The organism is Nocardia cyriacigeorgica GUH-2 (assembly GCF_000284035.1).
GTDB classification, from domain to species: Bacteria; Actinomycetota; Actinomycetes; order Mycobacteriales; family Mycobacteriaceae; genus Nocardia; species Nocardia cyriacigeorgica_B.
In genome coordinates, this window is sequence record NC_016887.1 from 1,027,469 (window position 1) to 1,945,808 (window position 918,340).

General features: G+C 68.1%; 838 protein-coding genes, 11 tRNA genes, 3 rRNA genes, 1 other RNA gene, 2 pseudogenes and 2 riboswitches (2 of these 857 cut by a window edge). Of the genes and pseudogenes, 509 read left to right on the forward strand and 346 right to left on the reverse strand.

The genetic code is table 11. The features are described 5' to 3' along the window. Positions 1-1,115, forward strand: partial view of an FHA domain-containing protein gene (locus NOCYR_RS04560; protein ID WP_014349183.1) — the 3' portion only. It extends 205 nt beyond the left edge of the window; 1,115 of the gene's 1,320 nt are visible here — the last part of the coding sequence; the start codon falls outside the window, past its left edge; the stop codon is at positions 1,113-1,115. A gap of 3 nt (positions 1,116-1,118) precedes the next feature. On the opposite strand, the gene NOCYR_RS04565 is transcribed toward NOCYR_RS04560, so the two are convergent. Next, entirely contained in the window at positions 1,119-2,564 is a 1,446-nt protein-coding gene (locus NOCYR_RS04565) for a metallopeptidase (protein ID WP_014349184.1), read from the reverse strand. Positions 2,565-2,673: 109 nt separating this feature from the next. On the opposite strand from NOCYR_RS04565, the gene NOCYR_RS04570 reads away from it, so the two are divergent. The 5 genes from NOCYR_RS04570 (at position 2,674) to glmM (ending at position 9,363) form a co-directional block, all read left to right on the forward strand. Further along, entirely contained in the window at positions 2,674-5,214 is a 2,541-nt protein-coding gene (locus NOCYR_RS04570; RefSeq protein WP_048832818.1) for an FHA domain-containing protein, read from the forward strand. Positions 5,215-5,287: 73 nt separating this feature from the next. After that, complete coding sequence (locus NOCYR_RS04575) at positions 5,288-6,703, forward strand: hypothetical protein (RefSeq protein WP_048832819.1); 1,416 nt, start codon at positions 5,288-5,290, stop codon at positions 6,701-6,703. A 146-nt stretch (positions 6,704-6,849) separates the two neighbouring features. Continuing rightward, positions 6,850-7,293, forward strand: coding sequence for a 50S ribosomal protein L13 (gene rplM, locus NOCYR_RS04580; RefSeq protein WP_048832820.1), 444 nt, complete (start codon positions 6,850-6,852; stop codon positions 7,291-7,293). After that, positions 7,290-7,805, forward strand: a complete 516-nt coding sequence (gene rpsI, locus NOCYR_RS04585) for a 30S ribosomal protein S9 (protein ID WP_014349188.1) — start codon at positions 7,290-7,292, stop codon at positions 7,803-7,805. The genes rplM and rpsI overlap by 4 nt, the downstream gene beginning before the upstream one ends. A gap of 184 nt (positions 7,806-7,989) precedes the next feature. After that, the gene (gene glmM / locus NOCYR_RS04590; RefSeq protein WP_014349189.1) at positions 7,990-9,363 is read left to right on the forward strand and encodes a phosphoglucosamine mutase; all 1,374 of its coding nucleotides are present in this window, start codon (positions 7,990-7,992) and stop codon (positions 9,361-9,363) included. Between the two features lie 12 nt (positions 9,364-9,375). Here the strand turns inward: glmM and NOCYR_RS04595 are convergent, their stop codons facing one another. Next, on the reverse strand, positions 9,376-9,855 hold the full coding sequence (locus tag NOCYR_RS04595) for a hypothetical protein (RefSeq protein ID WP_231856030.1): 480 nt from the start codon (positions 9,853-9,855) through the stop codon (positions 9,376-9,378). A gap of 96 nt (positions 9,856-9,951) precedes the next feature. Between NOCYR_RS04595 and NOCYR_RS04600 the strand changes: the two genes are divergently transcribed. After that, entirely contained in the window at positions 9,952-10,383 is a 432-nt protein-coding gene (locus NOCYR_RS04600) for a hypothetical protein (RefSeq protein ID WP_048832824.1), read from the forward strand. Beyond that, the gene (locus NOCYR_RS04605; RefSeq protein ID WP_014349192.1) at positions 10,380-10,580 is read left to right on the forward strand and encodes a DUF6186 family protein; all 201 of its coding nucleotides are present in this window, start codon (positions 10,380-10,382) and stop codon (positions 10,578-10,580) included. The genes NOCYR_RS04600 and NOCYR_RS04605 overlap by 4 nt, the downstream gene beginning before the upstream one ends. Before the next feature lie 53 nt (positions 10,581-10,633). Here NOCYR_RS04605 and NOCYR_RS04610 read toward each other — a convergent pair whose 3' ends face one another. Together NOCYR_RS04610 and NOCYR_RS04615 are read right to left on the reverse strand one after the other, a co-directional pair. Beyond that, positions 10,634-12,301 carry a serine/threonine-protein kinase gene (locus NOCYR_RS04610; protein ID WP_014349193.1) on the reverse strand — a complete coding sequence of 556 codons (1,668 nt, stop codon included), beginning with the start codon at positions 12,299-12,301 and terminating at the stop codon, positions 10,634-10,636. Between the two features lie 82 nt (positions 12,302-12,383). Then, positions 12,384-14,024 carry an ABC-F family ATP-binding cassette domain-containing protein gene (locus NOCYR_RS04615; RefSeq protein ID WP_048833911.1) on the reverse strand — a complete coding sequence of 547 codons (1,641 nt, stop codon included), beginning with the start codon at positions 14,022-14,024 and terminating at the stop codon, positions 12,384-12,386. Between the two features lie 145 nt (positions 14,025-14,169). Between NOCYR_RS04615 and NOCYR_RS04620 the strand changes: the two genes are divergently transcribed. The 12 genes from NOCYR_RS04620 (at position 14,170) to NOCYR_RS04700 (ending at position 27,523) form a co-directional block, all read left to right on the forward strand. Then, the gene (locus NOCYR_RS04620; RefSeq protein ID WP_048832826.1) at positions 14,170-14,361 is read left to right on the forward strand and encodes a PspC domain-containing protein; all 192 of its coding nucleotides are present in this window, start codon (positions 14,170-14,172) and stop codon (positions 14,359-14,361) included. Positions 14,362-14,521: 160 nt separating this feature from the next. After that, positions 14,522-14,833 (forward strand): DUF6802 family protein, encoded by a 312-nt coding sequence (locus NOCYR_RS04625; RefSeq protein ID WP_014349195.1) that lies wholly within the window; start codon positions 14,522-14,524, stop codon positions 14,831-14,833. 178 nt (positions 14,834-15,011) lie between these two features. Continuing rightward, entirely contained in the window at positions 15,012-15,329 is a 318-nt protein-coding gene (locus NOCYR_RS04630; protein ID WP_014349196.1) for a type VII secretion target, read from the forward strand. Between the two features lie 28 nt (positions 15,330-15,357). Beyond that, on the forward strand, positions 15,358-16,950 hold the full coding sequence (locus NOCYR_RS29620) for a hypothetical protein (RefSeq protein WP_158430127.1): 1,593 nt from the start codon (positions 15,358-15,360) through the stop codon (positions 16,948-16,950). Between the two features lie 34 nt (positions 16,951-16,984). After that, entirely contained in the window at positions 16,985-17,308 is a 324-nt protein-coding gene (locus NOCYR_RS04645; RefSeq protein WP_048832831.1) for a hypothetical protein, read from the forward strand. Between the two features lie 189 nt (positions 17,309-17,497). Further along, positions 17,498-17,815, forward strand: a complete 318-nt coding sequence (locus NOCYR_RS04650) for a WXG100 family type VII secretion target (protein WP_048832833.1) — start codon at positions 17,498-17,500, stop codon at positions 17,813-17,815. Next, positions 17,815-24,867: a toxin glutamine deamidase domain-containing protein gene (locus NOCYR_RS29065; protein WP_148280530.1), complete on the forward strand. Its 7,053-nt coding sequence runs from the start codon at positions 17,815-17,817 to the stop codon at positions 24,865-24,867. The genes NOCYR_RS04650 and NOCYR_RS29065 overlap by 1 nt, the downstream gene beginning before the upstream one ends. Before the next feature lie 24 nt (positions 24,868-24,891). Beyond that, positions 24,892-25,377: an SMI1/KNR4 family protein gene (locus NOCYR_RS04685; protein WP_148280531.1), complete on the forward strand. Its 486-nt coding sequence runs from the start codon at positions 24,892-24,894 to the stop codon at positions 25,375-25,377. 80 nt (positions 25,378-25,457) lie between these two features. Beyond that, positions 25,458-25,796 (forward strand): toxin-antitoxin system YwqK family antitoxin, encoded by a 339-nt coding sequence (locus NOCYR_RS04690; protein ID WP_148280532.1) that lies wholly within the window; start codon positions 25,458-25,460, stop codon positions 25,794-25,796. Positions 25,797-25,819: 23 nt separating this feature from the next. After that, positions 25,820-26,263, forward strand: coding sequence for a toxin-antitoxin system YwqK family antitoxin (locus NOCYR_RS28160; protein ID WP_193364732.1), 444 nt, complete (start codon positions 25,820-25,822; stop codon positions 26,261-26,263). Beyond that, the gene (locus NOCYR_RS04695) at positions 26,260-26,742 is read left to right on the forward strand and encodes an SMI1/KNR4 family protein (RefSeq protein WP_014349203.1); all 483 of its coding nucleotides are present in this window, start codon (positions 26,260-26,262) and stop codon (positions 26,740-26,742) included. The genes NOCYR_RS28160 and NOCYR_RS04695 overlap by 4 nt, the downstream gene beginning before the upstream one ends. Before the next feature lie 166 nt (positions 26,743-26,908). Next, positions 26,909-27,523 (forward strand): maleylpyruvate isomerase family mycothiol-dependent enzyme, encoded by a 615-nt coding sequence (locus NOCYR_RS04700; protein ID WP_048832847.1) that lies wholly within the window; start codon positions 26,909-26,911, stop codon positions 27,521-27,523. A 23-nt stretch (positions 27,524-27,546) separates the two neighbouring features. Here the strand turns inward: NOCYR_RS04700 and NOCYR_RS04705 are convergent, their stop codons facing one another. Beyond that, a complete protein-coding gene (locus tag NOCYR_RS04705) occupies positions 27,547-28,410 on the reverse strand; it encodes an alpha/beta hydrolase (RefSeq protein ID WP_048832848.1) in 864 nt (287 codons plus the stop codon). 36 nt (positions 28,411-28,446) lie between these two features. On the opposite strand from NOCYR_RS04705, the gene glmS reads away from it, so the two are divergent. Continuing rightward, complete coding sequence (gene glmS / locus NOCYR_RS04710; protein ID WP_014349206.1) at positions 28,447-30,330, forward strand: glutamine--fructose-6-phosphate transaminase (isomerizing); 1,884 nt, start codon at positions 28,447-28,449, stop codon at positions 30,328-30,330. Between the two features lie 173 nt (positions 30,331-30,503). Here the strand turns inward: glmS and NOCYR_RS04715 are convergent, their stop codons facing one another. Continuing rightward, the gene (locus NOCYR_RS04715) at positions 30,504-31,727 is read right to left on the reverse strand and encodes an MFS transporter (protein WP_014349207.1); all 1,224 of its coding nucleotides are present in this window, start codon (positions 31,725-31,727) and stop codon (positions 30,504-30,506) included. A gap of 19 nt (positions 31,728-31,746) precedes the next feature. On the opposite strand from NOCYR_RS04715, the gene NOCYR_RS04720 reads away from it, so the two are divergent. Continuing rightward, the gene (locus tag NOCYR_RS04720) at positions 31,747-32,229 is read left to right on the forward strand and encodes a MarR family winged helix-turn-helix transcriptional regulator (RefSeq protein ID WP_014349208.1); all 483 of its coding nucleotides are present in this window, start codon (positions 31,747-31,749) and stop codon (positions 32,227-32,229) included. A 3-nt stretch (positions 32,230-32,232) separates the two neighbouring features. Here NOCYR_RS04720 and NOCYR_RS04725 read toward each other — a convergent pair whose 3' ends face one another. Further along, positions 32,233-32,646 (reverse strand): plastocyanin/azurin family copper-binding protein, encoded by a 414-nt coding sequence (locus NOCYR_RS04725; RefSeq protein ID WP_048833912.1) that lies wholly within the window; start codon positions 32,644-32,646, stop codon positions 32,233-32,235. A 60-nt stretch (positions 32,647-32,706) separates the two neighbouring features. Here NOCYR_RS04725 and NOCYR_RS04730 point away from each other — a divergent pair, with 60 nt between their 5' ends. The 7 genes from NOCYR_RS04730 (at position 32,707) to tsaD (ending at position 39,333) form a co-directional block, all read left to right on the forward strand. After that, entirely contained in the window at positions 32,707-34,143 is a 1,437-nt protein-coding gene (locus NOCYR_RS04730) for an NAD(P)H-hydrate dehydratase (RefSeq protein WP_014349210.1), read from the forward strand. Positions 34,144-34,202: 59 nt separating this feature from the next. After that, entirely contained in the window at positions 34,203-35,363 is a 1,161-nt protein-coding gene (alr, locus tag NOCYR_RS04735) for an alanine racemase (protein ID WP_048832850.1), read from the forward strand. Then, positions 35,360-36,436 (forward strand): alpha/beta fold hydrolase, encoded by a 1,077-nt coding sequence (locus tag NOCYR_RS04740; protein ID WP_014349212.1) that lies wholly within the window; start codon positions 35,360-35,362, stop codon positions 36,434-36,436. The genes alr and NOCYR_RS04740 overlap by 4 nt, the downstream gene beginning before the upstream one ends. After that, complete coding sequence (gene tsaE / locus NOCYR_RS04745) at positions 36,429-36,902, forward strand: tRNA (adenosine(37)-N6)-threonylcarbamoyltransferase complex ATPase subunit type 1 TsaE (protein WP_014349213.1); 474 nt, start codon at positions 36,429-36,431, stop codon at positions 36,900-36,902. Before NOCYR_RS04740 ends, tsaE begins: the two co-directional genes overlap by 8 nt. Positions 36,903-37,052: 150 nt before the next feature. Continuing rightward, positions 37,053-37,775 carry a tRNA (adenosine(37)-N6)-threonylcarbamoyltransferase complex dimerization subunit type 1 TsaB gene (gene tsaB / locus NOCYR_RS04750; protein WP_048832851.1) on the forward strand — a complete coding sequence of 241 codons (723 nt, stop codon included), beginning with the start codon at positions 37,053-37,055 and terminating at the stop codon, positions 37,773-37,775. 2 nt (positions 37,776-37,777) lie between these two features. After that, on the forward strand, positions 37,778-38,293 hold the full coding sequence (gene rimI / locus NOCYR_RS04755; RefSeq protein ID WP_014349215.1) for a ribosomal protein S18-alanine N-acetyltransferase: 516 nt from the start codon (positions 37,778-37,780) through the stop codon (positions 38,291-38,293). Beyond that, positions 38,290-39,333: a tRNA (adenosine(37)-N6)-threonylcarbamoyltransferase complex transferase subunit TsaD gene (gene tsaD, locus NOCYR_RS04760; RefSeq protein WP_048832852.1), complete on the forward strand. Its 1,044-nt coding sequence runs from the start codon at positions 38,290-38,292 to the stop codon at positions 39,331-39,333. Before rimI ends, tsaD begins: the two co-directional genes overlap by 4 nt. A gap of 224 nt (positions 39,334-39,557) precedes the next feature. On the opposite strand, the gene NOCYR_RS04765 is transcribed toward tsaD, so the two are convergent. Next, a complete protein-coding gene (locus NOCYR_RS04765) occupies positions 39,558-41,132 on the reverse strand; it encodes an Hsp70 family protein (protein ID WP_014349217.1) in 1,575 nt (524 codons plus the stop codon). A gap of 595 nt (positions 41,133-41,727) precedes the next feature. On the opposite strand from NOCYR_RS04765, the gene groES reads away from it, so the two are divergent. Together groES and groL are read left to right on the forward strand one after the other, a co-directional pair. Continuing rightward, complete coding sequence (gene groES, locus NOCYR_RS04770) at positions 41,728-42,030, forward strand: co-chaperone GroES (protein WP_014349218.1); 303 nt, start codon at positions 41,728-41,730, stop codon at positions 42,028-42,030. A gap of 102 nt (positions 42,031-42,132) precedes the next feature. After that, on the forward strand, positions 42,133-43,740 hold the full coding sequence (gene groL / locus NOCYR_RS04775; protein ID WP_014349219.1) for a chaperonin GroEL: 1,608 nt from the start codon (positions 42,133-42,135) through the stop codon (positions 43,738-43,740). Between the two features lie 137 nt (positions 43,741-43,877). Here groL and NOCYR_RS04780 read toward each other — a convergent pair whose 3' ends face one another. The 3 genes from NOCYR_RS04780 to NOCYR_RS04790 all read right to left on the reverse strand — a co-directional run bounded on the left by NOCYR_RS04780 (position 43,878) and on the right by NOCYR_RS04790 (position 45,354). Beyond that, on the reverse strand, positions 43,878-44,129 hold the full coding sequence (locus tag NOCYR_RS04780) for an RskA family anti-sigma factor (RefSeq protein WP_014349220.1): 252 nt from the start codon (positions 44,127-44,129) through the stop codon (positions 43,878-43,880). 1 nt (position 44,130) lies between these two features. Next, the gene (locus NOCYR_RS04785; RefSeq protein ID WP_036533445.1) at positions 44,131-44,706 is read right to left on the reverse strand and encodes a sigma-70 family RNA polymerase sigma factor; all 576 of its coding nucleotides are present in this window, start codon (positions 44,704-44,706) and stop codon (positions 44,131-44,133) included. A 354-nt stretch (positions 44,707-45,060) separates the two neighbouring features. Next, positions 45,061-45,354 carry a WhiB family transcriptional regulator gene (locus tag NOCYR_RS04790; RefSeq protein ID WP_014349222.1) on the reverse strand — a complete coding sequence of 98 codons (294 nt, stop codon included), beginning with the start codon at positions 45,352-45,354 and terminating at the stop codon, positions 45,061-45,063. A gap of 686 nt (positions 45,355-46,040) precedes the next feature. Between NOCYR_RS04790 and NOCYR_RS04795 the strand changes: the two genes are divergently transcribed. From NOCYR_RS04795 to NOCYR_RS04805, 3 genes are all read left to right on the forward strand, one after another. Then, positions 46,041-46,922, forward strand: a complete 882-nt coding sequence (locus tag NOCYR_RS04795; protein ID WP_014349223.1) for a hypothetical protein — start codon at positions 46,041-46,043, stop codon at positions 46,920-46,922. Between the two features lie 166 nt (positions 46,923-47,088). Continuing rightward, positions 47,089-47,667, forward strand: coding sequence for a sigma-70 family RNA polymerase sigma factor (locus tag NOCYR_RS04800; protein ID WP_036533448.1), 579 nt, complete (start codon positions 47,089-47,091; stop codon positions 47,665-47,667). Further along, positions 47,660-48,754, forward strand: coding sequence for an anti-sigma-D factor RsdA (locus tag NOCYR_RS04805; RefSeq protein WP_014349225.1), 1,095 nt, complete (start codon positions 47,660-47,662; stop codon positions 48,752-48,754). Before NOCYR_RS04800 ends, NOCYR_RS04805 begins: the two co-directional genes overlap by 8 nt. A 212-nt stretch (positions 48,755-48,966) precedes the next feature. Here NOCYR_RS04805 and NOCYR_RS04810 read toward each other — a convergent pair whose 3' ends face one another. Beyond that, positions 48,967-49,380 (reverse strand): DUF5319 domain-containing protein, encoded by a 414-nt coding sequence (locus tag NOCYR_RS04810; RefSeq protein WP_036533470.1) that lies wholly within the window; start codon positions 49,378-49,380, stop codon positions 48,967-48,969. A 232-nt stretch (positions 49,381-49,612) separates the two neighbouring features. Here NOCYR_RS04810 and guaB point away from each other — a divergent pair, with 232 nt between their 5' ends. Further along, on the forward strand, positions 49,613-51,157 hold the full coding sequence (gene guaB / locus NOCYR_RS04815; RefSeq protein WP_081505309.1) for an IMP dehydrogenase: 1,545 nt from the start codon (positions 49,613-49,615) through the stop codon (positions 51,155-51,157). A gap of 336 nt (positions 51,158-51,493) precedes the next feature. Further along, the gene (locus NOCYR_RS04820; RefSeq protein WP_014349228.1) at positions 51,494-52,654 is read left to right on the forward strand and encodes a GuaB3 family IMP dehydrogenase-related protein; all 1,161 of its coding nucleotides are present in this window, start codon (positions 51,494-51,496) and stop codon (positions 52,652-52,654) included. A gap of 5 nt (positions 52,655-52,659) precedes the next feature. On the opposite strand, the gene NOCYR_RS04825 is transcribed toward NOCYR_RS04820, so the two are convergent. After that, positions 52,660-53,466 (reverse strand): alpha/beta fold hydrolase, encoded by an 807-nt coding sequence (locus NOCYR_RS04825; RefSeq protein ID WP_014349229.1) that lies wholly within the window; start codon positions 53,464-53,466, stop codon positions 52,660-52,662. Between the two features lie 98 nt (positions 53,467-53,564). Here NOCYR_RS04825 and guaA point away from each other — a divergent pair, with 98 nt between their 5' ends. After that, complete coding sequence (gene guaA, locus NOCYR_RS04830) at positions 53,565-55,139, forward strand: glutamine-hydrolyzing GMP synthase (RefSeq protein ID WP_014349230.1); 1,575 nt, start codon at positions 53,565-53,567, stop codon at positions 55,137-55,139. 1 nt (position 55,140) lies between these two features. On the opposite strand, the gene NOCYR_RS29625 is transcribed toward guaA, so the two are convergent. The 3 genes from NOCYR_RS29625 to NOCYR_RS04840 form a co-directional block, all read right to left on the reverse strand. Next, a complete protein-coding gene (locus NOCYR_RS29625; protein ID WP_014349231.1) occupies positions 55,141-55,296 on the reverse strand; it encodes a hypothetical protein in 156 nt (51 codons plus the stop codon). 125 nt (positions 55,297-55,421) lie between these two features. Beyond that, complete coding sequence (locus tag NOCYR_RS04835; protein WP_014349232.1) at positions 55,422-55,628, reverse strand: hypothetical protein; 207 nt, start codon at positions 55,626-55,628, stop codon at positions 55,422-55,424. Then, a complete protein-coding gene (locus tag NOCYR_RS04840) occupies positions 55,621-57,132 on the reverse strand; it encodes a PspC domain-containing protein (protein WP_014349233.1) in 1,512 nt (503 codons plus the stop codon). The genes NOCYR_RS04835 and NOCYR_RS04840 overlap by 8 nt, the downstream gene beginning before the upstream one ends. 139 nt (positions 57,133-57,271) lie before the next feature. Between NOCYR_RS04840 and NOCYR_RS04845 the strand changes: the two genes are divergently transcribed. Together NOCYR_RS04845 and NOCYR_RS04850 are read left to right on the forward strand one after the other, a co-directional pair. Then, the gene (locus tag NOCYR_RS04845) at positions 57,272-58,651 is read left to right on the forward strand and encodes a PspC domain-containing protein (RefSeq protein ID WP_081505310.1); all 1,380 of its coding nucleotides are present in this window, start codon (positions 57,272-57,274) and stop codon (positions 58,649-58,651) included. Between the two features lie 157 nt (positions 58,652-58,808). Continuing rightward, complete coding sequence (locus NOCYR_RS04850) at positions 58,809-59,444, forward strand: response regulator (RefSeq protein WP_048833915.1); 636 nt, start codon at positions 58,809-58,811, stop codon at positions 59,442-59,444. Between the two features lie 185 nt (positions 59,445-59,629). On the opposite strand, the gene NOCYR_RS04855 is transcribed toward NOCYR_RS04850, so the two are convergent. After that, positions 59,630-60,757 carry a serine/threonine-protein kinase gene (locus tag NOCYR_RS04855; protein WP_014349236.1) on the reverse strand — a complete coding sequence of 376 codons (1,128 nt, stop codon included), beginning with the start codon at positions 60,755-60,757 and terminating at the stop codon, positions 59,630-59,632. A 356-nt stretch (positions 60,758-61,113) separates the two neighbouring features. Between NOCYR_RS04855 and NOCYR_RS04860 the strand changes: the two genes are divergently transcribed. From NOCYR_RS04860 to NOCYR_RS04870, 3 genes are all read left to right on the forward strand, one after another. Beyond that, a complete protein-coding gene (locus NOCYR_RS04860) occupies positions 61,114-61,866 on the forward strand; it encodes a hypothetical protein (protein WP_014349237.1) in 753 nt (250 codons plus the stop codon). A gap of 94 nt (positions 61,867-61,960) precedes the next feature. Further along, a complete protein-coding gene (locus NOCYR_RS04865; protein ID WP_014349238.1) occupies positions 61,961-63,526 on the forward strand; it encodes a DNA polymerase Y family protein in 1,566 nt (521 codons plus the stop codon). 69 nt (positions 63,527-63,595) lie between these two features. Next, positions 63,596-64,351: an alpha/beta fold hydrolase gene (locus tag NOCYR_RS04870; protein WP_014349239.1), complete on the forward strand. Its 756-nt coding sequence runs from the start codon at positions 63,596-63,598 to the stop codon at positions 64,349-64,351. Positions 64,352-64,499: 148 nt separating this feature from the next. On the opposite strand, the gene NOCYR_RS04875 is transcribed toward NOCYR_RS04870, so the two are convergent. Next, positions 64,500-65,474: an SDR family NAD(P)-dependent oxidoreductase gene (locus NOCYR_RS04875; RefSeq protein WP_014349240.1), complete on the reverse strand. Its 975-nt coding sequence runs from the start codon at positions 65,472-65,474 to the stop codon at positions 64,500-64,502. Between the two features lie 141 nt (positions 65,475-65,615). Between NOCYR_RS04875 and NOCYR_RS04880 the strand changes: the two genes are divergently transcribed. From NOCYR_RS04880 to NOCYR_RS04895, 4 genes are read left to right on the forward strand one after another with little or no spacing between them, the layout of a single operon-like run. After that, on the forward strand, positions 65,616-66,071 hold the full coding sequence (locus NOCYR_RS04880) for a hypothetical protein (RefSeq protein WP_048832858.1): 456 nt from the start codon (positions 65,616-65,618) through the stop codon (positions 66,069-66,071). A gap of 24 nt (positions 66,072-66,095) precedes the next feature. After that, on the forward strand, positions 66,096-69,515 hold the full coding sequence (locus tag NOCYR_RS04885) for an error-prone DNA polymerase (protein WP_048832859.1): 3,420 nt from the start codon (positions 66,096-66,098) through the stop codon (positions 69,513-69,515). 44 nt (positions 69,516-69,559) lie between these two features. After that, a complete protein-coding gene (locus NOCYR_RS04890; RefSeq protein WP_081505554.1) occupies positions 69,560-70,555 on the forward strand; it encodes a DUF4349 domain-containing protein in 996 nt (331 codons plus the stop codon). After that, positions 70,515-70,742, forward strand: a complete 228-nt coding sequence (locus NOCYR_RS04895) for a DUF167 domain-containing protein (RefSeq protein ID WP_048832861.1) — start codon at positions 70,515-70,517, stop codon at positions 70,740-70,742. The genes NOCYR_RS04890 and NOCYR_RS04895 overlap by 41 nt, the downstream gene beginning before the upstream one ends. Positions 70,743-70,748: 6 nt before the next feature. On the opposite strand, the gene NOCYR_RS04900 is transcribed toward NOCYR_RS04895, so the two are convergent. Beyond that, positions 70,749-71,213 carry a tRNA (cytidine(34)-2'-O)-methyltransferase gene (locus NOCYR_RS04900; protein WP_048832865.1) on the reverse strand — a complete coding sequence of 155 codons (465 nt, stop codon included), beginning with the start codon at positions 71,211-71,213 and terminating at the stop codon, positions 70,749-70,751. A 23-nt stretch (positions 71,214-71,236) separates the two neighbouring features. Between NOCYR_RS04900 and NOCYR_RS04905 the strand changes: the two genes are divergently transcribed. Beyond that, the gene (locus NOCYR_RS04905) at positions 71,237-72,928 is read left to right on the forward strand and encodes a recombinase family protein (protein WP_014349245.1); all 1,692 of its coding nucleotides are present in this window, start codon (positions 71,237-71,239) and stop codon (positions 72,926-72,928) included. A gap of 15 nt (positions 72,929-72,943) precedes the next feature. After that, the gene (locus NOCYR_RS04910; RefSeq protein ID WP_014349246.1) at positions 72,944-73,351 is read left to right on the forward strand and encodes a hypothetical protein; all 408 of its coding nucleotides are present in this window, start codon (positions 72,944-72,946) and stop codon (positions 73,349-73,351) included. A gap of 233 nt (positions 73,352-73,584) precedes the next feature. Here NOCYR_RS04910 and NOCYR_RS04915 read toward each other — a convergent pair whose 3' ends face one another. Genes NOCYR_RS04915 through NOCYR_RS28165 form a run of 3 tightly spaced genes read right to left on the reverse strand, consistent with a single transcriptional unit; the run spans position 73,585 to position 75,255 of the window. After that, positions 73,585-74,427, reverse strand: a complete 843-nt coding sequence (locus NOCYR_RS04915) for a helix-turn-helix domain-containing protein (protein ID WP_014349247.1) — start codon at positions 74,425-74,427, stop codon at positions 73,585-73,587. After that, positions 74,424-74,945 (reverse strand): DUF6879 family protein, encoded by a 522-nt coding sequence (locus NOCYR_RS04920; protein WP_014349248.1) that lies wholly within the window; start codon positions 74,943-74,945, stop codon positions 74,424-74,426. The genes NOCYR_RS04915 and NOCYR_RS04920 overlap by 4 nt, the downstream gene beginning before the upstream one ends. Continuing rightward, positions 74,896-75,255 (reverse strand): hypothetical protein, encoded by a 360-nt coding sequence (locus tag NOCYR_RS28165; protein WP_014349249.1) that lies wholly within the window; start codon positions 75,253-75,255, stop codon positions 74,896-74,898. Before NOCYR_RS28165 ends, NOCYR_RS04920 begins: the two co-directional genes overlap by 50 nt. 275 nt (positions 75,256-75,530) lie before the next feature. Here NOCYR_RS28165 and NOCYR_RS04925 point away from each other — a divergent pair, with 275 nt between their 5' ends. The 4 genes from NOCYR_RS04925 to NOCYR_RS04930 all read left to right on the forward strand — a co-directional run bounded on the left by NOCYR_RS04925 (position 75,531) and on the right by NOCYR_RS04930 (position 79,884). Beyond that, entirely contained in the window at positions 75,531-75,773 is a 243-nt protein-coding gene (locus tag NOCYR_RS04925; RefSeq protein ID WP_048832866.1) for a hypothetical protein, read from the forward strand. A 1,083-nt stretch (positions 75,774-76,856) separates the two neighbouring features. Beyond that, the gene (locus tag NOCYR_RS30975; RefSeq protein ID WP_081505312.1) at positions 76,857-77,693 is read left to right on the forward strand and encodes a helix-turn-helix domain-containing protein; all 837 of its coding nucleotides are present in this window, start codon (positions 76,857-76,859) and stop codon (positions 77,691-77,693) included. A 935-nt stretch (positions 77,694-78,628) separates the two neighbouring features. Further along, entirely contained in the window at positions 78,629-78,973 is a 345-nt protein-coding gene (locus tag NOCYR_RS29070) for a hypothetical protein (protein ID WP_014349251.1), read from the forward strand. Between the two features lie 74 nt (positions 78,974-79,047). Continuing rightward, positions 79,048-79,884 carry a hypothetical protein gene (locus NOCYR_RS04930; RefSeq protein ID WP_014349252.1) on the forward strand — a complete coding sequence of 279 codons (837 nt, stop codon included), beginning with the start codon at positions 79,048-79,050 and terminating at the stop codon, positions 79,882-79,884. Positions 79,885-81,137: 1,253 nt separating this feature from the next. On the opposite strand, the gene NOCYR_RS04935 is transcribed toward NOCYR_RS04930, so the two are convergent. Next, entirely contained in the window at positions 81,138-81,563 is a 426-nt protein-coding gene (locus NOCYR_RS04935) for a hypothetical protein (protein ID WP_048832868.1), read from the reverse strand. A gap of 759 nt (positions 81,564-82,322) precedes the next feature. Between NOCYR_RS04935 and NOCYR_RS04940 the strand changes: the two genes are divergently transcribed. Beyond that, complete coding sequence (locus NOCYR_RS04940; protein ID WP_014349255.1) at positions 82,323-82,724, forward strand: RidA family protein; 402 nt, start codon at positions 82,323-82,325, stop codon at positions 82,722-82,724. Between the two features lie 160 nt (positions 82,725-82,884). Continuing rightward, the gene (locus NOCYR_RS04945; RefSeq protein ID WP_231856089.1) at positions 82,885-83,130 is read left to right on the forward strand and encodes a DUF3017 domain-containing protein; all 246 of its coding nucleotides are present in this window, start codon (positions 82,885-82,887) and stop codon (positions 83,128-83,130) included. A gap of 14 nt (positions 83,131-83,144) precedes the next feature. Here the strand turns inward: NOCYR_RS04945 and metX are convergent, their stop codons facing one another. Further along, on the reverse strand, positions 83,145-84,293 hold the full coding sequence (gene metX, locus NOCYR_RS04950; RefSeq protein WP_014349257.1) for a homoserine O-acetyltransferase MetX: 1,149 nt from the start codon (positions 84,291-84,293) through the stop codon (positions 83,145-83,147). Then, positions 84,290-85,615 carry a bifunctional o-acetylhomoserine/o-acetylserine sulfhydrylase gene (locus NOCYR_RS04955; protein ID WP_014349258.1) on the reverse strand — a complete coding sequence of 442 codons (1,326 nt, stop codon included), beginning with the start codon at positions 85,613-85,615 and terminating at the stop codon, positions 84,290-84,292. The genes metX and NOCYR_RS04955 overlap by 4 nt, the downstream gene beginning before the upstream one ends. Before the next feature lie 87 nt (positions 85,616-85,702). Continuing rightward, positions 85,703-85,813: riboswitch (SAM riboswitch) on the reverse strand. A gap of 291 nt (positions 85,814-86,104) precedes the next feature. Between NOCYR_RS04955 and NOCYR_RS04960 the strand changes: the two genes are divergently transcribed. The 7 genes from NOCYR_RS04960 (at position 86,105) to NOCYR_RS04990 (ending at position 93,459) form a co-directional block, all read left to right on the forward strand. After that, positions 86,105-87,322 (forward strand): NADP-dependent isocitrate dehydrogenase, encoded by a 1,218-nt coding sequence (locus NOCYR_RS04960; RefSeq protein WP_014349259.1) that lies wholly within the window; start codon positions 86,105-86,107, stop codon positions 87,320-87,322. A gap of 251 nt (positions 87,323-87,573) precedes the next feature. Next, a complete protein-coding gene (locus tag NOCYR_RS04965; RefSeq protein WP_014349260.1) occupies positions 87,574-88,218 on the forward strand; it encodes a TetR/AcrR family transcriptional regulator in 645 nt (214 codons plus the stop codon). Positions 88,219-88,636: 418 nt separating this feature from the next. Then, the gene (locus NOCYR_RS04970) at positions 88,637-89,842 is read left to right on the forward strand and encodes a lipid-transfer protein (protein WP_014349261.1); all 1,206 of its coding nucleotides are present in this window, start codon (positions 88,637-88,639) and stop codon (positions 89,840-89,842) included. A 59-nt stretch (positions 89,843-89,901) separates the two neighbouring features. Beyond that, positions 89,902-90,336, forward strand: coding sequence for an SRPBCC family protein (locus tag NOCYR_RS04975; RefSeq protein ID WP_014349262.1), 435 nt, complete (start codon positions 89,902-89,904; stop codon positions 90,334-90,336). Positions 90,337-90,350: 14 nt separating this feature from the next. Beyond that, complete coding sequence (locus NOCYR_RS04980; protein ID WP_014349263.1) at positions 90,351-91,226, forward strand: MaoC/PaaZ C-terminal domain-containing protein; 876 nt, start codon at positions 90,351-90,353, stop codon at positions 91,224-91,226. 75 nt (positions 91,227-91,301) lie between these two features. Then, on the forward strand, positions 91,302-92,171 hold the full coding sequence (locus tag NOCYR_RS04985) for an SDR family oxidoreductase (protein ID WP_014349264.1): 870 nt from the start codon (positions 91,302-91,304) through the stop codon (positions 92,169-92,171). 28 nt (positions 92,172-92,199) lie between these two features. Then, a complete protein-coding gene (locus NOCYR_RS04990) occupies positions 92,200-93,459 on the forward strand; it encodes an acyl-CoA dehydrogenase family protein (RefSeq protein ID WP_014349265.1) in 1,260 nt (419 codons plus the stop codon). A gap of 74 nt (positions 93,460-93,533) precedes the next feature. On the opposite strand, the gene NOCYR_RS30270 is transcribed toward NOCYR_RS04990, so the two are convergent. Next, positions 93,534-93,989 (reverse strand): HAD family acid phosphatase, encoded by a 456-nt coding sequence (locus NOCYR_RS30270; protein ID WP_014349266.1) that lies wholly within the window; start codon positions 93,987-93,989, stop codon positions 93,534-93,536. Between the two features lie 220 nt (positions 93,990-94,209). On the opposite strand from NOCYR_RS30270, the gene NOCYR_RS30275 reads away from it, so the two are divergent. From NOCYR_RS30275 to NOCYR_RS05010, 3 genes are all read left to right on the forward strand, one after another. Further along, complete coding sequence (locus tag NOCYR_RS30275; RefSeq protein WP_194997270.1) at positions 94,210-94,512, forward strand: hypothetical protein; 303 nt, start codon at positions 94,210-94,212, stop codon at positions 94,510-94,512. Between the two features lie 135 nt (positions 94,513-94,647). Beyond that, on the forward strand, positions 94,648-95,241 hold the full coding sequence (locus NOCYR_RS29630; RefSeq protein ID WP_014349268.1) for a hypothetical protein: 594 nt from the start codon (positions 94,648-94,650) through the stop codon (positions 95,239-95,241). Positions 95,242-95,313: 72 nt separating this feature from the next. Beyond that, positions 95,314-96,534 (forward strand): serine hydrolase, encoded by a 1,221-nt coding sequence (locus NOCYR_RS05010; RefSeq protein ID WP_048832873.1) that lies wholly within the window; start codon positions 95,314-95,316, stop codon positions 96,532-96,534. A gap of 71 nt (positions 96,535-96,605) precedes the next feature. Here the strand turns inward: NOCYR_RS05010 and NOCYR_RS05015 are convergent, their stop codons facing one another. Further along, complete coding sequence (locus NOCYR_RS05015; RefSeq protein WP_228793285.1) at positions 96,606-97,466, reverse strand: alpha/beta fold hydrolase; 861 nt, start codon at positions 97,464-97,466, stop codon at positions 96,606-96,608. Positions 97,467-97,527: 61 nt separating this feature from the next. On the opposite strand from NOCYR_RS05015, the gene NOCYR_RS05020 reads away from it, so the two are divergent. The 3 genes from NOCYR_RS05020 (at position 97,528) to NOCYR_RS05030 (ending at position 99,362) form a co-directional block, all read left to right on the forward strand. Continuing rightward, a complete protein-coding gene (locus tag NOCYR_RS05020; protein WP_014349271.1) occupies positions 97,528-98,310 on the forward strand; it encodes an exodeoxyribonuclease III in 783 nt (260 codons plus the stop codon). Positions 98,311-98,397: 87 nt separating this feature from the next. Beyond that, positions 98,398-98,886, forward strand: a complete 489-nt coding sequence (locus tag NOCYR_RS05025) for a ribonuclease domain-containing protein (protein ID WP_014349272.1) — start codon at positions 98,398-98,400, stop codon at positions 98,884-98,886. Further along, positions 98,886-99,362, forward strand: a complete 477-nt coding sequence (locus NOCYR_RS05030; protein ID WP_014349273.1) for a barstar family protein — start codon at positions 98,886-98,888, stop codon at positions 99,360-99,362. Before NOCYR_RS05025 ends, NOCYR_RS05030 begins: the two co-directional genes overlap by 1 nt. A gap of 4 nt (positions 99,363-99,366) precedes the next feature. On the opposite strand, the gene NOCYR_RS05035 is transcribed toward NOCYR_RS05030, so the two are convergent. Then, a complete protein-coding gene (locus NOCYR_RS05035; protein ID WP_231856031.1) occupies positions 99,367-100,002 on the reverse strand; it encodes a TetR/AcrR family transcriptional regulator in 636 nt (211 codons plus the stop codon). Positions 100,003-100,111: 109 nt separating this feature from the next. Here NOCYR_RS05035 and trpS point away from each other — a divergent pair, with 109 nt between their 5' ends. Together trpS and yhjD are read left to right on the forward strand one after the other, a co-directional pair. Then, positions 100,112-101,140 carry a tryptophan--tRNA ligase gene (trpS, locus tag NOCYR_RS05040; protein WP_014349275.1) on the forward strand — a complete coding sequence of 343 codons (1,029 nt, stop codon included), beginning with the start codon at positions 100,112-100,114 and terminating at the stop codon, positions 101,138-101,140. A gap of 51 nt (positions 101,141-101,191) precedes the next feature. Further along, complete coding sequence (gene yhjD / locus NOCYR_RS05045) at positions 101,192-102,214, forward strand: inner membrane protein YhjD (RefSeq protein ID WP_014349276.1); 1,023 nt, start codon at positions 101,192-101,194, stop codon at positions 102,212-102,214. A gap of 62 nt (positions 102,215-102,276) precedes the next feature. On the opposite strand, the gene NOCYR_RS05050 is transcribed toward yhjD, so the two are convergent. Continuing rightward, positions 102,277-103,572, reverse strand: coding sequence for a D-alanyl-D-alanine carboxypeptidase family protein (locus NOCYR_RS05050; RefSeq protein ID WP_148280534.1), 1,296 nt, complete (start codon positions 103,570-103,572; stop codon positions 102,277-102,279). A gap of 192 nt (positions 103,573-103,764) precedes the next feature. On the opposite strand from NOCYR_RS05050, the gene NOCYR_RS05055 reads away from it, so the two are divergent. From NOCYR_RS05055 to NOCYR_RS05065, 3 genes are read left to right on the forward strand one after another with little or no spacing between them, the layout of a single operon-like run. Next, the gene (locus NOCYR_RS05055) at positions 103,765-104,628 is read left to right on the forward strand and encodes a metal ABC transporter substrate-binding protein (protein WP_269147609.1); all 864 of its coding nucleotides are present in this window, start codon (positions 103,765-103,767) and stop codon (positions 104,626-104,628) included. After that, positions 104,625-105,362, forward strand: coding sequence for a metal ABC transporter ATP-binding protein (locus tag NOCYR_RS05060; protein ID WP_014349279.1), 738 nt, complete (start codon positions 104,625-104,627; stop codon positions 105,360-105,362). Before NOCYR_RS05055 ends, NOCYR_RS05060 begins: the two co-directional genes overlap by 4 nt. Positions 105,363-105,367: 5 nt before the next feature. Further along, complete coding sequence (locus tag NOCYR_RS05065) at positions 105,368-106,246, forward strand: metal ABC transporter permease (protein WP_048833919.1); 879 nt, start codon at positions 105,368-105,370, stop codon at positions 106,244-106,246. A gap of 154 nt (positions 106,247-106,400) precedes the next feature. Here NOCYR_RS05065 and NOCYR_RS05070 read toward each other — a convergent pair whose 3' ends face one another. Beyond that, the gene (locus NOCYR_RS05070; RefSeq protein ID WP_014349281.1) at positions 106,401-107,078 is read right to left on the reverse strand and encodes a JAB domain-containing protein; all 678 of its coding nucleotides are present in this window, start codon (positions 107,076-107,078) and stop codon (positions 106,401-106,403) included. A gap of 93 nt (positions 107,079-107,171) precedes the next feature. Further along, entirely contained in the window at positions 107,172-107,369 is a 198-nt protein-coding gene (locus NOCYR_RS05075) for a type II toxin-antitoxin system VapB family antitoxin (RefSeq protein ID WP_014349282.1), read from the reverse strand. A gap of 191 nt (positions 107,370-107,560) precedes the next feature. Here NOCYR_RS05075 and NOCYR_RS05080 point away from each other — a divergent pair, with 191 nt between their 5' ends. Then, positions 107,561-108,445: a phenylalanine 4-monooxygenase gene (locus NOCYR_RS05080; RefSeq protein WP_014349283.1), complete on the forward strand. Its 885-nt coding sequence runs from the start codon at positions 107,561-107,563 to the stop codon at positions 108,443-108,445. A gap of 133 nt (positions 108,446-108,578) precedes the next feature. Here NOCYR_RS05080 and NOCYR_RS05085 read toward each other — a convergent pair whose 3' ends face one another. Together NOCYR_RS05085 and NOCYR_RS05090 are read right to left on the reverse strand one after the other, a co-directional pair. Next, positions 108,579-109,004, reverse strand: a complete 426-nt coding sequence (locus NOCYR_RS05085; RefSeq protein ID WP_014349284.1) for a hypothetical protein — start codon at positions 109,002-109,004, stop codon at positions 108,579-108,581. Next, positions 109,001-109,417 (reverse strand): prevent-host-death protein, encoded by a 417-nt coding sequence (locus NOCYR_RS05090; RefSeq protein WP_014349285.1) that lies wholly within the window; start codon positions 109,415-109,417, stop codon positions 109,001-109,003. Before NOCYR_RS05090 ends, NOCYR_RS05085 begins: the two co-directional genes overlap by 4 nt. Between NOCYR_RS05090 and NOCYR_RS30705 the strand changes: the two genes are divergently transcribed. Continuing rightward, positions 109,416-109,538, forward strand: coding sequence for a hypothetical protein (locus NOCYR_RS30705; RefSeq protein WP_269147611.1), 123 nt, complete (start codon positions 109,416-109,418; stop codon positions 109,536-109,538). The genes NOCYR_RS05090 and NOCYR_RS30705 overlap by 2 nt on opposite strands. Positions 109,539-109,775: 237 nt before the next feature. On the opposite strand, the gene NOCYR_RS05095 is transcribed toward NOCYR_RS30705, so the two are convergent. The 6 genes from NOCYR_RS05095 to sdhC form a co-directional block, all read right to left on the reverse strand. Further along, positions 109,776-110,177, reverse strand: coding sequence for a PIN domain-containing protein (locus tag NOCYR_RS05095; RefSeq protein ID WP_014349286.1), 402 nt, complete (start codon positions 110,175-110,177; stop codon positions 109,776-109,778). Positions 110,178-110,206: 29 nt separating this feature from the next. Beyond that, positions 110,207-110,416 carry a type II toxin-antitoxin system VapB family antitoxin gene (locus tag NOCYR_RS05100; RefSeq protein ID WP_171050181.1) on the reverse strand — a complete coding sequence of 70 codons (210 nt, stop codon included), beginning with the start codon at positions 110,414-110,416 and terminating at the stop codon, positions 110,207-110,209. Between the two features lie 204 nt (positions 110,417-110,620). Further along, the gene (locus tag NOCYR_RS05105; protein WP_048832877.1) at positions 110,621-111,394 is read right to left on the reverse strand and encodes a succinate dehydrogenase iron-sulfur subunit; all 774 of its coding nucleotides are present in this window, start codon (positions 111,392-111,394) and stop codon (positions 110,621-110,623) included. Continuing rightward, on the reverse strand, positions 111,394-113,160 hold the full coding sequence (gene sdhA / locus NOCYR_RS05110; protein ID WP_014349288.1) for a succinate dehydrogenase flavoprotein subunit: 1,767 nt from the start codon (positions 113,158-113,160) through the stop codon (positions 111,394-111,396). The genes NOCYR_RS05105 and sdhA overlap by 1 nt, the downstream gene beginning before the upstream one ends. Positions 113,161-113,176: 16 nt before the next feature. Next, entirely contained in the window at positions 113,177-113,608 is a 432-nt protein-coding gene (locus tag NOCYR_RS05115) for a succinate dehydrogenase hydrophobic membrane anchor subunit (RefSeq protein WP_014349289.1), read from the reverse strand. An 86-nt stretch (positions 113,609-113,694) separates the two neighbouring features. Further along, positions 113,695-114,093 (reverse strand): succinate dehydrogenase, cytochrome b556 subunit, encoded by a 399-nt coding sequence (gene sdhC / locus NOCYR_RS05120; RefSeq protein WP_081505318.1) that lies wholly within the window; start codon positions 114,091-114,093, stop codon positions 113,695-113,697. A 311-nt stretch (positions 114,094-114,404) separates the two neighbouring features. On the opposite strand from sdhC, the gene NOCYR_RS05125 reads away from it, so the two are divergent. The 4 genes from NOCYR_RS05125 (at position 114,405) to NOCYR_RS05140 (ending at position 118,440) form a co-directional block, all read left to right on the forward strand. After that, the gene (locus NOCYR_RS05125) at positions 114,405-114,806 is read left to right on the forward strand and encodes a cytidine deaminase (protein WP_048832879.1); all 402 of its coding nucleotides are present in this window, start codon (positions 114,405-114,407) and stop codon (positions 114,804-114,806) included. A 156-nt stretch (positions 114,807-114,962) separates the two neighbouring features. After that, positions 114,963-116,249 carry a thymidine phosphorylase gene (locus NOCYR_RS05130; RefSeq protein ID WP_014349292.1) on the forward strand — a complete coding sequence of 429 codons (1,287 nt, stop codon included), beginning with the start codon at positions 114,963-114,965 and terminating at the stop codon, positions 116,247-116,249. Positions 116,250-116,468: 219 nt separating this feature from the next. Next, positions 116,469-117,566 carry an adenosine deaminase gene (locus tag NOCYR_RS05135; RefSeq protein WP_048832880.1) on the forward strand — a complete coding sequence of 366 codons (1,098 nt, stop codon included), beginning with the start codon at positions 116,469-116,471 and terminating at the stop codon, positions 117,564-117,566. A gap of 247 nt (positions 117,567-117,813) precedes the next feature. Beyond that, positions 117,814-118,440, forward strand: coding sequence for a hypothetical protein (locus NOCYR_RS05140; protein ID WP_014349294.1), 627 nt, complete (start codon positions 117,814-117,816; stop codon positions 118,438-118,440). A 22-nt stretch (positions 118,441-118,462) separates the two neighbouring features. On the opposite strand, the gene NOCYR_RS05145 is transcribed toward NOCYR_RS05140, so the two are convergent. From NOCYR_RS05145 to NOCYR_RS05165, 5 genes are all read right to left on the reverse strand, one after another. Beyond that, positions 118,463-119,707 carry a hypothetical protein gene (locus tag NOCYR_RS05145; protein ID WP_014349295.1) on the reverse strand — a complete coding sequence of 415 codons (1,245 nt, stop codon included), beginning with the start codon at positions 119,705-119,707 and terminating at the stop codon, positions 118,463-118,465. A gap of 26 nt (positions 119,708-119,733) precedes the next feature. Then, a complete protein-coding gene (locus NOCYR_RS05150) occupies positions 119,734-120,081 on the reverse strand; it encodes a YbaB/EbfC family nucleoid-associated protein (RefSeq protein ID WP_014349296.1) in 348 nt (115 codons plus the stop codon). 70 nt (positions 120,082-120,151) lie between these two features. Further along, a complete protein-coding gene (locus tag NOCYR_RS05155) occupies positions 120,152-120,499 on the reverse strand; it encodes a hypothetical protein (protein ID WP_014349297.1) in 348 nt (115 codons plus the stop codon). After that, a complete protein-coding gene (locus NOCYR_RS05160) occupies positions 120,496-121,620 on the reverse strand; it encodes a C40 family peptidase (protein WP_014349298.1) in 1,125 nt (374 codons plus the stop codon). Before NOCYR_RS05160 ends, NOCYR_RS05155 begins: the two co-directional genes overlap by 4 nt. A 4-nt stretch (positions 121,621-121,624) precedes the next feature. Continuing rightward, positions 121,625-121,942, reverse strand: coding sequence for a type VII secretion target (locus tag NOCYR_RS05165; RefSeq protein ID WP_014349299.1), 318 nt, complete (start codon positions 121,940-121,942; stop codon positions 121,625-121,627). Positions 121,943-122,088: 146 nt separating this feature from the next. On the opposite strand from NOCYR_RS05165, the gene upp reads away from it, so the two are divergent. Beyond that, a complete protein-coding gene (gene upp, locus NOCYR_RS05170; protein ID WP_048832882.1) occupies positions 122,089-122,712 on the forward strand; it encodes a uracil phosphoribosyltransferase in 624 nt (207 codons plus the stop codon). Positions 122,713-122,745: 33 nt separating this feature from the next. Here the strand turns inward: upp and NOCYR_RS05175 are convergent, their stop codons facing one another. Together NOCYR_RS05175 and NOCYR_RS05180 are read right to left on the reverse strand one after the other, a co-directional pair. Further along, complete coding sequence (locus NOCYR_RS05175; protein ID WP_014349301.1) at positions 122,746-124,254, reverse strand: phospho-sugar mutase; 1,509 nt, start codon at positions 124,252-124,254, stop codon at positions 122,746-122,748. Next, entirely contained in the window at positions 124,255-125,034 is a 780-nt protein-coding gene (locus NOCYR_RS05180) for a purine-nucleoside phosphorylase (RefSeq protein WP_014349302.1), read from the reverse strand. It abuts the gene before it with no gap. A 117-nt stretch (positions 125,035-125,151) separates the two neighbouring features. Here NOCYR_RS05180 and NOCYR_RS05185 point away from each other — a divergent pair, with 117 nt between their 5' ends. The 3 genes from NOCYR_RS05185 (at position 125,152) to NOCYR_RS05195 (ending at position 128,483) form a co-directional block, all read left to right on the forward strand. Then, the gene (locus NOCYR_RS05185) at positions 125,152-125,856 is read left to right on the forward strand and encodes an enoyl-CoA hydratase-related protein (protein WP_014349303.1); all 705 of its coding nucleotides are present in this window, start codon (positions 125,152-125,154) and stop codon (positions 125,854-125,856) included. Between the two features lie 78 nt (positions 125,857-125,934). Beyond that, positions 125,935-127,218 (forward strand): M20 family metallopeptidase, encoded by a 1,284-nt coding sequence (locus NOCYR_RS05190; RefSeq protein ID WP_014349304.1) that lies wholly within the window; start codon positions 125,935-125,937, stop codon positions 127,216-127,218. Positions 127,219-127,340: 122 nt separating this feature from the next. Beyond that, positions 127,341-128,483 carry a M20 family metallopeptidase gene (locus NOCYR_RS05195; protein ID WP_048833924.1) on the forward strand — a complete coding sequence of 381 codons (1,143 nt, stop codon included), beginning with the start codon at positions 127,341-127,343 and terminating at the stop codon, positions 128,481-128,483. 3 nt (positions 128,484-128,486) lie between these two features. Here NOCYR_RS05195 and NOCYR_RS05200 read toward each other — a convergent pair whose 3' ends face one another. After that, the gene (locus NOCYR_RS05200; RefSeq protein WP_014349306.1) at positions 128,487-128,966 is read right to left on the reverse strand and encodes a gamma-glutamylcyclotransferase; all 480 of its coding nucleotides are present in this window, start codon (positions 128,964-128,966) and stop codon (positions 128,487-128,489) included. Between the two features lie 132 nt (positions 128,967-129,098). Between NOCYR_RS05200 and NOCYR_RS05205 the strand changes: the two genes are divergently transcribed. The 5 genes from NOCYR_RS05205 (at position 129,099) to NOCYR_RS05225 (ending at position 134,598) form a co-directional block, all read left to right on the forward strand. Then, positions 129,099-130,499, forward strand: coding sequence for an NAD(P)H-quinone dehydrogenase (locus NOCYR_RS05205; RefSeq protein ID WP_014349307.1), 1,401 nt, complete (start codon positions 129,099-129,101; stop codon positions 130,497-130,499). Between the two features lie 289 nt (positions 130,500-130,788). Next, positions 130,789-131,820, forward strand: coding sequence for a hypothetical protein (locus tag NOCYR_RS05210; protein WP_048832884.1), 1,032 nt, complete (start codon positions 130,789-130,791; stop codon positions 131,818-131,820). A gap of 72 nt (positions 131,821-131,892) precedes the next feature. Next, on the forward strand, positions 131,893-132,912 hold the full coding sequence (locus NOCYR_RS05215) for a hypothetical protein (protein ID WP_014349309.1): 1,020 nt from the start codon (positions 131,893-131,895) through the stop codon (positions 132,910-132,912). Positions 132,913-133,038: 126 nt separating this feature from the next. Continuing rightward, positions 133,039-133,230, forward strand: coding sequence for a hypothetical protein (locus tag NOCYR_RS05220; protein ID WP_014349310.1), 192 nt, complete (start codon positions 133,039-133,041; stop codon positions 133,228-133,230). A 162-nt stretch (positions 133,231-133,392) separates the two neighbouring features. Continuing rightward, a complete protein-coding gene (locus tag NOCYR_RS05225) occupies positions 133,393-134,598 on the forward strand; it encodes a PLP-dependent aminotransferase family protein (RefSeq protein ID WP_014349311.1) in 1,206 nt (401 codons plus the stop codon). Between the two features lie 198 nt (positions 134,599-134,796). Here the strand turns inward: NOCYR_RS05225 and glpK are convergent, their stop codons facing one another. Further along, the gene (gene glpK / locus NOCYR_RS05230; protein ID WP_014349312.1) at positions 134,797-136,296 is read right to left on the reverse strand and encodes a glycerol kinase GlpK; all 1,500 of its coding nucleotides are present in this window, start codon (positions 136,294-136,296) and stop codon (positions 134,797-134,799) included. Between the two features lie 186 nt (positions 136,297-136,482). Here glpK and glpD point away from each other — a divergent pair, with 186 nt between their 5' ends. After that, a complete protein-coding gene (gene glpD, locus NOCYR_RS05235) occupies positions 136,483-138,216 on the forward strand; it encodes a glycerol-3-phosphate dehydrogenase (RefSeq protein ID WP_014349313.1) in 1,734 nt (577 codons plus the stop codon). 9 nt (positions 138,217-138,225) lie between these two features. On the opposite strand, the gene NOCYR_RS05240 is transcribed toward glpD, so the two are convergent. From NOCYR_RS05240 to NOCYR_RS05260, 5 genes are all read right to left on the reverse strand, one after another. Then, positions 138,226-139,059 carry an MBL fold metallo-hydrolase gene (locus NOCYR_RS05240; RefSeq protein ID WP_014349314.1) on the reverse strand — a complete coding sequence of 278 codons (834 nt, stop codon included), beginning with the start codon at positions 139,057-139,059 and terminating at the stop codon, positions 138,226-138,228. Then, complete coding sequence (locus tag NOCYR_RS05245) at positions 139,056-139,619, reverse strand: TetR/AcrR family transcriptional regulator (protein ID WP_014349315.1); 564 nt, start codon at positions 139,617-139,619, stop codon at positions 139,056-139,058. The genes NOCYR_RS05240 and NOCYR_RS05245 overlap by 4 nt, the downstream gene beginning before the upstream one ends. Before the next feature lie 33 nt (positions 139,620-139,652). Next, on the reverse strand, positions 139,653-139,847 hold the full coding sequence (locus NOCYR_RS05250; protein WP_014349316.1) for a hypothetical protein: 195 nt from the start codon (positions 139,845-139,847) through the stop codon (positions 139,653-139,655). An 88-nt stretch (positions 139,848-139,935) separates the two neighbouring features. Then, positions 139,936-140,718, reverse strand: a complete 783-nt coding sequence (locus NOCYR_RS05255) for a DNA-formamidopyrimidine glycosylase family protein (protein ID WP_014349317.1) — start codon at positions 140,716-140,718, stop codon at positions 139,936-139,938. Between the two features lie 24 nt (positions 140,719-140,742). Next, the gene (locus NOCYR_RS05260; protein WP_014349318.1) at positions 140,743-145,491 is read right to left on the reverse strand and encodes an ATP-dependent helicase; all 4,749 of its coding nucleotides are present in this window, start codon (positions 145,489-145,491) and stop codon (positions 140,743-140,745) included. Positions 145,492-145,559: 68 nt separating this feature from the next. Here NOCYR_RS05260 and NOCYR_RS05265 point away from each other — a divergent pair, with 68 nt between their 5' ends. The 3 genes from NOCYR_RS05265 (at position 145,560) to NOCYR_RS05275 (ending at position 148,072) form a co-directional block, all read left to right on the forward strand. After that, positions 145,560-146,105, forward strand: a complete 546-nt coding sequence (locus tag NOCYR_RS05265; RefSeq protein WP_014349319.1) for a histidine phosphatase family protein — start codon at positions 145,560-145,562, stop codon at positions 146,103-146,105. Between the two features lie 102 nt (positions 146,106-146,207). Then, entirely contained in the window at positions 146,208-147,155 is a 948-nt protein-coding gene (locus tag NOCYR_RS05270; protein ID WP_014349320.1) for a patatin-like phospholipase family protein, read from the forward strand. 80 nt (positions 147,156-147,235) lie between these two features. Further along, a complete protein-coding gene (locus NOCYR_RS05275; protein ID WP_014349321.1) occupies positions 147,236-148,072 on the forward strand; it encodes an SDR family oxidoreductase in 837 nt (278 codons plus the stop codon). Between the two features lie 6 nt (positions 148,073-148,078). Here the strand turns inward: NOCYR_RS05275 and NOCYR_RS05280 are convergent, their stop codons facing one another. Further along, complete coding sequence (locus tag NOCYR_RS05280; RefSeq protein ID WP_048833925.1) at positions 148,079-149,575, reverse strand: aldehyde dehydrogenase family protein; 1,497 nt, start codon at positions 149,573-149,575, stop codon at positions 148,079-148,081. Positions 149,576-149,765: 190 nt separating this feature from the next. On the opposite strand from NOCYR_RS05280, the gene NOCYR_RS05285 reads away from it, so the two are divergent. The 3 genes from NOCYR_RS05285 to NOCYR_RS05295 all read left to right on the forward strand — a co-directional run bounded on the left by NOCYR_RS05285 (position 149,766) and on the right by NOCYR_RS05295 (position 152,976). After that, positions 149,766-150,218 carry an Lrp/AsnC family transcriptional regulator gene (locus NOCYR_RS05285; RefSeq protein ID WP_014349323.1) on the forward strand — a complete coding sequence of 151 codons (453 nt, stop codon included), beginning with the start codon at positions 149,766-149,768 and terminating at the stop codon, positions 150,216-150,218. 64 nt (positions 150,219-150,282) lie between these two features. Then, positions 150,283-151,632 carry an L-lysine 6-transaminase gene (gene lat / locus NOCYR_RS05290; RefSeq protein ID WP_014349324.1) on the forward strand — a complete coding sequence of 450 codons (1,350 nt, stop codon included), beginning with the start codon at positions 150,283-150,285 and terminating at the stop codon, positions 151,630-151,632. Positions 151,633-151,707: 75 nt separating this feature from the next. Next, positions 151,708-152,976: a beta-propeller fold lactonase family protein gene (locus NOCYR_RS05295; protein WP_148280536.1), complete on the forward strand. Its 1,269-nt coding sequence runs from the start codon at positions 151,708-151,710 to the stop codon at positions 152,974-152,976. A gap of 15 nt (positions 152,977-152,991) precedes the next feature. On the opposite strand, the gene NOCYR_RS05300 is transcribed toward NOCYR_RS05295, so the two are convergent. From NOCYR_RS05300 to NOCYR_RS05315, 4 genes are all read right to left on the reverse strand, one after another. Next, positions 152,992-153,339 (reverse strand): hypothetical protein, encoded by a 348-nt coding sequence (locus NOCYR_RS05300; RefSeq protein ID WP_014349326.1) that lies wholly within the window; start codon positions 153,337-153,339, stop codon positions 152,992-152,994. Between the two features lie 295 nt (positions 153,340-153,634). Continuing rightward, the gene (locus tag NOCYR_RS05305) at positions 153,635-154,576 is read right to left on the reverse strand and encodes a patatin-like phospholipase family protein (protein ID WP_014349327.1); all 942 of its coding nucleotides are present in this window, start codon (positions 154,574-154,576) and stop codon (positions 153,635-153,637) included. 192 nt (positions 154,577-154,768) lie between these two features. Then, complete coding sequence (locus NOCYR_RS05310) at positions 154,769-156,571, reverse strand: acetyl/propionyl/methylcrotonyl-CoA carboxylase subunit alpha (protein WP_014349328.1); 1,803 nt, start codon at positions 156,569-156,571, stop codon at positions 154,769-154,771. A gap of 152 nt (positions 156,572-156,723) precedes the next feature. After that, positions 156,724-157,629 (reverse strand): sulfurtransferase, encoded by a 906-nt coding sequence (locus NOCYR_RS05315; protein WP_014349329.1) that lies wholly within the window; start codon positions 157,627-157,629, stop codon positions 156,724-156,726. Positions 157,630-157,797: 168 nt separating this feature from the next. Here NOCYR_RS05315 and NOCYR_RS05320 point away from each other — a divergent pair, with 168 nt between their 5' ends. Further along, a complete protein-coding gene (locus NOCYR_RS05320; RefSeq protein ID WP_014349330.1) occupies positions 157,798-158,547 on the forward strand; it encodes a helix-turn-helix transcriptional regulator in 750 nt (249 codons plus the stop codon). Here NOCYR_RS05320 and NOCYR_RS05325 read toward each other — a convergent pair. From NOCYR_RS05325 to NOCYR_RS05335, 3 genes are all read right to left on the reverse strand, one after another. Continuing rightward, on the reverse strand, positions 158,470-159,108 hold the full coding sequence (locus NOCYR_RS05325; RefSeq protein ID WP_014349331.1) for a nucleoside triphosphate pyrophosphatase: 639 nt from the start codon (positions 159,106-159,108) through the stop codon (positions 158,470-158,472). The two genes, NOCYR_RS05320 and NOCYR_RS05325, sit on opposite strands and share 78 nt — an antisense overlap. 28 nt (positions 159,109-159,136) lie before the next feature. Then, positions 159,137-159,469, reverse strand: a complete 333-nt coding sequence (locus NOCYR_RS05330) for an acyl-CoA carboxylase subunit epsilon (RefSeq protein WP_014349332.1) — start codon at positions 159,467-159,469, stop codon at positions 159,137-159,139. Between the two features lie 128 nt (positions 159,470-159,597). After that, positions 159,598-161,238: an acyl-CoA carboxylase subunit beta gene (locus NOCYR_RS05335; protein WP_048832888.1), complete on the reverse strand. Its 1,641-nt coding sequence runs from the start codon at positions 161,236-161,238 to the stop codon at positions 159,598-159,600. 172 nt (positions 161,239-161,410) lie between these two features. Between NOCYR_RS05335 and NOCYR_RS05340 the strand changes: the two genes are divergently transcribed. The 5 genes from NOCYR_RS05340 to NOCYR_RS05360 all read left to right on the forward strand — a co-directional run bounded on the left by NOCYR_RS05340 (position 161,411) and on the right by NOCYR_RS05360 (position 165,110). Continuing rightward, complete coding sequence (locus NOCYR_RS05340) at positions 161,411-161,614, forward strand: hypothetical protein (RefSeq protein WP_014349335.1); 204 nt, start codon at positions 161,411-161,413, stop codon at positions 161,612-161,614. A gap of 28 nt (positions 161,615-161,642) precedes the next feature. Further along, positions 161,643-162,440, forward strand: coding sequence for a biotin--[acetyl-CoA-carboxylase] ligase (locus NOCYR_RS05345; protein ID WP_048832889.1), 798 nt, complete (start codon positions 161,643-161,645; stop codon positions 162,438-162,440). A 112-nt stretch (positions 162,441-162,552) separates the two neighbouring features. Then, positions 162,553-163,080: a PH domain-containing protein gene (locus NOCYR_RS05350; protein WP_014349337.1), complete on the forward strand. Its 528-nt coding sequence runs from the start codon at positions 162,553-162,555 to the stop codon at positions 163,078-163,080. 40 nt (positions 163,081-163,120) lie between these two features. After that, positions 163,121-163,798: a response regulator transcription factor gene (locus NOCYR_RS05355; protein WP_014349338.1), complete on the forward strand. Its 678-nt coding sequence runs from the start codon at positions 163,121-163,123 to the stop codon at positions 163,796-163,798. Position 163,799: 1 nt separating this feature from the next. Continuing rightward, complete coding sequence (locus NOCYR_RS05360; RefSeq protein WP_048832890.1) at positions 163,800-165,110, forward strand: sensor histidine kinase; 1,311 nt, start codon at positions 163,800-163,802, stop codon at positions 165,108-165,110. Between the two features lie 3 nt (positions 165,111-165,113). Here the strand turns inward: NOCYR_RS05360 and NOCYR_RS05365 are convergent, their stop codons facing one another. Then, positions 165,114-165,662 (reverse strand): GtrA family protein, encoded by a 549-nt coding sequence (locus tag NOCYR_RS05365; RefSeq protein WP_014349340.1) that lies wholly within the window; start codon positions 165,660-165,662, stop codon positions 165,114-165,116. Positions 165,663-165,701: 39 nt separating this feature from the next. Here NOCYR_RS05365 and NOCYR_RS05370 point away from each other — a divergent pair, with 39 nt between their 5' ends. The 5 genes from NOCYR_RS05370 to NOCYR_RS05390 all read left to right on the forward strand — a co-directional run bounded on the left by NOCYR_RS05370 (position 165,702) and on the right by NOCYR_RS05390 (position 170,877). Next, positions 165,702-166,922, forward strand: coding sequence for a 5-(carboxyamino)imidazole ribonucleotide synthase (locus NOCYR_RS05370; protein WP_048832892.1), 1,221 nt, complete (start codon positions 165,702-165,704; stop codon positions 166,920-166,922). Continuing rightward, entirely contained in the window at positions 166,915-167,424 is a 510-nt protein-coding gene (gene purE / locus NOCYR_RS05375) for a 5-(carboxyamino)imidazole ribonucleotide mutase (RefSeq protein WP_014349342.1), read from the forward strand. Before NOCYR_RS05370 ends, purE begins: the two co-directional genes overlap by 8 nt. Before the next feature lie 32 nt (positions 167,425-167,456). After that, positions 167,457-168,140 carry a TetR family transcriptional regulator gene (locus NOCYR_RS05380; RefSeq protein WP_014349343.1) on the forward strand — a complete coding sequence of 228 codons (684 nt, stop codon included), beginning with the start codon at positions 167,457-167,459 and terminating at the stop codon, positions 168,138-168,140. Between the two features lie 157 nt (positions 168,141-168,297). Next, positions 168,298-169,458, forward strand: coding sequence for an acyl-CoA dehydrogenase (locus tag NOCYR_RS05385; RefSeq protein ID WP_014349344.1), 1,161 nt, complete (start codon positions 168,298-168,300; stop codon positions 169,456-169,458). 285 nt (positions 169,459-169,743) lie between these two features. After that, a complete protein-coding gene (locus NOCYR_RS05390; protein WP_014349345.1) occupies positions 169,744-170,877 on the forward strand; it encodes a serine hydrolase domain-containing protein in 1,134 nt (377 codons plus the stop codon). Positions 170,878-170,892: 15 nt separating this feature from the next. Here NOCYR_RS05390 and NOCYR_RS05395 read toward each other — a convergent pair whose 3' ends face one another. Together NOCYR_RS05395 and NOCYR_RS05400 are read right to left on the reverse strand one after the other, a co-directional pair. Continuing rightward, positions 170,893-171,231, reverse strand: coding sequence for a GNAT family N-acetyltransferase (locus NOCYR_RS05395; protein WP_330981627.1), 339 nt, complete (start codon positions 171,229-171,231; stop codon positions 170,893-170,895). Beyond that, a complete protein-coding gene (locus NOCYR_RS05400; protein ID WP_014349347.1) occupies positions 171,231-172,589 on the reverse strand; it encodes an FAD-binding oxidoreductase in 1,359 nt (452 codons plus the stop codon). The genes NOCYR_RS05395 and NOCYR_RS05400 overlap by 1 nt, the downstream gene beginning before the upstream one ends. Positions 172,590-172,718: 129 nt before the next feature. Here NOCYR_RS05400 and NOCYR_RS05405 point away from each other — a divergent pair, with 129 nt between their 5' ends. Beyond that, entirely contained in the window at positions 172,719-173,045 is a 327-nt protein-coding gene (locus NOCYR_RS05405; RefSeq protein ID WP_014349348.1) for a hypothetical protein, read from the forward strand. A 58-nt stretch (positions 173,046-173,103) separates the two neighbouring features. Continuing rightward, a complete protein-coding gene (locus NOCYR_RS05410; protein ID WP_052315521.1) occupies positions 173,104-173,622 on the forward strand; it encodes a GtrA family protein in 519 nt (172 codons plus the stop codon). A 4-nt stretch (positions 173,623-173,626) separates the two neighbouring features. On the opposite strand, the gene NOCYR_RS05415 is transcribed toward NOCYR_RS05410, so the two are convergent. Genes NOCYR_RS05415 through NOCYR_RS05425 form a run of 3 tightly spaced genes read right to left on the reverse strand, consistent with a single transcriptional unit; the run spans position 173,627 to position 175,606 of the window. Continuing rightward, positions 173,627-174,265, reverse strand: coding sequence for a Type 1 glutamine amidotransferase-like domain-containing protein (locus tag NOCYR_RS05415; protein WP_014349350.1), 639 nt, complete (start codon positions 174,263-174,265; stop codon positions 173,627-173,629). Between the two features lie 4 nt (positions 174,266-174,269). Further along, the gene (locus NOCYR_RS05420) at positions 174,270-175,106 is read right to left on the reverse strand and encodes a maleylpyruvate isomerase family mycothiol-dependent enzyme (RefSeq protein ID WP_014349351.1); all 837 of its coding nucleotides are present in this window, start codon (positions 175,104-175,106) and stop codon (positions 174,270-174,272) included. Beyond that, entirely contained in the window at positions 175,103-175,606 is a 504-nt protein-coding gene (locus NOCYR_RS05425; RefSeq protein ID WP_014349352.1) for an HIT family protein, read from the reverse strand. The genes NOCYR_RS05420 and NOCYR_RS05425 overlap by 4 nt, the downstream gene beginning before the upstream one ends. A 360-nt stretch (positions 175,607-175,966) precedes the next feature. On the opposite strand from NOCYR_RS05425, the gene NOCYR_RS05430 reads away from it, so the two are divergent. The 5 genes from NOCYR_RS05430 to NOCYR_RS05450 all read left to right on the forward strand — a co-directional run bounded on the left by NOCYR_RS05430 (position 175,967) and on the right by NOCYR_RS05450 (position 180,602). Further along, positions 175,967-177,085 (forward strand): Re/Si-specific NAD(P)(+) transhydrogenase subunit alpha, encoded by a 1,119-nt coding sequence (locus tag NOCYR_RS05430; RefSeq protein ID WP_048832896.1) that lies wholly within the window; start codon positions 175,967-175,969, stop codon positions 177,083-177,085. Continuing rightward, on the forward strand, positions 177,085-177,399 hold the full coding sequence (locus NOCYR_RS05435; RefSeq protein ID WP_014349354.1) for an NAD(P) transhydrogenase subunit alpha: 315 nt from the start codon (positions 177,085-177,087) through the stop codon (positions 177,397-177,399). Before NOCYR_RS05430 ends, NOCYR_RS05435 begins: the two co-directional genes overlap by 1 nt. A gap of 4 nt (positions 177,400-177,403) precedes the next feature. Next, a complete protein-coding gene (locus NOCYR_RS05440) occupies positions 177,404-178,825 on the forward strand; it encodes an NAD(P)(+) transhydrogenase (Re/Si-specific) subunit beta (protein WP_014349355.1) in 1,422 nt (473 codons plus the stop codon). A 116-nt stretch (positions 178,826-178,941) separates the two neighbouring features. Further along, on the forward strand, positions 178,942-180,087 hold the full coding sequence (locus NOCYR_RS05445) for a DUF5925 domain-containing protein (RefSeq protein WP_228793267.1): 1,146 nt from the start codon (positions 178,942-178,944) through the stop codon (positions 180,085-180,087). A gap of 53 nt (positions 180,088-180,140) precedes the next feature. Continuing rightward, a complete protein-coding gene (locus tag NOCYR_RS05450; RefSeq protein WP_014349357.1) occupies positions 180,141-180,602 on the forward strand; it encodes a nitroreductase family deazaflavin-dependent oxidoreductase in 462 nt (153 codons plus the stop codon). Here the strand turns inward: NOCYR_RS05450 and NOCYR_RS05455 are convergent. Together NOCYR_RS05455 and NOCYR_RS05460 are read right to left on the reverse strand one after the other, a co-directional pair. After that, positions 180,590-181,726, reverse strand: a pseudogene (locus tag NOCYR_RS05455) (MFS transporter). The gene NOCYR_RS05450 and the pseudogene NOCYR_RS05455 overlap by 13 nt on opposite strands. A gap of 44 nt (positions 181,727-181,770) precedes the next feature. Then, on the reverse strand, positions 181,771-182,361 hold the full coding sequence (locus tag NOCYR_RS05460) for a hypothetical protein (RefSeq protein ID WP_014349360.1): 591 nt from the start codon (positions 182,359-182,361) through the stop codon (positions 181,771-181,773). Between the two features lie 121 nt (positions 182,362-182,482). On the opposite strand from NOCYR_RS05460, the gene NOCYR_RS05465 reads away from it, so the two are divergent. Both NOCYR_RS05465 and NOCYR_RS05470 read left to right on the forward strand, forming a co-directional pair. Next, entirely contained in the window at positions 182,483-183,439 is a 957-nt protein-coding gene (locus tag NOCYR_RS05465; RefSeq protein ID WP_014349361.1) for an AraC family transcriptional regulator, read from the forward strand. Further along, complete coding sequence (locus NOCYR_RS05470) at positions 183,436-183,861, forward strand: acyl-CoA thioesterase (protein ID WP_014349362.1); 426 nt, start codon at positions 183,436-183,438, stop codon at positions 183,859-183,861. The genes NOCYR_RS05465 and NOCYR_RS05470 overlap by 4 nt, the downstream gene beginning before the upstream one ends. Here NOCYR_RS05470 and NOCYR_RS05475 read toward each other — a convergent pair whose 3' ends face one another. The 3 genes from NOCYR_RS05475 to NOCYR_RS05485 form a co-directional block, all read right to left on the reverse strand. Next, a complete protein-coding gene (locus NOCYR_RS05475; protein ID WP_048833930.1) occupies positions 183,862-184,677 on the reverse strand; it encodes an SDR family oxidoreductase in 816 nt (271 codons plus the stop codon). A gap of 81 nt (positions 184,678-184,758) precedes the next feature. Beyond that, complete coding sequence (locus NOCYR_RS05480; protein WP_014349364.1) at positions 184,759-185,253, reverse strand: Lrp/AsnC family transcriptional regulator; 495 nt, start codon at positions 185,251-185,253, stop codon at positions 184,759-184,761. Between the two features lie 115 nt (positions 185,254-185,368). Next, positions 185,369-185,587, reverse strand: coding sequence for a hypothetical protein (locus NOCYR_RS05485; RefSeq protein WP_014349365.1), 219 nt, complete (start codon positions 185,585-185,587; stop codon positions 185,369-185,371). Positions 185,588-186,113: 526 nt separating this feature from the next. Here NOCYR_RS05485 and pdhA point away from each other — a divergent pair. The 3 genes from pdhA (at position 186,114) to NOCYR_RS05500 (ending at position 189,670) form a co-directional block, all read left to right on the forward strand. After that, entirely contained in the window at positions 186,114-187,211 is a 1,098-nt protein-coding gene (gene pdhA, locus NOCYR_RS05490) for a pyruvate dehydrogenase (acetyl-transferring) E1 component subunit alpha (RefSeq protein ID WP_048833931.1), read from the forward strand. Next, positions 187,208-188,182, forward strand: coding sequence for an alpha-ketoacid dehydrogenase subunit beta (locus tag NOCYR_RS05495; RefSeq protein ID WP_014349367.1), 975 nt, complete (start codon positions 187,208-187,210; stop codon positions 188,180-188,182). Before pdhA ends, NOCYR_RS05495 begins: the two co-directional genes overlap by 4 nt. Positions 188,183-188,284: 102 nt before the next feature. Beyond that, positions 188,285-189,670 (forward strand): dihydrolipoamide acetyltransferase family protein, encoded by a 1,386-nt coding sequence (locus NOCYR_RS05500; protein WP_014349368.1) that lies wholly within the window; start codon positions 188,285-188,287, stop codon positions 189,668-189,670. Here the strand turns inward: NOCYR_RS05500 and NOCYR_RS05505 are convergent. Beyond that, the gene (locus tag NOCYR_RS05505) at positions 189,648-190,916 is read right to left on the reverse strand and encodes a benzoate/H(+) symporter BenE family transporter (protein ID WP_014349369.1); all 1,269 of its coding nucleotides are present in this window, start codon (positions 190,914-190,916) and stop codon (positions 189,648-189,650) included. The two genes, NOCYR_RS05500 and NOCYR_RS05505, sit on opposite strands and share 23 nt — an antisense overlap. Before the next feature lie 179 nt (positions 190,917-191,095). On the opposite strand from NOCYR_RS05505, the gene NOCYR_RS05510 reads away from it, so the two are divergent. The 6 genes from NOCYR_RS05510 to NOCYR_RS05535 all read left to right on the forward strand — a co-directional run bounded on the left by NOCYR_RS05510 (position 191,096) and on the right by NOCYR_RS05535 (position 196,870). Further along, complete coding sequence (locus NOCYR_RS05510; RefSeq protein WP_014349370.1) at positions 191,096-191,911, forward strand: sulfurtransferase; 816 nt, start codon at positions 191,096-191,098, stop codon at positions 191,909-191,911. Positions 191,912-192,100: 189 nt separating this feature from the next. After that, positions 192,101-192,397 (forward strand): hypothetical protein, encoded by a 297-nt coding sequence (locus NOCYR_RS05515; protein ID WP_014349371.1) that lies wholly within the window; start codon positions 192,101-192,103, stop codon positions 192,395-192,397. A 262-nt stretch (positions 192,398-192,659) separates the two neighbouring features. Next, the gene (locus tag NOCYR_RS05520) at positions 192,660-194,141 is read left to right on the forward strand and encodes a hypothetical protein (RefSeq protein WP_048832898.1); all 1,482 of its coding nucleotides are present in this window, start codon (positions 192,660-192,662) and stop codon (positions 194,139-194,141) included. A gap of 24 nt (positions 194,142-194,165) precedes the next feature. Beyond that, positions 194,166-195,059, forward strand: coding sequence for a hypothetical protein (locus tag NOCYR_RS05525; RefSeq protein ID WP_014349372.1), 894 nt, complete (start codon positions 194,166-194,168; stop codon positions 195,057-195,059). Between the two features lie 175 nt (positions 195,060-195,234). Beyond that, on the forward strand, positions 195,235-196,407 hold the full coding sequence (locus tag NOCYR_RS05530; RefSeq protein WP_048832901.1) for a helix-turn-helix domain-containing protein: 1,173 nt from the start codon (positions 195,235-195,237) through the stop codon (positions 196,405-196,407). Between the two features lie 160 nt (positions 196,408-196,567). Beyond that, complete coding sequence (locus NOCYR_RS05535; protein ID WP_048833934.1) at positions 196,568-196,870, forward strand: hypothetical protein; 303 nt, start codon at positions 196,568-196,570, stop codon at positions 196,868-196,870. 100 nt (positions 196,871-196,970) lie between these two features. Here the strand turns inward: NOCYR_RS05535 and NOCYR_RS05540 are convergent, their stop codons facing one another. Both NOCYR_RS05540 and NOCYR_RS05545 read right to left on the reverse strand, forming a co-directional pair. Further along, positions 196,971-197,648 carry an HNH endonuclease family protein gene (locus tag NOCYR_RS05540; RefSeq protein WP_048832903.1) on the reverse strand — a complete coding sequence of 226 codons (678 nt, stop codon included), beginning with the start codon at positions 197,646-197,648 and terminating at the stop codon, positions 196,971-196,973. A 309-nt stretch (positions 197,649-197,957) separates the two neighbouring features. Beyond that, positions 197,958-198,320, reverse strand: a complete 363-nt coding sequence (locus NOCYR_RS05545; protein ID WP_014349376.1) for a hypothetical protein — start codon at positions 198,318-198,320, stop codon at positions 197,958-197,960. Positions 198,321-198,562: 242 nt separating this feature from the next. Here NOCYR_RS05545 and NOCYR_RS05550 point away from each other — a divergent pair, with 242 nt between their 5' ends. After that, complete coding sequence (locus tag NOCYR_RS05550) at positions 198,563-201,376, forward strand: DEAD/DEAH box helicase (protein ID WP_014349377.1); 2,814 nt, start codon at positions 198,563-198,565, stop codon at positions 201,374-201,376. Further along, complete coding sequence (locus tag NOCYR_RS05555) at positions 201,373-202,143, forward strand: hypothetical protein (RefSeq protein WP_014349378.1); 771 nt, start codon at positions 201,373-201,375, stop codon at positions 202,141-202,143. Before NOCYR_RS05550 ends, NOCYR_RS05555 begins: the two co-directional genes overlap by 4 nt. 1 nt (position 202,144) lies before the next feature. Here the strand turns inward: NOCYR_RS05555 and NOCYR_RS05560 are convergent, their stop codons facing one another. Next, positions 202,145-203,221, reverse strand: coding sequence for an amidohydrolase family protein (locus NOCYR_RS05560; RefSeq protein WP_014349379.1), 1,077 nt, complete (start codon positions 203,219-203,221; stop codon positions 202,145-202,147). A gap of 109 nt (positions 203,222-203,330) precedes the next feature. Between NOCYR_RS05560 and NOCYR_RS05565 the strand changes: the two genes are divergently transcribed. Next, positions 203,331-204,485 (forward strand): DUF2157 domain-containing protein, encoded by a 1,155-nt coding sequence (locus NOCYR_RS05565; RefSeq protein ID WP_148280537.1) that lies wholly within the window; start codon positions 203,331-203,333, stop codon positions 204,483-204,485. Positions 204,486-204,498: 13 nt separating this feature from the next. Here NOCYR_RS05565 and NOCYR_RS05570 read toward each other — a convergent pair whose 3' ends face one another. Beyond that, positions 204,499-205,134, reverse strand: coding sequence for a TetR/AcrR family transcriptional regulator (locus NOCYR_RS05570; RefSeq protein ID WP_048832905.1), 636 nt, complete (start codon positions 205,132-205,134; stop codon positions 204,499-204,501). A gap of 108 nt (positions 205,135-205,242) precedes the next feature. Between NOCYR_RS05570 and NOCYR_RS05575 the strand changes: the two genes are divergently transcribed. The 6 genes from NOCYR_RS05575 to NOCYR_RS05600 all read left to right on the forward strand — a co-directional run bounded on the left by NOCYR_RS05575 (position 205,243) and on the right by NOCYR_RS05600 (position 211,202). After that, positions 205,243-205,644: a Dabb family protein gene (locus NOCYR_RS05575; RefSeq protein ID WP_014349382.1), complete on the forward strand. Its 402-nt coding sequence runs from the start codon at positions 205,243-205,245 to the stop codon at positions 205,642-205,644. Positions 205,645-205,768: 124 nt separating this feature from the next. Then, a complete protein-coding gene (locus NOCYR_RS05580) occupies positions 205,769-207,271 on the forward strand; it encodes a CoA-acylating methylmalonate-semialdehyde dehydrogenase (protein ID WP_014349383.1) in 1,503 nt (500 codons plus the stop codon). Positions 207,272-207,275: 4 nt separating this feature from the next. Further along, complete coding sequence (locus NOCYR_RS05585; RefSeq protein WP_014349384.1) at positions 207,276-208,433, forward strand: acyl-CoA dehydrogenase family protein; 1,158 nt, start codon at positions 207,276-207,278, stop codon at positions 208,431-208,433. Continuing rightward, positions 208,430-209,521: an enoyl-CoA hydratase/isomerase family protein gene (locus tag NOCYR_RS05590; RefSeq protein WP_014349385.1), complete on the forward strand. Its 1,092-nt coding sequence runs from the start codon at positions 208,430-208,432 to the stop codon at positions 209,519-209,521. The genes NOCYR_RS05585 and NOCYR_RS05590 overlap by 4 nt, the downstream gene beginning before the upstream one ends. Further along, positions 209,518-210,429: a 3-hydroxyisobutyrate dehydrogenase gene (gene mmsB, locus NOCYR_RS05595; RefSeq protein ID WP_269147612.1), complete on the forward strand. Its 912-nt coding sequence runs from the start codon at positions 209,518-209,520 to the stop codon at positions 210,427-210,429. Before NOCYR_RS05590 ends, mmsB (NOCYR_RS05595) begins: the two co-directional genes overlap by 4 nt. Next, the gene (locus tag NOCYR_RS05600; RefSeq protein WP_014349387.1) at positions 210,426-211,202 is read left to right on the forward strand and encodes an enoyl-CoA hydratase; all 777 of its coding nucleotides are present in this window, start codon (positions 210,426-210,428) and stop codon (positions 211,200-211,202) included. Before mmsB (NOCYR_RS05595) ends, NOCYR_RS05600 begins: the two co-directional genes overlap by 4 nt. 16 nt (positions 211,203-211,218) lie before the next feature. Here NOCYR_RS05600 and NOCYR_RS05605 read toward each other — a convergent pair whose 3' ends face one another. Together NOCYR_RS05605 and NOCYR_RS05610 are read right to left on the reverse strand one after the other, a co-directional pair. After that, the gene (locus tag NOCYR_RS05605) at positions 211,219-212,271 is read right to left on the reverse strand and encodes an Hsp70 family protein (protein ID WP_048833935.1); all 1,053 of its coding nucleotides are present in this window, start codon (positions 212,269-212,271) and stop codon (positions 211,219-211,221) included. A 169-nt stretch (positions 212,272-212,440) separates the two neighbouring features. Beyond that, a complete protein-coding gene (locus NOCYR_RS05610; RefSeq protein WP_014349389.1) occupies positions 212,441-212,989 on the reverse strand; it encodes a MarR family winged helix-turn-helix transcriptional regulator in 549 nt (182 codons plus the stop codon). A 118-nt stretch (positions 212,990-213,107) separates the two neighbouring features. On the opposite strand from NOCYR_RS05610, the gene NOCYR_RS05615 reads away from it, so the two are divergent. Then, positions 213,108-213,182, forward strand: a tRNA-Cys gene (locus NOCYR_RS05615). 65 nt (positions 213,183-213,247) lie between these two features. Here the strand turns inward: NOCYR_RS05615 and NOCYR_RS05620 are convergent. From NOCYR_RS05620 to NOCYR_RS05640, 5 genes are all read right to left on the reverse strand, one after another. After that, positions 213,248-214,669 (reverse strand): metallophosphoesterase, encoded by a 1,422-nt coding sequence (locus NOCYR_RS05620; RefSeq protein WP_014349390.1) that lies wholly within the window; start codon positions 214,667-214,669, stop codon positions 213,248-213,250. A gap of 13 nt (positions 214,670-214,682) precedes the next feature. Continuing rightward, on the reverse strand, positions 214,683-215,345 hold the full coding sequence (locus NOCYR_RS30015) for a hypothetical protein (RefSeq protein WP_014349391.1): 663 nt from the start codon (positions 215,343-215,345) through the stop codon (positions 214,683-214,685). Between the two features lie 245 nt (positions 215,346-215,590). Further along, positions 215,591-215,663: transfer RNA gene (locus NOCYR_RS05630), tRNA-Arg, on the reverse strand. Positions 215,664-215,749: 86 nt separating this feature from the next. Then, positions 215,750-216,577: a DUF305 domain-containing protein gene (locus NOCYR_RS05635; RefSeq protein WP_014349392.1), complete on the reverse strand. Its 828-nt coding sequence runs from the start codon at positions 216,575-216,577 to the stop codon at positions 215,750-215,752. Beyond that, positions 216,578-217,534, reverse strand: coding sequence for a DUF3105 domain-containing protein (locus tag NOCYR_RS05640; RefSeq protein WP_014349393.1), 957 nt, complete (start codon positions 217,532-217,534; stop codon positions 216,578-216,580). It lies immediately after the preceding gene. A 115-nt stretch (positions 217,535-217,649) separates the two neighbouring features. Between NOCYR_RS05640 and argS the strand changes: the two genes are divergently transcribed. From argS to NOCYR_RS05785, 29 genes are all read left to right on the forward strand, one after another. Beyond that, on the forward strand, positions 217,650-219,311 hold the full coding sequence (gene argS / locus NOCYR_RS05645) for an arginine--tRNA ligase (RefSeq protein ID WP_048832907.1): 1,662 nt from the start codon (positions 217,650-217,652) through the stop codon (positions 219,309-219,311). A 46-nt stretch (positions 219,312-219,357) separates the two neighbouring features. After that, positions 219,358-220,773, forward strand: a complete 1,416-nt coding sequence (gene lysA, locus NOCYR_RS05650) for a diaminopimelate decarboxylase (protein ID WP_014349395.1) — start codon at positions 219,358-219,360, stop codon at positions 220,771-220,773. A 31-nt stretch (positions 220,774-220,804) separates the two neighbouring features. Then, positions 220,805-222,175 carry a homoserine dehydrogenase gene (locus NOCYR_RS05655; RefSeq protein ID WP_014349396.1) on the forward strand — a complete coding sequence of 457 codons (1,371 nt, stop codon included), beginning with the start codon at positions 220,805-220,807 and terminating at the stop codon, positions 222,173-222,175. An 86-nt stretch (positions 222,176-222,261) separates the two neighbouring features. Continuing rightward, positions 222,262-223,323: a threonine synthase gene (gene thrC, locus NOCYR_RS05660; RefSeq protein WP_014349397.1), complete on the forward strand. Its 1,062-nt coding sequence runs from the start codon at positions 222,262-222,264 to the stop codon at positions 223,321-223,323. A gap of 25 nt (positions 223,324-223,348) precedes the next feature. After that, positions 223,349-224,311 (forward strand): homoserine kinase, encoded by a 963-nt coding sequence (gene thrB, locus NOCYR_RS05665; protein WP_048833936.1) that lies wholly within the window; start codon positions 223,349-223,351, stop codon positions 224,309-224,311. A gap of 314 nt (positions 224,312-224,625) precedes the next feature. Next, complete coding sequence (rho, locus tag NOCYR_RS05670; protein WP_048832910.1) at positions 224,626-226,650, forward strand: transcription termination factor Rho; 2,025 nt, start codon at positions 224,626-224,628, stop codon at positions 226,648-226,650. A 759-nt stretch (positions 226,651-227,409) separates the two neighbouring features. Further along, positions 227,410-227,640, forward strand: a complete 231-nt coding sequence (gene rpmE, locus NOCYR_RS05675; RefSeq protein WP_014349400.1) for a 50S ribosomal protein L31 — start codon at positions 227,410-227,412, stop codon at positions 227,638-227,640. A gap of 97 nt (positions 227,641-227,737) precedes the next feature. Then, positions 227,738-228,808: a peptide chain release factor 1 gene (gene prfA, locus NOCYR_RS05680; RefSeq protein WP_014349401.1), complete on the forward strand. Its 1,071-nt coding sequence runs from the start codon at positions 227,738-227,740 to the stop codon at positions 228,806-228,808. A gap of 119 nt (positions 228,809-228,927) precedes the next feature. Continuing rightward, the gene (gene prmC, locus NOCYR_RS05685) at positions 228,928-229,800 is read left to right on the forward strand and encodes a peptide chain release factor N(5)-glutamine methyltransferase (RefSeq protein WP_014349402.1); all 873 of its coding nucleotides are present in this window, start codon (positions 228,928-228,930) and stop codon (positions 229,798-229,800) included. Between the two features lie 128 nt (positions 229,801-229,928). Next, positions 229,929-230,594, forward strand: coding sequence for an L-threonylcarbamoyladenylate synthase (locus NOCYR_RS05690; RefSeq protein WP_014349403.1), 666 nt, complete (start codon positions 229,929-229,931; stop codon positions 230,592-230,594). Positions 230,595-230,648: 54 nt separating this feature from the next. Further along, positions 230,649-231,830: an MraY family glycosyltransferase gene (locus NOCYR_RS05695; protein WP_175587128.1), complete on the forward strand. Its 1,182-nt coding sequence runs from the start codon at positions 230,649-230,651 to the stop codon at positions 231,828-231,830. A gap of 33 nt (positions 231,831-231,863) precedes the next feature. Beyond that, a complete protein-coding gene (locus NOCYR_RS05700; protein ID WP_014349405.1) occupies positions 231,864-232,328 on the forward strand; it encodes a hypothetical protein in 465 nt (154 codons plus the stop codon). A gap of 238 nt (positions 232,329-232,566) precedes the next feature. After that, complete coding sequence (atpB, locus tag NOCYR_RS05705; protein ID WP_081505323.1) at positions 232,567-233,415, forward strand: F0F1 ATP synthase subunit A; 849 nt, start codon at positions 232,567-232,569, stop codon at positions 233,413-233,415. Between the two features lie 75 nt (positions 233,416-233,490). Beyond that, a complete protein-coding gene (locus NOCYR_RS05710) occupies positions 233,491-233,736 on the forward strand; it encodes an ATP synthase F0 subunit C (RefSeq protein ID WP_011207590.1) in 246 nt (81 codons plus the stop codon). A gap of 5 nt (positions 233,737-233,741) precedes the next feature. Next, positions 233,742-234,302: a F0F1 ATP synthase subunit B gene (locus NOCYR_RS05715; protein WP_048832914.1), complete on the forward strand. Its 561-nt coding sequence runs from the start codon at positions 233,742-233,744 to the stop codon at positions 234,300-234,302. Positions 234,303-234,321: 19 nt separating this feature from the next. After that, on the forward strand, positions 234,322-235,131 hold the full coding sequence (locus NOCYR_RS05720) for a F0F1 ATP synthase subunit delta (protein WP_014349408.1): 810 nt from the start codon (positions 234,322-234,324) through the stop codon (positions 235,129-235,131). Positions 235,132-235,181: 50 nt separating this feature from the next. Beyond that, on the forward strand, positions 235,182-236,822 hold the full coding sequence (atpA, locus tag NOCYR_RS05725; protein ID WP_014349409.1) for a F0F1 ATP synthase subunit alpha: 1,641 nt from the start codon (positions 235,182-235,184) through the stop codon (positions 236,820-236,822). A 58-nt stretch (positions 236,823-236,880) separates the two neighbouring features. Next, on the forward strand, positions 236,881-237,852 hold the full coding sequence (locus NOCYR_RS05730; protein WP_048832916.1) for a F0F1 ATP synthase subunit gamma: 972 nt from the start codon (positions 236,881-236,883) through the stop codon (positions 237,850-237,852). 25 nt (positions 237,853-237,877) lie between these two features. After that, positions 237,878-239,326: a F0F1 ATP synthase subunit beta gene (gene atpD / locus NOCYR_RS05735; protein WP_048832918.1), complete on the forward strand. Its 1,449-nt coding sequence runs from the start codon at positions 237,878-237,880 to the stop codon at positions 239,324-239,326. A 6-nt stretch (positions 239,327-239,332) separates the two neighbouring features. Next, positions 239,333-239,710: a F0F1 ATP synthase subunit epsilon gene (locus NOCYR_RS05740; RefSeq protein WP_014349412.1), complete on the forward strand. Its 378-nt coding sequence runs from the start codon at positions 239,333-239,335 to the stop codon at positions 239,708-239,710. A gap of 248 nt (positions 239,711-239,958) precedes the next feature. Further along, positions 239,959-240,381, forward strand: coding sequence for a DUF2550 domain-containing protein (locus NOCYR_RS05745; protein ID WP_048833937.1), 423 nt, complete (start codon positions 239,959-239,961; stop codon positions 240,379-240,381). Positions 240,382-240,424: 43 nt separating this feature from the next. Next, entirely contained in the window at positions 240,425-241,015 is a 591-nt protein-coding gene (locus NOCYR_RS05750) for a cob(I)yrinic acid a,c-diamide adenosyltransferase (protein WP_014349414.1), read from the forward strand. Positions 241,016-241,099: 84 nt separating this feature from the next. Further along, positions 241,100-242,359 (forward strand): UDP-N-acetylglucosamine 1-carboxyvinyltransferase, encoded by a 1,260-nt coding sequence (murA, locus tag NOCYR_RS05755; protein WP_014349415.1) that lies wholly within the window; start codon positions 241,100-241,102, stop codon positions 242,357-242,359. A gap of 518 nt (positions 242,360-242,877) precedes the next feature. Further along, a 16S ribosomal RNA gene (locus tag NOCYR_RS05760) occupies positions 242,878-244,396 on the forward strand. A 320-nt stretch (positions 244,397-244,716) separates the two neighbouring features. Beyond that, positions 244,717-247,852: ribosomal RNA gene (locus NOCYR_RS05765) — 23S ribosomal RNA — on the forward strand. Positions 247,853-248,080: 228 nt separating this feature from the next. Next, a 5S ribosomal RNA gene (gene rrf / locus NOCYR_RS05770) occupies positions 248,081-248,197 on the forward strand. The 16S, 23S and 5S rRNA genes sit together here, the layout of an rRNA operon. A gap of 441 nt (positions 248,198-248,638) precedes the next feature. Then, on the forward strand, positions 248,639-249,247 hold the full coding sequence (locus NOCYR_RS05775; protein WP_014349416.1) for a hypothetical protein: 609 nt from the start codon (positions 248,639-248,641) through the stop codon (positions 249,245-249,247). A gap of 54 nt (positions 249,248-249,301) precedes the next feature. Further along, entirely contained in the window at positions 249,302-249,976 is a 675-nt protein-coding gene (gene nucS / locus NOCYR_RS05780; protein ID WP_048832920.1) for an endonuclease NucS, read from the forward strand. Positions 249,977-249,985: 9 nt separating this feature from the next. Continuing rightward, complete coding sequence (locus NOCYR_RS05785; RefSeq protein WP_014349418.1) at positions 249,986-250,285, forward strand: hypothetical protein; 300 nt, start codon at positions 249,986-249,988, stop codon at positions 250,283-250,285. Positions 250,286-250,300: 15 nt separating this feature from the next. Here the strand turns inward: NOCYR_RS05785 and NOCYR_RS05790 are convergent, their stop codons facing one another. After that, the gene (locus NOCYR_RS05790) at positions 250,301-251,089 is read right to left on the reverse strand and encodes a helix-turn-helix domain-containing protein (protein ID WP_048833938.1); all 789 of its coding nucleotides are present in this window, start codon (positions 251,087-251,089) and stop codon (positions 250,301-250,303) included. Between the two features lie 132 nt (positions 251,090-251,221). Between NOCYR_RS05790 and NOCYR_RS05795 the strand changes: the two genes are divergently transcribed. Both NOCYR_RS05795 and NOCYR_RS05800 read left to right on the forward strand, forming a co-directional pair. Beyond that, on the forward strand, positions 251,222-251,647 hold the full coding sequence (locus NOCYR_RS05795) for a hypothetical protein (RefSeq protein ID WP_014349420.1): 426 nt from the start codon (positions 251,222-251,224) through the stop codon (positions 251,645-251,647). Beyond that, positions 251,644-252,657, forward strand: coding sequence for a zinc-dependent alcohol dehydrogenase family protein (locus NOCYR_RS05800; protein ID WP_104362014.1), 1,014 nt, complete (start codon positions 251,644-251,646; stop codon positions 252,655-252,657). The genes NOCYR_RS05795 and NOCYR_RS05800 overlap by 4 nt, the downstream gene beginning before the upstream one ends. Before the next feature lie 119 nt (positions 252,658-252,776). Here the strand turns inward: NOCYR_RS05800 and NOCYR_RS05805 are convergent, their stop codons facing one another. Continuing rightward, positions 252,777-253,784, reverse strand: coding sequence for a hypothetical protein (locus NOCYR_RS05805; RefSeq protein ID WP_048833939.1), 1,008 nt, complete (start codon positions 253,782-253,784; stop codon positions 252,777-252,779). 86 nt (positions 253,785-253,870) lie between these two features. Further along, positions 253,871-254,344 (reverse strand): methylmalonyl-CoA epimerase, encoded by a 474-nt coding sequence (gene mce, locus NOCYR_RS05810; RefSeq protein ID WP_014349423.1) that lies wholly within the window; start codon positions 254,342-254,344, stop codon positions 253,871-253,873. 137 nt (positions 254,345-254,481) lie between these two features. Between mce and NOCYR_RS05815 the strand changes: the two genes are divergently transcribed. The 3 genes from NOCYR_RS05815 to NOCYR_RS05825 all read left to right on the forward strand — a co-directional run bounded on the left by NOCYR_RS05815 (position 254,482) and on the right by NOCYR_RS05825 (position 257,127). Further along, complete coding sequence (locus NOCYR_RS05815; protein ID WP_014349424.1) at positions 254,482-255,660, forward strand: acetyl-CoA C-acetyltransferase; 1,179 nt, start codon at positions 254,482-254,484, stop codon at positions 255,658-255,660. Positions 255,661-255,848: 188 nt separating this feature from the next. After that, positions 255,849-256,220: a DUF3817 domain-containing protein gene (locus NOCYR_RS05820; RefSeq protein WP_014349425.1), complete on the forward strand. Its 372-nt coding sequence runs from the start codon at positions 255,849-255,851 to the stop codon at positions 256,218-256,220. 61 nt (positions 256,221-256,281) lie between these two features. Beyond that, complete coding sequence (locus NOCYR_RS05825; RefSeq protein WP_014349426.1) at positions 256,282-257,127, forward strand: tetratricopeptide repeat protein; 846 nt, start codon at positions 256,282-256,284, stop codon at positions 257,125-257,127. 108 nt (positions 257,128-257,235) lie between these two features. Here the strand turns inward: NOCYR_RS05825 and glgB are convergent, their stop codons facing one another. Beyond that, entirely contained in the window at positions 257,236-259,377 is a 2,142-nt protein-coding gene (gene glgB / locus NOCYR_RS05830; RefSeq protein ID WP_048833940.1) for a 1,4-alpha-glucan branching protein GlgB, read from the reverse strand. A 34-nt stretch (positions 259,378-259,411) separates the two neighbouring features. After that, positions 259,412-261,412 carry an alpha-1,4-glucan--maltose-1-phosphate maltosyltransferase gene (locus NOCYR_RS05835; protein WP_014349428.1) on the reverse strand — a complete coding sequence of 667 codons (2,001 nt, stop codon included), beginning with the start codon at positions 261,410-261,412 and terminating at the stop codon, positions 259,412-259,414. Positions 261,413-261,514: 102 nt separating this feature from the next. Between NOCYR_RS05835 and glgP the strand changes: the two genes are divergently transcribed. The 5 genes from glgP (at position 261,515) to NOCYR_RS05860 (ending at position 268,602) form a co-directional block, all read left to right on the forward strand. After that, entirely contained in the window at positions 261,515-264,082 is a 2,568-nt protein-coding gene (gene glgP, locus NOCYR_RS05840) for an alpha-glucan family phosphorylase (protein ID WP_014349429.1), read from the forward strand. Positions 264,083-264,215: 133 nt separating this feature from the next. Next, positions 264,216-265,577, forward strand: a complete 1,362-nt coding sequence (locus NOCYR_RS05845; RefSeq protein ID WP_014349430.1) for an NCS2 family permease — start codon at positions 264,216-264,218, stop codon at positions 265,575-265,577. A 110-nt stretch (positions 265,578-265,687) separates the two neighbouring features. Further along, positions 265,688-266,230 carry a DoxX family protein gene (locus NOCYR_RS05850; RefSeq protein ID WP_014349431.1) on the forward strand — a complete coding sequence of 181 codons (543 nt, stop codon included), beginning with the start codon at positions 265,688-265,690 and terminating at the stop codon, positions 266,228-266,230. Between the two features lie 204 nt (positions 266,231-266,434). Further along, positions 266,435-268,132 carry a serine/threonine-protein kinase gene (locus NOCYR_RS05855; protein WP_148280815.1) on the forward strand — a complete coding sequence of 566 codons (1,698 nt, stop codon included), beginning with the start codon at positions 266,435-266,437 and terminating at the stop codon, positions 268,130-268,132. A 71-nt stretch (positions 268,133-268,203) separates the two neighbouring features. Beyond that, entirely contained in the window at positions 268,204-268,602 is a 399-nt protein-coding gene (locus NOCYR_RS05860; RefSeq protein WP_218582947.1) for a RidA family protein, read from the forward strand. Between the two features lie 35 nt (positions 268,603-268,637). Here NOCYR_RS05860 and NOCYR_RS05865 read toward each other — a convergent pair whose 3' ends face one another. Further along, positions 268,638-269,492 (reverse strand): helix-turn-helix transcriptional regulator, encoded by an 855-nt coding sequence (locus NOCYR_RS05865; protein ID WP_014349434.1) that lies wholly within the window; start codon positions 269,490-269,492, stop codon positions 268,638-268,640. A gap of 138 nt (positions 269,493-269,630) precedes the next feature. Here NOCYR_RS05865 and NOCYR_RS05870 point away from each other — a divergent pair, with 138 nt between their 5' ends. Further along, positions 269,631-270,410, forward strand: a complete 780-nt coding sequence (locus tag NOCYR_RS05870) for an NAD(P)H-dependent oxidoreductase (RefSeq protein ID WP_014349435.1) — start codon at positions 269,631-269,633, stop codon at positions 270,408-270,410. 320 nt (positions 270,411-270,730) lie between these two features. Here NOCYR_RS05870 and NOCYR_RS05875 read toward each other — a convergent pair whose 3' ends face one another. The 3 genes from NOCYR_RS05875 to NOCYR_RS05885 all read right to left on the reverse strand — a co-directional run bounded on the left by NOCYR_RS05875 (position 270,731) and on the right by NOCYR_RS05885 (position 274,927). Then, a complete protein-coding gene (locus NOCYR_RS05875) occupies positions 270,731-272,779 on the reverse strand; it encodes an ATP-dependent DNA helicase (RefSeq protein ID WP_014349436.1) in 2,049 nt (682 codons plus the stop codon). A 198-nt stretch (positions 272,780-272,977) separates the two neighbouring features. Next, on the reverse strand, positions 272,978-273,550 hold the full coding sequence (locus NOCYR_RS05880; protein ID WP_014349437.1) for an isochorismatase family protein: 573 nt from the start codon (positions 273,548-273,550) through the stop codon (positions 272,978-272,980). A 66-nt stretch (positions 273,551-273,616) separates the two neighbouring features. Further along, positions 273,617-274,927 carry a nicotinate phosphoribosyltransferase gene (locus NOCYR_RS05885; RefSeq protein ID WP_014349438.1) on the reverse strand — a complete coding sequence of 437 codons (1,311 nt, stop codon included), beginning with the start codon at positions 274,925-274,927 and terminating at the stop codon, positions 273,617-273,619. A gap of 146 nt (positions 274,928-275,073) precedes the next feature. On the opposite strand from NOCYR_RS05885, the gene clpS reads away from it, so the two are divergent. The 14 genes from clpS to NOCYR_RS29085 all read left to right on the forward strand — a co-directional run bounded on the left by clpS (position 275,074) and on the right by NOCYR_RS29085 (position 286,111). Then, positions 275,074-275,445 (forward strand): ATP-dependent Clp protease adapter ClpS, encoded by a 372-nt coding sequence (clpS, locus tag NOCYR_RS05890; RefSeq protein ID WP_014349439.1) that lies wholly within the window; start codon positions 275,074-275,076, stop codon positions 275,443-275,445. A gap of 22 nt (positions 275,446-275,467) precedes the next feature. After that, complete coding sequence (locus NOCYR_RS05895; RefSeq protein WP_048832922.1) at positions 275,468-276,037, forward strand: DUF2017 domain-containing protein; 570 nt, start codon at positions 275,468-275,470, stop codon at positions 276,035-276,037. A gap of 310 nt (positions 276,038-276,347) precedes the next feature. Further along, complete coding sequence (locus NOCYR_RS05900; protein ID WP_014349441.1) at positions 276,348-277,409, forward strand: P1 family peptidase; 1,062 nt, start codon at positions 276,348-276,350, stop codon at positions 277,407-277,409. Positions 277,410-277,824: 415 nt separating this feature from the next. Then, positions 277,825-278,247 (forward strand): Mov34/MPN/PAD-1 family protein, encoded by a 423-nt coding sequence (locus tag NOCYR_RS05905; protein ID WP_014349442.1) that lies wholly within the window; start codon positions 277,825-277,827, stop codon positions 278,245-278,247. A gap of 39 nt (positions 278,248-278,286) precedes the next feature. Further along, complete coding sequence (locus NOCYR_RS05910) at positions 278,287-278,559, forward strand: MoaD/ThiS family protein (protein ID WP_014349443.1); 273 nt, start codon at positions 278,287-278,289, stop codon at positions 278,557-278,559. 6 nt (positions 278,560-278,565) lie between these two features. Continuing rightward, on the forward strand, positions 278,566-279,528 hold the full coding sequence (locus NOCYR_RS05915; RefSeq protein WP_014349444.1) for a PLP-dependent cysteine synthase family protein: 963 nt from the start codon (positions 278,566-278,568) through the stop codon (positions 279,526-279,528). 188 nt (positions 279,529-279,716) lie between these two features. Beyond that, a complete protein-coding gene (locus tag NOCYR_RS05920) occupies positions 279,717-280,367 on the forward strand; it encodes a rhomboid family intramembrane serine protease (protein ID WP_048833941.1) in 651 nt (216 codons plus the stop codon). Between the two features lie 356 nt (positions 280,368-280,723). Beyond that, positions 280,724-281,488, forward strand: coding sequence for a cyclic nucleotide-degrading phosphodiesterase (locus tag NOCYR_RS05925; RefSeq protein ID WP_081505326.1), 765 nt, complete (start codon positions 280,724-280,726; stop codon positions 281,486-281,488). Between the two features lie 329 nt (positions 281,489-281,817). Further along, positions 281,818-282,588, forward strand: a complete 771-nt coding sequence (rph, locus tag NOCYR_RS05930; protein WP_048832943.1) for a ribonuclease PH — start codon at positions 281,818-281,820, stop codon at positions 282,586-282,588. Beyond that, positions 282,588-283,193: an RdgB/HAM1 family non-canonical purine NTP pyrophosphatase gene (gene rdgB, locus NOCYR_RS05935; protein WP_014349448.1), complete on the forward strand. Its 606-nt coding sequence runs from the start codon at positions 282,588-282,590 to the stop codon at positions 283,191-283,193. Before rph ends, rdgB begins: the two co-directional genes overlap by 1 nt. 339 nt (positions 283,194-283,532) lie before the next feature. Continuing rightward, on the forward strand, positions 283,533-284,033 hold the full coding sequence (locus NOCYR_RS05940; protein ID WP_148280538.1) for a transcriptional regulator: 501 nt from the start codon (positions 283,533-283,535) through the stop codon (positions 284,031-284,033). A 29-nt stretch (positions 284,034-284,062) separates the two neighbouring features. Further along, the gene (locus NOCYR_RS05945) at positions 284,063-284,419 is read left to right on the forward strand and encodes a DUF3817 domain-containing protein (protein WP_048833943.1); all 357 of its coding nucleotides are present in this window, start codon (positions 284,063-284,065) and stop codon (positions 284,417-284,419) included. Between the two features lie 95 nt (positions 284,420-284,514). Continuing rightward, on the forward strand, positions 284,515-284,952 hold the full coding sequence (locus tag NOCYR_RS05950) for an SRPBCC domain-containing protein (protein WP_014349451.1): 438 nt from the start codon (positions 284,515-284,517) through the stop codon (positions 284,950-284,952). A 217-nt stretch (positions 284,953-285,169) separates the two neighbouring features. Then, on the forward strand, positions 285,170-286,111 hold the full coding sequence (locus NOCYR_RS29085; protein ID WP_148280539.1) for a hypothetical protein: 942 nt from the start codon (positions 285,170-285,172) through the stop codon (positions 286,109-286,111). Positions 286,112-286,178: 67 nt separating this feature from the next. Here the strand turns inward: NOCYR_RS29085 and NOCYR_RS05960 are convergent, their stop codons facing one another. Next, entirely contained in the window at positions 286,179-287,054 is an 876-nt protein-coding gene (locus NOCYR_RS05960; RefSeq protein WP_014349453.1) for an oxidoreductase, read from the reverse strand. 341 nt (positions 287,055-287,395) lie between these two features. Here NOCYR_RS05960 and NOCYR_RS05965 point away from each other — a divergent pair, with 341 nt between their 5' ends. Genes NOCYR_RS05965 through NOCYR_RS05975 form a run of 3 tightly spaced genes read left to right on the forward strand, consistent with a single transcriptional unit; the run spans position 287,396 to position 288,703 of the window. Next, entirely contained in the window at positions 287,396-288,274 is an 879-nt protein-coding gene (locus NOCYR_RS05965) for a helix-turn-helix domain-containing protein (RefSeq protein ID WP_081505556.1), read from the forward strand. Beyond that, positions 288,264-288,470, forward strand: coding sequence for a DUF397 domain-containing protein (locus tag NOCYR_RS05970; protein WP_048832980.1), 207 nt, complete (start codon positions 288,264-288,266; stop codon positions 288,468-288,470). Before NOCYR_RS05965 ends, NOCYR_RS05970 begins: the two co-directional genes overlap by 11 nt. Before the next feature lie 26 nt (positions 288,471-288,496). Continuing rightward, positions 288,497-288,703 (forward strand): DUF397 domain-containing protein, encoded by a 207-nt coding sequence (locus NOCYR_RS05975; RefSeq protein WP_014349455.1) that lies wholly within the window; start codon positions 288,497-288,499, stop codon positions 288,701-288,703. 181 nt (positions 288,704-288,884) lie between these two features. Here NOCYR_RS05975 and NOCYR_RS05980 read toward each other — a convergent pair whose 3' ends face one another. Both NOCYR_RS05980 and NOCYR_RS05985 read right to left on the reverse strand, forming a co-directional pair. After that, positions 288,885-289,310 (reverse strand): hypothetical protein, encoded by a 426-nt coding sequence (locus tag NOCYR_RS05980; RefSeq protein ID WP_014349456.1) that lies wholly within the window; start codon positions 289,308-289,310, stop codon positions 288,885-288,887. A 149-nt stretch (positions 289,311-289,459) separates the two neighbouring features. Continuing rightward, positions 289,460-289,900, reverse strand: a complete 441-nt coding sequence (locus NOCYR_RS05985; RefSeq protein WP_086008219.1) for a hypothetical protein — start codon at positions 289,898-289,900, stop codon at positions 289,460-289,462. Positions 289,901-290,133: 233 nt separating this feature from the next. On the opposite strand from NOCYR_RS05985, the gene NOCYR_RS05990 reads away from it, so the two are divergent. Then, a complete protein-coding gene (locus NOCYR_RS05990) occupies positions 290,134-290,820 on the forward strand; it encodes a DNA alkylation repair protein (RefSeq protein WP_014349458.1) in 687 nt (228 codons plus the stop codon). Between the two features lie 279 nt (positions 290,821-291,099). On the opposite strand, the gene NOCYR_RS05995 is transcribed toward NOCYR_RS05990, so the two are convergent. The 5 genes from NOCYR_RS05995 to NOCYR_RS06015 form a co-directional block, all read right to left on the reverse strand. Then, positions 291,100-291,882 carry an ESX secretion-associated protein EspG gene (locus NOCYR_RS05995; protein ID WP_014349459.1) on the reverse strand — a complete coding sequence of 261 codons (783 nt, stop codon included), beginning with the start codon at positions 291,880-291,882 and terminating at the stop codon, positions 291,100-291,102. Continuing rightward, the gene (locus tag NOCYR_RS06000; RefSeq protein ID WP_014349460.1) at positions 291,879-293,225 is read right to left on the reverse strand and encodes a hypothetical protein; all 1,347 of its coding nucleotides are present in this window, start codon (positions 293,223-293,225) and stop codon (positions 291,879-291,881) included. The genes NOCYR_RS05995 and NOCYR_RS06000 overlap by 4 nt, the downstream gene beginning before the upstream one ends. Then, the gene (locus NOCYR_RS06005; RefSeq protein ID WP_148280540.1) at positions 293,225-293,620 is read right to left on the reverse strand and encodes a hypothetical protein; all 396 of its coding nucleotides are present in this window, start codon (positions 293,618-293,620) and stop codon (positions 293,225-293,227) included. The genes NOCYR_RS06000 and NOCYR_RS06005 overlap by 1 nt, the downstream gene beginning before the upstream one ends. Before the next feature lie 70 nt (positions 293,621-293,690). Continuing rightward, positions 293,691-294,227 carry a DUF3558 domain-containing protein gene (locus NOCYR_RS06010; RefSeq protein ID WP_228780969.1) on the reverse strand — a complete coding sequence of 179 codons (537 nt, stop codon included), beginning with the start codon at positions 294,225-294,227 and terminating at the stop codon, positions 293,691-293,693. A gap of 239 nt (positions 294,228-294,466) precedes the next feature. Next, complete coding sequence (locus NOCYR_RS06015) at positions 294,467-295,111, reverse strand: MerR family transcriptional regulator (protein ID WP_014349463.1); 645 nt, start codon at positions 295,109-295,111, stop codon at positions 294,467-294,469. 100 nt (positions 295,112-295,211) lie between these two features. Between NOCYR_RS06015 and NOCYR_RS06020 the strand changes: the two genes are divergently transcribed. The 3 genes from NOCYR_RS06020 (at position 295,212) to NOCYR_RS06030 (ending at position 298,267) form a co-directional block, all read left to right on the forward strand. Further along, complete coding sequence (locus NOCYR_RS06020; protein ID WP_014349464.1) at positions 295,212-295,643, forward strand: hypothetical protein; 432 nt, start codon at positions 295,212-295,214, stop codon at positions 295,641-295,643. Between the two features lie 167 nt (positions 295,644-295,810). Then, on the forward strand, positions 295,811-296,983 hold the full coding sequence (locus tag NOCYR_RS06025) for an aminoglycoside phosphotransferase family protein (RefSeq protein ID WP_014349465.1): 1,173 nt from the start codon (positions 295,811-295,813) through the stop codon (positions 296,981-296,983). Positions 296,984-297,013: 30 nt separating this feature from the next. Continuing rightward, the gene (locus NOCYR_RS06030) at positions 297,014-298,267 is read left to right on the forward strand and encodes a cytochrome P450 (RefSeq protein ID WP_014349466.1); all 1,254 of its coding nucleotides are present in this window, start codon (positions 297,014-297,016) and stop codon (positions 298,265-298,267) included. Between the two features lie 11 nt (positions 298,268-298,278). Here NOCYR_RS06030 and NOCYR_RS06035 read toward each other — a convergent pair whose 3' ends face one another. Both NOCYR_RS06035 and NOCYR_RS06040 read right to left on the reverse strand, forming a co-directional pair. Next, on the reverse strand, positions 298,279-299,181 hold the full coding sequence (locus tag NOCYR_RS06035) for an SMP-30/gluconolactonase/LRE family protein (protein WP_014349467.1): 903 nt from the start codon (positions 299,179-299,181) through the stop codon (positions 298,279-298,281). Positions 299,182-299,268: 87 nt separating this feature from the next. Then, positions 299,269-299,895 carry a LysE/ArgO family amino acid transporter gene (locus tag NOCYR_RS06040; RefSeq protein ID WP_014349468.1) on the reverse strand — a complete coding sequence of 209 codons (627 nt, stop codon included), beginning with the start codon at positions 299,893-299,895 and terminating at the stop codon, positions 299,269-299,271. Between the two features lie 70 nt (positions 299,896-299,965). Here NOCYR_RS06040 and NOCYR_RS06045 point away from each other — a divergent pair, with 70 nt between their 5' ends. Then, the gene (locus NOCYR_RS06045; protein ID WP_014349469.1) at positions 299,966-300,871 is read left to right on the forward strand and encodes a LysR family transcriptional regulator ArgP; all 906 of its coding nucleotides are present in this window, start codon (positions 299,966-299,968) and stop codon (positions 300,869-300,871) included. Between the two features lie 92 nt (positions 300,872-300,963). On the opposite strand, the gene NOCYR_RS06050 is transcribed toward NOCYR_RS06045, so the two are convergent. Together NOCYR_RS06050 and NOCYR_RS06055 are read right to left on the reverse strand one after the other, a co-directional pair. Continuing rightward, complete coding sequence (locus NOCYR_RS06050) at positions 300,964-301,923, reverse strand: sigma-70 family RNA polymerase sigma factor (protein WP_014349470.1); 960 nt, start codon at positions 301,921-301,923, stop codon at positions 300,964-300,966. 253 nt (positions 301,924-302,176) lie between these two features. Further along, positions 302,177-302,467 carry a hypothetical protein gene (locus NOCYR_RS06055; protein ID WP_014349471.1) on the reverse strand — a complete coding sequence of 97 codons (291 nt, stop codon included), beginning with the start codon at positions 302,465-302,467 and terminating at the stop codon, positions 302,177-302,179. Positions 302,468-302,580: 113 nt separating this feature from the next. Here NOCYR_RS06055 and NOCYR_RS06060 point away from each other — a divergent pair, with 113 nt between their 5' ends. The 5 genes from NOCYR_RS06060 to NOCYR_RS06080 all read left to right on the forward strand — a co-directional run bounded on the left by NOCYR_RS06060 (position 302,581) and on the right by NOCYR_RS06080 (position 309,101). Next, entirely contained in the window at positions 302,581-303,225 is a 645-nt protein-coding gene (locus NOCYR_RS06060) for a TetR family transcriptional regulator (protein WP_014349472.1), read from the forward strand. A 227-nt stretch (positions 303,226-303,452) separates the two neighbouring features. After that, a complete protein-coding gene (locus NOCYR_RS06065; RefSeq protein ID WP_014349473.1) occupies positions 303,453-304,604 on the forward strand; it encodes an alpha/beta hydrolase family protein in 1,152 nt (383 codons plus the stop codon). A gap of 384 nt (positions 304,605-304,988) precedes the next feature. Next, positions 304,989-307,043 carry an MDR family MFS transporter gene (locus NOCYR_RS06070; protein WP_014349474.1) on the forward strand — a complete coding sequence of 685 codons (2,055 nt, stop codon included), beginning with the start codon at positions 304,989-304,991 and terminating at the stop codon, positions 307,041-307,043. 18 nt (positions 307,044-307,061) lie between these two features. After that, a complete protein-coding gene (locus tag NOCYR_RS06075) occupies positions 307,062-307,709 on the forward strand; it encodes a PadR family transcriptional regulator (RefSeq protein WP_014349475.1) in 648 nt (215 codons plus the stop codon). 177 nt (positions 307,710-307,886) lie between these two features. Further along, on the forward strand, positions 307,887-309,101 hold the full coding sequence (locus tag NOCYR_RS06080) for an FAD-dependent monooxygenase (protein WP_014349476.1): 1,215 nt from the start codon (positions 307,887-307,889) through the stop codon (positions 309,099-309,101). A 27-nt stretch (positions 309,102-309,128) separates the two neighbouring features. Here NOCYR_RS06080 and NOCYR_RS06085 read toward each other — a convergent pair whose 3' ends face one another. The 3 genes from NOCYR_RS06085 to NOCYR_RS06095 form a co-directional block, all read right to left on the reverse strand. Further along, positions 309,129-309,353 (reverse strand): hypothetical protein, encoded by a 225-nt coding sequence (locus NOCYR_RS06085; protein WP_148280542.1) that lies wholly within the window; start codon positions 309,351-309,353, stop codon positions 309,129-309,131. A gap of 35 nt (positions 309,354-309,388) precedes the next feature. Continuing rightward, the gene (locus NOCYR_RS06090; RefSeq protein WP_014349478.1) at positions 309,389-310,165 is read right to left on the reverse strand and encodes an HNH endonuclease family protein; all 777 of its coding nucleotides are present in this window, start codon (positions 310,163-310,165) and stop codon (positions 309,389-309,391) included. A gap of 567 nt (positions 310,166-310,732) precedes the next feature. After that, the gene (locus tag NOCYR_RS06095) at positions 310,733-311,875 is read right to left on the reverse strand and encodes a TDT family transporter (RefSeq protein WP_014349479.1); all 1,143 of its coding nucleotides are present in this window, start codon (positions 311,873-311,875) and stop codon (positions 310,733-310,735) included. Positions 311,876-311,945: 70 nt separating this feature from the next. Here NOCYR_RS06095 and NOCYR_RS06100 point away from each other — a divergent pair, with 70 nt between their 5' ends. After that, positions 311,946-312,866, forward strand: a complete 921-nt coding sequence (locus NOCYR_RS06100) for a LysR family transcriptional regulator (protein ID WP_014349480.1) — start codon at positions 311,946-311,948, stop codon at positions 312,864-312,866. Positions 312,867-313,130: 264 nt separating this feature from the next. On the opposite strand, the gene NOCYR_RS06105 is transcribed toward NOCYR_RS06100, so the two are convergent. After that, positions 313,131-313,802, reverse strand: a complete 672-nt coding sequence (locus NOCYR_RS06105; RefSeq protein WP_014349481.1) for a phosphate signaling complex PhoU family protein — start codon at positions 313,800-313,802, stop codon at positions 313,131-313,133. 617 nt (positions 313,803-314,419) lie between these two features. On the opposite strand from NOCYR_RS06105, the gene NOCYR_RS06110 reads away from it, so the two are divergent. The 9 genes from NOCYR_RS06110 (at position 314,420) to NOCYR_RS06150 (ending at position 323,709) form a co-directional block, all read left to right on the forward strand. After that, the gene (locus NOCYR_RS06110) at positions 314,420-315,145 is read left to right on the forward strand and encodes a hypothetical protein (RefSeq protein ID WP_014349482.1); all 726 of its coding nucleotides are present in this window, start codon (positions 314,420-314,422) and stop codon (positions 315,143-315,145) included. A 605-nt stretch (positions 315,146-315,750) separates the two neighbouring features. Beyond that, the gene (locus NOCYR_RS06115) at positions 315,751-316,596 is read left to right on the forward strand and encodes an MlaE family ABC transporter permease (RefSeq protein WP_014349483.1); all 846 of its coding nucleotides are present in this window, start codon (positions 315,751-315,753) and stop codon (positions 316,594-316,596) included. Further along, positions 316,597-317,463 carry an MlaE family ABC transporter permease gene (locus NOCYR_RS06120; protein ID WP_014349484.1) on the forward strand — a complete coding sequence of 289 codons (867 nt, stop codon included), beginning with the start codon at positions 316,597-316,599 and terminating at the stop codon, positions 317,461-317,463. Between the two features lie 20 nt (positions 317,464-317,483). Then, positions 317,484-318,509, forward strand: coding sequence for an MlaD family protein (locus tag NOCYR_RS06125; protein ID WP_231856093.1), 1,026 nt, complete (start codon positions 317,484-317,486; stop codon positions 318,507-318,509). Beyond that, complete coding sequence (locus NOCYR_RS06130) at positions 318,506-319,510, forward strand: MlaD family protein (protein WP_014349486.1); 1,005 nt, start codon at positions 318,506-318,508, stop codon at positions 319,508-319,510. Before NOCYR_RS06125 ends, NOCYR_RS06130 begins: the two co-directional genes overlap by 4 nt. Continuing rightward, positions 319,498-320,577, forward strand: coding sequence for an MlaD family protein (locus NOCYR_RS06135; protein ID WP_048833021.1), 1,080 nt, complete (start codon positions 319,498-319,500; stop codon positions 320,575-320,577). Before NOCYR_RS06130 ends, NOCYR_RS06135 begins: the two co-directional genes overlap by 13 nt. Continuing rightward, complete coding sequence (locus tag NOCYR_RS06140; protein WP_014349488.1) at positions 320,577-321,680, forward strand: MlaD family protein; 1,104 nt, start codon at positions 320,577-320,579, stop codon at positions 321,678-321,680. The genes NOCYR_RS06135 and NOCYR_RS06140 overlap by 1 nt, the downstream gene beginning before the upstream one ends. Continuing rightward, positions 321,677-322,756 (forward strand): MlaD family protein, encoded by a 1,080-nt coding sequence (locus NOCYR_RS06145; RefSeq protein ID WP_014349489.1) that lies wholly within the window; start codon positions 321,677-321,679, stop codon positions 322,754-322,756. Before NOCYR_RS06140 ends, NOCYR_RS06145 begins: the two co-directional genes overlap by 4 nt. Next, complete coding sequence (locus NOCYR_RS06150; protein WP_014349490.1) at positions 322,753-323,709, forward strand: MlaD family protein; 957 nt, start codon at positions 322,753-322,755, stop codon at positions 323,707-323,709. The genes NOCYR_RS06145 and NOCYR_RS06150 overlap by 4 nt, the downstream gene beginning before the upstream one ends. A gap of 66 nt (positions 323,710-323,775) precedes the next feature. Here the strand turns inward: NOCYR_RS06150 and NOCYR_RS06155 are convergent, their stop codons facing one another. Beyond that, entirely contained in the window at positions 323,776-324,156 is a 381-nt protein-coding gene (locus tag NOCYR_RS06155) for a DUF5313 family protein (RefSeq protein ID WP_014349491.1), read from the reverse strand. After that, positions 324,153-324,692 carry a MarR family winged helix-turn-helix transcriptional regulator gene (locus NOCYR_RS06160; protein ID WP_048833023.1) on the reverse strand — a complete coding sequence of 180 codons (540 nt, stop codon included), beginning with the start codon at positions 324,690-324,692 and terminating at the stop codon, positions 324,153-324,155. Before NOCYR_RS06160 ends, NOCYR_RS06155 begins: the two co-directional genes overlap by 4 nt. Positions 324,693-324,775: 83 nt before the next feature. Between NOCYR_RS06160 and NOCYR_RS06165 the strand changes: the two genes are divergently transcribed. After that, positions 324,776-325,408: a TetR/AcrR family transcriptional regulator gene (locus tag NOCYR_RS06165; RefSeq protein WP_014349493.1), complete on the forward strand. Its 633-nt coding sequence runs from the start codon at positions 324,776-324,778 to the stop codon at positions 325,406-325,408. 56 nt (positions 325,409-325,464) lie between these two features. On the opposite strand, the gene NOCYR_RS06170 is transcribed toward NOCYR_RS06165, so the two are convergent. From NOCYR_RS06170 to NOCYR_RS06235, 14 genes are all read right to left on the reverse strand, one after another. Further along, positions 325,465-325,860, reverse strand: coding sequence for a hypothetical protein (locus NOCYR_RS06170; RefSeq protein WP_014349494.1), 396 nt, complete (start codon positions 325,858-325,860; stop codon positions 325,465-325,467). Positions 325,861-325,984: 124 nt separating this feature from the next. After that, a complete protein-coding gene (locus tag NOCYR_RS06175) occupies positions 325,985-326,575 on the reverse strand; it encodes an SRPBCC family protein (RefSeq protein ID WP_014349495.1) in 591 nt (196 codons plus the stop codon). Positions 326,576-326,601: 26 nt separating this feature from the next. Further along, the gene (locus NOCYR_RS27870) at positions 326,602-327,342 is read right to left on the reverse strand and encodes a hypothetical protein (protein WP_014349496.1); all 741 of its coding nucleotides are present in this window, start codon (positions 327,340-327,342) and stop codon (positions 326,602-326,604) included. Positions 327,343-327,367: 25 nt separating this feature from the next. After that, the gene (locus NOCYR_RS06185) at positions 327,368-328,630 is read right to left on the reverse strand and encodes an MCE family protein (RefSeq protein WP_014349497.1); all 1,263 of its coding nucleotides are present in this window, start codon (positions 328,628-328,630) and stop codon (positions 327,368-327,370) included. Continuing rightward, positions 328,627-329,817: an MCE family protein gene (locus tag NOCYR_RS06190; RefSeq protein ID WP_014349498.1), complete on the reverse strand. Its 1,191-nt coding sequence runs from the start codon at positions 329,815-329,817 to the stop codon at positions 328,627-328,629. Before NOCYR_RS06190 ends, NOCYR_RS06185 begins: the two co-directional genes overlap by 4 nt. Beyond that, positions 329,814-330,908: an MCE family protein gene (locus NOCYR_RS06195; RefSeq protein ID WP_014349499.1), complete on the reverse strand. Its 1,095-nt coding sequence runs from the start codon at positions 330,906-330,908 to the stop codon at positions 329,814-329,816. Before NOCYR_RS06195 ends, NOCYR_RS06190 begins: the two co-directional genes overlap by 4 nt. Next, entirely contained in the window at positions 330,905-331,987 is a 1,083-nt protein-coding gene (locus NOCYR_RS06200) for an MCE family protein (RefSeq protein ID WP_014349500.1), read from the reverse strand. Before NOCYR_RS06200 ends, NOCYR_RS06195 begins: the two co-directional genes overlap by 4 nt. Then, positions 331,987-333,009: an MCE family protein gene (locus tag NOCYR_RS06205; RefSeq protein ID WP_048833025.1), complete on the reverse strand. Its 1,023-nt coding sequence runs from the start codon at positions 333,007-333,009 to the stop codon at positions 331,987-331,989. Before NOCYR_RS06205 ends, NOCYR_RS06200 begins: the two co-directional genes overlap by 1 nt. Before the next feature lie 90 nt (positions 333,010-333,099). Then, complete coding sequence (locus NOCYR_RS06210; protein ID WP_014349502.1) at positions 333,100-334,704, reverse strand: MlaD family protein; 1,605 nt, start codon at positions 334,702-334,704, stop codon at positions 333,100-333,102. Between the two features lie 9 nt (positions 334,705-334,713). After that, the gene (locus NOCYR_RS06215) at positions 334,714-335,565 is read right to left on the reverse strand and encodes an ABC transporter permease (RefSeq protein ID WP_014349503.1); all 852 of its coding nucleotides are present in this window, start codon (positions 335,563-335,565) and stop codon (positions 334,714-334,716) included. Between the two features lies 1 nt (position 335,566). Continuing rightward, a complete protein-coding gene (locus tag NOCYR_RS06220) occupies positions 335,567-336,421 on the reverse strand; it encodes an MlaE family ABC transporter permease (protein WP_014349504.1) in 855 nt (284 codons plus the stop codon). A gap of 167 nt (positions 336,422-336,588) precedes the next feature. Next, on the reverse strand, positions 336,589-337,380 hold the full coding sequence (locus NOCYR_RS06225; protein WP_148280543.1) for a hypothetical protein: 792 nt from the start codon (positions 337,378-337,380) through the stop codon (positions 336,589-336,591). Between the two features lie 59 nt (positions 337,381-337,439). Continuing rightward, a complete protein-coding gene (locus NOCYR_RS06230) occupies positions 337,440-338,174 on the reverse strand; it encodes a VIT1/CCC1 transporter family protein (RefSeq protein WP_014349506.1) in 735 nt (244 codons plus the stop codon). A gap of 9 nt (positions 338,175-338,183) precedes the next feature. Beyond that, entirely contained in the window at positions 338,184-339,302 is a 1,119-nt protein-coding gene (locus tag NOCYR_RS06235; RefSeq protein WP_014349507.1) for an AraC family transcriptional regulator, read from the reverse strand. Here NOCYR_RS06235 and NOCYR_RS06240 point away from each other — a divergent pair. The 3 genes from NOCYR_RS06240 to NOCYR_RS06250 all read left to right on the forward strand — a co-directional run bounded on the left by NOCYR_RS06240 (position 339,301) and on the right by NOCYR_RS06250 (position 343,124). Next, positions 339,301-340,812, forward strand: coding sequence for a flavin-containing monooxygenase (locus NOCYR_RS06240; protein WP_048833027.1), 1,512 nt, complete (start codon positions 339,301-339,303; stop codon positions 340,810-340,812). The genes NOCYR_RS06235 and NOCYR_RS06240 overlap by 2 nt on opposite strands. 194 nt (positions 340,813-341,006) lie before the next feature. Continuing rightward, a complete protein-coding gene (locus NOCYR_RS06245; RefSeq protein ID WP_014349509.1) occupies positions 341,007-341,816 on the forward strand; it encodes an SAM-dependent methyltransferase in 810 nt (269 codons plus the stop codon). A 36-nt stretch (positions 341,817-341,852) separates the two neighbouring features. Continuing rightward, positions 341,853-343,124, forward strand: coding sequence for a sensor domain-containing diguanylate cyclase (locus NOCYR_RS06250; protein ID WP_014349510.1), 1,272 nt, complete (start codon positions 341,853-341,855; stop codon positions 343,122-343,124). Between the two features lie 2 nt (positions 343,125-343,126). Here NOCYR_RS06250 and NOCYR_RS06255 read toward each other — a convergent pair whose 3' ends face one another. Then, entirely contained in the window at positions 343,127-343,828 is a 702-nt protein-coding gene (locus tag NOCYR_RS06255; RefSeq protein WP_014349511.1) for a metal-dependent hydrolase, read from the reverse strand. 561 nt (positions 343,829-344,389) lie between these two features. Here NOCYR_RS06255 and NOCYR_RS06260 point away from each other — a divergent pair. Further along, positions 344,390-344,752, forward strand: coding sequence for an Rv3235 family protein (locus tag NOCYR_RS06260; RefSeq protein ID WP_014349512.1), 363 nt, complete (start codon positions 344,390-344,392; stop codon positions 344,750-344,752). Between the two features lie 124 nt (positions 344,753-344,876). Then, positions 344,877-345,680 carry an SDR family oxidoreductase gene (locus NOCYR_RS06265; protein ID WP_048833030.1) on the forward strand — a complete coding sequence of 268 codons (804 nt, stop codon included), beginning with the start codon at positions 344,877-344,879 and terminating at the stop codon, positions 345,678-345,680. A gap of 66 nt (positions 345,681-345,746) precedes the next feature. On the opposite strand, the gene NOCYR_RS06270 is transcribed toward NOCYR_RS06265, so the two are convergent. Then, positions 345,747-347,027 (reverse strand): MFS transporter, encoded by a 1,281-nt coding sequence (locus NOCYR_RS06270; protein ID WP_148280544.1) that lies wholly within the window; start codon positions 347,025-347,027, stop codon positions 345,747-345,749. A 44-nt stretch (positions 347,028-347,071) separates the two neighbouring features. Beyond that, the gene (locus tag NOCYR_RS06275) at positions 347,072-347,542 is read right to left on the reverse strand and encodes an RrF2 family transcriptional regulator (RefSeq protein ID WP_231856032.1); all 471 of its coding nucleotides are present in this window, start codon (positions 347,540-347,542) and stop codon (positions 347,072-347,074) included. A 65-nt stretch (positions 347,543-347,607) separates the two neighbouring features. Between NOCYR_RS06275 and NOCYR_RS06280 the strand changes: the two genes are divergently transcribed. Further along, complete coding sequence (locus tag NOCYR_RS06280; protein ID WP_148280545.1) at positions 347,608-348,447, forward strand: DUF72 domain-containing protein; 840 nt, start codon at positions 347,608-347,610, stop codon at positions 348,445-348,447. Positions 348,448-348,472: 25 nt separating this feature from the next. Further along, complete coding sequence (locus NOCYR_RS29635; RefSeq protein WP_014349517.1) at positions 348,473-348,619, forward strand: hypothetical protein; 147 nt, start codon at positions 348,473-348,475, stop codon at positions 348,617-348,619. 37 nt (positions 348,620-348,656) lie between these two features. On the opposite strand, the gene NOCYR_RS06285 is transcribed toward NOCYR_RS29635, so the two are convergent. Continuing rightward, positions 348,657-350,162, reverse strand: a complete 1,506-nt coding sequence (locus NOCYR_RS06285; protein ID WP_014349518.1) for a hypothetical protein — start codon at positions 350,160-350,162, stop codon at positions 348,657-348,659. Positions 350,163-350,416: 254 nt separating this feature from the next. On the opposite strand from NOCYR_RS06285, the gene NOCYR_RS06290 reads away from it, so the two are divergent. Together NOCYR_RS06290 and ilvD are read left to right on the forward strand one after the other, a co-directional pair. Then, on the forward strand, positions 350,417-350,761 hold the full coding sequence (locus NOCYR_RS06290) for a hypothetical protein (RefSeq protein WP_014349520.1): 345 nt from the start codon (positions 350,417-350,419) through the stop codon (positions 350,759-350,761). A gap of 60 nt (positions 350,762-350,821) precedes the next feature. Continuing rightward, the gene (gene ilvD / locus NOCYR_RS06295; protein WP_048833952.1) at positions 350,822-352,537 is read left to right on the forward strand and encodes a dihydroxy-acid dehydratase; all 1,716 of its coding nucleotides are present in this window, start codon (positions 350,822-350,824) and stop codon (positions 352,535-352,537) included. 36 nt (positions 352,538-352,573) lie between these two features. On the opposite strand, the gene NOCYR_RS06300 is transcribed toward ilvD, so the two are convergent. Next, on the reverse strand, positions 352,574-353,374 hold the full coding sequence (locus NOCYR_RS06300; RefSeq protein ID WP_014349522.1) for a VOC family protein: 801 nt from the start codon (positions 353,372-353,374) through the stop codon (positions 352,574-352,576). 253 nt (positions 353,375-353,627) lie between these two features. Here NOCYR_RS06300 and NOCYR_RS06305 point away from each other — a divergent pair, with 253 nt between their 5' ends. From NOCYR_RS06305 to NOCYR_RS06325, 5 genes are all read left to right on the forward strand, one after another. After that, a complete protein-coding gene (locus NOCYR_RS06305) occupies positions 353,628-354,995 on the forward strand; it encodes an ABC1 kinase family protein (protein ID WP_048833953.1) in 1,368 nt (455 codons plus the stop codon). Between the two features lie 44 nt (positions 354,996-355,039). Further along, complete coding sequence (locus NOCYR_RS06310) at positions 355,040-355,738, forward strand: TetR/AcrR family transcriptional regulator (protein WP_014349524.1); 699 nt, start codon at positions 355,040-355,042, stop codon at positions 355,736-355,738. A gap of 175 nt (positions 355,739-355,913) precedes the next feature. Continuing rightward, the gene (locus NOCYR_RS06315) at positions 355,914-357,167 is read left to right on the forward strand and encodes a PucR family transcriptional regulator (RefSeq protein ID WP_048833033.1); all 1,254 of its coding nucleotides are present in this window, start codon (positions 355,914-355,916) and stop codon (positions 357,165-357,167) included. Between the two features lie 204 nt (positions 357,168-357,371). Beyond that, a complete protein-coding gene (locus tag NOCYR_RS06320; RefSeq protein ID WP_148280546.1) occupies positions 357,372-358,673 on the forward strand; it encodes a lipase family protein in 1,302 nt (433 codons plus the stop codon). A gap of 18 nt (positions 358,674-358,691) precedes the next feature. Continuing rightward, positions 358,692-359,501 carry a hypothetical protein gene (locus NOCYR_RS06325; RefSeq protein ID WP_014349527.1) on the forward strand — a complete coding sequence of 270 codons (810 nt, stop codon included), beginning with the start codon at positions 358,692-358,694 and terminating at the stop codon, positions 359,499-359,501. 9 nt (positions 359,502-359,510) lie between these two features. Here NOCYR_RS06325 and NOCYR_RS06330 read toward each other — a convergent pair whose 3' ends face one another. Beyond that, complete coding sequence (locus NOCYR_RS06330; RefSeq protein ID WP_014349528.1) at positions 359,511-360,170, reverse strand: TetR/AcrR family transcriptional regulator; 660 nt, start codon at positions 360,168-360,170, stop codon at positions 359,511-359,513. Between the two features lie 265 nt (positions 360,171-360,435). Between NOCYR_RS06330 and NOCYR_RS06335 the strand changes: the two genes are divergently transcribed. Beyond that, positions 360,436-362,121 (forward strand): FAD-binding dehydrogenase, encoded by a 1,686-nt coding sequence (locus NOCYR_RS06335; RefSeq protein ID WP_014349529.1) that lies wholly within the window; start codon positions 360,436-360,438, stop codon positions 362,119-362,121. A gap of 249 nt (positions 362,122-362,370) precedes the next feature. On the opposite strand, the gene NOCYR_RS06340 is transcribed toward NOCYR_RS06335, so the two are convergent. Next, positions 362,371-363,720 (reverse strand): TIGR01777 family oxidoreductase, encoded by a 1,350-nt coding sequence (locus NOCYR_RS06340; protein WP_048833039.1) that lies wholly within the window; start codon positions 363,718-363,720, stop codon positions 362,371-362,373. Positions 363,721-363,879: 159 nt separating this feature from the next. Here NOCYR_RS06340 and NOCYR_RS06345 point away from each other — a divergent pair, with 159 nt between their 5' ends. Both NOCYR_RS06345 and NOCYR_RS06350 read left to right on the forward strand, forming a co-directional pair. After that, positions 363,880-364,395 carry a DUF6764 family protein gene (locus NOCYR_RS06345; protein ID WP_014349531.1) on the forward strand — a complete coding sequence of 172 codons (516 nt, stop codon included), beginning with the start codon at positions 363,880-363,882 and terminating at the stop codon, positions 364,393-364,395. 255 nt (positions 364,396-364,650) lie between these two features. Continuing rightward, positions 364,651-365,475: an AAA family ATPase gene (locus NOCYR_RS06350; protein ID WP_014349532.1), complete on the forward strand. Its 825-nt coding sequence runs from the start codon at positions 364,651-364,653 to the stop codon at positions 365,473-365,475. A gap of 315 nt (positions 365,476-365,790) precedes the next feature. Here NOCYR_RS06350 and NOCYR_RS06355 read toward each other — a convergent pair. Then, positions 365,791-365,875, reverse strand: a tRNA-Leu gene (locus NOCYR_RS06355). Positions 365,876-366,257: 382 nt separating this feature from the next. Between NOCYR_RS06355 and NOCYR_RS06360 the strand changes: the two genes are divergently transcribed. Together NOCYR_RS06360 and NOCYR_RS06365 are read left to right on the forward strand one after the other, a co-directional pair. Beyond that, a complete protein-coding gene (locus NOCYR_RS06360) occupies positions 366,258-375,611 on the forward strand; it encodes a type I polyketide synthase (protein WP_048833040.1) in 9,354 nt (3,117 codons plus the stop codon). 11 nt (positions 375,612-375,622) lie between these two features. Further along, positions 375,623-376,060: a holo-ACP synthase gene (locus NOCYR_RS06365; protein WP_014349534.1), complete on the forward strand. Its 438-nt coding sequence runs from the start codon at positions 375,623-375,625 to the stop codon at positions 376,058-376,060. Positions 376,061-376,101: 41 nt separating this feature from the next. On the opposite strand, the gene NOCYR_RS06370 is transcribed toward NOCYR_RS06365, so the two are convergent. Then, on the reverse strand, positions 376,102-376,722 hold the full coding sequence (locus tag NOCYR_RS06370; RefSeq protein WP_370012378.1) for a TetR/AcrR family transcriptional regulator: 621 nt from the start codon (positions 376,720-376,722) through the stop codon (positions 376,102-376,104). Between the two features lie 359 nt (positions 376,723-377,081). Between NOCYR_RS06370 and NOCYR_RS06375 the strand changes: the two genes are divergently transcribed. Then, positions 377,082-378,341, forward strand: a complete 1,260-nt coding sequence (locus NOCYR_RS06375) for a hypothetical protein (protein ID WP_048833042.1) — start codon at positions 377,082-377,084, stop codon at positions 378,339-378,341. Between the two features lie 17 nt (positions 378,342-378,358). Here the strand turns inward: NOCYR_RS06375 and NOCYR_RS06380 are convergent, their stop codons facing one another. Both NOCYR_RS06380 and NOCYR_RS06385 read right to left on the reverse strand, forming a co-directional pair. Next, positions 378,359-379,147, reverse strand: coding sequence for an ABC transporter permease (locus tag NOCYR_RS06380; protein ID WP_014349537.1), 789 nt, complete (start codon positions 379,145-379,147; stop codon positions 378,359-378,361). A 27-nt stretch (positions 379,148-379,174) separates the two neighbouring features. After that, positions 379,175-380,152 carry an ATP-binding cassette domain-containing protein gene (locus tag NOCYR_RS06385; RefSeq protein ID WP_014349538.1) on the reverse strand — a complete coding sequence of 326 codons (978 nt, stop codon included), beginning with the start codon at positions 380,150-380,152 and terminating at the stop codon, positions 379,175-379,177. A 127-nt stretch (positions 380,153-380,279) separates the two neighbouring features. Between NOCYR_RS06385 and NOCYR_RS06390 the strand changes: the two genes are divergently transcribed. Next, entirely contained in the window at positions 380,280-381,011 is a 732-nt protein-coding gene (locus NOCYR_RS06390) for a TetR/AcrR family transcriptional regulator (RefSeq protein ID WP_014349539.1), read from the forward strand. An 18-nt stretch (positions 381,012-381,029) separates the two neighbouring features. Here the strand turns inward: NOCYR_RS06390 and bcp are convergent, their stop codons facing one another. Next, the gene (bcp, locus tag NOCYR_RS06395; RefSeq protein ID WP_014349540.1) at positions 381,030-381,500 is read right to left on the reverse strand and encodes a thioredoxin-dependent thiol peroxidase; all 471 of its coding nucleotides are present in this window, start codon (positions 381,498-381,500) and stop codon (positions 381,030-381,032) included. Positions 381,501-381,625: 125 nt separating this feature from the next. Here bcp and NOCYR_RS06400 point away from each other — a divergent pair, with 125 nt between their 5' ends. After that, on the forward strand, positions 381,626-381,847 hold the full coding sequence (locus NOCYR_RS06400) for a DUF3618 domain-containing protein (protein ID WP_014349541.1): 222 nt from the start codon (positions 381,626-381,628) through the stop codon (positions 381,845-381,847). Positions 381,848-381,919: 72 nt separating this feature from the next. On the opposite strand, the gene NOCYR_RS06405 is transcribed toward NOCYR_RS06400, so the two are convergent. Further along, positions 381,920-382,219 (reverse strand): excalibur calcium-binding domain-containing protein, encoded by a 300-nt coding sequence (locus tag NOCYR_RS06405; RefSeq protein WP_014349542.1) that lies wholly within the window; start codon positions 382,217-382,219, stop codon positions 381,920-381,922. Between the two features lie 290 nt (positions 382,220-382,509). On the opposite strand from NOCYR_RS06405, the gene NOCYR_RS06410 reads away from it, so the two are divergent. After that, a complete protein-coding gene (locus NOCYR_RS06410; RefSeq protein ID WP_014349543.1) occupies positions 382,510-384,630 on the forward strand; it encodes an acyltransferase family protein in 2,121 nt (706 codons plus the stop codon). A gap of 53 nt (positions 384,631-384,683) precedes the next feature. Continuing rightward, a complete protein-coding gene (locus tag NOCYR_RS06415; RefSeq protein ID WP_014349544.1) occupies positions 384,684-385,172 on the forward strand; it encodes a MarR family winged helix-turn-helix transcriptional regulator in 489 nt (162 codons plus the stop codon). 103 nt (positions 385,173-385,275) lie between these two features. On the opposite strand, the gene NOCYR_RS06420 is transcribed toward NOCYR_RS06415, so the two are convergent. The 3 genes from NOCYR_RS06420 to NOCYR_RS06430 all read right to left on the reverse strand — a co-directional run bounded on the left by NOCYR_RS06420 (position 385,276) and on the right by NOCYR_RS06430 (position 386,874). Next, positions 385,276-385,590, reverse strand: coding sequence for a hypothetical protein (locus NOCYR_RS06420; RefSeq protein ID WP_014349545.1), 315 nt, complete (start codon positions 385,588-385,590; stop codon positions 385,276-385,278). A 38-nt stretch (positions 385,591-385,628) separates the two neighbouring features. After that, the gene (locus NOCYR_RS06425) at positions 385,629-386,249 is read right to left on the reverse strand and encodes a transglycosylase SLT domain-containing protein (RefSeq protein ID WP_014349546.1); all 621 of its coding nucleotides are present in this window, start codon (positions 386,247-386,249) and stop codon (positions 385,629-385,631) included. Between the two features lie 552 nt (positions 386,250-386,801). After that, positions 386,802-386,874, reverse strand: a tRNA-Lys gene (locus tag NOCYR_RS06430). A 310-nt stretch (positions 386,875-387,184) separates the two neighbouring features. Here NOCYR_RS06430 and NOCYR_RS06435 point away from each other — a divergent pair. Beyond that, positions 387,185-388,396, forward strand: coding sequence for a L,D-transpeptidase (locus tag NOCYR_RS06435; protein WP_052315489.1), 1,212 nt, complete (start codon positions 387,185-387,187; stop codon positions 388,394-388,396). 68 nt (positions 388,397-388,464) lie between these two features. Here the strand turns inward: NOCYR_RS06435 and NOCYR_RS06440 are convergent, their stop codons facing one another. The 7 genes from NOCYR_RS06440 to orn all read right to left on the reverse strand — a co-directional run bounded on the left by NOCYR_RS06440 (position 388,465) and on the right by orn (position 396,708). Further along, positions 388,465-388,749, reverse strand: coding sequence for a hypothetical protein (locus tag NOCYR_RS06440; RefSeq protein ID WP_048833046.1), 285 nt, complete (start codon positions 388,747-388,749; stop codon positions 388,465-388,467). Between the two features lie 180 nt (positions 388,750-388,929). Further along, positions 388,930-390,420 (reverse strand): amino acid permease, encoded by a 1,491-nt coding sequence (locus tag NOCYR_RS06445; protein WP_014349548.1) that lies wholly within the window; start codon positions 390,418-390,420, stop codon positions 388,930-388,932. Between the two features lie 32 nt (positions 390,421-390,452). Next, positions 390,453-391,532: a Glu/Leu/Phe/Val family dehydrogenase gene (locus NOCYR_RS06450; RefSeq protein WP_014349549.1), complete on the reverse strand. Its 1,080-nt coding sequence runs from the start codon at positions 391,530-391,532 to the stop codon at positions 390,453-390,455. A 183-nt stretch (positions 391,533-391,715) separates the two neighbouring features. After that, positions 391,716-395,189 (reverse strand): indolepyruvate ferredoxin oxidoreductase family protein, encoded by a 3,474-nt coding sequence (locus NOCYR_RS06455; RefSeq protein WP_014349550.1) that lies wholly within the window; start codon positions 395,187-395,189, stop codon positions 391,716-391,718. Positions 395,190-395,386: 197 nt separating this feature from the next. Next, positions 395,387-395,872, reverse strand: a complete 486-nt coding sequence (locus NOCYR_RS06460) for an Lrp/AsnC family transcriptional regulator (protein WP_014349551.1) — start codon at positions 395,870-395,872, stop codon at positions 395,387-395,389. A gap of 63 nt (positions 395,873-395,935) precedes the next feature. Then, a tRNA-His gene (locus tag NOCYR_RS06465) sits at positions 395,936-396,011 on the reverse strand. Positions 396,012-396,066: 55 nt separating this feature from the next. Then, positions 396,067-396,708 (reverse strand): oligoribonuclease, encoded by a 642-nt coding sequence (orn, locus tag NOCYR_RS06470; RefSeq protein WP_048833050.1) that lies wholly within the window; start codon positions 396,706-396,708, stop codon positions 396,067-396,069. A gap of 265 nt (positions 396,709-396,973) precedes the next feature. On the opposite strand from orn, the gene NOCYR_RS06475 reads away from it, so the two are divergent. Together NOCYR_RS06475 and NOCYR_RS06480 are read left to right on the forward strand one after the other, a co-directional pair. After that, positions 396,974-398,764 carry a helicase HerA-like domain-containing protein gene (locus NOCYR_RS06475; protein WP_014349553.1) on the forward strand — a complete coding sequence of 597 codons (1,791 nt, stop codon included), beginning with the start codon at positions 396,974-396,976 and terminating at the stop codon, positions 398,762-398,764. 107 nt (positions 398,765-398,871) lie between these two features. Next, on the forward strand, positions 398,872-399,840 hold the full coding sequence (locus NOCYR_RS06480; protein ID WP_014349554.1) for a hypothetical protein: 969 nt from the start codon (positions 398,872-398,874) through the stop codon (positions 399,838-399,840). A gap of 174 nt (positions 399,841-400,014) precedes the next feature. On the opposite strand, the gene cmrA is transcribed toward NOCYR_RS06480, so the two are convergent. From cmrA to NOCYR_RS06495, 3 genes are all read right to left on the reverse strand, one after another. After that, a complete protein-coding gene (cmrA, locus tag NOCYR_RS06485; RefSeq protein ID WP_014349555.1) occupies positions 400,015-400,818 on the reverse strand; it encodes a mycolate reductase in 804 nt (267 codons plus the stop codon). A gap of 228 nt (positions 400,819-401,046) precedes the next feature. Continuing rightward, the gene (locus tag NOCYR_RS06490) at positions 401,047-403,083 is read right to left on the reverse strand and encodes an NADPH-dependent 2,4-dienoyl-CoA reductase (protein ID WP_014349556.1); all 2,037 of its coding nucleotides are present in this window, start codon (positions 403,081-403,083) and stop codon (positions 401,047-401,049) included. Between the two features lie 21 nt (positions 403,084-403,104). Then, the gene (locus NOCYR_RS06495) at positions 403,105-403,677 is read right to left on the reverse strand and encodes a PadR family transcriptional regulator (protein WP_014349557.1); all 573 of its coding nucleotides are present in this window, start codon (positions 403,675-403,677) and stop codon (positions 403,105-403,107) included. Between the two features lie 199 nt (positions 403,678-403,876). On the opposite strand from NOCYR_RS06495, the gene NOCYR_RS06500 reads away from it, so the two are divergent. After that, entirely contained in the window at positions 403,877-405,223 is a 1,347-nt protein-coding gene (locus NOCYR_RS06500) for an MFS transporter (protein ID WP_014349558.1), read from the forward strand. Positions 405,224-405,293: 70 nt separating this feature from the next. On the opposite strand, the gene NOCYR_RS06505 is transcribed toward NOCYR_RS06500, so the two are convergent. Further along, complete coding sequence (locus tag NOCYR_RS06505; RefSeq protein WP_148280547.1) at positions 405,294-405,902, reverse strand: TetR family transcriptional regulator; 609 nt, start codon at positions 405,900-405,902, stop codon at positions 405,294-405,296. 181 nt (positions 405,903-406,083) lie between these two features. Between NOCYR_RS06505 and NOCYR_RS06510 the strand changes: the two genes are divergently transcribed. From NOCYR_RS06510 to NOCYR_RS06530, 5 genes are all read left to right on the forward strand, one after another. Further along, complete coding sequence (locus NOCYR_RS06510) at positions 406,084-407,142, forward strand: ferredoxin reductase (RefSeq protein WP_014349560.1); 1,059 nt, start codon at positions 406,084-406,086, stop codon at positions 407,140-407,142. Between the two features lie 20 nt (positions 407,143-407,162). Next, on the forward strand, positions 407,163-408,347 hold the full coding sequence (locus NOCYR_RS06515; RefSeq protein ID WP_014349561.1) for a fatty acid desaturase family protein: 1,185 nt from the start codon (positions 407,163-407,165) through the stop codon (positions 408,345-408,347). Further along, the gene (locus NOCYR_RS06520; protein ID WP_014349562.1) at positions 408,348-408,689 is read left to right on the forward strand and encodes a hypothetical protein; all 342 of its coding nucleotides are present in this window, start codon (positions 408,348-408,350) and stop codon (positions 408,687-408,689) included. 213 nt (positions 408,690-408,902) lie between these two features. Then, positions 408,903-409,223: a hypothetical protein gene (locus NOCYR_RS06525; protein WP_014349563.1), complete on the forward strand. Its 321-nt coding sequence runs from the start codon at positions 408,903-408,905 to the stop codon at positions 409,221-409,223. Positions 409,224-409,401: 178 nt separating this feature from the next. Next, complete coding sequence (locus NOCYR_RS06530; protein ID WP_014349564.1) at positions 409,402-410,127, forward strand: DUF4389 domain-containing protein; 726 nt, start codon at positions 409,402-409,404, stop codon at positions 410,125-410,127. Between the two features lie 62 nt (positions 410,128-410,189). On the opposite strand, the gene NOCYR_RS06535 is transcribed toward NOCYR_RS06530, so the two are convergent. The 9 genes from NOCYR_RS06535 to NOCYR_RS06570 form a co-directional block, all read right to left on the reverse strand. Further along, a complete protein-coding gene (locus NOCYR_RS06535; protein ID WP_014349565.1) occupies positions 410,190-411,431 on the reverse strand; it encodes an MFS transporter in 1,242 nt (413 codons plus the stop codon). After that, positions 411,428-412,534: a PLP-dependent cysteine synthase family protein gene (locus NOCYR_RS06540; protein WP_081505328.1), complete on the reverse strand. Its 1,107-nt coding sequence runs from the start codon at positions 412,532-412,534 to the stop codon at positions 411,428-411,430. Before NOCYR_RS06540 ends, NOCYR_RS06535 begins: the two co-directional genes overlap by 4 nt. Positions 412,535-412,770: 236 nt before the next feature. Beyond that, on the reverse strand, positions 412,771-413,196 hold the full coding sequence (locus NOCYR_RS06545; RefSeq protein WP_148280549.1) for a hypothetical protein: 426 nt from the start codon (positions 413,194-413,196) through the stop codon (positions 412,771-412,773). Positions 413,197-413,240: 44 nt separating this feature from the next. Beyond that, on the reverse strand, positions 413,241-413,744 hold the full coding sequence (locus tag NOCYR_RS30280) for an excalibur calcium-binding domain-containing protein (RefSeq protein WP_014349568.1): 504 nt from the start codon (positions 413,742-413,744) through the stop codon (positions 413,241-413,243). 28 nt (positions 413,745-413,772) lie between these two features. Next, complete coding sequence (locus tag NOCYR_RS29640; RefSeq protein ID WP_158430130.1) at positions 413,773-413,931, reverse strand: hypothetical protein; 159 nt, start codon at positions 413,929-413,931, stop codon at positions 413,773-413,775. Between the two features lie 212 nt (positions 413,932-414,143). Further along, positions 414,144-415,130, reverse strand: a complete 987-nt coding sequence (locus NOCYR_RS06555; RefSeq protein WP_014349569.1) for an ABC transporter ATP-binding protein — start codon at positions 415,128-415,130, stop codon at positions 414,144-414,146. Continuing rightward, entirely contained in the window at positions 415,131-415,952 is an 822-nt protein-coding gene (locus NOCYR_RS06560) for an ABC transporter permease (RefSeq protein ID WP_014349570.1), read from the reverse strand. It lies immediately after the preceding gene. Further along, positions 415,945-416,766: an ABC transporter permease gene (locus tag NOCYR_RS06565; protein WP_048833055.1), complete on the reverse strand. Its 822-nt coding sequence runs from the start codon at positions 416,764-416,766 to the stop codon at positions 415,945-415,947. Before NOCYR_RS06565 ends, NOCYR_RS06560 begins: the two co-directional genes overlap by 8 nt. Before the next feature lie 96 nt (positions 416,767-416,862). Further along, positions 416,863-417,774, reverse strand: a complete 912-nt coding sequence (locus NOCYR_RS06570; protein ID WP_014349572.1) for a LysR family transcriptional regulator — start codon at positions 417,772-417,774, stop codon at positions 416,863-416,865. Positions 417,775-417,942: 168 nt separating this feature from the next. Between NOCYR_RS06570 and mmsB (NOCYR_RS06575) the strand changes: the two genes are divergently transcribed. Both mmsB (NOCYR_RS06575) and NOCYR_RS06580 read left to right on the forward strand, forming a co-directional pair. Beyond that, positions 417,943-418,836 carry a 3-hydroxyisobutyrate dehydrogenase gene (gene mmsB, locus NOCYR_RS06575; protein ID WP_014349573.1) on the forward strand — a complete coding sequence of 298 codons (894 nt, stop codon included), beginning with the start codon at positions 417,943-417,945 and terminating at the stop codon, positions 418,834-418,836. A gap of 25 nt (positions 418,837-418,861) precedes the next feature. Beyond that, complete coding sequence (locus tag NOCYR_RS06580) at positions 418,862-420,346, forward strand: CoA-acylating methylmalonate-semialdehyde dehydrogenase (protein ID WP_014349574.1); 1,485 nt, start codon at positions 418,862-418,864, stop codon at positions 420,344-420,346. A 128-nt stretch (positions 420,347-420,474) separates the two neighbouring features. Here the strand turns inward: NOCYR_RS06580 and NOCYR_RS06585 are convergent, their stop codons facing one another. Further along, positions 420,475-421,389, reverse strand: coding sequence for a sulfite exporter TauE/SafE family protein (locus NOCYR_RS06585; RefSeq protein ID WP_048833056.1), 915 nt, complete (start codon positions 421,387-421,389; stop codon positions 420,475-420,477). A 219-nt stretch (positions 421,390-421,608) separates the two neighbouring features. Continuing rightward, positions 421,609-421,685: transfer RNA gene (locus NOCYR_RS06590), tRNA-Arg, on the reverse strand. A 147-nt stretch (positions 421,686-421,832) separates the two neighbouring features. Here NOCYR_RS06590 and NOCYR_RS06595 point away from each other — a divergent pair. The 7 genes from NOCYR_RS06595 to NOCYR_RS06625 all read left to right on the forward strand — a co-directional run bounded on the left by NOCYR_RS06595 (position 421,833) and on the right by NOCYR_RS06625 (position 433,591). Then, a complete protein-coding gene (locus tag NOCYR_RS06595) occupies positions 421,833-423,872 on the forward strand; it encodes a cytochrome c oxidase assembly protein (RefSeq protein WP_014349576.1) in 2,040 nt (679 codons plus the stop codon). After that, positions 423,869-424,837: a serine/threonine dehydratase gene (locus tag NOCYR_RS06600; RefSeq protein WP_014349577.1), complete on the forward strand. Its 969-nt coding sequence runs from the start codon at positions 423,869-423,871 to the stop codon at positions 424,835-424,837. Before NOCYR_RS06595 ends, NOCYR_RS06600 begins: the two co-directional genes overlap by 4 nt. Before the next feature lie 291 nt (positions 424,838-425,128). Further along, entirely contained in the window at positions 425,129-425,644 is a 516-nt protein-coding gene (ssb, locus tag NOCYR_RS06605; protein ID WP_014349578.1) for a single-stranded DNA-binding protein, read from the forward strand. A 72-nt stretch (positions 425,645-425,716) separates the two neighbouring features. Further along, positions 425,717-427,393, forward strand: coding sequence for an energy-dependent translational throttle protein EttA (gene ettA / locus NOCYR_RS06610; RefSeq protein ID WP_014349579.1), 1,677 nt, complete (start codon positions 425,717-425,719; stop codon positions 427,391-427,393). 97 nt (positions 427,394-427,490) lie between these two features. After that, positions 427,491-432,428, forward strand: coding sequence for an NAD-glutamate dehydrogenase (locus tag NOCYR_RS06615; RefSeq protein ID WP_014349580.1), 4,938 nt, complete (start codon positions 427,491-427,493; stop codon positions 432,426-432,428). A 50-nt stretch (positions 432,429-432,478) separates the two neighbouring features. After that, positions 432,479-432,898 (forward strand): acyl-CoA thioesterase, encoded by a 420-nt coding sequence (locus NOCYR_RS06620; protein WP_048833960.1) that lies wholly within the window; start codon positions 432,479-432,481, stop codon positions 432,896-432,898. Positions 432,899-432,925: 27 nt separating this feature from the next. Continuing rightward, the gene (locus NOCYR_RS06625; RefSeq protein WP_048833058.1) at positions 432,926-433,591 is read left to right on the forward strand and encodes a hypothetical protein; all 666 of its coding nucleotides are present in this window, start codon (positions 432,926-432,928) and stop codon (positions 433,589-433,591) included. Positions 433,592-433,610: 19 nt separating this feature from the next. Here the strand turns inward: NOCYR_RS06625 and NOCYR_RS06630 are convergent, their stop codons facing one another. Continuing rightward, entirely contained in the window at positions 433,611-433,928 is a 318-nt protein-coding gene (locus NOCYR_RS06630; RefSeq protein ID WP_014349583.1) for an AzlD domain-containing protein, read from the reverse strand. After that, a complete protein-coding gene (locus tag NOCYR_RS06635; RefSeq protein WP_048833060.1) occupies positions 433,928-434,593 on the reverse strand; it encodes an AzlC family ABC transporter permease in 666 nt (221 codons plus the stop codon). The genes NOCYR_RS06630 and NOCYR_RS06635 overlap by 1 nt, the downstream gene beginning before the upstream one ends. Positions 434,594-434,747: 154 nt before the next feature. Between NOCYR_RS06635 and NOCYR_RS06640 the strand changes: the two genes are divergently transcribed. After that, complete coding sequence (locus NOCYR_RS06640) at positions 434,748-435,314, forward strand: helix-turn-helix domain-containing protein (protein WP_048833961.1); 567 nt, start codon at positions 434,748-434,750, stop codon at positions 435,312-435,314. Between the two features lie 3 nt (positions 435,315-435,317). On the opposite strand, the gene NOCYR_RS06645 is transcribed toward NOCYR_RS06640, so the two are convergent. Then, a complete protein-coding gene (locus NOCYR_RS06645) occupies positions 435,318-436,019 on the reverse strand; it encodes an HNH endonuclease (protein ID WP_228780991.1) in 702 nt (233 codons plus the stop codon). A gap of 207 nt (positions 436,020-436,226) precedes the next feature. Here NOCYR_RS06645 and NOCYR_RS06650 point away from each other — a divergent pair, with 207 nt between their 5' ends. The 5 genes from NOCYR_RS06650 to NOCYR_RS28195 all read left to right on the forward strand — a co-directional run bounded on the left by NOCYR_RS06650 (position 436,227) and on the right by NOCYR_RS28195 (position 439,651). After that, complete coding sequence (locus NOCYR_RS06650; protein WP_014349587.1) at positions 436,227-436,631, forward strand: globin; 405 nt, start codon at positions 436,227-436,229, stop codon at positions 436,629-436,631. Between the two features lie 16 nt (positions 436,632-436,647). Next, the gene (locus NOCYR_RS06655; protein WP_014349588.1) at positions 436,648-438,222 is read left to right on the forward strand and encodes a glycoside hydrolase family 13 protein; all 1,575 of its coding nucleotides are present in this window, start codon (positions 436,648-436,650) and stop codon (positions 438,220-438,222) included. A gap of 137 nt (positions 438,223-438,359) precedes the next feature. Then, positions 438,360-438,635 (forward strand): hypothetical protein, encoded by a 276-nt coding sequence (locus tag NOCYR_RS06660; RefSeq protein WP_048833062.1) that lies wholly within the window; start codon positions 438,360-438,362, stop codon positions 438,633-438,635. Then, on the forward strand, positions 438,622-439,086 hold the full coding sequence (locus NOCYR_RS06665) for a DUF5130 domain-containing protein (protein ID WP_014349590.1): 465 nt from the start codon (positions 438,622-438,624) through the stop codon (positions 439,084-439,086). The genes NOCYR_RS06660 and NOCYR_RS06665 overlap by 14 nt, the downstream gene beginning before the upstream one ends. Before the next feature lie 148 nt (positions 439,087-439,234). Further along, entirely contained in the window at positions 439,235-439,651 is a 417-nt protein-coding gene (locus tag NOCYR_RS28195; protein WP_014349591.1) for a helix-turn-helix domain-containing protein, read from the forward strand. Between the two features lie 138 nt (positions 439,652-439,789). Here the strand turns inward: NOCYR_RS28195 and NOCYR_RS06675 are convergent, their stop codons facing one another. The 3 genes from NOCYR_RS06675 to pepN form a co-directional block, all read right to left on the reverse strand. After that, positions 439,790-440,377 carry a ClpP family protease gene (locus NOCYR_RS06675; protein WP_014349592.1) on the reverse strand — a complete coding sequence of 196 codons (588 nt, stop codon included), beginning with the start codon at positions 440,375-440,377 and terminating at the stop codon, positions 439,790-439,792. After that, on the reverse strand, positions 440,374-440,976 hold the full coding sequence (locus NOCYR_RS06680) for a ClpP family protease (RefSeq protein ID WP_014349593.1): 603 nt from the start codon (positions 440,974-440,976) through the stop codon (positions 440,374-440,376). The genes NOCYR_RS06675 and NOCYR_RS06680 overlap by 4 nt, the downstream gene beginning before the upstream one ends. Positions 440,977-441,121: 145 nt before the next feature. Next, positions 441,122-443,707, reverse strand: a complete 2,586-nt coding sequence (pepN, locus tag NOCYR_RS06685; protein WP_014349594.1) for an aminopeptidase N — start codon at positions 443,705-443,707, stop codon at positions 441,122-441,124. A gap of 124 nt (positions 443,708-443,831) precedes the next feature. Between pepN and NOCYR_RS06690 the strand changes: the two genes are divergently transcribed. Next, positions 443,832-444,668: a phosphoribosylaminoimidazolesuccinocarboxamide synthase gene (locus tag NOCYR_RS06690; protein WP_014349595.1), complete on the forward strand. Its 837-nt coding sequence runs from the start codon at positions 443,832-443,834 to the stop codon at positions 444,666-444,668. A 143-nt stretch (positions 444,669-444,811) separates the two neighbouring features. Here the strand turns inward: NOCYR_RS06690 and NOCYR_RS06695 are convergent, their stop codons facing one another. From NOCYR_RS06695 to NOCYR_RS06705, 3 genes are all read right to left on the reverse strand, one after another. After that, positions 444,812-446,086, reverse strand: a complete 1,275-nt coding sequence (locus NOCYR_RS06695; protein WP_014349596.1) for an RNA polymerase sigma factor — start codon at positions 446,084-446,086, stop codon at positions 444,812-444,814. Then, a complete protein-coding gene (locus NOCYR_RS06700; protein ID WP_014349597.1) occupies positions 446,083-446,484 on the reverse strand; it encodes a YciI family protein in 402 nt (133 codons plus the stop codon). Before NOCYR_RS06700 ends, NOCYR_RS06695 begins: the two co-directional genes overlap by 4 nt. Positions 446,485-446,596: 112 nt before the next feature. Further along, a complete protein-coding gene (locus NOCYR_RS06705; protein WP_014349598.1) occupies positions 446,597-447,817 on the reverse strand; it encodes an NAD(P)/FAD-dependent oxidoreductase in 1,221 nt (406 codons plus the stop codon). 165 nt (positions 447,818-447,982) lie between these two features. Here NOCYR_RS06705 and NOCYR_RS06710 point away from each other — a divergent pair, with 165 nt between their 5' ends. Beyond that, positions 447,983-448,636: a DsbA family protein gene (locus NOCYR_RS06710; RefSeq protein ID WP_014349599.1), complete on the forward strand. Its 654-nt coding sequence runs from the start codon at positions 447,983-447,985 to the stop codon at positions 448,634-448,636. Here the strand turns inward: NOCYR_RS06710 and NOCYR_RS06715 are convergent, their stop codons facing one another. Then, positions 448,637-449,785, reverse strand: coding sequence for a M48 family metallopeptidase (locus NOCYR_RS06715; RefSeq protein WP_014349600.1), 1,149 nt, complete (start codon positions 449,783-449,785; stop codon positions 448,637-448,639). Between the two features lie 180 nt (positions 449,786-449,965). Between NOCYR_RS06715 and NOCYR_RS06720 the strand changes: the two genes are divergently transcribed. After that, positions 449,966-450,439, forward strand: coding sequence for a ribose-5-phosphate isomerase (locus NOCYR_RS06720; RefSeq protein ID WP_014349601.1), 474 nt, complete (start codon positions 449,966-449,968; stop codon positions 450,437-450,439). 18 nt (positions 450,440-450,457) lie between these two features. After that, the gene (locus tag NOCYR_RS06725) at positions 450,458-451,255 is read left to right on the forward strand and encodes an Fpg/Nei family DNA glycosylase (RefSeq protein ID WP_014349602.1); all 798 of its coding nucleotides are present in this window, start codon (positions 450,458-450,460) and stop codon (positions 451,253-451,255) included. 87 nt (positions 451,256-451,342) lie between these two features. Here the strand turns inward: NOCYR_RS06725 and NOCYR_RS06730 are convergent, their stop codons facing one another. Next, a complete protein-coding gene (locus NOCYR_RS06730; RefSeq protein WP_048833964.1) occupies positions 451,343-452,299 on the reverse strand; it encodes a GGDEF domain-containing protein in 957 nt (318 codons plus the stop codon). A gap of 405 nt (positions 452,300-452,704) precedes the next feature. On the opposite strand from NOCYR_RS06730, the gene NOCYR_RS06735 reads away from it, so the two are divergent. Both NOCYR_RS06735 and NOCYR_RS06740 read left to right on the forward strand, forming a co-directional pair. Beyond that, positions 452,705-452,775, forward strand: a tRNA-Gly gene (locus NOCYR_RS06735). 32 nt (positions 452,776-452,807) lie between these two features. Then, positions 452,808-452,884, forward strand: a tRNA-Pro gene (locus NOCYR_RS06740). 52 nt (positions 452,885-452,936) lie between these two features. On the opposite strand, the gene NOCYR_RS30710 is transcribed toward NOCYR_RS06740, so the two are convergent. Beyond that, a complete protein-coding gene (locus tag NOCYR_RS30710) occupies positions 452,937-453,653 on the reverse strand; it encodes a MerR family transcriptional regulator (RefSeq protein WP_014349604.1) in 717 nt (238 codons plus the stop codon). A gap of 275 nt (positions 453,654-453,928) precedes the next feature. Here NOCYR_RS30710 and NOCYR_RS27875 point away from each other — a divergent pair, with 275 nt between their 5' ends. The 9 genes from NOCYR_RS27875 (at position 453,929) to NOCYR_RS06790 (ending at position 464,430) form a co-directional block, all read left to right on the forward strand. Continuing rightward, entirely contained in the window at positions 453,929-454,381 is a 453-nt protein-coding gene (locus NOCYR_RS27875) for a hypothetical protein (protein WP_052315490.1), read from the forward strand. Positions 454,382-454,431: 50 nt separating this feature from the next. Then, entirely contained in the window at positions 454,432-455,325 is an 894-nt protein-coding gene (locus tag NOCYR_RS06755) for an ROK family protein (protein ID WP_014349606.1), read from the forward strand. 295 nt (positions 455,326-455,620) lie between these two features. Next, on the forward strand, positions 455,621-456,745 hold the full coding sequence (locus tag NOCYR_RS06760; RefSeq protein ID WP_048833966.1) for a GAF domain-containing protein: 1,125 nt from the start codon (positions 455,621-455,623) through the stop codon (positions 456,743-456,745). 66 nt (positions 456,746-456,811) lie between these two features. Continuing rightward, entirely contained in the window at positions 456,812-457,810 is a 999-nt protein-coding gene (locus tag NOCYR_RS06765; RefSeq protein ID WP_231856034.1) for a conjugal transfer protein, read from the forward strand. A 19-nt stretch (positions 457,811-457,829) separates the two neighbouring features. Continuing rightward, entirely contained in the window at positions 457,830-458,090 is a 261-nt protein-coding gene (locus NOCYR_RS06770; protein ID WP_014349609.1) for a hypothetical protein, read from the forward strand. Then, entirely contained in the window at positions 458,090-458,596 is a 507-nt protein-coding gene (locus tag NOCYR_RS06775) for a hypothetical protein (RefSeq protein WP_014349610.1), read from the forward strand. The genes NOCYR_RS06770 and NOCYR_RS06775 overlap by 1 nt, the downstream gene beginning before the upstream one ends. A gap of 62 nt (positions 458,597-458,658) precedes the next feature. Next, complete coding sequence (locus NOCYR_RS06780; RefSeq protein ID WP_014349611.1) at positions 458,659-461,121, forward strand: ATP-binding protein; 2,463 nt, start codon at positions 458,659-458,661, stop codon at positions 461,119-461,121. Next, entirely contained in the window at positions 461,118-463,553 is a 2,436-nt protein-coding gene (locus tag NOCYR_RS06785; RefSeq protein ID WP_148280550.1) for a hypothetical protein, read from the forward strand. Before NOCYR_RS06780 ends, NOCYR_RS06785 begins: the two co-directional genes overlap by 4 nt. A 31-nt stretch (positions 463,554-463,584) precedes the next feature. Beyond that, positions 463,585-464,430, forward strand: coding sequence for a hypothetical protein (locus tag NOCYR_RS06790; protein ID WP_014349613.1), 846 nt, complete (start codon positions 463,585-463,587; stop codon positions 464,428-464,430). A 10-nt stretch (positions 464,431-464,440) separates the two neighbouring features. On the opposite strand, the gene NOCYR_RS30295 is transcribed toward NOCYR_RS06790, so the two are convergent. Both NOCYR_RS30295 and NOCYR_RS29645 read right to left on the reverse strand, forming a co-directional pair. Continuing rightward, positions 464,441-465,409 carry a transglycosylase SLT domain-containing protein gene (locus NOCYR_RS30295; RefSeq protein ID WP_014349614.1) on the reverse strand — a complete coding sequence of 323 codons (969 nt, stop codon included), beginning with the start codon at positions 465,407-465,409 and terminating at the stop codon, positions 464,441-464,443. A gap of 263 nt (positions 465,410-465,672) precedes the next feature. After that, the gene (locus NOCYR_RS29645; protein WP_052315491.1) at positions 465,673-466,902 is read right to left on the reverse strand and encodes a DUF4226 domain-containing protein; all 1,230 of its coding nucleotides are present in this window, start codon (positions 466,900-466,902) and stop codon (positions 465,673-465,675) included. 705 nt (positions 466,903-467,607) lie between these two features. Here NOCYR_RS29645 and NOCYR_RS29100 point away from each other — a divergent pair. The 10 genes from NOCYR_RS29100 (at position 467,608) to NOCYR_RS06850 (ending at position 480,952) form a co-directional block, all read left to right on the forward strand. Further along, entirely contained in the window at positions 467,608-468,333 is a 726-nt protein-coding gene (locus NOCYR_RS29100; protein WP_148280551.1) for a hypothetical protein, read from the forward strand. Positions 468,334-468,451: 118 nt separating this feature from the next. Beyond that, positions 468,452-470,071: a hypothetical protein gene (locus tag NOCYR_RS30300; protein WP_014349617.1), complete on the forward strand. Its 1,620-nt coding sequence runs from the start codon at positions 468,452-468,454 to the stop codon at positions 470,069-470,071. Between the two features lie 31 nt (positions 470,072-470,102). Then, complete coding sequence (locus NOCYR_RS06815) at positions 470,103-471,641, forward strand: PPE domain-containing protein (RefSeq protein WP_014349618.1); 1,539 nt, start codon at positions 470,103-470,105, stop codon at positions 471,639-471,641. After that, the gene (locus NOCYR_RS06820) at positions 471,638-471,982 is read left to right on the forward strand and encodes a hypothetical protein (protein WP_014349619.1); all 345 of its coding nucleotides are present in this window, start codon (positions 471,638-471,640) and stop codon (positions 471,980-471,982) included. Before NOCYR_RS06815 ends, NOCYR_RS06820 begins: the two co-directional genes overlap by 4 nt. Beyond that, a complete protein-coding gene (locus tag NOCYR_RS06825; protein ID WP_014349620.1) occupies positions 471,979-472,722 on the forward strand; it encodes a hypothetical protein in 744 nt (247 codons plus the stop codon). Before NOCYR_RS06820 ends, NOCYR_RS06825 begins: the two co-directional genes overlap by 4 nt. After that, entirely contained in the window at positions 472,719-473,105 is a 387-nt protein-coding gene (locus NOCYR_RS06830) for a hypothetical protein (protein WP_014349621.1), read from the forward strand. Before NOCYR_RS06825 ends, NOCYR_RS06830 begins: the two co-directional genes overlap by 4 nt. Positions 473,106-473,132: 27 nt before the next feature. Further along, on the forward strand, positions 473,133-473,441 hold the full coding sequence (locus NOCYR_RS06835) for a hypothetical protein (protein WP_014349622.1): 309 nt from the start codon (positions 473,133-473,135) through the stop codon (positions 473,439-473,441). A gap of 19 nt (positions 473,442-473,460) precedes the next feature. Continuing rightward, on the forward strand, positions 473,461-476,118 hold the full coding sequence (locus tag NOCYR_RS06840; RefSeq protein ID WP_014349623.1) for a hypothetical protein: 2,658 nt from the start codon (positions 473,461-473,463) through the stop codon (positions 476,116-476,118). A gap of 72 nt (positions 476,119-476,190) precedes the next feature. Continuing rightward, positions 476,191-478,224, forward strand: coding sequence for a type VII secretion target (locus NOCYR_RS06845; RefSeq protein WP_014349624.1), 2,034 nt, complete (start codon positions 476,191-476,193; stop codon positions 478,222-478,224). Positions 478,225-478,360: 136 nt separating this feature from the next. Next, the gene (locus NOCYR_RS06850) at positions 478,361-480,952 is read left to right on the forward strand and encodes a hypothetical protein (protein WP_014349625.1); all 2,592 of its coding nucleotides are present in this window, start codon (positions 478,361-478,363) and stop codon (positions 480,950-480,952) included. Positions 480,953-481,011: 59 nt separating this feature from the next. On the opposite strand, the gene NOCYR_RS29650 is transcribed toward NOCYR_RS06850, so the two are convergent. Further along, on the reverse strand, positions 481,012-482,205 hold the full coding sequence (locus NOCYR_RS29650; protein WP_158430132.1) for a hypothetical protein: 1,194 nt from the start codon (positions 482,203-482,205) through the stop codon (positions 481,012-481,014). A 187-nt stretch (positions 482,206-482,392) separates the two neighbouring features. Here NOCYR_RS29650 and NOCYR_RS06860 point away from each other — a divergent pair, with 187 nt between their 5' ends. From NOCYR_RS06860 to NOCYR_RS06940, 17 genes are all read left to right on the forward strand, one after another. Next, on the forward strand, positions 482,393-483,373 hold the full coding sequence (locus NOCYR_RS06860) for a C40 family peptidase (protein WP_014349627.1): 981 nt from the start codon (positions 482,393-482,395) through the stop codon (positions 483,371-483,373). Positions 483,374-483,479: 106 nt separating this feature from the next. Next, positions 483,480-485,234 (forward strand): type VII secretion AAA-ATPase EccA, encoded by a 1,755-nt coding sequence (gene eccA / locus NOCYR_RS06865; protein WP_014349628.1) that lies wholly within the window; start codon positions 483,480-483,482, stop codon positions 485,232-485,234. 4 nt (positions 485,235-485,238) lie between these two features. Further along, on the forward strand, positions 485,239-486,795 hold the full coding sequence (gene eccB, locus NOCYR_RS06870) for a type VII secretion protein EccB (RefSeq protein WP_014349629.1): 1,557 nt from the start codon (positions 485,239-485,241) through the stop codon (positions 486,793-486,795). A 59-nt stretch (positions 486,796-486,854) separates the two neighbouring features. Beyond that, positions 486,855-490,808 carry a type VII secretion protein EccCa gene (eccCa, locus tag NOCYR_RS06875; protein ID WP_231856035.1) on the forward strand — a complete coding sequence of 1,318 codons (3,954 nt, stop codon included), beginning with the start codon at positions 486,855-486,857 and terminating at the stop codon, positions 490,806-490,808. Between the two features lie 92 nt (positions 490,809-490,900). After that, the gene (locus NOCYR_RS06880; protein WP_081505329.1) at positions 490,901-491,227 is read left to right on the forward strand and encodes a PE domain-containing protein; all 327 of its coding nucleotides are present in this window, start codon (positions 490,901-490,903) and stop codon (positions 491,225-491,227) included. 33 nt (positions 491,228-491,260) lie between these two features. Next, a complete protein-coding gene (locus NOCYR_RS06885; RefSeq protein ID WP_014349632.1) occupies positions 491,261-492,628 on the forward strand; it encodes a PPE domain-containing protein in 1,368 nt (455 codons plus the stop codon). Positions 492,629-492,656: 28 nt separating this feature from the next. Then, a complete protein-coding gene (locus NOCYR_RS06890; RefSeq protein WP_014349633.1) occupies positions 492,657-492,968 on the forward strand; it encodes a hypothetical protein in 312 nt (103 codons plus the stop codon). Positions 492,969-493,015: 47 nt separating this feature from the next. Continuing rightward, positions 493,016-493,330 (forward strand): hypothetical protein, encoded by a 315-nt coding sequence (locus NOCYR_RS06895; protein WP_014349634.1) that lies wholly within the window; start codon positions 493,016-493,018, stop codon positions 493,328-493,330. Between the two features lie 17 nt (positions 493,331-493,347). Beyond that, complete coding sequence (locus NOCYR_RS06900) at positions 493,348-494,223, forward strand: ESX secretion-associated protein EspG (RefSeq protein WP_014349635.1); 876 nt, start codon at positions 493,348-493,350, stop codon at positions 494,221-494,223. 34 nt (positions 494,224-494,257) lie between these two features. Next, positions 494,258-495,769: a MinD/ParA family ATP-binding protein gene (locus tag NOCYR_RS06905; RefSeq protein WP_081505330.1), complete on the forward strand. Its 1,512-nt coding sequence runs from the start codon at positions 494,258-494,260 to the stop codon at positions 495,767-495,769. Further along, a complete protein-coding gene (gene eccD / locus NOCYR_RS06910) occupies positions 495,766-497,301 on the forward strand; it encodes a type VII secretion integral membrane protein EccD (protein WP_014349637.1) in 1,536 nt (511 codons plus the stop codon). The genes NOCYR_RS06905 and eccD overlap by 4 nt, the downstream gene beginning before the upstream one ends. Further along, the gene (mycP, locus tag NOCYR_RS06915; RefSeq protein ID WP_014349638.1) at positions 497,301-498,656 is read left to right on the forward strand and encodes a type VII secretion-associated serine protease mycosin; all 1,356 of its coding nucleotides are present in this window, start codon (positions 497,301-497,303) and stop codon (positions 498,654-498,656) included. The genes eccD and mycP overlap by 1 nt, the downstream gene beginning before the upstream one ends. Further along, positions 498,653-500,365 carry a type VII secretion protein EccE gene (eccE, locus tag NOCYR_RS06920; protein ID WP_148280554.1) on the forward strand — a complete coding sequence of 571 codons (1,713 nt, stop codon included), beginning with the start codon at positions 498,653-498,655 and terminating at the stop codon, positions 500,363-500,365. Before mycP ends, eccE begins: the two co-directional genes overlap by 4 nt. 27 nt (positions 500,366-500,392) lie before the next feature. Beyond that, positions 500,393-500,728 (forward strand): helix-turn-helix domain-containing protein, encoded by a 336-nt coding sequence (locus NOCYR_RS06925; RefSeq protein ID WP_231856036.1) that lies wholly within the window; start codon positions 500,393-500,395, stop codon positions 500,726-500,728. 78 nt (positions 500,729-500,806) lie between these two features. Then, the gene (locus NOCYR_RS06930; protein ID WP_014349641.1) at positions 500,807-501,865 is read left to right on the forward strand and encodes a discoidin domain-containing protein; all 1,059 of its coding nucleotides are present in this window, start codon (positions 500,807-500,809) and stop codon (positions 501,863-501,865) included. Between the two features lie 10 nt (positions 501,866-501,875). Further along, positions 501,876-502,619: a hypothetical protein gene (locus tag NOCYR_RS06935; protein ID WP_014349642.1), complete on the forward strand. Its 744-nt coding sequence runs from the start codon at positions 501,876-501,878 to the stop codon at positions 502,617-502,619. Positions 502,620-502,768: 149 nt separating this feature from the next. Further along, entirely contained in the window at positions 502,769-507,670 is a 4,902-nt protein-coding gene (locus NOCYR_RS06940) for an NAD-glutamate dehydrogenase (protein WP_014349643.1), read from the forward strand. A 148-nt stretch (positions 507,671-507,818) separates the two neighbouring features. Here the strand turns inward: NOCYR_RS06940 and NOCYR_RS06945 are convergent, their stop codons facing one another. Next, the gene (locus NOCYR_RS06945) at positions 507,819-508,916 is read right to left on the reverse strand and encodes an SPFH domain-containing protein (RefSeq protein ID WP_014349644.1); all 1,098 of its coding nucleotides are present in this window, start codon (positions 508,914-508,916) and stop codon (positions 507,819-507,821) included. Positions 508,917-509,123: 207 nt separating this feature from the next. Here NOCYR_RS06945 and NOCYR_RS06950 point away from each other — a divergent pair, with 207 nt between their 5' ends. After that, positions 509,124-510,698 (forward strand): amino acid permease, encoded by a 1,575-nt coding sequence (locus tag NOCYR_RS06950; protein ID WP_370012284.1) that lies wholly within the window; start codon positions 509,124-509,126, stop codon positions 510,696-510,698. A gap of 128 nt (positions 510,699-510,826) precedes the next feature. Beyond that, the gene (locus NOCYR_RS06955) at positions 510,827-513,205 is read left to right on the forward strand and encodes a serine/threonine-protein kinase (protein ID WP_014349646.1); all 2,379 of its coding nucleotides are present in this window, start codon (positions 510,827-510,829) and stop codon (positions 513,203-513,205) included. A gap of 57 nt (positions 513,206-513,262) precedes the next feature. On the opposite strand, the gene NOCYR_RS06960 is transcribed toward NOCYR_RS06955, so the two are convergent. Further along, a complete protein-coding gene (locus tag NOCYR_RS06960; RefSeq protein ID WP_014349647.1) occupies positions 513,263-513,640 on the reverse strand; it encodes a DUF1707 SHOCT-like domain-containing protein in 378 nt (125 codons plus the stop codon). Positions 513,641-513,791: 151 nt separating this feature from the next. Between NOCYR_RS06960 and NOCYR_RS06965 the strand changes: the two genes are divergently transcribed. The 5 genes from NOCYR_RS06965 (at position 513,792) to NOCYR_RS06985 (ending at position 519,105) form a co-directional block, all read left to right on the forward strand. Next, positions 513,792-514,088 (forward strand): WhiB family transcriptional regulator, encoded by a 297-nt coding sequence (locus NOCYR_RS06965; RefSeq protein ID WP_014349648.1) that lies wholly within the window; start codon positions 513,792-513,794, stop codon positions 514,086-514,088. 61 nt (positions 514,089-514,149) lie between these two features. Further along, entirely contained in the window at positions 514,150-514,869 is a 720-nt protein-coding gene (locus NOCYR_RS06970) for a MerR family transcriptional regulator (protein ID WP_048833089.1), read from the forward strand. A gap of 165 nt (positions 514,870-515,034) precedes the next feature. Further along, entirely contained in the window at positions 515,035-515,847 is an 813-nt protein-coding gene (locus NOCYR_RS06975; RefSeq protein WP_148280555.1) for a hypothetical protein, read from the forward strand. A gap of 139 nt (positions 515,848-515,986) precedes the next feature. Then, a complete protein-coding gene (locus tag NOCYR_RS06980; RefSeq protein ID WP_228780995.1) occupies positions 515,987-516,565 on the forward strand; it encodes a dihydrofolate reductase family protein in 579 nt (192 codons plus the stop codon). 149 nt (positions 516,566-516,714) lie between these two features. Next, entirely contained in the window at positions 516,715-519,105 is a 2,391-nt protein-coding gene (locus NOCYR_RS06985; protein ID WP_158430134.1) for an ATP-binding protein, read from the forward strand. Positions 519,106-519,120: 15 nt separating this feature from the next. Here the strand turns inward: NOCYR_RS06985 and NOCYR_RS06990 are convergent, their stop codons facing one another. The 3 genes from NOCYR_RS06990 to NOCYR_RS07000 form a co-directional block, all read right to left on the reverse strand. Continuing rightward, positions 519,121-519,465 carry a hypothetical protein gene (locus tag NOCYR_RS06990; RefSeq protein WP_014349653.1) on the reverse strand — a complete coding sequence of 115 codons (345 nt, stop codon included), beginning with the start codon at positions 519,463-519,465 and terminating at the stop codon, positions 519,121-519,123. Positions 519,466-519,996: 531 nt separating this feature from the next. After that, positions 519,997-521,244, reverse strand: a complete 1,248-nt coding sequence (locus tag NOCYR_RS06995; RefSeq protein ID WP_014349654.1) for a serine hydrolase domain-containing protein — start codon at positions 521,242-521,244, stop codon at positions 519,997-519,999. Between the two features lie 107 nt (positions 521,245-521,351). Then, on the reverse strand, positions 521,352-523,826 hold the full coding sequence (locus NOCYR_RS07000) for a phosphoketolase (protein ID WP_014349655.1): 2,475 nt from the start codon (positions 523,824-523,826) through the stop codon (positions 521,352-521,354). A gap of 144 nt (positions 523,827-523,970) precedes the next feature. On the opposite strand from NOCYR_RS07000, the gene NOCYR_RS07005 reads away from it, so the two are divergent. The 6 genes from NOCYR_RS07005 (at position 523,971) to NOCYR_RS07030 (ending at position 529,736) form a co-directional block, all read left to right on the forward strand. After that, positions 523,971-524,552: an FKBP-type peptidyl-prolyl cis-trans isomerase gene (locus NOCYR_RS07005; RefSeq protein WP_014349656.1), complete on the forward strand. Its 582-nt coding sequence runs from the start codon at positions 523,971-523,973 to the stop codon at positions 524,550-524,552. A 145-nt stretch (positions 524,553-524,697) separates the two neighbouring features. Then, complete coding sequence (gene tig, locus NOCYR_RS07010) at positions 524,698-526,089, forward strand: trigger factor (RefSeq protein ID WP_014349657.1); 1,392 nt, start codon at positions 524,698-524,700, stop codon at positions 526,087-526,089. 183 nt (positions 526,090-526,272) lie between these two features. After that, positions 526,273-526,860 carry an ATP-dependent Clp protease proteolytic subunit gene (locus tag NOCYR_RS07015; RefSeq protein WP_048833091.1) on the forward strand — a complete coding sequence of 196 codons (588 nt, stop codon included), beginning with the start codon at positions 526,273-526,275 and terminating at the stop codon, positions 526,858-526,860. A gap of 41 nt (positions 526,861-526,901) precedes the next feature. Further along, positions 526,902-527,570, forward strand: a complete 669-nt coding sequence (locus NOCYR_RS07020) for an ATP-dependent Clp protease proteolytic subunit (protein ID WP_014349659.1) — start codon at positions 526,902-526,904, stop codon at positions 527,568-527,570. Between the two features lie 333 nt (positions 527,571-527,903). After that, positions 527,904-529,184, forward strand: a complete 1,281-nt coding sequence (gene clpX / locus NOCYR_RS07025; protein ID WP_014349660.1) for an ATP-dependent Clp protease ATP-binding subunit ClpX — start codon at positions 527,904-527,906, stop codon at positions 529,182-529,184. Between the two features lie 141 nt (positions 529,185-529,325). Further along, on the forward strand, positions 529,326-529,736 hold the full coding sequence (locus NOCYR_RS07030; protein WP_014349661.1) for an Ig-like domain repeat protein: 411 nt from the start codon (positions 529,326-529,328) through the stop codon (positions 529,734-529,736). Positions 529,737-529,771: 35 nt separating this feature from the next. Here the strand turns inward: NOCYR_RS07030 and NOCYR_RS07035 are convergent, their stop codons facing one another. Then, positions 529,772-530,155 carry a nuclear transport factor 2 family protein gene (locus NOCYR_RS07035; RefSeq protein WP_014349662.1) on the reverse strand — a complete coding sequence of 128 codons (384 nt, stop codon included), beginning with the start codon at positions 530,153-530,155 and terminating at the stop codon, positions 529,772-529,774. Positions 530,156-530,539: 384 nt separating this feature from the next. On the opposite strand from NOCYR_RS07035, the gene mihF reads away from it, so the two are divergent. Then, on the forward strand, positions 530,540-530,854 hold the full coding sequence (gene mihF / locus NOCYR_RS07040; RefSeq protein WP_014349663.1) for an integration host factor, actinobacterial type: 315 nt from the start codon (positions 530,540-530,542) through the stop codon (positions 530,852-530,854). Positions 530,855-530,949: 95 nt separating this feature from the next. Here mihF and fdhD read toward each other — a convergent pair whose 3' ends face one another. Genes fdhD through NOCYR_RS07055 form a run of 3 tightly spaced genes read right to left on the reverse strand, consistent with a single transcriptional unit; the run spans position 530,950 to position 535,315 of the window. Continuing rightward, complete coding sequence (gene fdhD, locus NOCYR_RS07045) at positions 530,950-531,789, reverse strand: formate dehydrogenase accessory sulfurtransferase FdhD (RefSeq protein ID WP_014349664.1); 840 nt, start codon at positions 531,787-531,789, stop codon at positions 530,950-530,952. Next, positions 531,786-534,080: an FdhF/YdeP family oxidoreductase gene (locus NOCYR_RS07050; protein ID WP_014349665.1), complete on the reverse strand. Its 2,295-nt coding sequence runs from the start codon at positions 534,078-534,080 to the stop codon at positions 531,786-531,788. Before NOCYR_RS07050 ends, fdhD begins: the two co-directional genes overlap by 4 nt. A gap of 56 nt (positions 534,081-534,136) precedes the next feature. Next, positions 534,137-535,315, reverse strand: a complete 1,179-nt coding sequence (locus NOCYR_RS07055; RefSeq protein ID WP_014349666.1) for an FHA domain-containing protein — start codon at positions 535,313-535,315, stop codon at positions 534,137-534,139. Positions 535,316-535,663: 348 nt separating this feature from the next. On the opposite strand from NOCYR_RS07055, the gene NOCYR_RS07060 reads away from it, so the two are divergent. Then, positions 535,664-536,179: a GNAT family N-acetyltransferase gene (locus NOCYR_RS07060; protein WP_014349667.1), complete on the forward strand. Its 516-nt coding sequence runs from the start codon at positions 535,664-535,666 to the stop codon at positions 536,177-536,179. A gap of 59 nt (positions 536,180-536,238) precedes the next feature. Here the strand turns inward: NOCYR_RS07060 and NOCYR_RS07065 are convergent, their stop codons facing one another. Then, a complete protein-coding gene (locus NOCYR_RS07065) occupies positions 536,239-537,795 on the reverse strand; it encodes a glycerol-3-phosphate dehydrogenase/oxidase (protein WP_014349668.1) in 1,557 nt (518 codons plus the stop codon). After that, positions 537,795-538,460, reverse strand: a complete 666-nt coding sequence (locus NOCYR_RS07070; protein ID WP_014349669.1) for a TetR/AcrR family transcriptional regulator — start codon at positions 538,458-538,460, stop codon at positions 537,795-537,797. The genes NOCYR_RS07065 and NOCYR_RS07070 overlap by 1 nt, the downstream gene beginning before the upstream one ends. Positions 538,461-538,631: 171 nt before the next feature. Between NOCYR_RS07070 and NOCYR_RS07075 the strand changes: the two genes are divergently transcribed. Together NOCYR_RS07075 and NOCYR_RS07080 are read left to right on the forward strand one after the other, a co-directional pair. Next, positions 538,632-540,209, forward strand: coding sequence for an FAD-binding oxidoreductase (locus tag NOCYR_RS07075; protein WP_048833972.1), 1,578 nt, complete (start codon positions 538,632-538,634; stop codon positions 540,207-540,209). Continuing rightward, a complete protein-coding gene (locus tag NOCYR_RS07080) occupies positions 540,206-541,144 on the forward strand; it encodes a diacylglycerol kinase (RefSeq protein ID WP_014349671.1) in 939 nt (312 codons plus the stop codon). The genes NOCYR_RS07075 and NOCYR_RS07080 overlap by 4 nt, the downstream gene beginning before the upstream one ends. 105 nt (positions 541,145-541,249) lie before the next feature. Here the strand turns inward: NOCYR_RS07080 and NOCYR_RS07085 are convergent, their stop codons facing one another. Next, positions 541,250-541,870, reverse strand: coding sequence for an AAA family ATPase (locus NOCYR_RS07085; protein ID WP_014349672.1), 621 nt, complete (start codon positions 541,868-541,870; stop codon positions 541,250-541,252). Between the two features lie 329 nt (positions 541,871-542,199). Between NOCYR_RS07085 and NOCYR_RS07090 the strand changes: the two genes are divergently transcribed. The 11 genes from NOCYR_RS07090 (at position 542,200) to NOCYR_RS29110 (ending at position 556,134) form a co-directional block, all read left to right on the forward strand. After that, positions 542,200-544,878, forward strand: a complete 2,679-nt coding sequence (locus tag NOCYR_RS07090) for a valine--tRNA ligase (RefSeq protein WP_048833098.1) — start codon at positions 542,200-542,202, stop codon at positions 544,876-544,878. Positions 544,879-544,985: 107 nt separating this feature from the next. Then, complete coding sequence (gene folC, locus NOCYR_RS07095) at positions 544,986-546,371, forward strand: bifunctional tetrahydrofolate synthase/dihydrofolate synthase (RefSeq protein WP_416382453.1); 1,386 nt, start codon at positions 544,986-544,988, stop codon at positions 546,369-546,371. 157 nt (positions 546,372-546,528) lie between these two features. Then, positions 546,529-546,981 carry a DUF4233 domain-containing protein gene (locus NOCYR_RS07100; protein ID WP_014349675.1) on the forward strand — a complete coding sequence of 151 codons (453 nt, stop codon included), beginning with the start codon at positions 546,529-546,531 and terminating at the stop codon, positions 546,979-546,981. Positions 546,982-547,090: 109 nt separating this feature from the next. Further along, positions 547,091-548,002: a hypothetical protein gene (locus NOCYR_RS07105; protein ID WP_014349676.1), complete on the forward strand. Its 912-nt coding sequence runs from the start codon at positions 547,091-547,093 to the stop codon at positions 548,000-548,002. 45 nt (positions 548,003-548,047) lie between these two features. Next, positions 548,048-548,464: a nucleoside-diphosphate kinase gene (ndk, locus tag NOCYR_RS07110; protein WP_036534584.1), complete on the forward strand. Its 417-nt coding sequence runs from the start codon at positions 548,048-548,050 to the stop codon at positions 548,462-548,464. Between the two features lie 391 nt (positions 548,465-548,855). Beyond that, positions 548,856-552,272, forward strand: coding sequence for a translation initiation factor IF-2 N-terminal domain-containing protein (locus NOCYR_RS07115; protein WP_014349678.1), 3,417 nt, complete (start codon positions 548,856-548,858; stop codon positions 552,270-552,272). 274 nt (positions 552,273-552,546) lie between these two features. Next, positions 552,547-552,858 carry a 50S ribosomal protein L21 gene (gene rplU, locus NOCYR_RS07120; protein WP_014349679.1) on the forward strand — a complete coding sequence of 104 codons (312 nt, stop codon included), beginning with the start codon at positions 552,547-552,549 and terminating at the stop codon, positions 552,856-552,858. A gap of 45 nt (positions 552,859-552,903) precedes the next feature. Further along, positions 552,904-553,170 (forward strand): 50S ribosomal protein L27, encoded by a 267-nt coding sequence (rpmA, locus tag NOCYR_RS07125; protein WP_014349680.1) that lies wholly within the window; start codon positions 552,904-552,906, stop codon positions 553,168-553,170. A 133-nt stretch (positions 553,171-553,303) separates the two neighbouring features. Continuing rightward, entirely contained in the window at positions 553,304-554,764 is a 1,461-nt protein-coding gene (obgE, locus tag NOCYR_RS07130) for a GTPase ObgE (RefSeq protein WP_014349681.1), read from the forward strand. 48 nt (positions 554,765-554,812) lie between these two features. Continuing rightward, a complete protein-coding gene (proB, locus tag NOCYR_RS07135; protein WP_014349682.1) occupies positions 554,813-555,946 on the forward strand; it encodes a glutamate 5-kinase in 1,134 nt (377 codons plus the stop codon). A gap of 8 nt (positions 555,947-555,954) precedes the next feature. Then, a complete protein-coding gene (locus NOCYR_RS29110; protein ID WP_148280556.1) occupies positions 555,955-556,134 on the forward strand; it encodes a hypothetical protein in 180 nt (59 codons plus the stop codon). An 82-nt stretch (positions 556,135-556,216) separates the two neighbouring features. Here the strand turns inward: NOCYR_RS29110 and NOCYR_RS07140 are convergent, their stop codons facing one another. The 4 genes from NOCYR_RS07140 to NOCYR_RS07155 all read right to left on the reverse strand — a co-directional run bounded on the left by NOCYR_RS07140 (position 556,217) and on the right by NOCYR_RS07155 (position 559,422). Beyond that, a complete protein-coding gene (locus NOCYR_RS07140; RefSeq protein ID WP_014349683.1) occupies positions 556,217-556,870 on the reverse strand; it encodes a Uma2 family endonuclease in 654 nt (217 codons plus the stop codon). Between the two features lie 73 nt (positions 556,871-556,943). Next, positions 556,944-558,278 carry a hypothetical protein gene (locus NOCYR_RS29655; RefSeq protein WP_014349684.1) on the reverse strand — a complete coding sequence of 445 codons (1,335 nt, stop codon included), beginning with the start codon at positions 558,276-558,278 and terminating at the stop codon, positions 556,944-556,946. Next, complete coding sequence (locus tag NOCYR_RS07150; protein ID WP_014349685.1) at positions 558,275-558,649, reverse strand: hypothetical protein; 375 nt, start codon at positions 558,647-558,649, stop codon at positions 558,275-558,277. Before NOCYR_RS07150 ends, NOCYR_RS29655 begins: the two co-directional genes overlap by 4 nt. Before the next feature lie 68 nt (positions 558,650-558,717). Then, positions 558,718-559,422: an ESX secretion-associated protein EspG gene (locus tag NOCYR_RS07155; protein WP_014349686.1), complete on the reverse strand. Its 705-nt coding sequence runs from the start codon at positions 559,420-559,422 to the stop codon at positions 558,718-558,720. A 253-nt stretch (positions 559,423-559,675) separates the two neighbouring features. Here NOCYR_RS07155 and NOCYR_RS07160 point away from each other — a divergent pair, with 253 nt between their 5' ends. The 8 genes from NOCYR_RS07160 to NOCYR_RS07195 are packed head-to-tail and all read left to right on the forward strand — an operon-like array spanning position 559,676 to position 570,734. Beyond that, on the forward strand, positions 559,676-562,411 hold the full coding sequence (locus NOCYR_RS07160) for a phosphoenolpyruvate synthase (RefSeq protein WP_014349687.1): 2,736 nt from the start codon (positions 559,676-559,678) through the stop codon (positions 562,409-562,411). After that, positions 562,404-565,910, forward strand: coding sequence for an AMP-binding protein (locus tag NOCYR_RS07165; protein WP_014349688.1), 3,507 nt, complete (start codon positions 562,404-562,406; stop codon positions 565,908-565,910). Before NOCYR_RS07160 ends, NOCYR_RS07165 begins: the two co-directional genes overlap by 8 nt. Then, positions 565,907-566,167, forward strand: coding sequence for an acyl carrier protein (locus NOCYR_RS07170; RefSeq protein ID WP_014349689.1), 261 nt, complete (start codon positions 565,907-565,909; stop codon positions 566,165-566,167). Before NOCYR_RS07165 ends, NOCYR_RS07170 begins: the two co-directional genes overlap by 4 nt. Beyond that, complete coding sequence (locus NOCYR_RS07175; RefSeq protein WP_014349690.1) at positions 566,164-567,255, forward strand: SDR family oxidoreductase; 1,092 nt, start codon at positions 566,164-566,166, stop codon at positions 567,253-567,255. The genes NOCYR_RS07170 and NOCYR_RS07175 overlap by 4 nt, the downstream gene beginning before the upstream one ends. Next, on the forward strand, positions 567,252-568,172 hold the full coding sequence (locus tag NOCYR_RS07180) for a nucleoside-diphosphate kinase (RefSeq protein WP_014349691.1): 921 nt from the start codon (positions 567,252-567,254) through the stop codon (positions 568,170-568,172). Before NOCYR_RS07175 ends, NOCYR_RS07180 begins: the two co-directional genes overlap by 4 nt. After that, on the forward strand, positions 568,169-569,158 hold the full coding sequence (locus NOCYR_RS07185; protein WP_014349692.1) for a ScbA/BarX family gamma-butyrolactone biosynthesis protein: 990 nt from the start codon (positions 568,169-568,171) through the stop codon (positions 569,156-569,158). The genes NOCYR_RS07180 and NOCYR_RS07185 overlap by 4 nt, the downstream gene beginning before the upstream one ends. Beyond that, positions 569,155-569,775, forward strand: a complete 621-nt coding sequence (locus tag NOCYR_RS07190; protein ID WP_014349693.1) for a nitroreductase family protein — start codon at positions 569,155-569,157, stop codon at positions 569,773-569,775. The genes NOCYR_RS07185 and NOCYR_RS07190 overlap by 4 nt, the downstream gene beginning before the upstream one ends. Next, positions 569,751-570,734 carry a hypothetical protein gene (locus NOCYR_RS07195; protein ID WP_231856037.1) on the forward strand — a complete coding sequence of 328 codons (984 nt, stop codon included), beginning with the start codon at positions 569,751-569,753 and terminating at the stop codon, positions 570,732-570,734. The genes NOCYR_RS07190 and NOCYR_RS07195 overlap by 25 nt, the downstream gene beginning before the upstream one ends. A gap of 12 nt (positions 570,735-570,746) precedes the next feature. On the opposite strand, the gene NOCYR_RS07200 is transcribed toward NOCYR_RS07195, so the two are convergent. From NOCYR_RS07200 to NOCYR_RS07220, 5 genes are all read right to left on the reverse strand, one after another. Next, entirely contained in the window at positions 570,747-571,844 is a 1,098-nt protein-coding gene (locus NOCYR_RS07200; RefSeq protein WP_014349695.1) for a methyltransferase, read from the reverse strand. A gap of 88 nt (positions 571,845-571,932) precedes the next feature. Further along, positions 571,933-572,706 (reverse strand): MerR family transcriptional regulator, encoded by a 774-nt coding sequence (locus NOCYR_RS07205; RefSeq protein WP_014349696.1) that lies wholly within the window; start codon positions 572,704-572,706, stop codon positions 571,933-571,935. A gap of 92 nt (positions 572,707-572,798) precedes the next feature. Next, positions 572,799-573,737, reverse strand: coding sequence for a D-isomer specific 2-hydroxyacid dehydrogenase family protein (locus NOCYR_RS07210; RefSeq protein WP_014349697.1), 939 nt, complete (start codon positions 573,735-573,737; stop codon positions 572,799-572,801). A gap of 98 nt (positions 573,738-573,835) precedes the next feature. Then, a complete protein-coding gene (ligD, locus tag NOCYR_RS07215; RefSeq protein ID WP_014349698.1) occupies positions 573,836-574,786 on the reverse strand; it encodes a non-homologous end-joining DNA ligase in 951 nt (316 codons plus the stop codon). A 54-nt stretch (positions 574,787-574,840) separates the two neighbouring features. After that, positions 574,841-576,973, reverse strand: coding sequence for a RecQ family ATP-dependent DNA helicase (locus NOCYR_RS07220; protein WP_419538284.1), 2,133 nt, complete (start codon positions 576,971-576,973; stop codon positions 574,841-574,843). Between the two features lie 133 nt (positions 576,974-577,106). Between NOCYR_RS07220 and NOCYR_RS07225 the strand changes: the two genes are divergently transcribed. After that, on the forward strand, positions 577,107-577,580 hold the full coding sequence (locus tag NOCYR_RS07225; protein ID WP_014349700.1) for a hypothetical protein: 474 nt from the start codon (positions 577,107-577,109) through the stop codon (positions 577,578-577,580). Positions 577,581-577,622: 42 nt separating this feature from the next. On the opposite strand, the gene NOCYR_RS07230 is transcribed toward NOCYR_RS07225, so the two are convergent. From NOCYR_RS07230 to NOCYR_RS07240, 3 genes are all read right to left on the reverse strand, one after another. After that, complete coding sequence (locus tag NOCYR_RS07230; protein WP_014349701.1) at positions 577,623-578,846, reverse strand: RtcB family protein; 1,224 nt, start codon at positions 578,844-578,846, stop codon at positions 577,623-577,625. Between the two features lie 125 nt (positions 578,847-578,971). Further along, entirely contained in the window at positions 578,972-579,841 is an 870-nt protein-coding gene (locus tag NOCYR_RS07235) for a ribokinase (protein ID WP_014349702.1), read from the reverse strand. Between the two features lie 115 nt (positions 579,842-579,956). Continuing rightward, positions 579,957-580,628: a pentapeptide repeat-containing protein gene (locus NOCYR_RS07240; RefSeq protein ID WP_231856038.1), complete on the reverse strand. Its 672-nt coding sequence runs from the start codon at positions 580,626-580,628 to the stop codon at positions 579,957-579,959. 147 nt (positions 580,629-580,775) lie between these two features. Between NOCYR_RS07240 and NOCYR_RS07245 the strand changes: the two genes are divergently transcribed. The 13 genes from NOCYR_RS07245 (at position 580,776) to holA (ending at position 597,969) form a co-directional block, all read left to right on the forward strand. Next, positions 580,776-582,041 carry a glutamate-5-semialdehyde dehydrogenase gene (locus NOCYR_RS07245; RefSeq protein ID WP_014349704.1) on the forward strand — a complete coding sequence of 422 codons (1,266 nt, stop codon included), beginning with the start codon at positions 580,776-580,778 and terminating at the stop codon, positions 582,039-582,041. A 59-nt stretch (positions 582,042-582,100) separates the two neighbouring features. Further along, positions 582,101-582,997, forward strand: coding sequence for an AAA family ATPase (locus NOCYR_RS07250; RefSeq protein WP_014349705.1), 897 nt, complete (start codon positions 582,101-582,103; stop codon positions 582,995-582,997). Then, a complete protein-coding gene (locus NOCYR_RS07255) occupies positions 582,997-584,421 on the forward strand; it encodes a vWA domain-containing protein (RefSeq protein ID WP_014349706.1) in 1,425 nt (474 codons plus the stop codon). Before NOCYR_RS07250 ends, NOCYR_RS07255 begins: the two co-directional genes overlap by 1 nt. 51 nt (positions 584,422-584,472) lie before the next feature. After that, positions 584,473-586,308 carry an HSP90 family protein gene (locus tag NOCYR_RS07260; RefSeq protein WP_014349707.1) on the forward strand — a complete coding sequence of 612 codons (1,836 nt, stop codon included), beginning with the start codon at positions 584,473-584,475 and terminating at the stop codon, positions 586,306-586,308. 1 nt (position 586,309) lies between these two features. Beyond that, positions 586,310-588,376: a hypothetical protein gene (locus NOCYR_RS07265; RefSeq protein ID WP_014349708.1), complete on the forward strand. Its 2,067-nt coding sequence runs from the start codon at positions 586,310-586,312 to the stop codon at positions 588,374-588,376. Between the two features lie 50 nt (positions 588,377-588,426). Further along, a complete protein-coding gene (gene nadD, locus NOCYR_RS07270; RefSeq protein ID WP_081505333.1) occupies positions 588,427-589,068 on the forward strand; it encodes a nicotinate-nucleotide adenylyltransferase in 642 nt (213 codons plus the stop codon). 28 nt (positions 589,069-589,096) lie between these two features. After that, the gene (rsfS, locus tag NOCYR_RS07275) at positions 589,097-589,501 is read left to right on the forward strand and encodes a ribosome silencing factor (RefSeq protein WP_014349710.1); all 405 of its coding nucleotides are present in this window, start codon (positions 589,097-589,099) and stop codon (positions 589,499-589,501) included. After that, positions 589,498-590,160, forward strand: coding sequence for a histidine phosphatase family protein (locus NOCYR_RS07280; RefSeq protein WP_014349711.1), 663 nt, complete (start codon positions 589,498-589,500; stop codon positions 590,158-590,160). Before rsfS ends, NOCYR_RS07280 begins: the two co-directional genes overlap by 4 nt. Positions 590,161-590,530: 370 nt before the next feature. Further along, on the forward strand, positions 590,531-591,397 hold the full coding sequence (octT, locus tag NOCYR_RS29125; protein WP_014349712.1) for a diglucosylglycerate octanoyltransferase: 867 nt from the start codon (positions 590,531-590,533) through the stop codon (positions 591,395-591,397). A 3-nt stretch (positions 591,398-591,400) separates the two neighbouring features. Further along, a complete protein-coding gene (locus NOCYR_RS07290) occupies positions 591,401-592,240 on the forward strand; it encodes a DegV family protein (protein WP_014349713.1) in 840 nt (279 codons plus the stop codon). Positions 592,241-592,404: 164 nt separating this feature from the next. Beyond that, positions 592,405-593,562, forward strand: coding sequence for a ComEA family DNA-binding protein (locus tag NOCYR_RS28200; RefSeq protein ID WP_419538285.1), 1,158 nt, complete (start codon positions 592,405-592,407; stop codon positions 593,560-593,562). Positions 593,563-594,163: 601 nt separating this feature from the next. After that, a complete protein-coding gene (locus NOCYR_RS07305) occupies positions 594,164-597,004 on the forward strand; it encodes a ComEC/Rec2 family competence protein (RefSeq protein ID WP_193364733.1) in 2,841 nt (946 codons plus the stop codon). Beyond that, positions 597,001-597,969 (forward strand): DNA polymerase III subunit delta, encoded by a 969-nt coding sequence (holA, locus tag NOCYR_RS07310; RefSeq protein WP_014349716.1) that lies wholly within the window; start codon positions 597,001-597,003, stop codon positions 597,967-597,969. The genes NOCYR_RS07305 and holA overlap by 4 nt, the downstream gene beginning before the upstream one ends. A gap of 39 nt (positions 597,970-598,008) precedes the next feature. Here the strand turns inward: holA and NOCYR_RS07315 are convergent, their stop codons facing one another. Together NOCYR_RS07315 and NOCYR_RS07320 are read right to left on the reverse strand one after the other, a co-directional pair. Next, positions 598,009-598,272, reverse strand: coding sequence for a DUF2798 domain-containing protein (locus NOCYR_RS07315; RefSeq protein ID WP_014349717.1), 264 nt, complete (start codon positions 598,270-598,272; stop codon positions 598,009-598,011). A gap of 138 nt (positions 598,273-598,410) precedes the next feature. Next, positions 598,411-599,475, reverse strand: coding sequence for an aldo/keto reductase (locus tag NOCYR_RS07320; protein WP_014349718.1), 1,065 nt, complete (start codon positions 599,473-599,475; stop codon positions 598,411-598,413). 123 nt (positions 599,476-599,598) lie between these two features. Between NOCYR_RS07320 and NOCYR_RS07325 the strand changes: the two genes are divergently transcribed. Then, a complete protein-coding gene (locus tag NOCYR_RS07325; RefSeq protein WP_014349719.1) occupies positions 599,599-600,549 on the forward strand; it encodes a helix-turn-helix domain-containing protein in 951 nt (316 codons plus the stop codon). Positions 600,550-600,619: 70 nt separating this feature from the next. On the opposite strand, the gene NOCYR_RS07330 is transcribed toward NOCYR_RS07325, so the two are convergent. Both NOCYR_RS07330 and rpsT read right to left on the reverse strand, forming a co-directional pair. Then, the gene (locus tag NOCYR_RS07330; protein ID WP_014349720.1) at positions 600,620-600,865 is read right to left on the reverse strand and encodes a hypothetical protein; all 246 of its coding nucleotides are present in this window, start codon (positions 600,863-600,865) and stop codon (positions 600,620-600,622) included. A gap of 117 nt (positions 600,866-600,982) precedes the next feature. Beyond that, on the reverse strand, positions 600,983-601,243 hold the full coding sequence (rpsT, locus tag NOCYR_RS07335; protein WP_014349721.1) for a 30S ribosomal protein S20: 261 nt from the start codon (positions 601,241-601,243) through the stop codon (positions 600,983-600,985). Between the two features lie 359 nt (positions 601,244-601,602). Here rpsT and NOCYR_RS07340 point away from each other — a divergent pair, with 359 nt between their 5' ends. Continuing rightward, positions 601,603-602,391, forward strand: a complete 789-nt coding sequence (locus NOCYR_RS07340) for an aquaporin (RefSeq protein WP_014349722.1) — start codon at positions 601,603-601,605, stop codon at positions 602,389-602,391. A gap of 49 nt (positions 602,392-602,440) precedes the next feature. On the opposite strand, the gene NOCYR_RS07345 is transcribed toward NOCYR_RS07340, so the two are convergent. Further along, positions 602,441-603,022: a type II toxin-antitoxin system PemK/MazF family toxin gene (locus NOCYR_RS07345; RefSeq protein WP_048833977.1), complete on the reverse strand. Its 582-nt coding sequence runs from the start codon at positions 603,020-603,022 to the stop codon at positions 602,441-602,443. 163 nt (positions 603,023-603,185) lie between these two features. On the opposite strand from NOCYR_RS07345, the gene lepA reads away from it, so the two are divergent. The 3 genes from lepA to NOCYR_RS07360 all read left to right on the forward strand — a co-directional run bounded on the left by lepA (position 603,186) and on the right by NOCYR_RS07360 (position 609,521). Next, the gene (gene lepA / locus NOCYR_RS07350) at positions 603,186-605,063 is read left to right on the forward strand and encodes a translation elongation factor 4 (protein ID WP_048833116.1); all 1,878 of its coding nucleotides are present in this window, start codon (positions 603,186-603,188) and stop codon (positions 605,061-605,063) included. 222 nt (positions 605,064-605,285) lie between these two features. Then, complete coding sequence (locus NOCYR_RS30025) at positions 605,286-607,607, forward strand: hypothetical protein (protein WP_014349725.1); 2,322 nt, start codon at positions 605,286-605,288, stop codon at positions 607,605-607,607. A gap of 108 nt (positions 607,608-607,715) precedes the next feature. After that, positions 607,716-609,521, forward strand: a complete 1,806-nt coding sequence (locus NOCYR_RS07360) for a dynamin family protein (RefSeq protein WP_014349726.1) — start codon at positions 607,716-607,718, stop codon at positions 609,519-609,521. A gap of 24 nt (positions 609,522-609,545) precedes the next feature. Here the strand turns inward: NOCYR_RS07360 and NOCYR_RS07365 are convergent, their stop codons facing one another. Further along, a complete protein-coding gene (locus NOCYR_RS07365) occupies positions 609,546-611,516 on the reverse strand; it encodes a glycoside hydrolase family 15 protein (protein ID WP_014349727.1) in 1,971 nt (656 codons plus the stop codon). Between the two features lie 81 nt (positions 611,517-611,597). Then, a complete protein-coding gene (locus NOCYR_RS07370) occupies positions 611,598-612,254 on the reverse strand; it encodes a class I SAM-dependent methyltransferase (protein ID WP_014349728.1) in 657 nt (218 codons plus the stop codon). Positions 612,255-612,349: 95 nt separating this feature from the next. On the opposite strand from NOCYR_RS07370, the gene NOCYR_RS07375 reads away from it, so the two are divergent. Beyond that, the gene (locus NOCYR_RS07375) at positions 612,350-612,628 is read left to right on the forward strand and encodes a hypothetical protein (RefSeq protein WP_048833979.1); all 279 of its coding nucleotides are present in this window, start codon (positions 612,350-612,352) and stop codon (positions 612,626-612,628) included. 66 nt (positions 612,629-612,694) lie between these two features. Here NOCYR_RS07375 and NOCYR_RS07380 read toward each other — a convergent pair whose 3' ends face one another. Continuing rightward, positions 612,695-613,762, reverse strand: coding sequence for a M48 family metallopeptidase (locus NOCYR_RS07380; RefSeq protein WP_014349730.1), 1,068 nt, complete (start codon positions 613,760-613,762; stop codon positions 612,695-612,697). Between the two features lie 69 nt (positions 613,763-613,831). Between NOCYR_RS07380 and NOCYR_RS30875 the strand changes: the two genes are divergently transcribed. The 8 genes from NOCYR_RS30875 to NOCYR_RS07415 all read left to right on the forward strand — a co-directional run bounded on the left by NOCYR_RS30875 (position 613,832) and on the right by NOCYR_RS07415 (position 622,080). After that, positions 613,832-613,921 carry an Ms4533A family Cys-rich leader peptide gene (locus NOCYR_RS30875; RefSeq protein WP_324192512.1) on the forward strand — a complete coding sequence of 30 codons (90 nt, stop codon included), beginning with the start codon at positions 613,832-613,834 and terminating at the stop codon, positions 613,919-613,921. Positions 613,922-614,088: 167 nt separating this feature from the next. Next, the gene (locus NOCYR_RS07385; RefSeq protein ID WP_014349731.1) at positions 614,089-615,135 is read left to right on the forward strand and encodes a sulfate ABC transporter substrate-binding protein; all 1,047 of its coding nucleotides are present in this window, start codon (positions 614,089-614,091) and stop codon (positions 615,133-615,135) included. A gap of 96 nt (positions 615,136-615,231) precedes the next feature. Further along, a complete protein-coding gene (gene cysT / locus NOCYR_RS07390) occupies positions 615,232-616,029 on the forward strand; it encodes a sulfate ABC transporter permease subunit CysT (RefSeq protein ID WP_228781075.1) in 798 nt (265 codons plus the stop codon). Positions 616,030-616,078: 49 nt separating this feature from the next. Further along, positions 616,079-616,885: a sulfate ABC transporter permease subunit CysW gene (gene cysW / locus NOCYR_RS07395; protein WP_014349733.1), complete on the forward strand. Its 807-nt coding sequence runs from the start codon at positions 616,079-616,081 to the stop codon at positions 616,883-616,885. A gap of 49 nt (positions 616,886-616,934) precedes the next feature. Further along, a complete protein-coding gene (locus NOCYR_RS07400) occupies positions 616,935-617,930 on the forward strand; it encodes a sulfate/molybdate ABC transporter ATP-binding protein (protein WP_014349734.1) in 996 nt (331 codons plus the stop codon). A gap of 274 nt (positions 617,931-618,204) precedes the next feature. Beyond that, positions 618,205-619,329 (forward strand): Hsp70 family protein, encoded by a 1,125-nt coding sequence (locus NOCYR_RS07405; protein WP_081505334.1) that lies wholly within the window; start codon positions 618,205-618,207, stop codon positions 619,327-619,329. Between the two features lie 145 nt (positions 619,330-619,474). Beyond that, positions 619,475-620,485 (forward strand): AurF N-oxygenase family protein, encoded by a 1,011-nt coding sequence (locus tag NOCYR_RS07410; RefSeq protein ID WP_014349736.1) that lies wholly within the window; start codon positions 619,475-619,477, stop codon positions 620,483-620,485. 8 nt (positions 620,486-620,493) lie between these two features. After that, positions 620,494-622,080, forward strand: coding sequence for an FAD-dependent oxidoreductase (locus NOCYR_RS07415; protein WP_014349737.1), 1,587 nt, complete (start codon positions 620,494-620,496; stop codon positions 622,078-622,080). A gap of 125 nt (positions 622,081-622,205) precedes the next feature. Here NOCYR_RS07415 and NOCYR_RS07420 read toward each other — a convergent pair whose 3' ends face one another. Then, positions 622,206-622,967: an SDR family NAD(P)-dependent oxidoreductase gene (locus NOCYR_RS07420; protein ID WP_014349738.1), complete on the reverse strand. Its 762-nt coding sequence runs from the start codon at positions 622,965-622,967 to the stop codon at positions 622,206-622,208. Positions 622,968-623,465: 498 nt separating this feature from the next. On the opposite strand from NOCYR_RS07420, the gene NOCYR_RS27885 reads away from it, so the two are divergent. Next, positions 623,466-625,865, forward strand: coding sequence for an Hsp70 family protein (locus NOCYR_RS27885; protein WP_148280559.1), 2,400 nt, complete (start codon positions 623,466-623,468; stop codon positions 625,863-625,865). A 156-nt stretch (positions 625,866-626,021) separates the two neighbouring features. Here NOCYR_RS27885 and NOCYR_RS07430 read toward each other — a convergent pair whose 3' ends face one another. Further along, positions 626,022-627,563, reverse strand: coding sequence for a class I adenylate-forming enzyme family protein (locus tag NOCYR_RS07430; RefSeq protein WP_014349740.1), 1,542 nt, complete (start codon positions 627,561-627,563; stop codon positions 626,022-626,024). Positions 627,564-627,607: 44 nt separating this feature from the next. Further along, the gene (locus NOCYR_RS07435) at positions 627,608-628,579 is read right to left on the reverse strand and encodes a phosphotriesterase family protein (protein ID WP_014349741.1); all 972 of its coding nucleotides are present in this window, start codon (positions 628,577-628,579) and stop codon (positions 627,608-627,610) included. Between the two features lie 171 nt (positions 628,580-628,750). On the opposite strand from NOCYR_RS07435, the gene NOCYR_RS07440 reads away from it, so the two are divergent. Continuing rightward, the gene (locus NOCYR_RS07440; protein ID WP_014349742.1) at positions 628,751-629,326 is read left to right on the forward strand and encodes a QsdR family transcriptional regulator; all 576 of its coding nucleotides are present in this window, start codon (positions 628,751-628,753) and stop codon (positions 629,324-629,326) included. A gap of 87 nt (positions 629,327-629,413) precedes the next feature. Beyond that, positions 629,414-630,217: an HAD family hydrolase gene (locus NOCYR_RS07445; protein ID WP_014349743.1), complete on the forward strand. Its 804-nt coding sequence runs from the start codon at positions 629,414-629,416 to the stop codon at positions 630,215-630,217. 15 nt (positions 630,218-630,232) lie between these two features. Here the strand turns inward: NOCYR_RS07445 and NOCYR_RS07450 are convergent, their stop codons facing one another. Continuing rightward, on the reverse strand, positions 630,233-630,652 hold the full coding sequence (locus NOCYR_RS07450; RefSeq protein ID WP_014349744.1) for a VOC family protein: 420 nt from the start codon (positions 630,650-630,652) through the stop codon (positions 630,233-630,235). 92 nt (positions 630,653-630,744) lie between these two features. Between NOCYR_RS07450 and NOCYR_RS07455 the strand changes: the two genes are divergently transcribed. Further along, the gene (locus NOCYR_RS07455; protein ID WP_014349745.1) at positions 630,745-631,698 is read left to right on the forward strand and encodes a helix-turn-helix transcriptional regulator; all 954 of its coding nucleotides are present in this window, start codon (positions 630,745-630,747) and stop codon (positions 631,696-631,698) included. Between the two features lie 238 nt (positions 631,699-631,936). On the opposite strand, the gene NOCYR_RS07460 is transcribed toward NOCYR_RS07455, so the two are convergent. From NOCYR_RS07460 to NOCYR_RS30980, 6 genes are all read right to left on the reverse strand, one after another. Further along, positions 631,937-632,794, reverse strand: a complete 858-nt coding sequence (locus NOCYR_RS07460; protein ID WP_014349746.1) for a sirohydrochlorin chelatase — start codon at positions 632,792-632,794, stop codon at positions 631,937-631,939. A gap of 2 nt (positions 632,795-632,796) precedes the next feature. Then, the gene (locus NOCYR_RS07465) at positions 632,797-634,092 is read right to left on the reverse strand and encodes a sulfate adenylyltransferase subunit 1 (RefSeq protein WP_014349747.1); all 1,296 of its coding nucleotides are present in this window, start codon (positions 634,090-634,092) and stop codon (positions 632,797-632,799) included. A gap of 1 nt (position 634,093) precedes the next feature. Continuing rightward, a complete protein-coding gene (cysD, locus tag NOCYR_RS07470) occupies positions 634,094-635,041 on the reverse strand; it encodes a sulfate adenylyltransferase subunit CysD (protein WP_175587225.1) in 948 nt (315 codons plus the stop codon). Then, positions 635,020-635,739, reverse strand: a complete 720-nt coding sequence (locus NOCYR_RS07475) for a phosphoadenylyl-sulfate reductase (RefSeq protein ID WP_014349749.1) — start codon at positions 635,737-635,739, stop codon at positions 635,020-635,022. Before NOCYR_RS07475 ends, cysD begins: the two co-directional genes overlap by 22 nt. A gap of 31 nt (positions 635,740-635,770) precedes the next feature. Next, positions 635,771-637,552 (reverse strand): nitrite/sulfite reductase, encoded by a 1,782-nt coding sequence (locus NOCYR_RS07480; RefSeq protein ID WP_014349750.1) that lies wholly within the window; start codon positions 637,550-637,552, stop codon positions 635,771-635,773. 150 nt (positions 637,553-637,702) lie between these two features. Then, complete coding sequence (locus NOCYR_RS30980) at positions 637,703-637,804, reverse strand: Ms4527A family Cys-rich leader peptide (RefSeq protein ID WP_368854416.1); 102 nt, start codon at positions 637,802-637,804, stop codon at positions 637,703-637,705. A 212-nt stretch (positions 637,805-638,016) separates the two neighbouring features. Between NOCYR_RS30980 and NOCYR_RS07485 the strand changes: the two genes are divergently transcribed. After that, the gene (locus NOCYR_RS07485; RefSeq protein WP_014349751.1) at positions 638,017-638,445 is read left to right on the forward strand and encodes an SgcJ/EcaC family oxidoreductase; all 429 of its coding nucleotides are present in this window, start codon (positions 638,017-638,019) and stop codon (positions 638,443-638,445) included. Positions 638,446-638,595: 150 nt separating this feature from the next. Here the strand turns inward: NOCYR_RS07485 and NOCYR_RS07490 are convergent, their stop codons facing one another. The 3 genes from NOCYR_RS07490 to hrcA form a co-directional block, all read right to left on the reverse strand. Further along, positions 638,596-639,339, reverse strand: a complete 744-nt coding sequence (locus tag NOCYR_RS07490) for a 16S rRNA (uracil(1498)-N(3))-methyltransferase (protein ID WP_014349752.1) — start codon at positions 639,337-639,339, stop codon at positions 638,596-638,598. Beyond that, entirely contained in the window at positions 639,340-640,494 is a 1,155-nt protein-coding gene (dnaJ, locus tag NOCYR_RS07495; protein WP_014349753.1) for a molecular chaperone DnaJ, read from the reverse strand. Positions 640,495-640,668: 174 nt separating this feature from the next. Continuing rightward, positions 640,669-641,700, reverse strand: coding sequence for a heat-inducible transcriptional repressor HrcA (hrcA, locus tag NOCYR_RS07500; RefSeq protein WP_014349754.1), 1,032 nt, complete (start codon positions 641,698-641,700; stop codon positions 640,669-640,671). Between the two features lie 242 nt (positions 641,701-641,942). Between hrcA and NOCYR_RS07505 the strand changes: the two genes are divergently transcribed. After that, positions 641,943-642,416 carry a YbaB/EbfC family nucleoid-associated protein gene (locus NOCYR_RS07505; RefSeq protein WP_014349755.1) on the forward strand — a complete coding sequence of 158 codons (474 nt, stop codon included), beginning with the start codon at positions 641,943-641,945 and terminating at the stop codon, positions 642,414-642,416. Between the two features lie 65 nt (positions 642,417-642,481). Here NOCYR_RS07505 and hemW read toward each other — a convergent pair whose 3' ends face one another. Continuing rightward, positions 642,482-643,642, reverse strand: coding sequence for a radical SAM family heme chaperone HemW (gene hemW / locus NOCYR_RS07510; RefSeq protein WP_048833983.1), 1,161 nt, complete (start codon positions 643,640-643,642; stop codon positions 642,482-642,484). A gap of 308 nt (positions 643,643-643,950) precedes the next feature. Between hemW and NOCYR_RS07515 the strand changes: the two genes are divergently transcribed. The 9 genes from NOCYR_RS07515 to NOCYR_RS07555 all read left to right on the forward strand — a co-directional run bounded on the left by NOCYR_RS07515 (position 643,951) and on the right by NOCYR_RS07555 (position 655,671). Then, the gene (locus NOCYR_RS07515) at positions 643,951-645,039 is read left to right on the forward strand and encodes a PhoH family protein (protein ID WP_048833984.1); all 1,089 of its coding nucleotides are present in this window, start codon (positions 643,951-643,953) and stop codon (positions 645,037-645,039) included. A gap of 65 nt (positions 645,040-645,104) precedes the next feature. Then, positions 645,105-645,653: an rRNA maturation RNase YbeY gene (gene ybeY, locus NOCYR_RS07520; RefSeq protein WP_014349758.1), complete on the forward strand. Its 549-nt coding sequence runs from the start codon at positions 645,105-645,107 to the stop codon at positions 645,651-645,653. Further along, positions 645,650-646,984 (forward strand): hemolysin family protein, encoded by a 1,335-nt coding sequence (locus tag NOCYR_RS07525; protein ID WP_014349759.1) that lies wholly within the window; start codon positions 645,650-645,652, stop codon positions 646,982-646,984. The genes ybeY and NOCYR_RS07525 overlap by 4 nt, the downstream gene beginning before the upstream one ends. Further along, positions 646,977-647,327, forward strand: a complete 351-nt coding sequence (locus NOCYR_RS07530) for a cytidine deaminase (RefSeq protein ID WP_014349760.1) — start codon at positions 646,977-646,979, stop codon at positions 647,325-647,327. The genes NOCYR_RS07525 and NOCYR_RS07530 overlap by 8 nt, the downstream gene beginning before the upstream one ends. Beyond that, positions 647,320-648,243 (forward strand): GTPase Era, encoded by a 924-nt coding sequence (gene era / locus NOCYR_RS07535; RefSeq protein ID WP_014349761.1) that lies wholly within the window; start codon positions 647,320-647,322, stop codon positions 648,241-648,243. Before NOCYR_RS07530 ends, era begins: the two co-directional genes overlap by 8 nt. 144 nt (positions 648,244-648,387) lie before the next feature. After that, the gene (locus NOCYR_RS27890) at positions 648,388-649,905 is read left to right on the forward strand and encodes a serine/threonine-protein kinase (protein WP_014349762.1); all 1,518 of its coding nucleotides are present in this window, start codon (positions 648,388-648,390) and stop codon (positions 649,903-649,905) included. 16 nt (positions 649,906-649,921) lie between these two features. Then, on the forward strand, positions 649,922-651,178 hold the full coding sequence (locus tag NOCYR_RS07545; RefSeq protein WP_014349763.1) for a DUF7373 family lipoprotein: 1,257 nt from the start codon (positions 649,922-649,924) through the stop codon (positions 651,176-651,178). After that, a complete protein-coding gene (locus NOCYR_RS27895; protein ID WP_014349764.1) occupies positions 651,175-652,731 on the forward strand; it encodes a serine/threonine-protein kinase in 1,557 nt (518 codons plus the stop codon). Before NOCYR_RS07545 ends, NOCYR_RS27895 begins: the two co-directional genes overlap by 4 nt. A gap of 138 nt (positions 652,732-652,869) precedes the next feature. Beyond that, positions 652,870-655,671, forward strand: a complete 2,802-nt coding sequence (locus NOCYR_RS07555) for a hypothetical protein (RefSeq protein WP_014349765.1) — start codon at positions 652,870-652,872, stop codon at positions 655,669-655,671. A gap of 7 nt (positions 655,672-655,678) precedes the next feature. Here the strand turns inward: NOCYR_RS07555 and NOCYR_RS07560 are convergent, their stop codons facing one another. Beyond that, positions 655,679-657,115: an amidase gene (locus NOCYR_RS07560; RefSeq protein WP_014349766.1), complete on the reverse strand. Its 1,437-nt coding sequence runs from the start codon at positions 657,113-657,115 to the stop codon at positions 655,679-655,681. Positions 657,116-657,268: 153 nt separating this feature from the next. On the opposite strand from NOCYR_RS07560, the gene NOCYR_RS07565 reads away from it, so the two are divergent. Then, positions 657,269-658,135 carry an alpha/beta fold hydrolase gene (locus tag NOCYR_RS07565; RefSeq protein WP_014349767.1) on the forward strand — a complete coding sequence of 289 codons (867 nt, stop codon included), beginning with the start codon at positions 657,269-657,271 and terminating at the stop codon, positions 658,133-658,135. 60 nt (positions 658,136-658,195) lie between these two features. Here the strand turns inward: NOCYR_RS07565 and NOCYR_RS07570 are convergent, their stop codons facing one another. The 3 genes from NOCYR_RS07570 to NOCYR_RS30715 all read right to left on the reverse strand — a co-directional run bounded on the left by NOCYR_RS07570 (position 658,196) and on the right by NOCYR_RS30715 (position 664,867). Beyond that, complete coding sequence (locus NOCYR_RS07570; protein WP_014349768.1) at positions 658,196-659,293, reverse strand: hypothetical protein; 1,098 nt, start codon at positions 659,291-659,293, stop codon at positions 658,196-658,198. A gap of 89 nt (positions 659,294-659,382) precedes the next feature. After that, entirely contained in the window at positions 659,383-660,192 is an 810-nt protein-coding gene (locus NOCYR_RS07575; protein ID WP_148280560.1) for a hypothetical protein, read from the reverse strand. Between the two features lie 46 nt (positions 660,193-660,238). Then, entirely contained in the window at positions 660,239-664,867 is a 4,629-nt protein-coding gene (locus NOCYR_RS30715) for an ADP-ribosyltransferase (RefSeq protein ID WP_148280561.1), read from the reverse strand. A gap of 96 nt (positions 664,868-664,963) precedes the next feature. Here NOCYR_RS30715 and NOCYR_RS29660 point away from each other — a divergent pair, with 96 nt between their 5' ends. The 5 genes from NOCYR_RS29660 (at position 664,964) to NOCYR_RS07600 (ending at position 668,205) form a co-directional block, all read left to right on the forward strand. Beyond that, a complete protein-coding gene (locus NOCYR_RS29660; RefSeq protein WP_158430136.1) occupies positions 664,964-665,137 on the forward strand; it encodes a hypothetical protein in 174 nt (57 codons plus the stop codon). Positions 665,138-665,440: 303 nt separating this feature from the next. Next, entirely contained in the window at positions 665,441-666,043 is a 603-nt protein-coding gene (locus tag NOCYR_RS07585; protein WP_148280562.1) for a TetR/AcrR family transcriptional regulator, read from the forward strand. 49 nt (positions 666,044-666,092) lie between these two features. Then, positions 666,093-666,872 carry a DNA repair protein RecO gene (recO, locus tag NOCYR_RS07590; RefSeq protein WP_014349772.1) on the forward strand — a complete coding sequence of 260 codons (780 nt, stop codon included), beginning with the start codon at positions 666,093-666,095 and terminating at the stop codon, positions 666,870-666,872. Between the two features lie 89 nt (positions 666,873-666,961). Then, positions 666,962-667,783 (forward strand): isoprenyl transferase, encoded by an 822-nt coding sequence (locus NOCYR_RS07595; RefSeq protein WP_014349773.1) that lies wholly within the window; start codon positions 666,962-666,964, stop codon positions 667,781-667,783. Then, positions 667,780-668,205: a YbjN domain-containing protein gene (locus NOCYR_RS07600; RefSeq protein ID WP_014349774.1), complete on the forward strand. Its 426-nt coding sequence runs from the start codon at positions 667,780-667,782 to the stop codon at positions 668,203-668,205. Before NOCYR_RS07595 ends, NOCYR_RS07600 begins: the two co-directional genes overlap by 4 nt. Before the next feature lie 7 nt (positions 668,206-668,212). On the opposite strand, the gene NOCYR_RS07605 is transcribed toward NOCYR_RS07600, so the two are convergent. Beyond that, positions 668,213-668,818 (reverse strand): TetR/AcrR family transcriptional regulator, encoded by a 606-nt coding sequence (locus NOCYR_RS07605; protein WP_014349775.1) that lies wholly within the window; start codon positions 668,816-668,818, stop codon positions 668,213-668,215. A gap of 101 nt (positions 668,819-668,919) precedes the next feature. On the opposite strand from NOCYR_RS07605, the gene NOCYR_RS07610 reads away from it, so the two are divergent. Further along, positions 668,920-669,894: a hypothetical protein gene (locus NOCYR_RS07610; RefSeq protein WP_014349776.1), complete on the forward strand. Its 975-nt coding sequence runs from the start codon at positions 668,920-668,922 to the stop codon at positions 669,892-669,894. A 63-nt stretch (positions 669,895-669,957) separates the two neighbouring features. Here the strand turns inward: NOCYR_RS07610 and NOCYR_RS07615 are convergent, their stop codons facing one another. Together NOCYR_RS07615 and NOCYR_RS07620 are read right to left on the reverse strand one after the other, a co-directional pair. Further along, positions 669,958-670,386, reverse strand: a complete 429-nt coding sequence (locus tag NOCYR_RS07615) for a Fur family transcriptional regulator (protein ID WP_171050154.1) — start codon at positions 670,384-670,386, stop codon at positions 669,958-669,960. 2 nt (positions 670,387-670,388) lie between these two features. Beyond that, positions 670,389-670,739: an ArsR/SmtB family transcription factor gene (locus NOCYR_RS07620; RefSeq protein ID WP_014349778.1), complete on the reverse strand. Its 351-nt coding sequence runs from the start codon at positions 670,737-670,739 to the stop codon at positions 670,389-670,391. 186 nt (positions 670,740-670,925) lie between these two features. Here NOCYR_RS07620 and NOCYR_RS07625 point away from each other — a divergent pair, with 186 nt between their 5' ends. After that, entirely contained in the window at positions 670,926-672,326 is a 1,401-nt protein-coding gene (locus NOCYR_RS07625) for a glycine--tRNA ligase (RefSeq protein ID WP_175587276.1), read from the forward strand. A gap of 56 nt (positions 672,327-672,382) precedes the next feature. Here the strand turns inward: NOCYR_RS07625 and NOCYR_RS29665 are convergent, their stop codons facing one another. Both NOCYR_RS29665 and NOCYR_RS07630 read right to left on the reverse strand, forming a co-directional pair. Continuing rightward, positions 672,383-672,523, reverse strand: a complete 141-nt coding sequence (locus tag NOCYR_RS29665) for a hypothetical protein (protein ID WP_158430138.1) — start codon at positions 672,521-672,523, stop codon at positions 672,383-672,385. Between the two features lie 158 nt (positions 672,524-672,681). Then, positions 672,682-673,290 (reverse strand): TenA family protein, encoded by a 609-nt coding sequence (locus NOCYR_RS07630; RefSeq protein WP_014349780.1) that lies wholly within the window; start codon positions 673,288-673,290, stop codon positions 672,682-672,684. A 116-nt stretch (positions 673,291-673,406) separates the two neighbouring features. On the opposite strand from NOCYR_RS07630, the gene NOCYR_RS07635 reads away from it, so the two are divergent. Next, the gene (locus tag NOCYR_RS07635; RefSeq protein ID WP_231856040.1) at positions 673,407-674,693 is read left to right on the forward strand and encodes a phthiocerol/phthiodiolone dimycocerosyl transferase family protein; all 1,287 of its coding nucleotides are present in this window, start codon (positions 673,407-673,409) and stop codon (positions 674,691-674,693) included. A 31-nt stretch (positions 674,694-674,724) separates the two neighbouring features. On the opposite strand, the gene NOCYR_RS07640 is transcribed toward NOCYR_RS07635, so the two are convergent. Then, on the reverse strand, positions 674,725-676,704 hold the full coding sequence (locus NOCYR_RS07640) for a TPM domain-containing protein (protein WP_014349782.1): 1,980 nt from the start codon (positions 676,702-676,704) through the stop codon (positions 674,725-674,727). Between the two features lie 54 nt (positions 676,705-676,758). Between NOCYR_RS07640 and NOCYR_RS30030 the strand changes: the two genes are divergently transcribed. Both NOCYR_RS30030 and NOCYR_RS07650 read left to right on the forward strand, forming a co-directional pair. Continuing rightward, complete coding sequence (locus tag NOCYR_RS30030; protein ID WP_014349783.1) at positions 676,759-677,436, forward strand: MBL fold metallo-hydrolase; 678 nt, start codon at positions 676,759-676,761, stop codon at positions 677,434-677,436. 190 nt (positions 677,437-677,626) lie between these two features. Then, complete coding sequence (locus tag NOCYR_RS07650) at positions 677,627-683,089, forward strand: carboxyl transferase domain-containing protein (RefSeq protein WP_014349784.1); 5,463 nt, start codon at positions 677,627-677,629, stop codon at positions 683,087-683,089. 262 nt (positions 683,090-683,351) lie between these two features. On the opposite strand, the gene NOCYR_RS07655 is transcribed toward NOCYR_RS07650, so the two are convergent. After that, positions 683,352-683,753, reverse strand: a complete 402-nt coding sequence (locus NOCYR_RS07655; RefSeq protein WP_014349785.1) for an ArsR/SmtB family transcription factor — start codon at positions 683,751-683,753, stop codon at positions 683,352-683,354. Then, complete coding sequence (locus NOCYR_RS07660) at positions 683,753-684,409, reverse strand: SRPBCC family protein (protein ID WP_014349786.1); 657 nt, start codon at positions 684,407-684,409, stop codon at positions 683,753-683,755. Before NOCYR_RS07660 ends, NOCYR_RS07655 begins: the two co-directional genes overlap by 1 nt. Positions 684,410-684,729: 320 nt before the next feature. Here NOCYR_RS07660 and NOCYR_RS07665 point away from each other — a divergent pair, with 320 nt between their 5' ends. After that, positions 684,730-685,515, forward strand: a complete 786-nt coding sequence (locus NOCYR_RS07665; protein WP_014349787.1) for a PRC and DUF2382 domain-containing protein — start codon at positions 684,730-684,732, stop codon at positions 685,513-685,515. Positions 685,516-685,574: 59 nt separating this feature from the next. On the opposite strand, the gene NOCYR_RS07670 is transcribed toward NOCYR_RS07665, so the two are convergent. Continuing rightward, the gene (locus NOCYR_RS07670) at positions 685,575-686,906 is read right to left on the reverse strand and encodes an alpha/beta fold hydrolase (protein ID WP_014349788.1); all 1,332 of its coding nucleotides are present in this window, start codon (positions 686,904-686,906) and stop codon (positions 685,575-685,577) included. A gap of 241 nt (positions 686,907-687,147) precedes the next feature. On the opposite strand from NOCYR_RS07670, the gene NOCYR_RS07675 reads away from it, so the two are divergent. The 4 genes from NOCYR_RS07675 to dnaG all read left to right on the forward strand — a co-directional run bounded on the left by NOCYR_RS07675 (position 687,148) and on the right by dnaG (position 691,798). Beyond that, positions 687,148-687,756: a TetR family transcriptional regulator gene (locus NOCYR_RS07675; protein ID WP_048833130.1), complete on the forward strand. Its 609-nt coding sequence runs from the start codon at positions 687,148-687,150 to the stop codon at positions 687,754-687,756. A 76-nt stretch (positions 687,757-687,832) separates the two neighbouring features. Then, positions 687,833-688,528, forward strand: a complete 696-nt coding sequence (locus NOCYR_RS07680) for a YdcF family protein (protein WP_048833132.1) — start codon at positions 687,833-687,835, stop codon at positions 688,526-688,528. Between the two features lies 1 nt (position 688,529). Then, positions 688,530-689,783, forward strand: coding sequence for a deoxyguanosinetriphosphate triphosphohydrolase (locus NOCYR_RS07685; RefSeq protein WP_014349791.1), 1,254 nt, complete (start codon positions 688,530-688,532; stop codon positions 689,781-689,783). 83 nt (positions 689,784-689,866) lie between these two features. Then, positions 689,867-691,798 (forward strand): DNA primase, encoded by a 1,932-nt coding sequence (gene dnaG, locus NOCYR_RS07690; protein WP_048833134.1) that lies wholly within the window; start codon positions 689,867-689,869, stop codon positions 691,796-691,798. A 50-nt stretch (positions 691,799-691,848) separates the two neighbouring features. Here the strand turns inward: dnaG and NOCYR_RS07695 are convergent, their stop codons facing one another. Beyond that, the gene (locus NOCYR_RS07695; RefSeq protein WP_014349793.1) at positions 691,849-692,094 is read right to left on the reverse strand and encodes a hypothetical protein; all 246 of its coding nucleotides are present in this window, start codon (positions 692,092-692,094) and stop codon (positions 691,849-691,851) included. A 198-nt stretch (positions 692,095-692,292) separates the two neighbouring features. Here NOCYR_RS07695 and NOCYR_RS07700 point away from each other — a divergent pair. Further along, positions 692,293-692,365 (forward strand) — tRNA-Asn (locus tag NOCYR_RS07700). Between the two features lie 25 nt (positions 692,366-692,390). Here NOCYR_RS07700 and NOCYR_RS07705 read toward each other — a convergent pair. Beyond that, positions 692,391-693,371 (reverse strand): tyrosine-type recombinase/integrase, encoded by a 981-nt coding sequence (locus tag NOCYR_RS07705; RefSeq protein WP_178128356.1) that lies wholly within the window; start codon positions 693,369-693,371, stop codon positions 692,391-692,393. On the opposite strand from NOCYR_RS07705, the gene NOCYR_RS07710 reads away from it, so the two are divergent. The 3 genes from NOCYR_RS07710 to NOCYR_RS07720 all read left to right on the forward strand — a co-directional run bounded on the left by NOCYR_RS07710 (position 693,288) and on the right by NOCYR_RS07720 (position 695,354). After that, on the forward strand, positions 693,288-694,112 hold the full coding sequence (locus tag NOCYR_RS07710) for an aldo/keto reductase (protein WP_197538408.1): 825 nt from the start codon (positions 693,288-693,290) through the stop codon (positions 694,110-694,112). The genes NOCYR_RS07705 and NOCYR_RS07710 overlap by 84 nt on opposite strands. Then, positions 694,105-694,821, forward strand: a complete 717-nt coding sequence (locus NOCYR_RS07715; RefSeq protein ID WP_014349795.1) for a hypothetical protein — start codon at positions 694,105-694,107, stop codon at positions 694,819-694,821. Before NOCYR_RS07710 ends, NOCYR_RS07715 begins: the two co-directional genes overlap by 8 nt. A gap of 98 nt (positions 694,822-694,919) precedes the next feature. Continuing rightward, on the forward strand, positions 694,920-695,354 hold the full coding sequence (locus NOCYR_RS07720; RefSeq protein ID WP_014349796.1) for a DUF6968 family protein: 435 nt from the start codon (positions 694,920-694,922) through the stop codon (positions 695,352-695,354). Between the two features lie 1,473 nt (positions 695,355-696,827). Here NOCYR_RS07720 and NOCYR_RS07725 read toward each other — a convergent pair. Next, entirely contained in the window at positions 696,828-697,835 is a 1,008-nt protein-coding gene (locus tag NOCYR_RS07725) for a helix-turn-helix domain-containing protein (RefSeq protein WP_048833994.1), read from the reverse strand. 131 nt (positions 697,836-697,966) lie between these two features. Between NOCYR_RS07725 and NOCYR_RS07730 the strand changes: the two genes are divergently transcribed. From NOCYR_RS07730 to NOCYR_RS07740, 3 genes are read left to right on the forward strand one after another with little or no spacing between them, the layout of a single operon-like run. Then, positions 697,967-698,287 carry a 2Fe-2S iron-sulfur cluster-binding protein gene (locus NOCYR_RS07730; protein WP_036542641.1) on the forward strand — a complete coding sequence of 107 codons (321 nt, stop codon included), beginning with the start codon at positions 697,967-697,969 and terminating at the stop codon, positions 698,285-698,287. A 23-nt stretch (positions 698,288-698,310) separates the two neighbouring features. Next, positions 698,311-699,699, forward strand: a complete 1,389-nt coding sequence (locus tag NOCYR_RS07735; RefSeq protein WP_036542643.1) for a cytochrome P450 — start codon at positions 698,311-698,313, stop codon at positions 699,697-699,699. Beyond that, positions 699,696-700,898, forward strand: coding sequence for an NAD(P)/FAD-dependent oxidoreductase (locus NOCYR_RS07740; protein WP_014349801.1), 1,203 nt, complete (start codon positions 699,696-699,698; stop codon positions 700,896-700,898). Before NOCYR_RS07735 ends, NOCYR_RS07740 begins: the two co-directional genes overlap by 4 nt. Positions 700,899-701,487: 589 nt before the next feature. Here the strand turns inward: NOCYR_RS07740 and NOCYR_RS30720 are convergent. Then, positions 701,488-701,619: a hypothetical protein gene (locus NOCYR_RS30720; protein WP_255220970.1), complete on the reverse strand. Its 132-nt coding sequence runs from the start codon at positions 701,617-701,619 to the stop codon at positions 701,488-701,490. Positions 701,620-702,457: 838 nt separating this feature from the next. On the opposite strand from NOCYR_RS30720, the gene NOCYR_RS07750 reads away from it, so the two are divergent. From NOCYR_RS07750 to NOCYR_RS28210, 10 genes are all read left to right on the forward strand, one after another. Further along, on the forward strand, positions 702,458-703,294 hold the full coding sequence (locus NOCYR_RS07750; RefSeq protein ID WP_036542646.1) for an MlaE family ABC transporter permease: 837 nt from the start codon (positions 702,458-702,460) through the stop codon (positions 703,292-703,294). Next, positions 703,295-704,161 carry an MlaE family ABC transporter permease gene (locus NOCYR_RS07755; protein WP_014349804.1) on the forward strand — a complete coding sequence of 289 codons (867 nt, stop codon included), beginning with the start codon at positions 703,295-703,297 and terminating at the stop codon, positions 704,159-704,161. A 6-nt stretch (positions 704,162-704,167) separates the two neighbouring features. After that, positions 704,168-705,217, forward strand: a complete 1,050-nt coding sequence (locus NOCYR_RS07760) for an MlaD family protein (protein ID WP_081505339.1) — start codon at positions 704,168-704,170, stop codon at positions 705,215-705,217. Beyond that, positions 705,214-706,233, forward strand: a complete 1,020-nt coding sequence (locus NOCYR_RS07765) for an MlaD family protein (protein ID WP_014349805.1) — start codon at positions 705,214-705,216, stop codon at positions 706,231-706,233. The genes NOCYR_RS07760 and NOCYR_RS07765 overlap by 4 nt, the downstream gene beginning before the upstream one ends. Before the next feature lie 65 nt (positions 706,234-706,298). After that, positions 706,299-707,261: an MlaD family protein gene (locus NOCYR_RS07770; RefSeq protein ID WP_048833144.1), complete on the forward strand. Its 963-nt coding sequence runs from the start codon at positions 706,299-706,301 to the stop codon at positions 707,259-707,261. A 2-nt stretch (positions 707,262-707,263) separates the two neighbouring features. Continuing rightward, positions 707,264-708,367, forward strand: a complete 1,104-nt coding sequence (locus NOCYR_RS07775; protein WP_127516261.1) for an MlaD family protein — start codon at positions 707,264-707,266, stop codon at positions 708,365-708,367. Between the two features lie 77 nt (positions 708,368-708,444). Beyond that, the gene (locus NOCYR_RS07780) at positions 708,445-709,449 is read left to right on the forward strand and encodes an MlaD family protein (RefSeq protein WP_148280838.1); all 1,005 of its coding nucleotides are present in this window, start codon (positions 708,445-708,447) and stop codon (positions 709,447-709,449) included. Next, on the forward strand, positions 709,446-710,402 hold the full coding sequence (locus tag NOCYR_RS07785) for an MlaD family protein (RefSeq protein ID WP_014349808.1): 957 nt from the start codon (positions 709,446-709,448) through the stop codon (positions 710,400-710,402). Before NOCYR_RS07780 ends, NOCYR_RS07785 begins: the two co-directional genes overlap by 4 nt. Positions 710,403-710,434: 32 nt before the next feature. Beyond that, on the forward strand, positions 710,435-711,070 hold the full coding sequence (locus NOCYR_RS28205) for a hypothetical protein (protein WP_178128354.1): 636 nt from the start codon (positions 710,435-710,437) through the stop codon (positions 711,068-711,070). A 105-nt stretch (positions 711,071-711,175) separates the two neighbouring features. Continuing rightward, positions 711,176-712,009: an alpha/beta fold hydrolase gene (locus NOCYR_RS28210; protein WP_158430140.1), complete on the forward strand. Its 834-nt coding sequence runs from the start codon at positions 711,176-711,178 to the stop codon at positions 712,007-712,009. Positions 712,010-712,536: 527 nt separating this feature from the next. Here the strand turns inward: NOCYR_RS28210 and NOCYR_RS28215 are convergent. From NOCYR_RS28215 to NOCYR_RS30310, 3 genes and pseudogenes are all read right to left on the reverse strand, one after another. Beyond that, positions 712,537-713,595: pseudogene (locus tag NOCYR_RS28215) on the reverse strand (integrase core domain-containing protein); the annotation flags it as partial. Between the two features lie 182 nt (positions 713,596-713,777). Next, positions 713,778-715,415: an MFS transporter gene (locus NOCYR_RS07795; protein WP_048833152.1), complete on the reverse strand. Its 1,638-nt coding sequence runs from the start codon at positions 715,413-715,415 to the stop codon at positions 713,778-713,780. Positions 715,416-715,469: 54 nt separating this feature from the next. Beyond that, positions 715,470-715,805, reverse strand: a complete 336-nt coding sequence (locus tag NOCYR_RS30310; protein ID WP_014349813.1) for a DUF4873 domain-containing protein — start codon at positions 715,803-715,805, stop codon at positions 715,470-715,472. 256 nt (positions 715,806-716,061) lie between these two features. Between NOCYR_RS30310 and NOCYR_RS07805 the strand changes: the two genes are divergently transcribed. The 5 genes from NOCYR_RS07805 (at position 716,062) to NOCYR_RS07825 (ending at position 721,626) form a co-directional block, all read left to right on the forward strand. Further along, a complete protein-coding gene (locus NOCYR_RS07805) occupies positions 716,062-717,048 on the forward strand; it encodes an AurF N-oxygenase family protein (protein WP_014349814.1) in 987 nt (328 codons plus the stop codon). Positions 717,049-717,246: 198 nt separating this feature from the next. Beyond that, the gene (locus NOCYR_RS07810; RefSeq protein ID WP_048833154.1) at positions 717,247-718,845 is read left to right on the forward strand and encodes a flavin-containing monooxygenase; all 1,599 of its coding nucleotides are present in this window, start codon (positions 717,247-717,249) and stop codon (positions 718,843-718,845) included. After that, positions 718,842-719,699, forward strand: coding sequence for an SDR family NAD(P)-dependent oxidoreductase (locus NOCYR_RS07815; protein WP_014349816.1), 858 nt, complete (start codon positions 718,842-718,844; stop codon positions 719,697-719,699). Before NOCYR_RS07810 ends, NOCYR_RS07815 begins: the two co-directional genes overlap by 4 nt. A 45-nt stretch (positions 719,700-719,744) precedes the next feature. Beyond that, the gene (locus tag NOCYR_RS07820; RefSeq protein WP_014349817.1) at positions 719,745-720,776 is read left to right on the forward strand and encodes a ferredoxin--NADP reductase; all 1,032 of its coding nucleotides are present in this window, start codon (positions 719,745-719,747) and stop codon (positions 720,774-720,776) included. Between the two features lie 106 nt (positions 720,777-720,882). Next, positions 720,883-721,626 carry a TetR/AcrR family transcriptional regulator gene (locus NOCYR_RS07825; protein WP_014349818.1) on the forward strand — a complete coding sequence of 248 codons (744 nt, stop codon included), beginning with the start codon at positions 720,883-720,885 and terminating at the stop codon, positions 721,624-721,626. A 470-nt stretch (positions 721,627-722,096) separates the two neighbouring features. Here NOCYR_RS07825 and NOCYR_RS07830 read toward each other — a convergent pair whose 3' ends face one another. Then, a complete protein-coding gene (locus NOCYR_RS07830; RefSeq protein ID WP_171048474.1) occupies positions 722,097-722,753 on the reverse strand; it encodes a TetR/AcrR family transcriptional regulator in 657 nt (218 codons plus the stop codon). A 220-nt stretch (positions 722,754-722,973) separates the two neighbouring features. On the opposite strand from NOCYR_RS07830, the gene NOCYR_RS07835 reads away from it, so the two are divergent. The 3 genes from NOCYR_RS07835 to NOCYR_RS07845 are packed head-to-tail and all read left to right on the forward strand — an operon-like array spanning position 722,974 to position 725,755. Next, entirely contained in the window at positions 722,974-723,504 is a 531-nt protein-coding gene (locus NOCYR_RS07835; protein WP_048833156.1) for a PaaI family thioesterase, read from the forward strand. 38 nt (positions 723,505-723,542) lie between these two features. Beyond that, positions 723,543-724,721: a cytochrome P450 gene (locus tag NOCYR_RS07840; RefSeq protein WP_178128353.1), complete on the forward strand. Its 1,179-nt coding sequence runs from the start codon at positions 723,543-723,545 to the stop codon at positions 724,719-724,721. Further along, a complete protein-coding gene (locus NOCYR_RS07845) occupies positions 724,715-725,755 on the forward strand; it encodes a BtrH N-terminal domain-containing protein (RefSeq protein ID WP_014349822.1) in 1,041 nt (346 codons plus the stop codon). Before NOCYR_RS07840 ends, NOCYR_RS07845 begins: the two co-directional genes overlap by 7 nt. Before the next feature lie 485 nt (positions 725,756-726,240). Here the strand turns inward: NOCYR_RS07845 and NOCYR_RS07850 are convergent, their stop codons facing one another. Further along, positions 726,241-726,921 carry a TetR/AcrR family transcriptional regulator gene (locus NOCYR_RS07850; RefSeq protein ID WP_014349823.1) on the reverse strand — a complete coding sequence of 227 codons (681 nt, stop codon included), beginning with the start codon at positions 726,919-726,921 and terminating at the stop codon, positions 726,241-726,243. Positions 726,922-727,109: 188 nt separating this feature from the next. Here NOCYR_RS07850 and NOCYR_RS07855 point away from each other — a divergent pair, with 188 nt between their 5' ends. The 3 genes from NOCYR_RS07855 to NOCYR_RS07865 are packed head-to-tail and all read left to right on the forward strand — an operon-like array spanning position 727,110 to position 729,662. Next, positions 727,110-728,615, forward strand: a complete 1,506-nt coding sequence (locus tag NOCYR_RS07855) for an MFS transporter (protein ID WP_048833996.1) — start codon at positions 727,110-727,112, stop codon at positions 728,613-728,615. 29 nt (positions 728,616-728,644) lie between these two features. Next, on the forward strand, positions 728,645-729,094 hold the full coding sequence (locus NOCYR_RS07860) for a universal stress protein (protein ID WP_014349825.1): 450 nt from the start codon (positions 728,645-728,647) through the stop codon (positions 729,092-729,094). A 25-nt stretch (positions 729,095-729,119) separates the two neighbouring features. Beyond that, positions 729,120-729,662: a PaaI family thioesterase gene (locus NOCYR_RS07865; RefSeq protein WP_014349826.1), complete on the forward strand. Its 543-nt coding sequence runs from the start codon at positions 729,120-729,122 to the stop codon at positions 729,660-729,662. 237 nt (positions 729,663-729,899) lie between these two features. On the opposite strand, the gene NOCYR_RS07870 is transcribed toward NOCYR_RS07865, so the two are convergent. The 4 genes from NOCYR_RS07870 to NOCYR_RS07885 all read right to left on the reverse strand — a co-directional run bounded on the left by NOCYR_RS07870 (position 729,900) and on the right by NOCYR_RS07885 (position 733,172). Continuing rightward, a complete protein-coding gene (locus tag NOCYR_RS07870) occupies positions 729,900-730,319 on the reverse strand; it encodes a DUF302 domain-containing protein (protein WP_014349827.1) in 420 nt (139 codons plus the stop codon). 48 nt (positions 730,320-730,367) lie between these two features. Continuing rightward, complete coding sequence (locus NOCYR_RS07875; RefSeq protein ID WP_014349828.1) at positions 730,368-730,619, reverse strand: YgaP family membrane protein; 252 nt, start codon at positions 730,617-730,619, stop codon at positions 730,368-730,370. A gap of 51 nt (positions 730,620-730,670) precedes the next feature. Beyond that, a complete protein-coding gene (locus NOCYR_RS07880; protein ID WP_014349829.1) occupies positions 730,671-730,940 on the reverse strand; it encodes a metal-sensitive transcriptional regulator in 270 nt (89 codons plus the stop codon). Positions 730,941-731,012: 72 nt separating this feature from the next. Further along, a complete protein-coding gene (locus NOCYR_RS07885; protein ID WP_014349830.1) occupies positions 731,013-733,172 on the reverse strand; it encodes an MMPL family transporter in 2,160 nt (719 codons plus the stop codon). A gap of 110 nt (positions 733,173-733,282) precedes the next feature. Between NOCYR_RS07885 and NOCYR_RS07890 the strand changes: the two genes are divergently transcribed. Further along, complete coding sequence (locus tag NOCYR_RS07890; RefSeq protein ID WP_014349831.1) at positions 733,283-733,504, forward strand: YgaP family membrane protein; 222 nt, start codon at positions 733,283-733,285, stop codon at positions 733,502-733,504. A 101-nt stretch (positions 733,505-733,605) separates the two neighbouring features. Continuing rightward, positions 733,606-734,229: a hypothetical protein gene (locus NOCYR_RS07895; protein ID WP_014349832.1), complete on the forward strand. Its 624-nt coding sequence runs from the start codon at positions 733,606-733,608 to the stop codon at positions 734,227-734,229. A 639-nt stretch (positions 734,230-734,868) separates the two neighbouring features. Here NOCYR_RS07895 and NOCYR_RS07900 read toward each other — a convergent pair. Together NOCYR_RS07900 and NOCYR_RS07905 are read right to left on the reverse strand one after the other, a co-directional pair. Next, the gene (locus tag NOCYR_RS07900) at positions 734,869-735,579 is read right to left on the reverse strand and encodes a creatininase family protein (RefSeq protein ID WP_014349833.1); all 711 of its coding nucleotides are present in this window, start codon (positions 735,577-735,579) and stop codon (positions 734,869-734,871) included. A 20-nt stretch (positions 735,580-735,599) separates the two neighbouring features. Next, complete coding sequence (locus NOCYR_RS07905) at positions 735,600-736,877, reverse strand: helix-turn-helix domain-containing protein (RefSeq protein ID WP_231856041.1); 1,278 nt, start codon at positions 736,875-736,877, stop codon at positions 735,600-735,602. Between the two features lie 354 nt (positions 736,878-737,231). Between NOCYR_RS07905 and NOCYR_RS07910 the strand changes: the two genes are divergently transcribed. Genes NOCYR_RS07910 through NOCYR_RS07925 form a run of 4 tightly spaced genes read left to right on the forward strand, consistent with a single transcriptional unit; the run spans position 737,232 to position 740,396 of the window. Then, positions 737,232-738,155, forward strand: a complete 924-nt coding sequence (locus tag NOCYR_RS07910; protein ID WP_048833159.1) for an SAM-dependent methyltransferase — start codon at positions 737,232-737,234, stop codon at positions 738,153-738,155. 33 nt (positions 738,156-738,188) lie between these two features. Next, a complete protein-coding gene (locus NOCYR_RS07915) occupies positions 738,189-739,373 on the forward strand; it encodes a cytochrome P450 (protein WP_048833160.1) in 1,185 nt (394 codons plus the stop codon). Continuing rightward, positions 739,358-740,113 carry a ferredoxin gene (locus NOCYR_RS07920; protein ID WP_014349837.1) on the forward strand — a complete coding sequence of 252 codons (756 nt, stop codon included), beginning with the start codon at positions 739,358-739,360 and terminating at the stop codon, positions 740,111-740,113. The genes NOCYR_RS07915 and NOCYR_RS07920 overlap by 16 nt, the downstream gene beginning before the upstream one ends. After that, positions 740,106-740,396, forward strand: coding sequence for a hypothetical protein (locus NOCYR_RS07925; RefSeq protein WP_048833161.1), 291 nt, complete (start codon positions 740,106-740,108; stop codon positions 740,394-740,396). Before NOCYR_RS07920 ends, NOCYR_RS07925 begins: the two co-directional genes overlap by 8 nt. 305 nt (positions 740,397-740,701) lie before the next feature. Here NOCYR_RS07925 and NOCYR_RS07930 read toward each other — a convergent pair whose 3' ends face one another. The 8 genes from NOCYR_RS07930 to NOCYR_RS07960 form a co-directional block, all read right to left on the reverse strand. Then, positions 740,702-741,103 carry a hypothetical protein gene (locus NOCYR_RS07930; RefSeq protein WP_014349838.1) on the reverse strand — a complete coding sequence of 134 codons (402 nt, stop codon included), beginning with the start codon at positions 741,101-741,103 and terminating at the stop codon, positions 740,702-740,704. After that, a complete protein-coding gene (locus NOCYR_RS07935) occupies positions 741,100-743,223 on the reverse strand; it encodes an integrase (protein WP_036542375.1) in 2,124 nt (707 codons plus the stop codon). The genes NOCYR_RS07930 and NOCYR_RS07935 overlap by 4 nt, the downstream gene beginning before the upstream one ends. Beyond that, positions 743,220-744,950: a hypothetical protein gene (locus tag NOCYR_RS07940; protein ID WP_036542370.1), complete on the reverse strand. Its 1,731-nt coding sequence runs from the start codon at positions 744,948-744,950 to the stop codon at positions 743,220-743,222. Before NOCYR_RS07940 ends, NOCYR_RS07935 begins: the two co-directional genes overlap by 4 nt. An 11-nt stretch (positions 744,951-744,961) precedes the next feature. Continuing rightward, a complete protein-coding gene (locus NOCYR_RS07945) occupies positions 744,962-746,464 on the reverse strand; it encodes a site-specific integrase (protein WP_014349841.1) in 1,503 nt (500 codons plus the stop codon). Between the two features lie 27 nt (positions 746,465-746,491). Further along, positions 746,492-747,019, reverse strand: a complete 528-nt coding sequence (locus tag NOCYR_RS29150) for a hypothetical protein (RefSeq protein WP_130915580.1) — start codon at positions 747,017-747,019, stop codon at positions 746,492-746,494. A gap of 1,231 nt (positions 747,020-748,250) precedes the next feature. Then, the gene (locus NOCYR_RS07950; protein WP_014349842.1) at positions 748,251-748,649 is read right to left on the reverse strand and encodes a hypothetical protein; all 399 of its coding nucleotides are present in this window, start codon (positions 748,647-748,649) and stop codon (positions 748,251-748,253) included. Between the two features lie 183 nt (positions 748,650-748,832). After that, positions 748,833-749,426, reverse strand: a complete 594-nt coding sequence (locus tag NOCYR_RS07955; protein ID WP_014349843.1) for a DUF1707 SHOCT-like domain-containing protein — start codon at positions 749,424-749,426, stop codon at positions 748,833-748,835. Positions 749,427-749,633: 207 nt separating this feature from the next. Next, positions 749,634-749,933, reverse strand: a complete 300-nt coding sequence (locus tag NOCYR_RS07960; protein WP_048833162.1) for a hypothetical protein — start codon at positions 749,931-749,933, stop codon at positions 749,634-749,636. Positions 749,934-750,095: 162 nt separating this feature from the next. Here NOCYR_RS07960 and NOCYR_RS07965 point away from each other — a divergent pair, with 162 nt between their 5' ends. Then, the gene (locus tag NOCYR_RS07965; RefSeq protein ID WP_048833163.1) at positions 750,096-750,836 is read left to right on the forward strand and encodes a helix-turn-helix domain-containing protein; all 741 of its coding nucleotides are present in this window, start codon (positions 750,096-750,098) and stop codon (positions 750,834-750,836) included. 4 nt (positions 750,837-750,840) lie between these two features. Beyond that, on the forward strand, positions 750,841-751,311 hold the full coding sequence (locus tag NOCYR_RS07970) for an NUDIX hydrolase (protein ID WP_014349846.1): 471 nt from the start codon (positions 750,841-750,843) through the stop codon (positions 751,309-751,311). A 60-nt stretch (positions 751,312-751,371) separates the two neighbouring features. Here the strand turns inward: NOCYR_RS07970 and NOCYR_RS07975 are convergent, their stop codons facing one another. The 3 genes from NOCYR_RS07975 to NOCYR_RS07985 all read right to left on the reverse strand — a co-directional run bounded on the left by NOCYR_RS07975 (position 751,372) and on the right by NOCYR_RS07985 (position 753,672). Further along, on the reverse strand, positions 751,372-751,785 hold the full coding sequence (locus NOCYR_RS07975) for an RNHCP domain-containing protein (RefSeq protein WP_048833999.1): 414 nt from the start codon (positions 751,783-751,785) through the stop codon (positions 751,372-751,374). An 11-nt stretch (positions 751,786-751,796) separates the two neighbouring features. After that, a complete protein-coding gene (locus NOCYR_RS07980) occupies positions 751,797-752,171 on the reverse strand; it encodes an RNHCP domain-containing protein (protein WP_048833164.1) in 375 nt (124 codons plus the stop codon). Between the two features lie 277 nt (positions 752,172-752,448). Next, the gene (locus NOCYR_RS07985) at positions 752,449-753,672 is read right to left on the reverse strand and encodes an alpha/beta hydrolase family protein (protein ID WP_148280567.1); all 1,224 of its coding nucleotides are present in this window, start codon (positions 753,670-753,672) and stop codon (positions 752,449-752,451) included. Positions 753,673-754,065: 393 nt separating this feature from the next. Here NOCYR_RS07985 and NOCYR_RS07990 point away from each other — a divergent pair, with 393 nt between their 5' ends. Further along, a complete protein-coding gene (locus NOCYR_RS07990) occupies positions 754,066-754,542 on the forward strand; it encodes a hypothetical protein (protein WP_048833166.1) in 477 nt (158 codons plus the stop codon). On the opposite strand, the gene NOCYR_RS07995 is transcribed toward NOCYR_RS07990, so the two are convergent. From NOCYR_RS07995 to NOCYR_RS08005, 3 genes are read right to left on the reverse strand one after another with little or no spacing between them, the layout of a single operon-like run. Next, complete coding sequence (locus tag NOCYR_RS07995; protein ID WP_048834000.1) at positions 754,523-755,182, reverse strand: fasciclin domain-containing protein; 660 nt, start codon at positions 755,180-755,182, stop codon at positions 754,523-754,525. The genes NOCYR_RS07990 and NOCYR_RS07995 overlap by 20 nt on opposite strands. Before the next feature lie 53 nt (positions 755,183-755,235). Beyond that, entirely contained in the window at positions 755,236-756,564 is a 1,329-nt protein-coding gene (locus NOCYR_RS08000) for a cryptochrome/photolyase family protein (protein ID WP_014349852.1), read from the reverse strand. Next, positions 756,561-757,178, reverse strand: a complete 618-nt coding sequence (locus NOCYR_RS08005; protein ID WP_048833167.1) for a lipocalin family protein — start codon at positions 757,176-757,178, stop codon at positions 756,561-756,563. Before NOCYR_RS08005 ends, NOCYR_RS08000 begins: the two co-directional genes overlap by 4 nt. Before the next feature lie 115 nt (positions 757,179-757,293). Here NOCYR_RS08005 and NOCYR_RS08010 point away from each other — a divergent pair, with 115 nt between their 5' ends. Both NOCYR_RS08010 and NOCYR_RS08015 read left to right on the forward strand, forming a co-directional pair. Further along, a complete protein-coding gene (locus NOCYR_RS08010; protein WP_014349854.1) occupies positions 757,294-758,154 on the forward strand; it encodes a MerR family transcriptional regulator in 861 nt (286 codons plus the stop codon). A gap of 113 nt (positions 758,155-758,267) precedes the next feature. Continuing rightward, positions 758,268-760,352: an MMPL family transporter gene (locus tag NOCYR_RS08015; protein WP_014349855.1), complete on the forward strand. Its 2,085-nt coding sequence runs from the start codon at positions 758,268-758,270 to the stop codon at positions 760,350-760,352. Here the strand turns inward: NOCYR_RS08015 and NOCYR_RS08020 are convergent. Further along, entirely contained in the window at positions 760,342-761,691 is a 1,350-nt protein-coding gene (locus tag NOCYR_RS08020) for a WS/DGAT/MGAT family O-acyltransferase (protein ID WP_048834002.1), read from the reverse strand. The genes NOCYR_RS08015 and NOCYR_RS08020 overlap by 11 nt on opposite strands. 42 nt (positions 761,692-761,733) lie before the next feature. Next, entirely contained in the window at positions 761,734-762,954 is a 1,221-nt protein-coding gene (locus NOCYR_RS08025; RefSeq protein ID WP_014349857.1) for a serine hydrolase domain-containing protein, read from the reverse strand. Positions 762,955-763,215: 261 nt separating this feature from the next. On the opposite strand from NOCYR_RS08025, the gene NOCYR_RS29670 reads away from it, so the two are divergent. Next, a complete protein-coding gene (locus NOCYR_RS29670; RefSeq protein ID WP_158430142.1) occupies positions 763,216-763,362 on the forward strand; it encodes a hypothetical protein in 147 nt (48 codons plus the stop codon). 147 nt (positions 763,363-763,509) lie between these two features. Next, complete coding sequence (locus tag NOCYR_RS08035) at positions 763,510-765,063, forward strand: acyl-CoA carboxylase subunit beta (protein ID WP_014349858.1); 1,554 nt, start codon at positions 763,510-763,512, stop codon at positions 765,061-765,063. Positions 765,064-765,792: 729 nt separating this feature from the next. Here NOCYR_RS08035 and NOCYR_RS08040 read toward each other — a convergent pair. Then, entirely contained in the window at positions 765,793-766,986 is a 1,194-nt protein-coding gene (locus NOCYR_RS08040; RefSeq protein WP_048833169.1) for an esterase/lipase family protein, read from the reverse strand. Positions 766,987-767,403: 417 nt separating this feature from the next. Here NOCYR_RS08040 and NOCYR_RS08045 point away from each other — a divergent pair, with 417 nt between their 5' ends. Continuing rightward, entirely contained in the window at positions 767,404-767,586 is a 183-nt protein-coding gene (locus NOCYR_RS08045) for a hypothetical protein (protein WP_014349860.1), read from the forward strand. Between the two features lie 22 nt (positions 767,587-767,608). On the opposite strand, the gene NOCYR_RS08050 is transcribed toward NOCYR_RS08045, so the two are convergent. Together NOCYR_RS08050 and NOCYR_RS08055 are read right to left on the reverse strand one after the other, a co-directional pair. Beyond that, positions 767,609-767,992, reverse strand: a complete 384-nt coding sequence (locus NOCYR_RS08050) for a hypothetical protein (RefSeq protein ID WP_014349861.1) — start codon at positions 767,990-767,992, stop codon at positions 767,609-767,611. 9 nt (positions 767,993-768,001) lie between these two features. Then, on the reverse strand, positions 768,002-769,687 hold the full coding sequence (locus NOCYR_RS08055; RefSeq protein ID WP_014349862.1) for a membrane protein: 1,686 nt from the start codon (positions 769,685-769,687) through the stop codon (positions 768,002-768,004). 347 nt (positions 769,688-770,034) lie between these two features. Between NOCYR_RS08055 and NOCYR_RS08060 the strand changes: the two genes are divergently transcribed. Beyond that, on the forward strand, positions 770,035-771,627 hold the full coding sequence (locus NOCYR_RS08060; protein ID WP_014349863.1) for an AMP-binding protein: 1,593 nt from the start codon (positions 770,035-770,037) through the stop codon (positions 771,625-771,627). Between the two features lie 76 nt (positions 771,628-771,703). Here the strand turns inward: NOCYR_RS08060 and NOCYR_RS08065 are convergent, their stop codons facing one another. The 7 genes from NOCYR_RS08065 to NOCYR_RS30725 all read right to left on the reverse strand — a co-directional run bounded on the left by NOCYR_RS08065 (position 771,704) and on the right by NOCYR_RS30725 (position 777,001). Further along, positions 771,704-772,366: a TetR/AcrR family transcriptional regulator gene (locus tag NOCYR_RS08065; protein WP_014349864.1), complete on the reverse strand. Its 663-nt coding sequence runs from the start codon at positions 772,364-772,366 to the stop codon at positions 771,704-771,706. Positions 772,367-772,375: 9 nt separating this feature from the next. Continuing rightward, positions 772,376-773,575, reverse strand: a complete 1,200-nt coding sequence (locus NOCYR_RS08070; protein ID WP_014349865.1) for a lipid-transfer protein — start codon at positions 773,573-773,575, stop codon at positions 772,376-772,378. Between the two features lie 46 nt (positions 773,576-773,621). Then, entirely contained in the window at positions 773,622-774,776 is a 1,155-nt protein-coding gene (locus NOCYR_RS08075; RefSeq protein ID WP_014349866.1) for a thiolase domain-containing protein, read from the reverse strand. Further along, positions 774,773-775,843 carry an LIPID TRANSFER PROTEIN/KETO ACYL-COA THIOLASE LTP4 gene (locus NOCYR_RS08080; RefSeq protein ID WP_014349867.1) on the reverse strand — a complete coding sequence of 357 codons (1,071 nt, stop codon included), beginning with the start codon at positions 775,841-775,843 and terminating at the stop codon, positions 774,773-774,775. The genes NOCYR_RS08075 and NOCYR_RS08080 overlap by 4 nt, the downstream gene beginning before the upstream one ends. Then, on the reverse strand, positions 775,836-776,333 hold the full coding sequence (locus NOCYR_RS08085; RefSeq protein ID WP_048833170.1) for a Zn-ribbon domain-containing OB-fold protein: 498 nt from the start codon (positions 776,331-776,333) through the stop codon (positions 775,836-775,838). Before NOCYR_RS08085 ends, NOCYR_RS08080 begins: the two co-directional genes overlap by 8 nt. Then, a complete protein-coding gene (locus tag NOCYR_RS08090) occupies positions 776,330-776,785 on the reverse strand; it encodes a DNA-binding protein (protein ID WP_048833171.1) in 456 nt (151 codons plus the stop codon). Before NOCYR_RS08090 ends, NOCYR_RS08085 begins: the two co-directional genes overlap by 4 nt. A gap of 93 nt (positions 776,786-776,878) precedes the next feature. Next, positions 776,879-777,001: a hypothetical protein gene (locus NOCYR_RS30725; protein ID WP_256666927.1), complete on the reverse strand. Its 123-nt coding sequence runs from the start codon at positions 776,999-777,001 to the stop codon at positions 776,879-776,881. Between NOCYR_RS30725 and NOCYR_RS08095 the strand changes: the two genes are divergently transcribed. Then, positions 776,994-778,532 carry an aldehyde dehydrogenase family protein gene (locus NOCYR_RS08095; protein ID WP_014349868.1) on the forward strand — a complete coding sequence of 513 codons (1,539 nt, stop codon included), beginning with the start codon at positions 776,994-776,996 and terminating at the stop codon, positions 778,530-778,532. The two genes, NOCYR_RS30725 and NOCYR_RS08095, sit on opposite strands and share 8 nt — an antisense overlap. A 13-nt stretch (positions 778,533-778,545) precedes the next feature. Here the strand turns inward: NOCYR_RS08095 and NOCYR_RS08100 are convergent, their stop codons facing one another. Further along, positions 778,546-779,286 carry a glucose 1-dehydrogenase gene (locus tag NOCYR_RS08100; RefSeq protein ID WP_014349869.1) on the reverse strand — a complete coding sequence of 247 codons (741 nt, stop codon included), beginning with the start codon at positions 779,284-779,286 and terminating at the stop codon, positions 778,546-778,548. 152 nt (positions 779,287-779,438) lie between these two features. On the opposite strand from NOCYR_RS08100, the gene NOCYR_RS08105 reads away from it, so the two are divergent. After that, positions 779,439-780,383, forward strand: coding sequence for an alpha/beta fold hydrolase (locus NOCYR_RS08105; RefSeq protein WP_231856042.1), 945 nt, complete (start codon positions 779,439-779,441; stop codon positions 780,381-780,383). A 55-nt stretch (positions 780,384-780,438) separates the two neighbouring features. Here the strand turns inward: NOCYR_RS08105 and NOCYR_RS08110 are convergent, their stop codons facing one another. After that, entirely contained in the window at positions 780,439-781,827 is a 1,389-nt protein-coding gene (locus NOCYR_RS08110) for a WS/DGAT/MGAT family O-acyltransferase (protein ID WP_014349871.1), read from the reverse strand. Between the two features lie 216 nt (positions 781,828-782,043). On the opposite strand from NOCYR_RS08110, the gene NOCYR_RS08115 reads away from it, so the two are divergent. The 3 genes from NOCYR_RS08115 to NOCYR_RS08125 are packed head-to-tail and all read left to right on the forward strand — an operon-like array spanning position 782,044 to position 785,834. Further along, on the forward strand, positions 782,044-782,946 hold the full coding sequence (locus tag NOCYR_RS08115; protein WP_014349872.1) for a metal-dependent hydrolase: 903 nt from the start codon (positions 782,044-782,046) through the stop codon (positions 782,944-782,946). Further along, entirely contained in the window at positions 782,943-784,049 is a 1,107-nt protein-coding gene (locus NOCYR_RS08120) for a PDR/VanB family oxidoreductase (RefSeq protein WP_014349873.1), read from the forward strand. The genes NOCYR_RS08115 and NOCYR_RS08120 overlap by 4 nt, the downstream gene beginning before the upstream one ends. A gap of 12 nt (positions 784,050-784,061) precedes the next feature. Further along, positions 784,062-785,834, forward strand: a complete 1,773-nt coding sequence (locus NOCYR_RS08125; RefSeq protein WP_014349874.1) for an SDR family oxidoreductase — start codon at positions 784,062-784,064, stop codon at positions 785,832-785,834. On the opposite strand, the gene NOCYR_RS08130 is transcribed toward NOCYR_RS08125, so the two are convergent. Next, positions 785,827-786,336 carry a hypothetical protein gene (locus NOCYR_RS08130; RefSeq protein WP_014349875.1) on the reverse strand — a complete coding sequence of 170 codons (510 nt, stop codon included), beginning with the start codon at positions 786,334-786,336 and terminating at the stop codon, positions 785,827-785,829. The genes NOCYR_RS08125 and NOCYR_RS08130 overlap by 8 nt on opposite strands. A 479-nt stretch (positions 786,337-786,815) precedes the next feature. Between NOCYR_RS08130 and NOCYR_RS08135 the strand changes: the two genes are divergently transcribed. Then, positions 786,816-787,826: a zinc-binding dehydrogenase gene (locus tag NOCYR_RS08135; RefSeq protein WP_014349876.1), complete on the forward strand. Its 1,011-nt coding sequence runs from the start codon at positions 786,816-786,818 to the stop codon at positions 787,824-787,826. Positions 787,827-788,043: 217 nt separating this feature from the next. Here the strand turns inward: NOCYR_RS08135 and NOCYR_RS08140 are convergent, their stop codons facing one another. Then, entirely contained in the window at positions 788,044-788,475 is a 432-nt protein-coding gene (locus tag NOCYR_RS08140; protein ID WP_048833172.1) for a nitroreductase family deazaflavin-dependent oxidoreductase, read from the reverse strand. A gap of 115 nt (positions 788,476-788,590) precedes the next feature. Between NOCYR_RS08140 and NOCYR_RS08145 the strand changes: the two genes are divergently transcribed. Together NOCYR_RS08145 and NOCYR_RS08150 are read left to right on the forward strand one after the other, a co-directional pair. Beyond that, positions 788,591-788,664 (forward strand) — tRNA-Ile (locus NOCYR_RS08145). A gap of 288 nt (positions 788,665-788,952) precedes the next feature. Next, entirely contained in the window at positions 788,953-789,255 is a 303-nt protein-coding gene (locus NOCYR_RS08150) for a hypothetical protein (RefSeq protein ID WP_014349878.1), read from the forward strand. Between the two features lie 90 nt (positions 789,256-789,345). Here NOCYR_RS08150 and NOCYR_RS08155 read toward each other — a convergent pair whose 3' ends face one another. Both NOCYR_RS08155 and NOCYR_RS08160 read right to left on the reverse strand, forming a co-directional pair. After that, entirely contained in the window at positions 789,346-789,552 is a 207-nt protein-coding gene (locus NOCYR_RS08155; protein WP_014349879.1) for a DUF397 domain-containing protein, read from the reverse strand. Next, positions 789,549-790,433: a DUF5753 domain-containing protein gene (locus tag NOCYR_RS08160; RefSeq protein ID WP_269147616.1), complete on the reverse strand. Its 885-nt coding sequence runs from the start codon at positions 790,431-790,433 to the stop codon at positions 789,549-789,551. The genes NOCYR_RS08155 and NOCYR_RS08160 overlap by 4 nt, the downstream gene beginning before the upstream one ends. Positions 790,434-790,733: 300 nt before the next feature. On the opposite strand from NOCYR_RS08160, the gene NOCYR_RS08165 reads away from it, so the two are divergent. Together NOCYR_RS08165 and NOCYR_RS08170 are read left to right on the forward strand one after the other, a co-directional pair. Continuing rightward, positions 790,734-791,045, forward strand: a complete 312-nt coding sequence (locus NOCYR_RS08165; protein WP_048833175.1) for a hypothetical protein — start codon at positions 790,734-790,736, stop codon at positions 791,043-791,045. A gap of 213 nt (positions 791,046-791,258) precedes the next feature. Then, positions 791,259-791,963, forward strand: a complete 705-nt coding sequence (locus NOCYR_RS08170) for a class I SAM-dependent methyltransferase (protein ID WP_014349882.1) — start codon at positions 791,259-791,261, stop codon at positions 791,961-791,963. Positions 791,964-792,028: 65 nt separating this feature from the next. Here NOCYR_RS08170 and NOCYR_RS08175 read toward each other — a convergent pair whose 3' ends face one another. The 5 genes from NOCYR_RS08175 to NOCYR_RS08195 all read right to left on the reverse strand — a co-directional run bounded on the left by NOCYR_RS08175 (position 792,029) and on the right by NOCYR_RS08195 (position 794,249). Further along, a complete protein-coding gene (locus NOCYR_RS08175; protein ID WP_014349883.1) occupies positions 792,029-792,289 on the reverse strand; it encodes a DUF4235 domain-containing protein in 261 nt (86 codons plus the stop codon). Continuing rightward, complete coding sequence (locus NOCYR_RS30120; protein ID WP_048833176.1) at positions 792,286-792,645, reverse strand: DUF3618 domain-containing protein; 360 nt, start codon at positions 792,643-792,645, stop codon at positions 792,286-792,288. Before NOCYR_RS30120 ends, NOCYR_RS08175 begins: the two co-directional genes overlap by 4 nt. Beyond that, a complete protein-coding gene (locus tag NOCYR_RS08185; protein ID WP_014349885.1) occupies positions 792,642-793,055 on the reverse strand; it encodes a phage holin family protein in 414 nt (137 codons plus the stop codon). The genes NOCYR_RS30120 and NOCYR_RS08185 overlap by 4 nt, the downstream gene beginning before the upstream one ends. A 32-nt stretch (positions 793,056-793,087) precedes the next feature. Next, complete coding sequence (locus tag NOCYR_RS08190; protein WP_048834004.1) at positions 793,088-793,513, reverse strand: DUF4383 domain-containing protein; 426 nt, start codon at positions 793,511-793,513, stop codon at positions 793,088-793,090. Positions 793,514-793,667: 154 nt separating this feature from the next. Then, the gene (locus NOCYR_RS08195) at positions 793,668-794,249 is read right to left on the reverse strand and encodes a TetR/AcrR family transcriptional regulator (RefSeq protein WP_014349887.1); all 582 of its coding nucleotides are present in this window, start codon (positions 794,247-794,249) and stop codon (positions 793,668-793,670) included. Positions 794,250-794,337: 88 nt separating this feature from the next. Here NOCYR_RS08195 and NOCYR_RS08200 point away from each other — a divergent pair, with 88 nt between their 5' ends. Then, positions 794,338-795,375, forward strand: a complete 1,038-nt coding sequence (locus tag NOCYR_RS08200) for a beta-ketoacyl-ACP synthase III (protein WP_014349888.1) — start codon at positions 794,338-794,340, stop codon at positions 795,373-795,375. Positions 795,376-795,434: 59 nt separating this feature from the next. Here the strand turns inward: NOCYR_RS08200 and NOCYR_RS08205 are convergent, their stop codons facing one another. Next, positions 795,435-795,800: a PepSY domain-containing protein gene (locus NOCYR_RS08205; RefSeq protein WP_014349889.1), complete on the reverse strand. Its 366-nt coding sequence runs from the start codon at positions 795,798-795,800 to the stop codon at positions 795,435-795,437. A gap of 120 nt (positions 795,801-795,920) precedes the next feature. Here NOCYR_RS08205 and NOCYR_RS08210 point away from each other — a divergent pair, with 120 nt between their 5' ends. Together NOCYR_RS08210 and NOCYR_RS08215 are read left to right on the forward strand one after the other, a co-directional pair. Further along, entirely contained in the window at positions 795,921-796,598 is a 678-nt protein-coding gene (locus NOCYR_RS08210; protein ID WP_014349890.1) for a response regulator transcription factor, read from the forward strand. Positions 796,599-796,632: 34 nt separating this feature from the next. After that, positions 796,633-798,198, forward strand: a complete 1,566-nt coding sequence (locus NOCYR_RS08215; protein ID WP_197538409.1) for a sensor histidine kinase — start codon at positions 796,633-796,635, stop codon at positions 798,196-798,198. Positions 798,199-798,205: 7 nt separating this feature from the next. On the opposite strand, the gene NOCYR_RS08220 is transcribed toward NOCYR_RS08215, so the two are convergent. Both NOCYR_RS08220 and NOCYR_RS30730 read right to left on the reverse strand, forming a co-directional pair. Beyond that, positions 798,206-799,159 (reverse strand): acyl-ACP desaturase, encoded by a 954-nt coding sequence (locus tag NOCYR_RS08220; RefSeq protein WP_048833177.1) that lies wholly within the window; start codon positions 799,157-799,159, stop codon positions 798,206-798,208. 245 nt (positions 799,160-799,404) lie between these two features. Beyond that, positions 799,405-799,776, reverse strand: a complete 372-nt coding sequence (locus tag NOCYR_RS30730) for an RNase H family protein (protein WP_370012563.1) — start codon at positions 799,774-799,776, stop codon at positions 799,405-799,407. 271 nt (positions 799,777-800,047) lie between these two features. Between NOCYR_RS30730 and NOCYR_RS08230 the strand changes: the two genes are divergently transcribed. The 3 genes from NOCYR_RS08230 to NOCYR_RS08240 all read left to right on the forward strand — a co-directional run bounded on the left by NOCYR_RS08230 (position 800,048) and on the right by NOCYR_RS08240 (position 802,190). After that, positions 800,048-800,392: a YciI family protein gene (locus NOCYR_RS08230; protein WP_014349894.1), complete on the forward strand. Its 345-nt coding sequence runs from the start codon at positions 800,048-800,050 to the stop codon at positions 800,390-800,392. Continuing rightward, positions 800,389-801,603 carry an RNA polymerase sigma factor gene (locus tag NOCYR_RS08235; RefSeq protein WP_014349895.1) on the forward strand — a complete coding sequence of 405 codons (1,215 nt, stop codon included), beginning with the start codon at positions 800,389-800,391 and terminating at the stop codon, positions 801,601-801,603. Before NOCYR_RS08230 ends, NOCYR_RS08235 begins: the two co-directional genes overlap by 4 nt. A gap of 167 nt (positions 801,604-801,770) precedes the next feature. Then, complete coding sequence (locus NOCYR_RS08240; RefSeq protein WP_014349896.1) at positions 801,771-802,190, forward strand: hypothetical protein; 420 nt, start codon at positions 801,771-801,773, stop codon at positions 802,188-802,190. A 188-nt stretch (positions 802,191-802,378) separates the two neighbouring features. Here the strand turns inward: NOCYR_RS08240 and NOCYR_RS08245 are convergent, their stop codons facing one another. The 3 genes from NOCYR_RS08245 to NOCYR_RS08255 form a co-directional block, all read right to left on the reverse strand. After that, positions 802,379-802,888, reverse strand: a complete 510-nt coding sequence (locus NOCYR_RS08245; protein WP_014349897.1) for a hypothetical protein — start codon at positions 802,886-802,888, stop codon at positions 802,379-802,381. Continuing rightward, the gene (locus NOCYR_RS27900; protein ID WP_014349898.1) at positions 802,885-804,126 is read right to left on the reverse strand and encodes a MerR family transcriptional regulator; all 1,242 of its coding nucleotides are present in this window, start codon (positions 804,124-804,126) and stop codon (positions 802,885-802,887) included. Before NOCYR_RS27900 ends, NOCYR_RS08245 begins: the two co-directional genes overlap by 4 nt. 74 nt (positions 804,127-804,200) lie before the next feature. After that, positions 804,201-804,476, reverse strand: a complete 276-nt coding sequence (locus NOCYR_RS08255) for a hypothetical protein (RefSeq protein WP_014349899.1) — start codon at positions 804,474-804,476, stop codon at positions 804,201-804,203. A 324-nt stretch (positions 804,477-804,800) separates the two neighbouring features. Between NOCYR_RS08255 and NOCYR_RS08260 the strand changes: the two genes are divergently transcribed. From NOCYR_RS08260 to NOCYR_RS08270, 3 genes are all read left to right on the forward strand, one after another. Then, positions 804,801-805,043, forward strand: a complete 243-nt coding sequence (locus NOCYR_RS08260; RefSeq protein ID WP_048834007.1) for a hypothetical protein — start codon at positions 804,801-804,803, stop codon at positions 805,041-805,043. A gap of 102 nt (positions 805,044-805,145) precedes the next feature. Further along, a complete protein-coding gene (locus NOCYR_RS08265; RefSeq protein WP_081505346.1) occupies positions 805,146-806,600 on the forward strand; it encodes a DUF1254 domain-containing protein in 1,455 nt (484 codons plus the stop codon). A 193-nt stretch (positions 806,601-806,793) separates the two neighbouring features. Continuing rightward, positions 806,794-807,525 (forward strand): TetR/AcrR family transcriptional regulator, encoded by a 732-nt coding sequence (locus tag NOCYR_RS08270; protein WP_014349902.1) that lies wholly within the window; start codon positions 806,794-806,796, stop codon positions 807,523-807,525. 5 nt (positions 807,526-807,530) lie between these two features. Here the strand turns inward: NOCYR_RS08270 and NOCYR_RS08275 are convergent, their stop codons facing one another. Next, the gene (locus tag NOCYR_RS08275) at positions 807,531-809,261 is read right to left on the reverse strand and encodes a TerD family protein (protein ID WP_081505347.1); all 1,731 of its coding nucleotides are present in this window, start codon (positions 809,259-809,261) and stop codon (positions 807,531-807,533) included. A 145-nt stretch (positions 809,262-809,406) separates the two neighbouring features. Here NOCYR_RS08275 and NOCYR_RS08280 point away from each other — a divergent pair, with 145 nt between their 5' ends. Then, positions 809,407-809,901 (forward strand): hypothetical protein, encoded by a 495-nt coding sequence (locus NOCYR_RS08280; protein WP_014349904.1) that lies wholly within the window; start codon positions 809,407-809,409, stop codon positions 809,899-809,901. Here NOCYR_RS08280 and pabB read toward each other — a convergent pair. Continuing rightward, the gene (gene pabB, locus NOCYR_RS30320) at positions 809,898-812,228 is read right to left on the reverse strand and encodes an aminodeoxychorismate synthase component I (RefSeq protein ID WP_014349905.1); all 2,331 of its coding nucleotides are present in this window, start codon (positions 812,226-812,228) and stop codon (positions 809,898-809,900) included. The genes NOCYR_RS08280 and pabB overlap by 4 nt on opposite strands. Positions 812,229-812,317: 89 nt before the next feature. Here pabB and NOCYR_RS08290 point away from each other — a divergent pair, with 89 nt between their 5' ends. The 3 genes from NOCYR_RS08290 (at position 812,318) to NOCYR_RS08300 (ending at position 815,284) form a co-directional block, all read left to right on the forward strand. Then, positions 812,318-813,373, forward strand: a complete 1,056-nt coding sequence (locus NOCYR_RS08290; protein WP_048833178.1) for a phosphotransferase family protein — start codon at positions 812,318-812,320, stop codon at positions 813,371-813,373. Positions 813,374-813,441: 68 nt separating this feature from the next. Beyond that, positions 813,442-814,014 carry a DinB family protein gene (locus NOCYR_RS08295; RefSeq protein WP_014349907.1) on the forward strand — a complete coding sequence of 191 codons (573 nt, stop codon included), beginning with the start codon at positions 813,442-813,444 and terminating at the stop codon, positions 814,012-814,014. A 139-nt stretch (positions 814,015-814,153) separates the two neighbouring features. Beyond that, positions 814,154-815,284 (forward strand): NDMA-dependent alcohol dehydrogenase, encoded by a 1,131-nt coding sequence (locus tag NOCYR_RS08300; RefSeq protein ID WP_014349908.1) that lies wholly within the window; start codon positions 814,154-814,156, stop codon positions 815,282-815,284. A gap of 72 nt (positions 815,285-815,356) precedes the next feature. On the opposite strand, the gene NOCYR_RS08305 is transcribed toward NOCYR_RS08300, so the two are convergent. Beyond that, the gene (locus tag NOCYR_RS08305; protein ID WP_014349909.1) at positions 815,357-816,550 is read right to left on the reverse strand and encodes a serine hydrolase domain-containing protein; all 1,194 of its coding nucleotides are present in this window, start codon (positions 816,548-816,550) and stop codon (positions 815,357-815,359) included. Between the two features lie 43 nt (positions 816,551-816,593). Here NOCYR_RS08305 and NOCYR_RS08310 point away from each other — a divergent pair, with 43 nt between their 5' ends. The 6 genes from NOCYR_RS08310 (at position 816,594) to NOCYR_RS08335 (ending at position 823,662) form a co-directional block, all read left to right on the forward strand. After that, positions 816,594-817,427 (forward strand): serine hydrolase domain-containing protein, encoded by an 834-nt coding sequence (locus NOCYR_RS08310; protein ID WP_014349910.1) that lies wholly within the window; start codon positions 816,594-816,596, stop codon positions 817,425-817,427. Between the two features lie 95 nt (positions 817,428-817,522). Next, the gene (locus tag NOCYR_RS08315) at positions 817,523-818,056 is read left to right on the forward strand and encodes a DUF3145 domain-containing protein (protein ID WP_048834010.1); all 534 of its coding nucleotides are present in this window, start codon (positions 817,523-817,525) and stop codon (positions 818,054-818,056) included. Positions 818,057-818,260: 204 nt separating this feature from the next. After that, entirely contained in the window at positions 818,261-819,370 is a 1,110-nt protein-coding gene (locus NOCYR_RS08320; RefSeq protein ID WP_014349912.1) for a flavin-containing monooxygenase, read from the forward strand. 63 nt (positions 819,371-819,433) lie between these two features. Then, positions 819,434-821,059, forward strand: a complete 1,626-nt coding sequence (locus NOCYR_RS08325; RefSeq protein WP_014349913.1) for a LuxR family transcriptional regulator — start codon at positions 819,434-819,436, stop codon at positions 821,057-821,059. Between the two features lie 194 nt (positions 821,060-821,253). After that, positions 821,254-822,507 carry a glycosyltransferase 87 family protein gene (locus NOCYR_RS08330; protein ID WP_148280569.1) on the forward strand — a complete coding sequence of 418 codons (1,254 nt, stop codon included), beginning with the start codon at positions 821,254-821,256 and terminating at the stop codon, positions 822,505-822,507. A gap of 243 nt (positions 822,508-822,750) precedes the next feature. Next, on the forward strand, positions 822,751-823,662 hold the full coding sequence (locus NOCYR_RS08335; RefSeq protein WP_014349915.1) for an alpha/beta hydrolase family protein: 912 nt from the start codon (positions 822,751-822,753) through the stop codon (positions 823,660-823,662). Positions 823,663-823,748: 86 nt separating this feature from the next. Here NOCYR_RS08335 and NOCYR_RS08340 read toward each other — a convergent pair whose 3' ends face one another. From NOCYR_RS08340 to NOCYR_RS08370, 7 genes are all read right to left on the reverse strand, one after another. Then, positions 823,749-824,189 (reverse strand): hypothetical protein, encoded by a 441-nt coding sequence (locus tag NOCYR_RS08340; protein WP_014349916.1) that lies wholly within the window; start codon positions 824,187-824,189, stop codon positions 823,749-823,751. 148 nt (positions 824,190-824,337) lie between these two features. Continuing rightward, complete coding sequence (locus NOCYR_RS08345) at positions 824,338-824,730, reverse strand: type II toxin-antitoxin system VapC family toxin (protein ID WP_014349917.1); 393 nt, start codon at positions 824,728-824,730, stop codon at positions 824,338-824,340. Then, positions 824,727-824,996 (reverse strand): hypothetical protein, encoded by a 270-nt coding sequence (locus NOCYR_RS08350; protein WP_014349918.1) that lies wholly within the window; start codon positions 824,994-824,996, stop codon positions 824,727-824,729. The genes NOCYR_RS08345 and NOCYR_RS08350 overlap by 4 nt, the downstream gene beginning before the upstream one ends. 36 nt (positions 824,997-825,032) lie before the next feature. Continuing rightward, a tRNA-Val gene (locus NOCYR_RS08355) sits at positions 825,033-825,104 on the reverse strand. A gap of 34 nt (positions 825,105-825,138) precedes the next feature. Next, positions 825,139-825,603 carry a peroxiredoxin gene (locus NOCYR_RS08360; RefSeq protein ID WP_014349919.1) on the reverse strand — a complete coding sequence of 155 codons (465 nt, stop codon included), beginning with the start codon at positions 825,601-825,603 and terminating at the stop codon, positions 825,139-825,141. Positions 825,604-825,681: 78 nt separating this feature from the next. Then, positions 825,682-826,104 carry a DUF3052 domain-containing protein gene (locus tag NOCYR_RS08365; RefSeq protein ID WP_014349920.1) on the reverse strand — a complete coding sequence of 141 codons (423 nt, stop codon included), beginning with the start codon at positions 826,102-826,104 and terminating at the stop codon, positions 825,682-825,684. Between the two features lie 117 nt (positions 826,105-826,221). Continuing rightward, the gene (locus NOCYR_RS08370; RefSeq protein WP_014349921.1) at positions 826,222-826,779 is read right to left on the reverse strand and encodes a hypothetical protein; all 558 of its coding nucleotides are present in this window, start codon (positions 826,777-826,779) and stop codon (positions 826,222-826,224) included. A 378-nt stretch (positions 826,780-827,157) separates the two neighbouring features. Here NOCYR_RS08370 and aceE point away from each other — a divergent pair, with 378 nt between their 5' ends. The 6 genes from aceE (at position 827,158) to NOCYR_RS08400 (ending at position 835,591) form a co-directional block, all read left to right on the forward strand. Next, complete coding sequence (gene aceE / locus NOCYR_RS08375; protein WP_014349922.1) at positions 827,158-829,953, forward strand: pyruvate dehydrogenase (acetyl-transferring), homodimeric type; 2,796 nt, start codon at positions 827,158-827,160, stop codon at positions 829,951-829,953. 44 nt (positions 829,954-829,997) lie between these two features. Then, entirely contained in the window at positions 829,998-831,299 is a 1,302-nt protein-coding gene (locus NOCYR_RS08380; protein WP_370012589.1) for a PucR family transcriptional regulator, read from the forward strand. 128 nt (positions 831,300-831,427) lie between these two features. Next, positions 831,428-832,342 (forward strand): ACP S-malonyltransferase, encoded by a 915-nt coding sequence (locus NOCYR_RS08385; protein WP_036534944.1) that lies wholly within the window; start codon positions 831,428-831,430, stop codon positions 832,340-832,342. A gap of 126 nt (positions 832,343-832,468) precedes the next feature. After that, a complete protein-coding gene (acpM, locus tag NOCYR_RS08390; RefSeq protein ID WP_014349925.1) occupies positions 832,469-832,771 on the forward strand; it encodes a meromycolate extension acyl carrier protein AcpM in 303 nt (100 codons plus the stop codon). 10 nt (positions 832,772-832,781) lie between these two features. After that, a complete protein-coding gene (locus NOCYR_RS08395) occupies positions 832,782-834,032 on the forward strand; it encodes a KasA/KasB family beta-ketoacyl-ACP synthase (protein ID WP_048833179.1) in 1,251 nt (416 codons plus the stop codon). Positions 834,033-834,157: 125 nt separating this feature from the next. Next, positions 834,158-835,591: an acyl-CoA carboxylase subunit beta gene (locus NOCYR_RS08400; RefSeq protein ID WP_014349927.1), complete on the forward strand. Its 1,434-nt coding sequence runs from the start codon at positions 834,158-834,160 to the stop codon at positions 835,589-835,591. 65 nt (positions 835,592-835,656) lie between these two features. On the opposite strand, the gene NOCYR_RS08405 is transcribed toward NOCYR_RS08400, so the two are convergent. The 3 genes from NOCYR_RS08405 to NOCYR_RS08415 form a co-directional block, all read right to left on the reverse strand. Then, positions 835,657-836,280 (reverse strand): TetR/AcrR family transcriptional regulator, encoded by a 624-nt coding sequence (locus NOCYR_RS08405; protein WP_014349928.1) that lies wholly within the window; start codon positions 836,278-836,280, stop codon positions 835,657-835,659. A 92-nt stretch (positions 836,281-836,372) separates the two neighbouring features. Next, positions 836,373-836,558 (reverse strand): hypothetical protein, encoded by a 186-nt coding sequence (locus tag NOCYR_RS08410; protein ID WP_014349929.1) that lies wholly within the window; start codon positions 836,556-836,558, stop codon positions 836,373-836,375. 168 nt (positions 836,559-836,726) lie between these two features. Continuing rightward, entirely contained in the window at positions 836,727-837,242 is a 516-nt protein-coding gene (locus NOCYR_RS08415; RefSeq protein WP_014349930.1) for a gamma carbonic anhydrase family protein, read from the reverse strand. A 190-nt stretch (positions 837,243-837,432) separates the two neighbouring features. Between NOCYR_RS08415 and ald the strand changes: the two genes are divergently transcribed. Continuing rightward, on the forward strand, positions 837,433-838,548 hold the full coding sequence (ald, locus tag NOCYR_RS08420) for an alanine dehydrogenase (protein ID WP_014349931.1): 1,116 nt from the start codon (positions 837,433-837,435) through the stop codon (positions 838,546-838,548). A 64-nt stretch (positions 838,549-838,612) separates the two neighbouring features. Here ald and sigJ read toward each other — a convergent pair whose 3' ends face one another. After that, positions 838,613-839,572 carry an RNA polymerase sigma factor SigJ gene (gene sigJ, locus NOCYR_RS08425; protein WP_014349932.1) on the reverse strand — a complete coding sequence of 320 codons (960 nt, stop codon included), beginning with the start codon at positions 839,570-839,572 and terminating at the stop codon, positions 838,613-838,615. Between the two features lie 470 nt (positions 839,573-840,042). Here sigJ and NOCYR_RS08430 point away from each other — a divergent pair, with 470 nt between their 5' ends. After that, positions 840,043-840,969: a cobalamin biosynthesis protein gene (locus NOCYR_RS08430; RefSeq protein WP_048833180.1), complete on the forward strand. Its 927-nt coding sequence runs from the start codon at positions 840,043-840,045 to the stop codon at positions 840,967-840,969. 19 nt (positions 840,970-840,988) lie between these two features. Here NOCYR_RS08430 and NOCYR_RS08435 read toward each other — a convergent pair whose 3' ends face one another. Continuing rightward, positions 840,989-841,912: an SURF1 family protein gene (locus tag NOCYR_RS08435; protein ID WP_014349934.1), complete on the reverse strand. Its 924-nt coding sequence runs from the start codon at positions 841,910-841,912 to the stop codon at positions 840,989-840,991. After that, positions 841,912-842,412: a low molecular weight protein-tyrosine-phosphatase gene (locus NOCYR_RS08440; protein ID WP_167330482.1), complete on the reverse strand. Its 501-nt coding sequence runs from the start codon at positions 842,410-842,412 to the stop codon at positions 841,912-841,914. Before NOCYR_RS08440 ends, NOCYR_RS08435 begins: the two co-directional genes overlap by 1 nt. Before the next feature lie 122 nt (positions 842,413-842,534). On the opposite strand from NOCYR_RS08440, the gene cobC reads away from it, so the two are divergent. Beyond that, on the forward strand, positions 842,535-843,575 hold the full coding sequence (gene cobC, locus NOCYR_RS08445; protein ID WP_014349936.1) for an Rv2231c family pyridoxal phosphate-dependent protein CobC: 1,041 nt from the start codon (positions 842,535-842,537) through the stop codon (positions 843,573-843,575). A gap of 137 nt (positions 843,576-843,712) precedes the next feature. Further along, positions 843,713-844,831, forward strand: coding sequence for a Nif3-like dinuclear metal center hexameric protein (locus NOCYR_RS08450; protein ID WP_014349937.1), 1,119 nt, complete (start codon positions 843,713-843,715; stop codon positions 844,829-844,831). On the opposite strand, the gene NOCYR_RS08455 is transcribed toward NOCYR_RS08450, so the two are convergent. The 4 genes from NOCYR_RS08455 to NOCYR_RS08470 all read right to left on the reverse strand — a co-directional run bounded on the left by NOCYR_RS08455 (position 844,826) and on the right by NOCYR_RS08470 (position 846,945). After that, positions 844,826-845,122 carry an MGMT family protein gene (locus tag NOCYR_RS08455; protein ID WP_048833181.1) on the reverse strand — a complete coding sequence of 99 codons (297 nt, stop codon included), beginning with the start codon at positions 845,120-845,122 and terminating at the stop codon, positions 844,826-844,828. The genes NOCYR_RS08450 and NOCYR_RS08455 overlap by 6 nt on opposite strands. Further along, positions 845,119-845,505, reverse strand: coding sequence for a DUF5313 family protein (locus NOCYR_RS08460; protein WP_231856044.1), 387 nt, complete (start codon positions 845,503-845,505; stop codon positions 845,119-845,121). Before NOCYR_RS08460 ends, NOCYR_RS08455 begins: the two co-directional genes overlap by 4 nt. Positions 845,506-845,538: 33 nt before the next feature. After that, entirely contained in the window at positions 845,539-846,114 is a 576-nt protein-coding gene (locus NOCYR_RS08465) for a dihydrofolate reductase family protein (RefSeq protein WP_014349939.1), read from the reverse strand. Positions 846,115-846,186: 72 nt separating this feature from the next. Continuing rightward, the gene (locus NOCYR_RS08470; RefSeq protein WP_014349940.1) at positions 846,187-846,945 is read right to left on the reverse strand and encodes a class I SAM-dependent methyltransferase; all 759 of its coding nucleotides are present in this window, start codon (positions 846,943-846,945) and stop codon (positions 846,187-846,189) included. Between the two features lie 141 nt (positions 846,946-847,086). Between NOCYR_RS08470 and NOCYR_RS08475 the strand changes: the two genes are divergently transcribed. The 3 genes from NOCYR_RS08475 (at position 847,087) to NOCYR_RS08485 (ending at position 851,223) form a co-directional block, all read left to right on the forward strand. After that, positions 847,087-848,334 carry a bifunctional glycosyltransferase family 2/GtrA family protein gene (locus tag NOCYR_RS08475; protein WP_014349941.1) on the forward strand — a complete coding sequence of 416 codons (1,248 nt, stop codon included), beginning with the start codon at positions 847,087-847,089 and terminating at the stop codon, positions 848,332-848,334. Further along, positions 848,331-850,382, forward strand: coding sequence for a glycosyltransferase family 39 protein (locus tag NOCYR_RS08480; RefSeq protein ID WP_014349942.1), 2,052 nt, complete (start codon positions 848,331-848,333; stop codon positions 850,380-850,382). Before NOCYR_RS08475 ends, NOCYR_RS08480 begins: the two co-directional genes overlap by 4 nt. Before the next feature lie 196 nt (positions 850,383-850,578). Then, positions 850,579-851,223 (forward strand): hypothetical protein, encoded by a 645-nt coding sequence (locus tag NOCYR_RS08485; protein WP_014349943.1) that lies wholly within the window; start codon positions 850,579-850,581, stop codon positions 851,221-851,223. Positions 851,224-851,229: 6 nt separating this feature from the next. On the opposite strand, the gene NOCYR_RS08490 is transcribed toward NOCYR_RS08485, so the two are convergent. Next, positions 851,230-851,865, reverse strand: a complete 636-nt coding sequence (locus NOCYR_RS08490; RefSeq protein WP_014349944.1) for a response regulator — start codon at positions 851,863-851,865, stop codon at positions 851,230-851,232. Next, positions 851,862-853,031: a sensor histidine kinase gene (locus tag NOCYR_RS08495; RefSeq protein ID WP_014349945.1), complete on the reverse strand. Its 1,170-nt coding sequence runs from the start codon at positions 853,029-853,031 to the stop codon at positions 851,862-851,864. The genes NOCYR_RS08490 and NOCYR_RS08495 overlap by 4 nt, the downstream gene beginning before the upstream one ends. A 165-nt stretch (positions 853,032-853,196) precedes the next feature. Here NOCYR_RS08495 and NOCYR_RS08500 point away from each other — a divergent pair, with 165 nt between their 5' ends. Beyond that, positions 853,197-853,817 (forward strand): GlcG/HbpS family heme-binding protein, encoded by a 621-nt coding sequence (locus NOCYR_RS08500; RefSeq protein ID WP_104361191.1) that lies wholly within the window; start codon positions 853,197-853,199, stop codon positions 853,815-853,817. Between the two features lie 26 nt (positions 853,818-853,843). Here the strand turns inward: NOCYR_RS08500 and NOCYR_RS28240 are convergent, their stop codons facing one another. Then, positions 853,844-856,408 (reverse strand): cytochrome P450, encoded by a 2,565-nt coding sequence (locus tag NOCYR_RS28240; RefSeq protein WP_014349947.1) that lies wholly within the window; start codon positions 856,406-856,408, stop codon positions 853,844-853,846. A gap of 50 nt (positions 856,409-856,458) precedes the next feature. Between NOCYR_RS28240 and NOCYR_RS08510 the strand changes: the two genes are divergently transcribed. The 6 genes from NOCYR_RS08510 to NOCYR_RS08535 all read left to right on the forward strand — a co-directional run bounded on the left by NOCYR_RS08510 (position 856,459) and on the right by NOCYR_RS08535 (position 870,946). Next, positions 856,459-857,733, forward strand: coding sequence for a glycosyltransferase (locus NOCYR_RS08510; RefSeq protein WP_014349948.1), 1,275 nt, complete (start codon positions 856,459-856,461; stop codon positions 857,731-857,733). Beyond that, positions 857,730-858,491, forward strand: a complete 762-nt coding sequence (locus tag NOCYR_RS08515; RefSeq protein ID WP_014349949.1) for an ABC transporter permease — start codon at positions 857,730-857,732, stop codon at positions 858,489-858,491. The genes NOCYR_RS08510 and NOCYR_RS08515 overlap by 4 nt, the downstream gene beginning before the upstream one ends. Positions 858,492-858,607: 116 nt before the next feature. After that, positions 858,608-859,345: a zinc ribbon domain-containing protein gene (locus NOCYR_RS08520; protein ID WP_014349950.1), complete on the forward strand. Its 738-nt coding sequence runs from the start codon at positions 858,608-858,610 to the stop codon at positions 859,343-859,345. 38 nt (positions 859,346-859,383) lie between these two features. Continuing rightward, a complete protein-coding gene (locus NOCYR_RS08525) occupies positions 859,384-860,736 on the forward strand; it encodes a bifunctional RNase H/acid phosphatase (RefSeq protein ID WP_081505569.1) in 1,353 nt (450 codons plus the stop codon). Between the two features lie 352 nt (positions 860,737-861,088). Continuing rightward, positions 861,089-863,563, forward strand: a complete 2,475-nt coding sequence (locus tag NOCYR_RS29675; protein ID WP_081505570.1) for an FAD-dependent monooxygenase — start codon at positions 861,089-861,091, stop codon at positions 863,561-863,563. Positions 863,564-863,734: 171 nt separating this feature from the next. Beyond that, positions 863,735-870,946 (forward strand): amino acid adenylation domain-containing protein, encoded by a 7,212-nt coding sequence (locus NOCYR_RS08535; protein ID WP_014349953.1) that lies wholly within the window; start codon positions 863,735-863,737, stop codon positions 870,944-870,946. A gap of 6 nt (positions 870,947-870,952) precedes the next feature. Here NOCYR_RS08535 and NOCYR_RS08540 read toward each other — a convergent pair whose 3' ends face one another. From NOCYR_RS08540 to NOCYR_RS08565, 6 genes are all read right to left on the reverse strand, one after another. Then, a complete protein-coding gene (locus NOCYR_RS08540) occupies positions 870,953-872,182 on the reverse strand; it encodes a molybdopterin-binding protein (protein WP_148280570.1) in 1,230 nt (409 codons plus the stop codon). Between the two features lie 193 nt (positions 872,183-872,375). Then, positions 872,376-872,969, reverse strand: coding sequence for a dihydrofolate reductase family protein (locus NOCYR_RS08545; RefSeq protein WP_014349955.1), 594 nt, complete (start codon positions 872,967-872,969; stop codon positions 872,376-872,378). A 74-nt stretch (positions 872,970-873,043) separates the two neighbouring features. Further along, positions 873,044-874,093 (reverse strand): ABC transporter ATP-binding protein, encoded by a 1,050-nt coding sequence (locus NOCYR_RS08550; RefSeq protein WP_014349956.1) that lies wholly within the window; start codon positions 874,091-874,093, stop codon positions 873,044-873,046. Further along, positions 874,090-874,902 carry a molybdate ABC transporter permease subunit gene (modB, locus tag NOCYR_RS08555; RefSeq protein WP_014349957.1) on the reverse strand — a complete coding sequence of 271 codons (813 nt, stop codon included), beginning with the start codon at positions 874,900-874,902 and terminating at the stop codon, positions 874,090-874,092. The genes NOCYR_RS08550 and modB overlap by 4 nt, the downstream gene beginning before the upstream one ends. Next, positions 874,899-875,669, reverse strand: coding sequence for a molybdate ABC transporter substrate-binding protein (gene modA, locus NOCYR_RS08560; RefSeq protein ID WP_014349958.1), 771 nt, complete (start codon positions 875,667-875,669; stop codon positions 874,899-874,901). Before modA ends, modB begins: the two co-directional genes overlap by 4 nt. Before the next feature lie 3 nt (positions 875,670-875,672). Continuing rightward, complete coding sequence (locus NOCYR_RS08565; protein ID WP_014349959.1) at positions 875,673-876,071, reverse strand: TOBE domain-containing protein; 399 nt, start codon at positions 876,069-876,071, stop codon at positions 875,673-875,675. A gap of 119 nt (positions 876,072-876,190) precedes the next feature. On the opposite strand from NOCYR_RS08565, the gene pip (NOCYR_RS08570) reads away from it, so the two are divergent. Then, on the forward strand, positions 876,191-877,165 hold the full coding sequence (gene pip, locus NOCYR_RS08570; RefSeq protein ID WP_014349960.1) for a prolyl aminopeptidase: 975 nt from the start codon (positions 876,191-876,193) through the stop codon (positions 877,163-877,165). 126 nt (positions 877,166-877,291) lie between these two features. On the opposite strand, the gene NOCYR_RS27905 is transcribed toward pip (NOCYR_RS08570), so the two are convergent. Together NOCYR_RS27905 and fabG are read right to left on the reverse strand one after the other, a co-directional pair. Continuing rightward, complete coding sequence (locus NOCYR_RS27905; protein WP_014349961.1) at positions 877,292-877,768, reverse strand: GNAT family N-acetyltransferase; 477 nt, start codon at positions 877,766-877,768, stop codon at positions 877,292-877,294. Between the two features lie 44 nt (positions 877,769-877,812). Then, complete coding sequence (fabG, locus tag NOCYR_RS08580; protein WP_014349962.1) at positions 877,813-878,565, reverse strand: 3-oxoacyl-ACP reductase FabG; 753 nt, start codon at positions 878,563-878,565, stop codon at positions 877,813-877,815. A 214-nt stretch (positions 878,566-878,779) separates the two neighbouring features. Here fabG and NOCYR_RS08585 point away from each other — a divergent pair, with 214 nt between their 5' ends. Both NOCYR_RS08585 and NOCYR_RS08590 read left to right on the forward strand, forming a co-directional pair. Then, the gene (locus tag NOCYR_RS08585) at positions 878,780-879,772 is read left to right on the forward strand and encodes an NAD(P)/FAD-dependent oxidoreductase (protein ID WP_014349963.1); all 993 of its coding nucleotides are present in this window, start codon (positions 878,780-878,782) and stop codon (positions 879,770-879,772) included. Between the two features lie 39 nt (positions 879,773-879,811). Further along, entirely contained in the window at positions 879,812-880,435 is a 624-nt protein-coding gene (locus tag NOCYR_RS08590) for a class I SAM-dependent methyltransferase (protein WP_014349964.1), read from the forward strand. Positions 880,436-880,466: 31 nt separating this feature from the next. Here NOCYR_RS08590 and NOCYR_RS08595 read toward each other — a convergent pair whose 3' ends face one another. Then, entirely contained in the window at positions 880,467-880,877 is a 411-nt protein-coding gene (locus NOCYR_RS08595; protein WP_048833185.1) for a MerR family transcriptional regulator, read from the reverse strand. Between the two features lie 49 nt (positions 880,878-880,926). Here NOCYR_RS08595 and NOCYR_RS08600 point away from each other — a divergent pair, with 49 nt between their 5' ends. Continuing rightward, positions 880,927-881,796, forward strand: coding sequence for an NAD(P)-dependent oxidoreductase (locus NOCYR_RS08600; RefSeq protein WP_014349966.1), 870 nt, complete (start codon positions 880,927-880,929; stop codon positions 881,794-881,796). A gap of 24 nt (positions 881,797-881,820) precedes the next feature. Here the strand turns inward: NOCYR_RS08600 and NOCYR_RS08605 are convergent, their stop codons facing one another. The 3 genes from NOCYR_RS08605 to NOCYR_RS08615 form a co-directional block, all read right to left on the reverse strand. Continuing rightward, complete coding sequence (locus NOCYR_RS08605; protein ID WP_048833186.1) at positions 881,821-882,225, reverse strand: nuclear transport factor 2 family protein; 405 nt, start codon at positions 882,223-882,225, stop codon at positions 881,821-881,823. A 76-nt stretch (positions 882,226-882,301) separates the two neighbouring features. Then, positions 882,302-882,820: a TrmH family RNA methyltransferase gene (locus NOCYR_RS08610; RefSeq protein WP_014349968.1), complete on the reverse strand. Its 519-nt coding sequence runs from the start codon at positions 882,818-882,820 to the stop codon at positions 882,302-882,304. A 169-nt stretch (positions 882,821-882,989) separates the two neighbouring features. After that, positions 882,990-883,877, reverse strand: coding sequence for an alpha/beta hydrolase (locus NOCYR_RS08615; RefSeq protein ID WP_014349969.1), 888 nt, complete (start codon positions 883,875-883,877; stop codon positions 882,990-882,992). A 36-nt stretch (positions 883,878-883,913) separates the two neighbouring features. Between NOCYR_RS08615 and rnpB the strand changes: the two genes are divergently transcribed. After that, positions 883,914-884,329, forward strand: an RNA gene (rnpB, locus tag NOCYR_RS28030) — RNase P RNA component class A. Positions 884,330-884,397: 68 nt separating this feature from the next. Here rnpB and NOCYR_RS29680 read toward each other — a convergent pair. Beyond that, complete coding sequence (locus NOCYR_RS29680; RefSeq protein WP_014349970.1) at positions 884,398-884,844, reverse strand: hypothetical protein; 447 nt, start codon at positions 884,842-884,844, stop codon at positions 884,398-884,400. Positions 884,845-885,243: 399 nt separating this feature from the next. Here NOCYR_RS29680 and NOCYR_RS08625 point away from each other — a divergent pair, with 399 nt between their 5' ends. Together NOCYR_RS08625 and NOCYR_RS08630 are read left to right on the forward strand one after the other, a co-directional pair. Next, positions 885,244-885,576, forward strand: coding sequence for a hypothetical protein (locus tag NOCYR_RS08625; protein WP_014349971.1), 333 nt, complete (start codon positions 885,244-885,246; stop codon positions 885,574-885,576). A gap of 17 nt (positions 885,577-885,593) precedes the next feature. After that, on the forward strand, positions 885,594-887,036 hold the full coding sequence (locus NOCYR_RS08630; protein WP_014349972.1) for an RNB domain-containing ribonuclease: 1,443 nt from the start codon (positions 885,594-885,596) through the stop codon (positions 887,034-887,036). A gap of 208 nt (positions 887,037-887,244) precedes the next feature. Here the strand turns inward: NOCYR_RS08630 and NOCYR_RS08635 are convergent, their stop codons facing one another. The 4 genes from NOCYR_RS08635 to panB form a co-directional block, all read right to left on the reverse strand. Beyond that, on the reverse strand, positions 887,245-888,123 hold the full coding sequence (locus NOCYR_RS08635) for a CHAD domain-containing protein (RefSeq protein WP_014349973.1): 879 nt from the start codon (positions 888,121-888,123) through the stop codon (positions 887,245-887,247). A gap of 3 nt (positions 888,124-888,126) precedes the next feature. Continuing rightward, a complete protein-coding gene (pip, locus tag NOCYR_RS08640; RefSeq protein ID WP_014349974.1) occupies positions 888,127-889,089 on the reverse strand; it encodes a prolyl aminopeptidase in 963 nt (320 codons plus the stop codon). Next, a complete protein-coding gene (locus NOCYR_RS08645) occupies positions 889,089-889,547 on the reverse strand; it encodes a hypothetical protein (protein ID WP_048833188.1) in 459 nt (152 codons plus the stop codon). Before NOCYR_RS08645 ends, pip (NOCYR_RS08640) begins: the two co-directional genes overlap by 1 nt. 178 nt (positions 889,548-889,725) lie before the next feature. After that, positions 889,726-890,580: a 3-methyl-2-oxobutanoate hydroxymethyltransferase gene (panB, locus tag NOCYR_RS08650; RefSeq protein WP_048833189.1), complete on the reverse strand. Its 855-nt coding sequence runs from the start codon at positions 890,578-890,580 to the stop codon at positions 889,726-889,728. A gap of 175 nt (positions 890,581-890,755) precedes the next feature. Here panB and NOCYR_RS08655 point away from each other — a divergent pair, with 175 nt between their 5' ends. From NOCYR_RS08655 to NOCYR_RS08665, 3 genes are all read left to right on the forward strand, one after another. Next, a complete protein-coding gene (locus NOCYR_RS08655; protein ID WP_048833190.1) occupies positions 890,756-892,288 on the forward strand; it encodes an alpha/beta hydrolase in 1,533 nt (510 codons plus the stop codon). Between the two features lie 85 nt (positions 892,289-892,373). Continuing rightward, a complete protein-coding gene (glnA, locus tag NOCYR_RS08660; RefSeq protein ID WP_014349978.1) occupies positions 892,374-893,711 on the forward strand; it encodes a type I glutamate--ammonia ligase in 1,338 nt (445 codons plus the stop codon). Positions 893,712-893,768: 57 nt separating this feature from the next. Beyond that, positions 893,769-896,780 carry a bifunctional [glutamine synthetase] adenylyltransferase/[glutamine synthetase]-adenylyl-L-tyrosine phosphorylase gene (locus NOCYR_RS08665; RefSeq protein WP_014349979.1) on the forward strand — a complete coding sequence of 1,004 codons (3,012 nt, stop codon included), beginning with the start codon at positions 893,769-893,771 and terminating at the stop codon, positions 896,778-896,780. Between the two features lie 27 nt (positions 896,781-896,807). Here the strand turns inward: NOCYR_RS08665 and NOCYR_RS08670 are convergent, their stop codons facing one another. Continuing rightward, the gene (locus NOCYR_RS08670) at positions 896,808-897,095 is read right to left on the reverse strand and encodes a hypothetical protein (RefSeq protein WP_014349980.1); all 288 of its coding nucleotides are present in this window, start codon (positions 897,093-897,095) and stop codon (positions 896,808-896,810) included. Between the two features lie 102 nt (positions 897,096-897,197). Here NOCYR_RS08670 and NOCYR_RS08675 point away from each other — a divergent pair, with 102 nt between their 5' ends. Together NOCYR_RS08675 and NOCYR_RS08680 are read left to right on the forward strand one after the other, a co-directional pair. After that, entirely contained in the window at positions 897,198-898,142 is a 945-nt protein-coding gene (locus NOCYR_RS08675; protein ID WP_048833191.1) for an endonuclease/exonuclease/phosphatase family protein, read from the forward strand. A gap of 154 nt (positions 898,143-898,296) precedes the next feature. Continuing rightward, positions 898,297-899,736 carry a metallopeptidase gene (locus tag NOCYR_RS08680; protein ID WP_014349982.1) on the forward strand — a complete coding sequence of 480 codons (1,440 nt, stop codon included), beginning with the start codon at positions 898,297-898,299 and terminating at the stop codon, positions 899,734-899,736. Between the two features lie 74 nt (positions 899,737-899,810). Here NOCYR_RS08680 and NOCYR_RS30735 read toward each other — a convergent pair whose 3' ends face one another. After that, a complete protein-coding gene (locus NOCYR_RS30735) occupies positions 899,811-901,190 on the reverse strand; it encodes an alpha/beta fold hydrolase (RefSeq protein ID WP_269147617.1) in 1,380 nt (459 codons plus the stop codon). Between the two features lie 31 nt (positions 901,191-901,221). Here NOCYR_RS30735 and NOCYR_RS30330 point away from each other — a divergent pair, with 31 nt between their 5' ends. Next, the gene (locus tag NOCYR_RS30330) at positions 901,222-902,316 is read left to right on the forward strand and encodes a hypothetical protein (protein ID WP_148280571.1); all 1,095 of its coding nucleotides are present in this window, start codon (positions 901,222-901,224) and stop codon (positions 902,314-902,316) included. Here the strand turns inward: NOCYR_RS30330 and NOCYR_RS08695 are convergent. Together NOCYR_RS08695 and NOCYR_RS08700 are read right to left on the reverse strand one after the other, a co-directional pair. Beyond that, on the reverse strand, positions 902,225-903,556 hold the full coding sequence (locus NOCYR_RS08695; RefSeq protein WP_014349984.1) for a M20/M25/M40 family metallo-hydrolase: 1,332 nt from the start codon (positions 903,554-903,556) through the stop codon (positions 902,225-902,227). The two genes, NOCYR_RS30330 and NOCYR_RS08695, sit on opposite strands and share 92 nt — an antisense overlap. Before the next feature lie 407 nt (positions 903,557-903,963). Beyond that, entirely contained in the window at positions 903,964-905,610 is a 1,647-nt protein-coding gene (locus tag NOCYR_RS08700) for a CocE/NonD family hydrolase (protein WP_014349985.1), read from the reverse strand. 244 nt (positions 905,611-905,854) lie between these two features. Between NOCYR_RS08700 and NOCYR_RS08705 the strand changes: the two genes are divergently transcribed. Then, entirely contained in the window at positions 905,855-906,589 is a 735-nt protein-coding gene (locus tag NOCYR_RS08705) for a DUF4191 domain-containing protein (protein ID WP_014349986.1), read from the forward strand. A 190-nt stretch (positions 906,590-906,779) separates the two neighbouring features. Here NOCYR_RS08705 and NOCYR_RS08710 read toward each other — a convergent pair whose 3' ends face one another. Next, on the reverse strand, positions 906,780-907,145 hold the full coding sequence (locus tag NOCYR_RS08710; RefSeq protein WP_148280573.1) for a YrdB family protein: 366 nt from the start codon (positions 907,143-907,145) through the stop codon (positions 906,780-906,782). Positions 907,146-907,191: 46 nt separating this feature from the next. Beyond that, positions 907,192-907,722, reverse strand: a complete 531-nt coding sequence (locus NOCYR_RS08715) for an RDD family protein (RefSeq protein WP_048834023.1) — start codon at positions 907,720-907,722, stop codon at positions 907,192-907,194. Positions 907,723-907,974: 252 nt separating this feature from the next. On the opposite strand from NOCYR_RS08715, the gene glnA (NOCYR_RS08720) reads away from it, so the two are divergent. Both glnA (NOCYR_RS08720) and NOCYR_RS08725 read left to right on the forward strand, forming a co-directional pair. Continuing rightward, the gene (gene glnA, locus NOCYR_RS08720) at positions 907,975-909,411 is read left to right on the forward strand and encodes a type I glutamate--ammonia ligase (RefSeq protein ID WP_014349989.1); all 1,437 of its coding nucleotides are present in this window, start codon (positions 907,975-907,977) and stop codon (positions 909,409-909,411) included. 292 nt (positions 909,412-909,703) lie between these two features. Next, positions 909,704-910,069: a nitroreductase family deazaflavin-dependent oxidoreductase gene (locus tag NOCYR_RS08725; protein ID WP_014349990.1), complete on the forward strand. Its 366-nt coding sequence runs from the start codon at positions 909,704-909,706 to the stop codon at positions 910,067-910,069. A 7-nt stretch (positions 910,070-910,076) separates the two neighbouring features. Here the strand turns inward: NOCYR_RS08725 and NOCYR_RS29685 are convergent, their stop codons facing one another. After that, a complete protein-coding gene (locus NOCYR_RS29685) occupies positions 910,077-910,340 on the reverse strand; it encodes a hypothetical protein (protein ID WP_014349991.1) in 264 nt (87 codons plus the stop codon). A gap of 366 nt (positions 910,341-910,706) precedes the next feature. On the opposite strand from NOCYR_RS29685, the gene NOCYR_RS08735 reads away from it, so the two are divergent. Further along, a complete protein-coding gene (locus tag NOCYR_RS08735) occupies positions 910,707-911,096 on the forward strand; it encodes a hypothetical protein (protein WP_228781015.1) in 390 nt (129 codons plus the stop codon). A gap of 119 nt (positions 911,097-911,215) precedes the next feature. On the opposite strand, the gene NOCYR_RS08740 is transcribed toward NOCYR_RS08735, so the two are convergent. Then, on the reverse strand, positions 911,216-911,788 hold the full coding sequence (locus NOCYR_RS08740; protein ID WP_014349993.1) for a TetR/AcrR family transcriptional regulator: 573 nt from the start codon (positions 911,786-911,788) through the stop codon (positions 911,216-911,218). A 107-nt stretch (positions 911,789-911,895) separates the two neighbouring features. On the opposite strand from NOCYR_RS08740, the gene NOCYR_RS08745 reads away from it, so the two are divergent. Continuing rightward, the gene (locus NOCYR_RS08745) at positions 911,896-912,570 is read left to right on the forward strand and encodes a class I SAM-dependent methyltransferase (protein WP_014349994.1); all 675 of its coding nucleotides are present in this window, start codon (positions 911,896-911,898) and stop codon (positions 912,568-912,570) included. Between the two features lie 74 nt (positions 912,571-912,644). Here NOCYR_RS08745 and NOCYR_RS08750 read toward each other — a convergent pair whose 3' ends face one another. Next, on the reverse strand, positions 912,645-913,385 hold the full coding sequence (locus NOCYR_RS08750; RefSeq protein WP_014349995.1) for an SCO6745 family protein: 741 nt from the start codon (positions 913,383-913,385) through the stop codon (positions 912,645-912,647). A 143-nt stretch (positions 913,386-913,528) separates the two neighbouring features. Here NOCYR_RS08750 and NOCYR_RS08755 point away from each other — a divergent pair, with 143 nt between their 5' ends. Genes NOCYR_RS08755 through NOCYR_RS08765 form a run of 3 tightly spaced genes read left to right on the forward strand, consistent with a single transcriptional unit; the run spans position 913,529 to position 915,497 of the window. Continuing rightward, a complete protein-coding gene (locus NOCYR_RS08755; protein WP_014349996.1) occupies positions 913,529-913,891 on the forward strand; it encodes a GntR family transcriptional regulator in 363 nt (120 codons plus the stop codon). Continuing rightward, a complete protein-coding gene (locus NOCYR_RS08760) occupies positions 913,888-914,805 on the forward strand; it encodes an ABC transporter ATP-binding protein (RefSeq protein WP_014349997.1) in 918 nt (305 codons plus the stop codon). The genes NOCYR_RS08755 and NOCYR_RS08760 overlap by 4 nt, the downstream gene beginning before the upstream one ends. After that, positions 914,805-915,497 carry a hypothetical protein gene (locus NOCYR_RS08765; protein WP_048833193.1) on the forward strand — a complete coding sequence of 231 codons (693 nt, stop codon included), beginning with the start codon at positions 914,805-914,807 and terminating at the stop codon, positions 915,495-915,497. The genes NOCYR_RS08760 and NOCYR_RS08765 overlap by 1 nt, the downstream gene beginning before the upstream one ends. Positions 915,498-915,588: 91 nt before the next feature. Here NOCYR_RS08765 and NOCYR_RS08770 read toward each other — a convergent pair whose 3' ends face one another. Beyond that, complete coding sequence (locus NOCYR_RS08770; protein ID WP_014349999.1) at positions 915,589-916,302, reverse strand: MgtC/SapB family protein; 714 nt, start codon at positions 916,300-916,302, stop codon at positions 915,589-915,591. Between the two features lie 181 nt (positions 916,303-916,483). After that, a riboswitch (M-box (ykoK) riboswitch) is annotated at positions 916,484-916,660 on the reverse strand. A gap of 126 nt (positions 916,661-916,786) precedes the next feature. Further along, on the reverse strand, positions 916,787-918,340 hold the 3' portion of the coding sequence (locus tag NOCYR_RS08775) for an elongation factor G-like protein EF-G2 (RefSeq protein WP_014350000.1). 609 nt of this gene lie beyond the right edge of the window; only the last 1,554 of its 2,163 coding nucleotides appear in the window; its start codon lies beyond the right edge, outside the window; its stop codon occupies positions 916,787-916,789.

Consider the following 918,340-nt stretch of genomic DNA (forward strand, 5'->3'; position numbering starts at 1 on the left):
CGACGCGCTGGTTGATGAAGGACGCCGAGCAGATCAGCCCGGGACGTCCGATCGACTTCGGGATCTTGTCGCCCGCCGAGAACGGTGGGGTGGCGATCTTCCTGCACGGCTCGGTGACGGCGGTGCTGGCCGGCGAGCAGATCGAGCGGTATCGCGGCAGCGACGCGGCGTTCACCGTCGACCGGGTGGCCTCGGTGCCGTCGAAGGCGGTCGCGTTGTTCGTCGACGACAACGGCGGCCGGGTGCCCGAACTGCCCTCCGAGCGCGGAATCGGCTGGCTGGTCGAAGGTATCGCCCAGGCCGACGGGGTGATCGTGTGGTCCGACGAGGTGCGCGCCCGCACGCCGCGCCGGGCCGGTACGGACAGCGCCGACGGCGGTTCCCATCGCCGCGCCGCGCCGCCGCCGCTGCCCACCGCGCGCATCGACCAGGAACGTTCGCCGGAACCCGTTGCCGCGCAATCGCCGCCGGTGGATCCGAACGTGACGCCCACGCAGGCGTCGACTTCGATGCTCGACCTGAGCGATGGCGGGCAACCGCCGGAATCGACCGAACAGCGCGCCAGCACCGATCCCTCACCACGGCCGGATCCGCAGTTGCAGCGGCGGTTGGAGGCCACCGCTCGCGCGACCACGCTCGCGGTGAAGGTCATGGGATTCAAATGCGCGCGCGCCCATCCGAGCGATCCGCGGTCGGCGTTCTGCACCGTCTGCGGAATGCCGGTCGATCAGACCCAGGCGTTGAGCGAGGTGGTGCGGCCGCCGCTGGGCATGCTGGTGCTCGATGACGGGATGACGTTCATGCTCGCCGCCGACGCCGTCATCGGCCGCGATCCGGAGCATTCCGACCAGGCCCGCCGCGGCCTGATCCCGCTCAAGATCGAGGACAACTCCGGCGGAATGTCGCGCGCGCACGCGGAGATCGTGCTGGTCAATTGGGATGTGACGCTGGTGGATCGGGGTTCGACCAACGGCACTCGCACCCGGGTGGCCGGCTATCGCGACTGGGTGCGGCTGATGCCGAATCAGCCGATGGTGCTGCTGCCGGGCACCGAGATCATGATCGGCAACCGGGTACTGCGCTTCGACCCGGCGGCGCCGCCACCGTTCGGCTGACGCTCAGGAATACCGCGACATGCAGGTGGTCTCGCCGTTGAGCACGCCGGCGCGGAAGGCGTCGACGCGAGCGAATCCGCTGGGCACGGTTTGACCTTTGATGTCGCTGGCGGCCAGGCCATCGGTGAGCAGCCCGGACACCGCTTCGTCCAGATCGCCCGCGGCCAGGGTGATATCGCCTTCCGAGGGCGGCCGGCCCGGCTCGGCGAGCTTGCCGGTGACCACGCCGGACAGGCAGGCCGAGCGCAACCCGGTCTTCGCGCCGACCAGCTGCTGACCCTGATCACGCTGCACGGCGAGCGCGTAGCGGGCGATGAAGACGACGTAACCGTTGTAATCGCCGGTCACCTTCACCGGCAGCGGATCATCCGGATCGGTATCGGAGGTGCCGCGTTCGGCCAGGCCGGGGATATCGGTGGCGATGGTGTTGCTGGCCGGGCAGTAGCTCACCGGCTCGGTGGTGGTGCCGTTGCTGCAATCGACCTGCGCGCCGTCGTAGCTGTAGGTGGGGTCGGAGTCGATCGGCAGGATCGCGGCGAGAGCCTTGGTCAGCTCGATCAGATTCTCTTTGGTGATCGGGTATTCGCCGCGGCCGGCGTCGCCTTCGAAGCTCCGCGGCAGATCGCCACGGCGCCGCTCGATCTCGTCCATGTCGATGGCCTTGCAGCCCTTGGGGCCGTCGGTGAATCCGATCTGCACCGCGGTGACCCGCTCGAAGGCCGAGCCGTGCACGCTCTCCGGATCGTCGGGGTCGGAGTCGCGGATGGCGACGGTCGCGGCGAGTACCGAATTGAGGCCGTCGGAGGTGTTGATGGTGAAGTGCTTGGACTTGCCTTCGGCGACATGGCGCATGAAGGCGCCGGCGAAGCAGTCGGCCTGCTGTTCCTTGACGATGACCGGGTCTTTGCGGCCGACGATCTTGGACATGGTCTGGATGGCGTGGCCGTATTCGTGGGCCAGCACCATGACCACCGACATCTTGCCGAAGGTCTCCTCCATGGTCGGCAGCAGCAGCGAACGGTCCCAGCCGATGGAGTTGTCCAGCCGGCAGTAGGCCGCGTTGACCAGGCGGTAGGTGGTTTCGGTGCAGAACTCGACCGAGTCGTTGCGGCTGGCCTTGGCGCTCCACGAGATCAGCTTGTCGACCGGCTCGAACTCGCCCTCGAACTCCTTGGGGTACTGCTCGGCCCAGTACTCCTGGATGTCCTCGACGGCGTTGAGGGCCAGGGTGTCCACTTCGCCGCCGTCACCGTTGCGGGCGGTGAGCTCGCTGTCGGGGACGTCGGGCCGCGGGCCGCTCGGGCCGCTGGTGGTGGGCAGACCGGCCACCTTGAACGGATCGTCGTAGATCGAGACGGCCCGCCCGTCCACGGATCGCGTGCACCCCACCAGCGTGGTGACCGCGCACAGCACGGCGATGATGACGGCGATCGCACGACGTTGCCGCATCGGTTCCTCCCCCTCGTCGGCCGGTCGGTCGGTGTTTCGGTCGCCGGAACCGGGGCATGGCGCATCGGGGGCACCGCCGATGTCCGGGTGATGGAATAGTATCCGCTGCATGTCTTCACCGGGGGCGCAGACCATCACCGTGCGCCATGATGGAACCGAACGAATTTTCGATTCGAGCCAGCAGGTCACCATGGGCCGCGCGCCGGAAGTGACGTTGTTCGTCGATAGTCCGCTGGTCTCACGGGTACACGCGATCTTGGCCTGGCAGGGGGGTGCCTGGGTGCTGCGCGACAACGGCAGCACCAACGGTGTGTTCGTCGACGCGGCCAGGCTGAGCCGCCCCGTCTCCATCGATCGGCCCACGCAGGTGCGGCTCGGTGACGCGATCACCGGGCCGTTGCTGCATCTGCTGCCCGCGGCGCCGCAAGCCCGTCCGCCGCAGCATCACTCGCAGCCGCAGCATCCGGCGCAGCCGCCGCGTCAGGGGTTACGCCCGCCGCCGGCGCCGCCGCAGCGTCCGCACTCGGGTCCGCAGTCGGGGGCGAGCCGGATCGCCGGATTCCACAGCGCGCCACCGCCCGTTCGGCCGGCCGCGCCGAACGTCAATATCAACATGACGACCAAGGCCGACACCTCGTCGCTGCCGCCGGTGCGGGCCAGGCCGTCGACCTCGCCGATCGCGCGCGCGGACCGGCTGCCCGCGGGTGGCCTGGCGATCGGCCGTACCGCCGACAACCAGATCGTCGTCAACGATCCGCTGGCCTCGCGTAAGCATGCCCGGCTGGTCGCGGGCTCCGAGGGCCTGACCATCGAGGACCTCGGCTCGGCCAACGGCACCTTCGTCAACGGTGTCCGCCAGCAGCGCACGGTGCTGCGCGAGCGCGACATAATCACCATCGGCAATGTCGACTTCGTGGTCCAGCAGGGCACCCTGGTGCACCGGCAGCGTCCGGTCGCCGAGCAGGGCCTGCATGTGCACGGGGTCGGATTCACGGTAGAGGGCAACAAGCAGCTGCTCGTCGACGTCAACCTGCAAGCCGGGCGCGGCACGCTCACCGCCCTGATCGGCCCGTCGGGTGCCGGTAAGTCGACGCTGTCGAAGCTGATCGCCGGCAATACCCAGCCATCGGGTGGTGTGGTCACCTTCGAGGGCCGCAATCTGCACGCCGAATACGAAGCGTTGCGCTCCCGTATCGGCATGGTCCCGCAGGACGATGTGCTGCACCGGCAGCTCACCGTGCGTCAGGCGCTCGGCTTCGCCGCCGAGCTGCGGCTGCCGCCCGATACCTCGAGCGCCGACCGGCAGCAGGTCATCGACGGTGTGCTCAAGGAACTTTCGCTCACCGAGCACGCCGACACCCGCGTCGACCGGCTCTCGGGTGGTCAGCGCAAGCGCGCCTCGGTGGCGCTGGAACTGCTGACCGGCCCGTCGCTGCTGATCCTGGACGAGCCCACCTCGGGTCTGGACCCGGCGCTGGACCGTCAGGTCATGGTGATGCTGCGCGAGCTGGCCGACGCCGGCCGCGTCGTCATCGTCGTCACCCACTCCGTGGCCTGCCTGGATATGTGCGATCAGGTGGTGCTGCTGGCGCCGGGCGGTAAGACGGCCTACGCGGGCAATCCCGCAGGCGTCGGCGGAGCCCTCGGGACCAGCGACTGGGCGGAGATCTTCGCCAATGTCGCGGCGAATCCGGATCAGGCGTTCGCGGCGTATCGGTCGCGCCAGGCGTTCGTGCCACCACCGCCACCACCCGCGCCGATCCGGCACGGGGCGATGGGTTCGCCACCGCAGTCGAGCGGGTGGCGGCAGTTCTCCACGCTGGTGCGGCGGCAGGTCAGATTGATTCTGGCCGACCGCGGCTATCTCGCGTTCTTGGTGATCCTGCCGTTCGTGCTGGGTGTGCTGACCTTGGTCGTTCCGGGCGAGAACGGATTCGCGCCCGGACCGCAGGTGCCGGTTCCCGGACCCAATGGCGAGCAGATCTTCGTCCATCAGGGCGGCGGTGAAACCCAGCAGCTGCTGGTCGTCCTGGTCCTCGGCGCCTGCTTCATGGGCTCGACCCTGACCGTGCGCGACCTGGTCGGCGAGCGCACCATCTTCTACCGCGAGCGCGCCGTCGGCCTGCTGCCCTCGGCCTACGCCCTGGCCAAGATCGTGGTCTTCAGCGTCGCCGCCCTATTGCAGTCGGCCGTGCTCATCGGTATCGCGCTGGCGGGTAAGAATCCGCCGGGCGCGGGAGCGTTGATACCGTCCGGCAGCCTCGAGCTCTATATCGGCGTCGCCTTCACCGCGATGTCATGTGTTGTCGTCGGATTGGCCCTGTCGACGCTGGCCAAGTCGAACGAACAGGTCATGCCGCTGCTGGTCGTGACGATCATGGTGCAGCTGGTGATGGCAGGCGGCATGATCCCGGTGACCGACCGCGTGGTGCTCGAGCAGATTTCCTGGCTGTTCCCCTCGCGCTGGGGTTACGCGGCCGCGGCGTCAACGGTCGATATCAAGACCCTGTTCGCCAACGCCCAGCCCGACAAGCTGTGGGACCACACGCCGGGTATCTGGCTGCTCAATATCGCCATGCTCCTGGTGGTGACGGCGGTGCTGTCGGTGATCACCTGGCACCGGCTACGGCTGAAGAAGTCCGCGTCATGACCGGGCCCGGCGTCGGCGGTAGCGGCCGGTCGTCCGGTGTGGCGAGCGTGTCGCGCGGACAGCAGGCACACTGATGCCTGTGACGGTGCGAGTAGGGGCAATACATCTCGGGTGGGATGTGGTGTCCGTGGCCGCAGGCGGTGGGGGCACCCCGATCCGCCCGGTCCAGGTCGAGGGAAGCTACACCACTCCCGCATATCTGCTGGCGGACGCCTCCGGCAGGCTGCATACGGCCGGGTTGGACCGGCAGCGGCCCGACCTCGGCATGGCCATCGCCGACGTGCGCGACATCCTCGGTCATCCGCAGATCGTCATCGCGGGCGCGACCTGGCCCGCCGAGCTGGTGTTCCGGGCCCGGCTGTACAACCCGCTGGCCGCGGTCGGCAAGTATCTGCGCGGTAAGCCCGACGTGGTGGCGCTGCCGTACCCGGACGGCTGGCCGGACGAGAAGGTCGACACCTACTGCGAACTGGTCGAGCAGCTCGATGTGACGGTCGAACCGCTGCCGGAATCGGTCGCGCTGTCGGGTTATGTGCGCGCGCTCGGGCTCGTCCGCCCGCCCGACCGGGCCAACCCGCGCGGCGTCGGCGCCACCGGGGTGTACTCCGACGGGCGCACCATGCTGGTGGTCGCGGTGCATGCCGACGACGAGCAGCCCACCGAATCGGTCGACGTCGCCATCGCGCCCGAGGCCACCCGCGACGCGCGATCCGCCGACGACGCCGTCATCGAGGTGATGGCCGCGGCCCGCGCGATCGGCGCCGACACCTCCACGGTGCTGCTGGCCGGCAATGTGTGCTTCAACGATCCGCTGCGGCTGGCCTTCCAGAACCATCTCGGCCACCGGCTGCACAGCGCCGACCATCCCATGCACGCCCTCGTGCTCGGCGCCGCGCACCTGGTGCTGAGCGAAAGCGAGGGTGACGAGCCCGAGCCCGGCGGCAGACCGGTCCCGTCCACGGCGCCGCCCTCACGTCCGGTGCCGCCGCAGCCGGGTCCCCAGGCCGCCCGCCCGCAGCAGCAGCCGGCGCGCCAGCAGCCGCCGGGCCCGCAGCGTCCGCCGATGCAGCAGGGCCCGATGCCGCCGAACGCCCAGGTACGGGACCGGCCGGCGATGACCGGGGAGCACGGGCGGCACAGCGCCGAGACGGCCGCGAGCCGGTTCACGCGTCCACCGGAGGCGGGCAAGGTGTGGGACAAGATGAAGGGCAATCTGTACGGCGCCCAGGCGGCGGCCGGTGCGGTCGCGCTGGCGGCCTTTGCGATGTCGGGCCAGGCGGGGGCGGCCGAGCTGGAGGCGGTCGACACCCGCTCGATCCAGGTGGCCTGCTCGCTCACTCCCGAAGCGGTCCTGGAACCGCCCTCGGGCATCGCCGCGGTGCGCGCTCCCGCGCAGGTCGAATGCGGGCAGCCGGGCGTGAACACCCTGCGCTATCTGGTGCCGGGTCCGCCGGGAGCGGTCGACTTCGGGCCACCGCTGGAGATCTGAGCCTGGCGGTTTCGTCGCGGCCATACCCGACTGGTATCGTGGCCAGCTGGTGTGTGGCATGCCGAGGCCCGGGTCTCAACCGGCCGCCGGGAACCACCTCGACCGCACACCTGGCCGGCAGCACCGACGACAGACAGGGAAGCACTGTGCCTACGTACAGCCCGAAGGCGGGTGACGTGACCCGTAAGTGGTACGTCATCGACGCCACTGACGTAGTGCTCGGCCGTCTTGCCGTTCAGGCAGCGAATCTGCTGCGTGGCAAGCACAAGCCGACCTACGCTCCGCACGTCGATGGTGGCGATTTCGTCATCATCATCAACGCTGACAAGGTTGCCATCAGCGGCAACAAGAAGCAGGACAAGCTCATCCACCACCACTCCGGGCATCCGGGCGGCCTCAAGTCGCGCACTGTCGGTCAGGTGCTGGAGTCGCGGCCCGATCGTCTCGTGGAGAAGGCCGTCAAGGGCATGATCCCGAAGAACAAGCTCGGTAACGCGATCGCGGGCAAGCTGAAGGTCTACGCGGGCCCGAACCACCCGCACGCCGCCCAGCAGCCCGTTCCGTTCGAGATCAAGCAGGTGTCCCAGTGACCGCTCCCGAGGAATTCAACGAGGAATACACCGTCGAGGACACCACCGTCGAGGTGGTCGAGGACGGTGCCGGTTACGAAGAGGCCGGCTACGACTCCGAGGCGACCTACAGCCCGGTCGTCATCGACCGTCCGGTGCAGACCGTCGGCCGCCGTAAGGAAGCCGTCGTCCGCGTCCGGCTGCTGCCGGGCACCGGTAACTTCGTGCTCAACGGCCGCACCATCGAGGACTACTTCCCGAACAAGGTGCACCAGCAGCTGGTGAAGTCCCCGCTGGTCACCGTCGAGCGCACCGAGAGCTTCGACGTGCACGCCCGCCTGGTCGGCGGCGGCCCGTCGGGTCAGGCCGGTGCGCTGCGCCTGGCCATCGCCCGTGCGCTGATCGAGGTCACCCCCGAGGATCGTCCCGCCCTCAAGCGGGCCGGCTTCCTGACCCGTGACCCGCGCGCCACCGAGCGTAAGAAGTACGGTCTGAAGAAGGCCCGTAAGGCGCCGCAGTACTCGAAGCGCTGATTTTCGCATCGTCGACTGTCCGCTTCCGGCACCGTGCTGGTGCCGGAAGCGGTACGGTCGGCGCGGCACCTGTACGAGAGCAGGCTTCCAGCATCGCTGGGCGCCTGCTCTCGTGCTGTATGGAAGTGCTGCGTTCGTGGGGCGGTCGTGGACGCGGCAGGATGCATCGATCGAGGGACGAGGTATGGGACGTCTGTTCGGCACCGATGGGGTTCGCGGACTCGCCAACGAGTCGTTGACGCCGGAGCTGGCGCTGCGCGTGTCCGGCGCGGCGGCGCAGATTCTGAGTCGGGGTAAGAAGCGCGCGCTGGCCGTCGTCGGCCGGGATCCGCGGGCCAGCGGGGAGATGCTGGAGGCCGCGGTCACCGCGGGGCTCACCGCGGCCGGGGTCGATGTGCTGTCGGTCGGTGTGCTACCGACGCCCGCCGTCGCCTATCTCACCGGCTTGTACGACGCGTGTCTCGGCGTGATGATCTCCGCCTCGCACAATCCCATGCCCGACAACGGGATCAAGATCTTCGCCGCGGGCGGGCGCAAACTCGACGACGCCATCGAGGACAAGATCGAAGCCCTGATGGACGAGCCTGCGGTGCGGCCCACCGGCGCCGGCATCGGCCGGGTACTGAGCTCGGCGGGGGTGAGCGATCACGGGCTCGTACTTCCCGAGCAGTACAGCGTCGCCGGCACGCACGAACGGTATGTCGAGCATCTGGTGGAGGCCACCGGACACGAGCTCAACGGTCTGACCGTCGTCGTGGACTGCGCACACGGCGCCGCCTCCGAGGTGGGGCCGGCCGCGTACCGGGAAGCGGGCGCCGACGTCATCGCCATCAATGCCGAACCCGACGGCCTCAACATCAACGACGGCTGCGGCTCCACCCATCTCGATCAGGTGCGTCGCGCGGTCCGCGAACACGGCGCCGACCTGGGCCTGGCCCATGACGGCGACGCCGACCGCTGCCTGGCCGTCGACGCCGCGGGCAACGTCGTCGACGGTGACGCCATCCTCGCGATCCTCGCCTTGGCCATGCGTGATGCCGGTGAGCTCGCCGAGGACACCCTCGTCGCCACCGTCATGAGCAACCTCGGCCTGCATATCGCCATGCGCGAGGCCGGAATCACCGTGCGCACCACCGCCGTCGGCGACCGCTACGTGCTCGAAGAGCTGCGCCGCGGCCACTTCACCCTCGGCGGCGAACAGTCCGGCCACGTGGTGTTCCCGGCCCACGGCACCACCGGCGACGGCATCCTCACCGGCCTGAAACTGATGGCCCGCATGGCCGCCACCGGGCGCACGCTCGCAGACCTGGCGTCGGTGTTGCAGACCGTGCCGCAGATCCTGGTGAACGTTCCGGTCAGCGACAAGGCCGCCGTGATGGCGGCACCCGACGTCCTCGACGCCGTCGCCGAAGCCGAACGCACCCTCGCCGACTCCGGCCGGGTCCTGTTGCGCCCCAGCGGAACCGAGCAGCTCATCCGGGTGATGGTCGAAGCCACCGACCTGACGCGCGCCGAACAACTGGCCGACGATCTCGCCAAACGAGTCGCGGCCGTCTGAGCTTTCGGACGGTCAGAACTGGCCGGCCAGGAATCCGGTGAACAGCACCAGGAAACCGCCGATCTCGCCGGCGATCAGGGCGAACATCGACAACCGCATGCTCAGGTCGATGTCGCCACGGAACTGATTGGTGGTGTCACGCCGGTATCCGTGCCAGGCGTAGGTGGCGATGGCGCCGGCGAAGAACGCGAGCACGACCGCGTCGGCCGCCAGATTTACTGCCGTCGGCCAGGCGCTGAGCTCGGTGAACACCGCCAGGACCAGCCCCGCGAAGGCGTACATCAGCGCCGCCCGGTGCGCGATATCGACGTAGATGTGCGCGGCGCCGTCGGGCGAGGTGCGGATGCCGTGGTACTTCCACGTGCCCAGGATCAGGGCCGACAGGAAGATGATGCCGGTGGCGAGGAGCGTCAGGCGCGTGTCGAGACCCAACGCGAACTCCGCCGCCCCGTCGTGCGCAAGGACTCGCTGTAGACCGTCGGTACCACTCACGCACTCAACCTAGCGGTCGGTTCGCGCAGGTGACCCGGCGCCCGCGCGATCGGCTTCGACACCCGATGAACCGGGCACAGCCGTATCCTGCGACGTATGGCCGCTGAGCGTTCATCCGCTCGACCCCCGACCCTCGGGCACTACGCGCTGCTCGCCTGCCTGATCGTCGTGGCCTTCCTCGGCACGCTGACGTCGCCGTTTCACCCGTCCTCGGCCGCGCTGGTCGTCGCTGTCGGCGTCGCGGCGCTGGTCGTCGCGGTGCTTCGGCTCTCACGTTCTGTGCCGGAGCCGAGCCCGGCAGCTAGTGATGCGGCACTGCGCAGGGGAGTCGTGGTCTGGTCCACACTGCTCCTCGCGCTGCTCGCCTGGCAGGGCTATGCCTATGTGCGGCAACCAGATAGGTCCATCGCCCACTACGACTACCCGACACTGTCGACCCTGCTGGACCCACTGCTCGAACAGGGGCCGGGACGGTTCGCGGGCTGGCTGGCTTGGCTCGCCGCCGGATATTGGCTGCTGCGGCGATGAGCGAAAGAGCCATCATCATCACCGGTTTCGCGATCCTCGCCGGCATCGCGCTCACCCTCACCCTCGTCGCCCACCTCCGCCGCGACACCCTCGCCCCACTGGGCACGGTGATCGCCCTGGCCCTCCGCACCCGAACCGCACGCCTGATCATGCTTCCGGTGTGGGTTTGGCTCGGCTGGCACTTCCTGGCTCGTTGAGGCGTCTCGGCCGGACCGCATGCCAGGACCTCGACCGGGTGCATGGTGTGCACTCAGTCGAGCGGCAGGGTCTTCCACCAATCGAGCAGCTGATCCATCGACGGGTCGTTGCTCGCGCCAAGGCCATAGGAGTAAACCAGCAGGTTCTCGCGCTTCGGGTCGTTCGGGAAGATCGTCGCGATTCGCGGAGAAGAAGTGGGTTCGGAGCCCGCCTTGACGTTGGAGTACTGCCTGCCGTTGTTGTTGAGGTCCTGTTCGACGGGATTCGCCCCGAGGCCTTGGATGACCTGCTGCACCTCGGATGCCGACTTGTACCGGAAGACGCGCATCTGCGGCCAGCGGATGATGTCTTCCGGGATCATGTAGCTGCCGGCGTAATAGCAATCCCAGTAGGCGGTTGGTTCACCCATGTCTGGAGCGGCGCCGTGGATGAAGGTCCAGTGGAGCCTGCTGCGGTCGTTCATCACGGTGGCGCTGCAACCCATGTCGCCGAAACCGCGGCCCTGCGCCCAGGTCTGTCCTGCCGGAACCTCACCTGGTGGGAGCAAACTCGGGAAGGCGAGTCGCATTTCCTCGATCTCACGCTGGGGCGGAGTGGAATCCCGGTTGGCGATCGCCACCCACGTTCCGATGCCGGCGACAACAGCGATGATGAGCATCATGCTGAGACCGATCCACAACCCGACGTAGGAACGGCGGCGTGGACGCATTGGGGGATAGCCGAATGGAGGCGGCGGGATCGGACCCTGCTGCGGCGGGCGGCCATGGACGTGCTGCGAGAAGCTCGCATGCCCGGGGCCGACGGGCGGAACACCGGGCATCGACGGCGCTGAGACATGTGGGGCAGCTGCCTGGGCCACAGGCGCGTGTGGTGCCGACGCGAACTGCGGGCCGTCGCCGGCCAATGCCCGCCGCGCCGCCTCCGCGAACTCCGAACAGGAGGCGAACCGGTCCGCGGGACGCTTCGCCATCGCGCGGGCCAGCACGGCATCCAGGGACGGGGGTAATCCGGCGCGAGCCGTGGACACCGGCGGTGGCTGCCGTTGCAGGTGCCCCTGGATGACCGTCGCCGGATGCGTGGACTCGTACGGCGCCGAGCCGGCCAGCAGCCAGTACAGCGTGCATGCCAGCGAGTACTGGTCCGACCGGCCGTCCATGTCCGCCCCGGTCAGCTGTTCCGGCGACGCGTAGGCGAGAGTGGCTGTGAATGTGCCGGTTTGGGTGAGGCGGTTGGCTTCGTCGGCGATGCGGGCGATGCCGAAGTCGGTGAGGAAGACCCGTTCCTGGCCGTTGCCGCCGTTGGCGAGCAGGATGTTCGCGGGCTTGACGTCGCGGTGCAGAACGCCTCGGCTGTGGGCGAAGTCGAGCGCTTTGGCGGTTTCGGCGACGATCTGGACCGCGCGCTGCGGGGGTAGCGCGTGCGGGTCGACGGTCGCCGCGTCGACGCCGTCGACGTAATGCATCGAGATCCACAGCCTGCCGTCGTCGGCGCCGCGGTCGTAGACGGTGACGATATTGGGGTGGTCGAGCTGCGCGACCAGGTCGGCCTCGCGCTCGAACCGGGCTCGAAGTTCCTTGTCGGAGAAAAGTTCCTCGTTCAGCAGCTTCAGCGCGATCCGGCGCGGCAAGCGAGGGTGCCGGGCCAGATATACCGCGCCCATCCCGCCTCGCCCGAGTTGCCGGTCGATCGTGTAGCCGGCGAAGACTTCACCCTCGCGCATCCAGCTCGCCTTCCCCCGTCCGATCGGTCAACCGGGTCGATACTAGGACGTGGGTCATCAGTCGGCAGCTCGGGTCGCCGGCTCACTGCTCCGACAACTGCCCGTCGGCCAGGTGCCAGCGGCGGGTCGCGCGGACCGAGTCGAGCATGCGGCGGTCGTGGGTGACCAGTAGCAGGGTGCCGGTGAAGGAGTCGATGGCCTGCTCGAGTTGTTCGATGGCGGGCAGGTCGAGGTGGTTGGTGGGTTCGTCCAGGACGAGCAGGTTGACGCCGCGCGCTTGGAGCAGCGCCAGGGCGGCTCGGGTGCGTTCGCCGGGGGACAGGGTTGCGCAGGGGCGTTGGACGTGCGGGCCGCGGAGGCCGAATTTGGCGAGGAGGGTGCGGACGTCGGCGTCGGGCCAGTCGGGCATTTCGCTGCCGAAGGTGTGGGCGAGGGTGGAATCGCCGCGGAAGAGGCCGCGGGCCTGGTCCACTTCGCCGATCTCGACGCCCGAACCGAGCGCGGCGGTTCCACTGTCCGGCAGCAACTTTCCGAGCAATAGCGCGATCAGTGTGGACTTGCCCGCGCCGTTCGCGCCGGTCAGCACGATGCGGTCGGCCCAATCGATCTGGGTGGTGATGGGGCCGAGCCGGAAATCTCCGCGGTGCACCATCGCTTCCGACAGGGTGGCGACGACCGATCCGCTGCGGGGTGCGGCGGCGATCGTCATCCGCAGCTCCCACTCCTTGCGCGGCTCCTCGACCACCTCGAGTCGTTCGATCCGGCGCTGCGTCTGCCGGGCCTTGGCGGCCTGCTTCTCGGTGGACTCCGCGCGCATCTTGCGTCCGGCTTTATCGGAATCGACGCGGGATTTGCGGCGGGCATTGCGGACGCCGTGTTCGAGCCAATTGCGCTGCATCTGGGCCCGCGCTTCGAGATTCGCCTTGGTGTCGGCGAATTCCTCGTAGGCTTCGCGGGCATGCTTGCGGGCGATTTCGCGTTCGGCGAGATACGACTCGTAACCGCCGTCGTATACGTCGACTCGTTGCTGTGGCAGATCCAGCTCGACAATCCGATTCACCGTGCGGGCCAGGAATTCTCGATCGTGGCTGATCACCATGAGCGGAACGCGGACGCCGGTCACGAACTGCTCCAGACGCGCCAAACCGTCCAGGTCGAGATCGTTGGTCGGTTCGTCCAACAGGAGAATGTCGAAGCGCGACAACAGGACCGAGGCCAGGCCTGCACGCGCGGCCTGCCCGCCGGACAAGCCCGTCATCGGGGTATCGAGGCCATTGGGCATGCTGTCGGCCAGGCCCAGCTCGTCCGCGATTTCCAGTGCGCGCTGGTCCAGGTCGGCGCCGCCGAGGGCGAGCCAGTGCTCGAGGGCGGGCGAGTATTCGTCGTCACCGCCGTCGGCCAGGCGTTCCGCTGCGGCGTCCATCGCCTGCTGCGCTGCGCTCACCCCGGTTCTGCGGCCCAGGAATTCGAGCACTGTTTCGCCGGGGATGCGCTCGGGTTCCTGTGCGAGATAGCCGATCGTCGCGTCCGGCGGGCTGAGCGTGATGGAGCCGTTCGGCGCGCGCCGGTCGGCGAGCATGCGCAGCAACGTCGACTTGCCTGCGCCGTTCACGCCGACCAGGCCGATCACATCGCCCGGCGCGAGCGTCAGGTCCAGGCCGCTGAACAGGGTGCGTTCGCCGTGCTCGGCGGACAGGCCGCGCGCGTGCAGAGTGGTGCTCACCTGCACGAGTGTGCCGTGTGTCGGTGGACACCCTGAGTCCGGGCCCCGCGGAAATCAGGGTGCGGATCAGTACCCGGACCGATGCCGGCCCGGCCGGATTCGCGGACAGTGGATGGGGAAGCGATCGAGACCGAGGAGAGTTCCCATGACCGCACCCGCACGCCGTTTCACCCGCTCCACCAGCGACAAGTGGATCGCCGGAGTCTGCGGCGGCATCGCCGAATACTTCGGATGGAACGCCAACATCGTCCGCCTGGCCTTCGTGCTGTCCTGCCTGCTGCCCGGACCGCAGTTCCTGCTCTACCTGGTGCTGTGGATCATCATCCCGAAGAAGTAGGCACCGACCTCCTGAGCTTCCCGAACGGCGGCCGCGCGGCTCATCGCGCGGCCGCCGCCTTATGCGCACTCGACGGCGACCACACCCGGATGCCAGGATGTACAGGTCCGCCATTCGGCTGGTGACCGCGCCCCACACGAGCCCCGTTTCAGGAGGAGCCATGATCAGCTCGGGTGAATTCCCCGGCCTGGATATGCCCGACATCGACGCTTCCTCGTCCCTGGACGGCCTAGGCGCCGTCGAACTCAACAGCCCCACCCAGGACATCAACGGCGACGGCATCCTCGACACCATCACCACCACCGACGACGACGGTATGCACGTCTGGACCGACACCGACCTCGACGGCTACGCCGACCACGTCACCGTCGTGGAGGACGACGGGGACTACGCGGCGTGGGAGTACCACCGGAATCCGGATGGGTCGGGGGAGTGGAGGAAGACCGATGAGGGGCGGTTGGGGGAGAAGTAAGGGGTCGGGCGAGATGCGATGCTCCTACACCGCATCTGGCCTGGGCACCGACCCACAGTCGCCAATCCCGAATTCGATGGAACCGCACCGGAGCACCGAGCGTCTAAGGAAGTAGAGTGGCGCCCTGCGTTCGGGCCGGGCGCCGGGGATCGCGCAGACGGGCGAAGGAGGGAACCTCATGGCTGGTGATAGCGTCACAGTCGACGTTGATGCGTTGCGAACAATCGCGTCGAACTTGAAGGGTTCAGCGGGAGTTGTGGGCAACAAGGTCACCGACCTCGAAGCGAATACCTTCGGAGCTGGTCAGGCCGGTCAGATATATGGGACCGAAGGCAAGAAGGTCGGAGACGCGCTCGGCCGACTCACCACCTGGCTGAAGAACTGGCAAGGCGCGATCGAGAAGTCCGGTACGACGATGTCAACCAATGCGGACACCTACAGCAGGACCGACGATGATAACGTCAAGAAAATAAAGGCTGCCGGAGTGCAGTTGTGATTCTTCGAGTACGGGGGTAGCGGATTCTATGGGGCACAATTATAAGGCTTCAGATTCTGACTCGGTCGACACGATGCTCGATAATGGAGCAACTGGACTTCAGTATTTCGAACATTATCTTCCTCGTTACGAATCGGCTAGGGCTAAGCTGCAAATCGGCGATGATCTGCCGGAATATGGCGCACTGTGTGTCTTGTATGACAATGAGCGGAAGATGGATCTGGGTGCGCTGACTGCGGCATACAACGCATTGGTCAAGGTTTCGGCCGGTGTTGATGCAGAACTTCAAACGCAACGTAAGCAGTTGAGTGCACTCTCATCGGTGTGGCAGGGCGATGCGGCCGACGCCGCAGGTGCGTTGTTGGCGGATCAGGTTCGTCGCGCGGAAGACGACCGCGAGGACGTTACGACGGTCACGACGACATTCAAGGCTTCCATTGATTTGATACGTAATTGTGTCAAGAACAAAGCTGAGACAGTTTCGAACTATTGGCATCCGACAGAGCCTGACATCGATGGCGCGAGCAGGAAGAATATCGACGTTCTTATAAACTATGCCTGGCAGCATGCATTGGTGTTGCGAGGGGAATCGCCGTACAGCGTGCTGAGTGGGATGCCCTACAATGAAGAGAATTCGCGAAAGTCCTATGAATGGGTTCGAGACACATTCATGCGCGATGTCAAAACGACCGTTGACGACTTCAAGAAAATGTGCACGGACGCGGAGACTAAAATTCGCGATGCGTATAACGCACTGGCCGACGAATTGTCCCGACTCGATACCTCGGCGTACCCTGCCCCAGCCGAAAAACCGGATGGCCCGAGCCCAAGTCCGAGCCCGAGCCCAAGTCCGAGCCCGAGCCCAAGTCCGAGCCCTAGTCCCAGCCCCAGCCCGAGCACTACGGATGACGACGACACTGATGATGAGTCGCCCCTCGAATCGGCCATCAGCGGGCTGGCATCTCTTGCTGACATAGCTACTGAACTGTCGCCACTGATCACAACCGCGGCGTCGGCGATCGGGGATGGCCTGAGTTCGCTAGCTGGTGCGATCACCGAAGGGGTCGATGGTGTGTTGCAGCAGTTGCAAACAAGCGCGTCGGGCCTGGTGGACGCCGATGGCGACGGCATTCCCGACAACGACAAGGACGGGGACGGAAAGCCGGACGAAGATAAGGGTCTCGACCTCGCAGGTAAACAGGTCAAGCTCGAGATGGGACCGGATGGCCAGATGAAAATGGTGGTCACGGAGCCGGACGGCACGACCACGGATTACAAGGTCGAACTCAACGAGCAGGGTATGCCCGTCGTTGTCGGTGAGGAGAACAAGACCGACGGCGAGAAGCCGGAGGGGGAAGAAGGCGAGAGCTCCGAGGAGACTCCGGGCCAGTCGGGCTCTATGCCACGCGGCGTACCTGGTGGTGGTAAACGCGAAGAGGACGGCGAGCACAAGCCGCAGGATTATCCGCAACCCGAGGGTGAAGGCATCGATCCTGGGTTCGTACCCGAGCCTGTTCCGGTACCGGAGCAGGTGCCGCCTGCCCAGCCGGTGCCGGCCGAGCCCGTGCCGCCCCAGCCGTTCGACACCGGTGCCGAACTTTCAGAGGCAGGCCCGCTGTGATGTATCCACGCCCCTGGATGGAGGTTGAACAGCAATGAGTCGCGCGCGCGATCTCGAACAGCAGATGTATGAAAACGATCAGCTGGCTCGGCGCCTTCAGGAAGACATCGAAGAACGTCGGCGAAGCACAGGAGGGGCGTCGGCTCTGATCGTCGAAATCGAGCGAGCCGAGGCCGAGCACGAGGAGAAGCTTCGTGCAGAAGCAGAGGAACGAGCGCGCCTCGAGGAAGAAGCCCGAGAGCAGCGGGAAGCTATCGCTCGGTCGATGGCGGCACGTCGCGCCAACGATGCCGTCGCGCCTATCGACGAGGACGACGAGGAGGCGCAGTACTACCAACGGAAGAGCTGGTTGGTTTAGCTGCCACTCTTGCGCTGTGGCGTGATGAATGGCGCGTCCGAGGTGCAGGGCCACACATCGGCGTGGCGGTGAAATGTGCGCCGACTCTCGCCGACGCATGGGCATGTTAGGTTGCGGGCTGCTGTGATGCCTGTTGATGGTTGCGGTTGCTACGGTCGGCGATCGCTGTGACGAATTTGGGAGGGATCGTTGACCGGCAACTTGAAAGCTGATCCGGATGCGTTGCGCGCCACCGCACCTCGTTTCCGTTCTGTCGGCGACGGTGTGGCGACGGCTGCGCAGCGTTTGCGGGCGGTGATCGAGGCCGAGGGCGCTTGCTGGGGTGGGGATGAGATCGGCAAGGCTTTCGGTGACGGGTACACGCCGGGAGCCACGGAGGGGCAAGAGGCCATTCAGGGGTTGAGCGCGGTGTTCACTCGTATGGGCGATAACGTCGTCGTGGTCGCCGATTCCTTGCAAGCTCAGGATGAGGCCATCTCCAGCGGGATCAACGCGGCAGCCACCTGATGGGTATCGAGATACCCGAGTCTCTGCAATGGGTGGCCAAGTACGTCGTCGGGGCGGGTGACTGGCCCGAGGGTGATGAAACCGCGATGCGTCGGGTCGCCACAGCGTGGAGCGACATGGCTGCGGCGCTCGAAGACAGCGGTGACGACGCGCAGGCGGTCATGCGGGCGGCGCTCACTGCGATCGACCAAGGTCAGACCCATGACGCGATGGCCGCGTATTGGGACAAGGTGGCGGGCAACGATGAAAGCGCGTTGCCGAAGCTGATCGAGTACTGCAACTCGCTCAGTGATTCCCTCGACGAGTCGGCGCTGGATATCGAGCACACCAAGATGGTGATCATCGCGTCGATGGTCGTCCTCGCGGCTGAACTCGCGGTAGCCATTGCGACTGCCTGGACCGGTGTCGGCGCGGCAGCCGGGGCCGCGGCGAAGGTGGCGACACAGATCGGGATCCGGATGGCGATCCGAACCCTGATCAAGAAGATCATTGCGAATGTGACCGCGCGGGCTGCGGCGCGAGCGGCCATGAAGGGCGCGGCCTTCGGAGTTCTCGAGGGGGTGGGCACCGAACTTGCGCCGCACCTGATCCAAATGGCCAAGGGCGACCGGACGGGCCTGGACGAGCAGGACGTGGACGCGCTGTGGAACAGCGCGAAATCCGGCGCGGTCGGTGGTGCGGTCGGCGCGGGTCTGGGAACCGGCGGGCTGGGCGGCCCGCTGGCGAACCGGGCGGGTTCCACGGTTGGGAAGTTGGCGGCGGACCTGGGTGTCGAAAGCGCCGCCCGTGTTGCCGGAAACGTCGCAGGGACGCTCGCTACCGGCGGCGAGCTGACATTGGAAACATTCACCTCGGGCGCCGCGGGTAGTGCACTCGAGCACGGTGCTGGGGCGGCGGGCGCCAAATTGGGCAGCAGCACCAGCAGTTTGTCGCTGCAAGGTCTCGGGGATGGTCCGGAGTTGCCCGGCGGTGATGGTTCATCGAATCCGTCGTCGAGCCCGGATGATTCGCCCAGCACTCAACCCGCCAGTACCGACGATTCGGCGACCTCGCAACCCAATGACGAGGATTCGGTCGGCGCGCAAGCGAAGACCGGCGGCGATACGCCTGCGGCGCAACCGAACAGCGGCGACGATACGCCTGCTGCCCAATCGAACAGCGGCGACGAAACGCCCGCTGGCCAACCGAATAGCGCCGACGACTCGGCGAGCACCCAGCCCGCCAGCGCCGAACCCGGGACCGATCGACCTCCCGGTGCGGATGCGAGTCCGGGGACGAGCATGCCGGACACCGACCAGTCCGCCAGTTCGGCTCCGCAATCTCAGGTTTCGCCCGAATCCTCGCCTCCTGTCGACTCCGGTAACGGCGATGGGCCGATGCCGTCGCGAGGTGAACAGACTTCACCATCGAACAGCGCCACCGACGCGGCGAACACACCGATTGCCGAGACCGGTCCCGCCACGCAGCAGAACACGAACCCCAGTCCGGAAACGACAACCGATCCGGGCTCGCGTGTCGATCCAGAGTCCGCGCCCAGCCGACCGAGCACCGAGCCAGAGGGGCAGGCCGCCGCGGACAGTTCGCCGCCGGATTCTTCCCGGCCCGAGCCGGCCACCCCCGGCGAGTCGAATCCACACAACGGTCGAACCGAACCCAGCGGCGAAGAGACCGCTCCGGATTCGAGCCGCACGCCTCCCCAGCCGCAACCGGACGCGCCACTGTCGGCCGATCCCGAGGGTCAGCAGACAAGGAATCCGGACACGCCACCCTCGCCCGATAGGGACCCGGACACCGACTCCGGGCCGCAGCAAGCAAGCTCGCAGCCGTCGGTCGGCGCTGGATCGTCCATGCCGGGCACACCCCGCACAACCACCGGCGGCGAAAACTCTGCCTCCGCGGCAACTGTCGATCCCGGCCCCACGTCGACCGCGGCGGCTACCGTCACGCTCCCCCCGAACGCCGCGACGGCAGGCGGAATCAGCGGTACCAATTCTCCCGCCGGCGTCACTCCGGACGCGAACCAGCGCGCGACTCCCACAACGGAACCCAGTGCCGGGACCACACCGGGCAACACCGCCACGCCGCCACGCGGGCCGGCTGATACACGGACCCCGGGGCAACCACGTTCGAGCGATCCTCGTCAGTCGCGCGATAGCAGGCCGGATCCGGATAGTCGGGGCGCCGACCCCGTCCGTATACCTCCCCGGCCCACCGAGGCTGCGGGCCTGTTCTCCCGGTCGCGGCGGCCTCGAGCGCCACTCGACGACTCGTGGGGGATACCCGCGAATCAGTCCGCCGACGACGCGGTTCGTGACTCCGCGCCGCGTATCGCCCCAGTGACCGAGCGGCCGTATTACGCGAATCCCCGATTCTCCGATCCTGAGGCGGCACAGCGGTACGCTCGCGAAAATCGTGGTCATCTTCACGAGGCCATGGATATCCGAGGGCGGACGATCAACCATCCGGAAATCGCGCGGTTGTCGCTCGAAGAGATCGCGATCATTCGGCACAACCAGTTCATGAGCTTGAACGAGCACGTCAATCGTGCGACCAGGGATGGTGATCTCCAGGCGCTCGAGGAGTACGACACGCAAATTCGTGCACTGGTCGGTGCTTACAACAGGCTGCCGGATTACAAGGGGGTCGTTCGGCGAGGGCTCACTATTACCGATCCGGCGAAGTTGGCTCTGTTCAACAGTGAGTATGTGGCCGGAAACTTCGTGGTCGACTCGGGATTTGCCTCGTCGGACAAAGTTGCGTCCATCGGCGGGAACTTCGAGCTCATCATCGAATCCCGCCACGGGAAGGATATCTCGTGGGCGACCGGTCAACAGAATGAGGTGGTTTTTCCACCCGGGCATAAATTCTATGTCGCCAGCCGTGAGCTTGGGGAAGACGGAATAACTTACATCAAGCTAATCGATCTAGGGAGAGAGAGTAATGCCGATGACGCCCGAAGAGTACAAGAAGATTATGGACGAGTCTCTGAAGAAAGATCCGCCGAAAACTCCCGAGGAACGGGCATGGTGGGACAACTTCTTCGCGGAGGAGAAGAAGCGTCCGCGACGCCAAGCCACCCCGGAACAAGAGAAGATCTGGCAGGCCTGGGGCGAATCGGAGGTACGGAGGATCGCGCGGGAGAAGGGAGTCGACCTGGATTAGCACCGGATCACCTACCCGGAGAACCGGTTTCAGCGGCGTCACCGGATTTCCGTGCGCCCGGACCTGATACGCAGGCGCCGCTGTGGGCGCACCAGGATCCGAACTACCACCGGAACGCAACCCGGTTGCCGGATTGGTGGCCGCGCCCGAACAGCACCACGACTCAGGAACCTCCCGTCCCCCAGCTGTCGACCACGCATGCGCCGGAATCACTCCCACCACCCACGCGTGCGCCGCAGTCGCAACCCCAGCAACCGTCGTGGTTGGCCCCGTCTCAGCCATCGGCTCAACCCGATGGCCAGATCCCGAATCGACAGGGTTCGTATCCGGTCGACGGCCGTTCGTTCGTCGATCCGAATTCGCCGGCGCCGCACCACAGGAGTGCGCTGGACCGGCCGCTACACCAGAATCCGCAGCAAGCCGGTCCGCAATCGGCGAGCCCTCATTCACCATTGCACCAATCGAATCCGTCGCGGGAGCTCTCGCCCGATAGTCCTCGGCAAGTTCCGCATCGGCAGGCGCCCGCGCTGAACGCGGCACCTCCGTCCAACGGGGGACAGATGCCGCTACCGCAGACGCCATCCATCGGGCAGCGGCCGCCGATCGGACAAGTGCCGGCTAACGGGCACATGCCGCCGAACCGGCAGTCGCCGCCTGACAGGCACATGCCGCCGAACCGGCAGGCGCCGGCCGACGGGCACACGCCGCCGAACCGACAGGCTCCGCCGGACGGCCGCACACCAGCGAACCGGCAGGCGCCACTCGACGGGCACATCCCGCCGAACCGCCAGGCCCCTTCCGACGGACACATGCCGCCGAACCGGCAGACGCCACCAGACGGCCGTATGCCGGCAAACCGTCAGGCGCCACCGAACGGTTACGTACCGACGTTCCAACAGGCACCACCGAATGGATACGTACCGACCACCCGGCAGGCGCCACCGCATCGGCACGTACCGGCCAACCGGCAGGCGCCGCCCAACGGACACATACCGCCGAACGGGCGCACGCCGCGATCGGAAAACCCAGCACGACCGGCCGATCCGTCGCATCACGCAACGCGTGCACCTTCGGCGTCGACTCCGACACCGCACAACTTCCGCACGGGCGATATCGCGGAACCCGCAACGCCCCAGTCGAACAGGTCTGCGGATCCGCGTTTCCATGCGCCGGAGACCCGCTCGGCCGCACCGAATACACCGCCGGCTCCCGCCCAGCACCAGGCGCCGAGCAACAACGTGCGGCAGGCTCCGCCTCAGCCGGATTCGGCGCCGACTTCACGCGACGGCCAACTTCGACCTCCGCCATCGAATACTTCGCCGACGACGGCGCCGCGAACGCCGTCTCACGAGGGGGCGGCACCGCGACGAGAGACTGTTGACAACCAGTCGCGCTCCGACAGCCCACCGCCACAGCACGCGCCTGTCCGAACCGACCCGCCCGCGCCACGTACCACGGATCCGACCAGGGCATTCCGCGAGAGTTACCGACAACGGACTCCGGAAGGCGGCCGGGTAACCCCAGTGTCACCGTCGGCACGACCGGATTCGGCACCCGCGTACCGCGTGCGGCGTTTCGTCGGCGATCGGTCAGGCCAGTCGTTCACGGTTGCCTCGATTCGTGTCCACGTCAGCGCGGGTCCGCACATCCGGCCCGAGACTGTGGCCCGTCTGATGGAGTCGGTGCAGGTCACGACGGATCGCTCGTTCAACGGCGGCCACCGGCTCGTCGGTGGCGACTGGTTCCTCGTCGACGTGGAATTCACCAACGATCCTGTGGCCGCGGATCTGCGCGTGACGGTCGATACCGATACGCGTAATCCGAACACCTGGCATCCGGATGCGAGCCCGGAAAACCTCGCGGATCAGCTACGCGAGCAGCTCGGTCTTCGCCCCGCGGAACCAGGCGAGTCGTCGCTGAGCACCGACGACCTCCGGACGATCAGCAACGATCTGACTTCGGCGGAAACCGCAAGCCGCTTCGACGACCCCTCGTCAGGTCGCCCGATCGGCGAGCGCCATCTCGGCCCGGTCGAGGACCCCGGATATCAAGCAGCCGTCGAGGACGCCCTGCGCGAGGGCAACAGCTTCCGGGTCGGCGCCGACCCGCGGACCAACCCCTACGGGCAGTTGATCAACGACGGCGGCACCACCGTCCCCGGTCGTAACAACAACTGTGTCGACTGCGCGATGTCGGCGCTGTCCGCGTTCTTCGGTCGTCCTCAGGTGTCGGCACCGCGCTGGCCGGATCGGCTGCCCAATGGCGAGATCGATGTGGCCTCCGGTGAGCAGAATGGTCTTGAACGCGCCGCCAGGTGGCTCGGCCAAGATCTCCAGACCGACGCCGGCAGCGGGCGGCCCATACCCGATCAGTTCCGCGCCCTGCACGACCGGATCGCGGCGCTCGGGCCTGGTGCGGCAGCGCTCGTGGTCAACCAGTGGCATGCCCGCGACCCCGACACGGGACAACTCCAATACCACCCCGACGGAACCCCCGTACTCGATGGCAACCACGCATCGGTCATCGTCTACCCGCCCGGCGCGGATGGCCCGGTGTGGTGGGATCCGCAGTCCGGTAGGACTTCTGATCACCCGCCGGCCGACGTGATCGCCGATTCCGCTGGTCTGTGGTTCACACCGATTCCACCTGACTCAGGAGCAGCAGATGCCCCAACCACTCGAGACCAAGGATCAAGTCGCGAGCCATCTCGCCCAGATCTTCGATCCGAGCCGGGAATACCGGATCTACCGGATCGAGCACGGATGGGTGTGCTCACCGATCCCGACCACTCAGGAAACGGCAACGGGCCGCGACATCGGCCTCACGAAGCTAGTGGTCGACGGCCAGACCGGGACAGTGATCCAGTACCCGAGCTGGTCGACCCGGATGGTCGAGACGGACTACACCGAAGCACGCAGGACGGGCCGGCCGCCCCAGGGCGCGCAGGTGTACCCGAAGCAGTGGCAGGTGAGTCTCGAACGGATACGGGAGAACGCCGTGGAGATCGAGTACCGGCTCACGACGACGTCGCGAACCCAACCTCCGCAGCACAGCGAGGGCCCACTGGTGATCAACAAGCAGTCCCTCGAACACCGTCCGACCGGAACGATGCAGGCAATGGCGGTGTCCCGCGCGAAGTGGCGCAGCGAGCTGGACGGGACGTGGCCGGAGCGGGAGATGTTCGAGGTGTAGAGGGCGGGGCGTCGGCAGCGGCTGGTGCCGGGAGGTACCAAGACAGTGACCTATCAAGACCTCAACGGGAGTCTGGCCGGGTGATATCGGCCGACTCGTCGCCCGTCGGCCACGAAGCGTCTCTACCTTCGAGCTCGAACCAGCCGTTGGGCTTCGCCGACTCGGTCCACCCTCCGAACCATCCGACGACGCGACGAGTGGATGTCGATGATCCGTCCATCAGGCGTCTGGTCGATATACACCGGGAGGCCCGTCGAGGTGCAAAGGTTGGGTGGAGGCGAATGGGCGGTGCTATCGAGTTCAACATCGGTGACCGGAATGGCATCTTCGCGGGGTTCAGCGGTGAAAGTAATGTCGCCACGAACGCCCCGGTTGGTACGAAGCTCCCACCAATCGCCCCGCCGGCGACGACGAACGCGGTCGTTCCCGCCCCACCCCCGGAGCGGGGGTTCAAGAGCAACGATGCCGAGAACAACCTCCTCGAGCATTTGCACAGCCTGCTTCAGGAGTCTTACCCTCTGGGCTCGGACGGCACGAGCTCAGTGTTCGGCCGAATGACGTTGTTCTCGGAGCAAACACCGTGCGACTCTTGTGGTCCAACAATCGAACGTTTCCAGCAGATGTATCCGAACGTGGAGATCGACGTAGTATTCGTCACGCCATATCCTCCAGTCGCCAGGAACCGACCGACTCTCTGATCTATCTCGATCGAAAGGATGTACATGAGCTTCATGGATGACCTGGCCAATCCGCTGATCGAGCAAGGACTGGTGGATCCCCGCGCTGTCCAGGGTTGTAGCGATGCCGAGATTACGGCATTGATGCAAGCTCAGGGCGTGACGTCGGTGCCGCATGCTTATTACGAATTTCTTCGATTCGGCGGGAGGAATCCGTACTGGCTCACTCATTCTGGCGAATGGGACTACGACTGGCTGATCGAGGCCAAGGATCTGGCCCGCGAAATAGTGGAGGACGACAATCGGGACTTCGCCGATTTTGAAGGGTCATTTGTTTTCCAGACCCACCAAGGATACATGTTCTACTACTTTCGTCCCGCGGACCTGATGTCGCGGGACCCGCACTTCTGGATCTACAAGGAAACGCGTCAACCAGAGGATAGCGGGATGGTCTTCACTGAGTGGCTTCGTGAGCTCGCTGATTCTCTACCCACTGCAATTGCAGTCCGGAAACGTCTCGGCATCGAGTGACCAGGCGAGGCGCCGCCTGGCAACGTATCCGTAGCTGCGTGCAACCTCTGTGTGCTTTGCGCGAGGGCGCCGAGTCGGCGATGAAGCGGATAGATCTCAACATCGACGAGACTGATTCGGGTGATGACCTCCGGCTTATGTACAACGGAGAGCCATTCACCGGTGAAGCGGTCGAGGCGGTAGGTGATCAGCTGTTGTCCCAAGAGTTCTATGTCGACGGGATAGCTCATGGAACTACCCGAGAATGGTGGCCAAACGGCCAGTTGAAGATGGAAGGGCAAGTACGTCACGGGCTGGAGTATGGCGTATTTCGCAGGTGGCATGAGAACGGGCAACTGGCAGCAGAAAATCGCTTCGATGATTACGGTAAGCTGCACACTGTTCATAGATGGGACGAGAATGGGGCCCAGATTGATTGACTACGCAGCTTCATAGAGGGCGGATGAAGCGCATCGATCTGAACGTTGATGAGGTTACGACGGGCGACGATCTTCGGCTGGAGTACGAGGGCGAACCGTTCACGGGTGAAGTGGTCGAAACGGTCGCCGGAATGATGATTTCGCAAGAGTTCTATGTCGATGGGATAAACGATGGGCCGACCCGGGAGTGGTGGGGAGACGGAGTATTGAAATCAGAAGGGACGACTCGGCGAGGTCGTCCTACCGGGCTATATCGCGATTGGCATTCCAATGGTCGGCTGGCGTGCGAGAGGGTATTCGATGAGCGTGGACGGCTCACCGAGGTCCGCACATGGGATGAGAAATGGACGCCCGACGAGTGCATGAAAACTGGTCGCCCCCATGTGGAGTGCTCGGGTTGCCCGCATGACCCCGGCACGGACAAGGCATCTCCTTGCTCGCAGTTTGAAAGACAGGCCATGATATGAGCTTCGTTGCCGACCTTGTCGCAGATTTGCGTCGGAAGGGCTTAACTGGTCCGGCGCAAGTAAAAGGTTGCACTGCAGAGGAGATCAATGCTCTCATGGAAGCGCAAGGTGTTACTTCTCTTCCGGAGTCATACCGTGAATTCCTCGAGTGTATGGGCAAGGATCCGTACTGGCTTTCGCAAATGGGTGAGTGGGATTACGACTGGCTGCTCGAATCCAAGAGCCTGGCCCGCGAAGTCGTCGTAGAGGACTACGCTGGGGACTTTGATGGGCTGGAAGACATCTTCGTATTTCAAACGCATCAGGGCTACATGTTCTATTTTTTCCGTGGCGAGAACCTGAAAGATCCTGATCCTAGGTTCTACATCTTCGACGGGAGTCGACCCATCCGCCTCAGTGACTCCACGTTCAACCGATGGCTATCGGGGCTAGCGAGGTACCTGCCCACCGAGCTCGAGATGCGGAACCGCAACCGTTGAACGGGGATGGATTGCCGCGCTTCGATGAACATGAGCCCTGATGCATGCCGGAAATCGCCGGCTTGTTGCGCCGCTCGAGCGCACCGGGCGCCGGCTGCCTCGATTGGCTGATCCCTGTCGGCACACGCAGGTCCGAGTGCGGTCGTGTAGATGTAATGCTGTTCGTATGAGCGACATCTGGCCGATCGTCCATGCCGAGCGCGTGGCGCTGATCGATGATCTTGCCGAACTCGCCGACGACCTGTGGGAGCGCCCCTCATTGTGTGGTGGTTGGACTGTGCACGATGTCGCCGCGCACTTGATCAATAACGCGAAGGCCACTCGCCTCGGGATTGTGCGCGACATGGTCCGCGCACGTTTCGACTTCGCTCGCATGACCGCACAAGGTGTCGAACGTGAGCGCGGTGCGACGCCCCGTGAAACGCTCGCTCGACTTCGCAAAGTAGCGACTCTTACATCGACACCGCCGGCGCCCCTTGACAGTCGTCTGGTCGAAGAGGTCGTCCATGGCGAGGACATCCGGCGTCCGTTGGGCATCAAACGCGAATACTCGGCAGAGGCGGTCGTCAGGTCGCTGCGATATCAGGCGCACACCCCGGTCTCCCTCGGAGGTGCAAAGCAACTTGTCAGCGCGGTCCGGTTGTGCGCCACCGACGAAGCCGTCTTTATCGGTGATGGGCCCGAGATCAGCGGACCGGCGCTGTCGCTGCTCTTGGCGATATCGGGACGCAAGGTCGCCCTGAGCGACCTCACCGGGCCGGGGCTGCGTGTGCTGGACTAAACGAGCACCGATCGCGCATCGCCCTACTTCCGCACCAACGCCACCAACTGGCCCAACTTCGCTGGGCTCGGCTTGTCGATCGGGGCCTCGTCGGCGTGGGGGTCGACCAAGTGGGTGTGGGGGATCGAGGTTTCGGGGTTGGCGAAGGGGGCGTAGGTTTTGTCGCCTTGGACGGTGGCGAGTAGGTAGCCGGTGAGTAGGGCTCGGGTGGCTCGGGCGGTTTTGTGTTCGTGTTTGCCTGCGCCGAGCAGGGTCATCAGGCGGCGGCCTTCGGGGAGGCCGTCGGCGGAGGCTTTGTCGATGGTGCGCAGGAGCATGGGGCCGCCCCACGCCGCGGCCAGGGGGATGGCGTTGGAGTTGGTGGAGCGCAGGTCGGTGGCGCCGGCGAGGATGAGGGCGGGGGTGTCGATGTCGGCGGCGATGGATTCGGCGGCGGGGGCGGTGGGGGCCGGGAAGAGGGCGGCTACCGCGGCTACGCGGCGTTGGGCGGCGGCGATGACGGCGGCGCCCGCGCCCATGGCGTGGCCGGCCAGGACCAGCTTGTCGGGGTGGACGCTGATCGCGCCGTCACCGAGGCGCACGCCGGCGCAGATGTCGAGGGTGGTGAGCAGGTCGGTGGCCAGGCCCAGATGTGACGGGATGGGGCCGCGTTCGGTATCGGGGGCGGCGGCGACGAAACCCCAGGACGCCAGGTGCTCGAGCAGCGACCGGTAGTTGTCGGAGCCGGCCAGCCAGCCGTGGCCGAACGCCACCGCGGGTAGGTTGCGGCCCGATTCGGGGGTGTACACGACGCCGGGCTGGCCCGCGATGGCCAAGTTGCCGCGCAGCACCCGGTGCGGGCCGCGGCTGGTCAGGATGCTCAGGAGGGATTTCACAGACGCCGACACGACGTGAACGTTATCCGATAAGTACTCTGGTGAGCCATGTGCGGAATCGTGGGGTACGTCGGGTACCGGGATGCTCTCGGCGTCGTCGTCGACGCGTTGCGCCGCATGGAGTATCGCGGATACGACTCGGCGGGCGTCGCGATCCTCGACGGAGCGGGCGCCATCGCGGTGGAACGCAAGGCCGGACGCCTCGCGAATCTGGAGGCTGAGCTGGGCGAAGCCGGTGCGGGCGCGTTCGCGGGCAGCACCGGCATGGGGCACACCCGCTGGGCCACGCACGGTGCGCCGACCGACCGCAACGCCCACCCGCATCGCGATGCGGCGGGGTCGATCGCCGTGGTGCACAACGGCATCATCGAGAATTTCGCGCCGCTGCGTCGCGAACTCGAGGACGCCGGAGTGGAGCTGCGCAGCGATACCGACACCGAGGTCGCGGTGCATCTGGTGGCGCGCGCCTATGCCGAGGGGCCGACGGCGGGTGATTTCGAGGCGAGCGCGCTGGCCGTGCTGCGCCGCCTGGAGGGCGCGTTCACGCTGGTCTTCACCCATGCCGATCATCCGGACAAGATCATCGCCGCGCGTCGTTCGACCCCGCTGGTGGTGGGTGTGGGCCGCGGCGAGATGTTCATCGCCTCGGATGTGACCGCCTTCATCGAGCACACCCGCGAGGCCGTCGAACTCGGCCAGGACCAGGCCGTGGTGATCACCGCCGACAGCTACCGGGTCACCGACTTCGCCGGTAACGACGCCGGTTCGCGCACCCGGCCGTTCACCATCGACTGGGATCTGGCCGCCGCCGAAAAGGGCGGGCACGACTACTTCATGCTCAAGGAGATCGAGGAGCAGCCGGCCGCGGTCGCCGAAACCCTGATGGGGCATTTCGACACCGGCCACGGCGGGTCCGGGCGCATCGTGCTGGACGAGCAGCGCCTCGCCGATCAGGAACTGCGCGACGTCGACAAGGTGTTCGTCGTGGCCTGTGGCAGCGCCTACCACTCGGGACTGCTGGCCAAGTACGCGATCGAACACTGGACCCGCTTGCCCGTCGAGGTGGAGCTGGCCAGCGAGTTCCGCTACCGCGACCCGGTGCTGGACCGCTCCACGCTGGTGGTGGCGATCTCGCAGTCCGGCGAGACCGCCGACACGCTGGAAGCGGTGCGCCACGCCAAGGAGCAGAAGGCGCGCGTGCTCGCGATCTGCAATACCAACGGCGCGCAGATTCCTCGCGAATCCGACGCGGTGCTCTACACCCGGGCCGGGCCGGAGATCGGCGTCGCGTCGACCAAGGCCTTCCTGGCGCAGGTGACGGCCAATTACCTGGTCGGGCTGGCCTTGGCGCAGGCGCGCGGCACCAAGTACCCCGACGAGGTGGCGCGCGAGTTCGCCGAGCTGGAGGCGATGCCGAAGCTGGTCGCGCGGGTGCTGGAGACGGCGCCGCAGGTGCGGTCGATCGCGCGGGAGCTGGCGAAGGTGCCGACGGTGCTGTTCCTCGGCCGCCACGTCGGCTACCCGGTGGCGCTCGAGGGTGCGCTCAAGCTCAAGGAACTGGCGTACATGCACGCGGAGGGTTTCGCCGCCGGCGAGCTCAAGCACGGCCCGATCGCGCTGATCGAGGACGGGCTGCCGGTGATCGTGGTGATGCCCTCGCCGAAGGGGCGCGCGGTGCTGCACTCGAAGCTGCTGAGCAATATCCGCGAGATCCAGGCGCGGGGCGCGCGCACGATCGTCATCGCTGAGGAGGGCGACGACACCGTGCGCCCGTTCGCCGACGACCTCATCGAGATCCCGTCCGCGCCGACGCTGTTCCAGCCGCTGCTGTCGACGATCCCGCTGCAGATCTTCGCCGCCGAGGTGGCGCAGGCGCGCGGCTACGACGTCGACAAGCCGCGCAACCTGGCGAAATCGGTCACGGTCGAATAGGTCGCCCAGCGACAGACAACGACCCGGACCGATAGCGGTCCGGGTCGTTGTCGGTTCCGCACCCGAACCCCCTGGCGTCGAGAGCTACATGGCTGCGGCATCGCGCGAGTAGACCTCTCGCTCATGTAACTCTCGCGCGGAGACGGGTGGGGGAGTACGGGCTGGGGGGCGTGTTAGGGGGTCGGTGCCATTGCCTTGCCGTCGATCGGGGACGGGTCGGCGGTGCCCGGCTCGACGCGGTTCGACGTCGTCGCGGCGCCACGTTCCAACCTGGCCGACACGACGGCCAACCCCAGCGCGCTCGCGGCGAGCAGCGCGCCCACCCAGTTGGGCGCGGTGTACCCGAGCCCGGCCGAGATGACGAGGCCGCCGAGCCATGCCGCCAGCGCGTTGCCCAGGTTGAACGCGCCGATATTGATGGCAGACGCCAGAGTGGCCGCGCTGGCCGCCTGGTCGAGGACGCGCTTCTGCAGGGGTGGGACGGTGGCGAATCCGAGTGCGCCGATCAGCACGACGGTGACGGCGGCGAGCGGCTTGCTGTGCGCGGTGACGGTGAACAGCGCCAGTACCGCGGCGAGCAGGCCGAGCGCGAGGTAGAGCATCGGCATCAGATGACGGTCGGCGTAGCGGCCGCCGATCAGGTTGCCGGCGAACATGCCGAGGCCGAACAGCACCAGCAGCCAGGTCACCGAGCTGTCGGCGTATCCGGCGACGTCGGTCATCATCGGCGCGAGGTAGGTGATGGCGGCGAAGACGCCACCGAAGCCGAGCACGGTCATCGCCATGGCGAGCAGGACCTGCGGGTTGGCCAGTGCGGAGAATTCCGCGCGCAGCCGGGCATCCCGCGGCGCCGGCTGATCGGGGATCAGCGCGGCGACGCCGATCAGTCCGATCACGCCGATCACGGCGACCAGCGCGAAGGTGAGGCGCCAGCCGAACTGCTGCCCGAGCAGGGTGCCCAGCGGGACGCCGACGACGGTCGCGGCGGTGAGTCCGGTGAACATGATGGCGATGGCGCCGGCCTTGCGATCGGCGGCGACCAGGCTGCCCGCGACCACCGCGCCGATGCCGAAGAACGCGCCGTGCGCCAGGGAGGCGATAATCCGCCCGGTCAGCATGAGCGCGAAGCTCGGTGCCACCGCCGACAGCAGGTTTCCGGCGATCAGCAGCAGCAATGAGCCCAGCAGCATGCGTTTGCGGGAGACGCGGGTGCCGAGCCCGGTCATCACCGGCGCGCCCGCGACGACGCCGAGCGCGTAGCCGGTGACCAGCAGGCCCGCCGTGGGGATGGACACCGTGTAATCGGCCGCGATGTCGGGCAGCAGCCCCACCACGACGAATTCGGTTGTGCCGATGGCGAACGCCCCGAGGGTCAGGGCGAGCAGGGCAAGCGGCATGGAACGGGAAGGACCATCCATGACCGCCGATGCCGCTCTGACCGGCCTCGCCGATGGCTGGTACGCGCTGTCGCTGCTGCACGACCGGATCGAGGCGCATATCGAACGCGCCCTGCAGAACGGGCACGACCTCAGCGTGCGCGAGTACTCGCTGCTGGTGGTGTTGTCCCGGCAGCACGACGGGCCCGGCGGGCATCTGCGGATGAATCAGGTCGCCGAGGCGGTCGTGTTGAGCCAGAGCGCGACGACCCGGCTGGTGTCGCGCCTGGAGGATCGCGGGCTGTTGCAGCGGTATCTGTGCCCGGACGATCGGCGCGGCATCTACACCGACGTCACTGTGTCCGGACTCGAACTACTCGACCGGGCCCGCCCGACCCATGACGCGGCGTTGACCAGCGCACTCCAGCAGGCCGCCGCGAATCCCGAACTGGCGCCGCTGGTCTCGGCGGTGGAGGCGTTGAACGCGGGCAGTCCGCGCACCCGCGAATATCGTCCGGTGTGAGGGCTACTGCACAGTGATGGTGCCGCGCATCTCCGGATGGATCGGGCACAGGTACCGGTACGACCCAGCGGTGGTGAAGGTGTGGCTCCACTCGCCCTCGGTGAACAGCGGGCTGTTGATGCCCATCGCCTTGTCGCCGATGCCCTGCACGCCGTGCACGACGTCGTCGTCGAACTTCCAGGTGACGGTGTCGCCGACGGAGATGGTGAGGTCGGCGGGGGAGAAGGTCATATCGTCGACCTCGACCACGAAGGTCTGCGCCTGCCCGTCCGCCGCGGGAGCCGAGGTGGGTGCGGAAGTGGCGGTGGTCGTCGCCTCTGCCGGTGACTCGTCGTCGGAACCGCATCCGGACAGTAGCGCCGCTGCGAGGACGAATCCGGCGGCGAGGACGGTGGCGTGACGACGCGGCGTAGGCATGATGATCAAGCGTAGTCTGCGGAGGTCACGGCCCGAGCAACCAGTGGAGGTGCGTGTCCGATGTGTTCGCAACGGGGCTATTACTCGGTCGACGCGGTCCGGGAGGCCGAGGCGGAGCTGTTCACCAGGGTCGCGGCCGGGGTGCCGATGCGGCGGGCGGCGTACGGGCTGGCGAACGTCGTCGCCGGCGAATTGCGGGCCCGCACCGGCGGTGTCGCCGGACGGTCGGTGACGTTGCTGGTCGGCTCGGGCGATAACGGCGGGGACGCGCTGTGGGCGGGGTCCTTCCTGCGCCGGCGCGGTGTTTCGGTCGACGCGGTGCTGTTGAATCCGGACCGCGCGCACGCGGAAGGTCTTGCGGCGCTGCGGAAAGCCGGGGGCCGGGTGCGGGCGGAGGTCGGTCGGCCGGACCTGGTGATCGATGGGATCGTCGGCATTTCCGGGCGCGGGTCGTTGCGGCCGGAGGCGGCGGAGATCGTCTCGCGCATTGAAGCGCCGATCGTCGCGGCGGATCTGCCGAGCGGTGTCGATCCCGATAACGGCGCGGTCGACGGCCCGGCGGTGCGGGCGCAGGTGACCGTCGCCTTCGGTGCCTGCAAACCGGTGCATGCGCTGGCGGCTGATCGGTGCGGGCGAATCGAGTTGGTGCCCATCGGATTACAGCTGCCCGAACCCGGCCTCGCGGCCCTCGAACCGAGCGAGATCGGAGCACGGTGGCCGGTGCCGGGCGCCACCGACGACAAGTACAGCCAGGGCGTCACGGGTGTCTGTGCCGGTAGCGCGGCGTATCCGGGTGCGGCGGTGCTGTGCACGGGCGGGGCGGTGGCGGCGACCTCCGGCATGGTCCGTTACGCGGGCAGCGGCGCGGACCAGGTGCTGGCCCAGTTCCCGGAGGTCATCGCCGCCCGCAATATCGCCTCGACCGGCCGGGTCCAGGCCTGGGTGTTCGGTCCCGGTTCGGGCACCGACGACGGCGCGTGGGCCCGGATGGCGCAGATCCTGTCCACCGATCTTCCGGTGGTGATCGACGCCGACGGCCTGACGCTGCTCGCCGAGCATCCCGCCATGGTCCGCGACCGCACCGCGCCCACGGTGCTCACCCCGCATGCCGGCGAGTTCGCGCGCCTCACCGGGGAGTCGCTCGGCGTCGACCGGGTGACGGCGGTGCGGGAACTGGCCGAATCGTGGGGTGCGACGGTGCTGCTCAAGGGGCGCGCCACGCTGGTCGCCGAACCCGGCAAGCCGGTGCTGGTGAACGAGGCGGGCGGTTCGTGGGCCGCGACGGCGGGTGCCGGCGATGTGTTGTCCGGTGTGATCGGATCGCTGCTCGCCGCGGGCCGCGAACCCGGCTGGTCGGCTGCCGCGGCCGCCCGAGCCCACGCCCTGGCCGCCAACCTCGCCGCCGCCGAGGGCCCGGCCGCCGCGCCCATCTCCGCGACCCCACTGCTGAATCACCTGCGGCCCGCGATTCGCACGCTGCGCGCCCTGGCTTCGTGATATCCGGCGGGTTCGGCTCCGTGCCGATGCTGCACGCCCAGGGTGGTCGCTCGCCCCCGATGACCGGGTTGGTGGCAGGATCGGAAACCGTGAATGCGCAAGTCGAGACGGTCGTCGATCTGGATGCCATCGCTCATAACGTGCGGATCCTGCGGGAACACGCGGGTGACGCGGCGGTGATGATCGTGGTGAAGGCCGACGGCTACAACCACGGCGCGGTCGAGGTCGGGCGGGCCGCGCTGGCGGCGGGTGCGGCGGAACTCGGCGTCACCACGATCAGCGAAGCGGTGCAACTGCGCGAGGCCGGGATCACCGCGCCGATCCTGACCTGGCTCAACAACTCCGATGCCGATTACGGGGCCGGCATCGCCGCCGACATCGAGATCGGCGTGTCCTCGCTGACGCAGCTACGCGGCGTCGAGGCGGCGGCCCGGCGGCTCGGGCGCACCGCCACGCTGACGCTCAAGGTCGACACCGGCCTCAACCGCAACGGCGTCTCGGTCACCGAATACCGCGACGTCCTCACGGCGCTGCGCGGCCTCGTCGACGAGCAGGTGGTGCGCTTCCGCGCGATCTTCTCGCACCTGGCGCACGCCGACGAACCGCATCATCCGATCATCGACGTCCAGCGCGACCGCTTCGTCGAGGCCATCGCCGTCGCCAAGGAATACGGCCTGGAGCCGGAGATCACCCACCTGGCCAATTCGGCCGCCACGCTGACCCGTCCCGATCTCGCCTTCGACATGGTGCGCCCGGGCATCGCGGTCTACGGCCTGTCCCCGGTGCCCGAGCTCGGCGATTTCGGCCTGCGCCCGGCCATGACCTTCCAGGCCGAGGTCTCGCTGGTCAAACGGGTCGCCGCCGGTGAGGGCGTGTCCTACGGGCACGAGTGGATCGCCCCGCACGACACCACCGTCGCGCTCATCCCGGCCGGATACGCCGACGGTGTCTGGCGCCGGCTCGGCGGACGTTTCGACGTCTGGGTGCGCGGCGCGCGGCGGCCCAGCATCGGGCGGGTGTGCATGGATCAGCTGGTCATCGACCTCGGCGAGAACCTCGACGGCGTCACCGAGGGCGATACCGCGGTCCTGTTCGGCACCGGCGAAGGCGGCCAACCGCACGCGCAGGAATGGGCCGATCTGCTCGAGACCATCCACTACGAGGTGGTGTGCGCACCCCGCGGCCGCGCGGTGCGCCGATTCCGAGGCGGGCCGCAGTGAGCAAACGCCGGGTGACCGTCCTGCGCGGCGGTATGGCCACCGCGGGCCTGGTCGCGGCCATGGCCGGGGTGCACGCACTCCGGCGCGCGGGGGCCAAGGTGCTGGTGCCGGTGGCCCGCGATCCGTACCGCGGCGAGGACTTCTCGCTGATCGACTCCGACCGGGCCGGGGAGGTCCGCGCCGATGACGGTGTCGTGCTGGCGACCCGCGAATGCGGTCCCGCCGACGCCCCCGTCACCGTCGTCTTCGTGCACGGCTTCTGCAACACCATGGAGTCGTTCCACTTCCAGCGCCGTCACCTCGAACAGCGCTGGGGTCCGCAGGTGCGGATGGTGCTGTTCGATCTGCGCGGGCACGGACGCTCGGGCGCTCCGGAAGCCCAGCGCTGCACCGTCCGCCAGCTCGGGCGCGACCTGGTGCGCGTCATCGAGGCGAAGGCGCCGGACGGGCCGCTGGTGCTGGTCGGGCATTCGCTCGGCGGGATGGCGGTCCTGGCCGCGGCGGCCCAATACCGGGCGCTGTTCGAGCAGCGGGTTGCGGGCGTCGCCCTGCTGTCGACGGCGGCGGCCGAGGTGGCCAGCGCCGGGCTCGGCCAGCTGTTGCGCAATCCGACCCTCGACGGGTTCCGGATGGCGGTGCACACCGCGCCGGCGCTGGTGCAGACCGGCCGGATGACGGCCAAGCATGTGATCGCGCCGATCCTGCACGTGAGCTCGTTCCACGGTCCGGTGAGCCCGACGTTGTCGCGGTTCGCCACGCTGATGATCGACCGCACCCCGGTCGAGACGATCGTCAAATTCCTGAAAGCGATCGAATTGCACGACGAATCGGCCGCGCTGCCGGTGCTCGCCGATATCCCGGTGCTGATCATGGGCGGTAAACACGATCTGGTGATCCCGTTCCGCAACTCCCGGGCGCTGGCGCGTGAACTGCCGGAGGCCGAACTGGTCGAGCTGCCGGAGGCGGCGCATATGCCGCAGCTGCAGTTCGCCGATCTGGTCGACGCCGCCCTGGACCGGCTGCTGCTGCGCGCCGGCGTCGTCACCGGCACACCGGAGGTGACCGGTGACTGAACACCAGCGCACCCTGCCCACCGTCGCCGACACCGAAGCGCTCGGCCGGGAACTGGCCGCCGGCCTCGTCGCGGGCGATCTCGTCGTGCTCGACGGACCGCTCGGCGCCGGCAAGACCGCGTTGACCCGGGGCATCGCCGCCGGGCTCGGCGTGCAGGGCCGGGTCAGCTCGCCGACGTTCATCATCGCCCGCAGGCACCGCGCGGGCGATCGCCGTGGCGCGGCCCCGGTGGCGCTGGTGCACGTGGACGCCTACCGCCTCGGCGGCGGGCTCGACGAGCTCGACGCCCTCGACCTGGACACCGACCTGCACGATGCGGTGGTCGTCGTGGAATGGGGTGGCGGTGTCGTGGAGCACCTCACCGACCGTCATCTGCGGGTGCGGCTGACCCGCGAACCGGAATCAGAGGTGCGGGTCGCGACCTGGGAGTGGATCGAACGCCAGGTCGACCCGGCGGCGGGCTAGCGGCCCACTTGCGCCACGCTCGAACGCCTGCGCGGCTTCGGCAACGCTGTGACGTGGGCAACCTCCGGCGGTGCGAGCGCACGCGGCTGCGCGCCGCGACCCTCAGGGCTGCGCGACGCGTGGGGACCAACCGGTATCGTTGGGCCAATCATGCTTGTACTTGCTGTCGACACCGCGACGCCCGCCGTTACAGCGGGATTGGTGGAATTGGAGCAGTCCGCGGCCGGTGCCCAGGCACCGGCCGACGTGCGCACCATCGCCGTCCGGGTGCGGGTCGACGCCCGCGCCCACGCCGAGGTGCTCACCCCGCAGATCCTCGAATGCCTCAGCGAGGCAGGGCGATCCAGGACCGATATCGCGGCCGTCGTGGTCGGTGTCGGGCCCGGGCCGTTCACCGGATTACGGGTCGGCATGGCCACCGCGGCCGCCTTCGGTGACGCCCTCGGCATCCCGGTGTACGGCGTGTGCAGCCTCGACGCCATCGCCGCCGACGGCGCCCGCGACCTCGCCCCCGGGGCCGAACTGCTGGTGGTGACCGATGCCCGCCGCCGCGAGGTGTACTCGGCGCGCTACCGCGAAGACCTGCCGTGGGCCCAAGGCGGCATCGGCCGCCGCGTCGCGGGCCCCGATGTGGGCAAGCCAGGGGATCTGGATACCGAGCAGGCCACCGTCGTCGCCGGGTCGGCCTCCCACGTCGACCTGTTCGACCTACCGGTGCTACCGGTGGAGACGCCGTCACCGGCCGGGCTGGTGCGGGTCGCGGCGCCGGCCGTGCTGGCACGAGCGGTGCCCGAACCGCTGGTCCCGCTGTATCTGCGCAGGCCCGACGCGGTGGAGCAGAGCTACCGCACCCTCGACCGGACGGGGGCGTAGTCGTGGGTATCCGCATCGAACCGATGACCGTCGCCGATATCGACCGCTGCGTGGAACTCGAGCAGTTGCTGTTCCCCGAGGACGACCCCTGGCATGCGGTGTCGTTCCGGTCCGAGCTCGCGGCCGGGCACAACCGCTACATCACCGCCCGCGACGACGACGGCCGGATGGTCGGCTACGCCGGGATCGCGCTGCTCGGTGATACCGAACACCCCGAGGCCGAGGTGCACACCATCGGCGTCGACCCGCAATGCCATCGCGCGGGCATCGGGACCAAACTGCTCGAAGCCCTGCTCGCCGAGGCGGGCGTGCGCGGCGGGCCGGTATTCCTCGAGGTCCGCACCGACAACGCCCCGGCCATCGCGCTCTACGCCAAGCACGGCTTCCACATCATCGGGCTGCGCAAGAACTACTACCACCCCAGCGGCGCCGACGCCTACACCATGCGCAGGCCTGCGCTGTCGCCGGAGAGCGCGCAGTGGGGCGAGGCGAATCGACCGGACGAGGTGCTGTCGTGATCGTCATGGGTATCGAGAGCTCCTGCGACGAAACCGGTGTCGGCATCGTCCGCCGCCACCCGGACGGCACGTGTGAGCTGCTGGCCGACGAGGTCGCCTCGAGCGTCGACCAGCACGCCCGCTTCGGCGGTGTGGTGCCCGAGATCGCTTCGCGCGCGCATCTGGAGGCCATCGTGCCCGCCATGCGGCGCGCGCTGTCGAGCGCGGGCATCGTCGCCCCGGACGCGCTCGCGGTCACCATCGGCCCCGGCCTGGCCGGTGCGCTGCTGGTCGGTGTCGCCGCCGCCAAGGCCTACGCCGCGGCCTGGGATGTGCCGTTCTACGCGCTCAACCACCTCGGCGGGCATGTCGCGGTGGACACCCTCGAGCACGGGCCGATGCCGCCGTGTGTGGCGCTGCTGGTCTCGGGCGGGCATACCCATCTGCTGCACGTCACCGATCTGGCCGAGCCGATCGTCGAGCTGGGCAGCACCGTCGACGACGCGGCGGGCGAGGCGTTCGACAAGGTCGCGCGGTTGCTCGGTCTCGGCTTCCCCGGTGGCCCCGCGCTGGACGCGGCCGCTACCTCGGGTGACCCGAAAGCCATCGCGTTCCCGCGCGGGATGACCGGCCCGCGCGATCCGCGCTATGACTTCTCGTTCTCCGGCTTGAAGACCGCGGTGGCCCGCTATGTCGAGGCCGCCCAGCGTGACGGGGTGGCGGCCGCGGATCTGCCGATCCCGGATATCGCGGCCTCGTTCCAGGAGGCGGTCGCCGATGTGCTCACCATGAAGGCGGTGCGCGCGGCGCAGGACGTCGGCGTGGGCACGCTGGTGCTCGGCGGTGGCGCCACCGCCAATTCGCGGATCCGGTCGCTGGCCGAAGAGCGTTGCGCGGCAGCCGGTTTGGAGCTGCGGGTGCCGAAGCCGCGGCTGTGCACCGATAACGGTGTGATGATCGCGGCGCTGGGCGCCCATGTGATCGCGGGTGGCGCGCAGCCGTCGCCGTTGACGGTGGCGACCGACCCGGGGCTGCCGGTGTCGGTCAGTCAGATTTCCTGAGCCAGAACTGCCGGGCCTCGGCCGCCGATGTGCGCGCGGGCTCGACCGCGGTCTGCCCGGTGCCGGTTGGCCGGCGATCCTGAGCTTTGCAACCGCTGGACCCCGGGCGCTGGGTGCGGACGGAGGCACCGGCCATGGTGCATCGGGGCGCGATCTGGCGTCGACGCGGGATGCTCGATCTGTCGACTCGTGGGGACTTCGGGTGGCGGCAGGAGCGCCGCTGCTCAGTCCGTCGGCTTGATCGGCTCGCCCTCCGATGAGCCCGTGCCGGCCCGAGGGAGCGGCACGCGGCCTTGCGCCGGTGCCTGAGCCGGTGGGCCGCTCGGCCGCACCGTCGTCGGCGCGGCGCCGGGGGTCGGCGTGCCGGTGGTCGTCGGCTCGGAGTCTTCAGCGCCCTCGCGCCCGGTGTCCGGCGCCGCCCCGGAACCCGACGGCGGCGTGGTGGTGGGCGGGAACAACGGGCCAAGCAGCTCGGGCAGCTCCGGGAAGGGGATCGGCGGCAGATTCGGGTCGGGCCGCAGCGTCGGCTGTGACGACGACGTACGCGGCGTGGTCGGCGCGACGCCGGTGGTGCTCGGCACCTCATCGGGACTGGTGCTCGGCGCGATCGTGGTGCCGGTGGGTCCGGTGGGGACCTGGCGCTCGCCGCCGGTGGTGGCGCTGCCGGGGATGGCCGGCGGATACGACGTCATCGTAGGCGGCAGTTCGGTGCTGCTGGTGGTGCCCGCGGGGGAGACCTCCTCGCCGGAGGTCGGGGCGAGCGCCTTCACGCCGTAGCCGATGACCAGCCCGACCACGACGATGGCGCCGGCCAGCGTGCCGACGACCTTGGTGAAGGTGCCCACCGGCGCGTCCGAGGCCAGCGCGGCGACGGTTCCGGCGGCGGGCTGGGTCTCGTCGGCGACCAGCGCGGCGCCCTTGGCGATGACCGCGTCCGGATCGGGCACCGTGAGCACCGGGATATCGAGCTCGTGGTGCAGCGTCTCCACCACGGCGGGCATATTGGCGCCGCCGCCGATCACACAGACCGCTTCCGGCCGCTCGGGTGCGCGCCCGAAGGTGACCGCGGTGAACGCGGCCAGTTCGCGCAGCTGATCGGCGATCAATTCCTCGAAGTCGGTGCGGGTGAGCTTGAGCGGACGCCCGGCCACATGGTCGATGGTGACCGCGGGCGCGATGGACAGATGTTCCTTGGCGGCGCGGCCCCGGTTGGTGAGCATGGTGCGATTGGGCCGGGTGCCGCGGCGGGCGTAGTGCGCGTCGACCAGATGGTGGTAGATCAGTTCGTCGATGGCATTGCCGCTGACGGTGGTGGTGCGCGCCGAATGCAGCACGGTGCCGTCGGCCTGGGTGGCGACGGTGACGGTGACGCCGGACGCGCCGACGTCGACCAGCGCGACGGTGCGGTACCGGTCGACGAGGCCGGTGTGCCGCAGGTAGGCCAGCGCGGCGGTGGCCTCGGGTACCAGCTGGAGTTCGTGTTGTTTGCCGGTGGCCGAGCGGATGGCCTGGGCCTGGGCCTTGCTGCGGTAGGCCACCGCGACGGCGGTGGGCGGACGGCTCAGCGCCGCATCGAGATCGAAGGCCTTGGTGCCCGCGTAACCCGTATCGTGCGGATGGGTCGTCGGCAGCTGAGTGGTCATCAGCTCGATCGACGAGGCGACCAGATCGCCGAGATCGGAATGGGCGTCGGCCGACACCACCCGGTAGTCGAAGCTCTGGGCCCCGTTTCCGGCGGTGGCGACGAGCGCCGAGCACACCACCTCGTTCCCGGCGGAGATACCGAGGGATGTTCGCATGTTCACCTCCCTTCGAGCGGATGGTCCGGTGTCGGGCGACCATCTCGAATGGACTCCCGGCGCACCGCGTGGATGACGATCGAACCGGGTTCGCTATCCGGGCCGTCTCGTTGCCGGGTGGGCGCGGGGACGGTCGTGGATCGGGTGTTGCTTGGCTCTACTGTGCAGCTGGCCGGATCGTTCGTGACGGCCGGTGGTGCGCTGCGGACGCCGGTTCGTGATGAACCCGGCGGCCACCCAGCGACCGTCGTCCATACTGTCACAATCCGTTATCCGAACGTTACAGATTTTGTGAAGTAATGGGAAGCCCTCGGAGCTGGGGGCGTGCCGAATGTATAGATCGGCCCTGCGCTGCGGCGATGCCCCCGACGACGATCCGGCGAATTGGCACCGCCCGGCCTTGAGCGCTGGCACTCTCGTGTATAGAGTGCTAGTGGCGCTGTGTGATGTGTGTGCCAGTGCCAGTTCGACTACTGAGCAGGTCCCGGCACCCGCGACGACGGGGCCGTGCGCAGGCGTCGGCATCGTGACCGAACCGATGGTCCGGGACAACAGTCCCGGACGACCGTTATCCCCTGAAAGTGGAGGGCTCAACGTGGCGAGCGTGAACATCAAGCCGCTCGAGGACAAGATCCTCGTCCAGGCCAACGAGGCCGAGACGACGACGGCCTCCGGCCTGGTCATCCCGGACACTGCGAAGGAAAAGCCGCAGGAGGGCACCGTTGTCGCCGTCGGCCCCGGCCGGTGGGACGAGGATGGCGAGAAGCGCATCCCGCTGGATGTCCAGGAGGGCGACACCGTCATCTACAGCAAGTACGGCGGCACCGAGATCAAGTACCAGGGTGAGGAATACCTGATCCTGTCCGCGCGCGACGTGCTGGCTGTCGTCAGCAAGTAGGTCATCGCTGCGCATGGCGTTCCGCCCCGGTGTCGTCGTGACCCGGGGCGGAGTGCGTTCCGCGCACTGTGACAGCGCACCGAAACACAGGAGCGAACACATATGGCAAAGCAGATCGAGTTCGACGAGAAGGCTCGCCGGGCTCTCGAGCGCGGTGTCGACAAGCTCGCCGACGCGGTCAAGGTGACCCTCGGCCCGCGCGGCCGGCACGTCGTGCTCGCCAAGGCGTTCGGTGGCCCGACCGTGACCAACGACGGTGTCACCATCGCGCGCGACATCGATCTCGAGGACCCGTTCGAGAACCTCGGCGCCCAGCTGGTCAAGAGCGTCGCCACCAAGACCAACGACGTCGCCGGTGACGGCACCACCACCGCCACCGTGCTGGCCCAGGCCCTGGTGCGCGGCGGACTGAAGAACATCGCCGCCGGTGCCAACCCGATCGCGATCGGCTCCGGCATCGCCAAGGCCGCCGACGCGGTCTCCGAGGCGCTGCTGGCGCAGGCCACCCCGGTCTCCGGCGAGCAGGCCATCGCGCAGGTCGCCACCGTCTCCTCGCGCGACGAGGAGATCGGCGAGATGGTTGGCAAGGCGCTGACCACCGTCGGCAAGGACGGCGTGGTCACCGTCGAGGAGTCCTCGACCTTGCAGACCGAGCTCGTGGTCACCGAGGGTGTGCAGTTCGACAAGGGCTACCTCTCGCCCTACTTCGTCACCGACACCGACACCCAGCAGGCCTCCTTCGAGGACGCCTACGTCCTGCTGCACCGGGAGAAGATCAGCTCGCTGCCCGATTTCCTGCCGCTGCTGGAGAAGATCGCCGAATCCGGCAAGCCGGTGCTGATCATCGCCGAAGACGTCGAGGGCGAGGCGCTGTCCACCCTGGTGGTCAACGCCATCCGCAAGACGATCAAGGCGGTCGCGGTCAAGGCGCCGTTCTTCGGTGACCGCCGCAAGGCCTTCCTCGACGACCTCGCCGTCGTCACCGCGGGCACCGTGGTCAACCCCGACCTCGGCATCAACCTGCGTGAGGCCGGTCTCGAGGTGCTCGGCAAGGCGCGTCGCGTCGTCGTCACCAAGGACGACACCACCATCATCGACGGTGCGGGCACGGCCGAGGACATCGCGGCCCGCGGCGCCCAGCTGCGTCGCGAGATCGAGGCGACCGACTCCGATTGGGATCGGGAGAAGCTGGAAGAGCGGCTGGCCAAGCTGGCCGGCGGCGTCGCGGTGATCAAGGTCGGCGCGGCCACCGAAACCGCCCTCAAGGAGCGCAAGTACCGGGTCGAGGACGCGGTCAGCGCGGCCAAGGCGGCGGTCGAGGAGGGCATCGTCCCCGGCGGCGGTACCGCGCTGGTGCAGGCGAGCACCAAGCTGGTCGAGCTGCGCGATTCGCTGTCCGGCGACGAGGCGGTCGGCATCGAGGTGGTGCGCCAGGCGCTGCGCGCGCCGCTGTTCTGGATCGCCACCAACGCCGGCGTCGACGGCTCGGTCGTGGTCAGCAAGGTCGCCGAGGGCAAGGAAGGCTTCAACGCCGCCACCCTCAGCTACGGCGATCTGCTCACCGACGGCGTCGTCGATCCGGTGAAGGTGACCCGTTCGGCGGTGATCAACGCCGCGTCCGTGGCGCGGATGGTGCTCACCACCGAAAGCGCGATCGTCGACAAGCCGGCCGACGAGGCCGACGATCACGGGCACGGCCACAGCCACTGATCCGGCTGACGCCTTAAAGGTGATCGAGCGGACCGTTCATGTTCCCCGCGGACGTGAACGGTCCGTTCGTTTTCGGCCGTTCGGGGTCGGGACGCGGGAAACCGCAACAGAATCCGGGGCGGAACCCGGAGCAGAAGTCAGGAAGCGACCGGCGGCTGCTCCGCGGCGATCGCGGTGAGCAGCCGCCCGCGCAGCGCCGCCGGCGGCTGAACAGCCGTCGCGGCGGCGAGCGCTGAGAGAGCCTCCCTGGTGAGGTGCACCTCGGTGATGAACTCGGCACGCCGAGCGGGGTCTTCACTGTCGAGCAGTTCTTGTACCGCTTGATGGTCTTCGTCGTCGATCGATCCGAGCGCGACGGTGTGCGCGAGATCGATCTGGCGTTCGTTCATCTCACGTCACCCCCAAACTTTTCTTCAGTCGTGTCAATCCGTCCCGAATTCGGGACTTAACGGTCGGTAACCCTACGCCCAGATGGCTGGCCACCTCGGCGTAGGTTCGCCCGCCGTAGTAGGCGAGCGAGATGGCCTCCCGTTGAGTTTCGGTGAGCGCACCGAGACTGTCCAGGACGGCCTGTTGTTCGAATTTACGCTCGACCTCCTCGGTGACCTCGTCGAAGTCGTTGCCGAGAACCCGTATCCCGTAAGCGACTTCGCGCTGGGTATGGGCCTGCTCGGCGCGCACCCGGTCGACGGCGCGGCGATGTGCCAGCGTCATCAGCCAAGTCGCGGCCGACCCCTTGTCCGGATCGAAACTCGCCGCCGTTCGCCAGACCTGGAGGTAGACCTCTTGTGCGGTCTCCTCCGCATAGCCCGGATCATGGAGGACGCGCAACACCAGACCGTAGACGCGCGCACACGTACGGTCGTAGAGCTCGGCGAACGCTTCCTGGTCGGACTGGCCACACCGATGTAAAAGCGCGGCGAGTTCGATGCTTTCAGCTGCGCGTGCCGAGACCGCAGATTCCACGCTGAGTGGAAAGGCTTCTCCACGGAACGAGTCGCCCTCTGCGGCCGGCGGCCGCGTTGTCACAACGCTCCATTCTGTGTCATCGGTCACTACCGTAGCGTGCCGCTATGGGATCCGCGCGGTAGGGGGCCTGTGAAACAGCGTGCGTTCGACGCCGACAGGCGAACCCGGTGGTGACCGGCGGCCTGACGGACGTTGTCGTGCGTGCGAGTCGAACAACCGTGTGCCGGCGCGCGACTCGACCGATAGTGCTGTCAGCAGTTGTTGCTAGGGATTCGGCGCCCTGCGCGATGCGGATGGGATGGATTCACAATCCGTCGCGAACGCCGGCGCGCGAGCGTGACCAGCGGCGACTCAGACCGCCATCCGGCGCCGGTTGCGCCGGGCATGCATCTCCCGCTCGGTCTCGGACATGCCGCCCCAGATGCCGTAGGGCTCGCTGACTTTGAGGGCGTGGGTGCGGCACTGCATCAGCACCGGGCAGCTGTGGCAGATCTCCTTGGCGCGCATCTCGCGCGCGGTCCGGGCGCGGCCGCGCTCGCCGTCGGGATGGAAGAACACCGCGGAGTCCACGCCGCGGCAGGATCCGCGCATCTGCCAATCCCAGACATCGGCGTTCGGTCCGGGAAGGTGGGTGGGCATGGGCATGTGTGAACTCCTCGTGGTGCGAGCTCGTCGACGTTGTCGAGCAGGTGGTCTGCAACTACTCCCGGCGCGGATATCGGTCCGGCCGAGCACATTCCGGCCACGGTGCGGCGTGTGTCGTCCGAGAGCCCGCCAATGATGGTCGCTGCAATTTCGCGCGGCGCCGTCCGTGGCGATGAGTTACGTTAGGTCCCGGCGCGAATTTCCGTCAATAGTTCGGCGCAGCGGTTTCGCAAATGTTCAGCGGCCAAATTTAACCTTCTCACTGTCTACTTTTAACGTTGCTTCCGGCGATAATGGCCGGTTGGCCTCAACGGCTGTGTGCCGACGTGTCTTCGGTGCCCGGGGATCCATGCAGGTGGAGGCCGCCTTCGGTGCTCGGGTCAGATAGTCGAGCGGTCCTCGGTCACCCGGCGTTGCGGACGCGCTGCGCCGGCCATGGTGAACCGGACAGGGTGAGATGGCGTTAACGGGGCGCGCGGGTTAATTGCGCGAAACGCATATGAATTCGCGGGGTGCATGCCCGCCGATTGCCGGGGCGAGTTTTACCTGATGGAAACATGACGCGTACCGACGCATTCGTTGTCCCGTATGTATCGCGGGCAAAAGAAAAGCTGAACGGTTGCTCGCGGGCCGTGCTGCCTCGCCGGATGCGGTGGTCGCGGTGCGCGGCGGGATAGAGTGCGGCCGTGTTCGTCCCGGTTCCCCGCCCAGACCCGCGCGCTGCGCTGCTCGCCGAGGCCGCCTTCGGTGCTCGTCCCGGTATGGCAGCTACCGAGTTGCCGGCCGCCCGCGACGCCCGCGAGGCCTGGCTGCGCGCGGTGGCCCTCGGCGGTCAGGGCCGCTACGCCGCCGCCCGCACACAACTGCGCGAGCTGACCGGCCACCGCGTCGATCCGGTGCTCGCGGCCCTCGCCGCCGCGACCCGCGGCTCACTGTTGCGTCAACTCGGCTGGCATGCGGTCGCCGCCCGGCACGACGGTGCGGCGGCGGCGCTGGTCCTGCCGGGGCGGACGCACGCCCATATCCAGGAGGATGCGCCCGACCGAATCGACGCCGCCTGCGATGCGCTGACCGGGCTGGCCGCCGACGCGCTCGGCACCTGGCGCACCGACCTGGCCACCGATCTGCTCGTCCGGGTGCGCGCGCTACTCGGCGCCGACGCCGAGGCGCCCGGCCCGCGGCGATTGCGGCTCGCGATCCGATTGCGCTGGGTCAGCGCCGAGACCGCACTCGCCGCCGGGCGCTCGGCCGAAGCCCTACCGCACGCCGAGGCCGCGCTGGCCCTCGCCGAGCAGGGGCAGTCGGTGCGGCATCAGGTGAAATCGCGACTGCTGGTGGCCGCCGCGACGGCAGCGAACGGGTCGGGTGCGCGCGCGAGCGAACTCGCCGAGACCGTCGCCGCCGACTGCCGCGAACACGGGCTGCTGCCGCTGCGCTGGGCCTGCGCCATGTTGCGTTCCGGAGTAGCGGCAGGTGACATCGATCGCACTGCGGCACAGCGGGAGGCGGCCGAATGCGCGGCCGCCATCGAACGCCTAGGCGGGCGCTTCCGTCCGGCCGCCGGGTAGCGAAGATCGTTGTGCTGCCGGATCGGCCCCGGTCGGCGGCCGGTTGACGACGCAGTTGCCCGGTTCGGCAACGGGTGTCGCTATTGTTAGATCCGTTCCGCTACACCCGCGGAAGCATCGGCCGATACCGGCCGTGCCACTTGTAACGCCAGGAAAATCTCTGACGATGACGCACACGGGCGAAGAGTTGGACCTCGCCGTCGCTGCCGCTGCGCAGGGCGACAGATCCGCTCTAGCTCAGGTACTGGAGTTGATCCGCCCGCTGGTGATGCGTTATTGCCGCGCACGGATCGGAGCTGCGGAGCGTGGATCGCTGTCCGCGGACGACGTTGCGCAGGAGGTCTGTCTGGCGGTCATGACAGCCCTGCCCAGGTATCAAGACCAGGGCAGGCCGTTCATGGCCTTCGTTTACGGAATCGCTTCGCACAAGGTCGCCGACGCTCATCGCAACGCCTCACGTAACAAGGCGGAGGCGATGGCCGAAGTACCAGATGTCATATCCACCGACCACGGGCCCGAGCAGCGAGCTCTCGAATCGGAAACGAGCAGGCAGATGAACCGTTTGCTTGCCACGCTTCCGGAAAAGCATCGAGAGATCCTGATCCTGCGCTTGGTCATGGGTTTGTCGGCAGAAGAAACCGCGACCGCCGTGGGCAGTACGGCGGGAGCTATACGAGTCGCCCAGCACCGGGCACTCGCGAAATTGAAGTCACAAGTGGCGAGGGCAGGTGAAATGTATGGCTAGGGATGGCGGGCGCGGTCGGGGTGACTGGAGGGCGCGACGTGGATCGCGGGACAGCGGTCCCTACGCCGAGGGGTCCTCTGGCGACAACGCTCCGGTCGACATCGCGGCGGTACGCCGCGATGACGCGCTGATCGATGCCATCGCCAGCGACGGGCCGGTCCAGACCGACAGCACCGAAGAGTTCCAGCTGGCGGCTTTGCTGGCCGACTGGCGGGCAGAGATCGTCGCACCACCGATTCCGGACGCACCGGATCTCGACACGGTGGTCGCGGCGGTCAATCAGGAGATCGGCGCGCGCCAGGCGCGTGTCGGTGCCAAGGCGGGCGGCCGGCTGCGGCTGGTGCGTCCGATCGCGGGTACCGCGGCTGCCTTGGCGCTGGTGTTCGGCGGTATGACGGCCTTTTCCTATAACGCCGAGCCCGGTGATCCGCTGTGGCGGGTCAAGGAAGTGGTGTTCAGCGAGCAGGCCCAGTCGACCGTGGTGCAACGCGCCGACGACGATTTGGCCGCGGCGCAGGAGCTGATCGAGCAGGGCAACCCCGAGCGGGCCCGAGCTCGGTTGGCGCAGGCGTCGACCAATGCGACGCAGGTCGACGATCCGGCCAAGCGCGGCGATCTGATGGAACGCTGGCAGCAGCTGCTGAACGAGTTGCGCAAGGTGTCGCCGGAGGCGGCCGCGCAGCTGGAGCAGACCACGCGTCCCGGTAGCACCACCACGACACCCAGTGAGCAGACGCGTCCCGGTCCCGAGACCACGCGTCCGGGCGGTGTCGGTGGCGACAGCGGCAGCACCGCGCCCACGATCATGGGCGTGGATCCGACGGTGTCGGGTACCAAGCCGCCGGTGACCACCGCGCCGGACACGACCGCACCGACCGTTCCGCCGACGACCGATCCGCAAGACACCGGCACCCCGCCGACTGTCGAGCCGACCACGCCGCCGGACACCACGCAGCCGCCGGTGACGCCGACCACGGTGTCGCAGTCGACGATCATCGAGCCGCCGGTGATCACCACCGTCCCGCCGGTGACGCCGCCGGCCGGTGGTACCGGATCGCCGGGCACAGGTGGATCGACCACGGGCTGACCCCGAGCGGGTCGGCCTGTGGTCAGCACAAGCTGAGCGGGAACAAAGACGGGTGAAACCGATCGTCGAAAGACGGTCGGTGTTTTTGTGCCCGGGATTGTTCCAGGCGGTGGGAAGGTGCGTGAGATGACGCACATCATGATCTCGCCCACGCGTGGCGTGTTCGCGTGGCGGACCGAAGGGCCGGACCGGTTACGGCCGGGGAGACCGTCTCAGCTGTCGAAACCGTCGAAGCCGTCGCCGTGGAACGCCTCGTTCATCGAAGCGTCGGCGTAGCCCCGGCAGTAATCCCAGGTGACGTAGGCCTCGGGCGTCGGATCATAGGCCGGCTCGTGCGGGCGGACCGTGCCGTCGACCAGTAGCTGGAGCAGGTTGGCGCGCAGCATGTCCCAGTCGTGGTAGTGATCCTGCCGGCAATCCTCGCAGCTCACGACCAGGCCACGGATACCGCGATGGCCCAGTAGCGCTTCGTACACCGCGAGATCGGCGAGATCCTCCTCGACCGCGAGGCGCTCATGAGGATCCAGCGGTTCGCCCGGCTCGATGGCATCGAGCGCGGCCGACGGGTCGGAGGGGTCTCCGGCGAATGGATCCGGCGGCAAGCCAGGTGGTAGATGGTCACGCACATCCCCACGGTACGCAGAACAGGGCGGTCTGCGCCAGCTATGCGCGCCGTCAGTTTCGCCGACGGCCTCACTCGAGGCGTGTTCCACCGGACAGATACCATAGGTGAAACCCGCCGACGTGTACCCGACGCCCGTCGGCGGTGTCAGATCCGCACAGTCCATCCCATGAAACAGTCCGCACGGCCGGTCCGGCCCTCGCGGCACTGTCGACGTCCAGGAGGGGTCGATCCGAATGAGTAATCCCGTAACGGGCGAACGAAGCGCTGTCCGCCCTCATACGGGTGGTGACGATCCGAACAAGATCGCCATGCTCGGCCTCACGTTCGACGATGTGCTGCTGCTGCCCGCGGCGTCGGATCTCATTCCCAGTTCGGTCGAGACCTCGAGCCAGCTGACCAGGGAGATCCGGCTGCGGACGCCGCTGTGCAGCTCGGCCATGGACACCGTCACCGAGGCCAGGATGGCGATCGCGATGGCGCGCGCGGGCGGCATGGGCGTGCTGCACCGCAATCTGTCGGTGGCCGATCAGGCGAGCCAGGTGGAGACGGTCAAGCGCTCCGAGGCCGGCATGGTGACCGACCCGGTGACCTGTCGTCCCACCGACACGCTGGCCGAGGTCGACGCGATGTGCGCGCGTTTCCGCATCTCCGGCCTGCCCGTGGTGGACGAGACCGGCGCGCTGGTCGGCATCATCACCAACCGCGATATGCGCTTCGAGGTCGATCAGGACCGGCGCGTGGCCGATGTGATGACCAAGGCCCCGCTGATCACCGCCCAGGAGGGCGTCACGGCCGAGGCCGCGCTCGGCCTGCTGCGCAGGCACAAGATCGAGAAGCTGCCGATTGTCGACGGTGAGGGCAGGCTGCGCGGCCTGATCACCGTGAAGGACTTCGTCAAGACCGATCAGTACCCGAACGCCACCAAGGACCGCGACGGCCGCCTGCTGGTCGGTGCCGCGGTGGGTGTCGGCGAGGATGCCTGGTCGCGGGCGATGACGCTGGCCGACGCCGGCGTCGACGTGCTGGTGGTCGACACCGCGCACGGCCATCAGGCGCAGGTGCTGCAGATGGTCACCAAGGTCAAGGCCGAGGTCGGCGACCGTATCCAGGTGGTGGGCGGCAATATCGCCACCCGCGCCGGTGCGCAGGCGCTGGTCGAGGCGGGCGCGGACGCGGTCAAGGTCGGTGTCGGCCCGGGCTCGATCTGCACCACCCGGGTGGTCGCCGGTGTCGGCGCTCCGCAGATCACCGCCATCCTGGAGGCCGTCGCGGCGTGCAAGCCGGCCGGCGTTCCGGTCATCGCCGACGGTGGCATCCAGTTCTCCGGCGATATCGCCAAGGCCATCGCCGCGGGCGCGTCCACGGTGATGCTGGGCTCGCTGCTGGCGGGTACCGCCGAATCGCCCGGTGAGCTGATCCTGGTCGGCGGCAAGCAGTTCAAGAGCTACCGCGGCATGGGTTCGCTGGGCGCCATGCAGGGCCGCGGCCAGGCCAAGTCGTTCTCCAAGGACCGCTACTTCCAGGACGACGTGCTCGCCGAGGACAAGCTGGTCCCCGAGGGCATCGAGGGACGGGTGCCCTTCCGCGGCCCGGTCAACCAGGTCATCCACCAGCTTGTCGGTGGTCTGCGGGCGGCCATGGGCTACACCGGTTCCCAGTCCGTCGCCGAACTCCAGGAAGCGCAGTTCGTGCAGATCACCGCGGCCGGCCTGAAGGAAAGCCACCCGCACGACATCACCATGACGGTGGAGGCGCCGAACTACACCGGTCGCGGCTGATCCTGACTGGTCGTGCCTGCGGGTACGACCAGCGCCCGCACCGTTCGGCGCGGCACGGGAACTGAGTTCCACCGGGTCGTACCGGCATGCCCTCGCCCGTCGGCGGTGGCGCGGTGGGTATCGTTCGGTATCGGTGGCAACACAGCTGTGCCGTCGCCACCACAGACAACATCAGCCCGTGGCCTGCCCACGGACGCGAGCTTGCGATGCCACCGTGCCGCAAGTCCAGACAACGGAGGGGCGACCTCGAGGAGCCCCGTTAGCGGCCACGGAAACACGAGACACAGGGGGCCGCGAACACGCCGCGCCAGCGGCAATTAGACACAGGAGCAAGCAGTGCGCGACATGGTCGAGATCGGGATGGGCCGCACGGCCCGCCGTACCTATGAGCTGGACGATATCGATATCGTCCCCTCGCGCCGCACCCGCTCGGCCAAGCAGGTGTCGCTGGCCTGGCAGCTGGATGCCTACCGGTTCGAGATCCCGTTCCTGACCCATCCCACCGATGCGCTGGTCTCACCGGAGTTCGCCATCGAACTCGGCCGGCTCGGCGGTCTGGGCGTCATCAACGGTGAGGGACTGTGGGCGCGGCACGCGGATGTGTCGGCCAAGATCGATCAGCTGCTCGACCTGGTCGCCAAGGGCGGCTACGAGCGGGCCATCGCGTTCTTGCAGGAGCTGCACGCCGCACCGATGCAGCCGGATCTGCTGGCGGCGGCGGTGGCGCAGGTGCGCGCGGCCGGTGTGACGACGGCGGTGCGGGTGAGCCCGCAGAACGCGCAGGCGCTGACCCCGGCGCTGGTGCAGGCCGGTATCGACCTGCTCGTGGTGCACGGCACGATCATCTCCGCCGAGCACGTGGGCGACGGTGAGCCGCTGAACCTCAAGACCTTCATCGCCGAGCTGGATGTGCCGGTGGTGGCCGGTGGGGTGAGCGATCACCGCACCGCGCTGCATCTGATGCGCACCGGCGCGGCCGGCGTCATCGTCGGCTACGGCTCCTACCCGGGCGCCACCACCACCGGCGAGGTGCTGGGTATCGGGGTGCCGATGGCGACCGCGATCGCCGACGCCGCCGCGGCCCGCCGCGACTACCTGGACGAGACCGGCGGCCGCTACGTGCACGTGATCGCCGACGGCGATATCGCGGCCTCGGGCCAGCTGGCGAAGGCGATCGCGTGCGGTGCGGACGCGGCCATGATCGGGGTGCCGCTGGCGGCGGCCGCCGAGGCGCCGGGTCGCGGCTGGTACTGGCCGTCGGCGGCGGCGCATCCGTCGGTGCCGCGCGGTTCGCTGCTGCACGTGGATGACCCGTGGGAGCTGGGTGACGTCGGCGAGGATTCGGTGCGGCCGAGCCTGGAGCGGGTGCTGTTCGGACCCTCCGACGATCCGTTCGGTTCGCTCAACCTGGTCGGCGGGTTGCGCCGGTCGATGGCGAAGGCCGGGTACTCGGACCTGAAGGAGTTCCAGAAGGTCGGGCTCAGCGTCCGCGCCTAGGACGCTCAGCGCCCGCGGACGGCGGTGCTGACGGCGCGGCCGCGCAGGAACTGCCGGATCGCGTGATTGACCGGATCCGGATGGGTCATCGTCACCGCCAGGCGCGCGCCGTCGATCTCCACGAACGTCGATCCCGGGATGGACTCGGCGAGCAGTTTGCCGCGTTCGCGGGCGATGCCGCTGTGGCTGGCGTGCACGACCAGCGCCGGGCAGGTGATCTCCGCGAGCCGGTCCAGTACCGAATCGCGGCCGAGCAGGCAGCCCGCGGCCACCTCGATGCGGTGGCGGTCGTGGGTGAGCCAGCGTTCGGTCCACACCGTGCGGTGCCGGTCGTGATCGCCGATGAGCCAGTGCGCCAGGCGTTGCACCGCGCGCGGGCGGGAGCCGTCGTCGTACCACTCGGCCAGGAAACGTTGCGTGGCCGTGGACTGTTCGGGTGTCGGGCCGTGCGCTTCGGTACTGATCAGGATCAGCGCCGACACCCGTTCCGGCGCGATGAGCGCGGTGCGCAGCGCGGTGAACCCGCCTTGGGCGGTGCCGCCGACCACGGCGCGTTCGGCGCCGAGATGGTCCAGCACGGTGAGCGCGTCGCGGGCGGCGGTCCAGTAGGTGAAGGGCAGGCCCTGGTCTCGGGTGCGGCCGTGCCCGCGCGCGTCCCAGGTGACGACGCGGAACTCCGGGGCCAGCGCATCCATCTGTTCGGCGAACATGGTGCGGTCCATGAAGAATTCGTGTGCCAATAGCACCAGTGGGCCGTTGCCGCCCGTGTCCTCGTAATGGATGTCGGCATCGATCGCACGGGCGAATGGCACGCCGTCGAGGATAGTCAGCCGCGCGGGGGTGCGTCGGGCGATTGGGCGGGGCGCGGGCTGCGGTCGGAGCGGGGACGGCCGAGCTCTAAACTGATCGGGTGGCAGATTCGCAGAGACCCGTCCTCGTCGTCGACTTCGGTGCGCAGTACGCGCAGCTGATCGCCCGTCGAGTCCGTGAGGCGAGTGTCTACTCCGAGGTGATCCCGCATACCGCCTCGGTCGAGGAGATCGCCGAGAAGCAGCCGCTGGCGGTCATCCTGTCCGGCGGCCCGTCGAGCGTGTACGCCGAGGGCGCCCCGCAGCTGGACGCGCGGCTGTTCGACCTCGAAGTGCCGGTGTTCGGCATCTGCTACGGCTTCCAGGCGATGGCCCAGGCCCTCGGCGGCACCGTCGCCCATACCGGCACCCGCGAATACGGCCGCACCGAACTCAATATCGACGGCGGTGTGCTGCACGGTGGTCTGCCCACCATCCAGCCGGTGTGGATGAGCCATGGTGACGCCGTTACCGACGCGCCCGCCGGTTTCGAGGTCACCGGCACCACCGCCGGTGCCCCGGTGGCCGCGTTCGAGGATCCGGCCCGCCGGCTGGCCGGTGTGCAGTACCACCCGGAGGTGCTGCATTCCCCGCACGGCCAGCAAGTGCTCAGCCGCTTCCTGCACGAGATCGCCGGCATCCCGGCCACCTGGACCCCGGCCAATATCGCCGAATCGCTGATCGAGCGGGTGCGTGAGCAGGTCGGTGACGGGCACGCCATCTGCGGTCTGTCCGGCGGCGTGGACAGCGCCGTCGCGGGTGCGCTGGTGCAGCGTGCCATCGGCGACAAGCTCACCTGCGTGTTCGTCGACCACGGCCTGTTGCGCTCGGGTGAGCGCGAGCAGGTGCAGCAGGATTTCGTCGCCGCGACCGGCGCCCGGCTGGTGACCGTCGACGCGGTGGACCAGTTCCTCGGCGAACTGAAGGGCGTCACCGACCCGGAGGAGAAGCGCAAGATCATCGGCCGCGAGTTCATCCGGTCCTTCGAGGACGCGGTCTCCGAAGTCGTCGGCGAGCAGACCAGCGGCGACGGCGTCGCCCCGAAGGTCGAGTTCCTGGTGCAGGGCACGCTGTACCCGGACGTGGTGGAGTCCGGCGGCGGCGCGGGCACCGCCAATATCAAGTCCCACCACAATGTCGGCGGCCTGCCCGAGGACCTGGAATTCGAGCTGGTCGAACCGCTGCGGCTGCTGTTCAAGGACGAGGTGCGCGCGGTCGGCCGTGAGCTGGGCCTGCCCGAGGAGATCATCAACCGGCAGCCGTTCCCCGGCCCGGGCCTGGCCATCCGCATCGTCGGCGAGGTCACCGAGGACCGGCTGAACACCCTGCGCCAGGCCGACGCCATCGCCCGCGAGGAACTCACCGCGGCCGGGCTGGACGGCCAGATCTGGCAGTGCCCGGTGGTGCTGCTGGCCGACGTCCGCAGCGTCGGCGTGCAGGGCGACGGCCGCACCTACGGTCATCCGATCGTGTTGCGCCCGGTGTCGAGCGAGGACGCGATGACCGCGGACTGGACCCGGCTGCCCTATGACGTGCTCGAGCGCATCTCCACCCGGATCACCAACGAGGTGGCCGAGGTCAACCGCGTGGTGCTGGATGTGACCAGCAAGCCGCCGGGCACCATCGAGTGGGAGTGAGTCAGCCGATCCGGTAGGGCCGGGCCAGGCCGAGGATGATGCGGCCGAGCGGGACGCCGGCGGCCGAGGCGGCGGGCGCGGGCTCGGCCGGATCTTCCTCCGGCGCGATCCGCGGCTGGTCGCGCTGGTCGGGACGCTCGGAACTGTGCTGCGACATCGGATCTCCTGTCGGTCGAATCGGGTTGCCGCGGCGGGGTTTTCGATCGAACCGCGGTGGGTGGATCCGGGTTGTTGGACGCGAACAGCCCGCCGGGGCGGGCGGGCCATTCGGATTCAGTTGTCCTATCGGCGTTTACGAGGCGAGACCACGAGCAGCAGGCCGACGACGATGGCCGTCACGACCACGATCCAGCCGATCGAGATCACGCCGGTGGCCGGCCACGACGCCGGCCCGATCAGGGCCCAGACACTCAATGCCACGGCCAGCAGTCCGACGATCAGCAGCGAGAACGACGGCCCGCGCTGGGTCCGGGTCTGGTTGTCAGCCATGGCGCACCTCCGCACTTCCCGCTCGCACATCGATGTTCAGATCGAGCACTGGGGCGTCACCGCCGGGCCCGAGCAGACCTTCCGGGCATTGCGCCTCGCCCATCCGCACCGTGCAGTCGGCGCGGACGTTCATATTCTCCGGCACCAGCACGATCGCCTCGCCCATTTGCACCGACACGTCGACGGTGCGGTTCTCGGTGAGCGCCAGTTCGCGCAGGTCCAGCGTCCCCGAACCCATGGTGACGTGGTAATCCGGTTTCAGGTCGCCGGTCGCCGTCGGGGTCCAGGTCTGCTCGCCCATGGTGGCGCCGTCGAAGTCGATCGGCCCGATCATCGAGGCCAGCACCACGAACCCGGCCAGCGGCGCGGTCACCACCAGCAGGCCGTAGCCGCGGCGCAGGAAGGCGCCGAGGATCAGGCCGAGGCCGATCACGCCGAGCGCTACCGCGGCGATCCGGCCCGGCGTCATCCACTCGACCCCCGACGCGGCCGCCGCACCGGCGCCGGCCGCCGCGAGGATGGCCAGGCCCAGCACCACCGGTGTCAGGCGGGAACGCGGCTTCTTCGGTTCCGGGGCGACCACGGTGCGCGCGGGGGAGGGCTCGGGCAGATCCCAGGCCAGGGGTGCCACGCCGAGCGGGTCCCAGGAGGGTGGGGTCTGATTGGTGATACGCAGGGTGCTCGGCTCGGGATGGGCAGCCTTGGTGAGCTGCGGTTTTGCTGATTCGGCGCCGGTGCCGCGCTGATCGTCCGGGGACGCGGAGCTGTCGGCCGCTTCGGAGCCACCGGTGGGGAGCACCTCGGTGCGCTGTGTGCTCGGGAGGACTTCGGTGGGGCGGTCGGTATTCAGCACTTCGGTCCTGTTCTCCTCGGACTGCGCGTCGGTGTCCTTGTCGAACAGCACCGGCTGGTCCGGGACGTACTGGTCGGGCAGCTTCGTGTACGGCGTGTACGGGCCGTAGCTGGGCGTGGGGAACGGGGGACGGCCGGTCCACAGCGGTGCGGCCGCAGCGAATGCGGTGCCCGGGTACCCGGTGCCGGTGAGTGCGTCACCGAATTCGGGGGCGGGCGGCTGCGGGGTGCGCAGGTACAGCATCCACCAGCCGGCCAGCATGAACGCCAGCCCGATCACCCCGGACCCGCCCATCCCGACGCCGATCGGCCCCACCGCGCTCACCGCGATGGCCAGCGCCACGATCAACACGATGGTCTTGGTCTGCGACTGCGAACTGTGCCCCTTGCCGACCAGCGACTCCGCCGCCGACGTCTCGTCACCCTCGGCACTGCACAACAGCCAGGCCGCCAGATACAACACGATCCCGGCACCCCCGAAGATCGTCGACACCACGAACGCCACCCGCACCAGCACCGGATCGACGTTGTACCGATGACCGAACCCGGCGGCCACGCCCGCGACCGGCCCGCGCCGCGGCAACCGCACCGGCCGCGTCCGCCACATCTGCTGAAGCTGCTCACCGAAGCTCGTCTTGGTCATGCACTCCATGGTCGAGCTCACCCACCGCCCCGCGCATCGGGGTTCACCCTGAAAATCCTCCTGAACCGCACGGACGCGAATAGCTACCGCCGAACTCAGGGTGTTTCCCGATGGCTGGGTGTCGGTGGGGCGTGCCAGTATCGGGAGTATGTATCCGTCTGTTCCGGCGTTCGACTCGCGGGGGTTCGAGGCTGCTCGTGGGGTGGGCGAGGCCGGGGAACAGGTGCGGGGGCGGTTGGTGCGGCGGTCGGGGGGCCGGATCGTCGGTGGGGTGGCCGGCGGGATCGCCGATCATCTCGGGGTCGACGTGTTCAAGGTGCGGATGGCGTTCGTGTTGCTGTCCGCGCTGGCGGGGGCGGGGATCGTCGCGTACGCGATGCTGTGGATCTTCACCCCGGGCGGGGCCGACGAGGTACGGCCGTCGGGGCAGGAGCGGCGGCAGGCGATCGGGCTCGCGCTGCTCGGGTTCGGGTTGTCGGTGGCGATGTCGGCGCTGTTCAGCGGGACGGCGGCGCGGATCATCGTGCCGTTGATCGCGGTCGCGGTGGGTGCGGCGCTGGTGTGGCGCGAATACGACGCCGACGGTCCGCGGTCGCTGCTCGGCCTGCCGGCGAAACCCACCATGGTCACCTGGTCACGCATCGTCGCGGGCATCACCTTGATCGTGGCCGGCCTGGCGGTGGTGGTGCTGGCCGGAATCGATATCGGCTCGCTCGGCTCGGCGCTGCTGGCGGTGGCGGTCACACTGCTCGGCGCCGGGCTGCTGTCGGTGCCGCTGTGGCTGCGGATGATGCGGGCGTTGAACGCCGAACGCGCCGCCCGCATCCGCAACGAGGAACGCGAGGAGATCGCCTCGCACCTGCACGATTCGGTCTTGCAGACGCTGGCGCTGATCCAGCGTCAGGCCGACGATCCGCATGAGGTGGTCCGGCTGGCCCGCAGCCAGGAACGCGAACTGCGCCGCTGGCTGTTCGAGGATTCCGTGCCCGCGCAGTCGAGCCTGGCCGCCGCGCTACGCACCATCGCCGGTGAGGTGGAGGATCAGCACGGGGTGAAGGTGACGCCGGTGACCGTCGGCGATGTGTCGATGGATATCGCCGACACCGGGTCCGGCCTGCCCAAGGAACATTTCACCGCCGTGCTCGGCGCCGCCAGGGAGGCGTTGGTCAATGCCGCCAAACACGCCGACGTGCCCGTCATCGATTTGTTCGCCGAGACCGAACCGCACCAGGTGAGTGTGTTCGTGCGCGATCGCGGCGTGGGTTTCGATGTCGACGCGGTGCCCGCGGATCGTCAGGGACTCGCCAAATCCATTCGCGGACGGGTGGAACGGCGCGGCGGGCAGGTGGAGATCGTGTCCCGGTCCGGTCGCGGCACCGAGGTGCGGATCATCATGCCGCGCACCGATTCCGGCGGCGACAGCGAATCCGAGGCAGCCGATGCCGCACCGGCGGGACCCGCCGAGGCGGACATCGCGCACACGCTGACGCAGCCGAGTGAGCACGCGGTCGGCGTCGACCGGCACTGACGTTCGGATGCGGTTGCGCATCGGCCGCCGCCGGCAGCGCTCGATGACGAACCCGGTCGCGACGCGGCCGTTGTGGTACCGATGGAACTGTCCCGGGCGACCGGGACGCAGTGATGACGGCGGACAGGGCTGTCTCGTGAAGGAGAAGTAGGTGGCGGTGAAGGTCTTTCTCGTCGACGATCACGCCGTGTTCCGTTCCGGGGTGCGCGCGGAGCTGAGCCGGGAAACCGATATGGAGGTGGTCGGCGAGGCCGGTGGGGTGGCCGAGGCGGTGGCCGGGATCAACCGCACCCGCCCCGATGTGGTGCTGCTGGACGTGCACATGCCCGACGGTGGCGGGGTCGCGGTGCTGTCCGGGATCGACGACGGCCCGGTGTGCCTGGCGCTGAGTGTGTCGGACGCCGCCGAGGACGTCATCGCGGTGATCCGGGCGGGCGCGCGCGGCTACGTCACCAAGACCATCTCCGGCGCCGAACTGGCCGACGGTATCCGCAGGGTGGCGGGCGGCGACGCGGTCTTCAGCCCTCGGCTGGCCGGTTTCGTACTCGACTCCTTCACCGGTAAATCCCCGGCGCCGGAACCGCCGCTGGATCCGGAACTGGATTCGCTCACCCCGCGCGAACTCGAGGTACTGCGGCTACTCGCCCGCGGCTACACCTACCGCGAAATCGCCGAAACCCTGTTCATCTCGGTGAAGACGGTGGAGACCCACGCCTCCAACGTGCTGCGCAAGACCCAGCAGTCCAATCGGAACGCGCTCACCCGCTGGGCCCACCGCAGGCGGATCGATTAATTTTTGCGGCGCCTGCGGCACCGCGGTTCGCGGCCCCTGGATGTCTCGCGTCTCCGCTACCGCTGCTTGCCTTCGGCGTGCGCAGCGGCAGCGGAGCCACGAGACGGGCCGCGAACTCGGATGCTCGGTCTCGCTTCGCTCGAAAGCTGCTGTGTGACCCGCCGTTGCAATTGGCTCGGTGGCGACTACAGCACCGCGACGATGACGGCGATGATGATGACGAGTCCGATCAGCATCCCGATCGCGATGGCCAGTGGCGCGTTGCTCGGCTGCGGCAACTTCTTGGTGCCCAACTGGGGCTGAGGTGCCGCGGCAGGAGCCGGCTGCGGCTGAGTGCGGCGGGGCAGCGGCGTGGACAGCGGGCTGCGCAGGCCGGAGGCCGAATTGCGAGCCGCCCACGCCGGGATGGTGCCGTCCTCGGTGCGCACCGGGGCGCCGATGATGTAGGGCGCGGTGCCGGGACCGAAAGCGGCGGTGAGAATTTCATCCCGGGCTTCGGCCATGGTCGGTCGACGCTGCGGTGCGGGCTCCATCATGTGCAGCAGCGCCTGGGTGAGCACCCCGCTGCGGCTGGGTGGAATGATCTGCGCCATGGCCGCGCGCTCGACGATGGCGTCGCTGTCGTCGTCGAAGCCGAACGGCGGCTGCCCCTCGATGGCGGTGTAGAGGGTGGCGCCGAGGGAGAACACATCGCTGGCCTCGGTGGGCCGGGCGCCGCGGGCCACTTCCGGCGGCAGGTAGGCGGGGGTGCCGGTGATGACGCCGTCGGGTTCGTCGGCGGATTCGCCCGCACCGCGCGAGATGCCGAAGTCGCTGAGCTTGGCCATCCCGACGCCGGGCCCGCGGTCGGCGACGAGGATATTGCCCGGTTTGATATCGCGGTGCACGATGCCCGCGGCGTGGGCGGCGGCCAGTGCGTCGGCGACCTGCGCGCCGATCTGGGCTACTTCGATCGGCGGCAGCGTATCGACCAGCCCGAGTGCCTTGGCCACGCTGCGCGAGGGTAGGTGCTCCATCACCAGCCAGGGCTCACCGGCCTCGAGCACCACGTCGTAGACCGCGATGGCGTGTTCATGGGAGAGCTTGGCCGCGACCCGGCCCTCGTGGATGATCTGCTCGCGGATGCGGTTGGCCTCGTCCTCGTCGAGCCCCGCGGTGGACAGCACCTGCTTGATGGCGACGTCGCGGTTGAGCAGCCGGTCGGTCGCGAGCCAGACCGCGCCCATACCGCCGCCACCGAGTTTCGATTGCAGGCGGTAGCGGCCGGCCACCAGATAATCCGGGCCGACGATGGGGCGGGGACGATCGATCATGGTGCCGAGACTAGCCGAATTCCGTGGTAGCTGGCCGGATTCGGACCGGGAGTTCGCGGTCGTGACGGTGGTCACGGCGGGCCTGGCGTGTCGGCTCTCGGGCCGTGCTCGACGGATCTCAGGGGTGGGTTTCCACCAGGGATCATTCGAACGTATATTCGAGACGGATCGATAGCTGGATCGGTGCTGAGTCGTCGAGGAACCGGGGTTCTTCGGCGGGTGGGCGCCGCGAGGTGCGCGTGTCGCGATGATCGCCGGGCCGGGCGAAGCCGAGTCGGCCGAGCCCGGGCGGTGCGTCGGGCGGGTTCCGGTGCGTTCGGCCGGAGCGGAGTCCCTGCGTGGAGGTAGGTGAGGTGATGGGTTCGCAGTCGCGGGAACCGGGGCGTGCACGCGCGCAGGAGTTGGCGGAGCTGCGGCGCAAGATGGCGGCGGTGCCGGGGCGGGGCGAATCCGCGGCCACCCGTATGCCCACCTCGGAGGGGGTGCGCAGGCCCGCGTTGCCGGTGCCGCTCGCGCTGGCCGAACTCCTGCCCGACGGCGGTCTGGTCAAGGGGTCGGTGGTGGCGTATTCGGGCGCGGGATCGCTGCTGGCCGGCTTGCTGGCCGCGGTCACCGCCGGCGGCGGGCACGCGGCGGTGGTGGGCATGCCGAAGCTCGGTCTGCTCGCGGCGGCGGAGATGGGGGCGCAGCTGGGGCGGATCGCCGTCGTCGCCGATCCGGGCCCGGACATGCTGGAGGTGGCCGCGGTGTTGCTCGACGGACTCGATCTCGTCCTGCTCGACCTCGGTGGCATCGCCGTCGCGCCGGCCCGGGCCAAGGTGATCGCCGCGCGTGCCCGGAACAAGGGCGCCGTGCTGGTCGTCACCGGCGGCCGCTGGCCCGCCCCGTCGTTGCGGCTGGGCACCCGGGTAGTGGGCTATACCGGGCTCGGCCTGGGCCGCGGCAGGCTCGATTCGATCTCCCTCGACGTCGAGGTGGCGGGCCGGGCCTCGCCGCCGCGCACCGGCGGTATCACGCTGCGGCAGCACGACGGACGGATGGAATGGACCAGCCGCGAAACCCGCGCGGCCACAGAGGAACCCGGCGACGTGCGGGACGCTGCCTCATGAAGGCCGCCGGGCGGGCCACGCGCCGATGGCTGCCGCGCAGGGCCACGGTGGCGTCGTCGCGGAACGAGCACGCGGCCCGGGACGGTGATCCACCATGACCCGCCCCGCCCGGGTCCTCGCGGTGTGGTGCCCGGATTGGCCCGCGGTCGCGGCGGCGGCACTGGGGAAGGTGCCCGCCAGCCGGCCGGTCGCGGTGTTGTCGGCCAACAAGGTGGTGGCGTGTTCGGCCACCGCCCGGGCCGACGGGGTGCGGCGCGGGCTGCGTCGACGCGAGGCGCAGGCGCGCTGCCCGGAACTGTTCATCGCCCAGGCCGATCCGGACCGGGACGCGCGGCTGTTCGAACCGGTGGTGGCCGCCGTCGACGCCGCCGTCCCCGGTGTGGAGGTGCTGCGGCCGGGACTGCTGATCCTCGGCGTGCGCGGTGCGGCGCGGTTCTTCGGCTCCGAGGAAGCCGCGGCCGAACGGCTGGTCGACGTGGTGGCCGCGGCCGGGGCCGAAGCGCAGATCGGGATCGCCGACGAGCTGTCCACCGCGGTGCTCGCCGCGCGCCGCGACACCATCGTGGCGCCGGGCGCGGGCGCGGATTTCCTCGCGCCGCTGCCGATCGGTGAGCTGGCCGTCGAACCGGCGCTGGTCGCGCCCGAACGCCTCGAGCTGGTGGATCTGCTGCATCGGCTCGGGTTGCGGCGCGTCGGCGATTTCGCCGCGCTCACCCCGGCCCAGGTCGCCTCCCGCTTCGGCGCCGACGCGATCGCGGCGCACCGCTGCGCCCGCGCCCTGCCCGAACGTCCGCCGTCCGCACGCACACCGCCGCGCGATCTGACGGTGGAGCTGCACTGCGATCCGCCGATCGACCGCGTCGACGCCGCCGCCTTCGCCGGGCGCATGCTCGCCACCCGCGCCCATGCCGCGTTCTCGGCCGCGGCGGTGGCCTGCACCCGGCTCGCGGTCTTCGCCGAGACCGCCGCCGGTGAACAGCTCACCCGCATCTGGCGGTGCGCGGAACCGCTGACCGCCGACGGCGTCGCCGACCGGGTGCGCTGGCAGCTGGACGGCTGGCTCACCCACCGCGACACCGGCGGCTCCGGGCCCACCGCACCGATCACGCTGTTGCGCCTGGAACCGGTCGAGGTGATCCCGGCGGCCGCGCTCCAGCTCGGCCTGTGGGGCGACGCGGGCGGCACCGACGAACGGGCGATGCGCGCCCTGGTGCGGGTGCAGGGCCTGCTCGGCGGCGCGGCGGTGCAGGTCGGTGTGCTCAGCGGCGGACGCGGCCCGGCGGAGCGGATCACCATGGTCGCGCTCGGCGACGAACAGGTGCCCGCCGCCGATCCCGCGCTGCCGTGGCCGGGTCGGCTGCCCGAACCGGCGCCCGCGGTGCTCATGATGAACCGGCCGCGGGTGGAGTTGGAATCGGCCGGTGGCGCCCCGGTCTACGTCACCGAGCGCGGGTTGTTCAGCGCGACACCGGCCCGCCTGCGCTGGGGCAGCAAACACTGGGAGCTGACGGCGTGGGCGGGGCCCTGGCCGATGGACGAACTGTGGTGGTCCACCGGGTCCGCGCCCAGCGCCCGCGTGCAGGTCGAACTCCCCGGTCCGCACAGCCTGCTGCTCATCATCCGCGACGGTCACTGGCATGTGGAGGGCCTCTACGAATGAGCCCGCGCGCTCGTCGTGTGTGCCAGATCATCGACTTCGCGCAGGTGATCGCCGGTACCCTCGACAATCGTGGATCTGACGACGGCCAGGGTCGCGCTGGGCGATGTGCTGATCGCCTACCGGGACTCCGGGGCGGTCGCGGTCGATGACGTCCCGGTGGTGCTGGTGCACGGGATGGGCGGCGACGGCCACACCTGGGATCGGTTCGCGCGCGAGCTCGTGCGGGCCGGGCGCCGGGTCATCATTCCCGATCTGCGCGGCCACGGCCGCAGCGCGCATACCGAGTCGTACCTGTTCGGCGAGTTCGGCGCCGACGTCCTCGCCCTGTGCGAATACCTCGGGCTGGAGCAGGTGGATCTGGTCGGGCATTCGCTCGGCGGCTACGCGGTGTCCTGTGTGGCGCAGGAGCGGCCGGGTCTGGTCCGTCGCCTGGTGATGGAGGAATGCCCGCTGCCGCTGCGCTCCGGCACCGAGGAACTGACGTTGACGCGCCGGTTCCCGACCCTGCCCGAACTGTGGCACGCCACCTCCAGCCTGGTGCGTCATCCGCGCGCGGTGCTGGCCTTCGACCGCTCGATGACGCGTACCGCGCTCGAACAGTTCCGCAAACCGCATCCGGAATGGTGGGAGCGGCTCGCCGGGATCAGCGCGCCGACGCTGGTGCTGCGCGGCGGCCCCGGCGGCATGGTCGATCCGGGCAAACTCGAGGTCATGCGCACCTCGATCCCGGACTGCTCGGTCACCGCCTTCACCTGCGGGCACAGCATCCACCGCGACCGCTACCGCGAATTCGCCGCCGCCGTCCTGCCTTTCCTCGGGCACTGAGAACTTTCTTCGGGCACTGAGAACCGAGGCGACTACGCGAGCGAGTCCTCGGGACGGCGGCACGGGTAGGGCTTGCCGCATCCCGCTCGAGTCCTCGGCCGAGCGAGTTGCCGGTGGCTTTCGACCGTGCGTGTTCCGTGCGGCAGGTTCACCAGTGCGTGCCGGGGACCCAGCGGGCGGCGCGGCGTAGCGCGGCCCCGGTGACCTTGCGGGCGGCCGAGCGGGGGCGGGGTTCATGCGGCGGGGCGAGGGTGGCGGCGGGCTCGGTGGTGTCGTCGGCTTCGCCACGGGCGGCGGGGGAGTCGGGGAGCGCGCGGTAGTAGCGGTGCAGGATGCGGTCGCGCAGCTTGGGGGTGATGATGCCGCCGTATTCGGCCAGCGTGCCGAGCGGGACGTCGATGCGCTTGGGGCGTTCGCTGAGCGCGCGGACGATGGTGGCGGCGGCCCATTCCGGTGATTCGGCCGGCCCTTGATCGCCGCTCGGGGTGATCATCGGGGTGCGCACCAGCGGCATGTGGATGGTGGTGAAGGTGACGCCGTCGGCCAGCGTCTCCACCGCGGCCACCTCGGCGAACTTGTCCAGCGCCGCCTTGCTGGCCAGATAGGCCGCGAACCGCGGCGTGGCCACCTGCACGCCCGCGCTGCTGATATTGACGATGTGGCCGAACTTGCGCTCGCGCATCTGCGGTAGCAGCGCCAGCGTCATCCGCAGGGCGCCGAAGTAGTTGACGGCCATGGTGCGTTCGAAATCGTGCAGCCGGTCGGTGGAGCGGTGGATGGCGCGACGGATGGACCGGCCGGCATTGTTGACCAGCATGTCGACGTGGCCGTGTTCGTCGAGGATCGCCTTGACCGCCTGATCCACCGACTCGGAATCGGTGACGTCGCACTGGTATCCGTACGCGCTGCCACCCGCGGCGCGGATCTCCTCGACCACGGCCGCGAGTTCCTCGCCACGGCGGGCGAGCAGGAACACCACCGCACCCTTGTCGGCCACAGCGATGGCGGCGGCCCGGCCGATGCCGGAGGAGGCGCCGGTGATCACTACGTGGCGGCCGGTGAGGTCACGGTTGCGCTGATTGCGCCGGATCTCCTCGCGGGCGGCGTCGTCGGCTGAGGTCATCGCTGCTCCTTTGCAGGTCTCGGCACCGAACTTACTCTCAAGTAAGTTCGGTGCCAAGTGGTTTATATCACAGCTGGAGAACATCGGTGGCGCAGGTTCGAACACTCGAAATTATTCGAACATATGTGCGATACTCATGACATGACGGACGATCGGATGGCGGATATCTATGCCGCGGTGCGGCTCGGCGGCGTTGACCAGCAGGCGGCGCGGGGCGCGCTACACAGACTGTGGGAGGAGCTCGGCGAACACGGTGATCCGTTGCATCGCTGCGTGATCGCGCATCATCTGGCCGATGTGGTGGAGACGGCCGAGGAGGCGCTGCTGTGGGATCAGCGGGCGCTGGCGGCGGTGTTCGCGCCGGGCAGTCCGCTCGATGAGGGCATGCGCGGGTTCCTGCCCTCGCTGTATCTGAATCTGGCCGACAGCCACCGCCGCGTCGGCGATTTCGACTCCGCCCGTATGCAATTGGCGCTGGCCAAGGGGCACCTCGAGGTCCTCGCCAACGATGCCTACGGCCAGGTGATCCGCACCGGGCTCGATCATGTGGCCGGTGCGCTCGACGCCGGCTCCACCGAGCGGCTCAAGGCGAGCTGAATCCGGTGAGCTGGAGGCCACGCCATGGGCTGGAGTAATGGGCCACCGAGTTGGTCGGAGCTGGAGCGGGTGCTGTCCGGGCGGCCGGGCAGGCACGATCCCGACTCGATGTATCCGGGCGACGGCGGCGACAGCCCGGCGTGGTCGCGTAAGCGCGGTGAATATCTCGCCGACGGCGACGTCCGCCCCCTGGGCCCGGTCGTGCCCTATGCCGAACTGCACGCACATTCGGCCTACAGCTTCCTCGACGGCGCGAGCCATCCCGAGGAACTGGTCGAGGAGGCGGCCCGCCTCGGCCTGGAAGCCGTCGCGCTCACCGATCACAACGGCCTCTATGGGGTGGTCCGCTTCTTCGAGGCGGCCCGGGAATGGGATATCGCCACCGTCTACGGCGCCGAATTGACCCTCACCGCAACCGGATCCGGCCCCGACTCGGCGCCACGCACCGGCGAACCCGATCCGCCGGGAACGCACCTGCTGGTACTGGCCCGAGGGCAGGAGGGGTATAGGCGGTTGTCGCGGGAGATCGCGGCGGCCCATATGGCGGCGGGGGAGAAGGGGATTCTGCGCTACGACCTGGACACCCTCACCGCGGCGGCCGGCGGGCACTGGCAGATCCTCACCGGATGCCGGAAGGGACAGCTGCGGCAGGCGCTGGAACAGGATCTGCGGGCGGGTGAGCAGCCGGTGCGCGCCGAGGCGGCGCTGCGCGATCTGGTCGACCGGTTCGGCGCCGAGCGGGTGAGCGTGGAACTCACCCATCACGGGCTGCCCGCCGACGACGAACGCAACGCCCACCTCCGCGCGCTGGCCGAACGGCTCGGGCTGCCCGTCGTCGCCACCACCGGCGCGCATTTCGCCTCCCCGGCCCAGCGTCATCGGGCCATGGCGCTGGCCGCGATCCGGTCCAGGAGCAGCCTCGACGAGATGGCCGGCTGGCTGGCCCCCACCGGCGGCGCGCATCTGCGGTCGGGTGCGGAAATGGCGCGCTTGTTCGCTGACTGCCCGCAGGCCATCGGCAATGCGGTCCAGCTCGCCCGCGAATGCGCCTTCGACCTGAAATTGATCGCGCCGGAACTACCGCCGTTCCCGGTGCCGGAGGGCCACGACGAGAATTCCTGGCTGCGTCATCTCACGCTGAAGGGAGCCGCCGAACGCTACGGGTCGCCGCAGGAGCATCCCGCCGCCTACCGGCAGATCGAGCACGAACTCGCGGTGATCACCGGGATGAAGTTCCCCGGCTACTTCCTGGTGGTGCACGACATCGTCATGTTCTGCAAGAACAACGGCATCCTGTGCCAGGGCCGGGGCTCGGCCGCCAATTCGGCCGTCTGCTACGCCATCGGCATCACCAATGTCGATCCGGTGCGCAACAACCTGCTGTTCGAACGGTTCCTTTCGCCCGCACGCGACGGCCCGCCCGATATCGATATCGATATCGAATCCGATCGCCGGGAAGAAGCGATCCAGCACGTCTACAACGCCTACGGCCGCGAATATGCCGCCCAGGTGGCGAATGTGATCACCTACCGCGGTAAATCGGCGGTCCGCGATGCCGCCCGCGCGCTCGGTTTCTCGACCGGCCAGCAGGATGCGTGGAGCAAACAGGTGAGCCGCTGGACCGGTGTCGGCGCCGAAACCGGCACCGACATCCCGGAGCAGGTGCTGGAACTGGCCGCCGATATCGAGGGCCTGCCCCGGCATCTCGGCATCCATTCCGGTGGCATGGTGATCTGCGATCGCCCCATCGCCGATGTGTGCCCGGTGGAATGGGCGCGCATGCCCGGGCGCAGCGTATTGCAGTGGGACAAGGACGATTGCGCCGCCGCCGGGCTGGTGAAATTCGACCTGCTCGGCCTCGGCATGCTCTCCGCGCTGCACTACATGATCGATCTGGTGCGTGAGCACGAAGGCGTCACGGTCGAACTGCACAAGCTCGACCTTGCCGAAACCGCCGTGTACGACATGCTGTCGCGGGCCGATTCGATCGGGGTGTTCCAGGTTGAGTCGCGCGCCCAGATGGCGACATTGCCGCGGCTGAAACCGCGCGAGTTCTACGACCTGGTGGTCGAGGTGGCGTTGATCCGGCCCGGCCCGATCCAGGGCGGTTCGGTGCACCCGTATATTCGCCGCCGCAACAAGCAAGAGAAGTGGGATTACGACCATCCCTCGCTGAAAAAGACTCTGAAACGTACCTATGGTGTACCGCTGTTCCAGGAACAGCTCATGCAGATAGCCGTCGACGTCGCCGGTTTCACCGCGGCCGAAGCCGATCAATTGCGTCGCGCCATGGGTTCCAAGCGCTCACCCGAACGCATGGAGCGGCTCAAGGCGCGGCTCTACCAGGGCATGCGCGATCTGCACGGCATCACCGGCGAGGTTGCCGACCGCATCTACGAGAAGCTGTACGCCTTCGCGAATTTCGGTTTCCCGGAAAGCCATTCGCAGAGTTTCGCGGCGCTGGTGTTCTATTCGGCGTGGTTCAAACTGCATCATCCGGCCGCTTTCTGCGCCGGTCTGTTGCGCGCCCAGCCGATGGGTTTCTATTCACCGCAATCGCTGGTGGCCGACGCTCGCAGGCACGGTGTGGTGGTGCACGGCCCGGACATCAACGCCAGCCGTGCCGAACCCACGCTCGAACAGCGCGGCACCCAGGTGCGGCTCGGCCTGGCGGCGGTGCGGTTCATCGGTGACGAACTCGCCGCGAAGATCGTCGCCGCCCGCGAGGAGAGCGGACCCTACACGTCGCTGCTCGATCTGACCGGGCGCGTGGAACTCACTGTCCGCCAAGCGGAATCGCTGTCCACCGCGGGTGCGCTGGACAGCATCACCTCCGCGGCCTCGGCGCAGACGCCACCCCGGATGCCGGAGGCCTCGGCGGCCCCGAACCCATCGCCGAGTGCCGGGCAACCCGGCGCACGCAGCAGCCTGCGACGCACCGCGCTGTGGGCGGCCGGCGCCGCGGCCGGTGAGCGACCGGATCGCCTACCCGGCATGGTCGCTGCCACCGCCGCTCCCTCGCTTCCGGGAATGAGCGCATTGGAACTGGCCGCCGCCGACGTCTGGGCTACCGGCATCTCGCCCGATAGCTATCCCACCGAGTTCCTCCGCGCCGAACTCGATGCGATGGGCGTGATCCCGGCCGACCGGTTGCTGTCGGTGCCCGACGGTTCCCGGGTCCTGGTGGGCGGCGCCGTCACCCACCGGCAGCGCCCGGCCACTGCCGCCGGTGTTACCTTCCTGAACCTGGAAGACGAGACCGGCATGGTCAATATCGTCTGCTCGGTCGGCTTGTGGACCCGCCACCGCAGGCTCGCCCAAACCGCACGCGCCCTGATCATTCGCGGCCGGATCCAGAACGCCGAAGGCGCGGTGAGTGTGTACGCCGAGCATCTCCAGCAGCTGGATCTGCGGATGGCCGGTAAGTCGCGTGACTTCCGGTGAACGAGAACCGTGTCGCGGCCGGTACGAGCCGCTACGCTGCGACCATGCGCAAGCTTGCGGTGTTGCTGATCGCCCTGCTCGGCCTGGCCCTGCTCGTCGGCGGCTGCGGCGATGACGACGACGAGTCGGCCACCAGCGGCCGCGCGCCCACCGTCGCCGATATGCCCGGCCCTGCCGCGACACCCGGCTTCCGCGAACAGGCGCCGAGCCGGGAACAGGACACCGGCGGCGAGGTGAACGCCGACCGCAAGGAAGTGATCACCGGCCAGATCGAGATCGTCTCCGCCGATCCCATCGATGCCGCGGGCAAGGTCACCGACCAGGTCACCGCCTTGCAGGGCCGGGTCGACAGTCGCACCGAACGTCCCGGCACCGACGACAACGTCCCCAGCGCCCGGCTCACCGTCCGGATTCCGGCCGAGCACACCGAGGACTTCATCGCCGGGCTCGGCGATATCGGCGAGGTCACCGAGGTGAGCACCAACCGCGATGACGTCACCATGCAGTGGCAGGATCTCGACGCCCGGATCAAGGCGCTGCAAGCCTCGGTCGACCGGCTGCGCGTGCTGATGTCCGAGGCCACCAATACCGCCGACCTGCTCGCCGCCGAACAGGCGCTGTCGAGCCGGCAGGCCGAACTCGACAGCCTCACCGGACAGAAGCGCCTGCTCGACGATCAGATCGCGCTGTCCACGCTGACCATCGAGATCTCCAGTACCCGTACCGAACCCGAGGAAGGCCCGACCAACTTCTGGGACGGCATCGTCTCCGGCTGGAACTCGCTGGTCGACTGGTTGAAGGATGCGGTGGTCTTCCTCGGCAAGGCGCTGCCGTGGGCCGGCTTCGTCGTGGTGATCGGCGCGGTGGTGTGGGCGATCGTGCGGCTGATGCGCAGGCCCCGCCGCGCGAAGGCCGCCACCCCCGCGGCGCCCGCGCGTGAGCCCGTGCCGTCCGCAGCCGGCGAGTCCGCCAAACCCACTGCCGCAACAGGAGAATCGCGTGCCGACGGTGCGGGCGACGATCACACCGAACAGCCGTAAGGGCCCACTGGTCGAAATCCTCGACGACGGCACCATGCGGCTGTATGTCCGCGCGCCCGCCGTCGAGGGCAAGGCCAACAAGGCCGCGATCGAGCTGCTCGCCGCCCATTACGGCGTGCCCAAGAGCGCCGTCCGCCTCACCGCGGGCGCGACCTCGCGCTTCAAGCGTTTCGAGATCGACGCCTGAGCGCGCTCACACCGCGTCGGGAAACCCGTGCTGGCGCCACGCCTCATAGACCGCGACCGCAGCCGAATTCGACAGGTTCATCGACCGTCGCCCCGGCAGCATCGGGATCCGCACCAGGTCGGTGATATACGGATCGGCGAGCACCTCGGCGGGCAACCCCGTCGGCTCGGTCCCGAACAGCAACACATCACCGGCCTGATACCGCACATCGGTGAATCGCGTCGTCGCCTGCGTGGTGAACGCGTACACCCGTTCCGGCCGGATCGCTTCCCACGCCGCCGCCAGATCCGCGTGCACCGTCACTGAGGCGAGATCGTGGTAATCCAACCCCGCCCGCCGCAACTTCGGCTCCGACAGATCGAACCCCAGCGGCTCGATCAAATGCAGCTCACACCCCGTCCCCGCCGCCAGCCGAATCGCATTCCCGGTATTGGGCGGGATGCACGGCTCATGGAACATCAGCTTTAGCACAACAGCTAGGTATCCTCTCGATTATGTCCTCTACCAGCGAGAAGCTTCGCGTACTTGGCAGGCTACGCCTGTCCCGGTCCACCGAGGAATCAACCTCGATTGACCGCCAGCGCGAGACTATCCAGCAGTGGGCCGACGCTCACGGGCATACGGTCGTTGGTTGGGCCGAGGACGTAGACGTATCCGGCTCTATCGACCCGTTCGAGACACCTCAGCTCGGGCCGTGGCTGAACGACCGGCCGCATGAGTGGGATGTCCTCGCAGCATGGAAGCTGGACCGGCTCGGCAGGAACGCTATCCAGCTCAGCAGGCTATTCGGCTGGGTGATGGAGCACGACAAGACCCTGGTTTCTTGCTCCGAGTCCATCGACCTGAGCACCTGGGCCGGCCGGATGCTGGCGAACGTCATCGCCGGTCTGGCCGAGGGGGAACTAGAGGCGATCCGGGAGCGCCAGCGCGGATCCCGTCACAAGCTCAGGAACTCGGCTCGCTGGGGAGGTGGCAAACCGCCGTTCGGGTACATCGCCGTGAAGAACCCACAGGGTGAGGGGTGGGCGTTAGAGGTCGACCCTGTGGCCTCGAAGCTGATCCGCCGAATAGTCGACGACACCATAGCCGGGAAGCCATCGACCCAGATTGCGGCCGAACTGAACCGTGAGGGGTACCTGACTCCTTCCCAGTACTACCGGGCGCGGAGCGCTGGCTACTCGACGTTGCTTCGGTCGGAACTGCCAGCGGATCTGGATGTGAACCCGAAGCAGGAGCCGGGCAAGGTTCGCCGTCGCAAAGTCCGAACTGAGAACCCGTGGACTCAGACCCCTATTCGCAACATGCTCCGAAGCGACGCGATACGCGGGTACGTCCACCACAAGGGCGAACTAGTCCGTGACGATGACGGTATGCCGATCCAGCTAGCCGAGCCGCTGGTAACGCTGGATGAGTGGGAGTTGATCCAATCGACATTGGATCGTCGGCGCGACACCAACCGAGCGAAACGCCGGGTCAAGCTGAGTCCACTCGCTGGCGTAGCGGTCTGCCTCGGGTGCGGCTACACGCTCCACCACACCCGGAAGGTTGCCAGAGGGATCGAGTATCGGTACTACCGCTGCGAGAACAAGGACATCAGCGATATCCGGGCCGACTTTCTAGAGGATCTGGTGGGGGAACTGGTCGTAGACGAGATCGGGGATGTCGAAATCCTGGAACGGGTCTGGGTGCCTGGCGATTCGAGGGAGACAGAACTACGAGAGGCTATCGCGGCCGTAGACGATCTGGTTCGAGCCCTCAGCGGTGCCACGTCGTCGACCGTGCGGGACCGGATCCAGAAACAAATCAGTGCCTTGGACGCGAAGATTTCCGAGCTGGAGGCCACGCCAGCGCGTGAATCTCGATGGGAGTACAAGCCGACCGGCGGCGTCTACCGAGACGTGTGGGAGTCGTCGGACCTGGCAGGTAGGCGAGAACTTCTCCGGCGCTCAGGGATCACAGTGGCAGTGAGTCTCACCGGCATCGACGGTAAGCGGTCTGGGGACAACTCCGGCACCTTCGAGTACCGCGTGGACTTCCCCGCTGAGCTGATGGCGAACCTTGGTCACCCGAAAGACGACGAGCAGCTATGGAAGAAGATCAGCGGCTCGTTTATCCCCGTGTTCGAGCGCCGATCAGCCGCCGACATCGTCAGGACCGAAGCAACACCGTCGCGTGACGGTGCTTAAGAGAAGGGCAATCCAATGGAACTGGAGCTTGCGGTATCCAATCGGCTGTACGCGGTCGGCGGACCGGATCGGATCGAGGTCTACAGGTCCCCGGTGGTCAAGGACCGACACGATGTGTACCGGCCGGTGGCCGATTACATCCAGCGTCACGGCCTGGTCCTTGCGGCCAGCGACGTGCACGAAGACGATTCCATGTTCTTCGGTGAAGCTGCCTACTCGATCTACACCCAGACCCGGCCCGGAGCGCCGGCCGAGCACACCGGCAGCATGAGCATGTACATGGCCGCTCTCAGGTGCGGAATGAGCTTCGACGAGTACTTCGCTGTCCTGGTCGAAGACGGGATGATTCTGGAGCACCCGAACGGGGGTTACATTCCGTCACCGCATCCGAGCGTTGTCCCCAGGTACCCGGCGGCGCAATGACTATCACCTTGACCTCATTCGCCGGTGATGCGTTCCCGGCATTGATCGACCTGGAGCCGGACGGCGCTTTGTCGATCCTCACCGAGGACCGGAAAGGGTGTGGATCAGCTCATATAGCCGCCGCATATAACCACTTCGGCGGCCCGGCTATGAAAGAGCTGGAACACCGATACACCAGCGCTACCGGATACCCCCGAGTTCTCACAGTGTGGCGAGAGCTATAGCGGGCTGCTCTAAGGTTTGTGTGACCTACGGTCTATCTCTGCCCGGATCAGCCTTCGGGCATCCTCACCGGTGACAGCCTGCCGGGCCAGCGTCTCGAACGCTCGGGCGTACAACGCAATCTCTCGGGGCTGGGTGATCGTCAGCTCTGCCGTGATGGCCTCCACCATCACCATGCGGTCATCGAACATGACGAAGTTGGTTGCGGGGGTGAGCCATTCAGCACCGGCGGGGACTATCCCGAACAGCATCCGGGGCAGGCCGATAACGGCTAGGAGCCGGTCCAACTGGCCGGCCATGACCCCATCGTTCCCCACGGTCGTAGCCAACGACTGTTCGGTGATCAGGATATGGAACCGGTGATCACCGTGGTACAGGACTTTTTGCTGTTCAAGCCGTTTCGAGACGCCTTGGTCTACGTCGTTGGGTACCCGGTAGAACTCGGTCACCCGGCGTAGCACGGCTGCGGCGTAATCCGCTGTTTGCAGCATCCCCGGAATCAGCACCGGTTCATAGATCCGCATAACCTTGGTCTGCTCGGCCAACGTCACCGACTGTTGCTGTCGGCGCTTGGTGCCAGCGTGTAGCAGCCGCTTGAATTCGAGGTACGCCGATTCGATATTTCGGACCGTTGCAACGAGGTCGGGTAGCTGGCTTTCGGTGCCGGTGTGAGTGCAGTACGCGTGTAGTTGCGCCTCGGTCGGGGTTCGGTTCCCGGTCTCGATCTTGGACACCAAGGACTCGTGCCAGCCCGCCAATGCGGCGAGCTGGCGACCTGTGAGTCCGGCATCCTTCCTGATCTCGCGTAAGCGCTGTCCGAGCGCTTGACGCTGTTCGTGAACCGAGTTGGTCACAGCGTGGAGTGAGCGAACTCGGCGTAAGGCGTAGCAATCTCCCAAAGTCGCTGTCGGACGCTGCGGCAGCGGTCAACCGTGTGCGGGTCGTCGGTTACACCGACACCGATGGCCCGGCCGGAGCCGTCAACGAGGTTGTAGGCGACCACCGAGTCATCGAACAGCCACCAGTCATCCGAGGGGACATCACCGGCCCGGTGCCGAGCCAGATACCGAATGTCCTCCCCGGCGTGCTGGTTCTCCGGTGTGATCGACAACAGCCAACGGTGATAGTCGGTCAAAGGCACCGTGACGACACGGACCCGTGAGACTGCTATGCCCTTGCTGGTGGCGTCCCGCATAAGGTCCAGCCACGGCCGGAACCATTCGTAGTCGTCATCGTCGTGACCGTCCAAGAACCGCTCGAGTTGCGGGTCTTCTTCGGCTACGTCGTACGCGTCCTTGGTCTCGAGATGGAACGCCGAGCGCTCAGCTTGCCGGAACAGATCCAGAAACGCTTCGCCTTGCAGCAGCCGCACCGTAGAACTCCCTTGCTCGCTTCGGCACCTCGATAGCCGTTTCGTCGTCGGCTAGGTCGAGTTGCCCCAGTACATCCGGCTCGGTGATCGGCCGGCCCGAGACCGTGAACGTACCTCGCCCGGTGTCGGTCAACTCTGCCCCGATGAACGTATCGGGCTCAGCGAACCCGAGCAGCAGGTGAGGTATCTCGATTGTGCCGGTTTCGCCGGTCTCCCAGCCTTGGACCAGGTACGTGTCCTGGTCGGTGGCGTACAACGTCGGGCAATGGCCGCCACCTGATCCACCTTTGCCGAGGAACTTTAAGCGCATGATCCTTGCTCCCGTCTAGGAGTGTGACCGTGTGTGACACCCCCGTGGTCAATGGTGCCGCATTCAAACCGGCTGTATGCCCCGTACAGCGAAGTTCTGTCAAGTTCCGTCAAGTTAGTAGCAGCAGAGGTTCCGGGCTCCCTAACGTCGGTTCTCAGGCCGCCGTGCCGGGTGTGAGAGGTCCCCGGCACGGTGCGCTTGCCAACAGAGCCACCGAGAGAGGGCGAGTTATGCCGCATTACTTGGTTCGGTCGCATTGCTGTGGTGCGGGTTGGATGGTCGTGGTTCCGTGCATCGGCACGCAGACGTACGTCACGGACAAGCGCGACATCGAGCCGACCGCGCGGCGGCTACTGGCGCAGATGACGGGATTCGCGCCGGAACAGATTCACCTGGACTTGACTGCTGGTCGGGTAGTCGACAACGCCGAAGAGCTTGCAGCAGCCCGAAGCTGTAGCGACGCTCGGGCATTCACCCCGGCCGAACATGCCGCTTGGCTGGCCCGGAATACGCACTAGCCCTCATCGTCGGTTCGTGACCGGGCCTAGGCCCTCTAGTGAAGTACATCACAATCTAGTCAGGTTCTTGAAAAATCACCCCTACTTATATAGTGAGGGAGGGAGCGACAGCGACCGACCGAACGCTAGAGTCCTCGCAGAGGACGATGAACTAGAAGGACCCTGTAGGGCTTGAGGTGCTCCCCAGAGTCGTAGACTCTTACCGCTTCTCTAGTTACTCTGATCACAAAAATGGTAACATTCCGGCATACGTGAGCGTGTCGATTGAAGAATCGCCCCTATCTATTTAGTGAGGGGTAAAACTGTCCCCGTATGTAGTTGGTGGGAATCGAAGACTCCTAATTCAGTTACCTCGCCCACATCAGGTGTCGAAGCCTCGAAGATGGAACCTACCTACATAGTGAGGGCCTAGCGGCCGAACCGGCTGCCCTATCGTGAAGTACGTCACAATCTAGGGAGAAGCTAGAGAAATAGAACGTATATATAGAGTGAGGGAGAGAAGCGACCGAACGCTAGAGTCCTCCACACGCCCGGCGTCATCTCGACGGCCGGGCTTTTTTATGCACTCGAACCATGATGTCATCAGGAGGTGAGATGAACCAGGATAGGTGGTGCCCGAACGGACACCGGATACGGACGGCAAGTGACCGTGATACGCAAGGGTATTGCCGGATGTGCCGCCGGGCGGACACCGCCCGTAAGCAGAAACAAGCGCGTGCAGCGCTGCGAATCATTACAGCGTTGAGGGACCGCCGGGAACCGGACCCCGCTGATTTCGATCAGATCGGATGATTTGATTCGCGTCAACCCTGGTTGGCCGTCGAGGCCCTGGACGCCAGGTAGACGAACGAGAACCTATAACCGCATACCGAAGTAACCCCCGAGTCCTAGCGATCCGCTACGGGCTCATTCTTATGTCTGGAGAACCTTGCGTGAGTCACAAGATCCAAGTTCTTAGTTCCCGCGACGGGAAGATCCTGTATCGGATCGGTACAACGACTAATTCGAAGACGCTGATATTCAACCGCGCGGAACTCTCCGCGCTGGTGTCCGATATCCATACTGTGCTTGGAGGCACTGAAAATGACCGAAAAGACCCCTAAGTTTTCCAAGCTCGCTTGGTTGAAGAACCTCGCCGGCGCAGACCTCACCGATGGCGAGTACCGAGTTCTCGTCACGATCTTCAACTACTCGGACGGGTCCGGTCGGAGGTCCTACGCGGGGCAATCCCGACTGTCGGAGGATACCGGGAAGAGCGACCGGCAGATCCGTCGCATAATCCCGGAGCTGATCCGTAAAGGATGGCTCACCGAGGTCCGTAAGGGTAGCGGCCGATCCGGCATGGCATCGGAGTTCCAACTCAGAACACCGGACATCGACGGTAAGAATACCGGACATCTAGGGTATGAATACCGGACATTTGAGGTCGAAATACCGGACACACATGTCCGCCCATCAGATCCTAATCAGATCCAAATAACAGATCCTAAGAACAAGAGGGGGTCTAATGACCCCTCCGATGGATACCACGCGAGGGGTACAAGAGAAGAAGTCTCCAACCTAACCCCTTCGGGGGTCGGACCCTTCCCCGTAGTGACCCGTGAAACTGGAAGTCCGATAGGCTCGTCCGGCGAGCCGTCCGAACCATCCCCGTTGGAGGTCCCGACTATGGGTAATACATCAGGCTCGTCGGCTCGGCCATGCGGAGCCTCCCCGTATGCGTCGTGCAAGAAGGATCCGTTCGTGGATGACCACGAATGCTCTACACATGATGCCGACTCATCGAGAGTCACCGACGATTATTCGACGCGTGAGGGCTACCGCTCTCCATCGCGGCATCGATCCAAGTGCTTCAGTTCCTCGTGCCGTGATTCCGATTGCGACGTTCACGGAGGATTCTCGAACATCGTGCCATTCTAAGCCCTTGGAATAACTAGGGGTGGGTAACTAGACCAAACAGAGCCGTTAGGCCCGTAGCTTTAACGCTGGGGGCCTTTTTTCATGCCCGGAGGGCGAATGACGTATTTCGAGAAGTATCGACGGAAGCCGACAGCTACTGATGAGGAACGCGAACGATTCGAGTTCTGGTTTTATAGCGAGCCTCATCAGCGGTATATCACCGCTGTCCGTGAGCGGGGCGGTACTCCGCTTGACGACCCCGAAGAAGCATTCGGGCTATTCCGTCGCAGATGGACTAGGCCGGATCCGCCGGCCGGGCCTGGTCTACACGTTGATCCGAGAAAGGCGGCGCGGTGAGGGGTCAAGAGTTGACAGTTTTTCTCGCTGTCGGCAACGGGCGTAGACCGACGTTCAGTATTTACGACCGGTGCCGAAAGATCCGGATTTCGGTGAGTCCTGAGCAGTTCCGGGAGTTCCTGGACCTTGCTGAAGAGAAGTATTCGAAGTTCGAAGAATGGAAGATCAAGCGCGATGCAACACAAACCGAACGGTGAGGTGACGGTCCGGCGGGACCTTGAGTATCCCGACCGTATCGAACTTATCAAATACTCGACATCCGGGAAGGTGATTCGGATGTACCTGAGCATCCCAGAGTTTCGGACATTGCTCGTGAAGTCGCTGGAATTCATCGAAAAAGAAGGGTTATGACAATCGTCTATTGGTCTGGTAACCGGAACCGAGATGACTTCGGTGAGGCTCTACAGCTTGTAGCGAGACGACGCAGGAAAGGCGACGCCTTAGGTGATGAAGGCGTGGTATCCGAAGCTACAAGACGGCGCGCGGATGACATCCAGTCGGCGCTAGCGCCTTTACTCGAAGGCTTGGATCAAGCCCAGGACATCAAAGATATGTCGCGTGAGCCGTCACGTGACAGTTACTAGGAAGTGTGAACCCCGATGAATAACCGCGCTCGCTCTCTCAAAGAGAGCTTGGAAAGCCTACTCAATTCCGATTCGCGTGAGGTCCGCAAGGTCGAGGAGACTACGCGGGTATCTCGTAAAAACCTCAGGCAAGCGCTGCTCGATGAGTTGTCCGATGCTGGATGCGAGACGAAGAACCACACGCATTCCAAGGATCGCGTGGTAGTTGATCCTGCTGTGGAAAATCTCCTGAACCTTGCCGCAAAGATCGAGCGTGAGCGAGAGATGGAGGCCCAGCAGGGTGTCGGGGACGCCTTGACCATGCGCCCTGCCGGTGATTCAGGATCCCTGAACTCCAGTTTTAAATACTTGGAGGGTTAGAACCTCCGAATATCCATTAATTCGGGGCTGCCAACAATGGCGGCCCTTTGTTGTATCTAGAGAAAGAATCAACCGTGTACGAATTTCACGACGCTTACCAGGATCACACCAGCCGTGCCCGACTCGTGGCAGCCAACGGCGGTTCCCTGTCGAAGAAGTGGCTTCAGATCGATGCCAACTACGACGCTTACAAATATCGCCAGGTCAGCTACGTCCATGACCTGACTCAGGCGGTCATCAATGGCGAGCCGGAATCCCGGTTGAATGACCTGCACACCTTGGCTATCGCCACTGCCGTGGGCAGCCAGCAGGGTACGCACACATGGCAGGTCGCTGGTACTGCTGAGAGCCTAATCGACCAGCAGGTTAAGCAGCAGGTCACTGCCGCTCTGGTGCAGGAGTACAACAAGACCAGCGCAGAGAACTTCAAGGCGGTCGGTGCTCACCTCGGTCTCAATCTCCAGCAGTTCCGTGCACTGGCCGAGCAGATCGATCCTGATGCCGACCCGTCCACGCTGGTCGGTAAGCCGATGGAGATTCAAACAGCGTGGATGAAGGCTGGCGACCTGGTCGCTGAGATTGAGGCCGGGTTCAACGCTTTCCGTGCCGCTGCCGCCCTCGAGGGGCGTGTGCTGACGACGCTCGATCAGTGTGTGGGTTTGGTGTGCCCAACTACAGGTACGGGTGCCGAACGTCGAGCGCTGTGGGAGGCATGGGATTCCAAGGGGCGTGGTGGTAAGTGGTCTGCCTTGCTCAAGGCGGGTATCGAGGTCAAGCCGATCAGCTCGGTGCGTGAGTACAAGGCGTATGCGCGGCCTACCGAGGTGAATAAGACCGAGCGCGTCAATGGCGGATGGCGACAGACCTGGGTCGATTCCGAAGACGCTGAGATTCAGATCGTCAAGTGGTGACCATCCAGGCGTGATTCGGGCCGGAGGTTTCTGCCCTCCTCCGGCCTCTGGGGTGGGTGGGGTACCCCTCGGCGGGGTGCCTGACGCTCTCTTGGCATACCGTCAAAAATACCCCCGTCCCGTATATATCGACCGTAGAGCAAAAGCCCTGGTCAGAACCTTGGCGTGCGTGGCCTTCTTTCGGCCCTGGACCGGGCCAAATTCGCTAGTTATCGAATCGTTACCTTGATTGGAGAGGCCGTTCATGGCTGTCAGATCGTCCGGAGATATTCGCCGCAGGCGCAGGGACTTGGACCGGCGGGACTACCGCCGGGCCGCTGCCCGGCTTCGGCAACAGAACAATGCGTGTTGGATCTGCGGAGAGGATATCGACCTGGACCTTCCGTACACCGACGCCCGGAGTTTCACCGCTGATCACGTCGCCCCGGTGAGCCTGGGGGGTCACCGGCTCGGCGAACTCCGTGCCGCCCATCGGGGCTGTAACGCTCGCCGGGGCAACCGAGTAGTGCGGGTGCCTATGCACAACCACGAGCCGGGTGAAGGCCCGGAACGGTGGGGTGGCCGGCAAGGTTTGCCGTTATCCCGGAACTGGTGGGGCGCACCCACTGATCGATTCGACGCAAGCGGGTATCCGCGTGGCTGATTTCCCATCAGGGCTGGTGCGGGGTGAGGGGGATATCCCTCCACGGGACCTGTACGCAGTGTTCAAAGACGGCGGATTCACAGGATAACGAATCGCTGGCTGAGGCGATCGAGATTTCTTGGCATGGACCGTTCCCGACTACGGATCTGGGGCCTGCCGAGTGGTCCGAGATGTATCGGAAGGCTCGTTCGTTCGTGCGTATCGAAACCCCACCAGGCGAAGGTGATCTTTACCGTGGTTGTAACCCGGAATTCAAGCGAGGTATGTCTTGGACTAGTGAGTTCAGGGTCGCTGAAAAATATGCGCGGACTCATGCCATGCGTACCGGTGAGGGTCAAGTTTACTCCACGCCAATGATTACCAGGCACGATGTGTTGGGTTTCTATGACGATAAACAAGAATTTGTACTGAATCCGCGCGGGTTGATTATTTCCCCGGTAGATATGCCGATTACGGGCGGCGTCCCGCCGTCCATGTCGAAGTGGTGGGTATCCCGAAACCCGTGGTAGATGCTAGCTAGATGTTGCGCGGGCGGACCGATGCCCGCAGGGAGGGCGGTTGGGCTGGATCCCGTGAACCACGAGTGCCCAGGCACCAGGTGAACTAGCCCTCAGGCGAAGAGGTTCTTGCGCGCACTGACGAGAGCCTCTCGCGCCGTAGAGAACGCGAGCGGGTCGGAGCTATACTCCGGCCCTCCGGAAGTGTCATTGGTGACTGCTGAGACCGCCTCGGCGGCCTCGTTCATGCCATAGAGCTCCAGCATGGCTGCGATGTTGTCAAGGTGTTCGAACGCCGCATCCTCAAGCTGCGCCACATCTGCCGCCTCTGGCGATGGGGAGACCCACCTCTTCAAATACGCGTTCTCGAAGTCGTTCAGGGCTGCAAGCGCGGACGCGAGTACTTCCAGCGCCGCTTTCCGATGCTCCCCTCGTCGCTGCTCGCGAATGTTCAGCAGCACGCCCCGATACGCAACGGCCGCTGCCGTAAGGGCGAGAAGGCCAGCGATGAGGGTTGCCCACGGCTGAGTAAGAGTCACGCCGCGACGATATCGGCGGGGTACGACAGGTTCGACGACAACGGATTTCGCCTCACTCGAGATTCGGCCTGGGTTCTGGTACGTTCGCCTACACAAGTCAGCCCCGGCCGGTGCGCCAACACCTTCCGGGGCCTGGGCGAGGAACTGAGGTAAGCAGTCCGACGCCGTGAGCGGGAGTTTAGTGCCCGCTTCACGTATTCGGCTATTCAGCCACTCTCTCCCTACCTTGGCGCTGTGTGCCCGTAGCGACCATTACGGGTAGACCGGCTTACCCCCGGTGCCGTCGCCCGTCAGAGGGGCTACAGCACTTATCCGATGACACAGAGCCGTACGTTAAGGCGGACTCGGAGTATCCCGGCGTGGTTGCCGGGCGGATCGGTGGGCGGCATCCAGGTTCCCTGTGCTCTGCGCTCTCCGGCCGGGCTCTGTGCAGTATCCCAGTCCCGGGGCACCGAGTAATCCCCGTGTGCCCGTGCGTACCAAGCAACCGAAGCGACCAACCGACCGGCGTGGCTCCTCGGCGTTAAGGGCGTTCCCGTGCCTTGCGGTACCGGGGTACCCCTGCGCTGCCCTTCGCTTCCCGCTCTCCCAGCGTAGGAGTTGGAGGACCTTTATCTATCTGTTGTGCGGAGCATGATGTTAGACTCATGGAACATCAGTCGGAACACGCCAACCATTCTGGGTGGGCCCGTCGAGACCCGATCACCCGGGTGGTGCGACGGCGAGAGCTTGTCGGTGGGGCCGGATACAGTGCGCCGCATGGTCAGCACATCGCACAATCCGGCGGGGGCGCAGCCGCCCGCACCAGGCTTCGCGCACGCCACGGCGGCCAAGGGCAGCACGATCATCCATCTGTCCGGGCAGGTCGGCGTCGATGAGTCGGGTGTGGTCGCCGAGGGGCTGGCGGCGCAGACGGCGCAGGCGTTGATCAATCTCGGCAAGGCGCTCGAGGCGGCGGGCGGGTCGGCGGCCGACCTGGTGAGCGTGCGGTTCTATGTGGTCGATTGGGATCCGTCGAAGTTCGAGGCGCTCGGGGCCGGTGGGGCGGCGGCGCGCGAGCACTACGCCTTCCCGGAGACCGCGGTGACGCTGGTCGGGGTCGCGGCGTTGTTCACTCCCGAGCACCTGATCGAGGTCGAGGGGGTCGCGGTCGTCGCCTAGGAAGCGGCCGACGGGGTGGTCGAAAGCCCTTGCGATGTCCAGCGCTCGCCGCAAGCGGCAGGTCTGCAACAATCGACGCGTGACCGATGCCGACACACCGACCGCCGAACGACGGCCCGGCGACAGTTGGGCGACGCAGTTCTTCCGCTGTCATCTGCCGATGGTGATCGTGGCGCTGGTCATCGTGGTGGCGATCGTGTTCGTGGCCTCGGAACGCTGGCGCCGCGGTGCGCTGTTCTTCGGCGGTGCGACGCTGCTGGCCGCGGCCTTCCGGCTGTGCCTGCCCACGGCGCGGGTCGGGTTGCTGGCGGTGCGTAGCAAGCCGTTCGACGTCGGCGCGCTGACGCTGCTCGGCAGCTCGATCGTGTTGATCGCGGCCACCATCAACACCCTCGGCGTCAGCTAGACTCCGCGGCGAGCTCAGCGCGCGTTGCGGGCCAGGTTCATGGTCTGGATCAGCAGCTTCGACACCGCCGCGGCCTCGGTGAGGAACCCGTCGTGCCCATCGCGGGAGTGCACGACCTCGAGCCCCTGACAGCCGGGCAGCCCGTCGGCCAGCTCCTGCTGGGTGTGGAGCGGGTACAGCCGATCGGAATCGACCCCACCGACCACGCACGGCACCGGCGTACTGGCCAGCGCCGCGGCGATACCGCCGCGTCCGCGCCCGACATCGTGCCGGTTCATGGCCTCGCTGAGCAGCACATAGGTCGCCGGATCGAAACGCTTGCACAGCTTTTCGGCCTGGTACTCCAGGTAGCTCTGCACCGCGTACCGGCCGCCGCGCCACGGATCCTCATCGCCCTGCGGCCGGTTCTCGAACCGGTGGTCCAGCTCGGCCTCGGTGCGGTAGCTCAGATGCGCGATGCGCCGGGCGATGCCCATCCCGGTGGTCGGCGCGCGACCGGTGTCGTGATAGTCGCCGCCCTGCCAGTCCGGGTCGGCCTGGATGGCCGCGATCTGAGTGGTCTGGGTGCCGATCTGATCGGCGGTCGCGCGGGCGCCCACCGCGAGCACCAGCGCCGACGCGACCCGCTCGGGCGCGCCGATCATCCACTCCAGCACCCGCATGCCGCCCATCGACCCGCCGACCACGGCGGCCAGCCGCTCGACGCCGAGCCGGTCCAACAGCGCGGCCTCGGCGGTCACCTGGTCACGGATGGAGATCTCCGGGAACCGTGAACCCCACGGCTTGCCGTCCGGCGCCGGCGAGGACGGCCCGGTGCTGCCCTTACAGCCGCCGAGCACGTTCGTCGCCACGATGCACCACTCGTCGGTGTCCAGCGGCGCGCCGGGCCCGACCATGCCCTCCCACCAGCCGGGCTGCGGGTGGATCTCGTCGGGCCCGCCGACCACGTGGGAATCGCCGGTGAGGGCGTGCTCCACCAGCACCACGTTGTCCAGGCCGGGCGACAACTCACCCCAGCGCTGCACGGCCAGGTGCACGTCGGGGACGGTCGCGCCGTTCTCCAGCGCGATATCCCCGACGGCGATGATGCCGAGGCGCCCGTCCGGCGGCGGCAACTCGGCCGCCGTCAGGCGGGGGCTGCTGTGGTCGGCGCTCACGGTCACGTCGCCGCCGCCGTCAGTCCGGCCCGCAGGTCGGTGAGGATGTCGTCGATTCCTTCGATGCCGACGGCGAGGCGGACGAGTCCGGGGGTGACGCCTGCGGCGAGTTGTTGTTCGGGGGTGAGTTGGGAGTGGGTGGTGGAGGCGGGGTGGATGACCAGCGACCGCACGTCGCCGATGTTGGCGACGTGGGAGTGCAGGGTCAGCGCGTCGACGAATTTCTTGCCGGCGTCGACCCCTCCGGCCAGTTCGAACGACACGATCGCCCCGACGCCTTTGGGGGCGAGTTGGCGGCCGCGTTCGTACCAGGGTGAGGAGGGTAGTCCGGCGTAGGCGACCGATTCCACCTGCGGCTGTTCGGTGAGGAACTGGGCGACAGCGACCGCGTTGGTGACGTGGCGTTCGATGCGCAGGCTCAGGGTTTCGATGCCTTGGGCGATGAGGAAGGCGTTGAACGGTGAGATGGCCGAGCCGAGGTCGCGCAGGAGTTGGACGCGGGCTTTCAACGCGTAGGCGGGGGCGCCGAGGTCGGCGAAGACCGCGCCGTGATAGCTGGGATCCGGGGTGGTGAACCCGGGGAAGCGGGACTGACCGTTGGTGTCGGTGGTGGTCCAGTCGAAGGTGCCGCCGTCGACGATCACCCCGGCGACCGCGGCGCCGTGGCCGCCGAGGTATTTGGTGGCCGAGTGCACCACGATGTCGGCACCGTGCGCGAGGGGCTGGATGAGGTAGGGGGTGGCGACGGTGTTGTCCACGATCAACGGCACCCCGGCCGCGTGCGCGACCGCGGCGATGCCGGGGATGTCGAAGACCACGCTGCTCGGGTTGGCGATGGTCTCGCCGAAGAAGGCCTTGGTGTTGGGCCGCACGGCGGCCTTCCACTGCTCCAGATCGTCGGGGTCGTCCACGAACGACACCTCGATGCCGAGCTTGGGCAGGCTGTAGCGGAACAGGTTGTAGGTGCCGCCGTACAGGTGCGGGCTGGACACGATGTGATCGCCCGCACCGGCCAGGTTGAGAATCGCGAAGGTCTCCGCGGCCTGCCCCGACGCCACCAGCAGCGCCGCGACACCGCCCTCGAGGGCGGCGATGCGCTGCTCCACCGCGTCCTGGGTGGGGTTCATGATCCGGGTGTAGATATTGCCGGGCTCGGCCAACCCGAACAACGCCGCCGCATGATCGGTATCGCGGAACGCGTAAGAGGTCGTCTGATAGATCGGCAGTGCACGGGCACCGGTGCCGGCGTCGGGGACCTGACCCGCGTGGATCTGCTTGGTCTCGAACGACCAGGAAGCGGTGGGATCGGGCGTGGTGGTGTCGGTCAAGGAAGGCTCCAGAAGGTGTTCGCCGGGATTACGGGGTTATCTGTGCGCAAGCGACAAACGACAACAACACATCTCGGTGACCTCCTACGTGCGCGCTTGCTTCCGGCTCTCGGAAGCCCGGTCCTCACCCGGAGCACCCCACCGCTGCAGGAGGGTTGCCGTCCAGCTAGCCGGGGCTTTGCACTGGCTCTCATGACCTGACCGACATCGTAACCGGCGGGCCCGCGCGACCCGAACCCCGCCTTCCCATGTCCGGGATCGGAAGGGGGTGACCTGCGGCGGAATCGGTGGCGGACCGTAATCCGCCTCACACCCTGCCCTACCCGCGCGGTGAGATAGCCACCAGCAGTACGCTTGTCTTGTTTGCACCAGACGTCTCGCGGACAACACGAGGCGTATACGTTGTCTGTTGAACAGCTGGGGTCCGCTCACAAGCGTGTTCGCCTGGCCGTGCAATGAGGGCACCATCCTAGGAGGACACGAAGATCCATGTCCAAGATCAAGGTTGAAGGCACCGTCGTAGAACTCGACGGCGACGAGATGACCCGGATCATCTGGCAGTTCATCAAGGACAAGCTGATCCACCCGTACCTCGATGTGAACCTCGAGTATTACGACCTCGGCATCGAGTACCGCGACAAGACCGACGACCAGGTCACGGTCGACGCCGCCAACGCCATCAAGAAGCACGGCGTCGGCGTGAAGTGTGCCACCATCACCCCCGACGAGGCCCGGGTCGAGGAATTCGGTCTCAAGAAGATGTGGCGGTCGCCCAACGGCACCATCCGCAACATTCTCGGCGGCACGATCTTCCGCGCGCCGATCATCATCTCCAACGTTCCGCGCCTGGTGCCCGGCTGGACCAAGCCGATCATCATCGGCCGTCACGCCTTCGGTGACCAGTACCGCGCCACCGACTTCAAGGTGTTCCAGGGCGGCACCGTCACCCTGACCTTCACCCCCGACGACGGCAGCGAGCCGATCGTGCACGAGGTCGTGAAGATGCCCGAGGACGGCGGCGTCGTCATGGGTATGTACAACTTCAAGAAGTCGATCGAGGATTTCGCGCGCGCGTCGTTCAACTACGGGCTGCAGCAGAACTACCCGGTCTACATGTCGACGAAGAACACCATCCTGAAGGCCTACGACGGCATGTTCAAGGACACCTTCCAGGAGATCTTCGACGCCGAGTTCAAGAGCCAGTTCGACGCGGCGGGCCTGACCTACGAGCACCGCCTCATCGACGACATGGTGGCCTCCTCGATGAAGTGGGAGGGTGGCTACGTCTGGGCCTGCAAGAACTACGACGGCGACGTGCAGTCCGACACGGTGGCGCAGGGCTTCGGTTCGCTGGGCCTGATGACCTCGGTGCTGCTGACCCCGGACGGCCAGACCTGTGAGGCCGAGGCCGCGCACGGCACCGTCACCCGGCACTACCGCCAGCACCAGCAGGGCAAGCCGACCTCGACCAACCCGATCGCGTCGATTTTCGCCTGGACCCGCGGCCTCGAGCACCGCGGCAAGCTGGACAACACCCCCGAGGTGATCGGTTTCGCGCAGACCCTCGAAGACGTGGTCATCAAGACCGTCGAGGGTGGTCAGATGACCAAGGACCTCGCGCTGCTCGTCGGCGGTGACCAGGGCTACCTGACCACCGAGGAATTCCTGGCGGCGCTGGACGCCAACCTGGCGCGCGCCCTCCGCTGAGCCGATCCGCTCGGCCACGACCACTGCCGGCCGTGTGCCGCCCCACCGAGGCGCCGCGGCCGGCGGACAAGGGTCATGCTGGACAAACGGGCACCCCGCACATCATGCGGGGTGCCCGACGTGTATCCGGCAGCAGCGCATCCGGATTCTCGATGAGTGTGTTCCGGGGCTGAGCACGGCGGCGGCGCGAACCGCATCTCGTGGCCGCCTCTTGAACATACCGACCTGCATGTAAAGGTAGAATCTGCCGAATGGCCAGAACCGCACTCTCCAAGCCCGCGCGCCGCACTCAGGAGCAGCGCAGTAGTGAGATGCGGGTGCGGCTGCTCGACGCCACCATCGACTGCCTGGTCGAGTACGGCTACGCGGGGACGACGACGCCGCGGGTCGCCGAACGCGCCGGCGTCACCCGTGGTGCGCAGGTGCACCACTTCGGGTCCAAGAACGACCTGGTGGTGGCGGCCATCAGTCACCTCGCGCAGCGCCGGGCCGAGACCGCCATGCGCGATATGGGCCGGGTGGAGAACGTCGACGATCCGGTCGACGCCGCCCTGGAATTCCTCTGGGAGCTGCACCAGGGTCCGCTGTTCATCGCCACCGTCGAGCTGTGGGTGGCCGGGCGCACCGATCCGGTGCTGGCGGCTGCGATGGAGAAGGTAGAGCCGTTCGTCAACAACGCGGTCCTGCTCGCGGTGGCGCGATTCGTCCCGGATGAGGTGCGGCGCAAGGACGCCCGCGATTTCGTCTATACCGCGATGGACGCCCTGCGCGGCATCCTGATCTCGAACTTCATCGACCCCGATCCCGACCGGGCGCGCCGGCGCTGGGGTCGCGCCTGCGCACATCTGCGCACGATCGCGGCGGCGGCCCTCACACCGGCGGTTTCCCCGGAGTAGCGCCTCGTGCAGCCGATCGGCTCGGCGCCCGGTTCAGCGGGGTAACCGAGTCGCCGCAGTGCTCGCGTCCGCCGCCGGCCGATGAGTTCCGGCTGGGTCCCGCCTGCCGTGTCCTCGGTGGCCTGTCTTCGGAGTTGAACTCGAGTGCCGCCGCCGCGAGCTGCGTCCCGCGCATTCCTCCGCACCGGCATGTCAACGGCCCGGTGAGCGCGGCCGGCCATCGTGCGGCAAGTTGATGGGAATGTTCGCACCCTGCGCTCTACCGGTGGCGATCTGCCTTCCCTGGATAGATCTGCGCGCATCCCTTGCGGCCTTACATACACGCTTGTATGTTTGTTTGTGGCTGAACCGCGCGGCTGGCGCGGTTACCTGTGAGCGGCTTACGAGAACTTCGGAGTCGCACAAGCTGAGGAGTTCGATGGCGAACAAGGTCTACGTCGTCGGTGTCGGGATGACGAAGTTCGAAAAGCCCGGCCGGCGCAAGAACGAAGACGGCAGCGACTGGGACTACCCGGATATGGCGCGCGAGTCGGGCACCAAGGCCCTCGCCGATGCCGGAATCGACTACCGCGAAGTGGAACAGGCCTACGTCGGCTACGTCTACGGTGAGTCGACCTCCGGCCAGCGCGCGGTCTACGAGCTGGGCATGACCGGTATCCCGGTGGTCAATGTCAACAACAACTGCTCCACCGGTTCCACCGCGCTCTACCTTGCGGCGCAGGCGATTCGGGGCGGCTTGGCCGAGTGCACGCTGGCGCTCGGTTTCGAGCGGATGAAGCCGGGCTCGCTGGAATCCACCTGGGACGACCGCGAGCAGCCCATGGGCAAGCACATTCTGGCGCTGGCCGAGATCTCCGAGGTGCTGTTCCCGGTGGCGCCGTGGATGTTCGGCGCGGCCGGTCGCGAACATATGAAGCAGTACGGCACCACGCCGGAGCATTTCGCCAAGATCGGCTACAAGAACCACAAGCACTCGGTGAACAATCCGTACTCGCAGTTCCAGGACGAGTACACGATGGACGACATCCTCGGCGCGCGGATGATCTACGACCCGCTCACCAAGCTCCAGTGCTCGCCCACCTCCGACGGCTCCGGCGCGGTGATCCTGGCCAGCGAGGCGTTCGTGGACTCGCACGATCTGGCCGGACAGGCCGTGGAGATCGTCGGGCAGGCCATGACCACCGACTTCGCCTCCACCTTCGACGGCACCGCCAAGAACATCATCGGCTACGACATGAACGTGCAGGCCGCCCGCCAGGTCTACGACCAGGCCGGCCTCGGCCCGGAGGACTTCCAGGTCATCGAGCTGCACGACTGCTTCTCCGCCAATGAGCTGCTGCTCTACGAGGCGCTGGGCCTGTGCGGTGAGGGCGAGGCGGCCAAGCTGCTCGACGCCGACCAGACCACCTATGGCGGCAAGTGGGTCGTCAACCCGTCCGGCGGCCTGATCTCCAAGGGCCACCCGCTGGGCGCGACCGGCCTGGCGCAGTGTTCGGAGCTCACCTGGCAGCTGCGCGGCACCGCCGACAAGCGTCAGGTCGAGGGCGTCACCGCCGCCTTGCAGCACAACATCGGTCTCGGCGGCGCCGCCGTCGTCACCGCCTACCAGCGCGCCGTGCGCTGATCCGACCACCCGAATTCCGCCGCGACACCGCGGAACCGTACTCGACGAGGAGCACGACCATGGGTCATATCGACGCCACCAAGAACCTCAACGCCGCCCCGGACGCCGTCTGGGCCGTTGTCTCCGACACCTCCACCTGGGACAAGTGGTTCACCATCCACGAGCGCTGGATGGAGGAGCCGCCCGCCACCCTGACCGCGGGCGCCAAACTGGTCGCCAAGATCTTCATGCTCGGCATGGCCAACAAGATCGAATGGGTGGTCGAGAGCGTCGACGCCCCCAACAAGCTGGTGCTCAGCGGCACCGGCATGGCCGGGGTGAAGGTGCGCTTCTCCTTCGAGATCCAGCCGGAAGGTGCAGGCAGCAAGTTCTCCGTCGACGGTGATTTCGAGGGTGCGCTGATCAAGGGCGCGCTCGGCAAGGCGGTCGAGAAGGACGGCGCCAAGCAGCTGGACAAGACCCTCGAGCAGCTCGACGCGCTGGCGTCGGCCTGAACGCGGACGCGCGCATGACGACCGGAACAGCGGGCACCAGCGTCGAATTCGACGATTCGGGCCTGAACGTCTGGAGCGACGAGGAGCGTTTCGAGGTCACCGCGGAGCGCATCGCCGAATACGCGGCCGCGACCAACGACCCGATCCCGGCGCATCTGGCGGGCGAGGTGGCCTCGCCGGTCTTCGGCATCGTCCCGGTCTTCGAGGCCATGATGATGCCGGTGATCGACGTGGTGCCGATGGACATCTTCGGCCGGGTGGTGCACGGGGAGCAGGACTTCCACTTCCACCGCCCCATCCGTCCCGGCGACAAGCTGGTCTCGCGGGCCAAGGCCATCGGCTACGAGGGCCGCGAGAACGGGACCACGATCACCATTCTCATCGAATGCCGCACCGAGGACGGGGAACTGGTCAACGAGCAGTACCTGACCGCGTTCTTCCGCAATATCGATGTCGGCACCAAGGTCGGCGAGCAGGCGCCGGCGCACAAGTTCGATCCGGCGCTGGCCGAGCAGCCGCCGCTGGCGACGGTCGCCCACCATGTGGACGACGACCAGACCTACCGGTACGCGCCCGCGTCCGGTGATCCGGTCCCGCTGCACCTCGACGAGCAGGTCGCCAAGGACGCCGGCCTGCCCGGCATCATCGCGCACGGGTTGTGCACCATGGCGATGTCGTCGTGGGGTGTGCTCACCGCCGTCGCCGGTTCGGATGTGCATCGGCTGAAGCGGTTCGCGGTGCGGTTTTCCAAGATGGTGTTCCCCGGCGACGATCTGGAGACCCAGATCTGGCGGGTCGGTGCCGAGGACGGCGCCACCACCTACGCCTTCCGGACCGCGCGCGGTGCGGACCTGGTACTCACCGACGGACTCGCCGTCGTCACCGACTGATTCCCACGCCGTGGCGGCGGACCGGACCGGCTGCCGCCACGGCGTTTTCCCTGAGCTGTGAAGGAGTTTCGACACATGGGTGCACTCGAAGGACGGGTCGCCGTCATCACCGGCGCGGGCCGGGGGATCGGCCGCGAACACGCGCTGCTGTTCGCCGCCGAAGGTGCCGCGGTGGTCGTCAACGATCTCGGCGGCAGCAATGCCGGCGAGGGATCCGACGCCGGCCCCGCCCAGGAGGTGGTCGACGAGATCGTGGCCGCCGGCGGGCGCGCGGTGGCCAATACCGCCAACGTCGCCACCTGGGACGGTGCCAAGCAGCTGGTCGATCAGGCCATCACCGAATTCGGCAAGCTCGACATCGTCGTCAACAATGCGGGCATCCTGCGCGACGGCTTCATCGCGGGCCTGGAGGAATCCCAGTGGGACGCCGTCATCGCGGTGCACCTCAAGGGCCACGCCGCCGTCCTGCATCACGCCGCCGCGCACTGGAAGCAGCAGAGCAAGGACGGTAACCAGCCCAACGCCGCGGTGATCAACACCGCCTCGGCCTCCGGCGTCACCATCCCCAACCCCGGCCAGGCCAACTACGGTGCCGCCAAGGCAGGCATCGCGGCGCTCACCCTGGTCGCCGCCGACGAACTCGAGCGCTACGGCGTGCGCGTCAATGCCATCGCGCCGATGGCCCGTACCCGGCTCACCCTCGCCACCCCCGGCATGGGCGCGATCTTCGCCGCCGAGGTCGAAGAAGGCGAGTTCGACGCGTTCAGCCCGGCCAACATCTCCCCGCTGGTGGCCTACCTGGCCTCGGAGAAGTGCCCGCTCACCGGCAAGGTTTTCGCAGTCCAGGGCGGCGCCATCTCGGAGCTGGCAGGCTGGCATGACGTGAAGACCATCGAGGCCGACGGGCCGTGGCTGATCGACGATATCGCCGCCCGCCTGCCTTGAGCGCAGCACCGAGCACAGGAGAACAACGATGTTCGAATGGTCCGAGACCGACGAGATGATCCGCGAGGCGGTGCGGACCTTCATCGACAAGGAAGTCCGCCCGCACCTCGACGCCCTCGACAGCGGTGAGATGCCGCCGTATCCGATCCTGCGGAAGTTGTTCGCCGACTTCGGCATCGAAGCGATGGGCGCCGAGGCGGTGGCCAAGATGCTGGCCAAACAGCGCAAACGGGAGGAAGCGCTGGCGGCGGGGGAGGAGCTGCCGGAGAAGAAGTCCGCGGTCGGTTCGAGCCCGTTCGCCGGCCAGGAATCGCTGATGGCGGTGCTGATCGGGGAGCTGTCCGGGGTGTGCATGGGTCTGGTGACGGCGCTGGGCGTCAGCATCGGGCTCGGCGCCACCACCATCATGTCGCGCGGCACGCTGGCGCAGAAGGAGCGCTGGCTGGCCGACATCGTCACCTTGAAGAAGGTGGCGTCGTGGGCGATCACCGAGCCGGATTCCGGTTCCGACGCCTTCGGCGGCATGAAGACCTACGTCAAGCGCGACGGCGAGGACTACATCCTCAACGGCCAGAAAACCTTCATCACCAACGGTCCCTACGCCGACGTGATGATCGTCTACGCCAAGCTCGACGAGGGTGACGCCGGCGTCGACAAGCGCGACCGCAAGGTGCTGACCTTCGTGCTCGACAAGGGCATGGAGGGCCTCACCCAGGGCAAACCGTTCAAGAAGATGGGCCTGCACTCCTCGCCCACCGGTGAGCTGTTCTTCGACAACGTGCGGGTGGGCCGGGACCGGCTGCTGGGCGAGACCGAGGAACACAAGGGCGGCGACGGCCGCGATAGCGCACGGTCGAGCTTCACGGCCGAACGCGTGGGCGTGGCGTTCATGGCGCTGGGCATCATCAACGAATGCCATCGGCTGTGCATCGACTACGCCAAGAATCGCAAGCTGTGGGGCCAGGAGATCGGTCGCTTCCAGCTGGTGCAGCTCAAGCTGGCCAAGATGGAAGTCGCGCGGATCAATGTGCAGAACATGGTGTTCAGCGTGCTAGAACGCGGCCGGGCCGGTAAGCCGCCGACGCTGGCCGAGGCGTCGGCGATGAAGCTCTACGCCTCCGAGGCGGCCACCGAGGTGGCGATGGAGGCGGTGCAGCTGTTCGGCGGGAACGGGTACATGACCGAATACCGGGTCGAGCAGCTGGCCCGCGATGCCAAGTCGCTGATGATCTATGCGGGCAGCAATGAGATTCAGGTGACCCACGTGGCCAAGGGGCTGCTGGCTTAGCGGCAGTGACGTGCGAACGCCGCCCACCGAACAGGGTGGGCGGCGTTCTGCTGTCTAGCGAGCCGCGGTCTGCCTCAGCTGAGGGCGCCGTTGTAGTCCGGGAGTTTGAACGTCAGCTCGGCGTGCCCGCCCGCGAGATCCGACGCGCTGTTGCCGATATTCGCGACGATCGTGTACCCGTCGGATTCGATGTCGATGCGGGCGCCGGTCTTGTACTGCTCGAGGCCCGTCGAACCGGCCGAGAGCGTGGTGAGCGGGCTGCCGTAGAGGCCGTCGACCGGGTAGCCGACGCTGGTCAGGTTGTGCTGGGTGTAGCCGTTCACCAGCTCGGGGCGGCCGGTCACGAAGATGATCGCCGCGCCCTGGCCCTTCGCCCAGGTCGCCAGCCGCAGCATCGGATCGATGGCCGGGATGATGATGCCCGGGTGGTACTGGGTTTCCAGCGACGTGTTGTCGATATCGAGCACGATGGCGGGGCGGGTGGCGCCGGGCAGGCGTTGCGCCAGTGCGGTGCGGGCCTGATCGACCACCGTCTGGACCTCGGCGATCCAGTCCGCGTACGACGGGAGGCCGGAGCTGGAACCGGCGGTGGGGTCGGAATCGCTGGAATCCGTGCGGGATTCGGAGTCGCGCGAGCGGGAATTGGGTGTCCGCGAGCGGTTTTCGTCGTCGGTTCGTGACGAGGAACCGGTGTCGTCGTCGGAGCGTGAGGACGAGCCGGTGTCCCTATCCGAGCGCGAGGATGAACCGGTGTCATCGTCCGACGACGATCCCGAATCGCTGGAACCCGACGCCGAACCTGATTTACCCGAGCCCGACGAGGACCCGGATTTCCCTGAGCCCGAAGACGATCCGGACTTCGCCGATCCCGACGCGGACCCGGACTTCGCCGACCCCGACGCCGAACCGGATTTCGCGGACCCGGACGCCGAACCGGTCTCGCCGGGGAGAATCGACGAACCGGTATCGGCCAGTGCAGGCAGCGGAGCGATGAGGGTGACGGCGACGCCGAGAGCAACGCCTGCGATGGAGCGCTTCATGTCCGGACGGTAACGCCCGGAAACTATGAATCGCTGGCGTTTCACAATCCCGAGACGAGCCCGTGATCTGTTGGGCCGGTCCTGAATCGCTCGGTGTCGCGCCCCTTGGCTACGCTGATGTGCCGGATTCGAGTTCAAGGGGGGCGTCATGCGGGTGCGATCACCGCGGAAGTTCTGGTCCATCGCCACTGTCACGGCGGCAGCACTGGTCCTCGCCGGATGTGAAGGCGACGAAGGCATTCCCGCCGCTTCGCCGACAACCACCTCGGCGGCCCCCACCACGACCACCACGGTCGCCGAACCCGCCCGTCCGGACATCGCCAGCCTGCCCACCTGCGATGCGATCGCCGACCGGCTCGGGCGCCCGGCCCTGACCGACGCCACCCAAATCGACCATGACCCGGGTGGATACAACAACCGTGGCGTCTACCGGGTCTGCACCTGGAAGTCGGGCACTGTGGACGTGGAGGCCGGCGTCCTGCGTTACCCCACGGAGCCGCTGGTCGACGCGAGTTTCACCAATCTGATGATGCTGTGCCCCGGCGAACCCGCGCCGCCGATCGGGAGCGCGCAGCGGGCGGCCACCTGCGAATCCACGCGCAAGCCGGAATGCGGGGTCTTCCTGGATCAGGGCACGGCCTTCATCGACGTGTCGTGGGGTCGTGATCCTGCCGCAGATCCGTCGGCCTGCCAGGCCGACGTGATCGCGCTCGCCACCGCCGCCTCCGAGCTCGTCGGCTGAGCCCGCGGCATTCTTGGGGCGCTCTCAGCGCAGCTCAGGGGGCTATCAGGGTGGGCCGTTAAGCTCGGGCGAATGACGGCAGCACCAGGCACGTTGATCGCAGTCACGGACGATCTGGACGCGGTGACCACCCGCGGCCCCGAGGACGAACCCGCCGCGGCCGGGCTGGTGCGCGGGGACGTCGAGCGGGTGTGGGCCTCGGTGCAGGACTGGTATCGGCTGGGGACCACGCCGGCCATTCAGGTCTGCGTGCGGCGTCGCGGTGCGATCGTGCTGAACCGGACCATCGGCCACGGCTGGGGCAACGCCCCCGAGGACGGCCCCGACGCCGAAAAGATCCTCGCCACACCGGATTCCCCGTTCTGCGGGTTCTCCACCGCCAAAGGTGTGGCCGCGACGCTGATGTTCATGCTCATCGAGCAGGGCGCGTTCGGCGTGAACGACCGGGTGTGCGAATACATTCCGGAATTCGCGGCCAACGGCAAGGAATCGATCACCATCGGCGATGTGCTGTCGCATTCGGCCGGCGTGCCGTTCATGACACCGCCGTACAAGGCCGTCGACGTGGTGGTCGACGAGGAACTCGCCGTGCAGGCGCTCGCCGATCTGGTGCCCAGCTGGCGGCCCGGCCGCTTCCGCGTCTATCACGCGCTGACCAGCGGTTTGATCCAACGTCTGCTGGTGCGCCGGGCCACCGGCAAGCCGATGCGCGAACACCTCGCCGAGCAGGTCCTCGATCCGCTGGGCTTCCGGTGGACCAACTTCGGGGTGCGCCCCGAGGACGTCGACAAGGTCGTGCCGAGTGTGAAAACCGGACCCGGTCCGTCGCGGATCGCGAAGTTCCTGGCGCGCAAGGCGCTCGGCGGCGGCATGGGCGGTGCGGTGTCGAAGGAGGCGAACGCGGCCTTCCTCACCGCCGAACTACCGTCGGGCAACCTGGTGACCACCGCCTACGAGCTGTCCCGGTTCTACGAAATCCTCGCCCGCGGCGGCGAACTCGACGGTGTGCGGATCATCGAACCCACCACCCTGCGCGACGCCGTCCGCCCCGCCCACCGCATGCCCGGCGCCGCAGGCCGAGTTTCGTGCGCCGGCTTCGAATTGGGCGCCCGCCGCTCCAAATTCGGTCGCGACACCCAGCAACACTTCGGCCGCAGCGGCCTGACCACCCAATACGGCTGGGCCGACCCCGCCCGCTCCCTCTCCGGCGCCATCCTCACCAGCGGCAAAGCCACCACCGACACCACCCGCCCCTGGCACCTCGTCGCCCAGATCTCCGACCTCACGAGCTAGCCGGGCTGCCGAGAGTCACATGAGCGAGGGGTCGACTCGCGAAACGCCTCAGCCATGTGACTCTCGCCGGCTCAGACCGCGCGCAGGTGGCTGCGGCTGGCGTAAATGTGTTCGGCGATGAGGGTGGCGATGCGGTCGGGGGCTTCGAGCATGGGGACGTGGCCGACGCCGTTGACGATGATGCGGTCGGCGGAAGCGGGGAGTTGGCGCAGGTAGCGGCGGGCGTAGACGCGGTTGGGGATGATGCGGTCGGTTTCGGCCAGCAGCAGGCGGACCGGGGTGGTCAGCGTCGAGACGTCGTCCATGGCCGAGGCGCGCAGGCTGCCGAGGATCATCGGCACCATGGCCGGGCAGTGCAGGGCGGCGGTGATCATGGCGGCGAGGTCGGCGCGCGGCACCGCGGTGACGTTCTTGCTCAGCAATACCCCGACGGCCAGTTGGATGAGCCGATTGTGCGCCGGGAAACCGCCCAGCCGCTTACCGAGCTGCACCAGCGGAATCAGCGAAGCGAACTTCAGGCCCACCCGGATCTGGGTGAACGAGGGGGAATCCCAGCCGCCGGCCGGTGCGATCGCGGTGAGCGTGCGGGCCCGGCCGCGGCGTGCCAACTCGAAACCCACCCACGCGCCCAGCGAATTACCGGCGATATGGCAGGTGCGCCAACCGAGTTCATCCAGCTGCGCCTCGATCTGATCGGCGAAATCGCGGAAACCCAATCGGCCACCGGGGTATTCGGGGCCGCCCCAGTGCCCGAGGAAGGCGGGCGCGAACACTTCGCAGTTGGACGACAATCGGGCCGCGACCTGCTCCCAGCAGTGCGGGGAGAGCATGAATCCGTGCAGCAGCAGGACCGGGTCACCGGACCCGACATGCAGCGCCTTGACGGGCACGAGTGCGGAAGTGGACGTGGAGGTGCCTGACGTCATCGTCATCACCCCTTCCTGGCGCAATGGTCCTTGGGGAGGTCGATGTTGTGCATTGTACGGTCGTCGGGTGCCCCAGATCATCTCGACAGTGAACGTCAACGGCGTGCGCGCTGCCGCGGGTAAAGGCCTGCTCGCCTGGCTCGCGGCCACCGAGGCCGACATCATCTGTCTGCAAGAGACCCGCGCGACCGACGAGCAGGTCGCGGCCGCGCTGGCGCCCGCACTCGACCAGGGCTGGCAGCTCGCGCACGCCGAGCCCGGCGCCAAGGGCCGGGCCGGGGTCGGCGTGCTGTCGCGACGGGCGCCGCGCGCGGTGCGCACCGCGATCACCCCGGACAGCGAATTCGCCGCGACCGGCCGGTTCATCGAGGTCGAATTCGATGAGGTCACCGTGGCCAGCGTGTATGTGCATACCGGCGAGGCGGGCACCGAGCGGCAGGAGGAGAAGTACCGGTTCCTGGGCGAGATCGCGGCCCATCTGCGCACGAAGACGGGCAACTATGTGATCGCCGGTGACTGGAATATCGCCCACACCGAACGCGACATCAAGAACTGGAAGGGCAACCTGAAGAACGCCGGCTTCCTGCCCGAAGAACGCGCCTGGATCGATGCCCAGCTGGCCGCGGGCTACGTCGACGTGGTGCGCGCGCTGCATCCCGAAGGCGACGGCCCCTACAGCTGGTGGTCCTACCGCGGCCGCGCCTTCGACAACGACGCCGGGTGGCGCATCGATTACCAGCTCGTCACCCCCGACCTGGCCGAACGCGCCAAGCAGGCGATCGTGGAACGCGCCGACGCCTACGACCAGCGCTGGTCCGACCACGCGCCCGTCACCGTCCAGTACCGGTGACCGCGACCGCCCGCTGACCTTTCGCCGCCGGCCCGGGCTGCGGCGAGCCACGAATGTGCACAGGCTGTACCGACGAAAGCAGGAGTTGTGAAAGCGAAGGTCCTCCGGATCCTGTCCGTGCTGGGCGCGGTGGTGGTCGCCGTGGTGGTCGCACTACTGACCACCCAGGGCGATGACGACAAGAGCGCGAGTACCTCGACCACCTCGGCCAAGGCCGCCGCCACCAGCGCGGCCACCCCGGACGGCATGCCGCGCGGCACCGGATCCACCGCGCCGGTGGTGTCCAAGGCACCCGGCGTCCCCGACCGCGCCTACGCGACCCTGCGCGAGATCGACGCCGGACGCTGGCCCGGCTCGGCCAACTCGCCCGGCACCAAGGGCGGCGACCGGTTCTACAACCGCGGCGGCGATCTGCCCGCCAAGGATGCGAACGGCAAGGCGATCACGTATCAGGAATGGGACGTCAACCCCAAGCAGCCCGGCCGATCTCGCGACGCCGAACGCATCGTCACCGGCAGCGACGGTTCGGCCTGGTATACCGGTGACCACTACGAAACGTTCACGAGGATGCGCTGATGACCATCGCGTTATCGCAGTTCCTGGCTCCGCAGCTGGCGCCGGCGCCGTCGGTGCGCGGATCCGCGCCGGTGTTCGGTGCCCTCGATGTGGGGGCGCCGGAGTTCAGCGGCGTCCGGTATCAGGCGCCGTCGGGGTATCGGGTGCGGGAGTTGCGCGGTAAGAAGATGCGCACCGTGGCCGGCGTGCTGGACGAGTTCGCCGCCGCCCTGCAATTCCCGTACTACTTCGGCGCCAACAAGGACGCCTTCGACGACTGCCTGCGCGATCTCGACGACTACCTCGGTTCGGCCGAAGGGTACGTGGTGGTGATCCGTGACGCCGATCAGCTGCTCGCCGACGCACCGCAGGAGCGGGCCTGGCTGGCCGAGGCGTTGAGCGAGACCGCCGACTATTGGTGGCAGCGCGAGATTGTGTTCCGGGTGGTCGTGCAGGGCGCGACGGAAGGACTGCCGAGCATCGGCCTGCATCTGTGAGCCGTCAGCCCAGGCGGTTCGCCAGGTCCTCGCCGAGCAGTACGAACACGTCGGTGGTGTGCTCGATCAACTCGTCGCGGCTGATCGGCAGATCACCGCGCAGCCAGCCGGTGAGCGTCTGGATCAACCCGCCCACCAGGTAGGTGGCGCGGAAATCGATCACCGGATCCGGTTGCGGATCGGTGATGCCGTAGAACTCGACGCCCTCGGTGGCGACCAGCCGCGCGAACACCCGCACCGTCTCGGTGGTGCGGGCCCGCAGCTCCGGCGTCGCCATGCCCGCCACCAACGCCACCTCCGCCTTGCGCGGATCGTCGGTGAGCAGGTGGATACCCGCGGTGATCGCGGCCTGCGCCTTGGACCGGGTGTCGGCGGGCGCGGCGTGCAGGGCCGCGACGATCACCGTCGCCAGCTCCTCGGAGATACCGTCGATCAGTGCGGTCAGCACCGCCTCGCGACTGTCGAAACTCTCGTAGTAGTAGCGCTCGTTGAGCCCGGCCCGGTTGCACAGACCGGAGACAGTGAGCTTGGCCAGGCCCTGGGTGCCAATGATCTCGAGCGCGGCCTCCAGCAGCGCCGCACGCCGCTGCGCCCGGCGCTCGTCCGCGGAGATTCCGCCGTAGGTCCGCTGCGCAGTCACGGATTCGATCATAGGGCGAGGCGGTCACGGCGGGATTCGGGTCGCGGCGGTGCCGGGCCGGGCCGAAACTGGTTCGATCCGGCCGACGACGGCATGCGAAGATCGGGGCATGTCCAGTCCTGCTTCCAGCCCGGTCGCCGCCGGTGAACGCAAACAGCGGGTCCTGTCCGGGATCCAGCCCACCAGCTCCTCGTTCCATCTCGGGAACTACCTCGGTGCGTTGCAGTACTGGGTGACCATGCAGGACGATTACGACGCGCTCTACTTCATCCCGAACATGCACGCCATCACGGTGCCGCAGGACCCGAAGGAGCTGCGCACCCGCACGCGCCGGGCGGTGGCCCAGCTGCTGGCCATCGGCATCGACCCGGCCCGCTCCACGCTGTTCGTGCAGAGCCAGGTGCCCGAGCACGCCGAACTCACCTGGGTGCTGAGCTGCCTCACCGGTTTCGGCGAGGCCAGCCGGATGACCCAGTTCAAGGACAAGTCGGTCAAACAGGGCGCGGAGAACGCGACCGTCGGCCTGTTCACCTATCCGGTGCTGATGGCCGCCGACATCCTGCTCTACCGGCCGCACCAGGTGCCGGTCGGCGAGGATCAGCGCCAGCATCTCGAGCTGACCCGGAACCTGGCCCAGCGCTTCAACACTCGGTTCAAGAAGACCTTCGTGGTACCCGAGGCGCATATCGTCAAGGGCACCGCCAAGATCTACGACCTGCAGGATCCGACCGCGAAGATGAGCAAGTCGGCCGCCTCCGACGCCGGCCTGATCAACCTGCTCGACGATCCGAAGGTGACGGCCAAGAAGATCCGGTCCGCGGTCACCGACACCGAGCGCGAGATCCGCTACGACCCCGAGGCCAAGCCCGGTGTCAGCAATCTGCTGGTGATCCTCGGCTCGCTCACCGAGACCCCGATCGTCACGTTGGAAAAGGATTACGCGGGCAAGGGCTACGGCGATCTGAAATCCGACGTCGCCGACGCGCTGGTCGAATTTGTCACGCCGTTGCAGGCGAAGGTGGAAGAGTATCTCGCGGATCAGGGCGAACTCGACCGCATCCTCGCCAAGGGTGCCGAACGGGCGCGGGAGATCGCCGGCAACACCCTCGCACAGGTCTACGAGCGAGTGGGTTTCTGACCCGCTCGACTCGTTTACGCCGACTGCGGGGTCCGTCTGAGGGGCTGACAGGTGCAGTTGATCGACAACGTCAAAGCGGCGCTTTCCCGGCAGGTCGCGGCGCGGCCATGGCTCGACCATCTGGTGCGCGCCGCGGGGCGGTATCAGAGCCAGCGCGGTGACTACTTCGCCGCGGGCATCACCTATTTCACGGTGCTGTCGCTGTTTCCGCTGCTCATGGTGGCCTTCGCGGCCGCCGGTTTCGTGCTGGCCGGTAATCCGGAGCTGCTCGACGAGATCGAGCAGCGGGTGGTCGAGAACATTCCCGGCGAGCTGGGCACCCAGCTCAACGACCTCATCGACCAGGCCATCAGATCCCGCACCGCGGTCGGCGTCATCGGCCTGCTGACCGGTCTCTACACCGGTCTGGGCTGGATGGCGAACCTGCGCGCCGCGCTGACCGAGCAGTGGGAGCAGAAGACCGAGGACGGCAACTGGATCGTCACCAAGATCAACGATCTGGGTGCGCTGATCGGCCTGGCCTTGGCCTTCGTGGTGTCGCTGGGCCTGTCCGGTCTGGCCTCCAGTGGGCTGGGCGCGCAATTGCTCGAGCTGGTGGGGCTACGTGATGTGCCGGGTGCGCGGTTCGTGCTGTGGCTGCTGTCGACGCTGCTCGCGCTCCTCGCCTCCTGGGCCGTGTTCGCCTGGATGATCGCGCGGCTGCCGCGCGAGAAAGTGACCCTGGCCAGCGCGGCCAAGGCAGCGGCCCTGGCGGCGGTGGCGTTCGAGGTGTTCAAGATGATCGCCTCGATCTACCTGCAATCGGTGATGAGCAGCCCGGCGGGCGCGGCCTTCGGCTCGGTGATCGGTCTGATGGTGTTCAGCTACATCACCTACCGGATCGTGCTGTTCGCGACCGCGTGGGCCGCAACCGCCGCCGAGAACGAGCCCGAAGCCGAGGTGCCGGTGCCCGGGCCTGCGGTGATCCGGCCGCGGATGCAGGATGCGGGGCGGTTCGGTAGTGGGGCGACGTATTTCGGCGCCGGTGCGGTTGCCGCGCTGGGACTTTCGCTGTTGCGGCGGCGTCGGCACTAGGCGCGGCGGTATCGCTCAGCGAGCTCGGCCATGGCGCCGGTGGTAGTCGGTAGGGCGAAAGCTCAGCGGCGCTTGGTGATTCGACGGGCACCGGCGAGCAACACCAGCACCATGATCGCGCCGCCGACGACCAGCACCCACCGCAGATCATCGCGGTCCGGGCCGCCACCCGCCGATTGCGCCAGATGCCCGACCTCCGAACCTTGCGGCGGCGCGGCCAGCGCGACACCCGTCGGCGCGGTCTCGGTGTCCGGTCCGGGCAGATTGCCCACCGAATCGCCTGGGCCGAGCGCGAATCCGTAATCCAGCAGCCGCGCCGCCTGCTCCCATGGCCGGATCGGCAGCACATCGGCCTTGAGCAGCGTGACGATCAACCGGCGGCCATCGCGTTCGGCCGCCGCCACGAAGGTCTGCCTGGCGTCGTCGGTGAAGCCGGTCTTGCCGCCGAGCGCGCCCTCGTAGTTGTAGAGCAGATGGTTGTCGTTGCCGACCGGGAAACCGGGATGGTCCTTGTCGCCGGGGATGCGCGGATCGGCCGGATAGCCGGGGAAATCGATCTGCTCGGTGTGGATCAGCTCGGCGAACAGCGGGATCGTCATCGCCTCGCGGAACAGCAGCGACAGGTCGTAGGCCGAGGTGCTCATGCCGGGCCCGTCCAACCCCGACGGCGTCGCGGCGCGGGTGTCGAGCGCGTGCAGCGATTTCGCCAGCTCGTTCATCTTGGCCACCGCGGCGTCGTCACCGCCCAGCTGCGCGGCGATCGAATGCGCGGCGTCATTGCCCGACGCCATGATCAGCGCCTGCATCAGCTGACGGTTGCTGTAGCGCCCACCAGGGCCGATGCCGACCCGGGTGCCGTCCACGTCGGCGTCGGCCTGCGTGCCGGTGACCACGGTGTCCAGATCCAGCGTCCGCAGCGCCACCGTCGCCAGCAGCACCTTGATCGTGCTGGCCGGCCGATACCGCCCGTGCGGATCCTTCGCGGCCAGCACCTCGCCGGTGTCCATATCCGACACCATCCACGACGTCGCCGAGATCTCGGCAGGCACCGGCGGCGCCCCCGCGGGCACCACCACCCCGCACTCACCCATCCGCTTCCCGCCGATCGGCGGATCCGGCACCGGCAACGGCTTCGGCGTCGGCTGCCCCGGCTCCGGCACCTCCGACAAATCGATCGGCGGCGGCGGCAAGGTTCGCTGCGCGCAGTTGTCGGTATTCGGCGTGGTGAACGGTGTCGTCGTCGGCCCGGTGGTCCCCGTGGGCTCGGCCCCCGCGGGCCCGCCGGCCACCACCACACCCACCGTCAGCATTGCCGCTACCGCCACCCCGGCCCGGCGGCGAAGTTCCCGCATGTTCATCGCGGGTGAGCCTAGCGGGCGCGGGGGGATTCGCCGTGCCTGGCGGGTGCGCCGTCGGGTTGCCCACTTCCCCCGAACTTGAAGTTTCGGCTACCCGAACATTACTATTTGGTAGTGGAGAGAGTTAGTACCTGGCGTGGTTTTCGTGGTCTGGCGGGGATCAGGGCATTGGTCGCGGCCTGTGCGGTGGCAGTGGGGGCTACCGGGTGCGGTGCGATCGAGGCCGATGACGGGAAGCCGACGGTACTGACGACCTTCACCGTGCTCGCCGATATCGCGGCGAACGTGGCGGGCGAACATCTGACCGTCGAGTCGATCACCAAGCCGGGGGCCGAGGTACACGGTTACGAGCCGACGCCGGGCGATATCAAGAAAGCCGCCAAGGCGGATCTGATCCTCGACAACGGGATGAACCTGGAAGCATGGTTCGGGCAGTTCGTCGAGGACTCCGAGGCCGCGCACGTGACCGTCAGTGACGGTGTCGCGCCGATGAGCATCACCGAGGACGCCTACCAGGGCAAGCCCAATCCACACGCCTGGATGTCGCCGCTGAACGTGCGCACCTACGTCGACAATATGGTCACCGCGTTCAGTGAACTCGACCCCGGCCACGCCGCCGACTTCCGCGCCAACGGCGACAAGTACAAGGCCGAGCTGCAGCGGGTCAACGACGAGCTCGTGGCCGAGTTGAGTGTGCTGCCCCAGCACCAGCGGGCCCTGGTCACCTGCGAGGGCGCGTTCTCCTACCTCGCCCGTGACGCCGGCCTCACCGAGAAATACATCTGGCCGGTCAACGCCGAACAACAGGCCACACCGCAGCAGATCACCTCGGCGATCGAATTCGTCCGCGCCAACCAGGTGCCCGCGGTGTTCTGCGAATCGACCGTCTCCGACGCGCCGATGCGCCGCGTCGTCGAGGCCACCGGCGCCAGCTTCGGCGGCGTGCTGTACGTGGACTCGCTGTCCGCACCGGACGGCCCGGTCCCGACCTATCTCGAGCTCATCCGCCACGACGCCGACCTGATCGGCGCGGCACTGACCGGGAGCAAGCCATGAGCGATCAACCAGCGATCGAGGTCCGCGACGTCACCGTCCATTACGGTTCGGTGCTCGCGCTCGACGCCGTCGACCTGACCGTCGAATCCGGACGGGTGTGCGGGCTCATCGGCATGAACGGCTCCGGTAAATCGACGCTGTTCAAGACGATCATGGGGCTGGTCACCCCCGACCGCGGCACCGTACGGATCGGTGGCGGCACACCGGCTGCGGCCCGGAAGGCAGGGGTGGTCGGCTATGTACCGCAGAGCGAGGACGTCGACTGGTCGTTCCCGCTGTCGGTACGCGATGTGGTGACCACCGGCCGCTACGGACGGATGGGATTCACCCGCCGGGCCCGGCGCAGCGATCGCGACGCGGTCGACCATGCGCTCGAGCGGGTCGAACTCACCGATCTCGCCGACCGGCAGATCGGCCAGCTGTCCGGCGGCCAGCGCAAACGCGCGTTCGTCGCTCGCGGGATCGCCCAGGGCGCCACCGCGCTGCTGCTGGACGAACCTTTCGCCGGCGTCGACAAGCGGTCCGAAGCCACCATCACCGGGCTACTGCGGGAACTGGCGGCCGACGGGGCGACGGTGCTGGTGTCGACGCACGACCTGCATGCCTTGCCCGGGCTCGCCGACGAAGCGGTGCTGCTCATGCGCAAGGTCTTGATGCACGGCGACCCGGATGAGGCGCTGCGCCCCGAAAGCCTCGCCCTCGCTTTCGGTCTCGACGTCATGGGGCAACGGTGAGCACGATGAACCTGATCGATTTCTTCGTGGACCCGCTGCGCTACGAGTTCATGGTGCGTGCGCTGGCGACCAGCGTCATCGCGGCCGTGGTGTGCGCGGTGCTGTCGTGCTGGCTGGTGCTGATCGGCTGGTCGCTGATGGGTGATGCGGTCTCGCACGCGGTGCTGCCCGGCGTGGTGCTGGCCTATATCGTCGGAGCGCCATTCGCGGTGGGTGCGGTGATCTTCGGGTTCCTCGCGGTGGCTTTGATCGGGGTGGTGCGCGACACCAGCCGAGTCAAAGAAGACGCCGCCATCGGCATCGTGTTCACCACGTTGTTCGCGTTCGGCCTGGTGCTGGTGTCGGTGACGCCGAGCCAAACCGACCTCAATCACATCATTTTCGGCAATCTGCTCGGCGTGAGCCGTTCGGATCTGGTGCAGATCGCCATCCTGGCCGCGATCGTATTCGCCGCGCTGGTTCTCAAACGCCGCGACTTCACCCTCTACGCCTTCGACCCCACGCACGCGCACGCCATCGGGATGAGCCCGCGGCTGCTCGGCGCCGCCCTGCTCGGCCTGCTCGCGTTGACGTCGGTGGTGGCGTTGCAGGCCGTCGGAGTGATCCTGGTGGTCGCGATGCTGATCATTCCGGGTGCGACGGCGTATCTGCTGACCGATCGTTTCGGGCGCATGCTCGTCATCGCCCCGGCGATCTCGGCGGCGTGTGCCGTGATCGGGCTGTACCTGAGCTTCCACCTCGATACCGCCTCGGGCGGAATGATCGTGGTCACCCAGGGCGTCGCGTTCGCGGCGGTGTACCTGTTCGCCCCGCGCCACGGAGTGATCGGGGCTCGAATCGCCGCGGCGCGACGGAAAGCGGCCGGAGTCACGGTCGCTCCGTAACCGGCGCGGACCTGCGCGGTACCGCAGTATCTCTGCACCGAGCCGCCGCGCCACGGCACCGAGCCGCGACATTGCCGCGCCGAGTCGCCGCCTTGCTGCGCTGAGTCCGCGTGATGGTGCGCCGAACCGACGCTCGATCCTGTTCGGCGCCATCTCACACCGCCGCAAGCGCAGGCGCACTACGCCATTGCTCACCCGCGACGACCACATGATCGAGGAACCGCAGCCCGACGGTGCGCGCGGCCTCGACCAGCAGGGTGGTGGCGCGGCGGTCGTCGATGCTGGGCGAGGGATCTCCGGACGGATGATTGTGTGCGAGAGCGAAAGCGCGTCCGTCGTGGCGCAGCACCGTATTCAAGATCTCCCGCACCGGGACCGCCACCTGATCGATCGCGCCTTCGGCCACGAATACTGGCTGGCGCAAGCGGTTACGTGCGTCGCAGACCAGCACCAGTAGCCGTTCCACCCGGGCGCCGGCGAACAGCGGCTGCGCGATTCGAGCGACATCGGCGGCGCCACGCAGGCAGGTGGCGGACGTAGTTCCCTGCCGGGCCCGATTGGCCAGGTGGAAGGCAGCGATGATCGAGGCGGCCTTCGCGGCGCCGACGCCCGAGCGCATGGCCAGTTCCTCCGGGCGCGCGACCGCCAGTCCGGCGAGGCCGCCGTGCTCGGCCAGCAGTTCGGCCGCCATTTCCAGCGCGCTTTCCCCGCGCCTGCCGTTGCGTAACAACAGGGCGAGCAGTTCTCCGTCGGTGAGGGCGGCCGGTCCGAGCGCGGCCAGCCGCTCACGCGGACGCTGACCTGTGGGCAGGTGGGCGATCGGGACCGACATCATTCCCCCTTGGTGCGGCGACGTCACCGGATGTTGGACGTTCCCGCATCATGCCAGTGCCCACCGACAGGTTTCGGGCCCGCGCGCGGCGGCCTATCGGTCGACGACGACCAGTTCCGCTTCCGAACGCCGCGCACCGGAGGCCAGCTTCTCCAGGTGTCGCAGCTGCCGCTCATGCACCACAATGCGGCGCAGCGCTTCGTTGATGGTTGCCGCGCTGGTCGAGGTGCCCATGATGGCACCCGCCGCGGCGAGCAGTTTCTGGTCGAGATCGATCCGCACGGTCCGCATGCGTCCTCCTTCTTACATTCGCCATCTTGCGCCATGAACCGCGGGAATGTGCGGTGAATGGCGCCGCCGAGACGGCGCACACTCGGTGCGCAACGTCTGCATCTGCTGTGTGAGAGCACGAAATGTAGACAGTTTGCACAGGTGAGCGTGTGTTCGTTGTCAGTGTGCCGTGGCGGTGCTTGCATCGAAGTATGTTCACCGAAGCACAGCTCTATTCGCCGGTCACCCGCACCGGTGACGGTGACGTGACGGTGCATCTGAGCGACGAGCACCCCGGCGTGCACGACCCCGAGTACCGGGCCCGGCGCAATGCCATCGCCGCGCTCGCGCTCGACTACCAGCTCGGCGGCCCCGTGCCGCGCATCGAGTACACCGACGACGAGCAGCGGGTCTGGCAGATCGTGTCCGCCGAACTCGCTCGCAAACACCGCGCCTACGCCTGCACCGAGGTCCTCGAGGCGGCGTCGCGGCTGGCCCTGCCCACCGACCGTATCCCGCAGCTGGACGAGGTATCGGCAGCACTGCGACCTTTGACCGGATTCCGCTATGTGCCGGCCGCGGGCCTGGTGCCGCTGCGCGAGTTCTTCGGCTCCTTCGCCGACCGGATCTTCCACGCCACCCAATACATCCGCCACCACTCGGCGCCGCTCTACACCCCCGAACCCGACGCCATTCACGAGGTGATCGGCCACGCCAACCAGATCGCCAGCCCCCGATTCGCCGCCATCTACGAAACCGTCGGTGCCGCCGTCGCCCGCTTGGAAACCCAGGAAGCGCTGAAGTTCCTCGCCGACGTCTTCTGGTTCTCGATGGAGTTCGGCGTCGTCCGGGAGCACGGCGAAATCCGTTGCTACGGCGCCGGCCTGCTCTCCTCCTACGGCGAGATCGAAGAGTTCCGCCAGGCCGAGCTCCGCCCACTCGACATCGCCGCCATGGGCACCGCCACCTACGACATCACCCACTACCAGCCGATCCTCTACTGCGCCGAGTCGATCAGCGAGATCGAGGATGTGGTCGGCGGGTTCTTCGCGGAGATGGACGACGAGACGCCGATGCGGCTGGCGACCGCTCGCTGACCGCGTCCCCGATCTCGGCAACGCGCTCGCCGGATAACCTTGACTGCCTATGCCGCCTCGACGCCCGTTATAACGGTGGACCGCGGTCTCACCACCTCGGCCGAAGTAGCGTATTGGCAGACGATGACGCGCATCAATCGCCCTGTGTCCAGAATTGCTGAAGCCTGGCAATCGCGGTGGCTTTGTTCATGCCGGCGACCTCGGATTCGCTGAGGCCGACACGATGAATCAGCAGGTGTACCAGGTCGATCGGCAAGGATTCGGTTGGTTTTTCGGGTAGGCCGCGGGTCGGCGGCGTGCCGTCCAGGACACATCGCCAGAACTCGTCCTCGGTGACGGCGAGTTGGTCCCTGAGGATGTGCGACCAGATCGACGGGCCGTATCCGGTGCGGTCGACCGGATGCGAAATTCGCGTGCGGAGGATGCGGCCGTCGGTGAGGGTGAGTTCGTAGGTGACGTGGTGGGTGCCGGTCCGGCCGCGAGCATCGCGTACCCGTGTCCAGCTTTCGAGTTCGCAGAATTGCTCATGCCGTTTGCGGGTCGGTTCCGGCCCGGTCATTCGCGCGCTCCGACCAGCCAATCGCGAAGCTGGGCATCGGTGCTGAGGCTGACCAGCTGTACCAGGCCCCAGTTCTCGCGGTGGTTGGGTGCATTGCGGAGTCGGTCCTGCCAGTCTTCGGCATACTCGCGGAGCGCGAGGACGGTCTCATCGATGGCCTCGTCGAGCGTGGCGCCGTCGGCGGCGATCGGCAGCCCCGGCAGGAACACTGACCATCCATTGTTCTCGGAAACCACTTCGGCGGACGAGGGGCACAGCATCGCCAGCGCATAGCGAAGACGTTCCGCGTCCACCACGGCGGCGTAGTCGGTGTCGCGCCGAACGGTCGCGACACGACCCTCACTGGCTGCGTCCAATAGGTCCTTCAGATGGCTGCGAGCCTCGGTGTAGCTGTCGTAGTGCACGGCGGACATGGTCACCTCTCGATCCGATGGTGACATCTTCGCTCGCGATCAGAAGTACGTCAAGTACGTCGAGTACTCGCGACGCCCGCTGGTGAGTGCGGTGATCATCATTGATCAGGCCAAGTTGTGAATCATTAAGTGCAGCAACGGTTTCGATTGGAGAATCGTCCTCCTGGGCGCCGCCCGGTCGATACCATCGTCGGTTGGGCGAGGTAATGAATCACCTCAGGCGCCTGCTGCGGGTTGTCGCTACGTTCTTCGACAAGATCAGTCCGTGGGGGATGCCGTGGCCGCTGGCATTCGCATTGGTGTTTCCTCTGGTCATGGCCTGCTAGCGGTGTGCAACGGATGCGTCGCGAGCGTCAGCTCAGTCGATACTGCCCTGCGGAACAACCCAGATATGGGGTTGTCGAGTGACGGCGGCAATGTGCTCGAAGTCTTGGTCGTAGTGGACGAGTACCGCTCCGTGGAACTCCGCAACCGCAGCGGTCAGGAGATCGACGATTCCCGCCGCGCGGTGGTGTCCGGTGCGGGCCATGAGCAGCTGCACCTCACGTGCGCGCTCGGTGATGGCCTCGTTGATCGAAAGGTTCTGGTACAGCGCGCGGCGCCGCTGCGCGATGTTGTGCAGATCTGCCAGATTCCGGCCCGAGTATCCGGCCTCCAGATCCACGGTGACACAGGTGGCGGCCGCACGGTCGGCGACCAGCGCAGCGATCACGGATCGTACCGATTCGTGCTTGATTCGCGCGGCAGCGGAGGTGTCCACCAAGTGGAGTCGAAGCGGAACCGCAGTCCTCAACGGCGAGCCTGCCGCATGATCTCCCGGTCATCGATATCGGGTCCGACTCCGAAGCCGTATGGATCGTTCAGCACGGCTTCGATTCGCCGTCCGCGCTCGGCAACGAACCGCAGCGCTGCGTTGACCGTCTCCTTCTTCGTCGTTGTGCCGAGCTCTCGGGCGGCGCGCTCCAGGGCATCGTCATCTACATCGATCATGGTTTTCATGGATCCCACGATATGTCTCCAGATGTTGTAGCAGATATATCGTTAGATATCCGAGACCCTGTGGGCTGCGGATGGGGTCCGGTTTCCGCAGGGTGCGGCGCCGCTCGGGAGGCGGAATACCCAGCGAACGGCGAAGGCCGCCTTCCCGGTCGGGGAAGGCGGCCTTCGTGAATCTTCCAGCGGATCCGGTGGGATCCGAAAACCTCAGCGCGCGAACAGTAGTGCCCGCTTGACTTCCTGGATGGCCTTGGTGACCTCGATGCCGCGGGGGCAGGCGTCGGTGCAGTTGAAGGTGGTGCGGCAGCGCCAGACGCCTTCGACGTCGTTGAGGATGTCGAGGCGTTCGCGGGCGCCTTCGTCGCGGCTGTCGAAGATGAAGCGGTGGGCGTTCACGATCGCGGCCGGGCCGAAGTAGCTGCCGTCGCTCCAGTACACGGGGCAGGAGGTGGTGCAGCAGGCGCACAGGATGCACTTGGTGGTGTCGTCGAACCGGGCGCGGTCGGCCTGGCTCTGGATACGTTCCTTGGTGGGCTCGTTACCCGAGGTGATCAGGTACGGCTTCACGGCGCGGAAGGCGTCGAAGAACGGCTCCATGTCGACGACGAGGTCCTTCTCCACGGGCAGGCCGCGGATGGGCTCGACGCTGACGGTGATGGACTTGCCGTTCTTGGGCAGCATGTCCTTCATCAGCACCTTGCAGGCCAGCCGGTTCACACCGTTGATCCGCATGGCGTCGGAACCGCACACACCGTGGGCGCAGGAACGCCGGAAGGTGAGGGTGCCGTCCAGGTAGGACTTGATGTAGATGAGCACGTTCAGGAAGCGGTCGGTCGGCAGGACCGGCACCTGGAACGACTCCCAGTGCGCGCCCTTGTCGTCCTCCGGGTTGAACCGGGCCACCTTCACGGTGATCATGACCGAGCCCTCGGGAACGGGAGCCGGCTTCTGCGAAGAGGGTGCTTCGGCAACAGCAGTCATCAGTACTTACGCTCCATCGGCTCGTAACGGGTCTGCACCACCGGCTTGAAGTCGAGGCGGATATCGGACAGCAGGTCCGTGCCCTCCTTGTAGGCCATGGTGTGGCGCATGAAGTTCACGTCGTCGCGATCCGGGTAGTCCTCGCGGGCGTGACCGCCGCGCGATTCCTTGCGGTTGAGCGCGCCGACGACGGTGACCTCTGCCAGCTCCAGCAGGAAGCCCAGCTCCACGGCCTCGAGCAGATCGCTGTTGTAGCGCTTGCCCTTGTCCTGCACCGTGATCCGCGAATACCGCTCCTTGAGCGCGTGGATATCGGTGAGGGCCTGCTTGAGCGTGTCCTCGGTGCGGAACACCGACGCGTTGTTGTCCATCGACCGCTGCAGTTCGGTGCGGATGTCGGCCACGCGCTCGTTGCCGTGGTCGGACAGGATCAGCGCCAGCCAGTCCTGCACCATCTGCGCCGGGTTCTCCGGCATGTCGACGAACTCGGTGCGCTCGGCGTACTCCGCGGCGGCGATGCCGGCGCGACGGCCGAAGACGTTGATGTCGAGCAGCGAGTTGGTGCCGAGACGGTTGGCGCCGTGCACCGACACGCAGGCGCATTCGCCGGCGGCGTAGAGGCCGGGAACGATGTCGGTGTTGTTGCGCAGCACCTCGCCGCGGATCCGGGTCGGGATACCGCCCATCACGTAGTGGCAGGTCGGGAACACCGGCACCAGTTCCTTCACCGGGTCCACACCGAGGTAGGTGCGGGAGAACTCGGTGATGTCGGGCAGCTTCTCCTCGAGCACGTCCTCGCCGAGGTGGGTCACGTCGATGTAGACGTAATCCTTGTTCGGTCCGGCGCCACGGCCTTCGAGCACCTCGAGCACCATCGAGCGGGCGACGATGTCGCGGGGCGCGAGGTCCTTGATGGTGGGGGCATAGCGTTCCATGAAGCGCTCGCCGTCGGCGTTGCGCAGGATGCCGCCCTCACCGCGGACCGCCTCGGAGATGAGGATGCCCAGGCCGGCCAGGCCTGTCGGGTGGAACTGGTGGAATTCCATGTCCTCGAGCGGCAGGCCCTTGCGGAACACGATGGCCATACCGTCACCGGTCAGCGTGTGCGCGTTCGAGGTGGTCTTGTACATCCGGCCCGAGCCGCCGGTGGCGAACACGATCGACTTGGCGTGGAAGACGTGCAGGTCGCCGGTGGCGAGCTCGTAGGCGACGATGCCGGTGGCGACCGGACCGCGCTCGGTCTCGGTGAGCACCAGGTCGAGGGCGTAGAACTCGTTGAAGAACTCGACGTCGTGCTTGACGCAGTTCTGGTACAGCGTCTGCAGGATCATGTGACCGGTGCGGTCGGCGGCGTAGCAGGCTCGGCGGACCGGGGCCTTACCGTGATCGCGGGTGTGGCCACCGAAGCGGCGCTGGTCGATCTTGCCCTCGGGGGTGCGGTTGAACGGCAGACCCATCTTCTCCAGGTCGAGCACCGCGTCGATGGCCTCCTTGGCCATGATCTCGGCGGCGTCCTGGTCGACGATGTAGTCACCACCCTTGACGGTGTCGAAGGTGTGCCACTCCCAGTTGTCCTCTTCGACGTTGGCCAGCGCCGCGCACATGCCGCCCTGCGCCGCGCCGGTGTGGCTGCGGGTGGGGTACAGCTTGGTCAGCACCGCGGTGCGCGCCCGGGGCCCGGCCTCGATCGCCGCACGCATACCCGCGCCACCGGCGCCGACGATGACGACGTCGTAGCGGTGCTCCTGAATCCGGGATTCACTCATCGGAGGTGGCCTGTTCCTAACTGATGTTGGGGTCGAAGGTGAAGATGACGTAGGTGCCGACGCCCATGACCAGGATCATCGACAGCACCAGCAGCGTGTTCAGCCAGAAGCGGGTCGAGTCCTTGCGGGAGTAGTCCGCGATCACGGTGCGCAGCCCGTTGCCGCCGTGCAGCTGGGCCAGCCACAGCATGGCCAGGTCCCAGATCTGCCAGAACGGGCTGGACCAGCGGCCGGCCACGAACGCGAAGTTCAGTCGCTTCACGCCGCCGTCGAGCAGCAGCATGATCGACATGTGGCCGATCACGAGCACGATCAGGGCCAGGCCGGAGAAGCGCATGAACAGCCACGCGTACTTCTCGAAGTTGCTGTTGGCGCGAGCGCGCGGGGAGCGGGGCAGATCCAGGCTCGCCGGGCGGTCGTAAGACTTGCCGAGTACAGGTGCGCTCATGCCAGTACCTCGCTGGCGCTCGGCACCGACATGACCGCAATGGCGGCTGTGTTCATGATTCGCTCGCTTCGCTCACTCATGGGTTATCAGTGCTCCGTGAACAGTAGGTAGAACATCCGACCGACAGCGGGCACGAGTAGCACGACCAGCAGGCCGAGGATGCCCCAGAGCATCTGGCGCTGGTAGCGCGGGCCCTTGGACCAGAAGTCCACCAGGATCACTCGCACACCGTTGAGCGCGTGGAACAGTACGCAGAAGACCAGGCCCATCTCCATGAGCGCGACGATCGGGGTCTTGTAGGTCTCGATCGCGTCGTCGTAGGTGGCGGGACTGACGCGCACCAGGGCGGTGTCCAGGACGTGCACGAAGAGGAAGAAAAAGACGGTCACGCCGGTGATCCGGTGCAGCGCCCAGGACCACATTCCGGGGTCGCCTCGGTACAGCGTCTTCCGCTTCGGCTGAGCCGGAGCTTCTATCGTGGTCATAGAGTGCGGTGCCTCCAACGTCGTTGATGGACCCGGTCGCAGATCCGACGCCGGCGCTTCGAGCCGGAAATCCGGTGCAAACCAGCTCGCGGCCACCAGGAGTTTTATCGCTTGTGGCTGCGCTCCGGCCCGCCGCCGGGAACCTGAACCGATCTGTTGTGGACTCTAATCCTCTCCGAATCGCGGAACTAATTCGGAGTGCCGCGCGTTGCGCGCATTTCCGGTAGGTTAGGGTTACCTTCCCCGGTGGGTGAGGGGTTGTGCGGTGGTCCGTCCATGCCCTGGTGCGGCCGGTTCGAGGGGAGTCGGGGATGTCCGAAATCGACTGGAAACTCCTGCGTGACAAAGCGATTGGAGTAATGCGCAACGCGTATGCCCCGTACTCGCGGTTTCCGGTCGGTGCGGCAGCTCTCTGTGCCGACGGCCGAATTGTGAGCGGTTGCAATGTGGAAAATGTCTCATACGGTCTGGGCCTTTGTGCCGAATGTGTACTCGTCGGTAACTTTCAAAGCGGCGGTGGGGGCCGCTTGCTGGCCGTATCGGTGAGCGATTCTCGCGGCGAAATCCTGATGCCGTGCGGGCGTTGCCGTCAGGTGCTCTACGAGTTCGGCGGGGCGCAGCTACTGGTGGATCATCCGAAGGGGCCGGTGCGGTTGGGGACGTTGCTGCCGGATGCGTTCGGGCCGGAGGATCTGGACGCCGGGCAGCGCTGATCGGCCGGATCCGGCTCCGTGTGGACACCCTGTAACCGGGAACGGGACACGCTGCCCGGCGACGTCAACCGCTTCGTGCAGCCGTCGCGCGGGTGAACCCGGGCCGAGACCGGTTTCGCGCGGCACGCCCGGACACCTGCTGCGAGACTGACGGGCGTGACGGCACTGGACGCGGTATCCATCATCACCACCAAACGCGACGGCGGGCAGCTGTCGGATGCGCAGATCGACTGGGTGATCGACGCCTTCACCCGGGGCGAGGTGGCCGATGAGCAGATGTCGGCGCTGGCCATGGCGGTCCTGCTGCGCGGCATGACCCGGCGGGAGACGGCACGCTGGACCGCGGCGATGATCGCCTCCGGGCAGCGGATGGACTTCACCGACCTGCCGCGCCCGACCGTCGACAAACATTCCACCGGCGGCGTCGGCGACAAGATCACCCTGCCGCTGGCACCGCTGGTCGCGGCCTGCGGTGCCGCGGTGCCGCAGCTGTCCGGGCGCGGGCTCGGCCACACCGGCGGCACGCTCGACAAGCTCGAATCCATCCCCGGCTGGCAGGCCGATCTCACCGTGCCCCGGATGCGCGAGATCCTCGCCGACCCGGCTGCGGGCGCGGTGGTGTGCGCGGCCGGCGCGGACCTGGCGCCCGCGGACAAACGCCTCTACGCACTGCGCGACGTCACCGGAACCGTCGAATCCATTCCGCTGATCGCGAGCTCGATCATGAGCAAGAAGATCGCGGAAGGCACCGGCGGGCTGGTGCTGGACGTGAAGGTCGGCGCGGGCGCGTTCATGAAGAGCGCCGAGGACGCGCGGGAGCTGGCGACCACCATGGTCGAGCTGGGGCAGGACGCCGGCGTGCGTACCGTCGCGCTGCTGACCGGGATGGACACCCCGCTCGGCCGCACCGCGGGCAATGCCCTCGAAGTGGCCGAGGCCGTGGAGGTGCTGGCCGGTGGCGGTCCCGCCGATGTCGTGGAGCTGACTCTCGCACTCGCTCGGGAGATGGTCGCGCTCGCCGGGATCGACGCCGACCCCGAGCAAGCCCTGGCCGACGGCCGCGCCATGGACCACTGGAAGGCGATGATCCGCGCCCAGGGCGGCGATCCGGACGCGCCGCTGCCGCGGGCCAGGCACACCGAGGTCGTGCGTGCGGATACCGACGGCGTGCTGACCCGCCTCGATGCGATGGGTGTCGGCCTCGCCGCTTGGCGTCTGGGTGCGGGCCGCGCGCGGCAAGGCGCGCCAGTGCAGGCGGGGGCGGGCGTGCAGATCCATGCTCGCCCCGGCGATACGGTGCGCGCCGGGAGTCCCTTGTTCACCTTGCATACGGATACGCCCGAGAGTTTCCCCGGGGCGCTCGCAGCGGTCACCGGGGCGGTGACGATCGGCGCCGAGCAGGGCGCGATCTCGGCGCCGTTGATTCTCGATCGCATTGGGTGACGGGGTGGCGGTGTTCGCGGGGCCGTTCGGTGAGCCCTGCGCGGAGCCGGCCGCGGGCGCGGCGCAGTTGCAGTCATCGCGTCGGGTGACGGTGCGGCGGTCTTCGCGGGGCACATCTCGACGAGTCCGGGGGAGCCGGAGTCGGGCGCTCCCGCAACGAGATCGCCGCCACGCATCGACTCCGCTGCCGATTCGGCGCGCTGCGGCTACCGTCAGGACATGACTGGACCGATGCCCCTGACTCTTGCCTCGATCCGCCAAGCGCCCAAGGCGTTGCTGCACGACCATCTCGACGGTGGTCTGCGCCCCGCCACGGTGCTCGAACTGGCCGCCGACTGCGGCTACGACCAGCTACCGGCCGATAACGCCGACGCGCTGGCCACCTGGTTCCGCGAGGCCGCCGACAGCGGTTCGCTGGAACGCTATCTGGAGACCTTCACCCACACCGTCGCCGTGATGCAGACCCCGGAGGGGTTGCGCCGGGTCGCCCGCGAATGTGTGGAGGATCTGGCCGCCGACGGCGTCGTCTACGCGGAGGTGCGGTTCGCGCCCGAACAGCATCTGGAGGCCGGACTGTCGCTCGACGAGGTGGTCGAGCACACCCTGGCCGGTTTCCGCGAGGGCATGGCGGCGGCCGAGGCAGCGGGCACGCCGATCGTGGCGATCTGCCTGCTGACGGCGATGCGGCACGCGGCCCGCTCGCGCGAGATCGCGGAGCTGGCCGTGCGGTTCCGCGATCAGGGCGTCGGCGGATTCGATATCGCGGGCGCCGAGGCCGGCTACCCGCCCACCCGGCACCTCGACGCGTTCGAATACCTGCGCGTCAACCACGCCCACTTCACCATCCACGCGGGCGAAGCGTTCGGCCTGCCGTCCATCCACGAGGCGCTGGCGTTCTGCGGCTGCGATCGACTCGGCCACGGCGTGCGCATCACCGACGACATCCATGTCCCCGGCGCGGTCGAAGACGCCCGGCTCGGTCTGGTCGCCAATTATGTGCGCGATATGCGCATCCCTCTCGAGCTGTGCCCGTCGTCGAATGTGCAGACCGGCGCGGTGCCCTCGCTGGATAAGCATCCGTTCGACCTGCTGGCCCGGCTGCGCTTCCGCGTCACCGTCAATACCGACAACCGGCTGATGAGCGACACCACCATGAGCGCGGAGATGCTGAAGCTGGTCGAGACTTTCGGCTACGGCTGGAGCGATCTGGAACGTTTCACCATCAATGCGATGAAGTCGGCGTTCATCCCGTTCCCGGAGCGGCTGCGCATCATCGACGACATCATCAAGCCGGGGTATGCGGTGCTGCTGGGATAGGGCCGGGAGCCGGGCGCGGCGACAGCCGGCCTGCTCCGCAGCACCCACGGATGCGCACGCGCCGGACCGGATGCGACAACTCCGCGCGTCTGGACGATGGCCGGTCGCCGGGAGCGAACCGAACGGCGTCACGAGCAACGGTTAGTTTGAGTTCGTGACAGAATTGCGGATATCTCCCCGGTTCAATGGTCCTTCCGGCTCCGGCAACGGCGGTTATGTGGCCGGTCTGGTCGCACACCACGCTGGGATGCCGGCCCAGGAAGAGAGCGGAACGGCGCTGGTGGCCTCGGCCGAATCGGCGCCGGTCCGGGTTATGCTGCGCGCGCCCGCGCCGCTCGATGTGCCGTTGGCGATGCGGGCGGGCGGGCTGTACGACGGCGAGACCGTCATCGCCGAAGCCGCGGCCGGCGCGTTCGAGCGTGCGGTACCGGAGGCGGTGTCCTTCGACGACGCCGACACCGCTGCTGCCGCCTACCAGAACGACAGTGAGATGTTCCGGTACTGCTTCGTCTGCGGGACCGCCCGCACCGATGGTCTGGGGCTCGCGCCGGGCGAGGTCCGGCCGGGCGTGGTCGCCGCACCGTGGGTACCCGACGAGTCGCTCCGTATCGATCCGACGCTGCTGTGGGCCGCGATGGATTGTCCCGGCGGGTGGGCGCTGCCGGAGATGCTGGAGCGTCCCGCCCTGCTCGGATCGATGACGGCGAGCGTGTTCGCGCTGCCCGAGGTGGGGGAGAAGTGTGTCGTCGTCGGCGCCGAGCAGGGTGAACAGGGGCGCAAATCGTATGCCTCCACCGCCGTCTACGGTGCCGACAGGCGTCTGCTCGGGCGGGCCGAGCAGATCTGGATCCGGCTGAACCGGGCATCGCACTGACGCCCGGCCCGGCCGGACCGGGTCACTGCGGGTTGAGCCGGGACTCGAAGTTGCGTTCCAGCTCCCGCCAGGCCTGCGCCTCGGCGGTGAACGGCGGGTTCGGCGCCATCCGGGACGGGTCCGGGTTCAGCAGGTAGGAGACGTACCAGCCGAGCGGGGTGGACTGGGCCAGGCCCTGCTCCACCGCATCGTCGTCGGCGTAGTCGGCGGCATCGGTGAACAGTTCGACGGCCAGGTCGAGCTGTTCGATATCGACCGATTCGGGCCCGTCGCCGAGATCCTCGGCCAGGCCGGGCAGCACGTAGACGTTCTCGTCGGTGACCTCGACCTCGAGCGATCCGTCGACGGCCGCGGTCTGCACCTCACCGAAGGTGGAGACCCGGGCCAGATCGTGTTCGTGATCGTCGGCCAGGTAGCGCGCCAGCGCGCGCTCGGAACCGAAGACCGTGATGGTGCCCTTGCTGCCGAGGAAGATCGGCTCGTCGTCGAGGTAGCAGCGCAGCGTGAAGTAGGTGCCCTCGCCGGTGACGATCTTGATCGGGTCGATGCCGACCTCGTTCCAGAACGATTCGTCCTCGTCCTCGTCCTCGTTGTCCTCGGTGAGGTCTACCGGCTCGTAATCGTTGTCGCTGTCGGCCGCGTCGTCGGCCTCGACGACGTTCTCCTCGGCGGCCAGCAGTTCGGCCTCGGCCACCGCAACCGCCTCGGCGTCCACATCGGGGGTCTGCACCACCGAGTCGATGGCGTCGACCACGGCGTCCCAGTCCTTGGCGATGGCGGCGCCGATCTGATCCCAGAGTTCCTCACCGTCGCGGCCCAGGAAGGCATTGATGCCGCTGGGCAGCGCGCCGAGCACCGGATGCGAGCCGAAGAACTTGGTCACCACCTCCAGCTCGCACACCTCGCCGATATTGCGCACCATGGCGAGGGTGTCCTCGAGTTCGGCGACGATCTCGGCATCCGGATCGCCCGCGACCAGCTCGGGAACCCCGATGAGGTCGAAGGTGAAGTTGTCCTCCGGCTCCAGCTCCACCGCCGACAACCCGGCCACGACCTTCCAGGCCGGATGGTCGACCAGATCGTTGTCGGTATCGGTCCGGATGAACGCCGCTAGCTCGGCGACCGACTCGAAACCGTAGAGGGCGTCCTCGTGGCCGAGGAACGCCTCCCACTCGTCGTCACCGTCACGCCAGCGCGGTGCCCACAGGGTGACGAGATCGCCGTCGGTCAGACCGAGCTCGATCGGGACGATGTCTCCAGAAGCCATGTGCCGAAGCCTATCGAGCTTCTGGCTCAGGCACTATCCGGGCTGGCCCCAACGGTGCCCGTGGCGGTCGGCGACTCGGGCGCGAACGACTCGTTCAGTGCGGCAACGACGTTCGAACGCTGCCCGCCTGCGTCTTCGGCGGCCTGCCGGCAGGCCCAGATGATGAGCTGGGCGACCTCGGCGGGCGGCAGCGACGTGACGGTCTCCGCCAGCGACAACGCGACCAGCGCGCCGTCGCTGTTCACCTCGGCGCTGACCATGCCGTCCTCGGTGGTGAACCGCCCGCGCACCTGCTTGAGGCCGTACAGCGCCGCCTCGAGCGCCTCGAGCTTCGCCGTGGCCCCGGCGACCAGGGCATCCATTTCCGCACTCATGCTGCGTCCTCTCGGTGTTCGCAGGCGCACTCCGTGGTTACGCGCGCTGCCTCCTCCGTGCGCTGACTGCTCACACCGGCCTCATCCAGCTCGTCTGTCCCGTGTCGGCGTCATCGATGCGATCCAGCTCGTCCACCGCCTGCTGGCGCGTGGGCAGGCCGAGCCGGTCGAGGATGTCGTCGGGCATGCCCGATTCGGCGAGTACCTCGCGGCGGCGGGCCTTGGCGGCGACGGTCGAGCGCTGGGTGAGGCGCAGGATCTCCGCGGCGAGAGCCTGTGCGCCGTAACGGTATTCGCTGCGCTCGAACTTGATCTCCACCGGCATCCCCTGGTCGGTGGCCCGGACCGAGATGGTGCCGGATCGGTTACTGCTGGCCGCCACGGTGACGTTGGGGATGGCGGGCTGCTGTTCGCTCATTCGGTAGGCCTGTAGAAGCCGTAGAACTCCATGTCCAAGTTCTCCGTTCGGATAGCGCTGATGGAGACCGGGTCACCGGCCTCGACGAGTTGACCGTTGCCGACGACCATGGCGACGTGGCCGTCCCAGACCGCCAGGTCGCCCGGCATGAGGTCGCCTGGCGACACCTGGGTGTGTCCGATGTGCTGTTCCTGGGCCAGTCGCGGCAGTTCGACGCCGGCCTCGCCGTAGGCGTACTTCGTCAGGCCACTGCAATCGATGCCCGCGCCGGGGGTGTTGCCGCCCCACACGTAGGGCGTGCCTACCGCGCCGATCGCGGCCTTGACCGCCGTGGCGGCCTTTTCGTTGGGGGCCTCCACCTGGCTGCCGTCGGGCAGGGTGATCATCACGCCCTCGCCGGTGGCCTTGCCGCTGGTGGTGGTGCCGGAGCCGGACTTCGACGCCGAGCTGGTAGCGGTGCGGCTGCCGGAGCTGCTGCTGCGCGAGCCCGAGCTGGTGGACGAGGATCCCATCACCGTGCTGAGCACCGAGCCCGCGGTGCCCATGACACCCGAGGCCATCGAACCGAGGCCGGAGGTGGCGGCACTGATCGGCGCGGCCACGCTGGCGGGCGCGGTGGACGGGGGCGGGGCCAGCTGCTGCATCGACGCGGTGTGCGTGGACAGCTCGTTCTGTACCCGGCCGACCACGCCGAGCGCCTGGCCGAGATGGTCGATGGCCGAACCGACGAGCATGCTCAGCCCGACCGGTGTGCCCAGCGTGGGGCCCGCGGCCACGGCCGTGTCGACGAAGGACTGCGCGATGGCGGTGAGGTCTTTCTGCCCGGTCTCGACCTCGGCCGCGGCCTGCCCGACCACCGTCGACATCTCGTTGCCGCGGTCGGAGATGGTGGCGGCGCTGGTCTGCACACGCAGGGCCTTGGAGGTCGCCGCGTCGGCGCCCTTGCCGTCCCACACATTGTTCATCTGATTGATGCTGTTGCGGCCCAGCTCGTGCACCTGGTCGATCGCGGTGGAGGTGGTGCGCAGCGCATCGCCGGGACCACCGACGGGAAGCACACCGGTACCGAAACTGGCGAGCAGATCGAAGATCGGTTTCGCCAGCACATTGATGTCGATCACCGGCTCACCCTTCGGCGGACGTGGTCCGCAGCGAGTCGGCGATATCGGTGTCGGTGCTGTCGTAGTTGGCGGCCGCACCCACCGCGGCGGTGCTCATGCTCGACACCACGGCCGACAACTGGCCGATCGCGGCGACATGGCCTGCGTGCGTGGCGGCGTAGGCGGCCATGAAATCACCGCCGATCAGACCGAAGATCGGGCCGAGTAGCGCGGGGCCCGCACCCGCGGCGCCCGCTCCCGCCGCCGCGAGCTCGCCCGCCATCACCCCGGCGGTGGCACCGTACGCGGCGATGCCCTCGGTATCCGCTGAGATCCTCTTCATCAGAGCTTCCCCCATCGTCTTCGTTTCCGGGCAGAGTATGTCATCTACCTGATTCGACGCAGCGATCCGCCGATCGGTTCCAGATCGTCGGAAAAAGTTTTCGGCGACTACGGCGGCGAACCGTGTCTCGACTTTATCGTTCCTTCATGCGTACGCACACTGTGGATCACCCGCTCGCCGCGGTTCTGCTGACCGTTCTGCGGGACGAGCGCACCCCCAACTCGGCGTTTCGTTCGGCGTTGCGCGACTTGACGGGCCTGCTGATCTATGAGGCGCTGCGCGACGCGCCGTTGAGCCGTTTCGACATCAACACGCCGATCACCGTCACTCAGGGGGCGCGCTTGGCGCAGCCGCCACTGCTGGTGCCGGTCTTGCGGGCCGGGCTCGGAATGGTCGATGCCGCTGCGGCACTCATTCCGGACGCACGGGTCGGTTTCGTCGGCATCGCCCGCGACGAGAGCACCCATCAGCCGGTGCCGTACCTGGAATCGCTGCCCGCCGACCTGTCCGGGATGCCGGTGTTCGTGCTGGATCCGATGCTGGCCACCGGTGGTTCCATGCGGCACACCCTGGAATTGCTCGCCGAACGCGGCGCCACCGACATCACCGCGCTGTGTGTGGTCTCGGCGCCGGAAGGGGTTGCGCTGCTGGAGAGTTCCGGGCTACCGGTGCAGCTGATCACGGCGGCCATCGATACCGGGCTCAATGCCGACGCCTACATCGTTCCCGGACTCGGCGATGCGGGTGACCGGCAGTTCGGGCCGCGCTGAGCGACTGCCCTGGACGATGCGGGCCCCCTGCGCTCACGATGAGCGGCCGAGTCCCTCACAGTACGAGCGCAGTTCACGCAACTGTTGTGCGGCAACCGTTCTCGCCTCGTCGAGCGCATCCGGCCCGGCCACCGGCCGCACGACTTCGAGATAGCACTTGAGTTTGGGTTCGGTCCCGGACGGGCGGGTCACCACCCGCGCCGATTCGCCCTCGAAGATCAGTGCGTCGGTGCGCATCCGGCCGCGCACGGTGCTCAGGTCGGTGACCCGTACGGCCATCCCGGCGATGACGTCCGGCGGCGTCGCGCGCAATCGCGCCAGCAGCGCCGCCGCGCTCGCCTGATCGGCCAGCCGCAACGAGACCTGATCGCCCGCGTGCACGCCGAATTCGACCGCGTAGGCGTCGAGTTCGTCGATCAGGGTCCGTCCGGCCGCTTTCAGCCGGGCCACCAGGTCCGCGGCCAGCACCGCCGCGGAGATGCCGTCCTTGTCGCGCACCGCGGCCGGGTCGGCGCAGTGGCCGATGGCCTCCTCGTAGGCGTAGACCAGGCCCTCGCCCGCGCGGGCCAGCCATTTGAAACCGGTCAGCGTCTCGGCGTAGCGGGCGCCGCGCGCGGGCGCGAGCCGCGACAGCAGCCGTGAGGAGACGATCGTCGTCGCGACCAGGGAATCGGCAGGCGCCGTGCCGAGCACGTAATCGGCCAGCAGCACACCGGTTTCGTCGCCGCGCAGCATCCGGAACCTGCCGTCCGGGCCGGGCACGCCGACGGCACACCGGTCGGCATCGGGATCGAGTGCGATGGCGAGATCGGAATCCACCCGTTCGGCGAGGGCGAGCAGTAGGTCGGTGGCGCCCGGCTCCTCGGGGTTCGGGAAGGCGACGGTCGGGAAGTCCGGATCGGGTTCGAACTGCTCGTCCACCACGTGCACATCGGTGAATCCGGCCGCGGCCAGGGCGGTCCGGGCGGTTTCGCCACCGACGCCGTGCAGTGGGGTGAGCGCGATCCGGATCTCCGCACGTTCACCCGGCCCGCCGATCAGCTTCGGCAGCGCGGTCACCCGGTCCAGGTAGCGCTGGACGAGCTCAGCGCCGGACGGTTCGACCGGTGTGCGCGCGATCGGCTCGGTCACCGCCTCGATCCGTGCTTCGATCTCGGTGTCGGCGGGCGCCAGCAGTTGGGCGCCGCCGTCGAGATAGACCTTGTAGCCGTTGTCGGTGGCCGGATTGTGCGAGGCGGTGATCTGGACCCCGGCCACCGCGCCCAGCTCGCGCACGGCGAAGGCGGTCACCGGGGTGGGCAGCGGTTCGGGCAGCAGCGTCACCGGGAAACCGGCGGCGGCGAAGATCTCCGCGGTTGCGGTGGCGAACTCGGCCGAACCGTGCCGGGCGTCGCGGCCGACGACCACGCGGCCACCGCCGAGACAACGCTCGCGCAGCCAGTCCGCGATGCCCGCCGTCGCCCGGCTCACCGTGGTCACGTTCATCCCGTCGGGGCCCTCGCGCAGTGGCCCGCGCAGCCCGGCCGTCCCGAAGCGCAGCATCTACAGCTGCTCCAGCACGCCGCGCAGCAGCTTGCCCAGCCGCGGCGCCGCCGCCCGGCCCTCGGCCAGCACCTCGGCATGCGAGAGCGCCTCGCCGGTGACGCCTGCGGCCAGATTGGTGACCAGGGAGATGCCGAGCAGCCTGGCGTCGAGGGCCCGGCACGCGATGGCCTCGAGCACGGTGGACATGCCGACCAGATCGGCGCCCATCGTGGCCAGCATCTTGATCTCGGCGGGAGTCTCGTACTGCGGCCCGTGCAGGCCGGCGTACACACCCTCGGTCAGCGACGGATCCACCCGCTTGGCCAGCTCGCGCAGCTGCGGGTCCCAGGCGTCGACCATGTTCACGAACGTCGCGCCGGACAGCGGGGTGCGGCCGGTGAGATTGATGTGATCGCTGATCAGCACTGGTTCGCCGACGTGCAGACCGGGCCGGATCCCGCCGGCGGCATTGGTGAGCAGCACGGTCTGCGCGCCCGCGGCGACGGCGGCGCGCACCGGGCGCACCACGTCGTCGGGGGCGTGGCCCTCGTACAGATGCTGGCGGCCCATGAGCACCAGCACCGGGGTGTCGCCGACCGGAATCGAATGCACCATGCCCACGTGCCCCAGCGCGGTGGGCACGGCGATACCGGGCAATTCCGCCATCGACACCGAGGCAGTGGGCGTTCCGATCTCGGCGACGGCGTCCTGCCAGCCCGATCCGAGCACCACCGCGACGGGGTGGCGCGGCACTCCGGTCTGTTCCGCGATCGCCGCGGCAGCCTGTTCGGCAAGCATGACGGCAACTGTATCGGCCCGCGCCCGGCTGGGCCGGTCCGATGAGGTGACCGAACCCACCCGGGGTCTTGCTACCCGTGAGTAGGACCAGGCCGCCGGTACCGATACGCTGCACGCATGCCGTATCTGGAACGTGATGGGGATGTGTTCGTGCTCTACCTCGGCAACGAGGGACAGACCGACAGCGAGAACCGCTTCCACCCGGACTGGATCGCCGAGATCCACGCCCACCTCGACACCGTCGAGGCGTCCGAGGGTCCCGCCGCACTGGTCACCACCGCCACCGGCAAGTTCTTCAGCAACGGCCTCGACACCGACTGGCTGTTCGGCAACCTCGATCAGATGCACGGCTACCTCGACCGCGTGCATTCGATCTACACCCGGCTGCTGACCTTCCCGATGGCGACCGTCGCCGCCATCAACGGCCACGCCTTCGGCGCCGGCGCCATGCTCGCCACCTCGCACGACTTCCGGCTGATGCGCGCCGACCGCGGCTTCTACAGCCTGCCCGAGGTGCACCTGGGCATGCCGTTCACCATCGGCATGAACGCCCTGCTCACCGAGCGGCTCACCAACCAGGTCGCGGTCAAGGCGATGACGACCGGGCATCGCTTCCCGGCCGACGAGGCCATCGCCGCGGGCATCGTCGACGGTAAGGCCGATGCCGACGCGCTGGTGGCCGCGGCGGTCGCGCAGGCGGCAGCGCTGACCGGTAACCGCAAGCCGAACCTGCCGGTGATCAAGCGCGCCCTGCACGCCAACGCGCTGGCCGGGCTCGCCGTGCCGACCACCCCGGAGAACCTGGCGTTCGCCGCCGGATAATCGCGCGGGCCCGCTGCCGCCACGCCACGGCCATGGCGGCCTGCGAACCGGTCGGTGCTCAGTGCGACACTGAATGCCATGTCACCCCCGCGCAGCGGCCGGTCCGACCAGCGCAGCGCCGATCCGATTCGGCGCGGCGAGGCTGCCACGCGTCACGGTGACGGGCAAGCGCGCCCGGACACCACCCTCGTGCGCGCGGCCGACGCGGCCATCGCCGCCGCCCGCGATGAGCTGATCGGGCTGTCCCATTCGATCCACGCCGAACCGGAACTGGCCTTCGAGGAGAATCGCAGCGTCGCCAAGGTGATCGCGCCGCTGGCCGCGCGCGGATTCGAGATCGAGACCGGCGTAGCCGGCCTGCCCACCGCGTTCCGCGCCAGCTACGGCAGCGGGGAACTCACCGTCGGGCTGTGCGCCGAATACGATGCGCTGCCCGAGATCGGGCACGCCTGCGGGCACAACATCATCGCCGCGAGTACCACCGGCGCGGCGCTGGGCCTGGCCGAGGTGGCCGACGCGCTCGGCATCACCGTCGTCGTGCTCGGCACGCCGGCCGAGGAGAGCGGCGGCGGCAAGATCCTGATGCTCGAACGCGGCGCCTTCGACGACATCGCGATGGCGATGATGGCCCACCCCGGCCCCTACGACATCGTCGGCGCCCGCTCGCTCGCGCTGGCCGACCTGTCGGTGGTGTTCCACGGCCGCGAAGCGCACGCCAGCGCCGCACCGGAACAGGGCCGCAACGCCGGCGACGCGGTCACTGTGGCGCAGGTCGCCATCGGCCTGCTGCGCCAGCACCTGCGGCCCGGCCAGCAACTGCACGGTATAGTCGGCGACGGTGGCGTAGCCCCCAACATCGTGCCCGGACGTGCGGAACTGCTGTACTACCTACGCGCAGCCGACTCCACATCCCTCGGCGAACTGATGCGGCGAGCATCCGATTGCTTCGAGGCGGGCGCCCTCGCGACCGGCTGCACCCACGACATACGGACGCTTGCGCCCACCTATACCGAGCTCACCCCCGATCCGGCACTACTGTCTGCCTATCGAGAGCAGATCGCCGGCCTGGGACGGACGCCGATCGCGCCGGAGCTCGAAGCGCAGCGTCCGCTCGGGAGCACGGACATGGGCAACGTCACCAACGTCATCCCGGGGATACACCCGGTCATCGGGATCGATGCCGATGGTGCGGTGACGCATCAGCCCGGTTTCGCCGCGGCCAGCGTCAACGCCTCGGCCGACCGAGCGGTGATCGACGCGGCGACGGCGCTGGCGCGTACCGCGATCGCGGTTGCCGGCGATGCACTACACAGGGACAGGTTGTTGCAACGGCTCGTTCAGCGACAGGAGGACATTCGGTGAGTAGCCCGGCGGCGCGAGCGACAGGGCCGGAAGAGGCGGCGCGCGTAAGCACGGAGGTACCCGTGACCACCAAGGCCACCGGGGGCGCCGCCCTATCGAACGCAGCGCGCACCGGCCAGGACGTGGTGGACGCCTGGCTGGCCGAGCACACCGTCGATCTGATCCAGTGGCGCCGCCACATCCACGCCAACCCGGAGCTGTCGCGCACCGAGTTCGGCACCACCGAATTCGTCGCCACCTGGCTCACCAAGGCCGGTCTGACCCCGCGCGTGCTGCCCGGCGGCACCGGCGTCATCTGCGATATCGGCCCGGAGACCCCGCGCATCGCATTGCGCGCCGATATGGACGCCCTGCCGATGCAGGAGTTCACCGGCCTGAGCTTCGCCTCCACCGTCCCCGGTGTCTCGCACGCGTGCGGTCACGACGCGCACACCACCATCCTGCTGGGTACCGCGCTGGCGCTGGCCGAGGCAGAGCTGCCGGTCGGCGTGCGGCTGGTGTTCCAGCCGGCCGAAGAGGTGATGCCGGGCGGTGCGCTCGATGTCGTCGCCGCCGGCGCGATGGAGGGCGTGGACCGGATCTTCGCGCTGCACTGCGATCCGCGGCTCGAGGTGGGCCGGGTCGGCGTGCGGGTGGGCGCGATCACCTCGGCCGCCGACACCGTCGAGCTGGTGCTGGATTCGCCCGGCGGGCACACCTCGCGTCCGCATCTGACCAGTGACCTGGTCTACGCCATCGGCACCGTGATCACCGGGCTGCCCGGCCTGCTCAGCCGCCGCATCGATCCGCGCACCAGCACCGTGATGGTGTGGGGTGCGGTCAGCGCGGGCAAGGCACCCAACGCCATCCCGCAGACCGGCATGCTCACCGGCACCGTGCGCACCGGCGATCACGCCACCTGGTCCCTGCTGGAGCCGATGGTGCATGAGATCGTCGACGGCCTGCTGGCGCCCACCGGCGTGCGCTATCAGCTCAACTACCGCCGCGGCGTGCCGCCGGTGGTCAACGACGAGCACTCCACCCGGATGTTCGAGCAGGCCATCCGCGCCGTCGGCCCCGACGCGCTGGCCGACACCCCGCAATCCGGCGGCGGCGAAGACTTCTCCTGGTACCTCGAGGAGGTCCCGGGTGCGATGGCGCGGCTGGGCGTGTGGTCCGGCGAGGGCGATCAGCTCGACCTGCACCAGCCCACCTTCGACATCGACGAACGAGCGCTGGCCGTGGGTGTGCGGGTGCTGAGCAATATCGTGTTGCAGGCCGGCTGAGACTCAGGCCGAGAAGTTCCCCGGGCCGACGTTGCGGCTGTTGCGGGTGCGCAGGGCGTGCACGTACTCCTCGGGTGCGCCCGCCTTCTCCGCGGCGTCGGCCATCACGCCGAGGTAGCGCGCCGACGGCAGCCCGCCCTCATAGGCGTCGAGGACGTACAGCCAAGCCAGGATGGGTTCGGTGCCGCTGCCCGGATTCGGGGTGACGCGCAGCCGGATCTTGCGGTGGATACCGAAATCCGAGCCCTCCCAGCGGTCCAGGCGCTGCTCGTCCTCGGGGGAGACGTCGTAGAGCACGACGAACACCCGGGAACCGGGTTCCTCGACGACGGTGGCGAGCGGGCCTTCCCAGCCGATGTCGTCACCACTGAAGGTGAGGCGCCAGCCCTCCAGCCACCCCGTCCCGAACATCGGGGAGTGCGGACAGCGCTCGAGCATCTGGGACGAGTCCATGTTGGACCCGTAAGCGGCGTAGATCGGCACGAGGAAAGGGTAACCGGTAACGGATTTGCCGTGCTCGCGGCGCGGCCTACCGCCCCCACCGCGGCCGGGCGCGGCCGGATAACGTTGACGAGAACCGGAGATCCCGGTCCAACTGCTCGAGCGGAGGTATCCATGACCCGCATTGCGATCATCGGTGGCGGACCGGCCGGATACGAGGCCGCGTTGGTGGCCGCGCAGCACGGCGCCGAGGTCACGCTGATCGATTCCGACGGTATCGGCGGCGCCTGTGTGCTGTGGGATTGCGTGCCGTCGAAGACCTTCATCGCCTCGACCGGGGTGCGCACCGATCTGCGCCGCGCCCGCGATCTCGGCATCACCCTGGACCCGAGCCAGGCCACCGTCTCGCTGCCCGAGGTGCATTCCCGCGTCAAGGCGCTCGCCCTGGCTCAGTCCTCCGACATCCGCTCGAAATTGCAGACCGTCGGGGTGACGGTGCTGGCCGGGCGCGGGCAGTTGATCGATGGGGGTGCCGGCCTGGCCGCGCACCGGGTGCTCGCCACCCTCGCCGACGGCTCCGAGCAGGTCATCGAGGCCGAGGTCGTGTTGATCGCGACCGGCGCCAGCCCGCGGGTGCTGCCCGGCGCCGAACCCGACGGCGAGCGCATCCTGAACTGGCGTCAGCTCTACGACCTGACCGAACTGCCGGAGACCCTGGTGGTGGTCGGTTCGGGCGTCACCGGCGCCGAATTCGTCTCCGCCTACACCGAAATGGGCGTGCGGGTGAAGCTGGTGTCCAGCCGCGACCGGGTGCTGCCCGGCGAGGACGCCGACGCCGCGCTGGTGCTCGAGGACGCCTTGGCCGAGCGCGGTGTGGAACTGGTCAAGCACGCTCGCGCCGACGCCGTCGAGCGCACCGCCGACGGCATCGTGGTCAAGCTCGCCGACGGCCGCACCGTCTCCGGCTCGCACGCGCTGATGACCGTCGGCTCCACACCCAACACCGACGACCTCGGGCTGGAGCGTGTCGGCATCGAGCTCGACCGCGGATACCTGCGCGTCGACCGGGTCTCGCGCACCTCGGTGCCCGGCATCTACGCCGCGGGCGACTGCACCGGCCTGCTGCCGCTGGCTTCCGTGGCCGCCATGCAGGGACGCATCGCGATGTACCACGCGCTCGGCGAGGGCGTGAACCCGATCCGGCTCAAGACCGTTGCCTCCGCGGTATTCACGCGGCCGGAGATCGCGACCGTCGGCGTCAGCCAGACCGCCATCGACAACGGCGAGGTCCCGGCGCGCACGGTGATGCTGCCGCTGAACACCAATCCGCGCGCGAAGATGTCGGGGCTGCGGCGCGGCTTCGTCAAGATCTTCTGCCGTCCGGCCACCGGCGTGGTCATCGGCGGTGTCGTGGTGGCCCCGATCGCCTCCGAGCTGATCCTGCCGATCGCCCTTGCGGTACAGAACAATCTGACCGTCACCGACCTGGCGCAGACCTTCTCGGTGTATCCCTCACTGACCGGTTCGGTGACCGAGGCCGCGCGCCAGCTCATGCGCCACGACGATTTGGACTGAGCCGGGCGGTTCGCCCAGCGTGACGAGTGTTCCTGTGAGTGGGTAGGTTTCGTCACGTTGCCTGGGCGGGCCAGTTATGGTTCACTTCCGGCAGAGATGCGATCGATGGGTGGTCGTGTGGTTTGGTGTCGGGGGGATTTCCTTTCCTGACGCGAACGGCGGGCAGCCTGGGCTGTTGGCAGTCCGAGCGTCTCACCAAAGACAGCTGAGTGTGGTCGGTGCGACCGCACCCGGGAAAGGGATTGGGCGAAAAGTGAAACATCGTAAGCCGAGTCGGGCGCAGCGAGCGATGGCGAGTACTTCGTTGCCGCTGGCCACCGCGGCGGCCGTAGCCACTCTGTTCGCATCGCCGGCGGGGGCCGTTCCGAACGATCAGCCTGAAGCCCCGGCGCCGACGCAGGACGAGTCGCCGAGCCAGCCGGGTACCACGCAGCCGGAGCAGTCGCAGTCGCCGACGCAGCCGGGCGTCACCGATCCGGCCAAGCCGGAGAACCCGCAGGGCAACGCCACGCCGAGCCAGCCGGGTGTCACCACCCCGAACACCGACAACGACCAGAAGGACCCGAAGCTGGCCGCGCCGCGGCAGCCGGGTGTCACCGCGCCGCGCGTCGCGCCGCTGCCGGTGCCCGGTCAGAGCGGTCCGGTGCAGCCGGTCGTGGTGCCGGACCAGAAGCCGGGCGAGACCGACCCGAACCGTCCGGGCGTCATCGACCCGCGCACCGAGGGTGTCGTCACCCCCGAGGACGGCTCCGAGGCGCAGCCGGCCATCGATGGCGAGACCGCCGAGGCCATCCAGCCCGGCACCGAGTCGGAGACCCAGACCCTGGTGCAGCCGAGCTGGGAGGCCCCGCGCATCGAGGCCGCGCCCGCCGCGCCGGTCGTCGAGATGACGGGTCCGCACGCCGAGGTCGGCGCCACCATCGACGGTGGTTCGCTGCTGCCCGGCCACCTGGCCAACACCCACCACTTCACCAACGAGGCCGGCTACGTCGGCACCATCGGCTACAGCACGCCGACCGGTCGTGGTGACGCTGGCATCGCGTGGGAGTTCCTGGACGAGAACCACATCAAGGTGAACACCTTCACCGGTGGTGCGGGCCTGGCCGACAACAAGTTCGAGACCGTCCTCGACACCACCCAGCTCAATGCCGCCAAGGCCACCGTCGAGCAGTGGATCGCCCAGCAGCCGGGCGGCGCCGCCGCGCTCGAGGCCGCCGCGCAGGTTAAACTGCCGACTATCGTGCAACCGGGTGACATGGCCCCGCAGACGATCAATGTCGCTGGCGTCACCACCCAGTGGGGTGGTTCACTCCAGTACTGATATGTGCTGAATGGGCGTTGGGGCGGTCGTTCGCGGCCGCCCCACACGTGTGTTCCGGGGAAAGGATTGGGTGTGTCCGGCGACGGCGACAGCAAGGACAGCGGGTCCGGGGGATCGGACTTCGGCCCACCGGTAGGGGACTTCGGGCCACCGGTCGGCGGCGACTTCGGACCGCCGGTCGGCGCTTTCGGACCGCCCACCACCGGCGGACCCGGCTGGACCCCCGAACCCGCACCCGAGAAGCCCGGCCTGACCTGGCGTCCGGCCGGCGAGCCCGCGCCGGAGCCGCCCGCGAGCGTGCCGCCCCCGCCCGCGCAGTACCGGGCCCCGGACAGCACCACATTCCCGGACAATCCGCCGCGGCCGCCGCGCCCGGAACCCGCCGACGCCGGCGAGGACCGCACCGTCCGGATCTCCACCGACGACGACAGCAGCTGGTGGAATCAGCCGACCAAGTCCGGTGAGCCGCCGGCTCCTCCCGCCGAACCCGCCTCCGAGCCGGGCCTGTCCTGGGCCGATGACCCGATCGCCAAGCGACTGACCCCGCAATCGGTGACCGAGGCGCTGGCGCGTCCGGCCAAGCGGAAGCGGCCGCTCGGGCCGATCATCGCCGGGTCGGCTGCCGTGGTGGCCGTGCTGGTGGCGCTCACCGTGGTGATCATCATGATGACCGGCGACGATAGCGATGCCGAGACCGCGCAGGCGCCGACGACCGCCGCGGCGTTGAGCTGCCCGGCGAGCGAGGACGGCAATGTCACCGTCGGCAACGGGCCGGGCGATACTGCGAGCGGGGCCGGGGCCATTCTGGGGTATCAGCATGCGTTCTACTCCGCGCGTGATGGTGCGAAGGCCCGGAGCTTTGCGGCCGCGGACGCGAATGTGCTGCCTGCCGCTGATCTGCAAAAGGTCATCGATGAGGAGATCCCGAAGGGTACGACGTACTGCCTGCGCATCACCGAGCGGCAGCCGAACGTCTTCGACGTCGACCTGACCGATCACCGCCCCGACGGTCAAACGTTCGTGTACCGGCAGACCGTGCAGACCATCGACCAGAACGGCAAGCATCTGATCTTCGCCATCCTGGATCGCTGACCCGATCCCCCCACCCAGCTGCGATAGGAAATCGCTACCGCCCCAAGGGATTTCGTTCGAACGGGCTATTGCCGCGCCCGATGTCGTCGGGTACTGTTCGAGCTGACTCTAGGGAGGGAGTATTCAATGAAGAAATTCGCTGCTGGTCTCGTGCTCACGATCGGTGTGGTGGGGGTCGGTCCCGCGTTGGCGCCGTCCATCGCGGTTGCCGGTCCGTGCCAGCCGGGCGTCAGCAAGGACTGCCGGGACACCAAGAAGCGGCCGCCGTGCCAGCCTGGTGTCACCAAGGATTGCAAGGTCGCCACTCCGCGGCGGTAATCCGCGAACTAGTGAACGGCCCCATTCCGATGTCGGGATGGGGCCGTTTCGTTTTCTCTGCATCCCGAATGGTGTCTCAAATCATGGGATGACTATTTCACATCATGGTCGGCGGTATGCGACAGTGGAGCAGGCGCACCTCGCGTAATGTCTGGAGGTTCCATGTCGCAGCACCTTCCGCCGCTGGCCGGCCGCCTGACCGGCCTGACCAGCTCGGCCATCCGTGACCTGCTCAAACTCACCGCGCGCGCGGAGATCATCAGCCTCGCCGGTGGTCTGCCCGACGCCGCGCTGATGCCGGGTGAGCGGATCGCGGTAGCCGCCGACGCCGCGCTGCGCCAGGACGCCGCCCTGCAATACACCGAGTCGCCCGGCTGGGGTCCGCTGCGCGCGGTGCTCGCCGAACGGGAAAGCGCCCGGCTGGGCCGCGCCGTCCCAGTGGACGAGGTGTTCGTCACGCATGGTTCGCAGCAGGCGCTGTCGCTGCTGTCGGAGGTGCTGCTCGATCCCGGCGTGCTCGTCGTGGTGGAGGATCCGGCCTACGTCGGCGCGCTCCAAGTGTTCCGAGCGGCGGGCGCCCGGATCGTCGCGCTGCCGATGGACGGCGAGGGCATGCGGATGGATCTGCTGGGCGAACTGCTCGCCGGTGGTGAGCGCCCCGCCGTGGTCCACACCGTGAGCAACTTCCACAATCCGGGCGGGGTGACCATGAGCCCCGCGCGCCGGCAGGAACTGGCCGCGCTGGCGCAGCGCTACGGCTTCTGGGTAATCGAGGACGATCCCTACGGCGAGCTGTGGTTCGACCGGCCCGCGCCCGCCCCCGTCGCGACCTACGCGCCGAACGTGATCCGGCTGTCGAGCGCGTCCAAGATCCTCGCCCCGACGCTGCGGGTGGGCTGGATGGTCGCGCCGAACGCGGTGTGCCGGGCGGTCGAGCTGCTCAAACAGGGCGCCGACCTGTGCGGTTCGGCCCTGACCCAGCAGATCGCCGCCGATCTGCTCGGCGACACCGACTGGCTCACCACCCACATCGACACCGTGCGCGCCGCCTACGCCGAACGCGCGGGCGCCCTCGTCGGCGCGCTGCGCGAGCGCTTCGGGTCCAGGCTGACCTGCACCGACGCCGCCGGCGGCATGTTCGTCTGGGCCGACTTCACCGACGGCACCGACACCGGGACCCTGCTGGCGCACGCTCTCGACGCCGGCGTCGCCTACGTCCCCGGCCAGGCGTTCTCGGTGAGCACGCCCTATCCGCATTCGCTGCGCATGTGCTTCACCACCGGCGCACCGGACGCACTCGCCGAAGCGGTGGACCGGCTCGACCGCGCGGTCGCCGCGCAGGGTCAGGGTGCGGTCGCCCAGCGTTAGGGCGGCTCGCGCAGCATTCGGGCGCAGCGGGTAAGGGCCTCGCCGCGCAGGGGTCAGGGTGCGCAGCGCGAGGATGTCGCCGCGCAGCATCGGAACGCGACTGCCCAGCGTCGGGGCGCACAGCGCGAGGGCCTCACCGCAGAGGGGCATCGCCAGGGGTGCGGCCGCGCAGCGTCAGCGGCCGCCCCACCGTCCGCTTCAGCCGACCCAGTTGTAAGTGCGTTCGACCGCTTTGTTCCAGGCGTCGAGCCTGGCCTGCCGATCGTCGTCGCTCATCGTCGGCTCCCAGGTTTTGTCCGCCGCCCAGTTGTCCTGGATATCGTCGGTGCCTGCCCAGTAGCCGACTGCGAGGCCCGCGGCATAGGCGGCGCCGAGGGCGGTGGTCTCGTTGACGACCGGGCGCACCACCGGCACCCCGAGGATGTCGGCCTGGAACTGCATGAGCAGTTCGTTGTTCACCATTCCGCCGTCGACCTTCAAGGTGGTCAATTCCAGTCGCAGCTGCTGGGATTCGGCGTCCGCGCGCATGGCATCGGTCACCTCGCGGGTCTGGAACGCGGTGGATTCCAGGACCGCCCTGGCCAAGTGGGCCTTGTTGACGAATCGAGTCAGCCCGGCGATGACGCCGCGCGCGTCCGGCCGCCAGCGCGGGGCGAACAAACCGGAGAACGCGGGCACGATGTAGGCGCCGCCGTTGTCGTCGACGCTGCGCGCGAGCGGTTCGATCTCGGCGGCCGAGGAGATGATGCCGAGGTTGTCGCGCAACCATTGCACGAGTGAGCCGGTGACGGCGATCGAGCCTTCGAGCGCGTAGACCGGGGCCTGTTCGCCGAGGCGGTAGCAGACGGTGGTGAGCAGTCCGTGCTTGCTGAACACCGGGGTGGTGCCGGTATTGAGCAGCATGAAATTGCCGGTGCCGTAGGTGTTCTTGGCGTCGCCGGGCGACAGGCAGGCCTGCCCGAAGGTGGCGGCCTGCTGGTCGCCGAGGATGCCGGCCACCGGAACCCCGGCCAGCGGGCCCGCGGTGATCTCCGCGTACACCTCCGAGGAGCTGCGGATCTGCGGCAGCATCGCGGTAGGGATGCCGAATTCGGCGCAGATCTGGCCGTCCCATTGCAGGGTGCGCAGGTCCATCAGCATGGTGCGCGAGGCATTGGTGACGTCGGTCAGGTGCTGTCCGGTGAGATTCCACAGCACCCAGCTGTCGACGGTGCCGAAGCACAGATCGCCGGCCTCGGCGCGCTCGCGGGCGCCGTCGACGTTGTCGAGGATCCAGCGCAGCTTCGGACCGGCGAAATAGGTCGACAGCGGCAGACCGGTGCGGTCCTGATACCTGGTACGCCCGACCTCGCCGGCCAGTTCGGTGCACAGCGCTTCGGTGCGGGTGTCTTGCCAGACGATGGCGTTGTGGATCGGCTTGCCGGTGCTGCGGTCCCAGACCACGGTGGTTTCGCGCTGATTGGTCACGCCCACCGCGGCGATATCGGCGGCGGTGATCCCGGTGGCCGTCAGTGCTTCGCCGAGCACCTGTTCGGTGTTGTGCCAGATCGCCTCGGCGTCGTGTTCGACCCATCCCGGCCGCGGGAACAGCTGTTCGTGCTCGCGTTGCGCGATGCCCGCGACGCGCCCCGAGCGGTCGAAAACGATGCACCGACTCGACGTCGTTCCTTGATCGATGGCGGCCACATAGCGTCGCATTGGAGCAGGTTACCGGAACCGGCGGCCGGTCACGGCCCGCTCGCGGCATCCAGGACCGCAGGCGCGCAAGGGCGTCGCACGCGGGCGAGGAGGGTGCGGCGATAGGGTGTAGCGGAAGCTCGAACGCGCCCGATCACAGACCATAACGTCGACCTCCGACGCTTGCGTCGGTTGGAGGAGCCGAGCATGACCAAGAAGCCCGATTCGCAGTTCCTCGGTCCGCAGCAGCGGCTGGACGCCTGGTCCCGGCTGGGTAAGGACCACTTCGACGTGGTTGTCGTCGGTGGCGGTGTGGTGGGCGCGGGCATCGCCCTCGATGCCGCGACCCGCGGGCTGCGGGTGGCGCTGGTGGAGGCGCGCGATCTGGCGTCCGGGACGTCGAGCCGGTCGTCGAAGATGTTCCACGGCGGGCTGCGGTATCTGGAGCAGCTCGAGTTCGGGCTGGTCCGGGAGGCGCTGGCCGAACGTGAGCTATCGATGTCGACGCTGGCGCCGCATCTGGTCAAGCCGCTGCGGTTCCTCTACCCGCTCACCCACCGGGTCTGGGAGCGGCCTTACGTCGCGTCGGGGCTGCTGCTCTACGACACCATGGGTGGCGCGAAATCGGTTCCCGGGCAACGGCATCTGAGCAGGCACGGCGCGCTGCGGCTGGCGCCGGGCTTGCGCCGCGATTCGATGATCGGCGGAATCAGCTACTACGACACCGTCGTCGACGATGCCCGCCACACCATGACCGTGGCCCGCACCGCCGCCCACTACGGTGCGGTGATTCGCACCTCGACGCAGGTGGTCGGCTTTCTGCGGGAGGCCGACCGGGTGGTCGGGGTGAAGCTGCGCGACAGCGAGGACGGACGCACCACCGAGACCCGCGCGCATGTGGTGATCAACGCGACCGGCGTCTGGACCGATGAGATCCAGGCGCTGTCGCATCAGCGCGGGCGCTTCCATGTGCGGGCGTCCAAGGGCGTGCACATCGTGGTGCCGCGCGACCGGATCGTCAGCGACGCGGCGATCATTCTGCGCACCGCGACGTCGGTGTTGTTCGTGATTCCCTGGGGCAGCCACTGGATCATCGGCACCACCGACACCGACTGGAATCTGGACCTGGCGCATCCGGCGGCGACCAAGGCCGATATCGATTACCTGCTCGAGCACGTCAATCGGGTGCTGGTCACCCCGCTCACCCACGACGACATCGACGGTGTGTACGCCGGACTGCGGCCACTGCTGGCCGGGGAGAGCGACGAGACCTCCAAGCTCTCCCGCGAGCATGCCGTAGCCCGGATCGCGCCCGGCCTGGTGGCCATCGCGGGCGGCAAATACACCACCTATCGGGTGATGGCCTACGACGCCGTCGACGAGGCGGCCCAGGACATTCCGGCCCGGGTCTCGCCCTCGATCACCGAGAAGGTGCCGCTGCTCGGCGCCGACGGTTACTTCGCGCTGGTCAATCAGACCGTGCAGCTGGCCGAGGCCTACGGCGTGCATCCGTATCGGATCAAGCATCTGCTCGACCGCTACGGCTCGCTCATCGACGAGGTGATGGCCATGGCCGAAGGCAAACCCGAACTGCTGCAACCGCTGACCGACGCACCGTCCTACCTCCAGGTGGAGGTGGTTTACGCGGCCGCCGCCGAGGGCGCGCTGCACCTGGACGACATCCTGGCCCGGCGCACCCGCATCTCCATCGAGTACTCCCATCGCGGCGCGGACTGCGCCGAGCAGGTCGCCCGGCTGGTCGCGCCGGTGCTCGGCTGGGACGATGACGACGTCGACCGGGAGGTGGGCCTGTATCTGGCCCGGGTCGACGCCGAAATCCGTTCCCAGGCCGAGCCCGACGACGAATGCGCCGACGCCTTGCGGGTGGCCGCACCGGAGCCACGGCCGGAGATCCTGGAGCCGGTTCCGCTGGATCGGTGAGTGTCCGGATCAGACTGCCGCGGCCTGAAGTGCGCGCAGTTCACCGGCGTGATGGGCGCTGAAGGTGCGGACCTCGTCGCCGTGGCCGGCGACCAGCTCGCGCAGCCGCTGCTGGTTGTCGATGCGGGCCTGGGCGATGGTCTGCACCGAGCGCTCGAAGAGGGTGATGCCGAGCGGCTGAGACGGTCGCGCCGAATCGAGAATGCCGGGATGGAAATACGAGTCGCCGGCACTGAGTAGCCAGCCGTTGCCGGTATCGATGGCGACACCCGCGTGGCCACGGGTGTGGCCGGCCAGCGGGACCAGCAGGATCTCCGGCGGGACGCCGGGCAGCTCGCGTACCGCCTCGAAGCCGAACCACGGCTCGCCGAATTCGCCGTGCACCTCCCACTTCGGGCCGTGCGCGAACTGGATATCGCGGTAGCGGAAGCGTTCGCGCGGACCGTGTTTGCCCTCGAGGGCCCGCATCTCCTCGGCGTAGACGTGCACCCGCGCCTGCGGGAAGTCGGCCAGACCGCCGGCGTGGTCGAGGTCGAGATGGGTCAGCACGATATCGCGCACGTCCTCACGCCGGTATCCGAGCCGCTCGATCTGCCCGACCGCGGTGGATGCGAGGTCGAGGACGGGGTTGGTCAGCTGCAGAAATTCGCGGCCGAGCCATTCGTTCGGGCGGCGCACCGCTTGTTCGCCGATGCCGGTTTCCACCAGCAGCAGGCCTCGGTCGTGCTCGATGAGCACGCAGTGGCAGACCATCTCGCCGCGGTGCAGCAGGCCGCCGGAGCCGGTCAGTAGGCGGCCGCCGAGGGGCCGCATGGTTCCGCCGTCGAGGTGATGGATTTTCATCGGGACAACTCCTGCTCGAGAAGGGTGCGAAGGTGGTCGGCGACCGCGCGCAGGGGCGCGATATCGCGGCGGGTCTTGGCCAGTAGCAGCGCGCCTTCGACCATGGCGAGCGCGATGGTTGACAGGTGTTCGGTGCGTTCGGCGGCGACGCCCTTGGCGCGCAGGTACTGCGCGAGGGTTTCCCGCCAGGATTCGAAGCCGTCGGCACAGGCGGTGCGGATCGGTTCGCTGCCGGCTGCGTCCAGCGCCACCGAGGCCAGCGGGCAGGCGCGTTCGTAACCGGATTCGGTGAGGTTGGTGACCAGCAGGTCGATCACGGCATCGATATCGCCGTGCGCGAGCGCCGCGGCCAGAGCGTCGTTCAGTTGCCTGCTCGCCTGGGCGAGTGCTTCGGCGGCGAGTTGTTCCTTGCCGCCGGGGAAGTGGAAATACAGCGAGCCCTTGGGCGCTCCGCCCGCGGTGACCAGCTGGTTGAGCCCAGTGGCGTGGTAGCCCTGGGTGTGGAACAGGTCGGCGGCGGCGTCGATGAAACGCTGCCGGGAGTCCGTGCGTGCAGTCACGAGAGTGACGGTACGCGAACTATGACGACCGGTCTAGTGGGAGATCGAGAATCGTTCGATCTGTGGTGTGGGTGGGGCGGGAGCCGGTGGTGCGATCGGAGTGCTGGCGGGGCCACTGGCATGCAGCAGGAGATAGCTGAACAGGACTGTCGCCAGGATGGCGAGCACGGTGGTCAGCACGCGGCCGGCGATGGCGGCCAGGCGCTGCCGCGTCGTCGGTGCCCGCATGAATGCTCGCTTTCGATCGGTCGGCGAAATCGACTACTGCCGACCATGTCGTGCGAACTCGTTGAAACATTAGCAATTGAATGGCAAATCACATGGCGGGCGCGGGCTGGCAGCGCGGGCAGAAGTAGATGCCGCGCTCGCGCCGCGAGACCCGGTCCGACGCCGGTGCGGTCTCGCCGAGTAGATCCACCACGATCGTGGTGCCACACCGCTGGCAGGGCATCCGATTCCGGCCGTAGACCAGCGGACGCCGCGGCGGTTGCTCGGCAGCCGTGGTGAGCACCCGGTGCGCTTCGTTGACCAGGGCGAGCAGGTCCGGCACGGCCGCGACCGGGGTGGCCGGATGCACCCGGCGCAGGAAGCACACCTCGCTGCGGTAGATATTGCCGATGCCGGCCAGATTGCGCTGATCGAGCAGTGCGATGCCGATGGGTTCGTCCGGATGGCGTGACAGCCGCTCGACCGCAACGGCCGGATCCCAGTTCGGGCCGAGCAGGTCCGGCCCGAGATGCTCGATCGCGCGCTGCTCCTCGGCTCGGCGCAGGACCTCCACCAGACCGAGGGAGAAGCCGACCGCCTCGACCTCGTCGGTGGCCAGCACCAGCCGCGCCGCCACCCGCGGTTTGGTCCAGCGCTGCCCGCAGTGGAACACCCGCCAGCTGCCCTCCATCTTCAGGTGGGTGTGGATGCTGACGGTGTCGGTGCGGATGAACAGGTGCTTGCCGTAGCTGCCGACGCTGTCCACGGCCTGTCCGCGCAGGTCGACCGTGGCATAGCGGGGCACGCGGAAGTCGCTGCGGGTCAATACCTGTCCGGCCAGTGCGGCGCGCAGTCGTTGCGCGGTGCGGTAGACGGTGTCACCTTCGGGCATCGCCCGCTCCGGTGGCCGGGGACCTCACGGGCGTCCTCGTAGCCGCAGGCCGCGCGGCGTGGCGGCGAAACCGGCGTCGGTGAGGAAGGTGGCGAAGGTGTTGCCGTGCACCGATTCACCGTCGACCCGGTCGATCACCAGCGAGTCGACCCGGCGTTCGTGCACCAGGGCAGCCAGCGCGTGCGTCGCCTGCTGCCGGGCGGCCGGATCCTCGGTGAAGGTGAGCAGCGTCTTGCCGCCGCGTTCCAGGTACAGCACCAGATCGCCGTCGACCAGCACGACCAGCGCGCCTGCCTTGCGGCCGGGCCGGTGCCCGGATTCGCCGTCGCCCTTGGGCCACGGTAGCGCCGCGCCGTAGGGGTTGGCCGGATCGCAGGCGGCCAGGGCGAGCGCCGCGCTCTCGACTCGGTTGCCGCCGCGATCGGTGTCGAAGGAGCGCAGCCGGTCGACCACGTCGGTGGTGGAGAACTGGGCGCCGCCGAGCGAGTCGATGAAATAGCCACGACGGCACCGGCCACGGTCCTCGAACTCGGTGAGCACCCGGTACATCAGCGCGAAACCGCCCGGCACGCCTTCGCCCTGCACCGAGCCCCTGGTCAGGACGCCGTAGCGCTCCAGGAGCAGGTCGGCGGTGGCATGGGCGCGGATCGTGTTGTCGGACAGCCGGTCCGGCAGCAGCGACCAGCGGCCCGCGACCGTCGGCGGGCCCGAGCGGGTCGGTAGTGATTGGCGCGGGAGGTAGGCCCGGCCGCGCGGGGTGCGGCGGGGGGAACGGTGCGCGGTGGGGGTTCTGGTGGAGCCGGCCAGGCGCGCGCGGACCGGAGCGAAGGTGTCGCCGGAGACGAGACCGGCCCACACCAGCTCCCACAGGGCGTCGGCGACGGCCGCGTCGTCGAGCAGGCCGGTGGAGTCGGAGAGCTGGCGGAAGAAGTAGGCGCCGCCGCCGTGCAGTGCCGGCGGGACGCGCATGACGCCCGGCTGGTCGAGCGGTTTCGGTGCTGCCCCTGGTTCAGCGGCGTCGAGGTCTACTGGCGCGGGGACGCCGGGCGTCCATGCCGGCAGCTGGGCGCCCAGCGCGGTGAGCAGGCGCAGGTGGGTTTCGGTGAGTTCGATGTCATCGGCCGGCGGCAGGGTGATCGGGGCCTGGTCGGCCAGGTGCAGTGCGATCCAGCCGTCCTTGGCGTTGATGGCGCCGTGGCCGGACCAGCGCACCTCGCCAGTGGCCATGAGTTCGTCCAGCATGGCGGCGGAGTAGTCGCGTACTCGGGCGGGCAGCACCAGCGACTCCAGCGCGGACGCCGGAATCGGCACGCCCGCAAGCTGTTCCACCACCGCCGCCACGCCGTCGATGCCGCGCAGCTCACCGGTGCCCAGATGCTGCCAGGCCGGCAGGAAGCGGCCGAAGGTGGCGGTGGAGACCGGTTCCACCTCATGCCGTGCGGCGGCCAGACTGCGGCGGCGCAGGCGGCGCAGCACCTGCGCATCGCACCATTCCGAACCCGATGCGGCGGGCGTGAATTCGCCCTCGACCACGCGTTTCTCGGCCGCCAGCCGATGCAGCGCGCCCGCGGCGACCGCGGTGCCGAGACCGAACCGGGAGGCCACCGCTTCGACCCCGAACGGGCCGTGCGTGCGGGCATAACGCGCCACGAGGTCACCGAGCGGGTCGGCGACGGGCTCGATGAACGCCGCCGGGGTGCCGATGGGCAGCGGGACGCCGAGCGCATCACGCAGCCGGGCGGCGTCCTCCACGGGCGCCCACCAGGTGCGGCCTGCGAAGGAGACCTCCAAGGCGCGCCGGGCCTGCACCAGCTCGGCGAACCACGGCGTGGGGTCTTCGCGGCAGCGGTCGGCGGCCTCGGCGGCGGTGAGCGGGCCGAGTAGTCGCAGCAGATCGGCCAGGCCCTCGGCGTCGCGGGCCAGGCGTTCGGGGGTGAGCCGTTGCAGCTCGCGTTCGGTCTGCTCGATGACGGCGGCGTCGAGCAGTTCCCGCAGCTCCACCCGGCCGAGCAGTTCCGCCAGCAGGCTCGAATCCAGCGACAACGCCGCCGCCCGCCGTTCGGCCAGCGGGCTGTCGCCGTCGTACATGAACTGGCCGATGTAGTCGAACAGCAAGGCGTTGGCGAACGGTGACGGCGTCGCGGTTTCCACCTCGATCAACCGCACCTGCCGCCGCGCCACCCGGCCGAGCAGCTCGCTCAGCGCGGGCAGATCGTAGACATCGCGCAGGCATTCGCGCACCGTCTCCAACAGGATCGGGAAATCCGGGAACTTGCGCGCCACATCCAGCAGCTGCGCCGAGCGCTGACGCTGCTGCCACAGCGGCGCTCGTTTGCCGGGATCGCGGCGCGGCAGCAGCAGGGCGCGGGCGGCGCACTCCCGGAACCGGGATGCGAACAGCGCCGAGCCGCCGACCTGTTCGGTGACGATCTCGTCGATCTCATCGGGTTCGAAGGCGAACAATTCGGCGCCGGGCGGATCGTCGGTGGTATCGGGCAGCCGCACCACGATGCCGTCGTCGGAGGCGTTCGGCGCGGCGTCGACCCCGAATCGTTCCCGCAGCCGCGCGCCGACCGCCAGCGCCCACGGCGCGTGCACCGGCAGCCCGTAGGGGGAGTGCAGTACCAGCCGCCAGTCGCCGAGCTCGTCGCGGAACCGTTCCACGATCAGCGTGCGATCGGTCGGCAGACGGCCGGTCGCGGCGCGTTGATCATCCAGCAGCGCAACCAGATTGGTGGTGGCGTTCGTGTCCAAGCCTGCTGCGCCGACCAGCTCGGCGAGGCCGTCGCTCGTCTGAACAGGGGATGCCGTGTCCTGAGCGCGCGAGTCCGCTTCGCCTCGCGCGCCTGATCGAGCCCCGCTCTTACCGGCCGTGCCATCCGAATCGGTGCGCTCGGATCGAGTACCGCGACTACCTCCGCCCGGCCGCGCACGCTCGGATTCCTGTCCCGCCCGCCGGATGAATTCCCCCAGCGCCGCGCCCAATTCGGCGGGCCGCCCGAGACCGTCGCCATGCCAGAACGGCAAACGTCCAGGCAACCCGAACGCCGGCGTCACCAGCACCCGGTCGAAGGTGATCTCCTCGATCCGCCAGCTGGTCGCACCGAGCGCGAAGACATCGCCCACCCGCGATTCGTAGACCATCTCCTCGTCCAGTTCGCCGACGCGAGAGGCCTTTTCGCCCACCATGTACACCGCGAACATGCCGCGATCGGGAATGGCGCCGCCGGAGGTCACCGCCAGCCGCTGGGCGCCGGGCCGGCCGGTCAGCGTGCCCGCGTCGCGATCCCACACCACCCGCGGTCGCAGTTCGGCGAATTCGTCGGACGGATACCGCCCGGACAGCAGGTCGAGCACCGACTCGTAGGCCGAACGCGGCAGCGACGCATAGCTTCCGGTACTGCGGACCACCTCGAACCAGGCGTCGACGTCGACCGGTTCGAGCGCGCACACCGCGACCGTCTGCTGGGCCAGGATGTCGAGCGGATGCGCCGGAATCTGGATGGCCTCGATCTGGCCGGTGGTCATGCGCTGGGCGGCGACCGCGCAATGGATGACGTCGGTGCGGTGCTTGGGAAACAGCACCCCGCGCGAGATCTCGCCGACCTGATGCCCGGCCCGGCCGATCCGTTGCAGCCCGCTGGCCACCGATGGCGGCGCCTCCACCTGGACTACCAGGTCCACCGCGCCCATATCGATGCCGAGTTCGAGGCTGCTGGTGGCGACCACACAGCGCAGCCGCCCGCTCTTGAGATCGTCTTCGATCAGCGCCCGCTGTTCCTTGCTGACCGAGCCGTGATGCGCGCGCGCCAGCAGCGGCGCCGCGCCGTGCACCACCTCGGTGGACGCGCCCAACTGCGCGGGCGGCGCATGCTCGGTCTCGACCGGATCGCCCGCGCGTTCGGCGAAGGTCTCGTTCAGCCGGGCGGTGAGCCGTTCGGCCAGTCTGCGCGAATTGGCGAACACGATCGACGACCGGTGCGCCAGCACCAGATCCACGATCGCCTCGTCCACATGGGGCCAGATCGATCCGGGCTGCTCCGATTCGCCGGGCTCGGTCATATCCGCGATCGGCACCCGCACCGACAGATCGAAGGTCTTCGGCGCGGGCGGGGAGACGATGGTCAGCGGTGCGCTGCCGACCAGGAAGCGACCCACCTCCTCGGGCGGGCGCACGGTGGCCGACAAGCCGATCCGCTGCACCGGGCGTTCGGTGAGCAGGTCGAGCCGGGCCAGCGACAACGCCAGATGCGAGCCGCGTTTGGAGCCGGCGATGGCGTGCACTTCGTCCACGATCACCGTGCGCACCGTCCGCAGCGTCTCCCGGGCGGCCGAGGTGAGCATGAGAAACAGCGATTCCGGCGTGGTGATGAGAATGTCCGGCGGGGTGCGCTGCATGGACCGGCGTTCGCTCGCGCTGGTGTCACCGGAGCGCACGCCGACACTGATGTGCGGCGGATCGAGCCCGAGCCGTTTCGCGGTCTGGGTGATGCCGACCAGCGGAGCGCGCAGATTGCGTTCCACGTCGACGGCGAGGGCCTTCAACGGCGAGACGTACAGCACCGTGGTGCCCGGCTCGTCCGATTTCTCGCCGCTCGCGAGCCGGTCGATGGCCCACAGGAACGCCGACAGCGTCTTGCCCGACCCGGTCGGCGCGATGACCAGCGTGTGTTCTCCCGCCGCGATGGCACGCCACGCACCGAGCTGGGCGTCGGTCGGCGCGGGGAAAGCGCCGTCGAACCACTCCCGGGTCGCGGTGGAGAACTCGGTCATGAGATCAGTGTGCACCCGGGCACCGACACGAACGCCGCGACCAGCGCCGTCACCCGTATCGTCGGGCTGTGCCCGGCGTGCTGAAACTCGACCTGATCGGCCACGGCATCACCGAGGCCGTGCGCCGCGCCCGCTTCCCCGACGACGAACCGCTCACGGAAGCCGGTCGCAACGCCCTCGGCCCGTACCGCCCACCCACCGGCGCGCAGGTACTCATCGCCCCCGAACGCCGTGCCCTCGACACCGCGCAGGCGCTGGGACTGTCCGGGCGGACGGAACCGGCCCTGCGCGATCTCGACGCCGGCGACTGGCGGGGTCGCGAACTCGCCGCGCTCGCACCCGACGAGGCACACGCCTGGCTCACGAACCCCGAGTTCCGCGGGCACGGCGGGGAGTCGATCAGCGATGTCGTCGACCGGGTCCGCGGCTGGCTGCTCGCTGTCGCCGACGGTGGCCGATCCACGGTCGCCATCACGCACCCGGTGGTCATCCGGGCCGCGCTGCTGGTGGCCCTCGAGGCCCCGGCCGCGTCGTTCTGGCGGCTCGACGTGGCCCCGGGACAGCCGGTCCGGCTGCATCACCGTGGCGCCTGGACGCTGCGATTGGGCCACTGAACTGCGCGTTCACCCATAGGGGCGGCGGTGGCGAGTACCAATTCGGCCATGGTCTGCCGGACGTCTCGTGGATCGGGTCGGCGCCCGCTAGTGTCTGAGAACATGAGTAACAACAACAGGCCACAACGCCGTGGCCTGGCCATCGGCTGCGGTGGCACGCTGGGGTTCGCCTGGATCGTGGCCGCGCTCGACTCGGTGAGTGCGGCGCTGGACTGGGATCCGCGCACCGCCGACGTCATGATCGGCACCTCGGCCGGCGCCGAGATGGTCACCATGCTCGGCAGCGGCATCGGCGTGGACGAACTGGTATCGATGCAGCGTGAGACCACCACGCACCCGGTGCTGGCAGCCCATCTGCGCGACGAACCCGACCGCTTCCCACCGCTGCCGCGCCTGCGCTGGCAGCCGTCGCGCCTCGCGCTGCGCGGCCCGGCCTCCGGGCAGCGCCTGCTGACCGCCGGTAGCACCCTGCTCCCGGTCGGCGGCGGTGACGCGAGCTGGTTACAGCGCCTCGCCGACGGCCTGGCCGACGAGCGGAATTGGGTGTCACATCCGGCTGCCTGGCTGGTGGGCATGGACGCGGCCACCGGCGAGCGCGTCCCGTTCGGCGCTCCCCACGCGCCCGCCGCCGCACTCGGGGCGGCCCTGTGCGCTTCCTGGGCGATTCCCGGCTGGTTCCCGCCGGTGACGATCGACGGCCGCCGCTTCGTCGACGGCGGCGCAGGCTCCACTGCCTCGGTGGACCTGCTCGCCGGGCAGCAGCTGGACGAGGTGATCGTGCTCGCCCCGATGGCCTCGGTCGAGCCCGTCCGCGCCGCCGGTCTCGGGCATCTGCTCGAACGTCAACTGCGCGACCGGATGAGCGCACAACTCGCCATCGAGATCGAGACCCTGCGGGCCGCGGGTACCCGGGTGCTGGCGCTCGGCGCGACCGCCGAGGACCTCGCGGTGATGGGCCCCAACTTCATGGACGGCAGGCGTCGCCGCTCCACCTTCGAGCACAGTCTGCGCAGCACCCGCCGCGCGCTCGAGCACGCCGCGCTGGTCTGAGCCGACACCCCGGGAGGCCCGTGCGGCGCCTCCCCACCGACCCGGGCGCAGCGCCCGACAGAACTTCGAGGAGCACGACAATGGGAATTCTCGGCCACGGATACCCCGGTATCGACCTCGCCGACGCGACCGTGCTGATCACCGGCGCCGGGCGCGGCATCGGCCAGGCCACCGCGGAACTGTTCGCCACCAAGGGATCCGACGTGGTGATCGCCGATGTGGACCTGCCCGCGGCCGAGGCGGCGGCGGCCTCGATCGGCGCGCGCGCCGTCGGCCTCGATGTGCGGTCGCGGGCCGGCTGGGACGCCGTCGTCGCCGAGATCGGTGCGGTGGACATCCTGGTCAACAACGCGGGCGTGATGCCGGCCGGCGCCTTCCTCGACGAACCCGACGAGGTCGGCCACGCCACCATGGACATCAACGTCTGGGGCCTGATCCACGGCATGCGCGCGGTCGTGCCCGGCATGATCGAGCGCGGGCGCGGCCATGTGGTCAATGTGGCCTCGCTGGCGGGCAAGGTCCCCGTGCCGGGTCTGGCGGTGTACAACGCCAGCAAGTTCGCCGCCGTCGGGCTCTCGGCCGCCACCCGGCTGGAATTCGCCGAACACGGTGTCAGCGTGAGCGCGGTGCTGCCGTCGGCGGTGCGGACCCGCCTGTCCTCGGGCCTGACCCTCGGCCGCGGCATGCCGACCGTCGACCCCGCCGACGTGGCCGCCGCGATCGTGGCGACCTGCCGCACCCGCCGCGCCGAAGTCGCCGTACCCAACTACCTCGGCCCGATCGATATCGCACTCGCGGCGGCACCGGAGCGCGCGGTCCGCTTGGTGCGCAACCTCTTCGACGGCAACCGCGCCCTGCATCCGGCCGACGAGCGGACCCGAGCGGCCTACGAGGAGCAGGTGCGTTCGATCACCTGAGCGGGCTCAGCCGAATTCGATGCCCTGCGCCAGCGGCAGGTCATCGGAGTAGTTGACGGTATTGGTGGCGCGGCGCATATAGGCCTTCCAGGCATCGGACCCGGATTCGCGCCCGCCACCGGTCTGCTTCTCCCCGCCGAACGCGCCACCGATCTCCGCGCCGGAGGTGCCGATATTGACATTGGCGATGCCGCAGTCGGAGCCGTCGGCGGCCAGGAACCGTTCGGCCTCGCGCTGATCGGTGGTGAACACCGACGACGAAAGCCCTTGCGGCACCGCGTTGTGCAGCTCGATGGCGGTGTCGAAATCGTGGTAGGTCAGCACGTACAGGATCGGTGCGAAGGTCTCCTCGCGCACGATCGCCGTCTGCGCGGGCATCCGGATGATCGCCGGCTGCACGTAGTAGGCGTCGTCGCCGAAGCCGTCCACTCTCTCACCGCCGCAGATCAATTCGCCGCCATCGGCCAGCGCGCGGTCGATGGCTGTCGTCATCGCCGCATAGCCGCGCCGGTCGATCAGCGGGCCGACCAGCACGCCGGGTTCGAGCGGATTGCCTACGCGCAGTTGCAGATACGCGCTCTCCAACCGATCCAGCAGCGGTCCCGCGACGTCGGCGTGCACGATCAGCCGCCGCAAGGTGGTGCAACGTTGGCCCGCGGTGCCCGCCGCCGCGAAGACGATGCCGCGCGCGGCCAGCTCCAGATCCGCCGACTCGGTCACGATGGCGGCATTGTTGCCGCCGAGTTCCAGCAGGCAACGCCCCAGCCGGGCCGCCACCCGCGGCGCGACCGTGCGGCCCATCCGCACCGAACCCGTCGCGCTCAGCAACGCCACCCGCTCGTCGTCGACGAGCCGTTCCCCGGCCTCGGCGCCGCCCAGGATCAGTTGATGGATCTGCGGATCGGCGCCGGCGTCGGCCGCGGCCCGGCGCAGCAGCGTATGGCAGGCCAGCCCGGTCAACGGCGTGGTCTCCGAGGGCTTCCACACCACCGTGTCGCCGCACACCAGCGCGATCGCGGTATTCCAGGCCCACACCGCGACCGGGAAGTTGAACGCCGAGATCACCCCGACCACGCCCAGCGGATGCCAGGTCTCCATCAGCCGGTGCCCGGGCCGCTCCGACGGCATCGTCCGACCGTAGAGCTGCCGCGACAACCCGACGGCGAACTCGCAGACATCGATCATCTCCTGCACCTCGCCCACCGCCTCGGCGCCGATCTTGCCCGCCTCCAGCGTCACCAGCTCGCCCAGCTGCTCCTTGTGCGCGCGCAACAGTTCGGCCAGCCTGCGCACCACCGCCGCGCGCACCGGGGCGGGCACCGTGCGCCAACTCTGAAACGCGGTGGCGGCCCGATCGATCGCCGCGCCGACGTCATCGGGGGAGTCCGGACGCAGGGTGGCCAGCTGCCCGCCGGTGATCGGGGTGCGGGCCACCAGGGTGCCGGGCGGGGGAAGTTCGGCGCCGAGCGCGTCGAGCAATGCCTCGGCGCGGGCCGGCAGCATCCGGGTGGAGTGCTCCCCGACGAGATGAGGCTTCCGGTGCTCGGGTCCGCTGGGCTTGCGGTGCTCCGCTTCGGTGGTCATCTGGTCCTCCGCTTCGACGTCGGTGGCCGGACCTTATGGGGTGCCGGTCGCGGAATGAACGATTACAAGTTTTCTGCGCGGGCCGCGTTGGCTGCGTTAGCCTTCGCTGATGGCGGAAACACCGGCAAAGCCCGTTCTCGACGATATCGATCGGCTACTGATTCGCGAGCTGATGGCCGACGGCCGGGCCACCCTGTCGAACCTGGCCGAAAAGGCCAGCCTGTCGGTGTCGGCGGTGCAATCGCGGGTGCGCAGGCTGGAAGCACGCGGCGTGATCCGCGGCTACTCCGCGAAGGTCGATCCCGAGGCGCTGGGACATCTGCTGTCGGCATTCGTCGCGATCACTCCTCTCGACCCGTCCCAACCCGACGACGCGCCCGCATTGTTGCAGCAGATCCCGGGTATCGAGGCCTGCCACTCGGTGGCCGGCGACGAGAGTTACGTGCTGCTGGTGCGGGTGGCCTCGCCCCGGCATCTCGAGCAGCTGCTCCAGGAGATCCGGGCGACCGCCAATGTCCGGACGCGAAGCACCATCATCTTGCAGACATTCTACGACAGGTAGCCTTTGACCGGAGTTTCTCCGTTTCGTTGTAGAGATTTCGCTAAATCTTTCGTACCCTGCGGATGTGACCATCGAACTGGAGCGCACCCGCTCGGATGGTGACGAGGAATCGGTCACCACCGCATCCCGAGTACACGAGATCTTGTCGGCGAGCATCCTCGCCGATGGCTTCGAGCTGGTTCTGGACCTGCGCCGATCGCAGGGCCGCCACCTCGTCGACGAACGCGACGGCACCGTCTACCTGGACATGTTCGGCTTCTTCGCCTCCAACGCCCTCGGCATGAATCATCCGGCGCTCGCCGGTGACGAGGCGTTCGTCGCGGAATTGGCCACCGCCGCACTCAACAAGCCCAGCAACTCCGACATCTACACCGTCGCCATGGCCCGCTTCGTGCAGACCTTCGTGCGGGTGCTCGGCGATCCCCGGCTGCCGCACCTGTTCTTCATCGACGGCGGCGGCCTCGCCGTGGAGAACGCGCTCAAGGTGGCCTTCGACTGGAAGAGCAGGCACAACGAAAGCCACGGCCGGTCACCGCGTCTGGGCACCCAGGTGATGCACCTGACCGGCGCCTTCCACGGCCGCACCGGCTACACGCTGTCGCTGACCAACACCGATCCGGTCAAAACCGCCCGCTTCCCGGTCTTCGAGTGGCCGCGCATCGACGCGCCGTACCTGGGTGAGGGACGCGATATCGCGGCCGCGGAACAGCTGGCACTCGACCAGGCGGCCCGCGCCTTCGCCGAGAACCCGCACGATATCGCGTGTTTCATCGCCGAACCGATCCAGGGCGAGGGCGGCGACCGCCATCTGCGCCCGGAATTCCTCGCCGCCATGCAGCAGCTGTGCCACGACAACGACGCGCTGTTCGTGCTCGACGAGGTGCAGACCGGCGTCGGGATGACCGGAACGACCTGGGCCTACCAGCAATTGGGGTTGACACCGGACGTGGTGGCCTTCGGCAAGAAGACCCAGGTCTGCGGCGTGATGGCGGGCGGGCGCGTCGACGAGGTGAGCGACAACGTGTTCGCGGTGAGTTCCCGGTTGAATTCGACCTGGGGCGGCAATCTCACCGATATGGTGCGCACTCGACGCATCCTCGAGGTGATCGAACGCGATGGCCTCGTCGACCGGGCCCGGCTGCTCGGGGTGCATCTGCTGGACGGGCTCACCGAGCTGGCGCAGCGGCATCCCACCGTCACCGAACCGCGCGGCCGTGGGCTGATGTGCGCGATCACCCTGCCCGACACCCGCTTCCGCGACGACGTGCTCACCCAGCTGCGCGAACGCGAGCATGTGCTGCTGCTCGGCACCGGCGAGCGAGGCATCCGATTCCGTCCGCCGCTGACGGTCACCACCGAAGAACTCGACGCCGCGGTGACCGCGCTGGACCGGGTGCTCACCGATCTGCCCTGAGCGCTCACCGCGGTTTCCCGCCGTTACGGCGCGGACAGCTGCGCTACCGGGTGGCTATCCCTATGCTTCGCAGCCATGTCCTCCCGTCAGCACCACATTTCAGCGCCGGTATCCGGCGTGCGCGGTCAGTGTTCGGAGGCTGCGACGCGGAACCTGCGGCGACGCCGGGCCTCGCTGGTCGCCTCGCTAGCGGTGGTCGCGGCCGTCGCCGGCTGCACCACCAGCGAGGCCGGCTCGGTCCAGCACACCGACAGTGCCACCGGAACCACCACCTCCGCGCCGCCACCACCCCATCTGGCGAACCTGCTACCCGGCATGCCGCCGCCGCTGTCGGAGACCGACGTGTACGCGGCCAACCGGGAACTCGATCCCTCGGTCGCCGATCACCGTCCGCTCGTCTACGTGCCCAACAGCGAATCCAACACCGTCACCGTCATCGACCAGGCCACCTTCCAGGTGGTCGACACCTTCTCCTCGGGCGGGCAGGAACCCCAGCACGTGGTCCCGTCCTACGACATGCAGACCCTCTACGCCACCAATGATCTGCCCATCGGCGGCGGCAGCCTGCTGCCCATCGACCCGCGTACCGGTAAGCCGGGCGAGCCGATTCCGGTGCGCGACCCGTACAACATGTACTACACCCCGGACGGTAAGTTCGCCCTGGTCGTGGCCGAGGCGGACAAGTCGCTCGACTTCTACGATCCGAAGACCTGGCAGAAGGTGCACGGCGTCCCGGTACCCGACTGCGCGGGCGTCGACCATATGGACTTCACCGCCGACGGCCGCTTCGCCCTGGCCAGCTGCGAATTCATCGGGCGGATGCTGGTTTTCGACGTCGCCGAACGCAAGCCGATCAGGACCATCGATCTGCCCGGCGGACGCTCCGGCAAACCGCAGGACGTGAAGCTCTCACCGGACGGCAAGCAGTTCTTCGTCGCCGATATGGTGGCCAACGGCATCTACGTCTTCGACGCTCTCACCTTCGAGAACACCGGTTTCGTGCCGACGGGCCATGGTGCGCACGGGCTCTACATCACCCGCGACTCCAAGCAGATGATCATCACCAACCGGCACGAGGGCAGCATCTCGGTGTGGGACTTCGCCGAGGACAAGCTGGTGCACAAGTGGTATCTGCCAGGCGGCGGCAGCCCCGATATGGGCAATATCTCCGCCGACGGCCGCGTCTTCTGGGTGTCGGGCCGCCACCACGGCGAGGTCTACGCCATCGACATCATCGACTGGAAACTCCTGGCCCGCATACCCGTCGGGAAGGGCGCGCACGGGCTGACGGTGTGGCCACAGCCGGGGCGGTACTCCACCGGGCATACCGGGGTCATGCGCTGACGCCGGCGCGCCGGGTCAGTCCGCTCGGCGCGGGGTGAGCCCGAGTGCGCCCTCGGTGAATCGCAGGACCGCCGTCATCCCGGCCTCCAGAGCCTCGTCATAGCCCGGCCGGGACCAGCCGGCGATCTCGGCGGAATGGCCCTCGCCGGGCGTGACGCCGACCTCGGCGACGAGTTCGGCGGTCGTCGGTTCGCACACCGCCCAGGAGTAATGGGTTTCCTCGTCCCACTGGGCGGTGCGGCGGGCCACGTAGCCGGGATCGGTGATGCCGCCCTCGGCCAGGGCCGGACGGTCGTCGATGCGGTCGTCGGCGCGCAGGGCGCGCAGGTACCAGGAGCCCGCGTTGATCTCGATCGGTTCCATCAGCTCTCCTCGGTCTCGGGTGCCCGGCGGTGCGTCGGCCATGGTCCGCGCCAACGCGGCCGCCCGCCGGTGCAAGGTTAGTCGCGCGACTCGGCCGGCGATTGCTCGGCAGCCGCGCCGTCGGATGCGCTACCGCTGGACCGCGCGACTCGGCCGGCTGCGGCTCGCCAAGCCACTGGCGCTTTCGGCTACCGCTCGGCGAAATGGTGCATGTCCGGGCCGGGAATGCGCATCCGATCGACGCGACTGTGCCGCGAGGCGCTCTCAGCGGACCCTTCGATGCGCGGCCGGCAGGTCAGCTGCGGTCGCGCGGTGCGACGACCTCGCCCAGCGCGTCGTGTGCCGCCCGCCGCCCGATCTCCAGCGCCCGCGCCAGCAGATCCGTATCCCGGGCCGCGCTGTCGACGGCGGGCGAACCCGCGGGCGGATGAATCTGCAGAACGGCGTCGCCGAGACCGGCCAAAACCCGGTCTTCCACCGACTGCTGCTGCGGACGCTCCAACCAGGCCCGGTACGCACCGGGCGCGCGGACCCGCAGATAGGAACCGCCGACCACCGAATGCACCCGTGACGCGGGTGGGCGTCGCTCGTCCACCCGACGGGTCCGCAGCACCAGCGCATGCGTCGCACCCGACCGCAGCGCGGTGCGGATCGGCACGGTTTCGGCGAGCCCGCCGTCGAGGTACTGCCCATCGCCGAGGGCGACCGGCGGCCCGGCCAGGATCGGCAGCCCCGCCGAGGCTCGCAGCGCGGTCATGAGGGTGCGCTTGTCCACGATGTGCCGGTTCAGGTCGACCGCGAGCCCGGTGCGCACATCGGTGGCCACCGGATGGAAGGTGGTGGGATTGGCCAGGATCGCCGGGAAATCCATCGGCTCGATCCCGTCGTAGACCTGATGCACCAGATACCGCAGATCGAAGGCCGGGCGCCCGCGCAACAGCCGGGCGGGATCGATCGCGCGGCGCATGATCGCCGGATCGGTCCACGACCGCATCCCCGGCTCGGCCCGCCCGCACAGCAACCAGGCGCCATTGATCGCGCCGGCCGACGTGCCGTACACGGCGTCGAACACCGCCGACAATCCCAGCTGCTCGAGCCCGTGCACCATGCCGCTGGAATACACCCCGCGGCTACCCCCGCCCTCCACGACGAGCACCAGCCGATGCCCATCGGCGCGGCTACCGGACTCGACGCGGCCACGAATGACCTCCGCGACGGCGGGAACAGAGCTGGTCACGCGACCACAATACTGTGTCTTTTGGCCGCGGGCCGCGAACGGGGCTCCTCGAGGTCGCCCCTCCGGCGTGTTCGCGGCAGTTGCGTTCCCGTGTTGTCGCCGGCCTTCGCGGCGGCACCTGGATGTGAGACGGGCCGCGAACGGGGGATTTGCCCTCGTTCGCGGCCCGTTTGTCTCTGGACCGGCCGGTTCCTACTTGATCTCGGCCAGCACGGTGCCCTGGGTGATGGCGGCGCCGGCTTCCACGGCCAGACCGGTGACCACACCGGCCTTGTGCGCGTTGACCGGGTTCTCCATCTTCATGGCCTCGAGCACCACGATCAGGTCGCCGGCCTCGACGGTCTGGCCTTCCTCGACCGCGACCTTGACGACGGTGCCCTGCATCGGCGCGGTGACCGAGTCACCCGACGCCGCGCCGCCGCCCGCGCCGCCACGCTTGCGCGGCTTGGGCTTCTTGCGGATCACACCGGCGCCGTTGCCGCCCGCGCCCGCGGCACCCGCGCCGACGGTGAAGTTGCCGGGCAGCGAGACCTCGACGCGACGGCCGCCGACCTCCACGACCACCTTCTGGCGCGGGCCTTCCTCGTCCTCATCCAGCGGCGCGCCACCGGTGTAGGGCTCGATGGTGTTGTTCCACTCGTTCTCGATCCACTTGGTGTAGACGTCGAACTTCTCGCCGTCACCGATGAACGCCGGATCCTCGACGATCGCGCGGTGGAACGGGATGACGGTGGCCAGTCCCTCGACGTGGAACTCGGCCAGCGCGCGCCGTGCCCGCTCCAGCGCCTGGGTGCGGTTCTCGCCGGTGACGATCAGCTTGGCCAGCATGGAGTCGAACTGGCCGCCGATCACGCTGCCTGCCACCACGCCGGAGTCCACGCGCACGCCCGGGCCGGTGGGCTCGGAGTAGGCGGTGACCGGGCCGGGGGCCGGCAGGAAGCCGCGGCCGGCGTCCTCACCGTTGATCCGGAACTCGAAGGAGTGGCCCCGCGGAGTCGGGTCTTCCTTGATCGACAGTTCCTCGCCGTTGGCGATGCGGAACTGCTGGCGCACCAGGTCGATGCCCGAGGTCTCCTCGGTGACCGGGTGTTCGACCTGCAGGCGGGTGTTCACCTCGAGGAACGACACGGTCTCGCCCTGGACCAGGTACTCGACGGTGCCTGCACCGTAGTAGTGGGCCTCGCGGCAGATCCGCTTGGCGGACTCGTGGATCTTGGCGCGCACCTCGTCGGACAGGAACGGCGCGGGCGCCTCCTCGACCAGCTTCTGGAACCGGCGCTGCAACGAGCAGTCGCGGGTACCGGCGACCACCACGTTGCCGTGCTTGTCGGCGATGACCTGCGCCTCGACGTGGCGGGCCTTGTCCAGGTACTGCTCGACGAAGCATTCACCGCGACCGAAGGCGGCGACCGCCTCGCGGGTGGCCGATTCGAACAGCTCCGGGATCTCTTCGATGGTGTGGGCGACCTTCATGCCGCGGCCACCGCCACCGAAAGCGGCCTTGATGGCCACCGGGACGCCGTACTTCTTGGCGAACTCGACGACCTCGTCGGCGTTCTTGACCGGATCCTTGGTGCCCGCGGCCATCGGCGCGTTCGCGCGTTCGGCGATGTGGCGGGCGGTGACCTTGTCGCCGAGGTCGCGGATGGACTGCGGCGACGGGCCGATCCAGATCAGCCCGGCGTCGATGACGGCCTGGGCGAAGTCGGCGTTCTCGGAAAGGAAGCCGTAACCGGGGTGGATGGCATCGGCCCCGGACTTAGCGGCGGCGTCGAGGATCTTGTCGAACACCAGGTACGACTCTGCCGACGTCTGTCCACCGAGGGCGAAGGCCTCATCGGCGAGCTTGACGAACGGGGCATCGGCATCGGGTTCGGCGTACACCGCGACGCTGCCGATACCGGCATCCTTGGCCGCCCGGATCACGCGCACGGCGATCTCGCCTCGGTTAGCTACGAGTACCTTCGTGATCTGCGCGCTGGCATGGCTGGGCACTGAGCCTCCTGTGCAATCTTCTCTGTAGTCGCCCCTGGGTCGACAATTTACGTCTGGGGCGAGTGTAGGCAGTCTGCCAACAGACGCCGAACTCGGATAGTCCTACCGAAGAGTAGGTCGTGGATCACATATGGGCCCGGGCGGGGTATGTGTTACCTGGTCCGCGCTCGGCGTCCGGCACCGGCCGGTGCGCTGCCCGGCTCACTTCCGCGCGCGATCGGCATGCGCACCGAGTTGCCCCATTCGGTCCAGGATCCATCGTAGTTGCGCACCGAGTCGAAGCCGAGCAGGTACTTCAGCACGAACCAGGTGTGGCTGGAACGCTCGCCGACCCTGCTGTAGACGATCAGGGCGTCTTCGGCGGTGAGATCGCCGTAGAGGGAGTCGAGATCGGCGCGGGGACGGAAGCGGCCATCGGAGTTGAGGGCCTCGGTCCAGGGGATGTTCACCGCGGTCGGGATGTGGCCGCCGCGCAGGGCGAGATCGTCGGGTGCGGCGAGCGCCTCCCCGGTGTATTCCTCCGGCGAGCGCACATCCACCAGCGGTTTGCCCAGATGGCTGAGCACCTCCGAGCGGAAGGCGCGATCGGTGCTGTCGTCGCGGCGCACGGCGGGGTAGTGGCTCTCGGTCAGGCGCGGCGGCTCGAAGGTGGTGTCGCGTTCCTCGCCGATCCAGGCCTCGCGGCCGCCGTCGAGCAGCCGGACGTCCTCGTGGCCGAACAGGGTGAGCACCCAGAGGGTGTGGGCGGCCTGCGCGTTGCCGCGATCGCCGTAGACGACCACGGTGTCCTCGCGTTCGATGCCCTTGGCGCGCATGAGTTCGGTGAACCTGGGGCCGTCGATGTAGTCGCGGGTCACCGGATCGTTGAGGTCACCGCGCCAGTCGATCTTGGTGGCGCCGGGCACATGCCCGATGTCATAGAGCAGGATGTCTTCGTTCGATTCGATGATCTTGAGCCCGGGAGCGCCGATGTTTGCCGACAGCCATTCCGTGGTTACTAGTCGTTGTGGGTGTGCGTAGGCACCGAAGGCGGGAGTGGGGTCCGGGGCGACGGGCACGTCAGGGATCCTTCACACGAGGTAGGCGGCGGTAGGGCGGTATCGGAGTCGCACAGTGCATGGTATGTGTGACGCGAAGATGAATCTCGTTTCAGATCACAAATCGGCTGATTGGGCGAATAAATCGCACGAGCATCCGATAAAGTCTCCCGGGAGGAGGGGTGAGCTATGTCCGATTCGTGGCCGCGGCGGCGACTGCTCGCGATCCTACGTGGCGCCAGTGAGCCTCTCGACGCCCAGGAGCTGGCCAAGATCACCGGACAGCACGTCACCACGGTCCGATTTCATCTCGATGTCCTCACCCGGGAATCGCTGGTTCGCCAGTTTCAGCAGCCGCCACGCGGTCGTGGCCGCCCGCGGATCGGTTACCGCGCCGTCCAGCGAACGGTCGGCTATCAGGAATTGGCGCAGGTGCTCGCCGATCAGCTCGGCCCGGACCCGCGCCGTCGCGCCGAAGCCGCGGTGGCGGCCGGCCGCGCCTGGGGTGCGCGCCTGGACGTGGTCGAGCAGCCCGCCGAATCGCTCGGCGAGGCCAAGGATCTGGCCATGTCGCTGATGTCGGAGCTCGGCTTCGCCCCCGAACGCGATCCGGCCGGCGATACCGACGAGAAGGTCACCATCCGGCTGACCGCCTGCCCGCTGCGCGAATTGGCCCGCACGCATTCCGAGGTGGTCTGCGGCGTGCATCAGGGGCTGCTGCAGGAAGTGCTGGACCGCAACGGCGCCCGCGACCGGGTGGCGGTCAGCCTCGATCCGTTCGTCGAGGCCGAGGTGTGCGAACTGCGCCTGGCCCTGCTCGCGGTGGGCGAACCCTACAACGAGGGGCCGCGCCCGGCTCCGTCAGTTCTGGGCCGGATGACGCCACAGGTCCGCGACGCCGACCCCGACATCGTCGAGCAACCTGCGCAGCAGTGGTAGGCCGATGCCGATCACGCTCGACGGATCGCCGTCGATGCGGTCGACGAACCAGCCGCCGAGCCCGTCGAGGGTGAACGCACCGGCCACCTGCAAGGGCTCACCGGTGGCGATATAGGCGTCCAGCGCCTCGGGTTCGGGTTTGGCGAAATGAATCGTGGTGGAGCTGCAATCCACCGCTTCGGCCGTCACGGCGCCGTCCAGCAGGCGCAGTACGCAGTGCCCGGTGATGAGTTCGGCGCTGCGCCCGGCCATCGCGTTCCAGCGCGCCCGCGCCACCTCGGGGGTATGCGGTTTGCCCTGCAGCGTGCCGTCGATCAACAGCATGGAATCGCAGCCGACCACCACACAGTCGGCGGCGTACTCGGGGACGGCCGCGGCGATCGTCGCGGCCTTGGCCTTGGCCAGTTCGACCACCACCTGCTGTGGTGGGGTGTCCGCGGGCAGTGCCGCGGCAATGGCGTCCTCGTCCACCTCCGAGACCCGGACGACGGGCTCGATCCCGGCGGACCGCAGCACGGTACGCCGGGCAGGGGACGCTGACGCGAGGACCATTTCGGTCACGGAGAGTTCCCCTCCCGGCGTCGTCGGCTCAGCGCAGGTGTGACAGCTGGGGGAACGCGTACGGCGAGAACGGCGAGGTACCACGGTGCATCATGGTGGGCCTGCCCCAGAAATCGCTCGGTCCCGGCGGGCCCGCCGGCGCCGCACTGCTCGCCGCCGCGCTCAGCACGCACACCAGCGCCGCGATCTCCTCATCGGTGGGCGCACCCTTCTCGATGATCAGGAAGGGCTTGTCGCCCGCGACCGCAGCCAGGGCAGCGTCGACGTCGGTGCCGACCGCCGCGGCGTCATCGGTGAGCGAGTCGACCGCGAGGTCGAGTTCGGCGGCGGTCAGCACTTCTTCATCTGCCACGATTGTCACGGTGCCAGATCCTCTCTCTTGCCTTGGCCGGACGGGGGTCGTGTCCGGTCAAGAGACGCAATCATCGTCGGATTCACTCATTGCATCACTGCAACCAGTGTGCGCGGCTCAACGAGGGTATCGCTGATTCACAGCGGAATGTTGCCGTGTTTCTTCGGCGGCAGGGTCACCATCTTGCGTTCGAGCAGTCGCAGCGCGGACACGATCTGACCGCGGGTGTGCGACGGCGGGATGACCGCGTCGACGTAACCGCGCTCGGCGGCGACGTAGGGGTTGACCAAGGTGTCCTCGTACTCGTTCTGCAGTTCGAGCCGCAGCGCATCGACGTCGGCGCCCTCTTTGGCGGCCTCGGCCAGCTGCTTGCGGTAGACGAATCCGACGGCCCCGGAAGCACCCATCACGGCGATCTGCGCGGTGGGCCAGGCGAGGTTCACATCGGCACCCATGTGCTTGGAACCCATGACGTCGTAGGCGCCGCCGTAGGCCTTGCGAGTGATGATCGTGATTTTGCCCACAGTGGCCTCACCGTAGGCGTAGAGCAGCTTCGCGCCGCGCCGGATGATGCCGTTGTATTCCTGTCCGGTGCCGGGCAGGAAGCCGGGAACATCGACCAGGGTGATGATCGGGACGTTGAACGCGTCGCAGGTGCGCACGAAGCGCGCGGCCTTCTCCGAGGCGTCGATGTCGAGGCAGCCGGCGAACTGCGTGGGCTGGTTGGCGACGATGCCGACGCTGCGGCCGTCGACCCGGCCGAAGCCGACGATGATGTTCATCGCGCGCTCGGCCTGCACCTCGAGGAATTCGTCGTCGTCGAGCAGGCGACGGATGACCTCGTGCATGTCGTAGGGCTGGTTCGGCGAATCCGGGATCAGCGTGTCGAGCTCGAGGTCTTCTTCGGTGAGCGAGTCCTCGATGGCGCCGTCGATCGGATCGGTGGCCGGGAAGCGCGGAGCTTCGGCGCGATTGTTGCTGGGCAGGTAGGACAGCAGATCCTTGACGTAGTCGAGGGCGTCCTGCTCGCCGGAGGCGACGTAGTGCGCGACACCGGACTTGGTCATGTGCGTGTTGGCGCCACCCAGCTCTTCCATGGTGACTTCCTCACCGGTGACCGTTTTGATGACGTCCGGGCCGGTGACGAACATCTGGCTGGTCTGGTCGACCATCACCACGAAGTCGGTGAGCGCGGGGGAGTACACGTGACCGCCGGCGGCCGGGCCCATGATCAGCGAGATCTGCGGGATGACGCCGGAGGCCTGGATGTTGCGGTGGAAGATCTCGCCGTAGAGGCCGAGCGAGACCACACCCTCCTGAATGCGCGCGCCGGCGCCTTCGTTGATGCCGATCAGCGGGCGGCCGGTCTTCAGCGCCAGGTCCATGACCTTGACGATCTTCTCGCCGTACACCTCGCCGAGGCTGCCACCGAAGACGGTGACGTCCTGGCTGAAGATGCACACGTCGCGGCCGTCGATGGTGCCGTAACCGGTGACGACGCCGTCACCGAGCGGGCGGTTGTTCTCCAAGCCGAAGTTCACGCTGCGGTGGCGCGCCAGGGCGTCCAGCTCGACGAAGGAGCCCTCGTCGAGCAGGGCCAGGATGCGTTCGCGGGCGGTCATCTTGCCCTTGGCGTGCACCTTGTCGACTGCGGCCTCACCCATCGGGTGCTTGGCTTCTTCCAGTCGATTCCGCAGGTCAGCCAGCTTGCCGGCGGTGGTGTGGATATCTGGGGCACCCGCCGGACCCGGCGTAGGCTGCTGCTGGACACTCGTCATGGGTTCGGAGTGTAACCAGTGCCAGTACCGCCTGTTAACCCAGGAAGGGCTACCGGTCAGTAAAAAACCGCAGGTGGGCACGGGGGTGGGGCGAAAAATCGGTTTCTTTCCCAATGGGCGCCGCAATACCCTGTGAGCATTCATTTTTCGAGCTCAGGGGAGGAGAGCGAGCATGTGGGAGTGGAGCAGAACGGTGGCCGAACACGCGTCCGCCGCGGCGTTCACCCAACCGGTCGCGGAGCCGGAACCGACGTTCACCGAAGTGGCGGCGACGGCAGAATCCGGATTCACCGCGGAGGCTGCCGAGGGGGAGATCGGGGGCGTGTCCGCGATGCGACGGGCGGCGCGTCCGGGCGAATACGATCTCGCGGGGTAGCTGCGCCGACGGCGAGTAGCCTGCGCATGTGCACAGGCCACCGTTGGATGCAGAGCAGTTGCGGCGCGATATCGCCGGCGACGACCAGTTGTCGTTCTATCGCGAGATCGAGGTGGTGGAGACGACCGGATCCACCAACGCCGATCTGATCGCCCGGGCGGCCGACCCGGATCTCGACCGCGTCGCTTTGCTTGCCGAGGCGCAGGAACAGGGGCGCGGCAGGCATGCCCGGGTGTGGGTGAGCCCGCCGCGCGCGCAGATAGCGTTGTCGGTGCTGGTGCGGCTGCCGGGGATCGATCCATCCGCCCTCGGCTGGCTACCCCTGTTGACGGGAGTCGCGGTGGTGGACGCGCTGCGAGAGACGGCCTCGGTGCCCGCCACCCTCAAGTGGCCCAATGACGTCTTGATCGAGGGCCGCAAGGTGGCGGGCATCCTCGCCGAGGTCGCGGCGAGCGGGGCCGAACCAGCGGTGGTGGTCGGCATCGGGCTGAATGTGAGCCTCGCCGAGGACGAATTGCCCGTCCCGCATGCCACCTCGCTGACGCTGGCCGGTGCGGCCGTCACCGACCGCACCGCGCTGGCCCGTTCGATCCTCACCGAATTCGCCCGCCGGATGGACGCCTGGCGCGAAGAGGGTTGGGCCGTCCCGCATCTGGCGGCCGCCTACCGCGAGCGGTGCGCGACGCTCGGTGCCCGGGTGCGCGCCGCGCTGCCCGGTGGGAAGACGCTCACCGGGGTGGCCACCGATGTCGACGACGCGGGCCGGCTACTGATCGGCGATCAGGCGGTCTCGGCCGGCGACGTCACCCATCTGCGTCCGGAATAACGCGATCCGGCCGCTGAACTCGTTGCGGTCGAGCGAGTTCCACCCCACAGCCCGTCTCGACACCCCGCCGGACGCCGATCGTTTCGCCGGTCCGAGCGGTAGGGTTCGGCACATGGGTTATCCGGAGGACGTCCTGGCGCCCGACGAAGAGCTGATACTGCATCGCCATCCGCATTGGAAGATGCTGTTCTGGCCCGTCGTCACGTTGATCGTCGCCACCGCGGTGGCCGGCTTCGCCGGTGGGGTGGCCTACCGCAACACCGAGACGCCCGGCCGATCGATCCTGCTGCTGGTGATCTTCCTGGTCTGGCTGTTCCTCGTGATCTGGCGCTGTGTCGTGCCGCTGATCAGCTGGAAGTCGACACATTTCATCATCACCCAGCGGCGCGTGCTGGTGCGTCAGGGCGTGATCACCCACACCGGTATCGACATCCCGATGAGCCGCATCTCCAGCGTCCAGTTCCGACACGGGCTGTTCGACCGCCTGCTCGGCACCGGCACGCTGATCATCGGCTCCTCCTCGGAGGAACCGCTCGAATACGACGACATCCCGGCGGTGCAGCAGGTGCACGCGCTGCTCTACCACCAGGTGTTCGAGGTCGAGCGCGGCCACCGTGACGATCTGCACGGCTACCGGTGAGCGCCGCGCCCGTCGCCGCGCCGGTCCGTAATCTTGCTCTATGACCGCTGTACTGCTGGCCGAGGACGATGAGGCCATCGCCGCGCCGCTCTCGCGCGCGCTGGGCCGGGAGGGCTACTCGGTCACCGTCGAACGCTTCGGCCCGGCGGTGCTGCGCCGCGCGCTCGAGGGCAACCACGATCTGCTGATCCTCGATCTCGGGCTGCCCGGCATGGACGGGCTCGAGGTGTGCCGTCAGGTGCGCGCGCGGGGCGCCGACCTGGCCGTGCTGATGTTGACCGCGCGCACCGACGAGGTCGATTTCGTGGTCGGGCTCGACGCGGGCGCCGACGACTATGTGGGCAAACCGTTCCGGCTGGCCGAACTGCTGGCCCGGGTGCGAGCGCTGTTGCGGCGCAGCGGAATCGGTGACGATTCGGTCGAGGTCGGCGGTATCCGGCTGGAGCCGGCGGCGCGGCGGGTGCTGGTCAACGGCGTCGAGGTGGGCCTGGCCAACAAGGAGTACGAGCTGCTCAAGGTGCTCATCGACCGGGCCGGCCAGGTGGTGTCGCGGGACACGATCCTGCGTGAGGTGTGGGGCGATGCCGAGCTGCGCGGCTCCAAGACCCTCGATATGCACATGTCCTGGCTGCGCCGCAAGATCGGCGACGAGGGCCCGATGGCCGAGCGGCGCATCGTCACCGTGCGCGGTGTCGGCTTCCGGCTGAACACCGACTGACGTGCGGCGCCGGATTCTGCGGTCGATGCTGACCGTGCTCATGCTCACCACGGTCGCGCTCGGCGTACCGCTGACCTACACCGCGTGGCTGTGGGTCGAAGACATCACCCGCAACGATCTGCAGAACCGGCTCGAGCGGATCGCGGTGGAGGTGATCGCCCAGGAACGCGAGGACGGCCGGGTGCACGACGGCCTCGACCTGCGCACGGTGCGTCCGCTGGTGCCCGACGACGGCAAGCTCACCATCATCTATCCGGCGCCGCACGACAACGCCTCGCAGGTCGATATCGGCCCGGAGCGGGTGCAGGATCCGCTGCTGGAATCGCTGTCGATGGGGGCGTCGGGGTCGTTGCGGCTGGAGGTGCCGTCGGCGCCGATGCATGCCAGGCAGCGTCAGGCCGTCGCGGTGGTCGGGCTGGCCGTGCTGGCCTCGCTCAGCGCCGCAGTGGCGGTGGCGGTGGTGACCGCGCGCCGGGTCGCCGATCCGCTGCGCGATGTGGCGGCCCGCGCGGCCCGGCTGGCCATGGGCGATTTCCGCCCCGATCCGCGCAGGCATGGCATCGCCGAACTGGACCGGGTCTCCGATGTGCTGGATTCGGCGACCGTGGAGATCGCCGGGCGGCTGCAACGTGAGCACGCGCTGGTGGCCGACGTCTCCCATCAGCTGCGCAGCCGCCTGACCGCCGTGCGGTTGCGCCTGGACGAGTTGTCGGCCCACCACGATCCGGATGTGGTGCACGAGGCCGAGGAGGCGATGGCGCAGGTCGACCGGCTCACCGAGGCCATCGATGATCTGGTGCGCGCCTCCCGCGACGAGGACGCCACCGACCGCGACCCGGTGCCGGTGATGGACGAGCTGCGCGGCATCGTCGCCGAATGGAACCACCCCTTCACCGAGGCCGGGCGCACACTGCAATTGATCGGCGACGAGCAGTTACGCGCCCCGATCACCGGTTCCCGGTTGCGCGAAGCGGTCGCGGTGCTGATCGACAACGCGCTGATGCACGGCGGCGGCACCTGCACGGTGTCGGTGCGCACGGTGCGCCCGGGCGGGGATCGGGAGCCGCTGGTGTGTGTGGAGATCGCCGACGAGGGCGACGGTGTCAGCGATGAGCTGGCCCCGCACATCTTCGATCGGGGCTTCTCCGGCGCCGGCTCGACCGGTGTGGGGCTGGCGCTGGCGCGGGCGTTGATCGAGGCCGACGGCGGGCGGCTGGAGCTGCAGCGCCGCAGGCCGGCATTGTTCGCGGTGTTCCTGGGAGCGCCGACGGTGGCGCGTCAGGCCAATGGAGTAGTGGGCGAACCGAGGTAGGACTCAGCCCTGGTGACCGAGCCGGCGCTCTTCCTCGACGAGTTCTTCGAACTCTTCCATGATCTGTTCCATCTCATCGGGGAACACCCAGCGCCGCATGGCCCAGAAGCGGAACGCCATCTGCAGCAGGTTGCCGATGATGTAGGCGCTGACGAAGTCGGCGATGTTCTCCACCAGGAAGCTGACATCGGGCTGGCGCAGGTGGAACACATAGCTGGAGATCCACAGCGGGACGAAGCTCAGCACCACGCCCACGCCGCTGACGCCGAAGAACAACAGCGCCTCATGATGACGCTCACGTCCGCCGCGGTTCTTGAACGACCATTCCCGGTTCAGGATGTAGGAGGCGATCACCGCGATCACACCCGCGATGATCTTCGCGGTGACCGGCTTCTCGGCCAGTACCGTCCACTTCAAGGCGTAGAAGATGCCGCTGTCGATGACGAATGTGGTCGCGCCGACGATCGCGAACTTGATCAGCTCACGGTGGCGATACGCGATCTCCTGCGCAGGCTTGGGAAGGACGCTGACCACGTCGTCGACGAATGACACAAGGCCCGAGTGTACCGGTAGCGGTCATTCGCACCGGACATGACAGTATTGACCGACGTGAGCGCACGTTCCTTCGATCCTTCGGCAATGCCGACCGTCACCATGATCGGCGGTGGCCAGCTCGCGCGCATGACGCACCAGGCCGCCATCGCATTGGGCCAGCGCCTGCGGGTTCTCGCCGAGCAGCCCGGCGATCCGGCCGCGCAGGTCAGCCCCGACGTCGTCCTCGGTAGCCACACCGACCTGGCCGCGCTGCGGGCCGCCGCCGTCGGCTCGCACGCGCTGACCTTCGATCACGAGCATGTGCCGACCGAGCACCTCGAGACGCTGGTCGCCGAGGGCGTGAACGTCCAGCCGCCGCCGTCGGCGCTGCTCTACGCCCAGGACAAGCTGGCCATGCGCACCAAGCTGTCGAGTATGGGGCTGCCGGTGCCGGCGTTCGTGGAGGTCACCGAGCCCGCTGATGCGCTGAAGTTCGGCGCCGAACAGGGCTGGCCGATCGTCATCAAGGCGGTGCGCGGCGGCTACGACGGGCGCGGGGTGTGGATGCCCGCTGACGCCGCCGAGGCCGAGCGGATCGTCACCGACCAGCTCGCGCACGGGGTGCGGCTGCTGGCCGAGGCCCGGGTGGACCTGAAGCGTGAGCTGTCGGCGATGGTGGCGCGCTCGCCGTTCGGGCAGGCCGCGACGTGGCCGGTGGTGGAGACCGTGCAGCGCAAGGGTCAGTGCGCGGTCGTCATCGCGCCGGCTCCGGAGCTGCCGGAGCAGATCGGCGCCGAGGCCGAGACCATGGCGCTCGCGCTGGCCAGCGAACTCGGTGTGGTCGGCGCGATGGCGGTGGAGCTGTTCGAGACCCACGACGGCACGCTGCTGATCAACGAGCTGGCCATGCGTCCGCACAATTCCGGGCACTGGGGCATGGACGGCGCCCGCACCGGTCAATTCGAACAGCATCTGCGCGCGGTGCTCGACTACCCGCTCGGCGACACCAGCCCGCTGGCGCCGGTCACGGTGATGGCGAATATCCTCGGCGCGCCCGAGGCACCCGCCATGTCGATGGACGAGCGGCTGCATCACTTGTTCGCCCGGATGCCGGATGCGAAGGTGCACCTGTATGGCAAGGGGGAGCGCCCGGATCGCAAGATCGGGCATGTGAACGTGCTGGGTGACGATGTCGCCACGGTGCGGGAGAAGGCCGAGTGGGCGGCGCATTGGATGTCGCACGCCGTATGGACCGACGGATGGGATCCGCATGAGTGAGCAGCAGGGCCCGGCAGTCGGCCTGATCATGGGCAGCGACTCCGACTGGCCGACCATGGAGGCCGCCGCCGAGGCGCTGGCCGAGTTCGGGATCCGCTTCGAGGTCGGCGTGGTGTCGGCGCACCGCACCCCGCAGCGCATGCTCGACTACGCCCGCGACGCGGCCGGGCGCGGCATCAAGGTCATCATCGCCGGGGCGGGCGGTGCCGCGCACCTGCCCGGCATGGTCGCCTCGGCGACACCGCTGCCGGTGATCGGCGTCCCGGTCCCGCTGAAATATCTCGACGGCATGGACTCGCTGCTGTCCATCGTGCAGATGCCCGCCGGTGTCCCGGTCGCCACCGTCTCCATCGGCGGTGCCCGTAACGCCGGCCTGCTCGCCGCCCGCATCCTCGCCGCCCACGACCCGGCCCTGCTCGAGCGCATGCGGCAGTTCCAGGCCGGACTCGAGCAGATGGTGCTGGACAAGGACGAGGCGCTGCGCCGCAAGCTGCTCGGCTGAGCACTCGGCCCGGTCCTCGATACGGTGAAACGATGACGACCGACGAGACGGCGCGGGTCACAGCGGGAGACGACACCGTTCGGTTCCGCTTGGCCGTAGTGGATGTGGCCCTGCGATTGTTCGCCGAACAGGGGTATGAGTCGACGTCGGTGGATGCGATCGCCGAGGCGGCGGGTATCTCGCGGCGCACGTTCTTCCGGCAGTTCCGGTCCAAGGAAGATGTGATCTTCGCCGATCACGAGGCGCAGCTGGCGGCGGCGGGGGAGTACCTGGCGGCCAGCGACGAGGACCCGTGGGACGCGGTGTGCTCGGCGGTGGTCGGCGTGTTCGAGCGGTTCACGCAGTGGCGGGATATCGCCGCGCGCCGGTATCGGGTGGTGCGGCGGGTGCCCGCGTTGCGGGAGCGCGAGATCGTGACGGTGTTCCGGTACGAGCGGTTGTTCACCGATTTCCTGCGCGAACGGCTGCCGGAGGCCTCGGATCTGGCGCGGGTGCAGTTCACCGCCGCGGTCACCGCGACGCACAACTATCTGTTGCGGCGCATGGTGCGCGGGGAATCCGATGCCGGCGCGGCCGATCTGCGGGTCGAGCTGGCCGCGATTCCGCGCGGTGCGCAGCGGCCGGGGTCCGACGAGCTGGTGCTCGCGGTGTTCCCGCGCGATCTGCCGCCGCGCCGGGTCGCCGATCTGCTCGAACGCCGTCTCGGTAATCTGTGACCAGCCACACAGCTGATTCTGACACTCAGTGCCACGCGGTACCTCCCGGTCGCGCGAGTTCGGCGCGTATACTCGGCAACGACGTGGCACTGAGTGCCGGACCAATCTGTGTGTCTGGAAAGGACCGCAGCTTTTCACACGACCAGGAGCGTGCCCGATGGCGGGAAACCCCGATTTCGACCTGTTCAAGCTCGAGGACTTCCACGATGAGCTGCGTGCGGCCATCCGCGGCCTGGCCGAGAAGGAGATCGCGCCGCACGCCAAGGACGTCGACGGCAACGCCCGCTTCCCCGAAGAGGCGCTGAGCGCGCTCAACGCGGCCGGCTTCAACGCCGTGCACGTGCCCGAGGCCTACGGTGGCCAGGGCGCGGACTCGGTCGCCACCTGCATCGTCATCGAAGAGGTCGCCCGCGTCTGCGGTTCCTCCTCGCTGATCCCCGCGGTCAACAAGCTCGGCACCATGGGCCTGATCCTCAACGGCTCCGAGGAGCTGAAGCAGAAGGTGCTGCCCGACATCGTCAACGGTGAGATGGCCTCCTACGCGCTGTCCGAGCGTGAGGCCGGCTCCGACGCGGCGAGCATGCGCACCCGCGCCAAGCAGGACGGCGACGACTGGGTCATCAACGGCTCCAAGTGCTGGATCACCAACGGCGGCAAGTCGTCCTGGTACACCGTGATGGCCGTGACCGACGCCGACAAGGGCGCCAACGGCATCTCGGCGTTCATGGTGCACAAGGACGACGAAGGCTTCGTCGTCGGCCCGCTCGAGCACAAGCTGGGCATCAAGGGTTCGCCCACCGCCGAGCTCTACTTCGAGAACTGTCGCGTTCCCGGCGACCGGATGATCGGCGCGCCGGGCACCGGTTTCAAGACCGCGCTGCAGACCCTCGACCACACCCGTCCCACCATCGGCGCGCAGGCCGTCGGCCTGGCCCAGGGCGCGCTGGACGCGGCCATCGCCTACACCAAGGACCGCAAGCAGTTCGGTAAGGCCATCGCCGACTTCCAGAACACCCAGTTCATGCTGGCCGACATGGCGATGAAGGTGGAAGCGGCCCGCCTGATGGTCTACACCTCGGCCGCCCGCGCCGAGCGTGGCGAGCAGAACCTCGGCTTCATCTCCGCCGCGGCCAAGTGCTTCGCCTCCGATGTGGCCATGGAAGTCACCACCAACGCCGTCCAGCTCTTCGGCGGCGCCGGCTACACCACCGACTTCCCGGTGGAGCGGATGATGCGCGACGCGAAGATCACCCAGATCTACGAGGGCACCAACCAGATCCAGCGCCTGGTCATGAGCCGCGCCCTGCTCAAGGGCTGAGTACCGCCGGCCGAGTGGCCGGTAGCGCTCGACGGGAAAGCCCCGTGCGATCGGACCACATCGGTTCGATCGCACGGGGCTTTCCTTCCGTATAGCCGTATATGCGCCCATCGGTCGCTGCCCACCCGTCGCCCGGCTCGCCCTGCGCGCCCCGGATACGATGAGCGCGGCGCTCTCGGCCGTTGTGAACGCCGGTCTCGCCGATGGAACCGATAGCGAGGACCGTTCATGAACGAGCCGGCACCACAGCCGTCACGCAGACGTCGATACCTACTCCGGGCGGCTGTGGGTTTCGCGGCAACGCTGGTGCTGCTGATCGCCGCCGCGTTCGGCGCCACGGCCATCATGTCGCTGCCCTCCCCGCCGACACTGGCGCAGCTGATGTTCGCACCGCCCTCGACTCAGGGTGAGTTGTTCGCCTCGCGCACCGTTCCCGCTTCGCCGAATCCGCGGCCGCTGCCGAAAGCCGAAGCGCCGCTGCCGGATACGGTGCCGTGGAAGGGTGCGCAGATCTCGGTGGCCGAGTTCCTCGACACCACGAAGACCAACTCGTTCGTGGTGCTGCGCGACGGGGCGATGATCCACGAGTGGTACCGCGACGGCGTCGGACCGGCCACGACACAGTCGTCCTGGTCGGTGGCCAAATCGGTGGTGTCGCTGCTGATCGGCCGGGCCATCGCCGCCGGGCAGATGAGCGAGGACGACCGGCTGGTGGACCTGCTGCCCGAACTCGCCACCGGCGGCGACTACGACAAGGTCACCATCGGCGATCTACTCGATATGAGTTCGGGCATCGACGTTTCGGAGAACTACAACAAGTGGGCGCCGTTCACCGGCACCGCCCGCATGTACCTGACCACCGATCTGGCCGAGTTCGTCGACGGGCACCGCACGCTGATCTTCCCGCCGGGCAGCACCGGCGATTACCGCAGCGTCGACACCCAGCTGCTGGGCATGGCGCTGGCGCGGGTCACCGGCACCTCGCTGAGTGAACTGCTGGCGCGCGATATCTGGGCGCCGATAGGCGGGGTGGACGACGCGCTGTGGAATCTCGATCGCGAGGGCGGCCAGGAGAAGGCCTTCTGCTGCCTGAATGCCACCGCCCGCGATTTCGCCAAGATCGGGCAGCTGGTCGCCGACGGCGGCCGGGTGGGCGACCAGCAGATCGTGCCGCCGGCCTGGATCGAGCGCATCAGCACGCCGTCACCGCATCGGGTCTCCGATGAGGGGTACTCGGCGCAGTGGTGGCATCCGGACGGCGGCGACGGCGCCGACCTGTCGGCGGTCGGCGTCTACGGGCAGTACATCTGGGTCGATCCGCCCAGCGGCACCGTCATCGTCAAGCTCAGCGATTACGGCACCTCGCAGGACGAGACGGAGACCTTCGAGGTTTTCCGCACCATCGCCCGCGCGGGCTGAACCGGCGGCCGCCGCTCAGCTCACCAGATCGGCGTACTCCGGATGCGAGCCGATGTACTGGTCCACGTACCAGCAGGTAGGGACCACGGAGAAGCCGTGCTCGCGGGAGTCGGCGAGCGCGTATTCGACCACCTGGGCGGCCACGCCGCGGCCACGGAATTCCGGGAAGGTCATGGTGTGGTGGAAGTCGCGGACCCTGGCGTCCTCGCGTTCGGAGTAATCGGCGTAGCCGGCGAGGGTGTCGTCGATGTAGATCTCGAAACGGGTATCGGCGACATTGTGTTCGAGCCTGGTGGTCATATCGGGGTGGAACTCCTTCTCCGGCCCGGTTGTTCCGGATGCGGTCGATTCGATCACAGGATGGCGCCGGGATTGAGGATGCCGTGCGGATCCAGCGCGTCCTTGATGCGGGCGGTCAGCGCCATCACGTCGGGGCCGAGCTGATCGGGCAGCCAGGCCTTCTTGAGCCTGCCGACGCCGTGCTCACCGGTGATGGTGCCGCCGAGGGCGATGGCCAGATCCATGATCTCGCCGAAGGCCCGGTGCGCGCGTTCGGTCATATCCGGATCGGTGGGGTCGTGCACGATCAGCGGATGGGTGTTGCCGTCGCCGGCGTGCGCGATCACCGAGACGATCACGTCGTTGCGTTCGGCGATCTCGGCGATGCCATTGACCAGATCACCCAGCCGCGGCAGCGCCACGCCGACGTCTTCGAGCAGCAGCGGCCCCAGCCGTTCGACTGCGGGAATCGCGAACCGCCGTGCCGCGGTGAAGGCCTCACCTTCCTCGGGGTCCTCGGTGTGGAAGACCTCGGTGGCGCCGGCCTTCTCGCAGGCGGCGACCATGAGCTCGGCCTCGTGCGCGGCAAACGCACCCGGTGCGTCGGACCGCGCGACCAGCAGCGCGGCGGCCTGACGATCCAGGCCCATCCGCATCTCGTCCTCCACCGCGTTGATCGCGACGGTGTCCATGAACTCGAGCATGGCCGGGCGCAGCACGCCGGTGATGGCCAGGATCGCCTCGGTCGCGGCGGTGAGCGTGCCGAAGGAGGCGACCACGGTGCTCTGCGGGGGCTGGGCGGGCAGCAGGCGCAGAGTGAGTTCGGTGATGACGCCGAGCGTGCCTTCGCTGCCGACGAACAGCTTCGTCAGCGACAGGCCCGCCGAATCCTTCAGCCGCGGCCCGCCCAGCCGCACCGGCGTGCCGTCGGCGAGCACGACCTCCATGCCGAGCACGTAATCGGTCGTGACGCCGTACTTCACACAGCACAGCCCGCCCGCGTTGGTCGCGGCATTGCCGCCGATCGAGCACATCTCGAACGACGACGGATCCGGCGGATACCACAGGCCGTGCTCGGCGACGGCCCGCTTGACCTCGGCATTGAGCAGTCCGGGCTGCACCACCGCGGTCCGGGTGACCGGGTCGACGCTGATCGCGCGCATGCGTTCGGTGCTCAGCACGATCCCGCCGTCCACCGCGGTCGCCCCGCCGGACAGTCCCGAGCCCGCCCCGCGCGGCACCACCGGCACCCGCCGGTCATGCGCCCAGCGCAGCGTGGCCGCGACATCGGCGGTGCTGCTCGCCCGGACCACGGCCAGCGGGGTGCCCGCCTCGGGGTCACGGGCCCAGTCGTGGCGGTAGCCGTCGAGCACATCGGGGTCGGTGACCACCGCGCCGTCGGGGAGGGAGTCGATCAGATCGTGCAGGTCCACCTCGATAACACTAGGGCCATCGCCGCGAGCGCAAGCCACCGAATGTGCTGTCGCGGGTCGAGTGGCCATGGCGCGGGCCCGGGGGAGACAATGCAACGGTCGGGGTTCATGCACTGGTCGGGCGGAGGGATGGCGTTGAAGCAAGTCGAACCGCAGAATTGCCGGGAGCTGGTGGCCGCGATGTTCTCCGCCGAGTTCGTCGACGGCGGCGTCGATCCGGCGGCGCTGCGCCGCGTGCACGCGGGTGAGCACCGCGAATGGGCGACGGCCCTGGACCGGTCCGGGATGTTCGGCACCGAGACGGTGGCCGCGGTGACCGCGCAGTGGCGCGCGGACCCGCGGGTGCTGCTCGAGGCGCTGCTCACCGAGGCCGACGACGTCACCCGCCGCCGCTGCCTCGCGGCCTGGTCGGCCCTGGACGACGGCGCTTCCGGAACCCGCGCTCGCATGGCCTGACCTGCGCGTTTGCTCGGTGATCATCTGGGCGAAACCTGCCGCTGGCACGCTGGCCGCCGTGCATGATCTGGCCGCCGCCACCGACACCCTGGCCGAGCGTTTCACGCGCCTGTGCGAGTCCGTGGTGACGCGGCTGCCGTGGGGGCTGGACCGGATCGTCGCGCCCACCTTGCTCGGCTTCGCGCTGATCAACAGCTTCACCTTCGGCGTGGACCTGGTGCTGCTCACCACCCTGCACAGCGGGTTCGGCCTGCCGCTGTGGCTGTCGGTGACGGTGGGCTATGTGTGCGCGTTCGGGCTGGCGTTCCTGCTCAACCGCACCTTCAACTTCCACTCGCACGCCCCGATCGGCCGGCAAGCCGTGGTGTACGCGGTGGTCGTGCTGATCAACTATCTGGCCTTCATCCTCGGGGTGAGCACCGGGCTGGCCGAACTCGGTGTGGAGTACCACCTGTCCCGGTTGGTCGCGGGCGCCTGCGAGGCGGTCTATATGTACAGCGCGATGCGGTGGGTGGTTTTTCGCCGGCGCGCGGAGCCGGTGTCCGACGCGGCGGGAGCCGGCGGGCAGGTGCGCTAAAGGGTCAGTCGAGTACTGTCACCGACTCCCCATCGACGACGACCACATCGTCATCGGTGAGTGCCCAGTGCGCGATGCCCGCGGCCCGGTAGGCAGCCGCCAAACGGTTGCCGTCGCCGTCGGGGTCGGTGGCGGAATCGATGTGCGGCACGATCGGCCGGTCGATCAAACCCAAGCCGTCCCAACGCGGTTCGATTCCACAGGCGGGCAGCACCTCGGTCGGGTCGTCGGCGGTTTCGAGTCCGTGGAGATCGGGCGCCAGCACACACGCGCCCGCGCTGTAGCCCGCGTACACCAGCGCATCGGCGGCGAGCAGTTCCGGTATGACGAGATCGGCTCCGCTGCGGGCGAATTGGGCGCGCAGCACGAAGGTGTTGCCGCCGCGCACCCAGAGCATTCCGAACTCCGCCAGCCGCGCGGCCAACCGCTCGGACCGGCCGGCGTACTCGCGCAGATCCACTTCCTCGGCCGCATACCCCAACCGGCGCAGGGGAATAATATCGCTGGTGATCGCCGCCGCGCGGGCCGCGGGCCAGGCGTCGCAGGCATTGCCGATCACCGCGACCCGGCCCGGCCCGCCCATGAGCGCGGCGAGCCGGTCGGCGTGCGCGCCGAAACGGTAGGAGGCCAGGAACAGCCGCATAGGGTCAGAGGGTGAAGGCGAGGGTGCGCACCAGTCGCCGGCCCAATTCGTCGTCGCCGGCGAAGCCGATCTCGCCCATGCGGGAATCGGCGGTGACGCGGCCGCCGCCGAGGCGCACCATCAGGCCCGAATCCATCGTGATGGTCGTGGTGGCAGGGCCGTCGAGGGCGTCGACATAGCGGGCGCGGCCCTCGACCGCGATGTGGATCGTGCGCGCGAGCGGGCCGGTCAATTCGAAGGTGATCCGCGAACCTTCCGGCGCCTTACCGACTTTGGCGATCACCCGCGGCACCGTCTGCGCGAATTCCTCGAACGCCAGTTCACCGCGCCGCCCGCCCTCGTCGACGCGCACACCGAGCGCGTCGGCGATATCGAGTTCGTGCATCCAGCAGTCGAACAGCCGCACCCGCATGAAGCGGCCGTAGCTCACCGGACCGATCGGCGAGGGGGTCTGTGCCTGCCACTGCGTCTCGTCCATCGACGCCAGCGCCTTGCGCCTGCGCTCGGTGACGTCGCGGAACCGTTGCAGCAGAGCGGATCCGGTGAGCGGGCGCAGCCGCTGGACCCAGATCTCGTTCATCACCGCGACTTCGTTGCGCACGTGCGGCAGCGAATGCACGTCGACCTCGGGCTGCGAGCGATCGCGCGCCGGCGGCTTCTCACCGAGCAGAAACGACTCGGTGCCCACCACATGGGCCACCACATCGAAGACGGTCCAGCCCGGCAGATTCGTCGGCGTGCGCCACACATGCTCTTCCAGGCCGTCGACGAGGGTGGCGATCGCCTCCCACTGCTCCGGCAGCAATGCGGTGAGCTCGGCCTGATTCGGCGTGTCGGTCATCGTGGTGCGGGTCCTTCCCCCGTGCTGGTCTGATCGGTATCGAGTTCGGCTGCGGCCGAGGTGGTTTCGGGCGCAGGATCGAGGGCGTCGAGGCCGGTGCGGATCGCGGCGGCGGTGGAGGCGGCGTCGTGCGGGCGGCGCAGCAGGAAACCGGCGGCGAAGCGCAGCTTGTCGCCATGCTTGCGCGGGACCACGTGCAGGTGCACATGCGGCACCGTCTGGAAGGCCGCGGTGCCGTCGTTGAGGATGAGGTTGGCGCCGTCGGCGGCCAGCCCGCCACGCCGGATCGCCAGCGCCAGCTTGTGCCCGGCGCGGAACAATGCGGCGCCGGTGTCGGGATCGAGGTCCTCGAGTTCGGTGGCATGCCGCTTCGGGACGATCAGGGTGTGGCCGCGCGCGATCGGACGGATGTCGAGAAACGCGCACAGGGTGTCGTCCTCGTACACCTTGGTCGCCGGAGCTTCACCCGCCACGATGCGGCAGAAGACGCAGTCGTTCACACGGCGACCATACGGCGTACGAGTGGCGTGGGACACCCCGCGGCCTGTTCCCGGCGTGATGCCCGTCACTGAATGGGTCGGTCGCGGCCATCGGACCGGCGAACCTACCTCCAGGTGGGTAACCCACCCGGACGTACGCTCTTGTGCCGTTTGTCCTGCTCAGTCACGATCTGACTCCGAAAGGGCAACCTAACCCGGGCGTGGCGTGTGTGACGGGACTCTCAGCTAAGCTCACCGCGGGCCGGGTACAGTTGCCAGGATTTGGTGGAACTTACTCTTCGGTAACTTCGTTCGGCCGTCGTTTCAGCGGCGCTGAGTCGTTCGGTAGAGCTAAGCCAGCACGAGAAGGAAGTCTGACAGGTGGAGACAACGCAAAACGTGGGCGAGGAGTCCCCGCGCGGAGCGCGTGTCGGAGTCGTTCGCGAAACCGGCTCGGGCGAACGACGTGTCGCATTGGTACCCAAGATCATTCCGGCCCTGGCGAAACAGGGTGTGCAGGTGGTCGTGGAATCCGGTGCCGGACTCGGCGCGCTCATTCCCGACGAGGCCTACACCGAGGCCGGTGCGACCATCGGCGATCCGTGGTCGGCCGAGGTCGTGGTCAAGGTGGCCCCGCCCAGCGATGCCGAAGTGGCCAAGCTGTCGTCCGGGCAGACGCTGATCGGGTTCCTGGCCCCGCGCAACGCCGACAACCAGATCGGCGCGCTGAAGTCGGCCGGCGTGCAAGCCTTTGCCGTCGAGGCGATTCCGCGCATCTCGCGCGCGCAGGTGATGGACGCGCTGTCCTCGCAGGCCAACGTGGCCGGCTACAAGGCCGTGCTGCTGGCGGCCTCGGAGTCGACCCGCTTCTTCCCGATGCTCACCACCGCCGCAGGCACCGTGAAGCCCGCGACCGTCCTCGTGCTGGGCGTGGGTGTGGCCGGTCTGCAGGCGCTGGCCACGGCCAAGCGCCTGGGCGGGCGCACCACCGGATACGACGTGCGGCCCGAGGTCGCCGATCAGGTGCGCTCGGTCGGTTCGCAGTGGCTCGATCTCGGTATCGACGCCGCCGGTGAGGGCGGCTACGCCCGTGAGCTCACCGACGAGGAGAAGGCCAAGCAGCAGCAGGCCCTCGAAGACGCCATCAAGGGCTTCGACGTCGTCATCACCACCGCGCTGGTGCCCGGACGCCCGGCGCCGCGCCTGGTCACCGCCGCCGCCGTGGAGGGCATGAAGCCCGGCAGCGTGATCGTCGACCTGGCCGGTGAGACCGGCGGCAACTGCGAGCTGACCGAACCCGGCCAGACCGTGGTCAAGCACGGGGTCACCATCTGCTCGCCGCTGAACCTGCCCGCGACCATGCCCGAGCACGCCAGCGAGCTGTACTCGAAGAACATCGCGGCGCTGCTGGAGCTGATGCTGGTCGACGGCAAGATCGCCCCCGATTTCGACGACCAGGTGCTCGCCGATTCCTGCGTGACGCGCGAGGTGGAGAACTGATGTACACCGAACTGCTTGCCAATATCGCGATCCTGGTGCTGTCCGGCTTCGTCGGATTCGCGGTCATCTCCAAAGTGCCCAATACCCTGCACACCCCGCTGATGTCGGGCACCAACGCCATCCACGGCATCGTGGTGCTCGGCGCGCTGGTGACGCTGGGCAAGGTCGAGGACCCGTCGGTGCTGATGCAGGTGATCCTGTTCGTCGCCGTGGTCTTCGGAACCCTGAACGTCATCGGTGGTTTCGTGGTCACCGACCGCATGCTCGGCATGTTCAAGGGCAAGAAGCCGGCCGCGCAGAAGGCGAGCGAGTAAACCGATGGACAACCTGGTCAACATTCTCTATATCGTCGCGTTCTCGCTGTTCATCTACGGTCTGATGGGCCTGACCGGCCCGAAGACCGCGGTGCGCGGCAACTGGATCGCCGCGGCCGGTATGGCCATCGCGGTGATCGCGACGCTGATCGCGGTGCGTGACACCGGCAACTGGATCCTCATCATCGCCGGCCTCGTGGTCGGTGTGGTGCTCGGCGTTCCGCCGGCCAAGTTCACCAAGATGACCGAGATGCCGCAGCTGGTGGCGGCGTTCAACGGTGTCGGCGGTGGCACGGTCGCGCTGATCGCGTGGGCGGAGTTCCTCGACACCACCGGCTTCTCGAACTTCAAGCACGGTGAAGAGCCGACCGTGCACATCGTGATCGGTTCGCTGTTCGCGGCGATCATCGGTTCGATCTCGTTCTGGGGTTCGCTGATCGCGTTCGGCAAGCTGCAGGAGATCCTGCCCGGCCGCCCGATCGGTCTGGGCAAGCTGCAGCAACCGCTGAACCTGCTGCTGCTGGTCGGCTCGATCGCCGCCGCGGCGTTCATCGGCATCAAGGCGGCCGACGGTGGTGCCTCGCAGCTGTGGATGATCGCGGTGCTCGTGCTCGCCGGCATCCTCGGCCTGATGGTCGTGCTGCCCATCGGCGGCGCCGATATGCCCGTGGTGATCTCGTTGCTCAACGCCCTCACCGGCCTGTCCGCCGCGGCGGCCGGCCTGGCGCTGAACAACACCGCCATGATCGTGGCGGGCATGATCGTCGGCGCGTCCGGCACCATCCTCACCAACCTGATGGCCAAGGCGATGAACCGGTCCATCCCGGCCATCGTGGCCGGCGGGTTCGGTGGCGGCGGTGGCGCCGCGGCCGGTGCCGGTGGCGGTGAGGCCAAGCAGGCCAAGGCCACCTCGGCCGCCGACGCCGCGATCCAGATGGCCTACGCCAACCAGGTCATCGTGGTGCCCGGCTACGGTATGGCCGTCGCGCAGGCCCAGCACGCGGTCAAGGAGATGGCCGAGCTGCTGGAGAAGAAGGGTGTCGAGGTCAAGTACGCCATTCATCCGGTCGCGGGTCGTATGCCCGGCCACATGAACGTGCTGCTGGCCGAGGCGGAGGTGTCCTACGACGCGATGAAGGAAATGGACGACGTCAACGGCGAATTCGCCCGCACCGACGTCGCCCTGGTCATCGGCGCCAACGACGTCACCAACCCGGCCGCCCGCGAGGACTCCTCGAGCCCCATCTACGGCATGCCGGTGCTCAACGTCGACCAGGCCAAGAGCGTCATCGTGCTCAAGCGCTCGATGAACTCCGGCTTCGCCGGCATCGACAACCCGCTGTTCTACGCCGATCACACCTCCATGCTGTTCGGCGACGCCAAGAAGTCCGTCGGTGCGGTCACCGAGGAACTGAAGGCGCTGTAATCCACGCGGTCTCTGCGCGAAACGGCCCGTCGTCCGATGCGGACGGCGGGCCGTCGCGTTGTCCGTGAACCGATATTCGCTGGACGTTACCCGTTCCGGCGCGAAGCATGGTGGCGATGTTCGAACACAGTGAAGCTCTGCGGCTGGTCGGATCTCCGGAGGCGTCCGCGGATGCCACCGGCGGGCTCGACTGGTCGGTCCGGCTCGATTCCTACTATTCCGCGCGCGACGTCCTCGATGTGCTCGCCCTGACGCCGTTCGCGCGCGGCGCGCTGCCCTGCTATCGGAAGGTGCATCTGGAGAAGGTGCGCCCGCAGGCCCTGCTGCGCCCGGCCGGGTCGACGGTCTCGCGGATGATCAACGAGGGCGGCAGCGTGTCGGTGCTGGTGCACGGCGACGGCTGGACCCTGCGGTCGGATCGCTGGGAGGACCGCAGCGGCGTCGTCGAGGTGGTCGCGGTCGACGACGAGCTGGCCGAACGGATCATGGCCGAGGCCACCCACGAGGCGGTGGACGAGACCATCGCCGACGATGTGGTCAAGATGGGTTTCTGGCATCTCGACGAACACCAGGGACCGCGCCGTCGGGTGCTCGACATCTCGACCCCGGCCTGGGCCGATATCCGCGGCAACTACTCCGCGCCGGTCGCGGCCACCCTGGATCGGCTGATGGCGGTGGGAGCGGCCGATATCCGCGGCCGGCTGTTGCTGCTGCACGGCGCGCCCGGCACCGGCAAGACCACCGCGTTGCGCGCGCTCGCGCGATCCTGGGGTCCGTGGTGTCAGGCCGACTGCGTGCTCGACCCGGAGGTGCTGTTCTCCCAGCCCGGCTATCTGATGTCGGCGGCCATGGGGGCCGACGGTGGTGAGCAGGGCGCCGGGCGCTGGCGGCTGCTGGTGCTCGAGGACTGCGATGAGCTGATCCGAGCCGAGGCGAAAGAGTCGGCGGGCCAGGGCCTTTCCCGGCTGCTGAACCTCACCGACGGCATGCTCGGCCAGGGCCGGGATGTGCTGATCGCGATCACCACCAACGAGGACCTGTCGCGTTTGCACCCCGCCGTCACCCGTCCGGGCCGGTGCCTGGCCCAGCTCGAGGTCGGCCGCCTCAGCTATGCCGAATCCCGCACGTGGCTGGGCGAACACGCCGAGCGCGTCGAGGTCCCGCCCAGCGGCGCGACGCTCGCGGAACTGATCGCGTTGCGGGATGGTACCGATCAGATCGTGACGGCGGCGAAAACGCCCGAATCGGGGATGTACCTGTAGATAGAGGGTGGCCCCACCACGACTGGGTCAATGACGCTGTTACCGTCGTCGGCATGCCGAGTGTCGGAGCGAAACTGTTGCGGACGCGGTGGTTCGTGCGGGCGCCCATCTGGGTGTTCCGGGCGCGCCTGGGATTCCTGTTCGGGGGCCGGTTGCTGCTGCTGGAACATCGCGGCCGCAAATCCGGGCAGGTGCGCTACGTGGTGCTGGAGACGGTGGACCGGCCCGACGCCGATACCGTCGTCATCGCCTCCGGCTTCGGCCCCACCTCGCAGTGGTATCGCAATCTGCTGGCCGAACCGCACTGCCGGGTGAGCGTCGGGTGGCGCCACCGCGCGCCCGCCGTGGCGCGCATGCTCGATATCGAAGAGACCGCCGCCGTGCTGGCCGGCTACCGCGTCCGGCATCCCAAGGCCTACCAGGAACTCGGTGGCATCATCGAGGAGGCCACCGGGCAGGGCATCGACACCGTGCCGATGGTCGAGCTGTCGATGCGGGTTGATCATCCCGGCTGAGGTGCGACGACACCGGCGAACACCCCGCACAGCACCACGATCGCCAGCGGCACCACGAACGTGGCGGTGAGCGGGACCAGCGCGGTCAGCCACCCGATCACCGCGGGGCCCGCGAGCAGTCCCACATAACCGATGCTGAACACCCGCGACATATCCGTGGCGGCATTGCCGGAGCCGAGATTGCCCGCGGCGGTGAAGATCTGCGGGATGCCACCGGCCAACCCGAGTCCGCACAACGCCCAGCCGAGCAGGGTGAGTGGCACCCATGGCGACAGCAGGATGAGCAGCAACCCGAGCGCGGCGAGCAGCGAACCGTAGCGCACCACCGCCACCCGGCCGAACGCACCGCTGACCCGGTCGGCGGTGAAACGGCCGAGCGTCATGGTGACCGAGAACGCGCCGAAAGCCAGGGCGGCCGTGGACTCGTCGGTCTCCAGGTGCTCGCGCATCTGCAGCGTGCTCCAGTCATTGGCCACACCCTCGGTGAGCAGCAGCCCGAACGCCAGCGCCGCCAGCGCCCACACCTTGCGCGACCCGCCGCGGCCGGCGGGCTCGGCGCTCTCGTGCTGCGGTGCGGCATGCGGCAACAGCCGGGGCAGACAGGCCAGCACGATGATCACACCGGCGCCCGCCGCCAGCGACATCGTCAGCCACGGCGACCAGCCCAATCGCAAGGTGAGCGCACCGACCAGCGCCCCGAGCAGCCCGCCACCGGAGAACAGCGCATGGAAGGCCTACATGATCGGGCGCCGATACTCCCGCTCCACATGCACCGCTTGGGTATTCATCGACACGTCGAGTGCGCCGTTGCCGAATCCGAACGCCGACAGCGCGATCGCCAGCGTCACCGGCCCGGTCGCCAGGCCGGGACCGATCACGCACACCGACGCCGTCAACCCGGCCACGCCGACCAGCGCCCGGCTGCCGAAGCGGTCGGCGAGCGGCCCGGCCAGCCGCATGCCCACGATTCCGGCGCCCGCCATCAGCAGGATGAACATGCCGAGAGTGGAATGGGCGATGCCGGTGCGCTCGGTGATCGCCGGAATATGCACCACCCACATGGCGAGCAGGAACCCGTTGAGCCCGAAGACGGTGAACACCGCCGCCCGGCCGATCCGCACCATCGGGTCGATTGTCGAGGCACCCACCGCGTCGACGGTACCGCCGCTCACCGGCCCGGACGAGCCGGATCGCCGCCGGCCGCTGCGACCGGGCGCTCGGCGATGCGCATCGCCCAGACGCGGAATTCGCCGAGGTCACCGAGCCCGTCGCGGAGCTCCTGCGGCACGAACGGGGCGGCGACGGCCGCCTGGAACAGGTCGCACAACCCGAGGTGCACCCACTCCCAGACCTTGCTGTTGTACGCCTCGACCACCGGACCGACGCGCGCCCGGATGCTCGCGACCTCGGCGGCGGGTATCCCGGCCCGTTCCAGCCGGGTGATGGTCGCGCGCTGGTCGGACTCGGCGAACTGGGTGTCCAGATACGGTTCCAGCAGGTCGGACCATACGTCGACGCGATTGACATGCGGGATCGCGTTCCGCGCGCAGAACGCGCGGAGCTCATCGCGCTGGGTGGCGGAGATGAACAGCGTGATCCCGGCGCGGGTGCGGATCTCGGGCGGTATGGCGGCCGGGTCGACGTCGCGGATCTCGGTCGCGGCGACCTCGCGCCCATCCGGCGGTAGATCGGCGGCCGAGAGATGCTCGCTGCCGAAGCACACACTCTCGCCGGTGAATACGACCTCGATTGCCCTCATGAACGCCCCCTTTCGTTGCCGTCCATACTGGCACGCACCACCGACAGGATCAGGGATTCGCGGCCCGCACCTAGTCGTTTATCCGGTTCGCCGTCGACCTGCCGCGTCGTACAGTTGGGGAATGGACGCGTTGGCCGGTCTGCTCGAAGGTCCCCGGGCTCGCGGCGCCTTCCTGATGCGATCGGTGCTGCAACCGCCGTGGTCGCTGCGCATCGAGGACGAGGCACCGCTGACGGTGCTCGCCATGATCCGCGGCGGCGCCTGGATCATCACCGATGACGACCCGGCGGGCCGCCGGACCAGCGCCGGTGACGTCGTGGTGTTCAGCGGCGGGCGCCCCTATGTCGTCGCCGACGATCCGTCCACCGAACCGCAGATCATCATCAAACCCGGCCAGGTGACGATGACGCCCGACGGTGAGATCCTCTGCGAGACCCTGAGTCTGGGCGTGCGCGAATGGGGCACCGACCCCCATGGCGAGACCATGATGGTGACCGGGACCTACGAATCGGCCGGTGCGGTGAGCCAGGGGCTGCTGCGCGCGCTGCCGCCGGTCGTCGTGCTGCCGGATGGCGAATGCGATACCCGGCTGCTCGAGCTGCTGGTCGACGAGATGTCCAAGGATCAGCCCGCCCAGGGCGCGGTACTGGACCGGCTGCTCGATCTGCTGCTGATCGCGGCCCTGCGCGCCTGGTTCGCCCGCAACGACGCCCCCGCCTGGTATCACGCCTACGACGATCCGCTGGTCGGCAAGGCCCTGCGGTTGTTGCAGCACAATCCGGCGCACGGCTGGACGGTGGCGAGCCTGGCCTCGGCGGTCGGGGTGTCGCGGGCGGCGCTGGCCCGCCGGTTCACCGATCTGGTGGGGGAGCCGCCGATGGCCTTCCTCACCGAATGGCGGCTGGCGCTGGCCGCCGACCTGCTCCAGGACTCCGATGCCACCATCGAGTCCATCGCCCGTCAGGTGGGCTACGGCAGCGCGTTCGCGCTGAGTTCGGCGTTCAAACGGCAGTTCGGGGTGAGCCCGCGCGACCACCGCCGGGGCGCGGCACCGGCGCCGGTATCGTCGGCCGGGTGACGCAGCAGCAGTATCCGGTGCTCTGGCCGGTGCCCACCCGGTGGGCCGACAACGACCACTACGGTCACGTCAACAACGTGACCTACTACTCGTACTTCGACACCGCGGTCAACGCGTGGTTGATGCACGCCACCGGCACCGATATCCGCGATCTGCCCGCCCTCGGTGTGGTGGCGCAGACCTCGTGCCAGTACCTCGGCTCGATCAGCTTCCCGGACCAGCTCCAGGTCGGCCTGCGGATCTCCCGGCTTGGCCGCTCCAGCATCACCTACGATCTGGCGATCTTCCGTGACGCCGACGGCGAAATGGAACTGGCCGCCACCGGCAACTTCGTGCACGTCTACGTGGACTCCGAGACCCGCAAGCCGGTGGAGATTCCCGAGGTCATCCGCACCGCCGCGGCCCAGCTCGTCACGGACTGATCAGGCCGTCGAATACCGCAGGGCCGCCTGGAACCGGCGCATGCCGTCGAGCCAGCGGTCGTAATCGCTGCCCTTGTAGCGGTACATCTTCAGCACCTCCGGATGCGGGAGGATGAGGAAGGTCTCGGCCTCGATACCGGCGACGACGGTGTCGGCGACCTGCTCAGGGGTGAGTACCGCACCGGCCGTGGTCACCGCCTTGATCGCCAGTTCCGCGGCGTCGGCGTTCTCCGGCGGCATCATCCCGCCGTGCAGCAGTTGGGTGTCGACCCCCATCGGGCACAGGCAGCTGACCCGAATGCCCTTGTCGCCGTAGGTCACCGACAACCATTCGGCGAAGCCGACCGCCGCGTGCTTGGACACCGAATACGGCGCCGACCCGATCTGGGTGAGCAGTCCCGCCGCCGACGCGGTGGTCACGAAGTATCCGCTGCCGCGTTCCAGCCATCCCGGCACGAGCTGGCGCGCCGCACGCACATGCGCGAGCACATTGACCTCGAGCGCGGCCGTCCACTGCGCATCGGTGCTGTCCAGGCCGGGGCCGCCGCCGATGCCTGCATTGGCGAAGAACAGGTCGACCGGACCGAATTCGGCCTCGGCGCGTTCGATGAGCGTGGCGATCACCGCGTCGTCGGCGACATCACCACCCACCGCGATCGCCGCGGCGCCCAGCGAATCCGCGACTTTCCGCGCCGCATCGGCATCGAGATCCGCGACCACGACGCGTGCCCCGCCTGTCACCAGCCGCCGCGCCAGCGCCGCCCCGATCCCTGCTCCGCCTCCGGTGACGATGGCGACTGTGCCCGAAATATCCATGCCCGCACGATAGCCGTCGTCCGGGTCCGGCTTCGGGCGGTCACGCAACGGGCAGCAAGCCGCCGGCTCTTCGGTGTTCGATCAGCCGGATTCGGCGATGCGCTCCAACAGCGGCGATATCCGCGGGCCGACCAATTCCCGCATCACCAGAGCCATATTGGTGCGCTCCACACCCGGGATCTTCAGGATGCGCCCGGTGATGCGGTAGAGATCATCGGCGTCGCGAGCCACCACCCGCACGGTGAGATCGGTGGCGCCGGTCATCCCGCACACCTCGGTGACCTCGGGGACTTCCGCGAGTTCATCGACCACGGGATCGAGTTTGTGCTGGTCGACGACCACCGCGACGAATGCTGCCAGCGGATAGCCGAGCGCCCGCGCCTCCACCCGCCGCTCGAAACTGGCGAGCACGCCATTGGCCTCCCAGCGCGCCAGCCGCGCCTGCACCGTATTGCGTGACAACCCCAGCCGCGCGGCCAGCTCGACGCCGGTCGCCCGCGGGTTGTCCACCAGCTCCAGCAGCAACCGCGCGTCGGTGGCGTCGACGGCGGGATCGGCGAGCTCTCGACCGGTCATATATCGCATGATGGCACGCCCGGGTCGCCCGCAGGGGTGATCAGCGCACCCGGCGGCCATCATGCGACCGGCACGGGCGGAATGCTCCGCCCGTGCCATCGACTAGGGGATAGGCCTAGGTGCAGTGGATCGACGAGCCGCACATCAGGCGATCGATCAGCGAAAGCACTGCGCTACCCGACGACGCCCCACCCGGTGCGGGCTCACCCGGTGCGACCACGGGGGTGACCATCGGGGTGACGGGCAGCGGCTCGGCGAGAGCCGGGCCCGCGGCGAGAACGGTGCCGAGAGCCAGTGCCGCGACGCCTGCGCCGAGCAGCTTGGGGAACGACATGATGAATCCTTTGTTCGGTGCGATGAGAGGGACCCGGTCGCGGATCGGACCGAGCCGTGCGGCATCGCCAGAGCCGGCATCTCGACGGCGACGCGGGGCGCGGACGGCCGAATGTGCCCTTCTGCTAACAGGTTTGGCCGGGCCGCGCGGCCCACGGAGACTATCGGGGCGCCTGCCGGGCCGTTACAGCCGCAATTCCGGCGGTGTGTGGTCGGCAGGCCCGGGTCGCCCGCTCCCGTCTTGTACGAGAGACGCGCGAGCCGGTGCACGACTACACCGAACCTGCGCGGTCGTCGGCCCGCCCACCGGCTCTGCTCGGCGGCCGGTTTCTGCGTCGTAGCAGGGGCGATGCACGCGACGCCGGGTAGTTGATCTGTCACAACGTGCAATATGACCGGGGAGTCACCCCTGGAATCGAGCATTCTGCTCAGTTTCGTGTCGCTCGCTTGCGCACATCGCCGGATCGTGGATGCTGTGTGATACAGGACACAATCCTGACTCCGACGTGCAGGAGGCGGTGAAGGAGATGCTCGGTAAACCCAGCTATCCGGTACAACTGATCCAGCCCGACGGCCGGCGCGTCCTCGACCGGGAACATGCCGCGGTGGTCGCCGATATCGGGCCCGACAAGCTGCGCGATCTCTACGAAGACCTGGTGGTGACCCGTCGCATCGACACCGAGGCCACGGCCTTACAGCGGCAGGGGCAGCTCGGGCTGTGGGCGCCGTTGCTCGGCCAGGAGGCCGCGCAGGTGGGTTCGGCGCGTGCCCTGCACCCCGACGACTACGTGTTCTGTAGCTACCGGGAGGCGGCTGTCGCCTATTGCCGCGGCGTCGATCCGGCTCAGCTGACCCGGATGTGGCGCGGTGTCGCCCATTCCTGCTGGGATCCCGATGTCATCAAGACGACCAATCCGGCCATCGTGGTCGGCGCGCAGGGCCTGCACGCCACGGGTTACGCCTACGCCGCGCATCTGGAAGGCGCCGATATCGCCACCATCGCCTATTTCGGCGACGGCGCCACCAGTCAGGGCGATATCGCCGAGGCACTGGGATTCGCGGCGAGCTGGAGCGCGCCGGTGGTGTTCTTCTGCCAGAACAACCACTGGGCGATCAGCGAACCGGTCCGGTTGCAGAGCGCCACCCCCATCGCCCAGCGCGCCCTCGGCTACGGCATCCCCTCGGTACAGGTCGACGGCAACGATGTGCTGGCCGTGCTCGCCGTCACCCGGCAGGCGCTGGCCCGTGCGCACGCCGGCGGCGGCCCGTCGTTCATCGAGGCGATCACCTACCGGATGGGCCCGCACACCACCGCCGACGATCCGACCCGCTACCGCTCCGACGCCGAAACCGAGGAGTGGAAGAAGCGCGACCCGATCGATCGGGTGCACCGGCTGCTCGGCCGGGAGAATCTGCTGGACGAGCAGTTCGAGCAGCGGGTCCGCGACAGGGCCGACGAGATCGCCTCCGTGGTCCGCACCGCGACCATCACGATGCCCGATCCCGACCCGATGGAGCTGTTCGAGCACGTCTACAGCACCGAGCATCCGCTGATCGCCGAACAACGGCGCGCGTACGCACAGCACCTGGCCGCCCACGCGTCAACGGAAGGAGTCCCGTCATGATCACCACCTTCGCCGCCGCACTCAATACCGGTCTGCGCCGGGCACTGGAGGACGACCCGAAGGTGCTGCTCATGGGCGAGGACATCGGCCGCCTCGGCGGGGTGTTCCGGGTGACCGACACCCTGCAGAAGGATTTCGGCAACAACCGCGTCATCGATGCGCCGCTGGCCGAATCCGGCATCATCGGCACCGCGTTCGGCATGGCGCTGCGCGGATTCCGTCCGGTGTGTGAGATCCAATTCGACGGTTTCGTCTATCCGGCCTTCGACCAGATCGTGTCCCAGGTGGCCAAGATCCACTATCGCACCCAGGGAAAGGTGAAGGCGCCGATCACCATTCGCATTCCGTTCGGCGGCGGCATCGGTTCGGTCGAGCATCATTCCGAATCGCCGGAGGCCTATTTCGCGCACACCGCCGGTCTGCGGGTGATGACGCCGAGCAACCCGGCCGACGCGTATGTGATGATCCGCCAGGCGATCGCGCTCGACGATCCGGTGATCTTCTTCGAACCCAAGCGCCGCTACTGGGACAAGGCCGACGTCGATTTCGACGCCCCCGCCGAGCTCGCCCCGGATCGCGCCCGGGTCTGCGGCGAGGGCACCGACGCCACCCTCGTCGCCTATGGCGGCACCGTCGCCACCGCGCTGGGGGCTGCGAAAATAGCCGCCGAGGAAGGGCATTCGCTCGAGGTGATCGATCTGCGCAGCCTCTCACCGATCGACTTCGACACCGTCGAAGAGTCGGTGGCCAAGACCGGACGGCTGATCGTGGTGCACGAGGCGCCGGTCTTCGCCGGGCTCGGCGCGGAAATCGCGGCGCGGATCACCGAACGCTGCTTCTATCACCTGGAGGCGCCGGTGCTGCGCGTCGGCGGCTTCGATATCCCGTATCCGCCTGCCAAACTCGAAAAGCACCATCTGCCCGACCCGGATCGCATTCTCGCGGCCGTGGATCGCTCGCTGGCCGCGTGACGTGATTGCGCCTCGACGGCCTGCCGCACCACGCGGACGTCGTCGGGGCGGCACAATCGCAGACAGCCAGCGACCAGCTCGATCGAGACCGAGGTGCCTTTCGTGAACGAACCGCGTGCCGACGACCCGAACCAGGTGCTGGAATTCCGGCTGCCCGATCTGGGGGAGGGCCTGACCGACGCCGAACTGCAATCGTGGTCGGTGGCCGTCGGCGACGCCGTCGAGCTGAATCAGACCATCGCCGAGGTGGAGACGGCCAAGGCGGTGGTGGCGTTGCCGTCACCGTTCGCGGGCACGGTGGTGGAACTGCTGGTCGAGCCGGGGGCGACGGTGCCGGTCGGCGCGCCGCTGATCCGGGTGCGGACCACGGCGCCCGCCACACCGGAGGCGCCCGTCGTCACGGCGGATTCCGCGCCCGCGAAGCCCGCTGAGCCGGAGCGCACGTCGGTGCTGGTCGGATACGGCCCGGAAGGGGAGGCGGTGTCGCGGCGACGCCGCCCCGCCGAGCCGGTCAACGCCGCCCATCCGCAGAGCTCGGCGGCGAACGGGAAACAGTCGACCGCTGCCCGCGCCGCAGCAACCCCCGCAGCCCGGAAACTGGCCAAAGAGCTGGGCATCGACCTGTGGTACGTCGCGGGTTCCGGCCCGCAGGGCGCGGTCACCGTCGACGACGTCCGTTCGGCGGTCCCGGTCTCCTCGCCGCGGGTCCGCGCCGCCGAGCCCGCCGCAGCGCCCGCCACGACCGAGACTCCGGCGGGAGCCGAATCCGGCGTCGTGCGTCCGCCCGCCCGCGAAGAGCGCACCCCCATCAGCGGGGTCCGCAAACGCACCGCCGCCGCCATGGTCGCCAGCGCGCGCACCATCCCGCAGGCCGGTGCCTCGATCACGGTGGACTGCACGGCGAGCATGGAACTGCTCGACCATCTGCGCACCACCGCGCCGTTCACCGGATTGACGCTGACCCCGCTGGCACTGGTGGCGAAATCGGTGCTGGCCGCGCTGGCGGAATTCCCGGGCCTGAACGCCTATTGGGACGAGGCGAATCAGGAGATCGTCACCAAGCACTACGTCAATCTCGGGATCGCGGTGGCCACCGACCGCGGCCTGCTGGTACCCAATATCAAGGACGCGCACGCGTTGAGCCTGCGCGATCTGTGCCGGGAGATCGGCTGGCTGGTCGATGTCGCCCGCGCGGGCAATGCCGCGCCCACCGACCTGCGCGGCGGTACCTTCACCATCTCCAATGTCGGCGTCTTCGGCGTCGACGCCGGTATGCCGCTGGTCAATCCGGGGGAGGCGGCGATCCTGTGCCTCGGCGCGATCACCAAGCGCCCCTGGGTGGTGCGCGATGAGCTCGCCATTCGCTGGGTCACCACGCTGACGCTCAGTTTCGACCACCGCATGATCGACGGCGAACAGGCCGCGCGGTTCCTGGCGACCACGGCCGGGTTGCTGGAGGATCCGCTCACTCTGCTGAGCCGTTTGTAGCCTGCTCGGTCGCCGGGCGTGCGGTTCGGCGGCGCAAGGTGTAGCGCACGATCAGACCCGCGATCACCGCCCAGAACGCCGAGCCGATACCGAGGAAAGCGATCCCGGACGCGGCGACCAGGAACGTGACCACGCCTGCCTCCCGATCCTGTTCCGAGGCCAGCGCAGCCGCCAGCGCCGCGGCGAGGGTGGGCAGCAAGGCCAGTCCCGCAACGGTTTCCAGGGTTCCCGCCGGAGCGACGGCGATGACGTTGACCAGTGCGGCCGAACCGAGCCCGAGCAGGAGATAGCTCGCACCCGCGGTGCAGCCGGCGATCCAGCGGCGCCGCGGATCCGGATGGGCGGCCGGTGCGGCGGACAGGGCCGCGCTGATGGCGGCGAGATTGATCGCGTGGCCACCGGCGGGCGCACCGGCGACGGTGCCGAGTCCGGTCACCGTCATCGCGGCACGCCAGGGCACGCGGTAGTCGAACGAGCACAGGACGGCGACGCCGGGGATGTTCTGCGACGCCATGGTCACGACATAGAGCGGCACCGCGATGCTGATCATGGCCTGCCAACTCCACTGCGGCACAGTCAGTTCGACCGACGGTACCATGGCGGCGAGATCGAGGTGCTTGTGCCCGGCGACGATGCCGACGCCCACCCCGACCGCGGCCGCGCCGAACGCCGCGAGCACCGCCCAGCGCGCGGCGACGCGACGCATGATCAGCCATACCGCGATCACCGGCACCACCACCGCCGGGCTGGTCTGCACCGCCCGCACCGGCGCCAGGCACAGCGATATCAGCACGCCTGCCAGCATGGCCTGCGCGATCTCCATCGGGATCGCGGCGACCAGGTCGGCGAGTCGCCGCGACAGTCCGGTGGCCACGATCAGTACACCGGTCGCCACGAACGCGCCGACGGCCGCGGCCCAGCCGCCCGCCACCACTCCGGTGCCTGCGAGCAGCGCAGCACCGGGCGTGGACCAGGCCAGGGTGATCGGCATCCGGAACCGGTAACTCAGCACCAACATGCCGACGGCCTGGGCGAGGCAGAGCGCGAGCAGCCCCGACGCGGCTTGTGCGGGAGTGGCGCCGACCGCCGTCAGGCCGCTGAGCACCACGGCGAACGAGCTGGTGAAGCCGACCAGCGCGGTGATCACGCCCGCGCCGATCGGCTGGGTGATGTCGCGTGCGCCGGATGAACTCGTGGCGGGGTCGGTGGTCGGCGGCGCGGCGGTGGACGGCGATTTCTGCGACATTGTGGCGATATTGCGCCGGTCCGGGCGTGCTGTCCCGAGCCAGTCGATGAGAACTGGCCTGAAATCGTGCTCGCGTGCGTTCGGCCGGCTTTTTCCGGGTCACCGCACGAGAGCGCGGACCTGGCCGTACGCTGGGAGGCGACGGGCTCGACGAGGCGGGATCTGAACGAGGAGCTGGGGTGCGGCCGGTACTCATTTCGGCGGACGAACTGCGGGACGCGTTGTCGGACAATCGAGTACGGCTACTCGATGTCCGCTGGGCGCTGGGCGATCCGGACGGCCCGCAACACTATCTGGACGGGCATATTCCCGGCGCGGTCTTCGTCGACCTGGAGACCGAACTCGCCGCGCCGCCCTCACCCGCGCGCGGCAGGCATCCGCTGCCCGATATCGGTCAGCTGGAGAAATGCGCCCGCAGCTGGGGCGTGTGCACCGGCGACACCGTCGTCGTCTACGACGCGACCGGCGGTATGGCGGCCGCCCGCGCCTGGTGGCTGCTGCGCTGGGCGGGAGTGGCCGATGTGCGCATCCTCGACGGCGGCCTGCCCGCCTGGACCGCGACCGGCGCCGAGCTGGCCACCGGCGCCGAGCCCGACCCCGCCGACGGGGACGTCGAGCTGAGTCCGAACCATCTGCCCGTCATCGATGCCGACACCGCCGCCCGCTGGCCGGGTGCGCTGCTCGATGCGCGGGCCGGCGAACGTTTCCGCGGCGAACAGGAGCCGATCGACCCCCGCGCCGGTCATATCCCGGGCGCCATCAGCGCACCCACCGCCGAGAACCTCACCGCCGACGGCCACTTCCGCAGCCCCGATGAACTGCGCAAACGTTTCGCCGACTGCGCTGGCCCGGTCGCGGTCTACTGCGGTTCGGGCGTCACCGCCGCCCACCAGATCGCGGCGCTCGCCGTCGCTGGTATCGATGCCGCGCTGTATCCGGGGTCGTGGTCGCAGTGGTCGAACGACCCGAAACGAGTGGTCGCCACCGGGGAGTGAGCGCTGCCGGAAACCGGTGGTGGCGCTTCCAAAAGCTCGCTGGCCGTTGCACCCCTTCGCCGGTTTGTGATGCGATTGCCGACCACGATGCGGCGATGAGGAAAATACCTCGATCTGCTATTCGATCACCGACCTAACACAGCCGACGGGCGAAGGGTCGATTGCCCGTCGAAAGCAAGGGGGGCGATCATGTCGGTCAAGGTTGATCCAGATGCGCTACGTGCCTGGGCACAATGGTTGGACGGGCTATCCGATTCCATAGAGCAGATGGCTGCGGACGTGACCGTCGGGTTCGGCGCGTCGATTCCAGGGACAGACCTACCCAGCACCCTCAACGACACTCGCGAGCGGATCAAGAACACGTTGAGTTCGTTCGCGTCGCGGCCTGCGGAAATGGCTGAGATCGCTCGGGGAAACGGGGATAACTACGAGATCACCGACGACAGTTTCGCGGCCAAGCTTCAGGGCATGGGTGGCCTGTCGTGACGGAGCGTGGCCTACGCATTTCGGAGGTCAACGGCTGGGAACTCGACAAGCTCGGACTCGACGCCACATCGCTCGGTCGACTGGTGACCAAGTTGGAGGGCGCGTTGCAGTCGATGTTGATCGAGCAAGACGACCTTGCTGAGTCATGGAATGGACCCGGCGCGAGTGCCGCTGCGGATCGGGTGGTCAACGAGAAGACCGCGGGTAGCCACATCTGCGCAAAGATCGACGACATCAAGGATCTATTGGCGGGTTGGCAGTCATGGCCGAAGCCGGACGTTACACCACCGAAATGCTGCAATCGCTCCAGCACGCCAAGGGCGTCGCGGACAGCGTGCAGACCCGGTTGACGACGCTCAACTCCGAGCTGTCCACGCTCATGATCCAAGAAGCTCCTTCGAAGGCCATCCGCACCAGCGGACTTGTCCCCGGCCTGCCGCCGGACACCACTATTCCTGCCGACCTCGGACCGCTTGGAACGGTTCAAAGCTTGCAGGAAGGTATCCCAGTCACGTACACGTCTCCGGACGGTAAAACGACCACGATCACCCCGAATCCCGACGGGACACGGACGGTCGCGCAGTCATTCACGGGTCCAGACGGATCAACGACCACAACGACCAGCGTCAACGGCGCGCCGCCGACAACGACCGTGACTACTACCCGGCCGGATGGATCGGGGATCGTCGATAGCACGATCACCGGGCCGGATGGGAAAACGCAACGTGTTCAGACCGTCCCCAAGGGACAAGGGAAATCCACCACCTATGCCGTTAATCCGGATGGATCTCTCGGCGCACAGTTATCCGAGTCGTATCCGGCCCCTAACGGGGGTGTGATTACCGACGCACCCGGCCCGAACGGTGAGCTCGACCGGCAATGGGTTCGGCCGGATGGTTTCAGGGCGTTCGAGCAGTACGTTGTCGGGCCGGATGGGCAACAACACCTGGCCGGAACCTCGAACTCCGCTGGGATGAACTCCGTGATGAACCCTGATGGCACGATCAAGACGACTTTCGCCGATGGACGTACGGCTCAGACCGGCCAGCTTGCCGATGGCCGGATCGTCACTCAGTTCGAAGACGGGTCTGTTCTCGGATACGACCCGGAGAAGTCTGTACCGGGGACACCGAAGCAATCGACGTGGGATGTCGTGAAAACCTGGACCGGGGGCCAATGGGACGGCCTGTACTCGTCGACCGTGGGCACGGTTGACGCGCATCCCGTCGCGACCGGCGTTGGTCTGGGTGCGAGTGCGGTCAGCGAGTGGACCGCCCGGGCCGGGGGAACGATGGCCGAGGACGCAGCAGTTGCGGCAGGTAGATCGGCGGAATTCTCGGCACGCGCCATCGACATGCTCGATTCTGGCACACCGGGTGCTGGGCGGGCGATGGTCGATTCGATGGACGCCGCAGCCGATGCCGCGTCGAGGGCGTCGACTGCCGACATCCTGAAGAACACCGGGAAGTACGGCGGGTGGGCCGCAACGGCCGGTATCAACTCGTACATCAACTGGGACGACTGGGCGCACAACGGAAAACCGGGGGACGAGGCGATCGCGAATGCGGTCGGTGGTACGGCGGGCGGGATCGCTGGTGGCTGGGCGGGCGCCGCGGCGGGTGCGGCCCTTTGCGCTCCCACGGGACCAATCGGCTCCGCCTTTTGCGCCGGCGTCGGCGCAGCGTTGGGTGGATTTGTCATCGGGTCAGCCGGCGCGTATGCCGTCGAGCAGCCGTTCAAGTAGTCCAATCACCCCAGGAGGATCCTCTTGTCCGAGAATGAGAATGGTGTCGCGACGCCATTACTTCCTTGGCCGACCGGCTGGGGTAAGCCACGGCCGAGAGGCCCGCTTGTTTTCGCCGCAGGACTGTTCACCATTGGCGCGCTGATATCCATTCCGTACACAATCGACGCCGTATCGGAAGGCAACGATCTGCGGGCGTTCTACGGTGGTGCGATCGGGCTGGTCGGCATTACAACCGTCGCCGTGATCTTGCCCATCCTTCGAGTCCGTCGCACGCGGATGCCTCGGGATGTCGAAGTCGGTGAGCAAGACGACGGACTGTCGACTCTTCGAATCTACTATGTGACCTACTGGCGGCGGGCACTGACAGCTTGGCTGGCTGTGGGCGCGGCGTTTCTCGTGATCCGCGGACTGATGTTCATTTTCAGTATCTCGAGTGACACGACCAGCTCAGGTCGATCTGCCGTCGCGGGTGGGGGTCTTCTGGTCGTACTCATTGCATTGGCGTTGGCTGTCGCCGTCGGGCTTCATCTGTACTCCTCGCGCAATCGGCGAGGGCTTGTCACGTTGACGCGAGATGGAGTATCCCTTCGTTTCGGCGGAACCGTGAGTTCGGTCGGTTGGGACGACATCGGCGATGTCATCCCGTGCATTGCCAACAACGCCCACACTGTGCGGATAGTGCCCGCACAAGGGAAGAAGATCGATGTCACCAGCGGCAAGAGTCTGATCGACCGTCTGCAAGCAGGTCTGCTCGAACGCAGGATCGATATTCCTGTGTGGGTCCTCGGCATGGATCCGGCTTTCTTTTTCCACACCGTCCGCTTCTATTGGCAACACCCCGAGTCCCGAGACGAGCTGAGTACGGATGCGGTCATCGAGCGGATGCGAAGGGGCGACGTCGCCGTTGATGTGTGACGACGGACCTGCCCTAGTTATTGGGGCGAACGCGCCGGACATCGGTCGGACAAACCGCTGACGCGGGTGAGCAGGTAGCCGCCGGTTCTGAGTACCAGGGCGCCGAGGATCAGCGCCGCGGCCACACCTCCGGGACTCCAGTGCGCAATATCGGTGACAGCCTTAGCCTGGAGTGATGGATCTGGGGCAACGGCTGCGATCGGTTCGGAAGCGGCGCGGGTTCAATCAGCGCGAGCTAGCAGATATCTCGGGTGTCTCGTTGTCTTTGATCCGGAAACTCGAACAAGGAGACCGGTCGACCGCGCGGCTGGAGACAGTGCGCAAACTCGCTGTCGCATTGCGTGTTCGCACGTCCACATTGCAGGACGGACCGGCTGATGCCGAACATGCAGACCCTGATACAGCGGATCTGTGGGAGCCGGTCCGGCGTGCCCTGTCGGGGCCGAGCTGCGCGCCGAGTGATGAGGATGATCATCCGACCAACGCCGGAGTGCAGGCGGGCTACGAGGCGTTGATGCCGATGATCGATGCACATCGTTATCGCGACATCGCCGCGCTGCTGCCGCCGTTGCTGCGCGACGCCGAGATGCTCGGTGATCACGAAGGCAGGGCGATCCGGGCCCGGTTGCTCAGTCTCACCGGCTGGATGCTCACTCAGAATCGGCAGTTCGACATCGCTGCTATGACGTTGGATCAAGCCATCGACACCGCTCCTGAGCGCGGGATCGCGGTCGGCGCGGTGAATGTCGCAGTATGGTCACATCTGCGGCAGGGCGATCTGACGGCCGCGCGCGATCTTGCCGTGCGCTGGGCCGACGACATCGAACCCCGATTCTCACGTGCGACGGCATCACAACTCGCGCTGTGGGGTCGGCTGTGGCTCTACGTCGCCAATGTCGAGGTGCGGGACAACTCGCCGGGCACGACCGATGACGCCTTGAGGCTTGCACGATCGGCGGCGGTGCGAATCGGTCGCGAGGTGCTGTACGACCCGAATCCGAACCGGCTGTTCGGTCCGATCACTGTCGCACAGATCACCGGCGAGTGTGCGGTGATCGCCGAGCAGCCGACCACAACACTCGACATCGCGGAGCGGCTACCCGTCGCTGTCCTGTCACCGACGGCGGCGGGGAGATTGCGTCATCGGTTGGATGTGGCGAACGCGCACACACAGTTGCGGCAGTTCGGCGAAGCGGTGCAGACGCTGCGAGAAGTCCGCTCGGCTGCGCCGGAATGGCTCGTCCAGCAGCGTTACGCGCGGGACATACTCGGCCGGATAGTTCGGGAACGACGCACTCTCACTCCGGAAATGCGGGATCTCGCCGACTCGGTTCGACTCGACTACTGAGAATGTGAATCTCGATCCCTACGTGACACTTTCGTCGGACGCAGCCTCGATGTGCCACAGACCTGTACTGCTCTTGCGGTGAGACTCGGTTCGACCTAACCGCCAGGTGCCCGACAGCCCGGGCGGTGGGGTGAACCCAACCGCAGAGCAGGGGGTCGGAGTGAATGAACCGATAGCGCTCGGATGGATCGACCACGACGTGAGCGTCGCAATTGGGTGGGATCGAGCGCAGATGCGACGGCTCGCACGGCGTCTCGGGTACCAGCTCGTCTGGCCGGATGAGCGCTCGATGCTGCCGGTGGCCGACCAGGCTCGCGACGCGGGGGCCGACGCAGTGATCCTGCCTACCCCGGATCACCTGGGCCCGTTGGAGTTGAACCGCGTGATGAACGTCGCTGACGTGGAGACGGTCATCCCTCGGTTGTCCTTTGCCCGATGGAGCATTCGGCAGACGTCGCGGTGAACGGGTGGACGACGGCAGGATGGATCGTTGCGACCGGGATACCCATACTGGTGATCGCCTGGACGATCTGGTGGCCAGGCGAGTAGTTGCGCCCGGCGTCTCAGGTCGGGCAGGTGACGGCGATCGACCGCAGCGCCGCGTGGTCGGCGGCGGTGATCGGCAGGTCGTAGCGAATGGCCACGGTCAGATATTTGCCGGCGTAGAAGCAGTGGCCCGGGCGAGATGGTGGCAGCCATTCTCCCGGTGTGCTGTCGCCCTTGGCCTGGTTGGCGGCGCGGGTGGTGGCCTGCAGGTTGTAGTCGATGTCGTTGGCGAAGCCGACGCGGCGCTCGAGTGGCCATGCGGCGGCACCCATGTCCCAGGCGGCGGCCAGCGGGTAGACGTGGTCGATCGGTACGTCCTTGGCGTCGGATTTGCTGAACGTCACCCGGGTGCCGGTGTACGGATCGGCCAGCGTACCGGCGACCACCACGCAGTCGCGGGTGCCCGGCCGATAGGCGACGCCGGTGAGCTGGCGGGCCAGCACATTGTTGCGGGTATCGCAGCCGTCGTGCCCGCCCGTTCCCTCGTAATCGTCGGACCAGGCGGGCCCGAACACGCAGGACTCGCCGTCCCGGCAGCCGCGTTCGTAGCCGCCCGGATGCGGCCGCGTCTGGACCACCCGAACGGTCGCGAGCAATCGCTCGACCTCGGCGCGGGGCGGACTGCCCGGAGCGGGCGTCGTCGGCTGAGCGCAGCCACTGACCAGGCACAACGCGGCGAGCAGCACACCAACCACGGGCGTCGCGCCGCGCCGTGCACACGGGAATCGAGTGCGCCGCGTCCGGAGCAGGAGGGTGCCGACGCCATGATCCGCGCACAGCTCGCCCGCACCCGAAATTCGCTGACGCACCCCGCCGGCGCGGCGCCGGCGCGCCGCCCATCTCCATAGCGCCGACCACGCCGCTACCGCAGCACCGACGGCTCGGGCCGAATACGGCCCGGGCACCGGTGCTGTCGAGACCTGCTGTCGCTTCCCCACCCGCATGGAGAAGTTGTACCGGTACCCACCGACAGACAGCGGCATCCGGTGCGGGCAGGGCGGGACTTACAGCCAGGCGCGGGCCAGCAGCTCGTCGGCGGTGTCCTGGACGCCGTGCGGCGGGAAACGGGTCGCGGCCAAGGTGCTGCTGTGGGTGCCGTCGTGGCCGATCACCCAGGAGCCGCCGCGGTCTTCGCATTCGGCGATCTTGGCGAAGGTGGTGAGCAGGAAGGTGATCGCGTCGTGCGGGTCGGCGGTGTGCGCCAGCCGCTGCGATTCACCCGGACGGGACAGATCCAGCCAGACGCCGGATTCGCCGTCCAGCCGCATCCCGACGATGCAGTGGGTGTTGACGAAGGTGAATTTGCGCCGTTCCCAGGGTGTGGTCGGCGTGTAGCTCTGCTCGAGAACCTGGAGCAGAATCGTCATGCTGCTGCCCTCCGCTGTGTATGCCGCCGTTGTGTGTGAGTGACCGCGCTGTCATGCTGCGGGCGTCTGGTGGACGCCGCTGCCTGGTTGTCGAAAGACTCCGCTACCGCGCCTGCCGAGCGTCTGAAACTCCGCGGTGACCAGCGGATACGCCAAGTATCGTCCGCGTGGGCCGATAAATCCAGAGCCGGCCGGCGCGACCGCGGCGCCGCGGTGTCGGTGCCGGGTGCTTTGATGAGGCCATGCTGCACGGTCTGTGGTCGCCGGGATCCGGGCTGCTGCTGTGGCGCCCGCCCGGCCACGGCGCGGGCCCCGATGCCGGCGCCGCGAAGGCCGTGCCCGGCTTGCTGGGCGATGTCGTGCGCACCGCGAAATTCCGGCATCGCGCGCAGGTGCTGCTCGCCGGCGACGGCGGATTCCGCACCGAACGGGTGCCCGCGCACGCCCTGGCGCCCGATGCCGCCGCGGCGGCCCTGCGGCAACGCCTGCCCGCTACGGCCGTGGCGGGTGATCTGCGGTTTCTCGCTCATGTCGCCCTGGGCATCGAGCGCTGGGTGCGGGCCGGGCGGGTGGTGCCGGAGCTGCGTCGCGACGATGGGCAATGGTGGGCGCGCTGGCGGCTGGTCGGCGGAGCGGGGCAGCGGGCCTGGCTGGCCGAACTCGCGTCCGCGATGCCCGCGGCACTCCGCGTGGCCGGTGAGCCGGCCGCCGTGCTCGACGACATGGTCACCGAACTCACCGATCCCCTTGTCCGCGAACTGATTCCGCCGCACGACTGCCCGCATCCGCTGGCGCACGGGCTCACCGCCGACGTCCCGGTGGAGGCGGGCAGTCATCAGGCCGCGCAGATGCTGGACCGCTGGCGCCAGAGCCTCGCCGCCGACGAACCCGAACTGGTGCTGCGGCTGCTCGAACCCGACGCCGATGACACCGACGAGGTGGCACTGTGGCGGCTCGAGGTCTGCCTGCGCGTCGACGGTCAGGCGCCCACTCCTGTTCCGCTGCACGGTGATCCGCAGTTGGTGCGGGCCGCGGTGGAACGGCTGGGCGAAGCGCAGCGCGCCTATCCGCGGTTGCGCGATCTGCCCGGCGATCCGCGCACCATGGACCTGCTGCTGCCCACCGAAGTGGTGGTCGATCTGGTCGCGCACGGTGTGCACGCGTTGCAGGAGGCCGGCATCCGGCTGCTGTTGCCGCGAGCCTGGACGGTCAGCACCCCGACCATGCGGCTGCAGGTGAACAGCGCGGTGCCCGCGGCCGAGAGCACCGTCGGGCTGCCCGGGCTGGTGTCCTACCGCTGGGAACTCGCCCTCGGCGACACCGTGCTCAGCCGCGACGAGATGCAGCGGCTGATCCACGCGAAATCGGATCTGGTGCAGTTGCGCGGGGAGTGGGTGCAGGCCGACCACAAGGTGCTGTCGGCCGCCGCGAAGTACGTCGCGCTGCATACCGAGGACGCCGAGGTCACCCTGGCCGACATGATCGGCGAGATCGCCGCGACCCGCGTCGACCAGGTGCCGGTCACCGAGGTCAGCGCCACCGGCTGGGCCGCCGAACTGTTCGACCCGTCGGCCGCAGGCGAACCGGTGCCCGCGCCGATCGGGTTGAAGGCGCAGCTGCGGCCGTATCAGGAGCGCGGCCTGTCCTGGCTGGCGGCGATGAGCCGGATGGGTCTCGGCGCGATCCTCGCCGACGATATGGGTCTCGGCAAGACGATCCAGGTCTTGGCGCTGCTGCTGCACGAACGCGCCGGCGAGCGGCCGGTCGGCCCGACGCTGCTGGTGTGCCCGATGTCGGTGGTCGGCAACTGGCAGCGCGAAGCCGAGCGATTCGCCCCCGACCTGCGCGTGCTCGTCCATCACGGCGCCGGGCGCGCCAAGGGCGAGCAGCTGTGGTCCGCCATCGCCGACGCCGATCTGGTGCTCACCACCTATGCCCTGATGGCCCGCGATATCGCGGATCTGGCCGCCCGCGACTGGGAACGGGTGGTGCTCGATGAGGCTCAGCACATCAAGAACTCGGGCACCAGGCAGGCACGGGCCGCCCGCGCGCTGCCGGCCAGGCACCGGCTGGCGCTGACCGGAACACCGGTGGAGAACCGGCTCGAGGAGCTGCGCTCGATCCTGGATTTCACCATGCCGAAACTGCTCGGCAGCGCGCAGACCTTCCGAGCCCGATTCGCCGTGCCGATCGAACGCGAACGCGACGAGAACGCCATCACCCGGCTGCGCACCATCACCGCGCCGTTCGTGCTGCGCCGGGTGAAGACCGATCCGAGCGTGATCTCCGATCTGCCCGACAAACTGGAGATGACGGTGCGCGCCAACCTGACTATCGAGCAGGCCGCGCTCTACCAGGCCGTCGTCGACGACATGCTGAACAAACTCCGCGACGCCAAGGGCATGGCCCGCAAGGGGGCGGTGCTCGGCGCGCTGACCAGGCTCAAACAGGTCTGCAACCATCCCGCGCACTACCTCGGTGACGGCTCGCCGGTGCTGCGCCGGGGCGGGCACCGTTCCGGCAAGCTGGCCTTGGTGGAGGACGTGCTGGACGCGGTGCTCGCCGACGGTGAGAAGGCGCTGCTGTTCACCCAGTTCCGGGAGTTCGGCGACCTGATCGCGCCGTATCTGGCCGAACGATTCGGCACCAGGATTCCGTTCCTGCACGGTGGGGTCGCCAAAGAGCGCCGCGACACCATGGTGGCCGAATTCCAGGCCCCCGACGGTCCGCCGCTGATGATGTTGTCGCTCAAGGCCGGTGGCACCGGCCTCAACCTGACCGCCGCCAATCATGTCGTGCACCTGGACCGTTGGTGGAACCCGGCGGTGGAGAACCAGGCCACCGACCGCGCCTACCGGATCGGCCAGCAGCGTGCGGTCCAGGTGCGCAAGCTGGTATGCGTCGACACCATCGAAGAACGCATCGACGAAATGATCAGCGGCAAACGGCAACTGGCCGATCTCGCGGTCGGTTCCGGGGAGAACTGGATCACCGAGTTGAGCACCGACGAGCTGCGCGAGCTGTTCACCCTCGGCGCGGAGGCGGTGGGCGAATGAGCCCGCGCGTCGATTATCGCGAGTTCGGGCCGCGCCGGCCGGTGTCCGGGGGTGTCGAAGCCCGCAGCAGGCGTGGAGCTTTCGCGCGCACCGCGTGGGGCAGGGCGTTCATCGAGGCGGTCGAGCGGATGGCCGAACCGGGGCGGCTCGCACGCGGGCGCAGCTATGCGCGCTCCGGCCAGGTGGTGAGCTATCGGATCGAGCGCGGCGCAGTCGTCGGCGAGGTGCAGGGCAGTCAGCCGCGCCCGTTCACTGCCACCTGTACGGTTCGGCCACTGCGCGCCGAGGAGGTCGAACTGCTGGTCGAGCAGATCCGCTCGGCGCCGGGCATGCTTGCCCAGATCGCCTCCGGCGCGCTGCCGGCAGCGCTGTCACCGCATCTGCTCCCGGAGACCGCGGCGGACCTGGATTTCGGCTGCACCTGCCCCGATCCGGGCTGGCCGTGCAAACATGTCGCGGCGCTGTGCTACCTGCTCGCCGAACGGCTCGATGAGTATCCACGCGATCTGCTCACGCTGCGCGGACTGTCGCTGGACACCCTCGTCGGCGGGGTCGAACGCGGCGGCGGGCCCGGCGGTGACACCGATCCCTACGGCGAAGAGCTTGAGCTGCCCGCCCTGCCGACACCTCAATTCCAGTCCGCACCAGACGATCTGGATCCGACCCTGCTGCGCCGTGCGCTGCGCATGCTGGCCGAAGACGAGACCATCGCGGCCAGCGGTCTGCGCACGCTGACCGCGTGGTACGACGAGCTGCGCCGGGCCTGACTCAGGATTCGTCGATGCGGTAGACGCGCTGGGCATTCGCACGGAACACCTGGTCCAGGCAGTCCGTGTCGCCGACGTGATCGGTGAGCACCGCCGCCACCGCCTGCGCGCTGCCGGCAATGGTGGTGATCGGCTTGTCCACCGGGAAATTGGAGCCCCACACCAGCCGTTCGACCCCGAAACAGTCCACCGCGTGCCGCAGCATCGGGCCGATCCGCTCGATCAGCTCGGGGACCGGCGTCGCGCTGCCGCGCGGCGGCACCGGATGCCCGAGAATCGGCATCATCAGACCGCTGACCTTGGCCACCACATTCGGCTGGGCCGCCACGGCCGCGATGTCGTCACGCCAGCGCACGAACAGCTCGCGCCGGTGACCGGGGTTGTAACCGGTGTGCTTGCCGACCGCGCCGAAGATCCCCGCCGGGGTGCCGAGATGATTCAGCACGATGGTGACCTCAGGATATCGGGCCGCCAGCGCGGCGACATCGGGCAGCTGATGCGAATACACCCATGCTTCGAACGACAACTCCCGCCGCGCGAGTTCGGCGAACCCTTCGAGGAAGGCGTTCGCGGTGAGATCGCCCGGGGTGTTGGTGAACGAACGCACGTCCGGGTCTGGATGATGGGCGACCATGGTGCGGATGCCACGCAGCAGCGATGAGGCCGAGGCATGCGCATCCATCAGTTCGGCGAAGCCCGGCGCGGCCGGATCGGCACTGGCGATGATCGCGCCCAGGCGCGGGGTGTCGATGCCGAACGGCAGGCTCGCCACCCAGCGGGTCTCATCCGCCTTGGCCAGCGGGCCGGCGCCGGTCCATTCGACCTCGATATGGGCGATGGTGCGGACCTTCAGCCCGGCGGTGTCGTTGCGGTAGTTCGCGGGCAGATACGGATGCATATACGGCGTCGGATCGCCGACGAACTCGCGGTCGCGGCGCGGCGCCACCTTCATCGCGACCCCGATCGGCACCGGCAGATACCGGAACAGCCGGGCCAGGCCGCTGAAATCCCGCGGCGTCGACAGCGGATCCCACTGGTGGATATGCGCGTCGATGATGGGAATGTCGGTGAGATCCATGATGTCCGTCCCGTCCGCCGTTCACCCGGTCCGGGCGATTGTCACACGCGAGCCGCGCCCGCATCCGGAGTACCGCCGAAACCGCGGGCGGGTCGGAGATACTGGCCGCGTGGTCGACGACAACAGTGGGGCATCGGGGGCGTTTCCCGATGCCGGCGCGGCCCCCGGTCCCGGCGCGGCGGGTCCCGGCGCGAGCTACGACCCTGGCGCGGGCACCGGGCCCGGCAGTAGCGCATCCGGGCCGGCTGATCTCGGCGCAGCGACCTTGCGCGGTCGGGGTACACGGCGTCAGGCCGCGGCCCTGCGCGATCTGGTCGATACTGGTGTGCTGACCGAGGACCAGCGGGACGCGGTCCTCGCGGCGCTGGCCGAACCGGACGCGCGCCCGTCGCGAGCGAAGGTGCTCGCCGAAATCGCGGCCTACACCGGCGCCGGTTTGCTGCTCGCGGGGATCTCGCTGGTACTGGCCGCCTCCTGGGAAGACCTGGCGCGAACCGGCCGCGTCGTCGTTCTGGCGCTGATCACCGTGGTGGTGGCGATGATCGGGGTGGCTGTCGCAGGTGGTCCGGCGGGCCTGTTCCCGTCGACCCGTGGCCGGGGCCGGACAGGCGACCGCATCCGGATACCCGCGTCCCGCACCCGGCTCGCCGCGGTGCTGTTCGCGCTCACCGCCGCCCTGGTCGCCGGCACCGTCGGCACCGCGATCGAGGACGGCAACACCGATTCGGCGTGGGTCTATGCCTGCATCACGGGCCTGATCGCGGCGGTGATCGGCTATCTGGCGCTGCCGTCGCTGCTCGGGATCCTCGTCTGCGCGGTGCTCAGCGCCGCCGTCGTCTCCGGTGTGATCACCGATTTCGCCGGTCTGCGCGAGGGCTGGCCCGGGTTCGGCATCCTGCTGCTCGGCCTCGGCTGGGCCCTGCTCACCCGATTCGGTGCCTTCGAGGAACGCTGGGCCGGCTATCTGGTCGCGGTACTGTTCGCCATCTACGGCGCCCAGTCCAGCGGCGACTACGAGTCCATGGTGCTGGCCTACTGGCTCACCGCCCTGGTCGCCCTGCTCTGCTTCACCGGCTACCTGACCGACCGCTCCTGGGTCCTCGTCCTCGGCGGCGCCGTCGCCCTCGCCCTCGCCGCGGCCGAGGCGGTCTGGGACTGGACCGACGGCTCCGTCGGCGCCGCGGGCGCAGTGCTGATCCTCGGCGCGCTGGTGCTCGGCGCCGGCGGCTATTTGCTCACCCGCGCCGGGCACTCATCCGGATAGAGCCACGCAGCGGCTACCCGTCCTCGGGTGCATAGGCCCGCAGGAAGGTCTCGACCGCCGCGTCCGCGATATCGCGCAGAGTGGGGTCCGGGACTGCCTGGGTACCGAGTCTGCTGTGCCGTTCGAGCGGCCCGGTGAGCAGGGCGAGTAGCTGCTCGGCCGCGCGTTCCGGATCGGCGTGGCGCAGCCGGCCGTCGAGCATGTACCGGGCCAGCCGGTCGGCCAGTGCCTCGGCCAATTGCTGTGGCACCCGCTCCAGGATCTCGTCGGCCAGTTCGGGAAACGAGACGAGCTGCGCGTGGGTCAGTCGATGTAGTGCCGTGGCTCGGGCTCCCGCGCATACCGTGACCAGGCGATATGCTGCGTCGCCGAGCGCGGGGCCGGGTTGCGAACGCGAGTCGCGTAACGGTTCCAGCGCGGCCGAGCACTCTGCCGCGACCGTATCCGCCGCGGCGCGCATCGCCTCCCGCAGCAAAGTCGGCTTATCGGTGAGGTGGTTGTACACGGTCGGCTTGGCCACCCCGGCCTCGTCCGCGATTTCCTGCACGCACGCCTGGTCGTAGCCGCGGCGGGCGAAGACCTCGAAAGCCACGTCGAGGATCGCCTGGCGTTTGTCGATGCGTCCGCGACTGGTCGTAGCTGGAGTCACGAGGCGAGCTTATCGGCACATCGACCTGACTTGAACTTGCGGGTTCATTTGTTTGACTGTACTAGTTGGTGCTGTCTTTTGAACCAGCAAGTTCAATCTGGAGGACTCATGATCGTGCACCTACTGCGCTTCGCATTCCGCGACGACGTCACCGAGCAGCAGAAAGACCTGGTGCTGGCGACGATGCGACGCACCGCGTCGGTGAATTCGGTCGAATTCGCCTGCGTCGGACAGGATCTCGGTGATCCGTCAGCGGGCTTCACACATTCGTACTGCGTCGGCCTCGCCGATCTGGCCGCGCTCGAGCGCTACATGCACGATCCGGTGCACCTGGCCGGAGATCCGGTGATCATCCCGTATCTGGCGAAGGTGGCCATCGGCCCGGATCTGTCCGATGATCCCGATCCGGAGCTCAACGCTCGGATCATGGCGTTGCATCAGCGCAAGGTTCAGATGTATCCCGAGTGGGATCGGCTCATGTCGACGATTCCGGAGGTGCGCATCGGCTGACTCTGGTGCAACGAAGTGGGTGGGTGTACCATTTTGCTTGGACGTCCAACTATTGGACGACCGTAAACCTGCGCATGCGCCGCATGCTGCCGCTGTTCAACACCACCCTGAGGACAGGATTCGCATGGTTCGTGAACTCACCCACTTCATCGGCGGACAGCAGGTCCCCGGCACCTCCGGCCGCTTCGGTGATGTGTTCGATCCCAATGTCGGGCAGGTGCAGGCCAGGGTTCCGCTGGCGAGCACCTCCGAGGTGCAGGCGGCGATCGCCAACGCTGCCGCCGCGCAGCCGGAATGGGCCGCGTTCAACCCGCAGAAGCGGGCGCGCGTGCTGATGAAATTCCTGACGCTGGTGCAGGACGAGATGGACTCGCTGGCGGCGCTGTTGTCGAGCGAGCACGGCAAGACCCTCGCCGACGCCAAGGGCGATATCCAGCGCGGGCTCGAGGTCATCGAGTTCTCGACCGGCATCCCGCACCTGCTCAAGGGCGAGTACACCGAGAGCGCGGGCACCGGCATCGACGTCTACTCGATGCGGCAGCCGCTCGGCGTGGTCGCCGGCATCACTCCGTTCAACTTCCCGGCCATGATCCCGCTGTGGAAGGCCGGACCGGCGCTGGCCTGCGGTAATGCCTTCGTGCTCAAGCCGTCCGAGCGTGACCCCTCGGTCCCGCTGCGGCTGGCCGAGTTGTTCCTCGAGGCCGGGCTGCCCGCCGGCGTGTTCAATGTCGTCAACGGCGACAAGGAAGCCGTCGACGCGATCCTGCACGACCCGCGCATCCAGGCCGTCGGCTTCGTCGGCTCCACTCCGATCGCGCAGTACATCTACGAGACCGCCACCGCCAACGGCAAGCGCGCCCAGTGCTTCGGCGGCGCCAAGAACCACGCCATCGTGATGCCCGACGCCGACCTCGACGACGTCGCCGATCAGCTCATCGGCGCCGGTTACGGTTCGGCCGGCGAGCGCTGCATGGCCATCTCGGTGGCCGTGCCGGTGGGGGAGGAGACCGCCGACCGGCTGGTCGCCAAGCTCACCGAGCGGGTGCACAAGCTCAATGTCGGCCGCTCCGACGATCCCGGCGTCGACTTCGGCCCGTTGGTCGGCAGCGACGGCGTGGACCGGGTGAAGAACTACATCCAGATCGGCGTCGACGAGGGCGCCGAACTGGTGGTGGACGGGCGCAACCTCACCGTCGACGGCGCCGAGGACGGCTATTTCGTCGGCGCGACCCTGTTCGACAAGGTCACTCCCGAGATGCGCATCTACACCGAGGAGATCTTCGGTCCGGTGCTCAGCGTGGTGCGCGCGCACGATTACGAAGAGGGTCTGCGTCTGGCCAGCGAGCACGAATTCGGCAACGGCGTCGCCATCTTCACCCGTGACGGCGACACCGCGCGCGATTTCGCGGCCCGCGTCCAGGTCGGCATGGTCGGCATCAACGTCCCGATCCCGGTGCCCATCGCTTACCACACCTTCGGTGGCTGGAAGCGGTCCGGTTTCGGCGATCTGAACCAGCACGGCCCGGATTCCATCCGCTTCTACACCAAGACCAAGACCGTCACCCAGCGCTGGCCGAAGGGTCTGAAGGAGAACGCGGACCACTTCGTCATCCCGACGATGGACTGAGGCGATGTTCACCCTGAACGACGACGAACGCGCGATTCGCGAGACCGCACGCGATTTCGCCGACGAATTCCTGGCCCCGCACGCGCTCGAATGGGACGAGCACATGCACTTCCCGATCGAGGTGCTGCGTAAATCCGGTTCGGTCGGCCTCGGCGGCATCTATGTCGCCGAGGACGTGGGCGGTTCGGCGCTGCGCCGGCTGGACGCGGTGCGCATCTTCGAGGAGCTGGCCACCGGCTGCCCGGCGGTCGCCGCCTATATCTCCATCCACAACATGGCCGCGTGGATGATCGACGCCTACGGTGACGACGCCCAGCGTTTCCGCTGGCTGCCGGGCATGACCTCGATGGAGATCCTCGGCAGTTACGCCCTCACCGAACCGGGTGTCGGCTCGGACGCGGCGGCGTTGACCACCAAGGCGGTCCGTGACGGCGACGACTACATCCTCAACGGCGCCAAGCAGTTCATCTCCGGTGCCGGCGCCAACGACGTGTACGTGATGATGGTGCGCACCGGAGACGAAGGGCCGCGCGGCATTTCGGCGCTCATCGTGCCCGCCGACACTCCCGGTCTCACCGTCGGCCCGAACGAGAAGAAGATGGGCTGGAAGGCGCAGCCGACCCGGCAGGTGATCCTCACCGACGCCCGCGTCCCGGTCGCCAACCGGCTCGGCGCCGAGGGCGACGGCTTCCGGATCGCCATGAACGGGCTCAATGGCGGCAGGCTCAATATCGCGGCCTGCTCGATCGGCGGCGCGCAGGCGGCGCTGGACAAGACCGTCCCGTACCTGGCGCAGCGGCAGGCCTTCGGCGCACCGCTGCTGAAGAACCAGGCCTTGCAGTTCGACCTGGCCGATATGCGCACGCAGTTGGAGGCCGCGCGCACCCTGCTGTGGCGGGCGGCCGACGCCCTCGACGCCGATGCCGACGACAAGGTCGAGTTGTGCGCGATGGCCAAGCGTTTCGCCACCGACGCCGGATTCGAGGTCGCCAACAAGGCCCTGCAACTGCACGGCGGCTACGGTTACCTCGCCGAGTACGGTCTGGAGAAAATCGTCCGGGATCTGCGGGTACATCAGATCCTCGAGGGCACCAACGAAATCATGCGGGTGGTCGTCGCCCGGTCGATGACCTCGGCCGCCCGCGGGGCAGGAGCAGCATGAGTGAACCCGAAGTCCTGATCGAGACCCGCGACGGGCTCGGCGTCATCACGCTGAACCGGCCCAAGGCGATCAACGCGCTCAATCACCCGATGGTGCGCACCATCACCGACGCGCTGCGCGCCTGGGCCGAGGACCCGCAGATCCGCACCGTGGTGCTCACCGGTGCGGGCGAGCGCGGCCTGTGCGCGGGCGGCGATATCGTCGCCATCCACGACGACGCCAAGCGCGCCCAGCAGGATCCGGACGCCTCGGCCACCGGCGCGGAATCCGCCTCGGGCCAGTTCTGGCGCGACGAGTACATCCTCAACGCGCTGATCGGGCGCTACCCCAAGCCGTATGTGGCGGTGATGGACGGCATCGTCATGGGCGGCGGTGTGGGTTTGTCCGGACATGCCGGGCACCGGATCGTCACCGAGCGGTCCATGATCGGCATGCCCGAGGTCGGTATCGGGTTCGTGCCCGATGTCGGCGGCACCTATCTGCTGGCCCGCACCCCCGGCGAGCTCGGCACCCATGTGGCGCTCACCACCGCCCGGATGCGCGCCGGTGACGCCATCGCCGCCGGTTTCGCCGACTATTACATTCCCTCCGAGCACATTCCGGCGCTGCTGGACACGCTGCGCAGCGAGACCGCCGATATCGCCATCGCCAAATTCGCCACCGCCGCACCGGAATCGGAGCTGCTGGCCCAGCGGTCCTGGATCGACGCCTGCTACAGCGCCGATACGGTCGAAGAGATCGTGGACCGCCTGCGCGCCAACGGCCCCGAGGCACAGGCAGCGGCCACCGAACTGCTGTCGAAATCGCCGGTGTCGCTGAAGGTCACGCTGCGTTCGCTGCGTTCCGCACGGCGCGCGCAGTCGCTGGAGACGGTGCTGAACGAGGAATACCGCGTCTCGATCGCCACGCTCGGATCCCACGACCTGGTCGAGGGCATTCGCGCGCAGGTCATCGACAAGGATCGCAACCCGCAATGGTCGCCGGCCACTCTGGACGCGGTGACCGACGAGCAGGTCGCGACCTATTTCACCGAATTGGGTGGCCACGAACTGGGTTTGACCGCCCCGAGCCCGGAGGGACAGCAGTGAACGAGCCTGCCCGCAAGACGATCGGTTTTCTCGGCCTCGGCCACATGGGTGCGCCGATGGCCGCCAATCTGGTGCGCGCCGGCTACGATGTGCACGCCTTCGACCCGATGCCCGCAGCCCAGGAGACCGCGCGCGAGGCGGGGATCCGGCTGGTCGAATCGGGTGTTGCGGCCGCCGTCGACCGCGACATCGTGATCACCATGCTGACCAACGGCAAACTGGTCCGCGACGTCTACGGCGAGCTGGTGCCGGCCGCGCGGCCGGGCACGCTGTTCATCGACTGCTCCACCATCGACGTCGCCGATGCCAAGGCGGCCGCCGAGATGGCGGTCGCGGCCGGGCATCGCGCCCTGGACGCACCCGTCTCCGGTGGGGTGGCCGGTGCCGCCGCGGGCACGCTGACCTTCATGGTCGGCGGCGCGGAGGCCGATTTCGCCGAGGCGCTGCCGGTGCTGGACGTGATGGGCGGCAAGGTGGTGCACTGCGGCGCGAACGGCGTCGGCCAGGTCGCCAAGATCTGCAACAACATGCTGCTCGGCATCTCCATGATCGGCCTGTCCGAGGCGCTGGTGCTGGGGGAGAAGCTGGGGCTGAGCCATCAGTCGTTCTTCGATGTGGTGTCCAAGGCCTCCGGTCAGAGCTGGGCGCTCACCAGCTACTGCCCGGTTCCGGGCCCGGTACCCAGCAGTCCGGCCAACAACGACTACGAGCCGGGTTTCGCCACCGCGTTGATGAACAAGGACCTCGGTCTGGCCGCGAATGCGCTGCGCACCAACGGTGTCGATGGTCAGCTCGGGCTGCTGGCCGCGCAGATCTACGAGCGGTTCAACCAGTCGGCGGGCGGCAAGGACTTCTCCGCTATCGTCACCGACATCCGTAACCGATCCGAGCAAGAGGGTGCACAGTGAGCGAATTCGAGACCATTCTGCTGGAGCGCAAGGGCCGGGTCGGCCTGATCACGCTGAACCGGCCGAAGGCGCTGAACGCGCTGAACGCGCAGGTCCTCGATGACGTCATCGCCGCACTCGACGAGCTGGAAAACGACAACGAGATCGGTGCCGTCGTCATCACCGGTTCGGAGAAGGCCTTCGCCGCGGGTGCCGACATCAAGGAGATGCAGCCCCAGTCGTACATGGACATGTTCATGAACGACTTCTTCGCGCGCTGGGACCGCCTGGCCAACTTCCGCAAGCCCACCATCGCGGCCGTCGCCGGTTACGCGCTCGGCGGCGGCTGTGAACTGGCGATGATCTGCGACATCCTGATCGCCGCCGACACCGCCAAGTTCGGGCAGCCCGAGATCAAGCTGGGCGTCATCCCCGGCATCGGCGGCTCGCAGCGGCTGACCCGCGCCATCGGCAAGGCCAAGGCCATGGATCTGGTGCTCACCGGACGCAATATGGATGTCGAGGAGGCTGAACGCGCCGGGCTGGTCTCGCGGATCGTGCCCGCCGCCGAACTGCTCGACACCGCGCTCGAGGTGGCCGACACCATCGCCTCGATGTCGCTGCCGGTGGCCATGATCGCCAAGGAAGCGGTGAACCGGTCCTTCGAAACCACTCTGGCCGAGGGCCTGCGGTTCGAACGCCGGGTCTTCCACTCGCTGTTCGCCATCGAAGATCAGAAGGAAGGCATGTCCGCCTTCGTGGAGAAGCGGCAGGCGAAGTTCACCAACCGCTGAGTCGCGCGGGCGGCGTTCAGCGTTCGGAGCTGGACGGAATGCCCGCGATCTCCGTCGGCGCGGTACCCCCGCCGGGGTGCCGCGCCGATTCGCCGTTCACGGTCAGCAGTCCCGCGATGGTGGCGCCCAGCCCGGCCGTCACCGCCAGCGCCGCGACCAGTTTGCGACGACCGACCGGGCCGCCGGCCAGGCTCGCCGACAGCGCGCGGTGACGTAGTCGCGGCACCTTGATCTCGGCCGCGCGGCGTTCGGCCGCCAGCAGCACCGCACCGCGCGCCGAGACGTATTCGGGTTCGGGGTCGTAGACGATCGGCATCCCGACCAGCGCCTCGAGTTCGTCCCGGATGGTCGGGTTGCGGGTACAACCACCCAGCAGCACCAGCGCGTCCGGCCGCACCCCGGTCTCCTCGCTGAGCTGGCGGACGAACGAGGCCGAATGATGGATGCCGGCCGCGCACAATTCGGCCAGATCGCTGCGGGTGACCACCGCCCGTTCGTCGGTGCCCGGATCCATCGCGGTCACCACCCGCGCACTGCTGAGCGCCTCGCGATGCTTGCGGATGGTCGGCTTGTCGGTGAGCACACCGCCGCGGGCCAGCTGCCAGCGCAGCAGGGCGTCGTAGCCGTCACCGCCGAGCACGGTGCTGCGCCGGGAGGCCAGTACGGCGTCGGTGCGGCAGTCGATATGGGTGATGGTGAGCCCGGAACTGCCCAGGTCGTAGAGGATCGCGGTGCCCGCGTCGGGCAGTGCGCCGGTGAAGCGCAGGTAGCGCAGCTGGGCCAGCGGCTCGTCGACGACGGTGAGTTCGTGACCGCCCGCCGCGGTCCGGATGCTGTCGGCGTGCAGTGAGCACCGGCAGGTCACTGCGATCCGGGTGATCAGCTCGTCGCGCCGCGCGGCGGCCATCCGCATCCTGCGGATGGCCTCGAACACCGCCTCTTCGATCCCCGCACCGGCGCGCCGCGGAACCTGGCATCGGTCGATGGGATCCAGATGGGGTTGGTCGGAGTGGGTGAGCACAGCGCGCGCACCACAGGCACCCGCCGACACCCCGAGGACCAGCACCATGCGGTCCATGGTGGACCACCGGCGCGGCCTTGCCAAGGCGAACGGGCGCGAAATTCGCTACTTGGATGCCGGAACGTTACCCAGCGGACGTCTCGGAGGAGTAATGGACGGTACGGTTTTCGTCGTTTGTGCTACTTGGGCGATTCGCGCGGTTTGTCGTTGTGCGGGTTCACGAATCGGTGGCGTTCCAGCGGGCCGGTTCGTCGCCGGTGTCGAAGTCGCCCGCGGTGTGCCGGAATTCCGCCAGGATCTGCAGCAGGGTGCGCAGCCGGTCGGGCGGCAGCCCGGTACGGGCGAACACCTCGCGATTGAGTCGTTCGGTGGCCTTGGCCACCACTTCTCTTCCCGCGTCGGTGATTTCGATCAGGGTGGCGCGGCGGTCGCTGGGATGCGGTACCCGCACCACCAATCCGGCCGCCTCCAGCCGGTCGACGGTATTGGTGACGCTGGTCGGATGCACCTGCAAGCGGGCGCTGGCCTTGGCCATCGGCAGCGCCCCGGTCTTGCTGAAACTGAGCAGCATGAGCAGCTCGTACCGGGAGAAGGTCAACCCGGTGGGTTTCAACGCCTCGTCCACCCGCGACATCACGATCTGCTGCGCCCGCACCAGCGACGTCACCGCGGCCATGCCGTCGGCCACCGCGCCCCAGCCGTGGCCCACCCATTGCCGGTGGGCCTCCTGGATCGGGTCGAGCGGAAGCGGACGTGACCTGGACATGGACCCGATCATTCCATGTGCCCGCCGCCGGGCCGTCGACCCGCGACCCGCGCCTTGCAATCACGCTGATCGCAACCCTGGGCGCGCCGGTCCCGCCTCGGCACTATCTACAGGTGAGGCGGGCGTGGCTGAGTGGTTCAGGCAACGGTCTGCAAAGCCGTTCACGCGGGTTCGATTCCCGCCGCTCGCTCCAGGCCCGGGTGCGTCGCCCGGCGTCTCGTCCGGTTCCGTCACCGCCGGGCGAGGCGCCGGACGGCGTCAGCGCAGGCCCGAGAAATCACGCGCTACAACGTGATTGCGGTCGGCGAAGGTGCCGAGTGTGTAGTCGGGGAACAGGCCGAAATATTCGCCGCGGGTCATGGTGCTCCAGCGGCGGGCGTGCTCGGTGCGGGTCTTGTAGAAGTTCAGCATGTACCCGCCCTCGTAGATCCGCACCAGGCTGTAGCCGCCCGGATACTCCTTCACCGCCGCCACCTCGAGGAATTCGACCGCGCAGGCCGCGTCCGGGCGGGTGCGCCGGTTGCGGTGGGTATGGCCGCTGTGGTGCAGGAACACTCCCGGCGCGCGCTCGTACAGCGCTTGCAGTTCGGCGCTGTCACGCCGGTTCAGTACGAACCCGGGGCCCGCGGTGTTGGTGAGCCCCGATTCCACGGTGACGGGGTGATGGCCGAACACCAGCGTCGGACGGTCGGGGTCCGCGCGCAGGATCTCGCGCACGTGGTCCAGTTGCGGGCGTTCGATCGTGCCGCCGGAACCGTCGAGTTCGCTGGTCTCGAGGCCGAGCAGGCGCAGTCCGCCGAGATCCTGCTCCACCAGCTGCTGCCGGGGGCCGAATTCCTGTGCCCAGCAATCGAAATGGGTCCCGCTGCCGGGCACCGCCGGGCACGCCCGATAATCGTCGCCGACGTGCGGGCGATCGTGATTGCCGCGCACCGCGAGATAGTCGGCGCCCGCTGTGCCCCATGCGTCGAGGTGCGCCCGCACCCCATGGGTCTCGGCGGGGGTGGCCTCGCTGGTGAGATCTCCGGCCAGCAGCAGCATCCCGGCATCGCGGTCGGGGCGGCGCAGATCGTCGAGCAGCGCCGTCAGCATGACCTCCGGATACGGCGGCAACCCCGGCTCCTGCCGGAAACCGGGCGGCAGATCGCCGACGACGAGCCCGCTGACCTCCTCGCCGTAGTGCACGTCATTGGCCAGCGCCACCGTGCGCAGCAGCCGGCCCGGGGGCGGGACCAGCGTGCTGAATTCGCCCAGCAGCTCGGGACTGTCGGGTAGATGCGTGATCAGATGCGGTGCGGGGACCGCCCGCACACCCTGCGACCAGGCTTCGAATCGGTAGCGCCGGCCCGGCTCCAGGCCGTCGACCTGCGCGTAGTGAAACGGTGTCCGGGTCTGGGCGGCCCACACCGGGACCGGTGCGCGCGGACTGTCGGCGGGAATCAGCCGGACCTCGCCGTCGGTGGCCACCGGCACCAGCCGCCCGGCCGCGTCCGGTGCGCGCGTGGTCCAGGTCAGGATGGCCGACCGATCGGTGACGGTGACGACCTCGAGATCGCCGGCGAGGATCGGATTCGGCTGGGCCGCAACCGAGCCGGGCCACACCGCGCCCATGACGGGCAGCAGTGCGGCCAGGCCGAGGGCGCCCAGAACCCTCCGGCGCGAGGGTCCGCAGCAGCTCACGCGCGGCGGTGGCTCAGTTGTCGTCCGAGCAGATCTTCCACTTGCCGTCTTCCTTGGCAAGGGTTTCGTCGGAGGTGTTCTCCGGTTCGCTGGCGTCCTCACCCGGCATGGTGATGCTGAACTTGCCGGTGACCTTCGCCGTGGCCTTGTCGCCGGTGATGACGACATTGTCGACCTTGTCGATATCGATCGAGAAGGACGCCTTGTCCATCATGTCCTTCTCGCTCTGCGAGGCCTTGTCGAACTCGGCCCGGTCGGCCGCGCACGACAGCTCGGCGGCGGCGATGATGCCGTCGCTTTCCATCGTGTCGTAGAACTCGCGGATCGCGTTCTCGACCTGCTTCTCATCCGAGGCCAGCGGCGTCTTGCCCTGCATGGTCATCACTACGCCGGTGGTGATGCCACCGACCACGACCAGTGCGAGTACCACGAGGCCGATGATCAGGCCGGTCTTCTTCTTCGGCGGCTGCTGGGCCGGGTATCCGCCCGGCTGCTGGAATCCACCCGGCGGCGGGTACTGGCCCGGCTGCTGCCCGTACTGCGGCTGCTGGCCGTACGGCGGGGGCTGCTGCCCGTACGGCTGCTGGCCGTGCGGTGGCTGCTGGCCGTAGGGCGGCTGCTGCCCGTAGGGAGGCTGCTGCCCGTGCGGCGGCTGTCCTGCTGGTGGGTAAGTCATCGTGGTTCGTCCTCCGTTTCCCCCGGGTGTGTCTGGAACAGTACGACACCTGGTAACCGCTGTCCGTGTCCGGCTCGATGAGCCTAGGGACGGATCGGCGGCGGCCCCGCCAGCTCTGGGAAACGCCGACCTCCCCTGTGCACAAGGGTATTCGTGCCCACCGACAGATGCGAGGCCACCCCGGAGGGCGACCACGAGTAAGGCCCCCGACCTGCGCTGTGCTGGTCGGGGGCCTTACTCCGCTGTGCCCTCGGCAGGAATCGAACCTGCGGCCTTCTGCTCCGGAGGCAGACGCTCTATCCCCTGAGCTACGAGGGCGGGGATCGGGCCGGTCGGGGCCGGGAGGGCCGTCCGATCGGGCGGGCAAAGCGTATCGCATCCGTCGGCCGTGTGCCAAAAGCGGTTCAGTTCAGCGGCAGGGGTGCGGCGCCGCGGGCGGCGAGCATTCCCGTCATCAGCTGGGATTCGCCCTGCTGGGTCTGATCCATATTGCCGGCCAGGGTCCGCACGGCCGCGGTCTCGGCGTAGGTGGCCGCGTACTGGATCATCGGCAGCCCGCCCTGGTGGTGGCGCAGCATCAATTGCAGGAACAGCACATCGCCGGCGACACCTTCGGCCTGACGCAGGGCGGACAGCTCCTCGGGGGTCGCCATGCCCGGCATTTCGCGCACGGGGCCCTCGGAGTCATGGCCCGAGCCTGCGCCGTGGCCGCCGGAATGATCGTGGCCGCTGCCGTGCTCGGTCATCCAGCCCATGTAGCCGTCGACGCCGCGCGCGGGTGCACCCCACAGTTGCAGCCAGCCCTGCATCCGCCCGACCTGATTCTGCTGGGTGGTGAGGATGTCGTAGGCCAGCCGGCGCACGTCCTGATCGGTGGACCGGATGAGCGCGACGCCGGCCATCTCCACCGCCTGCGCGTGATGGGCCGACATGTCCTGACTGAACCCGATGTCGACCGCGCTCGGTGACGGCCCGGAATCGCCGTCCAGCGGCTGCCGGGCCAGCACGCCGATGGCGAAACCGAGCACCATCGCCCCGATGACGCCGAGCACCAGCAACGCGGTGCGCTGGCGCCGGAACTGACCGGAGAACCCGGAGTCGCCGCCCCGCTCGTCGTCGGTCCCGGCCTCCGGTTCGCTGCCTCCGGCAACGACGCCGGATTCGTCAGCGGCGACGGATGACCGGTCGGCAGCGTTCTCCTCGGAGTCCTTCGGCAGGTCCGTCGATCCCATCTACTGACCCGCGCCCGGCTGCGCACCCTGTGGAGCGGGCGGAACCGGCGCACCACCGGGCACCGGAGCGCCACCTGGCACCGGCACACCACCCGGCATACCCGGCAGACCACCCGGCAGTCCGGGAACGCCCGGGACGCCCGGCAGCCCACCGGGCATACCGCCGAGCTCGGTCGGGTCCGGCGTGATGCCGCCACCGTCCATCGGCACCGCGTCATCGCCCGGGGGAGTGGGGTCGAACGGCGGCGGGTTCTCGGTGTCGAAGGCGATCGTCGAGCAGTCCGCGCCGACCTCCGGGTAGGCGTAGGAGTTCAGCCGCAGGGCGGTGATGAACTGGCGCACGCGCTTGTCGTCGGGGTTGTCCAGCTTGAGCTGATGACCCCACGATTGCAGCGCGACCGGCGAATCCTGGCCGGGGTAGGGCGACATCATTGTGTACTGCTCGCCCTTGACCTTGCTCGCCAGCGTCTCGATGCCGGCGGCGTCGACCTTGTCCGGGTTGTAGGTGATCCACACCGCGCCGTGCTCGAGCGAGTGCACCGCGTTCTCCACCCGGATCGGCTTGTCGTAGACGATGCCGGTGCACGTGGCCCAGGAGCTGTCGTGCGGTCCGCCGAAGGGCGGGCTCTGGTCGTAGGCCACCCGCTGGTTCGGCTGGATGTGCAGGCCGGCCGGGTAGTCCTTCTTCACCACGCCGTCGATGGCGAGGGAGGGGTCCTGGTTGTCCTCGCTGGGGGTGAACTTCTCCAGTTCGGCCGCCTGCTGGTACTTCGGGACCAGGTTGTAGGCCAGGGCGCCGATCAGCGCGATGATCACGGCGGCCGCTCCGATGGCCAGCCAGGGAATCTGGCGCTGACGTGTACCTTTACCCTTGCCGCTGCCCTTTTTCCGGCCGGGCGCCGCCTTTCCCGCGGCCTTCACGGCCTTGGCCGAAGTGGCGCTGGTCTTGCTCGGCATCGCTGATCGTGCTCTTTCGACGTGGTGGACGGTCGTGTGCGCGGTGCCCGCGTGACCGCGAACACCTGGTGCCCACTCGTGGTGCACACCTGCCCAGACCATAGGATAGAGACTCGTGACTCCAGCTGACCTTGCAGATCTCCTTCACGCGACCGCGGCGAAGGTGCTTGTCGAACGTGGACTGGACCCGGCGGTCCTGCCCGACGAGGTCACCGTGGAGCGTCCCCGTAATCCGGAACACGGCGACTATGCCACGAATCTGGCCATGCGTGTCGCCAAGAAGGCCGGAACCAACCCGCGCGATCTGGCCACCTGGCTCGCCGAGGCGCTCGACGCCACCGACGCCGTCGCCGCGGCCGAGGTCGCCGGTCCGGGCTTCCTCAACATCCGCCTCGCCGCTTCCGCGCAGGGTGCGATCCTCGAGCAGGTGCGCAAGGCCGGTGCGGCCTACGGCACCGCCGACACCCTCGCCGGCACCAAGATCAACCTCGAGTTCGTCTCCGCCAACCCCACCGGTCCGGTGCACCTGGGTGGTACCCGGTGGGCCGCCGTCGGTGACGCGCTCGGCCGCATCCTGGCCGCGCAGGGCGCCGATGTGGTGCGCGAGTACTACTTCAACGATCACGGCGCCCAGATCGACCGGTTCGCCGAATCCCTGGTCGCGGCCGCGACCGGCGCCCCGACCCCGGAGAAGGGCTACGCCGGCGCCTACATCGGCGAGATCGCGGACAAGATCGTCGCCGACCATCCCGGCGTGCTCGATATCGAGCCCGAACTGCGGCTCGAGCGGTTCCGCGCCGAGGGTGTGGAGCTGATGTTCGCCCACATCAAGAAGACGCTGCACGATTTCGGCACCGACTTCGACGTCTACTTCAACGAGAGCTCACTGTTCGCCTCCGGCGCGGTGGACGAGGCGGTCAACACCCTCAAGAACTCCGGCGACCTGTACGAAAAGGACGGCGCCTGGTGGATCGCCAGCTCCGAGTACGGCGACGACCAGGACCGCGTCGTCATCAAGAGCGACGGCAATGCCGCCTACATCGCCGGTGACATCGCCTACTTGCAGAACAAGCGCGCCCGCGGCTTCGATCTGTGCATCTACATGCTCGGCGCCGACCACCACGGCTACATCGGCCGGTTGAAGGCCGCCGCCGCCGCGTTCGGCGACGATCCGGCCACCGTCGAGGTGCTCATCGGCCAGATGGTGAACCTGCTGCGCGACGGCGTCGCGGTGCGGATGAGCAAGCGCGCGGGCACCGTCGTCACCCTCGACGACCTGGTGGAGGCCATCGGCGTCGACGCCGCGCGCTATTCGCTGGTGCGCAGCTCGGTGAATTCGAGCCTGGACATCGACCTGGATCTGTGGACCAAGCAGGACAGCGTCAACCCGGTCTACTACGTGCAGTACGCGCACGCCCGGGCCGCCTCGATCGGCCGCAATGCCGCCGAATTCCCCGAGTACGCCACCGTCGAGCCCGACTTCTCGCTGCTCACCGCCGAGGAGGAGGGCGCGCTCATCCGCACCATCGGCGAATTCCCCCGGGTGGTGGCCAGTGCCGCGAGCCTGCGCGAACCCCATCGGATCGCCCGCTACCTGGAAGAACTGGCCGGGGCCTACCACCCGTTCCAGACCAACAAGTCCCTGCGCGTACTGCCGCTGGGCGACGAACCGGTCTCGCCGACCAACGTCGCCCGCCTCGCCTTGGTAAACGCCACCAAGCAGGTGCTGGCCAATGGCCTTGCCCTGCTCGGCGTCTCCGCACCGGAGCGCATGTGAGCACGCAGCACCAGGTATCGACCGCACCGGCCATGGAGGAAAACACGTGAGCGCCCATCCTGCCGGTCCCCGGCACGCCGAAATCCCGCACGCCCCGAATCTGCCGGAGCGCCCGACCGACCCCAAGCAGCTCATCGAGCTGCCCGCGCATGTGTGGCCGCGTAACGCCACCCGCGGTGAGGACGGCGTGGTGCGCCTGGCCGGAATCCCGGTGACCGAACTCGCGGCCGAATTCGGTACGCCGCTGTTCGTCATCGACGAGGACGATTTCCGTTCCCGCTGCCGCGACATGGTGCGCGCTTTCGGTCCGAACGCCCGCGTGCACTACGCCTCCAAAGCGTTCCTGTGTGGCGAGATCGCGCGCTGGATTCGCGACGAAGGACTGTCGCTGGACGTCTGCTCCGGCGGTGAACTCGCGGTAGCGCTCAACGGCGGCTTCCCGGCCGAGCGAATCGCCTTGCACGGCAACAACAAATCCGTTGCCGAGCTGGAGAAGGCGGTCGAGGTCGGCGTCGGCCATGTGGTGGTGGACTCGCTGATCGAGATCGAACGGCTCGAGGCCGTCGCCGGCCGGGCCGGTGTGGTGCAGGACGTGCTGGTTCGCGTCACGGTCGGCGTGGAAGCCCATACCCACGAATACATTTCGACCGCGCACGAGGACCAGAAGTTCGGCTTCTCCATCGCCGGCGGCGACGCCATGGAAGCGCTGGCACGGGTGTTCGCCGCCGACAACCTGCGCCTGGTCGGCCTGCACAGTCATATCGGTTCGCAGATCTTCGAGATCGACGGTTTCGAGATCGCCGCGCGCCGCATGCTCGGCCTGCTGCGCGATGCCGTCGACAGGTTCGGCGCCGAGCGCACCGCGCAGATCTCCATCCTGGATCTCGGTGGTGGCCTTGGCATTTCATACCTGGAGGCCGACAACCCGCCGCCGCTGGACGAGTTCGCCGCCAACCTGCGCAAGCTGGTCGCGCAGGAGGCCGAGCGGGCCGGGCTGCCCGAACCGGTCATCGCGGTGGAGCCCGGACGGGCGATCGCCGGGCCAGGCACGGTCACCCTCTACGAGGTGGGCACCGTCAAGGACGTCTCGCTCGACGGCGGCCTGCGCCGCCGCTACGTCAGCGTGGACGGCGGGATGAGCGACAACATCCGCCCCGCGCTGTATCAGGCCGACTACGACTGCCGCCTGGTCTCGCGGGCCTCCGACGCCGCGCCGGTGGTCGCTCGTGTGGTCGGAAAGCATTGCGAGAGCGGCGATATCGTCATCCGCGACACCTGGATGCAGGCCGACGCCGGTCCGGGCGATCTGGTGGCGGTGGCGGCGACCGGCGCGTACTGCTATTCGATGTCGAGCCGGTACAACATGCTGACCCGGCCCGCTGTGGTCGCCGTCCGCGATGGACAGGCCCGGCTGCTGCTGCGCCGCGAAACCGTCGCGGACCTGATCGGACTCGAGGTCTGATGTACGACGTGATGAGCGAGGTGGAACCGACATGACCGAGGCAAATGCGGCTGTGGCCGCGAAGAACGGCACCTGGGGTAACGAGCGGCCGATCGGGGTGGCGGTGCTCGGCATGGGCAATGTCGGCACCGAGGTCGTGCGAATCCTCCGGGACCACGCCGATGATCTGCGGTCGCGGGTCGGTGCTCCGGTCGTGCTGCGCGGTGTCGCCGTGCGCGACCTGGACCGCGATCGTGGCGTTCCGGCCGAACTGCTGACCACCGACGCCGAAGCGCTCGTCGCGCGCGCCGATGTCGATCTGGTCGTCGAGGTCATGGGCGGCATCGATCCCGCCCGCGGCCTGATCCTGGCCGCCTTGAACGCCGGCAAGTCGGTGATCTCGGCGAACAAGGCGCTGCTGGCCGATTACACCGGCGAACTCGCCGCCGCCGCCGAACGCAGCCGGGCCGACCTCTACTTCGAGGCCGCTGTCGCCGGCGCCATCCCGGTGGTGCGCCCGCTGATCCAGTCGCTGTCCGGCGACCGGGTGAACAAGGTGGTCGGCATCGTCAACGGCACCACCAACTTCATCCTCTCCGCGATGGACGAGACCGGCGCCGACTACCACGACACCCTCGCCGAGGCGACCCGCCTCGGTTACGCCGAGGCCGACCCCACCGCCGACGTCGAGGGCTTCGACGCCGCCGCCAAGGCCGCGATCCTGGCCTCGCTGGCCTTCCACACCCGGGTCACCGCCGCCGACGTCTACCGCGAGGGCATCTCCAAGATCACCTCCGAGGACCTGGAGACGGCCTCCGCGGTCGGCTGCACGGTGAAGCTGCTCGCCATCTGCGAGCGCGTCCCGGCCGGTCCCGGCGAACCCGGACCCGACGAGGGCGGCAAGGAGCGGGTCTCGGTGCGCGTCTACCCGGCGCTCATCCCACGCGAACACCCGCTGGCCGCGGTCAACGGCGCGTTCAACGCGGTGGTCGTCGAGGCCGAGAACGCCGGCCGGCTGATGTTCTACGGTCAGGGCGCCGGTGGCGCGCCCACCGCGTCGGCCGTGCTCGGTGATCTGGTGATGGCCGCCCGCAACAAGTTCTACGGTGGCCGCGCGCCCGGTGAATCGGTTTATGCTGAGCTGCCGATCGCGCCGATCGGCGATACTCCCACCCGTTACCACGTGAACCTCCAGGTCGCCGACCGCGCCGGCGTGCTGCAAGCGGTCGCGGGCGAGTTCGCCGACCATGGGGTGAGCATCTCGACCGTGCGCCAGGAAGGCCACGGCGAGGGCGCGCGCCTGGTCGTCGTCACCCACCATGCGACGGAGTCGGCCCTCGCGGATACTGTGTCCGCGCTGGCGGAATTGCCGTCCGTCACCTCCGTGACCAGCGTTTTGAGATTGGAAGGCACCGAAGAATGACGACAGCATCGCGAAGCGATTCGGTGAGGGGCGGTGGCCGGGCGACGGGTGGGCGTTCGACAGCCGGAGTCGCCCACCAGACCGGAGTGCACTCCCGGTGGCCGGGCCTGATCACGGCCTACCGCGATCGGCTCGCCGTCGGTGCCGACTGGGAGCCGGTCACCCTCTTCGAGGGCGGCACCCCGCTGGTGCCCGCGACGCATCTGTCCGAGCTGACCGGTTGCGAGGTCTACCTCAAGGTCGAGGGCCTGAACCCGACCGGTTCGTTCAAGGACCGCGGTATGACCATGGCCATCACCGATGCCAAGTACCGCGGCCAGAAGGCCGTGCTGTGCGCCTCCACCGGTAACACCTCGGCCTCGGCGGCGGCCTACGCCACCCGCGCCGGGATGAGCTGCGCGGTGCTGATCCCCGAGGGCAAGATCGCGATGGGCAAGCTGGCCCAGGCCGTCATGCTCGGCGCGAAGGTCATCCAGGTGCAGGGCAACTTCGACGACTGTCTGGAGCTGGCCCGCAAGGTGACCTCCGAGTTCCCGGAGATCGGGCTGGTCAACTCGGTGAACCCGGCCCGCATCGAAGGCCAGAAGACGGCCTCGTTCGAGATCTGCGATGTGCTGGGCAAGGCGCCGGATGTGCACGTGCTTCCGGTCGGTAATGCCGGCAACATCACCGCCTACTGGCGCGGTTACCGCGAATACCAGGCCGACGGCGTCACCAGCTCGCTGCCGCGCATGCTCGGCGTGCAGGCCGCCGGTGCGGCCCCGCTGGTCAACGGTGCCCCGGTGAAGGACCCGGAGACCATCGCCACCGCCATCCGGATCGGCGCCCCGGCCTCGTGGAACAGCGCGGTCGAGGCCAAGGAGCAGTCCGGTGGCGCCTTCCGCGCGGCCACCGACGAGGAGATCCTGGCGGCCTACCGGCTGGTCGCAGCGACCGAGGGCGTGTTCGTCGAACCCGCGTCGGCGGCCAGCGTCGCCGGTCTGCTCGCCGCCCGCAAGGAGGGCTGGCTCGATTCCGGGCTCACCGTGGTGTGCACCGTTACCGGCAACGGGCTCAAGGACCCCGATACCGCGCTGCTGGGAATGCCGCAGGTCCAGGCGATTCCGGTGGACCCGGTCGCGGTCGCCGCCGAACTCGAGCTGGCCTGAGTTGACCGCGCGCGAGAGCCAGGTGATGACCAGGACGCTGCCCGCCGGATTGTCGGTGACCGCGCGGGTTCCGGCGTCCAGCGCCAACCTGGGCCCCGGATTCGATTCGCTCGGTATGGCATTGGGCATCTACGACGAGATCGAGGTGCGCACCACCTCGACCGGTCTCACCATCCGGGTGGAGGGTGAGGGCGCCGACGACGTGCCTTGGGGCCCTTCGCATCTGGTGGTCCGCGCGATCGAGCGCGGCCTGGAGTCGGCCGGGGTCTGGGCCGACGGCCTCGATGTGGTGTGCCGCAACGCGATTCCGCATTCGCGTGGGCTGGGCTCGTCGGCCTCGGCGGTCGTCGGTGGACTGGCCGCCGGTAGCGGTCTCGCGGCGAAGTTCGATCCCGAGCTGCGCATCGACGACGACCGGCTGGTGCAGCTGGCCTCGGAATTCGAAGGGCACCCCGACAATGCCGCGGCCAGCGTGCTCGGCGGCATCGTGGTGTCCTGGTCGGAAACCGACCGCCCCGCCGACGCCGGCCCCGACGGTGCCCCGGTCGACCACCACAATCGCGCCTACCGCGCGGTCCGGTTGACTCCGCATCCGGCGCTGCGCCCGGTGGTGCTGATCCCGGAGGACCGCTCCTCCACCGCGCACACCCGTGGCTTGCTGCCCGAGGTGGTCCCGCACGGTGATGCGGCGTTCAATGTCAGCCGGGCGGCGCTGGCCGTGGTGGCGCTGACCGAGCGTCCGGACCTGCTCATGCCCGCCACCGCCGACCGTCTGCACCAGGCCCAGCGCGCACCCGCACTGCCGCTGACCACCGCCTGGATCGCCCGGTTGCGGGCCGCGGGCATCGCCGCGACGGTGTCCGGCGCCGGCCCGACGATTCTGGCCCTGACCACCGCGGATTTCCCGGCCGAGCTGCGCGAACAGGCCCTGGCCGATGGCCTGCGGGTGGTCGAGCCGGGACTCGCCGAGGGCGTCGGCGTGCACTGACGGCGAGTCCACCTTGCCGAGCCTCACAGTTGCCAGCTATCCTGGGCAAGTCCGTACATCGTGCGCGTCAGACGCCGGTGCTTCATCAGGGCAATCGCTCCAGCAGGCTCCAGGCTCGAGCCTCCAGGCCATGGGGGTGTTGCGGAGCTGCGCAACTGGAATGATCTCTCCCACCTTTTTCATGATCGGTGGCGAAGCCTCCGACTCCGACGGAGCAGGCGATACGGCTACACATCCGAGCCCGGCACAGCGACCGGACTGCGGAACGAACCCTCGACACAGCAGACGGCCTTCGAGGGAAGGAAAGGATCTCCGTGACAGATACGGACCTGCTCGCGACACCCGGGGTGGATTCCAACCCGCAGGCCTCGGGAGACCGCGATAGTGACTCCGGACAGATTTCGAAGATGAGCGAACACACCGACGTCGCACGATCGGGGCTGACTGGAATGTTGTTGCCGCAGTTGCGCGCACTCGCGGGGGAGCTCGGTATCCGAGGGACCTCCGGTATGCGCAAGGGCGATCTGATCGCCGCCATCAAGGAAAATCAGGCAGGCAAGGCGGCGTCCGCGGACAAGCCGGCGCGCGCTTCGGCCAAGTCCGCCACCAAGACCGAGGCGAAGAACGCCGCGACCCGCGCCGAGCAGCCGACGCTGGACGTCGCGCCCGCGCAGGAACCCGCCGCGCAGAACACCGCGCCCGCCAAGGATTCGCAGCCCGCCGCGGCCCCGCAGGCCCCGGCCGGCGACGCCGCCAAGGACGCGCGCGCCAAGTCTTCCGAGAAGAATTCCGCCGACAACGCCGACGCCGCGGCGCCCGCCGCCGAGAACTCCGACGAGTCCGGTCGTGAGCAGGGCCAGCGCGGTCGCGGCAGGCAGCGTCGTGGCCGCGACCAGGCGCGCGGCAACGACCAGGCGCGCGGCAACGCCGGTGGTACCGACACCGCCACCGAGACCCGCACCGACGAGGCCAAGCCGGAGGGCGACGGCGGCGAACGTCGTCGTGACCGTGGCCAGCAGCAGGGCCAGTCCGGTGACCGCGGCCAGAACGCCGGCGGACGCGGCGACAACCGCGGCGGCGACGACGAGGAAGGCGGGCGCGGACGGCGCGGACGCCGGTTCCGTGAGCGCCGGCGCAGCCGCGACCGCGATGGTGGCGGCGGCGAGGCGCGCGAGCTCGAGATCCGCGAGGACGACGTCCTGCAGCCGGTCGCCGGCATCCTCGACGTGCTCGACAACTACGCGTTCGTGCGCACCTCCGGCTACCTGGCCGGCCCGAACGACGTGTACGTCTCGATGAACCTGGTCCGCAAGAACGGCCTGCGCCGCGGTGACGCGATCACCGGTGCGGTGCGCGCCCCGCGTGACGGTGAGCAGTCGAATCAGCGGCAGAAGTTCGATCCGCTGGTCCGTTTGGACACCGTCAACGGCGGTGATGTCGAGGCGGCCAAGCGTCGGCCCGACTTCAACAAGCTCACCCCGCTGTACCCGAACCAGCGGCTGCGCCTGGAAACTCAGCCCAACAAGCTGACCACCCGGGTCATCGACCTGATCATGCCGATCGGTAAGGGCCAGCGCGCGCTGATCGTGTCCCCGCCCAAGGCCGGTAAGACCACGATCATGCAGGACATCGCCAACGCGATCGCGGTCAACAACCCCGAGTGCTACCTGATGGTGGTGCTGGTCGACGAGCGGCCCGAAGAGGTCACCGATATGCAGCGTTCGGTCAAGGGTGAGGTCATCGCCTCCACCTTCGACCGTCCGCCGGCCGATCACACCTCGGTCGCCGAGCTCGCCATCGAGCGGGCCAAGCGCCTGGTGGAGATGGGCAAGGATGTCGTCGTGCTGCTCGACTCGATCACCCGATTGGGCCGCGCCTACAACAACTCCTCGCCGGCTTCGGGCCGAATCCTTTCCGGTGGTGTGGATTCCACCGCGCTGTACCCGCCCAAGCGGTTCCTCGGCGCGGCCCGCAACATCGAGAACGGCGGCTCGCTGACGATCATCGCCACCGCCATGGTGGAGACCGGTTCGACCGGTGACACGGTGATCTTCGAGGAGTTCAAGGGCACCGGTAACGCCGAGCTCAAGCTGGACCGCAAGATCGCCGAGCGGCGGGTGTTCCCGGCGGTCGACGTCGCGCCGTCCGGTACCCGTAAGGACGAACTACTGCTGAGCCCAGACGAGGCCGCGGTGCTGCACAAGCTGCGTCGCGTGCTGTCCGGCCTGGACTCGCATCAGGCGATCGACCTGCTCATCGATCGTTTGAAGAAGAGCAAGAACAACCTGGAGTTCCTCATGCAGGTCTCCAAGACCGCGCCGGGTGCGCTCGACGAATGAGTCGACCGACCGCCGCGCGGCGATGAGCACGGCCTCGAGGGCTCCACTGCGGTGGGGCCCTCGAGCCGTTTGCGGGGCCGCGCGTGGGGTTCGGATCGCGGCGGGGGAGAAGAACACGAGGCCGATGGCGGCGGCACCCGCGATCAGGAAGGCGAGAATCAGCGCGGCGCCGTCGAACGAGGAGCGTCGCGCGGTTGCCGTGAGGGCGGTGTCGGATGCTGGTGCGGGCTGTCGTTGCTGGTCCACGGGGTGGACCGGGGCCTGGATCTCCGTCGTGAAACCCGATGCCGAGGGCAGGTCCGGTCCCGCCGACGACGACGGAGAGTCCATACCACCCGGCGCGGCGAACCATCCCGCCGCGACAGCCACGACCAGTGCGACCAGCACCGCGAAGGCCACACGGTTGTTCATCCGGCTGTTCAAAGGATTCTCCTTTCCATGTCTCGGCACGCCGACGTGCATCGGATTCCAACACTATGAACGGAGCTGTTCGTATTCTTGAGTAGCCGACTACCCGACTTCAGGGTTCCTCGAGTGCGGCCGGTGCGCGTCCCCCCAGTTCCTGGGGCGATAGCGAAGGGGGATTACTCGCCGGGGAACAACCGGGCTCGCGGGGGCGTTCGTACACGTGTCGGTGCATCTGGCATACTGGATCGCCGTGCGTCCGCGCTGTTCGCGGACAATCCCGCCTAGTCGGCTCCGGTTCACGTTCGACGCTGTCCGCGCGAGCGACCCGGCGCCATTTTCGAGAGGACACCCATGAAGGCAGGAATCCACCCGACCTACGTCGACACCACCGTCGTCTGCGGTTGCGGCAATACGTTCCAGACCCGGTCCACCAAGGAATCCGGGCACATCACCGTCGAGGTCTGCTCGCAGTGCCACCCGTTCTACACCGGCAAGCAGAAGATCCTGGACACCGGCGGCCGCGTGGCCCGCTTCGAGGCCCGCTACGGCAAGCGCGCCGAGAAGAAGGCCGACTCCAAGTAGCTTCCTCGCCGACGCCCGGTCCTGCCCCGCAGGCCCGGGCGTCGGTGTTTTCTCGGCCCGACCACCGATACCGAACACGCACGAGAGGAAGCCGACCGTGACCCAGCCGTCCGCGATCGACGACATCCTGGCCGAGTACGCGGGCTTGGAGACCCAGCTCGCCGATCCGGCGCTGCACAACGACGCGGGTGCGGCCCGCCGCGTCGGTAAGCGGTTCGCCGAGCTCGCGCCGGTGATGTCGACCTACCGCAAGCTCAGCGCCGCCCGCGACGATCTGGCCGCCGCCCGCGAGCTGGCCGCCGACGACGCGGCCTTCGCCGCCGAAGTGCCCGAGCTGGAGCAGCAGGTGAGCGAGCTGGAACAGGCGTTGACCGACCTGCTGGCCCCGCGCGACCCGCACGACGGCGACGACGTGGTGCTCGAGGTCAAGTCCGGTGAAGGCGGCGAGGAGTCCGCACTGTTCGCCGCGGACCTGGCGCGCATGTACGTGCGCTACGCCGAACGGCACGGCTGGAAGGTCGAGATCCTCGATGCCACCTACTCCGACCTGGGTGGATACAAGGAAGCCACGCTGTCGATCAAGAGCCGCGACGCCGCCCGCGACGGCGTCTGGTCGCGGTTCAAGTTCGAGGGCGGCGTGCACCGGGTGCAGCGGGTGCCGGTGACCGAATCGCAGGGCCGGGTGCACACCTCCGCGGCCGGCGTGCTGATCTACCCCGAGCCCGACGAGGTCGAGCAGGTGCAGATCGACGAAACCGATCTGCGCATCGACGTCTACCGCTCTTCCGGTAAGGGCGGCCAGGGCGTCAACACCACCGACTCCGCCGTTCGCATCACCCATCTGCCCTCCGGCATCGTGGTGACCTGCCAGAACGAGCGGTCCCAGTTGCAGAACAAGGCCCGCGCCATGCAGGTGCTGGCCGCACGACTGCAAGCGCTGGCCGAGGAGCAGGCCGAACAGGAGGCCGCGGCCGGCCGCGCCAGCCAGATCCGCACCGTGGACCGCTCCGAGCGCATCCGCACCTACAACTTCCCGGAGAACCGCATCGCCGACCACCGCATCGGCTTCAAGGCACACAACCTGGACGCGGTGCTCGACGGCGATATGGACGCCCTGCTCGACGCGCTCGGCAAGGCCGACCGCGAAGCCCGCATGGCCGCGGAGTGATGGGCAGGTGCTTGCCCGGCATGATCGGCGAGCGCCAGGCGGGCCACGGTGACCACGCAGGGTGATCCGGTGCGGCGAAGAGTTCCCGCCATGACCCGTCATCGGGCAGAGTCGAGGCCATGACCCGCACACCGTTGCGGCCCGTGCTCGCCGAGGCCGTCGAAACGCTGCAGGCCGCGGGCGTGCCGAGCCCGCGCGCGGACGCCGAACAGCTGGCCGCCCATGTCCTCGGCGTCCCGCGTTCCCGGCTGCTGCTCGCTCCGCTGCTCACGCCCGAACAGCTCGCCGGCCTGCACGAGCTGGTGCGGCGGCGAGCGCAGCGAATCCCGTTGCAGCACTTGATCGGCCACGCCTCGATGGGCCGGATCGACCTCGAGGTCGGCCCCGGCGTCTTCATCCCGCGCCCGGAGACCGAGCTGGTGTTCGCGTGGGCGCTGGCCCACCTCGAGGCCGTGCGTCACGATCACCCGCCCGTCGTGGTGGATCTCTGCACGGGTTCGGGCGCGCTCGCGCTCGCCATCGCGCACGCCCGCCCCGACGCAGACGTGCGCGCGGTCGAACTCGATCCGGACGCCCTGACGTGGGCCCGGCACAACGCCGACCTGCGGATCGCGGCCGGCGACACCCCGATCACCCTCTACGCCGACGACGCCACCGACCCCGCGCTGCTCACCGAGCTGAACGGCCGGGCCGACATCGTGGTGTCCAATCCGCCCTACATCCCCGTCGGCGCCGAACTCGACCCCGAGGTCGCCGACCACGATCCGCACCGGGCCCTGTTCGGCGGCGCCGACGGCCTCGACGTCATCCGCGGGCTGATACCGACCGTCGCCCGTCTGCTGCGCCCCGGCGGCGGCACCGCCATCGAACACGACGACTCCAATGGCTCTCAGCTGGCGGCTCTGCTCGCCGAAACCGGCGCGTTCACCGAGATCACCGAGCATTCCGATCTGGCGGGTAAACCACGGTTCGTGGCCGCGGTACGCACCTGACCCTGATCCGCGTCGGTGCCGGGTTTACCAGGTATCCAGGGGTCCTGGTTTGCCCGTGGCGCGTGGCGAATTCGCGTTCTACCCGGGGGCCGACGGCGCCGCGACGCCCGCGTGACAGGATGGGGCCCGTGAGTACCGTCTACGACTGCGCGGATCCCGACTCGCGCGCCGCCGGACTGTCCGCCGCGACCAGCGCCCTGAAGTCCGGGCGGCTCGTCGTCATGCCCACCGACACGCTCTACGGCATAGCCGCCGACGCGTTCGACAGTCAGGCGGTGGCCGAGCTGCTCGCCGCCAAACGACGTGGGCGCGATATGCCGGTGCCGGTGCTCGTCGGTTCCTGGCACACCATCGACGGCCTGGTGTTCTCGGTGCGTCCGCAGGCCCGCGACCTGATCCAGGCGTTCTGGCCCGGCGGGCTGAGTCTGGTTGTGCAGCAGGCGCCTTCGCTGGCCTGGGACCTCGGCGACACCAGGGGCACGGTGATGCTGCGGATGCCGCTGCATCCGGTCGCGCTGGAGTTGCTGCGCGGCGTCGGCCCGCTGGCGGTGTCGAGCGCCAACGTCTCCGGACAGCCGCCCGCCACCACCGCCGCCGAAGCGCGTGCCCAGCTGGGCGAGCACGTCGGGGTGTACCTCGACGGCGGGCCCGCCGAGCACGCGATCGCCTCGACCATCGTCGATCTGACCGCCGATCAGCCGCGCATCCTGCGCGAGGGCGCGGTCTCGATCGCCGATATCGCCGAGGTGCTCGGGATGGCGCCCGAGGCGCTGTCGGGCCCCGCTACCCGGTGACCGGATGATCGATCGGATGAGCGGGCGGTATCGCGAGTGATCGCGGTACACGCATTGGGAAGTTCCGGTGCCGTCGTCCCGCTGCGCGAGCTGCTGCTGGTGCTGCTGGTTTCCACCGTGGTGACCTTCCTGGCCACCGGCGGGATCCGGGTGCTGGCCATCGGTTTCGGCGCCGTCGCGGTCCCGCGCGAACGCGATGTGCACGTCAAGCCGATCCCGCGGATGGGCGGGGTCGGCATGTACCTGGGCGTGGTCGCCGCGGTGCTGTTCGCCCATCAGCTGCCCGCGCTGCGCCGTGGCTTCGACTACCGGCCCGATATCGCCGCGGTGCTGGTCGCGGCGACGATCATCGTCGCGGTCGGCATCGTCGACGACCGCTGGGGTCTGGACGCGCTCACCAAATTCGCGGGTCAGGTCACCGCCGCGGGCGTGATGGCGGTGATGGGGCTCAGCTGGTACGTCATCTACAACCCGTTCAACAACGAGACCGTGGTGCTGGACGGCTTGCAGAGCGCCCTGGTGACGGTCGCGGTCGCGGTGACGCTGATCAACGCGATGAACTTCGTCGACGGCCTCGACGGCCTGGCCGCGGGCCTGGGCCTGATCTCCTCGATCGCGGTCTTCGCCTTCTCGGTGGGTCTGCTCACCGAACAGGGCGGTTCGGTCGATACCTACCCGCCGGCGCTGCTGGCCGCCGCGCTGGCCGGCGCCTGCCTCGGCTTCCTGCCGCACAATTTCTCACCGGCCCGGATCTTCATGGGCGATTCCGGCTCGATGCTGATCGGGCTGGTGCTGGCCGCGGTCTCGACCAGCGCGTCCGGGCGCATCCCGCTCACCGGCTACGGTCCGCGCGACATCGTCGGCCTGCTCTCGCCGCTGCTGCTGGTCGGCGCGGTGATGTTCATCCCGGTGCTCGACCTGCTGCTGGCCATCGTGCGCCGGGTGCGCGCCGGCGTCAGCTTCTCCACCCCGGACAAAATGCACCTGCATCACCGGCTGCTCCAGATCGGTCATTCGCAGCGGCGTGTGGTCCTGCTCATCTATTTGTGGGTCGGTGTGCTGGCCTTCGGCGCGGTCGGCACCTCCCTGATGGACCGGCGCGTCGTGGTGCTGCTGATGGCGGGCGGACTGGTGTTCGCCCTGGTCGCGACGGCGGTTCCGGGGCTGCGCCGCGAACGCGCGGCCGCCGCCGAACACGCCGAGCATCCCGGCGAGCCGCCCGAGGCCGCCGGATGAGGGCATCGGCGCAGGACAACCGGCACGGGTAGAGTGCGGCTCGTGAGTTCGACACCGTACACAGACCCCGGCCCCGACGCTCCGCTACGCGCCGCGCTGCGCTACGGCCTGGTCGGGCTGGTCGTGCTGACCGTGCTCGCAGTGGCGATCGCGGGTGCGGTCTCGGGCGTCGCCGGCGTCTGGGGCGCGCTGCTGGGCGCAGCGATCGGCGGCGGGTTCATCCTGACCACCGCCGCGGTGGTGCTCTTCGGCGCGAAACTGCCCCCGACCACGGCCGGACTGGTGATGCTGGTCAGCTGGGCGGGCAAGCTGCTGGTGGCCATGGTGGTGATCGCGATCTTGAATCAATTCGATTTCTACGACCGCGTCGCGCTGTTCCTCACCGTCATCGGAGCGCTGGTCATCGTGCTCGGCGCGGAGACGTACGGCGTTCTGCGACAGAAGGTTCCGTACGTGACGGTGCCCGATCGCGACGCTGGTCCAGGTACCGATCGGTAACAAATCGCACCCAGCTACACGCTGTCGTAGATAACTTGGTAAAGTCTTGGTAAGCAAGCGACCAGCGGGGGGATCACCACGATCCCGCCAGGTGACGCTATGCTACTGCCGTGCCGGGCTCCGTTCCGGTTCTGCATGTCGACGATGTCGCCGACACACGTACAGACGCCCGAGCGGGAATGCCGCGCAGCTGCTGACGAACTTCGAGCCGACCTGAGTCGACCCACATTGATCGTCAATGTCCGATCGAACCGCGGGAACGACCGAACCCGCGGCCCGAACACGGGAGAGAACGCTGAGCGTCACCACTTTGGCCGCGGAATTTCACGCGCCATCGCTAACCGACTTTTTCCCTCCGGCGGTGCTGTTCGAGGGAACGCCGTTCGAACTCGATCGCTTGATGCTCATTCGCATCCTGATGTCGGCGGTCCTGATCGGCCTCATGGCACTGGCCTTCCGTTCGCCCCGCATCGTTCCGCGCGGCTTGCAGAATGTCGCCGAGATCGGTCTGGTCTTCGTCAAAGAGCAGATCTGCGAAGAGGTCCTCGGTAAGGAAACCGGCCGCAAGTATTTCCCGCTGATCGCGACGATCTTCTTCACGGTTCTTTTCCTGAATTTCTCCAGCATCGTCCCGTTCTTGAATATCTCCTCGAACGCGCGGATCGGTATGCCGCTGGTGCTGGCCGTCATCGCCTACATCGCGTTCAACTACGTCGGCATCAAGAAGTACGGCTTCTTCAAGTACATGCGCAGCAGCATCGTGGTGCCGAACGTGCCGCCCGCGCTGCATGTGCTGCTGATTCCGATCGAATTCGTCTCGACCTTCATCCTGCGTCCGTTCACGCTGACCGTCCGACTCATGGCCAACATGCTGGCCGGTCACATCATGCTGGTGCTGTTCTTCAGCTCCACCTGGTTCTTCCTGTTCGACGCCGCGAACTGGATGAAGGTGTTCTCGCCGTTCTCGCTGCTGGCGGGAATCGGGTTCACGATGTTCGAGATGTTGGTCATCTTCCTGCAGGCCTATGTGTTTGCACTGCTGACCGCCGTGTACATCGGCCTGGCCGAGCACGCAGATTCCCACTGACCGCACTACAAATCACTGGAGACCTGCTACACCACGCCGACCGGCGGGTGAGCAACAGAAAGGGAAAGAAGACTCATGAGCCTCTCGTACCTGGCCCAGGAAGCTGCCAACGAGTCGACGCTGAAGGGCCTCGGCGCCGTCGGCTACGGCCTGGCCGCCATCGGCCCGGGCATCGGCGTCGGCATCGTCGTCGGTAAGGCGATCGAGGGTATCGCCCGCCAGCCCGAGCTGCAGGGCACCATCCGTACCAACATGTTCCTCGGTATCGCGTTCACCGAGGCGCTGGCCCTGATCGGCCTCGTCGCCGGCTTCATCTTCTGATTCCGATGAACGCGATTTCTTTGCTCGCAGAGGAGAGTTCGGAGGACATCAATCCTCTGATCCCCGAAACGTACGACATCGTCTGGTCGATCGTCTGTGTCGCGGTTATCGCGGTGCTGTTCTACAAGTTCGTCGTCCCGCGCCTGACCAAGGTGCTCGACGAGCGCAGCGAGAAGATCGAAGGCGGTATCGCCAAGGCCGAGGCCGCGCAGGAAGAGGCACAGCAGACGCTGGCGCAGTACCAGCAGCAGCTGGCCGACGCCCGCCTCGAGGCCGCGCGCATCCGTGAGGACGCGCGCACCCAGGGCCAGCAGATCCTGGCGCAGATGCGCACGGAGGCCCAGGCCGAAAGCGACCGGATCGTGGCCGCGGGCCACGCCCAGCTGGAAGCCCAGCGCCAGCAGATCCTCACCGAACTGCGCTCCGAGGTCGGCCGCACCGCGGTGGACTTGGCCGAGAAGGTCATCGGACAGTCGGTTTCGGACGAGGCCAAGCAGGCGGCGTCGATCGAGAAGTTCCTCAGCGAACTCGACGACACCGACGCCGGCATCGGGGTCGGAAGGTAACGACGCGAAAGTGAGAAGCATGTACGCAGCGAGCCGCGAGGCCAGCTCCCGTTCGCGGGAGGCGCTTCGGGCCGCTCTGACCGGAAGCGACAGTGTTGCCGCGACGACGGGCTCGGAACTGTTCGCCGTTGTCGCCGTGCTGGACAGCCAGCGTTCGCTGCGTGTTGCGCTCGCGGACGTGTCGGTGCCCGGTTCGGCGCGTGCCGAACTGAGCGAGCGGGTCTTCGGCGGCAAGGTCAGCCCCGCCACCTTGGCGGTGCTGACCACCGCGGTGGCCCAGGACTGGTCCCGCACCGCCGACCTGGTCGACACCCTCGAGTTGCTCGGCCAGGAGGCACTGCTGGAGTCGGCCGCCGACAGCGGCCGGCTCGACGCGGTCGAGGACGAGCTGTTCCGGCTCGGCCGGATCATCGCCGACAACCCCGACCTGGAGCAGGCTCTGTCGGATCGCGCGAAGCCGGCCTCGGCGCGGCGTGACCTGATCACCCGCCTGCTGACCGGCAAGGCCGAGCCCATCACCGTCACGCTCGCCGAGCAGACGGTGATCCGGCAGCAGACCGGCCTCGGCGCGGCCTTCGACGAGTTGTCCGACCTGGCAGCGTCGCGACGCGACCAGATCGTCGCGCACGTGCGGGCCGCGATCGCCCTGACGCCGCAGCAGAAGGAGCGGCTGGCCGCTTCGTTGCAGCGCATCTACGGCAAGCCGGTCACGGTGCACGTGCAGGTCGACGCGAGTCTGCTGAGCGGGCTCGTCGTGCGCGTCGGTGACGACGTGATCGACGGCAGCGCCGTGGGCCGACTGGAGCGGCTGCGCCGCGAACTGGCGTAACCCGCCACACCCCCCGACATTCGAGACCAGACAGCGAGAGCAGGAAGAACATGGCGGAGCTGACGATCTCCTCCGACGAGATCCGTAGCGCGATCGAGAGCTACACCCAGAGCTACACCCCCGAGACCTCCATCGAAGAAGTCGGTGTGGTCACCGATACCAGTGACGGCATCGCGCACGTCTCCGGCCTGCCCTCGGCAATGGCCAACGAGCTGCTCGAGTTCCCGGGCGGCGTGCTCGGTGTGGCGCTGAACCTCGAGGACCGCGAGATCGGTGCGGTCATCCTCGGCGAGTTCGCCGATATCGAAGAGGGCCAGCAGGTCCGCCGCACCGGCGACGTGCTCTCGGTCCCGGTCGGCGACAAGTTCCTCGGCCGCGTGGTCAACCCGCTCGGTCAGCCGATCGACGGCCTCGGTGAGATCGAGGCCGACGAGCGCCGTGTGCTCGAGCTGCAGGCCGCGACCGTGCTGGAGCGCCAGCCGGTCGAGGAGCCGATGGCCACCGGCATCACCGCCATCGACGCCCTGACCGCGATCGGCCGTGGCCAGCGTCAGCTGGTCATCGGTGACCGCAAGACCGGCAAGACCGCGGTCTGCATCGACGCGATCCTGAACCAGAAGGCGAACTGGGAGTCCGGCGACCCCAAGAAGCAGATGCGCTGCATCTACGTCGCCATCGGCCAGAAGGGTTCCACCATCGCGGGCGTGAAGGCCGCGCTGGAGGAGCACGGCGCGATGGAGTACACCACCATCGTCGCGGCCCCGGCCTCCGACTCCGCCGGCTTCAAGTGGCTGGCCCCCTACACCGGCTCGGCCATCGGCCAGCACTGGATGTACCAGGGCAAGCACGTGCTGATCGTGTTCGACGACCTGACCAAGCAGGCCGAGGCCTACCGCGCCATCTCGCTGCTGCTGCGTCGCCCGCCGGGCCGCGAGGCCTACCCCGGTGACGTCTTCTACCTGCACTCGCGTCTGCTGGAGCGTTGCGCGAAGCTGTCCGACGAGATGGGTGCGGGTTCGATGACCGGTCTGCCGATCATCGAGACCAAGGCCAACGACGTCTCGGCGTTCATCCCGACCAACGTCATCTCCATCACCGACGGCCAGGTCTTCCTCGAGTCCGACCTGTTCAACAAGGGTGTCCGCCCGGCGATCAACGTCGGTACCTCGGTCTCCCGTGTCGGTGGCGCCGCCCAGACCAAGGCCATGAAGAAGGTCGCCGGTTCGCTGCGTCTGGAAATGGCGCAGTACCGCGAGCTGGAGGCGTTCTCCGCCTTCGCCTCCGACCTGGACGCGGCCTCGCTGGCTCAGCTCGAGCGCGGTGCCCGCTGGGTCGAGCTGCTCAAGCAGGACCAGTACTCCCCGGTCGCGGTCGAGGATCAGATCGTCTCGATCTACCTGGTCGACGCCGGCTACTACGACTCGGTTCCGGTCGCCGACATCCGCCGCTTCAACAGCGAGCTGCTCGAGGACCTGCACCGCAGCGTCCCCGAGGCCTTCGACGCGCTGCAGGGTGGCGCCAAGCCGCTCGACGGCGACGCGGCCGAGCAGATCAAGGCGGCCACCGACAAGTTCAAGCAGGGCTTCCTCGCTTCCGACGGCAGCCGTGTGGTGAACGAGGCCGCCGCCGGCGAGCTGGACCACGAAGAGGTCGAGTCGCTGTCGGTCACCCGCAAGCACGTCGAGAAGTAAGTCGGGCGACGACCAATGCGTTATTCGATTCTTCTGGCGAATGAAGGGAGTGTGACCGATGGCAAGTTTGCGTGAATTGCGCTCCCGCATTCGTGGTGTGAATTCGATCAAGAAGATCACCAAGGCCCAGGAGCTGATCGCGACCTCGCGCATCTCCAAGGCCCAGGCCAGGGTCGCGGCCGCCAAGCCATACGCGGAGGAGATCACCAAGGTCCTCGGCGAGCTGGCGAGCGCGTCGAAGAACCTGTCGCATCCGTTGCTGACCGAGCGTGCCAACGCACGCCGGGCCGCGGTGCTGGTGATCACCAGTGACAGCGGCATGTGTGGTGGCTACAACTCGAACGTGCTCAAGCGCGCCGAGGAACTGATGACCACCCTGCGCGGCGAGGGCAAGGAGCCGGTGCTGTACGTGATGGGCAACAAGGGCCTCACGTACTACACCTTCCGCAACCGCCCGTTCGTGTCGGCCTGGACCGGCTTCTCGCAGCAGCCGAAGTACACCGATGCTTCGGCGGCCTGCCGCCACCTGGTCGACGCCTTCATGGCGGGCGCCGACGGTACCGTGCCGCATCCCAACGGGACCGGCGATATCTCGGGTGTCGACGAACTGCACATCGTGTACACGCGTTTCGTGTCGATGTTGACCCAGACCCCTGAGGTGCGCCGGCTGGCGCCGATCCAGGTGAGCTTCGTCGACGAGAACTTCGACATGGGCGAGGACTCGTTCAGCGATTCGGCCACCGCCGAACCGCAGGCGCAGTACGAATTCGAGCCCGACGCCGATGTGCTGCTGGCGGCCCTGCTGCCGAAGTACGTCAATACGCGTATCTACGCGTCGTTGCTCGAGGCAGCGGCATCCGAGTCCGCGGCTCGGCGCACCGCAATGAAGGCGGCCACCGATAACGCCAACGAATTGGCCAGCGTGCTGCAGCGCGAAGCCAACTCGGTGCGTCAGGCCCAGATCACGCAGGAAATCAGCGAAATCGTCGGCGGCGTGAACGCGCTGGCGTCGAGCTCGGACCGCGACTAAAAGCGCAGGAAGAGAACCAATCCAAATGACCGCAGCTGTCACACAAGACAACTCGAGCCGGACCGGCGCTGCTGTAGGCCGCGTCATCCGGGTCATCGGCCCCGTCGTGGACGTCGAGTTCCCGCGTGGTGCCATCCCCGAGCTGTTCAACGCTCTGCACGCCGAGATCACCCTGTCCTCGGTGGCCAAGACCCTGACCCTCGAGGTCGCCCAGCACCTCGGTGACAACATCGTGCGCACCATCTCGATGCAGCCCACCGACGGCCTGGTCCGTGGCGCCGACGTCACCGACACCGGCAAGCCGATCTCGGTGCCGGTCGGCGACGTCGTCAAGGGGCACGTGTTCAACGCCCTCGGTGACTGCCTCGACAGCCCGGGCCTGGGCCGCGACGGCGAGAACTGGGGCATCCACCGCAAGCCGCCGAGCTTCGACCAGCTCGAGGGTAAGACCGAGATCCTGGAGACCGGTGTCAAGGTCCTCGACCTGCTGACCCCGTACGTCAAGGGCGGCAAGATCGGTCTGTTCGGTGGTGCCGGTGTCGGTAAGACCGTTCTGATCCAGGAGATGATCACCCGTATCGCGCGTGAGTTCTCCGGTACGTCGGTGTTCGCCGGCGTCGGTGAGCGCACCCGTGAGGGCACCGACCTGCGCCTGGAAATGGAAGAGATGGGCGTCCTCCAGGACACCGCCCTGGTCTTCGGCCAGATGGACGAGCCGCCGGGCACCCGTATGCGCGTCGCCCTCTCGGCCCTGACCATGGCCGAGTACTTCCGCGACGTGCAGCACCAGGACGTGCTGCTGTTCATCGACAACATCTTCCGGTTCACCCAGGCCGGTTCCGAGGTCTCGACCCTGCTGGGTCGTATGCCTTCCGCCGTGGGTTACCAGCCGACGCTGGCCGACGAGATGGGTGAGCTCCAGGAGCGCATCACCTCGACCCGTGGTCGTTCGATCACCTCGCTGCAGGCGATCTACGTTCCCGCCGACGACTACACCGACCCGGCGCCGGCGACCACCTTCGCCCACCTGGACGCGACGACCGAGCTTTCCCGCCCGATCTCGCAGAAGGGCATCTACCCGGCCGTCGACCCGCTGACCTCGACCTCTCGTATTCTCGAGGCCTCGATCGTCGGTGAGCGGCACTTCGCGGTGGCCAACGAGGTCAAGCGCATCCTGCAGAAGTACAAGGAACTGCAGGACATCATCGCCATCCTCGGTATGGACGAGCTCTCCGAAGAGGACAAGGTCCTCGTCGGCCGCGCCCGTCGCCTGGAGAAGTTCCTGGGTCAGAACTTCATCGTCGCCGAGAAGTTCACCGGTCAGCCCGGTTCGGTGGTTCCGCTGGAGCAGACCATCGACGACTTCGACCGCGTGTGCAAGGGCGAGTTCGACCACTACCCGGAGCAGGCGTTCAACTCCTGCGGTGGTCTCGACGACGTCGAGGCGGCCGCCAAGAAGATCGCCGGAAAGTAGTCACCGATGGCCGATATGTCAGTTGATCTCGTCGCCGTCGAACGGCTGCTCTGGTCCGGCCGGGCGTCGTTCGTCAGCGCGCAGACCACCGAAGGCCAGATCGGCATCATGGCAGGCCATGAGCCGCTGCTCGGCCAGCTGGTCGAGGGCGGCACGGTGACCATCGTCGATACCGACGGTCAGCGCATCGTCGCGGCGGTGCACGGCGGGTTCTTCTCGGTCACCGCCGACTCGGTCCGGGTGCTGGCCGAGTCCGCCGAGTTCGCCGGCGAGGTCGATATCGAAGCGGCCCGCCGGGTGCTCGCCGAAGCGACGGCTTCCGACGAAGACAAGCGGGTGGCGCAGGGCCGGGTGCGCGCGGTCGAGCAGAACGCGCACGCCTGACGCCCGGACGCGGTGAGCGTCCAAGCGGCACAACACAATCGAATACAACACTGCCGGTGGCGATCTCGCCGCCGGCAGTGTCGTTTCGGTGGCCGCAGCGGCCGATCGGGTGACGGGGGCGATATGTTCGCCGACAAGCCCGCCCCGTTTGTAAACTCGAGTCCGTGATTGAATGACCGGGTTCGGTCGACCGGGGTGGGGGTTCGATCGTTCCGTGAACGAAGGGATGGACGGCATTGCAGACCGGGATGGTTCTTCTGATCATTCTGGTATGCCTGCTGGTCGCCCTCGCCCTGGCCTCCACCTATCGCCTGGTGATGTTGCGCCGCGGCGGCACGGCCGCGATCCTGCGGGTACTCCCGGCCCGCGGCGGTGAGCGCTGGCGGCACGGCCTGATCCGCTACGACGGCGACCGGCTGGTGTTCTTCAAGCTGTCGAGCCTCAAGCTCGGTCCGGATTCGGTGATCCACCGGCGCGGTATCGAGGTCGGCGAGCGGCGCGGCCCGCGCGGCGACGAGTACGACATCATGACCGATGAGATCGCGGTAATCGCGGTCTCGGATAAACAAGGCAGCTACGAGTTGGCGCTGGACCGCGGCTCGCTGGCTGCCTTTTTGTCATGGGTGGAGTCGCGGCCTTCCGATCGCGCGCGCCGGCTGCGCGGGCATTGACAGCGCTCGCCGGGTGCGGCGGGCCAGCGTTTAAGGTGGTCGTGTGAGTGTGCACCTGACCCGGATCTACACCCGGACCGGGGATGACGGGACCACCGGGCTGAGCGATTTCTCCCGCGTGGCCAAGACCGATCCGCGGTTGATCGCCTACGCCGACTGCGATGAGGCCAACGCCGCGATCGGCGTCGCCCTCGCGGTGGGGGAGCCGCCGACGCGGATCCGGGAGGTGCTGCGTCAGGTGCAGAACGATCTGTTCGACGCGGGCGCGGATCTGTCCACGCCGATCGTCGAGGCGCCGAAATATCCGCCGCTGCGCATCACCCAGCCCTATATCGACCGGCTGGAATCCTGGTGCGACGAGTTCAACGAGGGCCTGGCCCCGCTCAACTCCTTCATCCTGCCCGGCGGCACCCCGCTGGCCGCGCAGTTGCATGTGGCCCGCACCGTGGTCCGCCGCGCCGAGCGCTCGGCCTGGGCGGCGGTCGAGGCCCACCCCGACGACACCGGTACGCTGCCCGCTCGGTACCTGAATCGGCTGTCGGACCTGTTGTTCATCCTCGGCCGGGTGGCCAATCCCGGTGGCGATGTGCTGTGGCAGCCCGGTGGGGGCGCCGAGTCCGCGGAAAGCGACTAGTTCACTGCTCGGTGGCCGATCGCCGGGAGCCGGTAGAGCATTATCCTTGCACTCAGTGGTGCGCCGAAGACGCGGAGAGGCGGCATGGAACGTTTTCTGGTAACTGGCGGCAATCGGCTCGTCGGTGAGGTCGCGGTCGGGGGCGCCAAGAACAGCGTCCTCAAGTTGATGGCCGCGGCCCTGCTGGCCGAGGGCACCACAACCATCACCAACTGCCCCGACATCCTCGACGTCCCGTTGATGGCGGACGTGCTGCGTGGCCTGGGCTGCGATGTGACGATCGAGGGGTCGGTCGTCACCATCGACACCCCCGCCGAACCGAAGTATCACGCCGATTTCCCGGCCGTCACCCAGTTCCGTGCCTCGGTCTGTGTGCTCGGGCCGCTGATGGCGCGGTGCAAGCGCGCGGTCGTCGCGCTGCCCGGCGGCGATGCGATCGGCTCCCGGCCGCTGGATATGCATCAGGCCGGTCTGCGCCTGCTCGGCGCTACCAGCGAGATCGAGCACGGATGCGTGGTGGCCCGCGCCGACGAGCTCCAGGGCGCCCGGATCCGGCTCGACTTCCCGTCCGTCGGTGCCACCGAGAACATCCTCATGGCCGCGGTGCTGGCCGAGGGGGAGACCGTCATCGACAATGCCGCGCGCGAGCCGGACATCGTCGACCTGTGCAACATGCTGGTGCAGATGGGTGCCCGGATCAGCGGCGCGGGCACCTCGGTGCTCACCATCGAGGGCGTCGAGCGGCTCTCGCCCACCACCCACCGGGTGATCGGCGACCGCATCGTCGCGGCCACCTGGGGCATCGCCGCGGCGATGACCATGGGCGATGTGCGCGTCACCGGGGTGAACCCGAAGCATCTGTCGCTGGTGCTGGACAAACTGCGGTCGGCCGGCGCCCGGATCTCCTTCGAACCCGAGGGTTTCCGTGTCGTGCAGCCGGAGCGTCCGCGTGCGGTGAACTTCTCCACCCTGCCGTTCCCCGGTTTCCCCACCGACCTGCAGCCCATGGCGATCGGCCTCGCGGCCATCTCCGACGGCACCTCGATGATCACCGAGAACATCTTCGAAGCGCGATTCCGCTTCGTGGAGGAGATGATCCGGCTGGGCGCCGACGCCCGCACCGACGGCCATCACGCGGTCGTCCGCGGAATCCCGCGGTTGTCCAGTGCGCCGGTGTGGTCCTCCGACATCCGCGCCGGCGCCGGACTGGTGCTGGCCGGTCTGGTCGCCGACGGTACGACCGAGGTGCACGACGTCTTCCATATCGACCGCGGTTATCCGAATTTCGTCGAGCAGCTCCAGGCGCTGGGCGGTCAAGTGGTGCGGGTCGGCGCAGCGGAATGACCGGCTCCAGATCGTCGGTCGGGCAACGGAAGCGGGAACGGTGCGCGAAACCGCGCTGAAAACCCTTTCTGACCAGGCGATTTGACATTGCAAATAGAGCAACGTAACTTTATCCAAGTCAGAGCGACACGGACACCGACCCGGGGCCCAGGAGCTGAGCGGAAACGCTGAGCGTGCGGCCAGGGAAACGAGGTAGGACGAGGAGCGCCTGACGATCACACTGGCTGGACCGAGTACCCCGATTTGCTTCGGGTGAGTGGTCGAGCTAAGCTGTAAAAGTTGCCTCACGGAAGCTCCAGCAAGATTCTGGTGTGGATGTGTGTGCGTGTGTTCTTTGAGAACTCAATAGTGTGTCGATGAATGTCAGTGCCAATATTTTATTGGTTCCGGCCCCTCATACCCCCGTGTGTTGTGGGTCGGACATTTAGTCAGCAAACATTTTTGCTGGCGTTTTGTTTGCTAGGTTTTCGGACTCTAGTGAGATATTTCTGATTCACCTTCGGGTGTTTCGAGAGTCTTCAACGGAGAGTTTGATCCTGGCTCAGGACGAACGCTGGCGGCGTGCTTAACACATGCAAGTCGAGCGGTAAGGCCCTTCGGGGTACACGAGCGGCGAACGGGTGAGTAACACGTGGGTGATCTGCCTCGCACTCTGGGATAAGCCTGGGAAACTGGGTCTAATACCGGATATGACCTTACATCGCATGGTGTTTGGTGGAAAGATTTATCGGTGCGAGATGGGCCCGCGGCCTATCAGCTTGTTGGTGGGGTAATGGCCTACCAAGGCGACGACGGGTAGCCGGCCTGAGAGGGCGACCGGCCACACTGGGACTGAGACACGGCCCAGACTCCTACGGGAGGCAGCAGTGGGGAATATTGCACAATGGGCGAAAGCCTGATGCAGCGACGCCGCGTGAGGGATGACGGCCTTCGGGTTGTAAACCTCTTTCGACAGGGACGAAGCGCAAGTGACGGTACCTGTAGAAGAAGCACCGGCCAACTACGTGCCAGCAGCCGCGGTAATACGTAGGGTGCGAGCGTTGTCCGGAATTACTGGGCGTAAAGAGCTTGTAGGCGGCTTGTCGCGTCGATCGTGAAAACTTGGGGCTCAACCCCAAGCTTGCGGTCGATACGGGCAGGCTTGAGTACTTCAGGGGAGACTGGAATTCCTGGTGTAGCGGTGAAATGCGCAGATATCAGGAGGAACACCGGTGGCGAAGGCGGGTCTCTGGGAAGTAACTGACGCTGAGAAGCGAAAGCGTGGGTAGCGAACAGGATTAGATACCCTGGTAGTCCACGCCGTAAACGGTGGGTACTAGGTGTGGGTTTCCTTCCACGGGATCCGTGCCGTAGCTAACGCATTAAGTACCCCGCCTGGGGAGTACGGCCGCAAGGCTAAAACTCAAAGGAATTGACGGGGGCCCGCACAAGCGGCGGAGCATGTGGATTAATTCGATGCAACGCGAAGAACCTTACCTGGGTTTGACATACACCGGAAACCTGCAGAGATGTAGGCCCCCTTGTGGTCGGTGTACAGGTGGTGCATGGCTGTCGTCAGCTCGTGTCGTGAGATGTTGGGTTAAGTCCCGCAACGAGCGCAACCCTTATCTTATGTTGCCAGCGCGTAATGGCGGGGACTCGTGAGAGACTGCCGGGGTCAACTCGGAGGAAGGTGGGGACGACGTCAAGTCATCATGCCCCTTATGTCCAGGGCTTCACACATGCTACAATGGCCGGTACAGAGGGCTGCGATACCGTGAGGTGGAGCGAATCCCTTAAAGCCGGTCTCAGTTCGGATCGGGGTCTGCAACTCGACCCCGTGAAGTTGGAGTCGCTAGTAATCGCAGATCAGCAACGCTGCGGTGAATACGTTCCCGGGCCTTGTACACACCGCCCGTCACGTCATGAAAGTCGGTAACACCCGAAGCCGGTGGCCTAACCCCTTGTGGGAGGGAGCCGTCGAAGGTGGGATCGGCGATTGGGACGAAGTCGTAACAAGGTAGCCGTACCGGAAGGTGCGGCTGGATCACCTCCTTTCTAAGGAGCACATCTCCACGACGCTTCACACAGGTGAATGTGGTTGTGGCAGAGACCGTTTAGTTCCCAATCGTGGAACTGCGGAAGCTCATGGGTGGAACGCTGACAACCTCCTCGCATCAACGCTCGATCCCCTGTGGTCGGCGGTGAGGATATATCGACACACTGTTGGGTCCTGAAAGAACAGACGTTCTTTCCAGGCAAAAAACGACGAAATCTTCTTCGCGGACATACCGCAGAGGTTCTCTGGCTGGTGCCGCAGTAGTGAGAAGGTTTTGTGTGTTGTTTGAGAACTGCACAGTGGACGCGAGCATCTTTGTTAGTAAGTGTGTAAGAGCGTACGGTGGATGCCTTGGCACCAGGAGCCGATGAAGGACGTAGGAGGCTGCGATAAGCCTCGGGGAGCTGTCAACCGAGCTGAGATCCGAGGATGTCCGAATGGGGAAACCCAGCACGAGTGATGTCGTGTTACCCGCGCCTGAATGTATAGGGCGTGTGGAGGGAACGTGGGGAAGTGAAACATCTCAGTACCCACAGGAAGAGAAAACAATAGTGATTCCGTGAGTAGTGGCGAGCGAAAGCGGAAGAGGCTAAACCGTGTAGATGTGATAGCCGGCAGGCGTTGTCTATGCGGGGTTGTGGGGCTCATTTTCTCGTTACTGCCGTGGCGAGCAACAGTCAGAAAAGTTCGTGTTAGCTGAATTGGTCTGGGACGGCCAACCATAGACGGTGAGAGTCCGGTAAGCGAAAACACGTGCTCTGTTGTAGTGAGTTCCCGAGTAGCAGCGGGCCCGTGAAATCTGCTGTGAATCTGCCGGGACCACCCGGTAAGCCTGAATACTCCCTGGTGACCGATAGCGGACTAGTACCGTGAGGGAAAGGTGAAAAGTACCCCGGGAGGGGAGTGAAATAGTACCTGAAACCGTGCGCTTACAATCCGTCAGAGCCTTCGAGCAGCTTGCTGCTGGGGGTGATGGCGTGCCTTTTGAAGAATGAGCCTGCGAGTTAGTGGCATGTGGCGAGGTTAACCCGTGGTGGGGTAGCCGTAGCGAAAGCGAGTCCGAATAGGGCGTTTGAGTCGCGTGTTCTAGACCCGAAGCGGAGTGATCTACCCATGGCCAGGGTGAAGCGACGGTAAGACGTCGTGGAGGCCCGAACCCACTTAGGTTGAAAACTGAGGGGATGAGCTGTGGGTAGGGGTGAAAGGCCAATCAAACTCCGTGATAGCTGGTTCTCCCCGAAATGCATTTAGGTGCAGCGTCACGTGTTTCACGCCGGAGGTAGAGCTACTGGATGGCCTAGGGGGCCCACAAGCTTACCGAAGTCAGCCAAACTCCGAATGCCGGTGTGTGAGAGCGTGGCAGTGAGACTGCGGGGGATAAGCTTCGTAGTCGAGAGGGAAACAGCCCAGATCGCCGGCTAAGGCCCCTAAGCGTGTACTAAGTGGAAAAGGATGTGGAGTCGCGAAGACAACCAGGAGGTTGGCTTAGAAGCAGCCACCCTTGAAAGAGTGCGTAATAGCTCACTGGTCAAGTGATTCTGCGCCGACAATGTAGCGGGGCTCAAGTACACCGCCGAAGCCGCGGCACTCCAACATGACATCCATCATCTCCTGCGGGGGATGGTGCAGTGGTTGGGGTGGGTAGGGGAGCGTCGTACAGCCAGGGAAGCAGCGGTGTGAACCAGTTGTGGAGGCTGTGCGAGTGAGAATGCAGGCATGAGTAGCGAAAGACGAGTGAGAAACTCGTCCGCCGAATGACCAAGGGTTCCTGGGCCAGGTTAATCCGCCCAGGGTGAGTCGGGACCTAAGGCGAGGCCGACAGGCGTAGTCGATGGACAACGGGTTGATATTCCCGTACCCGTGTATCCGCGCCCATGCTGAATCAGTGGTACTAACCATCCAAATCCGGACGGATTCTCTTCGGAGAACCTGAAGGGGCTGCATGGGACCTTCGCTGGTAGTAGGCAAGCGATGGGGTGACGCAGGAAGGTAGCTGGGCCAGTCAGTGGTTGTACTGGTGTAAGCCTGTAGGGCGTTGTGTAGGCAAATCCGCACAACATATGGCCTGAGAGGTGATGCGTAGCCGATTGAGGCGAATTCAGTGATCCTATGCTGCCGAGAAAAGCCTCTAGTGAGTTGGTACACGGCCCGTACCCCAAACCGACACAGGTGGTCAGGTAGAGAATACTGAGGCGATCGAGAGAACTGTGGTTAAGGAACTCGGCAAAATGCCCCCGTAACTTCGGGAGAAGGGGGACCACGCCTGGTGACCGGATTTACTCCGTGAGCTGGGGGTGGTCGCAGAGACCAGAGAGAAGCGACTGTTTACTAAAAACACAGGTCCGTGCGAAGTCGTAAGACGATGTATACGGACTGACGCCTGCCCGGTGCCGGAAGGTTAAGAGGACCGGTTAGCGACCTTCGGGTTGCGAAGCTGAGAATTTAAGCCCCGGTAAACGGCGGTGGTAACTATAACCATCCTAAGGTAGCGAAATTCCTTGTCGGGTAAGTTCCGACCTGCACGAATGGCGTAACGACTTCTCTGCTGTCTCAACCACAGACTCGGCGAAATTGCATTACGAGTAAAGATGCTCGTTACGCGCGGCAGGACGAAAAGACCCCGGGACCTTCACTATAGCTTGGTATTGGTGTTCGGTACGGTTTGTGTAGGATAGGTGGGAGACTGTGAAGCGGGCACGCCAGTGTTCGTGGAGTCGTCGTTGAAATACCACTCTGATCGTATTGGACCTCTAACCTCGGACCATGATCTGGTTCAGGGACAGTGCCTGGTGGGTAGTTTAACTGGGGCGGTTGCCTCCCAAAATGTAACGGAGGCGCCCAAAGGTTCCCTCAGCCTGGTTGGCAATCAGGTGTCGAGTGCAAGTGCACAAGGGAGCTTGACTGTGAGACAGACATGTCGAGCAGGGACGAAAGTCGGGACTAGTGATCCGGCACCGGCATGTGGAAGCGGTGTCGCTCAACGGATAAAAGGTACCCCGGGGATAACAGGCTGATCTTCCCCAAGAGTCCATATCGACGGGATGGTTTGGCACCTCGATGTCGGCTCGTCGCATCCTGGGGCTGGAGTAGGTCCCAAGGGTTGGGCTGTTCGCCCATTAAAGCGGCACGCGAGCTGGGTTTAGAACGTCGTGAGACAGTTCGGTCTCTATCCGCCGCGCGCGTCAGAAACTTGAGGAAGGCTGTCCCTAGTACGAGAGGACCGGGACGGACGAACCTCTGGTGTGCCAGTTGTCCTGCCAAGGGCACTGCTGGTTGGCTACGTTCGGAAGGGATAACCGCTGAAAGCATCTAAGCGGGAAGCCTGTTCCAAGATGAGGTTTCTCACCCACTCGATGGGTTAAGGCCCCCTACAGACCATGGGGTTGATAGGCCAGAACTGGAAGCCCGGTAACGGGTGGAGGTGACTGGTACTAATAGGCCGAGGACTTACCAACAAAGAAGCTACGCGTCCACTGTGCAGTATCTGAAACAACACACGAACCGTGTGATCCAGGTGAAAGGGGCTGCGCCCCTTTCAAACCCCGAGGGATCGGGGTTGGGTTTCCCGGGGGCGATGCCCCCGAACCCCCCGGGAGGAGAGAGGTTTTCTCTCCGGATCGGGTGCTCGAGGGCCAGGCCCTCGAAAACCCTTGGTCCGTCACGGTGTGACAGTTTCATAGAGTTACGGCGGCTATAGCGGTGGGGAAACGCCCGGTCCCATTCCGAACCCGGAAGCTAAGGCCACCTGCGCCGATGGTACTGCACTCGACAGGGTGTGGGAGAGTAGGACACCGCCGGAACATCCTTTCGCGAAAGCCCCCGACCACGGTCGGGGGCTTTCGTCGTTTTCGTGGTTTATCGATAGGGTTGCGGGGCCAGCGAATTCGAGCCGGCTCGAGCAAGGGGGATTCGTGTCGAACCCGTATGACGGTAGTAAGAATGGGCGTCCGATCGGACTGTCGAAGGAACCGCCGGCGAGTCCGGCCGATGCCGGTTCCGGGCAGCAGCCGAATCAGCCGGGGAGCGATCCGGGTGCGACGGTCGTTGTGAATCCGGCACCTGGCGTGAATCATCCGCCTGCCGCGCCCGCATATGGACACCCATCGCCGCCGTACGGCGTTCCGCCTGCGGCCCCGGGTGCCGGGTACCCTGCCGTCCCGCCGGTGGCGCCGTATGCGGCTGCGCCGTACGGATATTCGGCTCCGCCGCCGGTCCACTCGGCACCGCCGCCGGGGTATGGGATGGCGCCCGGATACGCTCCGAGCCGCACGCCGAAGTGGTTGATCATCTCGGCGATCGGTGTGGTCGTCGTGCTGGGTGGAGCGCTGATCGGGCTGCGCCTGTTTGTATCGTCCATGGCTGCCGAGTCGGAGGATTCCGGGCCGCTGGCGTATCCTGCGGTCGGCACCTGCATCGACCATCACGGCGGTGATGTCATGCACGAGGCCATCCCAGCGCTGGACTGTGCGAATCCTGCTGCGACGAAGAAGATCGTGGCGTCGGAGATCGTCACCGACACCGATCGGGAGGTCCAGTGCACCGACATCCAGAGCCTGATCATCACGACCGGCAAGCATCACGGTGACATCGTCACCGCACATTCGTGCGCCGCGCCCAACGTGATCATCGGACACTGCTACCAGGCATCGATCCGTGATTACACCTATGACCCGGCGTGCACCGACGGTTCCGCGCGGTTCGACCGCATTGTCCGTGGAGTGCAGGACACCGAGGTCTGTGAGACGCCCACCGAGGACGCCGGACGCCGGATGGACATGATCCTGATCGGCAAGTTCCACTTCGTCCACAAGGAAGAGAACGCGACCTACTGCTTCGCGCTGCCGAACTGACCGGGCACCGAGCCCGTTCGATCGGCACCGAGCGCGCCCCCTACACTCGTCCCGGTGCGCCTCGTGATTGCTCGCTGTCAGGTCGACTACGTCGGTCGGCTCACCGCTCATCTGCCGATGGCCAAGAGGCTGTTGCTGATGAAGGCGGACGGGTCGGTGCTGGTGCATTCGGACGGCGGGTCCTACAAGCCGTTGAACTGGATGAGTCCGCCGTGCTGGATGGAGGAGCGCAACGGCGACGGGGCGGCTGCGCTGTGGGTGGTCACCAACAAGGCCGGCGAGGAGCTGCGGATCACCGTCGAGGAGATCGAGCACGATTCCAAGCATGAGCTCGGGGTGGACCCCGGTCTGGTGAAAGACGGTGTGGAGGCTCATCTTCAGGAGCTGCTGGCCGAGCACGTGCAGACCCTCGGCCCCGGTTACACGCTGATCCGGCGCGAGTACATGACGGCGATCGGACCGGTGGATCTGCTGTGCCGCGACGCCGACGGCGCGACGGTCGCGGTGGAGATCAAGCGGCGCGGGGAGATCGACGGCGTCGAACAGCTCACCCGCTACCTCGAACTGCTCAACCGAGATCCGCTGCTGGCTCCGGTCGCGGGGGTGTTCGCGGCGCAACAGATCAAGCCGCAGGCCCGCACGCTCGCCGAGGACCGTGGAATCCGATGCCTGACGCTGGATTACGATGCCCTGCGCGGCACGGAGAGCAACGAGTTCCGGCTCTTCTAAGCTGGAACCATGCCTCGCCGTAAACCGCGTCCAGCGCGCCGGACGGATGCGCCGTCCGAGCGCCCGCTGGGCGATGTGTTCGGGCGTACCGAACCCGGGCCCGGCGACGAGATGTACGTGGTGCGCACCATCCCTGGTACGCGCGCGGTGAAGACGTATCGGTGTCCGGGGTGCGACCACGAGATCATGCCCGGTGTCGCGCATATCGTCGCGTGGCCGGCCTATGGCGGCGAGGACGACCGCAGGCACTGGCATCGCGGCTGCTGGAACGGCAGGCGGACGCGAGGCATCACGCGGCGCTGGTCCTGAAGCGACCGATCGCGCTCAACGCCGTGCCGCGCGCAGACGCAGGATGTGCGCGGTCTGCTCGTCGGCGGGCAGGAAGGCCTCGAGCTGGAGTTCGGCGACGGTGACGTCGGTGGCGGTGGCGAACGAGGTGAGCGTGGTGATCAGGCGCAGCTCGCCATCCACGCTGCGCAGGTGCAGTGGGACGGCGAAGCCGAGATGGCCGGGGCCGGGGGTGGCGGCGGGCAGGTAGCCCGACAGTTCCGTGATCAGGGCCTCGACAGCGGGGTCGGGGGTGCGGGCCGCGCGGCTGCGCAAGGAGTCGACGATATGCCTGCCCCATTCCGGCAGGTTGATGACGCGGGGTGCGACGCCGTCGGGGTGCAGGGCCAACCGCAGGACATTGATCGGTGCGCGTAGCAGGTGGTCGGCGACGCCCTCGGTGAACAGGTCGAACGCGGCGTTGGCGGTGACCAGCTCGCCGCGTGGGCGTGCGACGAGCGCCGGGTAGGGCAGGTGCCCATCGAGGACCGCGGCCAGCGCCTCGCGGATCGGCGCCAACTCGGGTGCGGCCAGATCGCTTTCCGGGAACACCGGCGCGAAACCTGCGGACAGCAGCAGGTTGTTGCGATCCCGCAGGGGCAGCTCGAGGGATTCGGCAAGGCGGACGACCATGGTGCGGCCCGGCTGGGACCGCCCCTGCTCGAGGAAGCTCACGTAGCGCTGACTCGTCTCGGCGCGAATCGCCAGTTCGAGCTGGCTGACCCGGCGCAGCGTGCGCCAATGCCGCAATTGGGGGCCGAATGCGGCGGTCTGCGCGGTAGTCATGGTGCGAGTCAACCCGGTGCGGGCACCGCGCGCCATTCCCGCCAGGGTATGAATCGAGGTGCGCGAACGCGGGCGGTGTCATTCCCCGCGGGGAATCGCGGTACGGCGTTCGCCTCGGCAGAGTTTGCCGCCATGAGCACCGATGACATCGCTACCCGTTATGTAGCCCTCTGGAACGAAGCCGAGCCCACCGCTCGCCGAACCCGGATCGAAGAGCTGTTCGCCGTCGACGGCATGCAGGTCCTGGTCGACCCCCCGGCCGAAGCCCGCAAGGCCGCTGCCGAACTGGCGATCCCCGCGCCACCGCTCGGCGTGCACGGCTACGACGCGCTCGACCGCCGGGTCACTCGAGCGTATGAAATGTTCCTCGCCAGCGGCGAATACGTCTTCGCCGCGGCCGGACCCGCTGTCGAACTGCCGGCGAACACCGTCGGCGTCGCCTGGACGATGAACCGCCGCGACGACGGTACGCCCCAGGGCGGTGGTTTCGATCTGCTCGCACTCGATGCCGACGGCCGGATCGTCTCCGATCACCAGTTCATCGAGGGGTCGCGGTGAATGCCCTGGCCTATCGGGCGGATCCGCGGCACGGCCTCACCGTAGGCGCCCAGCGGCGGCCTGAACCCGGCCCACACCAAGTGGTCGTCCGGGTCCGCGCGGCCTCGCTGAACCGGCGTGACCTGATGCTGCTCGACAGCACCTATCCGCTGCCGCTCACGCCGGACACCATTCCGTTGTGCGACGGCGTCGGTGAGGTGATCGCGCTGGGCGAAGGTGTCACCCGCGCCGCGCTCGGTGATCGGGTCACCGCGAGCTACTTCGTGCATTGGGTCGACGGGCCGCAGACTCCGGCGCTGGCGGCCGAACAGTACGGCGCCAACCGCGATGGCTTCCTCGCCACGTACGCGACGGTGGAAGAGGATTCGGTCGTGCACGTGCCCGAGCATTTGACCGACGCCGAGGCGGCCACGCTGAGCTGCGCAGGTCTGGTGGCCTGGTCGGCGCTCACCACTGCGGCGCCGGTGGTTCCGGGCGATCGGGTCCTCACGGTCGGCAGCGGCGCGGTCGCGCTGTTCACGATCCAGTTCGCGAAGATTCTGGGCGCCGAGGTCATCGCAATCACCTCGAATCCGGCCAAGGCACAGCGACTGCGTGCACTCGGGGCGGACACGGTGCTCGACCGGAACGTCACGCCGGCCTGGGGCGAGGCCGTACTCGCCATGACCGGCGGGCACGGTGTCGAGCACATTGTCGACGCCGTCGGGCTGCCGACTCTGGAGCAGTCGGTTCGGGCCGGCGCCTACAACGCGACGGTGACGATGATCGGCGCGATGATGCCGGAACCGGGAACCAGGCTGCCGGTCAACCCCTTCGGTTCGTCATACCTGTCGATACGACGGATCGCAGTGGGCAGCCGGGCCGACTTCGAGGCGATGAATCGTACGATCACCGAGCACCGGCTGCGTCCGGTGATCGACCGTGAGTTCGGTTTCGACGAGGCTGCGGCCGCCTACGACCACCTGCGTTCGGGCGCGGCGTTCGGCAAGGTGGTGGTCGCGGTGGGTTGAGCAGTCAGCACATCGCCCCCGCCCGGGGCCGACCAGGCCACACATACGAGGAAGGCCGCCCCCATGGGGGCGGCCTTCGGTGCTGATGGTGTTCTGTCGCCGCGCGGGCCCGAAATCAGTTAGTTGCTGATCTCGGCGTTCTCACGCTCTTCGTCGACCACGTCGTCTTCTTCGTTCGTGACCTCGGGGATGGCCTTGGTGCGCGAACCCGTGACGGACTTGGTGTTGTTGCCGCTGATCGACTTGCGCTGCTGGTCGGGCACACCGTCGAGCAGTTCGCTCTCCCGGTTGACCGCGGCCAGCATCGCCGGAACCGAATCCAGCTGGCCACGGATGCCGAGCAGCTGGGCGAGCACCCGCCCGCGCAGCACGCGCATCTCTTCGGCCAGTTCCTTGGCGTGCGCGATCTTGCGCTCGCTGGTCTGGGTGGCGGAGGTGATGAGGCGGTTGGCCTCGTCGGTGGCGTCCTTGATCCGCTGCGCGGCCTCGGCGCGGCTGGTGGCCTCGAGCTCTTCCATGGCGCGGGTGAGCTTGGTGCGGCGCTCGGCCATGGTGACTTCGAAGTCCTGCTGGGTGGCCTTGCGCTTGGCCTCGGCCTCCTTGCCGATGCGGTCGGCTTCGGCCTGGGCGGCTTCGATGATCTTGGCTGCTTCGGTGCGCGCGTTCGCCAGCGTTTGCTCGAACTCGATTTCGAGCGCTTCGCGCTTTTCCTTGGTCTCGGCGAGCAGCGACTCGTACTTGCCACGCATCTCGGTGGCCTGCTGCTCGGCGATCGACACCATTTCCGCGGCCTCGGCCTGCGCCAGGGCGCGGACCTCGGACGCCTCGTCGGAGGCCAGTCGCAGCATGCGAGAAATACGGTCGCTCATGCCTTCCGCGGTGGTCGGCGGCACGGACAGCCGGTCGACCTCCTTGCGGAGCTCATCGATCTCGTCGCGCGCGTCCTCGAGCTGGCTCGCAAGGTTACGAGCCTGCGCGGCGGCCGCGTCACGATCGGTAGCGGTGACCCTCAGTTCGGCATCGAAGCGGTCGAAATAGTTACGCACCTCGTCTTGCGCATAACCCTTGCGCACAACGGTGAAGGGCAGTGCAACGAAGCGATTGCGATCGGACTCAGGTGACGACATGGCCAACAAACTACAGCCTGATCCGGGTGCATGGTGAGTCGACTGCGAATGTCATCGCAACGAGATCTTCCCGCCCGATCTTGGTACTAGTGCGTAACATTCGGGTTCGGCTCCACCAACTCCACCAGCACACCACCAGCATCCTTCGGATGCACGAAATTGATGCTGGACCCGGCGGTTCCGGCGCGCGGGGCGTCGTAGAGCAAACGCAGGCCGCGGCTGCGCAGATGTGCGGAAACCGCCTCGATATCGGTGACCCGGTAGGCCAGCTGCTGCAGGCCGGGACCGCTGCGCTCGATGAACTTGGCGATGGTGGAGGTCTCGTCCAGCGGGGCCAGCAACTGCAAGGCAGTCGCGTCGTCGGCGGCCGCCGGGCACGACAGCATGGCCTCCTGCACGCCCTGTGCCTCGTTGACCTCGCGGTGGGTTTCCACCATGCCGAGATTGGTGGTGTACCAGGCGACGGCGGCGTCGAGGTCGGGCACCGCGATGCCGACGTGGTCGACGGCGACCACGTAGTCCGCGGGGATGAATTCGTTCGAGTCGGTTGCAGTGCTCACGCTTCGAACGTAGCGCGTACCTGCGCGGGGCCGTCGCGGCCGGACCCGCTACCGTTGAGTACGAGGCTGTCGGCGCCGCTCGCGCGCGGGCAGACGCTGATCCACGAATGCAGTGAACTGAGAAGGCGAGGCTCGTCGTGACCAACTCCGTGATCGTGTCCGGTGCGCGTACCCCGGTCGGCCGCCTGCTCGGCGGGTTGAAGGGCTTCAGCGGGTCGGATCTCGGCGGTTTCGCCATCAAGGCGGCGCTGGAGAAGGCCGGTGTGCGTGGTGACCAGGTCGACTACGTGATCATGGGACAGGTGCTCACCGCGGGTGCGGGCCAGATCCCGGCCCGGCAGGCGGCCGTCGCCGGCGGCATCCCGATGGATGTGCCCGCGCTGACGCTGAACAAGGTGTGCCTGTCCGGCATCAACGCCATCGCGCTGGCCGATCAGCTGATCCGGGCCGGCGAGTACGAGATCGTCGTCGCCGGTGGCCAGGAGTCGATGAGCCAGGCGCCGCATCTGCTGGAGAAGAGCCGCGAGGGCTTCAAGTACGGCGATGTGACCCTGCGCGACCACATGGCCTTCGACGGACTGCACGACATCTTCACCGACCAGGCGATGGGTGCGCTCACCGAAACCCGCAACGACGCCGACACGATCAGCCGCGAGGACCAGGACGCGTTCGCGGCGGCCTCGCACCAGCGCGCGGCCGCGGCCTGGAAGAACGGCGTGTTCGACGACGAGGTCGTCCCGGTGGCGGTGCCGCAGCGCAAGGGCGATCCGATCATGATCACCGAGGACGAGGGCATCCGCGCCGACACCACCGCCGAATCGCTGGCCAAGCTGCGCCCGGCGTTCCGCAAGGACGGCACCATCACCGCCGGTTCGGCCTCGCAGATCTCCGACGGCGCCGCCGCGGTCGTGGTGATGAGCAAGACCAAGGCCGAGGAGCTGGGGCTGAGCTGGATCGCCGAGATCGGCGCCGCGGGCGTGGTGGCCGGTCCGGATTCGACCTTGCAGGATCAGCCCGCCAACGCCATCGCCAAGGCGTGCGCCAAGCAGGGCATCGAGCCGTCGGAGCTGGATCTGGTGGAGATCAACGAGGCGTTCGCCGCGGTCGGTATCGCCTCCACCCGCAAGCTGGGCATCGATCCGGAGAAGGTGAACGTCAACGGTGGCGCCATCGCCATCGGTCACCCGCTGGGCATGTCCGGTGCGCGCATCGTGCTGCACCTGGCGCTGGAGCTGAAGCGCCGCGGTGGTGGCGTGGGTGCGGCCGCGCTGTGCGGTGGCGGTGGTCAGGGTGACGCGCTGATCATCAAGGTGTAGTTCGTCCGGATGCGCCGGCGTGCCCGAGGGTGCGCCGGCGCTGTTCGATTACGGGCCTCGAAGCCGCGTGTCCGTTCTGTGCGTACCTCCGCATTCGCTCCGGCCATGCGCGGTCTATGGGCGGACTGCGTCCGGCAGCATCGTTTGTGACCGGTTCAACTACGACCCGTCGTAGTGCATGCGGCACAATGGGGGCCATGGGTTCTTACGATCTGCGTACCGTCGCGGGCAGGTTCCGGTTCTTCGCCATCCTCGAGGCGGTGTCGTGGGCCGGCCTGCTGATCGGCATGGCGTTCAAGTACATCCCCGACCCGGGCAACGAGATCGGCGTGAAGATCTTCGGCCCGGTGCACGGCGGCATCTTCATCCTGTTCGTGCTGAGCGCGCTGCTGGCCTCGCGTGAGCTGAACTGGAACTGGAAGACCACCGTGCTGGCGCTGGCCTCCAGCATTCCGCCGTTCTGCACGGTGATCTTCGAGATCTGGGCGGTGCGCACCGGCAAGCTCGAGCAGACCGGCGCTGCGAGCGACGCCCCGGCACCCGCACGCGTCTCTTCGTGACAAACTGGACGTCGTGACTCGACCATCCGCTCGTCGTCCTTCGCCAGCCGTCGCCGCCGCCATGTCCGGTGCGGTGGATCTGTCCAGCCTGAAGCAGCCGCCCGCGGGTGCGGGCCCCGAAGGCGGATACGCGGTGACCGAGGCCGACTTCGAAACCAAGGTGCTTCGGCGTTCGACCCAGGTGCCGGTGGTGGTGGCGCTGTATTCGCAGCGCAGCCCCGGCAGCGTCGAATTGGTGCAGCTGCTGGAGCGGCTGGCCGGTGACGGCGATGGCAGCTGGGACCTGGCGACCGTCGAGGCCGAGAGCAATATGCGGATCGTGCAGGCGTTCGGGGTGCAGGGCATCCCGACGGTGATCGCGGTCGCCGGCGGGCAGCCGCTGGCCGATTTCCAGGGTGTGCAGCCGGAGCCGCAGGTGCGCCAGTGGCTGGCCGCCGTGGTGGACGCGGTCGCGGGCAAGCTGGAAGGCGGCCCGGCCGGGCAGCCCCAGCCCGCCGAGGACCCGCGCTTCGCGACCGCCGAAGCCCTGCTGGAGCAGGGTGATCTGGCCGGTGCGGAATCGGCGTACGAGTCGATTCTGGCGGCCGAGCCGAACAACGCCGAGGCCAAGGCCGCGGTGCGGCAGGTCCGCTTCCTGGCTCGCGCCCAGCAGCTGCCGGATTCGGTGATCGCCACCGCCGACGCCGACCCGGGCAATGTCGACGCCCAGCTCGACGCCGCCGACATCGAACTGTTCCACCAGCGCCCGGAGGCGGCCTTCGATCGGCTGATCGGCGTCGTCAAGCGGACCGCGGGCGACGACCGCACCAAGGTCCGCACCCGGCTGCTGGAGTTGTTCGAGCTGTTCGACCAAGCCGAACCGTTCGTGGTGGCGGCGCGTCGCAAGCTGGCGGCCGCGCTGTACTGAGCGCGATCGGTCCGCCGCTGCGGCGGAGAGCCGTGAACGGCACAAGCGACTCGAACGCCCGCACTCCTGGTGGAGTGCGGGCGTTTTTTGTTTCGGTGCCGTCGTCGGCTACGAGGAATCCGCCGCCAGCCACACCGCACTCGACGGCGCCAACGCCAGTACCGCCGACGCCGGTCGCCCGTGCCACGGCTGCTCATCCGCCACGACCGCGCCGAGGTTCCCCATCCCGGACCCGCCGTATTCGACGGCGTCGGTATTGAGGATCTCGGTCCAGCGGCCGGCGGTGGGCAGGCCGATGCGGTACTTGTCGTACGCCGAGCCGGAGAAGTTGTAGACGCAGGCGATGACGGAGCCGTCGCTGCCGTAGCGCAGGAAAGCCAGCACATTGTGCTCGCGGTCGTCGGCTTCGATCCAGGAATGCCCGCCTGGGGTGGTGTCCTGCGACCAGAGCGCCGGACGGGCCCGGTAGACGGCGTTGAGGTCGCGCACGACCCGCTGCACGCCCTGGTGCAGCGGGTTGTCCAGCTCATGCCAGTCCAGCCCGCGATCGTGTGACCATTCCCGGAACTGACCGAACTCCTGGCCCATGAACAGCAGTTGTTTACCGGGGTGGGCCCACATGTAGGCCAGCAGGGCGCGCACGCCTGCGGCTTTGGCGTAATCGTCGCCGGGCATCCGCGTCCACAGCGTGCCCTTGCCGTGCACCACTTCGTCGTGGCTGATCGGCAGCACGTAGTTCTCGCTCCAGGCGTACATCAGCGAGAAGGTGATCTCGTTGTGGTGCCAGGACCGGTGGATCGGGTCGCGCCCCAGGTAGCCCAGGGTGTCGTGCATCCAGCCCATATTCCATTTCATGGAGAACCCGAGCCCGCCGACCTCGGTGGCGCGGGTGACGCCGGGCCAGGTGGTGGATTCCTCGGCGATGGTGAGCACGCCCGGGTGTTCGCTGTGGATGCGGTCGTTGAGTTCGGTGAGGAAGTCGACGGCCTCGAGGTTTTCCCGGCCGCCGTGCACATTGGGTTCCCATTCGCCGTCGGGGCGGGAGTAGTCGAGGTAGAGCATGGAGGCGACGGCGTCGACCCGCAGGCCGTCGATGTGGAATTCCTCGATCCAGTAGCGGGCGTTGGCGATGAGGAAGTTGCGGACCTCGTTGCGGCCGAAGTCGAAGACGTAGGTGCCCCAGTCGGGTTGTTCGCCGCGGCGCGGGTCGGGGTGTTCGTAGAGCGGGGTGCCGTCGAAGCGGGCCAGTGCCCATTCGTCGCGCGGGAAATGCGCGGGCACCCAGTCGAGCAGCACGCCGATGCCCTGGCCGTGCAGATGGTCGACGAAGGCGCGGAAGTCGTCGGGTGTGCCGAAGCGCGAGGTGGGCGCGTAGTACGAGGTGACCTGATAGCCCCAGGATCCGCCGAAGGGATGTTCGGCGACGGGCAGCAGTTCGATATGGGTGAAGCCGGCCGCCCGCACGTATTCGGCCAGCTGCCGGGCGAGTTCGCGGTAGCCGAGACCGGGCCGCCAGGAGCCGAGGTGCACTTCGTAGACGCTCAGCGGTGCCCGGGCCGGTTCGGTGGTGGTGCGGTCGGCGAGCCAGGCGTCGTCGGTCCACACGTGCTGCGATTCGGTGATCACCGACGCCGTCGCGGGTGGGACCTCGGTGGCGAAGGCGAATGGGTCGGCGTGGTCGACGATGCGTCCGTCCGCGCCGTGCACCCGGTATTTGTATCGGGTCCCGGGCCCGACGCCGGGCACGAACACCTCCCAGACACCGGAGCTGCCCAGCGACCGCAGGGGTGTGCCGGCCCCGCTCCAGCCGTCGAAATCGCCCATCACGCTGACGCCGCGCGCGTTGGGCGCCCACACCGCGAACGAGGTGCCGTGGACCTCACCGTCGAGGGTGGTGTAGCGGCGTGGATGCGCGCCGAGCACCTCCCACAGCCGCTGGTGGTTGCCTTCGCCGATCAGGTGCAGGTCGAGTTCGCCGAGGGTCGGCAGGAACCGGTAGCCGTCGGCCCCGATGACGGTCTGCCCGCCCGGATAGGTGGTGACGATCCGGTAGTCCATCAGCTCCGGATACGGCAGCACACCGGCGAACACGCCGTGGCCGAGCGAATCGAGCCGGTGCTCCTCGTCGCCGACGCGCGCGGTCACGGTGTCGGCGTGCGGGCGCAGGACCCGGACGACGGTGCCGTCCGGGTGCGGGTGGGCACCGAGGACGGTGTGCGGGTCGGGGTGGGTGCCCGCCGCGAGCAGCATCAGGTCGCGGCGCTTCACCGCCGGGCCCCGCTCATCAGAAGCTCCTGCGGTAGGCCAGTTCGGTGCGCGCAGCCTGCGGGATCGGCGGTAGCGCGAGGATGTGCGCGACGGCCCTGGTGGGGTCCAGCCGCACGTAGTTGGTCTGCGCCCAGTGGTATTCCTCGCCGCTGACCTCGTCGTAGACCACCGGGTGGTCGTGCCATTCGCGGCCGATGGCGGGCAGGTCCAGCGAGAGCATGCCCTGTTCGGCGGCGAACGGGTTGAGGTTCACCACAACGAGGACGGCGTCGCCGGTGGCCGGATCGAATTTCGAGTACGCGAGCAGGGCGTCGTTGTCGACGTGGTGGAAGTGCAGGCAGCGCAGCTGACGCAGCGCGGGATGGGCGCGGCGGATCTCGTTGAGCCTGGTCAGCCAGGGTTCCAGTGATTCGCCGCGGGCCAGCGCCTCGGCGAAGGGGCGCGGGCGCAGCTCGTACTTCTCCGAATCCAGGTACTCCTCGCTACCCGGGCGCACCGCCTGGTGCTCGAACAGTTCGAAACCGGAGTACACGCCCCAGGTGGGGGCGAGGGTGGCGGCGAGGGCGGCGCGGATGGCGAACATGCCCGGCCCGCCGTGTTGCAGGCTCTCGTGCAGGATGTCGGGGGTGTTGACGAAGAGGTTGGGGCGGGCCTCGTCGGCCTTGGCGGCTAATTCCAGGCCGAATTCGGTGAGCTCCCATTTGTTCACCCGCCAGGTGAAATAGGTGTAGGACTGGCTGAATCCGCGGCGCGCCAGCCCGTACAGCCGGGCCGGCCGGGTGAACGCCTCGGACAGGAACACCACATCGGGGTCGGTGCGCCGGACCGTGGTGATCAGCCACTCCCAGAAGTCGGCCGGTTTGGTGTGCGGGTTGTCGACGCGGAAGATCTTCACGCCCAACCCGATCCAATGCCGCACCACGCGCAGCACTTCGGCGTAGAGGCCGTCGGGGTCGTTGTCGAAGTCGACCGGGTAGATGTCCTGGTATTTCTTCGGCGGATTCTCCGCGTAGGCGATGGTGCCGTCGGGCAGCGTGGTGAACCACTCCGGGTGCTCGCGGACCCACGGGTGGTCCGGGGCGCATTGCAGCGCCAGGTCGAGCGCCACTTCGAGGCCGAGCCGTTCGGCGGCGGCGACGAACTCGGCGAAATCGTCCTCGGTGCCCAGCTCCGGATGGATGCTGTCGTGCCCGCCCGCCGCCGAACCGATGGCCCACGGCGAGCCGACATCGCCGGGCTCGGCGGTCAGCGAGTTGTTGCGGCCCTTGCGGTTGACCTCGCCGATGGGGTGGATCGGCGGCAGGTAGACCACGTCGAAACCCATGCCGGCGATGCGCGGCAGGTCCTTGGCGGCGGTGGCGAAGCTGCCGTGCACGGGCTTGCCGTCGGCGTCGCGGCCGCCGGTGGAGCGGGGGAAGAATTCGTACCATGCGCCGTAGAGCGCGCGCTGCCGCTCGACCAGCACGGTGTGCTGCGGGCCGCGGGTCACCAGGTCGCGCAACGGCGTCACGCGCAGGATCTCGGCGACCTCGTCGGTGAACGCGGGCGCCACCCGGGCCGGTAGCTGGTCATCGCTGCGCAGTGCGGCGGCGACCGCGCGCAACCGCTCGAACTGCTTCTTCGGCACCGCCTGGGCGGCCCGATCGAAGAGGCGGGCGCCCGTTTCCAGATCGTTGGCCAGGTCGGCAGCGCTCTGGCCGACCGCCAGTTTCGCCTCCACCGCGGCGCGCCAGGTGGCGATCGGATCGCGCCAGCCCTCGATGCGGAAGGTCCAGGTGCCCGGGGCGTTCGGGGTGAAAGTGGCGTTGAAGACGTCGGGTTCGTAGTCCGGCGTCATCCGGATGCGGGTGGTGCGGGAGGAGCCGGGTCCGCGCACCGCGAGCGTGGCGGCGACGGCCGCGTGTCCTTCACTCCACACCACCGCGCGCACCGGGAACACCTCGCCGACGACGGCCTTGGCGGGCCGGCCTCCGGGGATGAACGGGGCAGTGTCATCGATAGCGATGCGGCCGGTCACGTTCCCAACCGTACCGGTCGGCGGCGCGATCGACGTGATGAGCGCCCATGCGCCGATCCGGCCGGTCTACCCGGGCTGACATTGTTGGGTAGGGTTCGGCTGGTGAAGGCACTGCGTCGGTTCACAGTCCGCGCCCATCTGCCCGAGCGTCTGTCGGCGCTGGGTGAATTGTCGACGAATCTGCGCTGGTCATGGCATGGTCCGACGCAGGATCTGTTCGCCGAGCTCGACCCGGCGCGCTGGCTCGAGGTCGGCCACGACCCGGTGCGGATGCTGGGCGAGGTACCCGCCGAACGGCTCGACGAGCTGGCCGCCGATCCCGGCTACACCGCCCGGGTGGATGCCGCGGCCGCGGATCTGCGCGAGTACCTGCAGACCCCGGGCTGGTTCCAGCGGCGCGGGACCGAGGTGCGCGGGGTGGCGTATTTCTCGATGGAGTTCGGCGTCACCGAGGTCTTGCCGAACTACTCCGGCGGCCTCGGCATCCTCGCGGGCGATCACCTCAAGGCCGCCTCCGATCTGGGTCTGCCGCTCATCGGGGTAGGGCTGCTGTATCGCTCGGGATACTTCCGGCAGTCGCTGACCGCCGACGGCTGGCAGGCCGAGCACTACCCGGCGCTGGATCCGCAGGGTCTGCCGCTGCGACTGCTGACCGTCGACGGCTCGCCGGTGCTGATCCACGTGGGCATGCCCGATCGCCGGGTGTTGCGGGCCCGGGTGTGGATCGCACAGGTCGGGCGGGTGCCGCTGCTGCTGCTGGATTCCGATATCGCCGACAACGATCCGGAGCTGCGCGCGGTCACCGACCGGCTCTACGGCGGCGATCAGGACCATCGCATCAAACAGGAGATCCTGGCCGGCATCGGTGGTGTGCGCGCGGTGCGTGCGTTCACCCGCGCCGAGGGACTGCCCGATCCGGACGTGTTCCATATGAACGAGGGCCACGCCGGTTTCCTCGGGCTCGAGCGGATCCGCGAATACGTCGCGGCCGGATTGGATTTCGACGCGGCGCTGGCGGCGGTGCGGGCCGGCACCGTGTTCACCACCCATACGCCGGTGCCCGCGGGTATCGACCGGTTCCCGATGCCGATGGTGCGCAGGTATTTCGGTGGCCCGCACGGGGAAGCCGAATCGGCGTTGCTGCCCGGGTTGTCGGTGGATCGCATCGTCGGGTTGGGGCGTGAGTCGGATCCGTCGGTGTTCAACATGGCGCATATGGGTCTGCGGCTGGCGCAGCGCGCGAACGGGGTGTCGCAGCTGCACGGCGAGGTCAGCCGGGAGATGTTCGCCGCGCTGTGGCCCGGATTCGATGCCGCGGAGGTGCCGATCGGCTCGATCACCAATGGCGTGCACGCGCCCACCTGGGCGGCGCGCGAGTGGATCGACAAGGCCCGCGAGCGGATCGGTGCCGAGCTGGTGGAGGAGGCGCGCGGCTGGGAGAAGCTGTGTGACGTCGACGCCGCCGAACTCTGGTCGACCCGCAATACCCTGCGCGCCACCCTGGTCGACGAGGTGCGCCGCCGGCTGCGGGTGTCGTGGTTGCAGCGCGGGGCGGCCGAGGCCGAATTGGGCTGGATCGACGGCGTATTCGATCCCGAGGTACTGACCGTCGGATTCGCCCGCCGCGTGCCCACCTACAAGCGGCTGACGCTGATGCTGCGCGACCCCGACCGCCTGCGTTCGCTGCTGCTCGATCCGGACCGGCCGGTGCAGCTGGTCGTCGCCGGAAAGAGCCACCCCGCCGACGACGGCGGCAAGGCGCTCATCCAGCAGGTGGTGCGGTTCGCCGACGATCCCGAGGTGCGCCACCGCATCGTCTTCCTGCCCGACTACGACATGTCGATGGCCCGATACCTGTACTGGGGCTGCGATGTGTGGTTGAACAATCCGCTGCGCCCGCTCGAGGCCTGCGGTACCTCCGGGATGAAGTCGGCGCTCAACGGCGGGCTCAACCTGTCCATCCGGGACGGCTGGTGGGACGAGATGTACGACGGGGAGAACGGCTGGGTCATCCCCACCGCCGACGGCATCCGCGACGAGCACCGCCGCGACGACCTCGAGGCCGCCGCCCTCTACGAATTGTTCGAACGCTCGGTGGCCCCGCGCTTCTACGACCGCGACGAGACCGGGATGCCGGTGCGCTGGGTGGAGATGGTGCGCCACACCCTCCAGACCCTGGGCCCGAAGGTGCTGGCCTCGCGGATGGTGCGCGATTACGCGCTGGAGTACTACGCGCCCGCCGCGGCCGCCGGCCGTCGCGCGGTCGCCGATGATTTCGCCGGTGCCCGCGCCGTGGCCGAATACCGGCGGCGAGTGGAGTCGGCGTGGCCGTCGGTGCGGGTGGTGCAGGTCGACAGCGCGGGCCTGCCGGACACGCCGATCATCGGCGCGCCGCTGTCGTTGACGGCGCGGATCGATCTCGGTGGGCTGGCCCCGGAGGACGTCACGGTGCAGGCGGTGCTCGGGCGGGTCTCGCCGGCCGACGACCTGTCCGATGTCACCACCATGCCGATGAAGCACACCGGTTCCGACTCCGGTCTCGAGCTGTTCGAGATCGAAACGCCGGTGTCGCTGTCGGGGGCGGTGGGCTACACGGTGCGGGTGCTGCCACACAGCGAGCTGCTGGCCTCTGATGCCGAGTTGGGGTTGGTCGCCGCACCCAGCGCGTGAGGCTCGGCGGCTCGGTCCGGCGGACTCCGGGTCGCGCATATCACTGTTTCAGGTGCCTGACCAGGCTTGTTGGTCCAGTATCGGATAACGTCTCGGAGCACCCCGCTCATTCGTTCCCGACTGGAGTACCTCCATGGCCATCGACGTGCTGACCCGAACCCGGGGTCATATCGATAACTATTTCGGTGTCAGCTCGAACGGCTCGACCGTCAAACGGGAGCTGATGGCGGGCACCGTCACGTTCCTGGCCATGTCGTATGTGCTGGCGGTGAACCCGTCGGTGCTCGGCGACCACGGCGTCCTCGGTGAGCTGGGCATTCCCACCCAGGCGGTATTCACCGCGACGGCGGTGGCGGCGGTGTTCGGCACGCTGGTGATGGGGTTGTGGGCCAAGTATCCGGTCGCGCTGGCGCCGGGCATGGGCCTCAACGCGTTCTTCGCCTATTCGGTGGTGCTCGGGATGGGGATTCCGTGGCAGGTGGCGTTGTCGGGGACGTTCCTGTCGGGTGTCATCTTCTTCATTCTCGCGGTGACCAAGATTCGCGAACGCATCCTGAACGCGATTCCGATGCAGATGAAGCTCGCGGTCGGGGCGGGTATCGGCATGTTCGTGGCGTTCCTCGGGTTGAAGAACGCAGGCATCGTGGTCGCCAACGAGGCCACCTTCGTCGCGCTCGGTGATTTCACCAAGGGCACCACCCTGCTCGCGCTGTTCGGTCTGGTGGTCACGGTGGTGTTCGTGGTGCTCGGCTGGCACGGCGCGGTGCTCTACGGCATCGTGCTGACCACCATCGTCGGCATGATCAGCGGGCTGGTGGATCTGCCCGATGGCATCGCCGCGCTGCCGCGCGGGCTGGACGAGACCTTCGGCCAGGCGATCATCCATCTGCCCGATGCCTTCACCGGTCAGATGATCGTCGTGGTGCTGACCATGCTGTTCGTCGATTTCTTCGATGCCTCCGGCACTCTCATCGGCGTCGCGAACCAGGCCGGGCTGCTGGACAAGGACGGCAAGCTGCCGCGCGCGGCCAGTGCGCTGGCCGCCGATTCGGTGGGCACCACGGCCGGCGCGATCATCGGCACCTCCACCACCACGGCCTATGTGGAGTCGACCGCGGGCGTGTCCGCGGGTGGGCGCACCGGGCTGACGGCGGTGGCGACGGCGGGCTGGTTCGCGGTGGCGATGTTCTGTTTCCCGGTGTTCGAGGTGGTCGCGAAGTCCGGTGCGGTCTCGTCGGCGGCGCTGATCGTCGTCGGGGTGCTGATGGCGCGTTCGCTCGGTGAGATCGATTGGCAGCGGCTCGAGTTCGCGGTGCCCGCGTTCATCACGATCATCATGATGCCGCTGACCTATTCGATCGCGAACGGCCTGGCCATGGGCATGCTGTTCTATCCGGTGGTGATGGTCGCCAAGGGCAAGATCAAAGAGGTCCACCCGGCCATGTGGGCGCTGATGGTGATTTTCCTCGGATACTTCTTCTTCCTCGCGGAATAGGTTCTCCGGTCGCGTGGTTGGTGTGTCCAGTGAAACAATCGGACCGTAGTCCGCTTGCTTTGCGAAGCTAACGGGTTCGATCAGACCGCACGATGATGAGGACACCACCTATGACCACCAACTCGACGCTCGAGCGTCTGAACGTCACCACTCGCTACGACAACGTCTCTTCCGATATCGGTCTGCTGGTGCTGCGGGTCGTCTTCGGCGGCCTGCTCGCCGCCCACGGCGCCCAGAAGCTGTTCGGCTGGTTCGACGGCCCCGGCCTGTCGGCCAACAACGCGAACTTCGAGGCCATGGGCTACAACCCGGGTGATCTGTTCGGCACCCTGGCCGGGCTGAGCGAATTCTTCGGCGGTCTGCTGTTGCTGCTGGGCCTGTTCACCCCGCTGGCCGCGGCGGTCGTGCTCGGCACCATGATCAACGTCATCCACGTGATGTGGGGCGGCGGCATGTTGGACGCGGCCGCCGGCTACGAGATGGGCCTGCTGTTCGCGACCGTCGCGGTGGCCGTGGCCTTCACCGGACCGGGCCGGTTCTCGCTCGATCACGGGCGCGCCTGGTACCGCGCCGGTTTCGCGTGGGGCGTCGGTGCGGTGGCGCTGGCCGTCGCGACCGGTGTGCTGACGCTGATCCTCAAGGGTCTGCTGTAACCGAGGTTTTCGATGCGGCGCGGTGAGGCGATCACCGCGCCGCATCGGCGTTTGCGGGGAGGGCGCGAGCAGGCGGGCGGGCCGCGAGGTGGCCCGACCGATAGGATCGGCGTGCTCGACAGATCGGACTAGGAGGGGCCGCACGTGCAACCGGGTTCGGTCTTCGCCGGATATCAGATCGAACGCCGGCTCGGCCGCGGCGGGATGGGATCGGTCTACCTCGCCAAACATCCGCGCCTGCCCCGGCGCACCGCGCTCAAGCTGCTGAATCCGGACCTGTTCGACGACAAGGAAACCCGGGCTCGATTCGAGCGCGAAGCCGATCTCGCCGCCCAGCTCGACCATCCGAACATCGTCACCGTCTACGACCGCGGCGTCGAGGACGCGCAGCTGTGGATCTCGATGCAGTACATCGACGGCGTCGATGCCGCGTCGCTGGACCCGAATACGCTGCCGGTGCTGCGCGCGGTGCAGATCATCGCCGATACCGCGCAGGCCCTGGATTTCGCGCACAGCATGGGGGTGCTGCACCGGGACGTGAAACCGGCCAACATCCTGCTCTCCAGCGCGCACACCGGGCCCGAACGGGTCTACCTCACAGACTTCGGCATCGCCCGGCTCCGTGACGACGGCGGTCACCTCACCCAGACCGGTTCGTTCACCGCCACCATCGCCTACGCCTCGCCCGAACAGCTCACCGGCGCCCCGCTCGATCACCGCACCGATCAGTATTCGCTGGCGTGCAGCCTGTTCTGGATGCTGACGGGCACCGCGCCGTTCTCCTCGCCGCATCCGGTGGCCGTCATCCAGGGTCATCTGCAGCATCCGCCGCCGGCATTGAGCAGCGTCCGGCATGGTTTGCCAGTGGCGCTCGATGCGGTGATGGCGCGGGCGCTGGCCAAGCGGCCGGGGGAAAGATTCGGTAGCTGTGCCGAATTCGCGGACGCGGTGCGGGCGGCGCTGGGTGGTGGGGTGCACCCTTCGGCGTCCGGGCGGGCGGCCGGTGGGTATTCGTCGGGGGCGCACGCGTATCCGTCGGGTTCGCCTGCGTATCCGTCAGGGCCCCACGCGTATCCGTCGGGACCGCTCGCACATTCGTCGGGATCGCTCGCGCACCCGTCGGCTCCGCATCGGGCGGCGTCGGGGCCGCATGTGCGGGCGGCCGGAGCGATGCAGGCGCCGATGGCGACCGGGCACGGGCAGCCGATCGTGGCGCAACCGTCAGCGCGGCCTGTCGGGGCGGGCGGGCGGCCGGGTGGACCGCCCGGTTCGCCGAGGTCACAGCCGTTGTCGCAGCCAGCAGGTGCCGCGACGAATGCGGTACCGCAGGGGCGGTCGGTCGCGGCGCGCTCACGCAAGGGTTTGCTGATCGGGTTGTCGGTGGCGGCGGTGGTCGTCGCGCTGGTTGCTGCCGTTGTCGTCGCGAACCTCCCCGGGGATAAGGGCCCCACCGCGATCGAGGCGATCAGCGAGGAGTTCCCGAACCTGGTGCCCGGCACCGATCTCGGCATCGGGTTCAACGGCCACACCTGCATGTCCCAGGACCCTTCCCAGGGGCGAGAGCTGTGGAAAGGGCAGAACGCCGACGGACCCGATTTCGGCGAATGGGCCGGTGCCTGGCACTGCTACGACGGCCGCACCGACTACTACCTGCTGAAATATGGGTCAGGACAAGACGTTCGGCAGGTGCTCGACGCGATGCGGCCGATGGACATCACCAGCGACGTCAACGGCTCGGTGATCTACGAGAACTATCACCTCGCGGGCAAAGACCCCAAGGAACACGCCATGGTGACCGGCTTCCCGATCGCCGACCGCGAGGAATACCTGCTCTACACCGCCGGGAAATTCAAGACCCCGGAGGAGTTCATGGACTGGTGGAAGGCACTGCCGCTGGCCTGATCGGGCCCGGTGTCACACTCGCCGGCGCTGCGTCGTCATCTCCACGTCGACCGACATTGACCAAGGAGACGATGGTGAGCATCGAGATCAGCAACCCCGACGGCCTGCACGACCCGACCGGATTCGGCTACAGCCATGTCGCGCGAGTGCGCGGCGAACTGGTTTTCATTGCCGGCCAATACGATTCCGACGCCGACGGCCACACCACCAGCGAGGATTTCGGCGATCAGGTCGACCGCGCGTTCGCCAACCTCGGCATCGCCCTGCGTTCGGTGGGCCTGGACTACGCCGACGTCGCCCAATTGCGCACCCACATCGTCGACCACGACCTGCCCAAACTGGCGGTGCTCGGGGAGAAGATCGCCGAAATCTGGGGCAAGCAGCCACCCACCCAGACGCTAACCGGCGTCGCAGCCCTCGCTCTGCCGGGCATGCTCTTCGAGGTAGATGCGGTCGCAGTGCGCGAATAGTGGATCGCCGCGCGAGAGTCACATCAGCGAGGACGCTACTCGGGCGATGCCTCGGTGATGTGACTCTCGGCGACGGCGTCGGCGGCGGGGGCGCCGAGGCCCGCGAGTAGACGCAGCCCGTCTTCGGTCGGGCTGTTCGGTTCGGCGGACAGCACCAGCAGTTCCATGCCCGATTCGTCGGGGAGCGCGAAGTTCTCCTGGTGCAGTTCGAGCAGGCCGACCAGCGGGTGGTGGTAGGCCTTGCGGCCGTGGGTGCGGGCGCGGACGTCGGCGCGGGCCCAGAGTTTGCGGAAACGTTCGCTGCCCATGGCGAGTTCGCCGATGAGCGAGGCCAGGCGCGGGTCGTCGGGGTATTTGCCTGCGGCCAGGCGCAGGTGACCGACGGCGTCGAGGGTGCAGGTCTCCCAGTCCGCGTACAGGCCGCGGTGCTCCTCTTCCAGGAAGATGTGCCGGGCGGTGTTCAGGCCCGCCAGCGGTCGTCCGTAGAGCAATTCCGCGAGGCGGTTGCCCGCGAGCACGTCGAGGCGATGGTCCATGATCAGCGCGGGCGCGTCGGCGACCAGGTCGAGCACCCGCAACAGCTCCGGTCGCAGCCGGGCCGCGGGCACCTTCGCGCGGCGGCGGCGCTGGCGTGCGAGCCGGTAGAGATGTTCGCGTTCGGTCTCGTCCAGGCCGAGGACGCGGGCGAGCGCGTCGAGGATCTGCTCGGAGGGCTGGGTGGCGCGGCCCTGTTCGAGGCGCACGTAGTAGTCGACGCTGACCCCGGACAGATGCGCGACCTCTTCGCGCCGCAACCCGACGACGCGGCGGCGGCGATCGGTGGGGATGCCGACGTCCGCCGGGTCGACCCGGGAACGCCGGGTCCGCAAGAAGCCGGCCAGATCATCCATGGCCCCAGTATGGCCGCGGCCGCGCTCGCGAAGGTGGTCCTGCCGATACCAGGAAGTCCCGTCCGACGGACGCGCTGCCCCTGAATGCCGAGCGTCGAGGCGCCCAGGATCGAACCCATCCGATCCGAAGGAGTTCTCATGAAGACGCTGATCGTCCACGCCCACCCAGAGCCGGCATCGCTCAACAGCGCGCTCAAGGACCTCGCGGTGACCACGCTGGAAACGGCCGGGCACGAAGTGCGGGTGAGCGATCTGTACGCGATGAACTGGAAACCGGCCGTCGATGCCGCCGACTACGGCTCCGCCGCCTCGACCCCGCTGCGAGTCGCCCGCGATTCCGGCCGGGCCTTCGAAACCGGCGCCCTCACCCCCGACGTGCGCGCCGAACAGGACAAACTGCTGTGGGCCGACACGATCATCTTCCAATTCCCGCTGTGGTGGTACTCGATGCCCGCGATCCTCAAAGGCTGGGTCGACCGGGTGTTCACCTACCGCTTCGCCTACGGCGTCGGCGAGCACAGCGACACCAAATACGGCGAACGCTACGGCGAAGGCACCCTCGCCGGCCGCCGAGCGCTGCTGTCGGTCACCATCGGCGGCCCGGAATCCTCCTATGGCCCACGCGGAATCAACGGGCCGATCGACGACCTGCTGTTTCCGATCCAGCACGGCATCCTCTACTACCCGGGCATCCAGGTCCTGCCGCCCTTCGTGGTCTACGGCGCCAATCGCCTGACCAGCGATGCCTACGCCGACGCCGCCAAGGCATGGGAGCAGCGCCTGCTCACCTTGGAATCAACCGACCCGATTCCCTTCCGCCCCCAGAACTTCGGCGACTACGAACTGCCGTCGCTGCAACTGAAGCCCGGACTGGAACCAGCTGGTCGCACCGGGTTCGGCCTGCACGTGCGGGGCTGACCCCGGCAGGCGCAGCCGACCCTGCGGGTGTCGGGCGGGCGTGTGGCTGATCCGTTGAACGCGTGGAGGCTCCGGCACGTGTGCGGCTGATCCCGCGGAGGTGCAGCTGATCGGGCGAGTATGCGGCTGACCCGGTGGGTGTGCGTGTGATCCGGCGCGTGCGGCTGATCGGGCACCGGGCGCAGCCGATCGGGTGGGTGTTCGGCCGGATCGGTGGGGTGCCATCCGGTGGGTGCGCAGCTGTCCGGTGGGCGCGCGGCTCTCCGGCCTGCTGGTCCTTGCGCGGCGGTGCACCAAGTCGCCGGCACCGAGCGGCGGCCTCAGACCTTGGCGGCCGCTGTGAGCCGTTGCAACGCCTTGGTGACGACCTCGGGATCGCTGGTCTCCCAGTACGGCGGCAGCGACGCGCGCAGGTAGCCGCCGTAGCGGGCGGTGGCGAGGCGGGGGTCGAGGATGGCGACCACGCCGCGGTCGTCGACGCTGCGCAGCAGGCGGCCGGTGCCCTGGGCCAGTAGGAGGGCGGCGTGGCTGGCGGCGACGGACATGAAGCCGTTGCCGCCGCGCGATTCGACCGCGCGCTGCCGTGCGGTGAGCAGCGGGTCGTCGGGGCGGGGGAACGGAATGCGGTCCAGGATCACCAGACTCAGCGAGGGGCCTGGCACGTCGACGCCCTGCCACAGCGACAGGGTGCCGAACAGCGAGGTCTCGGGGTCGTCGGCGAACTTGCGGACCAGCGCGCCGGTGGAATCCTCGCCCTGGCACAGCACAGGCGTGTCCAGGCGGTTGCGCAAGACCTCGGTGGCGGCCTTGGCGGCACGCATCGACGAGAACAGGCCGAGGGTGCGCCCACCGGCCGCGGTGATCAGCCGTTCGATCTCGTCGAGGTAGGCGGGGGACAGGCCGTCGCGGCCGGGTGCGGGCAGATGTTTGGCGACGTAGAGGATGCCGGATTTCGCATGGTCGAACGGGGAACCGACATCGAGGGAGCTCCAGCGCACCGTCTCGGTATCCGACGGCGCTTCGGCGCCGTTGGCGGTGGCGGTATCGGTGCGTCCCGACGACTGCGCGGGCAGCCCCCAGGTGATCGCGAGGCCATCGAACGAACCGCCGATCTGCAGCGTCGCCGAGGTCAGCACCACCGTGGACGCGCCGAACAGCCGGCTGCGCAGCAGCCCGCCCACCGACAGCGGCGCCATCCGCAGGGTGCGGCGGGTGACGCCGCGCAGTTCGTCGGCGGCCAGCCAGACCACATCGCGGCGGGCCGCCGGATCGGGTTCGTCGAAGGTGCTGAGCGCGCGCACCGCGGCGTCGTGTACCTCCTCGACGGCGGCGACGGCGCGGGTGCGGGCGGCGGCGGTATCGGCATCGCCCTGCGGGGTGCTGCTGCCCTGCGGGGCGAGCGCGGTATGCGCGTTCCACGCGGCGTCGCGGACCAGCGCGAGCACGGGCGCGATCCCGTCGGGCAGCGCGTCCCAGCGCGCCGCGGGCAGATCGTCGAGGGCGGCGTGCAGCGCGTCGCCCGCGGCTTCGAGCCGGTCCACCTCTTGTTCATCGATGAGCTTGGCGCAGCGCCGGGCGGCGGCGGTGATCGCGAGGGCCGACAGTTCGGCGGTGGCGACGCCGGTGACCCGGTCGACCAGTTCGTGCGCCTCGTCGACGACGACCACATCGTGTTCGGGCAGCACCTGGATGCCGCTGATCGCGTCGATGGCGAGCAGGGCGTGATTGGTGACGACGATATCGGCCTGCGCGGATTCGGCCCTGGCCTTTTCGGCGAAGCAATCCTGGCCGAACGGGCAGCGCGTCTTGCCCAGGCATTCCCGCGACGACACGCTGACCTGCCGCCACGCCCGGTCGGACACGCCGGGGGCGAGTTCGTCGCGGTCGCCGGTCTCGGTGTCGGAGGCCCATTCGTTGAGCCGCTGCACCTCCCGGCCCAGCCGCGACACCGCGAACGCGTCGAACAGTTCGGCCTCGGCCGGCTCGTCCGGGATCGCGCTGTTGATCTTGTTCAGGCACAGATAGTTGTTGCGGCCCTTGAGGATCGCGAACTGCGGGGTGCGGCCGAGGGGCTTGGTGAGCGCGTCGGCGAGGCGGGGCAGATCGCGATCGACCAGCTGACGTTGCAGCGCGATCGTCGCCGTGGACACCACCACCGTGCGCCCGGTGCGCACCGCGTGCCGCAGGCTCGGCACCAGGTAGGCCAGCGATTTCCCGGTGCCCGTGCCGGCCTGCACCGCCAGGTGTTCCTTGGTGTCGATGGCGTGATCGACCGCGGCGGCCATGGCCACCTGACCGGGCCGTTCCTTGCCGCCGAGCGCGGTGACGGCAGCGGACAACAGGGCCGGGACGGGCGGAAGTTCGGGCACCCCGGCAGCCTACTGCGCGGCACCGACAAGCCGTGCCCGGTCGGCGCGCGCACGCCCGGTTTGGCGATTACCCGCCGATAACGCGGCCGATGCCGATCCGGCGGTCGGCGCTGCGACGTACATGCGCTCGGCTGCGCGGCCGCCCGGCCGGCCGAGTACCGGTGTCACACTGCATCGTGCGATGCGGCTCGAGCTGGATCAGCCGTCCAGCGCGCCCTCGAGCTCCACGCCCGCCGCGCGCAGCTGCGCGAGCGCCTTCTCGGTGGTCTCCGGCGCGACCGCCGCGGTGAGCCCGAGCAGCACACGGGTGTCGAATCCCGACGCCGCAGCGTCCATGGCCGTGGCCCGCACGCAGTGGTCGGTGGCGATCCCGACGACGTCCACCGTGTCGATATCGCGCGCTTTCAGCCAGTCGGCCAGCGCCGTGCCGTCCTCGGCAGCGCCCTCGAATCCCGAGTACGCGGCCGCATAGGCGCCCTTGGAGAACACTTCCTGCACCGGCGTGGTGTCGAAGTTCGGATGGAACTCCGCGCCCGCCGTGCCGACCCGGCAGTGCGGCGGCCAGCTGTCCACGAAATCGGGCTGCTCGGAGAAGTGCGCGCCGGGATCGATGTGGAAATCGCGGGTCGCCACCACCGCCGCGTACTCGTCGGCGTGGTCGCGCGCGTGCGCGCTGATCCGCTCGGCCACTCGTGCTCCGCCAGCGACGGCCAGCGAACCGCCCTCGCAGAAGTCGTTCTGCACGTCCACGATCACCAGTGCTCGACCCATATAACAATTCTGCCCTCGCGTGGATCGGCAGGCACCTCCACGGCCCGTGCGCCCTTGATGTGCCGGTCAGGCGAGGAAGGTAGTCGGGATGGCCGGGTCACCCGCGGACAGTTTGAGACCTTCCCACGGCAGCGAGACCAGCCCCTGGGCGACGAGGTCGCGGCTTTCGGTCAGGCTCGGCTGGTCGAGGACCTTGCCCTGACGGACCAGCGGCACCAGCAACTCGCGCATCTCGAACCCGTTCGCCGACGGACGCTCGCCCGCCGCCGGGTAGACGATCTCCTCGACGATCGTGCCGGTGCGCCGCGCCAGCCGCACCGCCCGCTTGGTGCCACCGCGCGACTCCTTGTGACTGCTGCGTTTGGCCACCGGCACGCCGTCGACCTCGACCAGCTTGTAGACCATCCCGGCGGTTGGCGCGCCGGAGCCGGTGACCAATGATGTGCCGACGCCGTAGACGTCGACCGGCTCGGCGCGCAGGGCGGCGATCGCGTACTCGTCGAGATCACCGGAGACGACGATGCGGGTCTTGGTGGCGCCGAGTTCGTCGAGTTGATCGCGCACCTGCCGGGCCAGCACGCCCAGGTCGCCCGAGTCGATGCGCACCCCGCCGAGTTCCGGTCCGGCGATCTCGATGGCGGTGGCCACGCCCTTGGTGATGTCGAAGGTGTCGACGAGCAGGGTGGTGCCGATGCCGAGCGCGTCGATCTGGCTGCGGAACGCGGCGGCCTCGTGCGCGCCGTCGGCGCCGCTGTGCAGCAGGGTGAACGCGTGCGCGCTGGTACCGGCGCCGGGGACGCCGAAGCGGCGCACCGCTTCCAGGTTCGAGGTGGCGTCGAATCCGGCCAGGTAGGCGGCGCGGGCGCTGGCGGGTGCGGCCAGCTCATGGGTGCGCCGCGACCCCATCTCGATCATCCGCCGCCGCGCCGCCGCACTCACCATGCGCGCGGCCGCCGAGGCGATGGCGCTGTCGTGATTGAGGATCGACAGCGCGAGGGTTTCCAGCAGCACGCATTCGGCGAAGCTGCCGCGCACCGACAGGATCGGCGAGCCGGGAAAATACAGTTCGCCTTCGGCGTAGCCGTCGATATCGCCGGTGAAGCGGAAATCGCGCAGCCATTCGACGGTCTCGCGGTCCAGGAATCCGGAGACGATCTCGAGCTCGGGTTCACCGAAACGGAACTCGCCCAGCGCCTCGAGCAGCCGCCCCGTCCCCGCGACGACGCCGTAGCGGCGCCCGTGCGGCAATCGCCGGGCGAACAATTCGAAGGTGCATTGCCGGTGCGCGGAACCGTCGGCCAGCGCGGCGGCGAGCATGGTCAGTTCGTACTGATCGGTCAGCAGGGCGGTGCTGGTGACCTCATCGCGGCGATCCACGCTGCCACTGTAATGGCAATACCGCCGCGACCTGGGCGAACCGAATCGGCATGATAAGGCAGGCGAGCCCCGTATCACGGCCGAAACGGCGAATTCGATCATGCTCGGGTGTTGTGTATCCGGTCGCTAGTCGTACCCTTGACGTTATGGCCTTGTGCAATACAGCACCCCGCTATCGGACGGACGCGGCCCCGGCCGGCGCCGTCGCGGTCGCCGCGAACGCGACGCTGTCGGCACAGGCGACGCCCGAGGCGGTGGAATACACCGAGATCCTGGAGGCGGAAGATCGGCCGTGGGTCACGGTCGTCTGGGACGACCCGGTCAACCTCATGCACTACGTGACCTACATCTTCCAGAAGCTGTTCGGCTACAGCAAAGCCAAGGCGACCGAGTTGATGCTCAAGGTGCACAACGAGGGCAAGGCGGTCGTATCGTCCGGCTCGCGGGACAAAATGGAACAAGACGTCCGCCGGCTACACGCCGCGGGCCTGTGGGCGACCATGCAGCGGGACGACTGATCCGGACGGCTACCGTAGCGACGTGCGAAAGTGGAGCCGGAAGAATTCGCTGAGCGGTCTGAAACTGCGATCCGAAATGGACGCCCGGGAAGCCGGCGTGCTGCGTTCGCTGGTCGGTGCGGTCTCCGGATTGCTCACCGAGCGCGCGTCCTCGGCCCCCGACGACGACCTGGCCGCCCTCACCGGCCTGCGCACCGGTAACGCCGCCCCGCCCGATGACCCCCGCCTGCTGCGGCTGCTGCCCGACTTCCATCGCAGCGAACCCGGTTCCCCCGACGCCGACCGCGCCGACCTCAACAGCGCCCTGCGCAGCCTGCACGAACCCGAGATCATCGACGCCAAACTCGCCGCAGGCGCCGTCGTCCTGGAAACCTGCCCCTCCGACGGCGGCCGCATCATCATCACCCCCGAACAGGCCGACGCCTGGCTCACCGCCCTCACCGACGTCCGCCTGGCCCTCGGCGCCGTCCTCGGCATCGACGCCGACACCCCCGAACAATTCGACCCCGACGACCCCCGCGCCCCGCACCTGGACGTCTACCACTGGCTGACCTGGATGCAGGATTCGCTGCTGCAGGCGCTCGCGCCCTAGACCGGTGCGAACTCACATTCGCTCGGTCGGTCTCGAACCCCGAACCCGCTGATCAAGTGTCAGCTGCGGTCCACAGCTCGACGGCGTCCGTCGAGAAGGCCGCTCACGACACCTTCCCCGCGGCCGCCCACACTCCAGCGGAACCAGGCTGACAGCGCGCGAATGTCGCGGTCGCCAGCACGGAAGTGGGGACCCCGGCTGTCAGCGCGTGTATGCCGCGGCCGCCCGCGCACAGGCGGGACCCGAGCTGTCAGCACGTCTACGCCGCGGGCGGTAGCGTCGCCTCCAGGACCGGCGACAAGGAGTTCTCGTGAATGCGGTGGCGGGCGCGCGTAATTCATTGACCGATGTGCCGGGCGTGCTGGTGGGGCATCACCATATCCTCGATGACGACGCCACCGTCGGTTCCGGTGCGGCGACCGGGTGCACGGTGATCCGGGTACCGGGCGGGGCAGTGGCGGCGGTGGATGTGCGCGGCGGTGGACCGGGCACAAGGGAAACCGATGTGCTGGATCCGCTGAACACGGTGCGGCGGGCGGATGCGGTGCTGCTCACCGGCGGCAGCGCGTACGGGCTTGCGGCCGCCGACGGGGTGATGCGGTGGCACGAGGAGAACGGCGCCGGAATTCCGATGGATCCGGCCGACCCGAGCCGGGTGGTGCCGATCGTTCCCGGCGCTGTGATCTTCGATCTTCCGGTGGGGGACTGGAACATTCGGCCCACCGCTGAGTTCGGCTATCGCGCCGCCGCCGAGGCAGCTGTCGACTTCGAGCGCGGCACCGTCGGCGCGGGAGTCGGCGCGCGAGCGGGCGCCATCAAAGGCGGGATCGGCAGCGCGAGCATTGTCCTCGGTGACGGCCCCGCCGCCGGGATGACGGTGGCCGCCTTGATGGTCGCCAACCCGGTCGGCTCGGTGTTCGATCCGCGCACCGGCCTGCTCTGGGGTGCGGGCACCGACGGCCCGGAACGCTTCGGCCTCACCCCCGCCACCCCCGAACAACTCGCCGTCGCCAACGCCCTCCCGGTCAAGGGCACCATCCTCAACACCACCATCGGCGTCGTCGCCACCGACGCCCCGCTGGACACCCTCGCCGCCCGCCGCCTGGCCACCACCGCCCACGACGGCCTGGCCCGCGCCATCCGCCCGGCGCATTCCCCGCTCGACGGCGACACCATCTTCGCCCTCGCCACCGGCACCGCCACCGCCCCGGAACCCCCGCCGCTACCCCCGGCTTTCCCCACCGACCTGCTGCTCATCGACCAGCTGTGCACCGCCGCCGCGGTCTGCGTCGAACGCGCCATCGTCGACGCCATCCTCTCGGCCCGCTCGATCGCGGGCATCTCCGCATACCGCGAGCTGTTCCCGGGCTGACCTGCCTCCGCTGCCAGTTGTCTCGCCGGTGGTGCCTGCACGCGCATGTCGTCGATCCCGACTGCCGCCGCGCGGATCGGCCCACCCGCGAACGCCGGCCCGATTTAGGGACTACCCGGCTGAATCGTCTCCGCTGCCGCTGCCGCTACCCGCCTGGGCCGCTCTGCGCACCGGCACCGGCCCGGTACACCGTCGTCCCGCGCTGCTGCTGTCGGCCCCCGCGCCGCTGTTGTTCCGGGTGCGGGGCCCGCCGCCCGTCACCGAAACCTGCCCCGCGGATCCCGCCGCCGATCCCCGCTGGTCACGGCCCCGTCAGGAGCCAGATGCACCCTGCCCGGAATACCCGAATATCCTCACTCGTTGACGGCTGTGTCAGGTCGGTGACGGCTGTGCGGATAGGCGGAAGGGTTCGATTGTGCTCGTGATCAGGGCCGACCTCGTCGACGAGATGGTGGCGCATGCGCGCGCCGACCACCCCGACGAGGCCTGCGGCATCATTGCCGGTCCGGAGGGCTCCGATCGCCCGGAACGTTTCGTGGCGATGATCAACGCCGAGCGCTCACCCACCTTCTACCGCTTCGATTCGGCCGAGCAGCTGAAGGTGTGGCGCGCCATGGACGACGCCGACGAGGTGCCGGTGGTGATCTACCACTCCCACACCGCCACCGAGGCCTACCCGAGCCGCACCGACATCTCCTACGCCTCCGAACCGGACGCCCACTACGTGCTGATCTCCACCCGCGATCCGGAGCGGCACGAGCTGCGCAGCTACCGGATCCTGGACGGCGAGGTCACCGAGGAGCCGGTGAAGATCGTCGACAGCTACGAAACCAACTGACCACCAACGATATTCGTTAGTAACCCGAGGAGTTCCCCGATGCCGGTAACCGTGTCCATCCCGACCATCATGCGCCCGTTGACCGGGGGTGAGAAGCGGGTCGAGGCCGAGGGCGCCACGCTGGCGGCACTGATCGAGAACCTGGACGCCAACTTCTCCGGGCTCAAGGAGCGGCTGCTCAAGGACGGCAAGCTCAACCGCTACGTCAACATCTACGTCGACGACGAGGACGTGCGCTTCGCCGGCGGTCTCGAGGCCGAGGTCCCCGAGGGCGCGAGCGTCACCATCCTGCCCGCCGTCGCCGGAGGCTAGTCCCTAGTGGCGCGCTACGAATCGCTGATCGCGACCCTCGGCAACACCCCGCTGGTCGGTTTGCGCAACCTGTCCCCGCAGTGGGAGGGCGAGCATCCGGTGCGGTTGTGGGCCAAGCTCGAGGATCGCAACCCCACCGGGTCGATCAAGGATCGCCCGGCCTTGCGCATGATCGAACAGGCCGAGCGTGACGGTCTGCTGACGCCCGGCTGCACCATTCTGGAGCCGACCAGCGGCAATACCGGGATCTCGCTCGCCATGGCGGCCAAGCTCAAGGGCTATCAGCTGGTGTGCGTGATGCCGGAGAACACTTCGGTGGAGCGGCGTCAGCTGCTCACCATGTTCGGCGCGCGGATCATCGATTCACCGGCGGCCGGCGGCTCCAACCAGGCCGTCGCCATGGCCAAGCAGATCGCCGCCGACAACCCCGACTGGGTGATGCTCTACCAGTACGGCAATCCGGCCAACGCGCTTGCCCACTACGAGACCACCGGCCCGGAAATCCTCGCCGACCTCCCTGAGATCACCCATTTCGTGGCCGGTCTCGGCACCACCGGCACGCTCATGGGCACCGGCCGTTTCCTGCGCGAGAAGGTGCCGAACATCGAGATCGTCGCGGCCGAACCGCGCTACGGCGAGCTGGTATACGGCCTGCGCAATATCGACGAGGGTTTCATCCCCGAGCTCTACGACGAGTCGGTGCTGACCACCCGCTTCTCCGTCGGCCCCTACGACGCGGTGCGCCGCACCCGGGAACTCGTGCTCGAGGAGGGCATCTTCGCCGGCATCTCCACCGGCGCCATCCTGCATGCCGCGCTCGGTGTCGCGCGGAAGGCCGTCAAGGCCGGTACCCGGGCCGATATCGCGTTCGTGGTGGCCGACGGCGGCTGGAAATACCTGTCCACCGGCGCCTACGACGGCACGCTGGAAGAGGCCGAGGAACGCCTCGACGGCCAGCTCTGGGCATGAGGTCGCCGGTACCCTCGAAGGTGCGTTCGGCGGTGTCGCGCCGCCGACGGACCGCGTAGCCGGCGCCGGGCATCGCTCCGGCGCCGAGCGAGGAGGTGATGGCGGTGACCGGTGGTGGTACCGGAATCGGGGCCTCGTTCGATCCCGAGCGGATCGCGGCGCTGCGCGCCCAGCAGACACGTCCACCGATGCCCGGCGCCGCACCGCCACGGCCGCCGGCTAAGCCCGGCCGCTTCGGCGCGGTGTGGGCTCAGGCCGCCATGATCGTCGTCGGCTTCACGGCGTCGCTGTATGTGATCGAAGGTTTCGACGCCGTCTCCAGCGTCGACCTGGATCAGGCCGGTATCGAACCACGTCAGCTCGACGGACTCACCGGCATCCTCTACGCCCCGGTCCTGCACGGCGGCTGGGCGCATTTGATCAGCAATACCCTGCCCGTCCTGGTGCTCGGGTTCCTCGCCCTGGTGTCCGGCATCGGCCGCGGGCTCGCGGCGACGGCGATCATCTGGGTGGTCGCGGGCGTCGGCACCTGGCTCACCGGCGGATCGGGCACGGTGCATCTGGGCGCGTCGGCGCTGGTGTTCGGCTGGCTGACGTTCATCATCCTGCGCGGCTGGTTCGGCAGGCACGTCGGCCAGATCGTCATCGGATTGATCGTGTTCGCGGTATACGGGTCGCTGCTGTGGGGTGTGCTGCCGGGGCCGCCGGGCATCTCCTGGCAGGGACATCTGTTCGGCGCGGTCGGTGGTGTGCTCGCGGCCTGGATGCTGTCGGGGGATGAGCGCAATCGTCGGCGTGCGGTGCCGCCGGGTGCGGGTGTGCCGTCGGGATTGCGCTGACGTAGCAATCGTCCAGCCGTGCTGAGTGCTGCTCGTCCGCCCGGGCGTCAGTCGATTCGGCGTGCGCTGCCGACCGGTGCGCCGCAGGCGGCCTGCATGCGCCGGCCGCTGTGTTCGGCCCCGGCCTCCTCGAGGGTGCCGGTGCGGCCAGGTCGGCTGCGGAACCTCTTGGCACCCTCACCCTTTCGGCTGGATGGGGTGGACAGTGCGCTCGCTGGGTACTCTCTGGTGATGAACGTCCACACCGTCGTGCGGCGCAGACCGGTCTCGTCGCGAGTTTCCGGTCCCAGCGGTTGCGGCCCGGCTTTTTGGGGGATCGGCTCTTGAGCGAGAATTCGTCGTGGCAGCATGGTGGGATGCGCCTTACCGTCCTCGGGTGCTCGGGCAGTGTGTCCGGCCCGGACTCCCCAGCGTCGGGGTACCTGCTCACCGGCCCGGATATGCAGCCGGTCGTCATCGATTTCGGTCCCGGCGTGCTGGGCGCGTTGCAGCGCTACGCCAACCCGGGCGACGTGTCGATCTTCCTCACCCACCTGCACGCCGACCACTGCCTGGACCTGCCGGGTCTGCTGGTCTGGCGCCGCTATCACCCGACCCCGCCCGTCGGCCGAGCCATCGTGCGCGGCCCGTCGGACACCTCGCTGCGCATCGGCAACGCCTCGGCCGAGGTCGGCGGCGAATGCGACGACTGGTCCGACGTGATCGACATGCGGCCCTGGGCCGAGGGCGAGGCGGTCGAGTTCGGTCCCGGCCACACTGTCACCGCGCGCCGGATGTTCCACCCGCCGGAGTCCTACGGCCTGCGCATCGTCACCGCCGCCGGGCGCACCTTCGTCTACACCGGCGACACCGCCATGTGCGACCAGGTGCAGGAACTCGCCCAGGGCGCCGACATCCTGATGGCGGAAGCCTCCTGGACCCACGATCCCGCCAATCGTCCTCCCGGCATTCACCTTTCGGGCACCGAGGCGGGCCGGATCGCGGCCGAGGCGGGCGTCAAGGAGCTGCTGCTCACCCACATTCCGCCGTGGACTTCCCGCGAAGACGTGATCGCCGAAGCCAAGGCCGAGTTCACCGGACCCGTGCACGCGGTCGCGCCGGGGGAGACCTTCGACCTCTGAGTTCAGTCCGCGCCCGGCAGCCGGGCAGGGCGATGGGGATCAGCCCTGGTCCGGTATCGCCGACTCCGCCCATCGACTGCCCCGGCCTCGTGATTCGGCGAGGTCGGCGGGCCATCACGGCCTGATGGTGTTCGGCGCGGCCGACGGGGACGTCGGCTCGGATCTGTACGCACGGGTTGTCGCCATCCGGTCATCTGCGGTTCGCAGGCCGTAGCGCTACGGTCTGGTCGACTACCGGACCTCGCCCGGGCCGGCTCTCGTGACCACTCAGTGAGACGCGCTCACGCCCCCGCCGACTCGGTAGTACCCGACCCCATTACGCTGACCCCGTGTCGAGACGAGCCGATGGCAGGGCGGACGATGAGCTCCGCGAGGTACGGATCACCCGTGGATTCACCACGCATCCAGCCGGTTCGGTGCTGGTGGAGTTCGGTCAGACGCGGGTGATGTGCACCGCGAGCGTCACCGAGGGCGTGCCGGCGTGGCGGCGCGATACCGGACTGGGCTGGCTCACCGCCGAATACGCCATGCTGCCCGCTGCCACCCACACCCGCAGCGGCCGGGAGTCGGTGAAGGGCAAGATCGGCGGCCGCACCCAGGAGATCAGCCGCCTGATCGGGCGTTCGCTGCGCGCCTGCATCGACCTGGCCGCCATCGGCGAGAACACCATCGCCATCGACTGTGATGTGCTGCAAGCCGACGGCGGTACCCGCACCGCCGCGATCACCGGTGCGTATGTCGCGCTCTCCGACGCCGTCACCTATCTGGCGGCCGCGGGCAAGCTGGCCGACCCGCAGCCGATCTCCTGCGCTATCGCCGCGGTGAGCGTCGGCGTGGTCGACGGCCGGGTGCGTCTGGATCTGCCGTATGAGGAGGATTCGCGCGCCGAGGTGGACATGAACGTGGTCGCCACCGACACCGGCACGCTCGTCGAGGTGCAGGGCACCGGTGAGGGCGCCACCTTCCCGCGCTCCACCCTGGACAAGCTGCTCGATTCCGCGCTCGCCGGTTGCGAGCAGCTGTTCGCCATCCAGAAGGAAGCGCTCGCGCTGCCGTACCCGGGTGTGCTGCCCGAGCCGGCCGAACCGAAGAAGAAGTGATGGGCCGGGTCCTCGTCGCCAGTCGCAATGCCAAGAAGCTGAACGAGCTGCGCCGCATTCTCGATGAGGCCGGAGTGGCGGGGCTGGAGATCGTCGGCCTCGATGACGTCCCCGCCTACGACGAAGCCCCCGAAACCGGCGCGACATTCGAGGAGAACGCCCTGGCCAAGGCCCGCGACGGCGCCGCGGCCACCGGCCTGCCGTGCGTCGCCGACGATTCCGGCCTAGAGGTCGACGCCCTCAACGGCATGCCCGGCGTGCTCTCGGCCCGCTGGTCCGGCCGCCACGGCGACGACACCGCCAACAACGCGCTGCTGCTCGCTCAGCTCGGCGACGTCCCCGACGAGCGCCGCGGCGCCCGCTTCGTCTCCACCTGCGCGCTCGTGGTCCCCGGCGGCGAGGAGATCGTGGTGCGCGGCGAATGGCCCGGCTCGATCGGCCGCGAGCCGGTCGGCGACGGCGGCTTCGGCTACGACCCGCTGTTCATCCCCGAAGGCGGAGCGACCACCGCCGCCCAGCTGACGCCCGCCGAAAAGGACGCCATCTCCCACCGCAGCCGCGCATTGAAGCAGCTGCTGCCTGCGCTCAAAGCTCTGGCCGGCTGAACGCTCGGGGCCGTGCGTTGACGAGCGTGGTGCCTGCTTCACTGCTTTGGTCGGTTGAACGCTGGGGTGGTGTGTTGACGAGGTTGGTGCCTGCGTTCCACTGCTTTGGTCGGTTGAATGCTCGGGCGGTGCGTTGACCACGCTGCTGCCCGCGCTCAACGCGTTGGTCGGCTGGATGCTCGGGGTCGGGCGTTGCCGCGGCCGCTCCCTGTACTCCCGCCCTCGTCGGCTGAAGGCTCCCGCCCGGGGAGCCGCCGGCGCGTGCGGGAGGTGGATCGGGCGCGTGAGAGCGCCCACCTACTCCTACGGCCGCTGTAGTAGACGGGTACCGTGGTAGGCGTGTCCGCTCCTTCCGGCCGTTCGGCGCAGCATCGCCCCCGGCATAATCGGCCCGCGCTGATCGCGCTGGTGGTTGTGGCCGCGGTGGCGTGTCTGGCGCTCGGCTGGTGGCAGTGGGAGCGGTTCGAGTCGTCCAGCGGCACCGGCCAGAACCTGGGGTATGCGCTGCAATGGCCGCTGTTCGCGGCGTTCGCGGTGTTCGCGTATTTCCGGTTCGTCCGGTTGGAGAGCGAAGCCGAAGAGGAGCAGGCCGCGCCCGCTGAAGCCGCACCGAAACCGGCGAAGGCGAAAAAGGCCGCGCCGCGGGAGATCCCGGCGGGCATCCTGCCCGAGCGGCCGACGGCCCGGGTCGATCGGCCGAAAGCCGGGCCCGAGCGGGGCAGCGATCCCGCGCTGGCCGAATACAACAAATACCTGGCGCAATTGCACGCCGACGATATCGGTGAACAGGTCCGCGCCGCGGGCCTCGACACCAGCGACACCGAGAGGAGCGCCGGTTGAGCGCCAGCGACAACTCCACCGACACCACGCTGACCCACGGCGCCACCCCCGCCACCCCTGCCAAGGCCTCCGCCGACACCGGCAAGATCAAGAACGCCCTGCTGCGCTACCGGGTGCTGGCCTGGACCACCGGTCTGTGGCTGCTGCTGCTCACCGCCGAGATGATCGCCCAGTACGGCTTCGGCGTCGACACCCCGCGCTGGATCGCCGTCGTGCACGGGTGGGTGTACTTCATCTACCTGATCTTCACCGCCGACCTCGCGGTCAAGGTGCGCTGGCCCGCCGGCCGGACCGTCGGCACCCTGCTCGCCGGCACCATCCCGCTGCTGTCGTTCTTCGTCGAGCACCGCAACGCCCAGCAGGTCAAGCGCGATTTCGGCGTCTGACGCCTTTCTGCAAGATTCCTCCCCGCTCGCGCCCTACGGTCGAAGTATCGAGCGCGTCCTACGGTCGAGGTATCGAGCGAGAGGAGTTGAGAGCGATGACCGGCTTCACCGCCAGGGTCGAGATCGACATCGATGCCTCGCCGCAGCAGGTGTGGGCGACCCTGACCGACCCGGAACAGATCCGCGATTTCATGTTCGGCGCCGAGGTGCGCACCGACTGGAAGGTGGGCAGCCCCATCGTCTGGCAGGGCGAGTACCAGAACCGCGCCTACACCGACAAGGGCGAGATCCTGGCCGCCGACCCCGGCCGACTGCTGAAACTGACCCACTACAGCCCGCTGTCCGGCCAACCCGACACCCCGGCGAACTACCACACCCTCACCTACGAACTGACCGGCGACACCACCACCCACCTGACCCTCACCCAGGACAACAACGCCGACGAGCAGGAAGCAGCCCACTCCCGCAGCATGTGGGAGACCCACCTACGCGGGATCAAGGCAGCCGCCGAGGCAGCACCGGCCTCCCGATAGTCGGGCCACCGACCAGCCGAGCGGCCACCGTCCAGCCCCCACTGCCTCCTCGCTCGGCTATCGCACAAGTTGTGGCGAGTTCGCGAAGGTTAGGACTTGTGCGAACTAGCAATAACCTGTGCGATTCCCAACCCAGACTTGTCCACAGGTGGGGGAGTTGTTCACAGGGGCGGGGTGGACGAAAGCGGCGGGGGCTTTCAGGCGGCACCATCGGGGGGTGGCCATACCCGACCCGATCTCACGCAGGCTCGCCCTGCAAGAGGGAGTCGCCCCCCATGAACTGCGTGGCGAGAGGTGGCAGCGGGTATGCCGCGGACACTATCTGCCTGCGCACAGGGTCGGTGAGCTCAGCGCGACCGACCGTCATTTGGTAGCGGCCAGGGCTGCCCTCGACAGGCTGAGCTCTGGAGCAGTAATCAGCCACGTCTCGGCGGCGCTCGCCCACGATCTGCCGGTGTGGCGCTTGCCGATCCAGAAGGTGCACGTGACTCGCAATCGTGCCAGCGGTGCTCGCATCGCTGAGCGACTCATTGTGCACGCAGCACACCTCGAACAGGGCGATGTGGTGCAGGTCGATGGGCTGCCAGTCACCTCTGTTGCCCGCACGGTCGTGGACCTTGCGAGATCTGTGCCTTTCGCGGAGGCGGTTGTGGTCGGCGACGCGGCGCTGCACACTGGCCGGACCACCTCAGCGGAACTCGCCGAGCTGATGTCGCGTACCCGCAGCGGCAGAGGGCTTCCCGCTGCTCGTCGGGTGGTGCGCTTCCTCGACGGCCGATCCGAGAGTCCCGGCGAATCGCTGAGTCGCGTCGTGATGGCCCAGGCGGGTTTGCCCATGCCGGAGTTGCAGGCGACAGTTCTCGACGATCTAGCCCGATTCGTCGCCCGCGTCGACTTCCTGTTTCCGGATCGCGGCATTGTCGGGGAATTCGACGGCATGGTGAAGTACCGCAAGACTGCTCGGGCGCCCGAGTCGGTGGTGATCGCCGAGAAGAAGCGCGAAGACGCGCTGCGCGCACTGGGCTGGATGGTGGTGCGCTGGACCTGGCCGGAACTGGACCGGCCGCGCCGCTGGCTTGCGGCGCTCGAGCGCACCAACCACGTTGCCAGAACCGGAACATGGCATCCCGCTGGAGCTGCGGTACGTCGCAGGCGCTGACCACTGCGAACAGCGGCATCCGGGTCAGGCGGGCCGCAGTGACTTGCTGGCCCGACCTGGTGCGGCCCTAGAACTTGTAGGTGATGCCGGTGAAGCGTTCGGATTCTTCCCAGAGGCGGCGTTGGAGGTCGCGATTCTTGGAGAGCTTGGTCGACGGGGAGGGCTCGACCGGGCCCTGGGACTGGAAGAGGCGGGTGGGGCCCCAGTAGGTGTTGGGGTCGGCGTCGGGTTCGGTGGCGGCGAACAGGGTCGAGTGGGCGGCCTTGGCGGGCGGGTGGCCGATGAGGCGGATGAAGGGTTTGCTGATGCGGTCGAGCGGGGTCTCGGTGCGGGCGAACAGGTCGGTGGCCGACACGCCGGGGTGGACCGCGTAGGACCGCTTGGACGAGCCGGCCTCCTCGAGGCGGTGCTGGAGTTCGCGGGCGAACATGAGGTTGGCCAGCTTGGACTGGGCGTAGGCGAGATTGCGCTGGTAGCGGCGGTTTTCGTAGTTCAGGTCGTCGATCCAGAGCTTCGGGGTCTGCTTGTGCGCGATGCTGGCCAGCGACACCACCCGGTCGCGAATGCGGTCGAGCACCAGGCCGGTGAGGGCGAAGTGACCCAGGTGGTTGACGCCGAACTGGGTTTCGAAACCGTCCTTGGTGCGCGAGAACGGCACGTTCATCAGGCCGGCGTTATTGATGAGGACATCGAATTCGCCGCAGTTGCCGGCGAATTCGCGCACCGAGGACAGGTCGGCCAGATCGAGCGGCGCGACCTTCACATCGCCGTCGATACGGTCGGCGATCTCTTGGGCCTTGGCCGTATTCCGGCAGGCCATGACCACCGTCGCGCCCTTGCTCGCCAGCACCTTCGTGGTTTCGACACCGAGGCCGCCATTGGCTCCGGTGACGACGAAGGTGCGCCCGGTCTGATCGGATATCTGCTCAGGTTTCCACGCCATGCACCGACCTTACTCCTGGGTAAGTTCCCTGTGAAGTGTGTCTCGGACGCTGATCGTTCACAGTGCGCTCCTCGGCCCGGTATGGAGCATCGGAGACCGGGGCGATACGGATCGCCACCCAGCGCGGCCGCCATGGCCGATACCGGATGCGCCGCCACGGCAGGGGCGTGGTGACGGCGGGCCCGGACTCCGATGCCGGAAGCGAGGAAACCAGGCCACAATGGGTGCCGACCTGCGATGATAGGCAGATCGCACCGATGTTCGCGTTTTCCCTGTGCCGCGTCCAGGATTGGGCCACAATGTGTGCTCGGCAGGGGTGCCATTCGCAGGAGGGGATCACTATGCCCACATCGGGCAACACGGTGCCACGACGTCAACTGGGTAAGCACCTGCGCGAAATGCGCCAGGCGGCGGGCTTGAGCATCGCCGAAGCCGCGCGGCAGATCGGGCGCGGGGCCGGGACGGTACAAAGGTTGGAGACGGGGCATCCCGGGAAGATTCACATCCCGGACATCGTGGGGTTGTGCGAGCTGTATGACGAGGTGGAGCAGCAGGATGCGCTGCTGGGGCTGGCGAAGGAGGCCGACGAGGAGCCGAGGAACGGCGGATGGTGGCATGAGTTCGGGGAGCTGATTCCGGCGGACTTCGAGCTGTATGTGGGGATGGAGGCGATCGCGACCAGCTTGATGGTGTACCGACCGGACATGGTCAGTGGGCTGTTCCAAACTGCCGGGTATTCAATGGCTTTGGAACGGGCATATGCTCCGGGCGATTCGCTCGAAGAGCTGGAGCGACGAGTTCGTCGGCGGATGGGGCGGCAGAAGATCTTCAAGCGCAAGCGAAACCCGGTCTCGGTGACCCTGATACTGGACGAAGCTGTGCTCCATCGAGCAGTCGGTGGTCGAAAGACGATGGCAGCCCAACTTCGCCATCTCGCTGACATGCCGCCGAACGTCGTCGTTCGAGTGCTGCCATTCGGGTGCGGGATGCCGACCGGCAAGGCCCCAGGTCCGTTCACAGTGCTTGACTTCGCCGCCCCAACAAATGAGCCGACGACGGTATACGTCGAGTCCTACACGGCCAACTTGTACTACGACAGGCCTGATTCTGTTGACCGTTATCGACGGGCCTTCACCATGATGCAGGCAGTAGCGTTGGATCCGGTCGGCAGTAAGTGCCTACTGCGAACGAGGGCGAAGGAGTACGAGCGTGAGCGTTGAGCAGAGGACGGCCAAGTGGTTCAAGTCCAGTCGCAGCGTGGGAGATAGCGACTGCGTCGAGGTTGCACACCTGGAACGTGACAGGGTGGGAGTCCGCGATTCGAAGAATCCCTCCGGCCCGGCCCTGGTGTTCGCGCCATCGGCGTGGGACTCGTTCATCACCCAGGCACGTTCCGGCGTGTTCGACCACGGCTGATTCGCTGAATCTGATTGGAGCACAGCATGGGCAGCGGAGTAGACGGCGCGCGGTGGTTCAAATCGAGTCGCAGCGTCGGAGGGAACGACTGCGTCGAGGTCGCGCACCTCGGTCAGGGCTGTATCGGGGTCCGTGATTCGAAGAATCCCACCGGCCCGGCCCTGGTCTTCACTCCCGCCGAGTGGGCCTCATTCCTGACCCACACCCGCGCCGGGCATTTCGACCACCACTGATCGACACCGCACCGGCCAGACGGCCTGACCCAATGAGACGGCCCGTGCCTCAGCCTGTTTCGGGCTGACGCACGGGCGCTCATATTTCCACGCGGTCTGCGCGGACGGTCATCGGCCGGGGTGACCGGCCTGATCAGCGAGCGCTCAGGGGTAGTTCGCGCCCGCCAACCGGACTGTCCGCTCACCCGCAGTGGCTCGGTCCCGGCGAGTTCCAACTGACCGATCTGCCGCTGGTGCTCGTCGCGGCGCCGCCCCAGCCGATGCACTTGCCGGGAGCATCGACCTTCACCGGGCCAGCGTAATGAGTGAACATGCCGGCATCCACCTGCGCGGGGCCGCTCGATCCCCAGATTCCGAGTGAGACTCCCGTACTGGTCCTGGTGCCGACCCCCTGCGTCTTCCAGGTGACCGCGCAGTTCGTCCTGCCGTTGTAGAGCAGGTACATGGTGGCGAGGCCGCCCAGGTCGTGGGTGTCGATGACTCGGTATCCGCTGCCGCAGACCGAGGCCGGGGTCGCTGCGTTTGCTGGGGCGACCATGGCCAGCGATCCGGTGAGGATCGCCGCGACGGCAGGGCCCAGCCTCGCGCCGCTTTTCAGCACTGGCATGTGTTCGTACTTTCTGAGGAGATCGACCGCCGAATACCGGTCGGTGATCGTTGGTCGATGGATTTCCCGGCCGTGCCCTGCGTCCGTCCGCGTTGTCAAGGCTGCGTGTCCGGTGTGATCGAGGGGGCCGGCCGATCGTTGTGCGGGGCTCAGCCGCAGTGGCTCGGACCCGGCGAATCCCAATGGATCCCGCCCCCGTTCACGATGTCGCCGGGCCGGAGTGCGCTACCGCCCCACGCGATGCATTTGCCGGGGGCATCCACTTTCACTGGACCGGCGTAATACGCGTAGTGATCGTAGTCCTGCCTATGGCTGCTGGGCTGGCCCCAGATTGCGACCATAGCCCTCGTGGGTGTCTTCGTGCCGACGTAGGCGTTCTTCCACGTCACGACACAATTGGTGCGGCCGTTGTAGAGCAGGTAGATGGTGGCGAGACTGCCCAGATCGTGGGTGTCGATGACTCGGTAGCTACCGCCGCCACACACGGAGGCCGGCGTTGCGGCGTTCGCGGGGGCGGCCATGGTCAGTGATCCAGCGAGGATTGCCGCGACGGCAAGGCCCAACCTGGCTCCGTGTTCGAACACGCGCATCTTTGTAGTTTTCCTTCCGAGAAACAATCGAGCGATCACGGCACCGGATGGCGGTCGGTGACCGTCCGCCGATACGTGATCCGTCAAGAATCCTCCACCGCAGTCCGGTGAGAAGCTTCCCGATGCTGGGAAATTGCTGGTTGCCCAGGGGCGTGGCCGCGGCGATGCGGTCGAACAGTTCCGTCTGCCGTCGTAGCCTGAAACCCTCAGATGCTGGACAGGAGGATTGCGCCGTGGCCGAGACGACGTCGACCGAGACGACGGTGTCGCAGGTGCTGGCCGAGCTGGCCGCCCTCGACGACCCGAAGATGCGCGCGGTGAACGAGAAGCACGGTGACGATCACGGCGTGAACCTCACCAAGCTGCGTGCGGTCGCCAAGCGGTTGAAGACCCAGCAGGACCTCGCCCGCGATCTCTGGGCCACCGGCGACACCGCCGCCCGCCTGCTGGCCTTGCTGATCTGCCGCCCGAAGGCCTTCGAGCGTGATGAGCTGGACGCCATGATGCGCCAGGCCCGCGCGCCGAAGGTGCAGGACTGGCTGGTGAACTACGTGGTGAAGAAGAACCCGCACGCCGAAGACCTGCGCCGCGCCTGGTTCGCCGACCCGGACCCGCTGGTCGCCGGCGCCGGCTGGGCGCTCACCGCCGAACGCGTGGTGAAGAACCCCGAAGGACTCGACCTCACCGAACTGCTCGACATCATCGAAGCGCAGATGAAAGATGCCCCCGACCGCCTCCAATGGGCGATGAACACCTGCCTGGCCCAAATCGGCATCACCCACCCCGACCACCGTGCCCGCGCGCTGGACATCGGCGAACGGCTCGAAGTCCTGAAGGACTACCCGACCTCCCCGGGCTGCACATCCCCATACGCCCCCATCTGGATCAACGAAATGGTCAGGCGCCAGCAGGCGAAGTAAGGGAGGCCGGCCACGTTCACATCGCCGCCGCGGGGCAACCCCCGGCGGACTCGAAGACGTAGGCCCGCCCCCCATCGGCGGTGTGGCCGCCGGATCAGCGCAAGCGCCATCGATCCCCAGCCGGGCAATCCAAAGCCGCCCGTGGCCGACGACGGCACGGTGACGATCACCGACTACGGCATCTCCCCGACGCCACCAAGGAGCGCGGAGTACCGCGACGAGGGGTACATGAGGCTGTTGATCGCGGCGTGTCGCCGGTTTCCTGTACCCCTCGTCGGCTCACCACGCGGGGGCGGTGGCGCGGCGGGTGGTGTCGATGGTGTGCTGGAGGGCGCGGACGATTTCCTCGGGTGGGGCCGGGGCGAGGGTGAATTCGTCGTGGGGGTGGTGTTGGAGGAGATAGCGGCCGTCGTTGGGCTGGTAGTCCATCCAGGTGAAACCGCGGACATCCGGGGTGGGGCGGCCGTCGATCGCGCCGCCGGCGTAGACACCGACCTCGCCGAGGCTCGAGCGCGGGCGGCGCACGATGCGGTTGATCTTCTCGGTGAGCGACAGGCGCGTCGGATGTTTGGCGTACTCCACCCGGCTCACATCGGAGCCACGGGCGCGCAGCCCTTCGTACTTACCGCCCGCGCACTTGGGTAGATGCGCCACCACCTGGCCGGCCAGGGCCTGCGCGGGAAGCATCGACAAGACGACATCGCGGCCGTAAGCCTGTGTGGGGCCGGGAAATTGAACCGCCAGCGCGGCCGCCTGTCCGACGATGCCCGCGTGAATCCGCACGACCTGCCGGAAATCCTGGCCGAAGAAGCCGTGCACCTCCACCCGCACCTCCGGTTCGAGCAGCGTCGAAATCGCCCGGTGCAGACGCTGATCGGCAATAGCGGCGAGTCGCTGCGCGGCCTCCTTGCGCATCCGCTGATAGTCGTCGTAGGGGACCGGTTCGTCGGGAACACGGCGCTCCGGCTCCCACTTGATCGGATACGGCAACCGGTCACGGCCGAACGCGTTCACCGCCAGGGTGAACATCAAACCATCCATCCGCCAACGTGACTCGCTCATCCGCCGATCACTCCACCCGGTGGCAACGCCGGCGGCTGACTGCCGAGCAGCTCATCGCCGTGGTCGTAGATCAAATAGTCGGGCGTCTTGTGCTCGTCGTCGTCCTCGCCCTTGCCGCCGCCACGTCCGGCGGGCATGCCCATGCCCGGCATCCCCATCCGGCCATTACGCCCGGAACCCGCGCCCGCGCCCGTCGACGCGGCCGCCCTACCCTGCGTGCCCGCACCGCCACCGGGCAGGCTGCGACCCGCGCCCGGCGTCGACGGCACACCGCTGCCGCCGAGACCGCCACCGGAACCCAGACCGCCGGTGCCCACTCCGCCCGGCAGCCCGGAGGTACCGCGCGGAAGATCCGAGGTCGGGAGCTGGGTGCCCGCCGGAGTTGTCGAGGCAGGCGTGGTGGAGGCCGGGGTGGTGGACTGCGGAGTCGTATCGTCCGAGGTGTCGTCGGTGGGATTCGACTCTTCGCCGTTGCTGGTGTTCTCCTCGCCGCCGCCGTTCTCGCCCCCGCCGCCGCCACCACCGCCGCCACCGCCCGGCGGCCAGACCGAGTTGCCGGGAGGATAGACCGGGGGTTTCCAGCCCTCCTTGTCGTCGACGGGGTTCTTGGGTTTGGGGAGATTCGGCGTATGGCCGTCGACGTCTTCCGCGCCCGGGCGGTAATACTTGGTCATCACGAACCGGGCGTTTTCCTGCGCCTCGGTGGCCCGGTATTCAGGGCCTTTGATGACGCTCTGGAACGGTAGGGCGTTGATGACTTTGTCGCCGACGGTGGTGTCGTCGGGTTTGCCGACGGAGTTCTTGGCTTGGGCCAGATGGCCTTCCATTAGGTCTAGGCCGTGGGCGATCATCTGGAAACAGGCTGCGATCGTTGTGAACGAGGTTGCGAAAGCGCGCGTGCCTTCGATCGCGGCGGTGCCGGATTGGCCGTTCCAGTGAGCGGTGATGTCGGCCTCGACGCCTTTGGAGAAGACTTCGATCGCATCGCGAGCGTCCTTGGTGAGGTTGCGCCAACCGTCGGCCTTCGTGTTGATCGCGGCGGGATCTACGTCTTTTACCGCGTCGTAGATCTCCTGATGTGACATCGTTTCGAAGGGGTCTTTTACGGTGATGGCTCGACCAGCGAACTGATCACTACCGTACTCACCGAGTAGGCCGGTCCACTCGGTATCGACTATCGCTCGGTCGGCATCCCACTTCGCCTTCTCATCGTTGGCTCGCTGCTGATCATCGCGCTTGTTCTGGTCGGCTTCGCCGAGACCTAGGGCCTCACCGATCTCTTGGCCTGCCCGATTGGCGATGTGGCCAACCTGGTCCACCCACTCGGGAAAGTCGAGTCCCATTACTGCGCCCCTGCCTGTCCGAGTGCGCCAGCTGTCGACTGGTCTGTTTCCTCGATGCGGCGGACGGCGAGCGAGTAGGTCTCGCTCATGAGCGTGACGATCTCGATGCTCTCCTTCAGCCGGTTCTGGGCCGAGTCCTCGTCTGTGACCGCTTTGGCGGCGAACTTCCCTCTCAGCGCTTCGGCCGACTTCAAGGTGCCGAAGCCTGCCACATGCTCGAGTTGCTTGGTGTCCCCAACCATCTTGCGCAGTTCCGTCAGCAACGTTTCTGCGCGGCCCTTCAGTGCGTTCCCGATTTCCGGGTCCATGCGCAATTCGCCGTTTTCGGCCTGGGTTTTCAACGTTTTCCAGTGGCTCAGCAATCCGGGCATCTCAGAATTGCCAGGTGTCGTCACAGTTTCCCTCCCAACGCTTTCTGTAGACGGGCCAACCTGTTCTTGCTCGCGAGGAGGTTCACAGCCACCATCACTTGGGCAGGTAAGGCTCGAGCTCGGTGGCGTGTCGAACTGCCACACTGCACGGCGGTGATTCCGGCATCGATTCTTCCTCGCCATAGAGCCAGCTGACCGACACTTCGAGCGTCCCCTTTTCCCACGGAAGGTTCACCCAGCAGGTCGAGCGCTCCTCGTCCGATTTCTCGCCGTACGTCAGGCCGGAGCGTGGGCCGATCTGAACGTCTTTCAGACCAGTCAAGTTGGTGTTCGCCCGGGCGTCTGCCTGCGTGTATGTCGAAGACCCGACGTACAGGAGGTAGGGACCCTCGGTTGAATCCCAGCGGCAAATCCGGTAGGTCACATCCCCTGTCGGTGCATCCGTGACCGCCTCCTTCGAGGCCGGGTCCACCTTGGTCGCCGTCAACGCCTCATCCGGCAGCTCAGTGCACGGATTCCACTGGACGGTCTGTTCACGCGTCGATTCACTCGCCCCCTGCGCCGCCGGCTCCCCATCCACCGACGTCGAGCACCCGGCGACCAGCCCGACTACGGCGATTCCGCCCAGCATCGCGCGGACCGCGACCCCTCGGTGTGCACTACTCGCGGTACGCATACCCCTCCTGCTTTCGGTGCGAAAAGACCGACACTGAATAGGACGCACCATACCGGCATCCGGTTCCACCCGATCTTTCGTCCAGGACGCGGGCCCCCGGCACCCACGTCGGTCACCCGCATGTGTCCCGGCCCAGCTCCCGATCCCTCGCCGAGAGCTACATGAGCGAGGCATTCGTCGAGAGCGCCCCTCGCTCATGTAGCTCTCGGCGCCTCGAGTTGGTCCGCGAGGCGCTGGGCGGTGAGTTCGGCGTGGGTGATGCGGCGCAGGGCGGCGAGGATGGGTTCGTAGAGGACGGTGCCGAGGACGGCGTATTCGATGGCGGCGGCGGGGGAGTCGAGGGGCATGCGGTCGATTTCGTAGGCGGCGATGGCGGTGATGTGGGGGGCGTAGGCGCGTAGGCGGTCGTCGGTCATGGGCAGGCCTGCGGCTTCGGCGTCGGCGAGGGCCTGTTCGAGTTGGGCGGCGGCGGGGAGGTCGGCGGGGAGGTCGGCGGGGAGTGGCCGGCCGAGGGCGGCGAAAGCGGCTCGGGCGCGCGGCAATTCGGTGTCGGTGCCCGGCTCGGGTGACGGCGGGAGTGCGGAGGTGGCGGCGCCGAGGGCAGTGAGCAGGGATTCCTCAGGCGCATCGATCAGGCCGACGATCGTTTTGATCTTCGCCAGCGATAACCCGTGTCCGGACAGGGCTTTCACCAGGGCGATGCGCTTGATGTGCGATTCGCCGTATTCGGCGCGGGTGGCGCTGGTGGCGCGGCCGGGCATGAGCAGGCCTTCGCGCAGGTAGTACTTGATCGTCGGCACCGGCACTCCGGTGCGGGCCGCCAGCTCCGACATCAGCATCGCGTCTGCTCCTCCTCAATTCGCCCTTGACATTGGATAGTCTAACTATCCATTATTGGGTAGTTGTACTATCCAATTGAATCAACGCCAGGAAGCAGTCATGGATACCTCGCTGATCTCGCCGTTCATGAGCATCGTGCTCGGGGCGACCATCCTCTCTGTGGTCACCATCGCCTTCGGCGGCACCTTCCTCCTGCGCGTCTTCACCGGCGCCCACGACACCAACGACCTGCAGAAATCCTTCTTCCGCGCCGGCCACGCCCACGCCGGGGTGCTGGTCATGCTCGGCCTGTTGCTCGCCGTCCTCGGCAACGCAACGGGTGCGAGCACCGGCTGGGCCGACGGCGGCGCGATCGCCGTGCTGGTCGCCGCCATCCTGATGCCGCTCGGCTTCTTCCTCTCGGTGCTCGGCCGGGACCCGCAGCGGCCGAACCGGATGATCATCAGCGTCTGGCTGGGTGCCACGCTGCTGGTGGCCGGGCTGCTGGTGTCGGGAATCGCGACGCTCGTCGCCGGGATCGATAGGTTCTGAGGGGGTGCGCATCCGCCGATCCGAGACCCACAACAAACAGGGCGGTCAGTCTTAATACATTGTCATTCAATATTTTTCGTTCGCCTCGCGTACTGTCGTCCGGGCCAGTGCATTCGAAGCAGGCCGCTCGTACCAGTTCGTCATGATTCGGAAATCGAGGCAAGCGAATGAACCACAAGCTATGGCTGCTCGGGCGATCGGTCGCGGTGGGCGGGCATATCTTGCGGGAGAAGGTCTTCCGGCCGAAGGCGCGAACCATCGACGACGTTCCGGTCTCCGGGGAGACGATCACACCGGCCTGGCTCACCGCGGTGCTGTGCCGCGATGTCCCCGGCGCGGAGGTCGTCTCCTGCGGGACGTCCAATGGCAGCAGCGGCACCTCGACCCGAGTCGCGATCGAGGTCGAATACAACGAGGCGGGCCAGCAGGCGGGGCTGCCGACGGCGCTGTTCGCGAAGACGACCACCGCCTTCAGCCAGCGCATCCTGCTCGGCGGCGGCAAGATGATCACCGGCGAGACCCGGTTCTTCCGTGACTTCCGGCCCGAGGTCGAAATGGAGGCGCCGGTCGGATACTGGGGCGCCGCCGACGAATCATCCTGGCGTTCCATCGCCTTGATGGAGGACATCGCCAGCACCCGCGGTGCGGTGTTCGTCGAGGCGACCACCTCGGTGAGCAAGTCCCAGATGGAGGATCTGGTGCGCAATCTCGCGCGCCTGCACGGCACCTTCTGGGAACATCCCTCGATCGCCGTCCTCAACACCCCGAGCTACATGCTCCAGGCCTATCTCGCCGCGATTGATATGAAGAAGCGCTGCGCGATCGGGCTGGAACGGGCCGAGGCGGTGATTCCCGAATCGCTGCGCGGACAGAGCGAACGGTTGTGGGCGGGCGTCGAGCGGGCGATCGAGCTGGCCACCGACGACCTTCCGCCGACGCTGCTGCACGGTGATCCGCATATCGGACAGACCTACGTCACCGGTGACGGCCGGATGGGGTTCGTCGACTGGCAGGTCGTGATGCGGGGCGGCTGGGCACACGATTTCGCCTACACCGTGAACTCCGGATGCGAGCCGCAGGACCGGCGGGCATGGGATCGCCACCTGCTCGAGGCCTATCTGGACGAACTCGCCGAGGTCCGCGGATCGGCGCCGTCATTCGACGATGCCTGGCTGGCCTACCGGCAGCAGTCCATGTTCGCTTACGCGGCATGGGCTTTCACCATCGGGCGGGCTGCCTACCAGCCGAAGATGCAGTCCGTCGACACATGTTTGACCCTGCTGGAACGCATTACCACCGCATTGGACGATCACGACTCGTTGGATGCCCTCGGCGTCTGACCGACAATTCGAACAGTCTGGAGTTCCCGCGTGACTACCTCCACCCCTTGGGCGCAGGTCACCTCGTGCCCGGTGGCCCACGGATCGCCCACGCTCACCCTCGGTCCGCGCGTCTCGCTGCATTCGCCCGAATTCGCCGACGATCCGCACCGGCACTACAGCGAAATGCGCAGGCGCTACGGGTCGTTGGCGCCGGTCGAGCTGGCACCTGACGTCCCGGCCACCCTGGTGATCGGCTACAGCACCGCGGTGCGCATCCTCAACGATCCCGAGCATTTTCCCGCCGACCCGCGGGCATGGCAGAAGAACGTCCCGGCCGACTGCCCGATTCTGCCGCTGCTGGAATGGCGGCCGATGGCGAGCCGGAGCTCGGGCGCCGATTTCGTGCGCTACCGCCAGGCCATCACCGCAGGCATCGACAACGTCGATCTGTATGCGCTCAACGGCGTCGTGGAGAACATCGCTGTTCCGCTGATCAACACGTTCTGCGCCGACGGGGAAGCCGATCTGATCCGCCAGTATGTCTTTCCGCTGGTCTTCGAAGTGGTCAATTTCCTGCTCGGCTGCCCCGCCGAGATCGGTCAGCGGGTGGCGGCGGGAACGGCGGCGCTGCTCGAAGGGGTCGACGCCGAGAAGGGCAATCAGCTGCTCGGTGAGGCCCTGATGCAACTGGTGACCTTCAAACGCGCCGAACCCGGCAACGACATCACCTCCGCGCTGCTGCAACACGAATCCGCGCTCGACGATGTGGAGGTGTCGCACCACGTCTCCCAGGTGTACGGCACCGGAATCGAATTCCAGCTCAACCTGATCGCGAACACCCTGCTGCTGGTGCTCAGTGACGAGCGCTTCGGCGGCAGCGTGCTCGGCGGGAACCTGTCCTCGCGTGACGCCCTGGACGAAGTGCTGTTCAACGACCCGCCGCTGGCGAATCTGCTGATCACCTATCCGCGTCAGCCGATCCTGATCGACGAGGTCTGGCTGCCCGCGCATCAGCCCGTCGTCATCAGCATGGCCGCCTGCAACAACGACCCCGCCGTGCGCAATGGCGAACTGCTCGGCAACCGCGCCCACCTGGTCTGGGGCGTCGGCCCGCACGCCTGCCCCGCCCAATCCCTGGCCTACCTGATCGCCCAAGACGCCATCGACCAACTCCTCGACGCCCTCCCCGACCTACGCCTCAACCTCCCCGACGGCACCCCCACCTGGCGCCCCGGCCCCTTCCACCGGGCGCTGGCCGAACTTCCGGTCACCTTCCCGCCGGCAGCCCCGCTCACCATCTAGGGGCCGCCCGGCTATCGCACCGGAGCCAGGTCGACGCCGGCCGGCGGGCGGATGCGGCGCAGAGATCCGTCGAAAAGGGTTGCGTAGAGCGCCCATCCGGGTCCGTCCGGGGCGATCCGGACCGAGCTCGGACCGGTCCAGCCGCTGGACAGACCGGCCGCAATGACGCAGCTCGCGCCGGTTTCCGGGTCCACGCGATAGATAGAGCCTTCGATGTGGGCGGCTACGTAGAGCAACCCCGCCGCCGACATGGTCAGATCGTCGACGCCGGGAAATACGCCAGGGATCCGGGTGATGACCGACCAGCGCTCGGGCGAATCCAATGGGACACGGACGATTTCGCCGGTGAACAGGTCGTCGGTGAAGACGGCCTTGCGGTCCGGGGACAACGCTAGGCCCTCGGAACGTGGCACTGCCGACCAATTCGGCACAGCCTCGCGGGAGTCGACCCTGTATCGGGTGAGCCCCTTGGACGGCGCGCCGATATCGGTGCCGACCCAGGTGGTGAGCAGATCGCCGCCGGGTAGGCGCAGCAGGCCGTGCCCGTCGAGCGCGGCGAGTTCGGTGACGTCGCCGCTCGCGGTATCCAGCTGCCAGAGTTTGCCGTCGCCGCGTGTGATGTAGAACAGATTCCCGCCCGACAGCTGTAGGCCGCCCGGCGCCGGTAACCCCGTCAGCACCGGGCTGACCTTGCCGTCGGCATCGATGTGGGAAATGTCCGAACTCCCGGACACGTAGAACCCGCCCCGTCCGTCGGGCTCGAGATTCTCCAGCTCACCCAGGCCCTCGGCCACGGTCTCGACCTGCCAGCCGGCACATCCGGCGCCGGCCTCGGCCTGCGCGGGCGCTGCCGCAACTCCTACGGCCACAAGCGCTGCGCTGAACAACGATACGAGTTCGGCCAGTTTCCCCATGGCCGAAAGCCTACGTCGACCGACCGGAGCGGGCCTGGATGCCGTGATGCACGGCTGCCGTTGGAACCTCGCCGTGCGGCACGCGGTTCACAGCGCGCGGACCACCAGGGCCGTGCCCATGGTGAGCATGGTGGCGGCGACGAGGGTGTCGAGGAGGCGCCAGGCGGTGGGGCGGGACAGGACGGGGGCGAGGAGGCGGGCGCCGTAGCCGAGGGTGGTGAACCAGGTGAGGCTGGCGAGCATGGCGCCGAGGCCGAAAATCCAGCGCAGCGAACCGCGGTGGGTGGCGACGGTGCCGAGCAGCAGCACGGTGTCGATGTAGGCGTGTGGGTTGAGCCAGGTCATGGCCAGGCAGGTGAGCACTACCTTGCGGAGGGTGCCTGCGGAGCCGGATGCGCTGGTCAGGGCGTGGTCCGCGGGCGGTCGCAGCGCGCGGCGGGCGGCCAGGGCGCCGTAGCAGATCAGGAAGGCCCCGCCCGCCAGCTCCACGACGGTGAGCGCGGCAGGCCAGGCGGTGATCACCGAACCGAACCCGGCCACGCCCAGAGCGATGAGCAGCGCGTCGGAGATCGCGCTGATCGCGACCACCACCGGCACGGCGTGCCCGCGCGCGCCCTGACGCAGGACGAAAGCGTTCTGCGCGCCGATGGCCACGATCAGGGACAGGCCCGCACCGAATCCGGCGAGCGCCGCCGGGAAGATTCCGCTGTTCACGTCACCCGACGCTAGGAACCTTGACGGAATCAGTACAGCTAAAGTTTCTTAACTATCATTAGCGATCGTGATGACGGAGCTGCCGTTCGATCAGGTGCGCACGCTGCTCGCGGTCGTCGACGAGGGCACCTTCGATGCCGCGGCGGCCGCCCTGCACGTGACGCCGTCGGCGGTGAGCCAGCGCATCAAGGCGCTCGAACAACGCACCGGGCGGGTGCTGCTTACCCGCACCAAGCCCGCGCAGCCGACCGAATCCGGGCAGGTGATCGTCAAATTCGCGCGCCAGGTCGTCGCGTTGCAGCGAGATACGCAGCGGGAGTTGGGGATCGGTGACGAATCGGGTCCGGCGCGGCTGTCCATCGCCGTGAACGGCGACTCGCTGGCCACCTGGTTTCTGCCCGCCCTGACCCGGGTCCCGCAGGATCCGCCGATCTGCTTCGAACTGCACCGCGAGGACGAATCGCATTCGGCGACCCTGCTGCGAGAGGGGCAGGTGATGGCGGCGGTGACGTCGTCGGCCGAACCGGTGACCGGATGCACCGCGCGACTGCTGGGCCTGGCACGGTACCTGCCGGTGGCGAACCCGGACTTCGTCGCCCGGCATTTCGGCTCCGGGACGCTACGCCGCCACCTGCCCGAGGCGCCCGTCATCGTCTACGACCGGCGCGACGAACTCCAGGACCGCTACGTCCGCACCATCACCGCCGGTGAGGCGGCTGCCAGCGATGTGCGTCACTACATACCCACCTCGCAAGGGTTCTGCGACGCCGTCGTGGCGGGGCTCGGCTGGGGCCTGATTCCCGAACAGCAAGCCGTGCCGCTGCTGCGATCGGGCGCGTTGGTGGAGCTCGGCCGTCGCAAGTGGGTGGACGTGCCGTTGTACTGGCAGCAGTGGAAGCTGGACGTTCCCGCTCTCGCGCTCGTCGCGGAAACCGTTGCGCGAGCGGCGAAGGAGGCGCTGCATCAGCGGCGCTGAGGTGGTGTTTCGCCGGCTATTCATGATCATGCTGAACGCCCGGTTCGGCAGTAGCGCGAGCCTGCCGGCGATCGTCTGCGCGCCGCGCAGCGCTATCCGAGCATTCCCGCCATCACCTTGGCCCGGCCGGGTGTGCGCAGCTTCGACAAACCCTTCGCCTCGATCTGGCGCGCACGCTCGCGCGAAACACCGAGGGCGGCACCGATATCGGCGAGGGAGCGGGGTTCGGCGTGGTCGAGGCCGTAGCGGAGGGTGAGGACTTCGGCTTCGCGGTCGGACAGAGCGCCGAGCATGGCGCGCAGCTGGGTGGCGATGGTGGCGGCGGTGGCGAGTTCGTCGGGGCCGGGGGCGGTGTCGGGGATGAGTGCGCCGTATTCGGTGGCGTCCTCGCCGATAGGGGTGTGCAGGGAGATCGGGTCGCGGGCCTGCTGAAGTAGTTCGGTCACTTGGGATTCGGTCATCTCCAGGTCGGCGGCGATCTCGGCAGCCGTGGCGTCGCGGCCGAGCTGCTGGGACAGGGTGCGCTGGGTGCGGATCACCCGGTTGAGCACGTCCACCACGTGCACCGGGATGCGGATGGTTCGGCCCTGATCGGCCAGGGCGCGGCCGATGGCCTGGCGGATCCACCAGGTGGCGTAGGTGGACAGTTTGAGCCCGCGCCGGTGATCGAATTTCTCGATCGCCCGGATCAGGCCGAAGGTGCCTTCCTGCACCAGATCCAGCAGCGACATGCCGGTGTTGGTCGGATAACGCCTGGCAATTGAGACGACCAGGCGCAGGTTGGCCTGGATCATGTGCTCCTTGGCTCGCGCACCGTCGGCTACCGTGCGGCGAAGTGCGCGGCGCTCGGCAGGCGGGAGCCCACCGGCTTCGTCCAGCCGTTGCCGGGCGAGGACACCGGCCGCGATCCGCTCGGCCAGCGCTACTTCCTCTTCCGCGCTGAGCAGTGGTGTGCGGCCGATGGCGCGCAGGTAGTCGCGGATCGGGTCGTCGCTGACGGTGCCGAGGGTGGGGGAGGCGGTGCGGCGGGCGGGGAGGCATCGGGTGGTCAAAGGATTCCTCTCGAAAGTCGGGAGTGCGGGCGGCATCGGAGGCTGACCGTGGATCACCTACTGCGCGTGAGGGCTCGCGGTCATGGGTGCGCTCAGCGGAGCTGGTGGCGCGGTAGCTGAGCGGGCGATACCGGACCGGTCGTGATGGTGGCGATCGCAGGCCGCGTGACCGGATTCGCGATGGCGGGTGCACAGCGAAGCAGGGCTGGTGATGGCGCCTGCAAGACATGAAAGTCCGCAGGCGCCACCGATGTCAGCGCCCCGGAATCCGCAGCGGGCGATGCGGCGCGGCCCGGAACTGCTGGCTGCGGGCGACGCTGCGCTCATCCCGAGCCTTGCGTCGGCGTCCGGTGATCGGGAAACCGGTGTCGGTGCGGCGCGTGCGCGGGGTGGTTGCGGGGACGGGTGGCTGGGTGCTCGCGGTGATCATCTGCTCGATCGCGGCATCGAACGCGGACTGCGGGCTGCACTTCTCGGCCAAGGTGACTGCTCCGTTTCGGTCGGTGGTGGCGGGGCGGGCGGTGCTGTCGGGGCCGTGAGTCATGCGCGTTCTCCTTCGACTGTCGGCGCCGCCGTGGCGACGCGAGAACAAATTTAGGGCAGACCCAAAAATATGTCAAGCATAAATTTATGACGAGTTCAGGTAGTGTGGTTCGCATGACCGCACAGACCGCCGAACCGCAGGGCCTTCGCGCCAAGAAAAAGCAGCAGACCAGGGAAAACATCTCGCACCAGGCCACCTTGCTGTTCCTCGAACGCGGTTTCGACAAGGTGACGATCGCCGACGTCGCCGCGGCCGCCCAGGTCGCCAAGATGACGGTGACCAACTACTTCCCCCGCAAGGAAGACCTCGCGCTGGACCTGGGGGAGGTGTTCGTCGATCAGCTCGCCCGCACCGTCCGCGAGCGCGAACCAGGCGAATCCGCGCTGGCGGCATTGCGCCGCGCCTATCTCACCGCCGCCGCCGAACAGGACCCGGTCGTCGGCTTCTCCGGCCCCGCCTTCGCCGAAATGATCGCTGCGAGCCCCGCCCTGGTCGCCCGGTTACGTGAATTCCATGAAGACCGCGAAGCCGCCCTCGCCCGCACGCTCGCCGAGGAAACCGGCGTCGGCCCCGACGACATCACCCCGCGCATCGCCGCCGCCCAACTCGGCGGCGTGCACCGCGTGCTCTTCGACGAAACCATGCGCCGCACCCTTGCCCGCCAGTCCAACGACGAGATCGCCGCCGCGCTCACGGGCTACATCACGGTCGCCTTCGACGCGCTCGAACCCGGCCTCGGAACCTATGCCGTGCGCTGATCGCCGGCGCGGCCGGTAGCCGCACGCTGTGAATCGTCGTGTCATGCCGTTGCCGGTAGCCCGGCGCGCGCCGCGGCACCCGCTATCCGGCGGCCCATCGGGTGTGCCCACAGCGCCGGCCGGCATGGTGACCTCTCCATGCTGATCATCTGTGCGGCAACCATGTTGGTGCTATGGTCCGTTCGGGCAACCGGTGTTAATTGCCGTCGGGCCCAGGGGGAGTGTTGTTGCGTCGGTTCGCCGTCATCGTTCTGACCGCCGTCGCGGTGCTGTCCGCGAACGTCGCCGCCGCGGAACCGCTCGGCGTGACCGTGCTTCCGCAGCCCGGCGGTGAATCGCCGGTCGGCACAACGGTTCTGCATCTGGTCGACCACGCGCGCCCCGACCCGTTCGAACCGGATCGCCCGCGCGAGTTGATGGTCTCGGTGTTCTATCCGGCGGCGAAGGTCGACGGGCATCCGCGTGCGCATTACGTCTCGACTGAGCTGATGCCGTCGCTGGAACAGCGATTCGGCGTCGAATTGCCTGGGTTGCACACCAATTCGTACACCGGGGCGCCGGTCGCGTACGGCGCGCATCCGGTGGTCCTGTACAGCCCGGGAGCCGGCGTCACCCGGCTGCTCGGCACCGGGTTGGCCGAGGATCTGGCCAGCCGCGGGTACGTGGTGGTGACCATCGACCACACCTATGAGGCGCCCGCGGTGGAGTTCCCGGGCGGCCGCATCGTCGCCTGGGAGCCGGCGGCACAGTTCGATACCGCGCTGCGGCAGAAGTACGTCGACGCACGCCTGCCCGACGTGCGCTTCGTGCTCGACTCGCTGGAACGGCTGGCACGGGGCACGAATCCGGACGCCGGGCAGCGGACACTGCCCGCGGGGCTCGACCGCGGGATCGACCTGGACCGCATCGGCATGGCCGGTCATTCGTCCGGCGGGTACGTCGCGGTCGAATCCATGCACCTGGATCGCCGCATCGACGCCGCGGTGAACCTGGACGGGCAGATCGGCGTCGACGCGGCGTTCGGGAAGTCCGTCACCGAAGGCGTCGACCGTCCCGTCCTGGTGATGACGAGCGCGCAGGCCGAGCAGGTCGGCGACGCCCATCCCTCCCTGGACGAGTTCTGGCGCACCTCCACCGGCTGGAAACGCCAGCTGACCATGCGCGATTCGGCGCACTACGACTTCACCGACTTCCCCCTCATCGTGCCCACACCCGCCCGCGACGCCGCGAAGACCTACATCGGTCCCATCGCCGCCGACCGCGCGTCCGCCCTGACCCGCACCTACGTCGCCGCGATGTTCGACAAGTTCCTGCGTGATCGCAAGGACACCGCGCTGGACCGGACGCCTACAGAACCCGAGATCGTCGTCGTCCGCTGACCGGCGCATGCCGGGCCGATGAACTCGGGTAGCCGGACACCGCTGACAACACCCGCATCACCCAGGGCGGACCGCCCGCATCTTGTCGTTCACTTGGCACCGGGGACAAGCACCGGATTCGGTGCCGAACGGTTGCTGCGCCGGTCGCGATGCTTCGCGCCGTCTGTGCGGCAGACGTTCTGGGTAAGGCGGCGCCGTGACTTCGCTCTGGTCCGACCACGCGAGTCGGTCTCGGTAGCGGGCCGCAGTCGAAGAACGGCAGGCGGCTGAAGGCGACGTAGCTGTGATTCGCTGCCGTGTCGCTGCCTTCCGGAGGATGGGAGCGCGGACCATACTGGGCCGATGAGCGGTGCGGTGGCAGTCGCTGAACGACCACCTGAGCCGATGAGCCGGGCGAAGACCAATGTGGTGTTCGGGACCATCGTGCTGGGGATGTTGATGGCTGCGCTGGATCAAACCATCGTGTCCACGGCATTGCCGACGATCGTGGCCGATCTGGGTGGGGCCGGGCATATGGCGTGGGTGGTCACGTCGTATCTGCTGGCCGAGGCGGTGGCTACGGCGCTGGCGGGCAAGTTGGGTGATCTGTTCGGGCGGAAGTTGATCTTCCAGCTCAGTGCGCTGATCTTCATCGTTGGGTCGATGGTGGCGGGGCTCGCGAACGGGATGCTGCTGCTGATCATCGCCCGCGCGATTCAGGGGGTCGGGGCCGGCGGGCTGATGGTCACCTCGATGGCGTTGATCGCCGACATCATTCCGCTGCGCGAACGCGGCAAGTATCAGGGTGCGCTCGGCGCGGTCTTCGGCGTCACCACCGTCATCGGGCCAACGCTGGGCGGCCTGTTCACCGACCACGCGAGCTGGCGGTGGTGCTTCTACGTCAACGTGCCGCTGGCGATCCTGATGATCGCGCTGGCCGCGCGCACCATCCCGCATGTCAAGGCGATGGCCAAGCCGATCATCGACTACGCGGGCATCGGCCTGGTGGCGCTGGGTGTGTCGAGCCTGATCCTCGGTTTGGAATGGGGCGGAACCGAATACCCGTGGGGTTCGGCGCAGATCATCGGCCTGTTCGTGGCGGCGGCGGTGCTGTTGACGGCGTTCGTGTGGGTGGAGCTGCGGGCGCAGGAACCGATGCTGCCGATGGGGTTGTTCCGCAGCCAGGTGTACACGGTGTGCTCGATCCTGAGCTTCATCGTCGGGTTCGCGATGCTCGGTTCGATGACGTATCTGCCCGCCTACCTGCAATACGTCGACGGAGTATCGGCCACCGCGTCGGGTGTGCGCACGCTGCCGCTGGTCTTCGGCCTGTTCGCCACCTCGATCTTGTCCGGCCAAGTGGTCGGCAAGACCGGCCGATATCGCTGGTTCCCGATCGCGGGCACGGCGGTGATGGCCATCGGGCTGTTCCTGATGTCGACGATGGGCCGCAACACCAGCATCTGGCTGGAGTCGCTGTACATGCTGATTCTCGGTCTCGGCATCGGCCTGGCCATGCAGGTGCTGACGATCGTCGTGCAGAACACCGTCCCGTACGCGCAGCTGGGTACCGCGACCTCCGGCGTCACCTTCTTCCGCACCCTCGGCAGCGCGTTCGGCACCGCCGTCTTCGGCACCCTCTACACCAACAAGCTCGATCCCGAACTCGCCGGCGCGCTCACCGAGGTGCGGGTGGTGCCGCCCGAAGTGGCTGCCAATCCGGAAGCGCTGCGCGCGCTACCGCCGGAGCAGGCCGATCCGATCATCGACGCCTACGCCGCCGCCATCGACCACGTGTTCCTGTGGGTGGTTCCCGTGGCGTTGGCCGGTTTCGTCGTCGCCTGGTTCCTGAAGGAAGTGCCGCTGCGCGACAGCGCCCGCGCCGATGCGAGCGATGTGGGTGAGGGCTTCTCGGTGCCGGATTCGGCCGACCGGGTGGTGCTGCTGGAACGCGCCATCGCCGCGACCATGCGGTCCGCGCGCGCCGAAGGCCCGATCGGCCCGGTCATCCTCGCCGACGCAGGCACCGAACTCAGCCGAGGTCAGGCCTGGGCGCTCGGGCAGGTCTACCTGCACAACCGGATTCGCGGACAGGCCACCATCGAGTCGATCGCGCGGGTGCACCGGCTGCCCGACGAGGTGATCGCACCGGTCTTCGCCGAGGTCCGCGACGCCGGCTACCTCACCCAGGATGGCCCGCTGCTCACCGTCACCCCGGCCGGCCAGGCGCAGATCGACCGCATCAAGGCGGCGTGGCGGCGCTGGCTGGACGTGCGCCTCGACGACTGGGACATCACCGATCCCGCCGACCGGATGCTGCTCGACCAGGCGCTGGAGAGCATCGCGACCAAACTGCTCGACTTCAGGACGTGCGGGAACTCGTCCCGGCGCATTGATCGGCCCTGCATCGAGACACCACCGACCCTTGCCAGCCCGATACTCGCTCACGTATATTCGTAGACGAGTAAGGAGGTGTGCATGGCGACCAAACGCAAGGTCGGCAATCTGCTGGCGTTGGCGGTGCTCTCGGTGATCATCGAACGCCCCATGCACCGCTACGAGATCGCCTCCACGCTGCGCGACCGCGGCAAAGACCGCGATATGGACATCAAATGGGGTTCGCTCTACACGGTCGTGCAGAACATGGCCAAGGCCGGATTCCTCGAGGTCGTCGGCAGTGAACGTGAAGGCGCGCGGCCCGAGCGGGTGATCTACCGGATCACCGACGCCGGCCGCGCCGAACTGATCGACTGGACCCGCGAACTGATCGCCGAACCGCAGCCCGAGCAGCGGCAATACGTGGCCGGACTGTCGATTCTGGCCGCGCTGCCGCCCGACGAGGTGATCGACCTGCTCGGCCGTCGCGTCGAGGTCCTGGACGAGCAGATCGCGACTGTGCGCGCGGAATTCGAGGCCGCCGCCGGAACACTGCCCCGATTGTTCATGGTCGAGACCGAATACGGCCTGGCCATGCTGGAAGCCGAACGGGCGTGGACCGCGGCGTTCCGCGACGAACTGGTATCCGGGAAGTTCCCGGGCTTGGACGGCTGGCGCACCTGGCACGCCGAAGGCATGAACCAGGCCCAGGCCGGCGATCTCATGGAAGGGGGGACCGCGCAGCAGTAGCAATACCGAGACCGAGTCCGGCGGAGGTGCTCCCAACACCGCCGCCGAACTCGGGGAACCGTCTCGGACCGTGCCCGCATTCGCACACCCGGCCAGAGTTTGGCAACCACAGGATAACCGGGTGGGTGATCGGTCGCGCGGTTCGCCGTACGCACACGACCCCATCAGGAGTTACCCATGTCCCCGATTCGTTCCGCGCTGGTCATCGGCGGTGGTATCGCAGGCCCGGTGGCCGCTACCGCCTTGCGCAAGGCGGGTATCGATGCCCGCGTCTACGAGGCTTATCCCGGGCCGTCGTTCAATATCGGCAGCGGGCTCGCGCTCGCGCCCAACGGTCTCGCGGCCCTCGACGTCATCGGTGCCGGTGACCGCGTCCGGGCGATCGCGGTGCCGATCCCGAAGATGAACCTGTCGGTCGGCGGCAAGCGGATGGCGGTGCCGACGCTGCCGGATGTGGAGCCGATGCAGGTCGTCGACCGCAGCGAACTGCATCGGGTGCTGCACGAGCATGCGTTCGAGGCGGGCGTGCCGATCGAATACGACAAGCGACTGGCCTCCGTCGACGAGCACGCCGACGGCATCACCGCGCACTTCACCGACGGCAGTACCGCCACCGCCGACGTCCTCATCGGCGCCGACGGCATCCGCTCCACCGTGCGCGGATTGATCGACCCGCACGCGCCGGGCCCGGAATACACCGGCATGCTCGGCTTCGGCGCGCTCACCGAATGCGCCATCGACACCCCGCCCGAGACGATGGTTTTCGCGTTCGGCACACGCGCGTACTACCTCTACTGGCCCGAGGGCGAGGGCACCATCGCGTGGGGCGCCAACCTGCCGCACAAGCAGTATCTGTCGCTCACCGATGCTCGCGCGATCCCGGCCGAGCACTGGCTGAAGATCCTGCGCGACACCTACGCCGACGACACCCCAGGCGGCCAACTGGCCCGCGCCACCACCGCCGAGCAGTTGCAGATCACCGGCGCGCTGCACATCATGCCGCCGGTCCCGCACTGGTATCGCGGGCGGATGGTGCTGGTCGGCGACTCCGTGCACGCACCGTCCAACAGCTCGGGACAGGGGGCGTCGCTGGCGGTGGAGAGTGCCATCCAATTGGCGCGCTGCCTGCGCGATCTCGCCGATCCCAGCGAGGCTTTCGCCGCCTACGAGTCGCTGCGCCGGCCGCGGGTGGAGGGCGTCGCGGCGCGGGCGGCGAAGATCAACCGGTCCAAGACGCCGGGGCCGATCGCGGGCCGGATCATGCGGGCGGTGATGCCGGTGATGATGAAACTGCTGAAAGGGCAACAGAAGACGATGGGCATCGAGCAGCGGTATGTGATCGATTGGGACGCACCCGTGGGCGCGGAACTGCGGTCGGTGGCGGTGCGCTGAGGTAGATCCGGTGGGCGGGTGCGGTGCTCACGCCTCGAACGGGATCGTGTTGCCCGCCGCGTCACGGGCACCGATCCCGGCCTCGATCGCGGTGACCAACTCGGCGACCGAACTCCAGGTGCGCGGGGGTTCGGCGTCGAGGTTGCCGATGGTGTACCAGGTGTCGGTATCGCGGTAACGCACCAAGCCCTTACCGGATTCGTCGACGGTGACGTCGAGCTTGCCGGATACCGTGCCTTCCTCTTCGGTCATCACGGCAGCCGCGGCGGTGAGCTCGATGATGTCGGCTATCGGAATTCTCCTCGCTTGACGCAATCGTCGACGGCGGTGCGGAGGGCCTTCTGTTCGTCGGGATCGACGGTAAGGCCGTACTTTACCTTGATCTTGACGTAGTGATCGATATAGCCACACCGGAAAGTGCCCGGTGGGAGGTAGTGCGCGGCGTCCTGATCGCCCTTGGAGCGGTTGGCCGACGGGTCGGAGGCGATGAGGTTGCCGGCGTCGTTGGCGATGCGGCGGCGGGTGGATTCGTCGAGTTTGTCCGCACCCGAACGCCAGGCCTCGGCGAGCGGGACGATGTGCTCGGCGTCGACGGAGGCCGGATCGGTCATCCACTTGTACGGCTTCAGTTGCCCGGTCTTGCGGTCGGTGAACCCGTACTGATCGCGCCAGCCGCCGTCGGCGCCGATGGTCAGGTCGCAGGTCTTCGGGTCGAGGGTGACCGCGCCGGTGGCGTCGCGCAGCATCATCACCTCGCGGGTGGTGCATTTGGCGTACTGGGCGAATTCGGGTCCGAAGCCGTGTTCGGGCTTGTTGGTATCCCAGTGCGGGAACTTCTCCCGGCTGTAGCCGTTCATCGAACCCTCGGTCGATACCGCGAGGCGGCCGAGCAGTTCGCTGACGTCGCGCCCGGACGTGATTGCCGCGCCGGCGGAACCGGCGCCACGCTTGGCGAACAGGTCGTCGACATAGCCGTAGCCGACGATGGCCAGCGCGATCAGGCAGACGGCGGCCGCGATGATCGTGCGGGTGCGCCCGGAGGTGCGTGCGAGCAGATCGTTCACCGCGCGACCTCGATACGGACGGAGGAACCGATCTGGAGTGCGGTGAAACTCAACTGACTTCCTTGCCCTACGCCCGAAAATTACCGGGCGTCAAGCTACCCGGTGCCCCGTGCCGTCGAAGGCAGTGACACCTATGAGATTACGCACAACCGTGGACCATCCCCGGACCGGCGTGCCGGCGCCGGGCCGGGGATGGCGTGCCACGGGCGAATTCGATCACCGCCCGCGCGACTGAGGGGCGACCGGTTGTCCAGACCGGCCGCGGCCACGACACCTCGAGGCTGATGAGGGGGTAGTCCCGGGGTGTCGTGTCGCACGAGCGCGAACTCGTCGTGACGTTCGCGGTCCGGGAGCGACCCAGACCAAGCTTTCATCTACGTAATCGGATAGTAGATGTCCGATTTCGTCTCTGCAAACACCGTACCCACTTCCCATGATTGGGAGTTTTGTCCAAGTCCTCGCCGGACGATCTACGGTGCGGGTACGGAAATGGTGGGCAGGCTGGGTGTTCGCCGGTTCACAATCCGGACGGCAATCCGGTGAGCTGGGGTTTTGTGGTGGGCACGATCACACCGGTGCGGGCGCGGGCGGGCGCAGCAGTGAACCGTCGCGGACACCGAGCACGGTGCGCGGCGCGACCGTCCACCACGCCACCGCCAGCAGCAGGTACAACCCCACCGCCGCGACGGCGAACAACTCGGCGCCGGTGTGTGCGAACAGGGCGGTGCTGCCGGTGACGCAGGTGCCCAGCGGGAAGGTGAAACCCCACCAGGTGAGCGAGAAGCCGAGCGCGCCCGCCCGGACGGTGCGTGCGGTGACCGCGAGCGCCAACGTCAGCCACAGCATGGCGAAACCCCAGGTGGCGATGCCGAAAATGGTGGCGGCCAAGACCAATCCGGCGGCCTGGGCGGGCGGCGCGACGGCCGGTGCGGCGTCGGCCATCGCGCCCGCGGCGGTCACCGACTGGCCGAGCGGGCCGAGCACGATCCACAGCGTGGGCACCAGCCCGGCGGCGGGCGCGCCGAAATGCATGAGCCGCGACCAGATCATGGTGGTGGTGAGCAGCGCGGCGATCAGGCTCAGGCCGAACATGGCGCCGCAGCAGACCAGCAACGTCAACCGGGCCTGGCCGGGAGGAGTGTGCGGGAGCAACAGGACGCCGGTGGCGGCGGAAACCATCGGCGCCACCACGGGCATGAGCCAGCCGCCGAACGCCGCATCGGGCGCGCCGGCCGGGGTGCGGGTGATCATCCGGTACGGCACGGCGACGGCGGTGGCCAGGCCGAGGGCGGTGCCGAGCGGCCACAACACCCAGTCCATGGCCAGCGCCGCGGTCTCGCCGATGACGTCCTTGCCCAGCAGCATCGCGCCCGCGCCGACCGTCAGCAGGGCCATCGGTGGTGCGCCGGAGAAGTGGGCGAGTACGGGATGCTCGCGTTCGGCCCGGACCTGTCCGCGGTGCCGGATCATCCGCACCGCCCAGGCCACGCCGAGCGCGGCCAGCAGCAGCGTCGCCAGCATCCAGACGCCGGTGGCCGCCGCGCGCTGCCCAGGCAACTGGAGCGGCAGGGTGGCGGCGGCATTGGCGAGGATGCCGGTGCCCATCACGATCGCGAACCAGTTGAGCCCGACGTGCGCGAGTGCGCCGGTGCGCGCGGACGCGGTGCGGCGGACGACGGAGACGGGCCGGTGGGTCGCGGTGAGGGTCATGAACCCAGGCTCGCGTGCGGGCCGCGCGGCGGGTAGGCGTCATCGGCCTATGGGTACATAGAATGGTTCTATGCCTTTGTCGCCGCGGGTGCCCGACCTCGCCGCGCTCGACCTGCTGTTGTCGGTGGTCGAGCTCGGCAGCCTCGGCCGGGCCGCGCAGGCGCACGGGATCAGTCAGCCGTCGGCGTCCTCGCGGATCCGCACGCTGGAGAAGCTGGTGGGCGTGCCGGTGCTGGAACGCACCACCCTCGGTTCACGGCCCACCCGCGCCGGTGCCCTGATCGTGGAATGGGCCCGCGCCGTCATCGACGCCGCCGGCCAGCTCGACGCCGGCATCGACACCCTGCGCGCCGAACGCGACTCCCGGCTGCGCGTCGCCGCCAGCCAGACCATCGCCGAATACCTGTTCCCAGGCTGGCTCACCACCCTGCGCACCGCGGCCGCCGACCTCACCATCGCGCTCGAATCCGGCAACTCGGTGGAGGTGGCGCAGGCGGTGCTCGACGGGCGCGCGGCCATCGGGTTCATCGAGAGCCGACAGAGTTTCGCCGGGCTGGACAGCCGGGTGGTGGGCAAGGACCGGCTGGTCGTGGTGGTGGCGCCGGGGCATCGGTGGGCGCGGCGCGGGACGGTGGGCGTCGACGAATTGGCCGAAACGCCGCTGCTGCAACGGGAAACCGGGTCGGGGACGCGGAACTGGTTCGAACATGCGCTGGCCCGGCGACGTCCGGGGGTGCAGCCCGCTGTGGCGTTGGAGTTGTCGTCGACCACGGCGATCAAAACGGCCGTCGCCGCGGGAGTCGGGCCTGCCGTGCTCAGCTCGCTAGCGGTGGCGGCCGAGGTCGCCGCGGGCACACTGGTGGCGCCCGCGGTGACGGGGCTCGACCTAGAGCGGGTGCTGCGTGCGGTGTGGCCTGCGGGGACGCGCCCGATTGGACCGGCGGGTGAGCTGTTCGCGATCGCGCGGCGGTCGGGCGCTGCGGGGCGGTAAGTGGCCGGTCGAGTGTGCGGGTGGTGGCACGGTGGGTGGCCTGTCGGGCGTGCGGGCTGCGGCGCGGTGGGTGGCTTGTCGGGTGTGCGGGTGGTGGGGCGGTAGGTGGCCCGTCGGGCGTGCTGATGCTGGGTGATTCGGCCGATACGGCGTGGCGGGTGGGCATGTAGTCGGCCGGAAGGTCCGGCAGGCTCGGGCGGCTTCGATGCCCACTCACCGGGGGCCGACTGGGTGGTCGGCCCCGCTTCGAGGGTGCTGGTGCGTTCAGTCCCGTTCTTCCTCGATGGGCTGGGCGGTGGGTGGGACGCCGGTGTCGAGGAAGCGGATCAGGCGTTCGATGCGGGCGGTGTGGTCGACGCAGCGTTCCAGGTGATGGCCGAGCAGGGCGAGTTCGATTGCGGTATCGGTGCTTCCGGTCCAGGCGGGGGCGCTGAGGGCGGAATGGAGCTGATGGTTGAGCTCTTCCATGCTGTCGGCCGGCTCTTCGGCGGGCTCCTCGGCCGACTGCTGACCGGCGGCGACCGAGCGCAGGGCGTGTGCGGTCGCGCGGGAGGCGCGCCTGCCCATCTCGGCGAGCAGCGCCACGATCGGCTCGGGCGCGACCGGATCGGGGCTGCTCTTGTACACCTGATCGGCCACCCGGCTGGTGAGCCAGCCGATCCGGGACAGCTCACCGGCGATCTGGATGGCGGTCACCACATGGCGCAGATCGCGCGCGACCGGCGCCTGTAGCGCGAGCAGCACCACCGTTCGCTCCTCGCAGGCCGCGTACATGGCCTGTAGGCGCTCGTCGAGCGCGAAAACCTCGTAGGCCGCGGTGAGGTCGGCCTCGACGAGCGCATCGGTGACGCGCTCGGCGGCATCGTGGGTGAGTCGGCACATCTGCGTCAACTCATCGGTCAACGCGACGAGCTCATTGGTGAACTGGGTCCGCACGCGCCAAATTGTCGCCTATGTGTAGCCCGCCGGTCGATTGATCGCGTGATCTTCGTTGCCGCGACGTTTCGAGATACACTGCCGCCCCCGGCGAATCCGGGGCCCGCTGCCCACCCGATCCGCACGTGCCGGCGCCGATCCGGCCAAGTCAGACGGTATTCCCAGCAGTGCAGGCACCATAAACTGCGGTAATGGCGGGCCCAAACCCCTGGCAGGCCAAGGCTGCCCGAGACACCGGCGAATCCGCGTCCGCACACGGCTCCGGCCGGCCGGCCACACCGGGATCCGCTGGGTCCGGCCACGGTGGGATCTTCGGAGTAGGTTCCGCTGAGGGTGTCGCGGTGTCGGGGGAATTCGTCGGCGCGGGAGCGGTTGAACCGAGCCCGGCGCGCGCAGGTGCGCACAAGCGTGCCGGAGTCGAAACCGTAGCGAGCGCGGCCGCCGGGTCAGGTGAGAAGCCTGGTGAAGGCGCCCAAACCCAGTCGGTATCGACGGAAGTGTCGCACGACTCTGCCGACAGTGCGGCCGCCGCAACGAAGACCGCCAGGGATCCGAAGAGACGGCGCGCCGAAGCCGTACGGGCCCGCGCGGCAGCGGTACGCGGGGTAGGGACTCCGTTGCGTGGGCACTGGGGGTATCTGGTGGCGGCGGTGGGGGCGTTCATCACGCTGGTGCTGATGACGCGGCCGTGGCTGGTGGCTACGGGGGCGAACGGGTCGGTGGAGTCCACGGCGTTCGGGCGCATCGATGTGTCGACCAAATACCTGACGGTGTGGTCGAAGTCGGCGCCGAAGACGCCGCAGATCAGCGGGCTGTGGGCGTTCGCGACGGCAGCGGTCATCGTGCTGACGATCTGCCTGGCGGTGCTCTATTTCCGCATGCGCTCGGAGTATTTCGCCCGGCTGGTGGCCGGATCGTCGGTGGCCGTCGCGGTGCTGGTGCTGTTCACCATGCTGTATCTCGACAGCAAAGGCGCCGAACTGAAGGCGCTGACCGCACGCAAATACGACCTCGGCGGCCAGGTCGGGCAGTTCCTGAGCTGGGTCAAGGGCAACGGCAAGTTCATCCTGCCCGGCGCGAGCCAAGGCCAGTACGTGGCAACCTCACGATTCACCCCCTCGGCCGTCGCCGCCGCCACCATCGCGGTGATCTCCGCCCTCGCCGCGGTCACCCAATGGCTCCTCGCCCGCGGCGTCGAACCGGGCAGCCTGATCGCGAAAGTCTCGGCCCTGCGCGCCAGATGGGCCGCCGCCGCCGAACTTGCCGGAAGACAAGCGGGTTCCGACGCGAAGCCGGCCGCCGGTGCCACGAGCGCCGATCGCACTACCGACGCGGACAACTAGAAGCCGTGCCCGCCGGTACGTTCCGGCGCAGCGGGAGAAGGTGGTCGGCTCGAACCCTTCTCCCAGCGCTGCCCTTACCGCAGAAGCGCTCGGGGCCCCACACATCGAGCGCTCCAGCAAACTCGGCGAAATAGTCGGTTCGCCGGCAGGTTGCCGGAGTCGCGTGCTCCGGACTCGGCGTCCGAACCGATCCCCCTTCTGTCGCACCAGCATCACCGGTGTGCCCTGGCACTCGCTCACGGCGGTAATCGGTCAAGCGTGCTTGTTGTGGGAGCCGACGGCCTCCCGGCGCAACCAGGCGAACCGTTCTGAACTGGGCAAACAACCTGCCAGGAGTAGGCCTCGGGTCCCTCTGTCCGGGCACCGAGCCGACCACTCCACAGGCGATGGTGACCTATAACACCAACCCTCTCGCGTGATGTCGAAATCGGTTTCTTTGTGTTCACCGTCACCCCCCTGTCAATTTGTATGTCACCTCTCGTAACGATTAGCTTCCTGAGGGTTGGCATCGACGCCGAAAGCAGAGAGTGCGCCATGAAACCCGAAACACGCTGCCGCCCGCGCGGGTGCTATCGCATCGCGAGCGCGGCGCGAGGACTTCGCTGATGACGCTGGATACCCGTAAGCCGCCGAGCGATTCGGCCGTCGCCATCGTGCGCAAGAACTTCTCCGGCACGATCGTGTCGTCGCTGCGGACCTTCGGCCGCGCGGTCGGGATGGCGCAGGAATCGGTGACCGGCGCGGCCGGCGACATCGCGCGCGGCAAGTTCCAATGGCAGGAGACGCTGGTCCAGGCCTGGCGGCTGATCACCGTCACCGCCATTCCGGCGATCCTGATGGCCATCCCGTTCGGTGTGATCGTGTCGGTGCAGGTCGGCAACCTGATCCACACCCTGGGCGCGGATACCCTGCTCGGCGCGACCGGCGGGCTCGGCGTGATCAAGCAGGGCGCGCCGATGGCGACCGGCTTCCTACTCGGCGGTGCGGGTGCGGCGGCGATCGCGGCCGATCTGGGTGCGCGCACCATCCGTGAGGAGATCGACGCGCTCAACACCATGGGCATCAGCCCGATCCACCGCCTGGTCATTCCGCGCATGGTCGCGATGCTGATCGTGGCGCCGCTGCTGAATGTGCTGATCATCTTCGTCGGCGTGCTCGCGGGCTATCTGGTGGCGGTCGGCGGCCAGGGGGTGACGCCCGGTTCGTACTGGGCGACCTTCGGTTCGTTCACCACCGTCGCCGATGTGTGGGTCTCCCTGCTGAAAGCGTTGATCTTCGGCTTCCTGGTGGTCGTCATCGCCTGCCAGCGCGGGCTGGAAGCCAAGGGCGGTCCGCGCGGTGTGGCCGACGCGGTGAACGCCGCGGTGGTGCTGTCGGTGGTGTCGATCGTGATCGTGAACCTGGCGATGTCGCAGATCAGCGCGATGTTCATGCCGACGAGGCTGGTCTAGATGTCGACGTCGTCCTATGTCCCGAAGGGGCTCGGCTGGGCCGCGCGCTACGTCCGTCGCGGCAGCCGGGTGCTGCGCGGTGTCGAATCGCTGGGTTTCGTCGCGGTGTTCGTCTGGCAGGTGCTCTCGTCGGTGCCGCTGACGTTGCGCCGCTACCGCCAGGAGACGATGCGCGCGATCACCGATATGACCTGGGGCCGCGGCTCGGTCATCGTCGGTGGTGGCACGGTGCCGATGATGATCGTGCTCGGCCTGGTGATGGGCGCCTCGGTCGGCGTGGAATCGTTCGCGATCCTGGACATGCTGGGCATGGGCCCGGTCACCGGCATCGTGTCGGCCTTCGCCTCCACCCGTGAGCTGGCGCCGATCGCCGCGGCCATCGGGTTCGCCGCGCAGGCGGGCTGCCGGATGACGGCCGAGATCGGCTCGATGCGCATCTCCGAGGAGATCGACGCCATCGAGGCGCTGGGCCTGCGGTCGGTGCCGTTCGTGGTCACCACCCGCGTCATCGCCGGTGCCATCGCGATCGTGCCGACCTTCCTGATCGCGCTGATCCTGAGCTACCTGGCCTGCCGTGGCCTGCTGACGATGGTGCACAGCCAGTCGGCCGGCGTCTACGACCACTACTTCTTCCAGTTCGTGTCCGGGTTCGACGTGATCGCCGCGGTGATCAAGGTGGCGATCTTCGGCACCGTGGTGATCTTGGTGCACAGCTACTACGGGTTCTTCGCCACCGGCGGCCCGGAGGGCGTGGGTATCGCCTCCGGTCGCGCGGTGCGGGCCAGCTTCGTGGCGATCATCGCGATCGACATGGTGCTGTCCATCGCCCTGTGGGGCTTCAACGCGGCGATCAGTTTCACGGGGTAGGACAGATGCCGAAATACGGAATGCCCGGAGTGGCAGCGGATCGAACGCGTGCGATGACGGTGGGTGCGGTCATCGTCGGCGTGGTCGTCGCGGTGCTGCTGGCCACCGTCTGCTATCGCGCACTGCGCTCCGAGGACGGGCTGCGCATCGCCTTGCAGACCGAACAGATCGGTGACGGCGTCATCGCGGGCACCCAGGTGCGCGTGGACGGTGTGCTGGTCGGTGAGGTCGCCGAGATCGCACCCGCCGAGCGCGGCACCCAGCGCATCACCCTCGAACTCGACGAGTCCCGGCTGTCCGGGCTCGACGACAGCCTGAAGGTCGACTACGCCCCGGCCAACCTGTTCGGCGTCAGCGAACTCGAATTGCTGCCCGGTTCCGGCGGTTCCCCGCTGCGCGCCGACATGGTGATCGACCTGACCGGCGACCGCGCCGCCGACGTCTACGACGCCACCATGGGCAGCCTGCTGCGCGGTATGTCGCAGGTGGGCGCGACGGTGTTCACCCCGCAGATGGCCACCGTCATCGCGCAGGCCGCCGCCGATGTGGAGGCGTTCACTCCGCTGGCGCAGGCGCTGATCGCGGCCGCGCGCACCGTCGCCGACAACCAGTCCATGCCGTCCTCGGAGCTGGTCGGCCGCCTCGGCGGCGCCTTCGACGGCGGCGGCAAGTTCGCCGGCGCCACCATCGAGGTGATCGATCAGATCGTCGAGATCGATGTGCTGAACACCGATCGCGAGAAGCTCGATGCCGGGGTGGCCGCGCTGACCGGGCAGATCCTGCCCGCGCTGGCCACCACTCTCACCGAGGCCGGTCAGCTCTCCGGCTACACCGACATGCTCGCGCCGATGCTCACGGTGCTGGCGCGCACGGTGTCGACCCCGCAGCAGTCGGCGGCCGAGCTGCGCGCCCTGCTGACCCGGCTCGGTGCGGCCATGAAGGACACCCCGGAGGGCCCGGTGCTCGATCTGGAGCTGGAGTTGCGTGGGGTGCCCGGTATCGCGGTGCCGCTGCTCGGACTGCCGGCCAAGGGAGGTGTCCGATGACGGTGCGTGGTGCGGCCTGGCGGCTGACGGTGTTCGCCGCGGTCATGGTGGCGATCCTGCTGGTGGTGATCACGGCCATCAAACGGCCGGTCGGCGGTGACACCGAAGCGCACAGCGCCTTGTTCACCGACGCCAACGGCCTCAAGGTCGGCGATGACGTGCGCATGTACGGCGTGCAGGTCGGCAAGGTCGAGGGCATCGAGCTCGACGGCTATCAGGCCGAGGTGCGCCTGACGGTCAAGACCTCCACCCCGATCTACGACAACAGCGTGCTGGCCATCCGCTACCAGAACCTCACCGGCCAGCGCTATATCGACCTGCAACAGCAGCCGAACCCGGGCAACCGGCTGCCCGACGGCGCGCGCATCGGCACCGACATGACGCTGCCGTCCTTCGATGTGACCAGCCTGTTCAACGGCCTGAAGCCGGTGCTGGCCACCATGTCCCCGGAGGCGATCAACCAGTTCACCGAGAGCATGCTCGCGGTGATCGAAGGCGACGGCGCGGGCCTGGGGCCGGCGCTCGACGCCATCGGCAAGTTCAGCGAGCACGTCGGCAACCGGCAGGAAGTGATCGCCACGCTGGTCGGCAACATGTCCGATCTGGCCGACCGGGTCGGCGGCCGGGTGCATCATCTGGTGCCGCTGCTGGCGCGGCTGTCCGACATCTTCGAGGCGCTGCGCACCAACGTCGGTGGGCTGGCCGAATTCGCCATGACCGCGCCCTCGGTGCTCGGTCCGATCGACCGCCTGCTCGACGCGCTCGGCCTGACCACCGACGGCAGCACCGACGTGGACGCGATGATCCGGTCCCTGTTCCCGGATCCGCAGGAAGCGGTCGAGGTGTTCGGCAGGCTGCCCGGCCTGCTCGCCGCGGTCGACAACGCCCTGCCGCGCACCGTCGCGGGCTGGAAGCCCGAGTGCAGCAAAGGACAAGCCGAACTGCCCGAGCCGGTGCAGGTGCTCATCGGCGGACAGAAGGTCGCGATATGCAACGCGTGAAACTGCCCGGCCTCAACCGGATCCGCCGCGTGTTCAGCGGCGACACCCCGATCATGGACGAGCCCACCCGGCTGCGGAAAGAGTTGCGGCTGGGCATCATCGGCGCCGTCGCGCTGGTGATCGCGGCCGTCGCCGCGGCTGTGGTGTACGTGGTGCCGTTCGGCAAGACCACCTACACCGCCGAACTCAGCGAAGCGCAGTCGGTGAAGGCAGGCGACGACGTGCGGCTGGCCGGGATCTCGGTGGGCACGGTGGAATCGCTGGAGCTGAAACCGGATCGGGTGCTCATGCGCTTCACCGTCGACTCGGAAGTGTTCGTCGGCGATCAGACCTCGCTCGACATCCGCATGCTCACCATCGTCGGCGGCCACTACGTCGCGCTGTTCCCGGCCGGCGACCAGCCGCTGGGCGACCAGCCGATTCCCGCCGAACGCGTGCGCCTGCCCTACAGCCTGATCGAAACCTTCCAGGACGCCACTGCGCCCTTGCAGGCTACCGACGGCGACACCCTGCGCCGCAATCTGGCTTCCATCGAGACCTCCATCGACGGCGCCCCCGACACTCTGCGCACCACGCTGGACACTCTCGGCCAGTACCTCGACGCCATCGAACGTCAGCGCACCCAGGTGTCCAACGCGATCGCGGTGGCCGATGAGTACGTGACCATGTACGACGGCGCGAAAGCCGATCTCGGCCGGTTGATGGACAACGTCAACCTGATGGAGACGGTGCTGATCGACAAGCGCGCCGAGTTGAAGGCGGCGGTCGGACTGCTGTCGTCGGTGGTGCAGCGACTGGCCACACTGGCTCCGGCCTGGGACGACACCCTGAAGCCGAAGGCCCAGCAGCTCGCCGACGCGCTGCCGCGACTGCAAGAGCTCGGCACCCAGCTCGAGCCGCTGATCACCGCCGTGCAGGGGCTCGGCGACCGGATGGGTGGGCTGGTGATCCCAGACGGTCCCGTGACGATCGACCGCTCCGGCGAAACCGTCACCGCGCCACCGGGGCTGGATCCCGGTGCGGCGCTCGGCCCGATCTGCGTTCCGGTGCCCGGGAAGGTGTGCTGATGGTGAAGCGGATTCTCGGCTCGCAGGCGTTCATGTCGATCGCCGGCGCGCTGGCCCTCGCGCTGCTCGCCGTGGTGGGCTATGTGATCGCCTTCGATCCGATCAAGGAAACGCGGTCCTACTGCGCGATCATGCCCGACAGCGTGGGCCTGTACGAGGGCAACAAGGTCTCGATGCGCGGGATCGACGTCGGCACCGTCACCGGCATCCGGCCCGAAGGTGCGGCCGTGCGGGTCGATTTCGACGTCGACGCCCAATACCCCGTCTACGCCGACGCCTCGGCGACCACGCTCTCCGACAGCGTCGTCGCCGACCGCGAACTCGCGGTGCTGGCCAGCGGCAAGACCACCGACGAGTGGGATGCCGGGCAGTGCATCACCAAAACCCTGACACCCAAGAGCCTCACCGAAACGATCACCGCGCTGGCGGCGTTGTCCGAGGAGATCGGCGGCACCGAGCAGACCCGGCCCGAGGCGCTGTCGGGCGGCTTGGCAGCACTGGATTCGGCCACCGCCGGCACCGGCGCCCAGATCAACAACCTGATCATGCGGCTGGGCTCGACGCTGAAATCCCCGGACGCCGATATCGGCCATCTCGCGGGCATCTTCGACGCGTTCTCCTCGGTGTCGCAGAAGGTCAGCACGCACTGGGGCGATCTGAAGACCATGCTCACCCGGCTGGCGCCGGTGCTCGACCAGGCCAGCAACGATCTGCTGGTGCCGGGCGCGGCCCTGTTCGACGGGCTGCGCGAGCTGCTGCCCGTGCTCAACGACCTGACCACCATCCTGGCCGACCCGCTGATGGGCACCCTCGACGGTCTGGTGCCGCTGGTGAAGATGTTGCGCGCCAACGTCGGATCGCTGCGCGACATCGTCCTCATGGCACCCGCGCTGACCTCGGCATTCCGCTCGGTGACCGATCCGGCGACGGGTGCGCCCGGCCTGGTCTACGCCCCGCCGAAGGTCGCCATCGCCCAGCGTGACGCCGAGCAGGTCTGCGCCGCCATCAATGCCGTCGCGCCCGGTCGTTGCGCCGGCGCGGGCAACGGCATGGTCGATGTCCAACTCGTTCAGCTGGTGCTGGGATTGGCAGGTACGCGATGACCAGGCTGCTCGGTAGGCGGGTGCGCACTGCCGCGATCGCGGTGGCGTCGGCGACAGCGCTGTTCGCCGGTGGCTGCGCGTTCGACCCGGCCCAGGTTCCGGTGCCCGGCACGTCGGTGTCCGGCTCCACCTACAAGGTCAGCATCGAGTTCGAGAACGTGCTGAATCTGCCCGCGCGGGCCAAGGTGATCGCCAACGGCGCCCAGGTCGGGACGGTGGATTCGGTGCGGGTGGTGCCCGCGGCCGAGGCGCCCGAGGGCCGCGGCGGGTACGTGGTGGTCGACATCGAGGTCTCCGATGACGTGCGCCTGCCCGACACCACCATCGCCGAACTGCGGCAGAACACCGTCCTCGGCGATATCCACATCGCGCTCACCACCCCGCCCGACGGGTTCGACTCGCTGCTGCCGCGCGGCGGCACCATCACCCTCGACCACACCAAACCGCCGGTGCAGCTCGAGGACACGATGGCCGCGATGGCGGTGTTCGTGCAGGGCGGTGCGGTCGGCCAGTTGCAGGACATCATCAACCGGTTCAATTCGGTGCTGCCGCAGGATCCGATGGAAACCCAGCGCATCACCCAGGTGATCGCCGGCGATGTGGTCGACCTGGCCGCCAATCTCGATCAGGTGGACCGGCTGCTCTACGGCCTGGAAACCAATTCGAGTGTGCTGCACAAGATCCAGCCCGAGCTGGACAACATTCTGCGCCCGGAGTCGGTGCAGCAGATGACCGATGCCACCGCCTCCATCAGCGGCGTCACCGATATCTTCGGCGCGCTCGCGCCGGTCGGTGCGTCGATGACCTGGCTGACGCCGCTGCTGCAGGCCGGTGACGCGGCCGCGCTGGCGTTCGCGCCGCTGGCCACCGGCGCGCCGCTGAACACCGCGTCGCCGTCGAATCTGGCGCTGCTCACCGCCCTGTTGCGGGACAAGATCATTCCGTTCGTGGAGCGCGGTGCGAAGGTGAACATCGCCGATGTTCAGGTGACTCCGGCGGGCGGTGCCCCGATTTCGGCCGACGATCAGGTCGACCGGATCATCCAGACCCTGCGCATGATCGGAGCCATCCGATGAAGATCGGCCCGCTGGCTTCCCTCGGCGGCATCGCCGCCATCACCGTGCTCGGCGCGAGCTATCTGACTTTCGGTGTGGTGCAGGTCGATCCGTTCGCCGATTACACCGAGGCGTCGATGGTGCTGAAGAACTCCGGTGGGCTTGGCGTGGGTTCGCCGATCCTGCTCACCGGCATCGAGGTCGGCCGGGTGACCTCGGTGGACCGCACCGCCGCCGGTGTGGAGGTGGGGTTGCGCGTCGGCGCCGAGCACAAGGTGCCCACAGACAGCATCGTCACCATCGAGCATCTGTCCGCGCTCGGTGAACCGTATGTGCAGTTCCGGCCGAAAACCGGTGCGGGACCGTACCTCGAAGACGGGCAGCGGCTGCAATCGCAGGACGTGCGCACCCCGCTGTCGATCCCCGAGGCGGCGCGGATGGTGACGAATACGATGAACCAGCTCGATCCCGAGGTGGTCGGTTCGCTGGCCGAGACGATGAGCGTCGCGCTGAACGGCACCGACAAGGTGATGCCCGAACTCACCCGCGCCGCCGACCTGCTCGCATCGACCATCATCTCCCGCGAACCGCAGATCGCCCAGCTGCTCAACGATTTCGAAACCGTCTCCCAGGACATCGACTGGGCCGGCCCCGCCACCGCGGCCGCCGCACCCGAGTTCGCCGAATTCGCGCAGCGCCTCGACGAATTGGTCGAATCGGTGGGCCGGCTGATCCAGACCGGCAATGCCCCCGAGATGTACCTCGAGGGCAACGGCCTGGTGCCCTTCCTGCAACGCCTCACCGAGTGGGTTCGGCAGGTTGGACCGGAACTGGCCTCGCTGCTCCCCGGCCTGCAACCGCTGGCCGACGCCGTCACCACCACCGGCCCGCAGGTGGATCTCTCGGCGTTGATCACCCAGGCGCTCGAATCCACCACCGACGACGCCGTCAAGGTGCGGGTCACCGTCAAATAGGCCGCCGAGAGCCACATGAGCGTGGGCTCTACTCGGGAAATGCCTCGCTCATGTGACGCTCGACGCTCAGTGCGGGTGCTGGGCGGCGTAGCGGGCGCGTTCCTTGGCGCGGCGGTCGGCGCGTTCGGGGTTTTCCAGGTCGGCGGGCAGCCCGTGCTTGGCCAGACGGTGCGCGCGGTTCATCGGCATGAAGGCCACCGTGTAGAACAGCGCGAGCAGCAGGGCCAGCAACACCATGGATCCGCGCAACCACAGTTCGCCCGGGAAGAACAGGAAGACCGCGAACAGCGGGACGAACGGCACCAGCCCACGCAACACATGCCGTGGGAAGGCGTACTTGCCGGTGAGATCGTTGCGGACCCAGTCGCGCATGGAATCCGGCAGCCGGCGCCCGCAGGCGTAGCCGAGCCACTGGATCGGATTCGGGCGACGGCGTTCGCGGCTCATGGGCGCGCTCCTTCGGTGTGGTCGCGCTCGGCGAGCGCGGTGGGTGGCGAGTCCGGTGCGGGCTCGGGCTCGGTGAGCACCGATCGGCGCGCGGCCTGGTTCACCCGGGTCAGCACGGTGTGCAGTTCCTCCAGGTCGGCCAGGCTCACGCCCAGTCGCTGCACCACCGCGGGCGGGATGGCCTCGGCCTGCTTGCGCAGCGCGCGGCCTTGCTCGGTCAGGTCGATCACCAGGTTGCGTTCGTCGCGCGGATCGCGTTGGCGGGTGATCAGCCCGGCGCTGTGCAGCCGCTTGAGCAGCGGCGACAGGGTGGGGGAGTCGAGCTGGATGGCCTCGGCGATTTCCTTGACCGACATCGGCGCCGAACCCCACAGTGCCAGCATCACCAGATATTGCGGGTGGGTGAGGCCCATCGGTTCCAGCAGCGGGCGGTAGACCGCGAGCACCGCTCGGTTGGCCACCGCGAGCGCGAAGCACACCTGACGATCGAGGCGCAGCGGATCATCGATCTCCATCTGCGTCGGCTGTCCGTTCATGCCCACCACGTTAGCGCATTAATAGTTAGTGCGTGAAGTAATAGTGACCGACATCCTGTTCGCCCTGTGGTCTGATAGGGGACATGGGCACGGCAGGTACGAAAGGTGTCCCGCGCGCGGAGCGGGAGCGGCAGATCCTCGACGCCGCGACCGAGGAATTCGGCCGCCACGGCTACGCCGGTACCTCGCTGGCGGCGGTGGCCGCCCGGTCCGGGGTCTCCAAGCCCATGGTGCTGGCGTACTTCGCCTCCAAAGACGGGCTGTACTCGGCTTGCGTGCGCCGCGCCGGCGACAACCTGACCACCCACATCGAAGCCGCGATGGCCGACGACGCCCCGGGCCTGCAACTGCCCGCGCACGTGCTCACCGCGATCTTCACCGCCCTGGAACCACGGCCCAACGACTGGCACCTGATCTGGGATCGCGGACTACCCGAGGACGGGGAGGCGCTGGCGGAGGCGACCACGGTGCGTCAGCGCCTGGCCGAGCTGGCGACGCGCGGTGCGGCGGTGGTCGGCGAGGCCGGCGAGCAGGCCGTCGACGCCGACGACCTGGCCGTGCTCACCGAGGTGTGGACCGGGATGGTCGGCTCGGTGGTGCGGTGGTGGCTGCGGCATCCGGAGCAGTCGGCGGCACAGATGGCCGCCCGCTCGCTGCGCATCGTGGGTCTGATCGCCGATGCGGGTGCCCGGGATCGGCAGCGGGCGACGTCCTGACCGGTACCGCAGTACGGCCCGTGCCGCTTGCCGACCGGGCTCGGGGGGAGCCGTCCTCAGCCGGGGACGCGGCGACTGGCCGCAGTCCCTCGTCGCCGTCGCGCCCGGGCCAGGAGCCACAGGCCCATGCCCGCCGCACCCGCCGCGAGGAGCAGCAGCGCGCAGCCCTCGATGAGCAGGGCGGCCCATCGGGGCACCCAGAGGTCCAGAATCTCGACGCCGGCGGCGAGGAGTAGATAGCCGGCGCAGGCCAGCATGATGGTGGCGGCGCCCAGGGCGAGGGCGCCGAGGAGGGCGATCTGCAGGCGGTCCAGTAGGTCGGCGCGGAGGGCGAGTGCCTTGCGCCGCAACCACTTCCACAGGGTGATCAGTGTTCGGTAGCTGCTGGTCAGCAAGCTGTCGGGGTGTGGGTCCGTCGAGCCGGTCCGCGGTCCGGTGATGGTTTCGGTCATCCGTTCGCTCCCGTTCCGCGGCTTGCGGTAGTGCCCTCAGCGGTGTGGGGATCGTGTCGGTGCGAGTGAGCCGGACGTCGTTCGGCTCCGGGATCATCCTCGATCCGGATGACGAGGCCGCGGTTCATGCCGACACCCGCGTGGACAATCGGCCCAGCGCGAAGCGGGCGAACGGGCGGACGAACGGGGCGGCCCAGCTCGCCGGCAGGAACGCGAAGATGGCGGGGCGGCCGCCGACGGTCCACGACACTTCGGTGCCACCGTTCGCGGTCGGCGCGAGCCGGAAATCCTGCCGGTAGGTAAGCACCGCCAGCGGCACCGAGGTACGGATGCCGGCGACCGTCAGCCTGCGCCCCGGCTCGGCGTGGGTGACCTGTTCGACCGAGGCGAACAGCAGGGCGTCGAGGGTCCGGAGAGCGCCGATACCTCGATCGGTGCCCTGGTAGCGGATGCCGTTGATCAGCGGGAACCAGGAGAACGCGCCTGCGGTCAGGGCGTCGTAGACGCGGTCGGGTGGTGCGTCGAACCAGCAGACCGCCGTCATCTCGAAGGTCGGGCGGCGCGCAAGCAGCGTACGCAGCACAGTCTCGGATTCCGGTTCTGCTCTGGTGGACAACAGCTTTCGCGCTCTCGCCCGCAGAACTACCAGCGCGATGAGGCCGGCGATGGCGCCGAGGACGACGAGCACGGCCACGATGATCACGAGTTGTTTCATGATTTGTCTCCCTCGATGGATGGCGCTCACTGCGGCAGCAGCGGCGAGCTGACTTCGCTGACCAGCCACGACCCCTCCACGTTCTGCATGGACAAGGTGACCGCGAGCTGCCCTTCCCGCGGCTGCCCATTCGTGCCGACGCTGCTGATCGACTGCCCGATGACGACCACCGCCCGGGCACTGTGCTCATCTCCGGATTCGATGGCGCACTGCACCTCACCCGGCTTCGACACCACCTGCCCCTGCACCAGCACCTCGCGCAGATCCTTGCTGGTAGCGTCGAATTCCTGCTTCCAATCCCCGGTCGCACCGTCGAGCACCGCGGCGAAGTAGGTGTCCAGATTCTGCGCGTTGTAATCGGCCAGCACCGGCGCGTACTCACACGCCGCCAGCCGCGCCGCCTCGGTAGCGTCCGCGCGCGACTGGACCTGCTCGGCACGCACCGCGAAGTACGCTGCCGCGCCCAGCGCGCCGATCAGGACGGCGGCGCAGGCCGCCCAAGCTATTCGAGTGCGGCGTGCAGAGCTTCGCGTGCCCGCGGAATTGCTCGTGCGCTTGCCAGGCTTGCCACTGTCAGGGGCGTCGTCGTCGCGGGTTGCGCCGGCGGCTTCGTCGGTGCTGCTGTCGATGGCGTGGGTGGTGTCGGCCGTACGCGTGGGCGCGCCGGTCGCCAGGGACGGAGCGGAGTCGGAAGCCATGACGGCGCGCCTCTCAGCCTGCAGCGCCGGTTCGTCTGACCGGCTGGATTTCGGGTCGGTGGTGCTCATCAGAACTCCTGGGTCGGGGTGCGGTTCACTTGGCGGGCAGCGGGATCGAGAGTTCGTCGCCGCGGACGCCCGGTGGGGGACCGGCACCGTTGTCGGGCAGGTTCGGGCGGGGAGCGTTGGCGGAGCCGCGGATCTGGATCTCCGGGCGGGTGGTGACGCAGTAGTTGTAGAGGCGGACGCGGCCGTCGGAGACCTGGGTCGGCGAGACCGGGATGGTGTCGTATTCGCAGGTGGGGCGCGGCCAGATATCGGTGAGGGTGTGGAAAGCGTTGTCGTGGGCGGGGATTGCCATGGCGGCGGAGCCGAGCCGGATCGCCGGGAACAGCGCTCGCATGGCCGGTGTGCGCAGGCGGGCGGCGCGGGTGATGGCGACGAAGTTGGTCACCAGGTCGGTGATCGGGTCGGTGGTCTCGGCGATGACGCCGCCGAGGGTGGCCAGCTGGCCCGGCCCCAGGTCGAGCAGGCGCCGCACCTCCTGGTCGGCGGCGGTCAACTGGTCGAACAGCACCCCCGAGCCGCGCACCAGGGTGCCGAGATCGGGCTGGGCGTGCGAGGTGGTTTCGGCGATCACGCTGAGGTTCCGGATGAGCTGGGTGGTCTGCGGCAGCAGGCCGGTGAGCCCGGCCATGGCCTGGCTGATGCCCGCGATGACGTTGCGCAACCGGTCGGGCCCGCCGGCCAGCGCCTTGTCCAGTTCGTCCACGATGACGGTGAGGCGCTGCGGATTCAGCCCGGAGATCAGCCCGCTGGTATTGGCCAGGAACGATTCGATCGTCACCGGCGTCGTCACCCGCGCCGCGTCGATGACCGAACCGTCGGCGAGGTAGGGGCCCTCACCGGTGCTGGGCCGCAGGTCCAGGTACTGCTCACCGGCTGCGGACAGCCGCTGGACGGCGGCCGTGGTGTCCAGCGAAATCCGCGTCCCCGCCTCGATCTCGGCAACAGCGACCACGCCGGTATCGGCCAGCTCCACCGACCGCACCGTGCCCACCCGCACCCCGCGCAGCGTCACGTCGTTGTCGGCCAGCAGCCCACCCGACACCGGCAGCATCACCGTCACCCGATAGGTCTCGCGCAGCGGGTTGAACCGCACGATATCCACCGCGATATAGCCGGACCCGAGCAACAGCATCGCCACCAGGCCGATCGAGGCGACCACCGTCACCCGCGCCGCCAGCCACGTCGCCACCCGCACCAGCACGCTCGCGCCACGCTCGAGCCACCGATCCGCCAGGCGCAGTGCCGCATCGAGCATCCGCAGCAGCGGGTAGACCAGGCGTCGCTTCATCGGTGACCGCCCTGCAAACGTTCCTGGACCCGGGCCAGCACCTGCGCCAGACTTCCGACGAAGGCGGCCGGATCGCTGCCGTCGGGCAACCGGCTACCCCTCGGATCGGTGAGCGCGCCGAGGCTCAGATACGAGATCCGCGCACCCACCGCTAGCGCGGTGCCCTCGGTGGTCGCCTGCAGCGACGGGTAGAGGGTGTGCAGGCCGTCGAGGGTGCCGGCCAGGTTGTCGCCCATCCGGGTGAACCCGCCCATCAACTGCTGCACGCTGTCGAACAGGCTGCGGAACTGCTCGCCGGTGGTGGTGGTGAAATCGCCGAGCGCGGCCATGGTGACCGACACCTTCGCGGTGAGGTCGACGATGGCCTGATTGTTCTCCGCGATCACCCCGATCAGCGGCGGGAATTGCTCCGCGGCCGCGCCCAATTCGGCCTTGCGGGCATTGAGCACGGCGGTGAGCCCGGTGAGCCCGTGCAGCACACTGTCGATCTGGCCGGTGCGCTGATTCAAGGCGTCCAGCGTCGCGGTCAGTTCGGTGAGCAGATGCGCCAGTTGCGGACCGCGCCCTCCGATCATCGAGTTCATCTCGCTGGTGATCCGGGCGACCTGATTGAGCGCGCCGCCGTCGAGCAGCATGGACATCGACATCATCAACTGCTCCACCGACGCACCGGCCGAGGTGTGCGCGCGGTCGATGGTGTCGCCGTCGGTGAGCAGCGCGGCATCCGGGCGTTTCTCGGGCAGGGTGAGGCCGATGAAGATATCGCCGAGCGGTGTGGCCTGGCGCAGTTCGGCGCGGGTGCCCTCGGGCAGCTGGATCTCGCTGCTGATTTCCAACTCCACCTCCGCGCGGAAATCGAGCGTGTCGATCTCGGTGACCACGCCGACGTCGGTGCCGCCGATCTTGACCCGCGCGCGTTCGGGCAGATTGAGGGCATCGTCGAACACCGCGTGCAGGGTGTAGCTCGGCGCGTCCACGCCGGGTTGCGGGAGTGGGAGGTTGTCGATGGTGACCGCGCAGCCGCCGAGGGTGAGCGCCGTGACCGCCGCGCCGGTCATCGCGGTGAGACGCATGCCAACGGCGCCCATCCGGGCGATGCGTATGCCCGCGTTGGTCATCCGGGCGATGCGTATGCCCACGCCGGCTCGTGCTGAGGCGCCGGCGCGGAGGCCGGACATCGCGCTCATTTCGTCAACCCCAGCAGTGCGGCGGTCAGCCCGAAGTCGGGCCCGAAATCCGCGAGCCGCCCGGTGCGGCACCCATCCGAGCGCAGTTGCACCCGCTCGCAGAACAACGCCAGTGCCTCGTTGTCCAGCAGCGACTTGTCGGTGAGCAGATGCAGCCGCAGCGCCCGATGCTCCGGGCTCATCGCGGCGGCGAAATTCTGGAAGAACAGCGGCCCCACATCGACGATCTCGGTCAGCCCCCGCGCGTGCGCGCGCATCTGCGCGGTGATGGTGGTGAGCCGGTGCAGCGCCGCCGTCAGCGGTGCACGGTTCTCCGCGACGACGGCGCTGGTATTGGTGACGAAGTCGTTGAGCTGGGTGAGCACCGCCTGCAAGCCGGGTGCCTGATCGCTCATCAGCGTCACCAGTTCGGTGAGCCGGGCGCTGAAATCGCGGACGGTCCGGTCGTTCTCGGCGACGATCTGGGTGATGTCGTTGAGCCGGACGATGGTGTTGGAGATCTGGTCCTTGTTGGCGAGGGTCACCTCGAATGCCGACGACAGCGCGTTGAGGGTTTCGCGGATCTTGTCGCCATTGCCGTCCAGCATCGGGAACAGCACCCGGCTGGCCATCGGCCCCTCGGTGGAGCTGCCCTTCAGCACCTCGCCGAGTTGTTCGAAATTGCGCAGGATCCGATCGAGTTCGACGGGAGTCCTGGTGCGGGCCAGCGGAATGTGCGCTCCGTCGGCCAGAGCGGGCGCGTCGGCGGTGGTGGCGGGGGTGAGTTCGATGTGCCGATTGGTGATCAGCTGGGGTGAGATCAGCGCTGCCCTGGTGTCGGCCGGCAGCCCCACATCGTCGATGGTCATGCGCACCTCCACGAAGGCGCCCTTGGCCTCGATCTCGTCGACCCGGCCGATCGGCAGACCCAGCACCGAGACCTCGTTGCCGACATACAGCCCGGCGACATTCTCGAAATCGGCGCTGATGTGCAGCAGGTTGCCGCGCAGGCGGTCCGGTAGCGAGGTCAGACTGTGTGGCAGCGCCGAGCAGCCGGCGGCGAATACCGCGACCACAGCGAGTACGGCGAGACGAATGGTGTTGCGGTTCATCGGCACTCCTGTACCGCGTGTGCCAGGCACAGCCAGTTGTCGGGGAACACCCATGGCAGATAGACCTCGCCGTAGGGTCCGTTGCCGAAGGCATTGTTGAACTGCCGCAACGCCACCGGCATCACCTGATAGAGGGCGTCGAGGTTGCCGCGGTTCTTCTGCAGGCCCTCGGACATGGTGTTCAGGTTCTGGATGAGCGGGCCCAGCTGGCCGTTGTTCTGCACACCCATGTCCTGCAAGGTTTTCGAGACGGCGGCGATATTGTCGAGCAGCCCGCGAATCAATTCCTGCCGCCGCGCCACCGCGTCACCGATGGCTTGGCCGTGGGTGAGCAGCATGAGCACGCCGTTCTGGTTGTCGGCCACCAGTTGCGCGACGGCGTCCATATTCTTCAGCAGGCCGTCCACCTCGGCGCGGCGATCCGCGATCACTCCGGCCAGCACACCCACACTGTCGAGTGCCTGCGCGGTGAGTTCGGGGGAATCACCCATCTGCTGGTGCACCGCCTCGAGCGCGGCCCGCAGTTTGTCCGGATCGAGGCGTTCGATGTGCTCGAAGGAGTTCTCGTAGGCCGGATCATCGATGACCTTGGACAGGTTGTACGGGACGGTGGTGCGGTCGAGCGGAATCAGCTCGCCGGGCAGGCCGCTGCCGGTGCCGGGGTTCAGCTCGACATGCATCTTGCCGAGGATCGTCGACATCTTGATCGCCGCACCCGCGTCGGGGCCGAGGGTGAGATCGTCGCGGACCGACAGCTCCACCACGATCCGGTCGCGCCGCAGGTGGGCGGCCTTCACCGTGCCGACTTCGATCCCGGCGACGTCCACGCTGTCACCCGGACGCAACCCCGCGGCCTGAGCGAACTCCGCGCGCACCGTCCGGTGCCCGATCCCGGCCTGGGTGAGCAGCGTCGAACCGGCCAGCAACGCGAGCACCGCCACACCGGCCGCCAGGCCCAGCCACCAGTGCCGGTTCTGCGAATAACTCGGGATGGCGGCCCACATCTGCGGCATGGTCGGCAGCCCGAACCGCACGAGCACCCGGTTGACCAGCCCGAAGCGTCCCAAGAACTTCTCCATCACCGGCACACCTCCGTATGCGCGTTCCCGCCGACCTGCGAGAACACGCCCTGCGGGAACAGCACGCCCCACAGCGACACATCGAGCCCGCAGACATAGGAATTGATGTAGGTCCCGTTGCCGCTGATCCTGGCCAGACCGGCCAGCACGTCGGGCAGCTCGACAGCCGCGCGATCGAGCCGGGCTCCGTTGGACAGCAGCAGATTCACCCCGGCGGTCGCATCCAGCTGCGCCTGCGCCATCCCCGGCGCCACCTGGCCGATCAGTTCGGTGAGCTCGGCGGTGGAATCCGCGACCTGGGTGACCGCGCCCTTCAAGGTCTCGCCCTGCTCGTACAGGCCGGTGACCAGCGCCCGCGACTGGGTGATCAGCGTTTCCAGCTCATGGCTGCGATGGGCCAGTCCCGCGATGACGCCGCTGAGGTTGGTGATGACCGCGCCCAGGATCTCGTCGCGCTCACCGAAGGTGCTCGCCAGACTCGCCGCCCGGGTGATCAGCGCCGACAGCGACACCCCGTCACCCTGCAAGGCCTGCACCATCGTCTCCGACAGCGAATTCACCTCGTCCGGTTGCAACATGCTGAACAACGGCTCGAACCCGGCCAGCAGGGTGGAGACGTCGAAGGAGGATTCGGTGCGCTCCAACGGAATCTCGGCACCGGCTGTCAGCCGCACGCCTTCGCCCTCACCCGGCGCCAGCGCGATATAGCGCTGACCGATCAGATTCTGATACCTGATCAGGGCTTTGGTTGTGGTGTAGAGCTTCTGCCGGGACTGCACCGAGAACTCCACGCGCGCCTTGCGCTGCGGGTCCAGCTCGATGGCATCGACCCGGCCCACCCGGACCCCGGCCATGCGCACGTCGTCGCCGACGCGCAGGCCGAGTACGTCGGTGAATGTCGCGGAGTAGCCGGTGGTCTCGCCGGACACCGAGCGTTGCAGGGTGGACCAGATCGTGTATGTCGCACCCAGCGCCAGCGTCACGAAGATGGCGAGGCCGACTATTGCTCTGCGGGAATTCATGGTTCGTCTCCCTGGCGGACTCGAAGTGGATCGCACGCGGCGCGGGGGAGTGCACCGCTGGTGCCGATCGCTGCGCTCGAGAACTGCACGTCAACGTCCTCCGTCCGGCACGGTCGCCGAGGTCTCCCGGACGGTGAGCGAACCGCCGGCGAGGATCGGGCCGAGCAGCATGAGCTGCGCGGCATTCGGTTCGCCGCCGACCAGGGCGGCGACGGCGGCACGGCCGCGCAGGGGCGGGTTGGTGCCGGATGGCGGATGCTGCCCGAGGGTCGCGGCACCGTCGGCAGGGAAGGTTCCCGGGGCCGGCGAAGTGCCCTGGGCCTCTGGAGCGGCGGCCGGAGCGGGTTTTCCTGGAAGCGCTGCGGCCGGACGAGGAGTCGCGGGAGGCGCACTGTCGGGTAGCGCAGAGCCGGGCGCGGCTTCCTGCGGCGGCGCAACGGCCGCGCCCGGGACCGGCATAGGCAACGCGGGCAAGCCTGGGAAGAGCGGAAATCCGGGGATACCCGGTAACTGCGGCATCGCTGGAATCCCAGGCACCCCATGCGCGCCCGGTGCGGATGGCGCGGGCCCCGCAGCATCGAGATGGCGCGGAACCATGCTGGGCGGAAACTGCTGTGGCGGCGCGGTATTCGGCACGGTCCCATCGCCGCACCGCGGCCCCGCCAGCTCCCCATAGCGCGGGCAATCCCGCGCCGTGTACTGCTGGAACGGCGTGAACGTGACGTCGATGGCCCAGCTCATCTGCTCGCTCGGGCCCCAGTTGAAGACCGTGGCGAGCTTGCCGAGCGCCGCATTGAGGTTGGCCACCGACACCGGGAGGGCGTCCGGGTCGGCGGCGAGAGCGCCGAAGGTGTCGTCGAGTCCGGCGACCAATTCCTTACCGGCGTCCGGGTTGCGGGCGAACAGGGCGTTGGTGGCGTCGATGGCGCTGCTCGCGCCGGTGAGCAGGGCGACGACGCCGGCGCGCCGTTCGGTGATGGTGCGCGCCGAGGTCACCGATTCGGCCAGCACGTCGATCAATTCGGGTGCCGAGGCGCCGATGGCGCTGGTCGCGGCACCGAGATCGCCGAGCAGGTCACCGATTTCGGGGATCGCGCGAACTTGGGTGGTCCAGAGGTCGAGGCGTTCGATGGTCGAGCCCGGTACCCGGGCGGCGGGGTCGAGCGCGTCGGCGAGGGTGCCGAGCACCCGGCCGAGCTTTTCGGGCTGGATGTGGTCGAGCACGGTCCGCAGGGTGGTGAGGGTGGTCTGGAGTTCGGTGGTGGCGCGGCTGGTGTCCTGCTCGATGGTCGCGCCGGCCCGCAGGCCGAGCGGTGCCGTACCGTTGTCGACCAGCTCGACGGCGGTGACACCGAAGATGTTGGAAGGCACCACCCGCGCGGTGACGCTGCCCGGTATCGCCTCGGCGGCCTCGGGCAGCAGGTCGATCTCCACCCGCTGACGCTCACCCTTCGCGACGATGTCCACCCCGGCGACCGAGCCGACGAGCATCCCGCGGAACTTCACATCCGCCCGTTCCGGCAGCCCGTCCCCGCTGCTGGTCAGCAGCGCGACGACCGGCACCCGATCGTCGAACGCGCCGGTGTAGCGCAGACCGAGCAGCGCAACCCCCGTGACGATGACGACCGCCATGGCCACCCCGCCCAAGCCCAGCGCGCGGTTCGACGGCCCGCGCCCACTCGGATCGATGATCATCGCCTGCCCCTACCCGGAAATCCGCAGACCCGGGTCGATCCCCCAGACCGCCAGTGTCAACAGCAGATTCGCGAAGACGACCACGATGATGGTGGTCTTGATGGCCTTTCCGGCCGCGACGCCGACGCCCTCCGGCCCGCCCGAGGCGACGAACCCGTAGTAGCACTGGATGAACGTCGCCAGCAGCACGAAAACCACCACCTTCAGCACCGAATACGCGATGTCCACCGGGTTGAGGAACTGGTGGAAGTAGTGATCGAAGGTGCCGAGGGTGGTGCCGCCGAGGAACAGGATCGACAGTTTCGTGGTGAGGTAGGCGATGGCCAGGCCGATGCTGTAGAGCGGAACGATCGCCACCAGCGCCGCCAGCATTCTGGTGCTGATCAGGTAGGGAAGCGGCCGGATCGCGATGGATTCGAGCGCGTCGATTTCCTCCGAGATCCGCATCGAACCGAGCTGCGCGGTGCACCGGCAGCCGGCCTGCGCGGCGAAGGCCAGCGTGGCCAGCAGCGGAGCCAGTTCCCTGGTGGTGGCGAAGCCGGATACCGCACCGGTCAGCGGCGTCATGGTGAGCAGCTCGAGTGCGGTATGCGATTCCATCCCGACGGTGATGCCGCCGAACCCGCACAGGATCAGCACCACACCCGCCGTGCCACCGCCCACCACCAGGGAACCGTTTCCCCAGGTCACGTCGGTGATAAGGCGGAGTAGTTCCTTGCGGTAGTGGCGCAGCACGAACGGCATCGCGGCGATCGACTGCACCAGCACCAGCCCGATGTGGCCGAGTCGCACACTCGTGTGCGCGGGCCCGGCGACCAGGGCGCGGGCGGGACGCAGCAGCGGCGGTGTGTAGGAACTCATCTCAGAGCACCTTCGCCGGGAACAGCGTGTTGTAGATCTGCGTGATGACGATATTGGTGGCGAACAGCACGATCGCCGAGGTGACCACCGCCGAGTTCACCGCATTCGCGACCCCGGCCGGACCGCCCTTGGCATTGAGCCCGGTATCGCAGGCGATGATCGCGGTGAGCGCGCCGAAGATCGCGGCCTTCACGATCGCGACGGCGAGATCGGCGGCCACCGCGAACGAGGCGAACGTGCTGACATAGGACCCGGGGGTCCCGGCCTGGATGTAGACGTTGAACACATATCCGGTGGCGAACCCGACGAAGACGACGAATCCGCACAGCAGCATGCTGATCAGCACCGCCGCCAGCAGTCGCGGCGCCACCAACCGCCGCACCGGGTCGACCCCCATCACCCGCATCGCATCGATTTCCTCGCGAATCGTGCGCGAGCCCAGGTCGGCGCACATGGCCGAACCGACCGCGCCCGCGATCATCAGCGACGCCACCAGCGGCGCACCCTGCCGGATGATGCCGAGCCCGTTCACCGCCCCGATGAAGGTGGTCGCGCCGACCTGGCTGACCAGCGACCCCACCTGAATCGACACCACCACCGCGATGGGAATCGCGATGAGCAGCGTCGGCGCGGCCGACACATTGGCCATGAACGCGGCTTGCTGCAGGAACTCCCGGCCCGGAAACCGCCGTCGGACAAGCGAAGTGCACAACTCGGCGAAGGCGCGGCCGGTCATGGTGACCTGACGTCCGGCGGTCTCCACCGACTTCTGTGGATGGTCGCGCCAGTAGTCGAGTCCGAACCTGATCGCTCGTTGCCGATCGGTTGGATCGGCGATGGCTCCAGTGCTGGTCATATAGCCGCCTTTGGCTGGATAGAGCGCGTTCAACCCCCCCGCGCATCGCCAACGTTCCTACGCAGGCGAAGCGAATTGTCTGAGACAGTAACAATCGCCCGGGTGACCCGCTAGCCCTTTCGCGGAATTTCTCAGACGCCGGGCCGAACGAACCCGGCGAAGGGGCCTCAGAAGTCGAGGTCGGGGATGTCGATGTCCAGCACCGACTGAGTCAGCGCATCGAGTTCGTTCATGGCCGCGCCGATATCGAGCGCTTCGAGTCCGTCGACCTCGGCGCGCAGTTCTTCGAGTTCGGCCAGCAGGGCGGCGGCCTCGTCGGTGACGGGAGCGTCGCCGGCCGGTGGATCGCAGGGCTGCCACGAGATGGCCTCATGCCACCAGGAATCGTGACGAGCCCAGGACCAGGTGACCTTGCGGGCGAGCCGGGCGTCATCGGTGAGCAGGCGGAAATGCTCGCCGGCAGTGTGGTGGGTCAGTTCCAGAATGTCGTCGGGCAACTGTCTGATATGGAGCTGGGTGTCGCGATCATGGGCCAGCGTCAGCGCGGGGCCGTCGATATCGCGCGTGTTCGGGATCAGCAGATCCACCAACGGTTCGGTCACCGTAGGGAAGCTGTGCGGTCCGGCTTTGACAGGAACGCGCGCGGCGGTGCGCGGATGATGCAGGCGGCGGGCGTCGACTTCGAACACGGCCAGATCGCGAGTCGCGGTCAGCCGCAATGCGGTACACAACCCGGTGAGGTGATCGCCGGACTCGACCTCGAGCAACAACCCGCGTCCATCCGGCGGCCGCACGACCGACAGCGGCCCCGCCTGCCGCCGCAACTGCGCGACGACGATCCCGACCACCGGCAGCGGCGCGGTGGGCTCCGAATGTTCCAGGATCGCCCGGTACTGCCCGAAAGCCTGTTCCGGCGAACCTGTTCCGGCGGCGGGCAAAACGGCGAACACTGAACTCACCCGCCCAGTACAGCACCGACCGGCCGCCCGCGCCCGCGCATGCCGCGGAAATCTGGATCTCAGAGCCCGGAAACGTCGGCGAGCTGCCCGATGCCATAGGTGATCGCCATCGCCAGCGCCCCGCCGACCACCACCCGCACCACCGCCCGGCCGCGACGGCTGCCGCCGAGCCGGGCGCTGATCGAACCGGTGAGCGCCAGCGCGACGACCACGGCCGCGAACGTCACCGGAATGCGGAGATCGTTGGGCGGCAGCAGTATTGCCAGAAGCGGCAGGAGCGCGCCGATGGTGAAGGCGACGGCGGAGGAAAACGCCGCATGCCACGGGTTGGTGAGTTCGCGGGGATTCAAACCCAGTTCGGCTTCCGCGTGCGCGGTGAACGCGTCGTGCGCGGTGAGTTCCTCGGCCACCCGGCGCGCGGTGTCCGGTGTCAAGCCCTTGGCTCGATAGATCGCGGTCAACTCGGCGAGTTCGGATTCCGGTTCGTCCCGCAATTCCCGGCGTTCCTTGGCCAGCAGTGCCCGCTCGGAATCGCGCTGGGTGCTCACCGAGACGTATTCGCCGACCGCCATCGAGATCGCCCCCGCGGTCAATCCGGCGATCCCGGCGGTGGCGATCGTGCTGGTGGCGGTATTCGCGGCGGCGACACCGACCACGAGGCCGGCCGTCGAGACGATGCCGTCGTTCGCGCCGAGGACGCCGGCCCGCAACCAGTTCAGCCGCGTCGCCAGGGTTTCGGTGTGCGGCTCGCCGGGGTGCTGTGCCGCGCCGTCGAGCTCGCTCGATGCGTCCATAGCCGCAGCCTATGTCAATGCGGTCGCCGGCACGGACGTCTGCTCACGGGCGAGCGCGGGGTCTTTGCGGATCGCGGTCGGTGGGTGCCCCCACCAGCGGCGACAGCAGCGGGTCAGGGTGGCCTGTTCGGTGAGGCCGACGAGGGAAGCGATCTGGCTCATCGCGATATCGGTGGTGGTGAGGTAGCGGCGGGTTTCGCTGCGGCGTACGTCGTCGAGGACGGCGGCGAAGGTGGTGCCTTCGGCGCTGAGGCGGCGTTGCAGCGTGCGCGGATGCATCGTCAACAGCCCGGCCACCACGCCGATTTCGGGTGGGGTGGTGCCGAGCAGCTGTTTGACGGCGGCGCGCACGGTCGGCACCGCCGAGCTGCCGGTCGCCGCGGTCTGCTGGGCCAGGAATTCCATGGCCAGCCGGTGCAGGTTCTCGTCGCCGCCGCTGAGCTGACGCGCGGCGAGACTGCTCGGCACCCGCAGCAGCGCGTCGCGGCGCCCGGCCCGCACCGGCGCGCCGAAGAACTCCTCGTACACCGACAGCGGTGCGGGCGGCCGGTACGGCAGCTCCACCGAACGCAGGCCGTAGCGGTCGCCGATCAACCGCTGGATGGTGCGGTGCACGAAGGCGAGCCCGAGATCGGTGCCCTGGATCGGGATCGCCGCCGCGGCCCGCACCCCGTAGCGCAAGGCCGCTACGCCGCGATCGCCGTACGGGTCGGGCTCGAGCACCAGGCTCAGCGAGCGGGCGTGCACGAACAGATACCGGGAACTGCATTCGAGCACGTCGGCCAGGGCGGGGGAGCTGCGGATGGCCAGCGCCAGCGGGCCGAGCATGGCCAGATCCTGCCGCGCCGACATGCGTAGCCCGAGGTCGGGGCAATCCAGCCGGTGCGCGGCCAGCTCGAGCACCGCCGACACCGCCTGGTCCGGGACCAGCATGTCGTCGGTGTCCAGGGCCGCCACCGGCAGCCCGCAGGCGATGGCGAACTCCTCGGCATCGCCGCCCAGCTCGGCGACCGTGGCCCGGAAACCACGCAGACCAGCGGAGCGAATCACCGACATGTCGCCCAGAATCAAATACTTGTCGTGTGAAGTCAAGTGGCGGCCGCCGCCGACCCGCACACTGGACACCATGACCGAGACCGTTGTTGCTCCGGAACACCTCGATGTGGTGATCGTCGGCGCCGGCCTGTCCGGCATCGGCGCCGCCTACCGGTTGCAGACCGAATGCCCCGGCAAGTCCTACGCCGTGCTCGAGGCCCGCGACGCCATGGGTGGAACCTGGGATCTGTTCCGCTACCCGGGCATCCGCTCCGATTCGGACATGTTCACTCTCGGCTACCCGTTCAAGCCGTGGCGCGATGCCAAGTCGATCGCCGACGGTCCCTCGATCCTGCGCTACATCACCGAGACCGCCGCCGAGAACGACATCGACCGCAAGATCCGCTATCGCACCAAGGTGCTCGGTGCGGAATGGTCCAGCGCGACCGCGCGCTGGACGCTCACCCTCGAGCACCGCGACGAGCACGGCGCCGTCGAACACCGCGAGCTGACCTGCGAGTTCCTCTACGCCTGTGCCGGCTACTACAACTACGACCACGGGCACGCGCCGGAATTCCCCGGCATCGACGATTTCACCGGCACCGTGGTGCACCCGCAGTTCTGGCCGGAGGACCTCGACTACACCGGCAAGCGCGTGGTCGTCATCGGCAGCGGCGCCACCGCGGTGACCCTGGTGCCGTCGATGGCCGAGCAGGCCGAACTGGTCACCATGCTGCAACGCTCACCCACCTGGATCAGCCCGGTACCCGGCCGCGACAAGGTGGCCGACCGGATCCGGGCCACGCTGCCGCCGAACCTCGCGCATCGACTGATCCGTACCAAGAACATCCTGTTCAACGTCGGTTTCTACCAGTACTGCCGCCGTCGTCCAGAAGCCGCCCGCAAACTGCTGACCGGCCTGACCACCCGCATCCTGAAGGACGACAAGGCCGTCGCCGAACACTTCACGCCCAGCTACAACCCGTGGGATCAGCGGCTGTGCGCGGCGCCGGACGCCGACTTCTTCAAGGCCATCCGCAAGGGCAAGGCCGAGGTCGTCACCGACCGGATCGACACCTTCGTCCCCGAGGGCATCCGGCTCGAGTCGGGCCGCACCCTGCCTGCCGACATCGTCATCACCGCCACCGGGCTGCAACTGCTCGCCTTCGGCGGCATCACGCCGGTGGTGGACGGACGCCGGGTGGAGTTGTCCGAGCAGTTCGTCTGGCAGGGCGCGATGCTCACCGGCGTGCCGAACTTCGCCGTCTGCATCGGCTACACCAATGCCTCCTGGACCCTGCGCGCCGATCTGACCTCGCGGCTGGTCTGCAAGGTCATCAACCACATGGACCGCAACGGCTACGCGGCCGTCGAACCGCGCCCGGACGGCCGGCTCGACGAACGTCCGCTGCTGGATCTGGCATCCGGCTACATCCAGCGCTCCATCGGCGACTTCCCGCGCCAGGGTGACCGGCATCCGTGGAAGGTGCGGCAGAACTATCTGCTCGACTCCGCCACCACGATGCGCACCGATCTCGGCAAGACCCTCGCACCGACGCCGCGTTCGGCGGTGCGGACGCCCGTCGCGTCGTCCGCGCGCTGATCCAGCTGCTGTCGTGCCGATGAATTGCGGACCAGCGCACGGTAATTGAATCCGCAAGGATCCGGGCCGCAGCGCAGTTGTCGGTGGCCCGGGCTATCATTCGCTTGGTTCGTTCGGGGTGAACGGGCACACAGGCCGTGACGCGTTCGGCGCGGGCGGGGGCCGAATGCGATCGTCGAGGCAGAGGGGTATCGATGGACAGGCCGGCGTGGGCGCCCGAGGGCGTGGATATGCAGCAGGCGAGCCCGGCGCGGATGTACGACGCCCTACTCGGCGGCTCGCACAACTTCGAGGTCGACCGGCGCGCGGCCGAGATGGGCACCAAGCTGGTGCCCGACCTACCGCGGCTGGCCTTGAGCAACCGGGCATTCCTGCGCCGGGCGGTGCGCTATCTCGTCGAGGCCGGCGTCACCCAGTTCCTCGACATCGGCTCCGGCATCCCGACGGCCGGCAATGTGCACGAGATCGCCAGGGAACTCGATCCGAGCTGCCGGGTGCTCTACGTCGATATCGACCCGGTCGCCGTCGCGCATTCGCGCGCCATCCTCGGTGATACCGAGCAGGCCGCGGCCATCGAAGGTGATCTGCGCAAACCCGCCGATCTGCTGGCCGCCGTCCGTGCGACCGGCCTCATCGACTTCGACCGTCCCGTCGGGGTGCTGCTGGTGGCGGTGCTGCACCTGGTCGCCGATGTCGACGACCCGGCGGGCAAGGTCGCCGAACTACGCGCCGCCGTCCCGGCCGGCAGCTACGTCGCGATCTCGCATCTGACCTCGGCGCTACGGCCCGAAGACGCCGCCCAGCTGGGTGCCTCGGCGGCCAACGACAACCGGGTGGGTATCCACTTCCGCTCCCGCGAAGCCATCGAGGCTATGTTCGAAGGATGGGACCTGGTCGAGCCGGGTGTGGTGGAGCTGCCTGCCTGGCGGCCCGAATCCGAGCGCGATCAGCACGAGGCACCGGGCCGCTCGCTCGGTTTGGCGGGGCTCGCGCGCAAGGCCTGAACCAGGGCGGCAGGGGATCGGGCAGGGGGTGTGAGCGTGGGTGCGGATGAGCTCGCGGTGGTGTGGGCCGATGCGCTCGACGGCGCGGTGGCGCCGACGCTCAACCGCGCCCGGATCGAAGAACTACTGGCCGAACTGGCCGGCCGGCTGGTCGCCGCGCTGCGCGCGCAGGTCGAACCGCAGGCGATGTGCGACACGGCCGCGGCGCTCGTCGCGGCGAACTATCGCGATCCGCAGGTGGTCGGGCGCACCATCCCGGTGATCTTCGGCGCCATGGCCGAGCACGCGGCCCGGGATGCGGGCCTCGACCTGGACACGGTGCGCGAGCGTGCCGTGCTGGTCGCGGCCGAATTCGCCACCGGCTTCACCGCCGCCTTGCGCTCGGCCGCCCTGACCGAACAGGAAGCCACCCTGGCCGCGGCGCTCGGCGCCGCGCAGACGGCCGAATCCCGGCGGGAGCTGTCCGAGGCGCGCTTCGCGGCAGTATTCGCCGGGGCCTCGGTGGGCATCGGCACCGTAGACATCAACGGCCGGGTGCTGGATGTGAACGCGGCGCTCGCCGAGATGCTGGGACTGTCGGCGGAATCCATGCCGGGGCGTCCGGTGGCCGAGCTGGTGGGCGAGGCCAATATCGGGCAGGCCTACGCGCAGATGAAACAACTGCTGGCCGGCACCATCGACCGGTTCCGGTTGGAAACCGATCACCTGCGCAGCGACGGCACCATCGCGTGCCTTGACCTGTCGATGTCGGCGGTGCGCGATCACACCGGGCAGGTGCGCTTCCTGATCGGGGTCGCGGTCGACGTCACCGATCGCAAGATGCTCGCCGATCAACTCTGGTACGACGCCAACCACGACGGGCTCACCGGCCTGCCCAATCGCGGCCTGTTCTTCGACCGGCTCGCCTGCGCCACCCCGCCGGTCGGGGTCTGCTATCTGGACCTGGACGGGTTCAAGGAGGTCAACGACGAATGGGGGCACACCGTCGGCGACCAGGTGTTGCGCGTTGTCGGCGAACGCCTCCAGGAGGGAGTGGCGGCGGTCGGGGGGCTCGCGGCGCGGATCGGTGGCGACGAGTTCATCGTCATGGTGGAGCAGTGCACCGGCGAAGATCAGCTCACCGCATTGCGGGTGGATCTGCTGGCCGCGTTGACGCGCCCGATGATGATCGGCGACCGGCCCATCACCATCGGCGCCAGCATCGGCACCGTCTACCTCGAGGAACCGCCCGAGGCCGTGGACGAAACCATGCACGCGGCCGACACCGCCATGTACCGGAACAAGCCGTCACGCTCGCGCGCGCAGTAGGTTCACGGCACGGTGTGCACGTAGAGCAGGCCGATCGTGGCCAGCGTCATCGCGGGCGTCAGCAGCCAGGTCTCGATCTTGTTGCCCGTGCGCGAGATGAGTGGGATTCCGATCCGGGTGCCCAGTGGCCACAACAGCGGACAGCCCTTGTCGGTGAGACAGTCACCGAGCACGTGGATCAGCGCGCCGAGACCGATCGCGAACGGTAACCACGGCGGAACATCGGGCAGCCAGCGCACCATGAGCAGAGTCCCGCCACCGGCCAGGAGTACGCATGGCCCATAGGCTTTGAGCGAATCACCGGACGGGCACAGATGCAGGGCGCGTGCGCCGAGCGCCAGCATGAAGAAGATCAACCCGAAGGTGAAGTATTTGCCCCACACCTGCTGCCCGGCCCAGGTGCCCCAGCCCGCCAGCAGCACGAACAAGAAACTGTGCGTGCCGTGCCGGTGCCCACCCGACACCACGGAAACGCCCTGGGAGAGCAGGTGACTCACCGGCCCGAGCGAATGCGAGATGGTGCCCTTCGGATGGTCGATATCGGGCAGCAGCGCCGCACCCGCGGTGATGATCGTGCCGAGCACCAGCTCCATCGCACTCACCCGCACCGGACCCTGCACCAACTCCAGGACGGTGACCGGCGCCATGGTCGCAGTAGCCGCGAAGGCCAGTGCCCCGCTGGTGGCATGCGAGTGCCCGAGCATTCTGTGCTGTTCCCCCCAACCGGTGGACCGTCATGTGCCCGAACAACTTAACAACAGCCACCGACAACTCGGTTTCCGCTCGTCTACCTGCGGTTGCTGCTCGATACGAGGATCTATGGTGCGTGGTCGAGGCAGGAAACGCCCGGCGGAAACGGACTCGCCGTAACGACGGTGCGAGCGAATCCGGAACCGCCCGAAGCCTGTTCCGTCCGATCTTCTTCGGGCATGCTGATGGCAGCTGATCGCGCTGCGCGATCGGAGATCAGGGGGATGCGGGGGATGGAAGAACAACGGCCATGGCTCACGCCGATCCCACGCTACGAACCGCCGGCTTATCCGTACGTGCCGGACAGGTCGTATGTCTTGGGGCGTGGTGGGGCCGATGCTGTCGTGTCGAAGGCAAGGGCCGGAGCGCAGGCCTCGCATGCGCGAGCTCGGACGGTTGAGGGCGGGACGTCCGTGGAGTCCTTGGTGCACGGGCCCAGCAGCTCATGTTCTGCGCGCCTGGATCTGCGAAACTCAGCGGCCGCACGCACCGCTCCCGCAGGTGTGCGTCGGGCGGTGCGTCGCGCGTGCTCCTCGCGTGCCGATACCGACGATCACCGGCGGGCGCGCGAATTCGCCTGGCAGATGGTGCGGATCGTGTTGGAGGTCGTCGATGGCCGGCGGCCGGTCGCGCAGCTCGCCGCACGCGCCGATCCGGTCGTCGTCGCGGTCGTGCGGACGCTGCGCGCTGCCGACTCCGCGCCCGGCCGTTCGCTCGGCGCCGGGGTTCCGTCGCGGTTGCGGGTCATGATGGTCGACGGCCGCGCGGCCGAGTTCTGTGCGACCTACACGCGCGGCGATCAGACCTTCGCGATGGCGGGCCGCCTCGTCCGCGATCGCCGGAGCGGCTGGCGGGTGCAGGTCTTGCGATTGCTGTGAGAGTGGTCATCGGCGCTGCCGGGAGCGCTTTCGCGGCACCGACACATCCGATACATTCCTGAATCGAACGGCGCGTGATGCGCAATCGGCCGGTGTGTCCCGGCGAACGAGGATCGAGGCGAGCATGACGAAGACCGCAGTGGTGACCGGCGCATCGTCGGGTATCGGACGCGCGACGGCGAAGTTGCTGGCCGAGCGCGGCTACCGGGTGATCGGCACCAGCCGCAACCCCGCAACCATCGCCGAGGAGGCCCGGATCGCGGGTGTGGAGTACCGGGCGTTGGATCTGACCGATCCCGACTCGATCGAAGCGTTCGGCGCCGAGCTCGGCCCCGTCGACGTGCTGGTGAACAATGCGGGGGAGAGCCAGTCCGGCCCGATCGAAGAACTGCCAAGGGACGCGATCGAGCGCCTGTTCCAGGTCAACGTCTTCGGCCAGGTCCGGCTGGCCCAGCTGGTGCTGCCGGGCATGCGGTCGCGCGGGTACGGGCGCATCGTCATGGTGGGGTCGATGCTGGCGAGTTTCCCGCTCGCCTACCGCTCCTCGTACGTGGCGGCCAAGGCGGCGATCAAGGGTTTCGCCGACGCGGCCCGGCTGGAAACCTCCCCGTTCGGCGTCTGGATCACCACCGTCGAGCCGGGCTCGATCAGCACCGGCATCGGCGAACGCCGCACCAAATACATCGCCGACGATTCGCCCTACCTGGCCGACTTCCACACCATGATCGACCGCCTCGACCGCAATGAACGCGCCGGCATCCCACCGGAACAGGTGGCGGCCCTGATCCAGCGCGCCATCGAAGCCGACAAGCCGAAGCCTCTCTACGCCACCGGAAGCCGAGCCCCGCTCGTCTTCACCCTCCGCCGCCTGCTGCCCGCCACACTGATCGAGAAGACCGTCGCCCGCGCCCACGGCCTGCGCCGCTGATTCCGCGGCCCGGCCGGTCCAGCGCTGCCATGGTCCGCGGGGACCGGCAGGTTCAGGCTGTCTCCGTCAACGGCGCATGCCACTGCTGACCAGCAGAAAAGTCAACGCCCCCACGGCAATCGCCGCGCCGAGTCCGAAAATGGTGCCGTCGGGCGCCGTCACCGCAGCACCGCCGAGCACCGTGCCGAGTCCGATTCCGGCATAGATCGCGGACGCGTTGAGCGACACCACCAGTGGCGCCTCGCCTGGCGCGGCGTCGATCAATCGGTGCTGCTGGGCCGGCGTCTGGCACCAGGTGCCGGCGCCCCATAGCAGCACCAGTACTCCGACGAGCCCGGGCGCGTGGTGCCCCGACGCCGCGCTCCATGCCAGCGCCGCCAGGGCAACGGCCATGCTCGTGTACCCGGCCGCCAGCACGCGCGCCGGTCCCCAGCGGTCGGTGGCGTAACCCGAGGCCACGTTGCCCGCCACCGCACCGGCGCCGTAGAGGAACAGCATCAGCGTCAGCGCGTGCTCCGCAACCCCGACGCTCGCCAGCGCGGGCACCGTGTACGCATACGCCACATAGCCGGCCGCCATGCCGACCACCGTCACCGGCAGGATCGTCGCGACCGCCGGTCTCGCCAGCACCGCCAACCGAGTCCGCAGCGGAACCGGCGGATTCCCCGGCAGCGACGGCAGCAGCCGCAGCAGCCACACCGCCACCAGCACACACAACCCCGCGACGATCCCCAGCGCCGCCCGCCAATTCAGCCACTGCACAGCCACATTCCCCAGCGGCATCCCGAGCGCAGTGGCGACCGTCAACCCGCCCACCACGATCGCCAACGCCCGAGCCCGCAACGGCGGCCGCACCAGCGCCGCACTCACCGCCCCCGCGTTCGGCGTGTACACCGCCGCCCCGAGCGCCGCCACCACCCGCGCGCCCAACAGAAGCCCGATCCCCGGCGCCACCGCCGACCCGAGATTCGCCACCGCGAGCACCAGCAACGCCGCCACCAGCAATGTCCGCCGCGGAACTCGCGCCGTCACCGTCGCCAGCACCGGCGCCGCCACCGCATACGCGACCGCGAACACCGTGATCGACAGCCCGGCCGTCGCCGTCGACACCGACAACGATTCCGCCATCTCCGGCAGAAACCCGGCCACCACGAACGCATCGGTACCGACAGCGAACGTCCCGAGCCCGAGCATCCACACGGCCCCGAGCCCACCGCCCCCACCCGGTTCACCCGTACCGACCCCACCGGTGTCGGGTCCACCCCTGCCGTAGTGGTCGGCGTTGGATCGGCTGGTGAATCCGGGTCCGGAACCTGAACCGGCTTCTTTTATCGGGATATTCGGCATCCCCATTCTCCTTACGCGTACACCGCCACGGAAGACGGTGAAATCTAAGTCATCTGCGCATACGTGCGCCGGGTCCACTCGACGGTGCTGTCGGGTGTCTGCGCCATCAGGTCGGCAATGGTGGTGGCGGCGAGTTCGCGTCGCCAGGCCAGTTCGGCCTTGCGCATCGCGGTGGCGATGCCGCAGGGGCGGGTGAAGCGAGATGGCGGGGCCGTGGTGCCGACGCCCTCGCGGCGGATTTCGGTGCAGCGGAAGGCTTCGTCGGGTCCTTCGATCGCGCTCACCACATCCATCAGGGTGATCCGCTCGGGTCGGCGCGCCAGTTCGAAGCCGCCGCGCGCGCCGGGGACCGAGGTGAGGATCTGCGCGCGCGCCAGGTCTTGGAGGCGCTTCTTCAGATACTGCTGTGGCAGGTCGAACCATTGCGCGAGGCGGGTGGTGGGGATCGGCCCCTGGTCCTCGAGCCAGGCAATGGTCAGGCAGCAGTGGATGCCCCATTCGACGCCTTCGCCCATCCGCATGAAGAGGATACTACATGTACCGATTAAGGGGTGTCGGATCGGTGCGCTAGCGTCGGGGCATGCGGCTTCATGTGGGATGTGCGATGTGGCAGCATCCGCAGTGGCAGCAGCGTCAGCTGCCGCCGGGGGAGCGGCTGGGATGGTATGCCGGCCGCTGCAATGCCGTCGAGGGCAACACCACCTTCTATGCCGTCCCGTCCCGCCAGACCGTGCAGACCTGGGCGGCGCAGACCGATCCCGAGTTCCGCTTCGTCGCCAAACTGCCCCGCACCATCACCCACGACCGCAGGCTGCACGGCGCGGACGCCGAACTGCGCACCTTCCTCGACGCCATCGAACCACTCGGCCCGCGCACCCACGCCCTGTGGATCCAGCTACCCGGCTCGTTCGGTCCCACCGATCTCGGCGTGCTCGCCGCCTTCCTGCGCGGGCTGCCGCCGGGCTACCGCGTCGCGGTCGAGGTCCGCCACAGCGCCTTCTTCACCGACGAGGCCCCGGCGCGGCAGCTGGAACGGGTGCTGGCCCGTGTCGACGCGGAGTGGATACCCTTCGACACCACCACGCTGTTCGCCCAACCTCCGGCCAGCGACGGCGAACGTGAAGCCTGGGGCAAGAAGCCGCGATTGCCGCGTCGCCTGCGCGCCCTCACCGAGTACCCGATCGTCCGCTACCACGGTCGCGACGCGCTCGAACCCACCATCGCCGGCTGGCAGCCGTGGGTCACCACCGTCGCCCAGTGGTTGCGGGAAGGCCGCTCGCCCACGGTGTTCCTGCACACCCCGGACAACGCCGCCGCTCCGGACCTGGCGCGCCGCTTCCATGAGGAAGTACGCGCCCAGGTCCCGCAACTCGAACCGCTACCGGAGCCGGCTGCGGTCGAACCGATGACGCTGTTCTGACCGGTTCGCCGCTCTAGAGATTTACATGCCAGCGGCGGCGGCCTATTTGGTCGCCTCGGCGGGTTCGGTGCGGATGGAGCAGGCGCGGCCGGGCCGGACCGTGCGGTTGAGCGCGCTCAGCGGCGGTGCGGTCGACGGCCCGGAGCAAGTCCGCGATCCTGGTTCCCGCTGAGAATTCCGACCTGCGTGGGGAGCAGCGCACCGGCAGTCTAGGTGCGCCCCGCACCCCGGAACGACAGCGCGTGATCGCCGTAATCGGTCAGCGGCCGCGACTCCACCGCCTGCCGAATCCCGCTGGCGGGCAACTGCGTCAGCTTCGCGAACATCGGCGTATTGCCGAATGCCGCCCGCACCTGCGTCTCCGAGGCGTAATCGGCCCCGTAGTCGGCGAGCACCCCGAAGTTCAACGGCGCCAGCGGCGTATCCAGCGGCGTCGGTTCGGCGGGCCGCCCGAGCGCGGCGTACTGGGTCGGCGCACCCTGCTCGTACCAGCACAATTCGTAGGACAGCTGCTCCACCGTGGTCACGCTGACCACCGGCCAGCGCTGGGACAGCCGTAGCGCCAGCGGATGCCTGCCCACCGGCGCGATCTCCCAGTTCAGGCTCTGCACCGCGACCCAGCTGCCCGACAACCGTTCGATCAGCACCAGGTCATCGCCGAGGGCGGTGGCGGTGTTCAGTTCGGGATCCGGTGTGCTCCAATGCGTCCGGTCCACGCCCTGGAAGGCGGAGATCGCGACGGGCTCGGCACCGTCGGCCGCATACGCCGCGATGACGGCGGCCCGGATCTGCGCGACCGCATCGGCTGCCGAACACCGCACCGCCAGCGCGCCGAACGAGGTGGCGATATCCACCGGCTTGGATGGCGGATCCGGCAGCGCGCCCGCCGCCAGCGGCTTCAAACCGACCAGCGCCAGATTCCAGTTGATCTCCTCGATGGTGGAGAGATCGCCGGCGCTCTGATACAGGATCTGCTGCTGGGTCAGCCGGCCCGCGCGTTCCAGCGTCGGACAGTCCAGCTTCTTCAACGCGGTGAGAGTCTTGCTGGTGAAACCGATGTCGCCGATCTTGGTCTCGCGCATGGTCGCCGTCATCGCCGGTGAGGTGAGCGCGGCGTAGCGCTCGCGATACATCGCGACGGCCTGTTTGCGCTGCCTGCCCACCATCAGCGTGCGCAGCAGCGTGTTCAGGCTGGCCAGGTACTTGCTCGACTGGTCGGGGTCGGCCGCGAACAGTCGCGCCCGGATCCGCACCGCCTCCTCGGTGGCCGCCACCGCCGCGCCGGGATCTAGACGGCACAGCCACACACCGCATTTCGACAATCCGTCCGCGCACACGCCCGCGGCATTGGGGTGGGTCGAGGCGACCTGCCGGTAGGCATTGCAGGCATCGCGGATGGTGGCGGTGGCCAGTTCCCGATGCCCGATCGCGCGTGCGGCCTGTTCGAGAATGCGCAACGCGTCTTGAACCTGCCCGGCGAACTGGGCCGAGACGTGACCGCTGGTGAGCCAGCGCAGGCGGATCAGCACCGCCTCTTGGGCGGGTTCGAGTGCGGCGGCGGAGCGGTCGCGCGCGGTGGGATCGTTCTTGGTAGCGGCCAGCGCCGTGGCCAGCTCGCACAGCGACGTCGCCAATTGCAGTTCGGATTCGGCCGAACGGTCCATGGCGGCACGTCGATCCGTGGCCACCCGGCGCTCGACGGCGCTCAGATCCATCGCGATCCCAACTCCCGCATCACCTTCCGCATCCGGTCGCCTATCGGCCGGCTCGGGTGATCGGGCCGAGTCTGCCACAGATCCGAGGTGGGCAGCACCCGGATGCGCGGGCGCACATCGGCAATATGAAACCTGTTGAACGTGCCGTTGTTTAACGGTACATTAATTGACGATCAGCACCGTGTGTCCCGCCCTCCCGGGACCGCGACCAGGCATCGCCGAAGCAGGCGCTGCGATCCGAACCAGGAGTTCCGATGAACCGAACCACCGCCCTCGCCCGCACCCGCCGCGGCCTCGCGCGTGCGGCCGCCGTCGCCGCGATCGCCCTGGCGCCCGCCGCCGTGATGGTGGCGCCCGCCGTCGCCGAGCCGCTCATGCTCGAGCCGATCGAATCCGCCGAGCCCGCGCCGGATGCCTCCGCCGACGCCGTGTACTACGGCTACGGCTACGGGGGCTACGGCGGGTATGGATACGGCTACCCGGGCTACGGCGGCTACGGCTATGGCTATGGCGGTTACGGCGGGTACAGCTACCCGAACTACGGCGGTTACTACCTGTGGCCGGTGATCGTGCTCCCGCCCACCGGTAGCGCCTACTGACCGGCAGCCTCGCCCGCGATCGGCGTGGATCGCCGCCGGAATCGGGGCCGGGCGAGGATGATGACGAACGTGGCCGACCATACCGAGCAACCCGATATCAAACCCCGTAGCCGCGACGTCACCGACGGCGTGGAGAAAACCGCCGCGCGCGGCATGCTGCGCGCGGTCGGCATGGACGACGACGACTTCGCCAAGCCGCAGATCGGCGTGGCGTCGTCGTGGAACGAGATCACCCCGTGCAATCTGTCCCTGGACCGGCTGGCCCAGGGCTGCAAGGACGGAGTGTTCGCCGCCGGCGGCTTTCCGATGCAGTTCGGCACCATCTCGGTGTCCGACGGCATCTCCATGGGACACGAGGGCATGCACTTCTCGCTGGTCTCGCGGGAAGTGATCGCCGACAGCGTCGAAACGGTGATGCAGGCCGAGCGCCTCGACGGTTCGGTCCTGCTCGCCGGCTGCGACAAGTCCTTGCCCGGGATGATGATGGCGGCGGCCCGGCTGAACCTGGCCAGCGTCTTCCTCTACGCCGGCTCGATCCTGCCGGGTATCGCGAAGCTGTCCGACGGCAGCGAACGCGAGGTCACCATCATCGACGCGTTCGAGGCCGTCGGCGCGTGCTCGCGCGGGTTGATGAGCCGCGCGGACGTCGACGCCATCGAACGCGCGATCTGTCCCGGCGAGGGTGCCTGCGGTGGCATGTACACCGCCAACACCATGGCCAGCGCCGCCGAAGCGCTCGGTATGTCCTTGCCCGGCAGCGCCGCCCCGCCCGCGACCGACCGCCGCCGCGACGGTTACGCCCGCCGCAGCGGCCAGGCCGTGGTCGAGTTGATCCGGCGCGGCATCACCACCTCCGACATCCTCACCAAGGAGGCCTTCGAGAACGCGATCGCCGTCGTCATGGCGTTCGGCGGTTCGACCAACGCGGTGCTGCACCTGCTGGCCATCGCGCATGAGGCGAACGTCGATCTGACGCTCGAGGATTTCGCGAAGGTGGGCCGCCGGGTGCCGCACCTGGCCGACGTCAAACCGTTCGGCAGGCACGTGATGACCGACGTCGACCGCATCGGCGGCGTGCCGGTGATGATGAAGGCGCTGCTGGATGCCGGTCTGCTGCACGGCGACTGCCTCACCGTCACCGGCCGCACCGTTGCCGAGAACCTGGCCACGATCGCGCCGCCGGACCCGGACGGCAAGGTGGTGCGAGCACTGGCCGAACCGATCCACCCGACCGGCGGCATCACCATCCTCGGCGGATCGCTGGCCCCCGGCGGCGCCGTGGTCAAGTCGGCGGGCTTCGATTCCGATGTCTTCCTCGGCACCGCCCGGGTCTTCGACCGCGAGCGGGCGGCGATGGACGCCCTCGAGGACGGCACCATCACCGCGGGCGATGTGGTCGTCATCCGCTACGAAGGCCCGAAGGGCGGACCGGGCATGCGCGAAATGCTGGCCATCACCGCCGCCATCAAGGGCGCAGGCCTGGGCAAGGACGTGCTGCTGCTGACCGACGGCCGGTTCTCCGGCGGCACCACAGGCCTTTGCGTCGGCCACGTCGCACCGGAAGCGGTCGACGCCGGGCCGATCGCCTTCGTCCGCGACGGCGACCAGATCCGCCTCGACGTCGCCGCCGGCACCCTCGACCTGCTGGTCGACGAGCAGGAAATGGCCCGCAGGCGCGAGGGCTGGGCGCCGCTGCCGCCGCGCTACACCCGTGGGGTGCTGGCGAAATACTCGAAGCTGGTGGGATCTGCGTCGTTCGGCGCGGTCTGCGACTGAGGCGCGCGGACGCCACACGCGTCTGCGCCCTCAGAGCTAGGCCCCGGTCGGCGGCGCGCCCACGGTTGTCGTCGGATCGATGACGGCGAACGTCTCACCCTGCGGCGCCCGCACCACACCTTGGCGTCCGAACGGGCTGTCACCAGGTCCGCTGACCACCCGTGCGCCGAGTTCGGTCGCGCGGGTGAGGGCGGTGTCGGTGTCGTCGACCTGGAACCAGGTCAGCCAGTAGGCGGAGCTGTCGCCGGAGCGGGCGTCGTTGATGCCGCCGAGCGGATGGTCGCTGCCGGCGGAGCCGAAGGTCGAGTAGACGAGGTTCTCGCCGTCGCCGATCTCGGTGTATTGCCAGCCGAAGACCTCCGCGTAGAACTGCTGGGCCCGCCGGTAATCGCCGGTGTGCAGCTCGTTCCAGCAGTAGGCGCCGTGCTCGTTGTAGATCCCGGCTCCGAGATGGGCCTCGGCCTGCCAGACGCCGAACACGCCGCCGGTCGGGTCCGCGGCGATGCACATGCGGCCGACATCCAGCACATCGAACGGCGGCATCATCACCGTCCCACCCGCCGCGCCGATCCGGGCCGCCACGGCGTCGGCGTCGTCGGCGGCCAGATACGTGGTCCACACCGACGGCATCGGCATACCCGCCGGCTTGGGCCCGATCCCCGCCGCCGGCCGCCCGTTGCGCAGCGCGATCAGGTAGCCCCCGGCGTGCTGGGGACTGTCGCCGATCTCCCAGCCGAACAGATCGGCATAGAACGAGCGAGCGCGAGCCACATCGTCGACTTGGCAGTCCACCCAGCACGGCGTGCCCTCCGGCCAGGCCTTGTCGCGGGTTGGCATCAGCAGAACCTCCCTGGCAGTCGAGTCGGAAGACCGACCGTCCGAACCCGGTCGGCACCCGCCCAGTCAACCACCGCACGGCGCCCCTGGACAGGGCCCGCGGCATTGTTCATCCGCTGCGGGTGAGCCGAACGGGCGCTGTTCCGGGCGCAGTGATCGAGCACAGATTTCGCTCAGGTGGTCGACAAGATCAGCCGGGCCGGGAGAGGATCGTGACGCGCGTCATACGGCGCGGGCCGAGGAGGTGGAGATGGTGGCCGGTCGCGTGCCGAAGAGTCGTTTCGCGCGGGGGAGCAGGCTCGGCCGGCTGGCGGCGGGGCAGGCCGTGCGCGGGGTCGGCACCCGGCTGTCGATGGTGGGGCGCACCGAAGAAGCGCGGCAGGTGCTGGCCGAACGGTCGGCGCTGCAAACCGCGCAGCAGATCGTCACCGTGCTGGGCGGGATGAAGGGCGCGGCGATGAAGCTGGGCCAGATGCTGTCGGTGCTCGATATCGACATGGTCCCGGAGTCGCATCGCGAACTGTTCCGGGTCAAGCTCGCCGAGCTGCGCGATCAGGCGCCCGCGGTGTCGTTCGCGCAGATGCGCAAGGTCATCGAGGACGATCTCGGCCCACTGTCACGCGCCTTCGCCGATTTCGACGAGACGCCGATGGCCGCGGCCTCCATCGGCCAGGTATACCGGGCCCGCCTGCACGACGGTCGCGCGGTGGCGGTCAAGGTGCAATATCCGGGCGTGGACGAGGCGATCGCCGCCGATATGCGCAATCTGGAGTTCTTCTCCAAAATGTGGAAATCCATCCTGCCCAGTGCCGCCGACGCCGCGGTGCTCGAGGAGATCACCCGCAACCTGGAACGCGAACTGGACTATCCGCGCGAGGCCCGCACCCAGCATCGGGTGGCCGAGCGCTATCGCGGCCATCCCTTCATCGTGGTGCCCGACAGCGTCGAAGAACTGTGCGGGCGCCACGTGCTGGTGACCGAGCTGGTGGAAGGCAGGCAGTTCCAGCAGATCCGGGAATTACCCGAGGCCGACCGCGACCGGATCGGCGAACTCATCTACCGTTTCTACGTCAGCTCGCTGTTCGCCGACCACGAATTCTGCGGCGACCCGCATCCGGGCAACATTCTGCTCGCCGACGACGGCCGGGTCGGTTTCGTCGATTTCGGGCTCTACAACCGGATGGACCCGGTGCACGCCGACTTCGAGCGCGCCTGTCTGCGCTTCGCCGGCGAACACCGTGCCGAGGAGCTCTACGAGGCCTGGGTGGGGCGCGGCATCATCGATCCGGCCGCGGGGGTGAGCCCGCAGGAATGCCTGGAATACGTCTGGGCCGCGGCGGGCTGGCATCTGCTCGACGAGCGCATCACCATCACGCCCGAATTGGCCACGGGAGCCGTGGTGCTCGCCGTCGACCCGCGCGCTTCGGAGTTCCGCGGCATGCGGCATCAGCTGCTGCCGCCCGAGCATGTGTTTTCCCGCCGGGCCGACCTGTTCACCTATGCCGCGCTCGGACAGCTGGGCTCGACCAACAACTGGCATCGCATCGCCCGCGAGTGGCTCTATGACGAACCGCCGGTCACCGAGATCGGAATTGCCACGGCGGCCTGGCGTAATCGCTAAAGTGAGCATCAACTCATCTTCAGCGAGAACGGCAGGGGAGCGCCATGCCCTCGAAGACAGTCGGTCAGCGTCGACGGCCCAGCCAGGAACGGGCCAAGGCGACCAGGGAGCACATTCTCGATACCGCGGCGCGGTTGTTCGGTGAGCGCGGTATCGCCAACACCTCCACCAACCGGATCGCCCAAGAGGCGGGACTGAGCATCGGCACGGTCTACCGCTACTTCTCCGACCGCACCGTCATCGTGGAGGAGTTGCTCGGCCGGCTGCTCGAGGACATCGAAAGACGTTTCACCCAAAGGGTTTTCGATCTGAAGGAGACCGCGATCGAGGACCTGACCATCGGCGTGCTCGAGGTGATCACCGAGGAATTGGTGGCCAATGCCGAACTCGTGCGCGCACTGGTCGCCGGGGTCCAGTTCTACAACAGCGGCATCCCCGAATTCGAACCGCGACTGCGGCTGCTGGTCAAGGTGCTGCTGATCCAAGTGCTCGGTCCCGGCGACGATCACGAGTACGACGTGATGACCTTCGTGGTGCTCAACACCGGTTTCGCTGCCGTACTGCGCGCTTCAGCCCTGGAAGTGGGAATCGAGGAACGCCAGGAGGCGATCGCGATGACCGCGCGCATGCTCGGCGCCTGGTTCGAGACCGAGGCGGTCGCACGGGGGCTTCGCGATTCCCGCTTCACCGGGCTCGGTGAGAAGTCCCGCCGCCGGCCCGTCGCGGCCGGTCGCAAAAAGTGAGCGGTTGCCCAGGTATCGCTCCGTTCGGCCGCCCGTTTTCTGCGATATCTCGGACATAATGCCTGGTAGATGTGGATCTATCCGGTGCCGTGCAAGTTGTGCAAAGAGGAGTGGAAGGTGAGCGCGCGCTCGCATTAGTGTTCGTTGCGTAGTACAGGTGACGAGGAGGTCACACGTGACGATCGAGAACGCGATTCGCCCCGGATGCCAGACCCCTGGACGGTCCATCTCACCGCCCGTGCGTGATGTCCGCCGGTTGTCGCGCCGGTTGGTGGACCATCTGGCCGGCTCGGTACCGCCGTTCACCACCCTGAAGGCCGAGGTGATGGCCGGGGATGTGGCGGCCCTGGTCCGGGTCTGTGTGGAGTGGTCCATCCAGCGGATGAACGGCGAGGACCACCCCGTGCCCACCGAGCGCATCAATGCCGCTGCGGCCAAGTGGGCCAAGGACGGCGTGCCCATCGATGCGGTGTTGCACGCCGTGCACGCGGGTTTCAAAGCCGGCCTCGACCTGCTGTTCGCGCGCACGGAGCCGACCGGCAGCGGCGATATCGTCGACGGCGCCGGTGCCGCACTGGAATTGCTGAACCTCATCACCTCGACGGTGAGCAAGGCCTACGTCCGTGAGCACCGCGCCGGCGTCGCCGAGCATCACACCGCGGTGCACACCCTGACCTCCGCGCTGCTCGGCGGCCATGCCACCTCGAAGATGGCGCGCGAGTGCGGAATTCAGATCGCGGCCGAGTACTTCGTGCTCGCGGTGTCGCTGCCCTCGCATCCGGACGAGAGTCATCCGCGCCTGGACCCGCACGTCGTGGCGCGTCGCAAGCTGCGCCGGGTGCAGGCCGCGCTGGCCGATCAGTTCGGCGATACCGCGCTGTCGCTGCTGTCGGTCGACGGTGGCACCATCCTGGTCCCGGCCACCGCGTGCGCCGAATCCGAGCTCGACGAGATGGTGCGCAAGCTGTCGGAGGCCGCGCTCGTGCCGATCCGCGCCACCGTGCTCACCGCCGCCGCCGATGACGTCGCCTCGGCCGCCGACCGCGCGCACGATCTGCTCGACACCGTGCACCAGCTCGGCCGTGGCCCCGGCCTGTACCGGTTCGCCGAGCTGGCGCTGCACTATCAGCTCACCCGCCCGGGTATCGGCCGCGATATCCTGCACGCCCGCCTGGCGCCGCTGGACGATCACCCCGAGCTGATGGAGACGCTGCGGGTGTTCTTCGCGATGGATCTCAACCGGCAACGCACCGCGCGGATCCTGCATGTGCACCCGAATACCGTCGACTACCGACTGCGCCGCATCGGTCAGCTGACCGGTGTGGATCTCTCGCCGACCGAGGGCCTGTGGTACCTGCGCTCGGCGCTGATCGCGCGCGTCAACGGTCCGCGGCCGGATGCGGCGGTCGACGCTCGCCAGCTGGCCTGAACCTGCCGGACACGCTGTCCCGCGCCGCTCCACCGCGCGGCGCAGCGGTGCCCTCGCCCGCGGTCGCTCCTTTCTGGTGCCGGTGGTACCTACCGGCGGACCCCGCGACTATCCTCTGTATCCGATTCACGATGTATCAGCTCTCGATGCTGTATCCGCTTTCGCGATGTCATTGGCTCTCCCAATCGTCGGAAGGATCGAATCGTGAGGAGTCGAGCACGTGGCTTGACCGCGGCATTGGCCTGCTCCCTCGCTCTCGTCGGCGGCGCGCTCTGCGCCCCGCAGGTCGTGGCCCAGCCGGCGACCGGGATCGCCGGCGCCGAGTTCTATATCCCGCCCGCCCCGCTGCCCGGTGGCCCGGGGACCATCGTGCGCGCCGAGCCGTCGCACCTGGCGTTGTCGATGGGTGCGATGCCGGCGTCGGCGACTCGGGTGATGTACACCAGCAGCGACACCCATGGCGCTGCGGCCGCGGCGGTGGGTACGGTCCTGATGCCGGCGATGCCGTGGACCGGACCGGGACCGCGGCCGCTGGTTGCCTACGCGGGTGGCACTAAGGGGCAGGGTGATCAGTGCGCGCCCTCGAAACTGCTCGCCCAGTTCATCCATTTCGAGCCGCCGGTCAACCTGATCTTCGAGTACGACGTGGTCGCGTTGTATTCGCTGCTGTCGCGTGGCATGGCGGTGGTGATCACCGATTATCAAGGGCTCGGCACGCCGGCCGTGCACGGCTTCCTCAACCGGAAAGAGCAGGCCCACGCGGTGCTCGACTCCGCGCGAGCGGCGTTGCGGCTGCCCGGCACCGGTCTCGGCCCGGATTCGCCGGTGCTGCTCTATGGCTATTCCCAGGGCGGTATGGCCGCTGCCGGTGCCGCCGAACTGCATCCGAGCTATGCCCCGGATCTCAATGTGCGCGGCGCCTACGTCGGCGCACCGGTGGTCGATGACCGCGCCTTCATCGCCCACAACGACGGACGGGCCGCCGCAGCACCCACCCACGCCTGGATCCTCAACGGGATGGCCGCGGCGTATCCGGAGGTGCGTTCGGCCTTGGACGCCGAGCTCAACGACACCGGCAAGGCCATCCTGCGGGATTCGGAAAGCAAGTGCGCCATGCCCGTCGGAATGGCGCAAAACCATCCGAATACCGCGCAGTGGACCAGCAGCGGTCAGCCGCTGGCCGCGGTGATCGACCGGAATCCCGCGTTGCGGGCGGCGTTCGCCGAACAACGCGTCGGTTCGCTCACCCCGTCGGCCCCGGTGCTCATCGCCGCGGCCCACAACGATGAGGGTGCGCCGTTCCCGCCGATTCACGCCACCGCGGCCGACTGGTGCGGTGGCGGGGCGGCGGTGCAGTTGGAGGCCAATGCCTCGATTCCCCCGATAACCGGTGTCGCGGGCACCCATGTGCTGGCGTTCTTCCCGGCACTGGATTCCTCGCAGCAGTGGATCACCGATCGGCTCGCGGGTAGGCCGGCACCGTCGAATTGCGGTGCGCTGCCCTAGATCTGAGGATCCGGGCCGGTGGCCGTCGCGACCTCCGGTCCGCTCCGGGATCTACCCGCGCAACGTTCGCTACTGATGGCCATCCGTTCTACCCCCGGCAAGCTGTGTTCGCCGAGGGTTCTCACGAAGGAGTCCGCGATCAGCCAGAACCGCAAATCCGGCAACCGCACCGGTACGCGCGGACGTGCGCCGATCGGTCGCCCGCACATCGTGGTCGATCGAATCGAAATCGTCACCGTGCACGGGACGCTCGGTCTGCGCTTCTCCGACACCGCGGGCGAACCGTTCTCGATCGTCCTGCCCGCGGATTTCGCCGCCAATGCGCTCGGCCCGCTGCGCTCGGCCATCCTGGAAGCCGAGGAAGCCTATTGGACGCTGGTGCCTGCGCTCGTGCGTTCGTTCGGTACCGACGAACCACGCGCCGTCGCCGAGCACATGGCCGCCTGGCATCGGGACCAAGGCTGGGATCGCGTCATCGATGTTGCGACCGCCGAGGACCCCGCACCGATCACCCTGCTCACCCACGCCGGTCACGTGGGCGTCTGCGCCGATCCGCCGTACACCGACGCGCCCCTGCTGGCCATCTTCGACCCGCTCCAATTGCGCCGTGTCGAGCCCGGCATCGTCTCGGCCCTGGGCCAGGCCTTACGAGAACAAGGCACGCGGCATTGGAGCCAACGGGTTCGCGCCGCCCGCCGCGACATCGACAGCCGTCGGTGGATCATCCCCGGCGACTATCGCGATCCCGCCCCCGACGCCGCCGCGGCCCACATGCGGGACCGCTACGTCGAATACCTGCGCCGTTCGCCGGTCAACCCGGGAGTGTGAGCGCGGCCGTCACTGCTCGCGGGTGTAGGACATGATCACCCGCAGCACCAGGTCGACCCGCAGCTCCTGGGCCTCGGCGCTGTCGGGCTCCATCAGCACCTGCACCGTCGTCCCGTCGTGCACCGCGATCAACGCGCGTCCCAAGGCCTTCGGGTCGGTGACCGTGCGGCCGATCCGGTTCAGCAGGGTCTGCACCACCGGCATCAGCGCGGCGATGATCGCCTCCTCCCGCGCGACCATCCGGTCCCGCAGTTCCGGATTGCGCAGGGCGTGCGCGGTCACCTCCAGGCTGATCCGCTGCCACTTGTCATCCAGCGGGACCGCGCGCAGGAAATGCTCGACCACCTCGCGCACCTCGCGAACGTCGGTGCCCGGATCCTCGCGCAGCATCGCCGTCACATCGCTGAGCAGCTGCGCCGACTGCTGCTCCCACATCGCCAGGAAAAGCTCGTCCATGGAGGTGAACTGGGAATAGAACGCGCCGCGGGTGTAGCCCGCGCGTTCGCAGATGTGGTCGGGTTTGGTGCGGCCGAAGCCCTGTTCGGCGAAGACCTCGTAGGCCGCGTCGAGCAAGCGCTGGCGAGTTTCGGCGCGCCGCTTGGTCACTCGGCGGCCGGTGGCGCGCTGTCCGTTCGTCGCTGTCGCGGCGACCTCTTCCGAAGGTGGCACGGCGTGTCCTCTCTGTCCGAGCGTGATCTTATCCAATGCATTGGATGCAGATGTGAATCTGATGCGATAACGTATCCCCCGTGTATTCATCGAGCGTCGCGGCACCGATCGTCGGTCGGGCCGAGGCGCGGTGCGGGGAGTCGAGTGGGGGCGAGAAGGTCGGCGATTGTGCCCGCTCGGGCACTGCGAGGTGCTTAGGTTGGAACGCAGGCGATGGGCGGCCCAGTAACCGCCGGCCGTCGGTGCGACGATGCGAAGGAACAACATGACACAGAACAGTCCTGACTCGGCGTTCGACGCCGAAGTGATCGTGGTCGGTGCGGGGCTGGCCGGATTGGTCGCGACCTATGAGCTGGTCCAGGCCGGTCGGCGGGTGCTGGTGCTGGACCAGGAGAACCGCAACAACCTCGGTGGTCAGGCGTTCTGGTCATTGGGTGGACTGTTCTTCGTCGACAGCCCCGAACAGCGCCGCCTCGGTATCAAGGATTCCTATGAGCTCGCGCTGCAGGACTGGATGGGGTCGGCCGGCTTCGACCGCGACGACGAGGACCACTGGGCGCGGCAGTGGGCGCGCGAATACGTCCGCTTCGCCGCCACCGAAAAGCGCGACTACCTGCGTGCGCTCGGGCTGCGGGTGACACCGCTGGTCGGCTGGGCCGAACGTGGCGGCGCCACCGCCGACGGCCACGGCAACTCCGTGCCCCGCTTCCACCTCACCTGGGGTACCGGACCCGAGGTCGTACGGGTATTCGCAGAACCCGTGCTGGATGGCGAACGAAAAGGGCTGGTGCGCTTCGCATTCCGGCATCGCGTTGATGAGTTGGTCGTCGAGGACGGCGCCGTCACCGGTGTTCGGGGCAGCGTGCTCGAGCCGACCGACCTCGAACGCGGCAAGGCCTCGTCGCGGACCGTGGTGGGCGAGTTCGACTTCCGCGCAAAAGCGGTGGTCGTCACCTCCGGCGGGATCGGGCACAACCACGAGCTGATCCGCAAGAACTGGCCCGCCGATCGGCTGGGGCCGTGCCCGAAGACGATGATCTCCGGCGTGCCCGCCCATGTGGACGGCCGCATGCTCGGCATCAGTGAGGCCGCGGGCGGCGCCATCGTCAACCGGGACCGGATGTGGCACTACACCGAGGGCATCATCAACTGGGACCCCATCTGGCCCGACCACGCCATCCGGATCATCCCCGGACCGTCGTCGCTGTGGTTCGACGCCAACGGAAAACGCCTGCCCGCACCGTGTTTCCCCGGGTTCGACACCAACACCACCATGAAGGCGATCCTGGCCACCGGCCACGACTACTCCTGGTTCGTGCTCACCCAGTCGATCATCGAGAAGGAGTTCGCGCTCTCGGGTTCGGAGCAGAATCCCGATATCACCGGCAAGGACATGAAACTCACCCTCAAGAGCCGGGTGGCCAAGGGCGCGCCGGGCCCGGTCGAGGCGTTCAAACAGCACGGTGCCGATTTCGTCGTCGCCGATACCCTGCGCGAACTCGTCGACGGGATGAACAAGATCGCTCGCGGCCCGCAACTGGACTACGACGACCTGGAACGCCAGATCGTGGCCCGCGACCGCGAAGTGGCCAACAAGTTCTCCAAAGACGCGCAGATGATGGCGATCACCAACGCCCGCCAGTACTTCGGCGACAAGGCCGGCCGCGTCGCCAAACCGCATCGCATCCTCGACCCGGCGGCGGGCCCGTTGATCGCAGTCCGGCTCAACATCCTCACCCGCAAGACCCTCGGCGGCTTGCAGACCGACCTGAAATCGCGGGTCATGCGCCCCGACGGCGAACCGCTGCCCGGCCTCTACGCCGCCGGTGAGGTCGCCGGCTTCGGCGGTGGCGGGGTGCACGGATACAACGCGCTCGAGGGCACATTCCTCGGTGGGTGCATCTTCTCCGGCCGTGCGGCCGGTCGCGCGATTGCGGCCGAATTGGGTTGAGGCATGCCGCTCCGCTTGCCGGCTGGTGGTGCGGCCGGCGGAGCTCGACAAGGGGGTGCAGTGCGGTGATAGTTGCTCCGGTCGCGAGCCCACGCCCGCACCGCCTCGTCGTCGGTGAGCCGCAGCCCGATACCGGTGCGGTGGCGCGCACCTGCAGGGCAGGCCGTTGTAGCCGACGGGTCGAGTATCGAGGAGCCGGCGGGGCCGATCCGGTGGCGGTCACCGTGGACGGGCGCATCGATCACGGGGTCAATGGCTTCGGCCCAGCACGTGACGCAAAGCCGATTCCAGATCGGGTGTCCGGAACGGATGTTCGGCGCGAAGCAGTAGCTGCGGCGTGACGCGCTGGCTCGCCGCCGCGAGTTCGTGCGCACCCTCCCGGCCGAGGAGCAGCGCGGGTCCGAAATCCGGTACCGGTACCGGCGTCGGGCGACCCAGCACTCGGCCGAGGGTGCGGGTGAATTCCGCATTGCGCACGGGCTCGGGTGCGACGGCGTTCACCGGTCCGCGCAGTGCGCCGTCCCACAGTGCGCGGTGGTAGATATCGATCAGATCGTCGATGCCGATCCACGACATCCATTGGCGCCCATCCCCGATCCGTCCACCCAGTCCGGTCGCGAACAGCGGCCGCACCAGTCGGAGGGTGCCGCCGCGCGGTGATTGGACGATGCCGGTCCGCACGGTTACCATGCGGGTGATTCCGGTGGCGGCCGCTGCGGCGGCGTCCTCCCACTCGGCGACGACGTCGGCCAGGAAGCCGTCTCCGCGCGGGCTGGTTTCGGTGAGGACCTCGTCGCCGCGGTCGCTGCCGTAGTAGCCGATCGCGGAGGCGCACACGAACGTGGGCACGCCGGCGGCGGCACTGAGTTCGGCCAGGGCGCGAGTAGGGGCGACGCGGCTGTCCCGGATCGAGCGTTTGTGCTCCACGGTGAATCGACCCGCGATCGATGCACCCGCCAGATGAATGACGGCATCCACGCCGGCGAGTAGATCCTCGTCCGGACGGTCTGGGTTCCATCGCCGTTCATCCGGGCCATGGGGCTCTCGGCGCACCAGGCGAACGACCGTGTGCCCGCCCGCGCTGAGGAAGGCCGTCAGTGCGGACCCGATCAACCCCGACGAGCCGGTTACCGCGATCGTCGACGGACCCAACCCGTGTGCCGCCGCCCGGGCGTGCGCGGCAAGATCGTGGGTCAACTGCCGGTACCGATAGGCGAACATCGGCCGCAGCATCGCGGCAGGAAGCCAGCTATCCACGCGGTCGATCACGCGGGTATGGGTGGGATCGACCTCGGCGAATTCATGGGTGTGCCGCCAGGGCAGCGCGGTGGCCAGGGGAACCGAGGCCACCCCGTCGCGCGAGATCCGATCCGCGAACCGCGCCGGCGGATCGTAGGCCTCGGGTTGATGCCGGGCGATCCACCGCAGTCCGCCGGGTAGAGCGAGCACCGCTCGCCCGTCCGCGAGCGAGCAGGTCTCCTCGACCAGCCGCACCGGCTGCCACGGCGGAGCCAGGCGGGCGAACGCCCCGGGCCTCGCGAACCACGCGAAGACTTCGGATCGAGGAACCGCGACCACAGCCGAACACTCGATGCTCATCCCTCGAATCTACGCACTCGATCGCCACAATGCATCGTTTATGCATCGATTTGCCGGTACCGTGAGGAGTGACCGGACGGCTACCTCGGTCGCTCGTCCGGCTGAACAGACACCCCGGCCGTCGCGGATGCCACGGTCGACAAACCGAAGGAGACTTCGATGAGCAACCGTCTGCCGGTGCGCGCCCTCTTCGCCGCAGCCGCCGGAACTGCCGCCCTGACCACCGCCGCCCTGACCACCGCCGCCCTGATCGCCGCACCCACCGCCGCCGCACAATCGATGGCCTCCTGCCCGGTCCCCGGCGCAGGCGCGGTCTCCGTCGACGCCGCCTCCGGAAGCTGCGCAGCCCGCAGCACCGACGGCGCCGCAGCCGCCGCCTACGGCGTGGGCGGCACCGCCACCGCCGACGCGGGCTCGACCAGCCTGTCGCTGGCCATCGCCCAGAATGGCGGCACCGCCATGTCGAGCTCCCAGTTCCTCTCCGGCCCAGCCGCCATCGCCCTCGGCCCCGGCGCCACCGTCACCACCTACGGCGTGCGCCCCGGCCTGTCGATCGGCATCGCCGGCCCCGGCGCCACTGTCGCCGTCACCGGCACCACCACCCCCACCTGCACCGGCGGCTTCGGCTTCGCCGGCGATTTCCAAACCTTCCAGGGGTGCCTATCGATGGGATGAGCGGAAAGGGATCGGCTACCAACGCTTCGCCGAGCCTGCCCGCGACCAAGCCTGTGGGGAGGGCCTCGGATTCAGCCGGTGTGAACAGCAATGCGGGTTCAGCCGCTGCGGCCACCGCTACCCGGCGCTGTGGCCGCAGCGCGACGCTCGATGTCGTCGTTGGCAGCCTCCGGGAACCGCGAAAGCCTGCGAGTTTGAGCCAACTCAACGTCGTTTGAGCTAAGCGCACTACGTCCGAACAGTCTCTTCCTGTCTGTGGCCGCGGCCAAGGGCCACACCCGGCTCACTGAGGTTTATCGCTGGTTTCAGTTCGGACTGGCGGGCGCCGACGACTCCGATTTCGAGCCGCGCCTGCATTTCCCCCTGCATCTGAGTCAGGGGGCCAAGGGCCACGAGGTCGACGCGCGTGCGGTGAATGCGATGCTGGCGTATGCCGATCTGGGGGCTTCGGCGGTCAAGGCGACAAAGATCGACGATGACGAAGCGTCCGAATTCACCCGCATGCGGAAGGCGATCCGGGAAGCGGTCGGCGACAAGGTCGTTTTGTCGACCCCCGCGTTCAAAGATGTGCGGGTCGTCCACCACGTCGGCGATCGAGTCTTCGAGCTGCCCTTGCAAGACGAATCCAGTGGCACGCAGACGTGGATCGGCCTCGCGGGACTCGTGGTCACCGCCCTTGGTCACGGCGCTGTTCTGTGTATCGACGAACTGGACGCGCGGCTGCATCCGCAGCTTGTCGACACTTTCGTCGGGATGTTCATGTCCCCGACTCTGAATCATCGTGGAGCACAGTTGATCTGTAGCACCCATGACGTATCACTCATCGGCAGGCATGCCAAGACCGAGATTTCTCGCGATCAGATCTGGCTTACCGAGAAGGATGCCGCGACCCTTGCTACGGCGGCTACTGTCTCACACACAAGAAGGTCCGCTACGCCGAATTACAGGGCCCGATATCCCGCGGCGCGCCGGCATGCCACAACACTCTGCCTGCCGGACGTCGATGGAATCGCCACCAACCCCTGGACGAATATCCACGAACTTGTCGACCGTGTTCGCACGAACTACAGCGATCTCTGAACTCCTCGGGCCGGTCTCTCGCGGCTCGCGCGCTGGGCTACCGCGTCGTCTCGAGATGGTGAGTGGTAGCCGACCATGATCCGCGCGGGTGCCGGAACCGTCCGGTCTGGTCGACCGGTCAGCGCGCATGCATTCTGCTTTGCCGCGATCGGGGCGGCGATGCCTGGGCGGTAGCCGCGGGCCCTGCTGCACTCGACAAGCTGGTTCGCTCACCGTCTGATTCCCAGGACTGAGAATGGATCGTCGCTGGTCGATGCGGCGTCTGCGTAGCCTGAAAGACCTGCGGACCGCCCGGGGGTGCGGGCCGGATTCCTGTGGTGCGCGAGGGGGGACTTGAACCCCCACGTCCGTGGACACCAGAACCTAAATCTGGCGCGTCTGCCAATTTCGCCACTCGCGCTGATGGTACGACCGTGCAAACTCTACCGGTCTCGGCGCGGATCGCGAAGCGTTGGATGGGCGTGGCGTACTCGCGAGTAACCCCACCAGCGATTATAACGATTAAGTAACGGCCAATATGAGGGGGACTCATGTTTCGTCAAGGGAAACAATGGGGGGACCTGCGGGTTCAAACATGAGGAGGAGTCATGTTTCTGAAGGTTCTGGTACTGACGTACAGAAATACTGGGCGGTAGCCGAGCGGCCGCGGAGCAAACGTGAGGGTTCCCTCATGATTTTGTGCGATCCTCGCCATATCAGGGCCTGTTGGGTGAGGAGTGCGCGCACGAGGACGTGCGGCATCCCCGGACGGCACGTCGCCACGAGAAGGAAGTCGAAGCGTCTTGACGATCAACGAGAGCACCACGGCCGGGACCGGATTTCGCGCACACACGGGTAGGGGCGAAGCCGACGGAACGCGATCGCCCTTGCTGGATCGTCTGCTGAACGGGGCGCCGTACGCGCTGGCGTTCGGCGGTCAGGGGGCCCAGTGGCTGGGCGAGCTGGAGGAGATCGGCCGCGACGCGGCACTGGAACCGGAGCTCACCGCGCTGGTGAACGAGGCCGCGGCGCTGCTCGAGCCCGTTGCCGAGCAGTTGCTGGTGGTGCGGCCGATGGGCTTCGACCCGATCGGCTGGATGCTGGAAGACGAGCTGGTCGACGCCGATCAGGGCGAGACCTCCGCGGCGCCGTCGGAGCAGGTGCTGCGCTCGGCCACCGTGTCGATGCCCGGTGTGATGCTGAGCCAGCTTGCCGCACTGCGCGCGCTGCGGTTGCAGGGCCTCGACCCGGCCGAGCACGCGCCGATGGCGATCATCGGCCATTCGCAGGGCCGGCTGGCCGCCTCGGCGGTGGAAGCGGGCGGCGCGCGTGATGCCGAACTGCTCGCCATCGCCCAATTGATCGGCGCCGCAGCGGGTCTGGTGGCTCGCCGGCGCGGGCTGATGCCGGTGGGGCAGCGTTCGCCGATGGTGGCGGTGTCCAATGTCGATCCCGACGAGCTGCGCGCGGTTGTGGCCGAGGTGTCCGAGGGCGTCGATCCGGCGATCGCCGCTGTGGTCTCGATTCGCAACGGGCGCAGGCGCGCCGTGCTGTCGGGCACGCCCGCGCAGCTGGAGCGGGTGCGGCTGCGGTGCCAGCAGATCCATGCCGAGCAGACTCGTGAGCGCGAGGCGAAGGTGCGCGGCGGTGCGGTGTTCGCGCCCGTCTTCGAGGACGTCGACGTCGACGTCGCCTTCCACCACCCGGCGCTGGCCGACACCGTCGAGCTGGTCGCCGGCTGGGCCGGCCAATGCGGGCTGGACACCGAGCTGGCGGGCCGGCTGGCCAAGGAGATCCTGGTCGATCCGATCGACTGGGTCGCCACCGTCGACGCCGTGGTGTCCGAGGGCGCGCAATGGATTCTGGACCTGGGCCCGGGCGATCTGCTGTCGCGGGTGACCGGTGGCTCGCTGAAGGGCACCGGCGTCGGCATCGTCGCGGTCGCCACCCGCGCGGGCCAGCGCAGCCTGCTGACGCCGGGCGCCGCGCCCGAGGTGGCGGCGCCGTGGTCGGCGTACGCGCCGAAGCCGGTGCGGCTGCCCAACGGCCGCATCGTGGTCGAGACCGCCTTCACCCGGCTGACCGGCCGCTCGCCGATCCTGCTCGCGGGCATGACCCCGACCACGGTGGACGCCAAGATCGTCGCGGCCGCCGCCAATGCCGGCCACTGGGCCGAGCTGGCCGGCGGTGGCCAGGTCACCGAGCAGATCTTCACCGACCGCGTCGCGGAACTGAAGACGCTGTTGCAGCCGGGCCGTTCGGTGCAGTTCAACTCGCTGTTCCTGGATCCGTACCTGTGGAAGTTGCAGCTGGGCGGAAAGCGGTTGGTGCAGAAGGCTCGCGCGGCGGGCGCTCCGTTCGACGGTGTCGTGGTCACCGCCGGTATCCCGGAGCTCGAGGAAGCCGTCGCGCTGGTCGAGGAACTGACCGAGGCCGGGATCACCCATGTGGCGTTCAAGCCGGGCACCGTCGCGCAGATCCGCGCGGTGCTGCGGATCGCCGACGAGATCCCCGGCTACCCGGTGATCATGCACATCGAGGGCGGCCGCGCCGGTGGGCACCACTCCTGGGAAGACCTCGACGATCTGCTGCTCGAGACCTACGCCGAGCTGCGCGCCCGCGACAATGTCTTAGTCTGCGTCGGCGGCGGTATCGGCACCCCGGAGCGGGCCACCGAATACCTGACCGGTACCTGGTCGCAGCCGCACGGCTACCCGGTGATGCCGCTGGACGGCGTGCTGGTCGGCACCGCCGCCATGGCGACCCTGGAGGCCACCACGGCCCCCGAGGTCAAGCAGATGCTGGTCGACACCCCCGGCACCCCGGACTGGGTCGGCGCGGGCACCGCCACCGGCGGCATGGCCTCGGGCCGCAGCCAGCTCGGCGCCGATATCCACGAGATCGACAACGCCGCCTCGCGCACCGGCCGCCTGCTCGACGAGGTCGCCGGTGACGCCGACGCCGTGGCCGCGCGCCGGGACGAGATCATCGCCGCGCTCGACGCCACCGCCAAGCCGTACTTCGGCGATCTGGCCACCATGACCTACATCGAATGGCTGGAACGCTACGTCGAACTCGCCGTCGGCCTGGACCGGCGCAAGGACTTCGACTGCGGCAGCGACCTCGGCGACGCCATCCTGGAAGCCACCCGTTCGGTGTGGCTGGACATCACCTGGCGTGACCGTTTCGCGGAAATGGTGCGCCGCACCGAATCCCGGCTCAACCCCGCCGACCGCGGCGAGATCCCGACGCTGTTCTCCGACGACGATCTCGAGCGTCCGGTCGCGGCGCTGTGCGAGCTGCGCAAGCAGTACCCGGCCGTCGCCGAGACCCTGCTGCACCCGGCGGACGTGCCGTTCTTCATCTCACTGTGCAAGACCCCGGGCAAGCCGGTGAACTTCGTCCCGGTGGTCGACGCCGATGTGCGGCGCTGGTGGCGCTCGGATTCGCTGTGGCAGGCCCACGATCCGCGCTACTCGGCCGATCAGGTGTGCATCATCCCCGGCACCGTTGCCGTCGCGGGCATCACCCGGGTCGACGAGCCGGTGGGTGAGCTGCTCGACCGCTTCGAACAGGACACCGCGTACTCGCTGGTGCGCGCCGGTGTGGTCCCGGCGGCGGTGGACGCGCGCCGCACGGCGTCGGTCACCTCGGGTCCGATCGATGTGGTGCTGGCCGCGCCGGATGTCGAATGGTCCGGGCGCACCACCGTCAACCCGGTGCACCGGCTCGGCGATCTGGCCGAGTGGACCATCGACGGCCAGGGTGCGGTGCATCCGCCGACCGGCGCCACGCTGGTCGAGACCACCGGCCCGGTGGCCGAGCACAACTACGTCGAGCTCACGGTTCCGCTGTACGCGGGCAATGTGGTCCGGATCCGGATCACCGTGCCTGCCTCGGTGTACAACGGCGGCGCGCCGGTGATCACCGCCGATGACGCCGACGCTGCCATGTCCGCGCTGCTCGCGGTCGCCGCGGGGCAGTCGCTGCCCGAGGTCAAGGGCCGTGTCGCGCACGTCAACCTGGCCTGGACCCCCGATCTGATCGCCGACCACGCCGGCGTCACCGGGTCGGGCCTGCCCGCCGACCTCAGCACGCTCGGCCGCACCGTGCCCGATGTGCTGGTCGGCGCCTGCTGGCCCGCCGTCTTCGCGGTGCTCGGCGCAACCCGCACCGACGCCGCCGAATCGGTGATCGAGGGCATGCTCGATTTGGTGCACCTCGATCACCAGATCGAGCTGGTGCGCGAATTGCCCGGCGTCACCAGCATTCTGGTGGTGCGCGCGGAATCGACCTCGGTGCTCGACACCGATATGGGCCGCGTCGTGGAGGTCAAGGTCACCGTCGGCGAGATGCGCGATCAGGGCCTCGAGGTGGTGCCGCTGGCCGAGCTCACCGAACGCTTCGCCATCCGCGGCCGCAACGGCTCCGGCGAGCTGACCGATCCGCCGCGCGCGGCGGGCACGCTGTCCGAGCAGGCCACCGACACCCCGCGTCGTCGTCGCCGCGACGTCACCATCGTCGCGCCGCGCACCATGGCCGCGTTCGCCGCCGTCTCCGGCGATCACAACCCCATCCACACCAGCGAGGCCGCCGCCAAGCTGGCCGGGCTCGGCAGCCCGATCGTGCACGGTATGTGGCTGTCGGCCGCCGCCCAGCACGCGGTGTCGGCTGTTGATCCGCAGAGTTCGGTGCCCGCCCGCACGCTGACGGCCTGGACCACCCGATTCCTCGGCATGGTTCGCCCCGGCGCGGAGATCGACGTGCGCGTCGAGCGCGTCGCGGTGGACCAGGGCAGCGAGGTCGTCGAGGTGTCCTGCCGCACCGGTGGCGATCTGGTGATGACCGCCACCGGCCGCACCGCCGCACCGAAGACCGTCTACGCCTTCCCGGGCCAGGGCATCCAGCGCAAGGGCATGGGCCTGGATGCGCGCTCGCGGTCCAAGGCGGCCAAGGAGATCTGGGATCGTGCCGACAAGCACACCCGCGCCGCGCTCGGCTTCTCCATTCTCGCCGTGGTCCGGGACAACCCGACCTACCTGAAGGCGCGCGGCGTCGAGCACCGGCACCCGGACGGCGTGCTGCACCTGACCCAGTTCACCCAGGTCGCCATGGCCACTCTCGGTGTGGCGCAGGTGGCCGAACTGCGCGAGGCCGGCGCGTTCGTCGAAGGCGCCTACCTGGCCGGGCACTCGGTCGGTGAGTACAACGCGCTCGCCGCGGTGGCCGGAGTGCTGCCGCTGGAGGCGGTGCTCGAGGTGGTGTTCCAGCGCGGTTCGGCGATGCACGAGCTGGTGCCGCGTGATGCCAAGGGCCGCAGCAACTACCGGATGGCCGCGATCCGGCCCTCGCAGTTCGGGCTGCCGGACGACGAAGTCATCGGATTCGTCTCCGGCCTGTCGGAGCAGACCGGGGAGTTCCTCGAGGTCGTCAACCTGAACCTGCGCGGCTCGCAGTACGCGATCGCGGGCACGGTGGCCGGGCTCGAGCACCTGGAGGCCGAGATCGACCGGCGCCGCGCCGAATTCGGTGGCAAGCGCGCGTTCATCCTGGTGCCCGGCATCGACGTGCCGTTCCACTCGACCGTGCTGCGTGAGGGTGTGCCGGAGTTCCGGCACAAGCTCGAGCAGCTGCTGCCGGCGAACCTGCACCCGGAGGTCCTGGTCGGGCGCTACATCCCGAACCTGGTGCCCAAGCCGTTCTCGCTGGAGCGCGAGTTCATCGCCGAGATCGCCGATCTGGTGCCGTCGGAGCCGCTGGCCGCGGTGCTGGCCGATTTCGACTCCTGGTCGCAGCGGCCCACCGAACTGTGCCGGGTGGTACTGATCGAACTGCTGGCCTGGCAGTTCGCCAGCCCGGTGCGCTGGATCGAGACCCAGGACCTGCTGTTCACCGATACCGCGCACGGCGGGCTCGGCGTGGAGCGGTTCGTGGAGATCGGTCTCGGCGCGACGCCGACGGTGGCCAACCTCGCCAGCCAGACCCTGAAGCTGCCGGCGTTCGGCACCACCACCGTCGAGGTGCTCAATATCGAGCGCGAGGCGGGCATCGTGTACGCCACCGATACCGACCCGGCGCCGGTCGACGAGCCCGACGAGGCTCCCGCCGAAACCGCCGCCGCCGCTCCGGCTCCCGCCGCGGCCCCGGCTCCGGCTGCCGCACCGGCCGCCTCGGGTGGTCCGCGTCCGGACGACATCGCCTTCACCGCCGCCGACGCCACCCGCGTGCTCATCGCGCTGTGGACCAAGCTGCGCATCGACCAGATCGGCCCGGTCGACACCATCGAAGGACTGTGCGACGGCGTCTCCTCCCGCCGTAACCAGCTGCTGGTCGACCTCGGTGCGGAGCTCTCGCTCGGTGCCATCGACGGTGCCGCGGACGCCGATATGGGCGCTCTGTCGGCCACCGTCGACCGGCTGGCCCGCACCTACAAGCCGTTCGGCTCCGTGCTGACCGACGCCATCGGCGATCACCTGCGCAAGGTGTTCGGCCCCTCCGGCAAGCGGCCCGCCGCGATCGCCGAGCGGGTCAAGAAGGTGTGGGAACTCGGTGACGGCTGGGCCAGCCACGTCACCGCCGAGGTCTCGCTCGGCACCCGCGAGGGCGCCAGCGTGCGCGGCGGTGATCTGGGCGGGCTCGTCTCCGGCGCCCTGTCCGACGCGGCCTCGGTCGATGCCGCCATCGACGCCGCCGTGCAGGCCGTCGCCGCGCGTCGCGGAATCTCGGTGGCGCTGCCCGCCACCGGCGGTGGTGGCGGTGCGACGGTCGACGCCGCCGCGCTCGGCGAATTCACCGAGCAGATCACCGGCCGCGACGGCGTGCTGGCCTCGGCCGCGCGCCTGGTGCTCGAGCAGCTGGGCCTCAGCGAGGAGGTCTCCGCGCCGGAGGCCACCGAGGACGGCCTGGTGGATCTGGTCTCGGCCGAACTGGGTTCGGACTGGCCGCGCCTGGTCGCGCCCGCCTTCGATGCCCGCAAGGCGGTACTGATCGACGACCGCTGGGCCACCGCGCGCGAGGATCTGGCCCGGCTGTGGCTGGCCGACGACGCCGAGACCGCCAAGCAGTCGGTGGACGGGTTCACCGGTGCCGGCGAGGCTGTTGCCGCCCAGGCGAAGTGGTGGCGGCAGCGCGCCATGCACGAGGCGCGTTCGGTGCTGGCCGGCCACTACGAGCGGATCGCCACGGCCGCGTTGAGCACCGAGGAGCCGGGACTGTGGTCGGCCGACGTCGCCGTGATCACCGGTGCCAGTAAGGGTTCCATCGCCGCCGCGATCACCGGGCGCCTGCTCGGTGGCGGCGCGACGGTCGTGGTCACCACCTCCGGCCTCGACGACAACCGGCTCGGCTTCTACCGCGAGCTCTACCGCGCCAACGCCCGCAACGGTGCCGCCCTGTGGGTGGTGCCCGCGAACATGGCCTCCTACACCGATATCGACGCGCTGATCGAATGGGTCGGCACCGAGCAGGTGCAGACCGCGGGTGGCGCCAAGATCAAGGTCAAGGACGCGCTCACCCCGACGTTGCTGTTCCCGTTCGCGGCGCCGCGCGTCGCGGGCGATCTCTCCGACGCCGGTGCCCGCGCCGAAATGGAGATGCGGGTACTGCTGTGGTCGGTGGAGCGGTTGATCGGCGGGCTGTCCAAGCTCGGCGCCGACCACGACGTCGACGCGAAACTGCATGTGGTGCTGCCGGGTTCGCCCAACCGCGGCCTGTTCGGTGGTGACGGCGCCTACGGTGAGGCCAAGGCCGCCCTCGACGCCGTGGTCGCCAAGTGGCGGGCCGAGAAGTCGTGGTCGAGCCGGGTCACCCTGGTGCACGCGCTGATCGGCTGGGTCCGCGGCACCGGCCTGATGGGCCACAACGATCCGATGGTCGAGGCGGTCGAGCAGGCGGGCGTGCAGACCTGGTCCACCGGGGAGATGGCCGATGAACTGCTCAAATGGGCCACCGCACGGGCCCGGGCGGTCACCGCGACCGCACCGCAGCAGATCGACCTGACCGGCGGCCTGGCCGGCGCCAAGCTCGACCTGCCCGCACTGGCCAAGCAGGCCATGGAGGCCGAGCAGGCCGCCGCGCAGGACGCGGATGCCGAACAGTCGCAGCTGATTCCCGCCCTGCCGGCCCCGCCCACGCTGACCTCCGCGCTGCCGGTGCCCGAATGGGGCCCGGTGACCGCCGATCTCAGCGATATGGTCGTCATCGTCGGCGCGGGCGAGCTCGGACCCTACGGTTCGGCGCGCACCCGCTTCGAGATGGAGGTCTCCGACGAGCTGTCGGCGGCCGGCGTGCTGGAACTGGCCTGGACCACTGGCATGGTGACCTGGGAGAACGAGCCCAAGCCCGGCTGGTACGACACCGAAACCGGTGAGTACGTGCCCGAATCCGAGCTGGCCGGCAAGTACCACGACGCCGTGGTCGAGCGCTGCGGTATCCGCCGCTACGAAGACGACGGCGCCATGATCGACAACACCAGCCCGCTGATGACCTCGGTGTTCCTCGATCAGGACCTGTCGTTCACCGTCGGCAGCGAGGCCGAGGCCCGCGCCTTCCACGCCGCCGACCCCGAGCACACGGTGATCACCCCGGTCGCCGAGTCCGGCGACTGGACCGTGACTCGCAAGGCCGGCACCGAGATCCGGGTGCCGCGCAAGGCGAAGCTTTCGCGCACCGTCGGTGGCCAGATCCCCACCGGCTGGGATCCGACGGTTTGGGGCATCTCCGCCGATATGGCGTCCTCGGTGGACCGGGTGGCGCTGTGGAACATCGCCTGCACCGTCGATGCGTTCGTCGGCTCCGGGTTCAGCCCGGCCGAGCTGATGAGCTGGGTGCACCCGAGCCTGGTGGCCAACACCCAGGGCACCGGCATGGGCGGCATGTCCTCGATGCGCTCGCTCTACGTCGACAACCTGCTCGGCGAGCCGCGCCCGAACGACATCCTGCAGGAAGCGCTGCCGAACGTGGCGCTGGCGCATGTGGTGCAGTCCTACGTCGGCAGCTACGGCGCGATGGTGCACCCGGTGGCGGCGTGCGCGACCGCGGCGGTGTCGGTGGAAGAAGGTGTCGACAAGATCAAGCTCGGCAAGGCCGAGGTGGTCGTGGCCGGCGGCTTCGACGATCTGGGTATCGAGGGCATCGTCGGTTTCGGCGACATGTCGGCCACCGCGGATTCGGCGGCCATGAGCGCCAAGGGCATCAGCGACCGCTACTTCTCCCGCGCCAACGACCGCCGCCGCGGCGGGTTCGTGGAATCGCAGGGTGGTGGCACGGTGCTGCTGGCCCGCGGTGACATCGCGGTCGAGCTCGGCCTGCCGGTGCTCGGTGTGGTGGCCTACGCGCAGTCCTTCGCCGACGGCGTGCACACCTCCATCCCGGCGCCCGGACTCGGCGCGCTGGGTGCGGGCCGCGGCGGGCGGGAATCCCGGTTCGCCGCCGAACTGCGCAAGCTCGGCGTGGGCGCCGACGACATCGCGGTGATCTCCAAGCACGACACCTCCACCGCGGCCAACGACCCGAACGAATCGGAACTGCACGAACGCCTCGCCGAGGCGATCGGGCGCTCCGACGGCGCGCCGCTGTTCGTCATCTCGCAGAAGAGCCTGACCGGGCACGCCAAGGGCGGTGCGGCCGCGTTCCAGCTGATCGGCCTGTGCCAGGTGCTGGAAAACGGTGTGGTGCCGCCGAACCGGAGCCTGGACTGCGTCGACGAGAAGATGCGCGAATACCCGCATCTGGTGTGGGTGCGCGAGGCGCTGCGCTTCGGCGAACGGTTCCCGCTCAAGGCGGGCCTGGTGACCTCGCTGGGCTTCGGCCACGTGTCGGGTCTGCTCGCGGTGGTGCATCCGGAGGCGTTCATCCAGGCGATCGACCCGGACCGGCGCGAGGACTACCAGCGCCGGGCGCAGCAGCGTCAGCTCGCCGGACGTCAGCGGTTCGTGGAGGCCATGTGCGGTGGCGCCCCGCTCTACGAGCGGCCGGCCGACCGACGGCTCGGCGGCGACGGCACTCCCGCGGCGCAGGTGCGCGGGCTGGAGGCGGGCGTGCTGCTGTCCGGCGAGGCCAGGCTCGGCGCGGACGGGGTGTACCGGATCGGTGGACGTGGTTGTGAGACCGGGCAACTCGTCGACGGTTCCGGCACCGCGGGGCGCGCCACACCGTAGGCTGCGCCACTGTGACCATCCTCGGAATCGGCTTGGACCTGGTAACCATCTCCGAGTTCGCCGAACAGCTGCAACGGTCCGGGACGACCATGCTCAGGGAGAGCTTCACCGCCGGTGAGCGACGTTACTGCCAGAGCAAAGGCACCGACCCGGCCCGCAGCTACGCGGCGCGATGGGCGGCGAAGGAGGCGGTGCTCAAAGCCTGGGCATCGTCTCGCTTCGCGCGCCGCCCGCAGATCGGGGACAACCCGTATCCACTGATCGAGGTGGTCAACGACGCCTGGGGCAGGCCGAGTATCAAGCTGCACGGCCTGGCCGCGGAATTCCTGCCTCGGGCGCGGGTGCACCTGTCGCTGACCCATGACGGCGATACCGCCGCGGCGATGGTGGTGCTGGAGGATCCGGGTGAACTGGCCGACCTGATCGAGGGCCGGGTGCCCGAGAGCTGATCGCTACGAGGCAATCGGCGACGCGGTCCGCGGTTGCCGGCTCAGGTCTTGCTGGCCGTGCGCGATTCCTTCTCGGCGACCAGCAGATAGGCCACCATCAGCCGCTTGAGTTCGGCGACGGCGTCGGCGTGGCTCTGCTCGTCCTGCACCGAGAAATTCAGCATCGAATACACCACGTGCACCAGGACCTCGGCCATCATCGTGCGCCGGGCCCGGGGAGTGCGCGGGGTCAGCGGGCGCAGCATCTGCGAGACGACCTCGGCGAACTCCTTCTCGTGGATAGCGCCGGTGGCCCGGGTGGACGGCGTGGACTGCATCGCCAGCCACACCTCGCGGCGCGACGGGTCGGTCATCCACAGCCTGGCCATGTGATCGACGAACTGGTTCATATGGCGCAACCAGTCCAGTGACGGCACCTCGCCGTGGAAGTCGGCCAGCTCCTGGGAAACCGCGACCAGGTCTTGCCGATTCAACTCGCAGACGATGACGTACTTGTTGGCGAAGAACTGATACAGCGTGCCGATCGGCACCTCGGCGCGCGCCGCCACCTCTTCGCAGGTGAACGATTCGAACCCGACCTCGACCAGCAGTTCGCGCGAGGCCTGCAACAGCGCGTCGAACTTGCGTTTGCTGCGTTCCTGGGTGGGCCGCTTGCGCGGCATCAGCTCCTGCGGATCGTCCTGGAGATCCAACGCAGGGTCCAGGCGTCGTTTCGACCTGGTCTCCGTGCGCGTTTCCACACGTCCAGGCTAGCGGTAGCGCGCGGTCCGCGGCACACGGCCGCTACTCCCGGTACCTGAAACTGTCATTTATCACCACCCATCCGCATCGGCCGTGGTATCGAACACATACCAAGGGCACGTGCCTCCGGCGGGTGTTCAGGGCAGGGATCCAGGGGAAATGCAGGGAAATCTCTCCAGGCTCATGGGTTTCGATGCGTCCGTGAGCCGGTAGCGGCACAGGGAAGGCGTGAACTGTGGTAGCTCGCTCCGATCAGGCTCCATCCGTGATAACCCTCGGCGTGTCCACCGAACGTGGTGCGATACACGCGGTGGCCCTCGGCGACGAGGGAACGAAACTGTCCGAACGGGTGCTGCTGCACCGGGTGGCCACCACCGAGGGCGACGGGAAGGCCGAGCTGGCCGAGACCGTGGCTCGGGCGCTGGACCGCATCGCCGCCGAGATCGGCTCCGCGGGCGAGATCGCCGGGGTCGCGGTGGCCTACCGGGATGCCGCCGAGCGCCGCGCGATCGTCACCCGGCTCGCGTCCGGGCCGTGGCGCAGCGCCTCGCTGGTCTCCACCAAATCCGCGCATCTGAGCGTGGCCGGGGCGATGACCTGGCTCAACGAATTCGACAACCTGCTGATCTGCGAAGTGGTCCCCGGCTATCAGGCATTCACCCTGGTCGACCAGGCCCGCAGCCGAGTGCTGGCGGCCACCGGGCATTCGGGTGCCGCGGTCACCATGGAGACCATGCGGGCTGCGGTCGCGGTGGCCCGCGATCAACTCGACGCCGCCGAGGTCCGGCCCGACGCGGTGGTGCTGATCGGCTCGAGTGCCGACCAGCCCGCCGTCACCGGTGCGGTCGCCGGATTCGGCGCACCGGTGATCCCGTGCATGATCGCCGGCCCCGCGCCCGCCATCGGCGCCGCGCTGTTCGCCATGGACGATCTGATCGACACCGTGGTCCCGATCGAGCAGGCGCGCCGCCAGCGCGGTGGTGGAGTGGCGCTGGTCGCCGCGGCCGGTGTGCTGGCCAGTGGTCTGGCAGGCGGCGGGGTGTATCTGCTGGCCCAGCAGAACCGGCACTCCGGGCCCGCCGCCACCGACGCGATGTCGGCGGCGAACTCGCACACCGTCGGCGCCGACGGCACCGATCGCGTCCGCCCGGGCGCCCCCGACCAGCCACCGCACGCACCCGCTCGCGCGCCGGAACCCATGGCGTTCCAGCCGGGTTCGGCCACCGGCGTCCCGGAAACCGAGAGCCTGCACACCACGCCCCGCCCGCAGTACGCGGCATCGCACTGGGGTTCGTGGCCCGAGCCCGAGCGCGGGATTCCGCTGGTGCCTGCGGAACCGGAAACCGCGCCCGCGGCCTGGGATCCGAGCCGCAACTCCGTCGTGCCCGAGCCGCAGGTGAAGGTCGGCGAGCCACACGGGTTCCTGTTCCCCGGTGAATCGCCGCCCCCGCCCGCTTTCACCGCCGAGTCCTACGCCTGGTGGACCGAGCATGTGCGCATGCTCGCCCAGTGGGCCGCCGAACAGGTGTTGCCCAGCTGATCGGCGGCCGCGCGCGGTTAGTTCATGGTGCGGCGCCGCAACAGCACTCGCGCCGCGCAATAGCCGGCCAGCGCGATGAGGGTGCACCAGCCGATCGCCAGCGCCGCGCTGTTGCCGATCGGGGTGCCCATCAGCAGCCCGCGCATCGTCTCGATCACCGGCGTCACGGGCTGGTGTTCGGCGAACGGATGCAACCAGGTCGGCATCGACTCGGTCGGCACGAAAGCGCTGCTCACGTACGGCAGGAACATGAACACGAAGGTGAAGCCGTTGGCGGCCTCCGGATTGCGGGCCAGCAGACCCAGCGCCGCCGCGACCCAGGACAGAGCCAGCACGAACATCGCGATCACCGCGATGGCGCCCAGCCAGCGCAGCGGATCGGTGGTGGGCCGGAACCCCAGCGCCACCGCGACACCGATGACGATGCCCGTCGTGATCAGATTCCGGATCACGCTCTCGGCCACATGCCCGGTGAGCACGGCCGACCGCGCGATATCCATCGTGCGGAACCGGTCGATGATGCCGTTGTGCATATCGGTGGCCAGCGCGGGCGCGGTCATCGCGGCCCCGAAACCGGCGCACAGCAGGATGATTCCGGGCACCACGTAGTCGATGTAGGCGCCTGCGCCGAACTCGATCGCTCCGCCGAACACGTAGACGAACATCAGCAGGATCACCACGGGCAGCGCGATCGTCATGATCATGGTGTCCGGACTGCGCAGGGTATGGCGCAGATTGCGGTCCAGCATGGTGCCGGAATCGGCGGCGGCGCGCAGCGTACGCGCAGCGGGGGACAAGGTGGTCATTCTCAACTCGATTCGGTGTGCGCGCTGTCAGGCGGCGGTGTCGACACGGGTGGAGTGGCCGGTCAAGGCGAAGAAGACATCGTCGAGATCCGGAAGGTGCACCGTCAGCTGATCGACGGTGATGTCGAGTTCGTCGAAGCGATACAGCAGCCGCTTCACATCGCCGGCGTTGCCGTCGGAGGGAACCTGCAGCGTCAGCTGGTCGACGTCGGCCAGTGCGTGGTTGCCCGCGGCGACCACCCGGTCATCGAGGGCGTGGACGGCGGCGCTGAGCTGGTCGCGGTCGGCGAAGCGCAGCCGGATATGCCCACCGGGGGCCAGCTGTTTGAGTTCCTCGGGAGTGCCGTCGGCGACCAGTTTGCCGCCGTCGAGCACGGCGACGCGGTCGGCGAGCTGATTGGCCTCCTCCAGATATTGCGTGGTCAGGAAGACGGTGGTGCCGTCGGCGGCGAGCTGCTGGATCACCTGCCACAGATCGCGTCGACTGCGCGGATCCAGGCCGGTGGTCGGTTCGTCGAGGAACAGGATGCGCGGCTCGCCCATCAGGCTCATGGCCAGATCGAGGCGGCGGCGCATGCCGCCGGAATAGGTGCCCGCGCGACGGTCCGCGGCCTCGGTCAGATCGAAACGCTCCAGCAGTTCGGCGGTGCGGCGGCGGGTTTCGGTGCGGCCTAGATGCAGAAGTTTGCCGGTGAGGCGCAGGTTCTCCACCCCGGTCAGCACCTCGTCCACCGCCGAGTACTGGCCGGTGACGCCGATGAGCCGGCGCACGATCGCGGGCTCGTCGACGACGTCGTGCCCGAAGACCGCGGCCCGGCCCTGATCCGGTGTGCTCAGCGTGGCGAGGATGCGCACCATCGTCGTCTTGCCGGCGCCGTTGGGGCCGAGCAGCGAAAACACCGTTCCGGCAGCGATATCCAGGTCGATGCCGTCGAGCACCACATGATCGCCGAACGCTTTGGCGAGGCGATCGAGGGAGAGGGCGGGCAGGGGAGGGGAACTCATGAGGGATCTCCGATCGAAACTGTTTATGATCTAAACTGAGTTTATAGAGTAAACAGTTATCGGGCACAAGGGAAGGGCGGACGGGTCGCGGATAGAGTCGACGCGAGCGAAGGAGGATGCGCAGACGATGACGTCCGGTACAGGCGCGCTACCGAAGGCCGTGGCGCTGATGTGGGGGCTCGAACAACCGGGCGGGCGTGGGCCCAAACGCGGGCTCAGCCTCGAGCAGATCATCGAGGCCGCCATCGCGATCGGCGATGCCGAGGGGTTCGCGGCGCTGTCGATGAACCGCGTCGCCCGCGAACTCGGGTTCACGGCGATGTCGCTGTACCGCTATGTCGACAGTAAGGCGACCCTGATGGAGATGATGCTCGATCACGTCATCGGGCTGCCGCCGGAGATCGAGCCCGGCACCTCCTGGCGGGCGGGCCTGGCGCAGTGGGCGCGCAGCGAATACGAGGTGCTGGGCAGGCACACCTGGGCGCTGGACATTTCGTTCGGCGGCTCACCGCCGCTCGGCCCGAACAATATGGCCTGGCTCGAGGCCGGTCTCGGCACCTTGCGCGAGGTGCCGGTGCCGGACGCGGTCAAGCTCAAGCTCGTGATGAACCTGTCGTTGTATGTGATCGGGCGCCGCCGCGCGGCCCGCGATATCGCCCCGAGCCTCGAGTCCGAGGCCGACTTCACCGAACCGCTGCGGCAGCTACTCGATCCGCAGCAGTTCCCGGCGCTGCTGTCGGCGCTGACCAACCACGCCTTCGACGACGATGACATCGATTGGGAACAAGGCGATTTCGAGTTCGGCATGGAGCGGCTGCTCGACGGCTACGAATGCTTCCTCAACGCCTACGGCAGCTGATCACACCGGCAGCTCACCTCACACCGACAGATCCCGGCGCAGCTTGGCCACATGACCGGTGGCGCGCACGTTGTACTGGGCCACCTCGATCTTGCCTTCCTCGTCGACCAGGAACGTCGAGCGGATGACGCCGGTGACCTTCTTGCCGTACATCATCTTCTCGCCGAACGCGCCCCACGCGGTGAGCACGGCACGGTCCGGGTCCGACAGCAGCGGGAAGTTCAGGCCCTCGTTGTCGCGGAACTTGGCCAGCTTGGCCGGCTTGTCGGGGGAGATGCCGATGACGTCGATGCCCGCGCCGGACAGCTCGCCGAGGTTGTCGCGGAAATCGCAGGCCTGCTTGGTGCAGCCGGGCGTGCTCGCGGCCGGGTAGAAGTACACGATCACCTTGCGGCCGCGGTAATCGGCGAGGGAGACGTCGGTGCCGTCGGCGTCGGGGAGGGTGAATTCGGGGGCGGGATCGCCGGGGGAGAGACGGTTGTCGGTCATCACCGAACCGTAACCGAAGGCGGTGACAGCGAGCGCGGATACACTCGTCGGCGAGCCCTGGACCGGCCCGTGCACGACGACCGGTCGGGCCCGCGAACCCGGCAATTGTCTACAGGAGGCGCCAAGTGGCAAGGGATACCGAGCGGATCGAGCAGGAGATCGAGGCCGCGCGGACGCGACTGGCCAGCACGCTGGACGAGATCGCGGTGCGGGCCGATCCGCAGCGGATCGCCGACGACACCAAGCAGCTGGTGGTGGCCAAGGTCAACGAGCCCAAGGTGAAGTACACCCTGATCGGTGCCGGTGTGCTGCTGGCCGGGCTGGTGCTGGTCAAGATCTTCCGCTGAACGCGGCGGGCCCACACAGACGAACACCCGGTCGGCAGCAGCCGCACCGGGTGTTCGTCTGTGTGGAGCGTGTCAGACCGTCGGGCACGCGAATCCGTCACCATCGGGGTCCAGGTGCGGGCCGAAACCGGGTTCGCCACGGAAGATCGGCGCCCGGCCGGCGGCCTTGACGTCCTCGCAGTTGGCGAAGGCGCCACCGGCCGAGCCGGTCTGCGAGGTTCCGGCCGAGCCGGTGGCCGCCGAACCGGTGTCGACGGCGGACGAACCGGTGCCTGCGGAACCGGAGGGAGCGGGGACGGCCAGCGCGGTGGGCGCCGCGAGGAGGGTCAGTCCCGCGGCGGCGACGCTGACGGTGAGCCGGCGAACGTTCATGTATTCCTCTATGTTCTGCTGCGGTGGATTGGCGCTGGAGAGTCCGAACGCCGCATCCACTGTTGTGACGACCCACGCACTTGTCAACCGGATGACTCCCATATGCCGGTGCCGACCGGGGATCCGCAGCCGCGACCAGGGGCGGGACACGCGCGTGGCGGGGTTCGGTGAATTCCGGTGAAACGGCCGGTTGTGATAGGGATTCAGCTATGTCCGTTGAGTGCCTACCGCCGCGCGCGATCATCGCGCGCCCGGTGCGCGGGCGAGTGAGCTAAACCGGGAGAGGGCAGTTGGTACGGATCAGCGAGGGCTCGGCGGTCGCCACGGCGGCCGCCGATTCGGTGCCGGGAACGACGAAATCCGCCGACTATCGCCTGGATCTGGACGGCCTGCGCGGCGTAGCGATCGCCCTGGTCGTCGTGTTCCACGTCTGGTTCGGCAAGGTCTCCGGCGGCGTCGACGTCTTCCTGGTGCTGTCGGGCTTCTTCTTCACCGGCATGCTGCTGCGCCGCGCCGAGGGTGCGGACGGTATCGGCCTGTGGCAGACCTTCCGGCGCACCGCCCGGCGCTTGCTGCCCGCGTTGTTCGTGGTGCTCGCGCTGGTCGTGGTGATGACGGTGGCCGACCATCCCTATACCCAGTGGGGAGATATGTCGGGCCAGACCGTGGCCTCGGCGCTGTATTACCAGAACTGGTACCTGGCCACCGCCGCCGCCGACTATCTGGCGGCCGATCCGTCGGTGAGCCCGCTGCAACATCTGTGGTCGATGGCGGTGCAGGGCCAGTTCTATATCGCGATCACGCTGTTGCTGGCCGCGGTGGCGTGGGCGTGCCGGCGCACCGGGCGTCGCGCCACGATCCGGCCCGCGGTGGGGGCGCTGGCCGTGGTGCTCGGCATCGCGTCCTTCATCTACGCTGCCGTGCGCTCGACCTCGTATCAGGAGTGGATCTACTACGACAGCGGCGCCCGGGCTTGGGAGCTGCTGGTCGGCGCCCTGCTCGCCGTGGTCGTGCCGTTGCTTCGGGTGCCGGAGCGACTGTGGGCGAAGCTGGGTCTGTCGCTGCTCGCGGCCGCCGGCCTGCTGGCCGTGCTGACCTGCGGCATCCTGTTCGACGGCGCCCGCCAGTTCCCGGGACCGGCGGCCCTGTTCCCGGTGGGTGCCGCGGTCGCGTTGATCCTCGCCGGTGTGCGGACCGAGTCGGGCTGGAAGCCCGCGGTGTCGCGGCTGCTGGCCACCCGCCCGATGGTCGAACTCGGGGCCGTCGCCTATGCCTTGTATCTGTGGCATTGGCCGCTGCTCATCTACTACCTGATCCGGGCGGACACCACCGAGGTCACGCTGACCGCCGGGCTGATGATCATCGGGTTGTCGCTGCTGCTGGCGGTGCTGACGAACCGGTTGATCGAAGAGCCGCTGCGGTTGCGCTCGGCGGGCTCGATCAGCTCGCCGGTGTGGTTGCGCCGCGGTGCGGCGGTCGCGGTCACCGTCATCGGCGCGATGGTGCTCGGTGTGTCAGGGTTCTGGCAGGGCGTGCTGATCACCAACCCGGCCCGGCCGATCGGCGCGCTCGATCCGGTGCAGTATCCGGGTGCGGAGGCGCTGCTGGCCGGAGCCACCGTCCCGCCGGCCCGAGTGCGGCCCTCGGTTCTGGAGGCCCCCGGCGATGTGCCCGCCTCCACCATCGATGGCTGTATCTCCGACTGGTTCACCACCGAGATCACCACCTGTACCTACGGCGACCCGGCCGGCACCCGCACCATGGCCGTGGTCGGCAATTCACACGCCGAACACTGGCTGCCCGCGCTCGACGCGCTCGGCCGCACGCACGGGGTGAAGGTCGTCGTGCTGCTCAAGATGGGTTGCCCGCTCAATATCCGCGAAGACGCCAAGTACCGCGGCCTCGACATTCCGGATTGCCGCGACTGGTCGCGGGCGGTGATCGATCGGCTCGGCACCGATCGGCCCGACTGGGTGTTCACCACCGCGACCGAACCGCAATGGCCGATCGGCGGCGACAAGACCCCGGACGAGTTCGTGGAGGTGTGGTCGGCGATGGCCGAGCGCGACCTGAACGTCCTGGCCATCCGCGACACCCCGTGGTTGCGCAATGAGAAGGGCACCCGGTACCGGGCCGTCGACTGCTTGGCCGCCGGCGGCAATGCCGAGAGCTGCGGCATCGCGCGCAGCGAGGCGCTGTCTCCGGTGAACCCGGCCGTGGAGCCCGCCGCCGCGTTCCCCAATGTGCATCTGCTCGATCTCAGCGATGCGGTCTGCGGTCCCGAGGTGTGCCGGGTGGTGATCGGCAACGTGCTCGTCTATCACGATGAGCACCACATGACCGCCAGCTACGTCCGCACCATCACTCCCGAACTGGAGCGGCAGATCGGTGCGACCACCGGCTGGTGGTGAGCGGCCCGCCGGGTTTGGTGGCTATGTCAACCAACGGGGCCTAGCATCGAGTCGTGACGCGATGGCTCGACGACGACGAACAGGCCACCTGGCAGGCCTACATCCTGCTGCGTCAGCGCATGGACGCGGCGATCACCGCCGGACTGGCGGCCGACGGGCTGTCGATGGCCGACTACGAGCTGCTGGTCCCGCTCTCCGCGGCGCCGGACGGCTGCCTGCGGGCCAAGGAGCTGGCGGCGCGGGTGTGCTGGGAGAAGAGCCGGCTGTCCAAACATCTGGCACGGATGGCCACGCGCGGGCTGGTCGAACGGGAACCGGCGGCCGAGGACGCGCGCGGGGTGCTGGTCCGGCTGACGCCGAAAGGGCGCGCGCAGCTCGAGCACGCCGCGCCCCATCATGTGGCGCTGGTGCGGGAGATGTTCATCGACGGGATCACCGATGCCGAGGCCAAGGCGCTGCGGACGTTGTCGGCGCGGGTGGCGGCTCGATCAGAGGGCTCGGGCCCTGCGAAGGCGACGGCCGCCGGTGTCGGGACTGCCTGATCGGTGTCAGTGAGGGCTGATCGGTGTCAGCGAGGGCCGATCGGTGTCAGCGAGGGCCGACGGCGGCGGGGCCGATCGAGCGCCCGGCCGTGCGGTCCGAGAATCACGACCACGGTGTGATCGGCGGTTTCACCCAGAGCAGTTTCTCGTCGAGATGCGCCCGGGTGGCCGCCGGATGTTCCGGATGACGCGCGGCCCAGGCGTCCTTCTCATCCAGCAGCCGCGCCACCGACTGCCAGGTCTCGTCGGTACTCGGCGGATTGGTCCGCGCAGCGCGGGCAAGCTTGCGCCGGAGCGCGGCGGGCATCGCCAGTAGTTCGGCGCCGGTGATACCGCGTTCCCAGACGAAGCCGGCCAGGCGCCGCGCCTTCTCGGCGCGGCTCCTGGCCGCTGCGTCGGAGTGGGCGTAATCGGCCATGGCGCAGTGTACGTCGGGCCGGTGACGCCGGATTCGGGTCAGTACGCGCTGTTGACGTTGTCCATCGAGCCGTAGCGGTGGGCCGCGTAGTTGCAGGCGGCCACGATGTTGGACACCGGGTTCCAGATGTCGAACGGGGTGCCTTCGACGTGGTAGGCGGCGAAGGTGGGGTCGATCACCTGGAGCAGGCCCTTGGACGGGATGCCCGCGGCGGCGTTGGAGTCCCACAGGTTGATCGCCTGGGGGTTGCCGGTGGACTCGCGCATGATGTTGCGCATGATGCCGTCGTAGGAGCCGGGGATGCCCTTGGCGGCCATGATGTCGAGGGCCTCGCGGATCCAGCCGTCGAGGTTGTTCGGGTACACCGGCGGCGCGGGCGCGGGTGCCGGAATCGGCTCCGGTGCGGGCGCGGGGGCCGGGGCGGGCGCAGGCGCGGGGATGGCCTCGGCCACCGGCTGATCGGCCGGCTTGTCGGCGACCGGCTGGGCCTGCGCGGGCTGCTGCTCGGAGACCATCGCGATGCGCTCCGGCACGCTGTCATCGGCGACCGATACCGCCGAGGATGCGGCGACGGCGACGATTCCGGCCGCGGCAACGGCGAAGGCGAATCCCTCACGCAGCGAGCGGCGGGGGATGTTGGAAAGGCGTCGGTCAGGCATGCGAAATCGGTTCCTTGATCGTTTCAGGTTTCGATCCGGCCACATCGGGGCAGCACGGATCCACGGCGGCGGCTCTCTGCGCGCACGCCGGAACAGGGCTGTGTGCTGTTGTTGTGGGGTTGTGTTGTGTGACGGGAACACTCAGCGGTTCCCGATCACCCGACGCGTGGATCTCAAGCGGTTGCCGGGAATTCCTGTCCCGGCCCGCCGCGTCGCGCGGAACTCCACTCGGGTGGAGCGTCGGCCCTTGCTTCGACCTGATTGCAGAATGGTCACGGAAGGTTAACGGAAGGTGAACAGATCCCTAAGCGGAGGCGATGTTGACCTTGAAACCCTCGAGTGAACGGCTTCGATCCCGGACCTATGCAGGGAGTTTGTCAATAAACCTCTTGTGCTTCAGTTCACACAAGTTTTCAACTTCTGGTCTGTTTTTCGGCCGGGAAAGTGACATTCCCGTGACCTTCGCGGTGTATTCGCGCGTGAGCGCGAACACAATCGCGGAAACGAGAAAGGCCCCGGCGTCGTGTGCCGCCGGGGCCTTTCTTGTTACTGTGCGCCATCAGGGACTCGAACCCCGAACCCGCTGATTAAGAGTCAGCTGCTCTGCCAATTGAGCTAATGGCGCGTGCTCCGTGTTCCGGTGCGGGACAGACATTAACAGGCCGTGGCACAGAAAGTGAAATCGATACCCCGGACAGGGGTGTGGCCTTCGTCGCTGTGCCCGTAACGGGTTGTGGTTCGAGGGGGATCTACCCGGTGAGACTCGCCGGGGCGAGCCGGTCATCACGTTGGGAACCGCCTGCCGGGCTGGCAGAATGTCAGGACGTGGTCTCGACCGGTCCCGCCCGGCGCGGTGGGTTGAGCTCGGTGGGTAGTCGGTGGGATCCGAAGCCGTCGGTGCGGGCTGTTGCACCGGGACTTGAAACGGGGTTGAGATGCGCATTGGTCGAGGTCGACATCGGTCGACGTGGAAACTCGCAGGACCGCTGGTCCTGCTCGCGGTCGTGGCGTTGGCATTGCCGTCGTGCTCGTCGTCGCAGGCGACGGACGCGTCGGTGCCCATCGACCGCAATCCCATCACCGAGTTGATCAAGCCGAAGCTGCTCGCGCCGGTCAAGGATGGCGATGTCGGTGTGTCGCCGGCCGCGCCGTTGACGTTCCAGGTCGAGGACGGCAAGTTCACCAACGTGTCGTTGCTCACGCCCGAGCAGCAGCCGGTCAGCGGCGCGCTCGCCGCCGACGGCCGCTCGTGGGCGACCACCGAACCGCTCGGTTACGGCCGCACCTATCAGTTGGTCGCGGAGGCGGTCGGGCTCGGCGGTGCGACCACCACCACGATGAGCTTCACCACCACCTCGCCGGACAACAAGACCAAGCCCTATCTCATCCCCGGTGAGGGCGAGGTCGTCGGTATCGGCCAGCCGGTGGCGATCCAGTTCGACGAGAACATCCCCGACCGCAAGGCCGCCCAGGAGGCCATCAAGATCACCACCGAGCCCGCGGTGGAGGGTGCCTTCTACTGGGTGAACAATCGCGAAGTGCGTTGGCGGCCGGAGCATTTCTGGGCGCCGGGCACCAAGGTCACCATCGACGTCAACGTCTACGGCAAGAACCTGGGTGACGGCCTCTACGGTGCCGATGACATCCATTCCTACTTCACCATCGGCGACGCGGTGATCTTCACCGCCGATGACGCCACCAAGCAGGTCACGGTCACCAGGAACGGCGAGGTGATCCGGACCATGCCGACCTCGATGGGTAAGGACAGCACGCCCACCGACAACGGCATCTACATCGTGGCCGACAAGCACCGCGAGATCATCATGGACTCCTCCACCTACGGTGTGGCGGTGAACTCGCCCGACGGGTATCGCACGCCGGTCGATTTCGCGACGCGGATCTCCTACAGCGGCATCTTCTTCCATTCCGCGCCGTGGTCGGTGGGGCAGCAGGGCTATTCGAACACCAGTCACGGCTGCCTGAATCTGAGCCCGGAGAACGCGCGCTGGGTATTCGAGAACGCCAAGCGCGGTGACATCACCATCGTCAAGAACACCGTCGGCGGCACGCTGTCAGGGGTAGACGGCCTCGGTGACTGGAATATCCCGTGGTCGGAGTGGAAGGCGGGCAACGCCGACGTCGGCTGAGCCGACCAGAAAATGCACGAGCGGGCGCCGGTGAATCCGGCGCCCGCTCGCTTCGTTTCTGGGTTCGATCAGGGCAGCATGCCGCACCCGAGGTGGGCGGTGCCCGCCATGGCCGCGGCACTGCCGGTGGCCGCGCACAGCAGTTTCTCGCCGCCGAGCAGCAGTCGATCGAGGTTGGGCAGCCCGGCCGAGCCGGTGCCCGAGGATCCGGTGGTGGCCAGACCGCCGGCCGAGCCGCTGCTGGCCGAACCGGAGTCGGGCATGTCCGGCAGCCCGACCCCCGCCGCGGCGGTCCCGGCGGATCCGGTGACGAGGGTGGCGCCGATGAAGGCTGCGATTACCGCGGAACGCATCAGGAGATGTTGTCTTTCTCGTCGAACGGGCGCGCCACGGTGGCTGCCCTCAGCGCAGTCTACGGACCCGTACTGAGATGCACCACACATTCGGACCACGATCGTTTCACACCTCACATCCGCGGGTCCGGACATGCGTGGGCCCCCGGTCCGCGGTGAACCGGGGGCCCGCGTCATCGCTTACTGCACCGGGGTGAGGCTCTTGTCCTCCGGCGCCGGCTCGCGGCGCAGCAACGAATGGGACCGGCTGTAGGTGAAGTAGACGACCGTGCCGAGGGCCATCCAGACCACGAACCGCAGCCAGGTCTCGATCGACAGATTGAGCATCAGCCACAGGCAGGCCAGCGCGGCCAGGATCGGCAGCACCGGCACGAACGGGACCCGGAAACCGCGCGGCAGATCCGGGCGGGTGCGGCGCAGGATCAGCACGCCCACCGACACCAGCACGAAGGCGACCAGGGTGCCGATATTGACCATCTCCTCGAGCGTGCCGAAGTCGACGAACCCGGCCAGCAGCGCGCAGACCACGCCGACGAGGACGGTCAACCGCACCGGCGTGCCCTTGCGACCGGTCTGGGCCAGGCTGCGCGGCAGCAGCCCGTCGCGCGACATGGCGAACAGCACCCGGGTCTGGCCCAGATACATCACCATGACCACCGTCGAGAGCCCGGCCAGCGCGCCGATGGCGATGATGTTCTTCACCCACGTGGCCCCGTTGAGGGCGAAAGCCGTTGCCAGGGTGGCATTCCCGTCGGCGAGCTGGGTGTAGGAGACCATGCCGGTGAGCACCAGCGACACCGCGACGTAGAGCACGGTCACGATGGCCAGCGAACCGAAGATGCCGCGCGGGACATCACGCTGCGGATTGCGGGTCTCCTCGGCCGTGGTGGCGACGACGTCGAAACCGATGAAGGCGAAGAACACCAGGCTGGCCGCGGCCAGCAGGCCGTACCAGCCGTAGCTGGTGCCGCCGGAGCCGGTGAGGAAGGCGAACAGCGACTGGCGCACGCCCTCGGCCTTCTCCGAAGGTTCCGACGGTGGCACGTACGGCGTTCGGTTGGACGGCTTGAAGTAGGTCGCGCCCACCACCAGCACCAGGGCGATCACGCCGAGCTTGATCGCCACGGCGATGGCCGAGACCCGCGAGGACAGCTTGGTCCCGGTGGCCAGCAGCACGCCGACGATCGCGATGATCAGCACCGCGCCCCAGTCGAAGTGCACCGATCCGATCTGCACCACCGGTGCGCTGGACCCGAGCACTTCGCCGAGGTACTGCGACCAGCCCTTGGCCACCACCGAGACCGCCAGCGCGAATTCCAGGATCAGGTCCCAGCCGATGATCCAGGCGATGACCTCGCCGAAGGTCGCGTAGGCGTAGGTGTAGGCGCTGCCGGCCACCGGAACCGTCGAGGCGAATTCGGCGTAGCACAGCGCCGTCAGCCCGCACGCGATCGCCGCAAAGACGAACGCGAGCGAGACCGAGGGCCCGGCCACCGTGCCCGCCGTGCGCGCGGTGAGGGTGAAGATGCCGGCGCCGATGACGACCGCCACACCGAAGATGGTGAGGTCCTTGGCCGTCAGGTCCTTGCGCAGTTTCGAATCCGGTTCGTCGGTATCCCGGATCGACTGTTCCACCGATTTGGTGCGGAACATTCCGCTCGCGATCGCCATTGCAGGTCTCCTCTCTGAGTCCGCCGGCGCCGTCAGAGCGACCGCGGGATGGCGTCGAGGCGGCGTTCGGCGAACCGGTTGGCGGCCGCGCCGGTGCCGATGCCCTCGGCCCGGGCGGTGGCGATGATGTCGCGGCACCGGTCGAAAATGCCCGCTACCTCGAACTCCACCTCGGCCGGTGCGGCGGCCCGCAGCTCGCCGGCGACCTGGATGAGCCCGCCGGCGTTGGCGACGAAATCGGGCACCCAGGTGATACCGCGCTCGGCGAGCAGCTCTTCCACGCCCGGCTCGGCCAGCTGATTGTTGGCGGCGCCGCAGATGAGCTTCGCTTCGATATCGGCGGCGCTGGTGGGCGTCAGGGTGGCGCCGAGGGCGCAGGGTGCGTAGACGTCGACGGGTGCGGTCGAGACCGCGCCGAGCAGCCGCACCGCGGGGTGCTCGTCCGCGACCCGCTGCATGGCCGCCTGGTTCACATCGGCGACGCAGACCTCCGCGCCGTCGGCGAGCAGCAGCGCGATGAGTTCGCGCCCGACCTTGCCCGCACCCTCGACGCCGACCGTGCGGCCCGCGAGGGTCGGTGCGCCCCAGACGGATTCGGCGCCGGCGCGCATCGAGTGGAAGACGCCGAGCGCGGTCAGCCGGGCGCTGTCGCCGGAGCCGCCGGCCGCGACGCTGCGTCCGGTGACGTGGCGGGTGTGGCGGCCGATGACGTCGAGATCGTCGGTGTTGGTCCCGACATCGCCCGCGGTGATGTAGCGCCCGCCGAGGGTGTCGACGAACCGCGCGTAGGCCGCCAGCAGCGCCTCGCTCTTGTCGGTGGCCGGGTCGCCGATGATGACGGCCTTACCGCCGCCCAGGTGCACACCGGCAGCCGCCGCCTTGTAGGTCATGCCCCACGACAGCCGCAGCACGTCCTGCAACGCCGCGGATTCGTCGGCGTACGGGTAGAAGCGGGTGCCGCCGAGGGCGGGGCCGAGCGCGGTCGAATGGATCGCGATGATCGCCTTCAGGCCGGTATTGTCGTCCTCGCAGAACACCACCTGCTCGTGGCGGCGGGCGCTGAGCTCATGCGAGCGGCCGAAGACTCCTGCATCGGTGTGCAGAACTGTCACTGTCGATTCCTTTCCTGGGCGCCGGGCAGCGGTGCCGGTGGGCTGGGAGCTGCCGCGGCTGGGTGGTTCGCCGCGGGTGTGCGGCGGATTTCTGTTGTCGCTGTGTTGTGAGCGGCCGGTAGCCGTGGCTTCCCGCACCGTGTGCGGCACAGGGCCCGTGCGGGTTTCGCGCGGTAGGCCGGCTCAGTGCTCGATGCCGAGTTCGCGCAGTCCGGCCCAGTACAGCTCGACGTTGCCGAGCTTCACGTCCTCATATCCGCGGACGACATCGGGCAGTTCGGCGGCCTTCGTCGCGGTGTCGTAGGACTCGCCGGTCAAGCCGTCGGCGAGGCGGCACACCATATCGGTGTAGTGGGCGAGCAACCGGCGCTCGACCTTGCGGACGTGCGCGTAGCCGAACGGATCGAACTTGGTGCCGCGCAGTACCTTGCCCTTGGCCAGCACCTTGAGCACCCCATGCGATTTCGGTCCGAACCCGATCTTCTTGCGCCGTCCCATGGCCCGCAGCACCGGCGGATGCAGCTTGTAGGTGAGTTTGTCCCCGCCCGGCACCTGGGCCTGCACCTCGGCCAGGAACGCCGGGTCCACCAGCAACCGCGCCACCTCGTACTCGTCCTTGTAGGCGGTGAACTTATAGAGCCCGCGCGCCACGGCCGCGCTGAAGTCGGTGCGCTCGGTGACCGCGCGCTCGGCCGACCACACGCGCTCCACGGTCGCAACGTATCGCCGCGCCACAGTGGCGTTCTGGTAGCCGACCAGTTCGGCCGCGCGCCGCTCGACGAGCCGTCGCACCTCGCCGTCGATCGTGGTGTGCGCCAGCAGATCCGCCGGGACCGGCGGCGGGGTGCGCCGCGGCTGCCCCTCATGTACAGCCGCGGCGAACGCCGCCGGATCGGCGATGGCGGCGCGACCCCATCGGAAGGCGGCGATATTGCTGTCCACCGCCACACCGTTGATCCCGATGGCCTCTTCGATCGCCGCGGCAGGCAGCCGCAGACCACCGCTCTGCACGGCCGCACCGACGATCAGGAAATTGGCCGCCGCGGTATTGCCGAACAGTGTCTGGGCGGCGGCCAGCGCGTCGAAGTGCCGCAGCGAGTGCGATACCGCGTCCAGCCGGTCGAGCAGCAGGCCGGTGCCGGGGTAGCCGACCGACTTGTCGTAGACCATGTCGCCGGTCGGGGTCTGGCTGGTCGAGGCGACCGCGATGGTGCTCGCCGCATCGCCGTACTGGAGGTAGCGCGGGTCGGTCGCGGTGAGCAGGTCGATGGCCATGATGCAGTCGGCGCTGCCCGGGGTGAGCCGGTTGGACGGTTCCAGCGCCGAAGCGGAGAACCGCAGATGCGACACGACCGGGCCGGCCTTCTGGCTCAAACCGATCTGATCGAGGCTTTCCACCTCGTAGCCCGCGCGCAGGGCCGCGGTCGCGAGCACCTGGTTCACGGTGACGATTCCGGTGCCGCCGATGCCGGCGATTAGCACGTTCTGCGTGCCCGACGGCGCGCCGAGACCCGGATCGGGCACCGCGGGCGGCTCGGCGGCCTTCGGCGCTTTCCGGCTCTTCTTCTGTGGTGTGAGCTCGACGGTCACGAACGACGGGCAGTCGCCGTCCAGGCAGCTGTAATCGGTATTGCAGGAGGTCTGATCGATGCGGGTCTTGCGGCCGAACTCGGTCTCCACCGGCTGCACCGACAGGCAGTTGGACTTGGTGCCGCAATCGCCGCAACCCTCGCAGACCGCCTCGTTGATCACCACGCGGGTGTTGCGCACCGGCAGCGCACCGCGTTTGCGCTGCCTGCGGGCATCGGCGGCGCAGTGCTGGTCGTAGATCAGCACCGTGACGCCCTTGATCTCGCGCAGCATTTTCTGCGCCTCGTCGAGCCGGTCGCGATGCCACAGCAGCGTGCCCTTGGCCAGGTCCTTCTTCTTGTGCCGCTGCGGCTCGTCGGCGCAGATGATGATCTTCTTGACGCCCTCCACGGTCAGTTTGTGGGTCAGCTGCGCGACGGTCAGGATGCCCTCGACGTCCTGGGCGCCGGTCATCGCGACGACCTCGTTGTAGAGCAGCTTGTAGGTGATGTTCACCCCGGCCGCCACACACGCCTGCACGGCGAGCTGGCCGGAGTGGAAGAAGGTGCCGTCGCCGATGTTCTGGAACAGATGCGGCACGTCGGTGAACGGCGCCTGGCCGATCCACTGGCTGCCCTCACCACCCATCTGGGTCAATCCGGTGACGGCGCTGTCGCTGCGGCCGGACATGGTGACCAGGGTGTGGCAGCCGATGCCGCCGCCACCGATCGAGCCCTCGGGCAGCGCGGTGGAGCGATTGTGCGGGCAGCCGCTACAGAAGTACGGCGTCCGCTTGGCGGAGAGCACTTCCAGCGAAAGCGGCGGCGGCGCGGCCCTTTTCAGCTCGACCCGATCGCGCAGCACCCGGCGCAGCGGGCCGAGCAGGCGGCCCGCGGTGAGCTCACCGTCGACCGGCATGAGCCGGGCACCGCGCTCGTCCTGCTTGCCCAGGATCCGCGGGGCATCCGCGGTGCCGTAGAGGATTTCGCGGATCTGCGTCTCGATGAACGCCGTCTTGTCCTCGACCACCACCAGTTGGTCGAGGCCACGCGCGAACTCGGTGACCACGCCCGCCCCGATCGGGTAGGGCATACCGATCCGCAGCAGCCGGATACCGGCGCGGTGCATGGCGGCCTCGTCGACGCCGAGGTCCAGCAGCGCCTGGCGGACCGCGTCGAAGGTGGTGCCGGTCGCGGCGATGCCGATCCGGGCGTCGGCCGGATTCACCTCGATGACGTCGAGATCATTGGCCGCGCCATAGGCCCGGACCATCGCCCAGCGCGGGCCGTACAGATCGGCCTCGGCCAGCACGCTGTCGGTCGGGGCCGCCATCGGCCGCTGCCGGTAGGTGAAAGGCTTGCCCTCCCAGCGCACCTCGGGCACGACGATCGGCCGGTCGGCGACCGAGGCGTCCACCGTCCAGGCGCCGTCGGCGACGTCGGCCACGATCTTCATCGCCACGACACAACCCGAGGCCCGCGACAGCGCCACGCCCTGCATGCCCATGGTGATGATTTCCTCGGCATTGCGCGGGAACAGCACCGGCACGCCCAGCGCGGCCAGCGAGCGCTCGCTCACCGCGGGCACCGTCGAGGATTTCGAGGCCGGATCGTCGCCCACCAGCAGCAGCACGCCACCGCGCGGGTTGACCCCGTACATATTGGCGTGCCGGATGGCGTCGGTGGCGCGGTCCACGCCCGGTCCCTTGCCGTACCAGACCCCGACGACGCCGTCATGGGTCGCACGGCCCGCGGGCAGGTCCGCCTGGCTGCCCCACACCGAGGTCGCGGCCAGCTCTTCGTTGAGCCCGGGCACGAAGGTGATGTCGTGTTCGGCGAGCACCTCCGGCATGCCGGACAGCATCTTGTCCACCCCGCCCAGCGGGCTGCCCTGATAACCGGAGACGAACGTCGCGACCCGGCGCCCGGCCCGGATATCGCGCACATGCTGTTCGACCAGCAGCCGCGCGATGGCCTGGACGCCGGTGAGCAGGACCGGGCCGGCCCCGGAGCGGTAGCGGTCGGCGAGGTCGTACGGCGCGGTCGGCTCGGCCTGCGGCACACAGGTCGGACAGGCAACGGTCGTCATGACACCTCACCACTCTTTCCACAACCCAGATCGTGAGCTGCAAACGAAGGGACTTGCGTTCGGTGCAGCGAAATGTGCCGTGGATGGGTGATCTGTGTCAACAGTCGGCAGAAAGGTTGATCAATCTGCTCAAAAGTGATCTGGAGCACTCCGGCGTGTGCGTCAGTCTGCTCGAGCCGGGGGAGATCTGGGTCACATCAGGACGTGGGCGGGTTCTCGGTCAGGTGCTCGACGATCGGCAGGCACCGGTACTGGATCGGGGTGGCCAGCGCGAGCATGGTCTCGGTGTGTTTGACGCCAGGGATGGCATGCACCCGCTGGATGATCTCGAGCAGGTCCTGCTGGGTGCGGGCGGCGATGCGCACCAGCAGGTCGGCCCGTCCGGTCGTCGCGTGCACCTCGAGCACATGCGGGAAGGCACGCAACGCCTCGACGATGGCGTCCATCTTGTTCTGGTCGAGTTCGATGCCAAGGAACGCGTGCACGGCGAACCCGACGGCCTGTAAGTCCACGTCGGGCGGGTATCCGCGCACCGCGCCGGAGGATTCGAGCCGCTTCATCCTGGCCTGGACGGTGTTGCGGGCAATGCCCAGCCGCTGAGCGAGTTCGAGAATCGGCGCGCGCGGATCGGCCGCCAGCTCGGCCAGCAGCGCGGAGTCGAGGGCATCGATCTTGATGGCCATGACGCATTCTCGCACGGTGAAAAAAGTTCGGGCCCGGGAGAATTCTCCCGGGCCCGAACCTCGTGGGGTGAGTGACGGGACTCGAACCCGCGACAGCCAGGATCACAACCTGGTGCTCTACCAACTGAACTACACTCACCATCGCCGGTGCGATACCGGCGCGGTCGATAGTAGCGCGTCAACCCCTCTTGGAGCTAATCGGTTACCGGCGCGTCGCTGACCTGGGGGTTTTCCTGCTCACCCATGACCTCGGCGGCCACCGCGGCGATCTCCGCGGTCGACGGGCCGGGCGCGGGCACGAACGCGGTGCGGCGGTAGTACTCGAGCTCGCGGATGGATTCCTTGATATCGGCCAGCGCGCGATGGGTCAGGCCCTTCTCCGGCTGGCCGAAGTAGATCCTCGGGTACCAGCGCCTGCACAGCTCCTTGATCGAGCTGACGTCGATCATCCGGTAGTGCAGGTGGCTGTCGAGGGCGGGCATATCGCGCGCGATGAAGGCGCGGTCGGTGGCGATCGAGTTGCCGGCCAGCGGCACCGTGCCGGGGGTGGGGGCGAACTGGCGGATGTAGTCGAGCACCTGCTGCTCGGCCTCTTCCAGGGTGACCGCGGAGCGGCGCACCTCATCGGTGAGGCCGGAGCGGGCGTGCATGTCGGCGACCACCGGCGGCATGGCGGCCAAGGCCTCGTCATCGGCGTGGATGACGATGTCGACGCCGTCGCCGAGGATATTGAGGTCGCTGTCGGTCACGAGTGCGGCCACCTCGATCAGCTTGTCGCTGTCCAGGCGCAGCCCGGTCATCTCGCAATCCATCCACACCACTAATTTGTCGGACACTCGCCATACCCTAGTCAGCGCGGAACCGGGCGTGTCCGATTACCTCACTTCGCCTGTGCGCGCCGGATCCGGCGATACGCTGTTGGCCAAGCACGTCGGCCCGGCTCGCCCGCGACGACGTGCCGCTCGGAAGTCCGGTTAGGCGTTCGATACTGCGGGAAAGCCGCAGGCGAAGTACCCGCCCTCGCGGAGCTCCCGGAGTCGCGGTCGGCACCGCCGCGAGCCTCCGCCGGCGGGTGTTCGGCTCGACACAGGAGGACCTGCGATGACCAGCCCACAGGAGAAGGCCGCGGCCGCGCGAAAGGCAGCCGAGGAAGCCGCGCGCGTGGCAGCGGAGGCGGCGGCCGCGGCGGAGGCCGCCGAAGCCGAAGCGGCCGCGGCCGAGTCGGGCGGTTCCGGGGGTGCCACGGCCGAGTCGGATACCGCGACAGCCGGATCCGATGGTGGCGGCGGTGCGTCGGGTGAGGCGGCTGGATCAGCTGCCGAGCCCGGCACTACGGCAGTCGACTCCGGCGGCACGGCGACCAGCGGCGGCTCGCCGGCCGCGCAGGAGATCGCCGCCGGATACGCGGTCGAGGGCGTGGCGCTCGAACTGGGCACCGTGATCGTCGACGGCACGGTCGATCCGTCTGCCCGGGTGCGGATTCCGTTGCGCACGATGAACCGGCACGGGCTGGTGGCCGGCGCGACCGGCACCGGTAAGACGAAAACGTTGCAGGGCATCGCCGAACAGCTGTCCCGGGCGGGCGTGCCGGTGGTGCTGGCCGATGTGAAGGGCGATCTGTCGGGCCTGTCGCGGCCGGGGGAGCAGAACGAGAAGCTGGCGCAGCGCGCGGTCGAGACCGCCGCCACCGACTGGGCGCCGACCGGATTCCCGACCGAATTCGTCTCCCTCGGCACCGGCGGTCTCGGGGTGCCGATCCGCGCGACCATCACCTCGTTCGGCCCGATCCTGCTCAGCAAGGTGCTCGGGCTCAACGAAACCCAGGAGTCCACCCTCGGGCTGATCTTCCACTGGGCCGACAAACAAGGCCTCGGCCTGCTCGACCTGAAGGATCTGCGCGCGGTGATCCAGCACCTCACCAGTCCGGAAGGGAAGGCGGATCTGCAAGGCATCGGCGGGGTTTCGGCCTCGACGGCCGGGGTGATCCTGCGGGCGCTGGTGAACCTGGAGGCCGACGGCGGCGACACCTTCTTCGGCGAGCCCGAACTCGACCCCGCCGACCTGCTGCGCACCGAGGGCGATCAGGGCGTGATCACGCTGTTCGAACTCGGCGCGCAGGCCGCGCGCCCGGCGATGTTCTCCACCTTCCTGATGTGGGTGCTCGCCGATCTGTTCCAGACCTTGCCCGAGGTCGGTGACGTGGACAAACCCGAGCTCGTCTTCATCTTCGACGAGGCGCATCTGCTGTTCGCCGACGCGTCGAAGGCCTTCCTGGATCAGGTGGAACAGACCGTCAAGCTGATCCGCTCCAAGGGCGTGGGTGTGTTCTTCTGCACCCAGTTGCCCACCGATATCCCGAACGCGGTGCTGTCGCAGCTGGGCGCACGCGTGCAGCACGCACTGCGCGCGTTCACCCCCGACGATCAGAAGGCGCTGTCGAAGACGGTGCGCACCTACCCGAAGACCGACACCTACGACCTGGAGCAGGCCCTCACCTCCCTCGGTATCGGCGAGGCGATCGTGACGGTGCTGTCCGAGCGTGGCGCGCCGACGCCGGTGGCCTGGACCAGGATTCAGCCGCCGCGTTCGCTGATGGACACCATCGGCGCCGACGCCATCAAATCCCGCGCGCTGGCCAGCGCCCTGCACGGCAAATACGGCCAGACCGTCGACCGGGAATCGGCCTACGAGATGCTCGCCGCCAACGTCGCGGCGGCCGAACCGGAGGCCGAGCCGCAGCCGGTGCCCGGACGGTCGCCGAGCGCGGAGGAGGATTCGGCCGCCGAACGGATCATGAAGAATCCGGCGGTCAAGAGCTTCCTGCGCTCGGCGGCCACGGTCGCCGGACGCGAGATCACCCGCACCCTGTTCGGCACCCGGAAACGGCGCTGAGGGCCGGTCGCGACCGAGTAACCGCTGGTCGCCGGCCCATTTGCGCGGCGATTGCTCCTGCGGCAGACTCGTGAGCCCGGGACCGATTCGGGAGGACCGACGTGAGGATGTTCCGCGCGCTCGCGCTCACCGCCTTCGCGCTCATCCCTGTCGTCGGTTGCGGAGCCGAGGCGAACGAGGCGGCCGACCCGGCGCCGGCGTCACCGTTTCCGTCGCCGGTGATCCCCGCGCCACCGCCGCAGTTCTGGTCGACCCCCGCCACCACCCCGCAGCAGCACGCCACCGTCGCGCAGGCCACCCGGCAGATCGATGTGTGCTCGTTGCTGCCGCGCGATGTCCTCGACGATCTCGGCAGCGTGGACAGTGTCACGGTCGGGCTCGACTCGTGCCGCGCGATCCTCGGCGCCTCGGGTGCGACGGGCACGCTCACCTGGCACGCGACACTGCTACCCGAGCTGGCCCCGGGCCATGGCACCAACAAACACCTCGGTGACGTGAACGTACTGCTGGTGCCCGACCGCCCCGACGGGCCGCCCGGTTCCTGCGGCGCCACCGTCCGCTTCCCGGCCGGTGCCGCGTTCTATCTCGGCGCGACCACACCCGGACAGGACCCGTGCGCGGTTGCCGACCGGCTGCTGCCCGGCATGATCGACCGCTGGCGGCAGTCACCGCCGCAGGGCACCTCGCGCGACACCGAGCCCTCGGTACTGCTGGGCGCCGACCCGTGCGCGGTGCGCGCGAAGCTGCCCGGCACCACCGACACCGATCAGCGGCGGCTCACCCAATGCCTGTTCGGCTACCGCAACGAGACCGTCACCGTCAGCTACGAGTACCGCGATCCCGCCCACGTCGCGGCGAACAGCACGATGGAGCAGATCGGCGACCGTCCGGTGCACCGCTGGGCCTCGCTCTACGACAGCCGCATTCCCATCCTGACTGCCGTCGTCGGTCCCGAATTACCGCCCGGCAGTACGGTATTCGGCCCGCGTGTGCCGGTCGTCGAAGTCTCCGCTACCACCTATGAGGTGACCAGGGAAGTGATGGAGCAGGTGCTCGCCTTGTTCCCGTCGCGGTAATCGGCGCGCCACCGGAGCGCCCGGCGGCCGTATCGTCGCCGTAGCGCAGCACGTCAGCTCCGCGCGAGAGGGCTCTTTCTCCCAGCAGGTGCAGATGCGGGCGCACACGCTGGGGAGGCGGCACCCGTGCCGGGCAATTCACCGCCGACTCCGACCCCGTTCGGACCGCGGTGATCAGCCGCCGAGCTTCTTGTAGAACGCTCCCGCGACCGGCGCGGTGACCGCACGGGGCCCGTACTGCCCGGCCACGCTCATGCCCTTCGAGATCAGGCCCGGCACGATTCGCATCTTGTTGCGGGCCAGCGCGTCGATGGAGACCTTGGCGGTGTACTCGGAGGACACCCACATGAAGTCGGGGACCATGCGGTCGACGATGGAGGCTTCCGACGGATCGGGCGTCTCGGTGCGGACCGGGCCGGGCGCCAGCAGCGTCACATGGACGCCGGTGCCCTTCAGTTCGCCGCGCAGCGATTCGGAGAAGGTATTGGCGAAGGCCTTGCTCGCGGCGTAGGTGGCGTTGTTCGGGATCGGCATATTGCCGGCCGCCGAGCCGCTGATCAGGATGCCGCCCGCGCCGCGCTCGATCATGCCGGGCAGCACGGCCAGGCTCAGGTCGTGCACCGCGACGGCATTGAGTTCGAGCTGGTCGCGCTCATAGGCGGGATCGAGTTCGGCGACCGGGCCGAAGGTCGCGATGCCCGCGTTGTTGCACAGGATGGCGATATCGCGCGCCGACAGTTCCTCCACCAGCGGCGCCCGCTGCTCCCGGTCGGCCAGGTCGACCGCGCGCACCTCGGCGGTGATGCCGTGCGCGAGGGTCAGCCGGTGCGCCAGCTCTTCGAGAATGTCCCCGCGCCGGGCCACCAGGATCAGCGAGTACCCGCGCATGGCCAGCTCGGCGGCCAGCGCGGTTCCGATCCCGGACGACGCTCCGGTGACGACGGCACGGTTATCGGCAGTGGGGGAAGGCAAGCTCACGCCAAGAGCGTAAGCGACTCGGGCCGGCCACGTACCGCTGGCCGGATCGCAACCGCGGTGGGTGCTCGCCGCGATGTAGCGCCTCGAGTTGGCGGTGCCTGCCGCACGGAGGCCGGGCCCTCCTCGCGGCGATCCAGTGTCCGGAACCCAGCCGCATCGTCGCTCGGAGGTGGGTAAACACACTCGCCCGGCTGTGGCGCGGTATGTCGGCTCACCAGCCGGGCCGAGTCAGAGCCGGGCCGCCAGGCGGGTGCCCTGATCGATCGCGCGCTTGGCGTCGAGCTCGGCCGCGAGTTCGGCGCCGCCGATCAGGTGAAGGTTCACCCCCGCCGCGCGCAGCTCGTCTTCCAGGTCGCGCACCGATTCCTGACCGGCGCAGATGACGACGTTGTCGACCGGGATCAGCCGCGGCCGCTCGCGCTTCTCGCCGAAGCTGATGTGCAGCCCGTTGTCGTCGATGCGTTCGTAGTTGACCCCGCCGATCTGCTCGACGCCCTTGGCCTTCAGCGCCGCCCGGTGCACCCACCCGGAGGTCTTGCCCAGGCTCTTGCCGAACGAGCCCGACTTGCGTTGCAGCAGCACTACATCCCGGGCGGCGGGGGAGGGTACGGGGGTGGCGAGCTGTCCGCGCACCTGTTCGTCGACCGAGTCGACGCCCCACTCCTGCTTCCATTCGTCCAGTTTCAGCGTGGGATGGCCTTCGACGGTGAGGAATTCGCTGACGTCGTAGCCGATACCGCCGGCGCCGATCACCGCGACCCGCTTGCCGACCGGCTTCTCCTCCCGCACGAGCTCGGCGTAGGTGAGCACCATCGGATGGTCGATGCCGGGGATGTTCGGGATGCGCGGGCGCACGCCGGTGGCCAGCACCACCTCGTCGTAGCGGCCCTCGATGAGTTCGGTCGCGGTGGCGCGCTTGCCGAGGTGCAGGGTGACGCCGGTGAGTTCGATCTTGCGGGTGAAATACCGGATGGATTCGTCGAACTCTTCCTTGCCGGGGATGCGGCGAGCGATGTCGAACTGGCCGCCGATCTTGTCGTCGGCCTCGAACAGGTCCACCCGATGCCCCCGCTCGGCCAGGTTCACCGCCGCCGACAGCCCGGCAGGCCCGGCGCCGACCACCGCGATGCGCTTGCTGCGCCGGGTGGGCAGCAGCTTCAGCTCGGTTTCGTGCCCGGCGCGCGGGTTGAGCAGGCAGGACACAGTCTTGTGCTGGAAGGCGTGGTCGAGGCAGGCCTGATTGCAGGCGATGCAGGTGTTGATCTCGTCGACCCGGTTCTGCGCGGCCTTGTTCACCCACTCCGGATCCGACAGGAACGGGCGCGCCAGCGACACCAGCTGCGCGTCACCGCGGGTGAGGATCTCCTCGGCGATCTCGGGCATATTGATCCGGTTCGACGCGCACACCGGGATGTTCACCTTCGAGGTGATCTTGGCGGTGAATTCGACGAAGGCCGCGCGCGGCACCGAGGTCACGATCGTCGGCACGCGGGCCTCGTGCCAGCCGATATCGGTATTGAGGATGCTGACGCCCGCCGCTTCCAGTTCCTGTGCCAGCGCGACGATCTCGTCGAAGGTCTGCCCCTTCTCCACCAGCTCGGCCATCGACAGCCGGAACACGATGATGAAGTCCGCGCCCACGGCGGCGCGGGTACGGCGCACGATCTCGACGGGCAGCCGCCGCCGGTTCTCCGCGCTGCCACCCCATTTGTCGGTGCGCTTGTTGGTGCGCGGGGCGAGGAACTGGTTGATGAAATAGCCTTCACCACCCATGATCTCGACGCCGTCGTAGCCGGCGAGTTTCGCTAGCCGGGCGCAGCGGACGTAGTCGTCGATGGTCTGCTCGACGCCCTTGGCCGAGAGCTTGCGCGGCCGGAACGGGTTGATCGGCGCCTTGATCGAGGAGGCCGAAACGCTGCCGGGCATATAGGAGTACCGGCCCGCGTGCAGGATCTGCAAGGCGATCTTGGCGCCCTCGGCGTGCACCGCGCGGGTGATGGTGCGATGGCGGTAGGCCTCGGTCTTGTTGGTGAGTTTGGCACCGAAGGGCAGCAGCCAGCCGGTGCGGTTGGGGGCGTAGCCGCCGGTGATGATGAGCCCGACCCCGCCGCGCGCGCGTTCGGCGAAATAGGCGGCCAGGCGGTTGGTGTCCCAGGCTCGATCCTCGAGACCGGTGTGCATCGACCCCATGATCACGCGATTGCGCAGCGTGGTGTGGCCGAGGTCGAGGGGTTCGAACAGGTGGGGGTAGCTGGTCGATCGCACGATCGGGCTCGCTTTCTTACCTCAGTCCGCGCCCGGGGCTGACGGGCGCGATGGCGGAGTGTTCGGTCGCAGCGCTTGCAGGACCTCGTCGCACCATTCGGCGGACCCGAGCTCCTTGCGGATGCCCGCGCGGAGCACCAGGTACTGGTGCAGCCCGGCGCCGGTGAGCTGATCCGGCGCCGGGAAGTCTCGTTTTTCGATGAGCCGGTACAGCTCGAGCTGCCGCAGGTGTTCGTCGCGGCGCCGGGTGACCTCGGTGAGCAGCGCGTCCAGATCGCCGTAGGCGGCCGCGCGCACCTTGACGAAGAATTCACTGCGCTCGCGTTCGGGTTCGGTGGGTTCGGCGATCCAGCGCGCCAGTTCCGCGCGACCGGCCTCGCTCACCGAGTAGACCTTCTTGTCCGGCCTGCCCTCCTGGACCACCGATTCGCTGTGCAGCCAGCCGGATTCCTCCATGCGGCGCAGCACCCGATAGATCTGCTGATGGGTGGCGCTCCAGAAATAGCCGATCGACTTGTCGAACCGCCGGGCCAGTTCGTATCCGGAACCGGCGCGTTCGGTCAGTGAGACCAGCAGGGCATGCTCGAGAGCCATGCCACACAGGGTATCTGAGACCGCAAGTACTATGCAACTGGGTGCATAGCGAGAAATCGGGTGTCGTGCGGCCGGTATGGGCAGAGCCGATTGCTGCCGGCTCGTCGCGCCGTCCCGGCGGGGGTTACCGCCGGCATCGGAATCGCGCGGCGCGCCTGAAGCCGGGCTACCGCGGTCCCGCTCGAGTAGGGTTCGCGGTATGAGCGAGGTCGACGTGCGCGGTGCGGCCGGAACCGGGCGCGGCCAGGTGGTGGCGTGGGGGCTGTGGGACTGGGGATCGGCCGCTTTCAACGCCGTCATCTTGACCTTCGTGTTCTCGGTGTATCTGACCGACAGCGTGGGCGACGATCTGCCGGGCGGGATCTCGGCCAGCGCGTGGCTGGGCTGGGCGCTCGGTATCGCCGGGCTGGTGGTCGCGCTCACCGCGCCGATCAGCGGACAGCGCTTCGACGCGACGGCCAACCGCAAACGGTCCCTCGGCGTGCTCACCGCGCTGACGGTCGCCGCGATGGGCGCGATGTTCTTCGTCCACGACGACTACCGCGATCTGTGGCTGGGACTGGTGCTGCTCGGCTTCGGCTCGGCCTGTTTCGAGCTGGCCAACGTGCCCTACAACGCCATGCTGCGCCAGGTATCCACCCCGTCCACGGTGGGCCGGGTCTCCGGATTCGGCTGGGCCATGGGCTATTTCGGCGGCATCTTCCTGCTGCTGATCTGCTACCTCGGCTTCATTGCCGGCGACGGCGACCGGCGCGGGCTGTTCGGCATCCCCACCGATGACGGCCTCAATATCCGGCTGGTCGCGGTGCTGGCCGCGGTGTGGTTCGCGACGTTCGCGCTGCCGGTGTTGTTCGCCGTGCCCGAAGTGGTGCGCACCGGCGCCGACCCCGGCGCGGCGAGCGCCGGATTGCTCGGCTCCTACCGGGTGCTGTGGCGCGACCTGCGTGAGCTGTGGATCGACGACCGGCGCACCGTCGGATTCCTGTTGGCCAGCGCCATCTTCCGCGACGGCCTGGCGGGGGTGTTCACCTTCGGCGCGGTGCTGGCGGTCGGTGTGTACGGCTTCGCCGATGACGATGTGCTGCTGTTCGGCATCGCCGCCAATGTGGTCGCGGCGCTGGGCGCGGTCGTCGCGGGACGTTTCGACGACCGGGTCGGCCCGAAGCGGGTGATCGTGGTGTCGCTGGTGTCGATGCTGATCTGCGGCACCGCGCTGCTGGTGGTCTCCGGTCCGGTCATGTTCTGGGTGTTCGGCCTGCTGCTGACAGTGTTCGTCGGACCGGCCCAATCCTCGGCCCGCTCGTTCCTGGCCCGGCTCGCGCCCGCGGGACGGGAAGGCCAGCTGTTCGGCCTCTACACCACCACCGGCCGGGCGGTGTCGTTCCTGGCGCCGATGCTGTTCGGCTTCTTCGCCTGGGCCTTCGCCACCGACCGCGCGGGCATTGTGGGCCTGCTCGTGGTGCTCGCGCTCGGGCTACTCGCCCTGCTCGCCGTTCCCGGGCCGGACCCGGTGCGGGAATCCGCGGGTTTCGCCGAGGACAAATGACCCGGGCGGATGCCCGTCGAGAGGGCGCGTGCCGGGACTCTGCCCGCCCCGATCCAGAAGGCAGGCCCGGCTACGGCTTCCAGACGCCCATGCCCAGCGCGATGAGCCGGACCTGGTACACCGTGCGGTCGATGGTGCCCTGCTGATCGCGGGGCGCGGCGGCGACGTAATCGGCGATGCCGTCGGCCACGGTGGACACGATCAGGTCCGCCGCCAGCTCGAGATCCTCCGACGACCACGAATCCAGCGCGCTGATCCGGGAGAAGTCGACCACCAGTTCGCGCACGATCAACTGCATCTCCGTGGCGATCGCCCGGCGCAGGGTGGCCGAGCCGCCCCGGCGTTCCCGGGTCAGGAAACCGAACAGCTCGCGCTTCTCGGCCACCTGATCGAAGACGAAGCGCACCGTTTCCGACAGCTGCGGGTCCGGCCTGCGGCGCACCTGCCGCAGTGCCAGGCGCAGGGCCTTGACGCCCTCGTCGACGAGGGTGGCGCCCAGATCGTCCAGTGAGGCGAAATGCCGGTAGAACGCCGTGGGCACGATGCCGGCCGAGCGCGCGATCTCACGCAGGCTGAGCGCGGCGAACCCGCGCTCCGCGGCCAGGGCAAGCGTCCCGTCCAGCAGCGCCTGTCGAGTGCGTTCTTTGCGCTCGACTCGGGTTTCCGCCTGTTCGCTCATCACGGTGAGCATACATCCGTTCACCATGTGCTCTTTCTCCAGATGTAGTTCGCGTCACACCAGCTGCTGGTTGACATCCGTCCCCGGTCATCAGTCACACTATTGAGTGTACAGACGTACACCGAAATTTGTCTCGGGCTCGACTGCCGAGTGTGACCAACGACAGGCACGGAGAAACCGCATGGTGGATCTCATCAATCTGGTGCAGACCCTGACCACACCGCATCCGCTCGACCGCTATCTGGAGCTGGTGCGCCCGATGCTCACCGCCCGGGATATGCGGGCGGAGATCGTGCGGGTGGACCGTTCGGTGCCCGGTACGGTCTCGCTGTCACTGCGGCCGACGCGTCAGTGGGCCGGCTTCCGGGCCGGCCAGTTCGTGCAGATCGGCGTCGTCATCGACGGGGTGCGCCACACCCGCTGCTATTCACCGGTGAATTCGCAGCACCAGCGCGACCGTCGCATCGACCTGACCATCCGGGTGCATCCGGAAGGCCTGGTGTCGCGCTATCTGCACCGCGCCGCCGAGCCGGGGCTGGTCGTCGATCTGGCACCCGCCTCGGGTGTGTTCCATCTACCCGACGAGCGCCCCGACCGGGTACTGCTGATCAGTGGCGGCAGCGGCATCACGCCGGTGCTGTCGATGCTGCGCACCCTCACCGAAGAGGGCTACACCGGTCCGGTGGTGTTCCTGCATTACGCCCGTTCGCCGGAATACGTGCCGCACCGCGCGGAACTGGACGCCATCGCCGCCGCCAATCCGAATGTCAGCGTGCAGATGCGGTACCCGGAGCTGGACGGCAGTGCGTTCGACTACGACGAACTGGAGCGGACCGCACCGTGGTTCGCCGACGCGCATACTTACCTGTGCGGTCCGGCGCCGCTGATGGATTCGGTGCGCCGGGTGTTCGACGCCGAACAGCTCGGCGACCGCCTGCACACCGAGGAATTCACCGTCTCGGTGGCACCGGTCGACGCCGCCGACGCGCACGGCACCATCACCTTCTCCGCCAGTGGCGTCAGCGCCGACGACACCGGCGAGAGCCTGCTCGAACAGGCCGAGGCGGCCGGGCTGAACCCGGAATACGGCTGCCGGATGGGGATCTGCTTCTCCTGCACCGCCGTCCGGCGCACCGGCTGCACCCGCAACCTGCGCACCGGTGAGACCGACGCCGATCCCGATCAGCCCATCCAACTCTGCGTCAGCGCCGCCGTCGGCGACGTCGACATCGACATCTGACAACTGAAGGGGAGCAACCGATGACCATTCTGACCGAGACCAAGGACGGCCCGCTCGTCCTCACCCCGGAGCAGGTCGAGGAGATCGGCCGCGCGCTCGATGAGCTGCGCGATCGCGTCGTCGCCGACCTCGGTGAGCGCGACCGCGAATACATCTACTCGATCATCAAGGCACAGCGCGGTTTCGAGGTCGCCGGCCGCGGCCTGATGTATCTGGGCTTCCTGCCGCCGTTCTGGCTGGCCGGTGTCGCCGCGCTCGGTGTGTCGAAGATCCTCGACAACATGGAGATCGGCCACAACGTCATGCACGGCCAGTACGACTGGATGCGTGAACAGGGCCTCAATTCCCGGGTGTTCGAATGGGATACGGTCTGCCCGGCCGATCAGTGGAAGCATTCGCACAACTACATGCACCACACCTACACCAACATCCACGGGCGCGACCGCGACATCGGCTACGGCATCCTGCGCATCGACGAGGATCAGAAGTGGAATCCGTACTACCTGGGCAACCCGCTGTACGCGTTCCTGCTGATGGTCTTCTTCGAGTGGGGCGTGATGCTGCACGACCTGGAGGCCGACAACATCATCCAGGGCAAGCGCAAGTGGTCGGATCTGAAGCCGCTGATCAAGGGGCAGCTGCGCAAGTCCGGCCGGCAGGTGCTCAAGGACTACATCATCTTCCCGGCGCTGACCGGGCCGCTGTTCGTCAGCACACTGGCGGGCAACTTCACCGCGAACCTGGTCCGCAACCTGTGGGCGTACTCGATCATCTTCTGCGGACACTTCCCCTCGGGCGTACAGACGTTCACCGAGGAAGAGACCGAGTTCGAGACCCGCGGTGAGTGGTACGTGCGCCAGATGCTCGGCTCGGCCAACATCACCGGCGGCAAACTGTTCCACATCATGTCCGGCAACCTGTCGCACCAGATCGAGCACCATCTGTTCCCGGACCTGCCCGCCAACCGGTACCCGGAGATCGCGCCCGAGGTGAAGGCGCTGTGCGAGAAATACGGCCTGCCGTACAACACCGGGCCGCTCGGCAAGCAGATCGCTTCGGTGTGGGCGAAGATTTTCCAGCTGGCATTGCCGCCGCAACTGCTCGAATCCCGTTTCGCCGCCCTGCTGCCCGCTGCACTACGGAAGCGAAAGGCCCCCGGTGTTATCGTGATGCGACAGCGGAAGGCTACCGAAGTGGGCGTGTAAATGATCGGGAAATTCGAAGCCAACAAGGATCTGATCCAGGAATTGACGTCCTCCGGCGCCCGGCATGTCGGCAATATCGCCACCATCATCACCGGCACCGTCCAGGAGGTCACCCGGGAGATCGGTGAGTGGATCACCGACGCGATCGAAATGAACGAGGCGGCGGCCGCGGCCAAGCGCGACGCCGCCGCCGAGCCGGTCGCGGCCGGCGCCGGCGACGAGCTCGACCCCGAGCCGGCTCCGGTCGAGCGCGACCTCGATCCGCGGTTCACTCCGGACGCCGCCCCGGCAAGCTACGTCGAGGCCGAGATCGTCGATCCGGAGACCGACAGCCCGCGCTAGCCGCGGGCCGCCGACCACCATCGCGGCGAACCCCGTGGATGGCAGCGCCGGCGCCGAGGAGTCCGACTGGGACGGACAATCCCTCGGCGCCGGTGCGATCCACCCGGTGCCGCTCACGTGCGCACGCCGTCGCCGCGGCGACCGGCGTATCCCCGGCAACTGCCCGCGCGTAGTGCCTGCGTACCGCATCCCGATGGGCTAGCCTCGGAGTTTGTGCCCGCCTACGTGTCCTCGCCCGAGTTGACATTCGGCTTCATGTTCGCGCTGGAAGACCCCGAGCGAATCGCCGAGGTCATCCGCGATCTCATGCTCCGCCACACGGTGTCGGTGTTCCGGCTGGCCCGGCTGTCCGACGACGCGGGCCCGCCGCAGCGTTATGTCGTGAACTGGTCGTCGATCCCGCAGATCACCATCACCACCAGCGCGCCCGAACCCGATGTGCTGCGCGAGGATCGCATCATGCTGGTCAATGCCTTCCTCGGCGAGGACGGCGACATCAGCCTCTACTCTGCGCACGGCGAAGCGCCACACTGACACCGGAATTTCCGGCCCGGAAAAGCCTGCGACACCAGCGTCGTTCACCCGGCGAACGATTTGTTGGCGTGTCGGTACCGCAACGTTGTCGCGGTCGACGCCGTGGTGGGACACAATCACCACATATCGGCCCGCGTGCCGTCCCGCTCTCCGCCCAGTGGTGAAGGAGTGTCGAAACATGCAACCCGGCAATACCGAGAATACCGGCGTACCCGCGACATCCGGCTATCCGGTCTACGTGCGCGGCGATCTCGACCCGGCGCTGTCGCGGTGGATGTGGCTGGTGAAGTGGATTCTCGCCATTCCGCACTACATCGTGTTGTTCTTCTTGCACATCGCCTACGCGATCGTCACGATCATCGCTTTCTTCGCGATTCTGTTCACCGGCAAGTATCCGCGGGCGCTGTTCGAATTCAATGTCGGTGTGATGCGGTGGTCGTGGCGGGTCTCGTTCTATGCGTGGGGTGTGCTCGGAACCGACAAGTACCCGCCGTTCTCGCTCGATTCGAAGCCGGACTACCCGGCCGATGTGGTGGTCGACTACCCCGAACGCCTGCATCGCGGCCTGGTGCTGGTGAAGTGGTGGTTGCTGGCGATCCCGCACTATCTGCTGGTCGGCGCCATGGTCAGCGGCACCTGGTGGCCGATGGGCTGGGACGACGAGGACTGGTCGGGCGCCTACGCGCCGCCGCTGCTCGGCCTGCTGGTGCTGATCGCGGTCATCGCGTTGCTGTTCACCGCGCGCTACCCGGGCGGCCTGTTCGACTTCGTCGTCGGCATCCAGCGCTGGGCGTTGCGTGTACAGGCGTACTCCTCGCTCATGCGGGACGAGTACCCGCCGTTCCGGCTCGATCAGGGTGCCCGGGAGCCCGGAATGCCGGGCGGCCCGAGCGCCATGCAATAGGCACCGCTGCGGACGTGGGTGGTGTGCGCCGGTGGACCCGGTGCACACCACCCACTGCTGTGTCAGCCCACGGGAACCGGGGCGTCCAGCCGCCCGGCGCGGGCGAGCAGGGCCAGCCCTCCTGTGGAGACCGCCCCGATCGCGATCAGGCCGGCCCAGGCCAGTGAGCTGACGCCGGCCGCCCGCGCCGCGTCCAGGATGGTTCCGGTGCCCAGATTGCCGAGCAGGATGCCGACGCCGACGATGGTGTTGTACAGCCCGTAATGGGTGGCCACCAGCCGGTCACCGCACAGCGCCACCACCGTGTCCATCTCGAACGGGAACACCGCCGCCGCGCCGACCCCGAGCACCGCCGCAGTCGCCAGCATGGCCGCGATCGCCACCGGTGTGCCGAGCGCGGTACCCGGCACCAGCAGCAACGGCACGAACGCGGCCGCCAGGATGCCCATGCCCAGCACCAGGCTGTGCGGCCGGCCCCAGCGTGCGGCGAACCAGCGAGTGATGCGCAGCTGACCCGCGATGGCGATCAGCCCCGACACCACGAACACCGCCGTCATCAGCGTGGTCGCGGCCTCGGCGCCCACCACCCGGTTGGCCTGCATCGGTAGCGCCAGATACACCTGGAACGACAGCACATAGCAGCCGATCATGGCCGCGGAGAACAGCAGGAACGGCCGGTTGGCCAGCACGACTCGCCAGTCGTCGAGCACCGAGGCCGACTTCTTCTCCGCCTCGTGCTGCGGCAGTGCGCGCAACTGGGCGATGGTCAGCAGCGCGAACACCACGGCCGATCCGGCGGCGGTGGCACGGAAATCGAAGGCCATCAAGGCCAATCCGACCACCGGGCCGAACAGGATCCCGGCCTGGTAGAAGATGTTGAACATGGCGAAGGCCTCGACCCGGCGATCGGCGGAGTCCACCGCCAGATAGGCCCGGACGGCCGGGTTGAACAGCGCGCCCGCGAATCCGGTCGCGGCCGAGGCGATGAGCAGCGCGGGCAGCGAATCGGCGAAGGCCAGCAGGGCGAATCCGCCGGTGCGCAACAGACATCCGGCCACGATCAGCGGCTTGTAGCCGAGCCGGTCGGCCAGCGTGCCGCCGACCAGGAACATGCCCTGCTGGCTGAAGTTGCGGATACCGAGCACCAGCCCCACCGCCCACGCCGCCAGCCCCAGCGGCCCCGCCATATAGCCGGCCAGATACGGCATCAGCATGAAGAAGCCGGTGTTGATGGCGAACTGATTGATCATCAGCATCCGGCTCGGCTTGCTGAAGCTGCGGTAGGTGGTGATGAACTCGGTCACCGGGTGGTCTCCTGGATGGTCGAGGCAGTGGTGTCGTGCGGGCTCGTCGCGGAGTGGGCGCCGGTAGACGCCGGACCGGGGCGGTGGCGCCCACGCGGATCGACCACGGTGGTGCATCGCGTCCAGCTGGTGACCACGGCGTCGTCCGGATGGGCGATGGTGGCCGGTTCGTCCGGGATCGCGACATCGAGCAGCCCGTGGTCGCGGCAGTAGTCGTCGTTGTAGACGGTGTCGAAATAGCGCAGTGGACCGTCCGGGAACACCGCGGCGATGCGCACATCGGGTTCGCTGATGCGGGCCAGCCACCCGGCCACCAGCGCGACCGCACCGACACTCCAGCCGCCGCTGGCATGGTGGGTGGCGGTCAGTGCCCGGCACGCCCACACTGCTTCCGCCGGTGCGACCCAATGGATTTCGTCGAAGGCGGCGTAATCGACGTTGTCCGGATGGATGCTGGAACCGAGCCCGCGCATCAGCCGTTGACCTGCGGGCTGGCCGAAAATGGTGGAGGCAACCGTATCGACCCCGACGAGTCGCAGATCCGGGAAGTACTCGCGAAGTACCCGCGCCACCCCGGCGGAGTGGCCGCCGGTGCCCACCGAGCAGACCAGCACGTCGACGCGGCCCAGCTGCGCCACCAGTTCCAGCGCCAGCGAACGGTAGGCGTCGCGGTTGTCGGGATTGCGGTACTGATCCGGGCACCAGGCCGCCGGATCCTCGGCCAGCAGCTCGGCGACTCGATCGCGGCGGGCCTGCTGCCAGCCGCCGACCGGATGTGCCCGGTCGACCAGTTCCACCCGCGCGCCGTAAGCGGCGAGCATATGACGCATCAGCGGCTCCAGGCCCGGATCGGTGACGAGGGTGACCGGATGCCCGTGCACCATCCCGGCCAACGCGAGTCCGAGACCGAGGGTGCCGCTGGTGGATTCGATGATCGGGGCGCCGGGCGCGAGTTCGCCGCGCGCGCAGGCGCGTTCGACCATGTGCAAGGCGGTGCGGTCTTTCATGCCGCCCGGATTGGCGCCTTCGAGTTTCGCCCAGAAGCCGCGGCCGGATGGCGCGAGCGGTTCGGTGATCCACAGGACGGGGGTGTTGCCCACCATCGTGGCCGGTCGGAGGCAGCGGTTCGCCGTCGTCAGCAGGGCGGCGGGGCTGAGGGTGTCGGGGTGGGCGCGGGTCGTCGCCGCGCCCACCAGGGCAGGGGACAGGGCAGCACTGTGCAGGGCAGAAGACATCGTGAACAGTCGATTCTGTGCGGTCGCTGGTCGCAGCGAACAGGTGTGAGTGCGGAAAGCACGAACACCGGCCGGCCCGGCAGCATCGGCCTGACGCTGACCGATCAGTTCCTGGCGATACAGAATCGAGTGAGCAGTTCCCGGCCGCTCGGCGCGAGCGGACCGGGCGAGGGCGGCGCCCGCACCCCGGGTACGAGCGCCGCGGCGAGTGAGCACGCGAAGGTCAGCAGGGTGGCGAGCACCAGCAGGTCGAACAGGCCGGCACCGCTGCGCGGCATCGTCGCGAGGACGACGTCGCCGGGCAGATGCCGGTCCGGATCAGCGGCATGCGGGTGCGGGATCGCCAGCGCGCGCACCGCCTCGGGTGACGCGATACCCGGATCGGTGGATTCGATATGCGGATGCACGAGCGCCGGAGCGTGCGCCGGGAACACATGGCATTCCGGCAGCGACATCGCGATCGACCAGATGGCGAACAGGAACGCGACGACCATCCGGATACCCGGGGTACGTATCGCGTCGGTGCTCACGTCTGCCGATAGTACAACCCCTCGGCAGGTGGTCGCCGAGCTCGCTAGCGGCGGCTGGAACCGGAGCGACTGCCGGACCCGGAGCGACTGCCCGACCCGGAACCGGAGCCCGACTTGCTGCTCGAGCCCGAGCCTCCGCTGGTGGTGTGTTTCGGCGACTGCGTGGTGCGCGGATGGGACGACCCGCCCGAGGCGGTGCCGCCGGGTGCGACCGTCGGGGTGGGCGCGGACTGGGTGGCCGCACCCGGCACCACCCGCTTGGTGGTCGAGGTACCGGCCGGCCGATCGGCACAGGCGACGCCGTCGTTCTTGCCGTCGAGCTGATCGAGCTGGGTCGTGTAGCCCGGCGAGCCCTTGCGCAGCGGCGCCTTGCCGGCATCCCAGACCTGGGTGCAGTTCTGGAACGGCTGCGCGCTGGTGGTGGCCGCCGAATGCGAGGAACTCGACGAGCGGCGCTTCTTACCGGAGCCGCAGCCACTCATCGTCAGCACCAGGACGGCGGCGAGCAATGCGCCGAGTATCACGAGCACAGGCCGGGACTTGACCATGATCGGGCTCCCCCCAAAGGTTTTCGGATCAGGCGAACGTCAGCCAGTATTTACGACGAGTGCGCCGTCGGCAATATCGGCCCCGCAACGAGCTCGCCCGGTGTTCGTCGCGGGCGGTGTGCACGCCGAGTGCAATGCCGATCAGCAACGCGATCATCATCGCCGCGAGCAGCGCTATCGTCGTCATCGTTCACCCTCATGACCGGACGGGCCCGACAATCCGATGTCGCACCGGATGGAGTCGATGGCAGGTCCGAGCTGCGGCGCGGTGGGGGCCGCGCCGGTTTGTGTCGCCGGCGCGGCGGCCGCGCCAGGCATGTCACCGGTTCATCCACCCGGCGACAACCGGTGTTACGTGTCGCCGCCCGCGTGTCGCCCGGCGTTCCGTGCGGCCGCCGATCAGCGGGCCGACTGGTAGATCCGGCGCACGATGTCCTCGATCTCGGGTTCCTCGATGGACAGATCCCGCACCTCCGCGCGCGCCGAGACGGCGGCGAGCAGCGATGCGGCGGTGGTGGTTTCGGCATCGAAGGCCAGCCGCTGCCGCACCCCGCCGCCTTCGCTGGACACCAGGGTGGCGCCCGGCAGATCGCTCAGATCCGGTGTAGCTTCGGCGAGGTCGACCACCAGGACCCGGCGCGCGCCGACGGTCGCGCCGAGCCCGGCCAGCGTGCCGTCGTAGACCAGCTTGCCGTGATCGACGACCAGCACCCGGTCGCAGAGGCGTTCGATATCGCCCATGTCATGGGTCGTCAGCAGCAGGGTGGTGCCGCGCTGGGTGCGCTCATCGCGCAGGAATTCCCGCAACCGCTGCTTGGACAGCACATCGAGTCCGATGGTCGGCTCGTCCAGGATCACCAGGTCGGGGGAGTGCAGTAGCGCCGCCGCGACCTCCGCGCGCATCCGCTGGCCCAGCGACAGCTGACGCACGGGTGTGTCGAGGGTGTCGCTCATCTCCAGCTGTTCGACCAGCTCGTGCGTGCGTTTGCGGGCGATCTCGGTATCGAGCCGGTGGATCGCCGACAGAATCGAAAACGATTCGCGCAGCGGCAGATCCCACCACAGCTGCGAGCGCTGCCCGAACACCACCCCGACCCGGCTCGCGAGTTGCCTGCGCTGGCGTACCGGCTCGAGCCCGCAGGTGCGCACCTGCCCGGAGGTCGGTACCAGGATGCCGGTCAGCATCTTGATGGTGGTGGACTTGCCGGCGCCGTTCGCGCCGATATAGCCGACGGCGGCGCCGCGCTCGACCCGGAAACTCATCCGGTCGACCGCGGTGAGTACCTCGCGCCGCCTGCGCCAGCGGTCGCCGTCCTTGCGCCGCAGTACGAATTGCCTTGTCAGATTCTCGATCTCAATGATCGGTTCCATCGTCATGTCGTCCATCTAGCCGCCACCTCCCTGGTAGTGCCTGGTGCCGAGCCGCCACATCCCGAGTGCGATCAGCCAGACCCACAGCGCCGCCAGCGGCGTCAGCCACGCCAGCCACGCGGGCAGGAACGCCGGCCCGGGCACCCCGAGCAGGGCGATGGTCGGCAGGTAGGCCGTGAACGCGACCGGAATGGCGAAGCCGAACAGCAGCCGCAGCGGTACCGGGAACACCGACGCGGGCTGGGTCGCGGCGAATACACCGCCGTAGGTGAAGCTGTTGGTGAGTTCGGAGCCGTCGATCAGGTAGAACTGGCAGCCCGCAGCGCAGACGAACAAGCCGCCGAACAGCGCGATGGAGCTGATCAGCGCCGTCACCAGCAGCAGGACCGCGCCGAGCGACCAGTCGATGTCGTTGCGGGTCAACCCGGCGATGAGCACCGCGACCGACACGATCGCGCGGGCGAAGCGGCGCAGCGCGATATCGCCGGTGATCAGTTGCAGCAATAACGGTTGCGGGCGCAGGTGATAGATGTCGAGGGTGCCGAGCCGGATCAGCGTCGGCAGCTGGTCGAGATGTCCGAACAGCACTTGGGCCAGCGCGAACCCGGTATTGCTCAGTCCGAACAGCAGCAGCGCGCCGTTCAGGTCGAGCCCGCCGAGCACCCGCCCACTGCCGAAAATCACCCACACCTCGGCGAATTCGGCCAGCCCGAGCAGCAGCGAGCCGAACAGATCACTGGCGAAGGACAGCCGATAGCTGCGTTGCGCGTCGAGGCGTGAGCGCAGGACCGCTCGATACGGGGTGAGCCAGGTGCCTGCCGCGGTTCGGTCAACCACCTTGCACCTCGAGCCTGCGTCGTCCGGCCCGCAACAGCACCTGGCCGAGTGCGCCGATCACCACCACCCAGAAGAACTGCACTCCGACCACTTGGAGCGCGTCGAGGCCGACGACCCGGCCCGACAGTACGTCGACCGGCGCTTGCAGGATCGACGGAAAGGGCGTGGCGTTCGCGATGGCGCGCAGCCAGTCCGGAAACGCGTGAATCGGGACCGCCAGACCGGCCAGGAACACCCCGCAGGTCCGGTGCAGAATCTCGATGCCGCGCGTCTCCACCACCCAGAATCCGATAGTCGTCACCGCGAACAGGCACAGGAACGACACCGTGACCGCCAGCACCACACTGATCAGCCCCAGCAGATAGGGCCCCGGCGTCGTCGGCATCGCCACGCCGAAGGTGAGGGTGCCGACCAGGATGCTCGGCACACCACGCGGCAGCAGGGTGCAGGCCGCGCGACCCAGGTCCGCGGCGAGGTAGCCCAGTTGCACGTCGACCGGGCGCAGGAAGTCGATCGCGATGTCACCGTCGCGGACGCGTTCGCGCAATTCGAGGTTCGGGCCCATGAATTGCACCGCGCCGAGTAGACCCTGCGAAATCCACACGTAGGCGCCGATGCTGTCGGCGTCGTAGGCGCCGAAACTGCCCGCCGCTCCCACCGCGGCCACCATCACCGCGGCGCGCACGAACCCGAACACACAGTTGGTGAACAACCCCGCGAACATGGCCAGTTTGTACTGCCATTGCCTGCGGAAACCGGCCACCGCGAGATACCAGTACACCGCGGCCGACCTGCGCAGATCGAGCGCAGACATGAGCACAGCAGACCCCCTCCCGATGCCGAGACACAAGCGTATGACTTTACCCGCCATACGGGTTCGACGGAAGGTGGTTGGTGCTCGAACAGCGGATCAGCCGGGGCGCCCGCGCAATTCGGCCGATCGTGACTCGACCTCGGCGCGCAGTGCGGTGAGTACCGCGCGAACGGCATTGCTGCGCAACGATTCCTCGCGCGCCACCGACCAATACGAGATCTCCGGATTGAACTCCGCGCGCAACAGCCGCCGCAGTTCGGGTCGCTCGTCGGCCAGATACACCGGCAGAATCCCGATGCCCGCGCCCGCGACCGTGGCTTCGACGTGAGCGAAGACGCTGGTCGAGCGCAGGCTGGTGGCCGGCTGTGGCAGCAGCTTGGCGGCCAGATCCAATTCGTCGACCTGCAGCGCGGATTCGATGTAGTAGATCAAGCGGTGATCGGCGAGGTCGGCGAGCGAGGCGGGGCTGCCGTGGCGGGACAGGTAGGTGTCGCTGGCGTAGAGGCCCAGGTAGTAGTCGGTCAGGAAACGCGCGATGGCCCGGTGCACATCCGGGCGGCCCGCGACGATCTCCAGATCGACTCCCGACCGGTTCTGGCGCACCCGCCGGGTCGCGCTGATCAGCTCCACCGACAGCCGCGGATGGCGTTCTTGCAGCCGCGCCAGCGCCGGCACCGCGAACCGCACCGCGAAACCATCCGAGGCCGCGATCCGCACCAGCCCGCTCACGCCGTCGCGCACCGCTTGGGCCGGGGTGGCCAGCTGCTGCAACGAGCGCTCGATCTCCTCGGCCACGACCAAGGCGCCACGACCCAATTCGGTGAGTTCCCAGCCGCCCGATCCGCGCACCAGCACCCGCCCGCCCATGGCCTTCTCCAAGGCGGCGATGCGGCGCGAGGCGGTGGTCGAGTTCACGCCGAGCGCGTCGGCGGCCGCGGAGAATTTGCCCAGCCGCGCCACGGCCAGCATGACCAGCAGATCATCGGGGTTGGGCTGGCCCGCGGCCATGTTTCGTCGCTCTGCCGTCACCCGACGATCTCACCACGAAGGCTGCAAATTTGCAGCACATTGCTGCAAAAGTAGGCCAAGAACTGCATTGATATCCATGCGGGGCGTCCCATAGCGTGGCCTGCATCACTTCGTACTTGCCAATCGACATCAGGATGGAGCTCGACGATGGCAACAATCGCGTGGATCGGCCTCGGCCATATGGGCCAGCCCATGACGGCGAATCTGGTGGCCAAGGGGCACACCGTCCACGGTTTCGACCTGAACGCCGACGCACTCGCCGCCGCGGCGGCCACGGGTGTGAAGCCGTGTGAGTCGATCGCCGAGGCGGTGCGTGGGGTGGACGCGGTGTTCACCATGCTGCCCAAGGGTGAGAACGTACGCGCGGTGTACGAGGGTCCCGATGGGGTGCTCGCGCAGGCGGATTCGTCGGCCTTGCTGGTGGACAGCTCCACCATCGATATCGACACCGCGGCCGCCCTGCACGAGATGGCGCGCGAACGGGGTTTCCGATTCGTCGACGCTCCCGTCTCCGGCGGCATCAGCGGCGCCGCCGCCGCGACGCTCACCTTCATGCTCGGCGGCGAGCCGGATGCGGTGGACGCCGCCGCCGAACTCGTCGAGCCGATGAGCCGCAACATCATCCGCACCGGCGGCGCCACCTCCGGTCAGGCCGCCAAGATCTGCAACAACATGATGCTGCTGATCAATCTGGCCGGCTGCGCCGAAGGTGCGGTGCTGGCCCAGCGCCTCGGGCTGGACCCGCAGGTGTTCTGGAATGTCGCCTCGGTGTCGTCGGCGGATTCGTGGGCGCTGCGCACCTGGTATCCGGTGCCGGGGATCGTCGAAACCTCCGCCGCCAACAACGGTTTCGATCCGACCTTCGCCGCCAGCCTGGCCAACAAGGACATCGGCCTGGCGCTGCGCGCGGGCGAATCCACCGGCACCCCGCTGCCGACGGCGAGCATCGTCGCAGGCCAACTCCAAGACCTCGTCGACAGCGGCCTCGGTGACCGCGACTGCGCGCTGATCATCAAGCACATCGACGACTCCATCGCCTGAGCTCCCGACCCGAAAGACACAGACAATGAACCGCATTCCGCATTACCTCAACGGCAAACGCATCGACACCGGCGTCCGCACCGGGCCGGTCTTCGACCCCGCCACCGGCGCACAGACCGCCGAGGTGGTCTTCGCCTCCGCCGCGGAGGTCGCCGATGCCGTCCAGATCGCCAAGAACGCCCTGCCGGGCTGGCGCGCCACCAGCCTCATCAAACGCTCGGATGTGTTCTTCCGGTTGCGTCACCTGATCGGCGAACGGCGCGAGGAACTGGCCCGGATCATCTCGGCCGAGCACGGCAAGACCGTCGCCGACGCAATGGGCGAGATCGCCCGCGGGGTGGAGAACGTCGAATTCGTCGCCGGGCTCACCCATCTGCTCAAGGGTGACTACTCCGAGCAGGTGGCCGGTGGGGTCGACGTGCATCAGGTGAAGCAGCCGGTCGGTGTGGTCGCCTGCATCACCCCGTTCAACTTCCCGGCGATGGTGCCGCTGTGGATGGTGGCCTCGGCCATCGCCTGCGGCAACACCGTCATCCTCAAGCCGAGCGAGAAGGACCCGTCGGCGGCGGTGTTCATCGCCGAACTGTTCAGCGAGGCGGGCCTGCCCGACGGCGTGCTGAATGTGGTGCACGGCGACAAGGAAGCCGTCGACGCGCTCATCGACGACAGTGACGTCGCCGCGGTCAGTTTCGTCGGCTCCACACCCATCGCCGAGGCCATCTACCGCCGCGCCTCCGATCAGGGCAAGCGCGTGCAAGCCCTGGGCGGGGCGAAGAACCACATGGTGGTCATGCCCGACGCCGACCTCGACGCCGCCGCCGACGCGGCCGTCTCCGCCGCCTACGGTTCCGCCGGTGAGCGCTGCATGGCGGTCTCGGTGCTGGTCGCGGTCGGTGAGGTCGCCGATCCGCTGATCGACAAGATCGGCGACCGGGTGCGGGCCCTGCGCATCGGACCGGGATCGGACCCGGCTTCGGAGATGGGTCCGCTGATCACCCGCGAGGCCAGGGACCGGGTCGCCTCCTATGTGGCCGGTGCGGCCGCAGAGGGCGCGAAGGTGGTGGTCGACGGACGTCAGCAGGTGTTCGACTCCGACGGATTCTTCATCGGCGTCAGCCTCATCGACGAGGTCCGGCCCGGCATGAAGGTCTACGACGACGAGATCTTCGGCCCGGTGCTCGCGGTGGTCCGCGTCGGCAGCTACCAGGAGGCCGTCGACCTGGTCAACGACAACTACTACGGCAACGGCGTCGCCATCTTCACCCGCGACGGCAAATCGGCCCGGCAGTTCGAGTTCGACGTGGAGGTCGGCATGGTCGGCGTCAACGTCCCGATCCCGGTCCCGATCGGCGCCTACTCGTTCGGCGGCTGGAAGAAGTCGCTGTTCGGCGACACCCACATCTACGGGCCCGAAAGCATCCACTTCTACACCCGCAGCAAGGTCGTCACCACCCGCTGGCCGGAGCCGTCGGAAAGCCAGGTCAACCTGGGCTTCCCCACCAACTCCTGACCGGAACACGCGGCACCCTTCCGCGGGGGAGGGTGCCGCGTCCTCCCCGGGGCAGACTGCACGGCGGCGGGCCGGTCGGCCGCACGTCCGCTGGTTCGCCACGGAGGGCCGGCGGGTTCGGCGTCGCGTCACAAACGCTGCGCTGCGGGCTCGTCGGCCGCACTCTCCGCCGGTTCGCCACGCTGGGCGCGCAGCTGGGCGAACGAGTAGGCGACGGCTCCCGCCCAGATCACCCCGACGATGGCGTAGACCACCCACCGTGCGCCCGCACCCGCATCGATCCAGTCACTGCGCAGCAGTGTGCGGATATTGGTCAGCACGATGAGTCCGCCGACCGCCGAACCCAGCACCCGCGGCGGCACGTGCCGGACCAGCCAGGCCGCGATCGGCGCGGCGATCAGCCCGCCGGCCAGCAGCGCCAGCGTCCAGCCGAGGTTCACCCCGGCCGAACCGAGCCCGACCAAGAAGCCCACGCTCGCGGCCACGGCGACCAGGAACTCACTGGTATCGATCGAACCGATCACCTTGCGTGGTTCCATCCGTCCGCTGGCCAGGATGGCGGGCGTGCCGACCGGGCCCCAGCCGCCGCCACCGGTCGCGTCCAGGAAGCCGGCGACCAGGCCGAGTGGGGTGAGGAAGCGTTTGCGCAACGGCTTGCCGAGGTTGGTGCGCGGCAGATCGAGCAGCGTGAACCGCCCGAGCAGATAGACCCCGAGCCCCAGCAGGATCAGCGCCATCACCGGTTTGGCCAGATCGGTGGACAGGCTGGACAACACCGTCGCCCCGATGAAGGCCCCCAGCGCACCGGGAATACCGATCCTGGCCACCACCCGCCAGTCCACATTGCCGAACTTCCAGTGCGCCACACCCGATGCGAGCGTGGTACCGATCTCGGCCAGATGCACCGTGGCCGACGCCGCCGCAGGATTGGTACCGAACGCCAACAGCAACGTCGTCGACGTGACGCCATAGGCCATCCCGAGACTGCCGTCCACCAGCTGTGCGGCCAACCCGGCGAAAGCCAGGAGAATAACTGTGCGCATTCCGGACAAGTTAGACATCCAGACCAGCTCTGCCGAGCCCTACGATCACCACGATTCCAACTAGTGCATAGACCGGTTGTGTGCGCTGCGGCTGGTCGGATCAGCTGGCTGAGCGGCAGCGCGGGTGCCGAACGGTTCCGGCGAAATCCCTAGGTGTTTGGGCCGGCTTCGGTGCGGGTATTAACCGCGGTGACCCGCAACACGCAGGTCACCGCGGACTGGCGCCCCCGGCAGGAATCGAACCTGCGACCTAGGGATTAGAAGGCCCTTGCTCTATCCAACTGAGCTACGGAGGCAGTGGGTTCCACCATGGCCGACTTCGGCCGTGCTGTCCAGCGGAAAAGTATAGCGACCGTCCAGCTTTGCCGAGGGGCGGCGCGGTCGTGCGATGGGGATGCCGGGCCGGGCACGCCGGGTCGGCGCTGCCGACTACCCTCAGTCGTATGTCGTCACCGCAGGGCCCGTCCGCCGAAACCGACGTCGAGCTCGCTCGGCCGGGTTCGGCGACGACCTTCGCGGCGCTGGGTGTGCTGGCCGGTGCGATCACCGCGGTGGTAGCCGCACTGGTGGTCGGTTTGTCGGCCGCCGAGGCGCTGACGCTGCTCGGTATTCCCGATCCCGGACCGCTGACCACCTACGGTATGCCTGCGGTGCGCGCGCTGTCGGATCTGTTCGCCGCGCTGACGGTCGGCTCGCTGCTGTTCGCCGCGTTCCTCATCCCGCCGCAATCGAGTGGCCTGCTCGACGTCGGTGGCTATCGCGCGGTGCGCCGGGCCTCGAATATGGCGTTGGCCTGGGCGTGTTGCGCCGCGCTGCTGGTTCCGCTGACGGTGTCCGACACGACCGGGCGCCCTGTGCGGGAGGTGCTCGCGCCGACAGATCTGTGGGGTGCGATCGATCAGGTCGCGCTCGCGGGCGCGTGGCGCACGACGGTGATCTTCGCGTTGATCGTCGCGGTCGGTTGCCGGCTGGCGCTGCGCTGGGGCTGGACGCCGGTGCTGTTCGGCGCCGCCATCGCCACCATGATGCCGCTGGCGTTCACCGGCCATTCGTCGTCGGGCGGGTCACATGACGTGGCCACCAACAGTCTGATCCTGCATCTGATCTCGGCGGCGATCTGGGTGGGCGGACTGTTCGCGGTGCTCGCGCACGCACTGCGTGACGGTACCCACACCGATATCGCCGCCCGCCGGTTCTCCGGGATCGCGACCGTGGCGTTCGTCGTCATCGCGGCCAGCGGCGTCATCAATTCCTGGGTGCGGGTCCCGCTGGACGAGCTGTTCACCAGCACCTACGGCCGGCTGGTGCTGGCCAAGGCCGCCGCGCTCATAGTGCTCGGCGTGTTCGGCTACTTCCAGCGGCGCGCGGCGCTTCCGGCGCTGGCCGCCGATCCGAAGGACCGCTCGGCGCTGATCCGCTTCGCCGCGGTCGAGGTGCTGATCTTCGCCGCGACCATCGGCCTGGCCGCCGGGCTGGGCCGCACGCCGCCACCGCCGCCGCGTACGGTGCCGACTCCGGTGGAGGTGGAACTCGGCTATGAACTGGCCGGACCGCCCACGGTGGCGCGACTGCTGTTCGACTGGCGCTTCGATCTGATCTTCGGAACCATCGCGATCGTGCTCGCGGTGCTGTATCTGCTCGGAGTGCGCCGGCTGCACACACGCGGCGACGCCTGGCCGATCGGACGCACGATTGCCTGGCTGTCGGGCTGCGTCATCCTGCTGTTCACGACCTCCTCGGGCGTCGGCCGGTACATGCCCGCCATGTTCAGCGTGCACATGGGCGCGCATATGGCGCTGTCGATGCTGGTGCCGATCCTGCTGGCACTCGGCGGCGCGGTGACCCTCGCGCTGCGCGCGCTGCCGCCCGCCGGTCGCGGCGGAGTGCCGGGACCGCGCGAATGGATCCTGGCTGCGGTGCACAACCCGGTGTCGCGGGCGCTGACCCAGCCGGTGGTGGCCTCGGTCATCTTCGTCGGCGGTTTCTACGCCCTCTACTTGGGTGGCATCTTCGACAACTTCGTCGACTCGCACGCCGCCCACTTGTTGATGAACCTGCACTTCCTGTTGAGCGGCTACCTCTTCTACTGGGTGGTGATCGGCATCGATCCCAAGCCCCGGCAGGTGCAACCGCTGACCAAACTGGGCATGGTGTTCGGTTCCTTGCCGTTCCACGCCTTCTTCGGTGTCGCCCTGATGAGCACCACCACCGTGCTCGGCGGCTGGTTCTATCGCAGCCTCGGCCTGGACTGGAACACCGATTTGCTCGGCGACCAGCGCACCGGCGGCAGCCTGGCCTGGGCCAGCGGCGAGGTGCCGCTGGTGGTGGTGATGCTGGCGCTGCTGATCCAGTGGTCGCGCAGCGATCAGCGACTGGCCCAGCGCACCGACCGGGCGGCCGAACGCGATCACGACGCGGAGCTTGCCGCGCACAACGCCATGTTCGCCGAACTCGCCCAACGCGACCGGGCGGTGCGCAAATGACCGGCCAGAAGACCTCCTCGCCGCGGCAACGACCCGTTTCCCGGGTGTATCGCTCCGACGTGCGCGCGGCCCGCAGGCGGCTGGCCGGACGGATCCGCCGCACCCCGGTCTTCCACACTTCCGTCTCCGGCCCGGACGGACCGGTGCCGGTCACCCTCAAATTGGAGCACCTGCAACACGGCGGCACCTTCAAGGCGCGGGGCAGTTTCAACGCGCTGCTGGAATCGGGCGAGCACACCGACCACGTCGTCATCGCCTCCGGTGGCAATGCCGGGATCGCCGCGGCGCTCGCGGCCGCCGCGCTGGGCAAGACGTGCACGGTGGTGGTTCCGGAGTCGGCACCGCATACCAAGGTCGCGGCCATGTGGTCCTATGGCGCAGAGGTGCTGTGGCACGGCACCACCTACGCCGAGGCCTACGACTACGCGACCGAACTCGCGGTCGAACGCCAGGCTCTGCAACTGCATGCCTACGACCTGCCCGCCGTCGTCTCCGGCGCCGGTGTGGTCGGGCTCGAGATCGAAGAACAGGTCCGTGGCCGTCCGCCGGTCCTGGTCGCGGTGGGTGGCGGCGGGCTGGTCGCCGGTATCGCCGCGGCACTCGGCCGCAGGCAGCGCGTGATCGGGGTGGAGCCGGAAGGGGTGCCGACGCTGCACGCGGCGGTGACGGCCCGGCGACCGGTCGAGGTCGAGGTGTCGAGCATCGCGGCCGACGCACTCGGCGCCTCCCGGATCGGCGATATCGCCTTCGACATCGTGCGCCGCTACGACGTGGGATCGGTGCTGGTCAGCGATGACGCCATCGCCGATGCACGGGAGTACCTGTGGCGGGAGTTCCGGATGGTGGTCGGGCTGGCCGGGGCGACCGCGCTGGCCGCGATCCGCAGCGGGGCGTATGTGCCGGCGCCGGGGGAGCGGCCGGTCGTGGTGCTCTGCGGGGCGAATACCGATCTGACCACGTTCTAGGGCGAGCCAGGCACTGTCGTAAGGCGGTGCCGTGTGGTTGCGGCCCCGAGGTTGCGGGCGCGGTCCTTGTGCTCGTGCGGAACATCGGTTGTTCACAGCAGCCGGAGTTATCCACACCCGGCGATTTCCGGCTGTCGTCGATGCCGATTCCCGCGCATGCTGGTGGCGTTGCTCGTGGTGGTCGATGACCGTCGCAGGTGTCGGTGGTCGAGTCCGTCGCCCTGCACCGCCGCAGCGACACACGACCGGCGCAGCGCCGGTCGTCCGGGGCGCCGACGAAGGGGTGGACAGATGTACGAGACGTTTTCGACCGTGGTGGGGACCGTGGCCACCCAGCCGGTCACCCGCGAACTGCCGGGCGGTGAGCAGGTGCTGACCTTCCGGATGGCCAGCACCTCCCGCAGACTCGACCGCGATTCGGGCGACTGGGTCGACAGCGGCACCTTGTTCCTGACGGTGAGCTGTTGGCGCAAGCTGGTCGCGGGGGTGCAGGCCTCGATCGGGCGGGGCGATCCGATCATCGCGCACGGTCAGCTGCGGACCAATGAATACCGCACCCGCGACGGCGTCGACCGGCGCGATCTGGAGATGCGGGCCAGCGCGATCGGCCCGGATCTGTCCAGGTGCACGGCGGTGGTGCGGCGCAGGCACCAGGCCGCGCATGCCGAGGAGCCCGGGATGGGGAATACTGCTGGGCACTCAGGCGCTGATGGTCGAGAGCATGGGGGCGACGGGCAGCAGGTGGCCGCGGAGATCTCCGCGCAGGCACCGCCCCGGACTCCCGACCACGAACCCGTCGGCGCCTGAGGCGCATGCGCGCCGAGCGCGGGCGCTGGCTCTGCTTCGATCCGACATTCCTCGCACCGATAGGCTTTGCTCATGGCTGAGTTCATCTACCAAATGAAGAAGGTTCGTAAGGCGCACGGCGACAAGGTCGTGCTCGACGATGTCACCTTGAACTTCCTTCCCGGCGCCAAGATCGGTGTCGTCGGCCCGAACGGCGCCGGTAAATCCAGCGTGCTGAAGATCATGGCCGGACTGGACCAGCCGAACAACGGCGACGCGTTCCTCGCCCCCGGCGCGACGGTCGGCATCCTCCAGCAGGAACCGCCGCTCAACGAGGAGAAGACGGTCCGCGGCAACGTCGAGGAAGGCCTCGGCGAGGTCAAGGTCAAGCTCGACCGGTTCAACGAGATCGCCGAGCTGATGGCCACCGACTACTCCGACGAGCTCATGGAAGAGATGGGCAAGCTCCAGGAGTACCTCGACCATGCCGACGCCTGGGATATCGACTCCCAGCTGGAACAGGCCATGGACGCGCTGCGCTGCCCGCCGCCGGACGAGCCGGTCACCAATCTCTCCGGTGGTGAGCGCCGCCGCGTCGCGCTGTGCAAGCTGCTGCTGAGCAAGCCCGACCTGCTGCTGCTGGACGAGCCGACCAACCACCTCGACGCCGAGAGCGTGCTCTGGCTCGAACAGCACCTGGCCTCCTACCAGGGCGCCGTGCTGGCCGTCACCCACGACCGGTACTTCCTCGACAACGTCGCGCAGTGGATCCTCGAGCTCGACCGCGGCCGCGCCTACCCGTACGAAGGCAACTACTCCACCTACCTGGAGAAGAAGGCCCAGCGTCTGGAGGTGCAGGGCAAGAAGGACCAGAAGCTGCAAAAGCGCCTCAAGGACGAGCTCGCCTGGGTGCGTTCCGGTGCCAAGGCGCGCCAGGCCAAGAACAAGGCGCGTCTGGGCCGCTACGAGGAGATGGCGGCCGAGGCCGAGAAGCACCGCAAGTTGGACTTCGAGGAGATCCAGATCCCGGCCGGGCCGCGCCTGGGCAATGTGGTGGTCGAGGTCGAGCACCTGGACAAGGGATTCGGCGATCGCCAGCTGATCAAGGACCTGTCGTTCACCCTGCCGCGTAACGGCATCGTCGGCGTCATCGGACCCAACGGCGTCGGTAAGACCACGCTGTTCAAGACCATCGTCGGGCTCGAGCAGCCCGACAGCGGTGAGGTGAAGGTCGGCGAGACGGTCAAGCTGAGCTACGTCGACCAGAACCGCGCGGGCATCGACCCGAAGAAGAACGTCTGGCAGGTCGTCTCCGACGGGCTCGACTTCATCGAGGTCGGCAACCAGGAGATGCCCTCGCGCGCCTACGTCAGCGCGTTCGGCTTCAAGGGCCCCGACCAGCAGAAGCCGGCGGGCGTGCTCTCCGGTGGCGAGCGCAACCGCCTGAACCTGGCGCTCACCCTCAAGCAGGGCGGCAACCTGATCCTGCTCGACGAGCCGACCAACGACCTCGACGTCGAGACGCTGGGCTCGCTGGAGAACGCGCTCGAGCAGTTCCCCGGCTGCGCCGTGGTCATCTCCCACGACCGGTGGTTCCTCGACCGCACCTGCACCCACATCCTGGCCTGGGAAGGCGACGCCGACAACGAGGCCAAGTGGTTCTGGTTCGAGGGCAACTTCGAGGCGTACGAGGCGAACAAGATCGAGCGGCTCGGTCCGGAGGCCGCGCGGCCGCATCGCGTCACCCACCGGAAGCTGACTCGCGGGTAACCGCAAAGCTTTTGCCCACCGGTCCCGGGTGCGGGACTAGTGTCGAGACCGGCGTCACTTTGTTGCGGAACCGAATCCGAGGGAGTTGGCGAAAAAAATGACGGTCTCGTCGGAATTGTCCAGTGCGGCGTGGGTCGCGGGGTTGCCGCAGCCGTTGCGCGGCGACCTCGCTGCTCTGGAAGAGGCGTACTTCCGGCACGTCGACGCGGGCGATGTGGCCTGTGCGATCACCGGGATCACCCAGATCTTCCGCAGGCATCTGGAACTGGCGATGACACGCAGTCCGGGCCGGGCCCTCGTGCGGGTGTATCACCCCGATGACGGGTCCGGTCTCGGCTCCGCCGTTCAGGTGGTTACCGACGATATGCCGCTGCTGGTGGAGTCGATCACCTCCTCGCTGAGCCGGATGGGGGTCAGCGTCAGCGAGGTGATCCATCCGATCTTCGAGGTCGAACGCGCCGCCGACGGCCGGCTGATCGACGCCAAACCGCATGAGGTCGACGCGAATGGCGGTACCGGGCTGCGGGAGAGCTGGATGCATCTGCAACTGCATCCCTCCACCAGCCGGGCGGTCCTCGACCGGGTCGAGGCCGCCATGCCGGTGGTGGTCGACGACGTGCGCCAGGTCATCGGCGATACCGCCGCGATCCGGGCGGCGCAGAGCACCCTGGCCGACGAGCTCGATCGGGCGGCCGCCGCCGGCACGGCCCCGTTTCCGGCCGTCGACCTGACCGATTGCGCAAACCTGTTGCGCTGGTTGGCCAGTGGGCATTTCACCGTGCTCGGCTACGCCCGCTACCGCAAGTCCTCCGAGGCGAGCGCCGGCCAGGACGTCGTGCCGGATTCGTGCCTGGGCGTGCTGCGTCCGGGCGTCGGCACCGATTTCGAGGTGCCGGTCATCACCGCCGATGAGCAGCCGCTGCTCATGCTCACCCAGGGTCTGGTTCCCGCCACGGTGCATCGGTCGGTGTACCCGTATTTCGTCGGCGTCGCCGATCTCGACGCCGCGGGCGAAATAGCCGGCCAGCATCTGTTCATCGGTGTCTTCACCGTCACCGCCGTGCACGAGAACGTGCTCGATATCCCGGTGATCTCGCGCCGGGTGCGCTCGGTGATCGAGGACAGCGGGTTCGATCTGGACTCGTTCTCCGGGCAGGGAATGCTCGAGGTCATCCAGTCGTTCCCGCGCACCGAACTGTTCTCTTCCGATACCGAGACGCTGCGCCGCACCGCCACCGCGGTATTGAACGTGAGCCTGCGCAGGCAGGTGCGCTTGTTCATGCGGGCCGACGGTTTCGGCCGATTCGTCGCCTGCATGGTGTACCTGCCGCGGGATCGCTACACCACCGCGGTGCGGTTGGAGATGCAGGAGATCCTGGTCCGCGAGCTGGGCGGCGTCTCGATCGACTATTCCGCGCGGGTGAGCGAAAGTGAGCTCGCCAGCGTCTATTTCACCGTGCGGATGCCTGAGGCCGAGGCAGGCAGGCAGGGCGAGCTGCCCGCGGAGGCGGATACCTCCGAAGAGAACCGGGTGCGCATCCAGCGTCTGCTCGATGCGGCCAGCCACACCTGGGACGACCACCTCGACGATGCGGTCAGCACTTCGACGGTGCTCGACCCCGGCGTGGTCGACCGCTATGCCGACGCGTTCCCCGAGGGCTACAAGCAGGACTTCGAGCCCGCGCGGGCACTGGCCGATATCGCGCGCCTGGAACACCTCACCGAAGGCGATATCGACCAGCACCTGTATCGCCAGCCCGATGCCGCACCGGGTTCGTGGCGGTTCAGCCTCTACATCGGCGGCACCGGCGTCTCGCTGAGTCAGGTGCTGCCCGTCCTGCAAAGCCTCGGTGTGGAGGTGGTGGACGAACGGCCGTATCAGATCCAGCTGGACACCGCGACCGGCGAGCCCGGCGGCGAGCGCTGGATCTACGACTTCGGCCTGCTGGCCCGGCCGGAGCTGCTGCGCAGTGCGCTCGATGAGGACCTGGACGCCGAACTGCTGGAATCCGCCGCCCGCACCGACGCACTCGATGCCAAGGCCGGCGGTCTGCGCGCGCGTTTCGTGGAAGCCTTCGCCGCGGTCTGGTACGGCCGTGCCGAAGCCGACGGGCTGAACGAACTGGTGCTGCGCGCCCGGATGCCGTGGCGCGAAGTGGCCATCCTGCGCACCTACGCCCGGTACCTGCAACAGGCGGGATTCCCGTACAGCCAGACCAATATCGCGCGCGTGCTGCTCAACTACCCGGAGGCCTCGCGGCTGTTCACCGAACTGTTCGCGGCCCGGTTCGATCCGGACACCTGCTCCACCGAACGGGCCGCGGAGCTGGAGTCACAGGTCCGCGCCCGGATCGACCAGGTGGTGAGCCTGGATGCCGACCGCATCCTGCGTGCCATCCTCGGCCTGATCTCGGCCACCCTGCGCACCAACTACTACGTCACCGACGGCGATGGCCAGGCTCGCGACTTCATCTCGATGAAGGTCGAGCCCCGCGAGATCGCCGAATTGCCCAAGCCCCGCCCGCAATTCGAGATCTTCGTGTATTCGCCGCGGGTGGAGGGTGTGCACTTGCGGTTCGGTGCGGTGGCGCGTGGTGGTTTGCGGTGGTCGGATCGGTTGGAGGATTTCCGGACCGAGATTCTGGGTTTGGTGAAGGCTCAGGCGGTCAAGAACGCGGTGATCGTGCCGGTCGGCGCCAAGGGTGGTTTCGTGGTGAAGCAGCCGCCCGCGGCGACGGGTGATCCCGGTGCGGATCGTCAGGCGATGATGGCCGAGGGTGTGCGCTGCTACCGGACGTTCATCTCCGGCCTGCTCGACGTCACCGACAACGTGGACCTGGCGACCGGGGCGGTCGTACCGCCGGCGCGAGTGGTGCGCCGCGACGGCGACGACACCTACCTCGTCGTCGCCGCCGACAAGGGCACAGCCACCTTCTCCGACGTGGCCAACGACGTAGCCAAGAGCTACGGCTTCTGGCTGGGCGACGCCTTCGCCTCCGGTGGTTCGGCGGGCTACGACCACAAGGCCATGGGCATTACCGCCAAGGGGGCCTGGGAAAGCGTGAAACGCCATTTCCAGGAGATGGGGATCGATACGCAGGCCGAGGATTTCACGGTGGTGGGTATCGGTGATATGTCCGGTGATGTGTTCGGTAATGGGATGTTGTTGTCCGAGCACATTCGGTTGGTGGCGGCGTTCGATCATCGGCATATTTTCTTGGATCCGAATCCGGATGCGGTGTCGTCGTTTGCCGAGCGTCGGCGGATGTTCGAGTTGCCGCGTTCGTCGTGGGCCGATTACGACAAGTCGCTGATCAGCGAGGGCGGCGGTGTCTGGGACCGCACAGTGAAATCGGTGCCGATCAGCCCGCAGGCCCGGCAGGCGCTCGGGCTGGCCGACGAGGTGACCGCGCTGTCGCCGCCGGAGCTGGTGCGCGCCATCCTGCTCGCGCCCGTGCAACTGCTGTGGAACGGCGGGATCGGCACCTACATCAAGGCGAGCACCGAATCCAATGCCGAGGTGGGCGACAAGTCCAACGATGCGGTCCGCGTCAATGGAAATCAGTTGCGGGTCAACGTGATCGGTGAGGGCGGCAACCTCGGCGCCACCGCGCTCGGCCGTATCGAGTTCTGCCGCCACGGCGGCAAGATGAACACCGACGCTCTCGACAACTCCGCGGGCGTGGACTGCTCCGACCACGAGGTCAATATCAAGGTGCTGCTCGACGGCGTGGTGAGCGCCGGCCTGCTGCCGCAGTCCGAACGCAACCCGTTGCTGGCCTCGATGACCGACGAGGTCGCGCGGATGGTATTGCGCGACAACGTCTCCCAGAACTTCCTGATGGGCTTGTCGCGTTCGGACGCACCGCGCATGCTGAACGTGCACCGCCGGGTGATCGAAGATCTGGAATCGCGTCGCGGCCTCGACCGCGAACTCGAGGCACTGCCCTCGGAGCCGGAGATCAAGCGCAGGCACGAGGAGGGCACCGGTCTGGCGTCTCCGGAGCTGGCAAACCTGATGGCGCACGTGAAGCTCGCGCTCAAGGGCGACCTGCTCGACTCGGACCTGCCGGATATGGCCTACTTCGCGACCCGGCTGCCCGAATACTTCCCGACGCCGCTGCGTGGCCGGTTCGGCACCGCGATCAAGCGGCATCGGCTGCGCCGGGAAATCCTCACCACCATGATCGTCAACGAGGTGGTCGACTACGGCGGAATCACCTACGCCCACCGGCTCAACGAAGAGGTCGGCGCCAGCGCCAGCGATGCGGTGCGAGCGTTCACCGCGGTCACCGAGATCTTCGGATTGCACGACATCTGGGCCAGGATCCGCGCCGCCGACACCTCGGTCGCGATCTGCGACGAGCTGGAACTGGAAACCAAACGCACCCTGGACCGTGCCTCGCGCTGGCTGCTCACCAACCGCCCGCAGCCCATCGCGGTGGGCGCCGAGGTCAATCGCTACAGCCGGGGTGTGCGGGAACTCGCACCCAAGGTGCCCGGCTGGCTGCGCGGCCACCATGTGACGTCGCTGACCGATCAGAGCGCCGAACTGATCGCCCGCGGGGCGCCCACAGATCTGGCGACCGAGGTCTACGGGCTGCTGAATCTGTTCCCGCTGCTCGATGTGATCGATATCGCCGACATCACCGACCGCACCGGCGACGAGGTGGGTTCGCTGTACTACGCGCTCAACGAGCACCTGAAGATCGATTGGCTGCTCGAGGCCGTCAGCCACCTGGAACGCGGCGATCGCTGGCATGCGCTGGCCCGGCTCGCGCTGCGCGACGACATGTACAGCTCGCTGCGTTCACTCACCCTCGATGTGCTCTCCGGCGGCGACCCGGAAGAGACGGCGGACGAAAAGATTGCATACTGGGAGTCGAAGAACCAGTCTCGGCTCGGGCGTGCCCGGGCCGCGCTGTCGGAGTTGTTCGAGTCCGGTACCCACGATCTGGCCACGCTGTCGGTCGCCGCGCGGCAGGTGCGCAGCATGGTGAGTGGGGCGGGCACCCAGTCGGAGGTATCACGGTGACGAGTGTCGGATCGCTGAACGGCAATCCGAAGGCGCAGGGCACGCTGGTCCTGCCCAAGCGCTTCCATGCCAAGGTCGACATCCGATGGTCGGATATGGACGCGTTCCAGCACGTCAACCACGCTCGGATGGTGACGCTGCTGGAGGAGGCGCGCATCCCGTGGCTGTTCGAGGACGACCGTCCCACCGCCGCCCTGCGCCAGGGCTGTGTGCTGGCCGACCTGCATGTCCGCTACCGCGGGCAGCTGCGCCACGAGGACACCCCGCTCGATATCGCCATGTGGATCGAACAGCTGCGCGCGGTCGACTTCACCGTCGCCTACGAGGTGCGCGCCGCCGGTGCCGCACCCGACTCCCCGCCCGCGGTGATCGCATCCACCCAGCTCGCCGCCTTCGACATGGACACCCAGCGCCTGCGCAGGCTGACCGAGGACGAGCGCGACTACCTCGCGCAGTGGATGAGTGAGTGATCCGCGCCCGGTGATCGTCGCGCTGTGATGACCGAACAACGAGTGCTGTACGTCGGCGATCCGGCCGAACGGGAGAACCTGGCCACCTTCTTGGGTCGGGCCCTGCGGCTGGATCAGGCCGCGGTGGTGCGGCTGCGCCGTCGCGATGAGCGACTGGTGTCGGCGTGGGTGGCCACCGGATTCGAGGCGCTCGCGGTGCGGACGGTGGTGGCCGAGTTGGGCGTCGACGACGTCACCGTCGGTGCCGATCTGGTGCTGGCCGGGCTGGCTTCGGGCAGTCCGATCGACCTCGGCTACTCGATGGATTCGGCCTGGCGGGGCGCGCTGCCACCGGTCACCGGCTTCTCCCACGTCGACGACGTGCCCGCCCGCACCCTCGTCGAACTCGCCGAACAGGGCGCCGATCTGGCTAAAGAGCACGGATCCGGCCACGGCCCGCCCGCCGCCCTGCTGGACCAGACGGTGCTCACCGTGTCCGGTGCTGCCGTGCAGGTTCAGGTGCCCATGCGCGTCGTCTTCGCGCTCACCGCCATGGATTTCATCCCGCACTCCGGCGACCGAGCCGATTCGCGCCGTATCCCGCCCGATGAGATCGTTCGGGTCCGCTCCAGCAATACCTGGCTGCGCCTGGACGCCCGCTACGGTTCGGTCGCCCGCCGGCTCGGCGGAGGTCTGCCGCTCACACCGCGCTGAGTGGTCGGCACCGCCCCACTCAGCCGACGCCGATCGCCCGCAACACCGCCGTCGTCGCCGCGGCCGCGACGATGACGATCAGTAGTGGGCACTTGCGCCACGCCAGCACCCCGCCGACCGCCACACCGGCGGGCAGAGCCCATCCGAAATCGTCGCCGAACGGCAGCGCGGTGGTGGCCACCAAGGCCGCCAGCAGGATCACGGCCGCGATCTCGAGCAGCCGGGCCGCACGCGGCGGGAACCGGACCCGGTTACGCAACGCCGGGCCGGCCCAGCGGAACAGGTAGGTGCCGACGGCCATAGTGAGCATGGCCGGAACCAGCAGCGGCGACCCCATCACAGCGCTTCCATCGCGAAGATAAGCCCGGCCAGCGCGATCAGCGCCGGCAGCCCCGCCGGCACGAACGGTGTTGTGGCAACGGCCAATCCGGCGCCCGCACCCGCCGCTCGCAGGGTGGCCCGATCGCGCAGGGCCGGCAGGATCAGGGCGAGCAGGACGGCGGGAAAGACGGCATCCAGCCCGAACGCGGCCGTATCGGGCACAACGCTGCCGATGCCGGCTCCGGCCAGCGCGCCGAGCGGCCAGCACACCGCGATGCCGATCCCGCCCAGCCAGTAGGCCGCGCGCCGCCGCGCCAGGTCGCCCGGCGCCAGCGCGAACGCCACGCTCTCGTCCACCATCAGATGCACGCCGAGTAGCCGCCGGATTCCGGTGCCGAACACATCCGGCATCGACAACCCATAGGGCAGATGCCTGGCGTTGACCAGCAGCCCGGCCGAGGCTGCCGCAAGGGGACCGCCGCCCGCGGCGAGGATGCCGAAGAACAGGAACTCCGAACCGCCCGCCAAGACCGTCGAGGCCAGCAGCACCGGCATCCACATCGGGAATCCGGAGCCGACCACCGCCGCGCCGTAGGAGACCCCGATCATCGTGACCGCCACACAGGTCGCCGCGATACTGGACAGCGTGTCCCGATCGAGTGTTCGCCATATCGAACGCATGTTGTTTATAGTGAACACATCGGGTGGGTCCCGTCAACGCGATAAGCGGCACCGGGATGCGTGGCCGCCGTCGGCTCGCGAGCCGGACTGCCTGGCGGGGCTCGTCGCCTTGGTGATGTGGTGCCGAGCGAGCAACGGCGACGAGGAGTAGGTGATGTCAGCAGAGGAGCCGGCGGTGGCGCCGAAGGCGGTGATCGCCGCATCGCTACGCCGGGAACGCGGGCGCGCGGGACTGTCGCTCACCGAGGTCGCTGCCCGCGCGGGGATCGCCAAATCCACGCTGTCGCAACTGGAATCGGGATCCGGTAATCCCAGTCTGGAAACGCTGTGGGCGCTGTGCGTCGCGCTGGATATGCCGTTTTCACGGTTGCTGGATCCACCGCGGCCGAGTGTGCGGGTGATCCGCGCGGGGGAGGGGCCGGTGGTCGCCGCGGAGCGATCGGAATACCGTGCCACCCTGCTCGCCGCCGGACCGGCCGATGCCCGGCGTGACCTGTATCGAATAACCGCCGAGCCCGGTGAACCGCGGCGATCCGAACCGCATACGCGCGGATCGGTCGAGCACATCCTGCTCGGCGCCGGACGCGCTCGCGCCGGGCTCACCGATGCACCGGAAGAACTGCGGCCCGGCGACTACCTCAGTTATCCGGGAGACCTTCCGCACCTGTTCGAAGCGCTGGAACCGGGCACCTGGGCGATGCTGGTCGTCGAATATCGCTGACCGCTACGCGGCCCCCTCGCCCAGATACTGCAGCCACACCGGGTCCAACTCGGTGACCGTCGACAGCAATCGCCAGTGCGGCCCCTTCGGCGACACCAGTGGGGCGCGCAGCGTCCAGCCCAGCTCGCTGAGCAGTTTGTCGGCCTTGCGGTGGTTGCACGGTGCGCAGCTGGCCACGCAGTTCTCCCAGCTGTGCTCACCGCCCCGGCTGCGGGGGACGACGTGGTCGATGGTCTCGGCTTTGCCGCCGCAGTAGCCGCAGCGGTAGCGGTCGCGCTGCATGAGCGCGGCACGGGTCATCGGAACGCGGGCCCGGTAGGGGACGCGGACGTAGGTGCGCAGGCGGATCACCGACGGAATGGCCAGCGAGGATCCGGCCGAATGCACGATCGGGCCTTCCGGATCGTGGTGCACGGTGTCGGCTTTATCGCAGATGAGCAGAACCACGGCGCGACGCGCGGACAGCGCGGTCAGCGGCTCGTAGGTGGCATTGAGGAGCAGGACGCGGCGTTTGAGCCAGTTGTTGGTGGGAGTCGGCAGTGGTGTCGGCGCGGAATCGACGCGATGACCGTCGCGGTGCGCCCCGGAATGATGATCGGACAACAAGTGCAGCGGAGTAGCCCCCGACCCACGGTTGTGGACGTCGGCGGGCTGGAGTTGTCGGTGCGCCCTCGCCTCCTGTGATCGGGCGTGTCGCTGCTTCATGTCGACCCCAATTTCTGCGTTCCAAGATCATGTGGTATCTCGCCGGAGACTGCCACCAAGTTGACCACGGAATGCGGGCCGGTGCACGGTGATTTAACACAATGTCGGGTTAACTGTGGCTGAAGAGCCATCGGGCCGCGATGTGCGCGAGCAGGCCGGTGCGCGGGCACAATGGAGCGCGGCGCATCCAGCGAATCGAGAGGGTCTATGACTTCGGGCGAGCACACAGCGACGTCGTTCTACGAGGCGGTCGGCGGCGAGGAAACCTTCCGCCGGATCGTGGCCGCGTTCTACCGCGAGGTGGCCGCCGACGAGGTGCTGCGCCCGCTGTACCCCGAGGAGGATCTGGGTCCTGCCGAACGCCGGTTGCGGATGTTCCTCGAGCAGTACTGGGGCGGCCCGCGCACCTACAGCGACGAGCGCGGGCACCCACGGTTGCGGATGCGGCATATGCCGTTCAAGATCGGTCCGGTGGAGCGCGACGCCTGGCTGCGCTGTATGCGGATCGGGGTGGCCGAGATCGAGCCGGAGGTGCTCGACGACGAACACCGCAAGGCGCTGCTCGACTATCTGGAGATGGCCGCGAACTCGCTGATGAACGCGGCCTGGTGAGCCTGGCGGGGTGGGTATGAACGCAGCGTCCGGGCCGTGGTGGGAGACCGCGGTCTTCTATCAGGTCTATCCGCGTTCCTTCGCCGATTCCGACGGCGACGGCGTCGGCGATCTCGGTGGGCTGCGCGCCCGGCTGGACTATCTGGAGCGCCTCGGGGTGGACGCGCTGTGGATCTGCCCGGTGATGCGGTCACCGATGGCCGACGGCGGCTACGACGTCGCCGATCCCCGCGATATCGACCCGCTGTTCGGCTGTATGCCGGCCTTCGATGCCCTGATCGAGGCCGCGCACGCCCGCGATATCAAGATCACCATGGACCTGGTGCCCAATCACACCAGCGACGCTCACCCCTGGTTTCGCGCCGCGCTGGCCGCCGCACCCGGTAGCCCCGAACGCGGTCGCTACATCTTCCGCGACGGGCGCGGCCCGGACGGCGCGTTGCCGCCCAACAACTGGCCGAGCATCTTCGGCGGCCCGGCCTGGACCCGGGTCGTGGAGGCCGACGGCAGGCCGGGCCAGTGGTATCTGCATCTGTTCGCCGCCGAGCAACCCGACCTGAACTGGGACAATCCCGAGGTCGCGGCCGATTTCGAGCAGACCCTGCGGTTCTGGCTGGACCGCGGTGTGGACGGCTTCCGCATCGATGTTGCGCATGGCATGGCCAAACCAGAGGGCCTGCCGGACATGGAGCGCGTCGATACCCGGATGCTGATCCACGACGACAGCGATCCCCGCTTCAACAACCCCGGAGTGCACGACATCCACCGCCGCATCCGCCGGGTACTCGACGACTATCCGCACGCGGTGTCGATCGGCGAGGTGTGGGTCGACGACAATGTGCGCTTCGGTGAATACGTCCGCCCCGACGAGCTGCATCTGGCCTTCAACTTCCGCCTGGCCGAAACCCCGTTCGACGCCGACGCCATCCGTCACGCCGTGGAGAACTCCCTGCTCGCGGTGGCCCCGGTCGGCGCGACCCCCACCTGGACGTTGTCGAATCACGACATCGAGCGCGAGGTCACCCGCTACGGCGGCGGCGACCTCGGCCTGGCCCGGGCTCGCGCGATGATCCTGGTCGAGCTCGCGTTGCCCGGCGCGGTGTTCATCTACAACGGCGCCGAACTGGGCCTGCCCAACGTCGACGATCTGCCCGACGAGGTGTTGCAGGACCCGGTCTGGGAACGCACCGGGCACACCGAACGCGGCCGCGACGGATGCCGGGTCCCGATTCCGTGGGAGGGCTCCGCGCCGCCGTTCGGATTCACCACCGGGGCGCGGTCGTGGTTGCCGATTCCGGCCCCGTGGGCCGAGCTGACGGTGGCCGCTCAGCTCGATCGCAGCGGGTCGACCGTCGAGCTGTACCGCGACGCCATCGAGCTGCGGCACAAGCGGCCGGAGTTCGACGGGGCCGGGCTGGAATGGTTGCCCGCCCCGGCGGGTGTGCTGATGTTCCGACGGCCCGGCGGACTGATCTGCGTACTCAACAGCTCGGCCGCCGCCATCGAGCTACCCGCGGGCGAGGCGATCCTCGTCAGCGCACCGCTCGCCGACGGAATGCTGCCGCCGGATTCGGCCGCGTGGCTGGTCTGAAACTGCCCGATCGTGCAGCTCATGCCAGGTCGAACGGGTTTCGGCGAACGTACGCGAGGCTCGGCGAAACCCCTGGTCGAGGCGCAAAACCCTTACCGATCGATGAACTACTACAGAGCATCGTCTACCTTTGAGCTGTGAGCATTCTCGAGACAGTGCTGATCTTCGTCGGCATCCCGCTGGTGATCTACGGCGTGATCGCCGGATTGTCGTTTCTCGGTAAGCCGCTGCCCGGCGAGAAGCCGGTCCACTACGACCTGAGCAAGAAGTGGACCTCCGAGCCGGTGCTGTGGAGTGCGACCGACGAGGTGACCGTGTACGGGCACCACATTGCTGAATCGCATGGTCACCATGCGGCTATCGAAACCGCGGACGCGGAGCTGATCGGAGGCAGGGCAAGTGGCAGGTTCTAAGTGGCCCGCGGTGGTCGAATCCGAACTACCGCACGGATACGCCCTGATGAGCAGTGGACGGGTGTCCGGCGTGCACGAGGCCGGTGACGTCTTCAAGGAAGCTCCCTTCAGCAATGAAGAGCGCCTGATCATGGACAACGTGCTCACCGAGGCGACTCGCGCCACCAAGGTGCGGTTCAACGTCTTCATCGGCGATCTGGGTGCCGACCCGTCCGCCGGTGCCGACACCATCTTCCCGGCGACCCCGGAGGCGAACCGGTCGGTGCTCATCGCCGTCTCGCCCAACGACCGCGCCGTCGAGGTGCGTTCGGGCAAGGACGTCGCCGATCGCGCCAACGACCGCGTCTGCCAGCTCGGCGTCACCGCAGCCCTGAGCTCGATGCGTCAGGGGCAGCTCATCGACGGTCTGGTCTCGGCCGTGCGCGTGATGGCCGCCGCCATCGGCCGCTGAGCCGACACGTCCACGCACCCCCGCCGCACCCGGCGCCGCTGTCGACGCGGCGCGCCGGGATGCGGCGGGGGTGCGGGCTTTCTCCGGGAGTTGTCCGCCGAGAGCGTAATTCGGCGACCGAGCGCCGAGGCGGCGGTACGCTCCGGCTATGAGCGAGCATCCGAGGCTGCACTCGATTCCCGGTGGACGCGAGGACCGATCCGCGCCACCGCGCCCGGATGCCGAACCGCTGTGGCGCGAGGTGCTCGGCACCCGGCTGCGCGCGCTGCGGCAGGAGCAGCAGGAGACCCTCGCCGAGACCGCGGGGCGGGCCGGAGTCTCCCCGCAGTACCTGTCCGAGATCGAGCGCGGCCGCAAGGAACCCTCCAGCGAGATGATCGCCGCCCTGGCCGGCGCGCTCGGTACCTCCTTGGCCGAACTGGCCGGCGAGGTCGCGGAGACGTTGGGTCGCCGCCGTGCCCTGCGCCCAGTCGGGGGAGCGGGCCACACCCGGGCCGGAAACGAAACCGCCACCCCGAGCGCCGGGGCCGCCACGACGGGCGGGATCGTGTTGCTCGCTGCCTGAGCTCGCGGGGTCGCTCGCCGCTCGACCGCGCCCATTCGCAGCCTGACGTGCGGCCCCGCGCCTCGGTCGTGCTCGCGGCTGGACCACGCCCGGTCGCGGGCCGACTCGCGCTCCGGGCCGTCGCGCCCGGCTACTCGCTCATCGGGCGTTCAGTACCTGATCCACCAGCCCGTAATCCACCGCAGCCGCGGCCGTGAACACTCGGTCGCGGTCGGTGTCGCGGCGCAGGGTCTCGGCGGGCCGGCCGGTGTGCTGGGACAGGATGGATTCGATCTCGGCGCGCATCCGGACCAGCTCGTCGGCTTGCAGGATCAGATCGGGAATGGCGCCTTGACCGCGGGCGGCGGGCTGGTGTAGCACCACTCGGGCGTGCGGCAGCATCGAACGCCGGCCCGATTCGCCGGCGGCCAGCAGGACGGCGCCGACGGCGATGGCCTGGCCGACGCAGGTGGTCGCGACGGGGGCCTTGATGAACCGCATGGTGTCGTACACCGCGAGCATCGCGGGCAGCTCGCCACCCTCGCAGTTGATGTAGAGGTTGATCTCCTGTTCCGGGTTCTCCGACTCGAGGTGCAGCAGTTGCGCGATCAGCGCGTTGGCTACCCCCGAATCGATCGGCGTGCCCAGATAGACGATGCGTTCGGCCAGCAGATGCGAGTAGACGTCCATGATCCGCTCGCCACCGGGCTGGCGGGCGATCACATTGGGAATGGTGTAGGAGGTCATGAGATTCCGATCTTCTGGCGCTGCGGAACCACCTGGCCGAACGAGTCGACGATGTGGTCGATGAAGCCGTACTCCTTGGCCTGGGCGGCGGTGAACCAGCGGTCGTGCAGCGAATCCTCGTAGATCCGCTCGTAGGGCCGGCCGGTGTCGGCGGCGATGAGCCCGAGCACGGTCTCCACGGTGTGGCGCAGATCGTCGGCCTGCACCTCGACCTCCACGGCGCTGCCACCGATTCCGGCCGAACCCTGATGCATCAGGATCCGCGCGTGCGGGAGCGCGAAACGCCGTCCAGGATCACCGGCTGAGAGCAGGAACTGCCCGGCGCTGCACGCCAATCCGAGCGCGAGGGTGGAGATCTCGCAGGGGACCAGCCGCATCACGTCGCGAATGGCGAGCATCGCGGGTACCGAGCCGCCGGGGGAGTGGATCCACAGCGAGATCCCGGCGTCGGGATCCTCTGCCGCCAGGGTGAGCATCTGCGTCATCAGCAGCGTGCCGTTGTCGTCGTCGAGGCCACCGTCGAGGACGAGGATGCGCCTGCCGAAAAGTTGTTCGCGGGCCCGCCAGCTGAACAGCGGAGCCTTGTCGTCGTGTGCCATGACTCCACCGTGCCCGCCACCGAGGCGAAAAATCTCGCCACGCTGCCCTGGGCAGATCTGCTCACAGCAGCGCGGCCAGGAAGACGCGAAACAGGCCCGGATCCAAGGGGATCCGGGCCTGTGCCGAGGCCGATGGGCCGGCGACCTACTGCGCGTCGAAGGCGCGGGCGCGCAGCGAGCGTTCGATGCCCGCCTTGCCCTCGCTCACCAGGCGCGCCAGCGCGGGCGGGCGGTCCTCGGAGAGGAACTTGTCGGCGCTGGCCACCGCGGCCTCGCTGATCTCCCAGGACGGGTAGAGCCCGATGACGACGGTCTGGGCGACCTCGCTGGAACGGCGCTCCCAGACGTCGGGGATCTCGGCGAAGTACCGCTCGACGAACGATGACAGCAGCTCACCCTGACCGGCGGGCGCGAACCCGTTGACGATCGAGCGCGCGGTGATGTTGGGCACCGAATCGTCGCCCATCACCGTGGACCAGGCCTGCTCCTTGACCTCGGCGATGGGCCGGGCGGTCGCGGCCGCGGCGGCCTGCCGCTTGCCTGCGGCGGTCTGGTCGTTGGCCAGTTCGGCGTCGATGGTCGGGGTGTCCACGCCGTCGGCGTCGATCTCGCCGGCGGCCGCGAGCGCCGTCACGATGCGCCAGCGCAGATCGGTGTCGACAACCAGGCCGGGCAGGCCCACCGTGGCCGGGTCGGCGTCGAGCAACTCGCGCAGCACCTCGGTGTGCCAGGCCGACAGCTTCGCGCCGGTCAGCGCGTTGACGAAGGCGAGCTGATGATCCGAACCCGGCTCGGCCTCGCGGGCCAGTTCCAGCAGGCGGTTGGCGAAGCCGGGCCAGCCGGTCTCGGCCGCCCAAGCCGGGTCGGCGTAGCTGCTGAGCGTGGTGTTGGCCTGCATGAGCAGCCGCTGCACCACGCCGATCTCCGATTCCGCGCCCACCCCGCGCTGCACCAGCGCCACGAAATCGCGGGCCCGCAGCTCGGCCTGCCGGGTCATCTCCCAGGCCGCCGACCAGGCCAGCGTGCGTGGCAGCGGTTCGGCGATATCGGCGATGCGGTTGATCAGCACGTCGAGCGAGTCGGCGTCCAGGCGGATCGAGCAGTAGGTCAGGTCGTCATCGTTGACCAGCACGAACTTGCCGCGCGGCACCCCGACCAGCTCCGGGACCTCGGTGCGCTCTGTGGCGTCGAGGTCGAGTTCGACGCGGTGGGTGCGGACGAGCTTGCCGTCGGCGTCGTCGTCGTAGACGCCCACCGCGAGGCGGTGCACCCGCTGTTCACCCGCGCCCGGAGCCGCGCCTTCCTGAATCACGGTGAAGGAGCTGAACTTTCCGTCGGCGTCGACCTCGAAGTCGGGCCGCAGGATATTGAGACCGGTGGTCTTGAGCCACTGCGCACCCCAGGTGGACAGATCACGGCCGGACGACTTCTCCAGCGCGGCGAGCAGATCATCGAAGGTGGCATTGCCGTAGGCGTGCTCGGCGAAGTAGTCGCGCAGACCGGCCAGGAACGGCTCCAGCCCCACATAGGCCACCAGCTGCTTGAGCACGCTCGCGCCCTTGGCGTAGGTGATGCCGTCGAAGTTGACCTCCACCGCGGCCAAGTCCGGGATATCGGCGGCGATGGGGTGGGTGGAGGGCAGCTGGTCCTGGCGGTAGGCCCAGGACTTCTCCACGTTCGCGAACGTGGTCCAGGCGCTGGTGTATTCGGTGGCCTCGGCCTGGCACAGCACCGAGGCGAAGGTGGCGAACGATTCGTTGAGCCACAGATCGTCCCACCACTTCATGGTGACCAGATCGCCGAACCACATATGCGCCATCTCGTGCAGCACGGTCTCGGCGCGACGCTCATAGGAGGCGCGGGTGACCTTGGACCGGAAGACGTAATCCTCCAGGAAGGTCACCGCGCCGGCGTTCTCCATCGCGCCCGCATTGAACTCCGGCACGAACAGCTGGTCGTACTTGCCGAAGGCGTAGGGCACGCCGAAGTTGCGGTGGTAGAAGCCGAAGCCCTGCTTGGTCTCGGTGAACAGCCGGTCGGCGTCCATGTACTCGGCCAGCGAGGCACGGCAGTAGATGCCCAGCGGAATGGTGCCGTGCTCGTCGGAGTATTCATCGGTCCACTGCGCGTACGGGCCCGCGATGAGCGCGACCAGGTAGGTGCTCATCTTCGGGGTGGTGGCGAAGAGGTGGTTGGCCGGGTCGGCGGCAATGATGGCGTCGACCGGCGCGCCGTTGGAGATCACCTTCCAGCCGCTCGGCGCCGTCACGCTCAGGGTGAAGGTCGCCTTGAGGTCGGGCTGGTCGAAGCAGGCGAACATGCGCTTGGCGTCGGCGGTCTCGAACTGCGAGTACAGGTAGACCGCGTCGTCGGCGGGGTCGACGAACCGGTGCAGGCCCTCGCCGGTGTGCGAGTACTCGCAATCGGCCTCGACCACGAGCTCATTGGTGGCGGCGAGATCGGTCAGCGTGATGCCGGTGGACTCGTCATAGCCGGAGACGTCGATCGGCTTGCCGTTCAGCACCGCCGAGCGCACTCCGCGCGCCACGATGTCGATGAAGGTGGACGCGCCGGGCGTCGCAGTGAAGGCGACCGTGCTGCGGGAGAAGAAGGTCTGCTCGCCCGGGTTGCCCGACCCGTCGGTCAGATCGAGTTCGATGCGGTAGTTGTCGACCGAGACGGTCGCGGCGCGCTCGATCGCCTGTTCGCGGGTGAGGTTCGGTGCGGACATCGGACTCCTTCATGGTCGAAGAACAGATACGGGCACGGCGTTTCCCACAATGCCACGTCGGTAAGGTTGCCCGCGCGGGAGTAATTCCGCATCGACAACCATCGACCACGATCGGAGCGACGTCGTGAAGCATGTGCACGCCGGGAAGGTGCGCGACCTGTACGAGGACGGCGACACCCTGCTGCTCGTCGCCTCCGACCGGGTGTCGGTCTACGACGTGGTGCTGCCGACGCCGATCCCGGACAAGGGCTCCCTGCTGACCCAGCTGTCGAACTGGTGGTTCGAATTCTTCGCCGACGTGCCCAATCACGTGCTGTCCACCACCGATGTGCCTGCCGAGTTCGGTGCGCGCGCGATCCGGGTGAAGCCGCTGCGGATGGTCCAGGTGGAATGCATCGCCCGCGGTTACCTCACCGGATCCGGTCTGAAGGAGTACCAGCAGAGCGGCACCGTCTCCGGAATCGCGCTGCCGCCGGGGCTGCGGGACGGCGACCGGCTGCCCGAACCGATCTTCACCCCGTCCACCAAGGCCGCCGAGGGCCACGATATGGCGATCTCCTTCGCCGACGTGGTCGACCAGGAAGGCCGCGAGGTGGCCGAGCGGCTGCGGGATCTCACCCTGGACATCTACTCGCGTGGCGCCGCGCATGCCGCCGAACGTGGGGTGATCGTGGCCGACACCAAGCTCGAGTTCGGCTGGGACGGCGACACCCTGACCCTGGGTGATGAGGTCCTCACCTCCGACTCCTCCCGCTTCTGGCCCGCCGACGAATGGGAACCCGGCCGCCCGCAGCGCTCCTTCGACAAGCAGTTCGTCCGCGACTGGTCCACCTCCACCGGCTGGGACAAGGAACCGCCCGGCCCGGAGATCCCCGCCGACATCGTCGAGGCCACCCGCAAGAAGTACAGGGAGGCCTACGAGCTCATCACCGGCAAGACCTGGGCGGGGTCGCCCGCCTGAGCGGAGCTTGCGTCATGGCCGGGAAGTTCGCGTCGACGTCATCGACAGCCGGAAACCTCAGCCGCGACGAGGCGCCCTCGGTAGCGGAGCCTCGGAACCTGTTTCCAGGCGTCGCTGTTGCCGGGCGGGGTAGAACTCGCGCGTCATGAGTCCCGCGGCGCTGTCGGTGCGGGATGTTCTGCACCGGCTTCCCGCGCCGTACGGGAACGCAGGCGCGCGGCCCGGATCATCAGGTAGTCGCGCTCGGCAGTATTCGTCGTGCGCTGCGCGGCCGCGGTGTAGTGGCTGATCGCGGCGTCGATATCGCCCGCCATCTCATGCAGGTGCCCGCGCACGGCGGCGAGCCGGTGGCTGTCGGCGAGCGCGTCGGCGACGGTGCCGGTGACCGCGAGGCCCACGGCCGGCCCGTCCACCATGGCGGTGGCCACCGCGCGATTCAACGTCACCATGGGATTGGGCGCGATGCGTTCGAGCAGCCGATACAGCGCCAGCACCCGCTCCCAGTCGGTGGTCTCGGTGGTGGCGGCCTGCGCGTGCAGCGCCGCGATCGCCGCCTGGATCTGAAAGGGCCCGGTCAGGTCGTGGTCCAGGGTCGCCGTGGTCAGGCGGATGCCCTCGGTGATCGCGGCGCGGTCCCAGCGGCGGCGATCCTGTTCGGGTAGCGGAATCAGTTCGCCATGTGGGCCGGTTCTGGCATCGCGGCGGGCGTCGGTCAGCAGCATGAGGGCGAGCAGGCCGCCCACCTCTGGATCGCCGGGCAGGATCCGGTGCACCGCGCGGGTCAGCCGGATCGCCTCAGCGGACAGGTCCGCGCGCCGCAGCCGGTCACCGCTCATCGCGGTGTGGCCCTCGGTGAAAATCAGGTACAGCACATGCAGCACCGCGTCGAGGCGTTCGCGCCATTCGACGTCGCCGGGGGTGGCGAACGGGCGGTCCAAGGCGGCCAGCCGCTTCTTGGCGCGGGTGATCCGCTGCGCCATGGTCGCCTCCGGCAGCAGGAACGCTCGCGCGATCTCCGCGGTGCTGAGCCCGCCGACGGCGCGCAACGTCAGGGCGATCGCGGACGCCGGCGGCAGCACCGGATGACAGCACAGGAACAACAGCATCAGCGAGTCGTCCTGGGCCGCAACCGCATCGGTCGGTTCGGGTTCGCGCAGGGCGACGACGGTTTCTCGATTGCGGCGGGCGACCTCGGCACGCACGGCGTCGGCCATCCGCCGCTGCGCCACCTGGATCAGCCAGCCGCGCGGATTATCCGGCGTGCCCTCGGCCGGCCACTGAGTGACGGCGGCCAGCAAGGCCTCCTGTAAGGCGTCCTCGGCCGTGCTGAAATCGCCGAACCGGCGCACCAGCGCGGCGAGGACCTGGGGCGCGAGCTCACGCAGCAGGTCCTCGGTCGCGCGGTCGTCGGCGATCACGAATCGGCGGACGGTGCGCTCATCACCGGGCGCACCTCGATGTACTCCCCGATGGGGGCGCCGCCGGGGCCCGGCGCGGCCGAGGCCTCCGCGGCGATCTCGAGCGCGCGTTCCGGGCTGTCCACGTCGACGATCCAATACCCGGCCAGGAACTCCTTGGTCTCCGGGAACGGGCCATCGGTGACGACCGGCGCGGTGCGGCCGTCGGAGCTGACGATCCGGGCTTGGTCGGGCCCGGCCAGCCCCTGGGCGCTGACGAGCTCGCCAGCCGCGGCCAGCTTCTCGCTCAGCGCCCGCTGGAAATCGATATGTGCCTGGATGTCCTCCGGTGCCCACTCGGTGATCGGGGTATCGCAGTGGGCGGCGGGTCCGTAGGTCTTGATCAGGATGTACTTCATCTCGGGCTCCTCGTTCTCAGTGCGTCCGGCGACGCTCTCGTGATCAGGTCGGAGCCCGGCCGGGCGATTCGACACAGTTCCGCACGCAGATATGTGGTGTGCATCACAACAATCAGATGGGGATCGAGGTGTCGGCCAGCCGGTCGGCATCCACCGGTTCGCCCGCCAGGATCAATTGCTTGATGCGATCGGTGACATCCCAGACGTTGACGTTCATCCCGGCGAGGACCCGGTTGTCCGCATCCAGCCAGAACGCGACGAACTCGCGGGCGGCCAGATCCCCGCGCACCACCACCCGCTCGTACTCGCCCGGCGCGACGTAGCCCGTGTACTCCATGCCGAGGTCGTATTGATCGGTGAAGAAGTACGGCAGCCGGTCGTAGACCGCGTCCTTGCCGAGCATGGTCGCCGCCGCGACCGCAGGCTGATTCAGTGCGTTGGCCCAGTGCTCCACCCGGATCCGGCGGCCGAGCAGCGGATGTTCCTGTTCGGCGATATCGCCCACCGCGACGATATCGGGATCGCTGGTGGCCAGGCTCGCGTCCACCAGCACGCCGTTGTTGACGGCGAGACCGGCGTCGGCCGCGAGTTCGATATTCGGCCGGGCGCCCACCGCGATCAGCACCGCGTCCGCCTCGACGACGCTCCCGTCGCCCAGTCGCACACCCGTGGCCATCCCGTCCCGGGTGACGATCTCGGCGACCTGCGCACCGAAACGCAGGTCCACCCCGTGCGCGCGATGCAGGTCGGCGAACACCCCACCCATCTCCGGTCCGAGCGCATTGAGCAGGGGCCCCTCGGCGGCCTCGACGATCGTCACCTCGACGTCGGCCTCGCGCGCGGCGGCGGCCACCTCGAGCCCGATCCAGCCCGCGCCGATGATGGCCAGCCGCCGGGCACTGCGCAACAGTTCGATCAGCGTGTTCGAATCGTCGACGGTGCGCAGGGTGTACACCTTCTCCGCGTCCGCCCCGGGGATGGGCAGCGTGCGGGGCGTGGCGCCGGTGGCCAGGGCCAGCTTGTCGTAGGGGAGGGTGGAACCGTCGGGCAGCGCGATCGTCTTGGCGGCCCGGTCGATCGCGGTGACGGCGGTGCCGAGGCGTAGGTCCACATGATGGTCGCGGTACCACGGCTTGTCCTCGACGGTGAACTCGTCGAAGGCCTTCTTACCCGCCAGGTACTCCTTCGACAGCGGCGGCCGCTCGTAGGGCAGCTGCTCCTCGTCGGTCAGCAGGGTGATGGCCCCGTCGAAGTCGTTGTCGCGCAAAGCTTGTGCGACCTTGGCGCCGGCGAGACCGCCACCGACGACGACGAAATGCTGGGCAGAGGTCATAGTGGACTCCTAATCGCCAGGCGAATCGAGCTCCTCGACGCTCAGCTTAGGTGCGCACGCCACGCCGATTCGGTGAATGCGGGAACGAATCGGGCCGGGCGATGGTTTGTCGATAAGACAGCGGCCACGCCGCTGCGTCCGAGTCTGCGATCGAGAGGAATCGACGTGAGCAATACCGCCGGAGACGCCAAGGGCAAAGATGTCGCCGACTTCTGGTTCGACCCGCTGTGTCCCTGGTGCTGGATCACCTCACGGTGGATCCTCGAGGTCGAGAAGGTGCGCGATATCGAGGCGCGCTTCCACGTCATGAGCCTGGCCGTGCTGAACGAGGGCCGCGACCTGCCGCCGCAATACCAGGAACTCATGGACAACGGCTGGGGCCCGGTCCGGGTGGCTATCGCCGCCGCGCGGGAACACGGCGACAAGGTGCTGGCCCCGCTCTACACCGCCATGGGCACCCGGATCCACGATCGCAGGGCCGAATACGAGCGCGAGACCACCGCCGAGACCCTCGCGGCCGTCATCGCCGACGCACTCGCCGAGACCGGCCTGCCCGCCGAGCTGGCCGAGGCCGCGACCAGCACCGACTACGACGCGGAGCTGCGCGAAAGCCATCACGCCGGTATGGACAAGGTCGGCAAGGACGTCGGCACCCCCACCATCCACGTCAACGGTGTGGCCTTCTTCGGCCCAGTGCTCTCGCGCATCCCGCGCGGTGAGGACGCCGGCAAGGTCTGGGACGGTGTCGTCGCTCTGGCGTCATACCCGCACTTCTTCGAACTCAAGCGCACCCGCACCGAGGACCCGGTCTTCGACTGATCAGGCGACCGGCTTCGGCGGCAGGCTCGGCACCTCGCCGTACGGGCCGTATGGATGCTGACCCGGCGGGAACTGCGGGGGAGCGCTCGGGCGCCAGAACAGGCGGCCGTGCCTGCTGCGATCGCGCAGCGCCCACATCCGCCAGGTCAGCACCGGGTGCGTGGACAGCGCGTTGACGATCCAGACGAAGAAGCCCTTCTCCTGAGCGGCGCGGTCGGCCATCTCGTCGAAGCCGACCATGGTGTTCATGTATTTGCCCGCGGCGAGGGTGCCCATCGCGGCGCGGGCGCCCTCGTGCCGGTTGCAGAAGCCGTGGTTGTCGGCGGTGTATTCCTGCGAGCGGATCAGCGAGCTGCCGATGATCGGCAGGAACGGCACCAGGAACATGCCGAGTTGGCGCCAGTACGAGGTGTGCCCGGCCGCGATATGCCCGACCTCGTGGCCGATGATGAACGCCAGCGCGTCCGGTTCGCGGGCCGCGCCGCCGATTTCGAACAGGTCGCTGTAGACCACCACGAACCGCCGGAATCCGTGCCCGGAGGCGAAGGCGTTGATCTGGCCGTTGCCCAGCACCACATAGGCATCCGGCGCCTTGGCCATGCCGAAACGCGCCGCCGCCTCCTGCACCATCCGGTAACCCTCCGGGAACTGGCTCGGCGACATCTTCACGCCATTGACCCGCTGGGTCGCGTAGTTCACGCCGCGGCCGAACCAGATCAGGATCGGCGCGAAGACCAGCGCCAGGATGTATTCGTTCACATTGCCGAACACCAGCAGCAGCGCCGCGAACAGATACGCCAGCGCGGTCAGCGCCACCACCACGATGAGCAGCGGGATCTCCCACAGATGCCGAGCGGGCATGCCGAACGGTGACAGCCCGCGCGGTTGCCGGGCCGGTGGCACCGCGGGCGGCACCGGCGCCGACCCATACGCCGGATACCCGCCGGTGGGGTAGCCGGGGTAGGGCAGCCCCGGATACGGCGCCGACGGATACGCCGACGGCGAGGTGGACGGCGGTGGCTGCGGAACGTCGCTCGACTCGGAACCGGACGACGACCCCTGCGGCGCGTTCTTGCGCAACAACTCTGGCTGCCCCCCGGACTGATCGGCCTGCGGACGCTGCGGCGGCTGAGGATCGATCGGTTGCATGGTCGCCCACTCTATTCAGTCCGGCACCGCCGAGTCGGGCCGCCGAGGGCGGTCCGGGCCCGAGTGTGGCAACCGCCACACTCCGCCCAGAAGCAGCTCTGTGGAAGCGGGCAGTGGCCTCGCACCGCCCCGGTCAGCACCCTCGACGGAGACCCGTCGCGCCGCGGATAGGATTCCCCCATGCGCGTATACCTTGGTGCCGACCATGCCGGTTTCGAACTGAAGAATCACGTCAAGGCCCATCTGGAGCAGGCGGGCCACGAGGTCGTCGACTGCGGCGCCCTCGAATACGACGCGCTCGACGATTACCCCGCCTTCTGCATCGAGGCCGCGCGCCGCACCGTCGCCGATCCGGGCAGCCTGGGGCTGGTCTTCGGCGGCAGCGGCAACGGCGAGCAGATCGCCGCCAACAAGGTCCCCGGCGCCCGCTGCGCACTGGCCTGGAGCGTCGAGACCGCCAAGCTGGCCCGCGAGCACAACAACGCCCAGCTCATCGGCATCGGCGGCCGCATGCATTCCACCGAGGAGGCGCTGGCCATCGTCGACGCGTTCATCAGCACCCCGTGGTCGGAGGAAGCGCGCCACCAGCGCCGCATCGACATCCTCGCCGAGTACGAGAAGACCGGCGTCGCGCCGGCGCTGCCCGGCCAGTAGGACCGGCTGTATTCGACCGTGCCGGAGGGTCATACGCTGCACCGCCTGGCGAGGCTGCATCAGCGGCGGCTGGCAGGCGGTGTGGTGCGGGTATCGAGCCCACAGGGCAAATTCGCCGACGGCGCCGCCCGGGTGGACCGGCAGGTCCTGGTGCGCTCCGAGGCGTGGGGCAAACATCTACTGCACCACTACGAATCCGGGCTGGTCGTGCACGTGCATCTCGGGTTGTACGGCAGCTTCACCGAATCGGCGATCCCGATGGGGGAGCCGGTCGGGCAGGTCCGGATGCGGCTGGCCGGTGCGGATTTCGGCACGGACCTGCGCGGGCCGACCGCCTGTGAGGTGTTGACGGCTCCCGAGGTCGGTGCGCTCGTCGACCGGCTCGGTCCCGATCCGCTGCGCCGCGGCGCCGATCCCGACCGTGCCTGGCGGCGGATTCATCGTTCCCGCAGGCCGATCGGGTCACTGCTGATGGACCAGCAGGTCATCGCCGGGGTCGGCAACGTCTACCGGGCCGAGGTCCTCTATCGCCACGGCATCGCACCGCAGCGACCGGGCACCGCCCTCGCACTCGACGAGTGGGAAGCGCTGTGGGCCGACCTGGTGCAGCTCATGCGGGTGGGCGTGCGCCGCGGCAAGATGCACGTGGTGCGGCCCGAACACGATCACGGCGAACCGTCCTATGCGCCGGACCGCCCGCGCACCTACGTCTATCGCCGCGCGGGCGCGCCCTGCCGGATCTGCGGTACCCCGGTAGCTCATTCGGTGCTGGAGGGGCGAAACCTCTTCTGGTGTCCGGCATGTCAGCCGAAATAACCGACGCGGAGCCTACCGACCGAGCCGGCTGCGGCCGCGCCGATTCACTCCGCGTGTCGCATGATTCGCGGGTGTCGTGTCGGCCTTTCAACCGGCGACGGCCGCCCCGATGCCCTCCTCGTCGGCGTCGGCGAGCGCGAAGCGGCGCCCGCCCGCGGTCTTGGCCGAGTACATCGCCCGGTCCGCCCGGCGCAGCAGATCGGTGAAATCGCAGGGACTGCCCGGCGGTGAATACGCCGTGCCCACGCTCGCCGACACCGGCACCGGACCCGCCGACGACCACACCGGATCACGCAGCGCGGCCACGATCCGATGGGCGAGATCGCCGAGGTTGTTGCGCGGCGGGTTGGTGGCCAGCACGAATTCGTCGCCGCCGTAGCGGCAGATGACGGTATCGGGCGGGCACACCTCACGCAGCCGGTTGGCCAGATCGACCAGCACCTCGTCGCCCACGGCATGGCCGTAGCCGTCGTTGATCTGCTTGAAGCGGTCCAGATCGATCAGCAGCAGCCCGATTCCGCGCGTCGGGTCCGCGGCCATCAACCGCACCCGATCTTGCAGCAGCGTGCGATTGGCTAGGTCGGTCAGCGCGTCGTGGGTGGCCTCGTGACGCAGCCGGTGCTGGAGCGCGGCGATCTCCTGCACCCGCACCGAGACCGCCGCCGAGATGTGCTGTTCCTGCTGGGCCAGCGCACGTTCCTGCAGCGCCTGGGCATAGCTGTCGATGGCCTGGCTGGCCACGAACGGCCACCGGGTCGCGGCCAGCGATCCGGGCGGGCCCGCCCGGAAACCGAGCAGCGTCCGAGTCGCCTGCGCCAGCATGCGAATTCGTTCCAACGGCGCCTCGGCCAGCCGCGCACCGAGGGATCGGGCTTCGAGCACTGGAAATGGTTCGGATCGGGCCAGTTCGAGCAAGCGCTCGATGATCTCGATCAGAACAGGTTCCAGCTGTTGTGGGGCCGCCTCGACACCGGGCTCGGCGCATACCGTGCGCGCCCAAGCTCGTGCGGTCGCGGCGACCGGCGGTCGCTGTTCAGCCGGCATGGCGCTCACCGGACACAGGTGACGACTCCGCGCGGGCTCCCCGATCCGAGCCCGACACCGGCGTCGCACCGGTCGTTCTCACTGCTACGCGGATGGTCCACCTCGTCGGGTGCACGCTCACCGCCCCCTTTCCAGATACCCCCGTCCGGCAAAAAGGATCCTAGCAAGCCGATCGGCCTCGAAAAACGCCGTTCTGCAACGAGTTCTCGGTGCTGAACGCTGGGCGATCGGGTATGTGATCGCTGTGCCCGCGAAAGTGTTACACAACAATTCGGGTTAGCTCGAAAATCGCCGGGAGACCGGCCGCGCGCTGGGGCGGGGGGCTGATTGGCGTTACCGGACGCGAGTTCGGTACAGTCGCTCATGCACACGACATCGTGGCGATCCCATCGATGTCGTATGCCTGCGGGTGTAGTTCAATGGTAGAACCTCAGCCTTCCAAGCTGATGGTGCGGGTTCGATTCCCGTCACCCGCTCACACGCAATATGCTCGCCCCTGGCGAGGCCTCGGGGTGTAGCGCAGCTTGGTAGCGCATCCGCTTTGGGAGCGGAGGGTCGCAGGTTCAAATCCTGTCACCCCGACCATCGAAAAAAAAGCCCCTGACCAGTGCGGCCAGGGGCTTTCTGCGGTCTGCGATCAGACGCCGTCGGTGGCCATCGGCGCGGGCAGCTCGGCATGCCGGGCGAAGGCCTGATCGATGAGTTCGGAGGCGGCCCTGGTGGCGATGAGGCGGGCGATGGCGAGGTCGGTCTCGAGCTTGGTGCGGTCCTTGGGGGTGCGGGCGGACTGCTCATAGCTCTGGCCGGCCAGCAGGTAGAAGACCTCCGAGGCGTACCGGTCGGCGATCCGGTCGCAATCGGCGCGCAGCCGCTCGACGAACTGGAAGGTCGCGTCCACCGCGAGGCCGGCGTCGCTGAGCCGGGTGGCCAGATCGCAGCAGCGCGGGTTGGTCACTCGGTAGGCGTCGAGCGGATCGTCGCTGGCGGCCAGCGCCTGCTTCACGTAATCCGGCAGCTCGGGTTGTGCCTCGCGTTCGGGCTGCTCCTCGGCCTGACGAGGAGTCGCCGACGGCTCAGCGGCCGGCTGATCGGCGACCCCGAGCACGTCGGCCAGGCCGTCGCCGCGATCCCAGGCATCGAGCAGTTCGCGGATGCCGTTGAGCTTCATGCCGCGCCCGAGTAGCCGGCTGATGGTCTGCAGCCGGTTCAAGTGGTCGGACCCGTAGTAGCCGATCCGTCCCCGTACATCGGGTGACGGCAAGAGCCCCCGTTCGTGGTACACGCGCACGCTGCGCACGGTGGTATCGGCTACCCGCGCCAGTTCGTCGATCGTGTACTCCGCCTCTGCTGCCATGCCTACTAGGAAACCACAATCGGGCCCGTAGAAAAACGGACCGTGCTGAAATGTGCCGTTACATGTCGGTACGGAAGGTAACTAGTTGGTCAATGTCCCGTTACCTGACGGCAGATTCGCTTGCTCGGAGACCAACCGTCGGTTAACGTGCGTTTGACCGGCTTTCGAGCTGGTTTCCGGAGACTGTCGAGCAGCTCCGATGACTCCCCAGCGCGCTCGCGCGACCACGGACACGCGTCGATCTCGGCGTGCCCTCGGCTTCCCCGGAGATTGCCATGACAACTGCTCGGACAGATCTGCTCGACCGCGAAGATCTCGCGGCCTCGCGGATCACCACCATTCCCGCCCGGACCACCACTCGACCGCCGTGTGCGGACACTCCCGACAACTGGGACCTGGACGCGGGCACGCCGGAAACCTGGCGCAGCGCGGTCAGTACCTGTAGTGGGTGTCCGGTGCTGGCGCAATGCCGGCAATTGGCGGAAATGCTCATCGCCCGTGGGGATTACCCGCGATCGATGATCTGGGCCGGAACCGCGTACGACGCGTCCGGACATGTGGTAGACGACTTGGACAAACACCGTGTCGCGGCGCTGGACAACAAGCGTCCGATGCGGATCATCCGAAATGGTCCACGTCCGAGCCGGATCGAATCGACGACCGGCGCCCCGCGTCGGCACCTGGTGCTCGGGCGTCCGCTCCGGCCCACCGGGACCGGCGCGCACTGATCGTCCGGCCTGGTTGTCACCGCCGGACATGTTGTAGGAGAACGTAGTTCATGACCTATGTGGCTTTGGAAATCGGCACGTCCAGGTTCGCGGCCACCCGCGTGGACCCGGACGAGGGACTGATGGAGATCCATGAGATCCCGGTGCCGGAACGCGCCGCATGGGACCGGTGCGCTGAACTACTCGCCGAGGTCGTCGCCGGTGGCGACGTCGTCGGTGTCGGCATCGCCTCCACCGGGCCGATCGATATGGCCGCGGGTGTCGTTGCGCCGAGCGATGTCTCGGACTGGCAGTCGGGGTTCGGCATCCTCGGCGCGGTGGAGGAGTTGTTTCCCGGGTCGTCGGTTCAGCTCGCTCTGGACGGGGTATGCCTGGCGCTGGCCGAACGGTACCTCGGTGGCACCGCCGAGGTACCGGACGCGTTGTCGATCTCGGTCTCCGACCGGATTGCCGGCGGTGTCCAGCTGGGCGGGTTGACCGTCGTCGGACGTACCGGTAACGGCGGGCACATCGGCCACGTCCTCGTGAGCGGTTTCGATGATGCCTGCGACTGTGGTGGCCGGGGCTGCCTGGAGGCGGTAGCCGGCGGGAAATCGGCTGTGCGCTGGGCGCGCGCGCAGGGCTGGAGCGGCGATGCGACCACACAGCTGGTCGCCGATGCCGCCGCAGGTCAGGAGGTCGCGGTGGCGGCGCTCGGTCGCGCCGGAACCGCGCTGGGCCAGGCGATTTCCTCGGTGGCGGCGCTGCTCGACATCGATCTGGTGGTGTTGAGCGGTAGCCTCGCCGAACCCGGCTCGGCGCTGTGGAAGCCCATGAACGCCGCGGTCGCCACCCATGCCCGGCTCAGTTTCCTGCCCGGCTTGCGGGTGGTGGCCTCGGAGCTGGGGGAGAACGCGATTTTGTGCGGGGCCGGTGTCCTCGCGCTGTCCGCGGCGCAGGGCTGAACAAGCGCGCGTACTACCGTCACGTGACACGGAATTCCCGTGGCATGCTTCGCTGTTGACACCGCCATGGCGGGTCGTCGATCTAGCGATTCCATCGAAGCGAATCACTCGTTTGGCAACGCTCACGCCCAGTTGTGCGGCACACTGAGTGAACAGGCTTGCGAATAGCCATTGAACGGCCCGCTATATAACGGTACATTGTGCAGTGTGACAATGGTGCATTCGGTAAGTCCATCCGAGGTGCGCACGTGGTACTGGCGAGTCGGATGAGGGAAGTAGCGCAGTGATCCCGTGGGTGACGGTCGAAACATTGGCGCCGGACGTTCAGACGGTGGCATCGGTGGGGAACGAAGCGCGGGGGTTCGCCGGGTGGCGACGCGTGTTGCAGCGCATCTTGTCGAAAACGCCTGCGCTCTATGACAGTTTGTCCACCCGCGGCATCGGTGAGGCGATCGACGCGGCGCAGAAGCTGGCCGAGGACGTCGACCTGACGATCCCGACGTCGTCCGGACCGCACCGGCTGCTCATCCGGCCGGTCTTCGGGCCGGCGCGCCAGGTGCACGCCCTGCGGATCTGGCTCGGCCCGGGTTCGGAGAAGGTGCCGGAACTGCGCCCGGCAGTCGGCGTCAGCTGGGATCTGGACGCGCAGATGATCTGTCAGCCCAACGGCATCTCCGGGCTGCCGGGAATGGTGGCCGAAGAGTACGTCCCCCGGATGTCGCTGGCCGAGGTGTTCCACCGGCTGACCGGCTTCGACCGGCATGCCGAAGTGCTCTCGCTGCTCTACGGGCCGCAGGCCGGCGACAAACTTCAGTTCGAGGCCGCGGTCCGGACCGGATCGGGCGCCCCGGCGAAACTCCTGATCACCATTCGCGCCAGGGTCGATGCCCGAGTTCGCGGCGCGTGGTTGTTGATCGAGGACATCACCTCCGAGACCACGACGGTGAGCGCGCCGACACTCGAGCACGTCGGTCTGCGCGAGGCGCACCGGCGGGCCGGTACGCATCTGGCCGTCATCCAGATCTCGCACGCCAGCATCGCGCACTGGCTCACCGACCCCGCGCCGTGGATCCGGTGGGACTACCTGTTCCGGCCGGTCGATGTGTTCCATCCCGACGACCGCGCCCGGTTGCCGATGGTCGCCGACCGGCTGCTGGCCGGCGAATCGGCCGGGTTGACTGTGCGCACCCTCGATTACGGCGGCGACTACCAGTCGACCTCGCTGCTGCTGCACCCGTATCCCGGTATCCGGCACCGCGATCTGGCCATCGGCCAGCTGGTGCGCGCCGCCGGTGAGCGGCCGATGCTCGACGATTCCCGCTACGGCCTGCCCATGCAGCGGGTGCGCACGCCCATCGGCTACGACCATCAGCTACGGCACTGGCTGGCGGGTCGGCAGAATCACAGCCCCGCCTTCTGATCGCACTCCCCATGATTGGGAATGGTGCCGGAGTCGGAATCGGCAATGCTCTCTACGATTTCGACTGTGCGCACAGTGGCCGGTAGCTCGGTGGATTCCGGGGAAGCATTGCTTCGCCGGATGGCCGCGCGACGCCGCCGCGACAACGCGGTGATCGCCGTGCTCGCCGTACTCGCGGTGCTCGGCGGCGGCCACGCGATCTTCAGTTTCCTGTTCAGCAAACCTGTTCCGGACACCAGCGGTCAGGAAGCGGTGACCATCGTGGGACGGGCGCAGCTCGCCGGCACCTTCGCCCAGGAATTCGTGGTCACCTATCTGAGTTCGAACGACAGCCAGAAGGAGCGGCTGGCCGAGTTCGTCGCCGATAGTTCGCGTATGCGGCTACCGAAAACCGGGCGCCAAGTGACGGATTCGGCGGTCGTGTTCGTCCGGCGGACCGATGTGCAGGGCAGTCTCGATATCTGGACCGTCACGGTATCGGTGCGCCTCGGCGGTTCCGGGAACACCGCGGGGGCCAGGCACTTCTATCGGGTCGCGGTCTCCCTGACCGAGGGCAGACTGCGGGCGCTCGGATTGCCGGCCGCCGTCACCCCGCCGGGACTCGGGCTCGATCTGGCCACCACCTACAAGACCACCTGCCCGGCCGACGCGCCGGTATCCACGGTGGCCTCCGGTTTCCTCGCGGCGTTCCTCACCGGTTCGGGCGATATCACCCGCTATATCGCGCAGGGTTCGGGCATCACCGCGCTCGCGCCGCCGCCCTACACCAAGGCCGACGTCGTCTCGGTCAACGCCGACGATTCGAGTTGCGGGAAAAGCGGTTCGAAGATCCGGGTGCTCGCTTCGGTCACGCCGTCGGCCGCGGGCGCCGAGGCGGCCGCTCTGGAATACCCGCTGACCATGATCAACAACGGCGGTCAATGGCAGGTCCAGACGATGGACCAGGTGCCCGCTTTCGTAGAACCCTTTGCCGTGATCGCCGAAGGCTCCAAGGACCAGGCGGCCGGCCCCACCACGTCAGCGCCGCCGTCCACGGCGGCCATCCCACCAGCGACGCACAAGTGATCGGCGAAATGAGTGCACAATGGGTAGCAATCTGACCGGCGTTCTGCTGGTAATCCTCCAGTTCGTCCGCGCCGCCGGACTCATCCTGATCGCCATCATCGGCATCGGCACCCTCATCAGCGAGGGCGCCAAATCCAAACTGTCCCCGGCGAAGGTCCTGACGGTAGCGGGCTCGGCCATCCTGGCCGGCGTCCTGATCTGGCTCCTGCCGACCCTGATCAACCACGCCCGCTGGGAAGTCAACACCGTCGTCCCCGACTCCCCGGTGGGCGCGTACTGATGGCTCAGGTCATCAAGGTTTTCACGCCGATCAAACGCGTCCCCGTAGTGGTCGGCAAGGCCCAGAACGGCCAGAAACTCCCGTTCGGGCCCTACACATTGCCGCAGGTGGGCGCCGGAGTCGTGGTGATGGCGGTGACCGGAACGTTCGCGATGAGCCTGCCGGTGAACCCGGCGGTGACGTTCTTCGCCGGCACGGCTGTGGCGATCCTCGCGGTGTTCCTGTTCGGCCTGATCCCCTATACCGGCGTCCGGCTGACGTCACGGGCGCTGTGGTTCGCCCGGCTGATCTTCATCCGGAAGCCGGTGTCGGCATCGGGGATGCCGGTGACGGAGGAGTCGTCGCGGAATACGGTGTTCGTTTCGGAGACGGTGGTGGTGGTGTTTCCTGATCGATCCACAGGGGAGAGGCGTCCCCAGCCGGCCCTGCCGGCAGGTGGCTGGCTGCGCGAACTCGTGGACGGCAACCAGACGATGATCTCGGGCAACGGTGCAGGGGTGGCGTGATGGGGCTGGGGCAGGATCTACAGCCGACCGCAGCGATCCGAGGGAACCTACAGTTCACGACGATGGGCCTGGTCACGGCGACGTATTTCATCAGCCCATTGGGGTACGGACTTCGCAAGGCCAGCGACAAGCACGACGTCAAGCTTGCCCACCACGCATTGATCAACAACCTGCCCGACGGCTCGCTGCTGCTCGGGATCCAGGCGCAACTCAATACCCGTGATGTGTTGAGCAAAATGGTGGAGGGTGTGGACCTCGACGAATGCGAGGACTACGCCATCGAATCGGTTGCCGCCTACGAACGCATCCGGGCGATCCGGCCGCGCACCCGCATACACATGCTCTCCATTCCCGTGGGCACTGTCGGTACCCCGATGTCGGCGCTGTCACGCATGTGGAGCAGTGGCGCCTCGGTGGATCCATCGGCGATTTCGCGCGCCGATATGGATTCCTACGACGCCACAGCAGCCGACATCCTGTCGCGCATCGGCGATGACTTCGACCCTGTTCCGGTCCCGGCCGCGTTGTTCCAATGGCTGTGGGAGCACTACCTCGCGCGCGGGGCGCTGAGCGAACCGGTGGCGCCGACCAGGATCGGAGCACTCGAAGACGCGACCGCCGCGGTGTTCCGCTCGGCAGCACTGGACGAGGGCGCACAAGCCGACAGCGGTCGCCGGCTGCGGCCTTCGTTCAGCCCGGTGATCAAGGTCGTACAACCCGATGAAGCGGATTGGCCGTCGTATCAGACGATATTGACACCGCTGTCATTCCCCTACGGGGGGATGACATTTCCCGGGGGCAGCGAGTTCCTCAACCTGTTGGAAGGAATCGACGAAGTCACCGTCGACTGGGCCATCCGGGTCTCGACTCGGCCCGCCGACCAGGTGCTGAAGAGCAACGAGTTGAATTTGCGCCGCCTCGGCGAACAGATGGACCAGCGCGACCAAGAGGTCTCGTTCGCGCAGAACACGCTGATGGCCAAGGCGCAGCTGCTCAGCGAATACAACAACCATTTCGAGGTCAACGGCGGAGAATCGGAGGTCTCGTTCACCACGGTGATCGCGGTGGGTAGCAACTCGCGGGACACCACGCTCAACGCCGTCAACCAGATCAAACGACGGTACAAGCGTTTCCAGGTCGACTTGACCGCGCCGGTCGGCGCTCAGGTCGATCTCTGGTCGATGATGATCCCGGGTAGTCCGGCGCGGCGGGCCTACGACGACTTCGCCCATATCGTCCCGTCGGACATGTGGGCCGGCTTCGTACCGTTCACCACCAATCAGATCGGTGACGACAGTGGGCCGGTCATCGGCGTGAACCTGCTGTCGGGCAACTTCGAGCCGATCCATTTCGGGATCATGGAAGCGGCGCTGCACGACCTTTCCGCATCGTTCGCGGTCACCGGCGAATTGGGTTCGGGCAAGTCGTATTTCCTGAAGCTCATGGCCGTGCTGGTGCACGATATGGGCGGGCAGTTCCTGGCCCTGGACCGCAGCCAGGTCGGGGAATGGGAGTACTTCGCCTCCACCATCGACGACGCGGTGATCGTCGACCTGACCAGCCCGACGGTGTCGCTGGACCCGCTGCGCCTGTTCGAGCCTTCGGTGGCGGGGGAGCGGACGCTGGACTCGATTCTGCCGCTGCTGGACCTGTCGCCGACCAGTGGCGCCGGCGCCGCGGTCAGTAGCCTGCTCACGCCGAAAGGCATTGTCGAACACAACATCCGCAGTCTGCTCGATTTGTTCATGGTCGCTCGACGACTCCGCGACGATCCCGGCCTGGGTGAGGAGTACGCCGATCTGGCGGCGCGGCTGGGCACGATCGTCGACCGCGTGCCGGTCCTGTTCGACCCCGACCTCCCGCCGCTGCGCCTGGACGCTGCGGCGACGGTCGTGCGCAGTCACAAGCTCGCCCTGCCCACCGCGGAGGAGCTCACCACCCCGCACCTGTACAACCGATTGCCCCTGACCAAGCGTCTGGGCACAGCCCTCTACGAACTCGTCGGCGTTGCCGCCCGTGAGGCGTTCCTCTCCGACAACGGCCGCTTCGGCCTACTGGTCGGCGACGAAGCCCATCACTTCACCCAAACCCAGGTCGGCGCGGCAGTGACCTCGGACTTCAGCCGAGACGGACGTAAACACCTGGCGGCTATCGGGCTCGCTTCGCACGATCCGGCAACCGACTTCCAAGGTGCGGCACACAATCTCATCCCGAACCGCTTCGTATTCCGGCAGCGCGATGAAACCCTGGCTCGCAACAGCCTGGAATGGGTAGGGGTGGATCTGAACGAAGCGCCGTTCATGCTGCAGGTGCTGCGCGAGGAGACTTCGCCCCCGGTTGGCCAGGGCAGGCAGGTTCCCGAGGAACGGCGAGGCGAGATGTTCATGCGCGACGCCTTGAACCGGATCGGCCGTGGCAAGGTCCTCGGGCCCGCGCGGCCCGACCGTGCGGCCGCGATTACCAGTACGCCGACGGTGGCGGCTTCCAAGCGGGTGGCGGCGCTGGAACGTCAGGCTGTCACATGATTGCCTGGGACCCCGCGACCTGCGATTTCGACCGCTGGCGTCCCCGAACCGCCGCGCGCCGTTTACGAAACTGGATTGGTGCCACGCGACGACGGCGATGGACGGTGTGGCTGGTCGGGTCGGCGTTCATTTTGTTCGTCTTTCCAGGCTTGGTCGGTGCCGTAGCCACGGCGGGAACCGGCAACCTGGCCGCGGGTTCATCGGCCAATACCGCGCTCAGCGCATTAGAAGTCAAGGATTCGTCGGGGGTCGATCTAGCCCAATACATGTTCGTGGTCAACGTGGGCAACAGCTTGTTCAATCCCGCCGACACCGCGTTGGCCCTTGTGATAGGCCTGATTTTCGCCGGCTGGCTCGTCGTGGTCGGTGCCGTGCTGTGGCTGGTCGGCTGGGTCCTGAGCTTCGTCTGGCTCGACCTGATCGGAAACGTCATCACAGGTGTCGCGAACAGCTTCACCAGCCAGATCGCGACGACGATCATGCTCGTCACGGCCGCGACCATCGGAGCGGTCATCGTCGGAGTGTTCCTGGCACGGGGGCTGCACGCCAAGGCCACTGCGCAGATCGTGACGATGATCGGCGTCGCCATGCTCGGACCCATCTTCCTCGCGAACCCACTCGCAGAGATCCTCTCGTCCCATGGCGTGCTGGTTCAGGGAAGGGACATCGGGCTATCGGTTGCCGCGGGGCTGCACGGCAGTACCGCAATCGATCCCGACCAGTTGGTCGCGACAATGCAGGCGGACACAGTCGACAATTTCGCCCGTAAGCCATTGCAAGTATGGAACTTCGGCCTTGTGGTCGATGAGTACACCGGTTGTAAGGAGGCATGGTCGGCGGGAATCCAGGCGCAGAGTGGCGACGCTGTTCGCGACAATCTCAAAGCGTGCGGACAGGCAGGCGAGTACGCGTACGCGGTCTCCTCGGAGCCGACGATCGGCCAGATCGGCGCGGGGATCCTCATCTTGCTGTCGGCGATCATCATGCTGTACTTCGCGGCGAGCTTGTCGATCCGCATCATCTGGGCAGCGTTGGACGCGATCTACCACGGGTTCATGATGATTTTCGGCCTTGCCGCGGGCGGTTTCATCTACGGTCCCACGCAAACCTTCATGGCCCGGAACGCGGCCGACAGCATCATCGCCGGCGCGCGTATGGCGGTCAACACCGTCTTCCTCAGCGTGTACCTGTTGATCCTGGGCAGAGTATTCGAGCAGGCCGGCGGTCAGGTGATCACGGTTCTGGTCGTCGGCGCCGTCATCCAGATCGTGGGTGTCGTACAGGCACGTCGCCTCAACGATAGTCTGACCCGCGGTAACGAATGGATCGCCGATCGGTTTTCCGCCGTCATGCAGGGTGGGCAAGCCCTCGGCGCGGGCGGGGGCGGTGGGGCCGGTGGTTCCGGGATGGGACTGGCCGGAGTCACCAACACGATGGGTACCGGCGCAGCTCTCCTGGCCGGTATGGGAGCGCTCTCGACGATCAACAACTCACCGGCGGCAGCCTGGCTGATCGGGCGCGTCAACCCGCTGAACCCGGCCGCGCGCCGGGCGGAACAAATGCGGAGGACCCAGATCGCCGGGTGGACCCAGGCGCACATGGCCGAGGCGTACCCGGCCAGCTTCCTCAACCGCGTGCAGTTCGCCGAGGCCGCCAGCGAGGGTCTCGCCCGCCATCAGGCCGAGCGCTTGCGTGGCTGGAACACCACGGCCAACACGAGGACACCAGACCACGTTCACATCCCGAGCGGTATCGACACACCACGCGGCGCCGCGATCGCCGTCCAGTGGGCCGCGGGCGCCGGTGCCGCCAGCGAGGGTGATCTGCTCGCGGCGCTCGCCATGGCGGGCTTCACCGATCGTCAGGTGATGAACAATGCTATCTGGGCGCATGTTTACGCGGAGAATCACACTGCTGATGAACCTGCCAAGGCCAAGCCGATGGCCCGTGTGGCAGCGTTGTCCCGGGTTTTCGAGAGCAACCCGACCGAGCACAATCTGTACGCATTGGAAATGGCTGCTGTGCAGCTTCGTACCGAGCGGAGCGGCGGTGTTGCCCTGACAAGTGCGCAGCGCGACCTCGCACGCGACTACATGGACAACCCCACCCTCGAAGGGATTCGGCGCCTGCAGCGACGCGCCGATGGGCTTGACCCGGTGACCGGGAACGTCGATCCCGGGAGCACCCGGGACGACCGAATCGCCGCTGAGCGAACGCTATCCTGGATCGAGAATGGTTATGCGATGAACATTCTGAATGCGGTCGACCAGCTCAATCAAACTCCGCTGGAGGATATTCAGGCCGGCGCCCGCGTCCGGTCCGCGCACCCTGCCGTTCGCGATCTTCGCCGGTGGGTGACCGATGCGCGGCGACTGGAGCGGCAGACGCATGGTGACGGCGCGACCGGTGCGGATATGGCGCCGCCACGGTAGGTTCCGCAACGGAAGGTAGTCGAGTCTCTTCATGAAGTTCATGGCGTGGTCCGCGGTCGGGCTGGCCGCGGTCGGCGGAGCGTTGTTCGTCGTGGTCGCGGCATTCACCGGAATCAGTACGTCTGCCGGCGAACGGTTCTTCAATTGCCAATGCGACAGCGCGATCGGTCCGGACCCGTCGGTCACCGCGACGGCCTCGCCCACATCCGGCGTTTGTGATTCCGACGAGGAATGGGATTCTTCGGGAGTGCCGACGACGAACCCCTACGCATCGCTGACGGTTGCCTCCGGCGATACCGAGATCACCGAGTGGCGGCGTGACTGTATTTCGGCCATGGCTTCAGCTCCCCTGCAAACTCCGGCGACCTCGAAAACCAATACGGGCTTTGCCGTGGAGTGTGCTCGTGAACTAGCGCTCATGCGGGTCGGGAGCCAGGCGGAGCCATTGGACTCGGCTCCTGCGGCGATGGTTCGAGAGGTGATCTACCAAGCATCAGCAGCGTTGACGAGCGGTCGTTGTGATACGCCGGCGGGCGACACATCGGAGCCGGTCGGCGCAGGGGTGCCGGCCGGCCAGGCCGAGTACACGCATCCGACCGGGTCCTGCGCACAAAACTCCGAGTCGACCGTCGTTGAGCTGCCCAGTCGGCTCGCCGACCAGGGGCTGTGCGGACAGCGTGTGCAGCTCGACGCTGTGTCACCCGGCGATCTCATTTTCTGGGACTATCGCCAACACGCACCTACGCGGGTTGGGGTGGCGGTAGACCAGACGCGCGTCGTCACCGCAGACCCGTCCACCGGGCAGTTCGCGGTAATCGAGATTCCGGCCGGCGGCGACGCCCGCGCGAAACGAGTTCTTGCCGGTCCGGGTTATTGAGCATGATTGCTCAATAACCCATGTACGCTCCGCCTTCGCGCATGCTGGCAATTCCGGGCACATTGCTCACCGACCCGTACCGGTCGATCGAGTAGCGCACTCCAGCGATGATGTTGTCGACCGGGTTCCAGATATCGCGGTGCCCCGGCAGCGAATACGCGTCGAAGGTGGGGTCGATGGTCTGCATCAGTCCCTTCGACGGAATCCCCGCGGCGGCATTGCTATCCCATAGATTGATCGCATGCGGGTTCCCGCTGGACTCATGCTGGATGATCGCCGCGATGGCGGAGCGGTCGATCTGACCGGTGTCGTAGCCGTTTTCGGCGAGTACACGCATGGCCTGATCGATCCACTGACTCTGCTGCCCGGAGGGCATCGTCCCGGGAGGACCCGTGCCCGCACCGCCGCGACCAGGCCGGGTGCGGCGTCGCGGGCGCGGCGCCGGTGCCTGTGGCCGTGACTCCCGTACATACCGGCCGGCCAGCGCGGCTACCCGATCCGCGGCAATCACCGCGGCGTTCTGGCCTTGTCCCAGCACGGCGCCGGCGCGTTGCAGCGCGGAGCCGAGCGCGGCGGTCACCATCTGCTGACCGGCGGGGGTATCCGCCACGGGCCCCAGAGCAGTCAGCGCGGTGTTGACGTTGGCGATGATCGTGCCGATCGCGACTCGTCCCTGCGCCGTGGAACCCGCGGCGTCGCCGAGAATCCGCTCGAGCTCGACGTTCAACTCGCCCAGAGCGTCGGCGCGGCGAGACGTATTACCCTCGTGCAGGCCGTATTGTGCGCCCATCTCGCCACCCATGCGCAGAGGGCCGGTCGGCGCGTCCGTGTTGACGACCGGGGGTGCGTAGCTTTGACCGGTGACGGTGGAGGGTGAGCCGTCACCATAGCGTCCGGCGATGGCGGCGAGCGCCGCCAGCGCGGGCGCGGCCATTGCGAGGAGCGCGGCGGGCACGGCGCCCAGATCGGCGCCACCCATTGGCGCCGAGCCCGTAGGACGGGCGTCACCGCTGTGCGGGATGTAACCGGGCGCGGTCGAAGGTGCTGAGGGAGTCGGCGTGCTACCGGATTGTGTGCCCGGCTTCGCGGGCGCGGTGCCCGCTCCCGCACCTGGTGGGACGGAGCCGGGGCCACCGCCGGATGCACGAGGCGGTGCGCCTTTGCTGCCGTAGCGCGGTCGACGTTCGCTGCGCCCGGGTGCCGGCTGGACGGGACCGGTGTCGGCAGTGGGCACAGCCACGGTCAGTACCCCACGTACCGGCCGCCGGCCCGGACCGCTTTGACGCCCGGGACATTGGCCAGCGATCCGTACCGGTCGAGCGAATAGCGCACACTCGCGATGATGTTGTGCACCGGGTTCCAGATGTCGGTGTAGCCGGGTAGCGCATACTGCCGGAACGTCCCGTCGATGGTCTGCATGAGGCCCTTGGAAGGCGTTCCCTTGGCGGCGTTGCTATCGGTCAGATTGATCGCATGGGGGTTGTTGGTCGACTCGTACTGGGCGATGATGGCTATCGCGGCGGGGTCCACCTTGCTCATATCGGTGCCCGACTGGCGCAGGATCGCCAAGGCCTGCTGGATCCAGAGGCCTATCGAACCGCCCTGCCCGACGGCGGTGGGGCCATTCCAGGCTCCTGCGGTGCCGTTCCCGTAGGTAGCTTGCCGCTGACCGTTGATATTCCAGAGGTATTGAGCCGTAAGACGTTCGACATGGGCGGCCATGTCCTTGGCTGTGGACTGCCCGGCGGAAACAATGGTGTGTGCCTTCTGCAAGGCCGCGGTGAGGATCTGGTGAACTCTCGCGTGGCCCGCCCGGGTATAGGCATGAGGGCCGAGGGTGGCCAGTGCGCCGTTGACTTCCCGGATCAGCTGTGTCAGCTTCGTTCTGTCGACCTGGTGATTGCCTGCCAGTTCCGTGACATATCGCGCCAGTTGATTGTCGAGATTGTTGAACGCGGTCGCGGCAGTTCGCTGAAACAGTTGCTGAGCGCGGCTGCCGCTGGCGGCCCCACCACTGCCAGGGGTCAGGCCCAGCATCTTCCGCAACTCGATGATCTCTGGGTCTGTCGGGTTGCCGTTGCCATAGGCCGCGGCCAGCATCCGGAGGGCCCTGATCGCGCGCTGGGCGGCGGGAGACAAGCCGGTCGCGGCGGCGTCGTCAGCCGATTCGACTTCGGGATCAACTGCCTCTGCCGGGCTGGGCCCTCGCAGTGTCAGCGCGGAGGTGTCGGGCGCCTGCGCTTTCCCTGACCCGGCCCTGTCGGCGTTCGTTGTTCCCGCGCCTTGTTTCGGTACGGCAGCGCCGTTGCCATCGGCGAGGCTCGACAACGCCGAGGCCAAGATCGGCAGCATCTGCGTACCGAAGTCCAGCGAGCCGGTGAGCTGGTCCGGATTGTCATCGTCGACCGGCGCGGACTGTTGCGTCGAAGTCGTTGTGCCCGTTGTCGCCCACGGTGATCCGGTGGTCGGCACCGCATTCAGCGGTTGGCCCGGTGTGGCGGTGGCTGCGTTGGTCGTGGCGGCCGTAGCCGGCGTTCCTCCGGGCGGCGCGACCGTTGTCGACGAGTTGTCCCTCGGGGCGGGAACTACCGACGGGGCCCGGTTCGATTGCCCTGAATCAGCGGCTGTGGGACCAGAATTGGCAGGGGTGCCGGGTGGGTTGACCGATACTGTACGCGCACTGGCGATGTGTGGACGTTCCGGTGACCGGGGGCCCTGGCCGGGCGGAAGTTCGTCCTCGGTTACATTCGGGTCGAGTGCGGACTCATTGGTAGCAGCCCATAGCTCAGCGCTCGTCATGGCTCACATTCCGCGCGTATTCACCTGTGCCGGCGAGCCCTTCGGTAGCGACCCAGCGGCCGCGGCGACGGAGGTCCATCCAGCAGTCCTCCCCTGTCGGTCAGCGATGGGCGATTCCATGACAGCGGTTCGTCACTCGACGGTGGCGACCGGGTCATCGCGTGCTCGGCGGATGTGGTCTACCCAATCCTGACCCGTCTCGGCCGGCGCCGCCTTCCCAGTGTTGGGAATCTCCGACAATAGGTCCGTGAAAGGGGCCTGCCATGGCTGATCGCAGTTGCCACCGACCTGGGCCGCAACAGGTCCCGTTGGCAGGCTTGGCGCTGTCGTGTACGGCCCGGGCTACGCGCGTTCGCCGATCTGTGAGGGAGTGATCGAATGGATTGGGGATCGGTCTTCAAGACCGTTGCGACCGTAGCGGCGCCGGTTGTGCTCGGCGCGGTGGGCAATGCGATGTTGCCGGGTGTCGGCGGCATGCTCGGGGCGGCTGCCGGAGGGTGGATTGCCGATGGGATCGAGCACGGAGGGATGCGCGCCGGTGGATGGAAAGCTGCCCTTGGTGCGGGACTGACCGCTGGAGTCGGCGGATCCATCGCGGCGCGGGGCCTCGGCCGACTCGCCGGGAGGTTCGGCGGTCGTGCGGCCGGCGGCGCTAGGCACGCCGCCGGACGGGCAGGCGGGGGAGCGGGCCGGACTCCGAATCCGGTCGGTCAGCGCGGTAGTCAGAACGGATTGTTCGATCCGGGCCGCCGCGCGGGTACCAGGAATCCGTTCAACGTGAGCAACAACTTCAGATCTTCGGGTTATGGCACGGACTTGACCAAGGGTGCATTCGCACTCGTGGGATATGGTTTGAATCGTTCGGGCCCGACGCCGCCTGTTCAACCACCTGGCAAGGGTGCAAAAGGTTCCGGCGCACAGGGCGGGGGAAATGCAGGCAAGTATGTGGGCGGCTTCGTCGAGTCGGCGAAAAAAGGTGACTTTGCCCAGTATACGAATCCCGACAATACGAAGGGGTTCATATGGCAGCCGGACGGGCTGTCTCGGGGCATGAAGGAACTGTATTCAAAGGACACCGGGGCTGCGGCCGCAGTGACCATTTGATGTCCTCGCGAGTTGGGAGGTCGGCGTAGTGGCGGAACCTTCGGATCCTTCGACGTCGCCGGAATCCTCGGCGCCTTCGAACCCTTCGCTGGTCGAATACCTCGATATCACGTACCGGATGTTCGGTCAGGACGAACCCGCCGATATGGAGTTGCCCGAGCTGCCGAAGATGCATCTGGCAAACCCCGGTATCGACGAGTACACGAATGCGTCCGAAGGTCTCATCCGCGCTGCCGATGGCTACGAAGCGGTGCAGCAGAAGGCCTGGGACACGGTCGTCAAGTCCAAGGAATTGACGAAGACCGGTCGCACCAACATTCTCGACTTGATAGACGGCATCAATAACTACGCCAAGATGGCGAATAATGACGCCACCTTCTTCGAGATACTGGAGCAGGGGTTCCTGAGCGTCGATGGAGTGCGCGCGGAGACGACCGAGAAGTCGCAGGAATTCGGCCAGGACCTCCGGGAGGAAGTTCAGAAAGCTCTGGATGCGAGCGCGGCGCAGGGCAAGAAAGATATGGACGCCTTTCGGAAGCAGGTCGAGGCCGCGCTCGCCGGGCAGAAACCACCAGGCACTCCGGGGCCCGGCATTCCCGGCGCCCCGGGCACCCCAGGCACCCCGGGCGCGAACAACCCCGGCCAGAACCCGCCCCCCTGGCTCAACGACAACGGCCCCAAACAACCCGGCACCACCCCCGACCCGACTCGTCCGGGAACGATCACCCCGCCCGGAGCCACCCCTCCGGGGACGACGAAACCGCCCACAACAGGGGTCAAGCCGCCGGTTTCGGATATCAAACCGCCGACGGCGACTCCGCCGATCTCCACGCCGCCGCGGGTGAATCCGCCGATTTCCTCGCCGAGTTCGCCGGGGCTCGGTGGTATGCCGGGTATGGGGATGCCCGGGATGGGCTTCCCGGGCATGGGCATGGGCATGCCTGGTATGGGGATGGGGTTGCCCGGGATGAACGATCAATTGGCGCGGCGCAACGAATTGGATCGGGATCTGGCGCGTCGCCGGGAGGAGCTCGAGGATCGGCGGGACAGGGACAAGCCGCGTGATGTGGTGCCGCCGCGGTCTGCGGCACAGCCTGCGGTGGCGCAGCAGGGTGCGGGGGCGCCGGGTGGTGCGAATGGGCAGCAGGTGAACGCGAATTCGGGTGTGACTGCCGCTCCCGGGGCGGGCACGCCGCCACCGCCTGGTCAGGCGCCGGGGCCGGTGCCGAACGACAAAGGGCTGGTGGAGTACAACAAGTTCGCCGGTCGGCCCTCGCTGTGGGTGTCACCTGTTGTGTACAGCGCCTTCGACGCCGCGGTCGCGAACAAGAAGGGTATCGATGCCAAGGCCGCGTACGCGAATACGCCGGCGATGTGGAACGACGACAAGAAGATCGGACTGCGGATCGATCCGGTCAAGTTGATCCCCGGCGATGTCGTGAGTTTCAAGGACGGTACCGCGATCGTGGTGGTGTGGAAGCCCGGCGAGGCCGGTGCCGGTGCGGTTCCCGCAGCCGATGGTGCGGTTCCCGCGGCGGGCGCGGAAGGCAATCTGGAGATCATCGCCAATGGCGAACTCCAGGCCCTGACCGGCGACATCATGAAGGCGGAAGGTCCTTACGGCGAGTTCATCGGCTTCTTCCATCCGAACGGAATCGATGCGGTGCCGCCCGCCGACGCCGGTGCGGCGGCGCCCGCGCCCGCAACGGCTGATCAGCAGCCGACGGTGGTGGCGTAGTGGGTGCGGGTTGGTGTGAGGGGAGACGATCGTGGCTCTCAATGTCGATCTGAGCGCGCTGGTGAAGGCGGCGTCGAGCCTGACCGACGCCGCGCGCGACACCGGGCTGGCGCTGCCGAGTGGGTGGGTGGTACCTGCCGGGGCCGACCCGATCTCCGGCGCGACGGTGCCGCGGCTGAACGCGCAGACCGCGACCGTGGTGAACGGCATGATCGATGTGCTCAATGCGGTCGCCGAGGATGCGTACAAGATCGGGAAGTCGGCCGAGGCCTACAGCACCCAGGACAGCGAGGGGGCGCGCACCATCGGCGGGCGCGGTGGCGAGATCATCGCGAACCCGATCCCCGAGCCAGTGCCGATGCCGCATCGCAAGCCACCGGTGTATTCCGCGCCGAGCGGTGGGTCCATCGATCCGCTGACCTTCGCCAAGCAGCTGCACGCCGGTCCGGGGCCGGGACCGGCGAAGGAATTCGCCGAGAAGGTCAGAGGATTCGCTCGTGACATCTCGCCGATCGCGAATCAGGCCGTCGCCGATTCCGCTTCGGCGATGGCGCACTGGACGCCGGTGGGGGAGAAGGTCGCAGGCAATCTCACCCGGTACGGCGGCTGGCTCGGTCATCTGGTGACCGGGATGGGGCTGCTCGCCGATTCGATCGACTCCTACAGCGAGGCGTTCCGGATCGCGAAGTCGACGCATCCGACTCCGGAGGAGATCATCGCCGCCCGTAAGGAACTGCTGGCCGCGATGCGCTCGAAAGACGAGGCGCGCACGGCACTGGCGCTGGCGAAATTCGAGGAGCAGAACGCGCGTTCGGCCGAAACCGTCACCGGCTACAGCGCGGCCACCAACTCGCCGCTGCCGGGTGAGGCGGCGGCCGAGGCCGGAACCGGTCCGGGCACGGCCGGGCAGAACGCGGGCGGCCAGGGCGGCGGCGAGCAGGGCTCGGGAGAGCAGGCCATGGATCCGAGCATGCTCGCGAACCTGCTTCCAGCCATGATGAACGCGATGTCCACCATGGGCGGTCTACCGCTGGATCAGTCGTCGCAGGAGTATCTCGACGACTACGCCCTGGGCGACGAGTACTACGACGACAGCTACGGTTTCGACTCGCTCGGCGGCTACGGCGGTTTCGGCGGCGGTGGCGGCGGTGGCTTCGGTGGATCACTGGGTGGTGGGGGCTTCGGCTCAGGTGACGTGGCCGCGCCGATGCCGTTGACGGCGTCGGCGTCGGTGCCGGCCGGCCTGTCGCAGAGCCTGCCGCGGGCGCCGGTGATCGAACCGCTGACCGCGTCGTCGTCCGGCGGGGCCGGCAGCGCGATGCGCGGCAGCGGGATGCCGATGATGCCGTACATGCCGATGGCGCCGGGGGCCGGTGGGGCCGGTGGCGGTGGTGAGGACCGCAGCCGAGTCGTGGCCTGGCACCCGGACCGGCTGATGTACGTCGACGACACCCCGCACACCGAGATGGTGATCGGCGAACGGCCGGCCATCGCGCCCAGCGTCACCCCGCCGACCCCGAATTCGGCCGGGGCCAACCAGCATTCGAGTCACACCGGAGGTACCGCATGACCGATATTCACCCCGATGTGCAGGCCGCCCTCGATATGGCGCGGGATCTGCGCCACCGCATCGCCGATATGCGGGAGAAGATCGATGCGATCCGGGCGCGCCGTCCGTCGCCGAGCGGTGCGGTCATTCCGGAGGTCGATGCGATGGGCCGGTTGACCGGGTTGTATCTGGCGCCCGGGACCGTCGATCGGTTCAGTAGTCCGGAACTGGTGCACGAGATCATGGCCGCGATCCGCGACAGCGCCGATGACGCCGGACGTCAGTATCGCCTGATCATGGACGGTCCGCTGGAGCCCGCCGAACCGGAGGTGGCCGCGGCGGCGCCCGGGGAGACGTCGTGACGCAGGCGGATACCGTCAGCCCCGGCGAGGCGATCCGCTGGTTGCACGACGAAGGATTGTCCAGGCTGGCGGGTACTGCCGCCAATGCCGCGGCCCCGTTCGGCGCCTTCACCGTGGAGGTGGCGACGGGCGCGGTGACCGCGTACCCGGTCGCGAATACCGGTGCGGGCGCACAACTGCTGACGTTGTCGGCCGATGAGCTGCCGCCCCCGGTGGATTCCGCCCGGCGGTTGGTGGTGGCCGGAATCACCCTGGCGGACGCGATTCTCGTCATCGATCTCGCTGCGTACCTCACCGTGGCGATCAACGCCGATGACGCGGTGGCGGTCGCGCGGTCGTGGGTGATGCAGTTGCTGCTCGACCCCGAGGTCACCATCACGACCAACAGCGAGGCCGTCACCGTCGGCAAGAGCCCACGATGCCGGCGGGGTTTCTTCCCGGGTGGGGGAGCGCCGATCATTCACGTCGACGATAAACGCCCGCCCGTCACCACCATCGTCCTCGACGCCGCCGACGACGGCACCGACCGCATCGACGTGGGGCCCGACGGTACCGGCGAGGTGTACCTGGGGGCGTGGTTCTGGCCGCTGAAATTCGTGATGACCATCGACGACACGATGTGGTCGGGCCTGGTCGCCGATCTGACCGCGCCGTCCGCGACCTCGGACGCACCGGCCCCCGGCCGCACCGCAGTGGCGGCCGCCGACACCACCGAACGACCCCCGGAGATGAGCCGATGACGCACCCCAACGCGACCGAACTAGCCGACTACGACGACTTCGACCAGGACGACGGCTACCCCGGCGACGCCCCCGCCGCCCCGGACTGGCAGAGCATGATCTACGAGGTGGTCAACCTCGATCACAGTGTCGGCGTGGCCTGCAACCGCGACGGTGAGGTGGTCGGCCTGCACCTGACCGACGAGGCCAGGGAGAACGGTGATGCCTGGCTGGCGGCCGAGATCCTGCGCATCGCGAAGCTGGCGCACCTGAAATCCCGGGTGGGCCTGCGCGCGGAGATGGAATACAACGGCGCCCGCCCCTACACCGTCGACGCCTTCGACCTGCCGACCGAGGCCGCCTACCGGGCCATCGAGAACGCCGAACTGGGCCGCACGTCCTGACGGCGGTATCCGAGACAAGGACCTGACATGTTGGACCGTGACAGCACACCCGAAGTCCTGCGCCCGGTCGGGGCATACCTGCATGCCATGACGTCCGGGGCGGGACAGGTCCGCGCGGCGGTGGGCGATTTCACGCTGCCGTGCCGTCCGTCGTCGTCGCTGGATCATGCGCTGGTCGGCGAACTCGACTGGATCACCGAGACTTTCGGCAATGCGGTGCGTCAGTGCCTCGGCCGCGCCGATCTCGCCTTCCGGGTGGCGGTGGACGGTGCCAACGCCCACGACATCGCCGACCTCCTCGGCGGTGCCGCGGTGCGCGGACACCAGCAGACCTGACACGGACGAGTCGAGCGCCATGGAGCCGGAGCGGACGAGCCCGTACTGGGACGCCATCGTCGGCGACGACTGGCCGGCGATCGCTCCGGCGCACTGGAATGCCCTGGAAACCCGGGCACGGGCCGCGGCCGACGCGCTGAACACCGGCGACGCGCCACAAGCGCGGCTGGCCTTTGATCAAGCGGTGCGCGCCAGCGAAGGCTTGCAGCCGATCAAGGACGAAATGCTGGCGCAGCAAGGTGTGCCGCAGGCGTTTTCCGAGGCGCTGCTCGCCGCGAGCGAGGTTTTCCGCGGTTTCGGCGAGCTGGTCTACCGCACCCGGAACCGAATCCTGGATATCGTCGACGACGCCACGGCGCGGATCACTGCCGTGCGCCGTCGCGCCGAATCCGACGGTGGTGCCGGGGAGTCCGACGACGCGGCGAACAAGCCGACGCCGGAAGAGACCGAAGCGTCGATCGCGGCGATTCTGGGGAATGCACGCGCCGACGTGCGTGACGTGGTGGCGGCGGCGTTGGCCTCGCTGAGCCCGTCGGGCGTACCTGCCCTGGCGCGGATCGCCGATATTCTCGGGCAGCCGGGACCGTGGACGCCTGGACGGTCCGGAGCGCCTGAGCCACCGCAGCGTCGTGCGCCGACCTCGCCTGAGCAGGACCGGGTTCCGCAACCGCCTCCCGCTGCCGCGCCGCCGGGTCCGCGCGGTGTTCCGCTGCCCGCGCCGCTGCCGAATCCGGATGCATCGGGACCGCCGCCGATGCCGCTGGAAGAGGCCGGCGATGTGATCGAGCAACCGCCCGATTCGCCGATGCCGATTGATCTCGTCACCGGGCCCGCGCCCGAGCCCACGACCCTGCCGGTCGAGTCGACCGACAATGTCCCGCACCCGGATGCCGACCCGACACCGACGGGCAGGGATGCCCCGGTTTCCGCTACCCCGGATGCTCCGGTTCACGCCGGTCCGGTGGGGCGTGGTCCCGCCGGTCAGACGGCAACACCGTGGGCTGCTTTCGTCCCCGATACGACCAGGGGCACAACGACTTCTGATCCGGGCGTGGATCGCTCGAACGGCCCGGTCGATCGGATCCCCGAGGACGGTTCGGATCGCTTGGCGGGTGCGAGCCCCTATCGTGCGGCCGGTTCCGACGAGCAGCGGTCCGAGGGCGAATCCACCCGCGCGAAAGCTGATGTCCCCGACACCGACCCGGCGGCAGAGCGCACCGATGCCGTCGCCGATGCCGCCATTCGGGCCGCTGGTCAGAAGAATCCGGAAACGGACCTGGTGGCGGAGACGGATTCGGGATCGGAGGCCGCCGCCGCGGCCGCCATGGGCGCGATGCCGCCGCCGATCCTGCCCGCAGGTCCGCCGCCGGCCGCGGTCTCGGCGACGGCTCCTACTTCTCCGCCACCGCCCGTCACCAGCAAACCCGCTGGTACACCGGCCGGGGCCGTGGCGCCGCAGTCGTCCGCGACGCCACCCGCACCACCTGCGGCCCCGGCCAAGTCTCCGATCGTTGGTGTGCAACCGCCGCCCGGTTCATCGGCTCCGGGCACCGGCACCGCTCCCGCGGCGTCGTCCAACAACCAGTCCGCGGGTCGCACCGGCGCGCCTCAGCACGAGGAGCCCTCGGAGGCAGCGGATTCCGGCGACATGGTCCGCAACGTCGTCGGCGCTGCGATGGCGGCGGCAGCCGGACCGTCGTTCGTCCTGGGCGAGAAGGTCGACGGCGATTTGGTTCTCGCCCGCACGTTGCTGGCCGGTGTTCTCGCGGCGGCACCCCACGTGGTCGGGCACGAGACCGCGGTGGCGATCATGCGGCACTCCGGCGGTGTGAGCGCCTTCCTCACCACCAATGAAGGCCGGGGCTGGCTGCCGACCGGTGTGTTCGTGCCGCCGGAGCTGTCGACGCCGTGGATGTGGTCGGTCTCCGATGGCTCGGCATGGGAGGGCCTGTCGGATCCGGCGCGCGTGCTGGCCGAATTCGCGGTGGCATGGGGGCGCAAATCGGGCGCGCGGCTGACCGCGCTCGCCTCCTCGCTGCCGATCCCGTCGATGCTCACCGCGCAACTCGGCGATGTGGCGACCATCGGAGAAGTGCCGGCGTCTCCGGAGATGGATCTGAGCGCGCGCACCGGCAGGCTCGTCGACCGGCTCGAACTGACGGCGTCGCCGCGCATGCTAGCGCGGGTGGCCGCGATACCCGACGACGACATCCACGCCCATTGCGTCGATCTCGCCATCGACGCCCATCAGCGGGTGACCCGCGCCCTCGGCGAGAATGTCGACGCCCTCGGTGCGCCCGCACTCCGCGAGCGCATGCTGCGCGCGATCCGGCAGGCCCGCGAGGTGCCCGAGCAGTGGTACGACGAGCTGCGGGATCTGGACGACCTGATCGCGGCGTCGATGGTGTCGCGGCGTTTCGACGCCTCACGAGTGGCCCTGGGGGAGTTGCGGTCAGAGCACGCGGGCGCGGAAGGATCGGCCTTGCGGGCCATGGTGTTCGAGCGTCGCTGCGACGAGCTCGTGCTGCTGCTGGCCGGTGAACCCACCCGGCAGCGGCTGCGGGATGCGACGTACGCCCACGCACAGGTGACCGGGCATCCGGCGCTGCCGGAACCGGCCGAGCCCCGGACCGGCGCGAACCGTCCGTCTGCGGTCTCGGCGCCGACCGTCCGTTGATTGCAGACGGATTCCCAAGAGCGGGAAGCGCCGAAAATGGACGGGTCAGTGGTGTGGAAGGAGTGATCAGGCGTGCCGGAAGGTCTGAGTCTCGACCCTGCGGTGTTGCGGCAGCTGGCCGCACAGCACAGGCGCGTCGCCGCGGATACCCGGGAATGGGCGAAGCCTCCCGAGCAGTGGCTGAATGACTTTCCGCGGACCTACGGGTCGATCGCCGACCCCGTCCACAAAGCGTTGCTCGACTACTACCGAGAACGTCAGAAGGCCGGCAACGCCCTCGCCGACGACCACGACAAGACCGCGGACTATCTGATCAAGTCCGCCAACGACTACGAAGCGTCCGACCAGCAGGGCGCGGCGAATATTCGCAACAGCGGCCAGGGCCTCGACACTCCGGGCGGCAGCGGGACCGACACTCCGCCGGCGCCCATGCCCACACCGGTCGGGCCCGCACCCGACGCACCGTCGGCAGGAGGCACCGGTCCGGACGTCACGCCACCGGAAACCTCGACGCCGGACGGCACCACACCCGACCCGGCGGCTCCGGGCGGCACCGCGCCGGATCAGACGCCCCCGTCGGGCACGGCGCCCGACCAGCCCGCGGCGAATGTCCCGACACCGCAGCCCGGCATGCCCGCAACCCCGGGCGCGCCGGAAACCGCCGCGCAGCAACCCGGTTCGGGCGCGACGCCGCAGATGCCCGCCGCTGCCGCAGGTGCGGGCACGGACACCGGGACGAACACCGGTGCGTCCGCGCCGGCTCAGCCCACGGGAGCGACGGCGCCGACCGGGACCACACCGCCCCCGACCGGTGTGCCGGGCGTCGCGCCGATGGCTCCCGTCATGGGCGGGATGGACGACCGTTCCGCCACCGCATCGCCGTCGCAGACCGGCGGCCGGGCCGACTCCACGCCGTTCATGGCGCCCATGCCGACCCCGTTCGCGGCAGCCGTGGCCGCCGCGAAGGAGAAGGCCGCCGAGCCGTCGCATGTGGTCGGTGACGAGGTCGACGAGGACCTGGTGATCGCCCGGACGCTGCTGCGGTCGGTGCTGGCCGCGGTGGATTCCTCGGTCATCGGCCTGACCTGGGCGGTCTCGGTGATGCGCGGCCCGGCGGGTGCCGGCGTGTTCATCACCACCAACGAAGGCCGCGGCTGGATGCCCGCCGGGCTGTTCCTGCCCCGCGAAGTGTCCTCGCCGTGGGTCTGGGACGAGTTGCTCGGCACCGACACCGACGAGGGCTCGCCGTGGGAAGGCGTCACCGACCCGGCCCGAGTGCTGGCCGAATTCGGTCTCGCGTGGGGTGCCAAGGCCAATGCCAAGCTGTCCGCGCTGGTCTCCTCCGGGCCGATCGATCCTGGTCTGCGCGCGCAGCTGAGTGATGTGTCGACCGAAGGCAACGTCCGCCCCGCCGAGGAAGTGGATCTGCGCGTATTCACGCCGGATACGGCCGACCGACTCGGACTGTTCGGCACGATGAGCGCCTTGGAGCACGTGTCCGCGGTGACGGACACGCAGGTCCCCGGCCGCTGCGTCGAGCTGGCCGTCGACGCGCACGTCCGCGTCGGCCGCGCCGGTCCGGTGCCGGTCGAGGCGTCCGAAGCCCGCTCGGTGCGCGAGCGCATCCTCGCCATGATCCAAGCCGGCCAGCCCGTCCCCGCCCCCTGGTGGGACGACCTGCGCGATGCCGACGACCTGCTCGCCGCCTCCATGCTCTCCCGCCGCGTCGACCCCGGCCGCGTCGGCATCGGCGACCTCCGCGTCGACAGCTCCGATTCCTCGTTGCGGGACATGGTGTTCGAGCGCCGCTGCAACGAGCTGGTCCTGCTGCTGGAGGGCGAGCCGAGCCGCCAAGCGCTGCGCGACGCCGTGTACGCGCACGAGCAGATCATGGAGCACCCGCTGTTCGTGGAGGCGCCGTCGGTGGTGTCGGCCGCAGATACCGGACGCGACGCCCGTCCGGTTACCACCACCGGAACCGTTTCTGCGCCAGGCACTTCGGTCGCGCCGCCGACCGGGATCTCCGGGCCGCCGCCGGGAGTCTCGGCCGGGCCGCCTCCGGTCGCGCCGCCGCCGGTCCCGAGGAGTAGCCATGATGGGTCCTGAGCGCGTGTCGAGTCACAAGGGTGCCTCGGAAGGCCTTTGCCGCACCGTCGAGTTCGACAGGAGTAGCGATGTCCATCGCCGTCGCAGCTGGTAGCTGCTGTGCCGGGCTTCTGGTTGCGCGCGAACAGGTGTGCTGATGGCCGACGACGAGAAACCGCGGTACCTGCTGGAGGAATACCAGCAGCAGCAAAACGAAGCCGCCGGAATTCTGCCGCCCGACAAGCGACCGCCGCCGCTCGTCGACACCATCCGGGCACAGGAGGACGCCAAGCCGTCCGAGAAGCCGAGTGAAAACGCTGGTGGCGGGTCGACCTCTTCGAATCCGAAACAGGACACGGCGGTCGATAATTTCAATTACCACTACTACCGGTTCAACCCTCCGCCGAAGGACGAAGAGAAGAAGCTCGACGGCACCGCGCCGATCAAGGGGGCAGTCGAGCCTGAATTCGATGCCCCGGCGACGAAAGACGTCACGCTCGACGCCGCCACCGACAGCAACACCATCAAGGTCGGCGGCACCCTCGGTCCGAACGACGAACTGGTCTCGGACAATGGTCGATACGCCGTGCGATTCCAGGATGGCAATCTGGTATTCGTCGACAAAGAGCTCGGCCAAAAAGCTCTCCAATCCGGCACAGACAACGGTTCCACGTCGGTTACGGGCGCGCGGTTCGACAAGGATTCGATCGACATCCTCGGCGGCCAGAATCTTGCCAAGGGGGACAAAGGCCGGGCCCTGTGGTCGCAGGCGTTCGACTTCGACAAGTCGATCGCCGACAAGATCAAGGCCTACCGGATCAACGACGATGGAACGATCGTCGCCCTCGGCGGAAAAGACAACAAGGACATCCTCGGTATCGCCTACTACATGGGCGACCAGAGAAAGCACTACATACCGGTCGATTTTCCGGTCCCGCCGGGTGGCAGTGAGTTTTTCTACGACACTGCCGAAACGATGCGGCGAATCATGCAGCTGCAGGTGGACAAGCTCGGGTCGGGGCAGCCTTCCGGTGCGCCGGACCCGGAAAAAGAATTGAAGAACGCGGGTCTGCCGACGGGGAAGTTCACCTCGGAGATGGTGAAGACCTACCGCGAAAACCACGAGAAAATCGAGAGCCTGAACCTGGACCTGGCCGACCGACTCGAAAAGGTCAAGGTCTTGACGAAGGATCTCGCAGCCGAGGTGCGAGACGCGAAAAAATACATCGAGGGGAAGCTCGAAGATCTCGGGCACGTGATGCGCTCGCCGATGTGGGTGAGTTCCCGGCCGTGGGGCCAGACGCTGGAAGAGTTGGAAGAGGAGAAGAAGACCAAGGTTCAGCGCAAGTACGACAAAGATGGCAACGTTACGTCGTTCGAACTGCCCAAGGAGCTGGAACAGAAGCTCCTGGAAGCGCTCCGTAGCACGTCCCTGGATATCTCCAAGAGGATCGACAAGGTCAACGAGCGTGTCGGGGGTAGCAAGCCATCCGATGACCCCGGTGGAAAACCCAAGGGCGATCCGAAAGGTGACCCCACCGACGACGGCAAGAAAAAGGGAAATCCGGGGCCCACACCGGCCGGCCCCACACCACAGGGCCCGGGTGCTCCTGGCCCGACGCCGACCGGGCCTGGTGCCAACCAGAATTGGGGGAACGGACCGGGCGGTGTTCCGAACGGGCCCAATGGGCCGGGCGGCGCGACGGCTCCCGGTGCTACCGATCCCAAGCTGGCCAAGTTCTTCAACGACCTCGCCAATGACATCGAGAAGATCGGAAAAGGCGTGGGTACCGGTGCGGGCGACGGGGCCGGCGGCGGTGACGGGACCGGCTCGGGTGGGGGTGCCTCGGGTGGTTCGGGATCGGGTGGTCAGGACAAGCCCGGTGGTCAGGGTCAAGGCCAGGGTGGAACTTCGCCCGGTGGTACGGGACAGCCGCAGCCGCAGCCGCAACCCGGTCAGCAGCAAGGGGGCGGCGGGATGAATCTCGCTCTGCCGCTGATGATGATGCTGGGCACGTTGCCGCAGATGGTCGGGCAGGCGGCGCAGATGATGATGGCGCAGAAGGCCGAGCAGGAAGAGCGCGAGCGGTACGAGGAGGAGCGCAGGCTCGAGCGGGAGGAGCGGAAGGCCGACGAGGAGGCCGCGACGGCGCAGGCGTCGGCGCAGGCGCCCGGTGGTGCGCCGCCGGCTCCGGGCGAGGCGGCACCGCCGGTCGCGACCGCGTCCTATGGTCCTGGTGCGCCGCCGCCGGTGGTCATGCCCGGTGGGATGACCGATGCTCCGCTGCCGGACGGCACTACGCAGAAGGTGCCGTCCGCGGTAGCGCAGGCGTTGAACAAGGAGATCTACAACGCCAACGGCAGCGACGCCAATGCCGCGTATGCCGGCACGACCGGGCAGCAGACGCCGAGCAATCCGTGGACCGCGGTCGATCCGAACAGCACCGACCCGGATAAGCGGCTGCGCACCGGCGATGTGATCCAGTGGGAGAACCGGACCGCACTGGTCGTCATGAATGATTCAGGCCTGAATGTGCTGCTCAACGGCCAACTCGTGCAGCTGGATCCGCACAACCCACCCGATGACGGCCACGGCCCGTTCGGCCGGTTCCAGGGCTTCTTCCATCCCAGCGGTATCGACAAGGCCGGCGGCGATCTCACCGCGGGTGCCCAGCCGACCGTCGATGTCGCACCGGGAGGCGGTGCGCCGCCGCAGCCGAAACCCGTTCGGCCGCAGGTCTATACCTGAGTCACCGGCGGGGGTGTGCAGGACAGGACGTGCGACGGCCGTGCCGAGCACAGCTGGGCTCAGGCCGTCGCGGCCTTCGGTTCCTCGCTCTTGGCCGGCTCACCGGCCAGCTTGTTCGGGTCGTTCGGCTTCTGGTCGCCCGGCGCCGCAGCGCCTTCGGCTGGCTTACCGGCATCGCTCGGCGGCGGGGCCTGGCCCTCCGGTGGCTTCCCCTCACCGGGCGGCGGTGGTGGCGGCGGCGCGCCCTCGGGTTTCTTTTCCTCGCCGTTCTTGGGCTCCTCAGGCGCGAACATTTCGTGCAGCATCGGCAGCATGGGGATCAGGGACATAGGGATCATGCCGAGCATGGGCAGCATGCCGAGCAGTCCGCCCAGACCGCCGTCGCCCCCACCGCCCTGGCCACCGCCGGGCTGCTGAGCTCCGCCACCCGGGATCCCGCCTCCGCCTCCGCCGTTACCGCCGTCTTTGCCGTGGGCGATGTCCCAGTTGTAGTCGGCGGCCGCGACGATTTTCTCGCAGATCTTGCGCAGCGCCTGAGCGACCATCTGCATCACCGCGTAATCCTGCACGGCGGTGAGCTTTTTGACCAGGTTGTACGGTCTCAGGCCGTCCTTCAGCTCGCTGACGATCGTCTTGATCGCCGCCAGATTCTTGGACTTTTCGTCGGCCATCACCGTTGACGTTTTGGCGACCTTGTCGTCCATGCTCAGCAGCGCGGTTTTGGTCTGGCGGGACTGGTCGGCAATCTTGTTGTACGCCTCGACCATCTGGCCGTTGCCGACATTGTCGGCCTTCACCGTCTTGAGCAGTGCGCTGACCTCGGGTGGCGGCGTCACGGTGTACTCACGGCCCAGCAGGTCGACGGCGAACCGAATCGCCTTCTCGGCCTGCGCGATCAACAGCTTCGTCTTCGGAGAAGCACCGGGCGGCGGCACGATCTTCATCCAGTCGCCGGTGGAAGGTGGTGGTGTACGCCCGGGATCTTTGGCTGAGATCGGCCGTACGGAATCAGGATCGCCGGAGCCCTTCTTTCCGTCGGCAGGCAGGGCAGGACGCGCCTCTGGTTGGGTTGCGTCCTTTGCGCCTGAGGGGTCTGCCGAATCCGCCGGCCGCGCATTCTCGACGGGCTGCGCGACCACCTGGCCGACCTCGGGTTCGGCGGGCGTGGCGCTCTGCGTGCGCGGGGCCGCGACGACAGCGGCCACCTCTGCGGGCTTCGCGCTCTGTGCCTGTTGGACCTCGGTGTCCGCCACACCTGCCACCATTCTGTCGACACCGCCTCCCGCTGTTATCGCCCCTCATTGTCTGGCCTTCCCGGCGCTGGGAAGCGATCGGGCCGATGGCAGCGTCCCATTGCTGGGAAGATGGTGGCTTCGGCTGTCGGGACAATGACGGGGAATCGGAAAGGCGGTCGATGATGCGCGACGGTAGGCCGGTCGGATGGCGCCGGGGCTGACGACGGACGCCGAGGGCGTGCTGCGCAAACTGGCCGGCCTCTACGGGGAAGGTCAGCCGACGGCAGGGACGAGCACGGCGATCGCCAAGGCCGACCTTGCGGCGAATGCGTTGCGCGGCGGTCAGATGCAGACCGGCTATTCCGAGGCGCGCAGCAGGCACGAGTCCGTGGTCGAGGCCCATGCGGGCCGGGCCGGTGTGGTCGACAAGGCGGTCGCCAGTTCCGGTGACGGCACCGTGCTCGGCCGTCGCGCCCTCGACCGCGAGATCGCCGAATTCCAGTCGCGGGTCAAGGCCCTCAGCAGCCTCGGTGACCTGCGGTTCAGTGGTCCGGCGCTGCTCGATTCCGCGCAGCGGGCGGTCGCCAACGCGACCAAGCAGGTCAATGGCGATCTAGACGCGGCCCGGCGCCAGGCCGCGCAGATCGTCCCGCCCGAGGAGCCGGCATCGCGTCGCCGCGGGCAGCCGCCGATCGAGCGGCGCAGGCGCCGTCGACGTCGACCATCGAGGGGTTCCGGGGGTGGGCGGCGCAGCAGTGGAATCCGGCGCACCAGTGATGACCGGCGCCGGGTTCCATCGGACGGCACTCGCGGTGGTCACGCCGTCAGTGCGGCCAGCGGGTGGCTCGGTGCGCCGTACGTCTGGGGCGGGGGCGGCGCGGGCGGCCCGACCGGCGGCGGTTTCGATTGTTCGGGCCTTACCCAATACGCGATCGCGCAGGCCACCAACGGCGAAGTGATCCTGCCGCGCACCACCTACGAACAGATCTACAGCGGCGTCCGGGTGCATCCGTCCGACGTGCAGCCGGGCGATCTGGTTTTCCCCAGTAGCTCGTTCAGTTCCCGTGGCCCCGAACATGTCCAGCTCGCCGCGGGCAATGGGATGGTGATCGAGGCGCCGACCTTCGGGCAGACGGTGACGTGGTCGCAGATGTCGAGTGATTCCGTCGTCATCCGGGTGCTGTAGACGAATCACCCCACCTATTCCCAATTTTGGGGACTATGACCGATTCAACTGATCGACCCCGTGGCTAACCTGCACTCAGGCGGAGATCGGCGGAAGGGAAGTCCGAGTGTCAGCGGCCGAGGACGCGTTCTACACGGGTGTACAGAGTTTGGGGCTTGTCGCCGGAGGGGTGCGCAACGAGCAACACGCGGCCGCCGCCTTCCGGACGGCGACCGACCTCGATCCGGACATGTGCGACGCCTGGCTGGGCCGCGCCATGGCCGGCGAGGTGACCTCCGAGGTCATCTACGGGGCCTACCGCTCCGTGCACAACCTCTACCGCGACCAGCAGCGCGCAGGTCTGGCCGATCGCGCGCTCTGGTGCCAGGTCGAGGTGGGCATGTACGGGCTGCGGGTGGCGATGGCCGACCGCGCCCAGATCGCCATCGCGCAGGCCTGTTTCTACGCCGACGCCGGCGAGTGGCAGGAAGCCGCGGCGATCCTGGACGAGGTACCCGGCGACGACGTCGCCGGCTTCGTCCGCATGTCGCTGTACTACCGCACCCAACGCTGGACCGATGTGATCGCCGCGCGCACCGCGCAGCCCTCGCTCGAGGACGGCCTGCTCGATATCGCGGCCGAATTGATGACCACCTCGGCGCTGGCGCATCTGGGCCGGTTCGGCGAGGCCATGCCGCGAGCACAGCGCATCGTCGAGGACAGTTCGTCCGGCAACCTGTCCTACATCTGGGCCGACGCACATTTCCTGCTCGGAATGTTGTTGCGGCACAACGGCGATACCGAAGCCGGTGACAAGGTGCTCGCCGGACTCCAGGGCTCGGGGCTGTGGGGCGAGCGGGAGGAATGGCAGCGCGCGGTCCAGGACAAGAGCTACCGGTTGCCGATCACCACGGCGGAACTGATCGCCTCCCGTGCCGATATCTGGGACCCGCGCTCCGGTGACGACCCGGTGCAGCTCGCCGCCACCGCGGCCAAGGCCGAACGCGAAACCCTGCTGACCGACGCCTCGGATCTGCTGAACGCCCAGATCGGCATGGCCTCGGTGAAGGAGCAGGTCGACCGCCTGAAATCCGGTGTGCTGATGGACCAGGTGCGCGCCAAGCGCGGCCTGGCCGTCGAATCGAAATCGCAGCACCTGATCTTCTCCGGCCCGCCCGGAACCGGTAAGACCACCATCGCCCGGGTCATCGCGAAGATCTTCGCCGGCCTCGGGGTGGTGCAGAACGCCGAGGTCATCGAGGTATCCCGCAACGATATGGTGGGCACCCACCTCGGCCACACCGCGCCGAAGACCAACGCGCTGATCGATTCGGCGCTGGGTGGCGTGCTGTTCATCGACGAGGCCTACACCCTCATCCAGGAAGGTCTGTCCGGCGGTGACGCGTTCGGCAAGGAAGCCGTCGACACCCTGCTGGCCCGCATGGAGAACGACCGGGACAAGCTGGTCGTGATCATCGCCGGTTACGAGGACGAGATCGACCGCTTCCTCGCCTCCAACGACGGTCTGGCATCCCGGTTCACCAAACGGATCCGGTTCTCCAGCTACGAAGCCGACGAGCTCGTGCAGATCGCCGAACACATTGCCAAGAAAAAGGATTCGATTCTGTCGCCGGAGGCGATGGAGATCCTGCGCGAGCGCTGCGAGCAACTGGCGGTGCAGAACCGCGACGGCAGGCGGCTGATCGACCTGGCCGGTAACGGCCGCTTCGTCCGCAATGTGGTGGAAGCCGCGGAGGCCGAACGCGATTACCGCTTCACCCGCGACAACCTGGATGTGTCGACGATGAGCGACGAAGAGCTGATGACCGTCGACGCCTCCGACATCACCTCCGCGCTGGCGGGTCTGGCACCGACCAGGTGAGCTGATGGCACGTTTCCGGGTGGTGACCAAACACCAGATATCGGGCTGGCGTTTTCTCCTGCACCGGATCGAGCACGCCCTGGTGCGTCGCGATGCCTCCATGATCGACGATCCACAGCGCGGCCGGTCGACGGCGCTGCTGATCGGCGTCGCTCTCGCCTGCGTCTGTGTCGCCGGCGCCGCGGTGATGGCGTTCTTCAAACCCGCCAAGTCAGTCGGGGATTCGAAGATTGTCGCCGACAAGGACACCGGAGCGCTGTATGTCCGCATCGGTGATCGGCTGCATCCGGCGTTGAACCTGACCTCGGCGCGACTGGTGGTCGGCTCGGCGGACAACCCGGTCCGGGTCTCCGGTGGCGAGCTGTCGAAATTTCCGCGCGGGCCCTGGGTCGGTATTCCCGGAGCGCCGGGCAATATCGTCGATTCGGGCTCGAAGGATTCGTCCTGGGCGGTCTGCGACACCACCCGCTCCGGAGCCGCGGCGCCGGTCGATTCGCGCACCGGCCTGCCCACCGCCACCCTGACCGCGCCGCGAACCACCGCCATCGGCGGGCCGCTGGAAATAGACGGCGAAACCACCCGCGCGCTGGCCGGTTCAGAAGCACGGCTGCTGCGCGACGAATCGACCACCTGGCTGGTCTATGCCGACCAGGAGCAGGGCTTCGTGCGGGCGGCGATCGACCTGGCCGACTCGGCCGTGGTGCTCGCCCTCGGGATCGACCCGACGGCCACGGTGGTCGCCGCTTCCAAGGGCTTGATCGACGCCATTCCGGAAGTCCCGCCGATCCGGGTGCCCGCCGTTCCCGGTGCGGGGGAGATGACGACCCTGTCGACCGGCCTGACCGTTCCGGTGGGATCGGTGCTGACCGTGTCCGCGCGGGAGGCCGAGGGCGCGAAGTATGTGGTGTCGCAGTCCGGGCTGGTGCAGGTCAGCGAGGTTCTCGCGGCCATGATCCGCAATGCGGACTCTCAGGGCTCCATTTCGCTGCGGACCGTCGGTCCCGATGTGATCGCCGCGAATCTGCGCCCGGGCGCCTGGCCGGGGACTGCGACCTACCCGGCGACCCCGGTGCAGATCGTGGAGCCGGGCCGGTTCGGCGTGACCTGCTATCACTGGTCGCGTACTGCGGGTGACGCGGCAGCGACCACGCAGGTGCTGGCAGGCGACCGGTTGCCGCTGCCCGCCCAGGAGCAGTCGCGCACCGTGTCCTTGGTGACCGCGCAGACCTCGCAGGGCGCTACCGCCGACGCCGCATATCTGCCGCGCAACACCGGACAATTCGTGCAGGTCAGCGGTTCGGATCCGACCTCACCGCTGCGGGAGGGCCTGTACTGGATCTCCGACAGCGGCGTGCGCTACGGCATCGACGTCGACGCGGCCAATGAGTCCGATGTCCGCCAGACCCTGTCCGCTCTGGCGCTGCGCGCGCCCGTACCCGCACCGTGGAGCATCGTGTCGTTGTTCGCTGTCGGCCCCACTCTGTCGCAGGCCGATGCCAAGGTCGTGCATGACGGCATTCCGGTCGACAAGACCGGGCTGGGTTTCGGCGGTCCGTCGTGACGGCCACCCGTCGCTTCGTCCGGCCGGCCCGGATGATCCGGGGGCCGAAAGCTCCCGCGGTGACCGAACTCCGGTTGCAGCCGCCGACCGAACTGCCCAAGCCGGTACCGCCTTCCAAGCTCAAGATGATCTTGCCGGTGATCATGGTGGCGGCCATGGTCGGCATGATGGTGATGATGTTCCGCAGCGGAATGCCGACATCACCGATGATGCTGTTCTTCCCGCTGATGATGATGGTGTCGATGTTCGGCATGGTCGGCGGGCAATTCGCCGGCGGCGGTGGCGGTACGTCGGCGGCGAGCCTCAATGAGGAACGCAAGGACTATCTGCGCAGCCTCACCGACAACCGCAAGACCGTGCACGACGCCGAAATGGATCTGCACACCTTCCTGCGCTACACCCACCCGGGCCCGGCCGAGATCGCCCGGCTGGTGGGCGGAAAGCGCATGTGGGAAGTGCAGGTGGCCAGTCCGCAGTTCCTGCGGGTGCGCATCGGCCGCGGCCGCATCGCCAATCAGGTGCGGGTGATCGTGCCCGAGGCGGCGCCCACCTCTGACCTCGATCCGGTCGGTGTCGTCGAACTGACCAGGTTCGCCAAGGCCTATTCCACCGTCGGTGGTATGCCGGTCGCGATCAATCTGCTGTCCGCGCCGCAGATCGGCTTCGACGGCGACCGGGCCGCGGTGGCCGGCCTGATCCGCGCCATGATCGCCGAGGCGGTCGTCCTCCACGGGCCGGACCAGGTGGCCGTGGCGGCGGCGCTGACCGACCCGGACGCACGCGAATGGGCGTGGCTGAAATGGTTGCCGCACACCCAGCACCCGACCGCCACCGACGCCGTCGGCGCCGCCCGGATGGTGTATCGCAGCGTGGGTGAATTGCGGGCGAAGGTGCTGGCCGATCTCAATCGCGGCCCGTTCTCCGCCAACAGCGAGCCCGCCCTCGATCGCAAACATCATCTGCTGATCGTCGACGTGGGCGGCCAAGCCAATGAGCGCGATATCTCGGGTATCGACGGCTGCACCTGGTTGCGGCTGGGCACGACCGACCAATTGCTGCCGCGCGCCTTGAAATTCACTGTCGAGGCGGATCGTTCGCTGCACGAGGTGACCTCTCGCGGACTGCGGCGAGTCGGTGTGGCGGATTCGATGTCACTACCTGCGATGACCGCGCTGGCGCGGCGGGTGGCGCCGTATCGATTGTCCACCGTGGTGGAGGCGGTGGCCGCCGAACAGGCCAGCACGGGCACGTCCTGGGAGGAGATGGTCGGCCTCACCGACCCCGGTGATATCCGCGTAGACCAGCAGTGGCCGGTGCGCCGCGACAGCGACCGGGCCCGGCTGAACATCCCGTTCGGGCATGATCCGGCGGGCGCCGTCGTCCATCTCGATATCAAGGAATCCGCCGAAGAAGGCATGGGCCCGCACGGCATGTGCATCGGCGCCACTGGATCGGGTAAATCGGAATTCCTGCGGACGCTGGTGCTGTCCGCAGTCGCCACGCACTCGCCGGACCAGTTGAATCTGCTGCTGGTCGACTTCAAGGGTGGCGCGACGTTCCTCGGTTTCGATCGGCTCTCCCACGTGACCGCCGTCGTCACCAACATGGAAGAAGAATCCGACCTGGTCACCCGTATGGAAGACGTGATCAACGGCGAAATGGTCCGCCGCCAGCGCATTCTGCGCGATGCGGGCAACTTCGCCAATGTCGCCGACTACGAACGGGCCCGCGAGCAGGGCGCGGATCTGGCGCCGCTGCCGACGCTGTTCATCATCCTCGACGAATTCGCCGAACTGCTCGAGCACTACCCGGACTTCTCGAAGCTGTTCGTAGCGATCGGCCGCCTCGGGCGATCGCTACGCATCCACCTGCTGCTGTCGTCGCAGAAGGTGCCGGCGAACCGAATGGGTGAACTCGAGGCGCACCTGTCGTATCGAGTCGCCCTGCGCACCAACCAGACCAGCGACTCGCGAGACGCCATCGGCACCGCGGACGCCTACCACCTGCCGAAGAAGCCGGGCTCGGGCTATCTGCGGGTCGGCTCCGGTGATCTGCAGCGATTCCAGGCCACGTATGTGGGTGAGGCATATACGCCGCGAGCGCTGGCACCGGCCACGAACGCCTCGAGCAGGGCCCGCCGCGCCGGTGGCGGATACCGGCCGCCGCAGCGATTCACCACCGGTCCGGTCGCCGATGTGCGACCCGCGGTGGTCGAGCGGGCGCCGGTGGCGGCCCAGCAACCGGACGCGACCGAGACCGAGCAGGTCACGGTCATGGAGACGGTGTTGCAGCAACTGGCCGGGCACGGCAGGCCCGCGCACAAGATGTGGCTGCCGCCGCTGAATACTCCACCGACACTGGACCGCTTGCTCGAGGGGGCCGAGCAGGGCTCGCTGAGCATCCCCGTGGCCCTGATCGATAAGCCGCGTCAGCAGCGCCAGGACAGCTGGACGGCCGATCTCTCGGCGGCCGGCGGGCATATGGCGATTGTCGGCGGGCCGCAGTCCGGCAAGTCGACGGCGCTGCAGACCTTCATGCTGGCGGCGGCGCTGACCCACACTCCGGAACAGGTGCAGTTCTACTGTGTGGACTTCTCCGGCGGTTCGCTGTCGGCCATGCGCACGTTGCCGCACGTCGGTTCGGTGGCGGGCCCGCGCGACCAGGACCGCATCAGGCGCACCATCGCCCTGATCACCAACCTGCTCGAGACGCGGCAGAACCTGTTCGCCGAGTACGGGATCGACACCATCCGGAAGTTCCGAACGATGCGCAACGAGTCCGGTGGCCGTCCGCCGTGGGCCGATCGCGATCCCTACGGCGATGTGTTCCTGGTCGTGGATGGCTGGGATATCGGCCTGTCCAACAACGGCCCGTACTTCGACGAGTACTCCGCGACCATGGAGCAGATCGCGCTCCAGGGCCTGAACTTCGGCATCCACCTGGTGCTGACCAGCTCGCGCTGGATGGCGGTGCGGCCCGCGGTCAAGGACATGATTCAGACCCGGGTCGAGATGCGCCTGGGCGATCTCACCGACACGACGTTCAACACCCACCGCAACGTGGTCTCCGCGATCCCCACCGACCGCCCCGGCCGCTGTGTGTCGGCCGAGGCGCTGCACATGTTCGTCGCGCTGCCCCGGATCGACGGGGTAGCCGAGGCCGAATCGGTCGCCACCGGTCTGGAAGCGGCGATCGGCGAGGTGCAGCGACGGTTCCCCGGTCGTGCGGCGCCGCAGGTGCGGCTGTTGCCCGCGCTCTTGGAATTCGACGAGATCCCGGCCACCCCCGCGCCGACGACGCTGGCGCAGCGGCTGGTGGTGCCCTTCGGCGTGCGCGAATCCGACCTCGGTCCCGCGACGATCGACTTCGGCATCTCGACGCACTTCATGGTGCTGGGTTCATCAGGATCCGGTAAGTCTTCGGTCATCGCGTCGATGCTGGAGTCGATCACCCGCCGGTTCACCGAGGACCAGGCGCGGATCCTGCTGATCGACTACCGGCGCCGCCATCTCGGCGCCGTGCCCGAGAACATGTTGATCGCGCACGTCACCAACGAGCGCGACGTCATCGGCATCATGCCGGATCTGCTGGCGAAGATGGACAGTCGCAGGCCACCCGATACGGTGACCACCCGCCAGCTCGCCGAGCGCTCCTGGTGGACCGGGCCGGAGGTCTTCGTCTTCATCGACGACTACCACATGGTGGTGCAGCGGGGTGCGTCCAATCCGCTCGATCCGCTCAAGCAGATCCTGGTCGACGGCCGCGATACCGGCTTGCATGCCATCGTCGCCCGCAATATCGCCGGTGCCGATACGGCGATGTACGACAACGTCATGGGCGGTATCCGCAACCTCAACTCGTCGGGTCTGCTGATGGACGGCACGCGACAGGACGGCGCCCTCATCGGTGACGTGCGCGCGACCAAGCAGCCGCCGGGACGCGGAATCCTGGTGGAGCCCATGCTGACTCGGCGCGAGCTCGTGCAGTCGGCGTGGATACCTCCCCGGCTCTGAAACTGTGAGCCTTCCCACTGTTGGACATAACTTACCGTTCTACTCACGACCGCTCGATCGAGTCCGGTCACGGTGTTGATTGGAGTATTGCAATGACACTCCCTCTTCAAGTTTCGTCGTCCGCGGTGCGGTCGACCGGCGCCTCCTACGCAGTGGACCAGGCGGCGTTCGAGGCTGCGCTCTCGATCGCCGCGCCTGGGACCATCTCGATGCCCGCCGCCCTCGACCCCGTCAGCAAAATGGCTGCGGCACGGTTCAATACCTACGCGGGTGACTTGCTGAAGGAAGTCGGCGATGGGTGCCTGAAGAGGCGGGACGGCGGCGAAGTGCTGGCCCCGGTCGCCACGGCGTACACCGATTCCGATATCGCCGGCGGTGGAACGCTGTCGGCGTATGGGTCCGTGGCCGGACTGCGCTGAGAGCGCTTCTCGGCGGAGAGTGGAGGGCCGACAGTGCCGATTTTCGCTGCGTTGTCGCCGCTGGCGATGTCCATCGCGCTGAATACCGGGCCCGGTCCGTGGGCAATGGAGCAGACCGCGACGGCCTACCGCGCCATCGCTCAAACCATGACCGTCGCGGTCGGCTGTTCGGAAGCGCATACCGCCGCGCTGGCCGCGAATTGGAAGGGCGATACCTCCAACGGCGCGCTTTCGGCCTATCGCAGGCACACCGCGTGGCTGCAACAGCAGGCCGACATCGCAAATCAAGTGGCTGTTCGCTGCGACGCCCAAGCGGCGGCCTACATGCAGGCTCGGGCCATCATGCCGCGCCCCGAGGCGATCATCGCCAACCGGGCCCGAGCCGCGAGCTTGGCCGTCGGCTCGACGATGGCGGGGGCGAGCGCGGCGGCATTCGCGATCAATGAAGCCGAATACATGGTGATGCGCGCGCTGGCAGCTGCCGCCATGGCAGGTTATGAAGCCGAATCGCAGGCCAACGCCGCATCGCTGCCGCCGCCGATCCCGCCGCCGGCGATTACTTCGGCGTCAGGTGGTGGCATGGTGCCACCCCTGACGAGCCTGTTGCCAGGATCGGGTGCGAACTCGTCGAACTGGGCCCCGGGGGGCCAGACCGGCGAGTTCGGTGGTGGTGGCTCGCAGTTCGATTCCTCCGGCGGTCAGGACGGTCACCCGTCGTCATCGGGCGGGGGCAGCGGCGGTGGTGACGGTGGCGGAGGCGGATCGTCCGATGGCGGCGGTGGTGGCTCGGCCGATTCCGGTGGCGGCGGATCGAGCGGTGGCGACACCCTGCCTGCCGATGGCGGTGGCACCGGGCCGAGTGACGCCGTGCCGGGTGACCCCGGCCTGAGCGATCCGGTCGGCGCGCCGGAAACGCTGTCGGACATGGGCGGAGTCAACGGGCCGGACGGATTCGGTCAGGGTGCGATGGAGGGCGATCCGGGCTTCCTCGGAACCTCGCCAGGGTCGACTACCTTGGCCGGCCTGCAAGGCGGGGTCGGCTCCGCCGTCGCCCTCAGTATGGTCCGCGGCGGTATCGGCGCGATGTCCGGAGCCGCAACTGGATTCAGGATGCCGGCCAACTGGTCGTTGCGCGCGCCGGGCGCCACCTTCGGGGCGCCGGTGACCCCCGCCTCGGCGCCACCGCCGAGGAATGCCCCGCCGCGCGGGGCGATCGCGCCCAATACCCGTCGCCGCAAGCGCGACCGCGAAGAACTTCGGAAAACGGCCGCGGTGTACACCCCCGGCGAACCCCAGGAGGTGCCAGTACTGGAGAAACCCCCGGCCATCGGCGTCATCGAATATTCGGATGAGGCCGAGACACGAGATCGAGAAGTGCTCGGCGAATCAGCCCGAGTGTGAAACAAGCGCTGTCTGAAAGGATTTCATTATGGCAATGGGATACAACGGCTCACAGGGGGAGCTGCAAGGGTTCGCCGACAAGTTCTTCACCCACGTGGAGACGATGGGTGCGCACATGTCGGTCCTGCGCGACCTGCAGGTGCAGTTCCAGGCGCCGCTGACCGGTGCCACCGGTAAGGCCACCCAGGACGAGTTCACCCGCGCGATCGAGAAGGGCACGCGGCTGCAGAACTTCCTGAACGAAGCGGTCGACGCCCTGAAGACCTCCGGCGCGCGCGTCGGCAACCAGGACATCGATGGCTCCGTCGCCGTCGGCAAGAGCACGAACTTCAACTTCTGAGAATTCGACTCGAACACCACTATTCGTTATAGAAGGGATGGAAGATCATGGCTGCTGGTGAATTGACCGATGACTATTACCGGGTAGACGAGCTCGTCACCGCCACCACCAATCTGCTCTCGCAGATGGAGCTGAACGACACCGAGAAGCGCACCTTGAGCAACATGGTTGCCGAGCACTTCCGCGGTGAGGGTGGTGAATCCCAGGCCCAGTTCCAGGCCCGGTTCGACAATCTCGTCAACGAGTACAACGGCGCATTGAAGGGCCTCAAGGGCGCGGTCGGCCAGGTCGGCGGCAGTGGCGGTGAAATGCACATCACCGACAAGGGCCTGCGCGGGTTGTTCGACGGGATCCTCGGTTAAGGAGTGGCTGTCCACCAGTGGTGATTTCTTCGTCAGGTTCGTATCTCGCCGGATCGGATGACACCGATCACGTCCCGACCGTCGTCGACCTCGATGTCGATGCGGCGCTGGTATTGCAGGAGCTCGCCGGGATCGACGACTATCCGCAGGTCCTGGCCCTGCTGCCGAACATCTACGACGAAGACGACCACGCACGGGTCCACGCGGTCGTCCTCGGCGAGCTCGCAGCTGCGGGCATCGTCGAGGACGGTCGCGTGCATCCGGTGGTGGGGCAGTGGCTGCACTGCCTGGACCGGCCCGATACCGAACTCGTCGTCCGGGTCATCGATCGCGGCGACGGCGACGACGATCTGGCTATGTTGCGCATGTCGCTGGTGCGTCAGGGTGAGCAGCATGTGCTGGCGATGCGTTGTGACGACCACGTGGTGATCCAGCCGGTGTTCCACGAAGGCCGCGGCTTCGACACGCTGACGGCCGCCGTGCTCGCGGCGGTCGGCCCTTGTCCGCCACTGGAATTCGAGCCGCTTACCGCCACCGAGGAGGAACTCGGTGAGGTACCGTCCGAGCAGACCGAGCGCCGGCAGGCGTTGCTGGAGCTCGGTGCGCACCGGCAGACCGCCGGTGTGCTCAGCCGGGTGATGGATGAAGTGGTCCGCCGTGCGGAGATCGTGATGTTCGAACATCACGACGGCGTCCAGGCGGTGCCGAAGGTGAGCGCGGCAGTGCTCGACACCGCGTCGGGCCGGATCGTTGTGACGCCGAGCGTCGCGATGGATGGGCAGCTGTGGGCCACATACCTGCCGGGTGACGATTCCGCGATCGGGACCGCGGTGGCGGCGCTGGTCGACTTGTTGCCCGGCCGCAGCTGGTTCGACACCACCCGCATCAGTTGACCGTCCCCAGAGCGGTTTCGGAGAGGACGAACAGATGAATCGCGCACCGACCACGAACGGTCATTCCGCGGAACCAGTGCGGGCCCGCGGTGGGTATGACGCCTACTTCGCCCAGCAGGTCGACCTGCCACCGGGAACGGTCACGGGCGTGGGCGGGGCCGGTGTGAACCAGCCGTCCTCTGACACCGCGGACGCGTCGACAACCGCGGGCGACCAGCGCGCTGCCGCAGCTCAGCCGGGAAGTGCCGCTGCCCCGCAGCAGGTTTCGGCTGCTGGTGCGCCGAGTTCGTTGTCGTTGCCTACCAGCGATGCGCCGCCGTCCGCGACGAACCCGGTGGCGGCCACCGAGCAGACCGCTGCCGGCCAGACGCGACCGGTGCCCGAACAGCAACCGCAGCAACAACAGCAGCAAAGCCGGCAACCACAGCAGCAGCAGAGCCAACAGCAGCAGATGGGGTCGCAGCCGGGCTATCAGCCCGCTCCGTTGCCACAGCCGGCGACCGGCACTGCCGCGACCCCACCCAACAACTGGGTGCCCGACCGTGTCGAAGTCACCAACGTGGACCAGTCGCGGGTCGAGGTGCTCCCGGTCGCGCTCACCTCGATCGAGTTGCTGGCCAACATCTCGGCGGCCAACCAGGCGCAACTGCGGTCCAACAGCGGTGTGCGCGGGGCACTGAACAAGGTGGGTTTCCGGCTCGGGCTCTCGCCGGCCGAGCAGCGCACCGAGGATCGCCGTAGCCGAATCCGGCGCCAGCTCAACAACACCTATCAGATCGCGATGATCAGCGTGAAGGGCGGCGTGGGCCGCACGACAACGACCGCGACGCTCGGCTCGACCTTCGCCGCGTTGCGCCCGGACCGCGTCGTGGCTATCGACGCCAACCCGGACTTCGGCGACCTGTCCACCCGGACGGTGCGCCACCCCTATGGGCTCACGCTGCGCGAACTGGCGCGCGATCCCAATCTGTCCGCCTTCTCGGCGGTGCAGTCCTACACCTCGGTCAACGCGTCGAATCTGGCCGTGCTCGCCTCGCCGTGGACCACCGAGGCCAACGAGGCGCTCTCGGGCCAGGAATACGGCACCGGCGTGGAGATCCTGCGCCGCCACTACAACCTGCTGCTGGTCGATTGCGGGACCGGTGTGCTGGATTCGGCCACCCGTACGGTGTTGCAGACCAGCGATGCGGTCGTGGTGGTGACCCCGGCGACCGTCGGCGGCGTGACCGGTGCGGTGGCGACGCTGAACTGGCTGAGCACGCACGGCCTGGACCGGTTGATCGCGAAATCGATGGTCGCCATCGTGCACCACCAACCGCTCAAACCGACCGTCGACGTGGAGGCGATCGAGAATCTGTTCGCCACCGCCCAGCGGCCGACGTTCACCCTCCCGTACGACGCCCATCTGGCCGAGGGCGGTGAAATCGATCTGCGGCTGGTTACCAAGGAGACCAAGCTCGCGTTCGAGGAACTCGCCGCGGCCCTCGCCGACGACTTCCCGACTCATCTCGCCGGTGATCCCGGCCATCACGGAGGGTGGCGATGACCACTGTTGTTGCGCCGCCGTCGAGTTCGGCTGCGGCCAATGCGGCGCAACCGCCCGCCGAGGTCGCGCGGGCCCGGATCGCGGTGCTCGTCGGCACGTATCAGGTCGACGTCGTGGTGCCGACGAAGTTCAGCATCGAGACCTTCATCGACGACCTGCTCGTCGTCCTCGCCGACGCGATAGACGACGAAGACGTCGACTTCACTCCGGCCACCGGCCAGTGGAGTCTCGGCCGCCCGGGGGAGCCGCCGATGCCGCGCTGGCGCACCCTGGCCGATCACGATGTCGTCGACGGCGCCGTGCTGATGCTGTCGGTGGTGGAATCGGCGGAGGTGTTCACCCCCGTCGTGGAGGACATCACCGACGCGCTGGCCATGATCAACGAGCGCGAGTTCGCCGAGTTCGACCCCCGCGCGTCCAGCGTCGTCGGGCTGGCGGCCCTGGGGGCGGGGTCGACCGCGGTGGCGGCGCTGCTGTCCTGGTCGTGGACCGAGACCGGTTCGGTCTGGTGGTGTGCGCTGCCCGCGTTGCTGCTCGGCCTGATCTGCTGGGGCGCGGCGGTGCGCTCGCGCGCGCGTGAATCCGCGCCACACATCTGTCTCGGGCTGTCGCTGGCCGCGCTTCCGCTGCTGTTCGCGGGCGCGGCCATGCTGGTGCCGCCCGAATACGGCGAGCCGGGACCGTTCGCCGCGGCGAATCTCGCGGCGGGCGCGGTGGTCGTCGCGGTCGCGGCCGCGACCATGATCCGGCTGACCGGGCTCGGGATCGCCACCCTGATGGCGGTGACCGTGATCGGCCTGGCGCTCACCGCGGCCGCGCTGCCGCTGACCTATTCGGATCTGGCGATCCGCCAGGTATCCAGCGGGGCGGTGTTCGTCGGCCTGATCCTGCTGACGCTGGCTCCGCGTATCGCCGTGGTGATCGCCCGCATCCGCCCACCGGACCTGCCGGACCCGGGCAACGAGGTCGCGCCCTCGACGTTGACCGGGATCTTCGACGCCGAATCCGGCGGTGACGGCGAGCAGGACCGGGTCGAGGAGTCCGACCGGCGTGATGCCTCCACCGGCATCGAAAGCCGGGCCCGGCTCGCGGTGACCAGCCTGCGTGGCCTGATCGTCGCGATCTCCACGCTGCTGGCCGTGTCCGCGGTGATCACCGCGGCGGTGAGCCCCGGGGGTATCCGGGAGATCGTGCTCGCGGGTGCGGTTGCCGTTGTGCTGGTGCTGCGTTCGCGCTGGTATCCGGATCTGGTGCAGGCGATCGCGCTGGTGACCGCAGCGGCGGTGACGGTGGCCGGTGTCGGCTGGGTGCTGGTCGGTGCGTATGAGACGGCGCCGGCGCGGCTGGTCGTCGTCGCGGTGATCGCCGTGCTCGCGACCGTCGCCTGCGTTGCGGCGGTGCGGATGCCGGGCAAGCGACTGTCCCCGCCGACCCGTCGCGTCATCGATCTCATCGAGTACGCCCACATCCTGGTCGTGCCGATCATCGCCTTCTGGATCATGGGCATCTACACCGCCATGCGGGAGCTCTGATGCGGGTCGGACGCGTCGCGGTGGCGGCGCTCTCCGGGCTGCTGCTGGCCATCGGGTGCGGGCCCGCCGCGGCCGTGGCGCCGCCGGAGGTGATCGTCGGCCCGCCGCCACCCGACGATCCGCCGGGCCCGGAATTCCCCACCAAGCAGGACAAGGCGTGCCTGGCCACCGGTGTGATGCCCGACAGCGATCTGTCGCAGGTGCCGCCGCCGGATCTGGCGCTGGATCTCGAGCGTGCGCGTGCGTTGAGCCGGGGTGCGGGCGTGACCGTCGCCGTCATCGACACGGGGGTGCAACCGAATCCGCGCCTGCCCAATCTGGTCGGCGGTGGGGACTATGTCACCGCCGGCGGCGACGGCCTGTCCGACTGCGATGCACACGGCACCCTGGTCGCCGGAATCATCGGCGCCACAGCCGATCCGGCCGACGGGTTCGCCGGGGTGGCGCCGGACGCACGCATCATCTCCATTCGCTACCGGTCGGGAGCCTTCCGGGCCGAACGACCGGCCGGCGATCAGACCGCCCAGAAGACCACGGACATGCGCTCGCTCGCGCGCGCCATCACCCGGGCGGCGAATCTCGGTGCGGGCGTGATCACCGTGTCGCTGCCGGTCTGTGTGCCCGTCGACGAGCCCGCCGACCACGCGATGATGGCCGCGGCCGTCGGCTACGCGACCCATGTGAAGGGCGCGCTGATCGTGGCCGGAGCGGGCAACACCGGTGCGAACGGCTGCCGCCAGAACCCGCCCATCGACCCGGGACGGCCCACCGACGAACGGAACTGGCGCGACGTCGCGACCATCTCGACGCCGGGCTGGTACGCCCCGACCGTCCTGACGGTCGGGTTCACCACCGCCAGCGGCACACCCATGCCGGATTCGCTGAACGGCCCGTGGGTGTCGGTGGCCGCGCCGGGGACCGGCATCGAATCACTCGGACCCGGTGGGGCCGGGCTCATCAATGGTGTCGGTGAGCAGGGCAAGCTGGTGCCGGTGGCGGGTGCCTCGTTCGCCGCCGCCTACGTCAGTGGTGTGGCAGCCCTGCTGCGCTCGCGTTTTCCCAATGAGACCCCGGCCGAGATCGCGGCCCGCTTGCAGGCCAGTGCGCACGAACCCGCACGCGGGATCGATAACGCGGTCGGCGCGGGCATCATCGACCCCGCCGCCGCCCTTGCCTACCGCACACCGCCGAAGCCACCGCAGGGCCTGTTCGCCTCGGCGGCCTTGGAGATCCCGCCGCCACCACGGGCCGATGACACGCGCCCGGCGGTGACCGCCACGATCGTCATCCTCGCCGCGGCCATCCTCGGCGCGGGCGCGACCTACGCCGGCAATGCCATCCGGAGGCGGCGGTGAGGTTTCCGAGTGTGCGCGTCGGCGGTGCCGAACGCGTCCCGTTCGCCGTGCTGGCGGTCGGCGGCAGTCCTTTCCTGGTGACGTTGTCGGCGCATACGCCGTGGTGGGCCGGCGCGGCCGTGGTCACGGTGCTGCTGGTGACGGTGACCGTGCGGGTCAACGGCCGCACCACGGTGCGCTGGTTGCTCGACTGGGTGGAGTATCGGTCCGGCCGGGCCGCGCGAGCGCGCCTGCTGGCCGAGCCGCCGGACATCGCGGACGTGACGACCAAGAGCGGGGCCTGCGGGGTGCGCCGGTCGGGCAACATCTTGGTCGCGATGATCCAGCTGGCCCCCGATCTGGACCTGCCGACTGTCATCGCCGATACCTCGATCTACACCGAGGACACGGTGCCGGTGGATGCCCTGGTGCCGCTGCTGGATCACTACGGCATCCAGGTCGATATCGACATCGTCACCACCGGCCAGCGGGTGCGCCCGACCGGCAGCTACAGCATGCTCTACGACCAGCTGATCGGCTCCCATCCGGTGGTCGGCGACCGGCTGACCTGGCTGGTGGTGCGGCTGGATCAGGAGCGGAACCTGCGGGTGCTGAACCGGCGCGGACCATGCGAGGTGGTGGCACCGAAGGCGCTGGCCGCCGCGGCACATCGGATCGCGGGCCGGCTGCGCGAGCGCGGCATCCAAGCGCACGCCCTGCCCGCGGCCGCCTTGCGCGAGGCCACCCGGTTGTTGCACGCGGGCGTGGAGTTGCCGGATCTGCGGGAGACGTGGACGCGGCTGGAATCCTCCGCGCCCGGGCGCTGCGTCACCAGCTTCGTCATCGACTGGAACCGGCTCGACGGCGCCGGGCTCGACGACTGCTGGTCCTGGAACAGTGGCCGCACGACCCTGGTGGTGAGCTTGACCGCCGAGCGTGGGCCTCGAGCCCTGGTGCGGTTCATCGGGCCCGCGGTGGAGGCCAAGGACCTGCCCGACTATCTGAACCTGATCTCCGGTCGTCAGGCGAGTGCGCTGCTGGCGACACTGCCTGCCGAGCTGTCGGTCGACGTGCTGCCGCCCGACGAAACCGGCAGCGATACCACCACGCTGGAACAGCTGTGGGAGCTGCCGATCGCTATCGGTCCCAACGGTCAGATCCTCGGCGCGGTCAGTGGTCAGCCCCGGCATACGCTGGCGCTGCCGCTGTTCGATCCGGCGCGCTACAACCCGCGTCGCCGTTCGGTCGATGTGCGGGCGCAACTGTCGGTGGCACAGCAGATCCTGTTGCGCGCGACGGTGGTCGGGGCGGAGGTGGAGATCCACACCAGCCGCCCGCAACGCTGGCGGCAGCTGGTCTCGGCGGTCGGCGATCCGTCGACGCTGCGGCTGGCCGATAGCCAGAACCACGAAAACGGCTCCGGTGCGGCCTCTTCGGCGACGATCGCGGTCTTCGACCAGGTCCCCGCCCACGCGTCGGCGGCACAGACTACCGTGACGATCTCCGATCCGGGGGCGCCGCGCCGGCGGGCCGCGGATCTGGCGATCGATCAGGTCAGTGCCACGGCCGTGGACGTCAGCATTCCGATGCGCCGGGTGCGGGTGGATCTGATCGAGCCGCGCGGGGAGACCCGCTACCTCGATGCCGCCGACCGGCCCGCACCGGCCGGTGCGCCCGCGGGTGCGGAGGTGGCGTTGCTCGCACCACCCGGTGGCCGTCGTGTCGGCTGACGCATGGAGACGGTAGGGTCGAAGATCGTGGCAGCGGACTCCCGGTCGGATGTCGAATCCTCCCCTCAAACCGACGACGCGGACGAACTCACCCCGAGACAGTCCGCGGCGGCGATATTTTCCAGCAAACTGTCGGAGCTGATCGCCGAATCGGTGGTCTCCACCGACGACGGATCCACGCGCTCGCTGACGCTGTACTCGCTCGCGCAGCATCTCGAACTGGCCTACCCGGATGTGCCGGTGTCCCAATCGGGGCTGTACCGGCTCATCCACGGCCAGGCCATTCCGCGGCTGGATCTGATCATCGCGCTGGCCCGGGTATTCGACGTTCCGCCTGAGTATTTCGTCACCGCCGACAAGTAGCCGCGCCCGTGCGGGCTGTTCTCGGTGCCGGGAATAGCATCGGCTCCGCGGGGCCGGGTCCGGCGATACCATCCGAGCATGCCCGCCGAGGACCAGGGAGATGTCTTCCTTCGTAACCGCGGCGCGGTGCTGGATGCCCTGCTGTCCGATCCCGCGCTCGGGTCATCCGGCGGCGGTACGGTCGCCGGCCGTCCGGCATCGGCCGCGGCACCCGGTCATGAACCCGACCCCGAACTCATGGCGTCGATCGCCGCATCGGCGGCAGCGGCGAGTCCGAGCTCATCCCCGCCGCGTCGACGCGAGTCCAGCGCGAGTGAGCGCATCAACGCGCTGCTGAGCGGCCAGTCCCCGGACTCGGGTACGCATTCGTCGCTGGGCTCGGAATACGCGGGCGTGCCCGCCTCCCGGCTGCGCGAGGCGGCCGCCGACGACCCGCCGCGCACCGAGACTTCCTCGGGCGCGCAGCGACTACCGGACCAGCCGGGCCGTCGCGGCGGCCCCGAGCAACTCGCCCGCGACCTGGCGACCCAGCTGCGCAAACCGAAAGTGGCGCTCGGTGTGGCCGCGGCGCTGGCGGTGCTGCTGGTGTTCATCCTGGTCGTGACCGGTGGTGAGGACAAGCAGCCGGACCAGCTCCAGGTCCTGACCCAGCCCGCGCCCACCGAGCCCGCACCCGCGCCGCCGGGGCCCGAGCCGGGCAGCGTCATCGTGCCGGAATCGGCGAAGTCGCAGTGCCCGCCCGGTGGGACCGACGCCATGGACGCCTTCTCCGGGGAACCCGGCAAGGCCTGGTCCTGTGCGCGGGCCTATCAGGTCGACGGCCAGATCATGCGTATCGACCTGGGCAAGACCTACGAGATCGAATCGATCGCGATCGTGCCGGGCTGGGACCATGTGGGCACCGACGGCGTGGACCAGTGGGCGAAATACCGTACGGTGAGCCGGGTTTCCTACCAGTTCGACGACAAGGACGACACCGTCTACACCCAGGAAACCCTGGACCAGCGCACGCTGGTGGAAACCCGGATCGAACCGCCGGTGCAGGCCTCCGAGATCGTGCTGACCGTCCTCGAATCCAATGGTTCGTCCTCGGTCAACACCACCGCGATCTCCTCCATCGTCATCACCGGGCGGTGAGAGTGCCACCGTGGTCGCGCTGATCTGTCAGTACTGCTCGCACCGCGATAGCGGCGGGCACGCCACCTGCCCCAACTGCGGGGCACCGCTGTCCGCACCCGCCACCCCGGCCCAGCCCGCCGTGCAACCACCGGCGTCCGCGGATCCGAGTGCGCGGGCGTTGATCGGGAGCACGCTGCGCAAGGTCGGCGAGATCGTCCGGGACGACGCAGCAGCAGTGCGCAAGGACGCGGCAGCGGTCGAACACGCGGTCCATACACCGCATCCGCGCTGGCAGTGGCAGGCGGCCGGCGGTGCGATCGTGGTGCTGCTGGTGCTCGGGTTCCTGCTGGTCCGTTCGTGCTCGGTGTCGATCTCGCCGCCCGCGGGCGTGCCCTTCGGCTCGGCGGTCACGGTGCTGCCCGCCCCGCTGCGCGCCGCCGCCACGTGTCAGCCGATGGCGGAGTCGGCGACGCCGGTCGAACGATGCGTGATCGGGACGAAGCATCCGATGCTGGCCGGTGCGATCACCTCGGGCCGGGATCTGGTCTTCCACGCCCGGCTGGTCCCACGGCCACGGTTGAACGAGACTGTCGGCCAATGGCGTTCGGCCGGCGCGACGGTGATCGCGGACGGCGCCGTGTTCGCCGCCGTGAGTGCCTCGGCCGCGGTGCAATACGCGAACCCGAGTACCGGATTGCTGCTCGACAGCGGCACATTCGCCGGTACGACGGGGGCGCGGGAGTTCCTGGAGCGCGCGGGACTGCTCTCGTGAACTCGCCGCGCGCGAACCACGAGCTATAAATCTGCATTTAATGTACCGTTAAATAGCGGTACGTTGAACAACGTATTAATCTCTACTCGGTACCCCACCCCGACGATGGCGGAAGGCGCAGGTCAACGGTGACAACCACACAGAACGCGATGGATGCGACACAGTTCAGGGGTGATCCGACCGAGCTGGAACCGGCCTACTTCCGCTGGATCCGCCCGGATTCGACCGCCCTGACCATCACCGACCGCGCCGGGCACATCCTGCGCCATCATCTCGAGCTGGCCGCTCGCCGCGCACCGGGAACCGTCTCCACCCGCGTCTACCGAGCCGACGACGATTGCGGGCTCGGCCTGGCCATCCAGATCGTCAACGACGATATGCCGCTGCTGGTCGAATCGGTCACCTCGGCGCTGCATCGGCTGGGCGCCACCGTCGCCGAGGTCGTGCACCCGGTCTTCGACGTCACCCGTGACGAGAACGGCGAACTGCGCGCCATCGCCACCCGCGACGGTGACGGCTCCCGCCGCGACCACACCGACGCCCACAGCTACCCCGAGTCCTGGATCCACGTCCAGCTCGATCCCACCGTCACCGCGGAAACCCTCGACCGCATCGAACAGGCGCTGCCGCAGGTGCTCAGCGATCTGCGCTCGGTCACCGACGACACCCCGGCCATGGTCGCCTCCATGACGACGCTGGCCGACCGGCTCGATCGCACCGCCGAATGGTCCGACGACAGCGAGATCGCCGAATGCGCGCGACTGCTGCGCTGGCTGGCCGACGGCCATTTCACCGTCCTCGGCTACAGCGACTACCGGATGCGCCGCACCAGTCCCACGCCCGACAGTGAGTTCGGCATGTGGCCAGTGCCCGGGACGGGGCTCGGCGTGCTGCGCGACGGGGCCGGCGCGGAGATCCCGGTGCCGGTGCTCGGCGCGAAACGCCCGGTGCTGCGGTTGACCAACGGCACCGTCGACTCGCTGATCCCCGGGTCGCCGGATCTGTACTTCATCAGCGTCGCCGAATACGCCACCACCGATCCGGGCGGGGCGGGGGCCTCGGGGGATACCGTCGCGGCGGTCAAGGGCGAGCACGTGTTCGTCGGCACCTTCACCGTCACCGGGTTGCACGAGAACATCCTCGATATCCCGGTCATCTCGCGGCGGGTGCATCAGGTCATCGAATGGGCCGGGTTCGAACTGAACTCGTTCTCCGGCCAGGCCATGCTCGAGGTGATGCAGACCTTCCCGCGGGTCGAGCTGTTCTCCACCGACGCGCGCAGGCTCTTCGACACCGTCTCGGCGGTGATGAATCTCGGTCTGCGCCGCCAGATCCGGCTGTTCCTGCGCCAGGACGGGCGCAGCGGCGCGATCTACTGCCTGGTCTACATGCCGCGCGACCGGTACTCCACCGAGGTGCGGCTGCGCATGCAGGACATTCTGCTCGCGGAGTTCGCCGGCGATCAGATCAGCTATTCGGCGCGGGTCACCGAGTCCGAGCTGGCGGTCGTGTACTTCACGGTGCACCGCGCGCCCGGCGCGGCGGCGGATCTGTCGGAGGCCAATCGCGAACGGGTCCAGGACATCCTGTTCGCCACCACCCGCACCTGGTCGGACCGTGTGGTGGCGGCCGCCGCGGGTGTCGCGGGCATCTCCCGGGCGGTCGCGACCGATTACGCCACGGCCTTCCCAGCGAGCTACCAGCAGGAGTTCGGCGCCGATCGCGCGCTGTCGGACCTGCGCAGGCTGGAGCGACTCGGTGACGGCGAGATCGACACCGTGCTCTACCGGCTCGCCGACGCGCCGTCGGGGGAGTGGCGGTTCACCCTCTACGTCGCGGGTGCGGGGGTGTCGTTGAGCCGGGTGCTGCCGGTGCTGCACAGTCTCGGTGTCGAGGTGGTCGACGAGCGGCCCTACCGGATCGCCCGGCAGGACGGCCCGCTGCGCTGGATCTACGACTTCGCGCTGCGGGTGCCCGCCGCGCTGCTGCGCGATTCGCTCGACCCCGCGATGGAAGCCGATCTGCTCGACCCCGCCGCGGAGCAGCCCGCCGGCATCCGGCAGCGGTTCCCGGCGGCGTTCGCGGCCATGTGGTTCGGTGACGCCGAGGTCGACGGCCTCAACGAGCTGGTCCTGCGGGCCGGGGTGCACTGGCGCCAGATCGCGGTGCTGCGCGCCTACGCGAAGTACTTGCAGCAGGCCGGGTTCGCCTACACCTTCGGCAATATCACCCGGGTGCTGCTCGCCCATCCCGCGCTGGCGGCGGCGTTCATCGAATTGTTCGACGCCTACTTCGATCCCGATGCGGCGGGCCCCGAGTCCGCGGACCGGATCGAGGCGATCGCACAGCGGCTGCGCGCCGAGATCGACGCCGTGGTCAGCCTCGACACCGACCGCATCCTGCGCGCGGTGCTGGAACTGATCACGGCGACCCTGCGCACCAACTACTTCCGCCGCGACGACCAGGGCGAACCGGCCGGGTATCTGTCGTTCAAGTTCGATCCGCAGTCCATCGCCGAACTGCCGCAGCCGCGCCCGCGCTTCGAGATCTTCGTGTATTCGCCGCGGGTGGAGGGTGTGCATCTGCGGTTCGGTGCGGTGGCGCGTGGTGGTTTGCGGTGGTCGGATCGGTTGGAGGATTTCCGGACCGAGATTCTGGGTTTGGTGAAGGCTCAGGCGGTCAAGAACGCGGTGATCGTTCCGGTGGGTGCCAAGGGTGGTTTCGTGGTGAAGCAGCCGCCCGCGGCGACGGGCGATGCTGGTGCGGATCGTCAGGCGATGATGGCCGAAGGTGTGCGCTGCTACCGCACCTTCATCTCGGGTCTGCTCGATCTCACCGACAACGTCGATCACACCAGCGGCGCGGTCTTGCCGCCCGCGCGGGTCGTACGCCGCGACGCCGATGACACCTACCTGGTGGTGGCCGCCGACAAGGGCACCGCCACGTTCTCCGATATCGCCAACGACGTCGCCAAGAGCTACGGCTTCTGGCTCGGTGACGCCTTCGCCTCCGGCGGCTCGGTCGGCTACGACCACAAGGCCATGGGCATCACGGCCCGGGGCGCGTGGGAGAGCGTGAAACGCCATTTCCAGGAGATGGGGATCGATACGCAGGCCGAGGATTTCACGGTGGTGGGTATCGGTGATATGTCCGGTGATGTGTTCGGTAATGGGATGTTGTTGTCCGAGCACATTCGGTTGGTGGCGGCGTTCGATCATCGGCATATTTTCTTGGATCCGAATCCGGATGCGGTGTCGTCGTTTGCCGAGCGTCGGCGGATGTTCGAGTTGCCGCGTTCGTCGTGGGCGGACTATGACAAGTCGTTGATCAGCGAGGGTGGCGGCGTGTACGACCGCTCCGCCAAGGCTGTCCCCGTCTCGGCCGAGGTACGTGCGGCGCTCGGCCTGGCCGCGGACGTGACGACGATGTCACCGCCGGAGATGATTCGCGCCATCCTGCGCGCGCCGGTGGACCTGCTGTGGAACGGCGGCATCGGCACCTACATCAAGGCGAGCACCGAAACCCATGCCGACGCGGGCGACAAGTCCAATGACGTCGTGCGCGTGGACGCGAATCAGCTGCGCACCAAAGTGATCGGCGAGGGTGGTAACCTCGGCGCCACCGCGCTCGGCCGCATCGAGTTCTGCCGCAACGGCGGCCGGATGAACACCGACGCCCTCGACAACTCCGCCGGCGTGGACTGCTCCGACCACGAGGTCAATATCAAGGTGCTACTCGACGCGGTGGTCTCCGGCGGCGATCTGGCCGCGAGCGAACGCAACGAACTGCTGGCGGCGATGACCGACGAAGTCGCCGAACTGGTGCTGCGCGACAATATCTCGCAGAACTTCCGGATGGGCCTGTGCCGGGCCGAGGCCACGGCCCGCAAGGCCGTGCACCGCCGACTGCTCACCGAACTCGAGACCCGCCGCGGCGTCGATCGGCGCCTCGAGGCCCTGCCTACTGACGCCGAAATGGCGCGGCGCGCCGCCGAGGGCACCGGCCTCACCTCGCCCGAGCTGGCGAATGTGGTGGCACATGTGAAGCTCTCGCTCAAGGCCGATGTGCTGGCCGGCGACCTGCCCGACAGCGCCTCGTTCGCGGCGGTGCTGCCGCACTACTTCCCGACGCCGCTGCGGACCCGCTTCGACGCGGCCATCCGCAAGCATCCGCTGCGCCGGGAGATCGTGGCGACGATGGTGGTCAACGATCTGGTCGACTACGGCGGCATCACCTACGCGTTCCGGCTGGCCGAGGAGGTCGGCGCCACCACCGACGACGCGGTGCGCGCCTTCACCGCCGCCACCGAGATCTTCGGCCTCCGGCAGGTCTGGCAGCGCATCCGCACCGCGCCCATCCCGTCCGCCGCACGTGATGCCCTGGAACTGGAAACCGGCCGCACCCTGGAGCGGGCCTCGCGCTGGCTGCTGCTGAACCGGCCGCAGCCCATCGCTATCGGCGCCGATATCGCCCGCTACCGCGACGGCGTCAGCGCGCTGGCCGGCCGGGTGTCGGACTGGCTGCCCGGTTACCTCGCCGAGGATCTGACCGCGCGCTCGCAGCGCGCGATCGCCCTCGGCGCCCCGCCGGAGCTGGCCGCCGAGGTGTTCCGGCTGATCCATCTGTTCCCGCTGCTGGATGTGCTCGATATCGCCGATATCGCCGAACGCGACGCCGACGAGGTCGCGGTGCTCTACTTCGCGCTCAACGAACACCTCGATATCGAGCGGCTGCTCACCGCGGTCGGCAATCTCGAACACGGCGACCGCTGGCCCACCCTGGCCCGGCTGGCCGTGCGCGACGATCTGTACGAATCGCTGCGGCTGCTCACCCTCGACGTGTCCACCGCGACCGAACCCGACGACACCGTGGCCGAGAAGATCGAGTACTGGGAATCCACCAACCGTTCCCGGCTGGCCCGGGCCGCGGCGGCGCTCGGTGAGATCTTCGATTCCGGCACCTACGATCTGGCGACGCTGTCGGTCGCCGCGCGTCAGGTGCGTGGGATGGTCAGTGCCGGCGGGGAGGCCGGCATGGTGACGGCGGGCTGAGTTCACCTGACTCGACGAAGGGCCGGAGGCGGAACTGCCTGCGGCCCTTCGTCGTGCGGGTCTCCGTGGCTCGGCCGTGGACCGGCGCCTCGAGTTCGCGCCACGACGGGCGGCCGGCCATGTCGCAGGTCTGCTCGGACCGCGCTGATCAGGACCCAGTCGGCGAACCGCAATCACCGCAGAACCTGGCCGCAGCGCCGAGTTCGGCACCGCAGCTGCCGCAGTGACGCGGTTGGCTTGTCAGCCGGTGTCCGCAGTGCATGCAGAACCGGGCCTTCGCCGGATTGTCGGTGGCGCATTCCGGGCAGGCCTGCTGAGCGGTCGGTGCAGGCAGCGCGGCCGTTTCCGGTGATGGGGGAGCGGGTGACATCGGCTGCGGAGCCGGGACCGGCTGCGGTGGCGGGCCGGTCTGCTGGTTGATCATGTTCAAGCCGAGCGCGGCGCCGAGGAAACCGGAGTCCGAACCGGTGCCGCCGTGCGCGAAGCCCTGGCTTGCCCCCAAGGCGAACTCGCCGGCCGCGTACTGGCGGAAGTCGCCGGCCAGTTTGATGTAGGTGACGTCCTTGGCGAGTCGCTTGAGTCGATCGGCGTCCTCCGGCGCGAGGGTGATGTCGAAGTTGCCCATCCGCACGATGCGCAGGCCGTACTCGTAGAGGGTGATGTTGGTTTGCCGCAGCACCGCGGTTTCGATCGGCAGCAGATGCGCGGACAAGCCGAGCACCGGCCAGTCCCCGCGCGAAACCCCCTGTGTCACCGCGATCTTCATGGATTTCAGCAGCAGGTCCGCGCACCAGGAGTTCAGCGCGGCCGGGTCGGTGAGGTCGGCGGTGCCCGCGAGACCGACGATCAACTGGCCCGGATCGCGCACGGCCAGGGCGAATTCCCCGAAGACCCGCAACGTCACCACCTGCTGGCTGGCCGGATCGGCGATATCGGCCAGCCGGCCACCGAACTTCAGGCCCGCGAACTCGCGGGTGGAGACGAAATACAGTTCCGCCCGATAGAAATTCCCGCCGGAGAGGGTGTCGACCAGGGCGCCGAGTACCGGCAGTTCGTCGGCGTCGATCCGGTGCCGTCCCGGCCCCATGGTGGCGACGACCTGGCCGGCCTTGACGAACAGCGCGGTCTGATCGGCATTGACGATGGCGCGGCTGTAGCTGCGGATGTTGACATCGGGCCATTTGTAGACGAGCTGACCCGCCGCGGACTCCGGGACCGCGATGAATTCCCGTTCGAACCAAGCCATGGACGCTCCATCCGCGAGTGACGACAAATAACGTACCGCTTGGTATCGGCACGATCAAACGGCTATGACCAGCGCGTATGCGGTCCGTCGCGGGAATTTCTGAAAGTTCTTGGTTTCCAGCACGTTACGAGGGGTAGATACCTATTGAACGTGCCGCTGCCTGACGGTACATTACCCATAGATATGATCGCCGCCACAGGAAAGGCCATCACCATGACCACTGTTCGACCTACCTCGGCGCCGGCCCCGGCCGCACTGCCCGAGTCGGGCGCGCCGGCGACGACGGTCGACGCGCTGCACGCCGAAGACGCCGGCTACCACAAGTCGCTGCGCCCGCGTCAGCTGCAGATGATCGCCATCGGTGGCGCCATCGGCACCGGACTGTTCCTCGGTGCCGGAAGCCGGCTGGCCAGCGCCGGACCGGGCCTGTTCATCGTCTACGCCATCTGTGGCGTGTTCGTGTTCTTCATCCTGCGGGCCCTGGGTGAACTCGTCCTGCATCGCCCGTCCTCCGGGTCGTTCGTCTCGTATGCCCGCGAGTTCTACGGCGAGAAACTCGCCTTCGCGGTCGGGTGGATGTACTTCTTCCACTGGTGCATGACCGGGATCGTAGACATCACCGCCATCGCCACCTATGTCCATTACTGGGGAGCGTTCGAGGCTGTACCACAATGGACGATCGCGCTGATCGCGCTGGTGCTGGTGGTCGCCATCAATATGGTGTCGGTCAAGTGGTTCGGTGAACTGGAGTTCTGGGCGGCGCTGATCAAGGTCGTCGCGCTGGTCACCTTCCTGATCGTCGGCACGGTGTTCCTGGCGGGCCGCTTCGATATCGAGGGCCAGACCACGGGCCCGAGTGTGATCGCCGACAACGGCGGCCTGTTCCCCACCGGCCTGCTGTCGCTGGTGCTGGTCACCACGGGTGTCGTGTTCGCCTACGCCGCGGTGGAGCTGGTCGGCACGGCCGCCGGTGAGACGGAGAACCCGGAAAAGGTGATGCCGCGCGCCATCAACTCGGTGATCGCCCGGATCGCGCTGTTCTACGTCGGTTCGCTGGTGCTGCTCGCGCTGCTGCTGCCCTACACCGCCTTCAAGTCCGGTGAGAGCCCGTTCGTCACCTTCTTCGCCAAGCTCGGTATCGAGGGCGCCGGTTCGGTGATGAACCTGGTCGTGCTGACCGCCGCGTTCTCCAGCCTCAACGCCGGGCTGTACTCCACCGGCCGCATCCTGCGCTCGATGTCGATGAACGGCAGCGCGCCGACCGTGGCCGCCCGGATGTCGAAGTCCGGTGTGCCCTACGTCGGCATCCTGGCCACCGGTGCGATCGCGCTGTTCGGTGTCGGCCTGAACGCGATGGTGCCGGAGAAGGCGTTCGAGATCGTGATCAATGTGTCCGCGCTCGGCACCATCTTCGCCTGGGCGGCGATCGTGCTGTGCCAGTTGCAGCTGTGGCGCTGGTCCAAGCAGGGCCGGGTCGAGCGGCCCAAGTTCCGGCTGATCGGCGCGCCGTACACCAGCGTCGCCACCCTGCTGTTCCTGGTCGGCGTGGTCGCGCTGATGGCCTTCAGCGACGACGAGGTGCAGCGCGGCGCGGTGATCGCCATGGGCGCCATCATGATTCCGGCCCTGGTCGGCGGCTGGTTCCTGGCGCGCCGTCGGGTCTTGCAGCTCGCGCAGATCCGGGGTGGTCACACCGGTCAGTTCCCGGTGCTGGCCGAGCGTCCGGCCCGCAAGGATGCCCGCGAAGCGGTGGTCATCCTGGAAAAGCCCGACGAACAGTGAGTATCGCCGCTGCCCCGGACGCATAATCCGGGGCAGCGGTGTTCCCATTTCCGGGAACATCGCCGGCGCGCGGAGGTCGTGCGGCGCACCAGAATAAGGCCTCGGTTCAACGGGTTCGAGGGGTTCATATGCCGGAACAGCCCAGCACATCCGACCAGCAGCGCCTGCCCGCCTGGGCCGACCGGCGCATGCGCGGCATGGAGGTGCCCCATCGCCTCGCACCGCACTGGTCCACCCGGCGCCTGAGTAAAGCCGAACTATCCCAGCGGGTTTCACCGCCCCCGTCGATCTCGCTCGCCGGTGCGGACAGCACCGAACCGGCCGGGCTCGATGATTTCGATCTGGCCGAACTCGATGAACTGGAAACCGGTTCGGCCCGCAACACCCCGTCCCGGCCGAGTGTGCGCCGCCTCGGCGCTGGACTCGTCGTGGTGCCCCGGGTCACCGAAACCGATCCGCTCTCGGCGGTGCTGGCGAACCCGGAAGTCCCCGAACACAAACGCTTCTGCTGGAACTGCCAGGATCCGGTCGGGCGTTCCACCACCGATGGGCCCGGCCCCGTCTCCGGTGAATGCCGCCGATGCCGGTCACCGTTCAATTTCCGGCCCGCGCTCGAACCCGGCGAACTCGTCGCCGATCAGTACGAGGTGCAGGGCTGCCTCGCGCACGGCGGGCTCGGTTGGATCTACCTGGCCATAGACCGCAATGTCAGCGATCGGTGGGTGGTGCTCAAAGGGCTGCAGAACCCGCTCGATTTCGAGGCGCACGTCGTCGCGCTGGCCGAACGGCAGTTCTTGTCCGAGGTGGCCTACCCGGGCGTGGTGAAGATCTACAACTTCGTCAAGCACAAGTCCGCGCGCGAGGTGGCCGACGGCTACATCGTGATGGAGTACGTGGGCGGGCATTCGCTGAAATCCATGCTCGATCGCGGTGCGCCCGATCGCATCCCGGTGGCTGAAGCCATTGCCTACATGATGGAAGTGCTGCCCGCGCTGGACTATCTGCATTCCATCGGCCTGGCCTACAACGACCTCAAACCCGACAACATCATGGTCGGCGACGACGAGGTCAAGCTCATCGACCTCGGCGCGGTCGCCGCCATGGAGTCCTACGGCAGCATCTACGGCACCCCGGGATATCAGGCGCCGGAGATCTTGCAGACCGGGCCGACCGTCGAATCCGATATCTACGCGGTCGGCCGGACTCTCGCGGCCCTGCTGTTCGATCTGCCCACCGATTCCGAAGGCCACTATCTGCCGGGCATGCCCTCACCCGAGCGTCAGCCGATCCTGCGCCGCTACCCGTTCCTGTACCGGCTCCTGCTGCGTGCGACCGATCCCGACCCGCTGCGCCGGTTCCCGTCCGCCTACACCATGTACTGCCAGCTCGCCGGCGTGCTGCGGATGGTGCTGGCCGCCGACACCGGCCTCGAACATCCGCAGGCGTCGACCGAATTCGGCTCCATGCGCGGCGACTTCGGCATCGACACGCTCATCGGCCAGACCGACGGCATGGTCGACGGCATGCACCGGATGCTCTCGGTGGAGGCCGACAGCGTCGTCGCGGCGCTGCCGATCCCGCTCATCGACAGCGAGGACCCCAGCGCCGAACTGCTGGCCACGCTGCTGCACGGCGACCCGCGCCACATCCTCGACGTGCTCGAACGCACCACCGAACGCATCGGCGCCGGAACGATCAAGGCCCCCGAGTCATTCGACCTGGAGGGCCCGTTGACCGCGGTGCGCGCCCACCTGGATCTGGGGGAGGTGGCCACCGCCCGCGCTCTGCTCGACCGGTTGCGCCCCCGCTACGGCGGGGATTGGCGCCTCCAGTGGTACTCCGGGATCGCCGACCTGCTCGACGGCCAGTACGAATCCGCCTCCGCCTGCTTCGACGAGGTGCATACCGTCCTGCCCGGTGAGATCGCGCCCGCGCTGGCGCTGGCCGCCACCGCCGAACTGGTCTTACAGCACCTCGAGACGCCCGAGGAGTCCGATCGCTGGCACAGTGCGGCCATGGAGTACCACCGGATGGTGTGGCGCACCAACCACGGTGTGGTCAGCGCGGCGTTCGGGCTGGCGCGCCGGCTGGCCGCCGACGGGGAACTGCTCGAGGCCGTCGGTGTGCTCGACCAGGTGCCCGCGGCCTCGCGCCACCACGCCGTCGCCCGGATGACCGGCTGCCTGCTGCTGGTGTCGCGACCGGTGGGCGAGATCATCGCCGAGGACCTGCGCGAAGCCGCCGAGCGACTGGAAGCCCTGCCCGAGGAGCCGCGCACCCTGCAATTGCAGGTCATCGTGGTCGGTGCGGCGCTGGAATGGTTGCGGGCCGGGCACACTGTGCCGGAGCCGGGCGCCACCCTGCTGGGATTCCCGTTCACCGAACCGGGATTGGCGCGCGGACTCGAAGCCTGCCTGCGCGCGCTGGCCCGCACCGCGCCCGATCGGCTGCACCGGTACCGGCTGGTCGACCTGGCCAATCACGTGCGGCCACACAGCCGCTGGTGAACCGTGGAGTCAGCGCGCTGGTGATCTGCGGATTCAGCGTGCTGGTGAACTACCGTCTCAGCGGCCCGTTCCGCGTGTGGCGGACACCCGTCGAAGAATCACCGGTGCTGCTACGCCCGCCGCCACCGGCAGCAGCAACCACCACCAGCTGCCGACGACCAGCGCCAGGACCACACCGAATACGACGACCAAGCCCGCGCCGACAGCCGGCAGTGGGCTGGCCGGTGGTCCCAGCGGAACGGAATCCGGCACGGCGCCCGGCAGATCGATGAACAGCTCGGCCAGCTGTTCGGGCCGTTCGGCCGCGGCCACGACGGCGCTGCGGGTCTCGAATTCGTCCAGGCTCAGCCGCCCGGTACCGAGATGATGGGTGAGCTCGCGCAGGGCGCGTTCGCGCTCGGCGACACTGATCCGTAGCCCCGGCGAATCGGTCATGTGCGCAGAATAGGCGCGCGTCAGCACACCCGGCGGCGGCCCAATTGCCATGGGCGGGAAGGGCGCCGGTGCGCTGACGAGTGACGGTTCCCACATCTGGGGAGAATTTAGGCTGGCACCGGCACGAACTCGCACCATGAGGAGTCCAGGTATGTCCACCGTGATCGAGCGCACCATCCCGGCTGCTTACGCCTGGGATTGGCAATTGCGCGGATCCTGCCGCGGGGTGGAATCGGCGGTGTTCTTCCACCCGGACGGCGAACGCGGCCGGGCCCGCGCCGCCCGGGTACGGCGGGCCAAACAGATCTGCGACAGCTGCCCGGTCCTGGCCCAGTGCCGCAACTACGCACTGGCGGTGAGCGAACCGTACGGCATCTGGGGCGGCATGTCCGAAGACGAGCGCCGCGCCGCGGCCCGCCGCAGGCCCTGGGGTCGCCAGGGCTCCTGAGCGGACGCGCCGCGCCCGTCCACGCCCACTCCGACACGCCCGGATGTGGTTTCCTTGATGTATGGCTGGGCGTGTGGAGTACACGATCGACGAGCTTGCTCGCGAGGCCGGCACCACGGTGCGCAGCCTGCGGGTCTACCACGAGCGCGGGGTGCTGCCGCCGCCTCGGGTCAAGGGCCGCACCGGGTTCTACGGCGCCGAGCACCTGAACCGGGTCCGCACCATCAGCCGGCTGCTCGATCGTGGCATCAAACTCAACGGCATCAAGGAGTTGCTGGCGGCCTGGGATCGCGGAGACGATCTCGGCGACGTCCTCGGGGTGAGTGAGGATTCGGACGAGCTCGCGAGCGGGCCCGCCGAGGAGACCATTCCGGCCACCGAACTCGAGCGACGCTACCGCGAGGTCCCCAACGGCCTGGCTCGCGTCGTGGCGGCGGGCCTCTACGAACCCGTCGATGCCACCACCTATCGCCCGGCCGATCACACGCTCATCCGCGTCCTCGATCAGATGGCCGCCGCCGGAATCCCGGTCGACGACATGCTGACCGAGCTGAAGAAGCTACGCACCGACACCGACCGCATCGCCCGCCGCTATGTCGAACTGTTCCAGCGCACGGCCTGGCAGGCCTACCAGCAGTCCGAGCAGTTCGACGCGGATCGGGCTCGGCTCACCGAGAGCCTCGGCGTGGTCAAGAGCGTTCCCGGCCAGGTGACCGGAGAACTGGTGAACCGCTTCGTCACTCAGTACTTCGACGAGGATTCCGAACTCGCCGAGCTGTAGGGTCGGCGTTCGCCGCCGACAACGCCTCGCCCCAGCTGCTGATTTCCCACCCATGGTGGTTCCTCGCAACCTAACGTGCCGCTAACTAACGGTACATTGGGCGGCGATAACGATGGGGGCGGCCTACTCAGGCCGGATCCCGATCAGCGAGGAACGGAGATGGCGATGCGAGCGCTCACACGAACCGGCCGGACGCCGGCATGGCTGGCCGGCGCGGCGATCGCAGCTGCGCTCACGCTCGGTCCCGCGGCGGTTGCGAGCCTCGCCGCTGCTCCCGCGGCAGCCGCGGAGCATGTTGAAGGTTCCGGACTCGAAGGCGCTACGGCAGGGCCGAGTGTGGGCGTCGAATTCGTCAGTGACACCGGGATCGGTGACGGGGGAGTCGGTGGCTTCGGTGACGGCGGCGCCGGAGGGGACGCGGGATTCGGCGGTGGAGCCGACAGCGGTACCACCGACAGCGGGGTCGGCGGCCTCGGCGACAGTGGAACCAGCGGCGGCGACAGTGGGCTGGGCAGCGGCCTGGGTGACGGCGGGTTCGGCGGCGGCGCAACCGTTCCGGGCCTGCCCACCGACTCGCTCCCGGACCTCGGCGGCGATTCCGGTATCGGCACCATTCCTGGAACGGGCGAAACTCCCCAGCTGCCCGCGCCGCCGAGCGACTCTGACCCCGGCCAACCGGTCCCCGCCGACCCGGTCCATCCCCACGATCCGAACGGCGGCTGGCACGGCGACCGCTGGCCTTTCCCTGACCCGGGTTACCCCTTCAGCCCGTTCTTCCCGCAGACGCCGTCGCCCGAACCGCTCGAGGACTTCGATCCGCCATGTGCGCCGGGACAGCGTGGGGCCCATTGCGATACCGATCTGTTCGACGGGCACACCGGCCAGTCCGCACCGCTGACGCCCGCACCCTCGCCCGGCACTCACCATGGGCTGCCGTTCGGACTGTCGCTGCCCAGCGGAAGTGCCGGTCAGCTGTAATCCTGGATAAGTACTGGCATCCCGGCACCGATTCTGTTCTACCTAAGTAGATCCTCGCGCTCCTACCGATGCGCACGGCCGCGGTACGGGGCAACAATGCACACTGTCGCACGGCTAGGGACAGTGAGGGTTGCCTGGAATGGGAAGCGTGACGTTGTGGATGCAGATTTCGCTCGACGGCTTTGCCGAAGGGCCGGATGACGAGGTCCATTGGCCGGTGGTGGACGAGGAGCTGTGCGAATCGTCCCTCGACGAGCTGCGACGCGCCGATCTGTTCCTCTACGGCCGCAAGACCTACGAGATCATGGCCTCCTTCTGGCCGACGGCCGATGCGGCGCCAGGGATCTCGCCGTTCTATCTGGATTTCGCGCGCTGCTGGAAGGAGAAGACCAAGATCGTCTTCTCCCGCACCCTGCGCTCGGCGCCGTGGAACACCAGCGTGATCGGTGAGGACCTGGTCGAACGGGTCTCGGCGCTGCGGGACCGGCCGGGCTGCGACATGGTGCTGTTCGGCGGTGCGGAGACCGCGTCCACCTTCATCCGGCACGATCTGGTCGACGAGTACCGATTGTTCGTGCATCCGGTGCTGCTCGGCGGCGGCGTGCGGTTGTTCCACACCGGCCCGGAAGCCGCGGGCCTGCAATTGGTGGATGTGATGACCTTCGACAGCGCGGTCGTCGGGATGCATTATCAGCATGCGGGCCGTCCGGCGAGCTGAACGGCATCAGCGGGGGAGCGGGCCCGGCGAGCGGCTGCCGCGGCGAAATTTTCTTCCGTCGCCGCGTTCATCGGCTAATTTACGTCCATATGGTCGTGTTACCGGTGTCCGACGGCGTGCTCTCCGAATCAGCGCATGAGCTTCTCGGAGTGAGCGAATTCGTCGGCCGCACGGCCGAGTTGGCCCGCCTAGACGACCTGCTGGCCGGTGACGCGCGGTTGATCACGCTGGTGGGCCCCGGCGGTATCGGCAAGACCCGGCTGGCGGCCGAAGCGCTGCGGCGGCTGCGGCCCGAGCAGCGGCAAGCGGTGTATTGGGCCCGGCTGGCCGAGGTCGAACGCGAGGACCGGCTCGTCGACGAGGACGTGGTGCGCTCGGTGGTGCGCACCGACGGCGCCGACCCGTCGGAGTGGGATCTGCTGCTGAGCACCTTCACCGACGCACCCGAGGAACGGCGAATCCTGGTGCTGGACAACTGTGAACACGTGCTCGTCAGCGTCGGCCGGGTGATCACGAAACTGCTGGCCACCGCGCCCGCGCTGACCATCCTGGCCACCAGCCGCGAACCGATCGGCTGGATCGACGAATACATCCTCACCGTGCCGCCGCTGTCGCCCGGGCAGTCGCTGGCGTTGTTCCGGCAGCGCGCCGAACGCACGGGGCGGCCCATTCCCGACGATCGGGAGCAGATCGAGATCGCCGAACAGATCTGCCGCCACATCGATCACAGTCCGCTGTTCGTCCGGCTGGCCGCGGCCCGGTTGCGTCATCAGCCGCCGGCCATGGTGCTGCGCGAACTCACCGGCGACGTCGACGACAAACGGATGCGCTGGTCGCACGGCGTGCGGGTGGGTAATGAGCAGCGCCACCGCGGGGTCTACGACGTCATCGCGTGGTCCTATGAACTGTGCGGGCCGCAGGAACAGCTGCTGCTGGAACGGCTGTCGGTCTTCGCGGCCGGATACGAGACCGACGGCGCCGACTCGGTGCGCAACGGCATCGAACTCGCCGACGCCGTCGCGGTCTGCGCCGACGCGACGCTCTCGCCCGGTGCGATCGAGTACCTGCTGGAACGGCTCGCCGAACGGTCGTTGCTGTCGACCCACCACACCGCCGAATCGGTGCGGTGGTACCTGGTGGAAAGCGTGCGCGTCTTCGCCCGCGACCGCTTGCAGCGTCGCGATCCGGCCGAGGCGACCCGCATGGCCGACCGGCACCGCTGCTACTACCGCGACCGGGTCGTGGTCGGCGCCGACGACTGGTTCGGGCCGCGCGAGCAGGCCTGGGTGCAGTGGGTGCGGTCGGCGTGGGACAACATTCTGCTCGCCATCGACACCGGGCTCGACGACCCGGAGACCGCCGTCGTCGCCCTGGAGACCGCCGCGGTATTGCTCGCCACCTGGATCCCATCCATCCGGTGTGGCGGATGGGCGGTCACCCGGCTCACCGAACGCGCGCTCGAGGCCGCGCGCAACTCCCCGCCCGAGGGCATCCGGCACCGCGTGCGCGCCTCGGCGATGCTGGCCTGGAACGCGATCTGGCAGGGCCGCAACGAGTACGCGGCCCGGCTGCTCGATGAATGCGTGACGCTGTGCCGCACCGGCTCGGACATCGATGTGCCGTGGCGGGAGACCATCGACACCGATACCGGGCTGCCCGCTCCGGTCGAATGGACCTGCGGGCTGGAACTGATGCTGGTGCGCCGCGATCCGCGCGCCATCGATGTGCTTGACCGGGCCCGCCGCAAATACGCCGCTGCGGGCGATCACGCCGGCGAAGAGGGCAGCGATATGTTCCTGGCCCTGTCGCGTGCGGCCTTGGGTCCCCGCGCGGACGCCCTGGACAGCTCCGCGCACTATCTCGAACGCTCGATGAGCTCGGGATCGAAACTGGCCAAGGCCTGGGCGCAGATCACCCGGTCGGTCGCGCTGGCCAAGCACGGTGACGCGCGCCGGGCGCTCGAGTTGATCGACTCCGTGCCCGCCGACCAGCGATCCGCCGGCGACAGCTGGACCGCGATCTGGGCGGTAGTCGCGCGCATCATCGGCAAGACCCAGTTGTTATGCGCTGAGCGGGATCGACGCGCGGCCGTCGCGATGGCCACCGAGATCGCCCGCCTGGTGGGAAGTTTCGACGAGTTCGACCGCACGATGGGCGTCGCGGTGGCCGCGCTGCCGCTGGTCGCCGCCGAATTGCGGCTGGCCATGGAGGTGTCGGCGGCCGCATTCGGCGACGGGCCGTGGCCCGAGGACGGGCCGGGGGAGAAACCCGCCGCCCGGTCGCAGCTGTGGGACACGCTGTCACGGGCCGAACGCGATGTCGCGATCCTCGCCGCGGCCGGCTGGCCCAACAGCGCCATCGCGTCCCGGCGGCACAGCTCGATCCGCACCGTCGACGCCCAGGTAGCCGGCATCCGGCAGAAGCTGATGATCTCCTCCCGCACCGGGATCGCCGCCCATATCCCGCCCGAATTCGCCGAACGGGTGCGCGCGGCGGCCGAACAACGACCGCAGCGCCCGCGGCGTACCCGCGGGCGCTGAGTCGATCGTCAGGGTTTAGTCCGGGCCGCACTCACCGTGGCAACGGCTGCTGTAACCGGGCTTGTTGTCGGACTCGGTCTTGCTCGAGGAGTTGCGCAGGCCGCCGTGGTTGTGCGAGCCGTACCCGCGTCCCTGCCCGTACCCGCGGCTCTGGCCGTAACCCCGGCCGTGACCGTGCCCATCGCTGCCACGGCTGCTGTGGCCGTCGCCGCGCTGGCTGGAGGCCTTGCTGTCGGCACCCGCGGGCATCGCGGCCGCGAACTGCGGCGCGACGGCTGCCGGCACGAGGGCCAGCGCGCCGGCGAGGGCGGTGGTGGCGAGCATCTTGCGGACCGTGCCGCGTCGGACAGTGCTGCTCATGGTCTGCTCCGTTCGTTGTGCCAGGGCCCCGCATCGGGTCGGCAGTCGGGCCGCGGCTGCCGCCTGACCCAATCAATGTGTCGTTATATAGCGGTACGATACACGATGTGACGATGGTTGCTGAGCCGTTATTCCCGGAGCTGGGAAGGCTTGATCGCGCTGTGCCGCGCGTGACGCGATGGATGGGCGACTACCGAGGGGATCCGCGCGTGGATGACTACATCGACGCGCTCCCCGACTCGCAGCAGCAGAGCTGCCGAGGAGTGCGGGCGCAGGGGTTACGGGGTCGAGCCCGGGGAGCTTTTCACGCGTTACCCACGTGAGGCGGTACGTCGGTCACGACGACTGTGCCGCCGAGGTATTTGTTCGACGGCGCATCTCGACGTGGTCCCTGAGCCCGGCACGGTTGATCCGGCAGCCTTCCCGGTGTCCGGGCAACCGAGCCGCATCACGTGGCTCGGCGACTTGCGCGAACTCGAGGGCGCACGCTGACGGCTGTTCTCGGCTTCGGTCGCGGCGGGGGCGGCTGATTCAGCTTGCCGCGGCAGCCAGTTCGGCCGGGCCGGCGCCCCGCGCCGCACGCGCGGACCGCACCGCGGCCGCCGCGAGCATCGGCAGCCGCGCATCGCCCAGCGACATGGCGTGATTGCCCAACTGGTTGGTGACGAAGGCGATCGACAGTCCGAGACCGGGCATGGCCATCGCGCCGGACCCGCCGATGCCGTAGTGGCCGAGTGCGTGCCTGGTCAGCGTGGCGCCGACGATGCCGCGGTGATAGCCCAGCGCATGGTGCGGCGGGGCGCCGAGCACGTAGTCGAAACGGCTGTTGGCCGGCATCCGGGCGATCATCCGCGTGGTTTCCGGCTTCAACAGCCGCCGCGAGCCGATGCGCCCGTCGTTGGCGATGGCGCCGTACATGGCGGCCAGCGCGCGGGCGGTGAACACGCCGTTCCAGCCCGGCATCATCGCGGTGTAGGGGCGCTCGGTCTGGCTCATCTCGGCCCAGCCGTCGTAGATCACCTCGCGCAACGAGGTCAGCGGGCGCACCGATCCGGTCAGTCCGGTCAGCCGGTCGAGCGGGACCCGGCCCACGTGCAGTCGCGGTGACAGTGGCGCGATCCGGGACCGATGGTGTTCGGGGACGCCGAACCAGAGGTCGGCCTGACCCAGTGGTTCGGCCAATTCCGTGCGCACCAGTTCGGGGAACGGGCGGCCGGTCGCACGCTGGGCGATCTCGGCCACCAGCGTGCCGAAGGTCAGCCCGTGGTAGCCGGAGGCGCGCAGCCGCAGCGGATCGGGTGCGGAGGCGGCGAGTGCGGCGGCGAGGGTGTCGTGGTCGAGCATGCCGTCCGGATCGTCGATCAGTCCGCGAGTGCGTTGCAGGCCGGCCCGGTGGTTGAGCACCTCGCGGACGGTGATCGCGTCCTTGCCGTTCGCGGCGAACTCCGGCCAGTAGGTCGCGACGGGTTCGTCCAGCGCGAGGACGCCGCGTTCGATGAGGCGATGCGCGACGGTCGCGGCCACGCCCTTGCCGGTGGAGTAGGCCAGGGCCATGGTGTCGCCGCGCCAGCGCCGGCCGGCCGCGGCCCAGCCGCCCCAGATGTCGAGCACCGGCTCACCGTCCAGGTAGACCGCCAGCGCCGCGCCACCGTGTCGGCGGCGACGCATCATCGCGAAGAACTTCGTGGCCACCGGCACGAAGCGATCGTCGATCAGCATGGGGGCGGCGGGCGGGACGAGGTCCTCGGCCCACACGCCTTCGGTACCGGTAGCCGGCATGGTCAGACTCCTTTGTCTGCGTGACGCCCGGCCGCTTGCTGCTTGCTAGCAGTTGCAAGCGGTCGTACTACCGAATGTAACCCGTTTCATTACGTTGGGCAATGATCTCAGCGGCCCGGCCAGGACCACTGCGCCACCTCGGGGATGTCCTCGCCGTGCTCGCGGGTCCAGGCCCGGGCCCGCAGCCGCGCGTCCTGCATCTGCTGACGCAGCCCGCCCGCCTTCTCGCGCAGCCCGGGCACCCGGTCGATCACATCGGTGACCAGGTGATAGCGGTCCATATCGTTGAGCATCACCATGTCGAACGGCGTGGTGGTGGTGCCTCGTTCCTTGTATCCGCGCACATGCAGACCCGCGTGGTTGGTGCGCCGGTAGGTGAGCCGGTGGATCAGCCACGGGTAGCCGTGGAAGGCGAAGATCACCGGCCGGTCGCGGGTGAACAGGGTGTCGAATTCGGAATCGGGCAGCCCGTGCGGATGTTCGGTACTCGGCAGCAGCCGCATCAGGTCAACCACATTGATCACCCGCACCCGCAGCCACGGCAGCTGCTCGCGCAGGATGGCCGCGGCCGCCAGGGTTTCCAGCGTCGGCACGTCGCCCGCGCAGGCCAGCACCACATCGGGGCCTGCGCCGACATCGTCGTTATTGCCCGCCCACTCCCAGATGCCGATCCCGCGCGCGCAGTGCAGCGCCGCCGCCTCGACCGACAGCCAATCGGCCTGCGGCTGTTTACCCGCCACCACCACGTTCACGTAATGCCGCGAGCGCAGGCAATGGTCGAACGTCGACAGCAGGGTATTGGCATCCGGCGGCAGATAGACCCGCACGATCTCGGGCTTCTTGTTCAGCACAACATCGAGGAATCCCGGGTCCTGGTGGGTGAATCCGTTGTGATCCTGCCGCCAGACATGCGAGGACAGCAGATAGTTCAGGCTCGGAATCGGTCGCCGCCAGGACACCGCCGCGCTCGCGTCCAGCCATTTCGCGTGCTGATTGAACATGGCGTCGACGATGTGTACGAAGGCCTCGTAACAGGTGAACACCCCATGCCTGCCGGTAAGCAGATAGCCCTCGAGCAGGCCCTGGCACATGTGCTCGGACAGCACCTCGATCACCCGGCCGCGCCGGTCGAGCCCGACGTCGAATTCGTCGATCTCGGCCTGCCAGTTCCGGCCGGTGACCTCGAGGATGTCCTGTAACCGATTGCTGGCCAGCTCATCCGGCGCGAAGGTCAGGAAGTTGTCGGTATTGCGCGCGGTCACCTCACGCAGCCAGCCGCCGAGCACCCGGGTGGCTTCGTGCTGGGTGGCGCCCGGTGCGGGCACCTCGACGCCGAACTCGCGCCAATCCGGCAACCGCAGATCGCGCACCTGCGCGCCGCCGTTGCTCACCGGGTTCGCGCTCATCCGCCGGTCACCGGCGGGGACGAGATCCATCAGCTCCGAGACCGGTGCGCCGGACCCGTCGAACAACTCCGCCGGCCGATACGACCGCAACCACTGCTCGAGCACGGCGCGGTGGTCGTCGTCGGTGCGGGCGGCCGGCAGCGGGACCTGATGGGCGCGGAAGGTGCCCTCGACCCGCTCGCCGTCCACCTGCGGGGGACAGGTCCAGCCCTTCGGCGTGCGCAGCACGATCATCGGCCAATGCGGACGGGTCCCGTCGCCACCGCCGCGGGCGGCGCGCTGGATCTGCGCGATCCGCTCCAGCGCGGCATCCATCGCCGCGGCCATCGCCTGGTGCACCACAGCCGGATCGTGTCCGGCGACCATCAGCGGTTCGTAGCCGTAACCGCGCAGCAGCGAGATCAATTCGGGTTCGGGGATGCGGGCCAGGATCGTCGGATTGGCGATCTTGTATTCATTGAGCGCCAGGATCGGCAGCACCGCACCGTCGCGCGCCGGGTTGAGGAATTTATTGGCATGCCAGCTACCCGCGAGCGGTCCGGTCTCGGCTTCCCCGTCGCCCACCACGCAGAACACGGTGAGATCCGGATGATCGAGCGCGGCGCCGAAGGCGTGCAGTAGTGAATAGCCGAGTTCACCGCCCTCGTGGAATGAGCCAGGCGTTTCCGGCGCGCAATGGCTCGGCACCCCGCCGGGGAAGGAGAACTGCGCGAACAGCGCGCGCATGCCGTCGATATCGCGTGGCACATGGCTGTACAACTCGGAATAGGTGCCCTCCAGCCACGCGCACGCATTCGGGCCGGGACCACCGTGACCGGGGCCGGCGACGAACACCGCGTCCAGATCGCGGGCCAGAATCGCCCGATTGGCATGGACCCACACCAGATTCAGCCCGGGCACGGTGCCGAAATGGCCGAGCAGGCGCGGTTTGATGTGCTCGGGCCGCAGCGGTTCGCGCAGCAACGGATTGGCCATCAGATAGATCTGCCCGACCGACAGATAGTTCGCCGCCCGCCACCAGGCGTCCACGGCCGCGAGTTCGTCGGCGTCGAGCGGGCCAGGGGCTTCGGCGAGGTGATACGGACGCGGCGCGACCGAAGTGCCGCTGCCGGTGCCGATATTGTCGGCCGCGGTGGCGTCGGCGGCGGGATTGTCTCGAGAACCAGGCTGTGCCATGGGCGATTCTCCTCACGTTCGTGCCGTGCACCGGATGGAGATTCCCCGTCAGGCTACCGGCCGGATCCCGGGTAGGCCCAGGACTCGTCCGGTGCCGCGGGCTGACTCCGCGCCGGCCCGGCCGCGTCGATTAGGGTGCGCGGCATGCCTACCTCCGCCAGGACCATCGGTATCGCCACCCTCGCCGCGGCCGCCTTCGCGCTGTCGGCCTGCGGCTCCGACGACAGCTCCGACACCGACGCCGCGGCCACCAGCACCGCCGCCACGAGCGCGCGCGCCGCCACCGGCGCCCCCACCCCGAAGCCGTCCACCGGGCGCGAATGCACCGCCGAGGACATCGGCGTCACCGGCGGCTTCGGTGAGGCCCCGACCATCACCATCCCCGACGACTGCGATCCGCCGAAGCAGCTCATCGTCAAGGACCTCGTCACCGGCTCCGGCCCGGGCGCGCAGCCCGGCCAGGAACTGAAGATGAACTACACACTGGTGACCTGGTCGGACAAGCAGAAGCTGGACAGCTCCTTCGACCGCGGCGAACCGTTCGAGCTCACTCTCGGCGCCGGCATGGTCATCCCGGGCTGGGACCAGGGCCTCGAGGGCGTCCAGGAAGGCACCCGCCGGCTGCTGATCATCCCGCCCGACCTCGGCTACGGCGCGGGCGGCAACGGCATCAAGCCGAACGAGACCCTCGTCTTCGTCACCGACGCGGTCGACGTCCCGGACTGATCGGCACCGGCGCGGCCGGTCGGCCGGAGCGCACTGCCCGCCCGGATTGCAGGGCGTGCGCACCGGTCGACTAACCTTGCCTGGATGCGATCGGGGGGACACACCGACGTCAACGACCGATGAACTACGAACAAGGAGCATGTCCGTGAAGAGCACCGTCGAGCAGCTGAGCCCGACACGGGTCCGGATCAATGTCGAGGTGCCCTTCGAGGAGCTGAAGCCGGACTTCGACAAGGCCTACAAGGCCCTGGCCAAGCAGGTCCGTATCCCCGGCTTCCGCCCGGGCAAGGCACCGGCCAAGCTGCTCGAGGCCCGCCTCGGCCGCGGCGCGATCCTGGAGCAGGTCGTCAACGACGTGCTCCCGGCCCGCTACAGCGAGGCCGTGACCACCTCCGAGGTGAAGGTCATCGGCCAGCCCGAGATCGAGATCACCAAGATCGAAGACGGCCAGGAGCTGGCGTTCACCGCCGAGGTCGACGTCCGCCCGGAGATCACCCTGCCCGACTACAGCACCATCGAGGTCACCGTCGACGCCATCACCGTCGACGACTCCGACATCGACGAGCAGCTGCAGTCGCTGCGTCAGCGCTTCGGCACCCTCACCGGCGTGGAGCGCCCGGTGCAGGAGGGCGACTTCGTCTCCATCGACCTGTCGGCCACCGTCGACGGCCAGGACGTGCCCGAGGCCTCCACCACCGGCCTGTCGCACGAGGTCGGTTCCGGTCAGCTCATCGAGGGCCTGGACGAGGCCGTGATCGGCCTGTCGGCCGGTGAGTCCAAGGAGTTCACCTCCACCCTGGTGGCGGGCGAGCACGCGGGCAAGGAAGCCGTCATCACCGTCACCGTCGGTTCGGTCAAGGAGCGCGAGCTGCCCGAGGCCGACGACGAGTTCGCCCAGCTGGCCAGCGAATTCGACACCCTCGAGGAGCTCAAGGCCGATCTGCGCGGCCGGGTCGAGCGGGTCAAGAAGGTCCAGCAGGCCGGCGACATCCGCGACAAGGTGCTCGAGCAGCTGCTCGACAAGGTCGAGGTGCCGCTGCCCGAGGCCGTGGTCAAGGCCGAGATCGACGCCGTCGAGCACGACGCCGTGCACGGCTTCGACCACGACGAGGCCAAGTTCGCCGAGGCGCTCGAGGCGCAGGGTTCCAGCCGCGAGGAGTTCGACAAGGACACCAAGGAGGCCGCCGAGAAGTCGGTGAAGACCCAGCTGCTGCTCGACGCCATCGCCGAGGCCGAAGGCACCCAGGTCGGCCAGGAGGAGCTCACCGAGCGCATCCTGTTCCAGGCCCAGCGCTACGGCATGTCGCCCGAGCAGTTCATCCAGCAGGTGCAGCAGGCCGGTCAGCTCGGCGCGGTGTTCGCCGACGTCCGCCGCGGCAAAGCGCTGGCCGGTGTGGTCGGCAAGGCCACCGTCACCGACTCCGACGGCAACACCGTCGACACCGCCGAAATGTTCGGCAGCCCGGAGGATTCGGCCGAGGAGAACACCGAAGCCGCCACCGAGACCGCCGAAGCTCCGGCCGACGCCGAGAAGTAAGCCGAGCGGCGAAGAACCATTGAGAGATCAGCGTGATGGGTGCCCGCGGGGTTCTGTGATTGCGCTGTGAGCGAAGAAGGGCGGTACCGGGAGTTCGGTGCCGCCCTGCTTCGTTAATGTTTGTGTCAGCAACGAGCCGGCGAGAGAAGGCAGGTATCCGTGACAATCAACCAGGCAGGGGTCATGACATCCGCGACTGCTGGTCTCAACCTCAGTGATTCGGTGTACGAGCGCTTGCTCCGCGACCGCATCATCTTCCTGGGCACCCAGGTCGACGACGACATCGCCAACAAGCTGTGCGCGCAGATCCTGCTGCTGGCGGCCGAGGACCCGAGCCGCGACATCTCGCTCTACATCAACTCGCCCGGTGGCTCGGTCAGTGCCGGCATGGCCATCTACGACACCATGCAGTACGCCGAGTGCGATATCTCGACCATCGCCTTCGGCCTGGCCGCCTCGATGGGGCAGTTCCTGCTCACCGCGGGCACCAAGGGCAAGCGCTACGCGCTGCCGCACACCCGCATCATGATGCACCAGCCGTCGGCGGGCATCGGCGGTAGCGCGGCCGACATCTCGATCTACGCCGAGCAGCTCGCGCACACCAAGCGCGAACTCAACGAGCTCCAGGCGCTGCACACCGGCCAGACGGTGGAGCAGGTGACCGCCGACGCCGACCGCGACCGCTGGTTCACCGCGAGCCAGGCCCTCGAGTACGGCTTCATCGATCGCGTGATCAACAGCGCTCGCCAGGCGAACGGCACCGGTAACTGAGCCGCGAATCTGCTCACCTCACACCGACTTTGGAGACGAAGATGGCCAACCTGATCGACCCCCGCGCCGGCCTGTCCGGTATCGCGCCGGCGAGCCCGCAGGCCCGCTACATCCTGCCGTCGTTCATCGAACACTCGAGCTTCGGCGTCAAGGAGTCCAACCCGTACAACAAGCTGTTCGAGGAGCGCATCATCTTCCTCGGCGTGCAGGTCGACGACGCCTCGGCGAACGACATCATGGCCCAGCTGCTGGTGCTCGAGTCGCTCGATCCCGACCGCGACATCACCATGTACATCAACTCGCCGGGTGGCTCGTTCACCTCGCTGATGGCCATCTACGACACCATGCAGTATGTGCGTGCCGATGTGGCCACCGTCTGCCTGGGCCAGGCCGCCTCCGCGGCCGCCGTGCTGCTGGCCGCCGGTACCCCCGGTAAGCGGGCCTGCCTGCCCAACGCCCGCGTGCTCATCCACCAGCCGTCGCTGGAGGGTGGCATCCAGGGGCAGGTGTCTGACCTGGAGATCCAGGCCGCCGAGATCGAGCGCATGCGCCGGTTGATGGAGACCACCCTGGCCCGGCACACCGGCAAGGATCCCGACACCATCCGCAAGGACACCGACCGCGACAAGATCCTCACCGCCGAGGATGCCAAGGACTACGGCATCATCGATACGGTGTTCGACTACCGCAAGCTGAGCGCGCAGAAGTGATGCGCGCACCCGCGGCGCCCGCCCGGCGCCGCGGGTTGCCTGCGACACGCAGCGATTGCTGAATCGTTGCGCGTGTCGCGGACGGCTCGGCGACCGGGCGTATCGGGCGAATCATGGTGAGAACCCGCACAACCCCGGCGAGAAACATGCGCGAGTTGTCGACCAGTTTCGCGCACACCGGGTACGGTCGACCTAGGGACCTTTGCTCCCGGTTGACAGCACTGCACCACCACCCGGATACCGTCGACGGATTCAACGACACCTTCCACAGGTGGCGGAAAGCTGGCAACTGGATGGACGGTTGCACGCGAACAAGGAAGTAGGACCCACGAGATGGCGCGCATCGGTGATGGCGGCGATCTGCTGAAGTGCTCGTTCTGCGGAAAGAGTCAGAAGCAGGTCAAGAAGCTCATTGCGGGACCCGGGGTGTACATCTGCGACGAGTGCATCGACCTGTGCAACGAGATCATCGAAGAGGAGCTGGCCGAGTCCAGCGAGGTCAAGCTCGATGAGTTGCCCAAACCCGCCGAGATCCGGGATTTCCTGGAGAACTACGTGATCGGGCAGGACACGGCCAAGCGCACGCTCGCGGTCGCGGTCTACAACCACTACAAGCGGATCCAGGCCGGCGACAAGGGCCGCGACAGCCGCGGCGAGAGCGTCGAGCTGGCCAAGTCCAACATCCTGATGCTCGGCCCCACCGGCTGCGGCAAGACCTATCTGGCCCAGACGCTGGCCAAGATGCTCAACGTCCCGTTCGCCATCGCCGACGCCACCGCGCTCACCGAGGCGGGCTACGTCGGCGAGGATGTCGAGAACATCCTGCTCAAGCTGATCCAGGCGGCCGACTACGACGTCAAGCGCGCCGAGACGGGCATCATCTACATCGACGAGGTCGACAAGATCGCCCGCAAGAGCGAGAACCCCTCGATCACCCGTGACGTCTCCGGTGAGGGCGTGCAGCAGGCGCTGCTGAAGATCCTGGAAGGCACCCAGGCCAGCGTGCCGCCGCAGGGCGGGCGCAAGCATCCGCACCAGGAATTCATCCAGATCGACACCACCAACGTGCTGTTCATCGTGGCGGGCGCGTTCGCCGGGCTGGAGAAGATCATCTCCGACCGCACCGGTCACCGCGGCATCGGCTTCGGCGCCGAGGTGCGTTCGAAGGCCGAGGTCGACACGATCGACCACTTCGCCGATGTGATGCCCGAGGATCTGATCAAGTTCGGCCTGATCCCCGAGTTCATCGGCCGCCTCCCGGTGGTCGCCTCGGTGACCAACCTGGACAAGGATTCGCTGGTCAAGATTCTCTCCGAGCCGAAGAACGCGCTGGTCAAGCAGTACATCCGGCTGTTCGAGATGGACGGCGTCGACCTCGAGTTCACCCGCGACGCGCTCGAAGCGGTGGCCGATCAGGCCATCCTGCGCGGCACCGGCGCCCGCGGTCTGCGCGCCATCATGGAGGAAGTGCTCCAGCAGGTGATGTTCGACATCCCCAGCCGCGACGACGTCGCCAAGGTGGTTGTCGACGCCGACACCGTCAACGACAACGTGCTGCCCACCATCGTGCCGCGCAAGCGCGAGCGTGCCGAGCGTCGCGAGAAGTCGGCCTGAGTTCCGCACGTAAACGGCCCGTCCACACTGTGGACGGGCCGTTTATCGTTTCGGCGCGGAGTTGGCGATGACGGCCTCCCGGCAGGCGCGATCGTTGTAGGGTCGGTGCACTTGCAGGCGTCGCACAACGAGGAGCGGCCGATGTCGAAGCGTTTCCGAGCCCGCACCCTGGCCACCGCGGCCGCATTCGCCGCCGCGGCGGCCGCCGGCCTGGTGGTCACCGCGCCGGCCGCGTCCGCCAGTGTCACGCAGGTCAGTGTGATGCCGGACTACTCGTTCGGGCCCATCACCAACTACGGCACCACCTGTCAGTACACCGTGCGTGCCCGGCTCACCGAGGGGTTGACGCCGGTGACCTTCTACGACAACGGGGTGCCGTTCGCCACCGTGGCGCCCACCGACGGGGTCGCGCTGGTCACCTGGACCCCCACCACCCGCGGCCACCACACGCTGCAGGCGGTGCAGCCGACGACGGCGCAGGAGATCGCGCCGTGGGTTCAGGTGGAGGTGGGTGTGGGCATGCACATCGGCTACGCCTGCATCGTGGTGTGAGGCGTCGCCGGGCCGTGCCGCGGCCCGGCGCACGATCAGGATCCGGCGGGCTCCATGGTCAGGTCGTCCTGGCCCCAGTAGGCGCGCATACGCGTGATGCGGCCTTCGTCGTCGAATTCCATCACGTCGATCGGGTGCAGCGTCATGCGCTGCCCACCGGCGATGGTGACGAGGGTGAACATGAAGGCGGCGTGATTGCCGACGATGCGGACCGTGTCGGGATGGATCGAGGTTTCGCGCTCCAGGTTTGCCAGGATGTTGTAGAACTCGCGAATCGCGTCGTGGCCCTGCTTCGGCGGGGTGCCGATCGGGTCCTCGACGATCGCGTCCGGCGCATAGAGCGCGACGATGTCGTCGGTGGGGCCGCTGCCGACCAGTTTGACGTACTGCTCGACCACATCGCGGATCTGCCGTGCCATGGGAACTCCTGCCGAAATGAAACGTGTTCTAGTTCGGCACGATATCAGCCCGCTGGTCCCGCCGAGGCGGGAACGGACCTACCCCTTCACCCCACCCGCTGGGACACGGTGACGGCCGGTGCAATTCCGTCCGCGCCCGGTGCCGGAGAGCGCCTTTGATCTCCCTGGTTCGCCGTTGAACCTTGATCCGTGCGGGTGCTTCTGCTGATGTGTCGGTGCGCGCGGCCCTGCCGTTACGCGGCGTCACTGGGTACAACCTGCGGTATCCACCGGGTTCTTCCCCGGTGTGTCGGGCGTACCTTGTCGGTACGGTGATGTTGAATCGGTCCGGTCAACCAGATGTTCGAGTCAGATGTTCGAGTGACGAGTGAAAGCGGAGGAGACATGGCACTGCCTACCATGACCGCGGAACAGCGCTCTGAAGCGTTGGCCAAAGCGGCGGCGGTCCGCAAGGCGCGCTCCGAACTGATCGGCAAGGTGAAGTCGGGCAAGGTCTCAGTGGCTGATCTGCTGAAAAAGGCCGACTCCGACGACCTGGTCAAGAAGACGAAGGTCGCGGCCGTCATCAAGGCCCTTCCCGGTGTAGGCCCGGTCAAGGCGGCCAAGCTGCTCGACCAGGCCGAGATCCCCGAGGACCGCCGCATCGGCGGTCTGGGCGCACGCCAGCGCGCCGCCCTGCTCGAGGCCCTCGCCGACTGAGAAACCGGCGCTGAGCGTCCGCGCGATGAGCTCTCCGCGACGGACGCTCAGGTCGGCGCGAGCGTTTTACCGCTCGTGCACCGTGTAGACCCCGCTCAGGCGGGCCGGGAATGCGCCGAGGAGTCGGTGATGATCCGGTCCGGATGGGTGTAGATGTTCATGGTCTCGCCCCGCACGAACCCCGCCAGGGTGAGACCGGATTCGGCGGCCAGGTCGACCGCCAAGGAACTGGGCGCCGAGACCGCCGCCAACAGCGGGATGCCGGACATGACGGCCTTCTGCACCAGTTCGAAGGAAGCGCGGCCACTCACCACCAGCACCAGATCGCCGGCCGGGATCCGCGCTTCACGCACCGCCCAGCCGACAACTTTGTCCACGGCATTGTGGCGGCCGATGTCTTCGCGGACCGCCAGCACGGAGCCGTCGGCGGTGAACAGCCCCGCCGCGTGCAGACCGCCGGTGGCATCGAACACCGACTGCTCCGCGCGCAGCGCGTCGGGCAGCCCGGCGAGCACCTCGACCCCGATCATTGCGGCCGGTGTCGGCAGCGGGAAGCGGGTCCGGGTGCGGACCTCGTCGAGCGCGGATTTCCCGCACAGCCCGCAGGCGCTGGTGGTCAGGAAGTTTCTGGCCTTGACCGGGGCGGGCGTGCGCAGCGTGACATCGAGGACGTTGTAGGTGTTGCGGCCCTCGTCGTCGGTGCCTGCGCAGTAGCGGGCGGCGAGGATGTCGTCGACCGCGTCGATGATGCCCTCGGCGAACAGGAATCCGTGCACCAGGTCGATATCGCTGCCGGGTGTGCGCATGGTGATGGTCAGTGAGGCGCCGTCCACCCGGATCTCCAGCGGCTCCTCGACTGCCAAGGTGTCGGGCCGCTGCACCAGGCCGGTGGAGGAGACGCGCTGCATCCGGCGGCGCGCGGTGACCCGGCTCATGAGGTTGCCCGCTCCAGCCGGATGGTGACCGCCTTGGCCACCGGCGTGTTCGATCTCGCCGCCACATGATCGAGCGGGATCAGCGGGTTGGTCTCCGGGTAGTAGGCGGCGGCATTGCCGCGCGGAGTGGAGTAGGCGACGAGGCGGAAGCCCTCGACCCGGCGTTCGACGCCGTCGCTCCACTCCGAGACCAGATCGACCAGTTCACCGTCGGCGAAGCCGAGTTCGGCGAGGTCGCCGGCATTGACCAGCACCACCCGGCGGCCGCCGTGGATCCCGCGATAGCGATCCTCGAGTCCGTAGATGGTGGTGTTGTACTGGTCGTGGCTGCGCAAGGTTTGCAGGATCAGCCGGCCCGGCGGCACCGGCAGCCAGCTGAGCTCGTTGACGGCGAAGTTGGCGCGGCCGGTGGCGGTGCGGAATTCGCGGGCATCGCGCGGCGGATGCGGCAGCACGAAGCCGTTGCGCTGCCGGACCCTGCGGTTGTAGTCGGCGCAGCCGGGCACCACGCGGGCGATGGCGTCGCGGATGCGGTCGTAATCGCGGCGGAACTCGGCCCACGGCACCGGATGGCCGGGGCCGAACAGCTGCTGGGCCAGCTCGCAGACGATGGCGACCTCGCTGCGCAGGTGCTCGCTCACCGGGTGCAGCCTGCCGGTGGACAGATGCACCATCGACATCGAATCCTCCACCGAGACCTGCTGTTTCACCCCGTCTTGCAGATCCAGGTCGGTGCGGCCCAGGGTGGGTAGGATCAGGGCGGTGGCCCCGTGCACGACATGGCTGCGGTTGAGTTTCGTGGAGACCTGCACGGTGAGATCGCAGGCGCGCAAGGCCGCCTCGGTGACCTCGGTGTCGGGGGTGGCGGCGACGAAATTGCCGCCCATGCCGAAGAACACGCGCGCCTTACCGTCGCGCATGGCGCGGATGGCGTTCACCGTGTCCAGGCCGTGTGCGCGCGGCGCGGTGATGCCGAACTCGCGCTCCAGCGCGGCCAGGAAGGTTTCGGGCATCTTCTCCCATATGCCCATGGTGCGGTCGCCCTGCACATTGGAGTGTCCGCGCACCGGGCACACACCGGCGCCGGGTTTGCCGATCATGCCGCGCATCAGCAGCAGGTTGGTGGCCTCTTCGATGGTCGCCACACCATGGGACTGCTGGGTCAAACCCATGGCCCAGCAGATGATGACCCGCTCGGATTCGGCGAACAGGCGGGCGGTGCGGTCGAGCTGTTCGCGGCTGAGGCCGGTGGCCTGTTCGACGATGCCGAGATCGACGGCGCGGACCTGCTTTTCGTATTCGGCGAACCCGGCGGTGTGCGCGTCGACGAAGGCCCGGTCGACGACGCTGCCCGGCGCGCGGTCCTCGGCCTCGAACAGCAACTTGCCCAGGCCCTGGAACAGCGCCATATCGCCGCCGAGCCGGATCTGGAGGAAATCGTCGGCGATGGGGACCCCGGTGGTGAGGCCGCGGATCGTCTGCGGGTCGCGGAAGCCGATCAGCCCGGTTTCCGGCAGCGGGTTGACCGCGATGACGCGGGCCCCCGCCGCTTTGGCATCGGCCAGGGCGCTGAGCATGCGCGGATGGTTGGTGCCCGGGTTCTGGCCGGCCACGATGATGAGATCGGCGGCGGCGAAATCGTCGATGGTCACCGAGCCCTTGCCGATGCCGATCGAGCTGGTCAGCGCGGTGCCGGAGGATTCGTGGCACATATTCGAGCAGTCGGGCAGGTTGTTGGTGCCGAAGCTGCGCACCAGCAGTTGATAGAGGAACGCGGTCTCGTTGGCGGTGCGGCCGGAGGTGTAGAAGACCGCTTCGTCGGGGGTGGCGAGGGCGTTGAGGTGATCGGCGATCAGCTGGTAGGCGTCGTCCCAATCGATGGGGACGTAGTGATCCTGGCCGGGGCGCAGCACCATCGGGTGGGTCAGCCGGCCCTGCCTGCCCAGCCAGTACCCGGACTTGCCCGCCAGTTCGGTGAGCGAGTGCGCGGCGAAGAATTCCGGGGTGACGGTGCGCAGCGTGGCTTCCTCGCCGACCGCCTTCGCGCCGTTCTCGCAGAACTCGGCGGGCCTGCGATGACCGGTGGGTTCGGGCCAGGCGCAGCCGGGGCAGTCGAACCCGTCGACCTGATTGAGCCGCACCAGCGTGCGGGCCGTGCGCGCCACACCCATGTCCTCGACCGCCCGCTTCAGCGCGACGCCGACCGCGGTGACGCCGGCCGCCTGCTGTTTCGGCGCGGTCACCGTCAGGGCGGACTCATCGATATCCTCGGCCGGTCCTTTGCGGTGCATGCGCCCATTGTGCCCCGGCTCACGCCGGGCGCGAGCGAAGGGTGAGCGGCCGGGGCCTACCCGGTTGCGTCGGCGGCGGCCGGGTCGGGTCCGGGTTGGTAGGTCAGTACCCGTTCGCTGATCCGGATCCGGCCGCCGGGCGGCAGTTCGGTGGGGGTGCGGCCGAGGCGTGCCCACTCCGGCGAATCGGGTGTGGCCAGGAAGGTGCCCGACGCGGTGCCTGCGTCGCGGACGAAGACCTTGCCGTTGCTCACCGACACATAGGCATGGACCCGCGAGATGTGGCGGTCGCGTTGCAGCACGATCGGGGCCGCGGTGGCGCGGCGCACCGACTCGTCGGCGGAGGGGCCCCGGCCGATGACGTACGGACGATCCAGCGGATAGGTGGCGCCGTCCTCGGCGAGCAACACGCCCGCGGCTGGTGTGCTCGGTGCGGCTCCGACGGCCAGGCGTGGGCGTCGGCGGACCGTTTCCTGTGGTCCTGGTTTGTGCAGCGCCACCGGTTCCGGCGGATCCGAGCGCAGCGTGCCCGGGGCCTGCGACCAGGCCAGCGACATGGCCTGGGTGCCATCGGGCCGCGGGTTCGCGCGGTGCCGGGCGGGGGCCGACGGGGTGTTGGCCACCGGCGGTGCCGCGCTGGTCGGAGGGTGCGGGTCGGGTTCGGCGTCGGCGACGGCGAAGCCGGCCGGGGCGGTGGCGGGTGGCTCGCCCGGTGTCGCGTCGGAACGCGCCACGCGGCCGGCGGGCTGACGACCACTGCGCCGAACGCCCGCGCGCAACACGAATCCACCACCGGGAACCACGCCGGCGCGCAGATCGGTGCGTGGATGCTCGGCGAGCCGGCTGCTGGCATCAGGGCCGATCGCGATGGTGCGGAAAGGTTCACGGACGATCTCGTCCACCCAGGTGAATGCTCGGGAACCGGTGAGTCGCCGAGCTCCCTCGGCGCCGTCGATCATGGCGGCCACGGCGCCGCGCAACAACACCAGCGTGCCGTCATCGGTGGGGGCGAGTACGCCGAACGGCGGCGGTGCGGATCCCGCTCCGAACACCACTGCCGCCAGCCGCTGGGCAATGGCCGCACCCGGATGTTCGGTCTCCGCCACTGCCTCCACCGCACCGAGAATCCGCTCGGTGGAGGCGGTTTCGCCGCCGATGTAGATGATGACGTCGTCGAAGCGCGCCACCAGGCCATCGCCTGGCGCGACGCCGACTGTGGATGATCTGCCGCGCACTCGCGCCTCCTTCCTGGCGCACCACGGGGTCCAGCATAGAGGTCGTTCGAGTGTCGGACCGGGGGATGAAGACCGTCGGCGGGACGGTTGAGTGCCGCGAGGTTCGGTGGCGCACGTGCGGACGGGCATCGGTGCAGGTGGAAGTCGGCGACCAGCGGGATGACCCGCGCTGGTGACTTGCGGGACCGTGGTCGTGTCGCTCACTGGGGCCATCGCGGCCGGTCGGCTCGGGTGCCTGTGCGGCCGGTCCTGCCGGCCCCTGCGGCTCGGGGCAGAGGCGGAGGTTCGCGCAGCCGACCCGCACCAGCCCGCGATCACTGCTCGCCCGCGACTACCGTTGGGCCGGTGATGCGTGCCACCGTCCCGTCCGACCTTCCCCTGCTTCAGGACATCGAACGGGCGGCGGGCGCGCCGTTCGCCGAGATCGGGATGACGGCGGTCGCCGATGACGAGCCGCCGAGCATCGAGACCTTGCGCGAGTTCGCCGATGCCGGACGTGCCTGGGTGTGGACCGACGCCGGGGTGCCCGTCGCGTACCTGGTCCTGGCCGTCGTGGATGGCAACGCCCACATCGAGCAGGTCTCGGTGCACCCCACACACGCGGGCCTGCGGATCGGCCGCCGGCTGATCGACCACGCGGCCCGGTGGGCCCAGGATCGGGCCCTGCCCGCGCTCACCCTGACCACGTTCACCGAGGTCGAATGGAACGGCCCGTACTACCAGCGAATGGGCTTCCGCTACCTGTCCGCCGAGGAGGAAACCCCGGGCCTGCGGGCCATTCGCGCCGCCGAAGCCGCGCACGGACTGGACCGATGGCCCCGGGCGTGCATGCGCGCCGAGGTCGCGGGCTGGACCGCGCACTGAGCACTCGGTCTACCGAGCACGGCGTGCGAATGATCCTCACGCCCCTTGCGATCGGATAGCTAGTCGGTTCTCTCCGCTGCGAGCGCCTCTTCCGCAGCGGGCAGTGCGGCCGCGCGGTCCTCCGCGACGAGTCCGATGCGGGTGCGGCGGTCGAGGAGGTCGGCGGGGCCGAGGGCGCCTTCGTGGGAGATCGCCCAGGCGAATTCCGCTCGGGTGACGTCGATTCCGGGGGCCACCGGTTCGAGCAGGGCCGGGTCGGCGTCGGTCTGGGCGAGCACGGCGGTTGCTTCCGAGCCGTAGCGTTCGACCAGCAGGGGCGGGGCGGCGATCTTGTCGCGGGCGGCGCCGGAGACGGCGCCGACCAGCGGCAGCCGCTTCGTGCGGCAGGGGCCCGCGGTGAGGCCGGCGTGTGTGACGGCGGCGTCGACGGTGTCCTCGGCCATCTTGCGGTAGGTGGTGAGCTTGCCGCCGACGATGGTGATCAGGCCGTCGGGGGAGTGCAGGACGGCGTGTTCGCGGGAGATGTCGGCGGTGCTGTCGGTGCCGGTTTTCAGTAGCGGGCGCAGTCCGGCGTAGCTGCCGCGGATGTCGGCGCGGGTCAGCGGTTCCCGCAGAGCGGGGTTGATGGTGTCGAGCAGGAAATCGATCTCCGTGTCGGTCGGCCGGGGTTCGTCGGGCACCGGGCCGGGGGAGTCCTCGTCGGTCAGGCCCAGGTAGACACGGCCGTGCGCGGCGGGGAAGGCGAAGACGAAACGGCTGGTGCTGCCCGGCACCGGCACCGTCAGCGAGGCGCTCAATCCGCCGAAGGCGGCGGCGTCGAAGACCAGGTGGGTGCCCCGGCTGGGCCGCAGTTCGATACTCGGGTCGACCTGATCGGCCCACACGCCGGTGGCGTTGACGACGGCACGGGCGCGCACGCTCAGCGTCTCGCCGGTGCGGGTATCCCGTAGCGTCGCGGAATCGCCGGTGGCAGCGGTCACCTCGACGCGGGTGAGTACCGAGGCACCGGCCGCCGCGGCGGTGCGCGCCAGCGCCACCACCAGTCGCGCGTCGTCCACCAGCTGCCCGTCCCACGCCGTCAGACCGCCGCGCAGCCCGTCCCGGCGCACCGTGGGCGCCAGTCGCAGCGCCTCGGCCGCCGCGACTCGCCGCGAACGTGGCAGCAGGCTCGCCGGTGTGCCCGCGCCCCGGCGCAGCAGATCACCGGCCAGGAAACCGGCCCGCACCAGCGCGCTCTGCGCCATCCCCAACTCCGGCAGCAACGGCACCAGCTGCGGAAGCGGACGCACCAGATGCGGTGCCGTGGTGCGGATCAGGATGCCGCGCTCCACCGCGCTCTCATGCGCGATCCCGACGTGCCCGCCGGCCAGATACCGCAGCCCGCCGTGCACCAGTTTGGAACTCCACCGGCTGGTACCGAACGCCAGATCGTGCCGTTCCACCAGCACGGTGCGCAGTCCACGGGACGCGGCGTCGAGCGCGACACCGGTTCCGGTTACGCCGCCGCCGATCACCAACACGTCGATCTGCTCCGCGTCGCCGAGCGCCGCGAGTTCGCGCCGGCGCCGGTGCGCGTTGAGCGCCGAGTCGCCGGTGCGTGCCGAATTGCGTGTCATCACAGTCCTTGTCGTCGGTCGGACACGGTGCCGGGGTCGGCCGGGGCGCTCGGTGTGGCATCGCAGGAGGCCGGTCGGGGAGCCAGATAGCCGTCGACGGCGCGGGCCAGCTCGGTGTCGAGGGCGGCGCCGTCGAGCAGCCCCGACACCGTCTCCGCCGACTGCACCACCGATTGCGCGATGAGCAGCAGCATCGTCGCCATCTGTGCGGGATCACCGTCGCGGACCGATCCATCCGCGTGGCCCTCCCGGATCGCTGCGGTGAACAGGTCGATCAGATGGCGCTGATTGCGGCCGAGCCTGCCGAAGACGTAGGTGAGCATCAGGTCGGTGTCGGCGCGGAAGATCTTGCGGAACAAGGGGTTCGCGCGCACCGCGGCCGCGCCGGCGACGATGCCGTCGACCAGGCGCTGCCGCACCACGCCGTCGGCGGGGATGGCGGTGGCGAGGATGTCACCCAATTCGCGCACCAGCAGATCGGCCACCAGCGAGCCGGTATCCGGCCAGCGCCGGTACACGGTGGGCCTGCTCACCCCGGCGCGCCGTGCGACCTCGGTGAGCGTGGTGCGCCGCACCCCGAACTCCGCGACGCAGGCGCGCGCGGCATCGAGGATGGAGCGGTCTATGGCCGAGGGCTCGGCGCCGGGCTCATCGGCGACGGTCATGGGTTCACCACCCGGGGTCGGGGCGTGGCGACTCGGTCGTCACGCAGTAATACACGTTTCGTCGGTTACTGCTTGACAGTCTATGTCAAACTGTAACGCATGGTCGATACGCAGCCGCCCGCCGAGCCGGATCCCTTCGCGAACCCGGACGACACAGCGCTCCCGACGAGTATGGTGTGGGACGCCTGGGGCGCTCCCGCTGGACACAAGCCGCTGTCGGCGCAGATCCGTGGCCTGCTGAAGCAGGTGTTCGGGGTGTCCGGCGACACCGTGGCACGCCGCGATGAGGGTGACGTGCCGCTGCGCGATTCGGCATTGCCGCCGGCTGCGCGCGACGGGCTGGCCGCGGTGGTCGGTGCCGAGCATGTCTCGACCGACCACCACGACCGGCTGCTGCACGCGGGCGGCAAAAGCACTCCCGACCTGCTGCGCCGGCGCGCCGAGGGGCCGCAGGACGCGCCCGACGCGGTGGTGTTCCCGGCCGGCCACGACGAGGTCGCCGCCGTGCTGTCCTACTGCGCCGAGGCCGGTATCGCGGTGGTCCCGTTCGGTGGCGGGACCAGTGTCGTCGGCGGGCTCGACCCGATCCGCGGTGCGTTCGCCGCCGTGATCTCGGTGGATCTGCGCAGGTTGAATGCCCTGCATGCGGTCGATCCGGTCAGTGCCACCGCCACCCTGGGAGCCGGTGTGACCGGTCCGCGCGCGGAGGAATTGCTCGGCGCGCACGGGCTCTCGCTCGGCCACTTCCCGCAGAGTTTCGAATTCGCCAGCATCGGCGGTTTCGCGGCCACCCGCTCGTCGGGGCAGGCCTCGGCGGGCTACGGCCGCTTCGACGACATGGTGCAGGCCCTCAAGATCGCCACCCCGACCGGCACGCTGGAACTCGGCCGCGCCCCCGCGTCGGCGGCGGGACCCGATCTGCGCGAGCTGTTCGTCGGCTCCGAAGGCGCACTCGGCATCATCACCGAGGTCACGGTGCGCGTGCATCCGGTGCCGGAAACCATTGCCTACCAGGCTTGGTCGTTCCCGGACTTCGAGACCGGCGCGGCCGCGCTGCGAGCGGTCGTCCAGGCCGGCGCGGCGCCGACGGTGCTGCGGCTGTCCGACGAGATGGAGACCGGCGTCAACCTGGCCCGCACCGCCGATATCGGTGGCGAAGCGGTGAGCGGCTGCCTGGCCATCACCACCTTCGAGGGCACCGAGATGCATGTGGCCGCGCGCGGGCTCGAGGCCGGTGCGCTGCTGTCGGCCGCGGGTGGCACGGTGCTGGGCGAGCTGCCGGCCCGGGAGTGGGAGAGCGGGCGTTTCTCGGCGCCGTATCTGCGGGATTCGCTGCTGGACGCCGGCGTGCTCTGCGAGACCCTGGAAACCGCGACCACCTGGTCGAACCTGTCGAACCTCAAGGCGAAGGTCACCGCGGCGCTCACCGAATCGCTCACCGCCCAGGGCACTCCGGCGCTGGTGATGTGCCATATCTCGCACACCTACCCGACCGGCGCCTCGCTGTACTTCACCGTTATCGCCAAGCTGCTCGACGATCCGCTGGCCCAGTGGCAGGCCGCCAAGCGGGCCGCGGGTGACGCGATCATCGCCGCCGGCGGCACCATCACCCACCATCACGCCGTCGGCGCCGACCACCGCGCGTGGATCCCGGACGAGATCGGCGACCTCGGCGTACGGGTGCTGCGCGCGGTGAAACGGGAGATCGACCCCGCGGGCATCCTCAATCCGGGCAAGCTGATCCCATGACGACGCAGTCGCGGCGCGAGATCCGCACGGTCACGGTGGTGACCAACGCGCTGTCGGGGATGGGCAAGGGCCATGACGTCGCCGCGGCCGCCATCGCCCGGCTGGCCGAATGCGGCGTGGAGGTCACCGAGATCCGCGCGCCCTCGGCCGCCGAATCGGTCCGATTGGTGCGCGCCGCGGTGACCGGGCCGCAGCCCCCGGACGCGGTGGTCTGCGCGGGCGGCGACGGTCTGGTGTCGGTGATGCTCGAGGCGCTGGCGGAAACCGGTACCCCGATCGGCCTGATCCCCGGCGGCACCGGCAACGATCTCGCCCGCGAATTCGGCATCCCGAACGACGACCCGGTGGCCGCCGCCGACGTGGTGCTCGGTGGGCAGGCGCGCACCATCGACCTCGGACTGATCGAGCGCACCGACGCCGCACCGATGTGGTTCGCCACCATCACCGGCACCGGTTTCGATGCGCGAGTCACCTTGCGCGCCAACCGGTTGCGATGGCCCAAGGGTCCGCTGCGCTACACCGTGGCCGCACTGGCCGAACTCGCGAGCCGGGCCGCGACGCCGTACCGGATCGAACTCTCGGACGCAGCGGCCCAGCCGGGCACCGTGGTTGAGACCGACGCCATGCTGGTCGCGGTCGGCAACACCCGCACCTACGGCGGCGGGATGCTGGTCTGCCCGGACGCCGTGGTCGACGACGGGCTGCTCGACGTCACCGTGGTGCGCGCGGTCTCCCGGCTGAACATGCTGCGGCTGTTGCCCGCCCTGGCCTCCGGGAAACGGATCGACCATCCGGCGGTCTCGCACTACCGGGCGCAGCGGATCACGCTCACCGCTCCGGGCGCGCCGGCGACCGCCGATGGGGAACCGGTGGGCACGTTGCCGATCACCCTGCGCGCGGTGCCCGGCGCCCTGTCGATCCTCGTACCCGAGTAGGCGCCCAGCTACAGGGGCGATGCGCTCCGTCGAGACGCGTCGGCGGGCGAGCGTCTGCTGTGCTTAGGCGGAGGACCCGGCCGCAGCCGGTGAGCGACCCGTCGCTCAGGCCGCGAAACTCACCCGCCGCATCCCGCCCACGGTCTCCCGGTCGGCGATGACGATCGACGCCGGCGCCGGATCGGTGATCGGTCCCGCGTCCACCGCCCGCAACAGCCGCTGCCAGCGCACACAGTGCAACCGGAAGAAGAACCCGTTGACCCGTCGTCCGCGGGTGTACTGGCCCGCGCGGGCGATGGTCGCGGGCACGTCGATGAGGATCAGATGTAGTTCCCGTCCGCGCGCAGCCGCCCAGCGCGCCAGCATCCGCCGCGCCCAGCCGAAGGTGGCGCAATCGTGCACCACCACCGGACCGGCATTGTCGCGCAACGCGTTCCGGATGCGGGTGTAGTGCGCGATATGCACCACCGGCCGCCACAGCGGGTACGGTAACCGGCCCAGCCGGTGGCGCCACGAGTTGCGCGAATGCTGTGAATCGAGCACCACCGACCCGCCCGGACCGGCGGGCGGCTGCTCGGCCTCGGCCGTGGAACCGAACAACGCCCGCAGCGCCGTGCTCTTTCCGGCGCCGGGAACACCGGCGAAAACCAGCACCGCCGTGGGCGGATACCGCAATTCGCCGACCGCCCGGCCGCGTAGATCGTGGACCCGGTGCGGTAGCAGCACGGAATCCGTAGCGGGCACAGGGGATTCGAGGGGAAGAGCAACGGACGGTTCGAGCCGGGGGTTCACTCTTCCAGAGTTGTCAGTAATGTCCGATTCGGCAACCGGGTGTGACCAATCCGGGCGAAAACCGAAGCTGAGAATTCCATATGGATTCGGTATCGCCCCTGCGATCGGCGGTAAGCTCTCGGGTGTAGGCGGAGTCTTCGGTGTCCCTCATCCACCGAAGACTCCGCCGGTGTTTTTTTCCGGGCACCGCTCCGATCCGAGCTCGGTCCGCGGCGTCGTCGCCCCTGCGTCGGACGGTTCGCGCCGACCACTAGAATCGCGGGGTGACCAGCGCAGCCCCAGACAACACGCGTAATCGTGCCGATGCCCTCCCCAAGAGCTGGAACCCCGGCGAGGTGGAGGCCGAGATGTACGAGCGCTGGGTAGCGGCCGGTTACTTCACGGCCGACCCGGCCAGCGGCAAGCCCGGCTACTCGATCGTGCTGCCGCCACCCAACGTCACCGGCAACCTGCACATGGGCCACGCCCTCGACCACACCCTGATGGACCTGCTCGCGCGTCGCAAGCGCATGCAGGGCTACGAGGTGCTGTGGCTGCCCGGCATGGACCACGCCGGTATCGCCACCCAGACCGTGGTGGAAAAGCAGCTCGCCGTCGACGGCAAGACCAAAGAGGACTTCGGCCGCGAGCTGTTCATCGAGAAGGTCTGGGACTGGAAGCGCGAATCCGGCGGCGCCATCCAGTGGCAGATGCGCGCGCTCGGCGACAGCGTCGACTGGAGCCGCGACCGCTTCACCATGGACGAGGGCCTCTCGCGCGCGGTGCAGACCATGTTCAAGCGGCTCTACGACGCCGGGCTCATCTACCGAGCCGAGCGTTTGGTCAACTGGTCGCCGGAACTGCGCACCGCCATCTCCGATATCGAGGTCAAATACGAAGACGTCGACGGTGAGCTGGTGTCGCTGCGCTACGGCTCGCTGCGCGACGACGAACCGCACGTGATCGTCGCCACCACCCGCGTGGAGACGATGCTCGGCGACACCGCCGTCGCCGTGCACCCGGAGGACCCGCGCTACCAGGCGCTGATCGGCACCACCCTGGAACACCCGATCACCGGCAGGCAGATCCCGGTGATCGCCGACGACTACGTCGACCCCGAGTTCGGTTCCGGCGCCGTCAAGATCACCCCGGCGCACGACCCCAACGACTTCGAGATGGGTCTGCGGCACAACCTGCCGATGCCGACCATCATGGACGAGCGCGGCCGAATCGCCGGTACCGGAACCGAATTCGACGGCATGGACCGCTTCGAGGCCCGGGTCAAGGTGCGTGAACGCCTGGCCGCCGAGGGCCGCGTCGTCGCCGAGAAGCGCCCGTACCAGCACAGCGTCGGCCACTCCGAGCGCAGCGGTGAGCCGATCGAGCCGCGACTGTCGATGCAGTGGTGGGTCAAGGTCGAGTCGCTGGCCAAGGCCGCCGGCGACGCGGTGCGCGGCGGCGATACTGTCATCCATCCCGCCAGCCAGGAACCGCGCTGGTTCGACTGGGTCGACGACATGCACGACTGGTGCATCTCCCGGCAGCTGTGGTGGGGCCACCGCATCCCCATCTGGTACGGCCCCGAGGGCGAGATCGTCTGCGTCGGGCCCGACGAGACCCCGCCCGAGGGCTGGGTGCAGGACCCCGACGTGCTCGACACCTGGTTCTCCTCCGGCCTGTGGCCGTTCTCCACCATGGGATGGCCGGACAACAGTCCCGAGCTGGAAAAGTTCTATCCCACAAGCGTTCTGGTCACCGGCTACGACATCCTGTTCTTCTGGGTGGCCCGGATGATGATGTTCGGCACCTATGTGGCCGAGGACCACGTCATCACTGCGGGCAAGGGCGATGCCAGGCAGGTGCCGTTCAAGGACGTCTTCCTGCACGGGCTGATCCGCGACCAGTTCGGCAAGAAGATGTCGAAGTCGCGCGGCAACGGCATCGACCCGCTGGAGTGGATCAGCGCCTACGGCGCCGACGCGCTGCGTTTCACCCTGGCCCGCGGCGCACAACCCGGCGGCGACCTGTCGGTCGGCGAACCGCACGCCCTGGCCTCGCGCAGCTTCGTCACCAAGCTGTTCAACGCCACCAAGTTCGCGCTGATGAACGGCGCCCGGTCCGGCGAACTGCCCGACCGCGCCACCCTCACCGACGCCGATCTGTGGATCATCGACCGGCTCGACGAGGTGCGCGCCGAGGTCGACGCGGCCTTCGACGCCTATGAATTCGGCAAGGCCTGCGAGGCGCTGTACCACTTCGCCTGGGATGAGCTGTGCGACTGGTACCTCGAACTGTCCAAGGTGCAGTTCGCTGCCGACGACGCCCGCGCCGAATCCACCCGCACCGTGCTCGGTTCGGTGCTCGACGCCGTGCTGCGGCTGCTGCACCCGGTGATCCCGTTCGTCACCGAATCGCTGTGGCGCGCGCTCACCGGCGGTGAGTCGGTCGTGATCGCCGACTGGCCGCAGGCCACCGGCCAGGCCGCCGATCAGGATGCGGCCCAGCGGATTGCCGACACCCAGCGGTTGGTCACCGAGATCCGGCGCTTCCGCAGTGATCAGGGGCTGGCCGACAAGCAGAAGGTCGCGGCCAAGCTGATCGGTATGGACGCCGCCGGACTCAGCGAGCTCGAACGTTCCATCGCCGATCTGGCCCGGCTCACCGCGCCCGGAGACGATTTCGCCGCCACTGCCGCGGTCGAGGTCCGTCTCAGCGGCGCCACCGTCACCGTCGAACTCGACACCTCCGGCGCGGTCGACCTCGACGCCGAACGCCGCCGTCTGGAAAAGGACCTGGCCGCCGCCCAGAAGGAACTGGCCGGCACCACCGCCAAGCTCGGCAACGAGGCCTTCCTGGCCAAGGCGCCCGAGCAGGTCGTCGACAAGATCCGGACCCGCCGCGATGTGGCCGCCGCCGAGGTGGAGCGCATCAGCGCCCGGCTCGCCGAACTGAGCGGCAAGTGACCGGCCCCGACGAGACCGACGGCCCCGACTTCGCCCGCGAAGCCGGCAACGCCGAACCGGAGCCGCAGCACGGCACCGGCGCGCCGCTCGGCTCCGGGCCGTCGCCGGTGGATCTGGCGGAAATGGCGCTGGTCGAGGCCGAACTCGACCGGCGCTGGCCGGAAACCAAGATCGAACCGTCGCTGACCCGCATCGCCACCCTGATGGATCTGCTCGGCTCACCACAGCAGAGCTATCCTGCGATCCACATCGCGGGCACCAACGGCAAGACCTCGGTCACCCGGATGATCGACGCACTGCTCACCGCTCTGCACCGGCGCACCGGCCGCATCACCAGCCCGCACCTGCAACTGGCCACCGAGCGGATCAGCATCGACAACGCGCCCATCACGCCCGCGCGCTACGTCGAGGTCTATCGCGAGCTGGCGCCCTATATCGAGATGATCGATCAGCAGTCGGCGGCCGCGGGCGGGCCGGCCATGAGCAAGTTCGAGGTGCTCACCGGCATGGCGTACGCGGCCTTCGCGGAGGCTCCGGTCGACGTCGCGGTGGTGGAAACCGGGATGGGCGGCACCTGGGACGCGACCAACGTCATCGACGGACAGGTCGCGGTCATCACGCCGATCGGGCTCGACCACACCGAATACCTCGGCCCCGACCTCACCGCCATCGCGCGGGAGAAGGCCGGGATCATCAAGCGCGCGCCGGAGAGCCTGATCCCGCGCGACAATGTGGCCGTCATCGCCGAACAGGACCCCGAGGCGATGGATGTGCTGCTGCGCCGCGCCGTCGAGGTGGACGCCGCGGTAGCCCGCGAAGGCGCCGAATTCCGGGTGCTGGCGCGCAAGATCGCCGTCGGCGGTCAGCAGCTGGAGCTGCAGGGCCTGGGCGGGGTGTACGACGAGATCTTCCTGCCACTGCACGGCGAACATCAGGCCCGCAATGCGGTGCTGGCGCTGGCGGCGGTGGAGGCGTTCTTCGGTGCGGGCGCGCAACGTCAGCTCGATGTCGACGCCGTGCGTGCCGGATTCGCGAGCGTCACCAGTCCGGGCCGCCTGGAGCGGATGCGCAGCGCGCCCACCATCTTCATCGACGCCGCCCACAACCCGGCCGGTGCCAAGGCGCTGGCGGCGACCCTGACCAGTGAGTTCGACTTCCGCAAGCTGGTCGGCGTGGTCGCGGTGCTCGGCGACAAGGACGCCGCGGGCATCCTGGAGGCGCTGGAGCCGGTGTTCGACGAGATCGTGGTCACCACCAACGGCTCCCCGCGCGCCCTCGACGTCGATTCGCTCACCGATCTCGCGGTGCAGCGCTTCGGCGACGAACGCGTCGTCCCGGCCTACACCCTGCCCGATGCCCTGGAGACCGCGATCGCGATCGCCGAGGACGTCGCCGATACCGGGGAGATGGTCTCCGGCGCCGGCGTCATCGTGACCGGGTCGGTGGTGACGGCGGGAGCCGCACGCGCGCTGTTCGGTAAGGAACCGGCGTGAGCGGTCAGCCCGGAGTGGCAGCGTGCGTCACGGAGGGCGCCCGAGCACGCCGCGGTCGATACAGCCTGATCGGTCAGCGCCCGGAGGCGGCAGCGTGCGTCACCACGGAGGGCGCCCGAGGTCGAGACAGCGGCAGATTGTGCCGAGGAGGCAGACGATGAGCGAATCCGACCCGCGCCCGGATGACGATCCGCAGGCCGCGGCCGAACCGAGCGGTGCGCAGCCCGCACCCGCTCCGCCGGACCCGTGGAAGGGGCTGCGCGGGGTGATGGCGGGCACGCTCGTCCTCGAGGCCATCGTGGTGCTGCTCGCGCTCCCGGTGGTCGCCGATGTCGGCGGCGGCGTCAGCTGGCTGTCGGGCACCTACCTGGTGACGCTGGCCGTGGTGATGATTCTGGGTGCGGGCCTGCAACGGCGCCCCTGGGCGGTCCCGTTCAACCTGGGCCTGCAAGTCCTGGTGATCGCGGGCGCCTTCATCCACGTCTCCATCGGCGTCATCGGCATCCTCTTCGCCATCGTCTGGGCGTTCATCCTGATCCTGCGCAACGACGTCAAACGCCGCATGGACCTCGGCGTCCTGCCCAGCCAGCGCATCCAGCGCACCGACTGAGCCGGACCGGAAACACGTTGGCGGGCTACGGCCTCCATTGCTACAGTGACGCCGTACCGTCCCCCTGGCGGATCCCGATGCATCCCATCGAGCGTCCTGGAGATTCGCCATGCCTTCCTTTCTCATCCGCCCGTTCCGCCGCGATGATCGCGACCAGCTCACCCGGCTGGCCAACACCCACATCGCCGCCGTGGTTCCCGGCGTCTCCATCTCGGTCAACACCATGTTGAGCAGCCTGGAGCGGCGCCCCGACGAGGTCATCCTCGATCCGTGGGTGACCGAACGGGTCACCCTCGTCGCCGAACAGGACCGCGAACTCGTCGCTGCCGCGCACCTGTTGCGCTACGACTCCGGCGACCACGTCACCGACAGCTTTCGCGAGGCCGGGACGGTCGAATGGTTCCTCGCCTGGAACCGGCCTACCGTCGGCGACGACGGCAGCCCACGCCCGATCGACGCGGCCGCCGACGCGTTGATGACCGCCTGCCTGGCTCAGCTCGCCCGCTGGCAGGTCCGGTCCCGGTACTTCAGCGGCAGCCTGCCCACCTTCGCCGCCTATGGCCTGTCCGAGCAGTGGCCGCACCTGCGGGCGATCCTGGAACGCAACGGCTGGACGCGGTCCGACGAGTCGAGCGTCGAGTTGCTGCTGCTCGCCGAGACCGACACGATCCCGCGCCCGCACCGCACCGATCTCGAGGTGCGCCGGGTGATGGGCGAGCTCGGCACCCGATTCATCGCCCAACGCGACGGCCACGACCTCGGCCATCTGGAGATCGACACCAACCTCACCCAGCCCGAGCGGATATCGCGGCTGGGCGGCTGGGCCGATGTCTGCCGGGGGGACGGCGAACCGGATGTGCTGCGCTGGCTGTACGGGCAGGTCGCGGACTGGTTGCGGCTGGGCGGGATCGACCGGCTGATCACCTACAGCGAGCCCGGAGACCCGGAGCTCGGGTTGCTGACGCAGTGCGGGTTCGTGGAATTGACCCGGACCGACCGCTCCTGGGTGCATCCGGGCTGAGGCGCTGGTTGGGAGGGTGGGGGAGCAGACCGTTACGCTGTCGCCGTGACTGAGCAGACGTTGATCCTCATCAAGCCGGACGGTGTGGCCCGTGGCCTCGTCGGTGAGGTGCTGAACCGGATCGAGCGCAAGGGGCTGAAGATTGCCGCGCTCGAGCTGAAGCAGGTGTCCGATGAGCTGGCCGGCGAGCACTACGCCGAACATGCGGGCAAGCCGTTCTACGGCTCGCTGATCGAGTTCATCACCTCCGGTCCGGTCGTCGCGGCCGTGCTCGAAGGTCCGCGCGCGATCGCGGCGTTCCGGCAGATCGCCGGCGGCACCGACCCGGTGGAAAAGGCCGCCACCGGCAGCATCCGCGGCGATTTCGCCCTGGAAACCCAGGAGAACCTGGTGCACGGATCCGACTCGCCGGAGTCGGCCAAGCGGGAAATCGCCCTCTGGTTTCCCGAGTTCCCGGCCTGAATCGAGCTCCCTTTCCGTCGATCGAGACCGCACGCTGTTGCGCCGATGGCGAACCCTCGGCGCACGGTGTGGGATACTGGCAACTGGTTGCAACCGATAGCGGTCGTAACCGGATGACACCCCGAGGTTCGATGCCGATCATCGCTGCCGCGGCGCGGTAACTCGTTCGCGTCGGCACGCTGGATGAACGCTCACACCACGGAGTTCAGCCATACAGCCAGGCGCCGCGTGACCAGTTAGCCCGAACGACGATCGACATGGAGATAACCGGGCACGCGGGGCGAGACCATTGACCTCGTGCCAACCGCGCGAGGCGTACGGAACAGCGCCCCCGCGTCGGCCGCGTCACTCCCTTCCGGGAGGAACGCGCCCGGGGGCCCGAGGAGACTTCGTGGCCGATCAAGAGCCGCTGGACACAACATCACAGGATGCCGATCAATTGCCGGAGCGAATCCGAGTTCATGCGCTGGCCAAACGTCTGGGAGTAACGAGCAAGCGCATCCTGGCCAAGCTGGGTGAGCTCGGCTCCGACGCGCGCAGCCCCCAATCGAACGTCGACCGCGCGGTCGCGGAGTCGGTGCGCGACGCGCTCGCCGAACCAGCCGCCGAGCCCGCCGCCGAACCACCGCCGACGGACACCACCCAGCAAACCACCGAACCGGCGCCGGTCGAGCCGTCGAGCCCCGCCGGGGCAGAGCCCGCCGTGACGGCCGAGCCCGTCACCACGCAGGCCGAGCCGGTCACCGCCCAGCCCGAAACGCCGGGCGCCGACCTGTTCTCCACCCCGCCGGCCTTCAGCCCGCCCGGCGGCCTGTTCGCCAGCCCGATCCAGGAGGAGCCGCCGGTCGTCGAGCCGGTCGTGTTCGAATCCGCGGTCGTGGCCGCGCCGCTGTTCCTGTCGCCGGACGCCGCTGCCGCCGAGGAGCTGCGCAAGAAGCGCCGTCGCGTCGAGTCCGAGACCCCGCGCGCCGACGAGGCCGCCACCCAGGCCGAGGACGTCGAGGACGAATCCGCCGACGAGCAGGACACCGGCGAGCAGACCGAGTCCGATGATCAGCCGCGTCGCCGTCGTCGTGGCCGCCGCGGCCGCGGCCGGGGTCGCGGTGAACAGCACACCGACGCCGACGACGAGCACGACACCGACGAACGCGGCGCCCGCGACAAGGACGAGGCCCGCGACAAGGACACCGCCACCGAGGAGGCCGCCGAGGCCGAATCCGAGGACGCCAAGCAGGCCGAGGCCGAGTCCGCCGACGAGGGCGAGGACGGCTCGCCCGAGGGTTCCACCCGCAGGCGGCGCAGGCGCAGGCGGCGCAAGGTCGCCGGCGAGGGCGGCGAGAACGAACCGGCCGACGACGATCCGCCGAACACGGTCGTGCACGAGCGCGAACCGCGCAACAAGAGCCGCACCCGCGCCGTCGACGAGGTGCAGGGCATCACCGGGTCCACCCGGCTCGAGGCCAAGCGCCAGCGCCGCCGCGACGGCCGCGAGGCCGGACGGCGTCGTCCGCCGATCCTCACCGAGTCGGAGTTCCTGGCCCGCCGCGAATCCGTCGACCGGGTCATGGTGGTGCGGGAGAAGGAGTTCCCCGGTCACCCCACCGCCACCCAGGTCGCGGTGCTGGAAGACAACATCCTGGTCGAGCACTTCGTCACCAGCACCGGCCAGGCGTCCATGGTCGGCAACGTCTACCTCGGCAAGGTGCAGAACGTGCTGCCGAGCATGGAGGCGGCGTTCGTCGATATCGGCCGCGGCCGCAACGGCGTGCTCTACGCCGGTGAGGTGAACTGGGAGGCTGCCGGGCTCGGCGGCAAGGAACGCAAGATCGAGCAGGCGCTCAAGCCGGGCGATCAGGTGCTGGTGCAGGTCAGCAAGGATCCGGTCGGTCACAAGGGCGCCCGCCTGACCACCCAGATCAGCCTGGCCGGCCGCTTCCTGGTGTACGTGCCCGGCGGCACCTCCACCGGGATCAGCCGCAAACTGCCCGACACCGAGCGCAAGCGGCTCAAGGAGATCCTGCGCGAGATCGTGCCCGCCGACGCCGGCGTGATCATCCGCACCGCCTCCGAGGGCGTCAGCGAAGCCGAACTGGCCCGCGACGTCGAGCGGTTGCAGGCCACCTGGCGCACCATCGAGAAGGCCGCCGAACAGGATTCCGGCGCACCGAAGACGCTCTACGAAGAGCCGGACCTGCTGGTCAAGGTGATCCGCGACCTGTTCAACGAGGATTTCTCCAAGCTCGTCATCGAGGGCGAACGGTCCTGGAGCACGGTGGAGACCTACATCCGCACGGTTGCGCCGGACCTGCTGGCCCGGGTGTCGCGGCACGAGAACAACGGTATCGACGTCTTCGAGGCCTACCGCATCGACGAGCAGCTGGCCAAGGCGCTCGACCGCAAGGTGTGGCTGCCCTCGGGCGGCACGCTGGTCATCGACCGCACCGAGGCGATGACCGTCATCGACGTCAACACCGGCAAGTTCACCGGGTCGGGCAACAGCAACCTGGAAGAGACGGTCACCCGCAACAACCTCGAGGCCGCCGAGGAGATCGTGCGGCAGATGCGGTTGCGCGATATCGGCGGCATGATCGTCGTCGACTTCATCGACATGGTGCTCGAATCCAACCGTGACCTGGTGCTGCGCCGGCTCACCGAGGCGCTGGGCCGCGACCGCACCCGGCACCAGGTCTCCGAGGTCACCTCGCTCGGCCTGGTCCAGATGACCCGCAAGAAGCTGGGCACCGGCCTGGTCGAAGCGTTCTCCACCACCTGCGAGCACTGCCACGGCCGCGGCATCCTGGTGCACACCTACCCGGTCGAGCCGAGTGCTGCCGAGGACGGCGCCGGGCGCGGACGCGAATCCGGTTCCCGCCGGCGCCGCGGCCGCGACAAGGCCGCCGCCGCTGCCACCGCACCGGCGCAGCCCGCGGTGGCGGAAGTGAGCGAGGAGGAGGCCGCCGCCAAGCGTGCCCATCCGGTCGCGCTGGCGATGGCGGCGCACCAGGCCGAGGACGCCGGGGTTGCCGAGGCGGAGACCGCGGCGGAGCCCGCCGATGTCGCCGAGCAGGCGGTGGCCGAGCAGGCTGCCGTCGCCGAGCAGGCTGCCGCCACCGAGCAGGCGCAGGAAGCCGGTGCCGAACCGGCCGCGCAGCCGGTCGCCGCCGGACAGAACGGCACCACCCGGACGCGCTCGACTCGGCGCAGGCGGGTGGCCCGCTCGGCCGCGGCACCCGCGGCTGAGGCAGCGGTCGTCGTCAGCGAACCGGCTGCGGCGGCGGAGCCCGTTCCGGCGGAGCAGGCCTCAACAGCTGAGCAGGTCTCGGCTGTCGAGCCGGCATCTCCTGCCGCGGCTATGGCCGAATCGGTCGCCACGGAACCGGTCGCCCAGCCCGAGGCTCCCGTGGTTTCCGCCGCTGAGCAGCCCGCCGGGGACCAGCAGCCCGAGGCCGCGGAACCTGCCGAACCGGCTGCGGTCACGGAGACCGCCGGTGAATCGGTCGCGACCGCACCCGCCGAGCCCACCGTTGCGGCAGCTGAGGAGCCCGCACCCGCCGAGCCGGTCACCGCCGAATCGGAGAACGGCATCCCGGCCCGCCCGGCCCGGCGCCGCCGTGTGGCCCGCTCGGCCGCCGCTCCGGCCGCGGACAGCACCGGCGCGGTGTTCGTGCTCAGCAGCTCGGAGGAGCCGGCGGCGCCGGTCGTCGACTACACCGCCCCGGTACCGGTCCAGGTGCCCGAGCGCAGGCCGCGCAGGCGCAGCGCGGGCCGGCCCGCGGGCCCGCCGCCCGCCGAGTCGGCCGACGAATGACCTGGTGGTCCCCGCCCTTGTGGCGGGGGCCACTGTCGTTCGGCGGCCGGTTTGGTCGCGCACCTATGCGTCCTGTAATCTTGGACAGTCGCTGCCCGGCGACAGCGTTTCATCACGCTGTGCCCGCGAAGCTGTAGAGCAATCGCCAGTGCTGAGGCGGCGGTGACTACCAGACCAGATGTGTAGTGGATGCCCGGTGGAATTCTCCGGCCGGGTGCCACTCCAGCCGCGCTAGCAAGCGTCGCACACCTAGAGGAAGAAGGGCAGCCGACCGATGGCAACGTACGCGATCGTCAAGACCGGCGGAAAGCAGTACAAGGTCGCGGTCGGTGACCTGGTGAAGGTCGAGAAGATCGAGGGTGCGCCGGGCACCGCTGTGGATCTGTCGCCGGTGCTCGTGGTCAACGGCGCCGAGCTGACCGCCGATGCGGACAAGCTGGCCAAGGTGTCGGTGTCCGCCGAGGTCGTCGAGCAGACCAAGGGCCCGAAGATCCGCATCCACAAGTTCAAGAACAAGACCGGCTACCACAAGCGCCAGGGTCACCGTCAGCCGCTGACGGTCCTGAAGGTCACCGGCATCAAGTAATCGGCCCGAGGGTTCACCGAGCCCTCACCTGGAGGAGTTACAGCAATGGCACATAAGAAGGGTGCATCCAGCTCCCGGAACGGTCGCGATTCCAACAGCAAGCGCCTCGGCGTGAAGCGGTTCGGCGGTCAGACCGTCAAGGCCGGCGAGATCCTGGTGCGTCAGCGCGGCACGCACTTCCACCCCGGCGTGAACGTCGGCCGTGGCGGTGACGACACCCTGTTCGCCCTGGAGGCGGGCGCGGTGGCGTTCGGCACCAAGCGTGGTCGCAAGACCGTCAACATCGTGGTTCCGGAGCCGGTCGAAGCCTGACCGGCTGACGACTCCAACACAGACGAGCGGGTCAGGGTGACATACCCCTGGCCCGCTTTTCGTTGTTTCCAGAAGAAGTGACCTGCGGCGACGTTCGCCGCCCCGACCAGACCGAAGGAGGATGATTCGGCGTATGTCCAAATTCATCGACCGTGTCGTACTTCATGTGCGTGCTGGCAAGGGCGGCCACGGCTGCGCGTCGGTGCACCGGGAGAAGTTCAAGCCACTCGGCGGGCCCGACGGCGGCAACGGCGGCAACGGCGGCGACGTCATCCTCGAGGTCGACTCGAATGTGCACACGCTGCTGGACTTCCATTTCCATCCGCACGCCAAGGCGAGCAACGGCAAGCCCGGCGAGGGCGGTAACCGCGACGGCAAGCAGGGCACCGACCTGCTGCTGAAGGTGCCCGACGGCACGGTGGTGCTCGGCGCCGACGGCGAAGTGCTGATGGACCTGGTCGGTGTGGGCAACCGGTTCATCGCCGCGCGCGGCGGACGCGGCGGGCTCGGCAATGCCGCGTTGGCCTCCAAAGCGCGTAAGGCGCCCGGTTTCGCGCTGCTCGGTGAAGAGGGCGAAGAGCGCGATATCGTGCTCGAACTCAAGTCGGTGGCCGACGTGGGGCTGGTCGGGTTCCCGTCGGCCGGTAAGTCCTCGCTGGTCTCGGTGCTCTCGGCGGCCAAGCCGAAGATCGCCGACTATCCGTTCACCACGCTGGTGCCCAATCTCGGTGTGGTCGCCAGCGGCGACACCACCTTCACCGTCGCCGATGTGCCCGGGTTGATTCCGGGTGCGAGCGAGGGGCGTGGGCTCGGGCTGGACTTCCTGCGTCATCTGGAGCGCTGCGCCGTGCTCGCGCATGTGGTGGACTGCGCGACGCTGGAGCCGGGCCGCGATCCCGTCTCCGATGTCGACGCCCTCGAGGCCGAGCTGGCCGCCTACAAGCCCGCGCTGAGCGCCGACGCCGGCCTGGGTGATCTGGCCGACCGCCCGCGCGTGGTGATCCTGAACAAGACCGATGTGCCCGATGCCGCCGAACTGGCCGAGATGGTCACCGAGGAATTCGCCGCGCGCGGCTGGCCGGTGTTCCAGATCTCCGCGGTGAGCCGGGCCGGGCTGCGGCCGTTGACGTTCGCGCTGGCCGACATGGTGCGCAAGTACCGCGAAGAGCATCCGAAGGCCGCCCCGAAGCGTCCGGTGATCCGGCCGATCGCGGTGGACGAGACCGGCTTCAGCGTGATCGTCGATCCGGACGAGCCCGGCGGGTTCATCGTGCGCGGCACCCGGCCCGAGCGCTGGGTGCGCCAGACCCAGTTCGACAACGATGAGGCCGTCGGCTACCTGGCCGACCGGCTGGCCCGCCTGGGTGTCGAAGACGAGCTGGTGCGCCTCGGCGCCGAACCAGGCGCGCCCGTCACCATCGGTGACGTCACCTTCGATTGGGAGCCGCAGATTTCCGCGGGCGTCGACATGGTGCCCACCGGCCGCGGCACCGATATCCGGCTGGAGCAGACCGACCGGGTCAGCGCGGCCGAACGCAAACATGCCTCCCGGGTGCGTCGCGGTCTGGTGCGCGACGACGAGGACGAAGCGTAGGCCCGACCGGCGTCGGGCCGCGCGTGAGAACAGTGGTGGAGATCAGCCGTGACGGAAACGCAGGTGCAGTTCGGCGCCGAACTCAGTGAGGCGCGCCAGGCCATCGCCGGTGCGCGCAGTGTGGTGGTGAAGATCGGGTCCTCGGCCCTCACCAGCATGAAGGCCGGTCTGGACACCGCACGGCTGGACCGGCTCGCCGACGCCGTCGAGGCGCGGATGCGGGCCGGTTCCGATGTGGTGGTGGTGTCTTCGGGCGCGATCGGCGCCGGTATGGCTCCGCTCGGTTTGAGCGCGCGCCCGCGCGATCTGGCCACCAAGCAGGCCGCGGCCAGCGTCGGCCAGCTGGCGCTCGCGCACGCGTGGGGCACCTCGTTCGCCCGCTACGGCCGCACCGTCGGTCAGGTGCTGCTCAGTGCCGACGACTTCTCCCGCCGCGAACATCATCGCAACGCGCAGCGCACCCTCGACCGGTTGCGTTCGCTCGGCGCGGTGGCGGTGGTGAACGAAAACGACACTGTCGCAACCGAAGAGATCCGTTTCGGCGACAACGATCGGCTCGCCGCACTGGTCGCGCATCTGGTCGGCGCCGACGCGCTGGTACTGCTGTCGGACGTCGAAGGCCTCTACGACGGTGACCCGCGCAAGGGCGGCGCCACCTTCATCCCCGAGGTGCGTTCCAGTGCCGATCTGGATGGCGTGATCGCGGGCACCGGCGGCGCGCTCGGCACCGGCGGCATGGCCTCGAAGCTGTCCGCGGCCCGGCTGGCCGCCGACGCCGGCGTGCCCGTCCTGCTGGCGGCCGCCTCCGAAGCCGCCACCGCCTTGAGCAGCGGCACCGTCGGCACCGCCTTCGCCGCCCGCCCGGTCCGCCTGTCGGCCCGCAAGTTCTGGGTGCGGCACGCCGCTGACAGCCGCGGCGCCATCCACATCGACGAGGGCGCCGTCGCGGCGGTGGCCCAGCGTCGCCATTCCCTACTGGCCGCAGGCATCACCGGCGTGCGCGGCCGCTTCCACGGCGGCGACGTCGTCGACCTCATCGCCCCCGACAACCGCCTGGTCGCCCGCGGCGTCGTCGAGTACGACGCCGCCGAACTGTCGACGATGCTCGGCCGCTCCACCACCGAGCTCCCCGACACCATGCAGCGCCCCGTCATCCACGCCGACGACCTGGTGAAGGTGTAGGACGCACGTTGAACGAGCAGATCCCTGAAGCTCTTGTGCATGAGGTCGGAGGCCGGCTGCGGCCACCAGTCGCCGGACGAATCGCGTTCCCCTTGGCCGGCGCGACCGACCAAGGGCCGCAGCGGGAGATCGGAAACGCCGACATCGCGGACCTCTTCGACGCTGAAGACATCGACAAATACACCTGATGCTCCTGGTCGACATCACCGAGCGTGCGGTGCCCTCATGCCTTCGCTCGTGTCGACGATCCGTGCCGGTGCAGGGGATTGATCAGTACTCGAGCTCCGACCACGGGATGCTGATCGGGAACGGGAAGTCGATATGGATTCCGTCGGCATCGGCCGGGACCCATTCGCCCGCGACCAGGTAGTTGGCCTGACGTAGCGGCCGCACGCCCTGCGGCAGCCGACCGTGCTCGGTCTCCAGTGCGTACGCTCTGACGACCGCGATGGCGCTTTTCGTGCGAGCCAGGATCACTTCCCAGTACCAAGGGATCCCGGCACTCGCGTAACGGCTCTTCTTGGCTTCGATATCCGACGGGGTATTCGACGGCGAAAGCACCTCGCCGACCAGGAGTACGTCCGCAGCGCGAACATCCTGGTAGGGCGATTCGAGGCACCGGTGAACCATGAAGTCTGGAGTCAGGAAGTTCGATTTTCCGCTTGCGCCGAGGAAGACATTGGTTTCCAGATTCACGCGCCAGCAAGTCTCCGGTCGGTCGGTCATGCTCTTGCGTGCCGACTGCTCGATAGCATTGCGCATTCGGACAGTGAACATCTGATGCTCGGCAGGTCCGCGTCGCACCCAGACCACCCGGCCATCCCAGAGTTCGATCTGATTGGCAATCTCTTCGGGCAGCTGGTCGAGCTCTTCCCACGTCATGTATTCGGGCAGGTCCGGACGCTCGATGCGCGGAACAGTCATGCCGCAATGGTAGGTCGTTCGCCGACCGGGATCGATCCGATTCCGGTAGTGCTTCAGGCGCATCGGCCGCTGTCTACCCCTGCGGCGGGATGACGCCGGGCTGGTCTGTGGCCGGCGGCTGGCCTTCGGGGATCGGTCCGGTGATGCCAGGTTGTCCGCCCGGGTCCGGGAGCGGGATCGGCGGGGTCTCCGGGGCCGGGATCGGGGGTGGCGGTGGCGCTTCTGGCAGCGAGGACGGTTCGGCCGGTGGCGGCGCGGGTGCGGCCGGTGGGGGAACGGGGACGGACGGCTCGGCCGGTGGCTGAACCGGTGTGGTTTCGGTGGCGGGCGGAGCAGGTGCCGGCGGTGCGGGCGAGGCCGGCGGCGCCGGGACGTCTGCCGGGGGTGGTGTCGGCGCGGGGGTCGGCACGGGAACGTCGGCTGACGGTGGGGCCGGTGTGGGGGGCTGTGCGGGAGGCGGAACCGGCGCGGACGGTTCGGCAGGCGGGGGCACGGGCAGCGGGGGAGCCTGCTGAGTCGGCGGCGAAGGCGGTGTGCGGCCCTGGGGATGCTCGGTGGGCGGCGGGGTGCCTTCGGGGCCGGGCTGCGGGGGAGCCGGCTGGGTGGGGGGAGTGGGCGGCGCGTCGTCCTGCGGCCCCTCGGCGCGCGGCGGGGTGTCCTCCGCGCGGGGTTGCGAATCCGGTGGTTGAGGCGTCCCCCCGCCCTGTTGTGGTGCGGGAGTTCCGGTTTCCGGCGGGGCAGCCGGGCCGGGCAGGGTGGCGCCCGGATCGTCCTGGCCCCGTGGAGGATTCGACCCGTTCGGCGGTGCTACCTCTTGGTCCCCTCGCAGCTGATTCTGCGGGGGACGTGCGAGTGGCGCCGGGGTTCCGGGGGCCGCGGGCGGGTCGGGTAGCGCTGGAACCCCGGTGCCGGCCAGCTTGTAGGCCGGTTTGTAGATCATGTTCATCGCCAGCACGGCTTCCTGCCGCAAGGCCTCTTGCGCCATCTGCGCATCGATGACGTTCGCGGCCTCGAGCAGCCGGGCGATCGCACCGATGGGGCCCGACCCGCCGGGCGGCACGACGGCGAGCTTCACCGCTTCCGCCGCGGCGGCGACCGCACCGATCCGGGCGCCGACCTGGCCGAGCACCGCAGCCAGCTCGTCGACCGAGGCGGCGAAGCTGCGGGCGCTGGCGTGGGCGGCGTCGGCGGCGGCGCCCTCCCAGTCCATCGCGTCCATCACCCGGTCGACGCTGTCGCGGGTGAGGGGAAACGAGGTGGACAGGCCCGCGGCGGCTTCCAGCCAGGCCGCGGAGGTCGCCACGATCGCGGCGGCGTCGATTTCCTGGGTTTTCGCGTAGATCTCTTCGTGCCGCATGGACTCGAAGTGCTCCATCGCGCTGATGTACTCCGGATCGGTGCCGCTCATCGGGGCAGCCTCGACGCGATGGCCCGCACCGCGGCGGCATTGGCGGCGTCGGCCTCCTCGTAGAGTCCGCCGCTGATCAGGAACGCCTCTTTCATCCGGTAGGCGGCCTCGATGTAGTGGTCGAGCAGGGCGGCGGCGTCGCGGGCCTTGTGCCCGAACCCGGCCTGCAACTGCTGCGCCGAGACGAATCCGCCGAAGCCGCGCGGTTCGGCCACCGATTCCAGGCGTTGTTGCAGGTGTAGGAGGCGATCGACCTGGTGGTCGTAGAGTTCGGCGCAGCGCCGCGCCGCGGCCGGATCGAACTTGACGGTGCCCGCGTGTGCCGCTTGCCGAAACCGGGCGATTTCGGTTCGGCTGCTCTCGATCGTCATCGCTGTCCCCTCCATCGGTCCGATTCAGCGTAGCGGCAATCGCGGCCGCCGGTCAGCGGGTGAACAGATCAGGAAGGCACCCGCTTCTGGAGTTGCGCGGCCAATTGTTCGCTGCCGGCGGGCACGATGTGCACGGTCTCACCGGCCTTGATGAGGTAGCGGCCGTCGCCGGCGACGTCGATCCAGGTGTAGTGCACGGGGGCGGGCGGTGTCGGCCGGTCCAGGCGCGCTTCGATGCGGATATGCCCTTCGGCGGTGTGCGGGGTGAGCAGCAGCCGCCGGATCGGCAGCGCGGCCCGGTCGGTCGCGATGACGACTTCGTCATCGCGGATGGCCTCGACCGCCGCGGCGCGCGCCGGTTCGCGGCCCGCGGGTGTCTTGGGCAGCAGGGCGGCGATGCGGGCGCCGAGTTTGGCGCTGTGCCCGATCGATATCCGCACCTGCCCGCCGAAGTCCGCTGTGCGCCCGGGTTCCTGGACCGCGAGTACGCCGCGGTCGAAAACAGCGGCGGCCAGCAGCCGGATTTCGCTGCCTGCGGTGTGCCCGCCGCCGACGGCGACGATTCGGGTGTGCGGGGCGGCGAGGATGCGCAGGCAGGCCGACAGATCGGGGTCCGCGCCCAGCGGCAGGCGGGTGGCGAGTTCGGCGCGCAGCGCGTCGGCCTCGCGTTCGGTGCGCGGGGTCTCCAGGATGCGCAAGGGGTATGGATGCCGGTCCTGATCGGTTTCGCGCCAGATATGGGCGAACTCGTCCGGGGTGAACGTCCAACTCACGACCCGATCACATCCTCACCGCACCCACCGACGCTGCCCCGACAGCTTAGTGGCCGGCGCCGGCCAGGTCGCGCCTGTCGCGCCGTCGGGCGGCGTGGCACCGGCGGGGCCCCGAGGATTGTGAGCTAACACCATGGTCAATTCTCGGATATACAGACAATGCTCGGATTTACTCGGTCGCGGGCCCACCGCGTCCGTGGTGGGCCCGAGAATATGAGCTGCCCGGCACCGGCCGGGAGCGATGGGAGGAAGCGTGCAGCTGCTCGGACCGTGGACCGACTCGACGGCCATCTCGGCCTCGGCAGGGGGTAAGGCCCGCGGATTGCACCTGCTGCACAACAGTGGCTTCGCGGTGCCGGAGTGGACGGTGCTCGGCACCGATGTCTTCGACGCGTTCGCCGCCGGTGCGGACCTGAACGAGCAGATCGCGCAGTTCGCCGCCGCCGACACACCCGAGGCGGCCGCGGCGGCGGGCGCGGCAGTGCGGTCGGCGATCGAGACCGCCGAGCTGCCCGCCGAGGTCACCGCCCTGATCGGCGAAGGGTATCGCCGCCTCGGCAGCGTGCCGATCGCGGTGCGTTCCTCGGTGTCCGCCGAGGACGGCCCCGCGCATTCCTATGCCGGTCAATTCGATTCGTATCTCAACGTCGACGGCGAGGACGCGGTGCTGCGCCAGGTGCGCGCCTGCTGGGCGTCGGCGTTCTCGCAGCGCGCGATCCAGTACGCGTTCGCCCACGATCAGCCCAGGGTGGCGGCCGTCGCCGTGGTGTTGCAGCGGCTGGTGCCTGCCCGGGTCAGCGGGGTCATGTTCACCGCGAACCCGGCCAGTGGTGCGCCCGACGAGCTGGTGATCAGCGCCGTGTACGGCCTGGGTGAGGGTCTGGTGTCGGGTGCGGTGGACGCCGATTCGGTGGTCGTGGATCGCGCGGGTGCGGTGCTCGAGACCGTCATCGGGGACAAGGACCGCGCCTTCCTGCCCGATGCGGCCGGCGGCTCGGTGCCCGGCGAGGTCGATGCCGAGCGCCGCGTACGCCTGGCACTGTCCGACGCCGAGATCGCCGGTCTCGCCGAGCTCGGCCGCAAGCTCGAGGCCGCGCTTGGCGCACCGCAAGACATCGAATGGGCCATCGACGACGACGGCATCTGGTTCCTGCAGGCCCGCCCCATCACCACCGCGCTGGCCGCGCCGGCCGATCGGGCACTGGCCGAGACCGCACTGATCCGCGGCGCCGGTGAGGACGTGCCCGACGGCGAGACCCGGATCTGGGACAACTCGAACATCATCGAAAGTTTCAGCGGTCTCACCTCGCCACTGACCTACACCACCGCCGCCGACATCTACGGTCGTGTTTACCGCGGTTACGCCGAATCGCTGCAGGTGCCGCCCGCGCAGTTGCGCCAGACCGATGCGTGGACGCCGGTACTGCTCGGCTACTTCCACGGCCGCGTGTACTACAACCTGCTGCACTGGTATCGCATGGTCGGTATCGCGCCCGGCTATCCGCTCAACCGCAAAGTGCTCGAGGCCGCCCTCGGGGTGGACGAACCGCTGCCCGACGACATCGCGAAAACCTTGCGGCCCTACACCTTCGACTCGACCGCCGCGCGGATCCGCTCGCGCACGATCACCACCGTCACCTATCTGCGCAGGCTGTTCGGCATCGACGCGATGGTCGAGCAGTTCCTCACCGAGTTCTACCGCGTCTATGACGAGTACGAGGCCCTCGACTACACCACCCTCACCGGTGAGCAGGCCTACGCCGCCTACCGCAAGGTCGACGCCGATCTGGTGCGGCGATGGGGCCCGCTCATGGTGCTCGACGCCATCCTGCTCACCTGCACCGGCGCGATGTTCCTGCTCACCAAGCTGTTCCTGCCGAAGGCGCCGGAATGGTTCCTGTACGCGGTGGTCGGGCCCGGTGCGGATGTGGAGTCGGCGGAGCCGGCGCGGGCGTTGACGGCGATGGCCGAAACCGTGCACGCCGATCCGGATCTGACCGCGCTCATCAATTCGACCGAGCCGCAACAGATCTACCGGCAGCTGTATGCCAACGACACCTATGCGGCGTTCCGGGCCGAGGTCGATGCCTACATCGACCGATACGGCTACCGCAGCCTGGACGAGTTGAAATTGGAAACCCCGGATCTGCGCGAGGATCCGGCGAGCCTGTTCGTCATGCTGCGCAGTGCGCTGGGCCGGGTGGGCCAGGCCGGGCAGCAGCCCGATCGCGCCGCCGAAGCCGACGCCTACCTCGACGCACACCTCACCGGTTTCCGCAGACGAATCTATGAACGTCTGCGCGCCAAGGTTTCTCGCAGCGCCGCGCACCGCGAGCGGTTGCGGTTCTGCCGCACCAGAGCGTTCGGCATGGTGAAGCGGATGATCCGGGTGATGGGCCGCGATCTCGCCGCGCGCGGGGTGATCGACGAGTTCTCCGACGTCTTCTATCTCACCGTGCAGGAGCTGCGCGGTAGCTACGAGGGTGCCGACACCGGCGACTACCGCGCACTGGTGGCTGCGCGAAAGGTGCAGCGCGCCAAGGACGCCGGGCTGGTGGCGCCCGCGCGCTTCAGCACCGTCGGGTCCACCTTCGGCAGGCAGGAACTGGCTTCCCAGGGCTGGGTTCCCGTCACCGATACCCCGCCCGCGACCCCGGGTACGGTCCTGGCAGGCACGCCGTCATCATCCGGTGTGGTCGAGGGCGGCGCGGTTGTGGTAGACGAGCCCCGTGACGTCGCCGGTGGCATCCTGATCGCCTACCGCACCGACCCCGGATGGGTGGCGGCGCTGCCGTCCGCGTCGGCGCTGGTGATCGAGCGGGGCAGCCCGCTCACCCACGTCGCGATCGTGGCGCGTGAGCTCGGCGTGCCGACGGTCGTGCAGGTCAAAGACATCACCAAGCGGATACGGACGGGAATGCGGATACGGGTGGACGGAACCACGGGGACTGTGACGGTGCTGTCCGGAGAGGAATCCGGCGATGCGTGACACCGATGACGTAGCGACGGTACGCAATTGGCTCGTCGAGCCCGACGCGTCCACCGGCATCCATTTCGCCGACGAGGCCGATGGCTGGGATTACCGCAGCTACGCCGAGCTGGCCGAGCTCACCTGGTCGATCGCGCAGGTGATGCGCGAGCACGGCATGGGCAGCGGCGACGGCGCCTGCGTCGTCATGCCGACCGGATTCCCGTGTACCGCGGCGTTTTACGCGGTGTGGGCGTGTGGCGGGGTGTTCACTCCGGTGGCACCGCCGATGTTCGGTGATCTCGATCAGTACATCGCGCATGTGGCCGCGATCCTGGCGCAGGCGCAACCGCGGGTGGTGGTGACCTCGGTCGAGTTCGAGCAGCTCGCCCGTCGCGCGATGGTGGAGGCGGGCCGCGCGGATGAACCGGTGGTCGTCGATCCGGCCGCCTTGCCACAGGCACCAGCCGAACGGGTTTTCGGCGCGCCCGATCCGTGCGCGCTGTTGCAGTTCACCTCCGGATCCACCGGTACCCCGCGCGGGGTGCGGGTGAGCTGGCACAACCTGGCCAACAACATCGCGATGATCTCGCGGCTGATCGACTGGCAGCCGGGTGAGGCGATGGTGTCGTGGCTGCCGCTGTATCACGATATGGGCCTGGTCGGCGCGTTCCTGACCACTGTCACCAATCAGGGCGAGCTGTATCTGATGCGGCCGGACCAGTTCGTGCGCGATCCGGTGCGCTGGCTGCGGGCGATGACCCGGGCCCAGCATTCGCCCTCACCGTCGTTCGCGCTCGGCTACGTGGCGCACCGGGTTCGGCCCGACGATATCGCCGATCTGGATCTGTCCGGCTGGCGGACCCTTGCCGTCGGGTCGGAGCCGGTCGAAGTGGCCGATCTGCAATCGTTCGCCGAACTCACCGGCCGCCAGGGTTTTTCGATGAACGCCTACACCCTCGCCTACGGTCTGGCCGAGGCCACGCTGATGGTGACCTCCTCGGCCCGCGGCCGCCCGGTGACGGCGCTGCGGCTGGACAACGCGACGCTGCGGTTCGGCGCGCCGGTCTCGGTGCTCGAGGAACAACCACTCGACGACACCCACCGAGTGGAGGGTGCCGGCTGGATCACCGGCCTCGGCTATTCCACCCCCGAATCGACCGTGCGGGTGGTCGACGAGGACGGCAACGATCTGCCCGACGGCACCCTCGGCGAAATGATCGTGGTGGGTGATTCGGTGGCCCTCGGCTATTCCGGGCCGCCGAGCCCGGGATCGTCCACCCGAATCGAGGACGGCGTGCTCTACACCGGCGACGCCGGATTCCTGCACCACGGCGAGGTTTTCGTGCTCGGCCGGATGGGTTCGAGCCTGAAGGTGCGTGGCCGGTCGGTGTTCATGGAAGACATCGAATCGCGGGTGGCCCAGGACACCGGCATCACCAAGGGCAAACTCGCCGCGGTGGCGATCACCGAGGCCGGTGCGCAGGGCATCGCGCTGTTCGCCGAATCGTCACCGGGGGACTGGATCACCGAGGCGCGCAAGATCATTCGGGGTGAGCTCGGGCCCGCGCAGACAGTCACCATCGTCACCGGCCCGCGTGGGCTCATCCGGCGCACCTCCAGCGGTAAACCGCGGCGCAGGCACATGTGGCAGCTGTTCGCCGACGGCGCCCTCGACGGCTCGGTGGTGCACGAGACAGACGGCACCGCGTCGTCGGGCAGTAGTGCGGTGGCGCCGGCCGATACCGGCACGCCCACGCCGACCTTGCCCGCCGACCGCAGCCGCGAACTGCTCGACGCCGCGCTCGCCCAAGTCTCCGTCCCGGCGGATTCGGCGGTGCTGTTCGAGGGCTCGCTCGCCGAAGGCTTCGGCAACGAAGGCTCGGACGTGGACTTCCTGGTCGTGGCGCCGGGCGCCGAGGAGATGCCTACCCTGCCGACGGTGCTGTTCATCGATGGCCGCCGCGTCGAGGTGCGTACCCGCTCGGAGGCCCAGCTGCGACGCCAACTCGACACGGTCGCCCAGGCCGCCGATCCCACGGTCCTGGACGAAGACCTGCTCAACCGCTGCCAGCGATTCCTGCGCGCCACCCTCGTGCGCCCCGGCGCCCCCGATATCGACGACTTGCGCGCGACCCTGCCGCACGGCGAGTTCGCGGCCGCGCTGGCCGACTGGTGGGCCGCCCGCGCTCGCCAAGCCCTGCGCTACGCGGTGGCGCTGCGCACCCTGGATGCGTCCGGCGAAGCGACCGAATGGGCGCGCGACGGCCTGCGTCAGGCGATGAAGGCCTGGGCCGCCGGGGTGCACGAGACCTACCTCGAAACCAAATGGCTGCCTCAGCAGTTGACCCGCATCGGCGACGACGAGCGGATCACCAGGTTCCACGACCTGCTCACCCCGGCCGGGCGATCCACGATCGCCTGCGCCACGGGCGAACCGTCCGAGCCGGCGTCCGCAGCGGATTCCGATCGGCCGCGCGGCATTCTGGGCGCCGCCACCGAGCGTGCCTTGGAACAGCGGCTGTGGTGGGATCAACTGCTGGCCCTGGCCGCCGACCTCGGCGTCACCGGGATCAGCGACGACGCCGATCAGATCCTGTTCGCCCGCATCCCCGGTGTCACCACCTGGAAGATCGGCGAGCGCATCCACGTCATCCGCGGCGACCGCGACGTGTTCGTACTCTCCGAACGCGGCGGCCGGGCCTGGCGGTCGGTGGTGTTCCGGCATTCGCTGGCCGCGGTGCTCGCGCGAGCGAAGACCGATATCCGCGGTGAACTCGCCGAATTCCTGCGTCTGGGCCTGGTCGGTCTGGAGTGGCGCGGCGATGGACCCGTCGAACCGGCGCTGGCCATGTGTAAACCCTTGCGGCCCTACACGCCCGTCCCGTCGTGGGCGGCGCCGACGCTGGGCGTCACCGGTGCGGTGAGCACCGACCCGGTCGCGACCCTGTCGCCGCTGCCTGCACCCCGCTTCACCGAATGCGCGATGAACCTGGTGTGGTCGAACATCGTGCTGGAGAACGCCCGCGAGGATCTGGCCGGTGCGGTGAAGAACGCGCAGGGCGCGGTCGCCGATATCGCCGCGCACCGGATGATCGCGATGGCCGTGCGGGTGCTGTTGTCGGCCTTCGGTATTCATCCGCTGCCCGCCGATGTCGCGCCGGTCGAGACGGTGCGCCGGTTGCTCCCGTCGCACGCCGGGCGTCGCGGTGAGCTGCTGGACGCACTCGAAGCGGCTCAGGCGGTGAGCTTTTCGACCGCCATCACCTCCGGCGCGGACCTGATGACCGGCTTCGCCGTGCTCGACGATTTCGTGGTGTTGGTGCGCGCGGTGGCCGGTGGCGCCGACTTCCCGGCGTCGTTCGATTCGCGCGAACAGTGGCGGCGCACCCTCGCCATCGGCTACGACTGGTTGCGTATCGCCGGCTATCTCGACACCGACCTGCCGCTGGACGAGGCCCGCGACCTGTTGAGCACCGGCGGCCAGCAACCCCATCTACGCGAAAGCGAGCCCGCATGAGCGCCATCGACACCGCCGTCGCCGACCGGGTCCGCGCCCTCATCCGCGCCATGGCGCCGGACCAGGACGCACCCATGGCCGATGACCAGCGGCTCATGGAGGACCTGGGTTTCGATTCGCTGCGGCTGATGGAACTGACCGTGGTGCTCGAGCGCGCCTTCGAGCTGCCGCGATACAAGCCCGAAGAGCTGGTCGGGGTGCGCCGGGTCGGCGAGGTGGTCACGCTGATCAGCGGAAGTCTGGACGGCCGGGCATGAGCGATCGCGATACCGCCCTCGTCACCGGCGCGACCGGACTGGTCGGCGCCGAAGTGGTGGCCCGGCTCGCCGCGGCGGGCCGGCCGGTCGCGGCGGTGCTGCACAGCAAGGGCGAGATCACCCGCAACGACGGCACTCTGCTGGAACCGGGAACCGCGGTCACCGGCGATATCCGGGCCGCGGGTTTCGGGCTGGGCGATCGCGACGCCGCGGATCTGGCCGAGCGGGTCGGGGTGATCGTGCACTGCGCGGCCACCACCGCCTTCGATGCCTCCGACGAGGAGTACGAACAGCTCAACGTGGCGGGCACGGCCAACGCCATCGACCTCGCCGAGCGCTGGCAGGTCCCGCTGGTGCACGTGAGCACCGCCTACGTGTGCGGGATGCGCGGCGGCACCATCCGGGAGGACGAACTCGACACCGGCCACGGGTTCGGCAACGGCTACGAGGCCAGTAAGTTCCGCGCCGAACAGCTGGTCCACGCGGCCGGTGCACGCGGTGTGCGGTGGGCGATCGTGCGTCCGGGCATCGTCACCGGCGCGACCGGCACCGGCGTCATCCGCGAATACAAGAACCTCTACACCGTGGTGAAGCTGATGGTGGAGGGCAAACTGCGCTCGCTGCCCGGCCGCTACGACGCCACCCTGTCGCTGGCCCCGGTCGACCATGTGGCCGATGTGGTGGCCGCGGCGGTCCTCGATTTCGATTCGGCGGCCGGGCGCACGATGCACGCGCTCGGGCGCGACACGTTGTCGTTGCGTGAGGTCTCCGATGTGCTCGCCGAGTACCCGTCGTTCGAGGTGGCGACCTTCGTCCCGGAGACCAGCTTCGCCGAAGCCGATCTCGCCCCCATCGAACGCGAGTACTACCGCCGCATCGGCTCGCTCTACACCAGCTACTTCCGCCGCCGGCTGGTCTTCGACACCGAGCACGCCGACGCGCTGCTCGGCCGTCCGTCCCCGGCCACCGGTAAGGAGTACCTGCGCACCCTGCTCGACTACTGCCTGGAATCCGGGTATCTCGGCGTACCACTGCCCTCGATCGAGGAAGTCTTGGCGGGCAACGGTTTCGGTGGGGTGCGCCGATGAGTGAACCGCTGCGTGAGCTGCTGAACGCGCTGACCACCCAGCCGGAGAAGGTGGCCGCCTATCTGGGCGACACCTATGTGCAGGAAAGCGTCGATCAGCTCGACCGCGCCGGGGTGGACGCCGCGAAATTCGCCCGCGAACACTCCCTGTTGTTGCTCAAACCCGATGCCATCGTGGGACGCGCGGTCGAGCCGACGCTGGAGTGGCTGGCCGGCAACGGTTTCCGCGTGGTGGACGCCGGCCGCGTCACCGGGGACCGGCTGTTGGCGCGCGCCCTGTGGTACTACTCGTGGAACATCGCCTCCACCGAACGCCGTCGCCTGGCCGACCTGCTCGTCGGCATCTGCGATGTGCTGGTGCTCGTGGTCGCCGGAGCCGACGCCGAATTGCCCGTCCCCGTCCGGCTGACCGACGCGAAGGGCCCCACCGACCCGCGCAAACGTCGTCCGGGCGAACTGCGTCATCTGCTCGGACAGCACAGCTACCTGCTGAATCTGGTGCATTCGCCCGACGATCCCGCCGATGTGCTGCGCGAGCTGGCGATCCTGTTCGACGAGCCGCGCCGCGCCGACGTCATCGCCCATGCCGGCGCGGGCGCCGACCGATCCGCCGAGGCCGCGCGGCTGGCGGCCGAGCTCTACGCGAGCACCCCGGACCGTGATTTCGACCGCACCACCGCCGCCCGCCGCCTGATCGCCGATGCCGAACTGGCGGGACTTTCGATTCCCGGTGGCATCGACCCCGAGTCCGACCAGGACTGCGCGCGACTGCTGGCCACGGCCTGGGATCGGGGTGTCGAGCTCGATCCGTGGTCGGTGATCGTGCTCGGGTCCTACGTACTGCCCATGCGGGTGGGGACGCAACCGCAGACGTTGCGCCCGGTCACCGCATCCGATTGGTTGGAGGCCCGGCCGTGAGTGTCGAGACAGTGAACGCCGACAACACCGCATCGCATATCCGCACCATCTCCCGCGAGTTGGCGCACCGCTGCGCGGTTTCCGAGGTGTTCGTCACCTCGCTCGACAGCCTCGGCGAGGACCAATTCCTCGCCGGCGCGCAACTACCGCGCATGCACTCCTACTACGGCGACCACGCGGGCACCCTGGCGCTGCGCCATGATCCGCTGGTGGTGATGGAGGCCGCCCGGCAGGCCGCGATCGCCCTGACCCACGAGTTCTACGCCGTCCCAACCGACCGTGCCTTCCTGGTGCGCACCTTCAACGGCGCCGGCGCCGACACCGCGGCCTGGGAGGTCGGGTTCGCACCCGCGGATCTGGTGCTGGCCGTGCGGGTTCCGCGCAAACATCACGACGGCACCGATATGCACGGCGTGGACATGGTGCTCGACATCTCCTGCGGCGGCGTCCCCATGATGACCGTCGACGGGTCGTTCTCCTGGACCACCGGCAGCCGCTGGGACCGGATGCGCAGCGCCTTCCGCACCGGTCTCGGCCTGGGCCAGTTCGTCGGTGCGTCCGCGTTGACCGAACGCGCCGAACCGGCGGCGGTGGGCCGAGAGAACTGGCGCAATGTGGTGGTCGGCCCGGTCCGCCGCGACGGTGACACCGCAGTGGCCACGCTGGTGCCCGATATCGGCCATCCGTTCCTGTTCGACCATCCGCTCGACCATGTGCCCGGCAGCCTGCTGATCGAGGCGTGCCGGCAGACGGCGCTGGCCATGGTGCTCGAGCGGGCGCCCCGGCTGATCGGAGTGTCGAGCACCTTCGACCGGTTCGTCGAATTGGACACCCCGGCCGAATGCCGGGCCGAGATCATCGGCGACACCGGCGGCCGCACGGTGGTGCGCTGCGAGATCCACCAGGCCGGTGCCGTGGCCGCACGGGTGGACGCCGAATTCATCGACGACGTCGTCATCGAGCCGACCGGCGGGGCGGACCGGTGACGGGCGCGGCCGAACTGCTCACCACCACCCGCGCTTTCCGGCGCAGGCTCGACCTGACCCGCCCGGTCGACCGCCATGAGCTGCTGGCCTGCCTCGACATCGCAGTGCAGGCGCCGAGCGGAACCAACCGCCAGCCCTGGCGGTTCGTCGTAGTCCAGGACCCCGCGACCAAACAGCAGATCGCCGAGTACTACCGCAAAGGCTTCGCCGCCTACCTCTCCGCGCGCACGCCGCGCCCGGATCAGCTCGGCGACCTGGCCTCCGGCCAGTACCTCGCCGCCCATCTGCACGAGGTGCCCGCGCTGGTGGTGGTGTGCTCGCTGGGCCGTCCACCGACCGAGGCATCCGCGCGGCAGCTGGCCAGCTTCTACGGCTCCATCTATCCGGCGGTGTGGAATCTTCAACTGGCCCTGCACGATCGGGGCCTGGGCTCCTGCCTGACGACCGCGCACCTGGCCTACGAACGCGAGATCGCCGACCTGCTGGCCATCCCGTTCGAGGAGGTCACGCAGGTGGCGATGCTGCCGGTGGGGCATCTGCTGCCCGGAACCGCGAGCCCGGCCAAGCGGGCGCCCGCGACCGAGGTGACCATGTGGGATCGCTGGGGTGCGCGGTGAGCGAGACGGTGCGCGCCGGGGAACACGGTGCCGGATCTTCCGTGGCGCCGGGGCCGATCGCCTCGCTCGGGCGCATCGCCCGCTTCACGGCGGTGATGTACAAGCCGCACTATCTGCTCTACGGCATCAACTGGGTGCTGGCGCTCGAAGGTACCGCCGCACTGGTCACCGAACCGGAGGGAAGCTGGCGGCCGAGCTGGGCGACGGTGCTGCGCATCGTGGTGGTCGCGTTCGTGCTGCTGTATCTGCGGATGGTCGACGAGCAGAAGGACCTCGACTACGACCGGGTGCACAATCCGGACCGGCCACTGGTGACGGGCGCGGTCACCGCGACCGACTTGCGGGCCGCGATGGGCGTCATCGCGGTCGGTGCGATCGCCGCGAGCCTGCTGCTGTCGGCCGGGTCGGCAGTGGCCATCGCGGCGGTGCTCGGCTACGGGCTGGCGCTGTGGGGGCTGGAACGGATCTCGGAACCGATTCGCCGCGATATCCTGCTGAATTTGCTGGTCACCTATCCGGTGCAGCTGCTGGTCACCGCCTATGTCGTGGTGTCGGCCATCGACACCGGTGAGGTCGAGGCCGGCTGGCAGGCAGCCGCTGCCGCCGTGATCTTCGCCGGGGCATTTCTGCAATTCGAGTTCGCGCGCAAGACCTCGCGGATCGCGCGGCCGGGGGAGATGTACTACTCGAACGCGCTCGGCACGAACGGGTCGGTGCTCGCGGGACTGGGCTGCGCGATCGTGGCCGTGGCCGCCGATCTGGCGTTGGTGCGGCCGTGGGATCACGACGGTGCGCGCGCCGTGATCGCCTGGATTCCGCTGGTGTTGCTGGTGATTCCGTTGCTCGGCGGACTGCGGTTCCTGCGCTCCGAGGACGAGGACTACCCGGTGATTCCGGCGGTGCTGTTCATCCTCACCCTCTACCTGGCGCTCATCGCGCAGGCAGTGGTTCCCGGATAGCGCCCGGCGGGCTCAGCCTGCCGGGACCGCTTCGAGCACATTCTCCGGCGACAGGGTCGGCGTCACCGAAGTGAGGGTGAAACCGCATTCCGCCAGCAGCGCACGGTATTCGGCCTCGGTGCGTTCCCGGCCGCCGGTATTGACCAGCATCTCCAGATCGATGTACTTGCCCGGATGCGGGCGGTCGTCGTCGGGCAGCACGAGTTCGATCAGCAGCAGGCGCGCCTGCGGTGACATGGCCGCACGGATGGTGCGCAGCACGCGGGTGGCCTGATCGGCGGGCCAATCGTGGATGACGTGCTTGAGCAGATACGCGTCGCCACCCTCGGGCACGGTGTCGAAGAACGACCCCGCCACTATCGCACACCGATCCGCCACGCCCAGCTCGGTGAGCCGCTCACGCGCCTCACCCACTACTTCGGGCAGATCGAACAGGATGCCGCGCGATTGCGGTGCCCGCCGCAGGATCTCGGTCAGCAAAGCGCCCTGCCCGCCGCCCACATCGACGATCGTGCGGAAGCGGCCGAAATCGTAGGCCGACAGCAGAGGTTCCCGGCCCAGGGTGTCGATGCTCGACATGGCGCGATCGAACATCGTGCCGAATTCCCGGTCGGTGCGCAGATAGTCGAACAGCGGAACACCGTCCACGGTATTGCCCACCGCGTCACCGGTGCGCACCACCTGCGCCAGCTGGGTCCAGTTGTCCCGGTGGATCTTCGAGCCGAAGAACAGGGTGGCATCACGCAACGAAACCTCGGCATCGGCGCGCAGTGCCTGCGCCATCGGCGTCAGCGCGTAGCGGCCGTCGCGGCGCCGGGTGAAGATGCCGTGACTGATCAGCAGCCGCATCAGCCGGTGCAGGGCGTCCTCGTCGGCACCCACCGCCTGCGCCAGATCCGCGCCATCGCGCGGACCATCGGCCAGCGCGTCGGCGACCCCCAGATCCGCCGCGGCATGGATCGCCTGCGTCAGCCACCCGGCCGCGATCATCTCCAGTAGTGCGGCATGGCCGGGCACCATCCGCCGGTGTGCGCTCGCCATGACATTGCGCACCCGTTCCACCGCCCGCACCAGGCCCTGCGGGGGCAGTTTCGCTCGATCGGAGGCCATGACGACTCCATTCGTCGGCAAACGCGGTTGCCAAGGAGATTACGGCCCGAACCGCGTCCCGGGTGTGAATCGCGCGTCGTGGCCGTCGCTAGCGGGGCGATTCGCCCTTGGCGGCGGTGCGGTTGCGTTCGCGTTCGGCGGCGGTCTCGAGATATTCACCGAGCTCGCGGCGCAGGTTGGTGTCCAGCGAGCGCGCGAGCGTGTTGTGCACCGACGCCACCGCGAGCTCGCGCATCTTGTTGAGCATGGCGGTGGTCTCGGCGATCTCCTCGTTGGTCTCCGGTAGCCAGCCGGGGCCGTGCTCGTCGACGATGTGGGTGCGGGCGGCGGCGATCATGATCTTGGTGATGTCGTCGATATGCGCGGCGACCTGGGCGTGCACGCTGATCAGGGTGCGCAGGTCCAAGCCGTATTCGTCGAGTTCGGCGAAGCTGCTCAGCAGGTGGGTGTCGGTGAAGACGACGGTGTCGTTCTCGACGCGGACCAGGCCCATCTCGCGCAACTGGTCGACGAGGTCGTCGGTCTCGGCGCCGAGGATGGAGCCGATCAGCTCCCGCGACACCTCGAACGGCTCTTCCTTGGCCCAGGTCGCGGTCACCGCGTGCTGGAGACCGAGCACCTCGGTGAGGTCCTTCCCGGTTTCCCAGCTGGTGATGAAGTCGGCGATATGGGCGGTGGTGAAACCGCGCTGCAGCAGTGCGTCGATCAGGCGCAGCCGCTCCAGATGGGTGTCGTCGTAGATGCTGGCGCGCCCGTCCTTGCCCACCGGCGGCGGCAACAGACCGCGTTCTTGATAGGCGCGGACGTTGCGGCTGGTGGTGCCTGCGGCCCGTGCGAGGTCATCGATCCGGTAGTTCGGCATCGCTTGCACCTCCTCACATCCCCACCTGCGCCGCACCGGCGGGCGCCCGGCCGTCGACCGCCCGAGTGTATCTCCCGCGCTCTCGGCCGGCCTCAGTACCCGCGTTCCGGTTCGATCGGCGCCCGCAACGGCGCGCCGTCGGCGAACCGGACGACGTTGGCCCGCACGTGTTCGGCGAATGCGGCCATCCGCAGCTGCGGCGGATTCGAATCATGCGGAGTGACAATGGCATTGGGAAGCGTCCAGAGCGGGTGCCCGTCGGGCAGTGGCTCCGGATCGGTCACGTCCAGGCCGGCGCCGCCGATCGTCCCGGCGCGCAGGGCGTCGACCAGAGCGTCGGTGTCGACGAGACTGCCGCGGGCCACATTGATCACCCACGATGACGGCTTCAACTGCGCCAGCTCTTTCGCCCCCACCAGATGCCTGGTCTCGGCGGTGGCCGGCGCGGCGATCACCACATGGTCGGTGCGCGACCAGACCCCGGCGAGTTCGTCGGCGCGCACCGTCTCCACGTCGTCCGGAATACCGGGCCTGGTGACCGCGCGACCCGACCGATTGACCGCGATGATCTTCGCGCCCAGCGGCGTCAGCATCGGGATCAACGCCCGCCCGATTCCACCCGCACCCACGATCGCGACCGTCGCCCCGCGCAACGACCCGACATGCGGAAAGAACTCACGCTGCCGCCAACTCTCGGCCCGCAGATGTTCCGGCAGATACCGCACGCCCGCCAGCAGCAGCATCAGCGTGTGCTCGGCCACGCTGGCGGCGTAAGCGCCTGCGGCAGAGGTGAATCGAACCCGCGGGAACCGTTCGAACACGCCGGCGTCGAACCAGTCCTCGACTCCGGCCGCGTTCAGCTGCACCCATTCGATCCCGTCCGGCAGGTGGTCCGGGAACTGCGCCGGTGAACCATTCCAGACGAGCGCGCGCGCCTCGTCGAGCCCGGCGGTACGCGCGCCCGCCTCCGTCACCGCCTGTTCGAGCATCGGTTGTTCACCCGGGCCGACCGCAACCGCCATCCGGCTCATCCTCGGACCTCCTTCGCTCACCGCGCCGGTGCTCCACGTCCGGCCGTCCTCCGATCGAACGTACCGGCGAAGGCGGGGGAGGGTGGATGGTCGGCTGATCAGTCCTCGTCGTCCAGTTCGACCTTGTCCCTATCGGCCCACTCGATCAGCCGGTCCAGTTCGAACACCGCGTCGTCGATGCCTGCGTGCAGGTCACCGAGCTTCTGGTAGCGGGCCGGCACGGTCGCCATGGTGAAATCACGCGGGTCGATATCGGGGACCTCGTCCCAGATCACCGGGGTGGACACGGTGGCTTCGGGCACCCCGCGCACCGAGTAGGCGGCGGCGATGGTGTGGTCGCGGGCGTTCTGGTTGTAGTCGACGAACAGCATCCGCGGGTCGCGGTCCTTGCGCCACCAGGTGGTGGTGACGTCATCGGGCGCGCGCCGTTCCACCTCGCGGGCGAAGGCCAGCGCGGCGCGGCGCACGTCCTGGAAACCCCATTCCGGTGCGATCCGCACGTAGACGTGCAGTCCGTGTCCGCCGGAGGTCTTCGGCCAGCCCACCGCGCCGATCTCGTCGAGCACCTCGTGCACCACCCCGGCGACCCGCTGCACCCGCGACCACGGGCAGTCCGGCATCGGGTCCAGGTCGATGCGCCACTCGTCGGGACGTTCGGTATCGAAGCGGCGAGAGTTCCACGGATGGAACTCCACCGTCGACATCTGCACGGCCCAGATGACGTCGGCCAGCTCGGACACGCACAGCTCGTCGGCATGCCTGCCGTACCGGGGGAAGAACACCCGCACGGTCGGCACCCAGTCCGGCGCGCCTGCGGGCAGCCGCTTCTGATGCACCTTGTCGCCGGCGAGTCCCTTGGGAAACCGGTGCAGCATGCACGGTCGATCCCGCAGCGCGTTGACGATCCCGTCGCCGACGCTGAGGTAGTACTGCACCAGATCGAGCTTGGTGGCGCCGGATTCGGGGAAATAGACCCGATCCGGGTTGGAGACGCGAACCGTCCGGTCCCCGACCTCGAGCTCGATAGCCGACCCCTTGCTACTGGCCACGTCCCGACCATAACCCGGCGCACCCGGATCGTCCGGCCGAACCACGCCGCCGGCTCAGGTCGGCGTGGCCAGCGCGAACGGCAGTACCGCCGGGGCCCCGGCCTTGCGGAGTTGATGGGCGGCGGCGGTAAAGGTCCATCCGGTATCGGTGAGGGCGTCGACCAGCAGGATCGGGCCGTCGATCGGTCCGAGGTCGGGTAGTTCCCAGAGGTCGTGCAGTGCGGCCACCCGGTGCGCGGAATTCACCGCCGATACCGGCGGCCGGTCGGGACGTACACGCATCGTGCCGAGATCGCGGAGCTTGCCGATCTCGGCCAGCCGCGCGGCGAGGCTCGCCGTCAGCACCGGATGTGTGGGCGATTCCAGGGCCAGCACGGCGGTGGGACGGTCCTGCCAGTCCCAGTCGCGCAGCACTGCAATGCAGGCCTGGACCACGGCGTCGGGTACCGGCTCGTCCGGGCCGTCGAGTAGGGCGCGCAACCGCTGACCCCAGCCGAGCGCGCTGAGCCTGCCGAGCACCCGGCCGGTCTCGGCGCCTTCGGAGATCTTGCCCGACAACGGAATACCGAGTTTCGCCATCCCGGTCGGCCACATCTTGCGTGGCGCCAGGTCGATTCCGGGTCGGTCGAGGCGGTCGCGGGTGGCCGCGACTGCTTCGGCGTCGAGCGCGGTATCCGGCCGGACACCGGTGCAGTTGTCGCAGCGGCCACAGTCGGCGGTGCCGGGTGCGGCGGTCCGGAGCCCAGGATCGTCGAGTTGGCCGCGCAGGAACACCATCCGGCAGCCGGTGGTCGTCTGATAGTCGATCATGGCCTGCTGTTCGGCCGATCTGGCCGCCTCCAGCCGCTCGTAGCGATCGCTGTCGTAGACCCAGTCCTGGCCGGTGGACAGCCAGCCGCCGCGCACCCGGCGCACCGCACCGTCGACGTCGAGCACCTTGAGCACCATCTCCAGGCGCGACCGATTCAGCTCCACCAGCGGCTCCAAGGCGGCCGTCGACTGGGGTCGCTCGGTGTCGAGCGCGGCGAGCACCGCACGCACGATGTGCTCGCGGGGAAAGGCGACGGAAGCAAAATAGCTCCAGATCCGCGCGTCCTCGGGGCCGGGCAGCAACACCACTTCGGCGCGGTCGGTCCCTCGGCCGGCACGCCCGACCTGCTGGTAGTAGGAGATCGGCGAGGAGGGCGCGCCCACGTGCACCACGAAACCGAGGTCGGGTTTGTCGAACCCCATCCCGAGCGCCGACGTCGCGATCAGTGCCTTGACCTCGTTGTTCAGCAGTGCGGCCTCGAGCATCTCGCGCTCGGCCGGATCGGTCTGGCCGGTGTAGGCGGCGACCGTGTGCCCGTGCGAGTTCAGCACGTCGGCCAGATCCTGCGCCGCGGCCACCGTCAGCGTGTAGATGATGCCGGAGCCGGGCAGCTCGCCCAGATGACGGCTGAGCCAGGCCGTGCGCTCGACGGCATCGTCGAACCGCACCACCGACAGGTGCAGCGACTCACGGTCCAAGGTGCCGCGCAACACCAGGGTGTCGGTGCCGATCTGGGTGGCCACATCGGTGACCACGCGGTCGTTGGCCGTCGCGGTGGTGGCCAGCACCGGAACGTCGGACCCCAGATCGGCGATCAGCGTCCGGATACGCCGGTAATCCGGCCGGAAGTCGTGGCCCCAGTCGGACACGCAGTGCGCCTCATCGATCACCACCAGGCCCGCGTCCGCGGCGAGCTTCGGCAGTACCTGATCGCGGAAGTCCGGATTGTTCAACCGCTCCGGGCTCACCAGCAGCACATCGACCTCGCCCGCGGCCACCTGGGCATGGATGTCGTCCCATTCGGTGACGTTGCCGGAATTGATGGTCGCGGCGCGCACTCCCGCGCGTTCGGCGGCCGCCACCTGATTGCGCATCAGCGCCAGCAGCGGCGACACGATCACCGTCGGCCCGCGCCCGGCCGTCCGCAGCAGCTTCGCCGCGATGAAATACACCGCCGACTTTCCCCACCCGGTTCGCTGCACCACCAAGGCGCGGCGGCGCTGCACCACCAGCGCCTCGATCGCGGTCCACTGGTCCTCGCGCAGCCGCGCCCCGCCACCGGCCAGCTCCCGCAACAGGCCCTCGGCCCGCTCCCGCAGCCCGGCAACGTCGATACCCGTCGTTGTCGTCCCCTCAGCTGTGTCCATGCAGGCCATGGTGCCCTACACCACCGACAAGGTCGTCCGAAGCGGCTGAATCCGAGCCGTGACCGGCGGATCTGGGTACTCCCGGGGACAATGAGTGCTACGACGAGGGGCCACCGGGCCGTGGACCTGGTAGGAGGACGTGATGCCGGACAGTTTTCAGTCGCCCGCGGGGTGGTCGCCGCCGGGTGCCCAGTTCCAGAATCGCGGTGCGTTGGGCCGCACCCTGATCAGCACCGCTGTCGCGCTGGTGGTGACGCCGGTCGGCATCGGCATCGCCGCGCACGGTTCACTGGCCACCAGTCGCTGGTGGGATTCGGTGGACCGGTGGAGCGCACCAGGTCAGTCGGTGCTCGGTGCGGTCCTGCTGTTGCTGGTGGCGGTGCTCGCCGCGTACTCACCGGCGGCGACCATGATCGCCGGCCTGATCTGGGGCATCCTGCCCGGCATCATCCAGATCTTCTTTCCGGAGGACACCTTCCGCCTGATCGGTGACATCCCCGGATTGGCCGCCGAACTGCACGTCGCCCTGCATGCCTGGTTGGTCAGCGGGATGGTGCTCGTGGTCGGGACCTTGCTGTTCGGTGCGGGTGTGGTCGCGACGTTGAAGCGACGCTGAGGCACCGATCCGGCCGGACCGCGATGGTCCGGCCGGAATCGGTCAACCCTTCACGCAGAGCACCTGACGCAGCGTCGCCACCACATCGACCAGGTCGCGCTGTGCGGCGATGACCTCATCGATGTCCTTGTACGCGGCCGGAATCTCATCGACGACACCGGCGTCCTTGCGGGACTCGACGCCCTCGGTCTGCGCGATCAGATCGGCGACGCTGTAGCGCTTCTTGGCCGCAGTGCGGCTCATACGCCGGCCCGCACCGTGCGACGCCGACTGGAACGACTCGGGATTTCCCTTGCCGCGCACGACATACGAGCGGGTACCCATCGAACCCGGGATCAGGGCCAGATCGCCCTTGCCCGCGCGCACCGCGCCCTTGCGGGTCACCAGCATCGGCACGCCGTCGATCATTTCCTCCGCCACATAGTTGTGGTGACACGAGATCGGCGCGTCGAAATGCACCGGGCGATCGGCGAATTCGTCGCGGACCGCACGGCAGGCCAGGGCGAGCATGACGGCGCGATTACGTGCCGCGTATTCCTGCGCCCAGGTCAGATCGTGACGGTAGGCGTCCATTTCCGGGGTGCCGGAAAGGAATACCGCGAGATCGCGATCCGGCAGGTCCGAGTTATGCGGAAGGGTGCGAGCGACAGCCATATGGCGTTCCGCCAGTTCCTTGCCGATATTCCGGCTGCCGGAATGCAGCAGAATCCATACCGCGTCGTCCTGGTCGAGGCACAATTCCAGGAAGTGATTTCCGCCGCCGAGTGTCCCCATCTGCTTATGTGCCTTGGATTCCCGGTTGCGGACGCTCTTGTCGAGGTCGTCGAAAGAACCCCAGAACCGGTCCCAGCCCGAACGCAACGTCGCGGTGCTCGCGCCGAGTCCCGAGACCTCGGCACCGATGCGGCGCACGTCGACCGAGTTGTCGTGGGCGTGGAAGCCCACCGGGATCGCGGCCTCGATGCGGCTGCGCAGCGAATGCAGATTGTCGGGCAGGTCCGCGGCGGTGAGGTCGGTCTTGACGCTTTCCATACCGCAGCCGATATCCACACCGACGGCGGCGGGGGCGACGGCGTCCTTCATGGCGATGACCGAGCCCACCGTCGCGCCCTTGCCGAGGTGCACGTCCGGCATGACGCGCACGCCGTGGACCCATTCCAGTTGCGCGATATTCCGCAGCTGGCGCAGTGCGGCCTGCTCGATATCGTGCTCGGAAGCCCACATCAACGTCCGCGCCCGGGTACCGGGCAGCTCGACGGGAAACATTGTCTCGGTCCTTTCACTCCTTGCGAATTCGCTTCGCCTTACACCGTCAACGGTAGGCACGGCGGCGTCGCTGCGCACCTGAATTTCGGCGCGAGAAAGGGCAGGATCGATGACGTGAATTTGTTTCAGTCGAGCGCTGCCTCGATCTCCTCGCGCGCCGGAATCGAGGCGCTGGCACCCAGCCGGGTGGTGGCGAGCGCGCCCGCCGCACACGCCCAGCGCAGGGCCTCGGCCGGACCGCGCTGCCAGGCCACCGCGAGCGCGCCGGTGAAGGTGTCGCCCGCGCCTGTCGTGTCCACGACCTGCACACGCAGCCCTGGCACACGCAGTTCCCGGCCGTCCGTTCCGCGGTAACGCGCACCGTCCGCGCCGAGGGTCACCACCAGATGCGGCACCGCGTCGAGGGCGGCGCCGAGTTCGGCGAATTCGCCCGAGTTGACCACCGCGACGTCGACATCGGCCCACAGCTCGGGCGGCAGTGGCCGCGCCGGTGACGGGTTGAGCACGACGACGGTCCCGTTCGCTTGCGCATGCCGAGCGGCCGCTGCCACCGTCTGCACCGGAATCTCCAATTGGCACAGCAAGATATCCGCGCCGGCGATGACGGCAAGGTCGTCGTCGGAGAGTTCGGTGAGCGTGGCATTGGCCCCACCCACCACGATGATGCTGTTTTCCCCGGCAGCGTCCACCACGATCGCCGCGATCCCACTCGGTCCATCGACCGTCCGCAGCCGCGCGGTCCCCACGCCCGACTGACGCAGCACCGCCCGAAGCTCATCGGCGAACACATCGTCACCGACCGCGCCGATGAACTCCACCCGCCCACCGGCCCGCCCCGCCGCGATCGCCTGATTCGCTCCCTTACCCCCGGGCACCATCGCGAACCCGCTCCCGAGCACCGTCTCGCCCGGCTCCGGCCGCCGCGCGGTAGTGGTGACCAGATCCATATTGATGCTGCCCAGCACCGCGATCACGGGTGCCTGTCCGTCGGTCATACCGGGCACGGTAACGGCACCGGCCACAGCGCACCGGCAATGCGACCGGAACGGCGGAGTCCGGCTCGGTTGACGCGCGTTCGATGGTGAGTCCGGCGATTCCTCCTGAGCCCGCTCACCAGCGCACGATGATCCCCGCCTCCCGCGCCAGGCTCGCGGCGAGTCCGATGAGGTCGCCGCCGTCGACGGTCGCGCCGTGTAGGCCCGCCACGCCGTCGATGTCGGCGAGGGTGCAGTCGGTGAAGCGGAGGTTGTGGCGCGGTGCGGTGCCGGTGAAGCGGGCGCCGGTGAGGTCGCAGTGTTCGAAGACGACGTTGCGGAATTCGACGCCCTCGAAATCGGCTTGGCGCAGATCGCAGTCGCGGAAGACGACGGTGCGCAGCTTGGAGTAGCGGAATGAGGTGAGATCGGCGCGGGTGCCGTCGAGCAGGACATCGCGCCAGCTGCCCGCGGTCCACGACATGCCGGTCAGCCTGCTGGTGCTGATCACGCATTCGGCCATCGAGCATTCGTCGGCCAGCAGATTGGCCAGATCGCAGACCGACAGTTCCGACTCGTAGACGGTGACCCCGCGCATGATCCCGCCGAAGCGGCAGTTGTCGAACCGGCAGCCCTCGATGCCGAGGGCGTGGGTTTCCGCACGGGTGAGGTCGGTTCCGGTGAACTCGACCTCGTCGATCGTGGTGTCGTCGGCGAAATCGTCGCGCGGGGATTCGGCAGGACGCCGGGGCCGGGAGCGGGGCGCGGTGGGCACGACGGGAACGTTGCTGTTGCGAGAGGTTGCCACCCTTGCTCCGCTCTGAGTCGAGGACGATCGGTACCCGGCAAGCTACGGGACGGCACCGACAACAACCGCGTGACCGGGGCGGATCAGTTCATCGGCGGTGGGTAGCGCGATGGTTCGGTGTCGGAGCGGCTGCGTAGTCTGTAACTCATGACGGTAGGACAGACAGCCGAGCTCGATACCCGCGAGGCCGTGCACGACGCCGCGCGTAAGGCCCGGGTCGCCGCACGGGCGCTCGCCCAGTTGACCACCGCCCAGAAGAACGAGGCGCTGCACGCTGCCGCCGACGCGCTGCTCGCCGCGGCCGACCGGGTGCTGGCCGCCAATGCCGAGGACATCGCGGCCGCACAGGCCGCGGGCACCGAGGAGTCGCTGCTCGACCGGCTGCGGCTGACCAAGGACCGCATCGACGGCATCGCCTCCGGCCTGCGCCAGGTGGCCGGCCTGCCCGATCCGGTCGGTGTGGTGGTGCGTGGTTCGACCCTGCCCAACGGGCTCGAGATCCGTCAGGTGCGGGTGCCGCTCGGGGTGGTCGGCATGGTGTACGAGGCCCGGCCCAACGTCACCGTCGACGCGTTCGGCCTGGCCCTGAAGTCCGGTAACGCGGCGCTGCTGCGCGGCTCGTCGTCGGCGGCGCGGTCCAACGCCGCGCTGGTCGAGGTGCTGCGGGAATCGCTTGTCGCCCAGGGCATCCCCGCCGACGCGGTGCAGCTGCTGCCCAGCGAGGACCGCTCCAGCGTCACCCATCTGATCCAGGCCCGCGGTCTGGTCGACGTCGTCATTCCGCGCGGTGGCGCCGGCCTGATCAACGCCGTCGTCCGCGACGCCCAGGTCCCCACCATCGAGACCGGCACCGGCAACTGCCACGTCTATGTGCACGCCGGCGCCGACCTGGACATGGCCGAGCAGATCCTGATCAACGCCAAGACACGCAGGCCGAGTGTCTGCAATGCCGCCGAGACGGTGCTCATCGACGCCGCCATCGCCGAGGCGGCCGTCCCCCGGCTCACCAAGGCGCTGGAAGACCACGGCGTCACCATCCACGGCGATCTGCCCGGTCAGGTGCCCGCCACCGATGCCGATTGGGGCGAGGAGTACCTGACCCTCGATATCGCGTTGAAGGTGGTCGACGGCCTGGACGCCGCGGTCGAGCACATCAACACCTGGGGCACCGGCCACACCGAGGCCATCGTCACCTCGGAGGTCTCCGCCGCCCGCGAGTTCACCAGCCGGGTCGACGCCGCCGCCGTCATGGTCAACGCCTCCACCGCCTTCACCGACGGTGAGCAGTTCGGCTTCGGCGCCGAGATCGGCATCTCCACCCAGAAGCTGCACGCCCGCGGCCCGATGGCGCTGCCGGAGCTCACCTCCACCAAGTGGATCGTCTGGGGCGAGGGGCAGGTCCGCCCGGTCTGAGACCGGGCGCGGTCGCGTCGTCCCGTAGCGTGGGGCTGGTAGTCGCAGGAAAGGGACGCGTGGTGGATCGCTCGAATTCGGATCAGGTCGCGGTTCAGGAGCCGATCTTCGCGTCGGTGGACGAGGTCATCGATCGGCTCGCCGAGACCGGTTACCTGGCCGACAAGGCCACCGCCACCTCGGTGTTCCTGGCGGATCGGCTGGGTAAGCCGTTGCTGATCGAGGGCCCGGCCGGTGTCGGTAAGACCGAACTGTCGCGCGCGGTCGCCCAGACCGCGGGGGCCGAGCTGGTGCGGTTGCAGTGCTACGAGGGCGTCGACGAGGCGCGCGCGCTCTATGAGTGGAACCACGCCAAGCAGATCCTGCGGATCCAGGCCTCCAGCGAGAACGACTGGGAAGAGACCAAGGCCGACGTCTTCACCGAGGAGTTCCTGCTGGCGCGGCCGCTGCTGACCGCGATCCGCCGCACCGAGCCGACGGTGCTGCTCATCGACGAGACCGATAAGGCCGACGTCGAGATCGAGGGCCTGCTGCTCGAGGTGCTCAGTGATTTCGCGGTGACGGTCCCGGAACTGGGCACCATCACCGCCCAGCACAAGCCGTTCGTCGTGCTCACCTCCAACGCCACCCGGGAGCTGTCGGAGGCGCTCAAGCGGCGCTGCCTGTACCTGCACCTGGATTTCCCCGACGCCGACCTCGAACGCCGCATCCTGGCCAGCCGGGTTCCGGATCTGCCCGAGGCCGTGGCGGCGCAGCTGGTGCGGATCGTGCATGTGCTGCGCGGGATGCCGTTGAAGAAGCTGCCGTCGGTGGCGGAGTCCATCGACTGGGGCCGCACCCTGCTGGCCCTCGGCATGCAGGACCTCGACGACACGACCGTGCGCGCCACTCTCGGCGTGGTGCTCAAACATCGCAGCGACCACGAGCGGGCGCTGGCCGAGCTGAAACTGGCCTGATGTCCGCGCGATCGGTACCCGCGCAGGCGCCGGATTTCCGGGCGCCGCACGGGTTCGCGGGTCATCTCGTCGATTTCGTGGAGGCGTTGCGGGCCCGCGGCGTCCCGGTCGGGCCTTCGGAGACGGTGGACGCCGGCCGGGTGCTGACCGTGCTCGACCTGCTGGACCGGGAAGCGGTCCGCGAAGGTCTGGCCTGTGCCCTGCTGCGCCGCACCACCCACCGCAACACCTACGACGGTCTGTTCGATCTGTGGTTCCCGGTCGCGATCGGCGCCCGGACCGATTCGGTCGACGATGTGGAGATCCCGCGCACGCCGTCGGGCACCGTCGATATCGAGGCGTTGCGCGAGCTGCTGGCCGAGCTGCTGACCGAGGAGGGCTCGACCGTCCAGCTGGAGTCGCTGGCCGGGCAGATGGTCGAGGAACTGGGGCAGTACCAGTCCGCGCGTGGCCCGTCGTTCTCGACGTATCAGGCGCTCAAAGAGGTGCAGCCGCAGACGTTGCTGGCCAAGATCCTGGCCGGTCTGGCCCGTCCCGATGGCAGTGCCTTCGACACCGAGGTCGCCCGCCGCTCCGCGCGCCAGCGGATCGATGCCTTCCGCGCCACCGTCGATGCCGAGACCCGCAGGCGCGTCGCCGAGCGGATCGGACGCGAACGGGTCGCCAGTTACGGCGTCGCCCGGCAGGCCGACGATGTCGACTTCCTGCGTGCCTCGGAGTCGGAGCTGGCCGAGTTGCGCCGCAGCAGCCAGCGGCTGGCCCGCATTCTGGCGTCGCGGCTGGCGGTGCGGCGCAAGCATTCCCGGCGCGGTGAGATCGATCTGCGGCGCACGCTGCGCAAATCCATGTCCACCGGCGGGGTGCCGATCGATCTGGTCAGCCGCAAGCCGCGGCCCGGGCGGCCGGAACTGGTACTGCTGTGCGATGTCTCGGGTTCGGTGGCCGGCTTCAGCAACTTCACTCTGCTGCTGGTGAGCGCGCTGCGCGAGCAGTTCTCGCGGGTGCGGATCTTCGCGTTCGTCGACCAGACCGATGAGGTGACCCGGTTCTTCGATGCGCGAACCCAATTGGACGAGGCGATGAAACGGGTGTTCACCGAGGCCCAGGTGGCCGGCTTCGACGGGCATTCCGATTATGGCAGCGCGCTGGCGGGGTTCGCCGAGAAGTGGCCGGACGCGGTCACCAGCCGCAGCTCGCTGCTGATCCTCGGGGACGCGCGCACCAACTACCGCGACCCGGACCTGGAAACCCTGCGCGGTCTGGTGCAGGTGGCCAAGCATGCGCACTGGCTCAACCCGGAGCCGAAAACCCAATGGGGATCGGGTGATTCGGCCGCCGACAAGTATCAGCAGGTGATCGAGATGCACGAATGCAGGTCGGCGGCACAGCTGACCGGGGTGGTGTCGCGGCTGCTGCCGGTGTGATCATCAGCGCTTGTTAAGCGAACCTTATGGTGTTGCCGCGACAATGCGCGAATGGTCAACACAGCTTCGGCGGACAACAATTATCAGTTCCAGGTCGATCTGCGCGGCATCGTGGATCTGCTGTCGCACCACCTGTACTCGAGTCCGCGGGTCTACCTCCGGGAGCTGTTGCAGAACGCCGTCGACGCCGTCACCGCCCGCACGAAGCTCGACCCCACCGCCCCGACCGCGATCCGGCTGCACCTGGACGGGCACGGCCTGCGCATCACCGACCCCGGCATCGGACTCACCGAGGCCGACGTCCACCGCTTCCTGGCCACCATCGGCCGCTCCTCCAAACGCGACGACATCGAGGGCGCCCGCCGCGAATTCCTCGGCCAGTTCGGGATCGGACTGCTGGCCTGCTTCACCGTCGCCGAGTCGATCCGCGTGCGCACCCGGTCGGCCGCCGATCCCGATGCGCCGCCGGTGGAATGGATCGCCGAGGCCGATGGCACGTATTCGCTGCGCGCGCTCGAGCCCGCGGACTACCCCGAGCCGGGCACCACGGTCGAACTGACGCCGCGGCCCGGCGCGCAGGACTGGTTCACCGCCGACCGTGTGCTGGAGTTGGTCACTGATTACGGTTCGCTGCTGCCGTACGAGGTGAGCGTCGAAGCGGCGGGCAGCGTCGTCCGGGTGACCGATCCGCAGCCGGTCTGGCGGCGGCAGTTCGATTCGCCCGCGCTGCGCCGGGCCGCGCTGTTCGACTACGGCGAACGGGTGCTCGGATTCCAGCCGCTGGACGTCATCGACCTCAATGCCGAACTGGCCGGGGTGAGCGGTGTCGCGTATGTGCTGTCGCAGCCGGGTAATCCGGCCGAATCCAGTGCGCACCGGGTGTATCTGAAGGGGATGCTGCTCGGCGACGCCGTGCGCGGGGTACTGCCGGATTGGGCGTTCTTCGTCCGCTGCGTCATCGACACCGATTCGCTGCGCCCGACCGCCTCCCGGGAAGGACTGTACGAGGACGAGCGGCTGGCCATCGTCCGCGACGCGCTCGGTGACCGGGTGCGGGAATGGCTCACCGAGATCGCCGCCGAACAGCCCGACCGGCTGGCCGCGTTCCTGTCGGTGCACGCGCTCGGTGTCAAGGCGATGGCCCGGCATTCGACGGAGTTGCTGCGGATCATGGTGCCGCATCTGCTGTTCGAAACCACCGAGGGCCGGATACCGCTGACCGAATTCGTGCGCAAACATCCGGTGGTGCGGGTGAGTGCCACGGTGGAGGAGTTCCGCCAGGTCGCGCAGACGGCGTCGGCGCAGGGCATCGGCATCGTCAACGGCGGCTATACCTATGACGCCGAACTGGTCGCGCTGCTGCCGCAGATCATCCCCGAGGTCGAGGTGATCGAACTCGACGGCGCCGCCCTGACCGCCGCCCTCGATCCGGTGGACCCGGCCGAGGAACTGGCCTTGGCGCCAGTGCTGTCCATCGCCCGCAGCACGCTCGATCCGCTGTCCTGCGATGTGCTGCTGCGCGCCTTCCACCCGGTCTCGGTGCCCGCGCTCTATCTCGACAGCCGCGGCGCCCGCAACGAACGGGCCAGGGCCGACACCGTCGCCGAAGCCGACGACCTGTGGTCGGACATCCTCGGCGCACTCGAATCCGCGACACCACGGGCGCAACTGGTCCTCAACTTCCACAGCCCGGTGGTACGCAGGCTCGCCCGCATCGGTGATCCGGCCTTCCTGAAAACCGCCGTGGAATCGCTGTACGGACAGGCACTGCTGATGACCCACCGGCCGCTGCGGCCCGCCGATACCGCGCTGCTCAACCGCGCCTTCGGAGAGTTCCTGAGCTGGGCCACCGAACGCGCCGTCGGCGGCGACCAGGGGGAGAACTGACATGGATCACACCGAGATCGACGGCGAACTGCGGCGTTGCCGGTCCCTGCCGCACGGCCGCGCGCGCACCCAGCGGCTGGAGACGCTGGCCGCCGCCGCTCGTTCCGGCACCGACCGCGCGCTCGAGGGCGCGGTGCTGCTCGAGCTCGCCCGCTCCTACATGTACGCGGGCGAACGCGACCTGTCGCCGATGGCATACGGCCGGCTGCTGAGCATCTACGACGCCCACCCGGCCGAGCTCGGGCATCTGACCTACTCGGTGCACTGGCAGCTGAAATGGATGACCTGGGATCTGATCGGCAATCCGGCGGTCCCCCTGCCGACGGTGCATCGCTGGCTCGACGAAATGGACAACCGCTACCGCCAGCGCGGATACAGCGCCCGGCCGGTACTGAGTCTGCGCGCCGACCTGGCCTGCGCAATCGGCGATCACGAGGAGGCGATCGCGCTACGGGATGCCGCACTGGGCAAGCAGCGCGATCAGATGGCCGACTGCGACGCCTGCGAACGCAATGGCTGGGGCGTGATCAGCGCGGCGGCCGGCGACGACGAGGACGCGCTCGAGCAGTGGCGCCCGGTGATCGACGGTGAACGCAGCTGCGCCGAGGAACCGCACCGCACGCTGGCCAAGGCACTGGTACCGATGTTGCGCACCGGCCGCACCGCCGCGGCTCGCAGCGCGCATCTGACCGGATATCCGCTGGTCCGGCACAATATCGAGCTGCGCGCGTCGGTGGGGGAGCACATCGAGTTCTGCGCGCTGACCGGCAACGAAGCACGCGGCCTGGAGATCCTGGCCGAACACAGCAGCTGGCTCACCGACCAGGCCGCCGATATCGGCAGCCGGCTGTCGTTCATCACCGGTGTGAGCGTCCTGCTGCGGCGGCTGGTCGCGCTGGACATGGCGGAGTTGCCGGTTGGCGGGGAGACGGTGGCGACGGTGCTAGCCACGCTCGAGGCCGAAATCGAGGACGTGGTTCGCCGGTACGACACCCGGAACGGCACGGACGAGTACCGCAAGCGGGTCGATGAACGGCTCACTCGGCAACCAGTGGTCGAGCTGCTGCCGTTGGGGTTGCGCTCGCGTCCGTTGGCCGCGCAGCCGGCAGGCGCAGCGACGAGTTCGGGGGCTGGCGCGGCAGTTGGTGCCTCGATCCCGGCAGGTCGCGACACGGACGGCACGGGCACAGCCGACGCGTCTGGGGCAACCGCGTCGACAAGCGGCGAACCGGCCGCCGTGGACCGGTCGGCCGAGGCCGCACGGCTGATCGAAGCGGCCACCGCACGCCTGCACACCGACCCGGCCGCCGCCGAAACCCAGCTGCGGCGCGCGTTGGCGGTGGGCACCGGTGTGCTGCCCCGCGAGGATCTGGCCCGGCTGAACTCGCTGCTGGTCTCGGCGCTGGCCGGGCAGCCGGGACGGGAGGCCGATCTGGCCGATGCCGCGCTCTACGCCGCCGCCCGCTGGTCAGGGCTGTCGGACGCCGACGCCGCCCACCACAGCTGTGTCGCGGCCCGCGCCTTCCACCGCGCGGGACAGCACGGCCCGGCCGCCGCACTGTTCGAGCAGGTCGTCGGGGACCCCGACCTCGGGTACCCGGCCTCGGAGCTGGCGGTGATCGGGGCACAGTACGGGACCTCGCTTTCGGCACTCGGCCGCCCGGTCGACGCCGCCCGCGAGTACGTCTCGGCCGCGAAGCTGATCGAGCATGTCCCCGGACATGATCAGCTGCGCGCCGAACTCGCCGATTCCGCAGCTCAGGCGCTGTCGCGGGCGGGCCGCCTTGATGAGGCGCGGGCCGCCTTCCTCCGGGCCGCGGATCTGTGGGGCGGCCTGGCCCGGATCGACGCGCGCGCCGCCTGCCTGCGCCGCATCGCCTGGATGCAGACCTGGGACGAGGACGCAGATACCGAGTCTCCGGCCTGGCTGGCCACCATCGACGGGCTGATCGCAGAACTGGACGCCGCGCTCGAACAGGAGCCCACCCCCGAGCTTGCCGCCGAGCTGGAGACCACCCGCGAGCAACGGGCCCAGATGCAGGCGGAGGTCGCCGGCGACTACCGGTAGCCCCCGCACGACCACGGCGCGGGCGCACCCACCCGTTAAGCTCGGCACTCATGCACACGACAGGCCGGCCCCGACGCAAGCTCGGGGTGATGGGCGGAACGTTCGATCCCATCCACCACGGCCACCTGGTCGCCGCCAGCGAGGTCGCCAACCGCTTCGACCTCGATGAGGTCGTCTTCGTGCCCACCGGGCAGCCGTGGCAGAAGGCCGGCAAGCAGGTCAGCCCGGCCGAGGACCGCTACCTGATGACCGTCATCGCGACGGCGTCGAATCCGCGGTTCTCGGTCAGCCGGGCCGACATCGATCGGGGCGGGGTCACCTACACCGTCGACACCCTGCGTGACCTGCGATCCCAGCATCCGGACGCGGAGCTGTACTTCATCACCGGAGCAGACGCGCTGGCCAATATCCTGACGTGGCAGGATTGGGCGGAACTGTTCGAACTGGCGAGGTTCGTCGGGGTGAGCCGTCCGGGTTACGAACTGCACACCGATCATCTGGAGGAGCACCTGCGTGATCTCCCGCCGGATGCGGTGACCATGATCGAGATCCCGGCGCTGGCGATCTCGTCGAGCGAATGCCGTCGCCGTGCCGCCGAGAACCGGCCGGTCTGGTACCTCGTGCCCGACGGTGTCGTGCAGTACATATCGAAGCGGCACCTGTATGTGCCGGCAGGAGCGGAAGGTAGCTGAGCGTGAGCGAGCGCAGCGAGGTGCGGGCATGACGGCCTCTGTCGAAGCGGTGGAGATGGCGCAGGTCGCCGCACGGGCAGCCGATGAGAAGCTGGCTTCCGATGTGGTGGTGCTCGATGTGTCCGAGCAGTTGGTGATCACCGACTGCTTCGTGATCGCGTCCGCGCCGAACGAACGGCAGGTCAACGCGATCGTCGACAATGTCGAGGAGAAACTGCGCGCCGCCGGGCACAAGCCGGTCCGTCGCGAAGGCACCCGTGAGGGCCGCTGGGCATTGCTGGACTACGTCGATGTGGTGGTGCACATCCAGCACAACGACGAGCGCAATTTCTATGCGCTGGAACGCTTGTGGAAGGACTGCCCGGTGGTAGCGGTCGAGGGCCTCGCCGGCCCGGCCGACACCGCGGCGGCGGCTTCCGAGGACGGCGAGTGACCTCGAAGTACAGCCATGTGCGCAAGCTGATCCTGTTGCGCCACGGGCAGACCGAATGGAATGCCATCGACCGCATGCAGGGCCAGATCGACACCGATCTCACCGAACTCGGCCGCCGCCAGGCCAAAGAGGCGGCCCGGGAACTGGTGACCCACAATGCGATCGCCATCATCTCCTCCGATCTCAAACGGGCCTACGAGACCGCGGTGGCGCTGGCCGACCACACCGGAATCGAGGTCGTGCGCGATCCCCGGCTGCGCGAGACCAACCTCGGTGACTGGGAAGGACTCACCCACATCGAGGTCGACGCGGGATACCCCGGCGCCCGGGTGGCCTGGCGGCTGGACGCGAGTTTCACCCCGCCCAACGGCGAGAGCAAACTCGAGGTCGGTGCGCGCGCGTTGCCGGTGGTCCAGGAACTGTTCGCCGAGCGGCAGGATTGGCCCGGCGGGACTATCATCCTGGTGGCGCACGGCGGGCTGATCGCCGCCCTCACGGCCGCGCTGCTCGACCTGCCACCTCGCAGCTGGCCCGCCCTCGGTGGTCTGGCCAACACCAGCTGGGTGCAGTTGAGCAGCCACGGTCCGAGCATCGACCAGCCCGGCTGGCGCCTCGATGTGTGGAACGCAGCGGCGAAGGTAGCTCCCGATGTCCTCTGAAGAGCCCCTCCGGCAGGTGCCGGACGAACTGTTCCGGAAGGTATCCGCCCGACCGGAACGTGCCCTCCCGGATGCCCTGTTCGGGCCGCCACCGACCCCGCCGCCGGCCGCCCGCACGCCGGAAACCGTTCCGGCCGGCGGCCGATCCGGCGCGGTGGAGGAGGTCGTGCCCGAGCCGCCCACCGAACCTCCGGATGCCGGTGACGACGGGGTGAAATCTTCCGCGTCGGAGCGAGATTCGGGTGAAGCCACGGCAGCGGCCGAATCCTCCGATGCGCCGTCCTCGGGCGAGGCGGCTGAATCTTCGGTCGAGTCGGGCGAATCGACGACCGGGCTTGGCGAAAGGGTGGCTGAATCGGTCGATTCGTCTATGAGTGCGGATGCCGCAACGGCCAGCAACGAAACGCCGCTCGAACCCGCCGTCGGCACCGAATCCGAGAGCGAGGGCGACCTCGTCGTCGCCGAGCCCGGTGATCAGGCCGATACTCCCGTCGCAGCCACCTCGGACGCGGTGGCGCCCGCGGAGCCGGCTACTCGCCCGGTCCTGCTGGTGATCGCGGACTCGCTGGCCTACTTCGGGCCCGAAGGCGGGCTGCCCGCCGACCATCCCCGGATCTGGCCGAATCTGGTCGGCGCGGAGTTGGATTGGGATGTGGAGCTGGTCGCCAGGATCGGCTGGACCTGCCGCGACGGGTACTGGGCGCTGATCGGCGATCCCCGGGTGTGGGCCGCGGTGCCGCGCGCGGGTGCGGTGGTGTTCGCGGTGGGCGGGATGGACAGTCTGCCCTCGCCGTTGCCGACCGCATTGCGTGAACTGATCCGCTATGTGCGCCCACCCGCCGTGCGGCGCGGGGTACGGGCGACCTACCAGTGGTTGCAGCCGAAGCTGTCGAAACTCGGCCGGCCCGTGGCCCTTCCGCCGAAGGTCAGCGTGAGTTACCTCGAACAATCGCGGGAAGCGCTGGCGCAGCTGCGCCCGGACCTGCCGGTGGTGGCGGTGCTGCCCTCGGTGCACAACTGCGCCGCCTACGGACGGGTTCATCGCGGCCGCGAGCGGGCCGTGCGGGCCTTGCGCGCCTGGTCGGAGCGCACCTCGGTGCCGCTGGTCGATCTCGGTGAAGCGGTGCGCGAGAACATCTTCTCCGATGCCGCCAACCCCGACGGCATCCATTGGGGCTGGGATGGGCACACCGCTGTCGCGAACGCGATGGTGAAGACCTTGCAGGAGGTTCGGTAGTCCGTGTCCGTCGTGGTCGTCACCGATTCGTCGGCGAGCCTGCCCGCCGATCTCGTCGGCGAACTGGGCATCGGCGTTGTGCCGCTGCATGTCCTGGTCGGCGACCGAGCCCTGCGCGAGGGCGTGGACGACCTCGAGATCGATTACACCAGCGACACCGTGACCACCTCGGCGCCGTCGCCGGGGGAACTGCGCGCGGTCTACGAGTCGGCGCTCGACCGCAGCGAGGGTGACGGTGTGGTGGCGGTGCATCTGTCGCGCCAGCTCTCGGGCACCTGGGAAGCGGGCCGACAAGCCGTCCGCGATATGGACGCCGCCGATCGGGTGCGCCTGGTCGACTCGCTGGGCGCCGGGCTGGCCACCGGTCTGCCGGTCTTGGCGGCGGCGCGGCGGGCGTGCACCGGCGCCGGGCTGGACGCGGTCTACGAGGCGGCCGTCGCTGCGGCGGCACGGGCCAGGACCTTCATTCTGGTCAATCGCACCGAGCAATTGCGCCGGGGTGGGCGGCTCAGTTCGGCGGCGTCGTTCTTCGGCAGCGAGCTCGTCACCAAACCGCTGTTGCAGATCGTCGGTGGCCGGTTGGAGCTGCGGGAGAAGGTGCGCACGCGATCCAAGGCCTACGCCAAACTCATCGCCGCCGCGGTGGACGCCGCGGGCGAGGACGGTGCGGCGGTGGCGGTGCAGCATCTGGGCGCACCTGATGCCGCCGACAGCCTCGCCACGCAACTGCGGGAGCGGGTCCCGGGCGTGGATGAGGTCATTACTGCCGAGTTCGGGCCAGCGCTGGCCGTGCATCTCGGCGTCGGGGCGGTGGGTGTGCTGGTCTTGCCGGGTGGGTGCTGACACCGGCGCATCGTCGCATCCGGTGAGTGCTCGGACGCCGGGCTCCGGACGCCGACTCGGCGTGTCCGAGCGAGTTGTACACAGGCTCGCAGTTATCCACAGGTTTCTCGAAGTCCCTGGTCGGTCGCGATCGGATGCGTCTTAACGCCTCTAGCGTTGCCGCCATGTCACGACACGAGGAGCGCGAGCGGATTCGGGAACGGCTCGGTGTGCTGACCGCACGGGTCGGTGCGACACGGGCGGTCGCGGGATCGGCCGCAACGATGAGATCGGGGGTCGTCGCGCGGTCGGCCGCGACGGGTCCGCCGGGGACGGAGGGGAACCCCGGATTGGGCAAACGCATGCCGACCGGCGAGTTGCAGGACGTTGACGACGCGTCTGCGCAGCCACGGCCCGCTGCTGGTCGCTATCCGGAAGGCGCAGGGGGCCTTCCGGATTCGAGCGGAAGCGCCGCGGGCCGATGGCATCTGGACGAACTGCCGCCCGACGATCCGCCCGAAGGTCTCGACGACGTCGGCGAAGTCGGCGCGCCCGGCTGGCTGGACGAACCGGGACGCAGCGGCGGTCGTTGGCGAGACCGTCTGGTACCACCGCGCTTTCGCCAGGCCAGGATGGATCCAGGCAGGCGAGGCGTACTGACGTTGGCCGGGGTGGGTCTGGTCGCCGCTGTGGTCGCTGTTGTCGTGGTGCTGTGGGAACGTCCCGTCACACAACAGGTTCCGCCGGTAGCCGCCGTATACACCGCAGCGCCGGCACCGCCGATGCCTTCCACCGAGGGCAGATCGGTAGCAGTACCCAGCGAATCCGCTTCAGCCCTGGACGATGCCGGCGGTGAGCTGGTGGTGAGTGTGGTCGGACTGGTGCACAAGTCCGGCCTGGTACGCCTGCCGCCGGGATCGAGGGTCGCCGACGCGGTAGCAGCCGCAGGTGGCGCCCGCGATGGTGCCGACCTCGCCGGAATCAACCTCGCCCAGCGGCTGTCCGACGGTGATCAGATCATCGTCGGCAGCTCCGGCGGCGAACCCGGCGTCCCCCGCCTCGGTAGCACCACCATCGGTGCGTCCGGACGTCCGCCCGGCACGGCTGGCGCTGCCACACCGGGACCGACCGCCGGCTCCGCTGAACCGGGCACGAGGGTAAACCTCAACTCCGCCACCGAATCCGACCTGGACGCCCTCCCCGGAATCGGCCCGGTCACCGCCCGCGCCATCATCGCCTGGCGCACCACCAACGGCCGATTCACCGACGTCGAACAACTCGGCGATGTAGACGGCATCGGCCCGGCCCGCCTGGCCCGCCTGCGCGATCTGGTGACCGTATGAGCCGCAAGTGCGGGGCCGAGATCGCCAACGTACATGCGCGATTCACCGGCATCAGGACATGCGCAGGGCGGGCCAGCAGTGCGAGCAGCCGCTGCGGCCCTGAGCCCCGCCGGTCCTGTCTAGCCGGTGCTGATTCGGTTGCCGGGGATTGCGCAGTCGGCAAGACGTGCCCGGCACGCCGTGCACGGGCGATCTCGCGGCAACCGGCGATGCCTCATGGGTGCGGACGTTGCCGCCAACGACCGGTCCCAAACGAGCGATGGCGGAGCGACCGTCGCAGGACCGATGCCGAGAGCGGGTCCGGCCGGCGGCGGCAGTGTGCGGGGTGGCCGGACCGGGGGCGACTGTGCGATTGGGGCGAGTGGTGACCAGTGGGGCTGAGGAGGTCGGGTCAGCGGATGGGCATGCGCGGGTGCCGACAGCGGGAAGGGGTGGGCAGGGGGAGTCCGGGCACGTCGCGACCACATGGCTGATTGGCGGTGTCACTTGTGGCGGGGTCGCGGCCGGTGCGGAGGCCGGGCGTGCGGCTCGGGAGGACCGGAGGGCGGCGGGCGGAGTCGGCGTCGTAGGGGGTGAGCGGGGCGGCGATGACGACGGTGCTGTGGAGGCCCGGCTCGATGCGCGGCTGGTTCCGGCGGCGGTGGGATGTTGGGTCGTCACGGTGGTGGTGCTCGGGGCCGGGTGGCGGGTCGGGGTGATGGTCGCGGTGGGGGCGGCGGTGGCGGCGATCGGGTTGTGGGTGGGGCTGATGTGGGCGGTGGCGCATCGGCGGGAGCGGTGGCGGGCTGTCGCGGTGGTCGCGTTGGGAGCGGTGCTGCTGGGGGCGGGGTTCGCGGTGGCGGCGGCCTGGCGGGAGCATCGGGTGCAGACCCACCCGCTGCGAGCGGTTCCGGCGGGGATGTCCGTGCGGGTGGTCGTGACGCCGATCGATGATCCGAAACCGGTGCGCGGGGCTAGCTTCGGCGGTGAGCGGACCTGGCTGGTGCGGGCGAGCCTGCGTGAGTATCACCACGGTTCGACCGTCGTGCGAGGTGGGGGAGCGGTGGTGATCCTGGCGACCGGGTCGGCGTGGGCGAAGCTTCCGCCGGGTCAACCCGTGGAGTTTCGCGCGAGGCCGTCCCCACCGCGCCTGCGCGATCTGACCGTGGTGACGTTGCGCGCCCTCGGCGACCCCTCGACCGCAGGACCACTGCCGTGGTGGCAGCGGCTCGCGGGGTCGGTTCGCGCGGATCTGGTCGCCGCGTCCGCCGCCGCGCTACCGGCCGGCGCCGCTGGGTCGCTGCCCGCGCTCGTGGTGGGCGACACCTCGGCACTGTCCGACGACGTGCGCCGCGACTTCGAAACGGCTGGCCTCACTCACCTGACTGTGGTCAGCGGGGCGAACTTCACAATTCTTCTCACTGTGGTGTTGTTCCTCACCAGGGTGCTCACGCTCGGTCCGCGTATGACCGTGGGCGTCGCGGCCGGTGCGCTGGTGCTGTTCGTCGTCATCGCGAGGCCGGACCCGAGTGTACTGCGGGCCGCCGCCATGGGCGGGGTGACTTTGCTGGCGCTGCTGACCGGCCGGCGTCGGCAAGCCCTACCGGCGTTGTGTGCGGCGGTGATCGGACTACTCGCCGTGTGGCCGGAGCTGGCGATGTCAGCGGGTTTCGCGCTCTCGGTGCTGGCAACCGGCGCACTGATCCTGCTGGCACCGAGTTGGTCGGATTGGCTGCGGGCGAAGGGTATGTGGCGATTGCCCGCGGAGATCCTCGCGGTCTCGGCCGCCGCGTTCGTCGTGACCACGCCGATCGTCGTGGCGCTGACGGGCAAGGTCAGCCTGGTGGCGGTTGTCGCGAATGTTCTTGTCGCGCAGGTGATCGCACCGATCACCGTGATCGGGGCGGCCGGCGCGGTGCTGGCGACTGCGTGGATGCCCTTGGCCGAACTCGCACTACGCTGTGCGGCGCCACCCATGTGGTGGCTGCTGGCGGTCGCCGAGTACTGCGCCGCGATACCGGGAGCCACGGTGACGGTGCCGGCCGGTTCGACCGGCGGGTTGATCGCCTGTGCGGTTGTCGCCGCGGGGATCTGGCTGTTGCGATCGGCCATCGTGCGCCGATTACTGGCGGCCGTACTGATTTCCGCCGTAGCGGTGTTGATTCCGGTGCGGCTCTGGTTCCCCGGCTGGCCACCCGACGGCTGGGTGCTCGCCGCCTGCGACGTCGGGCAGGGCGACGGTTTGGCCCTGTCTGCCGGACCCGGCAGCGCCGTCGTCGTCGACGTGGGCCCGGACCCGCGCACCATCCGGACCTGCCTCAACCGCCTCGGCATCACCCGAATTCCACTACTGGTCCTCACCCATCCGCACGCCGATCACATCGCCGGACTCGACGGTGCACTGGACGGACGCGATATCGGCGCGGTTGCCGTCGGACCTGGCGAATTGCCTGGGTACAGCACGGATTCGGCAGCCGTTCGGCAAGAACCGGGTTCGCCGCTATCACCGCAGCCGGCACCACCGACCCACTGCGGTTCCCCGGCCGGCCTTCCTGAGCGCTCCGGCACTGCCGCATATTCGCCGCCGCCGCCGAGCAATACGGCCGACTGGCCGCCAGCTGGCCTTCCGGGGGTCGGAATGCGTCCGGCGCTTGGCGCCGAGCCGGGCTCGCAACCAACGCCTGCAACATCTGCCTCGGGCGCCGACCGGCATCCACCAGTCGTCGACCGGACCGACACCGGCCCCGCCGAACTAGCGAAAACTGTGCACCGTGTAGGCATCCCGGTGGTGGAGCTGACGGCAGGATGCCGACTGACAATCGGCGACCTGACCCTCGACGCGCTCGCGCCACAAGCTCCACGCTCTCGCCGAGCCGCTGCGCTGGACCTCGACACCGCCAACGACCGTTCCATAGTCCTCGCAGCACACACCGCCGCCGGCCGCATCCTGCTCACCGGCGATATCGAAGCCGCGACGCAGCGCTCCCTGCTCGCCTCCGGTGCACCGATCCGCGCTGACATCCTCAAGGTTCCCCATCACGGCTCCCGCACCACCACAACCGAATTCCTCCGTGCCGTTCACCCGCGCCTCGCCCTCATCAGCGCGGGCGCCACCAACACCTTCGGCCACCCACACCCAGCCATCCTGGCCGACCTGGAAGCGCTGGGCACCACCATCGCCCGCACCGACCGCGACGGCACCATCATCGTCCGCCCCAACGGCCCCGCCCTCGAAGTCCGCACCACGGGGTCCACATCAGCGCCCCGTTCGCGCCGACCACCGCGGCGCCGCCTACCGGCGCGACGCGAACGGGACGCGACACCAGCGCCCGGGGCTCGCAGAGGCGGGCGAGCACCGCCATCGATAGGGGGCGCAACCCGGTCGACCGGCACCGCCCATCCCGGAACCCGCCGAATGCCCACCAATCCCTGTCGGACCACGACCGTAGGATCGGGGGCGTGAGCGAACGACCTGCGGCGGTCCACCTGGTGCTCGGGGACGAGGAGTTGTTGATCGAGCGCGCCATCGCGAGCGTGACGGCGCAGGTCAGGGCGGGGGCGCCGGATCCTGACGGTGTACCCGTGGATCGGTTGCGGGCGGGGGAGGCGAGCACCGCCGAGCTGGCGGAGCTGCTGAGTCCCTCGCTGTTCGCTGAGGACCGGGTGATCATTCTGGAATCCGCGGCCGAGGCCGGGAAGGACGCGGTGGCGGTGATCACCGAGGCCGCGGCCGACCCACCCGACGGTGTGGTGCTCATGGTGGTGCACTCCGGCGGCGGCCGGGCCAAGGCCCTCGCGCCTGCGCTGCACAAGGCGGGGGCGGTGGTGCACAACTGCGCCAAGCTAAGCAAGGCCTCCGAGCGTGCCGAGTTCGTCCGCGCGGAGTTCCGGGCCGCCGGAGCGCGCGTCTCCGGTGACGTGGTGCAGGCGGTGATCGAGGCCGTGGGCTCGGACCTGCGCGAACTGGCGGCGGCGGCCTCGCAGCTGGCCGCCGACACCGGCGGCAAGATCGACGTCGCCGCGGTCCGGCGGTACTACTCCGGCAAGGCCGAGGTCACCGGTTTCGATGTCGCCGAGCTGGCCGTCACCGGCGACCGCCCCGGCGCCATGGAGGCCTTGCGGTGGGCCAACGACCGGGGTGTGCCGCATGTGCTGCTGGCCGACGCACTGGCCGATTCGGTGCACACCATCGCCAAGGTCGGCTCGGCCGGCCGGGGCGATCCGTTCAAGCTGGCCGGCCCGCTGGGGATGCCGCCGTGGAAGGTGAAGAAGGCCCAGGCGCAATCACGCGGCTGGACCCCCGCCACCATCGGCTCCGCCCTGCAAGTCGTCGCCACCTTGAACGCCGACGTCAAGGGCGGCGCGGCCGATTCCGCCTTCGCGCTCGAGCACGCGCTGATGCAGATTCTCGACCTGCACGGCCGCTGACGTCCGCGGCTGCCGCGCAACCGCCTGCGCGCCACGGCATTACGCGGCCCGCACCATCAGCATCGTGAGCCGTCGCACGACCGGCAGCACCAGCAGCAGTGTGGGGAACGCGATCGGCCAGGACACCGCCCACGATCGCAGCCACAGCGCGATATCGAGTCCGTCGCTCATCAGCGTGCTGATCAGCGAGACGATGCAGGTCATCAGCAGTGACAGCAGCAACGGCAACACGAACGACGCGGCGCGGGCGGGCAGCTTGACGCGCTCGGCAACGCTGCGGGAAGAGGGATTCGCGGAATTCATCGGTACTCCGTAAACGATCGTCGGCAACGACCACGCCGGGTGGCGAGGCCGGTGCGTTGATTCACGTGAACGCTTACGGCGACCGGATGTCGCGGGGCCGAGCTTAGCCAGGCCCGGCCCCGCGACGCAATCGCTATTTCAGGCCGCGCCGTCGATCTTCAGATCACCGAAGGTGACGGCCCGCGTCATCGGCCGTGCCAGGAACTCGTGCGGGAAGCCGAGTTCCACCGCGCTCGCCTGCTCGAGCCGGGCCAGCTGCGCGGCGTCGAACTCGACCGACAAAGCGCCGAGATTGTCCTCCAGCTGAGCGGCGGTCCGCGCACCGATGATCGGCGAGGTCACACCGGGATTGCGCAGCGTCCAGGTGATGGCCACCTGGGCCGGGGAGTGGCCGAGTTCGCCGGCCACCGCGGCGACCACCTCGGCGATCGACAGTCCGCGCTCGGTCAGCGCACCGCTGGCCGCGGCGACGTTCTTGCGTGTCCCCGTCGGCGACGCCGTGGCCGCATCGGCCAGGTCGGCGCGGGTGTATTTGCCGGTGAGCACCCCGCTGCCGAGCGGCGACCACGGAATGACACCGAGGCCGAGCTCGCGCGCCATCGGAATCAGATCGCGCTCCACCGTGCGTTCGAGCAGGCTGTATTCGATCTGCAAGGCGATCAGCGGCGACCATCCACGCAGGTCGGCCATGGTCTGCATGCGCGAGACCTGCCACGCCGGGGTATCGGAGATGCCGACATAGAGCACCTTGCCCGCCCGCACCAGGTCGTCCATGGCCCGCAGGATCTCCTCCACCGGGGTGAGGAAATCCCAGGCGTGCAGGTAGAGCAGGTCGATGTAGTCGGTGTTCAACCGGCGCAGGCTCGCTTCGACCGAGGCGATCATGCTCTTGCGGTGGTTGCCGCCGGAGTTCGGGTCGCCGGCGCGGCGCAGCATGGTGTATTTCGTTGCCAGTACCAAGGATTCACGGTTGGCGGAGGTGAATTCCCCGAGCAGCTGCTCGGAGCTGCCGTCGGTGTACTGGCTGGCGGTGTCGATGAAGTTGCCGCCGCGGTCGATGTAGGTGTCGAAGATCTTGCGCGCTTCGTCCTTGTCGGCGCCCCAGCCCCAGTCCGCGCCGAAGGTCATGGTGCCCAGCGACAGCGGCGAGACCCGCAGCCCGGAACGGCCGAGGGTCCGGTAGGTGTCGAGGGTGGTGCTCATGGTTGCTCCCGTCGTCTGCGTCATGCGTCGACAGGAAGTCTGTTGCCATCGCGGCGGTTCGGTAAGGGAAGGTTCATCCTGGGAAAACCGGTCCTACCCAGCAGCGACGTAAGATCGGTACCGATGACCGGGACGATCAACGCGACGCAGGAACTGGGCGCCTTCCTCCGCGCCCGGCGCGAACGGTTGCAGCCCGCGGAGCTGGGCCTGGCGATCCGCAAACAGTCGCGCCGCACGCCCGGCCTGCGCCGCGAGGAGGTCGCGGAACTGGCCGGGGTGAGCACCGACTACATCGTGCGGTTGGAGCAGGGCCGCGGCCTGCGGCCCTCGGCCGAGGTGCTCGAGGCGCTGGCACGGGCGCTACGGTTGAACCTGGACGAGACGGCCTACCTGTTCGATCTCGCGCAGCAGCGGCTGCCCTACTGCGACAAGCCGGCCACCGTCCCGGCCGCGACGCTGGTCATGCTGGTCGAGGACTTGGCGCCGCTACCGGCGATGCTGGTCGACCACCGCTACGACATCCTGGCCTGGAACCGGGAGATGTCGCGGCTGCTGCTCGATATCGACGCGCTCGCCCCAGCCCGGCGCAACACGATGTGGATGTGCCTGATGCATCCCGGCATGCGCGAGTTCTACCTCGACCGGGACCAGATCATCCGCGAGGGCGTCGCTGATCTGCGAGCGGCCTGGGCCGCCCACCCCGATGACGGCGCGCTGGCGCAGATGGTGGCCGATTTCACCGCACGCAGTCCGGAGTTCGCGAAGGCCTGGGCCGAACACGATGTGAAGGTGCGCGGCCGCGGCCGCAAGCGGTTGAACCACCCGGTGGCGGGCGTGATCACGGTCGATTTCGAGGTGCTGATGCCGCTGCAGGAGACCGATCAGCGGCTGATCGTCTACCGGGCCGCCGACGCCGCGTCCCAGCAGGGCCTCGACCGCCTCACCCTGGACGCGCTTGATGTCGACCGCCTGCCTGCACTTCAGGCCGCGCACGCCGCCGTGGCCGGCCGGCAGCCGGTAGCGACCACCGGCGACGGAGGCACCGCGCCCGTCGCGATCGAGCGCAGCGCCTGACGGACGACGACGGTCGGCCCGCCGCACGGGGCAGCGGGCCGAGGGAACGGGTCGGGTGGCGGACCGTGCGCTAGTCGACGGCCGTGAGTTCGGCCGGTTCCTCGTCCTCGGATTCCTCGTAGCGGCCGTCCCACTCCTCGTAGGCGGGCGCTTCCTCGTCGCGGGTGACGATCCATTCCATCGAGTAGGTGTCGTCGCCGAGCGGCACGGCCACATTCTCGATCTTCACCCCGATATTGAGCACCTCGGCGGCGCGGATCACCTCCGGGAGATCCTCGGCACGCACCACGGTCTGATTCGCATACAGGGTCACCATGGGCCGAATCGTACGGCAGCCGGGTGACAGCGGACCGGGCAGACAGCGAAAGCCGCCGCGGTCGTCGTGGCCGCGGCGGCTGGAGCGTCGAGACGGTACCGAGCGGTACCGGGTGGATCAGAGCTTGTTGAAGGCCAGCGAGAGCGCCGACTTCTTGTTGGCGGCCTGGTTGGCGTGGATGACGCCCTTCGAGGCGGCCTTGTCGAGCTTGCGGCTCACGAAGCGCAGGCGCTCGGCGGCGGCATCCTTGTCGCCGGCGGCGGCGGCTTCGCGGAAGCTACGGATGGCGGTGCGCAGCGCGGACTTCACCGACTGGTTGCGCTGACGCGCTTCCTCGTTGGTCCGGATCCGCTTCATCTGGGACTTGATGTTGGCCACGCCTGTATCCTCTGGTTTCCTTTGTCGCTGATGGATGTCTCAAAGTCTGGTAGCGCGCATCAGGCCCCGCGGTAACGCCGGGCAATAGGTAACGCTGCGCCGAAGATCGAGGGTACCAGCACGCTCGCGGCGAACGAAATCGGTCCCGAACCGATCTCGCTGCACCGCCCGCGGACGCCGAGCCGAACCCGTCGCGCCGCCATCCCCGGCGACTCGGCCGGTTCCGGAAATCGTTGTGACGGCCGCCCGCCTGGCGTAACCTTCATTTTCACTTCGGCCGTACCAGTTTTTCCAGCAGGACCAGCACTACCCGGTGTTCTCCGCCGAGGCGGGGACGATCCTCTCGGAAGGCGGACCTCATGTCACCAACTGCGCAGGAAGTCGTCGAAGAAGCCATCGAGCTGAAGCCGATACCCGAACCCAAGAAATGGGCCGCCGAGGCGCTGGGCACCTTCATCCTGGTCATGGGCGGTGTCGGCACCGCGGTCCTGGCCGGGGACAAGGTCGGCGCGCTCGGGGTGGCGCTGGCCTTCGGTTTGACGCTGATGTTCCTGGTCTACGCGATCGGCCCGATCTCGGGCTGTCATGTGAATCCGGCGGTGACGATCGGGCAGCTGCTGATGGGGCGGCTGTCGACGGTGAGCGCGGTCGGCTACGTCATCTCCCAGTTGATCGGCGCGTTCCTGTCCGGTCTGGTGCTGTTCGCCATCGCCAAGAATCTGCCCTCCTACGACCGCGCGGTCGACGGGCTCGGCGCCAACGGCTGGGGTGAGCACAGCCCGTCGGCGCAGACCGGCCCGCTCGGCCATGTGGTCGTGCAGGACGGCTACGGCATGGCGGCCATGATCATCGTCGAGGTGATGCTGACGGCGCTGCTGGTGTTCGTGGTGCTGGCCTCCACCGATCAGATCTCCGATGTCCCGCTGGCCGGGCTGTCGATCGGTGTGACGCTGGCGGTCATTCACCTGATCTCCATCCCGGTCGACAACACCTCCGTCAATCCGGCCCGCAGCCTCGGTGTGGCCCCCTATCAGGACGGTGCGATGGCCCAGTCCTGGGCTTTCGTGGTCTTCCCGCTGATCGGCGGCTGCCTCGGCGCGCTGATCTACGGCATGCTGTTCGGCCGCTCCCGCGACATGATCAGCTGACCTCGTAGAACCAGCAGGCCCCCGCACCGGCGCGGGGGCCTGCTGCCGTTCAGCTCCAGTTGTATTCGATGACCAGCCGGTGCGCGATCACATCGAAGGTCTTGCGCGGCAGGATGGCGCCCTCACGACGGATTCCGGCCTCGGGAACATCGAGCACACGGTCGAGGCGGACCCAGCTCGGCCGGCCGTCGTGGTCCCAGCTGCCGCTGCCGATACCGACCCAATTGCGGTCGTGGGCGCGCACCGGATTCGACGACAGCATCAGCCCGAGCAGGGTGCGGCGGTCCCGGCCGACCACCAGCACCGGCCGGTCCTTGCCATTGGCCGGGTCTTCCTCGAACGGCACCCAGGTCCACACGATCTCGCCCGGGTCGGCCCGCCCGTCCAGATGCGGCGAGTAGACGACCTGGCGGGCGCGCTGCGCGGTGGGTACCGGGGTGGAGGCAGCCGGGCGAACCGGGACGGCGACGGTTTTGCGCGGCGGCGCCAACGATCCGACCGCTCGCTCCAGCAGTGTGGAGCGCTGCAACTTGCCGACCAGCTTCGGCGCCTGCGACTTGACGATCTTGGGACCCTGCTCCTTCGCGATGAGGCCGAGCTGCTTGCCGAGAGAGTTCCAACTGCGGGCCATCACTGGAATATAACGGCGCGCCGCCGCGATCACATCCGCACCGAAGCGGTCCACCGGGCCGTCGATCACCCTGTGGCCGCCGGTAATTGCCGCAATGCCCGGGCCAGCGGAGGGCACCGGCCCCTGCCCATGGGACGATGGAGCGCAGTTCGCCGATACCCGAATGAGGAGTGGAGTGCCCGCCAGCTTCGCCGACACGACGTTCACCGATCCGTCGCGGATCCGGAACTTCTGCATCATCGCGCACATCGACCACGGCAAGTCGACGCTGGCCGACCGGATGCTGCAACTGACCGGAGTGGTCGAGGAGCGGCAGATGCGCGCTCAGTATCTGGACCGGATGGACATCGAGCGCGAACGCGGCATCACCATCAAGGCCCAGAACGTCCGGCTGCCGTGGACCCCGCGCAGCGGCGAGCACGCGGGCACCGATTTCGTGCTGCATCTCATCGACACCCCAGGCCACGTCGACTTCACCTACGAGGTCTCGCGGGCGCTGGAAGCCTGTGAGGGCGCGATCCTGCTGGTCGACGCCGCGCAGGGCATCGAGGCGCAGACGCTGGCCAACCTGTATCTGGCGCTGGACAAGGATCTGACGATCATCCCGGTGCTGAACAAGATCGACCTGCCCGCCGCCGACCCCGACCGGTACGCGGCCGAGCTGGCCCACATCGTCGGCTGCGAGCCGTCGGATGTGCTGCGGGTCTCCGGTAAGACCGGCGTCGGTGTGGCCGAACTGCTCGACGAGGTGATCGCGCAGGTCCCACCGCCGCAGGGCGAGGCCGACGCACCGGCGCGGGCGATGATCTTCGACTCGGTCTACGACACCTACCGCGGCGTGGTGACCTACATCCGGGTGGTGGACGGCAAGCTCACCCCGCGCGAGAAGATCAAGATGATGTCCACCGGCGCGACTCACGAGTTGCTCGAGATCGGCATCGTCTCGCCCGAACCCAAGCCCACGCAGGGTCTCGGTGTCGGTGAGGTGGGTTATCTGATCACCGGTGTGAAGGACGTGCGTCAGTCGAAGGTCGGCGATACCGTCACCGCGGCACGCGGCGGCGCCACCGAACCGCTCACCGGCTACCGCGAACCGCGGCCCATGGTCTACTCCGGCCTCTACCCGGTGGACGGCTCCGACTACCCGGATCTGCGTGACGCGCTGGAGAAGTTGCAGCTCAACGACGCCGCGCTGACCTACACCCCGGAGACCTCGGTGGCGCTGGGCTTCGGTTTCCGCTGCGGCTTCCTCGGTCTGCTGCACATGGAGATCACCCGCGAGCGATTGCAGCGCGAGTTCGATCTGGACTTGATCTCGACCGCGCCGAACGTGGTGTACCGGGTGGAGATGGAGGACGGCAGCGAGCAGGTCGTCACCAACCCGTCGTACTGGCCGGAAGGCAAGGTGCGCCGGGTGTTCGAACCGGTCGTGAAGTGCACCATCATCTCCCCGAGCGAGTTCATCGGCTCGATCATGGAGCTGTGCCAGTCCCGCCGCGGCGAGCTCGGCGGCATGGACTACCTGTCGGAGACCCGCGTCGAGCTGCGCTACACGCTGCCGATGGCCGAAATCATCTTCGACTTCTTCGATTCGCTGAAATCGCGCACCCGCGGCTATGCCAGCCTCGACTACGAGGAGGCGGGCGAGCAGGAATCGCAGCTGGTCAAGGTGGATATCCTGTTGCAGGGCGAGGCCGTCGACGCGTTCAGCGCCATCGTGCACCGCGACGCCGCGCAGGCCTACGGGCACAAGATGACCACCAAGCTGCGCGAGCTGATCCCGCGCCAGCAGTTCGAGGTGCCGATTCAGGCTGCCATCGGCTCGAAAATCATTGCCCGCGAGAACATCCGCGCCATCCGCAAGGACGTGCTGGCCAAGTGCTACGGCGGTGACATCAGCCGTAAGCGCAAGCTGCTGGAGAAGCAGAAGGAAGGCAAGAAGCGGATGAAGACCATCGGCCGGGTCGACGTCCCGCAGGAGGCCTTCGTCGCGGCCCTGTCCTCGGACGCGCAGTCGGATAAGCCGAAAGACAAGAAATAGCGCGCGATCTCGGCTCTACCCAGGGGTTATGGCACCGCCGGTTGGTGCGGGCGGTGCCACCCGGTAACTGGGGGCTGTCGCAATATGCGTGGCGTTGTTAACTTTTTCAGCGTCCCGGAGGATGTGACAGCTGGGTTCTGCACAAATATGGTGGTACCTGATCTTCACTCGGTCGGTTCGGCGCGGTGAGGATGCTGGAAGACCCGAGAGTGGAGTTGTCGTATGACGCGTGACCTGCCCTTCGACGGCGATTTCGAGGCCGACGATCGTGGCGGCGACACTGCCTACCGTGTAGCGAGCGGCGTCGCGCGGGTAGCAAGGGGTGGCGCATACGTAACCGGCGGCGCACTGGTGGCCGCCAACGGCGGTGGGGTTCCGGCCCAGCCCGGCGACCATCATCTCGACAGCTGGAATGCCGGGTGGGCCCGCAACAGCGACCCCGATCCCGATGTGCCAAGCCCGGTGCTCACCTTCCCGGATCCGGAGCCCGGCGACTACCCGGCCACCCCGATCGCGGACCAGGGCCCCGACGCCGACGCGCCCGGGGCCGACCCCTGGGTCACCATGCCGCTGCCGCGACTGGACGGCGGCATGAGCGGAGGGGCGGGCACCGACGCGGGCTTCGGCCTGCCGTCGTTGCCCGGCAACGGATCCGACGGTATGCGGGTGCCCGGTTCGACCGGCGAGGGCGTGCCGGGGCTCGGCGGTATTCCCGGAGCCACCGGTGAGGGTGTGCCCGGTATCGGTGGCATTCCCGGCGCACAGGGCGACGGCGTCCCCGGTCTCGGCGGGATTCCCGGTGCCTCGGGTGAGGGCGTCCCCGGAATCGGTGGCATCCCCGGCACCGGCGAGGCATCCAACGGCCTCACCCTGCCCGGTACCGGCGGGTCGCAGGGCGGAATGATCGAGCCCGGCGGGCAGGGTTTCGGCTTGCCCGGTCACGGACTCGGCCAGGCCGGGCACGGCTTCGGCCTGCCGGGCACCAATGGCTTCGTCGCGCCTGGTTCCAACCCGTTCACGCTGCCCGGCGCCTCGCCCGTTGCTCAGCCGGAGGCCGGCGCGCCCGGCGCGCCCGGCGCGGGTGATCCGTTCGACGGCATCGGCAACGGCGACAACCTCGGAGTCTTCCTCGGCACCGAGCTGAGCGTCGACTTCGGCATCGGCCCGGATGGGATCTACCTCAATACCGCGATGAAGGTCGATTTCGGTGTCGGCAATGTCGGCGACGAACTCGACCAGTACACCGACTGGCTCGCCGACGGTATGCGCGTGCCGGACGGTTCGCGTTCGGGTGTCGGGACAGACGAGGCCGGTGGCCCGCACCAGGGCCTGGTCGGCGGCGTCACGATGCCGCAGGCCGGGGAGGCGAGCTCGGCTGCGGCCGGCGCCTCGGCCACGCAGTCGGCATCGTCGTCGCATGCCGCGTCGCATTCGGCGCACACCTCTTCGCACTCGGCGCACACTTCGCATTCGGCTCCGGTCGCTCCCGCTGCGGCACCCGCCCCGGTTGCACCTGCCCCGGTCGCGCCTGCCCCGGTCGCGCCTGCCGCAATCGCTCCCGTTCCGCCGCCCGCCCCGGCTCCGGTCGCCCCGGTCGCGGTCGCGCAGCCGGTCGTGGCGACGCCGTTGCAGACCACCATCCAGCCCGATGCCGCGACCTCGCCGATCGCCAACGTGATCGCTCCGCCGCCGGGTCCGTCCCCGCTCACCGCGCCCGCCGCCGCGGTGCCGGCGATCTTCGAGCGCTCGATGCCCGCCGAACGGCCGACGCCGCCGGGCACCGGTATCGACGATCCGACCCAGCTCACGCCCGTCACCACCGCCTCTCCCGGTGGGACGACCACGGTCACCTCGACGGTGCCGACCCCGAGCACGCCGGGCAAGACCACCTCGCCGGACCCGAGCACGTCGACGCCGGACGTGAGCGTCACCAAGTTGCCGGGCGCGAGTGTCACCACCCGCCCGGGCAGCTCGACCTCCGACGATCCGATCACCAAGACGCCGGGCGCAGGCAGCAGCCAGCCGAGCACCCGCCCGTCCACGACCGACCCCGACGACGACGTCACCACGCCCGGCAACACCGGCGGCGCCACCACCCGGCCCACCACCGACGCACCGGAGCCGACCACTCGGCCGCAGCCGACGGTCGACACCCCGACCACGGCCGACCTGCCCTCGACGGTGGACCAGCCCACTGCCGACGTGCCCACCGCGGATGTCCCCACTGCCGACGTGCCCACCGCCGATGTTCCGACGGTGAGCGCCCCGCGGCCGACGGCACCGACCTACGATCCGCCCACCCAGGCACCGACCGTCGACATCCAGCCGAACACCCCGGCCCCGACGGTCAAGCCCCAGGTGGTCAAGCCGATCGCCGACCACGACTCCGGATACCACGATCCGGCGTTGCTGGCGGTGGCCTCGTTCACCGACCACAGCCCGTACGGCCTGGCCGGCGGCGAACTCAGCGGCTCGTTGCTGCCGGAGACCACCATGGCGCAGACCCATCACATGGTCGCGCACGTGGACTCCGCCATGCTGTGACCGGGCGAACCGGGACGGGTTGACGGCGCGCGCGGGCGCCATGATCGAATGAAGGCCGACAGCGTGCGAGTGATTCTTCGACGACAGCGACGATAGTAAGGAGCAGGGTTGTCTGCCGCAGCCGGACTCGAGGCCGCGACCGTGAAAAATCCGGACGCCATGGCCCCGCTCATCCGGATCATCGACGAACTGCGGGAGCTGACCCGGTCCGCCGGCCGCGACGATCTCAGCGGCCGGCTGAGCATGGTCCGGGGCAGAGTGAGCGATCCGCGGGTTCGGCTCGTGGTGGTCGGTGACCCCAAGAGCGGGATGAGCAGCCTGGTCAACGCCCTGGTCGGGGCCAAGATCAGCGCCACCGACAGCCCGATCAGCGTCCCGGTCATCATCGAGCACGGCCCGGAGCCCACCGCCACCCTGGTGCGTTCGCTCGGTGGCGGTCGGATCGAACGTCAGCCGGTCGACCCGCTCGACCCGGCGCCCGCGCTCAACGCCAAGGGCGTCATCCGGGCCGAGTTCACCCAGCCCAGCCCACTGCTGGCCGAGGGCGTGGTGCTGATGGACGCGCCCGGTGCGGCCCGCGAGGACAACACCACCTGGTCGATGATCGCCGCCGCCGACGCCGTGCTCTATGTCGGTGACGCCGCCGCCGAGCTGACGCCCGAGCAGATCTCGCACTTGCAGCGCATCCAGCAGATCTGCCCGACGGTGGTCTGCGTGCTGAACAAGATCGACATGCACCCGCATTGGGCGCACACCCAGCAGCGCAACCGCGATCTGCTCGACGCCGCCGGACTCGGTTTCGCCGTCGCGCCGGTGTCGGCGGAGATGCACCGGCAAGCCGGGCTGGTGGGCAACTACCAGCGCGATATCGAATCGGGGCTGCCGCAGCTGGTCGACCACCTGCGCGATTTCGTGGTCAACCGGGCCGACGAGGTCGCCATCGACGCCGCGGCGGGCGATATCCGCCTGGTCTGTGACCATCTGGCGACTTCGCTGCGCACCGAAGCGGAGACGTTGCGGGATCCGCGGCGGCGTTCGGAGATCACCGCGCAGCTGGCCGCCGCCCGCGACGAGGCCGATCAGCTGCGTCAGCGCACCGCCAACTGGCAGGTCACCCTCGCCGACGGCAGCACCGAGCTGATGGCCGATATCGAACACGACCTGCGCCACCGCCTGCGCAGCCTCGTCCGCGACGCCGAAGCCGAGATCGCCCAGACCGATCCGGCCCGGCGCTGGAGCGAATTCGGTACCGATCTCGACGCCCGCATCTGCGAGGCCGTCGAGGAGAACTTCGTGATGGCCCACTACCGTTCGGTGGAGCTGTCGGAGCAGGTGGCGGCCAAGTTCCCGGCCGATCACCGGGCCCCGCCGCTGCCGGATGTGCGGTTGGAGAAGCCGGGCGACGTGCTCGAGCAGGTGGCTCCGCTGGAGCCGCTGGAAAGTGCGAAGACCAGTGTCACCCAGCAGTTCCTGTCCGCGCTGCGCGGTTCCTACGGCGGCATCCTGATGGTCGGTCTGGCCACCAGCCTGCTCGGCATGTCGCTGGTGAATTGGTATTCGGCCGGAGCGGGCGTGCTGCTGGGCATCAACGCCCTGTGGGACGACCGCCGCGCCCGCAAGCAGCGGCGCCAGGCCGAGGCCAAGGTCGCGGTGGCGCGGCTGATGGACGACGTCGTCTTCCAGGTCGGCAAGGAATCCCGCAACCGCCTGCGCGCCACCCAACGGGCGCTGCGCGACCACTTCACCGATATCGCCACCGACGTGCTGCGCAGCGCCGATGAGGCGCTGCGGGTCGCCGAGGAGGCGGGGGCGAAGTACGGCGACCGCGGCCGCGACCGGCTCGACCGCATCGATGCCGATATGGCGACGCTGCGGTCGATCCGCGAACGCGTCGATTCGCTACCCGCCGGCTGATCCAGCAGCGGGGCAACCGTTGACCTACCCGTGCTGCGTGGCCGGCGTATGGGCGGGCACGAAACGTCCGGCCTCGCTGGCCTCTTCGGCCCGGATCACGTGGGTGACCGCGTTGATCAGCGCCAGATGGGTGAACGCCTGCGGGAAATTGCCGAGGTGGCGGCCGCTGTGTGGTTCGATTTCCTCGGCGTAGAGCCGCAGCGGGCTGGCATAGCCCAGCAGGCGTTCGCACATCTGCCGTGCGCGGGGTAGTTCACCGATTTCCACCAGCGCCGACACCAGCCAGAACGAGCAGATGGTGAAAGTGCCCTCCGCACCGGTCAGGCCGTCGTCGGTGGTCTCGGTGCGATAGCGCAGCACCAGGCCGTTTTCGGTGAGCCGGTCGGCGATGGCGAGCACCGTGGCCCGCATGCGGTGGTCGTCGGGCGGCAGGAAACGGGTCAGCAGCGCCAGCAGCAGCGAGGCGTCGAGGGTGGAGCCGCCGTAGGTCTGGGTGAGCACGCCGTCGGCGTCCACGCCGTGGGTGAGCACATCGTCTTTGATCTCCTCGGCGATCTCGTACCAGCGGGCCGCGATCTCCAGCTCACCGTGCAATTCGGCCAGTTTCGCGCCGCGGTCCAGCGCCACCCAGCACATGATCTTGGAGGAGGTGAAATGCTGCGGGTCGCCGCGCACCTCCCAGATGCCGCGATCGGGTTCGCGCCAGTGCCGGATCGCCGCGCCCACCTGACGTTCCAGCAACGGCCACAGCGTCTCCGGCACATGCTGGCGCGACTTGACGTGCAAGTACACCGAATCGAGCATGGTGCCCCAGATATCGTGCTGGTCCTGGTCGTAGGCGCCGTTGCCGATGCGCACCGGCCGCGCCGAGTCGTATCCGGACAGGTGGTCGAGGGTGGTTTCGGTGAGGGTGCGTTCACCGCCGATGCCGTAGAGCACTTGCAGCGGAACGGGTTCGCCGTCCGAGCCGGTGGTCACGTCGTTGAGGAAGGCGAAGAAGTCGTCGGCCTCGCGATCGAGTCCGAGGGTGTAGAGGCCCCACAGCGCGAAGGTGGAGTCGCGCACCCAGCTGTAGCGGTAGTCCCAGTTGCGTTGCCCGCCCGGGGTTTCCGGCAGCGAGGTGGTGGCCGCCGCCATCAGTGCGCCGGTCGGCGCGTAGGTCAGGCCCTTGAGGGTGAGCGCGCTGCGCTGCAGGTAGCTGCGCCAGGGGTGATCGGGGAACTTGCCGAGAGTGATCCATTGCCGCCAGCATTCGGCGGTGGTCCACATCTTCTGCGCCGCCTCGGCGAAGGTCTGCGGTGCGGGTAGCTCCGACCAGGTCAGGGCGACGTAGACCTCGTCACCCTCCTCCATCCTGGTGCGGGCCCGGGCCTCTCGCCCCTCCAGGCCCAGGCGCAGATCGGTGGTCAGCACCAGCGTCGGGCCCGCGCTCGGGTCGGCGGCGCACTGCGCGGTGGCCTCCTCGTAGACCTTGCCGGTGTACTCCCACTGCGCGGTCTCGCGGTGGTAGTCGAAGGAGGGTTCGCAGCTCATCTCGAGCTCGACGGTGCCGCTGACGCATTTCACGGTGCGCAACAGCATGTGCTCGGCATCCCAGTCCATCGGCGTGCGCCGGTGGGTCTTGCTGCGCTGAAAGTTGTTGTGCCACGGCCCGAGTACCAACGCGTCGCGCACGATCAGCCAGCCGGTGGCGGTCTGCCAGGTGGTCTCCAAAATCATGCCGCCGGGCAGGTAGCGCCGGGCCGCGGGCACATTGCGCCCGTACGGGCCGATCCGGAAATGGCCCGCGTTGCGGTCGAGCATCGCACCGAACACGCTCGGCGAATCCGGCCGCGGCACACACATCCACTCCACCGAGCCGTTGCTGGCGATCAGGCAATTGGTTTCGCAGTCGGACAGGAAGGCGTAGTCGTCGATCGGCGGGAAGTTCGAGCGGCGCCGGGATTCGAGGAGGGAATGCGCCGTCTGCTGGATCTGCTCGTCCGAGGTCGCCATAACCTCATGATCACCCCCGAGTCCGGGTGCGTCCACCGCACCCGCCGGTGGCGGCGAGACCGGCCACCGGCGGCGCCGGGTTCAGAGCCGGCGGATCCGGGCCAGCCAGGCGGCGGTATCGATCGGGCCGTCCTGCGGCAGCCCGAGCCGGGCGACCTCTTCGGCGACGACCTCGGTATTGCGCCCGCGATACCGGGCCGGACGCAGGTCCTCGAGCTCCCAGCCGTCGGCGAAGGCGTCCCGGATGATCGAGTCGCTGATCCGCGGACCGAACCCGGGCTCGGCATCGGAGAGCGCCAGGATGTGCACGTGCCCGCCCGGTGCGCAGATGGCCCGCAGGCCCCGCACGTAGGTGGCCCTGGCCTGCGGATCGTCGCCGAATACGTGGAACAGGGCACTGTCGACGATGGTGTCGAAGGTACCGAGATCGCCCGGTTCGCGATCGGCGATGGCCAGCACGTCGACCACCTCGAACCGTGCGTTCGGCACGCCCTTGGCGGCGGCGTTGCGCCGGGCGTAGTCGACCGCGCTCGGCGACAGGTCGACGCCCAGCACGTCATAGCCCAGTTTCGTCAGCAGAATGGTGTGTTCACCGGCACCGGCGCCGGGGTCGAGCACCCGGCCGCGGATCGCGCCGGTGCGCTCGAGGTCGACGATCGCCGGCTGCGGCTCGCCGATCACCCAGGGAGCGGTGTCGTTGTCGTAGACGGTGTTCCAGAATTCCGCGGCTCGTGTCATGGTCTCCAGCGTGCACTCTCAACCACGGTTGAGGTCAACGGTGGCGGCGTGGCGAGGACGGAGGCCGGATCCGGGCGTCGATTAGGCTGGTGATCGTGGATCGCATAGCGGGTTGGTGGGACGGCTTCGAACTGTGGGTGGCGGGACTTCCGTTCATCCCGCAGTTCCTGGTGGTGCTGGTGGGCATGGTGCCGATCAGCTTCGCCATCGCCTATCTGCTCGACCGCGCCCTCAAGGTCGTTCAGCACCGGGTCGGGCTGGCCCAGCACCGGATGCGGGCCGGCCGCTACCGTTCGGCCCGGCTGGCCCAGGCGGCAGCACCCGTGGAACCGCTGGTGCAGCCTCGCGAGCACGCGCAGAGCGGAGCCCGCTGATGCCACGCTCGCGCGTTCAGCTGGCCCTGGTCGCCCTGCTCGTGCTGGTGCTGGTGGCCTGGTTCTTCACTCGCTGACCGAGTCCGAACCGCGCCGCCACTCGGTGAATCGTTTGCCGAGATCGGCCACCGCGCCGCCCACCTCCTGGCCGACGGAATTGACCGCGGCGCCCATATCGCGCCCCATCGTGCGCACCGTGCGGATCAGCGGATCCTCGGACTGGTCGAAGGTGTCGCGGTAGCTGCGCGCCGCCTGTTTGATCTCCTCGCTGATCTTGGCGTTCTTATCGTGCGCCCGGCGCGGGTAATCGCCGCCGAGGATGCGTTCGTAGTCGCCGCTCTGGATCCAGCGCCGCAGCTCGGCGGCCCGCAGCACCGAGAACGGGTGGCTCTGCAACTCCAGATTCAGCAGCTTGAGCACACCGTCGCGCAGGTCACCGGAGCGCTCGTAGTCATCGGCCTGGGCCAGGAACGCCCCGTGATTCATCTCCTCGACCCGCGCGCCGCCGGCCAATTTCATATGCACCCGCACCGACGCCTCCACGTCCTGCCCGCACAGCAGCCCGGCGCGGTCGCCGGAGAGTTCGGATTTGCGGCTCCATTCCATCAGCGCGGCGACGATTGCGCGCAACGCCCAGCCGCCGATCGGCATCCACCCCAGCCCGTCGGCCATCCGCAGCAGATGCATCAGCATCGTGCGATAGACCGCGTGCCCGGACATCGCATGGCCGAGCTCGTGACCGAGGGTGAAGCGCATCTCCTCGTGGTCGAGCAGATCGACCAGTCCGGTGGTCAGCACGATGAACGGCTTGTCCATCCCGATGGTGAAGGCGTTCACCTCCGGGCTCTGCACCACGAACAGTTCCGGCGTGGTGGGCGCATCGAGGATCTCGACGCAGTCCTGACGCAGCTGGTGCAGGTAACGGAACTGCCGTTCACCCACCCGGACTGCGGTCGCCAGATACATGAGCCGGTACTGCCGTTCGCGCAGCAGCCCCGACATGGTGCGCAGGACCAGATCGAATCCGCCGAGCGAACGCAACGCCACCAGCGCGGTCCGATCGGCGGGATGTTCCCAGGCGCGCGTGCTGATTTCGGGCAGTCGGGTGCGCAGCCGGTCTGGGCTGGTCGTCATGGTGTTACCCCCGTAGATCTCGGATTCGGTGATTCGAATCGCTTCGAGTGCTCTGCTACAGTCTGCCGGGTGTCGTCGAGTGTTGTGCCGCAGGTCCGCCATGAATTGGCGTTGATCGCGGTGGGGTGCCTCGTCGTCGCGGATATTCACTGTCGGTAGGGGATTGCCGGGTCGGCGCCCGGTGCGAGCGGATCGCGCTGTGGCCTGGATCGCTCGGTCAGCCGCCCTCGGGCGGGCTCATGTCGAACCCGGATAGTCTTTCCATCAGCCCAGTTGTCCTCGAGTCGCCGCGCGCAGTCGCCCCGGCGACGCCCAGAAAGGTCACCATGCCACGCTTCAGCCGGCTCCGTGCCCGCGGATACCGCCTCGCGGCGAGCGCGGTGGCGCTCACGGCTGTGGTGCTCACCGGATGCGCCGGAGGACCCAGCGACAGCATCGACGGCAGCGTCGCGGACGGGTCCGGCGGGCGAATCGATCTCTACGCCTACTCCGCGGTCAAGCCGGGCGTGGAAGCGGTGGTGGACGAATTCAACAAGACCGAGGCCGGCGAGGGGGTCCAGGTCCGCCAGTCCTACGGCGCCTCCGGTGATCAATCGCGCAAGGTCGCCGACGGCGCGGCCGCGGACCTGGTGGCCTTCTCCCTGGCGCCCGACATCACCCGGCTGGTCGACGCCGGCCTGGTCGACGCCGACTGGAACGCCGGTGCCACCAAGGGGGTGCCCTTCGGTTCGGTCGTCGTCCTCGTCGTCCGCGAGGGCAACCCGAAGAACATCCGGACCTGGGACGATCTGGTGAAGCCCGGCGTCGAGGTGGTCACGCCGAATCCGTTCAGTTCCGGTTCGGCGAAATGGAATCTGCTCGCCCCGTACGCGGCCAAGAGCGACGGCGGTAAGAACCCGCAGGCCGGATTGGACTACCTGAGCCGGCTCATCTCGCCCGAGCATGTGCGGGTCCAGCCCAAATCGGGCCGGGAAGCCACCGAGACCTTCCTCCAGGGCACCGGCGATGTGCTGATCAGCTACGAGAACGAGGCCCTGTTCGCCGAACGGCACGGTGACCCGGTCGAACACGTCATCCCCGAGGACACCTTCCGCATCGACAACCCGGTCGCGGTGCTGAACAGCAGCGCCAACCAGGAGAAGGCGCTGGCGTTTCGCGACTTCATCTACACCACCCCGGCGCAGCGCGCCTGGGCCGAATCGGGATTCCGCCCGGTCGATCCCGGGGTCGCCGCCGAATTCGCCGCCGACTTCCCGCAGCCGCGGACATTGCGGACCATCGACGACCTCGGTGGCTGGGACGCGGTCGACCGCGAGCTGTTCGCTCCGGGCAGCGGCACGATCGCCGTCATCTACGACTCGGCCACCAAATAGTCCGGTGACGCGGCACACACGAGAAACTGGACAACTGTGACTGACAGCAACAACAGCGCCGCCGCACCGGCGCGCACCGGGCCGAACTGGTCGTGGCTGCGCGTCACCGGGTCGGTCGGCCCGCTCGGCATCGCCACCGCGGTGCTGTGGCTGAGCGTGATCGTCCTGCTGCCGCTGGCCGCCCTCACCGTCAACGCCTTCGACGACGGCTGGTCGGGTTTCTGGGACGCGATCACCGCGCCGGTCGCGTTGGCCTCGCTGCGGGTGACGGTGCTCGTCTCCATCGTCGTCGCCCTGATCAACGTCGTGATGGGCACGCTGATCGCGTGGGTCCTGGTGCGCGACGATTTCCCCGGCAAGGGCATCGTCAACGCGCTCATCGATCTGCCCTTCGCGCTGCCGACGATCGTTGCCAGCATCGTGCTGCTGTCGCTGTACGGCCCGCAGAGTCCGTTCAATATCCACCTCAACGCCACCCAGCCCGGACTGGTGGTCGCGCTGGCGTTCGTGACGCTGCCGTTCGTGGTGCGCTCGGTGCAGCCGGTGCTCATCGAGCTGGACCGGGAGGTGGAACAGGCCGCGCTGTCGCTGGGCGCGGACAACTTCACCACCTTCCGCCGGATCGTGCTGCCCGCGCTCGCCCCGGCGATCATCAGCGGCGGCGGGCTGGCCTTCGCCCGCGCCATCGGCGAGTTCGGTTCGGTCGTGCTGATCGGCGGCAATATTCCGCGCGAGACCCAGATGGCCTCCCAATACATTCAGCAGCAGATCGAGGTCGATCAGCCGGTGAGCGCCGCCGCGGTCTCGGTTGCATTGCTGGCCATCGCCTTCGTCACGCTGCTCACGCTGCGCTTGTTCGTGGCGCGGATGTCGCGCAAAGAAGAGGAGTCGTGATGTCTGCTGTGCGCCGGATCGTCCGGGACGCGACGCGGCAGGAGTCGCGGTGAAGCTGTCGACGCCGACCAGATTGTCGATGCGGGTCATCGCCCTGGGATACCTGTTCGTCCTGCTGGTACTGCCGCTCGGGGTGATCCTGACCCGGGCCTTCGGTGACGGCATCGGCGCGTTCATCGACTGGATCAGTACGCCCGCCGCGATTTCGGCGTTCAACCTGTCGATGATCATCGTCGCCATCGTGGTGCCGTTGAACGTGGTGTTCGGTGTGATCACCGCGATCGCGCTGGTACGCGGCCGATTCCCCGGCCGCGGTCTGCTTCAGGGCCTGGTGGACCTGCCGTTCGCGGTCTCACCGGTCGTGGTCGGTGTGGCGCTGATCCTGCTGTGGGGTTCGGGCGGATGGTTCGGCGGAGTCGAGTCGCTGGGTTTCCGGGTGATCTTCGGGCTGCCCGGCATGGTCATCGCCACCATCTTCGTGACATTGCCGTATGTGGTGCGCGAGGTCGAACCGGTGCTGCACGAGATCGGCAACGATCAAGAGCAGGCCGCCGCCACCCTGGGCGCCTCCGGCTGGCAGACGTTCTGGCGGATCACGGTCCCGGCCATCCGCTGGGGCCTGACCTACGGCATCGTGCTGACCGTCGCGCGCTCACTCGGCGAATTCGGCGCGGTGATCATGGTGTCGTCGGGCTTCCCCGGTGTCTCGCAGACGCTGACGCTGCTGGTGCATTCGCGCTACATCGACGACCACAACACCTTCGGTGCCTACTGCGCCGCCACCCTGCTCATGGGCATTGCCCTGGTCACCCTGCTGCTGATGACCCTGCTCGAACGCAAACGGGGCACCAAATGATCGGCACTGCCGTGCGCAGGGCACACCTGTCGACTGCCGGAGGCAACCAATGATTACCGTGACCAACGCGCGTAAGAACTACGGCTCGTTCGCCGCGCTGGACGACGTCAGCATCGACATCCCCTCCGGTGAGCTGACCGCGCTGCTCGGCCCATCCGGCTCCGGTAAGTCGACGCTGCTGCGCTCGATCGCCGGCCTGGAGACGCTGGACTCGGGCGTGGTGGTGATCTCCGACCGCGACGTCACCCGGGTGCCGCCGCAGAAGCGCGATATCGGCTTCGTCTTCCAGCACTACGCCGCCTTCAAGCACATGACCGTGCGCGACAACGTGGCCTTCGGGCTCAAGATCCGCAAGCGGCCCAAGGCCGAGATCGCCAAGCGGGTCGACGAGCTGCTCGGCATCGTCGGCCTCGACGGTTTCCAGCACCGGTATCCGGCGCAGCTGTCGGGTGGTCAGCGTCAGCGCATGGCCCTGGCCCGCGCGCTGGCCGTCGACCCGCAGGTGCTGCTGCTGGACGAGCCGTTCGGCGCGCTCGACGCCAAGGTCCGCGCCGATCTGCGGACCTGGCTGCGCCGGCTGCACGACGAGGTGCACGTGACCACCGTGCTGGTGACCCACGATCAGGAAGAGGCCCTGGATGTGGCCGACCGGATCGCGGTGATGAACGCCGGGCGCATCGAGCAGATCGGTACACCCGAAGACGTCTACGACCGGCCCGCCAACGAGTTCGTCATGTCCTTCCTCGGCGCGGTGGCCCGGCTCAACGGTCATCTGGTGCGCCCGCACGACATTCGGGTGGGCCGCGATCCGAGCATGGCGCTGGCCGAGCACGAGGGCACCGCGGAATCGGCCGGGGTCACCCGGGCCACGGTGGAGCGGGTGGTGCATCTCGGGTTCGAGGTGCGGGTGGAGATGCGCAATGCCGCCACCGGCGATCTGTTCGCGGCGCAGGTGACCCGCGGTGACGCCGAGGCGCTGCGGCTGTCGGAGGGCGAGACCGTCTACGCCCGTGCCACTCGCATCCCGGAATTGCCCACCAGCTGAGCGCATCTCGGTGTTCGGCGTAGCGCCGGGCAGTGTCCGATCGGCAAACCGGATCAGGGCACTCGGCGTGTCCGCTCCGCCTCCGGGTGGATGACGGCCCGTCGGCATGAACTCCGCGACTGGGCTGGTGAGAGCGTCGCAGGCGAGCCGTTTTCCCGGTGCGGGGGAGAGGCGATGGCGGACAACCTGATGTCCGGTGGTTGGCAGGCCGATCGCGGAATGATTGCCTGATGGTCGTTCGAAGCATGTCCGCTCGGCGATCAGGTGGATTTCGATGGCGTTTGGTCTCGGATTGAGCATCGGCACGGTGAACACGGTTTCGGCAGTAGCACAGGATGATTCGGTGAAGGCGCCGCCCGGCCGCCGGCGCCGGGCCGCCCGGCCACCGGCCCGCACGCACCGCACCACCCTCGCCTTCGACAGCACGGGCACGGCCCGCCTCGGCGTCATCCCCCGGCACGGCCGGGTGGTCACCGAATTCGCCGATCTCACCCAGCGTGGCGCCGTCGCCGCCCGGATCGGCAATCGCACGCTGACCCCGGCCGATCTGGTGGCCGTCGTGGCCGACTGTCTGATCACGGAATTGCGCGACGAACCGGGCGCGGGCGATGCGGGCATCACGCTGGCCCACCCGGTGGGCTACAGCGACGAACAGGTCGGCGCACTACGCACCGCGTTGGACGCCGCCGGACTGGAACGGGTGGCGCTGGTGGCCGAACCGGTCGCCGCCGCCGCATGGCTGGAGGCCGAGCACGGCCCGCTCATGCCCGGGCTGGCCCTGGTCTACGACCTGGGCGGCGCGAGCCTGGACGTCACGCTGGTGCGCGTCGGGGCCGGCTGCCCGGACAATCCGGTGCTCGGCACCCTGCGCTCGCGCGATTTCGGCGGGCGGGCCTTCGGGGCATTGATGACCGCGCGGGCCGTCCACGGCGCCGACGGCGATACGGCCGGGCCGTCGAGCCCGCTGGTTCAGGATCGCGCGAGTGAGCTGCGCGGCGAGCATGTCCGCGACTCGCTGGAGCTGGTCTACCGCTGTCTGCGGCTGGCCGATGTGACCATGGCCGACGTCGACCGGGTGCTGGTCGTCGGTGGTGCCGCCCGTCCTGCCGAGGTGGCGCGGGTGCTGGGGGACGAACTGGCGCGGCCGGTCGTCACCGCGCCCGATCCGGAGCGCACCATCGCCACCGGCGCCGCGCTGCTGGCCCGCCGCGCGGCCTTGTCTTCGGAGCCGGCAACTCGGGTCAGCGGAACTCGACCCTGGGGTTTTTCCCGGCGAGGCGGCCGCCGGGCTGCGCGCGTGGCGGCTGCGGCGGCGGTCTGCGCGGGTGCCGTCGGGCTGACGCTCGCGGTGCCGGGTGATGCGGTCTTCGCGGCGCTGTCCCAGCTCGGAGTGGGGTAGCGGCGAGGCAGGCGCCGGGCGGCGACCCGGATGTGTCCTCGGAATCCGACCCGCCGCCCGGACCAGCCCATGTTGACGTGACTCTCGGTTGATGTAACTATTGGGAACAGTAATAGGTATTCCCGACCGAGAGGCAGTGACGACGATGTCCGCAGCCACCACGACACCCGACACCGACCCGGTGGTCGCGCAGGCCCAGGAGTACGCCCAGAAGCTGCTGCTGCTGTCGGAGGGCTCGGTGAACCGGCACTTCGATCCCTTCGAAGACATCGACTGGGAGAACCCGGACTTCGACGCCGACACCAAGCCCGAGCGCTGGATCCTGCCCCAGTCCGCCGATCCGCTCGGCCGCCACCCGTGGTACCTGGCGCTCTCGGACGAGCAGAAGATCGCGGTTGGCAAGTACCGCCAGGCCAACGTGGCCAAGGTCGGTCTCCAGTTCGAGGCCATCCTCATCAGCGGCATGATGCAGCATGTCTTCGGCCTGCCCAACGGCTCGCCGGAGTTCCGCTACTGCTCCCACGAGATGATCGAGGAGCACAACCACACCCTGATGTTCCAGGAGATGGTCAACCGCATCGGCATCGATGTGCCGGGCATGGGCCCGCTGGTGCGTCAGCTGCGCCACCTGGCCGTTCCGGTCGCGGTGCTGACCCCGAATCTGTTCTTCATGGCCGTGCTCGCCGGCGAGGAGCCGATCGACCACATCCAGAAGGACATCCTGCGCTCGGGCGAGGAAGTGCACCCGATCATGCGCGGTGTCATGGCGATTCACGTCGCCGAAGAGGCCCGCCACATCTCCTTCGCGCACGAGTTCCTCAAGCAACATGTGCCCGAGGGCAATGCGGCCAACCGCTTCGTGCTCTCGCTGGCCATGCCGATCATCATGTGGATCCTCGGCCGCTCCATCGCCACCCCGCCGCGCAAGTTCTTCGACGAGTTCGGCATTCCGGATTCGGTGCGTAAGGAGCTGTTCTACGGCTCCAAGGAAGCCAAGCAGGTCTTCAGCGACTACTTCGCCGATGTCCGTTCGCTGGCCAAGGAGCTGGGCCTGATGAACCCGGTCTCCAAGCGCGTGTGGAAGCTGCTCGGTATCGACGGTCACTCGACCCGCTACCGTTCCGAGCCGCTGCGCGTGGTCGGCAAGGCGGCCTGAGGTCACCCATGCCCTACGTTGTCACGCAGTCCTGCTGTAGCGACGCGTCCTGCGTCTACGCCTGCCCGGTCAACTGCATCCACCCCACGCCCGACGAGCCCGACTTCCTGAGCGCGGAAATGCTCTACGTCGACCCGCAGGCGTGCGTGGACTGCGGTGCCTGCGCCTCGGCCTGCCCGGTGGACGCGATCACCTCGTCGAAGAAGCTCACCGAAGAGCAGAAGCCCTTCATCGAGATCAACGCGAACTTCTATCGGCAGTCGCGGCCGCGGCCCATTCTGGCCAAGCCGGTGCCCGCGCCGGAGATCCGCACCGAACGCGAACCGCTGCGGGTCGCCATCGTCGGCTCGGGTCCCTCGGCCATGTACGCCGCCGACGAGCTGCTCACCCAGCCCGACGTCTCGGTGACGATGTTCGACCGGCTGCCGGTGCCCTACGGCCTGGCCCGCCACGGCGTCGCCCCCGATCACGCCAAGACCCGGCAGGTCAGCGAGCTCTTCGACGTGATGTCGGCCCAGCCCGGCTTCGGCTCCTACCTGAATGTCGAGGTGGGCAAGCACATCTCGCACGAGGAGCTGCTGGCCTACCACCACGCGGTGATCTACGCCGTCGGCGCCTCCTCGGACCGCAAGCTCGGGATCCCGGGTGAGGGGCTGGTCGGCAATGTGTCGGCCACCGACTTCGTCGCCTGGTACAACGGCCACCCCGATCACGCCAACCGCGCCTTCGATCTGTCGAGCACGCGCGCGGTGATCGTCGGCAACGGCAATGTGGCGCTGGACGTGGCCCGCATCCTGACCATCGACCCGGAGTCGCTGGTCGGTACCGACATCTCGCAGACCGCGCTGGACGCGCTGCGCGACAGCCGGATCGAAGAGGTCGTCATCCTGGGCCGGCGCGGTCCGGCGGAGTCGGCGTTCACGGTGCCGGAGTTCGTCGGCCTGCTGGGTTCCGATATCGACATCGTCATCGAGGGCGAGCTGCCCGAGATCACCGACGGCCTGCCGTACCAGGTCGAGCAGAAGCTGCGCCTGCTGCACAGCGTGTGTCAGCGTCCGGTCGGCGGACGTCGCCGGATCGTGTTCCGCTACCTGTCCTCGCCGACCGAGATCCTCGGTCCCGACCAGGTCAGCGGCATCGAGGTGGTCCGCAACGAGCTGGTCGCCGACGCCGACGGCAACGTCCGCGCGGTGGCGACCGACCAGATCGAGCGGCTCGACGCCGGCCTGGTGCTCACCTCGGTGGGCTACCGCGGTGTGCCGCTGCCGGGTCTGCCGTTCGACGAGCGGGCGGGCGTGATCCCGAACCTCGACGGCCGGGTGCTGGAACAGCCCGGCGGGTCGGTGCTGCCGGGCACCTATGTGACCGGCTGGATCAAGCGTGGCCCGACCGGCTTCATCGGCACCAACAAGTCCTGCGCCCAGCAGACGGTGCAGCAGCTGGCCGACGATTTCAATGCGGGCAGGCTGCGCGCGCCGTCGGGTGGTGCGGCCGGATTCGATCGTCTGGTCCGCAGCAGGCAGCCCGAATTGCGGCCCGGCGGCGCGGTATTGCGTCCGACCGGCCCGGTCCGGCGTCTGCTCAACCGGATCTGACACCGATCCTGAGCTGAAACGGCGATCGCGCCGGAGCCGTGTGCTCCGGCGCGATCGGCTGTGTCGGGGGGTCGCTTCGCACGCATCGGCCGATGAGGGGCCGGTGCGTGCGAAGCGACCGCTGATCACTGGGCCGTGAAGCCGCCGTCGATGGCGAGCGCAGCACCGGTGACGAAGCTGGCCTCCCGGCTGAGCAGGTACGCGCACAGCGAAGCGATCTCCTCCGGCCGGCTGATGCGGCCCAGCGGATGCAGCGCCGCGATCGCGGCCTCACCCTCCGGCGTGGCACCCATCGAACTGCGGAAGGCCGGGGTATCGACCGCCCCGGAGACCAGCGCGTTCACCCGCACGCCCTGCTCGGCCGCCTCCAGCGCGACCGCGCGGGACAACCCGACGACGCCGTGCTTGGCCGCGACGTACGGTGCCACCGAGCCCATCCCCACCACGCCCAGGTTGGACGCGTTGTTCAGGATGGCGCCGCCGCCGGAGGCCGCCAGCGCCGGAACCTGATGGCGCAGACCGTAGAAGACGCTGGTCAGGTTGAGTTCGAGCTCACCGCGCCAGGCGGCGTCATCGATCTCGGCGACCGGGCCGTAGGCGGTGACGGCGCCGGCGTTGTTGAAAGCGGCGTCGAGGCGGCCGAACTCGTCGAGGGCCGCGCGGGTCAGCGCCGCGACCTCCTCCTCGTTGCGGACATCGGTGGGCACGAACATCGCGCGCCCGCCGTCGGCGCGGATCTCCTCGGCCACTCGCACGCCGGCTTCCTTTCCGCGCGCGCCGAGGACCACCGCGGCACCCTCGGCGGCCACCCGCCGCGCCACCGCCTCGCCCACGCCCGAGGTGGCTCCGGTGATCAGGACGACCTGGTCGGCGAATCGTTGTGCCATGGTTGTCGGTTTCCCTTCTGGTACTTGCCTTTTGATGTGCGCTACGACGTCGTGATGACCAGTCAACCCGGCAGGCGACGCCTGCGCTGGCGGGAAACGGTCGTCGCGTTGACGTGTCACCCAATCGCACGGAAGCGACCGCTCGGTCGAATTTCCTTTGCCTGGCAACGCTTTGGTTACCGACTGGTAGGTGTGCATTGGACAGGTGACCGAAGATGGTGTGCGCCTTCGTATCGGAAGGCCGGTGTAGGTCGCCGAATGATTGCGGAGTACGACACGAGATCTCCGAATCGCATCGATCCAGGGGTCTGAACCGGAGCGACGCAACTCTGTGAGCTGGGATTTTCCGGAGCGGTCGCAATTGGTTGAACCTTTCATATCGAATAGGCATCCGAACGGAGTCGAAACAGCTAACCTGTGGGGGCTGTTTGGAAGACGACCGCGGCCCATGGTTCTTCACATGAGGGACGTGGTCTCGGTGCGTTGACGGGATAGCGAATGACTACAGGGCTGGGCTTCAGCATCGGCACAGTGAACTCCGTATCGGCAGTGGCGACCGCCGAGCAACCGCGGCCGACGGTGCGAACCAGGCGGACCACCGCCGCGTTCGACGGCAGCAGTGGCGTCCGGGTCGGCGCCATCCCCGAATTCGCGGGAGCGGTCACCGATTTCGCCGACCTGGCCCGAGATCCCGACTCGGTGACCATCGGCGGGCGGATCTGGTCGCCGGCGAACATGATCGCGGCCGTGGTGCACGGCCTGCTCGCCTCCGCCGAGCCCTGCGCCGGTGTGGTCACCACCTATCCGGCGGTCTACTCGAACAAGCAGGTCGCGCTGCTGCGCCAGGCGCTGGAGCTGTCCGGCATCGGCCACGTGGAGCTGGTTCCGGAACCGGTCGCCGCCGCCGAATGGCTCGAACGCGAACACGGGCCGCTGCCTTCGGAATTCGTGCTCGTCTACGATCTCGGCGGCAACAGCCTCGACATCACCGTCGTCCGGATGGGCCCGGACTGGCCCGATCACCCCATGGTCGGGAAGCCGGTGCGCTGCTACGACTTCGGTGGCCGCCCGCTCGGCGCGATGATCGCACGCTATGCCGGCGGAAAGGGCAAAACGGCGGGGTCCATCGCCTTGACGTCGATCGTCGACACCGACGGGCTGCGGGTGGAGCAGATCCGCGACTCGCTGGAAGTCGTGCGCGCGGCGGTGCGGGCGGCGGGCATCAGCATGTCAGATATCGGCCGGATCCTGGTGGTCGGCGGTGCCGCCCGCCCGCCGGAGGTGGCGCGCACCCTCGCCGAACTGGGCAAGCCCGTCATCATGTCGGCCGATCCCGGCCAGACCGTCGCGGCGGGCGCCGCGTACCTCGCCGCGCGCACCGCCACCCCCGCGGCCCCCGGAGCGAGCTTCCACCCGCCCGTGTTCTCCGGCGCCGCAATCTTTTCGGCGATCGCCATGTCGGCGGCCACCATGTTCGGCAGCGGTACCGTCGACACCCAGCTCTCCCCGGTACTCGACCGCTTCCCGCGCTTGGATATGCCGCACGACGCCCTGCTCGTCGAGCTCGACGGAAGCGCGCTGTCCGGCCACGGACTGGCCGGGTACCTCGGTGCCGCCGGCTACGCGGCCTCCGGCGTCGTCCGTGCCGCCTCGGCCATGCCCGCGCGGTTGACCGGCTACGCCGGCATGGTCTCGCCGTCGGCCTATGCGCGACCGCAGGGCCCGACCATGGCCGAAAGCCGCGGCGAAACCCGCATCGACTCCCATTCCGATCACCGGCAGTGGCGGCACCGCACCGACGAGTTGGCCGGCACCTACGCCGACCCCGCGCGGTTCCGCAACCCGATGCCGTTCGGCCGGCCCGATCGGACGGTGCGCCCGCCGAGCGATCCGGTCGAAGGTGCGCCGTCGGTGCCCGGTGGGATTCCCGGTGTCGGTGACGGGTCGAGTCCTGTTCCCGGAACGCCGGGTTCGGTGCCGGGCGGTACGACCGGGCCCGATCCGAGCGCGCCCGGCGGGACGACTCCCGGTACGCCGGTCGACTCGACGGTGCCGGGTGGCACGGCCCCCGGTGGATCGACCGGCGGCATTCCCGCGAATGATCCCTCGACCGGTGGGATCGGGGTTCCGGGTGGATCGGCCGGAGCAGGGAGCGATGGGTCCGGTGGGGGAGTGGGCGATGGTTCGTCCACCGGGACCGGGGCGGGTGCGCCCGGGGGTACGGTCGGCGGAGATTCCTCGGGCGGTGCGGCTGGCGGAGCGACTGGCGGTGGGTCCGGTGGCGCGACCGGCGGAGCGTCGGGTGGTGCGACTGGAGGGTCGGGTGGTGCGACCGGCGGTGCATCGGATGGCTCGACCGGCGGATCGTCCGGGGCCGGAACGGGTGGATCGACGTCGGGTGGGGCCGGTTCGGACGGGTCGGCTTCAGGTGGATCCACCTCGGGCGGATCCGCTTCGGGCGGTTCGGGTTCTGGTGGGTCGACCTCCGGTGGCTCGGCTTCAGGCGGTTCGACTTCGGGTGGTTCCGCCTCCGGTGGTTCCACGTCGGGCGGATCAACGGGCGGCTCGACCTCGGGCGGCAGCTCCGCTGGCGGCAGCTCGTCCGGTGGAAGCTCCTCTGGCGGTAGTACTTCCGGCGGCAGTTCCTCCGGCGGCAGTTCGAGCCGGTCGACCAGCGGCGGCTCGCGAAGCAGCTCGAGTGGCGATTCGGACGGGAGCTCGTCGGGTGGATCGCGCAGTGGCGGCTCGCGGAGCAGCTCGGGCGGCGACTCCGATGGCGGCAGCTCCTCGGGTGGGTCGCGCGGCGGCGGCTCGAAGGGCGGCTCGGGCGGATCACGCGGCGGTTCGGGGGGCTCCGGCGGGTCGGGCGGTTCCGGCGGTGGCTCGGGCGGCCGCTGAGTTCTGATCGCCCGCAGCAGGCGCCGACGGTGCCGCACCGAATTCCCGGTAGCGGACCGTCGGCCGCTGGCTCCGGCTCCAGCGTCGAGGGGTTCTGGTTGTGGCAGCCGGGTTGTCGTCACAACGGGGAAGCAGGACCCTTCTCAGGTCACCGTCTCAACGCCGCGGCGCGCCCCACTGAACCTGTTGACGCAGCTGGGCTTTGAGCAACTTGCCACCCGCATTGCGGGGCAGCGGCTCGTCGACCACGGTGACGTACTGCGGAACCTTGAAGTCGGCCAACTGTTCTCGGCAGTGCGCGAGGACTGCTTCGATATCGATCTCCGAATCATCAGAGAAGAGCACGGCGCCCACTTTCTCGCCCATGACGTCGTCGGGCACCGCGAGCACGGCCGCATCCGCGACCTGCGGCGCCGCCAGCAGTGCCGCCTCCACTTCGACGCTGGAGACGTTCTCCCCGCCGCGGTTGATGATGTCCTTGATCCGGTCGACGATGTGCACCCGTCCGGCCTCGTCGACGCGCACGACATCGCCGGTGCGCAGCCAGCCGGCCATGCGCGCCGATTCGGTGGCTTCCGGTCGATCCCAGTACCCGCCGGTGACATTCGCGCCCCGCGCCAGCAGTTCGCCGACACTTGGGTCACCATCGATCGGCGCCACCGCGAGCCGCACCGACGGCACCGCGTACCCCACCGAATCGGCGTGGTCGACGGCGTCGGCGTCGGGCAGCAGCGTCATCAGCGAGGCCGTTTCGGTCATGCCGTAGCCGTTGAACACCGTGGCGGCCGGGAACGCCGCCTGCACGGCCCGGACCAGTGATGGCGCGATCGGCGCGCCGCCGTAGCCGACCCATCGGACCACCGACACATCGGTGGTCGCGAAGTCCGGCTGCCGCAGCATCAGTGCGTACATGGCCGGAACGGTGACGATGAACGAGATCCGTTCGGCGGGTACCGCGGCGATCATCGCCGGCACGTCGCGGCCCGGCATGATCACCGAGGTGCCGCCGAGATACGCGGCGACCAGCAGCTGCGAATTGCACCCGGTGACGTGGAACAACGGCACCGAGATCAGCGTGCGCAGCCCGGCGCCGATGTCACGGGGCAGGCCGAGGCAGCGCACCATGTTCTCGGCATTGGTCAGGAACGCCTCATGGGTGGTTGGCACGCCCTTCGGCTTTCCGGTGGTTCCCGAGGTGTAGAACAGCGCCGCGATGTCGTCGTGGCGGAGGTCTTCGGCCACAGAGGGCTCACCGTCGGGTAGCGGTGTGCCGGGCGCGAGGTCGACGCCGACTCCCGCATCCGCCAGGACGAATTCGATCTCGGGCTCCGCCGAGCGCGTGTTCACCGCGACCGCGATCCCGCCGGCCAGCACCACACCCCAGAACGCGAGCACCCACTCGGTGCCGGCCGGGTACCGGATCGCCACCCGGTCGCCACGGGCGAGACCACCCGCGCGCAGGCCACCGGCGATGCGGCACGCCCGGTCCCACAGCTGCCGGTAGGTCAACCGCTCGCCGCCGACCTCGACCACCGCCTCGGTTCCGGGGCCGGCCTCGGCCTGGGAACGCAGCAGGTCGACCAGGGTCGCGGGCAGGTCGGTGTAGTGCGGCACGCCGTCGGCGTCGAGTGCGATCCCCGCGGTGCCGAAAGGGTTGTGGGTGCGCGGGATTTCGATCACGGTGGGGTCTGTCGTCATGGTGGGTCCGGAATCCGTCGGGGAGTGGGTGCCTGGCCGGAATGTCACGCGGTGAAGTACCGGCGTGGGTTGTCGACCAGCATGGTGGTGATCTGCTCCTCGGTGACGCCGCGCTCGCGCAGCGCGGGCAGCACGTCATCGCTGATGTGGGTGAAGTTCCAGTTCGGCACCGCGGCCGCCTTGCCCTCCTCGCTGAACCAGTCGATGAAGCAGGCCGCGTCGTGGGCGAGCACCATCTTCTCCGCGTAACCACGTTCGGCCAGCGTCGCCACCGTGGCCACCCGCTCCTCGAACGGCAGCAGTACATCGAGACCGAAACGGTCCATGCCCAGATATGAGCCGGCGTCGGCGAGTTCGCACAGATAGTCCAGGTCGGTGCTGTCGCCGGAATGCCCGATGACGACCTTGGTCAGGTCGGCGCCCTCCTCGGCGAGAATCTTCTGCGCCACCAGCCCCGAGCGGGTGTGCGGATTGGTGTGCACGGTGATCGGCGCACCGGTCTCGACATGCGCACGGGCGACCGCGCGCATCACCCGCTCCACCCCGGGCGTCAGGCCCTGCTCCTCGATCGCGCACTTGAGAAACGCTGCCTTCACACCGGTGTCGGCGATGCCCTCGCGGATGTCTTTGACGAACAGTTCCACCATCGGTTCGGCCACATCGAACAGCAGGCCGGGGCCGGTGTAGTGGAACTGGAACGGGACCTCGTTGTAGGTGTAGATGCCGGTCGCGGCCACGATATTGATGTCGACCTGCTCGTTGATGCGCTGGATCCGGGGCAGGTAGCGGCCGAGGCCGATCACCGTCGGGTCGACGATCGTATCGATTCCGCGCGCCTTGCACTGCTTCAGCTTCTCCACCGCATCCGCGACGCGCGCGTCCTCGTCCCAGTGGCCGGGGTAGTCCGGGTAGTTCTGCTGGATTTCGGTGCCGAGGACGAAGACGTGCTCGTGCATCAACACCTTTCCCAAGGTGCCGGTGTCGACGGGGCCGCGGACGGTTTCAACTGTGGGCATCGCGATTCCTCTGCGCTATCGCCGGTCGAAGGTGGTGAGAATGTGATGCGTACCACCATTCGTGAGACACTGAAGGAGTGTGTCTCACTCGGCGGCGTACGTCAACCCCTTCTCGGCGGGCACGCCGGGTGTTGGTTCGCGGTTCGTCCCGGGATATGAGGAGATGGACGGGTGATCGCTACTTCCGAAGGGCGTCGGGCGATCGATGCCGCAACGAAGCTGTATCTGGCCGGTGAACCGCTGGATATGTCGGTGCTGGCCCGCACGCTCGGCATCGGGCGGGCGACGTTGTACCGGCATGTCGGCAACCGCGATGAGCTGATCGCGACGGTGCTGGCCGAGGCGACCGAGCGCACCTACCGCAAGGCGATCGCGGCGGGTTCGGGGACGGGCGCGGAGCTGATTCTGGATGTGCTGGAACGGCTGATGCGAGCGGTGTCGAGTTCGGAACCACTGCTCGCGCTGACCCGCCGTGAGCCGCAGGTGTTCATTCGCCTGGCCCTGCTGCCCGGCGTCATCGAATCCACCTCGGCGCGATTGATCGCGGAGATGCTCGACGAACAGCAACAGCAGGGTCAGCTGCAGCTGCGCATGTCGAGCCGGGTACTGGCCGACGCCATCGTCCGCATCTGCGATGTGCACCTGTACGCGCCGTTGCTGGGCGGTGATGTGCCGCAGATCGAGACCGCGCTCGATATAGTCGCCCTGCTGCTCGGATGCGACAGGCAGGCCGACGCCCGGGACTAGTGTTCCGATTGCGCTGCCGGGCCGCGATTTTCGGTACCGCAGTGCAAATTCGATGTCAAATGCCCACGCGGACGGCACAATAGGGAAGTGGAAGCCAATGGGGGAGCGCCCGAGCTGATCGCGCTGGATGTGGACGGAACGCTCATGCCCACCGGCGAGCCGATCAGCGAGCGGGTCGTCGCAGCGGTGCGGGCCGCTGTCGCCGCGGGCGCGCACGTCGTCATCAGCACCGGCCGGACCGTGCTCACCACCCGGCCGGTTCTGGCCGAACTCGGCCTCACCGAGGGTCACGCCCTGTGCTCCAACGGGGCCGTGCACGTGGATGTCGCCGGTGGCCATCCGGTGGCCGTGCACGCCTTCGATCCCGGGCCTGCGGTGCGGGCGCTACGTGATCTGTTCCCCGAAATGATCCTGGCCGTGGAGCGGGTCGGGATCGGCACCTGGGCAACCGGATTCAGCCCCGGCGAGTACGACGTGGGCGGCGAGTACCTGGTGGTCGACGATCGCACGCTGTGCAGCCAACCCACGCCACGGCTCAACGGCTGGTGGCCGGAGGGCTCGGCCGAGGAACTGCGCCGACTGTTGACCTTCCTGCGGGTACCCGGTGCCGGCTGGGTGTACGGCGAGTACGGGCCGTGGCTCACCGTGGCGCGGCAGGGAGTGTCGAAGGGCTGGGCGCTGGAACAGCTGCGAGTCGCCCTCGGCGTTCCGGCTTCGGCGACGCTGGCCATCGGCGACGGCTACAACGACCGGGAAATGCTCACCTGGGCAGCGCATTCGGTGGCCATGGCGAACGGCCCGGCCGAAATCCGCGACCTGGCCGATGAAGTCACCGCCGACGTCACCGCCGACGGTGTCGCGAAGATTCTCGAACGCTGGTTCCGGCCGTAGACCGCGAGCCGCCCGTCAGGCGGGCACCGTCGCCGGGCCGGTCTCGGCCAGCACCTCGAGGTAGTGCGGGTTGGACATGATGCCGAGCACGTTGCCGAACGGATCGACCACCGACGCAGTGATGAATCCGGTGCCATCACCGTGCTCGGTGATCGGGTCGTAGACGGTGGCGCCGAGTTCGAGCAGGCGATCGAAGGCGGCCTGGAGGTCGTCGACGTGCCAGTGCAGGATGGCGCCGCCCGGTTTCCGCCTGCCCTTCGGTGCGTACGCCCCCGCGATGAGGCCGAATTCCTGCTGGTAGTCGCCGATGCGGAACTCGTAGTACCCGCCGGGCACGTGGAAATAGGGCGGGATGCCGAATACCTCGGTGTACCAGTCCTTCGCGGCCTCCAGATCGTCGGCGTAGAAGTTCACGGTCGCCATTCCTCGCAACATTGTCGGTCTCCTTCTTCGGTTCGATGTGATGACTCCATCCTCGCGGCCAAAGTGCGCACCGAATGAGCACTTTTATCGGCAGAATGTGAGACATGCGAGCCGATCGTCTGGTGGCCACCCTGCTGCTGATGCAGAACCGGGGCCGGGTCACCGCCGCCGAGATCGCCGCCGAACTCGAGGTGTCGGTGGCCACCGCGCGCCGGGATCTGGAGGCGCTGTCGGCGGCGGGGATCCCGGTGTATCCGCAGCCGGGGCGCGGTGGCGGATGGCAGTTGATCGGGGGAGCGCGCACCGATCTGAGCGGCCTGACGGCGGGCGAGGCGCGGGCGTTGTTCCTGCTCGCGGGCCCGTCGGCGGGTGCGCAGCCGGAGGCGAAGGCGGCGCTGCGCAAACTGGTGCGCGCATTACCGCAGACCTTCCGAGGCGAGGCCGAAGCCGCTGCCGACGCCGTCGTCATCGACCCCTCGCGCTGGGGCGCCACCGAACGCGAACTGCCCGCCGAGGTCCAGACCCTGCAACGAGCCGTCGTGCAGCGCACCAAGGTTCGACTGGACTACCGCACGCGCACCGGCGAGCAGTCGCGGCGCGTGGTCGATCCGCTGGGCTTGGTCGACAAGGACGGCATCTGGTACCTCATGGCCGGCACCGACCGCGGCCCGCGAACCTTCCGGGTCGACCGCATCGGCGAGCTTATCGTCACCGCGGAGTCGTTCGAGTGGCCGTCGGACTTCGACCTCGAACAGGCCTGGGAACAGGTGGTCGAGGAGGTGGAGCGGCAGCGATCGACCGTCGCCGCGACAGTACTCATCAGCCCGCGATTACTCCCGATCCTGCGCGATCAGCAGGGGCGCCACTGCGTCGTGGACGGCCCGGTCGACGCCGGACGCATCCAGGTCCGGATCACCGCGCCGACGGCCTGGATGGTGGCCCAGCAGCTGGCGGGCTGGGGCGATTCGATCGAGGTCCTCGGGCCTCCGGACGTCCGCGCCGAGCTGGCCAGGATCGGTGCGGCGTTGGTCGACCGCTACGCCGGAGCGGGTCTCTGACCACGTGCCGTACCGACCCTGTGCGACATTCGAGGCACGACGTCAGGGGGCCTCGCATGCCGTGACCGGCGTCAGCTGTTCGCCGACGCGATCGGCTCACACCTGCCGGTTACGGTGCTGCGCAGTGGAGCCATGGTCGAGCGGCCGGGTTGGGCGCGAGCCACGAGGTTGCCGTGCATGGTGCGTGACAGCAAGCGCGGCAGCCGGGCGATAGCGGGTCCGGACGCGCGGAAACAGTTCAGGCCGAACGCAACAGCGTCTCGTGTGCGGCGGCGTCGTAGCGGTCCAGCACCACGTCGGTCAATGCCGGATGTGGTCCGAGCACCTCGGCGTGCTCGAGCTCCGGCGCCTGGTCGGCCAGCCGGTCGGTGAGCAGGCCGGGCGCGAGGAACCATGGCGCCACCAGTACCCGTTCGGCGCCGCGGGCACGAAGTCGTGCGGCGGCCTCGGCTACCGATGGTCCCGTGGTGGCGAAGCAGATCTCGGTCGTCCATCCGGTCGCAGCCGCGAGCATCCGGGCCACCTCGGCGGTGCGGGCATTGGCCGCATCCGATGAGGAACCCACCGCCGCGACAGCGACGCCGAGCCGGGAATCGGGCAGCGGGCCGGCGCGACGGCTGCCGCCACTGTGGTCACTGACGGTTCCGTAGGCGATGGTCCTGTCGGCCATCCGGCCCGCCGCATGATCAGCGGCGATCACCCGGTCCCGCAATGCCGAGACCAACCGTGGGTCCGCGCCGAGAACATCGGCCTGGGTCAACTCCAGCCGTGGATGCCGAGCGGACGCACCCGCCAGCAACCCGGGCAGATCCACCCGCGCGTGAAATGCGCTGCCCAGCAACAACGGCACGACGATCGCGCGGGTATGTCCCTGCGCCGCCACGGCATCGATCACCTGATCCACCGACGGCGCGTTCAGATCCAGAAACGCCAGCCGCACATCCAGATCCGGGCGCGCGGCCGCCAGCTGCGCGGTCACCGCCGCCATGGTGGCGGCCGAGCGCGGGTCGCGGCTACCGTGCGCGACCGCGATCAGTGCGGGCGCGCCGAAGCCGCCCGCACCGTGCCCGATCCTCGCCGGGACAGCCGCGGTCACCGTCAGGCCCCGGTTCCGACCTCGACCGCGGTCAGCGCATCGCCCACCAGGCCTGCGGCGAGGGTGTTGCCGCCGGACGGGTCGATCAGCAAGAAGCTGCCGGTGTGCCGGTTCACCCGGTAGTCGTCGGCCGCGATGGGCTCGGCGACCCGCACCGAGATGCGCCCGATGTCGTTGAGCTCCAGCGATTCCGGGGTCGGCGCCGCGGACAGCCGCTGCTCGTCGAACCGTTCGATCAGCTCGCCGACGATCGCCTGAGTGGTCTTGGTGCCGTGCTTGAGCAGCAGCCGGGCTCCCGCACGCAGCGGCTTGTCGCCCAGCCAGCACACGGTGGCGTCGAAGGTGTCGATCGGTTCCGGCGCATCGGCCGGGGAGGCGATCAGGTCGCCGCGCGAGATATCGACCTCGTCGGCCAGGATCAGCGTGACGCTGCGCCCGGGCTGGGCCACGGCCAGCTCACCATCGGGGGTGTCGATGCGTTCAACGGTGGTGCGGATACCCGAGGGCAGCACCACCACTTCGTCACCGGGGGAGACCGAACCGGCCGCGATCTGGCCCGCGTAGCCGCGGTAGTCGGGGTATTCGGCGGTGCGCGGGCGGATCACGTACTGCACCGGGAACCGCAGGCCCAGCGAATGCGCGCCGGAGCTGTCGGCGTCGACCGGCACCGATTCCAGGTGCTCGATCAGCGAGGGACCGTCGTAGTACGGGGTGTTGTCCGAGCGGGTGGCGATATTGTCGCCGTGCAGCGCGGAGACCGGGATCTCCAGCACGTCCTCACTCGACCAGCCCAGCGTGCTGGTGAGCTTGTTGAACTCGGCGGAGATCTCGGCGAACACCGTCGCCGCGTCGTCGACCAGGTCGATCTTGTTCACCGCGAGCACCAGCTTCGGCACACCGAGCAGCGCCAGCACCGCGGCGTGGCGGCGGGTCTGCTCGATGACGCCCTTGCGCGCGTCCACCAGCAGGATCACCAGCTGCGCGGTCGACGCCCCGGAGACGGTGTTGCGGGTGTACTGCACGTGACCGGGGGTGTCGGCCAGCACGAACGAACGCTTCGGCGTTGCGAAGTAGCGGTAGGCGACGTCGATGGTGATGCCCTGCTCACGCTCGGCGCGCAGGCCGTCGACCAGCAGCGACAGATCCGGCGTCGACAGACCCTTGTCCACCGACGCGCGGGTGACGGCGTCGATCTGGTCGGCCAGCACGGATTTGGTGTCGTAGAGCAGACGTCCGACCAGGGTGGACTTACCGTCGTCGACAGAACCGGCGGTGGCCAGCCTCAATAGGTCGGACATATCAGAAATATCCCTCTCGCTTGCGGTCTTCCATGGCGGCCTCGGAGACGCGGTCGTCGCCTCGGGTCGCGCCTCGTTCGGTGAGTCGTGACGCGGCGACCTCGGCGAGGATCGCCTCGTTGTCGGCGGCGTCGGACAGGATCGCGCCGGTGGTGGAGCCGTCGCCGACGGTGCGGTAACGCACCGAGCGGGTCTCGAGCACCTCGCCCTCGGCCGGGCCACCCCAGACGCCGGGCGTCATCCACATGCCGTCGCGCTGGTAGACCGGGCGCTCGTGCGCGTAGTAGATGCTGGCCAGGTCGACGTTCTCGCGGGCGATGTAGCGCCAGATGTCGAGCTCGGTCCAGTTGCTCAGCGGGAACACCCGCACGTGCTCACCCGGAGCGTGGCGACCGTTGTAGAGGTTCCACAGCTCCGGGCGCTGCCGCTTGGGGTCCCACTGGCCGAAGGCGTTGCGCAGCGAGAAGATCCGCTCCTTGGCCCGCGAGCGCTCCTCGTCGCGGCGGCCGCCGCCGAAGACGGCGTCGAAGCGGTTCTCGCTGATCGCATCGAGCAGCGGGACGGTCTGCAGTGGGTTGCGGATGCCGTCGGGACGCTCGGTGAGCCGGCCGTCGGCCAGGTAGTCCTCCACCTTCGCCACGTGCAGGCGCAGCCCGTACCGCTCCACCACCTTGTCGCGGAACTCGAGCACCTCGGGCAGGTTGTGCCCGGTGTCCACGTGCAGCAACGCGAACGGCAGCGGCGCGGGCCAGAACGCCTTGAGCGCCAGGTGCAGCAGGACCGTGGAGTCCTTACCGCCGGAGAACAGGATGACCGGACGCTCGAATTCGCCCGCCACCTCACGGAAGATGTGGATCGATTCCGATTCCAGCGCCGCGAGGGTGTCGAAATCGGTGATGCCGAGGGAACGTTCGCTGATTGTTTCGGTCATGAGCTGTGCAACCCGCATTCGGTCTTGGCGAGGCCGGCCCAACGGCCGCTTCGCGGATCGGATCCCGGCTCCGGCTTCCGCGTGCACGGAGCGCAGCCGATGGACGGATATCCCTCTTCCACCAGAGGATTGACGAGGATCGAGTGCTGTTCGATGTAGTCCTGCATCTCGTCGTCGGACCACGGCGCGATCGGGTTGATCTTCACCAGGCCGAACGCCTCGTCGAAGGAGATGAGCGGTGCGTTGGCCCTGGTCGGCGCCTCGACCCGGCGGATGCCGGTCACCCAGGCGTTGTAGCCGGCCAGCGACTTCTTCAGCGGCACCACCTTGCGCAGCCGGCAGCATTCGCCCGGATCGCGCGCGAACAGGTCCTTGCCCAGCAGTTGGTCCTGTTCGATGACCGAATGCTCGGGGCGCACGTTGATGACGTTGACCCCGTACACCGCCTCCACCGCGTCCCGGGTGCCGATGGTTTCGGCGAAGTGGTAGCCGGTGTCCAGGAACAGCACGTCGACGCCGGAGCGGACCTGCGCGGCCAGGTGCACCAGCACGCCGTCCTGCATGTTCGACGCGACGATGTAGCCGGTGCCGAAGGTGTCCTCGGTCCAGCGCAGCAGCTCGGCTGCCGAGGCGTCGGCGCCGAGTTCGGCCGCACCGCGCTCGGCGATGGCGCGCAGCTCGTCCTCGGACAGCTTGTTCGCGAGTTGTGTTGTCACTGTTGATCTCCCGTCACCTGATCAGGCGTGCTCATCGCAGGTCGGCCTCGTCGGCGCGCACTGCCCACTGTGCGAAACGCTCGCCCGCGTCGCGGTTCTTGACGAAATTGCGCACCACCCGCTCGATGTAGTCGCCGAGTTCGGCGCTGGTCACCTTGTGCTGGCGCAGTTTGCGGCCGAAACCGCTGTCGAGACCGAGGCTGCCACCCAGATGAACCTGATAGCCCTCGACCTGATTCCCCTCGCCGTCGTCGACCAGCTGGCCCTTGAAGCCGATATCGGCGATCTGGGAGCGGCCGCAGGAGTTCGGGCAACCGTTGATGTTGATCGTGATGGGGACGTCGAGTTCGGCGTTGATGTCGGCCATCCGCTGTTCCAGCTCGGGAGCCAGCACCTGGGAACGCTTACGCGTCTCGACGAACGACAGCTTGCAGAACTCGATTCCGCTGCACGCCAGCAGGTTCTTGCGCCAGATCGACGGACGCGCCTGCAGGCCGAGCGGTTCCAGTTCCTCGATCAGTTCCTCGACCTTGTCGTCGGCGACATCGAGCACGATCAGCTTCTGGTACGGGGTGAACCGGACGCGGTCGGAGCCGATGCGCTCGACGGTCTCGGCCACCTTGGTGAGGATGGTGCCGGAGACGCGGCCGGCGATGGGGGAGAAGCCCACGGCGTTGAGGCCGTTGCGCAGCTTCTGCACGCCGACGTGGTCGATCGGCTTGGCCGGCTGCTCGGGGGCGGGACCGTCGATCAGCTTGCGCTTCAAGTACTCGTCCTCGAGCACCTGGCGGAACTTCTCGATGCCCCAGTCCTTGATCAGGAACTTCAGCCGGGCCTTGGTGCGCAGGCGGCGGTAGCCGTAATCGCGGAACACCGCCACGACGGCCTCCCACACCTCGGGCACCTCGTCCAGCGGCACCCAGGCGCCGGCGCGCTGGGCCAGCATCGGGTTGGTCGACAGGCCGCCGCCGACCCACAGGTCCAGGCCGGGGCCGTGCTCGGGATGCTCGACGCCGACGAACGCCACGTCGTTGATCTCGTGCACCACGTCCTGCTGACCGGAGATGGCGGTCTTGAACTTGCGCGGGAGGTTGGAGTACTCCTTCTTCCCGATGTAGCGGCGCACGATCTCCTCGATCGCCGGCGTCGGGTCGATGATCTCGTCCAGCGACTCACCGGCCAGCGGGGAGCCGAGGATCACGCGCGGGCAGTCGCCGCAGGCCTCGGTGGTGTGCAGACCGACCTGCTCGAGTCGCCGCCAGATCTCCGGGACGTTCTCCACCTCGATCCAGTGGTACTGGACGTTCTCCCGGTCGGAGAGGTCGGCGGTGTCGCGGGCGAACTCGGTGGAGATCTCACCGATGGTGCGCAGCTGCGCGACGTTGAGCGCGCCGCCGTCGCAGCGCACCCGCATCATGAAGTACTTGGCCTCGAGCAGATCGATGTTCTCGTCGCCGGTGTAGGTGCCGTCGTAGCCCTGCTCACGCTGGGTGTAGAGGCCCCACCAGCGGAACCGGCCGCGCAGATCGCCCTTGTCGATGCCGTCGAAGCCGGTCTTGGAGTAGATGTTCTCGATGCGCGCGCGCACATTGAGCGGGTTGTCGTCCTTCTTGGACTGTTCGTTGGGGTTCAGCGGCTCGCGGTAGCCGAGCGCCCACTGGCCCTCGGCGCGACGCTTGACCGGCTTGCCGGTGCGGGCGCGCGGGGCGGCCGACGCCTCGGCCCGCGGGCGGTCCGGGCGGACCCGGCGCTCACGAGCGGGCGCGGCGGTTTCGGGCTGATCGGCGGGGCCGGCGTCGGTGCTCGACGTCATGGGGGCTGCTCCTGCTGGGTGTCGTACGTCCGTGCTGAAGGCATGAGCTGGGCTGTGCTCACGCCCGCGGTGTCAGCGGGCCGAAGTCCTCGATATCGGAATGGCCGGAGAAGGGGAATGGCCGGGGGTCCGGGAACGGGCGCAGCTGAACTACCGGGAAGAACCGGGCAGACAACAGGCGCTACAGACGCGCTTGAAGTCGACGTGGCGACGTGCCACCAGTCGTACTCCGTTTTCGCGCATGGGCTTCATTGTGCCATGTCAGAACGCTCATTCCGACCGCCCTGCCAGTATTTTCCGCTCACAAGGGGGAAATTCCCTGGATTCCGTGGGTGATTTGTGACCGCTGTCATAGTTCGGGCGTGCGGCGGATGGGCAATGAGCACGGGAAGCGTTCGGGCGTCTGTGATTCAGGCCACAGATCGGTTGACCTCGACCTTACTCGAGGTCGCACGCTCGACGGCATGAGCATCGATGTGACACCCACTGGCTACGAGCCCGCCGACCTCGAGACAGAACTCGCCGCGATCCGCGCGGTCGTCGACACCGTCGCCCACGCGCAGGCCAACGAACTCGTGGACGAATTCACCGGCCTGTTCCGGGCGGACGCCGTGTGGACCACCGGCCATGGAAAGAGATTGTTCGGCCGCCCCGCCATCGCCGAATTCACCGCGAAAGTGCTGCCGGGCGCCACCACGGACGGCACAGCGACGTACGAGGTGGAGCACGTTCAGTTCCTGCGTCCCGATGTGGCGGCGGTCAAGATCCGGCAGCATTACCGGACCCATGACGGCGAGCTCGTCAGCGAGGGCACCCCGCTGTACGTGATGACCAAGGAGGACGGGCGCTGGACGCTCACCGCCGGGCAGAACACGCCTGTCGTCACCGAATAGTCGCGGCGGGTGTCGCCGGCTGCGCTGAGCAGCCCCCAGAGCGCCATCAAGGTCAACGTGGCGGCGTGCTGGACGGCGTGACGCAGCATCAACGCGGCACGGCGTGCTGGACAACGTGGCGCGCTGTGCAGGTCGATGTGGGCGTGCTGATCAGCCCCAGCGCGCTGTCAACGCGCCCAGGGCTCCCAGGGCGACGGCCGCTGCCGTGGACGTCCGCAACACCGTCGGCCCGAGCAGCACCACATCGGCGCCGGCCTCGGCCAGCGCCGTCAGCTCCGCATCGTCGAGCCCGCCCTCGGGTCCGACGATCAGCATGATCGCCTGCGCCTCGCGCAGCGGCAGCTCGGTGAACCGGGACTCGCCGGATTCGTGCAGCGCCGCCACCACGGCGCCGTCCGCCTTCGCGGCGCGCACCGCGGTCAGCAGGTCGGCCGTGCGGTGCAGGCCGGTGACCTCGGGAATGTAGGCGCGCCGGGATTGCCGGGCCGCCGATTTGGCCGCGGCCCGCCATTTCCCGACGCCCTTGTCCGCCTTGGCTTCCCAGTTCGCCACGCAGCGGGCGGCCTGCCACGGCACGATGACGTCGGCGCCCGCCTCGGTCATCAGCTCGACCGCCAGCTCGGACCGATCGGATTTGGGCAGCGCCTGCACCACGGTGACCGGCGGCCGCGCCGGTGCCGCGACCGAGCTGGCCCGCACGGCGAGTTCGAGCCGGTCGCGCTGGGCGGCAACGACTTCGGATTCGGCGAGCAGGCCACGTCCATCAGAGAGGATGATCTGCTCACCCACCCGGATGCGCCGCACCGTGGCGGCATGCCTGCCCTCGGGTCCGTCGAGCACGGCGATACCCCCGGGAGCGGGGATCTCGTCGAGATAGAAGACGGTCGCGGCCACTCAGCGTCCGCTGAACGACGCGCGCAGCCGGGCGAACAGGCCGCTGTTGTGCTCGGACTGCGCCGACATCACCTCGGCCCGCTCCCGGTCGCGCAGACCCTTGTACTTGCGCAGCAGATCGGTCTGCTTGCTGTCCAGCTTGGTCGGGATGACGATGTCGAGGTGTGCGAGCAGATCACCGCGCGCGCCCGACCGCAGCCGCGGCATACCGTGCCCGCGCAGCACCGACACCTCACCCGGCTGGGTGCCCGGCGCGATGGTCAGCTCGGTGGGGCCGTCGAGGATGGTGTCGATGACGACGGTGGTGCCCAGCGCCGCGTCGACCATCGGGACCCGCACGGTGCAGTGCAGATCGTCGCCGTCGCGGACGAACACATCGTGCGGCTGCTCGACCACCTCGACGTACAGATCACCCGCGTGACCGCCACCGGGACCGACCTCGCCCTGCGCGGCCAGCCGCACCCGCATGCCGTTGGCCACACCGGCCGGAATCGGCGCGGCGATCTCGCGGCGGGCCCGCACCCGGCCGTCGCCACCGCACTTGTGGCACGGATCGGGGATGGTCTCGCCCGCGCCGCGGCAGGTGGGGCACGGCCGCGAGGTCATCACCTGGCCGAGGAACGAACGCTGCACCGACTGAACCTCACCGGCGCCGGCGCAGGTCTCGCAGCGCACCGGCTTGGAATTGCCGTGGGTGCCCGCACCGTGGCAGCTGTCGCACAGGATGGCGGTGTCGACGGTCAGGTGCTTGGTGACGCCGACCGCGCATTCGGCCAGGCTGAGCCGCGTGCGCACCAGCGAATCGGCGCCCGGCTGCACGCGGCCACGCGGCTTGCGGGCCCCGCCGGTCCCGCTCATGCCGCCGAAGAAGGCCTCGAACACGTCACCGAGGCCACCGAATCCGGCACCGGTGAAGCCGGCACCCGCACCGCCGCCGGACTCCAGCGGGTCGCCGCCCATATCGACGATGCGCCGCTTCTCCGGATCGGTCAGCACCTCGTAGGCCGCCGAGACCTCTTTGAAGCGCGCCTGGGCCGCCTCGTCGGGGTTGACGTCGGGATGCAGTTCGCGAGCCAGCTTGCGGTAAGCGCGTTTGAGCTCCTGGTCGGTCGCGTTCTTCGCGACGCCGAGCAGTCCGTAGTAGTCCCGTGCCACTTGAGTTCTCTAGTCCTTGATCGCTGTCCACAGTTCCGACTGCGTACGGCCGGACGCTGCTGGGCTCGTCTATGGCCCGTACCGCTCCAACCGCACAGCATTAGTCGGGTTCACTCAACTTTATCCGGCCGGAGATTCGAGCGTATCAGTGGAGGCGAGGGCCGGGCTCGCTCGTCAGCGTTCGGCGAGGACCTCACCGATGTACTTGGCCACCGCGGCCACCGAGGCGATCGTGCCCGGGTAGTCCATCCGGGTCGGGCCGAGCACGCCCATGCCGCCGAGGACCGCGCCGGACGCGCCGTAACCGGTGGATACCACCGAGGTTCCGCGCATCTGCTCGACCTGGGTCTCCTCACCGATGCGCACCGTCACGGTGCCCGGTTGCTGGGCGGCCGCGAGCAGTTTGAGCACCACCACCTGCTCCTCGAGCGCCTCCAGCACCGCGCGCAGCGAGCCGGGGAATCCGAAGTCGGCGGCATTGCGGGTGAGGTTGGCGGTGCCGCCGAGCACCAGCCGCTCCTCGGGGTGCTCGACCAGTGTTTCGACCAGCACCGTGGCCACGCGGACCAGTACGTCACGCAGGCGCGGCGGCGCCTGTTCGGGCAGCTGCGCGACCGCGGCGGAGGCGTTGGCGAGCCGCTTGCCGTCCATCGCGCCGCCGAGCATGCCGCGCAGCGCGGCCAGATCCTCGTCGTCGACGAGGGCGCCCAGTTCCACGATGCGCTGATCGACGCGGCCGGTATCGGTGATGACCACCAGCAGCAGGCGTGCCGGATTGAGCGCGACGACCTCGATATGACGCACGGTGGAGGCCGATACGGTCGGGTACTGGACGACGGCGACCTGGCGGGTCAGCTGGGCCAGCAGGCGCACGCCGCGGCGCAGCACATCGTCGAGGTCGACGCCCGATTCCAGGAATTCCAGGATGGCCCGGCGTTCGGCGGGCGAGAGCGGCTTCACGTCGGCGATCCGGTCCACGAACTGCCGGTAGCCCTTATCGGTGGGCACCCGCCCGGAACTGGTGTGCGGCTGGGTGATGTAGCCCTCGGCCTCCAGGACCGCCATATCGTTGCGCACGGTGGCGCTGGACACTCCCAGGTTGTGCCGCTCGACAAGGGTTTTCGAGCCGATCGGCTCCTTGGTCGAGACGTAGTCGGCAACGATTGCCCGCAGGACCTCGAACCGTCTGTCCTCGGTGCTCGACATCGGCCCCACCTCCTCGCTCGCGTGGGCACGCAGTCGTGGCCGTTTCAGCGCGCCACCATACTGGGCCCGGCCGACTTCCGCCGGACCTCACCCATCCATTTTAGTGGGCGCGGCGCGATCGGCCCCCGGTCGCGCGTCGGCGCGGCGACCGCACGCCCCCGCGCGGGCCCGGCAACCGTCGGCCGGCCGTGATAGTTTGCCCGGCGTCTCGCATCGCAACGACACGGAACGGGGGGATCCGGATGTTCGACGACCCGGCCGGGGCGGCCGACGACCTCAATCGGCGGGCCCAGATCCTGGAACGCAAAGCCCAGCAGTATCAGGCGTTGCACAGCCGGATGGCGGCGCTGTCGGTGACCGAGACCTCCGATGGTGGACGTGTGACAGTGACCGTCGACGGTAACGGCCTGCCGACCGATATCCGCTTCTCCGACGGCATTCGCGGCATCGGCCCGGCCGCCCTGTCCGCCGAACTCATGGCGTGCCTGCATCGCGCCCAGGCTCGCCTGCGCCGCGAGGTCGCCGCGACGGTCGAAGAGGTCGTGGGCGACGACGAGGCCGGTGCCCGCATCATCGGCCAGTACGCCGAGCGGTTCGCGGATGAGGAAGCCGAGCCGGAGCCACCGGCTCCCATCGCGCCGCCGGCCGACCTGCGTGGTCCCGACTCCGACGACCCGGACGACCAGTTCTACCGCGGCAAGTCCTGGTTGGTGTGATCGCCGCGTACTGACGTCTTTGCCGGAACCGGTTGCTACGGCGTGGTTTACGGGCTGATTCGGATTCAGCTCACCAGGTCGCGCACCACGCCGTCGGCCAGCAGTCGGCCCTGATCGGTGAGCACCAGGTGATCGTCGCGCAGCGTGGCGCGGCCGTCCGCGATGATCTGCTGTGCCTTCGCCACTCCGGCCGGGTCCAGATCGGCCATCGGCAATCCGGTGCGCAGCCGGACGGTGAGCATGATGCGCTCGAGGTAGCGCTCCTCGTCGGTGAGCGATTCCCATCCGGCGGCGGGCAATCCGCCGTCGGCCACCCGATCGGCGTACCGCGCCGGATGCTTGACGTTCCACCAGCGCACTCCGCCGAGGTGGCTGTGCGCACCGGGGCCCGCGCCGAGCCAGTCACCGCCGTCCCAGTAGCCGAGATTGTGGCGGCAGCGGGCGGCGTCGGAGGCGGCCCAGTTGGAGACCTCGTACCAGGTCAGTCCGGCGGCACCGAGCCGTGCGTCGAGACGTTCGTAGCGGGCGGCGAGGACATCGTCGTCGGGTGCGGGCAGCTCGCCCCGGCGGACCCGGCGGGCGAGGGCGGTGCCGTCCTCGACGATGAGCGCATATGCCGAGACGTGGTCCACGCCCGCCGCGAGTACGGCGTCGATGCTGGCGTCCAGGTCGCTGTCGCGTTCGCCGGGCGTGCCGTAGATCAGATCCAGGTTGACGTGCTCGAACCCGGCAGCGCGCGCCTCCTTCGCGGCCGCGACCGCCCGGCCGGGCGTGTGGGTGCGGTCGAGGACGGCCAGCACGTGCTGGGCCGCGGACTGCATACCGAGGGAGACGCGGGTGTACCCGGCCGAGCGGATCCGCTCGAAGAACGCGGGCGAGGTCGACTCGGGGTTGGATTCGGTGGTGATCTCGGCGTCGGCGGCCAGCGTGAACTCGGCGCGCACGGCGTCGAGCACCGCGGCCAGCCCGTCGCCACCTAGCAGCGAGGGCGTTCCACCGCCGACGAAGATCGTGGCGACCTCGGGTGTGGCGCTGGGCAGGGCCGCGAACTGTCGCGCCGCCGTCGCCAGTTCGCCGCGCAACGCCGTCATCCAGGACTCCGGCGAGGACGAACTGCCCAGCTCACCGGCGGTATAGGTATTGAAGTCGCAGTACCCGCAGCGAGTCGCGCAGAACGGCACATGCACGTAGATGCCGAACGGCCCGCCCCCGAAATCGCGCAGCACCGGGACGGCGTCGTCGGTGCGCGGTGCGGTGGAAGCGGGAGAACTCACCGCTCCAGTGTGCCCGTGCCGGTCCGCGCCGACGCACCCGACCTGGGTGTTTGCCGCCACGTCCGCGCCCGCATAATCGGTGGGCGGCTGTCGGTGCCGCGCGTTAAACTCGGAACATCCACAGCGCATCATCTCCACCGCGCCGGAGCAGCGCCGATGCCGCCGTAGGGGCGGTGGTCGGCAAGGGTGTGGGGCGGGTGATGCGGCGGCTCCGAGACCGGAAAGCAGGCTAAGGCCACTACGTGAGAACCCAAGGTGAGATCGGCGATCCGGCGACCCCCGCGGCCGGCAATGGTGCAGACATCGGCAGCACGGGTCCCGCGGCACGCACCGTACGTTCCAGTATCGAACTCGCACCGGAGTCCGTTTTCCCGTTCCTCGGATCGGCCGACCAGAACCTGCGTGAACTCGAAGAGCTGCTCGACGCCGACATCCATGTGCGCGGCAATTCCGTCACCCTCACCGGTAAGGCCGCCGATGTGGCGCTGGCCGAGCGGGTCGTCGAACAGCTCGTCGCGCTGACCGGCCGCAACCGCGTGGTCACCCCCGAGGCCGTGCGCCACACCGTCTCCATGCTCACCGAGGGCAGCGCCGAATCGCCCGCCGAGGTGCTCAGCCTCGACATCCTGTCCCGGCGCGGCAAGACCATCCGCCCCAAGACGCTCAACCAGAAGCGCTATGTCGACGCCATCGACGCCAACACCATCGTGTTCGGCATCGGCCCCGCCGGCACCGGCAAGACCTATCTCGCCATGGCCAAGGCCGTGCAGGCCTTGCAGTCCAAGCAGGTCAACCGCATCATCCTCACCCGGCCCGCCGTCGAGGCCGGTGAACGCCTCGGCTTCCTGCCCGGCACCCTCAACGAGAAGATCGACCCGTACCTGCGCCCGCTCTACGACGCCCTGCACGACATGATGGATCCCGAGGCCATCCCGAAGCTGATGGCCGCCGGCGTCATCGAGGTCGCACCCCTGGCCTATATGCGTGGCCGCACGCTCAACGACTCGTTCATCATCCTGGACGAGGCGCAGAACACCACGGCCGAGCAGATGAAGATGTTCCTGACCAGGCTCGGATTCGGCTCGAAGATCGTGGTCACCGGTGACGTCACCCAGGTCGACCTGCCCAACGGGTCGCGTTCCGGCCTGCGGGCGGCCAGTGAGATCCTCACCGAGATCGAGGACATCCACTTCGCCGAACTCACCAGCAGCGACGTCGTCCGCCACCGTCTGGTCTCCGACATCGTCGACGCCTACGACCGCTTCGAAGCCGAAACCCGCCCGGTCGGCCCGCACATGCCGGGCAACCGGGCCCAGCGCCGTGCCGCCAACCGCACCGGACGCCGCTGAATCGATCGCGCACCCGGCGGGGTTGCGGTCGGACGGTGACCGGCCGCACCCATTAGGCTGACCTGGTGAGTATCGAGATCGCCAACGAGTCGGGTATGGACGTGCCCGAGGAAGATCTGGTCGGTGTCGCACGGTTCGTGATCGCGCGGATGGATGTGCACCCGGCCGCGGAGCTGTCCATGGTGCTGGTCGATCTCGACACCATGGCCGACCTGCATATGCGCTGGATGGATCTGCCGGGGCCGACCGACGTGATGTCGTTCCCGATGGACGAACTCGAGCCGGGTGGGCGGCCCGACAGTCCCGAACCCGGCCCCTCCATGCTCGGCGATATCGTGCTGTGCCCCGAGTTCGCGCTCGGTCAGGCCCGCAAGGCCGGTCATTCCCTCGATCACGAACTCGCGCTGCTCACCGTGCACGGTGTGCTGCACCTGCTCGGCTACGACCATGCCGAGCCGGAGGAGGAGAAGGAGATGTTCGCGCTGCAGGCCCGGCTGCTCGAGGAGTGGTACGAGAGCCTGCGCGAGGCCCGCCGCCGCGCCGAACTCGCCGAACGCGACGCCCGCCTGCTGGGTAAAGCGGGCTTCACGACGCCGGGTGATGCTCAGGCGTGAACGCGCTGACTCTGATCGTCCTGGCGGTCCTGCTGGTTCCCGTCGGCGGTGTGTTCGCCGCCGTCGACTCCGCGCTGAACACGATTTCGCCCGCTAGGCTCGACGATATGGTGCGTGCCGAACGGGCCGGCGCCGCGCGCTTGAGCCGCATCGTCGACGACCGGCCGCGCTATGTGAATCTCATGGTGCTGCTGCGCATCCTGTGCGAGATCACCGCGACGGTCCTGCTCGCGGCAGCGCTGGCCACCATGCTGTCGGACGGGATGGCGCTGCTGCTGACCGCGGTGATCATGGTGCTGGTCGACTATGTGGTGATCGGGGTCGGCCCGCGCACCCTCGGTCGCCAGCATGCTTATTCGATCGCCTTGGCCGCCGCGCTGCCGTTGCAGTTCATCGGCGCGCTGCTCGGCCCGGTCAGCCGGCTGCTGATTCTCATCGGAAACGCGATCACCCCCGGTAAGGGTTTCCGCAACGGCCCGTTCGCCTCGGAGATCGAACTGCGCGAGGTGGTCGATATGGCCCGTGAGCGCGGCGTCGTCGCCGATGACGAGCGCCGGATGATCCAGTCGGTCTTCGAACTCGGCGATACCGCGGCCCGCGCGGTGATGGTGCCGCGCACCGAGATGGTGTGGATCGAACAGGACAAGACCGCGGCGCAGGCCACCTCGCTGGCGGTGCGCAGCGGCCATTCCCGGATTCCGGTGATCGGCGCCAACGTCGACGACATCTTGGGCGTCGTCTATCTGAAAGACCTTGTGCAGTACGGCGATCGCGGCCGCAGCGTGCAGGTGCGCGAGGTGATGCGCCCCGCGGTGTTCATGCCCGACTCCAAACCACTCGACGACCTGCTCGACGAGATGCAGCGCCGCCGCAACCATATGGCCCTGCTGGTCGACGAATACGGCGGTATCGCGGGCCTGGTCACCATCGAGGATGTGCTCGAGGAGATCGTCGGTGAGATCGCCGACGAGTACGACACCGACGAGACTCCGCCCATCGAGCAGCTCGACGACGACCGCTATCGGGTCTCGGCGCGACTGTCTATCGAGGATCTGGGTGAGCTGTACGGACTCGAGATCGACGAAGAGGATGTCGACACCGTGGGCGGGCTGCTCGCCCATGAGCTGGGGCGGGTCCCGCTGCCCGGTTCGGAGATCACCGCCCACGGCTTGCAATTGCGTGGCGAAGGCGGACCCGACACCCGCGGCCGGGTGCGTGTGCACACGGTGGTGGTGAGCCGGGCGGTCGACGGCGAGACGGCATCGAACGGTAACGGCGCGGCCGGGGAGATCCCGGGCGGCCGAGACGAACAGGAGACACCGAATGACTGAACTGGATGCCGAGGACAACAAGTTGCTGGTGCTGGCGCGTGGCGCGATGGCCCGCACCGAGGGCACCAACGGCGCCGCCGTCCGTGACTCCGACGGCCGCACCTATGCCGCGGGTCAGGTGACGCTGGAGGCCTTGCGCCTGACCGCCTTGCAGGCCGCCGTCGCCGCCGCGATCTCCAGCGGCGCCGAGGGTTTCGAAGCGGCCGTGGTGGTCGGCGGCAAGTTCTCCGATCCCGGCGTCACCGCGGTGCGCGAGGTGTCGGCGCAGGCACGGATCGTGTTCACCGACCGCGCGGGCGCGGTGTTCGATATCGCCGAGGGTTTCGAGGTGCACGGTGGCTGACCGAATCGGCTCCGGTAAAGACGAATTCCGTTCCGGTTTCGTCTGTTTCGTCGGCCGGCCGAACACCGGCAAGTCGACGCTGACCAACGCGCTGGTGGGCGCGAAGATCGCGATCACCTCCTCGCGGCCGCAGACCACCCGCCACACCATCCGCGGCATCGTGCACCGCGAACACACCCAGCTGATCCTGGTCGATACCCCGGGCCTGCATCGCCCGCGCACGCTGCTCGGCCAGCGCCTCAACGACCTCGTGCGCGACACCTACTCCGAGGTCGACGTGATCGCGCTGTGCATCCCGGCCGACGAGAAAATCGGCCCCGGTGACCGCTGGATCGTGCAGCAGGTCAAGCAGATGGCGCCGAAGACGACACTGCTCGGCGTGGTCACCAAGATCGACAAGGTGAGCCGCGACCAGGTCGCCGCGCAGCTGCTCGCGGTGTCGCAGCTGCTGGGCCCGGACGCCGATGTGGTGCCGGTGTCGGCGGTCAAGGGTGAGCAGGTCGAGGTCCTGGTCGACGTCATCGCCTCGAAGATGCCGGAAGGTCCCGCGTTCTATCCCGACGGCGAATTGACCGATGAGCCCGAGGAAACCCTGATGGCCGAGCTCATCCGGGAGGCGGCCCTCGAGGGTGTGCGCGATGAGCTGCCGCATTCGCTGGCCGTCGTGATCGAAGAGGTCCTGCCCTATGAGGGCCGCGAGGACATGCTGGACGTGCACGCGCTGCTGTATGTGGAGCGGCCGAGCCAGAAGGCGATCATCATCGGTAAGGGTGGCGCCAGGCTCAAGGAGGTCGGCACCAACGCCCGCAAGCAGATCGAGCACATCCTCGGCACCCGCATCTACCTGAACCTGCACGTGAAGGTGGCCAAGGACTGGCAGCGGGACCCGAAACAGCTGGGCAAGCTCGGTTTCTGAGCCTTCACCGTCGGTGCGGGCTGCTATATTCCCGGGCGAGTTCGTCGTCGGCCGTCGAAGCTGGTCGCAGGCCCGCGTCCCGATGACGAGCACGCGGCGCCGGAAGGGTCCCGGCGCCGATGCGGTTGTGGGAGGACGGTGCCGGTGGAGATCACCGAGGGCATGGATTTCGCCGGGTATCGGATCGAGCGTCGCCTTGGTGTCGGCGGGATGGGCGCGGTCTACCTCGTCCAGCATCCCCGGTTGCCGCGCAAGGACGCGCTGAAGGTCCTCGCCGACAGCCACCGCGACGACCCCGAATTCCGGGCCCGGTTCCTGCGCGAGGCCGACATCGCCGCCCGGCTCCAGCATCCCAACCTGGTCGCGGTTCGCGATCGCGGTGAGTTCGACGGCCGGCTGTGGCTGACCATGCAGTACATCGACGGAGTCGACGGCGCGCAGTTGATCCGTCGCGGCCCGGCCGCGTTGCCGTTGCCACGTGCGGTGTACATCGTCGCCGAGGCGGCCCGCGGTCTCGACGAGATCCATCGCGCGGGACTGCTGCACCGGGATGTGAAGCCGGCCAACATCTTGATCGCCGAGCAGCCGGGGGAGCCGGACCGGGTGCTGGTCACCGATTTCGGTATCGCCCGCCCCGCCGACGATTCGACCACGCTGGGCGATCCGGGCGGGCTCACCGCGAGCTTGGCGTACGCGGCTCCGGAACAGCTTCGCGGCGAGGTGCTCGATCAGCGCGCGGACGTCTACGCGCTGGGCTGCACGCTGTTTCACCTGCTGACCGGCTCGGTGCCGTTCCAGCGCGACACGCCGGGCGCGGTCATGTTCGCCCATCTGAACGATCCGCCGCCGCGGCCGTCGCAGGTCGATCCGCGGTTGCCGGCCGGATTCGACAACGTGATCGCCACCGCGCTGGCCAAGGATCCGGCGCGGCGCTACCCCAGCTGTGGTGCCCTGGCCGAGGCGGCGCACCGGGCGTTGACCGAGGCCGACGCCGAAACCGTCCGGCTGCACCCGTCGACCGCCGCCGCGCCCGTTCCCGCTGGTGCGCCGCCGGTTCGGAAGTCCGGCGCGCGGGCGCTGCTGTGGGCCGGTGCCGCGGCGGTCGCTGTGCTCGCGGTGGTGATCGCGGTCGCCGCCTGGCCCGCGCGCGTCGAATCCGCGTCGGCCGTGCGGCTGCCGACTCCGTCCGGCCCGGCGCCGAAGGTGTCGGCGGACTGGGCTGCGTACGCGTTCATGGTCGAGCCATTCGCCGAACTGCTGCCCTATTCGCCGGATGGCTACGGCTATCGCGAACTGACGATCTGTCAGGCGATCGACGAGCGACGCGACCTGGTGCGGTTGGATACCGCCTTGCCCGTGAGCGTGATTCGGTGCACCGGCGATCAGGATCCGGTCGCCATGTTCTTCCTGCACTGCAACGCCGATCGCACCCGCGTCGGCCCGTTGCCCTGGCCGGGCACCGAAGGGGAGGAACACTGGGAGCGGCCCTCGGGATCGGGATACCTGCGGTGGGGCAGCTACACCACGGTGCACGGCGAGAAGTACGGCCGCCTCGAGGTGTTCTTCGACGATCCGGACCGCAACTTCTGCGCCATCCAGGTCAACGGCGAGGTCGCGGCCGCCGAGCTGCGGGCCCGCTGGTGGTTCGATGCTCCGCTGTGACAGAGGAATGCGAATAATGCTGCGCACCAAGGTTTCCCGCACGCTGGCCGCTCTCGTTGTCGGCGTGGTGGCCGCGACGGCCGGATGTGCGGTGGACGGGAATCCGCGGCCGGAGCAGCCCGATCTCAGCGGGCTCGATGTCGGCACCCTCGGCGTCAGCCCGCTCGCCGAGCCCGCCGCGGGTGACGAGCGGTACGGCCGGGTGATCGAATCGGTGCGGATGGGTGAGGCCGTGGTCGATCCGGCCGAGGTCGATCCCGGCCTGAGCTACGCGCTCGGCACGGTGCGGGCGTCGCCGTTGCCGACGCCGGTGAAGACCAACGGCCTGCTGGCCGCTCCGGCCCGTGCGGTGCTCCAGCGGTACGGCATGGTCGCCGGATTCGTCGTCGGCGGGGCCGACCGGGACATCAGCTCGATTCCGGTGGTCGGCTCGGCCCGCATGCTGACGGTGCTGCTGCTGCGCCTGCCCGATGCCGATGCGGCGCGGCGGGCCGCGCAGGAGATCGACGCGATCGACGCCGCGGTCAGCCCCGACAACGTCGGCGTCGACATCGACCGCCACCCGACGGCCCACGCGCACTGGCGTCCGGCGGTGCCCACCCTGGCCGCCACCATGGCCGACGGGGTCTTCGTCATCAGTCTGCTCATCGGGCACACCGCCACCGATCGCGAGGCCATGGCCGGCCTGGCCGCCGACACCTTCGACGCCCAATTGGCCCGCCTGCGCGAATTCCAGCCGACACCCCGCGACGAGATCGCCCGCCTGCCGCTGGACCGCGACGGCATGCTGGCGCGCATGGTGCCGGAAAAGCCCGGGCAGTGGCAGTATCCGGCGGCGATCTCGGCCAGTACGGTCGAGACCGCGGGCTGGAACAGCGCCGTCATCCCGAAGGGCGTGGTCTTCGGTCCGCGCGCGGCACACCTGCGGATCGGGCGCGCGAGCGATCACGGACCGGCCGGCGAGCCGCTGGAGTTGCTCGGCTACAACGGCAGCAACGACTCGCTCGGCCGCTTCGCCGACGCGGCCACCGCGCGACGGGATTTCGACGCCTTCGCCGATGAGGCCGAGATGCCGGGCTACGGCCCGATCGACACCCCGCAGGGCATTCCCGATGTGCGGTGCGTGCAATATCTTTCGGCCGGACCGCAGTGGCCCCGGTACTCCTGCCGCCTCCTCTACGGCCGCTACCAGGCCTTCCTGCGCGGCCGCACGATCGAGGGCACGCATCAGCGCGTCGCCGCCCAGTACGCCCTGCTGGTGAGCACGGCATGAGCGGACGGCTCACTCCCGGGGTCGTGTTCGCGGGGTACCTGATCGAAGGCGTGCTCGGCAGCGGCGGGATGGGGACGGTGTACCTGGCGCGGCACCCGCGGTTGCCGCGCCGCGAGGCGGTGAAAGTGCTGTCGCCGCAACACAGCTCCGATGACGAGTTCCGGGCCAGGTTCGTCCGGGAGGCCGAGCTCGCCGCCCGGCTCGACCATCCCCACATCATTGCCGTCCACGATCGCGGGGTGGCGGAAGATCTTCTATGGATCGCGATGCAATACGTCGACGGGACCGATGCCGCTGAGCTCATCCGGCGTCACCCGTCCGGGCTGGCGCCGGCGCGGGTCGCGCGGATCGTGGCGCAGGCGGCGCGCGGGCTGGATGCCGCCCATCGGGCCGGGATGCTGCACCGCGACGTCAAGCCGGCGAACCTGCTCATCGAGGCCCGTCCCGGTGGCGACGAGTGGGTGTATGTCACCGATTTCGGTATCGCCCGGGCGGCCGGATCGGCGACGGCGCTCACCGAATCCGGCGTGGTCCTGGCGACTTTGGCCTATGCCGCGCCGGAGCAGCTCGCCGCGCGGCCGGTGGATCAGCGCGCCGACGTCTACGCGCTGGGTTGCACCCTGTTCGAACTGCTGACCGCGTCCAAGCCGTTCCCCCGGCCGACCGCCGCCGCGGTACTGCATGCGCACCTCCAGGAACCGCCGCCACGGGCGAGCGTGGTGAACCCGGCCTTGCCGGCGTCCATCGACGCCGTGGTGGCGCAGGCATTGGCGAAGGACCCCGGACAGCGCTTCCCGACCTGTGGTGCGCTGGCGGCCGCGGTCTCGGCAGCCTTGCTCGAGCCGGGGCCGAGGGCCGCGGGAGGGCCTGTCGAGGCATCGGGCCCTGCGCCTGGTGTGCCTGCCGAAACGGTGTCGGGACGGCGGCGAATCGGCCGCGCGGGGGCGCTGGCGCTGGGGTCGGCGCTGCTCCTCGCCGTCATCGCGGGCGCTGTCTGGGCGGTCGGCTCGGATGGTGAAGACACGTCGTCGGCCGCCGCGACATCCACGACAACGTCCGTGCGCGCGTCCACCACCGCGGCCGCGGCCGGATCCACCTGGGGCAGCCACGATTTCGTGGTCCGTAGCTTCCCGCAGCTGCTGCCCGCCACCCCCGACGCGCAGGGATACCAGGGACTGCGGTGCGCGGCCGTCGGGCAGGACATGCGTCCGGTGGATGTGCGGGAACCGGTCGGCCGGGTGGCGCGGCTGCGCTGTAGCGGCAACGGCGCGCCGGTGCAGGCGCTCACGGTGGACTGTCTGGGCGACCGCTCGACGAATCCGGTAACGCCGTTCTCGGATATGACCGTCACCGGGGATCAACCGTGGCATCGCGTCTCCGGCAGCGGCCGGGTGATCTGGGGCGATGTCGTCAGCGAGGGCCGCACCGTGGGCACGCTGTTGATCGGGTTCGATCTGGCCGGGCCGGGCCGCGAGCATTGCCAGGTATTGGTCCTTGGCGGGTCGAACGGTCAGGAACTCTACGACGGCTGGTGGCCGTCGGCCCCGCTCTGACGTGGGGCGTGCGGCGACTGAACACCTACCGCGCCGACCTGTTCCGGGAATCGACCCGGCGCGGATGTCGGTGCCGCGCGGTACAGTTCAGGTCCGCGCGCAGAGAGTGTGCGGCGCTGCCGGACCAGGGGAGGGTCGATGGCGAACCAGGACGAGATAGCCGGGTTCCTCCAGTTGCTGCGCGGGCTGATGGTGCCCGACGAGCGGCCACGCATCGTGCGCACACTGCTACGGCGCCGGCGTCCGCTGCCGCCGCCGATGGTCTGCCTGGTCGCCGAGGAAGCCGGCCCGCTGCTCGAACAGACCCACGACTGGCTGGGTCGCTCGTCCAATCGGGCGGTTCCGCGCGCCTACGTCGACGTGGGCGCGCTGCCGGCGCCGGCGCTCACCCCCGACACCGCGTCGGCGACCCGATTCGACGGCGAGGAGTCGACCGAGAACTGTCTGCCCGTGCTCGAGGAACTGAGCCGCCGGCTCATCTCCGACAACACGGCCATGGGGCCCATCGAGTTCCCGCGCTACCACGCCGCCGACTGGCTCACCCGGCAGCGCTCGGCCGGCGCCCCGATCGACGCCGCCGAACTGCGCGCGCGGCTGCCCCGGCTGCTGCGCATCGGCCGCCGCGACCCCGAGACCAACCCGTCACCCTTCGGTGCGCTGGGCGCCACCATCGAGCGGATAGCGCTGGCGATCTGGGCGGTCGTGCCGATCGTGCGGCTGTGGCTGTGGGTCAGCGGCCTGGTGCCGGGCGTGTCCCGGGAGCCGCGCTGGTTCATGCGCCAGCGCTATCTGGCGCCCGAACTGTCCGACAGCTTCCTGGGATTCGCGCTACGACTCACCGAACAGGGCCGTGAGCGCGAAAACCACGAACAGATCGCCAAACTCCTGGTGCACGCCTTCCTCTCCGATCTCGGTGAGGCCTACCGCCGCCGGCTGCTGCGCCCGTCCAGTTGGCGGCGCACCGCCTATCCGGTGGCGCTGCTCGATGGTGTCGGGCACAACGGTCAGGGCGCGGACCTGCTGCGCTGGATCAACGACATTCGCAATGAGACCGGCCGATTCGATCCGCTGGTGGTGATCGCCGCCGTCGACCGGGCGCCCACGGGCGAGGAAGCGGCGAGCCTCGGCGACCTGGCTCGCCCCGTGGGTGCCGATCGCGACCCGCTGGGCCGGTGGCGCGACACCATCGAGGTGCGTCGCCGCAACCGCGACGCGACCGCCTGGTACCTGCCGCTGCGTATGCCGGATCCGGCCGATGTGCCCCGCGGTGACCTGGGCGAGAACCATCTCGCCCGACCGCCCGCGCCGCCGTGGGCGGCCCGCCGATCGGTGGTGGCGGCGGTCGCGGTGGTGCCGGTCGTGGCCTTGGTGGCGGCGGCCGCGGTGTATGTGCACCCGCGTAATCAAGTCGGCTGTACCGCGTGGCCGTTCTGGTCCGGCGTCGGTGTGGCGGTGCGCGATGGCGAATGCGTCGGTTACAGCGACAATGCCCGCCAGATCTTCGCCGACGATCCCGAGCTGTCGGAAATGCAGCGAGAGGTGTTCCGGCAGAACGCCATCGCCGACCGCATCCGCCGCGCCAACCCGAACCGCCCGATGGTCGCGCTCGTCTATTTCGCCGGCCTTACCTACGCCGACCGGAACATGCGCTATCCGCACGCCCAAGTGGAAGAACTCGCCGGATTGGTGCTGCGCCAGCGCGGCGCGAACGCGCAGAGCAGCGAAGCCGAGCCGCTGCTGCGCATCGTCATCGCCAACGGCGGATCCGGGATGCGGCAGGCGTCCTGGGTGGTGGACAACCTGCTCAGTGACCTGATCCGGGAGGATTCCGATGTCCTCGGCGTCATCGGACTCGACCGCAGCAACGCCGAGACGCGGCGAGCCATCGCACGTCTGGGCGATCTCGGCGTGCCGACTTTCGGCACCACGCTGTCGGCCGATGGGCTGGACGCGGTGTCACCCACGTATTTCCAAGCGGCGCCGAGCAATCGAGTGCAGGCCAGGCTGGTCGCCGGCTATGTGGCCGGAGCCCGGTATCCGGAGGGTACGCCGCGCGCGGGCCAGCCGCGCTACGACAAGGTCACCGTGTTCCACCCGGACAATCCCGACGACATCTATGTGCACACCCTGGTGGCTGACGTCCTCGATGAGCTGGGCGCCCGTGGCATTCCCGCTGACACCTTCAGCTGGTCGCGGCAGCAGGAGTTGTACGGCTTCCCACCACCGTGTGCCCGCAGCGACCCCGGCGAGGGCGAACTGCTGTATTTCGCCGGGCGCAACAACGATTTCGGTGCTTTCGTCAATGCCGTCACCCGGGAATGTCACGCGACCGAGTCACCGCCGATTCTCGGCAACGACGCGGTCACCCGGTTCATCGCCGACCCGGTGGGCAGACAGGCGATCCCGGCCGGGCTCTCGATTCGCTATGTGGCCAAGGGCGTTCCGGTGATGCTCGCGGGACCGGGCTGTGTGCAGGGGCGCGGGGTACTGGGTGATGAGAGCGTCGGACTCGAATTCCAGGATCTGTGTGCCTCACTCGCGGAGCTGATCGAGGACCTGGATCTGTATCGCACACCCTGGCCGGGTGACCGGACCGGATTGTCCTACGACGTCGCCGGTGCGTTCCTGCAAGCGGTGCGTGCCAATCGGGCCCGGCCGGAGCAATCCTCGGGCGAGATCGTGCTGAGCCGCACCGCGATCGCGCTCGAGTTACGCGGTGCGGACTACACCGGCATCACCGGTGTGCTGCGCCTGACCGAGTCCCGGGTCGCCGAGGACGCCACCATCGGTGTGCTGATGGCCGAAGACCTCAGCAGCGACGAAGTCGCACCGCGATGCCTGCTCATGTTCGGCACCCCGGTCGGCGATACGTCCGGCCGGGGAGCGGATGGGTGCCCGGCCGGAACGCACAGCCCCACCGAGGTCTGGCAGCCGCGATGAACCCAACTCACCACCAGGGCTCAGGACGATGCCGCTCCCAGTGCAGTTTCGATTCCAGTTGCGCGGCCAGTGCCACCAGCGTCGGCTCGGTGTTCGCGGTGCCCATCAACTGCGCGCCGACCGGCAGGCCGGAGCCGGTGAACCCGGCGGGCACATTGACACTCGGCCACCCCAGTACATTCCACGGCCAGGTGTACGGACAGGCCGCGGTGATCAGATTGTTGGTGGCCATGACGCCGATGCCGTCGATCTCCTCGGCGCGGGGCGGGGGAGTGGCCGTCGTCGGAGCGAGCACCACATCGAAGTCGTCGAAGAAGCCACCGATCCGGCGGTGCAGCAAGGCTTCCGCCTGCCGCGCCGCGAACAGCGCGGGACCGCTCAGCAGCATTCCGGTGCGCACATTGGCCATCGTGCGCGGATCGACCCGGGCGCCCGGCATCCGGTCGTGGGCCGCGCGGATGCCGGCCATCGAGCGCGGCAGGAACGAAGCACCCATCAGCAGTCCGTAATGCAGGTTGCGCACCGTCACCGAATGTCCCTGTTCGCGCAGGGTTTTCGCGATCCGGTGCACACCGGCCTCGACTTCGGGATGCAGCGCGGTCCTGGTCGCGGTGAACGGGATGTTCAACGACAGCGCGATGCGCAACCGTCCCGGATCGCGGCCCACCGCGTCGGTCAGGGTGATCGGCTCCGGCGTGTGCAGATCGCCAGGATGCGGACCCGCGGCGGCGTCGAGCAGCAGGGCGGCATCACGCACGGTGCGCGCCAGCGGCCCGTTGACAGTGAGTCCGTTGAACGCCTCGGGCAGCGGCCAGGTGGAGATCCGGCCGCGTTGGGGTTTGATGCCGACCAGGTTCGTCCACGCGGCCGGGATACGCACCGAGCCCGCCCCGTCCGAACCCAGCGCCGCGGGAACCAGCCCCGCCGCCACCGCCGCCGACGAACCACCGGACGAGCCGCCCGGCGTGTACTGCGCACCCCACGGATTGCGGGTGTGACCGAAGGCGGCGCCGCTGGTGAACGGCAGCTGCCCGTACTCGCAGGTATTGGTCTTGCCGACGATCACCGCGCCCGCCGCCTTCAGCCGGCGCACCGACTCGGCGTCCTCGGGCTTCGGTTCGAAATCGCCGACGACACCGAACGCCGTCGGCTCACCCGCGATATCGGTGTCGTCCTTGATCGCGATCGGCACGCCGAGCAGCGGCAACCGCTCGCCCGCCGCGATCCGCCGATCCGCCGCCGCGGCCTCGGCCAGCGCCCGCTGCCTGCGCACGACCCGGAACGCGTTGAGCGCGGGCTGGCTGGCCTCGATGCGATCGAGCGCGTCCGTGGTGGCGGCCACCGAACTGATGGTCGTGTTCGCGATGGCCTCGGCCAGCTCGGCCAAGCCGAGTCCGCGCACGGGCGACCCCGTGCTGTTCATCGTGTCGTCCGGCTCCGGCATGTGAGCTCCGTCTCTTCGTCCTCTGTTGTGCACGGTAGCGCGGATTTGGTCACCCGTCCAGGTTGCTTGGGGTTGTCCATGGCCTCCGAGTTGTAGACATACATACGGCATGTATGTAACAGTGGCGATAGCCAGCATGAAAGGGGAGAAATCATGGGAATCAGCTCGTCGCTCGGCCCGATACGCGAGGTCGATCTGCCGGCCGGCCGCATCCGCTACCACGAAACCGGTGAGGGCCCGCACGTCGTCTTCGTGCACGGTTTGCTGGTCAACGCCGATCTGTGGCGCAAGGTCGTGCCGACGGTCGCGGCCGCCGGTTACCGCTGCCTGTCGCCGGATTGGCCGCTCGGCTCGCACACCCTCGCGATGCCCGCCGCCGATCTCACACCCGCCGGCGTCGCCGGCCTCATCGCAGCGTTCCTGGACCGACTCGACCTCACCGATGTCACGATCGTCGCCAACGACACCGGTGGCGCCATCACCCAGATCCTGATGACCCGTCATCCCGAGCGCATCGGTCGCGTCGTGCTGGCATCGGTCGACTGCTACGACAAGTTCCTGCCGCAGCCGTTCACCCTGCTCGGCACACTCGCCCATCTCCCCGGCACGGTGCGCCTCGCGACCGAACTACTGCGCGTGCGGGCCCTGCACCGGCTGCCGGTCGCCTTCGGCTGGGTGGTCAAACATCCCGTTCCCGTCGACATCGTGGACTCGTACTTGCTGCCGAGTCGCACGTCGAAAGCCATCCGCGCTGATGTGCGCCGGTTTCTGAAATCCGCCCGCTCCCACTACACCTTGGAGGCGGCCACCCGGTTCCCGTCCGTCACCTTTCCGGTGCTGGTGGTCTGGGCCCGCGAGGAGAAGCTCTTCCCTGTCCCGCTCGCCGAACGCATGGTCCGCGAACTCCCGAACGCGACATTGCATCTCGTCGACGACGCCTACACCTTCCTTCCGGAAGATCAGCCCGAACAGCTGACCCGCCACATCCTCGAGTTCATGTGCGAACACGTGGTGCGGTAGACGAGGTTCATCGGGAGCCGGCCGAAGGCGTCAGGTGCGAGTTACGCCTGCGTGGCCGGCTCACCGGTGATCGGCGGGCCAGTGGTATTCGACCTGCTGATCGTCGATAGCTACGCCCTGCCTGCGGAGGCTGTCCACCACCTGCACGGTGATATGGCGCGGCGGCCGGTAGTGCGTGCTGTGATCGGAGATCACCCGGATCACCCCGAACGAGGCGGCCAGCTCACCGGCCCCGGCCGACGGCGCTCCGCCCAGGAAGCTGGAGCGGTGGAACTTGCCGAGGATGTGGTGCGGTGAGGAGTAGAGGACCCCGTCGGCGTCCATCACGAAAATCGCCCGCCCACCCTGCGGAGTCCACAGCGTGCGCGCGGCCGCGGTATCGAAGAGCTGGCCGCGGCTGTCGTAGAGGCGGCCGTCGCGAATGTGCAGGCGATACGGTTGCCGCTCCTGTTCATCCAGGTATGTCACCTGACTGCCGTTCCAGCGCCGGTTCCCCGGCAGATCCTCGCCGACGAACTCGGGCTGAATCGGGGTCGTGCGGTACCGCCCACCCGCCCCGTTCGCCGCCGGCAGCAGAGCGGTGACCTGCCGCGGCTCGAGATCGGTGCATTCGATCAGTTCCCTCAGCACGTCCTCGGCCGCCCGATCCCGGGTGGTGGTGAGAATCGCGATACTGCTGGAATCCGGCCAGTACGGTGCAACGAACCCGACCTCGGCCCCAGACCGCAACTGCAGCAACAGGAATTCTTGCTGAGAATCCGTGCGCCGCTGAAAACTCCGCCCGAGAACCTGCTCGATCCGCCACACCGGACGGTGCGACACCGCGATGACGACACCGTTCACGAAGTCCTCGAACCTGTCCTCCGGCAACCACCGAAACGGCGGCTCCGGCCACGGCCGCATCCCATCCAGCCGCTCGACGACGGCCCCCAGAAACCGCCGGAATTCCGCTTCCCCGTGGTTGCTCGGAATCGCGGATGTCAGTTGATCCCCGGACGCCAACCCCGCGACGAGCGCCTCATAGACCTCCTCCGGGTTCGCCCCCAGATACGGCCGCACCAGGACGTTGTCCGCGATCTTCCGCACCGTATGCGGCGACGCGAGATCGTCGAACTGCACGCTGTACAGCACCGCATTGATGATGTGGCTGCTATCCACCCGTGGTCCTTCCCCCGTGCTTGGCGGCAACGCATAGCCCGTCGATAATCGGGAGCTCGCCCCAGGATCCGACCAGCGTTGTGCGGCATTCATTCGTTGGCAGCCTCACGCAGCTCGGCCAGCGACGGCGCGATGCCTTCCGGCGCATCGGGTTCGATCCAACCGGAGTACTCGTCGTAGGGGAAACTGCGGCAGTAGCGGATCGCGTCGACGGGGTGGCGTCGCTCTGCGAAGCACCTGCTGAGCCGGATCAGCCACAGACCTCGCCCGTTGATGCCCTCCAGTCCGGCATACCGGAGCGGCAGGTAGCCCGCCGCCTGCTCGGTCGGCGACGCCCAGAGGAACCCGACGACTTCCCCGTTCTTGGTGACCTCGAGAAAATGGACGGGTGTCGACGTCTCACCTGCATAGGTCGGAGGGTTGGCAACATGTGGTGCACTCCAGTGCCTGTCAGGGCCCGTCGGCGTTCCGTCCGGAAAGATGTCGTCCTGGACCAGTGGGCCCGGACCCATCGGAGGGCCTTCAGGATTGAGCTGGTCCCACAGCCCCTGTATGGAATTCGCCTGCTGCACGACAGCTCCGGCAGGAACTCCGCCGCAACGGGGATCCTCCGGATATCCGATCCAGTGGCGGATGGCTTGTTCCGCGCTAAGTGAATTCCGGTGGTTCTCGAGAAAGCGTTCCTCCCAGAACTCCGCGCATGTGAGATTGTCGGGGTCGGCGGAAACTCTGCGAATATAGCCAGCGGCCTCGACGCCCATGCCGGCCCACAGATATCCAATCAACACCCCCTGTCGGATAATCGGAAGGTAGATAACCGGCCGTCGCGTCCATGCCTCGTATGTGTTCGAGAACCGCGGCGGAGGAAACGTTGGAGAATTCTGCTCGTGATCTTCCATGTCAGAGCTCCTAATTAAAGAGGTGAAAATTTGGTTTCGTTTGTTTTCAGGGAACTGGCGGTATCACTCTGGCTCGGATAAGGTATCGTACGCCTGTGTACCTTTCGCCAGAAGGATTCTCGATCACTTCCCTGATCTCGTACTGGGTGCCACGCTGCAATATCAATTCACGCTGATCGGGGAACGCGCTTCGAGCTCCCATCCAACCCGCATGCGTGCCGGCCGGGAGGTCGAATTCCATACGCACTGGACCATCGAACCGTGCTGGAGGCCTGGCTCCGAGGCTGGAGGAAATGTAGCCCGTCTCAGTCTGAATGGTTCCAACGAGACGGCGCGGATCCCCGCTACCAAGCTCAGTGCCGAATTCATCGATTGTCATGAAGCTGACTTCTTGTAGTCCGCGAACGGCTTCGACGCGCTCGGGTAGCGGACGGGCCAGTGCGCGGTCGAGCCCGGCAAGGTGTGCATAGAAAAGGTCATGCGTGATTGGTCGACCGAAGTCGTGCATCATACGGCCGAGAGTGCTCGCATTGCGCCATATCTCTTGTGCGCGTCTGTCCGGAAGTCGATCGGAAAGAATGGAACGGATGATGTGCTGCTGCTCCGGGCTCAGATCAGTGCGATTTGCCAACATTCGCAACTGTCTGATGGTCGGCGAATTGGTCGGCCCGGTCAGTGGGGCGAGGTTCTGGAAGTAGTGGTGGTCCCGATGCAAATCGTTCAGCCACTGTCCAGGGTTTGAGTTTCGCATGTAATTGTTGATCCACGAATTGACCGTGTATTGGTGTAGTTCGCGGAATTCCGGCGCAGGCATGCCGTCTCGGGTTCGTCCGAGGATCTGCTCGCCATACCAGTGCCCCTCGGCGTCCGAGCTGAATCGGCGCACGGGTGGCGTTGGATGGGGCCGGCCTCCAGCAGGACTGTGGCTTGGAGAGGGAGCTGCGGAGTTTCTCCAACCGCCGAACCATCGTTTCCACCGGCTCGGGCGCGCCGGCGGGGTAGCACTCGGTGGTCTTGTGCCAGCCGGGTTTACGGGACTCGGGGTGTGCGATGCGGCTGGTGGAGGTGGTGTCGGGCGCGGGGTTGGGCTCGGGGGTCGCGGTGGGGAGGAATGTGCGGCCGGGGTGGTGTGTGGGCGCGCGGGGGTGCGCGGTGGGGGTGCCGGTGGGGTTGCAGGTGCTGGGCGTGCCGGGGTCGGCGTGTGTGCTGCTGGGCGTGACGGCGGCGGCGTGTGGGCTGCCAGGCGTGACGGTGGCGGCGTGTGGGCGGCCGGGCGGGAGGCCGGGGTGGATTCTGGGGCGCGGGTGATGTGTTCGTCGCCGCGGGGTGGTAGCGGGTGGGTGGGGCGTGATGCGGGGCCCGCGGGCGGGGTGTGTGCCGGTGCGGTGTTGTGTGGGGGTGCGGGAGTGCGTGTCGGTGACGGGGTGTGTGTCGGGTTTGTTGTCGACGGGGTCGTCGAGTTGTTGCGTGGCCACCATTCCGGCAGCTGGGACCGTCGGCGGTGGAAGTCGGGGTCCTGGTGGGCGTAGAGGGGTGGGGTTGGAGTGGGCGTGCGGGTGGTGGGGTCTGGGGTCGTGGGGGAATGGGCGGGGGAGGTGCCTACGAGGCGATCATTCCGTTCTGGGGCCACTCCTTCTCGCGGCGGGCTCGGTGCACGATTCGGCCCGCTGTGGTCCGAAAAATCCCGTCCTCCGGTTGGTCCGATCGGGCGGTTTCGGTTGCCTTGTCGATCGTCAGGGTCCGGTCCAGGTTGTCCCTGGTCTCCCCGAACTGGTACTCCACCTCGTTCGGGTCGTTGCGGATCTTGTTGTAGTACACCAGCAGTGCCACCGGGTTCGCTCCAATGCGTGTCGTAGCGTTCGCCGGTCCGCGGCGGGACGTCGCGGGACCAGTTGTGGGATTCGTTCGCGTGTGCGTGAGCTTCCTGGTAGGTCGCGCCCGGATGCTCACGCATGTAGGTCGATTCGGCCAGCTCGTGCTCCAGCAACACCATATCGGCTGGTAGCGGGCGTCCGGCGCGGAGCCGGATCCAGGCTTCGGCGATGTCCGGGTTGGCGTCGAAACGCTGGTGGACGATATTGCCGTCGTAGTCGACGCAGGCATGAACGGCTCGGAACAGATGGTTCTTGATCTGCTCGATGTCTTCGCGCGTGAAGGTCGAGCCGTCGGCGCGGCGGTGGTTCGCGAGATTCTGCGCGATCGGATCGATGTCGCTGTCGTCGCCGCGGAATCTGTCGTAGGCATCCTCGGCCCAATCGAAGGCGGAGGCGTCATCTCGGGGACGGATCACACCGCCGGAGAAGGCGGTTTCGTCGTCGGTCTGCTCGGATGACGAATCACGCGGCGCGGGGCTGTCGGTGGTTCGTTGCGTCGACGGTGCCGCTGGGGGCGCGGACGTCGGAGGCGGGTCGGTCGGCGCGGACGTCGCCCGTGTAGGACCGGTTGCGGGATCGGCGGTGGGACGCGGGGGCGTCTGCGGGTCGGATTCGGTCCGGCTGGACGATGCGGTCGTCCGTGATCGACTGTCGGCGGGCGGGATGCCGTTCGAGGGGGACGAATCCGCCGTGCGCCCAGGCGGATTCGTCGCCGCACGGTCGGGCCGCGTCGTGGTCGGGTTCGGCGTTGTGGTGCTGCCGCGGGGGTCTGCCGGGTTTCCGGAGGGTGTGGTGTCTGGACGCGTCGGGTTCGGCGACTGGGTGGATTGCGCCGGGCGCTGGGGTCCGCTCTGCGGGGTCGGCTGTGCCGATTGCGCGGGTGTGGCGGAGGGGTCGGTGGGTGTGGTGGAGCGCGGTGAGTCGGCGGGTTGGGCCGGAGCCGCGAACGATGTGGGCGGCGGGGCCGTGGCGGTGGCGGCCGACGCTGCTGTGGTGGAGGAGTTCGCGGGGTCCTGCGGACTCGTCTGCGGGTCGGACTGGTCGCCGGAGGTGGGGCCGGAGTGCTGGGCCGGTGGGGGCGTGGTGCTCGGTGCCGCCGACTGGGGAGGTGCGCTGGACATGCCGGGCGACGACGGCAGGCCAGAGGTCGGTGCGCTGCTGCTCTGGCCGGTCGATGTGCTGTTCTGGGCCGGGGAGTCGCCGCTGCCCGGGGAGTTGTCCTGCGGGGGGAGGTCCAGCGGGGCAGTGGTCGAGCCGACCGGATTGTCGCTCTGGGCAGGAAGATCGAGCGACGGTTCCTGGCTCGGGGGTGCCGACTGCGGGTCGTCCTGGGCCGGGAGATCGAGCGGGTTGGTGCCGGGCGGGCCGGCGGCAGGCTGCTGCTCCGGAAGGTCGAGCGAATTCGGGGGCTGCGAGTCCGCGCCGGCGGTGTCGTCCTGATCGGGCAGGTCGAGCGAGCTCGGGGCCTGGGACGGCGGATTGTCCTGGGCCGGGAGGTCGAGGGAACTCGGGTTCTGGTTGGTGTTGTCGCCGGGCTGGTTCGAGCCGTCGTTGTCGTCGCCGCCGGTGGGGGCGGGCGGTTGGTTCGGCGGATCGGCGGGCGGCGGATTGTTGCCGGCGTCGGTGGTGCGGGCGCCGTCATCGGAGTTGTTGTCCGAATTGGTGTTGCCGGCTTCGCCCGCGGTCGGCGGTGTTTGTTCCCTGCCGGCGGGACCGTCGGCGCCCTGGCTGCCACCCGGCGCCTCGGAAGTCGGCTCGGTGCTCCGGGACTGGTCGGCGGGTGGATTGTCGACGCCGGTGTCGTCGGCGGGGTCGTCCGCGGACGCGGGCTGAGTGCGGGCGGGAGGCTCGTTGCCGTTGCCGTTGCCGTTGCCGTTGCCGTTGCCGTTGCCGGAGTCGTCGTTGCTGCTCGCGTTGTCGGGGCTGGTTTGGTTGGGCTGGTTGCCCGTGTCGGTGTTGCTTGGGGTGTTCTCGCCGCCGCGGTCGTTGTTGCTGTTGGGGTTGTCGGTGGTGCGGGGGCCGTCGTTGCCGGAGCTGGTGGGGGTGTCGGTGGAGGCGGGTTGGGTGCGGGCGGGCGTCTCGTTGTTGTTGCCGGAGTCGTTGCTGTTGGCGTTGGCCGGGCTGGTTTGGTTCGGCTGGTTGCTGGGGTTGTCTCCGCCGCGGTCGCCGTGGTTGCCTGCGTTGTTGGCCTGGTTCTGGTTGCCGCCCCGGTCGCCGTCGTTGTCGCCGCGGTCGCCGTCGTTGTCGCCGCGCCCGGAGTCGTCGTTCCCGGATTCGGGGTCGTTGTCGGGCCCGTTGTCGGAGTCGTTGCCGGCCCCGGTGTCTCCGCCGTCGTCTCCGCCGCGGTCGAACTGGTTTTGCGCCGCGCCGGCGGCGGCGCTGGTGAAGGTGTCGGCGGAGAGTTCGAATTCTTCGCCGGTAATTCCCGCCATGGCGGCTTGGGAGCCGATGTCAGAGGCGACTTCGGTGGCGTAGTCGGTGGCGAATTGTTTGGCGCGGTTGCCGACGGCGTTGCCCAGGCCTTCGCCGGCGGCGTCGCCGACGCCGTTGGTGAGTCCGCCCTCGCGGCCCAGCCCGCCGGAGATGGCGCCGCCGATCGCGCCGCCGGCGGCGGATTGCCAGACGGCGGTGAAGTCGTCGCGGGACAGTTCCCGGTCGCCCTTGGCGGCCTGGATCAGGCGGATCCCCAGATCGAGCCCGCCCTCCTCCAGCGCGCCGAGGGCGGCTTCCTTCACGACTCGGGTGACGATCCGCTGGAGTAGCTGTTTCATCAGCATGCGGATGGTGATCTGAGTGGCCACTCGCGCTGCGGCCCCGGCGGCAGCTCCGGCGGGGGCGCCGACGCCGGTGGCCATCGCGGCCAGCGCGGCGGCCATTTCGACGGCGAAGATGACCAGTTGGGCGATGATCATCAGTTTGGTGTGTTCGATGTCGTTGGCGCCGTCGTCGACGACATCGGCCTGATCCTTCAGCAGCCCGGTCAGCGCGGACAGGGCGCCGTCGTCGTTGCCGAGTTTCTTCCAGAACGCCTCGATCGCGTCCGCGCTCTGCCCGTCCAACGCGGCGAGTAGCTGGTTGACTTGGCGTTGGGCGTCGTCGCCGAGGTCGTCGAGGGTGGTGGCGGCGGCAGTGTAGGCGTCGGCCATGCGCCGCATGGCGGTCTCATCGCCCTCGGGCCAGTCACCGGCCCCGACGACGTACTTCGCGGCCCATTGCAACGCCTCTGGGATTTCGATTCCCACCCCGGCGCCCTCCCGTCTCGTTTTCGGCCAAGAACCTATCGACACAGACATAGACGTGGCGAATCAGGTTTCGGTTCCATCCGATCGCGGGCGAGTTGCCGATCGCGGTTGATCTGGAGTTCACTCGGCACCATGCCGCGACGCAGTCAGGAGGATCGGTCCCGGGCCACCAGGATGGCCTTGGAGCAGGCCGGGCTGCGGCTGTTCACCGAGAAGGGATTCGCCGCCACCTCGGCGGAGGAACTGGTGAGCGCGGCGGGGGTGACGCGCGGTGCCCTGCATCATCACTACGGCGACAAGCGCGGGCTGTTCCTCGCGGTGCTCGAGCAGCTGGAGATCGACGCGACGGCCGAGGTCACCCAGGCGATCGCGGCGGTCGACCCGGACGACCTGCTGACGACCATGGCCACCGGCCTGGCCACCTTCCTGGAGATCTGCCGGCGACCGTCCATGGTCCGCATCGCGCTCTCCGACGCCCCTGCGGTGCTTGGCTGGCAGGCCTGGCGGGAATTCGAGGCGAAGCACGGACTCGGGGTGATCATCGACCAGCTCGAGCGCGCGCGGGCCGCCGGCCTGGTCGCCGAGGTCCCGGTGCGGGTGCTGGCGCAGCTGATCTTGAGTGCGGTGGCCGAGTCGGGCCTGATCGTCGCACACGCCGACGACCCGGACGCCGCGCGAATGCAGGCGCAGCAGTCGCTGATGATGTTGGTCGCGGGCATCCTGCGGACCGGGTGAGCGGCCGTGCCTGATGCCTGCTGTCACCCATTCGTGAAAGACTGAGCACGTGCGTTTGTACCGTGACCATGCCGTCGTACTCCGCCAGCACAAGCTGGGCGAAGCCGACCGCATCGTCACATTGCTGACCAGGCAGAACGGTCTCGTTCGCGCGGTCGCCAAGGGTGTGCGGCGGACGAAATCGCGCTTCGGCGCCCGGCTGGAACCGTTCGCCTACATCGATGTGCAGCTGCATCCCGGGCGCAATCTCGACACCATCACCCAGGTGCACACGGTGGAGGCCAACGCGGCGGGCATCATCGACGACTACGGCCGCTACACCACCGCCTGCGCGGTCCTGGAAACCGCCGAACGACTGGCCGGGGAGGAACGCGCTCCCGCCGCCCGCCTGCACATCCTCACCGCAGGCGCCCTGCGCGCGATCGCGGCCGGCCAGCGCCCGCATGAGCTGGTTCTCGACGCATTCCTGTTGCGCGCCATGGGTTTCGCCGGTTGGGCGCCCGCGCTTGACGAATGCGCCCGCTGCGCCACACCCGGCCCGCATCGCGCCTTCCATGTGGCCGCCGGTGGCGCGGTGTGCGTGCACTGCCGTCCCCCCGGTGCGGCGACGCCCGGCCCCGGGGTGCTCGATCTGATGATCGCCCTGCATCGCGGCGAATGGGATTTCGTCGACACCGTCCCCGACGCCACCCGCCGCCAGGCCAGCGGTCTGATCGCGGCGCATCTGCAATGGCATCTCGAGCGGCAGCTGCGGACGTTGCCGCTGATCGAACGGTCCCGCCCGGCGAGTGCCAGCGCACTCGCCTCCTCCGGCGACCGGGCCGGCTGAGCGCGCCGTCGACCGTCGTGCACCACACCGACCGGTCGGCTACCCGAACGCGATGACGTCGCGTTCACGGCATCGGGCAGGATAGACCCGTGATCCTCCGCCGAGACTCCTCCGCCGGTCCGGGCAACGCTGTCCGGCCGGGGGAAACCCGCGCTGTTCGCCCGCCCTCGCCGCATCCGTCCGGGGCGCGTCCGCCGCAGCTGCCGCCGGAGTTGGTGCCCAACCACGTTGCCCTGGTGATGGACGGCAACGGCCGCTGGGCGCAGGAGCGTGGTCTGCCGCGCACCGCCGGGCACGAACGCGGCGAAGCGGTGCTGATGGACACCGTCGAGGGATGCATCGAGATCGGGGTCAAGTGGCTGTCGGCCTACGCGTTCTCCACCGAGAACTGGCGGCGCAGCCCCGACGAGGTGCGGTTCCTGATGGGCTTCAACCGTGACGTCATCCGCCGTCGCCGTGACGAGATGCACGAGATGGGCGTGCGGGTGCGCTGGGCCGGGCGGCGCCCGCGGCTGTGGCGCAGCGTGATCAAGGAGCTCGAGACCGCGCAGGAGCTGACCAAGGACAACACCGTGATGACGCTGACCATGTGCGTCAACTACGGTGGCCGAGCCGAAATCGCCGACGCCGCACGGGAGATCGCGCGCCGGGTGGCGGCGGGCGAGATCGATCCGGAGAAGGTCGACGAGGCGACGGTGGCCCGCTACCTCGACGAACCCGATATGCCCGATGTGGACTTGTTCTTGCGTCCGTCCGGGGAGTTCCGCAGTTCGAACTTCCTGCTCTGGCAGTCGGCGTACGCGGAGTTCGTCTACCAGGACACCCTGTTCCCCGATTTCGATCGCCGCAACCTCTGGGAAGCCTGCCTCGAGTACGCCAAGCGCGACCGCCGCTTCGGTGGCACCAAATGACCGGAGGGGATATGGATTCCGCACTCGAGCCCGACCTGGAATTGCAGGCCAGGGCCGGCGCGTGCCTGTCGATGTACGACATCGACGTGCGCGTCGACAACGACGGTTCGCTGCGTTTCGACTACGAGGGCGCGCTGTGCTCGCTGGGCGCGGTGAACCTCACCACCGGCCTGGACGTGCTGACGCTGACCTGCGTGCTGGCCTGGGATCGGCCGCTCAAACCGCAGCTGCACAAGCGCGTCGCCGAACGCAACAGCACCTTGCAGTTCGGTTCGATCGTGGTGATCGGGCACGGCAAGCTCGCCGATATCGTGCTGCGCTACACCTTCCCCGCGGCCGGGCTCGACGATAACGCGCTGGCCACCATGCTGCTGCTGGTGCTGTCGGGAGCGGGGCAGGCGCGGCAGGGTCTGTTGCCCTGAGTCGAACTCAGTTCTGTTGCGGTCCGAACGGCAACAGCGCCGCCACCCCGCGCACGGCGACCTTCGGGTCGAAATCGCCGATGATCAACTGTTGCAACAGGAATCCGGGCAGGATGCCGAACAGTGCGACGGCGGTCGCGTCGATGTCGGTGTCTTCGGGTAGCCAGCCGGCCTCGACCATGCGGCCGATGTACTCGGTCCACATATCGCGAATACCGAGTATCGCCTTGCGCACATAGACGGCGGCGTCGGGGTCGACCAGCGCCAGCGCCCATGCCTGTGGCGCCAGCCGCAGCCTGCCCTCGGGCCCGGTCTGCGGCATGAGCCATTCGAGCAGGTGCTCGGCGACCTCGGCGGGGGTGGGCAGCGGGTCGCGGCGCACCGCCTCGGCCATCCAGGTCCGCACATCGACGGTCGCATTGGACGCCAGGGCCGCGACCAGCTCATCCTTGCTCTTGAAGTAGCGGTATACCGCGCCCGCGGAGAGCCCGGATTCGGCGAAGACGTCCTGCATGGACGTGTTGTAGAACCCCTTGCGGGAGAAGCAGCGCTGCGCGGCGACGAGGATCTGCTGCCTGCGGCGTTCCAGGTGTTCTTCGCTGACTCGGGGCATGAGCCCAAAGTAAAACGAATATCCGTTCTTGACAAGTTCGGCACCCGGTGGGACCGTAAGGGCACCAAAGAGAACGAACCTCCGATTTACAGGAGAACGTCATGAACATCACCCAGCGCGCCGTAGCCATCGGGGCCGGCGCGGCCCTGATCCAAGCGCTGATGGTGATCGCCTTTGCCTGGCCCGCAGCCAATATGGCGCCGCGGGATCTCCCGGTGGCGGTGACGGGCCCGCAGGCGGCGATGGTCGCCGAACGGCTGGCCGCACACGACCCCGACGCCTTCGAGATCACCACGACGTCCGATGAGAACGCTGCCCGCGCCGCGATCACCGATCGGGAGGTCTACGGCGCGATCGTCACAGGCGGGGGAGCGCCGCGGGTGCTCGTCGCCTCCGGTGCCAGCCCGGCCGTCGCCCAGCAATTGACGCAGGTCGCGCAGCAGATGTCCGGCGTTCCGGCGGCCGCGGTGGAGGATCTGGTCGCCGCCGACCCCGATGATCCCCGTGGCATCGGATTCGGTGCGATGGCGCTGCCGCTGGTGATGTCGGGTATCGCCGCGGGTGTGCTGCTGACGCTGCTGGTGCCGTCGGCGATGGGCCGGCTGACCGGACTGCTGAGCTTCGCGGTGGCCGGCGGGCTGCTGAGCATGGTGATCGTGCAGGGCTGGTTGTCGCTGATCCCGGGCAATTACCTGGTGCTGTCCGCGGTGGCCGGGCTGGTGTCGTTCGCAGTGGCGGGCACCGTCGCCGGTCTCGCGACGGTGATCGGCCGCGCGGGCATCGGCATCGCCGCGCTGACCATGCTGCTGATCGGCAACCCGTTCTCCGCCGCCACCTCCGCCCCGGAACTGCTGCCGCAGCCGTGGGGCGCCATCGGTCAGCTGCTGCCGCCCGGCGCGGCCGCGTCGCTGCTGCGCTCGGTGGCCTTCTTCGACGGTGCCGGTGCCACCGGCCCGCTGGTGGTGCTGCTGGTGTGGGCCGGTGTGGCGGTGGCGCTGCTGGCCGTCGGTGCAATCCGCGAACGGCGCAGCTCCGATGCGCAGGCCTCCGCGCCGGTTCCCGCGATGGCGGGTTAGCGCCGCACTTCAGCAAGCAGGGCCGTCACCGGTTCGTCCGGTGACGGCCTTCTGCTGCGAAATTCAGCTGCGCGATTCGTCCGCGCAGGACCGGCAGGTCCCGAAGATTTCCAGCGTGTGGCTGATGTCGGTGAAACCGTGCTTGTCGGCGACGGATTCGGCCCAGGCCTCCACCGTCGGGCCCTCGACCTCGATGGTGCGCCCGCAGCGACGGCACACCAGGTGGTGATGATGGCCGGTGGAGCACTGCCGGTAGATGGACTCACCGGAGTCGGTGCGCAGGACGTCGACCATGCCGGCGTCGGCCAGCGACTGGAGGGTGCGGTAGACGGTGGTCAGGCCGATGCCTTCGCCGCGGCGGCGCAGTTCGTCGTGCAACTCCTGGGCGGACCGGAATTCCTCGATATCGCCGAGGAGCGCGGCGATCGCGCTGCGCTGGCGGGTACTGCGGATACCCACCGGCTTCTGCGAAACGACCAACTTGTCCGACACGATCAACCTTCCTCCACGTGCGCGACGGCATCGACGACGATATGGGCCAGATGGTCGTCGACGAGTTCGTAGAGCACCTCGCGTCCCGAACGTTCGCCGTGCACCACACCTGCCGATTTGAGAATGCGCAGGTGCTGGCTGACCAGCGGCTGTGTGACGCCGAGCGCGTCGACCAACTCGTGCACGCAACGCGGCGACTCCCGCAGTTGTAGCACGATCGCGATGCGAACGGGGGCGGCGAGTGCGCGCAGCAGTTCTCCGGCGTCCTCGAGGACGGTCCGGGTGGGGACCGGCGCGGGAGCGGGGGACCGATACGGGTTGTGCGGGTGAGCGGTGGCCGTCTCGGCAGTCATCGAACCATCTCCTTATTGGAAAGCGATCCCATTTTGATATGCACAGGTGCGCATGTCAAATTGGCATGCCGTGGTGGTGGAAACCCGGTTGTGGAGGGTCGATAGGCTGTAGCCAGTCGGCAGATCCAATGTAGGCGGATCCGCCGCATGGGCCCGATCCGGCCGCCCGATTCCGACTCGTACTGGATGGAGAATTCTCGCGTGGCACCCAAGTCGAAGGTGGACACCGTTGCCAACCTCGCCAAGCGCCGGGGTCTGGTGTACCCGTGCGGTGAGATCTACGGAGGCACCAAGTCGGCCTGGGATTACGGTCCGCTCGGCGTCGAGCTGAAAGAGAACATCAAGAAGCAGTGGTGGCGCGCCATGGTCACCAGCCGCGAGGACGTTGTCGGCCTGGACTCCTCGGTGATCCTGCCGCGCCAGGTCTGGGAGGCCTCCGGCCACGTGGCTACCTTCACCGACCCGCTGGTCGAATCGCTGCACACGCACAAGCGCTACCGCGCCGACCATCTGCTCGAGGCCTACGAGGAAAAGCACGGCCACCCGCCGGCCAACGGCCTGGCCGATATCAACGACCCCGAGACCGGCCAGCCCGGTAAGTGGACCGAGCCGCGCAACTTCTCCGGCCTGCTCAAGACCTTCCTCGGCCCGGTCGACGACGAAGAGGGCCTGCACTACCTGCGCCCGGAAACCGCGCAGGGCATCTTCGTCAACTTCGCCAACGTGATGACCACCGCGCGCAAGAAGCCGCCGTTCGGTATCGCCCAGATCGGCAAGAGCTTCCGCAACGAGATCACCCCAGGCAACTTCATCTTCCGCACCCGCGAGTTCGAGCAGATGGAGATGGAGTTCTTCGTCAAGCCGGGTGAAGACGCCGAATGGCACAAGTACTGGATCGACACCCGCTTCTCCTGGTACACCGACCTCGGTATCGACCCGGACAACCTGCGGCTGTTCGAGCACCCGAAGGAAAAGCTGTCGCACTACTCGGCCGGCACCACCGACATCGAGTACCGCTTCCGCTTCCAGGGTGGCGAGTGGGGCGAGCTCGAGGGCATCGCCAACCGCACCGATTACGACCTGAAGACGCACTCCGAGCACTCCGGCACCGACCTGGTCTACTTCGACCAGAACACCAAGGAGCGCTACATTCCCTACGTCATCGAGCCGGCGGCCGGCCTGACGCGTTCGCTGATGGCGTTCCTGGTCGACGCCTACGCCGAGGACGAGGCGCCCAACGCCAAGGGCGGTGTGGACACCCGCACGGTGCTGCGACTGGACCGCAGGCTCTCGCCGGTCAAGGCCGCGGTGCTGCCGCTGTCGCGCAATGCCGACCTGACGCCGAAGGCGAAAGATCTTGCCGCGCAGCTGCGTAAGTACTGGAACGTCGAGTTCGACGATGCCGGTGCGATCGGCCGTCGCTACCGTCGTCAGGACGAGATCGGTACCCCGTTCTGCATCACCGTCGATTTCGACACCCTCGACGACCAGGCCGTCACGATCCGTGAGCGCGATTCCATGGCGCAGGAGCGGATCGCGCTGGACCAGGTCGAGGGCTATCTGGCCAAGCACCTGCTGGGCGCCTGATCCGACGCGAAGGGCCGGTTGCCGCGATGCGGTAACCGGCCCTCGGTCGTTGTGCGTCAGCCCAATCCGCTGCTGGCTCCGCTGCCGGTGGACATGGACTGGATCAGTCCCATCAGCAGGGCCAGGACTCCGCCGTCGGCGTTGCCGCCTGCCGCGCTACCGGTGCTGGTGTCGGTCCTGGTGGGGTGCTTGTGCATGGTGTTCTCCTCATCGTGCTGTCGAGCGGGCTCGACGCTCCCGGTTGTGGGCGGTGCGCCCGCGGGAGTGTGAGGGAGCGTATCGGCCCCAGCGAAGAGAAACGAGATATTTTCAAAAATTCGTCGCCAGCGCCAAGGGGGGCTTACGCCTCGGGGGCTCAGGCCGGGGCGTCCCAGAACGCGAGTTCGTGCCGCATGCCTTCGATGAAGAAGCGTTCGGCGGTGCCGGGGTCGACGTCGGTCTCGTCGAGCATGCGGGCGCACCGGCGGGTCAGGGCCGCGAATTCGGGGTCGGCGTAGGTCTCGACCCAGCGACGGTAGCGGGGCTCGGTCGGCGGGTTCTGCGCGAGCCGGGCGCCGAGCGTCGAATAGCCCCACATGCAGGGGTAGAGCGCGGCCAGGCCGGAGCCGTAGTCGGCGGCGGCGTCGAGCAGGAATCGGGTGTAGGCCGCGCACGGCGCACCCTTGACCGCGCCGTCGAGATCGGCGCCGAACTCCGCGGCCAGCGAGCGATGCAGCGACAATTCCTCGTGGTAGGTGGAATGCGCGAGATCGACCAGATCGCCCAGATGTGCGGCCGGCGCTTGCCAGGCCAGGCGGCTGAACACGCGCACATAGTCCAGCAGGTACAGATAGTCCTGCTCCAGCCAGGATCGGAACACCGGGTCCGGCAGGTCGCCGCGGGCGATTCCGGCGACGGTCGGATGGGCCAGTTGTTCCTCGACCATCGGCCGGCCGAGGTCTTCCAGATGCGCGGCGAGACTCATGCCGACAGTCTCCCGCATGCCGATCGGCGACCCGGAACCCGCCGCGTTGCCGAACCGTAATGAATTCCGGCCCCGTGGATTTGCGCGCGAACCACCTGTTGCCGCACGCTTGCGGCGTGCTGTGGGATGCGGGTGATGTGGTGCGGTTGCTGGCGCCGTCGGAACAGCGTTTCGTCCGGCACGGCACCTACACCGGACGGTCGGTTCTGGTGGCCGGCCGGCTGGAGATTTCGGCGCTGCGCGCGGCCTTCGTGACGCTGCTGCGCGCCTATCCGGTGCTGGTCTGCCGGATCGCGATCGACGAGTACGGTCGCGGATATCTACTGCGGCCTGCGCGTTCGGTTCCGGTCGAGTTGTTCTCGCGCGACGGCGATCCCGCCGAACTCACGCTGCCCGCGTATCGGCTCGACCCGGCCGAGCAGTTGGCCTATCTCGATGTGGTGTGCGGACCCGATGACCGCTCGCGCGTCACGATGTATGTACACCACGGTGTTGCCGACGCCGGGCATTGCGTCGAATTGTTCGCGCGGTTCTGGGATTGCTACACCGACCAGATCATGTCCGCACCCGCCGCGGTGGGGCCGTTCGGCTATCCGATGCCGCTGGAGTGGTATGCCGATCAACGCGGCATCGCGCGGCGCGGGCTGTCCGGTTTCGAGGACGTGGCCCGGCCGCTGCCGCCCGCGTCGCCGTCGGCCGGTGACGACGACGGCCCGGGTGCGGCCGTGCTGGTGCGGCCGCAGCGGCTGCGGTTGGAACCGGCGGCCACGGCCCGCATCGTCGAGCTGAGCAAACTGCACCGGGTGAGCGTCAACGCATTGCTGACCGCCGGGCTGTTGCGCGCCTACGCCGCCACGGCCGGAGCCGGCGGCGCGGTTCCCGTCGGCTGTCTCTACCCCGTCGACCTGCGGGCTCGGCTCGACCCGCCGGTCGCTCCCGCCGCAGGCACGAACATGGCCGGCCTGGCCGCGTTCACCGCGGAGGTCGACGGCGCTGACTGCATTGTCGAACTGGCGCAACGAATTTCGATTCGACTCCGATCGGACCTGGACTCCGGGACCGTGCACCAGTCGGTGCTGCATTTCCCGGATTACTTCGGCGACAACCGGATCCACTCGCTCGCCGGGCACATCGCGATCACCAACACCGGCGTCGTCCCGCACTTCCGCACCCCCGTCGGCGTGCAAATCACCGACTACGAAATCGTCTACCTCTCGGCCCACCCCCGCCGCTCACTCGGCCCCTCCGCCGCGGTCACCTTCCTCGCCTACACCTTCGCGGCCCGCCTCACCGTCGCCATCCTCGGCGGCCCCGACCCGGCCCACCTCTACGAGCGCGTGCACGCCGAACTGACGGCTCCGATTCGTCCGGCGAGCGCACCGGCGATGAGCGGGCCGAGCTGACGGGCCGATCCTGCGGTGGGACAGCCTCGGCTCAGAACCGCCCGCCCCGGCTGATCCGCCGGGACCCGGTGGACCCGCCGAACGATGGCGGCCGATATCCGCCGCCGTAGCCGCGCCGGGAGCCGCCGGCGGCTCCGCGCAGGAGGCCCTCGATCAGGATGCCGCCGAGGATGGCTCCCGCCTGCGCGGTTCCGGAAGGTGCGCGCCTGGCTTCCCAGGTCTGGACGCCGGCCTGGGCCTCGTGCAGGGCGCGTCCCGCGAGGTCGGCGGCGGTGCGGGCGTGGGTGAGGGCCGTGGCCGGATCGCTGTCGCGGAGGCTGGTCGCGCCGTCGAGGTGGCGTTGGGCTTCGGCGAGGCGCGTGCGGGCGGTGGCGTCGACGCCGCCGCGGCGGGTGCTGATGTAGTCGGCGGCGGCGCGCACTCGCGCACCGGCGTCGAGCAGGGCCTGGTCGAGTCGGCGGCGCAGGTCCTCGGCGGCGAGCTTGCGTTCGGTGGCGCCGGCGAGGGCGCGATCGAGTTCGGCGTCGGCGGACAGCACGCGGTGGAATGCGTCGAGCGGGTCGGTGGCCGCGACACCTTGGGCTGCCTCGAGGACGGTGCGGGCGTTCGCGGTGGCCGATGCCAGCTCGGGCCCGCCGTGGGCGGTGAGTTCGGCCGCGGCCGTGAGGTCGCTGCGTAGTTCGTCCAGGGCGGCGGGCAGGCCGGCGCCTGCCTGCTCGATATTCGTGGCGGCGTGCAGGATGGCGTCGAGTAGGGTGCGGGCCTGCCCGATCGCACCCTCCGCGGCCCGTATCGCCGCCACCGCGCCACCCTGCTGACCGACCGGCCGCCGCAGCGCCTCGCGCCCGGCGTCGATATTGGTTTCGGCGAACGAGATACGTTCGCGCGCCATCGCGACGTTGTCCCGGATCGAGGCCAGCACCTGCGGCGGATGCGCGGCGACGAGCCGGTTGAGTTCCTCGTCGGCGGTCGGCACCCGTCCGGTGAGGTCGACCAGATCCCGTGTCAGCGCATCCAGTCGATCCGGGGCGTTGATCAGCAGATCGCGCATCGCATCGAAGGCGGCGACCTGCTCGTCGAGTTCGCGATCGGCCCGGCCGAGGGCGCCGATCAATTCGATCAGCAGGGCGCGCTGCTGATCGGGCGTCTCCGGGATGGCGTCATCGAGCCGCTGCCGGATCGCGAACGCCTGTGCCAGTGCCGCTTTCGCCTGGTCGACGGCGGTCCGGAACGGGCTGACGGCGGTGTCGCCGAATTCGCCGGTCGCCAGCTCCAGCTCCTCGGAACTGGTGCGCACCGCATTGTCGATGTCCACCAGTAGTTCACGCGACCGGGCCTGCAGGACGGGCAACGGCAGTGCCGCCAGGGCCCGTGAATCGGTGGGATCGATGGCTCGAGCCCGTTCCAGTTCCGCGCGATCGCGCCCGCGCCGCCGCCTGCGTGTGAACAGCACCAGCGCCCCGACCGCGCCGACGATCAGCACGCCGATGATCAGCACCGGAACCAGGTTCACCCCGCCGCCGGACATCGCCGCACCGAGCCCGTCGGCGGCGGCCACGCCCGCGTCGGCCCAGCGACTGTCACGCAGAGCGGGTTCGACGTCGGCGGTGAGGATCCGGTCGAGCTCGGATTCGCTGACGCCGCTGGGCGGTTCACCGTCGAAGGCGTAGGCCCGGTCGCCGACGGCCACCGCCAGCAGCAGATCGCGGGTGCCGAACCCGGACCGCTGCGCCGTCTGCGTCGCCCAGTTCTGCGGACTCAGCCCCGCGAAATCGCGGACGTAATACACCCACAGCCGCACCTGATGGTCGGCGTAGAGGCGGTCGACGGCTGCGCGCACCTCGGCGGTACCGGTGGCGCCGAGCGCGTTCGCCGAGTCGACCACATAGGTGTCCATCCGCGCCGGCTGCTCCGCCCGCGCCGGCGCCGCGACCAGTGTCAGCGGCGCGCACACCAGCGCCACCCCGAGCACGACCAGCAGCGACCAGCGAACCACCCGTTGCAGCGCCATGGCATCGAATCTATCGCGCACCCGGCCCCGCATGGCGGCGATAGCATCGACACCGTGGTCACCATCGACAGCACCTACACCGGTCACGTCACCGCCGGCTCGGCCGCCCATCAGCGCGAGGTCCCCGGCGCCCGGATCATCAAGATGTCGGTCGGGCCGATGGACAACAACAGTTACCTGGTGCAGTGCGCCGCCACCGGCGACGCCGTCCTCATCGACGCCGCCAACGACGCCGACCGCCTCATCGCGCTGATCGACCAGGAGACCCCCGGCCTGGTCCGCCACATCGTCACCACCCACCGGCATCCCGACCACTGGCAGGCACTCGCCCAGGTCGCCGCCGCCACTACGGCGCCGACCGCCGCCCATGCCCTGGACGCGAGCGAGCTGCCCATCACCCCGACCGACACCCTCGCCGACGGCGACACCCTGACGGTCGGCAAGCTCAACTTCGACATCATCCACCTCACCGGCCACACCCCCGGCTCGATCGCCCTCGCGTTGACCGACGGTGCCGGCCGCACCCACCTGTTCACCGGCGACTCCCTGTTCCCCGGCGGGGTGGGCAAGACCTGGAACCCGCAGGACTTCGTCACCCTCTACGCCGACGTCACCACCAAACTCTTCGACCGCTACCCGGACGACACCGTCGTCTATCCGGGCCACGGCGACGACACCACGCTGGGCACCGAGCGCCCGCATCTGGGGGAGTGGAAAGCGCGGGGCTGGTAGCTCGACTCTGCCTGCCAACCCGTGCAGACGCCCCGGTCGGCGCGGGAAAAGCGGGCCCTCCCGGAAAGAAAACGGGCGGGTAACCTCCATACGCTGTGCACTTTCCCGGCACGAGCGGGCAGACTACGGGCCAACTATGAAACCCCGTCCGTAGGCCGGGCCCGTGCTGCAGGGAAAGGAGTCGGCGAGAGTGTTCAGCCGCATCGCCATCGTGAACCGGGGTGAAGCCGCCATGCGCCTCATCCACGCCGTCCGAGATCTGGCCGCGGCTACCGCGCAACAGATCGAAACCGTCGCGCTCTACACCGACGTCGACCGCACCGCCACGTTCGTGCGCGAAGCCGATATCGCCTACGACCTCGGCCCCGCGTCCGCGCGCCCCTACCTCGACCTGAAGGCGCTCGAACGCGCGCTGCGGGCGACCAAGGCCGACGCCGCCTGGGTCGGCTGGGGCTTCGTCGCCGAAGATCCGGCCTTCGCCGAACTGTGCGAGCAGATCGGCGTCACCTTCATCGGCCCGAGCCCGGACGCGATGCGCAAGCTCGGCGACAAGATCGGCGCGAAGCTCATCGCCGAAGAGGTCGGCGTACCGGTCGCGCCGTGGAGCCGCGGCGCGGTGGAGTCGGTGGAGGCGGCCGTGGCCGCCGCGGCCGAGATCGGCTACCCGCTGATGCTGAAGGCCACCGCGGGCGGCGGCGGCCGCGGTATCCGCAAGATCAACGATGAAGCCGAGCTCGTCGACGCCTATGAACGCACCAGCCAGGAGGCCGCGCGCGCCTTCGGCAGCGGCGTCGTCTTCCTCGAGCGCCTGGTCACCGGCGCCCGCCACGTCGAGGTCCAGGTGATCGCCGACGGTCAGGGCACCGCGTGGGCGCTGGGCGTGCGCGACTGCTCGGTGCAGCGGCGCAACCAGAAGATCATCGAGGAATCGGCGTCACCGGTGCTGAGCCCGCAGCAGGCCGCCGATCTCAAGGCCTCCGCCGAGCGGCTCGCGGTCGCGGTCGGCTACCGCGGCGCGGCCACCGTCGAGTTCCTCTACCACCCCGGCGACCAGCTGTTCGCCTTCCTCGAGGTCAACACCCGCCTCCAGGTCGAGCACCCGATCACCGAATACACCACCGGGTTCGACCTGGTCCACGCGCAGCTGCACGTGGCGTCCGGCGGCCGGCTCGAGGGCGAACCGCCCGCCGAACGCGGCCACGCCATCGAAGCCCGCCTCAACGCCGAAGATCCCGACCGCGATTTCGCGCCGGCTCCGGGCCGCATCGCCCTGCTCGACCTGCCGGCCGGACCGGGCATCCGGGTCGATACCGGCGTCAGCGAAGGCGACACGATCCCGGCCGACTTCGACTCGATGATCGCCAAGATCATCGCCTACGGCCGCAATCGTGAGGAGGCCCTCGGCCGCCTGCGCCGGGCGGTCTCGCAGACTCGCGTCATCATCGAAGGCGGCGCCACCAACAAGAGCTTCGTGCTCGACCTGCTCGATCAGCCGGAGGTGATCGACGCCAGCGCCGACACCGGCTGGATCGACCGGGTGCGCGGCGAGGGCCGGCTGGTATCGCAGCGCCACTCCGCCGTCGCGCTGGCCGCCGCCGCGATCGAGGCCTATGAGGAGGAAGAGCGCGTGGAGCGGCACCGGCTGCTGTCCACCGCCTCCGGTGGCCGCCCGCAGGTGCAGCACGAGAGCGGCCGTCCGCTCGACCTGAAGCTGCGCGGCGTCGGCTACCGGGTACGGGTGGCGCGCATCGGTGCGCACCGGTTCCGCATCGGCATCGAGGCGGGCACCGAGATCCGCACCGCCGACGTCGACCTCGAGCGTTTCGACCAGCACACCGGCCAGATCGTGGTGAACGGCATCCGCTACCGGGTGGTCACCGGCACCCACGGACCGGTCCATCTGGTCGACGTCGACGGCGTGACCCACCGGGTCAGCCGCGACGAGGGCGGCGTCGTCCGCTCGCCCGCCCCCGCCCTGGTCGTCGCGACGCCGCTGCAAGTGGGCGACGAGGTCGAGGCCGGCGCACCGGTGCTGGTGCTGGAGAGCATGAAGATGGAAACGGTGCTGCGCGCGCCGTTCCGGGCCCGGCTCAAGGAATGCTCGGTGTCGGTCGGCACCCAGGTGGAGGCCGGTGCGCCGATGCTGCGGCTGGAGCCGCTCGCCGACGACGCCGAAGCCGCCGACACCGGCGCGAACGAGCCGGTGGAGCTGGACCTGCCCGCGGCCCCGGCCCGCACCCAGCCGCACGAACTGCTGGCCCGCGGCCAGCAGGACATGCGCAGCCTGCTGCTCGGCTTCGACGTCGACCCGCACGACGACCGCCGGGTGATCGAGGACTACCTCGCCGCCCGTCGCGAGGCCATCGCCGACAACCGCAGGCCGCTGGCCGAGGAACTCGAGCTGATCGAGGTCTTCGCCGACCTCGCCGAGCTGAGCCACAACCGCACCTGGGGCGATGACGGCGGCCAGGCCCACGTGCACAGCGCCCGCGAATACTTCCACACCTATCTGCAGAGCCTCGATGTCGATCGGGCCGGGCTGCCGGAGTCCTACCAGGCCAAGCTCGCCCGCGCGCTCGGTCATTACGGCGTCACCGAACTCGATCGCACGCCCGAGCTCGAGGCCGCGGTCTTCCGGATCTTCCTGGCCCAGCAGCGCCCGTCCGACACCGTCATGGTCGTCACCACCCTGCTGCGCGAATGGCTGAGCGAGCCGGTGCCGGATGCCGCATTGCGCGAGCCGGTCGGTCTGGCGCTGGAGCGGCTGGTGGCGGCGACCCAGGTGCGGTTCCCGGTCATCGCCGACCTCACCCGCGGGCTGGTCTACGCCTGGTACGGCCAGCCGCTGCTGCGCCGCAACCGCGCCCGGGTGTACGCCAACGTCCGCAAGCACCTCAGCTACCTCGACGCCAACCCGGCGGCGCCCGATCGCGCCGAACGCCTCGCCGAGATGGTGCGCAGCACCGAACCGCTGGTGCGGCTGCTCGGCCAGCGGCTCGAGCGCGGCAGTGCCGACAACACCGTCATGCTCGAGGTGCTGACCCGGCGCTACTACGGAAACAAGGATCTGGTCGACGTCCGTACCCAGCAGGCCGGCGGCTGCACCTTCGTGGTCGCCGAACGTCGTGGGCTGACGCTGGTGTCGGCCGCGGTGAGCTTCGACGACCTCGGTTCCGTGGTGGCCGGCCTGGCCGAACTCGCCGGTGGTGCCGCCTCCATCGAGGCCGACATCTACCTGTCCTGGGAGGGCCAGCCGGAAGACTTCGACGAGATGGCCGCGGCGTTGCAGGAAGTGCTCAGCGCGCAACCGCTGCCCAACCAGGTGCACCGCATCACCGCAACGGTCGCCGGCAGCGGCGGTGCGGTGATGCACCACCACTTCACCTACCGCCCGTCGGCCACCGGGATGGACGAGGAACGGCTCATCCGCGGCCTGCACCCCTACATCGCCGAGCGGATGCAGCTCAAGCGGCTGCGCAAGTTCGACCTGACGCGTCTGCCGTCCTCGGACGAAGAGGTCTACCTGTTCCGCTGTGTCGCCAAGGAGAACTCCTCCGACGAGCGGCTCATCGCCTTCACCCAGGTGCGTGACCTGGCCGCGCTGCGCGAACACGACGGCAGGCTGCTGGCCCTGCCTACCGCCGAGAGCACGCTGGCCGCCTGCGTCGACGGCATCCGGCGCGCGCAGTCGCTGCGGGGCTCGGGTAACCGGCTGCACACCAACCGGATCGTGATGTACATCTGGCCGCCGCTGGACCTCACCGAGGCGGAGCTGTCGACGATCGTCGAACGCGTGGAGCCGTCCACCGGAGGTGCCGGGCTGGAGGAGATCCTGCTCATCGCGCGTCGTCCCGACCCCGAGACCGGTGAGCTGGTCAAGATCGTCGTGCGGATCGGCTTCGACGCCCCCGGCTGGACCCAGGTCACCGTCGGCGAACGCACCGACGACCCGGTCGAGCCGATCGACGAGTACCGCCAGAAGGTGCTGCGCGCCGTCAGCCGCAACACCGTCTACCCGTACGAGCTCACCGGCCTGCTCGGCGATTTCACCGAATACGACCTCGACGACAACCACGCACTGGTTCCGGTCGACCGCCCGAAGGGCCGCAACCGCGCGGCCATCGTCGCGGGTGTGGTCACCGCGCCGACCGAACGGCACCCGCAGGGCGTCACCCGCGTCGTGCTGCTGGGCGATCCGACCAAATCGCTGGGCGCGCTGTCGGAGCCGGAGTGCCGCCGGGTGATCGCCGCCCTGGACCTGGCCGAGCAGATGCAGGTGCCGTTGGAGTGGTACGCGCTGTCCTCCGGCGCCCGGATCTCCATGACCTCGGGCACCGAGAACATGGACTGGGTGGCGGCCGCGCTCAAGCGGATCGTCGAATTCACCCAGGACGGTGGCGAGATCAATATCGTCGTCGCGGGCATCAACGTCGGTGCGCAGCCGTACTGGAACGCCGAAGCGACGATGCTCATGCACACCAAGGGCATCCTGGTGATGACCCCCGACTCGGCGATGGTGCTCACCGGCAAGCAGGCGCTGGACTTCTCCGGCGGCGTGTCGGCCGAGGACAACTTCGGCATCGGCGGCTACGACCGGGTGATGGGTCCGAACGGGCAGGCGCAGTACTGGGCGCCGAACCTGGCCGCGGCGCAGGAGATCCTGATGTCGCACTACGACCACACCTACATCGCGCCGGGTGAGCAGGCGCCGCGCCGGGCCCAGACCAGCGACCCGATCGATCGCGACGTCACCGGCTACCCGCACGTCATGGCCGACAGCGACTTCACCACCGTCGGCGAGATCTTCTCCGCCACCGCGAATCCGGATCGCAAGAAGCCCTTCGATATCCGCACGGTCATGCGGGCGCTGTCCGACCAGGACCACCCGGTGCTGGAGCGCTGGGCCGGCATGGCGGATGCGGAGACCGCGGTCGTGCAGGACGCGCATCTGGGCGGAATCCCGGTGTGCCTGCTCGGCATCGAGTCGCGCGGCATCCCGCGGCGCGGGTTCCCGTCCACCGACGGCCCGGACACCTACACCGCGGGCACGCTGTTCCCGCGGTCGTCGAAGAAGGCCGCGCGGGCCATCAACGCGGCCAGCGGCAACCGTCCGCTGGTGGTGCTGGCGAACCTGTCGGGCTTCGACGGTTCACCGGAGTCGATGCGCAAGTTGCAGCTGGAGTACGGCGCCGAGATCGGCCGCGCGATCGTCAACTTCCAGGGCCCGATCGTGTTCTGCGTGATCTCGCGCTACCACGGCGGCGCGTTCGTGGTGTTCTCCAAGGCGCTCAACCCGAACATGACGGTGCTGGCGCTGGAGGGTTCGTTCGCCTCGGTGCTCGGTGGCGCGCCGGCCGCCGCGGCGGTGTTCTCCGGTGAGGTGAACGCGCGCACCGCGGCCGACCCGCGGATCCAGGATCTGGAGACCCGCGCGGCCAACGCCTCCGGCACCGACCGGGCCGAGCTGACCGCCGAACTCGATGAGCTGCGCTCGTCGGTGCGGGCGGAGAAGCTCGGCGATGTGGCGGCCGAGTTCGACAAGGTGCACAACATCCACCGCGCCGTCGAGGTGGGTTCGGTCGACGCGGTGATCCGCGCCGCCGAACTGCGCCCGCGCATCATCGAGGCGATCGAGGCGCGTCTGGGGAACTGATCTGATCGGCCGCTGCTCTGCGGCCGGTGAGCGAACGAACGGTGGTCGGGCTGAACGAGCCCGACCACCGTCGTCGTTCATGACGCCGTCGTCCGCTGGGCCGGCGCTTCCGGACGCGTCGCTGGTCGCGGCGTTCCGCCATGGCTGCGATCCCACAGCGTTGGCGGGGTTTCGTCGACGCGCTTCCGGGATGACGATCACGAACCCGTCGAACGGCGCGATCCGCTCGGCCCAGGCGCGGGTGTGCTCGGCGGGCAAGGACTCACGCGGGCCGGGTCTCGCGCCCAGCCGGATCGCCCGGGCGAGCGGCACCGGTTCGCCGGGCCCGCTTCCCACGCGCCACCTCGGTGGCCAGTGCGTCCAGCGGTTGCGCGAATTGTGCCAACGGGTCGGCCACACCGGCCAGCCAGGCCTGAGCCGCGTCGACCCCCGCCGGATCCACCGCGTACAGCCTGCGGTTCCCGTCGGCGCGGACGGTGACCAGCCCGGCATCGCGCAGCACCTTCAGATGCTGGGAGACGCCGGGCTGGGAGATCGCGGTGTGTTGCTGGATCGCGGCCACGATGGTGCCTGCCGGTTGTTCACCGCCGGACACCAGTTCGAGGATGCGGCGCCGCACCGGGTCGCCGAGCGCCTCGAAGATCCTTTCCGCAGCCGAGCTCATCAGGATTCCGGGTTCTCCTCGGGTTCCACCGTGTAGAACGTGACGGTCTGCTCGGCGGCCGCGCGCGCCTCGGCCGGATCGTCGCCGCCGCCGATGGCCGCTTCGGCCCAGTCGGCGGCCGCGGCCCGGACGAATTCGGTGCCCTCCGGTGTGGTCGGGAAGGCCAGACCCTCCGCCGGATCCACCGGCTCACCGCTGGCCAGATGCAGACCCAGCGCCACCATCGCCAGATCCCAGCCGACGCCCACCGCGCCGGGACCGTACTGCTTCCACATCTGCGGATCCACCGTCGCCTCATGCGTCAACTGCAGCAGGGTTCCGGCATCGGTCGCGGCCAGGGTGACCTCCACCCAGGACACCTGTGGGCCCATCTCCCACGTCACCGCGAAGGATTCCGGCGCGTCACAGCGTTCGATGACGCCGCCCGCGTTGCCCTCGAACTGGTACCGCCCGCCGACCCGCAAGTCCCCGGTCACCGGCAGGAACCAGCGTGGGATTCGGTCGGCATCGGTCAGCGCGTCCCACAGATCGTCTCGGTCGGTGGGGTAGCTCCGGCGCGCGATAGCGATCTTGGTCGGCGCACCGTCGCGTTCGCCGTTTCGGATCTCGCGGACCACGAGCCCGGCGACGGCGCGGGGGTCGGTCAACAATGGCATGGCTACAACCTCCTTGTATAAGTTCCAACTTATAGTAACGCCGCGATCGGCAGACGTCACTGCCGTGCGAAAAATCGATGACGCGGTTGTTTGTGCCGGGACCTCACGGGTAGTAGCCACCATGTAGCTGATTGATGGCCGCACCATCGCTGATGCTACGGACGGGACCGCCGATAACCGGTGATGTCTCACGACTCGGCCGGATCGAATCCGGCTCGACCGAGATATCGGCATGGACGTGCCGATACGACAATTCGCGGCGTATGGCCGCATATATGGCCTGTCGCGTCGCTCCTTCGCTCCACAACGAGGAGGAAGACATGGCTCAACAAGTGGAAGATCTGCTCGGCGACGTCGTCTACGACCCGGGCGGCGACAAGATCGGCAAAGTCAAGCGCGTATATGTCGACGACAGCTCGGGTCAGCCGACCTGGGCGGCAGTGAGTACGGGCCTGTTCCGCGATGATTCGCTCGTCCCGCTGGCCGGCGCCCGGGTGCGGGCCGATGAGGTCCAGGTCAGTGTCGGGAAAGAAGCGGTGAAATCCGCGCCGCACCTCGAACGTGACGGTCTGATCACGCCCGAGGCGGAATCGGAACTGTTCGTCCACTACGGCATCGACCCCGGCCACGCCGGATGGGAAGAGTACGGCAGGCATGCCGCACCTGCCGGGGGAGCCGCCGGAATGACGGGGGCCGAGCAGGAGATGAGCGGACGCACCGGCGGCACCGACAGTGCGGATGCGATGGTGCGTTCGGAAGAACGGCTCGACGTCGACACCGAGCAGCGGACGACCGGCAAGGCCCGGCTGCGCAAATACGTGGTGACCGAAGAGCAATCCATCACCGTGCCGACGACGCACGAGGAGGTTCGGGTCGAACGCGAACCGATCACCGACCCCAGCGCCGTATCCGGCGACATCGGTGAGGACGAACGCGAGGTCACACTGCACGAAGACCGAGTGACCGCACACAAGGAATCGGTGCCGGTCGAGCAGGTCCGGCTCGCGGTGGACGAAGTCGCCGACGAGCAGACCGTCTCCGACACCGTCCGCAAGGAGCGCGTCGAAACCGAAGGGGTCGACCCGCAGGAGCGGCGCCGCCACTGACTCCGGTGCGAGCCCATACGGTGACGAGACCCGGGGCAGCGTGCCCCGGGCCTCTCGGCTCAGTCGAAGGTGCAGCCCGACAACGGCTTTCCGGCGAGCCGGTCGAGCAGGTAGGTGACCGCGTTGTCGGGTCCGAAGCCGTCGATCAGCTCGGGCCCGAAGTGGTTGCCGAACGTGGTGCCCGGGGCGATCGGCGGGAGTTCATTGGTGCGGAAGGTCACCGTCGCGCCCTTGGCGCACCAGTCCTGCGCCAGCTGACGACCCTGGTGGTAGGGGACGGTGTCGTCGTTGCGGCCGTGCGTGATGAACACCGGGCTGGTGGGGGTGAGGCTGCCGATGCGTTGTTCGCGCAGGATGCGGTCGGCGGCGGGCAGTTCGCGCAGATGGTCCAGCAGCGGCCTGCCGTCGACGGTCATATCGCTGGTGCGTGCGAAGGGGTGCTTGGTGATGATGTCGGCGATGCATTCGGTGCGCACACTGTCGAGCAGGGCGCGACCGGCCGGGGTGGTCAGCTCGTCGACGATCCGGCGCAGCTCGGGGTAGCGATCGGTGAAACCGTTGATCGCGAATCCGATGGCCGCACCGATCAGATTGCCGTCGATCTGACCGACCACCTGCATCAGGTCGGCGGTCGGCGCACCGGCCCAGGTGCCCTTCAGATTCAGCTCCGGCGCATAGGTGGGCTGCATCTCCGCCGCGGCCGCGCTCGCCCCGCCGCCCTGGGAGTAGCCCCAGATGGCAAGGGGAGTATCGGGTCCGGTGCCGGCCAGGTTGTTCGCGGCGCGGGCGGCGTCGAGCACCGCGTGTGCCTGTTCGATCCGATTGGCGTAGGTGTGCACGCCGGGCGTGCCGAGCCCGATGTAGTCGGTCACGAACACCCGCGCGCCCAGCGCGTTCCAGGCCGCGGCCGACTGCGATTCCTGATTCGCCGACAGCGACAGCGGCTCGGTGCTGACATGCATACCGGTGCTGAACGCCAGCGACAACGCGCACTGATCGCCCTGGCCGACGGTGCCCGGCGCGATCACGATGGTCGGGCGTTCGCCCGCGCCGCGCCACGGCTGGGTCGCGTCGATGAACGTGCCGGTCACCGGAACCGCGACGTCGTCCTGGGTGCGCGAGCTGAACATCACCCGCTGCGCCTGGACCGGCCAGCCCTCGCTGCCCGGCGCCATCAGGAACAGTGGCATCGGCTCGGTTTTGACGATCGCGCCGCGTTCGGCCGGAATGTCGGCGGGCGGAGTGTAGAAGTCGGGCACGGCGGCGGTGGTTGCGGCGGTGTAGACGCAGGTCGCCGCGCCGAGGCAGGCGATTACGCCCGCGGTGAGCGCCCGCCGGAGGCGTCCGGAGCGTCGGCGAGCGGGGTGCGGGCCATGGTGCTGTGGCTGCATGGATCTTCTTTCTGATGCCAGGCGCCGCTGGGCTGCCTGTGCGATGGCCGGATCCGGTGGATCGCGGGCGGCGTCGCGGTTTTTCGGCGAGTGTGGGCCGATCCCCCCGGCGACGCGCGGTCGATCGCCGCCCGCATCGGCCCATGTGGCGGGGCCGGATGTGAAGCGGCTCACGAGAGGGTAACACGGTTACTCGATGCTGGTAACCCCGTTACTGGACGTCCGGGTTACTGTCACCAAGATGGGTAGCGGGCGAGGATCCGAGATATCGGGACAGATCATCGCGGTCGTGCTCGACGTGCTCGAGACCGACGGCTACGACGCGGTCCAACTGCGGCTGATCGCCCGTCGCGCGCACGTCTCCCTCGCGACCGTCTACAAACTCTTCCCGACCCGCGACGAGCTGATCGTCTCCGCGGTCGAGCAGTGGATGGCCGACAACACCTATAAGGAAATGACGCCGCTGCCCGCCGACGTCACCGTGCGTGAAGGCCTGACGATGGTGTTGCGCACCGTCTTCGAGCCCTGGGAGCGCAACCCGAAGATGCTCGAGGCCTACCACCGGGCCCGCCTCGGTCCCGGCGGCCAGCGCCTCGATACCCAGGGTTTCAACGCGGTGCTGCCGGTCGCGCTCGGCCTGCTCAGCGAGCTCGACCCGATCTACGCCGAGGACGTCGCGCTGATCATGACCAATATGACGTTGGCGCTGATCGGCGCCTTCGCCATCGGGTCGATCGAGATCACCGACATCCTGCCCACCCTCGAGCGCACCATCTACCGGCTCACCGCCGACAACGAAACCGCGGCCGCCACCCGGAAAACCCCGGCACACCGGCCCGAGGACGGCTGAGGCGGAGATCAATAACGATTCGATGGAGAACCTTCGCGCACGGGGAACCGCCCCACCCAGCTGGCAAACTCGAGGGGTGAATTCGGCACCACTGCGCACACGGACGGGCACTGTCACCGAACCGGCGGTGCCACGGCGAGGAGGAGCGGGCATGCTGCGATGGGGGTGGCGGCTGGTCGCGGGGGTGGTGCTGGTGGGGATGGCGCTGGTGTTCGGCACCGCGTTCCGGGTCTGGCAGGTCGCGCGCATCGACGACTACCGCAAGGCCGACGCCATCGTGGTGCTGGGCGCCGCGCAGTATTCCGGCACGCCGTCGTCGGTGTTCGAGGCGCGGCTCGATCAGGCCTACAACCTGTTCGAGGCCGGCGTCGCCCCGCGGGTGATCACCGTCGGCGGAAAACAGGAAGGCGATCTGTATACCGAGGCCGCATCGGGGAAGAACTATCTGATGGACCGAGGCATACCCGCCGACCGGATCCTCGCCGTGGAGACCGGATCGGACACCCTGCGCAGCGTCGAAGCCGTCGCCACCGCCATGCGCGCCCGCGATATGTCGTCGGCGGTGTTGGTCAGCGATCCCTGGCATTCGCTGCGCACCCGCACCATGGCCCGCGACGCCGGCCTGGAGGCCTGGACCGCGCCCACCCGCACCGGGCCCGCCGTCTACACCAGGGAATCGCAGGCCCACGGCATCTTCCGGGAGACGTTCGCGCTGCTGTGGTATCAGCTCACCCACTTCTCCGCCGACTTCAGCTACACCGCGGGGCAATGACATGAGCGCCGACGGCTACAGCGCGCACGACCGCGAACGCCTGGTCCTGGAAGGTCCGAAAACCGCCGGGCTCACCAGCGACGGCAACGGCCATCGCAGCGACTTCTCCCGTGACCGCGCCCGTGTCCTGCATTCGGCCGCCCTGCGCAGGCTGGCCGACAAAACCCAGGTCATGGGCCCACGCGACGGTGACACCCCGCGCACCAGGCTCACCCATTCGATCGAGGTGGCCCAGATCGGCCGCGGCATCGCCGACGGCCTCGGCTGCGATCCCGATTTGGTCGATCTGGCCGGGCTCGCCCACGACATCGGCCACCCGCCCTACGGCCACAACGGCGAGCAGGCACTCGATATCTGGGCCGACCGGTACGGCGGATTCGAGGGCAACGCCCAGAACCTGCGCATCCTCACCCGTCTCGAACCCAAGGTGCTCGAGGCCGACGGCACCAGCGCCGGCCTCAATCTGACCAGGGCCGCGCTCGACGCCGCCATCAAATACCCGTGGCAGCGCACCGGTTCCGGCACCAAGTTCGGCGCCTACGACATCGACGCCGACCGGCTGGCCTGGGTCCGCAAGGGTGCACCGCCGCGCCGCCAGACCCTGGAATGCCAGATCATGGACTGGTCCGACGACGTCGCCTACTCCGTGCACGATGTCGAGGACGGCATCATCGCCGGCCGCATCGACCTGCGCGCCCTGGCCGACCGGGTCGAGCAACGCGCGCTCGCCGAGATGGGTCATGTGCATCACCGGTCGCTGTCGGTCGACGATCTGGTGGCCGCCGCCCAGCGGTTGTCGGAACTGCCGGTGGTCCGGCGGGTGTTCACCTACGACGGCTCGCTCACCGATTCGGTCGCGCTGAAACGGCTGACCAGCGAGCTTGTCGGCCGGTTCGCCACCGCCGCGGTCGTCGATACCCGTCGCGTGGCCGGGCCGGGACCGCTCACCCGGTATGCCGCCGACCTGGAGATATCGCCCATCGTCGCTGCCGAGGTCGCCATCCTCAAAACGGTGGCGCTGCGTTATGTGATGTCGGATCCCGATCACAAACTGCGTCAGGCCGCCCAGCGCGACCGCATCACCGCCGTCGCGGAGAGCCTGCTCGCGGCCGCGCCGGCGGGCCTGGATCCGCTGCTGCTGCCGTGGTGGGATGCCGCCGCCGACGACACCGCCCGCGCGCGGGTGATCGTCGACCAGATCGCCTCCTACACCGAAAGCCGGCTGGAACGGATCGCCGCTCGGCTCGAGCACTGAGGGGTGCCGCTCGCCGAGCGTGACGGCTCGAGCCGGCGATGGCTCCGCGGCCCGCGTCCGGCGCCGCCCGCTAGACTTCAACAGTGCCCGGACGAATCCCAGATCGCGATATCGCAGCGATACGCGAACGCGTCCGGATCGAGGACGTGGTGGGGGAGTACGTCGCGCTCAAGCGCGGCGGCGCCGATTCGATGAAGGGCCTGTGCCCGTTCCACGACGAGAAATCGCCGTCGTTCCACGTGCGGCCCAACCACGGCCTGTTCCACTGCTTCGGCTGCGGCGAGGGCGGTGACGTCTACGCCTTCATCCAGAAGATCGAGCACGTCGGTTTCGTCGAGGCCGTCGAGCAGCTCGCCGACAAGGTCGGCTACCAGATCAACTACGAGGGCGGCGGCACTTCGGTCCAGCGTGACCGCGGCACCCGCGCCCGGCTGGTCGCCGCCAACGCGGCCGCGCACGAGTTCTACATGGCCCGGCTGCGCGAACCCGAAGCCGAGGCGGCCCGCGCCTACCTCACCGAGCGCAATTTCGACGCCGCCGCGGCCGCCCACTTCGGCTGCGGTTACGCACCGGCCGGCTGGGACACCCTCACCAAATACCTGATGCGCAAAGGCTTCGAGTTCAAGGAACTCGAGGCGGCGGGCCTGTCCAGGGAGGGCCGGCGCGGCCCGATCGACCGCTTCCACCGTCGGCTGCTGTGGCCCATCCGCAATCTGGCCGGCGAGGTCATCGGGTTCGGTGCGCGCAAGCTCTTCGACGACGACACCATGCCGGGCAAGTACGTCAACACACCGGAAACGGTGCTGTACAAGAAGTCTCAGGTGCTGTTCGGGCTCGATCACGCCAAACGCGAGATCGCCAAGGGGCATCAGGCGGTGGTCGTCGAGGGGTACACCGACGTCATGGCCATGCATCTGGCCGGTGTGAAAACCGCTGTGGCCGCGTGTGGTACGGCCTTCGGCGACGACCACCTGGCCATCCTGCGCCGGCTGCTGATGGACGACAATTTCTGGCGCGGCGAGATCATCTTCACCTTCGACGGTGACGCGGCGGGCCAGGCGGCGGCGCTCAAGGCCTTCCTCAACGATCAGAAGGTCGCCGCCCAGATCTATGTCGCCACAACCCCCGACGGGCAGGATCCCTGCGAGCTGCGCCAGCATTCCGGCGACGCCGCCCTGCGCGATGTGGTGGCCAAACGGCGTCTGCTGTTCGAATTCGCCCTCGACAGCGAGATCGAGAAGCGCAAGGACCCCCGCATCAACGACCTGACCCGCGACGGCCAGGTCGAGGTGCTGCGCTGGGGTGTGCCGCTGGTTGCGCAGATCAAAGACCACGGCCGGCGCAAGCGCTACGCCACCGATCTCGCCGATCGCACCGGCTGGCTGGATGTGCAGACCGTCTACCGCCGCGTCGAAGAAGAGGCCAAACGGCTGCGCACCGGCGGTGCGGCCACTGGTTCCGCGCGTCGGCCGCGCGAGCAGAACGGCACGACCGATGCCCCGGTAGCGCGGCCGAATCCGAACGATCCGACGCTGCTACCGCAACGCCAAGCGCTCGCGGCCGGATTGCAGTACCCGTCCATCGCGGGCCCGTCATTCGACGCGCTGGAAACCGAGACGTTCACCCACCCCGCCTATGTGACCATCCGCACCCTCATCGCCGAGGCCGGCGGCACCGCGGCGGGCCTGGTGGGCGCCGAATGGGTCGGCGCGGTATCCGACCGCACCGACGACCTCACCGTCCGCGCGCTGATCTCGGAACTGGCGAGCGAACCGCTGCCGGTGAAGTCGGCCGACGACATCCCGCGCTTCATTACCGGTGTCCTGGCCCGCGCGCAGGAAGGCTTCGTCGGCCGCCAGATCGCCGAACTGAAATCGAAACTGCACCGGGTGTCGTCCACCGAACAATCCGAGGCCTACCTGGCATTGTTCGGTGATCTGGTGGCGTTGGAGCAGTACCGCAAGAGCCTGCTCGAGCAGGCCATGGGCAATTCGGACGACTTCGCCCCGCACTGAGTGACTTTCCGCGAGTTCCTCGTCGGTTCACCGACCGACGGCTCCGCGGCTCAGCGCCGCAGCTGGTCGTGCGGCACCAGCACGGTGGTGCGCTCGTCGATCGGCTCCATCGGTTCCAACGCCGGCCGGGTGCTGAGCTTGTCCGACAGTTTCTGCCTGCTCACCTGGACGAGCTTGCGGGTGACCGGGCTCCCCGTGACCGCGCGAGTGGCCGCGCTGATCTGCTCATAGCGCGCCCGCCCGGCCTTGCTGCCGAGCACATACCCGGCCGCGATGCCGATCATCAACCGCAGCATCTGTTCGAGCTCCTCCCGTTCGCCTGTCCGCGGCCTACATCCTGCCCGACACCCACCATCCCTGTCGATCCGCCCACCCGCAGACTCCCCGCTCAGCGCCCCCTCCACCCCCTCTGACAACACGATTTGGGCCCCCGCCCACCCATACGCTAAAGTTTCACCTCGGCTCGCCCAGTACAGGAAGAGCCCACAGGATAGTCCCCTATAGCTCAATTGGCAGAGCAGCCGACTGTTAATCGGCAGGTTTCTGGTTCGAGTCCAGATGGGGGAGCAGGAAAAGGCCTCTGACCAGCAGTTCACTCTGCACGGTCAGGGGCCATTTTCGTACCACGGCCGCCGAACTCGCAACTAAGTCTCAAGAAAGTCGCGTCACGTCCGATTGCGGCGTCATCCTGCGCCGGCTTGCCGAGCCCGGCCATCACCGCACTGTGGACGACCGCAGCCGCGGTGTGATGCACCCGCCCTCGGGCCATGTACTTTCGCTGAGTCATGGCCGGATCGGCGTGCTGCAGGACGTCGGCGGTGACCCTCGCCGACAACCCTTCGTCATCCAAGATCATTGCGACGAGTTTGCGGAACGAGTAGGGGACGACATCGTCCGGTAGCCCGAGGGCCTCGCGGACACGTTGCCATTGATGGTTGACGTTCACCGGGTCGCGCAGTGTCCATTTCGATGTCGGGAAGATCAGGTCAACGTCGTAGTTGCCAGGGGGTGGGCAGTCCCGCTTCCTCTTCCGTAGCAGCTCCCACCGTCGGTCGAGGACCTCAACGGCGAAATCGGGGAGCGCAATCGTGCCTTGGGGATTCTTCGGGTCGTCGTCGTTGACGACGCGGACCAGTCCCTTTCCAGGGATGCGCACGACCTTGCCGACAGTCCGGATTGTCCGGCGTTCCCGGTCGTAGAACGGCCATGCGAGGCCGAGCACCTGGCTGGGGCGTTGGCCGGTTGCGCCCATGATCGCGATAACGTCGGCGAGGTCTGCGCCCTCGCAGAATTGTGCGACCGTCGGAGGGGTATAGGAACGGATCCCTCGCTTCTCCTCGGCTTTGGTCAGTTTCCGTGGGCATGGCACCGTGGACCAATACACCGATGCCAAGATGAAGCAGAACTCATCGACACCAATGTGCGCTGCTACAGCCGCTTGACCCCCTGTCCACCATTCGGGGACCTCAATTTGCCCCGCGACGCCGTCGTGATCACCTCCAAGGTCGGATACTTCCGCGGAACGGCCGCACACGGCTATCAGCCCCTGCACATGCGCCACCAGCTCGAACAAACCCTGCACAACCTCGGCACCGACCACCTCGACATCTACTTCTTCCACCACCCCGACTTCGGCGGCAACGACACCTACCTCGACGCAGCAATCGACACCATGCGCAGATTCCGCGACCAAGGGCTCATCCGCGCGATCGGCATGCGCGGGCCACACCGGCACGCCCTTGACCGGCTCACCGGCGCCACCACCGGCAACAAATACCAGCGCTTCGTGCAACTGTTCAACAACATCGACCCAGACGTGCTGGCCGTCCGCGACAACCTGCTCACGCCCCAATCCCGGGCCGGAATCTTCCAACTCGCCGACCACCACAACTGCGGCGTCCTGATCACCAAACCCCTCGCCCAAGGCCTGCTCACCGGCAGCCACCACCCCACCCGGCCCCGCCAATTCGGACCCGGCGACCACCGATCCCGCAAACGCTGGTTCACACCGACGGCAGTCACGATCATCACCGACGGACTCGACCAACTCCGACGCCTCGCCGGCCCCGACCCCGCTGACCTGATCCGCATCGCTCTGTGGTCGTGCCTGCAACGCAGTGACAACGCCGCAGTCCTGGTCGGAGTCACCAGAGCCGAACAGATCACCACCAACATGACCTGCCTCGGCGACCCGCCGCCTGCCCACACCATCGACACCGCGCGCCGCATCACGGCCGACGTTCAACAGCGGCTAGACGCCACTGGGCAGGTCTTCACCGACGAACCACAACCGAAAGACGCTCACCATGGATGACCGCCGTGCAATCTGCATCTCCTGCGCCGAAATCGAACGCCGCCCCGACTCCCACCTGCTGTGGGACCTCCTCGGCCGCGACATCGGCGAATCGTATCTACTTTACGAAAGCGAGAACTTCATCGTCGTCCCCGGCGCGGGCGCCCTCGTCCCCGGCTACACCCTCATCATCCCGCGCGAGCACATCCTGTCGCTCGGCTACCTCCCAGACCACCTCGACACCGAATTCGACACCCTCCTCACCGGTGTCAAAACCTGGCTCACCGCCGAATTCGGGGCAGAAGCCCATGTTTTCGAGCACGGCGCGAAGAACTTCCGGGAAAAAGGCGGCGCCTGCGCCGACCACGCCCACACCCAAGTCGCCCCGATCGGCACCACCGACATCTACCTCACCGCACTACAACGCGACTTCACCACCACCGAAACCAGCACCTACCTCGACGCCGCCCGCGATACCGTCGCCAGAGGGGACGGGCACCCCTACCTGTTCACCCACTCCGACACCCACGGCGGTGCCATCGCTATCGCCACCGGCGCCAAAAGCCAATACTTCCGCCGCCTCCTCGCCGCACAAATCAGCAAACCCGACGAATGGGACGGCGTACTCTTCCCCTTCCTCGACAACATGCGCGCAACCATCGACGCCGCACTGACACTGCCCAAATACCTGGAACCTGGCACAGAGGGCGGGAGCAGGAAACGGCGGTGACAGTGACAGTCATCTCGGCCACACCGCAGAGCGCCGTCATTTCGATTCAGCTCGCCGAATTTCGTGTTCGCGGTAGCGACTGATCATAGGATCGGGCCGTGCAGCTGCGAGAGTTCATCGGCCCGCCGATCGCCGAACGCGAGCTGACCAGAAATGGCGAGCGGGTTCTGGTCAAGTTCGCACTACCCGCTCAATTCGACGGCGGCAGTGGCTACGGGTGCTCGATCCGAATCGACGGCATCCCAGAACACACGACGGTGTACACGATCGGCGGAGTCGATTCGGAGCATGCGCTGATCCAGGCCCTCCAGTTCGCTGATCGCATCGTCTCCGACGCCGGTTGTCTGTGGAACGCCAGCTCCGATCTCGGACTCGTCCCACCGCGATTCGGCCACGACCTTCTCGCCTGCCTCCGCACGGAAGACGCCGGTGCGCAACGTGAACAGTCGACCGCGTCGGAGCGGCAGCAGTCGGAGAATGCACGGGCGACGGTGAGAACGACGCAATGGGCAGGCAACGATGAGCAACGATGACCAGGATGCTGGGTTCGAGTATGCCCAGCAGGATCCAGCCTTTCGCGACTGGCTGGCAGCCATGGACGCTCAGCGGCGGAGCGTCCGCCACGGCTGTTCCGTCGAACGATTGCGTTCTGGCGGGCTTCTTCGACAAGTGCCTGAAGCTCGAGAGAGGTTGGTTCGTCTATGCCGCGGTGCGGCCTCCGCTGCGCAAGCTTTCGCCAGTAGCGGAGGTAGGTCCGCCGCGCCTTCCGACACCGCTGCCTCGACCCGCTGTGTGTACTCGGCAAAGGTTGGAGTTCGACCATTCTCGTGTGGCGTTCGCAGCAGTGCTTCGGGCTGGACACCGAGGCGAGCGAGAAGTGCCCGTGCGACCTCTAGATCATTGGTGGTCATGGCGCTGCCGACCGATCGCCAAGACCATCGGAGAGCGTGTCCTCGACAACTCCGGGTGGGATGACCGCGACAGTAGCGCACTCCGGCAATGGGATGAGTAGGACGCAATCTCCCGGGAGGATACCGAGGGCGCGGTGAATGGCGACGGGCAGGTGAATCTGCCCGAACGGCCCCACTGTGAAGCGGTGGTCGGACCGGTCGGTACTCCGAATGAGAATCACACCTCGGCTAACGGCGTATGTGATGGCATGACCAGTCCCCCAGCCCATCGCATTGAATGCGGAGCGGCCCGACACTCGCGCTCGGTCACTTACAACCGATGAGAAGAAGGAGAAGCTCGACGAAGCGGTTCGTGGGGCTGTCGCGTAGGCCCGTTGCGGGAGGGGCAGCCCAGACGGCGTGGAGCCAAGAACGGCAGTGAATTGATCGTGTCGAATCAGCATAGGACGCTCTGTTCAATCCTGTGTCTGCCAATTCTCCCGACTCCATGAAACCTGAGATTCAGAGATTACGCCACCCTGGCCTGAGGGACGCCATCGTTCCGCTGGCCCGGCCGCGCCGACCGTAGCGCCGACTGCGTCTCCGGGATACGTCTGCTCATGATACTGCGACCAGCACTACGACGGCCGCCGCGTACTTCCCTGTCAAGCACCCGGAATGGCAGGAGCCCGCGAGGGCGGACTCGGTAGTGCTCGGCACGGTGTCAACGTCATCAACGGCCTCGGTAAACCCAACTCCCACGCCCTGATGATCAAGGAGCCCCTCGTGCTGCCCCGGTACCTCTGGTCAGCGCAACAAGACGCGGATTCCGACCTGCTCGGACATTGTTTCCCTCTGAATCGCTGCTCACGGTGCTCCCGCAGTCAATCACCACGCGCCCCAACACAAGACCGATTCCGAGGTCTTCGACCCTGAACGGTTCGCGCCCGATCGACGACACAGGGGTGAGAGTCATCGGGCCTATTTGGTGAGATGTCGACACTCGGAACGAAGAATAAGCTCTCGCCCTACCAGCAGCGGACATCCGCCGAACAGTAGGCCTCGCCCGCACGTAGCCGCAGGCGAATCCTCCGAACTGCTCGGACAACTCGCGTGTCATGTACGCCGGAACTCGTTGGGAGAGCGGCCGGTCCATCGCTTGAAGGCGTGTGAGAAGTTGGCGAGGTCGCTGTATCCGAGATCCGTGGCGATCTCACTCACCGACATGGATCGGTCGAGTAGCCGCAGCATCGCACGTTCGCGCAGGACTGACTGGCACAACGCGCGAAAGGTGGTCCCCTCCTCGGCGAGGCGACGCTTGAGCGTGCTGGTGGACATCGACAGCTCGTGGGCGACCGACTGGCTACTTCTTCGTCCCGGGTCTTTCTCCAACAGCCGTCGTACCTTCTCCGACAACGGTATGGCTCCGCTGCGCTGGTCGAGAGTTCGTTGCAGATCGACGATGGCGAGTCGATACGCTACGGGATCGGAGAACCGGCAGACCTCGTTGAGCGTGGCGGCAGGGATATGGAGGAACGATGTCGGAGCGTCGAAGAACACGCGCCCGGCTAGCATATTTTCGTGACCGGTCGGGAAGGCTGGCGCCGACCAGCTCAGATGGAGTGATATGGTCCGTACTTCGTCGGCGAGCATGTCGAGCAGCCGCACTAGCGCCGACCCACTGTAGGTGACGACCAGGCAGTCCAGAGCCGGATCACGTGTGTGTCCGGTAAGCCCGACAGTGAGGCCGTGCTCACTTGGATGGAACTGTGGGCTGACCGCTGTCGAAATCAACGGCAGGTATGTGAGCAGCTCTACGATCTCGGCCACCGACCCGGCGCTCACCAGCGGGAAACTCAGCGGGCCGAAGGATGTCAGCTGGGCCTGTTCGGCGAACGCGAAGCCGAGCAGGGTTGCCTGGTCGGCATCGAGCTCGGGGTAGACCTCCCGAAACCAGCGCAGCGGGATCTGGACGTCATTCTTGATCAGGGCCGGCTCGTCGATTCCTTCGCGAACCATGATGTTGCGAAGTTGTGCGACGGTATCTGGGTCAAGCGCTTGGCTCTCGAGCAGCTGAACGAACACGAGCGGGGGGACACCGGCGTCGCCACGGTATGCCCCCATCATTTGATGTCACCGTCATCTCGCTGAGCCGAATTCACAAGTTTCTGCCCCTGTCGAACATAGCCGTCGATCACCTCTTCGGCAAGACTTTTACCAGGTATTCACATCGAGGCTACGTATCAGGAGTTGCCATGGCAGTTGTCACCTTTGTCTCCCACGACGGAGAGAAGCATGAGGTGCCTCTCGAAGAGGGGCGCTCACTGATGCAAGTCGCGACAAACAATGCGGTTCCCGGCATCGACGGTGACTGCGGAGGCGAAGCCGCGTGCGGTACCTGCCATGTGATCGTCGATCCGCACTGGATCGAGCGGGTCGGCTTCTCCGGCCCTGAAGAGGAGGAGATGCTTGCGATGAACCCTGAGCGCCAGCAGACCTCTCGGCTGTCCTGCCAGATGATTGCCTCCGCGGACTGGGACGGTTTGACCGTCCAATTGCCTGAGTTCCAGATGTGACAACGAGAGACGGTTGAATCGTGATGAATATTCCTTCAGCAATCACCGCCAAGGTGCAGTCGACCATCCCGATGGATCTGCAGATCCAAGGCGCACATCTGTACGACAAGACGCGTCGCTGGGTTACCGGGACGAATGGGGAGAAGCTCTTCGTCGAGAAGCCCATCCCGCCTGTCGATGAGGTCGAGCTCGCCGACATCGATCTCAGCAACCCCTTCCTCTATCGTCAGGGGCGCTGGCAGGACTACTTCGAGCGGTTGCGCAACGAGGCTCCGGTCCACTATCAGCCCAACAGTCCGTTCGGTCCATTCTGGTCCGTCACGCGTCACGCCGACATAGTGGCCGTCGACAAGAACCATGAGGTCTTCTCCGCCGAGCCGTTCATTATCATCGGGGCGCCGCCGCGCTTCCTGGATGTCGAGATGTTCATCGCGATGGACCCACCACGCCATGACACGCAGCGGGCCGCGGTCCAGGGTGTTGTCGCACCGAAGAACTTGCGTGAGATGGAGGGTCTGATTCGATCGCGTGTCCAGGAAGTGCTGGACGACCTGCCCGTGAATCAGCCGTTCGACTGGGTACAGAACGTCTCGATCGAGTTGACCGCTCGAATGCTCGCGACCCTGCTGGACTTCCCGTACGAGCAGCGTCGCAAGCTCGTCTACTGGTCAGATCTCGCGACCTCGATGGAGCAAGCCAATGGCGGTCCCTCGGACCTTGACAAGATATTCCCCGGCATGCGCGATATGGCGCGCGGTCTCAGCGCTCTCTGGCACGACAAGGCGGCCCGGACAGCCGGCGGGGAGGAACCCGGCTTCGATCTGATCACCATGTTGCAGGGTAACGAGAACACCAAAAATCTGATCGACCGCCCGATGGAGTTCTTGGGCAACCTCTTGTTGCTGATCGTCGGTGGCAACGACACGACCCGGAACTCGATGAGCGGCGGTGTGCTTGCACTCAACCGCTTCCCTGACCAGTTCGATAAGCTGAAGGCGAACCCGGGCTTGATCCCCAATATGGTCTCGGAGATCATCCGGTGGCAAACTCCGCTGGCCTACATGCGCCGGATCGCCAAGGCAGACACAATTCTGAACGGCCAGTACATCCGCAAGGGCGACAAAGTGGTGATGTGGTATGCCTCGGGCAATCGCGACGAGCGCGTGTTCGAACGACCGGACGAGTTCATAATCGACCGGTCCAACGCCCGCAACCATATCGCTTTCGGCTTCGGCGTCCACCGCTGCATGGGCAACCGGCTGGCCGAGCTGCAGCTTCGGATCCTCTGGGAGGAGCTGCTTCCTCGCTTCGAGAATATCGAGGTCGTGGGGGAGCCCGAGTACGTGCAGTCCAACTTCGTGCGGGGCATCAGCAAGATGATGGTCCGCCTCACTCCGAAGGCAGACGTATGAGTCTACAGCGAGCTCTCATCGTCGGGGCCGGCCATGGTGGAGTCCAACTCGCGGCCAGTCTGCGCCAGGATGGGTGGACGGGCGAGGTCGTCCTCATCGGCGAGGAGCCGACTCTACCCTATCAACGCCCTCCGCTGTCGAAAGCCTATCTGGCCGGGAAGAGCACAATTGACGAGCTCGCGATCCGCAGCGCGGAATTCTATCGCAAGCAGGGAATCAAACTCGTGGATGCGACAGTAGAGGCGATCGATCGATCGGCTGGTCGCCTCGCACTGAGCACTGGCGACGCATTGCCCTATGACAAGCTCGCGCTGTGCACTGGTGCCCGCCCTCGTCGGCTCGCCACCTCGGGCGCCGATCTGGCAGGGGTCTACTACCTACGCACCGCCGCCGATGTCGAGATGATCCGAGCCGCTGCCCGCCCCGGGCGGCGGGCCGTGATCGTCGGCGGCGGCTACATCGGACTGGAGACGGCCGCCTCCCTGCGAGCTTTGGGTCTTGAAGTCACCGTGCTCGAGGCGACCGAGCGCGTCCTCGAACGGGTCACTGCCCCGCAGGTCTCGGCGTTCTTCGACCGAATCCATCGGAACGAGGGCGTGAACATCCGCACGCACGCGCTGGTCGAGGCTGTGTCTGGCGACAGCCGGGTCCGAGAGGTAGTCCTGTCTTGTGGTGAAGCGATTCCCGCCGACCTCGTCATCGTCGGCATCGGCGTGGAGCCGAACACCGAGCTCGCGGCCGCCGCAGATCTGGTCGTCGACAACGGAGTCGTAATCGACGACCAGGCTCAGACCAGTGACCCCGATATCGTCGCGGCTGGGGACTGCGCCAGTCACCGGATGGCCCGTTACGGCCGCCGTATACGCCTGGAGTCGGTGCCGAGCGCCAGCGAGCAGGCCAAGGTCGCGGCCGCGACCATCAACGGGAAGTCCAGGAAGATAGCGGCGCTTCCGTGGTTCTGGTCGGATCAATACGATCTCAAGCTCCAGATCGCCGGCCTCAACACCGGATACGACGAAGTCGTCCTCAGCGGGGACCCAACCGGGGACCGCGACTTCACCTGCTTCTACCTCCGCGCCGGCGAGCTCGTTGCCGCCGACTGTATCAACCGCCCCCGCGACTTCGTATTCAGTAAGCGGGCAATCACGCAGCAACTCCACATCAACCGGGACGAACTGTTGCTCGCCGGCTCGGCCTGAGGCCACGGTCTGTTGGGTGATGGATACGCGGCAGTGCGTGGGGCGGTAGGCCAGCTCAGCGGTGGCTGACCCGCTCTCGCTTCGATGCACCGGTTTTACCCAACCCCCAGCCGATTGCGCGACGTTCAGTGCATAGCAGCCCGTCTCGTGTTCGGCCGATGGTTGCAGCCCCAGCAGTGCACGATTCGGGACTGAACCAGCCGACTCAGTCCTCGCTGAGGAGCTCGACGTCGTCGAGCCGGGTCAGCGGATCGCGCCGAAACAGGAATCGCTGGGGATCGCGTCGGTTGTGTGGAGCCGCATCGTGGTTGCTGCCAACGCGTTGGCGTAGGCGTCACCGACCGACCCGACCGACCGCCGGAGATCCGAGACCGCCAGTGCTTCCACGAGTTTCACTGCGGTGTATCGAGACCTCACATCGGAATGATGTATCGCTCCACCGACCGGAAGACCTTCGCGAGCCCGCAGAGCGACCGCGGGCCGGATCGCCTTCTCCGCAAACGTGGCGTCTTCGCTGGTCGAGCATTCCGAGCCGAGGACGCAGCTGGCGTAGGCATCGACGACGAACGCGGTAGACGAACATCGGTGATCAGGCGGATGTAGGTGAATCGGCCATGAGCCGCGTGTTCTGCGCCAGAACCCGAAACTGCCGGTCCGCCAGGTCGGTCGCTCTCGACGCGGCCTGGTTCGGTTTGGTCATGCCGACCTTCTTGCCGCGCACGATCAGCCACTGCTATCGCGGCCGCTAGTCGCACGAAGAAAGATGTTGCCGCTTCGCGGATTCCGATCGTTCCTCGGATTCCCTATTCGTGCGGTGCAGCTGGCAAATCTCCCTCGCTGCCTCCGTCGACACGCCTTCGGCGCCGCCGGTGTCGACCGCGGCGCGGCGCACCCAATTGCGCAGGGCTTACGGGTCGCTCCGAGCCTCGCAGAGACCGCTTTCATTCCGCCGAAATGCGTGGGCACCACACCCGGGCGGTTCATCTGCCGGAGCTGCCTGGTCGCGATCATTCCCGTCGATCAGGGCTTATGGGTGGACTGGCAATGCCGAAGCAGGCAGTGCGAAACGGCGCCACCCAGCGACGGAAGCGGAGCAAAGTGCAGCCGGAGTAGTGACCGAGGGAGTATCTTCGGTGGCCGATGCCTGCCAACCCGCCCCTGCACCACAACCGCACTTTCCTCGGCCGTAGATGGGCGAGACTGCTCATGTGGATGGTGTCGTCGCACGTCGCGGTTGCTATCGGCCGACTTTCGCCGGGGCGATATCGCTCGGTTGCCAGAGGGTCGCTCGCGCGTCCCGGGATCGATCGAAATCCTCTATTGACACTGCGTGAGCAGCACCACATACTCATACCCTGAGTATCTGGTACTTGCAGTAGTGCACAAGGAGGTGCCGTGAGCAGGGTGCGCTCGATAATGACCCGACGAGGTACGTCATACCGGCGAAGCCATTCCGATCATTCGGAGAACGAGCTATGCCGGATCGTCGACACTTTCCTAGCGGGCGCGCCAGTTGCGTTGCGGAGCGATACTCTTGGTTAGGACGGGAATCTGTGGTAATGCCTGAACGTAGCGCGCTATCGACGTCGACGAGGTTGCTCAGGGAAAACTTTTCCGAAACCGTAGTGTCGGCGCTCAGAACTTTTGGCCGGTCGACGCAGATGGCTTCTGAGTCGGCTGCGGGAGCAGTAAGCGATATCGTTCGTTTGAGATTCCAGTGGCGAGAGGCACTGAATCAAGCTTGGTATCTGATCACCGTTACTGCGATTCCGGCCATCCTGATGGCCGTGCCTTTCGGTGTCATCGTTTCCGTCCAGGTCGGAAACTTGATTCATCAAATCGGGGCGGACTCCCTGCTCGGTGCCGCTGGTGGATTGGGTGTGATCAAACAGGGCGCCCCCATGGCAACAGGGCTGCTGCTGGGTGCGGCCGGAGCGGCCGCAATCGCGGCGGATCTGGGTGCACGTAACATTCGCGAAGAAATCGATGCCATGCGAACGATGGGCATCAGCCCCTTGCACCGACTCGTTATTCCTCGGATGGTGGCGATGGTTTTCGTCGCGCCGATGCTCAATATCTTGATCATCTTCACGGGCGTGATAGCTGGATATGCGGTCGCAATCGGCCCCCAGGGAGTGACCCCCGGCAGCTACTGGGGAACGTTCGGCTCTTTCACCGTTGTCGCGGACATCGGTGTCTCGATAGCCAAGTCCGTGCTGTTCGGATTCATCGTGGTCGTGATCGCGTGCCAGCGGGGGCTCGAGGCAAAAGGCGGTCCGCGCGGAGTGGCGGATGGCGTGAACGCGGCTGTAGTTCTCTCCGTAGTTTCCATCGCCATCACGAACCTCATAATTACTCAGCTGGTGTCGATGTTCCTTCCGACGAGGCTGGCCTAGATGTCGGAGGTAAAGGTTACTCCACCTCGGCTGGCGAGGCTCAGGAGAAGAATAGCGCCGTTCGGAGCGCGCATCGCGCCCCTGGAGTCGATCGGTTTCGTACTCGCGTTCGTTTGGGAGGCGCTGTCCGCGATCCCGTTCACGATCAGGCGATATCGAGCCGAGACTATGCGCGTGATCACGGATATGACATGGGGCCAAGGGGCCATTATCGTCGGCGGTGGAACTGTGCCGATGCTGGTGGTACTCGGTCTGGTGATCGGAGGCTCGGTCGGTGTAGAGTCCTTCACCACTCTCAACCTGATCAGCATGGGGCCGGTGACCGGCATCGTTTCGGCCTTTGCCAATACACGGGAACTTGCACCGATTGCTGCGGGCGTCGGGTTCGCCGCACAAGCCGGATGCCGTATTACGGCCCAAATCGGCGCTATGCGGATCTCCGAGGAGATCGATGCACTCGAGTCGCTTGGACTGCGATCGATACCGTTCGTTGTGACCACCCGGGTCATCGCCGGGGCCGTGGCAATCATTCCGACATTCTTGATCGCCTTGATCCTGAGTTATGCCGCTTGTCGCGCGGTGATCGTGCAACTTCATGGCCAAGCCGCCGGTGTCTACGATCACTATTTTTATCAATTCATCAGCGGCTGGGATGTGACGGCCTCGGTGATAAAGGTTCTCGTATTCGGGACGGCTGTGATTCTTATCCATAGCTATCATGGGTTCTTCGCCGTTGGTGGGCCAGAAGGCGTCGGAATCGCATCTGGACGTGCTGTCCGAGCAAGCTTCGTGGCAATCATCGGTTTGGATATGGTGTTGACCCTCCTCCTGTGGGGCGTCAACTCCTCCATCGAATTTACGGGGTGAGAAACGATGTCTCGCTATGAAATGCCGGGTGTGTCGACATCGAAGCGGTCATCGGTCATGCTGGGTGTTCTCGCCGTGATCACAGTGATCGTAGTAGCCTTGACCTGGACTGTTGTGATGGCCCTACAGGATGATAATCGAATAGTGGTACTGCTGCGTACCGAGTCCATCGGCGACGGAATCACCGTCGGAACACCCGTTCGATTCGACGGTATCGAGATAGGTGATGTTTCGGCGATCGAATCGGACGATGGGGCGAAACAATTGATTCTCAGACTGGAAAGCGCCGAATCGGCAGGTCTCACGGACGGGCTGTTCGTCGACTACTCGCCATCGAACTTGTTCGGCATCAGTGAAATTGCGCTGAAACCAGGTGATGGTGGGGCTCCATTACGGGATGGCAGTATCGTCGATTTGACGGGGCCGCGAGCCGACCGGCAACGAGACGCAACGATGGGTGTTCTCATCCGCAGCGTAGCTCAAGCAACTGGAGACATTCTCGTCCCGGAATTGACCGAGATCCTGACACGGGGCGCGACAATAGCCCGGCAATTCACACCTCTCATGGAGGCAATCGTTGTATCCAGCCGGAACATTGCTGAAACCCAGACGATGCCGATATCGCAGCTGCTGGACCAATACGGTTCCATGCTAGTCGGGACTGCATCGATGATCGACGGTACGGTCGGCCTCATAAATCGGCTCACCACGATCGAGATCTTGAATACAGATCGTGAGCTGTTCGATTCGACAGTCAATACTGTAGGTCGGGAGTTCTTTCCTGGGCTGGCGGAAACTCTATTCGCGGCTCAGGGTCATCTGTCGGACTATGCGGCTATGCTCGCTCCGGTTCTGTCAACGGCCACTAAAATGGTACCTACCCCCGGCGCCTCGAGCATGCAGCTCACTGAACTCCTATCACGTCTAGACCGATCATTCACGTCGACTCCAGACGGTCCGATTCTGAACATCGAGTTGGTTCTCGATATGGTTCCAGCGTTCACCGCGTTCTTGCCGGGTCTTCCGCCGACATCCAACATCGGAGGTGGCCGATGACAAGACAGCGAAGTTTTCTGGCGACCAGCGCAAAACTTATCGTGTCTGCCGTCGTGATCACTGTGCTGCTCGCGATCATCGTTCAGACGGTGCAACGCCCCGTATCTGGAGACGTGGTAGAATTCTCGGCTGAATTCGTCGACGCGAACGGCCTCAAGGCCGGCGACGATGTCCGTATGGATGGTCTTCGAGTTGGCGAGGTACGATCGATTACCTTGGATGCCAGTGGTCGAGCGGTGGTTGGATTTGCGGTCCAGCGCAATCACCCGATCTACGAGAACACTGTGCTGGCGATTCGCTATCAGAACCTCGTAGGACAGCGATATCTCGATGTTCAACAATCATCGCCGACCACAGCGGAGTTGACGGCCGGACATAAGATCGATATTGCCAACACGATCCCGTCGTTCGACATTACGGATTTATTCAACGGCTTACAACCGGTACTCGCAGAGCTGTCGCCCGAAGCGGTGAACAAGTTCGCAGAGAACATGATCGCTGTCATCGAGGGAGACGGAGCGGGCGTCGGTTCCGTCCTCGACTCTATCGAAGCCTTGTCCAACTATGCGCTGGACAGGCAAGCGGTAGTCACCGTTCTGGTCGGAAATCTCAAAGAGATATCCGACCATATCGGTGGCCGATCCTCGCATCTCGTCCGACTTGTCTCGGAGCTGGCCTCGGTTGTGTCCACGTTGCGTAGCAAGGTGGATGGAATTGTCGAATTCGCCCTCATGGCACCAGACGTGATCGCGCCATTGAACGGCCTTCTCGAGGCCTTCGGCTTGACGGCCGGACCTAACGCCGATGCCGATGCCCTGTTGGGGGCAGTATTTCCGGACCCGGAACAGGCGGTCGAGGTGCTGCGGAAGCTGCCGGCCGTTCTCGAGACACTGAATGCGTGGGTTCCCGCCGATGGACCGGTCATCAATCGTAACTGCTCGAACGGCAACGCCGAAGTTCCGGCGCCGTTACATGTGTTGATCAGTGGGCAAAGGATCTCGATATGCGAGCGGTGATCAGTAAGCTATTCCGTGTTCGCGGGGGTACCGCGTTGCAGACGGTGAGTGCTCCCCTTCGAAGCATGGACCGAGAATTGCGCTGGGCTGCCGTCGGGGCCGCAGTGATGGGAGCGGTCTTGACGGCGAGCGTAGTAGTCTACGTAGTACCTTTCGACGAGTCCACATACTGGGCGGAAATGCCGGAAGTGGGCTCGGTCAAGGTTGGCGATGACGTCCGAATCGCGGGTGTGCCGGTTGGTGCGGTGAAGTCCATCGAGCTGAGCCGAAGGAACGTTCGAATGAGCTTCACCGTCGACAGCGACATCTTCATCGGTGACCAGACGAGTCTCGATATCCGTATGCTGACACTGATCGGCGGCCGCTACCTCGCGGTGACGCCGGCGGGGAATTCTGCGTTACACTCGTCCATTCCCGCCGAGAGGGTCCATCTTCCGTACAGCTTGGGTCGGACTTTTGAGGACGCGATTCGGCCGATCGATGATATCGATGGCGATACGTTGCGGCAGAATTTGACGAACATGAACGCTGCGATTGCCAGTGGACCGTCCGGCATTCGCCGAGCAACAGAGGCATTCGGATCTCTGGTCGACATCCTCGACCGCCAGAACCGTGACATTTCGGACACGCTCGCGATGGCGGACGAGTATCTCGGCGCGATCAACGAGTCGAAGGCGACACTCGGCGGAATGATCGACAGCGTCAATCTGATGGAGACAGTGGGCCTCGACAAAAAGGCCGAGATCTACGAAGCCGTCCGGCTGATGGACGAGCTTCTCGCGCGTATCGCGGGCCTCGAGCCGGCGTATCGATCCAGGTTGCAATCCGTTGCGCGAGCCCTGGCCGACGTCATCCCTGAGCTGGAACGTCTGGGTGAAGAAATGGGACAGGTTGTCACGAATACGCGCGACCTACTGGCGCGGCTCCAGCCGATCGCGTCGTCGAAGGATGGGCTCGTGGTCGACCAATCCGCGACAGTTGTCCAGGTACCGTCGGTGTGTATTCCGGTCCCCGGAAAGGAGTGCTGACGATGAATAAGCTCTTGGCGTCCCGGGGTCTCATGTCCGTTCTCGGTGTCGCGGTCGTATGTGCAATTCTGATCGTCGGATACTTCGTGATCATCGAGCCTCCCAAGAGGATGCGTAGCTATTGCGCGAATATGCCGGATGCAATCGGCTTGTACGCCGGGAACCATGTCACCATGCGAGGGGTCAGAGTCGGCTCGGTGACGCGTATCGAACCTCATGGTGACATGGTCCGTGTCGAATTCGAGGTAGAGGTAAGCCATTCGCCCCGCGGTCAGGTGTCAGCTACCACCGTATCCGACACAATCGTCGCGGACCGATCGCTTGCATTACTCGATGACAGCGAAGCCGAGCATGAATGGGATTCTGGACAGTGCATTACCCGTACACTGACGCCAAAGAGCATGTCGCAGACTATGAATGCGCTGGGCAACCTCGCTGCAGAGATCACCGATGGAAATGATTCGACACAGCGTGAAAGGCTTGCGGATGAGCTCGCGGCCTTAGATGCCGCATTATCCGGAACAGGACCTGAAATGAATGATACGATCCTCAAGTTGGGTCGTGCTCTCAATTCCCCCAATGCTGCTATCGGGCATATCGGTGCGCTCATCGACTCACTGCGATCATTATCGGACAGCATGGCCGGCGGATGGGGCGATATCAAGGCCATGATCACTCGTCTGGCTCCAGGTCTCGAAGTGATCGATCATGGCATCTTTGAGCGCACCGTGTCGATTATCGATTCGTTGCGGATCATTGTGCCATGGTTGAACGAGATTACTTCAATGTTTGGTGACCAAATTCTCGAAGCGCTGAACGCGACAGTCCCATTAGCGCGTCTCGCCCGTGCGAATATCGGCTCGGTACAAGAAATAATCGACCTGACGCCACCGCTGGTGCAGGCTTTTCAGAGGGCGACGGCGCAGGAGGGTGGTTCACCGATCCTGACTTACGCGGCGCCGGTGGCTCAGCTGCCGCCGGCGGACGCAGAGCGGGTATGCGCGGCCATCGAGCGTGTCGTGCCAGGTAGCTGCAAGTCCGCTGAGAACGAGTTGGAGAAGGTTTCGGTTCTTCCGTTGATATTCGGGACGGCAGGTGCGCGGTGATGGTTCTGCGACGAGTCGTATGGGCGCGATCTGCTCGTGAGCGTGGTGGTCGGTTCATCGCTGCGGCCGCGGTGGCAATGGTGTGCATAGTTCCCGGATGTGGATTCGATCCCGCGGAGGTTCCCGTTCCGGGGACCGGAATTTCTGGAGACCGGTACGGTATCCGGATTCTGTTCGCTGACGCCTTGAATCTGCCAGCGCGAGCGAAGGTTACAGTCGATGGTCTGCGAGCAGGGGTCGTGCGCGATGTGTCACTGGTCGACGCGGGCGAGGACCACGACGGGTATGTTGCCGTCGATGTCGACCTGATGGCGTCGGTTCGATTGCCGATCGGCACCACCGCTGAACTCCGCCAGCCGACGATACTTGGCGATGTCTCCATCGCGCTGATGACTCCGCCGACCGGCACGCAGGATGCCCTTCCCCCGGGCGCCACCATCGGATTGGACAAGACGAAGCCGCTGCTGCAGGTTGAGGACACCATGAACGTACTCGCGACCTTCGTCCAAGGAGGAGGGATTCAACAGGCTCAGGAGATAATGAACCGCGTGAACGGGGTGCTGCCGATGGACACTCGGCAGACTGCTTCGATATCCGAGGTAGTCGGTGCGGATATCATTGACCTGGCCAACCACCTGGATGCCGTCGACGCAATGCTGAACGGTCTGCGCGCGAACACGGACGTGGTGCAGCGTCGAACCCCTGAATTGGAGTATTTGCTGACGGAGTCGGGGGTGAGTCAGGCCGCTGCTTCGATGACTTCCATGATCGGGTTGATCACGTTGTACGACGGATTCAAATTGCTCACAGAATCTCTCCGGTGGGTCGGCCCCCTGGCGCAATCGGGCAATGAGGCCGCACGTGCCTTCGTGCCGCTATTGTTCACTCGCCGCCCGCTTGATCTGAACGCCCCCTCGAATTTGAACAAAGCCGTGGCCATTTTGCGCGAAAAGGTTATTCCGTTTGTTGAGCGCGGTCCGAAGGTTAATATTGTAGGCATTGAAGGCGTCGGCCCCATATCGGACGACGATCGGATAGACAGTATTCTTGCGTCGCTGCGGATGATCGGAGTGGTTCGATGAAGTCGAGTTCCGTGCTATCCCTGGTGTCGATCGGAATCGTGCTGGTTTTGGGCACCGCATACCTAGCATTCGGTGTGCTTCGAGTTGATTGGTTTTCTGGCAGGACTGTTGTGACCATGGCGCTGCCGAGGACCGGGAGTTTGCTACCCGGTTCCCCGGTCCTGTTGAGAGGAGTGAAGGTAGGAGAGATCGACTCTATCGACAAGGCCGAGCGTGGTGTCGAATTGGTGCTGGGTCTCGATCCCAAGTACAGGGTTCCTGCGACCGGCAGCGCTACTGTTGAGGACCTTTCGGGGTTGGGGGAGCCCTATATCGAGTTCGTACCGGATACTGATGCCGGGCCCTACCTGGCCGACGGTCAGCGTATCGACGCGGTTGAAGTGGTTCTACCCCGCTCGATACCTGATGTGGCGCATACTGTCACCCATCTGGTCGAGCAACTGAACCCACAGGCGATCAGCAATATCGTCAAGACCTTGGATCAGACGTTGTCGGGAACGGAAGCCGTGATGCCGCGTCTGGCGGCATCGACAACGCTGCTTTCGGAAACGATTCTGAGTAGGTCACCCGAAATCCGTAATATCTTGACGAATTTGCAAACAATGGGTGCTGATATGGAGTGGGCCGAGGAGTCGATGACCGCCGCCGGCCCTCTGTGGGAGGAAGCCGGAGCGTGGGGCGCACTCATCGCGGACTCTCTGGCGCGACTGTCTCGAATCGGCAATATGCCCGGGGACTATATCGAAGGAAACGGACTTATTCCCTTCCTTGATAAAGTGACGTCTTACATCAATGAGATCGGCCCCGATCTTCGTGATCTGGTCCCGGCGGTACAGCCACTGGCGGAAAGCGCGTCGAACTCCATGGCGCAAATCAACATAAGCGACCTGATAGATCGTGCACTCAGTGTCACGGGGGATGGTGCTTTGCGAATGCGGATCGCCGTCAAATAGATGTGAAAGAACGAGAGACACCGGAGCTGATTATGCCCACAGAAGATTCTCATGATACTGACCGCGAAGCTGCGGAAGAAAAGCCGGTTGACGCGGGTGTGCCTCGGACGTCGGTCAAGGGTGGCTCGAGCGCACGCGGGTCGGAGAGGTCGTTCTCGATAAGCCTGCGTTCTCTGGCCTTGGGAACCGCAGTAGCCCTCCTTGTTGTCGCGGTGGCCGTTTCGATTCCGTTGTGGCTCTCGGCTAGGAGCGAGTTGAAAGATCGGGACGCTGTCGTAGCCGCGGAGAAGCGCGCCGAAGAAGTAGCGTCTGAGTATGCAGTCGGAGCCTCGAATATCGACTATCAGAATTTCGACCAGTGGGTTCGTGGTTTGAAGTCCAACGTCTCGCCCGTTCTTGCAAACAAGTTCGATGCCACTGCTCCGCAGCTGAAAGAAATTGTGCTGCCACTGAAGTGGAGTTCTAGTGGAGTTCCCATCGCGGCGACAGTGCGCTCCGAACGATCGGGTGTCTATGTCGTCAATGTGTTCCTGAATGTGACATCGAAGAGTGCGCAGATACCGGAGGGTGCGCAAACGACTGTTACCTATACCGTAACAGTTGACAAGAATCTGGATTGGAAGGTAACAGATGTCGGTGGTGTCGACTCGGCACTCCCGGCCAAATAGTCACCGGGGTTTTTCGACGTTGAGGAGCTTGGAATAATGACTTCGATTTCCAGCGCGGGTGTTCCCTGCCGCCGACTCGCTCTCACACGGGACGACGGTCCGACATTGCAGATCACCGAATGGGGCTCGCAGACCCCGCGAGTGACTATGGTCTTGACCCATGGACTCGCGTTGTCGCACGAGAGTTGGGAGGACGTTGCTCAGCTTGTGATCGCTGCGGACCCGACTATTCGCGTCGTCACCTACGACCATCGGGGACACGGGGATTCGGAGTCGGCTCCGGCCAGCCTCGAGATTCTTGCGGACGATCTTGCGACTATTCTTTCGGAAACTGTGCCTACGGGTCCGGTCGTATTGGGTGGTCATTCGATGGGAGGGATGACTCTCATGGCCTTGGCTGAACGTCACAGTGAGGTGCTCGGACCGAGAATCCTCGGCGTCGCGTTGGTGTCGACAGGGGCGGGCGATATTCTGGGAAATATGCTGCGCAGCAAATTCTGGCGAAGGCTGATAATGCTGGGTCTGGAGGCGCTACCCTATATCAGGATTCCTTCCCGGCCGCTTTTCCTGATGCGGCAGTCGACACGAGGCATCCTATTCGGAGCGCGTCCTCGTCGGCACGATATGAACCGTGCTGTGCTGCAGCTCGCGAAGAGCAATTCTCGCAATGTCGCGGAGCTGACCCGTTCGATACTCTCTCACAAACGTTACGGCGTGCTGGGCAGATTCAGCTGTCGCGTCGTCGTGCTGGTCGGGTCTCGTGACCGCCTGACCCCCGTTCATCACTCGCGTGCGCTTCGGCATCGTATTCCCGGGAGTCATTTGGTCATCTTCGAAAAGGCTGGGCACTACCTGCCCTACGAACGCAGCGGTGAGGTGGCCGTCCATCTCCTCGGATTGACTCGGGAAGCGCGCATTCGCGAAGCAACCGTCGCATAGCGGCATTAACATTCGTCATGCGCTGAGGGTAACGATAGGCGAATAGTTCGCTATCAGAGCTTGATATCGGTCCGGGAACCGCGGAACGCCCTTTCTCAACAGCCGGATGATGACTGTTAGGGTAGTGGGTGCAGCCGCAGCGCGCTGGGGCCGATGTCGTATAGTCCAGCGCCGGCTGCCGGTGCCGCTAGTTATGGTCGGCTTTGAAGCCACCGATTTCAATGCGGGTTCCAGCTGGCTGTTTCAGCGGTTGCGGCCCGGCGCGCGGGTTCGCAACCTTGTTGTCGAACGTCTCGGCGAAGCTGTTGTTCAAGGTTGTGCCCGGCGGCAGGTACCGAGCTACAGAACATGCTGGTCACCATCATCGGTCCGCCGCCCCGGTTCTAGGTTGGACAACGGTCGGGAGATGATTTCGGTTGCCCTGCAACCAGTTCTGCGCCGACCGGGTCGGAGTATCCTAAGCGGTGACGGGACCCGGTAGTCGGTCCGCCGCGTGTGAGAACCAGTTGTAGGGGATGCAGGGTTGTAGCGTATCCGGCTGGGGCGTTGCAGCCCAGGCCGGAATCTCTTCGGCGGTGATTGTATTCTTCCTTCCAGTCGCTGATCACGACGCGGGCTTGGGCCAACGACCAGAAGCTGTTGATGTTGGGGCATTCGTCGCGTCGGCGGCGGCTGAACCATACAATGTAGCCGTTGCGGCAGGGTCGGCTAGTGTGACGAACGCTGAGCAGACCCGTTCCGCCGCCCAGTCGCCTGGCACGCGAAATTGGTCTGTTGCCGCAGCGCAGGGCGGCGGGGTAGCTGCGATCGACAGCGATTCGTTGATGAGTCCGTCGGCGGTGATCGATCGTTCCACCAGCCGGCCCAAGCATTCGCGGGTGTGTTTCATCGACGATGGAGACGATCTTGACTGGGCGTGCGTCGTCGCTGGCATCGAATCGGAAGTCCACTGCCCATACACGGTTGGGTGCCTTTGCCTCCGTCGTGGTGGTGGTGGTTTCCAGGCGTTTCGGCGCCGCAGCGGCCCTCGTAATCCCTCGTCGCGCCAGAGGCGTTGGATTTTCTTGTGATTGACTGTCCAGCACTCGCTGCGGGCGCCGTGGTAGGCGCGGCGGAATCCTTGCCGTGGATGGGTTTCGTCCAGGCACGCAGCCATTCACGCAAAGCCGCATCGGGATGTGCGTTGGTGTCGGTGGTTCGAACGCGCCGTTGTGTACTTCGATGTTCGCCGGTAACCGGCAGGCGAACCTTTCGCGGACCCCGAGCACCCGCACCAGGTGCGCCACGGCCGCCCGCCGGCGTTCCGGGTCTAGAAGGTTCCCTTGGCGATCTCGTTCAATGCAGCTTTCTCTAGCTTCGCCTCGCCGAGAAGACTTTTCAGAGTGGAGTGTTCGCGTTCGGGGCCCTTCAACCGTTTGCCGTCGCCGGCCTTCAGCCCGCCGAACTGGTTGCGCCACCGTTAGTAGGTGGCCATGGTGATCTGCAGTGACGGCGACTTCCTTATTCTCGCCCAGCAGGTGGACGGCCTTGCTCAGCTTGCGCACGGCCTGTGGAGGTGTGTGCCCTTTTCGTGTCGCCATAGTCATCGAGCGTTCCTGCCCACTACGTGGGCGGCAATGCTCTCACAGCCGCCGGACCAAATGTCATCGGGTCAGGTCAGACGAATTCGCAAAGCGCGCACCACTTGAACCTACCTATCCTCGATGATCAGACACTGCCCATTCGACCTACGGGCCGCTATGCGATGCATGGGGGACAACGCAACTGACTATGGATCGAGTGTTCGCCGCACTGATGCCATCGATCGGTCATTGGCGTGGGCATCCGATCGACTGGTTCGAGCGGCGTGTGTAGGCCAGGGGAGGTGACGTCGGCGGCGCCGTCGGATACCGCTTTCGGCGGCTTTTCGTGGAGGGGAAAGTGGGACGAGGATCAGAACCCCGGCTGTGGTGATCGCTGCCAGCGCGAGCGCCGAATGTTCCACCCCACTCCAAAAGGCATCCTTCGCATAGTCGGCGAGAGGCCTTCCTACATTACCGGCACGCTCAGCGACTTCGAGGGCACCGGCCAGGGAACTGCGGACCGGAGCGCGCGCAGGCTCGGGAAGGCGGTCCAGCACTTCGTTGATCCTCGAGGTATAGCTCGCGGACAAAATGCTACCGGAGACGGCAATGCCGATGGCCGCGCCGACTTCGCGAGTCGCGTCGTTGACCGCAGCGGATACCCCGTGCTTCTCCAACGGTGTGTCGAGCATGATCGCGTTGGTCGCGGGGGCGGCCGACAAGCCCAGCCCGGCGCTCATGATCAACAGGGGCCAGAGAACGTCGAAGTACGACGAACCGGTGTCGAGGCGAAGGATGGCGAGTAAGCCGACGGCGATGGTCAGAAGACCGGTCGCTGTCGTCACCCGCAATCCCGCCCATGCAGCGATTGCCGGCGACACGAGTGACATCACGATAAGCGGAACGACCATCGGCGCCAGCGCCAGCGCCGAGCCGAGGGCATCGAACCCGAGGATGAGCTGGAAGTGCTGTACCAGTAGGTACATCACACCGAAAGTCACGAGGAACTGGATGGTTATCGATAGCGCGCCGCTCGAGAAGCCCCGGCGGCGGAACAGGCTCACGTCCAGTAGCGGGTGCTCGGCACGCACCTCGGTGAGGATAAATGCCACGGTGCCGATTACTCCCGCCGCACCTGCGACAAGAACCCGGACATCCGTCCAGCCGCGCGACGGACCCTCGATGACCGCGAACACCGACGTGCCGATGGCGAGCACGACCCAGAACATGCCGAAAAGATCGAACGGCGGGAGTTCGGCGTCCTGTGAATCAGGCACGGTGAAGGCCAGAACCAGCAGTAGTAGTGCGACGACGGTCAGACCGACGAAGATCGAATGCCACGACCACTGGGTAAGAAGCAGACCGGATCCCACCATGCCGATCACGCCACCCGAGCCGGCGATCCCGGCCCAGACTCCGACCGCGTACGACCGCTTCTCCACTGGGAGGTTGCTTGTCAGAAGCGAGAGGGTCGCCGGCATGACGAAAGCTGCTCCTGCGCCCGCCAAGGCCCGGGAGGCAATGAGTGCCGCAGGAGTATCGAGAAATACAGGCACAACTGAAGCGGCCGCGAAGACCGCCAGGCCGACGATTAGAACGCGTCGGCGCCCATACCGATCGCCGATCGCGCCAGCGGGCAAAACCAAGCAGGCGAGGACCAGCGTGTATCCGTCGACGATCCATGTGAGAGCATTTTGATCTGCGCCGATGTCGAGCGCAAGGGCAGGCAGAGCGGTGTACAGCGCTGCCATGGCCGCAACAACCAATGCTACTGCGGCACAGGTTATGGCCAGCGTCCAAGCCGCGGAGTTGCGGTCGCGAAGCCGGTCTCCAAAGCTGATCATGTCGGTATCCTGGTCCCTTCGGGGCGTCGTCGGCATTCGCGTAGGTCCTACGGCTCAGCTTTGCGTAGCTTCTACTTCCTCCAGCGTCGTCGGCACGTGATAGGGCGGTCGTCCTCTGCCCTGAACTCGATAGCGGCCCCAGAAGTCACGATCGCCGATGGTCGCCGGCGCCTCGCCCGTACTGGTCCGGATCAGCACGGAACGTCGGCGTCCCCCTAACAGATTGTCGAGTTCGTCGTTCTGGCGGATGCGCCCGTACCAGCTGAAGCGGCCGTCGATGGGTTGGAAATAGCCGCGCAGTTCGACTTGCACCTCGACGTCGTCGGTTGCGATCACCACTGTGGCCGGCCCGATGTAGTCAGAGGCATCGTGCGGACTCTGAGACTTCACTGTGAACTCCTCCGTTTGGTCGATAGTCGACGCCAGCGATCGGATCGCCCGGCACTGGGGCCAAGTAGCCCGGCGTCGGGATCGGGGCCGGCCCTTGACAAGCCGCGCCGCCGGGGTCAAAGTTACCTCATACCCCAAGTATCCGCTACTGCCCGTATTGCACTCTTGAGCGGATACCGGGTTACTGCCACCGGACGTTGATCCGGACTGGATGTATCGATGCAGAGTCATCGATCGAGTCTCAAAGGAGCGACAGATGACGACCAGTGACGTCAGGGCCGAGACCAACGGGCAGATTGCCGTAACCACCGACGGTATGGCGCGCGTGAGCGGTCGGCGACCCATTGACCTGCAACGATCGGCCGGACGACTGCTCAAGACTTCCGTAGAGAAGTTCTACGACGCCGAAGTCGACATCGACTGGGATAGTCCGTGGTTGCCGGATAAGGCGTGGTTCCCCGAGCATCGCCTGTCCCTCTACGGCACCGGTCTGTGGAACCGGCTTTCCGAGGAACAGAAGATCGACCTGGGCAAACATGAGTTGGTGAGCATCCTCAGCTTCGGGATCTACGCCGAGAATTTGCTGAGTATGGCGTTGCTACGGCTGAACACGACGGGTGATCTCGTCGATAACAAGGCCCTATACGCACTTGCCGAGGTTGGCGACGAGAGCCGCCATTCCACAATGTTCGCGCGTCTGATCGCCAAAACGGGGATCCCGCCCTACAAGCTTCCGCCAGGGTTTCTGTCGCTGGCGAAGATCCTGCATTTCGTCCCGCTCGGGCCCTCGATCCAGGGCGCGACCTTGCTGATCGAGGAGATTCTCGATCGGGCACAGCGTGAAGCGATGAACGACGAACGCCTACAACCGCAGGTCCGGCAGTTGATGAAAATTCACGTGCTCGAGGAGGCCCGCCACATCACGTTCGCGCGCTCCGAGCTTGTCGAGGGTATGCGGTCGCGAGGCCGGATCTCGCGGGCATGGCACCGCGGCGTCCTCGCAGTTGTCGCGAACCTGTCCTACCCGATCTTGATCAATCCCAAGCTGTACCGTGCTGTCGGCGTGCATCCTCTGCGGGGGTTCCTCGCTTGCCAATTCGGCCCGCACTACCGGGAGAACCTGCAGTTCATGTCCGAGCCGATGATCCGATTCTTCGATGAGGCAGGAATGATGGAAGGTCGCTTCACCATGTTCCTTTGGCGCCTGACGAGGAGCCTCCCCGACGATATCGCCCGGCGGTGAACAGACTCGGACCGGCGTGAACAGCACCACGCATATTGCTGAGCGCAAGTCGCGCCGTGATATGTTGCGGCGGGCACTCGTCGAATCCCGCGAACTCCTCGGTCCTGCCGCCGGTCCGACATATCCGCAGTAGCTGAGTAGCTATCGAAAATTTGTGGCCACCTGTACCGCACGTGAGCCAACGTTCAGAGGAAATCGATGAGTAATAACCGTTCTGCCAAATACACGGGAAAGACCAATGGTTCGGGAGGTCGTGCAGCGAGCGAGAGGGTGCACACAACAGAGGTCCTCATCGTCGGGAGCGGATTCTCCGGCATGGGAATGGCGATTCAACTGCTGAAATCGGGAATGAATGACTTCTTGATAATCGAGAAGGATTCCGAAATCGGCGGAACCTGGCGCGACAATACATATCCGGGCTGTGCCTGCGATGTCCCTTCTCACATGTACTCGTACTCTTTCGAGCCCAAGCCGGATTGGAGTCACTTGTGGGCAGGACAGGATGAAATTCAGCAGTATCTCCTGAGTCTCGCACGCAAGTACGATCTCTATAGCCGCACGCATTTCGGGCGGGCCTTGCAATCCGGATACTGGGATCCTAGTGATTCCGCGTGGCATGTTGCGACCTCCGACGGCAACGAGTACGTCGCCCGATTCCTGGTTTCAGGCGTAGGCGCACTCCATATACCGAATATCCCCCAGATCAAGGGGCAGAAGAAGTTCGCTGGTGCAGCATTTCACTCGGCGCAGTGGGATCATGACTGCACATTGGATGGCAAGAAGGTCGCTGTTATCGGGACGGGTGCGAGCGCAATCCAATTCGTTCCGGAAATTGCCAAGGTAGCCGATGAACTGCATCTATACCAGCGGACGCCGGCGTGGGTACTGCCCCGTAGGAACGTCAAGGTCCCGAAGGTGATCCAAGCCCTGCTCACGAGGGCGCCGATCCTCGCCAAAGCCCTCCGGACTGCCATCTACTGGTCAGCGGAGTCACTGTCGATAGGACTGAACGGACATATCAATTTCATGCGTCCGCTCGAGAGTGTCGCCAAGTGGAACATAGCGCGGGGAATAGATGATCCCGCGCTGCGCAAGAAGCTCACCCCCACGTATCGCATCGGGTGCAAAAGAATCCTCGGTTCCAGTGACTACTACCCAGCGCTGAATCGGCCCACTACATCCGTCATCACCGACGGGATCGCCGAGATCACCGAGGACGCCATCATATCCCAGTCCGGTGACAAGCGTCCGGTCGACGTGATCATCTATGCCACCGGTTTCCACGTAACCGACGGGTTCGACCACCTCCGGCTCAAGGGTGCGTCCGGTCGTGAACTCTCCTCCGTATGGTCGGACGAAGGGATTCAAACCCATCTCGGCATCACCACCGCAGGTTTCCCGAACTTGTTCTTCCTGCTCGGCCCCAACACCGGGCTCGGTCACAACTCGGTGGTATTCATGATCGAATGCCAGATCAGGTACATCATCGGCGCGATTCGGCTCGCGAAGCAACGTGGCGCAGCTGCGCTCGAGGTGCGTGAACCCGTTCAGCGGGAATTCAACTCGGACATCCAGCGGAAATTGGTGAACGGGGTCTGGAGCAGCGGGGGGTGCACCAGTTGGTACCTCGATGCACAGGGTGTCAATCGGACGGTCTGGCCAGGTTTCACCTGGCAGTATTGGCGGCGTACCCGCAATGTCGCGGACTCTGATTTCGCGTTGGTCGGCGAGTCGACAGGTGATCAAAGCGGCGACCTCCTTCCGAATTCGATCAAGAAGGGTAGCTTGCCGAGATGAGAGAGTTCAGCGACCGAGTCGTCTCGGTAACCGGGGCAGGTTCAGGAATCGGCCGTGCAGTTGCAATTCGACTCGCCGGCGAGGGCGCGCGGCTGGCCATTGCCGACATCGACGGCGAACGGGCCCGCGAAACCGCCTCCATGTGTACCGCGCTGGGTGTCGAATGCCAGCACTATCAGCTCGATGTGGCCGATCGTAGCGCATTCACGGAATATCGTCGTCAGGTCCTCAGCGACTTCGGTTCGGTCAGTATGGTAATCAACAATGCCGGGGTCGCACTCGGCGCCGACATACTGGATATGCAATGGATCGACTTCGAATGGTTGATGTCGATCAATTTCTGGGGAGTCGTGAACGGCACGAAACTATTTCTTCCGGATCTGATCGACTCGGGCGACGGCCATGTTGTCAACGTGTCGAGTGTCTTCGGACTGATGGCCATTCCCAGTCAGAGCGCATATAATGCTTCCAAATTCGCCGTCCGAGGCTTTACCGAGGCGTTGCGCCAGGAGATGCGAATTAACCGGCTACCGGTGGGCGTAACATGCGTGCATCCGGGTGGTGTTCGCACAAATATTGTGCGCGGAGCTCGAGGTGTCGGCGCGATGGGTGATCAGGAGAAGATTGTCGCCGGTTTCGATCGTATAGCGCTCACCACTCCGGAAAGCGCCGCCGAAACGATCCTGAAGGGCGTGCGACGGAACAAACCTCGAGTCCTTATCGGACCCGATGCCCTGGGTTTCGATTTCGTCGCCCGCGCGGTGGGGCCGAGGTATCAGGACCTGAACGCTCCGCTGGCCCGTGTCGGCTATGCGATCGGCCGTCGTTACGGCCTTGTCAAGCGCGACAGTTGAATCTGGGCCACGGGCCGGAATAATAGAGAAGGAATATCCTGGAAGATGAGCATGCCATGTGAACTCACGGTCTCCCGTGTAGTGCAGGAAACAGCGGATGCGGTGTCCATTTGGTTCGAGGTGCCCGAGCAGCAATTGGGCGTATTTGCCTACGACCCCGGGCAGTTTCTTACGTTGCGTATTCCCGGAGCCGGCGACGGGGAATATGTGGCCAGATGCTATTCGCTCTCGAGTTCCCCGCATGCAGACGACTCGCTAGCTGTCACAGTGAAACGCACGGAGGGCGGGTACGGATCTAACTGGCTGTGCGACAACATCAAGGTTGGCGCTGAGGTAACCGTTCTGCCGCCCACCGGGCACTTCACACCGAAAGACCTGGATGCGGACATGGTTCTGTTCGCAGCTGGTAGCGGAATCACCCCGGTGTTATCCATCGTCAAGTCGGCTCTGCTCGAAGGTGGCGGCCATCTCGTTCTCTTCTATGCCAACCAGCATGCCGAGAGCGTCATCTTCGGTGAAGACCTCCGTTACCTCGCCAAGCAGTTTCCCGAGCGACTGACTCTCATCGAGTGGCTGGAGAGCGAGCGTGGGCTACCGGACCGAAGCGCAATCCTTGAAATCTGCCGTGAGTACCGAAATCGGATGTATTTCTTGTGTGGGCCGGCGGCGTTCATGGATTTGGTGGTAGACGCGGCGCGCGAAGCCGGCGTGCAGCACCGGAACCTACACCGAGAAGTATTCCAATCTCTGCACTCCGATCCCTTCGACGTGGAGAACTACGTCAAGGAATCAATGACGAACGAACAAGCCCGTCTAGTAGTATATCTCGATGGTGATCGCGCCGAGCTGGAATGGCCGAAAGATTTGACCCTCGTCGAGGTCTTGTTGAACGAGGGGTACTCGCCTCCGTATTCCTGCCGGGAAGGCGGATGCGGTGCATGTGTGTGCAAGGTTATCGACGGCGATATAGAGATGAGAGTAAACGAGGTACTCGATGATGATGATATCGAGGAAGGTGATCGGCTGGCATGCCAGTCGGTACCCGCCACCAATTCGGTGACTGTGACATTCGACTGACCATGCGTTCGCGCAGGCCCCGTAACGGCGTTCATGCTCGCCCGATCCAGCGCGCAATCGCCGCCCGCGATATCGGTCACTTGTCCGATAGCGTATACTCGGCCAGATGGCGGGCGCACAAAAGCGGATTCGGGAGGTCGGTAGCTCGGTGGTTCGGCGAATTGACGCACGCTCGAGCCGATGGGAAGAGCACCGGGTCCTGGTTCGAGCAGAACTGGTCGACGCAGCGTACCGTGCCTTCGGCAAGTACGGTCCGGACGCGAGCATGGACGACATCGCTCGGGAGGCGGGTGCGACAAAACCCAAGCTGTATCGCCACTTCAAGGACAAACTGGGCCTTCGTGCAGCTGTTATCGAACGTGCGAAGGAACTCATGTGGTCGAATGTGCTTGCTACCGTTGATTTCGGATCCGATCCGATTCGAAGTGTGATGAATCAGCTCGTCGAGCAATACGCGCAGCTGGTCGACGAGCACAAGAACGTCTTCCAGTTTCTCGTTCGTAGTCATTTTAGCGACAATTCATCGGGATCGGATCCAGCTCTTGAGAACGCACGTGAACTGGCAGGTTTCATTGCGGGTCATTTCGTCACGGTTTTGGACACCGCTGGGGCTGACACGTCGGGCATAGACTTGGTGGTGCAGTCGATCGTAGGGGCGAGCCTCTCCGCGACGGATTGGTGGATAAACTCGCAATCCGATCCGACCTCGGCTATGCCGAGAAAGGCTTTCGTCGAGCATCTCAGCGCAATCATTTGGGGGATTATCGATTCCTCGGCGCGAGCTCGTGGAATCCGGATAGACCCGGATTCGACTTTGCGGATTGAGAATATTGGACTGATCGAGGCTTAGCTGAGCGAATTCGAGCCAAACGCCGGTCGAAGACGACGCGGGATGAGCTTATCTGCCATAGCGCGGTGACACTGCCGGATTGCATCCCCGCGGGGCAAAAGACCCGTGAGCAATGCCGTTGTCGCGCCATCGCCGGTGGGCGGGACGACCGCCGATCGGCCTGGTCCGCATCGATTGCTCGGTGCGTCAGCGTCGTCGGTGCTGCTCTACCCAACGCAGCAGCTGGTTGGGCTTGCCCGGCTTGTGCATGACAGCTCATGTGTCATTTTTCGGGATTGCTTTCGTGCGAACCTGCGGACCCGAATCGATGGATCCGACGCGAACTTGGTTCAGACCGCCCGCAACCGCTGGCGACCACTTCGCGCTCGACGTTCCTCCGGCCGAGTCCGAGCTACGTTTCGAGAACGTCGCCGCCTACTTGTCGTTGAACCAGCTGCTGTGGAATCAAGGGAAACGAGGGTACCGCTGCTTCAATGGCTCGGTACCGCGTTGTGGCATGCAGCTGAGGCATCTGGTCTGAGACCCGCAGAGCCCACCCCGAGATAACGTAGGGCAATCTCGGAGATCCGGCGTGCCGTTTCGGCGCTGTCGCTGGCCGGTAGTACGAGATGGCTGATCGTCAATCGAATGAGCGCATCGACTGCGTCGGCCACGTCATTGGCGTCGATGGTGGGGTAGTGGTGGAGGAACGCGGTGACCAGTCGCTCGGACGCGAGTTGAAGCATGGAGGCAGAGGTTGTCAACAGGGGGAGGACGCCGGTTTCATCGCGCGGGCCGCTACCGGGTGTAGTCAGGACGGCTTTGAGTAAGGGGCTGGTTGCAGCCTCGTCGAGCGTGTAGCGAACTATCGCTCGGATCGATTCAGGCAACGCGCTGCGGTTGGAAGCAAGCAAATCCTCGATCCCGGTCAGGAATTGCTCCGCTTCGTGCAGAACGAGTGCATCTCCAAGCCCTTGCTTGTCGCCGAACTCTCGATACAGCGTGGCGCGTGATACTCCGATCAGACCGGCTACCTCGCCGAATCGTACACGTTCCCAGCCCTTCTCGACCGTCAGGGCGCGGGCGGCGCGGATTGCTGCCTCGCGGAGGTGTCGCCTGAACGACAGCCTCACCGATTCTTCCACCACCCCTCGGATGGTAACAGAACGTGGGTTTTGTTCATGAGTGGACAAACTCCCGGACACTTCGTCATGTCCGCGCGTTGCTTGATCGCGAGCTATGCGCGACAAGCAGCGGAGATCTGATCAATTGTTGACAAAATGGTTCTGATTGTCTCCAATGTAGTTGTATCGCGGTCCTGCTCGAGTCTGATGTTGGGCGCGCGTTAGTCGACAGAGAGGTCTGGCCATGGACAAGGCTTCGGATGCGGTCAGTAGGTTGTCTGACCCAGGCGTGGAGGACTGGGTGCGCTCGTTCCGGCTCCTGGAATCCGGATCGCCAGAGTTGCCGCCGCACCATCCCGACTGTCTTGGTTGTGGGCCGGCCAACCCGCACGGACATTCCCTATCGGTGCGGCGTTGCGAGGGCGGCGTCGTTGCTCACCATCTTTTCGACCAGCGTCATGTCGGAGCGCCGGGGATCGCGCACGGTGGCGCGGTGGCGACCGTCATCGACGACCTGTTCGGCTTCTTGCTGTACACGGTCGGCGAACTCGCCGTGACCCGGAATCTCGACATGGATTATCTCGCCCCGGTACTGCTCGATACCCCCTACACGCTGCACGCCGAGGTACGGTCGCGGCATGGCCGTAAGTTGAATCTCGCGGCCAGGATGGAGGATCTAGAAGGGCGCTCGGTCACTACGGCAACCGCCGTGTTCATCGTGGTCGAGGCCGAACACTTCCTGCAGTCGCGGGCGAAGGCTCGGAGGCAGGCGTGACTGCTGGACCAACTGAGAGGGAACTACTCCTCGACGTCTTGCTGACCGATCACGGCTCAGCCGGCCCCTACGAGGCGTTCCGACGCTTGCGCGAGACTCAGCCCGTGCTTGTCACGCGATCGGGGGTCCTGGTACTGAGTCGCTACGACGACTGCGCAGCTGCGCTCCGTAACCGTAGCCTCGGCAAGGCCGACGAGTCGCTGGGATTCGGCTTGTCGGAGATTCCCGAAGAGTTGCAACGTCAGGCTATGCATCGATTCCGGCGCACCATGCTGTTCCGCAACCCGCCTGACCACCACCGGCTGCGTCGGCTGGTCGCTGACGTTTTCACCCCTCGGCACATCGACGAGTTGCGAGGCCGCGTTGTCACGCAGATCCGTGATCTGATCGATGTCATCGAGGACCAGGGTTCCGCCGATATCATCAGCGATCTCGCCCTCCCGCTGCCCGTGAATGTAATAGGCGATCTTCTTGGAGTGCCAGTGACCGATCGAGCCGTGGCCGCTCCTCTGGTACGCGCCCTGGTCGCCTCGCTCGAGCCCAGCGCGGACGCCGCGGCGCTGACTGCCGCGTGTGAAGCGGAAGACCAACTCGCAACGTACTTCACAGACCTCCTGGCGGCCAAACGCGCCCACCCGGACGACGACCTGCTCAGCCGTCTCGCCGTGGCGCATGGCGACGACGTCTTGGACGACGACGAATGCGTTGGCACCGCGATACTGTTGTTCGCGGCAGGGTTCGAAACCACCACAAACCTCATCGGTAACGGCGTTGCTGCACTGCTCGCCCATCCCAGCCAAATGGACCTATTGCGGGCCAGGCCCGATCTGGCGAGCAACGCCGTCGAAGAATTGTTGCGTTACGACTCGCCGGTCCAGACCAATGGGCGCACGGTGCTCGAGCCAACACGGGTGGCAGGAGTCGACCTGGATCCTGGCCAGGTTGTATTGACCTTGCTCGGGGCGGCCAACCGAGACCCGGACCGATTCTGCGACCCCGATAGCCTCGATATCACCCGAACCGGGACCCCGCCGCTATCGTTCGGTGCCGGCATTCACTTTTGTCTTGGCGCGCCGTTGGCGCGGCTCGAAGGAGCCGTACTGTTCCCACTCCTCACGGCGCGTTTTCCCGGTCTTAGGCTCGTCGAACAACCTCGCTGGCGTACGGGGTTGTCCTTTCGCGGGCTGTCGAGTCTGAAGGTGGTCACCGGATGCTGATCCAGCCTTACCCGCACCTGAAGGGCGGCCATTGTGGTTCGGGTGCGTTGCGCGATCTTATGTCCTGGGCCGGGCTTGGCTGGGACGGCGAGCTGAGCGAAGGACTCGTGTTCACACTCGGCGGCGCACTCGATTTCGCTTACCTGCGCGCCGATGCGATCAATCCTCCGATATACCTGGTGGGGCGTGGTGGGGATTTGGAGGTCGACCTGTTGAGGCGCCTCGGTGCGAAGACCGAACTACGTCAGACCGAGGATCCCGACCTCGGTTGGAAATGGGTGAGGACCGAACTGGACTCCGGACGGCCCGTCATGGTCTGGGCCGACATCGCTGAACTCCCATACCTGCGGGTACGACTGCGCATGAGCCGCCACGACATCGTTATCGTCGGCTATGATGACGAGGCTCGCGAGGCGTATATCGTCGACAACGACCGCGATGAGATCCAGACGGTGTCGTATGACGCATTGGCACGGGCACGAGCCTCCACGGGGTTCCCGACACCCACACGCCACGCCACGTACATAGTCGATTGGCCCTCCGACGTGCCTGACCTCCCGTCCATGGCTGCCGCAGCGCTCGAACAATCGGCGGCAACCCTGAAACATGGGGGCCCCAGTTCGATTGCCGCGCCGGCCTCGAACGGTGTCTCCGGCACCGGGCTCGACGGCGTTCGCCGCTTCGCTGAAGACGTCTCCCGTTGGCCCGACATCTTCGGAGACGAAGACCTCGAGGCTGTGCTCAGGTCACTCGCTGCCTTCATCGAAAAAGCGGGTACCGGAGGCGGTCTGTTTCGACGCCTCATCGCTCAAGGGTGCGTCGATCTCGCCGATTACACGCGCAATCCGAAGGTTCACGCGGCCGCACGCGCAGCACGGCTGGCCGCACAGTCTTGGACGAGGCTCGCCCATATCGCCGTCTCCGATGAAACCCCATCGCGACGCTCGGTTCAGGTAGCCCGGCATGCCGCCGTGCTGCCAGAGTTGGAGGAAACCTTGGCAGATCTTCTCGCCGCCGCCGCCAACTCACTCTGAACCAGCTTGTCTGCAGACAGGTACATCCGCTACGGCTTCGAGACCGGTGGTGAAGTGCGCCTGTGGGGGATGGGGTAGCCCCAGGCGGTGGCCCGGGACCGGGCCGACGACGTCACCATTGAAGCGATGAACTCCCAGCTCCTGGTCGATGTCACCGACCAATCCGCTCTGGACCCGCGCGATATAGCAGAGCGACAGGCATAATAGGGCGCAAAATCCTGCACCGACCGGGACAGTCGCGTCCGCTGGGAGACACGGCTGGAAACCATCACGGTCGTCGCGACCACTGCGCTTGCGCGCCTGGTCGTGTCGGGCATTTGGACGCCGATACCCATGGACGCCGCCGCCTTTGAACCCGGCCACGTCAGCGGCGGGGTCGCCTGTGTGAAAGCGTCCGCACTGCGACGGTGCTCGGGGCCGGTCGATTGCTTTGGGCTCGGCATTCGCAAAGTTGGTGTGGCAGTGGCTGCTCAGTGATGCGCAGGTCAGGAAGGCGCTCGAACACCCTCACTGCCGGACGGCCCGTTTTCGGCCGGGCACTTTCGGTGGGCGGTGAGGAAGTTGTCGACGAGTCGGGCGCAGTCGTCGTGGTCGATGGTGCGTAGTCCGGTGAGGCGGGCGAACACGATCGGGCCGAGGAGTTCGATGATGGCGAAGGTGGTGTCGAGCTCGCCGAGCATCGCGCGGGCGTCGGGGCTGGTGAGTATCTGGTCGAACGGGTGGCGGTATTGCTCGATGACGCGGGCGCGTAGTGAGGTGACGGCGGCCGGGTCGGGGTGGTCCTCGCCGATAGATCCCATCGCCAGCCAGGCCAGGGTGGTCATCTGTACCGGGGCTTGTTCGATGAGGTCGGCCTGGGTGGTGAGCAGCGCCAGGAGCTGCTCACGCACGGGCCCGGTGCCGGTCGGTGCGTCGACCTGGGGAAGCAATCGTTCGAAAGTCGCCGCGAGCAGCTGGGTGGTGCTGCCGAAATGCCGGTAGAGGGTGGCGCGAGCGACTTTCGACACGCGGGTGACCGCCTCGACGGTGACCGCTTCGACACCACCGGTCGACAGCAGATGGGTGGCCGCGTCGAGCAACCGGTTGCGTGAGCGCGCCAGCCGCGGATCGGCCTGCTCCTCGGCGGTGGTGAGCGGGTCGGTCACTGCGGGATCCCGGTCGGTCATGGCCGCGCGCTCCTCCGGTTCGTGTCGTTCAAATCGTGCGAATGTGTGGACATCATCCCACACCCCGACCATTATGATACTGACGGTCTCGCACCGAGACTGGTAGTCTTTAACGTTGGGAGGTGCCGGTGACCAGACCCGGAACGGACACGGTCGAGATCGCCCGCTGGACCAGGGCCCAGTGGTGGATGCTGACGGTGTCGTGCCTGGCGGTGGCGCTGGTCGTCGCGGCGATGGCGGCACTGTATTCGGCGTTGCCGCAGATCGCGGTCGCGACCGGGGCCACCCAAGCCCAGCTGACCTGGATCGTCGACGGCTACACCCTGGTGCTGGCCTGTCTGGTGCTGCCCGCCGGAGCCATCGGCGACCGCTACGGGCGCCGCGCGGTGCTGGTCGCGGGACTGGCGGTATTCGCAGCTGCCTCGGCGCTGCCGCTACTGCTGTCCGACCCGGCCTGGTTGATCGCGGCGCGCGCGCTGGCCGGGGCGGGCGCGGCGCTGGTGATGCCCTCGACACTGTCGATCCTGACCGCGAGCTTCCCTCCTGCTCATCGTGGCCGGGCGGTGGGAGTGTGGGCCGGGGTCGCCGGGTCCGGGGCAGTGCTGGGCATCCTCGGTGCCGGGCTCCTGCTCGAGCGGTGGTCGTGGCTATCGGTGTTCGTCGGGTTGACCGTGGCCGGGGCAGTGCTGGCGGGGTTGGCGTGCACCATCGCCGAGTCCCGCCAGCGCGAGCATCCGCCGGTGGACTGGGTGGGCGCGGGCGCGGTCGCGGTGGCGGTCGCGGCGATCGTGTTCGCCGCGGTCGAGGTCCCCGCGCGCGGCTGGGCCGACCCGCTCGTCGCCGCCACCGCCGGGATCGGTGTGGCCGCGGCGGTGGCGTTCGTGGTCGTCGAGCTGCGCTCGGCGGCGCCGCTGCTGGATGTGCGGTTGTTCACCCGCCGGGGCTTCGGTGCCGGGTCGCTGTCGGTGACCATCCAGTTCCTGGTCACCTTCGGGGTGTTCCTGCTGCTGGTGCAGTACCTGCAGTTGATCTTCGGTTACGGGCCGCTGGCCTCGGCGCTGGCGCTGGCGCCGATGGTGGTGCCGCTGGTCGCGATCTCGGTGATCGCGCCGTGGCTGTCGAGCCTGGTCGGGTTGCGGGTGATGACTGTGGTCGGCCTGCTCACCATCGCCGCCGGGCTGGTCCTGGTGAGCAGGTTGACCCTGGCCGCGCACTACCTCGATCTGCTGTGGCCGCTGCTGATCATGAGCGCGGGCCTGGGATTGTGTACCGCCCCAGCGACCTATGCCATCGTCGCCGACACCCCCGAGGCCAAACACGGGGTCGCTGCCGCGGTCAACGACGCCGCCCGCGAGATCGGGGCCGCGATCGGGATCGCCGTGGCCGGCAGCGTGCTGGCCGCCGGCTACACCCACCACATCGCGCCCGCGCTGTCCCGGCTGCCTGAGCCCGCCCGCGGCCCGGTCGCCGATTCCCTGGCCGCGGCTCTACAGGTCGCCGACCAGGCAGGACCGGTAGCCGCGCCGTTGGCCGAGTTCGCCAAGGCCGCGTTCGTGCGCGGCAGCGGCCAGGCCGCGCTCACTCTGGCCGCCCTCACCACGATCGGGGCGATCGTGCTGGCATTCCTCGCCCCGGGCCCCACCACCCGCCGATTCCGAACACCACGCCCGCACCCGTCCACCCCATCCCCCTGAGATACCCCTTCTCGTGAAAGACGCCCGTCATGACGGCCTATCGCACGATCATCGTCGACACCGACGGATCCGACCGCTCCTACCATGTGGTCGACCACGCCGCCGAACTCGCCCACGCCACCCACGCCCGGCTCCTGATCATCTGCGCCCGCCACGACATCGACGAACGTGATCTCGGGGCCGACCTCGACCGGCTCGGACCCGACGCCTACCAGCTACGCGGCACCACTCCCACCGACGCCATCCTGCGGACCGCCCACCAGCACGCGATCAGCCACGGCGCCACCAACATCGAAACTCACATCCTGGACCAACCCACCCCACACGCGCTGCTGCACCTGGCCGCCGCCACCGGCGCCGACCTCATCGTCACCGCCGACCCCCACCGGCCACCGCTGCTGGCAAGGCTGCTGACCACCCCACCGATCGAGCTCGCCCGCAAAGCCCACTGCGACATCCTCTTCACCACCACCCCGTAGCCACACATCCCCGCAGAAAGCGCCCATGACCGAGGACACACCCAGCACCGGCACACACGAACCCGGATCCGAAACCTTCGGGAGCGAGAACTGGATCCCTGCCTTTCCAGTGGTCGCACCCGACTCCGCCGACCTCCCGCCCCACCACGACCACTGCCTCGGCTGCGGACCGGCCAACCCACACGGCCACCACCTGCGCCCCCGCCGCGACGCACACGGTGTCCACGCCCACCACCGCTTCGACGCCCGCCACGTCGGCGCCCCCGCGATCGCCCACGGCGGCGCGGTCGCCACCGTCCTCGACGACCTGTTCGGATTCCTGCTCTACAGCGTGGGAGAACTCGCCGTCACCCGCCACCTCGCTATCGACTACCTCGCCCCCGTCCTGCTCGACACCCCCTACACCCTGCGCGCCCACATCCACGCCCGCGACGGCCGCAAACTCCACCTCCAAGCCACCATCGAAAACGACCACGCCCACGTGGTCACCACCGCCACCGCCCTGTTCCTCATCGTCGACATCGACCACTTCCTGAACCCACAACACACCACCCCCGCACACCGATAACGCCCAGCTCTGTTCGGGAAGCAGTTCGGCCAGCAGAACATCGAGATCGACCGGTTCGTCGCGCAAAACATGCGAAAGCGAGACCCTCACCGACCCTGCCCGTGCGTGACGCGTTGCGCGGTCCAGGCAGCCGACGGCTTGGATGACCCCGTTCGGCAAGCTGCTCCTGCAGAACCTGGCGATAGTCGCCGCGTTCGGGCAATGCCCATTACGGCTGGCCGCTGCGCTGGCGCGGGGTCAGGGCCTATGGTGCAGGGAGTCGATGGCTGCCTGCAACCTGGCCGCGGCGTCGGCGGCGATCGGTGCCAGCGCGGGTTGGCCGGTGAGTTGCACCATCAGTTGGGGGTTCATCGCCTCGATGATGATGTCGGTGTCGTTGTCGGGTGAGCGGCGCACGACGACGTTGCAGGGCAGCAGCAGTCCGATCTGGCGGTCGATCTCGACCGCGCGGTGGGCTAGGGGCGGGTTGCAGGCGCCCAGGATGCGGTAGTCCTCCATGTCGTGGCCGAGTTTGGCTTTCAGGGTGGCCTGCATGTCGATCTCGGTGAGCACGCCGAAGCCCTGTTCGGCCAGCGCGCGCTTGGCGGCGTCGACGGCATCGGCGAAGCTGGCGGTCACGGTGGTGGACAGTCCCAGGTCGGTACCGGTGTCGGTCATGTGCGGACTCGCTTTCTCGGTTCGGTGACGCGTGGGGTGTGGCGGTGGTCAGTTGTGCGGGAGCGGGGCCGTGCAGGTCGCGGTGCCGGCGGGCAGGCCGAGGCGGGCCATGAGCAGGCTGGCCGGGCACCAGCCGAGCGCGCTGTAGAGCAGCAGGTTGGCCCCGACCAGGGCGGTCAGTACCAGCCACCACGGTGAGAGTGTCGCGGCCAGGGCGGCGCTGAGCAGGATCAGCGTTCCCGCCAGCAGCGGCACCACTCGGTCGATGGTCCAGGTGCGCGGTCGCGTGGGCAGCGTCATGTGTGCTTCCTCCTTGCCCGGGTCCGTGTCCAGGACCGGGGCGGGTGGGGGTCAGGCCAGGGCGAGGAACAGTTTTTCCAGTTCCTCGACGGTCATCGGGTCGGCGCCTTCGCCGGGTTGTCCGGCCAGGCATTCGCGTAGTCCGGTGGCGACGATCTTGAATCCGGCCCGGTCCAGGGCACGTGAGACCGCCGCGAGCTGGGTGACGACGTCTTTGCAGTCGCGTCCCTGCTCGATCATCGCGATCACGCCCGCGAGCTGTCCGTGTGCGCGACGCAGCCGGTTCAGTACCGGTGCGATGCTGTTCTCGTCGCCGACCATGGTGGTGTCTCCGTTCTCGTGCCGTACCCCCCAGAATACCCTACGGGGTATTTCGGGCGGGGTTTGCGCACGTCAGTGGTGAGCGAAGCTGATGGTGGGCAGCACCCGGGTCAGCCACGCCGGGCTCCACCAGGCGGCGTGCCCGGTCAGGCGCAGCATGACCTGCAACAGCACCAGCCGCACCAGGATCGCGTCGAGCAGGACCGCGACACCCAGGATGATGCCCATCTCCTTGGGCGGGAGCGGGTCGGCCAGGGCGAAGGTGAAGAACACCGCCACCATGACCGCCGCGGCGGCGAAGATGACCCGCCCCGAGTGTGCGAGCCCGTCGACGTGCGCGGCGTGGGGGTCGCCGGTGCGTTCGTAGTGTTCTTTGGCGGTGGCCAGCAGGAACACTGTGTAGTCCATGGCGATGGCGAAGATCATCGCGAAGAAGAACACCGGCCCCCACCCGTCGAGGAACCCCTGTGGGGTGAAGCCGAGCAGTTCGGCGCCGTGCCCGTCCTGGAAGATCAGTTTGGCCACGCCGAACGCGGCCGCGGTCGAGAGCAGGCTGACCAGGGTGCCCAGAGCCGCGATGAGCGGGGCCTGCAACGCGATCAGCAACAACACGAATCCGAGCACCAAGATGATGCCCACCACGATCGGCAGATAGTCGTCGAGGGTTTGTTGCAGGTCGAGGTTTTCTGCCGCCGCGCCACCGACCACCGCGTCGGCGGGCAGGTCGGCGCGCAGCTGGTCGAGGATTCCCGCCATCTGCGGTGCGGAGGGATCGACCGCGGGCATGGCCTGCATCATCACCAGATCAGCGCCGTCGGCGGCGGACTGGGGCGGGGTGAGCATGACGATGCCGTCGCTGGCGCGCGCGATGGCTGCGGTGGCCTGCGCGTCGGCGGCGGGGGTGATGATCGAGAGCATGCCCGGGGCGCCGGGACCCATCTGGCCGGCGATCAGTTCATAGCCTTGGCGCACCGGCGCGTCGGCGGGCACGACCGCGATCGAGGGCATCGCGGTCTTGAGCCCGAACACCGGTGCGGCCAGCCCGATCAGGATGGCCAGCGCCGCCGCGGCCAAGGGCCACGGATGCTTGTGCAGGATCTGGCCCCAACGCGCGAACACCGGCGAGCGATGCTGCTGGCGACGCGCATACGGCAGCGCGGCGGCGTTGACCTTGGCGCCGAGCGCGCCGAGGACGGCGGGCAACAGGGTCAGGGTCGCGGCCAGCACGAACACCACCGCCAGCATGATCCCGACCGCCATGGTCCGCACGGCGGGAGCGGGCACGATCAGCACCGCCGACAAGCTCACCAGCACCGTCAGCCCTGAAAGCAGGACGGCTTTGCCGGCGGTGTCCATTGTTTCGGCGACCGCAGCGCGGGCATCGCCGCTGCGGGCCAGCGCATCGCGGAAGCGCGCGACCAGGAACAGCGCGTAGTCGATGCCCAGGGCCAGGGCGAACATCATGGCGAAGTTCATCGCCCACACCGAAATCGGGGTGATCTGGTTCAGCAGCACCAGCCCCCCCGCGGAGGCGACCAGCCCGGCCAGGGTCAGCAGCAGCGGCAGCCCGGCCGCGACCAGCGACCCGAACGCCAGCACCATGATCGCCAGGGTGACCGGCCACGACAGCATCTCGGCCTGGATCATCGCGTCGTGGTTGGCGGCGTTGAAATCGCTCCACAACGCCGACGCCCCGGTCGGATACACCTCGATCCCGTCTTCGGACAGCGCGGTCAACGCGGCTTTGTGCTCGTCGACGGCTTTGACCATGTCATCGGTGGAGGCATTGGCGCCCGCGATCACGATGCCGGTGTGTCCATCAGGGCTGATCGTGAACCCCGGTTGCGGGGCGATCACCTGCCCAATCCGCTCGTCCCCGGCGAAGACCGCCGTGACCTGCTCGACCACCCGTGCCATCGACGGGTCGCCGATGGTGGCGGTGTCGGAATGGATCACCACCTGCACCGCGGCCGAGGAGTTACCGCCGAAATGCTGCTGGGCGAGTTCTCGGGCGCGGACCGATTCCGAGCCGTTGGCCTGCCACCCGGCCCCGGCCAGGGAGGTGAACACACTCGGCGCGGCCGCGCCCAGTGCGATCAGCACCAGCAGCCATATCCCGATCACTGCCCGGGTGCGCCCGGCCATGAACGCGCCCCACCGACCCAGCATTCCTGGCCCGGAAGTCGTGCGGGGTGGTTTCGCCGGGGCGGTATCGAGCTTCGTTTCGGTCATCCGACCCTCCTTTGATACCCCATGGGGTATATTGAATGTCGAGTCCGACCATACCCCAGGGGGTATAGTTGGGCGCAACCCCTGTCTCTGCGTCGAAGGAGTGCAGCGTTATGGGCATCGTCGAATTCATGCGAAGTACCGCCGGGCGCCTGGCCCGCATCGCCGCCGGAATCGTGGTAATCGCGGCGGGTTTGCTCCTCGTGGGCGGGACCGCCGGGATCGTGGTGGCGATCATCGGGCTGGTCCCGATCGCGGCGGGAGTGTTCAACTTCTGCTTGCTCGGTCCGGTGTTCGGAGTCGACCTGCAGGGCCGACCCCGCAGCAGCCACTGATCGGCCCAACTTTCGCACCGCATCAAAACCCTGCGCGGCGGCCCACGGCTCGCGCCAAGACACCAGCCGCCGTTCCTACCATTTCCCTCAGGAGGCCGTCGATGGCCGAAATCGACCTCTATCTCGATCCCGTCTGCCCGTTCGCATGGGTGACCTCGCGGTGGCTGCTCGCCGCCGCCGAATCCGGTCCGCACACTGTGCGGCTACAACAGATGAGCTTGGCGGTGCTCAATGAAGGCGGCGACGTCGACGCCGATCACAAGCCGATGATCCAGCGATCACGTCGGCTGGGCCGGGTCTTCGCCGCGGCGACCGACACCGCCGGAAGCGAGGCCTTCGCGCGATTGTATGAGACCCTGGGGACACGACTGCACGTTCGCGGCGACGAGATCGATCATGACGCGATCACCGACGCACTCACCGAGGCCGGCCTGGATCCGGCATTGGCCCAACGTACCGACGACACCACCCTCGACGCCGAACTCGCGAACACCCACCGAGCCAGTCAGGACGCGCTCGGCAGCGCCGGCGGCAGTCCGATCATCGTCATCGACGGACACGGCTTCCACGGCCCCGTCCTGACCGAATCCCCGACCGCGCAGCGCGGCCCGGACCTGCTCGCCGCCCTGGTCACCGCCGCGACCACCCCGGGATTCGCCGCCCTGCATCGCCCCTACCAAGGCCCGCCGAGAATCAACGGCGCCGCCACCGAGGAGGGTCACTGATGTGCTCACCGGCCCGATGCCCCGCCTGCGGCAAAACCACCTGGTCCGGCTGCGGCGCCCGCATTGAGGCCCTCCGCGCCAGGTCATCCCCGATAACTGGTGCCGGACAGCGAGTGGCCGAAGCCAGGGCGGCATCGGTCACCAAAATGGTGGCGTTCACGGGGCTTCTCTGCGAGGCGGAACCATCACGCCCTTTCAGGGATTCGGTGACCATTTGAGTGTTCGCGGTGATTACATAGGCAGTCTCGCCCAGTTCAACAGTGTGCGCCCTCGTTATCGCTGGTGACCGCAGGTTGAAGCTCGCTGCCCCAGCTCCATGGCCGGGGTACGAGAGTCGGTGACGGCGACGGTGGGACCCGAAAATGATTCTGACCTAGCTGTTCAATCTGTGTTGTCCGTGAGGTCGCCGTTAACATGGCGCCTAGCCCTCGACGTTCGAGATTTGGCAGAAGCGCGTACCGAAGCAGTACGGGGGCAGCAGTCCCCGGCTCCTCGACGTCGTGTCGTGTCGGTGTGTCATGGATTACATTGTGGTCTGGGGCCGGAATACCGTTGCGGAGTGGCAATGAGCAACGCATGACGATCCTGCCGTAATGTTTCGACTCGTCCGGTAGCGGCGGTTGGCGTGGAATCGTCGAACTATGGGTGCTGGAGGAGGGCAATGTAGTCCGAGAATGCCCGGGTAAGTGCATCGAGTGCCGCTTTCCCTTTGGTGTCGGTGGCTGCTGAGGGACGTCCGATGATGCCATTGCTGGTGTACGCGCCCATGCCGAGTAGATGGAGATGCTGCCGGGCCGGAGCGTCGTGGTCGGAGTCCCGGAAGGAAGGCCGGACCAGCTCGGGTGCCGCGTGGAGCAGTATCGAGGTTTCGAGTTCGCCGCCGTGCATGTCGTCGTGGGAGTCGGTGTCCATCCCGGCGGCGACCCGGGCTTGGTTCCAATCGTCGCGGCCGGGGTAGATGACCACGTTGCGGCCGGTGATGTTCGCTTCCTGGGCGATGTTATTGAGGACGTAGTTGCCTCCGTGTGCATTGACCAGCACCAGAGTGGTGATGCCGGAGCGCGCGAGGGAGGCGCGGATATCGGTGATCACCGCGGTGAGGGTGGTGTGGCTGAGGCTGAGGGTGCCGGCGAACTGTTCGTGCTCATGGGAGCAGGAGATGGTCACTGGTGGCAGGAGGAAGAGGGGATAGGCGTCGGCAAGGGCGCGGGCGATCAGGCAGGCGATGATCGTGTCCGTGGAGAGCGGGAGGTGGTCACCGTGCTGTTCGAAGCTGCCGACCGGCAAGACCGCAATCGTCGGCATGGCGCGGGCGATGTCGGTCGAGGTTGCGGTGGTGATCAGCTCCACTCGGAGGGCTCCTACTCTCGCTAGGGATGCGCACGTTGCACGGCACGGACGCAGTGCGCCAGCTCCCGGGCAATATCCGGCTGGCCCGCCGCGACCAGGACGTTTTCGGTGGCGTGTAGCTGTGCCAGTGTTCGGTGCGACCGGGTGTCGGCGACGATGGTAGCCGCGTAACTCGCCGCCTCCAGGGTCTCCTCCCACGAACCTACTCCGGCATAGGCGGTGCACAGGCGCGCAAGCCCCATCCCGAGGTCGCGGCGGCTTTCGGTGCTCCACGCGGCCAAGCGCGGCTGGAGGATCGCCAGAGCTTGCTCGGGTTGCCCGAGTCCGATCCAGCAGTGCGCAGCCTCCATCGTGACGTACTCCGGTGAGCAGTAGCCGGCGAGATCATCCGGATCAGTAGTCGCTTCCGCTGCGGCTTCAGTGGCGCGGGCCAGCGCGTCGACACATTCCCGCATGTCCTCGCGCGCCTTCGAGTGGGTCGCGCGTAGGGCTGAAACATGGGCCCGTTGGCGAAGGAGTGCGGCTTGTTGGCGTGAGGTGAGCGCAGCGGAATGGGCCAGCGCGGCGTCGATGAATTGTTTCGCCTTGCTCGGGTCGCCGGCATCGGTGGCGATGTTCGAGCTGCGCATCAGCGTGTACGCGCGGAACTGGGCATCCTCGGCATGCTGTGCGTGGTTCAGCGCGATTCGGGACCAGTGGCCAGCGGTGTCGAGGTCTCCGCAGTCCTGATAGAGCCAGCTCAGGAATTCGGCGTAGCGGCCTGCGGTGTATAGCAGCCGGTGGGGTCCGCGATTTCGGGCGGAGGTCAGCCGGTCATTGATGAAGGCGAAGTCATGGCGGACGACTTCGATCACGCCGTGTGGTCCGGCCAGTTGGTCACGGGCGGAGTACCCGCCTAGATTGGTGAGCAGGGTGTCGGCCAACTGGTCCTCCGTGGGGGCGGATACCAACGCCGCGAGTCGCGGGGGGAGCAGGCTGGGTTTCCTCGGCGAACGCGCTGGCGAGACGTTCTCGTCAGGTGGGGTGGGCAGGTCGAACCAGAGGAGCGCCGGCGGTATTCGAAGCGTGCGGGCGTGACTGATGAGTGTGTTGAGGTTGGACACCGGCACGCGACCTGTCTCGATGCGAGAGAGGTATCCCTGGGTGATCGACAGCCACCGCGCCATGTCCTGCTGGGACACCGTTCGCGCGTGGTACGGGTGGTATCGGAACGCGCGGATCACCGCACCGATATCGCGAGCATCCAGTGCCCGGCGCAGGTCGCCCGACCACCACGCATGGTCAGGCAGGTCTGGCACCTGGTCAGCGTTTCCTCGGCACCTCACGCACAGCATCGTCGACCCGGGACGGCCGCCGCACCATGGGCATCGGTCATTCGGGACGTGAGGATCAGTGATCATTCGGGCCTTCCCCTTGCCGGGACCATATTCCTCGGATGAATAAGACCTATTCATTTTCGGCGCTTCTACGCCTGTTCTCGCATCCACAGAATCGTAGCCAAGAACCAGCAGCCCAACAGGTTTCAACCCAGCGGGCCAAAAGATCGAGTAGCCAGAGCGTCGCACTGCTCCAGGCCGAGGCGCGGACGTCTCAGCCCGGAGCGCGTCCCGTCGCTGTTAGCCCGCGAGTTGAGTTGATCGAGTGAGGAATACATGTCTTCTCCTGTGTCGCTGACCGGAGTGCGAGCGCCCGTCGGTGTGGATACCAGCCGGGCGAGTATCGCCCGCGTCTATGACTACTCGTTGGGCGGCAAGGACAACTACGACGTCGATCGCGCTGCGTTCGAACAAATCCTCCGGGTAGCGCCACGGCAGCGTGATGTGTCGAAGATGAACCGTCGTTGGCTGCATCGAGTAGCCAGGTACCTGGCCGGGGTAGCCGGCATCGACCAGTTCCTGGATATCGGCGCCGGACTCCCGACAGCCTGCAACACCCACGAGATCGTTCGAGAGCAGAACCCGTGCGCGACGGTCGTGTACGTGGACAACGATCCCGTCTGCATCGCGCACGGGCAGGCAATGCTCGCGAGAAACGACTACACGCGGTTCGTGCCCGCGGATCTGACCAAGCCGGACACGGTGCTCGGGAATGACGAAGTCTCCCGTTACCTCGACCTCGAGCGCCCGTTGGGGTTGATTCTGTGCGGGATTCTGCATCACGTCGACGATGAACTCGATCCCGTCGGCATCATGCGTCGATACACCGACGCGCTGCCGCCGGGTTCCTACGTTGCCATCACCCATTTTTGGAACCCGGATGACGGCTCCGACCTCGCGGATCTGGCGGTGCGACTGCAGCGGCAGTTCGTGGAGATGGGCTTGGGTTCGGGATGGTATCGCACGCGAGAACAGCTCATGTCGTACTTCGGTGGTCTGGAGCTGATCAAGCCTGGTCTGGTGGAGCTCGAGGAGTGGTGGCCGATGGGACCGTCAGTGCGCGAGCGGTTCCCGGAAGAACGGCTGATGCTCGGCGGGGTCGCCATCAAGAAGTCGTCGTCAGTGGCGGGGAACCCCTTCATCCGGCGAAATGCTGACGCTCAGCGCCAGCGCTCGCACGAAACCTGCTGGCGTTACTGATTTCTCAATCTCCAATGCACGAAGGGCTGAGTAATGGAAAGTGGCCAACTGAAATTGTCGTGCCCGCTGCAATATCCGTTCGGACAGCGGCACGCGATGGACCTCGAACCGGAGTATCGCCACTGCGGACCGGTCACCCTGGTGCAGTTGCCCAATGGTGCCACTGGTTGGCTGGTCACCGATCACGGGCTGGTGCGCCAGGTGCTGGCCGACTCCCGCTTTTCCCGGGAACGGGCGAATCAGCCGCATGTAGCGCGCCTCTCGACCGAGGTGCTGCCTCCGGAGGCGATTCTGGCGACCGACCCGCCGCGGCATACCCGCTTGCGGACATTGATCGCGCCGATGTTCGCCCCGCGCCGGGTAGCTGCGATCGCGCCGGGGGCGAGTGAGCTGGCGCATCGGCTTGTCGATGAGTTCATCGCTGGTGGCGAGCCTGCCGACATTGTGTCCGGGTTCGCCGAGCCGTTCGCTGCCTCGGTGATCTGCGACATGTTCGCAGTCCCTGAGTGCTTCCGCCGAGAGATCTTCCTGCTGGGTGACGCGCTCAGTGCCCGTGACGCGACACCGGAGACACTGGCGGCGGCGCGCTCGCAGTGCGAAGAGCTGACCCGAGAGATGGCCGCGCAGAACCCGATCGGCCTGTTCGGGCTGCTGGGTCAATCCGAGGAAACCGACGCCGAAGTGCTGAACCTGGTCATCGCCTGCCTGATCGGTGGCCGGGGCACAGCGACGGTCTTCCTGTCCAGCGCGGTGTTCACTCTGCTTCGCGACCCGCGACGGTTCCATCAGCTGATCGAGCAGCCCACCTTGATCCCTTCTGCGGTGGAGGAGCTTCTGCGGTTCGTGCCGGCCGGAGTCGGCGGCGGATTCACCCGCGCGGCAACCACCGATGTGCAGCTCGGGCCCGTGTTGGTCCGCGCCGGGGAGGCAGTCATCCCCGTCACTCACGCTGCCAGCCGCGACCCGAAGGTCTTCGACGACCCGGACACCTTCGTGCTCGACCGCGGGACGCGGCTGCCGCATCTCGCGTTCGGGCACGGCACTCATTTCTGCGTCGGTGCGGGCCTGGCCCGGTTGGAAGCACGGATAGCCCTGGAGGCTTTGACCACCCGGTTGCCGGGGCTGCGACTCGCCGATCCCGCCGATGGCGGGACCTGGCGGGCGGGCCGGGTGGTGCGCTCCCTCGAACGATTGGACGTGGCATGGACGCGAGACTGATCATCGACCACAACCGCTGCGCGGGCACCGGAGTGTGCCTGCCGATCGCCACCGACCACCTCCAGCTCGTCGACGGCCTCGCCACGGCCACCGGCGACGGCACTATGGTGTGCATCGAGAAGGCCCGCGCCGCGGCCGCCTGCTGCCCTAACGATGCGATCACGGTGTGCGAGCGGGAACCGACAGGACTCGGGCATGATTCGCCGATCGTGACTCTGGGCCCGCCGGGGACCGATGCCGAGGCCGAAGCCTGCCGGCACGCATCGGTAGTGCGCCTGGTGGATTCTTTCGCCGACGCCATGGCGGCCGCGGCCGAGGGTGGAGTGCGGGCGCTGGTCGCGGCTGGATACCTGACTTTGGACGCGCACGACCGGACCACCGATTCTTGGGTTGATCAGCACTTCACGCATAGCGGGGTATTGCGGCTGCACCGCTGCTGGGAGAGCTTGACCAAGCCGATGTGTCTCGCGGTCCGGCGTGATCTGCCGCGCTCGGCACCGGTGGAGAGTGTGGCCGCCCATCCGGCGACCCGGATCTTCGCCAACCGGCACGCACCGGGAGCCAAGCTGGTGTCGGTGAACGCCAAGCCGCTGGCCGCCCGCGCGGCCGCTCACGGTGAGGTCGACGCCTGCATCGCCTCGGTCGATGTGGTCGCCCGATACCCGCAGCTCGAGGTTCGTGTCGAGTGGCAGCCGACGATGGTGTGGCTGCTCTACGGCAAGGACAGCGGCGATGAGTGAACCGCGTACGGTGGCGATACTCGGCGCCGGGATCATGGCCAACGCCGTCGCAGCCCGCCTGGATGCTCACGGTTTCGAGCTGCGCCGCTACAACTGCACCACTGCCGCGATCGACGGGCCCGCCATCGTGTGCGCGTCAGCGGCGCAGGCGGCCGAGGAAGCGGTGTTCCCTGTCAAGTCTGGCTGTGTTGCCGAACGGACTGACGAGAGGTCGTTGCCGAGACTGAGCTGCCCGAATTCTCCGCCTGTGTTGTCGGTGCCCGACCGTATGGTGGTCGCGTGACCGATATAGCCCCACTCGCCGCTTCGACTCGGGCGGTGTTCGGTGCGCCGGGCGTGCATGCTGTCGTGCGGTCCGGGCGGACGGTTCATGCGGTCCGCCTCGGGCAATGGGTCGGGGACGAGGAAGTGCCCGAACTTCTCTGTCACACGGGTGTCGCGGGCTGGTCGCCGACAGCGTTGGCACCGACTAGAGCGGAAGTCACCTGCGCTCGATGCCTGCGCCGGATCGGTCAGTCCAGCACTGTGTCCCGGCAGCTGCTGCTGTTCGGCAACGACGAGGAACCCGCCGCGGCCGGATAGCGGGCATCAGTTCGTCTCGGGATTGAGCGGGATGACGGTTCGCATGCTGCGCCCGGACGTGTGGGTAAGGCGGTCGTTTTCGACGGTGAGGACGTTGACGATTCGCGCGAATGCTTCGACGGATTGTTCGAGCTCATGGATCTTCTTGCGGGCTTCGGTGAGTTTGCGCCGGGTGGAATCGAGTTCGTCGCGCAGTTGCTGTTCGCTGGCGGGGGTGTGTCCTTGCGCGCGGACGCGGGCGTAGAACTCCTCTTTGAGGTCGGTGTGGCGGTGGGTGAGGACGTGGCGTTTGACGTCGGCCTCGGCGGCCAGGGCGACGACGGTGAGAGCGCCGTCGGATCGTAGCGGGGTCCCGGCCAGCAGCCGGTCGATCGCGGCGCGGATCTGGCTGCGTTGGTCGGTGGTCATCGTGGCTCCGGATCGGTGGTTGTGATGCGGGTGCGGTCGTGGGTGTCGGCAAGCTCGATCAGTGAGGCGGCGCGGTGTTTCAGCCGCTCGGCGACAGGCTGCGGGACGAGCGGCGAATCAGCCTGGGCGCGGATCTGGTTTGCCGCTGTGCGTAGTTGTCGGGCGTGGGTGTCGGTGCGGGCGATGTTCGAGCAGTTGGTGTGGCAGCGGTCCAGGCTCGGTGTTGGGGTGGGCCCGCTGGCGTTGGCGGGGTTGCAGAGGGCCTTGCCGGGGTCGTAGTTGCAGGCGAGGTAGGCGTCGGCGTTGTCGAACACGGTCAGCGCCGGATCCGCCAGCAGGGCTTTGGCCTGCCGGGGTGTGGTGACCAGACCGCCGAAGCGGTCGTGCTGCTCGTGCGCGGCGCGGATCAGCCGCCGGGCGGCGGGCCCGGAGACGCCCTCTCCGTGGTCGAGGGCGTCGTGGACCTCGCTGAGTTGTTCGGCGACCGCGCGAGCGGTTTCCAGGTCCAGCAGCTCGTGGATGCCGTCGCGTTGGCGGGTGGCGTAGCCCTCGCTGATCACCGTGCGCATGTGCCCGTATTGGACCGCGAGGGCGACCAGGCCGCCGGGTCGGCGGGCGATGTGCCAGGCCAGGCTCCGCCGGAACCGGGCGGTGCCGATGTTGCCGTGCGGGTCGGCAGGGATAGCGACCCCGCGGCCGTGCTTGGCGGTGTGCTCGTTGACCCAGTCGACGAAACCCTCGACCCACTGGACGACGGTGCCGCGAACCGGCGACCGGCCCTGCCTTTCACCGCGCTGGGCGGGAAACAGTAGTCCGGCAGGGCCGTTGAGGCGTTCCAGGACCCTGATGGCGGTGACCACGGGTGGAACTGCAACCCAGGGGACTTCGCGCAACTCACCAGCGGAGCGATGATTGCCGTCGGCGTCGCGGGCGGTCTTGAAATGCCGTGCATGGATGAGATGGCGACGGCCGCCGGAGCTGTCGTCGCGGCCTGGCCGTGGTTCGGGGCAGCAGCCGACTTCGAGGGCGAGTACTTCGCTCGGGCGCATCCCAGTCAGGTAGGCGATGACCACGAAGCACGCGGTGGTCAGCAGCCGGACGAATGGCTCGACCTGGTCGAAGTCGATGGCGCTGACCCAGGGATCGCCCTCGATCAAGCCGGTGATCGGGATGTCGAGCGGACAACGTCCGGGGTTGGTCTTGCGATAGCGCTGCCAGCGTGGAGTCTTCAGAACGCGGTGGACCTTCTTGTGCGGGGTGCCGGTGATCGCGGCGACATAGGTGGCCGCGGCGCCCGATCGGAGGGTGGTATGCGTGGGCAAGGGTTTCCCGGTTGCCTCCAGATCTGCGAGGTAGGCGATCAGTGCCGGCGGCGTTCCGCGGGGCAGGTCGGTGTCGGGTGTCTGGGCGACGACTCGCCGCAGTCGTTGTTCCTCGGCTCGGGCCGCGAGGATGTCGTCGGCGAACTCTTCAGTGAACTTCAATGCCCAGATCAGCAGCGGACCCATGGTGGCCGGGCTGATCGGCTCGGTCGAGTTCTCACCGGCGGCAGTGGCCGCGGGCAGATAGTCGTCGAAACCTTCGGTCTCCCAGGGCGGGACGCCGATGCGCGAGCGGGTCGGCAGGTAAGGCGCGAACGCGCGGAGCCGGGTCAGCGCGATGAGGTGGCTCGTGGCGGTGTTGCGCGCGACTTTACGGGTCTTGACCACGTAGTTTCCGTAGTCGGCAAGGACATCGGTGGTTGCTTGGGCCAGTTCGGTGATGCCGCGCTCGCTGAGCCAAGTTGCGAATACCCGCCAGGTCATGGCGGTGCCGAACATCCGTTGAGGGCTCAGCCGCGCCCGCATTGTCGAGCCTCCACGAGTGAGCACCGTGTCCGGGACCGGGAAGTTCAGCAGCGCCCAGACCGCGTGACGGAACTGCTCACGCAACTCCGCAGGGAAAGTCTGCCACTGAATCCGGTCGCTGGTAGTCGACGGATTGTCACTGATGAATGTCAGCGACCAGACCGGATCACCGAATCGGGGGATGAGCTCGCGGCGTTGTTCGGTGACCGTTGCCGGATCGACCACCGGATCGGCGGGAGCGGGCAGAGCTGGTTGCCGCCATGGTGCGGTCACGAGTCGAACCCCTTGCGCAGCAACAATTCGATGGACGTGCGGTCGCTGGCGTTGACCGCCTTCAGCGCGTCGGCCCATTCTGCTGCGGTGAACGAACTCTCCTTGAGCTGGGTCAGCCGGCTGTGGTGCTCGCGCCAATCGTGCTCCCAGGTCCGGGTGGGTAGAACGGTGCGCAGGCTTTCCAGTGCCTGGTGCAAGTAGGCCAGGCGCGGCAAATGCCGCGGTGTGACCACCGCGTTGGCGCAGGCCAGGCAGAGCAGAAACGATGCCCGGCAAGGCGATCCGTGCGGGCTGAACGGGCTGTGAGTGTAGTCGCCGCAGTTCGCCGTGGCAGTGTCGGTGCCGACGTCACCTGCGCAGGAATCATCGGTAACTCTCGCCGCGACAACAGCTTTAGCGTGGTCGACGGCATCGGCGATCCCCTCGGCGATCACCGCTTCGGCGCGCCGGTGCGTGGCCGGATCACGCAGAACGTAGACGCGGTCGTGAACGTCGAGGCTGTGCTGAGTGGGAGTGCGCCGATGCAGGACGGTCACCGTGCGCCGCAAACGACGCAGATTCAGCTCCCCGGCCCCGGTCACCTGGCTCCATCGACGGAAGACCGGGTTGACGATGCCGATGCCGGTGCGCAGCAGCGCAGCGCGATCGTTGACCAGCAGAGGAAGATGAACGTGCCAGACGATGAGCAGATCGGTCGCAGCGCCGTGAGCACGCAACAGGTCACGGGCTGGGGCGGTGGCCTCGATCGCGCGGGTGAACAGCCGTCCTGGCGAGTTCGGGCCCCAGTCGGTCAGATTGCGGGTCTCGTAACGATGAGCCGTGTGACGCCGCCGTTTCTCCAGCTCGGCCCGATAGACGATCGGCTCACCCGGCGCTGACGCGGACAGCACTTGCGGAACCACCATCTCCGAGACGGCCGTGAGATTCCAGCCGTGAGCACTCACGATCAGCGTCACCAGCGAGACCATCTCGACTCGGTCGAGAAACAGCCGCCGCCAGGTCCATTCCGAGCTGGTCCCGCCCAGCGCATCCAGGTAGGGCTCGACGACCCGACGACGTCCGTCCGCGCCGACATCAACAGGAACATCCCCGGTCCGCGCCAAATGGTCGAGCGCTTCACCCAGCACCCACTCGCGGCTGCCGTCGTCGAACGCGCCCGACCGCCAGGCATCCAGATGCGCCCGATTCTCGGCGATCCGCTGCCAGGCCCGCCGGAAGTGGCCGGCCGCAGCCTGTCTGATCTCCTCGAATTCCTCCGGCGAATACGCCGATTCCGTGGCACCCGAGTAAGCAACCCGTCGCAGCACCGCCTCGCGAGTCGCCTCGGGAAGCTGATCATCGCGCTTCAGCAGTGCTGCGATCTTGCGAATCTGTCTTTGTCCCAACGTCTTATTCGCGCGACTGACCCTCCACTGGTTCCAGACCGCCGGCGTGATGTCGGCGATGGACTGTGGTGCGGGGTCCAGTTGCGCGAGCCACCGGGTGAACGTGCGGACCAGGAACCACACCTCCGTGCTCGTGGCCGTCGATCGCCATTCCCCCGGTGGGTAGATCCGGCTCGCAAACGCCGCAGCGAGAGATCGCTGCAACGCAGCCGACACCGGCAACGCACCGAAGTCGAAGATCGCCCGCTGATCACCCTTCTCGCTGATGTGCGTGACCACCGCAGCGGCATCGTCGAGCACCGATGGCCGCCGGTGCCCTTCGGCCGGCAGCCCGGCGTGCACTCCTCGCGCCATCAGCCGGCCACCTCGGCATCGAGGATCCGCTCCGACGCCGCCGCCAGCTTCGCCAGCAGTTCGGCGACATCCGGATCGTCGTCCTCGATCAACAGGGACCGCACCTCCAGGTCCGAGACCGGGGCCAGGTAAATATCGCGGGTAACCTGTTCGCTCGCGTGCCCGAGCAGGTCTTTGACCATCCGCCAGGGCGACATGTAGAGCAGCATGTAGTCGCGGCGTTCCTCGGGCGTCAGATCCAGCCGCATGTCCAGCGCCCGATGCAACGCCACCAGCATGTAAAGCGCGAACGAATGCCGCGCCATATGCGGCGTCGCGAACGGCGGATCCGGCACCACCCCCGCCAGCGTCACCGCGCAACGCCGCGATGCCGCCCGGAACACAGCCTCCCAGGAATGGGCACCGAACGGGGTCCCGTCCTCGGCAAGCCACAACCACAGCGGCTCCAACCCGCTATCACTCTGGACGAACAGCCGCCGCCGCTCGTCCGGCTCCAGCGCATCGATCCGGCGTTCCCCGGTCCGGCCGTGCCGGTCGCGCCAATGCAGCACCCGTTGCTGCCACCCGGACTGCTTGACGACCAGCCAGATATCGTCCAACGCGTCGTAACGGCCTGCGGTTTGCGCCCGCCGGATCGCCCCCCTGCGGGTCGTAGCGCAATACGCCTCGACCTCCCGCAGCACGGTCGCGGAGATGTAGAACGTGCGGGCCCGCTTGCTCTTGGCCACCGCCGCTGCCAGCCGCGCCTCGACGTACCGCTGCGGCGTATTCGCCGAGGCAGGCAGCTCGATCGTCAACAGCGACCCGCCCTCCCCGAGCCGCAATCCGCTGCTCAACAGCAGGTCGGCGAACGCGGCATTGCGGTCGTCGTGACGGCCGCGCCAGGACGGGTCCATGCGGCCTTCGGCGGTGTAGCCACGCAGCCCGACATCGCGCCACAACCGAAACGCCCTGGGCGTCAACCATTTCACGTTCGAGGAACGGACGTCCTTCGCTCGCGCCTCGGCCACCTCCACCAGGTCCCCGTAGCGGTTGCGGACCGTCTTGACCCCGACCGGGCTCTCGGCCACAAACCCCTGCTTGACCGCCCACCCATAGAGCCGACTCAGCGCCGCCAACTCCCGGTTCCACTTCGAGCCGCTGATCCGCCGCATGTTCCGCGGCGACCGCCGCCGCCAATCCTCGAAGTCGAGCAAATCATCGTAATCTGCTGCATCCCAGTACTTCCCGCGGCTCCACAAGAAATTGAAGAACACCCGATAATCCGTGGTGTACGAGCGCTTCGTCGCCTTGCGAAGGTTCGCAAACGACGACCGGCCGAAGTAGCGCGTCAACCGCGCATCCACCCGGAAGTCCGGATCCACCATGAACGGGTCACCCGGATCCAGCCCGAAGGACTCCTCCCGCTCGACAAGATCCCGCCACTCATCCAGCAGCGGATGCTGACCGGACGGAGCAGCCAGCTCCGCGGAAACCCAATGCACCGTCCACAACCTGGACATCACCCTCCTCTATGTACTGCAACATGATCAGCTGCAACACACGGAGTTAATAAGGAATCGGTGGCAGTAGAAACCCGCTCGCCAGATTTCATTGGCGCGCGGCCGCACCCGCAGGACTCGCCAGTTGTGCAGGCTTCGCCGCACTGCGGCACCGGCAAGTAGTGAAGCAGGGATAGCCCAGATGCCGGGCACCAGTGCAGCGCCAACCAGGGTACTGACGGAGTGCGCCGCACCGGGCTCGGTGGGCTGGTAGGTCCTGTAGGCGTCGACGGCTGGCACCACCATAAGCAGTGCCATAAGCAGCAACACTGATGCGATGAGAAATAGCCGACCAGTCGGACGAGTCTCTGGCTCGCGGGCCAGGCTGGCGGCCAACGCCGAGGTTTGCGTGCGTTCAACCGTGGCAGTTCCGATCACGGGGACCAGCCCGCTCGCGGCTAAACCCGTCCCGCTGTATATAGCGGTGGAATAGTCGGTTGATACGCCTTGTGAACAAAGAGCGGGCACGCTCTGGACGAAATCAACCCGCCTGCACGTCGGACAGGTGATGTCCATAGTTACCTCCTTCGCTTATGTGCCGCACGGGAGACTCTGCGCCCGCCCTCCTGAACGCGTGGGTATATCCAACATGGCTTCGAATCCACTGTCGAGACTTAGATTGCCGGTAGGTTGCTGAGGGGCGAAGTTGTCGGCGTGTTGTGCATCCCGGGCGTGTCGTCTTTGCGAGACCTCAAAGGCCCCACCGTGTACGATGGTTCGTCGACTTGGAAGGTGAGGAGCCTGATCGTTGAGGGCCAGGGTCGTGGCGGCGCGCCGCCATGCGGCCAATCGGAACGTCTCAGAGGTGCGACGCATGCGGCAATGCACCCGGATCCGAACCCGAACCACTCGCAGGAAACTCTCAACAAAGTTGTTCGTCGTCGGGTCGTACAGCGCCCCGATTAGTTGCGGAGAGTTGCGCCGCGTTTCTCGATAACACGAGGTCGGAGCCCATTTCGAGTAGTCGATCGTGGCTGACGGTTGTGCCCAGTTGTCGTGCGGCCAGATCCTCGGCAGGTTTCTGGTTCGAGTCCAGATGGGGGAGCAGGAAAAGGCCCCTGACCAGCAGTTCACGCTGCACGGTCAGGGGCCCTTTTCGTACCACCACCCCCGAACTCGCAACTAAGTCTCGAGAAAGCCGCGTCACGTCCGATCGCGGCGTCATCCTGAGCCGGCTTGCCGAGCCCGGCCATCACCGCTCCGTGGACGACCCGTGCGATACACCCGCCCTCGAGCCATGTACTTGCTCTGAGTCATGGCCGGATCGGCGTGCTGCAGGACGTAAGCGGTGGCCCTCGCGGACCACGCAGGAAGCCGTACAGTCGAGCGTCCAAACAGCAGAAAGCTGCGTGTGAGGCAGCCGAAACTCACGGACGTACTGGAACGCCCGCTTAGTGTGGGCCGCGTGACCGACGAGTTCGCCGCTGGTTCAACGGGTCTGGTACGAGGCCGATACCGCGGACCCAGGGCATCTCGACCGGCTCAGGCGGGCGTTCATCAGCATCGACACGCTTGTCCCGTCGGTCATTGTCGACTACTGCCACGACTGCACCGGCTCGATAGCCGATGGCGAGTTCCTCGACCGCTATCTGCGGATGCTCGCGGAGGACGGACAGGAGTGAGCGCCGTCACCTACTGCGGTGGTCAGGTCGGACGTCGAGTGGGCTGGAAAAGCCCTCCACCAGCGCAAGCTCGTGGAGGGCTTTTCGGTTTTCCCGAATCCTCGGGGGAATCCGCTCCTTTGCCGTCAGGAGTCAAGGGCGGCAGCGATCTTCCCCGCCATCGCCGTGACGGCGGGAGTCGGCGCCGCCTTGCCGGAACGCGTGGCGGCCTCGATGGCGACCAGGACGGTGTCGCGGAAGTTGGCCGCCTCACCGGGCTGGGCGGCCAAGCACGTCATGGCTGCGGTGAGCGCGGGCAGGACGTGATCGGCGAGCTCGGCGGCGGTCTTGCCCGGGAGCCGGATGTCGCGGGATTTGGCGGCGAGAATATGTCCGGTGAGTCCGGTCGCGGAGCTGAGGGCGGTGGTGCCCTGCGAGACGGCCTTGTGCGGGGCGCCGGCGGCAGCGAGGAGCGAGACGGCGCCGTAGGCGGCGGTGCGGATGGTGGCCTTGTCCTGGTCGGACAGGGCGATGGTGGTGGTCATGTCGTGTTCCTCGTTTCGGTAGGGGCCCTGGGGTTTCGGGGCCGTTTCGTTCGATGAACACACTTTCTCCGGTCGCGCTGACACGGACCTGACGCCGTCCTGACAGCCTCGCTGACGTGGCAGACGGCACAATGCCCCACGTGTGGCCGAACGCCTGCGGCGCGCCGGTGGGCGTTCGCACTGTCAGCGTCCGTTGCCGCCTTCGAGTTCCCGGATCCGTTTCGCGGCCTCGGCGAGCCGCTGCTTCCTGGACTCGGCATCGGACTTCTTCAGGTCCTCGTAGACCTTCTCGTCGGTATCGCTGAACCGCAGGATCATCCTCGGGATGCTCAGGGTGACGATCAGCGACGGCCAGACGATCCAGGCGTAGTCCCAGCCCACAATTACCTGCAGGACGAGGAAGCTGATCAGCGTGATGCCGACGATGATCCAGTCGAGCGATTCGATGGTGTTGCCGCGGGCACGGAGGGCGGACAGTTCGGCCGCAGCGGTAGAAGCAGCGACCTTGTCGCCTCCGGGTACGGCATGGTCATCGGAGAAAGGAACCTTCACCACCTGACCGTCGACGCGGCTCAGCGGCGCGCCGCCGGGAAGGCCGGCGAACACGTCGGCCAGGGCGCCGAAGGTGCGAGCGGTCGCGGCGGCGCCCGAACGGTCGTAGAACTCGGCGGTGTCCAATCGCCCATCGGCGTAGTGCTTGCCGAGCGCGTCGAGGGCGTGCGTCCGTTCGTCTTCGCTGAGGAGCAGATCATCGGCGGGATCGGGATTCGAGGTCATGGCATCGACACTTCCTTACCGGCGCTGAGAACTGTCACCGAGTCCAGTGTCGCACCCGAGCACGTTGCCCGGTCGGCGATCGAGCGCCATGGGGCCCCGCCGCGGGCTGTTCTTCGCTCTAGTCGTGTGGCCACCAGATCGTGGCGGCGATCACCAGTAGCGGCAGGCCGATCGCGATGGCGTATCCGGTGGGGACGGTCCATTCGCTCACACCGGTGTCGCCGTGATGGACCAGCGGGCGAATGACAAGCGCGGGCATACCGTTTCCACGTCCGCGATGTGCATGAGCGCGTCCAGCTCGAGGACACCGATGTGGTCTGGTGCAGGCAGGATGACCGCCTCGGCGCTGGTATTTCGCGCCTGGTCCGTCAATGGAAGGACCGATACATCGGCAGGCCAGACCAGCCGATACCCCAGCTTTCGGGCCAGCCGCTGCATTTGTGCTGCATGCCAGTCCGGCGCGCTGCTGCGCTCGTAGTCGATCCATCCCAGAGCTATCGGCTTCACTCGTGAACCACCCCTTGATCGAGTTTTGGCGGTGCCCCGCCGCCCGGGATTCATGGTCGACCGGGCGGCGCGGCCTGGAGTGAGCCTCGCGTTGATCACGGGGACGGCGGAACCTCGTACGTTTCCCACTTCAGGACGTCCTGATGGGTGTACAACGTCCCTATGGCGAATGAGCGGTTGCGCGCCGCGATGGCCGCGCGGGGATGGACTCACGGACGTTTGGCTGAAGCGACCGGTGTGGACCCAAAATCGGTGGAGCGCTGGGTAAATCTAGGTCGAGTCCCCCGGCGGCGTACCGCAATTCATGCTGCGGAGTGTCTTGGTGAGGACGTCAATGCCCTGTGGCCCGCGCTCCGGCAGGCACGTACAGCACGGGCCGTCAGCCCCGAACTAGTTGCCCTCTACGATCAGCGGCCCGACGTTCCGCCGTCGGTTTTCGTCGACGTGTTCGCGGCTGCGCGCCACCATATCGACGTCTTGGTCTACGCGGCGGTCTTCTTGCACGAGGCGTATCCCCGGCTCAATGACCTGTTGATAGAACGGGCGGGCGCGGGCTGTTCGATACGGATAGCCGTAGGTGACGCGGACAGTGCCAACGTCCGGCAACGAGGCGACGAGGAGAAATTCGGGCACGGCATCGAATCGCGTTGCCGCCTGGCCTTGCTGCACTACCGACCGCTGCAAGCCACACCCGGCATCGAGCTACGGACTCATGCCACCACGCTCTACAACAGCATTTTTCGTGCCGATGAGGAAATGCTCGTCAATGCCCACATATGGGGAATGAACGCTTACCGTGCGCCGGTCTGGCATCTGCGCCGCACCACGGATGGTGGTCTATTCGACACGTATACCGACAGTTTCGAGGCGGTCTGGCAAACCGGCCGACCGGTGGAAGGGTGAGCCGATGACGCGCACCGAATACTACGACGACCCATCCGCACCCGAGCCGAACAGTCTCGTCGTCGCCGCTTCCGCTGTCGTGTGCGACGAAAAGGGGCGCATCCTGCTGCAGCGCCGCGCCGACAGCGGACTCTGGGCATTGCCCGGTGGTGCGATGGAGATGACCGACAGCCTTCCTGGCTGTGCTGTACGAGAGGTCAAGGAGGAGACGGGGCTCGATATCGAAATCACCGGGCTCGTCGGCACTTACACCGATCCGCGCCACATCATCGCCTATAGCGACGGCGAGGTGCGGCGCCAGTTCAATGTGTGCTTCCTCGCGCGAGTAGTCGGCGGCGAGCTAGCCATATCCGACGAGTCCACCGAACTTCGGTTCGTCGATCCGACGGAGCTGGACAACCTGGACATGCATCACACGCAGCGACTCAGACTGTCCCACTACCTGGAGGGGCGACCGGGCCCCTACCTCGGCTGAGAGCCCAGACGGGAACGAAGGCGCCACCAGCGCCAAGCGGTGGGGCCTTCGTCGGAATCTCTACAGCGCCAGCAGAGCCCTCCTCCCGACGTGCGAATCAGCCAGTGGGCGAACGGCTATGCGCATCAGGGCCACGGCGTTGTCGTCGCCGGCGATGCGGTTGGAGCGCACGGCTCCGCAGGCGAGGCAGTGGTGGATGAGTGCCCATTCGCCGCTGTCGCGGACCGAGACGCTGATCGCGAGCATTCGTCCTCGGCACGACTCCGCTCGGTCGCCCGGTCGGCGGCTGTCGACGTGCCTGCTGGTCAGGCATTGCGGGCAGTGGTTGCGGTGGGCGGTGCCGGGGGCCAGTAGGGGTACGTCGAACCTGCAGTGCAGGCAGCGGAAAGTGCCGGTCGGGGATCCGGTGGCGGTCGCGTGCAGGACGTCCTTGGTGCGTTGCCGACGGCGTGGGGTGGCGTTTCTTCGCGGCATCATCGAGGTCCTCACAGCTCGCTGAACACTTCGAGCGGGAAGGGTGGTTCGGCGAGGGGCCGCACTGCCAGGCGCATCAGGATCAACTGATTGTCATCGGTGGAAACCTGGTGCAGTGACAGTTCGCCGCAGCGGACGCATCGGTGCACGAGGGCCCACCGTCCGGTGCGCAGCGCCGCGATCGACAGCGGAGTCATGCGGCCGCCACATTCGGAGTGACCGCGTTCGCGCTGATCGACGGTGTGCCTGGAGCACAGGCAACTCGGGCAGTGGTTGCGCCTGCTGTCGTCGGGCGCGAGTTCGGCGACGACTAGCCCGCAGGCGAGGCAGGTGAAGGTGCCGGTCCGTTGTGCTGGACTCGGCGTGGGCGAGGTGGTGTCGGACACCCGGAAGCTCCTGACTGAGACGAGAAAAGTAACAGCGAGAGCCGGCCGAGTGCGCCTCGACGATGGCGCGTTACCGAGCAGGCCGGGCCTGGCCGATATGCGCGACGGTCATTCGGTGAGGCGCCCTCGGCGCCATCCGGGGAGTAAACATGCACCATCCTTCGGTCGGAAGTTCCTGTTCAACGGGTCGATCGAGCACTGTAGGCCGGGGTGTCGAGTGCACGCCAGTGGATTTCCGCCCAGGGCGGCCGGGTCGGCACACTCCGCGAGTACGTCGTTACGGGATCAGGACCATCTCCGGGTGCAGCAAGCTGGACGGCAGCCGGGCGAGATCGTGGTGCCGACCGAGCGTCGTATCGAAGAAGCTGCGCAGATAATCACGTTGCACCGCGAGCGACCTGTGCGGATCGATGGTGCCGACGGCCTGCGACGCGGCGGCGGAGGGGATGAGGCCGGCGGTGACGAGAGGTGCGGCGATCAACGCGGTGTCGCAGAACGACATGTGTTGTGCGTTGTCGAGCATGAAGTTGAGCCTCGGCCCGGGGGCGGTGGCCCAGAACTGTTGCCAGCTCGGGACTTCGGCACGGCCGGAACGCTCGCGGCTGATGAGCAGGAACGGCCGGTCCAGGCCCTCGGTCACCACCGAACCCCACAGCCGGCCGTCCAGGTTCGCCGCCGCCGCGATCCGCCGGTCGTCGTGCATCGCCTGGGCCGCGGTGGCGCCACCCAAGGAATGCCCGAACATCCCGATCTTCGACAGGTCGAGTGCCTCGGCGAGATTCGCGGGCAGCGGTTGCCGACGCGCGTCCGGGTTCCTGCCTGCGGCGATGTCGGCGAGCCGGTCGAGCACGAACCGCGTATCGGAAACCCGCGTCGTCATCGCGAGCGTCCCCTGGGCCTCGACTTCACCGGGACCGGGCGCCTGCGGCAGGACACTGCGCTCGACACGTCCGCCCGGAAATTCCGTCGCCGAGGCTTCGTACGTGTGGCTCATGGTCACCACGACGAATCCGTGACTAGCGAGGTCTTCGACGTGAGCGGTACTCAGCTCACGTGGCATGCCCATGCCTGGGGAGAACACGATGATCGGCCGGGCCCCACGAGAAGTCGCCGCGGGCGCGCCGATATGACCATGGCTGGGTTCCAGCCTCAGCCGGCCAGCCGTCCCCGGCGCGATCCGCGCAAGGCTGTGAGCATAAATGTCGACCAGAGCGGGGGACATCCATGACCGCGCAGCAGCTCCGGCGACGTCGGCGGCGGGATACCAGATGCTGACCATCAACTCGCGCGGCACAGCCGGTTCATACGGATCGCGCCGCGCGGTATCCACCAGGTGCAGGTCCACCACGCCGATGGATTCGGTGCCAGAGGGTTCCGGCAGCGTGACGAGCACCGGTCGGCGCGTTTCAGGTTCGGCGTGTGCGACGACGTCGACCGTGCTCAATCCCAAGAGAACAAGGATCGACACGATTCGAAATACGAGCACCCGCAAGACTTTCACTCCCCACACATCGACACCGCAACCGTCGGTCCGCTTCAGCTTAGAAGATCGGCGCGCGTCGGGCTCGGCGTCTACGCGGCCATGGGATGACCTGGTGAATGTTTGTGTTCGCAATTCGGCGGGTAACAAATTGTGATGATGGCGAGGCAGAGTTGTGGTTCAGCTGCCGGTCTTCGGGATCGGCGGATCCTCCGCGAGCGCCGGGGTGTGGTGGTGTCCCCGAGGGTGGGGAGCTTCCGGTGGATATAACGAGCGCGATCGTGGTGCTGGTGGTGCCCAGCGTTCTGCTCATCATCGTGGCGTTGACCATGCGTCATTTCGACGCGAGATAGTCCCTCTCGGGCCGGTATCGCCCAGCGCCGGAACCGGCCGCTACAGCGAAAGGTGCGCAGCATGGATCCTGGTTCCGAATCCACACCGATAGCCGCCGCGGCGGTCAGCCTGGGGTTGCCGGCCGGTCCGGACGCGGCAGCGACATTGCAGACGATCGCCGAAACCGTCGCGGTCACAGAGGCTTTCGAGCATGACGACGTCGACGCCATCGGGCTCGTTGTCAACGAGATGACTACGGGGCTTATCGACAATGCGGATGAGGACGCCGTGGTGCGTTGCGAAATCACTTCCAGTGCAAGAGTTGTGCATGTGCAGCTCGGCGCCGCCACCCGCACCGCACCGCCGGGCGATGCCCACGATCTCGATTGGCAGGTCGTCTATGCGCTCGCGCCGTCGGCGACCGTGCGCACTCGGCCCAGCAGCGCCGGCGACGGCTGCTGGACCGAGATGCAGTTCCGCTGGGACCGCGGCCGGTGCGGCACCCGCGGCGCCCACGCGCTCCGTGGTCTCGATGGATTCAGTTCGTCGGCGGCATGAGCACCGCGTCGATCAGGTAGACCGTCGCGTTGCGGGTCTGTACGCCGCCGCAGATCACCGCGGCCTCGCCGACCTCGATGCCCTCACCGGATCGGGTCACGGTGACCTCGGCTCCCTGCACGGTCTTATGGGTTCCGGCGATCTCGTCGGGGCCCAGGCGTCCCGGCACCGCATGGTAGGTGAGCACCGTGGCCAGCAGTTGGGCGTCGGTCTTCAACGCCTCGAGCGTGGCCGGATCGACTGCCGCGAACGCCTCGTCGACTGGGGCGAAGATGGTGAACTCCCCGGAGTTGAGCGTGTCGACCAGGTTGACCTGCGGATTCAGTTGGCCGGACACTGCCGCCGTGAGCTGGGTGAGCAGCGGGTTGTTCGCGGCGGCCACGCCGACCGGTTCGGCCGCCATGCCCTCGACCGAGCCCGGCCCGCTCGGCACCTGCTCGGCGTAGGCCGCACAGCCCGGCCCCACCAGATCGGCGGCGGGACCGCCGGCCGGCATCGACGTCTCCGGTGCCATGGTCGTGGCCATCGCTTCCGTCGTCGCGGCCGGTGACGAGGAGTCCGATTCGTCATCGGTGCATCCGGCGGCCGTGACGGCGAAGGCGAGCAGAACGGTCGCCACTGCGGCTCTGGTTGTTCTCATGTCGTTCACCAACTTTCCTCGGGCGGCGGGTGACCGTCGCACTTGCCGATGTCTCACATGCCCGCGCACTCCGCGATCGGCGCGGGATAACGCGCGGGGTCGATGCCGTGCCGCCAGGGTCGATGGATCGCGGCGCCGGGCAGCTCGGCCAGTTCGGGAATCCAGCGCCGCACGTAGTCGCCGCCGGGATCGAAGCGGGCGGCCTGGCGCAGCGGATTGAGGACGCGATTGGGGCGGGTGTCGGTGCCCGTACCCGCGGCCCACTGCCAGTTGAGCTGATTGTTGGCCAAGTCCCCGTCGACGAGCCAGTGCAGGAAATGGCGGGCGCCGATCCGCCAATCGATGCGCAAGGACTTGGTGAGGAAACTGGCGGCGATCAGCCGCGCACGGCCCGGCATCCAGCCTTCGGCGCGTAACTGACGCATCCCGGCATCGACGATCGGCAGTCCGGTGCGTCCCTGCTGCCAGGCCTCGACGGCGTGCGGGTCGGTGCGCCAGGTGATCCGCCGCGGCCGGTAGTCGGACCAGGCGGCGTCGGGGCGAGCGGCGAGCACCTGATGGTGGAAGTCGCGCCAGGCCAGTTGCCGGGCGAACGCGTGCCCGCCGCCGGAATCCGGATCCACCGCGGCGAGCACCTGTGCCGGCGACAGGCAGCCGAAATGCAGGTAGGGCGACAGATGTGAGGTGGCGTCGGCGTCGAGGGCGTCGCTGAGCCGGTCGTAGTCGTGTATGCCGTGGGAAACCCACTGGCGCAGCAGCTTTCGCCCAGTGGATTCGCCGCCCACGGATAGGTGTGGCGATCCGGGACCATCACACAGATCGGCCGCGTCAGGTAGCGGATCGGTCGGCACCGGGAAAGTGCCGAGTTTTCTGGGGGCGGGGATAGGGTCGCGTCGATGAGTCTCGGTCCACCGCCGGAAATACGGGGTGAAGACCGCGAAATGATCACCGCCGCCGGATGGTCGCAGCGCGGCGGGATCGACCGCCGTAATGGTTTCCCCATGCAGATGCAGCCTGCATTCGGTGAGTTCCGCGCGCAGGCGACGTGCCCGGCGCGCGCTGTAGGCGCTCACATCGGCTGCCAGATGCACATCGGTAGCGCCGGCCTCGCGAGCCAGCCGCGCGGTCTCCGTCACGGTGTCGCCCCTGCGGAGCACCAAATGACTACCGCGACGGTGCAATTCGTCATCGAGTTCGGCCAGCGCGGCAAGCAGGAAACGAATCCGGTTGGGGGCGCCGAAACGGGTGAGGATGGCGTCGTCGGCGACGAACAGCGGAATCACCGGTGACCCGTGATCGGACGCAGCGGCCAAGACCGGATTGTCGTGGATCCGCAGATCGCGGGTGAACAGCGCGATCGAGGGAGCCGAGGATGCGGTCATCGTGTACACAGCGGCGCGATATCGCCGATGCCGCCGGTGGTGGGTGAGGTCAGGTAGACGCAGGGGCTCTGGCCGACGGCCGTGATGGCGGCGCGCACATCGTCCCAGGTCGCGGGGTCCAGCTGTGGTGCGCGGGCCAGGACGAAGCCCGACAGCCGGGTCGGGTCGGTCACCAGGGCCCACGAATAGTCCGGCCCCAAGGCCGTGACGATGTAGTTGGTCGGCCCGCTCGGCTGGTCCTGACCGGGCGCACCTGGGAAGCTGACGTGCAACTGGGCGCGGGTCCGCGGGTCGTTCACCGTCGCGGTGCCCTGGATCTGGTTCAGCTCGCCGGTCCACGTCACGCATGAGTTGCGGACGGCGATGTCGCCTCGCTCGGTCAGAGCGTATTCGGCTGTCGTATCGCGGGCGCAAGAGAGGTTGAAAATCTGTGGTACCGCGGCCAATTGGCGCCAAGTGCCGAGATAGCGCTGGACGTCGAGTTCGGCGACCGGACGCGGTGGCGCGAGCGGGCCGGGCTGCGGATCGGCCCCGGCCGGCGGCGCCATCAGGACCGCCACGGCGGCGATACCTGCTGCAATCGCGGCTCGCCTGGACGTGCTGAGTGATCTCATCGGACGCTCCTCAGGTCTCGGTGACCGCACCAACGGTAGCATAAAACGATGCAGAAACGATGCAATATTGGGTCGCGTTCCGGAGGCGCCCCGGTGAACCAGGCAGAATGACACCATGCTCGCCGGGTCCTCCTCTCCGCCCGACGCGTCGGGATACCCGGTGCGTGTCGTCGCCGAGCGCCTCGGCATCCCCACCGCGACCCTGCGCAGCTGGAATCAGCGCTACGGCATCGGCCCGGCCCGCGAACCCGGACGTCATCGCCTCTACACCGAGGCCGATATCGCCGTCGTGCGGCGGATGCTGGAGCTGGTGCGTGCCGGTGCCAGCCCGGCGAGCGCGGCCGCCGCGGTCACCAGCCGGCCGGCCGCGCCCGCGCACGGCGACTGGGTGACGCTGCTGGCGGCGGCGTTCGAGCTGGACACCCAGACCATGGCCGAACAGCTGGGCGCGCACCTGCACACCTATGGCGTCATCGATACCTGGGAGTCGCTGTGCCGCCCGGCATTCGCGCGGATCGTCGAGCGGCAACTGGGCGGTGAGGGCTGCGTCGATGTCGAACATCTGCTGTCCTGGTCGATCACCGCCGCGTTGCACAGCTACCGGCCGCCGACGGCGCCAGCCAACTCGCGGTCGGCGGTGCTGGCATGCACCAGCGGGGAAACCCACGTGCTCGCACTGGAAGCCTTGCGGGCCGCGCTCGCCGAACGGGGAGTGAGCGTCTGGATGCTCGGCGCCAATGTCCCCACCGCCGCGCTCTCCGACACGCTCGCGCGTACCGATCGCACCCCGGTGGTGGTGCTGTGGTCTCAGCAGGAATCCACCGCGCTGATCTCGGCGATCCGCGCCGGACAGGCCGCGGGTGCCCGGGTGCTGGTGGGCGGGCCGGGCTGGGAATCGGTGATCCTGCCGGCCTCGACCATCAGCCTGACCGGGCTCGCCGATGCGGTGGACCGGGTGATCGGCGCTGGCGACTGACCGCCGTTCGCATCGTTTGTGCCTCGAAATGCGCTAGCGTGGAGCGCACCTGCGGTTGAGCCGCAGATCGCCGTCCGGCGCTGTGCCGGCGCCGATTCTGAGAAGGTGGTCGGGTGGACATCTGGAACCGGTATGCCTCGGTGGTGAGTTCTCGCCGGTCGTGGTGGGTGCTGATCGTGCTCGCCATCGCCGCGATCGGCGTCATCGGCGCGGTCGGGGAGAACGAGTCCGCGGGCGAGGCGCCGAACTCGCTGCCCGACGGTAATCAGTCCGCACAGATCGAACAGGCGCTGGCGCAGTTCCCCGATGCCGGCTCGGCCGCGGCGGTCATCGTGGTCTCCCGTGACGACGGCGCCGCGCTGACCGACGCCGATCTGGCGGCGGCTCGCGACGCAGTGGCCCGGGCCGGCGCGGGCGAACCCGGCGAGATCCACCTGGTCACCGCGCCGGACGGTGCCGCGGCCATCGGCCAGGTCCCGGTCTCCACTGAGCTCAGCGGGTTCGCACTCACCGACGAGATCGACCGGCTCCGCACGGTTTCCACGACCGGCCTGCCCGAGGAGCTACAACTCCAGGTGACCGGCGGGCCGGCCTTCGGCGCCGATATCGCCGACTCGTTCTCCGGCGCGAATGCCACTCTGCTGGCGGTCACCGCCGCCGTCGTGGCGATCTTGCTGATCGTCACGTACCGGTCGCCGGTGCTGTGGCTGATCCCGCTGTTCATCGTCGGTCTCGCCGACCGGGTCGCCACCAGCGTCGGCACCGGACTGGCCGCGCTGACCGAGCTCAGCTTCGACGGCTCCACCTCGGGCATCACCAGCGTGCTGGTCTTCGGTGCGGGCACCAACTACGCGCTGCTGCTGGTGTCGCGGTATCGCGACGAATTACGGCGCGAATCCGACCACCGCAGCGCGCTGCACCGCGCCTGCCGCCGAGCCGGGCCCGCCATCCTCGCCAGCAACCTCACCGTCGTCTCCGCGCTGCTGATCCTGCTGCTGGCGTCGGTACCGAGCACCCGCAGCCTGGGCGCATCGGCTGCCGCCGGGTTGCTGGTCGTGGTGGTGTTCGTGCTGTTCGGCTTGCCTGCCGCGCTGGCGCTGTGCGGCCGGAAGGTGTTCTGGCCCTTCGTGCCCGAGGCGGGCGGACCCGATGTGACCGAGACCGGCGTCTGGCATGCGATCGCGACGCGAGTGGTCGAACGACGCGCCCTGGTGGCAACCAGCGCGACGGCCGCACTGGTGGTGTGCGCGGCCGGGTTGTTCACCGTCGACGTCGGGCTCTCGCAAACCGAACAGTTCCGGGTGCAGGCCGAATCGGTGGCCGGATTCGAGACCTTGGCCGCGCATTTCCCGGCGGGCACCGGCGATCCCGCGGTCGTGGTCGCGCGTTCGGTAGCGGCCCCGCAGGTGGAGCAAGCGCTGACCGACACGCCCGGCGTTCAGCGCGTCACCCGCACCGGCACTGCGGATTCCGGGCTGACGCGCTGGGCGGTGGTGATCGACGCGCCGCCGGAATCCGAACGCGCCTTCGCCCAGATCGAGTCGATGCGCGACCGGCTGGCCGCCATCCCGGACGCGGACGCCCTGGTCGGCGGCAGCGACGCGGAGGCCCTCGACACCCGCAACGCGGCGAGCCGGGACCGCGCGGTGATCATTCCGCTGATCTTGCTGGTCGTGCTGATCATCCTGATCGGGCTGCTGCGGGCGATCCCGGCAGCGCTGGTGCTGGTCACGGTGACGGTGCTGAGCGCGCTCGCGGCGCTGGGGCTCGGCAGCTGGGTCAGCGTGCACCTGTTCGGGTTCCCGGCCATCGACACCAATATTCCGCTGTTCGCCTTCCTGTTCCTGGTGGCGCTCGGCGTGGACTATTCGATCTTTCTGGTGGTCCGTGCGCGCGAGGAGACACCGGGCCACGGCACCACGCAGGGGATCGTGCGGGCGGTCGCCACGACCGGCACCGTCATCACCAGCGCGGGTTTGGTGCTGGCGGCGGTGTTCTGCGTGCTCGGTGTGCTGCCCCTGATCACCCTCACCCAGCTGGGAATTGTGGTGGGCCTCGGCATCCTGCTCGACACCTTCGTCGTGCGCACCGTCATCGTTCCGGCCGCCTTCGCCACCATCGGCGATCGCATCTGGTGGCCGAGCGTGCTCACCGGTGCGACGGCGGCCGAGGACGCCGGGTCCCGCGTCAGGACGTGACGTGCTCGAGCTCGGCGAGTCCGGCCTCGAGATGAGCCAGCAGCCGTTGCAGATGGGGCACGCTGCGGCGGCAGCCGACGATGCCGAAGTCGAGGTTGTCGGCATTGGAGGACAGCGTGATGTTGAGCGCCTGTCCGTCCAGCACAATCGACATCGGGTAGCTGCCGTCCATCCGCGCCCCGCAGTAGTACATCGGCTGCTGCGGGCCGGGCACATTGGAGATGACGATGTTGAACGGCGGACGGGTCATCGAGACGAAACCCGGCAGGCTCGCCAGCCCGAGCGGCGACACCATCACCGCCGACACCGCCAAGGCCTGAATTCTCGGCATCTCCGCGAACAGCCGTTTGCCTTCGCGCATCGACGCACTGATGATCTCCAGGCGCTCGGCCGCGTCGGACACGTGAGTCGCCAGGTTGCAAAGGATCGTGCCGACGATGTTGCCGCCGCTGTCGGCCTCGCTCTCGGTCCGCAGCGACACCGGAACCATGGCGATCAGCGGGGTATCGGGAAGTGCGTTGTGTTCCAGCAGATATGAGCGCAGCGCGGCCGAACACATCGCCAGCACAACATCATTGACGGTGGCGCCGGTCGCGCCCTTGACCGCGCGGATGCGCTCCAGCGGCCAGGATTGCGCCGCGCAGCGCCGGGCTCCGCCGATGCGCACATTGAAAATGGTGTCCGGCGCGCTGAACGGGAGCGTGAGCTGCTGTTCGGCCAGTGCCGAACGGATCAGCGACACCGTCGACGGCGCCAGCTTGCCGAGGGACCGCGCGAAATCGGCGGTGCGGGAACGCTCGCCGCCCGCACCGGATCGAGTGCGCTTGGGCAGATTCCAGGGTGCCCGCAGGTCGGTGTCGAAGGGGTCGGTGGTCAGGGTGCGCCGCAACAGGCGCTGGGCCGCGACACCGTCGATCAAGGCGTGGTGCACCTTGGTGTAGACGGCGAATCGGCCGTCGTCGAGCCCTTCGATGAGGTGCTGTTCCCACAGCGGACGGTGCCGGTCGAGCAGTCCGCTGTGCAGGCGTGAGGTCATCGCCAGCAGTTCCCGGACCCGGCCCGGCGTGGCGAGCGCGGCCCGTTGCACGTGGTAGTCGAGGTCGACCTCGTCGTCGTAGGTCCAGGTGAGATTCGAGATGCCGCCGAGGATTCGACCGGGCCGCTTACGGAAGGTCGGTTCGGTCACCGCCGATTCGAGCAGCTGCTGATGGACCGACCGCGCGAACTCCGGTCCGGCGCCCTCGGGCGGTTCGAACAGCTGCAGCGATCCCACGTGCATGGGATGCTCGCGCGATTCGTTCAGCAGGAAGATCGCGTCGGTCGGTGAAATCAGGTCGATCATGGTCTCCTCGGTGCGTCCTGGCCGGCGCGGATGCCCGGATCAGCCCGCTTTCGCCTGCCGGGCCCGGTCCTCGGCCGGCGTGGCCGCCGCCCGCACGATGGGGGTGAGCAGCCGCGCCAGAATCAGCTGGTCGCGCGGGAGCTTGGCGGCCTCGGGCAGCCAGTTGTGCACGAAACCCACCGCCAGTTCGTTGTCGGGGTCCACCCAGCCACCGGAACCGGCCAGCCCGACATGCCCGAATCCGCGCGGCGCACCGGGGATCGGCAGTGAGTGGTAGCCGAGGCGCCAGCCCATCGGCAGCAGCAGGTTGCGGTCGGGCAGATAGGTCTGGACCCGGGCCGCTGCGCGCACCCGTCGCCGCGACAGCAGCGCGTTGTCGGTGGCGAGGATGTTGTAGACGGCCGCCAGCGCGCGTGCGGTGAACACGCCGTTCGCGGCGGGCATCTCGGTGCGCAGAATGGGCGCCTGCGGACCGGCCGCGAGGTTGGCGATCCCGGCGGCGTAGATCGACCGGATGAACCCGGTGCCCGGCCCGATCAGCCGGGTCGTGGTACGCAAGACCTGCTCGGCGTACCAGATCCCCAGCGGAAGCGAGGATCCCGACAGCGTCGCCACGGTGACGTCGCTGCCGGCCGGCGGTGTGCCCAGGTAGAGGCCGTCGATACCGAGCGGTTCGGCCAGCTCGGATCGGTACAGCTCGGCCATGCCCTTGCCGGTCACCGCGCGCGCGATGCCCGCGGCCAGCCAGCCGTAGGTGATCGCGTGGTAGGCGGGCACGCCACGGAAGCGGTCCGGCGCCGCGGCGGCGAGCCGGTCCTCCATCGCGAGATAGTCGAGCATCTCGGTGGTGTGGCGGGCCAGCGGCGCGATGCGGGACAGCCCGGCGCGATGGCTGAGCACCTCGGCGACGGTGATGGATTTCTTTCCCTTGGCCGCGAATTCGGGCCAGTACTCGGCGACCGGGGCGTGATAGTCGATCAGGCCCCGTGCGGCCAGCCGGTGCATGACCGTCGCGGTGACGCCCTTGCTGGTGGACCACGACACCGCACCGGTGTTCTTCTGCCATTCGGTGCCATCGGCGTCGGCGGTGCCGGTCCAGATGTCCACCACCGGAATTCCACGGTGGTACACCGCGAGCGCACCGCCACCGCGCCCGCCGGCGAAGAACCGCGCGAAAGCACTGACTGCCCTGCGGTAACCGGGAGCGGCCCCGCCGTGGATCGTGGCACCACCGGAGGTGGGTCGAATGGGTTCGAGCATGGTCGTGATCCTCCGTGTCGTACCGGTGCACACAGCCCGCGTGCGGACCGGTACCCATCCACGATACTGGCCGCCTCGCCGGTGGTGCAGCACGCGGGCGGGGCGGGGCGGTGACGTCCGGATGCCAGTTCTATTACGACCGGGCGGGCCCGGCGCCGAATGCGTGCCCTCGGCGGCCTCGGGCGGTAGGGTCTGGTCCGCCTCAGATCGACCGCGAGGTCGATGACCGACGACCAGACAGGGGAGTCCCGGGTGATTGCCATGGACCAGAGTTTGCGGACCGAACAGCGTGGTGACGGCACCTGGCGAGCCTGGTACGTGGACTCGGAGTGGATGGCGGACGGGTTCTCCCAGCAGGAAGCGGTCGCGGCGGCCCAGCGGCTGCGCCGTGATGACAGCGGAGCCTGATCCGGCACACCCAATTTTTTGGTTAGATCGCCAGCGGTTGATCCGCTGACGCTGTGAGTGTGTCCAGACTGCGTCGCAGCGCCCCGAACTCCCGTGCGTGCCCGGTTATCTTCGGCCGGAAGACTGCACGGCGAGAGGCGTATCCGGATGACGACTGGCACCGAAACCAAGCTGGACCGACTGCGCGAGGTGCTGGCCACCGCGGCGGAACCGGCGGGTGCGGCGGGGATCGCCAAACGTGCGCAGAAGGGCATCCCCAGCGCCCGGGAACGGGTGCAGTCGCTGCTCGATCCGGGGACCTTCACCGAGATCGGCGGGCTGGTGCGCAATCCGCGCGACCCCGACGCCATGTACGGCGACGGCGTGGTGACCGGCCACGGACGCATCGACGGCAGGCCCGTGGTGGTGATCGCCCACGACCAGACCGTGTACGGCGGTTCGGTCGGTGAGATGTTCGGGCGCAAGCTCACCCACATCCTGCGTTTCGCCTACGAGAAGGCCTGCCCGGTGGTCACCATCAACGACTCCGGTGGCGCCCGCATCCAGGACGCCGTCGCGTCGCTGGCCTGGTTCGCGCATATGAGCCGCTGCCAGGAGCGGCTGTCCGGTTTCGTGCCGCAGGTGTCGATCATGCTGGGCAAATGCGCGGCCGGCGCGGTGTACGGGCCGATCAATACCGATGTGCTGGTGGCGACCGGGAAGGCGCATATGTTCGTCACCGGTCCCGAGGTGATCAAGGCCGTGACCGGTGAGGACGTCACGGCCGAGGAACTCGGTGGCGCCGAGGTGCAGGCCCGCAACGGCGTGATCCACCAGGTGTGTGAGACCGAGCAGGACGCCTTCGACTGGGCGCGGAAGTATCTGAGCTATCTGCCGTCGAGCTGTGTGGAGCAGCCGCCGGTCGTCAATCCCGGGCTCGAACCCGAGATCACCGCCTACGACCTCGAATTGGAGTCGATCATTCCCGACTCCGATCGCGAGGGCTACGACATGCACGAGATCTTGCTGCGGATCTTCGACGACGGCGATTTCCACGAGATCCGCGCGGCGCACGCCCCGAACCTGATCACCGGCTTCGCCCGCATCGACGGCCGCCCGGTCGGTGTGCTGGCCAATCAGCCGCTGGTGCTCGGCGGCGCCTTGGACGCGAACTGTTCGGACAAGGCCACCTACTTCATCCGGCTCTGTGATGCCTTTGGGCTGCCGCTGATCTTCGTGGTGGATACCCCGGGCATCCTGCCGGGTGCGGAGGAGGAACGCAACGGCGTCATCATCCGGGGTGGGCGGGTGCCGCGCGCGATCATCGAGGCGACGGTGCCGATCATCAATCTGGTGGTGCGCAAGGTCTACGGCGGCGCCTACGGGTTCATGGCCTGCAAGCAGCTCGGTGCCGATATCAGCTTCGCCTGGCCGACTGCCCGCATCGCGGTGATCGGTGCCGAGGGCGCCGTCGATATCGCCGGCCGCCGTCAATTGCAGCAGGTGCCGCCCGAACAGCGGGCCGCGGTGCGCGAGTTCATGATCGAGCAGTACAACGCCACCGTCGCGACACCGTGGGTGGCGGCCGAACGCGGCTACATCGACGCCGTCATCGAACCGTCCACCACCCGCCTCGAACTGCGGCACGCCCTGCGCCTGCTGCGCGACAAGGGCGCCACGGTGGAATTCAATCCGCGCAAGCACAGCTTGTATCCCATGTGAGCCCGGCCGGTTCACGGCAGTTCAGGACGGTCACCCATGGCTGGTTTCCGGCGATATTCGGTTACGGTCGGCGCGGCGGTGATATGCGTTGTGGCCGTGGGTCCTTCGACAGCCGCGGCCGTTCCGCTCGATCCGATTGCGGTGTTGTGCACGGGCAGCGCGGACGGCTCCGGTGGGACCTGTGGGCAATGGACCGGGTCTAGTCATTACAAGACCGGCGCTCAGATACGTTTGCCGGTCGATGAGGTTCCCTCACGGCGCCACAGCCTGCCGTGATTGTGTTGTAGCGGCAGGTTCCGGGGCGCCGGGACCTTGTGGACGCCAGTGGGTTTCGTCGACTGCGTACCGCCGTCACCGTCAGCGGACGTCTCGTCGCTTACCGCCGATAATTCGATCATCGGCAAGTCGTTGCTGCCGGAGCCGGCCCCTGCGATCTTCCGCGAGAGACCCGATGAGCCGCCCGCTCGGCCTTCTCCTGCACCGTGGCGACATCGTCAACCAGCACATTCACCTGCCCGACCTTGCCGACGCTTCCCCTTGCCGAACGCCCCCGGACATGGGTATGCCCACCGAGCGGGCAGGGCCTGAGCCGCTCGATGGGCATCCGCCGGGCCGTCGCACGAACCGGCGCGGGTCACCGGTTAGGTGCGCGGGCGCGGCGGCCGGGCACCCACCGGACCGGCGGAGTCGGTGTCGATCCGGTCCGGTGGGTGCCGGTCTAGTGGCGGGTCAGAGTTGTCCGCCGCCGCCGATGAGCCAGGGGTTGAAGGTGCATTGCAGTTGCGGGAACTGCACCGGATCCAACGCGTTCAACGCGATGGACAGTGCCCGCGGCGAGTACATCATCGTCAAGTGGTCGGAGATGTCTTGTTCGCAGCCGTCTTGCAGGGTGATATTGCGGACCGTGGCCCCCGGTCCCGGCTTCAGGAACGTCAGATCATAGGGATTGGTGATCTCGTCATAGCGGGTGCCGACGATCGTGTAATCCACCCCCGGGACGGTGTCGCCATTGGCGTTGAGTTGGTTGACGAAGTCCGAGCCGATGGTCTGCTGGATCCCGGCATGCCCGACGAAGATCTCGATGAACCCGAGAATATCGATGCCCAGGTTGTTGATCGCGCGACCCAGGGCGCCGATGCCGTCGAGGCTGGTGCCGTGATGGGTGGCGCCGTAAGTGATCAGGTTCTTCACCTTCGCCGCACCCCCTTCGAACTTGGTGTACCAGTTCGACATCGACCCACCCTGCGAATGCGCCACGATATCGACCTCACTGGCGCCGGTCGCCGCCAACACCCGGTCGACGAACACCGCCAGTTGTTTGGCCGAGTCCTGGATGTAGCCGGTGCCCATCACCCCGGGCAGCACCGACCCCAACCCGCCACCCTCGAGCAGATTCGAGCGCCCGTAGTTGAAGGTGAAGGTGCAGAACCCGGCATCCTTGATCGGCTGACCCATATAGGCGAACCCGTTGTAGGCGTTCATCCAGGTGCCGTGGATCAACAACACCGGCCGCGGATGCTCCGCCGTCGGCTTGCAATTCCAGTCATTGGCGCCCGGCGGGGCCGCATCACCATTGGCCAGGCCGTAGGCGAACGCCGCCAACCACGACGTCTGCGAAGGCCCGTAACCGATGGTGTCGGAGGCATACCCACCCGACGACCCCGAACTACTACCCGAACCCCCGTAGCAATCACCGGACCCGTTACCCGAGCCGGCGCCGCTACCGGAATCACACGCCGACCCCGAACTCGACCCCGAATCGGCCACCGGCCCCGCCACCGACCGCCCCGCCGCAATATAGTCGGCCAGATCCTGCTCCGTCGGCGCGGCCGCGGCCTGCCCACCCACCGTGGACAACGCGAGCACCGCCGCACTCGCCACCACCACCGAACGCAACAACCGGCGAGAGGTACTTCGTCTCATAACGTGCCTTCCTGAGCTACAAACGTTCCAGTGATGACGCCACCGCGAATTCGGCGGCACCAAAACTGCGCCAACGGTATTTGCGGAAACGGTGCGGTCTCAGGCGGAACGTCGGTGTCTGGAAACTTCACGAAAAACGGTCACGGGTATTCGGCACGATGGACAGTCGATGCGGCCGGTTCTCGCTTTCCGGGCGTGAGAATGTCGTGCTACCAGCACTTCTGGTTGTGATCACAGGTTACGCGGCGGCGCGGTACCCGGCCGGAGGCCGGGCTCGGTAATCAATGTGTGCCGGACCAATTCTCGCTCGGGCGCGGCTGTGAGCTGTCCAATTGCGTATCCGCAGTGATGTTTTCCGGATGTCGCTGTGGATACGGTAATCATCCCCGTAGGAATCGGTCAGGAGGTCGATCCCGGATGTATCTCGCGAGCATATTCGTGACCTGGCTGACCTTCGTCGCCCTCGGCACCACCTCGCTCTGGGTGGTCTGGGCGGCACCCGGATCCACCCGCGTCAAAGTACAACGCTCCCTCGGCCCGCTGTGCCTGCTGAGCGTTGTGGTGATGCTGATATGGATGCAATTCGCGGCCGGTTGGTGAATAGCCACCTCCCGGCACCGCGTCAGGACGCCAACCCGCGCAACTGCTCCAGCAACCCGACGACCTGCTGAATGGTGTCGAGGTTCTGCAACGGCTCCGGAATGCGCCGCCGCAACCGCTCCCAGCGGGTGGTGGCGGCCGGGATATCCGGCTCCGGGTCGGCCAGGTCGCTGAGGACATCGTCCACATCGGCCGCCGAATCCGGCGCCGAGTCGAGCTGCGAGCGAAGCCGGCCGAGCTCAACGCGCAGATTGGCGAGCAGCGCCGCGAGCTGGTCGGTGTCGGCCCCGCCCGACAGATCGACCGGGCCGTTGATCTGCCCGTTGTTCCCGGAACCGCCGATATTGCCCGCGGCGACCCGGCCGCCGGTGATGTGGACCGAGGGGGCGGAGTTCGAATCCGGCACGGCTGCCTCCTAGTTCGTTGCCGGGGTGCCGGCCTGCACCGACCCGGAATTGCCCATACCGCCGATGTTTCCGGCGATGACGTTCGAGTTGTTGATGACGGTCGAGTTGTTGATCTGCTTGACCATGTCGCTGAATCCCTTGGCGGCGATGCCCTTTTCCCGCAGGAACCGGTGCACGGAGTCGAGGACGCGCTGCTCCAGGATCTTCAGGTAACGGTCGCAGTCGGTCTCCTGGAACAGGTTGGCGAGTTCGCTGCCCGCCGCCAGTTCGCGAATGCTGGCCGCGGAGCCGAATACCTGCTCCGCCTCGGCCGGAGTGGTCCAGGTGCCGCCGCCGCGGCGGCGGGCGATCAGACCGCGGACCACATCGACGACGCGGCCGGGCACGGTGGTCGGTAGCAGCGCCAGATCCCCGGCTGCGGTCCACAGGGTGCGTAGTTCCAGCATGCTGGGCGGGGAATCGACGCGGCGGAACTCGGGCGCGATGGGCGCGAGCACGAATCCGTGCCACTCCAGCACCAGCATCCGCTCCTCGCAGCCGACGTGCAGAAAGCCCGACACCGCGAGTTGGCGGGCCCAGCCGTCCAACCGGAAGCAGCGGTAATAGCGCAGCCATTCCGGGGATTCGTTGGTCAGCGCCGTCCAGTCCTCGGCGTTCAGCTCCGGTTCGGCGCCGGCATCGAGCCGGCTCAGCAACGCCCGCGCGGACGGATTGTGCAGCAGATCGGCCGGTGACAGGAGCGCCCAGCTGGTCACCCCGAGGTCGGCGAAACGCCAGCCGGGGGTCAGCGTCGGCGCCCGGCGCAACGTCGTCAGATCCGCGGTGACGAAATCCTGGAGTTCGCGGGGTTCGAAGGTCGGTACCGGGGTGGCCCGCGCGCTCTCAGCCGAATCGGTTGTCGCTGAGCTCGCGTACAGCTCGAGTGCCGACGACCAGGAACGGACTCGGGCGCCGGCGCCGACGAACGGCCGGTGGCCGCGATAGACCACGATTTCGCCCGAACTGTCCTGTGCCCGCCGCAGCTGATCCTGACTGATGCGGCGCAGCCTGTCGGCATAGGGCGCGCTCGCGGTGATGGCGGCTTCGCGCGGCGGGGCATCGGGTTGGAACCGTCCGTAGCCGTACCAGGTAGAGGCGACCTGCCAGGGCAGATAGTGCCGCGCGATCAGCAGGCAGAGCATCACCGTCAGTAGGGCCAGGGTGATCAGCATGAAGACGGTGGCGAGGGCGGAGTCGGGTGGGGTGAGGATCGGCTCGCCGATCGACTCCAGCGCCAGGGACGGCAGCGCGGTCGACAGCGTGGTGATCACCGCCCAGGCCAGCGCGGTTACGCTCCACTGCCGGCGCCGATCGGCGAGGAACCAGTTGGCCTCGACTCGGCTCTGGGCCAACCGGGTCACGATCGCCGCGCACAGCCGCCAGCTGAGCCCGGAGACCAGCCAGGCGAGTACCAGCAGTGGCGAGAACACGAGGGTCAGGATCAGCAGGCCGACCAGCACGAGGTTGAGGGTGCGCCGGCGCCACTGCGCTGCCGTGGCTTCGCGCAGCACGGTGACCGCGTCGACGCCCGGCGATGGCGGGACCGCCCGTTTCGGCTCCGCCAGATATTCCTCGACCAACGCGTCGGCCAGCTCGTCGTCGAGGTGCACCGCGGCCGCCAGGTAGCGGGTGGGCTCGTCGGTCGATGCCGTCATCGTGGTCTCGGTACCGCGTGCCGACGGTGTGCCGTTCTGCTCATCCGAGCCCCCTGGAGAACGTGAAACGCTTGTGCCGCAGAGGTTATCAGCGCGCCGGGGAGACTATCTGCGGATTCGCCGAGGCCTCATGGCCCTCGGAGTGTCGTCCGGAGTGTCGGCCCATGCGATAGGTGCGTGCTGACGGACGCCGGTGCGACGGTGCGGCCGATGGCAGCGCTCGGCTGAACACGGCCCGGCGAGGCAGATGACGCCAACGGATCTGCGCGAACCCCTTGCAGCAAACTAGAACGCGTTCTAACTTTGAGGGTGCATCTGTCGACGACGCGGGCCCGGAAGGCGCATGAATGAACACTGATCCGCAGATCACCGAGGTCGATCTCCTCCATCGGGAGCCGTTGGCGGTCGATATGCTCATCCGCTCGCTCGAGCTGTACGCCGATCGGACCGCGGTGCATATCGGGGACGAGCAGCTGACCTATCGGCAGGTGCGCGAGCAGATCAGCAAGTTCGCGCAGGCCTACGCCTCGCTGGGGCTGGGTATCGGCAGCCCGGTGGCCATTCTGTCGGCCAATCGTCCCGAGGTGCTGTTCACCCAGGGCGCCAATGCGGTGACCGGTGTCCGCTTCGCCGCGCTGCACCCGATGGGTTCGCTCGACGATCACGCCTACGTGCTGCAAGACGCCGGCATCGAGACCCTCATCTACGACCCGGACAAGTACGAGGAACGCGCCGCCGCGCTGGCCGAGCGGGTTCCGGAGTTGAAGAACCTGCTGGCCTTCGGTCCGACCGAGGCGGGCACCGATCTGCTGGCCGCCGCCGACGCCTTCGAGCCGGGTCCGCTGGTGGCCCCCGACGTCGCGCCCGGCGACACCGTCAGCCTCGCCTACACCGGCGGCACCACCGGCAAATCCAAGGGCGTGATGCTCAGCTTCCGCGGTGGCGCGACGCTGCTGCGGATCCAGATGACCGAATGGCAGTGGCCGCAGGAGGTGCGGTTCCTGGTCTGCACGCCGCTCAGCCACGCCGGCGGAGCGTTCTGGAACCCGACCAGCCTGCAAGGCGGTTCCATCGTGGTGCTGCCCGGTTTCGATCCGGCGACCGTGCTGGCCACCATCGAGAAGTACCGCATCACCTCGACGATGCTGGTGCCGACCATGCTGTACGCCCTGCTCGACTACCCCGACCTGGACAAATACGATCTGTCGAGCCTGGAGACGGTCTTCTACGGCGCCTCGGCCATCTCGCCGACCCGGCTGGCCGAGGCGATCGAGAAGTTCGGCCCGATCTTCTTCCAGTTCTACGGCCAGGCCGAATGCCCGATGACGATCTCGGTGCTGCGCAAGGAAGACCACGACCTCGCCGTGCCGGAACGGCTGGCCAGCTGTGGCCGGCCGGTGCCGTGGCTGCATGTCGCGCTGCTCGACGACGCGGGCAACGAGGTCCCGGCCGGGGAGCCCGGCGAGATCTGTGTGCGCGGACCGCTGGTGATGAAGGGCTATCTGAACAAGCCCGAACAGACAGCCGAGGCCACCGAACACGACTGGCTGCACACCGGTGACATCGCCCGCCGCGACGCCGACGGCTACCTCTACATCGTCGACCGCAAGAAGGACATGATCGTCACCGGCGGCTTCAATGTCTTTCCGCGCGAAGTGGAGGACGTGCTGTCGGCGCACCCGGCCGTCAGCGCGGCGGCCGTCATCGGTGTGCCCGACGACAAGTGGGGCGAGGCCGTGAAGGCGGTGGTGGTGCTGCGTTCGGGCCGCGAGGTGGCGGTGGAGGAGTTGCAGGCGCTGGTGAAGGAACGCAAGGGCGCGGTCTACACGCCCAAGTCGATCGACTTCGCCGACAGCATTCCGCTCAGCCCGCTGGGCAAGCCCGACAAGAAAGCCCTGCGCGCGCAGTACTGGACCGACGGCGCCCGCCAGGTGAACTGAACCCTCGACGCAGCAGAGCCGGCCGACAAGTTCGGCCGGCTCTGTTGTTGTGTGGCAGGGAGATCCGTCAGGTGAGTCAGCGATCCGGCGGCCCGGCGAGGATCGCGGTGACCATATCGATCAGCTCTTCCATCACCTCGTCGGGCGAGAGCCGCGTGCCGCTGAGCGCGAGCATGTCGCGCAGTGCGTCGAGATCGCCGAGGGCCTGGAAGGTCAGGCTCATCGCCTGGGTCAGCCGGAATCGAATGGTCCGGGCGGGCACGCCGGGATAGATCGCCCCCAGCAGCGAGGTGAACCGGCGCGCCTGCGGTGCGAAACCCTCGGTGATCCGCGACAGCGCGGGATGACGGCTGCCGATGATGCCCGCGACGATGGTGACCCAGGCGGTGCCGCCCGCGGCGATCTGCTCGGCCACCGGACGCACGAACGCCTCGGCCAGCGTGCGCGCGCTCGGATCGCCGGAAGCCTCGATGCTGTCGAGCAATTCGGCGCGCCGCTGGGAGACCTGCCCGCCGCGCTGCTCGAGCAGGGCCTCGACCAGCGCGTCCTTGGACCCGAAGTGGTAGTGCACCGAGGCGACGTTCGCGCCGGCCGCCGACATCACCGCCCGCAACGACACCGCGTCGATCCCGCGCTCGGCGAACAGCCGTTCGGCGGCGAGGATCAGGCGCTGGTCGGTGGGCAGCGCGGTCTCGGGTTGCCCGGCCGGCGCGGTTTCCGTCGAAAGTCCTCGGCTCACGTGCGCACCCTAATCGAGCGGGGTGGGAGCACCGTAGAGCGTGACGACCACCGCGCCACCGAGCCCGAGATTGTGGGCCAGCGCCCGGCGGGCGCCCTCGACCTGACGCGGCCCGGCCTCGCCACGCAACTGCCAGGTCAACTCCGCGCACTGGGCCAGGCCGGTGGCCCCGAGCGGATGACCCTTGGAGATCAGCCCGCCGGACGGGTTGACCACCCAGCGTCCGCCGTAGGTCGTCGCACCGGCATCGATCAGCGACCCCGATTCGCCGGGCGCGCACATGCCGAGGGCTTCGTAGGTGATGAGCTCGTTGATCGAGAAGCAGTCGTGCAGTTCGATCACATCGACCTCGTCGATGGTGGTGCCGGTGGAGTCGAAGACCTCGGTGGCGGCTTTGCGCGTCATCGGGGCACCGACCACGTCGATCATGGATTCGGTCGCGAACGACGAGGTGTCGTCGGTGGCCAGCGCCTGGCCCAGGATCTCCACGGCGCGATCGGCGAGACCGTGTTCGCGCACGAACGCCTCGCTGACGACGATCGCGGCGGCCGAACCGTCCGACATCGGTGAGCACTGCGAGCGGGTGAGCGGGTCGTGCACCGGTTTGTCGCCGAGCACCTGCTCGAGGGTGTAGGCGTCCTGGAACTGGGCGTACGGGTTGCGGGTTGAGTGCTCGTGGTTCTTCACCGCGACGCCGGCGAGCTGTTCGCGGGTGGTGCCGTAGCGGCGCATGTGCTCGGCCGCCGCCGCGCCGAAGAACTGGGCGGTCAACGGGGCGGTGCCGAAACCGTTGGTGGACTTCAGGACCGCGATATGGCGGTCGATGGTGCTGACCGCGGGCTTGCCCGAACCGGCCATGGCCTCCTTGGTCATCTGCTCGAAGCCGACGGCCAGCGCCACGTCCACCAGCCCGGCCTGCACCCATTCGCGCGCCAGCATCAACGCGGTGGACCCGGTGGCGCAGTTGTTGTTGACGTTCACCATCGGAATCCCGGTGAGCCCCACGTCGTAAAGCGCGCGCTGTCCCGCGGTGGACGGCTGGAAGACGTAGCCGACCGCGGCGCGCTGCACCTGGCCGTAGTCGATGCCCGCGTCGGCCAGCGCCGCGTTCACCGCCTCGGCGACCATGTCGGGGTACTGCCAGTCCCGGCTGGCGATCTTCTCGAATTTCGTCATCCCGACGCCGATGACGAAGGCTCGCTGACTCACGCTGTCACTCCTCGAATGCGCTGTGCGCGTTGCTGTGTGGGGGAAATCAGGGCTCGGGCCGGTCACTGCCGACGACCCAGAGGGCATGGAATTGCGAGGCGCCGCCCATCGCGTGCCCGATAGCGCGCCTTGCGTCCGGCACCTGATGGGCGCCCGCGGTACCGCGGACCTGGAGCGCGGCCTCGGCGAACCGCAGCAGACCGGTGGCGCCGGTGGGATTGCCCGACAGCACCCCGCCCGACGGATTGACCGGCAGTTCACCGTCGAAGGCCGTGCGCCCGGAATCGACCATCTTCCAGCCGTTTCCGGCCTCGGCCAGCCCGATGTTCTCCAGCCACATCGGCTCATACCAGCTGTAGGGGATGTAGAGCTCGGCGACGTCGATCTCGCGGGCCGGATCGGTGATGCCGGCCTGCCGGTACGCCTCGGCCGCGCACTGCCTGCCCGCTTCCGGGTTCACCTCGTCGCGTCCGGCGAAATGGCCGGTCTCGGTGCGCCAGGCCATGCCGTGGATCCAGGCCGGCGGCTGCGGATTGTGCTCGGCGTCGGCTTCGCCCGCGATCACCACCGCGCACGAACCGTCCGAGGACGGGCACGATTCCAGATACCGGATCGGATCCCACAGCATCGGCGATTCCCGCACCTGCTCCACGGTGATATCCGGGCGCTGGATATGGGCGTACGGATTGCGCGTCGCATTGAGCCGATGGTTGACCGCGACCTGCCAGCCGATGTGTTCGGGCGCACCGGAGCGGCGGATGTACTCGCGGATGACCGGGGCGAAATGCCCGCCCGCGCCGGCGCCGAGATTGGCGCTGAACGGCAGTCCGCGCGAGAGCGCCCAGGTGAAATCGCCCTCGGATTCCTTGGAATAGGCCACCACCAGCACCCGTCGCGCCAGCCCGGCCTGCACTAGATGCGCACCGTAGATCGCGGCGTGCCCGCCGACGCTGCCGCCGGTGAACACCCGGGTGACCGGTAGGCCACGCGCGCCCATGGCGTCGGCGAGATACAGCTCGGGATTCATCACGCCGTCGAACAGGTCCGGCGTCTTCGACAGCACGATGGCGTCGATATCGCGGTGGTCCAGCCCCGCGTCGGTGAGGGCGGCGTCGACCGATTCGCGCACCAGCCCGCCGATGCTGACCTCACGCTTCTTGGCCTGTTTGCTCTGTCCGATGCCGATGACCGCGGTTCTCATCGATCTCCCTCCATCAGGCAGATCAGGTTCTGCTGGAGCGCAGGGCCGTTGGTGGCGTGGGCGAGGGTGCGGTCGGCGTGGCCGTCGAGGATGTGCTGGGCGGCCTCACCGATGCGGATCAGCCCGGTCGCGGTCGCCGGCCGTCCGGCCAATGGTCCGCCGCCGGGATTGATCCGGGCGCCGTCGAGGCCGAGCGTGCTCGCCAGCAGTGGCTCCTGATAGCTGTATTCACAGTGCAATTCGGCGATATCGACCTGGGTCGCGCAGAATCCGGCGAGCTCTGCGGCTCGTGCTGCGGCGGCGCCGACGGTGTCGGCTCGGGTGAGATCACGGGTGCCCGGATAGTGGCTGTCCATCCGGTGATCGGCGCCGCGCACCCACGCGGGACGCTCGGCCAGCCTGCGCGCGGTATCACCGGCGGCGAGCACCACCACCGCCGCCGCATCGCCCGCCGGTCCCACATCGTGGGCGCGCAACGGCGACGCGATGTAGGGCGCCGCGAGCAGCTCCTCCACCGGATAGGCGCCGGATTTCTGCGCGGCGGGGTTGCCGGTAGCCGCGGCGAGACTGCGCGAAACCACTTCGGCCAGTTGATGTTCACTCACCGCACCGGCCTCGATGAGCGCGGCCGCCTGGAGCGCGGCGAGGGCGTCGCGGTGCGGCCGCAGGGGTGCGAGGAAATACGGATCCAGCTGCGCGGCCATCACCTGATCGAGGTCCTGTGGCAAGGACCCGCGACCGATGCCGTAGACCACCGCGATATCGCCTTCGCCGAGCTGCAACCAGCTCCACGCCTCGTAGCAGGCCCAGGCCGCGTCCATCTCGACATGCGATTCCGAGATCGGTGGCCACGCACCCACCGCGTCGAGCGATTCGATATAGGCGAAGGTGCGGCCTTCGAAGAAGTCGTGGCTGCCCGAGGCGAAGAAATCCACCTCGTCGCGGGTGATGCCTGCGGAGTCGAGCGCGCGGCGGATCACCGGCAGCAGGATCTCGGCCATATCGTGACGCCGATCGGCGGCCGCGCACGGCGACTGAGCGAAGGCGACGATACCCACCTCACGCATCGGAAACTCCTGCCTCGGTGCGGGTTTGGCTGGATGGAATGGGCCGGTAGTACCGAATCGCATTCATCGACGTGTCGAGTTCGTCGTCGGCAGACCAGACCGGTTCGACGGCCATCCCGATGTGCACCCGGCTCGGCTCGATCTCCTGGATCAGATGCATCAACCGGGTGTCCGCGCCGCGCACCTGGATATAAGCCACCACGTAGGGCGGGGTGAAGACCTGGCCCGGGAACGGGAAATTCACCACGCAGAAGGTCGAGATGGTCCCGTCGCCGGGCAGTTCGAACGGTTCGGACAGCTCGGTCAGGCAGCGCGAGCAGAACTCCGGCGGCGGCAGATACACCTGCGCGCAGCCCGGGCAGCGCCGCGCGAGCAGCCGGCGCTGCGACAGTCCACGCAGGAACACCGAACGGCCCACGCCCGCGACGTAGGTGTAGTCCATCCGGAACGGATTGGTGAACTCGGTGACGGGCTCGGGCAGGGTGCTCATGAATCCACCGGCTCGAAACAGACGATGTCGCGGATACTGCCCACCCGCTCGGCGCGCCAGCGCGGGACGACCCGCAGGCCCGAGGTCATGCGCGCGGGGTCGCCGCCGGTGTCGACGGCATGGAACAGGCAACCCTCGGTGCCGTCGATGCTGATGAAAGCCCAGGCGTAGGCGTGCGGGAGGTCGTCGCCGGCGCGGTGCGGCACCCAGGTCCAGTGCCGCACCGTTCCCGTCGCGGGCAGCTCGACCAGCTCGCCGGTCGCCCGGGCGGTGACCGGATCGAATTCCGCGGCCGGGCACAGCACGGTGCCGCGATCGGTGGTGGACCCGAACAGCCTGCCCTCGCGCAGGCCGCCGAGGAAGACCCCGATGGTCGGGCCGACCGTCCGGTTGAACGGAAATTCCAGGCTGTAGGGCGCGGTCAGGCTGTCGTGCGGTGTTTCGGCTGTCATGAGGCTCCTGCCGACTGGTACCGGGAAATGGCGGGCGGGCCCCGGCGGGGGAGCGGGCCGCGACTCGATCGTGGACCACCCCCGCGCCACCTGTCAATCAGTCGTTTCAATCGGGTGATTGACGGGCATGTACAGCGGGTCGGTGATGTCGTAGTCTGGCGCCGAAAGTAGAACCTGTTTCAGCGTGTCCTCGGGTGAGGAGATTTCCATGGCCATCGTTCAATCGCTGCCGGCCACGGCCGACGGCCACCGCAGGCTCGGGCTGAGCAACCCGGCCACCCGCGACCACGTCGGCGAGATCGTGGTGAGCACCCCCGAGGACGTGGCCGCGGCCGTGGCTCGCGCGCGGGCGGCCCAGCCGGGATGGGCGGCGCGCCCGGTCGCCGAACGCGCCGACATCATCCGCCGCGCCGTCGAGGTGCTGGTCAAACGCCGCGACGAGATCGTGGCCACCGTGCAGGAAGAAACCGGCAAGCCGCGGGTGGAGGCGCTCGCGGTCGAGATCGTGCCCTCCTGCGATTTCCTCAACTACTGGAGCGGGCGCGCGCCGAAAGATCTGGCCGATGAGAAGCGCAGGCTGCACGGCTACATCGCACCGCTGAAGAAGCTGGTCGTCAACTATCAGCCGCTCGGCGTGGTCGGTGTGATCACACCGTGGAACGGGCCGTTCGTGCTCTCGCTCAACCCGGTCGCGCAGGCGCTGCTGGCGGGTAACGCCGTGGTGCTCAAACCGTCCGAGGTGACACCGCATTCGGGCGAGTGGGCGGTGAAGATCCTGCGCGAGGCCGGCGTCCCCGACGACGTCGTGCAGGTGATCCACGGCGACGGCGAGACCGGCGCCGCCCTGGTGAACAGCGATATCGACAAGATCTCCTTCACCGGCAGCGTGCCCACCGGCAAGAAGATCGCCGCCGCCTGCGCGGCCCGGCTGATCCCCTGCACCATGGAGCTCGGCGGCAAGGACGCGATGATCGTGTGCGCCGACGCCGATCTGGAGCGGGCCGCGGCGGGTGCGGTGTATCTGTCGATGTTCAACACCGGGCAGGTCTGCGTCGGGGTGGAGCGGATCTACGTGGTGGATTCCGTCGCCGACGAATTCATCGCCAAGGTGCAGGAGAAGGCCGAGGCGGTCACCTACGGTCCGGGGACGGGCAAGGATGTCGGGCCGCTGTTCTGGGATCGTCAGCTCGACATCGTCACCAGGCACGTCGACGATGCCGTGGCCAAGGGCGCCACGGTGCTGGTCGGCGGCAAGAGCGACACCGCCGACGGCGTGTTCTTCCAGCCCACGCTGATCGTCGACGTCACCCATGACATGGACCTGATGCGCGAGGAGACCTTCGGCCCGGTGGTGGCGATCATGCGGGTCGCCGACGAGGACGAGGCCGTGCGCAAGGCCAACGACTGCGCCTACGGCCTCAGCGGCAGCGTGTTCAGCAAGAATCCCGACACCGTGGTCCGGCTCGCCAAACAACTGCGCACCGGATCGGTGGTGCACAACGACGCCTCGGTGATCTACGGGGTGCCCGAGGCGCCGTTCGGCGGCCGCAAGGACAGCGGGCTCGGCCACGTCAACGGCCGGGATGCGTTGCGCGGCTTCACTCATGCCCAGCCGGTGCTGCTGGATCGGTGGGGGTTGAAGAAGGAGAACATCTGGTACCCCTACTCCGACAAGACCGTGCGGACGCTGGAGCGGATGATCGATCTGGCGTTCGGCAGTTCCATCGCCCGCAAGCTCATGTCGTGAGCGGCCGGCGGGTTCAGGACGATTTGTGCGGCACGCCGATCGTCAGCCCGCCGTCCACCACGAACTCCGCACCGGTCGAATACGAGGACTCGTCGCTGGCGAGATAGGTGACCAGCGCCGAGACCTCTTCCGGGTCGGCGCCGCGCCCGAGCGGGATCTGCAGGAAGTCCTCCGGGATGCCCGCGGTCATCGGCGTTCGGATCAGGCCCGGGTGGATGGAGTTCACCCGGATGCCGTGCGGTGCCAGCTCCAGCGCCACCGACTTGGTGAGTCCGCGCACGGCGAACTTGCTGGCGACGTAACCGTGCAGGCCCGGGCTGCCGCGCAGGCCCTCGACCGAGGAGACGTTGATCATCGAACCGCCGCCCGCCGCGATCATGGCCGGGGTGGCGGCCTGCATGCCGAGGAAGGTGCCGGTCAGATTGATATCGATGATCCGCTGCCATTCGGCGTGGTCGAAGTCGGCGATCAGATTGCCGTTGACGATGCCGGCATTGTTGACCAGCACGTTCAGCGAGCCGAACCGGTCGACCGCGGCGGCGACGGCGGCGCGCCAGTCCTCGGGTTCGCGCACATCGAGGTGGACGTAGGCGATATCGGGGCCCAGCTCCTCGGCCAGCGCCTTACCCTCCTCGTCGAGCACGTCACCGATCACCACCTTGGCGCCTTCGGCCAGCATCGCTCGCGCGTGCGCGGCGCCCATACCGCGTGAACCGCCGCTGATCAACGCCACTTTGCCGGTCAACCGTGCCATTGCGAATCTCCTTCTCGGTCATCCCTGACTACTGGTGAAACACGTTACAGAGTTGGTGGGTGAATCTGCCGGGAATGTGTGGGGTTGCGGGCGGTCTGGGTGAGCTAGCGGAGGATTCCGCGGGAGCGTCGCGGTGAGCGGGCGGATTCGGTATGGCATCATCGAGTAGAACGAGTTCTAAAAATGTCGGCGAAAGGCTCGGGAGGTTCGCGATGGGAACCGGCCGATCGGTGCGAACCGGTCCGTTCGTGGTACCTGAGATCGATGAGATCCCCGGCGGGCGGCTGCTGGAACTGCCCGGCCGCGGGCGCACCTACGTCGTCGATATGCCGGGCCCGCCTGACGCGCCGACGCTGATCCTGCTGCACGGCACCGCGTGCACGGCGATGCTGAACTGGTTTCCCGCACTGGAGACGTTGTCGCGGCGCTACCGGATCGTGCTGTTCGATCAGCGCTGGCACGGCCGCGGCATCCGCTCGCAGCGATTCCGGCTCGACGACTGCGCCGATGACGTGGTCGCGGTGGCCGACGCGCTGGGCGTGGAACGCTTTGTCTGTGTGGGCTATTCGCTGGGCGGCGTGGTCTCGCTACTGACCGCGCACCGTCATCCGGAGCGGGTGGCCGGGCTCGTGCTGTGTGCGACGCCGTATCGCTTCCAGGACAAATGGCGCGAGCGGGCCTTTCATCGCGGCTTCGCGGCCATGGCCGGTGCGTTGGGTGACTATCCCTACCGGCGCGCCGAGCGGCTGGCCGATGCGCTACCGGAACTGCCGGTGGCGCTGGTCCCCGGGCAGCTGCGGCGCTGGGCGATGGGGGAGTTCCGCAGCACCAGCGGCTGGGCATTGACCCCGATACTGGCCGAGATCGGACGGTTCGACGCGACCGAGTGGCTGTCGAGTCTGACGATGCCGACGGCGGTGGTGATCACCACGAAAGACAAGGCGATTCCGGTGTACCGGCAAATCGAATTGGCGGCCGCGATACCGGGGACGAGCATCCATCCGGTGCCTGCGGGACATACGGCCTGCGCGTTCGCGGCGGACCGGTTCGTTCCGGTGCTCGACGAAGCCTGCGCGGCGGTCGCGGCGCGGTTGTGAGATGACGACCCTGTTCGACGCCGGTGGCGAACAGGGCGGTCGGTCGGAGCGCTGATCAGCCCCGAGCGCGTGCCGCGGCCAGCAGATCGGCGATCACGGCGGGCACCGCATCGGCCAGCTCGCCGATATCGGGTACCAGTTCACGGCAGGCGATGAAGCCGAAATCCAGATCGCCGCAATTGGACAGCACGGTGACGGTGAGCCCGGCGCCGTGGAAGATCGGGCCGAACGGATACATGCCGTCCACGCGCACGCCGAGGAAATACAGCGGCATCGGCGGCCCCGGCACATTCGACACCACCAGGTTGTGCACCACCGGATGCGCCTCGGCCAGCTTCAGCGACGAGTAGATCCGCGAGGCGAGCTGAAAGGTGTTGGGCGGAGCGTACTTCGACCAGTCCTGCAAGAAATCGGCGCCGATCAGGTCATGCTCCTTCTTCGCCTCCTCGTTGGCGGCGGCGAGCATGGTGAGTCGCTCGACGGGATCGGCGATATCGGTGCCGAGCCGGCAGAACAGCGTGGAGACCTTGTTGATGCCCTCGGTGTGCCGGGTGGATTCGTGGACCGAGACCGGCACCGAGGCGATCAGCGAGCGATCGGGCAGCTCGCCGTGGGTGTCGAGGTAGTTGCGCAGCACCCCGCCGACGATCGTCAGCACCACATCGTTGACCTTGACGCCGAAGGCCGCCTTGATCTCCTTGATCGCGCCCAGATCCGCCTTGGTGAACGCGACCGCGCGGTGTGCGGTGATGGCCTTGTTGAACGGAGTGCGCGGGGCCGAGAACGGTAATGCCATGCCCGCCTCGTTCTTCCGGCGCCGCTGCGCGAAGCCCGCGACCATCCCGACGGTCTTGGGCACCATGCCGAGCACGCCCACCTTGCCCGGGATCCGCGTCAGCGCGCGGGCCGCCAGGACGATGTCGTTCGGCTCTGGTTCGGGCTGCCACGGTTGCGGATCGGGCCGCGAGGCGCCCGGCTCCAGATCGCACAGGTGCATCATCATGTTCGTGCCGGTGATGCCGTCGACGGCGGCGTGGTGGTACTTGCAGATCACCGCGATCTTGCCGTTCTCGAGGCCCTCCACCACCGACATCTCCCACAGCGGACGGTCCCGGTCCATCGGCCGGCTGGCGATATCGCCGATGAGTTCGGCCAGCTCGGCGCGCCCGGCGGGGGAGGGCAGTCCGACCCGGCGGACGTGATAGTCCAGATCGAAATTCGGGTCGTCGACCCAGACCGGGTGATCGAGATTGAACGGCACCTCGTGGATCTTGCGCCGCATATGCGGAATGAGCGGCAGCCTGCGGCCGAGTTCGGCCTTCAGCGCGTCGAAGGAATAGCTGCCCTCGACGGGGTCGAGGATCAACAGGGCACAGACGTGAAGATGCTGGGTTCCGGTCTCCAGATAGAGGAAACTGGCGTCCAGTCCGGTGAGTTGTTCCATAGCAAAAGACTACTAGAACGTGTTCTAAAAACGGGCTCGTTGGCGGCGAAGTCGATCACAGTAGCGGGGGATATTGCCAGATCGTGATCGACGGGTATCGGTCCGGAATCTGCATGTAACTCGGAGTCCTAGTTATGTGTATGCTGTTGCTACGGTCGTGAAGGAACGTCGGCGGTGAACACCACTGAACACGCCGTGACACGCTGAGGAGTATCGATGAAGCTACTTCGCCGGAGCCGGCCACGCCCGGATATCGATCCTGGGCCGGTGGCGCTGCATGCCCGCAATGTGCGTTTCGACTGGTCCGAGACGCCGCTGCACTGGATGGCGGCCGAGCCGATCGCCTCGCATCTGATCAATTCGCTGAACCTGCTACTCCCCGAAGGTGAGCGCATGTTCTGCGCCACCTACACCGAGGCCCTGCCGTGGGTGCGCGAGGAGAAGCTGCGCGAGGCCATGCTCGGGTTCATCGGCCAGGAGGCCATGCACGCCCAGACCCACGACAAGGTGCTGCACGAGGTGCTGGCCGCGCACGGCATCGACCCGGAGCCGTACCTGCGTCAGGCCGAATACCTGTTCCGCATTTCTCTCGGACCCCGCGAGAACGCCGGCAACGCACGTCATCAGCAACTCGTGGAGCGGCTGACCGTCATCGCGTGCCTGGAACACTTCTTCGCCTACCTCGGCGACTGGGTGCTCAATGCCGATCTGGAGAAGTTCGACGCCGACCCGCGTGTGGCCGACCTGTTCCGGTGGCACGGCGCCGAAGAGGTCGAGCACCGGCACGTCGCCCACGATGTCGCGGTGTATTTCGGTGCGGGATATGTGCGGCGAGCGGCGATCATGACCCTGGTTTTCCCGGTCTTCATCGGACTTGTCTTGCGCGGCACCAAGTTTCTGGTGCAGCAGGACCCGGCGCTGCCCGATTACGGCTATCCGCGATTGGTGCGCGCGGTGTTCGCCGCCATGTGGCGCGGGGCCCTGCCGGGCGTGCCATCGCTGCTGCGCAGCGCGTTGTCCACCTTCAAGCCGGGCTACAACCCGGAAACCGTCGGCTCCACCGCACAGGCCATCGCGTATCTGGCCGCGTCACCGGCGGCGCGGGCGGCGGCGTCGTGACGGCGACGCGGCCGCCGGTGGTTCCGCCGGCCGATCTCTACGGCAAACGCTCCCGGGACCGGACCATGCGGTTGCTCGACGCGGTCGTCGAGGCGCGGTTGCGGTGGGCGGCTCTGGTGAATCGCCGGCCGCGCGAACCGCATGCCGACGACGGCCGGATACCGCTGGTCGTCACCGAGCGCCGGATCGAGGCCCACGACACCGAGGTGATCAGCCTGGTGTTGCGCGCACCCGACGGCGGTGAACTGCCGGCCTGGCGTCCAGGCGCGCACCTGGATCTGGAACTGCCATCGGGCCGGCTGCGGCAGTACTCGCTGTGCGGCGACCCGGCCGACTCGCACGTTTATCGGGTCGCCGTGCGGCGCATCCCCGACGGCGGTGGCGGCTCGGTCGAGGTGCACCGTGACCTCGTCGTCGGCACCCCGATCACCGTGCGCGGGCCGCGCAATGCCTTCCCGTTCGCGGTGCCGGGATACGGCTCGCCCGCCACCCGGCTGCACTTCGTGGCCGGCGGCATCGGCATCACCCCGATCCTGCCGATGATGCGGCTGGCCGACCGGCTCGGCCTGGACTGGTCCATGGTCTACACCGGCCGCAACCGCGACACCATCCCGTTCCTGGACGAGGTGGAGCAGTTCGGCAGCCGGGTCACCGTCCGCACCGACGACGAGCACGGCCTACCCGACGCGGCCGCGCTGCTACCCGCGCTCAGCGCCGGAACCGCCGTCTACTGCTGCGGTCCGGTGCCGATGACCGAGATGATCGCCGACGCGGTCCGCCCGCTGCGCGGGGTGGAACTGCATTCCGAGCGGTTCTCGCCGCCGCCGATCGTCGACGGCGTGCCGTTCGAGATCGAGCTCGCCTCGACCGGCGAAGTGCTCGAGGTACCCGCCGACCGGACTGCCCTGGACACGGTGCTCGACGCCCGCCCGGACCGTCCGTACTCGTGCCGTCAGGGGTTCTGCCGTACCTGCGCGGTGCGGGTCCTGGCCGGGCAGCCCGAGCACCGCGACACCGTACTCACCGACGCCGACCGCGCCGCGGGCCAGATGCTGATCTGCGTATCCCGTTCGGCGGGTGGACGTTTGACCTTGGACCTGTAGAGGAGCCCACCAGTGACCACCCGATCCCCCGAACCCGAGCACATCCGCCGCACCGTGCACAACGGCGAGTTTGCGCTCGCGGTGCACGAATACGGTGACCCGAACGCCGAGACCGTCGTGCTGGTGCACGGCTGGCCCGACACCCACCACCTGTGGGACAAGGTGGTGCCGCTGCTGGCGCGCCGGTTCCACGTCGTCAGCTACGACACTCGCGGACACGGCGAGTCCACCCGCACCCAGCGCACCGCCGACTTCCGGCTCGAGGAGCTGGCCTCGGATTTCTTCGCGGTCGCGGATGCGGTCAGTCCCGATCGGCCGGTGCACGTGCTGGCCCACGACTGGGGTTCGGTGCACATGTGGGAAGCGGTTTGCGAACCGGGTGCGGACCGGCGCATCGCCTCGTTCACCTCGGTATCCGGGCCCAATCTCGATCATCTCGGCAAATGGGTGCGTGCCCGGTTGTCGCGTCCGACGCCGCGCAATGTGTGGCAGCCGCTCACCCAGCTGGCGTCCTCGGCGTACACATTCTTCTTCATGACACCGGTCCTGCCGCGCGTGGTGTTCGGGCAGCTGGCCACCGAGGGGCGCTGGCGGCAGCTGGTGGGATTGATGAACGAGACCTCGGCGTCGAATGTGTCGCTGGGCAGCACGTTCCGCCAGGACATCGTCGACGGGCTGTTGATCTATCGCGCGAATATCCTGCCGCGCATGCTGGCGCCGCGGGACCGGCACACCGATGTGCCGGTGCAGTTGATCGTCGCCGGACGTGACGTCGCGGTCCGCCCCGCCGGCTATGACGACGAGCGCAAATGGACGTCGCGGCTGTGGCGCCGTGATGTGCCCGCCGGGCACTGGATGCCGTTCTCGCATCCGGAACTGCTGGCCACCGCGACGACCGAACTCATCGACACCCTCGCCGGCGGGCCGATGCCGCGCGGGTTGCGGCGTGCCGAGATCAGCCGCAGCCGAGGCGAATTCGGCGATCAACTGGTGGTGATCACCGGCGGCGGCAGCGGCATCGGCCGCGAGACGGCGCTGGCGTTCGCGCGCCGCGGGGCCGAGATCGTGCTGTCGGACGTCAACCTGGCCGCCGCCAAGGAGACCGTGGAACTGGTGGCCGCCGCCGGTGGTATCGCCCACGCATATCAACTCGATGTCTCCGACGAGGCCGCGGTGGCCGATCATGCCCGGGCCGTGCTGGAAGCCCACGGTGTGCCCGACATCCTGGTCAACAATGCGGGCATCGGGCAGGCGGGCGATTTCTTCGATACCCCGTCGGCGGAGTTCGACCGGGTGCTGCGGGTCAATCTCGGCGGAGTGGTCAACGGATGCCGGGCTTTCGGACCCGCCATGGCCGAACGCGGTGCCGGCCACATCGTCAACCTGTCGAGCATGGCCGCGTATTCACCGCAGCAGGGGTTCAGCGCCTACGCCACCAGCAAGTCGGCGGTGTTCATGTTCTCCGATTGCCTGCGCGCCGAGCTGGCCGGTCGCGGGATCGGCGTGCACACCATCTGCCCCGGCATCGTACACACCAATATTGTTGCCACAACGACGTTTTCGGGCGTTGACGCCGAGGAAGAGAAGCGTAAGCAGCAGCATTACGACAACCTCTACCGGATGCGCCACTACGGACCGGAGAAGGTCGCCGAACAGATCGTGCGGGCGGTCGCGCGCGGGCGCAGCATCGTCCCGGTGACGCCGGAGGCGCGGGTGAACTATCACCTGAGCCGGTTGGCGCCCGCGATCGGGCGGTTCGTCGCGGCGCGGGTGAAGCTCACCTGAGTTCGGCTCGCCGCAGCTGCTCCTCGATCGCGGCCACGCGCGCGGCGTCGATGCCCCACGGGTCGTCGACGCCCACCGCCGCATCGAGATCCCACAGCACGCATCGCTCCTGCGGTGCGGCGACGATGGCCCAGGCGACCACGGTTCGGCCGAGCTGCGAGCCCATCGAATCGTGCGAGCCGGCCTTGGCCGCGACCCCCTCCGGATAGTGGTGCAGGAACCGCCCGTAGGCCTGTTCGCAGAAACCCGCGTAGAGCTCGGTGCACAGAATGAACCCGTGCCAGGCCTCGTCCACCGCGCGCGAGGGCATCCCGATCACCTGCTCGTCCCGCATGGCCGCGCCGCAGCACCGAAGCCACTGCCGCAGGCCGGTTTCCACGAGGTCGCGCGGCTGCCACGGGCAGGTTTTGTAGATGGCGCCGGGGAGTTCGAGGTCGCGAACCGCACGATCGACCTGCGAGAGTTCGATCGTCCGGTGATCGCGTCTGCTGAATCCGAACACACTTCACTGTACGACCGGACGGGCGCGTGAGGCCGAACCTGGTGCGGTAGAGACGGTTCCCGAGTCGTACCCGCGGGTACTCAGGGGTGATGTCGGATACTTTCTTGGGAGTTCTCTTCCTTCTGCTGGCGTTCGCGGGATTGGTCGTCATCCTGGTCTGGGCGATCGGGAAAGTGCGATTGGGCCGCACGCCCACGTCCCGGTCCACGCGGCGGTCGCAGCGACGTCGTGCCGGTGGCGCGGCCGGCGCGGCCGGCGGCGCGGGATGGTGGGGATTCGGAGGCGGCGGCGACGGGGGCCACGGCAGCGGATGCGGCGGTGGCGGTGGCTGCGGCGGGGGAGGAGGCGGCGGTGGCGGCTGCGGTGGCGGTGGCGGCTGAGCCGTATTCGTGAGCGTGCGCACCCAGCGCTTGACCTGAACCTTACTTCAGGGTCGAGGCTTGTCGTGTCCGAGTAACCGGAAACGATGGAGGTTGGTCATGCGAGCGGTGTACGCCACGACATTCGGCGGTCCCGAGGTCCTCGAGGTGCGGGAGGTGCCCGACCCCGTCCCGGGCGCCGGAGAGGTCCTGGTCGACGTGGCCGCGGCCGACGTCATGTTCCTCGATACCAAGCTGCGCTCCGGGTGGGGGACCGATTACTTCCCCGTCGAGCCGCCCTACGTGCCGGGCGGGGCCGTCGCCGGTGTGGTCGCCGCTGTCGGCCCCGAAGTCGACCCCTCCTGGATCGGCCGTCGGGTCGCCACCCAGACCGTGCGCAGCGGGATCGGCGGCGGGCTGCCGATCGGCGGATATGCGGAGAAGTCGCTGGCCAGGGCCGACACCCTGACCCCGGTGCCCGACGACGTCACGCTGGAGCAGTCGGTCGCCCTCACCCACGACGGCAAGACCGCACTGGCGGTGTTCGACCGGGCCGCGATCGAATCCGGAGAATGGGTGCTGATCACCGCCGCGTCGGGCGGGCTCGGCACCTTGCTGACCCAACTCGCCCGCAACGCCGGCGCGAAGGTCATCGCGGCGGCCCGCGGGCAGGCCAAGCTGGAACTGGCCGAACGCCTCGGTGCGGCGGTGCTGATCAACTACTCCGAACCCGGCTGGGTCGACCAGGTCCGGGCGGCGACCGGTGGCTCGGGTGTGCACGTCGTTCTGGACGGCGCGGGCGGGGAACCGGGCGGTGCGGCGGCCGAAGCGCTCGCCGATGGCGGCCGGTTCCTCGGGTACGGCTCGGCGGCGGGAGATTTCGCGGGTGTCGACACCGAATCCGCGCGCCGCCGGTCGATCACGGTGCTCGGCCTGTTCGACATCACTTCCGAAGCAACCGATTGGTCCGCGCTCGCCGAGCGTTCGCTGCGCGAGGTCGCGGCCGGGCGGCTGGAAGTGGTGATCGGACAGACTTTTCCACTGGAAGCGGCGAATTCGGCGCATGCGGCCATCGGTTCGCGCAGTGCCATCGGACGCACACTGTTGAGTAACACAAACCGACCGAATTGAATACCTGCGGGTAGCGGAATCTGGGGCTATGGTGCCTGCGTGCTTACCGCAGCCATAGTTGTCATGATCCTGATTCTCGTTGCGTCCGTAGTGCATATCGCCAGCCGTCCGCCACGCGGCGCGGCGGTGTCGAATCGCGGGCGAAGTGCCGGTTCTGGTGCGGAACGAGAAAGGGAACGCCAGTATTGACCGTCCACCTCCGCCGAGCCGGTGGTGCTCACCTGACCGGGGTGAGCACCACCACCGCGATCGGACGCCGCGTGCGCGCCTGATACTCGCTGTAGCGGCCCTGATTCACCCGATCCACCAGCTCCCAGCGCCGCGCGTACTCCGGATCGTCCGGTAGCGTGGGCCGGGCCGACACCCGCATCGTGCGGCGCCCGATCTGGATCTCGCATTCCGGGCGCGCCTTCAGGTTCGCCAGCCACCCCGGCGGCCGCGGCGAACCGCCATTCGACGCCGTCACCAGAAAATCGCGCCCATCCTTCGCGTAAGTGAGCGCCGAAACCCGCGGTTTCCCGGATTTGCGTCCCACCGTCCGCAACAACAATGTCGGATTTCCGAACAACAGCCGATGCCCCACCCATCCACCGCTGTGCTCATAGATCCACTGGTGTGCCTGCAACACTTTCGTGAACACCCCGGCCATACCAACCCCTCAGCAGTAGCGCCAACGGCCCCACCCTAACCACGCCCCATCCCGATTGGCCCACGCCGCGCCCGACCCGGTAGCATTCCCAGCACCTGCGGACCCACCGCATCCGGGGGCGGTAGCTCAGTCGGTTAGAGCCGTGGACTCATAATCCATTGGTCGCGGGTTCGAGCCCCGCCCGCCCCACAAAATCTCTCTACCAGGGTAAACGTGCTGATCGGCGGTCCGGGGGCCTGGGCCGGGCCGGGCCAGAGCAATGTATTCCTCCGTTTTCCGGCAATGGCCGTGGCGTCAGCGGCCTTGTACGCACGAACGATGTACGCAATGTCGATGTTCGCGGCGCAATGGCCCACGGTGCGTTCAACTCCGGCGCCGCATGCTTCCATGGCGGCGCGCGAATCGAGGAGATAGACGATCAATACACCCGTCCAGCCGCGGGCGCTGACCGACCTGGAGGTCGGCGCCGTCAGAAAGTTGCTGTCATCCGGCGCACCGGGCGCGAGGGAATACCTGGCGCAACTGCCCTATGCGCGGGTTGTCGCCACCTGGGGCGTGGGATCGCCCAGCGTCGACCTGGCGGTGGAGCCCGGTGCGGCCCCGGCGGCATCGATGGATGGGATCTTCGCCAGTGGTGCGGTGAGCGACCGAGACGGTACTCCCGTCGGGGAGGTCCTGCTGTGGGTCGAGGGCGGATGGCTGAGCGGGATCGAGTACGCCTGGTACACCGATGAGCGACCTCGCTCGCTGCCCGATCCGAGCCGGATACATCTCCCTTAGCGCGCGAGCTCGATGCGCCGCGACCCGCACCTCGATATAAGTGTGCCCCGCGCACCAGGCAGTGTCGCGGGGCACCGGATTGGGTTGAGGCTAGGGGCGGTTGAACTCACCGGCGCGGGCGCCGGACAGGAACGCATCCCATTCGGACGGGGAGAAGACCAGGGCCGCTGCGGCCGGATTCTTCGAGTCCCGGACACCCACTGCGCCGCCATCGAGGTGCGCTACCTCGACACAGTTGTCCTTGCTGGCGCTGAAGGTGCTCTTGAACCACTGCGCTCCGGCCAGGTCGACGCTCACCGCTTGTACTCCTTCGCTACCTCAACGAGCCGGTCACGACTCTTGTGCTGGTCCAACGCTACATGCGTCAGCCGCTCCAACACGCGCTGGTACCGGCGGATCTCTGGCTCGTCCTCCACATACAGGTCGCCGGAGAACCCTTCGACGTACACCACCGGAGGTTCTGGTTGCTTGCCTTCGGGCAGGGGCGGGAACTCGAGCAGCGTGAACCCTCCTATCAACGCGCCGGAATGGCTCGGAGCGTCGAACGGCACGATTCGGACCGTCACGTTGGGCCGGTCGGACATGGCGGCCAGATGCTCGAGCTGGCCGGCCATCACGGCGGGACCTCCGATCTGCTCGTGCAGCGCAGCCTCGGACAACAGCAGCACGACACTGAACGACTCGTCATCCCGAATGCGGGATTGGCGCCGGGTGGCGACATCCACTTGCCGTTCGATCGTGTCGGTGTCGGCCTCCGGGGTTTCCGCCCAGGCGATAGCGCGCCGATACTCCGGTGTCTGGAGCAGGCCTGGGACGATCATGGTTCGCCACAGGGTCGCCTTCGACGCAGCGTCCTCGAGGCTCAGGTAGTGATCGAACCCGGCCGATAGCTGGTCGGCGTATCCACGCCACCAGGCGCCACCCGTCTTCTGGGCAGATCGGAACTCCGACAGCAGTTCTAGCAGGGTGCGCCGCTCGTCATCGTTGGCGTTGTACTGGTCGCACAGCGCGTTGATCTGTAAGGCCAAGATCCGGGTGCCTTGTCCGCCCTCTATCCGGCCGATGCTTTGCGGCGACACTTCGATCACGCGAGCGGCGGCCGCTCGCGACACGTTCGCCCGCTCTCGGAGCCTGCGCAATTCCCTACCGAGTGCCCTCCTGGGCAGTGTTGACCCCACCTGATCCCCTTCCAGTTTGGACGTGCCCGAACTGGAACCGTCCTACTGGACAGCATCCGTAGACGCAGTGTGGCAGTAAACGTCTGGAAGATCCAATGTGAGCGTGTCTGTCTGGGCGCTAACCCTGTCTACTGGCTTCAGCAGTCGATAGCCGGAAGCCCCACCAGCGGACCCGAAATCGCCGCCCCCGCTCGGTGGGACTCCCACAGGATCGCCGGAGCCGTCCCCTGTGGGAGGCAGGAAGCCCCTCCATCGCCCGGCTGTCGACTGCCCTCATCAACCCCGAGCGGAGCGCGCGCCATGAAAGCCGTTGTGTATCTCCAGGAGTCGTTCTGCGACCGACACCTGTCCGGGATCGAGATGGAGGCGCGAGCCTTGGCGGCCAGGTATGGCTACTCGGTGGCGCGAACAGTTGTCGAATGCGAAACCGACACGCTGAGTTGGCTACTGGTGAAAGCAAAGGCGTTGAACGTCGACGTCATCGTCACGCCGACGATGCAGCACATTCAACACCGGGCCAACGATGTGCTCACCCGGTGCGACTTGCTGATTGTGTATCCGAAACGGTTTGTCCCGAGGGGAACGCGCCTCGCACTCAGCGAGTACCGGTAGTGCCCGCCCGCGGCGGATCGACTGGTCGCGAGAAACGAAGAGGCGCCGGCCGCTGCACTGTGCTCTAATCACCCCGTGATGTTGTTCGCGCAGCCTTGGTGGCCGCTGCTCCAGCGGCCGTGAACTGTGCGTTTCGGCCGTCTGTCCCGGCGGTCGAAAGCGCTTGCGCGGTCGAGCATCATCGGTGGCGGGCGGCCCGAAAGTGAGGACCCCATGACCACCAATCATTCCGCGGGATTCGGCGCTATTCTGCTCAGCTCGCGGTCGGCGGCGGAGTATCGGGCGATGTTCGATCTCACCGAGGCCGATCTCGCTCGCCGCATCCTCGACTGCCCGGGTGGGGCGGCGTCATTCACGGCCGAGGTTTGTGACGAGGGCGGTGACGTAACCGCTTGCGATATCGCCTATTTCGATCGGACTCCGAACGAGCTCGGTGCGTTGGCGGTGGCCGAGGCCGAGCGCGGAAGTGACTTCGTTCGCGCGCATCCCGAGCAGTATCGGTGGACGTTCTTCGCCGATCCCGACGATCATCGCCGCAGCAGGTCCGCGTCGGCCGAGCGATTCGCTGCCGATATCCGGCAGCACCCGCACCGCTACGTCGCGGGCGCTCTCCCGAAGCTTCCGTTCGACAACGGTTCTTTCGATCTGACGCTCAGCTCGCATCTATTGTTCAGCTACGCAGAGGATCTCGACTACGCCTTCCATGTAGCGGCAATCCGCGAACTGTTGCGGGTCACCCGCGACGAGGTACGAATCTTCCCGCTGGTGGCGGTGGGGTCGTCGCAGCCCTACGCGCGGCTGAACGAGTTGATCGGCGAGTTAGGAACCCACGGGATTGCGGGCAGCGTCGTCGAGAGTTCGTATGAGTTCCAGGCCGGCGGGAATCAGATGCTCGTGTGCAGGAAATCCCAGCAATGACGGAGAAGCCCGCCCGCTGCCCGCAGCGGGCGCCCTTCACAGAGTGAAGTAGCCAGTCCGGCAGCTCACTTCCCCGGCCACGTCCCCGTGACCCGCTGATATCCGGTCGCACCGGCACGATCGACCGCGGCCTTCACCACGCCGAAGATCGCGCCGTGCAGGGCGGCGGCCAGCAGGACTTCGCGCCAGCCGTAGTCGCGGGAGGTGGCGTTGGGAGCTTCGTCCTCACCGCTCAAACGGCGCCAGACCTGGGCGAAGACGGCGCTGGCGGCCAGCCCGCCGAGCACGCCGACGAGGGCGCCGAGCGGCTTGTAGAGCACTGTCATGCCCGCCTCCAGCGCACGATCAGCCAGATCACCGCCACCGCGCCTATCGCGCCGGCCGCTAGGTAGGCGGGCCGGCGGCGCACGCCCTCGACGACGCGCTCGGTGCGGTCGACGACCGGTTCGGGCGCGAGGTGTTTGGCCTTGCTGCGGGCGTGATCGGTCGTTTCGAGCACGGCGTGCTTCGCCTCGCTCACCCGGTGTCGCCCGGCCTCGGCCACATCGTGCATCTTGTCCTCGGCGCGGGCGCGGACATCGAACTTCCCGCTCAGCTCGGCGACGGTTTCCCCGAGTTCGCGCCGGGTCAGGTCGCGGTCGACGCGTAGCAGTTCGGCTTCGTCGGGTTCGCGGTCGCTCATTCTCGCCTCCATTCCTTGACGACGTCGAGGTCCTCGCGCACGCCCTCGACCGCTTCGCGCGGGATGGGCGGGGTGGCCTCGGAAACGTTCTTCTTGCCGAGTAGCCCCAGCACCGCCGCGACGACGAGCAGCGCGCCGCCCACGATCAGGGCTGCCGCCCACCCGGGCAGCACCAGCGCCAACGCCAGCACGGCCGCCGCGATCAAGGCGCCGCCACCGTAGAAGGCGAGCACCCCGGCGGCGCCGGCCAAGCCGACTCCGGTGGCGATTCCCTTGGTGCGGTCCTGCATTTCGATGCGGGCCAGCCGGATCTCATCACGGACCAGCCGGGACAGCTGGGTGGTGGCGTCGTCGACGAGTTCACTGATCGAGCGCGTCTGCGACGACGGCGCGTGATAGGTCTCGGCCATGGTGTATCCCTCCTCGCCTTTCGTCTGCCGCGCTACTCGATGATTCCCGGTTGCCGCCCCGACAGGTGCTGGCCGGTGCTGGTCTTGCGCGGCAGGATCACACCCAGCGCGATCATGGCCAGGCCGAGCCCGAAGTGCAGCCAGTTGTCGGCGGTGTCGAGGGGAACGAAATTCGCGTCGCTGTTCTGGTCGATGACGAGGCCGTAGATCCACAGCACGAGATAGATCACGCCGCCGCCGATGAGGAAGCTGCGGGCAGCGGGCGGATTCGCGCCTGCGATCAAGCCGACGACGCCGAAGGCCAGATGCACGAGGTTATGCAGAATCGACACGTTGAACAGTCCGAGTAGCTGAGCTTCGGAATGATGGCCTGCCCATTCGAGTGTGTCGTAGTTCGTGGTGATGCCCGGGATGAATCCGAGGACCCCCACCAGGAGAAATGCCGCGCCCACGACCATGGCCGCGAGCTGGACCGGCGTGCGCGCTGTGACTGTGGAGCTGCTGTTCGGCACGGGTCTCGTCCTTTCGTCGCACCGGCCGCGCACGCGTTGCTTGCCGCGCGGCCCCGACATCGGCCGAATGCCCGGCTACGGTCGCGGCAAACACCCCGCGCTATCTCGGGGGCAGGTGCTGGGCCAGCAGGATGGTGAGCTGATTGCGCGCGTCGTCGAACGGATGCGCGGATTTCAAGGCCCGGCTCTGCACGATGGCGCCTTCGATCACCGACAGCAGCAGCCCGGCCAGCGCACAGGCCGTGGCGCGTTCGATGCCCGCGGCAACGAGACCGTCGGCCAGGCGGGCGGTCCACTCCGCGAAGGCCTGGCCGGCCGCGGACTGGACCGGGGGGTTCAGTTCGTCCAGCGCGGCCGCCATCATGAACGAGCCGGCCCGGTAATCGCTGGTTTCGAGGGCTTCGCGCCAGAACCCGAAGAGTTCGTCGAGCCAGCCTTCCACCGTCGGCGCCTTCACCAGCGCGTCGGCCATGGCGCTGACGTGCGAATACACCAGACGCGAGACGATCCGGGCGGCCGTCTCCACCAGCTCGGTCTTACCGGCCGGGAAATGCTGGTACAGCGAGTTGCGCGAGGCATTGCCGCGCTTGAGCAGTTCACTCAGCCCGGCGGCATGCACGCCGTGCTCCTGCACGGTGCCGATGGTCGCGGCGATCAGTCGGGCGCGGGGTCCGGCCGTCACTGAATTCCTCCAAGCCTTGATTGAACCGATCGGTCCATGTTAGAACTTCGTCGGACGTGAACCGATCGGTTCACACGAGAGGAACCCCGTGCCCGCGCATATCGCCACCGCGACCCCGGTCGCCCACGCCGCCCTCCTCGGCCTCGGGATCTACCGGCCCCGCCGCGTCGTCCCCAATGCCGAGATCGTCGACCGCATCGATTCCTCGGACGAGTGGATTCGCACCCGCTCCGGCATTGCCGCCCGGCATTGGGCCGAGGCCGACGAAACCATCGTCGGCATGAGCACGGCCGCCGCCCGCGACGCGCTGAAGGCCGCGGACCTGGCTGCCGAGGAGATCGACACCGTCATCCTGGCGACGTCCTCACAGATGGTGCTCGGCCCCTCGGCCGGTGCGGTGGTGGCCACCGAACTCGGCATGCACGACACCGCCGCGTTCGACGTGTCGGCCGGATGCGCCGGCTTCTGCTACGCGCTGGCCAATGCCGCGAACCTGGTGCGCGCGGGCCAGGCCCGGCACGTGCTGGTGATCGGTGTCGAGCGGCTGTCCGACCTGCTCGACCCCACGGATCGCAGCTGCGCGTTCATCTTCGCCGACGGTGCAGGCGCTGTGGTGGTGGGTCCGTCGGACGCGGAAGGCATCGGTCCCGTTGCGTGGGGTTCGGACGGCAGCCAGACCGCGGCGATCAAGCAGGACAAGGATTTCCAGCAGTACTTCGCCGAGGTCGCGGCAGCGGAAGCGAGCGGCGGGACCACCGAGCGCCCCTATATCCGGATGAACGGCCAGGCGGTCTTCCGCTGGGCCGTGACCTTTCTGGAGAAGGCGTGCCGCGATGCGCTCGAACGGGCCGGGGTCACCGTCGACGACCTCGACGCCTTCGTGCCGCATCAGGCCAATATGCGCATCACCGACGCGCTCACCCGCGCGCTGCACATGCCCGAGTCGGTCGCCATCGCGCGCGACATCGTCGACACCGGGAACACCAGCGCCGCATCGATTCCCATGGCCATGCACCAGTTGCTGCGGTCCGGAGCGTCCAAGCCGGGCGATACGGCTTTGCTGGTCGGGTTCGGTGCGGGCCTGGCGTACGCGGGCCAGGTCGTGCAGTTGCCCGCCTTCGCCTGAGTTCCTTCAACCATGACGATCGGCCCGGCGCCGCCTCCGGGCCGATCGCTACGGCACCGTCAGTCCTGGTCGACGGTGCCGAGCACCTTGCCGGTGTTGGCGTCGATGGTCACGTCGTACTCGACGCCCGCAGGCGTGCGGACGTCGACCTCCCACACCGGCGTGCCGTGTTCGGTATCGAATTCGGCAGAGGTCGCCACACCCTCGGGGACCTGCGCCGCAGCCGTGTCCATGGCCTCCTGCCGCTCGATGCTGGGATTCGCCATCAGCGACCACTCGGTGATCGGGCGGTCCAAGGAGATGGTGTTGTGCGAACCGTTGCCGAAGGTCAACGCGGCGAGGCCGATACCGGCGGCCGCGAGGACCACGGCGCCGACGAAGACCCAGCGAAGTCCGGCGGTGGCCCGGCGCAGGATGCTGACCATGGTGAAACCTCCTGTGGGAGTGTGCTGTGCGAATGTGGTGACCACTGTGGCAGGACGAAGCTGAAGCCGAGCTGAACCAACCTGAAGGACGTTTCAGCCGGAATCTGACACTCTTGGCGCATGCGTCTGCTGATCGTGGAGGACGAGAAACGTCTCGCCCTCGCACTGGCAAAGGGCTTGTCCGCCGAGGGGTTCGCCGTCGACGTGGTGCACGACGGTGCCGAAGGGCTGCACCGGGCCACCACCGCCGACTACGACCTGATCATCCTCGATATCATGCTGCCCGGGATGAACGGTTACCAGGTGTGCGCCGCGCTGCGGGCCGCCGGTCACGAGACACCGGTGCTGATGCTCACCGCCAAAGACGGCGAGTACGACGAGGCCGAGGGCCTGGACACCGGCGCCGACGACTATCTCAGCAAGCCGTTTTCCTATGTGGTGCTGGTCGCGCGGATCCGGGCGCTGCTGCGCAGACGGACCCGCGCCGGCGCCCAGCTGCTGCGCGTCGGCGAGCTCGTCCTGGACCCCGCCACCCGGCTGTGCCGCCGTGGTGACCAGGAAGTCTCGCTCACCGCCAAAGAGTTCGCGGTGCTGGAACACCTGGCCGTGCGCGCCGGTGAGGTGGTGTCGAAAGCCGATATCCTCGAACATGTCTGGGACTTCGCCTACGACGGCGACCCCAACATTGTCGAGGTGTACATCAGCGCCCTGCGCCGCAAGATCGACACCCCGTTCGCCTGCCGCACCATCCTCACCGTCCGCGGCGCCGGCTACCGATTGACGGCCGAACGTGGGTGAACCGGTGCGTCGCTTCAGCTCGCCGTGGAGTTCGGTGCGAGCACGCACCACCACCGCCGCGACCGTCGTGGTGGCCCTGGCGCTGACGGCCACCGGGATGGCGGTGCTCGAGACGCTGCACCACAACCTCGTCGAAAGTGCCGGCGTGCAGGCCGAAGGAAACGCTCGCGATCTCCTCGCCCAGCTCGAGACGGGCACCGAATTCGCGCGACTACGGTTTCCCGATCCCGATGACGAACCGGCCCAGGTTGTTTCACCCGACGGCATAGTGCTCGCCGCCGACGAGGAGCTGGCGATCAGCGGGCCCATCGCGGATTTCACACCGCAGTCCGGTGGTGGTGGCGACCAGGGCGGTTCTGGCGGCGAGGGTGACGACGAGGAGAGCGACGAAGAAGAAGACGACGACGAGGAAGAAGAGGCCGACGACGGCGAGGAGGATTCGGGGAGCACAGGGCCCGCCGGTGCGCGCGAGGAAATCGGCGGCGCGGGCGGAGTGAGCCAGCAGAGCGTGGGGAGTTCCGCTCGCACCACTGACCAGGGCGCGGCCGACGCAGGAACCACCGCGACCGAGGGGGCCACCTTCAGCGAAGTCTCGCTCACCATGGCCGACTCCGAGGCCCCGGAGAACTTCCGCGTCGCCGCGCTACCAGCCGCCACCACAACCGGGCAACCGGTCATCATTTATGCCGCCGCGTCCCTGGATACCGCTGAAAGCGCCGTCGCCGACGCACGCCGCGCCATGCTGATCGGACTGCCACTGCTGCTGGCTGTGGTCGCAGCCGTGACGTGGCTGGTCACCCGCCGCGCTTTGCGGCCGGTCGAAGCGATCCGCAGCGAACTCGCCGAGATCATGCACGGCGACCTCTCCCGCCGGGTCCCGGAACCGCGCTCGCGCGACGAGATCGGCAGGCTGGCCGTCACGACCAACGAGACCCTGGCCGCGCTGGAGAAATCCTCGGAACGCCAGCGCCGTTTCATCGCCGACGCCGCCCATGAACTGCGCAGCCCGATCGCCAGCCTGCGCACCCAACTCGAAGTGGCGCAAGCGCATCCGGATCTGCTCGAAATGGACGGGGTGCTCGGCGACACCGTCCGGATCCAGCAGCTCGCCACCGACCTGTTGCTGCTGGCCAGGCTCGACGCCGGGGAACAGCCGCGCGCCGACCGGGTGGATCTCACGGCATTGATCGAGGAGGAACTCGCCCATCGGATCGGTGACCGTATCCCGGTCGAGTCCGCGCTGCCGGAGGCGGCGGTCGAGGTGACCGGGAGCCGCACGCAGCTCGCGCGCGTGCTGGGCAACCTGGTCGACAATGCCCAGCGGCATGCGGCCTCGACGGTGCGTGTTGGGCTCGGGTGCCGCGCGGGCACCGCGATCATGGAGGTCGTGGACGACGGTTCAGGTGTGCCGGAGGCCGATCGGGAACGGATCTTCCAGCGTTTCGTCCGCCTCGACGAGGCCCGCAGCCGCGACGATGGCGGCGCCGGTCTCGGCCTCGCCATCGTCCGCGATGTCGTGCAACGCCACGGCGGCGTCATCCGGGTCGAAGGGGCGCCGCAGGGTGGCGCCCGCTTCATCGTCGAACTTCCGATTCGGTGATGTCCGGCTAGCCCACGCGTGCCGCTTCGCGTGCGGCCTCGCGGGCGAGGATGCGTTCGCGCTGCTCCTCGAACTTGATCACGTCGCGGGTCAGCTTCTCCATGTACTCGCCCAGTTCTTCCCGGCTGCGTTCGCCGCGCGCGGTGAAATCGTTGCGCTTGAATACATTCCAGATCCGCAGCACGGGCAGCACCACCTCGTCGAGATGCTGGCGCAGATCGTAGATCCCATGCTTGACCATCAGCACGCCGTTGCGCCGCCAGTTCGGCATACCGGTGCCCGGCATGGAGAACGTCTTCACGATGTGGGTCACCGATTCCATCGTCTGATCCGGGGCGATGTCGAAGGCCGCCGCAGTGACGTTGCGGTAGAACATCATGTGCAGGTTCTCATCGGCGGCGATGCGTTGCAGCATCCGATCCGCGATCGGATCCTCGCAGACCCGTCCGGTGCTGCGGTGGCTGATCCGGGTGGCCAGCTCCTGAATGGTCACGTACGCGACCTGGTCGAGCACGCCGCCGAAACCTTCCGGTGCGTGCACACCACGGGTCATGTGCACCATCCGGTCGTTTTCCAGCGCGACGGGATCGACCGCGCGGGTGCAGATCAGGTAGTCGCGCATGGCGATCGCGTGCCGGTTCTCCTCGGCCGTCCACCGGCCGACCCAGGTGCCCCAGGCGCCGTCCTGGGAGAAGTTCTCCGAGATCACCCGGTGGTAGGAGGGGAGATTGTCCTCGGTGAGCAGGTTGGTCACCATCGCGACCTTGGCGACTTCGGACAGCCGCGACTGCTCCGGATGCCAGTCCTCACCACCCATGGCCGCGAAGTTGCGGCCCTCATCCCACGGCACGTAATCGTGCGGATTCCAGTCCTTGGCCGTGGCCAGGTGCCGGTCGATATTGGTCGCTACCACCGGTTCCAGCTCGGTCAGCAGCTCGAGTTGCGTCAAGTCCCTTGCCATGCAGCGCCTTTCAATTCGATGGAACACACCACGAACATCCCGCTGGTCACGCATCACTGACTGTGCGGCCTCGCCGCACCCACACCCTAGACGAGCTCGATCGGCGTGGTGCTCGATTCACCGAGCGGCCGGCATCTGCTCACCGCACCCCATCGGTCCCGGCCAGAACAGGCCGTATCGAGCTGGTAAGGAGTGTAGCGAGCCGAGTCAGGCCACGATAGCGGCGCAGAACGCCTGGCGCCGCGCTACCGTCGGTGCCGAGCGATCCACTGCGGTGTGCAGCACGATTCGCACGGTTGCAGCTCGCCCGGGTCGACCGCGTGCCAGGAAACCGCGACGATGTCGTGGGTGTTCTTGCCTTGGCGCGCGGATTGCCGCTGCCCTTCGAGGAGCCACGTGCATCGAGCGTCGTTGTGATACGCGCGCCCGCCCCGGGTCCGGTAGCCGCGAGCGAGCACATCCACCACATATCGGCTGTCCGATGACACCCGGACCACGGACGGTCGCCTCAAGGCTTCCAACCCTCGGATCGCGGCGGTCAGCTCCATGCGATTGTTGGTCGTGGACGGTTCGGACCCGTAGATCTCCCGCTCGTGTTTCCCGTACCGCAGCACCACACCCCATCCGCCCGGGCCGGGATTGCCCGAACATGCACCGTCAGTGAACATCTCGACGATCGGCTCCCCATCCTCCATGGGGTCACGGTATCCCGTCCTGCCCGAAGGCGACCGGATTCTGAGGAAGGGCGGCGACCGGAATCGGGCCGGTCGGCTCTGCCCTCGAGTGCAGCCGGTGAGGTCGGTATCGCTGAGACCCGCATCGATTTTCCACCGCCTGTCGGATTCCGGGCCCTCCCGATCGTCTAATGGATGAAGGAGGTGAACCGGCATGAAATACGTGCTGATGTTCTGCGAGACCGAGCAGTGGGAGAAAACCTGGGAGGCGATGGATCAAGAGGAACGGGATCGGGGGTTCGGGCAGGTGCAGGAGTGGTTGGCGCGGTATTCGGACAAGATTCTGCATAACCGGAAGCTGGCCGAGGCCGATACGGCTACCACTGTGCGGCTCGACGTCGAGGGGGAGCCGTTGATCACCGACGGGCCGTTTGTGGAGGGCAAGGAGGTGGTGAGCGGGTATGTCGAGGTCGACGTGGCCGACCTGGACGAGGCGCTGGCGATGGCGCGGACCTGGCCCGGGTGCCCGCTGGTCGAGATCCGGCCGGTCTTGATGTGACCGAGCCGGCGGCGGCTGACGTGCTCGCGGCGGTGGTTCGCGAGCACGGCAGCAGGCTGGCGTCGGCGCTGGTGTCGCTGCTCGGTGATTTCTCCGCCGCCGAGGATCTGGTGTCGGATGCGGTGGAGAAGGCGTTGCGCACCTGGCCGGTCGATGGGGTGCCGGAGCAACCGCAGGCGTGGCTGTTCACGGTGGCCCGGCGGCGCGGGCTCGATGTGCTGCGGCGCGAGGCGAACTATCGCGACAAGCTGCGGCAATTGCAGTGGCCGGTGTACGACGAACCCGACGACCGGCTGCGGCTGATGTTCACCTGCTGCCATCCGGCCCTTTCCCGCGAAGCCCAAGTGGCGTTGACGTTGCGCATGGTGTGCGGGCTGAGTACCGCGCAGTTGGCGAAGGCGTTCCTGGTCTCGGAATCGACGGTGTCCCAGCGCATCACCCGCGCCAAACGCAAGATCAGCCAGGCCGGCATTCCCTACCGCATCCCGGCCGACGAGGAGCTGGGCGAGCGATTGAGCGAGGTGCTGGCAGTCATCTATCTGCTGTTCAACGAGGGCTATCTGGCCACCGACCACACCGGCGGACGGGATCTGGCCGCCGACGCCGAATGGCTGGCCACCCTCACCGACCGGCTGCTGCCGGGCGAACCGGAGGTCATGGGGCTGCTCGCGCTGATCCGGCTGCACCGCGCCCGGGCCGCCGCCCGTTTCGATGACGACGGGCGGATCGTGCTGCTGCGCGATCAGGATCGCACGGCGTGGGATCACGCGACCATCGATCGTGCGATCCGGCTGCTCACCGAGGCCGGCCGGCTGAAACGCCCGGGCCCGTACCAGCTGCAGGCGGCGATCGTCGCCTGCCATGCGGAGGCTCCGAGCTGGGACGACACCGATTGGCCGCAGATCGTCGTGCTCTACGACATGCTGCTGCGGCTCACGCCGTCACCAGTGATCCGGCTGCACCGCGCGATCGCCCTCGCCCGCGTCGCGGGCCCGCAGGCAGCGTTGGCAGAACTGGACGAACTGGCCGACCCGCTGGCCAAATACCACCTGCTGCACGCCACCCGCGCCGAACTCCTGCGCGAACTCGGCCGCACCGACGACGCCGTCGCCGCCGACCAGCGCGCCCTCACACTCACCCGCAACCCGGCCGAACAGGCCGTGCTCGAGGAACGACTCGGCCGGTCGCACCACCTACGAGGACAACCATGACGTCGTGACCGCGCACCGCCCGGCGCGGGATCGTCGATGAACCGGCCGCCGGGCGTTGCTGACAGGCACGGATGGGTAGTCGAACCATGGAGGACGACACGCGTCGCGATCGGCCGGGTTGGGCGATCGGGGCCGCCTACCGTGGACGAAAACCCGAAGGAGCCACCGTGAAACCTCGTCATCTCGTGGCCGGTGCCGCGCTCGCCGCGGCGGCCGTCGGCCTCGCGCCCGCCGTCGCGTCCGCCGACGATCCGGAATTCCCGCGCAACGGAGTCATCCCGCCGGGGACCTACCACATCATCCGGCACCCCTCCAACGTCGTCGGATCTCCGCTGGAGAACTGCGACCTCCGGGTATTCGTGGACGGTGCGAATGTCGAACTGGCGTGCCCGACGTTCAGCCGGGCCGGGCATCAGCGGCCGGTCGGGACCGACGAAACGTATGTGACCTTCGATTTCGTGCCGATCGGACTGGATCTGCGCGATATCGACCCGCGTCAGGGGCATTGGATCGGGACCATCAATATCGCCGGCACACCGCTCGCCGCGCCGTACCCGCTGGCCGGGGTGACGCTACAACGGCGCTGATCGACAACACTTCGGTGGGCGATCACCGGTGCAGCTCGTGCTGGTGATCGCCCATCGGCATGCTCACCTCACGGGCGTGGGCGGCGACATCACAGTGCGCCGACGGTTCGTTCAAGCCGGGAACTCACAGGTGTCGAACCGTCGGCGTGAGGCCGCAACGGCGCGCCGAGGACGGTCGGCGTGCCCGCTCATTCGCGGTCGCTGGGCCGGCCCGTCGGCGCGGATTCGCGGCGGGCGGTGTTACCGGCGTCGACGGCCGCCTCGACCTCGGCGAGCGCCGTGCGGATGATGGCGCCGTATTCGTCGTCGCGCAGGGCGTCGAGGTGCCTGCGGGCGGCCTCGATCTGAGAGCGGGCGGCGTCGAAGGAGGCGAGGCGGCGGAAGTTGTCGGCGAGGTTGAGGTGCAGCGACGGGAAGAAGCCGCGGACCTCGAGAGTGGCGTCGTATTCCTGGGCCCGCGCGTCGGTGAGTGCTTCGGCGGCGTCGAGGGCGCGGATATCCCAGGTGAGCGCCTGTGCGGGATCGTCGTGCAGGTCGGCGAGGTAGTGGGCGAGGGTGCAGCGGTGGAATGGATCGCCGTGCGGTCCGAGGTCGGCCCACATGTCGGTGAGCGTCGTGCGGGCACCGTCGCCGTCGCCGGCCCGGCCGCGCGTAACGGCTTCGGTGATGGCGGCCATGGTCGGGTCGGTGTGGGTCATGCGGGATTCTCCTCGGAGGTGGTGGGCAGCCGGGTCGGCATGGCGAGGGTCGTGAGATCGCCGTCGGTGGCCGAGCGGATGACGACAGGCAGGTCGGGTGCGGCGATGTCGAGCATCACGTCCGGGCCGACGGCGGTGGTGAGGGCGGGGCGGAGGGTGGAACGGGCGAACGCCAGTGCGATATCGGTGCCGATCACGGTTGCGGGGATGGTCGCAGGGGAGACCGGCTGGGTTCCGCTGTCACTGTTGCCGGTTGCGGTCATGTCGGCGTGCACGGGCGTCATGCCGTCGGCGCGCACGGACGTCATATCGCCGGAATCGGTGCCTGGGCTCGGAGCACTGCTGGTTGTGTCGACCGTTGCCCGGCTCGTCGCGGACGGGTGGTCGGCGGCGCGAATGACGCTGTCGCCGACGGTGACGGCGCCCGCGCGGACCGACAAACACAGCAGATCCGCACCGGCTTCGACGATGTCGACCAGCGCACGGCGCTCGACGACCACCCGAGTCCGCACGGGCGCCAGGTCCGCCAGCATCGCCCGATAATCCGGGAACTGCGCGTCGATCGTCGCGTACCGGCGTTGGATCCCACCGTCGCTCACCTGCACGGCATCGGCCAGTGGACTCAACGTGATGTCGTCGTGCGCGGTCAGCCACGGCACGGCGCGCTCGAGCTCGGCGCCGTCCACGACCCGCGACCAGGGCTCGCCGGTCCAGGAACGCGGTACCAGCGTGCGGGTGGTCAGCCGATATCGGTCGGTCGCGGTGAGGACGACGGCCTCCCGCGCGGCCTCCACGAAAATCCCGGTGAGCACCGGGAACTCGGCGTCGCGGGCGAGCGCCGAGCCGACCTGCCGGATCGCCTCGGCCAGCAACGCACCAGGCAGGGACACCCGCGACGCGGCCGCGAGTTCGGATTTGATCGACGCCGCTGTCGCCGCCGCGTCCTCGGCGCGGCGCGCCATCGCGTCCACGTGCTCGTCGAGCAGCCGCGCCGCCTCGTCCGGTTCGGCGGACAGGATCGCGGCGACGGTGTCGAGTCCGATGCCGATATCGCGGAGCCGGCGAATGAGTACGGCGCGTGTGCGCTGGTCGTCGGTGTAGTACCGGTAGCCGGTGGCGGCGTCGACTTCGGCGGGCACCAGGAGTCCGCAGTCGTCGTAGAACCGCAACGCGCTCGGCGTCAACCCGCATGCGCGTGCCAGCACCCCGATGGTGATCAGTTGTCTGTCGGCAGTCACCCGGCCATCATCGGCCTTCAACAAACTCGAAGGTCAAGCTCACCGGGGACGAGGGCCCGCCGGGTGCGGGCGGCTCAGCCGATGACGGCGTTCATGATGGTGCCCGCGCTGGTGGCGACCACACCACCGATCATCGCGCCGGCGACCATTTTCGGCGATTCCAGGCCGCCGCCGGTCCACTTCTCCCAGGCGAACTTGCCGCCCGCGTAGATGATGCCGCAGACCCCGGACAGCAGCACGAACCAGGTCAGGTAGCGGACGAGTTGGAGAATCTTGTCTGACATCGGCGGCGCTTCGGGGGTGGGGTTGCCGATTTGCGCAACGGTGTCGTAAACGGCGGCCAGGATCATCTCGCTGCTCACTCTGGTTCGGGGTGGGCGGGAACTCTTCGACCAAATCGTATCCGGTGATCGGGCCGATCGCAGTCACGTGGCCCCGACGTGGCGTTTCCGCACCGGCACGGCGGTCAAAAGCGCTGTGTGACAACACTTGCGGTATCGGACCGGGGTCCGGGATGATGGAGGCGCGGGGGACACCACCGGACGCGTCGATTCGCTTGGTGCGGAACGTTTTACGCCCCTGCGCTGGTAAGACATCGGTTCGGTTGCACGGGAGAGGGTAGGCACGTGAGTTTCTCGACGTCGCTGGTGGACACGGTCACGACGCTCGCGCAGATGGGTAACCCCACTCCCGAGCCGCCGCCGCTGGCCGACAAGGCCCAGCAATTCGTCCGGTACGCCACCTGGCTGGCCATGCTCTCCGGCATCATCAGCATCGTCTACGCGGGCGGCCGTTTCGCCTGGGAGAAGTGGAGCGGCGGCGCGCTGCAATCGCCGAAGATGGTCGCCGGCGCGATGATCGGCGGCACCGTCGCCACCAGCGCGGGCACGATCATGAACGCTGTGCTCGGCGCCTGAGTCCGGCCGTTCGCGATGCCGGCCTGGTCCGGCAAACCGATGGCTATACTTCCTCGCGTATCTCTCCACCTCCGGCGATAGCGGAAAGCAGGGAGTTCGGCGATGAGTCGCACCGCACCGAAGCACGCCGGACCGGCGGCACCGGATACGGCATCCGATGAGCGACCGGCGATTTCCCGTCGCGTCGTGCTCGGCGCGGTGGTCGCCGCCGCCGGGCTGGCGGCCTGCGGTGAATCCGCCGAGGACGGTTCGGCCACGCCCTCCGGCACCGCCGCCGACCGCACGGAAGTGGCCACCGACGCCTATGTCTTCGGCTACCCGCTCGTGCTCATGGATGCCAACCGCGAAGCCATGACCGCCGATATCGGCAACAACCGGTTCCTGCACGGCACCGCGCTGCCGGTGCCGAGCAGTCGCGGGGCGCGGCGCGTGGGCCTGGATTCGCTGTATTCGGCGGCGTGGCTGGATCTGCGCGAGGAGCCGATGGTGTTGCAGGTGCCCGCGATCGATCCGCTCCGCTACTGGATCATGCCGCTGCTGGATGCCTGGACCAATACCGTGCACAACCCGAGCAGCGTCCGCCCGCAGGCCGAGACCACCGCCGCGCCCTACACCTACCTGATCACCGGTCCGGGCTGGTCCGGCGAGGTGCCGGACGGGATGCGGCAACTGCCCATGCCGACCCGGATGGTGTGGCTGCTGGGCCGCATCCAGGTCAACGGCCCCGACGATGTGCCCGCCGTCCGAGAGATCCAAGCGCAGCTGCGGCTGCTGCCGTTGAGTTCCTGGCCGCCCGACGGCGAACCGGCGCCCGCCCCCGACGGCCCGGTCGAACTGCCGGAACCGCCCGTCGACACGGTGGCGAAGATGCCGGCCCGCGAGTTCTTCCAGCGGATGTGCGATTTGATGGAAGACAACCCACCCGCGCCCGAGGACGCGCCCGCGCTGGACCGATTCGCGACCATCGGCATCACCCCGGGCGGCAGCCCCCGCGGCATCAGTGCCGAGGAACTGACTGCCGGTGCCGAGACCGCCCGGCGCCAGATCGCGGTGTATCTGGGTCCCGAGACCAGGGCCGTCAACGGCTGGGTAATCAGTACCGATATCGGCCGCTACGGCACCAACTACCTACTGCGGGCTTCCACCGCCGACCGCGGTCTCGGCGCGAACCTCGCCGAGGACGTCATGTACCCGACACTGTTCGGCGACGCCGGCGATCAAGGCCTGCCGGTCCCGTTCCGGCTGCGCTTCGCGCCCGGGCAGACGCCGCCGGTGGACGCCTTCTGGTCGCTGACCGCCTACGGTCCCGAGGGGCATCTGGTCGCCAACCCGGCCGGCATCTACTCCATCGGCCACCAGGTTCCGGTGGTGTTCCAGCCCGATGGATCGCTCGAGCTGGCGGTCCAGTACGCCGACCCCGGCGGCCGGGTGCCGGCCGGTAACTGGCTGCCGATCCCGCCCGCCGGGCAGTTCTCGCTGGTACTGCGGATGTATGCGCCGCGCGAGGCCGCCCGGACCGGCGCCTGGGTGCCGCCACCGCTCGAACCGGTCACCTGACCAGGTCGGAAGCGGTCGGGCGGCAGCGTGGTCCGTGGGTTAACGCACGTTACTAAACAGCGTTCACTCGTCGGTGGGATGTGGTTACATCTCCTACTGGACCCACGTATTCGAGGGCGCACGCCCGGGACCCGCAGGAGACAGCCGTGACCCCACCGACCGCCGACGGCATGCGCCGGGAAGTGAGTCCGGCTTGAACCTGCGCATCAGCCACCCCCCGGCGCGTGGACGCGCGCCGGTGATCACCGACGCCGACATCCGGCACGCGGCCCGGACGCTGCTGGTCGAGCACGGCGCGGACGCGGTCACCCTGCGCGCCATCGCCCGCTCGCTCGGGGTCACCGCACCGGCGCTGTACCGGTACTACAAGTCGCTCGACGACCTGATGGAGAGCCTGCGCCTGGAGATCTGCGCCGACCTGGCCGCGGAACTGTCGGACCGGATCGCCGAACTCCCCGACGACGGCGCGGTCCAGTTCTTCGCCATCTGCCAGGGCTTCCGGCACTGGGCGCTGGCCCACACCAGGGAATTCACCCTGGTCTTCGCCTCGCCCGGAGCCGGCCGCGGGGTGCGCGGCTTCGACGAACCGTTCGGCCGGATCTTCCTGGCCGCCGCGGGCCGGCTGCTGGCCACCTACGACGTCATCACCCCGCCGGCCGACGACATTCCCGACGAACTGCGCGCCGACCTGCAACGCTTCCAGACCGAACTGCTGGCCGCGCTCGACGAGGCCGGCCAGCCCGCCGCCGCCGACCGCATCGACCTCGGCGTCACCTATCTGATGATCCAGATCTGGGCGCGCCTGTACGGGCACGTCACCCTGGAGGTGTTCGGCAACTACCCGGTGCCGCTGTCGAATCCGGAGATCCTGTTCGACACCATGCTGGCCGACCTCGGCCGCTCCGCCGGCCTGATCCCGGGCTGAACGCGTCAGATCCGAGCGCCCTTGGCGCGGTTGCAGGCCCGGCACAGGATCTGCAAGTTGGTGGCGCTGGTGGCGCCGCCGCGGCTGAGCGGAATGATGTGGTCGAACTCGAGGTAGTGGCCGTCGCCGCATTCGACGCAGCGGCCGCCGTCGCGTTGCCACACCTCGGCCTTCACCTCCTGCGGGATGCTGCGGGTATCGCGCTGCCCGGGCGTGAGGGCCAGGCGTTTGGCGACCCGCAGCGCGCCCTCCACGGTCGCGGCGAGGTAGTGCGGATCGTCGACGGCGAAGCGGGCGCCACCGCGCGCGGAGGTCGCGGCGATCACGACGGTATCGGCGCCGGTGGTGTCCTCGGGTTCGATGGCGACCGAGACGATCCGGGACCACGGCATCTCGATCCCGGAGTCGGAGCCGACGAACCGCAGCTTCTTGTTGCTGACGATCAGCCGCCCCTCGGTGTACTTGGGTCCCTTCGCCAGGATCCGGATCTGGGTGGCGCCGGCATCGAAATGCACCCGCTCCTCGGGATCCAGATGCAGGCCCGGGGTGCGCACCGTCGGCAGATCACCGGAGCGCAATCGGGTGATGGTGCGGCCGCGATGCATCCGGCGATACAGGTCATCGATCTTCGGCCCGCTCAGCCCGAGTTCGGCGACGGTCTCTTTGAAGCGCTCGAACTCCGGGCCCTCGATCTGGCCGTCGGCCATCGCGAAGGCCACCATCCGTTCCAGGTAGTCGAGTGCGAGTGGATGCAGCGAGGCGCGCCCGGCGCTTTCGTCGATGCGCTGATACCGCAGCGACGCCCACAACTGATTCCACTCCGGGCCCTGTGGCCCGGGACCGGACAGCACCCGCCAGACCTGGGTGTGCCAGTGGGTCAGGTACTCCTCGATCTCCTCGGCGCAGCCGCGGCACGGGTGATGGCCGCCGAAGATCTTGCGGCGCCTGCGGTTACCGCATCGGTCGCAGCTGTGCGGGTGCGCGGGCAGGCGGGGGCGGGTGTCGGCGGTCCAGTGCGAGCCGTCCCACCAGCGCAGTCGGGTGCCGTCGTGCGGGTCGGGATGCCAGTCGGCGCGTTCGGGGTGCGGTGGGGGTGCGGGTTCGGCGGGCAGTTCCGCGACGACCTCGCGACGCAACGTCAGCGTGGGCGCGGTACGGGTGGGTTCCTGGGTCAGGACGTTGCCGGACGCACGCCGGGCGCGGTCGTCCTCGCGTGCTGCCGGCGGCCCGCCCGGTTCGTCGACGACGACGCCGAACTCGGTGACCAGCCCGGCCATCCCGGACTCCCAGCCCTGCGCCACCGCGCGGAACCGCCACTGGCCCTCGCGCCGGTAGAACTCGCCGAACATCATCGCCGTCACCGGCTCACAGCCCTCGATCTCGAACACCGCGACCGCGCCGTCGGCGGCGTGCACCGTCACGGTGAGGCCCGCGACGTCGGCGAAACTGCCGTCGTCGACCGATCCGGAGACGATGATGCGCGCGACCTCGGCCTCGGTGCGTGGCAGCGACACACTCAGCCTGGCCGTGCCCGCCGCGGGCGCCTGATCGAGCGTGACGGCCTGCGAGACGTGCCGGGGCGCGTTGTAGAAGACCAGATCACGATCGTTGCGCACGGTGCCCGAATCGGTGAGCAGCAACGCGTGCGCGTCCACCGCATGCTCCGAACGCCATGAAACAACCACGGCTAGAAGCGAAGTCGGTACCGGCGCGTTCGCGCCCTTGCTGAGTTTCATCGTTGTCGAACTATGCCACGGCCCTCCGACAGGCCAGGACGACAGTTCCGGCCGGTGGCCGGCGGTGAACCTGGACAACCGACACCGTCGAACGTGACGCCCCGCAATCCTGTCGCATCCGCGCTGGTTGGGGCACAGTGGTGCTATGACGAATCCGAAGGATGCGGGCAAGCAGCCGCCGGGGCGGGCGCCCGGATCGCGGAAGGTGCCCAACCCGGGCGACGTCCTGGCCGCGGCCCAGTCGGCGGTGGAGGCGGCGCAGACAGCGGCCGGGCAGGCGCTCGATGCCGCGCGGCTGACCGCCGGCTACTCCTTCGACGCGGCGGTGCGGCTGCCACCGGCCTCGGCCCAGCTAGCCGCCCAACTGCCCGATCTGCTGGACAACCTGTCCACCGCCATCGACCGGCTCAACTCCACCATCGACCGCCTCGACCGCACCCTGGCCCTGGCCGATCCCGCGTTCGCCGCCTACGACCGGTTGCTGCCGCGCCTGGAGGCGATGATCTCGCTGGGAGAGGACCTGTTCGGCGCGCTGTCGAAGCTACCGGGCGTGAGCATGCTCGGACGGCTGGCGGGCCGCGGTGAGGAGCCTCCGGTACCGGAAACGAAGAGCCAGTCGGGCCGATCCAAGCGTCGTTAGCGCCCGGCGATGGCGCGGTGGGTGGCCGCGGCCTTCAGCACCATCTCCGCGTGCTCCTCGTCCGGCACCGAGTCGAGCACGATGGCGCCGCCCGCGCCGATGTGCCACCGGCCCTCGTGCCGGACGGCGGTGCGGATGACGATATTGAGGTCGGCGGTCCCACCGAGGCCCAGGAAGCCGATGGTGCCCGAATAGACCCCGCGCGCCCGGGTTTCCAGCTGGTCGATGATCTCCATGGTGCGCAGCTTGGGTGCACCCGTCATCGAACCGCCGGGGAAACACGCGCGCACACAGTCGATCACGCCCGCCTCGGGACGCAGCGTGCCGCGCACGGTCGACACCAGCTGGTGCAGCGTCGAATACGTTTCGGTGGCCATCAGTTTCGGCACGTGCACGCTGCCGATCTCGCAGACGCGGCCCAGATCGTTGCGTAGGAGATCGACGATCATCAGGTTCTCGGCCCTGGTCTTGGGGCTGGCGGCGAGCTCGCGGCACAGTCGCTCGTCCTCGGCGGGGGTGGCGCCGCGCGGGGCGGTGCCCTTGATCGGTTTGCTCTCCACGGTGCGATGGCGGTCGATCTTCAGGAAACGCTCGGGGGAGGAGCAGGCGATCTCGAGGTCGCCGAAGCGCAGGTAGGCGGCGTACGGGGCGGGGTTGCAGCGGCGCAGCGTGCGGTAGACGTCGAGCCCTTGGGCCGTCGCGGGCACGGTGGCGGTGTCGGTCAGGCAGATCTCGTAGGACTCGCCCGCCCGCAGCGCGTCCTGGCAGACGGCGATATCGATCAGGTAGCGCTCCCGGCCGCGTTCGAGGGCCGCCGCGACCGCCTCGGTATCGGCGTCGATCGCGAGGGCCGGCGGATTGGCCCAGGTCGGCAGGGATTCCAGCGCCTCGGCAGTGGTCCGCAACCACTCGGCGGCGCTGTCCGGGGCATCGGTCACGGCGAGCAGGTACGTGCGACCGGCCTCGTGATCGACCACCACGAGCCGGTCGGCGAAAATCCACTGCGCGTCCGGCGTTTCCGCTCGATGCGCCGCGGCGGCCCCGCACTCCGCCTTCACCTCGTAGCCCAGATAGCCCACATACCCGCCGGTGAAATCGAAAGGCAGATCGGGCAATTCGATCCGCCGCTCGCGCAGCCTGGCATCCAGGTAGTCGAGAATCCGGCCCGGCACCGTGTGCTCACCGTCGGCGCGGGTCACGTGCACGATTCCGGTGCCGACCCGGTACCGGACCACCTCCGCCAGCGGTCCGCTCGCATCGCCGAGGAATGAGAACCGATCCAGTCCGGGCTCGACGTGTTCGCTGTCGAGCCAGAACGCCGTCGGGGAGTGGGCGTAAAGCTGCAGGAATATCGCCTCGGTATCTACCGCCCGGTCGATCACCAGGTGCTCGATTCGCAGGGGCGTTGAGCCGGATTCGCTGTTGGCGCCCGGCGATCGTTGGGTGGTCGCCATCGTCGAGGAAGAGGCGACCGGTGAGGGAGGTGCCGCAGCTGTCGGGGAGTCGTCGCCTGGCGTGGTGCCTGTTGTCGAAGCGGCGACAGCGGCCTGCGTAGTGCCCGCTGCCGCAATGGCATCCGCAAGCGCAGCGGGGGCCTCGTGGCGATCGGCCGGTGCGGAGGTGATAGTCGTCGCCGGACGAGCGGTAGGCGACGGGATCGAGCCACCGACGACCGCCGCAGAACCTTCCGTGTGCGAGGCGGACGCTCCGACGGCAACCGGCGCCGAACGCTCCGTGCGGCCTCGATGTTCGGCTGTCAACCTGGCGAAGTTGGCGAGAATCGCCGCCCCGTACTCGCTCGCGATCGACTCCGGATGGAACTGCACTCCCCACTGCGGCCGGCCGCGATGACGCACACCCATCACCACGCCGTCCGACGAGCGCGCCGTTACCTCCAGCGCATCGGGCAGCGGGTCGGCCGCGCACAGCGAGTGATACCGCACCGCGGTGAACTGCTGCGGCAGCCCCGCGAACAGCCCGCTGCCGTCGTGGTCGATCCGGTCGAGATAGCCGTGCCGGGCGGCCGGCGCCGCGTCCACCACGCCGCCCTCGGCCAGCACGATCGCCTGATGGCCCAGGCACACGCCGAGCAGCGGCAGGCCGGTCTCGCCGATCACCGCGGCCGAGATCCCGATATCGCGGGCGACGTCGGGGCGGCCGGGGCCGGGAGAGATGACGATGTTGTCGAACCGGTCCAGTCGCAGCCGGCGCACCGTCCGCGCCTCGTCATTGCGCACGACCGTCGGCTCGGTCCCATATACCTTGCTGATCAGCTGATACAGGTTGTAGGTGAACGAGTCGTAGTTGTCGATCAACAGCGTGCGCATGGTGTTCCGAACCCTACGCTGCGGCCCGATCGGATAACTGCGGTCAGCTGCCTTCAGATTTGCGTGCGCGGTGGTGCAGAATGTGGGACATGTCTGTTGCGCAACCGGTAGGTGTGGACCGCGAGGTCGTCGATTTCGGTGTGGTCGGCAAGTGGATGACCGAACAGGGTCTGCCCGACGGTGAATTCGAGGGAGTCACCGAACTCGGCGGCGGCACCCAGAACATCATGCTGCGGTTCACCCGCGGTGGGCGTGACTACGTGCTGCGGCGGGGGCCGAAGCATCTGCGCGCCAAAAGCAACGAGGTCATCCGGCGTGAGGCCCGGCTGCTCGGCGCGCTGGGCGACACCGAGGTGAAGGCACCCCGGATGATCGCGGCCTGCACCGACGAATCGGTGCTCGGCGCGGTCTTCTACCTGATGGAGCCGATCACCGGCTTCAACCCGCAGAACGAACTGCCCGAGCTGCATGCCGGCGATCCGGAGGTCCGGCGGCAGATGGGGCTGTCGGCCGTCGAAGCGATCGCTCGCCTCGGCTCGCTCGACTACCAGGCGCTCGGCCTCGCCGACTACGGCAAGCCGGAAGGCTTCCTGGAACGCCAGGTTCCGCGGTGGATGGGCGAACTCGAGTCCTACTCCACCAACGAGGGCTACCCCGGCCCCGACATCCCCGGCGTCGAGCGGGTGGGGGAGTGGCTGGACCGCAATCGTCCGGCCCAGTGGGCCCCGGGCATTCTGCACGGCGACTGCCACCTGGCCAACATGATGTTCTCCTACGACGGGCCCGAGGTCGCCGCCATGGTCGACTGGGAGATGTCGACCATCGGCGATCCGCTGCTGGATCTGGGCTGGCAGATCGCCACCCGGCCGATGCCGGGCACCACCGGTGCGGCGCTGGTCGGCAAGCTCGGCGCGGTCGGCGGGCTGCCCACCCCGGAGGAGATGGTCGCCCACTACGCGAAGTTCTCCGAACGCGATCTGAGCGCGGTCACCTGGTACACCGTGCTGGCCTGCTTCAAGCTCGGCATCGTCCTCGAGGGCACGCACGCGCGGGCCTTCGCGGGCAAGGCGCCCAAGCAGGTCGGTGATTTCCTGCACGCCATCACCCTGGAACTGTTCGAGCGCGCGCAGGGCCTGATGGAGTGACTGGATCTTGCCGGAACCTCGGCCGGATTTTGGTGGATAGGGATATTCCGCCACTCTAGGGTGGTCGCATGCCTATCGAGCCCGATGTGAAGGACTGGACCTGGGTGCTGGAGCGGCCCTGTCCGGAATGTGGATTCGACGCCACGGCGGTGTCCTATGCGGACATCCCTGATCGGGCTCGCGAGTGCGCGGCTCGGCTGCGGGACGCCTTGGGGCGCGCCGACGTCGCCGTCCGGCCGGATGAGCACACCTGGTCCGCACTCGAATACGCCGCGCACGTGCGCGACGTCTGCCGGGTCTTCGCGTATCGGGTGGCCGTGGCCGCCGCGGCGCCCGCCATGGATCCGGGTGTGGCCGCCTTCAATCCGGCCGTCACGATGGTGGACGGGCTGCCGCAGTTCGCCAACTGGGATCAGGACGCGGCCGCACTCGCCGGGAACTACCGCGACCTGGATCCCGCGGTGCTCGGCGCGGAGCTGGCGGTGGCCGCCGATGCCGTGGCCGAGGTGATCGCGGCGGTGCCGGCCGGTGATCGCGATCGCCGGGTGCGGCGCGGCGGCGGCTCGACCTTCACCGTGGAAACGCTGGCGCAGTACTTCCTGCACGACCTCGTGCACCACGTCCACGACGTCGGCTGCTGAAAACGGATTCCAATACTAGAACGTGTTCGCGCAGCTCGCGTGTCCTCATAGATGAATTTTCCAGCACCCACTAGAACGCGTTCCAATTTTCTCGTACTGTGGGTGCAGTCACATTGAAGCACGCGAGAGGTCGACAGGAATGAAGACGAAGGGCGCGATCCTGTGGGGGATCGATGAGCCGTGGTCGGTGGAAGAGATCGAGATCGGCGACCCGGTCGCCGGCGAGGTGCAGATCCGCATGGAGACCGCGGGCATGTGCCATTCGGACCACCACATCGTCACCGGCGCGACGCCGATGCCGAGCTTCCCCGTCATGGGCGGCCACGAAGGCGCGGGCGTGATCACCAAACTCGGCCCCGGCGTGCCGAGCGACCTCCAGGTCGGCGACCACGTCATCCTGTCGTTCATCCCGGCCTGTGGTCGCTGTCCGGCCTGCGTCGCGGGCAATATGGCGCTGTGCGACCTCGGCGCGGGCCTGCTGCTCGGCCAGGCCATCAGCGACGGCACCTACCGCATCCAGGCCCGGGGCGAGAACGTCATCCCGATGTGCCTGCTCGGCACCTTCTCGCCGTACATGACCGTGCACCACACCTCGGTCGTCAAGATCGACCCGTCGATTCCGTTCGAGGTCGCCTGCCTGGTCGGCTGTGGTGTGCCCACCGGCTTCGGCTCCTCCACCCACGTCGCCAATGTCATGCCTGGTGAAACGGTCGTCATCGCGGGCATCGGCGGCGTCGGCATGAGCGCCCTGCAGGGCGCGGTGCTCTCGGGCGCCTCCAAAGTCGTTGCCATCGACCCCAACCCGTGGAAGCGGGAGCAGGCGCAGAAGTTCGGCGCCACCCACACCTATGCCAGCATGGCCGAGGCCATCATGCCGCTGATGGACGCCACCGAAGGCCGGATGGCCGAGAAGGTCATCCTCACCATGGGCGAAATGCACGGCGACTACATCGAAGAGGGCCTGATCCTCACCGCCAAGGCCGGCACGCTGGTCGTCACCTCGATGGGCCGGATGGACGCGGGCGAGGTGAAGATGAACAGCTTCCTGCTGTCGATGCTGCAGAAGACGGTGAAGGGCTGCATCTTCGGCGGCGGCAACGCCCGCCAGGACGCCCCGCGCCTGCTCGCGCTGTACAAGTCCGGCCAGCTCAACCTGGACGACATGGTGACCCGCACCTACTCCCTGGAAGAGATCAACCAGGGCTACCAGGACATGCTGGACGGCAAGAACATCCGCGGCATCATCAAATACACCGACGCTGATCGCTGAGGGTTACCGCTCGGCGGGTAGCGATCCGGATGACGACCAGTCCTCTGGTATCGGCTCGCCGAGCGGCCCGATTCAGCCGACGCAGCGCAGAAGTGCCTCGCGTAGATTCCGGCTGCGGACGTCGTCCAGCACCGCCATGCCGAGGCGGTTCATGACGTAGCCGAAGCCGAATCCGGTGCTGGGGTCGGCGAATCCGAAGGAGCCGCCGAGGCCGGTGGTGCCGTAGGCGCGCTTGTCGGAGCCGAAGCGGAAGGCGCCGCGCGATTTGCGGAAGCCCAGATGGTAGCGGCTCTTGGTGTGCAGCACCAGATCATCGGCGGGGACATCGTCGGCGGTGTCGGCGGCGGCCAGCCGGTCCAGCACCGCGTCGTCGATGGGCAGTGCGCCGGTGCGGCCCGCGGCGGCGCCGTAGATCGAGGCCAGGGCGCGGGCCGAACCGACACCGCCGTGACTGGCCACGCCGAGGTCGAGGAATTCCCGCCGGGTGGCGCGGGCCGGGGCGCCGAAGCGCGGATTGGTCAGCGCCGCATAGGACAGGCCGCGCTTGGTGTAGACCTCGGCGCCGATGCGCAGCGGGATATCGCGTTCGTAGCGCAGGATGTCGAGGCCTTTGGTCGAGGAAAGGATGGCGACCCGGTCGAGGCTCTGTTCGGCGGGCAGGCCGATGAAGAAGTCCAGGCCCAGCGGGGTCGCGAGTTCGTCGGCGAAGAACCGGCCGATGGTGCGGCCTCGAGGGTCCACGCGGCGCAGCAGTTCGCCTTGGTAGAGGCCGAGAGTCAGCGCGTGATAACCGTGCCGGGTGCCGGGCCGCCACGCGGGTTTCTGCGCGGCCAGGATCTCGGCGAGCCCCTCGAGATCGGCCACCTGGGCGGCCTTCACGGGGCGATCGAGTCCCGACAGGCCGGCCTGATGGTCGATCAGCTGACGCACCGTGATCGCGTCCTTGCCGTTGGCCGCGAATTCGGGCCAGTACTTCGCCACCGGCTGTTCGTAATCGAGCAGACCCCGCGACACCGCCACCGCCAGCGCGAACGCCGCCATGCCCTTGGTCGAGGAGAACACCGGCACGATGGTGTCGCGCTCCCACGGCAGCACCCGTTCGCGGTCGCGGAAGCCGGCCCACAGATCCACCACCGGGCGATCGCCGTCGTAGATCGCGACGGCGGCGCCGATCTCGCCGTGCTGGGCGAAGTTGCGGCGGAAAGCGTCGGCGACGGGGCCGAAACCGGCCGCCACGTCGCCGTGGATCGTGGGCTGCTCACTCATGGTTACTCGATGGTATCGGCGCCGGTCTCGTAGGCTCGGCTGCGTGCGTGCACTCGAGCAGATCAGCGATTGGCCGGTACGGCATGCGGCGGCCGCCGTGGTATTCGACGACGGGCAGACCGCCGTCGCGGGCGATACCGGCCGGGTCTTCCGCTTGGCGTCGGTGACCAAACCCCTGGCCGCCTACGCGGTGCTGATCGCGATCGAGGAAGGCGCGATCGAACTCGATCAACCCGCCGGTCCGCCGGGCTCGACGGTGCGGCACCTGCTCGCGCACACCTCCGGGCTGGCCTTCGACACCACCGATGTGATGGCCGAACCCGGGCAACGGCGCATCTACTCCAGTTCCGGCTTCGAAGTGCTGGCCGATTTCGTGGCGGAGCAGACCGGCATCGCCTTCGACGACTACCTGCGCGACGCCGTCTTCACCCCGCTCGGCATGACGTCGTCGGTGCTGGACGGATCCGCCGGTCACGCCTGCCGTTCCAGCGTGGACGATCTGCTGCGCTTCGCCGCGGAACTGCTGCATCCGCAGCTGATCTCGGCCGAGACCCACGCCGAGGCGACGACCGTCCAGTTTCCCGGCCGCAATGGTGTGCTGCCCGGCTTCGGATCTCAGCGCCCCAACGACTGGGGACTCGGATTCGAAATCCGCGATGGGAAGTCCCCGCATTGGACCGGTTCGGCGAATTCGCCGCGAACCTACGGCCATTTCGGGCAATCCGGCACATTTTTGTGGGTCGACCCGGAAGTCGGCTTGGCGTGTCTCGCCTTGAGCGACGAGAATTTCGGCGATTGGGCACGAGCGGTGTGGCCGCCGTTCAGCGATGCGGTGATCGCGGAGGCGACACGCCGAAGCAACTCGTCCGCTAAGTAACAGGTGTAACACCGGACACTCGAGTACACTCGGGCAACGCCAGTTCGACAGGCCGTTGGGGAAGACGTTCCTCGTCGAAGCTGGAGGTGTCTGTGGTGCGCGCATCGAGTCAGTTCGCGGATGCGACGGCGGGTGTGGTCTACATCCACTCGTCGCCTGCCGCGCTGTGCCCGCACATCGAGTGGGCCCTCGCCTCTGCTCTCGGAGCCCCCGCCACACTGCGCTGGACCGCCCAGCCGGCCGCCGCCGGCCAACTGCGGGCAACCAGCGACTGGGTCGGCCCCGTCGGCACCGCCGCGCGCATCGCCCAAGCCCTCCGCTCCTGGCCCGTGCTGCGCTTCGAGGTCACCGAGGACCCCAGCGAAGGCGTCGACGGTGAGCGCTACAGCTTCGTCCCCACCCTCGGCCTCTGGCACGGATCCACCAGCGCCAACGGCGATGTCACCATCGGCGAGATGCGCCTGCGCGTGATGCTGCAAACCGCACGCGAACTCGACAAGTACTCCGGCTACGACCTCGCCGCCGAACTCGACCGCGCCCTCGGCACCGCCTGGGACGAAGACCTCGAGGTCTACCGCGGTGGCAGCGAAGGCGCCGAGGTCACCTGGTTGCGCCGCGACGTGGGGTAGGCCCTGGCGCAGAGCCGCTGCGGCGGTCGGAGCCACCCTGACGATCCCGGGTCGGAAACCGCTCGCCCGGCTGGTGATGTGCTCCAGAGATGGGCGAATACGCGCATGTCACTCGGCACACGAATGGGTATTTCGCCCGAGGTGGGGGCTCGGGTTCGAACCATAGCGTCGGAAGCCTCGTAACCATCGGTTCAGGAGGCGACCATGACCACCCAGCACATCGAGACTCTCATCATCGGGGCCGGACAGGCCGGACTGTCGACGGGCAGCGCGCTGCGGCGGCGACAGCGACCGTTCCTGATCGTCGACCGCAATGACCGCATCGGCGACAACTGGCGCTGCCATTACGATTCGCTGCGGCTGTACTCGCCGGCGAAATACGACGGGCTATCGGGCCTACCGTTCCCGTCGGCCGACCCGTGGAGCTACCCGGGTAAGGACGAGGTCGCCGACTACCTGGAGCGCTACGCGGTGCACTGGGATCTGCCGGTACGCCTGCGCACCGGCGTCGACCGGCTCACCGCCCGCCCGGGCGGCGGATTCGTGGCACGGCTCGGTACCGACACCATCACCTGCGACAACGTCGTCATCGCGACGGGCACCTTCGGCCGCACGCCCGCCATCCCCGATTTCGCCACCGAGTTGGATCCGGCGATCACCCAACTGCATTCGAGCCGGTACCGCAGGCCGGATCAACTGGCACCCGGCCCCGTGCTGGTGGTCGGTGCGTCCCATTCCGGCACCGACATCGCCTACGAACTGGCGCGCACCCACCGAACCATCCTCTGCGGCCGCGATTGCGGGCAGATTCCGGTGCGCTGGGACACCAGCGCCATCAAGCTCGCGTTGCCGGTGCTGGTGTTCATGTGGCGGCATGTGCTCACCCGCCGTACTCCGATCGGCCGGAAGATGATGCGGGAGATCCGCTTCCACGGCGGTCCGATGTTGCGGGTGAAGCGGTCCGATCTGGACGAGCGCGGGGTCCGCCGAATCACCGCGCGGATGCGGGGAGTTCGCAACGGGCGTCCGGAACTCGACGACGGCACGGTGCTCGACGTGCGGAACATCGTGTGGGCGACGGGGTTCCGTCAGGTGTTCGACTGGATCGACCTGCCCATTTTCGACGCGGACGGCTGGCCGAAGGAATACCGTGGCGTGGTCGCCGACGCGCCGGGCCTGTTCTTCTGCGGGTTGAGTTTCCAGTACGCGTTTTCCTCGATGGTATTTCCCGGGGTCGGCCGGGACGCGGAGTACGTGGCACGGCGGATCGCCGCGCGGGCGGAGGAACTCGCCGTGCCCGCGGCCGCCGCATGAGGCCACCGACGCGCTCCCGACACCCTCGACCAGCGCGTATCGTCCGATAACAGGTGATGCGCGATGGGCGTGATCGACAGTTTGCGGCAGGCGCGTGAGGCCTACGAGCGACGCGAATGGGTGGCGGCCTTCCAGGCGCTGTCCGAGTCGGACGCCGATGCCCTGCGCGGCGATGATTTCGCGCGCCTGGCCGCCGCCGGCTACCTGACCGGCCACACCAACGACAGCATCCAGGCCATGCAGCGCGCCTACCGGATGCATCTGGACGACGGCAATCGGCTCGCCGCCGTCCGGTGCGCCTTCTGGCTGGCCCAGACCCTGCTGATGACGGGCGAATCCGCGGTGGCGGGCGGCTGGGTGGGCCGGGCGCAGCGGTTGCTCGACGAGGTGCCCGGCGATGTGGTCGAACGCGGCTACGTCCTGGTCTCGGTCATGCTCCGCCACGTCTTCGCCGGTGAGTTTCCCGCCGCGGCCGAATGCGCCGACCGGATCACCGGCTACGGGCACCGCTTCGGCGACCCGGACCTGACCGCCATGGGACTGTCGGTCCAGGGCAGGCTGACGCTCTATCGCGGCGACGTGCGCGCGGGGCTCGCGCTGATGGACGAGGCCATGGCCTGCATCGCCGCCGGGGGCGTGTCGACGATGTTCGCCGGCCACATCTACTGCTCGATGATCGAGGCCTGCCAGGAGATCGCCGACTTCGGCCGCGCCGAGCAATGGACGATGGCGCTGACGTCCTGGTGCGCCGACCAGCCCGGCCTGGTGCTGTTCACCGGCCAGTGCGCGGTGCATCGTGGCCAGCTGATGCGCCTGCACGGCGCCTACGACGCCGCACTGGAGGAATTCGAGCTGGCCGTGCACCGCTACCTCGCCGCCGAGACCACCTCGGCTGCCGGGTTGGCGCTGGCCGAGCGCGGTGACGTGTTGCGCATCCGGGGCGAATTCGCCGGCGCCGAGGCCGCCTACGCCGAGGCGATCGGCTTCGGCCACGATCCGCAGCCCGGCCCGGCCCTGCTGTGGCTGGTTCGGGGCCGCGGTTCGGCGGCGGTGCGCGCGATGCGCGGGCTGCTCGCGCGCACACCGGACCCGGTGCATCGCTGCCGGGTGTTGCCTGCCGCGATCGAGGTGCTGCTGGCGGCGCGGGAGACCGACGACGCCGCCGCGCTCTGCGCCGAGCTGACCGAGATCGCCGCGAGCTCCGGATGCGCCTCGTTGCGTGCGATGGCGGCGCGGGCCGCGGGGTGTGTCGCGATCGCACAGGGCGACTGCGCCGAGGCGGTGACCCAGCTGCGTCGTGCCGTGCGTGGGTGGACTGAACTCGGGGCGCCCTATGAGACCGCACGGTGCCGGGTCGACCTCGGGCGGGGGCTGCGCGGGCTGGGGGATGAGGACTCGGCGCGCTCGGAGTTCGCCGCGGCCCGCCGCGTCTTCGCCGAACTCGGCGCCGGGCCCGCCGAGCGTGACGTCGCGGCGCTGCTGCGGCCCAGCGCGCCCGGCGGGCTGTCGGCCCGCGAAATCGAGGTGCTGCGCCTGGTGGCGATCGGCCGCAGCAACCCCGAGATCGCGGCGGCGCTCGTGCTGAGCGAGAAGACGGTGGCGCGGCACCTGTCCAATATCTTCGCCAAGCTCGACGTCACCTCGCGCACCGCCGCGGCCGCCTTCGCCTACGAGCACGACCTCGCCTGAACTCGGCCTGCCATCGCCCCCTCATCCGGTGTCGCCGGGCGCCCTCGTTTCCCAACTACCGTCCGCGTTTGTGTAAGGTTGCCCAGGTCGTCGAGCAGTGGGGAGGTGGTCGGAATCCGAGCACGCCGTGAAGCCGGACCGGCCGGGGTCGACGCCCAGCCGAGTCCATGGCCAGTCAACACACACCCCTCCTTATGACACAGAGTCTGCGCACGTTGCCCACCCGCTGGTCCCGGATAGTGCCGTGGGTCATCCCGGTGCTGCTGTCGATCGCCGTCGCTTTCTGGCTGTCGGACCAGATCTCCCGTGGCTTCATCGACCTCGAGGTGTACCGGATCGGGATCGACACCCTGCGCGACGGCGGCGATCTGTACGGCGACCTGCCGGAAACCTCGTTCGGCATCGGCCTGCCGTTCATCTATCCGCCATTCGCGGCGCTGGCGCTGTCGCCGTTCGCGCTGCTGCCCTGGAATGTGGCCGTGATCAGCTACTTCACGGTGTCGGTTGCCGCGCTCGCGCTGACGCTGTTCCTGGTGGCCCGGCGGATGTGGCCGCAGCAGCGTGGTCTGAGCTGGTGGGCGGCCGCGACCGCGCTGCCGCTGACGCTGCTGCTCGAGCCGACCGTCTCCACGCTGGACTTCGGCCAGGTGAACCTGATCCTGATGGGCCTGGTCGCCGCCGACTGCCTGCCGGAGAAGACCAAATGGCCGCGCGGCGTGCTCGTCGGTCTCGCCGCGGCGATCAAACTGACCCCGGCCGCGTTCGTGCTCTACTTCCTGGTGCGCCGCGACTACAAGGCCGCGATCACCGCCGCCGCCACCGGCGCGACGGTCACCGCGCTGGCCTTCGCGGTGCTGCCGCGCGAATCGTTCGAGTACTGGTTCGGCGGCGGCAATATGTCCGGACTGTCCGGTTCGGTGTTCCACACCAACCAGTCCATCCAGGGTGTGCTGGCCCGCTTCGGCATCTCCGGTATCGCCTTCACCGCACTGTGGCTGGTGCTGGCCGCGCTGGCGTTGGCGGTGGTGTACGCGATCATGCGCAAGGTCGCCGATATCGCGCCGCTGGCGCTGTTCGCCAACGCGCTGCTGGCCGTGCTGGTGTCGCCGATCTCGTGGTCGCATCACTGGGTGTGGGTTGCGCCCGGCATGCTGATCCTGGTGGGGTACGCGGGCATGTTGCCGCGCCGGGTGTCGATCGCCTGCTATCTGGTGGCGGCCGCGGCGGCCTGGGTGTTCTACATCGCTCCGCACGAGCGAGTCCCGCAGGGCGACGATCGCGAACTCGGCTGGTCCATCGGCCAGCACCTCGTCGGCGATGCCTACGTGTGGGCGGCATTGCTGCTGCTGGGGTGGATCGCGCTGGCCAGCCGGGCGCGGGGTGCGACGCCGGAGCCGGAGGCGGTCGCCGAGGCCGACGAGGTGGTGGTCGCGCCGACGCTGCGGTGAGTTCCCGTAGCGCATCTCGGCAGCGGTGGTGGGCCGGGTCCCGCCACGTCGTATGGCCCTGGCACAGGTCTCTATGGCCTGCACCGAGTCGGTGCGGAGCGTGCCGATCGTCCGAACCGCCGCCGGGGCCGGCTCTTCGGCGTGGGTCCGAAAGTCCTGGCCGGGCGCAACTACGCTCGGCGCGTGGCGATCGAACTGAGGTCGGACGGCCCTTCGCGAGATCGAACGCACCGGTGGTGGCGGGTGATCCTCGTGGGGCTGGCCGCGCTGCTTCTCGGCGGCACCGGGCAGGCCGGGGTGTCCTCGGCGCAGAACCCGGAAGCGGTGCAGCAGATCGCAGCTCCGCCCAGCTACACCGGGACCGTGGACAACAGTGCCGATTGCCGGCGGGAGTACCGGACGCGGGGCTTCGAACCGGCGGACGGGCGGCGTCATCCGTTGTTCCTGTACTTCGTCGGCACCAACTTCGGCAAGGACCCCGAAGCCGACATCCGGGACAACATTCCCGCCGCGAACGCCGTGACCGAGGCGATGGCGCGCCGCGGCTTCGTCGCGCTCATGGTCGACTACGACAACACCGTGCTCGCCCTGCTCAGCGACCACCGCAACCAGACCCGCTGCCTGTTCGCCCCGCACGAACCGCGCAGCCTGCTGAGGGTGGCCTGCGCGCTGGAGACCGTCGACTGCGATCTCGGAATCGCGACATGGGGGCACAGCCAGGGCGGTGCCGTCGCCCACCTGGCCCCCAATCACGACCCGCGGGTCCGCGCGGTGTGGACCACCGGCTACGGCGGCGACATGCCCTCGGTGCTGCCGGTCAACCGCCTGCGGGTGCTGGCCGGTGAGAACGAGAACAACGGCAAACCCGAGGTCCTGAACAAGGCCGCCGGTTTCACCCCGCAGGAGTGCCCCGACGATGGCCGCAGCCAGTGCCTGCGCGCCGACGGCAGCGGCTGGATCATCGTCCGCAAGGCCGACGTCCAGACCACCGCCGACCACTGCTGGTTCTACCGCTTCACCTGCAGCTCCGCCGAAACCTTCCTCGAACCGAGCTGGACCGATCGTGGATCGACCAAGGCGTACGCGATCGAACCGAATGCCGAGTGGGTGGCGAAGGTCGTGCGTTCGCCGGAGTCGGCACCGATGCCAAGGTAAGCATTCGGCGCTTCCTGTCGTGCGTTCGCCGGCGCCGGGACCGACGCCCAGGTAAGCACTCGGCGAGTGGAGCTGCCCGGTGGCGCTCAGTCGGCGATGATGCCGGCGAACGTGCGCCAGCGGCGTTGACGGTGCCGGAACAGGAACGTGACGAACTGGCGCAGCCCGAGCGCGCGCCAACCGTCTTCGATCTCGATCTCGTCGGTGTAGCGGCAGCGGTTGTCGCCGAGCGGGGTGAAGGTGAGCCGGTGATTCCAGACCCGCACTAGGCCCCCGTGTTCGTTGGTGTAGATCTCGGTCGGCTCGAGCCGCACCACCGTCATGTGGTGTTTCCACGCCGGGATCACCCCGAACATCCACATCCGCGCCGTCCCCGACGCCCCCGCTTCGAGCCGCTCCGGCAGATCCAGCCCCGTCATCCGAATGATCGGCGCGAGAACGTATTCGAACATCTCCGGTTTCTGCGCGAGCCGCCAGGCCGCCTCGGCGGAGATGGGCAGTTCGGTGCTCACCGCTACCTTGCTCATGCTGCCATCCTTTCCGCAATCCCCTTCCGGTGCAATGACTTCCACACGCCGGTTCGGCCCGGCAGCACGACCGGCTCACGATCGATCACGGCTCGCCGGCTACTTGCAAGGGGCATCAGGGTTTTCAGTCGCTGAAGCTGCTGCACGCTCAGATCTTGATGACACGGACGCCTGAACCGCAGAGTGTCTGGAGGTCATCCGGATCCGAGGTCAGAATGGTAGCCGGAGCAGGCGCGGTGAGCGCGGTGGCTGCCACGATCGCGTCCAAGGCGTACTTGTGGCCGTGTAAGCCGGCGGCGGCGAGAAGCTTGCTCGCACGGCGGGCGATCACTTCGTCCGGCGGCACCACGTTGACTCGGGAAACGGCGTAATCGAAACGTGCCTGGTTGGTTTTCGGGTGTCGCGCCTCGACGAGGGTTACCGAACTGATGATGACGCGGAAGTCCTCGGCTTCTGCGGCTGTCAGCCACTCGGTCAGCTCGGGCGTACGAAGTATGAGCTTGGACAAGCCTTCACAGTCGAGGACGAGAGTGCCGCTCACGCGGCATCTTCGGAATCGGCAGATGGGTTGCGCAGGAGTGCGCGTTTGGCTTCGACCGCTGTGCTGTCGACTGGTCCGTGTGATGCCTCGGCGTCTTCGATGAGTTCGCGCAACCGGTCCCGTTCCAATTGGCGCTGGATCAGTGCTTCGACGTAACCGGACATGCCCCGCTTACCCGTGCGGGCCTTGAGGGCCGCAATGGTGCCCTCGTGCAGGGAGACGGAGACGGGACGGACCGGGCCTTCGCCGGGAGCCGGAACGGTCATGTCCACATCTTAACAAAAAGATTGTTAAACAAGTTGTGGGCGCAGACGGGTTCGAACCGCCGACCGCTGGTGTGTAAAACCAGAGCTCTACCGCTGAGCTATACGCCCGGGCGCTGCCGGCGATCAAACCGGCGGCGACGGGTTATGAATCTAGCGCGGCGAGCGCTTTCTCCCAAGCTGCCTGGTCACGGGGCTCGCCGGGGGCGTTCATTTCCGCGAAACGGATGTAGCCGTCCTTGTCGACGACGAAGGTGCCGCGGTTGGGGTAGCCGGATTTCTCGTTGAACACGCCGTAGGTTTGGGCGACGGCGCCGTGCGGCCAGAAATCGGACAGCAGGGGGAAGGTGTAGCCCTGTTCGGCGGCCCAGATCTTGTGGGTGGGCGGCGGGCCGACGGAGATCGCGATGATCTCGGCGTCGTCGTTTTGGAACTTGGGCAGCTCGTCGCGCACCTTGCACAGCTCGCCCTGGCAGATGCCGGTGAACGCCAGCGGGAAGAAGACCACGAGCACGTTCTTCTTGCCCCGGAAGTCCGACAGGCTGACTTCCTGGTTGTTCTGATCCTTCAGCGTGAAGTCCGGCGCGAGGGTGCCTACCTCGAGTGGCATCGCTGATCCTCCATCATGTCGGGCCCGGCCGGGCGGCGCGTACACATCGCCCGGCCGCAACCTTAGGTGAAACGCCGGTCAGCGCTGTTTGGAGGGGGCCTTCGGCTGGACAAGGCGGCTGCCCGCCCAATCGCCGAGGCTGATCGCCGAGGTCTGGGTCAGTCCCGCGGTGGGGGCTGCCTCGGCGATCTCGCTGGGATCGACATGTCCGGGCTGGCCGGTCTTGGGGGTGAGCACCCAGATGAAACCGTCGTCGGCGAGCGGTCCGATCGCCTCCATCAGCTCGTCGACCAGGTCGCCGTCACCGTCGCGCCACCACAGCAGCACGACGTCGATGACCTCGTCGGAATCCTCGTCCAGCAGTTCCGTTCCGATGGTTTCCTCGACGTCGGCCCGAAGGTCGTCGTTGGTGTCCTCGTCCCAGCCCAGCTCCTGGACGACCAAGCCGTGGGTGATGCCAAGCTTCTGAGCGAAATTCTGCGCGTCCGCCGCGGCGACCACGGTGGTGTCCTCCTCAATATGCCGACTACAGGTAGGTGCAAGCGAACATGGTTATCGGCCGCAACGCAAGCCGATCCGATGAATTGGCCATCGGATGTCGCGGGAATTCGAGCTCGATCAGCGTGCCGAGCAGTCGTCGCGTACCGCGTTGCGCGCGTCGTTGACGCGGCGGCTGGCGTCGTTGAGCGGGCCCACCGGCGCGGTGTAGTGCATACCCCTGGTGGCCTGCGCCAACGCCCGTGCCGCGTTGACGTACTCGGTGAGCTTGGTCTTCAGGTCCGCAGGCAGGTCGTCCTTGGCCGCGTTGACGCCGGCCTCGACCTTGTTGGCGGCATCTTCCAGGGTGTTCGCGGCGGTATCGCGTTTGGCGTCGTAATCGGGGGCGTTCGAGTCGTGCGCGTCGACGAACTCGTTGTACTTACTGACCCCGACACCGGTGATGACGGGGAACTGCCCGCAGTTGTCGGCGATGGCCTTGGCCTGCGCCGCGGCCTTGCGTGAGGAGGTCGCCGCCGCCGAGGACGACGCCGCGTAGGTTTTGTAGGCCGACAGGTCGGCGGCATTGGGCGCGGCGGTGCCGTCCACGCTGTTCGAGCAGCCCGCGATCGTCGCTCCCGCGATCAGCGCTGCGGCCGCGCACACCAGCCCGACCCCGCGTGGGTCCAGCAGTTTCATCGTCCTCCCCGCTCTCATTTCTCGTGTCCGATCGATATCCGGGCAGCCCCCGAACACCGGTCCACACCGGAAACTGCCGAGTAACCCGTCGAGGAGAAACCGTACTGGATTTGTGGCTGACATGATGACCTGGGACGCATCCTCGGCAAGGATGGAGGGTGCGCCCGGACTTTCGTAAACGGGTGGTCCGCCCACCAGAGTGGCCGCCCGGGGAAACAGACGCCATCAGCTTGTCCGCCCCATGTACGAGGAGCAGATTTGACCGACCTGATCCACTCTTCCGCTCCAGCGCAACCCGCTGTACCCGATTCCACGCCGCCCGGTGCCCGCGACGCGAACGGATCGTCTGCCGGCCGTCAGACCGGCGAACGGGTCCGGGTGATCCGCGAAGGCGTGGCGTCCTACCTGCCCGATATCGATCCCGAGGAGACCAGCGAATGGCTGGAATCCTTCGACGACATGCTCGACCGGGAAGGCCCGGGACGCGCGCGCTATCTGATGCTGCGCCTGCTCGAGCGTGCCGGTGAGCGCCGGGTCTCGATTCCCGCGCTGACCTCCACCGATTACGTCAACACCATCCCCACCGAGAACGAGCCGTGGTTCCCCGGCGACGAGGAAGTGGAGCGCCGCTACCGCGCCTGGATCCGCTGGAACGCCGCGATCATGGTGCATCGCGCGCAGCGTCCCGGTATCGGCGTGGGCGGCCACATCTCGACCTACGCGTCCTCGGCGGCGTTGTACGAGGTCGGCTTCAACCACTTCTTCCGCGGCAAGGACCATCCCGGCGGCGGCGATTCGATCTTCATCCAGGGCCATGCCTCGCCCGGTATCTATGCCCGCGCCTTCCTCGAGGGCCGGCTGTCGACCGATCAGATGGACGGATTCCGCCAGGAATACAGCCACGGCGGTCCCGGCAAGGGCCTGCCGTCCTACCCGCATCCGCGCCTGCTCGACAACTTCTGGGAGTTCCCCACGGTGTCGATGGGCCTGGGCCCGATGAATGCCATCTATCAGGCGCGGTTCAACCACTACCTGCACGATCGCGGGATCAAGGACACCTCCGATCAGCACGTGTGGGCCTTCCTCGGCGACGGTGAGATGGACGAGCCGGAGTCGCGTGGGCTGATCCAGGTGGCGGCCAACGAGGGCCTGGACAATCTGACCTTCGTCATCAACTGCAACCTGCAGCGCCTGGACGGCCCGGTGCGCGGCAACGGCAAGATCATCCAGGAGCTGGAGTCGTTCTTCCGCGGTGCGGGCTGGAACGTCATCAAGGTGATCTGGGGCCGGGAGTGGGATGCGCTGCTGGGCGCCGACCGCGACGGCGCGCTGGTGAACTTGATGAACACCACCCCCGACGGCGACTACCAGACCTACAAGGCCAACGACGGCGCCTACGTGCGCGATCACTTCTTCGGCCGCGACCCGCGCACCAAGGCACTGGTGGCGGATCTGTCCGATCAGGAGATCTGGAACCTCAAGCGCGGCGGTCACGACTACCGCAAGGTCTATGCCGCTTACGCCGCGGCGATGGCGCACAAGGGTCAGCCGACGGTGATCCTGGCCAAGACCATCAAGGGCTACACCCTCGGCAAGCACTTCGAGGGCCGCAACGCCACCCATCAGATGAAGAAGCTGACGTTGCAGGACCTCAAGGACTTCCGCGACCTGCAGCGCATCCCGATCAGCGATGCCGAGCTGGAGAAGGATCCGTACCTGCCGCCGTACTACCACCCGGGTATGGAGGCGCGCGAGATCCAGTACATGCTCGACCGGCGCAAGGCGCTCGGTGGGTTCCTGCCGGAGCGGCGTACCTCGGCGCAGCCGCTGAAGCTGCCCGGTGATGAGGCCTACCGTTCGGTGCGCAAGGGTTCCGGCAAGCAGAACGTGGCCACCACGATGGCGTTGGTGCGGCTGATGAAGGAACTGTTGCGGGACAAGGAGATCGGCAAGCGGATCGTGCCGATCATCCCGGACGAGGCCCGCACCTTCGGCATGGACTCGTGGTTCCCGTCGCTGAAGATCTACAACCGCAACGGCCAGCTCTACACCTCGGTCGACGCGGAACTGATGCTCGCCTACAAGGAGAGCACGGTCGGCCAGATCCTGCACGAGGGCATCAACGAGGCCGGTTCGACCGCGTCGTTCACCGCGGCGGGCACCTCCTACGCCACCCACGGCGAGCCGATGATCCCGCTCTACATCTTCTATTCGATGTTCGGGTTCCAGCGCACCGGTGACGGCTTGTGGGCCGCGGCCGATCAGCTGGCGCGTGGATTCGTGCTCGGCGCCACCGCCGGTCGCACCACGCTCACCGGCGAGGGTCTGCAACACAACGACGGCCACTCGCTGCTGCTGGCTTCCACGAATCCCGCGGTGGTCACCTACGATCCGGCGTTCGCCTTCGAGATCGCTCATATCGTGCGCGACGGCTTGCGCCGGATGTACGGCGGCGGGAAGCCGGAAACGGGTCCGTACGCGATGCCGGGTACCGAGTCGCACCTGCGCGATGAGGCCGATGTGTTCGGCGGCGAGAACGTCTTCTACTACATCACCCTGTACAACGAGCCGTACCAGCAGCCGGCCGAGCCGGACAACCTGGATGTGGCGGGTCTGCTCAAGGGCATCTACCTGTACAAGCCGGGTGCCGAAGGCGATGTGCGCGCCCAGATCCTGGTTTCGGGTGTTACCGTGCCCGACGGTGTGCGCGCCCAGGAGCTGCTCGCCGAATGGGGTGTGGCGGCCGATGTGTGGTCGGTGACCTCGTGGGGTGAGCTGCGCAAGGAGGCGCTGGCCAAGGAGATCGCTGCGCTGCGGGCGCCTGGCAGCGAGCCGGCGGTGCCGTATGTCACCGAGGCGCTCTCGCGGGTCCAGGGTCCCTACATCGCCGCGACCGACTGGATGCGGGCGGTGCCCGATCAGGTGCGGCAGTGGGTGCCCGGTGAGTTCGTCACCCTCGGCACCGACGGTTTCGGCTTCTCCGACACCCGTCCGGCCGCGCGCCGGGTGTTCAATGTCGACGCCGAATCCATCGCCGTGGCGGCGCTGGAGGCGCTGGTGCGGGCGGGCAAGGTCGAACAGTCCGTGCTCACCCAGGCCGCCCAGCGCTACCGCATCGACGACGTGGACGCCGCGCCGAAGCCGGTGGCGGGCGCGGACGGGGAAACCGAATAGCGCACCATTAGAGGGTGGATCGAAAACCGCCGCGGCCGCGCCGGATCTCCGACGGCTCCTCCGAGCACGAGGTGTATCTGCCGACCGGCGCGCTCTCACCGAACCGGCAGACCCGCGACCCGCTCCCGGACACGCTGCTCAAACGCGTGAAGCAGTTCTCGGGGCGACTGTCCACCGAGGCCGTCGGGTCGATGCAGGACAGGTTGCCGTTCTTCGCCGATCTGGACGCCGCGCAACGCGCCGGCGTCCAGATGCTGGTGCAGACCGCGGTGGTGAACTTCCTGGAGTGGTTGCAGGATCCCGACAGCGATATCCGGTTCAGCCTGGACGCCTTCCAGGTGATTCCGCAGGATCTGGCGCGGCGGCTGACGCTGCGCCAGACCGTGGACATGGTCCGGGTGGCCATGGAGTTCTTCGAACAGTGGCTGCCCGCGCTGGCGCGCAACGACCGGCAGCTGGTGGCGCTCACCGAGGCGGTGCTGCGATACGGGCGTGAGCTCGGGTTCGCGGCCGCCTCGGTGTATGCCAGCGCGGCCGAATCCCGGGGCGCCTGGGATACCCGGCTCGAGGCGCTGGTCGTCGACGCCGTGGTGCGCGGGGATACCGGCCCGGACATGCTCTCCCGGGCCGCCACCCTCAACTGGGACGCCACCGCGCCGGCCACCGTGCTGGTCGGCACCCCGCCCAGGGATCAGGGCGTCTCGGTGGTCGGCGGGGTGCACACCATCGCCGCCCGGCACGGACGTGCGGCGCTGGCGGTGGTGCAGGGCTCGCGGCTGGTGATGGTGGTCAGCGGCCATCTCGACGAGACCGCCCAGGTGTCGTCGTTTCTGTCGGACCTGCTCAACGAGGTGTTCTCGGACGGCCCGGTGGTGATCGGCCCGACCACCCGCACCCTGGGCGCCGCGCACGCCAGCGCGGTCGAGGCACTGGCCGGTATGGAAGCGGTGATCGGGTGGCGGGGCGCCCCGCGACCGGTGCATGCGTCGGAATTGCTGCCCGAACGAGCCCTGCTGGGGGACCGAGCTGCGATCGAGGCGCTGAACGAGTATCTTGTCCTTCCGTTGGCCGCGGCGGGATCGGCGCTGGCGGACACTCTCGATGCCTATCTGGATTGTGGTGGCGCGGTCGAGACGTGTGCCCGTCAGCTGTACGTCCATCCAAATACCGTTCGCTACCGCCTCAAACGAATCGGTGAGATCACCGGGCGCGATCCGCTCAATCCGCGGGATGCGTACGTGCTCCGGATTGCCGCCACAGTAGGTCGTTTGACACGAACTCGTAACGAATCGTCAACACCAGCACCTGAGGCCACTTACGTCTCGACCGATGGAGATGGGTTGTAACGCCGGCAGCGGCTGTGTCGATCGGGACGAGCCACGTGGCGTTTTGTGGAGTTCACACAAAACGGGTCGGCAAGCTTCATTCGCGTCGACATCTCCCGAGAGCCGTCTCACAGTGTTCTCTTAGAGATGTGATCGCGTTGTTCGCCCCTGGACAGGGCTCCCAGACACCCGGCATGCTCGCGCCTTGGCTCGACCTCCCCGGCGCGCATGACCGTCTCGCGCTGTGGTCGAAGGCCTCCGGTCTGGACCTGGTTCGTCTCGGCACCACCGCGACGGCCGAAGAGATCACCGACACCGCGGTGACCCAGCCGCTGGTCGTCGCCGCCGCGCTACTCGCTTTCGCCGAAATCGACACCGATTCGCTGCCGGCCGATACCATCGTCGCCGGACACTCGGTCGGCGAACTCGCCGCCGCCGCCGTCGCCGGAGTCATCTCCGCCGACGACGCGGTCACCCTGGCCGCCATCCGCGGTGCGGAAATGGCCAAGGCGTGCGCGCTCGAACCGACCGGAATGTCCGCCGTGCTCGGTGGCGACGAAGCCGCCGTGCTCGAACGGCTCGCGGAACTCGACCTCGTCCCGGCCAACCGCAACGCGGTGGGCCAGATCGTAGCCGCGGGCGCTCTGGACGCTCTCGCCGAGCTCGCCGCGAACCCGCCGGAAAAGGCCCGGGTCCGCGCGCTGCCCGTCGCGGGCGCGTTCCACACCGCGTACATGGCTCCGGCCCAGGACGCGGTCACCGCAGCTGTGGCAAAGATCGCGCCGAACGAGCCGACCCGGACCCTGCTGTCGAACTTCGACGGCAAGCCGGTCGCCTCGGGCCAGGATGCGGTCGATAAGCTCGCCGCGCAGGTCACCCGGCCCGTCCGGTGGGACCTGTGCACCGAAACGGTCCGGCAGGCCAGCGTTTCGGCGGTGGTGGAATTGCCGCCGGCGGGCACTCTCGTCGGAATTGCGAAACGGGAACTGAAGGGCACGCCGAATCTCGCCCTGAAGACCCCCGCCGACCTCCCCACCTTGGCCGAGCTCACCAGCTCCGGCTAGCTTTCCACCCGCGGTCGTGCTTCGACGTTGAAGCCCGGTCGTGACCGAGTTGGCGTAACTTTCCGCCCGCTCGATCCGAAGAAAAACAGTGAAGCCCTACACAGTAACAAGAAGGGAGCCACCAAAGTGGCCGCTCTGACCCAGGAACAAATCGTCGAGGAACTCGGCAAGATCATCGAAGAGGTGACCGGTATCGAGCCCTCCGAGGTGACGATCGAGAAGTCCTTCGTCGATGACCTGGACATCGACTCGCTGTCCATGGTCGAGATCGCAGTGCAGACCGAGGACAAGTACGGCGTGAAGATCCCGGACGAGGATCTGGCCAGCCTGAAGACGGTCGGCGACGCCGTCTCCTACATCCAGAAGCTCGAGGCGGAGAACGCTGACGCCGCCGCGGAGCTCAAGGCCAAGTTCGACAACGCCGAGTAGGGCCGACACCGTGACCACTCCTTCCACCTTGAACGGGAACTTCCCCAACGTCGTCGTTACGAGCCTGGCGGCGACCACGTCGATCGCGGGCGACGTCGATGCGACGTGGAAGGGACTCCTCAACGGCGAGAGCGGCATCGACGTTCTCGAGGATTCCTTCGTCGAGGAATACGACCTTCCGGTCCGCATCGGCGGTCACCTGAAGGTTTCGCCGGACACCCTGCTCAGCCGGGTCGAGATCCGGCGCATGGCCTACGTCGAGCGGCTCGCGACCGTGCTCGGTCGCGAGGTCTGGCGCAACGCGGGCAGCCCCGAGGTCGATCCCGACCGGCTGGGTGTGGCCATCGGCACCGGGATCGGTGGCGGTGACGCGCTCATCGATTCGGTGGACAAGCTGAAGAACGGTGGCTATCGCAAGATCTCGCCGCTGGCTGTTCAGATGGTCATGCCGAACGGCCCGTCGGCCGTCGTCGGTCTCGAGCTGAAGGCCAGGGCGGGAGTGGTCACTCCGGTCTCGGCGTGCTCGTCGGGTTCGGAAGCCATCGCCAACGCGTGGCGGATGATCGCCATGGGCGATGCCGACATCGTCGTCACCGGTGGTGTCGAGGGCTACATCGACTCGGTGCCGATCGCCGCGTTCTCCATGATGCGTGCGATGAGCACCCGCAACGACGATCCGAAGGGCGCCTCGCGTCCCTTCGACAAGGATCGCGACGGGTTCGTCTTCGGTGAGGCCGGTGCGCTCATGGTCATCGAGACCGAAGAGCACGCCAAGGCGCGTGGGGCCACCATCCACGCTCGCCTGCTCGGCGCGGGCATCACCTCCGACGGCTTCCACCTGGTCGCGCCCGACCCCGAGGGCACCGGCGCCGCGCGCGCCATGACCAGGGCGATGCAGACCGCGGGTCTGTCCGCCAAGGACATCACCCACATCAACGCCCACGCGACTGCCACCCCGATCGGTGACACCGCGGAGGCGAAGGCCATCAACAAGGCCGTGGGCAACCACGCCTCGGTGTATGCGCCGAAATCAGCACTGGGTCACTCGATCGGCGCCGTCGGTGCCCTCGAGTCCGTGCTCACCGTACTCAGCATCCGGGACGGCATCGTCCCGCCGACGCTGAACCTGGAGAACCAGGATCCCGAGATCGACCTCGACGTGGTGAAGGGCGAAGCCCGCCGCCAGGAGATCGAGTACGCGATCAACAACTCCTTCGGTTTCGGTGGGCACAATGTCGCGCTCGCCTTCGGCCGGGCCTGACCCAGACCCGTCCGACTGCTCGAACGAACCCGGTGGGGGTTGGCCAACTGAATGGCTCGACCCCCGCCGGGCCCTCGACATCCGCAGCTGCGATCGCGGCCGCCAATCATTGAGGAGAGAACGCGATGACTATCTTGGCACCCGCGTATCAGCAGGACACCGCCACAGATCCGCGTGATCCGCTGGGCCGGCTCCAGCGATTCTTCGATCCCGGCACCATTCTTCCCCTCCATCCGCGCGACAAGTCCGGCGTGCTGGCGGCGATCGGTGAGGTCGACGGTGTGCGCACCGTGGCCTACTGCTCGGATGCCACCGTTATGGGTGGCGCGATGGGTGTCGAGGGCTGCAAGCACATCGTCGACGCCATCGACACCGCCATCGACTCCGGGATCCCGGTGGTGGGCCTGTGGCATTCCGGTGGCGCCCGGCTGGCCGAGGGTGTCGAGGCCCTGCACGCGGTCGGCCTGGTGTTCGAGGCCATGGTCCGTGCCTCCGGTCTCGTGCCGCAGATCTCGGTGGTGCTCGGATTCGCCGCTGGTGGCGCCGCCTACGGGCCGGCGCTGACCGACATCGTGATCATGGCGCCGGAGGGCCGGGTCTTCGTGACCGGTCCGGACGTGGTGCGCAGCGTCACCGGTGAGCAGGTCGACATGGCCACCCTGGGCGGCCCGGAGACCCACGGCAAGAAGTCCGGTGTCACCCACATCGTCGCCGACGACGAGGCCGACGCCCTGCACCGCGCCCGCAGGCTGGTGTCGATGTTCGCCGAACAGGGCGAATTCGATCTGGTCGCGGCCGAGCACGGCAATGTGGACCTCAAGGCGATGCTGCCGGAGTCGGCCAAGCGGGCCTACGACGTCAAGCCGCTGGTGCACGAGCTGCTCGACAATGTCGACGGCGAATCCAGCTTCGAGGAATTGCAGGGCGGCTACGCGCGCTCGATGGTGACCGGTCTGGGCCGCCTCGGCGGGCGCACCGTCGGTGTGCTGGCCAACAATCCGCTGCGGTTGGGTGGTTGCCTGAACTCCGAGAGCGCCGAGAAGGCGGCCCGGTTCGTGCGGTTGTGCGATGCGTTCGGGATCCCGCTGGTCGTCATCACCGATGTTCCCGGCTACCTGCCCGGCGTCAGCCAGGAGTGGGAGGGCGTGGTGCGCCGCGGCGCCAAACTGCTGCACGCCTTCGCCGAGGCCCGCGTCCCGCGCGTCACCCTGGTGACCCGCAAGATCTACGGCGGCGCCTACATCGCCATGAACGCCCGCGCGCTCGGCGCGACCGCCGTGTACGCATGGCCGGGCTCCGAGGTGGCCGTGATGGGCGCCAAGGCCGCGGTCGGCATTCTGCACAAGAAGGCCCTGGCCGCCGCGCCGGAGGAGGAGCGCGAGGCGCTGCACGAACGGCTGACCGCCGAGCACGAGGCCATCGCCGGTGGTGTGGAGCGTGCGCTGGCGATCGGTGTGGTGGACGAGGTGATCGACCCGGCCAAGACCCGCAGCATCATCGCCGCCGCGCTGGCCGCCGCGCCGGCGCGCAAGAGCCATCACAAGAACATTCCGCTGTGATCGGCTGACACGATTCGATAGACCACGAACAGGCCCCGGAGCGATCCGGTGCCTGTTCGCGTCTGTCAGCTGCTCGGGCGGACGCCGATCATGGGCAGCAGGGTGCGGCGGGAGAATGCGCGGGCGGCGTCTTCGTCGTCGAGGGGGATGAGCCCGTCGGGGGTCAGGGCGAGGGACTGGGCCAGTCGCGCCATGATCTCGGCGACCAGGTCGGCGTCGAAATCGGCGTCGGCGTCGGCATCGCGCAGTTCGCGGAGCTTGCCGGCCAGATAGCCGCGGCCGACGGCCAGGACCGGGCCGGCCTCGGTGGTGAGCCGGGGCAGGATCAGTTCCGGTTCGGTGCGCAACAGTCGGCGGAGTAGTTCGTTGCGGGCGATGGCGGCGATGAAGGCGACGAAGATCTCCACCAGCTGGTTCTCGGTGCCCTCGACGGTGCGCACGCGGGCGTCGATATCGGCGACGAAGCGTTGCGCCTCACGCACACTCACCGCTTCGACCAGATCGTTCTTCGATTCGAAACGGCGGTAGAGGGTGGCGGGGCTGATCCCGGCGCGACGGGCGATCTCACCCATGCTGGTGCGCTTGATCCCGAAATCCAGGAACGCCGACAGCGCGCTCTCCAGCAGCTTTTCGCTGTCGGCGGCCGGCTTGTCGAGTATGCGCTGCAAGATGGGCGGGACGGTCGGCATCGAGACTCCACGGGGACGGCGCACGGCATCACGGCCGTCGCGGCGGTGCGTTCGTTGCCGCAATTATGCGCCGGTCCCCGCACCCGCGTGCGTCACTGCCGGGGCAGGTCGAATTCGGCCATTTCCTTTTCGATCGCGTTGGCCGCGAAATCCACCCCGCTGGAACGTAATTCGTGCACGCGACGCTGGAGCGCCTCGATACCACCCGGTTGGGCCGCGATATCGGCCACACTGATCCGCCCCTTAGGCCGGTGCATACTGGACTGCTTGTACGCCACGGACTTACCTCCTGCTCGCCAGCGCGCCGTCACCACGCGGGCTCGCCTGAGCACCGGGAACCGAAACGGTGGGTCGGTCGGAGTCGGCGGGAGAGCCCGATCAGGCGGGCGCGCTGCCAAAAATGCTAGCAGCGGATCCTACTGGACGCTTGATCAGTGTGGCGGGTATCACAGCACCTTGGCGTTGCGGTGCGTCCCAGTGTGGTGCAGGTAGGCGAGCGCATTCAGGCGAATGCCATTCTGCTGATCTTCGGTCAGCTCGCGCCGCACCTTGCCCGGCACGCCGGCGACCAGCGAACCCGGCGGAATCTGCGCGCCCTCGGGGATCAGCGCATTGGCCGCGATCAGGCTGCCCGCCCCGATGACGGCGCCGTTGAGCACCGTGGCACCCATGCCGATCAGGACGTCGTCTTCCACGGTGCAGCCGTGCAGGATCGCGTTGTGCCCCACCGAAACTCCGCTGCCGACGACCACCGGGAAACCGGGATCGGTGTGCACCGCGCAACCGTCCTGGATATTGCTGCGCTCGCCGATGGTGATCTGCTCGCCGTCGCCGCGCAGCACCGCGTTGTACCAGATGCTGGCTTCGGCCGCGATGCGGACGCGGCCGATCAGCGTGGCGTTCACCGCGATGAAGGCGGTTTCGTCGACCTCGGGGGCGATCCCGTCGATTTCAATCCTCATGGGGAGGAACTTAGCGGGTCGCGGCCGGGGCCGGGCCGGGCCGTCCGGGCGGATCGCAGCGATGCACCGGCCCCGCGCAGCTGGGCGACATGATCAGAATCGGAGGCCGGCACGCGCCCGGTTGCCAGCAGGTTGCGACATCGGCGCCGGCTTCATGGCAACGGCGGTCCGGTTGGGCCACGATGGCTGTATGAGGATCGGTGTGCCGGGGGAGGTCAAGGAGCAGGAGTTCCGGGTGGCCCTGACGCCTGCGGGCGCCGCGGACCTCACCGGGCGCGACCACGAGGTGCTGGTGCAGGCCGGGGCCGGGGAGGGATCGGGTTTTCCCGACGCCGACTACGCGAAGGCCGGTGCCCGGCTGGTGCCCGACGCGGACGAGGTGTGGGCGTCGTCGGAGCTGGTGCTGAAGGTGAAGGAGCCGATCGCGCCGGAATATCACCGGCTGCGGGAGGGGCAGGTGCTGTTCACCTACCTGCATCTGGCGGCTTCACGCGAATGCACCGACGCGATCCTGCGCTCGGGGATTACCGCCATCGCCTACGAGACCGTGCGCGCCGCCGACGGCACGCTGCCGTTGCTCGCGCCGATGAGTGAGGTCGCGGGCAGGCTGGCCACCCAGGTCGGGGCCTATCACCTGATGGCACCGCTGGGTGGTGCGGGGGTATTGCTGGGCGGTGTGCCCGGGGTCCGGCCCGCGGACGTGGTGGTGCTCGGGGGCGGGGTGGCGGGCACCAACGCGGCGACGATCGCGGTCGGTATGGGTGCGAAGGTCAGCGTGCTCGACACCAATCTGCACCGCCTGCGGGAGCTGGACGCCCGCTTCGACGGCCGGTTGAGCACCATCGCGTCCAATGCCGCCGAGGTCGAACGCGCCGTCCTCGCCGCCGATCTGGTGATCGGTTCGGTGCTGGTGCCGGGTGCCCGGGCGCCGAAGCTGGTGTCGCGCGAGCTGGTCGCGGGCATGCGGCCCGGTTCGGTCCTGATCGACGTCGCCATCGATCAGGGCGGCTGCTTCGCCGGTTCGCGTCCCACCACGCATGCGAATCCGACCTTCCGGGTGGCGAATTCGCTGTACTACTGCGTCGCGAACATGCCGGGCGCGGTCCCGCACACCGCCACCGTCGCCCTCACCAACGCGACGTTGCCCTATATTCGTGCCATCGCCGCGAACGGCTGGCAGGCCGCCTGCGCCGCCGACCCGGGGCTGGCCCATGGGCTCACCGCTGATGCCGGGCGGCTGCTGTCGCCGGAAGTCGCGGCGGCACACGGGTATTCGACTGTTCGCCGAGTGGGGCTCGCGGGCTGAACCTGTCCGTTCGGGTTGTCGGCCCGCGAGCGCTGCGATGTGCCGGGGCTTGCCCCGCGCTGTCTCAGTCCGTCGCCTGCAGATCATTCCCGGATGCGGGAAGGAACCAGGGCTCGCCCGAGTCCGGGACGTCGTGCAGCTTGTCCGGGTTGCGGATGACGTCGATCGCGGTGATGCGGCCGGCGTCGACGGTGAAGGAGAACACGCCGGTGTGCGTGCCGTCGAAGACCACCAGGCCGGGGCGGCCGTTGACGAGCACCATGCGGCCCCACGAGCGCGCCGAGGGCGAGCTGTACCAGCCGAGCAGCAGCTTGGCGATGAGTTCGGCGCCGGTGACCGGCTTGCGCACGGCGGGCACCTTGCCGCCGCCGTCGGCGGTCAGGGTGACGCCGGTGTCGAGCACGCCGAGCAGCGCGCTCATATCGCCCGAGCGCCAGGCCAGAGCGAAGGCCGACACCACTTTCTCGTGCTCGTCCGGTGAGGCGGGGAAGCGCGGTGTGCCGTCCTCGACGCGTTTGCGGGCGCGGGAGGCGAGCTGGCGCACCGCCGCCGGGGTGCGGCCGACCACCTCGGCGACTTCGGGGCCGGTCATGCCGAACACGTCCTGCAGGACGAAGGCGGTGCGTTCGGCGGGCGACAGCGATTCCAGCACCACCAGCAGTGCCATGGTGACGCGTTCGTCCTGGCTGATCTTGTCGGCCGGATCGTCCCAGTCCACCACGGTCGGTTCGGGCAGCCATTCGCCGACGTACTGCTCGCGCCGCACCCGCGCCGAACCCAGGTAATCCAGGGCCAGCCGGCCGGTCACGGTGCTCAGCCAGGCGCGCAGGTTCTCGATCTCGGCGACGTCGCCGGATTCGTGCTGCCGCTGCAACCGCAGCCACGCCTCCTGCACCACGTCCTCGGCGTCGGTGATGCTGCCGAGCGTGCTGTAGGCGAGGCGGCGCAGATAGGGCCGATGTTCCTCGAAACGCCGGGCCAGTTCGGCCTGATCGATGCGCTCGCCGCGGTTGTCGATACTCACTGCGTTCCCGTTCTGGTCTGCGGCCCGGGTGCCGGGCGGTTGGAGTTCCTGTCGTCGTGGTGACGACGCGGGCCGGTCGAGTGTGACATCCGCCCGGCACGGCATTGGCCTACAGCGTTGCTGGTGCGCGATTTCTTCCGCGGACCGCGAGAACCCGCCGAATCTTCTCCTCGAGCGGTTCGGCCGACCGCGACGCCGTCCCCGCCCACCTGGCCGAGGCTGCCTGGACCCGCCGCCGGCACCACGGCTTCCGCACCGCAACGGTGCGCGGTCCTCGGCCGGTTCGCCGGCAGCTGCCGATCGCCGAAGCGTCGCTGTTGCGGGTGGAGCGGATCTGTGGGGTGAGACCTCCGCCGGTGGCGCACGGGAAGGTCGCTGGTCCGGCGTTGTTGCGCGCAGCGACGGGGTCGGTGGTCCGGGCGGTGTGACCTGGTGGATCGGTCACCGGTCGCGCTGGTTAGGGTCGCGGGGTGCGTAGGGCTGGGTCGAGGGCGGCGGGGTTGCTGCTGGGGTTCGCGTTGGACCGGGTGTTCGGCGATCCACGGCGCTGGCATCCGGTGGCCGGATTCGGTTCGGCGGCACTGGCGTTGGAGTCGGTGACGTACGCGGATCGGCGGGCCGCCGGGGTGGTGCACGAAGCGGTGCTCGTCGGCGCGGTGACGGGGGCGGGTGTGGCGCTGGGGCGTGGGGGAGTGCTCACGACGGCGCTGGCGACGTGGACGGTGCTCGGCGGTCGCAGCCTGGCGCGGACGGGGCAGCAGCTGGCCGAACGGCTGGAGTCCGGCGATATCGCGGGTGCGCGGGCGCTGCTGCCGTCGCTGTGCGGCCGTGACCCCGAAGTACTCGACGCGGACGGACTCGCCCGCGCCGCGCTGGAATCGATCGCGGAGAACACCTCCGACGCGACCGTCGCGCCGCTGTTCTGGGGTGCCGTGGCCGGCGTGCCCGGGCTACTCGGCTACCGCGCGATCAACACTCTCGACGCGATGATCGGCTACCGCAACGACCGCTACCACCGCTTCGGCTGGGCCGCCGCCCGCACCGACGACCTCGCCAACCTCGCCCCCGCCCGCCTCACCGGCCTGCTCACCGTGGCGCTCGCACCGCTGATCGGCGGGCAGCCCGCGCGGTCCTGGCGGGCGTGGCGCCGGGACGCGGCCGGTCATCCCAGCCCGAACGCGGGCGTGGTGGAAGCGTCGATGGCGGGCGCGCTCGGCGTCCGACTCGGCGGAGCCACCCAGTACCGGCACGGCACCGAGATGCGGCCTGTGCTCGGCGACGGCCCGGCGCCCACCGTGCCCGATCTACGCCGGGCGGTCCGAATGTCGGAGGCGGTGCAGCTGGCCGCGGTGCTCGTTCTCGCCGGCGTTTCGGTGATCCGTCCGCGGTGGCGGTGAGCGCCGAAGCGGGCGGAGCCTACTTGCGTGAGCGGCCGTACCTGTCGGCGAGCCGGGCTTCGTTCGAGACCCGTTCCGGCGGCTGGGCGGGAGTGGGCGCGCTACTGCGGGACGAGGTGGTGTCGCTCGATGTCTCACCGGATTCGGCGGGTGGCCCGGCCGCGACGGCCTCCGACGGCGCTGCCGCGTTCGCCGCACGTTCCTTGCGGCGTTCCCGGATCTCCGCCCACACGAAGTAGCCGAGCCCGAGTGGCGCCATGATGCCGAAGGCCAGCCATTGCAGGCCGTAGGACAGGTAGGGGCCGGCGTCGAGCTGGGGGAGTGGGGTGGGGGTGAAGGCGCCGGGCTGGTTCTCGGTGAGCTGCAGGTAGCCGCCGCGTTCGCCGGTGGGCAGCGGGGTGATCGGCAGTTGCAGGACGGTGGCGGCCTGGCCCGTGTCGATCGAGTAGACCTGGCGGTAACCGTCCTGTTCGGTCGGCAGTTTGTCGGCGCTCACGCCTTCGGAATGCCGGATCCGGGCCTCGATGCGCTGGGTTCCGGCCGGTGGCTGCGCGACCTGCGGCGGACGTGAGCCCTCGACCGCGCCGACCAGACCACGGTCGACCAGCAGGACGCGGCCGTCGGTCAGCCGGAACGCGGCGAGCACCGAGTAACCGGGCGCGCCGTCGAGATGACGCAACCGCACCAGCGCTGTCGAATCCGGGACATAGCTGCCCTCGGCGATGACCCGCCGCCATTCGGTCGCATCACCGTCGAACACGGTGGTCACATCGACGGCCTCGGCGTCCACCGATTCGGCGATCAGCTGATTGCGTTCGGAGGTATCGGTGTTCTTCCCGAGCTGCCACGGGGCCAGCACGGTGAAGCACAGGTAGGCGAAGGCGGCGACCAGCACGGCCAGGATCAGCCAGCTGGGTCGCAGCAGAAACGCCAACCGGCGCATCAGCGTCCTCCGTCGGCTATCGGTTGCGGGGCGGCCAGCGCCAGGCGCACCCAGTCGAGCAGGCCGGGGATGGCGGCTTCGATCTGATCGCGGACCAGCTCGAAACCGGAGTCGGGCCCGTAGTACGGATCGGGGACGTCCGGGCCGTCGGCGTCGGGGTCGAAGCTGCGCAGCAGCCTGCGCCGTTCGGCCGGGATGCCCAGCTGCGCGAGTTCGCGGTCGTGGCCGGTGTCCAGGGCAATGACCAGGTCGGCGTCGCGGTGCCCGTCACCGAAGACTGCCGCGACATGACCGGTCGGGTAGCCGTGCCTGCGCAGCGTCGCGTTGGTGCGCGGGTCGGCGTCGGCACCGACATGCCAGGCCGTGGTGCCCGCGCTGCTGACCCGGACGCGATTGGCCAGCCCCGCCCGGTAGAGATGCGAGGCGAGGATCTTCTCCGCCATCGGCGAACGGCAGATGTTGCCCGTACACACGAACACCAAAGAGAGCTGCTCCGACATCACCGATCTCCGTGGGAAGCGCACACCATGAACAACACGCAAACCAAGGTACCGACCTGCCGGATCGGTCAAACGACCGACTGGGCAATCCCGGTCTCCGCCGCCCCGTAGGGTGTGATGACGTGTCCGACCGCATCGACCTCGACCTCCTGCGCCACCACGGCGATGTGGAGGCGCGGCCCGGGCTGCTCGACTTCGCGGTCAACGTGCGGGGCGAGGCACCGCCCGAGTGGTTGCGGGCCCGGCTCGCCGCTCGCCTCGACGAGCTGGGCCGGTATCCGAGCGCCGAGGAAGAGCTGAACGCCAGGACCGCGGTCGCCGCCCGGCACCGCCGGACACCCGAGGAGGTCCTGCTGCTGGCCGGCGCCGCCGAAGGTTTCGCGATGCTGCCCCGGCTGACGTCCCGGCTGGCGGCGGTCGTGCATCCATCCTTCACCGAGCCGGAGCTGGCCTTGCGGGAGGCCGGTGTCGCGGTGACGCGGGTGGTGCTGGCGCCGCCCTACCGGCTGGACCCAGAGCAGGTCCCGGAGGACGCCGATCTGGTGGTCCTCGGCAATCCCACCAACCCCACCTCGGTCCTGCACCCCGCCGACACTGTGCGTGCCCTGCGCCGGCCGGGTCGCGTCATTGTCGTCGACGAGGCTTTCGCCGACGCGGTCCCTGGCGAACCCGAATCGCTGGCCGCCGAATCCCTGCCCGATGTGCTCGTGCTGCGCAGCCTCACCAAGACCTGGGCGCTGGCCGGACTGCGCTGCGGGTACTTCCTCGGTGCCCCCGACCTGCTCGCCCGCCTCGCCCACGGCCGGCCCCATTGGCCGTTGGGGACCTTGCAGCTGGAAGCGATCGCGGCGACGGCCGACCCGCATGCGCTTGCCGAGACCCACGCGCAGGCCGAGCAGATCGCCCAGGAGCGCGCCGCGATGGTTGACCGGCTGACCGCCCTCGGTGTCAGCGTGCACATACCGGCGTCCGGCCCGTTCCTGCTCATTCAGGTGGGTGATGGTGTGCTGCTGCGTAAACACTTGGCGGACAATGGGATAGCAGTACGCCGCGCGGACACTTTTCCGGGGCTGGGCGCCGACCATCTGCGGCTCGCGGTCCGCGGGGCCGCCGACGTCGATCGACTGGTGGCGGCGATCCGGGACGCGGCGGGTGCGTGCTGATCGGAGCACTGTCGGCCCGGCTCTCCGTCGATCCGGCCCGGTCGGACGGGACCGCGGGTGCGGCGGGGCTGCCGGTGACGTGGGTCCGGCGCAACGGGAAGATGGCTGAGATCGAGTCGGACGATGGAGGTTGAGCGGTGACGACGCTGGCGGAACTCATCGAGGTGCTGGATGCGGCCTACCCGCCGAGGCTGGCCGAATCGTGGGATTCGGTGGGGCTGGTGTGCGGCGATCCGGGAGAGGCGGTGCGGCGGGTGGTCTTCGCCGTCGACGCCACCGCGGGCGTCGTCGACGAGGCGATCGAGTGGGGTGCGCAAGCGCTCGTGGTGCACCATCCGCTGCTGCTGCGCGGGGTGGACACCGTCGCCGCCGACACTGCGAAAGGTGCGCTGCTGCATCGGCTGATCCGTTCGGGTTGCGCCTTGTTCAGCGCGCACACCAATGCCGACTCGGCCGATCCGGGTGTGTCCGATGCGCTCGCCGAAGCGCTCGGCCTGACAGTTACCGGGCCGTTGGATCCGAAACCGGCTGCGGCCGTCGACAAGTGGGTGGTGCAGGTGCCGCGCACGGATACCGATCGGGTACTCGCGGCGCTGTTCGCGGCCGGGGCCGGCGGCAGCGGCAAGTATCGGGAGGCTGCCTGGAAGGTGTCGGGTGTCGGCCAGTTCCGGCCGATGGAGGGTGCCGAGCCGGCCATCGGCGTCATCGGTGAGATCGAGTACGTCGACGAGGATCGCATCGAACTCGTCGCACCGCCCGCCGCACGCAGCGCCGTCCTCACCGCGCTGCGCACCGCCCATCCCTATGAAGAACCGGCCTTCCATCTCACCGAACGCGCGCCGCTGCCCGGCAGTCTCGGCATCGGCCGCATCGGCACCCTGCCCGAGCCGGAAACCTTGCGCGCCTTCACCGCCCGGGCCGCCGCCGCGCTGCCGAAGACGACGTGGGGTGTGCGTGCGGCCGGTGATCCCGACCGGATGATCCAGACCGTCGCGGTGTGCGGCGGCGCGGGTGATTCGTATCTCGATACCGTCACCCGCCGCAAAGTCGACGCCTACCTCACCTCCGACCTGCGCCACCATCCCGCCGATGAACACCTGCGCCGGCACGGGCCCGCGCTGATCGACGCCGCGCACTGGGCCACCGAGTTCCCGTGGTGTGCGCAGGCCGAATCTGTTGTGCGAGCATCGCTTCCGGATCTGGAGACGCGAGTGTCCGCGTTGCGAACGGACCCGTGGACTGTGTCGGCGTCATGAGATAGAAGCGGATCCGCCCCGCTGACGGGCACGTTCCATGTCCACCCGCGCCCCCCGCATCGGAATACCTTCCCGGGCAAGCAATTCCGGCGCAGACCCGCCATGGCATGTGGCGGGCGTCCCATCTGCATGGACGACCCGCCACCACGGCACACCCTCGTCGAGCAGGCTCATCGCCCGCCCCACCTGACGTGGGTGCGCGCCGATCGCCCGGCCGATATCGCCGTAGGACGCGACGGACCCGGGCGCGATGCCGAGAACCGCCTCGCGAACGTCGTCCACCAGGCTCATCTGTTCCGCCCGTGCCGCCGTTCGTAGGCTTCCCGCTCGGCGGCCCCCTTCTGCCGCTCCCGCACATCGGCCAGCGCCGGATCGAGCCCGTGCTTGGCCAGCCGATGCCGCCGGTACACATACATCAACGCGACCGTGAAGTAGATCAACGGCAGATACAGCAACGCCATCATCGCCAACCCCATCCACAGCGGTCCCGGGATCAGCAGGAACAGGCACAGCGGCACGATAATCGGCACCAGAATCCGGGTCAGATACCGGCGGGCGGCGCCCGGACCGGTGAGGTCCTCGAGCACCCAGTCGTGCATAGCCGGAGGAAGCGTCGCGCCGCAGATATAGCGAATCCGCTGCACGACGCTCGGGGTCGCCGGGGTGCTGGTCACCCACCGAGCGTATCCCCGGGGCATCGGGCAGGGTCAGGGGTGCAGGGTAGGGCGGTAGACGAGTTCCTGGATGTTGCCGTCGAGGGTTCGGGATTCTATGAGCTCCAGGTCGAAGTCGTCGGCACCGTCGAAGATCGAATCGTCGCCGGTCTTGCCGGTGATGACGGGGAAGATCGTCACCTGGAGGCGGTCGACGAGACCGGCCGCCATCAGCGCGCGGTTCATCGACAAGCTGCCGTGCGAGCGCAGCGGCACGTCCGATTCCTCCTTGAGCCGGGCGACGACATCGACGGCGTCACCGGGCACCACGGTCGCATCCGGCCAATCCAGCGGCCCGGTCAACGTGTTGGACACCACCGTGGCCGGCAGGTTCCACATCCGGCTCACCCACGGATCTTCCACCTCCTCGACCCCGGACGCCAGCAGTTCGGTGAAAGTGCGATAGGTGTTGGCACCGAACACCATCCGCTGGTCGGTGTTGTACAGCGAGAGACGATGTTCGAGCAGCTCAGGGCCTTGTTTGCCCCAGTATCCACCCCAGTCGCCACCGTTCACGCCGCCGTAGCCGTCCAGGCTGGAAAAAACATCGAAGGTGTAGGTGGTCGTCATGATCGCTCCTCGGTGCCGGTCGGTCTGCTCTTGTGGATTCAGACGGGACACCGCAGTGGAATTAATCGCCGATCACCGCTTGCGCGCTTCGATGAGGAACCGCGACGAGTGCGCGATGAACGGACCCTCGGTCTCGATCTTGTCGTGCAGTTCGCGGAGGCGATCGTGGTAGGCGGCGACGGTGAAACCCGGCACCATCCAGATCACCTTGCGCAGGAAATAGATCACCGCGCCCACGTCGAAGAACTCCATGCGCAGGCGTTCGGCGCGCAGGTCGGTGACGTCCAGGCCGGCTGCCTCGGCGTCACGGCATTCGTCGTCGGGATGGCGTTTGCGGCGGATGTCCTCCGGCTGGGGGCCGAGGAAATACTCCACCAGTTCGAAAACGCTGGCCGGGCCGACGTGCTGGGCGAGGTAGGTGCCGCCGGGCTCGAGGACCCTGGCGATCTCACTCCACCACACAGTAGCCGGATGACGGCTGGTGACGAGGTCGAAGGCGGCATCGGCGAAGGGCAATGGTGGTTCGTCGGGGTCGGCGACCACCACGACGCCGCGCGGGCGCAGCAGCCGCGTGGCCTTGGCCAGGTTCGGCGGCCACGACTCGGTCGCCGCCATCACCGAGGGCAGTTTCGCCGCGCCGGCCAGCACCTCACCACCGCCGGTCTGGATGTCGAGCGCCGCCGTCGCCTCGGCGAGCTTGCCGCTCATCACCCGCTGATAGCCCCAGCTCGGCCGCTGTTCGGTGGCGCGACCGTCCAGCCAGGAGAAGTCCCAGCCCGCCACCGGGGCGGCATTCGCTTCGGCCACCAACTCCTCGAACGTTCGCCGCATACCAGCATCATTCACGGTGCGCACGCATGGAGCGACACTATTAGCCCCTGAGCCGGCACTCGACCCGGCGTGTGCACGGTTCCCAGCAACCTCCCAGCCGAGGCGCAGGGTGGCCCCAGCGTGGGCCATGAGTGTGGGCGCATGACCGAAATCGTGGCCGTCGCCGAGACGGCGGAGAGTGCGAACGCCGCGCCGGCACCTGTGCTGGACGTGGTCGTTCCCGTCTACAACGAAGAGACCGACCTCGGTGTCTGTGTGCGCCGGCTGCACGAGTTCCTGCGCGGCGGATTTCCGTTCCCCACGCGGATCACCATCGCCGACAATGCGAGCACCGATGCGACCTTGCAGGTGGCAAGGCTGCTGGCGGAGGAACTCGACGGCGTCGAGGTGGTGCACCTTGCCGTGAAGGGGCGCGGGCGGGCGCTGCGTGCGGCCTGGGCTCGTTCGGATGCGCAGGTCGTCGCGTATATGGATGTCGATCTGTCCACGGATCTGAACGCGCTGCTGCCGTTGGTCGCGCCGTTGGTGTCGGGGCATTCCGATCTGGCGATCGGCACCCGGCTCGATGCCGCGGCCCGGGTGGTGCGTCGACCGAAACGCGAGATCATCTCCCGTTGCTACAACCTTCTGCTGAAAGCCTCGCTACGGGCGCGCTTCTCGGATGCGCAGTGCGGATTCAAGGCGATCCGCACCGACATGGCGCGTGAATTGCTGCCCCTGGTGCGTGACGGTGAATGGTTCTTCGACACCGAACTGCTGGTGCTCGCCGAACGCGCGGGCCTGCGCATTCACGAGGTGCCGGTGGATTGGATCGACGATCCGGACAGTCGCGTCGACATCGTCGACACCGCACGCAAGGATCTGCTCGGCATCTGGCGATTGGGCCGGGAACTCGCCACCGGCGCGCTGCCGCTGCCGGAGTTGCGTCGTGCTGTGGGTAGAGAGCCGCTGGTGCCGGGTGTGCCGCTGGGCATGGTGGGGCAGCTGGTGCGGTTCGCGATCATCGGCACCGGCTCGACGTTGGCCTACATGGTGCTGTATCTGCTGGCGCAGCCGTTGGCCGGCGCGCACGTGGCGAACTTCGTCGCGCTGGTGCTCACCGCGATCGCCAATACCGCCGCCAACCGGGCGTTCACCTTCGGGGTGCGCGGAACATCCGGGATGATCACCCACCAGTTCCAAGGGCTGCTGATCTTCGCATTCGGCCTGATGGTGACCAGCGGCTCGCTGTTCGCGCTGCACCGGGGGGCGCCGGCGGCACCCGTTCAGCTCGAATTGCTCGTCCTGGTCGGCGCGAACCTGGTGGCGACATTGGCCCGGTTCGTCGGACTGCGCTGGATATTCCGCGATCCGGCGGCACGTTCTCGTCGAAAGGTGGTGACTCGATGACGATCACGACGACAGCGACGCCATCGACTGCGGTCGCGCCCACGGAATCGACGCCCGCCCGGCGTCACCGCTGGGAGTATCCCGCACTGGTACTGCTGCTGGTCGGCACCGGTGTGGGCTATCTGTACAACCTCAGTGCGAACGGTTGGGCGAACTCCTTCTATTCGGCTGCGGTGCAGGCGGGTTCGGTGTCGTGGAAAGCGTTCTTCTTCGGCTCCTCCGACGCCGCGAACTCCATCACCGTGGACAAGCCGCCTGGGTCGCTATGGCTGATGGAGCTGTCGGTGCGGCTGTTCGGGTTGAACAGCTGGAGCATGCTGGTCCCGCAGGTGCTGCTCGGGGTCGCCACCGTCGCGCTGGTGTGGGCGTCTGTCCGGCGCTCCTTCGGCGCGCCGGCCGGGCTGATCGCCGGTCTCGCGCTCGCGGTCACTCCGGTTGCGGCACTGATGTTCCGCTTCAACAACCCCGATGCGCTACTGGTGTTGCTGATGGTCGCCGCGGCCTGGGCGATGCTGCGTGCGGTCGAAGACGGCCGGTGGCGTTGGCTGGTGCTCACCGGCACGTTCATCGGGCTCGGATTCCTGGCCAAGCAGCTGCAAGTGCTGCTGGTCGTCCCCGCCCTCGCCCTGACCTATCTCATCGCGGGCCCGCCGCGACTGGGTACCCGGATCGCGCAACTATTCGCTGCCGGCGCCGCGATGCTGGTGGCGGCCGGCTGGTGGCTGCTGGCGGTGGAACTCTGGCCGGAATCCGAGCGACCGTGGATCGGTGGCTCACACAACAACTCGATTCTCGAATTGACCCTGGGATACAACGGGCTCGGCCGGCTCAACGGTGACGAGACCGGCAGTGTCGGCCCGGGTGGTGAGCTGCCGCCCGGCGGCAACGGGATGTGGGGCAGTACCGGGATCGGGCGGATGTTCGATACCGCGCAGGGCGGGCAGATCGCGTGGCTGATCCCGGCTGCCCTGGTCGCGCTGGTGGCCGGACTGCTGGTGCGTGGTCGCGCCGCCCGGACCGACGCCAAGCGTGCTGCGCTGATCCTGTGGGGTGGCTGGTTGCTCGTCACCGGGCTGGTGTTCAGTTTTATGGCCGGAATCTTCCACCAGTACTACACGGTGGCGCTGGCACCGGCGATCGCCGCGCTGGTCGGGATCGGGGCGCAGATTTCCTGGCGCAACCGTTCACGGTGGTGGATTCGGGTCTGCACCGCGCCGGCCGTCGGCCTCACCACGGCGACGGCATGGATGTTGTTGTCGCGCACCGCCGATTTCGTGCCGTGGTTGCGGTGGGTGGTGCTGGCCCTCGGTGTGCTGGTGACAGTGGCGGGCGTGATGCCTCTGCCGGCGAAACCGGCGCTGGGTGCCGCCGCGCTCGCGGGAGTCGTTGCGCTGTCCGGCCCGGTGGCCTACACGGTCGATACCGTGAATTCGGCTCACACCGGGGCGATTCCGACTGCCGGCCCCGCAACCGGCGGTATGGGCGGGCCCGGTGGCATGCGGTTCGGCGACGAGGGACGGCTCGGGCCGCCGCCCGGAACCGATGGCGGCGCCATGGCGCCCGATGCCGCCGGCACCTTCGACGGCACCGGGTCGGCGCAGGGCATGGCAGGTGGCGCAGTAGCGGGCGATGCGTCGGCCGGACAACCGTCGGGCGGTGGCGGATTCGGCGGAATGCGGGGTGGGCCCGCAGGTGGCGTGATGGGCGCGAGCGAACCGGGCGCGGAGCTGGTCGCGCTGCTCGAACAGAACGGTGCGACCTACACCTGGATGGCGGCGACCGTCAGTTCCAACAGCGCCGCCGGGTACCAACTGGCCACTGAACTGCCGGTGATGCCGATCGGCGGATTCAACGGCACCGATCCTTCGCCGACGCTCGAGCAGTTCCAGCAGTACGTCGCCGAGGGGAAGATTCACTACTTCCTCGGCGGCAATCGAGGAGGACCCGGATCGGGTGATTCCGACAGCGCGCGCATCGCGGCGTGGGTGCAGGAGAACTTCACCGCCGCCGTGGTCGACGGCGTGGCGGTGTACGACCTCACCAGTTGACCCGATCGGCCCGGCTCCTACTCGGAGCTGGGCCGATCGTCCATGTCGGCGGCCGAAATCGCGCTCCGTTGGTGGGCAGAAGGGAAGGCGACCTTGCGTGTACGTATACATCTACGTATAGTCGGTGTCAGCCGCCAGTTGTACGTATACATCTACGTATAACGACCAGCGGATGGAAGCACACCGAGGAGAACTCATGCACACGTTCCAGACCCCCGAGCCGATCGCCGTCGATATCGCCGTGAACTGCGGTGACGTCTTCGTCACCGCCTCGGACCGCACCGACACTGTCGTGCAGGTCCGGCCCACCGATCCGGACCGCAAGGACGATGTGCGCGCCGCCGAGCAGATCCGGATCGACTACGCCGCGGGCAAGCTGACGGTGCACGAGCCCAGCGGGTGGCAGACCTTGCTCCGCCGCGGCGGCCGCACCTCGATCCAGGTGAGCATCGACGTGCCCGCAGGTTCGCGGCTCAGTGGCCGGGTGGCGGCCGGCCGGGTGCTCGGCACCGGCGAGTTCGGCGACTGCGACCTGAAGGTGGCCGCCGGCGACATCACCGTCGAACGTCCGCGCGGTTCGGTAAAGGCGAAAACCGACATGGGCAGCATCCGGATCGGCGAGGCCGCGCGCGGCGTGCTGGAACTGGAGACGTCGATGGGAACCGTGGAGGTCGGCATCCGCCCGGGCAGCGCGGCGCGGCTGAAGACGAAAGCCCTGTGTGGCACGGTGCAGAACCTGATGGAGGCGGTCGAGAAGCCGCAGCGCGAGGAGGACGTCGTGCAGGTGAACGTGCGCAACTCGTTCGGCAGTGTCATCGTCCAGCACGCCACCGCCGCGTGATCGGGCTCAGCCGAGCAGCCGCTGCTCCTTGGCGACGGCAACCGCGGCCGCCCGAGTGTCCACGCCGAGTTTGGCGTAGATGCGGCCGAGGTGGGTCTTCACCGTCGCTTCGCTGATGTGCAGGGCGCGGGCGATCTCGCGATTGCCGAGGCCGTGCGCGAGCTGGGCGAGGATGTCGGATTCGCGGGCGGTCAGGCCGGGGCGCGGGTCGCGCATGCGGGCCATGACCCGGCCGGCCACCGGCGCCGACAGGGCAGTGTGGCCGGCGGCCGCGGTGTGGATGGCGGCGAAGAGTTCCTCCGGCGGCTCGGCCTTGAGCAGGTAGCCGGTGGCGCCGGCGGCGATGGCGCGGGTGATGTCGGCGTCGGTGTCGAAGGTGGTGAGCACCAGCACGTGCGGGCGCGGTTCGGGCAGCGCGGTGATCCGGCGGGTGGCTTCCACGCCGTCGAATTCGCCGCCGAGCTGAAGATCCATCAGCACCACGTCGGGGTGCAGCGCCCCGGCCATGGCCACCACTTCGGCGCCGCTGCCCGCCTCACCGACGACGTCGATATCGGGCGCACTGTCCAGCAGCGCCCGCAGGCCGGCCCGGACCACCACGTGGTCATCGCAGATCAGCAGGCGCACAGTCGGATTCGTCATGCTCGCTCCAGGGGGATCGCGGCCGAGAGTACGGCGCCTTCGCCGGGCGCGGATTCGATGGTCAGGGTGCCGCCGAGCTGCTGGAGGCGGGCCCGGATGGCCGGTAGCCCGTAGCCGCGATCGCGGCCGGAACCGCCGGCGGTGGCGGGATCGAAGCCGCGGCCGTCGTCGGCGATGTCGAGCAGCAGCTGATCGTCGAGGTAGGTGAGGGTCAGGGTGGCGGTCCGGGCGGCGGCGTGTTCGCGGATATTGGCCAGCGCGCCCTGCGCGATCCGCAGCATCGTGGCTTCGATCCGGCCGGGTAGCCGCACCGGCGTGCCGTCGATTACGCAGCGCACCGCCAGTTCGTCGGAGTTCTCGCGTTCGGCCAGCGTGCGCAGCGCGGCGTCCAGCGACCCGGTGGCGGCGAGATCGGCGGGCGCGAGATCGTGCACGAAGCGACGCGCTTCGGCGAGGTTCTGTTCGGCGATGGTGGCAGCGGTGCGCACATGCGAGCGCGCGCGTTCGGCATCGCTGTCCCAGATCCGGTCGGCGGCTTGCAGCAGCATGCGCTGACTGGACAGCCCCTGCGCCAGGGTGTCGTGGATTTCGATCGCGAGCCGTTGCCGTTCGGCCAGCGTGCCTTCCCGGCGCTCGGTGGCCGCGAGTTCCTGACGGGTGCGCAGCAGATCGTCGATGAGGGCGGCCTGCCGCACGGTCTGGCGGCGCATCTGCACGAACAACGCCGTGGTCACCGCCGCCACCGCGGGCGGTGCGAGCAATAGATTCGGATCACCCCAGCCTGCCAACCGCACTTGCGTGAGCACCACCAGCCCGGTCAGCACCACCACCAGGACGACTGCGACGCGCACGGAAAGAATGCGAAAACCGGTGTACAGCAACGGCACCGCGCACCAGGCGAAACTGGGCGCGAGTACCACCAGCACCGCCCAGCAGGCGACCAGCAGCGCGAACCACACCAGCCCCCGCCTGCCGCGCGGCGCGCCCGCCACATACAGCAGCGCGAGCACCCCGGACAGCGCGAGCACCCAGCCGGATTGCGGACTGCCGGGATGCCGGATCAGGAACCGGGCCAGCGAGGCGCCCAGCAACACATAGAAGGTGGCGTGCATGACGATGGCGAGCACGCGTTCCTCGCCGGGATCGGTCGTGGAGATCTCCGGCACCGCCACCTCCTCTACGCGCGTCGAACTGGGCAAACACATTCATTCTGCCGTGCGGTCGACGTCAGCGCGGTCAACCGATCGGATGACCCCCGTGTCGGCCGGACGGCCGCGCAACCCGAGCCGCGGAGCCGATGGCAAACCCCTGGCCGACGCCGAGGATTGGTGATGAACCGAATGGCGACCGCCGTTCACCCGGACGAGGAGAACTCCATGAACTCGCGCAACACCCGTACTTCCGTGGCCACCCGCACCCGCATCGCCATCGGCGGCGCCGCCGTGGCGGCCATCGCCGCGGGCACCGTCGGCATCGTCTCCGTCAATGCCGATGCACCGCAGCCGGTGCAGGTGGCGCCGGTCGCGGTGAACGCGGCCGCGGGCAACCTCACCCACAGCACGCACCTGACCATCGACGCCGCGACCGAGGCCGCGCAGGCCGCCCTCGACGCCGCCCGCAAAGAGAATCAGCGCGTCAGCGTCGCCGTGGTGGACCGCAACGGCAACACCATCGTCACGCTGCGCGGTGACGGCGCCGGCCCGCAGTCCTACGAGTCGGCCGAGAAGAAGGCCTACACCGCCGTCTCCTGGAACGCCGCCACCTCGAAGCTGGCCGAGCGCCTGGACTCCGCGCCGCACCTCGCCGACATCCCCGGCACCCTGTTCCTGGGCGGCGGCGCCCCGGTGGCCGTCGAGGGCACGTCGATCGCCGGCATCGGTGTCGCCGGTGCGCCCAGCGGTGATCTGGACGAGAAGTTCGCCCAGGCGGGCGCGGCGACGCTGCGCGACTGACCTGCGCCACCCGCGTTGTAGCCGGCCTACCTCGGCGTCAGCGTCACCGGCAATGCCGACGGCGACAGCACGAAATCCCGATTCGACGCTCGCACCACATAATCCGGGTCGGGCGTCGGCTTCCACCGCGCGAAGAACGCGGCCGAGGCGAGGGTGATCTCCAGCATGGCGAAGTGGTCGCCGAGGCAGCGGCGCCGGCCGACGCCGAACGACAGGCTCGACTTCTTGTCGATCTCCTCGGCGCGGGCGGGGGACCAGCGGTCGGGGTCGAAGGCTTCGGGGTTGGGGTAGTAGCGCTTGTCGTGCTGCACCATGTACGGGCTGAACATGACCGCGGTGCCGTCGGGGATGGTGACGCCGCCGATGGTGACGTCGCCGTCGGCGGTGGCGGCGCTGATCCACGGACCCCAGAAGCGAATCGTCTCCGCCACGATCTGCTTGAGGTAGGGCAGGGCGTTGATGTGTTCGGCGCGCACCGGTCCGGAGCCGACGACCTCGTCGAGTTCGCGGTAGAGCCGTTCGGCCACCTCGGGCCTGCGCATCACCTCGTGCCACAGCCACCCGGCGAGTGAGGCCATCGAGCCGACGCCGCCGGCCAGCATGAGGATCGCTTCGTCGATGATGTGCTCGTCGGACAGGGTGGCGCCGGTTTCGGCGTCGCGGTGCCGGATCAGCGCCGACACCACATCGTTGAAATCTTCGTCGCGGCGGCGGTATTCGGCGATGACGTCGCCGATGGCGCCGCGCAGATGCCGGGATTTGCGTTCCCACCGCCAGTTCGCGATCACCCGGAGCCTGCGGATCTGCGGTGGCATGGCGGTGCGGATGATGACCTGGCTGAGCAGCCACGGCACATTGTCGCGGATCTCGCGCCGCGCCGAATCGCTGAAACTGGCCTTGAACAGGGTGGCGGATACGGTGTCGAGCACAAGTCCGTGCGCCTCGTCCATCAGATTCACCGTGGTGCCCGACGGCAACCCCGACGACCATTCCTCCGCGATATCGGCTGCGGCCCTGGTGTATTCGGCGAGCCGGCTCTGCCGCAGCGCGGGGGCGATCATCCGGCGGCGCAGTTTGTGTTCGGCGCCGCGCAGGACGTTCACCGAACCACCGGCGACGTCCTTGATCGCCTCGCGCAGGTCTTCGCGGTTGAATTCCGCCTCACCCAACCCGACCTCGCGCACCAGATCGGGAGTGGTGAGCAGGTAGCCGGTCTTCTGGCCGAAGTGCAACCGCACGATGGGGCCGAGTTCCGACAGCGAGGTCACGAATCCGGGCGCGTCCCGCAGTGCGCGCAGGCTGTGGCCGACGAGTGGGAGGGCGCCGGGCGCGGTGGGTATCTCGGCCAGGCTGCGCGGCATCACCTGCTCGGGGCTCGCCGCGACCCCGTCGATGGCCTGCCGGTACACCTCGATCACCGCACCGACCTGCCGCGATTGCCGCACACCATCGCTGTGCTTGGACTGCACGGCGCGCATCTCGGCCAGCGCCGCACGTTCGCCCGCCAGCCGCGCCACCGTGTCCGCGATGGCGGCCGCCGACGCATCAGCGGTGCGGATCCCGCCACCGGCCGGCACCGATTCCGCTAGCGCGGGATCGCAATAGATGACCGGCAGCCCGACCGCGACCGCCTCCAGCAGCACCATCCCCTGGGTGTCGAAATCCGACGACGGGAACAGCAGCGCATCCGCCTTGGCCATCGCATTCAAGCATTCGGCCTGAGTGACCCTGCCGTGCAATCGGATTCGATCACCGAGCCCGTGCTCGGCGATGACGGCCGCGGCGGCGTCACGCTGGTCGCCCTCGCCGTAGATGTCCAACGTGCAGTCCGGCACCCGGCGCACCGCCTCGATCGCCTCGAGCGGCCGCTTCTCCGCTGACAGCCGCCCGCACCAGCTCAACTGCAACGGACCGGATTCGGCATGGGTGTAATCCGCGCCGGAACGATGGTCGACCAGCGAGTCGTCGACGCCGTTGGACACCACCCGAATCGGCCGTGTGACACCGTGATCGGCCAGCAGATCCGCGAAATGCCGGGTCGGCGCGATCACCCGGTCGGCGGCCTGCGCCTGCGCCGAGATCGTCCACCAGGCCTGGCGTGCCGCACGGCTTTCCGCACGATGGGGCATGTGATGGCGATGCGGCACGAAACGTCCGTGCAGCGCCCGCAGGGCCAGCGCCGCCGGAAGCGGTGCGGGGGAGGTGTGCTCGATGAACGCGTCGTCGCGGCTCTGCGCCGTGTGCACCAGCGGAAGACGATGCCGCCGTGCGGCTTTCATACCCGCGATGGCGACGCCGTAGGTGGTGTGGGTGTGCACCACATCGACCGGGCCGCGAGCGGCGAACGCGTCATCGATGCGGCGCGCGTTGCGCTTGCTGGGCAGCACCATAGGGAAACCGTTGACCGCCAGCGGGGCGGCCTCGAGCTCCACCACATTCGGTGCGGTCTGCACACGCGCGCCCGCGAGCGGCGCGACGAACAGCGTCACCCGATGACCCGCGTTTTCCAGCCCACGGCACAGCGAATCGACCGCCGTCTGCACCCCACCGAGCGTGGCCGGGTGGTAATCGGTGAACAACGCGATGTGCACAATGTCACTGTACCGAGGCAGCAGGACCGGACGCACCGAAAGAAGCGCGAGTGAAGATTGCCATTCCTCTCACGGGAACCCGTGGTGACGTGCAGCCGATCGTCGCGCTGGGTCGCGAACTCGAAGGCCGCGGGCACGATGTGCTCATCGGTGCCCCACCGAATCTGGTCGATTTCGTCACCGACGCCGGGCTCACCGCGCGCGCGTGCGGTCCCGATATCCAGCAGCTCTACAGTTCCCCCGAGGGGCAGCAGGCCCTGGCGGCGGGCAGCACGTTCCGGTTGATGCAGCTGGTCGGGCGGCAGATGGCCGGGTATGCGGCGCAGATGAATCAGGAAGTCATCGATGTGTGCGCCGATGCCGAATTGATCGTCGCGACCACCGTCACCGAAGATCGCGCCGCGTCGGTGGCCGAAGCGATGGATGTTCCGCTGGTGAGCCTGCACTACTACCCGTGCCGCTACACCGGCCGGTATCCGTTTCCCGGCGCGCTGCCGCCGCACTGGAATCCACCCGCGGTGATCAACCGCACCACCTGGGTGCTGGCCGAGAATCTGCGCCGGGTGGTGTTCGCGCGCTATCTGAACGAGCTGCGCGGGCGGCTCGGCCTGCCGAACTCCTGGGCCAGTACGGCCGCGGTGCTGGCCAAGGCCAAGGTGCCCGAGATCCAGATCTACGATCCGGCGCTGGTGCCCGGGCTGGCGCAGGAATGGGGCGAGCGGCGTCCGTTCACCGGCTTCCTCACCCTCGATCAGCAGACCCGCGCCGCCGTCGGTGAGCTCGCCGGCGATCACCACGACATCCTGGCCTGGGTCGACGCCGGTGATCCGCCGGTGTTCTTCGGCTTCGGCAGCATGCCGATCCGCGATATGGCCTCGGTGCTGGCGATGGTGTCGCAGGTGTCGGCGCGGCTCGGCGTGCGGGCGCTGGTGAGTGTGGGGTGGAGCGATCTCGACGTCGACGCCGAGGTGGGCGAGCATGTGAAGGTCGTCGGCCCGTTCGCCCACGATGTGGTGTTCCCGCGCTGCGCGGCGGCGGTGCATCACGGCGGGATCGGGACGCTGTTCGAAAGCCTGCGCGCCGGACTACCCACGCTGGTGTGTTCGGTGTCGTTCGAGCAGCCGATGTGGGGCGGGCAGGTGGAGCGGCTCGGCGTCGGCGCGCATCTGCGGTTCACCCGGCTCACCGCGCAGGCGCTCGAGGAGAAACTGCGGTCGGTGCTCACTCCGGAACACCGGGCCCGGGCGCGCGAGTTCGCGTCCACGTTGATCACCGAAGGTGCGAGTGCCCGCGCCGCCGACGTCATCGAGGCCGCGGGCCGGTGATCGGGCACGTTCTCGCCGATACGGCCACCATGTTCCAGCGCAGCGCCCGCAAGACGCTGCGCAGCCGGGACACGCTGATCATCTCGCTGCTCATGCCGATCCTGATTATGCTGCTGTTCACCTACGTCTTCGGCGGCGCGATCAATGTCGGCGGACCGTATCTGGACTATGTGGTGCCGGGCATCATGCTGCTGTGCGCCGGGTTCGCCTCCTCGATCACCGCCACCGGCGTCTCCACCGATATGACCAACGGCAGCGTCGACCGGTTCCGCACCCTGCCGATGTTCCGGCAGGCGGTGCTGGCCGGGCACGTCGCCGAGGGCGTGGTCCGCAACATGATCGCCATCGCGATCGCGGTCGCGGTGGCGGTGGTGCTCGGCTATCGGCCCGAGGCCGGCCCGCTGGGGTGGCTGGCGGCGGCACTGATGATCGCGCTGTTCGTCACCGCCGTGTGCTGGATCGCCGTCGCGCTCGGCCTGGTCGCCAAGAATCCGGAGGCGGCCGGCGGGCTTACCTACGCGATCATGTTCATTCCCTATATCTCCAGCGCGTTCGTGCAGACCTCCACCATGCCCGGGTGGCTGCGTGGCTTCGCCGAACACCAGCCGGCCACCCCCGTGGTGGAGACGGTGCGCGGGCTGCTCGACGGCACCGGGGCGAGCGCGCACGCCGGCGTCGCGGTGGCGTGGTGCGTGGGACTCGGGGCCTTGGGTTTCGCCGGCGCGAGCGCGCAGTTCGCGGCGTTGGCCCGCCGCTGAGGAGCCCGGTCCCGGCCCGGTTCGTGACCGATCCCAACGGGTGGCCGGTATCGGCTGGTCGGCGCGGTACGGTTGAGCTTCTATCCGTCCACAGCGTTGTCAGGAGTTTGTCCGCGTTGAATGTCGAACCACCGATCCAGGCCAAGCTGCTGAAGCTCGCCGCCGTCGACGCCGAGCTGACCCGTATCGCGCACCGGCGCACGGTACTGCCCGAGCAGCAGGAGGTCGACCGGCTCGAAACCGAACGCAACGCGCACAAAGATGCCGCGGTGGCCGTGGAGATCGTGCTGGACGACCTGGACCGCGACATCCGCAAACTCGAGGGCGAGATCGAGGCCGTGCGCAAGCGCGAGGAACGCGACCGCGCCATGCTGACCTCCGGTTCGGTCGGCGCCAAGCAGCTGTCGGAACTCCAGCACGAACTCGGCAGCCTGGAGCGGCGCCGCTCGGTGCTCGAAGACGACCTGCTCGAGGTGATGGAGCGACGCGAGGCCTCCGCCGCCGACCACGACCACGCCGGCGCCCGGCTCAGCAAGGCCGACGAGGACCTGGAAACCGCCAAGCGCGCCCGCGACGAGGCGCTGGCCGATCTGGACGTCGCGCAGAACCGCTGCGACGCCGACCGCGCGCAGCTGGTGGGCGCCTTCCCCGACGAGGTGCTGGCCATCTACGACCGCCAGCGCGCGCAGCACGGTGTCGGCGCCGCCCTGCTGCAAGCCCGCCGCTGCGGCGCCTGCCGGATCGAACTCGATCGCGGCGAGATCGCCCGCATCGCCAAGACCGCACCCGAGGTCGTGGTGCGCTGCCCGGAGTGCGGCGCGATCATGGTCCGGACCAAAGAGTCGGGTCTGTGAGCCGGAGCCGGTGAGTTCGAAGCGAGGAGGTGGCGGTGGTGTCGGTGCGTGAGGTGATCGTCGAGGCCGACGGCGGCTCGCGCGGCAACCCGGGGCCCGCCGGATACGGTGCGGTCGTCTTCGACGCCGGCCACAGCCGCATCCTCGCCGAACGGATGGAATACCTCGGCGTCGCCACCAACAACGTCGCCGAATACCGCGGCCTCATCGCGGGCCTGGAAGCCGCCGCCGAACTCGGCGCCCGCGAGGTGTCGGTGCGGATGGATTCCAAACTGGTGGTCGAGCAGATGTCCGGCCGCTGGAAGGTCAAGCACGCGGCGATGATCCCGCTGGCCGACCGCGCAAAACGCCTGGTCGCCGGGTTCGATCGGGTGAGTTTCCAGTGGATTCCGCGCGCGGAGAACGCGCACGCGGACCGGCTGGCCAATGTCGCCATGGATGATGGCGGGCTGGTCGACGAGGTCCGCACCGCGCGCGAGGCGGGTCATGCGCCGACCGCGCTCGGCGGCGCCGGTCGGCACGAAGGCGCCCAGGTCGATCCCACCGTGGCGCCCTCACCCGAATCGGCAACGGACGCCGACGCCAAGGAGACCTCCCGCGGTGCTTCGGCATCCTCCGACGCCGGTTCGGCCGTCGGCATCGAACGCGAGGCGCCGAGCTGGATCGATGAGGTGCGCGAAGCCTCGCCGCCCGGCGAAACTTCGGCGACGACTTCGCAAAGGGCGCGCGAACCACTCGTGACGGCCAAGCAACCACCGCCCGGCTGGACCGGCCTGAGCGGTCGACCCACTCGGTTCCTGCTGCTGCGTCACGGCCAGACCGAGCTGTCGATCGAACGCCGCTACTCTGGCCGCGGTAACCCACCGCTCACCGCGCTCGGCCGCGAACAAGCGGCGCGGGCGGCGAAGATGCTGGCCGCCAAGGGCGATATCGCCGCGGTGATCTCCTCACCGCTGGGCCGGGCCCAGGAAACGGCCGAGGCCGCCGCGACCGCGCTCGGAGTGCCGATGCAGATCTGCGAGGGGCTCATCGAAACCGATTTCGGCGACTGGGAGGGGCTGACCTTCGCCGAGGCGGTCGCACGCGATCCGCAACTGCACTCCGACTGGCTCGGCGATCCGTCGCTGCCGGCGCCGGGCGGGGAGAGTTTCGACCAGGTGCGCGAGCGGGTGGAAGCGGCGCGCCGCGATCTCGTCGCGCTCTATCCCGGTGCGAATCTCGTTGTCGTGAGCCATGTCACACCGATCAAGACGCTGCTGCAACTCGCACTCGGGGTCGGTCCGTCCCTGCTCTACCGGCTGCATCTGGACCTGGCGTCGCTGTCTGTCGCCGAGTTCTACCCGGACGGCGGGTCCTCGGTGCGGCTGGTCAACGATACGAGCTATCTATAAGTCGCCCGGTAACAACTGACATAGGGTGCCCTCACGGGCTGCGGCGTGTTGTTTTGGAGGATTGGCTAATCCCCAGCGTGCGCGGCGAATCCTGCCGAACTCCAACGTAATTGCGCATGACAATTACTTTGGCGAGCGAATCCCGGTTGCATTGGTCGAATTTAGAGGATCGCGGTACGCTTCGGACCGGTCAGGCACAGGCGTCCCGTCCGGCCTGTCTGATCGGGGAAGGGTGTTGGGTTCCCGGTCAGCGCTGTCGGGGGTGACGATCGGCGAGTAATGCTGCTCACCAGCGGTTTCGAGGGATGACTCCGCGCTGTGCTGCCTAGTGGTCTATGAGAGTGCAGGTTCGATGAGCAGTCCGATCAAGGTAGTTGTACTAGGGGCGGGGATCGGCGGACTCACCACTGCCGCCGCATTGCGACATGCCGGGTTCGGGGTCGAGCTCTACGAGGCGGGCCCCGAGCTGCGGGCCCAGGGATTCGGTCTTTCGGTACAGGCCAACGGAATCAACGCACTGCGCAGCCTCGATCTCGGTATCGACACCGAACTGCTCGAGCGTGGCGGACGCGTGGAGACCTTCCAGTTCCGCAAGCCGGATGGCACCCTGATCCGGGAGCTGCCGGTCTACAAGCTCGACGCCCGGCTCGGCGCGCCCGCGGTGGCGCTGCATCGCGCCGATCTGCATACCGCGCTGGTGCGCGCGATCGGCGACACCCCCACCTTCACCGGTGCCCAGGCCACCCGCTTCATCGATGACGGTGAGCGCGTGCGGGTCGAGTTCGCCGACGGCCGGGTGGCCGAGGGTGATCTGCTGGTCGGCGCCGACGGCATCCACTCCATGGTGCGCGCCCAGCTGCACGGCCGGTCCGAGCCGCGACCGGGCAATTTCGTGTGCTGGCTGGCCTGTATCCCGTTCGAGCATCCCCGCGTGCCGCGCGGTGCGTCGGCCCATTACTGGGGCACCGGAATGCGTTTCGGCATCCACGACATCGGCCACGGCCGGGTGTACTGGTGGGGCACGATGACCATGCCGGGCGCCGAGGCCGCCGACTGGCAGGGCACCAAGGACGACCTGCTGCGCCTGTACGCCGACTGGGCGCCGGAGGTGCGCGCCTGCATCGAGCAGACCGAATGGTCGCAGGTGCTGGCCGTGCCCGCGCAGGACCGTCCGCCGCTGGCCGAACTCGGCCGCGGCCGGGTCACCCTGCTCGGCGATGCCGCGCATCCGATGCTGCCCAGTCTGGGACAGGGCGCGAACTCGGCCATCGAAGACGCCGTGGTGCTCGCGCACACCCTGGCCAACTCGCTGGATCCGGTGGCCGGGCTGCGTCGCTACGAGCAGTTGCGCGCCGACCGCAGCGCCATGTTCGTCAACGGTTCGGCGCAGCTGGCCAAGGTCGAGCAGACCGACAGCGACAAGGCCGTCGCCGTGCGCGATGCCTACTTCCGCCGCGCGCCGGAGGGTTTCTTCCTGAACAACCTGGCCAAGCCCATGGGCTTCCCGGAGCTGGGCGGACCGAGCGTCGAGCTGCCGCGCGCGCTCTCGCCGATGGAGCGCTGGCACTGGATCGCCGATCAGCTGGCGCCGCTGCACATCCTGTCGCGGGTGCGGGTGCACGGTACCGTCACTGCCGAGCAGATCCGCGGGGGTCTCGACGAAGTGCAGCGCCGACATCCGCTGCTGCGGGTGGCGATCGCGGCGAATCCGGATGGCACCGAACCGAAGTTCGTGCCGACCGATCGTCCGCTGCCGCTGCGCGTGGTGGAATCGGCCGACCCCGATGCCTGGCTGTCCGAGACGGACGAGGTCGAGCTGCGTGAGCCGTTCGACTGGCAGCAGGGCCCGCTGGGCCGCGCGGTGCTGATCACCGACCCGGCCGGCCAGAGCGCCGACCTGGTGGTCACGCTGCACTACGCGATCGCCGACGGCGAGTCCGCGATGACGGTTGCCAAGCAGATCCTCCAGGTCGCCGCCGGTGAGGCGAGCCGCCTGCCGGCCGCGCCGGTGCGGCCCGGTCCGGAGCAGCTGTTCCCGGCGAAGTACCGGGGCGGCAGCGGAACTCGCAAGATGATTGTTGCCCAGTTGCGCGATCAGCTGGCGATGCTGCGCAAGCCGCGCCGGCTGGAACCGACCACCCTGGTGCCGCCCGCGCAGCGGCGCAGCCGCGTGGTGCACCGCACCCTCGACGGCGATCGGCTCGACGCGCTGCTGGCCGGCTGCGAGTCCCGCGGCGTGAGCTTGCAGTCGGTGCTGTCGGCGGCGTTGCTGGTGGGCGCGGCCCGCGAGGCAGGCACCACGGGCGCGGCGCCGTACACGGTGGGCAGCTCGGTGAACTTCCGCTCGCACCTCGACGGTGTGGTCTCCGACGCCGAAGTCGGTTCCTACCAGGGCATGATCGCCACCATGGCGAACTACGCGCCGTGGGCGTCGCTGTGGCAGCTCGCCGCGGAGATCGACGGCGCCTACCGCGAGCGGATGGCGCGCCGGGACCACATGTCGGCGCTGAATCTGCTGCAGGCGGTCGGCCCGAAGTCCGTGGCGGCCAGCGCTTCGACGGTGAAGCTGATGGACAGCCGCGGTCCCGGCCACCTGTGCATGACCTACCTGGGACAGTACGACGTCCCGGACAAGATCGGTGCCTGGCGGCTGTCGGAGGCGCAGTTCGTCTCCGGCATGTCGGTGAGCGGTTTCATCATGGCGACCGCCAATGCCACCCACGGCCAGTTGTCGTTCAACGTCGGCTACGTGGAACCCGCGGTGTCGACCGAACGGGCCGAACTGCTCGCCGACGAGAGCATCCGGGCGCTGCTGTCAGCGATCTGAGACAGATCGTTCACCGCCCCACAACCGCATGGCGGCCCGGCAGCCCCCGGGCCGTCATCGCCACAACCTTCGATCGATACGGACGACTGCCCGTGCGTCCCCGCGTGATCACAGCGCCGTGACCCGCCGACGCCGGCAGTGGGTCCGAACCTGGCCGTACGAGGAGCAACCGTGAATTCCGAGACGACACCGGCGGACGCGGAGGAGCCCGGCCTACCCCGCTGGCCGGTCACCGCCTACCAGCGTGACGTACTGTCCGCCGCCTTCCGGTTCGCGCCGGAACCGGTGTCCCAGTTGGCCGTCAAGGGTGATGTGGACCGGCCGCTGGATGTGGCGCGGATGCGGGAGGTGCTGCATCGCGCGGTGCGCCGCAACGACGCGCTGCGGCTGCGGTTCGAACTCGTCGACGGCGAGTTCCGGCAGTGGGTCTCCGAGGTCGAACCGGAGCTCGAGCACGTCGATTTCACCGCGGAGCCGGATCCTGCGCTGGCCTGCGCGGACTGGATTCGCCGGGCCTCGGCTCAGCCCATCGAGGGGCCGTCGAATCTGGCGGTGGCGGTGCTGGTCGACGATCCGGCCGATTTCCACATCTTCATCCGGGTGGCGCACGCCAACGCCGACGGCTGGGCGCTGAACATGCTGCTGGCGCATCTGATCCACGATTTCCTCGCTCCCGGCGGCGCCGAACCGGATCCGCTGCCGTCCTATCACGAGTTGCTCACCGCCGAGCAGCAGTACCGGTTCTCCGCGGACTGGAACGCCGATCGTGAGGCGCTGCTCGCGCACGTCGGCGACGCGGTTCCGGCCCTGTTCACCCGCACTTCGGCTCCGACGGCCGCGCGCGGGCATCGGGTGGTGCGGCTGGACAAGGCATACCTGGACCGGTTGCGTGGCTCCGGCACGTCGCCGTTCGCCTACACCGCCGCCGCGCTGGGCGCCTACCTGTGCGCGGTGCACCGCACCGACGAGGTGATGCTCGGTGTGCCGATGCTCAACCGCGACACCCCGGTGGCGCTGGCAGCGGGCGGGCACGTCACCAACATGCTGCCGGTGCGGGTGCGGGTCGGTGATGGGCGCACGCTCGCCGAGGTGGCCTCGGATGTGGCCGCGCAGATCAAGGCGTTGAAGAAGCATCAGCGCTTCGCTTACGGCGACCTCATGCGCGCGCTGGCCGAAGATCCCTCCGCGCCACCGCTGTTCGACGTGTCCTACTCGTACATGCGGTTGCCTGCCTCCGATCACCTCGACCAGATCATGGAGCGGCTGCGGCTGCCCAACGCCGGTTCCTGCTTGCAGGCGCTCAATATCGTCGCGATCGAACATCAGCGCGACGGGTCACTGAGCGTGCAGCTGATCTACGACTTGGATGTCTTCGACCAGACCTACCCGATCGGCAGCGCCATCGACAGCGTCGCCACCATGATCGAGGCCGCGCTCACCGATTCGGAGCAGCCGGTGTCGGCGCTGCCGCTGGTGTCGGCGGCGGCAGCGCAGCGGGTGGCGGAGTTCGAAGCCGGGCCGCGCGCGCCGTTCCCCTACACCACCCTGGACCGGCTCTTCGCCGAACAGGCCGCGGCCAACCCGGCCCGCACCGCGATCATCGCCGCCGACGGCGAGCGGCTCGGCTATGCCGAATTGGCCGAGCGGGCCGACGTTTTCGCCGATCGGCTGCTCGAACTCGGGGCAACGGGCAACGAGTGCGTGCCGGTGGTGTTGCCGCGCTCGCCGCAGATGCTGGTGGCGATGTACGGCATCCTGCGCGCCGGCTGCGCGTATGTGCCGCTGGATCCGGAGTTCCCGGCCACCCGCATCGAGACCGTGCTGGCCGACTGCGGCGCGCGTTTCGTGGTGGCCGGGCCCGAACATCAGGCGGTGTTCGACCGGCTGGGTGTGATCCGCGTCGAGCCAGGCGAGCTGCACGCGGTCAACGTCGAGAACCGATCGCATCCGGCCGATCTCGCCTACCTCATCTACACCTCCGGTTCGACCGGCAAGCCCAAGGGCGTGATGATCGAGCATCGCTCGGTGGTCAACCGGTTGATCTGGATGCAGCGGCGCTACCCACTCGGCGCCGACGACGTCATCCTGCAGAAGACGCCCGCCACCTTCGATGTGTCGGTGTGGGAGTTGTTCTGGTGGTCCATCACCGGCGCCCGGGTGGCCCTGCTCGAGGTCGGCGGGGAGCGCGATCCGCGCCGCATCATCGCCGCCATCGAGCAGGACGCGGTGACGGTGCTGCATTTCGTGCCGTCGATGCTGGCGGCCTTCGTCGACGAACTCGACAGCGACCCGGCCGCCGTCGCGCGGATCGTCTCGCTGCGACGGGTGTTCTGCAGCGGTGAGGCGCTGCCGCCCGCGCTGGTGCGCCGCTTCCAGGCCGTCTTCGCCGCCGCGGGCGTGCAGGCGCCGCAGCTGGTGAATCTGTACGGGCCGACCGAGGCGACCGTCGACGTCTCCTACTTCGACTGCCCCGAGGACGAGCACCTGGAAGTGGTGCCGATCGGCCGGCCGATCGAGAACATCGATCTGCTGGTGCTCGACGAGCACGGCCGCAGGCTGCCACCGGGTGTGCCCGGTGAGCTGAATATCGCCGGTGTCGGTGTGGCGCGCGGCTACCGCGGCCGCGACGACCTCACCGCCGCCGCGTTCGTGCCCGACCGCACCGTGACCGGCCGGCGCCGCTACCGCACCGGCGACCTGGTGCGCTGGCTGCCCGACGGCCAGATCGAGTACCTGGGCCGCTTCGACGACCAGGTGAAGGTGCGCGGTAACCGCGTCACCCTGGGCGAGGTGCAGAACGCGATGCTCGACTGCGCGGGTGTGCGCGCGGCGGCCGTCGTGGACGAGAAGTCCGCCAACCACGGCGTGCATCTGGTCGGTTATTACGTCGGCGATTCGGAGACCGAGCCCGCCGTCGACCGGCTGGCCACCGAACTCGGCGCCCGGTTGCCCAAGTACATGGTGCCCAGCCGGCTGGTGCGGGTGGAGCGGATTCCGGTCACCCGCAACGGCAAACTGGATCGCCGCGCGCTCGCCCAGGCGGCCGCCGAGCAGCAGCCGCCCGAGGAGTCCGCCGCTTCCGGTGAGCCGCGCAACGACGTCGAGGCCACGCTGGTGCGGGTGTGGTCGGCGGTGCTCGGCGTCGACGCGATCGGTGTGCACGACAACTTCTTCACCCACGGCGGCGATTCGATCCTCGCGCTGTCGGTGCGCACCGCCGCCGAACGCGCGGGCATCCGCTTCGATGTCGACACCTTCTATCAGCGTCCGACCATCGCCGAACTGGCCGAGGTGATCGCCGACAGCGGTGAACTCGCGCCGGAGCCGATCACCGCCCGGCTGGCCACGGTCCCGCTGGTCGATCACGCCGCGCTGCACCGCGCCGAAGACGCCTTCCCGGCGACCGCCTTGCAGCTGGGCATGCTGTTCCACAGCCTGGAACGCGCCGATTCGGTGACCTACAAGGATGTGTTCCGGTACCGGCTGCGGATTCCGTGGCAGGAGCGGCAGTTCCGCACCGCCTTCGATCGGCTGCTGCGGCGTCAGCCGGCGTTGCGGTCGTCGTTCGAGCTGACGAAGTTCTCGGTGCCGTTGCAGATCGTGCACCCGGAGATCACCGCCGACTACGAGATCGTCGACCTGACCGAGCTCGCGGAATCCGAGGCCGAGCGCCGGGTCGAAGCCTACATCCAGGAACGCAGGCACGCGGCCTACGCGATCGATCAGGCGCCGCTGCACGCGCTGCGAATCTTCCTGCGCTCGGCGGAATCGGCCGACGGCACCGCCGCGGTGGATCTGGTGCTCAGCTTCCACCACGCCATTCTCGACGGCTGGAGCGTGGCGACGTCGGTGCTCGAGCTGCTGCGCGACTACCTGCATGCATTGGGTGTCCTGGACACCGGTATCGATGACTCCGCGCACCCGGCGGCCGCGCTGGCCGAGTACGCCCAAGCGGAACTGTCCGCGACACAGCGCGATTCGTCGCGGTCGTACTGGCGCGAAGCCCTCGCCGGCGCCGAGGCGACGGCCCTGACCGCCTTGGCAGCGCATCAGCCGCACAATGCGCGACCTGCACAGGCGCGGGCGTTGGTCCCACAGCGGTTGAGTGCTCGGATCACCGATTTCGCCGCACGCCATCAGGTCCCGGAGAAGGCCGTGTACCTGGCCGCGCACCTGCTCGCATTGCGGTTGCTGTCCGGCCGCGCCGACGTGACCACCGGCGTCATCAGCCACGGCCGGCCCGACCGCGCGGGTGCGGAAACCCTGGCCGGGCTGTTCCTCAACACGCTGCCGATGCGTCTCGACCCCACCGTGGCGACCTGGCGTGACGCCGTCGATCAGGTGGTGCGCCGCGACCGCGCCGCCTACCCGCACCGGCGCTACCCGCTGCGCGCGATCATCGCCGATCACGGCGGCCCAGTGTTCGAGACGGCGTTCAACTACGTCAACTACCACCAGTTCCAAGCCATTCTCGGCGCGGATCGGGTGGTGCTCGACGACATCGACATTCGTGAGGAGACCAACTTCCAGCTGCTGGTCACCGCCGCCACCGATCCCCGTGACGGCCGCATGTGGTTGCGCGTGGACGCCGACGGCGCGGTCGGCGCCGAGCAGTGCGAAACGGTCGCGCTCACCGAACTGCGGATGCTGACCGCGCTGGTGGACAACCCGGACGCGCCGATCGATCCGGGTGCCGCATGGGTGTCCGGGCGCGATGTCGGTTCGCTGGTGGCCCAGGTCGCGGCCGTGCGGCCGGGTGAGATCGCGGTGGCGGCCGACGACTACGCCTGGACCTATGACGAGCTGCTGACCCGCAGCGACGTCATCGCGGCCCGGTTGCTCGCGCACGGCGTGCGCACCGGGTCGAAGGTCGCCATCATCGGTCGCAGCACCCCGGAGCTGGTGGCGTTGGTGCTGGCCGTGGCCCGGATCGGCGCGGCGAGCGTCCCGCTGGACGTGCGCTACCCGCGGGCACGGCTGAACCTGATGATCGAGCGAGCCCGACCGCACCGGGTAGTGGTCGACGCCGACCACCTCGACCTGGTCGACGATCCCGCCCTGGTGCTCGACAGCGCCGCACTCACCGCCCCGTCCGGCCCGTCCGACCTCGCGGCGCCGCGTTTGGCGCCGGTGCATCCGGAGACCACCGCGTACGTACTGTTCACCTCCGGCTCCACCGGCGAGCCCAAGGGTGTGGCGATGCCGCATCGCGGGCTGACCGCGCTGGTCGACTGGCAGCTGCGCGCCGCCTCCGGCACCGGCCTGGCCAGCACCCTGCAAGCGGCGCCGCTGAGCTTCGATGTGGCGTTCCAGGAAATCTTCACCACGCTGGCGGCGGGTTCGACGCTGCGGGTGAGCGAACGCGACCTGCGCGCCGATATGGACGACCTGCTCGGCACCGTGGCCGAGGAGCAGATCGAGCGGGTGTTCCTGCCGTATGTGGCGTTGCAGGCGTTCGCCGAGGCGGCGTCGGTGCGCCAGATCTACCCGACCGGGTTGAAGGTGCTGGCGTCTTCGGGTGAGCAGTTGCGCATCACCGACGAGATCCGCGCCCTGTGCGCGGCCGTGCCCGGGCTGCTGCTGGAGAACCAGTACGGCCCCACCGAAACCCATGTCGCGACCACCTACACCCTGACCGGTCCGGAGAGCGCGTTCCCGGTGTTGCCGCCGATCGGCCGCGCCGTCGACGGCGATACCGCCGAACTGCTGGACCGGCAGTTGCGGGTGGTTCCCGACGGTGTGATCGGTGAGCTCTACATCGCGGGGAGCACGCTGGCCCGCGGCTACGAAGCCATGCCGGGCTTGACCGCGCAACGCTTCGTCGCCGCTCCCGGTGGTGGGATCCGTTACCGCACCGGCGATCTCGGCGTTCGGTTGCCTTCGGGCGATATCGTCTGCCTCGGCCGCAGCGACAGCCAGGTCAAGATCCGCGGCTACCGGGTGGAACCGGCCGAGGTCGAGCTCACCATCCTCGGCCTGGTCGAGCAGTTCCCCGGCATCAGCGAGGCCGCGGTGGTGGCGCGCGGATTCGGCGGGATCGACGGGGCGCTGGTGGCGTTCCTGGTCGGCGACGCCGAGACCACCGATCTCACCGCGTTGCGGGCCGAGCTGCGGTCGGTACTGCCCGCTCACATGGTGCCGTCGCGGTTCCAGTGGGTGGAGTCGATGCCGCGCACGCCCAGTGGCAAACGCGACGACCGCGCCCTGCTCGCGCTGCCGGTCGCCGCCGGAACCGAACCGGTGCACCAGCATCGGGAGCCGGTCGACGATATCGAGCGTTCGGCCATGGAGCTGCTCGCCGAATACGCCGGGCTGCCGTCCATGGGTCCCGACGACGACTTCTACGCCATGGGCGGTACCTCCATCGGCGCCATGCGCGTGGTGATGGGATTGTCGCGGCGCTGGGGCGTCGAGCTGCCGATGAGCGCGTTCGTCGCCGCGCCCACCGCTGCCGGGCTGGCCGAGCTGATCCGCGCCGGCGACACCCGGCCCAGCTTCGACCCGCTGGTGCCGATCCAGCCCGAGGGCACCAAACCGCCGCTGTTCCTGGTGCATCCGATCGGCGGCAATGTGCTGTGCTACCTGGCGGTAGCCAAGTATCTGGACCCGGACCGTCCGGTGTACGGATTGCAGGCCGCCGGCGCCGACACCGGCAGCACGCCGCTGGATTCGGTCGCCGCGATGGCCGACTCCTATATCGCCGCCATCCGCCGCGTGCACCCGGCGGGGCCCTACCATCTGGCGGGCTGGTCCTTCGGTGGCTACGTCGCGCTGGAAATGGGACGCAGGCTGCCCGAACACGAAGTGGCCAGCGTGACCCTGCTCGACACGATGGCGCTGCGGCAGCAATCCCGCGACCCCATCCCCGAGGAGAAACTGATCCGCTGGTTCTTCCTCGAACTGCTCTGGTACGCCCGCGGCAACGAGACCGCGCTCGGCGAGTTCGAACCCGACGTGCACGATTCCGCGGAACTGTTCGACGCCATACTCGCCGAGGCGATCCGCTCCGGCATCCTGCCCGAAGGCAGCCCGGCACAGTCGATTCGGCGGCTGTACGAGGTGTTCCACGCCAACTACACGGCGCTGATCACCTACCAGCTGTCGGTGTTCGACCGCGACATCACGCTGCTACGCGCCACCGACGGCATCCCGCGCGGTTTCGACATCGCCCACCAGACCATCGGCACCATGTTCGACAGCGAGAACAACGGCTGGGAGCAGTACGCGGGCCGCCGGTTCGAGGTGGTCGCGGTACCGGGCGACCACCTGCACATGATGACCGAACCGCACGTGGCCGAGGTCGGTATGCAGTTGGATGCCGCGGTGTCGGCAGCCGATCCGGACCTGGACCGTGAGTTCAGCGAGGGGATGCTCGACGTGTGAGGGAGGTCAGCCCGGCAGTGGCACGAGCTCGACCAGTGTCCCTCGCCCCGAGCGGGGCGGGAGTAGCGCCAGCGCCTGCGCGGTAATGAGGCCGGCCAGGTGCGGGGTATGCACCGGGCCGGTGGCCTGCCATACCCCGCCGGGCTGCTGGCAGACCGGGACGACGCGGGTCGAGGTCTCGTGTGTGCCTGCGGAATCGGCGATGCGGCCGCGTAGCGGTTCGGCCGGGATGCGGGCGGTGCGGGCGTCGACGATGGCCGGTGCGGTGATCAGCAGGGCGGCGATGGCGGCGAACGGGTTGCCGGGCAGCGCCAGCAGGACGCGGCCGTCGGGCAGCAGTGCGACCAATTGCGAACCGCCCGGGCGGATGGCGAGGCCGTCGATCAGGATCTCGGCGCGCAGTTCGGTGAGCAGGGCGCGCAGGTGGTCGGCGGCGCCGCGGCCGGTGGCGCCGATCACCACCACGAGATCGGCCTCCGAGCGCAGCGCGAACCAGGAGCGCAGCAGGTCCCGGCAGTCATCGAGCCGCCAGACGTGCGTGGTCTCGATATCGCAGGCCCGCAGATAGCCGGGCAGCACCGGGCCGATCGAATCGCGGGTCTGGCCGGGCGTCAGCGGACCCTCGGCGCGGATCTCCGACCCGGTGATCAGCACATCCGCCCGCAACGGCCCACGGACGGCGACCGAGTGCACCTCGGCGCTCAGAGCCGCGGAGATGACGGCGGCCGAGACCCGCGTGCCCGCGGTGGCCAGCTCGGTGCCCGGATGCCAGTTCTCACCGCGGCGCCGGGTGTCGTCGCGCGCGGGTGCGTCGGGGTCGCGCGCCAGCAGTGTGTCGCCGGACAGCATGCTGGTGCGGATGAACTCGTCGCGGACGACGGCGGTGCTGCCGGCGGGAGTGGGTGCGCCCGTCGCGATCCGCACCGCCTGTCCGTATTCGAGCGGCCTGCCGCCGTGCGTGCCCGCTACTCGAGTGTCGTCGCGCAGCACCCACGGACCGGCGCCGCAGACGGCGTAACCGTCCATGGCGGCGGTATCGACCCGGGGCAGGGCGGTGGTGGTGATGAGCGGTTCGGCCAGCGTCGCGCCCGGCACCTGCGCCGGCGGACGCTCGACGCTCGCGATCGGCCGCAACCGGGCCCGCAACAGCGCCCGCGCCTCGTCCACCGTGCGGGCCTGGCCAGTGCAGCCGGCCGACGCGACCTCCGCCCTCGCGCCGGCGGTCGGCGCGCTCATCGCCCGCCGCCCCTGCGCGCAGCGGACGGCCACGGACCCGAGCTCACCCACATCATGCGAGCCATCCTCGCCGCCCCCGATTTCCCCGCATTTTCCCCGCAGTTGCCCCGCAATGACACTGTGCTCACACTCTGCGCTGTGCGGCTGTGCGGCTGTGCGGCTGTGCGGCTGTGCGGCTGTGCGGCTGTGCGGGTCAGTTCTCTCGGATGGGGTAGTAGCGCAGGTTGACCTCGGCGTCCGGGTCGTCGCCGTTGGCGAGCGCGACCGGGATGGGCGTGCCCCCGGGGTTGTCGAACAGCCGGATTCCGTCTCCGAGCAGCACCGGCGCGATGTGCAGGTCGATCTCGTCGATCAGTCCGCGTTCGAGCAGCTGGCGGCCGATCGTGGGGGAGAAGACCTCCAGGTTCTTACCCGCCGCCGCTTCGAGCCCGATCCGGACGGCTTCGGCCACATCGCAATTCAGGAAGGTCACGCCCGCGGCGGGTGTGGCGTCTTCGGGGTGGTGGGTCAGCACGAACACCGGCCCCTGCCACGCGCCGCCGTAGATCGCGGTGGGATCGGGGTAGGCGTCCCAGCCGGCGCGGCCGCCCAGCACGGCGCCGGTGGTCTCCACGTACTCCGCGGCGAGGCCGGGACGGGAGGTGCCGCGCAGCCAGTCCATGGAATGGTTCGGTCCCGCGACGAATCCGTCGAGCGACATGCTGAAGTGCCAGAGCACCTTTCCCCGTGCGGTCTGCGGCGTGGTGTCCGGCAATGCTCTGGTGGCGGTGTTATCGGCGGTGTCCACGGGCGTTCCTCTCGTCGGGTTCCTTGGAGTGACGACCCGCCGTGCCCGGGAAACTCATCGCTCGCCGGGCGAACCTATGCCGGATAGGTGTGGATTTCGGTGGCCTTGAGGGCGGCCCACAGCTCGGTGCCGGGGCGCAGGCGCAGCTCGGCGACGGTGGCCGGGGTGACGTCGGCCAGCGCCGGGGGAGTGCCGTCGAGCCGGACCCGCACGGTGTGCGCATGCTTTTCGACACCCGCAACGGTCACCGGCCAGGTATTGCGCGGACTGCCCGCCGGTCGTTCGGGATGCAGGCTGACGGCGCTGGGCGCGAAGGCCAGATGCACCGCGCCCGACGAGGGTTCGGCGATGGTCAGTGCACCGCCGCGGTCGAGTTCGACGGTCGTGCCGCGCGCGGTGCCCCGGAAGAGATTGAGGCCGACGAGGTGGGCGACGTAATCCGAGCGCGGGCGGCGGGCCACCTCTGCGGGCGCACCCTCTTGGACGACGGCGCCGTCCTCCATGATGACCAGCCGGTCCGCGAGCACCATGGCGTCGAGCGGATCGTGCGTGACCAGCACCGTATGCCCCGGATAGTCGCCGAGATGGTGGGCCAGATCGCTGCGCACCCGGATCCTGGTGCTCGCATCGAGCGCGGCCAGCGGCTCGTCCAGCAGCAGTAGCCGGGGTTCGGTGGCCAAGGCCCGGGCCAGCGCCACCCGCTGCGCCTGACCACCGGACAGCCGGCGCGGTTTCGCCTGCCGATGCTCACCCAGCCCCACTCGCTCGAGCCATCCCGCGGCGCGCTCCCGGGCCGGCGCCCGCCGCATTCCGCGCGCCCGCAGCCCGAAGGCCACATTGTCGAGTGCGGTCAGTTGCGCGAACAGCAGATAGTCCTGGAACACCACGCCGACCTGGCGATGTTCGGCCGGGACGAACGTATCCGGCGGCGCATCCCAGAGCTGATCGTCGAGCTGGATCTGCCCGCCGTTGAGCGGCGTGAGTCCGGCCAGCGCCCGCAGCGCCGTCGTCTTGCCTGCACCGTTCGGCCCCAGCAACGCAACCACTTCACCGGGTTGCACCGTCAGCACCAGCTCGAGCGCGAAGTTCTCCCGCGCAATCCGGATTTCCGTGTTGAGCGTCATCCGATGCCGCCCCGGATCCACCGCTCACGCAACGCCGCCAGCACCCCGACCGAGACCGCCAGCAGCACCAGGCTCAGCACGATGGCGGCGTCGGGGTCGGTTTGCAGGGCCAGGTAGACCGCTAGCGGCATGGTGGTGGTCTCGCCGGGGAAGTTGCCGGCGAAGGTGATGGTGGCGCCGAATTCGCCGAGCGCGCGCGCCCAGCACAGCACCGCGCCCGCGACCACGCCGGGCAGCACTGACGGCAGCGTCACCCGGCGGAAGATCAGCCAGGGGGAGGCACCGAGGGTGGCCGCGGCCTCCTCATAGCGGGGGTCGGCCGCGCGCAACGCCCCTTCGACGGAGATCACCAGGAACGGCATCGCCACGAACGCCTCCGCGACCACCACCCCGGCCGTCGTGAACGGCAGCGACACCCCGAACCACTCGTGCAGGTACTGTCCGATCAGCCCGCGCCGCCCGAACACCAGCAGCAATGCCACACCACCCACCACCGGCGGCAACACCAGCGGCACCGTCACCAGCGCCCGCACGAGACCGCGTCCGGGCAGTTCGGCGCGTGCCAGCAGCCAGGCCAGCGGGATGCCGAGCAGCAGGCAGATCACCGTCGCCAGGCTCGCGCACACCAGCGAAAGCCGCAGGGCCTCCGCGATTTCCGCGCTGAACAGCCGATCCGGCAGCGTCCGCCACGGCGCCCGCACCACCAGACCCACCAGCGGAACCACCAGGAACAGCAGTCCGATCACGGCGGGCACCAGCAAGATCAGTGGCCGCCGTCGCCGCACCCGTCGTGCGACGAGCCCGGTCATGGTGTCTCGAATCCCGCCTCGGCGAATACCGCGCGCGCCGGTTGCGAGCCGATGAAGTCGACGAAGGCCGCGGCGCTCGCCGCGTTCGGCGCCTGCGCCACCGGCGCGATCGGATACTCGTTGACCGCGCCCGCCGACTCGGGGAACTCGATGCCCTGGACCTTGTCGCCGGCCGCCCGCACATCGGTGCGATACACCAGCGCGGCATCGACCTCACCGAGCGTCACCTTGCTCAGCACGGCCTTCACATCAGGTTCCCTGGTATCGGGTTTCGGGGTGATCTGGGCGGCGGCGAAGACCTTCGCCGCCGCCGCGCCGCACGGCACCTGTTCGGCACACAGCGCGATGACGGGGTCGTCGCGGCCGAAGTCGGCGAGACCGGCGATTGCACCGGGATTGCCTGCGGGAACGGCGATTTCGAGCCGATTGCGGACGAAGGTCGCGGGCGTGGCGGTCACATCGCCGGAATCGACGACCTGCTGCATGTTCTTCGGTGCGGCCGAGGCGAACACGTCGGCGGGCGCGCCCTGCCGGATCTGCTCGGCGAGTTCGGAACTGGCGCCGAAGCTGAACACCACATCCACGCCGGGGTGGGCGGCCTCGAACTGTTCGCCGAGCGCGGTGAAGGTCTCGGTGAGCGAGGCGGCGGCGAAAACGATGACCTTGCCGCCGATTTCGTCCTCGGAGCGAGCGGACCCGTCCGCACCGCACCCCGCGAGCGCGAACATGCCCGCCAGCAGTGCGGCGGTCGAACGATAACGAGGCATGTCTCAGCTCTCCGGGATCTCGACGACGACATGAGTGGATTTCACCGAGGCGACGGCCACGCTGCCCACCTCGAGGCCGAGCTCGTCCACCGATTCCCGGCTGACCAGCGACACCAGCCGGAACGGGCCCGCTTGCATCTCCACCTGTGCCATCACGGTGTCCTTGACGATGCGCGTGACGATGCCGCGCATGCGGTTGCGGGCCGACGCGGCGACGGTGGTGCCGGCCTCGGGCGCCTCGGCGGTGGCGCGCAGGAATTCGGCCAGATCGCGCCCGCTGATGCCCTTGCGCCCGTTGTCGAGCTGAATCGACGGCAAGCGCCCCTGGTCCACCCATCGACGCACGGTGTCATCGCTGACACCCAGCAGCGCCGCCGCCTCACTGATCCGCAAATTCGACACGAAGTGCAGCTTATTACCGCATCTGCGGAAATCAAGCGGCGGCCCTGATCGTTATCGAACCTGCCCGCGACCGATGCGGGCGGGTGAGGCGCCGGAAATACCGTGTTAGCGTCCGATGCGTGGATTCCCGGCCGACTCAGGTTCAGTCCTTTCCCCTGCTCGAGCCGTACGCGTCGGGGCTGCTCGACGTCGGCGACGGCAATCGGATCTACTGGGCGACCAGCGGGAACCCGCACGGAAAACCGGTGGTGGTCGTGCACGGCGGGCCCGGCGCGGGCAGTGGCGGCAGTCGGCGTAGTGCTTTCGACCCGGAGATTTATCGGATCGTGCGCTTCGACCAGCGTGGCTGCGGGCAGAGCCTGCCGAACGCGGCCGACCCGCGGGTGAGTCTGGCGGTGAATACCACCGAGCATCTGATCGAGGACATGGAGCGGTTGCGCACGCATCTGGGGATCGACCGATGGATGCTGTTCGGCGGATCGTGGGGATCCACGTTGAGCCTCGCTTACGCCCAGCGGTATCCGGAGCGGGTTATCGCGATGGTGCTGGTGGGTGTCTGGATGACGCGGCGCGAGGAGGTCAACTGGCTCTATCGGGGCGTCGGGCTATTGCTGCCCGAGGCATGGGAACGGTTCCGCGACGGTGTCCCCGCCGCCGATCGCGACGGTGATCTGGTCGCCGCCTACAGCCGGCTGTTCGACCACCCCGACCCCCAGGTCCGTCTCGATGCCGCACGCCGCTGGTGTGCTTGGGAAGACGCCGTCATCGCGCACGAAACCACTGGCTCACCCGGCCAATACAGCGCGAAGTCCGAAGCCGCCATGCTCACCTTCACCCGGATCTGCGCCCACTATTTCGCCCATGCCGCCTGGCTGCCCGACGGTCAACTCCTGCGCGACGCCCACCGCCTCGCGGGCATCCCCGGTGTCCTCATCCACGGAAAACGGGACCTGAGCGCCCCACTGCGCACTGCCTGGGAGCTGGCCAAAGCCTGGCCGGATGCCGAACTCCGGGTCATCGACGAATCCGGGCATACCGGCAGCCCGGCGATGGGCGAAGCCGTGGCGTCGGCGGTTGCACGATTTGGGCGGTAATCGGTTCCCGCGCCGACGGGGCACGCCCGTCTCAGGGGTTCCCGCAACTACAGCCCTGCACGCGATTCCACTGGGCGGAGATCGTTTCGATGGCGGGAGCATCCATCGACGCTGGCCAGCGCTCCGCTAGGGCGCCAACCCGAGCACCATCTCGTTCTCCAGCCGCGGGTCGTCCGGCGAGCAGGGCTGCGATCGGCCGGTACGTCGAAACCCGTTGCGCCGGTACAGGTCTTCCGCATGGTGGTTACCGTCCATGACCCACAGGCCAAGGTCCGGATGACTGCCGTCGCGAGCCCAATCGATCACCGCATGGACCAGCCGATCGGACACCCCGCTGCCCCGAGCGACCGGATTCACCCACATCGACACCAACTCCGCCGACCCGTCCTCGAGCAGGCCGGCAGCGGAGCCGAGGGGACCCGCGCCGTTCTCGGCCACGAACAAGGCCCGTGGCGCGGCCCATTCTCGCCAGCGTTGCTCGTTCCAGGTCGATGCCTCGGCGACGGTCGTACTGAAGGTGCCGGGTGGCGACCCCGCGAGCGCGTCCAGCCGGACAGCGCGTGCGGTTTCCCATTCGGCAGCAGGCAACCGGCGCACGATCATCGTCCGATCGTGCGCCGGAACGGACTCACCCGCAAGGGAATTGATCAGTCCTTCGGCCCGCCGGCCACGTAGATGACCTGACCGGAAACGAACCCGGCCCCCTCGCTGGCCAGGAACGACGCGGTGTGCGCGATGTCCTCGGGGTAGCCTACCCGGGCGACCGGGATCTGCGCCGCGGCCGCCGCTTGGAAGTCCTCGAAGGACGCGCCGACGCGGGCGGCCGTGGCGGCGGTCATCTCGGTGACGATGAAGCCGGGCGCGATGGCGTTGGCGGTCACACCGAATTTGCCGAGCTCGAAGGCAAGGGTCTTGGTGAAGCCCTGCATGCCCGCCTTGGCCGCGGAATAGTTGGCCTGGCCACGATTACCGAGCGCCGAGGTGCTCGACATATTGATGATGCGGCCGAACTTCTGCTCGACCATGTACTTCTGCACCGCCCTGGTCAGCAAGAACGCACCACGCAGGTGCACGTTCATGACCGCGTCCCAATCGTCGGCGCTCATCTTGAACAGCAGGTTGTCGCGCAGGATGCCGGCATTGTTGACCACCACCGTCGGCGCGCCCAGCTCCGTTTCGAGTCGCTCGACCGCCGCCGTCACCGATGCCTCATCGCTGACGTCGGCACCCAGCGCCACCGCCTGTCCACCGGCCTCGGTGATCGCGGTGACCGTCGCGGCGCAGGCGTTCTCGTCCAGATCGAGCACGCCCACCTGCATGCCGTCGGCGGCAAATCGTTTGGCGATCGCCGCGCCGATTCCCCGCGCGGCACCGGACACTACTGCGACCCTCTCGGCCATGAATCGACGTCCTTCCTCGAAGTAACTGCGTCGCTGCCATCTAACACCCGGCGGGCGTCCGCGCGTCGCGGCGACTCGAGCGTCCGGGTGTGCCAGGGTCGGTGCTGCACCGCCTGCGGGCGGTCTCGCGATATCGGCAATCTTTTGCGGTATTGGCAAATTTTCTTGCCAGGATTGCAGAACGTCCGCATCATCGTCTGCGGAGGTGGTCACAGTGACCGATGAGCTGAAAAACAGCTATGACGTGGTGGTACTGGGCGGCGGAGCCGCGGGGCTGAGCGGGGCGGTGACGCTGGCGCGCTCGCGGCGGTCGGTCGTGGTGATCGACGCGGGCGAGCCGCGCAACGCGCCGGCCGACGGCGTGCACGGCCTGCTCGGCCGCGATGGCATGCCGCCGGGCGAACTGCTCGAGCGGGGCCGGGCAGAGGCGCGCGGCTACGGCGCGGAGATCGTCACCGGCGAGGTGCGCACGGCCCGGCGTGACGGCGACGATTTCACCGTCACGCTGACCGACGGCCGCTCGACACGCGCCCGCCGTCTGCTGGTCGCCTCGGGGCTGACCGACGTCCTGCCCGATATCCCCGGCCTGCGCGAACGCTGGGGCCGCGATGTGCTGCACTGCCCCTACTGCCACGGCTGGGAGGTGCGCGACCAGGCCATCGGCGTCCTGGCGAGCAGCCCGATGTCGGTGCACCAGGCCATGCTGTTCCGCCAGCTCAGCGACGACGTTACCGTCTTCACCCACACCTCGGCGGAGCCGACCGGTGAAGTGGCCGAGGAACTCGCGGCGCGCGGGATCCGCGTGGTGGCCGGTGCGGTCGCGGGGCTCGACATCGAAGCCGATCGCCTGGTGGGCGTGCGCCTGGCCGACGGCACGGTGATCGCTCGCGACGCCCTGGCCGTCGGATCGCGGATGGTGGCGCGCGCCGGCTTCCTCGCCGACCTCGGGTTGCGGCCGGTGGAACACCCGATGGGCATGGGCGAGCACATCACCGCCGATCCGACGGGCCGCACCGAGGTGCCGGGTGTGTGGGCCGCGGGGAATGTCGTCGATCTGTCCGCTCAAGTGGGTGCGGCGGGCGCCGCCGGGACCATGGCGGGCGCGCAGATCAACGCCGACCTCGTCGCGGAGGAAACGCGCCAGGCGGTCGCCGCGCTGCGCCGGTCGGTCTCGGCCGACCTCGACGCCGACCTGAGCAAGCAGTAGACCCACCCACCACCGACCGCGCCGATCGAAAGGAACTGCATGACCGAGGAATTCGGCAAAGAATTCTGGGAAACGCGCTACCACGGCGACCACGCCGTCGACCGGGAGCCGAACCCGCATCTCGTCGCGGAGGTGGGTGAACTGCCGCCCGGCACGGCCCTCGACGCCGGCTGCGGCACCGGCGGCGAAGCGCTCTGGCTCGCCGCCCGGGGCTGGCAGGTGACGGCGGTGGACATCTCCACCGCCGCCCTCCAGCACGCCCGAACCCGCGCCGATGCCGCCGGCTCCGACATCGCCGCCCGCATCGACTGGCAACAGGCCGATCTCACCGAATGGCCCCCGCCCGCAGCGCATTTCGACCTGGTGACCACCCACTACGTGCACACCACCGGCTCACCGCAAGCCCTGTTCGACCGCCTCGCCGCCGCCGTGGCGCCCGGTGGCACGCTCCTCATCGTCGGGCACGCCCCCACCGATCACCTGTCCAGCCACGCCCACGGCTCCTCACCGCATGTGCACATCACCGCGGCCGATATCGCCGCCGGCCTGGACCCGGACCGCTGGAAAGTTGAAGTCGCCGAAGACCGTTCACGTCAGGCCCCTGGACCGCACGGCACCGAGATCACCCTCGACGACACGGTGCTGCGTGCCCAGCGCGTGTAGCGGCGGCTGGCCCGTCAGGTGCACGACGGCGTCAGGCGGACACGGCGGTGGCCTGATCGGATCCGTCGAATGGCGGGTAGCTGTCGGCGTCGGTCTGTTCGGCGGCCGCGATGTAGCCGGCGAGGGCTTCGCGGGAGCGGGCCAGTTTGCCGATCTGGTCGTCGATGCGGTCCAGCCGGGATCGCATCGCGTCGAGTAGTTCCGGGCAGCCGGGCAGGTCCGGGCCTTCGCCGGTGGCGCAGGGCAGCAGGTAGGCGATGTCGTCGCTGGACAGGCCGGCGTCGAGCAGGTGCCGGATCTGGCGCACTCGCAGCACGGCGTCGTCGTGGTACTCGCGGTAGCCGTTGGCGCCGCGGGCCGCCTCGAGCAGGCCCTGGGCTTCGTAGTAGCGCAATTGATGGGTGTTGACGCCCGTTCGGCGACTTAGTTCCCCGATCAGCATCGACACCTCACTTGACCTTCAGACCGGTATGAACGTTGATCATGCTGCCATGACCAACAACGCAACACCCGTGAGCATTCTCGGACTCGGACTGATGGGGCAGGCGCTGGCCCGCGCGTTCCTGAAAGCCGGGCATCCGACCACCGTATGGAACCGCACGCCCGGCAAAGCCGATCAGCTGATGGCCGAGGGCGCGCAAGTGGCGCCCACCGCTGCCGAGGCGATCGACGCCAGTTCCCTGACGGTCATTTGCGTCAGCGACTACCCGGCCATGTACGAGCTGCTCGACGCGAGCGACCTCGCCGGGACGACCCTGCTCAACCTGACCTCCGGCGACTCCGCCCAAGCTCGGCAGGCCGCACGCTGGGCCGAGCAGCGTGGCGCGCACTATCTCGACGGCGCCATCATGGCCATCCCGCAAGCGATCGGGACCGACGACGCCGTCATCCTGATCAGCGGCGCGCAAGCGGATGCGGACGCGCATCGCCCCACCCTCGAAGCCCTCGGCACCCTCACCTATCTCGGCGCCGACCACGGTCTCGCCTCCCTCTACGACGTGGCGGGCCTGGCGATGATGTGGAGCGTGCTCAACGCCTGGCTCCAGGGCACCGCCCTACTCCGCACCGCAGGCGTCGACGCCGCCACCTTCGCCCCGTTCGCCCAGCAGATGGCCGCCGGCGTCGCCGGCTGGCTCCCCGGACATGCCCAGGAGATCGACGCGGGCTCCTTCGCCACCGAGGTGGCGTCCCTGGACACCCACGTGCGCACGATGGACCACCTCATCGAGGAGTGCGAGGCGGCAGGCATCAACGCCGAACTACCCAGGCTGATCAAATCGATGGCCGACCGCTCCCTCGCCGCCGGCCATGGCGCAGCGAGCTACTCGGTACTGATCGAGGAGTTCGCCAAACCCGCCTGAGCTCCCCGCGGGACGGGGCGCCGCCTACGCCGCCCCGTCCGACGAGGTCCTGGCCGGCGTGAGGTGAGTGACCTCGCACAGCCACCGTCCGTCCCGCCGGACGAACACATCAGAACTCCACTCATCGTTGACGAACCGCTCGCCCTGAAACACCCCGGTATTGACCACCCGAACGATGACGACCGCGACCTCACCGAGCTCCACCACCGACTGCACCTCGCTCCGGAACGAATCGTGCATCACCGCCCCACTCCCGACCGCCGCAAGAAACCGGCTCCCCGGCATCACCCCATCCTGCGAAACGAACATCCACCCCGCCGTAGCAAACGCACCGATGCGCTCGACATCATTCGCCAGGAGCGCATCATCCCAGTCCTTGAACAGCCGGGTAAATGTATCGAGACCTGCGGATCCTTCGTGTTCCATCATGACTCGACATTCGCACCCAAACCCCGACAAGTCTTGGAAAAATGGAGCCACCCGCGGCGCCCCGTGTTCGCGCCGTTCAGCAGAGCCCGGCTAGTTTGTACAGCACGAGCGATCCCGCTACCGCCACGTTGAGGCTGTGCCCGGTGCCGACCATCGGAATCTCAACCGCGAGGTCGATGCGTTCCAGTCCTTCGGGTGGAATTCCGTCGGATTCGTGGCCCAGCACTACGACGGTGCGGCGGCGCGCTACCGGGAGGTCGGCGAGGCGGATGGATTCGTCGGTGAGTTCGACGCCGATCACGGCCGAACCGCCGGCGCGCTGGCGGTCCAGCCAGCGGTCGACGCGGCCGTCGATCCAGTGCACGCAGGAACGGTGGCGCAGGGTGTTGCCTTGGGCGAGGGCGTCGGGGACCCAGGGGCGGCGGGGGACGGCCAGGCAGGCGCCGACGGCGTCGCAGGTGCGCAGCATGGTGCCGAGGTTGACGCCGTGTTTGGGCCACAGGGGAGCGGCGATGAGATGGTTCCAGCAGCCGTGGGCGCGTTGGCGGCGTTGACGACGCAGTTCCGGGCGGGTGCGCACCCGGGCGGCGCTCATCGGCGGACGGGAAGATCCTTCCCGCGGACGACGAATGCGGCGCTACCGCACGACGATTCGGTGTGATTCACAACGACGATGCTTCGCGGCGCATCGGAGCCTTCGACGTGGCCTGCCCAGGAAGGGCCGGCCGGTACCTCCACCATACCGGCCCCTCCGCGGCACCGGCTCAGGGGCGCAGCACCGAGACCAGGAATTCGGTCTGGTCGTGCACGGCCTGCTCGAACAGGTCGTCGAAGTAGATGTCGAAATGGCCTGCGTCGTAGCGCTTCACGATGGCGTGCTTGGTGCGTTCGGCGGCGCGCAGCGCGGGCTTGACCGGTGCTACCGAATCGTTGTCGCATAGCGCGTACAGCACCGGCATCTTCAGCGCCTTCGCCCGCCGCCCGGGTGCGTCGAACAACGCCGAGAATGCCACGCGCGCGGCGACTTTCGGCTGGTAACTCTCGCTTTCCTCGGCCAGCCTGCCGAAACCCTCCGGCACGTCGGGCGCCGACATCAGCGCCGCCGCGCGTTTGCGACCGGCCAGCCGCACCGGCACCGGCTTGCGCCGGATCGGGCCGATCAGCAGGTCGGTGGCGGCGATGGTGGCCACCTTGGTGAGGCTGGTCGGCCCCTTCGCCATGGCCGAGGCCCAGCCACTGGTGAACGGCACCTGCGCCACCACCGCGGCGATGTAGGCGTCGTCCGGTGCCACCGACAGCACGTGCCCGCCGCCGAAGGAAGTGCCCCACAACGCGATCCGGGTGGCGTCGAAACCACGGATGGTGCGCGCGTAGGCGATCGCCGCATGCCAGTCCTCGCGCTGACGGGCGATGTGCAGAAGCTGACGCGGTGCGCCATCACTGGCACCGAAGTGGCGGTAGTCGAAGACCAGCACCCCCATCCCCGCGGCCGCGAACCTGCGCGCGTACCGATCCAAACCCATTTCCCTGTTGGCCCCCAGGCCGTGTCCCATCACCACGAGCGGGCGGGGTTTGGGCACGCCATCCGGGTGGTAGAGCCAGGCGGCGCACTGCTCTCCCCCCGACGGGAAGCTGACCTCGACACGTTCCATGGTCGATTAACTTACCGAGTATCCTGGGCTGGCGGACGAGTCGGCCGGGCGGCCGCGGCGACGGGAACGGGCACGCGAGTGCCGCAGCCCGGAGCCGAGGAAAGTCCGGACTCCACAGAGCAGGGCGGTTGCTAACGGCAACCCGGGGCGACCCGCGGGACAGTGCCACAGAAAACAGACCGCCCACGACCTCTCGGGGTCGTGCGGTGAGGGTGAAACGGTGCGGTAAGAGCGCACCAGCGCCCCGGGTGACCGGGGCGGCTCGGTAAACCCCGCCCGGAGCAAGGTCGAAGGTCGCATCGCGTGCGGTGCGGCTGCGCAGGTGTTCGAGGGCTGCTCGCCCGAGCCTGCGGGTGGACCGCTCGAGGCACCCGGCGACGGTGTGTCCAGATGGATGGCCGCCCCCCGGTGCGAACCGGGGACAGGATCCGGCTTATACGCCGGCTCGTCCGCCCCCCAACGGCGAGCGGCGGCGCCCCAGCAGGGGCGCCGCCGCGTCGGTGTGGGTCTGTGCGGGCTCTCAGCAGAGCACCTTGATCATTTCGTAGATCGCCTTGGACTCCTCCGGCGACGCCGAGCCACGACCGTTCTTGGTGCGGTTGGAGACCTCGGTGAGGATTTCGTCCTCGGCCTTGCCCTCGTGGATGTCGTCGCAGGTCTCGGTGAAGATCTCGCCGATCTCCTCATCGCTGCGGCCCTCGGCCAGGCTCGGGAAGGCCTGCTTGTAGGCGACGACGAAGGAGCCGATCTTGACCGAGTCCAGGCCCATATCGCCCTTCGGCGAGGTCGCGCCCGTCGACGGGGCCGCGGCGTCGCTGGTCTCGGTGGCGGAGGCGGTGGCCGAGGCGGCCGCGGAACCGGAGGCGGTGGGCTGGGCGACGCTCGAGGTCGTCTCGTCCTCACAGCCGGCGATGAACAGGGCGAGAGCGCTGGCGGTTGCCGCGATGGCGGCGGAAGTTCTGATCACGTTGCCGGATGCTAGCGGCACCCGGGGCAAAACGCCTCCCGCGACATCGGGCGGGAGGCGCGCTGCGTGCTACCTCAGGCGGGGCCGATCAACAGCATCCGCGCGAGGTTCGCGGCCTGTTCGGGACCGAGCAGGGGCAGCAGGTAGTCGTACACAAGTGTGGACATGAGGTGCGGAACTCCCAAGATTTCGTCTTACGGGACGGTTACGCTCGGCCACCCTAGCAGCGACCGCGCCCACCGGCGGCCGAGTCGGCGCCGCTGTTATGCCGGATTCGCCCGGAACTGGCCGAGAACGTGATGGAGGTCATAGAGTGGTCGCCGTTGGATCGAGATGCCTCGCGGGGCTGCGATGCATCACCCTCACACTGAAACTCTCGGGAAGCAGGTCTCAACTCATATGCGGGTAGTTCGTTCTCTGGTCGCCGGCGCGTTGATCGCCGGGGCCGCATCGGTTTTCGCCACGCTCGGGGCCGGTACCGCCGGTGCGGTGGCGGTGACCCCGCTGCCGGGCGGGGTTCAGGTCGACCTCAGCCCCGCCGACACCAGGTGGGTGCACCAGAGTGGCGTGGGTCGCACCATCGCCGGGCTGCCGCATCCGTCGGCGGCGTCGTTCGGCTATGCCCTCGACGGTGCCGCGGCGCTGTCGTCGCAGTATCCCGAGGGCCGGGTCGTGTTCACCGTCTTCGGGCCGTTCGACCAGCTGAGCGGCACCATGCTGGCGCTGAAGTAGAGCCTAGAATTTCCAGCGTGGAACTCCACCAGCGGATCGTCTCGGCGCCGGTCGATTTCGGCGCCATTCGATCCGAATTCGGACTGACCTCGGCGTATCCGGCCGAGGCCACCGCGGAAGCCCGCGACGCGGTCGACGCGTTCGCGGGCGACCGCGCCGATCGCACCGACATCCCGTTCGTCACCATCGACCCGCCGGGCGCGATGGATCTCGACCAGGCGCTGCATCTGGAACGCACCGGCACCGGCTTCCTGCTGCACTACGCCATCGCGGACCTCGGCGCCGTCGTCATCCCGGACAGCGCGCTCGCCGCCGAAGCCGGCGCCCGCGGCCAGACCTTCTACCTGCCCGACACCACCGTGCCGTTGCATCCGCCGGTGCTGTCGGAGAACGCGGCCAGTCTGGTGCCGGATCAGACCCGTCCGGCCGCGCTGTGGACCATCGAACTCGATCAGAATGCCGAGCCGCTGCGCTACTCGGTCGAGCGCGCGCTGGTGCGCTCCCGGGCCCGGCTCGACTACGCCGGTGTCCAGGCCGACGCCGACGCCGGCCGTCTGCATCCTTCGATCGCGGCCCTGCCCGAATTCGGCACCCGGCGCATCGCGGCCGGTCTGGAACGTGGCGCGATCGAACTGCGGCTGCCCGCGCAGAGCGTGATCCGCGACGAGGGCGCCGACGGCCACTGGCGCCTGGTGCTGGAACCGCGCACCGCTGCCGACGACTGGAACGAGCAGGTCTCGCTGCTGGCCGGCATGTGCGCGGCCCGCATCATGCTCGACGGCGCCGACAGCTCCGGCGAACGCATCGGCCTGCTGCGCACCATGCCGCCACCGCCCGATTCGGCCATCGCCTCGATCCGCCGCACCGCCGCCGCCCTGGGTATCGACTGGCCCGCCGATCAGCCGGTCGGCCGGATGCTGGCCGCGCTCGACGCCAACTCCCCGGCCACGCTGGTGTTGATGTCGGAGGCCACCGGCCTGCTGCGCGGCGCCGCCTACACCGTGCTCGACGGCACCGATCCGGCCGCGGACAGCTTGCGCCACAGCGCCATCGGCGCACCATACGCGCACGTCACCGCGCCGCTGCGGCGGCTGGTCGACCGCTTCACCACCGAGATCTGCCTGGCCCACTGCGCGGGCACACCGGTCCCGCAATGGGTGCGCGACGGCTTGACCGCCACCGCCGAGACCATGAAACGCAGCGATGGCGTGGCCAACAAGGTCGAACGCGCCTGCATCGACCTGACCGAGGCCACGCTGCTGTCTCAGCGCATCGGCGCCGAATTCGACGCCGTCGTCGTGCGCGAAGGCAATGGCAACCGGCCCGCCGAGATCTTCATCGCGGACCCGCCGCTGGTGGGGCCGTGCGAGGGTGCGCCGTCGGAAGGTTCGACGGTGCGGGTGCGCCTGGAATCAGCGGACCCGGTGACGCGGAAGGTGTTGTTCACCCACCTGCGTTGAATTCATTGTGCCTAGCCGTGACCCGCTGGCCTTGAAGCGCGCTGAGTCGTCAAGGTGGCGTCTATCTCGCGATAAGCCGTGCCGAGTCCATCGGTCGACACGCGCACGCGTGCTGGGCCGACGTGTGCCGCGCCGTCGAGGTGGCGAAACCGGTGCTCGCCGCGCTGCACGGCCCAACGCGCGTAGCGGCTCCGGCGATCTCGGGTCCCTAAGCCGGCAGCAGCGAAGCCGCGGTGGCCGGGTATTTCGCCAAATGCTCACCGGCGGCCCGATCCTCGGCGTCCGCCAGCGCCGAATACAACGCGGTGTCTTCGCCCGCGGCCCGGGCTTCGGCGGCGCGAGTAAGGATCGCTTCATGCGATTCCACCGCGTCGCGATGATCGCCGAGCACGGTTTGCAGCCGCTTGGCCTGACTGCCGAGTTCGGCCGCCTCCTCGCCGAGGGTCGCGGTGGCGGCTTCGCAGCAGTAGCGTAAACGCTTGGCGCCCTTGCGGATATCGTGCAGCAGCTCGATCCGGCCCGCGGGGTCGACGGTAGTTTCCGCGCGGACCATACGATCGAGGCGTGCCCGGTCGCGCTGCAAAACCGCGCGGAACACCTCGTCGGCCGGCCCGTCGAGACGGCCCTTGCGCAGTGGGGGAGCTGTTCGCCAGCGCGAAAGCTGTTCCCGCAGTTTCCGATACCGCTCGCTGTCGAGTGCGCGCAGTACCTCCGCGTGTGCTGCGGCGTACCGGCCGCGTTCGGCGCCGACCAGCCGATCGGTGACGGCCACGAGCACATCCGGGTCGGCATCCGCCGTCAACTCCGACCCCAGCAGCGCCGTGAACCGCTCGGCCCGCACCTCCGCATCGCGGGCCACCCCGAGCAGCCCCGCCAGCCAGGCCAGCTCGGCCACCATGTCCGCCGCGGGCGTGCGCTTGAACAACCGGCGATACGACCGCAGCACACTGCGCAACCGGCGGGTGGCGACGCGCATCTGATGCACCGAATCCCAGGCGTCGTCCCGCACATCCGGTTCGGCGGCCAGCAGCCGGTCGATATCCTCGCTCAGGGCCGCGATGAGCGCGTCGGCGGCGGTGACCGTCATGACCTAGCGTCCTTTCGCGAACCCGTCGGTGGCTTCGACGAGATGGTGAGTGATCCCGGGCTCGTTGGCCGCGTGCCCGGCATCGTCGACGATGTGCAGCACCGAACCCGGCCAGGCCCGATGCAGCTCCCACGCGCTGACGGCCGGGCAGACGATATCGTGGCGGCCCTGCACGATCACCGCGGGAATGCCGGCGATCTTGTCGATATCGCGCAACAACTGTCCCTCGTCGAGGAATCCGCCGTGCCGGAAATAGTGATTCTCGATGCGAGCGAAGGCGAGCGCGAAGCGTGGTTCACCGGTTTCGGCGACCCGATCCGGTTGCGGCAGCAGTGAACTCGTCGCACCCTCCCAGGTGGACCAAGCGACGGCCGCGGCGGTGGCGATCTCCTCATCGGGAGAGTGCAGCAGCCGGTGGTAGGCCTCGACCAGGTCGCCGTCGCGTTCGGCTTCGGGCACCGGGGCGAGGAACTTCTCCCATTCGTCCGGGTAGACGTAGCCGGCGGCGCCGTTGTAGTACCAGTCGATTTCCTTGCGCCGCAACAGGAAGATCCCGCGCAACACCAACTCGGTGACACGCTGCGGATACCGCTGCGCATACGCCAGCGCCAGCGTGGAACCCCACGATCCGCCGAACACCAGCCACTGCTCGATACCGAGCGCTTCGCGCAGCTGCTCGATATCGGCGATCAGATGGTCGGTCGTGTTCACCGACAGATCCGCGCCGTCGGCAATATGCGGTGTGGAGCGACCGCACCCACGCTGATCGAACAGCACGATCCGATACTGCTCCGGATCGAAGAACTGCCGATGAAACGGCGCGGTCCCGCCGCCGGGGCCACCGTGCAGGAACACTGCCGGCTTACCCTCGGGATTGCCGCTGACCTCCCAGTACACCGACTGGCCCGCACCCACATCGAGCATGCCGCGCTGGTGTGGCTCGATCGGCGGGTACAGCGTGCGCATCAGAACGCCAGACCGGACGCCAGATCCGGCAGGCCGAGCGCGTCGATCGCCTCCTGCCGCACGTCCGGGCAGGCCTTCGTGGTGATCCGGTCGATCGATTGCTTATCGGCGAGCACCTGCGCGTTGATCGCGCCGTTGCGCAAGGCCCAGTCGTGCACCATCGCGTTCAACCCGATGCGGCCCAGCGTCGGCCCCTGCACCCGCCAGTTCGACAGCTCCGGCCGGATCATCTCGCACAGCGCGGTCGCCGCGGAATCGGAAACCTCGAGCGGAGTACCGGGGGCCGGGGTGGTGGCGCCCGGTGTGGTGGCAGGCAGGCTGGTCGGCACGGCGGTCGTCGTCCCGGTCGCGCCGCTGGATCCGGTGCCGGATTCACCTCCGCACGCGGTCAATAGGACAGCAGCACACGCTCCCGCGACCACCAGCGTGCTCCGGGAAATCCAACGGCGTTCCGGCATCAGTACCTCTGCTCGATCGAGATTGTCGATACGAGTCTGCCATTTTTCCGGTACGGCGGTGGTGCGGTGTTCCCCGGCTCGAGGTGCGAGAGTGGGCCGGACCGATGGGCGACGCAGAAGTCGGCCGGGCGGCGCGAAGACGATCCGCGCGCGCCCGGCCGAGTTCGCTATCGACGGCTCAGAAGCTGTGCTCGGGCCCCGGAAAGGTGCCCTTGCGGACCTCGTCGGCGTAGGCGGCAGCGGCGGCGCGCAGATCGTCGCCGGTGTTGGCGAACCGCTTGACGAACTTGGCGGTCTTGCCGCTGGTGTAGCCGGCCATGTCCTGCCAGACCAGCACCTGGGCGTCACAGTCGACACCGGCGCCGATGCCGATGGTGGGGATGGTGAGCTTGCGGGTGACCTGGCCGGCGAGTTCGGCCGGGACCATCTCCATCACCACCGAGAATGCGCCCGCTTCCTGGACCGCGATGGCGTCGGCGATGAGCTGCTCGGCGCCGTCGCCGCGGCCCTGCACCCGGAACCCACCGAGGGTGTTGACACTTTGCGGGGTGAAACCGATATGGGCCATCACCGGGATGCCCGCGGCGGTGATCAACGCGATCTGCTCGGCCACCCGTTCACCGCCCTCCAGTTTCACCGCATGCGCCTGGCCCTCTTTCAGGAACCGGGTCGCGGTGGCCAGCGCCTGCTGCGGCGAGGACTCGTAGGTGCCGAACGGCAGGTCGGCCACCACCAGCGCGTGCGGCGCACCGCGCACCACACCGCGCACCAGCGGAATGAGCTCGTCGACGGTGATCGGCACGGTCGTGTCGTAGCCGTAGACCACATTGGCCGCCGAATCGCCGACCAGCAGCACCGGGATGCCGGCTTCCTCGAACAGCCGTGCCGTGGAGTAGTCGTAGGCGGTGAGCATGGACCAGCGCTCGCCCGTCGCCTTCATCTGCTGCAGATGATGGACGCGGGTCTTGCGCCGGGGCTTGGCCTCGGCGGCGGCAGCGCCGTAGGCGGGGGTTTCCGAATCGGATACGGACATCATCGTCCCTTTCGTCGTCCTCGAGGCCCGTCGTGCGGGTCCCCGGGTCTGGGTGACGCCATCCAGTGTGCCACCGGCCGCACTGCCCGCTTAAGGGCGGCGACCAGTGCGGTTGGTCACACCGGCGGATGTGGCGCGCTGCGGCGGTACCAGCGATCACGGCTAGCATGGCGCCGTGCGGAGTGGGCGTGGTGTGCTGGTGACGGTGCTGGCGGTGACGGCGTTGGCGGCCGGTTGTGCGGAGTCGAAGCAGGAGCCCGCGGCCGCGGTGCCCCCACCTCCGGACGGTCTCGCCGAGTTCTACACCCAGACCCCGCAGTGGGGTAGCTGCGCCGATTTCACCGGCCCGGACGAGTCGCTGCCGCCGGCCACCGAATGCACCCGTATCACCGTCCCGGTCGATTACGCCGACCCCGATGGCGCCACCGCGCAGATCGCGTTGTCGCGGGTCAAGGCGGAGGGCAAGAACCGCATCGGCTCGCTGCTGCTCAATCCCGGCGGCCCGGGCATGTCGGGGCTGTCCACGGTGACGGTGGGCGGCGGCACTCCGATCGCCGAACGGTTCGATCGCGTCGGTTTCGATCCGCGTGGCGTCGGCGCCTCCACCCCGTCGGTGGCCTGCCTGACCCCGCAGGAAGCCGATGCCGAACGCGCCGAGCCACCGGTGGCCAACACCCCGGAGGGCATTGCCGCCGAGGAGGCCGACAACCGCGAATACGCGCAGGCCTGCGTCGAGCGCACGGGCAAGGAGTTCCTGGCCCATGTCGGCACCCGCGAGGTGGTGCAGGACATGGACATCATCCGGGCGGTGCTCGGCGATGCGAAGCTCACCTATCTGGGCTACTCCTACGGCACGCGACTCGGCACGGCGTACGCCGAGAAGTTCCCCGGCAACGTGCGCGCGCTCGTGCTCGACGGCGCCATCGACCCCACCCAGGACCCGGTCGAGGAATCGCTGCGCCAGGCCGAGGGCTTCCAGCAGGCCTTCGACGCCTACGCCGCCGACTGCGTCACCCGGCCCGACTGCCCGCTGGGTAACGACGCCTCCACCGCGGTGAAGCGGTTCCGGGAACTGGTCGATCCGCTCTGGGACAAGCCCGCCGCCACCACCGACGCCCGTGGCCTCAGCTACGGCGACGCGCTGACCGGTGTGCGGCAGACGCTCTACAGCGAAAGCTTCTGGCGCGTGTTGTCGCTGGGCCTGACCGAATTGAGCCAGGGCCGCGGCGACACGCTGCTGCAATTGGCCGACCTGTACAACGGGCGCAACGAGGACGGCACCTATAACAATTTGAACGACGCTTTCAACGCGATTCGCTGTGTCGACGATCCGCGCATCACCGATCCGGCGGTGGCAGGCAAGCAGGACACCGAGTACCGCAAGGCCGCCCCGTTCATGGACGACGGCCGCGGCACCGGCGCCGCCCCGCTCGAATTGTGCGCGAGCTGGCCGGTGCCCAACACCAGTCAGCCGCACGAAATTTCGGTCCAGGGCCTGCCGACCACGGTCGTCGTGTCCACCACCGGCGATCCGGCCACCCCGTATCAGGCGGGCGTCGACCTCGCCGAGCAGCTCGGCGCCGCGTTGATCACCTACGAAGGCGATAGTCATACGGTCGTGCTGAACGAGGGTTCGCCGTGCGTGGACAACGCGGTCATCGCCTACCTGACCGAGTTGATCGAGCCGCAGCCCGGGCTCAGGTGCTGACGCGCAGGTGAGCTCACATCGCGGGATACAAACCCCGTGTCGCCATGTAACACAGATTTAACGCCGGGTGCCTACAGTCGCGGACATGGATCGCCAGAAGGAATTCGTGCTGCGGACGCTCGAAGAGCGGGATATCCGCTTCGTGCGGCTCTGGTTCACCGACGTCTTGGGCTATCTGAAGTCCGTGGCGATCGCCCCCGCCGAACTCGAAGGCGCCTTCGAGGAAGGCATCGGTTTCGACGGCTCGGCCATCGAGGGATTCGCCCGGATCTCCGAGGCCGATATGGTCGCCCGGCCCGACCCGTCGACCTTCCAGGTGCTGCCGTGGGCCACCAGCAAGGGTCACCAGCATTCCGCGCGCATGTTCTGCGACATCACCATGCCCGACGGCTCGCCGTCATGGGCCGATCCGCGGCACGTGCTGCGCCGTCAGCTGAACAAGGCCGGTGACGTCGGCTTCAGCTGCTACGTGCACCCGGAGATCGAGTTCTTCCTGCTCAAGAACACCCCCGACGGCTCGGATCCGGTGCCCGCCGACAACGGCGGGTTCTTCGACCAGGCCGTGCACGATTCCGCCCCCAACTTCCGCCGCCACGCCATCGACGCGCTGGAGTCGATGGGCATCTCGGTGGAGTTCAGCCATCACGAGGGCGCGCCCGGTCAGCAGGAGATCGACCTGCGCTACGCCGACGCGCTGTCCATGGCCGACAACGTGATGACCTTCCGCTACCTGATCAAGGAAGTGGCCATCGACGAGGGCGTGCGCGCCACTTTCATGCCCAAGCCGTTCGCCCAGTACCCGGGTTCGGCCATGCACACCCACATGAGCCTGTTCGAGGGTGAGGCGAACGCCTTCCACGATCCCGACGATCCGATCAACCTCTCCGCCACCGCGCGGTCGTTCATCGCGGGCATCCTCGAACACGCCCCGGAGATCAGCGCGATCTCCAACCAGTGGGTCAACTCCTACAAACGTCTCATCCATGGCGGGGAGGCGCCCACCGCGGCGTCGTGGGGCCGGTCCAACCGGTCGGCGCTGGTCCGGGTGCCGATGTACACGCCGAACAAGTCCTCCTCACGCCGTGTCGAGATCCGCAGCCCTGATTCGGCCTGCAACCCGTACCTGACCTTCGCGGTGCTGCTGGCCGCGGGCCTGCGCGGCATCGAGAAGGGCTACACGTTGCCGCCGGAGGCCGAGGACGACGTCTGGTCGCTGACCGCCGCAGAACGCCGCGCGATGGGCTTCCGGGAGCTGCCCGGCACGCTCGACGAGGCGTTGCAGGCGATGGAGCGCTCGGAACTGGTCGCCGAAACCCTCGGTGAGCACGTGTTCGACTTCTTCCTGCGCAACAAGCGCCGGGAATGGGCCGACTACCGCAGCCAGGTGACGCCGTTCGAACTCAAGGAGTACCTGGGGCTGTGAGGGTCGCGGTGCGGTCGCGCCCACCACGACCTGCGCGCGAGCATGTAATTTGAAAGCATGGTCCGGCCCCCGACTGCCCGCTCCGCTGTCCCCGGCGTCGGCCGTCTCGGATTGCTCGAACCGACGGCCGCCGCCTCCCTGGCCGAACTGGCATGGGACAACATCGATGGCATCCCGCTGCTGTGGGCGCTCTCGCGCGCGCCCGACGCCGATCTGGCGCTGAACACGATCATCCGATTGCGCGAGGCGCTCGGATACGACTGGGCGGAACTGGATTCGGCGCTGCGCACCGATACCGCCTTGCGCGGCAGGTTGTTCGCGCTGCTCGGCTCGTCCACCGCGTTCGGCGATCATCTGGTGGCCGATCCGTCGGCGTGGAAGTCGCTGCGCCGCACCGATCTCCCGGACCGCGACGAGCTGGTCGCGGATCTGCTCGACGCCGTCGACGCCGTACCGGAGACGGGCCCCCATGCCGGGCCGATGCTGTTCCGGGCCGGGCAGTCCGGCCCGGAAGTCGTTGCGCTGCTGCGCAAACGCTACCGCGATCAGCTGATGCTGCTGGCCGCCCAGGATCTGGCGGCCACCGTCGAGAACGAGCCGGTGCTGCCGTACCAGGTGGTCGGCCGTCACCTCACCGATCTCGCCGACGCGGCCTTGACCGCGGCGCTGTCGGTCGCCGTCGCCCGGGTATGCCGCGACGAGCCGTGCCCGGTGCGCCTCGCGGTGATCGCCATGGGCAAATGCGGTGCCCGCGAACTCAACTACGTCTCCGATGTCGACATCGTGTTCGCCGCCGAACCGGCCGACGCCACCGCCGCCCGGCTGGCCGCGGAGATGATGAGCATCGGCAGCGCCGCCTTCTTCGAAGTCGATGCGGCGCTGCGCCCGGAGGGCAAGGCAGGCGCGCTGGTGCGCACCCTCGAATCGCATATCGCCTACTACCAGCGCTGGGCCCGCACCTGGGAGTTCCAGGCGCTGCTCAAGGCCCGCCCGATGACCGGCGATCTGACCCTCGGCGAGCAGTACCGTGACGCGCTTATGCCCATGGTGTGGTCGGCCTCCGAACGTCCCGACTTCGTGCCAGAGGTGCAGGCCATGCGCCGCCGCGTCGAAGACCTGGTGCCGGCCGATCTGCGCGAGCGCGAACTGAAACTGGGGCACGGCAGTCTGCGTGACGTCGAATTCGCCGTGCAGCTGCTGCAATTGGTGCACGGCCGGGTCGACGATACCCTGCATGTGCAGGGCACGGTCGAGGCGTTGACGGCCCTGGCGGCCGGCGGCTACGTCGGCCGCGACGATGCCGCCAACCTCACCGCCTCCTACGAGTTCCTGCGCCTGCTCGAACACCGCCTGCAATTGCAGCGGCTCAAGCGCACCCACACCCTGCCCGCCGACGACGACGAGGAGGGCATGCGCTGGCTGGCCAGGGCCGCCCATATGCGTCCCGACGGCCGCCAGGACGCGGTGGGCGTGCTGCGCACCGAGATCCGCCGCAACACCGTCCGGGTGCGGCGCCTGCACGCCAAGCTGTTCTACCGGCCGCTGCTGGAATCGGTCGTCCGGCTCGATTCGGACGCGCTGCGGCTGAGCCCGGACGCGGCCGTGCGCCAGCTCGCCGCCCTCGGTTACGCCGCCCCTGAACACGCGCTCGGCCATCTGCGCGCGCTCACCGGCGGGGTGTCGCGCAAGGGCCGCATCCAGGCGCTGCTGCTGCCGACGCTGCTGGAATGGCTCGGCGACACGCCGAATCCGGACGCCGGTCTGCTGGCGTATCGGCGGGTCTCGGAGGGGCTGGCCGAGCAGACCTGGTTCCTGCGCGAACTGCGCGACGAGGGCGCGGTCGCGCAGCGGTTGATGATCGTGCTCGGCTCCTCCGCCTACCTGCCCGATCTGCTGATCAATGCCCCCGAGACCATCCGCATGTACGCCGACGGCCCGAGCGGGCCGCTGCTGCTCGGCCCGCAGCCCGAGGACGTCGCCCGCGGCATCCTCACCGCCGCCGCGCGCTACGACGACCCGAACCGCGCGGTCGCCGCGGCGCGCTCGCTGCGCAGGCACGAACTCGCCCGCGTCGCCTCCGCCGATCTGCTCGGCCTGCTCGATGTGCCGCAGGTGTGCCGGGCGCTGTCATCGGTATGGGTGGCGGTGCTCGAAGCCGCGCTGCGGGCGGTGATCCGGGCCAGCGAGGCCGAACGCGGCGCACCCGCGCCCGCCGACTTCGCGGTGATCGGCATGGGCAGGCTCGGCGGGATGGAACTGGGCTACGGTTCCGACGCCGATGTGCTGTTCGTCTGCGATCCGCGCCCGGGCGAGGACGAGACCAAGGCGGTGCGCTGGGCCACCGGCATCGCCGAGCGGGTGCAGCGGATGCTCGGCGCGCCCAGCACCGACCCACCGCTGCAGGTGGACGCCGCGCTGCGTCCCGAGGGGCGCCAGGGTGCTCTGGTGCGCACCCTCGCCTCCTACGCCGCCTACTACGAGCAGTGGGTGCAGCCGTGGGAAGTGCAGGCCCTGCTGCGCGCCCACCAGGTGGCAGGCGATCAGGAGCTCGGCGTGCGGTTCCTGCACCTCATCGACAAGGTGCGGTATCCGGCCGGCGGTGTGTCGGCCGAATCGGTGCGCGAGATCCGCCGGATCAAGGCCCGCGTCGACTCCGAACGCCTGCCCCGCGGCGCCGACCCCGCCACCCACACCAAACTGGGCCGCGGCGGGCTCGCCGATATCGAATGGACCGTGCAGCTCATGCAGCTGCGCCACGCCCACGAGGTGCCCGAGCTGCACAACACCTCGACGCTGGAGGCACTCGACGTCATCGAGCAGAAGGGCCTGCTCGACCCCGAGGACGTCGACCTGCTCCGCCAGGCCTGGCTGATCGCCACCAAGGCACGCAATGCCCTGGTTCAGGTGCGCGGCAAACCGAGCGACCAGCTGCCCGCGCCCGGGCCGCAACTGTCGGCGGTGGCGTACGCGGCGGGCTGGCGCAATGGCGATGGCGGAGAGTTCCTGGACAACTACATGCGGATCACCCGGCGCGCGAAAGGCGTGGTGGAGCGGGTCTTCGGGAGCTAGCGAGAGTTTCGCCGAGCCTGTGGTCCGTTACCGGGTGCCCGGCGCGGCGAGTTGCCGGAACGTGCTGACGAATTCGCCGAGCGCGCGGCGGTCCTCGATATCCGGCGGGTGATGCCCGTTGTCCACGGTGACGGTGACCATGGTGCCCGCGGCGATACCCAGGTCCGCCCAGCACAGCGGCAGCAGCGGCGCGTGCACGGAGTGAGCATTGGCCGTGACGACGATGGTGGAGGAGTACCGGCTCGCCACGTCGTGCAAGGCTTCGGCGGTGTCGAGCGAGAGCGCGCCAGGGGAGTCGAACTCTTCGAAGTACACGGTGTTCCTCCTGTCCGGTGCCGGTCGGGCTCGCTTCGATTCTCACAGGATCCACACATTTGATCCACGAATCTGTCACCGGCCCGTTCTAGGGTCCCAGACATGCGAATATGGGTGAACCGGGCATTGCTCGGCACGGGGTGGGTTGCACTGCTGGCAGGCGTCGCGGGGATCGCGCTGTACTTCAGCGGGTCGCAGTGGCGGACGATGGTGCTGCTGGCTTCCGGTGCGTCGCTGCTGATGCTGGGCACGATCGTCGCGCTGGTGTTGTTCGCCCTCGCGCGCGGTCGGCGCAGCATGATCGCCGCCGGGATCGCGGTCGCGGCGGCGTTGTGGACGCAGGTGCCGCTCTATGTGCCCGACGGGCACGCCGCGACCGGACCGGAACTGACCGTGATGCAGTCGAATCTGCTGTTCGGCGGGGCGGATACGGGCGCGGTGGTCGACGCCGTGCGCGCGCAGAGCGTCGATGTGCTCACCCTCAACGAACTCACCCCCGCCGCTGTCGCCGGACTCACCGCCGCCGGCATCGGCGATCTGCTGCCCTACCACTACCTGAAGGATTCCGACGCCGGCGGCGTCGGCACCGGCATCTACAGCCGGTATCCGTTGCGCGACACCAAGAACTACGAGGGATTCCTGCTCCACAACATCTCCGCGATCATGGACCATCCCGACCGCGGCCCGATCGCGGTCTACGCCTTCCACCCGGTACCGCCGCCGCTGGATTTCGACCGGTGGCAGCGCGAATTGAGCGCCATCCGCGACATTCTCGAGGTGGAGCAGCGCCCGGCGATCGTCGGCGCCGACTTCAACGCCACCCGCGACCACAGCGCCTTCCGCGATTTGCTGCGCGGCCGTTTCGAATCCGCCGCCGACCAGGCCGGTGCCGGCCCGCTGCGCAGCTACCCGCAGGACCGCAGCTGGGGCCCGGTCATCGGCATCGACCACGTGCTGCTCGCCGACGCCACCGCCGACGAGGTCCGCACCCTGGTCGTGCCCGGCAGCGACCACCGCGCCGTCCTCGCCCGCACCCGCCTGCACTGAGCGAGACATCGCATCGCCGTGAATTTCCGCCGCGGCGATGCGTATCGGCGACGCCGAGCGATTACCATGTGGAGCGCTCGGACGGCAGGCGCATGCGGCGCCGGTCCGGGCCCGGGCTGTGTACCGGCCCGGTCGACCTTGGGGAGGCAATCAAGTGACAAGGAACAAGCGGCTGCGCTTCGCCGCCGCCATCGCGGCGTGCGCCGCGCTGGTGCTCACCGGCTGTTCGGAATCGGCCGAGGCGGCGCAGTCGGGTCCGGGGCAGGAAAACCCGTGGCAGATCGCGGGTGCGACGTCGAGCACCGGCCCGAGCGGGCCACGTCCCGACGCCCCGGACGCGCCGATCCAGGCCGAGAACGGTGACGGCGGGAAGATGGACCAGATCGCCCTCAACGCGGTCTACGACGTCCAGGAATTCTGGAAGACCGAGTACAGCAAGACCTTTCCCGGCACCTTCAAGCCGGTCGACAAGCTGATCTCCTGGGACGCGCTGGCGCCGAAGTCCGAGGCGGTCGAGTTCTGCACCATCGACACCTATCAGATGGTCAACGCCGCCTACTGCAGCACCGATCACTCGATCGGCTGGGACCGCGGCGTGCTGCTGCCCGAACTGGTCAAAGAGTTCGGCGACATGTCCGTGGTGATGGTGCTCGCGCACGAGTACGGCCACGCCCTGCAGGGTCAGGCCAAGATCTCCGATCGGCGCACCCCCGGTCTGGTGCGTGAGCAGCAGGCCGACTGCTTGGCCGGTGTGTACCTGCGCTACGTCGCCGAGGGCGATTCCGAGTACTTCACCATGAACACCACCGACGGCCTCAACGGCGTGCTCGGCGCGACCGTCGCGGTGCGCGACCGGGATCCCGACGACCCGGACAACGTGCATGGTTCGGCCTTCGAGCGGGTGACCGCGGTGCAGATGGGCTACACCAACGGCGCCGAGGCCTGCAAGGGCATCAACGAAGCCGAGATCGAACAGCGCCGCGCCGGCCTGCCGATCACCTTCGAAGACGACAACGGTGACCGTCAGCTGCCCGTCGACCAGGAATCGCTGGTCAGCGTCGCCAATGCCGCCGCCAAGGCGCTGCCGTCCGATTCCGCCCCGCAGTACGACTACACGGGCGTGGCGTCGAGCTGCTCCGGCGTGACCGTCACCGAGCCGGTGTCCTACTGCCCGGATACCAACTCCATCGGCACCGACATCCCGGCCCTGGCCGAACGCGCCGGACCGCTGGAGGACGAGGACAAACCGCTGTCGGCGATCGTCAGCGGCGACTACAACGCCTACGTCGTGTTCATCTCCCGCTACGCCCTCGCCGTGCAGAAGGCCCGCGGCCTGTCGGTGGAAGGCGCCGACACCGCCGGCCTGCGCACCTCCTGCCTGTCGGGTGCGATCACCACCGAACTGAGCAAGCCGGGCCGCGAAGTCCAGCTGTCGGCCGGTGACCTGGACGAGGCCATTTCCGGGTTGCTGTCGGACGGTATGGCCGCCAGCGACGTCAACGGCAAGACCGTGGACAGCGGTTACCTGCGGCTCGAGGCGTTCCGCCTGGGCGTGTTGCAGGGTGAGGCCGCCTGCGCCAGCAAGTACAACTGACGCGCTGTGAACGGCGAAGGCGCCGAGGTCGTGTGGTCGACCTCGGCGCCTTCTGCTGTGTGGCCCGCGCCGATCTACTTGCCGAGGTGTGCTTCCAGCCACTCGACGACATCGCCGAGCACCTGGTCCTGCTCGGGCTCGTTGAAGATCTCGTGGTAGAGGCCGTCGTAGCGGCGCACGGTGAGATCTTCAGCGCCCGCGCCCTTTTCGATGAGATCGGTGCTCGACGGTGCGGCGATGGTGTCGGCAGTGCCGTGCATGGCCAGCGTCGGTACCGTCAGCCGTTGCAGGCGGCCCTTCACCGCTAGCGCGGCATTGAGAATCTCGGTCGCGGTGCGCGCCGGGAGCTTGCCCCGGAACACCAGCGGATCGCTGTCGTAGGCGGCGACCACCTTCGGATCGCGGCTGATATCGGCGGAATCCAGCTTCAGCACACCGAGATTCGGTGTCAACCGGGTGAGCACCGGCGCCAGCAGCCGCTGAATCGGATTGCCCACCGGAATGTCGAGCGGCGGCGCCGACACCACGATCCCGTCCACCTCGATCGGCTCCCGCGTCGCCAGGAACAGCACGATCAGGCTGCCCATCGAATGCGCGAGCAGGAACGCCGGCACCTCCGGAAACTCCCGCCGAGCCATCGCCAGCAAGGTCGCCACATTGTCGGCCGCCGCATCCATCGACCCGATATTCGCCCGCGCCCCACCGGAAATCCCATGCCCCGGATGATCTAGCGCATACACCGCGAACCCGGCCCCCGCCAGCCGCCGCCCGACATGCTCATACCGCCCGGCATGCTCGGCTACGCCGTGCACCAGCACGATCACCCCACGCGCATCCGTTTCGGGAAGCCAAGCCCGCCACTCGATCCGGGCTCCGTGCCCGATGAAGTTGCCGGTGTCGGCGTGGGTCTGTTCACCGGGTGTGGGCGCCGCGTCATCCGGGGAGGCTGCATCGCCGCCCTCGGCCGCGTCCGAGTTATCGGCCGCGTTCTGCTCGGCCGTCGAGGCGCCGCCAGCTACTGCGGCCGTTTCGGCTGCGGTGGTTTCGGTCTCGGTCGCGGTGGTGTCGGTGGGAGTGCCGGTGTTGTCGGTGGCGGCAGTGTCGGCGGGAGTATCAGCGTCTTTGGGCGCGCCGGTGCCGCCGGATGCAGCAGCCGCGGTGGGTTCAACGCTGTCGGCGGACGCGATGGCGTCGGCCGAAGCGGCAGTGTTGCCAGGTGCGGCAGCGTCGCCGGATTCGGCGGAGTCGTCGGATGTGCCGGTGGCGTCGGCGTCGGTGGAACTGCCGGCCGCGTCGTTGGTGCCGACGGCGGTGGCGGTACCCGGTTCGTCGGGTGCGTCGGAGCGGCCGGATGCGGCGGCGGGGGCGGATTCAGCGGTGTCGCCCGAAGCAGCGGTGTCGTCGTCGGACGCGGCGCTGGTCGCGGGTGCAGTTGGGTCGTCGGAAGCTTCCACGTGGGCTGTGCCTTTCGCATCGGAGGGAGCGGTGGCGTTGCCGGATTCGCCGGTCGTGCCCGAGGCGGATCCGGTCGCTGTGGAGATGCCGGAATCATCGGTTGCGGACGTGGGTGATGCGTCGAAACTGGCTTCGGCGCCAGTCTTTTCGTCCGATACCGCGTCTGCGCCCGCAGCCGTATCGCTGGCGGCGGGTGTCTGGATAGTGCCGACCGATTCCGCACCAACTGCGTCCTGCGTGATCGTGGACGCGGTGTTCGTATCGGCGACGGCGGCAGGCTCCGACGCGTCGCCCGCCGGTCTGCCATCGGCACCTGGCTCCGCTCCGGCAACGGACTTCGCGGCCGCCGACTTCTTGGCAGCGGCGCGCGAAGCTGTCGCAGTCGAGGTGGATTTGCGGGCGCGCGAGGTGCTCTTGGCGGCGGACTTCTTCGCCGGCTGCTCGTTCGCCGAGTCTTCGGCATCGGTCGTCGACGCGGCGGCAGATGTGGTGGCGGTGGTCTTGGATGCCGCTTTCGGCGCAGCCTTCTTCGCAGCCCGCTTCTTGGCCGGGGTGTTCGTAGCGGAATCGGCGGCGGGGAGGTCTGCGGTCAGAGGCTCGGCGGATGTAGCGGCGGTGCTCTTGGCCTCGTCGGGGGTGGTGGCCTTGCCGTTCGCGCCTGCACCTGCACCTGCGGCTGCGGTGTTGCGCGGCGTCGCTTTCGCCGCCGTTCTCTTCGCCGCCGTGCCAGCCTTCTTCGCTGCCGTGCCGGACGCCTTGGCCGCCGTGGCGGAGGTCTTGGCTGCCGTGGCGGAGGTCTTGGCTGCCGTGCCGGAGGTCTTGGCCGTCGTGCCGGAGGTCTTCGCCGCCGAACCAGCCTTCTTCGCTGCCGTACCCGACGTGGCACCGGACGCCGCGCTCTTGGTGGCCCGCGTGCTGGTCTTCTTGGCCGCGGCCTTCGCCGGCGTCTTCTTCGCGGCACCGTTGCCGGCGTCGGCGGTGGCGGAATCGGTTGTGCTGGAGGCGGAGTGGTTGTCCGGCTCGGCGGATTGGCTCATGTGTCGGTCCCTCGGGTGGCGCTTGACGCCGGCCCACGGGTGGGGCTCGGCGCCGGGTCGGCGAGCTGGTCGATCAGCCGCCGGTTGAATTCGATGAGGCGAGCGTAGTTGACGCGGGAGATCCGTTCATCGGTTCCATGGATGCGTTCGAGATCGGTCCGGTCGAACACGACGGGGGCGAAGTTGCAGCGCGTGGTGGCCAGGTCGTCGTAGTGGCGCGAGTCGGTGGCGCCGGGGACGATGCCGCTGGTCACCGCGATCCCGGGGACCACCTCGGTGGCCAGGCGGGCGATCCGGTCGAACGCCGGACCCGGTGCGCTGACCTGCGACGGCTCCGACGACATCCCGACCAGCTCGATGCGCACACCCGCATCTCGCACGACCCGGCGGCAATGTTCCAGCACCTTGCCGACCGAATCACCCGGCAGAATACGGAAATTGATCAGCGCCTCGGCATGCTGCGGCAGCACATTCGCCTTCACCCCGCCCCGGATGACGGTCGGCGCGGTCGTGGTCCGCACCATCGCCTCGGTCTGCGGCCGGGCCGCCAGCACCCGCGTGATCACCGGCCCCGCGACCCCGGCCATGCCCAGCAGCTTGCGCCGCGCCGGCGGCATGGCCTGACGCAACCGGGCCAGCATGTCCTCGACCACCGGCGTCAACCGCAGCGGCATCGGCCGATCCTGCAGCCGCCCCACCGCCCGCGCGATCCGCCCGACGGCGGTCTGCTTCCCGGGCATGGAGGAATGACCGCCCACATCGGTCACCGTCAACCGGACGGTCGCATATCCCTTCTCGCCCACCATGATCGAGGCCACCGGACGGTCGACTCCATCGGCCACACCCTCGGTGATCACCCCACCCTCATCGAGCAGCAGGTCGGCGCGCACACCCCGCTCCCGCAACACCTGCGCCATCCGCACCGCACCGCCGTCGCCGAAGACTTCTTCGTCGTGCCCGAACGCCAGATATACCGTCCCCGCCGGCCGCACGCCCGCCGCCAGCGCCGATTCGACGGCCTCCAGAATCGCCATTACCCGGCTCTTGTCATCGATCGCCCCACGCCCCCAGATGAACTGACCATCCACTACCCCCGCGAACGGCGGATGCGTCCAATGCGGCTGGTCATCGGCCGGAACGACATCCTGGTGCGCCAGCAGGATCGCCGCCGTCGGCGACGGATCGGCCCCGCGCCAGGTGTAGAGCCGACTGTGCCCAAAAAGCTCCAACTCGAGCTCGGCATGTACCAGCGGAAACGACCGTTCCAGATGCTCGGCCAGCAGAGTGAACTGCGCGTCATCGGTGTCTGCGGGATCCTCATGCGACACCGTCGCACACCGCAATGCCGCCGCAAGCCGCTCGGCCGTCGCGTCATCGACACCCCGACGGCGATCTGCCGGGCCGCGCCGGTCGCTCCCGGTCGCCCGGATTCCAGCGATCTCACCAGCACCTGCCGCTCGCGCACGACCACCGGGCTCATGGTGTCGGGCCGTCGTCGCTGCGGCTGTCGCAGGAGCCCCTACGGCATCGGGTTGATGGGCCTCGTCGTCCGGCCCGGCCGCTCGCGCGCTGCCACGCGGTCCACCCGCCTGCTCGCGGCGATCCGCTTCTTGCCCGGCACTATCCGCTTCCGTGACAGGCGGTCCCCCGGATCCCCGCTGGTCAGCGGCACGGTCCACCCCGTTGGCCGAGGCGCTCGGCGCATCGGCTGCGGGGTCGTTTCGCGCGGCTTCGCTCATCGGGTGGGGGCAGTGGGCAGGTTCATGGGCACCACTGCATTGTTCACCACCCCGGCGTCGAGGGCGCGGGTCTTCTTCCGATGCCACTTCGGGATGGCTTCGCCGATGCCGCCGGGCAGGTCGGCGGTGCGCGGCTCGGTCAGCACCGGAACCTCGAGCCGCGCCGCGGTGACGGTGACCTCGGCGAAGGCGGGGGAGTGCGACCACACGTCGTCCACCACATCGGTGATGCGCACGCCGAGCCGGTGCCCGGCCGCGATCGGCCAATCCTGGGCCAGCAGCCGCACCTGCGCGGTCTCGCTCACCGGCGCGATTCCCCGGGTGATGACGACGGCGTTGTTGTCCGGCGCGATATCGAACAGCTCCACCGCCACCGTCGCGTTCGGCGGACCGCTCAGCGACACCGTCGCCGTCGGGACCCCCGACAGATGCACTTCGCGGTCGAACGGCGCGGTCACCGACCAGATCTCCCGGTCCGGCCCGGGCAGCAGCCCACGGTCGGTGTAGCGGCCGGTGCGCAACTGCACCGGAACGCGCACCGTGTCGGCGGCCGGCCACTGCGTCTCACCACGCCAGCGTCCGTCGAACTGGCCGACGGTGATCCGCGGCCCCGGGATCTGCACATCGCGTCCGGCCACGTGCTTGTCGAAGAAGGCCAGCAGTTCGGTGTCGAAATGCGGCGTCGCGCACTTCTCGTGGCAGGTCTGGTGCCCCCACTGCCCGAACCAGGCCTTGTGGTCGCCGGGCCCGAGGTTGTTCCACAGATCGATCACGCGGTAGGCGCGGGTGTTGTAGTCGAGGAAGCCTTGGCCGAGGAACAGCGGAATGGTGTTGCCGTCGAGCTTGGCCACCAGGTCGCGGTCGCGCCAGAACTCGGTGGCGCCGTTGTGATCGGTGATGTTCTCGAGGTAGCGGGCGTAGCACTGCATCGGCAGTTGCAGCGCGTTGGCCTGGTATTCGGGGGAGTCGCCGGGATGCGGCGGGGTGGAGGCGATCAGCACGTGCTCGAAACCGGCGAGATCGGCAGGGCGCACCCCGTCCTCGGTGACCGGTTTACCGGAGAACTTCCACGACACCCCCTGCATGTAGAGGTAGGTGTAGGGGTCGACCACGGGCTCGAACGCCGCGACCGCCGCCAGGCCCGCCGGCTTGCCCGCCAGCCCCATCAACCCGGTCCACGCCTCGTAGGAGGTGCCCCACATGCCGACCTTGCCCGTCGACCACGGCTGATTCGCCGCCCACTCCACCGCCGCTGCTACGTCGGCCCGCTCACCCGGGCCACCGAAATCCGGGCAGCCCGACGATCCGCCGAACCCGCGCAGGTCCACGATGACGTAGGTGTAGCCGGCGTTCAGGAACAGCTCGGGCGTCAGGTTCTCCACCGACGGCCCGCCCTCGAGCCGCGGTTCGCTCAGATACGCCGAGTGCGCGCGATACGGGCTGACGGTGAGGATCACCGGAGTGCGGACGTCGTCGCCCAGACCGGCCGGGCGCAGGATGTCGGCATGCAACCGGGTGCCGTCGGGCGCATCGATGTAGGCCTCACGCCACTGGTGCGGCACCTCCGGCCGCGCGCCCGCCGTGAGCGGGACGCCGGCGGTCACCACCACCAGCACGCCGACCACGAGCAGAAGTGCACGCACCAGAACAGGTCGACCACGCACCGCTCGATTACCTCCGCATCCGTTCCAGCCCACGCGCGGGCCGGCGACGGACTACGTCGGCAGCGCACCTAAGAAGTATCGGGTTGCCGGTCGCACGTCCAGCCCCCGGAACCGGGGGTGCCCGCGCCGTCGCCGACCAGCGGCCCGGGGCGCACAGCGCACAACCGTGGCGGCGGTCGTCCCGTGGCGGGAACGCTCACCCACGGGCACTATCCTGAGAGGCATGCCAGCAGGTAAGCCCACCAAGGAAGCGAAGGCCGCGGCGAAAGCGGCCCGCAAACAGCAGTCGAAGGAGCGCCGCCAGCAGCTGTGGCAGGCGTTCCAGATGCAGCGCAAGGAAGACAAGCTGCTGTTGCCGCTGATGATCGGCGCGCTGGTCGGCATCACCGTCGTGTTCTTCCTGATCGGGCTGATCTTCGGCCTGCAATGGTTCCTGCTGCCGCTGGGCATCCTGCTCGGCGTGCTCGTCGCGTTCATCATCTTCGGCCGCCGCGTGCAGCGTTCGGTGTACAGCAAAGCCGAAGGTCAGGCGGGTGCGGCGGCCTGGGTGCTGGACAACCTGCAAGGCAAATGGCGGGTCAGCAACGGTGTTGCCGCGACGACCCAGCTCGATGCCGTGCACCGTGTGGTCGGCCTGCCCGGCGTCATCTTCGTCGCCGAGGGCTCGCCGCAGCGGTTGAAGTCGCTGATCGCGCAGGAGAAGAAGCGCACCGCCCGCCTCGTCGGCGACACCCCGATCTACGACGTCATCGTCGGCAACGAGGAGGGCCAGGTTCCGCTCAAGGAACTCCAGCGCTACCTCACCAAGCTGCCTCGCAATATCGACGCCAAGCGCATCGACCTCATCGAAGGCCGCCTCGCCGCCCTCAGCGCCCGCAGCGGCCCGGCCCTGCCGAAGGGCCCGATGCCGGCCGGCGCCAAGATGCGCGGCGTGCAGCGCACGATTCGCCGCCGCTGAAGCGCGACTGATTTTCAGCGAGGGCCGGTGTTCCCACTCGGGGCGCCGGCCCTTTTGCGTGCGGGGTCGGAAGCCATGCGGGGTCGAGACGCGCGGGGTCTAGACGCGCGGGTGTCGGGAAGTGCGGGGTGTCCGGACGTGCGGATATCGAGACGTATGGAGGTCGAATGGGCTGTCGCCGTTCGTACGTTCAGGCGGTGATCAGCCAGCGAACCCGGTCAAACGCGATGACGTGATAGATGACCAGGACCGCCGCGAATCCCAACGCCCACCCCGGCAGACCGGCAACCCACAGCGCCGCGGCCCCGCCGAACAGCACCACCGACTCCACCACCAACCGCACCCGGCCGGAGACCGCGACCGGCGCCTTACCACCGCGGCTCGGATCGCCCGGCACCGCGAATGTGCCCCACAGCGCGGCCGCCGCGAGCGGCAAAATCACGACCAGCGCGTACTTCCATGGCGCATCGAATGCCCAGCCGAGCACACCGAAGGCGACGAGGGCGGCGAGTTCGAGGACGAGCCGAACGGCGAGCATGGCCGGATTCAATGACACGGCGGCAGCTTATTGCCCGCCGATCACTATGCCCCGGAGCGGGACGTCAGCGCGCGCGAACCACCGCGGTACCGGTAGCCCGATCGTGCATACCGCGCCCATCCGCATCGGTGAACAGCGCCGGCACGACGAAGATGAGCAGCAACTGACGACCGAGCGCCCGCACAAAGCCCACCCGCACCGGCGCGTCCACCCGGATCACCCGCAACCGCAGGAAGTACTGGCCCGGCGTGAACCCGAACAGCGTCACCGCGAGGATGCCGATCACGACCCACACCATCCAGGTCGGTGTGCTCAGCGCGCTCACCACGGCCTCGAAGTTGGTCGGTGGCTGCTTATCCGCCGGCAGGTCGAGGTCGGCGATGATCTGCTGCGGGTTCGGCCGCACGATCAGGGCCGCGATCCCCATCGCGATCACCCAGTCCACCATCAGCGCGGCGATGCGGCGGCCCATGCCCACCAGCGAGCCCGCGCCCTCGCGCGGCAACCCGATGTGTTCGCCCTTGAACTCGGGGGTTGCCGGATCGCCCGGATCCGCCGTCGGTCCGGAGAGCCAGGATCCGGTGATGCGTGCCATGGCCTCCAGGATAGGTGTATGCGGCAGGCCACCCACGACCGCATAACCGGTGCTCACGCCGTCGCCCCAGGTCACGGATGGCAGAATGACGTCACCGTCAGAGCATGGGTGGCACATGCCACCCGTTCGGTAGCACGTGTAACACTGGCGAAACACAACCTTGACTGCCGGGAAACACCGCGTCCATACCGTCTGGTCGCGACGCCCATGCAATCGACACTGGCCTGGGAAACTATCCGTAAGGAGAACTAAGTGACGTTCAGCACGGCCGACGAGGTCATCAAATACATCGCCGATGAGGACGTCGAATACGTCGACATCCGCTTCAGCGATCTTCCCGGTGTTCAGCAGCACTTCTCCATCCCGGCGAAGGCGTTCACCGCCGACCTGGCCGAGGAAGGGCTGGCGTTCGACGGTTCCTCCGTGCGTGGTTTCCAGTCGATCGACGAGTCGGACATGCTGCTGCTGCCCGACTACAGCACCGCGCAGCTGGATCCGTTCCGCGCCGCCAAGACGCTGAACCTGAACTTCTTCGTGCACGACCCGTTCACCCGCGAGGCCTACTCCCGCGACCCGCGCAACATCGCGCGTAAGGCGGAGGAGTACCTGCGCTCGACCGGTATCGCCGACACCGCGTACTTCGGTGCCGAGGCGGAGTTCTACATCTTCGACTCGATCCGTTACGACTCGGCCATGAACGGCGCGTTCTACGAGATCGAGTCGGTCTCCGGCTCGTGGAACACCGGCGCCGAGTTCAACCCGGACGGCACCCTCAACCGCGGCTACAAGGTCCGCAACAAGGGCGGTTACTTCCCCGTCGCGCCGTACGACCACTACGTCGACCTGCGCGACAAGATCGCCACCAACCTCCAGCAGGCCGGTTTCGAGCTCGAGCGCGGCCACCACGAGGTCGGCACCGCCGGTCAGGCCGAGATCAACTACAAGTTCAACACCCTGCTCTCGGCGGCCGACGACCTGCAGCTGTTCAAGTACATCGTCAAGAACACCGCGTGGCAGGAAGGCAAGACCGTCACCTTCATGCCGAAGCCGCTCTTCGGTGACAACGGCTCGGGCATGCACGTGCACCAGTCGCTGTGGAAGGACGGCAAGCCGCTGTTCCACGACGAGTCCGGCTACGGTGGCCTGTCGGATCTGGCCCGCCACTACATCGGCGGCATCCTGCACCACGCGCCGTCGCTGCTGGCGTTCACCAACCCGACCGTGAACTCCTACCACCGTCTGGTTCCGGGCTACGAGGCCCCGATCAACCTGGTGTACTCGCAGCGCAACCGCTCCGCCGCGGTCCGCATCCCGGTCACCGGTAACAACCCGAAGGCCAAGCGCATCGAGTTCCGCGCGCCGGACTCCTCGGGTAACCCGTACCTGGCCTTCGCCGCCATGATGATGGCCGGCCTGGACGGCATCAAGCGCAAGATCGAGCCGCTGGCCCCGGTCGACAAGGACCTCTACGAGCTCCCGCCGGAGGAGGCCAAGAACATCCCGCAGGCCCCCACCAGCCTGGCCACGGTCATCGACCGCCTCGAGGCCGATCACGATTACCTCACCGAAGGCAACGTCTTCACCGAGGACCTGATCGAGACCTGGATCAACATCAAGCGCGAGCAGGAAATCGCCCCGGTGAACCTGCGCCCGCACCCGTACGAGTTCGAGCTCTACTTCGACGTGTAAATCGAAGTAAGGCAAGACGTTTCGAGCCCTCCCGCACTTCGGTGCGGGAGGGCTCGTCCCGTTGCGGGGGCTCGAGGGCGTCCTGTTGATCAGGAATCGAGAAGCGGTGTGTATTCGCCGGTGGCTAGCGTGGAGTGCGAATCGCGCAGGGTTCTGCGCAGCGCCCAGGAACGGAATGGGAGGTCACCGATGGCAGGCGATCAGCAGGTGAGCGGGAAACGTAGGCCCGGGACGCCGGGGCCGGTGTCGCGGTGGTTCCAGAAGAAGATGAACACCCCGCACCGCCGCGAAGATGCGCCGTAAGGGCAGCGGCAAGGTGATGGGCATGGACGTCCTGATCCTGCACACCGTCGGCCGCCGCAGCGGGGAGCGCCGGGAGACGCCCCTGGCCTGGTTCGGCGACGGCGACGCCAAGCTGATCGTGGCCTCGGGCGGTGGGAGCGTGAACCCCGACTGGTACGCCAATCTGACCGCGCACCCCGAGCAGGTCTCCATCGAACTCCCTGGTGAGGGCAGCGCCGACGTGATTCCGCAGACCCTCGACGGCACCGACCGAGAGGATGCCTGGAAGCGCATCATCGCCGAGGAACCGCGCATCGGGAAGTATCAGAAGAAGTCCAAGCGGATCTACCCGGTGGTCCGGCTCACCCCGCGCTAACTGCGGCTCAGTCGGTGGGGCCCTCGCACCAGTCGTCGAACGCGTCGAACGCGGGCTCGATCGCCGGCGGCACCATATCCTCGATCCGATCCTCGATCGGCTCCCACATCGCGGCACACTGCGGCGGCGCAGGCGGCAACATCTCCACGTACTGCGTCAGCGGCGACTCCGGCTCCGGCGCCTCCGGCTGCGCCCCCGCCACACCTGCCCCCGCCAACGTCACGGCCGCCGCGATTCCGACCGACGCGACCACTCGCTGTGCAATACCCACGACAACCTCCTGAGCTGCTCCGTTCTCCACGGCGGCCATCCGCCGCCTCGCCGGTCGCATACCCGGGTTTCGGCTGCTTACGCGGGGCGCCCGCAATCACGCCGTTCGCTCAGCCGACCACGAGCCGCACGCCACGCGTCCCTGTTCGGCATCGTGCTCACCGTGGCATGGCTGACGATCCTCGGCGACGGTGTGCCGCCGTCGGGCGCGGTCGTCGCCGCCTACTGCGTGAGCGTCGGTGGATGTGTGCGCGGCTAGCCGTTCGCACGATGCCCCGACGGCCGGCTCGTGATGTGCGCCGGCCGAGTCGGTCGCGGCTGAATGCCGTGCGTGTTGGGGTCGGGTGCCGCACACTACTCGGAACAGATGTCCGATCGGGGCGGCCGGGAGTTGGTCTCGGAGAGCAGTAGAAGGGATTTCATGGCGATGGCGATCCGTGAACGGCCAGGCCCGGCACATCTCGACAGCACATTCATCTACGGTGAGCCCTTCGAGACCGCCGATGGCGCCACGATCATCACCGTCGCGCAGCGCTACGGGCGCTTCGCCTCCGGGGTGCGGCCGGTCGGAATTTTCACTATCCGCAACGGCGAGGCCGTCTGGGTGCCGGCCGTCGACGTCAACCGGATCGCGTTGCTCGGAGAATGTCTCGGCCTGCTCTCCGTCGTAATCGTCACCCTCGCCATCCTGCGGCGCCCACCGTGGCCCGACCTGTCCCGTCATCGGACCCGGCGCCGGTCGCGCTCGCCTGAGTGAACGTCCCGCCGTTCTGCTTCGTCAGGTGAACCTCCCGCTGCAGCAAGGCATTTCACTTGACCGCAACGGCCGGCCGCCGACGCCGGGCTACAGCCCCAGCCGGTTGGATTCCGGAGATGTTACTGCTGCCCTGCTTGCCCCAAACGGCTGCCCAGACCCGACATACACAAGGTCTCGAACCGCCGCCATGCCGTCGCGGGCGGCGTCGGAGCCTTCGGATCGATGACGGACCCGAGTAGTCCGATCAAACCCCAGGACAGGAATGCGACGGTGTCGGCGAACTCGCTGCCATTCATGTCGAGCTGCCCCTCCAGCTGCTCGGTCAGAACGCTGCTGATCGACCGCTGATAGCCGCGCAGCACCGTTGCGCTGCTCTTCGGGCCGATCAGCGGCTGGTAGACGTCCGGATAGTCGGCGGCGAGGTGGAACATGATCCGCAGCGGGGCGAGTGGGGAACCGCCTGTTCCGCGCACCTGCTCGATCTCCCGGCGCAGGAACTCGGTGCAGCTCACCACGAGCAGATCGTCCTTGTCGCGATAGTGCGCGTAGAAGGTGGACCGGCCGACGTCGGCGCGATCGATGACGTCGGTGACCGTCACCCGCTCATACCCACGTTCGATCATCAGCTCGATCAGCGCGCGATGCAGCTGGTCGCGGGTGCGGCGTACGCGGCGGTCGGGGGATTCGGCCATACCGGCTCTCTCGTCGGGCGGACAGATCCGGTGGATCTGTGCGGAAACGAACGGATCCGCAGCTTTTGATTCTGGCCCGAAATGGGCGGAATTCCGACGATGGGCACATGCCAGAAACCGATCAGCACTCCCACACCATGTTCGTCGACGACGCGGACACCGGCCTCGTCATCTCGAGCCTGCGCCGCTACAACCTGTTCACCGCCGTGTTCTTCCTCGGCCGCCATCCCCGCCTGATTCGCGAATTGGCCGCCGCCAGCGGTGCCCAACCGGGCAACCGCGCGCTCGATATCGGCTGTGGCCCAGGCAAGCTCGTGCGCGCGCTCGGTAACCTGGTCGGCCCGAACGGTTCGGCCACCGGGGCCGACCCGTCCCACGAAGCCATCGAGCACAACCGCACCCACGACTCGACACCCCACCACCGCTACGTGCAATCCGCCGCCCAGCACCTCGACTTCCCTGACGCCGAATTCGACGTCATCACTTGCACTTTCGTCATGCACCACATCCCGGATCAGCACCGGGCAAAAGCCATCGACGAGATGTATCGCGTCCTGCGCCCGGGCGGCCGGCTCCTGCTCGCCGATGCCCACCCCTCCCCGCGATTCCGGGCGAACTTCGCCCGAATCATGCGGCTGACCGGCCAGGGCGGCCACACCGACCCCTTCGCCGACGTCGATATCCGCCAGTACACCGAAACCCTCCGCGCAGCAGGCTTCACCACCCCGCGGTTCTCCATCAGCCGATACTCCACCGGCATCCTCACCGCCATCAAGCCTTAGTGCGCTGCCGAGTGCTACATGAGCGAGGGGTCTACTCGACGTTTGCCTCGCTCATGTAGCGCTCGGCGGGGGCGCTAGCGCGCGAGGGCCTTTGTGTGGGCGGCGGCGACGAGTTCGGTGAGCTCGGCCTGCTCGCCTTCGTCCAGCACCGCGAACGCCGGTTCGATCAGCTCGTCGGTCACCGCTTCCGCCCGCTGCCACCGCTCGCGCACCTCGTCGGTGATCTCCTCGAACGGCTCCGGCCAGCCGTACCAGCGGGCCTGGCCGGGGCCGTCGTTGATGGGGGAGCCGGAGATCAGCACGGCCTGCAAGGGCGTGATGCCCGCGGCGCGCACGGCGATCAGGTGCAGCCCGCCACGCAGTTCCCGCAGTACATGGGTCAGTTGCATGACGCGCGCCGGCGCGTCCTCGGGCAACGGCATCGCGCGCCAGCCCGCGAACAGCGGCACACCGGCCGGATCCGCTGCCGCGGCAACGGTTTCGAGCAATTGCGCGAGACGCCCGGCCCGTTCGAACCCGCCGAGCTTACGCCGGCCGAAGTCGTGGCAGACCCGGGCGTATCGCTCGGCGGCCTTGGCGGCGGGCATCTGGACCGATTCCCAGGACGTGCGGATCGATTCTTCCGGGAAGAATCCGAACGCCGCGGTGACCACGGAGGCATCCACGTCACCGAGCACGCCACCGCGCCCGCGTGTGTACGGCGCGAAGAACGCGTCTACGCCGGTTTCGGCCGCGTATTCCTTTGCCTCCCTGGAGAACATGAATGCTCCGCCGAGCTGCTGAATGTAGGGGTTCACCGCCGCGCCGACCGACATGCAGGGTTCCTTCCGCTGGACTGACATCACCTGCCACCTTATGGGGTTTTACACCGTATGGAAGCCCCACTCTTGCGGGCGGGCAGTGACGCCTCTATGGTTCATTACATGAGTAATGAACCACTCAACCGAGGAAGGTGACCGTGCTCGAAGACGGCAGGCCGCTCTTTCAGCAGATCGCGGAGATGATCGAGAACTCGATCGTCGACGGATCGCTGCCCGAGGAGTCCCAGGCTCCCTCGTCGAACGAGCTCGCCGCCTTCCACCGGATCAACCCGGCAACCGCGGCCAAAGGGCTCAATCAGCTGGTGGCGGACGGGATTCTGTACAAGAAGCGAGGGATCGGAATGTTCGTCACAGCCGGTGCGCGCAATGCCCTGCGGATGCGCCGACGGGAACGGTTCGCCGAACAGTTCATCGACCCGCTGATCGCCGAGGCGGACAAGCTCGGCATGGGCATCGACGAACTCAAAGCCATGCTCGACCATCGAGAGGGGACACGATGAGCGCCGCGACCATCGAACCGGCCGTGCTCGACACCGAAGTCGTCGCATCCACGCGCGGGCTGACCAAGCGGTTCGGCTCCGTCACCGCGCTCGAGGACGTCACCCTCGATCTGCGTGAAAACACCATCTACGGCTTGCTCGGCCGCAACGGCGCGGGCAAGACCACGCTCATGCAGGTGATGACCGGCCAGGCGTTCCAGACCGCGGGCGAGGTGCGCGTGTTCGGTCACACCCCGCACGAGAACACCGAGGTGCTGCGTGGGATCTCGTTCATCAAGGAAAGCCAGGCGTATCCGGCGGACTACAAGGTCAAGCATGTGCTGACCGCAGCCCGGCATCTGCTGCGCGACTGGGATGAGGACTTCGCGCGAGAGTTGTTGCGCGACTTCGATCTACCCACCAACCGCAAGGTCAAGAAGCTCTCCCGCGGCATGATCTCCGCGCTGGGCGTCACCATCGGCCTCGCTTCGCGCGCCCCGCTGACCTTCTTCGACGAACCGTATCTCGGCCTCGACGCCGTCGCCCGGCAGTTGTTCTACGACCGCCTGCTCGCCGACTACGCCGAACATCCGCGCACCATCGTGCTGTCCACCCACCTCATCGATGAGGTCGCCGACCTGCTCGAACACGTGTTGCTCATCGACAAGGGCCGCCTCGTGGTCGACGCTCCCGCCGACGACCTGCGCGACACCGCGATGACGATCTCCGGCCCGACCGCCGACGTCGATTCCTTCCTCGGTGGGCGCCCGCAGTTGCGCCGCGAATCCCTCGGCAACCAGGCCAGGGTGATGCTGCGCACCGAGGACCGGGCCGACGACATCGCCCATGCGAAATCGCTGGGCCTGCTGGTCGAGCCGGTCTCGCTGCAGCAGCTCATCGTCGAAACCACCAATCTGCGCGGAAAGGATCAGTAATGCTGCGTCGAGCCATGTCCGTTTCCCGGCTCCACACCGTGGCCTGGCCTGTGCTGATCGCGTGGCCTCTCGGCATCTTGCTGGTGGCGTTCCTGATCCCGTGGGTGATCTTCTGGCTGGTCGATGCCGAGGAAGCCAATGTCACCGGCAGCGTCTCGGCCGCCTTCGGCATCGTCCTGGCGTTCTATCTCGGCGCCATGACGCAGACGTTCCCGTTCGCGCTGGGCATGAGCGTCACCCGCCGCGACTATTTCGCCGCCACCCTGCTCGTCGCCGCCGCGCAGATCCTCGGCACCGGCGTGCTGCTGTGGGGACTCGGGCTGATCGAGGAATCCACCGACGGCTGGGGCGTGCACATGGTGATGTTCGACGTCCCGGGCCAGTTCACCGGTAACCTGCTGATCCAACTCGGCACCTACCTGGCCATCCTCGCCTTGATCGCGGGCGCGGGCCTGCTGACCGGTGCGCTCTACCAGCGCTGGCGAGTGTCCGGCGTGTACACCTTCCTGGTCGCGCTACTGCTCGTCTTCGGTCTGGCGGCCATTGTGATCACCTGGCAGAGCTGGTGGCCCGAAGTCGGCCACTGGTTCGCCGACACGCCACGGGTCGTCCCGATGGTGCTGCTGCCCGGGGTCCTCGCGGTGGTGTGCACCGGCGGTGCGTGGGCCACGATCCGCCGGGCGACGGCGTAGCGATCGGTGCGAACGGCCTCGTCCGGGTACTCCGGACGAGGCCGTTCTGAGATCGTCGAACGTTCGGTGACGCGTCAGGCGTGCGGTGTTCTCATACAGGCACCTCTGCCGCCGACCCGGCGACCCGCCAGCCGACGCTGGTGACGGCCGGTTCGAGGCTCAGTCGGCCCACCGCCGACTCCATCTCCCGGTCGTCGCGCTGATCGCCGACCAGGTCGGCCTGCACCATCACCTGCCCGGCGATGTCACCATTCGTGCTCGACACCGCGACCAGGCGGAAATCGGTGCGGATCAACGCTTGTACGAGTAGCGCCCGCACGTGTGGTTCGCCGGCGTCGTCGGTGACGGCGGTGAACACGTACCGCGCCGGGCGTTCGGTTCCGGCGTCCGGACGGCGATCGACCGCCCGGCCTGCGGCGCGCAGGGCAATGTTCACCGCGACCACGGCCAGCGTCCCCGCCGCGGCGGTGAGGTACATGCCGGCCCCGGCGAGGGCGCCGACCGCGGCGGCGCACCACAGGGTCGCGGCGGTGTTGAGCCCGCGCACGTTGAGCCCGTCGCGGATGATGACGCCCGCACCGAGAAAGCCGATGCCGGAGACGATTTGAGCGGCGACCCGCGTCGGGTCGGCGACCTCGCCGTGGAATCCGTGGGCGGACAGCAGTACGAACAGGGTCGCACCGCCGGCGACCAGCGCGTTGGTGCGCAGCCCGGCCATCCGGGCGCGATATTGGCGTTCGATTCCGATCAGGGCGCCCAGCCCGACTCCGGTTCCGAGACGCAGCAGCATGTCGATGGTGGTCATGGGAGAACCTCTTCCACTCGGCGCGACACCTCACGCCGGCGGATCGGCAGGCTCAGGCGAGGGCGCGACGGCGAAGGTGGCGTGGTGACTGTGTGATGGCACGGCGTTGAGAACTGCCGTCGGGCACGACATCCACCTCCTTCCGATGCGCCGGGGGAGTGGACCGGTGTCGATCACCGGTGGGCACCACTCCTCGTCAGACCTTTGGCACTTCGCGGCGTGAACCCGCCGATGGACGGCGGGAGCCGGTCGGGACCACCCCTTAAGCCGGGGAGGCCTGTCCTGACCCGGGGCGTCTCTCGACGTTCGGGGTCGCCGGCCTGTTTCCGCGAAGGAGCCTCAGCGAACGATGGCACCTAGCGTCGACCAGTAAACGCCGCGGGCGCCGCAGTCGCAACCCATCAGCGACAGGCGTCACAACTGTCGAGCCGTGCCAACGCAGGCTTCGGCGGATCGCACCTGCCTGCGCTGGAACTCGCAGACTTCAGGCGGACACGGACTCCTTCCGCACCCGTTCGGCCAGCTGCGCCGGCATCGGATCGTGACGTAAATAATCACGGCTGAAATGCGCGACGCCGTGGGTCAGCGAGCGTAGATCCACCGCGTAGCGGGACAACTCCAGCTCCGGAACCTCCGCGCGGATCAGCGTGCGCCCGGACTCGGCCGGTTCGGTGCCGAGGATGCGGGCACGGCGCACCGACAGGTCGGTCAGCGCCGCGCCGAGGTAGTCGTCGGGCACCTTCACCCGCACCTCCGCGATCGGTTCGAGCAGATCGATCCGGCTGCCGGCCGCCGCCTCACGCAGGGCGAGCGCACCGGCGGTCTGGAACGCGGCATCGGAGGAATCGACCGAGTGTGCCTTACCGTCGAGCAATGTGACGCGCACGTCTACCAGCGGATATCCCGTCGCCACCCCGCGCGCGGCCTGCGCACGCACGCCCTTCTCGACGGAGCTGATGAACTGCCGAGGCACCGCCCCGCCGACCACCTTGTCGACGAACTCGATCCCGGAGCCCTCGGGCAGCGGCTCCACCGCGATCTCGCACACCGCGTACTGCCCGTGTCCGCCGGACTGCTTCACATGCCTGCCGCGCCCGGTCGCCTTGCCCGCGAAGGTTTCTCGCAGCGCGACCTTGTGCTCTTCGGTATCGACCTGCACCCCGAACCGGGTGCGCAACCGCTCCAACGCGACGTCGCGGTGCGCCTCGCCCAGGCACCACAGCACCAGCTGGTGGGTGCGGTCGTTGTTCTCCACCCGGATCGCCGGATCCTCGGCCACCAGCCGCGACAGACTCTGCGAAAGCTTGTCCTCATCGGCCTTGCTGTGCGCGCGGATCGCGATGGGCAGCAACGGTTCCGGCATCTGCCACGGTTCGATCAGCAGCGGTGAGCCGGTGCCGGACAGGGTGTCACCGGTTTCGGCGTGGCCCAGTTTGGTGACGTAGGCGATATCGCCCGCGACGGCCTCGCCCAGCGGACGCTGCTGCTTCCCGAACGGCGCGGTGATGCCGCCGACGCGCTCATCGGCGTCGTGGTCGGTGCCGGAGCCGTGCCCGCAGATGTGAACGGTGTCGTCGGCGTGCAGGGTTCCCGAGAACACCCGCACCAGCGAGACCCGGCCGACGTAGGGATCCGAAGACGTTCGGATCACCTCGGCCGCCAGCTCACCGGCCGGATCACAATGCAGGGGAGTGGGTTTCGATCCATTGGCCAGATGCACCGCCGAGACTTCGTGTTCGGCCGGTGTCGGGAATCCGGCGGTCATGAGTTCGAGCATCTCCAGGGTGCCGAGCCCTTGCAGCCCTTCCTCGGCAGCGGGTGCCGCGAACAGCACCGGATGGAAGCTGCCGCGCACCACCGCCCGCTCCAGGTCGCCGATCAGCGTGCTCAGCTCGATCGTCTCGCCGCCGAGATACCGCTCCATCAGGGTCTCGTCTTCGCTTTCGGCGATGATCCCCTCGATCAGCCGATCCCTGGCCGGCCCGATCATGTCCAGTTCCTCGTCGGAGGGTTCCTTCCAGGTGCGCCGACCGGTCGA

What these genes read in the sequence shown, in the direction of transcription:
- NOCYR_RS04565 (WP_014349184.1), bottom strand. Translation starts at nt 2,564, where the DNA reads ATGCGGCAACGTCGTGCGATCGCCGTCATCATCGCCGTGCTGTGCGCG.
- NOCYR_RS04570 (WP_048832818.1), top strand. Translation starts at nt 2,674, where the DNA reads ATGTCTTCACCGGGGGCGCAGACCATCACCGTGCGCCATGATGGAACC.
- NOCYR_RS04575 (WP_048832819.1), top strand. Translation starts at nt 5,288, where the DNA reads ATGCCTGTGACGGTGCGAGTAGGGGCAATACATCTCGGGTGGGATGTG.
- glmM (WP_014349189.1), top strand. Translation starts at nt 7,990, where the DNA reads ATGGGACGTCTGTTCGGCACCGATGGGGTTCGCGGACTCGCCAACGAG.
- NOCYR_RS04600 (WP_048832824.1), top strand. Translation starts at nt 9,952, where the DNA reads ATGGCCGCTGAGCGTTCATCCGCTCGACCCCCGACCCTCGGGCACTAC.
- NOCYR_RS04605 (WP_014349192.1), top strand. Translation starts at nt 10,380, where the DNA reads ATGAGCGAAAGAGCCATCATCATCACCGGTTTCGCGATCCTCGCCGGC.
- NOCYR_RS04610 (WP_014349193.1), bottom strand. Translation starts at nt 12,301, where the DNA reads ATGCGCGAGGGTGAAGTCTTCGCCGGCTACACGATCGACCGGCAACTC.
- NOCYR_RS04620 (WP_048832826.1), top strand. Translation starts at nt 14,170, where the DNA reads ATGACCGCACCCGCACGCCGTTTCACCCGCTCCACCAGCGACAAGTGG.
- NOCYR_RS04625 (WP_014349195.1), top strand. Translation starts at nt 14,522, where the DNA reads ATGATCAGCTCGGGTGAATTCCCCGGCCTGGATATGCCCGACATCGAC.
- NOCYR_RS04630 (WP_014349196.1), top strand. Translation starts at nt 15,012, where the DNA reads ATGGCTGGTGATAGCGTCACAGTCGACGTTGATGCGTTGCGAACAATC.
- NOCYR_RS29620 (WP_158430127.1), top strand. Translation starts at nt 15,358, where the DNA reads ATGGGGCACAATTATAAGGCTTCAGATTCTGACTCGGTCGACACGATG.
- NOCYR_RS04645 (WP_048832831.1), top strand. Translation starts at nt 16,985, where the DNA reads ATGAGTCGCGCGCGCGATCTCGAACAGCAGATGTATGAAAACGATCAG.
- NOCYR_RS29065 (WP_148280530.1), top strand. Translation starts at nt 17,815, where the DNA reads ATGGGTATCGAGATACCCGAGTCTCTGCAATGGGTGGCCAAGTACGTC.
- NOCYR_RS04685 (WP_148280531.1), top strand. Translation starts at nt 24,892, where the DNA reads ATGAGCTTCATGGATGACCTGGCCAATCCGCTGATCGAGCAAGGACTG.
- NOCYR_RS04690 (WP_148280532.1), top strand. Translation starts at nt 25,458, where the DNA reads ATGAAGCGGATAGATCTCAACATCGACGAGACTGATTCGGGTGATGAC.
- NOCYR_RS28160 (WP_193364732.1), top strand. Translation starts at nt 25,820, where the DNA reads ATGAAGCGCATCGATCTGAACGTTGATGAGGTTACGACGGGCGACGAT.
- NOCYR_RS04695 (WP_014349203.1), top strand. Translation starts at nt 26,260, where the DNA reads ATGAGCTTCGTTGCCGACCTTGTCGCAGATTTGCGTCGGAAGGGCTTA.
- NOCYR_RS04700 (WP_048832847.1), top strand. Translation starts at nt 26,909, where the DNA reads ATGAGCGACATCTGGCCGATCGTCCATGCCGAGCGCGTGGCGCTGATC.
- glmS (WP_014349206.1), top strand. Translation starts at nt 28,447, where the DNA reads ATGTGCGGAATCGTGGGGTACGTCGGGTACCGGGATGCTCTCGGCGTC.
- NOCYR_RS04715 (WP_014349207.1), bottom strand. Translation starts at nt 31,727, where the DNA reads ATGCCGCTTGCCCTGCTCGCCCTGACCCTCGGGGCGTTCGCCATCGGC.
- NOCYR_RS04720 (WP_014349208.1), top strand. Translation starts at nt 31,747, where the DNA reads ATGACCGCCGATGCCGCTCTGACCGGCCTCGCCGATGGCTGGTACGCG.
- NOCYR_RS04725 (WP_048833912.1), bottom strand. Translation starts at nt 32,646, where the DNA reads ATGCCTACGCCGCGTCGTCACGCCACCGTCCTCGCCGCCGGATTCGTC.
- NOCYR_RS04730 (WP_014349210.1), top strand. Translation starts at nt 32,707, where the DNA reads ATGTGTTCGCAACGGGGCTATTACTCGGTCGACGCGGTCCGGGAGGCC.
- alr (WP_048832850.1), top strand. Translation starts at nt 34,203, where the DNA reads ATGACCGGGTTGGTGGCAGGATCGGAAACCGTGAATGCGCAAGTCGAG.
- tsaB (WP_048832851.1), top strand. Translation starts at nt 37,053, where the DNA reads ATGCTTGTACTTGCTGTCGACACCGCGACGCCCGCCGTTACAGCGGGA.
- NOCYR_RS04765 (WP_014349217.1), bottom strand. Translation starts at nt 41,132, where the DNA reads ATGCGAACATCCCTCGGTATCTCCGCCGGGAACGAGGTGGTGTGCTCG.
- groL (WP_014349219.1), top strand. Translation starts at nt 42,133, where the DNA reads ATGGCAAAGCAGATCGAGTTCGACGAGAAGGCTCGCCGGGCTCTCGAG.
- NOCYR_RS04780 (WP_014349220.1), bottom strand. Translation starts at nt 44,129, where the DNA reads ATGAACGAACGCCAGATCGATCTCGCGCACACCGTCGCGCTCGGATCG.
- NOCYR_RS04790 (WP_014349222.1), bottom strand. Translation starts at nt 45,354, where the DNA reads ATGCCCATGCCCACCCACCTTCCCGGACCGAACGCCGATGTCTGGGAT.
- NOCYR_RS04800 (WP_036533448.1), top strand. Translation starts at nt 47,089, where the DNA reads ATGACGCACACGGGCGAAGAGTTGGACCTCGCCGTCGCTGCCGCTGCG.
- NOCYR_RS04805 (WP_014349225.1), top strand. Translation starts at nt 47,660, where the DNA reads ATGGCTAGGGATGGCGGGCGCGGTCGGGGTGACTGGAGGGCGCGACGT.
- guaB (WP_081505309.1), top strand. Translation starts at nt 49,613, where the DNA reads ATGAGTAATCCCGTAACGGGCGAACGAAGCGCTGTCCGCCCTCATACG.
- NOCYR_RS29625 (WP_014349231.1), bottom strand. Translation starts at nt 55,296, where the DNA reads ATGTCGCAGCACAGTTCCGAGCGTCCCGACCAGCGCGACCAGCCGCGG.
- NOCYR_RS04835 (WP_014349232.1), bottom strand. Translation starts at nt 55,628, where the DNA reads ATGGCTGACAACCAGACCCGGACCCAGCGCGGGCCGTCGTTCTCGCTG.
- NOCYR_RS04840 (WP_014349233.1), bottom strand. Translation starts at nt 57,132, where the DNA reads ATGGAGTGCATGACCAAGACGAGCTTCGGTGAGCAGCTTCAGCAGATG.
- NOCYR_RS04845 (WP_081505310.1), top strand. Translation starts at nt 57,272, where the DNA reads ATGTATCCGTCTGTTCCGGCGTTCGACTCGCGGGGGTTCGAGGCTGCT.
- NOCYR_RS04855 (WP_014349236.1), bottom strand. Translation starts at nt 60,757, where the DNA reads ATGATCGATCGTCCCCGCCCCATCGTCGGCCCGGATTATCTGGTGGCC.
- NOCYR_RS04860 (WP_014349237.1), top strand. Translation starts at nt 61,114, where the DNA reads ATGGGTTCGCAGTCGCGGGAACCGGGGCGTGCACGCGCGCAGGAGTTG.
- NOCYR_RS04865 (WP_014349238.1), top strand. Translation starts at nt 61,961, where the DNA reads ATGACCCGCCCCGCCCGGGTCCTCGCGGTGTGGTGCCCGGATTGGCCC.
- NOCYR_RS04875 (WP_014349240.1), bottom strand. Translation starts at nt 65,474, where the DNA reads ATGACCTCAGCCGACGACGCCGCCCGCGAGGAGATCCGGCGCAATCAG.
- NOCYR_RS04880 (WP_048832858.1), top strand. Translation starts at nt 65,616, where the DNA reads ATGACGGACGATCGGATGGCGGATATCTATGCCGCGGTGCGGCTCGGC.
- NOCYR_RS04885 (WP_048832859.1), top strand. Translation starts at nt 66,096, where the DNA reads ATGGGCTGGAGTAATGGGCCACCGAGTTGGTCGGAGCTGGAGCGGGTG.
- NOCYR_RS04890 (WP_081505554.1), top strand. Translation starts at nt 69,560, where the DNA reads ATGCGCAAGCTTGCGGTGTTGCTGATCGCCCTGCTCGGCCTGGCCCTG.
- NOCYR_RS04905 (WP_014349245.1), top strand. Translation starts at nt 71,237, where the DNA reads ATGTCCTCTACCAGCGAGAAGCTTCGCGTACTTGGCAGGCTACGCCTG.
- NOCYR_RS04910 (WP_014349246.1), top strand. Translation starts at nt 72,944, where the DNA reads ATGGAACTGGAGCTTGCGGTATCCAATCGGCTGTACGCGGTCGGCGGA.
- NOCYR_RS28165 (WP_014349249.1), bottom strand. Translation starts at nt 75,255, where the DNA reads ATGCGCTTAAAGTTCCTCGGCAAAGGTGGATCAGGTGGCGGCCATTGC.
- NOCYR_RS04925 (WP_048832866.1), top strand. Translation starts at nt 75,531, where the DNA reads ATGGTCGTGGTTCCGTGCATCGGCACGCAGACGTACGTCACGGACAAG.
- NOCYR_RS30975 (WP_081505312.1), top strand. Translation starts at nt 76,857, where the DNA reads ATGACCGAAAAGACCCCTAAGTTTTCCAAGCTCGCTTGGTTGAAGAAC.
- NOCYR_RS29070 (WP_014349251.1), top strand. Translation starts at nt 78,629, where the DNA reads ATGAATAACCGCGCTCGCTCTCTCAAAGAGAGCTTGGAAAGCCTACTC.
- NOCYR_RS04940 (WP_014349255.1), top strand. Translation starts at nt 82,323, where the DNA reads ATGGTCAGCACATCGCACAATCCGGCGGGGGCGCAGCCGCCCGCACCA.
- NOCYR_RS04945 (WP_231856089.1), top strand. Translation starts at nt 82,885, where the DNA reads ATGGTGATCGTGGCGCTGGTCATCGTGGTGGCGATCGTGTTCGTGGCC.
- NOCYR_RS04960 (WP_014349259.1), top strand. Translation starts at nt 86,105, where the DNA reads ATGTCCAAGATCAAGGTTGAAGGCACCGTCGTAGAACTCGACGGCGAC.
- NOCYR_RS04965 (WP_014349260.1), top strand. Translation starts at nt 87,574, where the DNA reads ATGGCCAGAACCGCACTCTCCAAGCCCGCGCGCCGCACTCAGGAGCAG.
- NOCYR_RS04970 (WP_014349261.1), top strand. Translation starts at nt 88,637, where the DNA reads ATGGCGAACAAGGTCTACGTCGTCGGTGTCGGGATGACGAAGTTCGAA.
- NOCYR_RS04975 (WP_014349262.1), top strand. Translation starts at nt 89,902, where the DNA reads ATGGGTCATATCGACGCCACCAAGAACCTCAACGCCGCCCCGGACGCC.
- NOCYR_RS04980 (WP_014349263.1), top strand. Translation starts at nt 90,351, where the DNA reads ATGACGACCGGAACAGCGGGCACCAGCGTCGAATTCGACGATTCGGGC.
- NOCYR_RS04985 (WP_014349264.1), top strand. Translation starts at nt 91,302, where the DNA reads ATGGGTGCACTCGAAGGACGGGTCGCCGTCATCACCGGCGCGGGCCGG.
- NOCYR_RS04990 (WP_014349265.1), top strand. Translation starts at nt 92,200, where the DNA reads ATGTTCGAATGGTCCGAGACCGACGAGATGATCCGCGAGGCGGTGCGG.
- NOCYR_RS29630 (WP_014349268.1), top strand. Translation starts at nt 94,648, where the DNA reads ATGCGGGTGCGATCACCGCGGAAGTTCTGGTCCATCGCCACTGTCACG.
- NOCYR_RS05010 (WP_048832873.1), top strand. Translation starts at nt 95,314, where the DNA reads ATGACGGCAGCACCAGGCACGTTGATCGCAGTCACGGACGATCTGGAC.
- NOCYR_RS05015 (WP_228793285.1), bottom strand. Translation starts at nt 97,466, where the DNA reads ATGACGATGACGTCAGGCACCTCCACGTCCACTTCCGCACTCGTGCCC.
- NOCYR_RS05030 (WP_014349273.1), top strand. Translation starts at nt 98,886, where the DNA reads ATGACCATCGCGTTATCGCAGTTCCTGGCTCCGCAGCTGGCGCCGGCG.
- trpS (WP_014349275.1), top strand. Translation starts at nt 100,112, where the DNA reads ATGTCCAGTCCTGCTTCCAGCCCGGTCGCCGCCGGTGAACGCAAACAG.
- NOCYR_RS05050 (WP_148280534.1), bottom strand. Translation starts at nt 103,572, where the DNA reads ATGAACATGCGGGAACTTCGCCGCCGGGCCGGGGTGGCGGTAGCGGCA.
- NOCYR_RS05060 (WP_014349279.1), top strand. Translation starts at nt 104,625, where the DNA reads ATGAGCGATCAACCAGCGATCGAGGTCCGCGACGTCACCGTCCATTAC.
- NOCYR_RS05065 (WP_048833919.1), top strand. Translation starts at nt 105,368, where the DNA reads ATGAACCTGATCGATTTCTTCGTGGACCCGCTGCGCTACGAGTTCATG.
- NOCYR_RS05070 (WP_014349281.1), bottom strand. Translation starts at nt 107,078, where the DNA reads ATGTCGGTCCCGATCGCCCACCTGCCCACAGGTCAGCGTCCGCGTGAG.
- NOCYR_RS05075 (WP_014349282.1), bottom strand. Translation starts at nt 107,369, where the DNA reads ATGCGGACCGTGCGGATCGATCTCGACCAGAAACTGCTCGCCGCGGCG.
- NOCYR_RS05080 (WP_014349283.1), top strand. Translation starts at nt 107,561, where the DNA reads ATGTTCACCGAAGCACAGCTCTATTCGCCGGTCACCCGCACCGGTGAC.
- NOCYR_RS05085 (WP_014349284.1), bottom strand. Translation starts at nt 109,004, where the DNA reads ATGACCGGGCCGGAACCGACCCGCAAACGGCATGAGCAATTCTGCGAA.
- NOCYR_RS30705 (WP_269147611.1), top strand. Translation starts at nt 109,416, where the DNA reads ATGGTCACCTCTCGATCCGATGGTGACATCTTCGCTCGCGATCAGAAG.
- NOCYR_RS05090 (WP_014349285.1), bottom strand. Translation starts at nt 109,417, where the DNA reads ATGTCCGCCGTGCACTACGACAGCTACACCGAGGCTCGCAGCCATCTG.
- NOCYR_RS05100 (WP_171050181.1), bottom strand. Translation starts at nt 110,416, where the DNA reads ATGAAAACCATGATCGATGTAGATGACGATGCCCTGGAGCGCGCCGCC.
- NOCYR_RS05105 (WP_048832877.1), bottom strand. Translation starts at nt 111,394, where the DNA reads ATGACTGCTGTTGCCGAAGCACCCTCTTCGCAGAAGCCGGCTCCCGTT.
- sdhA (WP_014349288.1), bottom strand. Translation starts at nt 113,160, where the DNA reads ATGAGTGAATCCCGGATTCAGGAGCACCGCTACGACGTCGTCATCGTC.
- NOCYR_RS05115 (WP_014349289.1), bottom strand. Translation starts at nt 113,608, where the DNA reads ATGAGCGCACCTGTACTCGGCAAGTCTTACGACCGCCCGGCGAGCCTG.
- sdhC (WP_081505318.1), bottom strand. Translation starts at nt 114,093, where the DNA reads ATGACCACGATAGAAGCTCCGGCTCAGCCGAAGCGGAAGACGCTGTAC.
- NOCYR_RS05125 (WP_048832879.1), top strand. Translation starts at nt 114,405, where the DNA reads ATGTCCGAAATCGACTGGAAACTCCTGCGTGACAAAGCGATTGGAGTA.
- NOCYR_RS05135 (WP_048832880.1), top strand. Translation starts at nt 116,469, where the DNA reads ATGACTGGACCGATGCCCCTGACTCTTGCCTCGATCCGCCAAGCGCCC.
- NOCYR_RS05140 (WP_014349294.1), top strand. Translation starts at nt 117,814, where the DNA reads ATGCCGGCCCAGGAAGAGAGCGGAACGGCGCTGGTGGCCTCGGCCGAA.
- NOCYR_RS05145 (WP_014349295.1), bottom strand. Translation starts at nt 119,707, where the DNA reads ATGGCTTCTGGAGACATCGTCCCGATCGAGCTCGGTCTGACCGACGGC.
- NOCYR_RS05150 (WP_014349296.1), bottom strand. Translation starts at nt 120,081, where the DNA reads ATGAGTGCGGAAATGGATGCCCTGGTCGCCGGGGCCACGGCGAAGCTC.
- NOCYR_RS05155 (WP_014349297.1), bottom strand. Translation starts at nt 120,499, where the DNA reads ATGAGCGAACAGCAGCCCGCCATCCCCAACGTCACCGTGGCGGCCAGC.
- NOCYR_RS05165 (WP_014349299.1), bottom strand. Translation starts at nt 121,942, where the DNA reads ATGAAGAGGATCTCAGCGGATACCGAGGGCATCGCCGCGTACGGTGCC.
- upp (WP_048832882.1), top strand. Translation starts at nt 122,089, where the DNA reads ATGCGTACGCACACTGTGGATCACCCGCTCGCCGCGGTTCTGCTGACC.
- NOCYR_RS05175 (WP_014349301.1), bottom strand. Translation starts at nt 124,254, where the DNA reads ATGCTGCGCTTCGGGACGGCCGGGCTGCGCGGGCCACTGCGCGAGGGC.
- NOCYR_RS05180 (WP_014349302.1), bottom strand. Translation starts at nt 125,034, where the DNA reads ATGCTTGCCGAACAGGCTGCCGCGGCGATCGCGGAACAGACCGGAGTG.
- NOCYR_RS05185 (WP_014349303.1), top strand. Translation starts at nt 125,152, where the DNA reads ATGCCGTATCTGGAACGTGATGGGGATGTGTTCGTGCTCTACCTCGGC.
- NOCYR_RS05190 (WP_014349304.1), top strand. Translation starts at nt 125,935, where the DNA reads ATGTCACCCCCGCGCAGCGGCCGGTCCGACCAGCGCAGCGCCGATCCG.
- NOCYR_RS05205 (WP_014349307.1), top strand. Translation starts at nt 129,099, where the DNA reads ATGACCCGCATTGCGATCATCGGTGGCGGACCGGCCGGATACGAGGCC.
- NOCYR_RS05210 (WP_048832884.1), top strand. Translation starts at nt 130,789, where the DNA reads ATGGCGAGTACTTCGTTGCCGCTGGCCACCGCGGCGGCCGTAGCCACT.
- NOCYR_RS05220 (WP_014349310.1), top strand. Translation starts at nt 133,039, where the DNA reads ATGAAGAAATTCGCTGCTGGTCTCGTGCTCACGATCGGTGTGGTGGGG.
- NOCYR_RS05225 (WP_014349311.1), top strand. Translation starts at nt 133,393, where the DNA reads ATGTCGCAGCACCTTCCGCCGCTGGCCGGCCGCCTGACCGGCCTGACC.
- glpK (WP_014349312.1), bottom strand. Translation starts at nt 136,296, where the DNA reads ATGCGACGCTATGTGGCCGCCATCGATCAAGGAACGACGTCGAGTCGG.
- glpD (WP_014349313.1), top strand. Translation starts at nt 136,483, where the DNA reads ATGACCAAGAAGCCCGATTCGCAGTTCCTCGGTCCGCAGCAGCGGCTG.
- NOCYR_RS05240 (WP_014349314.1), bottom strand. Translation starts at nt 139,059, where the DNA reads ATGAAAATCCATCACCTCGACGGCGGAACCATGCGGCCCCTCGGCGGC.
- NOCYR_RS05250 (WP_014349316.1), bottom strand. Translation starts at nt 139,847, where the DNA reads ATGCGGGCACCGACGACGCGGCAGCGCCTGGCCGCCATCGCCGGCCGC.
- NOCYR_RS05255 (WP_014349317.1), bottom strand. Translation starts at nt 140,718, where the DNA reads ATGCCCGAAGGTGACACCGTCTACCGCACCGCGCAACGACTGCGCGCC.
- NOCYR_RS05260 (WP_014349318.1), bottom strand. Translation starts at nt 145,491, where the DNA reads ATGACCGAGTTCTCCACCGCGACCCGGGAGTGGTTCGACGGCGCTTTC.
- NOCYR_RS05270 (WP_014349320.1), top strand. Translation starts at nt 146,208, where the DNA reads ATGAGTAACAACAACAGGCCACAACGCCGTGGCCTGGCCATCGGCTGC.
- NOCYR_RS05275 (WP_014349321.1), top strand. Translation starts at nt 147,236, where the DNA reads ATGGGAATTCTCGGCCACGGATACCCCGGTATCGACCTCGCCGACGCG.
- NOCYR_RS05280 (WP_048833925.1), bottom strand. Translation starts at nt 149,575, where the DNA reads ATGCTGCCGGCCCGCGCCGAGGCATTGCTCGACGCGCTCGGCGCCGAA.
- NOCYR_RS05285 (WP_014349323.1), top strand. Translation starts at nt 149,766, where the DNA reads ATGGCGGAAACACCGGCAAAGCCCGTTCTCGACGATATCGATCGGCTA.
- NOCYR_RS05295 (WP_148280536.1), top strand. Translation starts at nt 151,708, where the DNA reads ATGTCCTCCCGTCAGCACCACATTTCAGCGCCGGTATCCGGCGTGCGC.
- NOCYR_RS05300 (WP_014349326.1), bottom strand. Translation starts at nt 153,339, where the DNA reads ATGGAACCGATCGAGATCAACGCGGGCTCCTGGTACCTGCGCGCCCTG.
- NOCYR_RS05320 (WP_014349330.1), top strand. Translation starts at nt 157,798, where the DNA reads ATGTCCGATTCGTGGCCGCGGCGGCGACTGCTCGCGATCCTACGTGGC.
- NOCYR_RS05335 (WP_048832888.1), bottom strand. Translation starts at nt 161,238, where the DNA reads ATGACGAGTGTCCAGCAGCAGCCTACGCCGGGTCCGGCGGGTGCCCCA.
- NOCYR_RS05340 (WP_014349335.1), top strand. Translation starts at nt 161,411, where the DNA reads ATGTGGGAGTGGAGCAGAACGGTGGCCGAACACGCGTCCGCCGCGGCG.
- NOCYR_RS05350 (WP_014349337.1), top strand. Translation starts at nt 162,553, where the DNA reads ATGGGTTATCCGGAGGACGTCCTGGCGCCCGACGAAGAGCTGATACTG.
- NOCYR_RS05355 (WP_014349338.1), top strand. Translation starts at nt 163,121, where the DNA reads ATGACCGCTGTACTGCTGGCCGAGGACGATGAGGCCATCGCCGCGCCG.
- NOCYR_RS05370 (WP_048832892.1), top strand. Translation starts at nt 165,702, where the DNA reads ATGACAGTATTGACCGACGTGAGCGCACGTTCCTTCGATCCTTCGGCA.
- purE (WP_014349342.1), top strand. Translation starts at nt 166,915, where the DNA reads ATGAGTGAGCAGCAGGGCCCGGCAGTCGGCCTGATCATGGGCAGCGAC.
- NOCYR_RS05380 (WP_014349343.1), top strand. Translation starts at nt 167,457, where the DNA reads ATGACGACCGACGAGACGGCGCGGGTCACAGCGGGAGACGACACCGTT.
- NOCYR_RS05385 (WP_014349344.1), top strand. Translation starts at nt 168,298, where the DNA reads ATGGCGGGAAACCCCGATTTCGACCTGTTCAAGCTCGAGGACTTCCAC.
- NOCYR_RS05405 (WP_014349348.1), top strand. Translation starts at nt 172,719, where the DNA reads ATGGCGTTGAAGCAAGTCGAACCGCAGAATTGCCGGGAGCTGGTGGCC.
- NOCYR_RS05415 (WP_014349350.1), bottom strand. Translation starts at nt 174,265, where the DNA reads ATGCGGCTGTTCCTGGCCTCCTACCGTTTCGGCGCGCACGCCGACCGG.
- NOCYR_RS05420 (WP_014349351.1), bottom strand. Translation starts at nt 175,106, where the DNA reads ATGACCGACACGCCGAATCAGGCCGAGCTCACCGCATTGCTGCCGGAG.
- NOCYR_RS05435 (WP_014349354.1), top strand. Translation starts at nt 177,085, where the DNA reads ATGTACACCGAACTGCTTGCCAATATCGCGATCCTGGTGCTGTCCGGC.
- NOCYR_RS05440 (WP_014349355.1), top strand. Translation starts at nt 177,404, where the DNA reads ATGGACAACCTGGTCAACATTCTCTATATCGTCGCGTTCTCGCTGTTC.
- NOCYR_RS05445 (WP_228793267.1), top strand. Translation starts at nt 178,942, where the DNA reads ATGTTCGAACACAGTGAAGCTCTGCGGCTGGTCGGATCTCCGGAGGCG.
- NOCYR_RS05450 (WP_014349357.1), top strand. Translation starts at nt 180,141, where the DNA reads ATGCCGAGTGTCGGAGCGAAACTGTTGCGGACGCGGTGGTTCGTGCGG.
- NOCYR_RS05460 (WP_014349360.1), bottom strand. Translation starts at nt 182,361, where the DNA reads ATGAGGGCAATCGAGGTCGTATTCACCGGCGAGAGTGTGTGCTTCGGC.
- NOCYR_RS05465 (WP_014349361.1), top strand. Translation starts at nt 182,483, where the DNA reads ATGGACGCGTTGGCCGGTCTGCTCGAAGGTCCCCGGGCTCGCGGCGCC.
- NOCYR_RS05475 (WP_048833930.1), bottom strand. Translation starts at nt 184,677, where the DNA reads ATGGATATTTCGGGCACAGTCGCCATCGTCACCGGAGGCGGAGCAGGG.
- NOCYR_RS05480 (WP_014349364.1), bottom strand. Translation starts at nt 185,253, where the DNA reads ATGACCGGTCGAGAGCTCGCCGATCCCGCCGTCGACGCCACCGACGCG.
- NOCYR_RS05485 (WP_014349365.1), bottom strand. Translation starts at nt 185,587, where the DNA reads ATGTCGTTCCCCAAGCTGCTCGGCGCAGGCGTCGCGGCACTGGCTCTC.
- pdhA (WP_048833931.1), top strand. Translation starts at nt 186,114, where the DNA reads ATGCTCGGTAAACCCAGCTATCCGGTACAACTGATCCAGCCCGACGGC.
- NOCYR_RS05495 (WP_014349367.1), top strand. Translation starts at nt 187,208, where the DNA reads ATGATCACCACCTTCGCCGCCGCACTCAATACCGGTCTGCGCCGGGCA.
- NOCYR_RS05505 (WP_014349369.1), bottom strand. Translation starts at nt 190,916, where the DNA reads ATGTCGCAGAAATCGCCGTCCACCGCCGCGCCGCCGACCACCGACCCC.
- NOCYR_RS05515 (WP_014349371.1), top strand. Translation starts at nt 192,101, where the DNA reads ATGTCGGTCAAGGTTGATCCAGATGCGCTACGTGCCTGGGCACAATGG.
- NOCYR_RS05520 (WP_048832898.1), top strand. Translation starts at nt 192,660, where the DNA reads ATGGCCGAAGCCGGACGTTACACCACCGAAATGCTGCAATCGCTCCAG.
- NOCYR_RS05530 (WP_048832901.1), top strand. Translation starts at nt 195,235, where the DNA reads ATGGATCTGGGGCAACGGCTGCGATCGGTTCGGAAGCGGCGCGGGTTC.
- NOCYR_RS05545 (WP_014349376.1), bottom strand. Translation starts at nt 198,320, where the DNA reads ATGACGATTCTGCTCCAGGTTCTCGAGCAGAGCTACACGCCGACCACA.
- NOCYR_RS05550 (WP_014349377.1), top strand. Translation starts at nt 198,563, where the DNA reads ATGCTGCACGGTCTGTGGTCGCCGGGATCCGGGCTGCTGCTGTGGCGC.
- NOCYR_RS05555 (WP_014349378.1), top strand. Translation starts at nt 201,373, where the DNA reads ATGAGCCCGCGCGTCGATTATCGCGAGTTCGGGCCGCGCCGGCCGGTG.
- NOCYR_RS05560 (WP_014349379.1), bottom strand. Translation starts at nt 203,221, where the DNA reads ATGGATCTCACCGACATTCCCATCATCGACGCGCATATCCACCAGTGG.
- NOCYR_RS05575 (WP_014349382.1), top strand. Translation starts at nt 205,243, where the DNA reads ATGATCGTGCACCTACTGCGCTTCGCATTCCGCGACGACGTCACCGAG.
- NOCYR_RS05580 (WP_014349383.1), top strand. Translation starts at nt 205,769, where the DNA reads ATGGTTCGTGAACTCACCCACTTCATCGGCGGACAGCAGGTCCCCGGC.
- NOCYR_RS05585 (WP_014349384.1), top strand. Translation starts at nt 207,276, where the DNA reads ATGTTCACCCTGAACGACGACGAACGCGCGATTCGCGAGACCGCACGC.
- NOCYR_RS05590 (WP_014349385.1), top strand. Translation starts at nt 208,430, where the DNA reads ATGAGTGAACCCGAAGTCCTGATCGAGACCCGCGACGGGCTCGGCGTC.
- NOCYR_RS05605 (WP_048833935.1), bottom strand. Translation starts at nt 212,271, where the DNA reads ATGGTGCTGGTCCTCGGGGTGTCGGCGGGTGCCTGTGGTGCGCGCGCT.
- NOCYR_RS05610 (WP_014349389.1), bottom strand. Translation starts at nt 212,989, where the DNA reads ATGTCCAGGTCACGTCCGCTTCCGCTCGACCCGATCCAGGAGGCCCAC.
- NOCYR_RS30015 (WP_014349391.1), bottom strand. Translation starts at nt 215,345, where the DNA reads ATGACTTACCCACCAGCAGGACAGCCGCCGCACGGGCAGCAGCCTCCC.
- NOCYR_RS05635 (WP_014349392.1), bottom strand. Translation starts at nt 216,577, where the DNA reads ATGGGATCGACGGACCTGCCGAAGGACTCCGAGGAGAACGCTGCCGAC.
- NOCYR_RS05640 (WP_014349393.1), bottom strand. Translation starts at nt 217,534, where the DNA reads ATGCCGAGCAAGACCAGCGCCACTTCGGCCAAGGCCGTGAAGGCCGCG.
- NOCYR_RS05655 (WP_014349396.1), top strand. Translation starts at nt 220,805, where the DNA reads ATGACCGAGGCAAATGCGGCTGTGGCCGCGAAGAACGGCACCTGGGGT.
- thrB (WP_048833936.1), top strand. Translation starts at nt 223,349, where the DNA reads ATGACCAGGACGCTGCCCGCCGGATTGTCGGTGACCGCGCGGGTTCCG.
- rpmE (WP_014349400.1), top strand. Translation starts at nt 227,410, where the DNA reads ATGAAGGCAGGAATCCACCCGACCTACGTCGACACCACCGTCGTCTGC.
- prmC (WP_014349402.1), top strand. Translation starts at nt 228,928, where the DNA reads ATGACCCGCACACCGTTGCGGCCCGTGCTCGCCGAGGCCGTCGAAACG.
- atpB (WP_081505323.1), top strand. Translation starts at nt 232,567, where the DNA reads ATGTCCGATCGAACCGCGGGAACGACCGAACCCGCGGCCCGAACACGG.
- NOCYR_RS05710 (WP_011207590.1), top strand. Translation starts at nt 233,491, where the DNA reads ATGAGCCTCTCGTACCTGGCCCAGGAAGCTGCCAACGAGTCGACGCTG.
- NOCYR_RS05715 (WP_048832914.1), top strand. Translation starts at nt 233,742, where the DNA reads ATGAACGCGATTTCTTTGCTCGCAGAGGAGAGTTCGGAGGACATCAAT.
- NOCYR_RS05720 (WP_014349408.1), top strand. Translation starts at nt 234,322, where the DNA reads ATGTACGCAGCGAGCCGCGAGGCCAGCTCCCGTTCGCGGGAGGCGCTT.
- atpA (WP_014349409.1), top strand. Translation starts at nt 235,182, where the DNA reads ATGGCGGAGCTGACGATCTCCTCCGACGAGATCCGTAGCGCGATCGAG.
- NOCYR_RS05730 (WP_048832916.1), top strand. Translation starts at nt 236,881, where the DNA reads ATGGCAAGTTTGCGTGAATTGCGCTCCCGCATTCGTGGTGTGAATTCG.
- atpD (WP_048832918.1), top strand. Translation starts at nt 237,878, where the DNA reads ATGACCGCAGCTGTCACACAAGACAACTCGAGCCGGACCGGCGCTGCT.
- NOCYR_RS05740 (WP_014349412.1), top strand. Translation starts at nt 239,333, where the DNA reads ATGGCCGATATGTCAGTTGATCTCGTCGCCGTCGAACGGCTGCTCTGG.
- NOCYR_RS05745 (WP_048833937.1), top strand. Translation starts at nt 239,959, where the DNA reads ATGGTTCTTCTGATCATTCTGGTATGCCTGCTGGTCGCCCTCGCCCTG.
- murA (WP_014349415.1), top strand. Translation starts at nt 241,100, where the DNA reads ATGGAACGTTTTCTGGTAACTGGCGGCAATCGGCTCGTCGGTGAGGTC.
- NOCYR_RS05775 (WP_014349416.1), top strand. Translation starts at nt 248,639, where the DNA reads ATGGCGCCCGGATACGCTCCGAGCCGCACGCCGAAGTGGTTGATCATC.
- NOCYR_RS05785 (WP_014349418.1), top strand. Translation starts at nt 249,986, where the DNA reads ATGCCTCGCCGTAAACCGCGTCCAGCGCGCCGGACGGATGCGCCGTCC.
- NOCYR_RS05790 (WP_048833938.1), bottom strand. Translation starts at nt 251,089, where the DNA reads ATGACTACCGCGCAGACCGCCGCATTCGGCCCCCAATTGCGGCATTGG.
- NOCYR_RS05795 (WP_014349420.1), top strand. Translation starts at nt 251,222, where the DNA reads ATGAGCACCGATGACATCGCTACCCGTTATGTAGCCCTCTGGAACGAA.
- NOCYR_RS05805 (WP_048833939.1), bottom strand. Translation starts at nt 253,784, where the DNA reads ATGTCGTCACCTGAGTCCGATCGCAATCGCTTCGTTGCACTGCCCTTC.
- NOCYR_RS05820 (WP_014349425.1), top strand. Translation starts at nt 255,849, where the DNA reads ATGGGGGCCATGGGTTCTTACGATCTGCGTACCGTCGCGGGCAGGTTC.
- NOCYR_RS05825 (WP_014349426.1), top strand. Translation starts at nt 256,282, where the DNA reads ATGTCCGGTGCGGTGGATCTGTCCAGCCTGAAGCAGCCGCCCGCGGGT.
- glgB (WP_048833940.1), bottom strand. Translation starts at nt 259,377, where the DNA reads ATGCTGCTCGCGGCGGGCACCCACCCCGACCCGCACACCGTCCTCGGT.
- NOCYR_RS05845 (WP_014349430.1), top strand. Translation starts at nt 264,216, where the DNA reads ATGGCCATCGACGTGCTGACCCGAACCCGGGGTCATATCGATAACTAT.
- NOCYR_RS05850 (WP_014349431.1), top strand. Translation starts at nt 265,688, where the DNA reads ATGACCACCAACTCGACGCTCGAGCGTCTGAACGTCACCACTCGCTAC.
- NOCYR_RS05855 (WP_148280815.1), top strand. Translation starts at nt 266,435, where the DNA reads ATGGGATCGGTCTACCTCGCCAAACATCCGCGCCTGCCCCGGCGCACC.
- NOCYR_RS05860 (WP_218582947.1), top strand. Translation starts at nt 268,204, where the DNA reads ATGGTGAGCATCGAGATCAGCAACCCCGACGGCCTGCACGACCCGACC.
- NOCYR_RS05865 (WP_014349434.1), bottom strand. Translation starts at nt 269,492, where the DNA reads ATGGATGATCTGGCCGGCTTCTTGCGGACCCGGCGTTCCCGGGTCGAC.
- NOCYR_RS05870 (WP_014349435.1), top strand. Translation starts at nt 269,631, where the DNA reads ATGAAGACGCTGATCGTCCACGCCCACCCAGAGCCGGCATCGCTCAAC.
- NOCYR_RS05880 (WP_014349437.1), bottom strand. Translation starts at nt 273,550, where the DNA reads ATGGGTCGAGCACTGGTGATCGTGGACGTGCAGAACGACTTCTGCGAG.
- clpS (WP_014349439.1), top strand. Translation starts at nt 275,074, where the DNA reads ATGGCCTTGTGCAATACAGCACCCCGCTATCGGACGGACGCGGCCCCG.
- NOCYR_RS05910 (WP_014349443.1), top strand. Translation starts at nt 278,287, where the DNA reads ATGCCGGTAACCGTGTCCATCCCGACCATCATGCGCCCGTTGACCGGG.
- NOCYR_RS05920 (WP_048833941.1), top strand. Translation starts at nt 279,717, where the DNA reads ATGCCCGGCGCCGCACCGCCACGGCCGCCGGCTAAGCCCGGCCGCTTC.
- NOCYR_RS05925 (WP_081505326.1), top strand. Translation starts at nt 280,724, where the DNA reads ATGCGCCTTACCGTCCTCGGGTGCTCGGGCAGTGTGTCCGGCCCGGAC.
- rdgB (WP_014349448.1), top strand. Translation starts at nt 282,588, where the DNA reads ATGGGCCGGGTCCTCGTCGCCAGTCGCAATGCCAAGAAGCTGAACGAG.
- NOCYR_RS05950 (WP_014349451.1), top strand. Translation starts at nt 284,515, where the DNA reads ATGACCGGCTTCACCGCCAGGGTCGAGATCGACATCGATGCCTCGCCG.
- NOCYR_RS05960 (WP_014349453.1), bottom strand. Translation starts at nt 287,054, where the DNA reads ATGGCGTGGAAACCTGAGCAGATATCCGATCAGACCGGGCGCACCTTC.
- NOCYR_RS05965 (WP_081505556.1), top strand. Translation starts at nt 287,396, where the DNA reads ATGCCCACATCGGGCAACACGGTGCCACGACGTCAACTGGGTAAGCAC.
- NOCYR_RS05975 (WP_014349455.1), top strand. Translation starts at nt 288,497, where the DNA reads ATGGGCAGCGGAGTAGACGGCGCGCGGTGGTTCAAATCGAGTCGCAGC.
- NOCYR_RS05980 (WP_014349456.1), bottom strand. Translation starts at nt 289,310, where the DNA reads ATGCCAGTGCTGAAAAGCGGCGCGAGGCTGGGCCCTGCCGTCGCGGCG.
- NOCYR_RS05985 (WP_086008219.1), bottom strand. Translation starts at nt 289,900, where the DNA reads ATGCGCGTGTTCGAACACGGAGCCAGGTTGGGCCTTGCCGTCGCGGCA.
- NOCYR_RS05995 (WP_014349459.1), bottom strand. Translation starts at nt 291,882, where the DNA reads ATGAGCGAGTCACGTTGGCGGATGGATGGTTTGATGTTCACCCTGGCG.
- NOCYR_RS06000 (WP_014349460.1), bottom strand. Translation starts at nt 293,225, where the DNA reads ATGGGACTCGACTTTCCCGAGTGGGTGGACCAGGTTGGCCACATCGCC.
- NOCYR_RS06010 (WP_228780969.1), bottom strand. Translation starts at nt 294,227, where the DNA reads ATGCTGGGCGGAATCGCCGTAGTCGGGCTGGTCGCCGGGTGCTCGACG.
- NOCYR_RS06015 (WP_014349463.1), bottom strand. Translation starts at nt 295,111, where the DNA reads ATGCTGATGTCGGAGCTGGCGGCCCGCACCGGAGTGCCGGTGCCGACG.
- NOCYR_RS06020 (WP_014349464.1), top strand. Translation starts at nt 295,212, where the DNA reads ATGGATACCTCGCTGATCTCGCCGTTCATGAGCATCGTGCTCGGGGCG.
- NOCYR_RS06025 (WP_014349465.1), top strand. Translation starts at nt 295,811, where the DNA reads ATGAACCACAAGCTATGGCTGCTCGGGCGATCGGTCGCGGTGGGCGGG.
- NOCYR_RS06035 (WP_014349467.1), bottom strand. Translation starts at nt 299,181, where the DNA reads ATGGGGAAACTGGCCGAACTCGTATCGTTGTTCAGCGCAGCGCTTGTG.
- NOCYR_RS06045 (WP_014349469.1), top strand. Translation starts at nt 299,966, where the DNA reads ATGACGGAGCTGCCGTTCGATCAGGTGCGCACGCTGCTCGCGGTCGTC.
- NOCYR_RS06055 (WP_014349471.1), bottom strand. Translation starts at nt 302,467, where the DNA reads ATGACTCACGGCCCCGACAGCACCGCCCGCCCCGCCACCACCGACCGA.
- NOCYR_RS06060 (WP_014349472.1), top strand. Translation starts at nt 302,581, where the DNA reads ATGACCGCACAGACCGCCGAACCGCAGGGCCTTCGCGCCAAGAAAAAG.
- NOCYR_RS06070 (WP_014349474.1), top strand. Translation starts at nt 304,989, where the DNA reads ATGAGCCGGGCGAAGACCAATGTGGTGTTCGGGACCATCGTGCTGGGG.
- NOCYR_RS06075 (WP_014349475.1), top strand. Translation starts at nt 307,062, where the DNA reads ATGGCGACCAAACGCAAGGTCGGCAATCTGCTGGCGTTGGCGGTGCTC.
- NOCYR_RS06080 (WP_014349476.1), top strand. Translation starts at nt 307,887, where the DNA reads ATGTCCCCGATTCGTTCCGCGCTGGTCATCGGCGGTGGTATCGCAGGC.
- NOCYR_RS06085 (WP_148280542.1), bottom strand. Translation starts at nt 309,353, where the DNA reads ATGACCGAAGAGGAAGGCACGGTATCCGGCAAGCTCGACGTCACCGTC.
- NOCYR_RS06095 (WP_014349479.1), bottom strand. Translation starts at nt 311,875, where the DNA reads ATGACCCTCACCGCGACCCACCGGCCCGTCTCCGTCGTCCGCCGCACC.
- NOCYR_RS06100 (WP_014349480.1), top strand. Translation starts at nt 311,946, where the DNA reads ATGCCTTTGTCGCCGCGGGTGCCCGACCTCGCCGCGCTCGACCTGCTG.
- NOCYR_RS06115 (WP_014349483.1), top strand. Translation starts at nt 315,751, where the DNA reads ATGACGCTGGATACCCGTAAGCCGCCGAGCGATTCGGCCGTCGCCATC.
- NOCYR_RS06120 (WP_014349484.1), top strand. Translation starts at nt 316,597, where the DNA reads ATGTCGACGTCGTCCTATGTCCCGAAGGGGCTCGGCTGGGCCGCGCGC.
- NOCYR_RS06125 (WP_231856093.1), top strand. Translation starts at nt 317,484, where the DNA reads ATGCCCGGAGTGGCAGCGGATCGAACGCGTGCGATGACGGTGGGTGCG.
- NOCYR_RS06130 (WP_014349486.1), top strand. Translation starts at nt 318,506, where the DNA reads ATGACGGTGCGTGGTGCGGCCTGGCGGCTGACGGTGTTCGCCGCGGTC.
- NOCYR_RS06135 (WP_048833021.1), top strand. Translation starts at nt 319,498, where the DNA reads ATGCAACGCGTGAAACTGCCCGGCCTCAACCGGATCCGCCGCGTGTTC.
- NOCYR_RS06140 (WP_014349488.1), top strand. Translation starts at nt 320,577, where the DNA reads ATGGTGAAGCGGATTCTCGGCTCGCAGGCGTTCATGTCGATCGCCGGC.
- NOCYR_RS06145 (WP_014349489.1), top strand. Translation starts at nt 321,677, where the DNA reads ATGACCAGGCTGCTCGGTAGGCGGGTGCGCACTGCCGCGATCGCGGTG.
- NOCYR_RS06150 (WP_014349490.1), top strand. Translation starts at nt 322,753, where the DNA reads ATGAAGATCGGCCCGCTGGCTTCCCTCGGCGGCATCGCCGCCATCACC.
- NOCYR_RS06155 (WP_014349491.1), bottom strand. Translation starts at nt 324,156, where the DNA reads ATGAGCCGCGAACGCCGTCGCCCGAATCCGATCCAGTGGCTCGGCTAC.
- NOCYR_RS06160 (WP_048833023.1), bottom strand. Translation starts at nt 324,692, where the DNA reads ATGAACGGACAGCCGACGCAGATGGAGATCGATGATCCGCTGCGCCTC.
- NOCYR_RS06165 (WP_014349493.1), top strand. Translation starts at nt 324,776, where the DNA reads ATGGGCACGGCAGGTACGAAAGGTGTCCCGCGCGCGGAGCGGGAGCGG.
- NOCYR_RS06170 (WP_014349494.1), bottom strand. Translation starts at nt 325,860, where the DNA reads ATGACCGAAACCATCACCGGACCGCGGACCGGCTCGACGGACCCACAC.
- NOCYR_RS06175 (WP_014349495.1), bottom strand. Translation starts at nt 326,575, where the DNA reads ATGAAACAACTCGTGATCATCGTGGCCGTGCTCGTCGTCCTCGGCGCC.
- NOCYR_RS27870 (WP_014349496.1), bottom strand. Translation starts at nt 327,342, where the DNA reads ATGAGCACCACCGACCCGAAATCCAGCCGGTCAGACGAACCGGCGCTG.
- NOCYR_RS06185 (WP_014349497.1), bottom strand. Translation starts at nt 328,630, where the DNA reads ATGAAGCGACGCCTGGTCTACCCGCTGCTGCGGATGCTCGATGCGGCA.
- NOCYR_RS06190 (WP_014349498.1), bottom strand. Translation starts at nt 329,817, where the DNA reads ATGAGCGCGATGTCCGGCCTCCGCGCCGGCGCCTCAGCACGAGCCGGC.
- NOCYR_RS06195 (WP_014349499.1), bottom strand. Translation starts at nt 330,908, where the DNA reads ATGAACCGCAACACCATTCGTCTCGCCGTACTCGCTGTGGTCGCGGTA.
- NOCYR_RS06200 (WP_014349500.1), bottom strand. Translation starts at nt 331,987, where the DNA reads ATGGAGAAGTTCTTGGGACGCTTCGGGCTGGTCAACCGGGTGCTCGTG.
- NOCYR_RS06205 (WP_048833025.1), bottom strand. Translation starts at nt 333,009, where the DNA reads ATGAATTCCCGCAGAGCAATAGTCGGCCTCGCCATCTTCGTGACGCTG.
- NOCYR_RS06210 (WP_014349502.1), bottom strand. Translation starts at nt 334,704, where the DNA reads ATGATCATCGATCCGAGTGGGCGCGGGCCGTCGAACCGCGCGCTGGGC.
- NOCYR_RS06215 (WP_014349503.1), bottom strand. Translation starts at nt 335,565, where the DNA reads ATGAGTTCCTACACACCGCCGCTGCTGCGTCCCGCCCGCGCCCTGGTC.
- NOCYR_RS06220 (WP_014349504.1), bottom strand. Translation starts at nt 336,421, where the DNA reads ATGACCAGCACTGGAGCCATCGCCGATCCAACCGATCGGCAACGAGCG.
- NOCYR_RS06230 (WP_014349506.1), bottom strand. Translation starts at nt 338,174, where the DNA reads ATGGACGCATCGAGCGAGCTCGACGGCGCGGCACAGCACCCCGGCGAG.
- NOCYR_RS06240 (WP_048833027.1), top strand. Translation starts at nt 339,301, where the DNA reads ATGACCGAGACCGTTGTTGCTCCGGAACACCTCGATGTGGTGATCGTC.
- NOCYR_RS06235 (WP_014349507.1), bottom strand. Translation starts at nt 339,302, where the DNA reads ATGGTGTCCAGTGTGCGGGTCGGCGGCGGCCGCCACTTGACTTCACAC.
- NOCYR_RS06245 (WP_014349509.1), top strand. Translation starts at nt 341,007, where the DNA reads ATGGACAGGCCGGCGTGGGCGCCCGAGGGCGTGGATATGCAGCAGGCG.
- NOCYR_RS06255 (WP_014349511.1), bottom strand. Translation starts at nt 343,828, where the DNA reads ATGCTCGGGCACTCGCATGCCACCAGCGGGGCACTGGCCTTCGCGGCT.
- NOCYR_RS06265 (WP_048833030.1), top strand. Translation starts at nt 344,877, where the DNA reads ATGACGAAGACCGCAGTGGTGACCGGCGCATCGTCGGGTATCGGACGC.
- NOCYR_RS06270 (WP_148280544.1), bottom strand. Translation starts at nt 347,027, where the DNA reads ATGCCGAATATCCCGATAAAAGAAGCCGGTTCAGGTTCCGGACCCGGA.
- NOCYR_RS06275 (WP_231856032.1), bottom strand. Translation starts at nt 347,542, where the DNA reads ATGGGCGAAGGCGTCGAATGGGGCATCCACTGCTGCCTGACCATTGCC.
- NOCYR_RS06280 (WP_148280545.1), top strand. Translation starts at nt 347,608, where the DNA reads ATGCGGCTTCATGTGGGATGTGCGATGTGGCAGCATCCGCAGTGGCAG.
- NOCYR_RS29635 (WP_014349517.1), top strand. Translation starts at nt 348,473, where the DNA reads ATGCCAGCGGCGGCGGCCTATTTGGTCGCCTCGGCGGGTTCGGTGCGG.
- NOCYR_RS06285 (WP_014349518.1), bottom strand. Translation starts at nt 350,162, where the DNA reads ATGGATCTGAGCGCCGTCGAGCGCCGGGTGGCCACGGATCGACGTGCC.
- NOCYR_RS06290 (WP_014349520.1), top strand. Translation starts at nt 350,417, where the DNA reads ATGAACCGAACCACCGCCCTCGCCCGCACCCGCCGCGGCCTCGCGCGT.
- ilvD (WP_048833952.1), top strand. Translation starts at nt 350,822, where the DNA reads ATGACGAACGTGGCCGACCATACCGAGCAACCCGATATCAAACCCCGT.
- NOCYR_RS06300 (WP_014349522.1), bottom strand. Translation starts at nt 353,374, where the DNA reads ATGCCAACCCGCGACAAGGCCTGGCCGGAGGGCACGCCGTGCTGGGTG.
- NOCYR_RS06310 (WP_014349524.1), top strand. Translation starts at nt 355,040, where the DNA reads ATGCCCTCGAAGACAGTCGGTCAGCGTCGACGGCCCAGCCAGGAACGG.
- NOCYR_RS06335 (WP_014349529.1), top strand. Translation starts at nt 360,436, where the DNA reads ATGACACAGAACAGTCCTGACTCGGCGTTCGACGCCGAAGTGATCGTG.
- NOCYR_RS06340 (WP_048833039.1), bottom strand. Translation starts at nt 363,720, where the DNA reads ATGAGCATCGAGTGTTCGGCTGTGGTCGCGGTTCCTCGATCCGAAGTC.
- NOCYR_RS06345 (WP_014349531.1), top strand. Translation starts at nt 363,880, where the DNA reads ATGAGCAACCGTCTGCCGGTGCGCGCCCTCTTCGCCGCAGCCGCCGGA.
- NOCYR_RS06370 (WP_370012378.1), bottom strand. Translation starts at nt 376,722, where the DNA reads ATGCCGCGCAAGCGGCCCACCCAGGAACGCAGCAAACGCAAGTTCGAC.
- NOCYR_RS06380 (WP_014349537.1), bottom strand. Translation starts at nt 379,147, where the DNA reads ATGACCACCTTGTCCCCCGCTGCGCGTACGCTGCGCGCCGCCGCCGAT.
- NOCYR_RS06385 (WP_014349538.1), bottom strand. Translation starts at nt 380,152, where the DNA reads ATGAGTTCCCCTCCCCTGCCCGCCCTCTCCCTCGATCGCCTCGCCAAA.
- NOCYR_RS06390 (WP_014349539.1), top strand. Translation starts at nt 380,280, where the DNA reads ATGACGTCCGGTACAGGCGCGCTACCGAAGGCCGTGGCGCTGATGTGG.
- bcp (WP_014349540.1), bottom strand. Translation starts at nt 381,500, where the DNA reads ATGACCGACAACCGTCTCTCCCCCGGCGATCCCGCCCCCGAATTCACC.
- NOCYR_RS06405 (WP_014349542.1), bottom strand. Translation starts at nt 382,219, where the DNA reads ATGAACGTTCGCCGGCTCACCGTCAGCGTCGCCGCCGCGGGACTGACC.
- NOCYR_RS06420 (WP_014349545.1), bottom strand. Translation starts at nt 385,590, where the DNA reads ATGGCCGATTACGCCCACTCCGACGCAGCGGCCAGGAGCCGCGCCGAG.
- NOCYR_RS06425 (WP_014349546.1), bottom strand. Translation starts at nt 386,249, where the DNA reads ATGCCTGACCGACGCCTTTCCAACATCCCCCGCCGCTCGCTGCGTGAG.
- NOCYR_RS06435 (WP_052315489.1), top strand. Translation starts at nt 387,185, where the DNA reads ATGCGCATTGGTCGAGGTCGACATCGGTCGACGTGGAAACTCGCAGGA.
- NOCYR_RS06440 (WP_048833046.1), bottom strand. Translation starts at nt 388,749, where the DNA reads ATGCGTTCCGCGGTAATCGCAGCCTTCATCGGCGCCACCCTCGTCACC.
- NOCYR_RS06445 (WP_014349548.1), bottom strand. Translation starts at nt 390,420, where the DNA reads ATGGCGATCGCGAGCGGAATGTTCCGCACCAAATCGGTGGAACAGTCG.
- NOCYR_RS06455 (WP_014349550.1), bottom strand. Translation starts at nt 395,189, where the DNA reads ATGACGACCGTTGCCTGTCCGACCTGTGTGCCGCAGGCCGAGCCGACC.
- NOCYR_RS06460 (WP_014349551.1), bottom strand. Translation starts at nt 395,872, where the DNA reads ATGGCCATCAAGATCGATGCCCTCGACTCCGCGCTGCTGGCCGAGCTG.
- NOCYR_RS06475 (WP_014349553.1), top strand. Translation starts at nt 396,974, where the DNA reads ATGACCAGCCCACAGGAGAAGGCCGCGGCCGCGCGAAAGGCAGCCGAG.
- NOCYR_RS06480 (WP_014349554.1), top strand. Translation starts at nt 398,872, where the DNA reads ATGTTCCGCGCGCTCGCGCTCACCGCCTTCGCGCTCATCCCTGTCGTC.
- NOCYR_RS06495 (WP_014349557.1), bottom strand. Translation starts at nt 403,677, where the DNA reads ATGGCTCTCGAGCATGCCCTGCTGGTCTCACTGACCGAACGCGCCGGT.
- NOCYR_RS06500 (WP_014349558.1), top strand. Translation starts at nt 403,877, where the DNA reads ATGAGCGAGGTCGACGTGCGCGGTGCGGCCGGAACCGGGCGCGGCCAG.
- NOCYR_RS06505 (WP_148280547.1), bottom strand. Translation starts at nt 405,902, where the DNA reads ATGAGCGAACAGGCGGAAACCCGAGTCGAGCGCAAAGAACGCACTCGA.
- NOCYR_RS06510 (WP_014349560.1), top strand. Translation starts at nt 406,084, where the DNA reads ATGGTGGATCTCATCAATCTGGTGCAGACCCTGACCACACCGCATCCG.
- NOCYR_RS06515 (WP_014349561.1), top strand. Translation starts at nt 407,163, where the DNA reads ATGACCATTCTGACCGAGACCAAGGACGGCCCGCTCGTCCTCACCCCG.
- NOCYR_RS06520 (WP_014349562.1), top strand. Translation starts at nt 408,348, where the DNA reads ATGATCGGGAAATTCGAAGCCAACAAGGATCTGATCCAGGAATTGACG.
- NOCYR_RS06530 (WP_014349564.1), top strand. Translation starts at nt 409,402, where the DNA reads ATGCAACCCGGCAATACCGAGAATACCGGCGTACCCGCGACATCCGGC.
- NOCYR_RS06540 (WP_081505328.1), bottom strand. Translation starts at nt 412,534, where the DNA reads ATGGTGGGCAACACCCCCGTCCTGTGGATCACCGAACCGCTCGCGCCA.
- NOCYR_RS30280 (WP_014349568.1), bottom strand. Translation starts at nt 413,744, where the DNA reads ATGGTCAAGTCCCGGCCTGTGCTCGTGATACTCGGCGCATTGCTCGCC.
- NOCYR_RS29640 (WP_158430130.1), bottom strand. Translation starts at nt 413,931, where the DNA reads ATGACGACGATAGCGCTGCTCGCGGCGATGATGATCGCGTTGCTGATC.
- NOCYR_RS06555 (WP_014349569.1), bottom strand. Translation starts at nt 415,130, where the DNA reads ATGGACGACATGACGATGGAACCGATCATTGAGATCGAGAATCTGACA.
- NOCYR_RS06565 (WP_048833055.1), bottom strand. Translation starts at nt 416,766, where the DNA reads ATGTCTGCGCTCGATCTGCGCAGGTCGGCCGCGGTGTACTGGTATCTC.
- NOCYR_RS06570 (WP_014349572.1), bottom strand. Translation starts at nt 417,774, where the DNA reads ATGGCCGCGGGCCAGCCCAACCCCGATGATCTGCTGGTCATGCTGGCC.
- mmsB (WP_014349573.1), top strand. Translation starts at nt 417,943, where the DNA reads ATGGCAACAATCGCGTGGATCGGCCTCGGCCATATGGGCCAGCCCATG.
- NOCYR_RS06580 (WP_014349574.1), top strand. Translation starts at nt 418,862, where the DNA reads ATGAACCGCATTCCGCATTACCTCAACGGCAAACGCATCGACACCGGC.
- NOCYR_RS06585 (WP_048833056.1), bottom strand. Translation starts at nt 421,389, where the DNA reads ATGCGCACAGTTATTCTCCTGGCTTTCGCCGGGTTGGCCGCACAGCTG.
- NOCYR_RS06595 (WP_014349576.1), top strand. Translation starts at nt 421,833, where the DNA reads ATGTCGTCACCGCAGGGCCCGTCCGCCGAAACCGACGTCGAGCTCGCT.
- NOCYR_RS06600 (WP_014349577.1), top strand. Translation starts at nt 423,869, where the DNA reads ATGACCGGCCAGAAGACCTCCTCGCCGCGGCAACGACCCGTTTCCCGG.
- ssb (WP_014349578.1), top strand. Translation starts at nt 425,129, where the DNA reads ATGTACGAGACGTTTTCGACCGTGGTGGGGACCGTGGCCACCCAGCCG.
- ettA (WP_014349579.1), top strand. Translation starts at nt 425,717, where the DNA reads ATGGCTGAGTTCATCTACCAAATGAAGAAGGTTCGTAAGGCGCACGGC.
- NOCYR_RS06615 (WP_014349580.1), top strand. Translation starts at nt 427,491, where the DNA reads ATGACGGTCTCGTCGGAATTGTCCAGTGCGGCGTGGGTCGCGGGGTTG.
- NOCYR_RS06625 (WP_048833058.1), top strand. Translation starts at nt 432,926, where the DNA reads ATGACCGAACAACGAGTGCTGTACGTCGGCGATCCGGCCGAACGGGAG.
- NOCYR_RS06630 (WP_014349583.1), bottom strand. Translation starts at nt 433,928, where the DNA reads ATGGGGTCGCCGCTGCTGGTTCCGGCCATGCTCACTATGGCCGTCGGC.
- NOCYR_RS06635 (WP_048833060.1), bottom strand. Translation starts at nt 434,593, where the DNA reads ATGCGTTCGATATGGCGAACACTCGATCGGGACACGCTGTCCAGTATC.
- NOCYR_RS06640 (WP_048833961.1), top strand. Translation starts at nt 434,748, where the DNA reads ATGTCAGCAGAGGAGCCGGCGGTGGCGCCGAAGGCGGTGATCGCCGCA.
- NOCYR_RS06645 (WP_228780991.1), bottom strand. Translation starts at nt 436,019, where the DNA reads ATGAAGCAGCGACACGCCCGATCACAGGAGGCGAGGGCGCACCGACAA.
- NOCYR_RS06650 (WP_014349587.1), top strand. Translation starts at nt 436,227, where the DNA reads ATGACTTCGGGCGAGCACACAGCGACGTCGTTCTACGAGGCGGTCGGC.
- NOCYR_RS06655 (WP_014349588.1), top strand. Translation starts at nt 436,648, where the DNA reads ATGAACGCAGCGTCCGGGCCGTGGTGGGAGACCGCGGTCTTCTATCAG.
- NOCYR_RS28195 (WP_014349591.1), top strand. Translation starts at nt 439,235, where the DNA reads ATGAGCGAGCATCCGAGGCTGCACTCGATTCCCGGTGGACGCGAGGAC.
- NOCYR_RS06675 (WP_014349592.1), bottom strand. Translation starts at nt 440,377, where the DNA reads ATGACCTCCTACACCATTCCCAATGTGATCGCCCGCCAGCCCGGTGGC.
- NOCYR_RS06680 (WP_014349593.1), bottom strand. Translation starts at nt 440,976, where the DNA reads ATGGCACACGACGACAAGGCTCCGCTGTTCAGCTGGCGGGCCCGCGAA.
- pepN (WP_014349594.1), bottom strand. Translation starts at nt 443,707, where the DNA reads ATGTCCGCACCGAACCTCACCCGCGAACAGGCGATCGAGCGCGCCGCG.
- NOCYR_RS06700 (WP_014349597.1), bottom strand. Translation starts at nt 446,484, where the DNA reads ATGAAGTACATCCTGATCAAGACCTACGGACCCGCCGCCCACTGCGAT.
- NOCYR_RS06705 (WP_014349598.1), bottom strand. Translation starts at nt 447,817, where the DNA reads ATGACCTCTGCCCAGCATTTCGTCGTCGTCGGTGGCGGTCTCGCCGGC.
- NOCYR_RS06715 (WP_014349600.1), bottom strand. Translation starts at nt 449,785, where the DNA reads ATGCAACCGATCGATCCTCAGCCGCCGCAGCGTCCGCAGGCCGATCAG.
- NOCYR_RS06720 (WP_014349601.1), top strand. Translation starts at nt 449,966, where the DNA reads ATGCGCGTATACCTTGGTGCCGACCATGCCGGTTTCGAACTGAAGAAT.
- NOCYR_RS06730 (WP_048833964.1), bottom strand. Translation starts at nt 452,299, where the DNA reads ATGCCGGCTGAACAGCGACCGCCGGTCGCCGCGACCGCACGAGCTTGG.
- NOCYR_RS30710 (WP_014349604.1), bottom strand. Translation starts at nt 453,653, where the DNA reads ATGGCAGCAGAGGCGGAGTACACGATCGACGAACTGGCGCGGGTAGCC.
- NOCYR_RS27875 (WP_052315490.1), top strand. Translation starts at nt 453,929, where the DNA reads ATGACAACTGCTCGGACAGATCTGCTCGACCGCGAAGATCTCGCGGCC.
- NOCYR_RS06755 (WP_014349606.1), top strand. Translation starts at nt 454,432, where the DNA reads ATGACCTATGTGGCTTTGGAAATCGGCACGTCCAGGTTCGCGGCCACC.
- NOCYR_RS06770 (WP_014349609.1), top strand. Translation starts at nt 457,830, where the DNA reads ATGGGTAGCAATCTGACCGGCGTTCTGCTGGTAATCCTCCAGTTCGTC.
- NOCYR_RS06775 (WP_014349610.1), top strand. Translation starts at nt 458,090, where the DNA reads ATGGCTCAGGTCATCAAGGTTTTCACGCCGATCAAACGCGTCCCCGTA.
- NOCYR_RS06780 (WP_014349611.1), top strand. Translation starts at nt 458,659, where the DNA reads ATGGGCCTGGTCACGGCGACGTATTTCATCAGCCCATTGGGGTACGGA.
- NOCYR_RS06785 (WP_148280550.1), top strand. Translation starts at nt 461,118, where the DNA reads ATGATTGCCTGGGACCCCGCGACCTGCGATTTCGACCGCTGGCGTCCC.
- NOCYR_RS06790 (WP_014349613.1), top strand. Translation starts at nt 463,585, where the DNA reads ATGAAGTTCATGGCGTGGTCCGCGGTCGGGCTGGCCGCGGTCGGCGGA.
- NOCYR_RS30295 (WP_014349614.1), bottom strand. Translation starts at nt 465,409, where the DNA reads ATGGGTGGCGCCGATCTGGGCGCCGTGCCCGCCGCGCTCCTCGCAATG.
- NOCYR_RS29100 (WP_148280551.1), top strand. Translation starts at nt 467,608, where the DNA reads ATGGATTGGGGATCGGTCTTCAAGACCGTTGCGACCGTAGCGGCGCCG.
- NOCYR_RS30300 (WP_014349617.1), top strand. Translation starts at nt 468,452, where the DNA reads ATGTTCGGTCAGGACGAACCCGCCGATATGGAGTTGCCCGAGCTGCCG.
- NOCYR_RS06820 (WP_014349619.1), top strand. Translation starts at nt 471,638, where the DNA reads ATGACCGATATTCACCCCGATGTGCAGGCCGCCCTCGATATGGCGCGG.
- NOCYR_RS06830 (WP_014349621.1), top strand. Translation starts at nt 472,719, where the DNA reads ATGACGCACCCCAACGCGACCGAACTAGCCGACTACGACGACTTCGAC.
- NOCYR_RS06835 (WP_014349622.1), top strand. Translation starts at nt 473,133, where the DNA reads ATGTTGGACCGTGACAGCACACCCGAAGTCCTGCGCCCGGTCGGGGCA.
- NOCYR_RS06840 (WP_014349623.1), top strand. Translation starts at nt 473,461, where the DNA reads ATGGAGCCGGAGCGGACGAGCCCGTACTGGGACGCCATCGTCGGCGAC.
- NOCYR_RS06850 (WP_014349625.1), top strand. Translation starts at nt 478,361, where the DNA reads ATGGCCGACGACGAGAAACCGCGGTACCTGCTGGAGGAATACCAGCAG.
- NOCYR_RS06860 (WP_014349627.1), top strand. Translation starts at nt 482,393, where the DNA reads ATGGCGCCGGGGCTGACGACGGACGCCGAGGGCGTGCTGCGCAAACTG.
- eccB (WP_014349629.1), top strand. Translation starts at nt 485,239, where the DNA reads ATGGCACGTTTCCGGGTGGTGACCAAACACCAGATATCGGGCTGGCGT.
- NOCYR_RS06880 (WP_081505329.1), top strand. Translation starts at nt 490,901, where the DNA reads ATGACACTCCCTCTTCAAGTTTCGTCGTCCGCGGTGCGGTCGACCGGC.
- NOCYR_RS06890 (WP_014349633.1), top strand. Translation starts at nt 492,657, where the DNA reads ATGGCAATGGGATACAACGGCTCACAGGGGGAGCTGCAAGGGTTCGCC.
- NOCYR_RS06895 (WP_014349634.1), top strand. Translation starts at nt 493,016, where the DNA reads ATGGCTGCTGGTGAATTGACCGATGACTATTACCGGGTAGACGAGCTC.
- NOCYR_RS06905 (WP_081505330.1), top strand. Translation starts at nt 494,258, where the DNA reads ATGAATCGCGCACCGACCACGAACGGTCATTCCGCGGAACCAGTGCGG.
- eccD (WP_014349637.1), top strand. Translation starts at nt 495,766, where the DNA reads ATGACCACTGTTGTTGCGCCGCCGTCGAGTTCGGCTGCGGCCAATGCG.
- mycP (WP_014349638.1), top strand. Translation starts at nt 497,301, where the DNA reads ATGCGGGTCGGACGCGTCGCGGTGGCGGCGCTCTCCGGGCTGCTGCTG.
- NOCYR_RS06930 (WP_014349641.1), top strand. Translation starts at nt 500,807, where the DNA reads ATGCCCGCCGAGGACCAGGGAGATGTCTTCCTTCGTAACCGCGGCGCG.
- NOCYR_RS06940 (WP_014349643.1), top strand. Translation starts at nt 502,769, where the DNA reads ATGGATGCGACACAGTTCAGGGGTGATCCGACCGAGCTGGAACCGGCC.
- NOCYR_RS06945 (WP_014349644.1), bottom strand. Translation starts at nt 508,916, where the DNA reads ATGGCTTGGTTCGAACGGGAATTCATCGCGGTCCCGGAGTCCGCGGCG.
- NOCYR_RS06955 (WP_014349646.1), top strand. Translation starts at nt 510,827, where the DNA reads ATGCCGGAACAGCCCAGCACATCCGACCAGCAGCGCCTGCCCGCCTGG.
- NOCYR_RS06960 (WP_014349647.1), bottom strand. Translation starts at nt 513,640, where the DNA reads ATGACCGATTCGCCGGGGCTACGGATCAGTGTCGCCGAGCGCGAACGC.
- NOCYR_RS06965 (WP_014349648.1), top strand. Translation starts at nt 513,792, where the DNA reads ATGTCCACCGTGATCGAGCGCACCATCCCGGCTGCTTACGCCTGGGAT.
- NOCYR_RS06970 (WP_048833089.1), top strand. Translation starts at nt 514,150, where the DNA reads ATGGCTGGGCGTGTGGAGTACACGATCGACGAGCTTGCTCGCGAGGCC.
- NOCYR_RS06975 (WP_148280555.1), top strand. Translation starts at nt 515,035, where the DNA reads ATGCGAGCGCTCACACGAACCGGCCGGACGCCGGCATGGCTGGCCGGC.
- NOCYR_RS06980 (WP_228780995.1), top strand. Translation starts at nt 515,987, where the DNA reads ATGGGAAGCGTGACGTTGTGGATGCAGATTTCGCTCGACGGCTTTGCC.
- NOCYR_RS06990 (WP_014349653.1), bottom strand. Translation starts at nt 519,465, where the DNA reads ATGAGCAGCACTGTCCGACGCGGCACGGTCCGCAAGATGCTCGCCACC.
- NOCYR_RS06995 (WP_014349654.1), bottom strand. Translation starts at nt 521,244, where the DNA reads ATGCCGGCTACCGGTACCGAAGGCGTGTGGGCCGAGGACCTCGTCCCG.
- NOCYR_RS07000 (WP_014349655.1), bottom strand. Translation starts at nt 523,826, where the DNA reads ATGGCACAGCCTGGTTCTCGAGACAATCCCGCCGCCGACGCCACCGCG.
- NOCYR_RS07005 (WP_014349656.1), top strand. Translation starts at nt 523,971, where the DNA reads ATGCCTACCTCCGCCAGGACCATCGGTATCGCCACCCTCGCCGCGGCC.
- NOCYR_RS07015 (WP_048833091.1), top strand. Translation starts at nt 526,273, where the DNA reads ATGACATCCGCGACTGCTGGTCTCAACCTCAGTGATTCGGTGTACGAG.
- NOCYR_RS07020 (WP_014349659.1), top strand. Translation starts at nt 526,902, where the DNA reads ATGGCCAACCTGATCGACCCCCGCGCCGGCCTGTCCGGTATCGCGCCG.
- clpX (WP_014349660.1), top strand. Translation starts at nt 527,904, where the DNA reads ATGGCGCGCATCGGTGATGGCGGCGATCTGCTGAAGTGCTCGTTCTGC.
- NOCYR_RS07030 (WP_014349661.1), top strand. Translation starts at nt 529,326, where the DNA reads ATGTCGAAGCGTTTCCGAGCCCGCACCCTGGCCACCGCGGCCGCATTC.
- NOCYR_RS07035 (WP_014349662.1), bottom strand. Translation starts at nt 530,155, where the DNA reads ATGGCACGGCAGATCCGCGATGTGGTCGAGCAGTACGTCAAACTGGTC.
- mihF (WP_014349663.1), top strand. Translation starts at nt 530,540, where the DNA reads ATGGCACTGCCTACCATGACCGCGGAACAGCGCTCTGAAGCGTTGGCC.
- fdhD (WP_014349664.1), bottom strand. Translation starts at nt 531,789, where the DNA reads ATGAGCCGGGTCACCGCGCGCCGCCGGATGCAGCGCGTCTCCTCCACC.
- NOCYR_RS07050 (WP_014349665.1), bottom strand. Translation starts at nt 534,080, where the DNA reads ATGCACCGCAAAGGACCGGCCGAGGATATCGATGAGTCCGCCCTGACG.
- NOCYR_RS07060 (WP_014349667.1), top strand. Translation starts at nt 535,664, where the DNA reads ATGCGTGCCACCGTCCCGTCCGACCTTCCCCTGCTTCAGGACATCGAA.
- NOCYR_RS07065 (WP_014349668.1), bottom strand. Translation starts at nt 537,795, where the DNA reads ATGACACGCAATTCGGCACGCACCGGCGACTCGGCGCTCAACGCGCAC.
- NOCYR_RS07070 (WP_014349669.1), bottom strand. Translation starts at nt 538,460, where the DNA reads ATGACCGTCGCCGATGAGCCCGGCGCCGAGCCCTCGGCCATAGACCGC.
- NOCYR_RS07075 (WP_048833972.1), top strand. Translation starts at nt 538,632, where the DNA reads ATGGTGTGGGACGCCTGGGGCGCTCCCGCTGGACACAAGCCGCTGTCG.
- NOCYR_RS07080 (WP_014349671.1), top strand. Translation starts at nt 540,206, where the DNA reads ATGACGACGCAGTCGCGGCGCGAGATCCGCACGGTCACGGTGGTGACC.
- NOCYR_RS07100 (WP_014349675.1), top strand. Translation starts at nt 546,529, where the DNA reads ATGAGCGAATCCGACCCGCGCCCGGATGACGATCCGCAGGCCGCGGCC.
- NOCYR_RS07105 (WP_014349676.1), top strand. Translation starts at nt 547,091, where the DNA reads ATGCCTTCCTTTCTCATCCGCCCGTTCCGCCGCGATGATCGCGACCAG.
- rplU (WP_014349679.1), top strand. Translation starts at nt 552,547, where the DNA reads ATGGCAACGTACGCGATCGTCAAGACCGGCGGAAAGCAGTACAAGGTC.
- rpmA (WP_014349680.1), top strand. Translation starts at nt 552,904, where the DNA reads ATGGCACATAAGAAGGGTGCATCCAGCTCCCGGAACGGTCGCGATTCC.
- obgE (WP_014349681.1), top strand. Translation starts at nt 553,304, where the DNA reads ATGTCCAAATTCATCGACCGTGTCGTACTTCATGTGCGTGCTGGCAAG.
- NOCYR_RS07140 (WP_014349683.1), bottom strand. Translation starts at nt 556,870, where the DNA reads ATGACTGTTCCGCGCATCGAGCGTCCGGACCTGCCCGAATACATGACG.
- NOCYR_RS29655 (WP_014349684.1), bottom strand. Translation starts at nt 558,278, where the DNA reads ATGAGCGGCACCGATCCGGAGTACATCAGCGCGATGGAGCACTTCGAG.
- NOCYR_RS07150 (WP_014349685.1), bottom strand. Translation starts at nt 558,649, where the DNA reads ATGACGATCGAGAGCAGCCGAACCGAAATCGCCCGGTTTCGGCAAGCG.
- NOCYR_RS07165 (WP_014349688.1), top strand. Translation starts at nt 562,404, where the DNA reads ATGCGTGACACCGATGACGTAGCGACGGTACGCAATTGGCTCGTCGAG.
- NOCYR_RS07170 (WP_014349689.1), top strand. Translation starts at nt 565,907, where the DNA reads ATGAGCGCCATCGACACCGCCGTCGCCGACCGGGTCCGCGCCCTCATC.
- NOCYR_RS07175 (WP_014349690.1), top strand. Translation starts at nt 566,164, where the DNA reads ATGAGCGATCGCGATACCGCCCTCGTCACCGGCGCGACCGGACTGGTC.
- NOCYR_RS07180 (WP_014349691.1), top strand. Translation starts at nt 567,252, where the DNA reads ATGAGTGAACCGCTGCGTGAGCTGCTGAACGCGCTGACCACCCAGCCG.
- NOCYR_RS07200 (WP_014349695.1), bottom strand. Translation starts at nt 571,844, where the DNA reads ATGGCCTCCGATCGAGCGAAACTGCCCCCGCAGGGCCTGGTGCGGGCG.
- NOCYR_RS07205 (WP_014349696.1), bottom strand. Translation starts at nt 572,706, where the DNA reads ATGCCGAACTACCGGATCGATGACCTCGCACGGGCCGCAGGCACCACC.
- NOCYR_RS07210 (WP_014349697.1), bottom strand. Translation starts at nt 573,737, where the DNA reads ATGAGCCGGATGGCGGTTGCGGTCGGCCCGGGTGAACAACCGATGCTC.
- NOCYR_RS07220 (WP_419538284.1), bottom strand. Translation starts at nt 576,973, where the DNA reads ATGGCCTGCATGGACACAGCTGAGGGGACGACAACGACGGGTATCGAC.
- NOCYR_RS07225 (WP_014349700.1), top strand. Translation starts at nt 577,107, where the DNA reads ATGCCGGACAGTTTTCAGTCGCCCGCGGGGTGGTCGCCGCCGGGTGCC.
- NOCYR_RS07230 (WP_014349701.1), bottom strand. Translation starts at nt 578,846, where the DNA reads ATGTTTCCCGTCGAGCTGCCCGGTACCCGGGCGCGGACGTTGATGTGG.
- NOCYR_RS07235 (WP_014349702.1), bottom strand. Translation starts at nt 579,841, where the DNA reads ATGACCGACGGACAGGCACCCGTGATCGCGGTGCTGGGCAGCATCAAT.
- NOCYR_RS07245 (WP_014349704.1), top strand. Translation starts at nt 580,776, where the DNA reads ATGACGGTAGGACAGACAGCCGAGCTCGATACCCGCGAGGCCGTGCAC.
- NOCYR_RS07255 (WP_014349706.1), top strand. Translation starts at nt 582,997, where the DNA reads ATGTCCGCGCGATCGGTACCCGCGCAGGCGCCGGATTTCCGGGCGCCG.
- NOCYR_RS07260 (WP_014349707.1), top strand. Translation starts at nt 584,473, where the DNA reads ATGGTCAACACAGCTTCGGCGGACAACAATTATCAGTTCCAGGTCGAT.
- NOCYR_RS07265 (WP_014349708.1), top strand. Translation starts at nt 586,310, where the DNA reads ATGGATCACACCGAGATCGACGGCGAACTGCGGCGTTGCCGGTCCCTG.
- nadD (WP_081505333.1), top strand. Translation starts at nt 588,427, where the DNA reads ATGCACACGACAGGCCGGCCCCGACGCAAGCTCGGGGTGATGGGCGGA.
- rsfS (WP_014349710.1), top strand. Translation starts at nt 589,097, where the DNA reads ATGACGGCCTCTGTCGAAGCGGTGGAGATGGCGCAGGTCGCCGCACGG.
- octT (WP_014349712.1), top strand. Translation starts at nt 590,531, where the DNA reads ATGAGTGCGGATGCCGCAACGGCCAGCAACGAAACGCCGCTCGAACCC.
- NOCYR_RS28200 (WP_419538285.1), top strand. Translation starts at nt 592,405, where the DNA reads ATGTCACGACACGAGGAGCGCGAGCGGATTCGGGAACGGCTCGGTGTG.
- NOCYR_RS07315 (WP_014349717.1), bottom strand. Translation starts at nt 598,272, where the DNA reads ATGAATTCCGCGAATCCCTCTTCCCGCAGCGTTGCCGAGCGCGTCAAG.
- NOCYR_RS07320 (WP_014349718.1), bottom strand. Translation starts at nt 599,475, where the DNA reads ATGAGCACCACCCTCGACACCTACCGGACCCTCGGCCGTTCCGGGCTG.
- NOCYR_RS07325 (WP_014349719.1), top strand. Translation starts at nt 599,599, where the DNA reads ATGACCGGGACGATCAACGCGACGCAGGAACTGGGCGCCTTCCTCCGC.
- NOCYR_RS07330 (WP_014349720.1), bottom strand. Translation starts at nt 600,865, where the DNA reads ATGGTGACCCTGTATGCGAATCAGACCGTGGTGCGTGCCGAGGATCTC.
- NOCYR_RS07340 (WP_014349722.1), top strand. Translation starts at nt 601,603, where the DNA reads ATGTCACCAACTGCGCAGGAAGTCGTCGAAGAAGCCATCGAGCTGAAG.
- NOCYR_RS07345 (WP_048833977.1), bottom strand. Translation starts at nt 603,022, where the DNA reads ATGGCCCGCAGTTGGAACTCTCTCGGCAAGCAGCTCGGCCTCATCGCG.
- lepA (WP_048833116.1), top strand. Translation starts at nt 603,186, where the DNA reads ATGAGGAGTGGAGTGCCCGCCAGCTTCGCCGACACGACGTTCACCGAT.
- NOCYR_RS30025 (WP_014349725.1), top strand. Translation starts at nt 605,286, where the DNA reads ATGACGCGTGACCTGCCCTTCGACGGCGATTTCGAGGCCGACGATCGT.
- NOCYR_RS07365 (WP_014349727.1), bottom strand. Translation starts at nt 611,516, where the DNA reads ATGGCGACCTCGGACGAGCAGATCCAGCAGACGGCGCATTCCCTCCTC.
- NOCYR_RS07370 (WP_014349728.1), bottom strand. Translation starts at nt 612,254, where the DNA reads ATGACACGAGCCGCGGAATTCTGGAACACCGTCTACGACAACGACACC.
- NOCYR_RS07380 (WP_014349730.1), bottom strand. Translation starts at nt 613,762, where the DNA reads ATGACGACCAGCCCAGACCGGCTGCGCACCCGACTGCCCGAAATCAGC.
- NOCYR_RS07385 (WP_014349731.1), top strand. Translation starts at nt 614,089, where the DNA reads ATGCCACGCTTCAGCCGGCTCCGTGCCCGCGGATACCGCCTCGCGGCG.
- NOCYR_RS07400 (WP_014349734.1), top strand. Translation starts at nt 616,935, where the DNA reads ATGATTACCGTGACCAACGCGCGTAAGAACTACGGCTCGTTCGCCGCG.
- NOCYR_RS07405 (WP_081505334.1), top strand. Translation starts at nt 618,205, where the DNA reads ATGGCGTTTGGTCTCGGATTGAGCATCGGCACGGTGAACACGGTTTCG.
- NOCYR_RS07410 (WP_014349736.1), top strand. Translation starts at nt 619,475, where the DNA reads ATGTCCGCAGCCACCACGACACCCGACACCGACCCGGTGGTCGCGCAG.
- NOCYR_RS07415 (WP_014349737.1), top strand. Translation starts at nt 620,494, where the DNA reads ATGCCCTACGTTGTCACGCAGTCCTGCTGTAGCGACGCGTCCTGCGTC.
- NOCYR_RS07420 (WP_014349738.1), bottom strand. Translation starts at nt 622,967, where the DNA reads ATGGCACAACGATTCGCCGACCAGGTCGTCCTGATCACCGGAGCCACC.
- NOCYR_RS27885 (WP_148280559.1), top strand. Translation starts at nt 623,466, where the DNA reads ATGACTACAGGGCTGGGCTTCAGCATCGGCACAGTGAACTCCGTATCG.
- NOCYR_RS07430 (WP_014349740.1), bottom strand. Translation starts at nt 627,563, where the DNA reads ATGACGACAGACCCCACCGTGATCGAAATCCCGCGCACCCACAACCCT.
- NOCYR_RS07435 (WP_014349741.1), bottom strand. Translation starts at nt 628,579, where the DNA reads ATGCCCACAGTTGAAACCGTCCGCGGCCCCGTCGACACCGGCACCTTG.
- NOCYR_RS07450 (WP_014349744.1), bottom strand. Translation starts at nt 630,652, where the DNA reads ATGTTGCGAGGAATGGCGACCGTGAACTTCTACGCCGACGATCTGGAG.
- NOCYR_RS07455 (WP_014349745.1), top strand. Translation starts at nt 630,745, where the DNA reads ATGCGAGCCGATCGTCTGGTGGCCACCCTGCTGCTGATGCAGAACCGG.
- NOCYR_RS07465 (WP_014349747.1), bottom strand. Translation starts at nt 634,092, where the DNA reads ATGTCCGACCTATTGAGGCTGGCCACCGCCGGTTCTGTCGACGACGGT.
- cysD (WP_175587225.1), bottom strand. Translation starts at nt 635,041, where the DNA reads ATGCGGGTTGCACAGCTCATGACCGAAACAATCAGCGAACGTTCCCTC.
- NOCYR_RS07480 (WP_014349750.1), bottom strand. Translation starts at nt 637,552, where the DNA reads ATGACGTCGAGCACCGACGCCGGCCCCGCCGATCAGCCCGAAACCGCC.
- NOCYR_RS30980 (WP_368854416.1), bottom strand. Translation starts at nt 637,804, where the DNA reads ATGAAGCCCATGCGCGAAAACGGAGTACGACTGGTGGCACGTCGCCAC.
- NOCYR_RS07485 (WP_014349751.1), top strand. Translation starts at nt 638,017, where the DNA reads ATGAGCATCGATGTGACACCCACTGGCTACGAGCCCGCCGACCTCGAG.
- hrcA (WP_014349754.1), bottom strand. Translation starts at nt 641,700, where the DNA reads ATGTCGAGCACCGAGGACAGACGGTTCGAGGTCCTGCGGGCAATCGTT.
- NOCYR_RS07505 (WP_014349755.1), top strand. Translation starts at nt 641,943, where the DNA reads ATGTTCGACGACCCGGCCGGGGCGGCCGACGACCTCAATCGGCGGGCC.
- NOCYR_RS07530 (WP_014349760.1), top strand. Translation starts at nt 646,977, where the DNA reads ATGACTGAACTGGATGCCGAGGACAACAAGTTGCTGGTGCTGGCGCGT.
- NOCYR_RS07545 (WP_014349763.1), top strand. Translation starts at nt 649,922, where the DNA reads ATGCTGCGCACCAAGGTTTCCCGCACGCTGGCCGCTCTCGTTGTCGGC.
- NOCYR_RS27895 (WP_014349764.1), top strand. Translation starts at nt 651,175, where the DNA reads ATGAGCGGACGGCTCACTCCCGGGGTCGTGTTCGCGGGGTACCTGATC.
- NOCYR_RS07555 (WP_014349765.1), top strand. Translation starts at nt 652,870, where the DNA reads ATGGCGAACCAGGACGAGATAGCCGGGTTCCTCCAGTTGCTGCGCGGG.
- NOCYR_RS07560 (WP_014349766.1), bottom strand. Translation starts at nt 657,115, where the DNA reads ATGCCGGAGCCGGACGACACGATGAACAGCACGGGGTCGCCCGTGCGC.
- NOCYR_RS07565 (WP_014349767.1), top strand. Translation starts at nt 657,269, where the DNA reads ATGGGAATCAGCTCGTCGCTCGGCCCGATACGCGAGGTCGATCTGCCG.
- NOCYR_RS07575 (WP_148280560.1), bottom strand. Translation starts at nt 660,192, where the DNA reads ATGGAAGATCACGAGCAGAATTCTCCAACGTTTCCTCCGCCGCGGTTC.
- NOCYR_RS07585 (WP_148280562.1), top strand. Translation starts at nt 665,441, where the DNA reads ATGCCGCGACGCAGTCAGGAGGATCGGTCCCGGGCCACCAGGATGGCC.
- NOCYR_RS07600 (WP_014349774.1), top strand. Translation starts at nt 667,780, where the DNA reads ATGACCGGAGGGGATATGGATTCCGCACTCGAGCCCGACCTGGAATTG.
- NOCYR_RS07605 (WP_014349775.1), bottom strand. Translation starts at nt 668,818, where the DNA reads ATGCCCCGAGTCAGCGAAGAACACCTGGAACGCCGCAGGCAGCAGATC.
- NOCYR_RS07610 (WP_014349776.1), top strand. Translation starts at nt 668,920, where the DNA reads ATGAACATCACCCAGCGCGCCGTAGCCATCGGGGCCGGCGCGGCCCTG.
- NOCYR_RS07620 (WP_014349778.1), bottom strand. Translation starts at nt 670,739, where the DNA reads ATGACTGCCGAGACGGCCACCGCTCACCCGCACAACCCGTATCGGTCC.
- NOCYR_RS07625 (WP_175587276.1), top strand. Translation starts at nt 670,926, where the DNA reads ATGGAGAATTCTCGCGTGGCACCCAAGTCGAAGGTGGACACCGTTGCC.
- NOCYR_RS29665 (WP_158430138.1), bottom strand. Translation starts at nt 672,523, where the DNA reads ATGCACAAGCACCCCACCAGGACCGACACCAGCACCGGTAGCGCGGCA.
- NOCYR_RS07630 (WP_014349780.1), bottom strand. Translation starts at nt 673,290, where the DNA reads ATGAGTCTCGCCGCGCATCTGGAAGACCTCGGCCGGCCGATGGTCGAG.
- NOCYR_RS07640 (WP_014349782.1), bottom strand. Translation starts at nt 676,704, where the DNA reads ATGGCGCTGCAACGGGTGGTTCGCTGGTCGCTGCTGGTCGTGCTCGGG.
- NOCYR_RS07655 (WP_014349785.1), bottom strand. Translation starts at nt 683,753, where the DNA reads ATGAGCTCGGCTGCGGAAAGGATCTTCGAGGCGCTCGGCGACCCGGTG.
- NOCYR_RS07660 (WP_014349786.1), bottom strand. Translation starts at nt 684,409, where the DNA reads ATGCCATTGTTGACCGACCCCCGCGCCGTCGCCGGGCTCGTGGTCCGC.
- NOCYR_RS07665 (WP_014349787.1), top strand. Translation starts at nt 684,730, where the DNA reads ATGGCTCAACAAGTGGAAGATCTGCTCGGCGACGTCGTCTACGACCCG.
- NOCYR_RS07670 (WP_014349788.1), bottom strand. Translation starts at nt 686,906, where the DNA reads ATGCAGCCACAGCACCATGGCCCGCACCCCGCTCGCCGACGCTCCGGA.
- NOCYR_RS07675 (WP_048833130.1), top strand. Translation starts at nt 687,148, where the DNA reads ATGGGTAGCGGGCGAGGATCCGAGATATCGGGACAGATCATCGCGGTC.
- NOCYR_RS07685 (WP_014349791.1), top strand. Translation starts at nt 688,530, where the DNA reads ATGAGCGCCGACGGCTACAGCGCGCACGACCGCGAACGCCTGGTCCTG.
- NOCYR_RS07695 (WP_014349793.1), bottom strand. Translation starts at nt 692,094, where the DNA reads ATGCTGCGGTTGATGATCGGCATCGCGGCCGGGTATGTGCTCGGCAGC.
- NOCYR_RS07715 (WP_014349795.1), top strand. Translation starts at nt 694,105, where the DNA reads ATGGATGACCGCCGTGCAATCTGCATCTCCTGCGCCGAAATCGAACGC.
- NOCYR_RS07725 (WP_048833994.1), bottom strand. Translation starts at nt 697,835, where the DNA reads ATGGGGGCATACCGTGGCGACGCCGGTGTCCCCCCGCTCGTGTTCGTT.
- NOCYR_RS07730 (WP_036542641.1), top strand. Translation starts at nt 697,967, where the DNA reads ATGGCAGTTGTCACCTTTGTCTCCCACGACGGAGAGAAGCATGAGGTG.
- NOCYR_RS07735 (WP_036542643.1), top strand. Translation starts at nt 698,311, where the DNA reads ATGAATATTCCTTCAGCAATCACCGCCAAGGTGCAGTCGACCATCCCG.
- NOCYR_RS07740 (WP_014349801.1), top strand. Translation starts at nt 699,696, where the DNA reads ATGAGTCTACAGCGAGCTCTCATCGTCGGGGCCGGCCATGGTGGAGTC.
- NOCYR_RS07750 (WP_036542646.1), top strand. Translation starts at nt 702,458, where the DNA reads ATGCCTGAACGTAGCGCGCTATCGACGTCGACGAGGTTGCTCAGGGAA.
- NOCYR_RS07755 (WP_014349804.1), top strand. Translation starts at nt 703,295, where the DNA reads ATGTCGGAGGTAAAGGTTACTCCACCTCGGCTGGCGAGGCTCAGGAGA.
- NOCYR_RS07760 (WP_081505339.1), top strand. Translation starts at nt 704,168, where the DNA reads ATGTCTCGCTATGAAATGCCGGGTGTGTCGACATCGAAGCGGTCATCG.
- NOCYR_RS07765 (WP_014349805.1), top strand. Translation starts at nt 705,214, where the DNA reads ATGACAAGACAGCGAAGTTTTCTGGCGACCAGCGCAAAACTTATCGTG.
- NOCYR_RS07770 (WP_048833144.1), top strand. Translation starts at nt 706,299, where the DNA reads ATGGACCGAGAATTGCGCTGGGCTGCCGTCGGGGCCGCAGTGATGGGA.
- NOCYR_RS07775 (WP_127516261.1), top strand. Translation starts at nt 707,264, where the DNA reads ATGAATAAGCTCTTGGCGTCCCGGGGTCTCATGTCCGTTCTCGGTGTC.
- NOCYR_RS07780 (WP_148280838.1), top strand. Translation starts at nt 708,445, where the DNA reads ATGGTGTGCATAGTTCCCGGATGTGGATTCGATCCCGCGGAGGTTCCC.
- NOCYR_RS07785 (WP_014349808.1), top strand. Translation starts at nt 709,446, where the DNA reads ATGAAGTCGAGTTCCGTGCTATCCCTGGTGTCGATCGGAATCGTGCTG.
- NOCYR_RS28205 (WP_178128354.1), top strand. Translation starts at nt 710,435, where the DNA reads ATGCCCACAGAAGATTCTCATGATACTGACCGCGAAGCTGCGGAAGAA.
- NOCYR_RS07795 (WP_048833152.1), bottom strand. Translation starts at nt 715,415, where the DNA reads ATGATCAGCTTTGGAGACCGGCTTCGCGACCGCAACTCCGCGGCTTGG.
- NOCYR_RS07805 (WP_014349814.1), top strand. Translation starts at nt 716,062, where the DNA reads ATGACGACCAGTGACGTCAGGGCCGAGACCAACGGGCAGATTGCCGTA.
- NOCYR_RS07810 (WP_048833154.1), top strand. Translation starts at nt 717,247, where the DNA reads ATGAGTAATAACCGTTCTGCCAAATACACGGGAAAGACCAATGGTTCG.
- NOCYR_RS07815 (WP_014349816.1), top strand. Translation starts at nt 718,842, where the DNA reads ATGAGAGAGTTCAGCGACCGAGTCGTCTCGGTAACCGGGGCAGGTTCA.
- NOCYR_RS07820 (WP_014349817.1), top strand. Translation starts at nt 719,745, where the DNA reads ATGAGCATGCCATGTGAACTCACGGTCTCCCGTGTAGTGCAGGAAACA.
- NOCYR_RS07825 (WP_014349818.1), top strand. Translation starts at nt 720,883, where the DNA reads ATGGCGGGCGCACAAAAGCGGATTCGGGAGGTCGGTAGCTCGGTGGTT.
- NOCYR_RS07835 (WP_048833156.1), top strand. Translation starts at nt 722,974, where the DNA reads ATGGACAAGGCTTCGGATGCGGTCAGTAGGTTGTCTGACCCAGGCGTG.
- NOCYR_RS07845 (WP_014349822.1), top strand. Translation starts at nt 724,715, where the DNA reads ATGCTGATCCAGCCTTACCCGCACCTGAAGGGCGGCCATTGTGGTTCG.
- NOCYR_RS07850 (WP_014349823.1), bottom strand. Translation starts at nt 726,921, where the DNA reads ATGACCGACCGGGATCCCGCAGTGACCGACCCGCTCACCACCGCCGAG.
- NOCYR_RS07855 (WP_048833996.1), top strand. Translation starts at nt 727,110, where the DNA reads ATGCTGACGGTGTCGTGCCTGGCGGTGGCGCTGGTCGTCGCGGCGATG.
- NOCYR_RS07860 (WP_014349825.1), top strand. Translation starts at nt 728,645, where the DNA reads ATGACGGCCTATCGCACGATCATCGTCGACACCGACGGATCCGACCGC.
- NOCYR_RS07865 (WP_014349826.1), top strand. Translation starts at nt 729,120, where the DNA reads ATGACCGAGGACACACCCAGCACCGGCACACACGAACCCGGATCCGAA.
- NOCYR_RS07870 (WP_014349827.1), bottom strand. Translation starts at nt 730,319, where the DNA reads ATGACCGACACCGGTACCGACCTGGGACTGTCCACCACCGTGACCGCC.
- NOCYR_RS07875 (WP_014349828.1), bottom strand. Translation starts at nt 730,619, where the DNA reads ATGACGCTGCCCACGCGACCGCGCACCTGGACCATCGACCGAGTGGTG.
- NOCYR_RS07880 (WP_014349829.1), bottom strand. Translation starts at nt 730,940, where the DNA reads ATGGTCGGCGACGAGAACAGCATCGCACCGGTACTGAACCGGCTGCGT.
- NOCYR_RS07885 (WP_014349830.1), bottom strand. Translation starts at nt 733,172, where the DNA reads ATGACCGAAACGAAGCTCGATACCGCCCCGGCGAAACCACCCCGCACG.
- NOCYR_RS07890 (WP_014349831.1), top strand. Translation starts at nt 733,283, where the DNA reads ATGGGCATCGTCGAATTCATGCGAAGTACCGCCGGGCGCCTGGCCCGC.
- NOCYR_RS07895 (WP_014349832.1), top strand. Translation starts at nt 733,606, where the DNA reads ATGGCCGAAATCGACCTCTATCTCGATCCCGTCTGCCCGTTCGCATGG.
- NOCYR_RS07910 (WP_048833159.1), top strand. Translation starts at nt 737,232, where the DNA reads ATGTCTTCTCCTGTGTCGCTGACCGGAGTGCGAGCGCCCGTCGGTGTG.
- NOCYR_RS07915 (WP_048833160.1), top strand. Translation starts at nt 738,189, where the DNA reads ATGGAAAGTGGCCAACTGAAATTGTCGTGCCCGCTGCAATATCCGTTC.
- NOCYR_RS07920 (WP_014349837.1), top strand. Translation starts at nt 739,358, where the DNA reads ATGGACGCGAGACTGATCATCGACCACAACCGCTGCGCGGGCACCGGA.
- NOCYR_RS07925 (WP_048833161.1), top strand. Translation starts at nt 740,106, where the DNA reads ATGAGTGAACCGCGTACGGTGGCGATACTCGGCGCCGGGATCATGGCC.
- NOCYR_RS07930 (WP_014349838.1), bottom strand. Translation starts at nt 741,103, where the DNA reads ATGACCACCGACCAACGCAGCCAGATCCGCGCCGCGATCGACCGGCTG.
- NOCYR_RS07945 (WP_014349841.1), bottom strand. Translation starts at nt 746,464, where the DNA reads ATGTCCAGGTTGTGGACGGTGCATTGGGTTTCCGCGGAGCTGGCTGCT.
- NOCYR_RS29150 (WP_130915580.1), bottom strand. Translation starts at nt 747,019, where the DNA reads ATGGACATCACCTGTCCGACGTGCAGGCGGGTTGATTTCGTCCAGAGC.
- NOCYR_RS07950 (WP_014349842.1), bottom strand. Translation starts at nt 748,649, where the DNA reads ATGACCACCACCATCGCCCTGTCCGACCAGGACAAGGCCACCATCCGC.
- NOCYR_RS07955 (WP_014349843.1), bottom strand. Translation starts at nt 749,426, where the DNA reads ATGACCTCGAATCCCGATCCCGCCGATGATCTGCTCCTCAGCGAAGAC.
- NOCYR_RS07965 (WP_048833163.1), top strand. Translation starts at nt 750,096, where the DNA reads ATGGCGAATGAGCGGTTGCGCGCCGCGATGGCCGCGCGGGGATGGACT.
- NOCYR_RS07970 (WP_014349846.1), top strand. Translation starts at nt 750,841, where the DNA reads ATGACGCGCACCGAATACTACGACGACCCATCCGCACCCGAGCCGAAC.
- NOCYR_RS07975 (WP_048833999.1), bottom strand. Translation starts at nt 751,785, where the DNA reads ATGCCGCGAAGAAACGCCACCCCACGCCGTCGGCAACGCACCAAGGAC.
- NOCYR_RS07990 (WP_048833166.1), top strand. Translation starts at nt 754,066, where the DNA reads ATGGATCCTGGTTCCGAATCCACACCGATAGCCGCCGCGGCGGTCAGC.
- NOCYR_RS07995 (WP_048834000.1), bottom strand. Translation starts at nt 755,182, where the DNA reads ATGAGAACAACCAGAGCCGCAGTGGCGACCGTTCTGCTCGCCTTCGCC.
- NOCYR_RS08000 (WP_014349852.1), bottom strand. Translation starts at nt 756,564, where the DNA reads ATGACCGCATCCTCGGCTCCCTCGATCGCGCTGTTCACCCGCGATCTG.
- NOCYR_RS08005 (WP_048833167.1), bottom strand. Translation starts at nt 757,178, where the DNA reads ATGAGATCACTCAGCACGTCCAGGCGAGCCGCGATTGCAGCAGGTATC.
- NOCYR_RS08010 (WP_014349854.1), top strand. Translation starts at nt 757,294, where the DNA reads ATGCTCGCCGGGTCCTCCTCTCCGCCCGACGCGTCGGGATACCCGGTG.
- NOCYR_RS08025 (WP_014349857.1), bottom strand. Translation starts at nt 762,954, where the DNA reads ATGCTCGAACCCATTCGACCCACCTCCGGTGGTGCCACGATCCACGGC.
- NOCYR_RS29670 (WP_158430142.1), top strand. Translation starts at nt 763,216, where the DNA reads ATGGACCAGAGTTTGCGGACCGAACAGCGTGGTGACGGCACCTGGCGA.
- NOCYR_RS08035 (WP_014349858.1), top strand. Translation starts at nt 763,510, where the DNA reads ATGACGACTGGCACCGAAACCAAGCTGGACCGACTGCGCGAGGTGCTG.
- NOCYR_RS08040 (WP_048833169.1), bottom strand. Translation starts at nt 766,986, where the DNA reads ATGAGACGAAGTACCTCTCGCCGGTTGTTGCGTTCGGTGGTGGTGGCG.
- NOCYR_RS08045 (WP_014349860.1), top strand. Translation starts at nt 767,404, where the DNA reads ATGTATCTCGCGAGCATATTCGTGACCTGGCTGACCTTCGTCGCCCTC.
- NOCYR_RS08055 (WP_014349862.1), bottom strand. Translation starts at nt 769,687, where the DNA reads ATGACGGCATCGACCGACGAGCCCACCCGCTACCTGGCGGCCGCGGTG.
- NOCYR_RS08060 (WP_014349863.1), top strand. Translation starts at nt 770,035, where the DNA reads ATGAACACTGATCCGCAGATCACCGAGGTCGATCTCCTCCATCGGGAG.
- NOCYR_RS08075 (WP_014349866.1), bottom strand. Translation starts at nt 774,776, where the DNA reads ATGAGAACCGCGGTCATCGGCATCGGACAGAGCAAACAGGCCAAGAAG.
- NOCYR_RS08080 (WP_014349867.1), bottom strand. Translation starts at nt 775,843, where the DNA reads ATGCGTGAGGTGGGTATCGTCGCCTTCGCTCAGTCGCCGTGCGCGGCC.
- NOCYR_RS08085 (WP_048833170.1), bottom strand. Translation starts at nt 776,333, where the DNA reads ATGAGCACCCTGCCCGAGCCCGTCACCGAGTTCACCAATCCGTTCCGG.
- NOCYR_RS08090 (WP_048833171.1), bottom strand. Translation starts at nt 776,785, where the DNA reads ATGACAGCCGAAACACCGCACGACAGCCTGACCGCGCCCTACAGCCTG.
- NOCYR_RS08095 (WP_014349868.1), top strand. Translation starts at nt 776,994, where the DNA reads ATGGCCATCGTTCAATCGCTGCCGGCCACGGCCGACGGCCACCGCAGG.
- NOCYR_RS30725 (WP_256666927.1), bottom strand. Translation starts at nt 777,001, where the DNA reads ATGGCCATGGAAATCTCCTCACCCGAGGACACGCTGAAACAGGTTCTA.
- NOCYR_RS08100 (WP_014349869.1), bottom strand. Translation starts at nt 779,286, where the DNA reads ATGGCACGGTTGACCGGCAAAGTGGCGTTGATCAGCGGCGGTTCACGC.
- NOCYR_RS08105 (WP_231856042.1), top strand. Translation starts at nt 779,439, where the DNA reads ATGGCATCATCGAGTAGAACGAGTTCTAAAAATGTCGGCGAAAGGCTC.
- NOCYR_RS08110 (WP_014349871.1), bottom strand. Translation starts at nt 781,827, where the DNA reads ATGGAACAACTCACCGGACTGGACGCCAGTTTCCTCTATCTGGAGACC.
- NOCYR_RS08115 (WP_014349872.1), top strand. Translation starts at nt 782,044, where the DNA reads ATGAAGCTACTTCGCCGGAGCCGGCCACGCCCGGATATCGATCCTGGG.
- NOCYR_RS08135 (WP_014349876.1), top strand. Translation starts at nt 786,816, where the DNA reads ATGCGAGCGGTGTACGCCACGACATTCGGCGGTCCCGAGGTCCTCGAG.
- NOCYR_RS08140 (WP_048833172.1), bottom strand. Translation starts at nt 788,475, where the DNA reads ATGGCCGGGGTGTTCACGAAAGTGTTGCAGGCACACCAGTGGATCTAT.
- NOCYR_RS08165 (WP_048833175.1), top strand. Translation starts at nt 790,734, where the DNA reads ATGAAAGCCGTTGTGTATCTCCAGGAGTCGTTCTGCGACCGACACCTG.
- NOCYR_RS08170 (WP_014349882.1), top strand. Translation starts at nt 791,259, where the DNA reads ATGACCACCAATCATTCCGCGGGATTCGGCGCTATTCTGCTCAGCTCG.
- NOCYR_RS08175 (WP_014349883.1), bottom strand. Translation starts at nt 792,289, where the DNA reads ATGACAGTGCTCTACAAGCCGCTCGGCGCCCTCGTCGGCGTGCTCGGC.
- NOCYR_RS30120 (WP_048833176.1), bottom strand. Translation starts at nt 792,645, where the DNA reads ATGAGCGACCGCGAACCCGACGAAGCCGAACTGCTACGCGTCGACCGC.
- NOCYR_RS08185 (WP_014349885.1), bottom strand. Translation starts at nt 793,055, where the DNA reads ATGGCCGAGACCTATCACGCGCCGTCGTCGCAGACGCGCTCGATCAGT.
- NOCYR_RS08190 (WP_048834004.1), bottom strand. Translation starts at nt 793,513, where the DNA reads ATGGTCGTGGGCGCGGCATTTCTCCTGGTGGGGGTCCTCGGATTCATC.
- NOCYR_RS08205 (WP_014349889.1), bottom strand. Translation starts at nt 795,800, where the DNA reads ATGGTCAGCATCCTGCGCCGGGCCACCGCCGGACTTCGCTGGGTCTTC.
- NOCYR_RS08210 (WP_014349890.1), top strand. Translation starts at nt 795,921, where the DNA reads ATGCGTCTGCTGATCGTGGAGGACGAGAAACGTCTCGCCCTCGCACTG.
- NOCYR_RS08220 (WP_048833177.1), bottom strand. Translation starts at nt 799,159, where the DNA reads ATGGCAAGGGACTTGACGCAACTCGAGCTGCTGACCGAGCTGGAACCG.
- NOCYR_RS08230 (WP_014349894.1), top strand. Translation starts at nt 800,048, where the DNA reads ATGAAATACGTGCTGATGTTCTGCGAGACCGAGCAGTGGGAGAAAACC.
- NOCYR_RS08245 (WP_014349897.1), bottom strand. Translation starts at nt 802,888, where the DNA reads ATGACCCACACCGACCCGACCATGGCCGCCATCACCGAAGCCGTTACG.
- NOCYR_RS08255 (WP_014349899.1), bottom strand. Translation starts at nt 804,476, where the DNA reads ATGATCCTGGCCGCCGTTTACGACACCGTTGCGCAAATCGGCAACCCC.
- NOCYR_RS08260 (WP_048834007.1), top strand. Translation starts at nt 804,801, where the DNA reads ATGGGTAACCCCACTCCCGAGCCGCCGCCGCTGGCCGACAAGGCCCAG.
- NOCYR_RS08265 (WP_081505346.1), top strand. Translation starts at nt 805,146, where the DNA reads ATGAGTCGCACCGCACCGAAGCACGCCGGACCGGCGGCACCGGATACG.
- NOCYR_RS08275 (WP_081505347.1), bottom strand. Translation starts at nt 809,261, where the DNA reads ATGAAACTCAGCAAGGGCGCGAACGCGCCGGTACCGACTTCGCTTCTA.
- NOCYR_RS08280 (WP_014349904.1), top strand. Translation starts at nt 809,407, where the DNA reads ATGACGAATCCGAAGGATGCGGGCAAGCAGCCGCCGGGGCGGGCGCCC.
- pabB (WP_014349905.1), bottom strand. Translation starts at nt 812,228, where the DNA reads ATGCGCACGCTGTTGATCGACAACTACGACTCGTTCACCTACAACCTG.
- NOCYR_RS08290 (WP_048833178.1), top strand. Translation starts at nt 812,318, where the DNA reads ATGTCTGTTGCGCAACCGGTAGGTGTGGACCGCGAGGTCGTCGATTTC.
- NOCYR_RS08295 (WP_014349907.1), top strand. Translation starts at nt 813,442, where the DNA reads ATGCCTATCGAGCCCGATGTGAAGGACTGGACCTGGGTGCTGGAGCGG.
- NOCYR_RS08300 (WP_014349908.1), top strand. Translation starts at nt 814,154, where the DNA reads ATGAAGACGAAGGGCGCGATCCTGTGGGGGATCGATGAGCCGTGGTCG.
- NOCYR_RS08305 (WP_014349909.1), bottom strand. Translation starts at nt 816,550, where the DNA reads ATGAGTGAGCAGCCCACGATCCACGGCGACGTGGCGGCCGGTTTCGGC.
- NOCYR_RS08320 (WP_014349912.1), top strand. Translation starts at nt 818,261, where the DNA reads ATGACCACCCAGCACATCGAGACTCTCATCATCGGGGCCGGACAGGCC.
- NOCYR_RS08325 (WP_014349913.1), top strand. Translation starts at nt 819,434, where the DNA reads ATGGGCGTGATCGACAGTTTGCGGCAGGCGCGTGAGGCCTACGAGCGA.
- NOCYR_RS08330 (WP_148280569.1), top strand. Translation starts at nt 821,254, where the DNA reads ATGACACAGAGTCTGCGCACGTTGCCCACCCGCTGGTCCCGGATAGTG.
- NOCYR_RS08340 (WP_014349916.1), bottom strand. Translation starts at nt 824,189, where the DNA reads ATGAGCAAGGTAGCGGTGAGCACCGAACTGCCCATCTCCGCCGAGGCG.
- NOCYR_RS08350 (WP_014349918.1), bottom strand. Translation starts at nt 824,996, where the DNA reads ATGACCGTTCCGGCTCCCGGCGAAGGCCCGGTCCGTCCCGTCTCCGTC.
- NOCYR_RS08360 (WP_014349919.1), bottom strand. Translation starts at nt 825,603, where the DNA reads ATGCCACTCGAGGTAGGCACCCTCGCGCCGGACTTCACGCTGAAGGAT.
- NOCYR_RS08370 (WP_014349921.1), bottom strand. Translation starts at nt 826,779, where the DNA reads ATGAAACTGCTGGACCCACGCGGGGTCGGGCTGGTGTGCGCGGCCGCA.
- NOCYR_RS08400 (WP_014349927.1), top strand. Translation starts at nt 834,158, where the DNA reads ATGACTATCTTGGCACCCGCGTATCAGCAGGACACCGCCACAGATCCG.
- NOCYR_RS08405 (WP_014349928.1), bottom strand. Translation starts at nt 836,280, where the DNA reads ATGCCGACCGTCCCGCCCATCTTGCAGCGCATACTCGACAAGCCGGCC.
- NOCYR_RS08415 (WP_014349930.1), bottom strand. Translation starts at nt 837,242, where the DNA reads ATGAGGATTGAAATCGACGGGATCGCCCCCGAGGTCGACGAAACCGCC.
- ald (WP_014349931.1), top strand. Translation starts at nt 837,433, where the DNA reads ATGAGGATCGGTGTGCCGGGGGAGGTCAAGGAGCAGGAGTTCCGGGTG.
- NOCYR_RS08435 (WP_014349934.1), bottom strand. Translation starts at nt 841,912, where the DNA reads ATGCGCCGGTTGGCGTTTCTGCTGCGACCCAGCTGGCTGATCCTGGCC.
- NOCYR_RS08440 (WP_167330482.1), bottom strand. Translation starts at nt 842,412, where the DNA reads ATGTCGGAGCAGCTCTCTTTGGTGTTCGTGTGTACGGGCAACATCTGC.
- NOCYR_RS08455 (WP_048833181.1), bottom strand. Translation starts at nt 845,122, where the DNA reads ATGAGCCTGGTGGACGACGTTCGCGAGGCGGTTCTCGGCATCGCGCCC.
- NOCYR_RS08465 (WP_014349939.1), bottom strand. Translation starts at nt 846,114, where the DNA reads ATGACGACCACCTACACCTTCGATGTTTTTTCCAGCCTGGACGGCTAC.
- NOCYR_RS08470 (WP_014349940.1), bottom strand. Translation starts at nt 846,945, where the DNA reads ATGCGGCGAACGTTCGAGGAGTTGGTGGCCGAAGCGAATGCCGCCCCG.
- NOCYR_RS08475 (WP_014349941.1), top strand. Translation starts at nt 847,087, where the DNA reads ATGACCGAAATCGTGGCCGTCGCCGAGACGGCGGAGAGTGCGAACGCC.
- NOCYR_RS08480 (WP_014349942.1), top strand. Translation starts at nt 848,331, where the DNA reads ATGACGATCACGACGACAGCGACGCCATCGACTGCGGTCGCGCCCACG.
- NOCYR_RS08485 (WP_014349943.1), top strand. Translation starts at nt 850,579, where the DNA reads ATGCACACGTTCCAGACCCCCGAGCCGATCGCCGTCGATATCGCCGTG.
- NOCYR_RS08490 (WP_014349944.1), bottom strand. Translation starts at nt 851,865, where the DNA reads ATGACGAATCCGACTGTGCGCCTGCTGATCTGCGATGACCACGTGGTG.
- NOCYR_RS08500 (WP_104361191.1), top strand. Translation starts at nt 853,197, where the DNA reads ATGAACCGAATGGCGACCGCCGTTCACCCGGACGAGGAGAACTCCATG.
- NOCYR_RS29675 (WP_081505570.1), top strand. Translation starts at nt 861,089, where the DNA reads ATGAGCAGTCCGATCAAGGTAGTTGTACTAGGGGCGGGGATCGGCGGA.
- NOCYR_RS08540 (WP_148280570.1), bottom strand. Translation starts at nt 872,182, where the DNA reads ATGAGCGCGCCGACCGCCGGCGCGAGGGCGGAGGTCGCGTCGGCCGGC.
- NOCYR_RS08550 (WP_014349956.1), bottom strand. Translation starts at nt 874,093, where the DNA reads ATGACGCTCAACACGGAAATCCGGATTGCGCGGGAGAACTTCGCGCTC.
- modB (WP_014349957.1), bottom strand. Translation starts at nt 874,902, where the DNA reads ATGACCGGGCTCGTCGCACGACGGGTGCGGCGACGGCGGCCACTGATC.
- modA (WP_014349958.1), bottom strand. Translation starts at nt 875,669, where the DNA reads ATGCCTCGTTATCGTTCGACCGCCGCACTGCTGGCGGGCATGTTCGCG.
- NOCYR_RS27905 (WP_014349961.1), bottom strand. Translation starts at nt 877,768, where the DNA reads ATGATCGTGCGCCGGTTGCCTGCTGCCGAATGGGAAACCGCACGCGCT.
- fabG (WP_014349962.1), bottom strand. Translation starts at nt 878,565, where the DNA reads ATGGCCGAGAGGGTCGCAGTAGTGTCCGGTGCCGCGCGGGGAATCGGC.
- NOCYR_RS08590 (WP_014349964.1), top strand. Translation starts at nt 879,812, where the DNA reads ATGACCGAGGAATTCGGCAAAGAATTCTGGGAAACGCGCTACCACGGC.
- NOCYR_RS08595 (WP_048833185.1), bottom strand. Translation starts at nt 880,877, where the DNA reads ATGCTGATCGGGGAACTAAGTCGCCGAACGGGCGTCAACACCCATCAA.
- NOCYR_RS08600 (WP_014349966.1), top strand. Translation starts at nt 880,927, where the DNA reads ATGACCAACAACGCAACACCCGTGAGCATTCTCGGACTCGGACTGATG.
- NOCYR_RS08605 (WP_048833186.1), bottom strand. Translation starts at nt 882,225, where the DNA reads ATGATGGAACACGAAGGATCCGCAGGTCTCGATACATTTACCCGGCTG.
- NOCYR_RS08610 (WP_014349968.1), bottom strand. Translation starts at nt 882,820, where the DNA reads ATGAGCGCCGCCCGGGTGCGCACCCGCCCGGAACTGCGTCGTCAACGC.
- NOCYR_RS08615 (WP_014349969.1), bottom strand. Translation starts at nt 883,877, where the DNA reads ATGGAACGTGTCGAGGTCAGCTTCCCGTCGGGGGGAGAGCAGTGCGCC.
- NOCYR_RS08625 (WP_014349971.1), top strand. Translation starts at nt 885,244, where the DNA reads ATGCGGGTAGTTCGTTCTCTGGTCGCCGGCGCGTTGATCGCCGGGGCC.
- NOCYR_RS08635 (WP_014349973.1), bottom strand. Translation starts at nt 888,123, where the DNA reads ATGACGGTCACCGCCGCCGACGCGCTCATCGCGGCCCTGAGCGAGGAT.
- pip (WP_014349974.1), bottom strand. Translation starts at nt 889,089, where the DNA reads ATGCGCACGCTGTACCCGCCGATCGAGCCACACCAGCGCGGCATGCTC.
- NOCYR_RS08645 (WP_048833188.1), bottom strand. Translation starts at nt 889,547, where the DNA reads ATGCCGGAACGCCGTTGGATTTCCCGGAGCACGCTGGTGGTCGCGGGA.
- panB (WP_048833189.1), bottom strand. Translation starts at nt 890,580, where the DNA reads ATGTCCGTATCCGATTCGGAAACCCCCGCCTACGGCGCTGCCGCCGCC.
- glnA (WP_014349978.1), top strand. Translation starts at nt 892,374, where the DNA reads ATGGATCGCCAGAAGGAATTCGTGCTGCGGACGCTCGAAGAGCGGGAT.
- NOCYR_RS08665 (WP_014349979.1), top strand. Translation starts at nt 893,769, where the DNA reads ATGGTCCGGCCCCCGACTGCCCGCTCCGCTGTCCCCGGCGTCGGCCGT.
- NOCYR_RS08675 (WP_048833191.1), top strand. Translation starts at nt 897,198, where the DNA reads ATGCGAATATGGGTGAACCGGGCATTGCTCGGCACGGGGTGGGTTGCA.
- NOCYR_RS08705 (WP_014349986.1), top strand. Translation starts at nt 905,855, where the DNA reads ATGCCAGCAGGTAAGCCCACCAAGGAAGCGAAGGCCGCGGCGAAAGCG.
- NOCYR_RS08715 (WP_048834023.1), bottom strand. Translation starts at nt 907,722, where the DNA reads ATGGCACGCATCACCGGATCCTGGCTCTCCGGACCGACGGCGGATCCG.
- NOCYR_RS08725 (WP_014349990.1), top strand. Translation starts at nt 909,704, where the DNA reads ATGCGCCGTAAGGGCAGCGGCAAGGTGATGGGCATGGACGTCCTGATC.
- NOCYR_RS08735 (WP_228781015.1), top strand. Translation starts at nt 910,707, where the DNA reads ATGTCCGATCGGGGCGGCCGGGAGTTGGTCTCGGAGAGCAGTAGAAGG.
- NOCYR_RS08740 (WP_014349993.1), bottom strand. Translation starts at nt 911,788, where the DNA reads ATGGCCGAATCCCCCGACCGCCGCGTACGCCGCACCCGCGACCAGCTG.
- NOCYR_RS08745 (WP_014349994.1), top strand. Translation starts at nt 911,896, where the DNA reads ATGCCAGAAACCGATCAGCACTCCCACACCATGTTCGTCGACGACGCG.
- NOCYR_RS08750 (WP_014349995.1), bottom strand. Translation starts at nt 913,385, where the DNA reads ATGTCGGTCGGCGCGGCGGTGAACCCCTACATTCAGCAGCTCGGCGGA.
- NOCYR_RS08760 (WP_014349997.1), top strand. Translation starts at nt 913,888, where the DNA reads ATGAGCGCCGCGACCATCGAACCGGCCGTGCTCGACACCGAAGTCGTC.
- NOCYR_RS08765 (WP_048833193.1), top strand. Translation starts at nt 914,805, where the DNA reads ATGCTGCGTCGAGCCATGTCCGTTTCCCGGCTCCACACCGTGGCCTGG.
- NOCYR_RS08770 (WP_014349999.1), bottom strand. Translation starts at nt 916,302, where the DNA reads ATGACCACCATCGACATGCTGCTGCGTCTCGGAACCGGAGTCGGGCTG.